803 protein-coding genes, 15 tRNA genes, 9 rRNA genes, 5 pseudogenes and 3 riboswitches (2 of these 835 running past the window's edge) are annotated in these 922,746 nt (G+C 37.9%); of the genes and pseudogenes, 425 read left to right on the top strand and 407 right to left on the bottom strand.

The genetic code is table 11. From position 1 onward, the window contains the following. A protein-coding gene (locus EG346_RS09070) for an ABC transporter ATP-binding protein (protein ID WP_123878137.1) crosses the window boundary here: on the top strand, positions 1-675 show its end. The gene continues 987 nt to the left of window position 1, outside the view; only the last 675 of its 1,662 coding nucleotides appear in the window; its start codon lies beyond the left edge, outside the window; its stop codon occupies positions 673-675. 99 nt (positions 676-774) lie between these two features. Beyond that, the gene (locus EG346_RS09065) at positions 775-1,110 is read left to right on the top strand and encodes a DUF3276 family protein (protein ID WP_034701927.1); all 336 of its coding nucleotides are present in this window, start codon (positions 775-777) and stop codon (positions 1,108-1,110) included. A 163-nt stretch (positions 1,111-1,273) separates the two neighbouring features. Here EG346_RS09065 and EG346_RS09060 read toward each other — a convergent pair whose 3' ends face one another. The 14 genes from EG346_RS09060 to EG346_RS08995 all read right to left on the bottom strand — a co-directional run bounded on the left by EG346_RS09060 (position 1,274) and on the right by EG346_RS08995 (position 20,552). After that, the gene (locus tag EG346_RS09060) at positions 1,274-6,319 is read right to left on the bottom strand and encodes a DUF4132 domain-containing protein (protein WP_123878135.1); all 5,046 of its coding nucleotides are present in this window, start codon (positions 6,317-6,319) and stop codon (positions 1,274-1,276) included. Positions 6,320-6,344: 25 nt separating this feature from the next. Further along, positions 6,345-6,779, bottom strand: coding sequence for a hypothetical protein (locus EG346_RS09055; RefSeq protein ID WP_123878133.1), 435 nt, complete (start codon positions 6,777-6,779; stop codon positions 6,345-6,347). A 337-nt stretch (positions 6,780-7,116) separates the two neighbouring features. Continuing rightward, positions 7,117-9,354 (bottom strand): RCC1 domain-containing protein, encoded by a 2,238-nt coding sequence (locus tag EG346_RS09050; RefSeq protein ID WP_164466073.1) that lies wholly within the window; start codon positions 9,352-9,354, stop codon positions 7,117-7,119. 613 nt (positions 9,355-9,967) lie between these two features. Beyond that, positions 9,968-10,043: transfer RNA gene (locus EG346_RS09045), tRNA-His, on the bottom strand. Positions 10,044-10,078: 35 nt separating this feature from the next. Then, on the bottom strand, positions 10,079-10,798 hold the full coding sequence (gene bshB1 / locus EG346_RS09040) for a bacillithiol biosynthesis deacetylase BshB1 (RefSeq protein ID WP_123878129.1): 720 nt from the start codon (positions 10,796-10,798) through the stop codon (positions 10,079-10,081). 167 nt (positions 10,799-10,965) lie between these two features. Further along, complete coding sequence (locus EG346_RS09035; protein WP_123878127.1) at positions 10,966-12,615, bottom strand: tetratricopeptide repeat protein; 1,650 nt, start codon at positions 12,613-12,615, stop codon at positions 10,966-10,968. A gap of 91 nt (positions 12,616-12,706) precedes the next feature. After that, positions 12,707-13,579 carry a PstS family phosphate ABC transporter substrate-binding protein gene (locus tag EG346_RS09030; RefSeq protein ID WP_073329472.1) on the bottom strand — a complete coding sequence of 291 codons (873 nt, stop codon included), beginning with the start codon at positions 13,577-13,579 and terminating at the stop codon, positions 12,707-12,709. After that, on the bottom strand, positions 13,569-13,763 hold the full coding sequence (locus EG346_RS09025; protein ID WP_073329470.1) for a DUF308 domain-containing protein: 195 nt from the start codon (positions 13,761-13,763) through the stop codon (positions 13,569-13,571). Before EG346_RS09025 ends, EG346_RS09030 begins: the two co-directional genes overlap by 11 nt. A 79-nt stretch (positions 13,764-13,842) precedes the next feature. Continuing rightward, complete coding sequence (locus EG346_RS09020) at positions 13,843-14,682, bottom strand: energy transducer TonB (protein WP_073329467.1); 840 nt, start codon at positions 14,680-14,682, stop codon at positions 13,843-13,845. Positions 14,683-14,705: 23 nt separating this feature from the next. Then, positions 14,706-15,278, bottom strand: coding sequence for an ExbD/TolR family protein (locus EG346_RS09015; protein WP_073329465.1), 573 nt, complete (start codon positions 15,276-15,278; stop codon positions 14,706-14,708). 15 nt (positions 15,279-15,293) lie between these two features. Beyond that, positions 15,294-15,896: an ExbD/TolR family protein gene (locus tag EG346_RS09010; RefSeq protein ID WP_073329462.1), complete on the bottom strand. Its 603-nt coding sequence runs from the start codon at positions 15,894-15,896 to the stop codon at positions 15,294-15,296. Between the two features lie 67 nt (positions 15,897-15,963). Continuing rightward, positions 15,964-16,827 (bottom strand): MotA/TolQ/ExbB proton channel family protein, encoded by an 864-nt coding sequence (locus EG346_RS09005; protein WP_073329460.1) that lies wholly within the window; start codon positions 16,825-16,827, stop codon positions 15,964-15,966. Between the two features lie 241 nt (positions 16,828-17,068). Beyond that, a complete protein-coding gene (gene leuS / locus EG346_RS09000) occupies positions 17,069-19,882 on the bottom strand; it encodes a leucine--tRNA ligase (protein WP_123878125.1) in 2,814 nt (937 codons plus the stop codon). Between the two features lie 193 nt (positions 19,883-20,075). Further along, on the bottom strand, positions 20,076-20,552 hold the full coding sequence (locus tag EG346_RS08995; protein ID WP_123878123.1) for a lipocalin-like domain-containing protein: 477 nt from the start codon (positions 20,550-20,552) through the stop codon (positions 20,076-20,078). A gap of 179 nt (positions 20,553-20,731) precedes the next feature. On the opposite strand from EG346_RS08995, the gene EG346_RS08990 reads away from it, so the two are divergent. From EG346_RS08990 to EG346_RS08980, 3 genes are read left to right on the top strand one after another with little or no spacing between them, the layout of a single operon-like run. Next, positions 20,732-21,727, top strand: a complete 996-nt coding sequence (locus tag EG346_RS08990) for an acyltransferase family protein (protein ID WP_123878121.1) — start codon at positions 20,732-20,734, stop codon at positions 21,725-21,727. A gap of 23 nt (positions 21,728-21,750) precedes the next feature. Continuing rightward, positions 21,751-22,506, top strand: a complete 756-nt coding sequence (locus EG346_RS08985; protein WP_123878119.1) for a glycosyltransferase family 2 protein — start codon at positions 21,751-21,753, stop codon at positions 22,504-22,506. Beyond that, positions 22,506-23,132 carry a deoxyuridine 5'-triphosphate nucleotidohydrolase gene (locus tag EG346_RS08980; RefSeq protein WP_123878117.1) on the top strand — a complete coding sequence of 209 codons (627 nt, stop codon included), beginning with the start codon at positions 22,506-22,508 and terminating at the stop codon, positions 23,130-23,132. The genes EG346_RS08985 and EG346_RS08980 overlap by 1 nt, the downstream gene beginning before the upstream one ends. On the opposite strand, the gene EG346_RS08975 is transcribed toward EG346_RS08980, so the two are convergent. The 7 genes from EG346_RS08975 to EG346_RS08945 form a co-directional block, all read right to left on the bottom strand. Further along, on the bottom strand, positions 23,124-24,356 hold the full coding sequence (locus EG346_RS08975) for a 3-deoxy-D-manno-octulosonic acid transferase (RefSeq protein ID WP_123878114.1): 1,233 nt from the start codon (positions 24,354-24,356) through the stop codon (positions 23,124-23,126). The genes EG346_RS08980 and EG346_RS08975 overlap by 9 nt on opposite strands. A 5-nt stretch (positions 24,357-24,361) precedes the next feature. Then, on the bottom strand, positions 24,362-24,706 hold the full coding sequence (locus tag EG346_RS08970) for a cupin domain-containing protein (protein ID WP_123878112.1): 345 nt from the start codon (positions 24,704-24,706) through the stop codon (positions 24,362-24,364). Next, positions 24,703-25,170: a DUF1648 domain-containing protein gene (locus EG346_RS08965; protein ID WP_073329441.1), complete on the bottom strand. Its 468-nt coding sequence runs from the start codon at positions 25,168-25,170 to the stop codon at positions 24,703-24,705. The genes EG346_RS08970 and EG346_RS08965 overlap by 4 nt, the downstream gene beginning before the upstream one ends. A 17-nt stretch (positions 25,171-25,187) precedes the next feature. Beyond that, positions 25,188-25,904, bottom strand: coding sequence for a C40 family peptidase (locus EG346_RS08960; RefSeq protein WP_073329438.1), 717 nt, complete (start codon positions 25,902-25,904; stop codon positions 25,188-25,190). A 79-nt stretch (positions 25,905-25,983) separates the two neighbouring features. Then, a complete protein-coding gene (locus EG346_RS08955; protein ID WP_123878110.1) occupies positions 25,984-26,631 on the bottom strand; it encodes an O-methyltransferase in 648 nt (215 codons plus the stop codon). A 129-nt stretch (positions 26,632-26,760) separates the two neighbouring features. Then, positions 26,761-26,913 carry a CCPGW family putative bacteriocin gene (locus tag EG346_RS25470; protein ID WP_123878107.1) on the bottom strand — a complete coding sequence of 51 codons (153 nt, stop codon included), beginning with the start codon at positions 26,911-26,913 and terminating at the stop codon, positions 26,761-26,763. Between the two features lie 621 nt (positions 26,914-27,534). Then, entirely contained in the window at positions 27,535-28,368 is an 834-nt protein-coding gene (locus EG346_RS08945; protein WP_073329434.1) for an OmpA family protein, read from the bottom strand. A gap of 87 nt (positions 28,369-28,455) precedes the next feature. Here EG346_RS08945 and tilS point away from each other — a divergent pair, with 87 nt between their 5' ends. The 14 genes from tilS (at position 28,456) to EG346_RS08875 (ending at position 40,653) form a co-directional block, all read left to right on the top strand. Continuing rightward, positions 28,456-29,754, top strand: a complete 1,299-nt coding sequence (tilS, locus tag EG346_RS08940; protein ID WP_123878105.1) for a tRNA lysidine(34) synthetase TilS — start codon at positions 28,456-28,458, stop codon at positions 29,752-29,754. Continuing rightward, positions 29,751-30,305 carry an RNA polymerase sigma factor gene (locus EG346_RS08935; RefSeq protein ID WP_073329430.1) on the top strand — a complete coding sequence of 185 codons (555 nt, stop codon included), beginning with the start codon at positions 29,751-29,753 and terminating at the stop codon, positions 30,303-30,305. The genes tilS and EG346_RS08935 overlap by 4 nt, the downstream gene beginning before the upstream one ends. An 88-nt stretch (positions 30,306-30,393) precedes the next feature. Further along, a complete protein-coding gene (locus tag EG346_RS08930; RefSeq protein WP_083563910.1) occupies positions 30,394-31,356 on the top strand; it encodes a redoxin domain-containing protein in 963 nt (320 codons plus the stop codon). An 87-nt stretch (positions 31,357-31,443) separates the two neighbouring features. Next, a complete protein-coding gene (locus EG346_RS08925) occupies positions 31,444-31,890 on the top strand; it encodes a YHS domain-containing (seleno)protein (protein WP_123878103.1) in 447 nt (148 codons plus the stop codon). A 23-nt stretch (positions 31,891-31,913) separates the two neighbouring features. Next, positions 31,914-32,828, top strand: a complete 915-nt coding sequence (locus EG346_RS08920) for a hypothetical protein (RefSeq protein WP_123878101.1) — start codon at positions 31,914-31,916, stop codon at positions 32,826-32,828. A gap of 44 nt (positions 32,829-32,872) precedes the next feature. Continuing rightward, positions 32,873-33,301: a DM13 domain-containing protein gene (locus tag EG346_RS08915; protein ID WP_073329420.1), complete on the top strand. Its 429-nt coding sequence runs from the start codon at positions 32,873-32,875 to the stop codon at positions 33,299-33,301. A gap of 10 nt (positions 33,302-33,311) precedes the next feature. Next, positions 33,312-33,677, top strand: coding sequence for a DoxX family protein (locus EG346_RS08910; RefSeq protein WP_073329417.1), 366 nt, complete (start codon positions 33,312-33,314; stop codon positions 33,675-33,677). Then, positions 33,674-34,183, top strand: coding sequence for a DinB family protein (locus EG346_RS08905; RefSeq protein WP_123878099.1), 510 nt, complete (start codon positions 33,674-33,676; stop codon positions 34,181-34,183). The genes EG346_RS08910 and EG346_RS08905 overlap by 4 nt, the downstream gene beginning before the upstream one ends. Further along, the gene (locus EG346_RS08900) at positions 34,184-34,894 is read left to right on the top strand and encodes an NRDE family protein (protein WP_123878097.1); all 711 of its coding nucleotides are present in this window, start codon (positions 34,184-34,186) and stop codon (positions 34,892-34,894) included. After that, positions 34,869-35,921, top strand: coding sequence for an ATP-grasp domain-containing protein (locus tag EG346_RS08895; protein WP_123878095.1), 1,053 nt, complete (start codon positions 34,869-34,871; stop codon positions 35,919-35,921). The genes EG346_RS08900 and EG346_RS08895 overlap by 26 nt, the downstream gene beginning before the upstream one ends. Before the next feature lie 51 nt (positions 35,922-35,972). Then, positions 35,973-38,048, top strand: coding sequence for a protein-disulfide reductase DsbD family protein (locus EG346_RS08890; protein ID WP_123878093.1), 2,076 nt, complete (start codon positions 35,973-35,975; stop codon positions 38,046-38,048). Between the two features lie 301 nt (positions 38,049-38,349). Then, positions 38,350-38,874, top strand: coding sequence for a biopolymer transporter ExbD (locus EG346_RS08885; protein ID WP_123878091.1), 525 nt, complete (start codon positions 38,350-38,352; stop codon positions 38,872-38,874). A gap of 113 nt (positions 38,875-38,987) precedes the next feature. After that, on the top strand, positions 38,988-39,770 hold the full coding sequence (locus EG346_RS08880) for an alpha/beta fold hydrolase (RefSeq protein ID WP_073329400.1): 783 nt from the start codon (positions 38,988-38,990) through the stop codon (positions 39,768-39,770). Between the two features lie 70 nt (positions 39,771-39,840). Continuing rightward, the gene (locus EG346_RS08875) at positions 39,841-40,653 is read left to right on the top strand and encodes a patatin-like phospholipase family protein (RefSeq protein WP_073329397.1); all 813 of its coding nucleotides are present in this window, start codon (positions 39,841-39,843) and stop codon (positions 40,651-40,653) included. A gap of 22 nt (positions 40,654-40,675) precedes the next feature. Here the strand turns inward: EG346_RS08875 and EG346_RS08870 are convergent, their stop codons facing one another. Together EG346_RS08870 and EG346_RS08865 are read right to left on the bottom strand one after the other, a co-directional pair. After that, a complete protein-coding gene (locus tag EG346_RS08870) occupies positions 40,676-42,265 on the bottom strand; it encodes a T9SS-dependent choice-of-anchor J family protein (protein ID WP_123878089.1) in 1,590 nt (529 codons plus the stop codon). Positions 42,266-42,350: 85 nt separating this feature from the next. Further along, positions 42,351-43,358: a DHH family phosphoesterase gene (locus tag EG346_RS08865; protein WP_123878087.1), complete on the bottom strand. Its 1,008-nt coding sequence runs from the start codon at positions 43,356-43,358 to the stop codon at positions 42,351-42,353. A gap of 235 nt (positions 43,359-43,593) precedes the next feature. On the opposite strand from EG346_RS08865, the gene rpmH reads away from it, so the two are divergent. Together rpmH and EG346_RS08855 are read left to right on the top strand one after the other, a co-directional pair. After that, positions 43,594-43,752, top strand: a complete 159-nt coding sequence (rpmH, locus tag EG346_RS08860; protein ID WP_034701860.1) for a 50S ribosomal protein L34 — start codon at positions 43,594-43,596, stop codon at positions 43,750-43,752. 154 nt (positions 43,753-43,906) lie between these two features. Further along, the gene (locus EG346_RS08855; RefSeq protein ID WP_123878085.1) at positions 43,907-44,617 is read left to right on the top strand and encodes a cell division ATP-binding protein FtsE; all 711 of its coding nucleotides are present in this window, start codon (positions 43,907-43,909) and stop codon (positions 44,615-44,617) included. Between the two features lie 76 nt (positions 44,618-44,693). Here EG346_RS08855 and EG346_RS08850 read toward each other — a convergent pair whose 3' ends face one another. From EG346_RS08850 to EG346_RS08840, 3 genes are read right to left on the bottom strand one after another with little or no spacing between them, the layout of a single operon-like run. After that, positions 44,694-45,389, bottom strand: a complete 696-nt coding sequence (locus tag EG346_RS08850) for a tRNA1(Val) (adenine(37)-N6)-methyltransferase (RefSeq protein WP_123878083.1) — start codon at positions 45,387-45,389, stop codon at positions 44,694-44,696. After that, positions 45,389-46,843: a HAMP domain-containing sensor histidine kinase gene (locus EG346_RS08845; RefSeq protein ID WP_073329384.1), complete on the bottom strand. Its 1,455-nt coding sequence runs from the start codon at positions 46,841-46,843 to the stop codon at positions 45,389-45,391. The genes EG346_RS08850 and EG346_RS08845 overlap by 1 nt, the downstream gene beginning before the upstream one ends. A 1-nt stretch (position 46,844) precedes the next feature. Next, positions 46,845-47,429 (bottom strand): riboflavin synthase, encoded by a 585-nt coding sequence (locus EG346_RS08840; RefSeq protein ID WP_123878081.1) that lies wholly within the window; start codon positions 47,427-47,429, stop codon positions 46,845-46,847. A gap of 48 nt (positions 47,430-47,477) precedes the next feature. Between EG346_RS08840 and pdxA the strand changes: the two genes are divergently transcribed. The 9 genes and pseudogenes from pdxA to EG346_RS08795 all read left to right on the top strand — a co-directional run bounded on the left by pdxA (position 47,478) and on the right by EG346_RS08795 (position 55,791). Next, positions 47,478-48,569 (top strand): 4-hydroxythreonine-4-phosphate dehydrogenase PdxA, encoded by a 1,092-nt coding sequence (gene pdxA / locus EG346_RS08835; protein WP_123878079.1) that lies wholly within the window; start codon positions 47,478-47,480, stop codon positions 48,567-48,569. A gap of 84 nt (positions 48,570-48,653) precedes the next feature. Further along, positions 48,654-49,186, top strand: a pseudogene (locus tag EG346_RS08830) (YceD family protein). A gap of 66 nt (positions 49,187-49,252) precedes the next feature. Further along, complete coding sequence (gene rpmF, locus EG346_RS08825) at positions 49,253-49,456, top strand: 50S ribosomal protein L32 (protein WP_007843326.1); 204 nt, start codon at positions 49,253-49,255, stop codon at positions 49,454-49,456. 127 nt (positions 49,457-49,583) lie between these two features. Then, a complete protein-coding gene (accB, locus tag EG346_RS08820) occupies positions 49,584-50,063 on the top strand; it encodes an acetyl-CoA carboxylase biotin carboxyl carrier protein (protein ID WP_073329372.1) in 480 nt (159 codons plus the stop codon). A 99-nt stretch (positions 50,064-50,162) separates the two neighbouring features. Then, positions 50,163-51,518 (top strand): acetyl-CoA carboxylase biotin carboxylase subunit, encoded by a 1,356-nt coding sequence (accC, locus tag EG346_RS08815; RefSeq protein ID WP_073329369.1) that lies wholly within the window; start codon positions 50,163-50,165, stop codon positions 51,516-51,518. A 329-nt stretch (positions 51,519-51,847) separates the two neighbouring features. Beyond that, entirely contained in the window at positions 51,848-52,252 is a 405-nt protein-coding gene (tssD, locus tag EG346_RS08810; protein ID WP_073329366.1) for a type VI secretion system tube protein TssD, read from the top strand. A gap of 400 nt (positions 52,253-52,652) precedes the next feature. After that, on the top strand, positions 52,653-53,900 hold the full coding sequence (rocD, locus tag EG346_RS08805; RefSeq protein WP_123878077.1) for an ornithine--oxo-acid transaminase: 1,248 nt from the start codon (positions 52,653-52,655) through the stop codon (positions 53,898-53,900). Next, complete coding sequence (locus tag EG346_RS08800) at positions 53,900-54,655, top strand: glycosyltransferase family 2 protein (protein WP_073329360.1); 756 nt, start codon at positions 53,900-53,902, stop codon at positions 54,653-54,655. The genes rocD and EG346_RS08800 overlap by 1 nt, the downstream gene beginning before the upstream one ends. A gap of 383 nt (positions 54,656-55,038) precedes the next feature. Continuing rightward, entirely contained in the window at positions 55,039-55,791 is a 753-nt protein-coding gene (locus EG346_RS08795; RefSeq protein WP_123878075.1) for a polysaccharide deacetylase family protein, read from the top strand. On the opposite strand, the gene EG346_RS08790 is transcribed toward EG346_RS08795, so the two are convergent. Next, positions 55,788-56,867, bottom strand: a complete 1,080-nt coding sequence (locus EG346_RS08790) for a glycosyltransferase family 4 protein (protein ID WP_123878073.1) — start codon at positions 56,865-56,867, stop codon at positions 55,788-55,790. The two genes, EG346_RS08795 and EG346_RS08790, sit on opposite strands and share 4 nt — an antisense overlap. Before the next feature lie 59 nt (positions 56,868-56,926). Here EG346_RS08790 and EG346_RS08785 point away from each other — a divergent pair, with 59 nt between their 5' ends. The 8 genes from EG346_RS08785 (at position 56,927) to EG346_RS08750 (ending at position 67,018) form a co-directional block, all read left to right on the top strand. Next, entirely contained in the window at positions 56,927-57,904 is a 978-nt protein-coding gene (locus EG346_RS08785; RefSeq protein WP_073329352.1) for a WaaS/CpsH family glycosyltransferase, read from the top strand. Continuing rightward, a complete protein-coding gene (locus EG346_RS08780) occupies positions 57,901-59,088 on the top strand; it encodes a glycosyltransferase family 4 protein (protein WP_123878071.1) in 1,188 nt (395 codons plus the stop codon). Before EG346_RS08785 ends, EG346_RS08780 begins: the two co-directional genes overlap by 4 nt. A gap of 66 nt (positions 59,089-59,154) precedes the next feature. Further along, complete coding sequence (locus tag EG346_RS08775) at positions 59,155-60,390, top strand: glycosyltransferase family 61 protein (RefSeq protein ID WP_123878069.1); 1,236 nt, start codon at positions 59,155-59,157, stop codon at positions 60,388-60,390. A gap of 279 nt (positions 60,391-60,669) precedes the next feature. Further along, entirely contained in the window at positions 60,670-61,440 is a 771-nt protein-coding gene (locus EG346_RS08770; RefSeq protein WP_123878067.1) for a T9SS-dependent choice-of-anchor J family protein, read from the top strand. Positions 61,441-61,442: 2 nt separating this feature from the next. Then, positions 61,443-63,386, top strand: a complete 1,944-nt coding sequence (locus EG346_RS08765; protein ID WP_123878065.1) for a hypothetical protein — start codon at positions 61,443-61,445, stop codon at positions 63,384-63,386. 77 nt (positions 63,387-63,463) lie between these two features. Continuing rightward, entirely contained in the window at positions 63,464-64,372 is a 909-nt protein-coding gene (locus EG346_RS08760) for a glycosyltransferase family 2 protein (RefSeq protein ID WP_123878063.1), read from the top strand. 132 nt (positions 64,373-64,504) lie between these two features. After that, the gene (gene gltX, locus EG346_RS08755) at positions 64,505-66,013 is read left to right on the top strand and encodes a glutamate--tRNA ligase (RefSeq protein ID WP_123878061.1); all 1,509 of its coding nucleotides are present in this window, start codon (positions 64,505-64,507) and stop codon (positions 66,011-66,013) included. Positions 66,014-66,061: 48 nt separating this feature from the next. Then, positions 66,062-67,018, top strand: a complete 957-nt coding sequence (locus EG346_RS08750) for an acetyl-CoA carboxylase carboxyltransferase subunit alpha (protein WP_073329332.1) — start codon at positions 66,062-66,064, stop codon at positions 67,016-67,018. A 62-nt stretch (positions 67,019-67,080) separates the two neighbouring features. Here the strand turns inward: EG346_RS08750 and EG346_RS08745 are convergent, their stop codons facing one another. After that, positions 67,081-67,809 (bottom strand): DUF6759 domain-containing protein, encoded by a 729-nt coding sequence (locus EG346_RS08745; protein WP_073329330.1) that lies wholly within the window; start codon positions 67,807-67,809, stop codon positions 67,081-67,083. A 145-nt stretch (positions 67,810-67,954) separates the two neighbouring features. Between EG346_RS08745 and tsf the strand changes: the two genes are divergently transcribed. From tsf to EG346_RS08695, 10 genes are all read left to right on the top strand, one after another. After that, entirely contained in the window at positions 67,955-68,782 is an 828-nt protein-coding gene (gene tsf / locus EG346_RS08740) for a translation elongation factor Ts (protein ID WP_073329327.1), read from the top strand. Positions 68,783-68,978: 196 nt separating this feature from the next. Further along, complete coding sequence (locus EG346_RS08735; protein WP_123878059.1) at positions 68,979-72,329, top strand: FIDD domain-containing protein; 3,351 nt, start codon at positions 68,979-68,981, stop codon at positions 72,327-72,329. A 77-nt stretch (positions 72,330-72,406) separates the two neighbouring features. Beyond that, positions 72,407-75,268, top strand: a complete 2,862-nt coding sequence (locus EG346_RS08730) for a T9SS type B sorting domain-containing protein (RefSeq protein ID WP_123878057.1) — start codon at positions 72,407-72,409, stop codon at positions 75,266-75,268. Positions 75,269-75,405: 137 nt separating this feature from the next. Then, complete coding sequence (locus tag EG346_RS08725; protein ID WP_123878055.1) at positions 75,406-78,249, top strand: T9SS type B sorting domain-containing protein; 2,844 nt, start codon at positions 75,406-75,408, stop codon at positions 78,247-78,249. 113 nt (positions 78,250-78,362) lie between these two features. Continuing rightward, positions 78,363-81,761 carry an FIDD domain-containing protein gene (locus EG346_RS08720; RefSeq protein ID WP_164466351.1) on the top strand — a complete coding sequence of 1,133 codons (3,399 nt, stop codon included), beginning with the start codon at positions 78,363-78,365 and terminating at the stop codon, positions 81,759-81,761. Between the two features lie 161 nt (positions 81,762-81,922). Next, positions 81,923-82,711 (top strand): hypothetical protein, encoded by a 789-nt coding sequence (locus EG346_RS08715; protein ID WP_083563903.1) that lies wholly within the window; start codon positions 81,923-81,925, stop codon positions 82,709-82,711. Between the two features lie 203 nt (positions 82,712-82,914). Beyond that, a complete protein-coding gene (locus EG346_RS08710) occupies positions 82,915-83,688 on the top strand; it encodes a DUF6759 domain-containing protein (RefSeq protein WP_123878054.1) in 774 nt (257 codons plus the stop codon). 98 nt (positions 83,689-83,786) lie between these two features. Further along, complete coding sequence (trmB, locus tag EG346_RS08705) at positions 83,787-84,464, top strand: tRNA (guanosine(46)-N7)-methyltransferase TrmB (RefSeq protein ID WP_073329306.1); 678 nt, start codon at positions 83,787-83,789, stop codon at positions 84,462-84,464. Between the two features lie 21 nt (positions 84,465-84,485). Continuing rightward, on the top strand, positions 84,486-85,181 hold the full coding sequence (locus tag EG346_RS08700) for a DUF6759 domain-containing protein (protein WP_123878052.1): 696 nt from the start codon (positions 84,486-84,488) through the stop codon (positions 85,179-85,181). Between the two features lie 5 nt (positions 85,182-85,186). Then, positions 85,187-85,621: a DUF6759 domain-containing protein gene (locus EG346_RS08695; protein ID WP_073329228.1), complete on the top strand. Its 435-nt coding sequence runs from the start codon at positions 85,187-85,189 to the stop codon at positions 85,619-85,621. Positions 85,622-85,751: 130 nt separating this feature from the next. Here the strand turns inward: EG346_RS08695 and rpsB are convergent, their stop codons facing one another. The 3 genes from rpsB to rplM all read right to left on the bottom strand — a co-directional run bounded on the left by rpsB (position 85,752) and on the right by rplM (position 87,562). Further along, entirely contained in the window at positions 85,752-86,513 is a 762-nt protein-coding gene (rpsB, locus tag EG346_RS08690; RefSeq protein WP_034746531.1) for a 30S ribosomal protein S2, read from the bottom strand. A 200-nt stretch (positions 86,514-86,713) separates the two neighbouring features. Next, positions 86,714-87,100 (bottom strand): 30S ribosomal protein S9, encoded by a 387-nt coding sequence (gene rpsI / locus EG346_RS08685; protein ID WP_042722891.1) that lies wholly within the window; start codon positions 87,098-87,100, stop codon positions 86,714-86,716. Positions 87,101-87,106: 6 nt separating this feature from the next. After that, complete coding sequence (gene rplM / locus EG346_RS08680; RefSeq protein ID WP_034706094.1) at positions 87,107-87,562, bottom strand: 50S ribosomal protein L13; 456 nt, start codon at positions 87,560-87,562, stop codon at positions 87,107-87,109. 351 nt (positions 87,563-87,913) lie between these two features. On the opposite strand from rplM, the gene EG346_RS08675 reads away from it, so the two are divergent. Further along, the gene (locus tag EG346_RS08675; RefSeq protein WP_123878050.1) at positions 87,914-89,029 is read left to right on the top strand and encodes a DUF3667 domain-containing protein; all 1,116 of its coding nucleotides are present in this window, start codon (positions 87,914-87,916) and stop codon (positions 89,027-89,029) included. Here the strand turns inward: EG346_RS08675 and EG346_RS08670 are convergent. Then, a complete protein-coding gene (locus EG346_RS08670; RefSeq protein WP_073329222.1) occupies positions 89,026-89,358 on the bottom strand; it encodes a hypothetical protein in 333 nt (110 codons plus the stop codon). The genes EG346_RS08675 and EG346_RS08670 overlap by 4 nt on opposite strands. A 185-nt stretch (positions 89,359-89,543) precedes the next feature. On the opposite strand from EG346_RS08670, the gene EG346_RS08665 reads away from it, so the two are divergent. From EG346_RS08665 to EG346_RS08650, 4 genes are all read left to right on the top strand, one after another. After that, positions 89,544-92,891: a methylmalonyl-CoA mutase family protein gene (locus EG346_RS08665; RefSeq protein ID WP_073329219.1), complete on the top strand. Its 3,348-nt coding sequence runs from the start codon at positions 89,544-89,546 to the stop codon at positions 92,889-92,891. A 213-nt stretch (positions 92,892-93,104) separates the two neighbouring features. Then, positions 93,105-94,142: a hypothetical protein gene (locus EG346_RS08660; protein ID WP_123878048.1), complete on the top strand. Its 1,038-nt coding sequence runs from the start codon at positions 93,105-93,107 to the stop codon at positions 94,140-94,142. Positions 94,143-94,211: 69 nt separating this feature from the next. Continuing rightward, complete coding sequence (locus EG346_RS08655) at positions 94,212-94,922, top strand: Dph6-related ATP pyrophosphatase (protein ID WP_123878046.1); 711 nt, start codon at positions 94,212-94,214, stop codon at positions 94,920-94,922. 252 nt (positions 94,923-95,174) lie between these two features. Continuing rightward, entirely contained in the window at positions 95,175-96,347 is a 1,173-nt protein-coding gene (locus tag EG346_RS08650; RefSeq protein ID WP_123878044.1) for a serine hydrolase domain-containing protein, read from the top strand. Here EG346_RS08650 and EG346_RS08645 read toward each other — a convergent pair. The 3 genes from EG346_RS08645 to EG346_RS08635 are packed head-to-tail and all read right to left on the bottom strand — an operon-like array spanning position 96,286 to position 97,999. Then, positions 96,286-96,900 (bottom strand): hypothetical protein, encoded by a 615-nt coding sequence (locus EG346_RS08645; RefSeq protein ID WP_123878042.1) that lies wholly within the window; start codon positions 96,898-96,900, stop codon positions 96,286-96,288. The genes EG346_RS08650 and EG346_RS08645 overlap by 62 nt on opposite strands. Before the next feature lie 53 nt (positions 96,901-96,953). After that, positions 96,954-97,679 (bottom strand): hypothetical protein, encoded by a 726-nt coding sequence (locus tag EG346_RS08640; RefSeq protein WP_123878040.1) that lies wholly within the window; start codon positions 97,677-97,679, stop codon positions 96,954-96,956. Next, on the bottom strand, positions 97,676-97,999 hold the full coding sequence (locus EG346_RS08635) for a PadR family transcriptional regulator (protein ID WP_076508939.1): 324 nt from the start codon (positions 97,997-97,999) through the stop codon (positions 97,676-97,678). The genes EG346_RS08640 and EG346_RS08635 overlap by 4 nt, the downstream gene beginning before the upstream one ends. A gap of 84 nt (positions 98,000-98,083) precedes the next feature. Here EG346_RS08635 and EG346_RS08630 point away from each other — a divergent pair, with 84 nt between their 5' ends. Beyond that, positions 98,084-98,623, top strand: coding sequence for a 2'-5' RNA ligase family protein (locus EG346_RS08630; protein ID WP_123878038.1), 540 nt, complete (start codon positions 98,084-98,086; stop codon positions 98,621-98,623). A 44-nt stretch (positions 98,624-98,667) separates the two neighbouring features. On the opposite strand, the gene EG346_RS08625 is transcribed toward EG346_RS08630, so the two are convergent. Both EG346_RS08625 and EG346_RS08620 read right to left on the bottom strand, forming a co-directional pair. Further along, entirely contained in the window at positions 98,668-100,032 is a 1,365-nt protein-coding gene (locus EG346_RS08625; RefSeq protein ID WP_123878036.1) for a T9SS type A sorting domain-containing protein, read from the bottom strand. A 2-nt stretch (positions 100,033-100,034) separates the two neighbouring features. After that, positions 100,035-100,526, bottom strand: a complete 492-nt coding sequence (locus EG346_RS08620) for a hypothetical protein (protein WP_123878034.1) — start codon at positions 100,524-100,526, stop codon at positions 100,035-100,037. A gap of 100 nt (positions 100,527-100,626) precedes the next feature. On the opposite strand from EG346_RS08620, the gene ruvC reads away from it, so the two are divergent. The 6 genes from ruvC (at position 100,627) to EG346_RS08590 (ending at position 106,538) form a co-directional block, all read left to right on the top strand. Then, complete coding sequence (gene ruvC / locus EG346_RS08615; RefSeq protein ID WP_073329200.1) at positions 100,627-101,181, top strand: crossover junction endodeoxyribonuclease RuvC; 555 nt, start codon at positions 100,627-100,629, stop codon at positions 101,179-101,181. Positions 101,182-101,877: 696 nt separating this feature from the next. Further along, a complete protein-coding gene (locus EG346_RS08610) occupies positions 101,878-102,948 on the top strand; it encodes a DUF4407 domain-containing protein (protein ID WP_073329197.1) in 1,071 nt (356 codons plus the stop codon). 14 nt (positions 102,949-102,962) lie between these two features. After that, entirely contained in the window at positions 102,963-104,825 is a 1,863-nt protein-coding gene (locus tag EG346_RS08605; RefSeq protein WP_123878032.1) for a ClpB D2-like domain containing protein, read from the top strand. Between the two features lie 132 nt (positions 104,826-104,957). Continuing rightward, positions 104,958-105,548 carry a phage tail protein gene (locus EG346_RS08600; protein WP_123878030.1) on the top strand — a complete coding sequence of 197 codons (591 nt, stop codon included), beginning with the start codon at positions 104,958-104,960 and terminating at the stop codon, positions 105,546-105,548. 6 nt (positions 105,549-105,554) lie between these two features. Continuing rightward, entirely contained in the window at positions 105,555-106,238 is a 684-nt protein-coding gene (locus tag EG346_RS08595) for a T9SS type A sorting domain-containing protein (protein WP_123878028.1), read from the top strand. 102 nt (positions 106,239-106,340) lie between these two features. Beyond that, the gene (locus tag EG346_RS08590) at positions 106,341-106,538 is read left to right on the top strand and encodes a KTSC domain-containing protein (RefSeq protein ID WP_123878026.1); all 198 of its coding nucleotides are present in this window, start codon (positions 106,341-106,343) and stop codon (positions 106,536-106,538) included. A gap of 63 nt (positions 106,539-106,601) precedes the next feature. Here the strand turns inward: EG346_RS08590 and EG346_RS08585 are convergent, their stop codons facing one another. The 8 genes from EG346_RS08585 to EG346_RS08550 form a co-directional block, all read right to left on the bottom strand. Beyond that, positions 106,602-108,476 carry a zinc-dependent metalloprotease gene (locus EG346_RS08585; RefSeq protein ID WP_123878024.1) on the bottom strand — a complete coding sequence of 625 codons (1,875 nt, stop codon included), beginning with the start codon at positions 108,474-108,476 and terminating at the stop codon, positions 106,602-106,604. Between the two features lie 354 nt (positions 108,477-108,830). After that, on the bottom strand, positions 108,831-110,291 hold the full coding sequence (gene guaB / locus EG346_RS08580) for an IMP dehydrogenase (protein WP_123878022.1): 1,461 nt from the start codon (positions 110,289-110,291) through the stop codon (positions 108,831-108,833). A gap of 179 nt (positions 110,292-110,470) precedes the next feature. Next, the gene (locus EG346_RS08575) at positions 110,471-110,971 is read right to left on the bottom strand and encodes a DUF4252 domain-containing protein (protein ID WP_123878020.1); all 501 of its coding nucleotides are present in this window, start codon (positions 110,969-110,971) and stop codon (positions 110,471-110,473) included. 13 nt (positions 110,972-110,984) lie between these two features. After that, positions 110,985-112,265 (bottom strand): DUF4252 domain-containing protein, encoded by a 1,281-nt coding sequence (locus EG346_RS08570; RefSeq protein ID WP_123878018.1) that lies wholly within the window; start codon positions 112,263-112,265, stop codon positions 110,985-110,987. A gap of 66 nt (positions 112,266-112,331) precedes the next feature. Beyond that, complete coding sequence (locus EG346_RS08565) at positions 112,332-113,003, bottom strand: hypothetical protein (protein ID WP_181876039.1); 672 nt, start codon at positions 113,001-113,003, stop codon at positions 112,332-112,334. Further along, a complete protein-coding gene (locus EG346_RS08560; protein ID WP_073329954.1) occupies positions 112,978-113,487 on the bottom strand; it encodes a GFO_1088 family ECF-type sigma factor in 510 nt (169 codons plus the stop codon). The genes EG346_RS08565 and EG346_RS08560 overlap by 26 nt, the downstream gene beginning before the upstream one ends. Positions 113,488-114,111: 624 nt before the next feature. After that, positions 114,112-115,272, bottom strand: a complete 1,161-nt coding sequence (locus tag EG346_RS08555; RefSeq protein WP_073329176.1) for a GlmU family protein — start codon at positions 115,270-115,272, stop codon at positions 114,112-114,114. A gap of 312 nt (positions 115,273-115,584) precedes the next feature. Continuing rightward, the gene (locus EG346_RS08550; RefSeq protein ID WP_073329174.1) at positions 115,585-115,836 is read right to left on the bottom strand and encodes a type B 50S ribosomal protein L31; all 252 of its coding nucleotides are present in this window, start codon (positions 115,834-115,836) and stop codon (positions 115,585-115,587) included. Positions 115,837-116,017: 181 nt separating this feature from the next. Between EG346_RS08550 and EG346_RS08545 the strand changes: the two genes are divergently transcribed. From EG346_RS08545 to EG346_RS08520, 6 genes are all read left to right on the top strand, one after another. Further along, entirely contained in the window at positions 116,018-117,427 is a 1,410-nt protein-coding gene (locus tag EG346_RS08545) for a hypothetical protein (protein WP_123878016.1), read from the top strand. Beyond that, positions 117,427-117,753 (top strand): nucleotide pyrophosphohydrolase, encoded by a 327-nt coding sequence (locus tag EG346_RS08540; RefSeq protein WP_040997695.1) that lies wholly within the window; start codon positions 117,427-117,429, stop codon positions 117,751-117,753. The genes EG346_RS08545 and EG346_RS08540 overlap by 1 nt, the downstream gene beginning before the upstream one ends. 87 nt (positions 117,754-117,840) lie before the next feature. Beyond that, positions 117,841-119,064, top strand: a complete 1,224-nt coding sequence (locus tag EG346_RS08535) for a 3-phosphoshikimate 1-carboxyvinyltransferase (RefSeq protein WP_123878014.1) — start codon at positions 117,841-117,843, stop codon at positions 119,062-119,064. 53 nt (positions 119,065-119,117) lie between these two features. Beyond that, positions 119,118-119,603 carry a hypothetical protein gene (locus EG346_RS08530; RefSeq protein ID WP_123878013.1) on the top strand — a complete coding sequence of 162 codons (486 nt, stop codon included), beginning with the start codon at positions 119,118-119,120 and terminating at the stop codon, positions 119,601-119,603. A 15-nt stretch (positions 119,604-119,618) separates the two neighbouring features. Continuing rightward, complete coding sequence (locus EG346_RS08525; protein ID WP_123878010.1) at positions 119,619-120,293, top strand: hypothetical protein; 675 nt, start codon at positions 119,619-119,621, stop codon at positions 120,291-120,293. 142 nt (positions 120,294-120,435) lie between these two features. Further along, the gene (locus EG346_RS08520; RefSeq protein WP_123878008.1) at positions 120,436-121,422 is read left to right on the top strand and encodes a phosphatidylinositol-specific phospholipase C; all 987 of its coding nucleotides are present in this window, start codon (positions 120,436-120,438) and stop codon (positions 121,420-121,422) included. Positions 121,423-121,508: 86 nt separating this feature from the next. Here EG346_RS08520 and EG346_RS08515 read toward each other — a convergent pair whose 3' ends face one another. The 3 genes from EG346_RS08515 to EG346_RS08505 form a co-directional block, all read right to left on the bottom strand. After that, positions 121,509-123,341 carry an alkaline phosphatase gene (locus tag EG346_RS08515; protein WP_228425756.1) on the bottom strand — a complete coding sequence of 611 codons (1,833 nt, stop codon included), beginning with the start codon at positions 123,339-123,341 and terminating at the stop codon, positions 121,509-121,511. Between the two features lie 65 nt (positions 123,342-123,406). Continuing rightward, on the bottom strand, positions 123,407-124,915 hold the full coding sequence (locus EG346_RS08510; RefSeq protein ID WP_123878006.1) for a RagB/SusD family nutrient uptake outer membrane protein: 1,509 nt from the start codon (positions 124,913-124,915) through the stop codon (positions 123,407-123,409). Between the two features lie 23 nt (positions 124,916-124,938). Beyond that, positions 124,939-127,827, bottom strand: coding sequence for a SusC/RagA family TonB-linked outer membrane protein (locus EG346_RS08505; RefSeq protein WP_123878004.1), 2,889 nt, complete (start codon positions 127,825-127,827; stop codon positions 124,939-124,941). A 394-nt stretch (positions 127,828-128,221) separates the two neighbouring features. On the opposite strand from EG346_RS08505, the gene EG346_RS08500 reads away from it, so the two are divergent. The 10 genes from EG346_RS08500 (at position 128,222) to EG346_RS08455 (ending at position 143,569) form a co-directional block, all read left to right on the top strand. Beyond that, positions 128,222-129,010 carry an SDR family oxidoreductase gene (locus EG346_RS08500; RefSeq protein ID WP_123878002.1) on the top strand — a complete coding sequence of 263 codons (789 nt, stop codon included), beginning with the start codon at positions 128,222-128,224 and terminating at the stop codon, positions 129,008-129,010. A gap of 111 nt (positions 129,011-129,121) precedes the next feature. Next, positions 129,122-130,726: a BamA/TamA family outer membrane protein gene (locus tag EG346_RS08495; protein ID WP_123878000.1), complete on the top strand. Its 1,605-nt coding sequence runs from the start codon at positions 129,122-129,124 to the stop codon at positions 130,724-130,726. A gap of 206 nt (positions 130,727-130,932) precedes the next feature. Further along, the gene (locus EG346_RS08490) at positions 130,933-134,079 is read left to right on the top strand and encodes a SusC/RagA family TonB-linked outer membrane protein (protein ID WP_123877998.1); all 3,147 of its coding nucleotides are present in this window, start codon (positions 130,933-130,935) and stop codon (positions 134,077-134,079) included. Positions 134,080-134,098: 19 nt separating this feature from the next. Then, on the top strand, positions 134,099-135,634 hold the full coding sequence (locus EG346_RS08485) for a SusD/RagB family nutrient-binding outer membrane lipoprotein (RefSeq protein WP_123877996.1): 1,536 nt from the start codon (positions 134,099-134,101) through the stop codon (positions 135,632-135,634). A gap of 80 nt (positions 135,635-135,714) precedes the next feature. After that, positions 135,715-138,057, top strand: coding sequence for a phosphocholine-specific phospholipase C (locus tag EG346_RS08480; protein ID WP_123877994.1), 2,343 nt, complete (start codon positions 135,715-135,717; stop codon positions 138,055-138,057). A gap of 222 nt (positions 138,058-138,279) precedes the next feature. After that, a complete protein-coding gene (locus EG346_RS08475; protein ID WP_123877992.1) occupies positions 138,280-138,858 on the top strand; it encodes a hypothetical protein in 579 nt (192 codons plus the stop codon). A 133-nt stretch (positions 138,859-138,991) separates the two neighbouring features. Further along, positions 138,992-139,759 (top strand): WxL protein host-binding domain-containing protein, encoded by a 768-nt coding sequence (locus EG346_RS08470; RefSeq protein ID WP_228425754.1) that lies wholly within the window; start codon positions 138,992-138,994, stop codon positions 139,757-139,759. After that, entirely contained in the window at positions 139,752-142,508 is a 2,757-nt protein-coding gene (locus tag EG346_RS08465) for a COG1470 family protein (protein WP_123877990.1), read from the top strand. The genes EG346_RS08470 and EG346_RS08465 overlap by 8 nt, the downstream gene beginning before the upstream one ends. Before the next feature lie 38 nt (positions 142,509-142,546). Continuing rightward, entirely contained in the window at positions 142,547-143,029 is a 483-nt protein-coding gene (locus EG346_RS08460) for a hypothetical protein (RefSeq protein WP_228423605.1), read from the top strand. Further along, on the top strand, positions 143,030-143,569 hold the full coding sequence (locus tag EG346_RS08455; RefSeq protein WP_083563897.1) for a hypothetical protein: 540 nt from the start codon (positions 143,030-143,032) through the stop codon (positions 143,567-143,569). A 314-nt stretch (positions 143,570-143,883) separates the two neighbouring features. Here EG346_RS08455 and rrf (EG346_RS08445) read toward each other — a convergent pair. From rrf (EG346_RS08445) to EG346_RS08280, 34 genes and pseudogenes are all read right to left on the bottom strand, one after another. Beyond that, positions 143,884-143,991 (bottom strand): 5S ribosomal RNA (gene rrf / locus EG346_RS08445). Between the two features lie 157 nt (positions 143,992-144,148). Next, positions 144,149-146,910, bottom strand: a 23S ribosomal RNA gene (locus EG346_RS08440). Positions 146,911-147,068: 158 nt separating this feature from the next. Beyond that, positions 147,069-147,142 (bottom strand) — tRNA-Ala (locus tag EG346_RS08435). Positions 147,143-147,228: 86 nt separating this feature from the next. Further along, positions 147,229-147,302 (bottom strand) — tRNA-Ile (locus tag EG346_RS08430). Positions 147,303-147,520: 218 nt separating this feature from the next. Beyond that, positions 147,521-149,037, bottom strand: a 16S ribosomal RNA gene (locus EG346_RS08425). The 16S, 23S and 5S rRNA genes sit together here with 2 tRNA genes alongside, the layout of an rRNA operon. Positions 149,038-150,484: 1,447 nt before the next feature. Continuing rightward, complete coding sequence (locus tag EG346_RS08420) at positions 150,485-151,687, bottom strand: IS256 family transposase (RefSeq protein WP_123877986.1); 1,203 nt, start codon at positions 151,685-151,687, stop codon at positions 150,485-150,487. Between the two features lie 364 nt (positions 151,688-152,051). Then, positions 152,052-152,159, bottom strand: a 5S ribosomal RNA gene (gene rrf, locus EG346_RS08415). A gap of 157 nt (positions 152,160-152,316) precedes the next feature. Then, a 23S ribosomal RNA gene (locus EG346_RS08410) occupies positions 152,317-155,078 on the bottom strand. 158 nt (positions 155,079-155,236) lie between these two features. After that, positions 155,237-155,310 (bottom strand) — tRNA-Ala (locus tag EG346_RS08405). An 86-nt stretch (positions 155,311-155,396) separates the two neighbouring features. After that, positions 155,397-155,470: transfer RNA gene (locus EG346_RS08400), tRNA-Ile, on the bottom strand. A gap of 218 nt (positions 155,471-155,688) precedes the next feature. Continuing rightward, a 16S ribosomal RNA gene (locus EG346_RS08395) occupies positions 155,689-157,205 on the bottom strand. Between the two features lie 1,424 nt (positions 157,206-158,629). Next, positions 158,630-158,869 (bottom strand): annotated as a pseudogene (locus EG346_RS08390) (transposase); the annotation flags it as partial. Positions 158,870-159,039: 170 nt separating this feature from the next. Further along, positions 159,040-159,147, bottom strand: a 5S ribosomal RNA gene (gene rrf, locus EG346_RS08385). A gap of 157 nt (positions 159,148-159,304) precedes the next feature. Then, positions 159,305-162,066: ribosomal RNA gene (locus tag EG346_RS08380) — 23S ribosomal RNA — on the bottom strand. Between the two features lie 158 nt (positions 162,067-162,224). Beyond that, positions 162,225-162,298: transfer RNA gene (locus EG346_RS08375), tRNA-Ala, on the bottom strand. A gap of 86 nt (positions 162,299-162,384) precedes the next feature. Continuing rightward, positions 162,385-162,458: transfer RNA gene (locus tag EG346_RS08370), tRNA-Ile, on the bottom strand. Positions 162,459-162,676: 218 nt separating this feature from the next. Then, a 16S ribosomal RNA gene (locus EG346_RS08365) occupies positions 162,677-164,193 on the bottom strand. Positions 164,194-164,760: 567 nt separating this feature from the next. After that, positions 164,761-165,441 (bottom strand): hypothetical protein, encoded by a 681-nt coding sequence (locus tag EG346_RS08360; protein ID WP_123877984.1) that lies wholly within the window; start codon positions 165,439-165,441, stop codon positions 164,761-164,763. Position 165,442: 1 nt separating this feature from the next. After that, complete coding sequence (rfbD, locus tag EG346_RS08355) at positions 165,443-166,318, bottom strand: dTDP-4-dehydrorhamnose reductase (RefSeq protein ID WP_228426838.1); 876 nt, start codon at positions 166,316-166,318, stop codon at positions 165,443-165,445. A gap of 75 nt (positions 166,319-166,393) precedes the next feature. Further along, a complete protein-coding gene (locus tag EG346_RS08350; protein WP_073335675.1) occupies positions 166,394-166,879 on the bottom strand; it encodes an acyl-CoA thioesterase in 486 nt (161 codons plus the stop codon). Positions 166,880-166,942: 63 nt separating this feature from the next. After that, positions 166,943-167,446, bottom strand: a complete 504-nt coding sequence (locus EG346_RS08345; protein ID WP_076509456.1) for an OmpH/Skp family outer membrane protein — start codon at positions 167,444-167,446, stop codon at positions 166,943-166,945. 68 nt (positions 167,447-167,514) lie between these two features. Further along, entirely contained in the window at positions 167,515-168,075 is a 561-nt protein-coding gene (locus EG346_RS08340; RefSeq protein WP_073335677.1) for an OmpH/Skp family outer membrane protein, read from the bottom strand. Positions 168,076-168,084: 9 nt separating this feature from the next. Beyond that, positions 168,085-170,622, bottom strand: coding sequence for an outer membrane protein assembly factor BamA (bamA, locus tag EG346_RS08335; protein WP_073335678.1), 2,538 nt, complete (start codon positions 170,620-170,622; stop codon positions 168,085-168,087). Positions 170,623-170,649: 27 nt separating this feature from the next. Next, positions 170,650-171,399 (bottom strand): undecaprenyl pyrophosphate synthase, encoded by a 750-nt coding sequence (locus EG346_RS08330; RefSeq protein WP_073335679.1) that lies wholly within the window; start codon positions 171,397-171,399, stop codon positions 170,650-170,652. 5 nt (positions 171,400-171,404) lie between these two features. Continuing rightward, positions 171,405-172,295, bottom strand: a complete 891-nt coding sequence (gene porG, locus EG346_RS08325) for a type IX secretion system protein PorG (RefSeq protein ID WP_123877980.1) — start codon at positions 172,293-172,295, stop codon at positions 171,405-171,407. Between the two features lie 213 nt (positions 172,296-172,508). After that, a complete protein-coding gene (locus EG346_RS08320; RefSeq protein WP_123877978.1) occupies positions 172,509-175,007 on the bottom strand; it encodes a polysaccharide biosynthesis tyrosine autokinase in 2,499 nt (832 codons plus the stop codon). A gap of 2 nt (positions 175,008-175,009) precedes the next feature. Continuing rightward, positions 175,010-175,849 (bottom strand): polysaccharide biosynthesis/export family protein, encoded by an 840-nt coding sequence (locus tag EG346_RS08315; RefSeq protein WP_073335682.1) that lies wholly within the window; start codon positions 175,847-175,849, stop codon positions 175,010-175,012. A 26-nt stretch (positions 175,850-175,875) separates the two neighbouring features. Continuing rightward, on the bottom strand, positions 175,876-177,003 hold the full coding sequence (locus tag EG346_RS08310) for a glycosyltransferase family 4 protein (protein WP_123877976.1): 1,128 nt from the start codon (positions 177,001-177,003) through the stop codon (positions 175,876-175,878). A 116-nt stretch (positions 177,004-177,119) separates the two neighbouring features. Further along, positions 177,120-178,106: a glycosyltransferase family 2 protein gene (locus EG346_RS08305; protein ID WP_073335683.1), complete on the bottom strand. Its 987-nt coding sequence runs from the start codon at positions 178,104-178,106 to the stop codon at positions 177,120-177,122. After that, positions 178,103-178,879, bottom strand: a complete 777-nt coding sequence (locus EG346_RS08300; RefSeq protein ID WP_123877974.1) for an SGNH/GDSL hydrolase family protein — start codon at positions 178,877-178,879, stop codon at positions 178,103-178,105. The genes EG346_RS08305 and EG346_RS08300 overlap by 4 nt, the downstream gene beginning before the upstream one ends. 11 nt (positions 178,880-178,890) lie before the next feature. After that, complete coding sequence (locus EG346_RS08295; protein ID WP_123877972.1) at positions 178,891-179,958, bottom strand: formimidoylglutamase; 1,068 nt, start codon at positions 179,956-179,958, stop codon at positions 178,891-178,893. 156 nt (positions 179,959-180,114) lie between these two features. Beyond that, positions 180,115-182,673: a type I DNA topoisomerase gene (gene topA / locus EG346_RS08290; RefSeq protein WP_123877970.1), complete on the bottom strand. Its 2,559-nt coding sequence runs from the start codon at positions 182,671-182,673 to the stop codon at positions 180,115-180,117. Positions 182,674-182,945: 272 nt separating this feature from the next. After that, the gene (locus tag EG346_RS08285) at positions 182,946-186,380 is read right to left on the bottom strand and encodes a T9SS type A sorting domain-containing protein (protein ID WP_123877968.1); all 3,435 of its coding nucleotides are present in this window, start codon (positions 186,378-186,380) and stop codon (positions 182,946-182,948) included. Between the two features lie 281 nt (positions 186,381-186,661). Further along, entirely contained in the window at positions 186,662-187,801 is a 1,140-nt protein-coding gene (locus tag EG346_RS08280) for an EpsG family protein (RefSeq protein WP_073335687.1), read from the bottom strand. A 333-nt stretch (positions 187,802-188,134) separates the two neighbouring features. On the opposite strand from EG346_RS08280, the gene EG346_RS08275 reads away from it, so the two are divergent. From EG346_RS08275 to EG346_RS08250, 6 genes are all read left to right on the top strand, one after another. After that, positions 188,135-191,788 carry an MMPL family transporter gene (locus EG346_RS08275; protein WP_123877966.1) on the top strand — a complete coding sequence of 1,218 codons (3,654 nt, stop codon included), beginning with the start codon at positions 188,135-188,137 and terminating at the stop codon, positions 191,786-191,788. Between the two features lie 43 nt (positions 191,789-191,831). Further along, positions 191,832-192,746, top strand: coding sequence for a hypothetical protein (locus EG346_RS08270; RefSeq protein WP_073335689.1), 915 nt, complete (start codon positions 191,832-191,834; stop codon positions 192,744-192,746). Between the two features lies 1 nt (position 192,747). Next, on the top strand, positions 192,748-193,887 hold the full coding sequence (locus tag EG346_RS08265) for a dialkylresorcinol biosynthesis protein DarB (protein ID WP_073335690.1): 1,140 nt from the start codon (positions 192,748-192,750) through the stop codon (positions 193,885-193,887). Beyond that, positions 193,887-194,318: a hotdog family protein gene (locus tag EG346_RS08260; protein ID WP_123877964.1), complete on the top strand. Its 432-nt coding sequence runs from the start codon at positions 193,887-193,889 to the stop codon at positions 194,316-194,318. The genes EG346_RS08265 and EG346_RS08260 overlap by 1 nt, the downstream gene beginning before the upstream one ends. A 5-nt stretch (positions 194,319-194,323) precedes the next feature. After that, positions 194,324-194,764: a hotdog family protein gene (locus EG346_RS08255; protein ID WP_073335692.1), complete on the top strand. Its 441-nt coding sequence runs from the start codon at positions 194,324-194,326 to the stop codon at positions 194,762-194,764. Positions 194,765-195,002: 238 nt separating this feature from the next. Continuing rightward, entirely contained in the window at positions 195,003-195,272 is a 270-nt protein-coding gene (locus tag EG346_RS08250; RefSeq protein ID WP_073335693.1) for a hypothetical protein, read from the top strand. A 78-nt stretch (positions 195,273-195,350) separates the two neighbouring features. Here the strand turns inward: EG346_RS08250 and EG346_RS08245 are convergent, their stop codons facing one another. After that, the gene (locus EG346_RS08245; RefSeq protein ID WP_123877962.1) at positions 195,351-198,263 is read right to left on the bottom strand and encodes a M16 family metallopeptidase; all 2,913 of its coding nucleotides are present in this window, start codon (positions 198,261-198,263) and stop codon (positions 195,351-195,353) included. A 253-nt stretch (positions 198,264-198,516) separates the two neighbouring features. Between EG346_RS08245 and EG346_RS08240 the strand changes: the two genes are divergently transcribed. The 17 genes from EG346_RS08240 to EG346_RS08160 all read left to right on the top strand — a co-directional run bounded on the left by EG346_RS08240 (position 198,517) and on the right by EG346_RS08160 (position 211,479). Next, positions 198,517-198,921: a flexirubin biosynthesis protein DarG gene (locus EG346_RS08240; RefSeq protein WP_073335712.1), complete on the top strand. Its 405-nt coding sequence runs from the start codon at positions 198,517-198,519 to the stop codon at positions 198,919-198,921. A gap of 67 nt (positions 198,922-198,988) precedes the next feature. Continuing rightward, the gene (locus EG346_RS08235) at positions 198,989-199,984 is read left to right on the top strand and encodes a BtrH-related acyltransferase DarH (protein ID WP_073335714.1); all 996 of its coding nucleotides are present in this window, start codon (positions 198,989-198,991) and stop codon (positions 199,982-199,984) included. Position 199,985: 1 nt separating this feature from the next. After that, complete coding sequence (locus EG346_RS08230; RefSeq protein WP_073335716.1) at positions 199,986-200,744, top strand: ABC transporter ATP-binding protein; 759 nt, start codon at positions 199,986-199,988, stop codon at positions 200,742-200,744. Further along, a complete protein-coding gene (locus EG346_RS08225; RefSeq protein WP_073335718.1) occupies positions 200,731-201,999 on the top strand; it encodes an ABC transporter permease in 1,269 nt (422 codons plus the stop codon). Before EG346_RS08230 ends, EG346_RS08225 begins: the two co-directional genes overlap by 14 nt. Next, positions 201,989-202,414 carry an acyl-CoA thioesterase gene (locus tag EG346_RS08220; protein WP_073335720.1) on the top strand — a complete coding sequence of 142 codons (426 nt, stop codon included), beginning with the start codon at positions 201,989-201,991 and terminating at the stop codon, positions 202,412-202,414. The genes EG346_RS08225 and EG346_RS08220 overlap by 11 nt, the downstream gene beginning before the upstream one ends. Beyond that, the gene (locus tag EG346_RS08215) at positions 202,414-203,547 is read left to right on the top strand and encodes a beta-ketoacyl synthase N-terminal-like domain-containing protein (protein ID WP_123877960.1); all 1,134 of its coding nucleotides are present in this window, start codon (positions 202,414-202,416) and stop codon (positions 203,545-203,547) included. Before EG346_RS08220 ends, EG346_RS08215 begins: the two co-directional genes overlap by 1 nt. Positions 203,548-203,557: 10 nt before the next feature. Next, on the top strand, positions 203,558-204,097 hold the full coding sequence (locus EG346_RS08210; RefSeq protein ID WP_123877958.1) for a 3-oxoacyl-ACP synthase: 540 nt from the start codon (positions 203,558-203,560) through the stop codon (positions 204,095-204,097). An 85-nt stretch (positions 204,098-204,182) separates the two neighbouring features. Next, a complete protein-coding gene (locus tag EG346_RS08205; protein ID WP_073335724.1) occupies positions 204,183-204,440 on the top strand; it encodes an ApeE family acyl carrier protein in 258 nt (85 codons plus the stop codon). Between the two features lie 100 nt (positions 204,441-204,540). Further along, positions 204,541-205,740 (top strand): beta-ketoacyl-[acyl-carrier-protein] synthase family protein, encoded by a 1,200-nt coding sequence (locus tag EG346_RS08200; RefSeq protein ID WP_123877955.1) that lies wholly within the window; start codon positions 204,541-204,543, stop codon positions 205,738-205,740. Next, positions 205,737-206,801, top strand: coding sequence for a beta-ketoacyl synthase N-terminal-like domain-containing protein (locus EG346_RS08195; protein WP_123877953.1), 1,065 nt, complete (start codon positions 205,737-205,739; stop codon positions 206,799-206,801). The genes EG346_RS08200 and EG346_RS08195 overlap by 4 nt, the downstream gene beginning before the upstream one ends. Before the next feature lie 58 nt (positions 206,802-206,859). Then, a complete protein-coding gene (locus EG346_RS08190; protein WP_123877951.1) occupies positions 206,860-207,615 on the top strand; it encodes a polysaccharide deacetylase family protein in 756 nt (251 codons plus the stop codon). Then, positions 207,608-208,234 carry a flexirubin biosynthesis/transport protein LolA2 gene (locus EG346_RS08185; protein ID WP_073335732.1) on the top strand — a complete coding sequence of 209 codons (627 nt, stop codon included), beginning with the start codon at positions 207,608-207,610 and terminating at the stop codon, positions 208,232-208,234. The genes EG346_RS08190 and EG346_RS08185 overlap by 8 nt, the downstream gene beginning before the upstream one ends. Then, positions 208,200-208,841: a flexirubin biosynthesis protein LolB2 gene (locus tag EG346_RS08180; protein WP_123877949.1), complete on the top strand. Its 642-nt coding sequence runs from the start codon at positions 208,200-208,202 to the stop codon at positions 208,839-208,841. The genes EG346_RS08185 and EG346_RS08180 overlap by 35 nt, the downstream gene beginning before the upstream one ends. Position 208,842: 1 nt before the next feature. Further along, positions 208,843-209,445, top strand: coding sequence for an outer membrane beta-barrel protein (locus tag EG346_RS08175; RefSeq protein ID WP_123877946.1), 603 nt, complete (start codon positions 208,843-208,845; stop codon positions 209,443-209,445). Between the two features lie 4 nt (positions 209,446-209,449). Further along, positions 209,450-209,821, top strand: a complete 372-nt coding sequence (locus EG346_RS08170; RefSeq protein ID WP_123877944.1) for an ApeI family dehydratase — start codon at positions 209,450-209,452, stop codon at positions 209,819-209,821. 4 nt (positions 209,822-209,825) lie between these two features. After that, on the top strand, positions 209,826-210,302 hold the full coding sequence (locus EG346_RS08165) for a hypothetical protein (protein ID WP_073335738.1): 477 nt from the start codon (positions 209,826-209,828) through the stop codon (positions 210,300-210,302). A 4-nt stretch (positions 210,303-210,306) separates the two neighbouring features. Further along, entirely contained in the window at positions 210,307-211,479 is a 1,173-nt protein-coding gene (locus tag EG346_RS08160; RefSeq protein WP_123877942.1) for a DUF2062 domain-containing protein, read from the top strand. A gap of 209 nt (positions 211,480-211,688) precedes the next feature. Here EG346_RS08160 and EG346_RS08155 read toward each other — a convergent pair whose 3' ends face one another. The 10 genes from EG346_RS08155 to EG346_RS08110 all read right to left on the bottom strand — a co-directional run bounded on the left by EG346_RS08155 (position 211,689) and on the right by EG346_RS08110 (position 224,478). Beyond that, positions 211,689-214,361 carry a T9SS-dependent M36 family metallopeptidase gene (locus EG346_RS08155; RefSeq protein WP_073335742.1) on the bottom strand — a complete coding sequence of 891 codons (2,673 nt, stop codon included), beginning with the start codon at positions 214,359-214,361 and terminating at the stop codon, positions 211,689-211,691. 161 nt (positions 214,362-214,522) lie between these two features. Beyond that, positions 214,523-215,776 (bottom strand): alpha/beta hydrolase, encoded by a 1,254-nt coding sequence (locus EG346_RS08150; RefSeq protein WP_123877940.1) that lies wholly within the window; start codon positions 215,774-215,776, stop codon positions 214,523-214,525. Positions 215,777-215,782: 6 nt separating this feature from the next. Continuing rightward, positions 215,783-216,148 (bottom strand): DUF1648 domain-containing protein, encoded by a 366-nt coding sequence (locus tag EG346_RS08145; RefSeq protein ID WP_073335746.1) that lies wholly within the window; start codon positions 216,146-216,148, stop codon positions 215,783-215,785. Beyond that, complete coding sequence (locus tag EG346_RS08140) at positions 216,145-217,827, bottom strand: C45 family autoproteolytic acyltransferase/hydrolase (RefSeq protein WP_123877937.1); 1,683 nt, start codon at positions 217,825-217,827, stop codon at positions 216,145-216,147. The genes EG346_RS08145 and EG346_RS08140 overlap by 4 nt, the downstream gene beginning before the upstream one ends. Beyond that, on the bottom strand, positions 217,814-219,349 hold the full coding sequence (locus tag EG346_RS08135; protein ID WP_123877935.1) for a phytoene desaturase family protein: 1,536 nt from the start codon (positions 219,347-219,349) through the stop codon (positions 217,814-217,816). The genes EG346_RS08140 and EG346_RS08135 overlap by 14 nt, the downstream gene beginning before the upstream one ends. A 203-nt stretch (positions 219,350-219,552) precedes the next feature. Continuing rightward, complete coding sequence (locus EG346_RS08130; protein ID WP_123877933.1) at positions 219,553-220,437, bottom strand: lysophospholipid acyltransferase family protein; 885 nt, start codon at positions 220,435-220,437, stop codon at positions 219,553-219,555. Positions 220,438-220,556: 119 nt separating this feature from the next. Beyond that, the gene (locus tag EG346_RS08125; protein WP_123877931.1) at positions 220,557-220,811 is read right to left on the bottom strand and encodes an acyl carrier protein; all 255 of its coding nucleotides are present in this window, start codon (positions 220,809-220,811) and stop codon (positions 220,557-220,559) included. 4 nt (positions 220,812-220,815) lie between these two features. Continuing rightward, complete coding sequence (locus tag EG346_RS08120) at positions 220,816-222,036, bottom strand: beta-ketoacyl-[acyl-carrier-protein] synthase family protein (protein ID WP_123877929.1); 1,221 nt, start codon at positions 222,034-222,036, stop codon at positions 220,816-220,818. A 114-nt stretch (positions 222,037-222,150) separates the two neighbouring features. Beyond that, a complete protein-coding gene (gene fabG / locus EG346_RS08115) occupies positions 222,151-222,882 on the bottom strand; it encodes a flexirubin biosynthesis SDR family reductase FlxB (RefSeq protein ID WP_123877927.1) in 732 nt (243 codons plus the stop codon). A 75-nt stretch (positions 222,883-222,957) separates the two neighbouring features. Continuing rightward, on the bottom strand, positions 222,958-224,478 hold the full coding sequence (locus tag EG346_RS08110) for a flexirubin biosynthesis tyrosine ammonia-lyase FlxA (RefSeq protein ID WP_181876127.1): 1,521 nt from the start codon (positions 224,476-224,478) through the stop codon (positions 222,958-222,960). A gap of 97 nt (positions 224,479-224,575) precedes the next feature. On the opposite strand from EG346_RS08110, the gene EG346_RS08105 reads away from it, so the two are divergent. Then, positions 224,576-225,829 (top strand): NAD(P)/FAD-dependent oxidoreductase, encoded by a 1,254-nt coding sequence (locus tag EG346_RS08105; protein ID WP_073335757.1) that lies wholly within the window; start codon positions 224,576-224,578, stop codon positions 225,827-225,829. A gap of 50 nt (positions 225,830-225,879) precedes the next feature. Here the strand turns inward: EG346_RS08105 and EG346_RS08100 are convergent, their stop codons facing one another. Continuing rightward, the gene (locus tag EG346_RS08100; protein WP_123877923.1) at positions 225,880-227,172 is read right to left on the bottom strand and encodes a flexirubin biosynthesis putative acyl-CoA ligase FlxY; all 1,293 of its coding nucleotides are present in this window, start codon (positions 227,170-227,172) and stop codon (positions 225,880-225,882) included. 87 nt (positions 227,173-227,259) lie between these two features. Continuing rightward, entirely contained in the window at positions 227,260-228,948 is a 1,689-nt protein-coding gene (locus tag EG346_RS25330; protein ID WP_123877921.1) for a M23 family metallopeptidase, read from the bottom strand. 347 nt (positions 228,949-229,295) lie between these two features. Between EG346_RS25330 and ileS the strand changes: the two genes are divergently transcribed. The 7 genes from ileS to trpS all read left to right on the top strand — a co-directional run bounded on the left by ileS (position 229,296) and on the right by trpS (position 236,092). Beyond that, positions 229,296-232,685, top strand: a complete 3,390-nt coding sequence (gene ileS, locus EG346_RS08090; protein WP_123877919.1) for an isoleucine--tRNA ligase — start codon at positions 229,296-229,298, stop codon at positions 232,683-232,685. A 59-nt stretch (positions 232,686-232,744) separates the two neighbouring features. Then, positions 232,745-233,125 carry a TraR/DksA family transcriptional regulator gene (locus EG346_RS08085; RefSeq protein ID WP_034740299.1) on the top strand — a complete coding sequence of 127 codons (381 nt, stop codon included), beginning with the start codon at positions 232,745-232,747 and terminating at the stop codon, positions 233,123-233,125. 81 nt (positions 233,126-233,206) lie between these two features. Further along, complete coding sequence (locus EG346_RS08080; RefSeq protein WP_123877917.1) at positions 233,207-233,452, top strand: DUF6576 domain-containing protein; 246 nt, start codon at positions 233,207-233,209, stop codon at positions 233,450-233,452. Positions 233,453-233,472: 20 nt separating this feature from the next. Continuing rightward, a complete protein-coding gene (locus EG346_RS08075) occupies positions 233,473-233,658 on the top strand; it encodes a DUF2683 family protein (RefSeq protein WP_073335767.1) in 186 nt (61 codons plus the stop codon). Beyond that, the gene (locus EG346_RS08070) at positions 233,658-234,296 is read left to right on the top strand and encodes a lipoprotein signal peptidase (protein WP_073335769.1); all 639 of its coding nucleotides are present in this window, start codon (positions 233,658-233,660) and stop codon (positions 234,294-234,296) included. Before EG346_RS08075 ends, EG346_RS08070 begins: the two co-directional genes overlap by 1 nt. A 14-nt stretch (positions 234,297-234,310) precedes the next feature. Further along, positions 234,311-234,955 carry a SanA/YdcF family protein gene (locus EG346_RS08065; protein ID WP_123877915.1) on the top strand — a complete coding sequence of 215 codons (645 nt, stop codon included), beginning with the start codon at positions 234,311-234,313 and terminating at the stop codon, positions 234,953-234,955. A 168-nt stretch (positions 234,956-235,123) separates the two neighbouring features. Next, positions 235,124-236,092, top strand: coding sequence for a tryptophan--tRNA ligase (gene trpS / locus EG346_RS08060; protein ID WP_123877913.1), 969 nt, complete (start codon positions 235,124-235,126; stop codon positions 236,090-236,092). Between the two features lie 48 nt (positions 236,093-236,140). On the opposite strand, the gene EG346_RS08055 is transcribed toward trpS, so the two are convergent. The 8 genes from EG346_RS08055 to EG346_RS08020 form a co-directional block, all read right to left on the bottom strand. Further along, complete coding sequence (locus tag EG346_RS08055; protein WP_123877911.1) at positions 236,141-237,415, bottom strand: sensor histidine kinase; 1,275 nt, start codon at positions 237,413-237,415, stop codon at positions 236,141-236,143. Beyond that, entirely contained in the window at positions 237,415-238,086 is a 672-nt protein-coding gene (locus EG346_RS08050; protein WP_123877909.1) for a response regulator transcription factor, read from the bottom strand. Before EG346_RS08050 ends, EG346_RS08055 begins: the two co-directional genes overlap by 1 nt. A 265-nt stretch (positions 238,087-238,351) precedes the next feature. Next, positions 238,352-238,801, bottom strand: a complete 450-nt coding sequence (locus EG346_RS08045) for a PepSY-like domain-containing protein (RefSeq protein WP_073335832.1) — start codon at positions 238,799-238,801, stop codon at positions 238,352-238,354. A 289-nt stretch (positions 238,802-239,090) separates the two neighbouring features. After that, positions 239,091-239,786 (bottom strand): YjjG family noncanonical pyrimidine nucleotidase, encoded by a 696-nt coding sequence (locus EG346_RS08040; protein WP_123877907.1) that lies wholly within the window; start codon positions 239,784-239,786, stop codon positions 239,091-239,093. 205 nt (positions 239,787-239,991) lie between these two features. Further along, positions 239,992-240,582, bottom strand: coding sequence for an RNA polymerase sigma factor (locus tag EG346_RS08035; protein WP_073335781.1), 591 nt, complete (start codon positions 240,580-240,582; stop codon positions 239,992-239,994). A gap of 198 nt (positions 240,583-240,780) precedes the next feature. Further along, complete coding sequence (locus tag EG346_RS08030; protein WP_123877905.1) at positions 240,781-241,272, bottom strand: hypothetical protein; 492 nt, start codon at positions 241,270-241,272, stop codon at positions 240,781-240,783. A gap of 83 nt (positions 241,273-241,355) precedes the next feature. After that, entirely contained in the window at positions 241,356-242,636 is a 1,281-nt protein-coding gene (gene metK, locus EG346_RS08025; protein ID WP_073335785.1) for a methionine adenosyltransferase, read from the bottom strand. Positions 242,637-242,867: 231 nt separating this feature from the next. Further along, a complete protein-coding gene (locus EG346_RS08020) occupies positions 242,868-243,818 on the bottom strand; it encodes a LysR substrate-binding domain-containing protein (RefSeq protein ID WP_073335787.1) in 951 nt (316 codons plus the stop codon). A gap of 131 nt (positions 243,819-243,949) precedes the next feature. On the opposite strand from EG346_RS08020, the gene EG346_RS08015 reads away from it, so the two are divergent. The 5 genes from EG346_RS08015 (at position 243,950) to EG346_RS07995 (ending at position 248,257) form a co-directional block, all read left to right on the top strand. Then, complete coding sequence (locus EG346_RS08015; RefSeq protein ID WP_123877903.1) at positions 243,950-245,437, top strand: catalase; 1,488 nt, start codon at positions 243,950-243,952, stop codon at positions 245,435-245,437. Between the two features lie 105 nt (positions 245,438-245,542). Then, positions 245,543-246,310 (top strand): enoyl-CoA hydratase/isomerase family protein, encoded by a 768-nt coding sequence (locus EG346_RS08010; RefSeq protein ID WP_123877901.1) that lies wholly within the window; start codon positions 245,543-245,545, stop codon positions 246,308-246,310. Positions 246,311-246,352: 42 nt separating this feature from the next. Beyond that, a complete protein-coding gene (locus tag EG346_RS08005) occupies positions 246,353-246,775 on the top strand; it encodes a deoxycytidylate deaminase (RefSeq protein ID WP_073335793.1) in 423 nt (140 codons plus the stop codon). Positions 246,776-246,781: 6 nt separating this feature from the next. After that, positions 246,782-247,696, top strand: a complete 915-nt coding sequence (gene xerD / locus EG346_RS08000; protein WP_073335795.1) for a site-specific tyrosine recombinase XerD — start codon at positions 246,782-246,784, stop codon at positions 247,694-247,696. Between the two features lie 45 nt (positions 247,697-247,741). After that, complete coding sequence (locus EG346_RS07995) at positions 247,742-248,257, top strand: NUDIX hydrolase (RefSeq protein ID WP_073335797.1); 516 nt, start codon at positions 247,742-247,744, stop codon at positions 248,255-248,257. A gap of 106 nt (positions 248,258-248,363) precedes the next feature. Here the strand turns inward: EG346_RS07995 and EG346_RS07990 are convergent, their stop codons facing one another. The 3 genes from EG346_RS07990 to EG346_RS07980 are packed head-to-tail and all read right to left on the bottom strand — an operon-like array spanning position 248,364 to position 251,870. After that, on the bottom strand, positions 248,364-248,822 hold the full coding sequence (locus EG346_RS07990; RefSeq protein ID WP_123877899.1) for a heme-binding domain-containing protein: 459 nt from the start codon (positions 248,820-248,822) through the stop codon (positions 248,364-248,366). Between the two features lie 4 nt (positions 248,823-248,826). Further along, entirely contained in the window at positions 248,827-250,584 is a 1,758-nt protein-coding gene (locus EG346_RS07985; RefSeq protein WP_123877897.1) for an Ig-like domain-containing domain, read from the bottom strand. Positions 250,585-250,607: 23 nt separating this feature from the next. After that, on the bottom strand, positions 250,608-251,870 hold the full coding sequence (locus tag EG346_RS07980; protein WP_073335803.1) for a serine hydrolase domain-containing protein: 1,263 nt from the start codon (positions 251,868-251,870) through the stop codon (positions 250,608-250,610). Positions 251,871-252,222: 352 nt separating this feature from the next. On the opposite strand from EG346_RS07980, the gene EG346_RS07975 reads away from it, so the two are divergent. Continuing rightward, positions 252,223-253,644 (top strand): BspA family leucine-rich repeat surface protein, encoded by a 1,422-nt coding sequence (locus tag EG346_RS07975; protein WP_123877895.1) that lies wholly within the window; start codon positions 252,223-252,225, stop codon positions 253,642-253,644. Positions 253,645-253,848: 204 nt separating this feature from the next. On the opposite strand, the gene EG346_RS07970 is transcribed toward EG346_RS07975, so the two are convergent. The 6 genes from EG346_RS07970 to EG346_RS07945 all read right to left on the bottom strand — a co-directional run bounded on the left by EG346_RS07970 (position 253,849) and on the right by EG346_RS07945 (position 259,943). Further along, positions 253,849-254,781: a 2-hydroxyacid dehydrogenase gene (locus EG346_RS07970; RefSeq protein ID WP_123877893.1), complete on the bottom strand. Its 933-nt coding sequence runs from the start codon at positions 254,779-254,781 to the stop codon at positions 253,849-253,851. A gap of 67 nt (positions 254,782-254,848) precedes the next feature. Then, complete coding sequence (locus tag EG346_RS07965) at positions 254,849-255,244, bottom strand: GxxExxY protein (RefSeq protein WP_228426715.1); 396 nt, start codon at positions 255,242-255,244, stop codon at positions 254,849-254,851. An 88-nt stretch (positions 255,245-255,332) separates the two neighbouring features. Continuing rightward, complete coding sequence (locus tag EG346_RS07960) at positions 255,333-255,884, bottom strand: acyl-CoA thioesterase (protein ID WP_073335808.1); 552 nt, start codon at positions 255,882-255,884, stop codon at positions 255,333-255,335. Then, positions 255,872-256,624 carry an HU domain-containing protein gene (locus EG346_RS07955; protein ID WP_123877891.1) on the bottom strand — a complete coding sequence of 251 codons (753 nt, stop codon included), beginning with the start codon at positions 256,622-256,624 and terminating at the stop codon, positions 255,872-255,874. Before EG346_RS07955 ends, EG346_RS07960 begins: the two co-directional genes overlap by 13 nt. Positions 256,625-256,762: 138 nt before the next feature. After that, positions 256,763-258,901 (bottom strand): TonB-dependent receptor, encoded by a 2,139-nt coding sequence (locus EG346_RS07950; protein ID WP_123877889.1) that lies wholly within the window; start codon positions 258,899-258,901, stop codon positions 256,763-256,765. A 337-nt stretch (positions 258,902-259,238) separates the two neighbouring features. Continuing rightward, entirely contained in the window at positions 259,239-259,943 is a 705-nt protein-coding gene (locus tag EG346_RS07945) for a WG repeat-containing protein (protein ID WP_228426713.1), read from the bottom strand. 423 nt (positions 259,944-260,366) lie between these two features. Between EG346_RS07945 and EG346_RS07940 the strand changes: the two genes are divergently transcribed. Continuing rightward, complete coding sequence (locus EG346_RS07940; protein ID WP_123877885.1) at positions 260,367-263,147, top strand: bifunctional aconitate hydratase 2/2-methylisocitrate dehydratase; 2,781 nt, start codon at positions 260,367-260,369, stop codon at positions 263,145-263,147. 340 nt (positions 263,148-263,487) lie between these two features. After that, positions 263,488-265,755: an aconitate hydratase gene (locus EG346_RS07935; protein ID WP_123877883.1), complete on the top strand. Its 2,268-nt coding sequence runs from the start codon at positions 263,488-263,490 to the stop codon at positions 265,753-265,755. A gap of 49 nt (positions 265,756-265,804) precedes the next feature. Here the strand turns inward: EG346_RS07935 and EG346_RS07930 are convergent, their stop codons facing one another. Together EG346_RS07930 and EG346_RS07925 are read right to left on the bottom strand one after the other, a co-directional pair. Beyond that, positions 265,805-266,488 (bottom strand): LytR/AlgR family response regulator transcription factor, encoded by a 684-nt coding sequence (locus EG346_RS07930; protein ID WP_123877881.1) that lies wholly within the window; start codon positions 266,486-266,488, stop codon positions 265,805-265,807. After that, positions 266,475-267,491, bottom strand: coding sequence for a sensor histidine kinase (locus EG346_RS07925; RefSeq protein WP_123877879.1), 1,017 nt, complete (start codon positions 267,489-267,491; stop codon positions 266,475-266,477). The genes EG346_RS07930 and EG346_RS07925 overlap by 14 nt, the downstream gene beginning before the upstream one ends. A 161-nt stretch (positions 267,492-267,652) precedes the next feature. On the opposite strand from EG346_RS07925, the gene EG346_RS07920 reads away from it, so the two are divergent. Further along, a complete protein-coding gene (locus tag EG346_RS07920) occupies positions 267,653-269,773 on the top strand; it encodes an outer membrane beta-barrel family protein (RefSeq protein ID WP_123877877.1) in 2,121 nt (706 codons plus the stop codon). Positions 269,774-270,304: 531 nt separating this feature from the next. On the opposite strand, the gene EG346_RS07915 is transcribed toward EG346_RS07920, so the two are convergent. Next, positions 270,305-273,049, bottom strand: a complete 2,745-nt coding sequence (locus EG346_RS07915) for a TonB-dependent receptor domain-containing protein (protein WP_123877875.1) — start codon at positions 273,047-273,049, stop codon at positions 270,305-270,307. Between the two features lie 287 nt (positions 273,050-273,336). Further along, a riboswitch (SAM-I-IV-variant riboswitch) is annotated at positions 273,337-273,434 on the bottom strand. Between the two features lie 122 nt (positions 273,435-273,556). Here EG346_RS07915 and EG346_RS07910 point away from each other — a divergent pair. Next, positions 273,557-275,779: an outer membrane beta-barrel protein gene (locus EG346_RS07910; RefSeq protein ID WP_073329064.1), complete on the top strand. Its 2,223-nt coding sequence runs from the start codon at positions 273,557-273,559 to the stop codon at positions 275,777-275,779. A 71-nt stretch (positions 275,780-275,850) separates the two neighbouring features. Here the strand turns inward: EG346_RS07910 and EG346_RS07905 are convergent, their stop codons facing one another. The 11 genes from EG346_RS07905 to EG346_RS07855 all read right to left on the bottom strand — a co-directional run bounded on the left by EG346_RS07905 (position 275,851) and on the right by EG346_RS07855 (position 284,790). Beyond that, a complete protein-coding gene (locus EG346_RS07905) occupies positions 275,851-276,561 on the bottom strand; it encodes a HesA/MoeB/ThiF family protein (protein WP_123877873.1) in 711 nt (236 codons plus the stop codon). A 142-nt stretch (positions 276,562-276,703) separates the two neighbouring features. Beyond that, positions 276,704-277,822 (bottom strand): 2-iminoacetate synthase ThiH, encoded by a 1,119-nt coding sequence (gene thiH / locus EG346_RS07900; protein WP_123877871.1) that lies wholly within the window; start codon positions 277,820-277,822, stop codon positions 276,704-276,706. Positions 277,823-277,835: 13 nt separating this feature from the next. Then, the gene (locus EG346_RS07895; protein WP_123877869.1) at positions 277,836-278,612 is read right to left on the bottom strand and encodes a thiazole synthase; all 777 of its coding nucleotides are present in this window, start codon (positions 278,610-278,612) and stop codon (positions 277,836-277,838) included. Further along, the gene (locus EG346_RS07890; RefSeq protein ID WP_164466372.1) at positions 278,609-279,226 is read right to left on the bottom strand and encodes a thiamine phosphate synthase; all 618 of its coding nucleotides are present in this window, start codon (positions 279,224-279,226) and stop codon (positions 278,609-278,611) included. The genes EG346_RS07895 and EG346_RS07890 overlap by 4 nt, the downstream gene beginning before the upstream one ends. A 46-nt stretch (positions 279,227-279,272) precedes the next feature. Further along, the gene (locus tag EG346_RS07885) at positions 279,273-279,863 is read right to left on the bottom strand and encodes a thiamine phosphate synthase (protein ID WP_123877865.1); all 591 of its coding nucleotides are present in this window, start codon (positions 279,861-279,863) and stop codon (positions 279,273-279,275) included. Continuing rightward, positions 279,860-281,671, bottom strand: coding sequence for a phosphomethylpyrimidine synthase ThiC (gene thiC / locus EG346_RS07880; RefSeq protein WP_123877863.1), 1,812 nt, complete (start codon positions 281,669-281,671; stop codon positions 279,860-279,862). The genes EG346_RS07885 and thiC overlap by 4 nt, the downstream gene beginning before the upstream one ends. 26 nt (positions 281,672-281,697) lie before the next feature. Next, positions 281,698-281,904 (bottom strand): sulfur carrier protein ThiS, encoded by a 207-nt coding sequence (gene thiS / locus EG346_RS07875; RefSeq protein ID WP_073329047.1) that lies wholly within the window; start codon positions 281,902-281,904, stop codon positions 281,698-281,700. A 58-nt stretch (positions 281,905-281,962) separates the two neighbouring features. Next, positions 281,963-282,060: riboswitch (TPP riboswitch) on the bottom strand. 129 nt (positions 282,061-282,189) lie between these two features. Then, entirely contained in the window at positions 282,190-282,867 is a 678-nt protein-coding gene (locus EG346_RS07870; protein ID WP_073329044.1) for an RluA family pseudouridine synthase, read from the bottom strand. A gap of 3 nt (positions 282,868-282,870) precedes the next feature. Next, positions 282,871-283,194: a hypothetical protein gene (locus EG346_RS07865; protein WP_073329042.1), complete on the bottom strand. Its 324-nt coding sequence runs from the start codon at positions 283,192-283,194 to the stop codon at positions 282,871-282,873. A 3-nt stretch (positions 283,195-283,197) separates the two neighbouring features. Then, positions 283,198-284,013, bottom strand: a complete 816-nt coding sequence (panB, locus tag EG346_RS07860) for a 3-methyl-2-oxobutanoate hydroxymethyltransferase (RefSeq protein ID WP_073329039.1) — start codon at positions 284,011-284,013, stop codon at positions 283,198-283,200. A gap of 63 nt (positions 284,014-284,076) precedes the next feature. Then, positions 284,077-284,790: a Crp/Fnr family transcriptional regulator gene (locus EG346_RS07855; protein WP_073329037.1), complete on the bottom strand. Its 714-nt coding sequence runs from the start codon at positions 284,788-284,790 to the stop codon at positions 284,077-284,079. An 88-nt stretch (positions 284,791-284,878) separates the two neighbouring features. On the opposite strand from EG346_RS07855, the gene EG346_RS07850 reads away from it, so the two are divergent. From EG346_RS07850 to EG346_RS07815, 8 genes are all read left to right on the top strand, one after another. Next, positions 284,879-287,257, top strand: a complete 2,379-nt coding sequence (locus EG346_RS07850) for a heavy metal translocating P-type ATPase (RefSeq protein WP_073329034.1) — start codon at positions 284,879-284,881, stop codon at positions 287,255-287,257. Between the two features lie 109 nt (positions 287,258-287,366). Further along, positions 287,367-287,594 (top strand): cbb3-type cytochrome oxidase assembly protein CcoS, encoded by a 228-nt coding sequence (gene ccoS / locus EG346_RS07845; RefSeq protein WP_073329032.1) that lies wholly within the window; start codon positions 287,367-287,369, stop codon positions 287,592-287,594. A gap of 5 nt (positions 287,595-287,599) precedes the next feature. Next, a complete protein-coding gene (gene ccoN, locus EG346_RS07840) occupies positions 287,600-289,861 on the top strand; it encodes a cytochrome-c oxidase, cbb3-type subunit I (protein ID WP_073329029.1) in 2,262 nt (753 codons plus the stop codon). Between the two features lie 16 nt (positions 289,862-289,877). Then, the gene (locus EG346_RS07835; protein ID WP_062652071.1) at positions 289,878-290,078 is read left to right on the top strand and encodes a cbb3-type cytochrome oxidase subunit 3; all 201 of its coding nucleotides are present in this window, start codon (positions 289,878-289,880) and stop codon (positions 290,076-290,078) included. 10 nt (positions 290,079-290,088) lie between these two features. Beyond that, positions 290,089-290,967 carry a cbb3-type cytochrome c oxidase N-terminal domain-containing protein gene (locus EG346_RS07830; protein ID WP_073329027.1) on the top strand — a complete coding sequence of 293 codons (879 nt, stop codon included), beginning with the start codon at positions 290,089-290,091 and terminating at the stop codon, positions 290,965-290,967. 94 nt (positions 290,968-291,061) lie between these two features. Then, on the top strand, positions 291,062-292,516 hold the full coding sequence (gene ccoG, locus EG346_RS07825; protein ID WP_073329025.1) for a cytochrome c oxidase accessory protein CcoG: 1,455 nt from the start codon (positions 291,062-291,064) through the stop codon (positions 292,514-292,516). 75 nt (positions 292,517-292,591) lie between these two features. After that, on the top strand, positions 292,592-293,044 hold the full coding sequence (locus EG346_RS07820; RefSeq protein ID WP_073329022.1) for a FixH family protein: 453 nt from the start codon (positions 292,592-292,594) through the stop codon (positions 293,042-293,044). Beyond that, a complete protein-coding gene (locus tag EG346_RS07815) occupies positions 293,035-293,772 on the top strand; it encodes a sulfite exporter TauE/SafE family protein (RefSeq protein WP_073329020.1) in 738 nt (245 codons plus the stop codon). The genes EG346_RS07820 and EG346_RS07815 overlap by 10 nt, the downstream gene beginning before the upstream one ends. A 46-nt stretch (positions 293,773-293,818) precedes the next feature. Here EG346_RS07815 and gwsS read toward each other — a convergent pair whose 3' ends face one another. The 3 genes from gwsS to EG346_RS07800 form a co-directional block, all read right to left on the bottom strand. After that, a complete protein-coding gene (gene gwsS / locus EG346_RS07810) occupies positions 293,819-294,910 on the bottom strand; it encodes a grasp-with-spasm system SPASM domain peptide maturase (RefSeq protein ID WP_123877861.1) in 1,092 nt (363 codons plus the stop codon). Between the two features lie 183 nt (positions 294,911-295,093). Beyond that, positions 295,094-296,023: a grasp-with-spasm system ATP-grasp peptide maturase gene (gene gwsG, locus EG346_RS07805; protein ID WP_073329012.1), complete on the bottom strand. Its 930-nt coding sequence runs from the start codon at positions 296,021-296,023 to the stop codon at positions 295,094-295,096. 51 nt (positions 296,024-296,074) lie between these two features. Beyond that, the gene (locus EG346_RS07800; protein ID WP_073329009.1) at positions 296,075-296,275 is read right to left on the bottom strand and encodes a hypothetical protein; all 201 of its coding nucleotides are present in this window, start codon (positions 296,273-296,275) and stop codon (positions 296,075-296,077) included. Between the two features lie 467 nt (positions 296,276-296,742). Between EG346_RS07800 and EG346_RS07795 the strand changes: the two genes are divergently transcribed. Beyond that, complete coding sequence (locus tag EG346_RS07795; RefSeq protein ID WP_123877859.1) at positions 296,743-297,483, top strand: hypothetical protein; 741 nt, start codon at positions 296,743-296,745, stop codon at positions 297,481-297,483. Between the two features lie 80 nt (positions 297,484-297,563). Then, positions 297,564-298,340: a hypothetical protein gene (locus EG346_RS07790; RefSeq protein ID WP_123877857.1), complete on the top strand. Its 777-nt coding sequence runs from the start codon at positions 297,564-297,566 to the stop codon at positions 298,338-298,340. Between the two features lie 75 nt (positions 298,341-298,415). Here EG346_RS07790 and serS read toward each other — a convergent pair whose 3' ends face one another. Together serS and EG346_RS07780 are read right to left on the bottom strand one after the other, a co-directional pair. Then, positions 298,416-299,684, bottom strand: a complete 1,269-nt coding sequence (serS, locus tag EG346_RS07785) for a serine--tRNA ligase (RefSeq protein WP_073329001.1) — start codon at positions 299,682-299,684, stop codon at positions 298,416-298,418. A 67-nt stretch (positions 299,685-299,751) separates the two neighbouring features. Continuing rightward, positions 299,752-300,276: a hypothetical protein gene (locus tag EG346_RS07780; RefSeq protein WP_123877855.1), complete on the bottom strand. Its 525-nt coding sequence runs from the start codon at positions 300,274-300,276 to the stop codon at positions 299,752-299,754. A 70-nt stretch (positions 300,277-300,346) separates the two neighbouring features. On the opposite strand from EG346_RS07780, the gene EG346_RS07775 reads away from it, so the two are divergent. Both EG346_RS07775 and EG346_RS07770 read left to right on the top strand, forming a co-directional pair. Beyond that, positions 300,347-301,579, top strand: a complete 1,233-nt coding sequence (locus EG346_RS07775) for a lipopolysaccharide biosynthesis protein (RefSeq protein ID WP_123877853.1) — start codon at positions 300,347-300,349, stop codon at positions 301,577-301,579. After that, positions 301,566-302,174, top strand: coding sequence for an acyltransferase (locus tag EG346_RS07770; protein ID WP_123877851.1), 609 nt, complete (start codon positions 301,566-301,568; stop codon positions 302,172-302,174). The genes EG346_RS07775 and EG346_RS07770 overlap by 14 nt, the downstream gene beginning before the upstream one ends. A gap of 21 nt (positions 302,175-302,195) precedes the next feature. Here EG346_RS07770 and EG346_RS07765 read toward each other — a convergent pair whose 3' ends face one another. From EG346_RS07765 to EG346_RS07745, 5 genes are all read right to left on the bottom strand, one after another. Beyond that, the gene (locus EG346_RS07765; RefSeq protein WP_123877849.1) at positions 302,196-302,684 is read right to left on the bottom strand and encodes a hypothetical protein; all 489 of its coding nucleotides are present in this window, start codon (positions 302,682-302,684) and stop codon (positions 302,196-302,198) included. 102 nt (positions 302,685-302,786) lie between these two features. Beyond that, positions 302,787-303,572, bottom strand: a complete 786-nt coding sequence (locus EG346_RS07760; RefSeq protein WP_073328989.1) for a (Fe-S)-binding protein — start codon at positions 303,570-303,572, stop codon at positions 302,787-302,789. 100 nt (positions 303,573-303,672) lie between these two features. Beyond that, a complete protein-coding gene (locus EG346_RS07755; RefSeq protein ID WP_123877847.1) occupies positions 303,673-305,007 on the bottom strand; it encodes a 4Fe-4S dicluster domain-containing protein in 1,335 nt (444 codons plus the stop codon). A gap of 7 nt (positions 305,008-305,014) precedes the next feature. Next, positions 305,015-305,965, bottom strand: a complete 951-nt coding sequence (locus EG346_RS07750; RefSeq protein ID WP_073328985.1) for an MlaD family protein — start codon at positions 305,963-305,965, stop codon at positions 305,015-305,017. Between the two features lie 128 nt (positions 305,966-306,093). Next, positions 306,094-308,247: a peptidylprolyl isomerase gene (locus EG346_RS07745; RefSeq protein ID WP_123877845.1), complete on the bottom strand. Its 2,154-nt coding sequence runs from the start codon at positions 308,245-308,247 to the stop codon at positions 306,094-306,096. A gap of 260 nt (positions 308,248-308,507) precedes the next feature. Here EG346_RS07745 and lon point away from each other — a divergent pair, with 260 nt between their 5' ends. Continuing rightward, the gene (gene lon / locus EG346_RS07740; protein WP_073328980.1) at positions 308,508-310,913 is read left to right on the top strand and encodes an endopeptidase La; all 2,406 of its coding nucleotides are present in this window, start codon (positions 308,508-308,510) and stop codon (positions 310,911-310,913) included. Positions 310,914-311,233: 320 nt separating this feature from the next. Then, positions 311,234-312,346, top strand: a complete 1,113-nt coding sequence (locus EG346_RS07735; protein WP_123877843.1) for an AI-2E family transporter — start codon at positions 311,234-311,236, stop codon at positions 312,344-312,346. Between the two features lie 98 nt (positions 312,347-312,444). Here the strand turns inward: EG346_RS07735 and EG346_RS07730 are convergent, their stop codons facing one another. Beyond that, positions 312,445-312,687 carry a bacteriocin-like protein gene (locus EG346_RS07730; RefSeq protein ID WP_073328975.1) on the bottom strand — a complete coding sequence of 81 codons (243 nt, stop codon included), beginning with the start codon at positions 312,685-312,687 and terminating at the stop codon, positions 312,445-312,447. A 156-nt stretch (positions 312,688-312,843) separates the two neighbouring features. Between EG346_RS07730 and EG346_RS07725 the strand changes: the two genes are divergently transcribed. Next, the gene (locus tag EG346_RS07725; RefSeq protein ID WP_073328972.1) at positions 312,844-313,221 is read left to right on the top strand and encodes a DoxX family protein; all 378 of its coding nucleotides are present in this window, start codon (positions 312,844-312,846) and stop codon (positions 313,219-313,221) included. 86 nt (positions 313,222-313,307) lie between these two features. Here EG346_RS07725 and EG346_RS07720 read toward each other — a convergent pair whose 3' ends face one another. Continuing rightward, on the bottom strand, positions 313,308-314,666 hold the full coding sequence (locus EG346_RS07720; RefSeq protein ID WP_123877841.1) for an acyl-CoA dehydrogenase family protein: 1,359 nt from the start codon (positions 314,664-314,666) through the stop codon (positions 313,308-313,310). Positions 314,667-314,876: 210 nt separating this feature from the next. On the opposite strand from EG346_RS07720, the gene EG346_RS07715 reads away from it, so the two are divergent. From EG346_RS07715 to EG346_RS07660, 12 genes are all read left to right on the top strand, one after another. Beyond that, positions 314,877-315,782: a DUF4349 domain-containing protein gene (locus EG346_RS07715; RefSeq protein WP_123877839.1), complete on the top strand. Its 906-nt coding sequence runs from the start codon at positions 314,877-314,879 to the stop codon at positions 315,780-315,782. Positions 315,783-315,937: 155 nt separating this feature from the next. Then, the gene (locus EG346_RS07710) at positions 315,938-316,807 is read left to right on the top strand and encodes a TraB/GumN family protein (protein ID WP_123877837.1); all 870 of its coding nucleotides are present in this window, start codon (positions 315,938-315,940) and stop codon (positions 316,805-316,807) included. A gap of 24 nt (positions 316,808-316,831) precedes the next feature. Continuing rightward, entirely contained in the window at positions 316,832-317,341 is a 510-nt protein-coding gene (locus tag EG346_RS07705; protein WP_123877835.1) for an RNA polymerase sigma factor, read from the top strand. Then, positions 317,331-317,939, top strand: coding sequence for a hypothetical protein (locus EG346_RS07700; RefSeq protein WP_123877833.1), 609 nt, complete (start codon positions 317,331-317,333; stop codon positions 317,937-317,939). Before EG346_RS07705 ends, EG346_RS07700 begins: the two co-directional genes overlap by 11 nt. Before the next feature lie 203 nt (positions 317,940-318,142). After that, on the top strand, positions 318,143-319,783 hold the full coding sequence (gene pgi, locus EG346_RS07695) for a glucose-6-phosphate isomerase (protein WP_123877831.1): 1,641 nt from the start codon (positions 318,143-318,145) through the stop codon (positions 319,781-319,783). Positions 319,784-319,786: 3 nt separating this feature from the next. Further along, positions 319,787-320,611, top strand: a complete 825-nt coding sequence (locus EG346_RS07690) for a class I SAM-dependent methyltransferase (RefSeq protein ID WP_123877829.1) — start codon at positions 319,787-319,789, stop codon at positions 320,609-320,611. A gap of 21 nt (positions 320,612-320,632) precedes the next feature. Next, positions 320,633-321,517 carry a bifunctional 5,10-methylenetetrahydrofolate dehydrogenase/5,10-methenyltetrahydrofolate cyclohydrolase gene (locus EG346_RS07685; RefSeq protein WP_034701320.1) on the top strand — a complete coding sequence of 295 codons (885 nt, stop codon included), beginning with the start codon at positions 320,633-320,635 and terminating at the stop codon, positions 321,515-321,517. Between the two features lie 7 nt (positions 321,518-321,524). After that, entirely contained in the window at positions 321,525-322,154 is a 630-nt protein-coding gene (locus EG346_RS07680; RefSeq protein ID WP_123877827.1) for a 7-carboxy-7-deazaguanine synthase QueE, read from the top strand. A 156-nt stretch (positions 322,155-322,310) separates the two neighbouring features. Beyond that, entirely contained in the window at positions 322,311-323,681 is a 1,371-nt protein-coding gene (locus tag EG346_RS07675) for an exopolysaccharide biosynthesis polyprenyl glycosylphosphotransferase (protein WP_073328947.1), read from the top strand. Between the two features lie 119 nt (positions 323,682-323,800). Further along, a complete protein-coding gene (locus tag EG346_RS07670) occupies positions 323,801-324,553 on the top strand; it encodes an MlaE family ABC transporter permease (RefSeq protein ID WP_073328944.1) in 753 nt (250 codons plus the stop codon). Next, the gene (locus EG346_RS07665) at positions 324,553-325,368 is read left to right on the top strand and encodes an ABC transporter ATP-binding protein (RefSeq protein ID WP_073328942.1); all 816 of its coding nucleotides are present in this window, start codon (positions 324,553-324,555) and stop codon (positions 325,366-325,368) included. Before EG346_RS07670 ends, EG346_RS07665 begins: the two co-directional genes overlap by 1 nt. Next, positions 325,352-325,966, top strand: coding sequence for an outer membrane beta-barrel protein (locus tag EG346_RS07660; protein WP_123877825.1), 615 nt, complete (start codon positions 325,352-325,354; stop codon positions 325,964-325,966). The genes EG346_RS07665 and EG346_RS07660 overlap by 17 nt, the downstream gene beginning before the upstream one ends. A gap of 35 nt (positions 325,967-326,001) precedes the next feature. Here EG346_RS07660 and EG346_RS07655 read toward each other — a convergent pair whose 3' ends face one another. Next, a complete protein-coding gene (locus tag EG346_RS07655) occupies positions 326,002-326,313 on the bottom strand; it encodes a hypothetical protein (RefSeq protein WP_073328937.1) in 312 nt (103 codons plus the stop codon). A 92-nt stretch (positions 326,314-326,405) separates the two neighbouring features. After that, the gene (locus EG346_RS07650; RefSeq protein WP_073328934.1) at positions 326,406-327,212 is read right to left on the bottom strand and encodes a M48 family metallopeptidase; all 807 of its coding nucleotides are present in this window, start codon (positions 327,210-327,212) and stop codon (positions 326,406-326,408) included. A gap of 106 nt (positions 327,213-327,318) precedes the next feature. Here EG346_RS07650 and EG346_RS07645 point away from each other — a divergent pair, with 106 nt between their 5' ends. Further along, positions 327,319-327,870, top strand: a complete 552-nt coding sequence (locus tag EG346_RS07645) for a DUF4251 domain-containing protein (protein ID WP_123877823.1) — start codon at positions 327,319-327,321, stop codon at positions 327,868-327,870. Here the strand turns inward: EG346_RS07645 and meaB are convergent. Then, positions 327,867-328,850, bottom strand: coding sequence for a methylmalonyl Co-A mutase-associated GTPase MeaB (gene meaB / locus EG346_RS07640; protein WP_123877821.1), 984 nt, complete (start codon positions 328,848-328,850; stop codon positions 327,867-327,869). The genes EG346_RS07645 and meaB overlap by 4 nt on opposite strands. Before the next feature lie 141 nt (positions 328,851-328,991). Between meaB and EG346_RS07635 the strand changes: the two genes are divergently transcribed. Both EG346_RS07635 and EG346_RS07630 read left to right on the top strand, forming a co-directional pair. Further along, positions 328,992-329,282: a c-type cytochrome gene (locus EG346_RS07635; RefSeq protein ID WP_123877819.1), complete on the top strand. Its 291-nt coding sequence runs from the start codon at positions 328,992-328,994 to the stop codon at positions 329,280-329,282. Between the two features lie 17 nt (positions 329,283-329,299). After that, positions 329,300-329,587 carry a c-type cytochrome gene (locus EG346_RS07630; protein WP_123877817.1) on the top strand — a complete coding sequence of 96 codons (288 nt, stop codon included), beginning with the start codon at positions 329,300-329,302 and terminating at the stop codon, positions 329,585-329,587. Positions 329,588-329,662: 75 nt separating this feature from the next. On the opposite strand, the gene EG346_RS07625 is transcribed toward EG346_RS07630, so the two are convergent. The 18 genes from EG346_RS07625 to EG346_RS07540 form a co-directional block, all read right to left on the bottom strand. Next, positions 329,663-330,655: an enolase C-terminal domain-like protein gene (locus tag EG346_RS07625; RefSeq protein WP_123877815.1), complete on the bottom strand. Its 993-nt coding sequence runs from the start codon at positions 330,653-330,655 to the stop codon at positions 329,663-329,665. 90 nt (positions 330,656-330,745) lie between these two features. Beyond that, positions 330,746-331,249, bottom strand: coding sequence for a tetratricopeptide repeat protein (locus EG346_RS07620; RefSeq protein ID WP_123877813.1), 504 nt, complete (start codon positions 331,247-331,249; stop codon positions 330,746-330,748). Between the two features lie 12 nt (positions 331,250-331,261). Beyond that, positions 331,262-331,933: a peptide chain release factor H gene (gene prfH, locus EG346_RS07615; protein WP_123877811.1), complete on the bottom strand. Its 672-nt coding sequence runs from the start codon at positions 331,931-331,933 to the stop codon at positions 331,262-331,264. Further along, positions 331,912-332,496 carry a hypothetical protein gene (locus tag EG346_RS07610; protein WP_123877809.1) on the bottom strand — a complete coding sequence of 195 codons (585 nt, stop codon included), beginning with the start codon at positions 332,494-332,496 and terminating at the stop codon, positions 331,912-331,914. The genes prfH and EG346_RS07610 overlap by 22 nt, the downstream gene beginning before the upstream one ends. 1 nt (position 332,497) lies before the next feature. Beyond that, positions 332,498-333,049 carry a hypothetical protein gene (locus EG346_RS07605; RefSeq protein WP_123877807.1) on the bottom strand — a complete coding sequence of 184 codons (552 nt, stop codon included), beginning with the start codon at positions 333,047-333,049 and terminating at the stop codon, positions 332,498-332,500. An 83-nt stretch (positions 333,050-333,132) separates the two neighbouring features. After that, positions 333,133-334,524, bottom strand: coding sequence for an RtcB family protein (locus EG346_RS07600; RefSeq protein ID WP_123877805.1), 1,392 nt, complete (start codon positions 334,522-334,524; stop codon positions 333,133-333,135). Between the two features lie 26 nt (positions 334,525-334,550). Further along, on the bottom strand, positions 334,551-335,285 hold the full coding sequence (locus EG346_RS07595) for a hypothetical protein (protein WP_123877803.1): 735 nt from the start codon (positions 335,283-335,285) through the stop codon (positions 334,551-334,553). A gap of 406 nt (positions 335,286-335,691) precedes the next feature. Continuing rightward, complete coding sequence (locus EG346_RS07590; protein ID WP_123877801.1) at positions 335,692-336,672, bottom strand: M28 family peptidase; 981 nt, start codon at positions 336,670-336,672, stop codon at positions 335,692-335,694. Between the two features lie 71 nt (positions 336,673-336,743). Continuing rightward, positions 336,744-338,864, bottom strand: a complete 2,121-nt coding sequence (gene scpA / locus EG346_RS07585; RefSeq protein ID WP_123877799.1) for a methylmalonyl-CoA mutase — start codon at positions 338,862-338,864, stop codon at positions 336,744-336,746. Between the two features lie 137 nt (positions 338,865-339,001). Further along, a complete protein-coding gene (locus EG346_RS07580; RefSeq protein ID WP_123877797.1) occupies positions 339,002-342,052 on the bottom strand; it encodes a reprolysin-like metallopeptidase in 3,051 nt (1,016 codons plus the stop codon). Between the two features lie 231 nt (positions 342,053-342,283). Next, on the bottom strand, positions 342,284-345,316 hold the full coding sequence (locus EG346_RS07575; protein ID WP_123877795.1) for a reprolysin-like metallopeptidase: 3,033 nt from the start codon (positions 345,314-345,316) through the stop codon (positions 342,284-342,286). Between the two features lie 136 nt (positions 345,317-345,452). Further along, positions 345,453-347,489 (bottom strand): prolyl oligopeptidase family serine peptidase, encoded by a 2,037-nt coding sequence (locus tag EG346_RS07570; RefSeq protein WP_228426834.1) that lies wholly within the window; start codon positions 347,487-347,489, stop codon positions 345,453-345,455. 161 nt (positions 347,490-347,650) lie between these two features. Beyond that, on the bottom strand, positions 347,651-348,325 hold the full coding sequence (locus EG346_RS07565) for a hypothetical protein (RefSeq protein WP_123877791.1): 675 nt from the start codon (positions 348,323-348,325) through the stop codon (positions 347,651-347,653). A gap of 22 nt (positions 348,326-348,347) precedes the next feature. Further along, positions 348,348-349,019, bottom strand: coding sequence for a hypothetical protein (locus EG346_RS07560; protein WP_123877789.1), 672 nt, complete (start codon positions 349,017-349,019; stop codon positions 348,348-348,350). Positions 349,020-349,100: 81 nt separating this feature from the next. Next, positions 349,101-350,186, bottom strand: coding sequence for a peptide chain release factor 1 (gene prfA / locus EG346_RS07555; protein ID WP_073328887.1), 1,086 nt, complete (start codon positions 350,184-350,186; stop codon positions 349,101-349,103). 208 nt (positions 350,187-350,394) lie between these two features. After that, positions 350,395-351,696: an APC family permease gene (locus EG346_RS07550; RefSeq protein ID WP_123877787.1), complete on the bottom strand. Its 1,302-nt coding sequence runs from the start codon at positions 351,694-351,696 to the stop codon at positions 350,395-350,397. A gap of 7 nt (positions 351,697-351,703) precedes the next feature. Continuing rightward, positions 351,704-354,124: a TonB-dependent receptor plug domain-containing protein gene (locus EG346_RS07545; RefSeq protein WP_123877784.1), complete on the bottom strand. Its 2,421-nt coding sequence runs from the start codon at positions 354,122-354,124 to the stop codon at positions 351,704-351,706. A 96-nt stretch (positions 354,125-354,220) separates the two neighbouring features. Beyond that, a riboswitch (SAM riboswitch) is annotated at positions 354,221-354,329 on the bottom strand. 109 nt (positions 354,330-354,438) lie between these two features. After that, on the bottom strand, positions 354,439-357,276 hold the full coding sequence (locus tag EG346_RS07540; protein ID WP_123877782.1) for an alpha-amylase family glycosyl hydrolase: 2,838 nt from the start codon (positions 357,274-357,276) through the stop codon (positions 354,439-354,441). Positions 357,277-357,520: 244 nt separating this feature from the next. Between EG346_RS07540 and EG346_RS07535 the strand changes: the two genes are divergently transcribed. Then, positions 357,521-357,688, top strand: a complete 168-nt coding sequence (locus EG346_RS07535) for a helix-turn-helix domain-containing protein (RefSeq protein WP_123877780.1) — start codon at positions 357,521-357,523, stop codon at positions 357,686-357,688. A 97-nt stretch (positions 357,689-357,785) separates the two neighbouring features. Here EG346_RS07535 and EG346_RS07530 read toward each other — a convergent pair whose 3' ends face one another. Then, positions 357,786-358,070, bottom strand: a complete 285-nt coding sequence (locus EG346_RS07530) for a hypothetical protein (protein ID WP_181876125.1) — start codon at positions 358,068-358,070, stop codon at positions 357,786-357,788. A 93-nt stretch (positions 358,071-358,163) separates the two neighbouring features. Further along, positions 358,164-359,771, bottom strand: coding sequence for a fumarate hydratase (locus EG346_RS07525; protein WP_073328877.1), 1,608 nt, complete (start codon positions 359,769-359,771; stop codon positions 358,164-358,166). A gap of 136 nt (positions 359,772-359,907) precedes the next feature. Between EG346_RS07525 and fumC the strand changes: the two genes are divergently transcribed. Further along, positions 359,908-361,302 carry a class II fumarate hydratase gene (fumC, locus tag EG346_RS07520; protein WP_123877778.1) on the top strand — a complete coding sequence of 465 codons (1,395 nt, stop codon included), beginning with the start codon at positions 359,908-359,910 and terminating at the stop codon, positions 361,300-361,302. A 146-nt stretch (positions 361,303-361,448) separates the two neighbouring features. Beyond that, positions 361,449-361,658 (top strand): bacteriocin-like protein, encoded by a 210-nt coding sequence (locus tag EG346_RS07515; RefSeq protein WP_123877776.1) that lies wholly within the window; start codon positions 361,449-361,451, stop codon positions 361,656-361,658. Between the two features lie 42 nt (positions 361,659-361,700). Here the strand turns inward: EG346_RS07515 and EG346_RS07510 are convergent, their stop codons facing one another. The 9 genes from EG346_RS07510 to EG346_RS07470 all read right to left on the bottom strand — a co-directional run bounded on the left by EG346_RS07510 (position 361,701) and on the right by EG346_RS07470 (position 370,980). Next, entirely contained in the window at positions 361,701-362,636 is a 936-nt protein-coding gene (locus EG346_RS07510; RefSeq protein ID WP_123877774.1) for a Dyp-type peroxidase, read from the bottom strand. Between the two features lie 14 nt (positions 362,637-362,650). After that, complete coding sequence (locus tag EG346_RS07505) at positions 362,651-363,370, bottom strand: ABC transporter ATP-binding protein (RefSeq protein ID WP_123877772.1); 720 nt, start codon at positions 363,368-363,370, stop codon at positions 362,651-362,653. 3 nt (positions 363,371-363,373) lie between these two features. Then, positions 363,374-364,840 carry a DUF5687 family protein gene (locus EG346_RS07500; protein WP_123877770.1) on the bottom strand — a complete coding sequence of 489 codons (1,467 nt, stop codon included), beginning with the start codon at positions 364,838-364,840 and terminating at the stop codon, positions 363,374-363,376. Between the two features lie 50 nt (positions 364,841-364,890). After that, entirely contained in the window at positions 364,891-366,540 is a 1,650-nt protein-coding gene (locus tag EG346_RS07495) for a DNA repair protein RecN (protein ID WP_123877768.1), read from the bottom strand. Positions 366,541-366,617: 77 nt separating this feature from the next. Next, positions 366,618-367,520: a type IX secretion system protein PorD gene (gene porD / locus EG346_RS07490; RefSeq protein ID WP_073328862.1), complete on the bottom strand. Its 903-nt coding sequence runs from the start codon at positions 367,518-367,520 to the stop codon at positions 366,618-366,620. Between the two features lie 36 nt (positions 367,521-367,556). Further along, complete coding sequence (coaBC, locus tag EG346_RS07485) at positions 367,557-368,762, bottom strand: bifunctional phosphopantothenoylcysteine decarboxylase/phosphopantothenate--cysteine ligase CoaBC (RefSeq protein ID WP_123877766.1); 1,206 nt, start codon at positions 368,760-368,762, stop codon at positions 367,557-367,559. A gap of 123 nt (positions 368,763-368,885) precedes the next feature. Continuing rightward, positions 368,886-369,209, bottom strand: coding sequence for a DNA-directed RNA polymerase subunit omega (locus EG346_RS07480; RefSeq protein ID WP_027372958.1), 324 nt, complete (start codon positions 369,207-369,209; stop codon positions 368,886-368,888). A 42-nt stretch (positions 369,210-369,251) separates the two neighbouring features. Further along, positions 369,252-370,247: an outer membrane protein assembly factor BamD gene (locus EG346_RS07475; RefSeq protein ID WP_073328857.1), complete on the bottom strand. Its 996-nt coding sequence runs from the start codon at positions 370,245-370,247 to the stop codon at positions 369,252-369,254. A 103-nt stretch (positions 370,248-370,350) separates the two neighbouring features. Continuing rightward, positions 370,351-370,980: a TetR/AcrR family transcriptional regulator gene (locus tag EG346_RS07470; RefSeq protein ID WP_073328854.1), complete on the bottom strand. Its 630-nt coding sequence runs from the start codon at positions 370,978-370,980 to the stop codon at positions 370,351-370,353. A gap of 98 nt (positions 370,981-371,078) precedes the next feature. Here EG346_RS07470 and EG346_RS07465 point away from each other — a divergent pair, with 98 nt between their 5' ends. From EG346_RS07465 to EG346_RS07450, 4 genes are all read left to right on the top strand, one after another. After that, a complete protein-coding gene (locus EG346_RS07465) occupies positions 371,079-371,705 on the top strand; it encodes a TatD family hydrolase (protein ID WP_123877764.1) in 627 nt (208 codons plus the stop codon). After that, on the top strand, positions 371,698-372,423 hold the full coding sequence (locus EG346_RS07460; RefSeq protein ID WP_073328849.1) for a tRNA threonylcarbamoyladenosine dehydratase: 726 nt from the start codon (positions 371,698-371,700) through the stop codon (positions 372,421-372,423). Before EG346_RS07465 ends, EG346_RS07460 begins: the two co-directional genes overlap by 8 nt. Beyond that, entirely contained in the window at positions 372,423-372,797 is a 375-nt protein-coding gene (gene rnpA / locus EG346_RS07455) for a ribonuclease P protein component (RefSeq protein WP_073328847.1), read from the top strand. The genes EG346_RS07460 and rnpA overlap by 1 nt, the downstream gene beginning before the upstream one ends. Positions 372,798-373,092: 295 nt before the next feature. Further along, positions 373,093-373,701, top strand: coding sequence for a DUF4126 domain-containing protein (locus EG346_RS07450; RefSeq protein WP_073328845.1), 609 nt, complete (start codon positions 373,093-373,095; stop codon positions 373,699-373,701). 56 nt (positions 373,702-373,757) lie between these two features. On the opposite strand, the gene EG346_RS07445 is transcribed toward EG346_RS07450, so the two are convergent. From EG346_RS07445 to EG346_RS07370, 17 genes are all read right to left on the bottom strand, one after another. Further along, the gene (locus tag EG346_RS07445; protein ID WP_123877761.1) at positions 373,758-375,980 is read right to left on the bottom strand and encodes a DUF8458 domain-containing protein; all 2,223 of its coding nucleotides are present in this window, start codon (positions 375,978-375,980) and stop codon (positions 373,758-373,760) included. Between the two features lies 1 nt (position 375,981). Next, on the bottom strand, positions 375,982-376,503 hold the full coding sequence (lptE, locus tag EG346_RS07440) for an LPS assembly lipoprotein LptE (RefSeq protein ID WP_083563887.1): 522 nt from the start codon (positions 376,501-376,503) through the stop codon (positions 375,982-375,984). Then, complete coding sequence (locus EG346_RS07435; protein ID WP_073328838.1) at positions 376,500-377,201, bottom strand: DUF4013 domain-containing protein; 702 nt, start codon at positions 377,199-377,201, stop codon at positions 376,500-376,502. Before EG346_RS07435 ends, lptE begins: the two co-directional genes overlap by 4 nt. 8 nt (positions 377,202-377,209) lie before the next feature. After that, on the bottom strand, positions 377,210-378,496 hold the full coding sequence (locus tag EG346_RS07430) for a sigma-54 interaction domain-containing protein (RefSeq protein WP_073328836.1): 1,287 nt from the start codon (positions 378,494-378,496) through the stop codon (positions 377,210-377,212). A 33-nt stretch (positions 378,497-378,529) separates the two neighbouring features. After that, a complete protein-coding gene (locus tag EG346_RS07425; RefSeq protein WP_073328834.1) occupies positions 378,530-379,327 on the bottom strand; it encodes a tetratricopeptide repeat protein in 798 nt (265 codons plus the stop codon). Then, positions 379,299-379,475 carry a hypothetical protein gene (locus EG346_RS24775; RefSeq protein WP_164466348.1) on the bottom strand — a complete coding sequence of 59 codons (177 nt, stop codon included), beginning with the start codon at positions 379,473-379,475 and terminating at the stop codon, positions 379,299-379,301. Before EG346_RS24775 ends, EG346_RS07425 begins: the two co-directional genes overlap by 29 nt. Before the next feature lie 50 nt (positions 379,476-379,525). Continuing rightward, positions 379,526-379,813, bottom strand: a complete 288-nt coding sequence (locus EG346_RS07420) for a hypothetical protein (protein ID WP_123877759.1) — start codon at positions 379,811-379,813, stop codon at positions 379,526-379,528. A gap of 6 nt (positions 379,814-379,819) precedes the next feature. After that, the gene (gene miaB, locus EG346_RS07415; protein ID WP_073329123.1) at positions 379,820-381,256 is read right to left on the bottom strand and encodes a tRNA (N6-isopentenyl adenosine(37)-C2)-methylthiotransferase MiaB; all 1,437 of its coding nucleotides are present in this window, start codon (positions 381,254-381,256) and stop codon (positions 379,820-379,822) included. A gap of 111 nt (positions 381,257-381,367) precedes the next feature. Further along, the gene (locus EG346_RS07410) at positions 381,368-382,108 is read right to left on the bottom strand and encodes a hypothetical protein (RefSeq protein WP_123877757.1); all 741 of its coding nucleotides are present in this window, start codon (positions 382,106-382,108) and stop codon (positions 381,368-381,370) included. Then, the gene (locus tag EG346_RS07405) at positions 382,095-382,505 is read right to left on the bottom strand and encodes an energy transducer TonB (RefSeq protein WP_073328826.1); all 411 of its coding nucleotides are present in this window, start codon (positions 382,503-382,505) and stop codon (positions 382,095-382,097) included. The genes EG346_RS07410 and EG346_RS07405 overlap by 14 nt, the downstream gene beginning before the upstream one ends. Before the next feature lie 9 nt (positions 382,506-382,514). After that, positions 382,515-383,000, bottom strand: a complete 486-nt coding sequence (locus EG346_RS07400) for an energy transducer TonB (RefSeq protein ID WP_123877755.1) — start codon at positions 382,998-383,000, stop codon at positions 382,515-382,517. Positions 383,001-383,118: 118 nt separating this feature from the next. Then, positions 383,119-384,363, bottom strand: a complete 1,245-nt coding sequence (locus tag EG346_RS07395) for an MFS transporter (RefSeq protein ID WP_123877753.1) — start codon at positions 384,361-384,363, stop codon at positions 383,119-383,121. Next, positions 384,363-386,096 (bottom strand): thiamine pyrophosphate-dependent enzyme, encoded by a 1,734-nt coding sequence (locus EG346_RS07390; protein ID WP_123877751.1) that lies wholly within the window; start codon positions 386,094-386,096, stop codon positions 384,363-384,365. The genes EG346_RS07395 and EG346_RS07390 overlap by 1 nt, the downstream gene beginning before the upstream one ends. Before the next feature lie 318 nt (positions 386,097-386,414). After that, entirely contained in the window at positions 386,415-387,614 is a 1,200-nt protein-coding gene (gene lysA, locus EG346_RS07385; RefSeq protein ID WP_181876124.1) for a diaminopimelate decarboxylase, read from the bottom strand. Positions 387,615-387,873: 259 nt separating this feature from the next. Beyond that, a complete protein-coding gene (locus tag EG346_RS07380; protein ID WP_123877749.1) occupies positions 387,874-389,097 on the bottom strand; it encodes a 3'-5' exonuclease in 1,224 nt (407 codons plus the stop codon). A gap of 28 nt (positions 389,098-389,125) precedes the next feature. After that, positions 389,126-389,404, bottom strand: a complete 279-nt coding sequence (locus EG346_RS07375) for a hypothetical protein (RefSeq protein WP_123877747.1) — start codon at positions 389,402-389,404, stop codon at positions 389,126-389,128. 90 nt (positions 389,405-389,494) lie between these two features. Further along, on the bottom strand, positions 389,495-391,021 hold the full coding sequence (locus EG346_RS07370; RefSeq protein ID WP_073328808.1) for a helicase HerA-like domain-containing protein: 1,527 nt from the start codon (positions 391,019-391,021) through the stop codon (positions 389,495-389,497). A gap of 364 nt (positions 391,022-391,385) precedes the next feature. On the opposite strand from EG346_RS07370, the gene EG346_RS07365 reads away from it, so the two are divergent. The 3 genes from EG346_RS07365 (at position 391,386) to EG346_RS07355 (ending at position 393,537) form a co-directional block, all read left to right on the top strand. Beyond that, entirely contained in the window at positions 391,386-392,795 is a 1,410-nt protein-coding gene (locus tag EG346_RS07365; RefSeq protein WP_123877745.1) for an MBL fold metallo-hydrolase, read from the top strand. Between the two features lie 4 nt (positions 392,796-392,799). Next, positions 392,800-393,174: a rhodanese-like domain-containing protein gene (locus EG346_RS07360; RefSeq protein ID WP_123877743.1), complete on the top strand. Its 375-nt coding sequence runs from the start codon at positions 392,800-392,802 to the stop codon at positions 393,172-393,174. 63 nt (positions 393,175-393,237) lie between these two features. After that, on the top strand, positions 393,238-393,537 hold the full coding sequence (locus EG346_RS07355) for a thioredoxin family protein (protein ID WP_034701246.1): 300 nt from the start codon (positions 393,238-393,240) through the stop codon (positions 393,535-393,537). A gap of 67 nt (positions 393,538-393,604) precedes the next feature. Here EG346_RS07355 and EG346_RS07350 read toward each other — a convergent pair whose 3' ends face one another. After that, the gene (locus tag EG346_RS07350; RefSeq protein ID WP_123877741.1) at positions 393,605-394,357 is read right to left on the bottom strand and encodes a nitrilase-related carbon-nitrogen hydrolase; all 753 of its coding nucleotides are present in this window, start codon (positions 394,355-394,357) and stop codon (positions 393,605-393,607) included. Positions 394,358-394,458: 101 nt separating this feature from the next. On the opposite strand from EG346_RS07350, the gene EG346_RS07345 reads away from it, so the two are divergent. The 39 genes and pseudogenes from EG346_RS07345 to EG346_RS07155 all read left to right on the top strand — a co-directional run bounded on the left by EG346_RS07345 (position 394,459) and on the right by EG346_RS07155 (position 431,226). After that, complete coding sequence (locus tag EG346_RS07345) at positions 394,459-394,899, top strand: DUF6646 family protein (protein WP_123877739.1); 441 nt, start codon at positions 394,459-394,461, stop codon at positions 394,897-394,899. 102 nt (positions 394,900-395,001) lie between these two features. Further along, entirely contained in the window at positions 395,002-396,483 is a 1,482-nt protein-coding gene (rseP, locus tag EG346_RS07340; protein ID WP_123877737.1) for an RIP metalloprotease RseP, read from the top strand. A gap of 81 nt (positions 396,484-396,564) precedes the next feature. Beyond that, positions 396,565-396,641: transfer RNA gene (locus tag EG346_RS07335), tRNA-Asn, on the top strand. A gap of 86 nt (positions 396,642-396,727) precedes the next feature. Then, positions 396,728-397,447, top strand: coding sequence for an AAA family ATPase (locus tag EG346_RS07330; RefSeq protein WP_123877735.1), 720 nt, complete (start codon positions 396,728-396,730; stop codon positions 397,445-397,447). A gap of 136 nt (positions 397,448-397,583) precedes the next feature. After that, positions 397,584-397,657: transfer RNA gene (locus tag EG346_RS07325), tRNA-Asn, on the top strand. Positions 397,658-397,814: 157 nt separating this feature from the next. After that, positions 397,815-398,717, top strand: a complete 903-nt coding sequence (locus EG346_RS07320) for a hypothetical protein (RefSeq protein WP_123868027.1) — start codon at positions 397,815-397,817, stop codon at positions 398,715-398,717. 233 nt (positions 398,718-398,950) lie between these two features. Next, positions 398,951-399,292, top strand: coding sequence for a helix-turn-helix domain-containing protein (locus tag EG346_RS07315; protein ID WP_059344231.1), 342 nt, complete (start codon positions 398,951-398,953; stop codon positions 399,290-399,292). Further along, entirely contained in the window at positions 399,280-400,467 is a 1,188-nt protein-coding gene (locus tag EG346_RS07310) for a VapE domain-containing protein (protein WP_059344230.1), read from the top strand. The genes EG346_RS07315 and EG346_RS07310 overlap by 13 nt, the downstream gene beginning before the upstream one ends. A gap of 273 nt (positions 400,468-400,740) precedes the next feature. Next, a complete protein-coding gene (locus tag EG346_RS07305) occupies positions 400,741-401,658 on the top strand; it encodes a DUF8464 domain-containing protein (protein ID WP_123877733.1) in 918 nt (305 codons plus the stop codon). A gap of 237 nt (positions 401,659-401,895) precedes the next feature. Further along, the gene (locus tag EG346_RS07300; protein ID WP_123877731.1) at positions 401,896-402,372 is read left to right on the top strand and encodes a plasmid mobilization protein; all 477 of its coding nucleotides are present in this window, start codon (positions 401,896-401,898) and stop codon (positions 402,370-402,372) included. Continuing rightward, the gene (locus tag EG346_RS07295) at positions 402,338-403,246 is read left to right on the top strand and encodes a relaxase/mobilization nuclease domain-containing protein (RefSeq protein WP_123877729.1); all 909 of its coding nucleotides are present in this window, start codon (positions 402,338-402,340) and stop codon (positions 403,244-403,246) included. Before EG346_RS07300 ends, EG346_RS07295 begins: the two co-directional genes overlap by 35 nt. Positions 403,247-403,273: 27 nt before the next feature. Then, positions 403,274-403,858 carry a hypothetical protein gene (locus EG346_RS07290; protein ID WP_123877727.1) on the top strand — a complete coding sequence of 195 codons (585 nt, stop codon included), beginning with the start codon at positions 403,274-403,276 and terminating at the stop codon, positions 403,856-403,858. Between the two features lie 164 nt (positions 403,859-404,022). Further along, positions 404,023-404,283: pseudogene (locus EG346_RS07285) on the top strand (hypothetical protein); the annotation flags it as partial. Between the two features lie 69 nt (positions 404,284-404,352). Further along, complete coding sequence (locus tag EG346_RS07280; protein WP_059344226.1) at positions 404,353-404,769, top strand: hypothetical protein; 417 nt, start codon at positions 404,353-404,355, stop codon at positions 404,767-404,769. Positions 404,770-404,993: 224 nt separating this feature from the next. Beyond that, positions 404,994-405,377 (top strand): hypothetical protein, encoded by a 384-nt coding sequence (locus EG346_RS07275; protein ID WP_059344225.1) that lies wholly within the window; start codon positions 404,994-404,996, stop codon positions 405,375-405,377. A 26-nt stretch (positions 405,378-405,403) separates the two neighbouring features. Continuing rightward, on the top strand, positions 405,404-406,027 hold the full coding sequence (locus EG346_RS07270; RefSeq protein WP_059344224.1) for a DUF3347 domain-containing protein: 624 nt from the start codon (positions 405,404-405,406) through the stop codon (positions 406,025-406,027). A gap of 14 nt (positions 406,028-406,041) precedes the next feature. Further along, the gene (locus tag EG346_RS25325) at positions 406,042-407,325 is read left to right on the top strand and encodes an efflux RND transporter permease subunit (protein WP_123877725.1); all 1,284 of its coding nucleotides are present in this window, start codon (positions 406,042-406,044) and stop codon (positions 407,323-407,325) included. A 2-nt stretch (positions 407,326-407,327) separates the two neighbouring features. Continuing rightward, entirely contained in the window at positions 407,328-409,286 is a 1,959-nt protein-coding gene (locus tag EG346_RS25320; RefSeq protein ID WP_078677236.1) for an efflux RND transporter permease subunit, read from the top strand. Between the two features lie 18 nt (positions 409,287-409,304). Beyond that, on the top strand, positions 409,305-410,552 hold the full coding sequence (locus EG346_RS07255; protein ID WP_059344222.1) for a TolC family protein: 1,248 nt from the start codon (positions 409,305-409,307) through the stop codon (positions 410,550-410,552). Continuing rightward, a complete protein-coding gene (locus tag EG346_RS07250; protein ID WP_228429377.1) occupies positions 410,549-411,799 on the top strand; it encodes a heavy metal-binding domain-containing protein in 1,251 nt (416 codons plus the stop codon). The genes EG346_RS07255 and EG346_RS07250 overlap by 4 nt, the downstream gene beginning before the upstream one ends. An 11-nt stretch (positions 411,800-411,810) precedes the next feature. Next, on the top strand, positions 411,811-413,016 hold the full coding sequence (locus EG346_RS07245; protein ID WP_059344221.1) for an efflux RND transporter periplasmic adaptor subunit: 1,206 nt from the start codon (positions 411,811-411,813) through the stop codon (positions 413,014-413,016). A gap of 1 nt (position 413,017) precedes the next feature. Beyond that, positions 413,018-413,479, top strand: coding sequence for a heme-binding domain-containing protein (locus EG346_RS07240; protein ID WP_031502512.1), 462 nt, complete (start codon positions 413,018-413,020; stop codon positions 413,477-413,479). Positions 413,480-413,599: 120 nt separating this feature from the next. Then, complete coding sequence (locus tag EG346_RS07235; protein WP_123877723.1) at positions 413,600-414,169, top strand: helix-turn-helix domain-containing protein; 570 nt, start codon at positions 413,600-413,602, stop codon at positions 414,167-414,169. Between the two features lie 333 nt (positions 414,170-414,502). Further along, the gene (locus EG346_RS07230; RefSeq protein ID WP_059344219.1) at positions 414,503-414,754 is read left to right on the top strand and encodes a heavy-metal-associated domain-containing protein; all 252 of its coding nucleotides are present in this window, start codon (positions 414,503-414,505) and stop codon (positions 414,752-414,754) included. 230 nt (positions 414,755-414,984) lie between these two features. Next, positions 414,985-415,326 carry a four-helix bundle copper-binding protein gene (locus tag EG346_RS25420; RefSeq protein WP_059344218.1) on the top strand — a complete coding sequence of 114 codons (342 nt, stop codon included), beginning with the start codon at positions 414,985-414,987 and terminating at the stop codon, positions 415,324-415,326. A 76-nt stretch (positions 415,327-415,402) separates the two neighbouring features. Continuing rightward, positions 415,403-416,494, top strand: a complete 1,092-nt coding sequence (locus EG346_RS07220) for a YVTN family beta-propeller repeat protein (protein WP_123877721.1) — start codon at positions 415,403-415,405, stop codon at positions 416,492-416,494. A gap of 79 nt (positions 416,495-416,573) precedes the next feature. Beyond that, the gene (locus EG346_RS07215; protein ID WP_123877719.1) at positions 416,574-417,605 is read left to right on the top strand and encodes a type II glyceraldehyde-3-phosphate dehydrogenase; all 1,032 of its coding nucleotides are present in this window, start codon (positions 416,574-416,576) and stop codon (positions 417,603-417,605) included. Between the two features lie 152 nt (positions 417,606-417,757). Continuing rightward, the gene (locus tag EG346_RS07210; protein ID WP_123877717.1) at positions 417,758-418,819 is read left to right on the top strand and encodes a class I fructose-bisphosphate aldolase; all 1,062 of its coding nucleotides are present in this window, start codon (positions 417,758-417,760) and stop codon (positions 418,817-418,819) included. 26 nt (positions 418,820-418,845) lie between these two features. After that, on the top strand, positions 418,846-419,688 hold the full coding sequence (locus EG346_RS07205) for an ATP cone domain-containing protein (protein WP_059344213.1): 843 nt from the start codon (positions 418,846-418,848) through the stop codon (positions 419,686-419,688). A 12-nt stretch (positions 419,689-419,700) separates the two neighbouring features. Then, entirely contained in the window at positions 419,701-421,074 is a 1,374-nt protein-coding gene (locus EG346_RS07200; protein ID WP_059344212.1) for an MBL fold metallo-hydrolase RNA specificity domain-containing protein, read from the top strand. Positions 421,075-421,083: 9 nt separating this feature from the next. Continuing rightward, positions 421,084-421,644 (top strand): AAA family ATPase, encoded by a 561-nt coding sequence (locus EG346_RS07195; protein WP_059344211.1) that lies wholly within the window; start codon positions 421,084-421,086, stop codon positions 421,642-421,644. Positions 421,645-421,690: 46 nt separating this feature from the next. Then, the gene (locus tag EG346_RS07190; RefSeq protein WP_223200381.1) at positions 421,691-422,263 is read left to right on the top strand and encodes a DUF305 domain-containing protein; all 573 of its coding nucleotides are present in this window, start codon (positions 421,691-421,693) and stop codon (positions 422,261-422,263) included. 37 nt (positions 422,264-422,300) lie between these two features. After that, positions 422,301-424,427 carry a heavy metal translocating P-type ATPase gene (locus EG346_RS07185; protein ID WP_059344210.1) on the top strand — a complete coding sequence of 709 codons (2,127 nt, stop codon included), beginning with the start codon at positions 422,301-422,303 and terminating at the stop codon, positions 424,425-424,427. A gap of 7 nt (positions 424,428-424,434) precedes the next feature. After that, entirely contained in the window at positions 424,435-425,130 is a 696-nt protein-coding gene (locus tag EG346_RS07180) for a heavy metal-binding domain-containing protein (protein WP_123868028.1), read from the top strand. Positions 425,131-425,149: 19 nt separating this feature from the next. Next, positions 425,150-427,351, top strand: a complete 2,202-nt coding sequence (locus EG346_RS07175; protein ID WP_228426691.1) for a multicopper oxidase family protein — start codon at positions 425,150-425,152, stop codon at positions 427,349-427,351. Between the two features lie 585 nt (positions 427,352-427,936). Further along, positions 427,937-428,278 carry a hypothetical protein gene (locus tag EG346_RS07170; RefSeq protein WP_123854600.1) on the top strand — a complete coding sequence of 114 codons (342 nt, stop codon included), beginning with the start codon at positions 427,937-427,939 and terminating at the stop codon, positions 428,276-428,278. Between the two features lie 6 nt (positions 428,279-428,284). Next, positions 428,285-429,463 carry a hypothetical protein gene (locus EG346_RS07165; RefSeq protein WP_123868029.1) on the top strand — a complete coding sequence of 393 codons (1,179 nt, stop codon included), beginning with the start codon at positions 428,285-428,287 and terminating at the stop codon, positions 429,461-429,463. Between the two features lie 149 nt (positions 429,464-429,612). Next, positions 429,613-430,223 (top strand): annotated as a pseudogene (locus EG346_RS07160) (DUF6088 family protein). Between the two features lie 79 nt (positions 430,224-430,302). After that, complete coding sequence (locus EG346_RS07155; RefSeq protein ID WP_228426689.1) at positions 430,303-431,226, top strand: nucleotidyl transferase AbiEii/AbiGii toxin family protein; 924 nt, start codon at positions 430,303-430,305, stop codon at positions 431,224-431,226. A gap of 36 nt (positions 431,227-431,262) precedes the next feature. On the opposite strand, the gene EG346_RS07150 is transcribed toward EG346_RS07155, so the two are convergent. Beyond that, complete coding sequence (locus EG346_RS07150; RefSeq protein ID WP_059344206.1) at positions 431,263-432,474, bottom strand: site-specific integrase; 1,212 nt, start codon at positions 432,472-432,474, stop codon at positions 431,263-431,265. Positions 432,475-433,388: 914 nt separating this feature from the next. On the opposite strand from EG346_RS07150, the gene EG346_RS07145 reads away from it, so the two are divergent. Then, positions 433,389-435,917, top strand: a complete 2,529-nt coding sequence (locus tag EG346_RS07145; protein ID WP_228423599.1) for a DUF5686 family protein — start codon at positions 433,389-433,391, stop codon at positions 435,915-435,917. A 311-nt stretch (positions 435,918-436,228) separates the two neighbouring features. On the opposite strand, the gene EG346_RS25520 is transcribed toward EG346_RS07145, so the two are convergent. The 3 genes from EG346_RS25520 to rplU form a co-directional block, all read right to left on the bottom strand. After that, on the bottom strand, positions 436,229-436,396 hold the full coding sequence (locus EG346_RS25520; RefSeq protein WP_407919917.1) for a bacteriocin-like protein: 168 nt from the start codon (positions 436,394-436,396) through the stop codon (positions 436,229-436,231). A 200-nt stretch (positions 436,397-436,596) separates the two neighbouring features. After that, positions 436,597-436,854 (bottom strand): 50S ribosomal protein L27, encoded by a 258-nt coding sequence (rpmA, locus tag EG346_RS07140; protein WP_034726841.1) that lies wholly within the window; start codon positions 436,852-436,854, stop codon positions 436,597-436,599. A gap of 12 nt (positions 436,855-436,866) precedes the next feature. Beyond that, positions 436,867-437,442: a 50S ribosomal protein L21 gene (rplU, locus tag EG346_RS07135; RefSeq protein WP_073328790.1), complete on the bottom strand. Its 576-nt coding sequence runs from the start codon at positions 437,440-437,442 to the stop codon at positions 436,867-436,869. Positions 437,443-437,847: 405 nt separating this feature from the next. Between rplU and EG346_RS07130 the strand changes: the two genes are divergently transcribed. The 8 genes from EG346_RS07130 to EG346_RS07095 all read left to right on the top strand — a co-directional run bounded on the left by EG346_RS07130 (position 437,848) and on the right by EG346_RS07095 (position 447,787). Then, positions 437,848-438,735 (top strand): neutral zinc metallopeptidase, encoded by an 888-nt coding sequence (locus EG346_RS07130; protein WP_073328787.1) that lies wholly within the window; start codon positions 437,848-437,850, stop codon positions 438,733-438,735. 114 nt (positions 438,736-438,849) lie between these two features. Next, positions 438,850-439,938 carry an acyltransferase family protein gene (locus EG346_RS07125; RefSeq protein WP_123877715.1) on the top strand — a complete coding sequence of 363 codons (1,089 nt, stop codon included), beginning with the start codon at positions 438,850-438,852 and terminating at the stop codon, positions 439,936-439,938. A 74-nt stretch (positions 439,939-440,012) separates the two neighbouring features. Continuing rightward, positions 440,013-440,591 carry a MiaE family protein gene (gene miaE / locus EG346_RS07120; protein ID WP_073328783.1) on the top strand — a complete coding sequence of 193 codons (579 nt, stop codon included), beginning with the start codon at positions 440,013-440,015 and terminating at the stop codon, positions 440,589-440,591. Between the two features lie 24 nt (positions 440,592-440,615). Then, complete coding sequence (locus EG346_RS07115) at positions 440,616-441,233, top strand: DUF502 domain-containing protein (RefSeq protein WP_073328781.1); 618 nt, start codon at positions 440,616-440,618, stop codon at positions 441,231-441,233. A 93-nt stretch (positions 441,234-441,326) separates the two neighbouring features. Then, positions 441,327-442,703 carry a tryptophanase TnaA gene (locus tag EG346_RS07110; protein ID WP_123877713.1) on the top strand — a complete coding sequence of 459 codons (1,377 nt, stop codon included), beginning with the start codon at positions 441,327-441,329 and terminating at the stop codon, positions 442,701-442,703. A 243-nt stretch (positions 442,704-442,946) separates the two neighbouring features. Next, positions 442,947-444,026, top strand: coding sequence for an FAD-dependent monooxygenase (locus EG346_RS07105; protein WP_123877711.1), 1,080 nt, complete (start codon positions 442,947-442,949; stop codon positions 444,024-444,026). 5 nt (positions 444,027-444,031) lie between these two features. Beyond that, complete coding sequence (locus EG346_RS07100; RefSeq protein ID WP_123877709.1) at positions 444,032-445,189, top strand: pyridoxal phosphate-dependent aminotransferase; 1,158 nt, start codon at positions 444,032-444,034, stop codon at positions 445,187-445,189. Positions 445,190-445,351: 162 nt separating this feature from the next. Beyond that, positions 445,352-447,787: a TonB-dependent receptor plug domain-containing protein gene (locus tag EG346_RS07095; protein WP_123877707.1), complete on the top strand. Its 2,436-nt coding sequence runs from the start codon at positions 445,352-445,354 to the stop codon at positions 447,785-447,787. 57 nt (positions 447,788-447,844) lie between these two features. Here the strand turns inward: EG346_RS07095 and EG346_RS07090 are convergent, their stop codons facing one another. Continuing rightward, complete coding sequence (locus tag EG346_RS07090; RefSeq protein ID WP_123877705.1) at positions 447,845-449,062, bottom strand: PQQ-dependent sugar dehydrogenase; 1,218 nt, start codon at positions 449,060-449,062, stop codon at positions 447,845-447,847. 107 nt (positions 449,063-449,169) lie between these two features. On the opposite strand from EG346_RS07090, the gene EG346_RS07085 reads away from it, so the two are divergent. From EG346_RS07085 to uvrB, 3 genes are all read left to right on the top strand, one after another. Continuing rightward, complete coding sequence (locus EG346_RS07085; RefSeq protein WP_073328767.1) at positions 449,170-449,541, top strand: BlaI/MecI/CopY family transcriptional regulator; 372 nt, start codon at positions 449,170-449,172, stop codon at positions 449,539-449,541. A 1-nt stretch (position 449,542) separates the two neighbouring features. Continuing rightward, positions 449,543-450,976 (top strand): M56 family metallopeptidase, encoded by a 1,434-nt coding sequence (locus tag EG346_RS07080; RefSeq protein ID WP_123877702.1) that lies wholly within the window; start codon positions 449,543-449,545, stop codon positions 450,974-450,976. A gap of 151 nt (positions 450,977-451,127) precedes the next feature. Beyond that, positions 451,128-453,119 carry an excinuclease ABC subunit UvrB gene (uvrB, locus tag EG346_RS07075; protein WP_123877700.1) on the top strand — a complete coding sequence of 664 codons (1,992 nt, stop codon included), beginning with the start codon at positions 451,128-451,130 and terminating at the stop codon, positions 453,117-453,119. A gap of 77 nt (positions 453,120-453,196) precedes the next feature. On the opposite strand, the gene EG346_RS07070 is transcribed toward uvrB, so the two are convergent. From EG346_RS07070 to EG346_RS07055, 4 genes are all read right to left on the bottom strand, one after another. Then, complete coding sequence (locus EG346_RS07070; protein ID WP_073328760.1) at positions 453,197-453,424, bottom strand: DUF3820 family protein; 228 nt, start codon at positions 453,422-453,424, stop codon at positions 453,197-453,199. A gap of 2 nt (positions 453,425-453,426) precedes the next feature. Beyond that, positions 453,427-454,518, bottom strand: coding sequence for an AI-2E family transporter (locus tag EG346_RS07065; RefSeq protein WP_073328758.1), 1,092 nt, complete (start codon positions 454,516-454,518; stop codon positions 453,427-453,429). A gap of 9 nt (positions 454,519-454,527) precedes the next feature. Next, entirely contained in the window at positions 454,528-455,265 is a 738-nt protein-coding gene (locus EG346_RS07060; protein WP_123877698.1) for a beta-carotene 15,15'-monooxygenase, read from the bottom strand. 72 nt (positions 455,266-455,337) lie between these two features. Beyond that, on the bottom strand, positions 455,338-456,057 hold the full coding sequence (locus tag EG346_RS07055) for a hypothetical protein (protein WP_073328753.1): 720 nt from the start codon (positions 456,055-456,057) through the stop codon (positions 455,338-455,340). 47 nt (positions 456,058-456,104) lie between these two features. Here EG346_RS07055 and EG346_RS07050 point away from each other — a divergent pair, with 47 nt between their 5' ends. Both EG346_RS07050 and EG346_RS07045 read left to right on the top strand, forming a co-directional pair. Further along, entirely contained in the window at positions 456,105-457,082 is a 978-nt protein-coding gene (locus tag EG346_RS07050) for an aminodeoxychorismate synthase component I (protein ID WP_073328751.1), read from the top strand. Next, positions 457,066-457,692 (top strand): aminotransferase class IV, encoded by a 627-nt coding sequence (locus tag EG346_RS07045; protein WP_123877696.1) that lies wholly within the window; start codon positions 457,066-457,068, stop codon positions 457,690-457,692. Before EG346_RS07050 ends, EG346_RS07045 begins: the two co-directional genes overlap by 17 nt. On the opposite strand, the gene menD is transcribed toward EG346_RS07045, so the two are convergent. Then, positions 457,689-459,365, bottom strand: a complete 1,677-nt coding sequence (gene menD / locus EG346_RS07040; RefSeq protein ID WP_123877694.1) for a 2-succinyl-5-enolpyruvyl-6-hydroxy-3-cyclohexene-1-carboxylic-acid synthase — start codon at positions 459,363-459,365, stop codon at positions 457,689-457,691. The two genes, EG346_RS07045 and menD, sit on opposite strands and share 4 nt — an antisense overlap. A gap of 86 nt (positions 459,366-459,451) precedes the next feature. Between menD and EG346_RS07035 the strand changes: the two genes are divergently transcribed. After that, entirely contained in the window at positions 459,452-460,402 is a 951-nt protein-coding gene (locus tag EG346_RS07035; protein ID WP_123877692.1) for an isopenicillin N synthase family dioxygenase, read from the top strand. A 106-nt stretch (positions 460,403-460,508) separates the two neighbouring features. On the opposite strand, the gene EG346_RS07030 is transcribed toward EG346_RS07035, so the two are convergent. Next, positions 460,509-460,781, bottom strand: a complete 273-nt coding sequence (locus tag EG346_RS07030; RefSeq protein ID WP_123877690.1) for a hypothetical protein — start codon at positions 460,779-460,781, stop codon at positions 460,509-460,511. A 264-nt stretch (positions 460,782-461,045) separates the two neighbouring features. On the opposite strand from EG346_RS07030, the gene EG346_RS24770 reads away from it, so the two are divergent. Then, positions 461,046-461,207 (top strand): bacteriocin-like protein, encoded by a 162-nt coding sequence (locus EG346_RS24770; protein ID WP_164466347.1) that lies wholly within the window; start codon positions 461,046-461,048, stop codon positions 461,205-461,207. 345 nt (positions 461,208-461,552) lie between these two features. On the opposite strand, the gene EG346_RS07025 is transcribed toward EG346_RS24770, so the two are convergent. Together EG346_RS07025 and EG346_RS07020 are read right to left on the bottom strand one after the other, a co-directional pair. Further along, the gene (locus EG346_RS07025; protein WP_123877688.1) at positions 461,553-462,599 is read right to left on the bottom strand and encodes a PA0069 family radical SAM protein; all 1,047 of its coding nucleotides are present in this window, start codon (positions 462,597-462,599) and stop codon (positions 461,553-461,555) included. Between the two features lie 120 nt (positions 462,600-462,719). Further along, positions 462,720-462,914 (bottom strand): hypothetical protein, encoded by a 195-nt coding sequence (locus EG346_RS07020; protein WP_034739952.1) that lies wholly within the window; start codon positions 462,912-462,914, stop codon positions 462,720-462,722. Positions 462,915-463,087: 173 nt separating this feature from the next. Here EG346_RS07020 and EG346_RS07015 point away from each other — a divergent pair, with 173 nt between their 5' ends. Further along, positions 463,088-463,438 (top strand): hypothetical protein, encoded by a 351-nt coding sequence (locus EG346_RS07015; protein WP_073328734.1) that lies wholly within the window; start codon positions 463,088-463,090, stop codon positions 463,436-463,438. Positions 463,439-463,475: 37 nt separating this feature from the next. Here EG346_RS07015 and EG346_RS07010 read toward each other — a convergent pair whose 3' ends face one another. The 3 genes from EG346_RS07010 to EG346_RS07000 are packed head-to-tail and all read right to left on the bottom strand — an operon-like array spanning position 463,476 to position 468,743. Next, a complete protein-coding gene (locus tag EG346_RS07010; RefSeq protein WP_228426674.1) occupies positions 463,476-466,103 on the bottom strand; it encodes a hypothetical protein in 2,628 nt (875 codons plus the stop codon). Between the two features lie 28 nt (positions 466,104-466,131). Then, positions 466,132-467,946, bottom strand: a complete 1,815-nt coding sequence (locus tag EG346_RS07005) for a WG repeat-containing protein (RefSeq protein ID WP_123877684.1) — start codon at positions 467,944-467,946, stop codon at positions 466,132-466,134. 2 nt (positions 467,947-467,948) lie between these two features. Next, on the bottom strand, positions 467,949-468,743 hold the full coding sequence (locus tag EG346_RS07000; protein WP_123877681.1) for a DUF2797 domain-containing protein: 795 nt from the start codon (positions 468,741-468,743) through the stop codon (positions 467,949-467,951). A gap of 86 nt (positions 468,744-468,829) precedes the next feature. On the opposite strand from EG346_RS07000, the gene EG346_RS06995 reads away from it, so the two are divergent. From EG346_RS06995 to msrA, 9 genes are all read left to right on the top strand, one after another. Further along, positions 468,830-469,852, top strand: a complete 1,023-nt coding sequence (locus EG346_RS06995) for a GDP-mannose 4,6-dehydratase (protein ID WP_073328724.1) — start codon at positions 468,830-468,832, stop codon at positions 469,850-469,852. 141 nt (positions 469,853-469,993) lie between these two features. Continuing rightward, positions 469,994-470,215, top strand: a complete 222-nt coding sequence (locus tag EG346_RS06990) for a DUF2795 domain-containing protein (protein WP_002662059.1) — start codon at positions 469,994-469,996, stop codon at positions 470,213-470,215. A gap of 125 nt (positions 470,216-470,340) precedes the next feature. Continuing rightward, complete coding sequence (secA, locus tag EG346_RS06985) at positions 470,341-473,415, top strand: preprotein translocase subunit SecA (RefSeq protein ID WP_123877679.1); 3,075 nt, start codon at positions 470,341-470,343, stop codon at positions 473,413-473,415. A 153-nt stretch (positions 473,416-473,568) separates the two neighbouring features. Next, a complete protein-coding gene (locus tag EG346_RS06980; RefSeq protein ID WP_123877677.1) occupies positions 473,569-475,734 on the top strand; it encodes a TonB-dependent siderophore receptor in 2,166 nt (721 codons plus the stop codon). Positions 475,735-475,774: 40 nt separating this feature from the next. Then, positions 475,775-476,971, top strand: coding sequence for a PepSY-associated TM helix domain-containing protein (locus EG346_RS06975; RefSeq protein ID WP_123877675.1), 1,197 nt, complete (start codon positions 475,775-475,777; stop codon positions 476,969-476,971). Then, a complete protein-coding gene (locus tag EG346_RS06970; protein ID WP_123877673.1) occupies positions 476,971-479,088 on the top strand; it encodes a TonB-dependent receptor in 2,118 nt (705 codons plus the stop codon). The genes EG346_RS06975 and EG346_RS06970 overlap by 1 nt, the downstream gene beginning before the upstream one ends. 51 nt (positions 479,089-479,139) lie before the next feature. Beyond that, entirely contained in the window at positions 479,140-480,351 is a 1,212-nt protein-coding gene (locus EG346_RS06965; RefSeq protein ID WP_073328714.1) for a PepSY-associated TM helix domain-containing protein, read from the top strand. Between the two features lie 84 nt (positions 480,352-480,435). Beyond that, on the top strand, positions 480,436-481,404 hold the full coding sequence (locus EG346_RS06960; RefSeq protein WP_073328711.1) for an ROK family protein: 969 nt from the start codon (positions 480,436-480,438) through the stop codon (positions 481,402-481,404). Positions 481,405-481,781: 377 nt separating this feature from the next. Next, positions 481,782-482,336 (top strand): peptide-methionine (S)-S-oxide reductase MsrA, encoded by a 555-nt coding sequence (msrA, locus tag EG346_RS06955; protein WP_123877671.1) that lies wholly within the window; start codon positions 481,782-481,784, stop codon positions 482,334-482,336. 52 nt (positions 482,337-482,388) lie between these two features. On the opposite strand, the gene EG346_RS06950 is transcribed toward msrA, so the two are convergent. Beyond that, positions 482,389-483,204, bottom strand: coding sequence for a hypothetical protein (locus EG346_RS06950; protein WP_123877669.1), 816 nt, complete (start codon positions 483,202-483,204; stop codon positions 482,389-482,391). A 623-nt stretch (positions 483,205-483,827) separates the two neighbouring features. Here EG346_RS06950 and EG346_RS06945 point away from each other — a divergent pair. From EG346_RS06945 to EG346_RS06930, 5 genes are all read left to right on the top strand, one after another. Then, the gene (locus EG346_RS06945) at positions 483,828-485,471 is read left to right on the top strand and encodes a tetratricopeptide repeat-containing sensor histidine kinase (protein ID WP_123877667.1); all 1,644 of its coding nucleotides are present in this window, start codon (positions 483,828-483,830) and stop codon (positions 485,469-485,471) included. Positions 485,472-485,486: 15 nt separating this feature from the next. Continuing rightward, positions 485,487-486,152: a response regulator gene (locus EG346_RS06940; RefSeq protein WP_073328696.1), complete on the top strand. Its 666-nt coding sequence runs from the start codon at positions 485,487-485,489 to the stop codon at positions 486,150-486,152. A 128-nt stretch (positions 486,153-486,280) separates the two neighbouring features. Beyond that, a complete protein-coding gene (locus EG346_RS24765) occupies positions 486,281-486,451 on the top strand; it encodes a hypothetical protein (protein ID WP_164466346.1) in 171 nt (56 codons plus the stop codon). A gap of 67 nt (positions 486,452-486,518) precedes the next feature. Then, complete coding sequence (locus EG346_RS06935) at positions 486,519-486,815, top strand: hypothetical protein (RefSeq protein ID WP_123877665.1); 297 nt, start codon at positions 486,519-486,521, stop codon at positions 486,813-486,815. Between the two features lie 13 nt (positions 486,816-486,828). Further along, entirely contained in the window at positions 486,829-487,212 is a 384-nt protein-coding gene (locus EG346_RS06930) for a DUF6232 family protein (protein ID WP_073328685.1), read from the top strand. A 65-nt stretch (positions 487,213-487,277) separates the two neighbouring features. On the opposite strand, the gene EG346_RS06925 is transcribed toward EG346_RS06930, so the two are convergent. From EG346_RS06925 to EG346_RS06915, 3 genes are all read right to left on the bottom strand, one after another. After that, on the bottom strand, positions 487,278-487,718 hold the full coding sequence (locus EG346_RS06925) for a GNAT family N-acetyltransferase (RefSeq protein WP_123877663.1): 441 nt from the start codon (positions 487,716-487,718) through the stop codon (positions 487,278-487,280). After that, a complete protein-coding gene (gene yihA, locus EG346_RS06920) occupies positions 487,718-488,341 on the bottom strand; it encodes a ribosome biogenesis GTP-binding protein YihA/YsxC (protein WP_073328680.1) in 624 nt (207 codons plus the stop codon). The genes EG346_RS06925 and yihA overlap by 1 nt, the downstream gene beginning before the upstream one ends. 65 nt (positions 488,342-488,406) lie before the next feature. Then, positions 488,407-489,168, bottom strand: coding sequence for an alpha/beta fold hydrolase (locus EG346_RS06915; RefSeq protein WP_073328678.1), 762 nt, complete (start codon positions 489,166-489,168; stop codon positions 488,407-488,409). A 272-nt stretch (positions 489,169-489,440) separates the two neighbouring features. Here EG346_RS06915 and mraZ point away from each other — a divergent pair, with 272 nt between their 5' ends. From mraZ to EG346_RS06830, 17 genes are all read left to right on the top strand, one after another. Next, on the top strand, positions 489,441-489,899 hold the full coding sequence (mraZ, locus tag EG346_RS06910) for a division/cell wall cluster transcriptional repressor MraZ (RefSeq protein WP_073328675.1): 459 nt from the start codon (positions 489,441-489,443) through the stop codon (positions 489,897-489,899). A gap of 43 nt (positions 489,900-489,942) precedes the next feature. After that, on the top strand, positions 489,943-490,836 hold the full coding sequence (rsmH, locus tag EG346_RS06905; protein ID WP_123877661.1) for a 16S rRNA (cytosine(1402)-N(4))-methyltransferase RsmH: 894 nt from the start codon (positions 489,943-489,945) through the stop codon (positions 490,834-490,836). Positions 490,837-490,929: 93 nt separating this feature from the next. Then, on the top strand, positions 490,930-491,295 hold the full coding sequence (locus tag EG346_RS06900) for an FtsL-like putative cell division protein (protein WP_034701184.1): 366 nt from the start codon (positions 490,930-490,932) through the stop codon (positions 491,293-491,295). After that, positions 491,279-493,270 carry a penicillin-binding transpeptidase domain-containing protein gene (locus tag EG346_RS06895; RefSeq protein ID WP_073328670.1) on the top strand — a complete coding sequence of 664 codons (1,992 nt, stop codon included), beginning with the start codon at positions 491,279-491,281 and terminating at the stop codon, positions 493,268-493,270. The genes EG346_RS06900 and EG346_RS06895 overlap by 17 nt, the downstream gene beginning before the upstream one ends. Positions 493,271-493,335: 65 nt before the next feature. Further along, complete coding sequence (locus tag EG346_RS06890; protein ID WP_123877659.1) at positions 493,336-494,796, top strand: UDP-N-acetylmuramoyl-L-alanyl-D-glutamate--2,6-diaminopimelate ligase; 1,461 nt, start codon at positions 493,336-493,338, stop codon at positions 494,794-494,796. Positions 494,797-494,843: 47 nt separating this feature from the next. Beyond that, positions 494,844-495,224 carry a four helix bundle protein gene (locus tag EG346_RS06885; RefSeq protein ID WP_228423597.1) on the top strand — a complete coding sequence of 127 codons (381 nt, stop codon included), beginning with the start codon at positions 494,844-494,846 and terminating at the stop codon, positions 495,222-495,224. A 40-nt stretch (positions 495,225-495,264) separates the two neighbouring features. Continuing rightward, entirely contained in the window at positions 495,265-496,506 is a 1,242-nt protein-coding gene (gene mraY, locus EG346_RS06880; RefSeq protein ID WP_073328665.1) for a phospho-N-acetylmuramoyl-pentapeptide-transferase, read from the top strand. A gap of 87 nt (positions 496,507-496,593) precedes the next feature. Further along, on the top strand, positions 496,594-497,919 hold the full coding sequence (murD, locus tag EG346_RS06875; protein WP_123877656.1) for a UDP-N-acetylmuramoyl-L-alanine--D-glutamate ligase: 1,326 nt from the start codon (positions 496,594-496,596) through the stop codon (positions 497,917-497,919). A 70-nt stretch (positions 497,920-497,989) separates the two neighbouring features. Then, positions 497,990-499,228, top strand: coding sequence for an FtsW/RodA/SpoVE family cell cycle protein (locus EG346_RS06870; RefSeq protein WP_073328660.1), 1,239 nt, complete (start codon positions 497,990-497,992; stop codon positions 499,226-499,228). A gap of 67 nt (positions 499,229-499,295) precedes the next feature. Further along, the gene (gene murG / locus EG346_RS06865; protein WP_123877654.1) at positions 499,296-500,405 is read left to right on the top strand and encodes an undecaprenyldiphospho-muramoylpentapeptide beta-N-acetylglucosaminyltransferase; all 1,110 of its coding nucleotides are present in this window, start codon (positions 499,296-499,298) and stop codon (positions 500,403-500,405) included. A 61-nt stretch (positions 500,406-500,466) separates the two neighbouring features. Beyond that, positions 500,467-501,843, top strand: a complete 1,377-nt coding sequence (gene murC / locus EG346_RS06860) for a UDP-N-acetylmuramate--L-alanine ligase (RefSeq protein WP_123877652.1) — start codon at positions 500,467-500,469, stop codon at positions 501,841-501,843. A 77-nt stretch (positions 501,844-501,920) separates the two neighbouring features. Continuing rightward, positions 501,921-502,886, top strand: coding sequence for a cell division protein FtsQ/DivIB (locus tag EG346_RS06855; protein ID WP_123877650.1), 966 nt, complete (start codon positions 501,921-501,923; stop codon positions 502,884-502,886). Between the two features lie 114 nt (positions 502,887-503,000). After that, positions 503,001-504,386: a cell division protein FtsA gene (gene ftsA, locus EG346_RS06850; RefSeq protein WP_123877648.1), complete on the top strand. Its 1,386-nt coding sequence runs from the start codon at positions 503,001-503,003 to the stop codon at positions 504,384-504,386. Positions 504,387-504,507: 121 nt separating this feature from the next. After that, a complete protein-coding gene (gene ftsZ / locus EG346_RS06845; protein WP_073328648.1) occupies positions 504,508-506,430 on the top strand; it encodes a cell division protein FtsZ in 1,923 nt (640 codons plus the stop codon). Between the two features lie 90 nt (positions 506,431-506,520). Continuing rightward, positions 506,521-506,967 (top strand): GatB/YqeY domain-containing protein, encoded by a 447-nt coding sequence (locus EG346_RS06840; RefSeq protein ID WP_123877647.1) that lies wholly within the window; start codon positions 506,521-506,523, stop codon positions 506,965-506,967. A gap of 394 nt (positions 506,968-507,361) precedes the next feature. Continuing rightward, positions 507,362-507,772 (top strand): BrxA/BrxB family bacilliredoxin, encoded by a 411-nt coding sequence (locus tag EG346_RS06835; RefSeq protein WP_073328644.1) that lies wholly within the window; start codon positions 507,362-507,364, stop codon positions 507,770-507,772. A 105-nt stretch (positions 507,773-507,877) separates the two neighbouring features. Further along, complete coding sequence (locus EG346_RS06830) at positions 507,878-509,392, top strand: GH3 auxin-responsive promoter family protein (RefSeq protein ID WP_123877645.1); 1,515 nt, start codon at positions 507,878-507,880, stop codon at positions 509,390-509,392. A 117-nt stretch (positions 509,393-509,509) separates the two neighbouring features. Here EG346_RS06830 and EG346_RS06825 read toward each other — a convergent pair whose 3' ends face one another. The 10 genes from EG346_RS06825 to EG346_RS06780 form a co-directional block, all read right to left on the bottom strand. Further along, positions 509,510-509,890 carry a hypothetical protein gene (locus tag EG346_RS06825; protein WP_073328638.1) on the bottom strand — a complete coding sequence of 127 codons (381 nt, stop codon included), beginning with the start codon at positions 509,888-509,890 and terminating at the stop codon, positions 509,510-509,512. 40 nt (positions 509,891-509,930) lie between these two features. Continuing rightward, positions 509,931-510,293 (bottom strand): hypothetical protein, encoded by a 363-nt coding sequence (locus tag EG346_RS06820; protein ID WP_073328636.1) that lies wholly within the window; start codon positions 510,291-510,293, stop codon positions 509,931-509,933. A gap of 4 nt (positions 510,294-510,297) precedes the next feature. Next, positions 510,298-511,272, bottom strand: a complete 975-nt coding sequence (locus EG346_RS06815; RefSeq protein WP_123877643.1) for an endonuclease/exonuclease/phosphatase family protein — start codon at positions 511,270-511,272, stop codon at positions 510,298-510,300. Between the two features lie 78 nt (positions 511,273-511,350). Continuing rightward, entirely contained in the window at positions 511,351-512,340 is a 990-nt protein-coding gene (locus tag EG346_RS06810; RefSeq protein WP_123877641.1) for an endonuclease/exonuclease/phosphatase family protein, read from the bottom strand. Between the two features lie 6 nt (positions 512,341-512,346). After that, on the bottom strand, positions 512,347-513,075 hold the full coding sequence (locus EG346_RS06805; RefSeq protein WP_073328628.1) for a rhomboid family intramembrane serine protease: 729 nt from the start codon (positions 513,073-513,075) through the stop codon (positions 512,347-512,349). Between the two features lie 2 nt (positions 513,076-513,077). Beyond that, on the bottom strand, positions 513,078-514,874 hold the full coding sequence (gene mutL / locus EG346_RS06800) for a DNA mismatch repair endonuclease MutL (protein ID WP_123877639.1): 1,797 nt from the start codon (positions 514,872-514,874) through the stop codon (positions 513,078-513,080). Positions 514,875-515,315: 441 nt separating this feature from the next. Beyond that, positions 515,316-516,143, bottom strand: coding sequence for a YoaK family protein (locus tag EG346_RS06795; RefSeq protein ID WP_073328623.1), 828 nt, complete (start codon positions 516,141-516,143; stop codon positions 515,316-515,318). A gap of 33 nt (positions 516,144-516,176) precedes the next feature. Then, positions 516,177-516,671, bottom strand: a complete 495-nt coding sequence (locus EG346_RS06790) for a hypothetical protein (RefSeq protein WP_123877638.1) — start codon at positions 516,669-516,671, stop codon at positions 516,177-516,179. 393 nt (positions 516,672-517,064) lie between these two features. Further along, positions 517,065-518,465, bottom strand: a complete 1,401-nt coding sequence (locus tag EG346_RS06785; RefSeq protein WP_073328618.1) for a HAMP domain-containing sensor histidine kinase — start codon at positions 518,463-518,465, stop codon at positions 517,065-517,067. A 3-nt stretch (positions 518,466-518,468) separates the two neighbouring features. After that, complete coding sequence (locus tag EG346_RS06780) at positions 518,469-519,176, bottom strand: response regulator transcription factor (protein WP_123877636.1); 708 nt, start codon at positions 519,174-519,176, stop codon at positions 518,469-518,471. 153 nt (positions 519,177-519,329) lie between these two features. Between EG346_RS06780 and EG346_RS06775 the strand changes: the two genes are divergently transcribed. The 6 genes from EG346_RS06775 to EG346_RS06750 all read left to right on the top strand — a co-directional run bounded on the left by EG346_RS06775 (position 519,330) and on the right by EG346_RS06750 (position 528,584). Continuing rightward, positions 519,330-519,899, top strand: a complete 570-nt coding sequence (locus EG346_RS06775) for a helix-turn-helix domain-containing protein (RefSeq protein WP_083563885.1) — start codon at positions 519,330-519,332, stop codon at positions 519,897-519,899. 606 nt (positions 519,900-520,505) lie between these two features. Then, positions 520,506-523,331 (top strand): TonB-dependent receptor, encoded by a 2,826-nt coding sequence (locus EG346_RS06770; protein WP_123877634.1) that lies wholly within the window; start codon positions 520,506-520,508, stop codon positions 523,329-523,331. A 10-nt stretch (positions 523,332-523,341) separates the two neighbouring features. After that, entirely contained in the window at positions 523,342-524,649 is a 1,308-nt protein-coding gene (locus tag EG346_RS06765; RefSeq protein WP_123877632.1) for a DUF5690 family protein, read from the top strand. Positions 524,650-524,651: 2 nt separating this feature from the next. Further along, positions 524,652-525,806 carry a TIGR03364 family FAD-dependent oxidoreductase gene (locus EG346_RS06760; protein WP_123877630.1) on the top strand — a complete coding sequence of 385 codons (1,155 nt, stop codon included), beginning with the start codon at positions 524,652-524,654 and terminating at the stop codon, positions 525,804-525,806. A gap of 6 nt (positions 525,807-525,812) precedes the next feature. Continuing rightward, a complete protein-coding gene (locus EG346_RS06755) occupies positions 525,813-526,481 on the top strand; it encodes an HAD-IA family hydrolase (RefSeq protein WP_073328604.1) in 669 nt (222 codons plus the stop codon). A gap of 249 nt (positions 526,482-526,730) precedes the next feature. Then, complete coding sequence (locus EG346_RS06750; protein WP_123877628.1) at positions 526,731-528,584, top strand: LamG-like jellyroll fold domain-containing protein; 1,854 nt, start codon at positions 526,731-526,733, stop codon at positions 528,582-528,584. Between the two features lie 78 nt (positions 528,585-528,662). Here EG346_RS06750 and EG346_RS06745 read toward each other — a convergent pair whose 3' ends face one another. The 4 genes from EG346_RS06745 to EG346_RS06730 all read right to left on the bottom strand — a co-directional run bounded on the left by EG346_RS06745 (position 528,663) and on the right by EG346_RS06730 (position 531,227). Next, positions 528,663-529,148 carry a GNAT family N-acetyltransferase gene (locus tag EG346_RS06745; protein ID WP_123877625.1) on the bottom strand — a complete coding sequence of 162 codons (486 nt, stop codon included), beginning with the start codon at positions 529,146-529,148 and terminating at the stop codon, positions 528,663-528,665. Between the two features lie 15 nt (positions 529,149-529,163). Further along, positions 529,164-530,579: an aminotransferase-like domain-containing protein gene (locus EG346_RS06740; RefSeq protein ID WP_123877623.1), complete on the bottom strand. Its 1,416-nt coding sequence runs from the start codon at positions 530,577-530,579 to the stop codon at positions 529,164-529,166. A gap of 40 nt (positions 530,580-530,619) precedes the next feature. After that, complete coding sequence (locus tag EG346_RS06735) at positions 530,620-530,985, bottom strand: hypothetical protein (RefSeq protein ID WP_123877621.1); 366 nt, start codon at positions 530,983-530,985, stop codon at positions 530,620-530,622. Positions 530,986-531,145: 160 nt separating this feature from the next. Then, positions 531,146-531,227 (bottom strand) — tRNA-Leu (locus tag EG346_RS06730). A 735-nt stretch (positions 531,228-531,962) separates the two neighbouring features. On the opposite strand from EG346_RS06730, the gene EG346_RS06725 reads away from it, so the two are divergent. Further along, on the top strand, positions 531,963-537,491 hold the full coding sequence (locus EG346_RS06725) for a T9SS type A sorting domain-containing protein (protein ID WP_123877619.1): 5,529 nt from the start codon (positions 531,963-531,965) through the stop codon (positions 537,489-537,491). A 411-nt stretch (positions 537,492-537,902) separates the two neighbouring features. On the opposite strand, the gene EG346_RS06720 is transcribed toward EG346_RS06725, so the two are convergent. The 3 genes from EG346_RS06720 to EG346_RS06710 form a co-directional block, all read right to left on the bottom strand. Next, a tRNA-Leu gene (locus tag EG346_RS06720) sits at positions 537,903-537,986 on the bottom strand. A gap of 5 nt (positions 537,987-537,991) precedes the next feature. Then, positions 537,992-538,067 (bottom strand) — tRNA-Gly (locus EG346_RS06715). Between the two features lie 4 nt (positions 538,068-538,071). Continuing rightward, a tRNA-Leu gene (locus EG346_RS06710) sits at positions 538,072-538,153 on the bottom strand. A gap of 172 nt (positions 538,154-538,325) precedes the next feature. Between EG346_RS06710 and EG346_RS06705 the strand changes: the two genes are divergently transcribed. From EG346_RS06705 to EG346_RS06695, 3 genes are read left to right on the top strand one after another with little or no spacing between them, the layout of a single operon-like run. Beyond that, positions 538,326-538,703 carry a DUF3127 domain-containing protein gene (locus tag EG346_RS06705; protein ID WP_034739828.1) on the top strand — a complete coding sequence of 126 codons (378 nt, stop codon included), beginning with the start codon at positions 538,326-538,328 and terminating at the stop codon, positions 538,701-538,703. 59 nt (positions 538,704-538,762) lie between these two features. Then, on the top strand, positions 538,763-539,416 hold the full coding sequence (gene aat / locus EG346_RS06700; protein WP_123877616.1) for a leucyl/phenylalanyl-tRNA--protein transferase: 654 nt from the start codon (positions 538,763-538,765) through the stop codon (positions 539,414-539,416). Continuing rightward, the gene (locus EG346_RS06695; protein ID WP_123877614.1) at positions 539,403-540,293 is read left to right on the top strand and encodes a DMT family transporter; all 891 of its coding nucleotides are present in this window, start codon (positions 539,403-539,405) and stop codon (positions 540,291-540,293) included. The genes aat and EG346_RS06695 overlap by 14 nt, the downstream gene beginning before the upstream one ends. A gap of 134 nt (positions 540,294-540,427) precedes the next feature. Here EG346_RS06695 and EG346_RS06690 read toward each other — a convergent pair whose 3' ends face one another. The 6 genes from EG346_RS06690 to EG346_RS06665 all read right to left on the bottom strand — a co-directional run bounded on the left by EG346_RS06690 (position 540,428) and on the right by EG346_RS06665 (position 548,194). Further along, entirely contained in the window at positions 540,428-541,810 is a 1,383-nt protein-coding gene (locus EG346_RS06690; RefSeq protein WP_073329105.1) for a tetratricopeptide repeat protein, read from the bottom strand. A 349-nt stretch (positions 541,811-542,159) separates the two neighbouring features. Beyond that, a complete protein-coding gene (gene glmM, locus EG346_RS06685; RefSeq protein WP_123877612.1) occupies positions 542,160-543,542 on the bottom strand; it encodes a phosphoglucosamine mutase in 1,383 nt (460 codons plus the stop codon). Between the two features lie 63 nt (positions 543,543-543,605). After that, positions 543,606-544,634: a DUF4421 family protein gene (locus EG346_RS06680; protein ID WP_123877610.1), complete on the bottom strand. Its 1,029-nt coding sequence runs from the start codon at positions 544,632-544,634 to the stop codon at positions 543,606-543,608. A 220-nt stretch (positions 544,635-544,854) separates the two neighbouring features. Beyond that, positions 544,855-546,888 carry a ferrous iron transport protein B gene (gene feoB / locus EG346_RS06675; protein ID WP_123877609.1) on the bottom strand — a complete coding sequence of 678 codons (2,034 nt, stop codon included), beginning with the start codon at positions 546,886-546,888 and terminating at the stop codon, positions 544,855-544,857. After that, positions 546,888-547,133, bottom strand: a complete 246-nt coding sequence (locus EG346_RS06670) for a FeoA family protein (RefSeq protein ID WP_073328573.1) — start codon at positions 547,131-547,133, stop codon at positions 546,888-546,890. The genes feoB and EG346_RS06670 overlap by 1 nt, the downstream gene beginning before the upstream one ends. Positions 547,134-547,276: 143 nt before the next feature. Then, positions 547,277-548,194, bottom strand: a complete 918-nt coding sequence (locus tag EG346_RS06665) for a GLPGLI family protein (RefSeq protein WP_123877607.1) — start codon at positions 548,192-548,194, stop codon at positions 547,277-547,279. A gap of 245 nt (positions 548,195-548,439) precedes the next feature. Between EG346_RS06665 and EG346_RS06660 the strand changes: the two genes are divergently transcribed. Beyond that, positions 548,440-548,928 (top strand): DinB family protein, encoded by a 489-nt coding sequence (locus EG346_RS06660; protein WP_123877605.1) that lies wholly within the window; start codon positions 548,440-548,442, stop codon positions 548,926-548,928. A gap of 83 nt (positions 548,929-549,011) precedes the next feature. Here EG346_RS06660 and EG346_RS06655 read toward each other — a convergent pair whose 3' ends face one another. After that, positions 549,012-551,687 (bottom strand): carboxypeptidase-like regulatory domain-containing protein, encoded by a 2,676-nt coding sequence (locus EG346_RS06655; protein ID WP_123877603.1) that lies wholly within the window; start codon positions 551,685-551,687, stop codon positions 549,012-549,014. A 496-nt stretch (positions 551,688-552,183) separates the two neighbouring features. Here EG346_RS06655 and EG346_RS06650 point away from each other — a divergent pair, with 496 nt between their 5' ends. After that, entirely contained in the window at positions 552,184-553,065 is an 882-nt protein-coding gene (locus tag EG346_RS06650; protein WP_073328563.1) for a cupin-like domain-containing protein, read from the top strand. A gap of 33 nt (positions 553,066-553,098) precedes the next feature. On the opposite strand, the gene EG346_RS06645 is transcribed toward EG346_RS06650, so the two are convergent. The 21 genes from EG346_RS06645 to EG346_RS06545 form a co-directional block, all read right to left on the bottom strand. Then, positions 553,099-553,509, bottom strand: a complete 411-nt coding sequence (locus tag EG346_RS06645) for a hypothetical protein (RefSeq protein WP_123877601.1) — start codon at positions 553,507-553,509, stop codon at positions 553,099-553,101. Further along, positions 553,499-553,780: a hypothetical protein gene (locus tag EG346_RS06640; protein ID WP_073328557.1), complete on the bottom strand. Its 282-nt coding sequence runs from the start codon at positions 553,778-553,780 to the stop codon at positions 553,499-553,501. The genes EG346_RS06645 and EG346_RS06640 overlap by 11 nt, the downstream gene beginning before the upstream one ends. Before the next feature lie 141 nt (positions 553,781-553,921). Then, positions 553,922-555,646, bottom strand: a complete 1,725-nt coding sequence (locus tag EG346_RS06635; protein WP_123877599.1) for a M14 family metallopeptidase — start codon at positions 555,644-555,646, stop codon at positions 553,922-553,924. A 323-nt stretch (positions 555,647-555,969) separates the two neighbouring features. After that, positions 555,970-556,716, bottom strand: coding sequence for a metallophosphoesterase (locus EG346_RS06630; RefSeq protein ID WP_123877597.1), 747 nt, complete (start codon positions 556,714-556,716; stop codon positions 555,970-555,972). Positions 556,717-556,859: 143 nt separating this feature from the next. Then, complete coding sequence (locus EG346_RS06625) at positions 556,860-558,401, bottom strand: IS1182 family transposase (RefSeq protein WP_228425941.1); 1,542 nt, start codon at positions 558,399-558,401, stop codon at positions 556,860-556,862. A 72-nt stretch (positions 558,402-558,473) separates the two neighbouring features. Beyond that, complete coding sequence (locus EG346_RS06620; protein ID WP_123877595.1) at positions 558,474-558,980, bottom strand: RNA 2'-phosphotransferase; 507 nt, start codon at positions 558,978-558,980, stop codon at positions 558,474-558,476. A gap of 13 nt (positions 558,981-558,993) precedes the next feature. Next, a complete protein-coding gene (locus EG346_RS06615; RefSeq protein ID WP_123877593.1) occupies positions 558,994-559,935 on the bottom strand; it encodes an ADP-ribosylglycohydrolase family protein in 942 nt (313 codons plus the stop codon). Continuing rightward, positions 559,935-560,621: an SIR2 family NAD-dependent protein deacylase gene (locus EG346_RS06610; RefSeq protein WP_123877591.1), complete on the bottom strand. Its 687-nt coding sequence runs from the start codon at positions 560,619-560,621 to the stop codon at positions 559,935-559,937. The genes EG346_RS06615 and EG346_RS06610 overlap by 1 nt, the downstream gene beginning before the upstream one ends. A gap of 4 nt (positions 560,622-560,625) precedes the next feature. Then, on the bottom strand, positions 560,626-561,132 hold the full coding sequence (locus EG346_RS06605) for an O-acetyl-ADP-ribose deacetylase (protein ID WP_073328539.1): 507 nt from the start codon (positions 561,130-561,132) through the stop codon (positions 560,626-560,628). Then, complete coding sequence (locus tag EG346_RS06600) at positions 561,122-562,033, bottom strand: ADP-ribosylglycohydrolase family protein (protein WP_123877590.1); 912 nt, start codon at positions 562,031-562,033, stop codon at positions 561,122-561,124. The genes EG346_RS06605 and EG346_RS06600 overlap by 11 nt, the downstream gene beginning before the upstream one ends. Continuing rightward, on the bottom strand, positions 562,030-562,665 hold the full coding sequence (locus tag EG346_RS06595) for a DUF4291 domain-containing protein (RefSeq protein ID WP_123877588.1): 636 nt from the start codon (positions 562,663-562,665) through the stop codon (positions 562,030-562,032). Before EG346_RS06595 ends, EG346_RS06600 begins: the two co-directional genes overlap by 4 nt. Then, on the bottom strand, positions 562,665-563,477 hold the full coding sequence (locus EG346_RS06590) for a TIGR02452 family protein (protein WP_123877586.1): 813 nt from the start codon (positions 563,475-563,477) through the stop codon (positions 562,665-562,667). The genes EG346_RS06595 and EG346_RS06590 overlap by 1 nt, the downstream gene beginning before the upstream one ends. Before the next feature lie 17 nt (positions 563,478-563,494). Beyond that, positions 563,495-563,968 carry a macro domain-containing protein gene (locus EG346_RS06585; protein WP_123877584.1) on the bottom strand — a complete coding sequence of 158 codons (474 nt, stop codon included), beginning with the start codon at positions 563,966-563,968 and terminating at the stop codon, positions 563,495-563,497. After that, positions 563,965-564,381, bottom strand: coding sequence for an ADP-ribosylation/crystallin J1 (locus tag EG346_RS06580; protein WP_123877582.1), 417 nt, complete (start codon positions 564,379-564,381; stop codon positions 563,965-563,967). Before EG346_RS06580 ends, EG346_RS06585 begins: the two co-directional genes overlap by 4 nt. Before the next feature lie 12 nt (positions 564,382-564,393). Next, positions 564,394-564,990: a DUF4291 domain-containing protein gene (locus tag EG346_RS06575; RefSeq protein WP_073329101.1), complete on the bottom strand. Its 597-nt coding sequence runs from the start codon at positions 564,988-564,990 to the stop codon at positions 564,394-564,396. Positions 564,991-565,042: 52 nt separating this feature from the next. Beyond that, complete coding sequence (locus tag EG346_RS06570) at positions 565,043-566,113, bottom strand: adenylosuccinate synthetase (RefSeq protein ID WP_123877580.1); 1,071 nt, start codon at positions 566,111-566,113, stop codon at positions 565,043-565,045. Between the two features lie 3 nt (positions 566,114-566,116). Further along, positions 566,117-566,971 carry a hypothetical protein gene (locus EG346_RS06565; RefSeq protein ID WP_123877577.1) on the bottom strand — a complete coding sequence of 285 codons (855 nt, stop codon included), beginning with the start codon at positions 566,969-566,971 and terminating at the stop codon, positions 566,117-566,119. Positions 566,972-566,974: 3 nt separating this feature from the next. Continuing rightward, positions 566,975-567,310 carry a hypothetical protein gene (locus tag EG346_RS06560; protein WP_123877575.1) on the bottom strand — a complete coding sequence of 112 codons (336 nt, stop codon included), beginning with the start codon at positions 567,308-567,310 and terminating at the stop codon, positions 566,975-566,977. Between the two features lie 71 nt (positions 567,311-567,381). Then, positions 567,382-567,930 carry a prolyl hydroxylase family protein gene (locus tag EG346_RS06555; RefSeq protein ID WP_123877574.1) on the bottom strand — a complete coding sequence of 183 codons (549 nt, stop codon included), beginning with the start codon at positions 567,928-567,930 and terminating at the stop codon, positions 567,382-567,384. Between the two features lie 31 nt (positions 567,931-567,961). After that, positions 567,962-568,504 (bottom strand): riboflavin biosynthesis intermediates N-glycosidase, encoded by a 543-nt coding sequence (locus tag EG346_RS06550; RefSeq protein ID WP_123877572.1) that lies wholly within the window; start codon positions 568,502-568,504, stop codon positions 567,962-567,964. A gap of 266 nt (positions 568,505-568,770) precedes the next feature. Continuing rightward, on the bottom strand, positions 568,771-569,448 hold the full coding sequence (locus EG346_RS06545) for an NUDIX hydrolase (protein WP_123877570.1): 678 nt from the start codon (positions 569,446-569,448) through the stop codon (positions 568,771-568,773). 121 nt (positions 569,449-569,569) lie between these two features. On the opposite strand from EG346_RS06545, the gene EG346_RS06540 reads away from it, so the two are divergent. Together EG346_RS06540 and EG346_RS06535 are read left to right on the top strand one after the other, a co-directional pair. Further along, entirely contained in the window at positions 569,570-570,202 is a 633-nt protein-coding gene (locus EG346_RS06540) for a DUF1579 domain-containing protein (protein WP_123877568.1), read from the top strand. A gap of 98 nt (positions 570,203-570,300) precedes the next feature. Beyond that, complete coding sequence (locus EG346_RS06535) at positions 570,301-570,510, top strand: hypothetical protein (protein ID WP_123877565.1); 210 nt, start codon at positions 570,301-570,303, stop codon at positions 570,508-570,510. A 39-nt stretch (positions 570,511-570,549) separates the two neighbouring features. Here the strand turns inward: EG346_RS06535 and lepA are convergent, their stop codons facing one another. The 6 genes from lepA to EG346_RS06505 form a co-directional block, all read right to left on the bottom strand. Continuing rightward, positions 570,550-572,346 (bottom strand): translation elongation factor 4, encoded by a 1,797-nt coding sequence (gene lepA, locus EG346_RS06530; RefSeq protein WP_073328509.1) that lies wholly within the window; start codon positions 572,344-572,346, stop codon positions 570,550-570,552. A 125-nt stretch (positions 572,347-572,471) separates the two neighbouring features. Next, positions 572,472-573,506, bottom strand: a complete 1,035-nt coding sequence (locus EG346_RS06525) for a hypothetical protein (protein ID WP_123877562.1) — start codon at positions 573,504-573,506, stop codon at positions 572,472-572,474. Positions 573,507-573,584: 78 nt separating this feature from the next. After that, a complete protein-coding gene (locus EG346_RS06520; RefSeq protein ID WP_123877559.1) occupies positions 573,585-574,601 on the bottom strand; it encodes a hypothetical protein in 1,017 nt (338 codons plus the stop codon). A 97-nt stretch (positions 574,602-574,698) separates the two neighbouring features. Further along, positions 574,699-575,220 carry a hypothetical protein gene (locus EG346_RS06515; RefSeq protein ID WP_073328502.1) on the bottom strand — a complete coding sequence of 174 codons (522 nt, stop codon included), beginning with the start codon at positions 575,218-575,220 and terminating at the stop codon, positions 574,699-574,701. A gap of 5 nt (positions 575,221-575,225) precedes the next feature. Next, positions 575,226-575,759 (bottom strand): hypothetical protein, encoded by a 534-nt coding sequence (locus EG346_RS06510; protein ID WP_123877556.1) that lies wholly within the window; start codon positions 575,757-575,759, stop codon positions 575,226-575,228. A gap of 18 nt (positions 575,760-575,777) precedes the next feature. Further along, the gene (locus EG346_RS06505) at positions 575,778-576,329 is read right to left on the bottom strand and encodes an RNA polymerase sigma factor (protein WP_076507792.1); all 552 of its coding nucleotides are present in this window, start codon (positions 576,327-576,329) and stop codon (positions 575,778-575,780) included. A 189-nt stretch (positions 576,330-576,518) separates the two neighbouring features. Here EG346_RS06505 and EG346_RS06500 point away from each other — a divergent pair, with 189 nt between their 5' ends. The 4 genes from EG346_RS06500 (at position 576,519) to porW (ending at position 580,996) form a co-directional block, all read left to right on the top strand. Continuing rightward, positions 576,519-577,268: a Rossmann-like and DUF2520 domain-containing protein gene (locus EG346_RS06500; RefSeq protein WP_123877554.1), complete on the top strand. Its 750-nt coding sequence runs from the start codon at positions 576,519-576,521 to the stop codon at positions 577,266-577,268. Next, the gene (locus EG346_RS06495; protein WP_123877551.1) at positions 577,258-577,776 is read left to right on the top strand and encodes a KdsC family phosphatase; all 519 of its coding nucleotides are present in this window, start codon (positions 577,258-577,260) and stop codon (positions 577,774-577,776) included. The genes EG346_RS06500 and EG346_RS06495 overlap by 11 nt, the downstream gene beginning before the upstream one ends. 9 nt (positions 577,777-577,785) lie before the next feature. Beyond that, on the top strand, positions 577,786-578,340 hold the full coding sequence (locus EG346_RS06490) for a Maf family protein (RefSeq protein WP_123877548.1): 555 nt from the start codon (positions 577,786-577,788) through the stop codon (positions 578,338-578,340). 85 nt (positions 578,341-578,425) lie between these two features. Further along, a complete protein-coding gene (porW, locus tag EG346_RS06485; RefSeq protein WP_123877545.1) occupies positions 578,426-580,996 on the top strand; it encodes a type IX secretion system periplasmic lipoprotein PorW/SprE in 2,571 nt (856 codons plus the stop codon). 17 nt (positions 580,997-581,013) lie between these two features. On the opposite strand, the gene tsaB is transcribed toward porW, so the two are convergent. From tsaB to rpiB, 9 genes are all read right to left on the bottom strand, one after another. After that, on the bottom strand, positions 581,014-581,694 hold the full coding sequence (gene tsaB / locus EG346_RS06480; RefSeq protein ID WP_123877542.1) for a tRNA (adenosine(37)-N6)-threonylcarbamoyltransferase complex dimerization subunit type 1 TsaB: 681 nt from the start codon (positions 581,692-581,694) through the stop codon (positions 581,014-581,016). A gap of 86 nt (positions 581,695-581,780) precedes the next feature. Beyond that, positions 581,781-582,599, bottom strand: coding sequence for an SDR family NAD(P)-dependent oxidoreductase (locus tag EG346_RS06475; RefSeq protein ID WP_455580234.1), 819 nt, complete (start codon positions 582,597-582,599; stop codon positions 581,781-581,783). 35 nt (positions 582,600-582,634) lie between these two features. Beyond that, positions 582,635-583,006, bottom strand: a complete 372-nt coding sequence (locus EG346_RS06470; protein ID WP_073328478.1) for a YraN family protein — start codon at positions 583,004-583,006, stop codon at positions 582,635-582,637. A gap of 52 nt (positions 583,007-583,058) precedes the next feature. Continuing rightward, a complete protein-coding gene (locus tag EG346_RS06465; protein ID WP_123877536.1) occupies positions 583,059-583,988 on the bottom strand; it encodes a S66 peptidase family protein in 930 nt (309 codons plus the stop codon). Further along, complete coding sequence (locus EG346_RS06460; protein ID WP_073328473.1) at positions 583,985-584,671, bottom strand: LysE family translocator; 687 nt, start codon at positions 584,669-584,671, stop codon at positions 583,985-583,987. The genes EG346_RS06465 and EG346_RS06460 overlap by 4 nt, the downstream gene beginning before the upstream one ends. Positions 584,672-584,695: 24 nt before the next feature. Next, positions 584,696-586,099 carry a pyridoxal phosphate-dependent decarboxylase family protein gene (locus EG346_RS06455; protein ID WP_073328470.1) on the bottom strand — a complete coding sequence of 468 codons (1,404 nt, stop codon included), beginning with the start codon at positions 586,097-586,099 and terminating at the stop codon, positions 584,696-584,698. Between the two features lie 15 nt (positions 586,100-586,114). Beyond that, complete coding sequence (rnr, locus tag EG346_RS06450; protein WP_123877534.1) at positions 586,115-588,268, bottom strand: ribonuclease R; 2,154 nt, start codon at positions 588,266-588,268, stop codon at positions 586,115-586,117. 7 nt (positions 588,269-588,275) lie between these two features. Continuing rightward, positions 588,276-589,085: a hypothetical protein gene (locus EG346_RS06445; RefSeq protein WP_123877531.1), complete on the bottom strand. Its 810-nt coding sequence runs from the start codon at positions 589,083-589,085 to the stop codon at positions 588,276-588,278. Positions 589,086-589,336: 251 nt separating this feature from the next. Then, positions 589,337-589,771: a ribose 5-phosphate isomerase B gene (gene rpiB, locus EG346_RS06440; protein WP_123877528.1), complete on the bottom strand. Its 435-nt coding sequence runs from the start codon at positions 589,769-589,771 to the stop codon at positions 589,337-589,339. A 554-nt stretch (positions 589,772-590,325) separates the two neighbouring features. Here rpiB and EG346_RS06435 point away from each other — a divergent pair. Then, a complete protein-coding gene (locus tag EG346_RS06435; RefSeq protein WP_123877525.1) occupies positions 590,326-591,516 on the top strand; it encodes a phosphoglycerate kinase in 1,191 nt (396 codons plus the stop codon). Positions 591,517-592,023: 507 nt separating this feature from the next. Here EG346_RS06435 and EG346_RS06430 read toward each other — a convergent pair. From EG346_RS06430 to EG346_RS06405, 6 genes are all read right to left on the bottom strand, one after another. Further along, positions 592,024-592,845: a class I SAM-dependent methyltransferase gene (locus EG346_RS06430; protein ID WP_123877522.1), complete on the bottom strand. Its 822-nt coding sequence runs from the start codon at positions 592,843-592,845 to the stop codon at positions 592,024-592,026. Between the two features lie 114 nt (positions 592,846-592,959). After that, a complete protein-coding gene (gene mnmG, locus EG346_RS06425; protein WP_123877519.1) occupies positions 592,960-594,822 on the bottom strand; it encodes a tRNA uridine-5-carboxymethylaminomethyl(34) synthesis enzyme MnmG in 1,863 nt (620 codons plus the stop codon). A gap of 147 nt (positions 594,823-594,969) precedes the next feature. Beyond that, positions 594,970-595,392 (bottom strand): rRNA maturation RNase YbeY, encoded by a 423-nt coding sequence (ybeY, locus tag EG346_RS06420; RefSeq protein ID WP_123877516.1) that lies wholly within the window; start codon positions 595,390-595,392, stop codon positions 594,970-594,972. 4 nt (positions 595,393-595,396) lie between these two features. Further along, positions 595,397-597,553 (bottom strand): patatin-like phospholipase family protein, encoded by a 2,157-nt coding sequence (locus EG346_RS06415; protein ID WP_073328450.1) that lies wholly within the window; start codon positions 597,551-597,553, stop codon positions 595,397-595,399. A 2-nt stretch (positions 597,554-597,555) separates the two neighbouring features. After that, positions 597,556-600,003: a bifunctional UDP-N-acetylmuramoyl-tripeptide:D-alanyl-D-alanine ligase/alanine racemase gene (locus tag EG346_RS06410; RefSeq protein WP_123877513.1), complete on the bottom strand. Its 2,448-nt coding sequence runs from the start codon at positions 600,001-600,003 to the stop codon at positions 597,556-597,558. Between the two features lie 307 nt (positions 600,004-600,310). After that, positions 600,311-600,901: a thymidine kinase gene (locus EG346_RS06405; protein WP_123877510.1), complete on the bottom strand. Its 591-nt coding sequence runs from the start codon at positions 600,899-600,901 to the stop codon at positions 600,311-600,313. 61 nt (positions 600,902-600,962) lie between these two features. On the opposite strand from EG346_RS06405, the gene EG346_RS06400 reads away from it, so the two are divergent. The 4 genes from EG346_RS06400 to fabG (EG346_RS06385) all read left to right on the top strand — a co-directional run bounded on the left by EG346_RS06400 (position 600,963) and on the right by fabG (EG346_RS06385) (position 605,549). Further along, positions 600,963-602,441, top strand: coding sequence for a DUF8457 domain-containing protein (locus EG346_RS06400; RefSeq protein ID WP_123877507.1), 1,479 nt, complete (start codon positions 600,963-600,965; stop codon positions 602,439-602,441). Between the two features lie 2 nt (positions 602,442-602,443). Beyond that, positions 602,444-603,118, top strand: coding sequence for a 16S rRNA (cytidine(1402)-2'-O)-methyltransferase (rsmI, locus tag EG346_RS06395; protein ID WP_073328440.1), 675 nt, complete (start codon positions 602,444-602,446; stop codon positions 603,116-603,118). Between the two features lie 5 nt (positions 603,119-603,123). After that, a complete protein-coding gene (locus EG346_RS06390) occupies positions 603,124-604,632 on the top strand; it encodes a WG repeat-containing protein (RefSeq protein WP_123877504.1) in 1,509 nt (502 codons plus the stop codon). A gap of 173 nt (positions 604,633-604,805) precedes the next feature. Beyond that, a complete protein-coding gene (gene fabG / locus EG346_RS06385) occupies positions 604,806-605,549 on the top strand; it encodes a 3-oxoacyl-[acyl-carrier-protein] reductase (protein WP_034724743.1) in 744 nt (247 codons plus the stop codon). A gap of 93 nt (positions 605,550-605,642) precedes the next feature. Here the strand turns inward: fabG (EG346_RS06385) and EG346_RS06380 are convergent, their stop codons facing one another. The 3 genes from EG346_RS06380 to surE form a co-directional block, all read right to left on the bottom strand. Further along, positions 605,643-606,683 (bottom strand): GMP reductase, encoded by a 1,041-nt coding sequence (locus EG346_RS06380; protein ID WP_073328435.1) that lies wholly within the window; start codon positions 606,681-606,683, stop codon positions 605,643-605,645. A 232-nt stretch (positions 606,684-606,915) separates the two neighbouring features. Continuing rightward, entirely contained in the window at positions 606,916-607,581 is a 666-nt protein-coding gene (locus tag EG346_RS06375) for a GNAT family N-acetyltransferase (protein WP_123877501.1), read from the bottom strand. Next, the gene (surE, locus tag EG346_RS06370; protein ID WP_073328429.1) at positions 607,581-608,351 is read right to left on the bottom strand and encodes a 5'/3'-nucleotidase SurE; all 771 of its coding nucleotides are present in this window, start codon (positions 608,349-608,351) and stop codon (positions 607,581-607,583) included. The genes EG346_RS06375 and surE overlap by 1 nt, the downstream gene beginning before the upstream one ends. Positions 608,352-608,850: 499 nt before the next feature. Between surE and EG346_RS06365 the strand changes: the two genes are divergently transcribed. Beyond that, positions 608,851-610,980 (top strand): carboxy terminal-processing peptidase, encoded by a 2,130-nt coding sequence (locus tag EG346_RS06365; protein WP_123877498.1) that lies wholly within the window; start codon positions 608,851-608,853, stop codon positions 610,978-610,980. 53 nt (positions 610,981-611,033) lie between these two features. Here EG346_RS06365 and EG346_RS06360 read toward each other — a convergent pair whose 3' ends face one another. Beyond that, positions 611,034-611,537, bottom strand: a complete 504-nt coding sequence (locus tag EG346_RS06360) for a superoxide dismutase family protein (RefSeq protein ID WP_123877495.1) — start codon at positions 611,535-611,537, stop codon at positions 611,034-611,036. Positions 611,538-611,686: 149 nt separating this feature from the next. Here EG346_RS06360 and EG346_RS06355 point away from each other — a divergent pair, with 149 nt between their 5' ends. From EG346_RS06355 to EG346_RS06315, 9 genes are all read left to right on the top strand, one after another. Beyond that, positions 611,687-612,589 (top strand): AraC family transcriptional regulator, encoded by a 903-nt coding sequence (locus tag EG346_RS06355; RefSeq protein ID WP_123877492.1) that lies wholly within the window; start codon positions 611,687-611,689, stop codon positions 612,587-612,589. Between the two features lie 92 nt (positions 612,590-612,681). Next, positions 612,682-614,925, top strand: a complete 2,244-nt coding sequence (locus EG346_RS06350; RefSeq protein ID WP_123877489.1) for a TonB-dependent receptor — start codon at positions 612,682-612,684, stop codon at positions 614,923-614,925. An 80-nt stretch (positions 614,926-615,005) separates the two neighbouring features. After that, positions 615,006-615,656 carry a hypothetical protein gene (locus EG346_RS06345; protein ID WP_073328419.1) on the top strand — a complete coding sequence of 217 codons (651 nt, stop codon included), beginning with the start codon at positions 615,006-615,008 and terminating at the stop codon, positions 615,654-615,656. Positions 615,657-615,785: 129 nt separating this feature from the next. Then, positions 615,786-617,117: a 2TM domain-containing protein gene (locus EG346_RS06340; RefSeq protein ID WP_123877486.1), complete on the top strand. Its 1,332-nt coding sequence runs from the start codon at positions 615,786-615,788 to the stop codon at positions 617,115-617,117. Continuing rightward, complete coding sequence (locus tag EG346_RS06335; RefSeq protein WP_073328414.1) at positions 617,104-617,406, top strand: 2TM domain-containing protein; 303 nt, start codon at positions 617,104-617,106, stop codon at positions 617,404-617,406. The genes EG346_RS06340 and EG346_RS06335 overlap by 14 nt, the downstream gene beginning before the upstream one ends. Positions 617,407-617,466: 60 nt before the next feature. Continuing rightward, complete coding sequence (locus EG346_RS06330) at positions 617,467-618,036, top strand: methyltransferase family protein (RefSeq protein ID WP_123877483.1); 570 nt, start codon at positions 617,467-617,469, stop codon at positions 618,034-618,036. 300 nt (positions 618,037-618,336) lie between these two features. Further along, a complete protein-coding gene (locus EG346_RS06325; RefSeq protein WP_073328409.1) occupies positions 618,337-618,633 on the top strand; it encodes a 2TM domain-containing protein in 297 nt (98 codons plus the stop codon). A gap of 24 nt (positions 618,634-618,657) precedes the next feature. Then, positions 618,658-618,933 carry a 2TM domain-containing protein gene (locus EG346_RS06320; RefSeq protein WP_073328408.1) on the top strand — a complete coding sequence of 92 codons (276 nt, stop codon included), beginning with the start codon at positions 618,658-618,660 and terminating at the stop codon, positions 618,931-618,933. A gap of 55 nt (positions 618,934-618,988) precedes the next feature. Further along, positions 618,989-619,732: a LytR/AlgR family response regulator transcription factor gene (locus EG346_RS06315; RefSeq protein WP_083563876.1), complete on the top strand. Its 744-nt coding sequence runs from the start codon at positions 618,989-618,991 to the stop codon at positions 619,730-619,732. A 246-nt stretch (positions 619,733-619,978) separates the two neighbouring features. On the opposite strand, the gene EG346_RS06310 is transcribed toward EG346_RS06315, so the two are convergent. Beyond that, on the bottom strand, positions 619,979-620,875 hold the full coding sequence (locus EG346_RS06310) for a hypothetical protein (RefSeq protein ID WP_123877480.1): 897 nt from the start codon (positions 620,873-620,875) through the stop codon (positions 619,979-619,981). A 114-nt stretch (positions 620,876-620,989) separates the two neighbouring features. Between EG346_RS06310 and EG346_RS06305 the strand changes: the two genes are divergently transcribed. Together EG346_RS06305 and EG346_RS06300 are read left to right on the top strand one after the other, a co-directional pair. Continuing rightward, positions 620,990-621,745, top strand: coding sequence for a glycine-rich domain-containing protein (locus EG346_RS06305; RefSeq protein ID WP_123877476.1), 756 nt, complete (start codon positions 620,990-620,992; stop codon positions 621,743-621,745). A 13-nt stretch (positions 621,746-621,758) separates the two neighbouring features. Next, on the top strand, positions 621,759-622,124 hold the full coding sequence (locus tag EG346_RS06300) for a hypothetical protein (RefSeq protein ID WP_123877473.1): 366 nt from the start codon (positions 621,759-621,761) through the stop codon (positions 622,122-622,124). A gap of 343 nt (positions 622,125-622,467) precedes the next feature. On the opposite strand, the gene mnmA is transcribed toward EG346_RS06300, so the two are convergent. After that, on the bottom strand, positions 622,468-623,655 hold the full coding sequence (mnmA, locus tag EG346_RS06295; protein ID WP_073328400.1) for a tRNA 2-thiouridine(34) synthase MnmA: 1,188 nt from the start codon (positions 623,653-623,655) through the stop codon (positions 622,468-622,470). Between the two features lie 128 nt (positions 623,656-623,783). Here mnmA and EG346_RS06290 point away from each other — a divergent pair, with 128 nt between their 5' ends. Continuing rightward, positions 623,784-624,617 (top strand): hypothetical protein, encoded by an 834-nt coding sequence (locus EG346_RS06290; protein ID WP_123877470.1) that lies wholly within the window; start codon positions 623,784-623,786, stop codon positions 624,615-624,617. A 41-nt stretch (positions 624,618-624,658) separates the two neighbouring features. After that, positions 624,659-625,186: a hypothetical protein gene (locus EG346_RS06285; RefSeq protein WP_073328392.1), complete on the top strand. Its 528-nt coding sequence runs from the start codon at positions 624,659-624,661 to the stop codon at positions 625,184-625,186. Between the two features lie 184 nt (positions 625,187-625,370). On the opposite strand, the gene EG346_RS06280 is transcribed toward EG346_RS06285, so the two are convergent. Beyond that, on the bottom strand, positions 625,371-627,899 hold the full coding sequence (locus tag EG346_RS06280) for an ATP-dependent Clp protease ATP-binding subunit (protein WP_073329091.1): 2,529 nt from the start codon (positions 627,897-627,899) through the stop codon (positions 625,371-625,373). A gap of 152 nt (positions 627,900-628,051) precedes the next feature. On the opposite strand from EG346_RS06280, the gene EG346_RS06275 reads away from it, so the two are divergent. Genes EG346_RS06275 through EG346_RS06260 form a run of 4 tightly spaced genes read left to right on the top strand, consistent with a single transcriptional unit; the run spans position 628,052 to position 630,811 of the window. After that, positions 628,052-628,276, top strand: a complete 225-nt coding sequence (locus EG346_RS06275) for a uroporphyrinogen decarboxylase (RefSeq protein ID WP_073328390.1) — start codon at positions 628,052-628,054, stop codon at positions 628,274-628,276. Further along, a complete protein-coding gene (locus EG346_RS06270; RefSeq protein ID WP_123877467.1) occupies positions 628,276-629,373 on the top strand; it encodes a glycosyltransferase in 1,098 nt (365 codons plus the stop codon). The genes EG346_RS06275 and EG346_RS06270 overlap by 1 nt, the downstream gene beginning before the upstream one ends. A 44-nt stretch (positions 629,374-629,417) precedes the next feature. Further along, positions 629,418-629,837 carry a SufE family protein gene (locus tag EG346_RS06265; RefSeq protein ID WP_073328384.1) on the top strand — a complete coding sequence of 140 codons (420 nt, stop codon included), beginning with the start codon at positions 629,418-629,420 and terminating at the stop codon, positions 629,835-629,837. A 2-nt stretch (positions 629,838-629,839) separates the two neighbouring features. Beyond that, positions 629,840-630,811 carry a glycosyltransferase family 9 protein gene (locus tag EG346_RS06260; RefSeq protein WP_228426651.1) on the top strand — a complete coding sequence of 324 codons (972 nt, stop codon included), beginning with the start codon at positions 629,840-629,842 and terminating at the stop codon, positions 630,809-630,811. Here EG346_RS06260 and EG346_RS06255 read toward each other — a convergent pair. The 4 genes from EG346_RS06255 to EG346_RS06240 all read right to left on the bottom strand — a co-directional run bounded on the left by EG346_RS06255 (position 630,801) and on the right by EG346_RS06240 (position 633,477). Then, positions 630,801-631,922: a hypothetical protein gene (locus tag EG346_RS06255; RefSeq protein WP_123877464.1), complete on the bottom strand. Its 1,122-nt coding sequence runs from the start codon at positions 631,920-631,922 to the stop codon at positions 630,801-630,803. The genes EG346_RS06260 and EG346_RS06255 overlap by 11 nt on opposite strands. A gap of 84 nt (positions 631,923-632,006) precedes the next feature. After that, positions 632,007-632,081 (bottom strand) — tRNA-Val (locus EG346_RS06250). Positions 632,082-632,116: 35 nt separating this feature from the next. Beyond that, positions 632,117-632,191, bottom strand: a tRNA-Val gene (locus EG346_RS06245). Between the two features lie 41 nt (positions 632,192-632,232). Continuing rightward, positions 632,233-633,477, bottom strand: coding sequence for a bifunctional folylpolyglutamate synthase/dihydrofolate synthase (locus tag EG346_RS06240; RefSeq protein WP_123877461.1), 1,245 nt, complete (start codon positions 633,475-633,477; stop codon positions 632,233-632,235). A 97-nt stretch (positions 633,478-633,574) separates the two neighbouring features. Between EG346_RS06240 and EG346_RS06235 the strand changes: the two genes are divergently transcribed. From EG346_RS06235 to EG346_RS06215, 5 genes are read left to right on the top strand one after another with little or no spacing between them, the layout of a single operon-like run. After that, a complete protein-coding gene (locus EG346_RS06235; RefSeq protein WP_073328374.1) occupies positions 633,575-634,921 on the top strand; it encodes a TolC family protein in 1,347 nt (448 codons plus the stop codon). Position 634,922: 1 nt separating this feature from the next. Continuing rightward, entirely contained in the window at positions 634,923-635,522 is a 600-nt protein-coding gene (locus tag EG346_RS06230; RefSeq protein ID WP_073328372.1) for a SprT-like domain-containing protein, read from the top strand. After that, positions 635,516-636,598, top strand: coding sequence for a mannose-1-phosphate guanylyltransferase (locus tag EG346_RS06225; protein ID WP_228423595.1), 1,083 nt, complete (start codon positions 635,516-635,518; stop codon positions 636,596-636,598). The genes EG346_RS06230 and EG346_RS06225 overlap by 7 nt, the downstream gene beginning before the upstream one ends. A 33-nt stretch (positions 636,599-636,631) precedes the next feature. Next, positions 636,632-637,294 carry a hypothetical protein gene (locus EG346_RS06220; protein ID WP_073328369.1) on the top strand — a complete coding sequence of 221 codons (663 nt, stop codon included), beginning with the start codon at positions 636,632-636,634 and terminating at the stop codon, positions 637,292-637,294. Next, the gene (locus EG346_RS06215) at positions 637,263-637,796 is read left to right on the top strand and encodes a GNAT family N-acetyltransferase (protein ID WP_123877458.1); all 534 of its coding nucleotides are present in this window, start codon (positions 637,263-637,265) and stop codon (positions 637,794-637,796) included. Before EG346_RS06220 ends, EG346_RS06215 begins: the two co-directional genes overlap by 32 nt. Before the next feature lie 118 nt (positions 637,797-637,914). On the opposite strand, the gene bcp is transcribed toward EG346_RS06215, so the two are convergent. After that, on the bottom strand, positions 637,915-638,364 hold the full coding sequence (gene bcp, locus EG346_RS06210; RefSeq protein ID WP_073328364.1) for a thioredoxin-dependent thiol peroxidase: 450 nt from the start codon (positions 638,362-638,364) through the stop codon (positions 637,915-637,917). 33 nt (positions 638,365-638,397) lie between these two features. Between bcp and nth the strand changes: the two genes are divergently transcribed. Beyond that, positions 638,398-639,018: an endonuclease III gene (gene nth / locus EG346_RS06205; protein WP_123877455.1), complete on the top strand. Its 621-nt coding sequence runs from the start codon at positions 638,398-638,400 to the stop codon at positions 639,016-639,018. A 79-nt stretch (positions 639,019-639,097) separates the two neighbouring features. Here nth and EG346_RS06200 read toward each other — a convergent pair whose 3' ends face one another. Further along, positions 639,098-639,544 (bottom strand): DinB family protein, encoded by a 447-nt coding sequence (locus EG346_RS06200; RefSeq protein WP_073329086.1) that lies wholly within the window; start codon positions 639,542-639,544, stop codon positions 639,098-639,100. Positions 639,545-639,683: 139 nt separating this feature from the next. Then, positions 639,684-641,480 carry a DUF885 domain-containing protein gene (locus EG346_RS06195; RefSeq protein WP_123877452.1) on the bottom strand — a complete coding sequence of 599 codons (1,797 nt, stop codon included), beginning with the start codon at positions 641,478-641,480 and terminating at the stop codon, positions 639,684-639,686. A 168-nt stretch (positions 641,481-641,648) separates the two neighbouring features. On the opposite strand from EG346_RS06195, the gene EG346_RS06190 reads away from it, so the two are divergent. The 4 genes from EG346_RS06190 to EG346_RS06175 all read left to right on the top strand — a co-directional run bounded on the left by EG346_RS06190 (position 641,649) and on the right by EG346_RS06175 (position 644,396). Next, a complete protein-coding gene (locus tag EG346_RS06190; RefSeq protein ID WP_073328356.1) occupies positions 641,649-642,110 on the top strand; it encodes a hypothetical protein in 462 nt (153 codons plus the stop codon). A 170-nt stretch (positions 642,111-642,280) separates the two neighbouring features. Further along, positions 642,281-642,985: a MotA/TolQ/ExbB proton channel family protein gene (locus EG346_RS06185; protein WP_073328353.1), complete on the top strand. Its 705-nt coding sequence runs from the start codon at positions 642,281-642,283 to the stop codon at positions 642,983-642,985. A 91-nt stretch (positions 642,986-643,076) separates the two neighbouring features. Then, the gene (locus tag EG346_RS06180) at positions 643,077-643,475 is read left to right on the top strand and encodes an ExbD/TolR family protein (RefSeq protein ID WP_073328351.1); all 399 of its coding nucleotides are present in this window, start codon (positions 643,077-643,079) and stop codon (positions 643,473-643,475) included. 33 nt (positions 643,476-643,508) lie between these two features. After that, complete coding sequence (locus tag EG346_RS06175; RefSeq protein ID WP_123877449.1) at positions 643,509-644,396, top strand: energy transducer TonB; 888 nt, start codon at positions 643,509-643,511, stop codon at positions 644,394-644,396. Positions 644,397-644,410: 14 nt separating this feature from the next. Here EG346_RS06175 and EG346_RS06170 read toward each other — a convergent pair whose 3' ends face one another. From EG346_RS06170 to EG346_RS06130, 9 genes are all read right to left on the bottom strand, one after another. Further along, entirely contained in the window at positions 644,411-644,803 is a 393-nt protein-coding gene (locus tag EG346_RS06170; RefSeq protein WP_073328345.1) for a hypothetical protein, read from the bottom strand. 190 nt (positions 644,804-644,993) lie between these two features. Beyond that, positions 644,994-646,397, bottom strand: coding sequence for a spore maturation protein (locus EG346_RS06165; RefSeq protein WP_073328343.1), 1,404 nt, complete (start codon positions 646,395-646,397; stop codon positions 644,994-644,996). Positions 646,398-646,633: 236 nt separating this feature from the next. Continuing rightward, positions 646,634-647,143, bottom strand: coding sequence for a DUF6973 domain-containing protein (locus EG346_RS06160; RefSeq protein ID WP_123877446.1), 510 nt, complete (start codon positions 647,141-647,143; stop codon positions 646,634-646,636). Positions 647,144-647,197: 54 nt separating this feature from the next. Continuing rightward, positions 647,198-648,052, bottom strand: coding sequence for an acetyl-CoA carboxylase, carboxyltransferase subunit beta (gene accD, locus EG346_RS06155; protein WP_034739627.1), 855 nt, complete (start codon positions 648,050-648,052; stop codon positions 647,198-647,200). A 99-nt stretch (positions 648,053-648,151) separates the two neighbouring features. Further along, the gene (gene fbaA, locus EG346_RS06150) at positions 648,152-649,222 is read right to left on the bottom strand and encodes a class II fructose-bisphosphate aldolase (RefSeq protein WP_123877443.1); all 1,071 of its coding nucleotides are present in this window, start codon (positions 649,220-649,222) and stop codon (positions 648,152-648,154) included. Between the two features lie 71 nt (positions 649,223-649,293). Further along, positions 649,294-650,160 carry an NAD kinase gene (locus EG346_RS06145; protein ID WP_073328334.1) on the bottom strand — a complete coding sequence of 289 codons (867 nt, stop codon included), beginning with the start codon at positions 650,158-650,160 and terminating at the stop codon, positions 649,294-649,296. A 1-nt stretch (position 650,161) separates the two neighbouring features. Beyond that, positions 650,162-650,812, bottom strand: coding sequence for a CBS domain-containing protein (locus EG346_RS06140; protein WP_073328331.1), 651 nt, complete (start codon positions 650,810-650,812; stop codon positions 650,162-650,164). Between the two features lie 187 nt (positions 650,813-650,999). Next, positions 651,000-651,530, bottom strand: a complete 531-nt coding sequence (locus EG346_RS06135) for an RNA methyltransferase (RefSeq protein WP_123877441.1) — start codon at positions 651,528-651,530, stop codon at positions 651,000-651,002. A 5-nt stretch (positions 651,531-651,535) separates the two neighbouring features. Beyond that, positions 651,536-652,156 (bottom strand): toxin-antitoxin system YwqK family antitoxin, encoded by a 621-nt coding sequence (locus tag EG346_RS06130; protein ID WP_123877438.1) that lies wholly within the window; start codon positions 652,154-652,156, stop codon positions 651,536-651,538. A 55-nt stretch (positions 652,157-652,211) separates the two neighbouring features. Between EG346_RS06130 and EG346_RS06125 the strand changes: the two genes are divergently transcribed. Beyond that, on the top strand, positions 652,212-652,811 hold the full coding sequence (locus EG346_RS06125) for a hypothetical protein (RefSeq protein WP_073328323.1): 600 nt from the start codon (positions 652,212-652,214) through the stop codon (positions 652,809-652,811). Positions 652,812-652,822: 11 nt separating this feature from the next. On the opposite strand, the gene EG346_RS06120 is transcribed toward EG346_RS06125, so the two are convergent. After that, complete coding sequence (locus tag EG346_RS06120) at positions 652,823-653,704, bottom strand: bestrophin family protein (RefSeq protein WP_073328321.1); 882 nt, start codon at positions 653,702-653,704, stop codon at positions 652,823-652,825. A gap of 357 nt (positions 653,705-654,061) precedes the next feature. Here EG346_RS06120 and EG346_RS06115 point away from each other — a divergent pair, with 357 nt between their 5' ends. Further along, positions 654,062-654,943 carry a cupin-like domain-containing protein gene (locus EG346_RS06115; RefSeq protein ID WP_123877435.1) on the top strand — a complete coding sequence of 294 codons (882 nt, stop codon included), beginning with the start codon at positions 654,062-654,064 and terminating at the stop codon, positions 654,941-654,943. Between the two features lie 145 nt (positions 654,944-655,088). On the opposite strand, the gene EG346_RS06110 is transcribed toward EG346_RS06115, so the two are convergent. Next, the gene (locus tag EG346_RS06110; protein WP_123877432.1) at positions 655,089-655,619 is read right to left on the bottom strand and encodes a GNAT family N-acetyltransferase; all 531 of its coding nucleotides are present in this window, start codon (positions 655,617-655,619) and stop codon (positions 655,089-655,091) included. A 143-nt stretch (positions 655,620-655,762) separates the two neighbouring features. Between EG346_RS06110 and mutS the strand changes: the two genes are divergently transcribed. Then, positions 655,763-658,351, top strand: coding sequence for a DNA mismatch repair protein MutS (mutS, locus tag EG346_RS06105; protein ID WP_123877428.1), 2,589 nt, complete (start codon positions 655,763-655,765; stop codon positions 658,349-658,351). 34 nt (positions 658,352-658,385) lie between these two features. Here the strand turns inward: mutS and EG346_RS06100 are convergent, their stop codons facing one another. Both EG346_RS06100 and EG346_RS25465 read right to left on the bottom strand, forming a co-directional pair. Next, positions 658,386-658,544: a bacteriocin gene (locus EG346_RS06100; RefSeq protein WP_123877425.1), complete on the bottom strand. Its 159-nt coding sequence runs from the start codon at positions 658,542-658,544 to the stop codon at positions 658,386-658,388. Positions 658,545-658,569: 25 nt separating this feature from the next. Next, complete coding sequence (locus tag EG346_RS25465; RefSeq protein WP_123877422.1) at positions 658,570-658,734, bottom strand: bacteriocin; 165 nt, start codon at positions 658,732-658,734, stop codon at positions 658,570-658,572. 242 nt (positions 658,735-658,976) lie between these two features. Between EG346_RS25465 and EG346_RS06090 the strand changes: the two genes are divergently transcribed. The 3 genes from EG346_RS06090 to EG346_RS06080 all read left to right on the top strand — a co-directional run bounded on the left by EG346_RS06090 (position 658,977) and on the right by EG346_RS06080 (position 660,639). Next, positions 658,977-659,465, top strand: a complete 489-nt coding sequence (locus tag EG346_RS06090) for a TlpA family protein disulfide reductase (RefSeq protein WP_123877419.1) — start codon at positions 658,977-658,979, stop codon at positions 659,463-659,465. 7 nt (positions 659,466-659,472) lie between these two features. Beyond that, on the top strand, positions 659,473-660,129 hold the full coding sequence (locus EG346_RS06085) for a thioredoxin family protein (protein ID WP_123877416.1): 657 nt from the start codon (positions 659,473-659,475) through the stop codon (positions 660,127-660,129). A 123-nt stretch (positions 660,130-660,252) separates the two neighbouring features. Beyond that, on the top strand, positions 660,253-660,639 hold the full coding sequence (locus tag EG346_RS06080) for a ribosomal maturation YjgA family protein (protein WP_083563869.1): 387 nt from the start codon (positions 660,253-660,255) through the stop codon (positions 660,637-660,639). Between the two features lie 32 nt (positions 660,640-660,671). Here the strand turns inward: EG346_RS06080 and EG346_RS06075 are convergent, their stop codons facing one another. The 4 genes from EG346_RS06075 to EG346_RS06060 all read right to left on the bottom strand — a co-directional run bounded on the left by EG346_RS06075 (position 660,672) and on the right by EG346_RS06060 (position 663,885). Then, positions 660,672-661,589: a YARHG domain-containing protein gene (locus EG346_RS06075; protein ID WP_123877413.1), complete on the bottom strand. Its 918-nt coding sequence runs from the start codon at positions 661,587-661,589 to the stop codon at positions 660,672-660,674. Beyond that, the gene (locus EG346_RS06070) at positions 661,586-662,146 is read right to left on the bottom strand and encodes a DUF2306 domain-containing protein (RefSeq protein ID WP_123877410.1); all 561 of its coding nucleotides are present in this window, start codon (positions 662,144-662,146) and stop codon (positions 661,586-661,588) included. The genes EG346_RS06075 and EG346_RS06070 overlap by 4 nt, the downstream gene beginning before the upstream one ends. 79 nt (positions 662,147-662,225) lie before the next feature. Continuing rightward, positions 662,226-662,651 (bottom strand): energy transducer TonB, encoded by a 426-nt coding sequence (locus EG346_RS06065; protein ID WP_073328299.1) that lies wholly within the window; start codon positions 662,649-662,651, stop codon positions 662,226-662,228. A 31-nt stretch (positions 662,652-662,682) separates the two neighbouring features. Continuing rightward, on the bottom strand, positions 662,683-663,885 hold the full coding sequence (locus tag EG346_RS06060; RefSeq protein ID WP_123877407.1) for a BaiN/RdsA family NAD(P)/FAD-dependent oxidoreductase: 1,203 nt from the start codon (positions 663,883-663,885) through the stop codon (positions 662,683-662,685). A gap of 113 nt (positions 663,886-663,998) precedes the next feature. Here EG346_RS06060 and EG346_RS06055 point away from each other — a divergent pair, with 113 nt between their 5' ends. From EG346_RS06055 to EG346_RS06000, 12 genes are all read left to right on the top strand, one after another. Further along, positions 663,999-664,493 carry an acyl-CoA thioesterase gene (locus tag EG346_RS06055; protein ID WP_123877404.1) on the top strand — a complete coding sequence of 165 codons (495 nt, stop codon included), beginning with the start codon at positions 663,999-664,001 and terminating at the stop codon, positions 664,491-664,493. Positions 664,494-664,568: 75 nt separating this feature from the next. After that, positions 664,569-665,633: a thiamine-phosphate kinase gene (gene thiL / locus EG346_RS06050; RefSeq protein WP_123877401.1), complete on the top strand. Its 1,065-nt coding sequence runs from the start codon at positions 664,569-664,571 to the stop codon at positions 665,631-665,633. Positions 665,634-666,150: 517 nt separating this feature from the next. Continuing rightward, positions 666,151-667,260: a hypothetical protein gene (locus EG346_RS06045; RefSeq protein WP_123877398.1), complete on the top strand. Its 1,110-nt coding sequence runs from the start codon at positions 666,151-666,153 to the stop codon at positions 667,258-667,260. Between the two features lie 3 nt (positions 667,261-667,263). After that, the gene (locus tag EG346_RS06040; protein WP_123877395.1) at positions 667,264-668,175 is read left to right on the top strand and encodes a hypothetical protein; all 912 of its coding nucleotides are present in this window, start codon (positions 667,264-667,266) and stop codon (positions 668,173-668,175) included. A 92-nt stretch (positions 668,176-668,267) separates the two neighbouring features. Beyond that, positions 668,268-670,511 carry a S8 family serine peptidase gene (locus tag EG346_RS06035; protein ID WP_123877392.1) on the top strand — a complete coding sequence of 748 codons (2,244 nt, stop codon included), beginning with the start codon at positions 668,268-668,270 and terminating at the stop codon, positions 670,509-670,511. Positions 670,512-670,526: 15 nt separating this feature from the next. Then, entirely contained in the window at positions 670,527-672,494 is a 1,968-nt protein-coding gene (locus EG346_RS06030) for a DUF8202 domain-containing protein (protein WP_123877389.1), read from the top strand. A 208-nt stretch (positions 672,495-672,702) separates the two neighbouring features. Further along, on the top strand, positions 672,703-682,413 hold the full coding sequence (locus tag EG346_RS06025) for a SpvB/TcaC N-terminal domain-containing protein (protein ID WP_164466376.1): 9,711 nt from the start codon (positions 672,703-672,705) through the stop codon (positions 682,411-682,413). A 34-nt stretch (positions 682,414-682,447) separates the two neighbouring features. Then, a complete protein-coding gene (locus EG346_RS06020) occupies positions 682,448-683,128 on the top strand; it encodes a hypothetical protein (protein WP_123877384.1) in 681 nt (226 codons plus the stop codon). Positions 683,129-683,279: 151 nt separating this feature from the next. Continuing rightward, complete coding sequence (locus EG346_RS06015) at positions 683,280-683,981, top strand: hypothetical protein (protein ID WP_123877381.1); 702 nt, start codon at positions 683,280-683,282, stop codon at positions 683,979-683,981. Between the two features lie 380 nt (positions 683,982-684,361). After that, on the top strand, positions 684,362-685,180 hold the full coding sequence (locus tag EG346_RS06010) for a helix-turn-helix domain-containing protein (protein WP_123877378.1): 819 nt from the start codon (positions 684,362-684,364) through the stop codon (positions 685,178-685,180). A 180-nt stretch (positions 685,181-685,360) separates the two neighbouring features. Beyond that, complete coding sequence (locus EG346_RS06005) at positions 685,361-686,551, top strand: multidrug effflux MFS transporter (protein ID WP_123877375.1); 1,191 nt, start codon at positions 685,361-685,363, stop codon at positions 686,549-686,551. A gap of 154 nt (positions 686,552-686,705) precedes the next feature. After that, on the top strand, positions 686,706-687,608 hold the full coding sequence (locus tag EG346_RS06000; RefSeq protein ID WP_123877372.1) for a DUF6268 family outer membrane beta-barrel protein: 903 nt from the start codon (positions 686,706-686,708) through the stop codon (positions 687,606-687,608). A gap of 149 nt (positions 687,609-687,757) precedes the next feature. On the opposite strand, the gene EG346_RS05995 is transcribed toward EG346_RS06000, so the two are convergent. The 6 genes from EG346_RS05995 to pepT all read right to left on the bottom strand — a co-directional run bounded on the left by EG346_RS05995 (position 687,758) and on the right by pepT (position 692,576). Then, positions 687,758-688,492, bottom strand: a complete 735-nt coding sequence (locus EG346_RS05995) for a LytR/AlgR family response regulator transcription factor (protein ID WP_123877369.1) — start codon at positions 688,490-688,492, stop codon at positions 687,758-687,760. Beyond that, the gene (locus EG346_RS05990) at positions 688,482-689,543 is read right to left on the bottom strand and encodes a sensor histidine kinase (protein WP_123877366.1); all 1,062 of its coding nucleotides are present in this window, start codon (positions 689,541-689,543) and stop codon (positions 688,482-688,484) included. Before EG346_RS05990 ends, EG346_RS05995 begins: the two co-directional genes overlap by 11 nt. Before the next feature lie 77 nt (positions 689,544-689,620). Further along, positions 689,621-690,217 carry a porin family protein gene (locus tag EG346_RS05985; RefSeq protein WP_123877363.1) on the bottom strand — a complete coding sequence of 199 codons (597 nt, stop codon included), beginning with the start codon at positions 690,215-690,217 and terminating at the stop codon, positions 689,621-689,623. Between the two features lie 150 nt (positions 690,218-690,367). Beyond that, entirely contained in the window at positions 690,368-690,604 is a 237-nt protein-coding gene (locus EG346_RS05980) for a hypothetical protein (RefSeq protein ID WP_123877360.1), read from the bottom strand. Between the two features lie 149 nt (positions 690,605-690,753). After that, positions 690,754-691,323, bottom strand: coding sequence for an energy transducer TonB (locus EG346_RS05975; protein WP_123877357.1), 570 nt, complete (start codon positions 691,321-691,323; stop codon positions 690,754-690,756). A 5-nt stretch (positions 691,324-691,328) separates the two neighbouring features. Next, complete coding sequence (gene pepT, locus EG346_RS05970) at positions 691,329-692,576, bottom strand: peptidase T (RefSeq protein WP_123877355.1); 1,248 nt, start codon at positions 692,574-692,576, stop codon at positions 691,329-691,331. Positions 692,577-692,733: 157 nt separating this feature from the next. On the opposite strand from pepT, the gene EG346_RS05965 reads away from it, so the two are divergent. The 13 genes from EG346_RS05965 (at position 692,734) to EG346_RS05905 (ending at position 709,069) form a co-directional block, all read left to right on the top strand. Beyond that, positions 692,734-693,150, top strand: a complete 417-nt coding sequence (locus tag EG346_RS05965) for an RrF2 family transcriptional regulator (RefSeq protein ID WP_073328259.1) — start codon at positions 692,734-692,736, stop codon at positions 693,148-693,150. Between the two features lie 84 nt (positions 693,151-693,234). Continuing rightward, positions 693,235-693,948 (top strand): phosphoadenylyl-sulfate reductase, encoded by a 714-nt coding sequence (locus EG346_RS05960; RefSeq protein WP_123877352.1) that lies wholly within the window; start codon positions 693,235-693,237, stop codon positions 693,946-693,948. Between the two features lie 10 nt (positions 693,949-693,958). Continuing rightward, a complete protein-coding gene (gene cysD / locus EG346_RS05955; RefSeq protein ID WP_123877349.1) occupies positions 693,959-694,867 on the top strand; it encodes a sulfate adenylyltransferase subunit CysD in 909 nt (302 codons plus the stop codon). A 124-nt stretch (positions 694,868-694,991) separates the two neighbouring features. Continuing rightward, the gene (locus EG346_RS05950) at positions 694,992-696,230 is read left to right on the top strand and encodes a sulfate adenylyltransferase subunit CysN (protein ID WP_123877347.1); all 1,239 of its coding nucleotides are present in this window, start codon (positions 694,992-694,994) and stop codon (positions 696,228-696,230) included. Between the two features lie 3 nt (positions 696,231-696,233). Then, positions 696,234-697,064 carry a serine O-acetyltransferase EpsC gene (epsC, locus tag EG346_RS05945; protein ID WP_123877344.1) on the top strand — a complete coding sequence of 277 codons (831 nt, stop codon included), beginning with the start codon at positions 696,234-696,236 and terminating at the stop codon, positions 697,062-697,064. A gap of 224 nt (positions 697,065-697,288) precedes the next feature. Beyond that, positions 697,289-698,200: a cysteine synthase A gene (gene cysK, locus EG346_RS05940; RefSeq protein ID WP_073328249.1), complete on the top strand. Its 912-nt coding sequence runs from the start codon at positions 697,289-697,291 to the stop codon at positions 698,198-698,200. Positions 698,201-698,225: 25 nt separating this feature from the next. Further along, a complete protein-coding gene (cobA, locus tag EG346_RS05935; protein ID WP_123877339.1) occupies positions 698,226-699,071 on the top strand; it encodes a uroporphyrinogen-III C-methyltransferase in 846 nt (281 codons plus the stop codon). Beyond that, positions 699,061-700,767 (top strand): diflavin oxidoreductase, encoded by a 1,707-nt coding sequence (locus tag EG346_RS05930; RefSeq protein ID WP_123877336.1) that lies wholly within the window; start codon positions 699,061-699,063, stop codon positions 700,765-700,767. Before cobA ends, EG346_RS05930 begins: the two co-directional genes overlap by 11 nt. 18 nt (positions 700,768-700,785) lie before the next feature. Beyond that, positions 700,786-702,459 carry an NADPH-dependent assimilatory sulfite reductase hemoprotein subunit gene (locus EG346_RS05925; RefSeq protein ID WP_123877333.1) on the top strand — a complete coding sequence of 558 codons (1,674 nt, stop codon included), beginning with the start codon at positions 700,786-700,788 and terminating at the stop codon, positions 702,457-702,459. A gap of 134 nt (positions 702,460-702,593) precedes the next feature. Further along, positions 702,594-705,458, top strand: coding sequence for a TonB-dependent receptor (locus EG346_RS05920; RefSeq protein WP_123882585.1), 2,865 nt, complete (start codon positions 702,594-702,596; stop codon positions 705,456-705,458). 5 nt (positions 705,459-705,463) lie between these two features. After that, positions 705,464-706,990 carry a TSUP family transporter gene (locus EG346_RS05915; protein WP_123877330.1) on the top strand — a complete coding sequence of 509 codons (1,527 nt, stop codon included), beginning with the start codon at positions 705,464-705,466 and terminating at the stop codon, positions 706,988-706,990. A gap of 193 nt (positions 706,991-707,183) precedes the next feature. Beyond that, positions 707,184-708,032 carry a hydroxymethylglutaryl-CoA lyase gene (locus EG346_RS05910; protein ID WP_123877327.1) on the top strand — a complete coding sequence of 283 codons (849 nt, stop codon included), beginning with the start codon at positions 707,184-707,186 and terminating at the stop codon, positions 708,030-708,032. A gap of 197 nt (positions 708,033-708,229) precedes the next feature. Continuing rightward, positions 708,230-709,069 (top strand): sulfurtransferase, encoded by an 840-nt coding sequence (locus EG346_RS05905; protein ID WP_123877324.1) that lies wholly within the window; start codon positions 708,230-708,232, stop codon positions 709,067-709,069. Positions 709,070-709,243: 174 nt separating this feature from the next. On the opposite strand, the gene EG346_RS05900 is transcribed toward EG346_RS05905, so the two are convergent. The 8 genes from EG346_RS05900 to EG346_RS24760 form a co-directional block, all read right to left on the bottom strand. After that, positions 709,244-709,570: an SUF system Fe-S cluster assembly protein gene (locus EG346_RS05900; RefSeq protein WP_073328229.1), complete on the bottom strand. Its 327-nt coding sequence runs from the start codon at positions 709,568-709,570 to the stop codon at positions 709,244-709,246. Positions 709,571-709,573: 3 nt separating this feature from the next. Further along, positions 709,574-710,275 (bottom strand): 3'-5' exonuclease, encoded by a 702-nt coding sequence (locus EG346_RS05895; protein WP_073328227.1) that lies wholly within the window; start codon positions 710,273-710,275, stop codon positions 709,574-709,576. 14 nt (positions 710,276-710,289) lie between these two features. Continuing rightward, positions 710,290-710,637, bottom strand: coding sequence for a tRNA-binding protein (locus EG346_RS05890; RefSeq protein ID WP_123877321.1), 348 nt, complete (start codon positions 710,635-710,637; stop codon positions 710,290-710,292). Continuing rightward, the gene (locus EG346_RS05885) at positions 710,634-711,143 is read right to left on the bottom strand and encodes a hypothetical protein (RefSeq protein ID WP_123877320.1); all 510 of its coding nucleotides are present in this window, start codon (positions 711,141-711,143) and stop codon (positions 710,634-710,636) included. The genes EG346_RS05890 and EG346_RS05885 overlap by 4 nt, the downstream gene beginning before the upstream one ends. Before the next feature lie 146 nt (positions 711,144-711,289). Continuing rightward, the gene (locus EG346_RS05880) at positions 711,290-712,285 is read right to left on the bottom strand and encodes a PDDEXK nuclease domain-containing protein (protein ID WP_123877318.1); all 996 of its coding nucleotides are present in this window, start codon (positions 712,283-712,285) and stop codon (positions 711,290-711,292) included. 138 nt (positions 712,286-712,423) lie between these two features. Continuing rightward, entirely contained in the window at positions 712,424-712,675 is a 252-nt protein-coding gene (locus tag EG346_RS05875; protein ID WP_123877316.1) for a hypothetical protein, read from the bottom strand. A gap of 7 nt (positions 712,676-712,682) precedes the next feature. Continuing rightward, the gene (locus EG346_RS05870; RefSeq protein WP_123877314.1) at positions 712,683-713,144 is read right to left on the bottom strand and encodes a hypothetical protein; all 462 of its coding nucleotides are present in this window, start codon (positions 713,142-713,144) and stop codon (positions 712,683-712,685) included. Between the two features lie 4 nt (positions 713,145-713,148). Further along, complete coding sequence (locus EG346_RS24760; RefSeq protein WP_123898137.1) at positions 713,149-713,439, bottom strand: hypothetical protein; 291 nt, start codon at positions 713,437-713,439, stop codon at positions 713,149-713,151. Between EG346_RS24760 and EG346_RS05865 the strand changes: the two genes are divergently transcribed. The 4 genes from EG346_RS05865 to EG346_RS05855 all read left to right on the top strand — a co-directional run bounded on the left by EG346_RS05865 (position 713,391) and on the right by EG346_RS05855 (position 715,633). After that, positions 713,391-713,870 carry a porin family protein gene (locus EG346_RS05865; RefSeq protein WP_123877312.1) on the top strand — a complete coding sequence of 160 codons (480 nt, stop codon included), beginning with the start codon at positions 713,391-713,393 and terminating at the stop codon, positions 713,868-713,870. The two genes, EG346_RS24760 and EG346_RS05865, sit on opposite strands and share 49 nt — an antisense overlap. Positions 713,871-714,178: 308 nt before the next feature. After that, positions 714,179-714,445 (top strand): transposase, encoded by a 267-nt coding sequence (locus tag EG346_RS25060; protein WP_073337027.1) that lies wholly within the window; start codon positions 714,179-714,181, stop codon positions 714,443-714,445. An 83-nt stretch (positions 714,446-714,528) separates the two neighbouring features. Continuing rightward, complete coding sequence (locus EG346_RS05860) at positions 714,529-715,263, top strand: integrase core domain-containing protein (RefSeq protein ID WP_262511541.1); 735 nt, start codon at positions 714,529-714,531, stop codon at positions 715,261-715,263. 25 nt (positions 715,264-715,288) lie between these two features. Further along, a complete protein-coding gene (locus EG346_RS05855; RefSeq protein WP_123877308.1) occupies positions 715,289-715,633 on the top strand; it encodes a hypothetical protein in 345 nt (114 codons plus the stop codon). A gap of 665 nt (positions 715,634-716,298) precedes the next feature. Here the strand turns inward: EG346_RS05855 and EG346_RS05850 are convergent. From EG346_RS05850 to EG346_RS05820, 7 genes are all read right to left on the bottom strand, one after another. Then, positions 716,299-716,847 carry a recombinase family protein gene (locus EG346_RS05850; RefSeq protein ID WP_228426631.1) on the bottom strand — a complete coding sequence of 183 codons (549 nt, stop codon included), beginning with the start codon at positions 716,845-716,847 and terminating at the stop codon, positions 716,299-716,301. Between the two features lie 244 nt (positions 716,848-717,091). Further along, positions 717,092-718,102 (bottom strand): trypsin-like serine peptidase, encoded by a 1,011-nt coding sequence (locus EG346_RS05845; protein WP_123877306.1) that lies wholly within the window; start codon positions 718,100-718,102, stop codon positions 717,092-717,094. Positions 718,103-718,171: 69 nt separating this feature from the next. Beyond that, on the bottom strand, positions 718,172-719,017 hold the full coding sequence (locus tag EG346_RS05840) for a caspase family protein (protein WP_123877305.1): 846 nt from the start codon (positions 719,015-719,017) through the stop codon (positions 718,172-718,174). Positions 719,018-719,560: 543 nt separating this feature from the next. After that, positions 719,561-720,205: a response regulator transcription factor gene (locus tag EG346_RS05835; RefSeq protein ID WP_123877303.1), complete on the bottom strand. Its 645-nt coding sequence runs from the start codon at positions 720,203-720,205 to the stop codon at positions 719,561-719,563. Next, positions 720,202-720,972: a sensor histidine kinase gene (locus EG346_RS05830; RefSeq protein ID WP_123877301.1), complete on the bottom strand. Its 771-nt coding sequence runs from the start codon at positions 720,970-720,972 to the stop codon at positions 720,202-720,204. Before EG346_RS05830 ends, EG346_RS05835 begins: the two co-directional genes overlap by 4 nt. A gap of 15 nt (positions 720,973-720,987) precedes the next feature. Then, on the bottom strand, positions 720,988-721,632 hold the full coding sequence (locus EG346_RS05825; protein ID WP_123877299.1) for a hypothetical protein: 645 nt from the start codon (positions 721,630-721,632) through the stop codon (positions 720,988-720,990). 11 nt (positions 721,633-721,643) lie between these two features. Continuing rightward, positions 721,644-722,210, bottom strand: coding sequence for a hypothetical protein (locus EG346_RS05820; RefSeq protein ID WP_123877297.1), 567 nt, complete (start codon positions 722,208-722,210; stop codon positions 721,644-721,646). Between the two features lie 370 nt (positions 722,211-722,580). Here EG346_RS05820 and EG346_RS24755 point away from each other — a divergent pair, with 370 nt between their 5' ends. The 4 genes from EG346_RS24755 (at position 722,581) to EG346_RS05810 (ending at position 727,338) form a co-directional block, all read left to right on the top strand. Further along, positions 722,581-722,736, top strand: a complete 156-nt coding sequence (locus EG346_RS24755) for a hypothetical protein (RefSeq protein ID WP_164466344.1) — start codon at positions 722,581-722,583, stop codon at positions 722,734-722,736. A 196-nt stretch (positions 722,737-722,932) separates the two neighbouring features. After that, entirely contained in the window at positions 722,933-723,979 is a 1,047-nt protein-coding gene (locus tag EG346_RS25055) for a TonB-dependent receptor plug domain-containing protein (protein ID WP_228426628.1), read from the top strand. Next, the gene (locus EG346_RS25050) at positions 723,922-725,868 is read left to right on the top strand and encodes a SusC/RagA family TonB-linked outer membrane protein (protein ID WP_317126645.1); all 1,947 of its coding nucleotides are present in this window, start codon (positions 723,922-723,924) and stop codon (positions 725,866-725,868) included. Before EG346_RS25055 ends, EG346_RS25050 begins: the two co-directional genes overlap by 58 nt. Positions 725,869-725,877: 9 nt before the next feature. Continuing rightward, positions 725,878-727,338, top strand: a complete 1,461-nt coding sequence (locus EG346_RS05810; protein WP_123877295.1) for a RagB/SusD family nutrient uptake outer membrane protein — start codon at positions 725,878-725,880, stop codon at positions 727,336-727,338. Between the two features lie 803 nt (positions 727,339-728,141). On the opposite strand, the gene EG346_RS05805 is transcribed toward EG346_RS05810, so the two are convergent. Together EG346_RS05805 and EG346_RS05800 are read right to left on the bottom strand one after the other, a co-directional pair. Continuing rightward, the gene (locus EG346_RS05805) at positions 728,142-728,777 is read right to left on the bottom strand and encodes a DUF417 family protein (RefSeq protein ID WP_123877293.1); all 636 of its coding nucleotides are present in this window, start codon (positions 728,775-728,777) and stop codon (positions 728,142-728,144) included. A 63-nt stretch (positions 728,778-728,840) separates the two neighbouring features. Next, on the bottom strand, positions 728,841-729,674 hold the full coding sequence (locus EG346_RS05800) for a helix-turn-helix domain-containing protein (protein WP_123877291.1): 834 nt from the start codon (positions 729,672-729,674) through the stop codon (positions 728,841-728,843). Positions 729,675-729,981: 307 nt separating this feature from the next. Here EG346_RS05800 and EG346_RS05795 point away from each other — a divergent pair, with 307 nt between their 5' ends. The 14 genes from EG346_RS05795 (at position 729,982) to EG346_RS05735 (ending at position 748,927) form a co-directional block, all read left to right on the top strand. Further along, positions 729,982-731,274, top strand: coding sequence for a leucine-rich repeat domain-containing protein (locus EG346_RS05795; RefSeq protein ID WP_123877290.1), 1,293 nt, complete (start codon positions 729,982-729,984; stop codon positions 731,272-731,274). A 54-nt stretch (positions 731,275-731,328) separates the two neighbouring features. Beyond that, positions 731,329-735,501, top strand: a complete 4,173-nt coding sequence (locus EG346_RS05790) for a hypothetical protein (protein ID WP_123877289.1) — start codon at positions 731,329-731,331, stop codon at positions 735,499-735,501. A gap of 20 nt (positions 735,502-735,521) precedes the next feature. After that, positions 735,522-735,890, top strand: a complete 369-nt coding sequence (locus EG346_RS05785) for a nucleotidyltransferase domain-containing protein (protein WP_123877288.1) — start codon at positions 735,522-735,524, stop codon at positions 735,888-735,890. Beyond that, the gene (locus EG346_RS05780; RefSeq protein ID WP_123877287.1) at positions 735,877-738,423 is read left to right on the top strand and encodes a hypothetical protein; all 2,547 of its coding nucleotides are present in this window, start codon (positions 735,877-735,879) and stop codon (positions 738,421-738,423) included. Before EG346_RS05785 ends, EG346_RS05780 begins: the two co-directional genes overlap by 14 nt. Before the next feature lie 2 nt (positions 738,424-738,425). Beyond that, positions 738,426-738,959, top strand: a complete 534-nt coding sequence (locus EG346_RS05775; protein WP_123877286.1) for a hypothetical protein — start codon at positions 738,426-738,428, stop codon at positions 738,957-738,959. Positions 738,960-739,412: 453 nt separating this feature from the next. After that, complete coding sequence (locus EG346_RS05770; RefSeq protein ID WP_123877285.1) at positions 739,413-739,991, top strand: DUF4840 domain-containing protein; 579 nt, start codon at positions 739,413-739,415, stop codon at positions 739,989-739,991. Between the two features lie 93 nt (positions 739,992-740,084). Continuing rightward, positions 740,085-740,651 (top strand): RNA polymerase sigma factor, encoded by a 567-nt coding sequence (locus EG346_RS05765; protein WP_123877284.1) that lies wholly within the window; start codon positions 740,085-740,087, stop codon positions 740,649-740,651. After that, on the top strand, positions 740,644-742,026 hold the full coding sequence (locus EG346_RS05760; RefSeq protein ID WP_123877283.1) for a Dma1 family dual membrane-spanning anti-sigma factor: 1,383 nt from the start codon (positions 740,644-740,646) through the stop codon (positions 742,024-742,026). Before EG346_RS05765 ends, EG346_RS05760 begins: the two co-directional genes overlap by 8 nt. Before the next feature lie 42 nt (positions 742,027-742,068). After that, positions 742,069-743,031 carry a T9SS type A sorting domain-containing protein gene (locus EG346_RS05755; protein ID WP_123877282.1) on the top strand — a complete coding sequence of 321 codons (963 nt, stop codon included), beginning with the start codon at positions 742,069-742,071 and terminating at the stop codon, positions 743,029-743,031. A gap of 180 nt (positions 743,032-743,211) precedes the next feature. Beyond that, the gene (locus EG346_RS05750) at positions 743,212-744,747 is read left to right on the top strand and encodes a YifB family Mg chelatase-like AAA ATPase (protein WP_123877281.1); all 1,536 of its coding nucleotides are present in this window, start codon (positions 743,212-743,214) and stop codon (positions 744,745-744,747) included. 235 nt (positions 744,748-744,982) lie between these two features. Next, positions 744,983-747,004: a hypothetical protein gene (locus EG346_RS05745; RefSeq protein WP_123877280.1), complete on the top strand. Its 2,022-nt coding sequence runs from the start codon at positions 744,983-744,985 to the stop codon at positions 747,002-747,004. 256 nt (positions 747,005-747,260) lie between these two features. Then, positions 747,261-747,386 (top strand): hypothetical protein, encoded by a 126-nt coding sequence (locus EG346_RS25305; RefSeq protein ID WP_262511635.1) that lies wholly within the window; start codon positions 747,261-747,263, stop codon positions 747,384-747,386. A gap of 43 nt (positions 747,387-747,429) precedes the next feature. After that, positions 747,430-748,281 carry a hypothetical protein gene (locus EG346_RS05740; protein WP_123877279.1) on the top strand — a complete coding sequence of 284 codons (852 nt, stop codon included), beginning with the start codon at positions 747,430-747,432 and terminating at the stop codon, positions 748,279-748,281. Positions 748,282-748,525: 244 nt separating this feature from the next. Then, on the top strand, positions 748,526-748,927 hold the full coding sequence (locus EG346_RS05735; protein WP_123877278.1) for a hypothetical protein: 402 nt from the start codon (positions 748,526-748,528) through the stop codon (positions 748,925-748,927). A 108-nt stretch (positions 748,928-749,035) separates the two neighbouring features. Here EG346_RS05735 and EG346_RS05730 read toward each other — a convergent pair whose 3' ends face one another. Beyond that, positions 749,036-751,246 carry a S46 family peptidase gene (locus EG346_RS05730; RefSeq protein ID WP_123877277.1) on the bottom strand — a complete coding sequence of 737 codons (2,211 nt, stop codon included), beginning with the start codon at positions 751,244-751,246 and terminating at the stop codon, positions 749,036-749,038. A gap of 86 nt (positions 751,247-751,332) precedes the next feature. On the opposite strand from EG346_RS05730, the gene EG346_RS05725 reads away from it, so the two are divergent. Next, entirely contained in the window at positions 751,333-751,767 is a 435-nt protein-coding gene (locus EG346_RS05725; protein ID WP_123877276.1) for an META domain-containing protein, read from the top strand. 74 nt (positions 751,768-751,841) lie between these two features. On the opposite strand, the gene EG346_RS05720 is transcribed toward EG346_RS05725, so the two are convergent. Then, positions 751,842-752,228 (bottom strand): response regulator, encoded by a 387-nt coding sequence (locus EG346_RS05720; protein ID WP_228426625.1) that lies wholly within the window; start codon positions 752,226-752,228, stop codon positions 751,842-751,844. A gap of 205 nt (positions 752,229-752,433) precedes the next feature. On the opposite strand from EG346_RS05720, the gene hflX reads away from it, so the two are divergent. The 9 genes from hflX to EG346_RS05675 all read left to right on the top strand — a co-directional run bounded on the left by hflX (position 752,434) and on the right by EG346_RS05675 (position 762,071). Beyond that, positions 752,434-753,663 carry a GTPase HflX gene (gene hflX / locus EG346_RS05715; RefSeq protein ID WP_073328180.1) on the top strand — a complete coding sequence of 410 codons (1,230 nt, stop codon included), beginning with the start codon at positions 752,434-752,436 and terminating at the stop codon, positions 753,661-753,663. Continuing rightward, the gene (locus EG346_RS05710; RefSeq protein WP_123877275.1) at positions 753,663-754,292 is read left to right on the top strand and encodes a DUF4919 domain-containing protein; all 630 of its coding nucleotides are present in this window, start codon (positions 753,663-753,665) and stop codon (positions 754,290-754,292) included. The genes hflX and EG346_RS05710 overlap by 1 nt, the downstream gene beginning before the upstream one ends. Before the next feature lie 24 nt (positions 754,293-754,316). Then, complete coding sequence (locus EG346_RS05705; RefSeq protein WP_073328176.1) at positions 754,317-755,603, top strand: cation:proton antiporter; 1,287 nt, start codon at positions 754,317-754,319, stop codon at positions 755,601-755,603. Between the two features lie 60 nt (positions 755,604-755,663). Next, a complete protein-coding gene (locus EG346_RS05700) occupies positions 755,664-756,383 on the top strand; it encodes a DNA alkylation repair protein (protein WP_123877274.1) in 720 nt (239 codons plus the stop codon). Positions 756,384-756,468: 85 nt separating this feature from the next. Then, positions 756,469-757,137, top strand: a complete 669-nt coding sequence (locus EG346_RS05695; protein ID WP_123877273.1) for a hypothetical protein — start codon at positions 756,469-756,471, stop codon at positions 757,135-757,137. 16 nt (positions 757,138-757,153) lie between these two features. Further along, positions 757,154-759,172 (top strand): hypothetical protein, encoded by a 2,019-nt coding sequence (locus tag EG346_RS05690; protein WP_123877272.1) that lies wholly within the window; start codon positions 757,154-757,156, stop codon positions 759,170-759,172. Further along, on the top strand, positions 759,173-760,411 hold the full coding sequence (locus tag EG346_RS05685; protein ID WP_123877271.1) for a hypothetical protein: 1,239 nt from the start codon (positions 759,173-759,175) through the stop codon (positions 760,409-760,411). A gap of 34 nt (positions 760,412-760,445) precedes the next feature. Further along, a complete protein-coding gene (locus tag EG346_RS05680) occupies positions 760,446-760,784 on the top strand; it encodes a DUF6122 family protein (RefSeq protein ID WP_123877270.1) in 339 nt (112 codons plus the stop codon). A gap of 216 nt (positions 760,785-761,000) precedes the next feature. Further along, positions 761,001-762,071, top strand: coding sequence for a calcium:cation antiporter (locus EG346_RS05675; RefSeq protein WP_123877269.1), 1,071 nt, complete (start codon positions 761,001-761,003; stop codon positions 762,069-762,071). Positions 762,072-762,121: 50 nt separating this feature from the next. Here EG346_RS05675 and EG346_RS05670 read toward each other — a convergent pair whose 3' ends face one another. The 4 genes from EG346_RS05670 to EG346_RS05655 form a co-directional block, all read right to left on the bottom strand. Beyond that, positions 762,122-762,502, bottom strand: a complete 381-nt coding sequence (locus EG346_RS05670; protein ID WP_123877268.1) for a group III truncated hemoglobin — start codon at positions 762,500-762,502, stop codon at positions 762,122-762,124. A 329-nt stretch (positions 762,503-762,831) separates the two neighbouring features. Beyond that, positions 762,832-763,677 carry a thiopeptide-type bacteriocin biosynthesis protein gene (locus tag EG346_RS05665; protein WP_123877267.1) on the bottom strand — a complete coding sequence of 282 codons (846 nt, stop codon included), beginning with the start codon at positions 763,675-763,677 and terminating at the stop codon, positions 762,832-762,834. A gap of 12 nt (positions 763,678-763,689) precedes the next feature. Further along, positions 763,690-765,894, bottom strand: coding sequence for a lantibiotic dehydratase family protein (locus EG346_RS05660; RefSeq protein ID WP_123877266.1), 2,205 nt, complete (start codon positions 765,892-765,894; stop codon positions 763,690-763,692). Beyond that, the gene (locus EG346_RS05655) at positions 765,895-768,072 is read right to left on the bottom strand and encodes a prolyl oligopeptidase family serine peptidase (protein WP_123877265.1); all 2,178 of its coding nucleotides are present in this window, start codon (positions 768,070-768,072) and stop codon (positions 765,895-765,897) included. It abuts the gene before it with no gap. A gap of 394 nt (positions 768,073-768,466) precedes the next feature. Here EG346_RS05655 and EG346_RS05650 point away from each other — a divergent pair, with 394 nt between their 5' ends. The 24 genes from EG346_RS05650 to EG346_RS05550 all read left to right on the top strand — a co-directional run bounded on the left by EG346_RS05650 (position 768,467) and on the right by EG346_RS05550 (position 789,921). After that, positions 768,467-770,194, top strand: coding sequence for a helix-turn-helix domain-containing protein (locus EG346_RS05650; RefSeq protein ID WP_073328149.1), 1,728 nt, complete (start codon positions 768,467-768,469; stop codon positions 770,192-770,194). Positions 770,195-770,552: 358 nt separating this feature from the next. Further along, on the top strand, positions 770,553-770,966 hold the full coding sequence (locus EG346_RS05645; RefSeq protein WP_073328146.1) for a hypothetical protein: 414 nt from the start codon (positions 770,553-770,555) through the stop codon (positions 770,964-770,966). Next, on the top strand, positions 770,966-772,354 hold the full coding sequence (locus EG346_RS05640; RefSeq protein WP_073328144.1) for an AMP-binding protein: 1,389 nt from the start codon (positions 770,966-770,968) through the stop codon (positions 772,352-772,354). The genes EG346_RS05645 and EG346_RS05640 overlap by 1 nt, the downstream gene beginning before the upstream one ends. Next, positions 772,329-772,793 (top strand): 4'-phosphopantetheinyl transferase family protein, encoded by a 465-nt coding sequence (locus tag EG346_RS05635; protein ID WP_073328141.1) that lies wholly within the window; start codon positions 772,329-772,331, stop codon positions 772,791-772,793. Before EG346_RS05640 ends, EG346_RS05635 begins: the two co-directional genes overlap by 26 nt. 19 nt (positions 772,794-772,812) lie before the next feature. Next, positions 772,813-773,241 (top strand): 3-hydroxyacyl-ACP dehydratase FabZ family protein, encoded by a 429-nt coding sequence (locus tag EG346_RS05630; protein ID WP_164466375.1) that lies wholly within the window; start codon positions 772,813-772,815, stop codon positions 773,239-773,241. 7 nt (positions 773,242-773,248) lie between these two features. Then, the gene (locus EG346_RS05625) at positions 773,249-774,433 is read left to right on the top strand and encodes a beta-ketoacyl synthase N-terminal-like domain-containing protein (protein ID WP_164466341.1); all 1,185 of its coding nucleotides are present in this window, start codon (positions 773,249-773,251) and stop codon (positions 774,431-774,433) included. Beyond that, positions 774,430-775,176 (top strand): SDR family oxidoreductase, encoded by a 747-nt coding sequence (locus tag EG346_RS05620; protein WP_123877262.1) that lies wholly within the window; start codon positions 774,430-774,432, stop codon positions 775,174-775,176. Before EG346_RS05625 ends, EG346_RS05620 begins: the two co-directional genes overlap by 4 nt. Before the next feature lie 36 nt (positions 775,177-775,212). Continuing rightward, positions 775,213-776,439: a beta-ketoacyl-[acyl-carrier-protein] synthase family protein gene (locus tag EG346_RS05615; RefSeq protein WP_123877261.1), complete on the top strand. Its 1,227-nt coding sequence runs from the start codon at positions 775,213-775,215 to the stop codon at positions 776,437-776,439. A 4-nt stretch (positions 776,440-776,443) separates the two neighbouring features. Further along, on the top strand, positions 776,444-776,737 hold the full coding sequence (locus tag EG346_RS05610) for an ApeE family acyl carrier protein (RefSeq protein ID WP_123877260.1): 294 nt from the start codon (positions 776,444-776,446) through the stop codon (positions 776,735-776,737). Between the two features lie 246 nt (positions 776,738-776,983). After that, positions 776,984-777,121 carry a hypothetical protein gene (locus EG346_RS24750; protein WP_164466340.1) on the top strand — a complete coding sequence of 46 codons (138 nt, stop codon included), beginning with the start codon at positions 776,984-776,986 and terminating at the stop codon, positions 777,119-777,121. Between the two features lie 55 nt (positions 777,122-777,176). Further along, positions 777,177-777,314, top strand: a complete 138-nt coding sequence (locus tag EG346_RS24745) for a hypothetical protein (RefSeq protein ID WP_164466339.1) — start codon at positions 777,177-777,179, stop codon at positions 777,312-777,314. Between the two features lie 256 nt (positions 777,315-777,570). Further along, the gene (locus EG346_RS24740) at positions 777,571-777,708 is read left to right on the top strand and encodes a hypothetical protein (RefSeq protein WP_164466338.1); all 138 of its coding nucleotides are present in this window, start codon (positions 777,571-777,573) and stop codon (positions 777,706-777,708) included. Positions 777,709-777,922: 214 nt separating this feature from the next. Next, entirely contained in the window at positions 777,923-779,101 is a 1,179-nt protein-coding gene (locus tag EG346_RS05605; RefSeq protein WP_123877259.1) for a M50 family metallopeptidase, read from the top strand. Between the two features lies 1 nt (position 779,102). Beyond that, positions 779,103-780,326, top strand: coding sequence for an arginase family protein (locus tag EG346_RS05600; RefSeq protein ID WP_123877258.1), 1,224 nt, complete (start codon positions 779,103-779,105; stop codon positions 780,324-780,326). Continuing rightward, positions 780,304-781,056 (top strand): alpha/beta fold hydrolase, encoded by a 753-nt coding sequence (locus EG346_RS05595; protein ID WP_123877257.1) that lies wholly within the window; start codon positions 780,304-780,306, stop codon positions 781,054-781,056. Before EG346_RS05600 ends, EG346_RS05595 begins: the two co-directional genes overlap by 23 nt. Beyond that, on the top strand, positions 781,046-782,095 hold the full coding sequence (locus EG346_RS05590; protein ID WP_123877256.1) for an LpxL/LpxP family acyltransferase: 1,050 nt from the start codon (positions 781,046-781,048) through the stop codon (positions 782,093-782,095). Before EG346_RS05595 ends, EG346_RS05590 begins: the two co-directional genes overlap by 11 nt. A 2-nt stretch (positions 782,096-782,097) precedes the next feature. Continuing rightward, complete coding sequence (locus EG346_RS05585) at positions 782,098-784,293, top strand: TonB-dependent receptor (RefSeq protein WP_123877255.1); 2,196 nt, start codon at positions 782,098-782,100, stop codon at positions 784,291-784,293. A 45-nt stretch (positions 784,294-784,338) separates the two neighbouring features. Next, entirely contained in the window at positions 784,339-784,752 is a 414-nt protein-coding gene (locus EG346_RS05580; RefSeq protein WP_123877254.1) for a DUF2141 domain-containing protein, read from the top strand. Then, on the top strand, positions 784,752-785,438 hold the full coding sequence (locus EG346_RS05575; RefSeq protein ID WP_123877253.1) for a hypothetical protein: 687 nt from the start codon (positions 784,752-784,754) through the stop codon (positions 785,436-785,438). Before EG346_RS05580 ends, EG346_RS05575 begins: the two co-directional genes overlap by 1 nt. Further along, entirely contained in the window at positions 785,431-786,822 is a 1,392-nt protein-coding gene (locus tag EG346_RS05570) for a S41 family peptidase (RefSeq protein WP_123877252.1), read from the top strand. The genes EG346_RS05575 and EG346_RS05570 overlap by 8 nt, the downstream gene beginning before the upstream one ends. A 42-nt stretch (positions 786,823-786,864) precedes the next feature. Next, on the top strand, positions 786,865-787,665 hold the full coding sequence (locus EG346_RS05565) for a CPBP family intramembrane glutamic endopeptidase (RefSeq protein WP_123877251.1): 801 nt from the start codon (positions 786,865-786,867) through the stop codon (positions 787,663-787,665). Between the two features lie 366 nt (positions 787,666-788,031). Then, positions 788,032-789,003, top strand: coding sequence for an ion channel (locus EG346_RS05560; protein ID WP_123877250.1), 972 nt, complete (start codon positions 788,032-788,034; stop codon positions 789,001-789,003). Further along, complete coding sequence (locus EG346_RS05555; RefSeq protein WP_123877249.1) at positions 789,004-789,492, top strand: YkgJ family cysteine cluster protein; 489 nt, start codon at positions 789,004-789,006, stop codon at positions 789,490-789,492. Positions 789,493-789,606: 114 nt separating this feature from the next. Continuing rightward, positions 789,607-789,921 (top strand): hypothetical protein, encoded by a 315-nt coding sequence (locus tag EG346_RS05550; protein WP_123877248.1) that lies wholly within the window; start codon positions 789,607-789,609, stop codon positions 789,919-789,921. Positions 789,922-790,151: 230 nt separating this feature from the next. On the opposite strand, the gene gdhA is transcribed toward EG346_RS05550, so the two are convergent. The 3 genes from gdhA to EG346_RS05535 all read right to left on the bottom strand — a co-directional run bounded on the left by gdhA (position 790,152) and on the right by EG346_RS05535 (position 793,777). After that, on the bottom strand, positions 790,152-791,510 hold the full coding sequence (gene gdhA, locus EG346_RS05545) for an NADP-specific glutamate dehydrogenase (protein WP_034739395.1): 1,359 nt from the start codon (positions 791,508-791,510) through the stop codon (positions 790,152-790,154). A gap of 190 nt (positions 791,511-791,700) precedes the next feature. After that, the gene (gene dprA / locus EG346_RS05540) at positions 791,701-792,810 is read right to left on the bottom strand and encodes a DNA-processing protein DprA (RefSeq protein WP_123877247.1); all 1,110 of its coding nucleotides are present in this window, start codon (positions 792,808-792,810) and stop codon (positions 791,701-791,703) included. 199 nt (positions 792,811-793,009) lie between these two features. Then, positions 793,010-793,777, bottom strand: coding sequence for a rhomboid family intramembrane serine protease (locus EG346_RS05535; RefSeq protein WP_123877246.1), 768 nt, complete (start codon positions 793,775-793,777; stop codon positions 793,010-793,012). A 257-nt stretch (positions 793,778-794,034) separates the two neighbouring features. Here EG346_RS05535 and EG346_RS05530 point away from each other — a divergent pair, with 257 nt between their 5' ends. Together EG346_RS05530 and EG346_RS05525 are read left to right on the top strand one after the other, a co-directional pair. After that, entirely contained in the window at positions 794,035-794,961 is a 927-nt protein-coding gene (locus tag EG346_RS05530) for a DUF3078 domain-containing protein (protein WP_073328089.1), read from the top strand. Positions 794,962-795,195: 234 nt separating this feature from the next. Next, positions 795,196-796,119 carry a DUF3078 domain-containing protein gene (locus tag EG346_RS05525; protein ID WP_123877245.1) on the top strand — a complete coding sequence of 308 codons (924 nt, stop codon included), beginning with the start codon at positions 795,196-795,198 and terminating at the stop codon, positions 796,117-796,119. 71 nt (positions 796,120-796,190) lie between these two features. On the opposite strand, the gene sufD is transcribed toward EG346_RS05525, so the two are convergent. The 4 genes from sufD to EG346_RS05505 form a co-directional block, all read right to left on the bottom strand. After that, complete coding sequence (gene sufD, locus EG346_RS05520) at positions 796,191-797,498, bottom strand: Fe-S cluster assembly protein SufD (protein ID WP_181876136.1); 1,308 nt, start codon at positions 797,496-797,498, stop codon at positions 796,191-796,193. 115 nt (positions 797,499-797,613) lie between these two features. After that, complete coding sequence (gene sufC, locus EG346_RS05515; RefSeq protein WP_123877244.1) at positions 797,614-798,357, bottom strand: Fe-S cluster assembly ATPase SufC; 744 nt, start codon at positions 798,355-798,357, stop codon at positions 797,614-797,616. 195 nt (positions 798,358-798,552) lie between these two features. Beyond that, positions 798,553-800,001 (bottom strand): Fe-S cluster assembly protein SufB, encoded by a 1,449-nt coding sequence (sufB, locus tag EG346_RS05510; protein WP_123877243.1) that lies wholly within the window; start codon positions 799,999-800,001, stop codon positions 798,553-798,555. Between the two features lie 81 nt (positions 800,002-800,082). After that, positions 800,083-800,412 (bottom strand): HesB/IscA family protein, encoded by a 330-nt coding sequence (locus EG346_RS05505; RefSeq protein ID WP_073336739.1) that lies wholly within the window; start codon positions 800,410-800,412, stop codon positions 800,083-800,085. A 211-nt stretch (positions 800,413-800,623) separates the two neighbouring features. On the opposite strand from EG346_RS05505, the gene EG346_RS05500 reads away from it, so the two are divergent. Together EG346_RS05500 and EG346_RS05495 are read left to right on the top strand one after the other, a co-directional pair. Next, positions 800,624-801,523, top strand: coding sequence for a GLPGLI family protein (locus EG346_RS05500; protein WP_123877242.1), 900 nt, complete (start codon positions 800,624-800,626; stop codon positions 801,521-801,523). 9 nt (positions 801,524-801,532) lie between these two features. Next, positions 801,533-802,366 (top strand): GLPGLI family protein, encoded by an 834-nt coding sequence (locus EG346_RS05495; RefSeq protein WP_123877241.1) that lies wholly within the window; start codon positions 801,533-801,535, stop codon positions 802,364-802,366. A gap of 55 nt (positions 802,367-802,421) precedes the next feature. Here the strand turns inward: EG346_RS05495 and ypfJ are convergent, their stop codons facing one another. Then, positions 802,422-803,279: a KPN_02809 family neutral zinc metallopeptidase gene (gene ypfJ, locus EG346_RS05490; RefSeq protein WP_073336733.1), complete on the bottom strand. Its 858-nt coding sequence runs from the start codon at positions 803,277-803,279 to the stop codon at positions 802,422-802,424. A 76-nt stretch (positions 803,280-803,355) separates the two neighbouring features. Between ypfJ and EG346_RS05485 the strand changes: the two genes are divergently transcribed. From EG346_RS05485 to EG346_RS05475, 3 genes are read left to right on the top strand one after another with little or no spacing between them, the layout of a single operon-like run. Next, complete coding sequence (locus tag EG346_RS05485; protein WP_123877240.1) at positions 803,356-803,676, top strand: hypothetical protein; 321 nt, start codon at positions 803,356-803,358, stop codon at positions 803,674-803,676. After that, positions 803,676-804,002 carry a hypothetical protein gene (locus tag EG346_RS05480; protein ID WP_073336729.1) on the top strand — a complete coding sequence of 109 codons (327 nt, stop codon included), beginning with the start codon at positions 803,676-803,678 and terminating at the stop codon, positions 804,000-804,002. The genes EG346_RS05485 and EG346_RS05480 overlap by 1 nt, the downstream gene beginning before the upstream one ends. 3 nt (positions 804,003-804,005) lie before the next feature. Beyond that, complete coding sequence (locus EG346_RS05475) at positions 804,006-805,133, top strand: glutathionylspermidine synthase family protein (RefSeq protein ID WP_181876116.1); 1,128 nt, start codon at positions 804,006-804,008, stop codon at positions 805,131-805,133. On the opposite strand, the pseudogene EG346_RS05470 reads toward EG346_RS05475, so the two are convergent. From EG346_RS05470 to EG346_RS05415, 12 genes and pseudogenes are all read right to left on the bottom strand, one after another. Then, positions 805,123-807,200: pseudogene (locus EG346_RS05470) on the bottom strand (LTA synthase family protein). The gene EG346_RS05475 and the pseudogene EG346_RS05470 overlap by 11 nt on opposite strands. 216 nt (positions 807,201-807,416) lie before the next feature. Beyond that, positions 807,417-807,935 (bottom strand): 6,7-dimethyl-8-ribityllumazine synthase, encoded by a 519-nt coding sequence (gene ribH, locus EG346_RS05465; protein ID WP_123877239.1) that lies wholly within the window; start codon positions 807,933-807,935, stop codon positions 807,417-807,419. A gap of 3 nt (positions 807,936-807,938) precedes the next feature. Next, positions 807,939-808,646, bottom strand: coding sequence for a YfgM family protein (locus tag EG346_RS05460; RefSeq protein WP_123877238.1), 708 nt, complete (start codon positions 808,644-808,646; stop codon positions 807,939-807,941). A gap of 190 nt (positions 808,647-808,836) precedes the next feature. Continuing rightward, positions 808,837-809,373: an adenine phosphoribosyltransferase gene (locus tag EG346_RS05455; RefSeq protein WP_073336721.1), complete on the bottom strand. Its 537-nt coding sequence runs from the start codon at positions 809,371-809,373 to the stop codon at positions 808,837-808,839. After that, positions 809,373-810,572, bottom strand: a complete 1,200-nt coding sequence (locus EG346_RS05450) for a hypothetical protein (RefSeq protein ID WP_123877237.1) — start codon at positions 810,570-810,572, stop codon at positions 809,373-809,375. The genes EG346_RS05455 and EG346_RS05450 overlap by 1 nt, the downstream gene beginning before the upstream one ends. Before the next feature lie 321 nt (positions 810,573-810,893). Then, positions 810,894-811,910, bottom strand: coding sequence for a hypothetical protein (locus tag EG346_RS05445; RefSeq protein WP_123877236.1), 1,017 nt, complete (start codon positions 811,908-811,910; stop codon positions 810,894-810,896). A 162-nt stretch (positions 811,911-812,072) separates the two neighbouring features. After that, complete coding sequence (locus EG346_RS05440) at positions 812,073-813,404, bottom strand: quinol:cytochrome C oxidoreductase (RefSeq protein WP_073336715.1); 1,332 nt, start codon at positions 813,402-813,404, stop codon at positions 812,073-812,075. Between the two features lie 8 nt (positions 813,405-813,412). Continuing rightward, positions 813,413-814,114, bottom strand: coding sequence for a c-type cytochrome (locus EG346_RS05435; RefSeq protein WP_123877235.1), 702 nt, complete (start codon positions 814,112-814,114; stop codon positions 813,413-813,415). A 1-nt stretch (position 814,115) separates the two neighbouring features. Further along, entirely contained in the window at positions 814,116-814,637 is a 522-nt protein-coding gene (locus EG346_RS05430; protein ID WP_047398786.1) for a DUF3341 domain-containing protein, read from the bottom strand. Beyond that, positions 814,624-816,021 (bottom strand): NrfD/PsrC family molybdoenzyme membrane anchor subunit, encoded by a 1,398-nt coding sequence (gene nrfD / locus EG346_RS05425; protein WP_073336711.1) that lies wholly within the window; start codon positions 816,019-816,021, stop codon positions 814,624-814,626. The genes EG346_RS05430 and nrfD overlap by 14 nt, the downstream gene beginning before the upstream one ends. A 25-nt stretch (positions 816,022-816,046) precedes the next feature. Then, positions 816,047-819,112, bottom strand: a complete 3,066-nt coding sequence (locus EG346_RS05420) for a TAT-variant-translocated molybdopterin oxidoreductase (RefSeq protein ID WP_123877234.1) — start codon at positions 819,110-819,112, stop codon at positions 816,047-816,049. A 23-nt stretch (positions 819,113-819,135) separates the two neighbouring features. Beyond that, on the bottom strand, positions 819,136-820,497 hold the full coding sequence (locus tag EG346_RS05415; protein ID WP_073336707.1) for a c-type cytochrome: 1,362 nt from the start codon (positions 820,495-820,497) through the stop codon (positions 819,136-819,138). Between the two features lie 182 nt (positions 820,498-820,679). Between EG346_RS05415 and EG346_RS05410 the strand changes: the two genes are divergently transcribed. Then, positions 820,680-821,237, top strand: a complete 558-nt coding sequence (locus EG346_RS05410; RefSeq protein WP_073336705.1) for a sporulation protein — start codon at positions 820,680-820,682, stop codon at positions 821,235-821,237. Between the two features lie 47 nt (positions 821,238-821,284). Here the strand turns inward: EG346_RS05410 and EG346_RS05405 are convergent, their stop codons facing one another. The 6 genes from EG346_RS05405 to ricT all read right to left on the bottom strand — a co-directional run bounded on the left by EG346_RS05405 (position 821,285) and on the right by ricT (position 829,544). Beyond that, on the bottom strand, positions 821,285-822,562 hold the full coding sequence (locus tag EG346_RS05405) for a DUF6080 domain-containing protein (protein WP_228426620.1): 1,278 nt from the start codon (positions 822,560-822,562) through the stop codon (positions 821,285-821,287). A gap of 74 nt (positions 822,563-822,636) precedes the next feature. Next, positions 822,637-823,602 (bottom strand): T9SS-dependent choice-of-anchor J family protein, encoded by a 966-nt coding sequence (locus EG346_RS05400; protein WP_164466332.1) that lies wholly within the window; start codon positions 823,600-823,602, stop codon positions 822,637-822,639. Positions 823,603-823,687: 85 nt separating this feature from the next. Beyond that, on the bottom strand, positions 823,688-825,229 hold the full coding sequence (locus tag EG346_RS05395) for a protein adenylyltransferase SelO (RefSeq protein ID WP_123877232.1): 1,542 nt from the start codon (positions 825,227-825,229) through the stop codon (positions 823,688-823,690). A 75-nt stretch (positions 825,230-825,304) separates the two neighbouring features. Continuing rightward, a complete protein-coding gene (locus EG346_RS05390; protein WP_073336701.1) occupies positions 825,305-827,683 on the bottom strand; it encodes a transglycosylase domain-containing protein in 2,379 nt (792 codons plus the stop codon). Positions 827,684-827,689: 6 nt separating this feature from the next. Beyond that, the gene (locus tag EG346_RS05385; protein ID WP_073336699.1) at positions 827,690-828,154 is read right to left on the bottom strand and encodes a gliding motility lipoprotein GldH; all 465 of its coding nucleotides are present in this window, start codon (positions 828,152-828,154) and stop codon (positions 827,690-827,692) included. Beyond that, positions 828,147-829,544, bottom strand: a complete 1,398-nt coding sequence (ricT, locus tag EG346_RS05380) for a regulatory iron-sulfur-containing complex subunit RicT (RefSeq protein WP_073336698.1) — start codon at positions 829,542-829,544, stop codon at positions 828,147-828,149. Before ricT ends, EG346_RS05385 begins: the two co-directional genes overlap by 8 nt. Positions 829,545-829,824: 280 nt before the next feature. Here ricT and EG346_RS05375 point away from each other — a divergent pair, with 280 nt between their 5' ends. The 6 genes from EG346_RS05375 (at position 829,825) to EG346_RS05350 (ending at position 836,581) form a co-directional block, all read left to right on the top strand. Then, positions 829,825-831,063, top strand: coding sequence for an OmpP1/FadL family transporter (locus EG346_RS05375; protein ID WP_123877231.1), 1,239 nt, complete (start codon positions 829,825-829,827; stop codon positions 831,061-831,063). 10 nt (positions 831,064-831,073) lie between these two features. Then, positions 831,074-832,624: an SGNH/GDSL hydrolase family protein gene (locus EG346_RS05370; protein WP_123877230.1), complete on the top strand. Its 1,551-nt coding sequence runs from the start codon at positions 831,074-831,076 to the stop codon at positions 832,622-832,624. An 85-nt stretch (positions 832,625-832,709) separates the two neighbouring features. After that, positions 832,710-833,648, top strand: a complete 939-nt coding sequence (locus EG346_RS05365; RefSeq protein WP_073336694.1) for a ribose-phosphate pyrophosphokinase — start codon at positions 832,710-832,712, stop codon at positions 833,646-833,648. 55 nt (positions 833,649-833,703) lie between these two features. After that, positions 833,704-834,342, top strand: a complete 639-nt coding sequence (locus EG346_RS05360; RefSeq protein ID WP_073336693.1) for a 50S ribosomal protein L25/general stress protein Ctc — start codon at positions 833,704-833,706, stop codon at positions 834,340-834,342. Between the two features lie 211 nt (positions 834,343-834,553). Beyond that, entirely contained in the window at positions 834,554-835,774 is a 1,221-nt protein-coding gene (locus EG346_RS05355) for an aminotransferase class V-fold PLP-dependent enzyme (RefSeq protein WP_073336692.1), read from the top strand. A gap of 174 nt (positions 835,775-835,948) precedes the next feature. Beyond that, complete coding sequence (locus tag EG346_RS05350) at positions 835,949-836,581, top strand: NAD(P)H-dependent oxidoreductase (protein ID WP_123877229.1); 633 nt, start codon at positions 835,949-835,951, stop codon at positions 836,579-836,581. 72 nt (positions 836,582-836,653) lie between these two features. Here EG346_RS05350 and hemE read toward each other — a convergent pair whose 3' ends face one another. From hemE to hemA, 6 genes are all read right to left on the bottom strand, one after another. After that, entirely contained in the window at positions 836,654-837,685 is a 1,032-nt protein-coding gene (gene hemE, locus EG346_RS05345; RefSeq protein WP_073330757.1) for a uroporphyrinogen decarboxylase, read from the bottom strand. 66 nt (positions 837,686-837,751) lie between these two features. Beyond that, the gene (locus EG346_RS05340; protein WP_123877228.1) at positions 837,752-838,423 is read right to left on the bottom strand and encodes a uroporphyrinogen-III synthase; all 672 of its coding nucleotides are present in this window, start codon (positions 838,421-838,423) and stop codon (positions 837,752-837,754) included. Beyond that, positions 838,423-839,079 carry a peptidoglycan recognition protein family protein gene (locus EG346_RS05335; protein ID WP_123877227.1) on the bottom strand — a complete coding sequence of 219 codons (657 nt, stop codon included), beginning with the start codon at positions 839,077-839,079 and terminating at the stop codon, positions 838,423-838,425. The genes EG346_RS05340 and EG346_RS05335 overlap by 1 nt, the downstream gene beginning before the upstream one ends. A 9-nt stretch (positions 839,080-839,088) precedes the next feature. Beyond that, positions 839,089-839,670: a DUF1287 domain-containing protein gene (locus tag EG346_RS05330; RefSeq protein WP_123877226.1), complete on the bottom strand. Its 582-nt coding sequence runs from the start codon at positions 839,668-839,670 to the stop codon at positions 839,089-839,091. 45 nt (positions 839,671-839,715) lie between these two features. Next, complete coding sequence (gene hemC / locus EG346_RS05325; protein ID WP_123877225.1) at positions 839,716-840,624, bottom strand: hydroxymethylbilane synthase; 909 nt, start codon at positions 840,622-840,624, stop codon at positions 839,716-839,718. Beyond that, positions 840,611-841,885, bottom strand: a complete 1,275-nt coding sequence (hemA, locus tag EG346_RS05320) for a glutamyl-tRNA reductase (RefSeq protein ID WP_073330741.1) — start codon at positions 841,883-841,885, stop codon at positions 840,611-840,613. The genes hemC and hemA overlap by 14 nt, the downstream gene beginning before the upstream one ends. A 400-nt stretch (positions 841,886-842,285) precedes the next feature. Between hemA and EG346_RS05315 the strand changes: the two genes are divergently transcribed. The 6 genes from EG346_RS05315 to EG346_RS05290 all read left to right on the top strand — a co-directional run bounded on the left by EG346_RS05315 (position 842,286) and on the right by EG346_RS05290 (position 848,606). Further along, the gene (locus EG346_RS05315; protein WP_034700899.1) at positions 842,286-843,311 is read left to right on the top strand and encodes a rod shape-determining protein; all 1,026 of its coding nucleotides are present in this window, start codon (positions 842,286-842,288) and stop codon (positions 843,309-843,311) included. Positions 843,312-843,339: 28 nt separating this feature from the next. After that, positions 843,340-844,194, top strand: a complete 855-nt coding sequence (gene mreC, locus EG346_RS05310) for a rod shape-determining protein MreC (protein WP_073330738.1) — start codon at positions 843,340-843,342, stop codon at positions 844,192-844,194. Next, positions 844,187-844,693 (top strand): hypothetical protein, encoded by a 507-nt coding sequence (locus EG346_RS05305; protein ID WP_047450943.1) that lies wholly within the window; start codon positions 844,187-844,189, stop codon positions 844,691-844,693. Before mreC ends, EG346_RS05305 begins: the two co-directional genes overlap by 8 nt. After that, positions 844,690-846,696, top strand: a complete 2,007-nt coding sequence (locus EG346_RS05300; protein ID WP_123877224.1) for a penicillin-binding transpeptidase domain-containing protein — start codon at positions 844,690-844,692, stop codon at positions 846,694-846,696. The genes EG346_RS05305 and EG346_RS05300 overlap by 4 nt, the downstream gene beginning before the upstream one ends. Then, positions 846,693-847,922 (top strand): rod shape-determining protein RodA, encoded by a 1,230-nt coding sequence (gene rodA / locus EG346_RS05295; protein ID WP_073330732.1) that lies wholly within the window; start codon positions 846,693-846,695, stop codon positions 847,920-847,922. Before EG346_RS05300 ends, rodA begins: the two co-directional genes overlap by 4 nt. Positions 847,923-848,027: 105 nt before the next feature. Beyond that, entirely contained in the window at positions 848,028-848,606 is a 579-nt protein-coding gene (locus EG346_RS05290) for a pentapeptide repeat-containing protein (protein ID WP_123877223.1), read from the top strand. 365 nt (positions 848,607-848,971) lie between these two features. Here EG346_RS05290 and EG346_RS05285 read toward each other — a convergent pair whose 3' ends face one another. Next, entirely contained in the window at positions 848,972-849,682 is a 711-nt protein-coding gene (locus EG346_RS05285; RefSeq protein ID WP_073330829.1) for a C40 family peptidase, read from the bottom strand. Between the two features lie 338 nt (positions 849,683-850,020). Next, a complete protein-coding gene (locus tag EG346_RS05280; protein ID WP_073330725.1) occupies positions 850,021-852,216 on the bottom strand; it encodes a glutamine synthetase III family protein in 2,196 nt (731 codons plus the stop codon). 290 nt (positions 852,217-852,506) lie between these two features. On the opposite strand from EG346_RS05280, the gene EG346_RS05275 reads away from it, so the two are divergent. From EG346_RS05275 to EG346_RS05265, 3 genes are all read left to right on the top strand, one after another. Beyond that, positions 852,507-854,198 (top strand): DUF6909 family protein, encoded by a 1,692-nt coding sequence (locus EG346_RS05275; protein WP_123877222.1) that lies wholly within the window; start codon positions 852,507-852,509, stop codon positions 854,196-854,198. Positions 854,199-854,419: 221 nt separating this feature from the next. Beyond that, complete coding sequence (locus EG346_RS05270) at positions 854,420-854,890, top strand: DinB family protein (RefSeq protein WP_123877221.1); 471 nt, start codon at positions 854,420-854,422, stop codon at positions 854,888-854,890. A 286-nt stretch (positions 854,891-855,176) separates the two neighbouring features. Further along, positions 855,177-857,018, top strand: coding sequence for a M1 family metallopeptidase (locus tag EG346_RS05265; protein ID WP_123877220.1), 1,842 nt, complete (start codon positions 855,177-855,179; stop codon positions 857,016-857,018). A 122-nt stretch (positions 857,019-857,140) separates the two neighbouring features. On the opposite strand, the gene EG346_RS05260 is transcribed toward EG346_RS05265, so the two are convergent. Next, positions 857,141-857,743, bottom strand: coding sequence for a hypothetical protein (locus EG346_RS05260; protein ID WP_123877219.1), 603 nt, complete (start codon positions 857,741-857,743; stop codon positions 857,141-857,143). Between the two features lie 125 nt (positions 857,744-857,868). Next, positions 857,869-858,708 (bottom strand): M23 family metallopeptidase, encoded by an 840-nt coding sequence (locus EG346_RS05255; RefSeq protein ID WP_123877218.1) that lies wholly within the window; start codon positions 858,706-858,708, stop codon positions 857,869-857,871. A gap of 270 nt (positions 858,709-858,978) precedes the next feature. Between EG346_RS05255 and EG346_RS05250 the strand changes: the two genes are divergently transcribed. Further along, on the top strand, positions 858,979-859,737 hold the full coding sequence (locus tag EG346_RS05250) for a type III pantothenate kinase (RefSeq protein ID WP_073330707.1): 759 nt from the start codon (positions 858,979-858,981) through the stop codon (positions 859,735-859,737). Positions 859,738-859,792: 55 nt separating this feature from the next. Further along, the gene (locus EG346_RS05245; protein ID WP_123877217.1) at positions 859,793-860,332 is read left to right on the top strand and encodes a GNAT family N-acetyltransferase; all 540 of its coding nucleotides are present in this window, start codon (positions 859,793-859,795) and stop codon (positions 860,330-860,332) included. Positions 860,333-860,620: 288 nt separating this feature from the next. On the opposite strand, the gene EG346_RS05240 is transcribed toward EG346_RS05245, so the two are convergent. The 22 genes from EG346_RS05240 to EG346_RS05140 all read right to left on the bottom strand — a co-directional run bounded on the left by EG346_RS05240 (position 860,621) and on the right by EG346_RS05140 (position 880,866). Then, on the bottom strand, positions 860,621-861,052 hold the full coding sequence (locus EG346_RS05240) for a nucleoside deaminase (RefSeq protein ID WP_073330701.1): 432 nt from the start codon (positions 861,050-861,052) through the stop codon (positions 860,621-860,623). Beyond that, the gene (locus EG346_RS05235; protein WP_228426614.1) at positions 861,053-861,679 is read right to left on the bottom strand and encodes an energy transducer TonB; all 627 of its coding nucleotides are present in this window, start codon (positions 861,677-861,679) and stop codon (positions 861,053-861,055) included. Positions 861,680-861,732: 53 nt separating this feature from the next. Then, positions 861,733-862,653 carry a helix-turn-helix transcriptional regulator gene (locus EG346_RS05230; RefSeq protein ID WP_123877216.1) on the bottom strand — a complete coding sequence of 307 codons (921 nt, stop codon included), beginning with the start codon at positions 862,651-862,653 and terminating at the stop codon, positions 861,733-861,735. 118 nt (positions 862,654-862,771) lie between these two features. Beyond that, the gene (locus EG346_RS05225; protein ID WP_123877215.1) at positions 862,772-863,062 is read right to left on the bottom strand and encodes a toxin-antitoxin system YwqK family antitoxin; all 291 of its coding nucleotides are present in this window, start codon (positions 863,060-863,062) and stop codon (positions 862,772-862,774) included. A gap of 242 nt (positions 863,063-863,304) precedes the next feature. Continuing rightward, positions 863,305-863,622: a hypothetical protein gene (locus tag EG346_RS05220; protein WP_123877214.1), complete on the bottom strand. Its 318-nt coding sequence runs from the start codon at positions 863,620-863,622 to the stop codon at positions 863,305-863,307. 187 nt (positions 863,623-863,809) lie between these two features. Continuing rightward, positions 863,810-864,202, bottom strand: a complete 393-nt coding sequence (locus tag EG346_RS05215; protein ID WP_123877213.1) for a hypothetical protein — start codon at positions 864,200-864,202, stop codon at positions 863,810-863,812. 470 nt (positions 864,203-864,672) lie between these two features. Then, a complete protein-coding gene (locus EG346_RS05210; RefSeq protein ID WP_123877212.1) occupies positions 864,673-864,927 on the bottom strand; it encodes a hypothetical protein in 255 nt (84 codons plus the stop codon). Positions 864,928-865,154: 227 nt separating this feature from the next. Further along, a complete protein-coding gene (locus EG346_RS05205; protein ID WP_123877211.1) occupies positions 865,155-866,012 on the bottom strand; it encodes a hypothetical protein in 858 nt (285 codons plus the stop codon). A 151-nt stretch (positions 866,013-866,163) separates the two neighbouring features. Continuing rightward, positions 866,164-866,319, bottom strand: coding sequence for a hypothetical protein (locus EG346_RS05200; RefSeq protein WP_228426612.1), 156 nt, complete (start codon positions 866,317-866,319; stop codon positions 866,164-866,166). Between the two features lie 284 nt (positions 866,320-866,603). Beyond that, a complete protein-coding gene (locus EG346_RS05195; RefSeq protein ID WP_123877210.1) occupies positions 866,604-866,909 on the bottom strand; it encodes a toxin-antitoxin system YwqK family antitoxin in 306 nt (101 codons plus the stop codon). Next, positions 866,910-867,791, bottom strand: coding sequence for a hypothetical protein (locus EG346_RS05190; RefSeq protein WP_123877209.1), 882 nt, complete (start codon positions 867,789-867,791; stop codon positions 866,910-866,912). It abuts the gene before it with no gap. Positions 867,792-867,979: 188 nt separating this feature from the next. Then, the gene (locus EG346_RS05185) at positions 867,980-868,237 is read right to left on the bottom strand and encodes a hypothetical protein (protein ID WP_123877208.1); all 258 of its coding nucleotides are present in this window, start codon (positions 868,235-868,237) and stop codon (positions 867,980-867,982) included. 21 nt (positions 868,238-868,258) lie between these two features. Continuing rightward, on the bottom strand, positions 868,259-869,296 hold the full coding sequence (locus EG346_RS05180; protein ID WP_123877207.1) for a hypothetical protein: 1,038 nt from the start codon (positions 869,294-869,296) through the stop codon (positions 868,259-868,261). Positions 869,297-869,395: 99 nt separating this feature from the next. Then, a complete protein-coding gene (locus EG346_RS05175) occupies positions 869,396-869,938 on the bottom strand; it encodes a hypothetical protein (RefSeq protein WP_123877206.1) in 543 nt (180 codons plus the stop codon). Next, positions 869,913-871,055 (bottom strand): glycoside hydrolase family 19 protein, encoded by a 1,143-nt coding sequence (locus EG346_RS05170; RefSeq protein ID WP_123877205.1) that lies wholly within the window; start codon positions 871,053-871,055, stop codon positions 869,913-869,915. Before EG346_RS05170 ends, EG346_RS05175 begins: the two co-directional genes overlap by 26 nt. A 68-nt stretch (positions 871,056-871,123) precedes the next feature. Further along, the gene (locus EG346_RS05165) at positions 871,124-874,930 is read right to left on the bottom strand and encodes a hypothetical protein (RefSeq protein WP_123877204.1); all 3,807 of its coding nucleotides are present in this window, start codon (positions 874,928-874,930) and stop codon (positions 871,124-871,126) included. A gap of 10 nt (positions 874,931-874,940) precedes the next feature. Then, positions 874,941-877,124, bottom strand: a complete 2,184-nt coding sequence (locus EG346_RS05160) for a hypothetical protein (RefSeq protein ID WP_123877203.1) — start codon at positions 877,122-877,124, stop codon at positions 874,941-874,943. A 15-nt stretch (positions 877,125-877,139) separates the two neighbouring features. Further along, positions 877,140-877,781: a leucine-rich repeat domain-containing protein gene (locus EG346_RS05155; protein WP_123877202.1), complete on the bottom strand. Its 642-nt coding sequence runs from the start codon at positions 877,779-877,781 to the stop codon at positions 877,140-877,142. 12 nt (positions 877,782-877,793) lie between these two features. Further along, positions 877,794-878,432 carry a leucine-rich repeat domain-containing protein gene (locus EG346_RS05150; protein WP_123877201.1) on the bottom strand — a complete coding sequence of 213 codons (639 nt, stop codon included), beginning with the start codon at positions 878,430-878,432 and terminating at the stop codon, positions 877,794-877,796. A 301-nt stretch (positions 878,433-878,733) separates the two neighbouring features. After that, positions 878,734-878,904: a hypothetical protein gene (locus tag EG346_RS24735; protein WP_164466330.1), complete on the bottom strand. Its 171-nt coding sequence runs from the start codon at positions 878,902-878,904 to the stop codon at positions 878,734-878,736. A gap of 233 nt (positions 878,905-879,137) precedes the next feature. Then, a complete protein-coding gene (locus EG346_RS05145) occupies positions 879,138-880,175 on the bottom strand; it encodes a patatin-like phospholipase family protein (protein ID WP_073330670.1) in 1,038 nt (345 codons plus the stop codon). Between the two features lie 190 nt (positions 880,176-880,365). Next, the gene (locus EG346_RS05140; RefSeq protein ID WP_073330667.1) at positions 880,366-880,866 is read right to left on the bottom strand and encodes a M15 family metallopeptidase; all 501 of its coding nucleotides are present in this window, start codon (positions 880,864-880,866) and stop codon (positions 880,366-880,368) included. Between the two features lie 341 nt (positions 880,867-881,207). Between EG346_RS05140 and EG346_RS05135 the strand changes: the two genes are divergently transcribed. After that, on the top strand, positions 881,208-882,791 hold the full coding sequence (locus EG346_RS05135) for a Na+/H+ antiporter (protein WP_123877200.1): 1,584 nt from the start codon (positions 881,208-881,210) through the stop codon (positions 882,789-882,791). Positions 882,792-883,004: 213 nt separating this feature from the next. On the opposite strand, the gene EG346_RS05130 is transcribed toward EG346_RS05135, so the two are convergent. Beyond that, positions 883,005-884,138 (bottom strand): serine hydrolase domain-containing protein, encoded by a 1,134-nt coding sequence (locus EG346_RS05130; RefSeq protein ID WP_123877199.1) that lies wholly within the window; start codon positions 884,136-884,138, stop codon positions 883,005-883,007. Between the two features lie 101 nt (positions 884,139-884,239). Here EG346_RS05130 and EG346_RS05125 point away from each other — a divergent pair, with 101 nt between their 5' ends. After that, on the top strand, positions 884,240-885,547 hold the full coding sequence (locus EG346_RS05125; RefSeq protein ID WP_228426610.1) for a M48 family metallopeptidase: 1,308 nt from the start codon (positions 884,240-884,242) through the stop codon (positions 885,545-885,547). A gap of 52 nt (positions 885,548-885,599) precedes the next feature. On the opposite strand, the gene EG346_RS05120 is transcribed toward EG346_RS05125, so the two are convergent. The 5 genes from EG346_RS05120 to EG346_RS05100 form a co-directional block, all read right to left on the bottom strand. Beyond that, a complete protein-coding gene (locus EG346_RS05120; RefSeq protein WP_123877197.1) occupies positions 885,600-886,442 on the bottom strand; it encodes an IS3 family transposase in 843 nt (280 codons plus the stop codon). After that, positions 886,430-886,957 carry a helix-turn-helix domain-containing protein gene (locus EG346_RS05115; RefSeq protein WP_103234860.1) on the bottom strand — a complete coding sequence of 176 codons (528 nt, stop codon included), beginning with the start codon at positions 886,955-886,957 and terminating at the stop codon, positions 886,430-886,432. Before EG346_RS05115 ends, EG346_RS05120 begins: the two co-directional genes overlap by 13 nt. Positions 886,958-887,017: 60 nt before the next feature. Beyond that, on the bottom strand, positions 887,018-888,550 hold the full coding sequence (locus EG346_RS05110; RefSeq protein WP_123877196.1) for a hypothetical protein: 1,533 nt from the start codon (positions 888,548-888,550) through the stop codon (positions 887,018-887,020). A 274-nt stretch (positions 888,551-888,824) separates the two neighbouring features. Then, positions 888,825-890,366 (bottom strand): glycine--tRNA ligase, encoded by a 1,542-nt coding sequence (locus tag EG346_RS05105; RefSeq protein WP_123877195.1) that lies wholly within the window; start codon positions 890,364-890,366, stop codon positions 888,825-888,827. A 215-nt stretch (positions 890,367-890,581) separates the two neighbouring features. Next, positions 890,582-891,094, bottom strand: a complete 513-nt coding sequence (locus tag EG346_RS05100) for a hypothetical protein (RefSeq protein ID WP_073330655.1) — start codon at positions 891,092-891,094, stop codon at positions 890,582-890,584. A 206-nt stretch (positions 891,095-891,300) separates the two neighbouring features. Here EG346_RS05100 and EG346_RS05095 point away from each other — a divergent pair, with 206 nt between their 5' ends. Together EG346_RS05095 and EG346_RS05090 are read left to right on the top strand one after the other, a co-directional pair. Next, complete coding sequence (locus EG346_RS05095) at positions 891,301-891,996, top strand: pseudouridine synthase (protein WP_123877194.1); 696 nt, start codon at positions 891,301-891,303, stop codon at positions 891,994-891,996. Positions 891,997-892,296: 300 nt separating this feature from the next. After that, entirely contained in the window at positions 892,297-893,334 is a 1,038-nt protein-coding gene (locus EG346_RS05090; RefSeq protein ID WP_123877193.1) for a quinone-dependent dihydroorotate dehydrogenase, read from the top strand. 114 nt (positions 893,335-893,448) lie between these two features. On the opposite strand, the gene EG346_RS05085 is transcribed toward EG346_RS05090, so the two are convergent. The 3 genes from EG346_RS05085 to EG346_RS05075 form a co-directional block, all read right to left on the bottom strand. After that, positions 893,449-893,718, bottom strand: a complete 270-nt coding sequence (locus EG346_RS05085; protein WP_073330645.1) for a hypothetical protein — start codon at positions 893,716-893,718, stop codon at positions 893,449-893,451. A gap of 94 nt (positions 893,719-893,812) precedes the next feature. Further along, on the bottom strand, positions 893,813-894,700 hold the full coding sequence (locus tag EG346_RS05080) for a hypothetical protein (protein WP_123877192.1): 888 nt from the start codon (positions 894,698-894,700) through the stop codon (positions 893,813-893,815). A 19-nt stretch (positions 894,701-894,719) separates the two neighbouring features. Then, positions 894,720-895,964, bottom strand: a complete 1,245-nt coding sequence (locus EG346_RS05075; RefSeq protein ID WP_123877191.1) for a DUF445 domain-containing protein — start codon at positions 895,962-895,964, stop codon at positions 894,720-894,722. Positions 895,965-896,190: 226 nt separating this feature from the next. On the opposite strand from EG346_RS05075, the gene msrB reads away from it, so the two are divergent. The 3 genes from msrB (at position 896,191) to EG346_RS05060 (ending at position 897,938) form a co-directional block, all read left to right on the top strand. After that, complete coding sequence (gene msrB / locus EG346_RS05070; protein ID WP_123877190.1) at positions 896,191-896,637, top strand: peptide-methionine (R)-S-oxide reductase MsrB; 447 nt, start codon at positions 896,191-896,193, stop codon at positions 896,635-896,637. Positions 896,638-896,765: 128 nt separating this feature from the next. Continuing rightward, positions 896,766-897,521 carry a murein L,D-transpeptidase catalytic domain family protein gene (locus EG346_RS05065; RefSeq protein ID WP_123877189.1) on the top strand — a complete coding sequence of 252 codons (756 nt, stop codon included), beginning with the start codon at positions 896,766-896,768 and terminating at the stop codon, positions 897,519-897,521. Positions 897,522-897,557: 36 nt separating this feature from the next. Then, positions 897,558-897,938: a cupin domain-containing protein gene (locus EG346_RS05060; protein WP_228426606.1), complete on the top strand. Its 381-nt coding sequence runs from the start codon at positions 897,558-897,560 to the stop codon at positions 897,936-897,938. Between the two features lie 241 nt (positions 897,939-898,179). Here EG346_RS05060 and fabF read toward each other — a convergent pair whose 3' ends face one another. From fabF to EG346_RS05030, 6 genes are all read right to left on the bottom strand, one after another. After that, positions 898,180-899,421, bottom strand: a complete 1,242-nt coding sequence (fabF, locus tag EG346_RS05055; protein ID WP_123877187.1) for a beta-ketoacyl-ACP synthase II — start codon at positions 899,419-899,421, stop codon at positions 898,180-898,182. A gap of 2 nt (positions 899,422-899,423) precedes the next feature. Then, a complete protein-coding gene (locus EG346_RS05050; RefSeq protein ID WP_123877186.1) occupies positions 899,424-899,849 on the bottom strand; it encodes a PaaI family thioesterase in 426 nt (141 codons plus the stop codon). A gap of 10 nt (positions 899,850-899,859) precedes the next feature. Next, positions 899,860-901,128, bottom strand: coding sequence for an acetyl-CoA C-acetyltransferase (locus EG346_RS05045; protein WP_123877185.1), 1,269 nt, complete (start codon positions 901,126-901,128; stop codon positions 899,860-899,862). A 10-nt stretch (positions 901,129-901,138) separates the two neighbouring features. Beyond that, positions 901,139-901,744, bottom strand: coding sequence for a TetR/AcrR family transcriptional regulator (locus EG346_RS05040; RefSeq protein WP_123877184.1), 606 nt, complete (start codon positions 901,742-901,744; stop codon positions 901,139-901,141). A gap of 523 nt (positions 901,745-902,267) precedes the next feature. Then, the gene (locus EG346_RS05035; RefSeq protein WP_073330617.1) at positions 902,268-902,687 is read right to left on the bottom strand and encodes an OsmC family protein; all 420 of its coding nucleotides are present in this window, start codon (positions 902,685-902,687) and stop codon (positions 902,268-902,270) included. An 87-nt stretch (positions 902,688-902,774) separates the two neighbouring features. After that, positions 902,775-903,641 carry a helix-turn-helix domain-containing protein gene (locus EG346_RS05030; protein ID WP_073330614.1) on the bottom strand — a complete coding sequence of 289 codons (867 nt, stop codon included), beginning with the start codon at positions 903,639-903,641 and terminating at the stop codon, positions 902,775-902,777. Positions 903,642-903,896: 255 nt separating this feature from the next. On the opposite strand from EG346_RS05030, the gene EG346_RS05025 reads away from it, so the two are divergent. The 11 genes from EG346_RS05025 to EG346_RS04975 all read left to right on the top strand — a co-directional run. Beyond that, entirely contained in the window at positions 903,897-904,775 is an 879-nt protein-coding gene (locus tag EG346_RS05025; RefSeq protein WP_073330611.1) for an AraC family transcriptional regulator, read from the top strand. A 419-nt stretch (positions 904,776-905,194) separates the two neighbouring features. Continuing rightward, positions 905,195-908,155, top strand: coding sequence for a SusC/RagA family TonB-linked outer membrane protein (locus EG346_RS05020; RefSeq protein WP_123877183.1), 2,961 nt, complete (start codon positions 905,195-905,197; stop codon positions 908,153-908,155). A 15-nt stretch (positions 908,156-908,170) separates the two neighbouring features. Continuing rightward, the gene (locus EG346_RS05015; protein WP_123877182.1) at positions 908,171-909,808 is read left to right on the top strand and encodes a SusD/RagB family nutrient-binding outer membrane lipoprotein; all 1,638 of its coding nucleotides are present in this window, start codon (positions 908,171-908,173) and stop codon (positions 909,806-909,808) included. A 188-nt stretch (positions 909,809-909,996) separates the two neighbouring features. Beyond that, positions 909,997-911,283 (top strand): MFS transporter, encoded by a 1,287-nt coding sequence (locus EG346_RS05010; protein ID WP_123877181.1) that lies wholly within the window; start codon positions 909,997-909,999, stop codon positions 911,281-911,283. Between the two features lie 42 nt (positions 911,284-911,325). Next, positions 911,326-912,297 (top strand): glycoside hydrolase family 130 protein, encoded by a 972-nt coding sequence (locus EG346_RS05005; RefSeq protein ID WP_123877180.1) that lies wholly within the window; start codon positions 911,326-911,328, stop codon positions 912,295-912,297. A 128-nt stretch (positions 912,298-912,425) separates the two neighbouring features. Further along, on the top strand, positions 912,426-914,660 hold the full coding sequence (locus EG346_RS05000; protein ID WP_123877179.1) for a GH92 family glycosyl hydrolase: 2,235 nt from the start codon (positions 912,426-912,428) through the stop codon (positions 914,658-914,660). Positions 914,661-914,691: 31 nt separating this feature from the next. Further along, positions 914,692-916,119, top strand: a complete 1,428-nt coding sequence (locus EG346_RS04995) for a glycoside hydrolase family 125 protein (RefSeq protein ID WP_123877178.1) — start codon at positions 914,692-914,694, stop codon at positions 916,117-916,119. 181 nt (positions 916,120-916,300) lie between these two features. Continuing rightward, positions 916,301-918,448, top strand: coding sequence for an endo-beta-N-acetylglucosaminidase H (locus EG346_RS04990; protein WP_123877177.1), 2,148 nt, complete (start codon positions 916,301-916,303; stop codon positions 918,446-918,448). Positions 918,449-918,505: 57 nt separating this feature from the next. Further along, positions 918,506-920,905, top strand: coding sequence for an endo-beta-N-acetylglucosaminidase H (locus EG346_RS04985; RefSeq protein ID WP_123877176.1), 2,400 nt, complete (start codon positions 918,506-918,508; stop codon positions 920,903-920,905). Between the two features lie 372 nt (positions 920,906-921,277). Beyond that, positions 921,278-922,141: an ROK family protein gene (locus tag EG346_RS04980; protein ID WP_123877175.1), complete on the top strand. Its 864-nt coding sequence runs from the start codon at positions 921,278-921,280 to the stop codon at positions 922,139-922,141. Positions 922,142-922,158: 17 nt separating this feature from the next. After that, on the top strand, positions 922,159-922,746 hold the 5' end (the start) of the coding sequence (locus tag EG346_RS04975) for a GH92 family glycosyl hydrolase (RefSeq protein WP_123877174.1). It continues 1,683 nt past the right edge of the window; only the first 588 of its 2,271 coding nucleotides appear in the window; its start codon is at positions 922,159-922,161; its stop codon lies off the right edge, out of view.

The following is a 922,746-nucleotide window of genomic DNA, read 5'->3' as shown; positions in this document are numbered from 1 at the left end:
TATCCTATTCAGGGAGATATTGAATTCCGAAACGTTTCTTACGTATATCCCAATACAGGAATCAAAGCATTAGAAAACCTTAGTTTTAAGATTAAGGCCGGGGAATCCCTGGCTATCATGGGTAAAACGGGAAGTGGAAAATCTACCATTGCTCTTTTGCTCTGCAGACTAATTGATCCAACTGAAGGAGAGATTTTAGTGGATGGTAAAAACCTGAAAGACCATAATCTGGCGAATTACAGAAATTTCATCGGCTATATTCCTCAGGAAAGTTATCTGTTCTCTGATTCTATTGAAAACAATATCGGTTTTGCTGTTGACCATCCTTCCCACGAAAAGGTAGTGGAGTATGCAAAGATAGCAGACGTTGATAAAAATATTGTGGAATTTAAAGAACAGTATAAAACACTTGTAGGTGAACGCGGAGTGATGCTTTCGGGAGGACAGAAGCAAAGAATATGTATTGCAAGGGCACTAATAAAGGATCCAAATATCATTATTTTTGATGATTCCCTGTCGGCTTTAGATACCGAAACCGAGCAGAATATTCTTGAAAATATTGACCGGAAAATCAACAATGCCACGTCCATAATTATCACACACAGAGAGTCTAGCGCTCAGAGAGCTGATAAAATCATCAACCTCACCGAAATTACCAATTCTTTAACCGCTTAGCCGTTTCGTTCTCAATTGTTAAATAAATCATAAAAAAAATTTTGTGATTAAAAGAATTCTTTTATATTTGTTCTTAACAAGATTAAAAAATATCTAACAATGAGTGAATACAAGGAACGCCATGAAAATGAAATTTTCACGAAGGTGTTAAAAGCGGGGAGAAGAACTTATTTCTTTGATGTGCGCGAGACGAAAGCAGGAGATTATTATCTTACGATTACCGAAAGTAAAAAGAACTTCGGGGAGAATGGGGAAGCTACATTCGAGAAGCACAAAATTTATCTTTACAAAGAGGATTTTAAAAGTTTTCAGGAGATGTTCAATGAATCCACAGATTTCATCATTAATGAGAAGGGGGAGGATGTAATATCAGAAAAACACGACAAGGACTTCAAAAGCAAATCATTCACTATTGATTCTGACGACGAAGTATAAAAAAAGAATATCTAAAAACACAAGCATCTGAAAAAGATGCTTTTTTTATGCCATTTTCTCTCAAAGTACAATATATTAATAATGTGACATGTCTAACAAATATTGATCATCACAAAAAAGAGTATACCAAAAGGCATACTCTTTCTGTAATCTTTACTACAGGTTACACAAACTCTCTTTTGATCTGCGAAAGTATGGTGGGATCCTGTATTTCATGGTCTTTAGCTAATAATAGTACTTTAGACATCACTTCAGCAGATTTCGGATCATCATCTGCAAAAGGCAGAAACAATCTTCCTCTGTGCTGGGAATGAACCGGAAGAATCGAAAGATATTTTCCCGGAACCTGATGGACTACCGCACTGCCTAAATGCACACTGTATTCGGCCATTGTACCTTTCACCAATACATGTGAACCTTCAATGCTTACATTATCCAGTTTAAATAAACGGGCCGTTTCTTTCATCAGTACCGCTCTCATTTCTATAGAAGAATGACTGGCCTCCGGTTCTACTCCTCCCACGTGAGCTACTGATACCACCAGATCTATATCACGCATTACTTCTGAAAACAATCTTGGATTGATGTCTTCAAAAGGAATGTTCTTATAATTTTTTAATGAATGAAATTCTATGGTTTCCAACGTTGGATGTTCTACTTCAGCAGGAGAAAACCAATTGGCTGCAGCATACATTTTCACCTGGAAGCCTTCTTTATGATATACTTTTTGTAAACCTTCCTCATAATCTACTTTCCAGCCTCTTGTTTTAAGCAAAGCTAAGGTCTGTTTCGGCTGAACCTGATGTCCCGCATAACGGCGTGATACAGATTTCTCCTTCAGTTCATCAGGGGTCGGCACATACAATTCCCTGAATATCTGTTTGAATGGCTGAATGAGTTTTTCCGTAAAACAATAGTGTTGATAATCACTCCAAACGGAATGCTGATGCAAATCTACACAATGAGCAATGCGTAAAGTATCGGTTTTACTTACTTCATGAATCTCCCCATGAGCATCAACCAGATTGCCTTCATGATAGAATCCTATTTTGTTATCGCTGGAAATAAATACCAGCTTTTCGAGGTGTTTAACTATAACAGGGTGTTCGAAAAGGTTTTTAATTTCTGCAAAAAGAAACTCGTCCCCTCTGATCATAGCTTCTTCCAGTCCTTTTCGGGAACGGGTCCACTGTTCACGCATTATTTTACGATAGTTTCCTAATTCTACAATGGCTTTGTCCTTTTTGATTTTTGGCGGAATAGATTTGAGCTGCTTATCATCTCTGAATACTACGATTTCAGCTTTTCCATCCGTTTCTATAATTAAACCCCCGGTAACACCATCAATTGTCACCTGTGTTTCTTTTGACAGAATGACCTGAATCTGCTTCGTTTCCATAGCCCACGTTAGTCTTATCGGATCCGGATACCCTGCGTTCCGGGCAAGATTTTCCAGGGCAACACGAATCGCCAGAGCTTCACTCGCCTGTTTCATAGAACCAAACTCCTTACTTTCCTTTTTAAATTGTTGAATATATTCATACCGGCTCAACACATCTTTCTCCGGATTGGCTTTACTCAGCGGCACAAGTCCATACACACGAAGATAATCCTGATCTCGCTTGTCTTTTACTTTTGCGGTGACCTCTTTTATTTTTAAATCGCCTGTAAGCGTATCGGAGTAAAGTCGTGCCCGGCGATGTCCGTTTCCATCGGAGATATATTTAGCCGATTCATACAGCATTTCCCAACGGGCTTTACCCAGTTCTTTATACGCTTTTATGAACCAATCCTTATCGACTGCCCCATCCTGAAATTCCTGTACGTCTACGGATGAGTATTTGGCTACTTCACTTTCGAGTTCTGAATTCTGAGCCTGATACGCACTGGTTTTGGTATGGGCATGCATCCACCAGATCGCTGAATCCAGACCTTTCCAGCCTAAATACGTACTGATCAGCTTCTGCCATTGCGGTGCATAGATAGCAGCCTGTATCAGGCGAAGTTCTGCCATCTTCTCTTTCTTCATCATTTCATTGAATGATTCCTGAGTATCACTTTCCAAAGGATAAGAATTTTTGATCAGATAAGAGAACAGCTTCTGCTTGGTCATGCTTTCGTCGCCATAGCTGTAAATATAATTGGCATACAATCCTGATTTCCCGAGTCCTTTCAACAGCTGTACAAGACGATGGGCTCCGAACAGGGTCTGAAACTCCTGCACAAATTGAGAAACGGCAGTATTGGCGTCCCCCCGAATGAGCTCCACATCCAGGAATGTATTTTGAATTTCTTCTATGATTGGTTTCAGAAAAGGAAATGTATCCACATATCTTTCCTGCTGATGGTAGGTAGTATAATTCTTAGCTCTTGTAAGATCCCTTATCACGGATTCTGCGGTAAAAATCCCCTCATAGAGTTCATCTTTTGTAATAACATTAAGTTCATACGCTTTGCAGAATAAGTAGAAATTCGGAACAGAATATTTTTTATTTTCTTCCAGACCATTAAATTGCATCCAGCGGTAAAGATTCCACTGTTTAATATATTGTTCATCGGTAAGATCTTTAAATGGAACTGCCTGTAAAAACACATTGAAAAAGCCGGTCTGCTGCCAACCGGTTCCTCCGCCATAATAATACTCTCTTTCCTTTGTCTTGTAGTTGATCACCTCGTCCGGAAGGTGAGCAAACAGCGTACTGCAGGCATCGATCAGGAAATCTGTTTTCTCCTCAAATACGAACTTATATTGTAAAATTTCCAGAATTCTTTTAACAGGATTATCCCAGTAATAGTCGGTTTTCAGAGGATTAGGGATAATATCTTTATGATAGAATACATAATTGTCAAGGAAATCTCTGAACTTTTTACGGTCGCAGTTTTCAGCGAAAGTCAGCAGGAATAAATCGCGCGGCTGAAGCCCCGACTCTTTATACCATTGTGCCCATATTTCATGCAAAGGATAGTTTTCAGCGATCTGTTCAGAGGTGAAATTTTCCGTATTATTTATGATGTGTCGGAAAGTATTTCCCATCAATACGGTTATTTTAGAGCCATTCGAGTCGTCTGCCTCGTATTCATAGTCTTTGTTTTTCAGGAATAAATCATTGAGCTTTCTTAATTCTTCTTTAATATGATTTATAGATTGTGTGAAACCATAGGGATCCTTTTTGGTCGCCTTTGCATATAAAGAACTTTCTTTGACTTCGGGCAGTTCAAATTTTGATACTACTGAAGGATCGTAGAATCCAAATCCATTTTCTGCTGAAAGTACCTTTTTATCATCAGAAGGATTAAGCTGATCAAGCAAACTCTGTTCTCTCTCTGAAACTTTGGATTTTTCAGCATATTGTGCAGTCCATTTTCCTATTTGAGCAGATATTCGCTTATCTTTCTGAAGCTGTAGCATGATGTCTAATGAAGCCGTTCGCTGCTCAATATCGCCTTTACCCATTAGTTCATCCACTAATGGAACCACTACTCCATCTTCCTGCTGGATCACCAGCTCGATCAGTTTCTTTCGAAGCGCACCTCCTTTTCTTTTAAACATATCAAAGAAAGCCATTACTTCCTCCTGATGTAAAGGATTCTGCTGCAACACATTAATTCCTGAGGCTATCAAAGATTCTCCCCTGTCTTTGATTATTTTAAAGGCAAATTCTTTTTGAAAGGGAGTAACAGCCTTTTTCTTTTTTCCGAAGTTATAGGAGTAAGAATAACAGTAGAAATCCCCTAAGACAGATCGTGAAATCTGCTCGCGCAATGAAAGGTCAAACTGATCGAAATAAGAAAGGACAAGATTCATCTTTTCTGTATCCTCACCCACCAGATAAAACATAGAAGCGTAGAAATTGCTTTTGCTGAAAGTCGCATTGAGCCATGAGAATATTTTACCTTCGAATTTCTTTTCTTTAAGCGCTATCTTTTGGGTAAGTTCATGAAGTTTTTCAAAGAAATCAGGGTAATCTCCATTATTGATAAAGAATTTTGAAGTTACATTAGCACTTAATAATGTTGATAAAGGTTCTCCTGCAAACGCCAGCACCTGTAAATCACCTTCCAGCACTGCTTTATAATACAGAGGCATTTGAATGTAAGGATCCTGGGTTTCACCGGCAAACTTTATCGCAAGACATTTCTTTTCTATGCTCCCTTTATCGTACAGCTGATGCAGATAGGGAACAGCTTTTTCTACATCCCATACCGACTGTACCCAAAGGGCCATATACACTTCATTATTATTACTGCTTTTTATAGCATCAGGAATCTGGTCCGGATTATTAAAATAGGTATGGGCCAGCGATACAATAGTTCTTACGACTGATTCTTTTTCGGTATCCCAGCCTAGGCCTGTCCAGGTATCTATGGAACGGACCACTGATGAAAAACGAGTAAGTTGATGCTCTGCAATCACATTCGTCATATATTCCAAAGCGCCGATACTCGTTTCATCCAAAGCTTCCAGTACTGTCTGTCTCAGGCCTTCCTGTCGCTGAGCTGCCAGCAGGAGTTTTTCCACCAGTTCCCAACAATGCTGCTGTTCACTGTTGAGGAGTGCTTTTATAATGTTCCGGGATACTTTTCCTTCTGGATGTTTATTGAAAATGATATCTTCAATCAGTTGGTAAATACCGGCATTTCCTGTATCAATAGCTGCTGACCAAATATAAAACTGGTTTGAACTGTTTGATATGTTACTGTCATAGATAATCTGCTCTTCCAGTGTAAGGTCATAAAACTGTTCTCCTCCATTGGTGTAAGAGTAGCTACTTGGCAGCTGCAACAGCCCTCCAATTAGATTAATCTGGTTGAGAAGGATGTAGTTTTCATTATGCGGAGCTCGGAAAGAACGTCTGTAGTAGCCTGTCTGATACATTTTATAAGGCATTTTATTCAAGGCATGCTTTACCAGGTCTGCATTAGGGCCAAAAAAATAAACCAGAAGTTGATAATAGTCTTTATCATCCCACATATTGGGTTTGATATATTTTTTGATGTTTTCCATGCGTTCGGAACCCAGGCTTACATCCTCAAAATAGTTGGTCTTACCCACTATTAATATTCCCAGCTCCGCTACCTCTTTCTTAAGTTGGGGTTTTGAAAAGATTTTTGACAACAAGCCTTTTTCTGTTTGCTCTTTTAATTCTTTCCTAAAATTCCGATAATGATTGACGGTCTTTTTCGATTCTAATTTTTCTATAATTTCCATGTATTTTGAGATTCGGTGTTCGTAATTACCAATAACTTCCTGCAAGAAATGTAAGTCTGATGAAAGCAAATGAATGCTTCAGTCTGAGGTCTATTGTTTCAGAAAGGTTTTCCAGCTGCTCATCATTATAAAATACCGCAAACATGCCGTCTTCGAAAGCTTGTATTGCATTCTCCTGTGCTTTCTGAAGATTGGCTTTCTTCTCATTATAAATACTTCCGAACCCTACCTTACCTGTGTCTGTAAGAATATTAAGATAGTTTTCCGAAGGAATTTTAGCATAATCTTCGTCTTCCAGCTCAAATGATTTGGAGTTGAATGTTTCCACTTGTTGCTGCACAATTAATTGTAATAAGTGTTTTAAAGAGATTTTCGGATCATTGCAGGCAATGTCTAGTTTTTGCTCCGAAAGAATAGGATGCTTTCTACCCAGCTGCTTTACCGTAACCTTAATTTCCATTGGTGAAGTTGATATCAATAAATATAGGGAAATTTTTAACGGAGACTGTTTTAAAAACTCAAGAAGTGGTGATGAAATAAGTCATAAAAATTACGCAAAAAACAGCATGTTCTTTTTAAAGCAAAGTTCTATTGTAACACCGCATATTTAAAAAAAAGACAAAGATGAAAATCAATTCTCGATTGATTCGATGAATCATACTTGTATAGAAAGATGTGGGGGAAACCATAAAAAAGGCCGTTTTCACTAATTGTGATACGGCCTCTTTCTTTATGAATTATAGTTAAACCTCAGATTGCATAAGTCTGAAATTCAATGATTTGATTTTTGATATCTTTTATTTTTTAATGACTTTCAATGTCTTACTATCATCATTTGAAATGACTTTAACCATATAAACTCCTGATGCTAAGCCGGAAAAATCTAATGTACCTTCATTAGCATTGATTGTTTTATTCAACACTTCCTGACCTAGTAGATTATAAACCAATACCAGAGATATTTTCTGATCGAAAGAAATAATGAGCTTGTCATTAACCGGGTTCGGATATGCTTTTAGAGAATTCTTTAACATTGTAAAGTCATCAACACCTAAAGTTGGGCAAGCAATACCTGTTGGAACATTTTTATCAACAGTAGAACCGTCCCCTAATTGACCATACAGGTTTAGCCCCCATGTGCTGACAGTTCCATCGTTCTTTAAGGCAAAAGTATGTGATATTCCAGCAGCAATAGCTTTCCAGTTTGTAAGATTTCCTAATTGTACAGGAACGCTACTGTTGGTCGTAAGTCCGTTTCCTAATTGGCCATATTGATTTCTTCCCCAGGTCCACAGTGTTCCGTTAGATTTTATGGCAAGGGTATGATTTCCTCCTGGAGCAACGGTCTGCCAGTTGGTGGCTGTTCCGATTTGTGTTGGAACATTTTTATTAGCCGTTGTTCCATCTCCCAGTTGTCCATTAGCATTATATCCCCAGGCCCAAAGGGTTCCATCTGTTTTCAGTGCTGCGACATGGAGCGTTCCAACACCAAGACTTTTCCAGTTGTTGGCGGTACCAACTTGAGTAGGTACCAACCTATTGGTATTGGTAGCATCACCGATCGTTCCATAAGTATTGCTACCCCAGGCCCAAAGGGTTCCGTCTGTTTTTAATGCAATAGTAAAATCCTGTCCGCATTGAACAGCTAACCAATTAGTGGCAGTTCCTATTTGAATCGGCACTAAACTAGTCGTCGTGTTTCCAGTACCTAACTGTCCGTAAGGATTGAGTCCCCAGGCCCATAGGGTTCCGTTATTTTTTATAGCTACCGTATGATACATTCCGCTGTCAAAAGTTTTCCAGTCAGTAGCAGTTCCCACTTGTACCGGTGTGTGTTGTTGTGTATTTGTTCCATTACCCAATTGACCTGAATTTGCTCCCCAGGCCCAAAGCGTTCCGTCTGTTTTTTGGGCAATTGTATGGCTGCTTCCGCCAGCAATTTCTTTCCAGTTATTACCAGTTCCTATCTGTTTTGGGGTTAATGCATTAGTGGTGGTACCATTTCCTAATTCTCCTGAATAATTATTCCCCCAGGTCCATAATGTTCCGTCTGTTTTTATAGCTATACTATGCAAACTACCTGCATTGATTTTTTGAAAACAGCCTGCCTGAACAGTGCTTGGCGACATTTTCACCAAACCAAGCTGTAACGTTCCCAGCCAGATAGTCCCTGAAGATTGTGTACTGACTGCACTGAAATAGTCATCAGGCAAACCGAAATTTGTATTTGTTGCGGTGTAAGTTGCGCAATCCGTAAAGTTTTGTAAACCTGATCCATTAAATCCAATCCATACTTTACTGTTACTATCAACATCCAAGGCGCTAAGATTGTATCCTGCAAGACAAGACGTGCTTTGATAAGTAAATGTGAGGTTAGTTCCGCTCGTCGTTAATGTAATTAAACTATCAGAACCTTTTACATAGACCGTATTGTTGGCAATTTTCAATATTTTTTGAGTTCCCTGGGCTATAAAATTAAAATCAGTTCCATTAAATTTATACAATACACCACCATTGGTAACCCATACTCCATTATTACTATCTGTTGCCACAGAATTCAGATTCGGTACAGAGGAATAATTAGACCAAGTTGTACCATTGAATTTTGTAAGACCTGAGTCTGTAGCAATCCAAAGGTTATTTTGTCCGTCAATAGCTATATCATTGATTGCATTAGCCGGTAAACCTGAATTGGAAGTTGTATAATTAGTCCATGTCGTTCCGTTATACATAATAATTCCATTAAGTTGCGATGCAATCCATTTTCTGCCCAAGCCATCAATTTGAATTTTAATAATTGAATTGGATGCAATACCGGAATTGGAAGTATTGTAATTGGTAAAAGTAGTTCCGTTAAAAGTTGAAACTCCATTATAGGTTGCAAGCCATAACAATCCATTAGCATCAGCTTTAATATCAGCAATATAATTGCTCCCTATTTCTGAATTCGAAGTATTGTATTTTGTGTAACTATACGTTTGTGCAAATGCGGAAATTGAGCTGAGAATTAAGAATAAAAAGTAGAGTTTTTTCATGATTTTTAATAAAATAAATTTCTTCATGTTTAGTTTTATAATGTTTCCCTACTCGTTTAGCTTTTCGGTTCCGCTCCGTTTGAATGGTTTCTGATCTCCATATGAAATGAAAACTTTTCAAAATCAAATTAATTCATAAAAAAACGACCTATGATTTTAAAAGATATCGGGTTGATTAAATAATACTGAATCATTACCAATAGAAGATTCAAAGTTTCTCCAGTATGAATAAAGAATCATCTCTCGTTACGAAAAATAATCTAATAAAGTGTGTTGATTACCCCCATTGCATTGTTAAAGAAATTTTGAGGATTTACTTTGGTTCTGAGTTTCGGGAAACAATCAGTATCGTTGAATTAACAGAATAAATTCAGGGTAATTTTTCTCATTTTCATGGTTTAATGGTCTTTAAATTGAGTTTATAGTTTTTGCAGCAACATATATCATCATGAAGATTTTTTATGTTGTGAACTGCAAAAATATACTTTTCTTATGGAGTATCAAATAGTCAGTGAGAATTTACACACCAAATAGTGTTTATTAATTTGGCTTTTGGCATTGATCAATGCTATAGAAATAAAAAAAAGTACACTTTAAAAAGTGTACTTTTCTTGGGTGAATGAGGGGTCTCGAACCCCCGACCTTCGGAACCACAATCCGACGCTCTAACCAACTGAGCTACAATCACCGTTTTGTGAGTGCAAATATAGGGAAGATTTTTTAATTACCAAACAATTCCATCAAAATTTTTCATCGCAATAAGCTTCTCAGACGTAAATCCCTCAGCATAAGTCACTCCCGATAATCTTCCTAAATCCTGAGCACGATAGGTTAAGCTTTCTAAAAAGTCTTTCGTTGCAATTGGAGTAACCGGTTCATTGGATGTTGGATCGTAAAACTGTGTTTTGAAGGCCATGCACGCTTCAATCTTCTTGTCTAAATGATCGGAAATGTCAATCACAAATTCAGGTTTGATATCTTTCCACTGGATATAATGAAAAATATGCTTGGGTCTCCATACTTCCTGATTTTCGCCATCTACTACCGTTTCAATTTTTCTTAGTCCAGCCAGGAAGCATGCATCAGACACTAATTTCGCTCCTTTTGCATGATCCGGATGTCTGTCATCAATCGCATTGGCTAAGACGATTTCCGGGCGGTATTTACGGATCATTTTTACAATCTCCATCTGATATTCTTCAGAATTGACCAAAAAACCATCTTTCATTCCCAAATTTTCTCTTGCCGAAACTCCGAGAATTTTTGCAGATTCACCGGCTTCTACTCTTCTTGTTTCATCTGTTCCTCTGGTTCCCAGCTCTCCTTTGGTAAGGTCAACAATAGCACATGTTTTACCTTCCGAAATCATTTTAGCTATTGTTCCGCCACATCCCAGCTCTACATCATCAGGATGTGCTCCGAAAGCAAGTATATCTGTTTTCATCAATTCTTTCTATTTTTTAATTAGTAAGATGAAACGCCCAATAATTTTTCTACGATCTTCGAATTTTTAACCCCGGGCATTTCATATTTTCAAAGATAAGACTTAAAATAAAAACTTCCCAAACATTGAGAATGGGAAGTTTTAATATCTATAATTTAAATTTTAAATTACTTATTGATTTCTGCATTTAATTTTACAGCATCTTGGTAAGTAGGATCAAGCTGTAAAGATTTAGCAACATAATCCTTAGCTTTTGCAGCATCAGAATCTTTATTCATATAAGCTACTGCAAAGTAAGCATAAGCTAAAGTCTGCTTGTTAGCTTCTTTATCTGCAGGTTTTACCGTGCTGATAAATTTCTCGTAGGCTAATTTTGCAGCATCATTATTTCCTGCCTGTTGGTAAGAATACCCCTGACTGTAGTAAGCTGGTGCCCAATCCGGTAGAAGAGCACTCATTTTCTGCCAAGTCAGTACTGCCCCATTCCAGTTTTTAGCATCCTGGTAAGCGGTAGCTAATTTAAACAAAGCATCAGAATCCTCCTTATTAGCTGCTACTTTCTTTTTCAATGCCTCAATTTCCGGAGTAGTTGGCCCTTTTTCCGCTTCAGCCTGAGAAGCACCTCCTCCTGCGATATTAGCAAGTTCTATATCCCACTTCATTGTCTCATCCTTCGCCGCTTTAGCAATTGCAATTTTCTGCTGAGACTCGGTCATTAAAGCTGATTTCTTAGCTGCATCCGTTTCAGTTTTTGCCAATCCGGCTGCAATAAGTCCCTGAAGCCCCTGATCTGCTGGCTGTAATCTTGTTTTCTCAGCCTGAGATATGAAAGTATCCATATTCTGTTTTGCATCAGCATAATTTCCGTCAGCATAAGACTGATAAGCTCTCAGTTTAAATTTGATAGGGTCATCAATTTTATCGAAGATCTTATCTAATACAATTTTAGAATTTGCATAATCTTCGTTCGTGAAGTATAGTTTAGAAATTTCTAACTGTGTATACGGATCCTCATCAGCATATTTGGTATAGTTGATCAGGTCTTGTGTTGCTTTTGCATTCTCCTGGTATCTGATATCGTAAGAGGCCAAAGCTTTATAAGCAGGTGCATAAGTTGCATCTACACCTATCGCTTTATCAAGGCTTTGTTTAGCTTGCTGCCATTGCTGTGCGGCCATCCACAAAGTAGCCATTCTTGTATAAACAGATGCTTTGTTTTTAGCTAAAGGTAATGCTTTGTCATAAGCAGACATTGCTTCCCCCGGTGCTCTTTTGATTCTATAAGCATCTCCAAGAGTATAATAATAATGAGCAGGAACTCCTTTCTTCTCAGCTTTCTCAATAGCTTTAGTCAGGAATTGAATGGCTGCATCAGGAGCATTGTTTTTCTCGAATAATGTTAAAGCCTCAGCTGCTCTGAACAATACTTCAGCATCCTTTTCTCTGGAATCAGCAACAATTTTCTGAATCTCAGCAACTGCGCCTTTATCGCCTTTACCTAGTTTTACAGTAGCCAAACCGATTTTGTTAAGGTAGCTTTTGCTATCAACAGCTAAACCTTTGTTAAAGCTCTCTATAGCTTTAGCATAGTCAGGCTCGCCCTGTTTAAGGTAAGTATTTCCTAAATAGAAGTAATTTTCTGCTGTAGGTGCTTTGGCAACCATTTCCGTAAAATTGATTTTAGCCTGTGCATACTTATCACTATCAATACTGTTAATACCATCCTGCAACGTCTGTGCAGAGGCTAAACCGGCAAAAAATACCACGGCTGCTCCTAAAGCAATTTTCTTTACATTCATAATCATTATATCTTTCATTTTATATTTTTCTTTATTAGAGTTATATGCTCCACAATTTTTAGACCAAAACAATGTTTTTACAAGAGGTAAAACATTATTTTAATACTTTTTAACGCATTTGTACCTCTCTTTTATATATATTATAGGGCTGTAAACCTTCTTTCTCCACGATCATTTGTCCCAGCTGTGTACATGAATATCTGATGAATCCATTAGCAATATTGAAGTTTCCTTCATTGGTTAAAAAATACAGAACGCGGGTAAAAGGATAAGTCATTTCACGAAGGCTGGCATTATCCACCGTATAAAGTTTTCCATTATTTTCTACCGGAAGTACTTTTACCATTCCTCTAAGCTTTTCGGACGTTTTATCGTAAGGACGACTGAACGTGTTCAAGCCGATAACTCCAATTTTATCAGTATGTTTCTCCAATTCTTCAATAATATTCTGGTTTCCCGGAATGATAGAAAATTTAAGGTCTTTGGGTTGCTTCTTTAGCTTTTGGGCAACGAAATTCAGATTACTTGAATTGGTTCCGTCAAAAATAAAATTCTTGGCATCAGATTCAAGTCCGCTCCTGATTTCATCCATAGAGATACTCTGTTTTGGAGAATCTTTTGGAACAACAAATACTACCGCATCTGCAGCGAATTTAGCAGGAAGAAACTTCAGATCAACCTGTTCTTCATACGCTTTCTTCTCTTCAGGAGTAAGGTCTCTGGACATGACGGCTATTCTTGCTTTATCATTCAGCAAATCAAGAAAACCTAAATCTTCTTTCTTTGTTTCGATTTTGATGTGCGTTTCAGGATAATTGATCATATATCCTTCTGCCAATGCTTCGGTAACGCTTTTAAAAGATTCATCGGTAAGTATGGTAAGATCTCCTTTGTGATAGGATGGAGATTGATCTTCTTTTTTGCAGCTTACAGCAGCGATGCTCATCACAGAAAGCAACGCAATTTTCAAACTATTTCTCATTTCCTGAATCTTTAATTCTTGAAACTGCTCTATAGATTCTAAACACTCCATAAAGAATAAGCACTGCACCCATTGCGTACGCTATGGCAGGCTCTAAAATCGTAAAGAAAAATTTGTAGACAATAACTACAATTCCCAAGACGATATAAAATAATCCGGTAACTAAGGATAACCAATTGAACATCATGTAACAAAAATACCAAAAAAAATAAAAAAGAGAAGCATATGCTTCTCTTTTTATTTATAATTTGAATAAATAAGTCTTATTCAAAGTTCATGGTAAACGGTACGCTATAGTAAGATCTAACGCTCTCCCCGTTTCTTTTCGCAGGAGTCCATTTTTTAAGTTTCTTAACTACACGAACAGCTTCACTGTTGAAGTCGCCATTTGGAGATTTCTCTTCAATAGTAACTCCAGAAACGGTTCCGTCTCTTTCTACTACGAACTTAAGTTTCGCCTTAAGGGTACCTTCACCTCCTTCCATTAGAGAAGTATCAAAATTCTCCCCAAGGAACTTTCTTAATGAAGCCATCCCTCCAGGATATTCTGCAGACTGGTCTACATCTTTGTAGATCTCATTAGGGTTATTTGTTTTTACTTCCGCAGTACTGGCTTTGTTACCAGTAGATGGCGGTGGTGGCGGTGGTGTATAAGCCGGAGCTTTAACCCCTTCCTGATTATTTAAACCAGTCGTCGTTTCTAACTGCTTAGAAATTGGTGGCGGTGGTGTTTCAATCTTCGGAGCTTTTACAGGCTCAGGAACTACGTTCTGAATCACCTCGATTTTTTCCTCTTCTTTTGGAGGAGGTGGTGGAGGTGGTTCTTCTTCTTTTGGTTGCTCAATGATCGGGTCTTCTTCAATAATGTTTACCAAATCTGCCTTTACTTCTTGCTTAGGCGGTTCAGTAAGTCTCTTAATGGTAAGATAAATAAAAGGAGACAAAGCCGCAACCAGGAATAATGCCGTTCCAACAATAAAAGATTTTGTCAGAAGTCTAGGATACTGATGTCTCAGATCATAGGCACCATATTCCTTGTTTCTATTTTCAAATACAATCTCATCTAAAGTAAGATTCTGATTGTATACATTTTCATCTGCCATAGATATACAATTTTATGGTTAAATTACTTTGTAGCTGGTGCAGCCGCAGCTCCATTATTCCCAACTTTTCTATCATAGATAGCTTTCTCCCAAGGCTTCACATCGGTTACCCCGTACTGCTCGCTTTTGGTAATGGCCATTTCGTCAAGAATATCTACAAAGTTCTTATATACAGCATCGTCAGTCGGCTTGATAATAACAGTAAATTTTGTTTGATCTGCTGCGCCTGCTTTTGCTTTCTCAATTATTTTTCTAATTCCCTCTCTATCGTAAGTCGTCTCATTAAGATTCTGATCAGTTAAAGATGTAGGATCCTGTTGATGCCAGAAAATCTTATTGTCTTTCCCTAATAATAAAGAAATTGAGTTAGAAAGTTTAATTTCTGTTGGAGGTGGTTTCGGCTGATCCTCTTTTGGTTTTGCCGGAAGACCTAAATCCATTACATTCGGTTTGCTAAATGTGGTTGTGAACATAAAGAAGGTAATCAATAGAAAACCCAAGTCCACCATTGGAGTCATATCTACTCTGGTATTCTGCTTCTTGGAACGTACCTTGCCGCCTTTGCCGCCTTTTTCCTGTACTTGTACTTCTGCCATTTCTAAATGATATTATTATGGTTTACCTTCTTGTGATGTAATCAACCAGAATTTAAGAAAATCAATATCTCTTAAACCTTCAAATAGGCTTTTAACTTTAGGATACTCAGTAGTAACGTCTCCCTTGATTGCTAATTTGTAATCAGGATTTACGCTCAAACTTTGTTGTACCCAGTCAACTAACTGCTTATTTGTACTATCCATAGGAATCCCGGTAGGACTCTTAAAGCTTTTCTGCTCCTCATCTGACAAATCGAGATAGCCTTTCAGTTGGTTCATAGGAACCCCAATTGCTTGTACTTTTTGAAATGCAGCTTTTTGCTTGTTGTCGAAAGTCATATTATACTTTTGACCCATTTTTTCTAAAAGCTGTAATCTCTCTGATGCATTCTCCACCGGCTGGAAATAAAATTTCCCGTCCGGAGTAGCGTTGATGGTCATCAAACTCGCATCAGGAAGTAACTTCTCTGATATTGAAGATGGCGGTTTAATCTGCTCCACGTCAGGTTTTTTAAACTGAGTGGTCAATATAAAGAATGTAAGTAGTAGGAATGCAACGTCACACATTGCCGTCATATCCGTCACTACTCCATGTCTTTTTGGTTTGACTCTCGCCATTGTTTTGAATTATTTTTAATTAAACTTCTTTTATTGGAATGCAAATTCCTTGCTACAAATTCAATTCTTAGTTGAATTCAGCGAAAGACTGCTGGATGCTCATAGCGATCTCGTCGATCTTATAAGTTAATCCGTCAATTTTAGAGGTAAAGAAGTTATAAAGGATAATCGCAATTGCTGAAGTACCAATACCTAAAGCCGTGTTGATCAATGCTTCGGAGATACCTGTAGAAAGTGCAGCAGCATCTGGAGTACCACCACCTGAACCTAATGCAAAGAATGCTTTAATCATCCCGATTACAGTTCCTAAAAGTGCGATCAAAGTTGCAACAGTACCTAAAGTAGAAAGAATCATCATGTTCTTTTCTAACATTGGCATTTCAAGAGTAGTAGCCTCTTCGATAGCTTTGTTAAGAGCTACCATTTTTTGCTCCTTATTTAAAGTAGTGTCATGAGAAAGTGCTTTGTAAGTAGTAAGACCTTCTTTCACTACGTTACCTACAGATCCCTGTTGTCTGTCACACTCTTCTAGAGCCTCATCAACTTTGTTTTGGTTCAATAAGCTTCTTACCTGAACTACAAAGTTGTCTAGGTTTCCTTTACCAGCAGCTTTACCTAGTACGAAATATCTTTCAAAAGAGAAAACGATTACAGTAATCATGAAAGTAATCAAGATTGGTACGATAACCCCTCCTTTGTAGATAATCCCTAAAAACGATTCCGGGTGAATGTCTTTTCCTTCAACACTAGAGAAAGCTACAGATCCACCACCTAGTTTTTCTGCGTCTTTAAAGTTCCCTGGGTTCCCAAGAACAAATAAATAAATACAAACTCCTATAACGAATAAAATAGGAATAATAACAGCCGGGTTTAAACCTCCTGCTTTTCTAGCAACTACTTGCTCATCATTTTTTGAAACATTCATTTCCATATTTAACTAAATTATATTGTTTTTAAAATTTTACAGGGTGTAAATTAAAGGCAAAATTAATTAAAATGCAAGAGTCTTAAATAAACATTTTGCATTTTTCTGATAAAGAAATTTTAATACGATTTCGATATAATAATTATTTTTAATTATTTTATTTATTTTTCTCAATTTTAACATTTAAGTTAAAAATTTAAAAAAATAAGACCCCCATTTTTTTTAATTTGCCAATGTTAAGTTTTTTTTAAATTACGATATTCACAATACGGTGATGCACCACGATGATTTTTTTAGGTGTTTTACCTTCCAAAATAGGTTGCATCTTTTCATCTGAAATCACCAAATCTTCCACTTCCTTCGCCGATAGCTGAGCAGAAAGTGAAATTTTGAACTTCATTTTACCGTTTACGCTAACAGGATACTCTATTTCATCTTCTACAAGGTAATCTTCATTCAATACCGGGAATTTTTCAAACTCAACAGATTCTGTATTCCCCAGCATACTCCAAAGTTCTTCACAGATATGGGGCGCATACGGAGAGATGATAACGGCTAAAGGCTCTAAAATATTGCGCTTGTTGCATTTTATTTTTTGAAGCTCGTTGACAGCAATCATAAATGAAGATACGGAAGTATTGAATGAGAAATTTTCAATATCATAAACCACCTTCTTTATTAAGGTATGTAAAACTTTGTATTCAGCTTTTGTAGGTTCTTCATCAGACACATCAAAAACATCGCCATTAAAATAAAGATTCCAGAATTTTTTAAGGAAACCATAGACTCCACTTAATCCTTGTGTATTCCAAGGTTTGGATTGTTCCAATGGACCCAGGAACATTTCATACAGTCTTAAACCGTCTGCTCCGTATTCTTCACAGATATCATCAGGATTTACAACGTTGTATTTAGACTTGGACATCTTTTCTACTTCACGGTCTGTGATGTATTTTCCGTCTTCCAGGATAAATTCCGCATTGGCATAGTCTGGTCTCCAGGCTTTGAAAGCTTCGGTATCCAGTTCGTCTGATGTTCCTTTTAATAAAGATACGTCAACGTGGATTTTCTGTGTCTGATGATCACCAGCCAGGTTTTTAGAAACATACTGGTTTGTCCCATCAATTCTATATACAAAAGCACTCATTCCCAAAATCATTCCCTGATTGATCAGTTTCTGGAAAGGTTCATTATTCTTAATATATCCTCTGTCTTTTAAGAACATATTCCAGAAACGGGAATACAATAAATGCCCGGTGGCATGCTCGCTTCCTCCGATGTATAAGTCTACCTGCCCCCAATAATCACTTAAGTCTTTATTTGTAAAAACCTCATCATTGGAAGGGTCCATATATCTAAGGAAATACCATGAGCTTCCCGCCCAACCCGGCATCGTAGATAATTCTAACGGGAATACTGTTTTATTATCAATCAGATCTGTAGCCACAACTTTCTGATTGGCTTCATCCCATGCAAATTCTTTTGCATTTCCTAATGGCGGATCACCGTCTTCAGTAGGAAGATATTTTTCAACTTCCGGAAGTTCCAGCGGTAAAGCAGAAACCGGAAGTGTATAAGGCATTTCTTGTTTATAATAGATAGGAACCGGTTCTCCCCAATACCGCTGTCTGGAGAAAATAGCATCACGCTGTCTGTAGTTCGTTGTTCCGTGGCCAATTCCTTTATTTTCTATTTCAGAAATTATTTTTGACTTGGCCTCATTATAATTCAACCCGTTTAAGAAATCAGAGTTCACACACACTGAATCTTTAGAGTCGAAAGATTTCTCCTGAACATCTTCATCGGTATCTACTACCTTTTTTATATCCAGGTTAAATTTCTTTGCAAACCTATGATCACGTTCATCGTGTGCAGGAACAGCCATTACAGCACCTGTTCCGTAACCCATTAATACGTAATCTGAAATATAGATCGGCATTTTCTCTCCGCTGAAAGGATTGATTGCATAACTTCCCGTAAAAGCACCGCTCACGTTTTTCACGTCAGACATCCTGTCTCTTTCCGTTTTTTTGGAAGTTTCTTCTATATAAGTATCTACTTCTGCTTTCTGAGCTTCTGTAGTAATGGTATCCACCAAAGGATTTTCAGGAGCCAACACCATAAATGTAGCGCCAAAAATAGTGTCAGGTCTTGTTGTAAAAACCTCAACAATCTCGTCATGACCTTCTACCTGAAACTGAACCTGCGCTCCCTGGGATTTTCCAATCCAGTATTCCTGAGCATCTTTAAGTGGTTGTGGCCAATCCAGTGTCTGAAGTCCTTGTAATAATCTTTCAGAGTAGGCAGATATTCTCATGCTCCACTGCATCATTTTCTTTTGGAATACAGGAAATCCTCCTCTTTCGGATTTTCCGTCTTTCACCTCATCATTCGCCAATACTGTTCCCAAAGCCGGACACCAGTTTACAGTGGTCTCTGCTCTAAACGCCAGACGGTAGTTTAAAAGGATATCTTCTTTATCAAGGTCTGAAGAATCTTTCCATTCTTCTGCCGTGAAGTTGAGTTCGTCGTTTTGATTGGCATTTAATCCTTCCGTTCCTTTTTCTGCAAAATGCTGAATCAGGGTATCGATGGATTCTGCCTTATTGGTATCTTTATTATACCATGAATGATACAGCTCGATAAAGATCCACTGTGTCCATTTATAATATGATGCATCTGAAGTTCTCAGTTCTCTGCTCCAGTCGAATGAAAAACCGATTTTCTTTAGCTGCTCTTCATATCTGTTGATATTCTCTTCCGTAGTGATCGCCGGATGTTGTCCTGTCTGGATCGCATATTGTTCAGCAGGAAGCCCGAAGCTGTCATAACCTACCGGGTGAAGGACATTAAACCCCTGGTGTCTTTTATATCTCGCATAAATATCTGATGCAATATATCCCAGCGGGTGCCCCACGTGAAGCCCTGCTCCGGATGGATACGGAAACATATCGAGAACATAAAATTTTGGTTTGTCCGTATTATTGGAGGTTTTGTAGGTCTGGTTTTCTTCCCAGTACTTCTGCCACTTTTTTTCTATCTGCTGATGATCGTAAAACACTTTTTATAATAGATGTTAGATGTTAGACTTTAGATATTAGAGTTAATTTTGACCATTAATTCCAAATCAAGATTCACAAAAATAACGATTTTAAAAGAAATGGAAATTTTAATTTTAATTAATTCAGGAATTTGCTTTAACAAAAAAATCTCATCCTAAGATGAGATCTATGATAAGTCTATGAAATGTATGTTTATTGAGGAATTCTTCTCATTGTATACGTTCTTGTTTTGTATACTGTCGGATCCTGAGTTTCCTCTCTTATTGACAGGTTCAAAGTGGTATCATTAAGGGTAACTATTTTCCCATTAGATGGTTCTACGATCCCCTGATATTTTATGACTACTGTTTTTGCACTCCTATCGTACGTGTACGTAAAGTTCTGATCTGAAATAATGGCACACTGAGGTGTTGTTGTGCCGATGTCTCCATTTCTGGTTCTTTTCCCACTTGCTTCAGTATTGAATCTCCATCTTGATTCTTTTTCACAATCTGTGTATGTAATAAGATCCGAAACAGGTTCTTCTCCTACTTCTACGGTGGTCACTACTTCTTTCAGCGGCTGCCAAACTCCAACCAGAGGATATTCCATCGTATTGTCGCCATCATCATTACATCCTGTAGCTACAAATAATGATAAACCTGCAAATAGTAATGCTAATTTCTTCATATATAAAATTTTCAAGGGCTAAAATTATAATTTTTTTGATTTATAACACCATTTTTTGTGAAAAATTATTTTTATAATCCTTATTTCTGAAAATTTTAGAACATTAATCCTCATAATAGCCGTTATTTAACAAATATTGAATGTAAGGTTCTCTCTCTATTTTATTAAAAAAACTATTTTTGCAGAAAGAAAACAAAATGCAGGATATAACGAAAAATAATTTTGACTTCATCCGTGTTCTTCTGGCTTTCATTGTCTTTGTAGGACACCTGGGAGCTTTAAGTGACTCAAGCCAGCTAGAATTTTTAACCAATAGCCCCGTAGAAGTTGCCGTTTTTTCTTTTTTTATTGTCAGCGGATTTCTTATCGCAAGGAGCTATGAAAGGTCTTCAAGCCTGAAAAGTTATATCAAGAAAAGAATCAACAGAATTGTTCCTGCCTATTTACTTGTCGTTTTTCTGTGCACTGTACTCCTCAGCACGGTAAGCACGCTTTCTTTTTCTGATTACTTTGGTAATACACAGGTTTATAAATATTTTTTGTGGAACTCTACCTTCATGAATTTCATGGCCCCTTCCCTACCCGGAGTATTTGGTAATGAAGCGGTCAATGGTGCTCTATGGACACTTAAGATTGAAATGTGCTTTTATTTTGCTGTCCCACTCATTTTTTTATTATTTGGAAAAAACAATAAATACAGAAATATCAGCCTGATCATTCTGTACTTTCTTTCTCTGGTATTTCTTAATTATTTTGAAATGGCCGGAAAAATTTCCATTTCCAAACAACTGCCTGGCTCCTTATGTTATTTTATTGGAGGAATGCTTGGCTATTTTTATTTTGACCAATTTATCAAACATAAAAATGTTCTTTTCATCATAGCGATCATTACGGTTTGGATCGATCTTATACTTCATATCAAATTGTTCTCGCCTATCATGATCAGTATTATTGTTTTATATATTGCCTATTCACTGAAATTCCTGAATAATTTTGGGAAATACGGAGATTTCACCTATGGTATTTATATCTTCCACTTCCCTATTATCAGAGTATTTGCAACGCTGGGATTATTTGCCAACTACAATCCTTTTTTGATGAGTGTTGTATGCATGTTTGTGGTGATAGGAGTAGGAATTGCGTCGTGGCATCTCTATGAGAAAAAATTTTTATAATTTTACACCCAGTAAAAACATAAATGAAAGACCTGGTCTCCATCATCACTCCCTGCTACAATTCTGCTGAATTCATTGAAGAAACGATACAATCTGTTCTCAACCAAACCTATGAAAACTGGGAATGGCTGATCACTGATGATCTTTCCAAAGACAATACAGTGGATATCATAAGGAAATACAACGACCCCAGAATAAAGCTGAACGTTCTTGAAAAAAACGGCGGTGCCGGAAATGCAAGGAACAATAGCCTTGAAAGAGCAACGGGACGATACATTGCATTTCTTGATTCTGATGATTTCTGGTATCCTGAATATCTCGAAACCATGACAGATTATATGGAGGAAAATAATGCAGAGCTGGTCTATTGTAATTATTCAAGATGTAATGAGCAGTTGCAGCCTGTTTTAAAGGATTTTCTGGCAGACAAGGTGGTTACCTTCTCCAATCTTCTGAAGACCTGCAGACTGGCCCCGGTTTCTACGATGTATGACACTAAAAGGGTAGGGAAATTTTTATTCCCCGTAAAAAGCAAGCGTGAAGACCATGTCATGTGGCTGAACCTCTTAAAAGTAGTTCCGGAAGGAATGCCTATCAAAAAGACAATGGCAAAGTACAGGATGCGGGAAAACAGTGTTTCACGAAAGAAAAAAAACATCATTAAAGACCAATACCTGGTGTATAAAGATTTTATGGGATTTTCTACTTTAAAATCTCTTTATTATACTGGCAATTGGGCTCTCAACGGATTTCTAAAATATTCTAAAATATTCAATTAATGGAGTACTCTAAAGAGTTTAAAGCAGCATTGAGTGCCTTTTCCAATGTAGAAAAAGACCGCCTTATTTTCAGGCTCCTGAAAAAGGATAAGCTTTTGTCTAAAAAACTGTATTTTGAACTGATCGATCAGGAGACGACCGATGATAAACGAAATGCAATGGAAGAGAATGTTGCTGAACAGGTTGTTCTGGCTTCAAAATATGTGGGAAATGCAAAATATTTCCTGACTATAATCCGAAAGTTGAGTGCAGAAATTACAGAGCATATCAAAATAACAACAGATAAATTCGGAGAGGTTTCGCTGAATCTTTTGCTGGTGAACAGAATTTTAGATTCCAACAGCGATTTCAGCAAACAGCGATTCGACAATGTTTATAAACTCTATATCTATATCATTAATAAAATATTCAGAGCACTGGTATTAACAAAAAAGCTTGACGAGGATTACTGGATGGAAATTGATGAACTTTTAAGAGAAACTCAAACCAAAATCTCTGAAAATCACTATCTGCAAAAACTGTGCATCAATAATGGTCTGGATATGAACTGGCTTGACTCTGAAAACATTCCTGATGACATAGACCAAATCATGAAAGATATCAAAAGTCAGGGATTTTTAAGATAAAATTTTCTGAAGAATCAGATGGGTAGCATCAGGTTTTTCATTAACAAATTTCCCGGCATTATGAGACATTTCTTTTAACTCTTCCTGATGATCAAGAAGAAACGAAACGAAATCTGCTGCTGCATATTCTTCGGTAAAGGATTTACCTCCATTGGCTGCAATAAGGTCGTCTGCCTCAGGATTTTTTCTGTAATGATTTCCAAAGATCACCGGTACACTGAATGTTGCCGCCTCCAGGATATTGTGTAATCCTGCATCGTGAAAACCTCCGCCTACAACGGCTATATCTGCATAAGAATAAAGCTTTGAAAGTAAACCGATGCTGTCGATGATCAAAAATTGAGCACTCAGATTCTGAGACTTACTATTTTTAATTTCACTGTATAATAAAGCATCAGGAAAAATCTGTTTCAGGTGTACTACTCTTTTCAGATCATGAGGAGCCATAATGATCTTTACTGCTCTGCTCTTCTGTGCAATAGCTGTTGCCATTTTCTCCTCTGCCTGCCAGGAACTGCCGAAAACTATCGTTTGATGATCTTTCTTAAACTCTGAAATATATTCAACTTGATTATCAAGGGATCTCAGCTGTTTTACCCTGTCAAATCTTGTATCTCCTGTGACTGAAGAATGACTCAGTCCCACACTTTTAGCCAAGGCAAAAGAAAATTCTGTCTGGTGAAAAAACCAGTCTACATTTTTTTTAAGCTGCTTTACAAACCATTTTCCATAAGAGGTAAAAAAGGCTTGCCTTTCATAAAACAAGGCAGAAATCACATAGATTTTAGCACCACGAATTTTAAGCTCAGCCAGAAGATGATACCAGTAATCGTACTTAACAGTAAAAAATAATTCGGTATTAAACTGAGAAATAAATTCTTTTACCGTACTTTTTTTATCGAAAGGAAGATAACAGATCACATCAGCAATATGCTTTTTCTTGATAACATTTTCATAGCCTGATGGAGAAAAGAAAGTCACCAGAATCTTATGATCCGGATATTTTTCTTTAAGTTTTTCTAAAACCGGAAGTCCCTGCTCATATTCTCCAAGGCTGGCAGCGTGCATCCAGATCACCTTATCAGATGGCGAAAACGCAGCTTTTACTTGATCTAAAGATTGTTTCCTTCCTTCAACTCCTTTTTTAGTTTTATCATTAAACAAGGAAAAGACTTTCATTCCGAAAATGAGAAGGCGGATAAATAGGTTGTATAGAAAGGACATCTTAATTATTTTTCAATTTCAATTCGATCATTATGGGTAGAAGGGCTGGAAATGACAAGAAATTCCACTTCATCAGGAGATTCGTTGGCTACAAAATGTATTGATTGAGGCTTAACGGAAATACTTTCTCCTGCCTTTACTGAAAACTTTTCATCGTTAATATCAAATCTAGCTTCTCCTTTTAAAATATAGAATACCTGTTCTGCTGTTTCATGGAAGTGTAGTTTCTCAGCCGCTCCTGCAGGCATTTTTTCCTGTTTCACAGAAAGACTGGTGGAATCATTCAAGATCCAACTGTCACAGCCGTCTCCCCAGCTATAATGCTTTGAATTATCTTTGGAATGTATCATTTGAATATCGCTACAAAAATAAGAACAACGATCAGGCTTACAATCACTGATAAAATAGCCGTCGGTAAAGGAATTTTAGGTTTAACACTTTCATCAGAGGAATATCTGAACGCATAATCCTGGCCATTCATAAAAATAAGGATAATCAGTGTAAATAACCATCTCAGAAATGTATTCATGATCAAGAACTGGATATCTCTGTTTTGGTCTGTGATCTCTACAGGAAAATTAGCTGTTTCAGGATGTTTTAATGAGTAGATGAACATACAATACAAAGCGGTTCCAAGAATCGGGGTCAAAAAAGAATATCTCTTGCTCCCAAAATTATCGGCCTTTCCATCAAAATCAAAATGTACAGGAATTCTTTCAGGAAGGGTTTTGTAATGCTTCAGCGTAAACCACCAGAAAAAAACCAATAATCCGAAATTAAAAATATCAAAAATTGTAAAAATAATATTCTCCATTCCGACTGTATTTTAGACTAGAGTAAGTTTTTGATCACTCTCAGTTTATGGGTATGCTTGTTCATTTCTTTGTTAAAAATCCCTGTAGAATCCAGGATATCTATTCTTACTTTTCCTGAAGCATGAATGATTCTTTGGTTATCCAGCATAATTCCTACATGAATAATTTTTCCCTCAGGATTTTCAAAGAATGCTAAATCTCCGGGCTGGCTCTCTTCAACAAACGTCAGGGGAACGCCAATTTCTGCCTGCTGGTAGGTATCTCTGGGTAATTTTATATCATGAATTTTGTAGACCAGCTGTGTGAAACCTGAGCAATCTATAGCAAAAAAGCTTTTACCACCCCACAGATAAGGCACATTAAGAAATTCTTTCGCTGCTAAAGCAATGCTTTCACGGAGATCATGACTTCTTCTCGAAGCCACTACCGGAAATTCCACTTCAGAACCCATTGAAAGAAGGGTTTTTCCGTCTTTCATCAATACTGAAGAAAAATCTTCAGTAACTACGGTAACTTTTCTTCTGGCCAGATCCTCTTCTGTTACAAGTCTTAGCTGTTTGGTATCTATCCAACCCTCATATCCATCATAATGCATTTTTATTTTGGTCCAGTTTTTATTCACTTCCAAAATATCTGCACTTTCGCCAAACAACATTTCCGTAACAATTTCCGCCTTGTCAGAATTCTCTGCGCGGACCGGTGCTACTGTAACGTTACAAATTCCTTTATTCATAATTTTTTAGATGATAGATTTCAGACCACAGATATCAGATTTACCTGCAAACGGTGTCTCTTATCTGTTGTCTCCTGTCTTATTTCCTTCTCAGAAAATTCACTCCATCACGCAAAGGTAAAATAAGATTTTCAAAATCATCGTCTTTTGCGATCAAATCATTCAGTTCCTGAATGACCTGTGTAGATTTCTGTTTTGGATTTTCTTCCAGTATTTTCCCGTACCATAAAACATTATCAAAAAGAACTACTGAACCTGATTGCGTTCTGGGCTTGATCAGTCTGAAATATTCAGCATAATTTTCTTTGTCGGCATCGATAAAAACAAGATCAAAAATCTGATCAGTTTCTTTTAAAAATTCCTTGGCATCCTGAAGCTTAAAATCAATCTGTGTGGCATATTCACTTTCTTCAAAATATTTTTTCGGCAGATAAGCAAGATCTTCATTGACATCCAATGTTGTTATTTTACCGTCTTTAGCAAGTCCCGATGTCAGGCAAAGTGTGGCATAGCCTGTAAAAGTTCCTATCTCCAGCACATTTTTAGGCCGCAACATTTGCGAAACAATGGTGAGAAGCCTGCCTTGCTGATATCCGGATATCATGTGTGGCTGTGTAGTCTTCTGGTAGGTTTCTCTTCTCAGTTTTTTTAGAATTTCAGGTTCTGAGGAAGCATGGGTTTCCAGATACCTGTCCATTTCAGGATTTTTTTCTTCAAAAAAGCTCATAAAATTTTAATTTAAACAAATTTAATAATTTTAAAATTCCTTTTTGAATCCGTTATTTCTATCCGGCATCTCATAAAAAAGGAGAGAAATCAATTTCCCTCCTTTTTTCCAGCTTGTTCTTCTTGTCCATTATAAGGCGATACAGTACTCACCTGGTGTACCACATACCCAACCCGGACAACAGTCTTTAGTCACACGACAAATAATCTGTGGGTTGCAATAGCCCACAGCACCCTGTACATTTTTCATTTGTCCTCTTGAAAGTTTTTTTAAATTTTTCATATTTTTAGTTTAGTATTAATTTCCTACTCTTTAAGATTTTCGGAGATCTCTGTATTTTATATCTCTTTATAGAGATTTAAATATAAACATTCTTTTAAAATAAATAATAGAATTCATAAAAAACTATTAACACTTATTAAATTTAACAGAAGTGTATTGAACTCTCATGCTATACTTTAGCTAGTGTTTTTTGATTTGAAGATGAAGAAATTCCCAGTATTATTTGGGTAAAATCACGCATGAACAGCTATATTTTGCCTTAAAGTTGAAAATATTAAGTATCTATTGACTCATCACTCCGGGAAAACCACGATATAAAATACCGTGAAAATACGGATATGTTTGTGTTGAGCATAGTTATACATTTGCAGAGAACAAGGGGTAAAAACACTAAGAAAAAAAGAAAATGAATGCAGGGGGAAAACTAATTAACACAGAGAATCAGAAGACCGCAGGGCCGAAAGGCAAGGCGGATTCTTCGTCTAAGAAAACTAAGACCGAAATATCCAACTCATTTTTTCAACGAATTATTTCATTATTGAAAAAAGAAGAATTAATTTGATTAAAAAAATAAATCCCGAATGACTTCGGGATTTATTTTTTATCGTTGTTATGCTCTGATTATTTTTTAGGAGCAATATCCATCAGTTTCATGAACTCATCAAGCTTAGGCATAATGATGATCTCCGTTCTTCTGTTTTCCGCTCTTCCTGAAACACTCATATTGGTTGCCTTAGGATTGTATTCTGAGCGTCCTCCAGCTGTAATTCTTGCCGGATCTACCCCAAATTGAGTTTGCAAAACTTTAGCAATGGAAGTTCCTCTCAATGCAGAAAGATCCCAGTTGTCTCTTGGCAGATTTGGAGAACTTAAAGGTGCATTATCCGTATTCCCTTCAATCAGTACAGAATATTTATCGTAATCATTGATGACTTTAGCTACTTTTCCTAATACTTCCTGAGCAGCAGGTAGAACATTGTAATCTCCTGTTTTATATAACATTTTATCTGAAAGTGAAATCATAACCACTCCTTTCAGTACTTTCACCTGTACATCATCATCTGTTACGTTATCCAACGATCTTTTCAGTTTATTAGATAATGCCATGTTCAGACTGTCATTTTTAGCATTGTTTGAAATAAGCTGCTTGATATATGAATTGGAAGCATTGATCTCTCCCACCAATTTGTCGATATTCGCTGAACTTTTACCTGTATTGGAAAGACAGGCATCCAAAGATGATTTCAAAGCATCATGCTGGCTTTTTAAAAGATTATTCTCCCCTGACAAGGCAGAATTCTGAGATTTTAAATCCTGGATCTCTCTTTGTCTTTCTCCAATATTTTCAATACACTGCTTATAGTTTGAGCTTAAAGCGTCATATTGCTTTTTGCTGACACAAGAGGTCAGTCCCAACGCCATTGCAGAAACTCCTAAAATTTTAATAATCTTCATAAGTAATCATTTTTAGACGAATCAAAGTTAGGAAAATTGAATTGAATTTTATGGATTATCTTTGCATAAAAGAAATCCTAAGCAGACATTTTGGAAAAATTTAGTTTTAAAAATCAGCTTGAAAACCTTGTCCGGAACCCGGAAAACCACCACTATCTTCTTGCCGTTAGCGGAGGTTCTGACTCTATGGTTTTAGCCTCTCTATTTCAGGATTTAGGGCTGATGTATCAGGTAGCTCATATCAATTATAAACTCCGGGGAAAAGATTCGGATCTGGATCAAAAAACGGTTCAGGATTTTTGTGAGAAAAATCATATTCAATTTCATCTGTATGAAGTTTCAGAAAAAGATAAAAAACCGGAAAACTCTATTCAGCTGTGGGCAAGGGAACTTCGCTATCATTTTTTCAGAGAAATTCAGGAGCAGCAAAACCTGGAATTCCTTGTTACTGCGCATCACCTGAATGATCAGCTGGAAACGTTTATCATCAATCTTTCCAAAGCTTCAGGCATCAACGGACTGAGTGGAATTCCTGCAGAAACCCATAATATTCTCCGACCACTCTTAAACTTTTCAAAAAAGGAAATATATGAATATGCCGAAGAAAACAGGATTGATTTCCGGGAAGACCTTTCCAATAAAAAGAGTGACTATCTAAGAAATAAGATCAGAAATGAAATCGTTCCAAAACTTTTAGAAACGAATGACCAATTTCTGGAAAACTTCAAAAAAAGCTCTTTGTATCTTAACCAGACCAAAGATTTTGTACAGAAACAGATCAAAGAGATTGAAAATAAACTGATCGTATTTAACCCCGAACATAAAATCTTATCAAAAGAAAAGCTGCATAAGGAAAGTGCTTTCGTACAGTTTGAGATCTTAAAGAAATATGGATTCCATCAGGAGGAAGAAATTCCAAAAATATTTACGGCAGAAAACGGAAGCTCTTTTTACTCAAAAGATTATCAATTGGTTGTTGATCGTGACGAATTAATTTTCATACACAAAAAAGCAGAAAAAGAAACGCCAAACGACATTCTTCTGATTGATAAATTTGATTCTTCCGAAAACCAAATCATCATTAATCTGGAAAATAATATTGAAAAAATCAATAAGGATTTTGAATGGGATTTTGATGTTGAAAAATTACACTTTCCGCTACGACTTAGGAGACAAAAGGATGGTGATGAGTTTTATCCTACAGGTTTTTCAGGCAAAAAGAAGGTTTCTAAGTTTTTTAGGGACGAAAAAATATCTATTTTAGTGAGACAAAAAATCTGGATTTTAACGGACTGTGATAATTCCGTTTTGGGAATCATTCCTTTCAGGCAGGATCGCAGATTTATGGCAACAAAACACACAGAGAAAGTTCTGACTATTACATGAACAAAAGAACGACTAATGCTTTAGCTATCGAAGATTTCCAAAAAGACAATAATGTTGCCTTTGGTGTTCTGTACCAAAAATATTTCGGGTACACCCGGAAATTTGTTCTTGGAAACAAAGGAAATTTAGAAGATGCAGAAGATGTTTTTCAGGATGCTTTGATTATTTTGTACGAGAAATTGTACGATGACGATTTCAAAGCCTACACTTGTCTTGCCAATTATGTCACCGGGATTTCTAAAAACCTGTGGCTTAAAAAACTGAGAAACCGAAACTTTTTTGTGGAAATTCACGAAACCTATTATTTTGACAACAAGGAAGAGATTAACCAAGCCATAGAAAACGAAAGAGATTATTGGGATAAGCTCAACGATTATATCAACGAAATCTCTTCTCACTGCCAGAATCTCATCCATGATATTTTTATTCAACATAAAAACATCGAAGAAATACAGGAAAAATACAAGTATTCCAGCAAACACAATGCTCAGAATCAAAAGCATAAATGTGTAGAACAAATCCGAAAAATAAAAAAAGAAGATAATTTTTAAACATGATTATCAATACATTATAAAAAATCACCTTTTCATCGGGTGATTTTTTTTGTTTTTGGGAACTTCATAGTAAATACTTTATCTTATGCTTACCAAACTTTTTTACGGATTTTGCCTTTTGATGACGATTTCCTTTTATGCACAAAATAAAACAGGGATTCAGTTTCAAGACAAAAATTTAGAGGAAGCCAAAAAACTGGCTGAACAAGAAAACAAACTTATCTTCATAGATCTGTATACTACATGGTGCGGGCCATGCAAACTGATGAAAAAGAATACCTTCCCGAATCCTGAGCTGGGAGAATTCTTCAATAAAAATTTCATCAGTCTTTATATTGACGCCGAAAAAGAAGGAACAGAACTTGCAAAAAAATTCAAAATCGTTAATTATCCGTCCTTTCTTTTCTTAGACCAGAACGGCGAGCTGGTACAGTATGATTTTGGATATTATAACGCTGCACAATTTTTAAATATCGGACAGTCGGTTTTAGAAAAAAGAAATCCGAACAAAAAAATCAAAACGCTGGAAGAGGTAAAAGGCAAAATGGCAGGCGAAACGATTGCCAACTTTACAGCGAAAGATCAATTTAATAAAACTTTCTCTTTGTCAGCGGAAAAAAAGAAAACGGTGTTGGTTTTCATTCGTGGACAATGGTGCCCTTACTGTAATAAATACATCGAAAGCCTTCAAAATCTTGCGCCTGAATTACAATCTAAAAACACAAGATTGGTCATTATTTCTCCCGAAAAACCTGAATTTATAGAGAAAACCATCAGTAAAACTAAAACTCAGTATTCCGTTTTGTATGATGAAAACTACAGAATTGCAGAACTTTTTGATGTTCTTTACACCCCCGAGAAAAAAACGCTTGATTTCTACGAAAACCGATTGGGAGATGATTTCAAGAAAAGCCGTTCCGATAATTCCGGAAGACTACCTGTTTCTGCTACTTATATTTTAGATGAAAATCAAAAAATAATCTGGAGACATTTCAATCCTGACTACAAAGAAAGAGCTTCGTTGGAAGATATTTTAAAACAGCTTTAATGTGAAATCGCCATTATTAGAAAACACAAATACCGATAAAGACTCTGCGATTGCATATGACAAATGAAAAACAATAAATATCTACATATGAAAAATATAATAATCATCCTGACATTTTTGGTTTCGTTTTTTGCATTTTCTCAAAAAAATGAACACCGAAATTTAGAAGACAAACTGGCGATACAAGGCTATGCCCCCGTTTCTTACATCGAACAGAAAAAGGCCGTAAAAGGTAAAAAAGAACTGGCAGTTAATATAAATGGAGCCATTTATTATACTTCTTCGGAAAAAAACAAAGAATTCCTAAAAAAAGATCCCACCAAATACGAGCCGGCTTACGGAGGTTGGTGTGCATTTGCAATGGGAGATGATGGTGAGAAAGTAGAAATCAATCCTACAACTTTTAAAATCATTGATGGAAAAACCCATTTGTTCTACAATAAGTTTTTCAGCAACACCCTTTCTTCCTGGAACAAGAACGAGGCAAAACTGAAAAAAAGCGCAGACCAGAACTGGAAGAAACTGACTAATTAATCCTCATCAAAAAAAATAAAATTATGAAAACATTTAAAATTTTCTTGGGAACAGCATTTTTATTACTTCTGCAAAGCAATTATTTATTTGCCCAAGGATGCAGTGATGCCGGATTCTGTACGGTTAACAGTTTTCAACCCAATAATAATGACAGCATAAAAGCTTACCATAATCAGATTAAAACCGGAATTTTCTTTGGCAAAGCAGATAATTCAATTTCTGCGTTTGGAGGCTATATCGAATACAACAGGCAGCTTGGAGAGAAATTTGGTTTTGATGTAAAACTGACATCGTTGGCACAAAGCGGAAACGATGTTTCCACCTTCGGACTTTCTGATTTGTTTTTGAATGCCAATTACAGAGCTAACGAAAAACTAAAATTCACATTAGGCGCAAAAGTTCCTTTGTCTGACGCGGGAAATTCTAAGGACAATATACCGTTGCCAATGGATTATCAATCCAGCTTAGGAACGCTTGATTTGATTGTAGGAGTTGGATATGAGATTAAAAAACTCCAGTTGGTTGCCGCTCTTCAACAGCCATTAACACAGAATGATAATCAGTTTCTGGCATCACAATATCCCGCGAGTTCAGAGCTGCGAGGGTTTTTATCCACTAATAAATTCAAAAGAAGCGGTGACGTTTTGCTAAGAATTTCTTATCCACTAATGATTCATTCAAAGATAAGACTTACCCCGAGTCTTTTGCCGATTTACCACCTGAAGAACGACCGGTTTACCAATCAAAACAATGAAGAACTGCAGATTAATAATTCAGAAGGACTTACGCTTAATGGAAATGTTTATCTGGATTACGAAATCAACAGAAGAAATGGCATTCAACTTAATATGGGCGTTCCTTTTATTGTAAGAAAATCCAGACCTGATGGATTGACGAGAAGTTTCATCGCCAATGTAGAGTATAGGGTGAAATTTTAATTCCCCGATCAGAAAGTTTATAAAAGATAAAAACATCAGAAATTATGAAAACAATGATCACCTTTATTTTCGCATCACTTTTCTTGGTTTCCTGCATCAGAGAAAGCACAGCAACAGAAGATTTAATGGAAATGGCTCCGGAAAATGCCACGTTAAAATATTCCGGAAACTTTATGCAGGGACCTTATGGAAATAACGTCAATGGAAAAGCCGAAATTTATGAAAAAGACGGAACTTATTCTTTGGCTTTTAATGATGGTTTTATGATTAGCAATGGTCCTGATCTGTACGTTTATGTAAGCAAAGAAAAGCAACCATCGCAATTTGTTTCTTTAGGAAAACTGAAATCTGTGAATGGCGGACAAACCTATACTTTTACAGGTTCAATAAATTTCGATGAGTACAAATACGCAGTCGTTCATTGCCAGCAGTACAATCATTTATTTTCTTACGCCTTACTCGAGAAAAAATAACTGTACAAATATGAAAAACTACATCAATTGGATATTAAGATTGGTTCCCTCCATTATTTTACTGCAAACTTTATTCTTCAAATTTACGGCACATCCGGATTCTGTCGCTATTTTTTCTAAGCTTCACGCAGAACCTTTTGGAAGAATTTTTTCCGGTATTCTGGAACTCATCACAGCAGTTTTGATACTGAACCCGAAAACCTCTTTCTGGGGAGCTGTTTTGGGATTTGTCACGATGATTGGAGCGATAACTTCACACATTTTCATTTTAGGAATTGAAACCAATAACGATGGCGGAAAATTATTCTATCTTGCTCTTACCGTTCTTGTTTTCTGTGTGATTCTTTTGTTTAAATTTAAAAAAAGTAAAGTATGAATAAAGACGAATCGGTTTATGTCATCTTACATGAGATTCTTACCGACCAACAGAATTTACTGAGAAAAGTTTCGGCAAAAATGTACACTCATACTATTCCATCTCTGGACGGTTCTACCATTGGCGGCCATACAAGACATATCATTGAGTTTTTGGAGATTTTACTGAACTCTTATCATACGGATCAAATTAATTATGATGAAAGACAAAGAAATCTGGAACTGGAAAAAAATCCTGAAAAGGCTATAAAAGCTATTTCTGAAATACTTTCCAACATCAACTTGCCCAACAAAAATTTGATGATGCATCAGACAGTAGGAAATGTGTCTTTGGAAATCCCAACCAATTTCTTTCGGGAACTGCTCTACAATATCGAGCATTGCATTCATCATCAGGCTTTGATAAAAGTGGCTTTTAACGAGATTAAAATGAGCCATTTACTCAACAAAAATTTTGGGATTGCACCTTCCACCATACAATACAGAGAAACTCAAAAAATAAATTAAATGTGTACTGTAACGTATTTTCCACTGAAAGACCAAATTATTCTGACTTCTAACCGGGACGAAAAACCCAATCGTTCCGCAAAGGAAATCCATCAGGAAAAAGGTGTTTTTTATCCAAAAGACTCCACAAAAAACGGAACCTGGTTTGCTGTTTCCGAAAGCGGAAATGCTCTAATTTTATTAAACGGAGCTTTTGAAAATCACCGTAAAACAACTGAATATCATAAAAGTAGAGGACTCATTGTTTTAGATTTAATTGTGAAAGACAACATTCTCAATGCCCTACAACTAATTGATTTGAAAAATATTGAACCTTTTACTTTGGTTATTTTGCAGGAAAAAAAATTGGCAGAATTCCGTTGGGACGGCGTTGAAAAACATTTTAAAATGTTGGATATTACTCGTCCGCAAATATGGTCTTCCGCTACTTTGTATGATGCAAAAGCACAGGAAAAAAGAAGACAAATTTTTCAGGCGTTTTTACAGAACAAAACGATTTCTGAAAATAATATCTGGGAATTTCATCATCAGAAAAGCGGCGATATGAAAAACGGAATTACCATAAAAAGGCAAAATACGATACAAACTATCAGCACGACACAAGTTGTAATCTCTCACGAAATTACATTGAAACATAACGACCGACTCAACCCATTTTCAAAACCTGAAAAAATATCCCTTAAAAATGAAACTCAAACATCGCATTCATAAGATTGCACATTGGGAATATTGGTCAACATTTACCATTTACTTACCGCTTTTTCCGGTTTGGCTTTACTGTGCCTGGAAAGCAAGAACACTCTTATTTTTCCACGGCGCAAATCCTTCCATAAAATATGGCGGAATGGCGATGGAAAGTAAAAAAGAAATCTACGATTTGATTCCCGAAAACTGGATTCCGAAGACTCTTTTTGTCTCTTCACAAACTCAATTTCAGGAAATATTATCCGAATTAAAATCACATCCAATAAACTTTCCCATTATTGCAAAACCAAATATTGGCTTAAAAGGTTTAGGCGTTGTTCAGATTGAAGATGTAGATGAATTAGAACATTATCAAAACAATAGTGATTACGATTTTCTAATTCAGGAAAAGATAAATTTCCTACATGAAGTCGGCATTTTTTACCATCGTTTTCCAGACGAAAAATCGGGCAAAATCACAGGAATAGTCAAGAAAGAATTTCTTTCTGTAAAAGGAAACGGCAAAAAAACCTTAAAACAATTGGTAATGGAAAATCCCAGAAGTGCTTTCCAAATCAAAGCTATAGAACAGAAAATGGGAAACGAGATGCAGAAAATAGTTCCTGAAAATGAAGAAATTACTTTAATTCCATTTGGAAGTCATACAAGAGGTGCAAAATTTATAGATATTTCAACCGAAGTTACAGAAAAATTAGAACAAAAAATAGATGAAATCTGCACCAGAGTGAATGGCTTTTATTTCGGAAGGCTGGATGTGATGTTCGAAAATTTGGAGCTTTTACAAAAGGGCGAAAATTTCAAAATAATAGAGATAAACGGTGCTAAAAGTGAACCGACCCATATGTATGACCCAAAACATTCCTTATTTTTTGCCTGGAAAGAAATTACCAGACACTGGAGAATAATGGCAGAAATCAGCAGAAAAAATCACGAAACAGGTTTTCCTTATCTCAAGATGAAAGAGGGGTTTTTAGCTTTAAAAAATAATCTGGCTATAGAAAAAAGGCTGAGGAAGATTTCTTCGGTTGATTAATCTGCAAAAAACAATTACTTTTGTATAATAGTATTTACATAAAATAAAAATATGAGATTCTCTTCGATTTATAAAATTTCGTTTCTCCTTTTCTTTTTTATTACTCTCGGATTTTCGGCACAGATCAAAAATCCTGTAAAATTTAAATTTACCATCAATGAATTAGGCAACAATCAATACGAGGCTGTATTGAATGCAACGATGGAAAGTGGCTGGCATATTTATTCCAAAGATCTGCCTGAGGATACAGGAATTCCTACTGAATATAAAGTTTCAGGGAAAAATATTGAACTGATAGGGAAATTCACTGAAGTCGGTAAAAAACATGAAGAATTTTCGGAAGCCTTTGGCGGAACCATTGTTTTTTATTCCAATGCAGCCGGTTTCAAACAAAAATTCAAATTAAAGGACCCCACAAAACCTGGTGACGTCACTTCTGAGATTACCTATCAGACCTGTGATGACAGAGTCTGTCTGGCCCCCAATACTTTGGAATTCAATCAAAAAGTAACGCCAAAAGGAGTTACGGAGGAGACTGCGGAAGAAAAAGCTGCAGTTGCAAAAGACTCCGTGAAAATGATAGAAACAGTTACTACAAGCCCTGCAAAAGGAGCAGTAACCGTCACTGAAACTTCACAATTGGATCCGAAACAACTAAAAATAGCCACCATTGATTTCCAGAAACCTTTAACGGATTGTGGAACTGCGGTTGAAAAAGTTGGTGAAAACTACTGGACCTATTTATTCCTGGGATTTGCAGGAGGTCTTATCGCCTTACTGACACCCTGTGTTTTCCCAATGATTCCACTTACGGTTTCATTCTTTACCAAAGGAAGCAGTAATAAAGCAAAAGGAAAAAGAGATGCACTGATCTATGGTTTTTTCATTCTTCTGATCTTTGTGCTTCTAAGTGTTCCGTTCCATCTGATCGATGGGATTGCCGGGAATATTTTCAATGAAATTTCGACAAGCGTCTGGCTGAATGTGGCCTTCTTTATCATATTTATCTTCTTCGCTGGAAGTTTCTTCGGATACTATGACATCACACTGCCTAGCTCTATTGCCAATAAATCTTCAAAAGCAGAAGAAGCAGGTGGACTTGTTGGTATTTTCTTCATGGCTCTAACGCTGGTTATTGTCTCTTTCTCATGTACAGGCCCTATTCTGGGAGGTTTGTTAGGAAGTGCAGTGACAGGATCATCCAACGTTCCGATGCTGCTTACGTTTGCATTGGCAGGATTTGGATTGGCATGGGCTATCGTCTTTGGACTACTGGCTTTATTTCCGCAGGCTTTAAAGAGTCTTCCAAAATCTGGAGGATGGATGAATACGGTAAAAGTGGTTTTAGGATTCGTAGAGCTGGCTTTAGCTTTAAAATTCTTATCTAAAGCTGATCTGGTTTCAAAGACATTCTTGTTAAAAAGAGAGCTTTTCATCGCAATATGGATCGTTATCGCGCTAGGGCTAGCTTTATATCTGTTCGGAATTATCAGATTCCCGCATGATGATAAAAAACCAAAAATCTCTATTACAAGAAAGATATTGGGAGCATTGGGAATTGGTTTTGTGATTTACCTTATTCAGGGATTAATTCCTTCTGAGCGTCCAAAACTTCAATTGTTAAGTGGAATTTTACCTCCCCTGAATGTTAGCTATTTCCATGATGAGAAAGACGGAATTCTGGGAATGCATCCTGAACACGATTTCTTTAAAGCGATTGAACTCGCTAAAAAAGAGAACAAGCCTATTTTGATTGACTTTACAGGCTACGGCTGTGAAAACTGCCGAAAAATGGAAGAGTTTGTCTGGAGCGAACCGGATATTCTTCCTATACTTCAAAATGATGTTGTACTGGCTTCTCTTTATGTAGATGACAAAGAAGAACTTCCTGATGATCAAAAAACTAAAATTGATCTTGGAGACGGACAGATCAAAAAAGTAAAAACCATTGGTGACCGTTGGAGTTTATTCCAGCAGGTGAATTTCAACAACAATTCTCAGCCACACTACGTTCTGATCACTCCGGACGGAAAAGTAATCAACACTCCGGTATCAGGATATATGCCGAAAGAAGATTTCAAAAAATTCCTGGAATGCGGCGTTAATTTTTACAAAACAATGAAATAAGATCAACTATCAATATCATCTACAGCCTTATCAATTTATTTTGGTAAGGCTTTTTTTATATAATTATTCAAAAGCAAGCAGGTTTCATCAATCAACTTATCAATAATACACAAATACTTAAACTGTCACAAAATGTTATGAAATTAAAATACAAAAATCTATTTTTATATTAAATAGGAATTTATTTTTAAAAATTTATAACAATTAAGCAATTTAGGTATAAACTTTGCATCGCTTCCATCAAATCATCATAGGTTTTTACCTTTCATCAAATACCGTTTAACATTTAAAAATATGAATTATGGCTGAAGTAATCGCAAAAGAAAAACAAGGAGGGAAGCAAAAGAAAAAATTAATCCGGGTAGACATGACTCCTATGGTAGATCTGGGATTTCTACTGATCACTTTCTTTATGTTCACCACCAATTTTACAAAACCTAATGTAATGGACCTGGGACTTCCTGCGAAGGATCCTCATCCAAACCCTATTACTGATAATGTCATTAGAGATAAAAATCAGGTAACCTTTATTCTGGGAAAAGACAACAGAGTGTTTTACCACCAGAGTAACGAGACTGATCTGAATGCAGGAAACCTGAAGGAGACAGATTTCAGCGGCGTGAAAATCTCTAAGATTATTTCTGAAGCCTATAAAAATGCTCCGGTACCAGAAAACTTTACCGTTATTGTAAAACCTACAGATGAAGCCAATTATAAAAACTTCGTAGACATTCTGGACAACATCGCCATCTCTAAAAAGGAAAGATACGGTATCACCGATATAAAGCCCTGGGAAAAGAAAGTTTACACAGAATTGACAAAATAAGATAAGGAGCATTTTTAGAATGCTCTTTTTTTATTTACATTTGATAAGGCAACTGATTTTGAAATCTGACATTGTCTTCTGATTTATTTTTAACGGTTATAATATTTAAGATCATGCTGAATTTTGAGAGAAAAGGAAACGGAAAAGAAACTTTGATACTGCTTCACGGATTTATGGAAAACCTGTCGATCTGGAGTGATATGGAACCTCATCTTTCTAAAGATTTTTCATTATTGAAAATAGATCTTCCAGGTCATGGTCAGTCTGATATTTTAGGGGAAGTTCACACGATGGAATTGATGGCGGATGAAGTAAAAAAAGTCCTAGATCATGAGAAACTTGATAAAGTCCACCTGTTGGGACATTCTATGGGAGGCTACGCCTCGCTGGCATTTGCAGAGAAATACCCCCACACTCTTAAAAGCATGACTTTATTTTTCTCCACCTATTTTGCTGATGACGAAGAAAAAAAACAGCAGCGAATCAAAAGCTACAGAATTATCAAAGATGCTTTTGCTCACTACGCCAGAGCCGGAGTTCCGAATCTGTTCAATCCCAATGAAAGAGATATTCTGGAGGGAAAAATTGAAACCGCTCTTGAAACCGCTCTTTCGACCAATAACCTGGGAGCCCTTGCCTCGGTAAAAGGTATGGTAGAAAGGACGGACAAAAAACATATCATGGAAAATCTGGAAGCTAAAATTTTAATTTTAGCAGGAAAGCACGATAATGCCGTAAAAACAGATAGGGTTATCAAACATCTACCGGACAGAACCAATATAAAATCATATATCCTTGACTGCGGACACAACGGGCACTGGGAGAAACCGGGCATCTGTGCAGAAATTATCAATACAGAACTTCTTCATAATCTGCCAAAAAAATTAGTCATGTAAAAAAGCATTCATAGATGCCGGACAATGCATATCAAAATTTCTTGTATATTAGTAGAGATTAATTATCTCAATGAGTTTATTCTCTTTCAAAAAAAAGAAACCACCAGTCATCGGGCTTACACTTTCCGGCGGAGGAATGCGGGGAATTGCCCATATCGCAGTACTGAAAGCACTGGAAGAATATAACCTTAAACCTCATATCATTTCAGGAACCAGTGCAGGCTCTATTGTAGGCGCTTTCTATTCTTTCGGTAAATCACCGGATGAAATGATGGACATTGTAAGGCATACTACTTTTTTTTCGAGGTCTTATCTGAAACTGTCAAAAAATGGTCTCTTCAGCCCAAATTTCATTTTAAAACTGTTGACCGATCATTTTCCCGAGAATGATTTTAAGATCTTAAAAATCCCGGTTTACGTAACCGCAACAGAAATGACTCACGGAATTGTAGATTTCTTTTCAGAAGGAGAACTTTTCGCGCCTCTTCTGGCTTCGTCAAGCGTTCCTTTCATTCTGCCCCCTGTAAGAATGGGCGAAAAAATATACGTAGACGGTGGTGTACTGGATAATCTTCCTATCGAACCTATTATTGACAAATGTGATTTTTTAATTGCTTCTCATGTCAATTCTATAAGCTATGATGAACTCAAAAAAATGAGTGTGATGAAGGAATTCGACAGGATTCTTCACTTAGCCATTGCCAAATCGGTTTATTCTAAAGTGAAATCCTGTGATATTTTTTTAGATCCGCCTAAAATGACGAAATTCAGTTTATTCAGCAAAAAAAACCTGGACATTATGTTTCAGGAAGTTTATGAATATACCTGTAAAGAACTGGAGGAGAAAGGGTATAGAAAAGGCTCCCCAATTGAGAGCCTTTAATTTATCTGATTATTAAGTATAATTATTCTTTGATGACCTTAAATGTCTGTTCAGAATCTGCTGTTTTTACTTTAACAACATACACTCCTGATTTCAAATCATTCGTCTGAATTACAGAAACATTTTCTTTAACAGATTTAACCAATCTGCCCTCAGCAGAATAGAAGGTCACTTCTGTTACTTTTCTGTCTGCTGCTGAAATATTTAAAATATCCTGCATTGGATTCGGATATACGGCTAATTTTGTTTTCGCATTCGTTTCATTTACCGCCAGTGATCCGGCAGGAACGATGGTAATACTGTAATCTTCAGCTTGTCCGTAAGCCGTTGTTCCTGAAGTAGCCGTAAGCGTTGTACCTGAAGAATAACAAGGACTTAAGTAAATGGTTGAACCGTATGTCTTTTTCACTCTCATTCTGGTCTTTCCTAATGTTGCTGTAGCCGGAACAACAATATTTCCGGTAGCTGTTTTGGTATCTATACCGGTGGAGTTCACTAATGTTACTGCAGTAGCTGCCGTTCCAAAAAACACTTCTCCAGTATCTAAGAAATCTCCATCCTGATTCCAGTCTATGTAGACAATAAATCTATTTGAATTATTCCCGTCTGTATTGCCTTTGAAAGTTATCGGATAAGTTCCGCCCTGTTCCACTGAAACATTTCTGTTAGCAAAATTTTCGTGGCCAGGACTTGTTAATGCTTCTGAAGAAGTATTGGTCATACTTCTTAACTGAACAGACGTAATAGGCTCTATACCACTTGTAAATAATAGGTTTCCATAGCAATACGGAGCAAATGATTCTCCGGTTGTGAAACTTGAAGTTTGACATCCGACCGCTGCGCCGGCAGCATTTTTAGCGACCACTTTCCAATAGTAGGTGGTATTTCCCAATAATGTTGTAAAATCAGCAAATAAATAATTGCTGGCCACCAGCGTGGTTGGATTGGGGTTGGTGTCCAGATACAGATCGTAGCTGTCTACTTTTGGTCCTGAGGTTGGCGCTGTCCATGTCAAGGTTACCGAATTTGGATTTACTCCTGTTGCTCCATTGCTTGGTGAAGTTAAAGCAGCAACACAATTGGGAACGACCGTAGGCGCAGTATCACTGCTTACATCATCAAACAGCAATCTGAACATATCTGCAGAAGTGGAGTGAAATCCTACATACACTGTTTGTCCTACATAAGAAGAAAGATCTACTGAGAAGAAGGTCCATTTACTTGGAGCAGGAGTCAAAGGGGTAAGTATGGTGGTAAAGGCAGCTGCAGTGGCTGTTGTAGTAGATAATTTAACAGCGTAGCTTTCCACATAATTAGGGTCCTGATTCTTCACAAAATAGGTAAGTCTGTCATTAACACCTGCTACTACCGTAATGGCAGGAGTTACTAAAAAATCATCATGAGCTGCAGTACTGAAATTAATTTGCGCTGCATTAGGTAACGAGTACACACTTCTCGGAGCTCCCGGGCCAAAAGTAAACCCGTTGGTATCTCCTCCGTTAATTACACTCCATCCGGCGGGAGTTGTGGTACCTGCATCAAAGTTTTGAAAAAATTGCGCATTGGCCATAAACGGCAATGCAAACAACATCGTAAGTAATTTTGTTTTCATAAAATAATTTGTTTTTTCATTAATTCACTGCCTAAAGTACAATAAATTTACAAACAAAACAAACTATAAGTCCATTCTTTATGACTTAATGAATTTCTCCTTCTCCAAGAAAACGTTTAAAATCTTCGATGGTGCTACTCAGGGATCCATCAGATTTTCCACCTGCTGCATTGATATGCCCTCCTCCATTAAAGTATTTTCTGGAGAACTGATTTACATCTACATCATCTTTACTTCTGAAAGAAATTTTAATGAAATCATCATATAAATCTTCCATAAAAAATGCTGCCATTTTTACTCCTGCAATACTCAGCCCATAGTTAACGAAACCTTCCGTATCCCCTTTCTGGAATCCGTACTCTTTCAATTCGTTTCTTGTGAGAGAAAGTAGGGCTACCTTACCATCATTCACTACTTCTATTCTTCCTAATACCAAAGCAAGAAGGTGAAGACGGGAAACGGTGTTGGTATCCCATGTATTTGAAGTGATAATGGAAGGATCTGCTCCTTTTTCAATCAGATTGGCGATAATACGGTGCGTGGTTGCACTTGTAGAACGAAAACGGAAACCGCCCGTATCAGTCATAATTCCCGTATAAAGACATTCTGCAATATCCTGATTAACCAGCTTCTCATCATTCATTGCTTCAATAAAATGATAGATCATCTGTGAAGTAGCAGGGATTACGGTGTCAGAATACACGAAATCAAACACCTCCGGCTGTTGATGATGGTCGATAAGAATTTTCTTAGCCTTGGCTTTAGTCAGCCACTCCCCTAATAATCCTATTCTTGAAGGAGAATTAAAATCAAGGCAAAAAATTACATCTGCTCCACTGATAAGCTCAAATGCATATTTTCTCTTATACTCTCCGATGATCACCTTTTTAGACTCCGGCATCCATTTCAGAAATTTTGGAAAATCATTTGGAACAATCACTTCTGCCGGAATTCCTTTTGCTCTCAAATAATGTTTTAACCCCAGACTGGAACCTATTGCATCTCCGTCCGGATTATAATGAGTAAGGATAACGATCTTGTTTTCAGGCGTAAGTAGTGTACTGATATCTAAAAGTTCTGTTGGTGTAAACATCGTGTGTTTATTTTTCTTTAAATTTGAGTTTTCAAAGATAGAGCTTTTAAATAAATCATTTCAATATAATTTCCGCCCCCCGGATTTCATTTCCATTCGCGGGTTATAGAGAATAGGATCAAAAACATTTCAAATAATTTCTAAAAAAAGATGACTAAAATTTGTAACTTTTAAAAATTTCTATATCTTTGCAACCTGAAAATTAATAGATTAATTACGATTTAAATATATAGTAATGAGTAAAAGAACATTCCAGCCATCAGAAAGAAAGAAAAGAAACAAACACGGTTTCAGAGAAAGAATGTCTACGCCAAATGGTAGAAGAGTTTTGGCAGCAAGAAGAGCTAAAGGCAGAAAGAGTTTAACTGTTAGTGCTGCACGCGCTAAGAGATAATATCTCGGATATCATATACAAATCATGCTTGAAAAGAAGTTTTTCAGGCATTTTTTGTTGTTAAAATTTCCTAAAGTTTAGGTTTTTTAAGCTTCTTTTTTCTATTTTTAAGATCTGAAAAAATATTTTAGAAATAGCACGATAAAACTGAATTATGCCGCATACAAATATCTCCGGAGATAATATTATAAGCTTACAGCACGCAAAAATTGCGCAAAAAAACTTCACTGTTCTTACTGACGTTAATCTTAACATCAAAAAAGGCAGATTCTGCTACCTTATCGGAAAGACAGGTTCCGGAAAAAGTTCACTTTTGAAAACGCTTTACGGGCACATTCCTTTAGCATCAGGACATGGAGCTGTGGTAGGCTTTGAACTAGCCAAGCTGAAACCTTCAGACATCCCTAACCTGAGAAGAAAATTAGGAATTGTATTCCAGGATTTCCAGTTACTTTCCGACAGAACCGTTGAGAAAAACTTAAAATTCGTTCTTGAAGCAACAGGATGGAATGATAAAGTAAAAATGGAAGACCGCATCAACGAAGTGCTGGGAAGTGTCAACATGAAAAGCAAGAAGCACAAGATGCCTCATGAGCTTTCAGGAGGAGAACAGCAGCGTGTTGCTATCGCGAGAGCTTTACTTAACCACCCTGACCTTATCTTAGCCGATGAGCCTACAGGAAACCTTGACCCGGAAACATCCAATGAAATCATGACCCTTCTGAAGCAGGTAGCCCTTGAAAACGGAGCCGCTGTAGTCATGGCAACACATGACTACCATATGATACAGAACTTCCCGGGAGAAGCGATCAGATGTGAGGACGGAAAGGTATCTGTACTGGATACAGCAGAATTATTCGAGTAAGATTGAAAAATTCAAAGAATTAGAAATTTGAAAAGATAGGCTAGACTTTTATCATCTAATCTCCTATTTCTAACTTCTATTTTTTAAAGACATGAAACTCTTTTGTGAGTTCAAGATATAGGTCCGAGTATTGTCTCGGACTTTTTTCTATGACAAAATCAGATACCTCAACAGGCAATTCTGCAGATGAAAATTCAAGAACTAATCTTTTCGTTTTTGAGTTTTCAATTCCTTTAATATTGATTTTCCGGGTGAGAAACAGGTTATTATCCAAAGCAATTTGAATAAAACCATCGCCCGCCTCAGCAGGAATAATAACCGACAAAATACCTTTCCCAGACAACAATTTGGCAGAAGCTGCGATAAGTTGCTGAAAATTCAACTCTACGGTTTGACGGGCAATTTTGTCTTTACCGGAACCTGACTCTTCAAAATAGGGAGGATTGGAAACAATCAGATCAAATTTCTTCTCTGTTTCAAAGGTTTTAAAATCCTGATGACTATTTTTTAATCTTAAATGAAAAGGGGAATGTTCAAAATTCGTTTGGGTTAGTAAAGCAGCCTCCTTATTAATATCAAGTCCAAGAAAAAATGCCTGCGTATTTCTTTGGGCAAGCATTAATGAAATCAGGCCTGTTCCTGTTCCTATTTCTAAAACTTCCCAAGCATGGGCCACATTAGCTAAAGCACCCAGCAAAACACCATCTGTTCCTACCCGGAAGACGTCTTTTGACTGCTGAATTTCGAAATATTTAAATGTAAAAGGTTTCACTATAAATTGGTCGGAAGCGTTATCGTAAATGTAGACCCCTTTCCTACTTCTGATTTCACAGCGATTTCACCTTTGTAGTCTTCAATCATTTTTCTTACCATAGAAAGGCCAAGTCCCATTCCACTGTTTTTAGAGGTAAAATTGGGCTCAAATATTCTTTCGTACATATTTTCGGGAATTCCTATCCCGTTATCCTGCACGGAAATCATTACTCTTCTCTGATGCTGTTCCACATCTACATTAATGATCAGTTTACGTTCTTCACTCTGAGCCTGTTTTGCGTTCGTTACAAGATTGGTAATGATTCTGGAAAGATAAATTCTATCCATATTGATCATAATATTAGTCTTATTGGAATGCATAAATATACTGTCGTCATTGAAAACACGCAGAATATCTTCAACTTCTGTATTAAGGTTGATCACCTCATTATTTTTTTCCGGAAGTTTTGCAAATTCTGAGAAAGCAGACGCAACGGTGGCAATCAGGTCAATCTGATCTACCATGGTTTTGCTCATCTGTTTTACTCTTTCTCTGATATTCGGATCTTCAGGATCAAATTTTCTTTCAAAATTCTGAATGGTAAGTTTCATTGGGGTAAGCGGGTTCTTCACCTCATGCGCTACCTGCTTCGCCATTTCTCTCCATGCTTCTTCAGACGCCTTAAAACGCAGTCTTTCTTTCTGGTCCTGAATCTGTAAGATCATCCTGTTATAAGCTCTGGCCAGGGCATTAAGCTCATCATTTTTATAGTACCTGATAGGACGCATTTCATTTTCAAATAATGTAATACGGGTAATCATATCAGAAAATTTAGTAATATTTTTTGCAAGACTGTTAGAAGTCACCCAGCTTATCCAGATACTGAACAGAATAAGGAAAATATCTACCAAAAGAATATATTTGATATACTGGTGAAGAACATCCAGATAGGCGGATTCATTATGATACAAAGGAATGTATACAATGCCTATCGGTTCAAGTTCATTGTTTTTCAAAAGGAGATAGGATGAAGTGCGTCCTGCATCTTTGGTTTTATCGTAGCCTCTGATATCAACCCTGGAATCTGTGGCCAGAATTTTATTGACAATATTGATGGGAATTGTTTTCTGATCGATAAGACTTTCATCTTTATTGGAAAGAAGATAACTTCCCTTCAGATCATAGATCACAATATCATGTTGGTTGATATCTGCTATTTCGAAGATTTTATTACCCAACACCTTTGGCAGATCCTCTGTCTCTACAAGGGTGCGGCTCACTGCATAGTCCAGATACCTCATTACCGCATTGGTCTTCTCCTGCATATCAATATTGCTCTGCTGCAGAGAATTGTTCCTCAAGACAAAATAGGGAACCAGCGATGTCGCAACAACACTTAAAAAACATACAAGCAGGAACCCGAAAAATACCCGGTTCCTTAAACTGTATCCTTTGTATTTACTTATTGACATCCTACTTTTTAATTAACCTAGCAATATACTTACCAATGATGTCAAATTCTAAATTAACTTTGTCTCCGATTTTAAGATGCTTCATATTAGTAAACTCCCAGGTATAAGGAATAATGGCCACTGAAAACTGTGTATCTTCACTTTTTGCCACTGTAAGACTGATTCCGTTTACGGTAATTGAACCTTGTGGAACGGTTACAAACTGGCCTTCATCTTCGTATTTAACCGTAATAAAATAACTTCCGTCTTTATTTTCTATCCCTGCTACTTCACCGGTTTTATCCACATGTCCCTGTACAATATGTCCGTCTAACCTTCCATCCATCTTCATGCATCTTTCAAGGTTAACCACGGTTCCTTCCTTCCATTGTCCAAGATTTGTCTTTTCTAATGTTTCGTTGATTGCCGTTACCACGTACTGATCATCTTTAATTTCAACAACCGTCAGGCAACATCCGTTATGAGCAAGGCTCTGGTCTATTTTTAATTCGCTGGTAAAAGGGCATGTTAATGTAAAATTGATGTTACTTCCTTTTTTTTCAATCTTTTCAATAACACCAACTGCTTCAATAATTCCTGTGAACATATTATTTTTTGCTAAATTTGTAAATTATAATCTTCAAAGATAATCAAAATGAGCCCAAAAAACCACAAAGTACGAGTAGGAATTTCAATAGGTGATTTTAACGGCATCGGTCCGGAGATCATCATGAAGTCTCTGAAAGACAAAACCATTACGGACTTTTTCACTCCGGTGATTTTTGGCTCGGGAAAGTTATTCACCTTCCAGAAAAATATTTTCAAGCTAAATCTTAATTTCAACTACATCAACGAAGCATCACAGGCTCAGGCAGGAAAACTGAATATGGTGAACCTGGTAAAGGATAATGTGAATGTAGAATTGGGAACTCCGACACAGGAATCGACCCAAATGGCTATCGATTCTTTGGAACTGGCCACCGAAGCTTTAATGAAAGGAGATATTGACGTTCTTGTTACTGCTCCTATCAACAAGGATGAAATGGTAAAAATGGGTTTCAAACATGCCGGACATACAGGATATTTTGAGGAAAAATTCAGTAAAAAAGGACTGATGTTCTTAGTTACAGAGGATCTTAAAGTAGCTGTTTCCACCCATCACATACCCATTGCCAGTGTTGCGGAAAATATTTCCAAAGAAAAAATTAAAAAACAGATCAGAGCCCTGAATCAAACGCTGATTGAAGATTTCTGCATTCAGAAGCCAAAAATTGCAGTATTAGGACTGAACCCTCACGCAGGAGACGGAGGCGTAATCGGAAAAGAGGAAATAGAGATCATAGAACCTGCTATTAAAGAACTTTCTGACAATGGAATATTAGCCTTTGGACCTTATCCTGCAGACAGCTTTTTCCAGCCTAATAAATATAAAAAGTTTGATGCTGTATTAGCCATGTACCACGATCAGGGACTGGCTCCATTCAAAACATTAGCGTATGAAGAAGGGGTGAATTATACTGCAGGACTTCCATTTATCAGAACCTCTCCAGACCATGGAGTGGCGTATGATATTGCAGGAAAAAACATAGCAGATGAACAGAGTTTTACAGAAGCCATCTTCACTGCTATTAAGATATTCAAGAACAGAAGCGAATATAATGATCTGATGGCCAACCGTATGCAACCGAGAAAAGTATCTGTTGATACCGGTGTAGATGAGGATCTGCCTGATGAAAATGAGGCATAATTCGTTAAAACAAATTTTAAATTAATTTGTTATGGATTTTATTTGTTATTATAAAAAAATTGCATATTTTTGCACACTCATTTTATGGACAAGTTAAGAAACTATGACGTAAGCTTTTCCGGACTTAAAAACGGAAAGCACGTGTTCAAATTTGAGATAGATCATACGTTCTTTCAATTATTTGACACTGAACAGGAATTTACAAATCCTAAAATAGTAGCTGATGTTTTTCTGGAAAAGCATACTACCTAGAATTTGAGATCAAAGTAGACGGGACAGTAGAGCTCATTTGTGACCTCACCAATGAAGAATTCGATTATCCTGTTGAAAACGAGATTGGAATTTTGGTACATTTTGGTGAAGAATATGACGACAGCAATGAAGATGTCATTACTATTCCCAGCTCAGATCATGCCTTTAATGTGGCTCAACTGATCTATGAAAATGTACAGCTTTCTATACCGATGAAAAAAGTTTCACCGAATGTAAGCGATAAAGATCTTGAAATCTTAAACAGGTTCAGTCCAAAAGATATTGAGGAATCTGAAGAAGAGGAAGAAAAACATGAGAGCGACCCGAGATGGGAAGCACTGAGAAAGTTAAAAGACAATAATTAAATAAAATAATTTAAATATGATGAGATGATGAATCTCATCGCTCATCAATTAAAAAAGTTATTCAAAATGGCACATCCTAAGAGAAGACAGTCGTCCACAAGAAGAGATAAGAGAAGAACTCATTATAAAGCAGTAGTTCCTCAATTAGCGAAAGATGCAACAACTGGTGAACTTCACCTTTACCACAGAGCTCACTGGCATGAAGGAAAACTTTACTACAGAGGTAAAGTAGTATTGGAAAAAGAAGTAGCAACTACAGAAGAAAACTAAGAGTCGCTTTTCACTGAAAAAGCCTCATTTTAATACAAAAACCGCCCAATTTTGATAAAATTGGGCGGTTTTTTGTTGTTTTTTATGTTTTTTTGGTATCTTTGGGACAAAATCAAATATCAAATTTATGGACATTAAAGACATACAAAATCTTATCAAGTTTGTATCTAAGGCTGAAGTTTCAGAAGTGAAATACAAAACTAAAGATTTCGAAATCACTATTAAAACTCCATTAGCAGGCAGCGACGCGGTTTATGCACAGCCAGCAGTTTACCACACAGCTCCTCAGACAGCAGCAGCTCCGGCACAGGTAGCAACTCCTGCAGCACCAGCTGAAAAGGCTGAACCTGTATCTGATGACAGCAAATACGTTACCATCAAGTCTCCAATGATCGGTACTTTCTACAGAAAACCATCTCCGGATAAAGATGTATTCGTTAACGTAGGTGACGAGGTTTCTGTAGGAAAAGTAGTTTGTGTAATCGAAGCAATGAAGTTATTCAACCAGATCGATTCTGAGATCAGCGGAAAAATCGTGAAAATTTTGGTAGATGATGCCACTCCGGTAGAATACGACCAGCCTTTATTCTTAGTAGATCCATCTTAATTTAGAGGTTAGATGTTAGACATTAGATGTTAGACTCAATTCTGCATTCAAAATAACATTATCTAATTTTCAAATTATCTAATTTTCAAATTGAAGAAGATGTTCAAAAAAATATTAATAGCCAATCGTGGCGAAATTGCAATGCGTATTTTACGTACGTGCAAAGAAATGGGGATCAAAACCGTTGCGGTATACTCTACTGCAGACAAAGACAGTCTTCACGTAAGATTTGCTGATGAAGCAGTTTGTATAGGTCCTCCTATGAGCAAAGACTCATACCTAAAAATCCCTAACATTATTGCGGCGGCAGAAATCACCAATGCAGATGCCATCCATCCAGGTTACGGATTCCTGTCTGAAAATGCTAACTTCTCCAGAATCTGTCAGAAAAATAACATCAAGTTTATTGGTGCTTCTCCTGAACAGATCGAAAAAATGGGTGATAAAGCCAATGCCAAAGCTACCATGAAGGCTGCAGGGGTACCTTGTGTACCAGGTTCTGACGGATTGATTGAATCTTACGAGCATGCTGTAAAAGTAGCTGCAGAAACAGGATACCCTGTCATGATCAAAGCTACTGCAGGTGGTGGTGGAAAAGGGATGAGAGCCGTATGGAAAGAGGAAGACCTTAAAGATCACTGGGAATCTGCTATTCAGGAAGCTGTAGCTGCCTTCGGAAACGGAGGAATGTACATGGAAAAACTGATTGAAGAGCCCAGACATATTGAAATTCAGGTTGCCGGTGACCAATACGGAAAAGCATGTCACCTTTCTGAAAGAGACTGTTCTGTACAGAGAAGAAATCAGAAACTGACAGAAGAAACTCCTTCTCCGTTCATGACTGACGAACTTCGTGAGAAAATGGGTGAAGCAGCCGTAAAAGCTGCAGAATTCATTGGATACGAAGGCGTAGGTACTATTGAATTCCTTGTAGACAAACACAGAAATTTCTATTTCATGGAAATGAATACAAGAATCCAGGTAGAACACCCGATCACGGAACAGGTAATTGATTATGATCTGATCAGAGAACAAATCCTTCTTGCTGCAGGAACTCCTATTTCAGGAATCAACTACTATCCGAAACTGCACTCTATTGAATGTAGAATCAACGCTGAAGATCCTTATGCAGACTTCAGACCATCTCCGGGGAAAATCACAGGATTGAATATTCCCGGTGGGCACGGAATCAGAGTAGACACTCACGTTTATTCAGGATATAGTATTCCTTCTAACTATGACTCAATGATTGCCAAGCTTATCACTACGGCTCAAACCCGGGAAGAAGCTATCGCTAAAATGAGACGTGCATTGGAAGAATTCTATATTGAGGGAGTGAAAACTACCATTCCTTTCCACAGACAACTGATGGATAATGAAGATTATCTTGCAGGAAACTATACAACGAAATTCATGGAGGATTTTGTAATGGATAAAAAATATGATAATCACTAAGATTATTGATCTATAAATTGTAAACTGCCTCTTTCGGGGCAGTTTTTTTATTTCCGAGATTTTGATATTGTTTATTTTAATAAGAAATATTGAAACGCTTTTTCTGTCATTCATTAATGGTTCTGTAAATAAGAAGTTAATAAATGCTACCTACAAAAAACTTAAACCACTGACAGCCAACAAGCAACAACCCTAACACTTGTTAGTCGAAGAATTACGACACTTTTTAAAATTTATTCAATTTTTTTTTTTTGATACTATAATTACTTCTATTTTTGGTGACATAAAATAACAAACCACACAATATTAACAATTAAAATTTACTAATCATGGCAGACAGAAATTCAAGAGGAATTTTAAAATTCAATGGCGGTGAAGGACAAAAGTTATTAAAACTTAACTACAGTGTATCCCGCTCTACAGACGTATCAGGAAGAGTTGCATCAGACCCGTCTAATGCACTGATCAAACTTACAGTGGAAGCCACTGAAAAATCAGATATTCTGGAAAGCCTTCTTAACGGAAAATACAAGCCGACAACCGGAGAAGTAACATTCAACAAGTCTCACGAAGAAGGAACATTAACTACTTTAAAATGGGAGAACGGTTATGTGATCCAGCATGAATTAGATTTCGATGCAGTAGATGAAAACAGTATGTATATTACTTTTGTGATCAGTGCAGAACAAATTGATCTTGGAAATTCTTCTTACAGAGGAGAATGGCCATCTTAAGAATATAATTCCTACATCCAAAAAACAGCAGACAGAATAGTATTCCCGGCTTTAGGGATGCTGTTCTGTCTTTTTTTGACGATCCCTATTCATTTCTAATTACAGAAGTTACCAATAATATAAGATGAAAAATATTTAGAGAAGTGGCAAAAACAGTATCCTAAAAAATAACACGAAAGTATTAACTTGAAAACGGATATCTCTTTTCGTCAAAACTTTAAAGAAAAAAAATCATCTTGTCAAAGATATAAAACCTGCATTGCCCGATTTGTGAAATAAATATTTTCTAAAACAGCGTAATGTACCCTTAAAATACACTTTAATTACTGTCGTGTACCACATTACGTTTTTGTTTATGCATCTCATTAATAATGCTTAAATTTGTCGAAAACCAAAACATATGTCAACAGCAGCAACAGCAAAAAACTCACAGTATTTTATTGACCTTGAAGACAAACATGGAGCGCATAACTATCACCCTCTTCCAGTGGTTCTTGACCGCGGAGAAGGCGTTTTTGTATGGGACGTAGAGGGCAAGAAATATTATGATTTTCTTTCAGCATATTCTGCTGTGAACCAAGGACATTCCCACCCAAAAATTGTAGCAGCTTTAGTACATCAGGCTCAGAAACTGGCCCTGACTTCAAGAGCATTTTACAATTCAAACCTAGGAGAGTACGAGCAGAAAATCACGACTCTTTTCGGATTCGACAAGGTTCTTCCAATGAATTCCGGAGCTGAAGCAGTAGAAACAGCCGTAAAATTGGCCAGAAAATGGAGCTATGAAGTAAAAGGAATTTCAGAAAATGCAGCTAAGATCATTGTTTGTGAAAATAATTTCCACGGAAGAACAACAACCATTGTTTCTTTCTCTAATGATCCCGATGCCAATCAGAATTATGGTCCTTTCACTCCCGGATTTATAAAAATCCCTTACAACGATACTGCAGCACTTGAAGAAGTACTGAACAGAGAAGCAGGAAATATTGCCGCATTTTTAGTAGAGCCTATTCAGGGTGAAGCTGGTGTTTATGTTCCGGACGAAGGTTTTCTGAAAAATGCTTCTGAACTGTGTAAGAAGCATAACGTTCTTTTCATCGCTGACGAGGTTCAGACGGGGATTGCAAGAACCGGACAACTGATTGCGTGCCATCACGAAAATGTACAGCCGGATATTCTGATCTTAGGAAAAGCACTTTCAGGAGGAATGTATCCTGTATCAGCAGTATTGGCGAATGACAACATCATGAATGTCATCAAGCCTGGACAGCACGGTTCTACTTTCGGAGGAAATCCAATCGCATGTGCAGTGGCAGTAGCAGCTTTGGATGTAGTTGCTGATGAAAAACTTTCTGAAAGAGCAGAACAGCTAGGGCAGCTTTTCAGATCTGAGATCGAAAAAATTATTGAGAAGAACAGCCTTATTACCAAAGTAAGAGGAAAAGGTCTTTTAAATGCTATTTTAATCAATGATACTCCGGACAGCTCTACAGCATGGAACTTATGTCTTCAGCTGAAAGAAAATGGTCTTCTTGCAAAACCTACACACGGAAATATCATCAGATTGGCACCGCCTTTGGTGATTACAGAAGAGCAGCTTTTAGACTGCGTTAAAATCATTGAAAAAACTATTACAGAATTTCGTTAATGAAGTTATCAGTCTGTTATATTGTTTTAAATGGAGAAAGAATCATAGAGAAAAGTATCAATAGCATTTACGAAATAGCTGATGAGATCATTATCGTTGATTCTTTTTCCACAGACAAAACTGAGGAGATTTGTACCGGATTTCCAAAAGTAAAATTTATCAGAAAAAAATTTCGCGGCTTCGGCTGTCAGAAAAACTATACCCTGTCTGAAGCTTCAGGGGAATGGATTCTGTTCCTGGATTCTGACGAGGTTCCGGATGAAACAGCAGTGAATGCCATCAAAGAAATTTTAAAAAGCTCTAACCCCACTTATAAGGTATATGAGATTCACTTCAACAATATCCTGCTGAGCAAAACCATCAAATATGGAGGCTGGGGTAATGTATGGAGAGAAAGATTTTTCAAGAAAGGTCACGGAAAATATACAGATGATCTTGTCCACGAGTGCTTTATTACGAAGGACAAAAAAGGTAAACTTCCTGGAAATATCAATCATTATACTTATAAAAGCATTGCTCATCATATTGAGAAGATTAATAATTATACTCAGTTGATGGCAGAAAAAAAGGTTTCCAACGGAAAATCAGTCTCTCTTTTCAAGATTATATTTTCCCCATTTTATGATTTTATGAAAACCTATTTTTTTAAGCTTGGTTTTCTGGATGGGGTGGCGGGATTTTATATTTCGATCACTGGAGCATTTTATACGTTTCTGAAATATATCAAGATCAACGAGATTCTAAAATTCAAATAGTCTCTTTCACATAGACAATAAAAAAAGCCGGATTGCCACTTAAATCGCAGCCGGCTTTTTTCATCATCCGACATCTTTAATCTGCTTTATATAGTCAGATCGCTTCAGTTGATCTTCCTGAAAACTCGATTGATCATCTTTTCTTTAGTTTTATGACTAATTGGTCAGAAATTTAAATTTTATTTTAATGTATTTTTAAGCTACTGCATTCAATAAATAATTAATTTTGAATACTGTAACAGATGTCTATTTATGTAGACTCATACCAGCATATCAGGCAATATATTAACCTAAAGATAAAAACAGCAGAATGATATGGACCGTAAATAATTTTTCATAGAAATAAATTCCATGAAATTAACGATCCCAAAACTCAGATAACCATGCTCAGATTTGTTAAAAGGACTCTTGGATTTTCAAGCACAGAAAGTGTCCGTATCCTAATGTATCACAAAGTTCTTCCGGAGAAGCAAATCTTCGGAAAAGATTTTCTTACGGTATCATCCGAAGATCTGGAAAAACAATTTGAATACATTAAAAAGAATTACAACACTTTATTCTTTAACGAACTCACGACCCAAAGTCATCTGAAATATAAACTCATTCTTACTTTTGATGACGGGTATCTCAACAATCTGCAATATCTGGTTCCCCTATTGCAAAAGCATCAGCTTAAGGCTACAATCTTCATACCCACCGGACTTATCCAGAGCGATGAAAGCGATCAAAACCGTGATATGATGACGTTTGAAGAGATCAGGTCTATCAGGTCTCTGAATCCCGAATATGTTGAAATTGCATTGCACAGCCACGCTCACAAAAATTATTCCCAGATCTCTCTTCAGGAAGCAGCGGATGATCTTCGTGAGAACATTCGTAACCTGGAAGAAAAAGAAATTCCTTTTACAAAAGTACTTGCCTACCCTTATGGAAAATTCCCAAAAAAGGGAGAACAAAAAAAAGAATTCTTTGCCATGCTTGAAAAGGCCGGAATTACTTCTGCAGTGCGCATTGGTAATAACATCGCTTCCTATCCGTGGAAAAATAAATTTGAAATCAAAAGGATCGATATCAAGGGAGGCGACAGTTTCAGTGTATTTAAATGGAAACTGAGGCTCGGAAAGATTAAACTTTAATTCAACAGTTCACTGTAAAGGTTTTCGTAAGCATCTGCCATTTCCTGATATCCAAATTTCAGTGCCCTCTCTTTTAACCGGATCGCATATTCATCTGCCCTGGCTCCGTAAGCCTGCATTCCGGACGCGTAAACATGTTGCATGTGTTCTGCCTCGAAATTATCAAAATAAAACGCCAGATCGCCTCCAATTTCAGGGAGACTCGTCAGTTTACTCAAAAATACCGGCTTTCCAAAATACATTGCTTCTACAGGCGGAATTCCAAATCCTTCAGCTAATGACGGATGACAGTAGGATTCGCAATTCTGAAGCAGGAAATACTTTTCGCTGTTATCTACATTTTCCAGGATATGTACTCTGGTTTCCAATCCCAATATCTTGATTTTTTCCAAAAATTTCTCTTTGTAGGCAGACTTTGCGGAAGAGGTTACAAGCACTAAATCCCTGTCATTCTGGGAAATAAGATCAAGAAGCGATTCCTGATTTTTCTTTGGAAACAGAACTCCAATATTTAAAATATATTTTTTTCCTATAAAACTGTAGTTGTTCTCAGATTTGAATTCTAAATTTTCAGGAAAGATCAACCCATTGTAAATCACCTCCACTTTGACATTATTTTTTAGGGCAAAAAGATGTTTGTTTTTAATAAAATCATTTTTCACGAATTCTGAAATACAGACTATTGCATCAGCATTCCCTATGTTTTTCTGAACGACTTTAGTGGTTTTGTTCACTTTTTGTTCTGAGCTCCCATCGTGGAGAAAATTAAGATCATGGAGCGTCACTACCTTTCTCTGTCCTTTTTTTACGGTATGAAAATATTTAGAAAGCTGATGCGCCGTATGGATCAGAGCAAAAGATTGGGTATTGATTGAGATTTTCTTTTGCCAGAATCTCCAGTTGATAATATTAAAGTTTTTTTTCGTCTGTGGAATATTTTTTTTTGGTCCGTAAAAGGTATACTCAAAATCAGACGGTTTTTCGTCCAGACCCTTTATTAATGAAACACATACGTTGGCAATTCCCGACTTCGGGTACTTCAATCTTTCGGCATCAATCAGAATTTTCTGTGTCATTATCGTCAGGCTTTTCATCAAAAATATAAATTTAAATATGAAATTTTTATTTTTGCAGTATGAAAATTTGTTTAATCAGCTTCGATTTCTGGCATTATGATGAACACATAGTGGAAAAACTGAGTGATAGAGGCATTCAGGCATGCCATATCAACATCGGAGCCTTTACCCATAAAAATACCGGAGAGCGTATAAAAAACACTTTCAGTAAAATTTTTCTGGGAAAAAACCCGAAATATCACAAAAGACAAAGTTTCATATTGGAATCTCTGGAAAAAATTGGAAAGCAGGATCAGATTCTTGTGATCAATCCGGAAGCTATCGAAGAAAGCATTCATCAGAAGATAAGAGAATATGCAGACCGGAATATCGCTTATCTTTATGACAGTATGGCCAGAAATCCCGCAACCCATCTTTTACATTATTTTGACACCGTATTTTCTTTTGATGATCAGGATGTGAAAAACTTCGGATTTGAAAAGATTACCAATTACAATTATCTTGATTATCTTCCCGCGTCCAGACAGCATCCGAAGCTGGATCTGTTTTACATTACTTCTTATGATCAGAAAAGACTCACGGCGTTGAATCTGCTGATCAACAGAGTGTCTTCTATGAAACTAAAATTTGAAGTCTATATCGCAGGAAAGAAAGGCTGGAAAAACAAACTGAACCAGATCATTGATCAAAAGAATATCGATATTTTAAAGTTCGGAAGAAAAAAAATACCTCATCACGCTCTGCCGGCTTATTATAAAAACACCAAAGTCATTCTTGATCTGATGCGTGCTGACCAAACCGGACTCAGCTTCAGAATATTTGAAGCAATGGCTCTGGAAAAAAAGATCATTACGGACAATCCTACCATCAAAACTTATGATTTCTACAATCCTAACAACATTTTGGTGCTGGATAAGAATTTCCGTAATGTGAAAAAAGATTTTTTCAATACTCCATACGAAAAACTGCCTGAAGAAGTTTATTATAAGTATACTCTTGATCATTGGGTAAATACGGTATTTAAACTGAATTCATGAAAGAAATAAAAAATGTACTTATTGTAACCCGGGAATACAAATCTTCCCGAACCCCTAAAGTAGGAGGTACAGGCGTTTTTTATAAAAACTTATGTACTGAACTTGTAAAAAGAGGAATTTCAGTACATGTTTTCCTGATCTCAAAATATACATTTGATCTTGAGGAAGACGGAGTGAATATCCATTCTATCAAAGATATTTTCAAAGCTAATCCTCTTCTTGAGCTGGTAAGATCTTTTACCGGAAAAGTAAAAACATTGGAAAAGATTCATTTTAAAACTTATTTGTCTGAGAAAAGGATAATATCCGACACCATCCATACCTGGATAAAAAAAAACAATCTTCATTTTGATGTTGCAGAAACCCATGACTTTGATGGCCTTGCGCTTTCCATCCCTAAGGGAATTCCTTATGTGATCAGATGTCACGGTTCCTGGTCTGTTCTGGAAAAATATTTCGGCTATAAAAAAGTTCATCAGGGAAGGATTTTCTGTGAACAGGAAGCTTTTAAAAATTCAGGAAATATCATTACGATATCCCGGTACAATGAGACGATTAATAAAAATCTTTTTGGCATTAAAAATTCAAAGCTCATCTATAACGGTATTGATGAAAAATTTTATAAGCCAGAGGATAAACCTGAAATGATCCCCCACTCTGTTTTCTATTTGGGAAATGTGTCTTATGAAAAGGGCGCAGAAACGCTGATCAGTTCTTTTATTAAACTTAAAAAAGATCATCCCGAAGCATCCCTCCATTTCATAGGAAATGCTAATCATTACCCCGAATATATTACTGAACATATCGAGGATACGAAAACTCGGAATTCCGTTCATTTCTATGGGAATAAATCAGCTGCAGAAATTGTACAGCTTATCAGCAAAGCAGAGGTGGTATGCTTCCCCTCCAAAGGTGAAAATTTTAGCTTATCTTTGCTCGAGGTAATGGCCATGCAGAAACCTGTTATATGTTCTTCAATAGATTCCTTTAAAGAAATCATTGAAGAACCTGTCAATGGCCTGATTGCTGAGGAAGAAAATTTCCATGAAAAAATAAGTCTTATTTTTAAAGACAAAGATCTGAGAAACAGGCTATCATTAAATGCCCGAAAATTGGTAGAATTACAATTCGGTATTGATAAGATGGTTGATGAAACCATAAGGTATTATCAGGAAATCATGTAGAAATACAATTTTATAGATCACTGAAAATAACGACCTAATTTCTTAGTTCATCCTAAGTTTTAGAATATGAATGCAAAGGAACAAATTGAAAATTTAGAAGAACAGCTTAAAGCACTTAGAAAAAAATATTATATCAAGTCTTTTTTCAGGAAAGCAAAAAGACTCGTTACCGATTTTTTACCGCTGGATTCTATACCATCCGAATATTGCACAGAAAAAATTAAAGTCAGTGAAAGACAGGAGGCGGAGCTTTTTTTGCCTGGAACTTTTCATGCTCCTCAGCGATCTGTAAAAACACCTAAAAATGCCGTCGAAATCTTTGCACTTCAAAATGTTCTCTGCACACCAAATTCCACTTACTTTTTAAATCTTAAGAAAGATAAAATATTCTATGAAAAATGGCATGATGACGACAGGATCATCTATGTCTACAATACCAATAATTTAATGCAGCATTCAATAACGCTTGCCAAGGTAAAGAATTATAAGAATGTATATTATGATGAGGAAGCGATTTTTCTGGGCGGAACTTTTACTTTTAATTATTATCATTTTCTGGTAGACATCCTTTCAAAGATTGAGTTCTTCCAGTATATTCCCGATGCTAAGAATAAACTGATCATTATAGACGAAGAAATACAAAAGGTGGAAAACCTGAAAGATCTTTTATATTTCTTTCTGAAAGATTATAAAATATTATTCCTCAGCCACGACAAAAACTATTTTCATTTCAAAAAACTGTGGCATATCACCAGTACGAACTATGCTATTCCGAATATTATGCCTGGAGAGGTGTATGAGCCCGGATTTGCAAAATTGTCAAAATCGTCTCTTCAGTTTCTTAGAAAAATCGCCTTCGACAATTTGAATCTTAGTAAAGTTCACATAGATCCTGTTAAAAAAATATTTATTTCAAGAAGATCACAGTACCGAAAATACAATGACGAAGAAATCTTTGAAGTGGCAAAAACATTTGGATTCGAAGAAGTATTTTTTGAAGACCTGAACATCCACGAACAAATCTACCTGGTCAATAATGCCGACTACATCATCGGACCGAGTGGAGCAGCATGGACCAATGTTTTGTTTGCCAAACCGGGAGCGAAAGGTCTCAGCTGGTACAGTGCTGTATGGGGGGATTTTGCTATTTTCTCTACTTTAGCCAAGGAAGTCAATTTTGATCTTTATTTTTATATTTACCCTCAGGACGATGAAGGTTTTCATGAAGATTACAGACTTGATCCTGAAATTTTCAACCAACAGCTTCAGCAGCTATTTGATTCAAATTCTTCAATTCATTAACAAGCATAATTTGTTTTAAAAATCATTCTCATCAACCTTATGATCATCTAAAAAAATACACAAAACACGATCTATTCTTGTAAAACCTTAATTATTATAGAGATTACACTATTGTATTTTCATTAAATTCTAATATATCACATTATTATATCTAAAAATAATGTAAATTTCCTCCGCCAAATTGCGATTATAATTGAATGAAAAATTTTGAGGTTGTACATAACTTACTATGTCCTATTTCAGCATAAATCAAACTATTATCTGTAAAAAACATATCGCATGAAATTGATATTTATAGGTCTTCTTTTATTCAGTGTATTCTCGTTTGGACAGTTTTCTGATAATTTTGACATGTATCATCTTTCAAAAGCTCCGGAGGACTGGGCTATTTTTAAAGGGAACAATGATGCAGGAAATGACTCTAATAACTGGCAGTTAGAAACCGTGAATAAAGATGGGTCTGATAAATGCTTTTTTGTAAGATATGAGAATTCCGGTGAATTAAACGAAGACTGGCTTGTTACTCCTAAAATAGACCTGAGTGATTATCAAAATAATTATTTAATCTTCTCACAACGGAATTCTTTTCCCGGTAACAATACAAGATATGAAATCAAGATATCAATAGATTCTCAATCGGATCGTGACCAATTTGAGACCGTTGCCTCTTATAGTGATGCCACATTTGGTAAAAATTTCAGTATAAAAAAAATCAACATTTCAAAATACGATAAAAAGCAAATCTATATTGCTTTTGTAAAAAAAGATGACGACGGAAATAACTGGTTCATAGATAATGTATCGGTTGAAGGGAGTCCTGTTTCAGGAAAAAATAAATCATTGTTTTTCCCTAATCCTACATCCGGAAAACTTTATGCAGAACAAAAAATTACAAGCATTCAGGTGATCAGTATGGACAACAGACTTCTAAAAACCTATTCAAACACCAGTTCTATTGATATTTCTGATTTACCGGCAGGAATATATCTTCTTAAGGGTACTTACGAAAATGAAGAAATTTTTGAACAAAAAATTGTAAAAAAGAATTAACCATGTCTAAAACTAAAGTACTGCTTTTTAAAAGTTTTATACTCGTATTTTTGCTTCAGAATTTCATCTTTGGACAAAACTATTTTGTAGGATTTTCAAAAGAACCGATTAACCCCAACTCTACGATATTGTCCTCTCCTCTCGCTGGATTCGGAGATCCCAAGCAAGGAAGATTCAGCATCAACTTCATGGAAACAGGTACCGCAAAAAATGTTGTTGCCATGTGCTCCTCCGATACAAAATTATATATTGCTACAGGAAATAACAAACTTTGGCAGGCTGAAATCAGCTCCGGTGATCCCAACTGGATTTATATAGGACCGGCATATTATGTAACCGCACTCGCTTATGGAAACGGGAAGCTCTATGGTGCAGATAAAAACAATAAATTGTGGATGAGAGATGCGGTAGAAAACGACAATCCATGGATCAATATTGGATCTGCCTATAACACTACCGGGCTGACCTTTTTAAATAATAAATTATACGGTACTACGAAAAACAATAATTTGTGGGTAAGAGATGCTACTCCGTTGAGTTCCCCCTGGACCAATCTGGGGAAAGCTAATTCTGTAAGATCATTAACCAATGATGGATCCAATTTAATTGCATTGTCTAAATATGATAATGAATTATGGACAAGAACTACCTCACTATCAGCTAATGAAAAATGGCTAAAAATTGGAACTCCCAACCATACAACTTATGGTAACTATTTATCAAATATCACGTATACTAAAAATAAACTGTACGCAACTTCCAATAACAATAAATTGTATTACTCACAACATAGCCAGACACCCATCTATGCCTATGCCTCTTATTTTGAAAAAAACTCAAAAAAAGCACTCATTATTACCTTAGATTTATGCGGGATCAATTATTCTTTTTCACATACAATAAAAGCCGAAATAAAAAGCCTGTATAATATCGATGAAAACGCAATTTTAATTAATTGTTCACATACCCATTATGCTCCGGTATCTCAAAATTACTCTTGTCTCCAGGAATTCTATCAAAATCCCAATCCTAAATATCTTGAGATTGTAAAAAATTCCGTTTTAGTAGCTACACAAAATGCCGTTAACAATAAATCAAACAACAGTTTAAGCTTTGTAAAAGGTAAAACGAATATTGGATATAACAGAGCGGATATTACGAAGGAATTAGATAACAATATCACCATGGTTATTGCAAAACAAACCAATACGAATATTGCAAATGGTGCCATTCTGAGCGCAAGCACTCATCCTGTATCATATAGTCAGGCACGGGACTTTATTACGATTTCATCAAACTATGTTGGAGCCACGAGAGATAAACTAGGAACGTTAAAAAACATTAACAGTGTCCAATTTATGCAGGGATGTGCAGGCGATATCAATCCTTACAAATCAGATACTCCGGATCAGACAGCCACTAAACTAACGCAAGATTTTAGTAATTTATTTTCTTTATCATCATCCAATATCAGCGGAGAAATTACCGTTAAATTCGATTCTATTGCAGTACCTCTTAACAATTTCACGTTCAATAGGGCTGTCAATATTAAAAAGGCCAATACCGGAAAATATGACCAGGCCTCTGAAAGGAATGTAAGATGGGCCAATAAAATTATTAATCAATATACTTCCGGTACCCTTTCCAAATCAGCAACTGTCTATATTCAAATTTTAAAAATAGGGGACTGGAACATTATAGCCCTGAGCCGGGAAGCTGTCTCTCAATACGCAATTGATTTATACAGTCATTTTCAAAATTTAAAATTAACGGTATTGGGGTATTCCAATGATGTATCAAGCTATCTTCCCGTACAATGGCACATTAATAAATCTGTTCCAAACTATGAAGGGTATGAAAGCTTTTTCATTTATGGGCAAAGTGGTATTCCTGTCAATAATGTGGAAGATATGATATTGACAAAAATATATAGCATGATGCAATAAAATCAATCAATCCATTATCTTTGAATTGGAATATCTTATTCATCCTACATACAGAAAAATCATTAACAGTTTAAACAATGAACAATCCGCCGCTTGTAAGCCTCATCATCATCACCATGAACCATGAAAAGTTCATCGAACAGGCCTGCATGTCCGCCATTTCGCAGACCTACCCTCACTATGAAATTATTCTGCTGGATAACGCTTCGAAAGATAAAACCTTTGAAAATGCAGAGAAGGTGCTTTCACAATTCGGGCAGCATTATCAAATGATCAGGAATACCGAAAGTTTCGGGGTGGCTAAAAATATTAACATTGCAGTTTCCCATGCTTCGGGAGAATATATTTCCCTGCTTTCGGGAGATGACTGGTATACGGAAGATAGTTTGAAGGAGAAAGTATCCTATATTCAGGAAAACCCGGTAGATTTTATTCTTTCAGACGGCTATAAATATTATCAGACAGAAGACAGAACGACTGACGCCTACACTCCAAAAGAAAAAAAACAGGTCATCGACAGTCTTTCCAATTTTTTCCATGAAAATGTCTCTGAAAATAAAACGTCCAACGTAGGAACATTCGTAAAAAGAGAACTTTTGGTAAAATATCCTTTTGATGAAAATATTAATACTGAAGACTGGGATATGAATCTCAGACTGACCTCCAAAGGCTATAAGATCGGATTTATCGACAAAAAATTATTCTACTACAGAATTCTTTCCACCAGTTTATCGAGAAACTGGAAGCTGATGAAAGATTCTTATGAGAAAGTGACCCATAAATACATAGACTACATTAAAGCTGACCAGGAACTTTATAAAAAATACAGGCTTAAGCTTATCCATTTCAACTACGAAATCCAATTATCCGAAACAAACTCGGAATCGGAAAAAGCAAGACTGCAGATGGAATGGAAAAAAGAAAAGTATAAGGTCAAGTACAAAAATCCTGTCTTATTCTTTAAACTGCTGATGCTAAAAAAATAAATCAAAAGGATGGAGTAATTTTTAACTTCATCCTTTTTTAATCTCTGAAATCAAAAAAAGCCAATAACCAACCTGTAAATAATCCTAAAAACATATAATTTTAAGTAAATTTGCACCAAAATTTTAATTGAAATGGAGAAAGTAAGAGTTCGTTTTGCTCCAAGTCCTACCGGACCTTTGCATTTGGGAGGCGTAAGAACCGCATTATATGATTATCTTTTTGCCAAAAACCAGGGTGGCGAATTTGTCCTTCGAATTGAAGATACAGATACGGCGAGATATGTAGAAGGAGCTGAAGAATACATTGAGGAAGCTCTAGAATGGTGCGGAATCATTCCTGATGAAAGCCCGAAGAAAGGAGGGAAATTTGCGCCTTACAGACAGTCTGAAAGAAGGGATATCTACGACAGATATACTGAGCAGATCCTGAAAACAAACTATGCCTACCTCGCTTTTGACACGCCTGAAGAACTGGATGCTATCCGTGCTGAGTTTGAAGCAAAGGGAGATGTTTTCTCTTATGACAACAAAACCAGAAACCGACTGAGAAACAGTATTGCACTTACTGAAGAGGAAGTTCAGCAATTGCTTGATGAAAAAACACCTTATGTGGTAAGATTCAAGATGCCGGTGGACAGAATTCTGAACCTTGAAGATATCATCCGCGGAATATCTGCGGTCAATACCAATACATTAGACGACAAAGTTCTTGTCAAGAATGATGGAATGCCTACTTATCATTTTGCCAACATCATTGATGACCACGAAATGGAAATTTCTCACGTGATCCGTGGAGAAGAATGGCTTCCGTCTTTAGGACTTCACAAATTATTATATGAGGCAATGGGCTGGGAGGCTCCTCAGTTTGCTCACCTTTCATTGATCTTAAAACCTGAAGGAAAAGGAAAATTAAGTAAAAGAGATGGTGACAAGTTCGGATTCCCTGTATTTCCATTGGATTTCAAAGATCCTGCGACGGGAATTGTTTCTAAGGGGTACAGAGAAAACGGATATCTTCCTGACGCCTTCATCAATATGGTTGCCCTTTTAGGATGGTCTCCGGCGGATGACAAAGAAATTTTGACTCTGGAAGAAATGTGCAAAGAATTTGATCTTCACAAAGTACATAAAGCGGGTGCCAGATTCAGCAAAGAAAAATCAGAATGGTTCAACCACCAGTATATTCAGTTGAAATCTGATGAAGAACTTCTTCAGATCTTAAAAAATACAGACCTTGACTTGTCTGCGGTTTCTGATGAAAAATTAATCAGGATCATCGGTTTGATGAAAGAAAGAGCTACCTTCCCGAAAGATATTTACGAAAACGGAAAATTTTTCTTCGAAGCTCCCGTTTCTTATGATGAGAAAGCATCGAAAAAAGCTTGGAATGATGAAACGTCTGCTGTTTTAGGTGAATTAGCAGAAAATCTTACGACCACTGAATTTACTTCAGAAATTGTAAAGCAGGCGATCCATGATTTCGCGGAAAACAAAGGCCTGGGAATGGGAAAAGTAATGATGCCACTTCGTTTATCTTTAGTAGGAGAACTGAAAGGTCCTGACGTTCCGGATATCATGGAACTTATTGGAAAAGAGGAGTCTATCTCCAGAATAAACAATGCTATCAATAATTTTAAATAGTTTTTCATAATTTTTCATAAATTTGAAAGATTTAATTTACTTCAAGAAATGGAATATTTAAGTTTCGAACTTCCTATAAAAGATCTAATGGATCAACTTCAGACTTGTTCTTTAGTAGGAGAAGAAAGTGGTGTTGATGTAAAATTAGCATGCAGCCAGATTGAGGATAAGATTTTAGAAAAGAAAAAAGAAATCTACGAAAATCTTACCCCTTGGCAGAGAGTACAACTATCCCGTCATCCGGATCGTCCTTATACAATTGACTATATCAACGGAATGGTAGATAAAGGAAGTTTTCTGGAACTTCACGGAGACAGAAATTTCGCAGACGACCCTGCAATGATCGGCGGTTTAGCTACATTGGATGGTCAGAAAGTAATGATCATCGGAACCCAGAAAGGGAGAACGACCAAAGAAAGACAGTACAGAAGATTCGGAATGCCGAATCCTGAAGGATACAGAAAAGCTTTACGACTTATGAAGCTTGCTGAAAAATTTAAAATCCCTGTAGTGACCTTAGTAGATACGCCGGGAGCTTATCCTGGATTAGAAGCTGAAGAAAGAGGACAGGGTGAAGCGATCGCCAGAAACATTTTTGAAATGGTTCAGCTTAAAACTCCTATTTTCACTTATATCATCGGTGAAGGAGCAAGTGGTGGTGCCTTAGGAATAGGAGTAGGAAACAAAGTGTACATGCTTGAAAACACCTGGTATACCGTAATTGCACCCGAAAGCTGTTCTTCCATTTTATGGAGAAACTGGGATCACAAGGAAGATGCAGCCAATGCACTAAACCTTACCCCAAAAGATGCTTTAAGAGAAAAATTCATTGATGGAATCATAGAAGAACCTCTTGGAGGTGCTCAATATGATCCCGAAGTAGCTTATCTGAATCTTAAACATTCTATTTTACAGAATATCAAAGCTTTTTCAAAATTCTCAGGACAGGAACTTGAAACCCAAAGGCAGGAGAAATTCATTGCGATGGGACAGTTTAAAGGATAAAAAAATAAAAACGGTTAAGAACTATTTCTTAACCGTTTTTGCTTATCGTCTTCTTAATTTTATTATTCAGATACATTGAGTGCGATTTCTATATCCTTATCAATCTTTTTGAGTGATGAATATTTTGCATCGCATACCATTGTAGTCAGTACATACTCTCCTTTATCAATCAGAATAAAATTCTGTCCTTTTGCAGGAACAGTCAGGTTATAATATTTTTTTCCGCTTATTTTCACGATCAGATTACAGCTTGATCTGTTCTTAATGTTAATATAAGCATCGTTTTTATTGGTATCATTATTGAAAAGATGGGTAAGCATCGCTGCCGTTCTTTTGGCCTCTTCGCTGGGCTCCGCCTTATTGCTTGCTCCAGCGCTTTTGGAAGATCCTGCGGAAGCATAGCTTACAGTTCTTTCTGGTTTTGATGCAATAGCTGTCGTCGTACCTGTCTTGGAGGCAAGTACTTTTCCACTGTTCAGTTCATTATTCTTAACAATCTTTTCAATTTTTTCCTTGCTGATAGGTTTAATGGTAGGTTTTGCTTCAGGAGAATTATCTGCCATGATCATATCGATCAGTTTTCTTTTAAAGTAATCTGATTTGGCATGTCCGGGATTTTGTTTCAGGAAACCGGCAATGACTCTCGCCTCTTTTGAGGCCTCTGCATCCTGCTCTGTATAGATGATGATTGTTTCTTTTTCTACGACAGCCTTAGATTTCGATTTCTTCTTTTTTTGTGAAAAACCTAGTGTAAAAATGCATAGAAATATCAGTAGAAAGATTTTTTTCATTAATCAAGTCTTTAAAATAGTATTAAATATATCAATAACGTGAAAAGTCATTTTTTAGTTTATCATTAAAATCATTATCTTTGCCCTGCTCTAAAAGTAAGCTAAAAATTATTACTAATCTTAAATAAAAAAAATAATACATATTATGTCTTATACACCAGTTGCTGCAGACGTAGCGAAATTAAGAAACCAAACAGGTGCAGGTATGATGGACTGCAAGAAAGCTCTAGTTGAAGCAGAAGGAGACTTCGAAAAAGCAGTAGATATCCTTAGAAAAAAAGGACAGAAAGTAGCTGCTAACAGAGCTGACAGAGAATCTTCTGAAGGTGCGGTAATCGCTAGAGTAAACGAGGATAACACTTTAGGTGTTGTTATCTCTCTAAACTGCGAGACTGACTTTGTTGCAAAAAATGAAGCATTCATTGAACTAGCGTACGAATTAGCTGAAATGGCTATTTTTGCTGCTACTAAAGAAGAGCTTTTAGCTACAGATTTCCACGGACTTACGGTTGCTGAAAAATTAATCGAGCAAACAGGAGTTATCGGTGAGAAAATCGAGATCGGAGCTTTCGAAAGAATCGAAGGACCATTCTTGGGAGCTTACATCCACGCTGGAAACAAAATCGCTGCTATCACTGCCCTTTCTGCTAAAGTAGACGGAGCTGACGAAGCTGCTAAATCTGTTTCTATGCAGGTTGCTGCAATGAACCCTATCGCTTTAGACGAAACAAGAGTTTCTCAGGAAACAATCGATAAAGAATTAGAGATCGAAAGAGAACTTCTTATAAAAGAAGGGAAGCCTGAAAACATTATCGAAAACATCCTTAAAGGTAAAATGCAGAAATTCTACAAGGACAACACATTGGTACACCAGTCTTTCATCAAAGACGGAAGTATCTCTGTTGCTGACTATGTAAAATCTGTTAACGCAGACCTTAAAGTAACAGGATTTGTAAGAATAAGCTTAGCTTAATTATCTTTCAAAAAATAATACGGAATCCCGGTGAATATTTCACCGGGATTTTTTTATGGAATCATCTGTTGCTGTTAACCCAATATGACGTGAATCTTAAATCTTCAACAATATAATCATAAGTGCCTATTTGTGAAATATTTTAAGGTGAAAATAGATTATTAATGTTTAAATTTGCTGCCCCTTATAATAAAGCATGAAAAAATTTCTACTAGCTATTTGCACTTTTCTTTGTTTACTCGTTAATGCACAATTAGATAATGAACACTGGTTTGCTCCTATGTCAGCAAGTTCCCTTCAGGGATCTCCGCAATGTTATTTATATTTGTCAACCAACGAGACGGTTCCGTTTTCTGTGCAGGTTTCCAATAACAATATTGTTTTTTCTACCGTACAGGTAAGCAAAGGAAATCCCGTACAACTTACCATTCCAAGCAATTATATGATTGCTTCCACGGCCAACCAGCTTTTTACCCAGAATTCAATGGGCCTGCATGTAAAAGGAATTAAAAAATTCTTTGCCAACTTCAGGTTTTCAGTTCCCAACCAGGCTGAAATCATTACTTCGAAAGGATTGGCCGGGATAGGAAAAACTTTTTTCATAGGGACTGCGCCTACCACTTTCCCTAAAGATTATGTCAATTCTACCCTAGGAGTTACTGCTACGGAAGACAATACCACTATTACCCTATCCGGATATAATTCTGATGTTGTTTTCTCAGACGGCAGCGTCATGCCTACCAGAACATTTACTATCAACAAAGGAAAATCTTACATCATTGATGTCACAAGCGATATGGGGGGAGCAAGTAACAGAAAAGGATTATTAGGCGCAAAGCTTGTTGCCAACAAACCGGTATCAGTCACGAACGGAAACTTCAACGGTCTTTATACTACCCAGAATAATAGCAATGTAGACATCCTGATGGATCAGGCTGTTCCTGTAGACAGATTAGGAAAAGATTTCGTCATGGTAAAAGGAAATGGCCCGGCTACTGTAGGGATGGAAAAAGCCCTGATCATTGCTACAGAAAATAATACGACCCTTACTGTCAACGGAAATCCTTTACCTGGCGTTAACCTTAATGCAGGTGGATATTATATGATCGAAGGAAACAGCTATATCAATCAGGGGAATGGAAATTACAATATGAGCATTTCTTCCAGCAAAAACGTTTACGTATACCAGCTTCTCGCCGGAACTTCCGGAAGTACGGTGTATCAGACAGGAGGAATGAATTTTATCCCGCCTTTAAGCTGCTTCCTGCCAAAAGAAATCAATGAATTAGGCTTTATTAACAGAATCGGAACTACCTACTACGATACCAAACTTAACATCATCACACAGGCAGGTGCTGCGGTAACACTCAACGGTAATCCGGTTGCGGCAGCTACAGGTCCTTATCCTGTAACCGGAAATCCAGGGTGGGTCACTTATTCTGTTATGAATGTTTCCGGAAATATTACTGTCAACTCTACAAAACCTGTCACTGCAGGAATAGCAGCAGGAAATGGGTCCGTAGGATACGGAGGTTATTTCGCCGGATTTTCTTCGGTCCCAGCCATTACAAAAACAGGAGACTGCTACGCAGGAATTCGTCTTGAAGTAGACAACAGTTATGATGCCTACCAATGGTATTTCAATGGTGTTCTCATTCCAGGAGCGACCTCTTATTTTATTAATCCCGAATTATACGGGGCAGGAACGTACACCTGTTATATCACGAAAAATAACTGTGAATCCAGATTAACTTCCGAATACCAATATACATTATGTCCTCCGATCTCTACAACAACATACAATATCGGATCATGTAATACCAAAGTGATCACTCCTGTTTTCACGACCTCTACGCAGGCCATTGTTCCTTCACATACAAGTATTATTTCTCAGCCAACCAATGGTACAGCTACGGTAAATCCTACAACCGGGCAGATCACTTATACTCCTAATGCCGGACTTACAACGGATACTACAGATTCTTTCATTTATTATATTGATGGAAACGGAAACCCAACTGATTTTGAGTATTTCAAAGTGGTAATGAATATTGATGTTCTTCAAACTCAGAATGCTAATCTTTCTTCATGCGCCAATGCCAGTGGAAACGGAACTTTTAACCTCACAACCGCTATTTTAAGTCCGGATACTGGGACGACAGCAACCTATTATACCAATGCTAATTTAACCGGACAGATTACAAGTCCTGCCACCTATTCAGGTCCTGCCGGAACCATTTATGCTAACGTAACCTCAGCCTTTGGATGTACTAAGGCAGCACAGATCACCTTAACCCTGAATCCTTCACCTAATGTGAACACCAGTAATTTTAACGCAAGCTTCTGCGATGATAATTTTGACGGAATCATCAGTGTAAATTTCGCCACTGTAACTCCCCAGATTGTAAGCAATTCAGCCAATTTCACCGTACAATATTACCTCGTTCAGGCAGATGCTACTGCAGGAAATAACAATACCCTTCCCGCTAACTGGACTTATAATGCCAATACAACCGTTTATGTAAGAGTAACCCCAAACATAGGGGACTGTCCTGCAGCACTTGGACAGATCAATTTTACCATTGGAAATAAAATTCCATTAATCACCAATTCTGTGACAGCGGATGTCTGCGATAATGACCTCAGCGGATCTGAATCTGCCAATCTTAATGATTATAAAAATTTATTTACTGCAGATCCTTCGGTGATCTTATCATTCCATACTTCACTGGCTGATGCGCAGGCAGGAACCAACGCAATCTCCCCTACTCAGAATATTACTTCGGTCCATACTTATTATGTAAGATTTCAAAGCAATACGGCATGTCCGGCTACCGGAACTTTAAAACTTAATTTAAAAACACCTAAAAAATCTAACAGACTCAACAACCAGGTGGTTTGTTCAGATGAAAAAGTAGTATTGGATGCAGGACCTGGCTTCTCATCTTATCTATGGAGCAACGGAGCAACAACGCAGAGTATCACCGTAGGTGCGGGAAATTATTATGTAGATCTTGGGTCCAACGGATGTGTATACCGCCAGACGGTAAGTGTAACAACGGCTCAGGCTCCAACCATTACAAGGGTAGATACTTCAGGCTCTACTGCGACAGTCTATGTGACGGGAGGAACTGCTCCTTATCAATATTCTCTGGATGGAATGAATTATCAGTCTTCCCATGTTTTCATGAATCTTTCAAGAGGTATCCATAAGGTCTATGTACTGGGCTCAGACGGATGTATGCCGGTGACCAAGGAATTTTTGGTCCTGAATCTTGTTAATGCCATTACCCCTAACGGTGACGGACTCAATGATGTTCTTAATTATTCTGATCTAAGGATCAAGCAGAATGTGAAAATTGAGGTAGCGGATCGCTACGGAGCGTCTGTTTATAAGTCTTCCGATAAGAATTACGTATGGGATGGTAAGGCCAACGGAAGGAGTCTTCCTACAGGAACCTATTGGTATGTAATTACCTGGACAGAACCTGACACGAAATTGCCAGTTTCATATTCGGGATGGCTTTTAATTAAAAATCGTGATTAATTTTTAACTTTTGTTATATTTATTTAATACTATTTCAAATATTATTTTAAATTTGTAGAAATCCTAATTCCACACACATGAAAAGATTTCTACTCACCTTAGTATTACTTCTTTTATCAATTAATACCGTCTTTGCACAAAGGGATACGGAGCACTGGTTCGCCCCTATGGCGGCAAAACCATCTGCATTGATAAGTCCCAAACAGGCTTTATATTTTTCTACGGATTCTGTAACCCCGTTTCCTGTGGAAATATATAGTAACGGGGCATTGCTTGGGACGGTTACGATCATGAAAGGCGACCCTAAAGTGTTTGACATATCAACTGCTACCATGATTACAATGGAACCCCTTGATATGTTTAAACCTGTTGGTAAAGGAATTTACACTAAAGGTTTAAAACCATATTATGTCAATTTCAGATTTAGTGTTACCAGCCATGGAGAAATATTAACCTCTAAGGGAAAGGCAGGAATCGGAAAGAAATTCTATGCTGCTTCGACTCCAATGACAGGGCAATCTATTATTTATTTAAATTTCACAGCCGGAGTTTTAGCAACTGAAGATAATACAACGGTTACCGTTTCAGGATATAGTTCAGGATTACAGTTTACCAACGGTACTACAGGAACGACAACCCCAACGATGACATTTACCCTTAATAAGGGACAAGCTTATATCATTGAGGGCCGCGATAATACCGGAACGAATGCCACGGGTTTTATTGGTGCAAAGATAGAATCCAATAAACCGATATCAGTTACAAACGGAAACTTTAACGGACAGTTTGCGCTTCCGTCTTCTGCTGGCTCGGCAGGTTCTGACATTGTGATGGACCAGTCTGTTCCTACGGACCGATTGGGAAATGAATTCGTTCTAGTAAAAGGAAACGGAGACGACAATGACGGCGACGAGGATGCATTAATCATTGCGACCGAAGATAATACACAAGTTTACCTTAACGGATCTACTACTCCTGTTCAAACCCTGAATGAAGGACAATGGTATAGAGTAGGCCAGGGAGCAGGTGGCAGCTATGTATTCCCATATATAGACCAGGGGAGTTCGCACTTTAATATGCATATCAAAACTTCTAAAAATGCCTATGTGTATCAGCTTCTGGCTGGTCTTCCCAACAGTACAGCAACAGAAGGATTCAATTATATTCCCCCTTTGAATTGTTTCTTACCAAGAAAAATTGACGAAATAGGATTGATCAATCAACTTCCTGAAAGCAGCTCAAGTGGTACAAAAAATGTTAAATTAAATGTACTTACTGAAGCCGGAGCAATTGTTAATGTTACCGTAAACGGAGCACCTGCACCAACCGTTCAGGGACCTTTCACTGTGACAGGAACTACAGCATGGGTGTCTTACTCTGTTCCCAACGTGACAGGAAACGTTACCGTTACCTCTACTAAAGCCGTTACTGCAGGTATTTCTGCAGGAAGTGGTGCTGTAGGATACGGAGGCTACTTCGCCGGATTCTCTTCCATCCCGGTCATTGCTAAACGTTCCGGAGAATGTGCACCAGGCATTATACTTGAGGTAGATGATAGCTACGAAGGCTACCAGTGGTTCTTAAACGGAACAGCGATCACAGGAGCCACGGCCAATACATTCTCACCTGCAACGGCCGGAAACTATACGGTAAAAGTAACCATGGGGACATGTCCGCCTGTTACAACCCCGATTTATAAGGTATTTAGCTGTTTAAAACTGACAACACAAACATTGAATGCTTGTGCCACTAAGGTGATCACTGCTGCATTTACCTCTTCAACACAGACTGTAGTACCAGGAACACTGGTTATTATTACCCCTCCTGCCCATGGTACTGCCGTGGTGAATTCAAACGGAACCATCACCTATACTCCTACAACCAATTACTATGGGGCGGACCAGATTGTTTATAAATTCTGTGGAAATGGTGTTGAATTTATAGACTGTGAACAAATTACCTTAAACCTTACGGTTGTTCCTTTTGTAGTGAGAGATGCTATCATCAAAGCATGTCAGTATGATGTAGATCCGTATGCTTATTTTGATCTTACCAAGGCTAGCGTTACTGATTATAATCCGGTAGTAAAAAAATACTATCCGTCGATGGCTGATCTTAATGCAGGAACCAACGAGATTACCACTCCAGCCAATTATCCATCTGCCGGCGGATTCGTTTATGTAAAAGTAACGACCAACGAAGGATGTACGGCCAACGCAAAAATTGAATTGATCCCTCTGCCAATCAAAAAATCACCAATCCTTGTGGATCAGTTTATCTGCGCAGACAGCAAAACAAATCTGGATGCAGGTCCGGGATATGATTCTTACCAATGGAATACAGGGGCTACAACACCTGCTATACAGAATGTAGGAATTGGGGAATACACTGTAATTCTGGGCAAAAACGGATGTTTTCTGACGCAGATCGTGAGAGTAAGAAAAGTTGAAGATCCTGTCATTACCAAGATTGAAATTTCAAATACTACAGCTACAGTGGTTGTAAACGGAGGAAAAGCTCCTTACCAATATGCAGTAGATACCCCAACAAACTGGCAGGACTCTAATATATTTACAGGTCTCACAAGAGGTCAGCATACATTCTATGTAAAAGATGTTTATAATTGTGATCCTACAACCGTAGAAGTAACAATTCCGAATTTGATCAACGCAATAACTCCTAACGGTGATAATAAAAATGACTTTATAGACTACAGTGAATTAGCCTACAAAGAAAACCTTACTTTTGTCATCTATGACCGATACGGAAATATGATCTTCACCGGAAACAAATTCAACAATTACAAATGGGACGGAAGACACTATGATAAAAAACTGGTTACCGGAACCTATTGGTATCATATCAACTGGAATGAATCCAATAAAGAAAAAACTCCAATTAAGTATACCGGATGGATTTTAGTTAAAAACATTGAATAATCCATTCTGACTATAAATATTTAACCGCGATTTGAAATCGCGGTTTTTTTTTAATCCAAAATCCATATTTTTTAAACATTTTATAATACCACATTAAATATTCTCCTATTTTTGCGGGAATCCTAATTCCCAAATAAATGAAAATATTTTTACTTACTTTTCTTTTGCTGTTGACAGCTATTAATCCCCTTTTTGCCCAAAGAGATACAGAACACTGGTTTGCCCCGATGGCGGCCCGAAGCTCCAATGTAAGTTCTCCTCAACAGGCCCTTTATTTTTCAACAGACTCTACCACTCCATTCCCTATAGAAATCTACAGCAACAATACCCTTCTTGGAACAGTAAACGTTGCTAAAGGAGCTCCCCAGACCTTTCAGATTCCTTTGGGAAGCATTATCACAAGCAATACTTCTGAACTGTTCGTTCCTGTAAACAAGGGGCTTTACACAAAAGGGACAAAACCCTATTTCGCAACCTTCAGATTTTCTGTTACCAGCCATGGTGAAATTTTAACCTCTAAGGGAAAAGCAGGAATCGGTAAAAAGTTTTATGCAGTAGTTTCCCCTATAGAAAACCCAGTTGTTGCCTTAAATTTCACGACCGGTATTATGGCTACGGAAGACAATACGGTGGTTACCGTTTCAGATTATTCTGACAACGTCATATTTACCAACGGATGGACAGGGGTATCCAATCCCAGTTTAACATTCACTCTTAATAAAGGTCAATCCTATATTATTGAAGGAATTGGTGATAAGTCCGGAAATAAAGAAGGCTTCATCGGAGCCAAAATAGAGGCTGACAAACCTATTTCTGTGACGAACGGAAATTTCAACGGCCAGTTTGCAATCATTCCCCCAGGTTCTATCTTTGACGGATCTGATATTGTAATGGACCAGTCCGTACCAGTAGACAGACTGGGAAATGAATTCGTTCTTGTAAAAGGAAACGGAGATATTAGCGAAAGAATGGAAGATGCTTTGATTGTTGCTACTGAAGGCGGCACCCAGGTATTCATTAATAATGGAGCCACCCCGGCAATTACACTTAGCGAAGGAGAAAGCTACAGGGTTAATAAGCTGAACAATACCAATTATATCAATCAGGGCAATAACCATTATAATATGTACATTAAAACAACGAAAAATGTTTACGTGTACCAGCTATTAGCAGGCGTTGCAACGAGTAATGCTACGATCGGGTTCAATTATATTCCTCCGTTGAACTGCTATCTTCCAAGAAAAATTGATGAAATTGGAAATATTAATATCTTACCTCCTACCACCAATAATGTTAAACTCAATATCCTTACAGAGACAGGTGCTACCGTTACCGTAAACGGAGGAACTCCTCCAGCCGCTCAGGGCCCCTATCCGGTATTGGGAACTTCATCATGGGTATCTTATTCTGTACCGAACGTTACGGGAAATATGACCATCACCTCTTCAAAAGCTGTCACTGCAGGAATCTCCGGTGGAAGTGGTGTTGTTGGTTATGGAGGGTATTTTGCAGGATTTTCTTCGATTCCTGTTATTGCCAAGCAAACCGGAGACTGTATTCCCGGAATTGTCCTGGAATTAGATGACAGTTTTGATTCTTATCAATGGTATAAAGACAATGTTCCCATTACAGGAGCAGTAAGCAATTCTTATACACCTACTCAATCTGGAGAATATACTGTCAAAATAACAGTGGGGTCTTGTCCTCCCATTATAACGCCTGTCTATAAAGTATATACCTGTCTTACAGAAACTACATTAAACCAGACGGTATGTGACGGGGTTAAGTTGATTGTTCCAACGTTTACAAATTCTACCCAGTCCGTGGTTCCAGGTACCGTAACCATCATTACCCCACCAGTTAATGGCAATGCTGTCATTGATCCTGTTACTGGTGTTATCAGCTATGCTCCTGCTTTCAACTATGTTGGACCTGATTCTTTTGTTTATAAATTCTGTGGAAACAACCCTAATTTTACAGACTGCGAGCAAGTGACCTTGAATTTAACTGTTTCAGAAAGTCCTGTTGTCAACAATGCTTCTTTAAGAACATGCTTTCTGGAAGCTAACCAGGCTACCGGATTGTTCAATTTAACGAATGCCTCTGTCACAATGCAGCCGGGAGTTACCAAAAAATATTATCCCTCTCCAACAGATGCAGATAACAGCACCAATGAGATTTTAAATCCCACCAATTATATTGCTCCCACTGGAGTAGCTTATGTAAAAGTGATCAATGCTAACGGCTGCTACAGAATTGCAGAGGTTACACTGACCGTTCTGCCTCCTGTAAAATCGGCTGTTCTGGTGGATAAAATTATCTGTGTCGAGGATAAAACAACACTGGACGCAGGTCCGGGATTCAATGGGTATGAATGGAGCACCGGGGCAACAACACAAACTATTCAAAATGCAGGAGTAGGCAACTACTGGGTAAAGCTGAAAACAGGAGACTGTATCACCCTTCAAACTGTTAAGGTATATGCTTCAGAGCAACCGGTTGTATCTAATATTGAGATTTCAAACACGACAGTGACGGTCTATGCAATAGGCGGAAACCCTCCCTATCAATATTCTCTGGATAATATCCAGTGGCAGGATTCCAATATATTTGCAGACGTCGCCAGAGGCACTCCTGCGGTGTATGTAAAAGACAGTTATAATTGCGAACCTGTAAAAGTGGAAATTACTATTCCTAATCTGATCAATGCGATTACCCCCAACGATGACGGCGTGAATGACGTCCTGGATTACTCTTTATTATCAGGCAAAAAGAATCTGGAGTTTACTATTTTCGACCGATATGGAAGTAAAATATTCCAGGGCGATAAAACCAATGGTTATAAATGGGACGGAACCTTAGGAGGAAGCAAAAGAGTTTCTACCGGAAATTATTGGTTTGAGATCCGGTGGAATGAACCTTCCGGCAAGCAGACCGCTGTAAAATATACCGGATGGATCCTTGTCAAAAGCAGAGAATAAACACGTAACACCATCCATTTCAAAACCGCGATTTTAACATCGCGGTTTTTTTATTACTTTTTCAGGGAATGAATACATTTTATTATTAAATTTGTGTTAAACCCCTCCACTGAATGAAGAAAATTTTATCTTTTCTATTTATATTTTGTATTTTCACCTTTACCTTGGCCCAGCTGGACAGAGAACACTGGTTTGCGCCTATGATGGACAGGAGTGGAAGTCCCAATCCGTATCAGAAATTATACTTATCTACCAACAGGACAACAACTTTCCCGGTAAGTATTTACAATAATAATGTGCTTATTGGCACTGTAAATATCAGTAAAAACAATCCTCAAAAATTTGATGTACTCAGAAATTATATCATTACGACCAATCAGACAGATCTTTTTACACCTACTTCCAAAGGATTATATTTAAAAGCAGAGTTTCCCTTTTATGCTAACTTGAGATTCTCCGTCCTTAATCATGCTGAGATCATTACTTCAAAAGGAATACCTTCCACCGGAAAAAACTTTTACGTTGCCAACGCCCCCATTACGGTTGGAAATCCTATTTTAAATTTTATGGCCAGCGTTCTTGCCACAGAAGACAATACTGTAGTTACCGTAAGCGGATATAAACCAGCAGCCCAGTTTTCAAACGGAACTACGGGCGCCACAAATCCTACGATGACCTTTACCCTCAATAAAGGTCAGTCTTATATTATGGACGGTATAGGCTCTTCTGCAGGAAACTCGGATGCCTTCATCGGTGCCAAGATTACCGCCACTAAACCCGTCAATGTCACCAACGGAAATTTCAATGGACAGTATGCCGGCAACTACCCTACAAGTTCTGATATTCTCATGGATCAGGCGGTTCCGGTAGAAAGACTGGGAACTGAGTTTGCTCTTGTAAAAGGAAACGGAACTATTGGCTCCAATATGGAAGGAGCTATCGTCATTGCCACGGAGGACAATACCCAGATCTTTGTCAACGATGAAATTCCTCCTCTGACCACCTTAAATGCGGGACAATATTATGTGATTTCTGATTCAAAATATAAAGCCCAGGGGCTCAATCATTATAATCTTTATTTAAAGACCTCTAAGAATGCGTATGTGTATCAGATCCTTGCCGGAGATTCCGCCTCGGGAAGTGAAGTAGCAACAGGTGGATTTAATTTTATCCCGGCACTGAACTGCTATCTTCCAAAACAGATCAATGAATTGGGTTTTATTAATGAAAACTTTGTTCATTCCAATGCTAACCCTTCCGGAATTCTTAATATCCCCACAAAACTCAACCTGATCACAGAAAGAGGAGCAAATGTTACAGTAAATGGAGCCACTCCACTGCCAACCACCGGCCCGTTCAACATGACAGGGACCAACAGCTGGGTTACCTACGGTATTCCCAATGTAACCGGAACGATCACCGTGATTTCTGATAAAGCGATTACCGCAGGAATTAATGCAGGAAGTGACGCGGTAGGTTATGGCGGATTTTTCGCAGGTTTTCCTACGCAACCTGTTATTTTAAGATCAGGAGGAACTTGTGCCCCAGGCATAGTGCTTACAGTAGACCCGATTATTTATGATACGTACCAGTGGTATGTGAACGGAACTCTTATTCCGGGAGCTACCACCTCATCCATTAGCCCTACACAGTCCGGATATTACACCTGTTCGGTGACTATGGGAAGGTGTGCCCCTTTAGTGACAGAACAATTTAAAGTACTCAACTGTACAAAGCTTACTACATCAACCTATAATGTCTGTACCACCCAAACGATCACGCCAGCCTTTACGGGCTCCCCACAGACTCCTGTAACTTCTACAGTGGCTATTGTTACGCCTCCGGCATTAGGTACTGTCGCTGTAAATCCAGTAACCGGAATTATTACCTATACTGTTAATACACCAGGAACTACCGGAACAGATAGTTTTTCCTATACCTTCTGTGGAAACGATCCTGTATTTCCAGATTGTGAAACGGTAACCGTTAACATTAATATTCTTGCGCTTACGGTTAACAATATTACATTGCATGCCTGTAACATTAATGGGCAAGGAACATTTAATCTTACGTCTGCCAATGTAACCAATAACTCACCGGTAAACATTACGTATTATCCTACTCTGGTGGATGCCCAGACAGAAAACCCCGGAGCACTTATCACAACAACAAATTCATATACTGCACCCGACGGCACTATTGTGTATGCTGTGGTGAAAAATAATTTAGGCTGTAAAAGTATTGCTCAGATCACACTTTCCCTGTACAATCTGGCGATAGTTCTTAATAATTACAATGGCATTTTTTGTGATGACAACCTGGACGGAACAGTTACGGTCATACTTTCCAATATAACCGGTATTGTACTTAATAACCCTGGCTATTTTACCAACGTACGATATTACGCAACCCTTGCTGATGCTAATGCCGGAAATGCCAATACCCTTCCCAACAACTGGAGCTATACCGCTACAACAACAATTTACATCAGGGTAGAGTCCCCGGACGGATGTGCTGTGGTGGTAAAACCTTTACAGTTCAGTATTGGAGCCAGAATTACTTTGATCACAACAGTTGCTGCTGCCAATGTCTGTGATGATGATCTGGATGGAATAAAAGCAGTCAGCTTAGCTCAGTTTATCCCACAGTTTACCATAGATCCTAATGTTACTTATACGTTTCATGCAACTCAGGCTGATGCCCAAAATAACAATGCTCCTCTATCCGGGACAGTCAATGTTACAGGAACACAAACTTTTTATATCAGATTTCAGAAAAACGGTGTTTGTCCTGAAGTGGGATCCATTAAAATTACAATCAAAATACCTAAGAAGTCTGATCTCTTAAAAGACCAGGTTATTTGCCCTAAAGCCACGACAACGCTAGATGCAGGACCTGGATTTGAAAAATATTTATGGAGTACAGGAGCTACCTCACCCTCTATTTCCAATGTTCCGGCGGGGAGCTACTGGGTAGAGCTTACATTCAATGGTTGTGTTTACAGACAGATTGTGATTGTTACGGAATCACCTACACCAATGATCACCTCAATAGAGATCAACGGAACGACAGTAACGGTTGGAGCAAGTGGCGGAACACCACCTTATGAGTACTCTCTGGATGGAGTAAGCTGGCAGAGTTCCAATATTTTCAACAATGTACCGAGAGGCCCTCATAAAGTTTTTGTAAGAGACTCAAAATTATGTGAGGAAATAACAAGACCTTTCGCTATCATCAATCTGATCAATACCATTACTCCCAACGGTGACGGACATAATGAACAGATCGATTATTCTGCTTTAATGAGCAATACCAATCTTGAATTCAGAATATTCGACCGGTATGGTGCTGAAATTTTCAGAGGAAGCCCGGACAACCGATACATATGGGATGGAAGAATGGGTGGAAGACCAGTACCTACCGCTACTTACTGGTATTTTATCAGTTGGGTTGAATATGGTACTTCTACCTCTGTAAAATATACAAGCTGGCTGCTGGTAAAACATAAATAATGACTGATTGTCCGTTCATATTTACCGGTATTCTTGTCATTGTTGTACGTTTATAACATTCATTAACAGTTTGGTATTAAAGTTTAATATAACTTTAACCTGAGATCATTATCTTAATCGGTATAAATTGCTGTATTTCTACGTAATTTTGCCCTAATTATATGAAGAAGCTAATTACCCTTTTGATGCTGGTTTTTCTAGCAAAAGTCAGTGCACAGATCTACTCAGGAGAGGTGTTTTTAAGAGACAACTCAATCTTGTATCTTAATCAGGTTTATGTAACCAATCTGAATACCCAGAAAACCGTACTTACCGATTATAACGGCACTTATAACATCCCTGCAGCTCCAGGCGATGTGATCCGTTTTACCTCTATTGTCACGGAAAGAAAAGATGTAAAACTGACCCCTCAGATGATACAGCAGAAAAATTTAATTGAATTAAAGATTGCATACTACGAGATCCAGGAAATTGTACTGACCCGTTTCAAACCTACCGGAAATTTAAGGTATGATGTAAATTCTATACGCAAAGTGGATAAAGCACTGGCAATAAAAAAAGTAATCGGCTTACCTGAACCTAAAGGCGACGGAACGTCTCCAGAACTTCCGGTGGCAGGATTGAGGGACGGTGGTCTTACTTTCAGCCTGGAAAGCATCTATGACATCCTTTCGGGAGACCGGAAGAAAAAGCAGCGTTATATGGCTTACGAAAGAATGAATAATTCAGTATCCCAGATCAAAAATTATCTTGGGAAGGATTATTTCGCGAAGTTCAAGATTCCGGAAAACCTGATCGACAATTTTCTTCAGTTTGTTTATACCTCAGAAAATATCGAGGCATATGTACTCGCAGGTAATTTTGAAGCGATAAAAATTCCAATCGAAAAATACCTGCCTATCTACCAGAAAAGGCTTAAAACCTCAAATCTTCAGGAGGTTATTAAATAATCTTCCGATATCAAAGTCTTTAAAGAAAGATACACTATTTAAAATTTATAGTGTACATTTCTTTTTTATTTAAAATATGCTTAATTTCCTATCACAATTAAGTGTTTAAAATAAAAATAGCTGTACGTCGTTATTATAGAGAAAACTAATTGGCTAAACACAAATTAAGAGAGAACACCAAATCCTTATTTAATATTTTGTCAATGAAAAAATTACTTTTATTTTTTGTTTCCATTCTATTTATGAGTCTGTCTGCCCAAAAAAAGGGAAAGGACTACAGCAATATTTTAAAAAGTAAAAACATCTACGAGATCAATGCTTTCCTAAGGGATGCTCATCCTGAGGACCCACGCAGGTCAGTACTAAAACCGCGGGTTATGGAAATGATGACGCAATACATTAAAGAGGCTCATCCTGCTGACCAAAAAGTAAAAGATATGCAGGAAATGCTTGCCCTTCTCAAAAGACGACCTTCTACCAAGATCAGCTTCGACGAGATGAATGCAATTATCAAACAGAAACAAATCGCCAAATACAAAGCAGAGCTTGCTGCTAAACAATCCACTGTAGTCTATACTCCAAGTACAGCTCAAAATGCCTTTGTAGTCAACACCTCTGCGAACACTGCAGTTCCCAATGCAGAAGCCGAAGAATTCAATATGCTGATGGCTGTAAATCCGGTAGAACACAAGAACAAAACGGTAAAAATATTAAACTCCCTATTTGACAACGATCCCAACAGTAAGGAAAGTATCATCCTTATTCAGAATAAATCTGACTGCAATATCATTGTGAGAATGGAAGGTGTTGGAACTACAAAGTACAGGCTTGCTGTTCCTGCCCACGGTGAAAGCTCAATCGTTATAGATAAAGGGCAGTATCTTTTTACCAGTCTGGTCTGCGGGGCACAGTATGCATCGCAAAAAACGATTGAAAAAGCCATCATGGTAGCTTTGGGAAGTTCTGCAACACCATAAACCCAATATAAATACACTCTGTACATGCCTTTTATGTTTAAATGACAAGGTAGTCTATGTAAAATTCGCTATTTTTGCGGGATTTTATAAATGACTCGATGGGCAAAAATAAATTAGCAAGATTCGCTGAAAACAAGATTTTACCAAATGTTATCCAACCTACAAGAGAAGAAGCTTTAATCGGTATTCCACTGAAAGGAAACTGGAGAAAAGATTTCTTTAAGAACGACAATCCAATTGTGCTGGAATTGGGTTGTGGCAAAGGAGAATATTCTGTAGGACTGGCCAAAACATTCCCTGAAAAAAACTTCATAGGAATAGATATTAAGGGGGCCAGATTCTGGTTCGGAGCTAAAGAAGCGGTGGACAGCGGCATGAATAATGTAGCATTCCTGAGAACACAGATCGAACTTGTAGACCATTTTTTTGCTGAAAATGAAGTGGACGAGATCTGGATCACTTTTCCTGATCCTCAGATCAAGTATAAACGTACAAAACACAGACTGACTCATCCTGACTTTTTAGAGCGATACAAAAAATTCCTGAAACCGGGTGGAATTATCCACTTAAAAACGGATTCGGAGTTCCTTCACGGCTATACATTAGGCTATTTACAGGGAGCAGGCTACGAAATAATTTCTGCTCATCACGACATTTACGGTGCTCCTGAATATGATCCCAACACAGAACACCTGAGAGATATAAAAACCTATTACGAAGAGCTTTTTTCGGCGAAAGGAAAAACAATAACTTATATTAAATTCAGGATAAGCTGATGAAATAAAAACAACAAATTGATGAAAAAAATTTTAACGACCCTCCTCTTTTTCCTGATTACGGGTTCTGCTATCGCGCAGAAAAAACACAAAGACATTCTGAAAAGCGTAAACATCGCAGAAATTGAAGAATACCTTAAGAACGCGCATCCTGAAGATCCCAAAAGGAGCGTTCTTAAGCCCAAACTGATTGCCCTTAAAAACTCTGAATGGACCAAAGGCGCACAGACTGCCAAACCTATGGAGGCAAGACCTGTCATCACTGATATCCCCAACAGGTTGTTGAGGAATTCAAACTCAAATGATGCAGAAGAGTTTAAAAGACTGATTGCTGAAACGTCTGACCAGCACAAAGAAAAAACGGCAAAACTTCTCAATGCTATGTTTGATGAAGACATTACCAGGAATGAGGCTATCCTCCTGTTTAGAAACAATTCAGATTGTAACATCGTCCTGAGAATTGAAGGAAAGGATTTCCATAATCTGGCGGTTCCGGCACATGGCGAGAATTTCATTACCCTCAATAAGGGCCATTATACTCTTAACAGTAATGTCTGTGATATCAGATACTCTTCTGAAAAGGACATAAAAAAAAGTATATTTGTAGTGATTGAAAACCCGGGTGCGCCCAAGTCTGAAGAGAATAAAGATCTGGTAAAAGACAGCAAAGAAGTAACACCCGTGAAACCTTCAAAAAAGAAAAGATCAAAAAAATAACCGGTATGAAAAAGCTTCTCTTTTTCTCTGTGATTTCACTCAGTATTATAAGCTGTAATGCAAACTACAGCAGCTATCCCGTAAGAACCAATTACCCTGCAGGTTCCGCAACTTCAGCGGTCAATACCGAAAGGGAATATGCTGAGCTTATCAAAACCTACAAACCTGAAACAGCTGAAGTATTGAATGATCTTCTTAATGCAGACTCTCCGACTGCTCTCAAGACTTCAGTTTCCGTAGAAAACAGATCACCATGCAATATGGTTCTTACCATAAGCGGAAATGGCTTCTTTAAAAAGATTCCGATAGCTTCCGGCAAGGTTGGCTATACAATGGTTCCTAAAAACCAAAACTACAGACTATCCGGAATGCTCTGCAACTCATCTTATCAATCTACGAAATTTATTTCCACTTCATACGCGATAAAAATTTCTAATTAAATACAAACCCCACTTTATAAAGCGGGGTTTCTATATCATTAATGTGATATCAAGCTATTCTAATTGAATACAAATAAAAAAACGCTGGATCAAGATCCAGCGTTTTTCCTATATTAAAGAAAATCTTTAATTATTCAGCATCGAAATCAGCATCTGTTTCAGCAGATACTTTTTCTCCTTCTTCTTTAGATTTTTCTTTATCAGCTTTTCTTTGAGACTGACCTTCTTTGATAGAATCAGAAACAATGTTCAAGATCATATCAATAGACTTAGAAGCATCATCGTTTCCTGGGATAACGAAGTCTACTTTTCTTGGATCAGAGTTTGTATCAACAATACCGAAAACTGGAATACCTAATTTCTTAGCTTCAGTTACAGCGATATGTTCTCTCATGATATCTACAACGAAGATAGCAGAAGGAAGACGAACCATGTCAGAGATAGACCCTAAGTTTTTCTCCAAGTTAGCTCTTTGTCTGTCTACCTGTAATCTTTCTTTTTTAGATAAAGTTTCGAACGTACCGTCTTTTTTCATTTTGTCGATATGGTTCATTTTCTTTACAGCCTTTCTGATTGTAACGAAGTTCGTTAGCATACCTCCCGGCCATCTTTCTGTAATATAAGGCATATTAAGTTCAGAAGCGTGTTTTGCCACTACTTCTTTCGCTTGCTTCTTAGTCGCTACGAAAAGAACTTTTTTACCTGCAGAAGTTAATTTTTCTAAAGCACTACAAGCTTCATCTAATTTAACTGCTGTTTTATGTAAGTCTACAATGTGAATACCGTTTTTCTCCATAAAAATGTATGGAGCCATATTTGGATTCCACTTTCTAGTCATGTGACCGAAGTGTACGCCAGCCTCTAAAAGGTCTTTTACATTTGCTTTTGCCATGTTTTCTGTTTTTGTTAGTTTACTTTCCGTTTCTTAAACAATCAACAACTTCTTTAGATGGGAGAAGTGTTTGGATGCTAAACGTAACGGGCAATTTGCTTTAAGCTTTAGGCATTAAGCTGTAAGCTTCAAGCGAGTTAAAAAGTTTAATAAGTTTTTCAAAAAGCCTATCGCGTAATGCTTTAAGCTTATCGCAATTCTTAACGTTTTGAGAATTGGAATCTTTTTCTTGCTTTTTTCTGACCTGGCTTCTTTCTTTCCACCATTCTTGCATCTCTCGTAAGTAAACCAGCAGGTTTCAAAGCTAATCTGAATTCAGCATTGATTTCGCATAAAGCTCTTGAAATACCTAATCTGATAGCTTCTGCCTGACCTGTATTTCCACCACCGAATACGTTTACGGTAACGTCATACTGACCAACAGTCTCAGAAAGGATAAACGGTTGGTTCAATTTATAAACCATAACGTCTGTAGAGAAATAAGTTGCAGCATCTTTACCGTTTACTGTAATGTTTCCAGAACCTGGTCTTACATAAACTCTCGCTACAGAAGTTTTTCTTCTTCCGATTTTGTGAACTATAGACATAATTAATTATTTAAATTCGTTAACATTAATTGTTTTAGGCTGTTGAGCTTCATGTTTGTGCTCAGTTCCTTCATATAAATAAAGGTTCTTTAATAAAGCAGATCCTAATCTATTTTTTGGTAACATACCTTTTACAGATTTTTCCAATACTTTTAAAGAATCTTTCTTCTGAAGTTCAGCCGCAGTCATAGACTTCTGTCCACCAGGGTAACCTGTATGCCAGATGTAAGTCTTATCAGCCCACTTATTTCCGGAAAGCGTAATTTTCCCAGCATTCAAAACGATAACGTTATCACCACAATCTACGTGAGGTGTAAAGTTCGTTTTGTGCTTACCTCTCAAAATCTTTGCAACCGTAGAAGCTAGTCTTCCTAACGGCTGTCCTTCAGCGTCTACCACAACCCATTCTTTATTAGCAGTAGCTTTGTTCGCTGAAACAGTTTTGTAACTTAATGTATTCACACGTTTTAGTTAAAGATTAAACATAATTTTCCCCTAAAAGGGTGCGCAAAGGTACAAATAATTTTCGTAACCCAAAAACATATTTTATTTAATCTATATTCACGAAGATTTTAATACCATCTTAATAGATTCTAACGACAGTTCTAATTTTGGCACAGAACTTGTAAAATGAATCGCCGATGAAAAAAAACATTTAGAAGATTCTAAAAACACAAGCGATAAAGCAAAGAGTTTTATTCTTAAACTCTTTCTTTATTAATTTTTCTTAAAAGATTCCTGCAAAAGCTTACTGATATACTATTTTATATAGCAAAATATTTATATTTGCTCCCAAATCATATTCTATAATTCATGAGCCACGGAAAAATCAGAGAAGATAAAACCTGCCTGAACTGCGGGCATCAGGTTGAAGAAAGATTCTGCCCACACTGTGGACAGGAAAATATCGAAAGCCGCCATCCCTTTTATTATCTCTTTACTCACTTTTTTGAAGATTTCACCCATTATGACGGACAGTTCTGGGGAACGATGAAGAATCTTCTTTTCAAACCGGGGCGACTTACCAAAATCTATCTGGAAGGAAAAAGAACTCAATTTGTTCCTCCAGTAAAACTTTATATCTTCATCAGCTTCTTAACCTTCCTTTTCATTTCATTCCAGATCGCAGATATGAATTTCGGATTACAGGGAGCAGATAATGAGAAAAGCCTTAAAAAGGAAATTCAAAAAGCAGTTTCAGAAAATGACACTATCCGTAAAGACATCCCGGAGTCTCGCGATATTACCATTGGTATTTCTTCCGAAGACGGGGCACCATCTAAGTTGTCAGATACTAAAACCAGAGATACCATCAAAACTAACAGAAACGGTATAGACCTCAAAGAAGTATTTAAGAGTAAAAGTATTACTCAATCTTTTGGATTGCAGTCTATGGAGGATTTTGACAAGAAAGAAGAAAAAAACGGAAACAAATACGAAACGATCCGTCCATTTGTTGCCAAGGTATTTGAATTGGAAGAAAGAGGACATTCGCCACGTGAAATCGTTGATTTATTTATCAGGAGCTCTATTCAAAATTTACCCAAAGCTCTTTTTATATATCTTCCCCTGTTTGCTTTTCTTTTGTGGATATTTCACAGCAAAAAAAAGTGGTGGTATTTTGATCATGGTGTTTTTACACTCCATTATTTCTCTTTTTTATTGCTGCTCACCTTACTTATTTTTGTAGTGAATAAATTGTTGAGCTACTTTGACGAGAATACTTTTGTGATCGTCATGAAGATCCTTTTCATTTCAGCTGCTGTGATTTATTCAGGATGCTATTTCTTTATAGCTCACTACAGAACCTACAGAACCCATCCTGCGCTTACTATTTTAATCGGTGCTATCCTATTTATTATTAACTATGTCTTATTCCTCTTTCTATTGATAGGCTTAGGAGTAGTAAGCTTTTTACTGATGCACTAACGGCGCAGAGATTTGTTTGCTCTGAAACTTGCAATTAAGTAATACGCTACAAAAACCGTTGAAAATTTAAGGATTGAAGGAATGGCCAGCTCTAAGCTGAATACAAGTGTTCCTATCAGTACTAAAACAGCCATTGCCGCAAAAGAAATACCTAATTTTTGTGGGAGTGTAAAATTGGGGGTATCCAGATAATAAGCGATTCCCCATGCAATCCCAAAAGCCAGTGCATAATAAATATCCAGACCGACATTTTCAGAACTGTAAAAAAAATAATTGATCAGGAAACTAAGAACTGTTCCTAACGCAAAGTACATCAAAGCCTTTTTCATACTCTCTATATAATTCTGCAAAAATAGAGAATTTAATGATCATTATTAAACGAATGATTGTTAAGTTGGGGAAATAACAACCTATCCTTTTCAAACAACCTTCTTAAAATCAAATTATTAGACAAAACCAAAAGGTTCTTATTTTATTATTATATTTGAAAATTCAGAAATTTTCTAGATTTTTTATGGAAACCCAAAAATATACTCCAATCAACAAAGTGAGAATCGTAACCGCGGCGTCATTATTTGACGGACACGATGCTGCGATTAATATCATGCGCCGCGTGATCCAGGGAACAGGATGTGAAGTGATCCACCTTGGGCACGACAAATCAGCAGAGGAAGTTGTCAACACAGCGATCCAGGAAGATGCTAATGCTATTGCTTTAACCTCATATCAGGGAGGTCACAACGAATATTTTAAATATATCTACGACCTTTTGAGAGAAAAAAACTCGCCGCAAATCAAGATTTTCGGTGGCGGTGGCGGTGTAATTCTGCCTGAAGAAATTGAAGATATCATGTCTTATGGAATCGACAGGATTTATTCTCCGGATGACGGCCGTGAACTTGGTTTACAGGGAATGATTGATGATTTGGTTAAAAGATCAGATTTCGCAACAGGAAAAGACGTAACTGCAGAGGATCTGGATTCAATTGATTTTGAAAATTCCACCAGCATTGCGAAAATCATTTCTGCCGTAGAAAACTTTTCAGACGAAAAGCCGGAACTGGTAAAAGCCATTGACGAAAAATCAAAAGACTTAAATATTCCGATTATCGGTATCACTGGTACTGGTGGTGCGGGAAAATCTTCTTTAACAGACGAATTGGTAAGACGTTTCTTACGTTCCAATACAGATAAAAAAATTGCCATCATTTCTATTGACCCTTCGAAAAAGAAAACCGGAGGTGCCCTTTTAGGAGATAGGATTCGTATGAACGCGATCAATGATCCGAGAGTGTATATGCGTTCGATGGCGACCAGAGAGAATAACGTTTCCGTATCCCCTTTCATCCATTCTGCTTTGAATGTACTGAAACTGGCTCATCCGGATGTAATCATTCTGGAAACTTCGGGTATCGGTCAATCCGGCTCAGAAGTTTCAGATTTTGCTGATGTTTCCATGTACGTAATGACTCCTGAATATGGAGCATCTACTCAGTTGGAAAAAATCGACATGTTGGATTATGCAGATTTGGTTGCTTTAAATAAATCTGACAAACGTGGAGCTTTGGATGCACTTCAGGCTGTCAAAAAACAGTTCCAGAGAAACCATTTGTTGTGGGAAAGTCCATTGGATGATATGCCGGTTTATGCAACAAAAGCCTCTCAGTTCAACGATCACGGAACCACTGAACTATTCAACAGATTGATTGAAAAAGTAAACGAAAAGTTTTCAGCATTAAATCTGCAAGGTTTTGTTGAGCAGGAAGTGACGGACGAAGTAACGATCATTCCTCCAAAAAGAGTTCGTTATCTTTCTGAAATTGTTGAAAACAATAGACAATACGACGCCAATGTTGAAAAACAGGCTGAATTAGCCCGAAAAATGTATCATATAGAAGGAGTAAAAAGCTTCCTTTCCAATGAGACTTTAGATGCTGAATATCAAAAGGCTGAAAAAGACCTTCAACAGGAAAATATCGATTTTCTGAAAACATGGGATGACACAAAAGAAGCTTTCAAAGCTGAGTTTTATTCCTATTTTGTTCGTGGAAAAGAAATCAAAGTTGAAACTTCAACCGAGTCTTTATCCCATTTAAGAATTCCTAAAATTTCTTTACCAAAATACACCGATTGGGGAGATCTGATCAAATGGAAAGGCCAGGAAAACCTTCCGGGAGGTTTCCCTTACACAGCAGGAATTTATCCTTTCAAAAGAACTGGTGAAGATCCGACAAGGATGTTTGCAGGAGAAGGAGGGCCGGAAAGAACCAACAGAAGATTCCACTATGTTTCTGCGGAAATGGATGCCAAACGTTTGTCAACAGCGTTTGACTCTGTAACATTATATGGCCAGGATCCTGCTTTACCACCGGATATTTATGGTAAGATCGGAAACGCGGGAGTTTCTATTGCTACATTAGATGATGCTAAAAAGCTGTATTCGGGTTTTGATCTGGTGAATGCAATGACTTCGGTTTCTATGACCATCAACGGTCCTGCTCCGATGTTGCTGGCTTTCTTTATGAATGCTGCCATTGATCAGAATGTTGAAAAATATATTGCTGAAAACAAACTTGAAGCTAAAGTTGAAGCTGTTTTAAAAGCAAAATTTGATGACAGAGGTTTAGAAAGACCAAAATATAACGGAGAATTACCTCCTTCCAATAATGGTTTAGGATTAAAACTATTGGGAATCACAGGAGATGAAGTTATTCCTGCTGAAGCTTACGCAGAAATTAAAGCTAAAACGATTGCTACGGTTCGTGGTACGGTTCAGGCAGACATTTTAAAAGAAGATCAGGCTCAGAATACCTGTATTTTCTCTACTGAATTTGCTTTAAGACTGATGGGTGATGTTCAGGAGTTTTTCATTACTGAAAAAGTAAGAAACTTCTATTCCGTATCGATTTCAGGGTATCATATTGCTGAAGCTGGAGCCAATCCGGTTTCTCAGCTGGCATTTACACTGGCCAACGGTTTCACTTATGTGGAATATTATCTGAGCCGTGGAATGGATATCAATGATTTTGCACCCAACTTATCTTTCTTCTTCTCCAATGGTATCGACCCTGAATATTCAGTGATCGGACGTGTAGCCAGAAGAATCTGGGCAAAAGCAATGAAAATCAAATACGGAGCAGACGAAAGAAGCCAGATGCTGAAATACCACATCCAGACATCGGGACGTTCTCTTCACGCTCAAGAAATTGATTTCAACGATATCAGAACGACGCTTCAGGCACTTTATGCGATCTATGATAACTGTAATTCTCTTCACACGAATGCTTATGACGAGGCGATTACCACTCCTACTGAGCAGTCTGTAAGAAGAGCAATGGCGATCCAGTTAATTATCAATAAGGAATTAGGGTTAGCCAAAAACGAAAATCCATTACAAGGTTCATTCATTATTGAAGAATTAACTGATCTTGTGGAGGAAGCTGTCTATACAGAATTCGACAGAATTACGGAAAGAGGCGGTGTTCTTGGTGCTATGGAAACCATGTACCAACGTTCAAAAATCCAGGAAGAATCGATGCATTACGAATGGCTGAAACATACAGGAGAATATCCGATCATCGGAGTGAATACCTTTCTTGGAAAAGATGGTTCGCCAACGGTTCGTCCGGGAGAAGTGATCCGTTCTACTGAAGAGGAAAAGCAGGTTCAGATTGAAACGCTTCATAATTTCCAGAAATCGAATGAAGATAAATCTGAGGAAGCCCTTAGAAAGCTACAATATGCCGCCATCAACCAGCAGAACTTATTTGCAGTGATGATGGATGCCGTGAAATACTGCTCTCTTGGACAGATCACCAACGCCCTATTTGAAGTGGGTGGTAAATACAGAAGAAATATGTAAAGGCAGTGCCGTAGACAATTATTGACTACTAACTGCATCAACAATTATAAATTAAAACCTCAAGGAATTTTCTTTGAGGTTTTTTTGTATTTTTTTTTCTGACGCTGATAACACGAAATTATTTTTGAACTGTTAAAAAATGATTCCTGTTTTCAGTATTTACCAGATTTCTTTATTTTCGCAAACATAAAATATCTATTTTTATAGTATACCATGAAAAACACAGTACAAAAAATTCAAGTTCTTATTGCCTTATGTCTTGCGGTTTTTTTATTTTCCCAGAAGCGTGTAGAAGATTTTACAATCAGTCTTCCTGATCAGAAACTGGAGAAAAGTTATTATAAAACCATTACATTAATCGATAACCGAATAGATACCACTTCTCTTGGGATTGTCCAAAAAGGGGCATTCAATACAAAAGCGAGGGTAGTTCCCACGACCAGTTTACCGGATCAGTTTCAGAATCTCTTACAACACATCAATGGAGCCAATACAGAAGAAGGCACCATCGTCATGTATCTGAAACAACTCTACTTTGCGGAAGTCACGGGAGCTTTCAGCGAGCATGGCTACTGCTATTTCCAGGCCTATCTATTTGCAAAGAACGATGATGGAATGTATTCTTATCTTGATAAAATAGATTCTGTCATCGACCATTCTTCAATGGATGTTACCAAAGCGACCATGAAGAAAGGAAGTGAGATGGTAAGCGATTTTATCCGTAAAAACATCTCCAAAAAAGCAGCGGAAACCAATCACTACACCTTAGACGATATCAAGAATTTCGACAATATTGAAAAACAAAAACTGGCTCTTTATAATTCGGAAACCTTGAAAGACGGGCTTTATAAAAATTATGAGTCATTCAAAAACCAACAACCTGACAAAGAGATTGTTAATCCTAAATTTTATGGAAAGTCGTCTAAAATCATCAAAATATATGAGATGACGGATGGTAAAGAAAAAGAAGTTAAGAAAAATGACAACTATGCTGTAGTATATCAGGGAATTCCATATCTCTACGTTCCTGTTGAAAATTTATTTACAAAAACTGAAAAAAGAGATGGTGATTTTTACCTCATCGGTAAGATCAAAGGAACTGCTAAAACCGGAAATGTGATGACGGCTACGGTCTTTTTTGGCATAGTTGGTGGTTTAATTGCAGCCAGCCCTGCCTCTTATCCTTTTGAACTAAAAGTTGATTATCTGAACGGCGCATTCATTCCGATCAAAGAAGTAGAAAAACAATAATTCCTACCTATCCCTTATCTATCAACCTTCTATCACCAGGAAGGTTGATATTTTTAATTGACAAGCCATATGAAACCAAAAGCCGTATTCAACTGGAGCAGTGGAAAAGATTCAGCTCTTGCCCTTTATAAAACCCTGCAGGAGAACCAGACTGAAGTAACAACTCTGTTGACCAGCATCAACGAAGAATTTCAGAGAATTTCGATGCATGGTGTTCATGTTTCACTTTTGGAGAAGCAGGCTGAAAGTTTGGGAATTCCCTTAATTAAAATGGAACTTCCAAAAGAACCTTCTATGGATGAATACCGGGATCTGATGAATAAGACCATGTCTGAAATTCAGGCAATGGGAATCACCCAATCCATCTTTGGAGATATCTTCCTTGAAGACCTTCGGAAATACCGTGAAGAACAACTGCAATCAATCGGAATGGAAGCAGTCTTTCCGCTCTGGAAAAAGAATACTACCGACCTTATCCATGAGTTTCTTGATCTTGGTTTTAAAACGGTTGTTACCTGCGTGAATGAAACGTATCTCGATAAAAGTTTTGCAGGCAGAATAATTGATCAAGATTTCATCCGTGATCTTCCAAAAAACGTTGATCCATGCGGAGAAAACGGAGAATTTCATACGTTTACTTTCGACGGCCCTATTTTCAAAGAACCTGTACAGTTTGAAATCGGGGAAACGGTAAAGAAAACCTATCCTAAACCTAAAACCGATGGTGAAGATCAGGAAGGAGAATATATTTTCTGGTTCTGTGATCTGAAGCTTAAATAATGGATAGGAAAACTTCGTTTTAAATTCATTAAAAGCAAAACGCGTTTTTAAGAACTAAAAATATTTTGTGAAATTTTCCACGATTCATAAAAGTACTAATGATCTGTGCACTGCTTTTGTAAAAAATGAGTAATAAATTAAAACATTTCCAATTGATCAGCAATAATATTTCATATTTCCTGCCCTGTTACATTGAGCGGTTTTTCTTATTTTTGATAGACAATGCTGTAAAAATTTATTTCCCATCACAAAATGACACAAAAAATTTCTTCCCTTCTTGTATTTATTCTTCTTGTATCCGGTTTAATTTCATGTAAAAATGAACCTGCTTCCGCTATTGCTCAACCCATTAATAAAAATGCGGTTATCGATTCAACAATTACCGCTTTCCAGACCACTCTTTTGGAGCAGCAGATTGATTCTGTTTTTAAAAAATATGATTTCAACGGAAGTATTGCTGTATTTAAAGATTCACTTCAGCTGTACAGAAAAGAAAATGGTTATTCGGATTTTAAAACGAAAACAAAGATGGACAGCACTACTGTTTTTGCCATCGGGTCTGTAAGCAAGCAGTTCACTGCGGTACTCATCCTTCTTCAGATGGAACAAGGAAACCTGAATATTACTGATAAAGCATCCAAATACCTGAAGGAATTCAAATTGAAGGAGTATGAAAACATTACGATTCACCAGCTTTTAAACCATACTTCAGGGCTCAATATGTTTGGAGGAAAACTGATGTTCAGAAGTGGTTCAGATTTTTTTTATTCCAATGACGGTTTTAATGCATTGGGAAAAATTGTAGAAGCCGTTTCCGGAAAATCGTATGATGAAAATGCTCAGGAACTGTTTAAAAAAGCAGGAATGCCCCATTCTTCTACAGCAAATGTTTTCGAAGGAAAGAATTTTGCGAGCGCTTATCTGGGCAACGGGAAAAGTTTTCAGGTAGTTCCCGATATGCCGAAGCGACTGGCTGGAAAAGACATCGGAACTCCGGCTGGCGGTATTCTTTCTACCATAGATGATCTTCACCAATGGAACAGTGCTCTGTATAGCGGAAAGATCCTGAAACCCGAAACGTTAAAGCAGTTTAGTTCTAAAAGCGCAGAAAGGCATCATGCTATTCTGGGTAAAATGGGTTACGGCTACGGAATTATGATGAACATCGGAAAACCTGAATGCTATTTTCACAGCGGCTATGTAAAAGGCTCTCCGTCTCTGAATATTTATTATCCGCAAACCAAAACATCGGTGATTATTTTATCCAATATTGCAAATGAAGAAAAAGGAAAGAGTTCCACTTTCCGACCTCACATGGAAGTTAAAAAAATCACAGATCATCTGGAAAACACCTTATTACAGCTTAAATCAAAACATTCACTTTCTTTGTATTCCAATAGAGAAGCTGAATCTGAACAGCAGTAGCGAACAAAAAGAAAGGTTTTATCATGACGGAAAGAACCATTTTTAAATCCTGAAAGAAGAAAGGAGTACATCCAATTACCAACAGTCCTACCAACAGGTTTTTTAACAACAAAGGATGGAAGCTGATTTGTGTATAATGGTACAGCTTCATTTTTCTAAAGATAAAATTATATCCCGAAAGTCCAAATATGATGGCAAAAGCTACTATCTGCACCTCATTATAAAGATCTGGTTTTATATAGAGTACAATTAAAAAACACACGCAACTCAGTAAAGCATATCCTGTCATCTTTCTGAATCTGTTCTGAAGAATATCTTTCTCAATTCTGGAGATTTTTCTGGTTGAAAGTAAGTCTGCTTTTATCATTTCAAGCTCATAGCTCCAGTTCATTTTGGTTTGAAGAAAAGCTTCCTGAAAACCTGTATTATGTTCTTCCATCAGGTTGGTGATCTGAAGGATAAAATGGTCTTTGATTTCCAGCAAAAGCTTCTGATCCAGTTTTTTTGAAAGAAGGTACTGTATGATTTCAGTTTCCTGCGCAGTATTTATCATATCTATATCATTCGGGTTATTATATTATTTTTAAAATGAGCTTCCTGTGTGTATTATTTAACTGAAGGTTCAAGAAAATTATGCAATTTTTTCAGTGACTTTTTATGTTCATAGAAATTGAGTAATGTAAAGATAATAGCCGTTTGCAGTAAAAAAGGAATCAGTAATGTAACAATAACTCCAAAGATCTCTGTGGTATTTTGATTTTTGAAAAACTGATAGGCGTAATGTCCGTTTTTTCCAACGACCTGTATCATGGAAACGGCACTTATCACCATCAGCCCCACATTCTTTTGGTACATTGTATAAAAGCATTTTCCTTTGTATTTAAGGTCCGCCTTTGTATATTTCCATATCTTCATATTGAAAATCCAGACCGCAACCAGTGCCAGCAGGAACACCCCATTCATTAATCGGAAAAACAATTTGTATTCTTCTTGATTTTTTGAAGAATAAATGAGAAGCAGGTTAATCCCAAAGAAAATAAGTCCTATTAAAAAAGATTTCTTCAGCAGGCTATTGTATTTTTCCTTCATTACTTTTTTGGCAATCAAAGGAAGTTCTACAGGGGAAAATAAAAGATAGCTGACCATTTTGAATTCGCCGTCCCAGGATTTTTTCACTTTCAGAAATGCATCTTCAAAACTCAGATGTTCATTGATCCGGATATCTGAAATCTGCGAGATCATATGGTCTTTAATTTCCAGTAAAATGTCAAGCGGAAGCTGTTGAAAAATAAGATAATCTGTAACCTGATTTTCCTGTGTTTCAGTCATCATATGTTAAAAATGGCATTTAGATTTAATAAATAACTTTTCATTTCATTCTCCTGAACAGCCTGATCTTTTTTCCCTTTTTCAGTCAAAAGATAATATTTTCTGTCTCTGCCATTGATTTTTTGAACCTCCGAAGTGATCATTCCATCATTCTCCAATTTATGCAGCAGCGGATACAACGCACCCTCCGTCATTTCAAGCTCTCCTTCTGTAAGCTCTTTTGCCCGCTGGGTAATTTGATAGCCGTACATTTTTACTTCTTTTGAAAGCAATTTCAGAATAATGTTCTGGAGTGTTCCTTTATAGAGGCTGTTTTTTTTCAAATGACGATATTTTTAATACCTTACAAAACTATGCATAATTTTCTTATGTATGTAAATTTTATCAGAAAAAATGTATTTTGTTGTATGAAAAAAATGTATTTCATTGCGGTTTACCCTCCTCAGGAAATCGTTGAAGAGGTAAAGGCATTTAAAAAAGATCTCGCATTGAATTACGAAAATTCAAAGGCGTTAAAAAATGATGCGCATATCACTTTATTCCCTCCTTTTTCGAGAGCGCTTGAATTGGAAAGTGACATCCATGCTGCTTTTCAAAAAATAGACACCAATCTCTCTCCTTTTGAAATTACATTAAATGGTTTTGGGAGTTTCCCCAATCCTAAAAATCCGGTGATTTTTGTACACCCCGAACCCAATGAAAACCTACATATTCTTTATGAAAGGGTAAAGCAATATTTCAATTTCATTCCCTATTCTTTCACCCCTCACATCACGGTTGGATACAGGAACCTTAGTTATGATAATTACCTGAAAGCGTGGGAGATTTACCGGGAAAAAGAATTTAAAACTAAATTCATAGTTGACAAAATAACGCTCCTCCGCCATGATCAGGAATGGATTCCCATTGCAGAAAAGAGGCTGACAGAAAACGTCAACAAACAATAAATGCCGCCTTATACAAGCGGCACTCTATTTTGAATCTTATCCATCTATTCTTTAATGATTTTCTGGGAAATGATCATTCCGTCATTTTCATAAACATTAACAAGATAGTTTCCAGCCGGAATATTTTTAATATCTACCCACAATGTTGAACGATCTTTCAGTTCAGATTTCCCTCTGATGAGTTTTCCTGAAGCATCATACAATTCAACTCTTGTATTACCTGAAAAATCCTGTTTTCCTCTGATGAAAAATTCGCCATCGGAAGGGTTAGGATAAATACTGTATCGTCTTTCTTCTGCTTTTACCTCTGTCATTTTGCGAGCTGAAGATTTATTCAGCGTCCAGGTGACATTGGTAAAATGAACGGTACTGTGATTATTGACCTTTAGCAATGGGTTATTATCATTAACAGAAAAGATCAGGGTATTATTTCCGGCATTCAGCTGGGAAGGAGAAATAGTAATTGCGTTGGCCGTTGAGGCCAGCAGTGTCCCGTTCAGCTTCCAGGAATTGACCAGGGTATTAGGAATCGGAAGAATTTCATTCACCGTAAATGTTACATTAGAGTTGGCGTTGACCGCTGAAGTATTCGCAGGGGTGTAAGAGTCCACCGGAGATACCAATGAGTGAATTTTTTCAATAATAGCTTCTTTACAGACCGAGCAGAACTGCTGGTTAAGATACCTCATCTCGCAACTTTGATGAGGACGGAACCAGGAAGGGCTTTCAGCAAAAGAATAGACTCCTACTCCATTGGTTCCTACCCAATTTTTCCACTTTACGGTAGCAGGATTTGAGGTCTGCGTTTTGTTAGGTGATTCCCCGGAACCGGAAAACCAGTATTCATCAGCCAGCTTTCCAAACGAATGTCCTAATTCATGAACAACAATTTCATTGGATGAACCATTGAGCGAAGCAAATGCATACGCACCACCGCATCCTCCATATTCTGTAGAGTTCCCCAGCACATAGGTAATATCGTAATCCGGTACATTGGCGGCAAGCACCTGACCTACTTTGTTTGTCGTATTGCTGTACATACAACGATGGACCCCGAAATCAAAGGAGGATCCAAGATAATTACCGGGATTAGAAACGGGAATTACAGGTTCTGTCACATCGGTGGCTGTTCCCGGATGTTTTACTCCGGAAGCGGCAGAGACTACTTTCACTGCGTAGGCGTTGAAATAGTTTTTATATTCCGTATAGGGGCTTTTTGTAAAAAGATAATTGACAGTGGCCTGTGCAGATGAAACGAAGGAATTTTGCTGAGCAGTGGTAAAACCATCACCTAATACTGCAATAATAATTCGTTTGTCGTTCGTTCCGTTCTGAAGAAGAGGAACCGTCTGGAAAGTCTGTGCAGCACAGCAGCTTCCGATTAATAAGGCTAATAAAGTTTTTTTCATGATTAAAGTTTTTGAGTGAATACAATCTGTGTTCCTGAATCAGTAACTTTCTCGATTTTTACCATTTGAATGTGTTCAGAATAGGCATATCTGACACTGAATTCTGCATTGTCAAGGGATATTTTCTTTCTGCTGACTCCCTCTTTTTCGTATACTTCCATTTCGGGATGCAGCGGATTTTTCACGAGCTGCTTGCTCACTTCTTTCCCTCCAGAATCAGATAGAATGACAATCAGATCTCCGCTTTCAACTTCACTCCTGTCGAAAGAAGGGCTGAATTTCAGTTTTCCTTCTGTAATTTTCTTTTCCTGAAGGACAATTCTTTCTTCTCCGGAAGCTTCTTTATCAGTCTGAAAAAACAGATAAACAATCTTGCCTTCTTTCCGGATCTCAGCACCAGCCGTTTTATCCCACCAATAGCCTAATGCGCTGTTTTTCTGAAAGCTGCACAGTAGCAGTACGGGAACCATTAAAAGATTAAATAAATTTTTCATGACATTTTTTATTTAAAGTTATAAATATTTCCCGAAATGTTGAATATTTTAAATGATATTTTCTCTGATAAAAAAGTTTAGAATATCCTATCTTTGAACCATGATTTCAGAGAAGATAATTTTAGGGATTGACCCGGGGACGGCCATTATGGGTTTTGGCATTATTTCCATAAAAAAAGGAAAGATGGAAATGATTTCAATTCATGAACTGATCCTGAAAAAATACCCGAACCATGAAACGAAGCTGAAATATATTTTCGACAAAACATTAGCTCTGATCGACGAATATCATCCTGATGAAGTAGCTCTTGAAGCTCCGTTTTTTGGGAAAAATGTGCAGAGTATGCTTAAACTGGGCCGAGCCCAGGGAGTTGCCATGGCTGCAAGTCTTCACAGAAATATCCCTATTACAGAATACTCTCCGAAAAAGATCAAGATGGCCATCACCGGAAATGGAAACGCCAGCAAGGAACAGGTGGCAGGAATGCTTCAGAACCTTTTAAATCTGAAAGAATTCCCCACAAAATATCTGGATGCCTCGGATGGTCTGGCTGTTGCGGTATGTCATCACTTTAATTCCGGAACAGTAGCCGGTACAAAATCATTCACCGGCTGGGATAGTTTTCTTAAACAGAATCCGGACAGGTTGAAATAGTTTAAAAGGAAAGAATCCGTCTCACAATAAAAAAGTGAGACGGATTCTATTATTGTAATTAATTATATTTGAATTTCAATGTCGTTCCATAATCATGTATTCCTGTCTCCTGCAGCTCCTTCCCATTGTATTTATAACTATAATAGCTTCCAAGATTAGAATTATTATTACTTTTTCTTTACTTGTTACTTCCTTCGCTTTTGTACAAGAAGTCGCGCCACCGCCGCATCAATGCCTATAGTAGAAAACAAAATGGTGATTGATAATCTGCCACAATACTTCCTGGGCAGAAAGTCCAAGGATAGTGCATAGAATATATGCACCAGAGTAGAATTTCTTCATCTGTTTGTGTATTTTAATTTAATTTTAGTTTTAATATAATAACAAAGCAAATTCAACAATTTAACACTCTTGCAATATCTCTTTAATTAGATTTAATATGAAATTTATCACTCTACTGTTTTACAATTGTTTATGACTATTTTTTTCATTTCCTTAAAACAAAGCTATTCATGTGCGGCGAAAGAACTTGACGTATTTTAAATAAAATATAAAAAAATCAATCTTCTATCATCATCAAAATAATACAATGAAAATCAATCAATTAAATCAAAACAAACAATTACTTGGTAAAACATAATACTATCTTTTACATTGGTATGATTTTTAGTATTACATTTGTATAAATTTTCAGTTATGAAAACAAACCAACAAACTATAAATCAAGCGAATCATAAAATAAACTGGTTCCAGAAGTTTCTGATGGTATGCTCCGGAGGAAACATTCACATTTTAAGAAAGACCCCCAGTGAATGGAATAAATTTTCAGGAATTGGAGGGATTGTACTGTTTACTGCAGTCTTTGCTACTCTATCAGCAGGATATGCGATGTATACGGTATTTGATAATATATGGACTTCCGCAGGATTTGGAATTCTATGGGGATTAATGATTTTTAATCTTGACCGATATATTGTTTCATCGATCAAAAAAACAGGAACATGGTGGAATCAGATTTTGATGGCAATTCCCCGTCTTATTCTAGCCACGTTCTTAGGAATTATTATTTCAAAACCTTTAGAACTTAAAATTTTTGAAAAAGAAGTCAATAAACAATTAAATACGATTATTCAACGAAATAAAAAGCAGCTTGAGGGGGAGATGAGCGGCCGGATTTTAAAGCAAAGCGGACCCTTTGAAACGGAAAAAAAGCAGATCGCCGAAAAGACATTACAATACCAAAAAGCATATGATTCAGCGGCGGTAGAACTTGAAAAAGAAATCCTTGGAAAACAGTCGGGCCTCACCAGTGGAAAAGAAGGATATGGCCCTAATGCAAAACGTAAGCAGGAACTAAAGGAACAGCGCCGTCTTGATCTGGAGAATTTCCAGAAACAAAATGCATCCAGAGTGGCATATTTAGATCAGGAAATCTCTAAAGTTTATACAAATCTTGAAACGGAAAGAAAATCGTCAGAAACCTTTGAAGATAAATTTAATGGATTTGCAGCAAGACTTCAGGCATTGGATGAACTTGGAAAAAATTCAGCGATCATAGGATTGGCAGCCGCTTTTATTATGGGCCTTTTTATCTGTCTGGAGATCTCACCGGTTTTGGTTAAATTAATTTCCCATGTAGGGCCTTATGATCACCTGCTGGAAAAAACAGAAAATGATTTCAGGCTTTATTCTAAAGAAAAAATTGAAAAAGGAAATGCCCTGACCGATTTCAGAATTGACGATTTTAAGGATAATTTAAAAAAATAACGTATTTTTCATACATGATTATTGATAAAGAAGAGATCCAGAAAAAAAAGAAAAAGCTGGACGACTGCAAAGCATTCCTGAAAAAAGAATTCATCGGAATTGATAAGATTATTGATGATTTAATGGAATACCTACAGATCTGGTATCTGATGCCTGAAATCCTGACACGGCCTGTGGTGATTAATCTATGGGGAATGACAGGGGTTGGAAAGACAGATCTTATCCGGAAAACCGTTCGTTTTCTGGAATTTCAAAACCGTTTTGTAGAGATCGAACTGAGCAACAGTGATGAAACCACTTGGAGCAAAAGTGTTTCCGATATTTTCCAGAGCAACCGCCTCAATGACGAAAAACCCAGTATCGTACTTTTTGATGAAATTCAGCGTTTTAACACCATCGATCCAGACGGCACCCCTGTACCACAAACGAAGTTTACCGATTTTTGGGAACTTTTAAGTGATGGAAGACTAAGCAGAAGGGAGCGTGATGATCTTGAACATTATCTGTTCTCCTATCTTCTACGCAAAAAGGAAAATGACCGACGTAAAATGAACGGGGAAACAGAAATGGATGAAAATCCTTATCTGAACCTTTGGGACGCTAAAGAACTGAAGAAATACCTCAGCATGGAAGATGATGTGATGAGCATCATTGACATGAAAGAGGAAGATATGATCAAACTTATCCTTAAGAAGCAGAAGGAGAAAAAAATCTACGAACCCGTAGACTATAGTAAAATGCTGATTATCATCAGCGGAAATCTGGATGAGGCTTTTCAGATGTCCCGTGAAACCAGCGAAGCAGATATAGATGCCAATATTTACCATGCCTTCACAAAGAAAATTACCGTTGTTGATATCAAAAATGCATTATCGAGAAAATTCCGTCCGGAACAGGTCGCGAGATTCGGAAACATCCATCTGATTTATTTTTCATTAAAGACGGAAGATTTTCAACAGCTGGTTCAAAGGGAAATAAATAATCTTAAAACGAAAACGAAGTCAAAATTCGGGATCAGCCTAAAGATCACTAAAAATATTAATGAACTGATTTACAGAAACGGAGTTTTCCCGGTTCAGGGGGTACGACCTGTTTTCAGCAGTGTTGTTGATATTTTGGACACGAACCTCAGCAAATTCCTCTTTGAAGCCATCATCAATGAAGACAAAACAATAGAAATAGATTATCTGGTAAAAGAGAAAACCATTGCCGGAAAAGTGGGAGGACGGATCATTAATATACCGTACACAGGAAGGATCGACCGTATACGCCAGTCTAATCAGCAGGATGCCGTAGCCAACATCAGCGTTCATGAATGCGGACATGCCATTTTGTATATGCTGTACACAGGTTATGCACCCCTGCAACTGAAGAGTAAAGTAGCCAGCAGCTATGCCGCAGGATTTACATTCCCTCACCAGATTCATGACACGAAAGAAAGCCTTCTGGATAGAATTAAAATTTATCTTGCCGGAGGTATTGCGGAAGAAATTGTTTTTGGTGAAAATAATGCAAGCATAGGAAGAAGCCATGACAGAGAACAGGCCACCGCCCTCGCTGCTGATTATATCAGAAAATATGGATTTGATGAAGATTTTCAGGCCGCCTACAGCCTTGAAGATTACCCTCACCGCATGCAACATGACATTACGGATAAAAAGATTGAAAAAATCATCCAGGATCTTGCAAAGAAAACAAGAGAGGATTTGCTTCTTCACCTGGATCTGCTGAAAGATATGAGCATTGAACTGAGTAAAAAGGGAAGCATGCTGCCTAAAGAGATCTCTGAAGCAGCCAGAAAGCACCAACTCGAGGTAAGCATAAAAGAGGAAGGCTATCTTCATATTGCAGAATATCATAAAACACTCAACTCATAGAGAATAAATCCAACATAATACAGATATACATTAATAAAATCTCACCTTTCAGTTAATCCTGAAAGGTTTTTTCTTTATATAATGACTTTATCCGAAATATTTTATAATTTTACACCACTTAAACTAATCATCATGAAAAACTTAATTTTAGCCATCACATTGCTTGTAAGCTGTGCATTCACACCTACTTTAAAAGCACAAATGGATCCTTATCTGGGACAAATTATTTTTGTTCCTTATAACAGAACTCCTAATGGATGGGCAGACTGTAACGGACAACTTTTATCCATTGTTCAAAACCAGGCTCTTTTCTCTTTAATAGGAACAACCTTCGGAGGAAATGGAACGACTAATTTTGCATTACCGGACATGAGAGGAAGAGCTCCTATTTCTTATGGAATGGGTGTCGGTAGCGCTAACAACTATGTCGTAGGCCAGACCGGAGGCAGCGAATCTGTTACTTTAACTCAACAGGAAATGCCAGCGCATTCTCATACGGTAAATGCTGTAACCAGTGAGGGCAATCAAAACGTGCCAACCAACAGTCTTCCTGCAGATACAAAACTTTTAGACAAGGAATATTCTGATGCTGCTGCCAATACGACGATGAAGGCAACAATGATCAATCCGGCAGGAGGAAATCAGCCTCACGAAAACAGATCTCCTTTCCTTACAATGAGATGTATCATCGCAACACAGGGTATTTATCCATCTTTTAATTAATAAGTTATGAAAACTCTATACTTATTAGCCTTAGCTCTTGGAAGTTCAATGGCCGCGCAGACCATTACTTTCAAAGGATGCTATAATTTGTTTGACAACCAGAACTTTGTTTTTACGAAAAGCGGAGTGGATGCGTACAATAAAAACATCTACATCACAACACCGGTTGATGGGCAGCCATGTGGCGGATTAGGAAGCTGCGAGTTTAAAATCCAGTGGAATAACGCTCTTAGCAGATGGGAATTTCTTGCAGATACAGGTAACGGAACTTTCGTCAATCCCAATTTGATTTACTACAACTCAACAGGAAACAGCGCCAGTTCAAGACCACCAAGCAATACATTTGGATTATGGGTAGAGAATACAGCTGTAACAATCGGCCAGTGCGGAGGTAATCTTACCGGTACCAACTCTACCATGACAGGTGATGTAAGCAGTTCTTCACTCGCAACATCCGATGTTACAAAATCTAAAATTCAGGTTTTCCCAAATCCTGTTTCCGATATCATCCGTATTTCAGGAATCGATAACGGACAGACTATCCAAATTTATAATGTAGATGGAAGACTTGTAAAATCTGAAGCATTCGATCAAAAAGTGGATGTTTCTCAACTTTCTGCAGGAGTCTACGTTTTAAAAGTTAGCACTAAAAATTTCGAATCCCATGAATTTAAATTCGTGAAAAAATAAAAATACAATGCCAATATAGCATTAATTGATTATTGATATAGCCTTCAGAATTGCCTGAAGGCTATTTTGCTTAATAGGAATATTTTTTGATGGCTCCATACTATGCCTTCAAGTGTTGTCAATCAATACAGCTACTTTCCAGAGACTGAAATATTACGAATTGCTTATCAGTCAGGAGCTGTTGATGACGATCTCAAAGTACCGCTTGCTTTTTCTGAAAGATTCAGGCAGGCAAGATCAAAAGGAAGGCTTCTTACTGCTGTGATTAAGCGGAGATATCGATTCATTAAAAATAACTGACAATAATTTAATGAAAAATGCCTCCATAACCGGAGGCATTTAAACTTTTACAAGATCAAAAAATTATTTAATGATCAGTTTAGATGTTTTTACGTCTTTTCCATTGGAAATCTGAACCATATAAACTCCTTTTTCAAGCTGTTGGTTTATTTTGTAAAGCCCGTTTCCTTCATCAGATACTGATGGACTGGATACCACTCTTCCTGACATATCAGAAATGGAAACTTTTAAATCTTTTCCGTTTTTAGCTTTGATAAATACATTATCACCTGTCGCAACCGGATTAGGGTAGATAACAAGATCATTATTATCTGCTTTTACTTCACTTGTTCCTAAAGCATTAACAAATTTAACTGTATAATCTTCTGCCTGTCCCCATTTAAGCTGTCCACAAGGTGTAATATTCGTATTTTCATAATCAACGATTACTCTCATTCTCAATGGAGTATCCATCACGGTGGATGATGGCGCAGTAAATGTCGTATTAAAAATACCTATAAGCGTCGTAGGGTCCATTGCCACATTATCACCTGTCCCAATTAATTCAGAAGTCTCAAAACTTCCATTATTGTTGAAATCAATCCAGGCACGAACAGAATTTCCTTCATCTGAGACATTTACCTGAAGATTTTGAGCTTGGCTCACTAAAAGCTGAGTCGTAGTCGCCTTAAGACAGCTTGCTCCTGTATAATCTTCGTAATAGTTTGCCCCATTACCCCAAACTCCTGTAGAAGCATTATTAATACTTCCCAATTTTACCAAAGTAGGTCCTACGAAATAGTTGTTTGAAGCTGCATTTGCCAAACCACTTGGTGAGCACGATGAAATTGGAGTTCCAATATTGGAAGTTGCGGCAGGAACTGTTCCTCCTAATGAAGTACTCAGGGAGCCTCTCATTAAAAAGAAATATTTTGCTGCTCTGTCATGCTGTCCATTGGTAAATTTGAAGGCCTTAGGGTTTGTATAGTTCATCATATTGTACTGAACTCCCTGGTAATTCACTCCAGTACAATAATTCATATCGTTATTAGTAAGTGCAGGAAAGTCACTTAACATACTCCTTGATCTTTCTGTATCACATACTCCATCATCATCTCTGTTACAGTCATTATTAGGTTGTGAAGGACAATAAGTTGTTAAAGCAGTACCTGCAGGAGGTTCCGCATTAGCCGTACCAAAAGTATGAAGTAGTCCCATACTATGTCCGAATTCATGTGCTAAAGTAATATCATTTGGCAGAGTTACTACGAAAGATTTCATAAATGACTCATACGCAGAATTTACATTTTGAGGAAGACCAGCCCACCCCATAATACCATAACCACCGCCACCGTCTACCTTATTCATAATATAAATATTAAAATAGGAAGCTTCAGGCCAGTGAGGTGCAATTGTTTTTACCTGGGCAGTTGTAACACCATCAGTTCCGTTACGTTTTACTCCAAAGCTGTCATATCCAGTAAGACTTCCTCCATTATATCTGACAATACCGGTAGTTGCATTACAGTTCGGATCTCTTTTAGCCAATACTAATTTGATAGGCATTGTAGCAGCCGTTCCAAAATCTCCAGGAAGACCCTGAGGCCACTGATAAGTCCCCGCATACATTTGATTACAATGATCTAGCCATGCTTGAATCTGCTCATCACTTTTGTTGTATGCAGTTCCAATAGCTGAACCTGTAGGTACTATAACGTGAACGACTACGGGAATTTCATAAACTCCATTGACTGTTTTAAAGGCAGTCCCATTATTATTAACACCACTTTTCTTACCTCTAAGAATTTGATTACTGATCTTGTAAATAATGTCATCAATTTCCTGATTCTCTTTTTGGTGTCCTCGCTGCTCGGCATCAAAATCACACCAACCTTTTTTTTGTTGTGCTGATACTGAAAGAGAAAACAATACAACTCCACAAAGGAAAATTTTCTTCATACTTCTACTATTTAAATTATAGATTTTATTATCGCTTTATTATTACTCTAAAAAAAGTAACCATAAATACATTTCACATTAGTAGAAAAAAATGACTTTTGTTACAAATATTTAATAGTTTTTTAAGAAAAAGATAACATTTCGTTTAAAAGGCATACTATTCAAACAACAAAAAATCAATTAACATTAATATAAAATAGAATAAAATTCTACAACAAAATAGAAATCGAAAATTAACCCATCGGATATCATTTACAGATTAAAAATTTACATTTAGTTAAAATAAATTATGATCTTATAATAAAATAGGCTGCACAAATCTGCGCAGCCTATTTTTATATTTATCTTAAAATCCTAAAAAGAATAATTCGGAGCTTCCTGAGTAATAATTACATCGTGCGGGTGAGATTCTTTCAATCCACTTCCGGTAATCATTACCATTTTGGTGTCTTTCTGTAAAGCTTCAATATCTTTAGCGCCACAGTATCCCATTCCCGCTCTTAAACCTCCGGTAAGCTGGAAAATCACATCTTCCAATTTTCCTTTGTGCGGTACTCTACCTTCAATTCCTTCCGGAACGAATTTTTTAGCCTCACTCTGGAAATATCTTTCTTTACCTCCTCTCTTCATCGCAGAAAGACTTCCCATTCCCTGGTAAGATTTGAATTTTCTTCCCTGGAAAATAATTTCCTCTCCCGGAGCTTCATCTGTTCCGGCTAAAAGAGAGCCCAGCATGACAGCTCCTGCTCCACTTGCGATAGCTTTTACAATATCTCCTGAAAGTTTAATTCCTCCGTCAGCGATCACCGTTACGTTCTTAGATGCTGCATATTCGTAAACATTATAAATAGCAGATAGCTGAGGAACACCTACTCCTGCAACAACTCTCGTTGTACAGATAGAACCTGGTCCAACTCCTACTTTAAGGACATTAGCACCAGCTTCAATAAGATCTTTTGCCGCTTCTGCCGTTACAATATTTCCTCCTACGATATCTAAATCCGGATACGTTCTTCTGATTTCTGAAATTTTATCCAAAACACCTTTAGAATGTCCGTGGGCCGAATCAATAGCCACAATATCAACACCAGCATTCACCAGCGCTGCAATTCTGTCCATGGTATCTTCTCCTACGCCAACTCCAGCACCTACGATAAGGCGGCCTTTGTGATCTTTATTTGAATTCGGATACTCCAGTTGATTGTCAATATCTTTAATCGTTATTAAACCTACAAGCTTGTTATTCTGATCTACGATCGGAAGTTTTTCAACTCTGCTTTTCAGAAGAATTTCTTTTGCTTTCTCAAGGTTTGTATTTTTATCAGAGGTGATCAGATTTTCTTTCGTCATGATCTCTTCAACCTTCATCTCAAGGTTTTCCTGATATTTTACATCTCTGTTGGTAATGATCCCGATCAGTACATTGTCAGCATCTACTACAGGAAGACCGGAAATTTTATATTTGGCCATTGTTTCCTTAGCTTCAGCTAAAGTATGATCTTTTGAAAGGGTAACGGGATCAGAGATCATTCCGTTTTCGGAACGCTTTACACGATTGACCTGTGCAGCCTGCTCAGCAATCGTCATGTTTTTGTGGATGAAACCTAAACCACCCACTCTTGCCAAAGCAATAGCCAGATCTCCTTCAGTAACTGTGTCCATCGCAGCAGAAACTATCGGAACATTCAGCGTGATTTTGTCGGTAAGTCTTGATTTTAATGATACCTGATTAGGTAAAACTTCTGAATAAGAAGGGACTAGAAGAACGTCATCGAAAGTGATGGCTGTCTCTACAATTTTGTTATGAATAGACATCTTTACTTTCTTTGCAAAATTAGGTTATTTCAGCGAGATATGAAAATCCTTTTCAATAGTTTAAATAAAAATTAATAATCAATAACTTAAATCGAAAAACCGCTCTTATCAGGAACGGTCTTTCTGTACAAAATAATTAGTGTAGTATGAAACTACTTGTTATATCTCCAGGTAGCTGATTACTTATCAGTTGCTGCATTAATTACTTTTGAAATATCATCAGCCGTAAAACTCCCTCTCACATCAACGAAAACCAATTCTTTATCTGAATTTACAGTGATCATCATATTTTTAATGGTTTCGCCATTCTGTTTTACTCTTACATTGACATTTTCTCCGTCATGTTTGATGGTTGCCCAGTCTTCAAAATCATTATTGTTTAAATATTTAGAATAATCATTCAGCATGGCTTTGCTTCCGTTATCTACCGTCATTACTTTTATCTTTGAGATTTTCTTGATCAGCGCAATGACTTCCTCACTTTCGCCATCTTCCCTCAACGCCTTTTTAATAAAAGGCTTGGCCAGAAATACAGGGACATTGAAACTTGCAAATTTTGCTTCTTTATAATTGTGTCCGGACTGTTTAAAGAAATCGATATTAGGCCTTCCCGAAACAATGCACGACTGAAGAATAAGCAATGCTAAAATTCCTGTAAAAAATTTTATTAAAGTTTTCATGGCTGTTAATTTTTTAATCTATAGGTTTCAGAGTTCCTCCTGATGTCTTGCTGATATTCGCTTCTATTTCCGGTCTTCCTTTATATTTTACCAATCCTCCTGAAGAAGCCCTTACCTTAAGTCTGCCGGAAACATTCACAGAAAGATTTCCTCCGGATGTAGCCTCCGCTTCAAGATTATCCAGTTTTAGTTCGTCTGCTTTACACAAAGCACCGCTGCTGATATCTATTAGTCCGGAATTAGCTTTTCCCTCAATAGCCGCATTGGATCCGCTGGAAGCCTTTACCATAACAGATGTTGCCGTAACTCCTACTCTTATATTTGAGCCTGAAGAAGCTGCAATTTCTACTGCGTTGGTGATTTTAAAATCTCCCTTAACATTCGCTCCGGAAGAAGCATCAATATTCAAGCTGTTTTCTTTTATAGAATTCACCACTCTGAAGTTAGCTCCCGACGAGGCTTTGATATTATCCATTCTTGGTGAAGAAATATTAACGCTTAAGTTTTTAAATCTCAGATTTTTTTGTCCTTTATTATCTATATATACCTTCAAAACTCCGTTTTCCACTTTTGTAATCACGTACTGAAGTTTATCAGCATCTGCAATGACCTTCACATTGGTAGGACTTTCCTGTTTGAAAACTACATTCACGCCGGTGCTTACACTAATTCCCGAAAACTCACCTACATTTCTGGCCTCTCCGTTCAGATAGGAAGAATTACTCTCGGAGGTAAAACTAGTTCTTGTATTGGTTACAGAATTGGTTTTTGTTTCGCTGGAATTGATGATCTTGTTCACATCATCCATCGAAAGTTTTCCATCCAGCATGACGAGGATATTCTCTCCTTTTCCTCCATCAATGCTTAAAAGCAGGTCATCCAGGATCCCGTCTTTTGCTTCCGCAGAAAGAAATTTAATCTTTGCTCCGGAATTATTAACGGACATGATTTCGCTGTAATTCAATGTTTTTAAATAGGATGCCACATCTTTGTTTAGCTGTGCAAGATGAGTCTGAACCTGAATTCCTTCTTTGCTATTCGCTTTCTCCGGATTTTCAGTGATCAGAATTTTTAATCCGTTAATTTTAGACAGTAGCGGTTTGATCTGATCCAGCTGCGAATCGTCAATATTAAGACTGCTGAGCATACTAAACATGGGTTTAGCAATTTTAATAGAGGTTACTCCTTCCACTTCCTGATACTTCTCAAAAAGTCGGTCAAACTTGTCGCTTTGCCCGGACACCATAAAGAAATGGGAAAAGGCAAGGGCGAATATTATGAATATTTTTTTCATGAGTCAATTTTTATTTTTTAAAGCTGATTACTTTTGCCTGATCAGGTGCATAATCTATTTTGTTTGTTAATAATCGTCGTCTACAACGGTAGGCTGTGCTAATTTTTGACTTACGTTATCCGCAAATATCTGGAATGAATACTTAGTCACATTGATGGCTTCTTCAACATTATCGATTCTTTTACCGTTGACGATAACATATGAATTTTTATAGCCTGTTGAATCTTTTAAAGCTTTGTTACTAAAAGATGAATTGTTCACAAATCTGGGCTTTACTTCTTTTTTAAGTCTCCCTCTTTTAGGCAGAATCTCATCCATCACATCTTTTTCCGCTACAGAATTCTCCTGAAATATAGAATCTTTCTTTGCTCCGGAAATAGAGTCGGTATGATTCACCGCTACCTGTTCCTGATGGTCATTATTCTCTTCTATAAATTTTGATTTCTGTTTCAAAACCTCATTTTTCACGAATTGCTCTTTTTCAATAACACCGGTACGGTAATCGTTAAAGAAAAAGCCAACACTCAGGAGAAGGACTAATCCTGCTGCCATCCAGAACCATTTCGGGAAAGAAGGTTTATTCTTCGGTATCGGAATAATAGGTGCCTGCTGAGTTTCAGGGTCAGGAACTCCTCCTTCTGCCTTCTGAAGAAAATCTTCAAAGCTCCAATCCATTTTTTCTTCCTTGATATCCTGGAAGATTTCGTTGTATTTATTCTGAAATTGATCTTTGTTCATAGCTCATCAGTTGTGATATTTGTTCTTTTACTTTTTGTCTCGCCCGCATCAGATTGACTCGTACTGCGTTTTCTTCCATGTCCAGCATTTCTGAGATTTCTGAGACTTCATATTCTTCTACATCTTTCAGATGGATCACCATTTTCTGTTTTTCCGGGAGCTGATTGATAAATCCTATAATATAATCCTTCATATTATTGATATCCATGCTGTATAATTCTGAGCGGTGAAGCTGCAAATCTGCAAATCCCAACTTTACATCGTGGTGCTTCAGCCGGTTCAGGCATTCGTTCCGGACGGACTTTAAAGCATAGGATTTCAAATTTCCAAACTTTTCGAGTTCCTCCTTCTTTTGCCAGAACTTTATCATCAGGTCCTGCACCACATCCTCTGCTTCATCACTGCTCATCACAAATCTTTTCGCAAAACGATACATCTCGTCTTTGAGAATAAACACCGTATTCTTGAAAGTTTCTTGGGTCATGAGTTTTGTTTCTATTAGTAAGACAATTAAAATCTTAATTCTATTACATGATACTTTAAAAAAATTGATATTTCCTGCATTCCGCATCTTCCACATACTCATAAACCCCTTCTACAAAAGCGTTTCAATGATTTTTATAAAAATACCTATTTTTTTTCTTTTTAGAAAGATAATTTCAAAATCTTAAGTTTTCTGCTATTTTTCGGTATAATAAATTTGAAAGTTCATAAAGAGATAGAAAACTTACATCCCATTGTTTCTCCTTACCATACCTTTAGAAATACAATCATCTGTGGGATTTGTGGGATAAAAAAAAATTATTTGTAGTGGGGGTTTCAACGATAAACAATTCCCGCAGATCACACGAATCACCCAGATGATTGGGTTATGTGAATCTATTTATTTTGTGCAATCCGTGGTCAATAAATAATAACCACAAAGGCAATTTTTTTTAAAAAACACTTTAGTTAATTTAAGTTGACCTTACAACTACATAGAAGGACACATAAGTTTTCCAAAAATCTAAGATTTTTATATGGACAAAGCGGTAAGAAATATTCTCAATTATCAGTGTTCTTGTATGACTTGTAGCAAAAAAAACCTCCGAAATGGAGGCTTTCAATATTAATAGGTATCAAAAATATGTTTTAAAATAGCTTTATCATCATCGGTTAATGGCATTTTCCTTCTTGCCATAGCTCTTTCCGCGACTTCATAAGCTTTGTCCAGCTTAAATCTTTCATCATCTTTACCTCCGCCCCACGAAAAGTTTTCTACCAGATTGGGTGGAAAACCGGGTTTGAATATATTGGAAGCAACGCCAATTACAGTTCCGGTATTCAATTGGGTATTGATCGCTGTTTTGGAATGATCGCCCATGATCAGCCCCGCAAACTGAAGTCCTGTATCTTCGAAAGCCTTTGTTCTGTAATTCCATAATTTGACGTGGCTGTAATTATTTTTAAGGTTGGAAGAATTGGTATCTGCTCCGAAATTACACCATTCACCAATCACTGAATTTCCTACAAAACCCTCATGACCTTTGCTTGAATAACCAAATATAATAATGTTATTCACTTCACCACCTACTTTACAATGAGGTCCCACTGTAGTAGCTCCGTAAATTTTTGATCCTAAATTAAACTTAGAATCCTCTCCTAATGAAATCGGTCCGCGAAGATTACAACCTTCCATCACCTCAGCATTTTTTCCTATATAGATCTTCCCCGTTTTTGTATTGATGGTAGAAAATTCTATCTGCGCTCCTTCTTCTATAAACAGATCTTTTTTATCTCCTAAAAACCCATTGGTAGAAGATAGTTCCTGTGATGTTCTCCCTTCTGTAAGCAAGGCAAAATCAAAATCTATGGCCAGATGATTATACGTAAACAGATCGGTTGGTTTTTTAAAGAAAATTAATTCCTCTTTGATATCTGTCATCTTTTCAATCTGATTCAGGGAAAACCCTTTCATATTGATTTTAGCAGCGACCAGTTCATCTTCATAAACGAGCGCCTCTCCTTGTTTAAGGTCTTTGATCTGTTGGATTACAGTTTCTGTAGGAAGAAAATTAGTAACCAGGAAAAGACTTTCCTTGTCTTCGGGAGTTTTAAATTTATCCTGAAGATAATTTTCAGTAAAGTAAGAAACTTCGGTATTTCCCAGGATCTTTTGCCATCGTTCAGAAAAAGTAAGAATTCCGCATCGCATAGCGGCTACAGGACGGGTAAAGGTAAGAGGAAGGAAATCTTCCCAATATTGGGCATCTGAAAATACTAATTGCATTGTATAGAAGTTAGAGATTAGAAGTTAGAAGTTAGAGGCTGAAACCTGGAAGTCTTATCATTGACAACCAATTGACAGGATCTCATTTCTGTTCAGAACAAAAATACGAAAATAGCGGGAATGAAGAAATTAGATGTCAGAAGTTAGAGATTAGTTTATAAAAGTCTCCGTAAGAATATGTGTCTTTCTGTTTGAAAAGAATATAATTTCATTTTATAGAAATAAAGTACAAAACACACCCAACTAAATTCTATTAACAAAAAAAAGTCTCCCAATCAATTGGAAGACTTCAGTATGTTGGGTAACAAAAAATTACTTGCTGAATTTTTTGTATTTGTTCATAAACTTATCAACTCTACCTGCAGTGTCAACCAGTTTCACTTTACCAGTGTAGAAAGGGTGAGAAGTTGAAGAGATTTCCATTTTGATCAATGGGTATTCTTGTCCTTCAAATTCAATGCTATCTTTTGTTTCTGCAGTAGACTTACAAAGAAACACGTCGTCGTTACTCATATCTTTGAAAACAACAAGTCTATAATTTTCTGGGTGGATTCCTTTTTTCATAATACAATTTTTAAAAAATTAAAGTTTGCTTTCGAAATAGTAATGGTATTTCTCTGCTAATTTTAGGCTGCAAAAATACAACATTTTTTTAAATATCCAAATACTGCATCCAATTTTTTTTATTGATAAGAAATTCAAAGTATTTTCGTTAAATTTGGAATCTATTTAAACTTTAATTTCGATGAAATTCAAACTATTACTGGCTTTTTCTTTCTGGATGCTTCTTGTGGCGGTATCATGTAATAAAGACGATATTACTTTTGATGCTCCCTCACAACAGTTGAGTTTTTCAAAAGACACCGTATTCTGTGACACGGTTTATCACCAGGTACGTTCTGAAACCTATGTCGTAAAGGTATATAATAATGAAGACAAGGACGTTCTCATTCCAAGAATCAATCTTGAAAAAGGAAGTGCATCATTATATAGGATCAATGTAGACGGAAAACCTGGATTTGATTTCAAAGATGTGCCTTTGAGAAAGAAAGACAGTATGTATATTTTTGTTGAAATAGCACCTGAAGCTACAGGTCCGCAAGCTATAGCAGAAGATAAGATTTTATTCAACAGTGGCGCAGGACAGCAGCATGTGACTTTATTTTCAGTGGTACAGGATGCAGAATTCTTTATCCAGACTCCTACCAATCCTAATTTGATCACTACGCATACCATATGGAACAAAAACAAAGCGAAGATCATCTATGGTGACCTTACGGTTAATCCTAATATAACACTGGATATTCAGCCAGGAACAAAAGTGTATTTCCACACCAACAGTGGGATGAAAGTATCAACAGGGGCTACATTAAATATCAACGGAGCCCTGAATGATGAAGTTATTCTCCGTGGCGACCGAAATGACCTTGATCACGACACGCTTCCTAAAAACTGGAATTCTATCCGCATGGAAGCAAACTCCAATCTTAATATGAATTTCGCCAGACTTTTCGGAGGAACCAGAGGACTGGATATGAAACAAAATACGGCCAACATCAGTAATTCATTCATCCATACCTTCTTTGAATACGGAATTTATGCCGTAGGATCTACGGTGACCGCTAAAAACCTCGTAATGAATAACTGCGGTGAGTCATGTATCGGGATCTTCAGAGGAGGAAATCACAGCTACACCCACGCGACCATTGCCAACTATTCCAGAACAATGGGATCATTCAACAGAAATGGAATTACTGCAGCCAACGAATGGAAAAATGCAGCAGGAACTACAGAACAGGGAGCTCTTCAGCGTCTTGATATAAAGAATAGTATTGTGTATTCAGACAGGGACAACTCTGTTAATTTTGAGCAAACTCCGGGACAGCAGTTTGAATTCCTGATCCAGAACTCGCTCATCAAATACTCAGGGGTACCTGAAGCCGGTTTCCCTTTTGATAATAATGTAAGAGTAGTACAGAGCATCAAGAATGAAGATCCGCAATTCCTTAACTATTTTGCAGCGAAGATGAATTTAAGAGTAAAGACGGCATCTCCGGCAAGAGGAAAAGGAAATCTGACTGTAGCAGGAACTGTCCCTCTTGATATTGTGAATGTATCCAGAACCACCAATTCTACTTTAGGAGCTTATCAATAATGGAAATCACACAACTGCAACAGCAGGTCGACGAATGGATCAAAACCATCGGCGTCCGATATTTCAATGAACTGACCAATATGGCTATGCTGACTGAAGAAGTGGGTGAAGTAGCCAGGATCATCGCCAGAAGGTATGGCGAACAGAGCGAAAAAGAAAGCGATAAAAGCAAAGACCTTGGGGAAGAACTGGCAGATGTACTGTTTGTAACTTTATGTCTGGCCAATCAAACCGGAGTAAATCTGCAGGAAGCTTTCGATAAAAAGATGAAGATTAAGACTGACCGCGATAAAGACCGGCATCAGAATAATGAAAAATTAAAATAAGATACAAGATATGAGATTTCAGATCACAGACTCATGGCAGTCTGAAATCTGATGTCTGTCATCTGACATCTTTAATCCGAAGAAACAATGAAGTTAGAAAAATCAAAATTACTAAGAGATAAAACAGTTCAGATCAGCGGTTCGAAAAGTATTTCGAATCGTTTGTTGATTTTGGAAAGTTTATTCAAAAATATACACATTGGCAATTTATCCAATTCTCAGGATACGCAGCTTCTGAAAAAGGCGCTGTCTGAAAACACTGAAATTGTGGATGTCCACCACGCAGGAACGGCTATGCGTTTCCTTGCCTCCTATTATTCTATTTTTGAAGGAAAGACCACCATTCTTACCGGATCCAAAAGGATGAAAGAAAGACCGATCAAGAACCTGGTCAGCGCATTAAAAGATCTGGGGGTAGAGATTGAGTATTTGGAAAATGAAGGTTTTCCGCCTTTAAAAATTACCGGAAAGAAGATCACTCAAAAGCAGGTGAATGTTCCGGCTAATATATCCAGCCAGTTCATCACTTCCCTTCTTCTGATTGCAGGGAAACTGGACAGCGGATTGGAAATAAACTTAGTGGGTGAAATAACTTCAAGATCATACATAGAAATGACGCTGGATATTCTGACAAGATTCGGAATTAAAAACAGTTTTGAAGGAAATACTATTAAAGTGGAACCTTTTCATGGGAATGATGAATCATCACCCGTGAATTATGAGGTTGAAAGTGACTGGAGCTCAGCTTCGTACTTCTACTCGATAGCTGCGCTGGGAAGAGAAACCATCCACCTGAAAAGTTTTTACAAAGAGTCTACTCAGGGAGATTCTGCAATTGCCGGGATTTATGAAGACTTTTTCGGTATTAAAACAATATTCACAGAAGACGAACATAAAATCACTTTACAGCCGGAGGCCGATTTTTCTTTCCCGGAAAAAATCATTCTGGATATGAACAACTGCCCGGATATCGCCCAAACACTTTGTGTAACGGCTGCCGCATTAAAAATTCCTTTTGAAATTTCCGGACTGGGAACTTTAAGAGTAAAAGAAACCGACAGACTTCAGGCTTTATATAATGAACTGAAAAAACTGGGTACCGAAACAGAGATCACAGACCTTACGATCAAATCTGTCAGTTTTGGAGAACCGGAAGAAAATATTTCCATCGCAACTTACCAGGATCACAGGATGGCGATGAGTTTTGCTCCGTTCTGTCTTATTAAGGAGCTCAACATTGAGGACGAAGATGTAGTGGAAAAATCTTATCCGATGTTCTGGAAGGATCTTGATAATGTGATGGTTCATTGATGTGCGGATTCGTTGATATGACAATCTACTAATTTGAAAAACACTCCCGTTTTATGAGAAACTTTTTGCTGATTTTTGCTTTAATGATCCCGCTGGTTTTTTCTGCACAATATCTTTTACCTAATGAGGAAACTATTTTTTCGTTTGACACAAAAAACGGAAAGAAAATGTCTTTGGTGAAAGATAAAAAGAATGGTTATATTCAATACCGATTGGGAAGCAAAAATCATGTAGAGATGGAGTTTCCCAATTCAAGGACGAAGGAAAGCTGGAAGCAGTTTACCTACAATTCTTATCACAGAGGCGGCGGAAAGCAGAACGCAGGTATGGACCTCAATTATTTATCCTTTTCAAATAATAATTACAAATATCAATTGTTCAGAACCTATTATGCAGAAGATGGATCCTATGCTGCCGGCATCACAGTTACTGACAGCAAAGGGAAAGAAACTGAAATTTCAGGCGTTTATAAAACGATTAAAGGCTGTATGTGCAATCTGGAAGACACAGAGGTAAAGAAAGAAGATTTTGGGTTATAATTTTAATGCCGTTCTATGAAAAAGCTTTTTTGTTTTATCTCTGCATTATTAATCATAGGTTTGCAAGCTCAAAGTCTGAAAGATTTTTCTGTTCCGAAAGGCTATCAAAAAATAGCTGAAGCCAAAGGAGATCTGGACAAAGACGGAAAAGATGAAACAGTGATCATTTTCAATACCGACAAAAAAAATAAACTGAATGACCGTGATAATTTTCTCAGATCATTCTTTATCTTAAAAAACATAGACGGTAAGCTGAAAATCTGGAAGGAAAATAGCACACTTCTTTTGTCCAGCGGAATGGGGTTTTATCCGGAAGAGAATGCGCCTCCTGAAATATCAATTAACAACAACAGCCTTTCTATTACCCAGATATTCAATACCAATTCTCGGCATACGCAGACTTATCAGCATACCTTCAGGTTTCAGAATGGTGATTTTTACCTCATCGGTTCTCATGACAGATTTGAAGACACCTGCGATTTCAATTATCTGAACGAAATCAATTTCTCTACGGGAAAAGTTATTGCAGATGAAGAATATTCATCCTGTGATGAGGAACAAAAAGTGATCCCTAAAGATACTCACAAAGAATTTAAGCATCCGTTTAAAACCTTGATTAAAATGAACAGCTTCAAGATTGGGGAACATAAGTTTAAAATTCCCGGTTCAGATAAAGATTTCATTTACTAATTTTTTCGATGGATGGGAAGATTCATTACTCTTATACTTTAACACAACTTAATTATCTCTTAAGGTTGAATTAACTTCTCCTGGTATGATATATTGCTATTTTTAATCAATTAAAATACCATAAACTATATCAACTTAAAGTATGAGATCTTCAACCATTTTATTCCTTGGCCTTACCGCTGCAAGTATGTTTTTCTCCTGTTCGGAAAGAACAGCCGAAATAGATTCAGACAGCACAGAACTAAGTCTCCATCAGAAAAAAAATGAGAGGGCTTCTTTAGCCTCAGTCGAAACCAATAGCTGGATGTCCGGACTTCAGGATAATATTTCAATAGCTAAACTTTCGATCCCGGGTACTCATGATTCAGGGGCTATGAGAGAGGTGCCTTCCAACAGTGGTACTGCAAAAACGCAAAACCTTACGATTGCCGAACAACTTAATGCCGGAGTCCGTTTTCTGGATATCCGTTGCAGGCATATTGATAATTCATTTGCGATACACCATGGTGCGATCTACCAAAATTTGAACTTTGATGATGTGCTCACCGCTTGTTACGCATTTTTGGAGAGCCACCCCACAGAAACCATCATTATGTCTGTTAAGGAAGAATACAATGCTTCCAACACCTCAAGAAGTTTTGAAAAAACATTTGACACCTACGTTCAGAAAAATCCTTCTCGATGGAATCTGGGAAATAACATTCCGAGGCTGGGAGATATAAGAGGAAAAATCAGATTATTGAGAAGATTTCCCGCTGAAGTTTCTAAGGGGATTGATGCCACAGGATGGGCAGACAATACCACGTTTGAAATTAATACTACCCCGGGAACATCAGTAAAGGTTCAGGATTATTATAAAGTGACAAATAATGATGAAAAATGGACAAAGATTTCAACCCTTTTTAATGAAGCAAAAAATGATACAAGTGGCAAACTTTTCATCAATTTCACCAGTGGATACAAACCTTTAATCTTTGGAATACCAAGTATACCTGGAGTTTCTGATGCTATTAATCCTAAAGTGACCACATTCTTCCAAAATAACACCAAAGGATCTTATGGAATGATGCCAATAGATTTCATCAACACAGAGTTGTCAACACTGATTATTAAAACAAATTACAATTAGGTGATTACTTGATCATCTGATATCATAAAAAATGTAGTCTTTAATTGCTAAAGACTACATTTTTTTAAACGCAGATTGTTTCCGGATTATCTCTGAATCCCGTAGGCTGAAAGTATTTTGTTAAAGATTTCAGTATTTTCAAACAGTCCTGTGAATTCCTGAGAATGGGGTCCGTAAGCAAATACACTTGACGGAATGGAGGTATGATCGTTTGTACTGAAATTCCCGAAAACCCAGCCCTCTTTAAGGCTCCCATCCAAAAGTGTCAAGCCTCCGGTTTCATGATCTCCTACAACGATAACCAGTGTTTCTTTATTTTCATCAGCAAATTTCATCGCTTTTCCTACGACATGATCAAAATCTAAGAGTTCAGTCACCAGCTGCTCAAGATTATTGCTGTGTCCTCCTCCATCGGTCTGTGAAGCTTCCACCATCATAAAGAAGCCTTTTTTATTTTCCTTTAAATCATTTAACGTAAGATCAAAAGCATCAGCCAGCCAGTTTCCTCTTCCGTTGCTTATTCTCCGGGAGGCCAAAGGATCAATCACCAAAGTACGACCGTTTATTGTGCTGACTGATTTCAGATCCTGATAGAAATCAATCTTTGCCTCTTTGATTTTTTGCCCGTTTTCCTGACTCAATCCTCCTGTAGGCCCTCCAATTAAAATCTTCGTTTTAGAATTGACAAAATCTTTAAGGATAGGCTCCGAACTGTTTCTGTTATCCGAATGCGCGTAGAAATCCGCTGGTGTTGCATCAGTAATATCTCCTGTGGAAATTAATCCTGAATCCATTCCCTTTGCTGCAATAATATCTGGAATCTGAGCCAGAGCTTTTCCTTTATCATCGACTCCTACAAATGTATTTTTTGTTTTAACCCCTGTTGCAAATGCCGTTGATCCGGGTGCAGAATCTGTAATGTAGGCATTGGAAGAATTGGTTTTGGATAATCCGGTGGATTTCATATTAAAAACATTCAGCTTTCCTTTGTTAGCTGTAAAAGCAGCATAATACTGGGGAAGGGAAGTTCCGTCCGGAATCAGGAGAATAACATTTTTAACCTTCTTTTTGGTCTGGTCTGTTTTGTACGTTGGTTGGTATATTTCATATTCATTTGTACTCTTATAAAAATTTTTAGGAATGGTATTGATGAATTTTTTAAGATCAGGAATATGATCGGTATTGATATAATCCACATCAAGATCCATCAGGTTTACCCAGGCATTGGTAAAATCAGGGGCTCCGTAAAAACGTACGGGCTTCTGCTGGACATGCACCTTTTCTACTGCTTTTTTAATTCTTTCCGTTTCCTCATCCCTCGGAATTCCTTTTCCATTCCATTTGACCAGATTCTGGAAGTCTGCACTGAACATTCCCACTCTTTTCAGCTGGTCTCCGGTATAATTTGTATCCAGATCACCATCAAACCAGAGATAATCCGGATAGTTTTTAAAATCACCCGGCTGAGGTCTTGCTCCTGTAATCACCATTTTAATACCCGGACAGCCTGTAATTTCAGGATACTTCTTCAAAATGTTTACCAAAGCATTTAAAGATGTTTTATAATCCTGTTTGATATCGATGAGGAGCTGTAGCTTTTTAGTACTATCGGAATAAATATTTCCTTTGTTAAGTTTGATTTGTTTCGATATCGGATCAAGATAGAGGCTCTCCAGTGTTCGGTCTGGTAGCAGTTCTTTTTCAGTATGGGCAACCCACAGTTTCCCCTTCACGAGGAAAACATCTGCCTCAATAGAACCAAAGCTGGCATAATAGGCCTGCCAGAAAGGAATTTCCTGCTGATAATCATTATGAGAATGGGCATTGCCCACCGTATACTTCAGATAATTCTGCGCCTGGTTTTGAGTAAACAACCCAAAAGCCAGTACAACTGCTATTTTTTTTGATAATTTCATCATACTATTAAAAAACCGTATCACTGTGCAGCTCACACAGTGATACAGTATATATCTATATTACTATTTTACCACCCTTCATTTTGCTTGATCACGCCGTGACTGTTGACAATTTCAACCTGCGGAACTGCCCATACATTGTGTATTGCCGGGTTGAAGTTTCTCGGAGCCCAGACTTCGTTACCATTGATACCATGAAGCGCTTTTGCATAGGTATTTTTAGCATCTCCCCAACGGACAAGGTCTCTGTGTCGGTCTGCCCACTCACCTGCCAGCTCACAACGTCTTTCATGCTTCAGGTCAGCCAGTGTACATCCTGTTTTTGGTGCCAATCCTGCACGGACTCTGATCAGATTAATTTCCACATCAGCATTCTGACCCTGCATGAGCAAAGCTTCTGCTTTAATCAGGATCACTTCTGAGTAACGCATAATCGGAACGGCCAGATCTGTACACGGATAATCGCCATTCGCACTTACATGGCCGCTGTTGAGCGTATATTTGAAAGCATCCATGTATTTATTAAACTGATAACCCGTAAGTGAATTCGTAGAAGCATACGTTCTTGTTTTTCCGTTAAAAGTGAACGAATCTCCCAGTTTCAAAATGGTTGCACTTCTTCTCTGGTCACCTGCTTCATATTCGTCATATAATTCTTTTGTCGGTTGGAAATATCCCCAGCCGTTATATTCTCCCCATCCTTTGTTTTCAAGCATCACGCCGGGAAGAATACTTCCCCAAGAGGTAAATTTAGGTGTACCCGGAATGGACCAGATGTATTCTGAGCTGTAATTATTCTCTGATTTAAAAACATCTGAAAAGTTCCCGAGCAGTTTTCTGTTTCCTTTGGTCATGACTTCATTAGCCCAGAATGCAGCGTTCTTCCAGTCTTCCATAAAAAGGTAAACCTTTGCCAGAAGTGCCCAGGCAGCTGCTTTATGGGGTCTACCGTAATCTTTAGGAGAAAGTTCTTCCTGAGAAGGAAGTAATTCAGCGGCTTTCTTCAGATCGTTCACTATATAATTGTAATTTTCATTCACATTGGCCGCTCTCGGAATAGGATTAGGGTCCGGTTCTTTAGTACGGTCGATAATGGGAATTCCTGCTTTTTCATTACCATAGTTATAAGCTAGCTCGAAATACATTCTGCTGCTCATAAACAGAGCTTCTCCAAGGTATTTGTTTTTAACAGCTACCGAAGCCTGAATATTATCCACATTACGGATCACACGGTTGGCAACACCAATCACATTAAACCTTTTATTCCATTGGGTTTCGAGATCACCTGCCGCAATATAATTGCTGCTGAAATTTTTAGCATTATCGGCTTCACTTTTCGCCCTTCCGGTTACCATATCATCACTGGCATTGATGAACCAGAAAAATCCTCTTCCGTAAAATTCTCCGTCAAAAAGAGGTTTATACATCGCATTAGCACCGGTTACCAGATCATTTTCCGTTTTCCAGAAACTGGCTTCTGTCGGCGTTCCTTCGGGCTGAACATCCAGCTCATTGGTACAAGACCAAAGAAGGGCGGATATTCCTGACACTAAAATTATTGTATTGAAAAATTTCATCTTATTCTTTTTTATGTTTAAAATTATAACCCCACTTCTACTCCGAAAATAAATGAGCGTGACTGTGGATATCTTCCGGTGTCCACTCCGTAGGTATCCATTCCAACTTCAGGATCAAAACCGGTATATTTTGTAATGGTAAACAGGTTGTTGGTGGTCACATAAATCCTCAGCCTGTTCACATTGATCCTGCTGTAAATGTCTTTCGGTAATGAATAGCCAATGGTCAGGTTTTTAAGTCTGAGATAAGATCCGTCCTCAACGTAGAAATCTGATACTTTAGAATAATTCCCACTTGGATCACCATGGACAAGTCTTGGAATATTGGTATTGGTATTCTGCGGAGTCCAGGCGTTCAGGATATCCCGGTCCATATTATAATTCTGCCCGGTTCCGCCAGGGTTCAATGAAACAAACTTCATCCCGTTGAAGATCTTATTCCCGTAAACTCCCTGGAAGAATACATTCAGGTCGAAATTTTTCCAGGTCATATTATAAGAAAGTCCGTAAGAAAATTTAGGATAGGGGTTTCCGAGATTTACAAAATCATTGTTATTGAGCACTCCTACATTTCCATCTTTTTTGAGGAATTTAATATCTCCGGGTTTTGCATTGGGCTGGATCAGATTTCCATTGGTATCTTTATAATTGTTGATCTCTTCCTGTGACTGGAAAATACCATCAGTCTTATACCCATAATAAGAGTACAGGGATTCGCCCACTTTGATACGGGTAGGTTTCAATACTCCTCTTACTCCGTTACTGTTGATGAAAATCTCATCCACATCCGCCAGTTTTTTCACCGTATTTTTTAGTTGACTAAAGGTAACGCCCACAGAATAAGTAAAATCACCAGTCCTTTTGCCATTGTAATTAATTCCCAATTCATACCCTTTATCCTGGAATAATCCTGCATTGATGTATTGATTATTGTAGGTTGCCGTACTTGGTAAGCTCACGTTAAAGATCTGGTCTCTGGAATTTTTCACGAAATAATCGAACTGTAAGGAAAGACTGTTATTCAGGAAAGAGGCATCCGCCCCAAAGTTGGTCTGCTCGGATTTTCCCCATTTCAGATCCGGATTCGGACGTGTGGTCGCATAGTAGGCAATATTCTGGGAAGGATCCTGGCCAAAGATAATATTGTTATCCCTTATCATTAAAGGATTAACAGCCTGCGGAGAAATCCCTCCAAGGTTTCCTAAAATACCATAACTTCCTCTCAGTTTAAAGGTCGAAAGCCATGAAATATTCTGCATAAAGTTTTCTTTAGATACTACCCAGGCTCCGGAAAGTGCATAATAATTAGCAAACCTGTTCTGTTTTGCTACCAACGAAGATCCGTCTCTTCTGCCTAATAAGCTGATCACATATTTACCTGCATAATCATAGTTTACTCTAGCCAGGTATGAGATCAAAGCCTGCTGGTATTTGTAACTGGAAACGTCTTTATTGGTATCTGCTGCATTCTGAAGATGCTGGAAAACCTCAGCTTCACTTCTGAAATCATAGGCTTTGGCCAAAAATCCTTCATCAATCGTTTTCTGGAAAGTGAATCCTCCCAGGAAATCAAAATTATGCTGCCCAAAATTCGTTTTATAAGTAAGAAGCTGTTCTGCCAAAGAAGTTGACGAGTTATTCGACTGGTATTCTAGATTATTGGTGTCAAAAATTTTCCCGACTTCCAGAACTCTGTAAGTGAAATTTTTAATCGTTCCTATTTTGAAGGTCTGGGAAAAATTGGATCTGAATTTTAAATTTTTAGCCAAACTGATTTCCGCGTAAGGGTTGATGAGAATCTCATGAGTAGGATTTCTGATACTGATTCTTTGAAGATAAGCAACAGGATTGATCATATCTCCGTACCCCCCTGCCACATCAATTGGTAATCCGGAAAAAGCTCCGGAAGATGTATAGGCAGGAACATTAGGCGGATAATACATCGCAGCGATCAATGCTCCCGTGTAACCACTTTTCGTATCTGCTGTATTTCCGTCCGAATAATTATAATACATATTTTCCCCGATCGTCAGCCAGTCTTTTACTTTATGTTCAGAATTGACTCTGAAATTATATCGTTTCGCCTGGGTATTGAGTAGAATTCCTTCTAAATTTCTATGGTTCATTCCCACAAAAAATCTGGATTTTTCACTTCCTCCACTTACATTGACGTTATATTCCTGTAGGGTTCCCGTTCGGAAAATTTCTTTCATCCAGTCTGTTCTTGTCACTCTGCCATCGGGATACTTTTCAGGATTGAAAGCAATGGGAAGACTGTTTAACTTCCCTGCATTGTCATAAGCTTTGTACATGACGTCCTGGAATTCTGCTGCGTTCAGAGATTCTTTGATTCTCCAGGCATTATTCACCCCATATTTCACGTCAAAGTCTACAGTCAGATTCCCTTTTTTTCCTCTTTTGGTCGTAATAAGAATTACCCCTCCTGAAGATCTGGCCCCGTAAATGGCAGCGGAAGCATCTTTAAGCACAGAGATATCCTGAATATCATTAGGGTTAATGGATGGCGTGCCATTAAAAACAACTCCATCTACAACATACAGTGGTGTCTCTCCATTAATCCCCCCCAAACCGCGGATATTCACTTTTGGTGCACCATTGGGATCTCCCCCTTCATTAATCACTGTTACTCCGGGCGCTTTTCCCTGAAGAACTTCTCCTACTCCGGATAAAGATCTGGAAGTAAGTTTGTCCAGTGAAGCTTCAGAAACTGCGCCGGATACTTTGCTTTTCTTTTGTGTTCCATATCCTACCACCACAACTTCTTCTATGGATTTTTCCTTTAAGCTGTCCTGTTTTTGAGATAGAACCAAAGGTGAGACCGATAGAGCACCGATCAATAAAACCCTTCCTGTCAAATAACCCACAGAAACCGGGATTTTAGATACATTCATTTCATCCTTTTTTATTAGGGGCAAAATTAGAACAGGTCTGTCCGAAAATTCATTAAGATTTTCTTATGTTTTTATTAAGAAATATTAGTAGTTTCAAATATCAAGAATTGACAACAAAGCTTCAAATACCTACATATCAATAACATACACTAACTAAACTAATCATTCTATTTGTATTATGAATACAATTGCTGTTAACTTTATTTTAAGTTTAAATTATTCAATTTTCAGAAGTCAAAAGACTGATCTATTTTATACTGTAATAAATAAGAGAGTTCATTTTTCTTTTTTTACATTTGCTGAAAATCCGGTTTACACTGAGACACTTGGTAAAGAGGAGCTCAGCAGCGTCCGGAATACAAATTAAAAAGTCTAAAAAATTATAAACAATTCAATGACTATTATCATCACTGGAACCTCATCAGGAATAGGTTTTGTACTGGCTGAATATTTTGGAAAGAAAGGTCATCACGTATACGGTTTAAGCCGAAAACATACAGAAAGTCAATATTTCAGGTCTATTCCTACGGATGTTACCGATAACACTGCGGTTCTGAATGCCATTGCTGAAGTTTTAAAAACAGAATCGAGGATTGATGTTCTGATCAACAATGCCGGAATGGGAATGGTGGGAGCAGTGGAAGATTCTACCAGGGAAGATATTTTAAAACTGTTCAACCTGAATCTTGTTGGATCTGTTCAGATGATGAGCGCCGTTCTTCCGAAAATGCGTGAAAATAAATTCGGAAAGATCATCAATATTTCAAGTATCGGAAGTGAAATGGGACTTCCGTTCCGTGGCTTTTATTCTGCGTCGAAATCTGCATTAGATAAAGTGACTGAAGCGATGAGGTATGAAGTATACCCATGGAATATTGACGTCTGCTCGCTGCATCTGGGCGATATCAAAACAAATATTGCAGAGAACCGTGTGAAAACACAAGTGTCTGAACCGTACAAAAATGTATTCGATAAGGTGTATGCTTTGATGAACTCACATGTAGGCGACGGAACTGAGCCTCTTGAAGTAGCAACTTATGTTGAAAATCTTTTGAATAAAAATAAATGGAAGGCCCATTATTATTTTGGTAAATTCGGACAAAAGATCGGAGTTCCGTTGAAATGGATTCTTCCACAGGGAACGTATGAGAATTTAATGAAAAAGTATAATAAACTGGACTAAATTCAGTTATTTAAAAAAAATTATTTAATCTGGGTTTGAACCATTAAGATTATTTGGTAAGCTTTGCTTTCTATAGCTTTAATATCTGTTATGGTTTAAATAAATTGAGCATTGAAATTATTTCTAAAAATATTTTTTATCCTGTTCTGCGTTTTTGTACAAGCGCAGAAGAAACAGTATTGGCTCATTGACACGGAAACGAATGTCAGAAAAAAAGTAAAAGATTCTGTTTCTGCGGTGAAATTTCTGGATTCTTTATCTCAAAGCAATTATTTCTTTACGAAGCTGAAGGATGTAAAAATGAAGGGTGACAGTACAGAAATTTTCTACGACAAAGGAAAAAACTTTAACGAAACCTACGTGGAACTTTCTGATTCCATCAGACAGAGACTAAAAATTCAGAAAGACTTTTTTACTAAAAATTTAGATTCAACAAAGAAAAGCATCAACAAACGATATATAGATGACGGCTATTCTTTCAGCCGTCTTAAATCGAAATATAAAGGTCAGAAAAATGGATATCCTGTTATAGAACTGGATATCAACAAAAATGATAAAAGGAAGATTGATGGTTTTGTAGTTAAAGGCTATGAGAGAGTCCCGAAAAGATTTATGAAAAATCTGGAAAAGGAATTCAAGGGAAAGAACTACGACGACAAAAACCTTTTAGCCATCAGTAAAAATTTCCAGAGCCACGCCTTTGTTACGCTGGAACGGCCTCCCCAAACATTATTCACCAAAGACTCCACGAGCATTTACCTGTTTATGGAAAAGAAGAAAACGAATACTTTTGATGGGGTAATTGGTTTCGGGAACGATAAAACGGAAAAATTTACGCTAAACGGAACCCTGAATGTGAATTTCAGGAATATGTTTAATGGTTTTGAAACAGTCAATCTGTACTGGCAGAGAAACCCGGATAAAGGACAGACTTTTGACCTTCAGACAGATATTCCGTATCTGCTTAAATCCAATGTCGGAATGAATCTGAAAGTCAATATTTTCAGACAGGATTCTACGTTTGCCAATGTAAAATTCCTTCCGGCTTTCTACTATCACATCAATAACAGAAATAAAATCGGGCTTAGGGGAACGCTTGAATCTTCCAGTATTATTGATACTTTATATGTTCAGGGAAAAGATTATAATAAAAAAGGACTCGGGATCTGGTTTGAAATGACAGAACCTACAGATATTGATCTTTTTCTTTACAAAACAAGGATCAATGCAGGGTATGACTACCTGACAACGACTTATACTAAAGACAATATCAAAGCGACCCAAAACCAGTTTTACTTTTTTGGGGAACACAATTATCATATTTCCGGTAATCACTTTCTGAATATAAAAGCTGAAGGTGCCATGATGGATTCCAAGGTAGAATTCTCTGCGAATGAATTATACCGGTTCGGGGGTTGGAATTCCATGAGGGGTTTCAATGAGAAATCGCTTGCCGCCGATTTTTATTATTATGCTGGATTAGAATACCGGTACCTGATTGGCAATCAGGCATTTTTTGATTTCTTTGGTCAATATGGTCAGCTCAATAATAAATCTTTAAATGTCAAGCCTAAACTCTACAGTGTCGGGCTCGGATTTAACTTTTTTATCCCGATCGGGCTGATGAGTTTCCAGCTTTCCAATGGTAATGAATTTGGAAATCCTTTTAAATTTAATGACATCAAAATTCACTGGGGAATCCTGAGCAGATTCTAAGGAATCTTATTATTCATTCCTGTTTTTCCACTTCTTCTTCAAAACAATAGATCGTATAATAAAGTCAAATATTAGAATATCTCCTCTTTTTTAGCTTTATGATAATGTTAAATATTGATGTTAAAAAATATTAAAATCGTATTTTTCTTTTAATACCACATTAAAATTCTGGTAACAGTACACCGCTAAATTTGTCCTCAAAAAAAATGAAGAAGACTTTAGCTACTTTTGCTGTTTTTTTACTCCCCTTTTACCTTACTGCCCAAGAAATCAACATTTCCGGAAATGTAAAATCCGAGAATGGCTCCATCGTATCCGGAGTCAGTATTACCGACAAAAATACCGGAAAAACTACTTTAACTGATGAAAGCGGTAATTTTACGATTTCAGCCAATCCAAAAGATATCCTTGAGTTTTATGCACCTGATTTTTCCCTGTACACGGTGGAAGTTTCTTATAAAAGACAATACACTATTGTTTTGACTAAAGCCAATGAAAAACAGATTGAAGGTGTTGTGATCACAGCTTTGGGAATCGCCAAAAAGAAAGAAAAAATAGGATATTCTACCCAGGAAGTGGGAACAAAACAATTTGAAACCATCACTACACCAAGTATTGGAAATTTATTTTCCGGACAAGTTGCCGGTCTGAATGTTTCCAATCCTACAGGAATGCAGCAGGCTCCGCAATTTACCTTAAGAGGAAACTCCAATCTGGTTTTTGTCATTGACGGTGTGATTGTAGAGAAAGAAGTGTTTCAAAATCTGGATCCTAACAATATTGCCAACATCAACGTTTTGAAAGGAGCTACAGCTTCTGCTCTTTATGGTTCACGAGGAAGATACGGAGCGGTTCTGATTACCACAAAAAGTGCTAAAAAGAATGGTTTCTCCGTAGAATTTTCACAAAATACCATGGTGACCACAGGATTTACCAATCTTCCGAAAACCCAAACCGAATACGGGAACGGATCACACGGAAAGTACGAATTCTGGGATGGAGCCGATGGTGGTGTGAACGACGGAGATATGATCTGGGGACCAAAATTTATTCCGGGACTGAAAGTAGCCCAATGGAACAGCCCAATCAGGGATAAATTGACAGGACAGGTCATTCCGTGGTATGGTGCAGTATCAGGAACTCAGTATAATGATAAATCAAGATATGAAAGAGTTCCGATCGACTGGAGATATCATGATAATTTAGATATCTTCCTGAAGCCTGCCGTGATCAATAATAACAGTTTTGCCGTAAGTTATAAAAACAACAAAGATATCTACAGACTTTCCGGAAATTTCATGAACTACGATGACAGAGTTCCTGATTCTTATCTGCAGCGTTATGGCATCAATTTCTCCTCCGAAAATCATTTGGGAGAAAAACTGACGTTTGACACCAAATTTAATTTCACTCAAACCTTTACGCCCAATATTCCCAACTACGACTATAATCCAAGCGGGCATATGTACACCATCCTCATCTGGATGGGTGCAGACGTAGACGGGAGAGATCTTAAAAATCATAAGTGGATTCCAGGAAGAGAAGGAATTGCTCAGGCCAACTGGAATTATGCATGGTATAACAATCCTTGGTTCGGATCTGAATATTATAAGAATAAAAACAGAACCAATGTGATCAACGCACAAACCGGTCTGGAATATAAAGCAACTGAAGATTTCTCTGTAAAAGGTAAGATATCCATGGTTGAAAATCACAACAAGCAGGAAATTTTAAGTCCGTATTCCTATTTCAACTACAGTGCTCCAAGGAGTGGCGGATATCTTCTGAATGATTCCAAAACATGGAACCTGAACTCTGATGTATTAGCAACTTACAAGAAAAAATTCTCTGACAATTTTGACTTCACAATCAACGCAGGAGGATCTGCATTTTATTATAAAAACAATATAGACAACGCATCAACTGACGGGCTGAAAATCCCGGAACTCTATTCATTAGAAAATTCTACAGGCGCTGTAAAATATTATGACTACCTGAAAGAAAAACTAATTTACAGTGCGTATTCAACAATCGATATCGGATTGTATGATGCGTTTTTCATCAATATCTCAGGACGTAATGACTGGTCTTCCACACTTCCGAAAGCCAACAGATCTTATTTCTACCCTTCTGCATCAGTAAGTGCGGTGATCTCTAATTTAGTAAAAATGCCTGAAGCGATTAATCTTTTAAAGCTTTCAGCTTCCTGGGCTAAAGTGGCATATGATTTCAAACCTTATTCGATAAGAAATTATTATATGAACAATAAGGGAGCCACATTCAACGGGAATCCTATGTTCAATTACCCTACGATCCTGAATGTTGAAAACTCATTAAAACCGGAACAAACTAATTCTTATGAATTGGGATTAAGCGCAGGATTGTTTAAGAACAGACTGACATTAGATGTTACGTATTTCAGAACATTAGATTATAATAATATTCTTGAATTTCCGGCAGCTCCATCATCTGGTTTTACGTCTCAATATGTGAACGGAAACGAGTACACGACCAAAGGTTTGGAAATCTCCCTGGGATTGGTTCCTGTAAAAACAGCTGATTTTACATGGAGGTCTTTAATTAACTGGAGCACCTATGAACAAAAACTGACCTCAATCTATGATCATATGCCGAACTATAATAATATCAAGCTTGGTGAAAGAATGGACAGTTTCTATGATTATACGTGGAAGAAATCACCGGATGGAAAAGTGATCCTGGACGCTAAAACAGGAATGCCGACAAGAGCAGATGCCCCAAGTAATCTGGGCCATTTTAATCCGGACTGGACTTTCGGTTTCAACAATACATTTAAATTTAAAAAATTCACTCTGAATATCGGAATAGACGGAAGCATCGGTGGTGTGATGAGATCTCAGGTGGTGGAAAAAATGTGGTGGGGTGGAAAACATCCGAACTCTACAGCCTACAGAGATCTTGAATATGCGAATCCGGGAACGTATTATTTCGTACCGGACGGGGTTAATTACAATGCCACCACAGGAATGTACACTCCGCACACAAAACCGATCAGCTTTCAGGACTGGGCACAGAATTATCCTTATCAGGCAAGGGTAACGGAAGACGAGAGTGAGTTATTTGCGAATGTTTTCGACAGAACATTTGTCAAACTGCGATCTGTTGTGCTGGAATACGACTTCTCTTATCTCCTGAATCCTAAAGGAATGATTAAAAATTTCACGGCCAATATTTCTGCTTATAACCTGGCTATGTGGAAAAAATCCAAAAACCTGTATTCTGATCCTGATTACCAGATCGGCACAAAAGACGTGAACGACATCCAGGACCCTTCCAGCAGATGGATCGGAGTCGGATTTAATCTTAAATTTTAATTAATAAGTATCCTGAACAATGAAAAACAATATCAATAGTATAGCGAAATCGCAGAATAGTATAATAGCAAAACGATTCAGAGGATCCAGTATCATATCAGCTGCTTTTGCAGGACTGCTGATGCTGGCTTCCTGTGAAACCGATCTTGACAAGATCAATGAAAACCCTAATGATCAGGCCAGCGTAGATCCTAAAGTTCTTTTAACTTATGTTTCAAAAAACACATTCCAGGTGAATGGTGACAATATGTATGCTTCCAGAATGATGATAGGAACAGATGGTGAAAACGTTTATCAGTATATGAAATGGAATGATGCCTCTTTCGATGCCTACACTACCGGGCTTTTGAATACGGGAAAAATGATGCAGGAAGCCGAGAAGATCAATAATAAAAATTATGTGGCTATCGGTAAGTTCTACAGAGCGTATTATTTCTTTAATTTAAGTTTAAAATTCGGAAGTATTCCTTATACAGAAGCTGTAAAAGGTGAATCAGGAATTACCCAGCCAAAATACGATAGTCAGGAAACTGTAATGGCCGGAATTTTATCTGAACTGAAAGAAGCCAATGATCTTATTAATACCAATGATAAAATTGAAGGCGATATTATCTATAATGGCGATGCTTCAAAATGGAAAAAGCTGATCAATTCTTTCCGTCTGAAAATTTTAATGACCATGTCTAAAAAAACGACATTGGGAAGCTATAATGTCGCAACGGAATTTGCATCTATTGCAAACAGTCAGACTTTAATGACTTCTATTTCGGATAACGGAGAACTTAAATTCGTTGATGCGGCAGACAGCAGATATACGATGTTCAACAGCAGTGGTTACGGGTCAAGTTTATATATGGCAGATTATTTTATCAATTTGTTTAAGCTGAGACAGGATCCGCGTCTGTTTACTTTTGCAGCACAAACTACAGGAGCCAAAGAAGCGGGAAAACCCTTTACAGATTTCACAGGATACAACGGAGGAGATCCTAATTCTTCTTATTCTGACAATGCGACTCTGATCACTGCAAAAAATATTTCTAAAGTAAATGACCGTTTCTACAAAGATGCAACCAATGAACCTTCTTCCGTATTAAGCTATTCAGAGCTTGAATTTATCCTGGCAGAAGCTGCGGCAAGAGGATGGATCTCAGGATCCGCGAAGACCCATTATGATCATGCGATTAAAGCAAGTTTCACTTTTTACCAGACGTATGTAAAAAATCCGGGACAGTATTTTTCAGGATTTGATGTGAATCAATATCTGGCGTCCCCGCTGGTGATTTACAGTGATTCAGATTTACCAGACGTGCGCTTAGAAAAAATTATGACTCAAAAATATATGACGATGTTTCATCAGAGCCAATGGACGTCTTATTATGATTATCTGAGAACAGGATTCCCTAAATATCCTCTTAAAGATGGAGTTCCAGCCCCGTTCAGATTCAGATATCCCCAGGCTGAGTACAACTATAACAGTACTAACCTAAAAGCCGCACTGGCTGCTCAGTACGGAGGAAATGACAATATCAATTCCAAACCATGGTGGCTTCAGTAGGAAACTAATTATTATATAAAAACAGATAAACCGCAGGAAAATCCAATTAACTTGCGGTTTATTTCTTATTTTGATTGAACATGAACAGAAGAGAATTTTTAGAAAAATCAAGCCTTTTGATGGCCGGACTGGGAACTTCAAGTATTCTTCATCCAGCCATTTTAAAAGCACTGGCAATAGAACCTGCAGCACTTTCCACTTTTTATGACGCAGAACATGTGGTGATCCTGATGCAGGAAAACCGTTCTTTTGATCATGCGTTCGGAGCTTTAAAAGGAGTAAGAGGCTTTTTGGACAAAAGAGCTTTCATCAAACAGGACGGGCATTCGGTTTTCTTTCAAAAAGGTGATTCCGGAAAATATGCCTCGCCTGCCAGATTGGATCTCAGAAATACCAAATCTACCTGGATGAGCTCTTTGCCACATTCATGGTCCGACCAGCAAAAAGCTTTAAATAAAGGAAAATATGATCAGTGGCTTCAGTTTAAAGCTTCCGGAAATAAGGATTATAAAAATATCCCGCTTACTTTAGGTTATTATAACCGCGAAGATCTTCCTTTTTATTATCAGCTGGCGGATGCATTTACAATATTTGATCAGTATTTCTGCTCTTCACTTACGGGAACCACTCCCAACAGACTTTTCCATTGGTCAGGAACCCTCAGGGAGCAGCAAAATGGGAAAGTAAAAGCGAATGTTTATAATGAAAATATTGACTACGATAAAGCAAGACAGGCTCATTGGAAAAGTTTTCCTGAAATTTTAGAGGAACAGAATGTTTCGTGGAGAATTTATCAGAATGAAATCAGCCTTCCGAAAGGAATGTCTGGCGAGCAGGAAGCCTGGCTGAGTAATTTTACGGATAATCCAATTGAATGGTTCTCAAAATTCAATGTCAAATTTTCAAAAGGTTACCATGAAAATATTCCAAAGATCATTGCTTACCTGAAAGAAGAGCTGGCAAAAAAACCTGATCAGAAGAAAAGATTTGAAACATTGATTGCTGAACTTGAAGAAGATCAGATACGATATGCTCCCGAAAATTATGCTCAACTTTCGCAGCAGGAAAAAAATCTCCATGAAAAAGCATTTACGACCAATTCCAATGATCCCGACTACTGGAACCTGGAAATTGGAAAAGATGAAAACGGAGAAAGACTGGTCGTGCCGAAAGGAGATGTGCTGTTTCAGTTCCGGAAAGATGTGGAAGAACAAAAACTTCCGCTGGTTTCGTGGTTGGTGGCTCCTGAACATTTTTCTGACCATCCGGGATCGCCATGGTATGGAGCATGGTATATTTCAGAAGTTCTGAATATCCTGACCAAAGATCCGGAGACCTGGAAAAAAACTATTTTTATTATCAATTACGATGAAAATGATGGGTATTTTGACCATGTTCTTCCATTTGCACCACCAGTTAATCCAAGTCAGCCCGTTGATCTGAACGGTAAAGAAGGCGCGGAATATGTAGATCAATCTCAGGAATATATGTCTGCCCTTCCATTGAAAGATTATGAAAGAATAGAAGGTAGCGTTGGGCTTGGCTACAGAGTTCCGATGATCATTGCATCCCCCTGGACGAAAGGAGGTTTTGTGAATTCTGAAGTCTCTGACCATACTTCCGTACTGCAGTTCCTTGAGAAATTTATACAGAAAAAGTACAAAAAAGACGTTACAGTTGACAATATCAGTGACTGGAGAAGGGCGGTGTGTGGAGATCTGACTTCAGCTTTTAATTCTTCCAGTACGAAGGCTCCGCAAATGAATTATCTTGATCAGAAAGAATATACGAAAACCATTAATGCTGCTAAAAGTAAACCCGTGCCTGATTTGAAATGGTATACTGAAAACGAAATCATGGATAACCTTCTTGAAATTCAGGAAAGGGGAACCAAACCGTCCAATGCTCTTCCGTACCATTTCCATGTCAACCTGGAAAATGGAAAAATTAAAATGAAGAATTTAAAAGAATGCGGTGTTCCTTTGTTACTCTATGACAGAACACAATTGGACAGCAGCAATTATCATTTTTCATATGCCTTGTATTCCAGACAGGAGCTTTCCCATCCCATGAATCCCGGAAAATATGATTATGAAGTTTTCGGGCCTAATGGTTTCTTCCGAAAATTTAGCGGAAGCAATACTCCTGAAATAGAGATCGAGTTCAACAATAATAGTTTAAAAAATGAAGCAGAATTAATCTTCAAAAAAGGAAATGGAAATACTTCCGTGACCATAGAAAATCTGTATGAAAAAAGTAAAAAGACATTTTCAATACATCAAACGGAGGAAAAAATAACGATGGATCTCAGCAAAAACAAAGGTTGGTATGACCTAAAAGTGCTATATGGAGATCATATCTGGCATTTTGCAGGAAGGATAGAAACCGGAAAAGTATCTATTTCAGACCCACACTGGGCGTAGACCAATAAACAGCAGCAGACCAAAGCCTTACACGAAAACGTAAGGCTTTTGTTATGATTACAGGCATATCCTTTTATTGTGATTTTATATAATTTGCATATAAAAATTCATATAAATAACGAAATACTATAAAGAAATAAATAACAATAATTAAAAATCGTAATTTTATTTTCATACTTTACTAATTTTTATTAAATTCACCTAACTAATTAACAAAATATCATGAAAAAATTAAACGTAAGCCTTGCCGTATGCTTTTTTACCTTTGCATTTGCAGGTACTTTACAAGCACAAGACACCAATACTGACAATCACACCATTACAATTTCTATCCCTGAAGTTGCATTAGTAGACATTGAACCTGCTGCGACAAAGAATATCACTTTGGGATTTACAGCACCTACAGAAGCCGGAAATCCTGTTACCGCGAGTGCTTCTAACAATACACTATGGCTGAATTATTCATCGATCAAATCTGTAGCAGATCCTACCCGTAATGTATCTGTAAAGGTAAATGCCCTTATTCCCGGAATTGACATTCACGTAACGGCCGCAGCTGCTACCGGAAGTGGTGGCGGAACATTAGGAACACCGGCCGCCCAGATTACTTTGAGTGCTGCGGACCAAACCATCATTTCAGGGATCGGAAGTGCTTTTACAGGAAACGGAGCCAATAACGGACACAATCTTACCTATGCTCTGGCAGCAGGAAGCGGACCTGGAGGAGTAGCTGTGTATGCGGATTTACAGGCAACAGCGACTACGGTAGCTACAGTGACGTATACGATTTCAGACAACTAGTACCGTCTCAGTTTTACAACAAAACAAGAAGAAACCTCCCGTAAGTTTCTTCGAGGTTTCATATTGCCCATGATTTAATTCCAAACTTTACATGATGATGATGATAAAGCGTGTTCTCTTTTTGATGTTTTTGATGCTGCAGTTAAGCTTCCTACATGCAGGTATTGTCGTACTCAACGGTCTTACCCATAACTACAAAGTAGAAAACGGCAAGGTGTACAAAGGAAAAATTGCTATTGAAAATACCGGTAGCAAGCCGCAAAACGTAAAAATATTTTTACAGGACTTTGCTTACCTCGCAGATGGTTCTATAAGTTATACATCCATTCGCACCAATAACAGAACCAATGGTGACTGGATCAAACTTAATACGAACCTGATTACCCTCAAGGGAAAGGAAAAAACTGAAGTATTCTACGAAATTTCAGTTCCCGATCAGTCTGTAAATCCCGGAAGTTATTGGAGTGTAATCATTGTTGAACCTGTTGAAGATATAAAACCCAGTGACGATAAAGCTGGCGTCAACATCACCTCTGTAGTGCGCTATGCAATTCAGGTCATTACTGATTATGAAACAGAAAAAGCTAAACCAGATCTTAAATTTGAAAGTGTAAAAATTGAAAAAGAAGAGGGAAAACAGATCGCTAAGATAGCGATTGCCAATCATGGCAATCTGTACTGTAAACCCACAGCGTCTATAGAAATCTACAACCGGAAAACCGGGGAGAAACTCGGAAGTTACACGAGCACTGCAATGGGATTGTTACCACAGACCTCCAAATCATTTCATATTGATATCAGCAAAGTTCCGCCAGCTCAATACAAAGCTGTCATCATAGCTACCGATGAAGACGAAAATGCCTTTGCGCTCAATGTGGAATTAGAAGTAAAGAATGATTAAAACTTGGATTTTATATATTGTCCTATTATCACTATTCCCGGTACTTATTTTTTCACAGCAGCAGCCAGGTCAATTGGCCAGTAAAAAAGATAGTCTAATGCCGGGAATGTCTACTTCTATTTCTTTTTCACTAGAAAACCCTTCAGCAGAGGACAAGATATATGATGTTACAATTACTGCATCAAGTTCATTTGTCAAACCTATTTTAGCAAAAGCAGAATTTAAGATAGCTGCGCAAGAAAAAACAGTTTATATCGTTCCGATCCGTATTGCTGCAGAAACATCGCAAGGTGTTTATTCTGTCATCCTTCATGGAAGAGATCGGTCTGACGGAAGTCGTTTTATAAAAACTTCGCAGATCACGATTTCCGGAAGCAGGAAACTTAGTCTCACTGCATTAGATTCACCGGAGTTTATAAGAGCTGGGGAAACAATCCGGGCATCGTTTCTTTTAAAAAATAATGGGAATGTTACCGAAAAACTGATTGTAGAGAGTAAGAATGCGGTTGTAGATCAAGAGACTTCTATCACATTGACCCCGAACGAATCAAAGGTAATAGGTATTTATAAAGTTACTAATGCTGAACTTGGACAAAATGAATTTCAAAATCTTAATCTATCTGTTTATTCACCGGACAATCCAAAAGAGAATTACACGGCCTATATAAGTACTAAAGTTATTTCGGTAAAACCTGTGGAAGACGATATCTATCACAGGCTTCCGGTTTCAGCTTCCATCTCGTTTATAGGAATGCAAAATAGGGGAATCTACCAGAATGGATTTCAGGGAGAGATATATGGTAAGGGAACTCTGGACAAGGAGAATAAAAACCAGATCGAATTCCATGCGGTATCAGCTAATCCGGTTGAATTCAACTCATTTACGCAGTATGAAGAGTATTTTATTAATTATAAAAGAGATAATGTCTTCGTGCATCTGGGTGATAAAACGTATTCGGCTTCTTACCTCACTGAATTTGCAAGATATGGCCGGGGTGCAGAAGTTCGTTACGATTTCAAAAGGTTCAGCGTAGGTGGATTCTATAACCATCCGCGTTTTTTCCGGGATATTAAAGATGAGTTTAATGTATATTCAACATTCAAAATCCGTAAAGAGTCAGAGATTACAGCCGGATATCTTTATAAAACACCAAGAACCGGGGAAATGAATTTCGGAAATATAAGATTGGACTCTGAAGCTCACCTTCCCTACACTACGGGAAAATTCAAGATCTCAAAAAATATCGTCGTTTCCGGAGAGGCTGCTTACAGTAAGACCGAACAGATGGAAGGTACAGCTTATATGGCACAGGCTCAAGCTACTTTTGAGAGATTTAACGGAAATCTTATGTATATGAGAGCGAGTCCCAAATTTGCAGGCTATTTTACGAATACAAGCACATTTAACGGAAATATTCAATACAAAATTTCTAAAAAGCTGAATGTATTTGGAAATTACACCCAGGATGCCAGAAATTTTCAGAGGGATACGCTATTCTATGCTGCGCCCTATAGAAGATTTCTGCAATATGGCATACAGTACAAGTATATTTCCACGGGTTTAATTACCTTATACAATGGCTTTCAAAAATACCAGGACCGTCTGGAGCCGAAACAGTTCGATTATTATGAGCAGTATTTTAAAGTGAGTGTCGATCAGCAGATAGGGCAGTTTCTTGTTAATGTACAGGGACAATTTGGAAAAACCAATAATTACCTGAGCGGATTTAATGGCAATTCGAGTTTCTATACCACCAATATATCTTTTGAAAAATTTAAAACTTCTTTCAGCATTTATGCAAGCTACGCTATTACTTCAAGGTACCAAATGCAGAATGAAAAGCAGGTTTATTATGGGGCTAGGATCTTCAGCAGGTTTTCTGACAAGACAAGCCTGAGTTTATTTTATCAGAATAATTATATGCCTGAGGAATATTTCAGGGATCGCAATCTATTTGAAGTGCTATATCATCAACAGTTATTTCGAGGCAGTGAACTGGATGTTTCTGGCAGATACTCATTGCAACGTGGTGAGCTGGGCAATAAAGATTTCATATTTTCATTACGCTATACGCTTCGCCTTAATGTACCTGTCCAGAAAACAGCAGAATACACTTCCCTATCAGGAAACATCAGTAATCTGGGCGTAAAAAAAACAGAAGGGATTAAACTCATGCTCGGAAATCATTTATCTATTACAGACAAAGACGGAAATTATCAATTCAAAAATGTTGTTCCGGGAGAATATTTTCTTGAAATAGACCGATCCACCGCTGATATTAATGATATAACAAATGTTTCTTTACCGGCCACTTTACATCTAGATGCTAAAGAGAATATTTTCAATTTTGGATTAACTACGGCATCAACAATCAAGGGAAATATCCATCTTTCTGAAAATGATGGCAAAGACGAATACAGTTTCGCTCAATATCAGCCTACAAAAGAAAAGAACAAAAGACAAAGTATCATTGTAGAAGCTTCCAATGGTGAGCAGACCTACAGAAAAATTGCATTTATCGGAGAAAACTTTGACTTCACTTATCTGCGTCCCGGAGAATGGAAAGTTAAGCTTTACAGAAATGGTTTAGACAAGAGGTATAAAATAGCTGCAGACTCTTTTCATTACAGCCTTAAACCGTCACAAACCCAGAACATATCCATTCATATTGTAAAACAGCAGAGTGAAATTAAATACCAGCAGGAAATGATCAAAGTAGGGTACAACGATGTAAAAAAGAAAAAATGAAACTGAAAGAAAATATAATTTATCTAATTTTTTGCCTGATGTCATGCACGGTATTCTCCCAAAGTACTATTGCCTTGACCCTACCCGTTGTCACTTTATTAGATATTGAACCCACAGGCACTTTTACTCTAAATTTTACAGCACCTACTGAAGCTGGCCAAGCTTTGACAGCTCCAGCTGCCAATACCACAAAATGGATCAATTATACTTCAGCAATTGCTTCGGGAGGACTTACCAGAAGAATTACAGCTTCGATCAATCAGCTTGTTCCTGGTATCAGCATAAGAGTGCAGGCTGCTGCTGCGTCGGGATCTGGTGGTGGCACATTAGGAACATCCGCCGGGCAGGTTACTCTTTCTACCACAGCTACAAATATTATTACAGGCATTGGCGGTGCATTTACCGGAAATGGAGCTAATAATGGTCACAGACTAACAATCAGCGTTGCAGTGAACACTTATGCCAATCTTTCAGCGCTAACTAACTCACCTATTGTTATCACCTACACTATTACCGAATAAATGAAAAGAGAAACCCAACATACTCACTTTACTACTATTCAATATAAAAGATCTTCTATACAGTATATCGTTCTTATTATTGTATTGATATTCAGCTTTCAGAGCAAAGCTCAAACCGTAACGGTTCCGGTTACCAACTGGAACGCCAGCATTCCGGCTATTACAGAAGCAGGAAATAATTATGACGGGACCTATGCAAGTCCCACTAACCAGGCTAGTATTAACGTGGGCCTACCGGCACTGCTTGGAAGTGTAAAAGTATATGTGCACTATGAAGCAAATCCTACATGGAACAGTGCTCTGGTTTTATCAGCCAAACGAACCAGCAACGGCTCTACCTTATGTGTAGGCTGTAGTATATCTGGAGGAACTGCTTATATCACGGTACCTTTAACAGCTGTCGAATTATTCCGAATATCAACTGTATTATCAGTTACTTCTTATACCGGGATTAATATACAGTACCAGGTAAGCGGAGTATCGGTAACGATTCCGGCAGCGACATATAATAGCAGGATCGTTTTTACGGTAAGTAACTAATTGTTCCGCGATAGATAGATAGATAGATAGATAGATAGATAGATAGATATCCCGGCTATTCGCGCTTATTGCTTATCAAAGATAAATGATAAATGATAAATGATTTGTGGCGGTGGTCTATTCCCTCTCTTATCTCTTATCTCTTATCTCTTATCTCTTATCTCTTATCTCTTATCTCTTATCTCTTATCTCTTATCTCTTATCTCTTATCTCTTATCTCTTGTCTATTATCTCTTGTCTATTATCTTTTCTCTTTGGGGTATATCACAAAAAAAAAGTCTCATACAAATAAATGTATGAGACTTTTAAATAAAAACTGGCGGCGGCCTACTCTCCCGCTTTCGCAGTACCATCGGCGCTGGTGGGCTTAACTTCTGTGTTCGGAATGGGAACAGGTGAGCCCCACCGCTAAAACCACCCTAAAGGCTTTATATAAGACGTGAGATTTGTAGACCTGAGACTCGAGACTTTATGTCTCTTATCTACTATCTTTATATCTCTTGTCTGGTTTATCGATAAAAACACTCACAAAGACAAAACCTTTACTGCGCATATAAAACTTGTTATACAGTAACCATAGGCTATAAATCTACGGGTAATTAGTACTACTCGGCTATGACATTACTGCCTTTACACCTATAGCCTATCAACGTCGTCATCTCCAACGACCCTTAAAAGATGTCTCATCTTGAGGCGAGTTTCGCACTTATATGCTTTCAGTGCTTATCTCTTCCAAACGTAGCTACTCAGCGGTGCTCCTGGCGGAACAACTGATACACCAGAGGTTTGTTCAATTCGGTCCTCTCGTACTAGAATCAAGCCCTCTCAAACATCTAACGCCCGCAATAGATAGAGACCGAACTGTCTCACGACGTTCTGAACCCAGCTCGCGTGCCACTTTAATGGGCGAACAGCCCAACCCTTGGGACCTTCTCCAGCCCCAGGATGTGACGAGCCGACATCGAGGTGCCGAACCTCCCCGTCGATGTGAGCTCTTGGGGGAGACTAGCCTGTTATCCCCGGAGTACCTTTTATCCTATGAGCGATGGCCCTTCCATACGGAACCACCGGATCACTATGTCCTGCTTTCGCACCTGATCGACTTGTTGGTCTCACAGTCAAGCACCCTTATGCCATTACACTCTACGCACGGTTACCAAGCGTGCTGAGGGTACCTTTGAAAGCCTCCGTTACTCTTTTGGAGGCGACCACCCCAGTCAAACTACCCACCACGCAATGTCCTTCTAAAAGAAGTTAGGCTCCAAGTAAGTAAAGGGTGGTATTTCAACGTTGGCTCCACGAACACTAGCGTGCCCGCTTCAAAGCCTCCCACCTATCCTACACATTACTTACTCAAAGTCAATACGAAGTTATAGTAAAGGTTCACAGGGTCTTTTCGTCCCATTGCGGGTACTCGGCATCTTCACCGAGACTACAATTTCACAGAGCTCATGGTTGAGACAGTGCCCAGATCGTTACACCATTCGTGCAGGTCGGAACTTACCCGACAAGGAATTTCGCTACCTTAGGACCGTTATAGTTACGGCCGCCGTTTACTGGGGCTTCAGTCAAACGCTTCGCTTACGCTAACGCCCTTCCTTAACCTTCCAGCACCGGGCAGGTGTCAGACCCTATACTGCATCTTTCGATTTTGCAGAGTCCTGTGTTTTTGATAAACAGTCGCCTGGGCCTTTTTACTGCGGCCACCATTGCTGATGGCGTCTCTTCTCCCGAAGTTACGAGACTATTTTGCCTAGTTCCTTAACCATGATTCACTCTAGCACCTTAGGATTCTCTCCTCGACTACCTGTGTCGGTTTTGGTACGGGTTGCTTCACTTCGGCTTTTCTTGGAAGCACTTTCCCTACAACAACTTCGCCCGAAGGCTAGGTCTTGACTATTCCGTCAGTCTCCAGTAAGTACGGCACTCCGTCCCCTTTTTAGTGTGAGCAAGTATGGGAATATTAACCCATTGTCCATCCACTACCCCTTTCGGGTTCGCGTTAGGTCCCGACTAACCCTCAGCTGATTAGCATGGCTGAGGAAACCTTAGTCTTTCGGTGAGCGGGTTTCTCGCCCGCTTTATCGTTACTTATGCCTACATTTTCTTTTCTGTACGCTCCACAATACCTCACGATACTGCTTCGGTGCAAACAGAATGCTCTCCTACCAGATATACCCAAAAGGTATAAATCCATAGCTTCGGTACTCTATTTATGCCCGATTATTATCCATGCCGGACCGCTCGACTAGTGAGCTGTTACGCACTCTTTAAATGAATGGCTGCTTCCAAGCCAACATCCTAGCTGTCAATGCAGTCCAACCGCGTTGCTTCAACTTAATAGAGATTTGGGGACCTTAGCTGTTGGTCTGGGTTCTTTCCCTCTCGGACATGGACCTTAGCACCCATGCCCTCACTGCCGTAGAACATTTATTAGCATTCGGAGTTTGTCAGGAATTGGTAGGCGATGAAACCCCCGCATCCAATCAGTAGCTCTACCTCTAATAAACTTATATACGACGCTGCACCTAAATGCATTTCGGAGAGTACGAGCTATCTCCCAGTTTGATTGGCCTTTCACCCCTACCCACAGGTCATCCGAAGACTTTTCAACGTCAACCGGTTCGGTCCTCCACTCTGTGTTACCAGAGCTTCAACCTGCCCATGGGTAGATCACAAGGTTTCGCGTCTAATCCTGCTAACTAAGCGCCCTATTCAGACTCGCTTTCGCTCCGGCTCCGGACCTGAAGTCCTTAACCTCGCTAGCAAAATTAACTCGTAGGCTCATTATGCAAAAGGCACGCCGTCACCCAACTTGTGGGCTCCGACCGCTTGTAGGCGTACGGTTTCAGGTTCTATTTCACCCTTCTATTCGAAGTGCTTTTCACCTTTCCTTCACAGTACTTGTTCACTATCGGTCTTTCAGGAGTATTTAGCCTTGGAGGATGGTCCCCCCATATTCAGACAGGATTTCACGTGTCCCGCCCTACTCATTTATCATCAAAATATGCCTTTCATATACGGGGCTATCACCCTCTATGGCTGTTCTTTCCAGAACATTCTATTAAACATATAAAGACTTTTGGGCTAATCCGCTTTCGCTCGCCGCTACTTACGGAATCTCTTCGATTTCTTTTCCTCAGGGTACTTAGATGTTTCAGTTCTCCTGGTTTGCTCTCTAATTAATTAGAGTGACATGTCTTCAACATGCCGGGTTGCCCCATTCGGACATCTGCGGATCAATTCGTGTGTGCCAATCCCCGCAGCTTTTCGCAGCTTACCGCGTCCTTCTTCGCCTCTGAAAGCCTAGGCATCCGCCATACGCCCTTAACGATTTCTTTCCTATTTTTGGTTACTCAAGCGCTTATATGCGCTCGGTTTTTTCTTTGTGATATTTTTACCGTTAATGTCAATGATCTTAATGTCTTTTCTTCTGTCTGATGAACGAATATTGTTTTTTGGCTCTATCCGTAACTTTTAAATCAAACTTCCAAAACTGTGGAGAATAAGGGAGTCGAACCCTTGACCTCCTGCGTGCAAGGCAGGCGCTCTAGCCAGCTGAGCTAATTCCCCCTCTAGTAGACTAAGAGAGTCAAGATGCTAGATTAAAGATTTACATCTTGGCTCTTGCCTCTTTCATCTTCCCGTCTTATAATTAGTAGTCTCGGGCAGGCTCGAACTGCCGACCTCTACATTATCAGTGTAGCGCTCTAACCAGCTGAGCTACGAGACTGTCTTTTAGACTAACAGTCCTAGATCCTAGATACAAGACTTTTGCATTCGTCTTGGTTCTTGGCTCTCGGCTCTTGTATCTCTATCCCTATACTAATTTCTAGTGGGTTGTGTATTTTTATAATATATAGCAACCAAATAAAAAACTAAAGCTTTACTTTAAGCAGAATCAATGTACATTGCTGTACTAATTTTGTTTAACGTCTTTAAGACGCTCTAAAATGAGATGTTCCAGCCGCACCTTCCGGTACGGCTACCTTGTTACGACTTAGCCCTAGTTACCTGTTTTACCCTAGGCAGCTCCTGTTACGGTCACCGACTTCAGGTACCCCAGACTTCCATGGCTTGACGGGCGGTGTGTACAAGGCCCGGGAACGTATTCACCGCGCCATGGCTGATGCGCGATTACTAGCGATTCCAGCTTCATAGAGTCGAGTTGCAGACTCCAATCCGAACTGAGACCAGCTTTCGAGATTTGCATCACATCGCTGTGTAGCTGCCCTCTGTACTGGCCATTGTATTACGTGTGTGGCCCAAGGCGTAAGGGCCGTGATGATTTGACGTCATCCCCACCTTCCTCTCTACTTGCGTAGGCAGTCTCACTAGAGTCCCCAACTGAATGATGGCAACTAGTGACAGGGGTTGCGCTCGTTGCAGGACTTAACCTAACACCTCACGGCACGAGCTGACGACAACCATGCAGCACCTTGAAAATTGTCCGAAGAAAAGTCTATTTCTAAACCTGTCAATTCCCATTTAAGCCTTGGTAAGGTTCCTCGCGTATCATCGAATTAAACCACATAATCCACCGCTTGTGCGGGCCCCCGTCAATTCCTTTGAGTTTCATTCTTGCGAACGTACTCCCCAGGTGGCTAACTTATCACTTTCGCTTAGTCTCTGAATCCGAAAACCCAAAAACGAGTTAGCATCGTTTACGGCGTGGACTACCAGGGTATCTAATCCTGTTCGCTCCCCACGCTTTCGTCCATCAGCGTCAGTTGTTGCTTAGTAACCTGCCTTCGCAATTGGTGTTCTAAGTAATATCTATGCATTTCACCGCTACACTACTTATTCCAGCTACTTCAACAACACTCAAGACTTGCAGTATCAATGGCAGTTTCACAGTTGAGCTGTGAGATTTCACCACTGACTTACAAATCAGCCTACGGACCCTTTAAACCCAATAAATCCGGATAACGCTTGCACCCTCCGTATTACCGCGGCTGCTGGCACGGAGTTAGCCGGTGCTTATTCGTATAGTACCTTCAGCTACTCTCACGAGAGTAGGTTTATCCCTATACAAAAGAAGTTTACAACCCATAGGGCCGTCGTCCTTCACGCGGGATGGCTGGATCAGGCTCTCACCCATTGTCCAATATTCCTCACTGCTGCCTCCCGTAGGAGTCTGGTCCGTGTCTCAGTACCAGTGTGGGGGATCACCCTCTCAGGCCCCCTAAGGATCGTTGACTTGGTAGGCCGTTACCCTACCAACTATCTAATCCTGCGCGTGCCCATCTTTATCCACCGTAGTTTTCAATATCAAATGATGCCATATGATATATTATGGGGTATTAATCTTCCTTTCGAAAGGCTATCCCCCTGATAAAGGCAGGTTGCACACGTGTTCCGCACCCGTGCGCCGCTCTCAGTTTCCCGAAGGAAACCTACCGCTCGGCTTGCATGTGTTAGGCCTCCCGCTAGCGTTCATCCTGAGCCAGGATCAAACTCTCCATTGTATGTTTTTCCTGACCCACTCAAAGTTTTTTTTACGCTTTAGTTTTTTTCTTACTTGGTTGTATATTGTATGTCAATGATCTTTTTTCTTTCCGCAAAACATAGAGAAGCTTTTCTGTCGTTCTGTCCTCTATTTGCGGTTGCAAAAGTAATTATTTATTTCTAAATGACAAAATGTTTTCCAAAGAAAATTTGAAGTTTTTTAAGTAACCTTAACCTCTTGACAAACATCCGTCCTTACTGCTTCTGCGCTCCGTTTAACCGGACTGCAAAGATACTAAAATTTTTAAATCCCACAACTTTTATTTCTAAAAATTAATCAGATCATTTCCTAGCTCCTATAAAGCATTTTCATAAATAGTATCGCTTATCTAAAAGCTCTTCTGTGCTACTAATCAACTCTCGTTTTTCAGTGGGGCAAAGATAACAACTTATCACAACGCAAAACAAACTTATTTAACATAAAATTCATACAGCACTCATAATGGGGATAAGTACATCCATAAGATTTTGATTACTAATTATTTATTTAAATAGTGGACTTATCCACAAGGGACGCAGATCAATAATAAAAGGAAGGCAAGGCTAAGAGAATGGGATAAATGTAGACTGAGCAGTTTTTAAGAAGACGTAGATCCTGGGGTACAAAATATCATATCCCACGGATGACTGGGATCGCACAGATTTTTTTTAAGATGATCAACTAAAGCTTTAACCTACTTAATAGAGCAGCAAACGGTAAAGGTGAATGATCGGGGAATATTTTCTGTAGATTCAATAGATCAGGAAGATCTTTGAAAAAAGTTATATAACAAAAGGTATATGATTAAAGTTTTAACCGATTAGGTGGGTTTTGATTTAATGCTTTAAATCAAAATAAAGCTTAACAGAGCAAAAGTTAGTAAGCTATAAAAGGTAAAGATGAATGGTTATGGAATATTTAATGCAGATTGAATAGATCATGGAGATCTTTTAAAAAAATTAGATAACTAAAGCTTTAGGATCCTGGAAAGGGTTTTAAAAACTAATATATAAATCCTGAACTGGGTACAATTTAAATAGAGAACAGCAAGGCTGATTATTTGAAGAATTTTATAAAGATCAAACGATAAAGGATATTACAATAAAATGGAGCGTATCGCAAAAAGAGCAGTTGTATAACTTGATTACAAAAATAGTCCTTCTGAGTTGTATCCAATAGTAGCTTTGATTAAACGCCTTTCATCGATGTGTGTATATCGAGATTAACAAAAGTCAGCTATTATTCAATAATAGTAAGTATTAAGGATATTTAGTAGATACTTTGATCGTTACAATGAAGCGGATATTTTATAATTGTTCCGCGATAGATAGATAGATAGATAGATAGATAGATAGATAGATAGATAGATAGATAGCCAGGCGACACTATCCCACAAAGTGTGTAAGTTAAAAAGTTAGGCTTGGATTTTATAATCTGAGCCTTTTTTCAAAAATAAGGATAAATTGATTGAGAACAATGCCCCAATTTTGGATAGGCATCGTCCATTTTTTAGTAGCTTCTTTTAATGCCAGATACACTGATTTCATTACGGCATCATCGGTAGGAAAAGACATTTTGTTTTTGGTGTATTTTCGGATTTTTCCGTTTAGATTTTCAATTAAATTAGTTGTATAAATGATTTTTCGGATCTCTAAAGGAAAATCAAAAAATACAGTAAGTTCATCCCAATTGTTTCTCCAGGATTGGATAGCATAAGAATATTTACTTTCCCATTTATCTGCAAAATCATTGAGTGCTTGTTCAGCTGCTTGTTTTGTTGGAGCGGTGTAAATATGCTTCATATCGGCAGAGAATTCTTTTCTGTCCTTCCATACCACATATTTGCAGGCATTTCTGATCTGATGCACAACACAAATCTGGGTTTGAGATTCGGGAAAGACAGAGCGGATCGTCTGGGTAAATCCGTTTAAATTATCGGTGGCGGTGATGAGAATATCCTCCACACCACGGGCTTTTAAATCTGTGAGAACACTCATCCAGAATGCTGAGCTTTCATTTTTTCCAAGCCACATTCCCAATACTTCCTTTCTCCCGTCACGGCTTAATCCAACAGCCAGATAAACTGTTTTATTAATGACTTTGGAGTTTTCCCTTACTTTGAAAACAATCCTATCCATCCAGACAATGAGATACAAATCTTCAAGCGGGCGGTTCTGCCAACTTACTGCTTCACTTGCAACCGCATTGGTTATTCGTGATATGGTAGAAGTAGAAACCTCAAAATCATACATTTCACGGATTTGTTCCTCAATGTCTGATACGCTCATTCCTCTGGCATAGAATGAGATGATGATGTTTTCTAAACCATCGATAATGTTGTGCCTTTTGGGAACTAATGCGGGCTCAAAACTACCTTCTCTATCTCTGGGAACCTTAATCTCGGATTCCCCAAAAGACGATTTTATCTTTTTGGTTCCATGACCGTTTCGATAATTTCCATTAGTTGTTTTACCATGCTTTTCGTTATCCAGATGACTGTCCAGCTCTGCATCCAACATATGCTCCACGGCTTTTTTGTGCAGTTCTTTGAAGAAGGATGTTAAATCTTCCCCATTCTTAAAGGATTTGTAGAAATCCTTGTTGTTTAATAAATCTTCTTTGTCAATCATAACTATGTAATGTTAAAAATAATAAAAAGTTATTTCCGTAAAATTTTTTGAGCTCTAAGGGCTCAAAATTTTCCAGAATAACTTTTCAACTTACACAGTTAGTGAGACACTACCAACTAAAAATTCCCAATACATGACTATATAAGATCATAGATAGATAGATAGATAGATAGATAGATAGATATCCCGGCCATTTGCGCTTATTGTTTATAAAAGATAAATGATGAATGATTTGTGGCGGTGGTCTATTCCCTCTCTTATCTCTTATCTCTTATCTCTTATCTCTTGTCTATTATCTTTTCTCTTTGGGGTATATCACAAAAAAAAGTCTCATACAAATAAATGTATGAGACTTTTAAATAAAAACTGGCGGCGGCCTACTCTCCCGCTTTCGCAGTACCATCGGCGCTGGTGGGCTTAACTTCTGTGTTCGGAATGGGAACAGGTGAGCCCCACCGCTAAAACCACCCTAAAGGCTTTATATAAGACGTGAGATTTGTAGACCTGAGACTCGAGACTTTATGTCTCTTATCTACTATCTTTATATCTCTTGTCTGGTTTATCGATAAAAACACTCACAAAGACAAAACCTTTACTGCGCATATAAAACTTGTTATACAGTAACCATAGGCTATAAATCTACGGGTAATTAGTACTACTCGGCTATGACATTACTGCCTTTACACCTATAGCCTATCAACGTCGTCATCTCCAACGACCCTTAAAAGATGTCTCATCTTGAGGCGAGTTTCGCACTTATATGCTTTCAGTGCTTATCTCTTCCAAACGTAGCTACTCAGCGGTGCTCCTGGCGGAACAACTGATACACCAGAGGTTTGTTCAATTCGGTCCTCTCGTACTAGAATCAAGCCCTCTCAAACATCTAACGCCCGCAATAGATAGAGACCGAACTGTCTCACGACGTTCTGAACCCAGCTCGCGTGCCACTTTAATGGGCGAACAGCCCAACCCTTGGGACCTTCTCCAGCCCCAGGATGTGACGAGCCGACATCGAGGTGCCGAACCTCCCCGTCGATGTGAGCTCTTGGGGGAGACTAGCCTGTTATCCCCGGAGTACCTTTTATCCTATGAGCGATGGCCCTTCCATACGGAACCACCGGATCACTATGTCCTGCTTTCGCACCTGATCGACTTGTTGGTCTCACAGTCAAGCACCCTTATGCCATTACACTCTACGCACGGTTACCAAGCGTGCTGAGGGTACCTTTGAAAGCCTCCGTTACTCTTTTGGAGGCGACCACCCCAGTCAAACTACCCACCACGCAATGTCCTTCTAAAAGAAGTTAGGCTCCAAGTAAGTAAAGGGTGGTATTTCAACGTTGGCTCCACGAACACTAGCGTGCCCGCTTCAAAGCCTCCCACCTATCCTACACATTACTTACTCAAAGTCAATACGAAGTTATAGTAAAGGTTCACAGGGTCTTTTCGTCCCATTGCGGGTACTCGGCATCTTCACCGAGACTACAATTTCACAGAGCTCATGGTTGAGACAGTGCCCAGATCGTTACACCATTCGTGCAGGTCGGAACTTACCCGACAAGGAATTTCGCTACCTTAGGACCGTTATAGTTACGGCCGCCGTTTACTGGGGCTTCAGTCAAACGCTTCGCTTACGCTAACGCCCTTCCTTAACCTTCCAGCACCGGGCAGGTGTCAGACCCTATACTGCATCTTTCGATTTTGCAGAGTCCTGTGTTTTTGATAAACAGTCGCCTGGGCCTTTTTACTGCGGCCACCATTGCTGATGGCGTCTCTTCTCCCGAAGTTACGAGACTATTTTGCCTAGTTCCTTAACCATGATTCACTCTAGCACCTTAGGATTCTCTCCTCGACTACCTGTGTCGGTTTTGGTACGGGTTGCTTCACTTCGGCTTTTCTTGGAAGCACTTTCCCTACAACAACTTCGCCCGAAGGCTAGGTCTTGACTATTCCGTCAGTCTCCAGTAAGTACGGCACTCCGTCCCCTTTTTAGTGTGAGCAAGTATGGGAATATTAACCCATTGTCCATCCACTACCCCTTTCGGGTTCGCGTTAGGTCCCGACTAACCCTCAGCTGATTAGCATGGCTGAGGAAACCTTAGTCTTTCGGTGAGCGGGTTTCTCGCCCGCTTTATCGTTACTTATGCCTACATTTTCTTTTCTGTACGCTCCACAATACCTCACGATACTGCTTCGGTGCAAACAGAATGCTCTCCTACCAGATATACCCAAAAGGTATAAATCCATAGCTTCGGTACTCTATTTATGCCCGATTATTATCCATGCCGGACCGCTCGACTAGTGAGCTGTTACGCACTCTTTAAATGAATGGCTGCTTCCAAGCCAACATCCTAGCTGTCAATGCAGTCCAACCGCGTTGCTTCAACTTAATAGAGATTTGGGGACCTTAGCTGTTGGTCTGGGTTCTTTCCCTCTCGGACATGGACCTTAGCACCCATGCCCTCACTGCCGTAGAACATTTATTAGCATTCGGAGTTTGTCAGGAATTGGTAGGCGATGAAACCCCCGCATCCAATCAGTAGCTCTACCTCTAATAAACTTATATACGACGCTGCACCTAAATGCATTTCGGAGAGTACGAGCTATCTCCCAGTTTGATTGGCCTTTCACCCCTACCCACAGGTCATCCGAAGACTTTTCAACGTCAACCGGTTCGGTCCTCCACTCTGTGTTACCAGAGCTTCAACCTGCCCATGGGTAGATCACAAGGTTTCGCGTCTAATCCTGCTAACTAAGCGCCCTATTCAGACTCGCTTTCGCTCCGGCTCCGGACCTGAAGTCCTTAACCTCGCTAGCAAAATTAACTCGTAGGCTCATTATGCAAAAGGCACGCCGTCACCCAACTTGTGGGCTCCGACCGCTTGTAGGCGTACGGTTTCAGGTTCTATTTCACCCTTCTATTCGAAGTGCTTTTCACCTTTCCTTCACAGTACTTGTTCACTATCGGTCTTTCAGGAGTATTTAGCCTTGGAGGATGGTCCCCCCATATTCAGACAGGATTTCACGTGTCCCGCCCTACTCATTTATCATCAAAATATGCCTTTCATATACGGGGCTATCACCCTCTATGGCTGTTCTTTCCAGAACATTCTATTAAACATATAAAGACTTTTGGGCTAATCCGCTTTCGCTCGCCGCTACTTACGGAATCTCTTCGATTTCTTTTCCTCAGGGTACTTAGATGTTTCAGTTCTCCTGGTTTGCTCTCTAATTAATTAGAGTGACATGTCTTCAACATGCCGGGTTGCCCCATTCGGACATCTGCGGATCAATTCGTGTGTGCCAATCCCCGCAGCTTTTCGCAGCTTACCGCGTCCTTCTTCGCCTCTGAAAGCCTAGGCATCCGCCATACGCCCTTAACGATTTCTTTCCTATTTTTGGTTACTCAAGCGCTTATATGCGCTCGGTTTTTTCTTTGTGATATTTTTACCGTTAATGTCAATGATCTTAATGTCTTTTCTTCTGTCTGATGAACGAATATTGTTTTTTGGCTCTATCCGTAACTTTTAAATCAAACTTCCAAAACTGTGGAGAATAAGGGAGTCGAACCCTTGACCTCCTGCGTGCAAGGCAGGCGCTCTAGCCAGCTGAGCTAATTCCCCCTCTAGTAGACTAAGAGAGTCAAGATGCTAGATTAAAGATTTACATCTTGGCTCTTGCCTCTTTCATCTTCCCGTCTTATAATTAGTAGTCTCGGGCAGGCTCGAACTGCCGACCTCTACATTATCAGTGTAGCGCTCTAACCAGCTGAGCTACGAGACTGTCTTTTAGACTAACAGTCCTAGATCCTAGATACAAGACTTTTGCATTCGTCTTGGTTCTTGGCTCTCGGCTCTTGTATCTCTATCCCTATACTAATTTCTAGTGGGTTGTGTATTTTTATAATATATAGCAACCAAATAAAAAACTAAAGCTTTACTTTAAGCAGAATCAATGTACATTGCTGTACTAATTTTGTTTAACGTCTTTAAGACGCTCTAAAATGAGATGTTCCAGCCGCACCTTCCGGTACGGCTACCTTGTTACGACTTAGCCCTAGTTACCTGTTTTACCCTAGGCAGCTCCTGTTACGGTCACCGACTTCAGGTACCCCAGACTTCCATGGCTTGACGGGCGGTGTGTACAAGGCCCGGGAACGTATTCACCGCGCCATGGCTGATGCGCGATTACTAGCGATTCCAGCTTCATAGAGTCGAGTTGCAGACTCCAATCCGAACTGAGACCAGCTTTCGAGATTTGCATCACATCGCTGTGTAGCTGCCCTCTGTACTGGCCATTGTATTACGTGTGTGGCCCAAGGCGTAAGGGCCGTGATGATTTGACGTCATCCCCACCTTCCTCTCTACTTGCGTAGGCAGTCTCACTAGAGTCCCCAACTGAATGATGGCAACTAGTGACAGGGGTTGCGCTCGTTGCAGGACTTAACCTAACACCTCACGGCACGAGCTGACGACAACCATGCAGCACCTTGAAAATTGTCCGAAGAAAAGTCTATTTCTAAACCTGTCAATTCCCATTTAAGCCTTGGTAAGGTTCCTCGCGTATCATCGAATTAAACCACATAATCCACCGCTTGTGCGGGCCCCCGTCAATTCCTTTGAGTTTCATTCTTGCGAACGTACTCCCCAGGTGGCTAACTTATCACTTTCGCTTAGTCTCTGAATCCGAAAACCCAAAAACGAGTTAGCATCGTTTACGGCGTGGACTACCAGGGTATCTAATCCTGTTCGCTCCCCACGCTTTCGTCCATCAGCGTCAGTTGTTGCTTAGTAACCTGCCTTCGCAATTGGTGTTCTAAGTAATATCTATGCATTTCACCGCTACACTACTTATTCCAGCTACTTCAACAACACTCAAGACTTGCAGTATCAATGGCAGTTTCACAGTTGAGCTGTGAGATTTCACCACTGACTTACAAATCAGCCTACGGACCCTTTAAACCCAATAAATCCGGATAACGCTTGCACCCTCCGTATTACCGCGGCTGCTGGCACGGAGTTAGCCGGTGCTTATTCGTATAGTACCTTCAGCTACTCTCACGAGAGTAGGTTTATCCCTATACAAAAGAAGTTTACAACCCATAGGGCCGTCGTCCTTCACGCGGGATGGCTGGATCAGGCTCTCACCCATTGTCCAATATTCCTCACTGCTGCCTCCCGTAGGAGTCTGGTCCGTGTCTCAGTACCAGTGTGGGGGATCACCCTCTCAGGCCCCCTAAGGATCGTTGACTTGGTAGGCCGTTACCCTACCAACTATCTAATCCTGCGCGTGCCCATCTTTATCCACCGTAGTTTTCAATATCAAATGATGCCATATGATATATTATGGGGTATTAATCTTCCTTTCGAAAGGCTATCCCCCTGATAAAGGCAGGTTGCACACGTGTTCCGCACCCGTGCGCCGCTCTCAGTTTCCCGAAGGAAACCTACCGCTCGGCTTGCATGTGTTAGGCCTCCCGCTAGCGTTCATCCTGAGCCAGGATCAAACTCTCCATTGTATGTTTTTCCTGACCCACTCAAAGTTTTTTTTTACGCTTTAGTTTTTTTCTTACTTGGTTGTATATTGTATGTCAATGATCTTTTTTCTTTCCGCAAAACATAGAGAAGCTTTTCTGTCGTTCTGTCCTCTATTTGCGGTTGCAAAAGTAATTATTTATTTCTAAATGACAAAATGTTTTCCAAAGAAAATTTGAAGTTTTTTAAGTAACCTTAACTCCCTGACAAACATCCGTCCTTACTGCTTCTGCGCTCCGTTTAACCGGACTGCAAAGATACTAAAATTTTTAAATCCCACAACTTTTATTTCTAAAAATTAATCAGATCATTTCCTAGCTCCTATAAAGCATTTTCATAAATAGTATCGCTTACCTAAAAGCTCTTCTGTGCTACTAATCAACTCTCGTTTTTCAGTGGGGCAAAGATAACAACTTATCACAACGCAAAACAAACTTATTTAACATAAAATTCATACAGCACTCATAATGGGGATAAGTACATCCGTAAGATTTTGATTACTAATTATTTATTTAAATAGTGGACTTATCCACAAGGGACATAGATCAATAATAAAAGGTAGGCAAGGCTAAGAGAATGGGATAAATGTAGACTGAGTAGTTTTTAAGAAGACGTAGATCCTGGGGTACAAAATATCATATCCCACGGATGACTGGGATCGCACAGATTTTTTTTAAGGTGATCAACTAAAGCTTTAACCTACTTAATAGAGCAGCAAACGGTAAAGGTGAATGATCGGGGAATATTTTCTGTAGATTCAATAGATCAGGAAGATCTTTGAAAAAAGTTATATAACAAAAGGTATATGATTAAAGTTTTAACCGATTAGGTGGGTTTTGATTTAATGCTTTAAATCAAAATAAAGCTTAACAGAGCAAAAGTTAGTAAGCTATAAAAGGTAAAGATGAATGGTTATGGAATATTTAATGCAGATTGAATAGATCATGGAGATCTTTTAAAAAAATTAGATAACTAAAGCTTTAGGATCCTGGAAAGGGTTTTAAAAACTAATATATAAATCCTGAACTGGGTACAATTTAAATAGAGAACAGCAAGGCTGATTATTTGAAGAATTTTATAAAGATCAAACGATAAAGGATATTACAATAAAATGGAGCGTATCGCAAAAAGAGCAGTTGTATAACTTGATTACAAAAATAGTCCTTCTGAGTTGTATCCAATAGTAGCTTTGATTAAACGCCTTTCATCGATGTGTGTATATCGAGATTAACAAAAGTCAGCTATTATTCAATAATAGTAAGTATTAAGGATATTTAGTAGATACTTTGATCGTTACAATGAAGCGGATATTTTATAATTGTTCCGCGATAGATAGATAGATAGATAGATAGATAGCCAGGCGACACTATCCCACAAAGTGTGTAAGTTAAAAAGTTAGGCTTGGATTTTATAATCTGAGCCTTTTTTCAAAAATAAGGATAAATTGGTTGAGAACAATGCCCCAATTTTGGATAGGCATCGTCCATTTTTTAGTAGCTTCTTTTAATGCCAGATACACTGATTTCATTACGGCATCATCGGTAGGAAAAGACATTTTATTTTTGGTGTATTTTCGGATTTTTCCGTTTAGATTTTCAATTAAATTAGTTGTATAAATGATTTTTCGGATCTCTAAAGGAAAATCAAAAAGGTAGTGTCTCACTACCATGATAAATGATGAATGATTTGTGGCGGTGGTCTATTCCCTCTCTTATCTCTTATCTCTTATCTCTTATCTCTTGTCTATTATCTTTTCTCTTTGGGGTATATCACAAAAAAAAGTCTCATACAAATAAATGTATGAGACTTTTAAATAAAAACTGGCGGCGGCCTACTCTCCCGCTTTCGCAGTACCATCGGCGCTGGTGGGCTTAACTTCTGTGTTCGGAATGGGAACAGGTGAGCCCCACCGCTAAAACCACCCTAAAGGCTTTATATAAGACGTGAGATTTGTAGACCTGAGACTCGAGACTTTATGTCTCTTATCTACTATCTTTATATCTCTTGTCTGGTTTATCGATAAAAACACTCACAAAGACAAAACCTTTACTGCGCATATAAAACTTGTTATACAGTAACCATAGGCTATAAATCTACGGGTAATTAGTACTACTCGGCTATGACATTACTGCCTTTACACCTATAGCCTATCAACGTCGTCATCTCCAACGACCCTTAAAAGATGTCTCATCTTGAGGCGAGTTTCGCACTTATATGCTTTCAGTGCTTATCTCTTCCAAACGTAGCTACTCAGCGGTGCTCCTGGCGGAACAACTGATACACCAGAGGTTTGTTCAATTCGGTCCTCTCGTACTAGAATCAAGCCCTCTCAAACATCTAACGCCCGCAATAGATAGAGACCGAACTGTCTCACGACGTTCTGAACCCAGCTCGCGTGCCACTTTAATGGGCGAACAGCCCAACCCTTGGGACCTTCTCCAGCCCCAGGATGTGACGAGCCGACATCGAGGTGCCGAACCTCCCCGTCGATGTGAGCTCTTGGGGGAGACTAGCCTGTTATCCCCGGAGTACCTTTTATCCTATGAGCGATGGCCCTTCCATACGGAACCACCGGATCACTATGTCCTGCTTTCGCACCTGATCGACTTGTTGGTCTCACAGTCAAGCACCCTTATGCCATTACACTCTACGCACGGTTACCAAGCGTGCTGAGGGTACCTTTGAAAGCCTCCGTTACTCTTTTGGAGGCGACCACCCCAGTCAAACTACCCACCACGCAATGTCCTTCTAAAAGAAGTTAGGCTCCAAGTAAGTAAAGGGTGGTATTTCAACGTTGGCTCCACGAACACTAGCGTGCCCGCTTCAAAGCCTCCCACCTATCCTACACATTACTTACTCAAAGTCAATACGAAGTTATAGTAAAGGTTCACAGGGTCTTTTCGTCCCATTGCGGGTACTCGGCATCTTCACCGAGACTACAATTTCACAGAGCTCATGGTTGAGACAGTGCCCAGATCGTTACACCATTCGTGCAGGTCGGAACTTACCCGACAAGGAATTTCGCTACCTTAGGACCGTTATAGTTACGGCCGCCGTTTACTGGGGCTTCAGTCAAACGCTTCGCTTACGCTAACGCCCTTCCTTAACCTTCCAGCACCGGGCAGGTGTCAGACCCTATACTGCATCTTTCGATTTTGCAGAGTCCTGTGTTTTTGATAAACAGTCGCCTGGGCCTTTTTACTGCGGCCACCATTGCTGATGGCGTCTCTTCTCCCGAAGTTACGAGACTATTTTGCCTAGTTCCTTAACCATGATTCACTCTAGCACCTTAGGATTCTCTCCTCGACTACCTGTGTCGGTTTTGGTACGGGTTGCTTCACTTCGGCTTTTCTTGGAAGCACTTTCCCTACAACAACTTCGCCCGAAGGCTAGGTCTTGACTATTCCGTCAGTCTCCAGTAAGTACGGCACTCCGTCCCCTTTTTAGTGTGAGCAAGTATGGGAATATTAACCCATTGTCCATCCACTACCCCTTTCGGGTTCGCGTTAGGTCCCGACTAACCCTCAGCTGATTAGCATGGCTGAGGAAACCTTAGTCTTTCGGTGAGCGGGTTTCTCGCCCGCTTTATCGTTACTTATGCCTACATTTTCTTTTCTGTACGCTCCACAATACCTCACGATACTGCTTCGGTGCAAACAGAATGCTCTCCTACCAGATATACCCAAAAGGTATAAATCCATAGCTTCGGTACTCTATTTATGCCCGATTATTATCCATGCCGGACCGCTCGACTAGTGAGCTGTTACGCACTCTTTAAATGAATGGCTGCTTCCAAGCCAACATCCTAGCTGTCAATGCAGTCCAACCGCGTTGCTTCAACTTAATAGAGATTTGGGGACCTTAGCTGTTGGTCTGGGTTCTTTCCCTCTCGGACATGGACCTTAGCACCCATGCCCTCACTGCCGTAGAACATTTATTAGCATTCGGAGTTTGTCAGGAATTGGTAGGCGATGAAACCCCCGCATCCAATCAGTAGCTCTACCTCTAATAAACTTATATACGACGCTGCACCTAAATGCATTTCGGAGAGTACGAGCTATCTCCCAGTTTGATTGGCCTTTCACCCCTACCCACAGGTCATCCGAAGACTTTTCAACGTCAACCGGTTCGGTCCTCCACTCTGTGTTACCAGAGCTTCAACCTGCCCATGGGTAGATCACAAGGTTTCGCGTCTAATCCTGCTAACTAAGCGCCCTATTCAGACTCGCTTTCGCTCCGGCTCCGGACCTGAAGTCCTTAACCTCGCTAGCAAAATTAACTCGTAGGCTCATTATGCAAAAGGCACGCCGTCACCCAACTTGTGGGCTCCGACCGCTTGTAGGCGTACGGTTTCAGGTTCTATTTCACCCTTCTATTCGAAGTGCTTTTCACCTTTCCTTCACAGTACTTGTTCACTATCGGTCTTTCAGGAGTATTTAGCCTTGGAGGATGGTCCCCCCATATTCAGACAGGATTTCACGTGTCCCGCCCTACTCATTTATCATCAAAATATGCCTTTCATATACGGGGCTATCACCCTCTATGGCTGTTCTTTCCAGAACATTCTATTAAACATATAAAGACTTTTGGGCTAATCCGCTTTCGCTCGCCGCTACTTACGGAATCTCTTCGATTTCTTTTCCTCAGGGTACTTAGATGTTTCAGTTCTCCTGGTTTGCTCTCTAATTAATTAGAGTGACATGTCTTCAACATGCCGGGTTGCCCCATTCGGACATCTGCGGATCAATTCGTGTGTGCCAATCCCCGCAGCTTTTCGCAGCTTACCGCGTCCTTCTTCGCCTCTGAAAGCCTAGGCATCCGCCATACGCCCTTAACGATTTCTTTCCTATTTTTGGTTACTCAAGCGCTTATATGCGCTCGGTTTTTTCTTTGTGATATTTTTACCGTTAATGTCAATGATCTTAATGTCTTTTCTTCTGTCTGATGAACGAATATTGTTTTTTGGCTCTATCCGTAACTTTTAAATCAAACTTCCAAAACTGTGGAGAATAAGGGAGTCGAACCCTTGACCTCCTGCGTGCAAGGCAGGCGCTCTAGCCAGCTGAGCTAATTCCCCCTCTAGTAGACTAAGAGAGTCAAGATGCTAGATTAAAGATTTACATCTTGGCTCTTGCCTCTTTCATCTTCCCGTCTTATAATTAGTAGTCTCGGGCAGGCTCGAACTGCCGACCTCTACATTATCAGTGTAGCGCTCTAACCAGCTGAGCTACGAGACTGTCTTTTAGACTAACAGTCCTAGATCCTAGATACAAGACTTTTGCATTCGTCTTGGTTCTTGGCTCTCGGCTCTTGTATCTCTATCCCTATACTAATTTCTAGTGGGTTGTGTATTTTTATAATATATAGCAACCAAATAAAAAACTAAAGCTTTACTTTAAGCAGAATCAATGTACATTGCTGTACTAATTTTGTTTAACGTCTTTAAGACGCTCTAAAATGAGATGTTCCAGCCGCACCTTCCGGTACGGCTACCTTGTTACGACTTAGCCCTAGTTACCTGTTTTACCCTAGGCAGCTCCTGTTACGGTCACCGACTTCAGGTACCCCAGACTTCCATGGCTTGACGGGCGGTGTGTACAAGGCCCGGGAACGTATTCACCGCGCCATGGCTGATGCGCGATTACTAGCGATTCCAGCTTCATAGAGTCGAGTTGCAGACTCCAATCCGAACTGAGACCAGCTTTCGAGATTTGCATCACATCGCTGTGTAGCTGCCCTCTGTACTGGCCATTGTATTACGTGTGTGGCCCAAGGCGTAAGGGCCGTGATGATTTGACGTCATCCCCACCTTCCTCTCTACTTGCGTAGGCAGTCTCACTAGAGTCCCCAACTGAATGATGGCAACTAGTGACAGGGGTTGCGCTCGTTGCAGGACTTAACCTAACACCTCACGGCACGAGCTGACGACAACCATGCAGCACCTTGAAAATTGTCCGAAGAAAAGTCTATTTCTAAACCTGTCAATTCCCATTTAAGCCTTGGTAAGGTTCCTCGCGTATCATCGAATTAAACCACATAATCCACCGCTTGTGCGGGCCCCCGTCAATTCCTTTGAGTTTCATTCTTGCGAACGTACTCCCCAGGTGGCTAACTTATCACTTTCGCTTAGTCTCTGAATCCGAAAACCCAAAAACGAGTTAGCATCGTTTACGGCGTGGACTACCAGGGTATCTAATCCTGTTCGCTCCCCACGCTTTCGTCCATCAGCGTCAGTTGTTGCTTAGTAACCTGCCTTCGCAATTGGTGTTCTAAGTAATATCTATGCATTTCACCGCTACACTACTTATTCCAGCTACTTCAACAACACTCAAGACTTGCAGTATCAATGGCAGTTTCACAGTTGAGCTGTGAGATTTCACCACTGACTTACAAATCAGCCTACGGACCCTTTAAACCCAATAAATCCGGATAACGCTTGCACCCTCCGTATTACCGCGGCTGCTGGCACGGAGTTAGCCGGTGCTTATTCGTATAGTACCTTCAGCTACTCTCACGAGAGTAGGTTTATCCCTATACAAAAGAAGTTTACAACCCATAGGGCCGTCGTCCTTCACGCGGGATGGCTGGATCAGGCTCTCACCCATTGTCCAATATTCCTCACTGCTGCCTCCCGTAGGAGTCTGGTCCGTGTCTCAGTACCAGTGTGGGGGATCACCCTCTCAGGCCCCCTAAGGATCGTTGACTTGGTAGGCCGTTACCCTACCAACTATCTAATCCTGCGCGTGCCCATCTTTATCCACCGTAGTTTTCAATATCAAATGATGCCATATGATATATTATGGGGTATTAATCTTCCTTTCGAAAGGCTATCCCCCTGATAAAGGCAGGTTGCACACGTGTTCCGCACCCGTGCGCCGCTCTCAGTTTCCCGAAGGAAACCTACCGCTCGGCTTGCATGTGTTAGGCCTCCCGCTAGCGTTCATCCTGAGCCAGGATCAAACTCTCCATTGTATGTTTTTCCTGACCCACTCAAAGTTTTTTTTTACGCTTTAGTTTTTTTCTTACTTGGTTGTATATTGTATGTCAATGATCTTTTTTCTTTCCGCAAAACATAGAGAAGCTTTTCTGTCGTTCTGTCCTCTATTTGCGGTTGCAAAAGTAATTATTTATTTCTAAATGACAAAATGTTTTCCAAAGAAAATTTGAAGTTTTTTAAGTAACCTTAACTCCCTGACAAACATCCGTCCTTACTGCTTCTGCGCTCCGTTTAACCGGACTGCAAAGATACTAAAATTTTTAAATCCCACAACTTTTATTTCTAAAAATTAATCAGATCATTTCCTAGCTCCTATAAAGCATTTTCATAAATAGTATCGCTTACCTAAAAGCTCTTCTGTGCTACTAATCAACTCTCGTTTTTCAGTGGGGCAAAGATAGCAACTTATCACAACGCAAAACAAACTTATTTAACATAAAATTCATCATCCCGTCATATTAATGCATAAACAACTGGCAGGCAGAGAGAAAAATTTAAACTTATGTTTAGTTTTAAAGTCTACTTGAATACAAAGTGTAGCCCTATTGTTTATTTTGTACATAGATAAGGCTTAAAAAGTCAGCATAGGACCTTTCCAACCCAATAATATCACCAGACTTTAGATTTAAGCCTCCTGTTCCTGAGGTATCTGATTTAACTTTTGCGGAAGAAACCTGAAAATATAGATTCTCGTCATTATTTTTTGCCTGAACTTTAATTATAGAGCCCAAAAGTTTCTTTGTTGATATAGTATATACTTCTCCGGGAATGATCTCCTGTGTAAGATATGATCTTGGGGTTAACACATAATCCTTCTCATTGATGTTAATTTTTTGATTTTTATCAGAAGAAGCAAAAACGTAAAGCATTCCTTTCTGGCCTGCTAAGTTTTCTTTGGGAGTATAGTACAGGGCAATTTTATAATTTGCCGGATTAAGAGGTTGCGGAATGCCCGTTATATTTTCAAAAGGTTTAAATGAAAATGTATTGGCTCCTATTTCTTTTGCCTTCTTATATATTAAAGAGAAAACAGCTGCATCATCATTGGAGAATCCCTGAACATCAATTTCGCCCAAATATTCGGCACCCTTTATAGCGTCCGCTTTTTTATACAGGAATTTATCTGTATTGTCATTTGTTTTCTCAATTTTTGAAAGATACACCTTTTGTGCATAACACAACTGTATACAAAATACGGAAAGGGCAATTGCTAGATTCTTCATATTATTGTTGTGTAATTGTTCTGACAGCTTCTTCGAGGCTATTTTCCCAATGTTTTGGTTCTATTTTATAAATCTCCTCTATTTTATCCAAAGACATGGTACTTCTGGCCGGTCTTTTTGCAGGAGTAGGATATTGGTCGGTTGTTAAAGGATTTAATTTTACTGAAGATTTTGAAAATTCAGCGATCTTTTTAGCAAACTCAAACCATGTCGTTTCCGGATAGTTGGAGAAATGAAAAATACCAAAGGTTTTGTTGGGGGTTTGGATAATGTTCATGATTGTTTCTGCAAGATCATTTGCATTGGTAGGCTGACCAAACTGATCTGCAACAATCCCTAGTTCGTTCTTTTGAGAAAAGAGGTTGAGCATTGTTTTAACAAAATTCTTATTAAATTCTGAATAGAGCCAAGAGGTTCTCAAAATAATGGTTTTAGGATTAAGTTCCAAGGCCAATTCTTCTCCTTTTCTCTTTGATTCACCATATATTCCCGTTGGGTTTGTAAAATCGTCTTCTGAGTAGGAAAGGTTGGTATCGCCATCAAATACATAATCTGTGGAAACATGAATCAAAATGCTTTTATGATCTGCACATGCCTGAGCAAGGTATCCTACTCCATCAGCATTGACAGCAAATGCTTTATCACTTTCTTTTTCGGCTAAATCAACTGCTGTGTAGGCTGAAGCATTGATACAGTAATCAGGTTTATTATCATAGAAGAAGTCATTGATCTGACTTTCGTCTGTAATATTCAAAGTCTGAGAGTCTGTAAATATGAATTCGTAGGAGTTTTCAAAATCAGGTGCTATTTTTCTGATACAGTTACCCAACTGTCCGTTACTCCCTATTACTGCTATTTTTTTCATCTGTAATTTTATTATTTTACTTATCTAAGGTACTGCTAAAGAAAATATATCCTTTCATCGCAAAAGATTATTTTTTCCGTTGTCTGATTAAGAATTTTTTGCGTTCTGAGATCTTAAGTATTTTACTCTTGGCTGGAAATCTTTTTGCTCCAGATTTACAAAGAACTTATGGAAAGTCTCTTTTATATCTTCGGGATGAACTTCAGATTTTCTTGTTGCAATATTAAAATAGATTACAGTAACCCATAATACGGCATGAACTGTTTTTTCATCCAGACTTTTCATCAGTATTTCTACTTTGGCTGTTCTGTCTTGTATTTCTATAGTCTTGCTGCTGATGACTACCTGAGTATTGTATCGTACTTCTTTTAAATAAGCGATCTCATTTTGAATGGCAATCCAGGTGCATCCCGTTTTCTTGGTATACTCTTCGTAGGTGAATCCGTAAAATGTTTCTACGTGATCTTCTCTTGCATTGAACATATAGTCCAGATATTTCACATTATTTAAATGTCCTATCGGATCACAATCGCTGAACCTCACTTTTACGGTTGTTGATACTTCTCTTTCCATAGCGCAAAAATAAAAAAACCGCCCCTAAAAGAGGCGGTTAATTTATAAAACTTTGTTAATTTCTTAGTTGATCCCTAATTCTTTCTTAACAGCAGCTGTAGCATCTGCACCTGATTTGTAAACCAATGCTGCAGAATTTGCATCCATAATGAATTCATATCCGCTAGCTTTAGCTACTTTCTCGATAGCATCGTTCAGTTTTTTCTCGATAGGTCCGAAAGCAACATCTTGTTTAGCCTGAAGATCTTTCTGAGCTTTATCCTGCATTTGAGCTATTTCTTCCTGAATCTTTTGTAATTCTGCTTCTCTAGCTTTGTTTTCATCAGCAGTTTTCTTAGGAGCTTCCTCGCTGTACTGCTTTAATTTAGCTTGTCCTGCGTCAGCTTTTTTCTTGATCTCCGCTTGTTTTGCATCTAAGAAAGCTTTTATATCAGTATCTGCTTTTTTCTTTTCAGGCATTGCATTAAGCACCCCCATTAAATCTACAGTAGCTAATTTCTGAGCTTTTGCCATACTTACCGATACAACCATTATTACCGCGGCAAATAATACACTTAATTTTTTCATAATTGGTAAAATAAATAATTTAATTTGTTTTTAGATTTTAATTTAAGGTAAAAGTTAATTTAAAAAAGTTACTTTTTACTTTTACTACTTGTCTTTTCTTTTTTATCAGATCCTTTTGATCCTTTTAACAAGACATCCAATACTTTTTCTGTATAATCATATCTGGGCTGATGGATAATCACATTAGTGTTGCTTTTATCAATAACTATGCCTAATCCATTCTTTTCAAACACTGTTTTAACAGCGCTCCAGATCTGATCCTGAAAAGGTACTACCAGATTTGTTCTCAACTTTGTAATTTCCCCGTTGGTTCCAAAACGTAAGCTTGTAGTCGTTTTTATATTCTTATCAAGATCTACTACTTCTTTTTCTCTAAGTTTAAGCTGGTCTCCAATAAGCAAAACTTTTTCACTTTCAAATGCCGCTCTTTTTCTTTCGTACTCAGACTGCAGATTTTGAAGTTCTGACTGCCAGGTATCGATCTGTGAATTTAATCTCGCTTCGGCTTCTTTGTACTGAGGTAATTTATTTAAAATATACTCTGTATCCACCACTCCTATTTTCTGGGCATTTGAAAACCCGAAAAGCAGTAAAAGTACAAATGTGAAAATGATTTTAAAGTTTTTCATAGGTATGAATTATAATGATTGGTTCATCAAGAAGTGAGTCTTCCATCCAGATGGCTCTGTTCCGGAAACGGTCTTATCGAATCCATAAGCAAAGTCAAATCCGATCAAACCGAAAGCCCCCATATATACTCTGACCCCAACACCTACCGATCTTTTCAGCTGGAATGGGTTGTATGTGCTCCATGAGTTCCATACGTTACCTCCTTCAGCAAAGGTAAGTGCATAAATTTTAGCGGTTTGATTCATCGAGATCGGATATCTTAATTCTAGTGTAAATCTGTTATAGATTGTACCACCTCCTTTTTGTGTAATATCATCCACTTCTCCTCCATATGTAGATGCATTTTCGTATCCTCTTAAAGGAATCAATTCACGACCGTCATATCTACCTCCAAACAAACCTGTACCACCAACGTAGAATCTTTCGAATGGCGGAGCACCCAGTTTTTTGTTATAGCCGTCCATAAATCCCATTTCAGCAGAAGATCTCAACACCAGTTTTCCGGCAACTTCGTTATATACATCAGCCTTGAACTTGATTTTATAGAATTCCATCCACTTGTACTTGTCAACAGGAGACATTGTAGAATAGTCTTTGTTACTGAACAAAGAGTAAGGTGCGGTCAACTTAGCGGAAACTTCGATATTTGATCCCATTGTTGGGAAGATAGGGTCGATACCTGCTGAGTTTCTGCTTAAACCTAAGTTAAGACTTAAGTTATTGGCATCCCCATAGTATTCTGTGGTATCCCCAAACTGGAATGGATAGTTACTGAATTTATAATTCTGATACTGGATTCCGGTGTATAATGAGAAATAGTCATCCGGCCAGTTCAGTAATCTGTTCAGACCAACTGATGCAGAGAAGATGTTAAGCTTCTGGCTACCACCACTACTGTCACTATATTTTACTCTGGAAGTATTTAAACTTACCGAAAGGGCAGTAGGTCTCGTTCCAAATAACCAAGGTTCAGTAAATGAAACGCCATAGTTTTGGAAATACTGTCCTGCCTGTGCCTGAATGGATAAAGTTTGACCATCTCCCTGAGGCACTGGCTTAAAGTCTTTAAATTTAAGGAAGTTTTTCAAAGAGAAGTTGTTGAAGGTAAGTCCTAAGGTACCAATAAAGCTGTTACCACCGTAACCAGCCTGTAGCTGCACCTGGGAAGACCCTTTTTCAACCAGTTTCCAATTGATATCTACTGTATTATCCTGCTGGTTTGGCTGAATATCCTGACCTACCTGTTGTGGATCAAAGAAAGACATCCCCGCAAGATCAAAATAGGTTCTCTTAATTTCTGTCTTTTTGAAAAGCTGTCCCGGTTTTGTTCTTAAAGCTCTAAGTATAACATGATCATGAGTCGTGGTATTCCCCTGCCAGGTTACCTTATTCCAGGTAGCCTGTTCCCCTTCATTGATTCTAACCTCAAGGTTTACGGCATCTCCTGATACTGATTTTTCAACCGGTGTTATATTAGAGAAAAGGTAACCGTTATTCATATACATAGACTTGATGTCTGAATCGTCTTCTTTACCTCCGTCTTCTCCAACTTTTTTGTTGAAACCTACCGCATCGTAGATATCTCCTTTTTTATATCCTAGCAATCTCTGTAAGTATTCTGTAGGGTAAACGGTATTTCCGGTGAATGTAACATCTCCGATATAGTACTTCTTCCCTTCGTTAAGCTTTACATTGATTTCGTAGTTATTTCTTTTGTTTCTCCATACAGAGTCTGAAACGATGGCAGCATCTCTATATCCCAAAGAGTTATAGTAGCTTACAAGGCTCTGCTTGTCTTCCTGATACTTTTCTTCAATAAATTTAGAAGATTTCAGAATTCCTCCGATACCAAATCTTTTTTGTTTGGTTTCTTTGAAGGCTTTTTTTCTAAGTTGTGCATCAGTAACCGTTTGGTTGCCTTCAAATTCGATATGGTCGATTTTTACTCTTTTCCCTTTCTCTACATTGATGGTCCAGTCTACCATAGACGGATCGTTTGCATTGACCTTATCCTGAATGGTAATTTTGGCATCAGCAAATCCTTTTTTCACGTAATCCTTAGGGACTTTTGTCTTAAGGCCGGAGATCAGGTTTTGGGTGATCTTTGTTCCCGGCTTCAGATTATTGTCTTTAACCAGTTTTTCGTTTTTAGATTTACCGATTCCTTTACCTGTGAATTTTACTTCTCCAAGTTCTTTAAGGTCTTGTAAGTAGAATCTTAAAATTATGGTTTGCCCTTCAATACTCTGAACATATACTTCAACTTCTGAAAAAGACTGGGTATCCCAAAGCTTTTTAACAGCGTTGCTGATTTTTTGTCCTGGAATATCTACAACTTCGCCTTTTGTTAAGCCCGTAAATCGTAAGATCTGTGCTGGCGTATATTTTTTTACCCCATCTACAACAATGTCTTTAAGAGTGTAAGTTCCTGCTTCATTTTCGGCATGTACTGCACTATTTACTTTAGTGCTGTCCTGAGGAGTTACTTGTCCATAAAAATGCGCCGAAGCAGCAAACATTATGATGGGTAATAGTCTAAACTTCATTTTATCGAGTCTTTCTTTTCTTTAAATTTATTGGGCATTTATCTGATCGCCAGTTAATCCGTATCTTCTTTCTTTATTTTGATAATCAACAATACATTGGAAGAAGATATCTTTTGTAAAATCCGGCCACAGGACATTTAGAAATTGTAGTTCTGCGTAAGCAATCTGCCAAAGGAGGAAGTTGCTTATTCTAATTTCACCACTCGTTCTGATCAGAAGATCTACAGGAGGAAAGTCTTTTGTATAAAGATAACTTTCGAATAATTTTTCATCAATATTCTCAATATCCACTTTTCCTTCTTTGACATCGGAGCTGATATTTTTTACAGCCTCTACTATTTCATTCTGTGAACCGTAGCTTATTGCCAGCACTAAATTACCTTTTGTGTTTTCTTTGGTAAGTTCTACTACACGTTCCAGCTGTTCTCTCACCAGGAGAGGCAGTTTTTCCAGATTCCCTATCACATGCATTCTGAGTCCTTTGCTGAAAATTTCTTCAGCTTCGAGCAACAGGGTTTCCACCAGCAGATTCATCAGTGTACTTACTTCATCTGCAGGACGGCTCCAGTTTTCAGAAGAAAATGTATACAGTGTTAGATAGGGTATATCAATCTCATTACAGGCATTAATGGCATTTCTTACTGCATTAATGGCATTTTTGTGACCGAAGGTTCTTTCTTCGCCACGAGTTTTTGCCCATCTTCCATTGCCATCCATAATGATGGCGACGTGTTTCGGTAAATTCTCAGAATTTATTTTATCTTTAATCAACGACATATTAATTAATCACAATAACATGGTGGTCTTCCGAATGAGTAGCTGAGTCCTAAACTAACTGTATTCATCCAATCTTTAGACCTTTCATCACCAATATTTCTTTTGTTAATAAGTTCTTGCTCTCTTTCTTTAGAGACTGCAAAATAGTTTCCGGACTGCAGCAGCGAACCGCCAGTAGCAGGATCTAAAATATCTGCATTAAAGCTGGAGGTTACATCCTTAGGCATAATCCTGCTGTGATCCAACTGATCTGTTAATGTATATCTAAATGTAGCTTCTGCAAATATAGACCAATTATGATTGAACTTATATTTTAAACCTACCCCGAAAGGGATATGCATCGTTACTTTTTTTCCTACTGTATATTGTGGAGTACTTGTAAAATCCAGTTCATTAAGAGGAGCCTGTGCTACTCCGTCTGCATCTCTTCTAAAGTCGTTTACAAGATTCGCTTTAGGTGCATCAAACATTAAAGCACCAATACCTCCGAAGATGTACGGGCTTACCATGCTTACCTGCTCGTTATTGATAGGGAAAAAGTTGTATTCGAACATTAAGCTGGTTTCGTATACGTTATTTTTTCCGTATGAATTTCTATTCACTCTATATTCTTCTTTCGCAGCTTTATCGCTGAACTGGATCTGGTTGTACCCTAAGTCCAATCTAACGGTTTGATGCGGGTTAAAATTAAATCTGTATAATAAACCTCCATAAAATGGGAATCCCCATTCTGACACTCTGTCTAAATCCAACGGCTTTTGTAAAATGTAATTGGTCCTCCCTACGTCCCCAACTAGGTTACTCATTCCTAGACGAACTCCCAATTCGTTTCTTTGTGCTTTAACACTTACCATTCCAAGGAAGGCAAGAAAGCTAAACAATAATTTTTTATTCATAAAAGAATATGGATTTATGGTTATTTTAAAATTTAATTTTTGCAAATATAAAACATTTTTATATTAATGATATTCTTAATGTATAGTTAAAAATAAACAAAAAAACATAATTTGTTATAAAGTAAACGGCAAAGTGCCAAAAATATTCTTTTTTCCTTAGATTCCAAATACTGACAGTATAAGAAAACCCCCATTTGCTGAGGGTTTAAAACGCTATTTTTTATTAAATATTGTCTGTATCTTATTTCGTATTTTTATCAATAGTGGTTCTTCATAATTTTTGTCTTCATCAAAATATCCATAACCATATCCATACCCATATCCATAACCGTAGCCGTACCCCTGTTTTGTATTATAGTCATTATAAATGAGACCTAAATGATTAATCTCCTCATTATGGTACTTTTCAGTGATCATTTTCAGCATATACTTTTCAGTATATTCATGACGCACCACATAAATATTGGCATCAGAATACTTCATCAGTTCATAAGAGTCTGCTACCAAACCTACCGGAGGCGAATCTATAATAATGAAATCATACTTCTCTTTTAGCTCTTCTATAAATTTGATGTTTCTTTTGCTCATTAAAAGTTCCGAAGGATTGGGAGGAATAGGTCCGGAAGTAGCCACATCAAGATTAGGAATATTGGTATTATTAATGATTTGTTCTATTCCTACTTCTCCTGTAAGATAGTTTGAAATACCATATTTATTATCAATTTTAAAATCTCCAAAAATCTTAGGTTTTCTCAAGTCCATTCCAAGCAGGATGGTCTTTTTGTCGCTTAACCCTATTACGGAAGCTAGGTTGATAGAAATATATGTTTTCCCTTCTCCTCCGATGGATGAAGTAACCAAAATCGTTTTCCCTTTACCGTCTTCTCTATTATTCTCCATCAGAAATCTCATGCTTGCCCTTATTCCTCTGAAGGCCTCTGAAACAGATGATTTCGGATGTTCTAAAACAGTAAGCATATTTTCATTACTATTATTTCCAATGACACCAAGAAGTGGAATCTTTGTGGCACTCAACAATTCTTTAATGTTACGGATCTTATTATCCAATACTTCTCCTATCAGGATAAATAAAAATGGGAGCAATAGCAGTCCGGTCATAATTCCCATCTTTATTGCTTTCACATTCGGACCTATCGGAGCCTGTCCCAGATTTTTTGCCGGGTCTATTACCGTGATGTCAGACTGGTTGGTCGCCACCTTCATCTGCGCTTCATTCTGCCTTCCTAAAAGACTGTTGTAAGTCGCTTCGATCATGCTGTATCCTCTTTCTGCATCCAGATATTTTCTTTCTTTTTCAGGATATGAATTCAAATCAATATTGGCTTCTGCTACCTGCTGATCTATTTTATTGATTTCATCATAGTATTTCGTATAATAATTTCTCAGAGAACCGGATGATCCAGCTTTAGCCTCATCAATAAGCCTGTTTATTTCTCTAATAGGTTCAGAATTTGGCTTATAGATCATTGCCATTTCTCTTTTCTTTGCATATAAAGCTTTAAGCTCTGTCACAGAGGCAGAGAAGAACCCATCTTCAAAACCAGCAGCATTCGTGCTGATCATTTTCTCGAAATCCTGAGCCTGCAGTGTATTTTTGATGTTATTCAAAGAACTAATCTTGCTCACGATATCGGCTTTTCTCCCTTCAAGCTCTTTTATTTTATCTAGGGATTTTTCGTCCCTGTCTTTGATATTGTAGAGTTTTTCCGAAGTTTTCAGATAGTTCAGAACCGCTGCACTTGAATCCAGCTTTTTACGGATATTATCTACGTTGTTTTGCAGATAAAGGTCCGTGTTTTTGTTAACGATGTTTTTATCAGCCAGTCTTTTTTTCTGAAGTTCGGCTACCGATTTATTTAAGAAGTTGACGGTACTATTAAGATTAAATCCTCTTTTATTAATAATCATAATTGTCCCTATCTCCTTGTCAAATTCTACCCCTATGGTAGAAACGATATCATTCACACTTTGATTTACAGAACCAAGAGTCACAATAATATTGTCAACTTTTATTTTAGGAGTTTCGGTATTTCTAAGGAGCCTAAATCTAAGATTCGGGGAATTATACCATTCGTTGATCTTTATAATTTTATTCGCAGGTTTGGCATATGCGTTAATAGACTGAAAACCTTCGGATTCATAACTATACAAACTGGTAGACTGACCTTCCTCCGGAAGAACTACCTCATAAGAGTCTCCTCCCTTTGGAATCAGGGTAATAGGATAATTAATCTGCTGAAGATGTTTTTTATCGATCTGCAGAAAAATTGGTGAGTCGGTTTTATCAATATATGTTGATTTGATGATACCCTTGGTCGAATAATTCACGAAAAGATCAAGCTCTTTTACCAAAAACTCGTTATGAGATCTTGATAATAACATTTTCTTAAGATAAACTCCGTCCTGATTTCCGTTTTGTCCCCAGATAAAATTGATAGACTGGTTAGGGGTAAAATAGCTTGATGTATTGTTTGATATGCTTAAAGAAAGGTTTGAAGCATAAATACTTTGTGCATAATATTTACTGTATACCCAGGAAATAACATAACCGATAAACAGCATCAATACAAACCAGTACCAGTTTTTGAGTATTCTTCTTACAAAATGTTCTATATCAAATAATGCAAACGATCCGTACTTATCCTTCTGGGGCTCGCTTTTACCTACTTTGGTGTCTTTCTCTGGAATCATGATTAAAGGTTTTTAAGAAGCAGGTAAATTGATAATGCTGTCGTAATCACGGACACCCCAGTAGTTAAGGTCTGTACAGGATCTTTTCCAAATCCGTTTAAGCTCTTTCCTCTTGTATTCAGATAGATTTCGTCGCCATTCTGTATATAATAGTAAGGCGAATTCATGATATCTTCGCGGGTAAGGTCTATTTTTGCTGTTTTGATTCCTTCCGGTAATTTTCTGTGAATGACGATGTTCTTTCTGTCTATAGTTCTGTTCAGACCCCCGTTAATAGCAAGTGCCTCAGTGATGGTAAGTGTATTTTTGTGTACTACTTTTTCTCCAGAAAGACCTGTGGTTTCTACGTCTCCCAAAATATAGTACGTTATTCCGTTTGTGTTTAACCTTACTTCAGCCTTTCCTTCCTGAAAGTTTTCATTTACTTTTTCCTGAAGCTCCTGGCTAATATCTTCTAATGTTCTTCCTTCAGCTTTGACATATCCTATTCCGAACACATTAATATCTCCTTTGGAATCAACTTTTAATCCGTTGAAATAGAAACTCATATTCCCTCCTGTACCGGCTCCTCCCCCCGTACCCATCAATGAAGAGCTGCCTCCTCCGGATGAATTCAGAGATGAATAAAACTGAGCTGCATCTCCCTTGGGAGTGGTCACAATATTGAGATTAAGTATATCGTTCTTGGTAATCCTGTAGGTAGGAATATTGTAGGGAACAAGTCCTTCTTCGTTGATCACCAGGCTTTCGCTGGGCTGCATATACCTTACATCTTTTTTGGTGATGCAGGAGGTAATAAAAAAGGGTAATAGTAAAAATAAATACTTTAAGTTCTTCATCATGTTTGAATGTTTTGCAAAAGTAAAAATTAAATTGATATTTTCTTATTATTTCGTAAACGATAAATCACATCTGGTAGATAAGCTCCCAAAAAGCCTAAAAAAAGGACAATCAGTAATAGTAGATTTATATTGATATGCCTTAAATAGTAGGCCACCGTTACAATCATAAGATAATAAACAATAATATAAAAAGTGGAACGTCTATGGGTAAGATCTAATTTCAAAAGTTTGTGATGGATATGGTTTTTATCTGCGTCAAAAGGCGACTTTTTGTTGCATATCCTTATTATAATTACATTCAGGGTATCCACGATGGGCAGAATAAGAATAGCTACTGCTACCACTGGTGCCGACTGAAGGTGATACCTTGGAACATTAGGAAGTTCCTTATCAATAAAAATATCAATAAAGCATATGGATGTAAAAGCCAGCAGAAAACCGAGAAGCATGGATCCGGTATCTCCCATAAATATTTTATTGGCTCTGTAATTCGATAAATTGTAATATAAAAATGCGAGAACGGTACCAATAATGATCACTGATAAAACAACCAGAGGATAATTGTATTCGCCGAGTCTATAATAGCTTATTCCGAAGAGACCACTACAAATGACGGAATATCCACCGGCAAGACCGTCTATTCCATCAATCAGATTGAATGCGTTAATCAGAACTATAAAAGTAATAATACTAAACACTATACTGATGATATACCCCAGTTCATATATTCCGAATATTCCAAATAAGCTTCTGATCCTAATATCTGATCCTATGACAATAATAGAAGATACTACGATCTGAGCAACAAGTTTTTTATATGCCCGCATTACGACAATATCATCCATCACTCCAATATATAAGAGAATAATTAATGAAGCAAATAAAAATTTATAGAGGTCAAAGAGTTCATAAGCAAAAATAGATGCCGTAATCCCGATCGAGTAAAAAATGGCAATCCCGCCAAGATTGGGGATTTTCCTAAGGTGAGAGCTTCTTATCCCCGGCTCATCCATAAGATTCTTTCTTCTGGATATTTTAATGATGGTGGGAATAGAGAAAAAGGTAATTAAAAAAGCAAACAGAAAGCCCAACCCTATTTTCACGTAAAAAATAGAAATCCCTGATTCGCTTAAGAACAATTCAAAATTTTTCATTCTTTTTTTTTCAAGCACATCATCCACCCCTCCAATAAAACTTATTTCAGTGCCTTACAAGAGGCTTTCCGTCAAAGTTTTAGTATTGACCGAAATAATTGTACTTATCATTTGTGTTATAACATTCTTCTTATCAATTTTTTTTGTCCTGCAAAAAATAACAGATAAAAAATCTTTTTTTTCAACGGCAAAGATAAAAGATAATTCTTACCAAAACGACTATAGCTCAATATATCTTGAATTTTTATTTTTCTTTCCTTCCTGAAAATAGTGAGCTCATGAACCATTTTATTGAAAATTTCTTCATTCTTTACAAAAGCTACATAAGCCAGAAAAGAATACACGCCTTCAAAAATCTGAAAGTTTTTCAATTCTTTCCTTTTATAGGAATATTCTGATCCTTCAAACACGGATTCTACATCTTGTACAGCTTTCAGGATATCGAGCCCCTTTTCTGTATGTGTTTTTGTAATAGAATCTGTCCGTTCCAGATACTGATAATGAAAACTCTGCGTCTGAGCCAACACTTTACATTCCAAAAGAAGTTGTGGGATCAGCTGGATATCTTCAAAGTGCACTCCCGCTTTGAATCTTTTATGAGCAAAAAGCTCTCTATTAAACAGTTTATTGCATGCAAAATAGCTAAGATCTGAAAAAACGGAAAAATGATTATCCAGCTCTATTCTTTCAGGCATGTTGGGAATCTGGGTCAGCTTTTGAGTGACTTTTCCATTTTGATCCACTTTCTGAATATTACAGATCACCATTTTGGCTTCATGCTTTTCCGCCAGCTGCATCATTTCTGCAAACATCTTTTCAGTCACATAATCGTCACTATCCACAAAACCGATGTACTTTCCTGATGCTTTTTCCAGCCCAAAATTCCGGGCATCGCTTAAACCTCCATTTTCTTTGCTAAAAGCTTTTATTTTATCCGGAAAATTCCGGGCATATTCTTCTATAATCAATCCGGAGCCATCTTTACTCCCATCATCTACAACGATAATTTCAATCGTCTGAAGACTTTGATTAACCAGAGAATCCAGACATTTAGCAAGATAATTCTCTACATTATATACGGGAACTATAATTGAAACCATCATCTCTTATCTGCTAAATTAACAATCCCTTTGGCTAAAAATTCACTGAACTTTTGATATCCCTGTTTATTTAAATGAAGCGGATCTGCGTATAAATTCCGGTCTTTATCAAAATTAACGGTCACTTCATCGAAATTTAAGATGACTACTTTTTTATCCAGTCCATTATGCTTTACATTTTCAAGTAGCGCCTTTCTATACTCTTGTATCTTAAATTCAGCACCTCCATTTAAAAATAATTCCGCACTTTTATTGCTAAGGCTGCTTATTATATTCTTATTCTTAAAGTTTTCTTCAATTCCAAATTCAGGAAGAGAAACCACCACCGGTTTGATATTATAATGCAGTAATGTTTTAATGATCATCATCATGTGATGGGCATAAAAATCGGGGCCGACATGGGTTGCAGCATCGTTGACACCGGCAATCACAATGCAGTAATCCGGTTTTTTTTCGATTACCTTTCTGGAAGAGAATTCTTCTCCATTCTCCTTGAAAAGGTTTTCATAGATCCTTTTGGTTTTAGCGCCAGGATTCCCGGATGAATAAATCTCCGTCTGAATTCCTTTATCCAGAAGCTTTTTTTCCAGAAGAGAATCAAGATTCTGCCGGACAACCCAGCTATCTCCAATAATACCAATCTGTAAACCCGTTTCCGGTTTTGTGTCTGAAGGAAAATATTCTTCCTCCGGGGCATAGGAGTATTTATTCCAGAAATAGATGACACAGAACACTCCGCTCAACAGAACAATACTTAATACTATTTTTTTTTTCATCTTGTGTATACTTAAAAGGTCAGCCTGGGATTAAGCGTTCCTCTTTTTGCGTCTTCAAAATCTTTTCTGGAACACGGAATACAGTTTTCTATATTATCGTCATCTCCAAAATACCATAAATTACTGAAGGTATCTCTCTTGAAAGCATACTGATCTTCATCAATCAAGACATAGAACAGCTCATAATGTCTTTCTCGGGGATGTGAGCGCTGGATATTAATTCCTTCGATCAGATACCAGATCATTTGTGCCATTAACTGATGATTCAGCTGATTTTCTGAATAAATATTATAATTAAAAATTCCTACAGACTTTAAATTTTCGCTCAATCCTATTTCTTTCATGTAGGCACAGATTTCTCTTCTGTTCAGGCCATTGACCTGAGGATTCATAGAGAAAGGTTCGCTGAAACTTTCAATAGCGTCACAATTTAGTGTTACCAAATCTGTTTTTCTGAAAAAAGGTTCTGTCTTTTCCGTAGAATTCATCATTTCGGCAAGGCGTATGATATCAAATTCAACTTCTTTAATAAGCCTTATTGAATCCGCCTCATTCAAATGTTTTTGATATCCTAAATGGTGATAGTTTTTAATGGAAAAATTTTTAGATCCCAATATCTTTCCTAAAAAAGTATATTCATTGATAGCTTCCCCCTGCTGCAGGGAAATAATATTGCTGATCTGGGTATAATTGATATTTTTCTTATGAAAATTCAATGTTGAAAATAGGGAGAAAGCAAAATCATTGGATCCTCCGATAATAACAGGAATGGCTCTTTTATAATGACAAGCCGACAAAACCTCCTGAAGAATATAATGGGAGTCCTGAACAGATTTTCCGGAAACCAGATCTCCGAGATCTACTACAGGAATTTCAAAATCCAATTGTGAAAGTTTATAAAATTCTTTTCTTACGGCTGTGAAATCCTGCACTTCCGCATCGCCTCCCGCTCCTCTGTAATCCGAAACAAAGAGAAGAACAATGCTGTCTTCTTTGATATCCTTCGTGATCCGGCTGCCTATCTGCCAGCTTTCTGCTTTGAAATTTCGTGGTGAAATGATAAAATCTTCAAAATCCATATTTTAATCTGAAAACTTGAGAATAAGTTAATGTATTAATTGCTTTATCGAACAAACATACAAAAAAACCCGAGCAAGTTCATCTACCCTGTCGTTTTTTGTGCATAAAAAAGCCGTTAACACTCCTGTTAACGGCTTTGTATATTGATTCTGATATTACTTCTTTTTGGCAGCTGGTTTTTTGGCAGCCGTTGTTTTTTTAGCAGCAGGTTTCTTGGCGGCCGGCTTCTTTTTCTCTGCAAAGGCATTTTTATCCTGATCCGTGATCCATTTTTTCACCTCATCCAGGGATACTTCCTTCAGCTCTTCAGCCTCGTACTTTGTATCATCTTTTTTCTTCGGAATCTTGAACATTGCTTTTCCAAATTTAACAAAAGGACCCCATCTTCCGTTTTCAATAGAGATTTTCTCTTTTTCCCATTGCTGGATGTATCGGTTGGCTTCTTTTTCCAGCTTGGCATCAATCAGCTCATTGATATCGCTTTGTGAAAGATTGTCGAAATTATATTTCTTCGGAACATTAATGAAGAGGTCTTTATATTTGATGAACGGTCCGAATCTTCCTGTTCCTTTAGTTACCGGATCTCCTTTATAAGTAGCGATGGGTGCATCTGCTCTCTTCTTTTCGTTGATGATCTCTTCTGCCCTCGCCTGGCTTACAGAAAGAGGATCTTCGCCTTTAGGAATGCTGATAAATGTTTCGCCCCATTTGACATAAGGTCCAAATCTTCCTACTCCTACTGAAACGCCCTGCCCTTCAAATTCATTAAGTTCAAATGGTAATTTGAAAAGCTCCAGTGCTTCAGCTAAAGAGATGGTCGCTATATTCTGTCCGGTCATCAATGAAGCAAAAATAGGTTTTTCTTCATCTTCAGTTTCACCAATCTGAATCATCGCTCCGAACCTTCCGATTCTTGCGTGAACATTTTTACCCGTTTTAGGATCTACTCCAAGCAGTCTGTCCCCATTCGCTCTGTCTGCATTTTCTTCTACATCTTCAATTCTTGGATGGAATTTTGAATAGAAATTGGTCATCATTTCTTTCCACTTCTGATCTCCGTTGGCAATTTCGTCAAAACTTTCTTCTACTCTTGCTGTAAATCCGTAGTCCAGAATTTCTTTGAAATTATCGGTCAGGAAATCATTAACGACTTCACCGATATCTGTAGGTACAAATTTATTTTTATCGCCCCCGAATTTTTCTTCAAGAACTTCTTTTTTGATCTTATCTTTTATCAGAGACATTTTGACGACTTCACGGGTGTGAGGATCAATCTCTCTTTTATCTACATATTCTCTGTTCTGAATGGTCTGGATCGTCGGCGCATAGGTAGACGGTCGTCCAATTCCTAATTCTTCCAGCTTCTTCACCAATCCTGCTTCCGTATATCTTGCGCTAGGTCTTGTAAATTTCTCTGAAGCTGTGATCTTTTTATAGCTTAGAATTTCGCCTACACTTACTTTAGGTAAAAGTTTTTCATTATTTTCTTCATCCTCTTCATCTGTCTTTACGATCCCATAAGCCTTCAAGAAACCATCGAAAATGATTACCTCACCCTGTGCTTCAAAATGCTGGGGTAATGATGCATCTCCTATTTCAATCACGGTCTTCTCAATTTTAGCATTAGCCATCTGTGAAGCCAGTGTTCTTTTATATATTAATTGGTATAATCTGTTTAATTGTACATCACTTACACTTTTTACGGCAAAATCAGTGGGACGAATCGCTTCGTGAGCTTCCTGCGCAGAAGCAGATTTTGTGGTATAGTTTCTTGGGGAAGAATATTCAGCTCCGTATTCTGAAGTGATCTGTTTTTTAGCGCCTTCAATAGCTTCCTGCGAAAGGTTCACAGAGTCTGTTCTCATGTAGGTAATGTATCCTTCTTCATACAATCTTTGTGCAAGACGCATGGTATTGGTCACATTATATCCTAATCTTGAAGAGGCTTCCTGCTGTAGTGTGGATGTGGTGAATGGTGCAGATGCTGAACGTGTTCCCGGTCTTGTTTCAACATTCAGAACTTTAAATTCTGTAGTTTTTGCTTTTTCAAGGAATTTCTCTGCTTCTTCTTCTTTTTCGAAGTCTTTTTTAAGTTTAGCCGAAATTTCCTGCTCGGTTTTGTTTAAAAAGATTCCGTCCAGCTTAAAACTTGCTTTCGGGATAAACTCGCGAATTTCCTTTTCTCTTTCTACAATTAATCTTACGGCTACAGACTGTACCCTTCCTGCAGAAAGGCCCGGTTTTACTTTTTTCCAAAGAACCGGAGACATTTCAAAACCTACAATCCTGTCCAAAACTCTTCTTGCCTGTTGGGCATTCACTAAATTTTGGTCAATATCTCTGGGATTTTCAATAGCTTTTAGAATGGCATTTTTAGTAATCTCGTGGAAAACAATTCTTTTTCTGTTTTCAGGCTTTAATTTCAATTCATCGGCAAGGTGCCATGCAATAGCTTCACCTTCGCGGTCCTCATCGGAAGCGAGCCATACCATTTCGGCTTTCTTTACCGCTGCCTTTAATTCTGTTACCAGTTTCTTTTTATCAGCCGAAACTTCGTAATCAGGACTGAATGTGGCAAGGTCTATTCCCATTCCTTTTTTTGGAAGATCACGGATGTGTCCGAAACTTGATTTTACTTCGAAATCCTTCCCTAAATATTTCTGAATAGTTTTTGCTTTTGCCGGGGACTCTACGATTACTAAATTTTTCGACATTCTAAAAAAATTTTTTGCAAAAGTAAAGCTTTTTTATTATATACTTTTTGTTAAAACGTTTTAATTTGATATTTAGATGCGTTTAAGATGCGTTCCCAAGGGCCTTTTTAAGGATATCAAGTCCTTTAGAGCGTACGGTTTAGGGTAAAATTCAGCCTCAATAAAATAGATCATATAGAATTTTTCATCAATTATTATAGATGTAAAACATATAGAAGCGATAAAAAAGCAGAATAGGAAACCCTATTCTGCTCTGCTTTGATTTTTTAATTCTATTGTTTGATTATTTTCACCATCTTTTCAGAATCATTAATTCTTATTAAATAGATTCCTGAGGTAAGAGTGGAAAGATCTGTTTTTCCGTTTTCAAACTTCCCTTTCCTCACCATTTGTCCTGACATATTGTACACCTGATAGTAATAGCCATTTTCTTCCGGCGCATTGATACGAAGAATATCTTTTACAGGGTTTGGAAAGAAAGAAATACTATTTTGAACTACTTTTTCTTTTACCTCCGCACTGCTTAGGATCTCAGCCTGTTTACCTGAAGCCAATACGGCAACCTGCAACTCCGGAATCGGGCCTGCTTCATTTCCTCCGGCATCATATTTCACTCTCACACATCGGCAGCTTGTTCCCAGATACGGATCATTATTATCATTGAAAGCGATAAAACGGTTGGCTGTAGCTGCTGCATCAAATAGGACATTGATTGATCTTCCCAGATAGTTCGCTGCCAACGCTCCTGTCCACACCCCCGGATACTGAAAGTTAACCGTATTAAAAGTTCCCTGTGGAGATTGATTGGCAAGAACACTTCTGAACCCGCGAGATCCTGAGTCCGGAAAATTCCCAACGATATATGACGGACCTACAAACATATAACCTATCGTAGAAGTCGTTGAAGGATTTCTTACCCTAAACCCTGAGTAGTCTGCCGACACACTATAAAAAGTAGCTACATTTTTATCTTTTTTATACCAGGGCGACTGTCCAAAATCCTGATTAGATATTAACGCTGCAGTTGTAATATCCGGAATTCTCCATCCTTCAGGACAAGGATCAAAAGGTGATTTTTTCCCTCCTCGCCCCCATCTGTCAGGAGCAAGATTAGGCTCATCAGCCAGCCAGTCCGTTCCATTGGTATAATTAGGTATTGTACTGTTATATGGAGCAAAAGAACTGGGAATCATATATACCAGAGGATTTTTTACTGAATAGGACAATACTTTGGCAATTTTATCTGCCGGTCTGTCTGCAATCTGCACATTCGAAGCAGCTGCATAGGCATTGTAAGGAACAATATAACTCCCTGACATATTATTGTAGATAGCCGGCGTAAGGGTGCTGTATGCAATCGTTCCACTGTCTGTTGCGGATCCTAAAAACACATTAAAAGAAGCCTTATTATCGGCATATTGAAATGTAGGAATCGGATCTTTTCTTCCCCATTGGTAGTGGAGTCCTGTGGAAGCTCTTATTTTTGCCAGTTCTGCAGTTGTAGGGGTAAGTGCATTGGCCACCATAGGAAATGTTTCTACTGCTCCCAGGTTCCTGTCCATAAATTCTGTCTGGAGTACAACATCAGCTTTACTTACATAGTTCACATAATTTACAGCATCCGCTACCGGAGCTTCAGTTGTATAAGTAAAGGATCCAATCGAAGAATCTGTTATCCAGATATGCCAGCTCCAGTATACCGGGGAAGCAATACTCCCATTATGGAGTGTTACTACAGCATTCCCACTTTGGTTCGGCGTGATCTCAACTGAAATTTTGGTATCACCAATAGCCTGGAGTGATGAAGGAGAAGGATTAACGACTGAAATTCTGTTTATTAAAGCTGTATTGGTGGTCCATAGTACATTTGCTTTTAGATTATTAAAACTTGAAGGATTAAGTATTTCCTGATTATTTAAAAGTTGACTCTGTACCGAAAACGCTTTACTTACAGGAATTTGTATGGTGTAAGGCTGTGTATTTTTAATAGACTGATACGTATTGGGATTGTACATTCCCTCTCTGTATTCCATAGGAGGAGCAAGATATTCAGAAGGAAAATCATAGCGGTCTACAATATAAAGCGGATCTTTAATACACCGGCATCCATTGGCTTCGGATGTATACATTCCTGACATCGGCATATAAAAATATCTACCTTTGATAGCAGGATAATTAGGATCCGGAATATCGGGCTGCCCTTTGTCCGGAATCATATAAAGCCCTCTGACACTTACAGCCGGAGAAGCATCAAAGTGTCGGGCCATCGTCGCGGTCCATAAGGCAGTATGGTGTTGATCGGTGTACTGTCCCAGATGGGCATTTCGGATCAACTGTCCTGTTCCTGGAAAAATACCCATATTATTTCCTCCTACATTCGAAAGATCGAATCCCAGGTTCGGATAGATACGAAATCCCGTCATGAATGCGGGAGTTCCTGTATCATTTGGTTTTATAATATGGTATTTATTTGTTTCGAAAACATTTTTAGCCATGTTGGTTCTGACACCGAAAGGAGAAAAATCGATCCTTATATCATCAATGTAGGACTGTGAGCCTAAATTGGCCACAAGCATGGATGGTATTCTCCATCCGTTTGGGCATGGATCGTAAGGGGATTTGTCTCTGTAAGGCCGGGCCTGACTATCATTATTGTACCCTGTGCTGATGGTCCCCACAGAATTGTCGGACCAAAGATTAAGTTCTGACAGCCTGTTATCCGGAAGATTAGCTGAACGGCCAAACCAGTTGACAGGAAGATTCAGGTTGTTGTTGTAATATGCCTGTCCACTGTTGTCATCTTTATTCACATAGATTAGGCTCAGGGGATTCTTTACTGAAATCCTCATATTATTACCTATCTCGGCGTTTGCAAGGGAAACAAGTCTCGTCAGATTATCAATACTTATGGCGCCGTTAAAATTTTTCGCTCCCCTATGCCTTACTCTCCCTACCGATCCGGACACCTCATAAAAGTCATTTCCTCTTGTTACCAAAGGTGGAATAGGATCTTTTCTACCCCACTGATAAAGAAGTCCAATGCTTCTGTTCCAGTCCGAAGAAGTAATGGAACTGCTTAAAGCTCCCAGATTACGGTCCATCCACTGCCAATCGGAATCAGGAATTGGCTCAACCGTCCCATCTGTTTTCATTCTTGTGATACTGTCAAAACTTTTATAAACAGATCCTTTAGTAGGATCATCCGTCACCCAGATATGCCAGCTCCAATAGATCTCGTTATTGACTCTCATAACAATAACAGCATTTCCCTTTTTGGTTTTATTGATTGGAACTTTTATTTTGGCATTCTGATCAGAATCCATAATCTCCAGCGAGTAGCCGGGCCCTGATTTAATCAATCCATGGGTATCTTCCCACAACACATCTGCTGTTACCGGGCCGGCTGGAATTCCGCCGTCCTTGATGTATTTATCTTCCTTCCACATAGCGTAAGCTTTTCTTACCGGGACCAGAAGACCTTCACCGCTTTGGATGGGGTCAAAAACATAACTATTAGGAGCTTTGGTCCAATCCGGGACTACCTCTACTCTGCTATTTGGACTAACTAAAGTATCACTCCTCAACATTGCTCTCTCTGCAAATCTGGATGAAGTCGGAATTTCATTTAATTCCCTACTATTCATCGAATAGGTACCCATCGACACTAAGCAAAAAATTGCCGCAAAATTTTTAACTAAATTTTTCATATTCTTGAACTTGTGTGCAATTACTTAGAAATACAATTTTCAAACCCTTATTGTCAATAAAAAATTGATAATATAAATATCATTGATTTTATTTTACAAAGATATTAATTATATCATGAATAAATCATTAATAAATCATTATATACATATAAATAAATCTCTAACTAAACACTAATAAGCGGATGGCTTTTTTCAAATAATCTTTAAACAAAGAATTTCCAAAACAAAAAAAAGACAGCCAAAAAGCTGTCTTTTAAATTATATAAAGAATAAATAGTTTCTTAAGGAAGAATATGATTTCTATAAAGTTCAATGGTAAATCTTCCAATTTTTATATTATTAAAAGAAGAGAAAACGACAAAATTAAAAATAACAAGTGCAATGATAAACGCGTAAATCATTTTTTTGACGCCACTTGATACTACGTACATTGTATTAGGAATCAGCACGTACGAAAACCCAATAAATGCACCAACAAGTCTGGAGGAGAAAACCGGATTGTTTCTGAATATAAAATAAAAGCATATCCCGATAACGGCGTAGCATCTGTGATATTCATAATAGGGGTATAACTCTTTCATTTTGTTATCGAAAACAAAAAGGAAGAAGGTAAGGATCATCATCATCGCCTCAGGAATTCCGAAGCCACCATTCAGTCTTTCAACAGACTCTTCCATGTAGCCATTCAAACCTGCCACCAAAACATTATCCGAGGCCATGCCATTTAAAAAATCTCCGAAAACCCTGTATACCTCAAAGGGCGAAAGAAATATCGAGATGATGATCAGAATCAGCATTGCTGCTTTGCTTAAAGGAATACGGGCCAGCCAATACATAGGAAGAAACAAATAACTCACGGTATGGATCCCGGATGCGATGAATATAAAGAAGAGATAGTGCCAAAGTTTCCGCTGTTTGATATACCGTATCGCAAAGTAAACAATAAATGTTCCCAGATTCTGTCTGATCTGCCCACTTTCTCCTACAAAAAAATAGGGAACAAACATGAACAAAGTGAAAGTAAAAGGATAAAAAGTATTGTCTTCAGTATACTCTATCTTAAAAAAGATAGCACAGATAGCCATCACCAAAGTAAGGACATAAAAAGGAGCATTGAAAACTCCTAACAATATTTTATTAATCAAGGTGTACAGCCATTCTACATCGAGCTGCTCCGGGCCTTCCATATGAAGCATCTTCATAAATATACTGGTGTAACTTTTCGTATCAGAATAAATGTACAATCCACGATAACTTCCGTAATCAGGCCCTACATTATCTCTGAAACCAACCAATAGAATAAGGTAGATTCCTAAAAACCAAAACCATTTTTTATCTACTTTTTTTCCAAAAACTTCCTGTACACTGAAAAAAAACATGTAGGCGATCGCAACTATAAAATAGGGGTGTAATATACTCATGCTAGTCTACTATTTTTTTAAACTGTTGCAATCTGCACAGAGAAGATCCAGACCTGTAATAAGGTATCGCATACAGTGGAAAAGGGAATACTATGGTCCATAGAAATCCGTTTATTTTTTCATCATTTTTTTTCAACATATCTAAAACAGATTCTTATTTCTTTAATAATAATATTGATTTAAAATATATTTTTGAGAGGGAACTTTTGCAAAAGTAGATTATTTTTTTATTCTGCCTAGAATATTTTGTTGATTTTCAGACAAAACTTATAAGATAAATGTTTTGAACTACTACCGAAAAAATTAAATTTGCAGACTTGATTTCACAATATAATGCATCGTTTTTTTATATTTTTATATTATCTGATCTCTAAAAACAGGATTATTTCTGCAATTATTGCTTTAGGAATAGCCTTATTATGCGGATTTTTTGCTTCAAAAATTAATTTTGAAGAGGATATCAACCAGATCATCCCTAAGAATGAAAAATCAGATCTTACAGCCAAAGTTCTTCAACAACTCAATTTTTCTGATAAGATCATTGTGATTATTGAAAATAAATCCGATGAAGAGAGCTTTCTTCTTTCTGAAACAGCCGATACTTTTTTGCAAAAGATAGAGCCTCTTAAAAAACACATTGGTTCCGTACAGGGAAAAGTAAACGATAGTGAGATTTCAGAAACGTTTGATTTTGTCAACCAGAATCTCCCTCTTTTTCTTGATGAAAACGATTATAAGGAAATTGAACATAAACTTCAAAAAGACAGCATTTCAAAACAGGTAGAGAATAATTATGTTTCACTGGTTTCACCAACGAGCCTTGTGATGAAAGATTTCATCAAAAAAGATCCGCTTGGAATTACCTACTTAGGAATCAAAAAATTAAATGCTTTAAATATCAGCAAAGACTTTAAGCTTGAAGACAGTTATATTGTCACAAAGGACGGCAAAAATCTTCTCCTTTTTATTGATCCTGAAAAGAAGAGTAATGACACTAAAGGTAATGAAGCCTTTATTAACCAGCTCAATGAGATCAAAGACCATATCAATACACAGTTCAAAGGAAAAACGGAACTCAGTTATTTCGGTTCACCCGTTATTGCAGTAGCCAATGCACAGCAGATCAAAAAGGACATCCAAAACACAGTTATGATCTCCATGACCGTTCTCCTAGTCCTGCTGATTTATTATTTCAGAAACTTTTTCACCCCTATTATTGTATTCCTCCCGACTGTATTTTCAGTTTTACTGGCTCTCCTGATCCTTTATTTTATCAAAGATAAAATCTCTGCTATTTCTCTAAGCGTGGGAGCTATCCTTATCGGAATTACGATTGATTATGCTTTGCATATTCTTACGCATTATAAGCATAACAATAATATAGAAGAGCTTTATAAAGAAATTACACAACCCATCGTGCTGAGCAGCGCCACGACTGCCGTATCTTTTCTGTGTCTGGTATTTGTCCGCTCTGAAGCTTTGAAGGATCTTGGTCTTTTCGCTGCTATTACTGTTATTTTATCGTCCGTTACCGCATTAATCATTGTGCCTCAACTTTACAAGCCAAAGCAGAAGGAAGAGCATCACAACACCAATTTTATTGACAGGATAGGATCTTACCCGTATGAAAAAAACAAACCTCTGATTATTGGCTGTTCGGTCATTATCATTGCCTGTATTTTTGGTTTCAGGCACGTGGGATTCAATGAAGATATAGGTGCTCTTAATTTTATTCCGAAAGAATTAAAAATAAGTGAAGCAAAACTGCAGAAGCTTTCTGACATCACTTCAAAATCTATTTATACCATTTCTTACGGAAATTCGGAAGAAGAGGCACTGACAAGAAATTCCCGTCTGAGTAATTTCCTGGAGAAAGAGAAGGAAGAAGGAAAGATCCTTAGCTACAGTTCACTCGGAAACGTTGTCCTGTCTGAAAAAGATCAGAAACAAAGAATTGAGGTATGGAATCAATTCTGGGATGCCGGTAAAAAAAGCAGAACTGTTTCAGAACTGGTGAACAGCGGTACTCAATTTGGGTTCAACAGCAGTGCTTTTGACAATTTCAATGAAGTTTTAAATAAAAATTATACAGCCTTAAGTCTTAAGGACTATGAGAAAGTAAAAGCATTACAGATCTCCGAGTTTCTGAGCCATGAAAAGGGATTTTATACAGTCTCCAATGTGGTAAAAGTAGATGAAAAGAAAAGAGATGCTTTCATAAGGGATGTTGAAAAGAATCATGATGCACTGGCCATCGACCGCCAACAGATGAATGAAAACTTTTTGGGGCTTCTGAAGAGAGATTTCAGTACCTTGATTAATTATTCCCTTTTGGCTATCGTATTGACCATTATTGTTTTTTTCAGGAATTTTGAACTTACCGTTCTTACCATGTTTCCCATTGTTCTCACGGGTGTGGTAACGGCCGGAATCCTGTATTTTCTCGGACTGGAATTAAATATTTTCAGTACCGTAGTCTGTACCCTGGTTTTCGGAGTGGGAGATGACTTCAGCATATTCCTTACCAAAGCTATGCAAAAGGAACATACGACCGGGAAAAATGAACTTCCCACGTACAGAACCTCAATTATTCTGGCTGTTTTCACAACGATATTGTCTATCGGTTCCTTGATTTTCGCCAAACATCCTGCTTTACATTCATTAGCATTGGTTGCCCTGATCGGGATGTTTTCTGTCATTATCATTACCTCTACCCTATATCCTTTCTGGTTTAGATTACTGATCACAAACAGGGCAAAGAAAGGTTTATCGCCTGTTACCTTCCGACTATTCATTAGATCTGTTATTTGCTTCTTTTATTATGGACTGGGTGGATTTATTTTTTCGCTGATCGGAAGCCTCTTTGTCAAAAGATCGAAAGGGAGAACTTTAGATATCATTAAATTAATTTTAGCTAAATTTTTAACATCAGTACTTTATACTACTCCTTTTGTACGAAAAAGAGTAATAAGAAATCCGTCAGAAGATTTTAGTAAACCTGCCGTGATTATTGCCAATCACACTTCATTTCTGGATACCCTGGCAATCTCTATGGCTACCCATAAGATTATATATTTGGTCAATGACTGGGTGTATGAGTCTCCTGTTTTTGGAAAACTGGTAAGGGCTTTGGGCTTTTATCCTGTGTCGCAGGGAATAGAGAATGGTATGGAAAAGCTGAAAGAAAAAATTGATCAGGGATATTCTCTGGTTGTTTTCCCGGAAGCCGAACGTTCTTATACGAATGATGTAAAAAGATTCCACAAAGGAGCATTTTATTTGGCTGAACAATTTGGATTGGATATTCTACCACTATATATTCACGGAAATTCTGAAGTACTGCCAAAAGGGGATTTTATTATTTACGACGGAAGCATCACGGTGAAAGTAGGAGAAAGAATTCGCAAAGAGGATTTAAGTTTTGGACAAAACTATTCCGAAAGAACGAAAAAAATCAATGCTTATTTCAGACAGAAATTTGCAGGGCTGAGAAGTGAACTGGAAGATGAAAATTACTTTAAGAAAAAATTGTTCTTTAGCTATTTATTTAAGGATCATGAAGTAGTAAAGGAAGTCAGGGATGATTTTAATGCCAACAAATCTGTTTATTTCGAATTAAACAAACATATTCCTAAAGATGCCACTATTCTGCATATGGCCGATGATTTCGGACAAAAAGATATATTGCTGACTCTTTACCAGGCAGAAAGAAGAATTTTTTCATTCATCAGGAATGAAGAAAGAAGGCAAACCGCTATGCAAACGTATCTTGTAAAAAGAAGAAAACTGCATTACATCAATACTATTTCTGATATCCATAAGAGTATCGATATCCTTTTGGTTTCAGATCATAGCTTTGACCTCAATACACTAGAGAAACTTCCGGGTACCATCATCTTCCTGAATACCGCCGGTACAGAGATGACTCATTCAGATTATTCCCTAGAATTTAATTCAAATACAATAAAAATATTCAAAAAACACTAAATAAATATGAAAAGCATATTTTTGTAAACGCTAAAGAATATTAATGAAAAAGAATATACTCGTAATCTACTATTCTCAGACCGGACAGCTGGAAGATATTGTAAAAAATATGGCCCAACCTTTTGAATCTAAAAAGGAGGAATATAACGTTACCTACTACAATATCCAGCTAAAGGAAGATTTTCCTTTCCCATGGCCGGGTGATGTTTTCTTCAATACATTCCCTGAATCCTACCTTCAGATCCCGAAAGAGATCTTTCCCCCTTCTGAAGAAATTCTGGGTAAAAAGTATGACCTCATCTTATTCGGATATCAGGTATGGTATCTTACCCCATCCATCCCTATCATTTCATTTTTAAAGAGTGGTTTTGCGGAAAAAATAATGAAAGGCACAGATGTGGTTACGATTTCGGGAACCAGAAATATGTGGATGCTTTCTCAGGAGAAACTGAAAGTACATTTAAGAGATCTGGGAGCAAAACTGGTAGGAAATATTGCTTTAGTAGACAGGCACGACAACTATACAAGTGTACTCACCATCTTGCGCTGGCTGACGACAGGAAAGAAAGAAAAATCAGGAATGCTTCCTGCTGCCGGGATCTCAGATGAAGAAATTTCAGGATCTTCAAAGTATGGCACTATTATAGAGAAACATCTCAGCAGCGGAAACCTGTCTGGCCTTCAGCCTGATCTGGTACAAAACGGAGCTGTAGAGATCCGTCCTTTTCTGGTAAGAGTAGAAAAAGTAGGAAACAAGATCTTCACTGTATGGTCTAATCTGATTATCAAGAAAAAAGAGAAGCGCCCATTGCTGATAAAATTCTTTAAGGTATATTTGATGGCCGCGATATGGATTATCTCACCTATCGTCTTAGTTTTACACTTACTGACAACCCCCATATTTTGGTTTAAAAGACAAAAACAGAAAACATATTTACAAGGAATTAATTTAAAATAGAATGTACGACGTATTTATAACAAAAGCATCAACATATTTACCTAATAACCCGGTATCAAATGATGAAATGGAGACTTATCTTGGTCTGATAAATGACGCTCCTTCTAAAGCAAAATCATTGATTTTAAGAAACAACAAGATCACAACAAGATACTATGCTTTGGATAAAGAAGGAAATCCTACTCATACCAATGCACAGCTGACTGCCAAAGCTGTAGAAGGACTATTCGATGAAAATTTCAAAAAAGAAGATATGAAACTGTTATCTGTAGGAACCACTTCTCCGGATCAGATGCAGCCTTCACATGCTTCCATGGTTCATGGTGAGCTGAATATCGGCAAATCTATTGAAATCAATACTGCTACAGGTCTCTGCAACTCCGGAATGAATGCCCTGAACTACGGATTTCTTTCTGTAAAAGCCGGGGTGAATGAAAATGCGGTATGTGCAGGATCAGAAAGAATGTCTGCATGGATGACAGCAGATAAATTCAACCATGAAGCTGAAAATTTAAAAGCATTGGAAGAAAGACCTATTGTTGCCTTTAAAAGAGAATTCCTGAGATGGATGCTTTCTGATGGTGCAGGTTCTTTCCTTCTTCAAAATAAGCCAAGAGAAAATGGGATCTCTTTAAGAATAGATTTCATCGATTTTTATTCTTACGCTCACGAGATTGAAGCATGTATGTATGCCGGATGTGACAAACAGGAAGACGGAAGCCTGAAATCATGGGCAGATTATCCTTCTGATGAATGGCTGAAACAATCCATCTTTGCCATCAAACAGGACACCAAAATCCTGGACAAATACATCCTGGTAAAAGGAGCCGAAAGCTTAAGATCTTCTTTTGACAAGCATAATCTAGATCCGGAAAAGATTGACCATGTTCTGGCCCACATTTCTTCAGGCTATTTTAAAGATGGTCTTAAAGAAGAATTTGCTAAGAAAGGAATGGATTTCCCTGCAGAAAAGTGGTTCTATAATCTTTCTGAAGTAGGAAACATTGGTGCCGGCTCTATTTTTATCGCATTGGAAGAACTGATGAATTCAGGAAAGCTGAAAAAAGGAGAGCAAGTATTATTGTGTGTTCCTGAAAGTGGAAGATTTGCTTATTCTTGTGCCCTATTAACGGTTTGCTAATGGAGCATCAACTACCCACATCCGACCAAAACTTTGTAGAAAGTCTTATTCCGCAGCGCTTCCCATTTGTCATGGTCCATGAGATCATGGAATATAATGAAGAAAACCTCATATCCGGATTTGAAATCAAAGAAGACAACATCTTTGTGCAGGAGGCTATTTTCCAGGCTTCAGGGCTTATCGAGCATCAGGCGCAGAGTGTTGCTTTACATACCGGCTACAAGTACTATCTTTTAGGAAAAGATGCTCCTACCGGATATATTGGTGCTATCAAGTCCTTTGAAGCAGAAACTCTTCCGGAAACAGGAGACCGCCTGACATCGGAAGTGACAATCCTGAATGAAGTAATGGGAGTAACGCTGGTAGACGTGGTAACCAAACTGAATGGCACCATCATTGCAAAATCCCAAATGAAAACTGCTGTAAAATAACTGTAATGGAAATCAAGGAAGACCTCATCAATATACATCACTTTCTGCCGCACCGTGAGCCCATGCTGATGGCAGATTATATTCTGGAACTGACCAAAGAAAAAGTTGTGACTTCCTTTGAAATAAAAGAAGATAATATCTTTGTCCACAACGATGAATTTGTAGAAGCCGGACTTATTGAAAATCTGGCTCAGACCTGTTCTTCAATTCTCGGACAGAGTTTTTTCGAAAATCCTGAAGCAGATACCAAAGTGATTGGTTTTATTACCAACATCAAAAAAATTGAATTGTTTGCCCTTCCAAAAACAGGCGATAAGATCATTTCAAAAGCCTCGCTGATCTCTCAGTACGAAAATATCTGTACGATCTTTTGCGAAACCTTTAATCAAGGTGAATTGCTGATCAGAGCGGAAATCAATCTGTTTATTCAGGAAGTGAAATCTTAAGAATCAATTGATTTAAAATATTTAAGCCAACCCGAAAAGGTTGGTTTTTTCTTTGAGAGGTAGTAAAGAGAGAAACTGTATAATGAGAAGATACTGAATTAGCAGAATTTCTCAAAGCCACTTTTACTGTTCTTTTACCCAACCTCATAAGACATTGAAATACCACCAGTAATCTCCAGCTTTTCTCCCCAATATTTAATAACCCTTATTTTTCGATATATTTGATGAAAATAAAGTCATGAGTGTAAAAGTAAGATTCTATTCAGATCAGGTTGAATTTGAGTTTGAAAATTCTGTGGAGTTTCCGGTAGCACCGGTAATAGGTGACGAAGTGAATCTTCTTTCATTTTTCAAATACCAGACTTCCGAGAGGATAGAATACTACAATAATATGGAAGACCTTTATCTGTATAATGACGCAGTGGTTTCACAACGTACCTGGTGCAATGATCTTGAAAAGCAAGAAGTCTATTTGCTGGTCAAGCTGAATTACAGACAAAGGAAGTAAAAACCTTTTTAATATTAAATCCAGAAAACAAAAAGCGGAGCATTGCTGCTCCGCTTACAAAATTGGTGTTATCAAAGTTTAGTACCCGAAGATCTCTTCAAGAGATACCTCCTGGAATGTTCCCATTTTATTGATAGATTCCATATTCAGGTTTTCTTTTTTACCGATGATCGCCGTGTTGTATTTTACCGGTTTTACCTCAGTATCATAGAAACTGGTAAGTTGAGGCAAAGTTAATCCCTGAATTTCAGAATAAACATCTTTTCTGATATCATAGTCAACCCCAAGTTTTTTAAGCGCCATTTGGCTAAAGAAAATATTCGTTCTGTTAATTCTGTTTGAAGCAATCTGCTTCAGCGCAGAACCTCTTGAGTTCTCAAACTGTGCCGGAATCTGCGGAAGAGATGCCATAAGGTCACTCATCGCATTAACTGCCAAAGGAAGCTTATTAGCCTGAGTTCCGATATAGTTCGTGATATAATTGGCATGCCCTTTTTCTGTAGCATTCGCGTAAGAAACATAAGCAGAATAAGCCAGTGACTTACTTTCTCTGATCTCCTGGAATACGATAGAAGACAAACCTCTTCCGAAATACTCATTGAAAACATTCGCTTTTCCGAAGTTGCTTACATTCACTTCATTTCCTTTCGCTACTTTAGACATTTCCATCTGAACCATGTCGTAGTTTGTAAAGTATACTTTTCCTTCTGCTGCAGGCTCCTGATATTCTTTAGCTTTTGCAGGCTGAAGGCTCGCTGTTGCAATATAAGGTTTCACCGCTTTCTCCAGACCTGACTGATCCTGTCCGTAAAGCAAAACTTCATAAGGTGATTGGTTCAACGCTTTGATCTTTTTGGTCAATTCTGCCACATCGATGCTTTCAAGACGCTCTTTAGAAACAACATCTGCCATTCTGGAATTTTTTCCATATTTAGCATAGTTCGTCAAAGCATTCATGATTCTTGTCTTATCTTTTTTAGCAGCATCTCTGGATTCCAGAATCGTCTTCACTGTCTTGCTATAAATGTCTTTATCCGCTTTTACATTGGTCAGCCAATGATTCATCAGCTCTACGCCTTTCTTCATATTACTTTCCAATCCGCTTAATGTAATAAAGATCTGGTCATTGGACGTCCTGAAACTGTAAGTGATTCCTAATTTATAGAACTCCCCTTTCAGCTGCTCAGGAGTATATTTATCGGTCCCAAGATATTCGAAAAGGGTTACTGCTATTGAAAGTTCTTTATCATTATCTGTTCCGAAAGGGAAAATATAACTGATCTGGGCCACATCGTTATACTTGTTCTTTACAAAGCTTATTTTTTTATCTTTGATTTGGGAAGTCTGGATTGCAGTCTTATAATCGATAAATTCCGGCTTGCTTTCAGATACTTTGGAAGCTAAAATATCTTTAAGGAATGGGGATTGAGCATCTCTGTTCAGCTTGATCGGAGTAATTCCGGGATTCTGTACACGAACCAGTTTATCATTCACTCCTTTTTCCTTGTAAACGACCACATAATTATCTTTGAAAAATTCATTTGCAAATTTTACAACATCTGCCTTCGTTATTTTTTCATATTGGTTAATATCATCAAGCTCCTGCTCCCAGCTTATTCCGTTGATGTAGGTGCTGTAAAGATTAGTAGCCAGCCCATCTGCAGTCTCCCAGGTCTTCATACGCTGCACCTTCTTATCATTAACGATTGCTTTCAGCATCCAATCCGGGAACTGACCTTTTTTCACTAAATCCAGCTGATCTAATAACAGCTTTTTAGCATCATCAAAACTCTGCCCGTCTTTCGGAGTTACAGACATTGCAAAAGCACCATATGTTTTGAAAGGGGATTCATAAGCTCCTGCACTTTGTACTTTCTGCTTCTGATTAATATTAAGATCAATAAGACCGGCATCACCTCTGTTGCTTAAAACTTCTGCCACCACATCAGCCAACCTCGCGTTCTGAGTTCCATTAGAGTCCGATCTCCAGGCCATCGTCATTCTCGGTGTACTTGGACTTTTTACCGTTCTTGTCACAATGCTTTCCATCGGCTGCTCAGATACCATCTTTTTCATCGGCAGCTCTTTGTATTTGAAAGTTCCAAAATACTGATCTACCATTTTAATGGTCTTATCAAAATCCAGATCTCCTACCAAAACAACAGCCATATTATTAGGCACATAGTACGTATCAAAATATTTATGAATAGCAACCATTGATGGACTCTTCAGGTGTTCTGAAGTTCCTATTGTTGTCTGCTGTCCGTTCGGATGTTTTGGGAAAAGGGCCTCCATCATCGCATAGTTGACAAGACGTCCGTCATTATCCTGAGCTCTGTTGTATTCTTCATATACCGCCTCCAATTCTGTGTGGAAAAGACGTAATACCAATTCTGAAAAACGTTCTTTTTCTACTTTAAGCCATTTTTCAAGCTCATTGGAAGGAATGTTGTTTTTATAAACCGTTTCATCTAACCATGTGTGGGCATTTGTTCCTGTTGCTCCTAATGAAGAGATCGCTTTGTCATATTCATTGGCAATGGCATATTTGGATGCTTCCTGAGAAACCTCATCTATTTTTTTATAGAGTAATTTTTTCTTTTCAGGATCCTTTTCAGCTTTGTGCTGCTCATAAAGGTCAGAGATCTGCTGCAAAAGTACTTTTTCCTTTGCCCAGTCCTGAGTTCCCAAATGAGAAGTTCCCTTGAAAACCATATGTTCCAGGTAGTGAGCCAAACCGGTATTATCACCCGGATCATTATTCGATCCCGTTCTTACCGGAATATAGGTCTGAATTCTTGGCGCATCATCATTTTTAGCCAGATACACTTTCAATCCGTTTTTCAGGGTATAAACCCTCACCCCGGTTTGATCATTTTTCACGGTTTCATAGGTATACCCCTGGCTGTCCGTCACCTTCTGAGTATCAAACTTCTGTGCCATTGCGTGCAACATGCAGAAAAGCGATACAGAAATAAAAAATTTCTTCATAAGTCTTATTTATTTAATCCAAATTTCTAAGAGTTCTATTAGTCTCCATTTACAGCACACTTGTTACAGCAAATTCATTACAAATCTGAGATTAAGATTTTCGGCTTAAAAATTGAATTTACACTCTGACAATACCGATCCGGGTCATTGGGATTTAATATGATTTACATATAATGTATTTTCACTATTTTAGCCAACTCATTAAAAAGGTGATGCATTTTTCATCTTAAAGTAAAAGAATAATACGGTTTACATGAAAAAACAAGACCTGCCTCAGGATGAAAGCAATCTGAAGTCAGCAAACATGACCGAAGTCTTGTATGTGACGGACGAAAACGACAATTACACGACAGCCAACAGCATAGGCTGGGAAGCTAAAAAAGCAGCATTGGAAGAATCTCTGGAGCTTATTCATGAAAGAATTGAAGAGGCAAGAAAGGAGGTTGCCAATAACACGGTAAGTCCCATTATTTATTTCATGGAACTTAATAAAATGGATTTGGGGGTTCTTTCTTCTTATGTCGGAATGTGGCAGTGGAGAGTGAAAAGACATACCAAACCCAAAGTATTCAAAACACTAAGCGAAACCGTACTGAAAAAATATGCCGATGCATTCGGAATTTCAGTGGATGAACTAAAGAACTTTGACGGAAAATAACACGGAAAATGAAGCATACACTTTATGCACAATTTCATTTCGCCAATGAAAAAGATAAAAGCAGCAAATGAAAATTAACTTTGAACACCATCAGACCGCGCATTGCGAAAACGGTGTCGCCTCCAATCTGTTACTCAATAAAGGCTTAAAACTCAGTGAACCCATGATCTTCGGGATCGGCTCCGGATTGTTTTTTGTCTACCTGCCATTTTTGAAAGTTAATTTTGCTCCAGGCTTCAGCTATCGTCCGATGCCCGGTGCTATCTTCAGTAAAGCAGCGAAAAGATTGGGCATTAAAATCAAAAGAGAAAAATTTTCCAACCCTAAAGAGGCACAGTCCGCTTTAGAGCGGAACTTAAATCAGAATATCCCGACAGGACTTCAGGTGGGCGTTTTCAACCTTACCTATTTTCCTGAAGAATATAAATTCCACTTCAATGCCCACAACCTTGTGGTATATGGAAAGGAAGACGGAAAATTCCTGATCAGCGACCCGGTAATGGATTATACAACGTCACTATCCGAGGCCGAGCTGGAAAAAGTAAGATATGCTAAAGGTGCACTTCCGCCAAAAGGACATATGTACTACCCTACTTACATCCCTGAAGAAGTAAACATTGAAGAAGCCATCAAAAAAGGAATCAAGGATACCTGTAAAAATATGCTGGCTCCCGTTCCGCTTATTGGGGTAAAAGCCATGAGATGGGTCGCCAAAAGCATCCCGAAATGGGCTGCAAAGAAAGGCACCAAAGTCACCAATCACTATCTTGGTCAATTGATCAGAATGCAGGAAGAGATTGGGACGGGAGGAGGTGGTTTCAGATTTATTTATGGAGCATTTCTTCAGGAAGCAGCAGTCATTCTCAAAAATGATGAATTAAAGGAATTATCCAAAGAAATCACCGCCATTGGTGATCTGTGGAGAGATTTTGCCGTAGATATTGCCCGTGTTTATAAAAACAGGAATTCAAAAAGTGATATCTACAACAACCTTTCAAAATCTATGCTTCACATTGCTGATCTGGAAGAAGCTTTCTATAAAAAACTGAGAAAAGCGATCTGATATGGCAGAGAATATGATTGAGATTAAAAATCTTTATAAAAAATATAAAAACTCCGAAGAGTTTTCTGTCAATGACATCTCGCTGAATATTGAGAAAAATGAGATCTATGGAATTCTGGGGCCCAATGGCGCCGGAAAAACCACTTTGATTTCCATGCTTTCAGGATTGATAAAACCTACTTCCGGACAATTTACCATCAATGGATTCTCACCCCAGAAGGACAATTTTAAAATCAAACAGATTATCGGAATCGTTCCACAGGAATACGCGCTTTATCCTACCCTTACTGCCAAAGAAAACCTGATGTTTTATGGAAGTCTGTACGGCTTAAAGCATAAGGATCTTAAAAGAACCATCGATGAATCTTTAGAGACCATGGGACTTTCAAAATTTGCAGATAAAAAAGTAGAACAGTTCTCCGGAGGAATGAAACGCCGCTGCAACCTTATCGCAGGAACACTTCACACTCCTAAAGTATTATTTCTTGATGAACCTACTGTAGGTGTTGATGTTCAGTCTAAAAAAGTAATCATCGATTTCTTACAGGAACTGAATAAAAACGGAACGTGTATTATTTACACCTCCCATCACCTTTCCGAGGCAGAAGAATTCTGTACCAAGATCGCTATTATCGACAGAGGAAGAATTCATGCCGTAGGAACACCTGAAGAACTGGTGTCACAGATTACCCACGCTGAAAACCTGGAAGACGTTTTCATTTCATTAACAGGAAAAGAATTAAGAGATGTTGTTGTATAAACTTTGGAGAAGCTTCGTGAAGGAAATCCTTCTTCTGAAGAGAGATATTGGAGGAATAGTCATTATTTTCGTTATGCCGTTGCTGCTTATTGTAACGATTACCTTAATTCAGGATTCTACCTTCAAAAATCTGGAAGGTTCAAAAATCCCGATTATTTTTATTGATAATGACAAGTCTGAGGTATCAAAAAACATAAAAAAAGAACTGGAAACCAGCAAAACATTCCAGTTACTAACGAATTACACGGAACAATCAGCGCAGAATGCCGTATTTTCCGGAGATTACCAGATGGCCATCGTCATTCCAGAAAATTTAACAAAAGATTTAAATTTAAATATTGATTCCAAAGTTCAGACGATCGTAAGTTCATTTGGCCTGGAAGGTGATTCTGCCGTGGTAAAAAAAACCGCACCAAAGGCGAAAGACATTCATCTGTATTTTGACCCTGCTACTAATGCGGGATTCAAAAATTCAGTCATGAATTCAGTGAATAAAATGGTTTTTGAGATCGAAAACAAAAAGATCTATAAAGCATTTCAGGATCAGCTCGGAACTGAAGAAAATCTGGAGGAAAATAAAAGCCTGATCAGTTTCAAAGAGATCACCCCTAAAAAAGGAATCATAGATGTCATGCCGAATTCCGTTCAGCACAACGTTCCTGCATGGACTCTTTTTGCGATCTTTTTTATTGTAGTTCCTTTATCAATCAACCTGGTTAAGGAAAAAAGTCAGGGCACCAGCGTAAGAGCAAGGATCAGTCCTACTCCTTATTTTGTCCATATATTAGGGAAGACATTCACTTATCTGATCATCTGTATCATTCAGTTTTTACTCATGGTGGCAGTGGGAATCTATCTTTTCCCATATATGGATCTGCCTGCTTTCGATGTTTCAGGAAAAATGTTCCAGCTTATTGTGGTGACTTTGTTTTCCGGATTGGCAGCTATAGGATTTGGTGTTTTACTGGGAACTATTGCAGATACTCAGGAACAGTCAGCCCCTTTTGGAGCTACTTCAGTCGTGGTTTTGGCCGCTATCGGAGGAATATGGGTTCCTGTATTTTTAATGCCGGAATTTATGCAGACCGTGGCCAAGTTTTCCCCGATGAACTGGGGACTGAACGCCTACTACGATATTATTTTAAGAAACAGTGGTATTGGAGGTATTGCGAAAGAACTTGCATTCCTGTTCTTATTCTACATTGCCATGGTATCTATTTCTATTTTTTACGAACAAAAACAAAATGCAGTCTAAAGAAAACATATTAACCTGTACGGAAGAAGTAAGGGTAAGGTTCAATGAAACAGATCCGCTGGGTATCGTCTGGCACGGACATTATATCGTGTATTTCGAAGACGGAAGAGAAGCTTTCGGAAGAGAGCACGGCCTTACTTATCTTGATATTCAGAGAGAAGGCTATGTGACACCTATTGTGAAAAGCACCTGTGAACATTTCCTTCCGTTAAAATATGGAGAAACGTTCAGGATTGTTACGACTTTTGTGAATTCCGTATCGGCAAAACTCATCTATACCTACGAACTGTTCAATCAGGAGGATAAACTTGTATGCAGTGGTGAAACCATCCAGGTTTTCTTAGACAGTAGCGGAAGCTTGTGCCTGTATAATCCTGATTTTTTTCAGGCATGGAAAGATAAAATGGGATTGTGATGAAGAAAGAAATTTATATTACAGACTACCACTGCGTCACTCCTTTAGGGTTTGATGTAAGTTCTAACTGGAATCATCTGGTAGAAGGAACATCAGGCGTGGGTCTGCATCAGGTGATAGAAAATCAGGAGGCTTTTTATGCTTCTGTCATTGATACAGACAAACTGGAAAAAGAATTTAAAAACAATTTTGACAGCCAGGATTTTACAAGATTGGAAAAAATGTTTCTTCTCAGTCTTAAACCTCTTATAGAAAAGCATGAAATTTCGGAAGAAACCGCTTTCATATTATCGACCACCAAAGGAAACATCAGCTTGTTAAAAAACCAGACCAAATTGCCTGAAGGTGTTTATCTGTCAAAATTAGCACAGAAGATTGCTGATCATTTTGGGTTTAAAACCAAACCCATTGTGGTTTCCAATGCCTGTGTTTCAGGTGTAATGGCCATTGCGGTTGCTAAAAATATGATCCAGACCGGAAAATATAAAGACGCTTTTGTAATGGCCGGCGATGAGGTTTCAGAGTTTGTTATCTCAGGATTCAATTCTTTCCAGGCCATTGGAACAGAGCCCTGTAAACCTTACGACAAAAACAGGAATGGAATCAACATAGGTGAAGCAGCAGCAGCAATGTATATTACTTCTGCGTTGGATAAAAACGAAAAGTTTAGGTTTAAAATATTGGGAGACTCCGCCGTTAATGATGCCAATCATATTTCCGGACCATCCAGAACAGGAGACGGATTGTATGCCAGCATCAGAAATGCAATGACTGAAGCTCATGTAACCCCAAAGCAGGTTGATTTTATTTCTGCCCACGGAACCGCGACCCTGTATAATGACGAGATGGAAGCGATTGCTTTCAACAGGATGGAACTTCAACATGTTCCGTTAAACAGTATGAAAGGATATTACGGCCACTGTCTCGGAGCATCAGGACTTCTGGAAAGCATTATTTCCATGGAAAGTGCCCGTCACGGACTGCTGATTCCCTCTAAAAATTTTAAAGAAATGGGAGTTTCCCAGCCTTTAAATATTATTCAAGAGAACCAGCCGGCACCGGTTCAATATATTTTAAAAACAGCTTCAGGATTCGGAGGATGCAATGCAGCGATAGTTTTGGAAAAATGTTAAAATGAAAGTGATGAAAAAAACTGACACCTGCACCATAGAACACTCAAAAATAACCGTTAACGGAAATCCTGTTTTTGAAAGCCCAACAGAGACATTTCATGACTTTGCGAAAGAAGCTTATAAAAGTTTAGAACTCAATTATCCCAAATTTCACAAGATGGATCATCTGAGTAAGCTTGCTTTTCTCGCTGCAGAAATGATTTTAAAAGAGGAAGATCACAGCAGAACAGCAGTGGTTCTGGCCAACAGATCATCAAGTCTGGATACAGATTTTAAATACCAGGAAAGCATCAACTCGGAGGAGAATTACTTCCCGAGCCCTGCCGTATTTGTTTACACGTTACCTAACATTTGTGTAGGTGAGATCAGCATTAAACATAAAATGCAAACGGAAAATGCTTTTTTTGTTCTGGATGAATTGGATGAACAATTTTTAAACGATTATGCAGAACAGATCCTGATATCCGGGAAAGCAGAAAAAGTTCTCTGTGGCTGGACAGAACTTTATCAGGAAAATTATAAAGCTTTTGTATATTTGCTAACCCTGTAAAAATGTAACAATATAACAGTGTAGCAATGTAACAATCCTAAAATTGGTAAACTGGTACATTGATACATTGGTAAATTAAATAATTATGGAAAATTTAAAAACAGAATTGAAGCACAAAATTATTGAAGTTCTTAACCTGGAAGATGTTTCTGTAGAAGAGATCAAAGATACCGATCCTTTATTCGGAGGCGGATTGGGTCTTGATTCTATCGATGCTCTTGAGCTTATTGTTCTTTTGGATAAAGATTATGGAATAAAATTAGCCGATCCTAAAAAAGGAAAGGAAATTTTCCAGTCTATCGAAATAATGGCTCAGTTCATTGAGGACAACAGAACGAAATAAGTAAATGTACCAATATAACAGTTTAACAGTCCAGCAATTATTGGTAAATTGTTACACTGATACATTGGTACATTATTACACTGTTATATTAAAATAATAAATGAACAAGAAAATTGCCATAACAGGAATGGGCATCATTTCTTCCATCGGAAATAACGTGGAGGAAAATTTTATTTCTTTACAGACCGGAAAACATGGAATTTCGGACATTGAAATGTTTGAAACCCGCCATGCCGGAACGATCAAAACCGGCGAAATAAAATCGTCTAATGAAGATCTTGTACAGAAGCTTCAGCTGCCTGAAAATAATAATGTAACGAGAACTTCTTTATTAGGCATGATAGCGGCTAAAGAAGCTGTAGAATCAGCCGGAATTTCTGACATCAATGAATACAGAACCGGACTGATATCCTCTACCAGTGTAGCCGGAATGGATATCACTGAGAAGTATTTCTACACTTACGAAGACTTTCCTGAAAAGCAAAAATACATCGATGCCCACGACGCAGGAAATTCCTCACTGGCCATCGCAGACTATCTTGAACTAAAAGGTATCGTTTCTACCATCAGTACAGCCTGCTCTTCTGCAGCAAATGCCATCATGATGGGCGCTAAACTGATCAAAAACGGAATTTTAGACCGTGTGATTGTAGGCGGTACAGATTCCCTTTCAAAATTTACACTGAATGGATTCAACACGCTGATGATCCTTACAGATTCTTATAATACTCCATTTGATAACGATAGAAAAGGTCTGAATCTGGGAGAAGCAGCAGCCTTTATCGTTCTTGAATCTGATGAGGTGGTAAAAAAAGAAAACAAAAAAGTCCTGGCTTATCTTTCCGGCTACGGGAATGCGAATGATGCTCACCATCAGACTGCATCGTCAGACAATGGACAGGGAGCCTTTTTAGCGATGCAGCAGGCATTGAAAATATCAGGATTATCAAAAGATGATATCGATTATATCAACGTTCACGGAACAGCTACTCCCAATAATGATCTTTCAGAAGGGATTGCTATGATCAGAATCTTCGGTGGTGGACAGGTTCCTGAATTCAGTTCCACCAAGGCTTTTACCGGACATACGCTGGCAGCGGCAGCGGGCATTGAAGCTGTTTTTTCCATCTTGGCTATGCAGCATAATGTTATTTTTCCTAATCTGAATTTTAAAACGAAAATGGCAGAATTTGATTTAACTCCGGTGACGGAGCTGAAAGAGAAAAACATTAATCATGTTCTTTCCAATTCCTTCGGATTCGGCGGGAACTGTTCTACTTTAATTTTCTCAAAATCATGAGTGCAGTATACATCAACAGTACATCCTGCATCTCTGTACAGGACACTTTAAAAGATCATTTTTTTCAGGATCTTAAGGCAGACCCATCGGTTCAGGTCTTAAAAGCTATAGATCCGAACTATAAAGAATTTATTCCTCCTGCCATGATCAGGAGAATGTCTAAAACCGTAAAAATGAGCTCAATAGCTTCAAATTACGCTTTAAAAGAGGCTGGAATTGAAAAACCGGACGCCATTATTGTAGGAACCGGAATGGGATGTTCACAGGATTCTGAAAAGTTTCTGAAAAATGTCATCGACAATAATGAAGAATTTCTGACGCCAACATTTTTTATCCAGTCTACTCACAATACGGTTGCCGGACAGATTGCTTTGGGACTTCAATGTCATGCGTACAATTTCACGTATGTCAATACCTCTTCATCTCTGGAATTTTCGTTTCTGGATGCTCAAATTCAGATCAACGACGGAGAGGCTGAAAATGTTCTTGTAGGCGCTGCAGATGAGCAAACTAACAGAACAATGGAATTATACCGTCTTAACAATACCATCAAAAAAGAAGAGGATCTTCCCGCTGATTATTTACATTCGGAGACGGACGGGGTGATCTGGGGTGAAGGTGCGGCCTTCTTTGTTTTAGGAAAAGACAAGACTGAAAATTCTTACGCTCAACTTAAAGATATTCAAATCATTAACCGATTGAATACAGAAGAAATAAACTCATGTATTGAAAGCTTTTTAGCCAAAAATAAGGTAAAGAAGGAAGATATTGATGCGGTTATTTTAGGTTTCAGTGGCGATGCAAAATCTGATGTGTATTATACAAAAGCAATGGATTTGTTTCAAAATTCAGCATTGCTTTATTACAAACATCTGAGTGGAGAGTTTAATACCGCGAGTGGTTTTTCAACCTTTATGGCTTGTCATATTTTAAAAGAACAACAGATTCCGGACGTCATGATGATCAATGCCACGAAAAAAGAGGAGATACGATCTATTCTTCTTTACAATCATCTGGCTGGAAGCGATCACAGTCTGGTATTGTTGGAACGGGCTTTGTAAAAAGCAAAGATCTTTTTGAGACAGGGAGAAAAATAAGGACAATTTAAAATAACAGAAGATGAAACATTACCCGTTTATTCTATTTTATCTTTTCTGCAACGTATTCATTTATGCGTTTCATGGATCTTTCTGGGTGTATCTGGTCTGTTTTTTTGCATTTTCTGTTCTGGTAGTATGGGGTTCATTTGATATTACGTTGGGGTATTTTGTGAATAGCATGACTCACAAAAGAACGAAAATAAATGAAGTTGCCCTAACCTTTGATGATGGACCCACTGAGTTTACCCCCCGATTTTTAGATTTACTTAAAGAACATCAGATCAAAGCTACCTTTTTCTGTATCGGGAAACAGATTGAGCAATATCCTGAAACCTTTCAAAGAATCATTGCTGAAGGTCATACCATTGGCAATCACACATTTTCACATTCAAACAATACCGGATTTTTATCTGCTGTCAAAATGATTTCCGAGATTGAGAAGTGTGATGAAATCATGTTCCGTGTGGGGCACCTTAAAACAGATTTATACCGTCCTCCTTTTGGGGTTACCAATCCAAACATCGCCAGAGCGATTAAAAGAACCCAAAAAACAAGCATCGGCTGGAATATCCGCTCACTGGATACGGTGACAGAAGATGAAAATAAAATTTACAAAAGAGTTACCAGTAACCTTAAAAAAGGAAGTATTATTCTTCTCCATGATACCTCTGAAAAGACTTATAAAGTTTTGGTCAATTTATTGTTATTTTTGAAGGACAAAAAATATTCGACGTTTACCGTCGATTCAATTACAAAATCAAATAAAAATGATTAAAAATATTGCTTTCGGAGCATTTTTATTAATTTCCGGGTTCATTTCTGCACAGATGACAGCCATGTCCGGAGCAGAAGCTAAAGCATTTGTGACGAAAGTATCTTCTGAAACTCAGGAGATCAAAACCCTTCAGAGCGACTTTACTCAGACCAAAAAAATGGATTTTCTGGATAAGAACATCGTTACGTACGGTAAGATGTCACTAAAATCGCCCAATATGCTGAGCTGGAAGTACACCAAACCTTACCAGTACAGCATTGTTTTTAAAGACAGTAAAATTTTCATTAATGATCAGGGCAAAAAGTCTTCTGTAGACGCGAAGAGTAAAACGTTTGAGAAGATCAATAAGCTGATCGTAGGAAGTTCAAACGGGAAAATGTTCAGTGACCCGGAATTTACCGTTACCTATTTTAAAAACGGAAACTTCAATGTGGCCAAATTCATTCCGAAATCGGCTCAATTACTGAAATACATCAAACAGATCGAGTTACATTTCCCTAAAAACCAATCTACGGTTTCGCAGGTGAATATGACGGAAGCTTCAGGAGATACGACCAATATTGTTTTCAAAAATACCAAAATCAATGCAGCGATTGCAGCTTCAGAATTTAATTTGTAGCCTGTTTATTCTACTGTTTGTTTCCTGTAAAAGTTACCAGCTTACAGATGCAAAACCAGTTCAAAGCACAGAAAAGACGGTTGAAAATCTATATTTTTCATCAGGCGAAGATTATGTCTATAAATGTCAGATGGATATTTATAAAAATCATGTAAGTGGTATTCTGATCATCAAAAAACTGAATGAAACAACCCACCGTGTGGCTATGACTTCAGATTTTGGAAATAAATTGATTGATTTCGAGATTTCTGAAAATGATTTTAAACTGAATTATGTACTTCCGGATCTGGACAAAAAAATCGTTATTAATTTTCTAAGAAATGACTTTCGTGAATTGTTGAAAAGATCATATCCTGTGAGTGAATCTTTTGAAAATGATCAGTCGAAAATCTATCTGTCTAAAGCGGATAATAAGGCTTATTATCTGTTCTTCAGTAAAGAAAACGGATTGTTGAAGAACATCATTTACACCAAAAACACTAAGGAAAAAATTGATTTCAGTTTTGAGGCAAAAAAACATATCTTCGCGGACAGCTTAAACCTCCGGCATAAGGATTTTAAGATCAATATAAAACTATTTCAAATAACCGAAACCGAACAGAATTAACATGAAAAAACTTCTATTTTTAGCAATTGCTTTAATTTCAAGCCTTTCTTTTGCCCAGGTAACTTTTAATCCCGGCATACGAGTGGGCGCCAATATTGCTCATTTTTCGGATGGTCCTGTTCACGACTATTGGTATTACATTGATAATCAAAACTATTATCATAGCGGAAGCAATACGTATGATATCAAATCAAAAATTGATTTTTATATTGGTTTTCAGGCGAATATCCGATTTGCTAAATTCTATGCTCTTCAACCGGAAATTTACTATACCCGTCAGGGAGCCAAATATGAAAGTCAAAACCCGGCGGTAACTTCTAAAACGGTGAGCCTTTCTTATATAGGAGGAGCGGTAGTGAATAAATTTTATTTCGATAAATTCAATATTCATTTTGGTCCGACTTTGGAACTTCTTACCGATCATAAAAATATTGAATCTCCAACAGATGCTGATTTAGGGTTATTATTTGGAGCAGGATATGATATTACCAAAAATTTTGGAGTAGAAGCCAGAATTAAAAAGGGCTTTGTACACATTAATAGCGACCATACGAATGTAACATTTCAAACGGGAGTTTATTATACCTTTAACATGAAAAAATAATTTTATGCAGACTATTCTTACAGACTTTTATACTTTAGAATCATACGAAAAAGCAGAAACCGGAAATTATACCGCTTATATTCAGCTGAATAAAGACCATGCGATTTTTAAAGGTCATTTTCCCGGAAATCCTGTAACACCAGGGGTTTGTATGATGCAGATCGTAAAAGAACTGACAGAAGAATTTACGGGTTCAAAATTATTTTTAAAAACAGCATCAAATGTAAAATTCATGGCGATCATCAATCCATTTGAGACTCCGGACCTGAAACTCCAACTGGATATTACTGAAAATGAAGAAGATGTTAAAGTAAAAAACATCACTTCTTTTGGCGAGACTATTGCATTAAAAATGTCTGTAAGCTATAAAAAATAACATCATGAAACTTCTCTTATCTCTTGTAACGGCTTTTATTTTCTTTTTCCAGACGGACATTGAAGCGTTAAGAAACAGCTATGCTAAAGCTAATCTTTCCAATGCCAATACGGAAGCGTTCATCAATCTTGCAGAAAAGCAATCGGGTTCTGATGCCGTAACCAACGGTTACAAAGCAGCGGCACAGATTATGGAGGCCAAGATTACCAAAAAGAACAGAAAAGCGCTTGTGAAAACAGGAGCAACAAGTCTTGAAAGCATTATTAAAAGTAATCCCAATACTATAGAACTTCGCGTAATCAGGCTGAGTGTTCAGGAAAATATCCCGAAAATAGTGGGTTACAGAGGCAGTATCAAGGACGACAAAGCATTCCTGATGAGTAATTACAGTAAGCAAAACGCAACGCTGAAAAGCTATGTGAAAAAGTTTGTGATGCAGTCTAAATCCTTTACAGACGCAGAAAGAGCCACTATAAAATAAAACGATGACCTTTCCTGAAGTACAAAATGCCATCAACGAAAAAAAGATTTGCATTTTAATCCCTACTTACAATAATGAAAAAACTCTGAAAAGAGTCATAGACGGTGTTCTGAATTACACTGAAAACATTATTGCGGTCAATGACGGTTCAACAGATTCTACATCTCACATTTTAGCTCAGTACCCGCAGATCACCGTGATTTCCCTGCCAGAGAACAAAGGAAAGGGAAACGGGCTTAAAACAGGCTTCAGAAAGGCAAAAAAACTGGGCTATCATTATGCCATTACCATTGATTCAGACGGACAGCATTATCCGGATGACATTCCTGTATTCGTAGAGGCAATGATTAAGGAAGAAGAAGATGTACTTTTGATCGGAAACAGAAATATGTCTCAGGATGGAATTCCGAAAAAGAGCAGCTTTGGAAACAGATTTTCTAATTTCTGGTTCTGGTTTGAGACCGGAATAAAACTGGAAGACACGCAATCCGGCTACAGATTATATCCACTATTAAAAATTCCCAGGAAATATTTTACCCCGAAATTTGAATTTGAAATCGAAATCATTGTCAGGACGGCCTGGAGACATGTTCCCGTAAAAAATGTTCCCATTAAAGTATTATATGATCCTGCAGAGAGGGTTTCTCATTTCAGACCGTTCAAAGATTTTACCAGAATCAGCATTCTGAATACTATTTTGGTAACCATCACGCTGCTTTATATTATTCCGCGAAACTTCGTGAATAATTTCAAAAAAAAAAGCTTTAAAAGATTCATAAAAGAAGATGTCCTGGAAAGTGACGGCAGCAACCGGACGAAGGCATTTTCAATCGCACTCGGTGTGTTTATCGGATTTTCACCTTTCTGGGGATTTCATACCCTGCTTGTGATTTCACTCTCCGTACTTTTTAAGCTGAATAAAGTTTTGGCCTTTGTGGCGTCCAACGTGAGTCTTCCGCCTTTTATTCCTTTTGTGATTGCAGCTTCTCTCTTTTTAGGTTCCCCATTTGTACATGGCGACAGTAATATTTTAAGCAGCGAGCTCAATTTCGAACTGATTAAAAACAATCTGCTTCAATATGTAATCGGAAGTGCTATTTTAGCGACATCGATGTCCGCTATTTGCGGAATTGCCACCTATCTTTTTCTGAATAAACTGAATCCGGAGAATGATTAGGAGATTTTAGACATCAGATATGGGACATGAGACTTTATATATTAAGTTTAGCAACAAGCAACTAAAATACAATAAACCCCAAAAACACTCTGCCCCTCAAACCCGTACCCCATACCACTTAAGTCCATTTTCTTTCATGTAATCCGCAACAAAAAAGCCCTGAAGCAGAGCTTCAGGACTTCCTTCTCTATACTGTTATTATTCTACTTTTATTTTGAAACAATAATTTTCTGGCTGTAATCAATGGCATTCCCCTTGATGGTCACCATATACACTCCGTTCAATAGCGTATTAACGTTTACAGTGGTCTGTTTGTTCAGATTGATTTTTTCCGAAGAAACCAATTTCCCTGTCAGGTCATACACTGAAACGGTAGTAATCCCTGAAAGATCCATTCCTGATGGCGTTTTTATCGTGAATTCAGTTTGCACCGGATTCGGATAGATGGATATTCCTTTTGAAGCAGCAGAAGCTTCGTTCACTGCCAGGGTATTACATTCAGCCGGAACGTCGAAATTTTCAACCTGGTCGCTTAAGTCCGGAGCAGGCTGATTATAATCCTGCCATATTCCAACCAAACCTCCCGGTGCTGCATTAACGCCTAACCCTCTTTTCGCAAATACCTTCCAGATCATACATTTATCTGCTCCGTTGGTTTTTGCCATGTCAGCCGCTAAGATGGCATTCCTTCCCTGTATAAAGTTCGGGTTACACTGCTGCAGTTTAAGGGCATCAACTACCAACTGAAGTACTCTTGCACTTCCGCTATTCGGATCTGCCAATACATTGCTGTTATAGCCATATTTCTCTACGTATTTCCAATTAAGATCCCAAAGCATCGTTGCCCATACAAATCCTATACTGTGAACATCTGCTCTGGTAACCGGAATTACGGTACCATTAGTTAATCTTACATTATCGTTAACTTTCATCCCATTAGTTCTGGCATAGGTGTAATTATTAACGGTAAAATCAGGTGAATATTTCGCGGGTCTTATCCCTGCTCCATTTGTAGTTTGACTGGCTGTAAAAGTAGCCATTCCTCTGGGAACAGAAGCGTTGTCTCCCGGCTTGTTGGTTAGCATCAAGGCAAAGAAATCAGACCATCCTTCTCCCATCTGCTCATTGGAAGTTCCGTAATTTAAACAGTTGTTTCCGGTACCCGTCATACGGTTGGTGATTCCATGTCCGTATTCGTGTGCCATAACCCCATTGTCTAAGCTTCCGTCTTTATAAACGTAATTTAATTTATCGTATTTTAATGTTGCACTAATCGTTGCTCCATTGGTAATTTCAGACTGTAAGAATTGTCCTTCCGTCTTTCCAATCATTATGGTCGGAATAGTAATAGTAGCATCTGTACCACCTAAACCTACCGGAGTATCACTATTGGGGTGATATTGTATCACGCCTATAGCACCAGCATTCTGCAGATTTTTGGTTTTAACTGCAAAACCGCAAGTCGCCGCAGTTACTACCGCTATTTTACCGGTTAAGCTTCCTGCTGCTACAGCCGTACATGCATCTGCAGGCACAGAAAGTGCTAAATTTCCAGTTACAGGAGCATTTCCTTCAAGCGCAGGGCCAAACTGTGCCGTTCTGTTTATTGGAACTCTTGCCGTATAAATTGATGGCGAATTATAAAAGAGATTCTGCATCTGAGTAGGCTCAAATAAATACATCTGCATTCTGGGGGCAGATCCGTCTGCCGGTGACTGGAAGTTCGCATTATTATAAGCTCCTCCGTCTCTGGCTTCTGCCAAAACAGCATCATTGCCTGCACCGGAGCCACTGAAATTAGTGGTCTGAAAATTTCTGGCTGTTTCTGTAAATCCAAATTTATAAAATACATCATGCATTTTATTATTGACATAAAATAAATTGGTCACCGCCGCAGAAGTATAGTTCTGTGGAGGTAATGTTACATCCATAGGGAAATCAAAAGCTCTTGCCGCTCCCCCATCGGCAGAAAACTGAACCGTATTGGTATTGTTTTCATCCGTATATGCGTACGCATTATTTCCTCTGGTGTTCGTATAATGATTGGTACCATCAGAATGCCATCCTTCCGGAGAAGCTGTTAAGTCCCACGGATTATTCAGCAATGCTCTGCTTCCAAAAGAAGGAGCTTCCACAGGGAATGGCAGAACGTTATAAGAGGCATTATCAGGAGCCAGAACAAAATTTTTGTTAAGGTTGCTGTTTTCCTGCTTTACAGAAACAGGAAGTATAGAAGGCTGAATATTGAGTTCTGTTTTCGGTAATTCTGTTGGAAAGTGCTCGTGAGCGCCATCATGGAAATCACATGAAATTGTAAGATTTTCGCGGTATAGTACAGAACCGTCATCTGTGCTGATGATTAAAGTCCACAGGTTGCCTGTCCCTTTCTCTTCCAAGTCGAACTGGTATCCAAGGATCAATTCTCCGCCTTTAGAGAAGTAAACAAGTTTAGTTTTTAAAGATTCTTCTTTTCCCTGACTGTTTTTAACGGTAGTCAAGCCGTTCAGTTTCCTGGCTGCTTCTGCTACCAGAGACTCCTTATGGGCACTCTCCTTTCCTTTTATCAGGGAAGGATACGTTTTCACAAAAGTATCAGCAAAGCTCAGCACTTTATCTTCTCTTACCAAAACATTGGCAGAACTTCCAAAAACCGGAACACCATTGATGGTTTGCTGTATTCCTACCACATCACCTTTCAGACTTTTTGAAGGGTCAACATTCACAATGGTAAATGCTTTCAGCTCAGGATTTATTCTTTGAAATGTCTTTTCAGCATTAACGTAATCTTTGATCACCTGCTCATGTTTCTGAGCAGATAAAGCGCTATAACCGAAAAAAGAACAAAGCAATAAAAACTTAACACTTAGTCGAATTCTTTTCATATCTTTTACTTTGATTTAATTTACTTCCCTAGTTAGTAGCAAAAACAACAAAATGTTACATTATCGATACCAATGGGTTAATAATAATTATTTTATACCACGAAAAAGAGCATTTTACAAAACAAAATGCTCAACTTATTTCATTATTTTAAAATTAAATTTTACTTCACAATAAACTGAACGAGGTCCTTTAAAAACTCCTCATCTACATTTCCTTTGACTTCATAATCTCCCGGAGATGGAATCCCTGAACCCTTAATAAACAAATGATTCAGTGAAGGATACCATTTAAAAGTTGCCATTTTATTGGTTTTCAACTGATTTTTCCAAAGGGCAAAGTCTTTTTCTGTCACCTGATAATCTCTTTCACCCTGTGCAAAAAACAGAGGTGACTTGATGTTTTTAACTTCATCAAGCGGTTTATAGTTTAAAAGATATTTCCAATAGGAAGCAGACTGTCCCAGGGGAAGTTCTGAGGCCGGACTATTCAGATCAAATTTATCTGATTGTAAAAAAGCTACTTGCTTTTTGATGGTATCTACCGTTTCGGTTGAAATTTTTGAAGGGTCAATTTTGTGAAGGTATTCAAGCTGATCCATTATGACTTCCTGAAGCGGTCTGGCATTACCGGCCATAAAAACATATTTTGAAATCTGAGCTTTCTCCGCGATCTTCGGCATCAGATAAGCGCCCAGGCTATGTCCCAACATGATGATCTGATACCCTTTGAAATTCTCATTATTTTTAAAATATGCTGCTGCATTGACTGCATCATTGATTGTTTCCTGTTCTGCTGTTGACTTTTCAGTGAAAGTTTCCGGATTGGAATAGGTTCTTTTGTCATATCGATATGAAGCAATTCCATTTTTAAAAAGCTCATCTGCAATATCTTTGAAAGGCTTATTTTCACCTAAGGTCTCGTCTCTGTCGCTTGCTCCGGATCCATGAACAAAAATGACTAGCTTTTTCTTATTACCATTTGCCGGAACAAGCAAAGTTCCCTTCAGTTCAATATCATCACTGGTCATCTTTAATGTATTTTTATCATCCGGCTGATCAAACATTTTATGAGGAACCAGAAAGAAACCGATCATCTTATCACCGCTGGTAAAAGTAATCTGGATATCCAGTTTAGATTTTTCAAATTCAGAATAATAGTAATAGGAATCTTTTTCATTATTTACCTCCAGAATATTTTTAAATGCACCCAACTGCCCCTGAAGCTGCTCAGTAACCATGGCAAGGTCTGTGGCTTTGATCTCTCCGGCTACGGAAGCATCAAAAAATGAATGGGCTTTTTCTGGATTTTTATCAACCAATAAAGTCCTGATAAATTGGGCTCCGATGTCTTTTCTGCTTTGAGAAAATGACAGGAATGACAATACAATTAGAAATAGGGTTAAAAGTTTTTTCATAATTAATTATTTAAAGACTACATCCGAAAAAGATAACGGACTCATCATCAAGGTTACAAAAATTGCAAGGATGATCAAAACCAGTTGGTACTGATAATAGGTTTTTGCCTGATCTTCTTCCTTCACTTCAAAAGTAAATTTAATCTTGTCCGGTCTTTTGATTGTCATCCAGATAAAGGTCAAGATAGCAAGATTCAAGGCGATAGGTACAAAAAGAAATGCCTTACTTCCATAGCCATCATTCTTTCCTCCATACCCATGAATAGGGATAATGTCAGGAATAGAACTATATTGAGTAAGCAAATAAGCGGTATAACCGATAATAATAATGAAAGGAATACAGAACAGTAATTTTATATGTTTAGGGATCATTTTAGTTTCTTTAAAGTTTTCTTCAGATATTTTTCTACATTTTGCCTGTCCGGAACTGTAGTAATTTCTTTGGTCAGTGCTTTTTCAAATTCATTTTTGGCCTTTGAAAACTCATTCCTGCTGAAATAATATTTGCCCGCCTGATAATAGACCAGCCAGTAATCAGGGTTCATGGATTGATAGTTGGGAATAAGGTCATTTGTCATTGCGATGTCTTTATCCTTTAGAGCCATACTTAAATCTTCACCCATTAATTTAGATACCTGATAGTTTTCAAATTCTTCAGAATCTGCAAAAGGATCTCTGGGAATATTCAGTGCTGTTTTTGCCTGAAAGCTTTCCACTGCCTTTTTACCGGAAAAGATTTCATTGAGATCATAGCATACAAATTCTCCCAGCTGATAAGGATTGGAAGAAACCCAGACGAGCCCTTTTTCAGGGGAAAATATAACGGCGTGGTGTGCCAGAAGCTGATTGATTGCTTTTTCATTTCCGTAGCCTATTTTCCGGTCTTTTAAACCGGATCTATCTCTTAAAACAGCGGCCATTTTTTCAGGATTCAGTTTTTTCTTTTCCTCCAAAAGTTCCTGAAGCTTTTCGTACCGGTATTCGGAATGACTTTCTAAGATCTGTTTTTGGTTTCTTTTATCATCTTTATACGCTTCTGATTGAAAATGATTGGTACAAAAAACCCTGCCTGTATTCTCAACCCTGTAAACTCCGAAATTTTTAGGTGAAACTTCAATGATCACCGCATTTTTATCATGAGCACTTCCTACCAGAATGGATTCGGAAATAAACACTTTTCTTTTTTTTGCGATGGCGATAGCTTCGTCAATATTTTTCGCATACTGTAGAATTTCCCGGGTCACAAGAGAGATCGGTGTCTTGGCAGTCAGAGGAATTTTAGATTTCCCGGCATTGATGGTTACTGTAATCCCTTCTTTATTCATTCCGGACACTACGCCTATCATTCCGGGCCAGCTTACAGACATATAGGGAATTCCAGTTTCCGGCTCCACAAATTCGATGAGCTTATTTTTAGCAAAATCATCTCCTACATAAAAATCAAAATTTCTCCCGATCAGCAAGTCTCCGTCTTCGGTATTTTCATTCCATACTGCCAGGGAAGTACATCCTACCATGGCCAGATCCTGCATGGCATGGCCAATGTCGTGGGCTCCGTGAAGATACAGGCTCCTGAGATATTTGGGAGCAATAAAATTGTACTGATCTGAAGAATACCGGGACAAACCGTATAATTCTGTTTGATAATCTTCCCGGACATTCAGGTACATTTTCCTGTTGTACCATTTTAGAAATTCTCTGAGGACCTTCTGTTTAAACTTTGACGGAACAAAACCTTCGACTTTGGAAAAGAAGATCTTTTCCTGCTGCTGCATCAGGACTTGGGTTAGTGCTCCGTTGTTATATCCAAGTTGCAGCGGGTTTCCTTTGATATAGAGCTCCCAAAGCTGTTGCTTATTCTTTGTCAGATAATTCTGATTAAAGCTGAATGTAGAATCATTGATCTTGTTGACCTTTGGAGTTTCCACCGTATAAGCACTGATATCGGGAATATGTCTGACCGATTTTGAAACTCCGCATGAAATAAGGGAAAGAATCAGGAACAAATAAATTCCCCCAGGTACTGTAGCAAGCCGGTTATTTTTTTTCATTCATCTTGATCATTTGTTTCAGACGCTTATCTATAAGTTCCTTTCCGAGAATTTCTGCACAGGTATTGAAGGCGCCTATGGTTACTCCAAGAATTCCGTGCATATTGACAGACTGTCCCGTAAGAAAGAAATTATCAATCTTTGTACGGGGCGAAACCATTGTTTTAAGAGGGTTATCTGAGTTTTTCATGTAACCGTACATATTTCCTTCAAAACTACCAATATAGTCCCTGTAAGACAGCGGTGATGAAGTGTAGATATTTTGTATGGAATGTCTGAGATTAGGAATTTTCTTTTCCAGTGCTGAGATCATTTTTTCCGCCTTTCCCATTTTAAATTCTTCGTACTTCAATCCTCTCTCGTGCTCTTCGGCCACTGTATTGATGGTTTTCTCCCAGGATTTCACCTCATCAAAATCCATATAAGAGATCACTGTAAGACTTTCAGCATAGTCGGGATGATGCTTTGAGGCTGTAGAAGAGAGCATATAGGTTTCAGGCCAGTTTTCTCTGCTGTAACGGAATGCATTCCAGACCATTTCTTCTGATGAATAGTGGTAGATATTATAATTGAAGTTAGGGAAAGTTTGAGGTTTTAAAACCAGATACACACTGAAACATGAGGAAACCGGTTCCCAGCTCATCACCCTGTTGGAAAAAGACTTTCTCAGTCTTTCTTCCCCGATCAGTTTCATGACGGAACGGATTTCTATGTTTGAAATAAATTTTCTGGCAATATATTCTTTGCCTGACTTTATTTTTACAGAAGATAAAATATTGTTTTCATTAAAAATAAATTCGGAAACCTCAGAATGCTTGTGTACCTCTGCTCCATACTGGCGAAGCTTTTTGATCAGGAGTTTTGTAATCTGACTTCCGCCCTTTATACATTTATAAGCACTCTGAATGTAAGAATTTACTGTAAGAGCATGTACGTAGAACGGTATATTTTCTGAATCTCCGCCATATAAAAAATTGGAACCAAGCAGTACTGCCTGTAATTTTTTGTCCTGGGTAACAGACTCGATGAATCTTTTGGTATTGAGGTGAAGAATTTCTTCATTATAAGTATCCTTCCCAACTACCTGATATCTTGGAAACTGCGCACAAACGTACTGGATTTCTTCACAATAGTTTTCTAAGTTCTCTTTTTCATCAGGAAAATGGGCAGTGAGCTGTTCGACAAAGTTTTCATACCCCTGCGCATGAGGATATTCTATTCTTTCATTTCCAAAAGAAATTCTGTCGTAGCCATCCTCATCCATTTTGTGAAGTTCCAGCTCATCCATAATGTCAAGATAGGAAAAGAACTGGTGAAGATTTTGTCCTTCCGAAAGACCTCCCAGATAATGGACTCCGGTATCGAAAATCAGCTTGTCCCGTGAAAAGGTCTGCAGATTTCCTCCATACTGGTTATTTTTCTCCAGTACACAGACTTTCAGGCCTTCTTTCGCCAAAATCAAAGCCGAAACAAGGCCTCCCAATCCACTACCGATCACCAGTATGTCGTATTCTTTTTTCAATAGGAGAAAAATTGTGTGTTTTTTTGATTAAGCATTATAGAAAGATTAAACACAAAGACGCAAATGGTTGTTATTGAGTAGCTGTTTTTTTAAAACATATGGGCGCAAAATCAACAAATACGGTTGGGTTTAAAACCATCTTAACTCTCTCATCAGGTTTAATTCTGAATTATTATCAGTTTTCGGTGATAAAATTAGAAAAATTAATCAATATCATCCCAAAAATCGAAATAATTGAACCATTGAAGAGGATATTTTGTAATCATTGATTCCAGGTTCTGTACATAAGAATTGAGAAGTCCCTGAGAATCACGGTTTTTAATATTTTTCGCTACCCTTGCATATAAGTGATAGTGAAGATTTTTTTCTTTCATCACATACACATAGACTACAGGAACACCAAGCCGTGAAGCGATCAAAAAGGGGCCGGCGGGAAATTTAGCGCTTTTTCCCAGCAAATCAGCCTCCAGATATTTTGAACCTTCGAAATAACGGTCTCCTGTAAAGCAGATCAGCTCATTATTTGATAATACCTGATTGATCTCGAAAATATGAGACATATCTTCTTTGACGTAGATGAATTTGATATTGCTTTGTTTAACGACAACGCTTTCCAGATATTCTTTAATGATGGTCACCTCCTGATCTGTGGTCACAAGATTGATCTGACAATCAAAATCAATATCAGCAAAGAAATGTTCTGCAATTTCAAAATTCCCAATATGGGCGCTGATGAGAACGCCTCCTTTTTTTTCTGCTAAAAGGTTTCTGAGATTTTCTATTCCGTCAAATTCATAGGTGTATTTCTCCCTTAAACCAGCAGAAATAGCAGTTTTATCAATCAAAACCTTACCAAAAGTAAAATAGCTTTTGAATACGGAAGCTTTTGATTTCCAATAGCCATAGTTCAGTCTTTTCTGAAAATAATAAGAAATGTAGCGATTGCTTTTTTTAAGAAATAAAAAATAATAGGAAGCAACCAAATAGAGCACAACATATGAACTCCGGATTCCGATATTTCTAATACACCAGACGAATATCTTATATCCGGTTATGGTTCCTTTAGATTTACCTTTCCATTTGTTCATATATACAGTTTACCAATTTATCAATATACCAGTGTAACAATCTTTCGGTTGAAGTCATTGTTACACTGGTATATTTTTTTATTGTTACATTATTAAAAAGAATAAAGTTCAATCGATAGTTATGCGTTTTTTGCGGCAATTTTATTTTCAATAGTCGTATAGAAATCATCAAATGTCACCATTTGTTTAAAATCTGCTTCTCCCAATTTCACTCCGAAATTAGATTCGATCACGACTACCATATCGATATAGTCCAGGCTGTCCAGCCCGAGCGTCTTTTTCAGGTTGGCGTCATTACTGATTTCATCGCCATCTACCTCGAATTCGTTTATTAAGAAATCATTAACGATGTCAATAATTTTTTCCCTTTCCATGTTTTTAATCAAATTTTTTAACTATTAATGCGGAGTTGGTTCCCCCAAATCCGAAAGAATTTGACAAAAATACGTCAATTTTTTGAGTTTTCGTTTTTGAGACCAAATTTATCCTTTTTGCCTCATCGTCAGGGTTTTCCAGGTTGATATTCGGTGCTACAAAATCATTCTGCATCATCAGAATCGAGTACACTACTTCGCTTGCTCCTGCCATCCAGCATTCATGTCCGGTCATAGATTTTGTAGAACTTACCGGAATTTCACTTCCGAAAATCTCATAGATTGCTTTGGCTTCATTGGCATCCCCGATGGGGGTAGATGTCGCATGGGCGTTGATATAATCTATGTCTTCCACTTTTAACCCAGACTGTTTCAAAGCTCTCTGCATAGCCAGAGCCGGGCCGTCTACATTCGGTGTTGAAATATGTCCGCCATTTGAAGAAAAACCGTAGCCTACAATCTCTGCCAGAATGGTGGCTCCTCTTCTTTGGGCAGATTCTAAACTTTCCACCACAAGGCTGGCCGCTCCTCCACTTGGGATCAATCCGTCTCTTCCGGAATCAAAAGGTCTTGAGGCTTTGGTGGGTTCATCTTCTCTTACGGAGAAAACACCCAGTCCGTCAAAACTAGCCATTGAATATTTATTGGTTTCCTGCGCTCCCCCACAAATAATCATATCCTGAAAACCATTGCTGATCATCATATAAGCAAGCCCTAAAGAATGTGAGCCACTGGCGCACGCCGCACTGATGGTCAGATTGATTCCTTTCAGTTTGAAAATCGTTGAAAGATTCATGGTTACTGTAGAATTCATTGATTTAAAGATCGCACCCGATCCCATCAATGTAGTATCTTTCTTTTCTCTGGCAATATCGATAGATTCTACTACTGCCTGAGAAACACTGTCGTTTCCGTATAGAATACCTACTTCATGGCTGTCAAGGAAATCCTGATCAACACCAGCCTGTTTCAATGCATCAATGGTCGCAAGGTAAGCGTATTCGCTTTCCTCACCCATGCTTACACGCTGGCGTCTGTTGAGTAGATTTTTAAGATCCGGTTTCGGGACTACCCCTGTAAGGCCAGACCTGAATCCGAATTCTTTTCTTTCCTGTACTAAAGCAATACCGGATTTTCCTTGATATAGGGATTCTCTGACTTCTTCCAAAGAGGTCCCGATGCAAGAATAAATTCCCATTCCGGTAATTACAACCCTATTTTCCATGTTTTTATCTTTAAATGTAACAATGTATCAGTATAACAATTTAACAATCATACTGAGGTCAAAGCCAAATTGTTACACTGGTACATTGCTATATTGTTATATTATTTTTTATTCTTAAGAGTAGATTCCGCCGTTGATATTCACAATTTCCCCGGTAATATAGGACGCTTTTCTGGATGCTAGAAATGCTACCAGATCCGCAACTTCTTCTGCTTCCCCAAATCTGTTGGCCGGAATCATTGCTTTAAGCTCCTCTTCATTGAAGTCCTGAGTCATATCTGTTCTGATAAATCCCGGAGCGACTGCATTTACGGTGATATTTCTTTTGGCCACTTCCTGTGCGAGTGCTTTTGTAGCCCCTACCAAAGCGCCTTTTGCTGCAGAATAATTGGTTTGTCCCGCTGTTCCTTTTACTCCGGAAACAGAAACCATATTGATGATTCTTCCGTATTTATTTCGAAGAAGCTTCTGGATAAAGAAGTTGGTTACATTGAAAAAGCCATTAAGGCTTGTATTGATCACACTATTCCAATCCTCGCTCTGCATCCACATGAATAATCCGTCTCTTGTGATACCGGCATTGTTTACAATAACCTCAACGATCGCATCAGGATTGCTATCCTGCCACTCCGTCAAAACACCAAGGCTTTCTTCAGCACTGGCAACGTCGAATTTCAGGATCTCTCCAGTAGCACCCAGTTCCTGAACTTTAGCCAGAGTTTCCTTCGCTGCCGCTTCATTGGAAGTGTAGTTGATGAGTATATGGTAATTTTTTTCTTCAGCCAGTTTTATACAGATTGCTCTGCCAATTCCCCTGGAGCCACCTGTGACAATTGCACATTTCATGTGTTAGTGTTTAGTTAGTTTTTTTAAGTATAATTTTTAATCCTTAAGTGTATAACAATTCATTACGATCTGTAATTACATTGCCTTTAAATATTTTTTCACTTCCTCCAGATACGGATACATCACCATATCATCAGAAAAAGCAGGAATGATCTTTCTAATCTCGTCATACAATTCTTTGGTAGAAGACGAAATTTTGTCCTGAAAACCAAGATATTCCACAGCCTGAATAATGGTAATGGCTTCAATCGCCAATACCTCGAAAGCATTCTCGATTACTTTTCTGCAGATCACTGCTGCATTGGTCCCCATGCTTACAATATCCTGATTATCATTGTTATTAGGTATACTGTGTACGTACATGGAATTGGAAAGCATCTGACTTTCTGCCGTTGTAGAGGTTGCTGTAAACTGAACGCCCTGCATTCCAAAATTAAAGCCTAATTTACCTAAATTTACAAAAGGAGGCAAAATCTCGTTGATCTTTGCATTTAAAAGGTAGTTCAACTGTCTTTCAGCAAGCATCGTAAGCTTGGTAACAACAATCTTTAGTTTATCCATTTCAAGCGAAATATAATCTCCGTGGAAGTTTCCACCGTGGTATACATGCTTATCCTCAACATTGATGATTGGATTATCATTGGCTGAATTGATCTCATTTTCAAGAACATTTTCAGTGTATTCCAGCGTATCTAAAACAGGACCTAAAATCTGCGGAACACATCGTAAGGAATAGTACTCCTGAACTTTTTCCTTAAATACTTTTTCCTGTTCTTCAAAGTGGGTATAAAGATGGTCTTCTCTTTTCCTGATCAGTTTGCTATCCGCCAGATGAGCACGCATTCTTTCTGCCACTTTCTGCTGGCCGTAGTGTTTTTTCGTGCCGTTCAAAGCTTCTGAAAGATGGTCATCATATGCCTGAACAATCTCATTGATGGCGCATGAAAGTCTAATTGAAATATCCGTTAACTGGTTCGCTTTGTAAGCATTAACGATTCCTATTCCTGACATAACGGAAGTTCCGTTCATCAAAGCAAGTCCTTCACGGATCTCTACTTTGATAGGTTCCAGCCCCTCTGTTTCGAAAACGTCTTTGGTCAGTTTTCTTTCACCTTTATAAAATACTTCTCCTTCTCCGATCAAAACCAAAGCCAGGTGGGCAAGCTGTACCAAATCACCACTGGCTCCTACTCCTCCATGTTCGAAGATCAAAGGTGTAATATCTCTGTTGATCAATTCTTTAAGCAAATGAACCACCGATTGGTGAACGCCTGAATTTCCGAGTGAAAGGGTATTGAGCCTTGCCAGCATACAGGCTTTTACTTCCTGAGCGGGTAATGGATTTCCAATTCCAGAAGAATGACTTCTAATTAGGTTATACTGAAGCTGGTGGGTATCTTCATCACTGATTTTAAACTGAGCCATTGGCCCAAAGCCAGTATTCACACCATATATTACTTTATTTCGTGAAAATTCCTTTAAAAACTGAAAACTTGTTTCTACTCTGTTTAAAAGCGCTCCTTCCAGTTCTATTTTTTCGTTCTCAATGATAATCTTATGAAAATCCTTCAGTTCTAAAAAGTTATTTATTTTCATCAATTAAAAGTAATAGTTGCTAATTTTGTAAAATATTAATTAATTGTCACTAATTTTGCGGCAAAGATAGAAGTTATTATTAAAATAAAAAATCAAGATGAGCAAAGAATTTGTTGATGTTCTCGTAATCGGGGCTGGGCCTTCCGGATGCGTATCTTCTTCCTATTTAAAGAAGAACAATATCAACGTAAAAGTTGTTGAAAAGACAAAATTTCCAAGACTGGTAGTGGGTGAAAGCTTAATTCCCAGAGTAATGGATCATTTTGACGAGGCTGGACTTTTCCCTGCTTTGGATAAAATGGGCTTTGAAAAAAAACTGGGAGCCCGTTTTTTAAGAGGCGACGAGGTTTGCATTTTTGATTTTAGTGATAAATTCGGAGAAGGCTGGGACTGGACCTGGCAGGTTCCAAGAGCTGATTTTGATAATACCCTGGCCCAGGAAGTGATCAATAAAGGCATCGATCTGGAATTTGAAACTGAGGTAATTGATATTCAATTTAACGGTACAGATTCTATTACGACTGTAAGAACCAAGGACGGTGACACTAAAGAAATTCACTCCAAATTTGTCATCGATTCAAGTGGGTACGGTAGAGTACTCCCAAGACTTCTTGATCTTGAAAAACCCTCAAAACTAGCTCCCCATTCCGCTATTTTCTCTCATGTAGAAGATACGAACAGGGGGGAAGGTGAAGAAGGAACACTTATATCCTTTGATATTATTGAAACGGAGGTATGGCTTTGGGTCATTCCTTTCTCTAACGGAAATACAAGCGTTGGAATTGTTGGTCCTACAGAATATATAGATCAGCTTTCTGAAAATGGCGATCCCGCAGAAGCGTTAAGAAAAGCAATTTCTCTTTCAGAATATTATGTAAAACGTTTCGGAGATGTAGATTTCCTTTTTGAGCCAAGACATCTGAAAGATTATTCATGTTCGGTAAAGCAATTATTCGGAGACGGATATGCCCTGACAGGAAATGCTTCTGAATTCCTTGATCCTGTGTTCTCATCGGGAATGGCCTTTGCCACGGAATCGGGAATGCTTGCTGCTAAACTTGCTTTGAGACAGCTTAACGGTGAAAAGATCGACTGGCAGAAAGATTATACGGACTACATCCTTTATGGTGTCGATGTTTTTACCACCTATGTAAAGGAGTGGTACACCGGCAATCTTCAGGAACTTTTCTTCCACAGGCCTGAAAACGAAGATGTAAAAAGAAAAATATGTGCCGTACTCGCAGGATATGTCTGGAATAAAGATAATCCTTTTGTAAAGAAACATGATACGGTTATTAAAAACCTTGCAAATCTTATTAAGCTTGAAAAACAGCAACAGGAACAATCATAAAAAAACGGTCTGAACATTCAGACCGTTTTTGTTTTATTTTAAATGAGAAATTATCTCAAATCTATAAAAGTGATAGGTTTTCTGCTATTCGGGTTAAAAACAGTTTTCGACAAAATATCAAAATCAATGATTTCAATTTTAGGACTTACCCTGAGTTTTGCCCGGAAATGATCACGGACTTCATTCACAAAGGTCTCATGATCTTGCTCTGTACTTAATTTGATGATAATTTCGTCCAATCCGATTTCATCAGACTGAATAACGATCTGATAGCACAAAATCGTATTGAAATCATTTAAAATATCATTCATTGCAGGAGGATAGAGTGTGGTTCCTTTATATTTGATCATCTGCTGCTTTCTCCCGACAACAGGGCCAAGTCTCATGGTGTTTCTCCCACATCCACACGGTTCATCATGAGCTTTCACAAGATCCCCCGTCCTGAACCGAAGTAAGGGAATCGCTTCTACGCCTAAAGTAGTAATGGTAAGCTCACCATTTTCACCTTCCCCGACAGGATTTTCGTCATCATCAAGAATTTCTGTGATAATCAATTCCGGATGATGGTGCCCTCCGATCTGAAATTCGCATTCCGTGAAAGCTGTACTCATTTCTGTAGAGGCATAGGTTGAGAATAACTTAATATCCCATTTCTCTTTGATCTTCTGTGAAAGAATATTGTCTGTGAAATCCTGGTTTTTGATGCTTTCCCCGATGCATACTGCACCATAAACACTGGAATTTTTATAATCCACTCCGTTTTTTTCAGCATAGTCGATCATTTTTAAGAGGAAAGACGGAACAGTGATCAGGTATTTAGGTTTATATCTGAATATAGAATCCCATTGAAGCTCCGGAACACCCGGCCCCATTCTTACCACACTGGCTCCCATTTTTCTTAATCCCAGAAAATAAGCCAGACCAGCCATAAATCTTTTATCAATGGTGGTGACCATCTGAACAACATCTCCTTTCCGGATTCCTGCACAGACAAAAGAAATCGCTTCATTATAAGCAAGCCTTTCAAGATCACCGTCAGACAATCCGAAAGTAACCGGATCACCTAAAGTTCCCGAAGTGGTGCTGTAGTCGACGATTTTATCCTGTGAAATACAGAAAAAATCGTCGTTATGCTGCTGCAGATCATCTTTTGTGGTGGTGGGAATTTTCCGCAGGTCGTCCAGCGTCTGAATATCCGAGATAGTGATGCTGTTCTGTTTAAACAGCTTTTGATAAAAAGGTGAATTGTTTTCAAGATAAATCAGAAGTTCCTGAAGCTTTTGCTCCTGAAACTTTTTGATGTCCTGAAGGTCTGATCTTTCGATGTCCGGATAGAATTCCAATGATTTAATTTTAAGGAACAAATTTATTTAATTAAAATTAAAAGATTGAATGATTAAAAGATTAAAAAATTGGCAACCGGAATAATCTTATCTCTGAAAGGTAAAAGTCTGTGTATTTGTATTTCCTGCTGCATTCACCGTAGTTACTTTTAAAGTATGTGAACCTGATGCTCTGGGACATTTTTCATCAAAAATATAAACAAAATCATCTTTCATACGGGCAAAACGCAGCCATTTTCCGTCAAGTTCTGCACGAAATGCAACAATATCGCCGATTGTAGCGGCTCCTTTCAATCGCAGAGTACTGCCAGTGATCAGTGCTCCCTCTTTCCATCCCGGAGAAACAGATGGCATACTCTGGTCCAGCAGAAGTGTTGCCGTTCCCAACCGGTTAAATTCTGATTCCACCCTGTCTCCGTTCCACTTTCCTTTGGCAACATTTGTATCGCTTCCGTAGTCTAGCAGAACGACCACTTTTCCTTTTTCTTCATTGGTTAATTTCCTGTTGGGTTTTATTTTTAAAGTATAATTATCATGAACGGGAATATATGGTGAATGTAAAACGATGGTATTGGAAACGGCATCTCTGTTAGTGCTTGATTTTTCAGACATTTGAAAATTCACGGCATCATAAACTGCATTTTTGCTAAGATTGATTTCTGCATTTTCAGTCGTGATTGTTTTACGTTCATTAGCTTTTACCGTTGTATTGGTAGAAGAGATCTGATCTGAAGTTTTACTGAGTTTAACTTTTGTTTTTAGCCTGCTGGTATTTCCATTGAAATCTTTTAATATAATTTCGACAGAGTGTACATTTTCGTCCTTAAGATTAATGATTCCGTTTAAATCCGACGGGCTGTAGTTTTTCAGTTTCATACCCGGCAAAGAAGATAAGTGCTGAATGCTCATTTTATCTTGTATCAACTTAGGATAGTCTATACATCCATTGATATAGCGGGTGTCATCATAACTCACTTTATCAATAGAAAAGCTGTACATCACCTCATCATCCATCAGTAATTCTGCATGATAAATTCCAAGATTAAATCCCTGGTTGGCTTTATCAACTGCTTTAATTGCCAAACTAATCGTTGGTGAACTGACTTGAATTACATCTGTGGTATACATATTCCCCATCTTTTTAACAGCAATTCCGTTGGCTCCGGGCTCATAAGTACTGAATCGGCGGTCATACCAGTAGAGCCCGCTGATAACAGGCGCAATACTATCCGGAATATTAAACCCAAAAAGCAACGGATTGATACATTCTTCAGTTTTTGTATCTCTTATCTCGAAATGTAAATGCGGGCCGGCTGAACCTCCCGTATTTCCGCTTAAAGCAATGAGCTGCCCTTGGGTTACCGGAAACTGTCCGGGAGAGAAAATGATGTCCTGTTCACACTTTTCATCTTTATACTGTCTTTCTTTAACATATTCATCCAGTTGGTCATAGTATTTATTGAGATGAGCATATAAAGTGGTATACCCATTCGGATGGGTAATATAAACTGCATTTCCAAAACCATATCGCTCCACTTTTATCCTGCTTACATAACCGTCTGCTGCTGTCACAACCATTAAATTTTCCTGGCTGTTGGTCCGCAGATCCAGGCCCATGTGAAAATGATTGGTACGAACTGCACCAAAGTTGGCGGCCAGCTGCATGGGAATATTTAAAGGGTTCCGGAAATAATTTTGCGGATAGGTATTCTGAGCCTGTATTGTAATGGCGTTAATGAAAAAAAAAATGAATAGAAGTTTGTGGAAAATCTTCATGCATTATTTCGTTTGGGGATTCACTTCAATTTACAACATTTTAAATAATGATATGACAGAATTGTTTATTATTTAGATATTGGCCAAAGCCAGAGGATGAAGCCTGCCTTTTTAAAACGGGTTAAAACCCACTCCCATTGAACAAAATGGTTGTAAAAATTTGATAAAAACAGTGAAAAAAAATTGACACATTCATCATTCACAATTCACTTATGTCTCATTTCCCCATTTATATTTCTGAAATTGAACTTTTTAATAGATATAAGCTAAATAAAACATATATTATAAACCGACAAAATTTAGTAAATTTGCAGACTTAATTAATCAACGATATTGAGATATTTACAATGAGCCAATTTAAAGAATACAAAAACCTCAACCTTATTGACATAGCCGAGAATGTATCGGAGTTTTGGAAACAGAATAAAACGTTCAGTAAAAGTGTTGAGATTCGCGAGGGTAATGCCGAGTTTGTTTTTTATGAAGGACCTCCTTCAGCAAACGGTATGCCCGGAATTCACCACGTTATGGCCAGAGCATTAAAGGATATTTTTTGTCGTTACCAGACTCAGAACGGAAAACAGGTTTTCCGTAAAGCAGGCTGGGATACACATGGACTTCCTGTAGAACTGGGCGTAGAAAAGGAATTAGGAATTACTAAAGAGGATATTGGCAAAAAAATCTCTATTGAAGACTACAACAAAGCCTGCCGTGAAGCAGTCATGCGATATACAGACGTTTGGAATGACCTTACGGAAAAAATCGGATACTGGGTAGATCTTGAAGATCCGTATATCACCTACAAGTCAAAATATATGGAGACCGTTTGGTGGTTGCTGAAGCAGTTGTATAATAAAGAATTATTGTACAAAGGCTACACGATCCAGCCTTATTCTCCAAAAGCAGGAACAGGACTTTCTTCTGCGGAATTAAATATGCCTGGAACGTATCACGATGTTTCTGACACTACAGTAGTAGCACAGTTTAAAGTAAAGAAAGAATCTTCTGACTTATTTAGTGATGTTGAAGGAGACGTAAGCATTCTTGCATGGACGACGACTCCATGGACCTTGCCATCCAACACCGCATTGGCTGTAGGAAGAGACATTGAATATGTTTTAGTTAAAACCTTTAATCAATATACTTTTGAACCGATCACGGTTGTTTTAGCGAGAGTCCTTTTAGAAAAGAACTTTGGTAAAAAATATGTGGAAGGAACTCATGAAGATCTCGCGAATTATACGTCAGAAAGCAAGACGATTCCTTATCAAATTTTAAAAGAATTTACAGGAGTAAAATTAACCGGAACTCAATACGAGCAATTAGTTCCCTGGTTTACTCCAAACGACGCTCCTGAAAAAGCTTTCAGAGTAATTTTAGGAGATTTTGTAACGACTGAGGACGGAACAGGTATCGTTCACATCGCTCCTACTTTTGGTGCAGATGATGCAAGAGTGGCCAAAGAAGCCGGCATTCCTCCTATGTTGATAAAAGACGAAAATGACAATCTGGTTCCCCTGGTAGATTTACAGGGAAGATTTATCAAGGGAGAAAATGTTCCTGAATTATTCTCAGGAAAATACATCAAGAACGAATATTACGATGAGGGTACTGCGCCTGAAAAATCATGGGATGTAGAACTGGCCATTTTATTAAAAACAGAAAATAAAGCCTTCAAAGTAGAGAAATATGTTCACAGTTATCCGCACTGCTGGAGAACTGACAAGCCTGTATTGTACTATCCGCTGGATTCCTGGTTTGTGAAAATGACTGCTGTGAAAGACAGACTGGTAGACTTAAACAAAGAAATCAACTGGAAGCCTAAGTCAACAGGAGAAGGACGTTTTGCGAACTGGATTGAAAATGTAAACGACTGGAACCTTTCGCGTTCAAGATATTGGGGAATTCCTTTACCGATCTGGAGAACGGAAGATCTTAAAGAAGAAAAGATCATCGGATCTGTAGAAGAATTATACAATGAGATCGAAAAGTCTGTTGCTGCAGGATTGATGAAAGAAAATCCTTTCCAGGGCTTTATTATAGGAAATATGTCTGAGCAGAACTATGAACTGGTGGATCTTCACAAGAATGTAGTAGACAAAGTAATTCTTGTTTCAGATTCAGGAGCAGCCATGAAGCGTGAAAGCGACTTGATCGACGTTTGGTTCGATTCAGGCTCGATGCCTTATGCTCAGTTGCATTATCCTTTTGAGAATAAAGAATTAATTGACAATCATAAAGCATTCCCGGCAGATTTTATCGCGGAAGGCGTTGACCAGACCCGTGGATGGTTCTATACCCTTCACGCGATCGGAACCGCAGTTTTTGATTCAGTTGCCTATAAAAATGTAATGAGTAACGGGCTTGTTCTGGATAAAAACGGACTGAAAATGTCAAAATCCAAAGGAAATGGAGTTGATCCGTTTGAAACGTTAGCCGTTTATGGACCAGATGCTACGAGATGGTATATGATCTCAAATGCGAATCCTTGGGAAAACCTGAAGTTTGACATCGAAGGAATCGACGAAGTCAGAAGAAAGTTCTTCGGAACCCTTTATAATACGTATTCATTCTTTGCTTTATACGCTAATGTGGATGGATTCAATTATTCTGAAAAAGAGGTTGAAAACAGACCTGAAATCGACCGATGGATTCTTTCTGAATTAAATTTATTAATTAAAGAAGTAAAAGCATTCTACGAAGATTACGAACCGACAAGAGTAGCCAGATCAATCAGCACATTTGTGAATGATAACCTGAGCAACTGGTACGTAAGATTATGCAGAAGACGTTTCTGGAAAGGAGATTATTCTGATGATAAGATCTCTGCTTACCAGACGTTGTATACGTGTCTTGAGACCGTGGCAAAATTATCAGCACCTATTGCTCCGTTCTTTATGGATCAATTGTATCAGGATCTGAATAAGGTAACCGGAAAAGAAAACTGTGAATCTGTGCATTTAACAGATTTTCCTGTAGCAGATGAAAGTCTGATTGATCAGGATCTTGTGGAAAAAACGCATTTGGCACAGAACATCACCAGTATGGTTTTCTCGTTAAGAAAGAAAGAAAATGTAAAAGTTCGCCAGCCGTTACAAAAAGTATTGGTTCCGGTTCTGGATGCTAAAACGGAACAACAGATTTTAGCTGTTGCAGATCTGATCAAGCAGGAAGTAAACGTTAAAGAACTTCAGCTGATTAATTCAGAAGAAGCTTCTCATTTAATTATAAAACAGATCAAACCGAATTTTAAAGCGCTGGGTCCTAAATTAGGAAAAGACATGAAAACGGTGGGCGGAGAAATCGCCAATCTGAACACAGAACAGATCGCCAGTCTTGAAAAAGAAGGAAAAATAGACGTTCAAGGTTACGAAATCACCCTTGCTGATGTAGAAATTTCTACAAAAGATATCCCGGGATGGACCGTAACTTCTGATGGAAAGACAACTGTGGCATTAGATTTGACGCTAACAGATGAGTTAAAATCTGAAGGGATCGCAAGAGAGTTTATCAACAGAGTTCAGAACCTGCGAAAAGAGAAGGACTTTGAACTGACGGACAGAATAAAAATCTCCATTGAAGAAAATTCACCATTCATTGAAGATGTTAGGAAAAATGAAGAATATATTTCTTCTGAGGTCTTGTCAAATAAAATAGAAATTGTATCTTCACTTTCAAATTTTAACGAAATCGAAATAGATGAGGTTAATTTTAAGATAAATATTGAAAAAAATTAACATATAGTTATTGTTTTTTAAATTCCATTTCATAATTTTATTAAAAAAGAGAAAAGAACATGTCAGACGAAAGAGTAAGATATAATGATTCTGATTTACAAGAGTTTAAAGCGATCATTAAAGAAAAAATAGAGAAGGCTGAAAAGGATTTGCAACTGATCAGAGAAAGCTTCATCAACGACCAGAATAACGGAACAGACGATACTTCTCCAACATTCAAAGCATTCGAAGAAGGAGCTGAAACTTTAAGTAAGGAACAGAACTCTATTCTGGCAGGACGTCAGGAAAAATTCGTTCGTGATCTTAAAAATGCTTTGATCAGAATTGAGAATAAAACCTACGGTGTTTGCAGAGTAACAGGAAAGCTGATTCCTAAAGAAAGATTATTGGCTGTTCCTCATGCTACGTTAAGCATTGAAGCGAAAAACATGCAAAAATAAACCTTAAAGGTTTGTAAAAATAATATTGGGTTTATATGGTATTCATGAATACTTTATAAACCTAATTTTTAATGTATACCCATGAGCGGAGTATTAATTTTAGGCATCATCGTGGCCGCAGTTTTGATGTTTTTCAACAGAGCATGGATCAAAAACAGATTCTATCCTGATGAACACAGAAACTACACTATCGATGATCAGTTTAATTCTGATAAACGCGAGAGAGAAAAAGAAATCGACAGACTTCTGAGTAAGATGGGCAAAAACGGGATCAGCGACTTGTCTCCAAAAGACAGGAAAAGACTCGATGAACTGTCCAAAATGTAAAATTTTAAATAGATAAGAAAATGGAATCGATCATAGTACATCCTAAAAACCCTATGGAACTGAGTGCACTGAAAAGTGTTTTGAAAGATATGAACATCAAATACGAGAGAGCTCACACCAAAAATACTTTCCATACAGAAAAAGTGACCAAGAAAATTTTCGACAAGAAAAATCCTGAGAAACCTTCTAAACCAAAAGGATTGTAATGAAAAAGATCTTAGCTATAACATTTTTAGTATTGTTAATTGATCAGGCTTCGAAAATTTATATCAAAACCCATTTCAATCTGGATGACAGTGTGACTGTTCTTCCAGGTTTTAAACTGACTTTCGTAGAAAATCCGGGAATGGCTTACGGGCTTCATTTCGGAGGAATCATCGGGAAATATTTTCTGGTAATCCTGAGACTTTTCCTGATTGGAGGAATGGTTTATATGTTCAGGAAATGGCTACAGCAAGGAGCTTCCAATTACCTTTTGATTCCCATGGCTATTATTTTTGCCGGTGCGATCGGAAATATTATTGACGGTATGTTTTATGGGCTGATCTTCGACAGCGGAACGGTGTATGACCAAAGTATCGACCGATGGATCGGATATGGCGGAATATCAAAGTTTGTTCCTGTAGGACAGGGCTACTCTTCCTTTATGAAAGGTTGTGTCGTAGATATGCTTCACTTTCCTATTGTAGACTGGTATGTTCCTGAAAACATCCCTTTAATCGGTGGTAAACACCTGGAATTCTTTAAGTATATTTTCAATGTGGCTGATTCTGCGATTACCGTAGGCGCTGCATTTCTATTAATATTCAGAAAAAAAGCTTTTCCGAACGGACTTGAGTTTTAGAAACAGTATTCCGGATGAAAAAAGTAATCAAAAATATTTTTAAATTTTTCCTGCTGCTTCTTGCGGTGGGAATTATTTTTATAGCCTGGGCCAATTACAGCATCAGAAAAGAAAGCCGTGATTTTGTTTCTTACAGGATTGCTGATGTACCGGAAACCAAGGTGGCTTTGCTGCTTGGAACGGGAAAAACATTAAGCAACGGAATGCCCAACGCTTATTTCTACAACAGAATACAGGCCGCTATAGATCTTTACAAAAGCGGAAAAATAAAGTACATCCTTGTAAGCGGAGACAACAGCAGCAAAGACTATAATGAACCTGAAGACATGCAGCTGACTTTAATGAAATACGGTATTCCGAAAGAAAGAATCGTGATGGATCATGCCGGATTCCGAACCCTGGATTCTGTAGTCAGGGCTAAGGATATCTTCGGACAGACTAAGCTGGTGATTATTTCACAAAAATTTCACAATGAAAGAGCTGTTTTTCTGGCGAGAAAGAATGGAATGGAAGCTTTCGGGTACAATGCCAATGATGTGAATAAATACGCCGGATTAAAAACAAATCTGAGAGAATATCTTGCCAAGACTAAAGTTTACTGGGACTTACTTTTCGGAGTACAACCGAAGTTTGGAGGAGAAAAGATTTTGATCCCTTAATTTTCTTCTTGCCAATAAAGCAGATGTAAGATGATGATCTAAAAAGATTTCCTAGTCTTTTTTTTACGAAAACTTTCCCGGATTTTAATTTTAAGCAAACATCTGTGTATTCTGCGGGAGAATTAATTAAATTTGCAATTCATTAATTTTTATAAATAATTTAAACAAATGTCAAGAATTCTTACCGGCATTCAAGCCACCGGAACCCCCCATCTTGGAAATCTCCTTGGGGCGATCATTCCTGCTATTGAACTTTCCAAGCAGGAAGGAAATGAATCATTTTTATTCATCGCGAATCTTCATTCTCTTACCCAGATTAAAGATGCGCAGGTTTTAAAACAAAATACCTACGAGATCGCTGCGGCTTGGCTTGCTTGTGGGCTGGATACAGAAAAAACATATTTTTACAGACAGAGTGATATCCCTGAGACCTGTGAACTTTCTTGGCATTTATCATGTTTTTTTCCCTATCAGAGACTAACGCTTGCCCACTCATTTAAAGATAAGGCAGACCGGCTTCAGGACGTGAATGCAGGCCTGTTTACCTATCCTATTCTGATGGCGGCTGATATTTTACTGTATAATGCAGAAATCGTTCCGGTAGGAAAAGATCAGCTTCAGCATCTGGAAATCGCCCGTGATGTAGCCTCAAGATTCAACAATCAGATGGGAGAAGTGTTTGTACTGCCACAGTCTGAACTTCAGGAAGACACGAAATATGTTCCAGGAACAGATGGCCGTAAAATGTCTAAATCCATGGGAAATATCATCAACATTTTCCTTCCTGAAAAGGAGCTGAAGAAACAGGTGATGAGTATAGAAACCGACTCTAAAGGTCTGGAAGAACCAAAAGATCCTGAAACAGATAAGGTTTTTGCCATTTACGAACTGATCGCCACTCCTGAGCAGGCGGAGGAATTAAGAGCGAAATATCTGGCCGGAAACTTCGGTTACGGACATGCCAAATTAGAGTTGTTAAATCTGATTTTGACGCGTTTTGCAAAAGAAAGAGAAATGTTCGCGTATTATATGAACAATCTGGACGAACTAGAGGCTAAACTTCAGGAAGGTGCAGCAAAAACAAGAGTGGTTGCTACCGAAACCATCAAAAAAGTAAGAGCAAGCCTGGGAATTTAATTTTTCCTTTCCAACCATATGAAAGTCTTTCAGTTTGAAAGGCTTTTTTTATTTTGAAAGAATAAAGCAATGCATCCCCTCTTCGAACTCATACACAATATCCCATCCCGGATACTGTTTTATGATCGTCCTGATGATAGAAAGTCCGAGACCGGTAGAGCTGTGATCTGCTCCCTGTTTGTAAAAACGGTTGAAAATCTGTGCTTTGTCAAGAGGAATACCACTTCCACTATTCTTGAAGATTAATCTATTGTCTTCTATAATAATGTCAACATTTCCCTCCTGATTATTGTATTTCACTGCATTTTTAAGCAGGTTAGAGAGCAGGATACCCGCGAGATCTGGATTAAAATCTGCCCCAAAGAATCCTTTCTCAGCAATAGTAACATGAATCCTCTTAAACTCAATAAAATCGTCATAGCTTTTGACCAGCTCCGTAATCATTTCATTGAAATCAACCTTTGAGGTTTTATTAAACTGGCTGTTCTCTATTTTTGAAAGCATGAGCAGAGATTTATTCAATCCCGCCATTCTCCTCAGGTCTCCTTTTAATTCTGAAATAAAATTCAGATTTTTTTTGTCAAGATCTTCATTCTGGATCACCAGATCGATCTTGTTGATCATAATCGCCAGCGGGGTTTGAAGTTCATGCGAAGCATTTTCAATAAACTGTTTCTGCTGATGAAAAACAAGCTCATTCCGTTCAATCATTTCCACTATTTCAACATTCAGTTCTTCAAATTCTTTGATCGAATAACTTTGATGTTCTTCCTGAGAAGAAACTCCGAACTGGTATTTCTTAAGCTTATCCAGGATCGTATAAAAAGGACGCATGGCCTTATTCAGCATATACCCATTCACCGCCAAAATACTTATCACAAGCAAAATATACAATACAATTAAAGCCGTTGTGAGGTCGTACACCAACTCATCCTGTTCTACGGTAGACGTCCGTATTTCAAGTCTTTGCCTCTTTCCGAACTGATCTATAAAATCGGTTTCAAGTACACGGTAAGGCTGGTCTTTATCGTCATACTCCATATAAAACATCTTATTATAGAGTCTGTTCTTCTCTTTATAGCCGGATTCTGAAATGGGCTTGATTTTAAATTCATTAAATCCAAAATCTGTACTGTTCAATAATTCCGGATCATGGTAAACTGCTTTAATAATCTGTATCTTCCTGTCTTTAAGCCCGTCATCTACATTGTCATATACTTCGTCCAGAATATAGGCGTAAAAGAGCGCTGCCCAGACTGCAATAATGAGCAGCAGGATCACGATCATGTATTTGATGGTGTAGTATTTTAACGAAACTTTCATTAGATGAATTTATAACCTATTCCGTAAACAGCCTGGAAATCGGCTTCTGCATTGAGGCTTTTTAATTTTTTACGAAGATTCTTAATCTGTGAGTAAATAAAATCAAGACTGTCTGCCTGATCGATATAGTCTCCCCAGATCGCTTCAGCCAAAGTAGTTTTCTGTAATGTTTTTTCCGGATGGATCACAAAATAATACAAAAGATCATATTCCTTACGGTTAAGGATCAGATCTTCCTGCCCGACTTTAACGGTCCTGTTTTCCGGATCAATACTTATGTTTTTGTAGGCAATGGTATTTTCGCCATCCTGCTTCTTTCTTCTGATGACCGATCGGATTCTGGCCATCAGTTCGGCAAGGTGAAATGGTTTTGCCAGATAATCATCTGCGCCGATCTCTAATCCGGCCACTTTATCATCCACAGAATCTTTAGCCGATAAAATGATCACAGGATCTTTTTTATGCATTTTCTTGATCTCTCGTAGTAAATCAATGCCGTTTCCGTCCGGCAGCATAATATCCAGAAGAATGCAGTCGTATTCATATGAAATTATTTTTTCCAGCCCGGCTGTGTAGGTAAGGGCAAATTCCACAATAAAATGCTCTGCTTCCAGAAAAGTCTGAACAGTGTCTTTCAGTTCCGGTTCATCTTCTACAATTAATATCTTCATTCCGCAATATTGGCTTATCAAATATATGAAATTAGGAAGGAAGGTTGGGAGACCAGAAGTTATTTCCGGACGATTGACGCCCTTCACCTCCCATTTCCCTTGCTTTTCTGTTTTCAAAGTACCCTACTTGGATAATGTCTTGTTAAAAAGAAACCATCCATTTTCTTATCTTTTGGGAGGAGTGACTTCCTTCACTGCTGGTAATGATATTCCAGTTAACCATCCTATTAAGATTTAAGGTATTTATGTATACTTTTAAAGTGAATTAGTCATCAATTCTTTTGAAATTTCCTTTCTTATCAAATTCAAGATCCAGTCCGTTTGAAAGTTCGGCTTTATAAGACCATCTTTCTTTTTCTATCTTAATGATATACGTATTTGGGAAATTCTTAGCCGCATAGTTTCTGATCGATACGGGAATAAATCCATAAGGCAGCTTCTGGTGTTTCCCATCCACTTCTTTCCAGTTTCCACTGCTGTCGAATTCTACCTTCACGCCATTAGCCAGATAGACTTTATATTCGTCCACGCCATAAATCTCTCTGTCTTCAAGAGCAGACCCCACAGCAATCCCTTTAAAATGGGTGGCAAGGAAATTTTTTGCAGTTTTTGGTAACTGATTTGCGTTGATTGCTTTATCCTGTGCAAAAATAAATCCGCCTGCCAATAAGAAAATAAAAACAAGCGCTCCGGTGATTTTTCTAAAATTTTTCATACTCTTAAATTTTTCTGTCATTGTTATAAAGCAAAGGTCAGAATCAATTTAGGAAAGAATTAGGAAAAGCGGAATGAGTGAGAAAATAAAGTAATTAAAAGTGAAGAGTGAAAAAATATTTAAACCATTAAGATTATTGAAGGTTGTAAGAGTATTAAGAAGGTTTTCCTCTAAACTTTAATACTTAAAAAAAACGTTTGATCTCCCCTTAATTATCCTAAACTTCTTCAATAATCTTAATGGTTCAAGAAAAATTTTCAGCTTTTTATTGCTCCTGAAAACACAAATTTTATAAATAATTTTTAATCTGTAAAAGATGGGTTATTGCTTTCAAGCCTTCTTCCTGTCTATTTTCTTTATAAACATCGAAAAAAATCACATCGAGTCCGTAGTTTTGGGAACCTACCACATCTGCAATCCAGTCGTCACCAATCATTATACTCTCTTCTTTTTTGGCCTCTGCAAGCCCTAAAGAATAGTCAAAGATCTTTGGATTGGGTTTTCTCACCCCAACAGAATCTGCACTGGTAATGGTCTTAAAATATTTATCGATTCCGGACAGGATGCATTTCCTTTCCGTCACTTCCTGAAATCCGTTGGAAATAACGTGCAGGGTGTAGTGTTTGGATTTAAGATACTCCAAAATATATTCTGCTCCCTCTACCAGTTCATTGTAATTAAGGATCTTATCCAGAAAATGTTCTTCAAAATACTGGGAAAGCACTTCATCATCCACTCCGAAATGCTTGAAGCTATCATAGAAACGGTGCTTCCTCAGATATTCTTTACCGATGATACCGTCTCTGATTTTTTCCCAGAGGCTTTCATTGATGTCATGATAGACGGAATGAAACTCTTCAAAGTCGATATTATAGTGTAAAGTGATTTCCTGCTTTTCAAAAAGGTCTTTGATGGTAAGGTAAGCGTTCTTACGGTGATCCCAGAGCGTATTGTCCAGGTCAAAAAAAATGTGCTGAATTTTCATACAGCACAAAATTAATAATTTTAATTTTTGGAAATCGGGAAATTCTTGCTTTTGGTTGTTACCACTTCAAGACTTTTTGAGTAATTCAATAAAAAATCAATTGTTTGTTTCTTAGGTTTCAAAGTTTTCACTTTTAAGGAATCATTTTTTTTCATAGGCGAAAAGTATGTTTTCCTTTAAACGTGAATTTTTTAAAAATATTATCCTATCGTGTCAATACAATATTATTTTCATCCATGATTTTTCTCAGGTTGATGAGTGCATACCTTACTCTTCCCAATGTAGTATTGATACTCATATTGGTATGATCCGCAATTTCTTTGAAGCTCAGACCGTCAAAAAATCTTAATTTAATGACTTCCTGCTGGTTCTGTGGCAGAAACTGAAGCATCTTTAACAGATCTTCCTGAATCTGCATTGTTACAAGCTGATCTTCAATATTTTCTGATGGTTCTCTGATCAGATCAAAAATAGAATACTCGTCTGTTTCAAAAGTAGTTTCCGAAACTTTAACATTTTTCGCTTTTAGTCTGAAATGATCGATGATAAGGTTGTGTGCAATTCTTTTTGCCCAAAGAATAAATTTACCTTCTTCGTTGTATCGTCCTTCTTTCAGCATCAGGATGATTTTCATGAATGTATCCTGAAAAACATCATTGGCAAGGTCTTCATCATTAATTTTGTAAAAAATGAATGTAAACAGTTCTCTCTGATGACGATGAATAAGGGCTGATAGGGCTTCTTCGTCTCCTTTCTGGTAAAGGGAAATTAGTAGGCTGTCCGTTTTTAATTTCATAACTCTTCTCAATAATAAAAAATTTGCAGACCAGCAATTCTCCAGATATTTTATCTGGCCCTAGCTGTAAATACAAAACAGTTCTTTAGAGTAAAGTAAAATCAATAGGCAGTACAATTATTATATGGTGTAAATATAATAATTTTTTAATAACTGTTAACAAATTATTAAATTTTTACGAGAAAAATTTAAAAAAACTTATTTAAACATATCATGAATAAAGACTGTTGGGATATTTAATGTTAAATTAACATTCAGCCCTTTCATCTCTTTTCCATTCAAACGGGCATCTCCAATCGGAAAAGCATACCCTCCGGCAAGGTCTAAAAGTCCGAAAAGCGTAACTCCAATTTTCGGAGCAATATATTTATTGGTGCCTTCTGCGCCTATTAAAAGATAGTAGGAATGATAAAAATCTACATTTTTCTCAAAATTAAGGAGCACATCTGCCTGCAGTTTAGGCATGATGGCAAATTTAGAACCGGCAGAACCCATTAAAGCAGATCCTCCCAGCCTGTAAATGACATCATCATTCTTCAGGAAAAGCAGCTTCCCTCCCACTTCTCCAAAGCTCTGGTTCTGATAGGTATACCCCACGCTGACCATTTTGTGCATGGTGTACTGTGCCTTCGCCACTATGCTCAGGAAAAATATAAAAAGGACAGTAAGTGCTGATCTAAAATTCATCATCTTTAAATTATTTAAGGTGTAAAATTAAAAAAAACTGCCTTATCGAAAGATAAAGCAGTCTATTTATTATTTCTTAAGCGAAATTAAATTCCGAAAGAAGCTTTAATTTCATCTACTTTGTCCAGTTTTTCCCAGGTAAAGAACTCAAGACCTGTAAGGGTGATCTCATTTTTCTGACCTTTATTGAATGTTTTGTCAGCGGTATAATGTTCTTTTCCCATGTGTCCGTAAGAAGCCGTTTCCAGATAGATTGGATTTCTTAGTTTTAGGTTCTGCTCAATCGCATAAGGTCTTAAATCGAAGATGGTAGATACTTTCTTAGCAATTTCACCATCATTAAGATCTACTTTCGCAGTTCCATAGGTATTGATGTATAAACCACAAGGCTCAGCAACACCGATAGCATAAGAAACCTGCACCAGAACTTCATCCGCCACACCAGCAGCCACTAAGTTCTTTGCAATGTGTCTTGTTGCATAAGCTGCACTTCTGTCTACTTTTGAAGGGTCTTTTCCAGAGAAAGCACCACCACCGTGAGCTCCTTTTCCTCCATAAGTATCTACGATGATCTTTCTTCCTGTAAGACCAGTATCCCCGTGAGGACCTCCGATCACAAATTTACCTGTCGGGTTGATGTGATATTTGATCTGGTCGTTGAACAATGCCTTGATTTCTTCAGTTTGCTGAGCTATAACTCTAGGTACCAGAATACTTTTGATATCTTCACGGATCTTGTTCAGCATTTCTTCTTCAGTTCCGAAATCATCATGCTGTGTAGAAACTACGATAGAATCAATTCTTACCGGCTTGTGATCGTCAGAATATTCAATAGTTACCTGGCTTTTTGCATCCGGACGAAGGTAAGCGATTTCGCTTCCGTCTCTTCTCAATACAGAAAGTTCTTTAAGAATAGTATGGGCAAGATCTAAAGCAAGAGGCATATAATTAGCCGTCTCGTTCGTTGCATACCCGAACATCATCCCCTGGTCACCAGCACCCTGTGCGTTTGCTTTAGCTTCGAAAGATTCGTCGTTTACCGCTCTGTCTACCCCCTGATTAATATCCGGAGACTGCTCATGGATGGCAGAGATAACTCCGCATGAATCACCATTGAACATATATTCTCCTTTGGTATAGCCTATTCCGTTGATAACATCTCTTGCAATAGTCTGCACATCAAGATACGCATCAGACTTTACTTCTCCGGCAAGCACAACCTGTCCGGTAGTAACAAGAGTTTCACACGCTACTTTAGAGTTTTTATCGTATGCTAAAAAATGATCGATTAATGCATCGGAGATTTGATCGGCAATTTTATCCGGATGTCCTTCTGAAACTGATTCAGATGTAAATAGATAAGACATATTATTCTTTGTTTTTTAGATTAAAATAAGTGAAGAAAAATAAGAATAATTGCCCAGAAAAAAGAATACTGTTTTAGCATATTTTTAGAGAGGTTGCAATCAGGTCAAATTTTTCCTCGTTGATAAACGTCTGCAAATTTAAGGACTATTTTTTTAATACTAAAGAATTTTGCTGACTAATTATAATTTTCTTAAAATTAATGATTTATATCACTTAGCGGACTTCTTAGTTCATTGCGGCTTGATGCTCACAAATTCCTTCGGGTTGATATGATAATTCAGCTTAAGCTCTAAGGAACTTTTGATAGAATGTGATAATTCGTCAATAATTTTCTGCTTAAAGGTCGGCTTATAATAGATGATTTTGATCTCTCGGTAAGGGAAAGGTTTTTTAAATCTGAAAACATTCTCCTTCTGTTCATCGGAAAGCTGGCTCAGTGCCAGTTCGGGCAAAATACTGATTCCCCCAACTTTATCTACCATATGCACCAATGTCTGAATATTGGACGCCAGGAAATCCAGATTTTTAGGTTTCAACGTATTCTCTTTCAGATGGCAGATATTTTCAAACTGGTTTCTGAGGCAATTTCCTTCCTCCAGAAGCCATACTTTTTCAACATTCAGTTCTTCAGGAATGATGTAAGAATTCTTTTTATTCGCTTCTGTATTGGAACTGTAGATCATCAGCTCTTCATTAAACAGGAAGTCCTGATAAAATTCATCTGCCGTATCGTAAGGAGTAGAAATAATCCCTGCATCCAACTCACCGGCTTTTAAAGCTTTGATAATATTATCTGTGGTCATTTCCTTCACATTCATCTGGATTTTTGGATTCTCTTCCAAAAACTTAAAGATTTCTGTAGGCAAAATGAACGAGGAAACGGTAGGAATAATTCCCAGATTGATCGTTCCGCCCAAAATATTATTTAAAAGATTGGCTTTATTTTTCAGCTCATTGACAGATTCTATAATTACCTTTGCCTGATCAATGATCTGAAGCCCCACATCTGTGGTACGGATAGGGTGTGTAGTTCTGTCGAAAACCTTCACATCCAGTTCATCCTCAAATTTTTGTATCATCGCGCTTAAGGTGGGCTGCGTGATAAAGCATGCCTGAGCCGCTTTACCAAAATGTTTGTACTTATCTACAGCGATAAGATACTCCAGTTGCTGAATGTTCATCTGATTAATATTATCTATTACAAAGATAAAAGGTTTTTGCTATTAGTAATCAAAAATTCAAGTAAATTTGATATTTAATACGTCTGCGTAAGACGTTTACGAGGGAAATCAATCATACAAATCATAACGATATGGATTCTAAAAAATTAACGCTCAGCAATGGCGCTCCTTATTTTGAACACCAGGACTCACAAACCGTAGGTCCGAGAGGTCCTGTGCTTTTACAGGATTTTATTCTTCAGGAAAATCTAGCCCACTTTGTAAGGGAAAGAATTCCTGAAAGAATTGTACACGCTAAAGGAAGTGGTGCTTATGGGACCTTTACGGTCACTCACGACATCAGTCAGTATACCAAAGCGAAATTATTTTCAAAAGTTGGAAACTCATGCAGAATGTTTGCCCGGTTCTCTACCGTGGGTGGAGAAAAAGGAAGTGCAGACACTGCAAGAGATCCCAGAGGTTTTGCTTTAAAATTCTATACGGAAGACGGAAACTGGGATCTGGTAGGAAATAATACGCCTGTATTTTTCATAAAGGATGCCAAAAAATTCCCGGACTTTATCCACACTCAGAAAAGGGTTCCGAAAACCAATTTAAAAAGCGCGACGATGATGTGGGATTTCTGGAGCCACAATCCTGAATCCCTGCACCAGGTTCTTATCTTGATGTCGGACAGGGGAACTCCGCATGGCTACAGACATATGCATGGATTCGGATCACATACTTTCGCAATGATCAATGATAAAAACGAAAGAGTTTGGGTGAAATTCCATTTTAAAACAAAACAGGGAATTAAAAATTTCACTGATGCGGAAGCTGTAAAGATGGCAGGAGAAAACCCGGATTTTGCACAGGAAGATCTTTGCAACGCTATAGAAAACGGAGATTTTCCAAAATGGACGATGTTTATCCAGGTCATGACGGAAGAACAGGCAAAAGATTTCAGATGGAATCCTTTTGACGTCACCAAAGTATGGTTCCATGATGACTTCCCGATGATTGAGGTTGGCGAAATGGAACTGAATGAAGTTCCGGTTAATTATTTTGCCCATGTAGAGCAATCTACATTCTCACCAAGCAGTCTTGTTAACGGAATAAGCTTTTCTCCGGATAAAATGCTTCAGGGAAGATTGTTCTCTTATCCTGATGCACACCGATACAGAGTTGGAGTGAATGCTCACCAACTGGAAGTGAACCGATGTCCTTTTGCCGTCAATAATTATCAGAGAGATGGCTTTATGGCGGACTCCAGTGAATATCAGGACAAACCTAATTATTTCCCCAACAGCTTTGATGATGTAAAACCTGATCCTTCCTATAAGAATTATGAATATGAGCTGGACAGCGCCCATGTTGCCAGTTATAATAGAAATGAAAATGACGACGATCATTACACCCAGCCAGGATTACTGTATACAAAATCCATGACCTCTGAAGACAGAGAGCATCTGATCAGCAATATTATCGGAAGCATGAAAGGAATTACGGGACCCAAAAGAGAGGAGATTATCAACCGTCAGTTATGTCATTTTTTCAGGGCTAATATTGAGCTTGGCATGAAAGTGGCATCACAGCTGAACATCAATATAGATGTGAATATGATGAATCATTCGAAATAGTATTTTGAAAGATAAATCAAAAAAAAAGGAAAAAAAACCAATATTTTTTCCTTTTTTTTGTAAAAAATTTATAATTTGCAGAAAATAATATTTTAAAGTGGAAAAATGAGTTACGAAAATATATTATTAGAAAGAGAAGACAAATTAGCTGTTGTCACAATAAACAGACCTCAAAGCTTAAATGCTTTAAACGCAAAAACTATTCAAGAGATAAGCTCAGCAATGGATGAACTTAATGCTGACCCAACCTGTAGAGTTATTATCATTACAGGAAGCGGCGAAAAGTCATTCGTAGCCGGAGCCGATATAAAAGAATTCAGTGATTTTGGACAGGAAAAAGCCGAAGAACTGGCCAGAAACGGGCACAATACCCTGTTCAACAAAATTGAAAATACATCTAAACCTGTTATTGCAGCCGTTAATGGTTTCGCTTTAGGAGGAGGTTTAGAGCTTGCCATGGCGTGCCATATCAGATATGCATCAGAGAATGCCAGACTCGGACTTCCGGAAGTAACGCTTGGATTAATTCCAGGTTATGGAGGAACACAAAGACTTCCTAAACTGGTAGGAAAAGGCATCGCCAACGAAATGATCTTCTCCGCTAAGATGATTCCTGCCCAAAAAGCAAAAGAGATCGGATTAGTGAATGAAGTATACCCTATTGAAGAACTATTAACCAAAACAAAAGAATTAGCGAGTATTATAGCCCATAACTCACCAATGGCTATATCGAAGGCTATCCAAGCCGTCAACTTGTCTGATACGGATAAAGGTTTTGAATCTGAAATCAAGTATTTCGGAGAGCTTTTTGAAATGCAAGACAAGAAAGAAGGAGTTACTGCTTTTATAGAGAAAAGAAAGCCTAACTTCTAAGATTTTTAATCCAAATTATTTCGAAAAAACTAATGCTGCGGTATGAATAAGTTTGATAAAGCTTATCTAAAAATGGCCCAAGAGTGGGCAAAACTTTCCTACTGTAAGAGAAAACAGGTAGGAGCTCTTATCGTAAAAGATAGGATGATTATTTCAGATGGTTACAACGGAACTCCTTCGGGGTTTGAAAACTGCTGTGAAAATGAAGAGGGTAAAACACACTGGTATGTACTTCATGCGGAAGCCAATGCGATATTAAAGCTGGCCGCTTCCACTCAGTCTGCAAAAGGTGCCACGTTATATTTAACGCTGTCGCCATGCAAAGAATGCAGTAAACTGATTCTGCAGGCAGGAATTACAAGACTTGTGTATATTAATGAGTATTCAGACGACGACGGAATAGCGTTCTTGAGAAATCATAACATTGAAATAGAACAAATATCGGACTGTGAACTAAAAAAATAAGCACAAATGACTTGGGATGAAAAGATCAAAGATTTTGAAATATTTCTTCGCTTCGAAAGAAATTTTTCAGAAAACACACTCGATGCCTATATTCGGGACATCAAAAAATTAAAAGACTACGCAGAAGTAGAACTGGAAAACGTCGGTCCAGACGCTATCGGCTACGAAAACTTACAGGAGTATATCTTCAATCTTTCCAAACAAAAATTCAGCGAAAGATCTCAGGCAAGATGGATTTCTTCTATAAAAGCTTTCTTCAAGTTTCTGCTTGAGGACGAGTTCAGAGAAGATAATCCTGCGTCTTTACTTGAAGGACCAAAATTGGGATTATATCTTCCTGACACCTTAAGCCTGCCTGATATCAACAAGATTATCGCAGCCATTGAGGCCAATTCTGACCTCGGAAAGAGAAACCATTGTATCATTGAAGTTCTTTACGGATGCGGATTGCGTGTCTCTGAACTTATTGATCTTAAAATTTCGAACATCAATTTCAAAGAACAGTACATTAAAGTAAACGGAAAGGGAAACAAAACCCGTTTCGTTCCTTTGGCTGATTATACTGCCGAACTTTTGGAAACGTACATCAACGAAGTACGGTCGAACAACAAGATCAATAAAAAATATGAGGATACGCTGTTTCTTAACAGCCGTGGAACATCCATGTCCAGAGTAATCGTATTTCTGATTATAAAGGAACTTACGGATAAGGCTGGAGTAAGCAAAAAAATATCGCCCCATACTTTCAGACATTCTTTTGCAACGCACCTTTTACAGAATGGAGCAGACCTTCGTTATATTCAGGAAATGCTTGGACATTCCAGCATCACTACAACGGAGATCTATACCCATCTGAAAACGGAAGAACTTCGGGATGTGATCCTGAATTACCATCCGAGAAACATTAATATTGTTCAATAAAAAGAAGTTCCATCTGACCTTTGAAAAAATAATAGTAGTAAACAGATGAAATTATTGAAATATTGCCCAAGCTGTGGCAAAGAGACCCTCGACTGGGACGGTGAGAAGAAATGGAGTTGCCCGAAATGTGATTTCCGTCTCTACAATAATGTTGCCGGTGCAGTAGCTGTTGTTATCCGATATGGTGACGAAATTTACCTTACCAGAAGAAACCGTGATCCTAAAAAAGGAAAACTCGATCTGGCCGGAGGTTTTGTAGACCCAAAGGAAAGCGCAGAAGAAGCCTCTAAAAGGGAGCTTTTTGAAGAACTTCAGCTTGATATAGATATTTCAAAATTAAAGTATGTAACCAGTCTTCCTAATGTGTATCAATACAAAGAAATTGATTACAATACGATTGATCTGTTTTACGAATATCATGTTCCGGAAAAGTTTGAAGTCAACCTTGAACTTTCGGAAATATCAGAGGCTGTCTGGATTCCGTTGAATGCATTGGATCTTGATGATATTGCTTTTGACTCTCAAAAGAAGTTTTTTAAGGAATATCTGAAGAATATCTAAATAATAGTAAAAAAAATATCCCGTAGATTCTACAATTCGTGCATCATGATCAATCATGAGTACGGAACCTGTAAGATCTACGGGATTTTTATATTGTCTGCGGTGTCTAGTAAGATTTTGTTTTGAGCATATCTTCGAAGTAATGAACCAGCAGTGTTCTTTCTGCGTCGGATAAATTAGCTTCCTTATGATAGACTATATAACCGGGCATAGGCATTAGCTTGTTTTGAATATTTTGAGATGCCTTACTCAGCATACTTTCTTTTAACTCCTTATTATACGTTCCCCAGATAGAAAAATTAAGACGTTCTCTCCCTTCATTCACATGGCTTTTAACAGACCAGGAAATGGGAGCAATATTTGCATATTTTGGATACACCGTTTCATTGGAATGACAATCATAGCAAGCTCCTTTTATCAAACCACGGATTTTCTCAGGAGTCTTTTTAGCATCGACAAAATTGACTGCTTTATCAACAGGTTTATTAACTTTATCAATCGGAATAAACTGGATCAGCGCAAAAACAACCAACGTCCAGAACAATACTTTTTTTACCGTTTTCATCTCTTTATTTTACCGGCGTCAATACAGCATTTCCGGATTGCGATTTCAATTCTTTTTCTACTTCCTTCGTCACCGTTTCTTTCGGCGCATCTTCTTTTGGAGGTTCTACTGGTTTAGGCGTATTACCTTTGGGGTTATCCAGTGTTCTGGTGTCTTTTAAATCCCAGTCTTCCTTAGTTTCCCATAGCGGTCTTACAATCGCTTTTTTGTAGAATACGTAGGAATCTTCCGCAAAAGTTTCTTTTTCAAAGTCTGCTTCGTCCCAGAACTTATTCCCGTTGTTATCCACCAGTATTCTTACAATATATTCATTAGGCTTAAGGATATCAAATTTCACGTTATTGCCTTTGGTATACCTGGAGTAAATCACCTTATCTGAAGCATCCAGAAGCTGAATCCAATAGCTGGCATCCGGAGCATTCTGAAGGGTAAAGGCAAGACTTCCGAACTGATCAACTTTCTCTACCTCAAAATCGAAACGTTTGGACTGTACATTCTTTGCATAAAATGATGAAACGGTTTCTTTCGGAATGGTTAACTGGTATTTTTTCCCTGTCACAAAATCGGAGTGGATAACGATTTGGTAAGGATTGGTCTCGGAGATTTTTGCTGTGAATTCCTGAGTCGTTAAACTATCGCTCTTAAGAACCCATTTTTCAGGACTGATTTTATCGATGATATATCCGGATTTTATCCTGAAATCAGAATTTGGCGCCAGGCCGGGTCCTCCGTTATCACTCTCAAGATCCATGGCGTTTTTCTTGTTGTATTTGTAGAACACGGACACCGTATCCTGCTTACTGCCGGTATCGTAACTGAATTTAAGATTATCATTCGCTGTCTGCCCTACATCGCTTTTTACAGCATCAAACCAAATCTTGACAGAATCTGATTTGGGCCGGTGAGTCACCTTAATATCCTGAAGCTTTTCGTTGATAGAAGCTACTTTCACTTTCTCTGGATTTCCTTCGAATGTCATCGTGATTCCTCCCGGACTTTCTTTCATTTCACCATATTTCAAAGGCTTTTTGGAAGGGTAAACTTTTAAATTCAATCCTGAAACAGATTTTTCAATGTCTATCGGCTCTTTCTGAAACCCTATTTTTTCTTTTCCGGGATCATACACAGAGTTTCCATTTTCATCCTCAAAGGCAATGATCTTATATTTTCCTGGAGTAAGGTAATTAAGCTCGTAATAGCCATCTTCATCCACTTTGGTGATATAGTAAGGTTTCTGCTTATAATTGATGGTATCCTTTACCTGATAAAGTCCTACCACAAATTTATTTTCACCTTGTTTCTTTTTAATCGCTAATGCATCTGTGATATCCCCGCTTACGTAGAGATCATCCAGCTTATCACCCGTTGAAAATGCAAAATTGAAATAACGGAGAATATTAGCTTCATTATTATCAGCAATAGAATTTCCAAAGTTGAAGTTATAAGTTGTATTGGCCTGAAGCGTATCTTCCCACTGGATCATCACGTACTTATTCGCGATATTGGAAGGAAGGATCCTCTTTATATTTTTAATAGGCGGCGAGATGATCAGGTTTTTATTGATATCCTTTAACGTAATATATTCATCAAAATCCAGTCTGAGCTCATGGATATCTCTTTTGACATTGATTCTGGTGGAATCAATATTTGAGCTTAAAAACTTTGGAGCCAGGGTATCTTTCGGACCTCCCACAGGAGCTCCGACTCTTGCACATGAATGGGCAAGAAAACAGATAACGAATAATAGAAGAAGTCTTTTCATATATGTTTAAGCAAAATTAAACATTATTCTCCAAAAACTTCATGTCCAGTATTTAAAGTATCTTTATTATCGTTCATTACACTGTGCAGTTTATCTTTCTGAACCGGAAAATCCTCGAATAACCCTGATAACGCCAGGGCGGTATAGACTTTATTTGAATATCTGTTCCCAATAGCGACGATGGTCACTTTAGATTTCAGCAAATGGGCAAACACAGAATTGGTCCCATGCCACCAGCCATTGTGATAAGTAAGTTTTTCACCGTTATCAAAGATTTTCATTCTGAAACCTAATCCATAATTATTCATTCCGGACTTTTCATTGCTGTAGGGCGTGAAAACCATCTGCATCAGATCCGGCTTCAGGAAATCCTTGGAAAACATAGCCTTGGAAAAATTATAAAGATCTCTTGGTGTGGTATACACATTCTTGTCTCCATATATAAGATCAAGCCTGTCCAGAGGATATAGCTTTCTTCCGCCGTAATAAAAAGACTGTGCTGCGGTAGGAATATCTTTTTCCTGGAAAATGTAGGTATGCTCCATTTTCAGAGGCTGAAATACCATTTCTTTCATCGCCTGAGGAAAAGGAGTTTTAGTAATCTTCTCTATCAAAAGAGCCAGCATCGCAAAATTGGTGTTACAGTACATAAAGCCTGTATCGGTATCTCTTGCAAGGTCTGGTTTATATTTAATAATCATATTCAGGACATCCTGATTGGTAATGAATGGCTTTGAAAGTTCAGCGGGAACCGGTTGTATTTTGGCAATAAAATATTCATATTTCGGAAGACCGCTTCTCTGATCGAGTAAAGTCTGTACGGTAACATTCGGATAAGGAAATCCTGGAAAATATTGGGTTAAATGATCAGAAAGCTTAATTTTTCCGGCTTCTACAAGTTTTAGCATCGCCATCGCTGTCAGTGTTTTTGATACTGAAGCTACATGCAGTGGCGTATTTTTATTGATAGGCATCTGATCTCCTTCTCTTCCGAAACCTCTGTAGTTTTCATACAGGATATCATCTCCTTTTGCTACAAGGATTCCCCCACTCAGGTCTCCGCCTTCCCAGATTTTTTTATAATACTGATCAATATATCCTGTTACTATATTTTTATCCCCAAGCTGGCTTTCTTCTTTGGTAAATACATGGTCCAGATCTACATTTCCGTAGTTGGGAAGATTGGTTGTATTTTCAGCGGAAGCCTTTTTGGATTCGGAATTTTTTTTACAGGAAATAAGGGATAAAAAAACAGTTACAATAAGTACAAAGTTACGCGTCGTCATGAGTATCAAAAATGAGCAGCAATTTAATAAAACTCAAAAATAAATTCTTAGTCTGCAGTATACATTATGAATTATTTAACATTATTAAATGCTTTTGTGAAGAATATAAAATCACATGACGCAAATCTTCTCAACGTTGAGAAACTTTCTTATAATTTAGATTAAGTACTTATTTTTTAAATTGCAAAAACTTACTAAGAACAGTTTTTTAGAAATACATATTTTAAATAAATCCACCCGCACAAAAGATAATTTATACGGAATTCAGGCGATTATTTGCATTTTTAATTTTTGTATTAATGTCTTGTATGTGGGAAATATGTATTTTTGCACTCAATAAAAAAATAAAAATATGTTGAAAAAAATTTACTTTTTCTCTTTCTTCTTTTTGGTAATTACTGCTCTAAGGGCACAGACGCCACTTATATTAAAATTTTTGGTGACCGATGCTAACAACCTAAAAATAAAGTTAAGTACGCAGGGCATCTACAACTACTCATATGTAAAGACCAACAATTCTACTATTACAGGTAATGGAATTGGAAATACGGGTTTAACAGAAATAAGCGTTCCCTCAATAGGAACATATACTATTTCAATCACGCCTACCGGCACTTTTAGACTTAGTTCCGGAACTGATGTAGATAAAGTTGTCGAACTAACACAATGGGGGCAAATTACCTGGAATACTAATTTATCAGGAATGTTTTCTGGATATGAGAATATTCAAATTACAGCCACTGATATTCCAGATTTTTCACAAGTTACTAATCTCAGCTCGTTTTTTTCAGGTTGCACCAACTTATCAATTGTAAACAATATTAACAATTGGAATGTGGGCAACGTAACCGATATGAGCAATTTATTCTTTAATGCAAAGGCTTTTAATAAGCCAATTGGGAATTGGAATACCTCAAAAGTAACAGACATGAGCCAGATGTTTTTTTATGCTGACGCATTCAATCAGGATATTGGCAGTTGGAATGTTTCCAATGTGACCAACATGAGTTCAATGTTTAATCGTGCGAAAGCATTCAACCAGAATATTAATAATTGGAACGTTTCAAATGTTCAGAATATGTCACTGATGTTCGAAGCATCTCAGGCTTTTAACCAACCATTAAACAACTGGAATACTTCAAATGTCATCAATATGGCTCAGATGTTTTCTTATCCAAGTTTTAACCAAGATATTTCCTCTTGGGATGTTTCTAATGTTACCAACATGTCTCGTATGTTTTGGTCTAACAATAATTTTAATAAGAATTTAGGCAATTGGACACTTTCTCCAATAGTCAATTTGACAGAAATTTTTGGCTATAGTGGTTTAGATTGTGGAAATTACGGGGCAACATTAAAAGGCTGGGCTGAAAATCCTAATTCTCCACTTGGACGACTTGTCGGAGCAGTTGGAAGGACTTATGGAAACGGCGGCCAAATATTTCGTAATCAATTAATTAACAACAAGGGCTGGACATTTGTTGGAGACAGTTTTTCTCCAAGCTGCTCGGAGCCTTTGTTACTTGTTGAAGAAATAAAATCAGGCAAAACAAAATTACTTCTGTACCCAAATCCTGCCTTGGAAATGATCTTTATAAAATCAGAATACATCACTAAATCGGTACAGGTTTTAGATGCTTCAGGAAAAGTATTATTGAATAAAGTTGGTGAAACCAATCAATTAAACCTGCAAAAAATTCCTACCGGAATCTATTTTATTAAGATTGCAACAGCCGACGGATCTGAGAGTATACACAAGCTCATAAAAAAATAAACAATAAGTAAAAAATAGCCTCTTGCTATATAAATATAACTGCTTGCGGCAATAAATGGCAAAGCACAGATCGTAAGATCTGTGCTTTTGTATAATTTGAAAATAAAAATATCATTTACTGAAAATCATTTGGAAAGATCACGTCAAAAAAAGATTTGTAGCTATATTCTAACACAGATCAGTAACTTCAGCAAGGATTATTAACTAGCCTGCAAACCTTTCTATAATTTTATCAACGATCACCTGTGCCAGTTTTTCCTTACTTTGATGGGTCCACCCAGCTATATGCGGTGTTACAATTGTTTTTTCAGACTCCAGAAGATATTGGAGATCCTCGTTTTCGTGTTCAAGGTTTTCAAAGGAGGCCTTTTCATATTCAAGAACGTCAAGACAAGCGCCTTTTACTTTTCCTGACTTCAACGCCTCAACTAAATACTTAGTTTCAATATTTTTTCCTCTTGCCGTATTCACAAAATAGAAGTCTTTTTTCATCTCTGAAATAAATTTTTCATCGATAATATAATGAGTTTCAGAAGTGAGAGGAATATGAAGACTTAAGATATCTGCAGATTGCTTTAGCTCTTCTACACTTACCTGTGAAGCGTATTCGTCTGAAAGTCCGGGAAGAATATCATGAAATATGACCTTACAGCCGAATCCTGAAAATCTCTTCGCTGTAGCTTTCCCCATATTACCGTATCCGATAAGTCCAACTGTTTTTCCAAGCAGTTCATCGCCTCTGTTTTCTTCACGTTTCCAGATGCCGTTTTTCACTTCCTGAGAAGCAATAAAAAGCCTGTTCATGAGAATCAACAGCATGCCTACAACATGTTCTGCTACAGAGTCTCTGTTACCTTCAGGAGAATTGATCAGTTGTATTCCCAGCTTTCCAGCAACAGGAATATCAATATTTTCCATCCCCGCTCCTACTCTGGCGATAAACTTCAGATTTTTTCCTTTTTCGAGAAAGTTTTTGTCCAAAGGGATCCTGCTTCTGATGATGATTCCGTCATAATGTTCAATTTTACGGCAAACCTCATCGTAGGAAGACGTGAAATCCTCTTCCAGCACAAAGTTTTTAGCTAAAAGCTGTTCTGTAATAAGAGGATGATTTTTATCTAAAAGGAGAATTTTCATTTTTTAAACACGAATAATTTAAACACTAATGACACTAATTATTTCACAAATGACACAAATGTGAATTTCATAGCGTCCCATTGATTACTCTTTTTACCCCATTTTTAAATTGAAGGGTATTAAAATTGATCAGCATTCCAAGCTTACAGTTGCTTAAACGGAGATAAGTCAGAATTTGAGCCAGATATACATCATTCAGGGACTCTACCGATTTAATTTCTAAGACAAATTTACTTTCGATCAGGAAATCCAGCCTGTAGCCTACATCCAACTTTACTTCATCATAAACCAAAGGCATTGGCTTTTGCTTTTCTACCAGAAGTTCATGCTTATTAAGCTCATAGAACATACATTCTTCATAAGCACTTTCCAAAAGTCCGGGACCTAAGGTTTTATGAACACGATATCCTGCTTCATACACCATTCTTGATATATCGTTTTCTGAAATATCTGATGCTATCATTTTTTTCCATTTACTCGGCACAATTCATTTGTGAAAATCTGTGCAGACATTTGTGTTATTTGTGTTTAAGTCTTTACAAAGGCAGAATTTATTTCTTATCTTTCTTTGATTCTTTTGTTTCTTCAGGCTCCTGAAACAGTTTTTTAAGCTCTACAGAGTCAAGAGGTTTCATTCTTCCTGATAGGATAAGAGAAAGTTCTTTTCTTCTGATGGCCGCCGCATGTCTCAGTATTTCTTCTTCTGTTTCCGGGATCATATCCGGGATCGGAATAGGACGGTTGAATTCATCTACCGCAACGAATGTATAAATCCCTTCATTGGTGTGAATTTTCTTCTGATTGATCGGGTCATCCAGCCAAACATCTACATAGACTTCCATTGAGGTAGAGAATGCTCTGGATACTTTAGATTCCAGAACTACCACTCCCCCCTCAGGGATCGGATGATTGAAGGAAACGTGATTTACAGATGCCGTTACCACTCTTCTTTCGCAGTGTCTGGCTGCAGAAATAGAAGCACAACGGTCCATTTTTGCCAGAAGCTCACCTCCGAAAAGGTTTCTTAAAGAGTTGGTTTCGTTCGGAAGAACAATATTCGTCATAATGGTCAGGGATTCTGACGCTTTTTTTACTTTTGCCATTGAGTCTTAGTGTTGTTTTGAGCGGCCGGAGATGGTGGTGTCCCTTTCCCGACCGGTTTTGATAATGAATCTTTTTTCAGTGAATCTGAAACGGCTGTTTGCGGAGTATGAACCATCACTTTTACAGTATCTTTTACAATTCTGTGGGTAGAAGTCTGTACAGAAACTTTATCAAAAGATTTTTTTCCGAAAAGAAGTTCCTGTTGGGTAAAGGCGAGGTAAATAATTCCCAAAACAGGAACAGCGAGCAGAAAAATCCAAAGAATTGACTTCTTGAATTGATAGTCCTTTTCACGGTTTACAATAGTACTGACCTTTTCTCCGTTATTGATATCCGAAAGTCTTATTTCCTCGAGTCCATAGAAATCCGGATGTCCCGATTCTATTCTTTTCCCTTTGAAATGTGCCCTATCATTTTCAATAGTGATGACTCCAAGATTCTGAATTTCCAGAACCTGATCTGCCTGAAGCTTTTTCTTCCAGAAATCGGTCTGAATTTTCAGGTCACTTTTGGAAGCTTCCAGAGACATCTGTTTCTGTGCTGCTATAAAAGCGGCAAGTTCGTCAGACTGTATTTCATAATCCACCGCAAAAACGATCTCGCTTGCGGGCGGAAGGATGCTCCCGTTCTCGGAATTAATAATTGCCTTGGAGTTTTTAAGCGAAAACATACCGAAGCTCGGAACCGTCACAGTTCCAAATTGTTTCAGATATTCTAAAATGTAAGCTGAAATATTCATTTGGCAGCAAATTTATAATTTTTTCATGACTTTTTGAAGAGATTTATCGGATATAAAAAAAGACTGCCGAAACAGTCTTTTGACAAATAGGTATAAAATTGAATGTATTAAAACCTGTTTGGTAAATTATTTTGATAATTATTGAATTTTCCAGCTAATCCCGAACATAAAATTAGTTCCTGCCTGTGAAAAATAGTATGGATCACCATCGTAAACAGCTCCATTATTTACATACTTTTTATTGAAAAGGTTATTCACCAGTAATTTTAATTCAATATCATTACTGGCGATCTTAAACTGGTATTGCGCGTTGAAATCCGTCAGAAAATAGTCTTTCAGCTCCAGGTTCTTGTTTCCTGTATTATCCAGATATTGCTTTCCTACGTACTGGTTCATCAAAGCAAACTGGAAGTTTTTGTCCGGATTAAACTTCAGTCCAAGATTAGCAATCACATTCGGAGAGAATGATATTTCGGTATCTCCAAGACTCTGAAGCGTTCCATTATTTTTAATATTAAAATCAAGATTTCTATTCTGACTCAGACTGACATTTCCAGTCACTTCCCATTGCTTTGAAAGTTTAGCCAATGCTCCGATCTCCACTCCTCTTCGGTAACTCTTCCCTGAGTTGGTTCTGATAAATGCCCCTACATTATTCAATTGCCCGTTCAGTACTAGCTGATTGACATAATACATATAATATAAGTTCGCAGTTACCGATAAAATTCCGAATTGCTTCTCAATACCCGCTTCAAAATCGTGAAGTTTTTCAGCTTTCACATCATTATCGCTCATCAGGTCATCTCTGTTCGGTTCACGTTGGGCATGGGCGTAGGAAAGAAAAACTTTTCCACTTCCGATCTTGTAATTTACTCCCGCTTTTGGGTTAAAGAAAAGCCAGTTCTTATCAAGATTTCCTCCCTCCCCGTCGCCGGCAGTAATAATTTTTGTGTTATAATCAATATTTCTGAGCTGAAGATCTCCGAAGAATTCAAAATGCTCGCCTGTTCTCCATAAAGCCTTCGCAAAACCCGCCACCTCAGTTTTCACTGAACGGTTTCTGTAATATTCGTATTCATTTACCATTGGAAAATAGACTCCCGTCACATTCCCAAAGTGTCTTCCGTAATATTGGTTTGCGACTAGTCCGAAGTTAAGATCCACATTTTCAAATTTTCCGTATAAGGTAGAAACAGCACCGTAAAAATCATTATCCAGCCATTTTTTTCTGATAAAATCAGTCTGTTCTACAGCAGATCCGTTCACGATAGGTACAGGCAAATTGTAACTGGAATAATGCGTTGCATCTACATCCGTTTCATCCACCCTTTTATAATTTTCATAATATCCTCTTCCTTTTGTGTAATGGAAAGTGGTTTCCAAGCTCCAGTTATCATTGAATTTCTGCTCCCATAAAAGCTGGTAATGATTCTGTCTGTAGTTATCCGTCTCATTATCATAGAACTTCTCTTCCCCGGTGAACAGATCTGTATATTGTCCTGAATAATTGAATTTTGGATTGGTTTCCCACGTAGGTCGGTCAATTCCATTCCAGGCCTGGTAAGTCTTCTCTTTCCCTCCGAAAGCCATCAGGCGAAGTCTCGTTTTCCCTTCTTCGAATAATGCGGTGAAATTGTAAGAATCCAGATTTGAAGAAGCTCTGTCTATATATCCGTCAGAATGAATACGCGTATATCTTCCCATCACAGAAAGCCTGTTTTTCCAGAATTTTCCGGAACCTGCCTCAGCCGAATACTTGTAGGTATTGAATGAGCCATAACTGTCATCAGTTTTAAAATACATCTTCTCATCCGGCTCTTTGGAGATCACGTTAATGCTGGCTCCAAACGCAGAAACCCCATTATTGGAAGTTCCCACTCCTCTCTGAATAACGATTTGTGAAGCAGAACTTGTAAGATCCGGAACATTGACAAAGAACGTTCCCTGACTTTCAGAATCGTTGTAAGGAACACCGTTCATCATCACATTGATTCCTTTTCCAGAGACTCCACGGATCCTGAATCCTGTGTATCCAACTCCATTTCCGGCATCAGAAGTAGAGATAATAGAGGTTTGATTTTTTAACAGGATCGGAAGATCCTGACCCAGATTTCGGCTGTCAATATCCTTCTGCACATTGATAATTTCCTTAGCAACGGGAAGTCTTTTGGTAAAATTGACCGCTTCAATTTCCCTGATTTTCAGGGAATCTTTATTTTGAGCCTGGATAAAGGCTGCAGAGCCTACAGTAAGCCCTAAAAAAAATAATCCTTTCATTCTATAAATCTTTAAAATTTAATGAATAAAAGGGGCGGATTAAATAATGTAACAATTTTCTAATTTAACAGTCCTTCAATGAGAGTTGGTATTGTTTTCCTGTTCTATCGGTACATTTTCAAAATTCCCTAAACGGCATTATCCGTTCCAGGTTCATTGGGTATAATCTCAGCCTGTTACAGCACCCCTTTACTTCAGCCGCGAAATTACAAAAAAAATGCGAGATGGGGCATGCGCTGCATCGGGTTACGAAATCCGGGATTTCCGTGCTGAACAATCCGGAATTTTGAATAGAGTATTTTTAAAATAAAGAATCAAAGTCTCTATCGCTTTCTGCCTAATACGTCTTATTTCTTACATCAATATAATAATAATTCGTCCCATCTTTCGTGACTTCAAACATCCTCCCCAGTTTCCAGCTGAAGTTTCTTTTGATGTTGGAATATTCAAAAGGAATGATCACTTTATTATTGACATCAATTACACCAAATCTGTCATTATGGGAAGCAACGATCATCGGGTTTTCAATATCATCACCTTCCATAATGTATAAATACTGGTATTGGGGATAAATTTTGTAATCTCTGTAGTCGGCTGCATTGACGAATTTTGCTTTTTCAATGACTCCGTAAAAACCATTTAAAACATACGCCTGATAAAGCTGTTGTTTATAGTCTCCAAACTTGCACTTTCCAAGATCTGCATCTTTAAACTGATACACTCTTTTCCCTTTTTTGTCCACACGGTAAGAGATCATATCTTTTTCTACCGTTGCATATTCGTCCGTTCCAAATTTTTGTACTTTTTGATTGGGGGAATTCAGTAGATTGCAGTCTTCATAAAAAAAGACCGCTATATGATATTCCGGCTTGATGATGAATTTTCCGTTCTGATTGACATATCCAAATTTCCCGTTTTCCTTTTTGGGGATCAACAAGGGAAGATCCTGATGAACAATAACCAGATCAGGATTTGGCTTAGTGTCTGCAAATTCTTTTTTTACGGTCGTTTTTGTGCCATTTTTAACTGGGAGTTTCTTCAAAGATTTCGTCTGCGAAAAAACGAAAATCGATATAAATACGCAGAAAAAATTCAGGATATTTTTCATATTCACCATTTGTGTGCAAAACTACGGCCAAAAATAGAAATTATCAAATTCATATTTATAAAGAATCTAAATAATTTCATCCTGATGAAATATTAAAAATTCGTAATTTTGGGAACATTTTAAGTGTTTGATAAGTTTAAAAACGTTTGAGATATAACTTTTGATATTAACAGGATCAAAAAGTGTCCGAATGTTACCCATAGCAAGTTTTTCGACTGGACAGATCACAGGTAAGTCACTTACATTTTCTAAAAGTCCTCTATACTCACCTTTGGGACAAAATATGATCCCACATTTAAAAAACGTAGATTATACTGATTTATATTAATCTACTTTTAATATTGAAAAGACTTCTATATGAATATTTATAAGGATTACATCAAAGAGATTGAAGAAAGAAAAAACCAGGGGCTTCATCCGAAGCCAATTGATGGTGCTGAATTATTAAGCGAAATTATCACGCAAATTAAAGATTCAGGTAATGAATATCGATCGGATTCTCTTCAATTTTTCATCTACAATACCTTACCAGGAACAACAACCGCAGCGGGTGTTAAAGCTCAATTTTTAAAGGAAATCATTCTAGGTGAATCCGTTGTAGAAGAAATATCACCGGCTTTTGCTTTTGAATTATTATCTCACATGAAGGGAGGTCCTTCTATTGAAGTATTATTGGATCTGGCTTTAGGTGATAATCCATCTATTGCTAAAGAAGCTGCAAACGTTCTTAAGACACAGGTTTTCCTTTATGACGCTGATACCAATCGTCTAAAGGAAGCATTCAATAGCGGTAACGAAATCGCAAAAGAAATCATTGAAAGCTATGCAAAAGCTGAATTCTTCACTCAGCTTCCTGAGATTGCTGAAGAAATAAAAGTGGTTACGTTCATCGCTGGTGAAGGTGATATCTCAACAGATTTACTTTCTCCTGGTAACCAGGCTCACTCACGATCAGACCGTGAGCTTCATGGTAAATGCATGATCACCCCTCAGGCACAGGAAGAAATCAAAGCTTTACAGGCTCAACACCCTGATGCCAGCGTTATGCTTATTGCTGAAAAAGGAACAATGGGTGTAGGCTCATCAAGAATGTCAGGAGTAAACAACGTGGCTCTATGGACCGGTAAACAAGCGAGCCCATATATTCCATTTGTCAATATTGCTCCGATTGTTGGAGGAACCAACGGTATTTCTCCGATCTTCCTTACTACAGTTGATGTTACCGGAGGGATCGGTCTTGATCTTAAAAACTGGGTAAAAAAACTGGACGAGAATGGAGAGCCCATTCGTAACGAAGCAGGAGAACCTATTCTTGAAGAAGCCTATTCAGTAGCTACAGGAACCGTGCTTACCATCAATACAAAAACAAAAAAATTATACAATGGCGATCAGGAGCTGATTGACATTGCCAAGGCATTCACGCCTCAGAAATTGGAATTCATTAAAGCTGGCGGATCGTATGCTATTGTATTCGGTAAAAAACTACAAACATTTGCGGCGAAACTTTTAGGAATAGAAACACCACTTGTTTTTGCTCCTTCCAAAGAAATTTCTCACGAAGGACAAGGTCTTACCGCAGTAGAAAAAATATTTAACAGAAATGCTGTTGGAACAACCCCAGGAAAGGTATTACACGCCGGTTCTGACGTTCGAGTAGAAGTAAACATCGTCGGATCTCAGGATACTACAGGTCTTATGACTGCTCAGGAGCTTGAATCAATGGCGGCAACGGTCATTTCGCCAATTGTTGACGGTGCTTACCAATCAGGTTGTCACACCGCTTCAGTCTGGGATAAAAAAGCGCAGGCTAATATTCCAAAATTAATGAAATTCATGAACGAATTCGGTTTGATCACAGCCCGTGACCCGAAAGGTGAATATCATGCGATGACGGACGTGATTCACAAAGTTCTGAACGATATTACAATTGACGAGTGGGCCATCATCATTGGTGGTGACTCACACACAAGAATGTCTAAAGGAGTTGCTTTCGGAGCAGACTCAGGAACTGTTGCTCTTGCATTGGCTACAGGTGAGGCCTCTATGCCAATCCCGGAATCTGTAAAAGTAACGTTTAAAGGTGATATGAAAGAACACATGGATTTCCGTGATGTGGTTCATGCTACCCAAGCGCAGATGCTTAAGCAGTTTGGCGGAGAGAACGTATTCCAGGGAAGAATCATTGAGGTTCACATCGGAACACTTCCTGCTGACCAGGCATTTACCTTTACAGACTGGACTGCCGAAATGAAAGCAAAGGCTTCGATCAACATTTCTGAAGACGAAACCCTTATTGAATCATTGGAAATTGCAAAAGGCAGAATCCAGATTATGATCAACAAGGGCATGGATAATCACAACCAGGTCCTTCAGGGATTAATAGATAAAGCGAATAAGAGAATCGCTGAAATCAGATCAGGTGAAAAACCAGCTTTAACTCCGGATGCCAATGCTAAATATTATGCTGAAGTAGTGGTAGATCTTGATATCATCGTAGAACCTATGATTGCTGACCCGGATGTAAATAATGATGATGTTTCCAAGAGATATACTCACGATACCATCAGAACACTTTCTTTCTATGGAGGTGAGAAAAAAGTAGATCTTGGTTTTGTTGGATCTTGTATGGTTCACAAAGGAGATTTAAAAATCGTTTCTCAAATGCTTAGAAATATTGAAAAGCAACACGGGAAAGTAGAATTCAACGCTCCTCTAGTTGTAGCGGCTCCAACATATAACATCATTGATGAATTAAAAGCGGAAGGAGACTGGGAATTTTTAGAAAAATATTCCGGCTTCGAATTTGACGATAATGCTCCTAAAGGAGAAGCACGTGTGGAGTACAAGAACATGATGTATCTTGAGCGTCCTGGCTGTAACCTTTGTATGGGTAACCAGGAGAAAGCAGCTAAGGGAGATACGGTATTGGCCACTTCTACCCGTCTTTTCCAGGGAAGAGTAGTTGAAGATTCTGAACGTAAAAAAGGAGAATCTTTATTAGCTTCAACTCCGGTTGTTGTACTTTCTGCTATCATTGGAAGAATTCCTAATATCGATGAATACAAAGCTGCCGTTGAAGGCATTGACCTGACTAAATTCGCTCCACCTATTAAAGAGCTGGTTCAGGTTGGTCATTAACCGGGTTTGACGATAAGCCTTAGGGCTATTTTAAATATTACATAAATGAAAGATTTTGATCCTGCGGGTTTTAAAATCTTTCATTTTTTGTTTAGAACCTTTCTATTTAAGACTGATTGAGAATTATTTTAAATAGAATAGACAAAAGAAATTCTATTTTTTCTTAACTTGATAGATATAAAATAGATATAGAAAATCCTGATTATTTATTGTAATTATCCCTTTTATAGATTGAAGGAACAGAATTTGATGGATTGCAGTAACGAAGAATATTTTCCGTCGTAGATATGAAATATTGACGGAAAAAGTCTATTAAAAAAAAGAAAAATTAAATTAAGATATGACTTTTGATATTGATATGATCAAAAAAGTGTACGAGCGTTACCCTGAGAGAATTGCTGCGGCAAGACAAATCGTGGGAAAACCTCTTACCCTTTCAGAAAAAATCCTTTACACCCATCTTTGGGAAGGAAATGCTACCTCAGCACATGAAAGAGGCAACTCCTATGTAGATTTCGCACCAGACAGAGTAGCGATGCAGGACGCCACTGCTCAAATGGCGCTTTTACAATTTATGCAGGCCGGGAAAGCTAAAGTAGCTGTTCCATCCACAGCTCATGCCGATCACCTGATTCAGGCAAGAGTAGGTGCAGAATCCGATTTACAGGAAGGGATCAACAAAAACTCTGAGGTATTCAACTTCTTGAGTTCTGTTTGTGATAAATATGGAATTGGTTTCTGGAAGCCAGGCGCGGGTATTATCCACCAGGTTGTTTTAGAGAACTATGCATTTCCTGGAGGGATGATGATCGGTACTGACTCCCACACAGTGAATGCAGGAGGATTAGGAATGGTGGCCATTGGTGTAGGGGGTGCTGATGCGGTAGATGTTATGGCCGGAATGGCCTGGGAGCTTAAAATGCCTAAGCTTATCGGTATAAAATTAACCGGCAAAATGAGCGGATGGACATCCGCAAAAGACGTTATCCTGAAAGTAGCAGGTATCCTTACCGTAAAAGGAGGAACAGGATGCATTGTAGAATATTTCGGAGAAGGAGCAGAATCTCTTTCAGCAACAGGTAAAGGAACCATCTGTAACATGGGTGCTGAGATCGGAGCTACTACTTCTACCTTCGGATATGATGATTCCATGAGAAGATATTTAGCTGCAACCGGAAGACAGGATGTAGTGGATGCTGCTGACAGGATCGCGGAACACTTAACAGGTGATGCTGAAGTCTATGCTAATCCTGAACAGTATTTTGACCAGGTAATTGAGATCAACCTTTCTGAACTTACCCCACACTTAAACGGACCTTTCACTCCGGACCTGGCTACACCCGTAGCTGAATTCAGAGCTAAAGCTGAAGCTAACGGATGGCCGATAGAGGTAGAATGGGCGCTGATCGGTTCTTGTACCAACTCTTCTTATGAAGATTTATCAAGAGCGGCTTCCATCGTAGAAGATGCGGTAGCAAAAGGAGTTAAGCCTAAAGCGATATTAGGGATTAATCCAGGTTCTGAGCAAGTAAAATTTACAGCGGAAAGAGACGGATTCTTAGATTCTTTCAGAAAATTTGAGAATACAAGAATCTTTACAAACGCTTGTGGACCTTGTATCGGACAATGGGATAGAGAAGGTGCTGATAAAGGGGAAAAAAACTCGATTATCCACTCTTTCAACAGAAACTTTGCCAAAAGAGCCGATGGTAACCCGAATACCCACGCCTTTGTAGCTTCTCCGGAAATGGTAGCTACAGTAGCGATCTCGGGAAGATTAGACTTTAACCCGATTACAGATACATTAACCGCAGAAAACGGTGAGCAGGTGAAGCTGAATGAACCTAAAGGTTCTGAACTTCCGGCAAGAGGTTTCGCAGTGGATGACAACGGATATCAGGCTCCTTCTGAAGATGGTTCTTCAGTAGTGGTGAACGTAAGTCCTACTTCAGACAGACTTCAGTTGTTGGAAGAATTCCCGGCTTGGGACGGTAAAAACATCGAAGGAGCTAAGGTATTGATCAAAGCTTTCGGAAAATGTACGACTGACCATATTTCTATGGCTGGACCATGGTTGAAATACAGGGGACACCTTGACAATATTTCAAACAATATGTTGATTGGAGCTGTTAATGCCTATAATATGGAAACCAACCGCGTTAAAAATGAAATAACGGGTGAATACGGTGAAGTTCCTGCTGTACAGAGAGCATACAAAGCCGCAGGAATCCCTTCTATTGTTGTTGGGGATCAAAACTACGGTGAAGGTTCTTCCAGAGAGCACGCGGCAATGGAACCAAGACATCTTGGAGTAAAAGCGGTACTGGTAAAATCGTTCGCGAGAATCCATGAGACGAACCTTAAAAAACAGGGTATGCTTGGGATTACTTTCGCTAATGAAGCTGATTATGATAAAATCCAGGAAGATGACACCGTTAACTTCTTAGATCTTGATCAATTCGCTCCTGAAAAACAACTGACTTTAGAATTTGTTCACGCAGACGGAACGAAAGATATCATTATGGCCAACCATACGTACAACGATCAGCAGATTGATTGGTTTAAGGCGGGCTCTGCTCTTAACCTGATTAAGAGACAGGAAAATTAATTAAATCAACAAGTAATTATAGAAAAGCGGCTTCCCAGGGAGCCGCTTTTTATTTGATCTTACTCAGAAGATGGCTCCGGTAGCTCTCTCCAATTGGAATTTCCTGCTCGGAAAGCAGAACAATTCTCTTGATCCCAATATTTTTAGTTTTATCCAGATTGACGATGAATGATTTATGGACACGGACAAACCTTTCAGAAAGCTGGTTTTCCAGGGATTTCAGAGTATCAAGTACAATGAATTCCTCATTTAATGTTTTTATATTCACATAATCTTTAATGCTTTCTATGTAAAGAATATCGCTGAAATTGATGCGGTGCTGCTGACCCGAAGATTTCACGAAAAAATAAGATTCGCCACTATGATCGGGAAATGTAAAACGCTCCTGCGCTTTTATTGCACTTTTATGAAATCGGTCAAAAGAAACAGGCTTCAGAAGATAATCTATAATATTGTGTTCATAGCCTTCCAGTGCATATTCCGAATAGGCCGTTGTTAAAATATATTTTTTCTTATCCCCTACAATCTTCATAAAATTAATTCCCGAAATTTCCGGCATCTGAATGTCCAGAAAAATAAGATCAGCATCATTATTTTGAATATATTCCAGCGCAAGAATAGGATTTTCTGCAGAAAAAACCAGCTCTAAAAAAGGAATTTTGCGGACATAATTTTCCAGTAGCGAGATCGCCAGCGGTTCGTCATCTACAATGATGCATTTAATTGTTCTCATAGGGGAAAATTATTCTTAAATCTACAATAAATTCAGATTCCAGATCCTTTATAAAGAGTTCATGCTTTTTAGGATATAAAATTTCCAGCCTCTTTTTTACGTTTTCAATTCCGATTCCGGACGCCGTATCTTTCATTTTTTGATTTTTATAATTATGAAGATAAAAATGAAGTACTTTATTGTCATCCGAAACTTTCAATACAAAACCTTTGTCTCTAAAGTCTCCGTGTTTAAAGGCATTTTCAACAAAAGGCACAAGCAACATAGGGGAAATATTGATTTTAGGATGATTGATATTTTTTTCAATAACCAATAGTTCCGGATTTTTGATTCTGAGTTTCTCCAGTCCAATTAAGCTTTCAATGTATCCTATTTCCTTATCCAGACTGATCACTTCTTTTTCAAGATCTTTAGTGCTGTACCTCAGCAATTCGCTTAATTTTTCTATGGTCGGAAGTGCCTTATCTGAATTTTGATACACCAGGGAATAAATATTATTTAAAGAATTAAAAATAAAATGAGGATTGATCTGGGTTTTTAAGGCCTGAAGCTGGGCATGTTTCCTTTCTTCGATAAGGACAGATTTTTCTTCTTCAACCTTCAGATAATACTTAAAGAACCATAAATTCGTACTTACGAAAACCGTCAGGCTCGAATAATAGATATTATCATAAAAATAGTACAGGAAAGTAGTTCCCTCCGCATAATTTCTGAAACCTGCCACCGCAGGAAGCAAAAGCTCTTCCATGGAATATCTGAAGAGCACGAAAACAAATACCCCCACAAAAAAACCGATGATCATCAGGTAAAATCTTTTAGGATCAAAAAATCTTGGTACAATAAAAAAATAATTGACGTAAAATCCCAGAATATTAGCCAGGAATATGGTGACATCCAAAATATCAAGTCCTCCTTCACTGTAGACAGCCCTGGCAAGGAGTCCGTTAAAAATAATCAACAGCCAATAAAAAAAGTGCAGAAAAAAAACTTGTTTTTGCTTCATGCTCAAATGTAAGACACATCACTTTTACATTCCTATCCATTTCCGATGAAACCCGTTTTTTTTCCGATGAATTTTTTTTGAGCGGATTAATTCCACTTCAAATCTAAATGCCATTTCATAAAAAGAAGTTTGAAAATACCTTTGAACCAAGATTTTAAACTATGAAACTGAAATATATTCTTATCAGCACCCTTTTATCAGCAGCGCTATCTGCACAGACGCAAAAAGACAGCATCAGGAATGTGGAACAGATCAATCTTTTGGTCAAGAAAAAACTCATCGAAAGAAAAGCAGACCGTCTGATCTTTAATGTAGAAGCATCAGTAGCTTCTCAGGGGATGGATGCAACAGAGACACTGGCGAATGTTCCGATGCTGAAAGTTGATGAAAACATGGGTTCCATTTCTATTACCGGGAAAAGTACCGTGAGTGTAATGATCAACGGAAGAATGCTGAATCTTTCAGGGAATGCTCTTTTAAATTATCTGAAATCTATCCGTTCTGAAAATATCTCCAAAATAGAAGTGATCACTACCCCTCCTTCAAAATATGAAGCTCAGGGAAACAGCGGACTTATTAATATTATCCTTAAAAAGAATCCAAATTTAGGCTTCAGTGGAAATATCAATTCCAACCTCATCCAAAGAAGTTATTCCGGCTTTAGTTCCAATGGCTCCCTTAATTATCAGACGGAAAAATTCAGCAGCAGCCTGAAATTAACGTATTATGATTCAGCCAAGCGTACAGATGAAAATTATACTATTATCGGAGCTTCTCAAAATTACAGCAACTCGATCCGAAAAGATATGTGGAAGGAATTGACGCCAACGCTTAATCTATCTTATAAAATCAGCAAAAACGCTGAAATCGGAATGGAATACATTTATGCCCATCAAAAATCCGGGATGGATATCGTGAATACCACAAAGAACATCGCCTCCAATCTTGACGAAGAAGATCTTTTAACCCATACTTTTCACCGTGAAAAACTTCCTACTCATACTTTAAGCGCTTACTACGATCTGAAACTTGATTCACTGGGTAAGAAACTAAGCATTGCAGGAAATTTTTACAAAAACGATTCTGATACTGAAGTGAATTTTTCTACTTTAAAATCTTCAGACCATTCTACTCAGGACGTGAAAACAGTATCTTTGATTTCCCCACAGATTTTCTCCGCTCAGGCGGATCTGGAACTTCCATTCTCCTTTGGAACCATTGAAACCGGAGTGAAATTCAATCAGTTTAAAAACAGTTCCAACATTCAGTATTTTAATCTGAACGGCGGACAATATATTCCGGATCTTTCTAGAGCTAATGTATTCACGTATCAGGAAGAAAATTACGCAGCCTATTTCAGCTATGCCAAAACATTCGGGGAACACTGGGAAACGAAAGCGGGTATCCGTTATGAAAATACCCATGCAGAGAGTTTTACGCCTACTTCCAATTCAGGAAACAAATATAATTACGGACAATGGTTTCCCTCCGCGTATGTCTCGTATAAAGAAGACAAAAATGTATTCAGCTTGTCGTATTCAAGAAGGATCAACCGCCCGAGTATGAGCAACCTGAATCCGTTCCGATGGTATGAAAATCCTTATTCATATTCTTCAGGAAATCCTCTTCTTACACCTGCCTATATCAATAATTTAGAGCTAGGATATACGCTTAACAATAAATTCTCAGCCAGTGTTTATTATCTGAGAATGAAAAATGGATTTGGACAGATCTCTTATATAGATGAACTTTCACAAACCAGTACCTATCTGAATTATTACAACAACAATTTTTTGGGACTCAATGCCTCTTATACCGATATTTTCTTCAAGTTCTGGGAAACCAATCTTTCTTTGAATGCTTCCCTTCAGAATTCATCGGTGTTCAATATTCAGGCACAAACCCAAAAAGGCAGTTCGTTCAGCTATTCTATCAACAATACTTTTACGTTAAACAAAAATAAAACACTGGTATTTTTCCTGAACTACAGCCACAGCCTTGCGTACAAAAATGTGAACTCCTATTTCCAGGCTTTCCCGGAACTGACTTCAGGATTAAAGGTTTCTCTTATGGAAAAGAAGCTTCAGATCAATGCCACAATAACCAATATTTTTGCCCAGAGATACCGTGGAGAGTTATATTTCTCTGATAATACCCAATACATGAATAACTATTGGGACGGCAGAAGCTTCCGTTTAAGTGTTAATTATACTTTTGGAAGCGGCAAAAAGAAAATCAGTAAGAAAAACATCAATTTTGAGGAAAAAGAAAGAGCACAATAATTGTTTTTGTTGACTCATTCTCAAACTTTTGATCTTGTTTTTATTAACCACAAAAGCTTATTTATAATGATACGCTTTCGCAGATCTGGCTGACGAAACAGATTCTCATTTCATCCTTTTTTAAACATTAAGATCAGTGAAGAATGTAAGCTCAGTTAAGAAAAAATCAAATGATTTTTTAAGTTGTAGGTCTAAAAACTTAATATTCTTAAGAGCTTAACCTCATCTTAATGGTTTGACTTTTTACTCTCGCAGATGATACGGATCAAGCAGATGAGCAAAAGTAAAAATCGCATCAACTCCATCTTCTGCGGGACATTTTAAAATCAGATGATCTGTATCCACCTCCTTCATCAGAATCAATTTCATTGATTCCTCCTTCGCTTTCCTTGATATAAGAGGATACTCATTTTCTTTGCGTTAAAAACTTTATCTAGTCCCTAGGTTTTGCAATGGATGATTTTTGGGTATTCATCTAAACAAAAAAACAGAGATTGATTCTCTGTTTTTCTGTTGCCTTCTTTATCAATTTTAAAATTTAAATTCTACCCTCGCAAAAACGAAACGCCCACCTATCCCGTATTGCGAAACCTGTCTGGAATACACAAACTGATTATCAGCAGTCAGTGAACTGATGTCTGGACTTCTGGAAGGCAATCTGTTGAATATATTATTACTTCCTATCGTCGCCGAAATATTTTTATTAAAATCATACCCCACAGAAAGATCTGTCACAATACGGTCATTTAAAATAAAATGTTCCCTGCTTTCGGTAACTCCATCAAAATTGGTATCCAATACATCCGCATCTGTCACTTTACCAAAGTAGGAATTCCTAAGCGAAACTGTAAGAGCAGAAAATTTTACTGTATTGGCAAGCGTGGCTTTTATGCGGGGTACCGCTTCTTCAAAATACACTCTGTTGGGTTCAGAGAAATAATTATCGATCTGGCTCACCAGTTTCGGCGAGGCATGTATCTCTCCCACTCTCCTGGTCTGATTCAGATTAAGTCCAAGATTGTTTTCCAAAGATATTCCCTCCGAAATTCTTGTGTTTTGCGAAATAGTGATGTCCAATCCTTTTGTCTGGGAATCTACAGCATTGGCAAAGAAATTAGCCGCACTGGCTCTCGCAAGATCGAAAGCTCCCTGCAGCACAGCCTGGTCTGATCCCGGAGCAAAACTTCCTTCCGGACGGTAAAATAAATCGGTAAGCACTACCCTGTCTTTAATCTTTATCAGATAGGCATCCGCTGTCAATACAAGACTTAAAGCCGGAATCTTCCAGGTAATTCCCGTACTGTAAGACTGCGAAGTTTCCTGTTTCAGTTTTGGAATTCCTAAAGCCTGAGCCGCTTCAGAATTATTTCTGAAAGTCCCAACCTGAGTTGTCTTGCCCTGCTGGATCAATGTAGACGTGGAACTATAATAAATCTGTGCTAAAGAAGGCGCTCTGAATCCTGTTGAAACCGCACCCCTTACATTGAAATTTTTAGCCAGTTTTACGTTTGTTGCCAATTTATAATTAAAGGTGGACCCAAAGTCGGAGTAGTTTTCGTACCGTACAGCTCCTTCTACCAACCACCAATCCGTGGGCTCAATTTCAACGTCAGCATAGGCCGCGACACTGTTTCTGCTTCCGGAAACCGCATTATCAGGACTGAATCCCGGGAAAACCTGTGATCCGGCTGGTCTTATATGTCCAAAAAAATCGGTAACCTTTTCATTTTCAGGAGTAGCAGCAGTCACTACACGCCCGAAAATATCATAGGAAACGTAAGAGTTTTCATTTCCTGCATTCACTTTATAGTTTTCATAACGGTATTCTCCACCAAAGGCTACATTCAGACCTTGAAGGACATCATATTTCTTTGAGAAATCCAAATTCAGAGTATTCTGTAAAAATTCTGATCCTCCTGCTTTAAAAGTTCTTGGTGAGTGATCTCCCAGAGAGGCATTAAATGTATTCACTACCCCAAAATTAAAAGCATTCTTTCCGAAAGTATTGCTCAGATCTACATTCCAGCCATTCCATTTCCCTTTAATCCCTCCTGCTAAGGAATAATCATTCACATTGGCTTCAATTTGAGGAAGGTATCCATTCGGGGTAACCGCATTGATATTTCTTTCCGTGTTGGGCAGACGGAAGAATCCTCCGGCATTTCCCAAACGGTAGCTGTATCCTCCAAAGGAATAGACTTTCCAGTCTTCATTCACCGGAATTTCAGAATTGAAATAAAGTTGCCCCGACTGCAGCTTAGACTGCCCCGCTCTCAGGCTGAAATCTTTTCTTTCCAGGCCTCTGTAACTAAGCTCATCGTTAGTAAAATCTTTCCCTAGCAAACCTTGTAGGGCAGCAATACTATTCGCTCCTGAAATCTGATCTCTGAAATCCTGTGAAAAATAGCCTACCTGCGAGGCATATTGTTTGACGGTATTGATGATCTGCTGGCTGTTGGAAGTATTGGTAATATTTTTATATAATCCATCGATATTGACTCCATCCTGCAATGCTCTGTAATTAATGGCATTATAAGCGTTATAGATGTCTCCATGACGGACGCCCGCTCTTGAATACGGATCACGGTATTGTACCGATCCGGTAACATTAATGAAGCCTTTCTCACCTATTTTAGCTCCGTAATTCAGATCTGCGGAGATCGTCTGCCCGTCTACTCCTCCGGAAAAATTATTGGCGACAGGGGAAGCGTATCCTCCAAGGAAAACCTGTCCTGAAAGCCCTAATCTTTTTTTGAGTCCTAAATTCACGACTCCTGCAATGGCATCAGAGCCATATTGAGCAGACGCTCCATCTCTTAGTACTTCTATTTTCTCCAGAGCAAAAGCAGGGATTGCATTAAGATCTGTTCCTACCGAACCCCTTCCCGGAGTCAATGTCACATTGATCAATGAAGACTGATATCTTCTTTTACCATTAAGCAAGACCAGAACCTGATCCGGACCCAGTCCTCTGAGAAGAGCGGGATCTACAAAATCGGTTCCGTCATTGACCGTATGTGAAGTGGAAGAAAATGAAGGCACTACATAATTGAGGGCCTGACTGATATTGTTAACAGGACTTTGTCTTAAGATCTTTGAAATATTGATGATATCTACGGGAACCGGAGTGTCTGTAAGAGATCTTCCGGCTCCTCTTGATCCGAGGATGACTACATCATCTATTTTTTTGGATGTTGCAGAATCCGACTGTCCAAAGTAAAATGCTGAGATAAGAGCTGCTGAAGCTATGATTGTTTTTTTCTCGAAATTGCGCATGTGTTTTCTATTTTTTTGAGTAATTGTTTGTTTGATTTTTGGCAATAGTATTCCTGCAACCTTCTTGTAAGGTTACTTTTAAAAAGCCAAAATGGAAGTATTATTTTTTAAAGAAGTCTAGAAACAACAACCCATGCGCATGTAGAAATGGCATGAAAAGAGGTCAGAATAACGAAGTGACACTTCATGATCTGAGAAACGAAAATTTAAATTGGTCTTGAGGTTTCCCTTGTCTTTAAACATTGATTTTATTTTTAAAACAAAAATGTCAAGATGGGAAGAAATAGAGAATAAACATTTTTTCCGGGCATACCGGCTTATCTATTGTAGCACCTTGCTTGTTTTGCAGGTTGCTATCCCATCTATGAGATTCTTGATAATTACCTGGCAAAGATATAATTATTTCGGAATAAAAAAAATAATTGCTTAAAAATTTAACTTTTCGCAAATTTTGCCGTAACAAATTGCTCTTTTTTACGTCTAACTGAAGAGTAGTAAAAAAACATTATGAAAAAAACTATACTAGCTTTATCCCTTTTAGGGTCTTTTTTCGCTTATTCACAGGAAAAGAGCACGAGCAGTCCAGAGAAAGAAAAGCAGATCGAAGGCGTTGTCATTACCAAAACTAAAAAAGCCGTTGAACAGAAAGCAGACCGTACTATCTTTGACTTTTCTGAACAGCCTCAGCTGAATAACGGTAACGTTCTTGAGGGCATCAAAAAACTTCCGGGACTGGTCGCTACCGATATTGCGGGAATGATGTATCAGGGGAAAATCCTGGATGTATATCTGAACGGACGACCTCTTAATATTACCTCCAATGAATTAAATTCTTTCCTTGAAGGAATGCCGGCCAATTCAGTAGAAAAAATTGAAGTGATTACGCAGCCGGGAGCAGAATTCCCTGCCACCTCCGGAGGGGCGATCATGAATATCATCACGAATAAAAACGCCAATAAGTATTTAACGGCAACGTATTCGGGAAATTACTCTTTTACCAACTACGATAAGTTCAGAAGCAGAACAACCCATTCTGTGAATCTGAATGCAAGAAATAAACTATTCGGCTGGCAGCTGAATGTGGGCCAGAATTACCGTGAAAGTATGCTGAACGGTGATCAGGATGTTATACTGCACAATAATACAGACAGAATAGGGAGAGGTTATTTTGCTAAATCCGGTCTGACTTTTGATCTTGGACAGGACAGATTATTAGTGAACTACGATATTTATCACAATAATAACGACAATTATACTGCGAGTAGAGGGCTTGCCGACATCCTTGTGAACATTAATCCTATCACCTACCGTGAAGCTGATTATGAAGCATCAGATGTGGCTCATACCAACAACCTGAGACAGGAGGCTGTTGTGACGTATCAGAAGCGCTTCAGTGACAAATCTCAAAAGCTGGACTTCCAGTTCGGATATACAAAGTCTACCTCCAAATTCTCTCAGGATAATTTCTTCCAGAGAGGTTTCTACACTGACGCTACCCCTTTAGAACCTTTCCTTTTTTATCGTGGGGAAAATGTACTTGACAATCAATCAGATATGAGGGTAGCAAACTTCAAAATTGATTATTCACAGCCAATAAAGCTTATGGACGGTGGAAAAGTGAGCTTGGGAGGTTTGTATGAAAGACAGGATTATGATACAGAAAATAAAGGACTTACCAATTTAGAATACCAGAGACAAACCGCTTCTACTTATCTTGAATTCCAGGCAAAGCTTAAGAAGTTTGACTTTATATTAGGTACCCGTGCTGAAAATTATGATATTTCAGGAATTACAAGAACCATAAAGGATGGCGCTATTCTTGAAAGAGATCTTACCACATTCAATAAGTTTAAGCTTTTTCCTAATGCCAGCGTACAGTATAACCTGATGAACCAGGTTTACATTGCAGCGAACTACAATAAAAAGATCAGCCTTCCCAGTATTTCTGCCCTTAACCCGAATAACGTAACATTTGGCAGCCCGAACACCCAGGTAACAGGTAATCCGGATCTTCAGCCTACGATATTTGACAATTATGAAGTAAAAGTTTCAGCTTTTGATTATGCTTTTATCGGGTACAGCGTAAGTTCTGCTAAAAATCAGGTCGCCCAGATTGTCCTGAAAGAAGGGAAATATCTTTTCAACAAGCAAGTGAATATTTCAAATATGAAAATTCACAATTTCAACCTGGGGCTTCCGATTCCGTTTATGATCTTCAGCAAACCGATGAGCGAGATCATGAAGTTCAATTTTAATCCTGATAAAATTAATTTCATGTATCTGTACGCCGGATATCAGAAGCACGAAATTGATAATTTGAACAACAAGGGTTTCTGGATCTTCAATATCATGACTCAGTTGCTTTTACCAAAAGATATCAAACTGACGGCCAACTACAGCTATCTGACTCCAAAAGCAGGCTATTTCTACTTTACAGCAGATAAACCGTTCAATAATAATCTGGATATCACCCTGACGAAAAAGTTTATGAACAACCGTCTTACGGTGTCTGTTTTCGCGAATGATATCTTCAACGGACAGGTGATGCAGGTCTATTCTAATCCACCTGAAGGGCAGGCTGTGATGATCAGAAGCAAGTATGACACAAGAAATTTCGGAATTTCCATTAATTATAAAATTCCGACAAGAAATAAACTGGCGAAGGAAGATCCAAACATCCTGAACCAGACTAAAAAAGAGGATACGGGCGTTATGCAATCTCCCCAGTAAATTGATCCTTATACAATTAAAATGAGGCTGTAAAGAAATTTTACGGCCTCATTTATTTAAAACAATATTATTTAAAAATCTATGGTCTGAAATCTCCAGTTCAGGGTATCAATAAGTGTAAGCTGATCATTAGATCCAGGAAGTCCGGTAATCATCTTTAAGACCTGCATTGCCATCATACTTCCTACAATTCCAGGCAACGCTCCCAAAACTCCGAGACTGTCACAGTCCGGCAAATCTTCATCGAAAGGCGGTTCCGGAAAAAGATCTCTAAGGTTTTTACTGCCTTTATAGTTGAATACCGCAGTTTGCCCCGAAAAACCGAGTATACTTCCGTACACCAGTGGCTTCCCAAGTTTTACACAGGTATCATTGATGAGGTATCTGGTTGTAAAATTATCAGATCCATCTACGATAATATCATATTGCGAAAGAATTTCGTCTGCATTTGAACGTTCAATTTTCCTATCAATTCCTATAAAATCGACGTGATGATTTAGATTTTTTACAAAGGCTTCCGCACTTTTAACCTTCGAAACTCCAACGGTACTTTCCTTATGAATAATCTGCCGGTTCAGGTTGTGAAGCTCCACCTCGTCAAAATCTGCAACACCCAAAGTTCCGATTCCGGCAGCTGCGAGGTATTGAATAACGGGACTTCCCAAACCTCCTGCTCCAATGACAAGGACTTTGGACGACCTGATTTTCTTTTGTCCCTCCAGCCCGATTTCTTCTATGAATATCTGCCGGCTGTATCTTGCAAAAATATCTTCGCTTTTCATTCTAAATAACCTACTTTGAACCATTAAGTTTTTTTTAAGAGGTTAAGAAGTATTAAGGTAAGCTCTGCTTTAAGATTTAAAAATCGATTTGATTTTTCTTAATTAAACTTAATGACTTCATTCTTCTTAATGGTTTAATTTTTTAAAAACCACTGTACGCAGGATCCCAGTCTTTCATCACCGGATCGTAGCCTGCTTTTCTGATGCTTATTTTAACTTCTTCCATGCTTCGTTCGTCACTGGTTTCAAACTGTTCCAATGATTCTATGTCTACAGCATAACCTCCGGGGTTGGTTTTAGACGCTGCACTCATAGAGGTTGCTCCCAGTGATATGATATTGTCCCTGAATTTTTCATTTTCTCTGGTAGATATTGAAATTTCAAGATCCTCATTCCATATTCTGTAGGCACAGATCAGTTGCAGCAGATCTTTATCTTCCATGATAAAATTCGGTTCAATAATTCCTTCCGCTGGTCTTAATCTGGGAAATGAAACTGAAAAACGGCTTTTCCAGTATTGCTTTTGAAGATAATCAATGTGAAGGGCGTTAAAGAAACTGTCTACGCGCCAGTCTTCAAGCCCAAGCAGAACTCCGAGTCCGATTTTATGAATTCCTGCTCTTCCTATCCTGTCAGGAGTATCCAAACGGAAATGGAAATTGGATTTTTTGCCTTTGGGATGGTATTCTTTATAAACCTCCCGATGATATGTTTCCTGATAAACCAGCACGGAATAAACACCTGCCTGATGCAACTGCAGATATTCTTCTTCTGACAGAGGCTGTACCTCGATCGAAATATTGGCAAAATGAGATCTTAGCAGGCCAACAGCATTGAGAAAGTAAGAAATCCCTACCGTTTTATTGGCTTCTCCGCTGACCAAAAGGACGTGATTAACGCCCATGGATTTCAGAACAGAAGCTTCAATCAGCAGCTCCGTATCTGAAAGGGTTTTTCTCCTTACGTCATTATCCAGACTGAAACCGCAGTAGGTACAGATATTCTGACATTCATTGCTGAGGTACATCGGAGCATATAACTGAATGGTCTTTCCAAAACGCTTCTGGGTAAGTTGTCTGGTCATTTTGGCCATCAGTTCCAGCTCCTGCGCGGCGGCTGGAGAAAGCAAATTCAAAAAATCATCTAATGTTTTATGTTTTTTCTGAAGGCTGCCGAGCACATCTGAATGCGTCACCTTTCCGAGCCTGAATTTTATATCATCCCACTGATAACGTTCAAAAATATCTTTAAAACTGTTCATTTTTTCTGCTTTATTATTCAAATAAAAAAGAGGTCAAAGGACTTGAGGCTTCTGCATGCTCTGAGATTGCTCCCAGCCCTGACTCAAAAGCTCTTCTACCCGCAATAACTCCTTCTTTAAAGGCTAAAGCCATATTAACCGGGTTTCTTGCTACAGCAATCGCGGTATTCACAAGAACAGCATCCGCACCCATTTCCATGGCTTTTGCAGCATCAGAAGGTGCTCCGATTCCGGCATCTACTACAACAGGGACATTGCTCTGACTGATAATGATCTCCAGGAAATCTAATGTTCTCAATCCTTTATTCGTCCCGATCGGGGCTCCCAAAGGCATGACCACAGCGGTTCCGGCATCTTCCAGACGTTTACATAAAACAGGATCAGCATGAATGTAAGGCATTACGATAAATCCCAGTTTGGCCAATTCTTCAGTTGCATAGAGGGTTTCTATAGGATCCGGAAGAAGGTATTTCGGGTCGGGATGGATTTCCAGTTTCACCCAGTTCGTTTCCAGGGCTTCTCTAGCAAGCTGAGCGGCCAATACGGCTTCCTTTGCGGTTCTGGCGCCTGAAGTATTGGGAAGAAGATGAACATGAGTTTCTTTTAATGAATCCAGTAACCCGTCTTCTGCCGATCCCGAATCTATTCTTTTCAAAGCCATAGTAACCATGTCTGTTCCTGAAGCGATTACAGAGGTGGCCATTTCATTGAGATTCCCGAATTTTCCGGTTCCCAGAAACAGTCTTGACTCGAATATTCTGTCTGCTATTATTAATTTCTGATTATTCATATCATTGCTTTTTTAAATTCACTGATGGCAGCCGGGCGGTTGGTGATCTGTCCCGATACTGCAACTCCATAGAGTCCGATCTCCCGCAACTGTTGTATATCTTCAAGCACAACGCCTCCGATCGCGAAGATCTTCGGAATGGTGATTGATTTTTCATTTAAACTGTTCATCATATGCTGATAGCCTTCAAATCCAAGTACCGGACTGAGTTTTTCTTTTGTAGAAGTAAATCTTAAGGGTCCAAGGCCAATATAATCACACTTTTCCTGTATTCTTTGGATGACATCCGATACTGTATTAGCGGTCCCTCCAATGATTTTATGATCCCCTAAAACAGTTCTTGCCGTATGAATTGATCCATCGTTTAAACCCAGATGAACCCCATCAGCATCGATTTCTTTTGCGATCTGAACATGATCATTGATGATGCAGACCGCCTGATATTCTGAGCAGAGTAGTTTTGAAACCATACAGAGCTCATTTAATTCTTTCTCTGAAGCATTTTTCCAGCGGACCTGAACCCATTGTATCCCGTTGTCCAAGGCCGCTCGGATATTGAATTCCTGTTCGTGTATTGTATGTCCCTGTGATATATATTGTAACTTTTCCATTATTAATTAAACTGAATGATCTAGGATTTTCTCTTTTCCGGATTTGTTTTTATGATGAAAGGATTTTCTTCCTGGACTTTTTGAATGAGTTTACAGGTTCATTACATTCCCATATTCCACCTAAAAGCGCTGCTCCGTCCGCCCCGTTTTCAAAAACTTCACTGATATTGTTTTCATTAATTCCTCCCAACGCAATCAATTTGACCTCCTGATTATTTCTGCATTTGATATCTTCCAAAACAGTAGACTGTTCACCATAGCCTTTTTTAGAAATACTTGGAAAAAAAGGACTTATTAATGCGTATTCCCATTCTTTTCGCAAGGCATTAAATACTTCAATGTCATGAACTGATGTAGAGATGATATTTTCGCCTGCAAAAACTTTATGCCGCTCTTCCAAACGGTCTGCTTCCCTGAAATGAAAGCGGGAAACAGGATACTCTTTCCTCATATCATAAAATCCGTGTAGTACCAATTGAGAATGAAATTCGTCATCAATACCATCGAGAAAACTTTTCATTTTTTCCCTGTTGAACATAGGTTTTCTGATGTGAAGCAGATCCAATCCTTCATTAAATAACTGGTTAATGATTTCTGTCTCTTTTTGAAAAGGAGTTTCAGGAGTGATCACAATGATCATATGTAAATTTCTTTTCCTTTTTCAATAAATTCCTGGGACTTATCCAGCATCCCCTTTTCTGCGGAATCACGGATCTCCTGGGTAATTTTCATGGAACAGAATTTCGGGCCGCACATGGAACAGAAATGGGCAATCTTAGCGCCTTCCGCAGGTAAAGTTTCGTCATGATAGGCTCTCGCCGTATCCGGATCCAATGAAAGATTGAACTGATCTTCCCATCTGAATTCAAATCTGGCTTTACTTAATGCATTGTCTCTGTATTGGGCTCCGGGATGACCTTTGGCCAAATCGGCAGCGTGAGCAGCGAGTTTGTAAGTAATAACCCCAACCTTTACATCTTCTTTGTTGGGAAGCCCCAAATGTTCTTTCGGGGTTACATAGCACAGCATTGCACATCCGAACCATCCGATCATAGCCGCCCCAATGCCCGAAGTGATATGGTCATAGCCTGGTGCAATATCTGTTGTCAGCGGACCTAAAGTATAAAACGGTGCTTCATGACATTCTTCGAGCTGCTTCTCCATATTTTCTTTGATCATATGCATCGGCACGTGACCAGGCCCCTCAATCATTACCTGTACATTGTGTTTCCATGCGATCTTGGTCAGTTCTCCCAAAGTTTCAAGTTCTGCAAACTGGGCAGCATCATTGGCATCTGCGATAGATCCGGGACGAAGACCGTCTCCCAGAGAGAACGCTACGTCGTATTTCTTCATGATCTCGCAGATCTCTTCGAAATGGGTGTACAAAAAGTTTTCTTTATGATGGTACAGACACCATTTTGCCATGATGGAACCACCTCTTGAAACAATTCCTGTTACTCTTTTTGCAGTCAGATGGATGTATCTTAACAGTACACCTGCATGAATTGTAAAATAGGACACTCCCTGCTCTGCCTGCTCGATGAGGGTATCTTTAAAAACTTCCCAGGTCAGATCTTCCGGTACTCCTTTTACTTTTTCAAGTGCCTGATAAATGGGAACCGTTCCAATCGGAACCGGACTGTTTCTGATGATCCATTCTCTGGTTTCGTGGATGTTTTTTCCTGTAGAAAGATCCATAATAGTATCTGCTCCCCAACGGCAGGCCCAAACTGCCTTTTCCACTTCTTCATCTATACTGGATGAAACGGCACTGTTTCCAATATTGGCATTAATTTTAACCAGGAAGTTACGCCCGATGATCATCGGTTCACTCTCCGGATGGTTGATATTATTCGGGATAATTGCTCTTCCTGCTGCAATTTCGTCTCTAACGAATTCCGGACTGATCTTTCCTTTTGGAGTATTGGCTCCGAAACTATTTCCCGGATGCTGCAATGCGATTTCTTTGGGAACGGTTTCCAGTTGTTCAATACGCTGGTTTTCCCTGATGGCTACATATTCCATTTCAGGGGTAATGATTCCCTGTTTGGCGTAATAGAGCTGGGTAATCTCTAATCCATCTTTCGCTACCTTAGGTTTGTGATCGTATCCGAAACGTAGTTCATCAAGGCGCGAGTCCGCAAGACGTGCTTTTCCGTATTCTGAAGTGATCCCGTTAAGGATATCTACATCCTTTCTGTCCAGAATCCATTGTTCCCTGATTCTGGGAAGCCCTTTCATGATATCAATTGAGGCATTTTCATCCGTATAAGGACCCGAAGTATCATAAATGGTTACAGGAGCGTTTTCCTCCATTGTTCCATTGGTAAGACGTGTCGGGCTGAGATGAATTTCCCGCATTGCTACGCTGATCGGATGTATTTTTCCTTCAACATAAATTTTTCTGGCGTTCGGAAATGGCGAACATGTGATTGGATGAGCCATAAGTTTTTTGTATTATTAAATGAGAATTATCCGCCCTGAGTGGCAGTAATGATTAAAACTGAATCTTTGTTTTTAAGGAGGGTTTCTGCCCAGGCGGACAGTGGAATAATACGGTTGTTGAGGGCTACAGCTATCCCTTTTTTCTTTCCGGGAATTTCCATAGCCATCAGTGCTTCCAGATTTTCGGGAAGTACATCAAATGTTTTCGTTGTGTGGTTAATTGTAATTTCCATTCCTAATTGTTTTATCTATACTTTAGGAATGGCCATTATTGTACAATAGAATGTACAGCAAAAGTCATTTACTTTTCCCTACGCTGGTATCATCCAGATCAGGTTCAAAGGGTAAAGTCTCAGTCTGTAAGTCTACAGACACCCCTAAAGTTGTGACGAAGGTAGGAATTTTTTAAGAACGGGCAAAATCTAAGTTTTGCTCAAAATAAAAAAGACCATTTCAGTGATGAGATGGTCTTCTGTTATTTTTTAAATTTTATGCAGTAAAAATTTATCCAAAAATCTTTACTCTTCACAAGCTCGCCAGATGGCATCATTCTGCGGAACGGGAGCTATAATTTCTATTTCTTCTTTGGTAACAGGATGAATAAACTCCAGCTTTCTTGCATGAAGATTAATTCCTCCGTCAGGATTGGATCGGGGTGATCCGTATTTCAGATCTCCTTTGATAGGAATTCCTGTTTTTGACAGCTGGGCACGGATCTGATGATGTCTTCCGGTTTCCAGATCAATCTCAAGAAGCAGATAATTATCTAATGTTTTGGTAACACGGTAGGTGAGAATGGCTTCTTTTGCGCCTTCGGTTACTTTTGTAAAAACAATGGCTTTATTATTCTTTTCATTCTTCTTTAAATAATGAACAAGTCGCTGGGTCTGAGGAATCATTTCTTTTCCGACTACAGCCCAATATGTTTTTTTGACTTCTCTGTTTTTCACCATCTGGGTAAGGCGGGAAAGTGCTTTGGAAGTTTTGGCATAAATCACCAGACCCGAAGTTGGGCGGTCTATACGATGCACCAGGCCAAGAAAAACATTTCCCGGCTTGTCATCTCTTTTCTTTATAAAATTCTTAATGGACTCCAGTAAAGATTCATCCCCGGTTTTATCGCCCTGAACAAGCTGACCTACTTTTTTGTTAACAACCAAAAGATGGTTGTCTTCATATACAATCTGCTCTTTCATACCTTACGAACGCCTTGGTCTGTTGGTAAAAGAAATGATAATTCCTCCGAGAAGACCGATTGTTTTAAGCATTGAAAGTTTAGAATCTGCCGGTAAAAATGCGCCGATGACACAAAGTGCAGCTGCCGCATACATCCCGTACATAAAATTTTTATTGGAAAGCGATGGTGCCTGAACGAAGAAACTCGCTCCTATCAATACATAAAAAACTTTTCTGGACAGAAGCTCGTTGATCTCCGGAGAGAATAAATTAAACCATCCTACTGCCATACAGATAATGGCTGCAATTGATAAAATACCCTGAAGTGATTGTTGTTGGTTCATCATCAATTAATAGCTTTCATTTTCATTAGGGAATTCAACACTTTTTACATCTTTTACGTACTGAGCAACTGCTCCTGTAATTTCGGTATACAGATCAAGATATCTTCTTAAGAACTTGGGACTGAAACCTTTGTTCATTCCAACCATGTCGTGGTATACAAGAACCTGTCCGTCACAATCAGCTCCGGCTCCGATTCCGATGGTTGGAATCGTAATGCTTTCTGATACTTTTTTGGCTAAGTCAGCAGGTATTTTTTCTAGAACGATAGAGAAACATCCTAATTCTTCCAAAAGCTGTGCATCACTGATTAATTTTTCCGCTTCCGCTTCTTCTTTGGCTCTTACTTTATAGGTTCCGAATTTATAGATAGATTGTGGTGTTAACCCTAAATGCCCCATTACAGGAATTCCTGCATTAACGATTTTCTTAATCGATTTTGATATTTCTTTACCACCTTCAATCTTCACGGCATGTGCGCCACCTTCCTTCATCATTCTTACTGCGGACTCTAAAGCCTTTTCGGGATTACTCTGGTAAGTACCAAATGGCAAATCAGCAATAACCAAAGCTCTGTCTACTCCACGAACGACACTTTGAGCATGATAAATCATCTGATCTAAGGTAATGGGCAAAGTCGTTTCAAAACCAGCCATCACATTGGCTGCAGAATCTCCTATCAAAATAGCATCCACACCTCCGGCATCTACCATTTTTGCAGTGGTAAAATCATAGGCAGTTAGCATTGTTATTTTTTCCTTGTCGAATTTCATTTTACGCAAGGTTTCAGTCGTAACTTTTTTAATTTCAGAGTGAACAGACATAATGTATCTATTTTTTAAAAGTTAAAAAGTCGGCTTCCGCCGACTTAAGTTTTTGTATGATTTTTATAAAACTACGTGACCTAGTTTCATCAGTTTATCGTGGTTCAGAATTTTGATATTTCTGCCGTCTACTTCAATAAGGCTGTCCTGTTTGAATTCGGAGATCAAACGGATGGCACTTTCTGTAGCGGTACCAATGATGTTGGCAATTTCTTCTCTGGTGAGCGAAATTTTAATAAATCCTTCGGGATCTACACCCAATTTCTGTTCCAGAAGAATGAGAATCTCTGCCAGTCTTTCCCTTACTGTTTTCTGTGCAAGAAAGGTAATGGTATTGGATGACTCTCCCAGTTCATAAGAGATTTTCTGAAGCATTGCAAAAGAAAGCTGCGGATCTACTTCCAGAAGATACATGAAAATATCAGCTGGAAGGAAAATGCATTCAATGTCTGTCATAGCCTCCGCCTTTGCCTGGAAGTTTTCCCCGCAAAGCAATGAACGATAGCCGATGATGTCCCCCTCTTTGATAAATCTTAAGATCTGATCTTTTCCAAAAGCTCCGGACTTCGAAAGTTTGGCAGCTCCTTTTTCTAAAAAGAAAACCCCTTTTGGTGTTTCTCCGTCTTCAAAAATAGTGTCGTGCTTTTGAAAACTTAACTTTTTCTTGCTGTTTATATACTTTTCAAAATCAGTGCTAGAAAGTCTTTCCTTAAATGATTTATCATTAAAAACTCTGGCGAACCTCTCTTCAATTGCAATCTGTTGTTCCTGCGACATTTTATATGACATTTATCACAAAAATAGAACTTTTTAACGCGATAAACAAAAAAAATTGTTATAATTTTGTAGTTCAATATATTATGTGGTGAGCGAGAACTGTTTTCATTGTGGTCAAGGTATAGAAAAAGAGAGAATTTTGTTTGATGAAAAGACTTTCTGTTGCAACGGATGCAAGTCTGTCTACGAAATTCTGAATATCAATAATTTAACTAATTTCTACGAGCTTAATAAAAGAGCCGGAATTCGTCCCGGTGATGAGAGCTCTTCACAGTTTGAATATCTTGACACTCCTGAGATCTTTGAAAAGGTGACCGATTTCTCAGAAGGAAAGACCAGTCTCGTTACCTTTAAGATCCCCGTAATACACTGTTCATCATGCATATGGCTTCTGGAAAGCCTTCATACACTGAATGATCATATCAATTATTCACAGGTCAATTTTACGAGAAAGACCTTACAGATCTCGTTCAATCATAACGATCTGAAATTAAGCGAACTAGCTAATTTCTTAACAAATCTTGGATACAAGCCTGTGATCAGTCTTGAAACAGCTGACAAAAATGTTGATCATCTTGATAAATCCCTTCTTATCAAATTTGCCATCGCAGGGTTTGCATTCGGAAACAGTATGTTCCTTGCATTTCCTGAATATGTAGGGGGTGAAGATTTCTGGATGGAACATTATAAGGGGCTTTTCAGAACCCTGATGTTTCTGCTGGCATGTCCTGTTGTCTTTTATTCTGCTTCAGATTATTACAAATCTGCATGGTACGGGTTAAAAAACAAGATCGTGAATATTGATGTTCCGATCGTACTGGGTATTCTTGTTCTTTTCGGGCGAAGTATTTACGAAGTAGTAACCAATTACGGCCCTGGGTATTTTGACACCTTGTGTGGATTATTATTCTTCATGCTGATGGGTAAAATCTTCCAGAAAAGAACTTACAGCGCACTTTCATACGACAGAGATTATAAATCGTTCTATCCTATCGCCGTTACCAAGGTCGATTTCGAGGGAAAACAGAATAACATCCTTCTTTCCGAGATTAAAGTGGGGGACAGAATTTTGGTAAGAAACCAGGAAATTATCCCGGTGGATGCTATCCTGATCAATGGAGAAGGAAATATAGACAACAGCTTTATCACCGGAGAAAGTGAAAGCATCAGTAAACATCCGGGAGACAAAATATTTGCGGGAGGAAAACAAATCGGTTCTTCACTGGAACTTGAAGTGATCAAAGATGTTGACCAGAGTTATCTCACGCAACTTTGGAATAAGGAAGCATTCAAGAAGCACGAAACCGGCCTTGACACACTGACCAATAACGTCAGTAAATATTTTACATTCATCATTTTAGGCATTGCATTAATTTCCGGAATTTACTGGTCCTTCATTGATCTGAAGATCATGTTCCAGGTTATTTCAGCTATTCTGATTATTGCCTGTCCCTGCGCACTTGCATTATCTGCACCGTTTACTTTCGGGCATATTATGAGAATTTTAGGACGTAATAAATTTTACGTAAAAGATACACTGACCATCGAAAAGATTGCTAAGCTGAATACTATTGTTTTTGATAAAACAGGAACGATTACCCACAGAAAAAAATCCAATATCAGATATGAGGGTATTGAAATCAGTGATTTTGATCAATTGAATATCAAAACGTTATTAAAGAACTCTAACCATCCGCTTTCCAAGTCATTATATGAATTTATGGATATCAATGATGACTATTTCCCTGTTGAGAAATTCCAGGAGATTTCCGGAAAAGGATACGAAGCAAGCGTCAGAGGAAACGTTTATAAGATCGGCTCTGCCCGTTACAACAACCAGGAACCGAAAAATCTTGAAACCGCCGTTTATATCAGTAAAAATGGTGAGTTCATAGGTAAATTCATCTTCAAAAATGAATACCGTCCGAAATTAAAAGAACTGTTTACAAAACTCAGTTCTTACAAGATATTTATCCTGAGTGGTGATAATTCTTCCGAAGAAAATCAACTGAAAGAACTCATCCCAAATTATCAAGGAATGGCTTTTAACCAAAGCCCTGAAGATAAACTGAACTACATTAAAAATCTTCAGGACCAGAACATGAAAGTGGCGATGCTTGGCGATGGACTGAATGATGCGGGAGCGCTTAAACAGAGCAACGTTGGAATTGCTATTTCTGATGATACCAATAGCTTTACGCCTTCTTCGGATGTGATCATGAATGGGGATAAAGTAGTGACTCTGAATAACTATCTGAATGTCTGCAAGGGTTCCATCACTATTGTAAAAATGACATTCATAATCAGTTTTCTGTACAATATTGTTGGTTTAAGTTACGCAGTTACAGGCCACATGCATCCGCTCTTCGCAGCAATCATCATGCCAATCAGTTCGATCACCGTTGTCACATTTACTACTATCTCCACATGGATTTTAGGCAGAAAACATTTCAAAAAGCAGGCTTAAAAGGCCTTATTTAGACTGATTTTAAATTAGCTGAAATCGGCATTTCGTGATGAATGTCATTATTTTTCACTAAATTTGAACCCCGAAAATAGGTTAATTTTGTTGTCCAATGGATATTCTATATTTAATGATCCTCTGCAGTGTTTCTTTAGCTGCGATTTTCTTGATCGTATTTATAGTGTATGCCCGAAAAGGACAGTTTGAAGATGATGAATCTCCTGCTGTCAGAATTCTTTTTGATAGTGGAGAAATCAAGGAAAAGGATGAAAAAGGCAACAAAGATAAGGACGAGAAAAAAATAGGAGAGAATAATAAAATTGAAGAAAAAAGTGAATAGTTGATATGGAAACACAAAAGTTTAGTTATGACAACAGTATTGTCCGTGCGTTCCTTTATGCGACCTTAGTTTTCGGTCTTATAGGATTTACGTTCGGGCTTACGGCGGCATTAATGCTTTTTTACCCTGAATTACCGGAATTTATATTCGGTACTGATGATACAACCATCAAGAGTCTTGCATCAGGCAATATTCAAGGGTTAATAAACACTCATGGTGCATTTGGTTTTGGTAGGATCAGAATGCTTCATACCAATACCGTGATCTTTGCATTCGTATGTAATATCGTTTACACCGGTATTTATTACTCATTACAGAGATTATTAAAAACAAGAATGTACAGTGATACATTATCATGGTTACATTTCTGGACTTGGCAGTTTATGATCGTTGCTACGTTCGTTACGTTCTTTATGGGGATCAATACCTCAAAAGAATATGCTGAACACGAGTGGCCGATCGACATATTGATTGCTTTCTCATGGATCATTTTCGGGATCAATATGTTCCTGACGATTTCAAAAAGAAGAGTAAGACACCTTTATGTAGCCATCTGGTTTTATATCGGTACATGGATTGCTGTGGCAATGCTACACATCTTCAACAACCTTGAGGTTCCTTTATCTTTCACAGGCTGGAAATCTTATTCAGCATATGCAGGGGTAAAAGATGCTATTGTACAGTGGTGGTACGGTCACAATGCAGTTGCATTCGTACTGACAACTCCGGTTCTTGGTTTGATGTATTACTTCCTTCCGAAGGCAGCAGACAGACCGGTCTTCTCTTATAAACTGTCTATTATTCACTTCTGGTCATTAATTTTTGTCTATATCTGGGCTGGTCCTCACCACCTTCAGTATACAGCTCTTCCTGCATGGGCGCAGGCTGTGGGAACTGGTTTCTCTATCATGCTTATCGCACCGTCTTGGGGAGGAATGCTAAACGGACTTCTTACGCTGAGAGGAGCTTGGGATAAAGTAAGGGAAAATCCTATCCTTAAGTTTTTCGTAGTGGCAGTTACATGCTACGGTATGGCAACTTTTGAAGGTCCTCTTTTAGCGACTAAAAACATCAACAAAATTGGTCACTTTACAGACTGGGTTATCGGTCACGTACATTTAGGAGCTCTTGGATGGAATGGTTTCATGGCATTCGGGGTTATCTATTATCTGGTACCGATTATGTGGAGAACAAAACTTTGGTCTGTAAAATTAGCTAACTGGCATTTCTGGTTAGGGACATTAGGAATTATTTTCTATGCAGTACCCATGTATATTTCAGGATTTACCCAAGGATTAATGTGGAAACAGTTCAATCCAGATGGTACATTGATGTACAAAAACTGGTTGGATACAGTTACTGCGATCATTCCCTACTTCAAAATGAGATTCTTAGGAGGTCTGTTCTATATTTCAGGATCTATCCTAATGATCGTTAACGTCATTGCTACGGTAAGAAAAGGTTCATTCCAGAAAGAAGTTCCTGCTGAAGCACCAGCGTTGGCTAACATCGGAAACAAACGTAAAGAAGGAGAAGGTACTCACCTATGGCTTGAAAGAATGCCTGTATTATTAGGTATTTTATCTTTCATCACCATTTCAATCGGTAGTTCGGTAGAGATTATCCCTACCCTATCTTTAAAGAAAAGTGTACCTACGATTTCAGCAGTAAAACCATATTCACCTCTTGAATTGGAAGGTAGAGATCTTTATATCCGTGAAGGATGTAATGCCTGTCACTCTCAGATGGTAAGACCATTCAGGGATGAAATTACAAGATTCAACGGTAAAAACGGACAATATTCGAAAGCCGGAGAATTTGTATATGACAGACCATTCCTATGGGGTTCTAAGAGAACAGGACCGGATTTACATAGAGAAGGAGGGAAAAACCCAAGTTCTTGGCATTACAAACACATGTACAACCCAAGATCTACGTCTGCCGGTTCTATCATGCCTCGTTATCCTTGGTTAATTGCAACTAACCTTGACAGAACTAAGATGGTTGACAAAATGAAGCTAATGAAGAACGCATTTGATGTTCCTTACACTAAAGCTCAAATAGACTCAGCCAATGCATGGGCAGACAACCAGGCAACAAAAATTGTAAAAGATATCTTCTCTGAAGCGAATGACCTTAAGACAGCATATGCTAAGAGACCTCAGGGAGAACTGGAGAAAAAAGAGATCGTAGCGCTTATCTCTTATCTTCAGAGACTAGGTACCGATATCAAGACGACGGAAATAAAAACAGCAAGTACTAACTAAACATTAAAAGGTTCACATGATTCCTCAGAACTTTAAAGATATATTATCCAATACAGAAAACGCTGGTTTATACCAGACGCTGGCTCTGATTTTCTTTATGCTATTCTTCGTAGCTCTGGTAATCTATGTTTTTAGCAGGCCTAAAAAATATTACAAAGAGGAAGAAGAGGCGCCGCTTGGGGATGATGAGGATGACGATTTTAATTTAAAAAATTAAACTATTTATTATGAAACAAAGAACACCTGTTGTTGTAAACATCTTAATAATAACTGGACTTCTGATAGTTTTTTATTATTTGTTTGTACAGAGCTACTCGTTTCTAGCTTCACCATACTTCTGGGGAACTGTAGTGATCAGTGCTATTTTAGCCTACATCCACAGTGCCATTGGAGATTTGATTGAAAACAATAAATTCAAAAAATTATCTCCGGAAGAGAAAGCAGCTTATTTAACAGAGAAAAAGATCCCTTTCCTGAGAAGAATGTACGATGCTGCATTCAAAAAGCAATCTGAAACGGAAGAAAAGGATATCCTTATCGACCACGGTTTCGATGGCATTATGGAATTAGATAATCAACTTCCAAAATGGTGGGTAGGATTATTTTATTTTGGGACTGCTTTTTGTATTGTATATATTGCAGCTTATTCTTTCACAGATTTTGCTCATCCGTTGAGCGAATATGAGCAGGAATATAAAGAGCAGATGGCAAGTATTGCAGAATATGAAAAGTCTCAGCCGCCTATCACTATTGAATCAGCAAAGTATTCAGCTGATAACATTGCGGCAGGTGAAGAGGTATTCAAAACAAACTGTGTTTCTTGTCACTCTGATGGTGGTAGAGGGGGTATCGGACCCAACCTTACTGATAACTTCTGGCACAATCAACCTGAAAAAACATTATTCAAAAACGTATTCCACGTTGTAGAAAATGGGGTAACAGGTACAGCAATGCAGGCTTGGGGTAAAAATGGGGTATTAACAGGGACTGACATTCAAAATGTTGCCGCTTATGTTTACCACATCAATCAGGAGCAGCCACCAATTACTCCTGCCCAGGGAGGGGCTACACCGTATGGTGATGAAGCACATTGGGAAAAAGAATAATTTAAAAAATTAGAAACATATGAAAAAAACATAATTTGTTATTAATAAAAATAGTAACGAATTATGTTTTTTCTTTTTTAAACATATTACAAAGATGTCAGATATAGAAGAAATAGAAGTACGCGGCGGACAGGGACAGGTTCTGGACCCTGAAACTTACAGAGATTCTATCGGGACAATGGAGCAATCTGGTAAGAGAAAGTGGGTGTTTCCCAGAAAACCAAAGGGGAAATACACCAACTATAGAAACCTTGTAAGCTATGCTTTATTAATTATTTATTTTACAGTGCCATTCATTAAAGTCAATGGCAACCCTTTCTTTTTATTCAACGTTATTGATAGAGAGTTTTTCATTATTGGACAACCTTTCTATCCGCAGGACTTTTTTATCCTTACTTTAGGTGCGATCGCATCTTTAATTTTTATTATCATTTTTACGATTGCGTTCGGAAGAATTTTCTGCGGGTGGATATGCCCTCAGACAATTTTTATGGAATCGATTTTCCGTAAAATTGAATATCTTATTGAAGGTGACCGAAACAAACAAATGAAGCTGGACAGACAGGAGTGGAACAGCGAGAAAATCTGGAAAAGAGGTTTAAAATGGACAGTTTACGCTATTATTTCCCTGATAATCACGCACTTTATGCTCATGTACATTGTAGGGTACGAGGAAATATTAAGAATCATCTCTGAAGGGCCTTTTGCCCACCCTACCAATTTTATCGTTATGGTTCTGTTTACCTCTGCATTTTATTTTGTATTTGCATGGTTCAGAGAGCAGGTTTGTACCTTGGTCTGCCCATACGGAAGATTACAGGGTGTTTTGATTGATAAAGATACCATCAATGTTTTCTATGATTTCAAAAGAGGAGAAAACAGATCAAAATGGAGAAAAGGGGAAGACCGTAAAGCAGCAGGAAAAGGAGACTGTATCGACTGTCATCAGTGTGTGGTCGTATGTCCTACAGGAATTGACATCAGAGACGGACAGCAGCTGGAATGCGTTAACTGTACCGCATGTATTGATGCCTGCGACGAGGTCATGGAAAAAGTAGGTCTTCCGAAAGGACTGGTAAGATATGCTTCAGAGAACGAAATTGAGAATCAGACCGAGTTCAAATTTACAGGAAGAATGAAAGGTTTTGCGGTGGTTCTTGTTTTACTGGTTGGATTCTTAGGGTTCCTTCTTTACAGCAGAGGAGAGATGGAAGCAAAATTCATTAAACCTGCGGGAAGTACTTTTTTTGTACGAGATGGTAAAATCACCAATACTTACAATTATACCTTCCTAAATAAAACCAACGAAAAGAAAATTGTTACGATAAAAGTAGTTGAGCCGGCTCACGGTGAAATTATATACAGTGCGTCCAGCAAAATCCAGGTAGATAGAGATAAAATTTCGAAAGGAACCATCAACATCAGCTTTCCTCAAGAAGATATGAAACTTTCAAAACAAAATATAACCATTGGAGTGTATGATATGAAAGGCAAGCTTGTCGATTCTTATCAGACCTACTTTGAGGGACCATTCAAATTGCAATTCTAATTTTTAAGGAATGTCTATGATTTTTAAGACATAGACATTCTCAATTACTATAAAAAACAAAAAAATCCGGAAGAAATGAAAAACTTTAGTTGGGGACACGGTGTTGTAGTCGCATTATTTGCATTCATTGTTTTTATATTATCCATGTTGTTTCTTTTCCCGAACGGGCAGAAGAATTCTGAAATGGTCACCGATAATTATTACGAAGAAGAGCTTAAGTATCAGGATGTGATTGATGCTAAAAAAAGAGCTGATGACCTGCAGGAAAAACCGGTGTACAGCCAGGAAAAATCCGGAATTAAGATTGTATTCCCAAAAGAATATAACAATGCCAATACTACGGTAAAATTTGTTTTAAACAGAACCGACGACCAGAATCTGGACATCAAAAAACCAGTTCAGCTTGATGCCGCACAGTCTTTTATAATCCCTGCACAGGTATTAAAAGTAGGAAACTATACCCTGAGACTGATGTGGACAAAAGACAAAACAGACTACAGAATGGATTATGATGTGATATGGAAATAGGACTCATTTTATCGGCCATCGCACTAGGTTTTGCTTCCGGTTTTCACTGTATCGGAATGTGCGGTCCTATTGCCCTGTCGATGGGATTAACCAAAAAGCAGGCCGCCAACTTCTATCTTCAGAACCTTACCTATCAGTTCGGAAGAATATTCACCTATTCTTTATTGGGTGCACTTTTGGGAATTATCGGACAGGGGTTTGAAATGGCTGGCTTTCAGAAATATCTTACGATTACTGCAGGAGTTCTTCTGATTATTATGGCTGTATTTTCATTTGGCGGAAAAGATTTTGCTTCAAAAATTCCTTTCCTGTCCAAATTTTTATATTCTGTAAAGTTAAATCTGGGAAGACTTCTTCAGAAAGCGGATTACCGTTCGAGATTTACAACAGGGGTTCTGAATGGCTTTTTACCGTGTGGAATGGTTTACATGGCTCTTACGGCCAGCCTCGCAGGAGGCGGAATATGGCAGGGAGCTTCATACATGGCTTTATTCGGTCTGGGAACCCTCCCGTTCATGTTTGCTGTAGTTTTAGCCGGAAATCTAATGAATCAGGCCTTCAGGGTAAAGGTTTTAAAAGCCGTTCCTGTCATCATGATCATTTTGGGAGGATTATTCATTCTGAGAGGTCTTGAATTGGGAATCCCTTATGTTTCTCCAAAAGCAGAAGCAATGACCATTTCAAAGGATCATCAGGACGGTTCTCACATTAATAACAATTGTCATTAAGGACAATATTATTTTACAGTAGACTGACTGTCTGAATTTTTTAGATTTAAGATAATTCTTTATAGTATTTAATTGCTTTTTGTTTAAGTTCATGGGTGGACCATTCCTCCCACTCTCCTGTATAGGGATCATAACCACATTTTAAAGGTTTAGATACATCAAGCCTACTTTCATTTAAGTCCGGTTGTTCGGTATAAGCTCTACAATCTGTACATATATAACGAAATTCACAATCCTTACACACCGCAATATCATCTTTTGTAATATTCCAATATTGGTTAAAATTTTTATGCCTGATGGCTTCGTCTAAAGTGATATCCTTTATATTCCCAAAGCTTTGAGGCATTGCCGGGCAGTTCTTTATATTCCCATTGATATCTACTGCTATTTTCTTGTTAAGACAAGAATTATGATTGATTGCTTCTAACACTTTGGGAAGATTTGTCTGGAAATGATCAGGTGATACACCGCCACAAAAACTAAAATTCGTATATTTTTTTTGAGAAAATACTACTTTACCATATTTTTTTCTAGATCCCATGGTCATTTTTGGAGGTGAATTAAACAAAAATAAAGAGCTAAGCCTTTCAAATTTTGTACTTAATTCTGAGATACTATGCTCATCAACACCAACAGAATATTGGGAAATGATTTCAACTGAATGTATAATCGTATTGTCAAACATTAATCTTATCAGGTCAAAATCATCAGGATTTAAACTTTCATAGCAAACCAACGCTACAAACTTACAGCCTAGTTTTTCAACCTGAGTAATCACTTGTTTTAAGAAAGGTAATTCATCTTTTTTAATTTCAATAATTATATTTGAAATCCAATCTGGATTTTGATACCGCAGATCTAAGTCGATAAACATATCAAACTCTTCTTTGCTGCAGTAAAAACCATATTCCTCCTGGAGCAAAAAATTCAAATATTCATCCAATATGGGTTTGTTTTCTTCACCATAGTCTTTATAAATTGAAACTAAACTTTCTTTTCGGTTAAGTCTTTCAATAATATCAGCTAAAGAATTCGGTATAAAATCAGAATTTTCTCTCTGAATATCGCTGATAACAGATTTTGTATACCCTCTTGTCACTATACAATTTGTATAGACTCTAAAATAATTATGCTTCATTTTTCTATTCGTAAAATAGGCTTATAGAAATTTTGAACATCTAGTTTTTGCGTATTATAATAACTTGATGAAATTTTTCTTTCAGTCTTTTTCTGCCGTTTGATTCGTTTAAACTCTAATTCCTGGAAAACAAGGGGTAATTCGTTGTGATTATCTTCTATTTCCTTTATAATATCGTCAAGCTTATTTTTCTGTTTCATAATCGTTACTTAAATGCAATGCAATTTCTTTTTCCAAATGATAATTACATGGAAATGAGACCATATCAAACTGACCAACAGGATTAACTTCTAAAAAATAGAATATATTATCTGTTGAATAGAGTAAATCTATTGAGCCGCTTTCCAAAGAAATCCTTTTCATAAGCGTATCAATCATTTTCTCAATGGATTCAGGAAGCTTGAAAGGTACTGTTCTATTGGGCACATCATTATTATATCTTCTAAAATCTACTTGAGTTTTACTATCTCCTTGCGAGAGAATGGCCATACTCCAGCATTTTCCAAGAAGATAAAATGTTCTGATCTCAATCTTTTTTTCAATATACTCCTGAATGAAGGAAGTGTTGAAACTCTTTATACGATCCTTTTGTAAAATTTTTGTGTAAGAATCAATATTCAAATTATTTATACTCCCTAAAAAACCTGGCGTAACTGGCTTTGTAATCGTTTTTTTATATTTCTTCTGGCTTAACAGCTTATTATCGATGTACGATTCCGGAATCTTCAGGCCGATTTCTTTTGCAATATCATTAACAATTAATTTATTTACATTGGCCTTACCATAAGAATTAATTTGTCTTTTATCTGATAACTTATACTGAAGATATTCATGCAAAACATTCTTGTTGTGTGATAGATACGAATTGAATTGAGGGACTTTAAGTTTCTTAAACTGCCCAACAGAAATAAATCCTCTTCTGTACCAGACTGCCTGTATTTTGTCTACGTCAATGGTAGTCTTTCCCATCTTAATAAAAGTTTTTGAATCAACGACAGACAGTTCACACGCATCAGAATCATTGATTCTAAACCACTCTACCTGAAAGTAAGCCAACCAATCGATCACGATATTAGTTGACCAATCATATTCATCCGAAATTATTAGTATCATATAGAAAAAAGACTACCAAAATGGTAGTCTATTAAGTTTAAAGAAATCATCTTAACACCCTGACCAGCACTCAGTTCCCAGCAAATGTCCATCTTCATCATAAGTATATAAAACAGAGTCTGAACCTCCAGTTGAGCGTGTTGTTGGGCGGATAATTCTTTTTCCTCCGGCAATTGCCATCATAGAAGTTCTAGAAATTTTTTTTCCTTTGATTTCTTTTTTGAAATCTGCTAATGATTTTAAATTTTTCATAGTAATTTTTATTATTTCGAATAAGTCATCAAAAACCAACCAATCAAATAGATTCATCACAATAACGCAGCCGCGACAATTACATTAATCGCAATTTTAAACTAATTTGAATAAATATTATTCAAGACTTATCCCGTTTCTTTTTCAAATGTATTAATTAATACAATACATCAATGCAATTTAACAAAATTTAACATTTGATTAAAATATATTTTATTGAATTTAATTCAATAAAATATATAAAAAATTAAGGTATTATATGAAAATATCATTTTCTACAATAAATAAAACAAAAATTACCCACTATTTCTAAGACATGATTAAAACACTTTTTAGTGTCTTAGTGAAGTTTTTCAACCTTCAAAGTACTGTTTAATTAAAGAAATATAGACAAAGCATGTCATCTGAAAATGTAAAAAAGTAATCATTAGAAAGGCATATCTTTGCATTCTGTTAGATTTGGAATTATGAAGAAAACGATCCTCTTTTTTTTTATCAGTTTTTTTATACTGCAATCCTGTAGTATAAATTCTGAAATTGTCTATCACAATGATGCAGCCTCCACTTCTGTCACAGATATTGATATGAAACAATTCATTGCTGAAATGAAGGCCATGACTCCCGACTCTCTGAAACAACAGAAAGAATTTGGAGAAATGGATAAGCTTCCCACGGTTTGGACCAGTATTTTTGACATACAGAAAGAGGAAGGAAAACTGAAGACCCAAGACCCGGACTCCATCAGAATCATGAAGAAAATATTCATGAAAACCAATAAGGAAAACAATGAACCTTCCGGTTTTTCTTTAAAGATGGAACACTTTACCCAATCAGACCATCAGTTGCTAAAAAGCTACAACAAAAAGGAAAAGCTTCCGTTTGATCAGAATATTTTCAACAACTGGGACGGAAAAACACTGACGATCAATACCGAAAATTTTAATCTTAAGACTATTGAAGAGGCCCTCAAAAGCAAAGCTTCAAAAGAGGAAGCTGAAAAAGTAGAAGGAATGATCACTATGTTCTTCAAAAGCATTGGAACTACCCTGAAATTTGAAAATAAAATAATATCGATCTCAGGAAAACATGACTGGGTGAAACAGATGGATAATTATACCGTCAAAATAGATTACGACCTCAAGGCCATGTATGACAAGGAAGTAAAGCTAAAAAATACGGACAAAAAAATTGTAATCGTTACAGAATAAAAATTGCCGGCTGAAATTTCAGCCGGCAATTTTCTTGGTATTTGTTTTGTAATATAACTAAAAACAGAAAAAACTTAGCAATGATTAAACAGATGAAGTTTTTATGGGCAACCGTTCTTCTGATCATCCTTCAGTCCTGCTCTATCAATACAGAAACCACCTATTATAAGGATGCTGCCACCAGTATGAAGTCTAATATCCTGATGGACAAAAATATAATGGGAATGATGAGCATGATGGGATCAGACCCAAAGAAATTGAGCGAACTTGATAAACTGCCGACTGACTGGACCAGTCTTTATACGGTTCAGAAGCATGGAAAAGTAACCTTGAATGAGGATTCTGCGAAGGTGCTGAAAAAAGTCTATATGAAAGTAGACAAAGATAAAGACGAGATCGTTGGTCTTTCCCTGAAATATGACAAACTCATGCCTTCAGAAATCACTCAACTTCTGGCGAGTGACAAACGCCTTAAAAAGATTCCTTTACAGGATATCGCCGTATGGAATGGTCAATCTCTGATCATTAATACATATCAATTTAATTCTGATGGTATCCTTAAAATGCTTGAAGAAAAAGATTCAGAAGAAAAAACGGTTCCTAAAACCAAAAGTGACTCTATTGAAGCCTACGGAAAGCAAATGGCTTCCGGAATGGCCGGAATGCTCAGAATGTTCAATCTTACCTTTACCAACACGCTGAAGTTTCAGAAACCCATTAAAAATATAGAAGGAAAGCATGATTTCGTAAAGCAGGTCGATAATAAAACCGTTCAGATCACCGTAAGATCCAATGATCTTGTTGATGGCAAAAATCTGATTAATAAAGATAAAAAAGTAATCATTACCACAGAGTAATTTCAATACACGGAAATATATAATAATCCCCTTCCAAAAATGAAAGGGGATTATTTATTTTCACAAAATAGTATTCTAGTTAATCAGATCAAATCTCGCATATTCTGCGATTTTTTTAGGAATTCTGATTCCTTCTTCAGTCTGGTTATTTTCAAGCAAAGCTGCCATAATTCTCGGAAGAGCCATTGCAGAACCATTTAAAGTATGTACCAACTGCGCTTTTCCGTCTGTTTTGAAACGGCATTTCAGACGGTTTGCCTGGAAGGTTTCAAAATTAGATACAGAGCTTACTTCCAGCCACATTTCCTGAGCAGCACTCCATACCTCAAAGTCATACGTCATTGCAGCAGCAAAACCGGTATCTCCTCCGCAAAGTCTTAATACTCTGAACGGAAGTTCCAGATCTGTAAGGATCTCCTTGATATGTTCTACCATTTCCTCTAATGCAGCATAAGAGTTTTCAGGCTTTTCAAGTCTTACGATCTCAACTTTTTCAAACTGGTGAAGACGGTTCAGGCCTCTTACATGAGCTCCGTAGCTTCCCGCTTCTCTTCTGTAACATTGAGAGAAAGCCGTATTTTTGATAGGAAGATCTTTTTCTTCCAATAGTACATCGCGATAAAGATTCGTGACAGGAACTTCAGCTGTAGGAATCAGATACAAATCATCAATACCAATATGGTACATTTGCCCTTCTTTATCCGGAAGCTGTCCTGTTCCGTAGCCTGAAGCTTCATTCACAACGTGAGGAGGATTGACCTCCATATATCCTTTTTCAACGTTTTTATCTAAGAAATATTGAACCAAAGCTCTCTGAAGTCTTGCTCCTTTACCCAAATAAACAGGGAAACCAGCACCGGCAATCTTCACTCCCAGTTCAAAATCAATCAGGTTATATTTTTTGGCAAGTTCCCAGTGAGGAATAGCGCCTTCTCCAAGGCCTTCCACATCATGAGACTGGTAAATATTCTCGTTGTCTTCCGCAGAAGATCCGTTCTTTACCAACTCAAAAGGAACGTTTGGAATCTGGTATAAAATATCCAGCAATGCTTTTTCAGTCACCTCTAGCTGAGCCTGCAATTCTTTACTCGATTCTTTGTACTGAGCTGTTTTAGATTTTGAGGACTCCGCTTCTTCTTTTTTTCCTTCTTTCATCAAAAGACCAATTTCTTTGGAAATTTTGTTGATTTCGGCAAGTTGGGAATCTAATTCAAACTGAATTCTTTTTCTTTCGTCGTCAGTAGCGACAGCATCGTCTACCAACCCAAGATTCTTGAATTGTCTTTTTTGAAGACCTTCTAAAACGCGCTCTTTATTGTCGCGTAAAAAATTGACTTGTAACATTGTATTTAGATGTTAAATATTAGATGTTAAACTTAAATACTAAGCTAACAGTTTTACAAATTTAGAATTATTTTATGATAGTAAAGGTATTAATCGAATTTGGTGCATCAGCAGCTTTCGAAAATACCGGCTGACCATTATAAAGCACCTCTGAAACCTGAAATAGTGACGGCGTCCAGCGGTAATGAATTTCCATCACATCAGTAACCGTGACTATCTGATTGTTTACAGTTCTGCTGAAGGAAAAAGCCAAATCTGAACGGTAGGTTTTATTTTCCGGACTGATCGAATCTTTTATAATTCTTCTTGCTCCGCTCAGATATTCAAAATAATACAATGAATCTGTGGTCATTCTCAGGGGGACAGATACTGGAGCAAGATCTGTTAATCCATTAATATCATTGACAGAATAGGCAGTATATGATCCGACCTTTTTAGGGTTCATCAGATCCTGTCCCACACTGTTTCTCACATCGAAGTTCATAATCTGATCAATCCTCTGTAAAGAATCGTCATCACTTCCACATGAAACTGTTAAAAAAAGGACAGCAATAAGTTTAAATATGAAAATATGATTGAGCTTAAATTTCATCTTCTGTAATTTTCAATAATCTTTTTTATGCAAATGTATAATTATATATTTGTTCTCGTAATATTTTACCATGTTTTTAAACAAACTCAAAAGATTAAACAGCAGCCACATCACGACCATCTTTAAAGGAAATTTTATTTCTAAGTTCGTTTTGGTGATTGGAGGGCTTCTGCTTGCAAAATATTACGGTTCATCAGAGTACGGCGTATTCAGTATCTACCTGAGCATCATGAGCATATTTACGGTAGTCTTAAGCCTTGCACAGGAACATATGATCATGCTTGAAGGAAATGAGGAGGATGTGAATAATAATTTCAGTGCGGCAGGAATTATTTCCGGAGGGATTATGGTTTTGGCTTTTCTACTGGTATTTATTCCTTTTGACATTCCAAAACACATCTTATTTCTTGGGATTTTCACCGGTTTTATTTATCTCTTTACCAACAATGCGAAATTTCTGCTGGCCAAAAAGAAACTTTTCAAACTGGTTTCCGTTCTGACGATCATAGATTCTTTGGTGAGTTTTATCTTTCAAGTGGTATTTGTATTCATCAAGATAGAAAACGGCCTTGTGATAGGAAGTCTGATCGGATATATTGCCGCCTTCCTGGCCGCTATTTATTACTCCAGAACCTATTATATAAAACCTGATTTCAAAAGATATATTGCCAATGCGAAAAAAAGGCCGGAGCTTTTTAAATATTCCTATCCATCAACCCTGATCAATGCTTTAGGGAATAATATAATGCCGATTCTGATATCTCTTTATTTTGCAGATTCATTGCTTGGGGAATATTCTTTGGCTGTAAAAATAATGTCGGTTCCTCTTCTTTTGATCTCATCTTCCATTGCAACAGTTTACTATCCGCGAGCTGCAGAGATTAATAACAGAGGACGAAGCAAAAGTGAATTGTTTGCGTACACCAAAAAGATGAGCCTGATGAACTTCTATATCATTTTTGCTCTCTATATTCTGGTGAACGTCGTTGGAATTCCCATTCTTGAAATGTTTTTCAATAAAAACTGGGAGCATCTCGGATTATTCATTTTTCTGATGTCATTTGGATATCTCACGAGAAGTCTGATCAATCCTATTTCAGATATTCTGACGATCCTGAAGAGAAATAATGTAGCAATGGTCTTTAACATTTATCTTTTCCTTGCTAATATTGCTGCTATACTGATCGGAAAGGAGAAAGGAATCAGTTATCTGGTGGGTATTTTCTCTCTATTCTTGTTTGTAGGTTATGGATTTTTGTATTTTTACATTATGTTTATTCTGAAGAAAAATGAATCCGATTAAAAAATTTATTGAATACCAAATCTTCCATAGAATTAATAATTTTTTCTATCCGGAGTATTACCGCCAAAAATATGATTATCTGCTTCCTCACGTTCTTTTTTTCTATTACTTGATTCCACAAAAGATACTGAGAATCAATGGGAAAGTTCCATGGCCGGTCCATTTTACATCAGAAATCAGGGGGTACCAGAATATTAAAAAGGGGATTATGTGTGATCCGGGAGATAATCCAAATATTTACATTCAGGCGAACAATGGTATCATTATCGGACATAATGTAGGTTTCGGAGCAGGAACATCATTAATATCTGCCAATCATAACCACAACGACCACAGCATTCATGACAAATGCCCGCCTATCACTATAGGAAACAATGTTTTTGTAGGAACAAATTCCGTGATTCTTCCGGGAGTAAAAATAGGTGATAATGTCGTTATCGGAGCCGGCTCTATTGTTGCGAAAGATATTCCTTCCAACTCTATTGCAGTAGGAAATCCTTGTAGAGTTATTAAACAAAAAGAACCCTACATTGAAGACTTCACGAAGACTATTTTCAACAGAAAGCTCCCTGAAGGCACCAATCTAAAGTTCTAGAAGATTGTATTTTATATGGGTCTAGGCAATCCCTGCTGCCCAGCTTTTTTCCAATGGCAGAAGAAAGTGACTTAAAAAGTCCAGGTAGGTATTTTTAGAGAAATCAAAAACCTGGATATCTTTTGGCAATTCTCCGCTTCTCAGTTGAGATTTAAAGTCCTGAAGCTTCAGCGTCTTTACTTCATTATTCTGCACAAAGCTGGCTTTCATTCTGTCGAAAAGTCCCAGTTGATATTCTCCGTCGATCTCGCGAATGATCTTCCCTAAGGCATCAATACTGCATCCTGAAGCCATTTCTTTTTCCTCGTCTACACATACCACGATAAACTGATTTTTCTCAATTTTAAAGGATGAATCAAGCGGTTTTCCGTGGGCCGCCCAGGTGGCAAGGAAATCGAACAGTTTTTCGGTGATCACTTTAGCCTCTTTGGTTTCAAATGGTCTGGATGCCGGGTATATAATGACTCTGTAATCGTTGGTTTCGACTATACTAGATTCTTCAATTTTCATATCCTTTCAATTTTAAAGTATAAAATTAAGAAATATTCCTGAGTTTATAATCAAGAAAAACTCAGGCCGAAACCTGAGTTTTCATCTATTTTCAATAGCATTCTACAAATCTTCTGCTTCAGCAAGAAGTTCGACGATATCCTTTACTGCTACTTCTTCGTTTTTGTTAAAGTGTTTTACTCCATCTGTCATCATGGTATTACAGAACGGACATCCTGTAGCAATGACTTTAGGCTGGAAAGATAAAGCTTCTTCCGTTCTTTCAATATTGATGTCTTTATTTCCTTTTTCAGGTTCTTTAAACATCTGTGCACCTCCTGCTCCACAGCACAAACCGTTGGTTTTACAACGTTTCATTTCTACAAGCTCGGCATCCAGTTTTTCAAGAAGAATTCTGGGAGCCTCATATTCGTTGTTGGCTCTTCCAAGGTAGCAAGGATCATGGAAAGTAATCTTCTTCCCTTTAAAAGCACCTCCTTCAATCTTCAGTCTTCCTTCTTCCATTAATGTTTTAAGGAACTGAGTATGGTGCACCACTTCGTAGTGTCCTCCCAGGCTTGGGTATTCATTTTTAAGGGTATTGAAACAGTGAGGGCAGGCAGTAACGATCTTTTTTACTTCGTAGGCATTCAGGACCTCAATATTGGTAAGGGCCATCATCTGGAAGACAAATTCGTTTCCTGCTCTTTTCGCGGGATCTCCGGTACAGCTTTCTTCTGGTCCCAGAACTGCAAATTCAACTCCTATTTTGTTTAATATCTTGCAAAAAGCTTTTGTGATTTTTTTGGCACGGTCGTCAAAACTTCCGGCACATCCCACCCAAAATAAAACTTCCGGGGATTTTCCTTCGGCAGCATATTCTGCCATTGTTTTTATATTGAAATCCATTTAATTGTAAAATGTATTTTTTATTAATGTAAAATGTACTTTAAAATTTTCAAGCTAAAATACTTTTGTACATGACTTGAACATTTTAATACAATAGATATTAATCTTTTGCCCAATTCAAACGGTCTGCCTGATTGTACTGCCAAGGGGCAGCATTGTTTTCTACATTCGTCATCATCAGATTCAGCTCCTGAGGGGCAGCAGACTGCTCCATCACAAGGAATCTTCTCATTTCGAAAATAATAGAAAGCGGATCCAGCAATACCGGACATGCTTCTGTACAGGCGTTACATGTGGTACATGCCCAAAGTTCTTCTTTGGTGATATAATCATTCAGAAGCTTCTTACCGTCGTCTTCGAATTTTCCGTTTTTGTCGATATTTCTGCCTACTTCTTCCAGTCTGTCTCTGGTTTTCATCAGAATAAGTCTCGGAGAAAGCTTTTTACCTGTAATGTTAGCAGGACATACTGAAGTACATCTTCCGCATTCGGTACAGGAATAGGCATTTAGCAATTGTACCTGATTCAGGTCAAATATATCTTCTGCTCCAAATTTAGAAGGAATATCCGCAGCTTCTCCTTCAGCCGGGGCGGCATAAGGGTCAGCGTTAGGGTCCATCATCAGTTTGATCTCTTTGGTTACAGAGTCAAGATTATTGAATTTTCCTTTTTGATCAAGATTCGCCAACCAGGTGCTTGGAAATGCCAAAATGATATGAAGGTGTTTTGAGTAATAAAGATAGTTCATGAAGAAAAGTATCCCTACAAAGTGGAACCACCAGGCACTTCTTTCAACAAACACTAAAAACCCATTATCAAAACTGAATATTTCTAAGAATGGAACCAATGTCATTTCGCTGATCGGAAAGCTTCCATGTTCCGCAAGAACACCTCTCATCTGCAGAACATAATCCGCAGAATTCATGCTAAAGAAAGCCATCATCAGAGCAAACTCTATGATCAGAATCCAGTTGGCATCATTTTTAGGCCAGCCAAAAAGTTCTTTCATGGTAAGCCTTTTGACGCCATAGAAGTTTCTTCGGATAAAGAAAATAACCACTCCAATGATTACTAAAAGAGCCAGTACTTCCAATGTTGCTGTAAAGAAATTGTAGAAACCGTGTCCAAAAACGGAAGCTAAGAATCTGTGGGTTCCAAAGATTCCATCCACAATAATTTCTATCAATTCGATATTGATAATAACAAAACCAACATATACGAAAAGGTGGAGAACACCTGCTACAGGACGTTTTACCATTTTACTCTGGCCCATCGCCACTCTGGCCATGGTTTCCCAGCGCTCAGCCTTCCTGTCGCTCCTGTTGATCTCTCTTCCAAGCTTGATATTTCTGTAAATCTTTTGCAGGCTTTTTGCAAAGAGCCCAAATCCAGCAATTAATAAGATCAGAAAAATAATGTTATCGATGTACTGCATAAGGTGATTAGTCTTTATTGTTCTTTCCGAAAACTGAGAAATTAATATACCTCTTAGGGTTTGCTTTCATATCTTCAATCAATGAATTCAGATTGGTAGAGGCAGAATTCAGATTATTGTAAAGTTGCTCATCTTTCATTAATTTCCCTAAGCTTCCTTGTCCGTTATCAACTCCTGCAATCACCTGATTAAGCTTTCCTACGGTAGCATCTAAATTTGATATTGTTGCATTCAGTTTTTTAGTATCGATGCTTTCTGCAAGATTTCCGTATTTATCCAAAGTTACTTTTCCACTCTGCATGGTAATACTTGCATCATCAAGTACTTTCTGCAATTTAGGGTCGTTATGTCCTACAAGACTGTTAACGCTTCCTGCAGTAGTCTGCAAAGCAGCTACGGTCTTATTTAGATTGGATAGTAATGCTTTGATCTCTGCTCTGTTCTGACCGTCGACCAATAGATTGGCATTAGCCATCAGAGAGTCTACACGGTGTAAAACCGTTTGCAGCTGATCCTTCACCGGTCCTACCTGAGAAGAAAGGCTTCCCAGTGTTCCGAGTTTGAAAGCCCCCTGCAGCGTATCGCCATCCTTTGCAGTCTGGCCACCGTACATAAGATTTACCCTCATTTCTTTGCCGGACATCAATCCAGGTTCAAAGATTTCAAGGGTTGAATTTTTGGAAAACTCGAACTTGTCATCTACCGTTATTTTCACAACAAAACTGATCTTTCCGTCTTTGGCCGTCCTTGGGATAATCTTATCAACCTGCCCTACTTTCAGACCATTAATGGAAACTGCAGAAGACTGAGCCAGACCTTCCACATTATCGTATTTTGCGTAAAATATATTATCAGTAGTGAAAAGACTTCTGCCTTTCATAAATTGAAACAACACTACAAAGCCTACAATAGCCAGAAGTGCGATCACACCAGCTTTTAATTCTTTACTGAACTTCACTTGCTAAATTTTTTCTAATGAGCAAATATAACACATTTTAAATTAATCTTTTTCTTTATTGTTCTGCGTTAAATACAAAAAAAGCGGCAGAAAAATCTGCCGCTTTTATATCTGTAAAAATTAATTTCTTACTGTTGTTGGTTTCCAACCTTGTTCCAGATCTCGATTCTATAATCTTTGATATCTGCATTATCCTGAAGGCTCTTCATCCAAGCCTGTCCGAACATTCCTGCATTTCTCTGACTGATAGATTCTGTGAACTGCTTAAGATCACCTGGCTGTTTGTTGATTGTTTCTGATTTTTTGATCAGTACATAAACTCCCGTCCCACCTTCGATAGGGTTAGAAAGTTTACCTTTTGCAACACCGAAAGCCGCACCAGCCACTTTAGGTTCCATAGAACCCGCTACTGAAGGATTAAGCATATTTACTTGCGCCGCCTGCTTTGTTGAAGCAAACATTTTAGCAATCTGATCTAGGCTTGAAGCTTTAGCTCCTGCAATTTTCTCAGCAATCTGTTTCGCTGCCAGTTTGTTTTTAACAATCGCTTCTATCTGATCTCTTACGGATTCTGCATCTGCAAGACCTGCGTCCTGTTTTCCGTTAAGGTAGGCTACAATTTTATCTCCTGTACCTTCTACAGTAAAGAATTCAGTATCTCCCTTATTGGTTTTCTTATTGAACGCCCAGGCTAAGATTTCTCCATCTTTATCTGTACCAAGTCCCTGAATCTGTCCGTCAAATCTTTTGGCAGCTTTAGGATTAGAGAACTGATAGTTTCCTTTTTTAGCAATATTCACGAAATCGTTGAAAGATTTCCCCTGAACCTGCTGAATAAATCTTCTTGCTTTTTTATCAGATTCTGCTTCCGTAGCATCTGAAGGCTTCACTTCTTTTACAAGGTTAGCTACTTTATAGCTCATTGACCCTGCTTTTTTATCTTCAATATTGATGATATGGTATCCGAACTGAGTTTCTACAACACCAGTAGCTCCTTTAGGGTTGTTGGCTAAATAAGTAAGGAATTCCGGAACGAAAGGCGTTTCAGGAGTTGTCCATCCTAAGCTTCCTCCTTGTGCTGCAGAACTTGGATCATTAGAAAGTTTAATAAACTCTGTAAATTTACCTGGATTGGCTTTTACAATAGCTCCAATAGAGTCTGCTAATTTCTTTGCCTGCTCCTTAGATCTTGTTACTCCTTCTCCTGCAGGACTTCCTTTGAAAGCAATCAGGATGTGTCTTGACAAGGTAGAGTCCGAAGTCTTTTTATCCAAAAGTTTTGAAACTACATAGAAGTTTTGCTCTTTGTAAGGTCCAAAAGTCTGTCCTATCGCGGCAGATGTGATCTGTCCCTGGATAGCCTGAGGCAATTGGTTAGGCTTTGAATACTGATTGTTAAAAGGCATATCAGAATTGGCCATTACAAACATAGAGTCATTTTTCGTATTCTGGAAGTTCTCAGTTCCTCCACTTGCATCTGTACCTCCAGAGAAAAGTTTATTGATTTCCTTCTGAGCCGCTGCATCATCTGCAGGGCTAGGTTTAGAAGGGAAATATACAACTCCAATATTTCTGCTAGGTTCAGCTTTAAACATTACCGGGTGTTGTTTGATATAGTTATCAAGGTCTGCCGTAGTAACGTTGATTTTCGTTTTCTGAAGGTATGCTGCGTAATCAATCTTTACAAAATCGATGTCTGCTAACTGGTCTCTCTGTTTCATAAGCTCTTCAGCTTCTTTCTTACCAGTCGTAATACCTGCTGAAATATTAGTAAACACCTGTCTCGCCATGAGTCTGTACTCAACGGTTTTTCTGGTTTTCAACCATTGGTTGTAACCTTCCGGATTGGTGCTTTTTAATGTTTCAATCTCTTTTTTAAGTTCTTGAGTTTTAAAATTACCTTTCTCGTCAAAGAACTGTTGTTGTTGGGCAAACATCTGATCATACTGGATCTGATTCCAGAAATAGTCGTCAGTCATCTCAAAGCCCAATTTCTCAAACTGTTGCTTGATAAGTTTAGATTGTACAAGTAACTGCCAAGCCTGCTCTTCAAGTCCCGTTTTTGGACGGCCTTGTTGTTCAGCCTGCTGTTGCAGTACGAAAAGCTGATCATTGAACTCTTCGCGGGTGACTTTCTCACCGTTTACTTTTCCTAAAACGTCAGGATTTTTCCCAAAAACCTTGTCGATGCTATCAGGGTTTACCAGAAACGCTAAAAGCGCCAATGCTATCACTCCCATCAAAAGCCAAGGCTTACTCCTAATCTGTCCTAAAATTGCCATTTTATATATTATAGTTTTTTATCAGTTTGCGAAAATACACATTTTTAAGAAATTAGAGAAGCAGAAGTCCTTTATTTTAATTTTTAAAATGAAAGATTGTTGAAAAAAGGAAATTTTGACCATATTTTTTAGCAAAAAACAAATGGCATAGGTATTGTGCATTATACAGAAGTATAATACGCTGCACGTTTTCAGCGCATATTATAAAATATCATTTTAACGATTTAAAACGAAGATGACAATTTGTCATTTGATTAACTATGACAGAATTTGAAGATATTAGTTTAGAGGAAATGATCAGCGATGGGTTTGACATTGTTGCAGAAGAGATCAATCTTTCAGACTTCTCGGAGACTGATAAAAATTCCGAACAAAAAATATTCCCTATCCTTCCTGTAAGAAATATGGTCATGTTTCCCAACGTGGTAATTCCAATTACTGCGGGAAGAAAAACATCGATACAGCTTTTGGAAGAAGCACAGAAAAACGGTGATTTCATCGGAATCGTAAGCCAGAAAAACTCAGAACTGGAGCAGCCTGGTGAAAAAGACATGTACTCCACCGGCACACTAGCCAAAATCATAAAAATTATAAAACTTCCTGAAGGAAACATCACTGCTATTACCAAAGGGTTCCACAGATTTAAGATCAGAAAGATTGTAGAAAGCAAACCTTATTTTAAAGCGGAAATCACAAAACTAAAAGATACCCGTCCGAAAAACAAGGAAGAATATGATGCGCTGCTTGAAAATATAAAAGATCTGGCCCTAAAGATTATTGAACTGGATCCGAATATTCCAAATGCGGCCAATTTTGCGATCAAGAATATTACGAACAATGATGATCTTCTGAACTTCATCTGCACCAACTCCAATTTCCCATCGATAGAAAAGCAAAAACTTCTCGAAGAAAAAAGTCTGCTAGAAAGGGCGAATAAGTGTTATGAGATGATGCACGAAGATTTCAGAAAACTGGAATTAAGAAATCAGATCCATCAGAAAACTTCAAAAGACCTTGACAAGCAGCAGAGAGAATATTTTCTGAATCAACAAATCAGAACCATTCAGGATGAGCTTGGCGGTGGTCCTGAAAGTGATGTGGAAGAACTTATCGATAAAGCAAGTAGAAAAAAATGGAATCAGGAAGTGGAAGACCATTTCCAGAAGGAGATCAACAGACTACAGCGTCAGAATCCGAACTCTCCTGATTACAACGTACAGAGAAATTATCTTGACTTCTTTACAGATCTTCCATGGGAAACCTATACAAAAGATGTTTTTGATATTGCTAAAGCTGAAAAGATCTTAGATAAAGCTCATTTTGGATTAGAAGATATTAAGAAAAGAATTCTGGAGCACATGGCGGTTTTAAAATTGAAAAACAACATGAAGTCTCCAATTCTATTGCTAGTAGGACCTCCGGGAGTAGGAAAAACCTCTTTGGGGAAATCTGTGGCTGATGCGCTGGGAAGAAAATATGTAAGGTTATCTCTGGGTGGACTTCATGACGAAAGTGAGATCCGCGGACATAGAAAAACATACATTGGAGCGATGGCGGGAAGAATTCTGCAAACAATCAAAAAATCAGGTACTTCCAACCCGGTCATTGTTCTTGATGAAATTGATAAAATTGCACAGGGGCTTCACGGTGATCCGAGCTCAGCACTTCTTGAAGTTCTTGATCCTGAACAGAATAAGTCTTTCTATGATAACTTCTTAGAAATGGGTTATGACTTATCCAAAGTCATGTTTATCGCGACTGCCAATTCTTTATCCACAATCCAGACACCGCTTTTAGACAGAACGGAGATCATCCAGATTGCAGGCTATACGATGGAGGAAAAAACGGAAATTGCGAAAAGACATTTAATAAAAAAACAACAGGAAGAAAACGGATTGGATGCCAAATCATTCAAACTTGGAAATCCTGAGCTTAAACATATTATTGAAGCACACACTTCGGAAAGCGGGGTAAGAACTTTAGAAAAAAGAATTGCTGCCATTGCAAGATGGGTTGCCCTTCAGACTGCTCTTGTAAAAGAGTACGACCCAAAGATTACCATTGAGAAAGTAGACGAGATTCTTGGGGTTCCAAGACCGAAAAGTCTGTCTGAGATCACTGGTGTACCGGGTGTCGTGACCGGTTTAGCGTGGACAAGCGTTGGAGGAGACATTTTATACATCGAAAGTATTTTAAGCAACGGAAAAGGAAGTCTTACCATGACCGGAAACTTGGGTACAGTGATGAAAGAGTCCGCTACTATTGCTTTAGAATATATCAAAGCCAGACATGATGATCTTGGAATAGCTCAGGAAGATCTGGACAAGAAAAACATCCACGTTCACGTTCCGGAAGGGGCAACACCGAAAGACGGACCGTCTGCGGGTATTGCGATGCTGACTTCAATGGTGTCTTCATTCAAGAACAAGAAAGTAAGACCTCACCTTGCAATGACGGGAGAAATAACATTAAGAGGAAAAGTACTTCCTGTAGGCGGAATTAAAGAAAAACTTCTTGCTGCTACACGAGCTGGTATCAAAGAGGTTATCCTGTGTGAGGCCAACAGAAAAGATGTAGAGGAAATCAAGAAGGATTATCTTAAAAATCTGACTGTCCATTATGTGAACAGAATGGAAGAGGTGATCGATGTAGCCATCGAAAAATAATTCAGAACATATCAACTCTCAATAAGAAAACGCGTCTCAGATTCTGGGATGCGTTTTTTATTATATTGGATTCCATCAAAAAAGATGCAAAAATTTTGATGTTTGGCACATTTTTAAGTTCAATACAGTGTCCGCAGTAAAAGGACCTAAATTTTATGAAAAATCCAAGATGACAAATAGCTGAGATCGTTTTAGATAAAGACGTACCACACGGCCTTGTTTAAAGATCTTCTATTAAAAAAAGAATTATGTTAATTAAACGAAAACAGTCCATAAATTAGATGCGTTTTCTTATTTTTATCCTACAGATTTGAAAAATTATGAATTTCCTTAGACTTCCCTTCCTTGTTAAGCTTACCCTTGTTATCATTTCCATTATCGGACTGGGTTATCTGCTCACGCTTGGGCAAAGCATTTTAGCCCCTTTCTTCTTAGCTTTCTTAATGGCTATGCTATTTCTTCCGGCTGCTACTTTCATGGAAAGAAGGTTAAGATTCCCACGATCTATATCAACGATGACTTCGGTTTTCGTTATGCTGGCTATTTTAGCCGGAATCATTTATTTTTTCGGATCGCAGCTTTCTGATTTCAGTAAAGATCTGCCCCATCTCAGGGATCAGATGACGACTGTTTTCAATAATCTGCAGCACTGGATCTCAAAAACATTCAATGTTAAAATTAACGAACAGCTTGATTATATTAATCAGGGATTGAATAAATTATTGTCTTCTTCAGGAGTCATCCTGGGCTTTACTTTTGGAATATTTTCCAGTGGATTTGGCTTCATTGTTTTTTTCACCCTGTTTTTTATCTTTATTTTAAATTACAGAAGAATCCTTAATAATTTTATTGTAACGGTCTTTAACGAGAAGCACAAAGCCAGCGTACAGGAAGTAGTTACTGAGATCAGAGTAATGACCAAGAAATATATTTTCGGACTTTGCCTGCAGGTTCTTATTGTTTCCATTCTGTGCTCTATTCTCCTTACTATTTTAGGCGTGAAGTATGCTATACTTCTTGCGGTGCTGACGGGTTTATTGAATGTGATTCCTTATCTTGGAATCTGTATTTCTCTTTTAATTTCATGTTTTATCGCCTTTGCCACGGGAACACCTTCTACCTGTGTTTACGTAGCTATTGGCTATATTGCGATTCATGTTATCGACGGAAATATTGTCCTTCCATTTGTAGTAGGCTCAAAAGTAAAGATCAATGCCCTGTTTTCCTTTATTGGAATTATTTTGGGTGAACATTTGTGGGGAATTGCAGGAATGTTTCTCTGTATTCCGGCCATTGCGATTATTAAAATTATTTTTGAAAGAGTTGAAGGTCTAAAACCTTGGGGTAAACTGCTTGGAGAAGAAGAAAAGCTTAATAAAAAGAAAAAGAGCTACAAAATATCTAAGAATATTACATTAAAGGAGATGGACTGATCTTGATTGATGAGCATTAAATTATAAGTCATACCAGTCTATCATCGACTATATATAAAAAAAGCTGCCTCACTTGAGACAGCTCTATTGTTAAGTTTTTACAATGCACATAACGGATCCATCCCGTTAGGACAAGTCTGGTTACATGGAATATACGCATGGCTATCAGGACAGTATCCTAAATCCGAACCACCTCCACCGCCTGGACCTCCTAAACAAGGGTCTCCTGGTGGAATTTTACAAGGACATCCTTCTGGTCCAATATCACAGATAGGCGGTTTCCCTCCTCCATTGATTTTTTTTAAATTTTCACGATCTAGTTTTTGAAGATTTTTCAGCATAATACAATTGTTTAGTTTGATTTGTACAACAAATATATTAAACAAAATCAAAATATAACAGCTGACACCCAACAAAACGAAAGATATTCATAAGTTTCATCTAAATTAAATAAACGAATATCATTTTTGTTTTACATTTGATATAAAATCAACAATATGAAAATCGTAAAATTTATTCTATCCTTTATATTCGCATTGATGTTCATCAATGCCGGTTTGAACAAATTCTTCCACTATTCTCCAATGCCTAAAATGACTCCTGAGCAAGTGAAAATATTTGCTGCTTTTGGTGAAATCGGCTGGCTTTTGCCTTTAGTGGGAATCGTAGAAATTATCGGTGGGGTATTATTTATCTTTCCAAAGACCAAAGCATTGGGTGCTATCATGCTTCTTCCCGTTATGGTAGGCATTGTTATTCATAATCTATACAGAGATCCCAGCCAAATGGGAATCATCACCGCAATAGTGATGTTTCTTATCAATATCTGGGCAATTATTGATGACCGGGAAAAATATAAGGCTTTGATAAGTTAAAAAGACAATAGATGATGGGTTGAAGGTAGCAGGTAACATCGTGCAGATTAACCTGCAACCTATCATCTGCTACCTGCTATCTTTTATTATACAAATGCACTGAAACCTGTAATCGATCTTCCTACGATAAGGGAATTGATCTCTTTCGTTCCTTCGTACGAATAGATCGCTTCAGCATCTGCAACAAATCTTGCGACGTCATATTCAAGGAGAATACCGTTTCCTCCCAGGACTTCTCTTGCTCTGGAAACAATATCCCTGGTTCTCAAAGTACAGAAAACTTTAGCCAGTGAAGCATGTTCGTCTTTTAAAATCCCTTCATCCTGCATTTCAGACAGTCTGAAAACCATGGTCTGCATTGCGGTAAGATTGGACAACATTTCTACCAAATGTCCCTGAATCATCTGGAATGAGGCAATAGGCTTCCCGAACTGTTCTCTCGTTCTGGTATATTGTAATGCACTTTCGTATGCACCCCTTGCACAACCTGTAGCCATCCAGGCTACTCCTGCCCTGGTCATACGCAGTACTTTTCCGGTGTCTTTGAATGAATTAGCATTCTGAAGACGGTTGTCTTCGGTGACAAGACAATCGGTTAAAGTAATCAATCCATTCTGAACAATTCTCAATGCCATTTTTCCTTTGATTTTTTCAACGGAGTACCCCGGATTATCTTTTTCGACAATGAAACCTTTTACTTCACCACTGTCAAGATCTCTTGCCCAGATAATGATTAAGTCAGCAAAGGTGGCGTTTCCTATCCATTTTTTCTGACCATTAAGGATCCAGCCTTCCTCTGTTTTTTTACAGGTAACCGTAAGACCACCTGCAGCTCCGGATCCTACTTCAGGCTCCGTAAGTCCGAAAGCTCCTATTTTTTCAAACTTCTGCATTTGTGGCAGCCATTTCTGTTTCTGTTCTTCTGATCCGCAGATATAAATAGATCCCATCGCCAATCCGGACTGAACACCAAAGAATGTAGCAATAGAAGCATCAATTCTCGCCATTTCCATAGCGATAACACCTTCCATCAGAAAAGGCATTCCCGGACAGCCATATCCTTCATAGGTAACGCCACAGATATTCAGTTTCTGGAATTTTGGAATGAGTTCAAAAGGAAATTCGTCTCTTAACCAGTAATGATTTACCAAAGGTTTTACTTCTTTTTCCATGAACGCTCTTACTTTAAGCTGAATCTCACGTTGCTCCGGAGTTAAGGTATGGTAGATATCATAAAAATCCCCATCAATTGGGGGAAGTTCCCGCTTTTTCTTATTAGGATCAAGCATTTTTATCATTCCGTTCAACTGCTGATCATCCAGTTTGGAAAAATTCTGCATCAGCTTGGGAAGATCAACTTTTTGAGAAATAGCACTCAGTTGGTCAAAATCTATCGACCTGAATAATTCTAAAGCGTTTCTGATTTTGGAAAAAGTATTTGACATAGTAATGTTTTGTGGGATTGATTTGTAAAAGTTAAGCAAAAATTGCTCCGAAAATACGCCCTAAAAGGACACTCCATTTTACAAAACACTCATTTCCAATTCGTTAAAATAGAAATATTTCTTTACAATTTTTTTACGCCTGATTTTCAAATATTACAAACGATCCTGAAAGAACTTTGACCTAAGTAAACCCACAAAAAAATCAACGCTATGAAAACGACTTACATTCAATTATCTCTTTCAGCATTTCTTTTATTAGGAATTTATTCATGTAAAAAGGGAGAAGCGACCACCACTGAAAATTACGCTGCTGATTCCACTGCTGCTGTTTCCCTTTCAGACAGTGTCTCTTCTGTGGCCTCTATGAAAGTAAAAGACAAACAATTCATCAAAACAGCAGATGTCAATATGGAAGTGAAGGATGTGTATGACGCAACGATTTCCATTGAAAAGACAGTCCAGGACCTTGGAGGCTTTGTTACCCACAGCAACCTTCAGAGCAATGTGATTTCACAGGATACTTACAATACTTCCGATAATGATGCAATGCTGATCAAAAAGTATCAGACTGAAAACACAATCCAGGCACGTGTTCCTACAGAAAAATTGGGTGAGCTCCTTGTCAAAATCAATGATAAAAAACTGTTTTTAAATTCCAGAACAATTCATGCTGAAGATGTAACATCCAACATTAAGTATGCGGAAATGGAAGGCAAAAGAATAAAAAAGACCGAAGAAAATATCAGTCAGCTAAAAGCAAACAAGGATAAAGTAAAACTGGACAACAACAATATGGCGGAAGGAAATCTGCAGCAGCTTGCCAATATGGACACTACAGACGATATCAAATACAGCACTATAGATATTTATATCAAAGAACCTAAACTTCGCATTGCGGAAATTGCTGTGACCAATACCCGGAATATTGACAATCAATATAAATTCAACTTTATATATGATGCTAAAAATGCCTTTGTAGAAGGATTTTATCTGATCCAAAAGATTGCTGTGGGACTTATCACAGTATGGCCTTTATTATTAATCTTAGCTGCAGTGGTATACTTTTTAAGAAAAAGAAAGCTTACCAAACCGGAAACTACGAAAGTTTCAGAATAAAAAAGCAATCCTAACCAATTGGTTATCATCATAATTTTAGATTTTTCAAACCTCCTCCTCAGGAGGTTTTTTATTTTTTTCAAAAAAAACTGTAACGATCATTATACTGCCCTTACCTACTGTTTAAAAGAATAAATAATCAAAAACTTAACTATATGAAAAATTTAATACAACTTGGGCTCGCTGCAGTATTATCAGCAACCTTTATCACAGCAAAGGCCCAAAGCAAGGAAACCGAAAACAGTACAGTTTGGGAAATTTCAGGGAATGGGCTTACAAAACCTTCTTATATAGCAGGAACCTTTCATATCATGTGCAGTCAGGATTTTGAAATTAAACCGAAAGTCATGAAAGCCCTTGAAAAATCTGATCAATTCGTAATGGAGATCAATTATACGGATCCGGCTGAAATGGCAGCCATGCAGACAATGTATCAAACCGATAAAAAACTATCCGATCAGCTGACTCCTGAAGAATCTGCGGAGTTAGACAACGTACTCGCTGATTACGGAACAGATTTAAAGAAGATGGATCACTCGAGTTCACAGGGCCTGTATGCACTTATTTCATTAAAAGCATTGCCATGTCCGCAAACTGATATCAAATTATATGAAATAGAACTGCTTCAAAATGCTCTTAAAAATAAAAAGAAAGTCTTTGGACTTGAAAAAGTAAACGATCAGATGACTTCCATCAATAAGGCTTACGATCTGAAAGCGGTAATAGGACAGTTAAAAATGGGAAAAGAATATGAAATCCTTCTTAAGAAAATGGTAGCAGCATTTAAAAAAGAAGATGTACAATCGGTTTATTCCCTTTTTAAAGATGACAAAATAATGAATGCGGAACAGGAAAAATTAATGCTTACGGACCGAAATAAAAACTGGGCAGAAAAAATGCCGGAAATGAAGAAAAAAGAAAGTGCTTTCTTTGCCATTGGAAGCGCTCATCTTATGGGTGAGAACGGAATAATCCTTCTTTTAAGATCGAAAGGATACACCGTGAAACCCATTTTAAGCCTTTAATTATAACCAAACCATGAAATCGTCGTGAGCAGCCAAACTGAAACCGCTTTTTTAAAGCTCGTCAACCAACACAAAGGCATCTTATATAAGGCCTCCCGCATCTATGCGGATTCTTTGGAAGACCGGGAAGACCTGCAGCAGGAAATCCTTATTCAACTGTGGAAATCTTACCAGAACTTCAAAGGCAACAGTGAATTCTCAACATGGATGTACCGGGTGGCCATCAATACCGCCATTACTTATTTAAAAAAAGAAAAACAACGGACGAGTAATCAAACAGATGTGCCGGGCCATTTTGAAGTACAAAATGAAGACTATAATCCCGCCAAGGATAAGCAGCTGGAAGTTTTTTACAGTGCTGTCCAGGAACTCAAAGCACTTGAAAAAGCCATTATCTTTTATTTCATGGAAGGGATGTCTCATAAGGAGATTGGTGAAAACCTGGGGCTAAGTGAAGTCAATGCCCGCGTAAAACTTAACAGAACCAAAGAAAAAATACAGCAAATCATAAAAAAATCAGGCTATGAATTTTGATCAATTAAAAGAGCAGTGGAATAACGAAGACAACAGCAGCGTCAGTATTCCTAACACCATAGAACAATTAAAGAAAAGCAAGCATCCTATTGAAAAGATCCAGAAAAGTATGAAAGCAGAATTTCCCATGCAGATCATTGCCATCATTCTTATTGCTTTCTTTCCACAGCTGCTGGATTTTCCGCCTTCTCAGTATATCATTTATTATACATCCTATGCGATGCTTGTCGTTATATCTTCCTATTACTTTTTCGGGTTTTATAAATTTTATAAGCAAACGGAACTGTATTCCGGAAATACCAAAAACAGTCTCTGGAAAATATACCATGAATTGAAACTGAATATGGAACGGTATCAGTCATTTGGATTCCTGTTGCTTCCCCATTTCATGATTGCATTAGGACTGGAATTCTATAATCTGTTTGAGAAAAAAGGAAAGTCTTTAGGAAATTTTGCCGATGTCTATCAACAGACTTTGATTCTCATCGTTCTTGCTGGAACCGTAGCGATTGTAGCCAGCATTGTTTTATGGACTCGATACATCTACGGAAGAAATGCCAAGCGCCTTGAAAATATTCTGAACGAAATGGACGAATAATTTTCTTATTCATCTGTCACTAACAATAACAACGAACCTCAGACTTGATCTGGGGTTTGTTTTTTAAAAAAATGTTATTTATCACGTTCAAATTGATCTGAGGTTTTATTTTTCCTTAAATTTGCACATCAGAAATAAAATGACATGGATTTAAAACATTTTCGATCCAATCTTCATTTTTGAATCTATCTAATTTCTAAAATATGCTATCAAAAATAAATCCTATACAAACTACCAGCTGGAAAGCGCTTGACGAACATTTTGCAGGTAATGACTTCGATTTGAGAAGTCTTTTCCAGTATAACCCTGAGCGTTTTAAAGAATTTTCTTTGCAGAAAGATAATTTTCTTTTTGATTACTCTAAAAATCTGATCGACTCAAGAACCAGAGATCTTTTACTTCAATTAGCAGAAGAATGTCAGTTGAAAGATGCTATTTCTAAAATGTTTTCCGGTGACAAGATCAACGAAACTGAAGGAAGAGCAGTGCTTCATACTGCGTTGAGGGATTTTTCAGATAAAGAAATCATTGTAGACGGTGAAAATATCAAACCTCAGATCAGAAGGGTTCTTGACCACATGAAAGCCTTCTCTGAAAAAATTATTTCAGGAGAGCACAAAGGTTTCAGTGGAAAAGAAATCACTGATATAGTAAATATCGGAATCGGAGGTTCAGATCTTGGACCGGTGATGGTTTGCTCTGCATTAAAGCATTTTAAAACAAGATTAAACGTTCATTTCGTTTCAAACGTTGACGGGAATCACATTGCAGAAACCGTAAAAAAACTGAATCCTGAAACGACATTGTTCATCATTGCTTCAAAGACTTTTACAACTCAGGAAACCATGACCAATGCCAACTCTGCAAAAGACTGGTTCCTGAAAGCAGGAAAAGAAGAAGACGTTGCCAAGCATTTCGTAGCTTTATCTACAAACGTTGAAGCTGTTAAACAGTTTGGTATCGCAGAAGAAAATATATTTGAGTTCTGGGACTGGGTAGGCGGAAGATATTCTCTTTGGAGTGCTATCGGCCTTAGCATCGTTCTGGCAGTTGGATATGACAATTTCGAGGAACTTTTGAAGGGAGCTTCCGACACTGACCAACATTTCCAGACGGCTGATTTCTCAGAAAACGTTCCGGTATTAATGGGTCTTTTAGGCATCTGGTACCGTAATTTCTATGCGGCAACAACGTATGCCATCCTTCCTTATTCTCAATATCTGGACAGGTTTGCAGCCTATCTTCAGCAGGGAGATATGGAAAGTAACGGAAAATGTGTGGACCGAAACGGAGAATTTGTAGAATATGAAACTGGGCCTATTATCTGGGGTGAGCCGGGAACAAACGGACAACATGCTTTCTATCAGCTTATCCATCAGGGAACAGAACTTATTCCTGCGGATTTTATCGCTTATGTAAAAAGCAGCAATGCGGTTTCTGATCATCAGCCTAAACTTTTAGCTAACTTTTTTGCACAGACTGAAGCTCTTGCCTTTGGAAAATCAGAAGAAGAAGTGGAACAGGAATTAAGAAACGAAGGGAAATCCGATGAAGAAATTGACAGATTACTGAACTATAAAGTCTTCCACGGAAACACCCCCACCAACTCAATATTATTCAATGAATTAACTCCATTTTCATTGGGACAGTTGATTGCCATGTACGAGCATAAGATTTTTGTTCAGGGAGTGATCTGGAATATTTTCAGCTTCGACCAGTTCGGGGTGGAATTAGGAAAAGTTTTAGCCAATAAAATCCTTCCTGAGCTTGAAAACAATGAAGCGATCAATTCTCATGACAGCTCTACAAACGGACTGATCAACTATTATAAAGGAAATAAATAGCAGATGTCTGCATTACGATCATATTATTATAAGCTTCCTCCCAGTCTCAGGCTTTTGGGAAGAAAGATCTATTATTTCCCAATAGACCTGTATGAAGGTCTTACCGGAAAGAGATCTAAGAATGAACCTAAAAAAGGTGACATCTATGTGGGCGGCAGCGACTTTATTCCTCACGGGATCCGTCAGGTAAATGCCCTTAAAAAATATATCGGCTTACAAAATACAGATCATGTCCTGGATGTAGGATGCGGAATCGGAAGAACCGCTGTAGCACTTACAGGAATTATTGATCACGGAACGTATGACGGGTTTGATGCTGTAGAAAAAGGAATCAACTGGTGTAATAAAAATATCGGTAAGAAGTATCCGAATTTTAAATTCAAGTTTACCCCGATTTATAATGACCTGTACAACACTTTCAGCCAAAAAGCAGAGAGTTTTACATTTCCTTATGATCAGGCACAATTTGACAAAGTATTCCTGTTCTCGGTTTTCACGCATATGCAGATTCCCGAGATTAAAAGATATCTGAATGAGATCAGCCGGGTTTTGAACAGCAGCGGACAGTGTTTAGCCACTTTCTTTCTGTATGATGACTCTAAAACGGAATTTGGAACCATGCCTTTTCCGCACCAATATGAAGGCTACAGGCTGATGGACGATAAAGTGACCGCAGCGAATATTGCGGTAAGTATTCCTCTACTGCATCAGATGGCTGCAGAAGCAGGTTTAAAAGTGACCACAGTAAAAGAAGGATTCTGGAGAACCAATGTAGATAAGGAAAGTGCTGATGAATTCCAGGATATTGTTGTATTCAATAAAATCTAAATAAAAGTAAAAAAAGTAAAAATGGCAGAAATTCTTGACGGACTTAAAGTATCCAAGGAAATAAAAGCAGAGATCAAGGTGGAAGTAGAAAAGATCCTTGAAAGCAAGAAAAGAGCACCACATTTGGTAGCGATTCTTGTAGGAAACAACGGAGCGAGCAAGGCGTATGTAAACAGTAAGGTAAAAGACTGTGAGGAAGTAGGATTCCGTTCTACACTTGTCAAATTCCCAAGCACAGTTTCTGAATCTGAATTATTGGAAAAAATTGATGAACTGAATAAATCTAAGGCAGTAGACGGTTTCATTGTACAGCTTCCTTTACCGGATCAGATCGATCAGGAAAAGATCATTCTGGCTATTGATCCAAGAAAAGATGTAGATGGATTCCATCCTGAGAATTTCGGAAAAATGGCTCTGGAAATGGATACTTTCCTTCCTGCTACTCCTTTCGGGATTCTGACCTTATTGGAAAGATATAATATTGAAACCAAAGGAAAAGATTGTGTCATCATCGGAAGAAGTAAAATCGTAGGAAGACCGATGAGCATCCTGATGGGAAGAAAAGATTTCCCGGGGAACTCTACCGTAACTTTGACCCACTCTTACACAAAAGACATCGAAGAATATACAAAAAAGGCCGATATCGTTATTACCGCTTTAGGTGATCCTCATTTCTTAAAAGGAGATATGATCAAAGATGGCGCAGTCATCGTGGATGTAGGAATCACAAGAGTAGATGATGACTCTCCAAAAGGATATTATCTGGCAGGTGACGTGGATTTTGACAGTTGTGCAGCGAAAGCAAGCTGGATTACACCAGTACCTGGAGGAGTAGGCCCGATGACGAGAGCCATGCTGATGAAGAACACCATCATCGCATACAAAACTTCGGTCTATAACGACTAATTTTAAAATGAACAAAGAAGAAGATATTTTATTAAAAGAAGGTAAAATGCTCCCCGTAATGGAGCATTTTTACACTTTACAGGGAGAAGGAGCCCACACCGGAAAAGCGTCTTATTTCATCAGATTGGGAGGCTGCGATGTTGGGTGTCACTGGTGTGACGTCAAAGAAAGCTGGGATCCGAACCTCCACCCATTGATGAATGCAGAGGAAATTGCCGAAACGGCAGCAAAACACTGTAAGACGATTGTTCTGACAGGTGGAGAACCCCTGATGTGGAATCTGGACATTTTAACCTCCAAATTAAAGGAACTGGGATGCACTATACATATTGAAACTTCAGGTGCTTATCCATTAAGTGGTCAGATCGACTGGATCACCCTTTCTCCCAAGAAAACAGGGCTTCCGAAAGAAGAGATCTACGAGAAGGCAAGTGAACTTAAAGTAATCATATTCAACCAACACGACTTCACCTTTGCGCAGGAGCAGGCAGCAAAAGTTTCTGAACAATGTAAACTGTACATGCAAAGCGAATGGAGTAAGCGTGATGAGATGTATCCAAAGATTACCGATTTCATTTTGGCTCATCCCGAATGGCAGGCTTCTGTGCAGACGCATAAATATCTGAATATCCCGTAAAGCTTTAAATAAGGTTATTTTTTTATCTATAATGGATGTTTTTATGACATGAAGTATCCAAGTAGTAGGATGAAGGTTTATAATATTCACCGAATATAGAATATACGATAAAAATTATGTACCTTAGCTCTTCGTATCCGTTATAAACACCGATAGATGCAGAGAATTCGATACTCTAGATACCTGAAATCGATCATCATTTTGCTTGACCTTATGGTTATTGCATCTATCTTCATATTCTTTTTTATCAGCAGAAATGAAAGCTTGCGTTACCATGAAGAAACCTGGTATCAAAATGTTTTTTCCCTGATATTACTATTTATGTTCTGGATGCTGTTAAGTGGCAGAACAAAGATTTATAATATTCAGAGAAATCTTACGTATACTTTATTTTTAGAACGTCTTTTGATCCATTTCCTGTTTTTTATATTGGGAGTTCTCCTTATTGGAAAGGTAAGTAAAAATGTGTTTTTCAATTCAGATATTTACTGGCTTTCATTTTACCTATTTTTCTTTATTTTCCTGGCAAAATCAGTCATTTATTTTGCCATAAAATATTTCCGTTCTCTGGGGGTCAACTACAGAAATGTAATGTTTCTGGGAGAAACGGGCTCTACAGAGATTTTGAAGAATATTTTTAAGGAAAGAAAGGATTACGGTTATAAAACTTTTGATTATGAAAAGTCAGACATAAGTCCGAATGAACTCGTTAGTTTTTGGAAGAAAAACGGAATTCACACCCTGTTTTTGTCTACAGAAAATAATTTTAGCGACAGTATAGAGCAAGAAATTTTCAAACTGGCTGAAGATAATAAAGTTCACGTTTCGTTGATTCCCAGCATCACACAAAGTGATTTTTTCCTGTATGATCTTGGATACATTCAGACTCAGCCGATTCTAAGCCAGGCAAAATACCCGCTGGATTATTATTCCAACTTCCTGGTTAAAAGGGTTTTTGATATCGCTTTTTCAGTGATTATCTTAGTCCTACTCTGCTCATGGCTATTTCCAATCATTGCTGCTGTCATAAAAGCAACATCAAAAGGCCCCGTTTTTTTTGTTCAGAAAAGATATGGTTTCCATGAAGAGGTATTTTCATGCCTGAAGTTCAGAACCATGGTCGTCAATGAGGAGTCTTCGACAAAAACTACAGAAGAGAATGATTCAAGGATCACCAAAATCGGAAAGTTCCTCAGGAAAACAAGTCTTGATGAGCTTCCCCAGTTTATCAATGTTTTGAAAGGAGAAATGTCTATCGTAGGACCCCGTCCCCATATGCTGGCGGTTGACAATTATTATAAACCAAAGATAGGAAGATACAGCTTAAGAAGTATGGTCTCTCCCGGTATCACAGGCCTTGCTCAGGTAAGCGGACTGCGTGGAGACTACGGAGACGTGGAAGTAGAAATGAAAAAAAGGATTCTTGCAGACACTTTCTATGTAAGAAACTGGAGTTTTGTATTGGATCTGGTCATCATTTTAAAGACCGTTTTATTAGTGATCGGCGGTGATAAAAACGCAAAATAAATCAAACAAAAGGGTAAGATCAAGATTGAGGAATCATATTTGCTTCTAAGGTTAAATAAACCTCAGGCATTCCCCTGAGCCGTAACTTTAATTAAATAAAAAAAGTCTAATTTAGCAGCATGTTAAAAAAGTTTTTCACAGCAGTAGGAGAATACATTATCCTTCTAGGTAAATCCTTGCAAAAACCCCAGAAAATGAGGGTTTTCTGGAAGCTGTTCATGAGAGAAATCAATGATCTCGGCGTCAATTCTTTTGGGCTTGTGATCTTCACTTCTATATTTGTGGGAGCGGTAGTCGCTATCCAGATGTTCAATAATTTTGCTTCTTCTTCTTTTCCTATCCCACCTTCGTTTGTAGGATATGCTACGAAGGCCGTTTTGGTTCTGGAGTTTTCTCCAACCATTATCAGCCTTATTCTGGCAGGGAAAGTAGGATCATATATTGCATCAAGTATAGGAACCATGAGAGTTTCTGAGCAGATCGACGCATTAGACATTATGGGGGTAAATTCTCCCAATTTCCTGATTTTGCCTAAAATTTTTGCCTGTGTTATTTTCAATCCTCTCCTTATTGCCATCAGTATCGTTTTTGGTATTGGCGGTGGACATCTTGCTGGGATGCTTACAGGAAACTGGACTGAAAACGACTATATAACAGGAATCCAGATGTATATGCCGAATTTATTTGTGTATTATGCATTTGTAAAAACTACCGTATTTGCCTTTATTATTGCTACTGTTCCTTCTTATTTCGGATATAATGTAAAAGGAGGATCGCTGGAAGTAGGTAGAGCCAGTACGCAGGCCGTAGTATGGACGATGGTATTTATTATCATTTCCGAATTAATTTTAACCCAATTAATATTAAGCTGATGATTGAGGTAAAAGATCTTAAGAAGAGTTTTGGTGATGTTGAAGTACTGAAGGGAATTTCGACTTCTTTTGATAAGGGAAAGGTAAACCTGATCATTGGACAGAGTGGCTCGGGAAAGACTGTTTTCCTGAAAAGCCTGCTGAATGTTTATCAGCCTTCATCAGGAGAAATCCTTTTCGACGGCACGGATATCAATACGATGACCAGAGACCAGAAGCAGCATCTTCGTTCGGAGATCGGAACCGTATTCCAGGGCAGTGCACTTTTTGACTCACTGACGGTAGAAGAGAATATCATGTTTCCTCTGGATATGTTTACGAACCTTACCTTCAGAGAAAAAAAGAAAAGGGTTTTTGACGTAATAGGCAGAGTGCATCTTGATAAAGCGGGAAGAAAATTTCCGTCTGAGATTTCGGGAGGAATGCAGAAACGTGTGGCCATTGCCAGAGCTATTGTGAACAATCCAAAGTATCTGTTCTGTGACGAACCGAACTCCGGTCTTGACCCTTACACATCGAATATCATTGATGATCTCCTTCTGGAAATCACCCAGGAATATAATACCACAACCATTATCAACACACACGATATGAACTCTGTGATGACGATAGGCCAGAAAATTGTATACCTGAGACTGGGAATCAAAGAATGGGAAGGAAACAAAGATGTTCTCATCACGGCAGGCAATAAAAATCTTATTGACTTCGTTTATTCTTCAGAACTGTTTAAAGAACTGAGAGAATATTTACTTGAAAATAATAAAACGATTGAAAATACAATCACTAAAATAGATGATAATGAAAAAGGTACTTAGTATAGCATTAATCGGGTTTTCAATGTTCGCTTCTGCGCAGATTTCACTGGCAGGAAAAGCTAACTTAATCTTCCCGACAGGTTCTCCGTCATGGACAAACATCAAAGGAACAGTGAACGAAGCCATTGAAGGAACAGGAAAAAATAATGCAGGTTTCAATGTTGGGCTTTCATTAAAAGTAGGACTTCCGGGTTCATTTTATGTAATGCCTGAATTATACTATACCCATTTCAAAAATGAGTTCACGACAGAGAATACCACTTTTGATGTAAAAAGCAACCGCCTGGACATGCCTGTTCTTCTTGGGCATAATGTTTTGGGAAATATGCTTGGGGTTTTTGTAGGACCTGTTGCCAGTTATAATCTGAGCAAGGACAATACCTACAACGATTTTAAGGAAAATGTTAAAAATAATTTCACTGTTGGATATCAGTTTGGCGCGCAGCTTGAAATTAAAAAATTAATCGTCAATGCACGATATGAAGGTTCATTCAGCAAGGATGAAAGAAACTTCATCAATAAAGTTTCCGGTTCGGAAATCAGATATGACAACAGACCTAACCTATTTTTAGTAGGTGTAGGCTACAGATTTAAATAATTTGAAAATAACAGCTATAAAGAAACCCTCAAATTTTAAATTTGAGGGTTTTGATTTTGTTGACGGAGTTCTGCTTCACGTTGGGCAATTTCTGCCGCCTGCTTTTCCAGTTCTTCTTTGTCTTTCTGTAATTGCTTGAATTCTTTTCTTTTTTCTTCAGCCTTGAGAGCACTTCCTTTGCTTACATACCCTACCATTCCGCCAATAATAAGACCTATTCCTACTCCGGCCATTACTCCCATCATGTGTGAGATGGTAATTCCGCCTACGGTAAAATCAGTGGTCAGATAAAAAAGCAATGCTGAAACGGCAAGCAGTATAAGTCCGGTAATTGATAAACTTTTCATAAATATTGTGTTTAGTGGTTTATTAGAAAAAAGCCTTATCTACTTTAATTACAGCTCAATAAGGCTTTATATCAGATTAAAATTTTACATCATTATATTTTTCCTCCTGCAGCTTTGTAATATTCTAAAGCTTTTGGAAGGTTTCTGTTGATATCTGAAATTCTGGTCTCAGGATTCGGGTGGGTAGAAAGGAATTCCGGCTGCCTTGCTCCTGATGATGCTCCTTCCATTCTATTCCAGAAAGGAATTGCCTCTCTAGGGTCATATCCTGCCATAGACATCAGATACAGTCCCATCTGATCTGCTTCCGACTCTTGGTTTCTTCCGTATTTCAATAATGCAACTTGTGATCCAATAGGATATACTTTTTCAAAAATACCGGCCCATTGTGAGTTGGAAATGGTTCCGCCTAAAATAGAACCGCCATACTGGGCTACCATTGCCTGAGAAATTCTCTCATTTCCATGGCCAGCCAAAGCATGTGAAACCTCATGTCCTAAGACCACCGCAAGACCATTATCATTTTTAGTCACTGGAAGAATTCCTGTATATACTGCAACTTTCCCGCCAGGCATACACCATGCATTCAATTCATTGCTTTGCAAAAGGTTAAATTCCCAACTGTAATTGGCAAGATCTGCTGATCTTCCTATGCTCTGATAATATCTTTCTGCTGCGCTTTTTATTCTGCTTCCTACACTCACTACTCTTTTGGCATCTGCAGTTCCGGAGATAATCTTAGATTTAGACAATGTTGTTTTATATTCCTGGGAAGACATTGTAAGTATTTCCGAGTTATTGGCAATCTGTAATGAAGACCTGCCCGTAATCGGATTTGTAGTACAAGCTACCGTTGACAGTGCAACTGCTCCTATTCCTAATAGATGTGTAAATTTCATATTTCGAGTGTTAATAATTCAACATTTACAATTTTTATTCCAAAATGGTTGAGAAGGGATATATTTGCATACATTTTGCTATTTAAATTTAACAATAATTACGGTTATGAAAAAGTATATTTCACTTATATTTATTTTTGGATTTCTTTTTTTCTTTCAGAGCTGCTCTTCACAGGGTTCATTAGATTCCAAAACAGTAGACGCACTGGTGAATTCTGAGGAATTTACATTTTACGCCCAGCGGGCAAATCCTATGAACTATGAAGTGATTAATGTGATGGGATCTATTCAAAATGCTCCTTCTGCAAGAATTCTACAGCTGGACGGAGAAAATTATACCATAGAGCTTAAGAAAAATAATTTGGAAGTCGTTCTTCCTTATTTTGGAAGATTATACAACGCCTCTTACAATACCGCGAATAACAGTTACCGTTTTACTTCAAAAGATTTCACAGTCACTAAATCGCAAAACAAAAAGGGAAACTGGACTGTAAAGATTAAACCTGCAGATGTTGGAAACGTTGATGAAATTAATGTAGAGGTTTTTAAAAACGGTAAAGCATTTGTTTCTATGAGAAGTAATGACAGACAACCGATCACCTATGATGGATATGTGTCAAAAAATGAAGAGACACAGAAACAAAAGGAGAAGCTTTAATCTTTAGATAAAAATTTTTCAACAAATATTTTTGCTTCAGTGCTGGGATTAGAAACCATTTCTGAAGCATTTTTTTTGTGCTGCAGATAGGCCTCTTCCACAGAATTGCTTCTTTTCATCATCGCCAGAATATATTCCTGAACCCAATATTCAAAGCGTTTTTCAGCTTGTTGGGTACGAACCTGATGAAAACGATCGTTTTTCTTTTTCATCTCTATGAATTCATAGATTTTTGTATAAACCTCATCCAGGCCTTCATTATAAAGAGCAGAACCTAATAGTACAGGTATTTTCCAGCCTTTCTCTTTGGGAGGAATAAAGTCCAGCGCTCGTTTCAATTCCAGTCTTGTATTTTTTGCTTTCTGAAGGTTATCCTGATCTACTTTATTGATGAAAATAAGATCCACCATTTCCATAATTCCACGCTTAATACCCTGCAGTTCGTCTCCACCACCAATGATCTTCAAAAACAGAAATACGTCAGTAATATCAGACACAAGGACTTCTGACTGACCTACCCCGACAGTTTCAATCAGAATATAGTCATATCCGGCTGCTTCGCAGATCATCATGGTTTCAAAAGTGGTATTGGCCACCCCACCAAGAAATCCGGAACTTGGGGAAGGTCGTATAAACGCATTTTCTTCTTTGGCAAGCTCTTCCATTCTTGTTTTATCGCCTAAAATACTTCCTTTGTTGATGGAAGAACTCGGATCAATAGCCAGAACCGCTACTTTCTTTCCATTAGCAATAACCAGTCTTCCGAAATTTTCTATGAATGTAGATTTCCCGGCGCCCGGAACTCCGGTAATTCCTACTCTGACAGAATTTCCTGTAAAAGGCATGATTTGTTTCAGAAGTTCTTCAGCCTGTGTCCTGTGCTCGGCTTTTTTGCTTTCCACTAATGTAATGGCTTTTGCGATCAGACGTTTATTTCCTGACCGTATTCCTTCGATGAGTTCTTCTGTAGAAAATTTCATTAATTCAAAAGTATAAAAATAACCTTCAAACTTCCATATAAACAGCCATTAATTTTATTTCTTCTAAATTAAAACTAGAGCATATTTCATCAACGGGGGATGGAAATTCCTACATTTGTTAGGAATCAAAAATCAAGAAACATGAAAAAAATATCCGCTGCTGCACTATTAATCTGTATTTTATTAGCCTCTTGTACCCCAAAGGCTTCTACTGCCGCACCTATGGGACCGGCTGTTTCTACTGCAGAACAAATAGCACAGGGAAAAACAATCTTTGAAAACGCTTGTGGAAGATGCCATAAACTACCGGATCCCACATCACATACATCGGTACAATGGGTAGGAATTATGAATTCAATGGCTCCCAAAGCGAAATTGACGGACGAGCAGCATCAGTGGGTTTACGATTATATTGTTTCCGTGAAAAAATAACCAATCAAAATACGGGTATGAAAAAAACAATCTTAAGTATGGTGGCAGGTGCTTTATTGATGGTATCATGCGGACCTAAAAGCACTGCTGTAACAGGCCCAAAGTATACTGCGTCTGAACAGCTGGTGCAGGGTAAAACTATTTTTGAAAATTCATGCTCCAGATGCCACAAGCTTCCTGATCCTGCCAGGCATGATGATCAGGGATGGATCAAAACATTAAGCAGAATGGCTCCTAAAGCTCAATTAAGCGACGAGCAACACCAGATGGTTTATGATTATCTGATTTCTGTGAATAAGAAGTAGAGTTGATAAATAAAGGTTTGAAAATTAAGAGGTATTAGCATTTAATACGTTTAATAATTGACAACTGTCTATCATCTATTTTAAAATTATTCCCAATCCGGGGTTTCCGGATTGGATTATTTTTCCATTTTCTACATAATTTCCTAGTGCCGGATCATTAGAAATAAGGTTAGCTCCATCCAGATCTGCAAAATCTACAAGTCCTGCGAGTACACAGCCTGCAGAAATACCAACGGTGGATTCTGTCATACAACCGATCATGATCTTATATCCTAAGTCTTTCGCTTTGCGGATCATTTCTAACGCAGGAGTAAGGCCTCCGCATTTCGTCAGCTTAATGTTGACACTTTTATAATATGGTAACAGCTCTGCAAGAGAACTGAGATTTTGACAGTCTTCGTCTGCCATCCAGTTGGCGGAACTTTCTTTATCCAATATTTTATAATTTCCCACCGGCCTCGGCTGTTCGATATAAGAAAATTGAGTGATCATTTCAGATTCCTGCAGCCAAAGGCAATCCTGATCTGTAAAACTGGCATTGGAATCTAATGCGATATTTCTATTTAATCTTAGTAATTTTTCAATATTGTTTTTATTCAGTCCTTTACATTTTACCTTGAGTTTATTCCAGCTGCTGTTTTCTATTTTTGTGATTTGCTCTTCGATATCTGCTATCGAAATGGTAATGGAACTTTCGACTAAACTTCCAGAAGGAATGTGATTTAATTCTATAAAGCTTTTATTTTCCAGTTTTCCAAAAAGGTCCCAATAGGCACAATCCAAGGCAGACTTTAAAAATGGGTGCAGATTTAATGCTGAAAGAAAAAGAAAAAATTCTGTTGGATGAATAATGGTGTTCTTTTCAACTAACTCTTGTATTTCCTTTAACCTGATCACAAAATCCTTTAAATTGATCTTATAATAATCGATGGCCACACATTCACCATATCCTTTATAATTTAAATAAGATAACTCAACAAGCAATGCTTCCCTTCTGTTGTAATTTCCATAAGCGATAGAGAAGGTTTCCTTCAGCTGAAGGGTTTTAAGTTCAAAATAAAGTTCCATTTATTAAAGCTACAAAAAAAGGACCTTAAAAAGATCCTTTTATATTGTATCATGTTAGGTAAGCCTACCCATTTGCTAACAATAGGGTATTTATTTTTTCACCTTCCTCTTTGTTTTGGCCATTTTGCTTTTGACAAATTTCTCCCGGCTCTTCAAAAAATCAATCATATTTTGGTTATAACTGTATTTTTTTGCTTCTTTCAATGGCTCCACTGCTTTTTTATATTCCAATCTGATCTCCAATAGCAGCGATTTCTGGATCAATATCCTTGCTTTATCTATTCCTTTGATTTTTAAAGCGTAGTTGATGAGTTTTTCTGCTTCATCCAGATCTTCATTATCCAATAGGCATTTGATATAATGTTGTGGTGTATTCAGATTACTTACATTACACTGCATCGCTTCTTCGAAATAGGTTTTCGCTTTTTCGTAATCGGTCAGCATTTCACTGTAAATTCTTCCCATCAGGCAAAGGCTGTCCGCATCTTCAGGGTCATAGGAAAGGGCATAATTCAATGCTTCCAGACAATCCGGAAGGCTATATGGATAATTATCCAGTGCTTCAAAATAATATTTGCTTTTAGTTAAGGTCATTTTTTTCGTTTTTTAATTCTTTTTCAGATCATTCCTTTGTTTTTTGAATGATTTATCCTGATGGTTCTTTTTAAAATCTGTTCCGGAGAATGTACGCACCGGGTTTCCTCTCTCTACCTGCAAATGATTGTTCCAGGTATCCTGCATCCTTTTTTCCAGCTGTTTGATATAAATCCCGGCCACTTTTTCTTTCAGTCGCATAATGGCGAGTTTTTTATTTTCCAATTGAGAACGGGAATCCTGTGCAAATACCCATTCTCCGGTAGGTACATGAACGGCCCGAACCGCAGTATTTACTTTGTTCACATTTTGTCCGCCGCTTCCCTGGCTTCTTGTGGTCTGGAATTGAATATCTTTTTCCTTGAAATCGATTTTCTCCAATCCTTCCAGCTCAAAAACACCAATAAACCAGTTGCTTCTTTTGTGAAGTTTTCTGAAAGTACTTTTCCCGGTCCAGCATATACTTCCTAACCATGTTTTTAAGAATGTATTCAGCTCTTTTGCTTTTAAAAGTAGGGTTACGGATTTAAGGGTCAGGTTTTCATCGCCATTTTCACGATGAATGATTTCGTAGTCTATTTTATTATTTTTGATTTCCTCAAGAAAAACCTTCAGTACTTTAGCGGTCACCCACTGGCATTCTAAAGGTCCTCTTCCTGAGGTTATTTGTATGAGTTTTTCCATTTTTGTAAAATTTTTAAGACTGCTTCTCTATTTTTTGCTTCTTTGATAAAGGCAGGCAGTCTTTCTACCATACGCATCCTGTACGGCAATGTTCTTAATTCTGACGATACATAAGCCTCCATTTCTAAAAGATGCTCTCTGTTTTTTGCCCAAAATAAATTTCCTTTGCAGTCATCCTGAAAATAAAGGGGACAGCCAAAAACATCATCCTGCTTCAGTCCATTTGTTTTCTTAGAATAATTGCTGACATACCTTTCATATCTTGGTTTAATATCCAACTTGGTATCACATTCGCCACACTCCACTGAAATATTCTCAAGCTTTTCTTTTACACATCTTTCAACGCGGATAGAATGTGCACAGATAGGACAATGAAGCTTAGCAACTGCTTTATAAAGCACCATATCATATCCTGTTTTTCTCAAATTACAGTGCCTGCATTCCAAAGCAGCTTCTTTATAATTGTTTTCATTTTTAACAACTGCATCCTTTCCACAGTCCGGGCAAACCACCAGACAATCAGCATAGTAATAAGAATATAGTTGTTGGTATCTCTTTTCCATTTTAATGTGTGTTAGGGATTTCACTTAATTTTGGATGCCCGATGGGGTCTATTCCTTTCTGTAGTAAATCTTTAGCTGCCATCACCGCCCAGCATTTATCACTGGAATGGATATTTCTGTAAAAAGTCAGCAAAATATCCGGCTTAACAACAGTAAAACCTTCTATATCAATCGTATCCAGATCATTTTTTTCAAAGAAATCTATGGTAATTCTATGAGATTTCCCGTCTTCGAGTTCTACCGTTTTCTCATATCTCCTGAAATTTTCTTCGCTCTGAAGATGATCATACCGGGTCCATACTTTCTGAAACTCTTCGTGTTGAAGGATCATGACTGTTTCTGCTGCATTTTCTTTTTTTACGAAAACATCAATATCCTTATGGTCGTGTGCATGTTTGTATTCCGTATGCCCTTTTTCCGACATAAAATGCCATGCCCAGCCACCAGATATGATGACTTTATCCTTTAATTTATTTAAAATTTCAAGTCCGTGGCGGATTCTAAATTCCGGCCAGACTTCTCCATATCTTTTTATGTTATGAGGTGCTCCCATTTTTTTAATTTCTGGTTTTTTGATGCTATTCCCGGTTATCAGTTAAAATTTTCAACTGACAACCAGAAACCGGCATCTAAAATTTATTTGTCCATTCTCACAATTCTGGGCTGAAATGTTCCGAGGATGTCTACCAATTCGCTTTGTGCATTCATTACCTCATGAATGTCTTTATAAGCCATTGGTGCTTCTTCCGTATTACCGCCCATTAAGGTGACTTTCTTTAGCTTAAGCTCTTTTTTGATATCATTCTGAGTAAAAAGGCTTCTGCATTCTCCTCTCGAATGAGCTCTTCCTGCTCCATGTGATGCTGAATTCAAAGCATCAGGATTGCCTTTTCCACGGACGATAAAACCTTTTGCCGTCATGGATCCGGGAATCATTCCCAATTCATTTTCATGGGCCGGTGTTGCGCCTTTTCTGTGGACGATCACTTCTTTTCCGTTGTGAATTTCTTTCCATGCGAAATTGTGGTGATTTTCAATCCTTGCCTTCACTCTTCCACCCACTGCTTTTACAAGTCTTCTGTGGATGTCATCATGGCAGGCAGAAGCATAATCTCCGGCGAGATTCATTGCAGTCCAGTATTCAATGCCGAGATGGGTATTCAGATCCAGCCAGGCAAATTGCTGGGCTTCTTTTGGCAGGGGACACTGATCGGCAGCTACTCTTGAGTAGTATTGTGCAATCTCAGCTCCCAAGCCTCTTGATCCGCTGTGTGACAGAATGCCCAGGTATTTTCCTTTCGGCAGCCCGATCTGATCTTCTTCTTCCGTGATCTCCACTTCTCCGAATTCTACAAAGTGATTTCCTCCCCCGGAAGATCCCATCTGCTTAATGGCTTTTCCTTTTAGTCTCCTCAAAACCGGGATCATATCGAAGGTATCTCTCTCAAAGATTTCATGATCGATATGAGATTTATGGGTTTCGTACATCCCGAATTTGGTATGTTCGGCAAGAGCTTTTTCATATTTATCTCTTGCTCCGTCGAGATATGAAACCGGTATATCCAAAATACTGAGGCTCATTCTGCAGCCGATATCCATTCCTACTCCGTAGGGGATTACTGCATTTTCTACCGCCAGAACACCGCCAATTGGCAGTCCGTAACCGCTGTGTGCATCGGGCATTAAAGCGCCCTGCGTTGAAATGGGCAGTTTTAAAGCGGTATACAGCTGATTTTTTGCTTCTTCAGAGATATTGTTTCCAAAGATCTGGAAGGAAGCACGCTGGGTGTTGAGCATTCTTTTTTCTGTCTTTCTGGATGAAAGCAGTGATTCTGCGATCTGCCCGAAGGTCAGGTCTTTTTCAAAGTTCTCCGGATTGAGGAGGATGTCTTTTAAGATAGATTTTACGTGATGAATATTCTTCGTTGCAAAATTTCTTTTCATGACCTCCAAAGCCACATTGACGCTTTGATTATTTGGATAGCCTATTTTTAATATATCTTTTCCTTTTAGTTTTAAATTTCCCATTGTTTTTGTTTTAAATCATTTTGGACCTATAAGTCCTCAAAATAGTCTGCAATCACTTTTGCGGACAGGATGCAGTTTGCATATTTCCTGCTTTTGATAAGTTCAGTTTCATATTCCTTTTTCCAGGCATTTGATTTACCGTTAATAGTTTTCTGAATAATTCCCGCCACTTTATACTGGCTGATATATGATTCTATCTCAGCATATTCTTTTTCAAGTTCTGCATCTACAGGTTTGTAATGTGTAATCATATTGGGTTTTATCCGTAAGGTAAATCTCCAAGGTTCAATGAATTCGTAGTAGGTTTCATTCCTTTTTCTGAATGGATTGTATTCTTCTTTTCTAAGAAAATACTGCCTTTCTCTTGGGGTAAGCCCAAATTTGGGATCTGTCCATGCATAGAAGGAAATGAGGTTCAGCTTCTGTGCTTTTTCCACATAGATCCTGCGCCCGAACTTTTTTCTCTTTTTGAGAAACAGCCGGCTTTCGGAATACATATAGGTGTTGATCTTCTTCAGAATTCCTTCAAATAAATCTTCATCTTCAGATCTTTTCACCTCATCATTCACAACGAAGAATCTTACAAATCCTCTCTGATAGGGATTTTCCAGTGGAATCCAACGGATATTCCTTCTGAGGTGCCAAAGCTCCTTACTACGATTATACTTTTTTCTTATCTTTTTTTCTACATCTTTTATAGCTGTTCTTTTTCTGCTTCTTATGCTTCTAAGGCGGTGAAACAGAAGGTTATTATTTTCCATAAAAAAGAATTTAGAAGTGAGATATTAGAAGTTAGATTCTGACAAATCACAACAATTCCGTATTCAACTAAAATTTAAGTTGATTGATTTTGGGATAATGAACAGTATGAAGTTGGATCGTAAAAGATCTTTTCATTTTGTTCTTAATGACACTAAAAAATTTCGGGGAAACTGGAGTTTAATATTGCGCAATAAAAAACCCGAAATCTTTACGACTTCGGGTTTTGATATTTCGTTGTACTATTATTCTAAGAGTATACCAAACCACGAAGCCTTACCACCATAAGGGGTACTCCAGCTGAAGAATTTTGATTCGTTTTGAACATTGCTTCGTTGTTTTTTAATGGGTTAAACTTGATTTTCAGTTGCAAATATAGTATTTTTTCTGAATATCAAAATATTTTTTTTATTTCATGTGGATCAGGCTCAGAAAGATACCATCTATCACTTTAGTCATTCTTGTAAGATCAAGTGTTTCTAAAGTGTCTGTGGCTTGGTGGTAATTTTCATTCCTGAAAAATGATGTATCTGTTATCATCAGGGCGGAGTAGCCAAATTTCCAATAATTAAGGTGGTCTGAAAAATCGGTTCCTTTTACAAATTTCGGGGCGGTAAAGGTTTCGGTTTTTATCTGATTGGCTTCTTTAAATTGAGTGCTGAAATTATTTACAAAATTTCCGGCTCCGAATTTTTTGACCAAGGTTATGAAGTCTCCTTTGTTGCCATAAACCCAAGATAAAATCCCTAATGGATAGCTTTGTGAATCTTTTTCATCTTTAAAATACCCTATCATTTCTACACTTGCCATGCCATATACATCGATGTTGTGATCTTTTAAATATTGAGCATGAATGTGGCTCCCCATATTTTCGGTCCTGAAATAGGGAGGTTCTTCCAGGGTGTAGGCTACAAGATCGATCCGGTAGTTTAGCTTTTGGTCTTTGAGCATTCTTGCCAGCTCTAAAAGGGCAGTCACTCCGGTAGCATTATCGTCGGCACCCTGCTGGTCTCCGCAAACGTCATAATGAGCCCCGATAATAATTCTCCTTTTGTTTTCTGTCCCGAAAGAAGTGATTACATTTTTATAGGTTTTACCATCGGCATTGTATTCCTGAAAGATGGTACTATCACCATATTTACTGAAATTCTGCTTGATATAGTCTGCCACAGCATTCAGCTGATCTGTATTTTTATGGTTTCTGAATTCCGGAGTTTGGGTAAGCGCTGTGAGGTGCCTTTTAACCAGATTAATATCAGCAGGCAACGGAGATTTTTGCACCGGCTGGTTTCTAGAATCTATCGCCAAACAAAACACAGCGATAAAAAATAGGCCTGCGAAAATAATGATCTTATTTGCCGCAGGCCTGGTTATATTTTTAAAATTCATCTCACGGTATGGTTTATTGTTGGAAATCCTGAAATTAGTCTTTTTCCGTCAATCCTCACCGTGAGTAAAGTTTAATTTTCTAAGAATCTCTGTAAAATTTCCACTGCACATTTTGGAAGGTTGGTTCCCGGACCGAAAATAAAGTCGGCACCGTTCGCATACAGGAATTCATAATCCTGTTGTGGAATAACGCCTCCCACTACAATGGTTACATCATCTGCTCCTAATTTCTTCAGTTCTTCCACAACCTGTGGAACCAGGGTTTTATGCCCGGCAGCAAGAGAAGATACTCCAAGGATATGAATATCATTTTCTACAGCTTGTTTAGCTACTTCTTCCGGTGTTTGAAACAAGGGTGCCACGTCGACGTCAAATCCCATATCTGCAAAGGCGGTTGCGACTACTTTGGCGCCTCTGTCGTGTCCGTCCTGACCCATTTTAGCGACCATAATTCTTGGGCGACGGCCTTCTTGTTCTTCAAATTTCTGAGTCAGTTGAAGGGCTTTTTCAAAATATTCATTTTTTCCGGCATTCATAGCATATACTCCAGATATTGTTCTGATATTGGCTTTATATCTTCCGAAAGTTTCTTCCATCGCATCGCTCATTTCACCAAGCGTCACTCTTCTTTTCGCAGCTTCTATACAAAGAGCCAGAAGGTTTCCTTTTCCTGTTTTGGCACTTTCACGGATCTCATCCAGAATCTGGATAACGGCTTCGGGATTTCTTTCTGCTTTTATTTTTTCAAGTCTTTCGATCTGTTTTCTGCGGACTTCAGTATTGTCGATATCCAGGATTTCTATTCCATCTTGCTTCAGGGATGTCCTGAATGAGTTCACTCCAATAATGAACTCTTCACCACTGTCTATTTTAGCCTGCTTTTTGGCGGCAGCTTCTTCAATCCTCATTTTGGGAATTCCTGCTTCAATTGCTTTGGTCATTCCACCTTCCTGCTCTACCTCATCGATATATTTCATCGCTTCTTCAATCATCTGCTGGGTGAGACTTTCCACTAGATTACTTCCGCCCATAGGATCTACAACGTCGCATATTCCGCTTTCCTGCTGAAGGATAATCTGAGTATTTCTCGCAATTTTTGCTGAATAATCTGTTGGAAGGGCAATTGCTTCATCCAGAGCATTGGTATGTAAAGACTGAGTTCCGCCTAACGCTGAAGAAAGCGCTTCAATAGCCGTTCTTGTAATATTATTAAACGGTTCCTGCTCTGTAAGCGACCATCCTGAGGTTTGAGAGTGAGTTCTTAAGGCTAAAGATTTTGCGTTCTGAGGATTGAACTGTTTTAAAAGAGTAGCCCAAATGTATCTTGCAGCCCTCATTTTTGCAATTTCCATGAAGTGATTCATCCCGATCGCCCAGAAAAATGAAAGTCTCGGAGCAAAATCATCTACATTCATCCCTGCTTTGATTCCTGTTCTTACATATTCCAGACCGTCTGCCAGCGTATAAGCCATTTCCAGTACCGGAGTGGCACCTGCTTCCTGCATGTGGTATCCTGAAATGGAAATAGAGTTGAATTTCGGAATGTTCTGCGCAGTATATTCAAAGATATCTGCTATAATTTTCATAGAAGGAGCTGGTGGATAGATGTAAGTATTCCTTACCATGAATTCTTTTAAAATATCATTCTGAATCGTTCCTGAAAGAAGTTCCTGACTTACCCCCTGCTCTTCAGCTGCCACAATATAGAAAGACAAAATAGGAAGTACGGCACCATTCATCGTCATCGATACTGAGATCTGATCCAGAGGAATTTCATTGAAGAGGATTTTCATATCTTCAACAGAGTCGATGGCAACGCCGGCTTTTCCTACGTCCCCCACTACTCTTGAGTGATCGGAATCATATCCTCTGTGGGTGGCCAGATCAAAAGCTACGGATAGTCCTTTTTGTCCAGCTGCCAGGTTTCTTCTGTAAAAGGCATTGGATTCTTCTGCGGTGGAGAAGCCTGCGTATTGTCTTACGGTCCATGGTTTTTGTACGTACATGGTGGAATACGGGCCTCTGAGATAGGGAGCAATTCCTGGAGAAGTCTGTGTTAAAGATTCATTTTTAACATCTTTTTGGGTATAAGATGATTTTAACTCTAATCCGTCTTTTTCAAAGTTATAGATTTCTCTTTCCTGAGGCTCTATAGTAAAATCCGGCTTTTTCACAGAAATTGTCTTTCGCATTCCAATAATTTTTGTCTCCGTAAAGTTAATTTTTTTGAATGAAACATGAAACTTATGTTAACATTCAGTTTTGCTGAGTTTTAAACATAAAAAAGACCGGACAAATGCCCGGTCTCAGTTATAGATCTACTTACTTATTATTTTTTGATAAGTTTAGTATTGTACGTGTTTTTATCGTCTTTAAGCGTGATCACATACATTCCTTTGATTAATGATGCCACATTGATTCTGTTGTTACCATCTGTCTCACCTTGCTGAACCAGTCTTCCGTCTGCACTGAAAATGCTGTAATCCGCTTTTCCTTTTAGGTTCTTCACCTCCACGAAAGTATCTGCAGGGTTTGGATAGATAGAAATTTCAGTTGTTTTCGGGCCGTTTACATCATTTACTGCTAATCCGCTAGTGATTTTTACAGAGAAATCTTTAAATGAACCTTGTGAAATTACTCCTCCTCCGGTTACTCCCACCGATGGGCTGCCACATGGCCCTGTAGCTTTGTTAAAGAAAGTGTTTGCCACTCTCATTCTTAACAGTTTATCTCCAGCATAAGCTGTCGCAGGAACGGTAAATGTAAAGTTTCCTGTATACTGACCATTACTAGCAGGTGGTACAGTAGCTACAGATCCTACTTTTTCTGAAGCTTCAAAAACTCCGTTTCTGTTAAAATCTATCCACACTTCCATATTATCATTATAAGTAACAGTTCCATTACCTACATTGAAATAAGACAATGTGTATTGTGTTCCTTTGGTCAAATTGATCACCTTGGTTGCATCTTCAGTATAATCTCTGTATGTGCTGAAAATATTCTTATATGTTAAATCTGAAAAGGCTAAATTAGAGATGTTCATTTGAGCCATCCCACTGTTATAACTAAAGCTGGCAAAACTATTTCCACCAGTTGTCATTAAACAGTAATCAACTCCAGTGGTAAGTCCCTTAGTCTTAAAAGTATAGTTACTTGAGAATGCTCCCGGAACCGTGTTTACTACTGCAGCAACCTGTACTTCATAGTTTGTTTCATCTTCAAGAGCACTCAGCACCACGGAGTTGGTAGGGCTTGTTGCATTTGACCAGTTTGTTGTGCCTACTTTTCTGTAATTAATTGAATACGTTGCCCCTGGAACACTATTCCAGGATACTCTGGCTGTAGTTTTGAAAATTTCCGTTTTAATAGCTGCAAGTCCTGTAGGTGCTGCAGTCGTAGACGTAGGCGATGCACCTACCGTCACTTGTGGAGATACTGCATAGAATACGTTTCCGATAGCAGAAATTCTTAATTTCACAGCACCCGTTAAAGATGCCGGCATTTGTGCTGTATAGCTTCCTGTATTGGGTGTAGAGGCTACCAATTCAGTCCACGTGGCTCCGTTGACAAGATCTGTAGTATATTCAATTTTTACATTAGGCGCATTATATGGTGCTGTATTGGTATTTGCAACATCCCATAAGATTGTATTGGATGCGTTATTATATAGCACTGAAGACGCTGTAAGTCCTGAAAATTTGAAAGGTCCGTCATTTCCAACGGTAACTATAGTTTCAGAAGAAGAAAGCATAGGTCTACCTACATTCTCATCTCTTACCGTCACTGCATAATGTAAAGTTCTAGGAACGTAAGATACGGTTTCCCAATTTGGCGTTGTAGCAGCTCCCGCAACTGTTTTATTCGTTAAAACCCCACTCATCACTAACGGTAAACTTGGGAAATATCTTCTTCCGCTGGCTGTTCCGAAATAAGATCTTGTTAATGCTCCCTGTGCGCTATACCCCCATCCGCTGTCTCCGGAAATGGAATTGTAGGAATCAACACTGTCATACTGTTCCCAAGAATATTTAATAGGATCAGCATCTGTAGCAGAAGCCTCTAAATAATAAGCCGTTCCTTTAGGAATATTGTAAACACCAAGAGGGGCAATTACAGGGGCAGTATTTGTAGTAATCGTTTCTGAAGTACCACAAGTGATCTTACCGTCCAAGCTATTTAGTATCTGATTAATAGAAGAATAATGGAAATAGGCATCAGTAGTAGCCTGTACATTATCTCCTGTAATTCCTGCATAACCCATGATCGTAGTACCACCACCGGGTTCAATATTAACTCCGGACCCTTCCGAAACGTGAGAGAATGTATGGTTAGCTCCCAGCTGGTGTCCCATTTCGTGAGCAGCATAATCAATATCAAAAAGATCTCCTGTAGGATTTGTACTCTGCGTGAATGCAGATCCTTTCGCTAAAGAAGTTGCCGTTGCAGGGTTTACACATGTTGATGCAATAGAACCTGCATTTCCGTTTCCACCTGCAGCATTGAATACGTGTCCCATGTCGTAATTGGCATTACCTACGACAGATGTTAATGTCTGCTGAAGCTGAAGGTTTAGGTTGTTTGTATATGGATCTGTTGCAGCATCTGTGAATAGAATAGCCGGAATATCCTGAATGATCGCTTTAATACCAAATTCTTTTTCAAAAATACCGTTTACACGGGTCATGGTAGCGTTCATTTGAATGACCGTATTCGTTGTTCCTCCTGCCGGGTCAAATTTCTTAGTGTATTCTCCAGAAGTAGAAAGTGCCAGTCTGTATGTTCTGTATTTGGTAATAGGAGCTCTATTGGTAATTCCTACGTTAGAAAGGTTCTTTTTACCGTTAGCTTCCAAAGCTTTGATATCCTTAACAATCTCTTTTTCTTCCGTAGAACACTCAAATCCGTTATCACTTGCAGTTCTTTTCGTTTTATAGAATACACCGTAAGTCTGCTTATCTGTACTGATAGGCTCTATGAACTGGAACACTCCGTCTTTGATAATCATCGACTGCAACTCTGTTGGAGCTGTACTGAATCTTATGTATTTGGAAGGATCGTCTACTCCTACTCCCACATAAGACCCTAACTGGTATCGGTCCGCCATAGATTGTACTACAACCGGACTGCTGTATACCGCAAATTTCTCAATTTTTCCTTCTGCCGTAGGAAGTGAAACAACAACAGCTTTTGCACCTTTCCCTGTTTCTACAGCATCTTTCAAAAGATTTCTAAGTGATGCAAGATCTACTCTGTAAGAGTACTGAACTTCAACTTCTTTTCTGATTTGAGAAGTTTTCTGGGATGTAGGCTCCCATCTTTGTGCGTTAGCAGTAGCCAAACCGGCAGCCAACGTACAAACTAGTAAAATTTTCTTTTTCATAATTTACACTGATTCTGAAAAAACATTAAGTATTTCCACAAAAATAAAAAATTAAATTAAAGAAAGGGTACACAAAACACTTATTTACAATAAAATATTAAAAAATAAGTGTAAAAAATACATTATGTATAGTATTTCTGAAAAAATATACTCAACATATCAAAACCTTTGGTTATAGAAACAAAAAAGACCGGACATAAGTCCGGCCCGATTCATTAATAAATACTTTACTTATTTTTTGATAAGTTTAGTATTGTAAGTGTTCTTATCATCTTTAATGGTAATGATATACATACCCTTAGTTAAACCAGCTACATTAATAATCTGATTATCAACACCACCGCTCTGAACTAATCTTCCGTCTGCACTATAGATCTTATAGTCTGCTTTTCCTTTAAGGTTTCTTACACCTACAAAAGTATCAGCAGGGTTCGGATAAATTTCCACTTCAGATTTTGTGTCTTTAGTTTCGTCTACTGCAAGTGCGGATCCGAAAATTCTTACTGAGAAATCCATCACACTTCCTGCTCCACTTGGCAAATTACCCGCGGCAGTTCCACAAGCGTTGTTTAGTGCTGCAGCATAGTTAGATGCAACTCTCATTCCCACTACTCTGTTTCCAACAAGAGCAGAAGCAGGAACAGTGAAGTTACCCGCAACACTTCCTATACCATTTGTTGCCGGAGCTGTAGCAGCACTTGTATATACTTTTTCACTTGTCTCATACACCCCATTTCTGTTATAATCGATCCATACGTTATAAGTCATAGGAGCAGCCTGATTGTAAATACCAAAAATACTGATTGGATAAGAGTTTCCTCTGATAAGGTTGATTATTTTTGCAGGATCTTCACTTAAATCTTTATAAGACCTAATGTTAGTATCAATATGATTAATGTTAGAAAGCTGTACTCTTGCAATATTTCCTACAGAATTATATCCTGTATTTAAGATACAGTAGTTAACCCCTGTTGCCAATGGCTTTGTTTTGAAAACATAATTTGAAGAGAAACTTCCGGGTACACTGTTCACCACAGCCGCTACCTGTACTTCATAAGCTGTTTCGTCTTCAAGAGTACTCAACAGTAACGAGTTAGTTGTACTTGATACATTTGTCCAAGATGAAACTCCTGATTTTCTATAATTTACAGAATAGGTAGCCGCTCCCGGTACACTGTTCCAAGAAACGATCGCTGAATTCTTAAGAACATCTGCAGATGTAGTAGATAACCCAGTCGGCGCTGCCGTAGTTGAAGTCGGCGCTGCTCCTACAGTTACTTGTGGAGATACTGCATAGAATATATTGTTGATCGCAGATATTCTCAATTTAACTGCACCAGTTAAGCCATCCGGCATTTGTCCTGTATAGCTTCCTGTATTTGGAGTAGAGGCTACCAGTTGGTTCCACGTTGCTCCGTTGACAAGATCTGTAGTATATTCAATTTTTACATTTGCAACATTATAAGGGGCAGCTGTTGTATTGGCTACAGCCCATTTAATCGTATTTGATGCATTATTATATAAAACTGAAGAAGCTGTAAGACCGTTAAATTTAAATGGTCCGTCGTTTCCTACAGTCACTGTGGTCTCTAAAGAGGAAAGCATTGGTCTTTGGGCATTCTCATCTCTTACAGTCACTGCATAATGTAAAGTTCTAGGTACGTAAGATACTGTTTCCCAGTTTGGGGTTGTAGCAGCTCCCGAAACTGTTTTATTCGTTAATTTACCTGCCATTACCAAAGGTAAGCTTGGGAAATATCTTCTTCCGCTCGTTGTTCCAAAGAAAGATCTTCCTACAGCGCCTTGAGTATTGTACCCCCAACCACTGTCTCCGGAGATGGTAGCATCTTCGTCTACACTGTCATATTGCTCCCATGTATATTTAATAGGATCAGTATCGGTTGCTGTAGCATCTAAGTAATAAGCCGTTCCTTTAGGAATACTGTATGCTGTAAGAGGGGAAATAACAGGTGCTGTATTGGTTGTGATATTTTGAGAAACACCACATGTTGTTTTAGCATCAAGATTATTAAGAATCTGATTTACTGAAGCATAGTGGAAATAGGCATCGGAACTCATCTGTACATTGTCGTACGTAATTCCCGCATATCCCATAATAGTTGTACCACCACCCGGCTCTACATTAACACCAGAACCTTCTGTGCTATTTGAGAAGGTATGGTTTCCACCTAACTGGTGTCCTAATTCGTGCGCTACATAATCGATGTCAAATGAATCACCCGATGGAACTCCATTAGCTGGAGACGTAAATCCAGATCCCTTGTAAGCTACAGGCGACCCTTGATCTAATGTCATATCATCGCTACAGATACATCCGATACATCCGGCATTACCACCACCTCCGGTGGCACCAAATAAATGTCCGATGTCAAAATTAGCTTCACCCACGTTATTGTGAAGAACATTCATCAGCTCTCCATTCCATAATGCATCATCTACTCCTGCATCAGAATCTGAATAAGGATCAGTAGCAGCATTCGTATAAATAACATTCTGAAAATCCTGAAGAAGTAATTTAATACCAAAGTCTTTTTCGAAAACTCCGTTTACTCTGGTCATGGTATTGTTGATCTGTGTAACAGCTCCGGGAACACCTCCGAAATAAGCAGTATATTCACCGGTAGTAGACATTACCAATCTATAGGTTCTGTACTTTGTACTTGCAGGTCTGTTAGTAATTCCTACATTAGAAAGCTTTTTTTTACCGTTTTCTCTTAAAAGCTGGATATCTTTGATATTGGTTTCGTTGGTACCACATTCAAATCCCTGCTCGCTGCTTGTTCTTTTTGTTTTATAGAATACTCCATAAGTTTGCTTATCTGTAGTGATTGGCTCAATGAACTGGAATACTCCGTCCTTGATGATCATTGACTGCATTTCTGTAGGAGAAGTACTGAATCTTACGTATTTAGAAGGATCTTCAACTCCAACACCTACGTATGAACCTAACTGATATCTGTCTGCCATAGACTTCTCCATCACTGGATTGCTGTATACCGCAAACTTTTCAATTTTCCCTTCTGCTGTAGGAAGTGAAACGACAACAGCTTTTGCGCCTTTACCTGTTTCTACAGCATCTTTCAAAAGATTTCTAAGTGATGCAAGATCCACTTTGTAAGAATATTGCACTTCAACTTCTTTTCTGATTTGGGAAGTTTTCTGCGAAGCAGGTTCCCATCTCTGTGCGTTGAAGCTGGCAACACCGGCCGTCAATGCACAAACTAGTAAAATTCTTTTTTTCATAACTGAACTACATGAATAGAATTAATAAATTTTAAATATCCAGAACAAAAGTAATAATTTAATACATAGTACAATTAAAAAAAATGGCTAATTTCAATAAAATTAGCCATTTTGGTTTCTTTTTTGTTATTTATGTTTATTTATTAATTCCCATCTCATATAGAGCAAATGAAATAAGGTCCGCATTTTCACTGATCACCTGATCGGTTGCTCTTCCTGCTCCATGTCCAGCATTTTTCTCAATTCTTAGTAAAATAGGATTCTTACATCCTTGTTTTTCCTGAAGCTCTGCTCCAAATTTGAAGGAGTGTGCAGGAACTACCCTGTCATCATGATCACTTGTAATGATCATCGTAGAGGGATAACATGTTCCTTTTTTCACATTATGTACAGGAGAATAAGATTTAAGATAGTCAAACATTTCTTTGCTGTCTTCGGCAGTTCCATAGTCATATGACCATCCCGCTCCAGCTGTGAACTTGTTGTATCTCAGCATATCCAGAACCCCAACTCCAGGAAAAGCTACTTTGGCAAGATCGGGACGCATCGTCATCGTTGCGCCTACGAGAAGCCCACCATTTGATCTTCCGGACAATGCCATATATTCTTTGGAAGTATAGCCTTTTTTCTGAAGATACTCTCCGGCAGCAATGAAGTCTTCAAAAACATTTTTCTTCTGTGTTTTCGTGCCTGCATCATGCCATTTTTTACCATATTCACCGCCACCACGGATATTTGGAACTGCATAGATCCCTCCGTTTTCCATCCATATTGCATTCACTACAGAGAATGAGGGCTGAAGGCTGATGTTGAATCCTCCGTAAGAATAAAGAATGGTAGGGTTCTTTCCATCCAGCTTAGTTCCTTTTTTATAATTGATCATCATTGGAACTTTAGTCCCATCTTTTGAAGTATAGAATACCTGCTCAGAGACGTAATCCTCTGGATTAAACTTCACTTTCGGCTTCTGATAGACTTCTGATTTTCCTGAATCTGCATTAAATTTATAGGTGGTTCCCGGTGTGATATAGTTGCTGAATGAGAAGTAAAGTTCTTTTTCCTCTTCCTTACCTCCAAAACCTGAAATATTTCCTTTTCCGGGAAGTGTAATTTCTCTTACCAGTTTTCCGGACTTATCAAATTGTTTTACCTTGTCAATGGCATCAACCATGTAGGTTGCAAAAAAATATCCGCCTCCTGAAGAGATTCCCAGAACATTTTCGGTCTCCGGAATAAGATCTTTCCATGTTTCCGGCGAAGGATTTGTAATACTTGTTTTTACGAGACGCATATTCGGTGCCTCCTTATCGGTAAAGATAAACAGATCATCACCGTGAGTATCTACAATACTGGCATTAATATCAAATCCTTTGTTAATTTGTACAAAGTCTCCCCCTTTCTTTAAATCTTTGATGTACAATTCATTTCCGTTCGTTGCATTGGCAGCAGAAATGATCAGGAACCTCTGATCTTCAGAAACACCTGCGCTTAGATATCTTCTGGGTGTTTTATCTCCTCCGAAGATGAGTTTGTCTTCAGATTGTTTTGTTCCTAATTTATGGAAGTACACTTTATGCTTATCGGTCATCCCGGAAAGTACGGTTCCTTCTTTCGGCTTATCATAGCTTGAATAGTAGAAACCATCATCCCCTTGCCATGAAATTCCGCTGAATTTTACGTCTACCAGCGTTTCATCGATCTGCTTTTTAGTCAGTGCATCGATGATAATGATCTTATTCCAGTCACTTCCTCCTTCAGAAATAGAATAGGCGGCAAGGTTTCCTTTTTTGTTGAATGAAAGATTGGAAAGTGACGTCGTTCCTTTATCTGAAAACTTGTTTGGATCTAAAAATATTTCCGTTGCTTTGGTCTTATTGTTTGTTCTGTATAAGATAGACTGAGCCTGAAGACCGTCATTTTTATAATAGTAGGTATATTCTCCTTCTTTGAAAGGTGCCGATATCTTCTCATAATTCCAGATATCTTTTAACTGATCTTTGATTTTATTTCTGAAAGGGATTTTAGAAAGATAGTTCTGGCTATAGGCCACTTCATCATCTACCCACTTTTTTGTAGCTTCAGAATCATTTTCCAGATCTCTGAAAGGGTCAGATACTGCGGTTCCGAAATAGGTATCCGTCTGACTTCCTTTTACTGCTTTAGGATAATTCATTTTTTGAGAATAAAAAGTTGCTGAAAACAGGACTCCAGCGGTTAATAAAATAGGCTTAAAATTCATAATCAAGGGTTTTCTCAAAAATACGCAAAGTATGTGAAATAAAAAAAGCCCTGAAAAATCAGAGCCTTTTGTTAAGGTATATTTTGTACAGATCGTTATTTAGACCCGAAGCTTTCAAAGTAAAAATCAGTTAATCCGGAAACAATTTCGTCCGGACTACCATTCCAGTAATATATTTTTCCTGCTTCATTAAGCTGATACAATTTAAACGTTTGGTCAGTTATTACAGTTTTGTCTGCATTTTTAAAATCCTGTACACTCTGAACCAGATATTTCTTCAAGTCTTCAGGCTTTACATTTTTAATATCTCCTGAGGGAATATCTGAAAATTTTGAAGGAACTTTAAAATTTACTGAATAATTGATCTCCGCAATTTTCTGATCTTCAATATATTCATTCTGGACAACTTTTACGTTTTTCACGGTTAGTTTTCCATTTTTAAAATTCTCCATCATGGCACTGAAGTAGTCTTCAGCTTCTTTTCTGCAGGCATCCGCTGTCGTTTTTGAAAAAGCCGATAAAAAGTTATCTGTACTCTCTTTCATCATATCCTGAGAAACGACCTTAAAATCTACCTGATAAGCATTCTCTCCTTCTACCGTTGGTTTCAGATAATCGTTCAGTTTATTCAGGACGGCTGTATCATTATTAACGAAAGTACCAAAGTACATTTCAAAAACTTCTGAAGGTTTTTTCACTTCCGTCTGGGCCGTAAGATTCTGGCTGAACAGGGCCAACATCAACAATATAATAACATTCAACTTCTTCATAAATATATTTTATTTTGTCGTTCTAATGCGTTAAAGTCGTGAAATACAATTCATTCAACTTCCATACCAATTCCTGTGGACCCCCGTTCCAATAGTAGGTATTTCCATCTTTTTTAATCTGATATAGCTTAAAAACCTGTTTTACAGTCTCTTTTCTTTCTGATTTTGTAAAAGCACTTGTTTTCTTTTTTAAATAGGTCTTCAGATCTTCAGTCTTCAATTTTTTTGCTTCTTCAATTTTTAAATCTGAGGTTTTTGCAGGAATAGAAAAAATCAAATCTACATTAAGTTCTGTCACCAGGCCATTATCCACATATTCGTTCTTTACTTCCTGTATGTTTTTTACAACGTATCGGGTATGTTTTAAATTGTCTAAAAGTGCATTGAAATATTCGCCTGCTTCCGCTTGACAATCAACTGCTGTTTCTTTTGGAAGATTGGTAAGAAAGGTATTGGTGAGATTTTGAACTTCCTCGCTGTACGATTTTTTCAAATCTATGGTATACCCATTTTCAGCACCAAGGAATGGCGTAAGGTACGTATTCAGTTTCTGAAGTGTATTCTGATCCTGCTTTACAAAAGCATCAAAATACATTCCGAATACCTGTTCAGGATTTAATGCTTTAGTCTGTGCAAAAAGGTTCTGAACACAGAACAACAGCATCAGAAATACAATTCTCATCGGTCGTTTCATAGGTAGTATAGTTTATTTTAAATCTGCTGAATGGTCCAGCAAAAAAAAGCTCTTGAATTTCAAGAGCCTGATATGTTTATTTTAATAGTTTTCTTCTTCCCCCTTCATCTTCTCTGCATTTTCTGCCATGATCACGGCGTCTATCATTTCAGAAATATCCCCGTTCATATAGGCATCGAGATTATACATCGATTTGTTGATTCTGTGATCTGTCACCCTTCCCTGTGGATAGTTGTAGGTTTTGATCTTTGCAGAACGGTCTCCGGTAGAAACCATCGATTTACGTTGTGCTGCAATATCACCCTGAACTTTCTGCAATTCGATATCGTATAGTTTGGTTCTCAGCATTTCCATTGCCAATTCACGGTTTGCCAGCTGAGAACGGGCCTGCTGACAAACAACGACCATTCCTGAAGGTTTATGAGTCAGCTGAACTTTAGTTTCAACCTTGTTTACGTTCTGACCTCCGGCTCCACCTGAACGGGATGTCTGCATTTCAATATCTGCAGGATTCAGTTCAAAATCCACTTCTTCAGCTTCGGGTAAAACAGCAATGGTAATGGCAGAGGTATGAACTCTACCCTGAGATTCTGTTTCAGGAACACGCTGTACACGGTGCACTCCGGATTCAAATTTCATGATACCGTAAACGCCTTCACCTTCCACCTTCATGATAAGTTCCTTATATCCTTTTGCTGCTTCATTAGAATCTGTCACTTCATGTTTCCAACCTTTTGTTTTGAAATACATGGAGTACATTCTATAGACATCTTCCACGAAGATAGCCGCTTCATCACCACCGGTTCCGGCACGTAATTCCACGATGATGTTTTTGTCGTCGGCAGGATCTTTAGGAATCAATAAAACTTTCAGCTCTTCTTCCAAACCCGGAAGTTTAGCCTGCGCTTCTACTTTTTCCTCCTTAGCCATATCTACCAAATCTCTGTCTGAACCATCTGCAATGATTTCTTCAGATTCTGCAATATTGTCTAGAGCCCCTTTATACTGATCGTAAACTCTTACAATCTTACCCAAATCACTGTATTCTTTATTTAATGAAGAATATTTTTTTTGATCTGAAATGATATCAGGCTGTATAATAAGGTCTGCAACCTCATTATATCTTTGTTTAATCGCTTCTAGCTTTGGAATTAATGATTTAGACATTCTGCAATTTTTGAGAGTGCAAAGATAAGAATTATTAATTCAAATTAAAATTCCTTTCTACAATCAAATCGTCATAATTTTTTGAAACCTTTGGGTTTATGATATTTTTCAGATGATCAAGCTGGCTTACCGTTAGAATTTCATTTAAAATAAGAATAATTGCTTTCATCAAGATGGAAGATTTTATTCTACACAATTTACTGAATAATTATTCTGTTGGCTTTTTAAAAAACCTTTGATCAACTGCATATAAAATAAGTCCGAAGGCTACTATACCAAGTCCTATAATACTCTCTTTCGGGTTATGAATAAGCGTAAAATAGAGAATATAGATACTGAAAAGAAGAAAAACGGCCGGAAAAATATAAAATAGATTGGATTTAAATATCTTTCGCTGGTCTTTTTTCAGAAAGAAAACGGTAGAAATGGAAAGACTGGCAAATAACTGAAGGATAAATGCGGTGTAAACAAATATTTCTTTAAAACTTCCTGTCAGAATGATCACCGAAGCAATCACAGCATGGACAAAGATCGCTCTTACGGGAATTCCTTTTTTGTTGTTGACAGCTAGTGATCTCCATAAATGATTTTCTTTTGCAAAAGCCTGCGTCAGCCTTGAACCTACCCACAGATATCCGCTGATGGTTGCAATCAACTGCAAGGCAATAAAAATATTGACAATTTTTCCAAAGCCGATACCCAGCATATTGCCTGCTGCTTCTCCCATCACATCTTCTTTTCCTGCCATCTGAACTACTGGTGCGTGTTTGAGCATGATATAATTGACCAGAAGGTAACTTAACGTTACAAAAACAGTTCCCACAATTAAAGCTCTGGGAAGATTTTTCTGGACCTCTTTGATTTCTCCTGCGATATAAGATGCAGAATTCCATCCGGTATAGGAATAGGTAACAAATACCAGAGATGTTGCGAATGCCGGAAGCATAATTTCGTCCTGCCAGCTGGTTCCGAATTCAAGACTGTTTCCTGAAGCAGATCCCGGAAGCACACCCCCCAAAATAACCAGCACAATGATGAAAGCAATTTTGATCAAGGTAAAAAAATTGTGAAACCGGCTTGAGGTTTTAAGGCTGAATGATAATGTTGCCGCCACCAGGAAAATGAATCCAATCGCAAAACCGTTTCCAAAGGTATAATTAAAGGCTGAAAGATATTTTGACATGGCCAATGCAGCCAAAGCCACGGGCGCAGAAAACCCAATAATCAGAGAGATCCAGCTGACCAGATAGCCGAAAACCGGATGATAGGTTTCTTTAAGATAAATATAATCTCCTCCGTTTCCCTTAAAATAAGATCCCAGCTCAGCATAGCAAAAAGCCCCAAACAAAGCGAGAATCCCACCGATGATCCACAACAGAAAAATACTGTAGGTATTGGTAATATCAGAAAGCTGAAAGCCTAAGGTGGTAAATATCCCGGTCCCGATCATATTGGAAACAACGATGGCAGCAGCGGTTTTCCAGCCGATCTGGTGTGTAGCAGTACTCATTTAGCAGTTAAAAATTAAAATTAAGTCTTCCGAAGAAATAGTTCCCTAAGGTTCCCATCTGAACCGGAGCATATTTAAATACTCCATAATATGAGTTTTCATAAATCTGAAGATCCGGAAAGACATCCAGTACGTTATTGGCACCCACCGTCAGGTTAATACTTTTTGTGATATCATATCCTACACTCACATCGGTTACTACTTTAGGCGTAAAGCTCTGAACTTTTCCAAAAGGATAACCATCTCTTATGACCTGCCCAAAATAAGTATTTCTTACCATGAAATTGAATTTTCCGATGGCATAATTCAGTCCTAAGGATGCTTTTGTTTTGGGAGACAGGGTTTCAATAATATTGATCTGATCGGGCCCGAAGAATTCATTTTGGGCAGGCACTAACTTTTCAGGAAAATGGAAATCTTTGATCTTTGTCTCAGTATAATTTCCTGCGAGATTGATATTTAAATTTCCACCGCCTACTTTCCAGTCATACGTTACTACCACATCAACGCCTTTTGTCTCGGTATCAATAGCATTGGCGAAAAACCTTCCGCTTTCTACGTTATACTCCGCCAGTCTTGGATCTGTGATATTACTGGTGATCACAATTCTATCCTTTACCCTGATCCAATATCCATCAACTGTGATCAGTAGTCTGTTGGCTGGCTTTACAGCAAATCCAGCACTGGCATTGACTGATGTTTCCTGCTTTAATGTATCGAATCCAAGCGCTTTTGCCGCATCGCTGTCGTTTCTGAAAATCCCTTTGGTCACAATGCCAGATCCTGAAGTAGAAATATCTGCATAGGAGTTGTTAAAATATTGCTGCTGAAGGGAGGGGGCTCTGAAACCAGTTCCCACCGCTGCTCTTATAGCATAGTCTTTTACAAATTCATATCTCAATGCCAGTTTTCCGTTCAGGGTATTTCCAAAATCTGAATAGTTTTCAAATCTCCCGGCAAGATCTATATTTAATTTTTTAGCAAGATCATAAGAAACATCTGCATATACCGCTGCTGAATGTCTGGATTTTTTCAAGGCATTATCCGGTGAAAAACCTATAAATGACTGTGAACCCCCATTGCCTTCAACCGTAGAATCAGGGCCGGAAGGATTCCCATTGATGTCATAACGGGTGTAAGAAGCTTCATCTCCTGCTTTGATTTGATATTGTTCAAAACGGAATTCTCCTCCAAAGGCTACATTAAACTGATTGATATTTTTAGATATATCAAGATTGACAGTATTCTGAAGGAAACTGTGAGCTCCTGCATAAAAACTTGTTGGAGATTTCGCTCCCAACGAAGCATTATTGGTATTATTCACATTATAATTGAACGTATTGCTTCCGAAAGTATTGCTTAAATCAATCAGCCAGTTGTTTACATTATATTTAGCTCCTAAAGCATAGGAGAAATCGTAGACCTGTGATCCCAGAGAGGCCTGAAATCCGTTTGGATAAATAGAAGAAACCACATTAGATGTTTCACTTGGCAGCCTTCTGAAACCAAATCCTTTTCCTTCTTTAATACTGAAACCTCCGAAAGAATAAAGTTTGAAGTTTTCACTCAAAGGATATTCTGAATTAAAAAACAATTGTGCCTGTCTGATCTGAGCATCTCCGATCTGGAAGTTAAAATCATTACGCGTCAATCCCCGTTCTCTTATTTTTTGATCGTCAGCTGCTCTCGCTGCATCAGGATCATCTGCAAATTCATACGCAAAATTATCTCCGAAAATATCAAGATCATGATTTTGAGTTCTTGTAGTCTTACCCCGGTGACTCAACTGCAGTGAGAGATTGATGTAACTGTCTTTTTTTCCAAGAGAGGATCCATAGTTGATTCCTGTCTGATAAGTTTCCCCGTCGTTTCTTCCAGTAATTCCGTAAGATGCCGATGCCGACGCTCCAATATCTTTTTTAAGGATGATATTCACAACCCCTGCAATAGCATCTGAACCATACTGTGCTGCCGCACCGTCTCTCAGAACTTCTATCCTGTCAATAGCAATCACCGGAATAGTACTGAGATCCGTTCCTACAGATCCGTTTCCGACCGTATTCTGATAATTCACCAGTGAGCTGGTATGCCTTCTTTTGCCATTGACGAGTACTAACACCTGATCAGGTCCCATTCCTCTCAGACTTACGGGATCAATATGTTCCGTGCCGTCAGAAGCTGATTGTCTTACCGCGTTGAATGAAGGGATCACATAGTTCAGAAGATCCTGAACTGTAGTTTGCGGTGCAGATCTCTGCAGTTTTTCTATATTGATAATGTCTACGGGAACCGGGGTTTCCAGTTTTGTTCTTTTGGCATTCCGGTTTCCTACAATGACCACATCTTCGATCTGAGTTCCTTTTTCCTGTTCCTGTGCGTTGACCAAAACGGATCCCAAGAGTATAACAGACAGGCTTAATTTTTTCATCTTTCGTTCTTATAAATTAATAATATACTTCTACGGACCTCATCCGCAGATATAAAAAGACTTCAAGAAATGGAATTGCTGCCAGAATATTGACTTTTCTCATCTTCCCCACAACGGGCTGGAATTAGCACCTTTACACTTTTTAGAGACGTGCAGGTTGCTAAGGTTTCATAGGGCCAAATCCCTCCACCTTTCTTGATAATCTACTGCAAAAGTAGACTAATATTTTTAATTACCAAAAAGTAGATTTATATATTCTGTGCTGTGAATAAAAAAGAGGGATCATGTCCTTTCATCATCCCTCTTTTTTCCATTTATTTAATCACCATCTTCTGGATAGCTGTGCCTGTTTCAGACCGTAAATGAACCAGATAGGTTCCGGAAGGATAGGCTAACTTCAATTCATAAGTTCCGTTTTCCTGAGGTAATTGAAATGAATCCATTTTTTTGCCGCTCATGTCAAAAATAACGATGTCTCCGTTTTTCACTTTGTGGTAAATCAATTTTACTAAACCATTTTTTACGGGATTATCTGCAATCTGAAGTGATAATTTATTCATTGCGTTGACATCAACGGTTGCAAGTGCTCCGGAGTAATTTCCAAAAACCCTGAATTCTCCAGGCTGCAACATAATAGGAGTTGTGGTAGAAGCAAAATTCGAGATCGTGTTATCCATCAGGTTCTGCCATTGCCCTGCATACGGAAAATAAGGAATAACATTTTGTGCGGACGTGGTATAATTGGCCAGCACAACAACGTTTTTCATTCCATTCAGGGTATTATCATATACATAAATCCTCGTGATCAGGCCCTCCGGGTCATTGGTAAGGTTGTTGGATTCTATTGTGTATGTTTTAGACTTGAAAACCTGGTGGCTATTTCTGATATTGATGATTTTAGCCCAGGTATCATATACCGCTTTTCTGCTGGCATTCGTATCATAGCCTAGTGTAAAGGCAACAGGTTTTTCATCGGTTCTGCATCCGCTGTTGATCGTACCGTTTGCACAACGGTTGATACTGAATTCGTAACCCAATTCTCCAAACTGCCAGATCATTTTAGGACCGGGAATGGTAAAAAATGTCGCCCCAAAAGTTTTCATTCTTTCTAAAGCAGTAGTAAGGTTGGTCACATTGTAGTTTCCGTTAATGGCACCATACGCAAGGTTCTTAAACATTAATCTTTCTTCATCATGACTTTCTCCATATCCTACGGCACTCTTATTGGTAAAACCATGAAGACTGTGATTCATTCTGTCATAATTGCTGTTATCCTTATAGCCCATTGTATTCTGGTTATAAGGATCGGTTTGTTTATTCCACAGCATTACTCCTTTTCCTTCGTCTATTCTATAATTGGCCCATTGCTGTTCTTCGGCATCTGTTCCCAGATGTTCAAAGATCATGTAAGAGTTGGGATCAATAGCCCATTGTTTGTCTGCATACTGTTTCATAATATCTACTCTATCCTGCTGGTAGGCATTGGTACAGACTTCATCATTTTCCGAGCAGTTTTGGGTAAAACCTTTGGTAAGATCCCAGCGGAATCCATCAATATGATACTCGGTAAGCCATTGCTGAAGGCTTCTTTCAACGTAATATTGAGTTGAAGGGCTAGTATGGTTGAAATCATTAAACACGTTATAAGAATGTTTGGGAACCTGATTAAAATAAGGATTATTAGCCGCTATTTCGCCGTAGCCATCACCATCCGGGTCAATATTCCAGAGTCTTGCAAGAGGAGAACGTCCCGTAGCATGATTAAAGGCAATGTCTAAAATAACAGCAATTCCATTCTGGTGGCATAAGTCAACAAATTCTTTAAATTTTTCGGGCGTTCCATACGCTTTATCCAATGCGTAATGGAATGAAGTATTATATCCCCAGGAAAGGTTGCCTTCAAATTCCATAATAGGAAGCAATTCTATGGCATTGATATTCAAATTTTTTAAATAAGAGATTTTGTTAATGAGTGACTGCCAGTTTTTTTCCTGGGTAAAATCTCTGAGCAATAGTTCATACACTACAAGGTCTTCTTTAGCCGGCCTTTGAAAATTAATCGTTTGCCAGTTATAAGGAGCCTGCCCGGTTTTAAACATAGAAACTTCAAAATCCTGTCCTGCAGGAAACGGTGGTAAGTTCGGATAGGTAGCATTTGAGATCCACTGATCATCATAGGAAGATAAGATCTGTGGTGAATAAGGATCTGCTACTTTTTTGAGATCATTGGTTCTGTATTGGAACGTATATAACTGCTGAGGGGTCAGCCCATTTAATTCAATCCAGTAAAGATCCGGATTGGCAGTATCTCTTTTCATTAAATAAGCGTCATTTACAGCCCAGTTATTAAAGCTTCCGATCACATGTACAAAATTTTTATGAGGTGCATAAAGAGCAAGTCCTACTTTGGTCTGATCGGATGGAAGATAGTTGATTCCCTGTCTGATCCAGCCGGGAATTGCTTCCGAAATGACCGTCCTGGGAGTCTGTAGTATAAATGCTGCATTTTTTGAGTTCGAATTGGTGTCTGTTGCAATCAGCTCCATGTTGGCATCCTGAGTTACCGTATAACTATAATTATAAGACTGGGATGGAACAGAAGTAGAATTGACAACTGTTCCGTTAGCCTTTAGCTGAAATATGGCGCTAACATTTGTGGTTGCCGTGATATTGACAGAGTTTCCCGAAGGAACTGTTGTGAGACTATTGGCGACCGGATTCGTCAAGTTTAAATTTAAAATACCAACATTGACAAAAATATCCGGCGAGGTCTGATGTGAACCTGTTTTATCTTTTAACAGGAATCCGAACCTTCCTATTCCTGTTCTTCCATAAAAGGTGGTTGGAGTAAAAGTTAAGGAATAAGTATCTGTAATTGAATTATAACTGAGTTTATTCAAATCATTAGAGTTGTTCCAGCTTCCGTTGGTAGGACAATCCTGACTGTTTTGATAATTGGTATCAAAAGACCATGACCACATGTAAATAGAATTATTGGAAACACCCCATGCGGATTCATCGATCTGATCTCCCGGAACCGTTAGCGTGATGGCATCAGTTTCGTTGAAGGGATTCGGAGCGATTGTATAATTGATCTGTCCAAAAGAAAACACCGCAACCAACAGGTAAACAAGGGAATAAAACTTTTTCATTTTCTTTATTTTTATCGAATATAGTATTTATTTTCATCTTTATACTTCATTTACCTGTGAAAATTAAGTATATAAAAAAGCTTATGAAAAACTTCATAAGCCTTTATGATAAAAGTAATTGTAACAAACTAATATTTAAAAATAATTCATAGGCTAATCAACAAAGAGCCAACTGCACCCCTGCTGATCAATCAAGTATTTAAAAATCTAGTTTTTAATAATTTTCTTAGAAAAAGCCTGCCCGATGTTTATTTTGAAACTGAGAATGCTAAAAGCGAAGAAAATGATTATTAATATAGGAATTATAATCAAAGAAATTGCGATGGAATGCGGATATGAATATGTACAGAATTTCAATAGGGCATTCAAGAAAAAATTCGGGATCTCGCCTGAACAGCTGAGAAATGGATAATAAAAAAACCGCCTAAAAAAATTAAGCGGTTTATATATATTGTTTTGCTTTGATATTACTTTTTCAGAATTAAGGTGAAAAAGCAATGACAATCAAATTAATGATGATGTCCGTGATCGTGTAGGAAAGGTCCGTTTCCTTTAGGATTGCTGTAGATTACTTCTACACCTTCCTGCTCATTCACCTCTTTTCTTCTGATGTCCTCAGGGTCGAAAGGTTTTACTTTTCCGAAATATTCTTTCAGACCTTCAGTTAACCACATTGGGATTACCAAACCGAAGAACATGAAGATACACCAGAACCCTACTAAGAACATGATTATAAAGAATACAGTCCATAGGAACTGGTAGAACGGCCAAAATGCTGATAAAATCGTTATCATTTTCTTAAAGATTTTAGGCAAAAATAGGACTTTTTTGTGTCGTACACAAAAGATACACGCCCTATTTTCTAATTTATTTTGATTTTAAACTAATTAGTGGGCTAGATCTGCGAAGAAATCGTTGCCTTTATCGTCCGTAATGATGAAGGCCGGGAAGTCTTTCACTTCGATCTTTCTTACGGCTTCCATCCCTAATTCAGGGAAATCTACGATATCTACGGATACAATATTGTCTTTGGCAAGGATGGCTGCAGGTCCACCGATAGATCCCAGATAGAATCCTCCGTATTTACCACATGCATCCGTTACTTCTTTAGTTCTGTTTCCTTTCGCCAGCATAATCATGCTTCCGCCGTGGCTCTGAAATTCATCAACATAAACGTCCATTCTTCCGGCAGTTGTAGGCCCGAAACTTCCTGATGCCATTCCTTCCGGAGTTTTTGCAGGTCCCGCATAATAGATCGGATGATTTTTGAAATACTCAGGCATCGGTTGTCCGCTGTCCAGAATTTCTTTAATCTTTGCGTGGGCAATATCTCTTGCGACGATCAATGTTCCGTTTAATTTCAATCTCGTTTTGATCGGATATTTTGAAAGCTCAGCCAAAATTTCCGGCATTGGCTTATTCAAATTGATTTCGACAGCCTCTTCTAAGTGCGGAGGAGTATCCGGCAAGAATCTCTTCGGATTTTCTTCCAGCTGTTCAAGGAAAATACCGTCTCTGGTGATTTTCCCTTTAATGTTTCTATCTGCTGAACATGAAACCCCCATTCCCACAGGGCAGGAAGCAGCATGACGAGGAAGTCTGATTACTCTTACGTCATGGGTAAGATATTTTCCTCCAAATTGAGCTCCGATGGCACTTTCCTGGCAGATTTTCTGAACTTTGGCTTCCCATTCAAGGTCTCTGAATGCCTGCCCACCTTCATTTCCTTCTGTCGGAAGGTTGTCATAGTATTTTGCAGATGCTTTTTTCACAGCAGCAAGATTCGCTTCAGCAGAAGTTCCTCCAATGACAAGAGCCAGATGATATGGAGGGCACGCGGCCGTTCCAAGATCTGAGATTCTTTCTTTGACAAATGCCTCAAGAGACTTTTCGTTCAGTAATGATTTGGTCTTCTGATACAGGAATGTTTTGTTAGCAGATCCCCCTCCTTTCGTTAAAAATAAAAATTCATAGTAATCTCCTTTTTTAGCATAAATATCAATTTGTGCCGGAAGATTGGATCCTGAATTTTTTTCTTCGAACATGGTTAAAGGAACTACCTGCGAATATCTAAGGTTTCTTTTCTGATAGGTATTGTAAATTCCTTTGCTCAGGTATTCTCCGTCATCCACTCCGGTGTAAACACTTTCTCCTTTTTTACCCATTACAATAGCTGTACCTGTATCCTGGCAAGAAGGAAGCGCTCCCTCAACGGCAACTGCTGCATTCTGTAAGAGATTATATGCTACGAATCTGTCATTATCAGTAGCTTCCGGATCATCGATGATTCTTTTAAGACTTTCCAGGTGCGAAGAACGAAGCATGAAAGAAACATCAGCCATCGCTTCTTCCGCTAAAAGCTCCAGTCCTTTCGGGTCAATGGTTAAAATCTCTCTATCTCCCAATTGCTCAACCTTTACATAGTCTGATGTCAATTTTTTATACACCGTATCATCTTTCTGGATCGGATACGGATCCTGATATCTAAAATCCATTCAATTTTTGTTTGTGCAAAAATACGCCATCCTTAAAAAAACATGAGTAAAATCAGTGATCCATATTGATATTTATAATGGTTATAAATTGCGTGATTCTGCGTTTATCGTTAACTTTATAAAAATTTCAATCACAATGAATTACAGAATCGAAAAGGACACTATGGGAGAGGTTCAGGTACCTTCAGACAAGTTTTGGGGGGCACAGACTGAACGTTCCAGAAATAATTTCAAGATCGGACCGGAGGGTTCTATGCCCCACGAAATCATTGAGGCTTTTGCTTATTTAAAGAAAGCGGCAGCCTACGCCAATACAGATCTTGGAGTTCTTCCTGCTGAAAAAAGAGATATGATTGCCAAGGTGTGTGAGGAAATCCTGGAAGGAAAACTCAACGATCAGTTTCCTTTGGTGATCTGGCAGACGGGGTCGGGGACGCAGTCCAATATGAATATCAATGAAGTGGTTTCAAACAGAGCTCACGTAAACAATGGCGGAGTTTTGGGCGAAAAATCTGAAATTCACCCGAATGATGATGTGAATAAATCACAGTCTTCCAATGATACCTACCCAACGGCAATGCATATTGCTGCTTATAAAAAAGTGGTGGAAGTAACGATTCCTGCTGTTGAAAAACTGAAGAATACGATTGCAGCCAAAGCAGAAGCTTTTAAAGATATTGTAAAAATCGGGAGAACCCACCTTATGGACGCTACTCCTCTTACGCTTGGCCAGGAGTTTTCAGGCTACAAAGCTCAGCTTGAATATGGATTGAAAGCTTTAAAAAATACACTTCCTCACCTTTCTGAACTTGCTTTGGGAGGAACTGCTGTGGGTACAGGACTCAATACACCAAATGGTTATGATGTAAAAGTAGCTGAATATATTGCTAAGTTTACGAATCACCCTTTCATTACTGCTGAAAATAAATTTGAAGCATTAGCTGCTCATGATGCGATTGTAGAATCTCACGGAGCTTTAAAGCAACTGGCTGTTTCACTATTCAAAATAGCTCAGGACATCAGATTGCTGGCTTCCGGACCGCGTTCGGGAATTGGTGAAATTCATATTCCTGAAAATGAACCGGGATCTTCTATTATGCCGGGGAAAGTAAATCCTACGCAGAATGAAGCCATGACCATGGTTTGTGCTCAGGTTCTTGGAAATGACACCACCATATCGTTTGCGGGAACGCAGGGGAATTATGAACTTAATGTTTTCAAGCCTGTTATGGCTTACAACTTCCTGCAGTCTGCACAACTGATTGCTGATGCCTGTATTTCATTCAATGATCATTGTGCGGAAGGTATTGAACCGAATCATGAGAGAATTAAAGAGCTGGTAGACAAATCATTAATGCTTGTCACTGCTTTAAATACCCACATCGGTTACGAAAATGCAGCAAAAATTGCAAAAACAGCCCACAAAAATGGGACTACTCTAAAAGAAGAAGCTGTGAATCTTGGCTTTTTAACAGCTGAACAGTTTGACGAATGGGTAAAGCCGGAAGATATGGTGGGAAGCCTTAAATAAGATTTTAGAACCTATAGATTAAATGATAGAAACCTCAGAAATTCTGGGGTTTTTGTTTTAAGTAAGATATTGAACAACAAATTTTTATAAAATTACATTCTTCAATTTTATTTTTTCATATATTAGTGATATATAAAGCTAATCGTATGAAAAATCTAAAAAAATTCAACAGAGCGAACCTGAAAGAAGTATTCGGGGGAGTGGTTATTCCACACTGCCCTATTAACTATTCGTATCTTATCCCCTACAATGGCTATTATGCATGTTGCCGTTTTCCTACAGACAATCCATGCCAGGGAATGTGCATGGTGCATGTTGATATGTGTGCTGTTCCGATAGAGGAAGATCCTATTTAAAATAATTGATAGAAAGGCCGGAAGCATATTTCCAGCCTTTTTTTATCCTGAAAATTCATCCAGCATATTTCTGGTAGGTACAAAAAACAAGGTTCCGGTGACGGCTGTGCTGAAATCTAAGATTCTGTCGTAATTGCCAACCGGATCTCCGACAAACATATTGGTCAGCATTTTTTTTGTGGTACTGAATGTACTTGAATAAGCAATAAAATAAGTCCCGAATTCATTGGAAGAGGGTCTTCCAAAAGGCATATTATCTCTTACAATTTTAAGCTCCTCCCCGTTTTCTCCTTCTATATTGGCTAATGCGATATGGGAATTGGATGGCTTCACGGCATCTGACATTTCAATATCATTTTCTTTTGATCTTCCGATTACTTTTTCCTGTTCTTCTGTAGAAAGGCCTTTCCAGGCATCCATATTATGCAGATATTTTTGGACAAACAAGTAGCTTCCTCCTTTATATTGTAAATCTTCTTCTCCAATTTTCGCAAAATAATCCCGGTCTTCTCCGTGCGGATTTTCCGTACCATCTACAAAACCCAGAATGGAACGGGCATCCCAGTATTTAAATCCGTTGATCTCAAGAATACTTTCTGCAACAGGACTTAAAAGTCTGGAGATTTCTATCGTCATATCAAAAATAAGACTTTTATTATCGGCTCTCAGGTGGAAATGAAGATCGCCGGGTGTAGAAACGGCTGTATGCTTTACTCCTCTAATTTCCTCAAAATTGACCAATTCTTTAGGTAACGGGGTTGGAAGCTCTAATTTTTTCCAGCCTTCATAACCTATTCCCATAACACAGCTGGCTCTGCTGTCCGGAAATCTGTTGAAAACTGAATTATTAAGATTGAGAACCAATGCACAAAGCTGTTGAAAGGTATCTTTCAGTAGAGGGCTTTCATTCAGGTTCCACACCATAAAAACAGTGTTGCTGTTAGGATAGTCGGTGACGTTTTGTGATTCTATGCTCATTATTTTTTTATGAATTAAATTACCGGAGACGCAGAAACCTGATCTGCAAAATACTGTTCCAGATCCTTCAATGTTTCAGGATTGGTCTTGATATCTTTGACAAGCTGTCCTTTGTTGACTACAATAATTCTATTGCAGACTTCGGTGGTATGTGACAGGTCATGACTGGAAATAAGAAAAGTCACTCCATCTTGTTTTGAAAGTTCTTTGATCAGGTTTTTAAGTTTAATCTGAGTAGAAGGATCCAGATTGGCAAAAGGTTCATCAAGAATAATAATTTCCGGATTTCCGATAATTGCGCCTATAATTCCTACTTTTTTCTGGTTCCCTTTTGACAAATCACGAACGTATTTTCCTGAATTCAGAATCTCACCATTAAAAAAATCATGGAAAGGTTTTAAGAATTCGTCAATGGAAGCTTTATTCTGACCTCTCAGCTCTCCAATAAAATAAAAATATTCTTCGGGCGTCAGATAGCCGATCAGGAAAGTATCATCCACAAAAGCGGAGACTTTATTCTTCCATGCTTCAGATTCATTGACTTTGATGCCGTCGATGCTTACAAATCCTGTTGTCGCCTGAATCAGATCAAGCATCAGACTGAAAAGTGTTGTTTTACCGGCTCCGTTGTTTCCAACAAGCCCGAATGTTTCTCCGTTAGGAATTTCAAGATGCTCAATTTGAAGAACGGTAGCCGTTCCGTAAGTTTTGGATAAGTTATTGATAGTAATCATAATTTAGTCTTTATTTTTAAATGCATCCAGCGTACTGTACTTTTCTCTTTTATATTGTTTGACAATAATATTGAATATTTTTTCTCTGAGAAAAAACCCTAAAAGTCCCAAAATGGCAATGCTTATGACTCCCCCGGTCATTCCAAAGAAATATTTTGACAAGGCAAAAACCCCCATAGGAAGAAGCATTTTAGGGATCAGCAGGAGTAAGGCTTTGAGGTTAAAACTGTTTTTCTGCCCAATCCTTTTTTCTTTTGAATTAAGGTCGATCTGAGTTTTATTGTAGGCTCCGGACCAAAGGGTAAACTGTGAATTCACGCCCATATTGTAAAGTCCTGCGGCGAAAAATGTGATGTACATTTCCCAGCCGAAATACACATAAAATAAAGCAATGATCATTGAAGCTGCGGTCACAATGTTAATCAGCCACCATTTTGCTTTAAGATATTCTTTATAAGGTACATTCAATGTCATCATCAGAGGATAGTAAGAGCTGTCGAAGGCAGGAACCCGCTGCCCGAAAAGAAACTGAAAACCTCCGGTTACAAAAAGCCCCATAAACATGATCATGGCCGGTGTCTTGTAAATGGCAGAAGTGAACATCAGCATGCCGTAGAAAAGAAAGAAAAAACTTCCGATCAGAATTCCTTTGGTGACTTTATTCCGTCGCAGCATTTTTATATCATTGTTGATGAATGTACCGATGACGCCATACTTGTTTAAGAATGCAATATTTTCTGTTTTTCCGAATTGCTTCTTCGCTTCCAGTCCCTGATCGAGATAGAATTCTTTTCGGATATATTTAAAACAGATGATCCACAAACCAAAAAAGAGAACTATTGGAACGATGATAAAGTAAGGACTTTGATAAAAACTGTATATAAAGTTCTCTGAGTAAGAAAGTACCGGTACAATATGATAATACCCAAGCCCCGCAGTGGCAGCAAACAGGCAGCCTATACTAATAACAACGGCTTCTTTATCGTTGAACAGAATGTTGATAAAATTATTGAGATAAAACAAAAAGGAAATTCCGACAAACCAAGCTAAGATCCCGGTAATACTATATCCATTGAACATGGCAATAACGGAAAAAGTAATAAAAAATAAAGAATTCAGCCAGCTTAAGGCCGATAGAAATGTTTTAACAAACATGTAGTTGACCAGTGTATTCTTTGGAATATTCAAAGTCAGGAATGGTTTGATATTCTGAGTTGACATTTCCTGCCAGATATACTTCAAAATCAAGTCTGCCGCCCAGGCTATGATTAAAAATTTTGAAACTACTTTCAAAGGATCCTGATGCATCTCGTCTCTTACGTAAAAGAATGCAGCAAAAGCGCCTCCTGCCAGGCAAGCCATAAAATAAAGGATTCCTATAAAACGAAGGATTTTCATGGCAAGATTCACGCCTAAGGAAGTACCACGGAAAAAGCTTTTGATTTCCAGCCTGAGGAACTTTAGAAACATATTTTAGTTTTTTATATTAGTCAATATAATGTAAAATATGTTACAGTTTTTCAGCCAATTAGTTCTTTCGCCTGTGCCAGTGCGGCCTCGGTAATTTTGCTTCCGGAAAGAAGCTGGGCGATCTCGTTCAGTTTCTCTTCTTCGTTCAGAGGAATGATGGTAGATTGTGTTTTACCGGAAATATCACGTTTTACGACTTTGTAGTTGTCATTTCCTTTGGCAGCAACCTGGGCCAGGTGAGAAATAACGATAAGCTGCATATCCGCAGACATTTCTCTCATCAGATTTCCTATTTCTTCGGCTACTTTTCCGGAAACTCCTGTATCAATTTCATCCAGAATAAGGGTTGGAAGCTCATCACTTTCGGCAATGATCTTTTTCACGGCAAGCATCACTCTGGATCTTTCACCACCGGAAATAGCGGTCTGGATTGGCTTTAAAGGAAAGCCTGAGTTGGCCTGAAAGAGCAACTGTATATTTTCTTTTCCAAATGCATTAAATTCCTGAGTATCCTGAAGTTCAATATCCACTCTGGATTTTTCAAGACCTAACTTTTTCAGAAGGGTTTCTGCTTTTTTAATGAAAACAGGCACCGATTTTTTTCTGTTTTTTGAAAGTTTCTCAGCGAGAATCTGAAGTATTTTCCCTTTTTTAGAAATATTTTCTTCAATCTCAGCAATATGATCTTCGAGTTCTGAAGCTCCTTTCTGCTCACCTGCCAGCTGATCTCTGAGTGCTCTTAATTCATTGATATCAGATACAGTATGCTTTAGAAAAAGGGCATTGATTTTATTATTAAGCTCCACAAGAACCGCCAGATTCGCCGGGTTGATCTCAATTCTTTCGGACTCATTTTCCAGTTCGGAAATAATATCTTTCAGTTCTACAAAAGAGGTTTCCAGCCTTTCGTCAAGTTCTGAGAAGCCGTTTGAAACTTCAGCAATTCGTGACAGCTTATGTTTGGCTTCGTTAAAGAACGATAAAATTCCTACTTCTTCCTGATGGAATCTTGAGAGAATCTGCACGAGGTTTTCTGAGATCATTTCAGCGTTCTCCTGGACAGATAACTGATTCTGAAGGTCTTCATAATCTACATCATCCAATTTCAATTCCTCCAGTTCATTCAACAGAAATTCTTTGTAGTCGCTTTCTTTTCTGTTTTCAGAAAGTTGGGTCTGAAGTTTTTTAAGCTGTAATTTTAAGCTTTGAAAGTCGGAAAATTCATTCTGATACTCTTCAATTAGCTTTTTATTTTCAGAAAGTCCGTCAATAATTTTAAACTGATATTCTGAGGTAAAAAGGTTTGAGGTTTCAAACTGTGAGTGAATATCAATAAGTTGAGACGTTAATTCTTTAAGGACATCAAGGGTCACAGGAACATCATTAATGAATGCTCTGGATTTCCCTGAAGGAAGGATTTCCCTTCGGATGATGGTCTGATGTTCATAATCCAGATCATTTTCAATAAAGAATTTTTTGAACTGGTTATTTAAGTCAAATTCAGTTTCCACAATGCTTTTCTCTTCCGATTTGGAAATAGATTTTACTTCAGCCCTTTCGCCAAGAATAAGCCTTAAAGCCCCTAAAATAATAGACTTACCGGCTCCGGTCTCCCCGGTAATTACCTGCAGACCGTTATTCAATGATACTTCAAGAGTATCAATCAAGGCAAAGTTTTTAATGTAAATTCTCGAAAGCATGGATAATAACTGATTACTTTAAGTAATGCAAATATAGAATTTAGTATCCGGTATTCAATGGGTAAAGCTGGCAGATTTTATTTCCACTTGCTCCATTTGTTCTCTGAATATTTGGGCGTAAGGATCATCATCAGCTGCTTAAGGTCATTCATCACCAATCCTCCATTGTTTCCGGAATTGAAAATATTGAAAATCTCGTCACTTTTATTATCTAAGAACAGATTGAAATAATAGGACTGCTGAAATGAATTTTCATACATTTTCAGCTGCATAAGCGCATCAAAGATCACTTTTTTTGCGGCAGTCTGATCCTGATTAAACAGATTATCCAAACCGGCCCTGTGATAGGTATACATCGTGGAACGCAATTGGCTCCAGTTCGGGTTGATAATCTCATTGATCAGTATTGTGCGGCTTCGCGGCTCGTTGATGACATTCCATCCTTCATAATTCCTGTTCTGTGAATTCTGAGCAATCTGCTGGGCTTTTGAGAACCATTGTGTTCCTCCCATAGACTGGAAACTGTCTGCATCATACCCTAAGATCACATAGACGTAAAAGCTTACCACATCGATCAGGTTTTTACCGGAAAACTGTCTTTCATTAAATACAAGGTTTTCATTTTCTACATATTCAAATGCAAACCTCTGGTCCTGAAGATTGACCAGCGGTGACTCATAATTTGTATTGTAAACCGGGCGAACAGCCTGGATCACAATGCTTCCTTTAAATCTGTTTCCGTCTCTTTCTGCAATGACAACGGCAAAATTACATTTGATCTTTTCGAAATTCTGCAGTTTTTTCCCGGTCCAGCTGGTGTTATTGATAAAGTCTCTGAGACTTTTTTCCAGCGCTTTGTAGGCTTGCTGGTTACTTCCTCCCAATTGCTGGGAGTTGATCTGTACCGTTGCAAGCAGTTCCTGGGAAAAACTCAGGTTATATATAAAAAGCAGCAAGAATAGGCTTATGATTTTTTTCATTATCGATTAAAAATTGAGAACGGAAATTTATTAAAATTATTTTAAAAGTTGAGCCTCAACAAAATCCAGAATATCTATGGCTACTTTATCTTTGGATTTAAGGTCAAATTCTTTTTTCCCTGTTTGGGTCAGGATCTTGATTTTATTGGTGTCATTTTTAAAGCCTGCCCCTTCGTCGCGCAGGGAGTTCAGAACGATCATATCAAGATTTTTCTTTTCCAGTTTCCCTTTTGCATTTTCTTCTTCATTCTGGGTTTCCAGGGCAAAACCTACGAGAAACTGATGGGTTTTCTTTTCACCCATTGTTTTAAGGATATCAGGATTTTTAACCAGTTCAAGGGTTAAATTTTCATCATTTTTTTTAATTTTCTCTTTCGCTACTTCTTTTGGAGCGTAATCTGCTACGGCGGCACTGGCAATACCGATATCGATGTGGTCATAGAATTCAAAAACTTTATTCAGCATTTCTCTTGCGGAGGTTACTTTATGCAGTTCTATATTTTTATCTTCGGTTGTCTGGGCACTCGGGCCGGAGATCAGAATTACTCGGGCTCCTCTTTTTGAGGCTTCTTCAGCCAGGGAAAATCCCATTTTACCTGAAGAATGATTCCCGATAAATCTTACGGGATCAAGGGCTTCATAGGTAGGTCCGGCTGTGATCAGTACCGTTTTTCCTTCCAGACTTTTGATGTGATTTCCGGAGGTAAAGAAATCCTCAATGGTTTTAACAATCGTATCTGGTTCTGCCATTCTACCCTGGCCTACCAATCCGCTGGCAAGTTCACCGGTTTCTGCGGGAACAATAAAATGCCCGTAATCTTCCGCCATCTCAAGGTTTTGTTTGGTGGAAGGATGTGCATACATATCCAAATCCATGGCCGGAGCAATAAATACGGGACATTTGGCAGACATATAGGTCGCAATGACCAGATTATCACACATTCCATGAATCATTTTGGCTAATGTATTGGCGGTGCATGGAGCAACGATCATGACGTCTGCCCACAAGGCCATTTCAACATGACTGTTCCAGGTACCGTTATCACCATAAAAATCTGAATAGACAGGTTTTTTTGAAAGGGTTGAAAGACTTAGTTTTGTTACAAACTGTTCTGCATCTGGAGTCATGATTACCTGAATTTCGGCTCCTTTTTTCACAAAATCCCTGATGAGGAAATGAATTTTATAGGCCGCAATTCCACCGGAAACAGCGATAAGTATCTTTTTACCGGAAACACTCATTTAGTTTTAATTTTTGAAATACTAAATTACTTATTTTTTCGCACAAAGCCGGGTATAAACAGACAAAGGTCATAAAAGAATTGAATTCCCTTATGACCTTCATATGATTAAAAACAAAAATAATTACTTTCTGTCTTCTGTCTTTCTGAAATAGATATCTTCATTCAGCCATTCTTCGATAGCAATAGAAGTAGGCTTAGGAAGTTTTTCGTAATGTTTAGAGATTTCGATCTGTTCTCTGTTTTCGAAAACTTCTTCCAATGTAGAATTGTGCACAGCAAATTCGTCCAATTTATTGTGAAGTTCCGTACGGATCTCCGCATTGATCTGCTCTGCTCTCTTTCCCATGATAACAATAGCTTCATAGATTGAACCTACTTTATCTTCAATCTTGTCTTTATCGTAAGTAATAGTATTTACTTCTGCTTTTGTATCTTTTACACTCATTTTGAGAAAATTATTTTATTAATAAGACGGCAAATTTACGAATTATCTTTGGATTTTGAAAGTGGCTGCTGGAGGAGGGGTCTGAAGTGCTGCACTGTCCCTCTGGATCTGCATTGCCTTCTTCTCATTACTGATCTGATCTTTGATTTGCTGCTCAGTTTTATTTTTTTCAGCCAGTTTTTCAGCCTCTTTTTTCTGTCTTATCGTTAATGCCGCAATTCTTGCTTCAGTTTGTTTCTTAACAACTACAAAGTTTTCTTTTTCTTTTTCCAGTTTTCCTCTCAGATCTGTTGCTGTTTTGGAATACTCTGTATTCGGAAGTTCTTTTTCCACCATCCTTGTATAAGAAAGAGCACTTTCTATACGCTCGTCTTTAAGCTCATACACAGATTTTACAGCCAGTTCATATCTTGACTTCATAATAAAGTCGTAGATTTTTGGACGAAGTTTGGTACTTGGGAAGTCTTCCAATACATTTTCCAAAGCAACGTTGGCTGCTTTGTACTCACCCATTTTGAAATACTGTCTGGCATTTTCGTAGGCCTTAAATTCCAGTTTATAAGAGAGTTCGTCAATAAGCTGACTGATATTTTTAGATCTTTCAGAGTTGGGATAATTGGTCAGGAAGTCCTGAAGTTCATTGATCGCCGTTTCTGTTGTAGACTGGTCCAAATTGTAGTCCATAGACCCTTCATAGTAGCATAATGCAGACATATAGGCTGCTTCTTCTGCTCTAGGATCTTTTGGAAAATTGACCGCAAAGTTTTTAAACTGATGTCCTGCCAGTTTATAACTCTTGTCATAGTAATTCGCATAAGCAGTATTAAAACCTACGTTAGGAAAATCATCTGTTCCTGCCACAAGGTTAGTCAACCTGTCATATAGAGCCAATGCATTTTTCCACTTCTTTTTGGTAAAATTATCATTCGCTGCTTTTAAGATAAAATTCTTGTCAGCACTCTTCATTGCTCTTTCCTGTTGGCTTACGCATGAGGAAACAACTGCCACAGCAAAAAGACCTAAAATATATTTTTTCATATAAAAAATTCAACAGTTTTCGGATTATAGGGCCGATTTACTAATTTGCAAAAATATAACTTTTTTGTCAATAGATTTTTTTTTATGAATATTTAACGTAAATTTAGTCTGCAGCGTATCCCAAAATAGCAAAAACGCTGACTAAAAGATTCATTCTTACTTTTTTCTCTGCTTCTTTGGTGTACGCTTCCTCATTTTTGCTCGGCACATAGAGCTCATAGAAATTTTTATTTCTGATGACAAATAATGTGGAGCCTATAATCATGGTAAGGATATCCTCAGGCTTTGGCGTAAAAGTAAATACTCCAGAAGCCACCCCTTTCTTGATCACATCATCAAGTTTTTTGACAAACAGCTGATAGAAATCGAGAAGTTCATCTTTTAAGTTTTCAGTATGCCTGAGTTCCTGGGTAACAAACCCATGAAAATAGTTGTATTTGAATAGTTGGGAAACAATATATTTAATGATTTCTCTTAACTGCATTTCCGGCTTGCCATCCTTGATGGTATCTGCAAATTCCGAAAAATTCTCTCTTGTTTTCAGCACTCTGTACTGATAAAGGTAAGACATCATTTTCTCTTTGGAACCGAAGTAGTAGGAAATCATTGCCACATTGATGTTGGCCTTGGAACAGATATCTCTTACCGAAGTTCCCTCATACCCTTTTTTGGCAATAAGTTCTTCAGCAATATCCAGTATATGGATCTGTTTTTCCGTAAATTTTTTTCTCATGAAGTGCACTTTGAGTAAAGTTAGGAAATTTTTAACACAATTATAAACGTTCGTTTAATAATTTTAAATTAATTTTCCAGATAATCGTACTTTTGTGAATGGATTTTTTTGATTTTCACCATCATAGGAAAAATATTCTTCATGGAATTTACAATATTGACCCTGGAATGACTCCTCCGGACCGTTCCTACTCTATCGGTATCCATCCCAGGGATATCGCTTTGGACTCTATAGAGGCACAATTCAGTTGGCTGCAATCAAATATCTCAGAAAACTGTCTGGCGATCGGGGAATGTGGTTTGGATTCAATAGTGGCTGTACCGCAAAAGATCCAGGAGCAAGTTTTTTCAAGACAGATTCTTATTTCCAATGAAATCAGGAAACCATTGATTATTCATTGTGTCAGAAAGTTTTATGAGGTTATTTCTTTAACTAAGAAAGCCGAACAAGCGGTTATTATTCATGGTTTTAACAAAAAACAACGGATCGCTGAAGACCTGTTGAAAAATAATTTTTATCTGAGTTTTGGAAAAGCTGTTTTGTATCATTTATCTTTGCAGGATATTGTAAGGAACGCACCTTTAGATAAAATCTTTTTAGAAACTGATAATGAATGTTTTAATATTCAAGAATTATATTCAAAAGTTTCAGCATTAAAAGGTATTTCTGTGGAAAGGCTGAATGAACAGATTTTAGAAAATTTAGACACGATAAAGAATGGATAAGTACTGGCTGGAGAGAACGGAACTCCTGATCAAAGAGGAAGGTTTAGAAAAACTTAATAAAGCGAATGTCCTGGTCATCGGTTTAGGAGGCGTAGGTTCTTTTGCCGCAGAATTTCTGGCCAGATCGGGTGTTGGAAACATGACGATTGTAGATGGCGACACGGTAGATATCACCAACATTAACAGACAGTTACCTGCCTTACGTTCCACCGTAGGAAAGCACAAGGTGGAAGTCGTCGCGGAAAGACTTCTGGATATCAATCCGGAACTTAATCTGAAAAAGATCAATGAATTCCTTAATCCAGAAAGAATGGATGAAGTTCTTGAATCGGACAAGTTTAATTATATTCTGGACTGCATCGATAGCATTACTCCCAAACTGTGTTTAATCAAAGCAGCCAAAAGAAAGAAAATAAAACTGATCAGTTCTATGGGAGCTGGTGGAAAAACAGACCCGAGTAAAGTTATGGTAAGGGACATCAGCAAAACGCAGAACTGCTTCCTGGCCAGACAAATCAGAAAAAGACTTAAAAAAGAAAATATCAATAAAGGCTTCAGATGTGTTTTTTCCAATGAACTTCAGCAGGAGGAAAGTCTGAAACTGACCGACGGAGCCAATTACAAAAGATCTTTCTACGGCACGGTAAGCTATATTCCTGCAATTTTCGGATTGTACGCAGCAGCTGAAGTGATTAATTATTTAGTGAAACAGGATTAATGCAAAACTTCAAATACTCCAGAGAAGAAAAACTCAAAAAAAACACTGAGATTGCTTTACTTTTTGACAAAGGTAAATGGAGGAGTTGCGGAAATCTGAGAATCATTATTCTAAAAGACAAACCCAATTTACCCGTTGAAAACCATAAGTTTGGTGTTTCTGTTTCTAAAAGATATTTCAAGAAGGCGGTGCACAGAAACAGGGTAAAAAGGCTCTTAAGGGAGTGTTACCGCCTGAATAAGGAGGTATATAAAGATGCTTTCGGAGAGAAAACACTGGCCATGATGTTTTGGGTTTCCTCTGAAATCCCGGCTAAATTTCAGGAAGTGGAAGAGCAGTTTCTCAAACTTTGCCAGATGCAGAAGAAGGCTTAATAATGCAACAATGCAGCAGTTTACAGTTGACCAACGAAATGGTGAAACTGTAAATTTTCTCCCACCGATCGCGCAGATTTTCACAGAGAAAAACCTTTAATTCTTTGTGAAATCATTTCTTTTACTTTAATATCTCAATTACAGCTTATCTTTTTTATTTCATGCAGAACAGATATCTGTGCAATCAGATAAATCTGTGGGGAATAAGCTGCCCGTGATTTACAGGTTATAAATTTTTCTAAAGTCTTGCATAGTTTTTGTATTTTTAGGGGAAACAATAAATCTGAAAATTAAAATGTTAGACCATGTTCCCTATTTTTCTTACGTACTGAGCGCCTTCATCGGCATCGGTTTGGCTGCAGCTACAGGCTTCAGAGTTTTTCTGCCTATGTTTGCAGTGAGTCTTGCTTCGTACTTTCACTGGATCCCGATGAATGAGCATTTTGAATGGATATCCGGGCTTCCGGCACTTATTACAACGGGTATTGCCACTATTGCTGAAATTTTAACCTATTATATTCCTTTCGTAGATCATTTGCTGGATACCATCTCTGTGCCTCTGGCTACCGTGGCGGGTTCTGTTTTATTTGCGAGCCAGTTTGCGGATCTGGGTACTTTTCCGCAGTGGGCGCTTGCTTTAATTGCAGGAGGAGGAACTGCAGCAACCATCAGTTCCGGCTTTGCCGGGATCCGGGCAGCTTCTACTGCCACCACAGGAGGTTTGGGTAATTCTGTGGTGGGAACGACTGAAACAGCAGGAGCCGGCATCATGACTATATTGGCCATGGCAGCCCCTGTTATTGCGGCTGTATTTGCCGTAATTCTGATTATTCTTGTTGTTGTTTTTGGCCGGAAAGCGTGGCGAAAAGTACGCGGCAGGAAAAACACCCCTGAAAATATATAAAAATTAAAGGCTGAACACTTCTGTATTCAGCCTTTAATTTATCTTTTATTTGCTCTTTAGTTTTTGCTTCTGAAATCTTTAATTTCTTTAATTTTAGATTGGAAGTGTTCCTTTTTTTCAGGAGTCTTTTTGATCAGAATCTCAAACGCCTTAATAGCTTTAGTATATAACTTCTGTTCAAAGTACAGATTGGCCAGTGTTTCTGTCATCAGGTGTGAAATATCATCATTCTTTTCTCTGACAACGTAGGTGCTTTCGTCTCTTAACTGACTGATTTTAGGATTGTTTTCGATAAAAGCTTCAATTACCTTCTCCTGAACCGGCGGAATGGGTGCTTCTTTTACTTTTTTCTCAGCAATGACTTCTTCCTCTGCAGGTCGGTCTATTTTCAACCAACTTTGCCATGTATTGATAAATCCGGGAACATTACTATCATCCGCAGCTTTTGCTGTGTTTTGAACTTTAGCTTCCTGAACAGGTTCTTTTATAGTTTTTTCTTTTTCCGCTTTTTGTACAGACAAACTTGAAATATCTGTCCCGAAGAAGGAAACATTCATGACTGGTGCTTCTTCTCCTTTCTGCGTTTTCGTTTCTGTAATTTCTTCAGAGCTTCTAACTTCTTCAGCTTCTTCTACCGGCAGTTCGGTCTCCTCCTCTACAGCTGGCAGAATATTATGATCTGAGGTTGTTTCAATCTCTTTTTGCGGCTCTCCGGCAGAATGCCCAGCTATTTCTTTATGCGTTTCTTTTGCATCTGAAATTTCCTGCTGTTTTGGAGCTTCAGTCTTAGGTGAGTTTGCTGCAGTGTCTTTACTGATCATCGAGTCGGGCAGATTAGCATCCAGACTCATCGGTTTCCATGCAGAAACTTCTTGTGAGGTTTCCTTCTCAGGTTCTTCAACTCTTTCCGTTATTTCTACAGGTTTTTCCTTTGGTTCCGGCTGAACTACCTTATTTTCTATGGGTTCAGGTACAGATTCTTCAGCTTTAGGTTCTTCTTTTTCAGTGGACCAGAAATGGAAGTTTTGTGTTTCTGCAAAACTGATCTCGTGGTCGCTTGTTTCAGGATCCTCAATCTCAGCTTTTGGAGCGGATTGAGCCTCTTTCATTTTCTTCTCCACCTCTTCAATCAGACGTCGCATTTCTTCCTCATGTTTATTAACAGTCGGTTTAGAAACTTCAGGAGCTACCGCCTCATCCTCACTGTTTGCCTGAATCTTAACATCGGGAAGAAACTGATCCATTCCATGGAAACTTATTTCAGCATCCAGCTCAGCTGCATCTTCCTTTACAGCAACGATGACAGGGTCCTGATCTCTTTCGGTAACTAAAGGTTCTTCAACTTTTTCCTGTTGTTCCTCATTTTCATTAGCTTCCGGTTCCGGAATGATGGTTTCAACTTCATGAAAGCTTACGTCTTCCCCTTTATCAATTTCCTGTTCTTCTGGCTGGCTGGCTATATTATTTTCTTCAACAATCAATTCCGGAGTGAATTCTGCTCCAGTTTCACTATCGTTCTTATCATTATTTTCTGTTTCTACTTCATGGAAGCTTACATCTTCATCTTTATCGATTTTCTGCTCTTCTGGCTGGCTATCAATATTATTTTCATCAACAATAAGTTCAGGAGTAAAGTCTGCTCCTACTTCTGACTCTTTCTCCTCCTCACTTTTTTGTGTTTCTGCTGTTTGTACAACTTCTTCCTGCAGATCTTTTGCAGCATTTTCCGTTTTTTGAGTTACGATAACCCCTGATTCGAGTGTAGATTCAAGATCTATGATTTCAGAGCTGGTTTCCTCAAGGAAGTTTTCTTCACCTTCAAAGAGAATACGGTTTCTTTCCCCGTTGGTATGGATGTGTTTCACTTCCTGAACAGGTGGCATCATGCTGGCCACCGCTTCATATTTCTCCTGTTTCTGCTGTATTTTTTCGGAAGGCTCCTCTCTTTTTATCGGGAAAGCTTTGTCTTTATAGGAATATTTCACCTCTTTTTCTGCTGTTTTAGAAGTTTTTTTGTCTTCTAAAACCTCACGCTTTGGTTCCCGCTGTATTTTCCCGTTAATCAGCTGATAAAGAAGTTTCTTGTCAGTAGTATACGCTGCCGTTGTCGAAAGTTCTTTCTGATAGTTTTCTTTATCATAAAGGTGTACCCCAAACAAATGAAGTGCCCTGATGTTCTGAACATAAGGAAATGCATGAATTTCTTCTTTCAAAAGACCGAGATCTTCTGACTGAATATTTTTGGGGTTCTTTAATAATTCTAAAACTCTGGGATTCATCTTACCAATTGGCTACAATATCGTTAAATATCTTGTTAATAATTCTGTCTGTCACAAGCTTCACCTGAGAAGCTTCGATCTCACTTTGGGTCAGGTTACTGTTAAAAACAGCTTCATCCGTATAGGTTCTGTCAAAACTGGAATCCGGATGCACTTTGTTTTCATAGTGTACTTTTACAGAAATAGTCAGCTTGCTCTGTGCCTGCTGTACTACTCCACCCGAAGGGTTGGTTGTTGTATTGGAGCTGATCGTAGTTGGTGAATAGCCGTAGTCGGAGATTTCACCTTCTATCAAAATATCAGGATTTGATTTTGTTCCTTTTAATGTGGTTCTCTGCAAAAATCTGTTTTGGATATCTGTAGAAAACTGTTGGGAAAGAGTTGGATTAACAAGCGCTGCATTATTTGGAAATTCATTGATCTGAACGGTCTTTTCATCCGTCAATGAAGATCCGGTAAAAGAGTAACACTGATGAAACAGTGAAAGCATTACAAACCCAACTATTATTTTTAATTTACTCATACCATTTTTTGATTTAGCGACTCCAGCACGTCTTTATACGCAGCATATTTCATACAGATTCCGAGAGGTATCGTCACCAGAATTCCTACTCCGCACACGATCATTCCAAGCTGGGAAATGAAACCTACTACAATCGAGAATAAAAAGATCTTAAAAAAGTTTTTTCTGGCAATTTTCCATGAAAGTCCATAAGCTTCTCTTACACTTGTTATTCTGTAAAGCGAGATCAAAGGCTGTACAAAATACATTGATATAGAAAGAGCCATGAACACAATTATGGTCAACATCAGCCACAGTCCCATTCCGCCAGCAAATAAAGCGGCACCAGTATCTGATACATTTTCCCCATCTACTCCGGCCACAGCCAGAAACGGAAGTAACGTAAGCTGTATAGGAATCATAACCACGATACACACTGCGAAAATAAGCAGAAACAATTTCAGATACACTACGAAATCCGTAAAGTCGAAAATATCTCCTGCTGAAACCTGCTGACCTTCATCTACTTTTTTGCAGATTTTATAGAAGTTTCCCAATCCAAGAATACCACAAAAAGGAATAAAGCTCATTACAAAAAGCAGCAATGTAGCGACAATAAAGCCTCCAATATCTTTTTTGAACAGGTCTGTTCCCTGGGACAGATATTTCCCTATATTGAAATCATATTCTTTTATATTCAGTACTTCTAAGTTTTTCATTTGTGTTATCAGTCTTCTAAGTTATATTGTTTTATTTTTCTGTATAAAGTTCTTTGTGAAATTCCAAGCTCGTCCGCAGCTCTGTTTCTGCGTCCCTTATGCTTCTCTAAAGCTTTAATGATCAAGTCTTTTTCGTTATTCTGAAGCGATAGAGATTCCGGTCGGTTTTCTTCTACTTCTATATCTTCAATATCTTCGTAGCTGTCATCATTGTTTGAAATAATGGTTGGCGCAGACTGCACTACAGGAGATTTATCCTCGAAATACAGCAGTGAATTCTGGGACACAGGCTGAGTCTGTTCTGCAGAATAGATTCTGTTGATGAGATTTTTTTCCTGATTGCTCAGATCGGCTGTTCCTCTGTTTTTGATCAGTTCTGAAGTTAGTGATTTTAAGTCATTAATATCACTTCTCATATCAAAGAGAATTTTGTACATGATTTCTCTCTCACTTCCGAAATCACTCTGTTTCTGAGTACTCTGATTGTTAACCACCATCGGAAGATGGGTTTCCATAGGAATGTATTCAGCGAGTTTCTCCACTGTTATTTCCCGGTTTCTTTCCACTACCGTCATCTGTTCCACCAGGTTTCTTAACTGACGGATATTTCCGGGAAAGGAATAATTTTCAATATAATGAACAGCACCCGGTTCCAACTGCAATTCCGGCATTCTGTATTTCTCTGCAAAGTCTATTGAAAACTTTCTGAATAACAAATGAATATCTCCTTTTCTTTCTCTTAAAGGAGGCATATCAATCTGAACGGTATTTAAACGGTAAAATAAATCTTCACGGAATCTTCCGTCGTGAATAGCCTTCATCATATTGACGTTGGTTGCGGCTACAATTCTTACATTGGTTTTCTGCACCTGCGAGGAACCTACTTTCATAAATTCACCGCTTTCCAGGACTCTCAAAAGACGGACCTGCGTCTGTAAAGGAAGCTCTCCAACCTCATCCAGAAAGATGGTTCCGCCGTCTGCTACTTCAAAGTATCCTTTTCTGGTAGCGGTAGCTCCTGTAAATGCTCCTTTCTCGTGTCCGAATAATTCAGAGTCTATGGTTCCTTCCGGAATAGCTCCACAATTGACCACGATATAGGGCTGATGTTTTCTTTTTGATTCTGAATGAATGATTTTCGGGATAAATTCTTTCCCAACACCACTTTCTCCGATAACCAGAACGGAAATATCTGTGGGCGCTACCTGGATTGCCTTTTCCAAAGCCCTGTTCAGGACAGGAAAGTTTCCAATGATGCCAAAGCGGTTTTTTATGTTTTGTAACTCGTTACTCATAAGTAAATTTTTGATTATTGATTTAATAATAATCTACAGTTCTTCGATCTGTTTCCTGTAGACTTTGTTAAAGTGATGAGTGTAGACATCCTTCATGGTCTTTCCTTCATCATAAGTCATTAATGCTAACTTCTTTAAATCTAAATAATCTTTGTTTCTGATTTTAGAAACTTTACTTTTAAAATATATATTTTCTGCAAAGTTGTTTTCCTTGCTCTGTTTTTCAAAATTTTCTAAAGCTTTGTCGTACCTGCCAAGTTCAAAGTACGTTACTCCCAGCTGGTAGTGGTCATACAATCCTTTGAAATAGCCTTTTGACGCCAGAAGCTTTTCAATAATCGCCGCAGCTTTTTCTTTCTGCCCCAACGCACTGTAAGACATAGCCTTTACTATATCTAAATGATAATCTCCGTTTAAGGATCTCCCTAGATCATCGGGGTAATATTTTTTTAATGCTTCTAAATCCTGAATGGCTCCTCGGTAATCGCGCAAAAACTGAAATTTGCACCATCCTCTGTAGCCTAAATGCATTTTAGGATCTGCTGCAACAGCCTTGTCAATAAGAATCTTCCAGGTTACAAAGTCTCCGTTCTTAAGATATGGAACTGCTTTTTCCATATAGGTGTTGGAGAAATCCGGGCAAAATCCGATGGCTTTATCGAAGGCTTCCTGAGATTCCCGGCTGCCTTGTCTGTCTGAAGCCCAGTTGTATAATTCACAAGCTTTTTTGCAGTTCTCCCCCTCTACTGCATTACAGTTAACCTGTGCAATAGTATTGGTATAAACGATAAGCAGCAAAAAGCTAAGGTAATACCTCTGAAACTTTTCCATTCTCAATTTTATAGGTTAAATACTGATAATAGCCTATTTTAAAACCCTTTATCTCTTTGGGAATCCAGCCGTCCAGCGATTTTGTAAACCGAAGCAACCTTTCTCCCAGCTCTTTATTTAGAATTGTTTCCTTAAGATCTGCATCCATCTGCTGAACTCTGAACCATCCTGTTTTTCCTTCACAATTTACTAAAAATCTTACGGTAATATAACCGTTCGTTTTACTTTCGGAAGATATTTTTTCTTTTCGAGTTTTTCTAGAATAGCTATTTTCTCTCCTTTATAGTCAAACTCTTTTGATCCCTGATAATACTGAAGACTTATGAGTTTCTCAGGAGTACATTTTTTAAAGGCAGGATCATCCAGCTTTTCATCAAATTCTATGTCTCCTACTATTGCAGGATATTGACTGATGTTTTTTTCTGTCTGACATGACATCAGGATAAAGGAAAATAAAGCAAAAAGATAAACCGCTTTGATCACCATCTTATGTTATTCTGCAGTTCTCCCTAAAAGCGTGCCCTGTGTATTGTCATAGACAAATACGTTCACAATGTCACCAATTTTCTGACCTTCCAGAACATCAAATACACAAACTGCATTCTGTGAGTTTCTTCCCTTCCATTGATTTTTATTCTTTCTGGAAGTTCCTTCGATCAGAATCTGGTGCGTTCTTCCGACATAAGTCTCCATCCTTTTTCTCGACAGTTCGCGCTGAAGTTCGATGACCTCATTCAGGCGTTTCTGTTTTACCTCAAAAGGAATATTATCCTCCATTTTCTTATGTGCCGGTGTTCCGGGTCTTTCCGAATAAGCGAACATATAGCCGTAGTCATATTCCACTTCCTTCATCAGGCTTAATGTATCCTGATGATCTTCTTCCGTCTCATTACAGAAACCGATAATCATATCCTGAGAAAAAGCAATATCAGGAACAATCTCCTTTGCTTTTTTAATCAAATCTAGATATTCTTCACGCGTATGCTGTCTGTTCATCGCCAAAAGCATATTGTTGCTTCCGCTTTGTACAGGCAGGTGAACGTAATTACATATATTGTCATGTTTTGCAATCATTCTGAACACATCCAGACTCATATCCTGAGGATTGGAAGTAGAGAATCTGATTCTCATTTCCGGAACGGCTTTAGCCACCAGATCAAGCAGGTGCGCAAAATCAACGGCTGTTGCTTTCTGCATTTCAGAAGCTTTGACAAAGTCTTTTTTAGGACCGCCTCCATACCACAGGTAAGAGTCTACATTCTGACCTAAAAGTGTAATTTCTTTGTATCCGTTATCTAAAAGGTTTTTACATTCCTGAATGATGGAATGCGGATCACGGCTTCTTTCGCGTCCTCTTGTAAAAGGAACCACGCAAAATGTACACATATTATCGCAGCCTCTCGTAATGGTTACAAAGGCTGTAACACCATTTCCGCCTAAACGGACCGGGTTGATATCTGCGTAAGTTTCTTCTTTTGAAAGAATGACATTGATGGCATCTCTTCCGTCTTCGGTTTCCTTCAAAAGGTTGGGAAGATCTCTGTAAGCATCGGGACCTACCACAAGATCTACCAATTGTTCTTCCTCCAGAAATTTGGTTTTTAACCGTTCAGCCATGCATCCCAAAACACCAACCGTCATATTCGGTTTTTGTTTCTTCAGATTTTTGAACTGAGCAAGACGCATTCTTACGGTCTGCTCCGCTTTTTCACGGATCGAACAGGTATTTAAAAGGATAAGGTCTGCTTCTTCTACTTTCAGCGTGGTGTTGTACCCTTGCTCATTAAGAATAGATGCAACAATTTCAGAATCAGAGAAGTTCATCTGACAACCATAGCTTTCTAAAAAAAGTTTTTTAGAATTCTCGGGCCTTTCAGCGATGGCAAAAGCTTCTCCCTGTTTTGTTTCGTCTATATATTTTTCCTGCACTGTAATCAATTTGATGTTCAGGATTCAAGATCCAAAGTTCAATTCATGAATTTTTCACCCCTGAACAGATTAGTCTGCAAAGATACAAAATATTGTGACAGAATGGCAGGGCTATCTTTCTATAAATTTTACAGAAAATTCCATTGGATATACAATTTTCTGTTTGATCGGAATATTTGAATAAAGAGCGGGTTTCCAAACTTTTTTAAGCCTGGAAAAAGTTCTCAAGAAGTTCATATTAAAATTTTGGTTGTCTATTTCAGGATAGATTCTGGGATTGGTCATATAGCCTTTATCATTGACATAGAATTCTAAACTAAGAGCTCCATTGATCTGATAATCTGCAAAAATTGTCATAAAATTATCATGGAAATCTTCATTCAGCTTTTTGTTTCCTCCGGGATACTGTGCGTGGATTACAAAAGTACGGGCATCATAACCTTTTTTATAGTTACTCATCAGATCTTTAGGATAGAAGATGAATTCAGTAATAGCACCAATCTTAACCCCTTTTACATCAGCTACTTTCCAATTCTTCAGGTTTTTCAGGACTTCCATTGAAAGATCAAAGGCACATTTGTTTTTTGCAATATTTACGGTGTCATTATCCTTTATCTTCTTGACAGTTCCCTCTTTTGTAATAATAATTCTGGGTTGATAAATTTCTTTTTCACCACATTCTTTGAATTGATTATGGGTCAGATATTCATGGGCCTGTTTATAAAACTCTACCGCTCCACCTTCATAAAAGTACTGGTTTTGAGGATAAGACTCTAGAACATTCATTTGCGCATAGGTGACCTGAGAAGAAAATATCAGCAGGAAAAAGAGCAGTACTCTAATCTTCATCATATCCATGGGTACTGAAATTAACCTTTACAATCATTTTGGAATCTACCGGAGTATTGTCTTTCATAGCTGGTTTCCATTTTCCTTTGATCTTTTTCATTGCATACTTTACATCATCTACAAACATTTCGCTGTTTCTGATCTTGGGAAGAATATCAAGACGATTCATTTTCCCATCCGGCGATATATTGATCACAAAAGTTACTTTGCCGTTGATCGCATAACTCTGGGTATCTACATAAGCGTAAAGCATCTCCATGAATTGCTTTCTGAAAGCTTCGTCTCCACCAGGAAATTCTGCTTTTTGAGTATATGATGATGTTCCTTCAACCTGAGTTTGTTGAGAGAAGCCTTTAATTCCAATGAACAATAAAGGCAGTAGTAAAAGGTATTTTTTCATCTGATCAATTTATAGATCTGTGGTTATAGAAGAGAAATTCATTTTAAGTTTGATCTGGGAAGAAACAGGCTGGCCGTTGCATGAAGCAGGAATCCAGTTCTTTTTGATGCGTCTCACTACGTATTTCATATCGTCAAAAAAGTAAGCGCTGTTAGAAACTTTCGGACTTCCTTCTATATTGGTTACTTTTCCGGTCTTATCTACGGTAAGGGTAAAGGTAAAATCGCCGTTCAGAACATAAAAATCTGAATTCAGATAATCATACATAAACTTCTGCAGCGTATCCTTATAAACAGCTACGCCTCCTTCAAATGCTGCAGGTTTGAAATCATTGCAATTCTTCACCGCAATCTGCAGAAGAGGTTCTTTGATGTCTATTTTCAGGAGGTTTTTATTATTCTCCGTCATTGGATTGTCGTCTCTGTCTTCAACATCCTGCTGGGCCAATGCAAAATTCGCCATAAGGAGTGCTATAAACAATGTAAAAACTTTCATAGAACCGTATTCATTAGTTAATAAAATTACTTTAACAAAGTTAATTATTTAAATTTTGTATCAAAAAGAAAAACTTCAGGCTTTCACCTGAAGTTGTAAGATACTATTGAGATTTATTTTACGCAGTTAAAGCCTGAGCCTGTGCTTTACTTCCCGTTTCTTTTAATAGTAGTGAAATCAAAACAGCGAGTACAATTCCTGCTATCCAGAATAAGATGGAGTGTTGAAAATGTATTTCTCCGGAAGAAGCATCCAAGCTTTTCCCGAACCATCTGCTGAACAACGGGCTCACCAATGTGGTCACTCCGAAGGTGATAAAATTGATAGCACCGGTTGCACTTCCTTTGACATAGTCAGGATTCGCTTCTTTGATGATAGAATAAGGGATCATAGCAGCTCCGGAACCCAGACCGAAAATAAACATACTGATCTTGGCCGGATAAAGCTCCGGAAGGTATACCAGCTGCAGAAAGCTTAGAATCATTAAGAATGCACCACCAACCAGAACAGGTTTTCGCCGCCCTATTTTATCTGTAATAAAGCCTAAAACAGGACACCCGAATACCCATCCAAAAGCAACCATTGCACTTGTGATGGCCGCATCATGAAACAAAAATCCTTTGTCTTTTTGAAAAAAAGCGACTCCCCATGTCATGGCAAATATGGTGGTAGGAGCAAACAGAAGCCCGGAAATAAGGCCACATAACCATGATTGAGGGTTTTTAAAAACGATTTTATAGGGTTCTAAGTAACCCACTTTTTTAACATTCTCACCGGGCTTTGCTTCAGCCTGTTTTTCTCCAGGCGTTACAAAGAACAGACAAAATGCTGTAATCACCGTGATAATCCCCGACCAAAGCCAGAAAGTATCTATATTGACACCCTGCTCTACCCAAGGTCCCACTACAAACTGTCCTGCCGTTCCTCCCAGCATCCCGATACATTGTGTAAATCCTACGGCCGTAGCCAGAGATTTTGAGGAAAATCCTTTACTTGCCAGATACACACAGCCCGGAAATGCAAAAGCACAACCCGCACCCTGCAATAATCTTCCAACCACACCTCCGGAATACGCAGACGCAAGAAACAACAAACAACCGACTCCCAGAATTAAAGCTCCGGCAAAAAGTGATTTTTTTCCCCCGAATTTATCCAAAGCGATTCCGGCGATCAAACTGCAAGTGGAATAAGTGTAATAATAGGTTCCGATAAGGCTGACAAGCTTCAGTTCTGTTGTACTGAAATTATTGACAAGCTCAGGGATCATGACGGCCGGCGCTGAACGGACTACATAATCCAGAAAATAGAATACCAGCCCGAATAACCAGGCAATGACATACCATCTTTTTAAGGAAACACTCATTACAACAGTCCTTTTATATGTTTATAATTGGTTTTTACCGTGTCCAGAACTTCTTCCATTTTCCCACCAAGCATCAGCTGAGCCATGGATTTAGTCATTCCCAGAACCTGATCGAAATCTACTTTGGGAGGAAGAGCCAGTGCATTTGGATTGGTAAATATATTAAGAAGATAAGGTCCGTCATAGGCCAGACATTCTTTTATCGCGCTTTCTACGTCTTCGGGTTTGTGAACATTTTTTCCCGGATACCCCATAGCCTGAGCTACCATTGCAAAGTCAGGATTGATCATATCGGTTTCATTGTCCGGCATTCCGCCTACCTCCATTTCAAGCTTTACCATTCCCAGGGTTCTGTTATTGAAAACGATCAATTTTACCGGAAGTTTATACTGGAAGATGGTGGCCATATCTCCGAGAAGCATCGAAAGTCCTCCATCTCCGCACATGGCAATCACTTCTTTTCCCGGATGAGCGAGAGCAGCACCAATAGCCATCGGCATTGCATTGGCCATTGATCCGTGATTGAAAGATCCCAGCATTTTTCTTTCGCCAGTCCCTGTAATAAATCGGGCACCCCAAACACAACACATCCCGGTATCTACAGTGAAGATTGCATCTTTTTTAGCCAGCCGATCGAGGGTATGTGCTACATATTCCGGTTGAATCGCATTTTCCTTTCCAAAGTCTTTGACATATTCAAGCTGGTTTTCTTTTACTTTTTCATAAAACGCCAGCTGTTCATTAAGGAAATGAATATCTGTTTTTTCTTCAATCAACGGCAGTAAGGCTTTAATGGTTTCTTTAACATCTCCTGCCAGCCCAAGCTCCAGTTTGGCCCTTCTTCCCAATCTTTCAGGACTTTCATCAATCTGGACAATTTTATTTTTTACCGGCATAAACTTTTGATACGGGAAATCAGTTCCCAGCAGGATCACAAGATCAGCTTCGTGCATTGCATGATAGGCTGATGGGAATCCCAGAAGACCTGTAAGTCCTACTTCATTTGGATTATTGGGCTGAATAGCCATTTTTCCACGGAAAGAATAGCCAACCGGTGCTTTTAAAAACTTTGATAATTCTATGACCTCAGCATTCGCTTCTGCTGCTCCAATTCCGCAATAAAGCGTTACTTTTTTACTTTCATTGATGAGATTTGCAAGACTTTTTAATTCATCATCAGAAGGTCTGATAACGGGGTTGGTCCTGAATATTTGGGTGGAAGTAGAACCTTCTTCGGCATCCAGCTCTGAAACATCTCCCGGAAGCCCGATTACAGCGACCCCTCTTTTTGAAATCGCGTGCTGAATGGCGCTTTGCAGTGTTCTCTGAACCTGTTCAGGCCTTGTGATCATCTGATTGTAGTGGCTGCAATCATCAAATAGTTTGATAGTATTGGTTTCCTGGAAATAATCCATTCCCATTTCGTCACTTGGAATGGTAGAGGCAATAACCAGCATCGGAACGTGAGATTTATGTGCTTCATAAACTCCGTTGATCAAATGAACGTGTCCGGGACCGCAGCTTCCTGCACATACTGCAAAACCATCCAGTTCCGCTTCTGCGGCGGCGGCATAGGCACCAACTTCTTCATGTCTGACATGGATCCATTCGATGCTGCTTTTTTTCACGGCGATATTGAGATGATTAAGGCTGTCGCCTGTTACTGCATAGATTCTTTTTACATGGGCAGCTTCGAGCATTTCAACGATCTGCTCTGCTATGTTTTTAGCCATAATACTATTTTTGGTGTTTATTTTCGTTATAGAATACTGAAAAGGATGAGAATCGATGCGTCGTTTTTAGCATAAAAAATTCTTCACTCTCTCAAATTTAGCTAATAAATTATAATTTTCATGCCAACAGACTATTAAAATTTCAACATATTTTGATAGTAATTATCGAAGAAAAAAGTTTTAAACCCATGAATTTTTTTTAAATGAAACTCAACTTTATATTCTTAAAAACCTAATTCTTAATCACTAAAATTTACTATTTCTTTCAACAAAAAACTCCGCAAATTACTGCGGAGCTTATATGATTTGTATCTGATTTTAAATTACTTCTATCTGGTTTCTTAACAGGTCTTCAAATTCGTCTCTTTTACGGATCAGGTGTGCTTTTCCGTCTAGGAATAATACTTCAGCAGGTTTTAATCTTGAATTGAAGTTGGAACTCATTTCAAAACCGTAAGCTCCGGCATTATGAAAGGCAAGAATATCTCCTTCTCTGACTTCATTCAGTTTTCTGTCCCAAGCAAAAGTATCGGTTTCACAGATGTTTCCTACTACCGTATAGATTCTTTCCGCTCCCTTAGGATTAGAAAGGTTTTCGATCTTATGGTAAGAGTCATAGAACATCGGGCGGATCAGGTGATTAAATCCTGAATTTACGCCTACAAAAACTGTCGCTGTCGTCTGTTTAATCACATTAGCTTTCACCAAAAGATAACCGCTTTTTCCTACTAAGAATTTTCCCGGTTCAAACCATAATTCGAACTTTCTTCCGGTAGATTTTGTGAACTGAGACAATACGTTTTCTACTTTTTTCCCCAATGTTTTCACGTCGGTTTCTTCTTCACTGTCCTGATAAGGAATTTTGAACCCGCTTCCCATATCCAGGTATTTAAGATTCGGGAAATGCTCAGAAAGTTCCAGCATGATATCCAGCGCCTGTAGAAAAACGTCCGGATCTTTAATCTCACTTCCGGTGTGCATGTGAAGACCTTCCACATTAAGGTTGGTACTTTTCATCACTCTTTCGATATGACGAACCTGATGAATGGAAATACCGAATTTACTATCGATATGCCCTGTTGAGATTTTATAGTTTCCTCCTGCAAAAATATGTGGATTAATTCTTACCAGGATCGGATACGTACTTCCGTATTTATTCCCGAACTGCTCAAGAATAGAAATATTATCTATGTTAATATGAACTCCGAAAGTCATTGCTTCTTCTATTTCAGCCAGATCAACACAATTGGGCGTAAACAATATTTTTTCTTTCGGAAATCCTACTTTTAGTCCAAGTTTCACTTCATTAATAGAAACACAATCCAAAGAAGCACCCAAGTTCTTGACATACTTCAGAATGTTGATGTTTGTCAACGCCTTTGCCGCATAGAAAAACTTTGTGTGTTTTAAAAAAGAAGATGTAAGTTTCTCGTATTGAACTTTGATGGATTCAGCATCGTAAACATACACCGGGGTGCCAAACTCAGTGGCAATCTTTAATAATTCTTTTGAATTCATAATTTCATTTTAACATAAAAAAAGGCAGATTCTTAGATAAAGAGTCTGCCACATTAATTATTTTTATGCAAGACAACTCTTTTAAATATTCCAAACCTTAGAAAACTTTACAGTTCCCTTTTTTCCGGTTTTAATTTGTTTAAAATTTTGCATTGCTTCTATTTATTTTTTACAAAAATACTATTTATTTTTTATTTTAAGAAAATTCATTTGAAAGCATCTTCTTTTGCTAAAAACTCCTAAAGTCTGAATTTCTTTATTACTTCGGTAATGGTAAGGTCTCAAAATCACCCCGAAGCAATGCCAGCTGCAGATCATTATGTAAGTCTGTAGAGGGCAAAGGAAGATCAATCTTCAGTTTTGAGATCTTGCTCATGGTCTGAATCTGGGTAAACAGGTCATAAAAACCGTAAGACATTATCTTTCCATTTTCAATGATCATGAACATCTTTTCACCCAACTTTCTCCCCTGACCAAGCCAGAGTTCATTTCTTTTTCTGAAATCTATTTTTTTAATGAATACATTGATATCATTGAACTCTTCCTGAAGTCCAATAAACTGAACGGCTTTTGTTCCCTGGGTAAACGATCTGAATTTAAGGATGGGTTTTTCAGTTTTATTCAGTTTATTTTTTTCAACGATGTATTTATTGTTTCTAAAATAAAGTCCGAACGGAAATACTTCCTTTTTTTTGATGTTTTTAGAATTCAGGATGAGCTTGGCAATAATATCTGTTCCTGTAAGTTCATAATTGATCTGCTCAACCTCCTGCTGAACCTGCTCCCATTTTTTAGACTTGGAATTAAAGACCTTCTTTGAGAATTTATTGATATCCGGAACATAGTCTGATAAAATGATTTTTCCGGCTTCATTCTGAAAATAAACAAACCCTTTTTCATTCGGTAAATCCTGAGTCAGGATCTTGATTTTATTGATATAGGTTTTCGAATTGGTTTCGTCATGTTGCTTCTGGATGATCTCATTTTCAGTATCTTTTGAAATCAAAAGCTTGAACAGTTCCAGCGTGGCTCTTGCATCCCCGTCGGCTCTGTGATGATTTGTCAACGGAATCCCTAAAGATTTCACCAATTTTCCGAGTGAATAACTTACTTCATCCGGAATCATCTTTTTCGCTAAAGGAATGGTATCTAAAGTATTGATCTGAAATTCATATCCCAATCTTTTGAAAGACTGGCGGAGCATTCTGTAATCAAAATCAATATTGTGACCTACAAGCGTGGTATTCCGGGTAATTTCAATGACTCTTTTTGCTATTTCATGAAATTTTGGTGCTGTTTTAACCATTTTGGGCGTTATATTGGTCAGTTTCTGCACAAAAGGGGTAATATCGCTTTCAGGATTGACAAGAGAAATAAACTGGTCAGTAATTTTCTGACCATCATACCTGTAGATGGCTATATCTATAATGCATTCATTTCTATAACCTGCACCATTACTTTCTATATCTATGATCGAATACATTGAATTTTTAATTATACTGCTATTTTTTTTAATTAATATTTATAATTCCCGTCATTATCAGACAGGAGCTTAACGGTATGAGGCTTAGTACATAACCCATGCCATACGTCCATAACGGCTGCAATTGCGCCTGTTGCCAATCTTTAGTGTTGGAAAGAAACACCGCAAAAAAGACATACAGACTACTGAAAGAAATTATTCCGCCCAATAACTGATAAAGCCATTTTTTATTTACCAATAAAGGCAATGCGGCTAAAATAACAAAAAATATATCAAAAAAAGTAAAACGCGTATTGATACTGTCCATGACCAGATTCTAAATAGCCAGTCGAATACAATAAAAAGCTGATACTCTTTTCATAGCAGATGATTTTTTCGAAGAATTAATTTTAAAATTCTATCTCTTTCTTCCCCCCAGTCCAAACATTCCAAGAAGCGCTTTTGCTCCTTCCCGCATCAAGGTGCTGGTAAAAGTTCTTCCCGCTTTGCTTTGAAGGACCTGCTCAAACATTCCGGGTTCTTCTTTTACCGGTTTTGTTTTTTGGGTTGGTGCAGAATTTTGGGCGGCCTGCTCCATTCTGTTTGTTAATATTTCATACGCAGACTCTTTGTCAACAGGTTGTTCGTATTTGGCTACTAACGCAGATTTTCCCGTCAGTTCTGAAATTTCTGCATCACTCAAAACATCCATTCTTGATTCAGGAGAGATCAGATAGGTATGAACAAGTGGTGTAGGAATTCCTTTTTCATCCAAAGCAGTAATAAAGGCTTCTCCAATTCCAAGATTCTGGATCAGGCTGGAGGCATTATAAAATTCTGTTGTGGGGTAATTTTCAACAGCTTTGGTAATCTCTTTTTTATCTTTTGCCGTAAAACCTCTCAATGCATGCTGAATCTTCAGCCCTAACTGTGACAGCACATTCTCAGGAACATCACCCGGAATCTGTGTAATAAAATAGATCCCGACTCCTTTTGAACGGATCAGTTTGACCATTGTTTCAATTTGGGAAAGCAATGCCTTGGAAGCTTCATCAAAAATTAAGTGAGCCTCGTCTATAAACAGAACCAATTTAGGTTTCCCACTATCTCCTTCTTCAGGAAAAGTCATGTAAATTTCTGCAAACAGAGAAAGCATAAATGTTGAAAAGAGTTGTGGTTTGCTTTGTATTTCGGCAACTCTTAAGATATTGACCACTCCTTTTCCATCTCTGGTTTCCAAAAGATCATGAACGTCAAAACTTAATTCTCCAAAAAAGTCAGAGGCACCCTGCTGTTCCAGTGCCACGATAGATCTTAGGATTGCCCCTAATGAAGCGGAAGCAATAGATCCATAATTGGCTGCCAGTTCAGCTTTCCCCTGAGCATTGTCCGTCACATACTGCAGAACTTTCTTTAAGTCACTGAGATCAATTAATGGAAGGCCTTTATCATCACTGTATTTAAAAACAATAGACATAATACTCTGTTGGGTATCATTCAGCTCCAGGATCTTGCTTAACAAAACCGGACCGAATTCTGTCACAGTCGCCCGTAGTTTTACCCCTTTTCCACCGGAAATGCTCATCAGCTCTACCGGAAATGCCTGCGGATTATACGGAAGTTGTGTTTTGGCATATCTTTCTTCGATCACAGGATTCATCTGGCCGGCTTCAGCTATTCCTGAAAAGTCACCTTTAATATCCAAAACTAAAGATGGAATTCCTGCATGAGAAAGCTGCTCTGCAAATACCTGAAGTGTTTTTGTTTTTCCCGTTCCTGTGGCCCCTGCAATAAGACCATGACGGTTGATTGTTTTCAAAGGAATAGTTACATTGACTTCCGGTACTACTTCACCGTCCAGCATTCCCTTTCCCAGTATAATGTGTTCTCCTTTTGGAGTATATCTTGTGTTCAGTTCTTCAATAAATTGTGTTTTGTCTGCCATCTGATCTTTTTTAACCTATAAATATAAAAGTTTTTGTAAAATATCTGACCATTAAAGTGATATTCCAGAATAATCTTAGTGAATACACTTTAAAAATCCATGAAACTCCTTTTCTTCAAATTCTAAACAATGAGAGAAGGAAAGAATGCAAAGAATAGCCCTACACAATTATTTTCATTTTTTGCACATGATAAAAAACATTGCATTAAATCACTTTTTCACGACATACCCTTTCCATTTGAAAACAAAGGATTTTAAGGCTTTCACCCCTCGAATATTGAAAGAAACTATCGCACGGATTTAACATTTCATTTACATTTCATCTAATACTTCGTATCTTTATCTAAAATTTAAAAAAGACCCAATGAAAATTGAACAAATATATACGGGCTGTCTGGCTCAGGGTGCCTATTATATTGTATCAGAAAATGAAGCTGCCATTATTGATCCTTTGAGAGAGGTAAAACCTTATCAGGATCGTCTAGAAAAAGACAATGTTACTTTAAAATATATTTTTGAGACTCATTTCCATGCTGATTTTGTTTCAGGACATTTGGATTTAAGTCAAAAAACGGGGGCTCCCATTGTTTACGGACCTACTGCTCAGCCTGCATTTGATGCAATCATTGCTGAAGATAATCAGATCTTTGAGATCGGAAAAATAAAAATAAAAGCACTTCATACTCCGGGACATACGATGGAGAGTACCACCTATCTGCTCATCGATGAAAACGGTGTTGAAACGGCTATTTTTACAGGCGACACTCTGTTTCTGGGTGACGTCGGAAGGCCTGACCTGGCACAGAAAGCAACCAATCTTACGCAGGAAGATCTTGCCGGAATTCTGTATGACAGTCTTCAGACAAAAATTATCCCTCTGGACGACAGTATTACCGTTTATCCTGCTCACGGTGCAGGTTCAGCATGTGGAAAAAATATGCAGAAAGAAACAGTCGACATTCTGGGAAATCAGAAAAAGACCAATTATGCGCTTAATCAGCCTGATAAAGAATCATTCATCAGAGAAGTTCTGGACGGTCTTACTGCTCCACCGAAATATTTCGGAATGAATGTAGCCATGAACAAAGGCGGATATGAAAGCCTGGATGTGGTAATGAACAAAGGCCTAAGTCCGATTGCTGCTGAAGATTTTGAGGCTTTTGCAGAAGATTCGGGCGCTTTAATTTTAGATACAAGAAGCCCCGCAGAGTTTCATAAAGGATTTATTCCTAATTCAGTTAATATCGGTTTAAAAGGAGATTTTGCGCCATGGGTCGGAAATATGATTGTAGATGTAAAACATCCTATTTTACTTGTAACTGATACAGGAAGTGAAGAAGAAGTCATTACCCGATTAAGCAGAGTTGGTTTTGACAATGTTTTAGGATATCTCGACGGCAGTTTCAGTGCATGGAAAGATGCAGGAAAAGAAACTGACGAAATCAAAAGAATATCTCCCGCTGAATTCGCTGAACAGTTTACAGAAAACGCTAAAGTAATCGATGTCAGAAAACTAAGCGAATATTCTGCGGAACACGTTGACAATGCATTCAATAAGCCTTTGGATACCATCAGTGACTGGGTAAAAACCATAGATGACTCGGAACACTTCTTCCTTCATTGTGCAGGTGGATACAGAAGTATGATTGCAGCAAGCATCCTTAACTCACACGGAATCAGAAACTTTACTGAAATAGAAGGAGGTTTCAACGGGATTAAAAAGACGGAAAAACTACCAACTACCGATTTTGTATGCCAGTCAAAGACTTTGTAATACCATGACAGTAAAGATTTTCGGATTCCTTTTAGCTGCAATTTTAGTGGTAACCTCTTGTAAAACAGCGGGTACGGGAATAGCCCCAATAGCAGATATCAGAGAAGTGGTCAACAGTTCAGATGCCACCTTAGTGGATGTAAGAATTCCGGAACAGTATGAAGCAGGAACCGCAAAGAACGCTATCAACATCCCATTAGCTGAACTACAGAATACTATAGATTCGCTGAAAGGCAAAAAAATTGTTGTGTTCTGTAATAAGGGAATACAGGCCGATCAGGCAATGGAAATCCTGAAGAAAAATGGCATAGAGGCTTATGACGGGACCAGCTGGAAAAATGTAAAAGCAATACAGGATGAGAAATCATCCGGAAAGTAAAAATAATTAAGCCATTAAGATTGATCAAGGAGAATCTTAATGGTTTCAATAAAAACTAGAACTATGTCACAAAAATTTCAGGAAATCATCAATTCGGAAAGACCTGTACTTATTGACTTTTTTGCTACCTGGTGTCAGCCATGTAAAGTACAATCCTCTGTTTTAAATACGGTAAAGGAAAATATCGGCGAAGGAGCCAGAATTATCAAAGTAGATGTAGACCAATATCCCGCGTTGGCGGCACAATATGGAGTTCGGGGAGTTCCAACATTGGCGGTTTTCAAAAACGGTGAACTCTTATGGAAAGAAAGCGGTGTTCATGATGTGAATACACTCACGGAACTGCTTAAACAATATTCTTAAAAATTCAGGCTAAGGCTGAAATTGAGAAAAGAAGATATTCTGCTTTAGTCTCAAATTCAGCCTTTTCCTATAAATCTATTGTAAACTTATCTCTGTCATTAAGAAACTGAAAGTGCTGTCTGAAGTCTTTCAATTCATCTATATTGAGTTCTGCAGAGATGATATTTCCGTTTTTTTGGGAAATTTCAGTTCCGTCTGCGAAAAAGCAGTGTGAACTTTCCTGATAAAAAAGATTATTTCCGTCCGTCCCAATCCTGTTTAAACCAAAAACAAAAGACAGGTTTTCAATGGCTCTGGCTTTTAAAAGGTGTTCCCATGCTCCGACTCTCTTCTCAGGCCAGTTGGCGATGTATAAAACAGCATCATAATCATCATTATTTCTTGCAAATACCGGAAAACGAAGGTCGTAACATACCTGAAGTAAAATCCGGAATCCTTTATAATTCACAATGACCCTTTTATGTCCCGGGCTATACACTTGATCTTCTCCTGAAAAAGAAAAAAGGTGTCTTTTATCGTAGAAAAAACTTTCGGAGTCAGGCTGCACAAAATACATTCTGTTATAAAAATGACCACCCATTTCTACCGGAGCACTTCCACAAAAGGCTGCATTTTTTTCTTTTGCCATCTTTTTCAAAAACTCCAGAGATTCTTCATGTCTGTCTGAAACTTCATCTGCATCCATACAGAAACCTGTAGAAAACATTTCTGGAAGCAGAAAAATATCCGCTTCCTGACTTTTCAACTGATCTTCGATTAATCGAAAGTTTTTGTCCTTATTTTTCCAGACAATATCTAAATTAAGCCCTGTAATTCTCATAAACTTTGTTAAAAAACTTCACTAAAAATACGATTTTTCAATGATTTCGGTTCTATTTTTGATGAGGATATTTTTCATTAGTATCATTTAAAAGTAAAATTATGAAGAAATTGTTTTTTGTGTTGATGATGGCATTTTTAGGAACGACAGCCAATGCGCAGGCTTATACAGGAAAAGGTGATCAGAAAATTCAGCTTGGATTGAGTGCATGGGGTTATGGAACGGGAGTTACAGGAACTTATGACTATGGACTAAACAAGCTTGTATCTGTTGGAGCAGGGCTTAATGCTTACTTTGGTGATTATAAAGATAATGATAAAGACAACCGTGTTTTTGTATTCGGAAGGGTAAATTTCCACCTTCAGGAAGCTCTTGACCTACCCGCTAAATGGGATATTTACCCAGGAGTTGACGTGGGAGTACTAGGGAAAGATTTTGGGATTGGAGCTCACATCGGAGCCCGTTACTTTTTCACGGAGAAAGTGGGTGTTTTTGCAGAAGTAGGCAATAACGGCAGTATAGGTGTTTCTTTCAATCTGTAATATCAGCTTAATATATGACAAAGCTTCTCATTTAGGGAGGCTTTTTTATTTGGCATAGTTTTGATAATTGTTACCTTTGCAAATTAAATCTAAAAATTATTAATGGAATTAGCAATCAAGATTTTCCAGTTCATACTAAGTATTTCTATTTTAGTGGTTCTTCATGAGCTTGGACATTTTTTACCGGCAAAATGGTTTAAGACCAGAGCTGAGAAATTCTTCCTGTTTTTCGATCCTTGGTTTTCTCTATTTTCAATGAAGAAGATCAACGGAAAATGGCAGTATAAATTTATTTCGAAAAACCTTCCGGACACAGAAACCATTGTAGTAGATGGTAAAGAGAAAGAAGTCCCTATCGATATATCAAAACTTTCAGACAACGACTGGAGAAAACATCCTGAGCAGACGAAATACGGAATCGGATGGCTTCCTTTTGGTGGCTATGTGAAAATTGCAGGGATGATTGACGAAAGCATGGACACCGAGCAGATGAAAAAACCTGCTGAGCCATGGGAATTCAGATCGAAACCGGCATGGCAGAGACTAATCATCATGCTTGGAGGGGTTACAGTAAACTTTTTCCTTGCCTGGATTATTTTCGGAAGTCTTTCTTATTTCAACGGAGAAACCTCTTTTGATACCACGAAGGTAGATACGCCGATGCATTATACCAATATTGCCAAAGCAATGGGCTTTGAAGACGGTGATAAAATCTTAAAAGTAGATGGAAAGGTCCAGAACAATCTGGATAAACTGTCTTTGGATATTTTATTAAGTGATCAGGTAACTGTTCTAAGAAATGGTAAGGAAGTTACTTTCAACACGAATGATGACGGAAAAGCACTGGCTTTCAAAGATGATAATCCAAGAGCATTCCTTACGCCAAGATCTTTACCTATTATTGATTCCATTGTGAATCCTAAAGCAGCTGAAGCAGGTTTAAAAATAGGAGATCAGATCGTTTCTGTAAATGGCCAGAAAATCAATTATTATGACGAACTGCAAGGTGTTGTTGTAAAGAATTCAGGAAAAGCAATTAATACGGAAGTATTAAGAGCCGGGACAGTTCATCCTTTAACCCTTCAGGTTTCGAAAGAAGGCACACTAGGCATTATGTCTTATAAGCAAATGCAAAAGTTCGCCAGCACACAACATTTCACATTTATAGAATCTATCGGAAGAGGCTTTACCAGAAGCATTGAAAGTTTGACGTATCAGGTGAAGCAGTTTAAACTGGTATTCAACAAGAAAGTCCAGGGATACAAAAAAGTGGGTGGTCCTTTGGCGATCATCAAGAATATGCCTGTAGAGAAGTCGAAAGACGGAGGTGTATCTATCAACTGGAGTATGTTCTGGAGTTTTACAGCAATGTTCTCGGTATGGTTGGCATTTCTGAATCTTATTCCAATTCCTGGATTAGATGGCGGACACGTTTTGTTTACATTATGGGAAGTAGTTACAGGCAAACCTGTACCTCAGAAAGTATTGGAAAACGCACAGATGATTGGGGTTATCTTCCTGCTAGGATTGATGTTACTGATCTTCGGAAGTGATATCTTTAAAGCACTTACCGGCAGTTTATAATTTTTTTGAAATTTTTTCTAAAAAATATTTGTAAGGTATAAATATTCGTCCTATATTTGCACCACTTAAAACAAAGGACATTCCTACTTAGCTCAGTTGGTTAGAGCATCTGACTGTTAATCAGAGGGTCGCTGGTTCGAGCCCAGCAGGAGGAGCCAAAAAAAGACTTACAGAAATGTAGGTCTTTTTTATTTTGCATACATTTTGCTGATGAGAATTGACACTATTTAATCAAACAAGCACGATGCCCTACCTGTCCCGGATTTATTTAAAAGATGATCATCCTAAAGATTATCCCTTCAATCTTCCGTTTTTACGCAAAGGTTTAGATCTGAAACTTAAAAGCAATGTCTCTTTTTTAGTTGGTGAAAATGGAATTGGCAAATCCACCCTCCTGGAAGCTATTGCAGAAAAGTGTGATTTCAATGTATCGGGAGGCAGCAGGAATCACAATTACAATTTTCACAAGACAGAACCTGAACTCTCCGAATACCTTACCCTATCCTGGAAAACCAAAACAGGCCAGGGATTTTTCATGAGAGCCGAAAGTTTTTTCAACTTCGCCACGTATATTGATGAAGTTGCCAAAGAAGACAGAAGGGTTCTTGACGCGTACGGAGGCAAATCCCTGCATCAACAGTCGCATGGCGAAGCTTTCCTTTCATTATTCCATAATCACTTCCAGAAGGGCCTCTATATCCTTGATGAGCCAGAATCTGCCCTTTCACCACAAAGACTACTTTCATTATTATCCGTCATTCACAAATTAGAAAAAGCAGGAAAGGCTCAATTCATCATTTCCAGCCATTCTCCGATTCTGATGAGCGATCCCGGCGTCGAAATTTATTTATTGGATGATCCAATTCAACGAACTCATTACAAAGATACAGAGCATTATCAGCTGACCAAGAATTTTTTAGAATCTCCGGAACTCTATTTCCGTCATTTATTTGAGGATTATTAGAGTTAAACAAAAAAAGATTGAAATATTTCTTCCTGAAATTCAACATTTTTGCTCAAAATCCGCCGTTTATTAAGGATAAAATTTGCCTGATATTAATATTCCTTTTATATTTGCAGCACCTTAAACAGAGGAAAATTCCTCCTTAGCTCAGTTGGTTAGAGCATCTGACTGTTAATCAGAGGGTCGCTGGTTCGAGTCCAGCAGGAGGAGCTTTGACAATCAAACACTTACAGGAATGTAGGTGTTTTTTTTTATATTTGTCACGAACATTTCACGAACAAAAGTATTTTATTTTAATGCTATTTTTGTGTAAGAATATTTTAGTACGTTATATATGACTGACTTCTATATCGCAACATATATTCTAATGGTAACCTTTACAATCCTTGTCCCCTTCTATCTTGCAGGGCGGCTTTGGTTTGCGTTCAGTCCGTTTGCGATAAACTATTACTCCAAGGAAAGGGCAAACTGGTATAACGACTGGAACACCCAGCGGTTTTTAATCGTTTTGAATTTATTTTTGGTTTCATTGTCGCTTTCCTTTTTCTGGGGCGGGAAAATACTGGAAGATATCCATGCCGAGAAGATCGACTTTACCCAAATCCTATTCTATATCATTCTTCAAATTCTTGCCGTAATCCTGTTCGAGGTAAAAATGGAACACCCATTTAAGCCAATTCAGGCATTCAAAAAATTCAAGAAAAACAGTTATAGCGAAAGGTTTGAGTTCCGAGAAAAGCAAGACGCGGCAGATAAAATAGAACACCATTCCAATGAGTTAAAAAGAGAATTTTTGAAAGTTGGCACTAAGATTTCAAACGAATTAAATAATCAACAAATCATTTTATCTGAAACCAACGAACTCGCAAAACACAACAATAATATCCTACAGGAATCCGATTTTGCTTTTGAAATAAAAAAGAATCCGAATATGGTCATTGATGACATTTTGCGGGATTATTTTATTTCTAAAGATTCCGAGAGGGATTTATCGGACTTTTTACTGCGGAAGAAAAACTCTGGAAAGATTCTGTTTACAAAGCCTGCAAGGAACGGCGTGAGCGTACAGCCTATTTTGGACTTTTTCTCGACCTTTACTAATGTTATGGAAAGTTGTAAATCCGGCACAATAACCCAAGCCGAAACCTGCAAAATTATCAACGCCGTCACCTCGGCAAAAGACAGGCTCGGAAATATCGCAGAAGAACCAATAAACAGCAGGAACCTCTCAAAATATCTTTCCAACAGCGATGTTCAGGATGATATATAGTCTAAAATCCAAAAAAACATTTTCTCTTTAAAAATCATATTTATCTGATAACCAGAATTATAAAGGCGACAGTTAGTCGCTTTTAATGGTTTATTGACTAAACCATTATAAAACAAAACCTCCTATTGAACGCACATTTCTTTAGGTTGTTTTATTTTACAAAAAACTTTTTAAGTCGCTTTTAGGCGGCTATTTCTTTGGGAAATATCTTGGCCTCAACAAAATTCAACGAAATGAAAGACCAAGAAAGACTAGCTGCGCTAGAAAGCCAAATGTCCACTTTGGTAAACTCGCAAAAAGAGTTTACCTCCAAGGCGCTACAGATGCTCGCCCTCGGAACCAAGAAGATCTATTCCAAGGAAGAGGCCGCGCTGTTCCTCAACCTGGATCCGGACTATCTCTACCAACTCAAACACCACGGCAAACTGAAGGCCTACAAAAAGAAGGGGCAAAAGAAAATCTACTTTCGCAAAGAAGACCTAGAAGCTTATCTTCTGGGGGATAATGTGGAGGAAATACAAAATGATGACTACGATGCATTCGAGCAGGAAATTCTGGAGCGATGGAAGAAATAACCAACAAGCCGGCTGAAGAGCAAAAAATCCCAGTACTCTACCAAACCGCTTCCGAGACCACTACCATTTTCGATATGGTGATGAAGTATCTGGAAAGCAAGTATGACCTTCGCTTTAACGCCATCGCCCTGGAGATAGAAATATCGCTCAAGGGAAAGGACGACTGGACAGAGCTAAACATCAACTCCCTGCTGATAGAACTCGTACAGGCCGGGATGCAGATCACCATGCAGAAGTTGGAGATCCTCGTACGGAGCCACTTGATAAAGAGATACAACCCTTTAGCGGAATACTTTAAAAAACTCGCGGGCTGGGACGGCGAAGACCATATCAGGAAGCTGGCGGGATTTGTTCGGACCAACGACAGCGAAGCGTTCCGCTACCATCTCGAGAAGTGGCTGACCCGTGCCGTGCTTTGCGCATTGAAGAAAGACTATGTCAACAAGCAGTGCCTCGTGCTGGCAAGCTCCAAACAGAACACGGGCAAGACCACCTTCCTGCGGTTCCTCATTCCCGACGGGCTTAGGGGTTATTATTCCGAAAATGTCACGGTGGACAAGGACGGCATCATCGCTATCTGCAAAAACTTTATCCTCAATGCCGACGAATTGGCCGTCCTGTCCAAATCGGATGTCAACACGCTGAAATCCTTTATCTCGATGGGCGGCGCAAAGGTGAGGGTGCCTTACGGGAGAAAGCCGGAGAACATGGACAGGATATGTTCCTTTGTTGCCTCCACCAACAGAACAGATTTCCTTACCGACGAGACAGGAAGCGTAAGGTGGCTGGTTTTCGAAGTTTACAGCATTGATTTCGCCTATGCGGAGGAAATAGACATAGACAAGGTATGGGCGCAGGCGTACCACAATGCTTTTGAAAGAAAAAATTACCAACCGGAAATGACGCTCTCGGACATAGAGGCTAATGAGCTGAGGAACGAGCAGTTTTCCCAGCTTTCACTTGAGCAGGAAATCGTTTCCGCACACTTCGAGAAATCGAAGGACATCAAGGATTTTCTTACGGCGACGGACATCGTTGTGGCAATGAACAACGCCCTGAATTTAAGATTGAACAATATCAAGGTCGGAAAGGCGCTCACCAGGCTCAAGTATGAAAGAATCAAGCATCCGAAACTGCAGGTTTACGGCTACCTGATCCGAAGAAAGATTGACTGAAAGAAAGTTTAAATCCTTGACATTCAATTTATCCTACCTACTTACCTAAGTGGACTTACAGAACTCATTTTCAAATTTTTATCAAGGTAATAAAATAGATAAGACTTTACCTAAACTACCATAGTTAAAGAAGGGATCCAATTAACAGGTAACAACAAGGTAAGTCATTAATTGATATAACTAACTGATATTCAATATTTAGGTAGGCAGGTATGGAAAAACGGTAAAAACATAACTGGATATAAAAAAAATAAACTTTAAAAAACACAAAAAATGAACTGCAAACAAGCGAACGAAAATATCAGCATCAAAGAAGTAATGGAAAGTTTTTCTCTATTCCCAAGCAAAGAACATCCGAAAACAGCCTATTATAATGCTATCAATCGACAAGAACGAACGCCAAGTTTATTAGTGAATTATGTGAAAAATATTGCCTTTGATTTTGGCACTGGAAAACAATACGATGTCGTGTCGATAGTTCAGGAGCTCAAACAATGCACTGTCTCCGATGCTCTTGAATATCTTTCTCGTTTCGATTTTCCTTATAATAAGCCGAGTGTGACGGAAGCAATTACTGCTGAAAATACAAATCAAATTCTCGAAGTAAAGGAACTTATTCACCCGGCATTGTTAGACTATTTGAAATCAAGAAAACTCGAGTCACAAAAATCGGAATTGAGCGAAGTCCACTACCGGATTAACGACAAAAGATATTTCGGGCTCGGTTTTAAAAACGATTCGGGAGGCTACGAAATCCGCAGCAGTTTTTCCAAAATCTGTCTTGGAAAAAAGGATATCACCACGATAAAAAATAATTCTGAAAACCTCAAGGTTTTCGAGGGATTTACCGACTACTTCTCTTTTAAAATTTTAGAACCGGAAAAGACACCCTCCGACCATCTAATTCTGAACTCTGTCGCCATGGTTCACAAGACATCAGGGCTTTTTGGAAATTATAAATCTGTCGAAATGTACTTGGATAACGACCGCGCCGGCGAACAGTGCAGGGATTCAATTTTGAAAATATTCCCGGAGGCAGATGACCGGTCGAATGAATATTTCCCTCATCAAGATCTGAATGATTTCCTGATATCACAAGAAGAAAAGACACTTGAAAATAAGCTTGAAAAAAATCAAACAGCCATACACGAGCCCGAGGGAAACAGGAATATTTACAGGAGAAAAAGATGAAGATTCATACAAGCCGGCCTGCGCAAAATAAGCACAGGTGGAATGCTCTAAAAAGGCTGGGTAAAAACTTGCCATGTGTCTAGTGCAAAAAGTACCCAATGTTTACAACAAGCGTGGGGCTTGTCGTAAAAATCGGGCTTTTTGGTTTCCTCCTGTCGTCGGAAACACTTGTTTGGAAATGGAATTCAAGCCAGTAATTTATAATCATAAAAAAATTAAACACAAAATAAACACAAGATGAAAAATGACTTTTTAAAACAGTTTGTCAGGCAGATTTCCGAGCAGCAAATTGCAAAGGTTGCAGAAGAAAAAAGAAAGAACCGGTTCCGAGAAATTGGTCGAAAGGGAGGTTTGAAAAAGAAGACGACGAACCAATTTTCGAAGGTAGTCTCAGTTCGTTTTACCGAAAAGGAGTTTGAGAAAATTCAAAAGGAGGCTGACTTCTACAAACTCAAAATATCAACATATTTAAGACTGGTTTCAACCGAAAAAGAACTTAAAATAAACGAGTTTCAAACCGACGCGGTTCTGTTGAATTACGGCAACAATTTTATAAGGATATCCAATCTGCTCCGGAACAGAGAATGGAATGAGTTTGAAAACAAGAAAGAGATCCTTGAGGAAATTCAAACCACAACGAGGTTGATCCGGGAATACCTCTACCAACAAATCATCAAGCATGAACAATTCGGCAACGACGAGGAGGATCAGTAAGATCGCGATTGAATACAATGGCAATGACAAAGGCACGGCGGAATGTATTTATTCCAACAACCTGCTTTCAACAATGCCGGAGGAAAGATTTGAAGAGATGAAGATTGTCGCCGAGAGAAATCCGAATGTAAAGAAATGGGCTCTCACAGGTTACATTTCTCCGGCAAAGGAAATCGGCGACAGGCTGACAAATGAAGAGTTGAAGGAACTGGCTATAAAATCATTGAAAGACGTGGGACTTACAGAAAATAACCAGGTCGTCCTGGATGTCCACAATTCCACGAAGCAGAAACATATCCACTTCATCGTGAACCGCATAGATGTTTATGGTAAATGCACGGTAAAATCTGCCAATATCGGGAAACGCTTTGGTGAATCGGTTCGAAATGTATGCAAGGAGATGAACCTCAAAACAGATGTGGAAATCGGAAAGGAAAAAAAGCAACAGATGCTGAAAGTCCTGCAAAACTGTCTGAAGGTCTCAAGAAATTTTGATGACTTGGTCGATTATATGCGGCGATGTGGTTATAAAGTGACGCTCTCGCAGAATGTGAAGGACGGCGTGTCGGGGATGCGGATTGTGAAACTGAGCGATATTAACGACGAAACCCAGAGGCAGTACCATCCAGGTTACAAACTTTCCGAGATTACAAACAAACTGAAAATCAAAGATATCAAAGAAATTCTAAACCGGAATGCGGAAAGCCACCAGTCGGCAATTTTCAGTCAGAGTAATCCACAAACGAACGAAATAAAACATCCGGAAAAATCAGCCCTCAGGGAGATTGAGAGTGCCATGAAGGAACTGCTCAAACCGAGCTACGCACCGGCGGCTGACGATGAATTGCTGAGGAAGAGAAAAAGAAGGAGATAAGTTAAAACAACATAATAAAAAAATAAAATGAACAACGAATTTAACAACCAAGACATGAATACAGAAAATTATTCTTCACAAGATGCAGGTATCGAACTTTTGCACCGCGTCATAGAAAGTAATAAGGCGGTAGAAATTTCGGGGAAGGCGATTTTCCACATGTACTGCGACATCAAGGAGGATGTGAAAAAGATCCAAGCACTGGCACATGAAGAAAATCTAAAGCGGCAGGAATTGCTTAAATCCATCCCCAACAATATTATCGCAGAATTATCTCCGGACGTTATAAAGCATCTGGAAAAATTTCATCAGAAATCAGATACAGTTAAATATTGGTTTTTCGGAATCCTGGCTATATTGCTGGTTGCATTTTTTATTTTATCAGCAACTGTTTATCTAGGAAAAATCTGGTACCGCGAAAGCATCCGCACCAAGACCGAGGTTCGAGAGGAAATCCTCAAGGAGATCAAGAATGAAAACAAGGCGATTTATGAAACCGAGCAGGTAAAACAGCTGGAACACAATACCACGCTGATGAACAAATGGATGCAGAAAAATCCAAAGGACGCAGAAAAGTTTTTGAAGTTTAAGGAGGGGTATGAGAGTAGGTAGACTAAAAATTATTTGTCCAGTTTTTAATAAAAAACTGGACATTTATTGACGTATTTATTACAGTTTGCTAAGAGTAACATTGTGAATAATTTAGGAAAAATAAATTTCGTAAATTTGAGCTTTGGGGTATAATGAATAAAAAATTACTTTCTGAACGCGATATGGAAATGGCGGAAATTGATGAACCTATTCGCGAAACCTACTATAAAGGTAATCAGAAATTCGATGAAGTTTCCCCAAAATACGCACTAATGAGTTCTCACGCCGGGAGACGAACTTTTATCTGCAACGCTTTGGCTTTAGGAATTCCACCGCAGGTCGTGATGAAGTGGACAGGTCACAGTGATTATGCTGCGATGAAGCCCTATATTGATATTGCAGATCAAACAAAAATAAATGCTATGGCAAAGTTTAATATGTTGTAAACCCTAACTTTTTTAAGGAAGTAGTTTAGCTTCTAAAATAATTCCCTATCTTTGTGCTGTTTACTTACAATGGTCGGAAATTTTAAAATACTATTCCTTTCCCTTACACTGGCGTTATTTCTGGCGCCAGGGATTTCTCAGGCTTGCAGTAAAAAGGAGAAGCAGGTTATTAAAACCGCGACCAGTTCCCAAACTTTCATAAAACAGTCATTCGCACAGATACAGCCGTCTTGCGACAGCGACGATTGCAAAGAAGAATGCTGTCACCCAAAATCACACAATTGTCAAACCGATGGATGCTCAGGAAATTGCAGCGGAAACCTTTGCAGCTCTGCTCAGTACACCGTTCTAGCGGACAGCAAATTTTTAGAGGATTCTAAAAACGAAGCGTCCGGTTACGAAGACAAAAATGCTAATTTCTTTTATCAGAATCCTCATTACTCCGGTGGATTCCATACCATTTGGGAACCGCCCAAAATAGGTTAAGATCTTCTTTTACAGCCCGAATTGTGTCTGGTCGTGAAGTGTTTATGACACTTTAGCCCGTTCTTTTTTAGCGGCGCTGTAAATACATTTGAACTTCAAACGCTCCTTTAAGCTCTTTCAAAATAGACTTTCCTTTTTTAGTAAAGGATAATTTGAGGAACCGGATGTTCAAAAGCACTTTCTCAAACAAGGAGGCTCACTATTAACCTATAATATAAAATTTAATGAAGAATATTCTTTTGGGAATACTCGCTTTTATAGCGGTGTTCCTCGTTTCCTGCAACAATTCAAAAGCTGAAAGTACACAAATTGCGGTCGCAAAGTTCACCACCGGTGACATTGTTCCCAACGATGAGGTATGTATGGTAAACAATGCCTATATGGGCAAAAAACAGCTCGAAGTAAAACATGACGGCAAAACCTATTATGGTTGCTGTGAAAACTGCAAACTCAGAATCCCGCAGGAAGAAAATGCCCGCATGGCATACGATCCCATATCTCATCAACTCATCGATAAAGCAACCGCAATTATTGCGATCTCTGATAAAAATGATAATGTCGTGTACTTCGAAAATAAAGCAAACTACGAAGCCTTTTTTAAAAAATAATCAATAACCTTTAACCTGATAAAATAATGAAAACAATACTATTCAGCCTTTTGGCAATCGGCACTTTTGCATTCACTTCTTGTAAGGAAAACAAAGAACAGAAAAACACCACTGGTACAACCATGCAGCATGATATGAGTACAATGTCGGACAGTTCAGCGATGGACAATATGGCAATGGATGCTAAGGTAACCGTGACCACCGCCAAAAAAACTACCGCTGACCTTACGGAGCTCTATTCTCATTACACCCACCTTACATTCGCGTTGTCCGGTGATGATGATAAAGAAGCGGTGAGTGCGGCCAAAGGGATCCTCGCTTCTTTTCCCAAAATAGACAAAAACGGTTTTTCTGCTGAACAGAAAAAAGAATTTGCTGATCTCGAATCAAGCATCAGTGAAAACGCCGAGCACATTGCAGATAACGCCGGAAAGATTGATCATCAGCGCGAACATCTGGATTTAATGAGCGCAGATTTTTACGACCTGCTGAAAGATTTCGGAACTCCAAAACCGGTGTACAAAGTATTCTGCCCGATGTATAATGATAACAAAGGGGCCTTCTGGCTTAGCGATTCACGTGAGGTGAAGAATCCTTATTTAGGCAAAGAAATGCTTTCATGTGGCGAGGTTCAGGAAGAAATTAAGTAAAACCGTACAGAATCATGATTCAAAATTTAATCAAACTGTCCCTCCGCAACAGGTATTTCGTTTTGCTGATAGCAATCGGCCTTTTTATCTGGGGTATTTTTGCGGTAAGGGACAATCCCATCGATGCAATTCCGGATCTGAGTGAGAACCAGGTCATCGTTTTTACGGAGTGGATGGGCAGAAGTCCCCAGATTATTGAAGATCAGGTGACTTTCCCGCTGGTCAGCAACCTTCAGGGAATTCCGAAAATTAAGAACATCCGCGCCTCTTCCATGTTTGGGATGAGTTTCGTGTATGTCATTTTCGAAGATAATGTGGACATATATTGGGCCAGAACCAGGGTAATGGAACGGCTTAATTATGCGCAGCGCTTACTCCCGCAGGATGTTACCCCTACTCTCGGACCGGATGGCACCGGTGTAGGTCACGTCTTCTGGTATCATTTCGATGCACCCAAAATGGATTTGGGAGACCAGCGTGCCCTTCAGGACTGGTATGTAAAGTTTGCGCTTCAGACGGTTCCCGGTGTGGCGGAAGTAGCCTCCTTTGGCGGCTTCGAAAAACAGTACCAACTCATTGTAGATCCTGTAAAACTCCAGTACTATAACGTATCCCTCATGGATGTGATGAACAAAGTGAAAGCCAACAATAATGATGTGGGCGGACGTAAATTTGAGATGGCCGATATGGCCTATATCATTCGCGGCCTGGGTTATATCAAGAACGTAACCGATATCGAGGAAATTGCTTTGGGAAATTACAACGGAATTCCTGTGCGGGTGAAAGACATTGGTTCTGTACAGATGGGTGGCGATTTGCGTCTGGGTATTTTTGATGCAGACGGTGAAGGCGAAGTCGTGGGCGGTATCGTAGTGGCACGGTATGGCGAAAATGCGGATAAGGTCATCAACGATGTGAAAGAGAAAATGAAGGACGTTGAAAAAGGACTCCCTGAAGGCGTCACCTTCAAGACATCGTACGACCGCAGTACGCTGATTGAAGGGGCAATAGACAATATTAAAACCAAGCTGATTGAAGAAATTATCGTGGTGGCAATCATTGTTATTCTGTTCCTATTCCACTGGCGAAGTGCATTGAGCATCATCATTCAGATTCCGGTCACCATTGCCATCAGTTTTATTCTGCTCAATGCGTTTGGACTTTCCTCCAATATCATGTCCCTTACAGGAATTGCGCTGGCAATTGGGGTGATTGTAGATAACGGAATTATCATGTCTGAAAATGCCTATAAAAATCTCTCCGATTGGCAGAACCATCAACAAAATAAAAACCCATAACAATGAAGACCAACTGGTTTAAAAATATATTCAGAAAAAAAGACAAAGAGAAAGACAGTTACGTTAAAATTCCCGAAGACATTCGGTTGAAGATTATCGAAAAATCATCCTTACAGGTATCCAGAGGCGTATTTTTTTCTACGGTAATCATCGTGGTTTCTTTTCTCCCGGTATTTATGTTGACCGGTCAGGAAGGTAAACTTTTTCATCCGCTGGCGTACACTAAAACATTCATCCTGATTGTTGATGCAATCCTGGTGCTTACCCTTGCCCCGGTGCTCATCTCCTTTTTCATGAAGGGAAAATTTAAGGACGATAATAAAAACCCAATAAACAGAGGCTTGGAACGGATTTACGAACCGCTGATAAGATGGTGCATGAAATGGAAAAAAACCACGCTGGGAATTAATATTTTGGCACTGCTCATCAGTATTCCAATGATAATGAACCTTGGACGTGAGTTTATGCCGCCTTTGGATGAAGGATCCCTGCTCTTTATGCCGGTTACCCTTCCCGATATTTCAAACTCTGAAGCCAAAAGATTACTGCAGGTACAGGATAAAATCATTAAGGGAATTCCGGAAGTGGATCATGTCCTCGGAAAAGCCGGAAGAGCCAACACGGCGACAGATAATTCACCCATCTCCATGATTGAAACCATTATTTTGTTGAAACCGCAAAGCGAATGGCGCGAGGGCAAAACAAAAGATGATCTCATCAATGAGCTGAATGCCAAACTGCAGATTCCAGGCGTAACCAATGGCTGGACCATGCCGATTTCCAACCGGATCAATATGCTTTCAACAGGGATTAGAACGGATGTGGGCGTAAAAGTGTACGGACAGAACCTGGACAGTATCGCGGTCCTTTCCGAAAAAATAAAAAAGGAACTCACCGGTATTGAAGGAATAAAAGACATGTACGTAGAACCCATTACCGGCGGAAAATATGTGGATATTGAAGTGAAAAGCGAAGAAATAGGAAGATACGGCCTAAGTGTGGATGATGTAAATGCCGTCGTGGAAAGTGCGCTCGGCGGAATGAAACTCACCACCACCGTGGAAGGCCGACAGCGCTTTTCGGTAAATGCCAGATACGGCCAGGATTTCAGAAATAATTTGGAATCTCTGAGACGATTGCCCATGCAGACGATGGAATTTGGTTCCATTCCGCTAAGTGCAGTGGCTGACATTCGTCTTACAGAAGGACCACCAATGATCAATTCTGAAAATGCAATGTTGCGTGGAACTGTTCTATTCAACGTACGCGACCGGGATTTAGGCAGTACCGTAAAAGAAGCCCAGGCAAAACTCAATAACATGGTGAACAAAATGCCAAAAGGTTATTTCGTGGAATGGAGCGGTCAGTACGAAAACCTGATTCGCGGAGAGCAGACTTTAAAAATGATTATGCCCCTCGTATTAATCGTGATCTTTCTTTCCATGTACTTTGCATTCAATTCTTACCGTGAAGCTTTTTTTAATCTCATCAGTATTCCTTTTGCCTTAATCGGCGGCGTATTCATGATTTCGCTTTGGGGGGTGAACCTTTCCGTAGCAGTAGCAGTAGGATTTATTGCACTGTTCGGACTTGCGGTAGAAACCGGAATCGTGATGGTCATTTACCTGAACGACGCCATGGTTCAGCTTATTGCAAAAAATGGCAACTCAAGGGAGACCATCACCAATGAAGAACTTCGTGAATATGTCATTCATGGTGCAGCCAAAAGATTAAGACCAAAGATTATGACGGTTTGCGTGACCCTATTCGGGCTTGTACCCATCCTGTGGAGCCACGGCGTGGGAAGTGATATGATGAAACCAATCGTATTACCGATGGTTGGTGGTGTTTTCACTTCGGCCATTCACATCCTTTTGGTAACACCAATTATCTTTTACATGCAGAAGGAATGGGAACTGAACAAACTAGGGAAAATTGACGTCCTCGACGCTGCCCATTAATCCTTAAATGATTACAAAATGAAAAAATTAATAATAACAGCAGTACTGGCCTTCCTTTACACTACCATTGATGCTCAGCAAATGTCCCTGCCCGCTGTAATGGACAGTATCGCAGCCAACCATCCGGTGGTAAAAATGTACAATGCCGAAATCCGGTCAATGGATGCTGCCGCAAAAGGAGCAAGAAGCTGGATGCCTCCAACCGTAGGAGCAGGTTTCTTCATGACGCCCTATAATGCAAAACTCTGGCAGCGCGACGGCGATATGCTCGGCATGGGCTCAGTAGCAGTTTCGGTGGAACAGATGTTTCCTAACAGAAAGAAACTCAACGCCAACGAAAATCTGATGAAGGCAATGTCCTCTGTGGAAAAGGAAAAACTTTTTGCCGCCCTCAATGAAAACTTTCAGGATGCGAAAAAACTGTATTACAGTTCAATCGTCTTGGATAAAAAGCTGAAGGTCGTAAAGGAAAACGAAAAGATGCTGGACTTTATGATTAGAAACGCCGAAATCCGGTACAAAAACGGGCTTTCCAAAATATCTGCATATTACAAAGCCAAAGCCGCCCTCGGAAGCACCACAAACATGCAGCTCATGTACGAGAATGACCTCCGCGTCAACCGGATCCGGTTGAATGCCCTCATGGGAAGAGACCCGCTCGCGCCACTGGAGATTGAACCGGAATACAACCTGAATGATTATTCTCTCATGACTTTTGGTCAGGATCTATTTTATCAGAACAGAAGTGATCTCCGCGGCATCGACCGGGAAATCAATATTGCCAAACTCAAACAGGATTTGGAAAAGCAGAATCTAAAGCCGGAATTTGGCGTAAAGTTCGAAAACATGTTTGGTTTTGGCGGCCAGCCCATGCAGTTTTCACTCATGCTGATGGCAAAGCTGCCGTTTGTTTCCTGGGCTTCAGGCATGAATAAAGCCAATATTGAAAGTCTCAAACTGAAAGAAGAGGCCTTGCAGGCACAGAAAGAAATGATGGTGAACGAATACAGTGGAATGGCCTACGGAATGCGCAATGAACTGGACCTGAATAAAAATCAGCTCAAACTCTATGAAGACACCATTATTCCGGCCTTAAAAAAGAACTACAAATCCATGCAGTTAGGCTACGAGCAGAATACGGAAGAACTCTTCATGTTGTACGATGCCTGGGAACAGCTGAATATGGCCCAATTGGAATATTTCGAGATCCTGACCAAAGCACTGCAGACGCAAACTGAAATTGACCGCTTAATTGAAAGAAGATGAGAAAAATTATAATATTCACTATGCTTTTATTTGGTTTGACGGCGTGTGACAAAGTTAAGTTCTGGGAAGATAAGCACACGGCAGAGGCGGCAATGCACACCTATACCTGTCCGATGCATCCTGAAGTGATCTCAGACAAACCCGGAAAATGCCCCAAATGTGGGATGGATTTGGTCCTGAAAGATGCCCCTGAAAAAAAGGAAGAGGGGATTAAACTCGACGATCTGCTGAAACCAACCAATGAATTTGTAGTGTCGGAACAGCCCGTAATAAAATTAAAAAAGGAAAATATTCCCACCACCGTTGATGCTTTAGGGACGGTAGAATACGATACTCGACAGATTGGCAGTATTTCCTCACGCGTTGCGGGCCGTATCGAGAAACTCTATGTGCGGTATAAATACCAGAAAGTGTCGAAAGGGCAGCGTATTTTAGATATATACAGCCCGGAACTTTTAACCGCACAGCAAAACCTGCTCTTCGTTATTAAAAATGACCGCTCAAACAAAACAATGATCGATGCTTCACGCCAGAAACTCCTTCTTTTGGGAATGCCGGCTTCACAGATACAGAAAGTCATCCAGCGAGGGAAACCTGATCTCACAGTTCCGGTTTTCAGCAATTACAGCGGACACATTCAGCAGGCAGGATCGGCCGGAAGCATGGGGTCATCACCACAATCTGCACCCGCAATGGCTTCAAATAACGCGGTCACCGCTGAACTACCCCTAAAAGAGGGAATGTATCTCCAGAAAGGACAGAATATTTTCAGTGTCTACAATCCCAACAGAACCTGGGCCCTGATCAATATTTTCTCTGAAGACATTGCACTGGTCAGCAAAGGACAGTCAGTCATGATCATCCCTGAAGCCAATCCTGAAAATCGCTTCAAAGGAATCATCGGTTTTATTGAACCCTTTTTCAGGCAGGGCAGCAAAACCGTAACGGCGCGCGTCTATTTTGATAATTCCACCGCAAAAATTCCTGTCGGAAGTCAGGTTAAAGCGGAGATTATGAGCCACAACAGAATGGCAGATTGGCTGCCGAAATCAGCGGTGGTTTCTTTGGGGATTGATAAAATTGCGTTCAAAAAAGTTGAAGGCGGTTTTATTGCCCACAAGGTTGTTACCGGCGCGGTGGTAGGCGATAAAATTCAGATCGTCAGTGGTTTGCTTCCTGAAGATGGAGTTGCCGAAAATGCACAGTACCTGATGGACAGCGAAAGTTTCATAAAAATTAACAGATAAAAATTGATAAGATGAAATTTAATATTTTAATGCTTGCCTTGCTGGTTTTTCTTTACTCCTGTAAAAAGGAGGAAGATCCGCATGCCGGCCACGATATCTACTACACCTGTTCCATGCACCCGCAGGTAGTCTCCGATAAACCCGGAAAATGCCCCATTTGTCACATGGATTTGGTGCCTGTGGAGAAGAAAAAGAATGCGGATCCTAACGAAATTGTTTTGAATGACGAGCAGGTTAAACTTGGGAATATCAAAACAGTCGCGCTATCTGATGGGTCTATGGCCGACAAACTTACCCTGACCGGAACACTCAATTTTAATCAGTACCAAATGCAGGCAGTAAGTTCCAGAGTAATGGGTAGAGTTGAACGGTTGTATTATAAAAACATTGGCGATTTTGTTCCGAAGGGGGCGCCGTTGGTCGATATTTACAGTGAAGAACTCAATAATGCAAAGCAGGAATATTTGCTGGCATTAGAAAGACGCAAGCTGTTCGTCGGTAATACTTCCATTGATTTTGATCAGTTGCTCCAAAGTTCCCGCAACAAGCTTTATTTATGGGGAATGTCCGAAGGCCAGATCAAACAGCTGGAAAGATCAGGAAAAGCCACACCTACTACTACCGTGTTCAGCAATGCGGCCGGTTACATCACCGATCTGAGCATTGCCGAAGGCGATTATCTTGCCGAAGGTGGCACCATCGTGAATCTGGCAGATCTTTCATCGCTTTGGGCAGAGGCGCAGGTGTATTCTTCCCAAATGGCTCTCCTTCAGAAAGACAGCAAGGTCACCGTATATATTCCCGATCTGGATAATTTGAAGATTAATGGGAAGGTTGATTTTACAAACCCTGAAATAAGCGCCTCCAGCAGGATAAATCTGGTTCGCATTTCCGTGCCCAACAAAGGAAATCTGCTGAAACCCGGCATGCCGGTATATGTTCTGGTGGAAAATAAATCCCGTGATGGTCTTTCAATGCCTGTGGATGCGGTAATCAGGGATGGCAAATCTTCCACGGTGTGGGTGAAAACCGCGAAGAACACCTTCGTCAACAGAATGGTGGAAACGGGTCTCGAATATGAAGACAGAATAGAAATCACATCAGGAATTAAGGCGGGAGACGAAGTAGTGGTGTCCGGAGCATACCTACTGAACAGTGAATACATTTTCAAGAAAGGGGTTGATCCCATGGCGGGTCACGATATGAGCACAATGTAATATGAGAAAATTGAATATGATAGGCTGGCTGGCGGTGCTAGTGGTGGCTATTGTTTTAGTCATTCAGGTCATACCGGTGGAGCGTAATGTCTCCACCGTTCCGCCAGGTCAAAGTTTTGAAAAAACCGAAAAGGTGCCCGCCAACGTGGCTGCAATCCTTAAAGTTTCCTGCTATGACTGTCATTCAAATAATACCCGTTATCCCTGGTATTCGGTATTACAGCCGGGCGCGTGGTTCATGGCCCGGCATATTAAAAAAGGCAAAGAAGAACTCAATTTTGATGAGTTCAATAACTATTCAAAAAGACGTAAAAAAGCAAAAATAAAAAGCATCATCAGCCAGATTGAGAAAGACGAAATGCCTTTAAAATCATACCGCATGATGCACGGAAACGCCAGATTATCAGCGGATGAAAAAAAAGAACTGTTAGATTTTTTTCGTGACAACGAATATAGTAAGTAACGCAGAACATAAGAAATGACGCTCGCCTGTGGTCTTTAGAGTATCAGAAATGGTCGTTTAGAATAAAAAAGGATCGGAAAAGACTGTGCTGTAGAATCAACAAAAATTAAAAACAACGTGATGAAATTAAATATTAAAAATATGGTTTGCAGCCGATGTCTCAAAGTGCTTAGGCAAGAGCTTGAACAACTGGGAATTAAGGTTTCATCAATTGAACTCGGGGTATTGGTAATCGACGAGATGGCTGGTAATCATACTGAAATCATGGCGAAAATTGAAAGTGTTCTCCATACCAATAAATTTGAAATAATCCATAGTCCAGAGGAAGTGCTCGTCGAAAAAATTAAACATTTTTTGCTTTGTAAAATAGAAGAGCCCCCTCTCGATTCCACGGTAAACCTATCTCAAATTTTAAGCACGGAGTTCAACCACGAATATAAGTCACTGAGCAAGTTGTTCTCACACCTTGAAAATACAACGCTCGAAAAATATTTTATTAAATTAAAAATTGAGAAAGTAAAACAACTTATTCAACTCAGGCAGTACACCTTTTCAGAAATAGGGCATCTCCTGGATTACAGCAGCGTCAACCACCTATCTAGACAGTTTAAAGAGATTACCGGAGAGAGCATGACTGAGTATAAAAATGCTGAACTAGCCAATCGAAGACCCTATGATGAAATTAGTTAACCTTAGAACTTAGGCGTATGAAATTATAAATAGGAAATAGTTGCGAAATAGAAACGGCAATCACAGGGACTTTTGCGCAACTCTCGATAAACTTCAGGTATAGTTTTGATGTTACTTGGCCTTTTTTTCAAAGCGAAATTATATAGAAACTAACGAAAATTATGCAGAACATCCGTTTAAGAAACTTGTACTTTTACAGTAGTAATTACAACCAGCTCGCTTTCAAAAAACTATTTTATTGCAACACGAGTTTGACCAAGTAAGGCTCACAGAACGTATTGTAAAACGGATAGTCGGAAAGTAACAATATATAAAAGAATAAAATCAAACAAAATGAAACAACAAATTGAAATAACAGGAATGTCCTGCGAAGGCTGCGTTAAAAATGTCGAAAAAGCGTTGAAAGAAATTGATGGCGTACAGAATGTAAAAGCGAGTCTGCATCCACCACGCGCAGTTATTGAAGCAGAGAAATCGATTAATACCGCGCAGTTAACGCAAGCCTTGGCGAAAGTAGGTTATAGTATTGCCGGCGCTTCCGTAGATGAGAATTTAAAAAAGTCTGGTGGCTCCTGTTGCTGTTGAAAAGTATGAACTGCGCGGGCAAGTATAATGTTAGTACGATGTGAACGATAACGGTAGAAATGCTCCGCTGAAAACTAAGTGAAAGAAGCAAATAAATTTTTTAAAAAAAATCAAAGTAGCCAGCAATAGCTTGCCTGATCAAACGCACTTATGATTGCGACAGGATCAGCGCAGGAACTGCATATTTATTGAAAAAACCAACCTATTTATTAACATAAAAACCAACAATTATGACAGGTTATCACACGTACCAAAGTTGTATTGAAGCATGTTTAAAATGTGCTGCAATATGTAATCACTGTGCTTCATCATGCACTGAGGAAGAAGATGTAAAAATGATGGCGAGATGCATTCAGTTAGACATGGAATGCGCAGCGATCTGCTATGCATCAGCACAGTTAATGAGCCTCGGCAGCGACAAAGCAAAAGACATTTGCCGTATTTGTGCCGACATCTGTGAAGCATGTGCTGCAGAATGTGAAAAACATGCACAACATGGAATGGATCATTGCCGTGAATGTGCAGAAGCTTGCAGAAAATGCGCCGAAGAATGCCGGAAAATGGCAGCGTAATTTAAAACGGGTGGTGATTTAAATGATTGCCACTCTTTTTTTATCTACATCCTAACGACCAAATTAAAATCTATTAATGAAAAAATTTTTTACCCCGACATTGGTTGTCATATTGACCATGCTATTTGTTATGGTCAGCAGTTGCGGCAATAACGATAATAGCAATACCAATAGTAGTAATACTGATAAACCATCTTCATTGCCAAGGGCTAAAGTTTATGTAGCCAATGAAGCCGGAGGCAGTGTTTCAGTTATTGATCTTCAGGATAGCTTAAAAACTACAAGCATTGACTTAAGTGATAGCGCCGGAACTATGTTTATGGCCCATAATGTTCAGGTGGCCCCCAATGGAAAATCTGTTTGGGTGGCGGCAGCAGGTATGGACAGCAGTAAAACAAATTACTTAATAGTTATTGACCCAAACAGCGGTACAATAAAAGAGCGTGTGCTGTTAGGTAAAGATCTACACGTGGCCCATGTAGTTTTAGACGATCAATCAAAGAATGCATTTGTAACCGCAGGTGCAACGAATGAGGTCATACAAGTAGATGCAACGACCTATCAGGTGGTACGGAAGTTTGATTTAGGTGCAAAACATGCACCACATGGTTTGCGCTACGCTAAAGGCAAATTGTATGTAGCCAATATGGACGGAAAAAGCATGTCTGTCATTACTGTAGCTGATGGCAAAGTAACTGATATTCCTCTTGGCGGAATAGCTCCACAGGTGGCAGTTACCCGTGATGATAAATTTATTTTCATCTCTTTATACGACACAAAAGAGGTGATACAGTATGACCTTAAAAATGGTCAACTAAACAGAATACCATTACCTGCTACTGCTCAAGGTCCAATTCAGTTGTATGCTACCCCTGATAGTAAGTTACTGTATGTGGCTGACCAGGGAGAGTTACTCGGAAGACCGGTTTCAAACGAGGTTTATGTAATAGACATACCAAACGCAAAAGTGATAAGTACCATTAAAGTTGGTAAGAAGGCTCACGGTGTAGTAGTAAGCAACGATGGTAAATCAGTTTTTGTAACAAATACTTTAGATAATACCGTTTCTGTGATTGATGTGGCAAGTCAAAAAGTAATCCACACAATCCCGGTTGGCAAAGGCCCTAATGGAATAAGCTATTGGTTTGAAACTGGCGGTATGCCGTAAACAGGATATTAAAGGAAATAGATATCAAAGAACGTTCTAGTAATATCAATTTATATAAATTAAGCTAAATAAATTTATTATGGAAAAGATTAAAGTAGCCGTAAACGGATATGGTGTCATTGGCAAACGGGTTGCCGATGCAGTGCATTTGCAAGAAGATATGGAACTGGCAGGTGTATGCGATGTGGTAACTGACTGGCGCATTCAAATGGCGGTATTAAAAAAATATCCTGTGTTTGCTTCCGATGATACTTTTCAAATTAAGATGAACGAAGCCGGAATAAATTCATCAGGCACATTGAACGACCTGCTTGCATCATCAGATATTATTGTGGATTGCACACCCAAGAAAATCGCTGCTCAAAATATAGAGCTTTATAAAAAACTTGGTAAAAAGTTTATTTTACAGGGAGGTGAAAAGCATGAAACAACCGGTCATTCCTTTAGTGCCGAAAACAACTATGCCACTGCACTTAACCTTGATGCTACGAGAGTAGTTTCCTGCAACACTACATCCATTGTGAGAACATTAACCGCCCTGAAGAATGCAGGCTTGCTCTTAAAAGCAAGAGGTACTCTACTTCGTCGTGCAACCGACCCATGGGAAAGTCATTTGACCGGGATTATGAATACCCTAGTTCCCGAAAAAGAAATACCAAGTCATCAGGGGCCGGATGCGCAATCCGTTGACCCCTCTTTTGACGTTATCACATCAGCAGTTAAAGTACCGGAAACGTTAAGCCATCTACATTACTGGAATGTACAGTTGACCAGAAAGGCCGATAAGGAAGAAGTTTTGGATGCGTTCAATAAATCTACCAGAATTGCAATGATTAAATACAGCGATGAGTTAGCCGCTAATAATACAGTTAAGGAATTAATGCTTGCAATAGGCCGCCCTTATGGAGATATGTATGAAGTAGCCTTGTGGCAAGACATGCTGAAAGTGGTTGGAGATGAAGTGTTCTATGCTTACCTAGTCGATAATCAGGCTATCGTAATCCCCGAAACCATTGACGCTATCCGTGCCCTAACCGGAATTGAACCAGACGCTGAAAAGTCGATACTTAAGACCAACGAAAGCCTTGGAGTTAAACAGAGTTTTTATTAGGAGTAAGCAAAAAGTAAATTATCAAATTAATAAAACGAAATGTTAAGGAAAATGGTTTTGTACCCTGCAAATATTTGTAAGACGCGCACTTCCGCAAATGCCTATTTCTAAAACAAATAGAAATTTAGGGATTAAATTAAAGTTTAAAAAAAATGAAAATGAACGATAACATTGCAGACTTATTAGGCAAGAAGGCCGCCTTCTATTTGGATCACGTTTGCCAAAAAATTACAAAAGATGAACTGCTGACTCCAGGCAAATACAGTCTGGAAAAGGTCTTTGGCGATAGCAACAGAAACCCGCAGGTTCTGCGGAGTCTCGCTCAACTTTACGGTCAGGGTAATCTTGGCGGCACGGGTTATCTGAGCATTCTTCCTGTTGATCAGGGTATTGAGCATAGTGCTGTATACTCATTTTATAAAAACCCCGACTATTTCGACCCTGAAAACATTTTAAAACTTGCACTCGAAGCCGGCTGTAACGGTGTGGCTTCTACCTTCGGCGGGTTAGCCTTGAATGCCCGAAAATATGCGCACAGAATCCCTTTCATTGTAAAGATTAATCACAATGAATTACTGAGTTTTCCAAATAAATATGACCAAACGCTATTTGGAAAAGTTAAAAACGCTTGGGATATGGGGGCCCTTGCCATAGGAGCAACCATCTATTTTGGTTCCGAAGAAAGCGACAGACAGATCAAAGAAATTTCCGAGGCGTTTGAGCACGCCCATCAGCTCGGTATGGCGACTATATTATGGTGCTATCTTCGAAATGAGGCATTTAAAACAGCAGATCAGGATTATCACTCCGCTGCGGATTTGACAGGACAAGCCAATCATATCGGAGTAACAATTCAAGCTGATATTATTAAACAAAAATTGCCGACAAATAATTTTGGATTCAAAAACATTAAGTTCGGTAAATACGATGACACGATGTATGAGGCACTAACAACTCCCCACCCGATTGACCTCTGCAGGCTGCAGGTAGCGAACTGTTACATGGGCAAAATCGGATTAATTAACTCCGGTGGCGATTCAAAAGGTGAGTCAGATCTGCTTGAGGCCATTACAACAGCGGTCATCAACAAAAGAGCGGGCGGCACTGGACTGATTATGGGACGGAAGGCATTTCAGCACCCGTTTAAAGACGGTGTGAACTTGCTACAAAGGGTACAGAATGTATATCTCGATAATAAAATAACAGTTGCCTAAAGTAAGTTTCAACAAACTATCAGAAAATGAAGATTCCCATTAGCATCGTAAAAAAGTCCGGAGATATTGTCGTATTTGATGTCGAAAAACTCACTAATTCACTTAGGCGCGCGTCTGCTGGGGAAAACGTCATTCAGCAAATTGTTGGTGAGGTTCAGTCCACGATTTACGAGGGCATGACCACCTCAAAGATCTATAAAATTGCTTTTGATTTGTTAAAAAAATATTCCCGCGTAAGTGCTTCAAAATACAAACTCAAAACCGCACTCTTTGAATTGGGTCCCTCCGGTTTTCCCTTTGAAAAATTAGTGGGCAAACTGATGGCTCATGAAGGTTTTTCCACCCAGGTTGGGGTCATTGTTCAGGGAAATTGCGTGTCGCATGAAATAGATGTCATCGCTGACAAAGACGACCAGCACTGTTTTATTGAATGTAAATTTCACAGCGACCAAGGGAGATTTTGCAATGTAAAAATTCCTCTGTATGTCAATTCCAGATTTCTGGATGTAGAAAAACAGTGGAAAAAACAAAAAAGTAACGAAGGAAAAATATCTAAAGGAGGTGTGTACACCAATACAAGATTCACTTCTGATGCCACACAATATGGGAAATGTGCAGGTTTACTAATGGCAAGCTGGGACTATCCTTTTGGGAACGGTTTAAAAGAGAGAATAGACAAATCCGGTTTGCACCCATTAACCGCATTAACGACCCTGACAAAAAACGAAAAAACAAAATTGTTAGACCTCGGCTTAGTCCTGTGCAAAGAAATTTATGAAAACCCGGAGGTCTTAAACCAAATCGGTATTTCAAAACCTCGCCATAAAAACATTATAAAAGATGCAAAAGAATTATGCTCTTTACATTAAACAATCTGACCAATGAAAAACACTAAAATTACCATTCATTTTTTGGGAGCTGCAGGAACAGTAACGGGTTCCAAATATTTAATCGATACAGGAGATCATCAACTCTTAATAGACTGCGGCCTTTTTCAAGGGTTAAAGGAATTACGGCTTAAAAACTGGGAATATCCGCCTGTGGACGTTTCAGCCATTGATGCCGTTTTATTGACTCATGGCCATTTCGACCACACAGGATACCTTCCACGATTAATAAAATATGGTTTTAACGGACCAGTTTACGGAACAAATCCCACTTTGGATATTGCCACAATCATTCTGAATGACAGTGCCAAAATCCAGGAACAGGAAGCGGCGCGAGCTAATAAAGAAGGTTACTCCAAACACAGTCCGGCAGAACCGCTGTATGGTGTGAAGGATGTAGCAAAAACCATTTCCCATTTTAAGGAGGTTCCACCATCACAGTGGATTCCGTTGTTTGAGGGCATCAGTGCCCGATTTCAGTACAATGGGCATATCTTGGGTTCTACTTTCATAGAGCTGGAGATACATGAAAAACGTTTTGTTTTTTCCGGGGATATTGGACGCACAAATGATTTATTGTTGTTTCCACCCCTGAAACCAGAAAAGGCGGATGTTCTTTTCATAGAGTCGACCTACGGAGGAAGGTTTCATCCGGATGAAGTGGAAGCGGTTCCGGAGATTGAAAAATTAGTCAACGACACCATTAACCGTGGAGGCAGCCTGTTTATCCCAAGTTTTTCGGTTGAACGTGCTCAACTGATGATGCTTATTTTATGGAGGTTGCTTAACGAAAATAAAATACCCAAAGTACCGATAATCATGGACAGTCCGATGGGAGCCAGCATACTCGATCTGTTTTACCGTACCAGAGATTGGCACCGGTTAACAACCGACGAATGTGATGAAATGTGCGATCATTTCACGGTGGTCAGCAGCTATCAGGAAACCATGGAGTTGCGGTCCGACAACAAACCAAAAATTGTTATCGCCGGCAGCGGGATGCTCACCGGTGGCAGAATGCTCAACTATCTTGAAACCCAGGCACAAAACCCTGATAATACCCTGCTTTTTGTCGGCTATCAGGCCGAAGGAACCCGTGGAAGAAAACTATTGGATGGTGAGAAAGAACTAAAAGTGTATGGAAAATGGGTTCCTTTCAATATGGAAATAGCGGAAATTGAAGGACTGTCTTCACATGCAGACCACAATGAACTCCTTGGCTGGATGAATGGAATAACAAATATTCCGGAAAGAATTTTCATCGTACATGGGGAGAAGGAAGGCGCAGAAGCGCTGCAGCTGGGCATAAAAGAAACCTACGGCTGGGATTCCCAAATACCGCAACTTTATGATATTGAAGAATTATAATTTGGAGATATGAATCATATAAGGGACAGTAAAATCAAGCATTCAGAAGAGACCAACTGGTATGTGATTACCGGCGGACCCAGTACCGGAAAAACAACGACCATTGATTTGCTTCAGAAGCAAGGTTACCATACGACAATAGAACACGCAAGGCATTACATTGATACCATGCATAATGAAGGAAATTCCGTTAAAGAAATTAGAAGCAATAAGAAGAAATTTCAATTGGGCGTGTTAGATATGCAGATTGCCCAAGAAGGATCGCTCAATAAGGAGGATATGGTTTTTTTGGACAGGGCTATCCCGGACGCAATGGCTTATTATCAATTTTTAAACTTGGATTATGATGAAAAGTTACTTAATGCCGTCAACGGGGTTTCCTACAAAAAAATCTTTATTTTAGACCGATTGCCTTTTACCAAAGACTATGCGAGAACCGAAAATGAAGACGATCAAAAACTAATTCATCAGTTGATAATAGAAAGCTATACCAATCTCGGTTTCACTATCGTTTTTGTTCCGGTTTTGCCTCCCGAAGAAAGAGTGAAATTCATTTTAGATAATTTATGAACAAAAAATATTCATCCAAATTGTTAACATATAAGAAATTATTATTATGAAAAATTCAGAACATGATCACAACATGCTTAAGGATACTGATTCAGCAACAGGCAATCATTCCAAACATGAAATGGAATCGGGCAAGGAGTCTGTACAGCACGCGCAAAAAAGCCATGCCTCTGCATACAAAAAGTTATTTTGGATGCTTCTGATTTCCTTTATTTCAATGTTTATACTAATGTATGCGATGGTGGACAAGCTGGCTAACGTAATTCCAAACATAAACCAGTTATACATGGCAGGCCTGATGGCTTCTCCTATGTTAATCATCGAACTGCTGTTAATGGGGAAGATGTATCCCAACAAAAAACTCAATAAAATTCTTATGGGCCTCGGAGTGCTGATGATGGTGCTGTTTTGGTCCGGGATTCGGCAGCAGACAGCCGTGGGAGATGTCCAGTTTCTAAAGTCCATGATTCCACACCATGCAGGGGCTATTCTTATGGTCGAAGAAAGTAATCTGGTCGATCCGGAAGTGAGAAAGTTGGGCGAGGAAATTATCAAAGCACAGGAGGAAGAAATTGCCGTCATGAGGGCGAAAATTAAGGAACTTCAAACCCGGAAGTAATCTCAAATAGCAGAATTTAACGCAAAAAAATTGAATTATGAAAAAATACACCTGTCCCATGCATCCCCAGATATTGAAGGACGAACCGGGGAAATGTCCACTTTGCGGAATGAACTTAATTCCCTTGGGAGGAACCGCCCGACCTGAAAAAGACGAACACAGCCATCATCATCAGAATCATGATCATCACTCAGAATCTGATAGTTCAGCGGCGGGATTTGACAAACATGCAGGTCATCATACTCCGGATTTCCTGAAGAGATTCTGGATCTCTTTGGCACTTACCGTTCCGGTCCTTCTGCTTTCTCATATGATTCAGCAGTGGCTTGGTTTCACAATTGCTTTTAACGGTGATAAATATGTACTTCTGGTTTTGGGAAGTATTATTTATTTCTACGGTGGAATGCCTTTTTTCAAAGGGTTTTTGGGCGAAGTGAAAGCCGGAGCTATTGGGATGATGACGCTCGTTGCTTTGGCGATTACCGTAGCTTATGTCTATTCCGTTGCAGTCGTATTCGGGCTGCCGGGCATGGATTTCTTCTGGGAACTTGCCACCTTAATTGTGATCATGCTTCTTGGGCACTGGCTCGAGATGCGTTCGCAGATGGCTGCTTCAAAAGCGTTGCAATCTCTAGTTGCCTTACTACCAAATGACGTAACCGTCGAGCAGAACGGAAGTCCGGTTAAAATAAAACTGGGACAGCTGAAAAACGGAGATACTGTAATCATAAGACCGGGCGAAAAAGTCGCCGCTGACGGTCTGATTGTCGAGGGCACTTCTTACTTAAATGAAAGCATGCTGACGGGAGAAAGTGTTCCTGTAAGAAAAGAGTCCGGTGGAAAGGTTATCGCAGGGTCTATCAATGGAGACGGGGCTTTAAAGATAAAAGCAACAGGGGTTGGGAAGGATTCGTACCTCAATAAGGTCATTAATTTGGTTCAAGATGCTCAGGCAGCAAAGTCGAACACTCAGAATCTGGCGGATAAAGTAGCCAAATGGCTTACTATAGTAGCAATTGTGGTGGGAGTAGGAACTTTCGCTTACTGGTACATCACCATGGGAGATTTGGCTTTTGCTCTGGAACGGATGGTAACGGTAATGGTAACAGCCTGCCCTCATGCTTTAGGAGTGGCAATCCCTCTGGTGGTGGCCATTTCCACTACACTTTCAGCGACAAATGGTTTACTCATCAGAAACCGAACGGCTTTTGAAACCACGAGAAAATTATCGACCATTATTTTCGATAAAACCGGCACCCTTACGAAAGGTTCCCACACCGTGCAGAAAATCATTCCTCTAACTGAGCACTATTCGGAAAACGATTTACTCCAGTATGCAGCGGCAGTGCAGCAGAACTCCGAACATCATATTGCAAAAGGAATCATGCAGACCCTTTCCGAGAAAAAACTGGAGCTATGGAAGTCAGACAGTTTCCGCTACATGCAGGGAATTGGAGTGACAGGAATCGTAAACGGTAAATCGGTTGTCGCGGCTGGTCCTAATTATTTTGTTCAAAACAATAAACAGGTACCTGCCATTCCGGAAGAAATCAACCAGGATGCAGAAACAGTGAACTTTATTCTGATTGATGACGTGCCCGTGGGTATTGTTTCTTTAGCAGATACCATTCGCGAAGGCGCAAAAGAAGCTATTGACCAACTTCGAAGCATGAACATTAAATCATTCCTGCTTACAGGTGATAACGAAAAGGTAGCGGCGGCGGTGTCAAAGCAGTTAGGAATGGACGGATATTTGGCAAATGTACTTCCGCACCACAAACAGGAAAAAGTAAAAGAATTTCAGGATAAAGGGGAAATCGTTGCGATGACAGGTGACGGCGTAAATGATGCACCGGCTTTGGCAGCAGCAGATGTAGGCATTGCAGTTGGCAGCGGAACTGATGTTGCTGCCGAAACCGCAGATATTATTCTGGTCAACAGTGACCCTCGAGACGTGGTGAAAATGATAGATTTTGGAAAGAAAACCTACAGCAAGATGATCCAGAATCTCGTATGGGCAGTGGGCTACAACGTCGTGGCTATTCCACTTGCTGCGGGTGTTCTGTATCCTACATTTGTCCTGAGTCCCGCCATGGGCGCAGTGCTGATGAGTGTCAGTACCATCGTGGTCGCACTTAATGCAAGTTTGTTAAAAATTAAATAATCACAGGATGAAATATATATTTTCGCTCTTCCTATTTATGGCAATGTCCATAAACAGTTATTCACAGAGCACCAAAACCGTGTACACCTGCCCGATGCATCCACAGGTCGTGAAATCAGCACCCGGTAACTGCCCCATTTGCGGCATGACACTGGTGAAGAAAACCGTTACTGAGAAAAAAACGGCGGCCAAATCCGCAGCTGCTCCTAAAAAAGTTACAGCAGTTAAAAAAACTACGGCTAAGAAACCTGAAATTACCGCTGCAAAAACAAAGACGGTAACGGAAGTTAAAAAAACGATCCTGCCAAAGGCTAAACAAACACCGAAAGATCCAGCCGCCGTTAAGACCCCACAACATCAAACTTCAGATCATAATCAGCATGAAGCTGCGCAAAAAAGTTACACATGTCCGATGCACCCCGAGGTCGTTTCAGACAAACCCGGACAGTGTCCGAAATGCGGAATGAATCTGGTCCCTCAGAAGGAAAGCGGCCGGCATCAGTCTACCGGCAAAACCCCGGAACATCAAACTTCAGATGCGCATCAGCATGAAGAAGCGCAAAAGATGTACACCTGCCCGATGCATCCCGAGGTGATATCGGACAAACCCGGAAAGTGTCCCAAGTGCGGTATGAATCTGGTGCCTCAAAAAAGGAAAGAAGGAAGATCATTCTGCACACGGAAACATGCAGATACATGGTGAACACAAAATGGTCATGCCCATGCCCGAAAAGCACCTAAAAGGCGGACGCAAAGTGACCTACCATCTTTATGTGAAAGACACCCTGGTAAATTTCGCGGGCAAACAGAAACGCGCCATTGCCGTAAACGGGCAGATTCCGATGCCAAAACTGGAGTTTTATGAGGGCGATACGGCGGAAGTGATTGTCCATAATTTAATGGACGAAGAAACTTCGCTGCACTGGCACGGTCTTCATCTTCCAAATAAAGAAGATGGGGTTCCCTGGCTTACCCAGAAACCCATTCCACCACATTCAACCTACACGTATTCGTTTCCGATCATCCAAAACGGAACCCACTGGTATCACTCACATACTGGCCTGCAGGAGCAGATTGGAATGTATGGGATGATGATTCTGAAAAAACGTCCCGAAGATCCTACTTTCCGGCCGGGGATTGATGATTTGCCCACAGAGCACCTTATCCTGAGCGAGTGGACAAACCTGAACCCCAATAATGTTCAGCGGATGCTTCACAACGCCAATGACTGGTTTGCTATTAAAAAAGGCAGTACTCAAAGTTATGCCGAAGCCATTAAAGAAGGCCACTTTAAAACAAAACTCACCAACGAGTGGAAGCGGATGCTGGCCATGGACGTGAGTGACGTGTATTATGACGCCTTTCTGATTAACGGTAAAATAGAAAGCCAGCTCGCAGGATACAAAGCCGGTGACAAAGTGCGGCTTCAAATTGCCAACGGCGGTGCTTCCTCCTATTTTTGGCTCAATTATGCAGGAGGAAAAATTAAAGTAGTGGCCAGTGATGGATTGGACATTGAACCGGTAGAAGTGGACCGTCTTATTCTGGCAGTTTCTGAAACAGTGGATATCGTAGTGGAAATTCCTGAAAGAAACACCTCCTACGAGCTCCTTGTTACGCCCGAAGACCGCACAAAATCGGCTTCCGTTTACATTGGCGAAGGAATTAAAAAAGCCCAGGCACCATTACCCAAACTCAAATATTTTGAAGGAATGAGGATGATGAATGACATGATGAAGATGAACGGTGACATGAAAGATATGGGCATGAAGATGAGTTATCAGACGATGGATATGAATCAGGTGATGTACCCTGAGATTAATGCTGAAAACAATGCAGCAATGCCGATGAATACAATGGACAACAGTGATGCGGAAATGGATCACTCAAAGCACCAGATGCCTGCTTCCGGGATTACCACATTGAATTACGGAATGATGAAGTCGCCTTATGACACTTCGCTTCCGAAAGACAGTCCCGTGCGCGAGCTCAAGTTTACCCTTACGGGAAACATGAGCCGCTATGTGTGGAGTATGGATGATAAAGTCCTTGCGGAGTCCGACAAAATATTGGTAAAAAAAGGAGAGATACTTCGCATAACACTCTTCAACAATTCGATGATGCGTCACCCGATGCACCTGCACGGTTTTGATTTCCGGGTGCTAAATAAAAACGGTGTTCGGGCACCGCTCAAAAATGTGTTGGACATTATGCCGATGGAGACCGATGTCATAGAATTTGCAGCCAACCAGGATGGGGACTGGTTCTTTCACTGTCACATCCTCTATCACATGATGGCGGGGATGAACCGCGTTTTCGCAGTGGGCGATTATCAGAATCCTTTGCTGCGGGATAAAGCTTCAACTTATAAAAAGCTTCAGCGCGAAAGTAACATGTGGCACCTGATGGCCGAAAACGATTTCGCCACCAATGGTAACGACGGGATGGCGAGAATTTCAAATGCCCGCTGGGAATTGGGAACAGAATGGCGTTTAGGTTACAATCCCCATCACGGCTACGAGGTGGAAACCCAACTCGGCAGGTATGTGGACCGTATGCAGTGGCTGAAACCATTTATCGGATTTAACTATCATTATAGAAAGATTGACAGGAATAATATTGAAAAAAACCTTTTTGGACAGGCATCTACTAAAGATGAAAGAAAAACTTTCAGCGCTGGTATCATGTATAAACTCCCGATGTTGGTGGACCTGCAGGCAGAAATATTTACAGACGGAATTGTAAGGTTCCAGCTGAAACGTGAAGACATTCCGTTGACTGCGCGTTTGCGCGGGGCATTCATGGTCAATACCGACAAAGAATATATGGCAGGTCTTAAATATATCGTCACAAAAAATATCGGAATCTCAACCCACTACGACAGCGATATGAGCTGGGGTGCAGGGATTACTTTGAATTATTAAGATACTGTTGATGAGCAATGTTTAATAGGGTGCAACACGTTAAATAAAGACCGATTGCACTTTATTTTGCTCGTACGCAGCCAGATATGTAATAAAGGAAGGGGGAAAATACTTATTACGAAGAAATTTGAAGTATCAATTTCTAGTCCCTACTTCTAAAATCAGGGACTAAATCGGGGATTGTTTAATGGTTTATACGATGCCTTATGCGTTTATAAAATTATCTAACTTGCTTACTGTCAGTAAAATGATGACTTACATTGCTTTATTGGTTTAAATAAAAACTCCCTGTGGAACTACATGAGCATTTTGATGAAATTCACCCAAAAGTTTTAAATTTTTTAAATGACAATGAAGAGAAGATAATTGAGGGCTACGAAGAAAATGACGGGCACCCATTTCAGCATGTCTTTAATTCTTATCTAAATTTATTTAAAGTAAGGTTTCCTCTTGTAACAAATTCAGAAGTTAACATTTTTAGATATTTTTTTGTTGAAAAGTTGCAAAGTCACTTCCGCAAAGAACTTCAGGACTCAATTGAAGTATGCAATCAAACATATTTTGGAAAATTACTACATAACATTCGTGAAGATAAATCTCGATCCGAAAGATGTTTCTTCTGTTTATGCCGTTAAACCTAAACTTGACAACCCAAGGATTGCCAAGCAACATGGGGCATTCTTAATTTTTGGTATTAGTCCATCATTATTTACTGTTTTCGGGTTATATAAGCCAATGGCTAAATTTAACAAAAAATGGATTGAAAGAGGAAGTGATTCAGATCAACGAATTATTATCGATAAAAAGTCTAAAACTCAAATATTACAACAACTGGAAAGCTTTGGTTTCAACCAAGCTACTTTATTTCCAGAAGTCGATATAGTTGCAAGTTTTGTAAAATTCAAATACTTAAAAAAACTGGATTAATAGATTTTGGATTTTAATAATAAATATGAAACATTGGATGATTTTATTTCTTCCCGCCTTAATGATGAAGAAGTGGGAATCTGGTTTTATGACAATGGTTTAGAGAAGTTTATTATTAAGTTGCCTAATCATATTATTAGAGCCATCAACCAAGGATGTAAATTAGAAATGTTAGTAGGGCAGTATTTTGTTTCAGAAAAAACATACCCTGTTATTGGATTATTCATTTATGACCATATTGATAATCCCTTGATTGTAACTCAATCCAGTAATTTCCTGCTTGAAATAGATGCACTTAAATTAATATTGAAAAGAGGGAATTCAATTTTATTGGACTTTTATGATGAATTGGGGGTTCCCGTTTTATCAAGCAATCCTACCCTAAGTGAGAATACCGTTGAAATTCAATGGCAAAACATTGATACTGAATATAACAATGATAATTGGAAGAAAGTTTTAGATCAAATGAAATTGGATTTTGACGCCAAAAACTATCAAGATTTTCAGAGAATAGAAATAAATGTTTCCAATGCAGTTGCGATACAATCTGCTTTTATTACTGATCAAAATATTACCACTCATTATTTAGAGGAAAAAGAGGGAGATCAGCTTGAAAAAAAAGTGTTCGTACCCTTAGAGTCTATATTTAAAATCAATACTATTTTTCTCAATCCTTATTTTAATTCTTCAGGCAGAAAAAAGGAATTCACCGATATTTTTGCCCATTATGAATTGGGAACATTTTATATTGAATCCAAGGTTTTATCTTCTCAAAAGGCTTTTGATAAATCCATTTCCAAACAACAGGATAATATTAAAAAGCAAATATTAAAGGCGGTTAATCAACTTGCCGGAGCTTTGAGAAGTGTATCAAATGAAATATCGGTATTTGACTCTAAATCAAATCTGAAAATTGAGATTAACAAAGGGTTAGTACCACAATGTATTATTTTAGTTTCAGAATTACCCTCATTTGGGGAATGGGAAGATTTTAACATTTCAATTTTTAAATTAATTTCACAATATAACTGTTATCTCAATATAATGGAACTTTCTGACTTTATGAAGATTATTAAAGTAGCCAGCGCAAGCATCGAAAAATTGGATTATTATCTTATGAAAAGGGCAGAAGGTTTCGAAACAACAAAGACTTTCTTTTATAAAACCGAGGTTGTGTTTAATTAAGTGTTTTAATAATTTATTTTTTATTCCAGGTTCTAGAAAGACTATTTTCAATCTTTATTCGTCCGATTTCTCTAATTATTTGAGAAGCGAATCTTCTTTTTCGTCGCAAATATTTTCTAAATTTGCGACAAAATAACCGTAAATTGCATATGCAAAGCATTGATGATAAAATACTTGTAAAAATAAAAAAAGCGAAGAGGGGTACGCTGTTTTTTATGGAAGGCTTTCTTGCTTTCGGCAATGCCAGAGCAGTTGCAAAAGCATTGGAAAGATTGGTCAATAGCGGCGGTATTTCCCGTGTTGCGAGGGGATTTACGCTGTTTTACAAACGGATCCAGTTTTGGGAAATATTCAGCCTTCTGCCGAACAGATTGCAGAGGTAATTCGCAAAAGAGACAAGGCGCGCATTATTCCAACGGGAATTCTGGCGCTCAATGCACTAGGACTCTCCACCCAGATTCCCCTCAATTTGGTGTATCTTACAGACGGTTCTGCACGAACAGTTGATCTCGGCAAAAGAAAAATAAAATTCAAAAAAACAAGCCCGAAAAACCTCGCTGCGATTGGTGAAATAAGCGGACTTGTAATCCAAGCTTTGAAAGAAATCGGGAAGGACAATGTCACTCAACAGGAAAAGGATTTAGTTATAGAAAAACTTAAAAAGGAAAATCCATACCGCTTGGAACACGACATTCGCCTTGCGCCAGAATGGATTAGGATAATAATGCGGAACGCCATAAATAAAAATAATGACAAATAAATTTTTAGCCCTTCCCCAATAAACGAGGGTCCTTGCTTTTACACAAGTTGCCGAAAAAAGAGGAATAACACCGTTTGCCGTGGAAAAAGACTGGTGGGTATCGCAAACTTTGAAAGCGGTTTTTGAATTGGATGTAGCCGAGCATTTGGTTTTCAAAGGTGGCACCTCGCTGAGCAAGGCGTGGAACCTCATAGAAAGGTTTTCCGAAGACATTGATTTGGCCATCGAAAGAGAGTTTCTTGGCTTCGAAGGAAGTTTGACTAAAAACAAGAAAACCAAATTAAGGAAGGCTTCCGGCCAATATATCAGCGAGGTTTTTTATTTAGAATTACAGGAAAAATTTAAAGAGAAAGGCTTGGAAAATGTCACTTTCTCGTTGGCCGAAACCCAGGATTCCGATCAGGATCCTCGTATTATCAATATTTTTTATCCAAATATAATTGAAGTTACGGAATATCTGAAGCCGAGAGTTCAAATAGAAGTCGGGTGCCGTTCATTGATTGAGCCATTTACGATGAAAAAAATTTCCGCGATGGTTGATGATGAATATCCAGAGCAGAGTTTTTCGGAGAAAAGCGAAGAAATACCATCCGTTAATCCGGAAAGGACTTTTTTAGAAAAAATTTTCCTTCTGCATGAAGAGTTTCAGAAAACCGCTGAAAAAATAAGGGTAGATCGGCTCAGCCGCCATTTGTACGATCTATATGCTCTTTCAAAAACAGAATATGCAGAAAGTGCCCTACAGAATAAGGAACTCTATGAAACCATTGTAAAGCACAGAATGGAGTTTGCCAATATCTCCGGTATCGACTATAGCCTGCACAGGCCAGCCACAATAAACCCTATTCCACCAGAAAATATCATTGAATTATGGGAAAAAGATTATGCCAAAATGCGAGAAGAAATGGTTTATGGCGAAAACAGACCAACTTTTTCTGAAATAATTGAAACTCTTAAAAAACTAAAAGATAAAATCAACAGCCTCAATTGGGAAATGATTTAAGGGAAAAGGTTTTGCTAAAATATTAAACAAATACTCTTACTTCAAAACCTCGTCAATAATCTTATCCAATTTATTATCCGGAAGACTGTTTAAATAAGACAGTGTAGATTTTATATCTTTTTGCCCAAGTGCTTCGCGAATAGTCTCAATTGAAATATTATTGAACTTCAAAACTGTGGCAAACGAGTGACGGGCGCAGTAATAAGAGATATTCTTCTTGATTTGCAGTTCTTTCATTATTTCTTTTAACTGCATATTCACATAATAGGTCAGCACTTTTTTGGATCTGTTTTTTAGGTAAATCTGCGTTGGCTTTTCGGTATTCATTATGTTGAAAATGAACTTTGAACTGTCTTCGGATTTGTATTTTTCCATGATATTCCGAGCGTAATCATTGATTTTAAAACTCACCGGAACGCCTGTTTTACTGCGGATATAATTAATACGATCAATATTCAAGAATTTTTTTTCCAACTTAATCAAATCCAAAAAGTTGATTCCTCTTGCATAATAACTGAACAAAAACATATCTTTTGCAAAAGAAAGTTTTTCGTCTTTTGGCTCATATTTCTTGAGTTTTTCTATTTCTTCTTCATTCAGATACTCCTTTTTCCCACTTTCCTTCAGTTTTGAAATTTTATAATGCCTAAAAGGATATTGTTTTTCCGTAATTACTTGGTTTCTAATGGCTTGATTAAAAACCGAACGCAAAGTCCGCATTCTAATCGCGATACTGGACTCCCTATTCCCACGAGAAATGCAATAGGCTTCAAATTTTTTCAAGTTAGAATAATCCAATTCATTAAAGCTAATGTCTTTTTTGCCAAAGAACCGTTGCAGCGCATTCAGAGTATCTTTTTCCACTTTCGCTGTTCCGGTTTTATCCGATGCCAAAAGATTTCTAATCAAATCTTCGTGGAAACTCGTATAGGTTAAGGAAATGCTTTGTCCGCTGCTCGTCTTTAGTTTATTGATAAGATCAGGAAGCGTGAAGTAGATTCCATTTTTATCGAAATCGTCGATAATCTCGTCAATGATCTTAATTCTGCGCTCAATAAATTTGTTGAGGTTAGCGTGATTGGGATGCGAAGTTTTCAGACGACAAGCGTCAAAACTCCAGTCCTTCTCCTTGCAAGTTTTCCCGATTGAAAGACTTGTGTTTTTGCGGTCTTTTATAAATGAAATTATGATACTTCTCTCCCCTGTTTTATTCGCTTTTGGAGCAAGTGTAAAGGTGTAACTTACCATTTTGTGTCAATTTTTATCGTTTTTCACGAACATTTTTTTCAGATGTTCCTGTTTATCGTGTTTTACAAAAATTTTTTCACGAACATTTCACGAACATTTGCCCTCCAAAAGTAAAATATTATAAAATACTGTACAAGAAAAATATTTGTAAACAATTGATAATCAAAGAAAATAAAGCATAATAAAGATTAAGCAAATTATAATAAAACACAATAAAACCGACTGTTAATCAGAGGGTCGCTGGTTCGAGCCCAGCAGGAGGAGCCAAAAAGACTTACAGAAATGTAGGTCTTTTTTTTGTATCCGGACCTCAGATAATAGGAGATATTTGAACCATCAATATCAGCAAGTATTCATTATCTAATTAATCTATTTTACTTAAATTCCGATCAACTTACTTTTCCACATCCCATAATTTTCCACAAAATAGCGAAAGACGTCAACTTCTTCTTCTTTTTACCTATCATTTCAGATATCCACAAATAACTATTATTTAATGTGGAAAAAGCTCATTAAATTGAATAATCAATTGAAATTAAATAAATTACTATTGTTAATAACCTGTGGAAAAACTATTAAGAAGGTATTAAGATATCATGGAAAACACATTATTAATCTGTTAAAATCATGTGAATAACCTGACGAAAACATATTTAAAGGGTGTTGATAATCCAATTTTCCTATGCTGATAAATTGTGGAAAAGATGTGAATAGTGAAAAAACATATTCGTGAATCACATACCGAATTATAATGGCAAAATTTCCCTTCATCAAGCCAGTTATTATCACAATCTTTTCCTGTTATTTTCGTTACATTTGTAGTTTTGTGATTTTTCACAGAAAACGTTAAAAAAAATGATCTTTTTTAAATTAACAGCACGCTTTTTGTTTGTGCTAATTGCCTGAAGAACCAAATGATGTTAAATAACAACTCCAAATATTACAACCTTTTTTTTCTGCTTTTTATATCCTGTCTCACGTATGCCCAAAACACAGCAAACGGTAGAATCACCGATGCAAAAACCAACAAAGAAATTTCCGGTGTAGATATCTTTATCAATGACAGCACAACCCCCTTTCTGAAGACTTCCGTGGGAAACTTCAGCGTCCAGTCTGACAGCATTATTTATAAACTAAAATTTTCGAAAAAGAACTATTCCGCTGAAACCGTTAACATTACTCCTGAAACAGCAGAAAACATTTTCGTAAAACTTTCACAGGAAAAAGAAAATACCATTGCTGAGATTGTCATCCATAACGAAAAACCTAAGTATAAAAACAAGAAGGAAAATCCTGCTTATGCCATTATGCAGGAAGTATGGAAAAGAAAACGAAATAACGGCTTAGAAAAGTTCGACACCTATACCTATAAAGAGTATGAAAAAATCCAGTTTGACGCCAACAATCTGGACAGTGCTTTTATGAGTAAAAAGATCTTTAACAAACTTGACTTTATTTTTGATTATGCTGATTCTACAGCGAGCGGAAAAATAGGACTTCCTATATTCCTGAATGAGTCCATGTATGAAAATTTCGGGGAAAATAAACCGGGGAAAAAGACAAAAAGATTACTTGTTGCCCAAAAAACATCAGGATTTCAGGATAATCAGGTCATCACCATTACGGCAAAAAACCTCTACAGAGATATTAATATTTACGACAACACGTTAAATTATTTTGACATCGGATTTCCTAGCCCCGTGGGCACCAATGGATTCAGCACCTATGATTATAACTTAACCGATACGATCTCTATCCACGGAGAGAATGCTTATAAGATCAGATATCAGCCCAAAAGGAAAGACGTTTTAGCTTTTCAGGGATACCTTTATATAGATACAGATAGCTATGCTGTGCTGGGAGCCACTTTAAAATCAACCCAGAAAATCAACGTTAACTTTATCAATAGTATTTCCACAGAGCTGGAATATGATAATCCTGACGAAAATACATTCCTTCCTAAAAAATTCATTACAGAAATAGAGCTTACCCCTTTTGCGAAAAAAAGAACTTCAAAAAGTATTATTGCAAAACGGTCCGTTGATTATTCACAGTATGAATTCAACAAGCCTCTTGATGACAAAGTATTTACCCGCAGAGAAGAAGAATACGATGATAAATTTGTTGATAAAGACGATGCTTATTGGGCAAAAGCAAGACCGGACTCATTATCAAAATCGGAGCAGGGAGTTTACGAGATGCTTGACAGGCTTCAGCAGACCCCAAAATTCAACCGTATTGTTAAAATCTACGAAACACTCGCATCAGGATATTACAACGCCTTTAAAGGTATTGATATCGGTCCTATTTTTTCAATTTATGGTAAAAATGAGGTTGAAGGAGACAGGATAAGACTGGGAGCCAGAACGTATTTCGGACAAAATGATCCCTGGAGAGTTCAGTTTTATACCGCATACGGATTCAAAGACCAACAGGTTAAATACGGAGCGGAAGCTCGCTATATGTTCAACAGGGTCAACAGATTTATGATTGGCGCCGGAACCAAGCGAGACATCGAACAACTTGGGGTACAGCTTACGACTGATGACGGAATCATGGCAAGAACTTTTGCATCATCCACCCTTTTTGCCAGAGGAGAGAACGCTTCTTTGAGTTCTATCAACAAAACTAATATTTTTGCCTCTATTGAGCCATGGAAAAACTTCCAGGTAAGAGTAGACGGAACCCTGCAGAGCATCAAATCTGCCAATCCCGAGAAGTTCAGCCTGATGTACTACCGAAATGGTGATTTGCGAAAAACCCTTAATGATTCTCACGTTACGCTTAGCTTAATTGCAAGACCGGGAGCCAAATTCTCCCAGACCGGAGTAGACCGTTATGAACATGGAACATTGGCACCTACTATTATATTGAAATACACGAGAGGAATTGAAGGATTATTCAATGGTGATTTCAATTACAACAGACTTCAGTTTATGTTCTACAAGCCCGTATTGCTCGGAAGCTGGGGTAAGACCATGATCAGCTTCGAGGCTGGAAAGACTTTCGACAATGTTCCGTTAGGACTTCAGAATGTAATCCCGGGAAACCAATCTTACAGTCTGGCACAAAATACATTTGCACAGCTTAATTATTATGAATTTGTTGCTGATACGTATTCAACACTTCATCTTGAACATCACTTTAATGGAAAGATACTTTCTTTCATTCCTTTGATTAAAAAACTGAAGCTCAGAGAGATTGCCTTTATCAGAAGTGCTTACGGAACTTTAAGTGACGCGTCTAAAGCGATCAATGTAGACGGATTTAAATATTCCGCACCCAGTGAGCAGATTTATTTTGAATATGGATTCGGAATTGAAAATATAGGAATCGGAAACCTTAGGATCTTTAGAGTAGACTTCAACTGGAGAGGAAATTATCTCGACAGACCTGATATTTCTACATTTGGTATCAAAGCAGGATTCCAGGTAGGATTTTAATAAGAAGACAATATAAGAACGGGCTGCATCTTCGAAGATGCAGCCCGTTTCTATTCTTACTAAGTTCATGAATAATGACTTTATTCAGGTTTGTACACTTAGCATTTCCAACCCTCATTAACATGAAGCAGGAAAACGCATTTTCTTCAAGGCAGTCATTCCACCAGATATCAAATACAGTAGCTACTGTTTATTTATCTGTTAAACAAATAGATAAATGTTTCATTACAGTGGAATATGGTAGAATTATTTATCCTTGAAAATAAAAAAACCTCAGCATACGCTGAGGCCTTTCAATAACTTTATTTACATTAACATGGGCAAGGATCCGGGTCCATAACCATATTAATACATCTAAGCCTCTGCTGTGATGTCCATGAACACCATTCACCGCAGGTAGTTGCAGGAGGTGGACACAATACAGCTCCACCGGCAATAGTTCTAAGTTTGTTCTTAGATAATTTTCTGAGATTTTTCATAATAATTAGCTTTGATTTGTTCGCCTACTCTCTACGCTTTTCGGCATCCGCATATGATTTGTTATTTGATGGTTAACAAATATATAAATATTTCACCAAAATTGGAATATTGGCGAAAACATTTTGCTTTTAACAGATATAGACATAAAAAAAACCTCAGCAAATGCCGAGGTTTCAATTTTTATAAAACGCTTAAAAAATTATGCGTTTGCTTCTACAGATACGAAAGATCTGTTGTTTGCTTTCTTTCTGAAAACTACTTTACCGTCTACTAATGCAAACAAAGTGTGGTCTTTACCCATTCCCACGTTTTCACCCGGGTGATGTTGTGTACCTCTTTGTCTGATAATAATATTTCCGGCAATAGCTTCTTGTCCACCGAAAATCTTCACACCTAATCTCTTAGAGTGAGACTCTCTACCGTTCTTGGAACTACCGACTCCTTTCTTGTGTGCCATTTTATTACTGGATTATTTGTTAAGTGCTTTAAATTGATCAATATTCTTAACGATAGCAGCATCTACTTCTTCGTGAGTAAGAATAGTTTTTTCTAATTCCACTTTAACTGCTTTACCTAAAGTAATTAAAGTTTCTCTGTTCTCTTTAGACTGAGACAAGTTGTTTTTCTTCAGGTGATAGTTCAGTTCATGATCTTCACCAAAGTTAACAGTTGCGTTGTCAGAAAGAATTTCAGTTTTTGCTGTTTCTTTTTTAGTCACTTTCTTTGCTCCAGCTTCAAAACCGGTAATACCAGTGATTCGAATCTGAGTTAAAGATTGTCTGTGACCATTCTTTACTTGGTAACCTTTTCTTCTTTTCTTTTTGAAAACGATTACTTTATCAGCTTTTACATGGTCTAGGATCTCTGCATCTACAGTGATACCGCTTACAGCTGGGGCGCCAACAGTGATTGAACCGTTTACAGTAAGAAGAATTTTATCAAAAGAAACCTTGTCTCCTTTTTCTCCTTTCAAACGGTTTACAAACAACTTCTGGTCTTGCTCAACTTTATATTGAAGCCCTGCTATTTCTACAATTGCAAACATTGTTTATAAATTTTTAGTTATTTCGAGGTGCAAATATATGAATAATTTTCTAAATAGCTTGCAATCAGATCTGTATTTTTTTAGAAAAACAATTTAGGGTCATTTAAAGAATTCCCCGTTGTAAAATATTCAATCGTAAACCTATTTTGAAAAGAAATAATTTCTTATTACCAACAGTTTAAAATCAATACTCAATGGTCTATTCATCCCTTTTTCTTAGTTATATCAAGGCATAAAAGAAAATTACCTGCATAAATTCCTATTAATATTTACAATTAGGTTTATTTTTTTCATCAAAAATAACACAAAAATATAAATTCACTATGTTTTGAATAATTTCTCACATTAAAGCACTCATAATTAAGAGATAATTTTATACCTTCGTTATCACCAAAAATATTTTATATGAAAAGAAACTTCAAATTCTGCTTATTAGCAGGAGCCATGGCTGCTTTCTCATTGTCAGCCTGCCGTGACGACAAAATGGAAGAATCTGTTCTTCCTGAATCTCAATCTGCAAGCGCAAAGATCGAACAGCCGGGAGATCTTCAAAAAAGCTGCTCTTATGTAGACCAGAACTGGAGCTCATCTTCTTTACTGTACACTACTCTTCAGAATTCTACGGACACCAACTTTATGAATTCTCAGATGACTAAAATTGCAAGTTTATGGGGAAGAAGCAATCCTACCCTTCGATTTGTGAATGACCCTTCCAACTTTAATTCTACGTACAATGCCATTTCTTATTCCACAGGAAAGATTTACTATGGCTACGCTATTTATTATGATGCAAAAAGCAAAGGCGGAGATATTGTCAATGCCATGATCCTTGCTCATGAATATGGTCATCAGTTACAATACATTTTTGGACTGCCTACTGTTAATGAATCCACCGCAAGACCCAACGAACTGGAAGCAGATGGTTTTGCAGGATATTATTTAAGAAGACCGAACGGATACAACAAAACCAACTTTACAGAAATTGCCGCTGCCTATGAATTTGCACAAAGCATCGGAGATTATCAAACGAACAGCGCCAACCATCACGGAACTCCTCCACAAAGAAGATCCGCCGTACGTTTAGGATTTCTTCTCGGACAGTACGATCTTAATGCCGCGAATTTCGACTATAATTTCTTCTATTATTATCAGGGTGTATTAAACGGAACTTATAAAATGGGCAAAAACTCCGCAAACCCGGAGATCGATGCTTATATGAGCCAATACATGGATGAACTTAGAAAAATTCAGACGGGAGAAATTTCTGCAGAAGAATTTAAACAACTTCAATAAACATTCATTTTTAGCATATTTAACAAAGGAGGCAGGCAGCAATGTCCTGTCTCTTTTTATTTTTATCGATAAATATCCTAAAGTTTATTTACTTTTGAACCATATCGTACAACAATGAACAGAGACCTCTACATTGATTTTGCCAAGGGAATGGCCACACTTTCCATTATATTCATCCATACCGCTTTCTGGTCGGGACAGTTTTATATTCCTGCAGAAATCAGAGTATTTTCTCTGGTATTTGATGTTGCGCTTTTTTACGCGCTCAGTGGAATTACTTCCGGATCGAACGTAGAAAAAACATTGTACAGGTTATTAAAACTTCAGATCACCTATATGATCTTTGTCACCTTCCTTTTCTTTTTAGATTACTTTTTCAAAGTATTTGGATTAACATTCTTTTCTATGGAATGGCTTCAGAGCTTTTATTCAACGTTTGGATCAAAATATGCCACAACCGGTGTTTCCGATATCCCGCAATGGCAGAATCTTGGAAACTGGTACCTTCACCAATATACGAATGCAGACACTTTCCCAGTGGTTATGGGCAGCTTCTGGTACCTCAAAGTTTATTTTATTTTAGCTGTTTTTGGAGTATTAATTTTAAGATTTTTTCCTAGACATGTCAACTGGTTCATAGGACTTTGTCTTGTTTTAACCTTAGTATTCAATATTTTCCCGGAAATCTATCCTACAGGTCAAGTCGGTTATGTGGCTTTCTACCTGGCCATCTTTTTAATTGCCAACAGAATGCGCGGAAAAAAAATTCCGGCCAAAGCTATTCCTGTCGTTTACGCAGCAATTGCGGCGGCCCTGATCTGGATGTTCTGGTATTATGGAAGTGAGATCTTTTATAAAATCAATAAAAATAAATTCCCGCCAAAGATTCCTTATATTATCTGGTCATTATTCTCCCTCACTACCTTACTGGTGCTTTATAACAGATTAAAAATTACAAAAGAAAATTTTGTTACCCACATCGGAAAGAATGCCATTTTCTTTTACTTCGCTCAGGGAATAAGTTCCTCGCTCGTCTATTTTATAGTTGTTGCTTTAAAAGAAAATATGCCCTGGTGGATGCTGATGATCCTCATTTATATCATTAATATAATCCTTGCCTTCATTATTGCAGCAGGATTAAAAAAGGTAGACGATCTCGGGTGGAAAGTTCTGGAATTTTTAAGGAGAAAAACTGCTTCTTAACACTTTAGCTCTCTATTTGAAATAAAAAAACTTTAGTATCGCAATTTATTTTAATTTTACAAAAAATTCAAAACATGTTTAAGTTGAAACTTCCTACCGATCCAAGGTGGGCAAATATTGCAGAAGGAAACATAGGAGAAATTTTAACGGATCATGCGTGGTGTGAGCAGAAAGCCACAACCAATGCCATCAGTTTAATCAATATGCTCCCAGAATACCCAGAAATTGTAACGGAACTTATTGCCATTGCGCAGGAAGAGCTCGACCATTTCAGCCAGGTTCACGAAATTATCAAGAAAAGAGGATATGTTTTCGGAAAGGCGAGAAAAGATGATTACGTCAATGAACTGGCTAAATTTGTTGTTCAGGGACGAAGAGAAGATTTAATTGTTGATAAATTACTTTTCGCTGCCATGATTGAAGCAAGAAGCTGTGAAAGATTTAAAGTTCTTACAGAAAACATCAAAGATGAAGAGCTTAAAGCTTTTTACAAAGAATTAATGATCTCAGAAGCCAATCATTACACGACTTTCATTGGTTTTGCAAGACAGCTGGGTGATCTCGAAAAGGTAAACCAACGCTGGGAAGAATGGCTGGAATACGAAGCCAGTATCATCAAATCTTACGGAAACAAAGAAACCATTCACGGTTAAAATAAAAAAAGTAAAAAATCCACGTTGAAAAAACCGACTTTCGAAAATATTGCTAATTTTTTTCTGAAAAATTTCTTTCAGGGACTGGTTATTATTGGCCCGATCGGGCTGACCATTTTTGTGATATGGTATATTGTCAGTGCTATTGACAACCTTATTCCATCTGTCGCAAGGGAAGTCCCGGGTCTGGTTTTCATTTCAACCATACTGATGACTGCAATCCTGGGCTATCTTGGAAATAAATTCGTAGTCGGACGGTTCTTTTTTGACACCATGGATAGCCTGCTGGAGAAAACTCCCGGGGTGAAACACATCTATACGCCTACAAAAGACGTCATGTCTTCATTTGTAGGAGACAAAAAGAAATTCAACGATCCGGTCTGGGTAAAGACGAACGAAAATCCCGAAATCTGGAGAATCGGCTTTCTGACCCAAAAAGAAATGTCGGACGTTGACAAGCACAATTACGTTGCGGTATATCTGCCCCACTCTTACGCAATTTCAGGATGGGTAATTGTTACTGAAGAAAAAAACATCAAACCTGTTGTGGGAATGACTGCGGCTTCTGCCATGAAGTTTGCCGTAAGCGGCGGTGTAGCCGGGTTCCATTCTGACGACAATATATTTAAAGCTCCGGAGTAATCTCTTCTGCTCCCTTTTAAATATACATTGATGAATTTGAAATTTTTTTCAAACAAATTTTCTTTACAAACAATCTAAAAAATATTTTAACGCATGAAATTACCGTACGCGGAACCATTCCGTATCAAAATGGTGGAGGAAATCCGCCAGTCTACCAGAGAAGAAAGAGAGCAATGGCTTAAAGATGCCAATTATAATCTTTTTAACCTAAAGTCATCCCAGGTTTTCATCGATCTTCTTACCGATTCCGGGACAGGAGCGATGTCCGACAGACAATGGGGCGCATTGATGACCGGAGATGAAAGCTATGCCGGGTCACGATCTTTTGAACAGCTTCAGAATGCCGTTGAAAAAATCACCGGTTTTAAATATTTACTACCAACTCACCAGGGAAGAGCTGCTGAAAACGTTCTTTTCTCAGTTCTGGTAAAAGAAGGCAATGTTGTTCCTGGAAACTCTCATTTTGACACGACTAAAGGTCACATCGAGTTCAGAAAGGCACATGCAGTAGACTGTACCATCGATGAAGCTTTTGACATTAATGATCTACATCCGTTTAAAGGAAACATCAATCTGGAAAAACTGGAAGAGATTTACAAAAGCCATCCTAAAGAAAACATCCCTTTCTGTTTGATTACGATCACTTGTAACTCTTCGGGAGGACAGCCTGTTTCTCTGGAGAACATGAAAGCTGTAAGAGAGCTTTCCAACCGATATGGGATTCCTGTTTTCTTTGACTCAGCGCGATTCGCAGAAAATGCTTATTTCATTAAAAAAAGAGAAAAAGGCCAGGAAAACAGAAGCATCAAAGAAATCTGTAAGGAAATCTTCTCATACGGAGACGGAATGACAATGAGTTCCAAGAAAGACGGTCTTGTTAATATTGGAGGATTCATTGCGTTAAACAGTGAAGAAATCTTTAGAAAAGCATCCAACTTTACGATCATTTATGAAGGTTTTATTACCTATGGAGGAATGGCCGGAAGAGATATGGCTGCTTTGGCCGTTGGTCTGGATGAAGCAACAGAATTCGCTTACCTTGAAAGCAGAATTTCTCAGGTGGAATATCTTGGAAACAAACTGATTGAATACGGAATTCCTGTTCAAAAGCCTATCGGAGGACATGCTGTTTTTATTGATTCCCTAAATTTTCTTCCCAACGTATCCCGTGCAGAATATCCTGCGCAGACTTTAGGACTTGAGATTTACAAGGAAGCAGGAATCAGAACCGTAGAGATCGGTACACTATTAGCCGACAGAGACCCTGAAACCAGACAAAACCGTTATCCAAAGCTGGAATTGGTACGTCTTGCGATTCCTAGAAGAACGTATACCAACAACCACATGGACTACATCGCTGCAGGAATCAAAAACGTATATGAAAGACGTGAAGAGATTTCCAAAGGATATAAAATCACTTGGGAACCAGATTTACTAAGACACTTTACAGTACAGCTTGAAGAAGCTTAACAATAAAACCGGGATTCAGCTCCCGGTTTTTTATTTACATTTCAGCAAAAAAAAACACGCGAAACTTCTGATCAAAATATATGAACTCATGTATTTTTTATGTTATGTATAAATTATTCTAAATTAAAATCATTTACTTTATTCAAATGATGATCGTTTTTAATTTACATTTGCACTTATCAAAAAAAAACAGTTTACAGGACGTAAACGTAAACACTAACTGAAAAAATCCATCATTCCGAAATGAACAAAATTGCTGTCGTGGGCGCCGGCATCTCCGGCTTAAGCATAGCGAGTTACTTAGAAAAACATCAATTAGATTACCACATTTATGAAAGAAGGAAAAAAGATGATCTTACAGGTCACGGCTTTCTGCTTCCGAAAGAAGGGATAGAATATCTGTCACAGATCGTTGATCAGTCCTTGCTTTATAAACAGGGTAATTTTTTAAAGAAATACATCAGGTATTCACATCAGGGAAAGATACTTGCAGAAAAAGAACTCCATGATGTCTTTGTCATTTCCAGAAGCTCTCTTATTGATATTCTGGCCCGAAATATTCCTGCTGAAAAGATCACATATGAAGAAACGGTGATCCCCTGTACCCTTCAGAAAGGGAAATTAAAAAAGCATGACGGAACGTATTTAGATTCTGATCTTGCCATTGTTTCTGATGGTTCTAAAAGCCGCATCAGAAGAGAAACCTTCCAGGACGAGGTCATGAGAACGGTGCAGGAATATGAAATTGTGAACATCATCAAATGTAAGGAGATCGCTGCGTGCTTAGAGGACAACTTCATGAAATACCATCACGAAGATGGCGGACTTACTTTCGGGATCCTGAAGCTTTCCGAAGACACCGTCTTATGGTACGCTCAGTTTGATCATGAAAAATACAAAATCAGTGAAGCATCTACCGTTGAAAACCTGAAAAGCTATATGTTTGAAATTTTTAACGATTGGGATCCTATGGTATCTTCTATCGTAAAAGGATCAAATTATGAAAATGTCCATTTGTGGCGGGTCTATGAACTGGAGAAACTTAACCCTTTTTTCAACGATAATATTGTTTTCATAGGTGATGCTGCCCATCCGCTCATCCCCTTCACCAGCCAGGGCGTAACCTCAGCACTAAAGGATTCTTTTACTCTGACTCAATGTCTGATAACAGAAGAAAACAGGGTCGATGCCTTCAGGAAATATGAAGCCGAAAGGAAACCGGAAATAGAAATTCACATCAGAAACGGAAGAACCCTGCTGAATGAGTTTCTGAAACCTCTTCACCAACAGACCGAAAATATTTTACCCATATCCTATAAATAAAGCCAATGTTCAGTAATAACGATATCAATTTTGAAGCCTTAAAAAGAAAAGCCTATAACGGCAGATGGGCAACCATAGAAGAGGGAATTATTCCTCTGACCGCTGCAGATCCGGATTTTAGAACCGCCCCGGAAATAGAGCAGGGAATCATAGAATACATCAAAGACGGCTATTTAAGCTATGGGCCTTTTTCAGGGCTTCCTGAGTTTAAAAAAAATGTTGCAGAACATTTTAATACTGATAAACATGGCTGTTTTACACCTGACAACGTTCTTGCTGTGAACAGCGCTGCGCAGGGAATGTTCCTGATTGCATCCTTTGTTTTAAAGCACGGAGACGAAGCCATTATTTTAGATCCCGTAGATTTTCTGTTTAAAAGATCTGTAGAAGCTGCCGGAGGAACTGTCAAATTATGCCCCGTAAATCACACAACCGGAGATATTGATTTTGAAAAAATGACAGAACTGATCAATCCGAAAACCAAACTCATCAGTATATGCAATCCTCATAATCCACTTGGAAAAGTATACTCCAAAGAAGTTCTGAAAAAAGTCTCTGAAATTGCTTCTGCTCATGACCTTTGGGTGATGAGTGATGAAATATGGAGTGACATCATCTATGACCATAAAGACTTCCATACCTATTCATCTGTTTCAGAGGAAGCAAGGAAAAAAAGCTTCACGGTTTATGGTTTTTCAAAATCATTTGGAATCGCAGGACTCCGGATTGGGGCTGTTTTGTGTAATGATCAGGATATATTTGATGACTTTGTAGAAAAATCAAATTTCAATTCTACGATAGAAGGGGTTTCTACGCTTTCACAAATTGCCGGCAGTGTTGCCTTGGAGCGCGCTAAACCATGGTATAGAGAATTTCTAAGCCATTTACAGAATAACAGGAACCTTGCTTATGATATTCTGAGCGGGTCAGAGATTTTAAGCCCGAACTTACCTGAAGCCACTTTTGTGTTATTTCCAAAGATCAAAAACAATATGACCAGTGATGAATTTACCCTGCACGTACTTCAGCATGGGAAAGTAGCTGTTGTTCCGGGTTCTGAACGATGGTTTGGAAAAGGAGCTGAGGGCCATATCAGAATTTGCTTCTCCACTTCAAGGGAAATTCTGGAGGAAGGCCTTAACCGGATCATCAAAAGTTTTTAAGGTTAAAAAAATTCATAAATTATAATTATATACTTAATATTTTACTGAAATTAACGAAAAACACCCTCTATTTAAAAAATTCATACACAATAGCGATATTTCACATTGATTTGAAGATAAAATTCAATATTTTTGAAACAATCACGAAATCCAATATGAAATATGAAAATAATATACACCAGCGTTCTTTTTTTAGGGACTGTAACGATGTTTTATTCACAAAATACCAATGATACCATTTCCAAGGAATCAAAAATAGAGGAAGTATCGATCACCGGAAGCCGGAATAAAAAAAGAACGGTGACCAATACGCCTGTCCCTGTAGATGTTATTGATATCAAACAGGTCAGTCAGTCCACCGGGCAGATAGAGGTCAATCAGCTTTTACAGTTTGCGGCCCCCTCTTTTAATTCTAATAAACAGTCAGGATCAGATGGGGCGGACTCTGTAGATCCGGCAACCCTCCGTGGTCTCGGGCCAGACCAGACGCTTCTTTTGTTGAACGGAAAAAGATACCATCAGTCATCACTGATCAACCTTTTCGGAACCAAAGGAAGAGGAAATACGGGATCAGATATGAATACCATTCCCATCGGAGCGATCAAAAGGATTGAAGTCCTTCGTGATGGAGCTTCTGCACAATATGGCTCTGATGCGATCGCTGGGGTCATTAACGTTATTCTTAATGACCGTAACCATGGTTTTGAAGGCAATGCTTTTTATGGTATGAATCTTTTTAAAAGCCCCGGAGACAAAGATGTAGTATCAGATCACAAAATAGATGGAACCACCTTTAACTTCAACGGAAATCTGGGGACTAAAATAGGCAACAAAGGAGGTTTCGGTAACTTTACGGTTGAATTTATCAATAAAGATCGTACCATTAGAAATGCCAATCCGGAAAAGGGTTATTCGTCTCCAAGGGAAAAGTTTGGAGATGCAAAATCCCAGAATATGTACTTTTTTGGAAATGTAGAAGTGCCTTTATCTGATGGACTGAACTTTTATTCACGTCAAGGATTTTCCTACCGTAAAACGAATGCTTATGCGTGGACAAGATCCGCCGATGCCGACGGAAATATTCCTGAAGTCTATCCCAATGGGTTTAATCCTATAGAAAATACAACGATCACAGATTTCACTTTTGACAATGGACTCAAGTTTAAAGTTGCAAACTGGGATGTTGATTTTTATAATGCATTCGGGAGCAACAGGTTTACTTATCAGATAGACAAAACGATCAATGCTACGTTAGGAATAAAATCACCCACAAGCTTTAATGCCGGCGGACACTCTCTTTTACAGAATACAACAGGCTTTAACGCTTCCCAACAGTTTAAGGTACTGGAAGGATTAAATGTTGCTTTCGGATCTGAATTCAGGTATGAACAGTTTGAAATCATTAAAGGGGAAGAAGCATCGTATGCAATGTATGATATCAATGGAAACATTGTTACTTCCAACACGCCCGGAAACCTACTGGTTACCAATCCTCTTTCCGGAGATGTACGTCCTGGCGGCTCGCAAGGCTTTCCCGGCTATTCACAGGAGGTTAATAAAAACAGAAATAATTTTGCGGCTTATCTAGACACTGAACTGGATATTACCAAAAAATGGATGATCAGTGCAGCGGGAAGGTTTGAAAACTACAATGATTTCGGAAGTACTTTGAATGGTAAATTCGCTACACGATATGCCTTTACGCCTCAATTTGCGTTCAGAGGATCGGTTTCTACAGGATTCCGAGCGCCTTCTCTGGCTCAAAAATATTACAGCCTTCAGTTTACCAATTTCCAGGGAGGAAATCTGGTGACCATTCAGCTTGCCTCCAATGATAGTGATCTTGCAAAAACTGTTGGAATTCCACAATTAAAACAGGAGACCTCATTAAACGGTAGTGCCGGATTCACTTTTAATACCGGAAAATTCACCGCAACAATTGACGGATATTATATCAAAGTAAAAGACAGAATTGTACTAACCGGTAATTTCTCACAGGATGATGATGCTATCGGGCAGATTTTAATTGATAATCGTATTGACCAGGCTCAGTTTTTCACGAATGCGATAGACACCAGAACAAAGGGTGTTGACATTATTTTAAATTACACTGAAAATATTGGTTCTGGAAAACTTTCTGCAACTCTGGCCGGAAATTACAATGAAATGGAGATCACCAAGGTCAATACTTCAGAAAAACTACAAGGAAAAGAAGATACTTATTTAAGCCCGAGAGAAAGAGCATTTATCCTGGCTTCTGCTCCTAAAACAAAGATTAATCTGAATTTAAATTATAAGATCAGTAAGTTTAATGCCAATGTTCAGCTGGTACGATTTGACAAAGTGAAACTGATAGGTTACAACGGTGCAGATGATTATCAGCTTTATGGCGCAAAAGTAACCACTGACATTTCTTTCGGGTATGAGTTCTCGAAAAATTTTAATCTTACGATCGGAAGCAAAAACTTATTCAACCGCTACCCTACTCTTCAGACCGCCGCTGTAGACGGCAATACAGAATCCGGAGGAATCTTCGATCCTGTACAGATGGGTTTTGCAGGAAGACAGGCTTTCGCAAGACTTAATTTTAAGTTTTAGAATACACAAAAGAGGCTGTAACAGAAATGAATTTATTCTAATCACAGCCTCTTTTTATTATTTTTTAGAAATCTTATAAAGTTTTCCGCTGTCGGTGACTGCATACAGATGACCGTCCATCCCATCCAGAACATCCCTGAAGCGTTCTTTCTGATCAGCAAGCAGACGTTCTTCGCCCACTACTTTATTATCTTTTATCACAATTCTGTTAATATGCTCTCCACTCAAACATCCGATGATAAGGTTTCCTTTCCATTCTTCGATATTTCCGGTATAAAAAGTGACTCCGCTTGGAGAGATCACAGGATCCCAATAATAAACCGGTTGCTCCGTACCTTCTTTTTGGGTAATTCCGTTTCCTACTTTTGATCCCATGTACTCAATTCCATAAGTCACATCTCCCCAGCCGTAATTTTTTCCAGGTTGTATAAGATTTATTTCATCTCCACCTCTTGGTCCCATTTCAACATCCCAGAGTGAGCCGTTTGGATCTATTGCCATTCCCTGTGGATTTCTTACCCCATAGGCATATATTTCAGGTTTATATCCCTGTTTTCCAATGAATGGATTTCCCGGAGCGGGCTTGCCGTCTTTAGTGATTTTTAAAATTTTACCCAAATAATTATACGTTTTCTGAGCATACACCCGGGTTTCTTTATCTGATCTTTCTCCGGTACTCACAAACAAATATCCATCTTTATCAAACGCCAGCCTGCTTCCGTAATGCTTGTCACCGTCATAAGAAGGCTCTGCACGGAAAATAACTTTTACTTCTGAAATATTTTTAAGATCTGCAGAAAGTTTACCCTTCGCAACGGAAGTCAGATTTCCTTTTCCAAAAGGTTCTGAAAAACTGAAATAAATGATATTATTGGTTTTAAAATCCGGATCAAGCGCTACATCAAGCATTCCTCCCTGTCCTTTAGAGTCTACTTTTGGAAATCCTTCAATTTTAGAAACCTGTTGGCCATCTTGAGAAACTACGTTCATATGACCTTTTTTATCGGTAATAAGAAATTTGCCGTCCGGAAGATTAATCATCCCCCAGGGTCTTCCAAGGTCTTTATTCAGAACTTCCACCTTATAGGCAGTGGCTGTTTTAACAGCTTTAATTCTTGTCTGACCTTTAAAAGCAGGTTGATAGTCTGTATTGGGCTTTTCGGTTTCTACACTGCCATCTTTTCCTGTCTGCTGAGCATTGGCATTGTTCTTACTGCACGAAGACAAAAGAACAAAAATACTGAGTGCCGGTACGTAAATGGGGTTGAATTTCATAATGATTTGATTTAGTGGTAAAAAGATAGATAGAAAAATAATGCCATAAAAATTTGCTGGTATTAATTTTTATTCTACATTTGTAGAACAAATTACAACATTGTAGAATGAAAGAAATTAAATTAACCGGTTCAGAAAAAAATCTGATGGAAATCCTTTGGGAAAAGAAACGCATTTTCATGAAGGACATTCTGGATTCTTATCCGGAACCGAAACCCGCAGCGACTACCATTGCTACTCTGTTGAAAAGGATGCAGAATAAAGATCTGGTAGGCTATACACAGTATGGAAATTCCCGTGAATACTATCCAAAAGTAGAAAAAAGGGAATATTTCAACGAGGAAATGACCTCTATGATTGACCGTTTTTTCAACAGCTCGGTGACTCAGTTTGCCTCTTTTTTTACTTCGAATGCCCAATTCAGTCAAAAGCAGCTGAAAGAACTCCGTGATATTATCGACCAGCAAATAAAAGAATAAAATGTTGATCATTATTCTGAAAATAATTCTGTGTTCTTCCATTTTCATCGCGGTCTATTATCTGTTTCTGGAAAGGGAGAAAATGTATCGTTTCAACAGGTTCTATTTACTCTGTTCACTCATCCTCTCCTACGTGATTCCTTTTATTTCGATCACCGTAAAGCTTCCAGAACATGAGCAGAAATCTCAGATCCTATTTGAAGAGACAGTACAGCAAATCACATTCGCTCAGCATGAACAGGAAAGTTTCAATTGGGTCAGTATCGTATGGCTTGTCTATGGAGCCATCACCGTATTCTTACTGATCAAAAGTATTCTTTCTTTCAGAGCGATTAAAAAAATGCAGGGTGAAAAGCGGATTTATCAGAATCACAGGATTTTGGTAATAAAAGAAAACATTCCTCCTTTCAGCTTTTGGAACACCATTTATTTAGGCAAAACCTATGTAAAGGATGATGGAATCGACACAAGAATTTTCCTTCATGAGAAAGGACATATTGATCAGAAACACAGTCTTGATCTCATTTTTCTGGATATTTTTAAGATATTCACCTGGTTCAATCCTGTTCTTTTTTTCTATAAGAAGGCTATACTCACCAATCATGAATTTCTTGCTGACGAAGCTGTTTTAAATAACAGATACAATATTAAAGAGTACCAGAATTTAATCCTTAAAGAGATTATTCACCATCAGAACCTGCCACTCACCCATTCATTTAATTTTAACAACACCAAAAAACGATTTATTATGATGACAGCAAAAAAATCCAAGTTCATTGTATTGAAAAAAGCAGCCGGAATCACCGCAATGATTGCCGCTACAGCTTTATTCGCTGAAAGAACATACGCAGTGAGTCCCGGACTTACAGAAGATACGCAAAAAGCCAACAGCACAGAAAAAGAGAAACCATTAATTAAGGATGCCTCTGAGCGCACCATTACAGCCGGAAATGTGCAGGCGAATCAGAGCCATTTAACTTCTCCTTATTATTTCGAAAAATCAGTGGAAGAGAAACCACCAACCACAGCGGAAATCAAAAAAGAAATGGTACAAGCTGTTTCGGATACTGTTTCTCCAGGAAAAACAGCCAGCAATGAAGGTATTAACACAAATGATGCACAAAAAGACCAGAATTTTGTTGAGGCAGAATTTCCGGAAGGAGCAAAATCACTTCGATCAAAAGTTGGATCAATGCTTGATACCAGTATCTTTGACGGAAAAGAGAGGCTCGTAAAATCAACAGCATTTATACACATTGATGAAACGGGAAAGGTAGTTAATGTAACTGCTTCCGGTGATAATGAAGGATTCAATAAAGAGATGATTAAAACCGTCACTGCTGTAAATAGTGGAGTCGCATGGAAACCAGCGACAAAAAACGGAAAAGCTATCGCCAGCATTTACAAGATGCCTGCGACAATGAGTTTCAAGTAAAATGAAGAGAAAAAGCGCTACTCCAGTAGCGTTTTTTTTATTTTGTATTCAGGATTGACTGACGAAAAATTTACTATTAAAACATTCATCTTTAAATACTTTATGAAGGCTAAAAATTTCTTTCGTATTTTTGTTGTATACATCATTTCAAATGAACTTTAATCTTCAATCAGAATATAAACCTACAGGTGATCAACCACAAGCTATTGAAAAACTTACCAAAGGAATAGAAATTGGTGAGAAATATCAAACTTTGCTGGGGGTTACCGGATCCGGGAAAACCTTTACTGTAGCCAATGTTGTACAAAATGTACAAAGGCCAACGATTGTCATGGCTCATAATAAAACATTGGCAGCACAGCTTTTCATGGAATTTAAAGAATTTTTTCCTGACAATGCGGTAGAATATTTTGTAAGTTACTACGACTATTATCAGCCGGAAGCCTACATTGCGACAACCGGAACCTATATTGAGAAGGACCTGAGCATTAATGAAGAAGTTGAAAAGCTACGTCTTTCTGCTATCGCCAGTTTACTTTCCGGAAGACGGGACGTTTTAATCGTTGCCTCCGTATCCTGTATTTATGGTGTGGGAAACCCTGCTGAGTTTCATAAATCGTTAATATCAATTGCTACCGGAGAAAAGGTAACAAGAACCGCGCTCCTCCACTCTCTGGTTAATGCGCTTTATTCCAGAACACTGGCAGACTTCCAGAGAGGAACATTCCGTGTAAAGGGAGATGTTATCGATGTCTTTCCTGCGTATGCCGACAATGCAGTAAGAATACAGTTTTTTGGAGATGAGATCGAAAAAATTCAAAGTTTTGATCCCGTTTCAGGAAATGTTACGGCTAATTTTGACCAGATCCAGATTTATCCTGCTAACCTTTTTGTGACTTCAAAAGAGACCTTAAACGGAGCCATTAAAAACATTCAGGATGATATGGTAAAGCAGGTCGACTTTTTCAGTGAAATAGGAAAACCACTGGAAGCCAAAAGGCTACAGGAAAGAACTGAGCTTGATCTGGAAATGATCAAAGAGCTTGGATACTGTTCCGGGATTGAAAACTATTCAAGATATTTAGATGGCAGACTTCCTGGGTCAAGACCTTTCTGCTTACTGGATTATTTCCCGAAGGATTATCTAATGGTGATTGACGAAAGCCACGTTACAGTACCTCAGGTGCATGCAATGTACGGTGGCGACAGAAGCAGAAAAGAAGCTTTGGTAGAATATGGATTCCGGCTTCCTGCAGCGATGGACAACAGACCATTGAAATTTGAAGAATATGAATCAATTCAAAATCAGGTTATTTATGTTTCCGCAACACCAGCTGATTATGAACTGGAAAAAACGGGTGGTGATTATATCGAACAGATTATCCGTCCGACCGGTCTGTTGGATCCCGTCATTGAGATAAGACCAAGTCTCAACCAGATCGATGATTTGATGGAAGAAATCCAGAAAAGATCTGACGCTGATGAGAGGGTTCTAGTGACTACCCTAACCAAAAAAATGGCTGAAGAGCTTACTAAATATTTTGTAAAGTTCGGAATCAGAACAAGATACATCCACTCGGACGTGGAAACACTGGAACGTATTCAAATTATGCATGATTTACGTGTTGGCCTTTTCGATGTTTTAATTGGGGTGAATTTATTGAGAGAAGGATTGGACTTACCTGAAGTTTCTCTGGTGGCCATTCTGGATGCTGATAAAGAAGGAATGCTGAGAAGCAGAAGATCAATGATTCAGACGGTTGGGCGTGCGGCAAGAAACCTTAACGGTAAAGCTATTTTGTATGCTGATAAAATGACTAAATCTATGCAGGCAACGATAGATGAAACAAACTATCGTCGTGAAAAGCAGATTCAATACAACAAAGAGAACAATAGGGTTCCAACGGCTTTAAATAAAAAGATCTCTGAAAATCTGGTCGGAAGAAGCAAAGATTTCCCCGATCCGAAATATACACAAAAAGAGATCCTTCAGAAAGCAGCAGAAACGAAAGCGAGCTATGGAGGTGAAGACATTGAAAAAATGATCGGGCAGAAACAAAAAGAGATGGAAGCAGCAGCTAAAAATCTTGATTTTATAAAAGCAGCCAAACTCAGAGATGAGATCGCAGCACTGAAAGAATAATTGATTGATATATAATGATTTAGGGGCGGCATCTTCGATGCCGCCCCTAAATTTATACTTTTACGGAAAAATCTATTTTATCTTAAAGAAGCCCTGATTGGAATCAGCAGTTCCATCAAGCCGTTCAGCTTAATCTCGTAAACCGTCGCAAGCTGCATCCCCAGTTTCCCCGGAGGCATTCCTTTTCGGTTAAACCATTCCAGATAGCTTACCGGAAGATCGGCAAGAATGGTTCCCTGGTATTTCCCAAAAGGCATCCTGACGATGCATATTTCCTTTAATATTTCTGAATTTACTCCTTCCACTTTTATACAATTAAATCTACTCTGTCTCCCTGATCATTATCTCTATTCGGCAACTCAAGCTCAGGCGGTGTATCCTCATCAGAAAATTCATTTCTGTATACCTGAACCAGAAGTAAGGTAAAAGAGATCAGAATAGGTCCGAAAATAAGCCCCATAAAACCAAATAAATTCATCCCCATGATAATTCCGAATACGGTATTCAGCGGATGGATGTTTTCCAGCTTTTTTAAGAGTGTAAAACGGAGCAGGTTATCGGTAAGTCCTACAACTACTAAACAATAGGCAGCAAGACCAAGTCCCTGACCTGTATTTCCTTCTGCAATCATAAAGACACAGACCGGAACATAAATAATAGCAGCTCCAACCACGGGAATCATGGAAGCTGCAGCTGTCAAAGCGAAAAGAAGAATCGGACTTGGTGCTCCAAAAATAAAGTACCCTATAAGCCCTACAATTCCTTGCCCTAATGCTACAACCGGAATCCCGATAGCGTTGGCCATAATCAGTTTTCTAAGCTTTTCGCCGATCAAAGAGATGTTTGCTCTCTTCAATGGTGCGGAAGAACTAAGAATCCTCTCAAACAGCCTTGGACTGGCCAGCATAAAATAAAGAATAAAGTACATGGACATCACGACTGTAAGGGTGTTGAAAGTCCCGCTAACTGCAGAAGTGGAAAACCTTCCGGCAGAGCTTTTTACTTTATCCATATTCTCTTTGCTGAGAATATCAAAATTTGTTTTTGAGTAGATATATGAATGTATTTTATCCACAAATACATTGAATTTAGTCATATAAACCTGGGCATTCCCAAGTTTCTCTATCAGCAGATCGGCGATAAAATATACGGGAAGAATAAGAATGACAAGACTTGCCAGCATCAGTACAAATGCCGCTAGCCAGGGTTTCCATTTCTTCTCTTCCTGTAAGTAGAAATTATATCGTCTGCAGACCACGTAAATCGTGATCGCACCGAGAACTGATGGGATAAACAAGGCAAGGTTAAAGCAGATCAATCCGGCCAAAACCAGAATTATGGCCAGCAAAGCGACCTGTTTTATCGCAACGTTACTTATCTGCTTATCCTTATTTATCATTTATCTTATTTATTTTTTAAATTCAATCTGTCTTGGCTTTCCTAAAAATGCACAATACACAGAATACATTACAATCATCATGAATGGTGCTGTTGCAATGATACCGATACCGCATAAAATAACTCCGGCAATAGAAATCAGTCCACCTACAACCGTTGCACCAAGAAACGTTCCATAATTTTCTTTTGCAATATTGAAAGACTTTCCTAATGCTTCAGTAGCGGATGCATTTTCAAATAATAAGATAGGATAACCCAATAAAAGGAAAGGATAAACAAAAATGAACGGGAAGAAACATAAAGTCATCGCCACACTGGAAATAATCCCTGAAATAATACTGTAGATCAGGATATTCACAAAATTCTGTTTGTATCCGATGAACAGATCAGCAAAATCAATCTGCTTTTTCGTATTATACTTATTAACAATGTAGATCAATCCTACATATAACGGAGCTACCAAGACCCCCAAAAGACCTGATAATGAAAGGTATAGCGAAAACCCCGGTACATTCCAGTAGCTAAAGGAAGAATAGTCCCCTCCTGCATCTTTCATCTCCTCCATCATGGAAGCGGAATTGAACCCTGTAATCAACTGGATTGCAAAACCTGCTATCATGTAGATGACCATCGCTACAATACCGTATAGGAAGACTCCCTTATACATTTCAAAAGAATGCGAAATAATAGATCCCGTATCTTTGTTGGGAACAGACCCCTGTTGGTCAAATTCGTTAAATTCTGACATAGTTTAATATTTAATGATTTTCCTCAAAATTAACTTTTTTTAGCAGAAAAACATATTAAACTTATTTAAAATTTAACTTTTTTCCGAGAAAATAGTTTTGTACAGTGAGTAAATCATGGCATTCCAAAAAGGAAATGTAAACAAGCCTCCTACAAAGAACAACATAAAACCAACATATTTAAAGAATACAGCCACTATAACACAGACCAGTATTTCAAGAAAGTACCTTTTGAGGGCCTGAAAGTTTAAGGAGATGGCTTCAAAAATCCTTTTGTTTGTGAAAAACATCAGCGGAGCTACAAAAATGGTGATAAAAACCCACACGACACCCAATATAATGGTCTGAGATGTATAGATATAAACAAATAGCCAGAAAATGTAATATCCTATGTATTTGAAAAAATTAAGCCCATTATAACCTACAAGCAAATCTCCCAATTCCAGTTTTTCTTTCAGGTCAATCTTCCTGTAAATATGATAAAACCCGATATTCAGTGGAAAAAGAAACACTAAAGTCCCAATAAGAGCCCATGAAAAATAGATGATCCCGGGATTGGACTGCATCTTTAAAATCTGCTCAGAAGCATTCATCCCCTGGTTAATATTTTTAGCCGTCTCTAAATACTGGGTCAGCACTCCATATTTTCCGTCTAAGAAGAAAAGCACCGAAAAAAAGATTCCAAAATAAAAGATTGAAAATACCAGTTGAAAGAAAAGGGTCTTATTCCAATAGAAAAAAGCCTGCTTCAATATAAAATCTATTCCCGGTTTCTGAGGATATTTAGTCTGCATTAAAAAAATTTTACACAAAAGTAGTCATCATTAATTATTTTTGCAGGATGTTTTCAATGAATCATCAAAAATTTCTGGAAATGGACGAACTTTCCCTTCAGAAAGTTCCCTACTTCTTCATGATCGATTTCCTTTCGGAAAATGTAAAGGTTTATAGAGAAAGTGAAATTAAAAAATCAGGCTTATTAATTGATTTTCAAAACTTTTCAACCGTTACTCAGAAACATAATCTCAATAAAAAAATTGAATGGAAGGCATTTCCTGAAACTTTGGAAAGCTTTAAAGAAGGCTTTGATAAAGTTCAGAAAAATATCCGTCTCGGAAATTCTTATCTGGTCAATTATACGAGAAAGACGGAAGTTCAGACCAATTTAAGCCTGGAAGAAATTTTTTATCACTCAATTGCAAAGTACAAAGTGTTTTGTGAAGATTTTTTTGTATTTTTTTCTCCTGAAACTTTTGTAAAGATTATTGACGGCAAAATTTTAACCTATCCGATGAAAGGTACTATCGATGCCTCATTGGAAAATGCGGCTGAAGTTTTGAAAAACGACCGAAAAGAAAAGGCAGAACATTACACCGTGGTAGATCTGCTGCGGAACGATCTCAGTATGGTAGCAGACGATGTCATAGTAGACCAATTTCAGCATATAGAACTCATCAAAACACAGCAAAAAGATCTGTACGCAATGAGTTCTGAAATTTCAGGGAGAGTAAAGCCTGAGTTTGAAGGAAAGATAGGCAGCTTAATGAAAAAACTGCTTCCTGCCGGATCAATTTTGGGGGCGCCAAAGCCTAAGACGCTGGAAATAATCTTAGAAGCAGAAGGATATGACAGAGGATATTATACCGGAGTATGCGGCTGGTTTGACGGTGAGAACCTTGACAGCTGCGTCATGATACGTTTTATTGAAAAAGAGGGAGACCGGCTTTATTTCAAAAGTGGCGGCGGTATAACACACATGAGCAAGTTAGAAGACGAATATCAGGAAATGAAAAATAAAATCTATGTCCCAATTCATTGAAAGCATAAAAGTAGAAGATCAGGATATTTTCCTTTTGGAACTACATCAAAAACGTGTTAACCAGACGTTTGCCCACTTCGGAAAAGAGGGTTCTATTGATCTGGGTAAGATTTTCAAAAATCTTGAGCATGACGAAGACGGTCTGTTCAAGCTCAGACTTTCTTATGATCTTGATAAAAGAATCCGAACCCAGATGATTCCTTACGCTATTCCGGAGATCCAAAGCTTCCAGCTGGTTGAAAACAACAGTTTCGACTATTCATTCAAGTTTGAGGACCGTAAGGAACTGGAAAAGATGAAAATGAAATCCAAAGCTGAGGAAATCATTATCATCAAAAACAATCACATCACAGATACGTCTTTCTCCAATATTCTTTTCCTGAAAGGTAAGGACTGGTTTACGCCGACTACCTATCTTCTGAATGGAGTACAGAGACAGAATCTTCTGAAACACAAGAAAATAAAAGAAACTGAAGTCACACTTCAGAACATTAAGCAGTTTTCTCATTTCCAACTGATTAATGCGATGAATGACTTTGATGATATGTTTATTTATCCTATCGACAAGATTAACAATCTTCCGGGAAATGAAGAGTATCTGGATTATTAATTTCCCTTCATAAATTCAAAGTAGGCCTTCTGAACATCTGCGCTGTTTTTCCCGTGTGTATTCACTTCCAGGATCTTCGGCTGCAGATCAGGCTTAAAGAAATTCTCTAATACCCTGTCCAGCGTAGGCTCGTCTTCCACTTTGATATAGGAGAAACCAAAATGTTTAGCCAAATGCTCTGCGTGTTTGCGATGCTTTGTGGCTATAAATTCATCTAACGTATTTGGATTGGCATTTCCGGGTCCCGGAATAATCTTAAAAATATTTCCTTCCCCGTTATTGAAAATGATGATTCGTACAAACGGCGGAATATATTGATTCCACAGCCCGTTGATATCATAGAAAAATCCTAAATCTCCTGTAATAAGCAGTGTAGGGTTGGCATTTTTTATAGCAAAACCCATCGCTGTGGAAGTAGAACCGTCTATACCGCTCGTTCCGCGGTTACAGTACATCTTTCTTTTTCCGAAATCAAAAAGCTGCGCATACCGGATTGCTGAGGAATTGCTGAAATGGATATTATAGTTTTGAGGAATTGTCTGCGAAGCTTTATTAAAGAAATAAAAATCTGAAAATTCCACTTTATTCAGGAAAAGTTCGTGCTTAGCATCCTTTTTATCCCTTAAAACATCCCAAAGGTTAAAGTAAGGCCTCGGCTCAAGGTTGATAAATTTTAAAAGTTTAGAAAAGAAAACTTCAGGCTTCACCTCTACTTTTTCCGTGAGAGAGAAATAAGTATCCGGCTGCCATACTTCATCCAGATGCCAGTGTTGCTTCGGGCGTGCACTTCTCAAAAACTGTTTTACCTTCTTAGACACTACATTCTGACCCACTGTGATAAGAAGATCCGGTGCATAGGTTTTATAATCCTCCTCTGTGAAATTAAAGATATAACGGTCAATATGTCTGAAGAACTTTTCATGATACAGATTGGAGTTCGCCTCGCTTAATACAACAACAGAATGGTTTTTCACAAGCTGTGTCAACTGATTTTCCAACTCAGGACTGTAATCTCTGGTTCCCACCAAAATCATAATCCTTTGTGAAGTATGCCAGTCTGCAATTAAGTTGGAAGGAACCTCATATTCCTTATGTCTGATTGTTTTTTCAACGGTTGGAAAAGAAGGAAGTTCGGAAACCAAATTATATAAAGGCTCTTCTAATGGAATATTGACATGTACAGGACCCTGCTTTTCAAAACACAGTTCGATCGCTTTTTTAATAATGTCAAAATTAATGTCTTCCGCATTTTCTTTGCTGTCTTCCACAAGCTGGAAATCACCGTAAGAATGCTGATGAAAAATATCCTTCTGCCTGATGGTCTGCCCATCGAAAATATCTACAAAATCTGTAGGACGGTCGGCAGTCAGGATCAAAAGCGGAACATTCTGGTAAAAAGCCTCTGTCACCGCAGGATAATAATTGGCCACCGCAGAACCGCTGGTACAAGTGATCGCTACAGGTTTCTTTTCACTCTTAGCCATTCCTATTCCCACAAAAGCTGCACTTCTCTCATCTACAATACTGTAACAGTTGAACGCATCAATTTCTGAAAAATGAATCGCCAGGGGTGCATTTCTGGATCCCGGGGAAATGATGACATCTGAAATTCCGTACTGCTGAAGGAGATGGGCAAGTATCTGAATACTTCTCTTTGAAGAATATTTTTTCATACAGCAAATTTAACTTATAAATACTTAATTGTAAAAACATTTAATTCAAAAAAGATGTAATTTTGCACCACGTTAAATTTCTAAAAATGGATAAAATACCTAGTGTAGACCTGCGTGATTTCCTTTCGGACAACCCGGAACGCAAACAGAAATTTGTAAATGAAATCGGAAAAGCTTACGAAGAAATTGGTTTTGTTGCCTTAAAAGGCCATTTTCTTGACGACCAATTAGTAGAAGGGTTGTATGGAGAGGTGAAAAACTTTTTTGAACTTCCAACGGAAACGAAACAAAAGTATGAGATTCCCGGAATTGGAGGCCAAAGAGGATATGTAGGATTCGGTAAAGAGACTGCAAAAGGTTTCAAAAAAGGAGACTTGAAAGAATTTTGGCATTTCGGACAGTATGTGTCTGATGATTCAAAATACAAACAGGAATATCCCGATAACGTAATTGTAGACGAACTTCCAAAATTCAACGAGGTAGGTAAAGAAACGTACCAGATGCTTGAGAAAACAGGGAAGTATGTGCTAAGAGCTTTGGCTTTGTACCTTGGCCTGGATGAGTTTTATTTTGATGATAAGATCGCAGAAGGAAACTCTATTTTAAGACCAATACACTATCCGCCCATCACTCAGGAGCCTGATGATGCGGTAAGAGCTGCAGCTCATGGAGACATCAATCTGATTACTCTGTTGATGGGATCTCAAGGAAAAGGTTTACAGGTTCAAAACCATAAGGGGGAATGGATAGATGCTATTGCAGAACCGGACGAATTAATGATCAATGTTGGAGATATGTTATCGAGACATACGAACAACAAATTGAAATCTACCATTCACCGAGTGGTCAATCCGCCAAGAGAATTATGGGGAACTTCAAGATATTCAATTCCTTTCTTTATGCATCCTGTGAGCGGAATGTCGCTTAATGCTCTTGAAAACTGTATCGACGAAAACAATCCTAAGTTATATGAAGATACGACTGCAGGAGAGTTTTTACATGAAAGACTTATAGAACTAGGTCTTATCAAAAAGTAATATAAAAAAAGTCAATAATTGATCTTTGTTTCAGTTATCAACGTAATGTTGTGACCCTCAGATTAATTATTGACTTTTGTTTTTTATGCCTGTAAGTAGCTGGGTTTTATCCTGTAATACAGTAAAATTCAGGGCATGGAGTGGTCTGCGTAAAAGTACCCCATGGACAGATACAGGTATAGGTATCACCGCCGCCGGTTCCGCCGCCTCCACCATTTCCCGGATCAACATAAGGGACACACCTGCCACCTGAGCAAATCTGTCCTGCTGAACAGCCTCCTGTTCCCGGTCCTTCTCCTTCAAAACAAAACGAAGGGGTCAGATCTCCGGCAGAAATTTTCTTTTGGTCCTGTCTGGACAATCTTTTTAATTTTTTCATGGTTTTTGTTTTTAGATTTTCTACGCTATCCGCTTTTCGGATCCCGTTTTGGTTGACCTAAATTAATTATTTTCCATTAATAATCAAAGTCTTAACTTATTTTATTCACTATAAAATGAAATTAATGATCCCATATTAAAAATGGATAAACTACCGACTTTTTTAAGGCGGTACTATTTAATGTAAAAAAACTACCACATTTTATTTTAGTTAAAAATATTTTAATTATATTTACTTTACTATCAAATTTTTAATTAAAACAATATGAAAAATCTAAAAAAACTAGACAAAGGCCAATTAAAAAGCATTTCAGGAGCAGGAGGAATTAAACTTCCGGAACCAGAATTCTGTATGTATTATTGTAACGGTACCGTAGTTTGTGCCACTTGCAGTGATGATTTCAAATGTCCGGACAACACTATGTAAGATTGAAAATCAGAAAAAATAAGAAAGCCACTCCTTTTTGGAGTGGCTTTTTATCTTAAAAAAACTATTCATCACCACCATTCATTATCAATAAAATACTCTGAAAAATTTTAAAAAACTGAATAAAAGCAAGATGAAAATGATTTCCGGAGGAATAAGTTATCCTTTTCCCGGAGAATGTGTTGATGTATGCAGTGATGGCATAACGTACCGCCCGTTGTGCCGCCATGAATTTATTTGCCCAGACGGAGAAGACCCTGTTATTCAATAGAAATCAACCTGAAATACCATCTTTTTGGGGTGGTCTTCTTATATTCATCAACAAACAAAACCGGAAATTTTAAATTAATCAAACAGTCTCAATTGCTGATCTTTGGTCCCTGTAAAATTTGAGGTTGATAATTTGGGAAACTCTTTGCCTTCGAAAAATTTCTTTCTTCCTATTTTAAAAGTGTTATGGATCATTTCCGCGATATTACCCTTTCCTATTTGTCTCTCAAAATATCTCTTATCTCCAAGTTTTCCACCCCGCATGGAACGGATAAGATTTAAGACCTTTTGTGCCCTGTCCTGAAAATGCGACTCAATCCATTGTACAAAAACAGGTTCTACTGTATCATTCAATCGTACCAGAGTATAACCGAAACTTAAAGCCCCGGCATCTGAAATTGCTTTTAAAATATTTAAGGGTTCATCACTGTTCAATCCAGGTATAATTGGTGCAACCATAACGTGAACCGGAATTTTATTCTCGGTCAGAACTTCTATTGCTTTCAATTTATTCGGTGCCGAGCTCGTACGCGGTTCCATTTTGCGCCTAAGATCTTCATTGATAGTAGGAATACTAAAAGATACAGAAACCAGATTTTGCTCTGCCATTGGCTTTAAAATATCTAAATCCCTCAGAACAAGTGCATTTTTTGTCAGAATATTAACCGGATGCCTGTAATCCAGGCACACCTGAAGTAACTTTCTGGTAATTTCAAACTTTTTTTCTGCGGGCTGGTAGCAATCTGTATTTCCCGAGAGAAGAATGGGCGCTGGTTTATAACCTCTTTTCTGAAAAAATTTCTCCAATAGTTCCGGGGCATTTTTCTTGACCATAATTTGTCTTTCAAAATCAATTCCTGCACTATATCCCCAATATTCATGGGTAGGTCTTGCAAAACAATAGGAGCATCCGTGTTCACAACCCTGGTATGGATTCATAGAATATTCCATAGGCAGATCTTCACTTTTCACCTGATTGACGATGGTTTTCGGAAAAACTTCTGTGAATGTTGTTTTTATCGCTTCGAAATCCTCATCTTCAGGCTCATAGGTATATTTGTCGAAACGATTGATCACGTTCCGCTGTGCCCCCTGTCCTTTGATGAAATTTTCGTTTTGCATGATGTAAAATTAGAATGGATTTTTTATAAAATAATGAGTTTTAACATTAAATTTATTCACAAAAAAATCCGATCCCTAAAAAGGAGCCGGATTTCAACATAATTAAAATATATTCTTTTACTACTTCAGTGCATAAAATTCCACGCCATGATATTCATCTTCGTGGTTTTTTTCATCAAAATGTCTGTGATAATCCGAATAGGTATCACTATATTTTTTATCTTTTTTAGTCAGTATTTTTTTTAATCCAATAAAACCTAATACTGCCAAAAGACCAACACCTCCTGCCAGTAAAACGCCAACTTCTTTTTTCATATTTTGTCCGATTTATTAATCTCGTTACTGCAAAAAGCATACCTATTTTTCTGTTTCAAATTATAAATTTTGTTAACATTAAACTTTATTTCAATGAAAAACATAATTGCTTTTTTAATTATATTTAGCAGTTTAATGGTTTAATTATTGTACTAACTATAAAAAATAATATTATGGACAATTCTGAATATAACGATAAAATGACAACCTTAAGTCAGGTCATGAACACCCTTGCAGGAAGAGGAATACACCGGGAATTCAGAATGAATGAAAACTGCGAAATGAAATTTGAAAATTCAGAGACCGTTTATCAGCCTTCTGACCTCACCATTTTAAAAACCTACCGTTTTGAAGGTGACAGTAATCCTGATGACAGTGCGGTATTATATGTAGTGAAGGACGACGCCGGAAATCGAGGAATGATTATAGATTCTTATGGAGCGGACAGCAACTATCCCGGTGAAAAATTTGACGAATTTTTAAGAGATATTCCCGTTCAGGAAAGCGACGAATTTAATTTCTGATCCCACTTCCATGAGAAGATCAATATACATCCCGAAACTATTCAGCTTCGGGATTTTCTTTTTTCCTGAATACATTCTTTATAAAGCCTTTCTTTTCTTTTTTCTCTTCCTGCGGCTTGGGCTCTTCTTTCTTCGATTTGATTTCCTGCTTGAGTTCTTTTACAGACTTCTTTACTTCCTTTACCGAAGTGACCGCCTTTTTAACGGTTTCTTCAGTTTTATCCACATTCTTTCCGATAAGGGTTTTCTTCAATCCCTGCTCAATTCCTTTCCAGAAAAGATTAAAGAATGATTTTGTAGGATCACGTTCAACATTTTCCACCTCTACGGCTTCAGGAAATTTACCTGAGTTCGATCTGATAAAAAGATTGGCTACAGCGGTTAATACCCCCTTCTTTTCATGATTATTCTTATTTAAGACCGCAATTTTAAGATCTTTATGTTTCAGATTAAATGTTCCATGCAGCCCGGCAGGATTCCCCCTGAAGTTAAAGAGCATTTCCTGAATGGTTCCTGACGTAGCCGTTACATGCAAGTAGGGTCTAATAAATGGATTAATACCGCTTGCGGGAAGATTGGATGTCTTTCCGGCAATTGAAAAACCGTCATTGCGATCAGCTACATCGAAATTCCAGTTTACAAAAAGTGGCGCCAGATTCATAAACGAGCAGTTGATCCTGATATCCACTTGCGTAGGTTTGCCTTTTGCTTTAGCAGAATTCAGGTTTTTAACGTTCATATTAAAATTGGCGAAAGTAAGCTTTCCAGGTCCTGCACTTTGCGGTGTATCTTCTTCATAGACTAAAACTGAGTTTTTCAGATCCAGACTATTAATGGTCAATGGTATTTTTATCGAACGAAGCAGTTGAGAGTAGAGAGGCTTCACTTTTGGGTCGTCATTCGGAATTTTACTTCTGAAAATATTGGCATCTGCTCCATCAACTGTTACATGGGATGCGTTGATCGATTGATGATCTGAGAATAAGTCCCAATGTCCTTCTGCTGTGATCCCGGAAACCTTAATGTCATAAAGATCACGTTCAACAGGTATCATTTTGATAAACTGGGCTCTCGAAACGAGAGGCTTCATGACAAAATTATTAACCTGAATCTTGTTTTTATTTAATTTTAAAAGTCCCGCGCTCATATTATAAAACTTCGTTCTGTAAGCAAAGTTCCGTGTGGTCAGGAAATAATCTTTCACTTTGAAAGAAAGCCCCTGATTATTGGGTTGGGGTGCTATTTCAATAGTATTGATTGTGGCATTCAAATCGTGAAATGCTAATGGTTGCATTCCTTTATCATAAACAAGATCAGAGTTTTTCAGGGACATTTTCCTTACTATAACCGAATTGATGATTCCGGGACCTGAATTCTTCTTCGGTTTACCGGTACCTGTCTTAATCGTTCCTTTTATATTTTCAACAAGAACATCTTTCAGATCTAGATTAAGTTTCTTTTCTATAAATTCAAACTTGTTGATGTTAAGGGCAATATGTCCGGCTTTAAGATCCATTGCCCCTTTTCCTGCTTCAGGAGATCCGGGAGCCAAAATCAGATTCCTGATTTCGCCACTTTTGGGGTTCAATGCAATACTTTCAACAGAAAAATTCTGATGATTTGAATATTGTATATCCCTTCCTGAAAAATGGAAATCTTTATAACCGACAGGAATAACCTCTTCTGCGGTCACTTTATCAAACTTGAGCTGATTAACCTTTACATTCAGTGTTTTAGCAAAAAGCAGTCTGCTTCCGTCAGGTTTATTGATAAGAACTGACGCATTATTCAGTTTTACATCTTCTAAATTAATTTCAAAATTCTGTTTTTTATCTGTTTTTTTTGCTTTTACGCCCGTATTATAAACAGTAAGAACCGGATTTTGGAAATCAGCATTGGTGAGTGAAATTTTATTTTTAGCGATAACCACGTCCTTAAAATCCATCTTTGGGACGGAAAACTCAAATAATTTGGACTTTTTAGGATAAAATCTTGTAAACTGATGGAAAGACAAAAGTGGATTCAGCCGGAAATTCCCAACTGACATTTGGCCATCTGAAGTCGTAATGGTACTGATGGTGATGGCATATACCTCATTCGGACGGAAGAAAAAATTCTTTCCTTTAATATCATAACGGTCAAAAGCAACCGGAAGGTTATCCTCTACGGATTCTTCAGTCATTTGCAGGTTTTCTACAAACAAGTCCAGCTGCTGAACAGATAAAAATTTTTGTTTGGTATATTTGAAAATATTGATCGTTCCTTTATTAATTCTGATATTTTCAAACAGGAATGGACTTTGTTTCTTATCGGTTTTCCGGTCGACAGGTCTTGCGAGACTAATATTTAAATTCGGCCTGGCCAACAGAAGATCTGATGAGCTGATTCTTTTATTAAAAATGGCATCATAAATCCCAAAACGACTGATTTTCAAGGTATCGATGGTTCCCTGGAGTCCAATAACGTTAGTATTTTGAGGATCTTTACTGTTTACGGCAATTCCTGCAGCAAAAATATTTCCAGAACCCAGATCTACATCCAGAGTTTTATAGGAAACTTTATAATCCGTATTTTTCTTGATATAATCAGGAAGCTGGGTTTTAAGCCATATATTCAAACCGAAATTCGCGGCAAGAAGAATGAGCAGCAGAATTCCCAGGCTCATTAATAACTTTTTGACCCATTTTCGCATATTATTTATTTTGATGTTCGGTATAGTTTTTATATTCTTTTTCTGAAATTTCTTTCAGAATTTTACCTTCTAAATTAATTTGAAAATGCGCATTCCCTTTTTTAGAATAAAACATTGTATGTTGTCCACCATCATAACCAAAATATTTATGAGGCCTTATCTGATCAAAAATAAAAGGGCAAATTTCTTTATTATTGATATCAAGAATTCCTGTCTTTCCATTTTTAGAAGCAAAAATCAAATTTTCTCTTGAAATAAATTGATCATAAATTGGTGGAATAATTATTTTAAAAGTCTCAAATTCTATCAAGCCATGCTTGCCATTTTTTTCTATAAATTGTCTTTTTTCAGGACCATACTCTACCCAATTTGATATTTCATCATATTCCAACGGCAAAAGAACTTTTTTACTGATATCAATAATTCCAAACTTTTTGTTTTTAGATGCTATAAGTTTATTATGATTGTAATAAAGAGGTATTAGTGAATCATATCCTTTAATTATTACATTATTGTTTATATCAACCACCATTCCATTTATAATAAATAAACATTTACTAGCATTTTCAATATTATCAAATTTATCATAAACAGAAGTTATTTCTTTATACTTTATAGGTATTTTAATTTGTCCCTTTTCAGAAATAATTCCGTAAAAATCACCCTTTTTAACCCATAGAAAAGTGGTATTTTCAATTTGTCTTAACTCATCATATTCAAAAGGAACAATGACATTTCCTTGCCAATCAACAATACCATATTTTCTCTTTAAGTTTTTGTAAATAAGTGTAGGATCTGAATTTGAAAAATCATTATATACTGCTTCATAAGATTCTCCTATTTTTTTCAAATCTTTATTAAAAATAGAATATATTTTTCCTTTTCGTGCGTTATAATATTCTGAAAAAGCATGGTTAGATTCAAAATAATTAATAAAATCATATTGTAGAGGAACTTTAAAGGTTCCATCTGTTTTAATAATTCCGAACTTACCATTTCTCTTTACTATAGCATTTTTAAAGGTGTCAAAAACACTTGCAGAATCAAATTCATTATTTAGAAAAGCAGCCTGAGCTTTCCTATTTATAAATATATACTTTCCATTGGCTTCTACTAAAGCCGCTCCGTTTTCAAAAAATGTAGATTGATCTCTCGTAAAAATATCTTTAGAAAAATCTGAAATAGAAGCTCTTTTGAAACTGTCATATAAAAAATCTGAAAGTTGTTTTCCTGAATTGTCAAAAACCGCCCATTTATTATTCTTTTTAACAATTACATTCTGATCTTTCATTTCCTGACTTGCCTCATCGTAAATGACTGGAATAATTTCCGCCCCAGATTTATTTATAAATCCAGATTTCCCATTCTTTGTTACAGCACACAGTCCACTAGGCCTAAAGCAATCGACTTCATCATACTGTATTGGTATTACTAAATTGGCCTGATAATCTATAAATCCCCACTTTCCATTTTTTTTAACAGGTGCAAGCCCTTCAGAAAAAATACCTACTGCTTCAAAATCACCCTTTAATCTTACGTTTTTTTTTGTTATAAAAAATTCTTTATTGTTATTCTTCGCATAAGCTACACCTTCTTTAAAAGGATTAAGAAAATCATATTCAAAAGGAATCATAACTAAGCTATCTTTGTCAATATATCCCCATTTATCAGGGATTTTCAGCCTTGTTCTTATCCAGTCTGTTTCCTCATCTCTTTCTGTATAACTAATATTCTGTTTTGAGAAATCTAACTTATTCTGAGATTTTGAATGACAGGAAACTAAAATGACAAAAATAAGGAAGATAATATGCTTCATATTTAAGAGATATCCAGCTCAATTACATATCCTTCATGTCCCCTTACATTGATAAAATCTCCGCCATGAAAACTCAGGTACTGCCCTTTTATTCCGGTTAATTTGCCGGTAAATTCAGGTCTTTTATCTAATGTGAATGAGGTTACTTTTTCCGGCTTTTCAAAAGGATAATCAAATCTCCAGAGGTCTTCTCCTTCACTGTAGAATTTTTGAAAATCCTCAGGGAAATACTGTCTGATTTTTTGTTGAAAATCGGCGAGGTCCATTTCTCCCTCAAAATCATCCTGAAGCATCTTTCTCCAGTTGGTTTTGTCAGGAAGATGTTCTTTTAGGGCAACTTCTATCATTCCTGCTTCATAACGGTTCTCTGTTCTGGCGATGGGCAATGCAAAAGTAGCGCCCTGATCAATCCATCGTGTTGGGATCTGCGTATTTCTAGTTACTCCTACCTTTACATCGCCTGTATAGGCAAGGTATACGGTGTGGGGCTGCAACTGGATTTGTTTTTCAACTTCCAGATCACGTTCACCCACTCCCAGATGTGCCGTGGAAAGCTCGGGACGAATGATCGTATCACTCGCGTACGGGCTTTCGAAGAAACAGCTTTTGCAGAAGCCCATTCTATAAATAGTTTTATCTTCCCCACAGTTCACACACTGAAACCCCACATGTTTTATACGTAATTCTTTTCCGAAAAGCTCATTCATATGGATAAGATCTCCTGAAAGATTCAGATAATATTGGATCGGCTGTGCGTCGTAGCTCGTCATTTTTAAAATTTGCCCTTGAAACTGCATACTATTTATATTACTTTTTTAAGTAAATTTAATGATTATATTTTCAAAAAGTAAATTTATATTTTTACAGCATTAAAAAATCACAAATGACTTATCTTGTAACTGGAGGAAGCGGGTTTATAGGTTCCCATTTAATAGAAAAATTATTAAGAAATGGACATTCTGTCATAAACGTTGACAATTTTGATGATTTCTACAATTATCAGATAAAAATTAAAAATACTTTAGAGTCTATTGATAAAAATCCGGATTTTGAGTTTTCGGACAAAGAGACCGATATCGGATATTTAACTGACATTTCCCGGTCAGACAATTATCAGATCTATTATCAGGATATTCGTGATAAAAAAGGACTTGAAAATATTTTTAAAAGTCACAACATAGACCTTGTTATCCATCTTGCAGCATTGGCAGGCGTACGGCCTTCCATTGAAAGACCACTGGAATATGAAGAAGTAAATGTTCGTGGCACCATGAATCTTTGGGAGCTTTGTAAGGAATTCAATATCAGTAAATTCATAGGTGCATCTTCATCAAGCGTTTACGGCAATAATGAAAAGATCCCATTTACCGAAACAGATAATGTAGATCATCCGATCTCCCCTTATGCCGCAACAAAACGAAGCGGTGAAATTTTAGGACACGTGTATCACAACCTGTATCATATCGACATGATTCATTTACGCTTTTTCACCGTATATGGCCCCAGACAAAGACCAGACCTTGCCATTCACAAATTCACCAGACTGATCTCAGAAGGTGAGGAAATCCCCTTCTACGGCGACGGAAATACAGCCAGAGACTACACCTATATTGATGATATCATCGACGGAATCACGAAATCTATTGTTTATCTGGAAACACATTCCGATGTTTATGAAATCGTTAACCTTGGAGAAAGCGAAGTAGTGACCTTATCTGAAATGTTGGCGACCATAGAAAGAACCCTTAAAATTTCTGCCACCAGAAAAATTCTGCCACTTCAGCCCGGAGATGTCCAGAAAACCAATGCAGATATCACAAAAGCAAAGACATTAATAGGTTACCAACCAGACACCGACTTCCAAAATGGCATAAAAAAATTTGTGGAATGGTTTTTGAGAAAATGACATCATATAAGTTTCCGGTGCAGCTGTAATGCAGTCTATGACGGACAATGAACAAAAATTAATCAAAAAGAATTGAAAATCAAGTATAAAAAAGCGTATAATATAAGCTAATTTTATACTTTTGCAAAAAAATTAGAAATTATGTACTGGACATTAGAACTAGCCTCCTATTTAAGTGACGCACCTTGGCCGATGACAAAAGCAGAACTTATTGACTATGCAATCAGAACTGGTGCACCAATGGAAGTAGTAGAAAACCTTCAGGCTATTGAAGACGAAGGAGAGATCTATGAGTCTATCGAAGAGGTATGGAGCGACTATCCTACCGACGAGGATTTCCTTTGGAACGAAGACGAATATTAATTAAAGCAATAAGCTTTAAGCAGTAGCTTAGAGCTTATTTGCCCTTTTTTTATATATAATTCACACGATAAGCGTATCAATACAACGCTTAAAGCATATTACTTTAAGCATAAAGCAAAAAATTTATGAGTTTTTTAAACAAAGTTCTTAAAGGGTTTTTGGGAGACAAAAAAGCGCAGGACCTAAAAGAAGTAAAAAAAGTTGTAACAAAAATCAAAGCTGTTGAACCAACTATTCAGCAATTGTCTGATTATGGTTTGAGAGAAAAAACTGCTGAGTTTAAAGAAAATATCAAAACTGCAACCAGCAAAATCACAGCTCAAATAGAACAAGTACAGGAGCAGATAAAGAATTCAACAAACGTTGATGAAAAAGAAGCTCTTTTCACAAAGATTGAGACTCTTAAAAAAGAATCATACGACATTGAGGAGAAAGTTCTTGGCCAGATCCTTCCTGAAGCTTTTGCTCTGGTAAAAGAAACAGCAAGAAGATGGGCTCAGAACGGAGAAATCCGCACCAAAGCCACCGACTGGGACAGACAACTGGCCGCTGCGGGTAAAGATTTCGTAGAAATTCAGGGAGATACTGCAATCTGGAAAAACTCATGGGACGCAGCCGGAACTCCTGTAGTTTGGGACATGGTCCATTATGATGTTCAGTTTATCGGAGGGGTTATTCTTCACAGCGGTAAAATTACCGAGATGGCAACCGGTGAAGGTAAAACTTTGGTAGGAACATTGCCGATTTACTTAAATTCACTTCCTGAAAGAGGAGTTCACGTAGTAACGGTGAACGACTATCTTGCCAAAAGAGACTCGGCATGGATGGGCCCTCTTTATCAGTTCCACGGAATGTCTATCGATTGTATCGATAACCACCAGCCGAACTCAGACGGAAGAAGAAAAGCATATAATTCAGATATTACATACGGGACGAACAACGAATTCGGTTTCGATTATCTGAGAGATAACATGGTAACATCCCCTTCAGAATTGGTACAAAGAGAATTAAACTTTGCGATCGTGGATGAAGTTGACTCTGTATTGGTAGATGATGCCAGAACACCACTAATTATTTCGGGTCCGGTTCCTCAGGGAGACAGACAGGAATTTGATGTTCTTAAGCCTTCTATTGACAGAATCGTGGAAGTTCAGAAGAAAACAGTTTCTGCGATCTTTAATGAAGCAAAAAAATTAATCGCTGCAGGAAACACCAAAGAAGGAGGGTTCAAATTGCTTCAGGCTTACAGAGGTCTTCCTAAAAACAGACAATTAATTAAATTCTTATCGGAAAGCGGAAACAGAGCATTGCTTCAGAAAGTTGAAGCGCAGTATATGCAGGACAACAACCGCGACATGCCGATTGTAGATAAAGACCTTTACTTCGTTATTGAAGAGAAAAATAATCAGGTAGATCTTACCGATAAAGGGGTAGAATATATGTCTCAGGGGAATTCTGACAACAACTTCTTCGTTCTTCCGGATATCGGAACAGAAATCGCTGAAGTTGAGGCAAAAAACCTATCTAAAGAAGAGGAATTCGAAGCTAAAGAAAAACTTTTCTCTGACTTCGCTGAAAAGTCTGAGCGTGTACACACGATGAGCCAGTTATTGAAAGCTTATACTCTATTCGAAAAAGATGATGAGTATGTGGTAATAGACGGTGAAGTAAAAATCGTTGACGAACAGACCGGTCGTATCATGGAAGGAAGACGTTATTCAGACGGTCTTCACCAGGCGATTGAAGCTAAAGAAAACGTAAAAATTGAAGCTGCTACGCAAACTTTTGCAACGGTAACACTTCAGAATTATTTCCGTATGTACAACAAGCTTGCGGGGATGACAGGTACTGCTGAAACAGAGGCGGGAGAACTTTGGGAGATCTACAAATTAGATGTTGTGGTCATTCCTACGAACCGTCCTATTTTAAGACATGACAAACAGGATTTAGTTTTCAAAACTAACCGTGAAAAATATAACGCTGTTATTGAAGAAATTGAAAAATTAACAGCTGCTAAAAGACCTGTACTGGTAGGTACAACATCTGTTGAAATCTCTCAGTTGCTTTCTAAAGCCCTTCAGCTAAGAAAAATTCCTCACCAGGTATTGAACGCGAAGCTTCACAAGAAGGAAGCGGAGATCGTTGCCGGAGCAGGGCAGCCGGGAGTTGTAACGATTGCAACGAACATGGCAGGTCGAGGTACGGATATCAAGCTTTCCAAAGAAGTAAAAGAAGCGGGAGGTTTAGCCATTATCGGTACAGAAAGACACGATTCAAGACGTGTAGACAGACAGTTAAGAGGTAGAGCGGGACGTCAGGGAGATCCGGGAAGTTCTCAGTTCTATGTATCTCTTGAAGATAATCTGATGCGTTTGTTCGGTTCTGAAAGAATCGCGAAAATGATGGACAGAATGGGTCATAAAGAAGGTGAAGTGATTCAGCATTCTATGATCAGCAAGTCTATCGAAAGAGCTCAGAAAAAAGTAGAAGAAAACAACTTCGGAATCAGAAAAAGACTTCTTGAGTATGATGACGTCATGAACAAGCAGCGTGATGTGATCTATAAGAGAAGAAAGAATGCTCTTTTTGGGGATCACCTGAAGTATGACATCACGAATATGATCTTCGATGTTTCCAACTCCATCGTTACAAAAGGAAAGGCTACAGGGAACTATAAAGATTTTGAATTCGATATCATTAAGTTCTTTACCATGGAATCTCCGGTTTCTGAAAATGACTTCAAGAGCAAGCAGATTCCTGAATTGACGGATCTTGTCTTCAAAGCAGCTCAGGAAGATTACAAAATGAAACTGAACTTATTGAAGGAGAAATCATTCCCTATTATTGAGAATGTATATCAGAATCAAGGTTCAATGTTTAAAATGATCCAGGTTCCTTTCACAGACGGACACAAAACCATGACGATTGTGGCTGATCTTAAGGAAGCTTACGATACTCAGTGTGAAAGTCTGATCAATGATTTTGAAAAGAATATTACCTTATCCATCATCGATGAAAACTGGAAACTTCACCTTCGTGAAATGGATGACCTGAGAAGATCTTCTCAAGGTGCCGTTTACGAGCAGAAAGATCCATTGGTAATTTACAAACAGGAATCGTTCCACTTATTCAGTGAAATGGTTGACAAAATGAACAAAGAAATTATTTCTTTCTTATACAAAGGAGAAATTCCGGCTTAAGAAATCTATAATAAAATCTCATAAAAACCCCGCTTCAGTACCGTCTGAAGCGGGGTTTTGTTATTCAGCACCTAATAATTTCATGATAAATATCAATCTTATTATTTATTTAGAACAATTAAAAACAATATATTTGCAAAAAATTTGACTTTCATGAAAAATGTACTGATCTGCGCTTCCGCACTGGGAACAATGCTGGTTTCTGCCCAAAAAAAAGACACTATCAAATCAAACGATATTGAAGAAGTTGTTGTCAATGGAAGATATTATCAAAAATATAAACTCAACGAGGTTTCCGGATCACTGAGATTGCAGACCCCTCTTATTGAACTTCCGCAGAATGTACAGTCTATTAGTGGCCAGGTATTGAATGATCAGATCACCTTAAACATGTCTGAAGGAATTGTCCGCAATGTGAGCGGTGCCAGAAAAGTAGAACACTGGGACAATGTTTATTCCAACGTTTTCATGAGAGGAGCAAGTATTGCTACTTATATGAACGGAATGAACGTATCTTCTACCTGGGGACCCATTAACCCGGACGCATCCATTATCGACAGAATAGAATTTGTAAAAGGGCCAGCAGGATTCATGGGATCTATGGGTGATCCGGCAGGATTTTATAATATAGTGACGAAAAAACCCACTGGAAAATTCGCCAACAGCGTAAGATTCACAACAGGAAGTTACAACCTTTTCAGAGGCGAAGCAGATCTTGACGGGGTTATTGTGAAAGACGGTGTTTTGGATTATCGTTTAAATTTAATGGGAAGCTCCAACAAATCATGGTCAGAAAATGATAAGACAAGTAAAATAATCATTGCTCCGTCTATCACATTCAGACCTACAAAAACAACTACATTTACTGCCCAATACAATTATCAGTATCTAAAATTCAATCAGCCGGGTGCCTACCTGATGTCTAATGACGGCTATGCTTCACTCAATGTTCATACTAACTTTAACGATCCTAACTTCAAAAAAACAGAAGTGAAAGATCAGAGTTTATTTTTAAGCTTAGATCAAAAGTTATTCAAAGACTGGATTTGGAGTACACAATATGCCTACATGGATATGAATTATGATGGTGGCTCATGGTGGGGAACTTTTGATCCTGCAGATAAAAATATATTTAACAGAACTGTAAGCAACTGGCAGGCTGTAGGGAAAAACCATATTTTCCAGACGTATTTAAGAGGTAGTTTGAATACAGGAAATATCGTTCACAAAATTATTGCAGGATTTGATTACGGAGACAGAAAATATAATGCAGACTTTTCAGGATATGGTCCCGGAGTTTATCCAATTAACATTCAGAATGTACAATATGGAGTAGACCCGTCTACCTTACCTCCTGACAGCTTTTACACTTTAAATCCTGCAGCACCATTCTATAACGATCAGGGTGTAAAATACACTTCATATTACGCACAGGATCAAATCGAAATGTTTAATAATAAGCTGCGTCTTACTTTAGCAGGAAGATATACAAGCGGAACTACTTTTGCAGGGTATCCTTATTACTCCGAAGGAAATGTTGTTCCTAAAGACAAGGCGGGAGAATTTACACCAAGAGTGGGAGCAAGCTACTCTTTCAGTGACGATTTCTCTGCTTATGGAGTTTTTGATAAAACTTTTGTACCACAATCAGCAATTCAATACTCTGAAACAAACCCTAAGGGTGTCCCTCTTACGACTCCTTTCAGAGGTCAGAATCTAGAAGTAGGTATTAAAAAAGATTGGTTTGGTGGCAAATGGAATTCAACATTTGCAGTATACGATATAAGAAGACAAAATATATTTACTTCTGATCCTGCTCGACCGGGTAGTGGTCTTTCCGTAGCTACAGGAGAACAAAGAGCAAGAGGATTTGAAGCTGATATCAAAGGTGAAATTGTAAAAGGATTAAATGTCGTGATCAATTATGCTTATACTGATGCAAAAACGATCAAAGATAGTGACGCTTCAAAAATAGGTCAGCAATCTCCCGGAAATGCCAAAAACGTACAGAATACCTGGTTAAACTATAGATTTGAACACGGTCAATTAAAAGGATTCGGTATTTCTGCGGGATACCAATATCAGGGAGGAAGACAGTCGTGGTTTGGAACCACCGCCAAATATGACCAGAGTCTGGAAGATTATTTTGACACCAACTTCGGGATCTCTTATGTAGCCAAAAAATTCGATGTTAACCTATTACTGAACAACGTGCTGAACAAAAAACTTTACAGCGGTTACAGATCAGATGATGGTTCTTACGCATGGATCTATAACGCTCCGCGTAACTGGAGACTATCAATAGGATATAAATTTTAAATAATCAAAAGTTAGCCTCTCCGGAGGTTAACTTTTTGCTATGAAGAAAAAGCACCTCCATAAAAAGAAAGTTTCTTTTACAAAAAAATGGTCTTCCAAGCTGCACTTGTGGTTGGGCTTGTCCGTTGGTATCATTGTTTTTATTGTTTCGCTTACCGGAACTTTATATGTTTTTAAAGACGAAATACAGAACAGTCTCCGAAAAGAAGCGATTTATGTACAGAAATCTTCAACATCACCACTTTCTATTGCCGTTCTTAAGGAAAAAGTAAGTCTTGAACTCAATGAAAAATATCCACTGAGCACGGTAGAAATTTCTTTGGATAAAAATAAATCCTACCGTTTTTCCTATTACGAAAAAAATAAAAAAGGCTGGAATTATTTTGAAGAGTTCAAGATCAATAAGCTCGTCTATGTGGACCAGTACAGCGGAAAAATTCTGGCCGTTTACGATGAGAAATATAGCTTTTTCACCATTCTGAAATACATCCACTGGAGTCTTCTTCTGAACTCCGAATGGGGAAAATATGTGGTGGGAATTCCTACTGTGGTGTTTATCTTCATGCTGATCACCGGAATTATATTATGGTGGCCGAAGAACAAAAAAGCAAGAAAAGGACGCTTTTGGTTCAGCTGGAAAAATGTGAAGACCTGGAAACGAAAAAACTATGATCTTCATAATGTATTAGGCTTTTATGCCTCGTTTTTCGCCTTACTCATCAGCATTACAGGAATCTATTTTGCCTATCCGTATGTGAAAAACACATTCAATCTTGCCCTTTCAGGATCTTTGGAACAGCCTAAAGACAAGGAAATTAAATCTCCTGATTCCCTTATGTTGAAAAATGCTTCGGTTTATGACCTTACCGCTCAGCAAACCAGAAAATTATATCCTACCTCTTCCAGTTTCAGAATTCCATTGAACGGAAAAAACAAAAAAGGGAAGGAATTAAAAAATATTCCGGTTACGGTCTATGGCAAAGAAGGACAATTCAGTGAAAGAAATGCATTGGCCTTTGACAAATATTCCGGAAAACTGCTGGCTGAAAAACCTCATCAGAAACTGAGCAACGCTGAAAAATATGCCAATGCCAATTATGACATCCACACAGGGTCCTACTTCGGACTGTTCGGAAAAATTCTATGGTTCATTACCGGACTCATCTGTACTTCACTTCCTGTGACAGGATTTTTGGTATGGTGGGGAAAACAAAAAAAACAAGGAAAGAAAATATAATGAAAAAAGCGCTTATATCAGCTGCATGCTTAGGTTCGGTTGCCGTTTTTGCACAGGTTAAGGACAGCCTGCAGACCAACAGCGTGGATGAAGTCGTGATGACTGCTTCCAGAAAAAAAGAAAATATCAAAGAAATACCCAGCTCCGTAACGATTGTTGCCGAAAAGCAGATCCAGTCTCAGCTGACCGTCAATTCAGATATTACCAGCATTCTTCAATATACCGTTCCAAGTTTAGGAACCAACTCGGGACAAACATCCAATACAGGGCAGACCTTGAGAGGCCGCCAGGTTCTTGTTCTTATCGACGGAATTCCCCAGTCTACTCCACTCAGAAACGGAGCCAGAGATCTAAGGTCTATCGATCCTTCCGTGATTGAAAGAATTGAAGTGATCAAAGGAGCGTCCTCCATCTACGGAAACGGAGCAGATGGCGGGATCATCAACTACATCACGAGAAGAAGCAAATCCGATAAAAATATTTCCGGACTTACTCAGCTCGGTTTTACAGGTCAAACGTATGGCGGAACTCTTGGAGTGAGGGCCAGCCAGCTCTTATCCGGAAAGGTGAATAAATTTGATTACGTCTTCTCTCTCGCCTACGAAAGAACAGGCTATATGAAAGATGCCGACGGCGTAAACCTTACCCCGACCTACAGTCCTGCAAAAATGGACAACTACAACGGAATGCTTAAAGTAGGTTACAATATCAACAAAGATCAGAGAATTGAAGCTTCCTACATCGGATATGCCTCTAAATCCGACCTTAACTTAGGACTAAAAACAGGAAAATACGGGATTACCCCAACCATAGGAGAAGGTGTAGGAAAAAATCTTGAAACCACCCCTCAGGGAACACCGAGAAACCATAATTTCAGGATCAACTACGACAATCAGAACCTTTTTGGTGGAACAACTTCACTGAATTTCAATGCTTATATGCAGGATTTCAGGACTGTATACGGATACAGCGATACCTTCTCCGGAGGAGGACAGTCCAACGTAATCTCTAAAAAGTACGGAGTCAGATTCAACTTCGACACTCAACTGTGGTCGGCTAAAGATTCTCAGGGTGAAATCATGTACGGAATGGATATCCTTAACGATCAGACCGTCCAGAAGCTGGAAGACGGACGTTACTGGACACCGGATATGAATATGACCAACCTTGCCCCTTTCGTTTTGGTTAAAATTGATTTATTAAAAAAATTAACCATCAAAGGAGGTCTCCGTTATGAAAACATGCGTGTGAAAGTCGGAGATTTCAATACCCTTTCTACTATTAAAAGTGACGGGACATTTACCAAAAGTATCTTTGTGACCGGTGGAGATTTAAAATACAATGCATTGGTCGCCAATTTAGGGGTACGTTACAATATTGAATCTTTCATTAATCTGTTCGGAAGCTTCTCACAGTCCTACTCTATCAATGAATTAGGAAGAATCCTCAGAACCTCAACAGAAGGTACCATTCAAAATCTTGAAACCAAACCGATCATCGTGAACAACTATGAATTCGGTGCGACGGGACAGATCTCCAAATGGATCAACTACGAGATTACTTCTTATGTAAGTACATCAAAACTAGGCGCTTCATTTGTACAGAGTGCGGACAGAGCATTAACGATACAGAGATCTCCGGAAATTGTTTACGGTGTGGAAGGATTCTTACATTTTATGCCGGCTAAATGGATCAACTTCGGAGGAAGCTACAGCTGGATGGAAGGCATTACTTCTATCAAAGACGACGGAGATTATTCAGCAAAAATCAACAACAGCCGCATTTCTGCGCCTAAAGTACTGGCCTACCTTCAGGTAAAACCAATACCTTCTTTATCTCTCGGGGCTGATATGATTCACGCTTTTGAGCAGGACAGGTTCCAGACTAACGCCAAAACAGGAATGTTTGCCTACGGAGAAGGCTATGTTCCTGACTATACTGTTTTTAATTTTAAAGCAAGTTTCGAAGTCAATAGGAACTGGAGAGTCTCTGCAGGCGTTGAAAATGTATTCAACAGAATGTATCAACCCGCGATTGCATGGTGGTCTGCCCGTGACAGTGAATTCGTGAACTCACTGGGAAGAAGAGGGACGCTGATGCTTGAATATAAATTTTAATTAATCTAAATAAAAAGTAAAACTTATCTTTGCGATACTTTGAACTGCGATATGAAGAAAAAACATCATCATAAAAACAAACCGGGTTTCTTTAAAAAATGGTCAGCCAAACTGCACCTTTGGTTTGGTCTGGGGATTGGCTTTCTGATCTTTATTATTTCCATTACAGGAGCGCTCTATGTTTTTAAAGACGAACTGGAAAACTTTACCCGAAAGGACGTGATCTATCATAACGAACAGAATATCGAACAAAAAAACGTTCTTCCTATCAGAATGATGGAGAAATCTGTTGTAGAACAGGTCAAAGAAAAATATCCGGTTCACTGGGTGAATGTTCCGATTGATAAAAAGAGATCTTATATTTTTTATTGGTATGAACACAACACGAAGGCCTGGAATTATTTTGATGAACTGCCGGTTTATAAAGCCGCTTATGTAAATCCTTACACAGGAAAAGTTCTCAGGGTTTATGATGAAAAGAACGGGTTCTTCAATATTGTAAAAATGATCCACTGGAGCTTTTTGCTGAAGCAGGACTGGGGACCGTATGTCGTGGGAATTCCCGTGATCATATTCCTGATCATGCTGATCACCGGAATTGTACTTTGGTGGCCTAAAAATAAAGCGGCAAGAAAGCAGCGTCTTTCTTTCAAATGGAAAAATATCAAAAGCTGGAAAAGAAAGAACTATGATCTTCACAACATCCTTGGTTTTTACTCCTCTATCTTTGCGTTGATCTTTACCATTACAGGATTGTTTTATGCGTTCTTCGTTGTACAGGCGATGATCTATGTGATCTTCTCCGGCGGAGAAACCCAATATCCGGATTTCTCTCACATTAAAACCAAAGCTCCGATAGAATTAAGAACGGAAGGAACACTGGACAAAGTGATCAATACGGTTATACAGAAATATCCTGATTCTTTTGGTTTCGCAATTGATCTTGGCCACGAGCATATGGATGATCATGAACACCCGAATTTTGAGGTGTATGTCAAGCATCTTTCTTATTCTTATCACAAAAGCAGCAGCCTGATCTTTGATGAAAACTCGGGAGAACTGCTCCACACCCATGATCCTAAGGACAAAAACTTTGGTGAAAAAGCAGTAGGGGCCAACTATGATATCCATGTAGGTTCCATTTTGGGACTTCCTACGAAGATCATCGCATTCATTGTCAGCCTCATCTGCGCATCACTGCCGGTAACCGGATTTATGGTTTGGTGGGGAAGAAGAAAAAAGAAACCGGCAAAAACCGCCTAAAAGTTTTTTAAATAAAAGTTTTGTTAATAATCCATTAATACAATCTTTTTTATAATTTTAACCCTTTAGAATTTACAAATAGAAATGTCATTAATAGATTTATCAAAACAAGTTGCTCTAGGAATTGATATCGGCGGGACGAATACCAAGTTCGGAGTGGTTAACCACCGCGGTGAAGTTCTGGAAAAAGGAAATCTGAGAACCGATGAGTACGAAAAAGTAGAAGACTTTATCGATGCTTTATACGAACAGGTAAAACCCCTGATCGAAAAGTACGGTACTGAAACCAACTTTGACGGAATCGGGGTAGGTGCTCCCAATGCCAACTATTATAAAGGAACCATTGAGCAGGCCCCTAACTTACCATGGAAGGGACTCATTCCTTTCAGTGAACTGATGAATGCCAAATTCAATCTGCCGTGTACCATCACCAATGATGCGAATGCAGCTGCTCTTGGAGAAATGCTTTTCGGAGCCGCAAGGGGAATGAAGGACTTTATCATGATCACTCTGGGAACAGGCGTGGGCAGTGGAATCATTTCTAATGGAAGTTTGATTTACGGCCACGACGGTTTTGCAGGAGAATTGGGGCACACCATTGTAAAACCGGGCGGAAGAAAGCACTGGAGTACAGGATCTGAAGGAAGTCTGGAAGCGTATGCTTCAGCCACGGGAATTGCGATTACCGCCAAGAAGATGAGGGCTGAATTTCCTGAATCTATGCTGAGCCAGTATCCTGAAGAGTCCATCAACTCGAAAACAGTCCATGAATGCGCATTGAAAGGTGATCTTATCGCTATTGAAGTGTTCAGATATACGGGACAGAAACTGGGCGAGGCTTTGGCTAATTTTGTGATGTTTTCTTCACCTGAAGCCATTCTTCTATTTGGTGGCGTGATCAAGGCGGGAGATTTTATTTTGAAGCCTGCAAAACTTCATATGGAAAGAAACCTTCTTCCGATCTTTAGAAATAAAGTAAAATTGGTTTTCAGTGAACTGGACGAAGCAGATGCTGCCATTCTTGGAGCAAGTGCTTTGGTTTGGGAAAAATAACTGAACAACAATAGAATAATATATAAAGCATCCTTTTGGGATGCTTTTTTGCTTTTAATTGATCGATCTGGTTTGAGCTTCCACAGATTCTACAGATCTTTAGACAGGTTTACATATGATTTTTCCCTACTTTATTACAAATTCCATTTATTCCAGAAATTCTTTGCCGCAATGATCTGTTTAATCTGTGAAATCTGCGCGAATAAATCACATCACTTTCCCATCTTCAGCGGTTAGAAAAACTGGCATCAATTCTGTTTTAAATCATCTGAATTCTCATGCAAAATGAAAAACTTTTTCTTACTTTTGATTGGTTTTTTACTCATTTTACGCTTAGGCTGAATCGTTGGAACCAACAAATAAATAATTTAAGAACAATGGATAATAATAATTTAGAACAGATCACTTTCGGAGGCGGATGCTTCTGGTGTGTGGAAAGCTGTTTCAATATGCTTAAAGGCGTTCATTCTGCCATCTCAGGATATTCGGGAGGCCACAAAGACAATCCTACCTACGAAGAAGTATGCACCGGAGAAACCGGACATGCAGAAGTGGTACAGATCACGTTTGATCCAAAGATCATTTCTTACGCACAGCTGATGGATGTATTCTTCTTCCTTCACGATCCTACCCAACTGAACAGACAAGGGAACGACATCGGAACACAGTACCGTTCCGTTATTTACTATAAAGACGATGCTGAAAAGGCTAAAGCGGAAGAAGCCCTGAAAACCTCTGAAGCCTCAGGAAAATGGTCTGGAACATACGTTACCGAAGTTACCCGGTTTGAGAAGTTCTGGCCGGCAGAACAGTACCATCAGGGATATTATAACGTGAATCCAAACCAACCTTACTGTAGTGCCGTAGTAGGCCCGAAGATCCAGAAATTTAAAAAACACTTTGGAGAATTAGGAATGCTGAATGAGGCATAAAAAATATAAAAGCGAATATCTAGTGGATGTTCGCTTTTTTTGTGTGTCTAAATTATTCTTCAACCTCTACCGAGTCTTTTGGCTTCCCTGCGTATTTATAAATAATCGTAGAGGTTGATTTTCTCAATTCCCTTCCATTTTCAGGATCTACTCCATCATCTGTAAAAAATTCAACATTTCCATAGAACTTTGAATACCAGGTTCTACCAAGAGCATTAGCATCTGTCAAAGTATCTTTTCTTTTGATCTTTCTAAAATGCAGAAACATATGCTCGTTCATAGCCTTTACTTCAAGTCCAGGTTTAATAAAGCTGCTATCCGTAGCAATATATCTTTCCCCATCCCAATACATATATTTTTTATCTGTAGCCGCTTGTAAACCAGACATAAAGCTTGATGGGAACGAAGAGCCATTAGATATCTTCTTATTATTAGAGAAAACCACATTTCCTGTGACAAGACATAAAAGCAATACTATCTCCATGATCCCTAAGCCATTCTGTTTCATAAACTGAGGCATTTCAAGAATAGGCTTATTGATAATAGTGATTACAATTTTAGAGATTGCTTGTTGAATACTATATTCAACTGTTCTCCATTCAGAACAGTAATGTTGAAAGGTATCAAACCCTAAATATCGACTTAGATTATCTAAAACCGATCTTTTTATATTATAGTCCTCATCTTGTTCAACTATTGCCTTGTAATAATTTTCAAAAGATTTATAACTCAATGGCTCAAAATCATCTTTTAAAATTTGTTCAAGATGCAGGAGAATTCCATTAAATGATGTTTCAGTAGCTTCATTTGAAGCCTTCTCATAGACATCTTCTAATAATTTCTTTTTCTGGGGTAAAAATTTTGACATACTAAATAAATTAGGTCGAAAATACTCTGTCTAACACTAAAAACATTACGGTTTTCCGTACAAAACTTTCCAAAAACTTTCCAAAAACTTTCTAACCCCCGCTCCCTCTTTCGTCGTTAATTTGCCATAGAAATCAGTGAAAAACAAAACATTACAAAAACAAAAATACGAAACTGATTTTAAAAAACACCAGATAAAACGGAGGAAAACTCCGGGTTGGGAAGCAGATGTTTCTCCTCCGTTTTTGAAGGTTCACTTCCCAAAAATTTAGAAGCGCTTCAAATTTTTTATTCGTGTAGCCCTACCCGTGATCGGTTTCACTGGCAACTACAGAAATGCTCAAATTTTAAATTTTAAGAAGATGATCGAGATTATATTGATGCTATTAGGTTTAGCATTCTCAAATAATAACGCCAACACGGCAACATGTAGTAACAATCAAGGACAAGCAACAGCACAGCTAATAGGTAGCCCTGGAGAAGGTTTAGATCCGGGAGATGGAGGTCCAATTGGAGGAAATACGGGCCAACTCCCACCGCCTCCATCCAATAACCCTTAATATTCAGTAAAAGAGCGGATTGTATAAATCTGCTCTTTTTCTTATTTTGCGGGAAAAACTTATCATGAAAATATTCTTCTCTCTATTATTACTAATCACCTTATTTTCCTGTAGAAGGGAAAGCAGCATAGAAAGTAGTCATAAAAATTTTAATTATGAGAAAGCAAAGCAATTCCGTACTGCAAATAAATCTGATTCAGCATTCTATTATTATAATTTGGCAAAAAGTGATTACACTTCTACCAATGATTCATTAGGTGCTGCAAAATCTTTAGTCAATATGGCAATGCTCCAAAATGGTTCCGGTGATTTCTATGGAAGTATTGAATCTTCGCTGGAAGCAAATAGTTTGCTAAAAAATGAAAAAGACAGCACTACGAGAAGTACTTTAGCTATAAATTATAATAATATGGCTATGGCATCTAACTCTCTTAAAGAATATGAAAAAGCTTATGAGCTATTTAAAAAAGCGTTAAAGTACGTTGATAATAAGGAGGGTGAATATTTATGCTATAATAATATTTCAGATGTATTAATAAGCCAAAAAAATATAAAACTGGCCAAAAAATATCTACAAAAAGCAATACTGGTGAAGGACAGTAATAATTATTCGAGAGCTTTAAATAATTTTGCCAAAGCAAAATATCTAGATGATAAAAATTACGATCCACTGCCAGAATTATATAAGGCATTGGCAATTAGAGAAACACAACAAGACAATTGGGGGAAAAATGCCAGTTATGCAACATTATCTGATTACTTTGCAGAAAAAGATAAAATAAAAGCACTTTTTTTTGCAGAAAAGATGTTACAAACGGCTTCCAATATTAAAAGCCCTGATGATAAAAAAGAAGCTTTGTTGAGAATTATTTATTTAGACCCTATTAATTATTTAGATAACTTTCAAAAATTTAATAATGTTAATGATAGCATTCAAACAGCAAGAAACAAAGCAAAAAATCAATTTGCTCTTATTAGGTTTGATGTTGAGAAAATGAAAACTGATATTGCAGAGGGACGAAACCAATTGTTGATTAAGAATGTTCTTGTTGCCGCTCTAATTATAGCAATCATTATAATTATCGTATGGTACTGGAGAAGGCAAAAAAGATTAAAAAAAGAAAACGAATTAAAAATAAAAAGTGATCAGTTAAGGATTTCCAAAAAAGTCCACGACGTCGTAGCCAACGGCATCTATCAAGTGATGACCAAAATAGAAAATCAGGAACATTTTGATAAAGAAGAAGCCTTAGACGAGCTGGAGTTTGTTTACGAGAAATCCAGAGACATTTCCTACGAAAAACATGATGTTGAACATGATACAAAGGACAATAAAGATAGAATATCCAACCTTATTGCCTCTTTTAAAAATGATACAACCGATACTTATATTGTAGGAAATGAAAGCGAAATCTGGAACGGTATTTCTCAATCATCCTTTGAAGATATCTATCAAATCATCCGCGAGTTGATGGTTAATATGAAAAAACACAGCCAGGCGTCGCGTGTTATTTTTAAATTTGAAAGAACTGATAACCTTGTCAAAATACAGTATACAGACGACGGAATCGGAATTCCGGGAGATTTGATCTACAAAAATGGCCTCACCAATACGGGAACCCGTATTGCCGCTATCTGTGGAGAAATTATTTTTGACAATAAATCCGAAAAAGGACTGAAGATTACAATTTCATTTCCTGTTTCTTAAAAAAAGACCTAAAGAATGTTCAAAAAAATTTTAATAGCCGAAGACCACGAAAGCAGCAGTATTTCTGTACAAAAAACATTGGAAGATCTCAATATCTCCCATGCTGATTATGTGTATTACTGTGATGATGCAGTCGCTAAAGTAAAAAAGTCCATTCGCGAGAATGACCACTATGATTTATTGATCACCGATCTCTCTTTCGAAGAGGATCACCGCGAACAAACCATCAAAGAAGGAAAGGACCTGATCCTTGAAGTACGGGAGCTCATCCCCTCTGTCAAAGTGATTGTTTTTTCCGGAGAACATAAATCAGGAGTGATAGACTCTCTTTTTAACGACTATAAGATCAATGGATTTGTGCGCAAAGCCCGAAATGATTCCAAAGATCTCAAAAAAGCAATCGCTTCCGTATACGTCAATGAAAACTACCTCTCACTTGACCTTAAACAGGAAGTGAAAAAGCTTAACAGCTATGAGTTTACGTCGTATGACATTACACTCGTTTCCCTTCTTTCTCAGGGAGTATTACAAAAAAATATCCCCACCTATCTTCAGAATAACAATATCAAGCCTAATAGCCTGAGCAGTGTTGAGAAAAGACTGAACAATCTAAAAGAAAACCTCAATGTAGCAAGTAATGAACAGCTGGTTGCCTTCTGCAAAGACCTGGGAATTATTTAATCTTGTTTTTACATAGGATATACAACCTTTCAAATTCTTGGAAGGTTTTTTCTTTTTACGGATTCCCATAAGGATCAGAATTATAAGCTTTATATTTTTGAAATGTTAAACCAATAAAAAAATTTAGCATGGTAAAAAAACCACTAGGAACAAAAGCAAGGACAGGAGAAAAATGTCCTGAATCAGGAGTATGGAAAGTTGTTGGAAATCCATCCACAACAGCACCAATTTCTGAAGGTAATACAATGCCTCCTTACAGCGGTAATGCTGTTACATGGGAGTTAATTCAGTACGCCTAAACTCTACCCAGCGATCATTAGGCTGATCGCTGGATTTAAATTGACAAGTTAAAAAATTACAATTATCATGAAAAAACTACTATTCACAGTCCTCTTGGCAACAGGTTTACTCCTTCCGGCAAGCTTCACGGCAACAGTAAATAGGACTGCTTCCAAAACAGAAGTATCATCTAAAAAACAAAAGAAAAAATCTAAAAAGAACAAAAGCAGCTCCAGCTCCAAAAGATCAAAATCCTATGCTCAGAACAGAGGATGTACTTATAATGGAAATCAACTCTACGTTGGTTCAAGAGGAGGGTGCTATTATTATACAGGAAGCAGTAAACAATATGTAGACAGATCATACTGTTCCGGCTGTAACTAAATAACTCAAGACTATGGAAAACTTACAATCAACAGGCGAAACAACATTTTATAAAGATATAAATGTTATCGTTACACAATCTCGATATGTAACCCAGTCAAAGACCTATGCAATGAGAAATATATCTTCTGTACATGTTTTTGAAATCATTAAAAGTAGAAGATTTCCTTTAATACTGATCGTTATAGGTATTTTATTACTTTTCTCAGGTGATACCAGAATCGTTGGGACGATCTTCGCAGTAATAGGTGCTGTAATTCTATTTTTAACAAAGAATGAATATGCAGTAAGGATCAGTACAAATTCCGGAGAAGCCAATAGTATTATTTCTAAAGATAAAATTTATATTCAAAAGATTGTAAATGCCTTAAATCAAGCAATTATACATAGAGGCTAAACAAATTCTAAAAAAACTAAAACACTCATCATATATAGAAAAAGCGAAGATTTCTCTTCGCTTTTTTATTTTCTGATCATTTCCGTGTGGGGAATATCATCTTCCAGATATTTTTTCCCGGTATCTATAAATCCGAATTCGGAATAAAATCTTAATAAATAATCCTGTGCTGAAATCTTAATTTCAGAAGTGTGGAAACGGTTTTCTATCGTTTCTACAGCATATCTGATCAGTTGCCTTCCGATATTTTTTCCTCTCGCCTGTTCTGTGGTAAGTACTCTTCCGAAAGAAGTTTCCTCATATTTGACTCCTTTATCAAACACACGGCAGTAAGCAAGAATCTGCCCGTCTTCTTCAGCCCAGATATGAATTCCTTTCTGGTCGTAATTATCAAGGTCAGGATAAGGACAGTTCTGTTCGATCACAAAAACATCAATCCGGGCCTTTAAAATGGCATACAGCTCAGGAACCGTAAACTCATCAAAGGTTTTAATTTTCCAGATCATTATTCCTCAAAACTTACACTATTATTTTTCAAAAATTCATTCGTGGTCTGGATGAAATTCAGGATCTCATCACCCCCGGTTTTCTTTTCCGCAGAAGTCACATACAATTCAGGCAGGTCAGCCCACGTTTTATGCAATTCATTTTTATAATTTTCTACATTTTGAAGGGTAACATTAGGCTTCAGCTTATCTGCCTTAGTGAAAACAATCGAAAATGGAATTCCACTTTCTCCGCACCACTGGATAAATTCCAGATCTATCTTTTGTGGCGTATGTCTTGAATCCACCAAAACAAAAAGATTCACCAGATTTCTTCTGTTCAGAATATAATTGGTGATCAGTTTTTCAAAATCCTTTCTGATCGATTTTGAAACCTTTGCATATCCATAACCCGGTAAATCCGTCAGATACCAGTTTTCATTCACTAAAAAATGATTGATCAGCTGAGTTTTCCCTGGAGTTCCTGAAGTTTTTGCCAAGTCCTTGTGATTCATCATTGCATTGATCAATGAGGATTTTCCAACATTCGACCTTCCGATAAAAGCATACTCAGGCATCGTAGGTTCAGGACATTCCTGCCATTTCCCACTACTTTTTACAAATTCTGCCGTTTTTATAACCATTTTTGACTATTTTTTAGAAAAACAAACCACTAAGAAAAGCTCTTAATGGTTTATTATTATTTGTTTTAAACTTTATCTTTTAACCAGCTGTACAGAATTTCATTGAATTCGTCCGGCTTTTCCATCATCGCAGCATGTCCGCATTTCTCGATCCAGAAAAGATCTGAATTTGGAATAAACTTGTTCATATCTTCAGCTACTTCAGGAGGCGTTACGTTATCCTGTCTTCCCCAGATAAGACACGTTGGTGTGGTAATCTTAGGAAGGTCATGCAACATATTGTGTTTGATAGCGCTTCTTGCCAACATGACGGTTTTTATTCCTTTCATCCTATCATTTACTACAGAAAAAACCTCGTCTACAAGGGCTTCTGTCGCAATAGCAGGATCATAGAAAACCTCTTCTGTCTTCTTCCTTATATAAGAACGGTCATTTTTTCTAGGAAAACTATCTCCGAAAGTTCTTTCATACAACCCCGAGCTCCCCGTTAAAACAAGATTCTTAACCAGGTCAGGTCTTGCTAAAGTCATGATCAATCCTACATGTCCACCCATGGAATTTCCAACGATGGTTACAGGTTCAGTCATATGACTCTCGATAAACTTGATAATATATTTTGCTAGAGTAGTAAGATTAGTATTGAGTACCGGCAGATCGTAGATAGGCAACTGAGGAACATATACCTTGAACCCCCTTTCCGAAAAAAAATCTACCATCTTATCGAAATTACTCAAACCACCCATTAAACCGTGCAACAGCACCAATGGATGTCCTTCTCCCGCCTCTATAAAAGTATATTTCTTTTCTTTTTTTGTACTAAATATCATAAAATGCCTTAATAAAGCTCTGCAAAAATACAAATTAAACCTCAAAAAATTTTTGATTACCCTAATTTAAAGTAAAAATAATATAATATCATCCTTTTTCTTTACTTTTTTCAAAACCTCTTTGCTATGGCCTAAATAACACTTTTTACAATCTACAATATATCAAACACTTACCCCTTTTAAATTCAATCTTTGATAAAACTTATTAACATTAAGTCAAAAAGTGGGAAAAAGTGGGAAATTTTGGAAATTATTATATAAATTTGTCCCAAATGAAAAGTTTCATTGGAACATATGAGTGTAAAATTGACGACAAAGGCCGGTTAAAAGTTCCCTCCTCCCTGATCAATCAGATGGAAAACTTCGACGATAAGGCATTTGTAGTCAAGAGATCTGTGTTCCAACCTTGCCTCGAGGTCTATCCCATGAATGCATGGGACAAACTGATGGGCAAAATAAATAAACTAAACAGATTCATTAAAAAGAATGCTGATTTCATTCGAATGTTTACGGCAGGTGTAAAAACAGTAGAGCTGGACAATGCAGGAAGACTTCAGATCTCAAAAGATCTGGTTCATTTTGCAAACCTTCAGAAAGACACTGTTATTACAAGCGCAGGAGAGCTTTTTGAAATTTGGGACAAAGAAGCCTATGAAAAGGTGATTTCTACCAATGAAGCTGATTTTGCCAGCCTTGCTGAAGATGTGATGGGCTCTTTAGATGAAGAATAAACCGCGCTTGCTGTAAAAAGCAAGGTAAAAAACACAATTAAGTATGTACCACAACCCCGTTTTATTGAAGCAGAGCGTTGATGATTTGGTGACGAATCCTGACGGAATATACGTGGACTGCACTTTTGGAGGAGGAGGCCACTCAAGAGAAATCCTAAGCAGGCTTTCAGAGAAAGGAAAACTTTTCAGTTTTGACCAGGATCTGGATGCCCTTAAAAATACCATTGAGGATCCCAGATTTACGCTGGTTAATCAGAATTTCAGATTTCTGGAAAATGCTATGCTGATGTATGGTATTTCTCAGTTTGACGGTGTACTGGCAGACCTTGGTGTTTCATCTCACCAGTTTGATGAAGCAGAAAGAGGCTTTTCCACAAGAAACAATGCACCTCTGGACATGAGAATGAACGTCATGCAGACTCTTGATGCCAAAAAAGTGATTAATGAATATGAAGAAACGGAACTTGCCGATATATTTTATTACTACGGTGAATTGAGAGAAGCAAGAAAACTTGCTAGAGATATTGTTCATCACAGAAAAACAAAAAGCATCAACACTACTGAGGATCTGAAAAAGCTTTTCAGCTACCTTCCGCCTCATAAAGTGAATAAATTCTATGCCCAGCTTTTTCAGGCCATAAGAATAGAGGTTAATCAGGAACTTGAAGCCTTGAAAGAAATGCTGGTTCAGGCTTACAATGTCTTAAAACCGGAAGGAAGACTTGTTGTGATTTCTTACCATTCATTAGAAGACCGATTGGTCAAAAGATTCCTGAAAAACGGAATGTTCGAAGGAGAGCAGCAAAGAGACATCTACGGAAATTATAAGAAAGTATTTGAACTCCTTAAAAGTAAAGCCATCATCCCCGATGATAAGGAGATTGAAGAAAATTCAAGAGCAAGAAGTGCTAAGATGAGAACAGGAATAAAAGTGTAGAAGTGAATGGTGAATAGCCAATCGTGAATTTGAAACTTATAAACAATTGACGAAAGAAGTGAATTCACTGTAAACAAATTGACATAAATAACTTTGGCAAAAAGAACAACAAACCGCCCTCAGAAGAAGCTCACTTTTATAGACATTATAAAAGGAAACTTTCTAAACCGTGATGAGATCAAAACTCATTACAAATATTTTTTATTGTTGTTCATTCTCATGATGGCGATGATCTATAGCAATCATCTCGTCAACAAGAAAATTAAAATTGTCAATGCTTTAAAAGAAGAAACAGAAGAATACAAATCGAGAAATGCTTACGCCCAGAGTAAGCTGATCAAAGTAAAAATGGAATCGCAACTGGGGAAGGAAGTAGCAAAGGACTCACTGATGACTTTGGAAAACCATCCTCATAAACTGCTAATAAAACTAGACAGTACAGATGCAAAAACAAAATGAATACGATAGCAAACGTAAAAAAACGTTAAGGTGGGGCTACCTCTTCGCAGTAGGAGTCCTGTGCGTATTTGTGCTGTTTCTTACCAGAATAGTAGTCTTGCAAAACACTAATGTTCAGGAGATTAAAGACGATTACATTAATAAAAACTATCGCGAAGCTACTTTAAAGGCTGCCCGTGGAAACCTTTTCGCATCAGACGGATCTATACTGGCTACTACCGTAATGCGCTATGACATCTATCTTGATTTCAAAACAATGAAGGATACGATCTACAGCAACAACATTGGTGCGCTGACCGATTCTCTAAGCAAAATGTTCGGAAAATCCAGAGGAGAATTCAGAAAGAAATTTGACGAACAGAAGAAAAAGAAAAACCAGTACTATACTTTAGTTAAAGGTCTTGATTTTGACGAATACGACAGAATAAGAAACTTTCCCATTTTTAAAAGAGGAAAAAACAAAGGAGGTTTTATCGTAGACCGAAATTATAAGCGGGAACTCGCTACTTCAGAGATCGGAGCAGGAACCATAGGCATGGATAATGGCGAAGTTAGAGCCGGCCTCGAAGGTGCCTTTTCAAAATATCTTACCGGAACCGACGGAAAAAGATTGGAACAAAGAATCAACTCCTCACAATGGAAACCGATCGATTACTGGAAAGTAAAAGAACCGGTAGACGGGGAAGACGTCTACACCACCTTAGACCTTAGAATTCAGGACATTGCACACTCTGCTCTAGAAAAGCAACTCATCACTTATGAAGCAAAACACGGAACCGTGATTGTCATGGAAGTGGAAACAGGAAAGGTTCGGGCATTGGTTAATTTAAGAAAAAATGAAGATGGCGATTACGAAGATTCTTACAATTATGCCATAAAAGATAATATCGAGCCGGGGTCTACCTTTAAAACCATTTCACTCCTGGCAGCAATGGACGACGGTTTTATTGACGAAAATACGACCGTAAATGTTGGGAACGGAGTCTGGACTTATGCCAAACAAAGAATTTCAGACGGTCATGGTGGAGGAACGTATGATATTAGTGATGTTTTGGCGAAATCAAGCAATGTAGGAACGGCTAAGCTCATCACAAAATATTATGCAGAAAAACCACAGATTTTTCTTGACCATCTGAAAAGATGGAAATTGTTTGATAAAATGGATATCGAACTTCCCGGAATTACAAAACCGAAGATCGTAACCCCACAGAACAAGAGATGGAACGCAGCCACCTTAGCTTCTATTTCTTACGGATACTCATCAAACATCAACCTGTTACAGTTAACAACCTTCTATAATGGGGTTGCTAACGGCGGTAAAATGCTTAAACCTCTATTCATCGATAAGATCATGAAAGACGGAAAAGTAATGTACAGCGCAAAACCGGAAGTGATCGTCAATAAAATGGCCTCAGAAAAAGCCATTAAAATGATGACCAGCGCACTGACCAAAGCCGTAGAAAAAGGAACAGGACGAAGCATCTTTACCCCCAACCTGAAAATGGCGGGAAAGACTGGAACGGCAAGATTTGAATACTGGCTTCCTGGTCCCATGAAGTACAGGGCTTCTTTCGCAGGATTCTATCCGGCTGATAACCCAAAATATACCTGTTATGTGATGATCAGTGAGCCCAATACCGCGAAAAGCTTTTATGGAGGAACCGTTTCAGCACCGGTGTTTAAAGAGATTGCAGGAAAAACATTCCTGAAAACACCTCAGAATATTGAAAAAGAAATGCTTGTAGACAGAAAGGTAAACCTCAATAAATTGATTGAACCTAATGTAAAAATAGCCGTCAATAATAAGCAAATGCCAAGCGTAGTCGGAATGATCGGTAAGAACATCATCCCCCAACTGGAAAACTTAGGATATAGAGTCGATTTTAAAGGAGTTGGCAGGATCAAAGAACAATTCCCGCTGGAAGGCACCATCATCAGCAAGAACCAGAGAATTTATTTGTCTCTGCAAAATTAAAATAGAAAACCAAGTCCCGAAGGGACGATTTAATAACGGATAGGATGAAATCCTATTGATAAAAAATGATAATAACAGAATTATTAAAAAGAATCCCAGTTTTAGAAATTCACGGCGATGACGCCCGTGAGGTTTCAGAATTGGTTTTCGACAGCAGAAAGATTACGGAAAACTCACTCTACGTTGCAGTGAGAGGAACCGTTGCAGACGGACATTCATACATTGCATCATCTGTTGAAAAAGGTGCAAAAGCAGTAGTGTGCGAGGAATTCCCTGAAACAATGGATGGAAATGTAACCTACATAAAGGTGAAAGATTCATCTAAGACTTTGGGACATCTGGCATCCAACTTTTACGGAAACCCATCTCAGAAACTTAAATTGATAGGCGTTACCGGAACCAATGGAAAAACATCAGTATCTACCCTTCTTTTTGATGTATTCCAAAATTTAGGTTATGATTCAGCATTGCTTTCCACAGTGGAAATCAGAATTGCAGATGAAATTATTCCAGCTACACATACCACTCCGGATGTGATTACCATCAATAAAATTTTAGCCCAGGCGGTTGAAAAAGGTTGTGAATTCGCTTTTATGGAAGTAAGCTCCCATGGAATTGCGCAGAACAGAATTGAAGGCCTGCATTTTAAAATCGCAGGATTCACCAACCTTACCCACGATCACCTGGATTATCATAAAACATTCGATGAATATCTGAAAACGAAAAAAAGATTTTTCGATGGACTTGAAGACAATGCCGTAGCCATAACAAATGTGGATGACAAAAACGGAATGGTCATGCTTCAGAATACCAAGGCAAAGAAAAAATCTTATGCCCTGAAAACGATGGCAGATTACCACGGAAAATCTTTAGAAATTGACTTCAACGGGATGCTGTTGAATTTCAACGGAAAAGAATTCTGGACGACATTAACGGGAAGGTTCAATGTTTATAATCTACTGCTGGTTTTCGGAATTGCATCAGAACTAGGTTTTGAGCAGGACGAAATTTTACAGGCGATCAGTAAGCTAAAAAGAGTCTCAGGAAGATTTGAAACCTTCAAATCTGATGGCGGAATATTCTTTATCGTAGATTATGCACACACTCCGGATGCTTTAGAAAACATTCTGGACAGCATCAATGATATCAGAACCAAAAACGAAAGACTGATTACAGTTTTCGGATGCGGAGGAGATAGAGATCACTCCAAAAGACCTGAAATGGGAAATATTGCCACCAGAAAATCTACACTGGCAATCATCACTTCAGACAATCCGAGAACGGAAGATCCCGCACAGATCATCAAAGAAATTGAAGCCGGTGTTGAATCTCAGAATTTCAGCAAATACACTTCAATTCCGGACAGAAGAGAAGCCATCAAAATGGCGATCAAGTTTGCAGAGCCAAAAGATATTGTTTTAGTAGCCGGAAAAGGACATGAAACCTATCAGGACATGAATGGTGTGAAACATCACTTTGACGACAAAGAAACGATCATCGAACTTTGGAAGTTAATGAGTAAATAAAAAAGTAAGATTGAAAAATTCAATTCATTTAAAGATTTAAAAATTTGATGATGGCTAAAAATTTTGAAAATTTTCCGGTTTATATCAAGAGTTTAGATCTTATTGAAAAAGTTTATCAGTTTATCAGAAGCGAAAATTTAGAAAAAGAATTTGAATTTAATAACCAAATAAAAAGAGCCGGATTTTCAATATCCAACAATATTGCTGAAGGCTCAGAATATAATAATAACAGACAATTTATTAAATATTTAAAAATTGCAAAAGGCAGTTGTGCCGAAGTTAGAAGTATGATGATTGTAAGTAAAAGATTAAAATTAGGAGATGAAAATAAAGCAGAGGAAATCATTAATCTTTCACGGGAAGTTTCTTCTAATATTTCAAACTTTATTAAGTATTTAAGTGAAAATATGGAGAAACCCCATCTTTAAATCTTTAAATAAATTAAATTTTTAAATTAAAAAAAAGGACATGCTATACTATCTATACGAATATCTAACCAGTCAGGGAATCCACATACCGGGATTGGGAATGCTGAAATACATTTCTTTCCGTGCAGGAATAGCCGTGCTGTTTTCTCTTGTCATTGCCCTGGTTTACGGAAAAAGGATTATCAATTACCTGAGAGCAAAACAAATGGGTGAGCTGGTGCGTGATCTTGGATTAGACGGACAAAAGCAGAAAGAAGGAACTCCTACCATGGGTGGACTGATCATTATCATTGCCACCATCATTCCGGTGCTGCTCTTTACAAGGATCACCAATGTCTACATCGTTCTGCTGCTGGTTTCCATGATATGGATGGGCGCTATAGGTTTCGTAGATGATTATTTAAAGAAAATAAAGAAGAATAAAGACGGGCTGAGCGGAAAATTTAAAATTGTAGGCCAGGTCGGATTAGGGCTAATTGTCGGAGTAACAATGTATTTCCACCCTGACATTACGGTTAAAAGAAAATATGCAGATGCAAAAGTGGTGAACAGAAACAATGTAGAACAGAACTTCATGCCCACAGAGAAGATCACTGTTTCTACCGTTCCGTTTGCCAAAAACAATGAGTTCGATTACAGTGGAATTTTATTTTGGATGAATGATAAAGATGCCCATGAGTGGGCATGGATTGTCTTTATCCCAATCGTTATTTTCATCGTGACAGCCGTTTCAAACGGAGCTAATATCACAGACGGAATCGATGGGCTCGCTGCAGGAACCAGTGCCATTATACTGCTTACCCTGGCGCTGTTCGCCTACCTTTCCGGGAACATTATTTTTGCGGATTACCTCAATATCATGTTCCTTCCGAATATGGGGGAAACCACCATTTTTGCGGTCGCCATGGTAGGTGCCGTGATCGGTTTCTTCTGGTACAATACCTATCCAGCCCAGGTTTTTATGGGCGATACGGGAAGTTTAATGCTTGGAGGAGTGATTGCTGTTTTAGCCATCATTCTAAGAAAAGAACTTTTGATTCCTGTTTTATGCGGAATCTTTCTGATTGAAAACGTATCGGTAATGCTACAGGTCGTTGTTTTCAAATACAGAAAAAGAAAATACGGGCTGGAATACGCTCAGAATAATAGATTTTTTAGAATGTCCCCATTACACCACCACTATCAGAAAGGAGGTTTTCACGAAAGCAAAATCGTGAACAGAATGATCATCATCGGTGTAGTGCTGGCTATTGTATGCCTGATCACATTAAAAATGAGATAAAACTTTGTGTAAAGTATCAAGTATTAAAACAAAAAAACCAAATTACATTAATACATTTTACATTATACATTTTACAAAAGAATAAATATGAAAATAGTTGTTTTAGGAGGTGGAGAGAGCGGATGCGGAGCTGCCTATTTAGCGAAAAAACAAGGTCTGGAGGTTTTTCTTTCAGACAAGGGAGCTATTAAGGATAACTATAAGCAGTTTTTAGCCGAAAATGAAATTGAGTTTGAAGAAGGAAACCACAACGAAGAAAGAATTTTAGAGGCCGAATGGATCGTGAAAAGCCCGGGAATTCCCAAAAAGGCAGACATCATCCATAAAATTCATGAAAAAGGAATCAGAATTTCCTCTGAAATTGAATTTGCTTCAGAATTTACCGATGCCAAAATCATCGCGATCACAGGAAGCAACGGAAAAACAACAACAACTTCCCTGATCTACCACATCCTGAAAAATGACGGACTGAATGTAGGATTGGGAGGAAATATAGGATACAGCTTTGCCAAACAGGTGGCTGACGAGAATCATGAGTATTATGTTTTGGAAGTAAGTTCTTTCCAGCTGGATGATATTCAGAACTTCAGACCTTACATTTCCCTGTTGTTGAACCTTTCTCAGGATCATCTTGATCAGTACAATTACAATTATGAAGAATATGCTTTAGCTAAATTCAGAATTGCTGAAAATCAGGAAAATGATAATTTCTTCATCTACAACAAAGATGATGAAATGAGCAAAAATATCCTTGAAAAGCTTGAAATAAAAGCGAAGATGATTCCCTTCTCTACAAAAGAAAAATTGACTGAAGGTGGTTTCATTGATGGTGATCAGATCGTCGTAAAAATGAAAGATGAGTTTTCCATGAAGATCGATAAGCTTTCCATTCTTGGAAATCACAACATTGCCAATAGCTTAGCGGCTTCAATAGCAGGTAAAATACTGGAAATCAACAATGAAAGCATCAGAAATTCTCTGATGACATTCCAGGCGGTAGAGCACAGACTCGAATTCGTGACAGAAACCGATGGTGTAAAATACATCAACGACAGCAAAGCAACGAATGTAAACGCTACCTACTATGCCTTAGAAAGCATGAAAAATCCAACGGTTTGGATCGTAGGAGGATTAGATAAAGGAAACGACTATTCAGAGATTGAGGATCTCGTGAAAAGAAAAGTAAAAGCCATTGTTTGCTTGGGAATAGACAATTCAAAGATCATAGATTTCTTTAAAGACAAAAAAGAATTCATTTATGATACTTCAAGCATGGAAGAAGCCGTGAAAATATCAAAGTCACTGGCCAAAAACGGAGATACCGTTTTACTATCCCCATGCTGCGCAAGTTTTGACCTGTTCAAAAGCTATGAAGACAGAGGAAAACAGTTTAAAGAGCAAGTATTAAAGTAAATGTAAAAAGTAAAATGTCGGATGTAAAAAGTACATTGTACAACATACATTTTACGTGAATACAAAAAATATGGACGAACAGAACACAGATAACAGAATTGAATTGCTAAAGGGCGATAAAGTACTTTGGATGGTCATCCTTGTGATCTCCATTTTCTCTATTTTCCCTGTATATTCTGCAAGTTCAAATCTGGAATATATTGTTAATAACGGGACCACTACCGGTCACGTTATCAAACACATGTTCTTTGTGGTCTTAGGTTTGGTCATCATGAGAGTTGTAGGAATGGTCAAATACGAGTATATCGGAAAGCTCAGCAGTATTCTGCTCGGTTTAATGATTGTCTTGCTTGTAGTCACCATGTTTACGGGACAGACGATTGATGGAGCCAGTGCTTCAAGATGGCTGAAAATTCCCGGGACCCCTATCTCATTCCAGCCGTCCTCATTTGCCTTTTTAATGCTGATCATTTATCTCTGCAGATATCTGACCAAGAAAATAACACGGGAAAGACTTCCTATTGAAAACATTATGTACATCTTCGGGCCCATCCTGCTGGTGTTTGTTTTGGTAGCGAAGGATAATGGCTCAACAGCCCTGATGATCCTGATGGTTTCTGTCATTGTTCTGATCATAGGACAGCTTCACTGGAAATACATCGCAGGATTTATCTCTTCCTCTTTTGTAGCCATTGTTTTCTTCCTGATTGTCGCATTAAACACCAATCTGATAGGCGGCAACCGTGTTCATACATGGATGAGCCGTATTGAAACATTTACCTCCAGCAAAGCAAAATCAACGGATGTAGATGACGAAAGCGTAAAAGCTAAAAACTACCAGGTCATGCAGGCAAAAGCCGCCATTGTTCACGGTGGAATTACCGGAATGGGACCTGGGAAAAGTGCATTAAAACAAATGCTTCCGCAATCCGCCTCCGACTTTATTTTTGCAGTGATTGTAGAAGAATATGGGCTTATTGGTGCTGCATTTCTGATCTGTCTCTATCTTATTATGATGATCAGAATTGTGATGATTGCCAGTAAAATGCCCGCCTTTTTCGGCTCGCTCCTCGTACTCAGTCTCGGGGTGATGATCTTTATACAGCTTGCGGTGAATATTGCAGTAGCGGTCAATCTGATCCCGGTAACAGGACAGCCACTGCCATTGATAAGTTACGGAGGAACCTCCATGCTGGTCACTTACCTCCAGCTTGGAATTATTTTAAATATAAGCTCAAGGATACAGATATACGATGAAGAAGGAATGGGCAAAAAACAGAGTATAGCAGAAATTAATGATATCGCCTAAAGAGTCCCAACGGGACGATTTAACAAAATAGGACGCAGTCCTATCAAAATATCAACATAAAAATAAAATGAACCAAAAACTAAAAGTAGTATTATCAGGCGGCGGAACAGGAGGACATATCTTCCCGGCTATCGCCATTGCAGACGAAATCAAAAAAAGATTTCCTGATACCGAATTTTTGTTCATTGGTGCCAACGGAAAAATGGAAATGGAAAAAGTTCCGCAGGCAGGTTATAAAATTGAAGGAATCGATATTGCCGGAATCGACAGAGGAAATATGCTTTCGAATTTAGGACTGCCTTTCAAAATTTTGAAAAGTTTATCTAAATCGAAAAAGATTATTAGAAATTTCTCTCCGGATTTTGCAGTAGGGACAGGAGGTTTTGCAAGCGGACCCGCTTTGTATGAAGCAAGCAAAATGGGAATTCCCATCTTTATTCAGGAGCAGAATGCCCATGCAGGAGTGACCAATAAAATTTTGAGTAAAAAGGCAAAAGCCGTTTTCACAGCCTATCCGAAAGTAGAAGGCTTTCCTTCTGAAAAAATAAAATTCCTGGGGAACCCTATTCGTGAGAATATCATCACAGGAATGACAGAAACAGCACAGGCGAAAGAAAAAATGGGATTAAGTAAAGATAAACTTACCATTCTTTCCGTAGGCGGTTCATTAGGTTCCAGAACATTAAACAATGCGTGGAGATCTCATCTAAACGAACTTGTAAAAAAAGATTATCAGCTGATCTGGCAGACAGGAAAGCTTGATTATAAAGATATAGTAAAGGAAACAAAAGACACTGAAAGCAGAAACATTCAGATCCATGAATTCATCAAAGACATGGAAACGGCCTACTCCGCAGCAGACATCATTGTTTCAAGAGCAGGGGCGATTGCCATTTCAGAGCTGGCAGTAGCAAAGAAACCTGTTCTTCTGGTACCCTTTCCGTTTGCGGCAGAAGATCACCAGACTAAAAATGCCATGAATCTGGTTGAAAAAAATGCAGCCAGAATGGTAAAAGACTCTGAAATGCAGGAAAAATTCTGGAATACACTGGAAGAGATCTGCAGCAGTGAAAGTTTAAGAAATGAAATGTCTCATAACCTCGAATATTTTGCCAAACCTAATGCGGCGAAAGAGATTGTAGATGAGATATTTAAAACTGTAAAAAGTCCAGTGTAGAATGTATTAACGACAAAAACATACATCAATACATTGTACATCATACATTAATACAAAAAGAATGAACATTTTAGACACATATCAAAATTATTACTTCGTAGGAATCGGAGGTATTGGAATGAGTGCATTAGCACGTTATTTCCATGCTTCGGGCAAAAAAGTGCTGGGGTATGATAAAACCAATACCAAGCTTACCACCCTCCTGATGCAAGAAGGAATTGATATTGTTTTTGAAGATCATATTGACGAAAAAATAACCACACTTCAAAAAGAAAATACGCTGGTCATCTATACACCTGCCATTAAAACTTTGGGAATTTTAGATTATTTCAATCAAAATCAGTTTGAAGTTTTAAAAAGGGCGAAGGTTTTAGGTCTTATTACAGAAAACACAGACTGTATTGCCGTCGCAGGAACCCATGGGAAAACAACAACTTCTACATTGGTTTCTCACCTTTGCAAAGAGGCCGATCTTCCATTTTCATGCTTTTTGGGAGGGATTTCTGAAAATTTTAAATCAAACTTCCTGTACAATGGAACAGAATATTCCGTAGTAGAAGCAGATGAATACGACAGAAGCTTCCTGAGCCTTTCTCCGGACTGGGCTGTGGTAACTTCCACCGATGCAGACCATCTGGATATTTATGGCGATAAAAGCCATATTGAAGAAGGTTTCAAGCAATTTGCAGCTCTTGTTCCGAATGACCAACAGTTATTCGTAAGAAAAGGATTGGATATCGGCAGAGCACATCAGACCTATGCCGTCAATGAAGAAGCAGATTACTATTCAGACAACCTGCGTATGGATCATGATAAAATCTATTTTGATTTCCATACTCCTTCTGAAACCGTCAAAGATTTTGTGTGGGAAATTCCGGGAATCCATAATGTAGAAAATGCAACGGCAGCTTTGGCTATTCTTCACAATTTAGGCGTAGATTTTGAAACACTGAAAAAGGCTATTGCCAATTTTAAAGGAATTAAAAGAAGATATACCAAACATATTTATCCAAACGGTAAAATTTATATCGATGACTATGCCCATCACCCAACAGAAATCAATGCGGTTGTGAGCTCTATCAGAACATTTTACCCTGATAAAAAACTCTTGGTGGTCTTTCAGCCCCATCTTTTCAGCAGAACAAGAGATTTTGCTGATGGATTTGCAGAAAGCCTGAGCCAATCGGATGAGCTTATCCTTCTCGACATTTATCCTGCAAGAGAACTTCAGGAAAATTTTGAAGGAATAACGTCTGACTGGTTATTGGAAAAGGTGACTTTAGAGAAAAAAGAGAAATCTGAACTATCCGGTGCTTTTGAAAAAATAAAAGAAAAAGATTTTGACATCCTTCTTACCGTAGGCGCAGGAAATATTGACACCCTGTATGATCCTATTTGTGAGTGGATAAATTCTTCTGTACAAAGTAAAATGTATTAATGTATAGAGAGACCATTTAATAAAGTAACTAATTAAAATACAATAGTACACTGTACTTTTTACATTGTACAAAAATTATGAAAAATAAATACAGAATATTAAAAATTGCTGTCACAGTGATCATCCTCGGATTACTGCTGAGTTTCTCATTGAAGAGATTCAGCGGCCAGAAGATTACGGACAATAAGATTTCTGTAAAAATGAATGAAAAAACTCCGGTCTATTTCATTGATGAAAAAGATATCCGGGAAATTGTAAAAAAAGAAAACCCTTCCGGAAAAGTGGGAGACCTGAATATTCCCGTACTTGAAAAGAAAATTAATTCTCTTCCTGCGGTAGACAGTGCCAATGTCTATTTGAACCTGAACGGAAAACTCTATCTGGATATCAAACAGAGAGTCCCTGTATTCAGATTAAATAAAGACGGCAGAGACTTTTATGTGGATGAAAAAGGAACTGAATTTCCTATTTCCAGGACCTATTCTCACCCATGTATGCTGGTAACCGGAGATGTAAAACCGGATGAATATGAAAAACTGGCAGAACTGGTTGAAAAAATTGATAAAGATGATTTCAGCAAAAAGTTTTTTATAGGAATTTCAAAAAGCAAAGGCGATTATAATCTTCTGACCAGTGATGGAAATTATAAGGTGGAAATAGGAGATCTAGACAATATAGAGTTTAAGGTAAAAGGTTTAAAAACTTTTGTAGAAAAATATCTGGTATTCCAGGACCCCCAAAAGTACAGCATGGTCTCTGTAAAATACCAGAACCAGATTGTAACCACTTTAAATCCTTATTTCAAAGAAAACGACAGTATTCTGAAAGCAGGAAATCTGGAACTGGCAAAGGCCCCGTTGCTGACCGCAGCCAAAAAACCGGAAGCCATGCCTAAAGTGGCAGAAACTAAAAAAGCAAAAGCCCCTTCTGTAAAACCGAAGGAAAAAATAAAACCAAAAACGACCGCCAAACCAAAGGAAACTAAAAAAACAGAGAAAAAGCCCGCAGCTGCAAAGCCTAAAGCAAAAGTAAAAATAGAATAACAAAGAGTCCCAAAGGGACAATTTAGCATATAATTGGATAACATCCAGTTTGATTAAAAAAACGGGACACGTTCCCTGACATGAAAAAGTAGAAAAAAATCAAATCGACATAAAATGGAAAATCAAGAGTATTCAGTAGGTCTGGACATCGGGACAACGAAAATTGTCGCGATAGTCGGAAGGAGGAATGCACACGGGAAGATAGAAATTCTCGGGGTCGGGAAGGCCAAAAGTCTTGGAGTTCATAAAGGGATTGTGAATAATATTTCACAAACCATTAATTCAATCAAGGCCGCCGTTTCTGAAGCACAATCCAGCGCAGGAGTTCCCATCCGTAAAGTTACGGTAGGTATTGCAGGAAAACACATCCGTTCTCTGCAGCATTCCGACTATATTATGCGTGAGCATCCGGACAAATTTATTACGGACGACGACATCGAAGCACTGAAAGATCAGGTAAAAAAGCTGGTCATGCTTCCCGGAGAGGAAATCATCCATGTCCTTCCCCAGGAATATAAAGTGGATTCCGAAGGCGAAATACAGGAACCCGTTGGAATGCATGGAAAACGCTTAGAGGCCAATTTTCACGTGGTAGTAGGTCAAATGGGCAGCATCCGAAACATCGCAAGATGTGTAAGAGAAGCAGGCCTTGAAATGGAAGCCCTTACGCTTGAACCTCTGGCATCTTCAGAAGCCGTACTGACCAAAGAAGAAAAAGAAGCCGGCGTTGCTATTGTAGATATAGGAGGCGGGACTACAGATATTGCTATCTTCAAAGACAATATCATTCGCCATACCTGCGTAATCCCTTACGGAGGCGGTATTATTACGGAAGATATCAAAGAAGGATGTTCCATCATTGAGAAACACGCAGAACAACTGAAAGTAAAATTCGGTTCTGCTGTTCCGGAATTGGAAAAAGACAGTACATTTGTTACCATTCCTGGACTTCACGGAAGACCGGACAAGGAAATTTCTCTTAAAACCCTGGCACAGATCATCAATGCCAGAGTAGAAGAAATTCTGGAAATGGTTAACACCGAATTAAAAGCCTACGGAGCATTTGAACAAAAGAAAAAGCTGATCGCAGGGATTGTCCTTACAGGAGGCGGATCCAACTTGAAACACCTTCGTCAGCTGGCCAATTATACCACAGGTTTTGACAGCAGAATTGGTTTTGCCAATGAATATATTGCCAACGATAAAAACCAGTACCTGAAAGGTCCGGAATTTGCTACTTCAATCGGCTTGCTGATGGAGAGTTTAAAGATTCGGGACAAAAAGCAGGGGGCTGAAGCTGAAGAGCTCGTAGAAGAAGAAATTGCTAAAGCAGAAACCGCTGAAGTACAGACAGAAACAGTTCAGCCAATTCAGCCGACAGCTATAGTTCAGGAGCAACAGGCCGTTGTTACCCAGCAGCAGGAAAACAGAAGAGCGAAGCTCACGTTCGGGCAGTCGCTTATGGAAAAAGTAAAAAAATTCTTTGAAGAAGTAGAGTAAAAATATAAATGATAGAAGATTATTGATAATTGATAAATAAAAAGCAGACCGCTTATTGCATCGAGCCCTTTATCACTCATCAATTATCATTCATCAATCGTCAATTATAAAAAGCATAGTTATGGAAAATATAGATACACAAGGATTTTCATTTGATTTGCCAAAAGGAAATTCATCCATTATAAAAGTAATCGGTGTAGGAGGCGGTGGAAACAACGCATTGAAGCACATGTACGAAAAAGGAATTTACGGAGTAGATTTCGTGGTCTGTAATACAGATGCCCAGACTTTAGATAATAACCCCGTTGCCAATAAAGTACAGCTTGGTACCACCATTACTGAAGGATTGGGGGCAGGAGCAGATCCTGAAGTAGGAGAAAAATCGGCTATTGAAAGCATCGAAGACATCAAAGCGTGCATGGGCCAGAATACCAAGATGGTATTCATCACAGCCGGAATGGGCGGTGGTACAGGTACCGGAGCAGCTCCGGTCATTGCCAAGGTAGCTAAAGATATGGGAATTCTGACGGTAGGTATTGTTACCGTTCCTTTCAGCTTTGAAGGTAAAAGAAGACTTGAACAAGCCGAGATTGGTCTTGAAAAACTAAGAAATAATGTTGACTCACTGATTGTGATCAATAACGATAAACTGAGACAGCAATTCGGAAACCTTGGATTTAAACAGGGATTCTCAAAAGCCGATGAAGTTTTAACCAATGCCGCCAAAGGAATGGCAGAAGTTATTACCGGTTATTTTGATGTAAACATTGACTTTAGAGATGCTAAATCTGTACTTCAGAACTCTGGGACAGCCCTGATGTCTACAGGAATTGCCTCTGGAGAAAACAAAGCCGAAGAAGCAGTTAAAAAGGCACTGGATTCTCCGTTGTTGAATGACAACAAGATCACCGGTGCTAAAAACGTTCTTCTATTGATCAGAAGTGGTGCTGAAGAAGTAACCATGGATGAGATCGGGGTTATTATGGACCACATCCAGAAAGAAGCAGGAAATACCGCAGATATTATTTTCGGAGTCGGTGCTGATGAAGAATTAGGAGATTCTGTAAGCGTTCTTGTCATCGCTACAGGTTTTTCAAACGACAGCAAAAGATTTGCGGGTCCTACTGAGAAGATCAGAATCAGTCTGAATGACAGTTTTGATGCTCCAAAAACCTCTCCTTTTAAAACAAGAGAAGAAAGAGAAACAACTTCTGAAACAAACCGTGAATTCGGCGGAAAGCACACATTCAGACTGGATGATGAGGACAGCGATGCTCCGCAATTCGGGATGAAGTCTTCTGAAAAAAAAATGATTATTGAGGAAGAGCAGATTAAAACAGAAATAAAATTCTTTGATAAAGAACAAGATACGCCTAACAACGCTTCTCGTGACTGGAGAAATGAAGAAGAACAGGAAGAAGAGTCTTACAGCTTATTCTCTTATGATGAAGAAGGAGAAGATCCAAATGATCTGGAAATTGAATCTTTCAAATTTGACTTTGATTCCAGAAAAGACGATACTCCATCTTCACCGGCTACGAATGCTTTCTCAAACGAAAAACCTGTTGAGTTCAGTTTCTTTGTCAACAATCAGCCTTCATCCAACGAGCCTAAAACAGATTACGGACAGCCCAAAGCAGAGTTTACCGCTCCTGCCGGTGCAGTAACTGAAATTCCTGTTCAGGCAGCTGAAGCCATCTTCCAGACAAGATATGAAGAACCAAAAGCTGAAACAAAGCCTGCTTTTGAAGAAAAAACAGAAATTCAAACGCCAAAATCTGCAGAATCAGAATTCACTTTTGTGAATAAAGCAGTTGATCAGGAAAGAATTGTGGAGAGAAGAAATAAATTAAAAGAATTCAACTCACGCTACCAAAGTTTCGACAGTACCAGCGAATTCGAATCTGTTCCGGCTTTCAAAAGAAAGAATATCTCTATCGACGGAAACAACGCATCAGACCAGAATATCAACACCTATCTGTCTGACAACAATGGATCTATGCAGGTAAGAGAAAACAGATTTTTAAATAAAGATGTTGACTAAATAATGTAACAATGTATCAATTTAACAGTGTAACAATTGCTTGTTCAAATTGGTACATTGATACACTTTTACATTGATAAATTATATACCATGAGTTTAGAAAATACCATAAGCGAAGCGATTAAAACAGCGATGAGAGAAAAAGACAGAGTTGCTCTGGATTCTCTGAGAGCTGTAAAAGCTCAGATTTTAAATCTAAAAACGGAAGCTAGAGGTGCTGAAGTTTCTGTTGAACAGGAAATTGCCATTCTTCAGAGAATGATCAAGCAGCGTAAAGACTCTTTCGAACAGTTTACAGCCCAGGGAAGAAATGACCTTGCAGAAGTAGAAGTGGCACAATCGAAAGTAATTGAACAGTTTCTGCCTAAGCAACTGAGCCCGGAAGAACTGGAAACAGAAATTAAGAATATTATTTCCCAAACCGGAGCTGAGTCTGCCAAAGACCTAGGAAAGGTAATGGGAGCTGCTTCAAAAGCATTAGCAGGAAAGTCAGACGGAAAAAGTATTTCCGAGATGGCTAAAAAGCTTCTTTCATAAAACAGGATATCCAACCTTTGCATATCGATTTGATTAAAGAATCCCGGAGCGTTCACGTTCCGGGATTCATTTTTGGATATTCATAATTATTAATTCAGTTTATCATCATTCAAAACTAAATAAGTGGTTATTCAACTACGTCATCATGCCGTATTAAATAATTGGAACGCTCGAGGGAAAGCAGTAAATGTTTTTTTCATGGTCGTTTGTTTTTCAGAATCATTTCAAATTTAATAAATAATTCTTGTTATTCATAATTTTACTTCATATTTTTTTTAATATTATTGTAATATTAATATTGTATTAATTTTATCTGACTAAACGATTGATAGTTTTTATATATTGAACAAAAGCGAAGAATTGCTTAACTTTGTAGTGATAAAAAACAAAATATATGTATCCAACAGATTTAGTAATGCCAATGAAGGCAGAACTTACAGATAAAGGTTTCGAAGATCTAACATCTCCAGCACAGGTAGAGGAGGCTCTAAAGCAGTCAGGAACAACTCTATTGGTTATCAATTCAGTATGTGGATGTGCGGCAGGTGCAGCAAGACCAGGTGTGGTATATTCTTTGACAGGAGATAAAAAACCTGATCATTTAACAACTGTTTTTGCAGGATTTGATACAGAAGCTGTAGCAGAAGCAAGAAAACATCTTGCTCCATTCCCTCCAAGCTCTCCTTGTGTAGCGCTTTTCAAAGATGGAGAATTGGTTCACATGCTTGAAAGACACCACATTGAAGGAAACCCTGCAGGTGCTATTGCAGCCAATCTTCAGGCAGCTTTTGATGAGTATTGCTAAGAAACAATAAAGCTAAATACTGAACCGTTACATGATATGTAACGGTTTTTTTATTTAACACGATAAAAATTCTGTAAAAATCCAAATATTATTATATTTGTTGGAATGGCAACAAAGGCACTTTTCAATACTGTCGTCAACTGGTTTATCCGCCAAAGGATCGATCAGATTCAGAATTTCATGGATCATCCCATTGAAACTCAGAAAGGTATACTCTTTTCTCAGCTGTTTCATGCGGAGGATACTGAGTACGGCAAAGCATATGGTTTCAATTCAATTTCCAGCTATCAGGATTTTAAAAACAAGGTTCCTATCGTTACCTATGAAGATTTTGAGCCTTTTATTGAAAGAGCAAGACAGGGACACAAGGATGTTAGCTGGCCAGGATACATTAAACACTTTGCCAAATCATCCGGAACGACCAATGCAAAGAGCAAGTTCATCCCTATTTCCACGGAAAGTCTTGAATACTGCCATATGAAGGCAGGAAAGGATATGGTTTCCATTTATGCCAATAATCATCCGGAAAATCAGCTGTTCACCAATAAAAACTTACGTCTGGGAGGCAGTTCAGAGCTCCACGCAGATTTCAACACCAAATTCGGGGATCTTTCTGCTATTTTAATTGACAACCTGCCTTTTTGGGTAGAGATCACCACCACCCCAAGCAAAAAGGTTTCTCTGATGTCTGAATGGGAAAGCAAGCTTAAAGCCATCACCTCTGAAGTGAAAAATGAAGATGTGGGAAGTATCCTTGGCGTACCCAGCTGGATGCTGGTTCTTCTTCAAAGAGTTTTAAAAGAAACCGGAAGCGAAAGCATTTCTGAACTCTGGCCCAATTTAGAGGTGTTTTTTCACGGTGGAATCAGTTTCAAGCCCTACAAGGACCAATACAGACAGATCATCGGTAAAAAGATCAATTACTACGAAATTTACAATGCTTCTGAAGGCTTCTTCGGGATCCAGGACAGGTCAGACAGTGATGAAATGCTTTTGATGCTTGATTATGGTATTTTTTATGAATTCATTCCAATGGATCAGTTTCATTTTTCCAACCCGAAAGTAGTCAGTCTCGAAGATGTTGAAGTGGGAAAAAATTACGCGATGGTGATTACCACCAACGGCGGACTTTGGAGATACCTGATTGGTGATACAGTTGTATTTACTTCAATCAACCCTTTCAGAATTAAAATTACGGGAAGAACCAAACATTATATCAATGCATTCGGGGAAGAGCTGATGATCACCAATGTAGAATCTGCCCTTTCAAAAGCCTGTGAAGTTACCGGAGCAAGTATTACGGATTTTACAGGTGCACCAGTCTTCATGAAAGAGAATGAAGGCGGTGCCCACGAGTGGATCTTTGAATTCAGCCACCACCCGGATGATCTGGAACGTTTTACAGATGCCTTCGATCATCACTTAAAAACAATCAATTCAGATTATGAAGCAAAAAGATACAATAACCTGACCCTGAAAAGACCTATTGTTCATATTGCCAAACCTGATCTTTTCTATCAATGGCTTGAGGGTAAAGGAAAACTCGGAGGACAGAATAAAGTACCAAGACTCAGCAACGACAGAGAATATATTGATCCGTTACTGGAACTTAACAGATAAAAAAAATGAAGAATAGCTTTCCAATATAACTTCTAACCTCAATCTTATTCTTCAAAAAAATGAACATAAAAAAAACGCAGCCGTAATCCCGACTGCGTTTTCTGTATTGTATAGGGACTATTTCTTTAAATCCTCCTTCAGTTTCTTTGCCCCTTCTTCTACTTTTGCAGCCCCTTTTGCAGCGGCTTCTTTTACATCCTGTCCAACTTCTTTTGCTCCGGCTTTGATGTCTTTTCCAGCTTTATTAAGGTCTTCTTTCGTTTTCTGAGCGGCATTGTCTATTTTATTTCCGGCTTCATCTACTTTGGATTTCACATCCTGTTTAGCTTTGTTTATTTTAGCAGAATCTACCATTTGAGAAGGCGTTTCAGAAACGGTGGTCGTAGTGGTGGTTACTGATCCGTCGGCGCTTTCTACCTGTTCTGTTTTAGTAGTAGATTTTGTACACGATACAGCAAGTAAAGCTATTGCCGCTGCTGCTAAGATTTGTTTTTTCATATTTTATATTTTTATAAATGTTTTTTAATGTGAGTGAGGGTTAATTGGTCTTTGTTCCAGTCGCTGGCGAAGTTTCAGGAGTAGCCTTTTTCTTATCGGTTTCTGTCTTTTTCTTCTCCTCTTCCAGCTTCTTTTTATTTTCTTTTTCCAGCTCTTCCTTCAGTTTCTGTTCTTCTTTCTGAAGTTTTTCAGCCTGTTTGATGGAGTCCTGGTACTTCTGTGAAGACATTCTGATCTGACGTACAATATCTACAGACGTTGCTCCCGCAGAAAACGAATCAACCGCTGCTGTATCATAATGGATTTTCATTTCCTGATCAGCCGCAAAACCAGGCGTCTCTTTCTTTGAACAGGCTACCATTACAAGGGATATCATAAAAACTGCAGACAGTAAATTTTTCATGGAACTAATTTAGCAGAAATTCTGCAATTACAGGATAGTGATCCGATAATTTTACAGAGTGGTCCACTTTATAGCTTAAAGGAATGATAGATTTTGACGTAAAGATATAATCAATTCTCAAAGGTACCTTATAGTCATGGAAACTGGTAGAAGCTCCGTTTCCTACGGTAAGAAATGCGTCCTGAAGATCTCTCCCAAGATTATAATATTCATAGGAATTAGGGACAGAATTAAAATCACCCGCCAGAATCACCGGATAAGGTGAAAAATCAATTACTTTTCTGATTTTCCTGATCTGATCTTCATGAGCCTGAAACGTAGGCGTCATATGAGAAAGCAGATTAGCAATTTTTCCGCCTTCCTTGGCAAAACCGTCAAATTTAAGCATTGACTTGTGCAACCTGAAAGGCTCTAAATATACATTGACTACTCTAATGATTTTTCCGTTGATATCTATATCGGCATAGAAAGAATTACCTCTTGCCTGCTCTTCGATAAGCTTTTCCTGTCTTACAATCTTATGCTTTGTCTTGAGAATAACAGAAGGGTATTTTACCATATCTTTTCTGATCGCTCTGTTCGTGTCTTTTTCCTGAACCAAAATAATATCAGCATCCTGATCCTGAATATATTTTTTCACTTTTTCCCAACCGAAATCTCCGTATTTTACATTAAATGTAAGCACTTTAATATCTCTTATCGATTTTAAGCTTTCTGTTTTTGGGGAAAAATTGACCCATCGTCTTACCGGATTGTAAAAAAGAAGCAGTCCAAAGGCGAAAGCAATGGCTATTTTCTTTCTTTTGATCACCCAAACGAGCGTTAAGAGAAAATATACGATAAACAGATAAGGAAAACCAAGAGAAAGAAGATTAAGTGAGCCCATAAAATTGGGCGGAATCCATGCATTTCCCAATGTGCACAATAGCAACACGGCAACAACAATATGAACAAATAATAACAACTGGCTCGGCTTCATGAAAAAACAATCTAGGGTATGTCCTTCCTCAATCAAAAATCCTACCAAGCGCCAAAGCTTTAACTAATTTTATGATTGTTAATGATTTAGTGAAAAAGTTGCAATTACAGGATAATGATCTGAAAGCTTTACACTTCGGTCTACGGTATAGGTCAAAGGTTGTACTGTTTTTGATGTAAAAATATAATCAATTCTGATCGGAAATTTATAGTCGTGAAAGCTTGTAGCACTGCCTTTCCCTGCTTTTACAAAGGCATCGTCCAGTCCATCTCCTAAGTGATAGTATTCATAAGAATTCGGAACAGAATTAAGATCTCCGGCAATAATGACAGGATAAGGAGAATTTTCAATTTCCTCATTGATCGTATCCACCTGGTCCTGATGCTTTTTGAAGACAGGAATAAGTCTTTTCACAATATTTTTCAGTTTTTGCTCATCCTCTTCTTTAACCCCATCTATTTTAACCATTCCTTTTTCGAATTTAAAAGGCTCCAGATACACATTGATAAAACGATATACCTTTCCTTTAATTTCAATATCCGTTTGAGATGCATAGGCATTATTCGTATAAAAATCACTCTTGATCAACTCCTTTGATTCTACAACTTTATGTTTTGAAAAGAGTTTTAAAACGCCATTGTCTCCTATTCCGGTCATTCCCTTTAACGAAATCTTACTACCTGCTTCCTGCAGCATGACTACATCTGCATCAGCCCTGTTCAGGTATTTTTCAATATCCGTAGGTCCCATCAATCCCGCTTTGACATTGAAGGATACTATTTTAAGATTCGCTGTTTCTTTTTTATCGGATGAAAAATTCACCCACCGTTGTACAGGGTTCATGAAGATCAGCCCCGCCAGCATAAACGCAAAAGTTCTCTTTTTCCAGCTGAAAAGCCAGAAAAGCGTCAATAGTGCATATAAAATAATAAGGACAGGAAACCCTAAAGAAAGCAGATTGAACCACGGAAATATTTTGGGTGGTACATAAGCATTCATTAAAGTACCCAGCAGCAGGAATAAAATACCCACATGCAGGATCAGTATGATAAGACGGAAAACTTTCACAGAATTTTAATTGAATCTATACAGATGTTTTCTCCAGATCCTTGCAAGAATAAAGCCAACCAATGCTCCTCCAACGTGAGCAAGATGTGCAATACCTCCTCCGTTTCCGGAAACACCAAGGTATACGGAAACAACAATCACGATAGGCATCAGGTATTTTACTTTTATAGGAACCGGGATAAACATCATCATGATTTTTGAATCCGGGTAAAGAGTGGCAAAAGCCGCTACAACTCCGAAAATAGCTCCGGAAGCACCTACCATAGGCGTTGTTACAATTGCTTTAAAGCTTTCCAGCAACTCTTTTTGTTTAAGAACAGAAGCCGCATCTCCGGTAAATCCAACGCTGGCTCCGGATAAATAGGCATTGACATTGAATCCAAGCTGCTGCAACTCACCCGTAAGCTGCTGAGCTTCAACAAAATTCCATAAATTAAAAAGAAAGAAAGCTCCCAATCCACTTAGAAAATAAAGAATCAGATATTTCTTCTCTCCCAAAGCTTGTTCAAGAATAGGTCCGAAACTGTACAATGTCAGCATATTAAACAAAATATGCATAATGCTTCCATGCATAAACATATGTGTAATGATCTGCCATGAATGGAAAAACGGAGAAAATGGGTAAAATCCGGCAAGATAACCGATTACCTGATTTCCAAGAAAATAAGTCCCAATGAATACGATGATATTGATAATGATAATATTCCTGGTGATGGGCGGTATATTGTTAAACATTTTTAAAACTTGTTTTTAAAATCATTAAACGGAACTTCATAAAAACATCTTTTACCATCCGGTAAAAATTCCGGGAAGCCTAAAGCTGTAAAATCTTTAATGACCTGTTCCGCATCTTTTTTATAAATAAAATCAAACCTTGATTTCGAGTGCATTTTGTTCCACTGATTCAGATAATACTGCATAAATTCCTCTTCACTCTTATATTCAAGGATCTCAAAAAGATTCTCCAGAAACTTCATCGCCTGGGTTTCTTTCAGTCCTTCAGGCAGTGCATCTATTCTCAGCACGCTTTCATGAGCAATTTTCATGTCAAACCCGAGTTCCGGAAGAAATTTTTTGAAAGAATTGTATTTATTCTTCTCTATTTCGTTCATATGGTACTCCAGAGAAAACAGCAACGAATGGCTGTTTGGGTTGATATTGAGATTACTTTTCCTTGACGTTTTGTTGTTTTCCGCAACGACCAATCGGTGCATTCTTCCCAAATCAAGCATCAGGGTCACATCTCCCTTATTGAACAGCCAGTAGCCGTTCGGCAACCTCATCAGATCTTCATCGAAATCTTCGTCTTCAAATAAATTGATCTTTGAAGGCTCTGCGGTAATGTTCTGATGGTACATTTCCGTAAGATTCTGGATCTCCTCCGGACGTACATTTCTTTCTTCAATAAATGGATTGTAGTCTTTGTCTACAATAATTTCAGGCATTTTGAGCATCCCGCCACCAATGTTTCCCTTGCTTGGAAAAGGTTTATTCATCATCGCATCCATTTCAGGATCTTTATCAAAATCAAGGCTCGGGGAAACGTTATAAATTCCCAGAGATCTTTTAATGGTGGAACGAAGCAGGGCAAAGATCAGATGTTCATCTTCAAACTTCACCTCTGTTTTCTGAGGATGGATATTCACGTCTATTTTTTCCGGATCCATTTCCAGATAAAGGAAAAATGTAGGAACATACCCCGGCTGAAGCAGTCCTTCAAAAGCTTCCTGAACCGCTTTATTGAAATACGGGCTTCTGAAATACCTTCCGTTGACGAAAAGAAACTGCTCTCCTCTCGATTTTTTGGCCCCTTCCGGTTTGGCAACAAACCCATGAAGTTTACACCAGATAATATCTTCTTTGATAGGAATCAGCTGCGGCTGCAGTTTACGTCCGAAAACATCTACAATACGCTGCATCTGGCTTCCTTTTCTTAATCTGAAAACCGCTTCATCATCATGAAAAAGAGAAAACTCCAGATTTTCATGCGCCAACGCAACACGCTGGAATTCGTCAATAACATGTCTGAATTCAACATTATTATTTTTAAGAAATTTCCTTCTGGCCGGAACATTATAGAAAAGATTCTTCACCAGAAAATTAGAACCTTCTACAGTCTGTATGGGATCCTGAAACTGAAATACCCCGCCTTCAATGTAGATATTGGTTCCGATCTTGGCATCATTCTGCTTCGTTCTCAGTTCAACCTGAGAAACCGCAGCGATAGAAGCCAGTGCTTCACCTCTGAATCCTTTGGTAGAGATCTTAAAGATATCTTCCGTCCCTTTGATCTTTGAGGTAGCATGTCTTTCAAACGCCATTCTTGCATCCGTTTCAGACATTCCTTTGCCGTCGTCTACCACCTGGATCAGGTTTTTTCCGGCGTCTCTGATAATCAATTCTATCTTAGACGCTTCGGCATCAATAGCATTTTCCAAAAGTTCTTTCACAATGGACGCAGGTCTCTGCACCACTTCTCCTGCCGCAATTTGGTTCGCTACATGATCCGGTAAAAGCTGAATAATATCTGACATAAAACGTTGTAATCAACTTACAAAAATAGTCAATGGAAACGGGAATTAAAACAATAAAACCGTGAATTAAAATTTAATTATCAACATTTTAATCACAATGTGCTGTCCTGTTCTGTTTTTATCCCCGACAAAGGAAAAAAATATTGAAAAGAAATTTGTCTTTTTTTAATGCAAAGTTTAATGATGAATTGCTTTAGTATTAAGGAGGGCAAAAGAGCTGTGGCTTCGCCACTGACTAAGCGACCGTTTTATCCGTACGCTTCATCGAATCAATTTTCGATTGATTTCTCCTTTCCAGACTTAGAAATAAAACGCTTTAATATCAACCTTTGCGTTAAAATAACTTTCTTTTAACTGAAAAAGAACACTCCTTCTCTACCATCGAAAAGGAGTGTTCACAGCTAGTTTACACAAAAATAATACTGATATTTATCTCTTCGCTTATTCATCAAAAACAAGCGTTCTTTTTTCTTTTCTTTTAGGAATTCCGTGGACCTTATCATACAAATACGCTAATAGAGTAGGCTTTTTATAAATCCTGCTGTAGCGGTATTTGGTGTTAAAGTGTCTCATATGAATTTTATAAGCATCATATCCGATGACAATTAAAAGACATACACTGATGACATAAAATACCCTGAATTCAAGATAATAGTAGGTAAGTCCTGAGAATACCGCTCCTAAAACGTAGGCTACCATGATACTCATCAGCAGTTTTGCTCTTGCGATCAGTTCCCCGCTCTTTCTGTATTTCTTTTTCGTAAACATAGAAAACAGAATTCCAAGGTCGGTAGTGGTACCCGTAAGGTGGGTGGTCTTTACCGAGAAATTGGAGATACTTGCCGTAAGGCCGTTTTGAAGTCCGGTTGCAAAAAGCATCAGCGCCACCAGATATTCTGTTTCTTCCAATGTTTTCTGATAATAAAACTGTCCATAGATTCCAACAAACAATAAACACATGATTTCCAGAACAATAGGCATAGAATGTGCGAAATACTTGCTTCTCTTATTGAAGTTGATCACAATGAAATTAGACACAAAGCTTCCGAAGAAGAAGAGAAAAATCCATGCTCCCACTACCGCTACCTGGGTCCAGTTTCCTTTGCTAATCTCTGCCGCCAATATGGCGTAGTGTCCTGTTACGTTGGAGGTAAAAGAGAGAAATATTAACAGGGAAGCAATATTTATAGTCCCTGCAGTGAATGCAGTCAGCGTCCCCAATCTGATATTGTCTCCCAATGTTCGGCTGTTACTATAATTTCTTAACATTTTTTTATTTTTTAGTATTGTGTTTATTCATTTCTAGACTTCTACAAAGATCTCCGCCAGTCTTCCTCTTTCCGGAAGTCTTTCAGGCATTTCCACTTTAATTTCCTGAACCTGCAGATCCTTACATTTTTTGATATAAGGCGCAATGTCAAATTTTCCTTTGCCCTTACTCTTGATAGCCGGAGAATAGTAAGCTTCCTCTATATTCTCTGCTTTCACATAATTGTTAAAAGTTCTCTGAAAACTTCCTGTGAAAATATCGCAGATGATCTTATTGATTAAGTGAGGATATTTATTCCTGATGATTCCATAGGCATCACAGAACTCCTGTGGCCTGATCTTATTGAAAATGGTATTTTTTGTATTGAAAAGAAGATCTCTGATGGAGTCTCCGGGCTCATATCCTGAAACCAAAAGAATGTTATACTGATTTTGGTCTTCCGAAGCTTCTTTCTCTTTCAGTACTTTTTTTAATATATTCAGTGACTCAAGAGAATAATCCGTGGCGATTAAAATTGTTTTAGTCATATCTTTTAGATTTAGATTTGTGTTATCGTATTTTGATAATACAAAACTAAAGCGGCAAGATTAGAAGCCCTTTGGAATAGAATTAAAATGTGATTAAAGAGATTAGAATGAGATTAGAATATTGTTAATGCCCGTTAACATAAAGGAAAATAAGTAAGATTTAAGATCTCAGATTTCAGACATGAGACTTTAAGCATAAGGCTGAGATTAAGAACTTGAATGGTGAATTTTGCTTCGCAAGTGAATGGTGAATTTAAGTTATAAGAAACAAGAGCAAAGAATAAAGATGCTAGACGTCAGATAGGAACTCAATCAACATCAATCGACCACTAGCAAAAATCCTAAAACACTCCAGCTCTCAAACCCTTCGTTCCCCCTACCTCAGTCTAAGCCTCAACTTTCCGGTCTCGCACTGTAGAAATTGGGAAAACGCATCTGTACGGTTGTTCCCTGATTTTCATTGGAACTTACGATCAGTTCGCCACGGTGCATTCTTACGATATTTCTGGCCAGCGGAAGTCCGATTCCATAGCCTTCGTAGTTTTTGGTATTAGAAGCCCGGAAAAAAGGATCGTAGATTTTGTTCATCTCGACTTCCGGAATCCCGATCCCGAAGTCTTTTATAATGATATAGACATCGGTATCTGTGGCACCGAGGGAAACTTTCACCTGCTGGAAATTGGAATATTTGCACCCATTGCTGATGATATTAGCCACTGCAAGATGCAGAAGCTGCTCATTACCATATACTTTCAGTTTTTTAGGATTCTCAGGAAGCATACTGATATCCAGATAGATATTGTTTCTGGAATCAATTTTTCTGAGGGTTTCTATCACATCCCAAAGCAGCTGATCGATCCTTACTTTGTCCATTTTCTGGATTTTACCGTCGAAACCGGTCTCAGCGATCATGAGTAGTGCTTTGATTTTTTTATCCAGCTTTTCAGCTTCGTCCAGGATGATTTGTAAGGTATCTTTATATTCGTCTGCCGTTCTGTTGATGGAAAGTGCTACGTCAGCCTCACCCATAATCGATGTCAAAGGCGTTCTCAATTCATGGGAAACATTTCCGATCAGATGATTCTGGGTTTCAAATGAAGTTTCTATACGGTTCAGCATTCCGTTGAAAGTATCTACCAGCTCATTCAATTCCTTATTGTCAGGCTGGGCTTCCAGTCTCAGGTGAAGATTTTCTGAACTGATCTCCTTTACTTTGCCTGTAATTTTTAATATGGGTCTGAATAAAGTTTTAGACAGATAAAAAGAAAAGATCATGCTGAAGAACAGAGAAAGGACAATACAAGTGATCAGTGTTCTCTTTAAAAATCCCAGATAATAGATTACATAATGATTCTTGGCAGAAGCGATGGCGATATATTCTTTATCGTCATATTTAAAAGTCTGTCCGATATAGTAAAACTCTTTATCATTATAGTTCGCTTCTCCTTTTCTGACGATACTTTTGAAAAAATAATCCGGAATATGAACTTCCTGTGAAATTTTTTTGAAATTGGAATCTGTGGGCACCGCAAAAACATAATCTCTCTCCATGGGAAGCTCTTCATCATTCAGACTGTTGAGGATGTAGTTTTCAGGAAGATCGAGGTGATCTTTACTTTTCTCAATCTGAACGATGGTGGTTGTGCGGATTTTCAGCAGTTCATAAAACCTCTGATGCGAAAAGTTGACAATAGAAAAATAGACCAATCCACTAAAAAGCAGAATGATGGCAGTAAACACCAGCATAAGAAGGATCATCGTTTTGGTCTGATTGGTGACAACTTTATTAAACATTGCTTAGTTTTTTTTCAACACATATCCCATTCCTATTACTGTATGAATCAGTTTATTATCATCCTGATGATCTAATTTTTTTCTTAGGTAATTCACATATACATCAACGACATTGGTTCCGAGTTCATAATTGACCCCCCAGACAGCATCCAGAATTTCAGCTCTGGAAATTACTTTTTCAGGATTATTCAGGAAATACAATAGAAGTTTGTATTCTGTGGAAGTCAGTGAAATCTCATCACCGCCCCGGGTTACTTTCTTTGTGTAATCATTAACGATCAGATCAGAAAACTGGAAGACATGTTCATTATCCGGTTCCGGCTCAGCAACTTCCTGAGGACTTACCCCGTTGCTTCTTCTCAGCAGAGATTTGACTCTCGCCACCAGTTCGATAAACTTAAAAGGCTTTACAAGATAATCATCCCCTCCACTTTCCAGCCCCAGGACAATATTTTCAGAAGTTCCCAGTGCAGTCAAAAACAAGATCGGAACATGCTGATTGGTTTTCCTGATCTCTTTGCAGACATCCAGTCCATTCATTTCCGGAAGCATAATATCCAGAACTACCAGATCAAAATCGTTGGCCTGAACCAGCTGTACACCGGTAAGGCCATCAAAGGCTACGGAAACTTCGTACCCGCTTTCCTGCAGTCCTTTCTTTATAAAAGAGACAACGCTGGTTTCGTCTTCGATGAGGATAATCTTTTTCATTGAAATAAGGAATTTCACAAAAATAGGGAAAAATTTCAATAACAATTTTCAGTGAATTGATCCGGGAGTTGGCGGAAGCTATATAGAATAATATTAACTTTGCTTTTCATCTCTCAAATGAAGGAATATAATTGAGGTTAAATTGCAAACACTATGAATGATTTTTTAATAGGTATCGGTAAAAGATTGAAGGATATCAGAAAAAAGAATAATTTAACCATCAACGAACTGGCTTCCAAAGCCAATGTAAGCAACGGCCTTGTGTCCAGGATCGAGAACGGAAGAACCATTCCTTCACTTCCTGTGCTACTGGATATGATACAATCTCTGGAGATTGATGCCAGCTATTTCTTTGAAGGTGTTGAGAAAAAATCCAGTGCCAAATTCATTTATCTTCCCAAAGACAATCAGCAGGTCATTGAAAAAGAAGTGGAAGCTGAAGGATTTAAGTATATGCATATTTTCAGCAAAAGCCTTCATTCTTTAGGTTTTGAAGCGGTATTACTCACCATTGAGCCAAATTCCAAAAGGGAAAAAGTAATCACCGATGCCTGGGAATTTAAATACATTCTAAAAGGGGAAGTGAAATACATCATCGACAACGAAGAAATCATCTTAAAAGAAGGCGATTCCCTTTATTTTAACGGAAAATTCCCACACGTTCCGGTAAGTATCAGCGATGAAAGCTGTATTATGCTTGTTCTTTACTTTTATACTGCATAGTACAGTACTGATATTTTACAAATTCCTATATAATACGGCCTATTTTAAACGCAAAGTTTTACATTTAAGGATGCCTTATTTTAAATAATAAAGGTCTGGGAATCTGAACTATCTTAGGTTCTTGCAGCCCTGTTAACCATGTCAAGGTTTTGAACCTTGACATGGTTAAAAATTCCAATACGCCTTTTTAGGTGTTATAATCTATTTTCTTATCCTTATCTAATTTGTGTTAATAAGAAACGTAAAAACTTTCCGCTTTTAATCTCATATTTTCGCAAGCTTTTCTTATTTATTTAGGTAAAAAGTTTACAAATAGTAAACTTTTCGATTTTATGTTTACCGCTAAAATTAACGCTATGTTAACTGGCAGAACTCTATCTATCTAAAAATGCCATTCAGGAAACATTTCACGGATTAGCACAAAACGCTCTGTAATAAAGGGATTTATGAACGATTTATATATTTTCCTTCTATTTTTAAAAAGGTGAATTAAGTAAAATATAAGTAACAAATTCCCCAAATTTGTTAAACAATACTTAATACAAAATATTTATATATATTAAAATTATTAGCTTGATTTGCAGTGAAAATTTAATATATGTAAAAATGAGGACCCAATTAGAGAAATTACTTACCCTTGCTTTTGTCTGCATCACGATTTTTGTTTCAGCGCAGAAGCAGCTCATTATAGGAACTGTTTTTGACGACACCCAACCCCTTCCCGGTGCGTCGGTCAAAATAAAAGGTTTATCAAAAAATACCGTTACAGATATTGATGGAAAATTCACGGTTAATGACATCAAAGAAGGCCAGTATCATTTACAGATAAGCTATATCGGTTACGAAACAGCAGAGATCAGCATCGATATGAAATCCGGAGAAACGGTAGATGTTGGTTCTGTAAAGCTATCTCAGCAGAGAAAAAGTATTGACGAAGTGGTCGTGACCGGAACTTTGAAAAATACGGAAGCAAGAGCTTTAAACCTTCAGAAAAACGCAGTCAATATCACCAATGTCATTGCCTCAGACGGCATCGGAAAGCTTCCGGACAGAAATGCAGCAGAAACCGTTCAGAGGGTTCAGGGCGTTTCCATCGAGAGAGATCAGGGCGAAGGAAGATTTGTTTCCTTAAGAGGGCTTCCGCCGTTTTGGGCATCTACAACCATCAACGGAAACAGATTGCCGACCGCAGAGGAAGAAACCACTTCCAGAGCCACTGCATTTGATTTTTTCCCAACAGAACTGATCTCCTATGTACATGTAAACAAATCTTTTACCCCTGATATGGAAGCAGACGGAATCGGAGGTGGCGTGAATTTTATCACAAAAACACCACCCATGAAAACAGAGTTCAAAGCAACTTTGGGAAGCGGTTACAATGCAAAAGCTGACAAAGGCGTTTATAATCTCGGACTTCTTTACGGAGGCAGAACAAAAGATAAAAAATTCGGGTATTTATTTAATGTGGCTCACTTTATCAGAAACTGGTCTACCGATAATTTTGAAGCGAGAAGAAGTGGTGACGAAGGAGTTTTCAGAATGGAACTCCGCGATTACAACGGAGTCCGAAAAACAACGGGCGTGAATGCCGCCTTCGAATACGTTCTTTCTCCCAAGAACACCTTTTATGTAAAAGGAATGTACGGAACGCTTTCGGATGATGAGACGCATTACAAACACAGAATCAGATTTGATAAATTCAGTTCTGCGAACAATACAGCCAGAGTAGAGCTTCAGAACATCCACAACTTACTGATTACAGAGCTTACTTCTGTATCCTTAGGTGGAGTTCATACTTTAAATAAAGGAAAAATAGACTGGGACCTGTCCTATTATGACAACCGTTTCAAATACGGAAACATTCCAGACAAGCAGAACAATTCTTATTATGTCATCAAATACACCCAATCCGGCGTAGGCATTAATCCTGATTATATTTCCAACCACGGAAGCGGACCGAGAGCTTACTGGAAAGCAGACGGAGGAAAATTAGATTATAAAAACCCGGATGCTTTATTTGGATTCTACAGCGATCCGGGCTTTAAAATGGATGCTTCGCAGATGAGATTTACAGACCTGGAATTCTACAAAGTTTTTGTTGAGGAAAAGGACAAGATCGTCGCTGCATTCAATCATGAGATCAATGCATCAGATAAACTGACTTTAAAATACGGATTCAAATACAGAGACAAGGAAAGAAATGCCAGATTCTCTGATATTTTCTATAACTGGAACGGAGGAACGGCTCCCCTTCTGTCTGATTACGCACCCTACATCACTACACAGGCGAACGGGCCGAAATATTTAAGTGAAATGAATACTCACATTGGAAACACTTTCGGACCTGTGCTTTCTACAACGGGTATGGATCAGTTCTGGATCCAGAATCAGGGAAATCTGAAGATCAACCCTACCGATTCCGAAGCGTTGGAATACAATAAAGCATTGGGAAGAAACTTTGATGTTTTTGAGAAACATGCGGATGCTTACGGAATGGGAACCTACAAATTGAGTGACAAGATCACGGTTTTAGGAGGAATCAGATTATCCAATACCAATACAAGAGTAAAAGGATATAATGTGGTTGAGGAGGTTCTGACACCTGTTGAACATACCAAAAAATATCTGGCTGTTCTTCCAATGCTACACATCAAATATGCTTTGAATGATAAAACCAATCTTCGTTTTGCTGCCACCAGAACTTTTTCAAGACCCAACTTCGGCGATATTACACCCGGTGGAACATACAGCGAAGCTGACAATGAATTCAAAGGCGGAAACCCCAAACTTAATCCAACATATTCACTGAATTTTGACCTGATGGGAGAATATTATTTTTCCAATGTAGGAATCGTAAGCGGAGGTGTTTTCTACAAATCCATTACAGACCCTATTTTCCAGGATTCTTTCATCGGGAACTACAATGGAATGACGGGTGTACAGTTTACCGCACCGAATAACGGAAATGCAGCATGGCTGGGCGGTGTTGAACTAGGAATCAACAGAAGATTCGACTTTTTACCCGGATTTCTTCAGTATTTCGGAACCCAGCTGAATGCAACGTTCATGACTTCGGAAATGGAAAAACCAAGCGGAAGAAAAGTAGCTCTTCCTTATCAGGCTAAACAATTGTATAACGTACAGGTTTTCTTCGAGAAAAAAGGATTCAATGCAAGACTGGCTTATAATTACAAAGGAAAATATGCCGTAGAATACGCGGAAGACGATATCAATGATTCTTATTACGGAAAGTACAGCAGCTTAGATTTCGGAGGATCATATCAATTCACCAAACATCTGATGCTGTATGCGGATGTGAACAATATTCTGAACAAACCGCTCATCTATCATTTCGGAAAGAATGAAGACCGTCCTGAGCAGGTAGAATATTACGGCGTAAGATGTAACCTTGGAATAAAACTAAACTTCTAAACCATCATCAATGGCTCAAAGCATCAATACCAAAACATTAGTAACACTGAAGGCTGCCCTGGCCGCTTTCGGTGTCTACTTCTGCATGTACGGCTTCCGAAAACCGTTTACAGTAGCTTCTTTTGAGGGACTTGCCTATTTCGGAGTGGATTATAAAATCCTGATCATCATCGCTCAGGCGGTAGGTTATTTTATATCGAAATTCATCGGGATTAAATTTATTTCGGAGCTGAAGCCCCAACACAGAATTGCTTACTTACTGGCGTTCATTGGAGTGGCTGAGCTTGCCTTACTGGGTTTTGCTGCCGTTCCCGCTCCTTATAACATCGTTTTCATGTTTATCAACGGGATTCCGTTGGGAATGATCTGGGGAATTGTATTCTCCTATATTGAAGGACGAAAAACCACAGAGATCATCGGGCTTTTCCTGTGTTCAAGTTTTGTAGTTTCTTCAGGATTTACAAAATCTGCCGGGAAATTCTTAATGGATACTTTTGCGGTTTCAGAATTCTGGATGCCATTCTGCACAGGATTGATTTTCATTATTCCTCTGATGATCTTCGCTTTTCTTCTGGAAAGGATTCCGAAACCTACTGAAGAGGATATTCTGCTTAAAAACAAAAGACAGCCATTAGTTCGTGCGGAAAGAAAAGAGCTGATTCGTCAGTTTTTTATTCCTGTTGTGTGTATTATTTTTCTTTATATCTGTTTAACGGTTTTAAGGGATTTCAGGGATAATTTCAACCGCGAGATCTGGGATGGTCTGCATTTTAGTTTTGACAGTTCCATTTTCACCCTCACTGAAATTCCCATCGCAATAATGGTTCTTCTGATTTTAAGCTTTATGGTAAAAGTTAAAAACAATAAAAAAGCTTTTGCCTATTATCACTACATCCTTTTTGGAGGCATTCTTACGGTCGGATTATCAACGTATTTATTTCAGAGCGGCTCTTTATCTCCTTTTCTGTGGATGATGATCTCCGGTTTTGGAATGTACATCTGCTATATTCCCTTCAACGGAATCTATTTTGACCGGATGATTGCCGCTTTTGATATCAAGGGAAATGTTGGGTTTCTGATTTATACTGTAGACTCTTTCGGTTATCTTGGAAGTGTTCTGATTCTGCTTTACAAGAACTTCGGTTCTGCGCAGACTTCTTGGCTGAATTTTTATATTCATCTGAATTATATCATTACAGCCGCTGTTCTTATTCTTTCGGTCACTGCTTTTTTAGCATTCAAAAAAAAGGCAAAACCGAATTCTAATTCTAATCAATTCATCAATTTCGATCCGTCGAAATTTTATAAACTAAAGTAACAATGACAGCAAAATTTGATTTAATCGTTGTGGGAGGTGGAATTCTGGGAACATTCCACGCCTATCATGCTCTAAAAAGAGGTCTTAAGGTCGCTTTACTGGAAAGAAATTCTGTTCCTCAGGGCGCAACGGTGAGAAATTTCGGACAGGTAGTTCCCTCCGGAATGGATCTTACATGGCAAAACTACGGAAGGGAAAGTCTGGCCATCTATAACGAACTTCATTCCCAGGCAGATCTTACCATTAGAAAAAACGGTTCCGTATATATCGCATCGAATGATGAAGAAATTCAGCTGATTGAAGAACTGTATGAAATCAACAGAAATAATGATTATGAATCCGTTCTGTTATCCAAAAACGACTGCATCAAGAAATTTGACGGGCTGCGTTCGGATTACTGTAAAGGAGGACTTTTTTTCCCACAGGAACTTTCGGTAGATTCTGCTGATATGATCGTCAAGCTTCATAAGCTCCTACAGGAAAAACTGGGACTTCAGATCTTTTACAATACCACCATTATTGAAACGGGTGAGAACGGGCAGAACTGTTCCGCCATCAGTGCAGACGGAACGGAATTTACGGCTTCAAAAATCATTATCTGCGGTGGGCATGAGTTCAAGACATTATACCCTAAAGTATTTGATGAAAGCGATTTAGAAGTGAGTAAACTACAGATGCTGCAAACAAAACCTCAGGGCATTTATTCGCTTCCGGGGAACATTTTGACAGGACTTTCCATCAGAAGATATGAGTCATTCAGCGAATGTGCTTCCTATCAGAAAATCAAGGCATCTGAAGATCCGAAATCTTTTGAAAAGAAGTTTGGTATTCATATTTTATTTAAACAAGCCCTTGACGGTTCAATCATTCTTGGAGACTCTCATGAGTATGCAGATGCTAAAAATGCAGATGATCTCGGATATGATCTGAATATGGAAATCGACGAATTCATGATCCATGAAGCCAAAAAAATTATTGATCTTCCTACTTATGAAATTCAAAGAAGATGGTTCGGGATCTATTCGCAGTGCAAAACAAAAGATATTTTCGAGCACAATCCTTCCCCGAATATCTACATCGTAACTGGGATCGGAGGAAAAGGAATGACGGGAAGCGGAGGCTTTTCAAAATTTAATATAGATAAAATTTACGCATAAATTTCAATGAAGAATATAGAATTACTGGTTCTGGATATGGCCGGAACAACGATTGACGAAGATAATGTAGTGTACAAAACATTAACTGAAGCTGTGAATAATCACGGCTATCATGTGACCTTAGAAAATGTGCTTTCAAGCTGCGCAGGAATGGAAAAACTGGAAGCGATCACGAGTCTGCTCAAGGAGATCAACGGAAGCGAAGAAGATGCTCCCGTTATTTTTGAAAACTTTTCTGAACAGTTAAGAGTAGCGTATCAAAAACTGGAAGTAAAGCCTATTAACGGGACCGAAGCTTTTCTTTTAAAAATGAAATCTCAAAATAAAAAAGTAGTTCTGAATACCGGTTATACCTCCGAAATTGCGCAGCAGCTACTTGACAAATTACAGTGGAAGGAAAATGTCCATTTTGATGCTTTGATCACGGCTGATGATGTCTCCGAAAGTCGCCCTAGCCCTGATATGATCAACCTTGCGATGAAAAAATTCAATATCGTTGAAGCCAGCAGAGTTTTAAAGGCGGGGGACTCTGTGATTGATATTGAAGAAGGGAAAAATGCAGGCTGCGGGCTCACCATTGCTGTTCTTTCCGGAGCTCAAAGCAGAGCGGAACTGGAAAAAGCCCATCCCGATTATATTTTTAATACCATTTCTGAGGCTGAAGATTTACTTTAAACTCTTCTTTCAAATTATACTTATTTTTTTCAGCCTCATTTTTTTAAATTAAACATTAATAACACCACTTTATGATTCGTGGAAATTCGTTAAGGTATTTGTGCTGTTGGTGTTTAAAATCCTTAAACATTTAGTTATCAATTTATTAACTTTAAGTTTACACATGTTTACAAATAGTAAATTAATTTTACAATTATTAAAAATAAAATTACTATTTGTAAACTTTTCCTTTTAAAAATCTTTTACCCTATGAAAACAAAACTATTCTCAATGGCTGTTCTTATGAGCTGTTTCCTGGGAGCTCAGACTAAAAAAGTTCTTTTTATCGGTATTGACGGGTGTCGCGCGGACGTGATGATGTCAAGCAATATCCCGAACATCCAAAGCCTTGTTAATCAATCCATTTACTCTATTGATGGTCTTTGCGCTGCCACTACATGGAGCGGAAATGGCTGGAGTACAATGCTTACAGGTGTATGGCACACGAAACACAATGTGCAGGACAACAATTTTACCAGTCCCAACTACATCAATTATCCTGATTTTCTTACCAGAGCCGAAACTTACAATCCTAATTTAAGAACGATCTCTCTGGCGAATTGGGCCCCCATTAATGACAAAATTGTGAAAAGTGCCGATGTAAAAAGCAATTTAGGTTCTGACCTGGCCGTAAAAAATGCAGCTGTGAATGCTATGCAGAATGACAATCCGGATATTCTTTTCGTAGATTTTGATGATGTAGACCATGCAGGACATTCTTATGGATTCGCGGGTACGGTTCCCCAGTATGTATCATCTATTCAGACGACCGATTCATATATTGGTGAAATTGTGAGTGCGATGAAAAGCAGACCGACTTACTCCAGTGAAGACTGGCTGGTGGTTTTGACTACAGATCACGGGGCTGTTCAAAGTGCTCACGGTGGAGGAAATCTTTCTGAACGTAATATCTTTAACATCTATTCCAATCCGGGATTTACACCTCAGCAGATCAGTAAAACCATTCTGGAATCCAACAAAACGTTTAATCAGCTTAGCTTTCCGGCTGGTACGTATGCAAAACCTGCTAATCAGACTCCGTTTAATTTCGGGGCCAATCAGGATTTCACGGTTGAATTTTGGGTAAAACCAAATGCAGCCTATTCCAGTGATCCGGTGATGATCAGTAATAAAAACTGGGCAAGCGGAAGCAATAAAGGTTTTGTTATATCCGGCAGCTCCGGGCAGAACTTCAAAATGAATATCGGGGACGGAACCAACAGAATTGATCTGACCGGCGGAAAAGCAGAAACAGGAAAATGGAAACATATTGCGGTAAGTTTCGACAGAGACGGATTGGTAACGCTTTATGAAGATGGAGTTCCGGTGACTTTTGCCAAAATGAATACCATCGGAAATATCGATTCCGGCTTACCACTGACTATCAACCAGGACGGAACGAATGTATATGGGCTCAATCTTGCCGCTTCTTACAAAGATATCAGAATATGGAAATCTGCCCTTCCCGCTAACATTATTGTTAACTGGGCAAATCAGGATATTACTTCTTCACATCCATATTATGCTCAGCTGCTGGCAGACTGGAAATGTGGTGAAACATCAGGTAATATCTTGACGGATTCAAGTCCTAACGCTAACAATCTGGCGGTAACAGGTTCTCCTTCTTATGCTGCTGGTACGACAAATACTTTCAAGATTTATGACTATACCTCAACGCCTAGAGAGACGGATCATTTTCCTACAGTCCTGAACTGGATGTGTATTCCGGTACAGCCTTCATGGGGAATCGACGGGGTAAACCGTATTCCGGTATGTATCAATGGAGCTTTGGGAGTGAAAGACATTCAAGCAAAAACCGATGATTTCAGACTTTATCCCAATCCTGCTTCAGAAAGCATAAGCATACAGTATCAGTCTGATGATAAGGAAATTAAAATGGAAATTATTGATACCAAAGGATCATTGATTTCAGTAAGAAATTTAAAGTCTTACAATGGTTCGTTTAGCGAAACGATCAATGTTCAAAGCCTTCCTGCAGGCGCGTATTTCCTAAAAATCAACGGAAGCAAAAAGTCGCTGACGAAGACTTTCATTAAGAAATAGAACAGTAAAGCATTAGATTTAATTTTTTGATATTAGAACAAGGATATTCCTATCCGAGTTCTAATATCTTTTTTTTGCTTAATCATTGAATTTCAACAACATTTGGGTGTCGCATCGGGTGTAAGCTGAATCTGAAACCGGCATATGATCAAAGCCCAGTTTTTCGTACAGTTTTATGGCAGGAAGCAGTACAGAATTTGTTTCAAGAAAAATACTTTCTGCGTTTAATGCTCTTGCTTTTTCTACCAGAGCCTGTCCTACAAGATATCCGATTTTCTTTCCCTGTGCCTTAGGACTTACTGCCATCTTTGACAGTTCAAACCTTAGGGGTTCATCCGATATTTTCACCAACGCACAAGTACCAACGGCTTCACCATTTAAAAGGGCAACGATTATATATCCTCCTTTATCTACAATATATTCCTGAGGGTTGTCCAGCAGTTTATAGTCTCCCGCTTCCATCGTAAAAAAGGTTTTGATCCATTTTTCATTCAAAGCCTTGAAAGCTTCTTTATATTGAGGTTCATAGTTGACAATTTGTACTTCATTATTCATTTCATTCATTGCTATAAGGTTTAATTACATTCTTTTTTTTACCATTTTGGCTAATTTCTCCAGATCACTTTCTACTCTGTCTGTCCATTCCAAAGCATAATTCAGTCGCATACAGTTCTGGTACTGATTGTACTGTGAAAACATCCTTCCCGGGGCAAAATTTATTTTCTGGCTCATAGCTTCATCAAATAAATCCTCTGTACATATTTTTTTATCCAGTTCCAGCCACAGCATAAAGCCTCCTTTCGGTTCTGAGATTTTGGTATTATCTGGAAAATATTCCGTCACCGACTTCTGGATCTGAAGATAATTCGCATATAATTTTTTTCTGAATGTTCTCAAATGATGGTCATAACGGCCGTGTTCGAGAAAATCAGCAATCACATCCGGATAGATAGAAGGGCTGCACACTGTCTGTACCAGTTTCTGCCGGATGACCTGCTCTTTAAATTTTCCGGGAGCCACCCATCCTACCCGATAACCGGGAGCCAATGTCTTGGAAACCGATCCGATCCACATTACAAGTCCTGCCTCATCATAGAATTTACATGGTTTTGGTCTTTCTGCTCCAAAATAAAGGTTGCCGTAAATATCGTCTTCAATAAGAGGAACATTATATTCCGTAATCAGCTTTACCAGTTCTTTTTTGTTCTCATCAGGCATCTGAAAACCTAAAGGATTGTTGAAATTGGTCACAAAACAGCATGCAGAAAGTGTAGGAAGCACTTTTTTCAGGGCTTCCAGATCAACTCCATAAATAGGATGGGTGGGAATTTCCACCACTTTCAGCCCCAATTGCTGGATGGCCTGAAGTACCCCGAAATAGACAGGGCTTTCCACCGCAACAGAGTCTCCGGATTTTGTTACTGCCATCAGACAGGTATAGACGGCATTCATCGCTCCTGAGGTGATCACCAGATCGTCTTCTGAAATCTTCCCTTCCAGCACAAGCGCCCATTTGGCTGATTCGCGACGCAGATATTCGTTTCCCTGTACCGGTTCATAATCTGTTCCACTGTCACTCTTTCTGTTAATCACATTGATCATAGATTTCTTCAATTTGGCTAATGGAAGAAAGCTTTTACCAGGAATTCCCAAGGCGAACTGGGTAACATCCGTTCCACCAATGGTTCCGAATACTTTATCGATAAGAACCTCAGCTGTATTTTCTCTTTCTGCTACTTTCATAGGGGCAACAGAGGGCAAGGCAAGCTTTCTCTGGGAACTCTGGCTCACAAAATAGCCGTATTTCGGCCGTGATTCTACCAACGAACGGCTTTCCAGCTCCATGTAGGCCTGCTTCACCGTATTCAGACTTACATTGTAAAGTTTCTGGGCACTTCTAAGCGAGGGCAATCTGTCCCCAAACTGCAGGGTATCGCTTTTGATCTGTTCCGTGACGGATTTTGCTATTTTAAGATACAGAACGTCTTTAGACATAGGAAATCGGGTTTAAGTAAATGTACAACTTCCATTATTTTTATCCAACATTCAGCCAGCTGACCATTCTGGAAATACTGCTTTTCAGTTGCTCCGGATTTCTGAAATTAGCGGTTGTCTTTTTCTTAAAATAATGCTCTGCATGAAAGATAAAATTCTTTTTCTCCCATTCCGTAAGATTGCTTTCATAAATTTTAAAGGCAATTTCAGCTTTCTCAGTAAGGACGAGAGTCGCAAAGGCTAAAACTGTATCCTTCTTTTTAACCAAAAGAAAAGGAACTCCAAAATTCTGATTAAGCTTTTGAAGGGTTTGTGACTGTAGAAAAATATTTTTTAAGGACAGCATATCTGAAATGTAGACTTCAGCATACACGAGCTGATCCCGGGATTGTAGTAAGGTTTCCATAGTGTTCTGCTTTACTTGGACAAAATTATAAAGTATTGGAGATTGGATACAGATACAGAACTTGGTATTATTATGGGTACAGAATATTATATTTAACAGAGAAATGGTATAAAAACAAAAAACTCTCTGTGATATTTCACAGAGAGTTTTTTTTGCTGAGTGCGGATGAAGGGACTCGAACCCCCACGCCTCACAGCACCAGATCCTAAGTCTGGCGTGGCTACCAATTACACCACATCCGCAGGTTGTTTTTTCTTTGTTAAAAGAACTTCCTTCCTTTTGAGGCTACAAATATAAAACATTTTATTCTAAAATAAGAACGAAAAAACAGAATTACTGTAAATAATGTAACGTAATTTCAGGACAAGACATTAATCAGATCTTGTTTTTCATACCAAATAACCACAAAGAGGAATTCTTACAATAAACAAATTATTTAACGTTTGCCTGGACGAAAACATGGAAGTAATTACGATAAAAACAAAAGATCAATTTTACACTAGTATATATCAAATTTAAAATTATAGTACACTCTCATTTTTTTGTTGAAAACAAACAACGAATATTGACATAACTTCCTAAAACAAAGGGATTAACATAATATAATATTTTTTACGCGTAAGAATTATTGACCTACATTTGTTGTCTAATTTAAAACAATAACCATAAGAAAAAACTTAATTACACTATCAATTATTGGTGCATTTACTCTTAGTTCTTTTACAAGTACTGACAAAGTTGATACAAATGGAACCTCATTAAGACCTGTTACACACAAAATTTCCCCCTGCAATTTCTAAAGTGTTCAAGCAACTTACCGGGATAGCTATTCGCAGTTCATAAAGGACTGTCTTTTTAGCGTGATTTTTCCCAGTTTTATGAATTTCCTGGTGAAAGTAACTTAGAGTATCCCGACACACAAAAAGGCGGTTTTCCGAAAAGCCTTCAACGAGTAGGAATTATTAAAAACTTCAAGTATGAAAAAAAAATTATCATTCTTTTTTTTAATCTTATTTTGGCTAACCTCTTTAGCCCAAAATAGCAATGTCTGTTTCAATCGTCTGCACAATAGTTTTGCAGAAGCCTTAATTCCCGTAAATCAATGGAACGGTTCAACAGTTTCCTTTAAGATTTATTTTACAACTGGTGGCCTTTTTAACGGGTATAACTATGATGTGAATAATCTGACAAAAGTTAATAAAAACGGTCAGGAATATTATTACGTTAAAGTAGGAACAACACAGGATTTCAGCAACCAGACTTTAATCTATGAGGTAAGCAGTCCTTCGGATGCAGCAGTCTCCAGTACATTAGCGGCAATTCCACAAAGCGACTGGAATAATTATACGAAGCAAAAACAATGTGTGGATAAAGCTAATGTGTGCTTCAACCGTCTGCACAACGGTTTTGCAGAAGCCCTGATTCCTGTGAATCAATGGAATGGAGACACTAAAGTGAACTTCAAGATTTACCTTGCAACCGGTGGACTTTTTAATGGGTATAATTACAATGTTAATGATTTAGCCAAGGTTACAAAAAACGGTCAGGAATATTATTACTTAAAAGTAGGAACATCACAGGATTTAAGCAGCCAGACCTTGACTTATGAAGTCAGCAGTCCTAAAAATGCGGCAGTATCAAATACCCTGGCGGCAGTTCCGCAAAGCGACTGGAATGATTACACGAAACAGGAGCAATGTGTTGATAAAGCCAATGTGTGCTTCAACCGTCTGCACAACAGTTTTGCAGAAGCTTTGATTCCTGTAAATGAATGGAATGGAGATACTACAGTAAGCTTCAAGATTTATCTTGCAGCAGGTGGTTTGTGGAATGGATACAATTACAATGTTAATGATTTAGCCAAGGTTACAAAAAACGGTCAGGAATATTATTACTTAAAAGTAGGAACATCACAGGATTTCAGCAGCCAGACTTTGACTTATGAAGTGAGCAGCCCTAAAAATGCGGCAGTATCAAATACTTTGGCACCACGTCCGCAAAGCGACTGGAATGATTACACAAAACAAGAACAATGCATTGATAAAGCCAATGTGTGCTTCAACCGTCTGCACAACAGTTTTGCAGAAGCTTTGATTCCTGTAAATGAATGGAATGGAGATACTACGGTAAGCTTCAAGATTTATCTTGCAGCAGGTGGTTTGTGGAATGGATACAATTACAATGTTAATAATTTGACAAAAGTTAACAAAAACGGTCAGGATTATTATTACATAAAAGAAGGAACATCACAGGATTTCAGCAACCAGACCTTGACTTATGAAGTGAGCAGTCCTAAAAATGCGGCAGTATCAAATACCTTGGCACCACTTCCACAAAGTGAATGGAACGACCTCACAAAGCAAGAACAATGTGTAGACAAGGCCAATGGAATTTGTATCAATAGAAATAATGCGGATTACACCATATACATTCCTGTGAACCAATGGAATGGAAATAATGCTACTGTAAAACGTTATCTTTCAAATGGAGCTTTTTTCAATGCTCTGTCATTTTCGAATCTTACCACAGAAATACATAATGGGGTTCTATCTTACAAAATAGTAACAGGTTTTTCACAATTTGAAAACGCAAATGTAATTATAGGAGTCACCAGTTCAAGCAACGCCGAAGTTCATGCTTACATAAGCCCAGTTCAGGAGATCTGTTATGAAAATGCGGCATGTACGAATCCAATCACTCCTACATTTACATCGATCTCACCTATTTGTGCAGGATCTGCATTGACATTACCCAGCACTTCTACCCAGGGAATTTCGGGAACTTGGTCGCCTGCCATTAATAACCAGGCGACGACGACCTACACCTTTACGCCCAATGCAGGGCAATGTGCTTCTACAAACACGATGACAGTAACCGTGAACCCTCCTGCTAATTTGGTGTTGACATCAGGTAATAATACACAGACAGTAGAGGTAAATACTGCTATCACTCCAATAACATATACTTTTAGCGGAGCTACAGGAACTTCTGTAACAGGACTTCCAGCTGGTGTTACGGCTACAGTAAACGGAACAACCGTTACTATCAGCGGAACAGCTACAACAGCCGGAATTTATAATTACACCGTTACAGTTACCGGAGGATGTGCCCCTGTAAATTTACAGGGAACAATTACAGTTGTAGCCGCTAAAGATTGGAAACTAGCGCCAAATTCCTACATCTTTACAGGAAAAGCATACAATCCAGCTACAGGAAAATATAATGGTGCAGATGTAGATGGACTTTATATTCCTGTGAAAAAAGCTTATGAAATATGGAGAAATGGAGGACTATACATGCAAAATTCTTCCAATAATGCTAATTATACACCTATTCCTTCTGGTGTAATAACAGCAGATGTCTATTGGGAAGACACACCAGGTTTAATAAAATCAGGAGAAGGATATAAACTTGAAATAGTTGGTTCAGAAGAAAATGCGAAAATTAAAGTTCCTATTAAGAAATCGGTAGAAGGAAATGCTGTAATTGCATTTAAAGTGAATGGAGAAGTTTATTGGTCTTGGCATGTTTGGGCAACAGACGACCCTACAAATGGTTCTTCTTACAGAAGTTATGGAAATGAAGCGAGACTACTTAAAAATGGCACTCAAGAAAGAATCCCTGATTCTGCCTGGGGATGGATGGATCGAAATTTAGGAGCACTAGGATCTTCTATTACAGGAACAGATCAATATGATAAAAACGGAGGTTTGCTTTATCAGTGGGGGAGAAAAGATCCTTTTCCACCACTCATTACAAGAGGAAATATTTATTACGAAGTTTCAGGTTCAAAAGGTAGAATAAGACATTCCAGTGCAACAGAAGATTTAACTGGTACGAGTTTTACAAAATTTAATAATTTGCGAATTTTTAATAATGGGGATAATAATGACAATATATGGAATAACTTAAAGCAATCAATAAAAAACCCAATGTCTTTAATATATTCAAATGGACTTCATTTAGCTGCTGATGCTTCATCTAATTATAATTGGTTTGGTACTATTTTTACTCCTTCCCCTTCTAATAATGCAAGAGTAAACTTATGGTCAGATAATGCAATAGGAATTATAAATGCGGGGGATACCATAGATAAAGTTTTCCCTTATAAAAATAAAGCATCTTACGACCCCTGTCCTAACGGATGGAGAATCCCATCTATGCTCTCTACTTTTGCAGGTTACAGCGGTATGCCATTAAACCGATCTCCATTTGGACCAAAATCTAACGATACATCAGATATTTATTATACTACTAGTAGTGTGAGTAATACCTTAAAAATTGGAGCAAATCCCTATTATGGATTTATAAAACCCAATTACAATAATTTTCCATCCTATCCTAACTATTTGAAATCAATTAAGGTTTATTCTAACCTAGGGGTAGATATGACTAATTTTGGTGGGGATACTTTAGGAATATTTCCAGGAAATGGGCGTATCACTTTAAATCAACATGAAGGTACTTATAATGATCAGCATCATGCCAGAGTCTGGACCGCAACCATGGCACGGACAAATAAAGGTATTAATGGTAATGATTCTTTCACGTCTAATGAGGCTAGGACATTATTTGTAATTCCAGAAAATGAAAACACTGGTGAAGTACCCGATCCGAGCTTACCTAATGTTACAGGTAGATACTCTTATAATCCACTTTTACCAATTCATACCTCAGAAGCTAATGCATGTCGTTGTATAAAAGACCCTTTATATAAAGTTAATGAATATGATTTCCCGACAGAATTCTTTGCGGAACAAAAGAATTATATTAAAGGGCTGGAGCAGCCAAACTCTTATCAACAAGTGAAAAAAGCCACTGAATTTAGTATAGAAATCCCTTTAGAAAAGGCTATTGCTATGCAAAATCAATATATGAATAACCTTGAAATTCTGAACCCTGCAAGCTATAATAACTTAAAAGCTAACGTACATTGGAGTAATAACACGCAACTGATTAAAAATATTTCAGTTCTTAATCCTTCTCCTGCATCATTAGCGGCTATTTCAGATTCTAAGATTAAGGTTCTCATTAATCCAAACCAAAGCGGTAATGCCGTAGTAACGCTTCATAATGGCAGCATAGATAATCCTGTTTACTGGAGCTGGCATATTTGGATAACTGATACGGAAGTGGGCTCTTACTTATATACAACTGATATGGGTGATCCTGCTGCTCCAAACTTTGTAAATTACGTGAAGGGATTAAAAAGCGATGCTGTTAAGCAAACTGAGTTTATGGATAGAGATCTAGGAGCATTGCAATTGTTCCCTTCATATTTACAAACTCCAGGCGCTCCTACGGTAGCTGAATTATCACAAATTCAAAAGTCAGCAGGATTGCATTATCAATGGGGCAGAAAAGATCCATTCCCTGCTTTCCATGAGAATATAGGAGGTAATGCTTATAATATATATTTAGGAAGAGCAAATTCAGATGGAACGATCGCTTATAATGTACTTACAGCTGACACCTTTGAAGGTGCGGGAAGTAATTATATCATTCCATACGATACTTATACTAATACAAGCAATTCTAATGTTTTACCTAATGATAAAATGGGTGATAAAATTGCTAAAGTTTTAGGATATTCTGTTAAGAATCCTTTGGTCTTTATGGTTCCGAGTACTTTAAATCCTTATAACGGGGTTAAAACAATGGGAACAGACTGGCTAGTTAATCAACCAAGCCAATTTCCAGAAAGATGGGGCAAAGGAACCAGCAAATCACCTTTTGACCCTTGTCCGGAAGGTTGGAGAATTCCCGATACGGATTCGTCAATTGATGGAAATAATTTAGGCGGATCTCCGTGGTATAAAAAGAATGTTCCTGTTAATGATAAAAATGCTTTAACGGATTATTTGGGAACTCCAATTAAAAATGGAAGTACTACTTTGGGATATGCTTTCCAGAATCCAAACTATAAAATTGGTAATTATGGTGCATCAGGTACAAGAGGAAATCGTGGGGTGTGGACTGCTATTAGGACATTTAATACCACAGTAAATTTTGATATAGAAAAAAGATGGACCGCAGCGTTACGAAACTCTTATCAAGGAAGACCCATTACTATGACTCTTCTTACAAATTCCAATATAGCCGTCCTCGCTGATAATGACAATGATCAGTATTTTGGAGCAGCATGTAGATGTGTTAAGATTCTGTCCAGAAATGAAAAAGAAGAGGGGTTTTACCCGGATAACGTCACAATTCCTGTACAGTCAGATGCAATAAGCAGAGCCGGCAATGTATTTACAGAAAAAGAAATTAAGAAAAAAATTGAGCAAAAAAAGCTTAGTGTTTTCCCAAATCCTGTAACCGATATTGTTTATATAGATGCTAAAGACAGCAGAGATTATTATTATCAGATATACAATTTGTCCGGTCAGCTTGTGAAAGAAGGCAAATTTGAAAATAACAAAACCAATCTCAGCAATTTACTTTCAGGCGCTTATATTATCAGAATAAATAATTCTGAGCTCGTTGTAAAAATTATTAAAAAATAAAAATAATATTTATCTTAAGAATCCGCCTCACAAAAAAGTAAGACGGATTCTTTGTATTAATATGTCAATAAATGAAGCAAAGACAGATTATCCATACAAAAATCTATTTATTGTAAAGGATGTACATTGGTATTGGATATTTTATCACGCTTTGGTAAGGAACAAAGAAAAGATAGATAGAATGAAAGAACATAGCAAGTGCTGATGATCCATACGATGTGCTAAATGAAGACATAGAATGTAGCTCCGCCTCTGATCTAATAATTTTGCTACAGGTGGCAATATGAATGGATGTGATGACTGGTTTATTTAAGACGATTAATAAAACAATTATAAAGAAAGAAGGAGAAATAAATAACCACTCTTAAAAACAAAAAACCCTCTGTTAACCGAAGTTACAGAGGGTTTTAGTACCCCGGGCGGGACTTGAACCCGCACGTTCTTACGAACACAGGATTTTAAGTCCTGCGTGTCTACCAGTTCCACCACCAGGGCAGGTGTGGAGCGAAAAACGGGATTCGAACCCGCGACCCCAACCTTGGCAAGGTTGTGCTCTACCAGCTGAGCTATTTTCGCATAGTGCGGATGAAGGGACTCGAACCCCCACGCCTCACGGCACCAGATCCTAAGTCTGGCGTGGCTACCAATTACACCACATCCGCTGGTTTTTGTTTATTTTAAAGAGCTTGCTTCGTTTTTGTGAGTGCAAATATAGGACATTTTCCTTTACCTCCAAACTTTTCATGAAAAAAAATTAAAATTCATAGATTTTTTTTCTGTCGACCCTATTATTACATTTCATTTTCTTACTTTTACAACGTTAATAATTACAATATGGAATTACAAGGAACGGTAAAGAAACTTTTTGATGCTCAGACATTTGCAAGTGGTTTTCAAAAAAGAGAAATGGTTATTTTAACCCAGGAACAGTACCCACAGCCGATAAACATAGAATTTTTGTCTGATAAGATCAGTTTATTAGATAACCTTAAAGAAGGTGAAAATGTAAAAGTGGGAATCAACATCAGAGGAAGAGAATGGGTTTCTCCACAAGGTGAAACCAAATATTTCAATTCTATCACAGGATGGAAAATTGAAAAAGTAATGGATAACGGATCTGAGCCTACTCAGGCGTCTCCTTCTCAATCTGCATCTCCTGTTTCCAACGAAAACCCTTTCGCTGGCGATGATGACGATGATTTGCCTTTTTAATTAAAAAATAAGATCAAATATGAATCCTGCTTTCTCAAGTGGGATTTTTTTTCCAAAAAATGGTCCGACTAGACGAAAACGAGATTTCATTTCCAGATCCTGAACTTTATGACGGTCACGAAGGCCTGATTGCCTTTGGTGGCGACCTGTCTATAGAACGTATCTGGTTCGCTTATCAGCTGGGAATTTTCCCGTGGTATAATCCGGGAGAGGAAATACTGTGGTGGAGCCCTGATCCAAGGTTTGTCATATTTCCTGAAGAGCTGAAAGTTTCAAAATCAATGCGAAAAATACTGAACAGATCTGTTTTTACATTTTCTGAGAATAAAAATTTCAGGGAAGTCATCCAAAACTGTCAGCAGACGAGCAGAAAAGGACAGACAGGAACCTGGCTTTCAGATGAACTGATGGAATCTTTCATCAAACTTCACGAATACGGCCTTGCCAAAAGTATCGAAGTATGGCAGGATAACGAATTGGTTGGCGGATTTTACGGACTTCAAATTGGTAATGTTTTCTGTGGAGAAAGTATGTTTGCCAAGGTGAGCAACGCTTCTAAAGCGGGCTTTATACACTTTGTAGAAAGCAACAAAGAAAACATAGATCTCATTGACTGCCAATCTCATACCGAGCATCTGGAAAGTCTGGGCGCAAAAATGATTCCTAAAAAAGAATTTTTAAAAATCTTACACAAAAATAATGAACGCAGATAAAGAAAAATGGATTCTTCTGATTGTATTAACGCTTATCTGGGGATCATCTTTTATTTTGATCAAAAAATCGCTGGAACATTTCAGCCCCTATCAGGTCGGAGCACTGAGAGTTTTGATCGCAGGAATTGTATTAATGCCGGTCGCGATTTCGAAATATAAACTGTTTCCTAAAAAGCATTTAAAATGGCTTATCCTGGCTGCATTTACGGGAAATTTCATTCCCATGTTTCTTTTTCCGATCGCAGAAACGGAGGTCAGCAGCAGTATTGCGGGAATTATCAATTCTATGATGCCTATTTTCGTAATTATTGTGGGTGCTCTGATCTGGAAATTTGAAACCACCAAAAGACAGATTGTAGGAACGATGATCAGCTTTGCGGGAGTCTGCTTATTAGCATTCGGTGGAGACGGAGAAAGCGGAAAGTTTAAGCTGATCCCGATATTACTTCTTTTATTAGCCACACTATGTTATGCCATAAGTACAACAACGGTGAAGTCTAAACTGATGGAGGTCTCTTCGACTATTTTGTCCGCGTTTGTATTCTCTTTTGTCTTATTTTTCCCTTCCCTTATCTCTTTAGCATTTACCGGATTTTTTTCAACATTCAGTTTTAATGAAGATCATATGATGGGGCTGATGTTTGTTGGCCTGTTATCCATCTTCGGAACAGGGCTGGCTATGACCCTGAATTACCGGTTGCTTAAAGTCTCCACTCCTCTTTTTGCATCAACAGTAACCCTGCTGATGCCTATTGTTGCTATTATCTGGGGCTTTTTGGACGGCGAAAAACTAAGTATCTTACAATTTGCAGGCGCAGGGGTGATCATCGGCGGATTGATCTTTTTAAGGTCTAAAAACGGCGTTGTAAAGAAATAAATTATTTTACTGATACCAACTAAAAATCCTGCATTGCTGCAGGATTTACTTATTTGAATTGTTTTAATTTAAGTTTTTAAGAATCGTAAGCTGTTGGAAATCCAGATTTTCAGAAACTTCTTTCTTTCAACTTCTTAAGAGTTCTTCTTTTTTACTTTTGCCTTGACCTTCTTCACCTCATCTTTGATGAACGGATACTTTTTCTGCATATCCGGAGCCAAGGATGGGTCTATACTTAATGCTTTCTGAAGAGATTCTGCCCCTTTTTCCGCTCTTTTAAGGTTAAAATAGCAATTGCTTAACTGATAATAGAGTTCCGCCCTGTCGTGTTCTTTTAATGCTCTCTCAAGAATGGTCACGGCCTCTTCATATTCTCCCAGAAGCATCAGTACTTCTGAGTAGGCATACCAGTTATAGAACCTCGTAGGCTCTGCATCTACCAGCTTTTTCAGGCAGCTAAGGCTTTCCTCAAATTTACCGGAATCGATGAACAGAAATGCTAACCTTTTCTGATAATCAAGGTTGTCATCATTCAGATGGGTCGCTTCTTGTGCAAAATGCAACGCTTCTTTCATCCCTCCCATTTCTTCATACAGGTAAGACTGCTCCATCATCGCAAGATAAAACTGAGGGTCTTCTCTCAATGATTTCTGGAACGCATTAAGAGCCATAATAGACTGTTTCTGCGCTTTGTAGCACAATCCTATTTTGTAAAAAGTAAATGCTTTGGTGTATTCCAGCTCAAGCATTTCCTCATAGACCGTCACGGCTTTCTGATATTGTCCTAAAGCTTCGTAACAGGCTGCTTTGTTGGCATATACTCCTACAGAATTTGAATTGATCGCCAACAGGTAGTCATATCCTTTGATGGCTTCTTCAAAATTCTTTCTGTTGAAGTAAAACTGTCCATATTCAAACCATGCGGTTTCGGAGTAAGCAAATTCATCTAAATATTCATTAAGAAAGGCAATAGCCTCCTCGCTCTTATTCAGATCGCTGAAGCAGATCATACAGTTTTCAAGTGAATACTCGTCTGTAGGATCTTCTTTCAGAGCTTTTCTGTAGTGTTTAAGAGCGTTAAAGGGATCTCCCAAATTCACATATTCATCCGCAATAAAGTTGTGAAGGAAGTTCTCTTCTTCTTTCAGTTCTAAAGCTTTTTTACAGATATCAATGGATTTTCTAGGGTTTCCCAGGCTCGAATAATACTTCGCATAGCAGACTAAAAAGTCTGTATTCTCCATCGATGCGCCTTTCAGCTCATTGATAAGTTCTTTTGCGGTATTATAGTCTTCCCATTCCAGAAGAATTTCAAGTCTTTTGATCTTGATATCTAATGAATTCGGGTGAAGCTTAAGTCCATAGTTAACTGCATTGTCTGCGTAGTTAAAATCTCCCAGCTCCAAATAATAAACAATAATATCTTCCAATTCTTCGGTATCGAAGTAGAATTCATCATTGTTTTCCATCATTTCCTCGAACTTTTTCACAAGTTCATTTCCAAAATACTCTTCCAATAGTGTCGTCTTTGTCGGTCCGATGTCTGAATATACTTGCAAACCTCGGCAAACTTTATTAATTAATAATAACTTCTGAAACTGACATTCAAATGTTTATGCAAAGTTGCAACTTTTTTTTGAATTAGTTTTTCATAAATTTCTATAATAAAGATAGTAAAAAAAGAAAACAGAGAAAAAGATTGTGGATAAATAACACAAATTGTGGTTAAATAGTTATAACGAGCCTTCTTCCGGCCGGAATTTCCACCATTTATCTTTAGGAAAGAGAAAACTGTTTTGTATATGTTCAAACATGGTACGCGGAAGAAAAAAGAACGGAGCATTTCTGTTCCGTTCTTCTTTTATTTTAAATTAAACTTTTAATTTTAGCGATGATATCGTCTCCGAGTTTATCGGCTTCTTCTTGTGTATAGGCCTCTGTATAGATTCTGATAATCGGTTCTGTATTGGATTTTCTAAGGTGCACCCAGTTATTTTCAAAGTCGATCTTCACCCCATCAATGGTAGAAACCTGCTCGTTCTGGTATTCTTTTTCCATTTTGGATAAAATTTCATCGACATTGATTTCCGGAGTCAGCTCTATTTTCTTTTTTCCCATAAAGTAGCTTGGATAACTTGCTCTTAATTCGGAAACGGTTTTGTTTTCTTTTGCCAGATGGGTTAAAAACAAAGCAGCACCCACTAAAGAGTCTCTTCCGTAGTGCAGATCCGGATAGATAATTCCTCCGTTTCCTTCTCCTCCGATCACTGCATTTTTCTCTTTCATTAAATTCACTACATTCACTTCCCCTACAGCACTTGCAAAGTATTCAGAATCGTGGCTATTGGCAACATCCCTCAAAGCACGGCTTGAAGAAAGGTTTGAGATCGCAGCTCCTTTTTTATGCTTCAATAAATAATCTGCAACAGCAACCAATGTATATTCTTCCCCGAACATTTCCCCTTTTTCATCAATCAAAGCCAGTCTGTCTACGTCCGGATCTACAACGATTCCCAAATCAGCATTTTCCTTTTTTACCAGTTCACAGATATCTCCCAAATGTTCTTTCAAAGGTTCAGGATTGTGCGGGAACTGTCCGTTCGGTTCGCAGTATAATTTTACGGTCTCGCAACCAAGTTGATCCAACAGCATCGGAATAGCGATTCCTCCTGTAGAGTTGACGGCATCAAGAACAATTTTGAATTTTTTCTCTTTAATGGCTTCAACGTCTACCATTGGCAGGTCAAGGATTTGCTGGATGTGAATATCAAAAGCATCATCTCTTGTTTCATATTTTCCAAGATCATCTACTTCAGCGTAGTTGAAATCCTCACTTTCAGCCAGAGCCAGTACTTTTGCCCCGTCTTCTCCGCTGATGAACTCTCCTTTCCCATTCAATAGCTTAAGCGCATTCCATTGTTTTGGATTATGTGAAGCGGTAAGGATAATTCCTCCGTCTGCATTCAGTTCGGGAACCATGATTTCTACGGTAGGTGTTGTGGAAAGTCCTAAGTCTACGACATTAATTCCCAACCCCTGAAGGGTAGCCGTCACCAGGGAAGAAACCATTTCGCCAGAAATTCTGGCATCTCTTCCTATAACAAGGGTTAATTCTTTTTTATTCTGTGTATTCTGAAGCCAGGTTCCGAATGCGGAAGCAAATTTCACCACATCCAGAGGAGTCAGGTTATCATTTACTTTTCCGCCGATTGTCCCTCGGATCCCTGAAATAGATTTTATTAACGACATTCTGTTTTTATTTTTTTTAAGTTGTTTTTTATTCTGAGCAAAGATACTTAAAAGACCTGTAAGTTATAAAATAGGGATCTTTTTCTGGATCTTGTCATAGTTCCTCTGTATTACCTTTGGAGGAGGAAAACGGTAGCCTATGTAAAGCAGTCCGTATAAATTATTATTTTGTACACTTTGATTGTACTTTTCGTTATAGGCATAGGCGTTGACATTAAATTTTCCTCCGAAAATAAACCGGTCTGTATTATATCCTATATGAAGACCTGTGGCAAACTTAAAGATCAGATATTGTGTATTTTCTTTGTTGAATTTCGTGCCGTCATTACGAATATCCCAGCTGCTCGAAAACATTCCGCCAAACCCCAGTGACACATTGGGAGCAATGTTTACCCTTTTTTTAGACCCAAGCACCCAATTGTAAAAATACCCCATATTGCCTCCGAAACTATATTGGGTTTCTTTACTTTTCTGTCCGTTTAAAATATCTCTGAATATCGAAAGATCATAATCTAAAAAAGGAACCCAGCTCCCTCGGCTTTCTTTTTGCCATTCTCCTTGCGTATAGATACTTTTCAGGGAAAAATCTTTCTTCATGACATAGGCCGTAGATCCTCCAAAACTTTGAATCCTCAAATCCGGAAACTGAAGATACGGGTCTTTTCCTTCTCTCCAGTCGGGATCCAGGTCCTTCATGTTTTCAATGTAAAATCCTTTTACATTTTTGTAATAAACGGTCTGAATAAATCTTTTGGGGAAAAAACGAAATCTAAGGTCTGCATAGGCGCTGTTGCCTTTCAGTTCGTCATCATTGTTTCCCGGAAGAAAACTGGGCGTAAACGACACTGTGGCACTTATAATTCTATAGTCAATAGAAAAGGAAGCTCTAGTTTTATTGTTAATCGAAAGGATGGTTTCTAATGGTTTATCTTCAGGGCCTTCTGTGTACACATAATTTTCAATATTGGTATCAAAGTTTACACGGACCATAACCTGATCTGCATAAGACTTGATTTTGGTAGTATCGATCTGGGCTTTAGCCAGAATTGTTACCATAGAAAATATAAAGACAGCTAATGATTTCGGGCTCAAATCGAAATGGTTTTAGTTTCAGAAAATGAAATTACTACAATTTTTTCAATTATGAACTTAAAACAGCATCATGAGCATCCGCAGTCTTTATCACAACCGCTTCTTTTAGAGCTGAATTTTTTCGGCGCAAAATTCTTTCTGAGTACTTTAAATAAAGAGTAACAGGCAAATGCAACGATCAGTGCAATAATAACGTACTGAAATAGTAATGAAGTTTCCATTATTTTAAAATCTGATAAGCTATCAACGACACAAAATATGCCAAACCGGTCATCATCGCTACCTGAAAGCCGGTCCATTTCCAGCTTTTGGTTTCTCTGTAGACTACTGCAAGTGTAGAAACACACTGCATTGCAAATGCATAGAATAAGAGTACGGAAATACCTGTGGCAAAGCTGAACACTTTACTTCCGTCAGGTTTTACATCTCTTCTCATTTTATCAATCACTTTTACTTCGGGAGCATCATCTTCCAAACTATACAGGGTAGACATGGTTCCTACGAAAACTTCTCTCGCCACAAAACTGGTCAAAATTCCTACTCCCATTTTCCAGTCGTAGCCAAGGGGCTCGATAAGAGGTTCGATTCCTTTACCCATTTTTGCCAGATAAGAGTGGTCAAGTTCAACATTCGTTGCCACAAACTGCTCTGGCTTTTGTTTTGGTCCGAAATAACTTAAGAACCAGATGATGATACTTACTATAAAAATGATCTTACCAGCTCCTGTTACGAACTCCCATACTTTACCTAAAACCATTTTAAGGTCGTATCCGAAAAGTGGTTTTTTATAAGCAGGAAGGTCCATTACAAGATAGGTCTTGCCTTCATTTTTGATAAATCTTTTAAGAATCGCGGCTGAAAACAGGGCTACAAGGAACCCCAAAAGGTACATTCCCATCAGCACCAGTGCTTTATATTTAATTCCAAGGAATGATCCTTCAGAAATAATTAAGCCGATAATGATACTGTACACCGGAAGTCTTGCAGAACACGTCATAAAAGGTGTCACTAATATAGTTAACAATCTCTCTCTTACGTTCTCAATATTCCTAGTGGAAATTACAGCAGGAATAGCACAGGCTGTCCCGGATACCAGCGGGACAATACTTTTCCCGTTCAGTCCAAAGGGACGCAGCAATCTGTCCATAAGGAATACGACTCTTGCCATATACCCTGAATCTTCTAATAAATATAAGAAATATAATAAGATCCCAATTTGCGGTGCAAAGACTACAATTCCTCCGATTCCGGGAACAATTCCGTTTGAAATCAATGAATTGATAGGTCCTTCCGGAAGATGTTCTCCGGTAAACGCAGCGAGCCATGAGAAAAAATCATCAATCCAGTTCATCGGATATTCGGCCAGGAAGAAAACACTTTGGAAAATAACCAACAGAATCATCATAAAAACGACGTAGCCCCAGACTTTATGAACCAGTACTTTATCTAATTTTTCTGTCAGAAGTTCTTTAAACTGAGCTTTTTTAGAGATAACATCTGCTAATATTTTGTCAACATTCTGATATCTTCTTACTGTTTCCTGAACCTGAAGTCTTTTCGGAACCAGACTTTTGGAGTCAGGCTCATTCATCATGTCTTTTATTGAAGCTATTTTTACCACATCTGAGCCTAAAGAAAGGCTCATCCAGGCTTTATATTCATTTTCGATGCCTTTGTGGGCAGCCAGTTTATGGATAAAATCTTTATGTTCGTTGGGTATTTCGAAAGAGGTCTTGTCGGTTTTTACAAAACCATTGTTCAGAACAGCCTCTCTGATCTCATCTATTCCCAATTGCTCTTTGGCATTGGTTTGAATAATTTTAATGCCCAAAGCATCAGAAAACTTCCGGATATCGATGGTAATTCCTCTTCTTTCTGCCTGGTCAATCTGGTTGACCACCAAAATCATAGGAATACCAAGATCCTGTATCTGCTGAAACAGAAGAAGTCCTCTTTTCAGACTTAATGCTTCAAGAATATAAACGACTCCAGCATAATTTTTTTGCTCTTCAATAAGAAATTTGGAAAAAATAGCTTCATCTTCCGAACTGGGATATACACTGTATGAACCCGGAAGGTCAATGACCTCCACTTCTTCATTTTTATAGGTGTAATTTCCAGAATGGCTTGCTACGGTAACTCCGGCGTAATTTCCGGTCTTCTGCTTTTTGTTGCACAGTGCATTGAAAACCGTAGACTTTCCTACATTAGGATTCCCGACCAAAAGGATCTGTTTTTTCTTATTTTCCTGCATTAATTCAATTCTTCAACAATGATATAATTTCCCTCTTCTTCCCTTAGAGCGATGCGGCTTTTTTCTTCTCCAAATTCCACATACATCGGACCATTGAACGGTGCCTGATACAATATCCTGAAAATGGTTTCCGGCAGAAGTCCCATTTCTATGATCTTGTTAGGCATTTTAAGGTGATCATTGTCATAACCCAAAATCTTCCCCATTTTGTTCTTAGGGAATCCGCTTAATTTATGTAAGTCCATCTCTTTCAAAACCTGCTTTTTTGTACGGGCAAATATACGCTATTTAAATTTAATCTAAATAACAACAGGTATGAAAGAAATCAACCCAAATACATTGCTGTACCTGGGTTGATTCAAAAATATAATTTAGTTGATATGAATGTTTATTTTTTCTTTTTCTCAGGAGTTTGAGAAGAAATTTCTATTGGATTGTCGTTCGCATTGTAGAAGTCTTTATACTGCTTTTCCTGTTTCTTCACCATATCTCCAACCGTACCATCCATTCCGGGAATTGGCTTAGACATCATTTCCTGTGTCATCATAGGTCTTATCGATGCAAAAGGATCTTTTTTGAAATCACTGAATGTTTTTTCAAACTTTTCTCTTGTTAATTCATTTACTTTTCCACCTTTTGCCTGCATCAGGTTTTCAATGTAAGAGTATTCTGTATAGTCTTTAACTTTCTTGTTTCCCTGTAAAACCCAAGAGTAATTTTTCTGATCGTCTTCAATTTTAACGATCAAGCCTGGAAGTCCGAAGAATTTATAGGGTCCATCCTGAAAAGGTAAATCTGTACTGAACCATGCTGTCCATTTTCTTCCTCCAAATTCAGTAGTCGCTTTTTGAGCGTTGTATTCTCCTATTTTTTGTTTGTCATTCAGAATATTCCAGTTGAATTTCAAATCTTCGCTATAGCCAATATTACTTGGTGTAAATCCGTTTGCTATTTTATCTACATACTGAACTTTCATGCTTGGATATGATTTGTATATCCTTGCTGAAATTTTGGGTGTTTTCAGTGATTTTGATAGATCTTTCATCATCCCAGACTTCTGAATGGCCTCCATTTCAATTTTCATAATAGAGTCCTGAGCAATCACTGTATAGTCCTGGTAAATTGATCTGTTCTTGTCTGTGATATCTAAAATAGTCACTACTTTATCCAGCTTCGTTGAGTCTTTCTTCGGCTTAAAAGTGAGTTCATAAAAGAAACGGTTGGCTGTTTCTTTTGATTCTTTAGAATCCTGTGCCGATGCAAATGCAAAGAGTGCGATAAAGAATACAGAAAATAGCTTTTTCATTGTAATAATGTTTACTCATTAGTTACCAATTGTTGAAATATGTTACAGTTTTTTTTCAAAAATTTATTGTGATCATTGTAAAATACTGAATAGCAATATTTTGCCAAAACTAATTTATTCTAATTGCTTTTTGGTCTTATTAAAAATTATTAACTATTCAATATCCTTCTATAAAATTATGATTCCTTTACAACATTTTCCGATTCAAAAAACTTTATCTTTAAGTACTTAAAAAACAAAATATTATGGACACTTTATCACAATTTAGAGACGAGTTTGAAACCGAGTACCAGACGACGAAAAAGTTCTTTGAAGCTTATCCTGAAAGTAAAAACGACTATGCTCCCCATGAGAAAAGCATGAAACTAATGCCTCTTGCCACTCATATTTCAGAAATCTTTGGATGGCCGGACACCATCCTGAAAACTTCAGAACTGGATTTTGCCACCGGGGGTTTTCAGCCTAAACATCTGTCTACCAAAGAAGATCTCCTGAATACGCTGGATGAAAATTTCAAATCTGCCCAATATGCTCTCGAAAATGCTAAAGAACAAGACCTTAATGATACCTGGGCGCTCAAGAACAACGGTGAAGAAGTGGCAAAATGGACAAAATACGGTTCCATCCGCCATGCTCTGAACCAGATCACTCATCACCGGGCACAGCTGGGCGTGTATTACAGACTGAACGACATTCCTCTTCCCGGAAGTTATGGTCCATCCGCAGACCATTAGAGTTTCTAGAAACAACAGCATATATCTCAAACAAAAACCAACCTCTGCGAGATTGGTTTTTGTTTTTATATTTCTTTTTACTTCTATTTGAAATTGAATTTTACGGTAAACATGACCTGGCTTGGACGGAGCTGATATCTTGTATAGGTAATATTCGTAGTATTGATATCATAGGTTTCAAATACTTTTTTATTGGCGATATTCATCCATTTAACCTCAAAATCAATCTTCTTTTTGGACCATGTAAATTGGTATGAAACGTCGTAGAATCCGTTATGGTATTTTTGACCCACTGCATTGGTATTCACCTGATCCCAGTTGAATCCAATCGTATGGTTTTCCACCGGGTAAAAGAATGCTCCAAGATTATGTGTAAATCCTGTTCTGGTTGCACTAGAATTTACCCTCCCTGTACTTTTCTGCTTGGTTCTTGAAATACTCGCATTATAATCAATGCTCATCCAGCTAAAATAGCTATTATTGAATTTAATACCATAGGACTGGCTATTGTTGTTATTGGTATACGATTCATTATTTAAGAACGCATCAGATTTTGCTGTATTATTGCTGTAAGTAAGTGAAGCATTTGTTTTAAATTTCGGGAAATATTTTCCCACTTCTGCTGAATATCCATTATTCAAAACATGATTATCCTGTTCTATATATTTCATGATGCTATATCCCGGTCCATTGATCGTAGGATTAGCAATCAGGTTTCTTTTAGCATCAGAGAATCTATAGTTCACATTAAAGAATAAATTGTTTAGTGGATTTCTGTACTCCAGTCTTGTGCCTGCAGATTTATTATTATTCTGCGGAATAGGATTATTGATATCCATCGCATTAATTCCACTTGGCGAAGTCATCAGAAATCCTGAATACGCTGTATTTATTTCCCCGAAATTATTATTGATATTAGCATTCACGGAAGCTTTCCAGAAAGAAGCAAAGGTATATTGCGCAAAAATATTGGGTTCAAAAGTAACTTTATTTACTGTTTTTGATACATTCCTCAGCGGGTCATCTGCTTTAATATTATTAGAGTTTACAGGCAAGTTGGCATACAACATCCAGGATTCATTCTTATAGTTAACTCCTAAGCTTCCATAAGGTGTTGCAGTTGTGTAGGTAAGATCATTGCTGTATGCATTCGGAGATACTCCTGTTGTTGTGATATTGAATAAATCTGAAACTAAATCTGTTGTTTTAAAATTAAATCCAACTTCCGGCGTAAGGGTCCAACCTTTTTTGGAAAAACTGATGTTGGCAGAGTGGTTGGCTTCGAAGGTTTTAAGTTTCAGGTTCTGACGAACGAAATTACTTGGTACAGGCGTAAATCCAGGAATTCCTAAATAAGACGATGGAGAAACATCCAGATTCTGTCTGTCAGTCTGATAACTTATAAATGACAGCAAATTGACCATTTTTTCTTTCCATGGAATAATGGTACTCAATGAGTTTTGAAATGAGGTGGTAGGCGATTCTGTTGCTTCGTTTGCGTGTCTCAGGCTGCCATCTTTAACATCGGTTCTGTCTACAATTCCTCTGTCTGCATTCCAGAACTGGGAGAAACTGGTAGTATTTTTAAAGAATCCTTTTTTAGCATTCTTAGTGAATATCAGTTCACCTTTTGCTTTATCTGTATAAAAATTATTGAGAATGTTTGTATAATTGGAACTTCCCTCAAAATAATCAGTCTGGCTGTACGATTGTCTTTCAACGGCATTATTGGTATAGTTGGCATTGGCCTTGAGCTCCCACTCTTTCTTTTTATCAATATTGGTAAGATAGTTGGCGGACAGATAATGGACGTTATTCATCAGGTATCTTTTTACCGGAAGATTGGGTGTACTGGCATTTTCCACATTAAGCCAGTCGTTTTGGGAACTATTAATTCTTCTTCCTTCAAATCGACTTCCAAATGCCAGGATGTTTCCTTCATTTTCTACCTGTTCTCCAACATTGTTGGTTTTATAGTTGACCACCCACTGGCTTTTTTGTCCAAAAAACATAGGGGTCAGTTTAACATTCCACAGCCACGGATCTCCAAAGCCGGTTCCTACTTCTCCTCTTCCGGTCATTGTCACTGAATTTTTCAGCTTGATATTGATGGCTGCCTGGTCAGAAGGTACTTTATCCTGAAGAATTTTTACAGGCTGGTGGTTTTCCAGAACTTCTACTTTCTGTACGGCATCTTTTGGAAGCGAGTTGTTGATGGTCCCATATCCGCCTTCCATAAGGTCTTTCCCGTTAACATAAAATTTATTGATGGCATTACCCTGGTAAAGAATGGTTCCGTCTTTATTGACTTCAATACCCGGAATTTTTCTCATTACATCGGCAAGCGTTCTGTCGCTTGCGTTGGCAAAAGCTTTAAGATCATACGCAATGGTGTCTCCTCTTGCGGTGATCATCTTCGTTTTCAGCTGAACTTCCTTTATTTCTGTCGCTTCAGACTGCATTTTGAAACTGATGGTCTGATCGCTGTTGCTGATCTGTTTTGTTTGAGATTTTTGGTTGAAAGCCTTTACTTTCATGTCTACATTAGCCTCTGAAGAAGTGAATGTAACTTTGTATTCTCCTTTGGAATTGGTGATCCCATATGCCAAAATAGCATCTTTGCCCGGTTCTTCTATAGTAACGCTGGCACTGGGAATAGCGGACCCATCTTCATCGGTAATTTTCCCTGACACTGTTTTCTGTGCAAAAGTGAGCACGGTAAAAAAAAGCATCAGAAATAAAGAAATTTTTCCTTTCATAATTTATTATTTGCCTAATTAGTTTGTCGCTTGTGTTTTTTGTTACACTTTTTATAAAGATGTATTATAATGATAAAGGTTAAACGTATTTAACACTATAAACTTAGTGATAATTTTTACAGGTCCAATATTTTGTCGAGCTATTTTAAAATTTTATTGCTGAAGAAGCTGTTATGCATTTAAAATCAATATTATCCTGTTTTGAATACCAGTCTGTCATTTTTATCTTAAAAATTCGTTTGGTATGTAAATTCTTTAAAATCTATTCATTAAATTTAGCCAATAACTAATCCCATTGTGTTATCAGTTTTTATCATTTTCAATGAAAATATGGGCTTATAACAGGGAAAAACTAAAGACTTTACAGAAAAGGATCTATTTCCATATTCTTACTTAGTCTAAATAGTTAAAAGTGATTTGAATCATAGATTAAAAAAAACTTAAACACTGATTCATATCTATTTATTTAATAATTTTGTAACATAAAATTTATAGAATGGGAATTATTTTAAAGCCTATAGATGTTGTAGATGATATTACTCAGGAGGAGTTCATGGAAAAATATCTAAAGCCAAGAAGGCCCGTTGTCATAAAAAATATGGCAAGAAAATGGCCTGCTTATCAGAAGTGGACCATGGAGTATGTAAAGGAAGTGGTGGGTGATGTAGAAGTTCCTCTTTATGATTCCAAAAAAGCCGATCCTGCAGCTCCCATCAATACGCCCACGACGAAAATGAAGTTCGGAGATTATATAGACCTCATCCAGAGAGAGCCTACCGATCTGAGAATTTTCTTTTTTGACCCGATAAAGCACGCCAATAAATTAATGGACGATTTTATCGCTCCCAAAGAACTGATGGGAGGTTTTCTGGATAAATATCCATCCATGTTTTTTGGAGGGAAGAGTTCGGTCACTTTTCTTCATTTTGACATTGATATGGCGCATATTTTCCATACGCACTTCAACGGAAGAAAGCATGTCAAGTTATTTGAATATAAATGGAAAGAAAGATTGTACAGGCTTCCTTACGCAACCTATGCCCTGGAAGATTATGACATCGACAATCCTGATTTTGAAAAATATCCCGCCCTTAATGGTGTAGAAGGTATTGAATGTTTCCTCGAACACGGAGACACGCTTTTCATGCCTACGGGATGGTGGCACTGGATGAAATATCTGGACGGAAGTTTCTCTATTTCTCTGAGAGCATGGGACAAATCATGGGCTGTGAAAGCACACTCTCTATGGAATCTTACCGTACAGCGTAAGTTTGACGATATTATGAAATCCAATTTTAAAAATACCTATATGGACTGGAAAGAAAAAGCAGCCGTTAAAACCGCAGAAATGGCTTTAAAAAAAGGCTTACCCAAATAAAAAAAAAGACGTTTCAATGTGAAGCGTCTTTTTTTATGATGGAGTCCCTGTTAAAAGTTCTTCCATATTCCTCGTGACCTCATTGCACGAAAAACAGGCCTCTTTTCCATCCTGAGAAAACCATCTGCACTGAGTTCTTATCGGACAAAAGAACAGTTCGGTTTCTTTATGACTATCCAAATGCTGCACCTTTTTGGACAAAGAACATTTGGACTCTTCAGCGTTCCACTGTGCACAGCCTTTTTCTACACATTTTCCCGTAAAACGAAATCTCTGCTCCAGGCTGTTTTTGTCTTTATTAAGATTCAGAAAATCTTCTGTAACGGTGAGAGGTGAGATGAACTGTACCTTCCCGTCTTTGCCGACTACTCCAAAAAGCTGTGCCCCAACTTTCCCAAGATAACTGGGACACTTCTTCTTTGAAGATTGTAAATCAGGCTCCATAGCCTTTTATTTGAGACTGAATTTCTTTCACCTGTTTTTGGATATCAATTCCGGGTTTAAAGATGATCATCCCCCACGGAAACCAGTCTTTAATTTTCAGCGGTTTTAAGAGTCCTTTGAAATCCCTGTGCGCTGCAAAAGCCTGGGTATTGTCAATTTTTGAAAGTTCAGAAAGAACGACATTCTGAATTCCTCTGTCGATGTTTTTCAACTGCTCGTCTGAAAGATCTACTCCTTCCAACGACACGAAAAATTGCTTTTTAGTAGCCATAACTATAATTTTTATTGGTTTTATAAAGCAAATTTCGTCAGAGACCGGGCAATATTTATCAGGAAAAACACCCTTTCTGCGCAGGTGAAAATCCTTAAAATTAACTCCTGATTATCAATTATTTAAATCAACTTTGAAATTTCATAAGATTCTGTATATCGGATACTGTCTGAATGTTTTCTCTTCAAAATAAGGAGAATTCCTGTAGATCCAGTCCAGCTGGGCAGTTCCGTCATCGGCAAACTTTTTATCTGATGATTTTCTGGCTTCAAAAGCTTCTTTTAATTTTTTGTCCGTCTTCAAAAGTTCCGAAGCTGTATCTTCAAAAATGTAGGCAGAATAATATTCTTTCTGTGCTAAAATACCATCGAATAAATTCCAGTTAAAAAAGGAATCTGACGCTTCAGGTTCAAGGGTTTCAATGATGTATTTTACCCCAGGCTGCTGTGTTGGAATGATATAATCTCCGGCAGAAAAAGTAATATTCCTTTTTGCTGTTTCTACAGTGGTATCATAATGAAGATAATGTCCTTCGTAAGGATTTTTAACGGTCTTAAAATCTTTGATTTTATACGATTCTACCAATGCCGTGCTATCTTTCTTAAGGATTGTCATTTGGATTTTATTCCTTTTCATTTCTTCAATTACCCGATATTGGTATTGCGGAACCACATAGTATTCAGGAATCGTAATATATCCGGTTGGGACAGCCGTCATAAAGAGTTTTATCTTTTTTGTAAAAGGTTTATTTCTATCGTAATAGAGTCTTGGCTTCCCGGAAATATCACTGGGCTTGTAGCTTCCTTCATAGCCTTTGAAATCCATTGTAGAAAATTGGGTAGAATCTATTTTCCAACGGATTCCGTACTGCATTCCCGATTTGTACTGCTTTAGATTGTCAAGACGGAGCTGTTTGATCTTTTTATAATCTTTATCCAGATTCTGAAGGCTGACCAGCATATATTGATACGTTGCATCAACTCTTTTGTCATAAGGTTTCAGCATGTGCGTTTCCGGAACGGTTCCCAATGAATTGAAAAGGGAGGTATATCCTGTAGAATATCTCGGAGAGTCTTCAAAAGCAGCAAATCCTTCATCAGGAACATCTCCGTGGATATTGACGTACGGCGTGCTTTCATAGCCCAGCTTCTTCATGCCTTCCAGGTTTTTAGCCTGATAATCATTGTAGAAGTAGTTTCCCAAGACCTTTCCAAGACGTTCTTTAAAGGTTGAGATATAGGTGAAGGTATACTGATAATCAGCGCCGTTGCTTACATGGTTGTCTATAAAAACATCCGGTTGCAGCCATTGATAGATTTCCTGGAAACTTCTGGCATTCTTTGAATCCGCTTTAATGAAATCCCTGTTCAGGTCATAGTTTCTGGCATTTCCTCTGAAACCATACTGCCCGGGACCGTTTTGATTGGCTCGGGAAAAAGAACCTCTGTTCAGCATTCCGCTTACGTTGTACGCTGAAATGGCTGCAATGACGAAGTTCTGAGGAGTTTTTATTTTCCCGGTTGCCAAATCACGCATGAGCATCATAGTCGCGTCTATTCCGTCCGGTTCTCCTGGGTGAATTCCGTTGTTGACAAAGAGAATTGCTTTATCTTTTCTTAGTTTATCGAGATCTTTTTCAGGAAAAGGATTGTAAATAACGACGTAAATGGGTTTTCCGTTATCGTCTTCTCCTTTTTTAAGGTATTGAATCGTATTGAAGTGTTGAGTCAGATCCTGATAATAGGCATTCATTTCATCGTAGGTCACCGTTTGGTTTCCGTTTCCTTTTTCAAAGGGAGTCTGAAATGATTTTTGCGCTAAAAATAAGGATGTGCTTAGGAATATTAAGAGGTATTTCAGTTTCATTGAAGCAGTTTTTGAACTTCAAAATTACTTAATCTGATTTGGGTGGGAAAGGGAAATTGTGGATTTATTGAGGTCCGTTCAATGGGATTGGATTTACGCAAGGACGCAATTTTTTTTGATCTTAAGGCTGTTTTTAAGGCGCAAGAAAATCAAAAATTTTCGTTTGGTAGTTCGAGATTTCAGATAAAGATCTGTATGATCTGATTAATCTGCGAGAAATAAAAAATATTACTCCAAATTCCTTTATTAATAGAAACCTTATCGGTTTTTAAAACCAATAAGGTTTGTGTATGTTAAAGATTCAGGATGCATTTTCATAGGGTTTACTTTCCTGCACTATCGTTATTTCTGCCTTTTTCGTCCGGATACAAAAAAGGAAGCGGATCGCTCTGCCAGAATTCTTTGGTATCGATATCCATCATTGACAAAACGCCTGTAAAAGCTGCTCCGGTATCGATGTTCCAGACGTTGGCTTTATTGACAGGATGCTTAATTCCTATATCCAGTGTCGGTGTATGTCCGATAAAGATTTCATGGTATAAAAGAAGTCTTTTCGGATAAAGTGCTGAATTTTTTTCTAATTTTTTATCCATTGCTACCGCGGTTTCCCAAAGGGTTCTGTCCCAGCGGTAATTGCTGGAATAGACTTCTTTTTCAGGACCATGCATAGAGGAATATCCTGCATGGATAAACAGGCGGTTTTTATCGTCTACATAATAGTTTTTCATCCTTTGAAAGAATTCAAGGTGAAAGTCCAGATCTTCCAACGGGTAGTCGTTGTAACTTTCCACGGTACTCTTTCCTCCGTTAAAAAGCCATACATCCGGTCCGTCTCCAAGGGACAGCCAGTCTTCGCACCAGGCATCATGGTTTCCTTTGATAAAAATACATTCCTGCTTTTGAGAAAGTTCCATCAAAAACTGGATGACCTGAGCAGATTCGCTCCAGCCATCAACGTAATCTCCGAGAAAAATAAGGATATCCTTTTCTCCTACTTCTGCTCTTTGAAAAACCTGTTGTAAGGCTTTAAAACCTCCGTGAATATCACCGATTACTAATGTTCTGCCCATCTTATTTTGAAATATATTTTGCATCCACAAAATCAGTCAGCCAAACACCGTCAGGTTGTGAAAAAACCCCGAATTACCTCTCAGAATGCTGTAAATTGTACTCGTCTGAATAGCCAATAAGCGCTTTTAATGAACCCCATTTTTCATGCTGCTAATTTCTGCCAATAATTTTGCTTGCTCATTATCGCCTTAAAATATGCTAATTTTAACAAAAACAAGACTTTCCTTTTGTAAGGTGACTTCCAGCTCTTTAATTTCGCAATTAACTCCGGAACTCCCAGAATATTCATCGCTCGCTTGATGTTGTAAACCAGCATAATTAAACTGTGTTCACCATTGACCTTATCCAGTCCCGTTAAATTCGTATGATTGTAACCCCACTGACGCTTGATAGTGCCGAAGATATGCTCGTTGATTTCTTGTCGCTTTCGGTACAACTGCCCATTTTCCCGATAACGCTGATTGTTTTCTTCAACAGCCTCGGCAAACTCACTTCTATCGATCTCCCGCCCTCCTGTTCTGCTCGTGCAAAGTGATTTTACGGGACATTCTTTGCAAGCTGAACTGCGGTATTTTTTGAAGAGATAACCACCTCCATCACGCGATTTTTTGTGCCACGAACCCGTGGTTTCTAAAGTCTGACTTTGCGGACATTGGTAAGTGTCTGATTCTTTATCGTAAATAAAATTGGCTACCAAATAGCCTTTCGTAGTCCCATTCTCATTGGTTTGTACCAAGGTCGGATACGCAACAATCGTTCGGATGTTTTCCGCTTTGCATTGTGTGATTTCCCTACCATTATGATATCCTTTGTCGACCAAAGCGGTGAAGGTTTCTATTCCTAAATTTTCTTTCGCTTCTATTGCGATTGCTGCCAAAGCATTTCTGTCATTGCGATTAATGGTGTGGGTGGCCACAACAAGTTTGTGTTTGTCATCTACCGCTGCCTGAATATTGTAACTCACTTCCACCACCTGCCCCTGAACCAAAAGTGCCCTGGAATCTTCATCCGTCATGCTGATTTGAGGCTCACCGCTCACTTTCAGTTTTTCTTCCAGAAGTTCGTACCTGATGCGGTTGGTTTTCAAACGTTCTATTTTCTGCTGAATATTGTTAATTTTTTCGCTGTTTTCTTGTACATCATTTTCGGCCAACTGGTCTAAATATTCTTGTGACTTCTCCTCAATATACGCCAGATGTTTCTCAATTTTCTTTTGATTAAAATTGGCTTTCTTGCTATTGTGAGCCCTACTTTTGGTACCATCAATGGCAATGATTTCTCCGCCAATCAAATCAGCATCTTTTAAAAATGAAACAAATACTTTGAAGAGTTTTTTTAAGCCCGAAGGATTGTCTTTCCGAAAGTCTGAAATGCTGTGATAATTCGGAATCAATCCGTACAAAAGCCACTGCAGTTCCATATTGCGAGTGCACTCTTTTTCCAGTTTCCTCGAGCTGCGAAGGCCATTGAGATAGCCGTACAGATAGATTTTGAGAAATATTTTGGTGCTGTAACTCGGTCGTCCTTCTGTTTTCAAGGTTTGAAGCTCGAAACCCAAAGCTCCCAAATCAATATTCTCTACAAAAGCATCAAGAAAACGAACCGGATTATCATCCGGAATATTCTGTTCTAAACTCGTAAAAACCATCTGATTGCGGGCGACCCCAATAATATGCTGCATCATTAAATATACAAATTCCCAAAATCAATTATTGAATTTATTTCCCTATTTTTGAGTAAATAAACGGAGGTTTTTTCACAGACTGCCGTTGGCTGAAAGATAAAAAGCGATTCCGTCATCATGCATTTCCTTTGTTCTGATGGTCAGAATAACGGGTTTTCCGTGGCGCATTCCTACTTTCGTGGCGGTTTCTTTGTCTGCGCTTAGATGAACATGCTGGCGGCTTCTTTTTTCAATTCCGTTGTCCAGAATAGAAGAAATATTCGATTGTGCTGTTCCGTGATACAGAAAATCTGGTGGCTGCGCGACTTTCAGGGCCAGATCTATCGCAATGGAATGTCCCTGACTGGCTCTGATTTTGGTTTTATCTTCATTGAATGCGAACCGTTTTTTATTGTTGGTTTCTACCACTTCCTCGAGGTCTTCAAAACTGAAGTGCATTCTTCCTTTTGCAGATTTTGTAATGAGTTCATTCACTTCTGCCCAACCGTTTTCATCCAGTCTAAGCTCAATGATTTCGGGTTGATGTCTCAGAATAAGGCTTAGAAATTTGCTTATTCTTTTGTTTTCTATTTCGTTCATGGTTTGTGTATTTTTATGTCATTAATTTTTTCTGAAGCTTTTCACATAAAACTTCAATATCCTCTTTTCTTACCAAATCGGAAACCCAGTCTTCCGGAATATTTTCAAATCCGTAATAAATACCTGCAATTCCTCCGGTAATAGCTCCTGTGGTGTCTGTATCTTCTCCTAAATTCACCGCTTTCAATACGGCTTCTGCATAGGTTTCAGAGTTGAGAAAACACCAAAGGGAGGCTTCGAGGCTGTGGAGGACATAGCCGCCACTTTTAATTTCTTCTTCGGAATAAGTTGAAATATCATTTTTTAAAACTCTGTGAAACAGCTCTATCTCTTTAAGGTTAAAGCCTTGAATTTCTGAGTATTCCAAAGCTATCTTCTGCATATGCGTATAAGCTTCTTTTCTACTTTTTCCCTTAATCAGTTCAATGGTAAAAATAACATATATGAAACAGGCGAAAACAGATCTGAAATGTCCATGCGTAATGGCTGAAACCTCTTTTACGGTTTGATATAATTTTTCAATATCTACTTCATCTTTAAGATAAAAGGCCAAGGGAAGTGTTCTCATTAAAGAGCCATTCCCATTATCTTCTTCAAAAATATTTCCTGAAAATCTGGCGCTTTCACCTTTGATCAATCGTGCAATCGAATGTCTTGTGGTTCCTCCTATATCAAAAAGCCTTCCGTGAGCGGTCCAGTGTCCATATTTATTCCATTTTACAAAGCTTTGTCCGATCTTTTCTAAGTCATACCCTTTTGTAAGTACATCAGCAATACAAAGCGTTAATGAGCTGTCATCGCTCCAAGTTCCTTTGGGCTGGTTCCAGGACATGAATTCCAGATAACCTGTAACGGGCAATCTTTTTAAATCTTCTCTCATCTTAAATTCCACCGGAACTCCCAGCGCATCCCCGATGCATACTCCAAAAATTCCGGCTTTTACTACATTTTCCATCAGGCAAGATTAACCAATTTATCAAACAGCAATTTCATTCCCTGAGTTGCTGATTCTTTCATCACTACCGCTCTTTGTCCATATCCGAATCCTGTTTCATTGGGATTGATAACCACCAGCAAACAGTCGTCTTTGATGTCATGGATCAATCCTGCCGCAGGATATACCTGCAGAGAAGTTCCGATGACGACCATAATATCTGCTTCTTTTACCTTCTCCTGAGCAGTCTTATACAAAGGAACATCTTCCCCAAACCATACGATAAAAGGTCTTAACTGGGCTCCATCTTCCGCTTTGTCTCCAATCTTTATATCTCCTTTCTCTTCATAGATCAGGTTTTTATTGCTGCATGAGCAAGACTTGAATAGCTCCCCATGAATATGAATGATATTTGTAGATCCGGCTCTTTCATGCAGGTCATCTATATTTTGGGTAATGATCTGAACATCAAAATATTTTTCGAGTTCTGCGACTAATCGATGGGCTTCGTTAGGTTCAACTTCATGAAGCTGTCTTCTTCTCTGATTGTAAAATTCCAGCACCAGTTCCCGGTCTTTTCTCCATCCTTCCGGACTTGCTACGTCTGTTATATTATGATTTTCCCAGAGTCCGTCTCCGTCTCTGAATGTTTTTATTCCGCTTTCAGCGCTGATTCCTGCACCGCTTAGTATGGTTAGTTTTTTCATTGTTTTAATCTAATAATTTTTTGTAAATCTTTTCATTGTCATCATCAAAGCACACAAAAATAACTTTCTCAATGGTTTCTGCCTGAAAATTCTTTACTGTTTCTACGGCAATTTTTCCGGCCAGTTCTTTTGGAAATTGATAAATTCCCGTACTGATATTTGGAAAAGCAATGGTTTTAATACCCAAACTTTCCGCCAGTTGCAAGGAATTTCTATAACAGTCTTCCAAAAGCTTTGAGCTTTTATCTTCTTCTCCGTTCCAAACAGGTCCTACCGTGTGAATTACATACTTCGCCGGAAGATTTCCTGCTGAAGTGGCCACAGCTTCCCCGGTATTGCATTTTCCCTGTCTGTTCCTGATCTGGATACATTCTTCGAGAATCTGCTTTCCTCCTGCACGATGAATAGCTCCATCTACTCCGCCGCCGCCGAGCAATGATGAATTGGCGGCATTGACAATAGCGTCTGCGGAGATTTTTGTGATGTCTCCTTTTATCAGTTCAATGTTCATAAAACCCACTTTTTTTCCAATTTTCTACATTTTCTGTCCAGTCAGGAATATTTTTTTCATCGCAGCAAAGAATACTTACTCCTCCTGCCATGGCACAAGTCGTATCCCTATCGCCTAATGCCAAGACCGTATTCCAGAGACATTCTTCGAAATTATTCCTGTATCTGGACAACATCCAGATCACTATCGGAACAGTATCCTGGGCTGTCATTTTTATTCCGTTTCCTAAAGTTCTTACTAGCAAATCAACACTTGGATTCCCATCTAAAAAAAGCGCTTTATTCAATTTGCTTTTCATATCCGAATCATCCAGCTCCTCCTGAATTTTCTGAATAAAATCCTTCTTGTTTAAACTGATAATTCCCTGTTTTTCCTGAGTGGCGAACGCTGAAGCTAAAGCAATGGCTTTTGTTCCTTCAACAGCTTCTTTATTGGCATGAGTCACTTCACAGGAAAGTTCCGCATTCTTTTTAAGTTTTTCAAGATCATTATAAAAATAAGCTCCGATTGTACTGGCTCTCATTGCTCCTCCATTTCCCATAGAGCCTTGTCCTTCAAATTTTGAATAGGACACTCCTTTCCAGGACTCACCCTTTTCTACTGCTCTAAAATACTGATGCATGGAAGGCCCATATCCCCTGTTGATATCAAGATAATAATTCTTTGTAAACTCTTCTGCGAGAAAATCCTGATCAACTTTTCCAAATTTCTCCAACGATCTAAAAACAGCAATTGCCATAATCGTGTCATCGGTAAAATCCAGAGAACTTTCAGGAAGAATTCTCTGATGAATATAGGTTTTCATCACACTTTCCTCTCCGAAAAAACTTTCTCCAAAAGCATCGCCCATAGAGGTTCCGGTCAAGGATTTTGCAGCAAGAAAGAGTCTGTCTGTTGTCATTTTAATCTCAATTTTTTATTTAAACTTTCATCGTTGAACAACAGTGGTCTTTCCTGAGGAATGATCAGGTTATCCAAATCATCCCTTAAAACAAACTCGTATTGTTCTTTCACAAAATCTGAAATATTTTCAATTAAGAGGACATCTTCATGAGCAAAAGAACGGGTGAATTCATTTCGCAACCCAATTTGTATTGCCTTTCTCTCCAGCTTGTTCCCAAAAGGATCATGATCCGGATCCCATTGCAATCTCACAGAAGATGCTTTTACCTCAGCCTGCCATGCTTCCCGGGAAATTCCCAAACTATCATTGTAGGAAGAATAAACTGCATTCTCTACATATTTTTTGAAAGCAGACATTTTCAAATGAATGGCCAGAACATATTCCTGCCCTTCTTTTGTTCCCCATCCATTTCTGTACATCATCCAAAGAAAATTAGGCTTGATCCAGGTCATTCTGTCCAAACTGAATTCACCTCCAAAATATTGATTTTTAACGGCAAATTCACCTATATTTTTTCGATAGGACTGATATACAATAATTCTGTCATTATCGTATTGGGCCATGAGGTGATATCCCTCCTGAGGCCAATCCTGTAGTTGTTCTTTATATTTTTTTAGTTTAAGTTTCATTATATTTCTTCGAATACTTCCAGCAATTCCTTTTTCTTGGTTAAAATTGCAAAAACCACTCGTTTAAATTTATTTTTATATTTTCCGTGCAGGTATTTTTTGAATAAATCTGCAATTTCTTGTGGGTCGTTTTTAAAAACGCCGCACCCCCACGCCCCTAAAATCAAGGTTTCATTTCCCTGTTTTAAAGATAAGGCCAACATTTTATCTGTTCGTACGTCCATAGCTCCAAAAATTTCATCTGCTCTTTCCGGTTCCTGTCGCTTTACCACTCCGGCATTGACTGCAGGAGAAGTGATAAAATTACACAAAACAGGTTTTGGTAATAATTCTCCTTTATCCTTTCTGAAAACGGGAACTTTAGGACTGTAAATCATCATATCGGTATAAAAACAGGATTCCATTGCTCTGTGAATCTTATAATAATCTTGTGCCTGAAGCTGAGTTTCATATAAAGCAGACGTTCTGGCCAGACTTTCTTCCTGTGCTTCGGCGCCATTGATAAATCCGCCACCAGGGTTCTTCGCTGATGCAAAATTGAGACACATCAGTTTTTCCTGATTTTCTTCCGCCGCTAGTTGTAAAATTGCTTTTAAAGAACTGCAATTCCAGACTTCGAATTTTGTTTCAAAATTGACTTCCGGAAGCTCATTTTTTGCCATTTCAGCAAGTTGTTCTGACGAAAATAAAACGGTTTCTTTTTTACAGATTTCAAGTTCTTTTTCTATCGTTATTTTTTCGTTTTCTTCATTTATATAGTATGTTTTGGCTAAGATCTCTAAGGTGTCTTTCGCCATTCCTTTATTGGTCATGATTAATTTTCTTTTTTTTATTCAAAGTCATAAACATATACTGAGACATCATGTCTGAGCAATGTTTTTACAATGATCGGTTCAATCTCTTCCCATTTTCCTCCTGCCAAACCGCAGCCTATTCTTGGCATGTGTACCTCAGCATTGAGTTTTAAAGCATCAAAAGCTAATTTTTCAAGACACTTTTCTACAGCCTCATATCTTATTGGCGAAATTCCTTTTGAACTTGTTATTGTCCTATGCTGACCGATCATATTGCAAACCCAAGTCTCTTCTTCAACCTTTATGATCTGAATCTCTCCGAGACTGAAACTTTCTCCACTTTTAAACCATTCTCTGTATTCTGCCTCAGGCTGCTTCCATCTTTTAGAAATCGCCATCACAAATCCTTTTCCCCAACCTCCAATATCGTTACAGATATGGGTGATGATCTTATTTCCTTCTGTCTGAGGATTGGTGGCATCTCCTTTTAAATAGTTTATTTTTTTCATCCTTTTTGTAGTTTGACAATAAGGTTATTAATTTCAGCATCTGTTGATTCTTTAAAATCGTTTCCAACAAAAACTTTTATCACCTCAATATTCCCCACTATTGCCTTATTAAATACCTCCAGTTCTTCAGAAGGAACCCAAAATTCATTATGATTTTTTGCACCCACATTCTGGGTCTCATATTGATTAACCACTTCTTCCTGTACTTTGAACCGGGTGACAAAACCAAGATAATTTCCGGCTTCATCCCTTGTATTCCATTTCTCAGCAATCTCTGAGGCATAGCTTTCATCCAGTACCGGATAAAATATAGGCTGCCATTCCAGTCTTGGTGGAAATTTTTTATATCTATTCTCTGCAATCAGGATCATTTCTTTTTCTCCAACCGGTCTGTAAAGAGGTATTGTTTTCATAGTTTTTTGTTTTTAAATAATTGCTCCTATTTTATGAGCCAGTTCAGTGGACAATGGATACAATTTTTCAATTGGTAACAGTTTTTTTGCTTTATCATATGCTCCCGATTTGGTAAAATGTAAGATCTTTTTGACCAAAGGTGTATAATCTTCAATTTTAACGATCCATTCATTATTAAATTCTTCAATCAGATACCGGCTAATGCCTACCTGAATGGAACGGTACTCCAGTTTATTCCCTTTAATATTCCTTTCCGGATCCCACTGTACATAAACCTCAGCATTCTCAAAGTCTTTTTCCCAGATTCCGGGATCGGGATACACCCTTTTTTCAGGAGAAGTTAAAATGGCTTTGCCTAGTACTTTTTCCCATGCTTCTCGTTTAATATGGATGGCCAGCGTACATTCCTGTCCGGATTTTTGTCCGTAATTACTTCTTTCCATCATCCAGAGAAAAGAAGGTTTGATCCACGTCATCCTTTTGAATGAAAAAGGAGCAGAAAACTTCTGATTCATCACGGCAGATTTTGCAATCTGCTCATTGTATGACTGGTATATCACGATCGTATCTCTATTGTAATCTGCTCTTATTTCAAATTCTTTCATCATTCTACTGCTATTCGGCTCCGTTCTGCCATTAAATATAAAACCATTATTTGGTTTAAAAAATTGGTTTAAAGTCTTCTGAATACGGAGAATAAGATCCATAGATCTGGTCAAATTCTGTTTTTATATTCTCTTTTTTAAATTGCTCATCGGTCTGATCCAGACACGTAACGACAAGATTCTTTTGGGTTACTGTTCCATAAGCGCCATCCAAAAGGAGGGCATAGTTGAGTAAGTCATAGTCCAGTTCTCCAAATCGAAACTCTTTCTGATACTCATTAAAAATACAGGTTTCCTCTTTATTATTTTTCAGCACTAATTCCTTTTCATTGCTCATCCATCCGCTTCCATGACGTGTAGAATATATTCTGGTCACATAATATATTTCGATATCCTCGATTTTCAAAAGTTGACAGATCTCATAAGCATTTTTTGAAGTGGTATGGGCATAGGTTACATTGGGAAATACCCCGTGATCCATATCCAGCAAAATTCCCTGACTCCCTTCAAATATGAGATTCTCAAATGAATTCAGATAGGTATAATCATCTATTTTCCAATCGATCCCGTCTACCGCATTCAAGAAATCATTCAGTGCTTCATTTACCTGAGCTTCGTCTATAAAGCCATAGTAATAGGCAATTCCTTTTAATTTTTCGATCAGCATCGCTCTTGGGGCTATCAAATCGGCAGCAAATAGTTTGTATGGGCTTTCGTGCCTTTTCATGGTCGCTCCAATTCCTTTTCCACAGGTTCCATGCTCCAGATTCTTTGCATTGGTTCTGTTCTGCCAGACATCAAATGGAGTGGTCACTTTGGCCAATGGATGAATATGCAGTTCAGTGTTTCCATTTTTCTCCATTAATTCCTTTCTTTCATTCAGTAAAAAAACAGGATGAATCGTGCAATGTTCCGAAAAATAGGACGGTAGTCCCCGAAGTGCCCCGCTTGCAAAACTGGAATGAATGTGCTTTTTACCATCAATCATTACGGTATGTGCCGCCTGCTGACCTCCGGAAAATCTGATGACAACAGATTCAGGGTTTTGCTGCGCCAGGAAATCTGTTGTGATTCCTTTTCCTTCATCCCCAAAACCCAAGCCTATTACTATTTGTGCCTTTTTCATGACTTAAAACATTTGAATATTGTCAAATCCGTTTCTCTCTCCTGCTATGAACGTTTTATTTTTAAAGATATCGCAGATAATTCCTTTAATTACATTGGGAATTTCTCTGTGATCAGCTATTGACAGACAGTTCTGGCCTAACAATTCTTTCCAGCCGCTATCTGCTCTCATGGCCTGATCAGAATGGACAACATTGATGTGATACACTTCATACCTTTTTCGGGCTTCTTCCAAGAGTTCAAAGTGCGTATAAGTATGCTGGCCGGCTCCCATTATTTCTCTGATCGCTGATGCCGGAAGTGTTTTCAGACAAGGTTCATCGCCTACGGTAAACAAAAGTCCTTTTTGATTTCTCTTCTCAAAAGCATCCGTTCTGGTATGAAAAGCGGCAAAATACCATGCGAGAAGATAACTTTCTCCGGCATTTCCGCCACCGCCGGATTCAATATAAGTACGGGTCAGCCACATATCCAGTTCTTCATCTCCTGACTCAAACTGCCCGACCTGAAGAGAATAAGCATCACATTCATGATCTCCGATTCCTAAGAATAAAAGTGCGGGATCCGGAACACCGCCCTGAATAATTCCACCCATTAATTTAGGCAATCCTTCTTTAATAAGTTCGTGGGGAATATGTCCCATACTTCCCGTTACATCCAATCCCAAAATGATGGGAACAGAGTTCGGGTGTACGGATGAATCTCTCGACTCTCTGAAAGAAATACCTTTTGGGTTCATAGATTCATGAGCCATTCTTTTGGCATTCTGAGTGAAAATTTCACCTGCGGATTTAGATCCGTACCCTTCTTTTCTTGCTCGGTCGAAACGAGCGTCCATATCGTATCTTGTACTTCCCATAATTTAAAATGCTTTACCGAATAAATATTCAAATCTCTTCACTGCGACTTCTAACTGAATATTTAAATTTCTGAGGGTTAATGAATATTCTATATCTTTCTGAACAAATGCCTCGGGCTGAAAGTCTGCAAATGTGAGGCTGTTCCTGTCTAAAGGGCTGATGTCAATGAGGCCTTCCTGTTCTCTTTCCAGTCTCTTGATCTTAAGGTCAATGTCTTCCACCCTGCGCCTGTAAATCAATTCGGAATCTGCTCCGATGGTTCGTGCACGGTCTTCTCTGATCTGGTCATTGTTTCTCTGTAATGACTGGATGAATCTTGGTTTTAAGTCGTCTTCCATTTTTATCTTTTTTTGTGTTGTTTTTACGCTAAATAAAAAGGGCATAACAATGCTTCTTCTTTTACAGAATTTTATTTGTTGTAATAAATGACATCGGTTCTCAAAACATACTTTTTACCGCTGATCAGGATTTTCCCTTCATGTCTTAGCGGATGATAGAAAACCATTGCAGATCCTTTTTTCGGAGCGACTGTAAACAAGTTTTCAAATTCTGTTTCTCCTCCTTCGAAGTCATCATTCAGATAAACCATGAAAGTGTAGAAACTTTTTTCATGTTCGTTGCGGATATAGCTTCCGTCTCTGTGTATTTTGAACCTCTGTCCGGGCGTATATTTATAAATTCTGAACATTTCATTGAAATTCTGAAGCTTATAATTTTCGTGTTCCTGAGGGAGAAATTGTTCCGCTATTCTGAAAAGATCTTCTGCTAAATCATGATCAAAAATCATTAGTCTGTCGTTATTCCTGATGCCTTTACTCATCATTTGGCGTCCATGTACATTGATCTGAGCTTCTTCAAATACTTTTCCTTCAGCCATTGCAATATATTTATCACAGGCCTCAGCAGTCAAAAAATCTTCAATGAGAAATATCTGTGGGTGCAGTTCTGTTTTTTCCATAATTTTTATTTTGTGTTTAGTGATTGTGTTTTTACGTTCTTATTTGGTCCCTTACTTCCATCAAAGCAAAACCAAGCAGATTTTCTCCATCCCAATTAGCTGGATTCTTCGCTCTGGAATCCGTTTCCAGCATTCCGATTCCCCAGATCCTGTCATAAGGGCTTGCTTCAACCAGGATCTTATTATCTGTAGACAAGAGAAAATCTTTAAATTTTGAGTTTTGGGAGAACTTCAGAAGATTGGCATTTTTTACTATTTCATATTTATGCTCGTCCCAGAGTTTCGGATCAAAATTTTTGACTTTTCTTCCAAGACTTTTAGCCTGATCCGGTGTTTCAGCCTTTACAATCTTTTCTAAAATTTCCTGATCGTTAAACAATTTTGCTTTTCCCGCCATCATATAATGTTCAGCGGTTTTATAGAGGATTCCATTTTCTTCAAATTGAATGGGAAACCATTGGCTGAAACATGATTTGGTGATCTGATCTTTCACGGTATGTCCCCAGAAAAATAGAAAATCCAGTTTTTCTTTTTCCTGAAATCTTTCAATAATATGTTGTAGGGTGTATTTCATTATTGTGTTATTTTTACACAAATGTAAAACAATCTCATTATACCGCCAAAATATATTTGCGTTATTTTAACACTAAATAACTAAACTACTGATTATCAAATAAAAAAAATAAATATTTCAAATCCAATTTGAAACACAAATGATACTAATATTTTCACAAATAGCACAAATATACATTGAACTAAAATTTTAGTTCAATTGATTTAAACAGGAAAACAAGAGATTTTTGATGTAAATTTATACAGAATATGTCATGGAATGGGAAGTTATTTGATCTCGAAATAGAATCCTTCTTTTTCAAGTTCTTCATACTTCTCCTGGTTGAATGTAAAAAGTTTTCCAGGTCTTCCGCTCCCTTCTTTTTTTACATTGTTGGTTTCAGTAAGCAGTTCGTAGCTCATGATCTTTTTACGGAAATTTCTGCGGTCTATCTCGCGCCCGACAATAGTCCTGTAAAGGTTTTCCAGGTCTGAAAAAGGGAATTCTTCATTGAGAAGATTAAAGCCGATCGGCTGGTACTGTATTTTGGTACGAAGTCTTTTTAACGCAATGTCAATGATACTTTTATGATCAAAAGCGAGGGCTGGAAGTTTATTCACGCTGAACCATTGTGCATCTTCCGCATCTGAGTCTGCAAAGAGTTCATGATAAGACGGGTTCACAAGACCCAGATAAGCTACAGAAACTACTCTGTTCCTTGGATCCCGGCCTACGTTACCAAAAGTGTAAAGTTGCTCTAAAAAATCAGGTTTTATGCCTGCTTCTTCATGAAGTTCTCTTTTAACGGCATCATCCAGGTTTTCATCATCCAGAACAAGACCTCCGGGAAGCGCCCAGCCGCCTTTAAATGGTTCGATCTTTCTTTTGATTAAAAGGAGCTGAAGGTCCTGCTTATCAAAATATCCGAAAATGACTGCGTCTACTGCAACTTTTATAGCCTGCATAATTAATTTGCGTTATGAATACACAAAAATACGTTTTATAAATGACATCAAAAAAACAATTAACCGAATAATAAAATTAACTAACTTTATTTCACATCAACCCACTTAAAATTAACTAATTATGAAAAATCTATTGTTATTATTCTCAATTGCTTTTGTTTTCTCGGCTTGTGAGAAAGGAAAGTCTGCCACAGAAAAAAGTTTATCCAAAACTGATTCTGCAGATTGGAAACCTGTAGATTCTGCCGTTGCCACGAAAGCCTGGATGGAATACGCCACCCCCGGAGATCTGCACAAAATGCTGGCAAAGTATGACGGAAACTGGGCGGGTACATCAACGATGTGGATGGAAGCCGGAGGAAAACCGGTTACCAATCCTTCTGAATGTACGAATAAGATGATCTTCGGAGGACGCTATCAACAAAGCAATTATAAAGGAAATTTTATGGGAATGCCTTTTGAAGGCATGAGTCTGATGGGCTACGACAATGCCAGAAAAAAATTTGTTAGCACCTGGATAGACAATATGGGAACAGGCATTATGCATGCAGAGGGTGAATGGAACGCAGCAAAAAAATCCCTTGAGTTCAAAGGTACAATGGCTGATCCTGCAAGACCTGGTAAAGAATGTAATTTCAGAGAAGTGTATGTATTTACCGATGACAATAATCACACGATGGAAATGTACGGTCCTGATTCCAAAACGGGAAAGGAATATAAGTCCATGGAAATAAAATTCACCAGAAAGAAATAAAAACGGGAGAAACCTCCGGTACGAAACAGTGATTTTCCTTAAGAATATCATGAGAGATATGCTCAACTTTGGTATAGAAAATAAAAATTTATACCATCATGAAAACATTATTAAGAGCCTTTATCGTGGTCATTATTATCATAGGAGGAATATTGATCATTGTCGTAGGGAAAAAGCCTTTCCCGGAACCTGAATGTCTCGTATGCGGGATCAATCTGATAAGAACATTAGGCATCGCTGAAGTCATTCTGGGACTCGGTGCTTTGGTAATACAAGCTAATCTGACGGAGAAGCAGCGAACTTTCTAAAAAATAAAAGACCGGTAAAAAATTACCGGTCTTTTTATATTAATCGTTTAGCTTTAATACAGCCATGAATGCAGACTGAGGGACTTCTACCCTTCCGATCTGTTTCATTTTCTTCTTCCCTTCTTTCTGCTTTTCAAGAAGCTTACGTTTTCTGGAGATATCCCCTCCGTAACATTTTGCGGTAACATCTTTTCTTAAAGCTTTAATGGTTTCTCTGGCAATAACTTTCGCTCCCAAAGCGGCCTGAACTGCAATATCAAACTGCTGTCTAGGAATCAGCTCACGAAGTTTCTCACACATCTTTTTACCGATATAGTAGGCATTACTGTCGTGAATCAGTGAAGAAAGGGCATCTACCATATCTCCATTGATCAGAATATCCATTTTAACCAATTTGGAAGAACGCATTCCTATTGGAGAATAATCGAAAGATGCATATCCCTTAGAAATAGATTTCAGACGGTCATAGAAGTCAAAAACAACTTCTGCCAAAGGCATATTGAATGTTAATTCTACTCTGTCTGCCGTTAAATAACTCTGGTTAACGATCTCTCCTCTTTTTTCAATACAAAGGGTCATTACAGCACCAACAAAATCAGATTTAGTAATAATAGACGCTTTAATGTATGGTTCTTCAACTCTATCTAAAAGATTGGGATCAATCATTTCTGATGGGTTGTTGATCAGAATTGCTGTTTCAGGATCCTTTTTAGAATATCCATGGTACGAAACGTTGGGTACCGTAGTAATAACGTCCATATTAAATTCTCTGTCAAGACGCTCCTGAACGATTTCCATGTGAAGCATTCCCAAGAATCCGCAACGGAATCCGAAACCTAAAGCAGCTGAACTTTCCGGTTCGAAAACCAGGGAAGCATCATTTAATCTTAATTTTTCAAGTGAGAATCTTAATTCTTCAAAGTCTTCTGATTCTATAGGATAAATTCCGGCAAAAACCATTGGCTTTACTTCTTCAAAACCATCAATGGCAGCAGAAGCAGGATTCACAAAAGAGGTGATGGTATCTCCTACTTTTACTTCTCTTGCATCTTTGATTCCTGAAATAATGTATCCTACATCTCCACAGTGAATGGATTTCTTAGGAACCTGCTTTAATTTTAATGTTCCTACTTCGTCAGCACCGTATTCTTTTCCGGTTGCGAAAAATTTAATTTTTTCGTTTTTAGAAATACTTCCGTTGACTACTTTAAAATAGGCTTCAATTCCTCTGAACGGGTTGTAAACAGAGTCAAAGATTAAAGCCTGTAATGGGGCATCAGGATCTCCAACCGGAGGTGGAATTCTATTCACGATCTGCTCAAGCAAATCATGCACTCCCTCTCCTGTTTTTCCGGAAACTCTAAGAACATCTTCATACTTGCAACCCAAAAGTCCCATAATTTCGTCGGTCACTTCTTCAGGGTTGGCAGACGGAAGATCTATTTTATTCAGAATTGGAATAATTTCCAAATCGTTTTCTAATGCTAAATAAAGGTTACTGATGGTCTGCGCCTGGATACTCTGTGCAGCGTCTACAATAAGAAGTGCTCCTTCACAGGCTGCGATAGAACGGGAAACTTCGTAAGAAAAGTCTACGTGTCCCGGTGTATCGATAAGATTTAAGATATATTTTTCTCCTTTATATTCATAATCCATCTGGATGGCGTGAGACTTAATGGTGATCCCACGTTCTTTCTCCAAATCCATATCATCCAGGGTCTGAGACTGCAGTTCTCTTTGAGTAACTGTATTGGTATACTCCAAAAGACGGTCTGCCAGAGTACTTTTACCGTGGTCAATATGAGCGATTATGCAAAAATTTCGTATGTTTTTCATTTAAGAACTTTGTAATTTGCAAAGATAAAAAAATGCAGGAGAAATTCATTTTTAATTTTTGGTCACAAATGCTTTCTTTTAATTCTGATTTCAATAAAAAAGAGAAGCAAGATGCTCTCTATGTATTATTTAGATTTACCAAAATTTTCTGGCAATATATAATATCCGGTTAAAGGATCAAGTGAAACTTCTGTTCCCGCCATTGCATTTCTTTTTTTCGCTGCACTGGCATCAATCGCTACAATGGCTACATTGGCTACTATACTTCCTATCAAACCTCCTATCCCGCCTCCTAACACTACCATCGAAGAATTATTAGGTTCAGGAAAAAGCTCTTCTTTTTTAACTTCAATGAAAAGTCTCATTTCATCTCTGAAAATTTCAACATAACCCACCGGAATTACTTTAAATGGAACTCCATTATGAACAAATGCATAAAAATTTCTGATTGGCTTTTTATCATCGCTCTTCACTGCTTTTGTCGCAATACCTTTGCTGTTGGTTTCAATCGTATAACCCGGTTCTGGATTGTGGGTAAAGAAACTGTAAGAATCTTTATAAACCCCCTCTTTTAATGTATCCGACTTTAAAATATCAAGCTTATCCATCAAAATAGAATTATAACTGGCAAGATCATTTTCTGAAATACCAAATTCCCAAGTAGTTTTATTGTAAGAATCTTTCAGCAAATCTGCTAAAGACAGTGTAATTTTCTTTGCTAAACTTTGTGCTAAATAAGGTGTATTCCGTGATGAAATAGTTGCAATGGTATCTATTCTGTTAACAAAGTGATAACCGTCATTTTTCTTTTTAAAAGTACTCGCCCGCAACTCAAGCTTTCCGATAGAATATTTTTCTTTTATATCTTCAGAAATACTTATATTTTCAAGTAAAAGCACCAATTTATCATTTCCTTTAGCCTTATTGTATTTATAAAACCAATCTGAAATGTCTTTACTCGGGTTATTTTCAAAAACAATATTCACTTGATTTTTATGAAATAATATGCTTCCAATTTCTTTATTGGGCCGCTGATCAATTACTCTGAAGCTGTTGTACGTGTTTTTGCTGTCCTTTATAGACTTTGACAGGTCAATTACTTCCGTCTTCTGGGCGAAAAATAAGCCGGAAAGTAATAGAAAGAAAAATATTTTTTTCATTTAGGTTTTTGTATGTTGTAAAGATAAAAAAGAGAGACATTCTACCTCTCTTTATATCATAATTACATTAAATTTTTTTTACTCTTCAGAAAAGTCGTATTCTCCGGTCAATGGATCAATGTAAATTTTCTGCACGTCACCACTCTTCATTTTCTTCTGTCTTGATCCCTGCTCAATAGCACCGGCAACTCCTCCAATGAGACCAAACATCCCATAAGCACTGTTGGATTGTACAGGAAAAAGATGACCACGGTTGCCCAAAACATAAAATCCGCTTTCATCCTGATCAAGATCCATAAATCCCGAGAAGGTGCTTTTACGGGCCTTCCCTTTATCCACGTATGCAAACATCTTATAAGCGGAAATCTTAGTCTTTTTTCCATTTTCCTCCTTTACTGCTTTTGTGATGTCTCCCTTATTGTTGCTCTCCAAAACATAATTTCCCGGTTCCGGAGTCTGATTAAAGAAAGAAATATAATCCAGATAAATTCCGTCTTTTAATGGTCCCCCTTTTAAAGCGGCATAATTGGTTTTTACAAGGGTACTGTAATCTGCAAGATCGCTTACCGCCACTTTATTTCCGGCAGGGTTTAATGAATATGCTTTTTTGATGAAAGCAGAGAAAACCACCGGAATATTTTTCACCATCAGTTCGGAAACTTCCTGATCATAAAAGGTAAACACGGTATCCTTTTTATATAAAAATTGATATTTGTCTCCGGTTTTAGCAAAGGTCTGAGCAGAAAAATCCATCTTTCCTTCTGTCTTCTTACCGTCAGATTCTCCTGTTGAAAGTTTCAGTTTTTTTAAAACCAAAACAAAATCAGTTAATTTACCCGGTTGATTGCTTTTTAAATACCAGGCACTAAAATCAGCATCCAGTGTAGAAGGAAAAACAATTTCCTTCATTTCCTTTTGGTCGCCAAAAGGCAGTGTTCCGATCTGCTTATCCTCTCTCTGATCGATTACTTTGAAAAAAGCATAAGGGTTTTCACTATAATTCAAAATGTTCCCTCTGAATTTTATGACTTCTTTTGTCTGTGCAAAAGCGATAATAGCCACAAAAATAAATGCCAGCTGCATCAGTTTTCTCATTAGATATTTTTTTGCGCAAAAATAGCAATTCATACATACTAAACGGCTCTCACAAAAAAAAATTGTAAGAGCCGTCCAACATTAAAAAAATAAACTATTATGGGTTCTGTTTGGGCCTTGTTGTCGTATCGTGTCCGCTGTGAGGTTTTCTTTCATTCATTTTATCTCTCATCATTCCCTCAGACTGGAATAGTTTCAATACTTTTTGACAAGGAATCACCTGCTGCATTTTATCAGCGTATTTTTTTCGGTTATCCAGCAGCTTCTGCCCTACTTCAAAACTTTGCTGAAGCTTTGCCTTCGCTTCATCATCAGATAAAGTTTCAGGATTGAAATTAGGATTAAACTGGCCTTTTATTTGTTTCTGGTTCTCAAGATACTCATTATACAGCTGTGTAAATTCTGTTTTATCGCTGGCATCTATTTCCAAATTTTCCAGCACCATATTATTTCTGAATTTCTTGAGAAGCTCTTTTCTTTCTTCCGGAGAAAGATTGTTTATTACCTCCTTTCTTTGTTTAGGATCCATCTTTTTCCAGTCATAGTCTGAAGTCTGGGCATTTTGTGCATTCAGACCAAAACCATACATAATAAAAAGCGTAAATAATATCTTTTTCATCTTTCTTAATTATATAGATCTAAATAAACGTCCTGGGTTGAGTTGCTTGCCAGTTCTGATATTTCAGAATTAGAAAAGGAATCCAGGTATTCATTCATTTTAGTTTCTTCTTTTTTAGTGGCCGCTTTTACCGGTTGGGGCGCAGCTGCCTTCTCATTTTCTGTTTTTGAAGCATAGGAAACTGTTTTACTGCTCTGGTTGCTAACTTTTTGATTGTTATTTTCAACAGAAGTTAAATCGGCCTCCAGCGTTTCATAAGCACGCTCGCTTTCTGTTTTCGGCCGTTTTTCATTAACCGCATATGTTCTTGAATTCAACCTATCCTTAGCAGAATCGTTATCAGAATTAAAAACATAAGTAATTCCGAACAGTAAAGCCAGTGATGCCGCAGCAGCATACATCCAGTTGAGTTTAAAAACCGGTGCTTTCTTATTCGCTTTCACTTCGTTCATTACATTGCTCTGGATATTGGCAAATAAATCATCCGGAACCTTATAAATATTTTTTCGTTCTAGTTTTTCTATGTCGAACTCTTTCATCTTTGTTGGGTCAAAAAATTATCTCTCGTAATTTTCTTTTATATACTCTTCTATTTTCTGTTTGGCATAATGGTAATTTGTTTTTAACGTCCCTACAGACATATCCACAATTTTTGATATCTCTTCGTAAGGCAAATCATCATAATACCGCATCATAAATACCAGTTTCTGCTTTTCGGGCAGGCTTTGTATGGCGTTCTGGAGCAGCAGCTGTATTTCTTCTGCATCTCCTTCTGTATTGTCGGCCACCAGATTCTGCATATAATACTCCGGATCTTCATCCGTTTTCTGCATTTTCTTCATCTTATTGACCTGCTGCAGCGCTTCGTTGGTAGCGATCCTGTAAAGCCAGGTGTACAGCTGGCTATCATTTTTGAACTGGTGAAAATTCTGATAGGCTTTGATAAAAGTCTCCTGCAGGGTATCCTGAGCAAGGTCTCCATCCACAATAATCCTTCTGATATGCCAGTACAATCTGCTTTGATAAGCATCCATCAAGGCCCGTACCCCTTTTTCCTGGGTCCGTGGATTTTGCATCAACGAAATAATTTCCGCGTCCTTAATCTTCATAAGATGCTTTCACTGTTTTGGATGACAAAAATAGCTGAAAGTTAAATTACTTATTCAATTTTCAGTCCAAATATTTAAAATAATATCAGATCGTTACGCGCTAAGCAATAAGCAACGGCTGAAGGGAAGATTCATGACAAACTTCTACCCTACTGTTTCCATCTTCCTTTAAAATCTTATATTTGTTAGATGCAAATTGTAATTATAGGTTCAGGAAATGTGGCCTACCATATGGCAAAAGCTTTTAGTCTGAAGAACACTCCATTAATGCAGATTTTTGGGAGGAACGCTGTCGAACTGGAGAAAATTTCTGAAGAGCTGAAAGTTCCTTATTCTACGGAGCACCTTGAAGAGGCAGACCTTTACATCATCTGCGTCAGTGACAATTCGGTGGAAAATGTTTCTAAAATGATTACTAAAAAAGACTGTCTTGTTGCCCACACTTCAGGATCTTTGCCTAAAGAAGTCTTATCAGGACCCTACAGAAAATCAAGTTTTTATCCTTTGCAGACTTTTTCAAAATCAAAAGAACTGGAGTATAAAAAGATTCCATTTTTTATTGAAACAGAAAATGAAAAGGACCAACAACTTCTTTTTGACCTTGCTTCCCAAATTTCTGATAACGTAATGGAGAGCAGCCATGAAAAGAGAAAATACATTCATCTTACAGCCGTTTTTGCCTGTAATTTTGTGAATCACCTTTTCGCAAGAGCCAAAGAAGTTTCTGATTCGCAAGAAATTCCGTTTGATTATTTTTTGCCGCTCATTGATGAAACGGTGAAAAAGATTCATGAAATTGAACCCAAATCAGCACAAACAGGACCTGCTGTAAGAAATGATGTGAGAGTTTTAGAATTACATGAGCAGTTATTAAAAGACGAAAGTCTTAAGATTTACAAGACAATGAATCATTCTATTCAAAAAATGTATGAGTTATAAAGAGAAATTAAAAGATATTAAGGCATTTGTATTTGATGTGGACGGTGTTTTTACCGATGGAAGCGTTTATCTGATGCCTGGCGGAAATATGTGCAGGGTCATGAATGTCCTGGACGGATATGCAGTAGTAAAAGCCTTAAAAAACAAGTATTTAATTGGGGTTATTACCGGCGGAAACGATGATATGGTAAAACACAGAATCAATTATCTTGGAATCAGTGATTATTATGCAAAATCACACAATAAGATGGCTGATTTTGAAGACTTCAAGAAGAAGTACAATCTTAAAAATGAAGAGATTCTGACGATGGGAGATGATCTGCCGGATATCCATATCATGGAAAATTCTGCCATTGCCGCATGCCCCGAAAATGCCGTTCCTGAAGTAAAAGGGATATCCGATTACATTTCGACCAAAAAAGGGGGAAGTGGTGCAGTACGGGACGTGATAGAGCAGGTGATGAAAGTTCAGGGAAACTGGCATGATGATAATACCCAATCTGTATAAATTCAAAGCATGAAATTACTTTTAGCGTCCCAGTCACCCAGAAGAAAAGAGCTGCTTACCGGCTTAGGTTTTGATTTTGAGGTTGTAAAAATAGATTGTGAAGAGATTATTCCTGAAACGATAACAATAGAAGAGGCTGCAGCCTATCTGTCTGAATTAAAAGCAAAAGCATTCAGAACACTCATTGCTGAAGAAGTTTTACTGACGGCTGATACCGTGGTAGCGGCAGAAGGACAAATCCTTGGAAAACCTAAAGATGAAAACGAGGCCAGACAGATGCTCCGCATGCTTTCCGGAAAAACGCATCAGGTCTACACGGGAATCAGTATAAAAACCGTTGATAAAACCTATACAGAAACTGATGTGGCAGATGTAGAGTTGGATGAAATTACAGATGAGGAGATAACGTATTACATTCAAAATTACAAACCTTTCGACAAAGCGGGTAGCTATGGCATCCAGGAGTGGCTGGGAATGGCAAAAATCAGAAAGATGAGCGGAAGTTTTTATACGATCATGGGACTTCCTACCCACCTGGTTTACAAAATTTTGAATGAAATATAAATATTATTCATTATAAAATTTTATTATTTTTACAAAATCATCAACTGCTTATAATAAAAAGCAGATAAGAGAGTTATATTGAATAATGAAAAAAAATATATTATTCCTTTTAATCATGTGTCTCGTTGCTTCCTGTGTCACCAAGACGAAAAAGCCGGAACAGCGATCAAAATTCATGAAAGGATTTAACACCTATTATAATACCCTTTTTAATGCTAAAGATGCATTGAACAGTGAATTTACGAGCAGAGACAAAGGACATAAGGATAATTTCTATGCTCCTTATATTCCTATTCTTACCTATGAGGATCAGCCGCTTGGCAGTGATCTCGGACAATCTGCTGCATTTGCCGAAAACTCTATGAAGATGGCGGAAGTGAACAGACCTTCTTCAGGAAGAGGAGCTCCGGGAATGCCACCAGGAATGCCCGGGTCCAATGGAGAGGATCCCAGTAAGCCTGATGATCTTCAGAATAAAGGGGCAACCACTTTGGAAATTGCTGAAGCAAAGGCTCAGAAAGCCATCACCAAGTATTCTGTGATCAGAAACGGTGAAGAAAAGAATAAAAAGATCTTCGATGCCTATATGATCCTGGTACAGTCCAGAATTTATCAGAATAAGGCGGTGCAGGCTCTGGACGCCCTGAATTATGTTTTCACGCACATGAAGGAGGATAAAAGACTTCCGTTGGCGAGAATATATCAGGGGGTGGCTTATGCACAGATCAAAGATTATCATAAAGCCAATGAAACTTTTGCCAAACTGCAAGGGGAGGATATTAATAAAAGTTATGCTAAACTGCTGAGCATCTATTATTCTGAAGCTCTTTTGGATTCAGGAAAAAAGGAAGAAGCAGCTGCGGAACTTGACAGAGCTTTTGAACTGAATTCTGACCGAAAATTAAAGAGCAGAATATCTTATCTGAAAGGGCAGGTATATGAAAATATGGGCAACAATGATAAAGCCAGAGAAAGCTTTACGCAGGCCTATAAGTACGCTAATGATTTCGAATTTGAAGTAAAGTCCCAGATTGCTATTGCGAAGACATTCAATGGAAAAGGGGATTACAACGGGGCTAAGAATTACCTTGAAGGCATTAGTAAAAAAGGAACGTACGGTTCCAGAAAGAATGAATTTTACTATGCTTTAGGTTTAATGGCCAATAAAGCAGGGAAGAAAGATGAAGCTCAGGATTTCTTTAAAAAATCTTTGTTCGAAAAAGTATCTGATCCACAGGTAAGAGGTCTGACCTACTACGAAATAGGGAAGAGCTATCTTGAAAAAAACGACTATATCGGTGCCGGAACTTACTATGATTCAGCGCTTACGGTGATGACCTACGAGCCTTCCAAGATCCTTTTGAAGGACCAGTCTGAATACATCAAGAAGATCTCCAAAAACTATTATCTGATCAAAAAGAATGACAGTATTCTTTCTTTGGCGAAGATGAGCGACCCACAGAAAACTGACTTTTTTACAAAATATATTGCAAAACTGAAAGCAAAAGAGGAGAAAGAAGAGCTGGAAAGAATACGTGCGGAAAGGAGCAAAGGATTTGACGGCGGAGACTATAATGCGAATTCTATATTTGCGAATAATACCAATTCTTTTGAAGATTTTGGAGTCACCACAAAGGGTTTTTATTTCAGCAATACCGGGACGATAAGCAAAGGAACTTCCTCGTTTAAGCAGATCTGGGGAGAAAGAGCATTAGCGGATAACTGGCGTTATTCCAAGAAGATGGCGTCTATTGAAGATATGAAAAATGAGGCTCTGGGAGTGACATCAGCACCCAATCCAAGACGTTTTGAACCTACTTACTATATCGAACAGATCCCAACAGATCAGGAAAAACTGGGTCAGCTGAAAAAAGACAGGGATACTGCTTCTTTAGGTTTGGGAGTAATGTATCAGAATTATTTTACGAATACTCCGCTAGCCACCAAGACCTTATATGACCTTGTAGACGTAAAACCGGAGGAAAAGGTAATGTTGCAGGCGCTTTATGAGATCTTTGCTATGAATTATCTGAAGAATCCCCAGGCGTCAGAAAGAGCGAAGCAGATTCTTCTAAGTGATTATCCTTACACTTCCTATGCTGAATTTGCAAGAAACCCTAAAAATATTTCATTTGTAAAATCTTCCGAAGAGGTTGAAAATGAATACAAAAAGGCCTATGCCCTTTATGAATCTGAAAAGTTTGCAGAAAGCAGAGATGTGATAGATCAAACGATAAAAAAGTTTCCAAAAGATGCCCTGATTCCGAAATTTCATCTGCTGAATGCTTTTAATACGGGTAAAACCAGTGGAAAAGAGGTGATGATCCTGCAGCTTGAGCAGATTGCTCTCAATTATGCCAAGACTCCTGAAGGTGTTAAAGCCAAAGAAATGCTGAACTATCTGAAGAGTGAGCTTTCTTTCCAGACCACTGATAATAAAGGAAATTCTCTTCCGCAGCAACCGGGAACACCTGTACAACCAGTACAAAACCAGGATAATAATATCCCTCAGGTTCCTGCCGGAATTGATAAAAACAACAGTCAGCTTTTACAGTCGCTTCAAGGTAAGGGAACTGCTGAGCCAAAAAATCCTAAACAAAGACTGAAAAAGGATAAAGAAAAAATTCCTGATGGTGTACCATCAATGCCAAAATAAATAAAAAAAGCGAAGATCTAATCTTCGCTTTTCTTTTTCTTTACTCCGTGAAAATCTTTGAGATAAAAGGGTTCAAAGTAGGCTATATCTTCAAAATCCTTTTGGTCTGTCTTTTCCAGTGTCCGTTTGATAAGGTACTGTGCAGAAGGGTAGACATCATCTTTAAAGTCTGCATCGGGCAGATTGAGAATGTCTTTAGCTTTCCTGGCACCATCGCCTACAAAAATCACTTTTTTATCTTTAAATTCTTCAAAAGAAGTCTCATCTAAAATTTTCGCTTCGGTCTGTGAAAGCTTCTTACCCGTCTCGCCGTCATAAACAGCCGTATAAACCTCCATTCTCCTTGCGTCGATCAATGGCACCACATAATCGTAGTTTTTGCCTAAAAAAGGCTCTATCATCGTTTCCAAAGAATTTACTGCAATAAGCGGAATTTTCAGTCCGTAGCAGAAACCTTTTGCGGAGGCTGCCCCTATTCTTAATCCGGTATAAGAACCCGGACCTTTGCCCAAGGAAACGGCCTCAATATCCTGCATGGTCAGACCTGCGCCTTCCAGTGCCCATTCTACATAGGTGTGAAGACTTTCAGACTGTTTGTAGTTTTCGGAGACTTCTTCGCACAAACATAGGAGCTTTTCGTCGTCTGAAATAGCTACAGAACAGTTTTTGGAAGAGGTTTCCAGGTATAGAATTTTCATCTCTCTAATTTTTAAGCTAATTGGCAAATTGCAAAAAGGCAAAATTGCTTTTGAATATTATGCAAATTTATGCCTTTATTTTGAGACTATTTCCGGTAGATGGTTCTGGGCTCGCTTTGTGCGCTTGGATAAATCGTCATATCTGAAACCATGACATGCTTAGGAGCGTTTACACAATAGGCAATAGCATCCGCAATATCTTCTGCTTTTAAGGCTTCGTATCCGGCATATACCGTAGCTGCCCTTTCACTGTCTCCTTTGAATCTTACCAGAGAGAAATCTGTTTCTACTGCTCCCGGCTGGATATTGGTCACCTTAATTCCAAATTCGGTAAGTTCCAGACGCATTCCTTCAGAAATCACATCAACTGCTTTTTTAGTTGCACAGTAAACCACACCATTGGCATACGTTTGTCTTGCTGCCACTGAACTAATGTTTACGATATGACCTGCGTTTCTCTCTTTCATGGAAGGGATGACCATTTTAGAAACGTATAATAAGCCTTTTACATTACCATCGATCATGGAATCCCAATCATCTGTCTTTCCGGAAGAAAGAGGTTCCAAACCGTGTGCATTCCCTGCGTTATTGATTAAAACATCAATATTTTTCCATTCTTCAGGAAGTGAATTGATGGCATTTTCAACTTCTGCAAGATTTCTTACATCAAATACTAAACTAAATATTTCGGTAAATTGAGAAAATTCAGTTTTTATTGATTCTAAAACTTCGTTTCTCCTTCCACAGATGATGATTCTGTTTCCCTGTCTGGCAAGAAGCTCTGCCGTAGATTTTCCTATTCCGGAAGTGGCTCCGGTAATGAGTATTGTTTTCATAATTTCTTTATTAATGTAGCAATGTATCACTTTATCAATGTAACAATGACAGATCGTGGATTTGACCATTGTTACAATAGTATATGATTGTTATACTATTATAATCAGTTGGCGTCTAAAGCTTCAAAAGCATCGGTTATATGTTCAATAATCAGGTTCTTTCTTTCGTCAGGAAGAACAGAAATAATATCAAACCTTACTTCATTGTTCCTGTTAAACTCTTCAAGATAGTGGTTGGCCGCTGAGACAACAGATCTGATTTTTGCTTTGGTCACCGCCTCCTGAGGCAATATAAAAGCATCTGTAGAACGCGCTTTTACTTCAACGATGATGATCAGATTTTCTTTTTCAGCAATGATATCAATCTCCGCTTTTTGAAACCTAAAATTTCTCTTAACCACCTTATAGCCATTCTTCTGCAGATATTCTGCGGCAAGATCTTCTGCTATTTTACCGAAATCATTATGAGTTGCCATCACGTTAGTTTTAATATTTGAGAGCAGATTAAATAAAGGATATTGGCATCAATTAAAACTCAATTTTTACTTTATCCTCAACTTTGACTGTTACTTTTCCACCAATAATCAAAGGTCTGTTATCTTTAATATGGCCGTTGGGAAATCCGAAAACAGTCGGGAAATTATACTTTGAAATTCTGTCTGAAATTAATTTGTAAGCAAATTCATCGAAACTTTCTTCATAACTTTTATTCTCCTTTTCATCGCCCATATTGGTCATTCCACCAATGATCAGTCCTTTTATTTTAGTAAAAACTCCGGCTAATTCGAGGCTCATAATCATTCGGTCCAGGGCATAGAAATTTTCCCCGATATCCTCAATGAATAAGATCTTGTCCTTAAAATCGAAAGAATATTTAGTTCCTAAAAGGGCATAGATAAGAGCTAAATTACCTCCAACCAATTCACCTTCAATAGTTCCGGTTGTATTCAATTGATGAGATTTTAAAGCATATTTAAGACTTTTACCTTTTAAAACATCAAAGATCAGGTCATAGCTTTCATCTGTTACTCCAAAACTTGATGTTTTGATAGTTTGTCCGTGAATAGAGGCAAAACCTTTCTTCAGCAAATAGCTTTGTATTACCGTATTATCAGAGTATCCGATATACCATTTAGGGTTTTCTGTAAAGTTTTTCAGTTTGAGATGCTGAACAAGGTGCTGACATCCGTAACCTCCTCTGGAAGCCCAGACTGCTGAAATATCTTTATCATTTAAAGCCCAGTTGATGTCTTTTAATCTTTCCTGTTCTGTCCCGGCATAATTATATCCGTTTGAAAATTTAGTGTACAGATGTTCGCCCAATATAGGTTCAAAACCTCTGTTTTTGATCATTTCTATGCCCTTTTCAAGCTGAGACGGATCTACAGCTCCGGCAGGGGAGATAACAGCTATTTTTGCTCCTTTTTTAAGAGCTTTTGGAAAGATTATTTTTTTCATTCTGTTTTTTGGTACTTGATTTCTTTTTTCTCAGCTTCTTCTAAACGTCTGTCGAACTGATTGAATTTTTTAAAGCTCTGCAGAAATATAAAGAAACTGAACACAATAAGAATCCCGCCTACAATCCTTCTGATCTTGTTGGCGAGTTTCTGGGTAAGTTTATCGTGAAATTGTTTTGCTAAGAATATTTTGGCCAGGTCAATGCACAGATAGGTGCCAATGACAATCCCCACATAAAGAATAAAACTGCTGGTATCTGGATACTGGTTTCTTACGGAAATCACCGTCACCAGCCAGAAGAGAATCACTCCCACATTCAAAAGATTGAAGAAAAAACCATTGAAAAACGTTTTAAAATAGTTTTGGCCAATGATCCTTTCTTCACCAGGCATATGCATTTTGGTTTTGGTCACCAGCATCACGATCCCGTATACAAATATAAGAATAGAAGTAATCCTGTAAAATCCGGGATGCTTATCTATTAAAGTAACAATATCTGCACTGGCATAATACGCAGCAACAATGCATAATATATCTGCTGTAATAACTCCGAGATCCAATGCCAGGGCATGTCTTGGTCCTCTGGAAAAACTGGTTTCAATTAACAGGAAAAAAATTGGTCCTATAAAAACCAGGCTCAGCATAAATCCTAAGACAACGGCAGAAAGTACAAGTTCAAACATGCTCTAAATTTAAGAATAATAGTATTAAATATCCATTTTATCAAGCGCAAATTGTATTTCTGTAAAAGCGACGTCTAAATCTTTATCGCTTGTTCTCCAATTTACAAATGCAGCCCTGATTCCCGCTTTATTATTAAGCTTTGTAGGAGTCATAAAAATTTTCTCATTTTCATTAATGATATCCAATAATTTAGAACTTTTCTCGGGATTTTCTTTCAATGAAAAACATACACAATTTAATCTTGTTTCTGACAATAATTGTAATGCAGGGTGATTTTCTACAAATACTGAAAATTTTTGAGCATTCTGTATATTATTTCTCACTATATTTTGATAGCCTTCTTTTCCATACGCTTTTAGGGTAAACCATGTAGGCAAAGCTCTGAATCTCCTGGAATTCTCAGGCGTAAAATTACCATAGGAAAAATTATCTTCCGGGTTTCCTAAATAGGCTGCATTGGAGTTTTGAAAAACCTGCATCTGCAAAACACTATGTTCTTTTCTAATAAAATAAACCGCATTTTCATATGGCACGTTCATCCATTTATGGCAATCTACTGCAATACTGTCTGCATTTTCCCAACCATCTAATAAATGTTTGTATTCATCAAGAATATTAGCAAACCCACCGAAAGCAGCATCGATATGCCACCAGAAATTATATTTTTCTTTTAGTCTGCTGATAGATTTCATATCATCAAAATCAACCGTATTTACGGTTCCTCCACTGGTTGAAATAATGATTTGCTTGGCCTTATATAATTCTAGTTTTTGTTCTAAATCTTCAACATCTACTGCCTCTCTTGTCTCATCTTTTTTCCTAACAGAAACAATATTATTACTCCCTATCCCTAACATGCTCAGGCATTTGACAACTGAAGAATGAGGTTCCGCGGAAAGTATGACAAAATCATCAGTAGAAACACCTTCTAATGCATAGTTTTTATTTATTTGATGCCCTGCCCATTGTCTGGCTGTAGCAAGGCATGTAAAGTTTGACATAGTAGCGCCTGTCACAAAACCTCCTTCAAAAGAATCCGGCAGGCTAAAGAAATCCAGCAACATCTTAACAGTTTCTACTTCCAAAAGGGCAGAAATATCTCCTCCCTGATTAATTCTCTGTGTATTTTGATCATAAATAGTTGCCAAAAAATCTCCAATTAAAGCTGCTGGCGTTGCCCCTCCGGTAACAAAGCCCCAATATTTAGGTCCACTGGAACCAGAAATAATTGGTTTTACTGCTTGTTGGAAATATTCTAATACTTTTTTTGATCCCCATCCTTCGTAAGAAAGTTTTTGATGTTCCAGTTTTACATTTGGCTGGGTAGATATTTCATCCAGAGAATTAAAAAAATGGACAATTTCTGAAAATGTTTTCTCTAAAATTTCTGAAAATTCTTCCTTATCTATTTCAAGTACTCTTTTCATAAGCTCTCTATGAAATTAATCAACAATCTTAAAGTCCAACTGTTTCTGAATAAGGTTGGCCTTTACTACTTTGATCTGGACCTGATCCCCTAACTGATGTCTTTTTCCGGTTTTATGACCATACACTGCATGGGTTTTCGCATCGTAAGAATAGGAATCATCCACAAGATCTCTTAATTTGATCAAGCCTTCAGCACCGTTTTCAGGTATTTCTACCCAGAAACCGAATTCTGCAACACCTGAAATAACTCCGGTAAAGGTTTCTCCAAGGTGTTTTTCCATAAATTTCACCTGCATGAACTTAATAGAGTCTCGTTCCGCATCAGCAGCTAGTCTTTCCATTGCACTGCAGTGTTTTGCTTTGTCTTCAAGCTCCTGTTTGCTTGGAGATTTACCTCCATCAAGATAATGCTGCAAAAGACGGTGGGCCAAAAGGTCGGGATAACGACGGATAGGAGAGGTGAAGTGGCTGTAGTATTCAAAACCTAAACCGTAGTGTCCGATAGGTTCTGTAGAATATACGGCTTTGCTCATACTTCTCATAGCGAGCGTTTCGATCATATTTTCTTCTCCTTTTCCTTTGACGTCAAAAAGAAGCTTGTTCAATGATTCAGCTACTTTCTTGGTATTGTCAAGGTTCATTTTATATCCGAAAGTAGAAACAAAATCTCTTAATGCTTCCAGTTTCGCAGGATTCGGATCGTCGTGAACCCTGTAAATAAAGGTATTGTTGCTTACTGTTCCTTTACTGGTCAATGATACAAATTCAGACACTTTTTTATTGGCTAAAAGCATGAATTCTTCGATCAGGTGATTGGAATCTTTACTGATCTTAAAGTATACTCCAATCGGCGAGTTATTTTCATCGAGATTAAATCTTACTTCACTTCTGTCGAAAGTGATCGCTCCATTTCTTACTCTTTCATCACGCATGATTTTCGCAAGCCTATCCAACGTATTGATTTCTTCAGCAAGATCTCCCTGCCCAGTTTCTATACGTTCCTGAGCTTCTTCATACGTAAATCTTCGGTCTGAATGAATCACGGTTCTTCCAAACCACTGTTTCTGAATTTCTGCTTTGTCGTTCAGTTGAAACACAGCAGAGAAAGTATATTTATCCTCATTAGGACGAAGTGAACATACATCGTTACTTAAAACTTCCGGAAGCATCGGAACCACACGGTCTACAAGGTATACCGACGTTGCTCTTTTATAGGCTTCATCATCCAGCATCGTTCCCGGAACTACGTAATGAGAAACGTCAGCGATATGCACCCCGATCTCCCAGTTTCCGTTTTCCAGTTTTCTTATGGAAAGTGCATCATCAAAATCTTTTGCATCTTTAGGGTCAATGGTGAAGGTACAGATATCACGCATATCCCTACGCTTTGCAGCTTCTTCATCGGTAATTCTTCTGTCAATTTTATCAGCATCAAGTTCAACTTCCTGTGGGAACTCGTAGGGAAGACCATATTCCGCAAGGATAGAGTGGATCTCTGTTTCATGCTCGCCCGGAGCACCCAAAACCTGGATAATTTCTCCCTGAGGATTTTTATCTCCCGGTCTCCATTCTGTCATTTTTACGACTACTTTATCGCCGTTTTCGGCTCCACCGAAGTTAGCTTTTGAAATGAAAATATCGGTATTGATCGATTTTTTATCACACACCACAAATCCAAAGTCTTTGTGAGCCACCAGCTGGAATGTTCCTACAAATTCAGTTCTGTTTCTTTCCAGAACTTCCAGTACCGAACCTTCCAGTTTCTTCCCTTTAAAATGATAGGTAATGATCAAAACTTTGTCTCCCTGAAGAGCATCTTTCACATTTTTGGAGTGGATAAAGACATCATCTTCCACGCCTTCTACTTTTACGTAGGCGTTACCGGACTGGTTAAAATCAATGACTCCGGTTAATGTTCCTGCAATCTTCAGATTAACGATGAATTTTCCTTTCTCTACTTCTTTGATTTTCTCAGAACCCTGAAGTTTATGAAGAGACTGGATCACGAGTTCTCTCTGACGCGGATTTTTATAATCTATTCCGTCTGCGATCTGCTTATAATTATAGATCTTGGACGAATTGGTATTCATGAAACGCAGGATCAATCTTCCGATTTCCATGAGTTTCTGTTCGTTTTTATGGCTTATATATTTACCTTTTCTTGGCATTTTAATATTATTTAATTGTTATTATCTGACTTTTATCTGATGTTAAAAGCCAATCTTTTTTATCAAAATCATACTTAAAAATGTAAGCATGAAATTCTATTTTTGTGTTAATCGTTAATTCAATTTCTGTTTCAAATGATCCATTGACAATTGTTCTATCTTGACGAAAGATAATTTGATTAAAATCTTTAGACAGTCCTTCCAGTTTTTTATTTTTGACTCTAATATATCTGATTCTTCCGTGTTTTACATCAGAAAATAATGGCAATTTATTGATATAATTTATCTGGCTTTTGGATAAAAATATAAACTCTTTACTATTTTCTGTATAGAATCCTCCATTTCCCCACCACCAGGAATTATATGACACTGGAAAAATAGTTTGATCTAATGTCCTGGATAAATCATTCAGCATACTTTCATTCCATATGAAATTACTTGTAGAATATTCCTGATATTCTGAAAAATCTAATGTTGGGCACTTTGAAGGACCTTCACCTTCCGATACATTTGAATTTAAAAATAATAGTATTTCTGAATCAAAATTTATCTTTTTTAAAATCTGTAGAAAATGTTTCTGCAACGCCAGATAATTGATTTCTTTTTGTTGTGAAACAAAATCTTCTACATTCCTTTTTTGAAGCTTACTATTCTCTGTGCAATCATCTTTTGGACATCCATTCAACTCAGGTTTCCCTACAACCATTGGACAGGCATCATCCTTATCCCAAATTCCATAGGCATCTGTATCCTTCATTTCCTGAGCGTGGAAACAACTTATTATAAAAAATAATACGGCAGATACTTTGATCTTCATTCAGTTTTATAGGGTTCTTATTAATTCAACTGCATCAATTTTCCTTCCAAATTTACTTATAATGGAAACTTTAGTTTGTATAAAATTACTATAAATATGGAGAAGAGGAGAGAAAAACCTTTGATTAATATCTTTTAAACAGGTAAGGTTTTGTATGGAAATAATAGACTGGTAATTTCTATCAGCTGATGCAAATGTACAAAATAAAAAATAAATAAGGCCTGCAATTTGATTTACAGGCCTTTATATATTTAGCAAACAGCAATTTTATCAACCCTGTTCTGGTGTCTTCCACCTTCAAAGTCTGTAGAAAGAAATTTCTCTGCAATTTCTATGGCTACTTCTTTAGATATAAATCTCGCAGGCATAGAGATCATATTTGCATCATTATGCTGTCTTGCCAGTACTGCAATCTCCGGCATCCAGCAAAGCGCACATCTGATCTTCTGGTGTTTGTTCGCTGTAATCTGAACCCCGTTTCCGCTTCCGCAGATCAAAATTCCCAGTTCATTTTCGCCGTTTTCAACAGAGGTTGCAGCAGGATGTACAAAGTCCGGATAATCCACACTGTTTGTGGAGAACGTTCCAAAATCCTGAACATCAAACTTTTCAGACAGAAAGTTCTTAACAATCTCCTTATACTCATAGCCTGCATGGTCTGCAGCAATTGCTATTTTTCTTTTCATAATACCTGTATTAAGTCTTTTTAGATTTTATTTCATGACAAAGGTAAGAATAATAACAAAGTCTGTTAGTTGTTCGGGGGTAATTTGTGAAAAGGTATGTGAATAACTGTGGAAAACTTTTTCCAACTTTCTATTTTTAAAGAAGAATTTATTTCGTAATGGGAAATGTATTTGGAAATTTTAGTCACAACTTTCAAATTGTTTTCTTCACTTAATCCGAACTTTTTCCATAATTAAATTACTAAGAATGGTTTTGTGAGGAAGTTATTCACATCTGTTGATAAGTCTGTGAAAAGACAGATTTACAAGAGATTACAATGTGAATTAAATATGAATTGAATAAAAATTATTTGTTACCAATTATTTTGATAAAACTTATCCCCGAAACTAACAATACTCAACAACAACTACATTATTCTTTTCTTTAAAGAGAAAAAAATTGTTGATTAGTGGGTGATTGGGTTGGGGGAAAGTTTCGGAAAAGTTTTAATTCAGGGGATCTGTTGAAAAAGTTTAAAAGCTTACATTTGTGAAACGAAAATTCAACGATATTTATGAAAACAATCAATGATTTCAATTTTAAAGACAAGAAGGCCCTGGTAAGAGTGGACTTCAATGTTCCGCAGGATGACCAGCTAAAAGTGACCGATAATACGAGAATAACGGCTGTAAAGCCTACCGTAGAAAAAATTCTTAATGACGGAGGTTCCGTGATCTTAATGACGCACCTTGGAAGACCAAAAGGTGAAGTGAAAGATGAATTCTCTCTTAAGCATATCGTAGATGAAGTTTCCAGCGTTCTTGGACAGGAAGTAAAGTTTGTGGATGAATGTATCGGAGAAAAGGCTGAAAAGGCCGCTGCTGATCTTCAACCTGGCGAGATCCTGTTGTTGGAAAACCTTCGTTTCCACAATGAGGAAGAAAAAGGGGATGCCGCTTTTGCTGAGCAACTTTCAAAACTGGGTGATGCTTTCGTGAATGATGCATTTGGAACTGCTCACAGAGCTCATGCTTCAACAGCGATGATTGCTCAATATTTTGAATCAACTAAATTTTTCGGTTTACTGATGGCTAAAGAGCTTCATGCGATCGATAAAGTATTAAGAAAAGGAGAGCGACCAGTAACTGCAATTTTAGGTGGATCTAAGGTTTCAACTAAAATTACCATTATAGAAAATATACTTCCGGCGATAGATAATCTGATCATTGGTGGAGGAATGGCCTTTACTTTTATTAAGGCTTTGGGTGGCAAAATCGGAAAGTCTTTGGTAGAAGAGGACAAGCTACCTTTGGCTCTTGAGATTTTAGGAAAAGCAAAAGAAAACCAGGTAAAAGTATATCTTCCTTCGGATGTTATTATAGCGGAAGATTTCAATAATGATGCTGAAAGAAAAGAGGCTGACATCTATGCAATTCCTGAAGGATGGATGGGTCTTGATGCCGGTCCGAAATCCAGAGATCAGTTCAATGATGTATTGTTAAATTCAAGAACAATTCTTTGGAATGGTCCGATCGGAGTTTTTGAGATGTCGAATTTTGCGGCAGGAACTATTGCTCTTGGTGACAGTATTGCTGAAGCTACAAAATTGGGAGCATTCTCTCTTGTAGGTGGAGGTGACAGTGTTGCTTTTGTGAAGCAATTTGGTTACGGAGAAAAAGTAAGTTATGTTTCAACAGGTGGTGGAGCAATGCTTGAAAGTCTGGAAGGTTTGGAACTTCCTGGAGTTGCTGCGATCAACAAGTAGAATTTTATTTTTTATATATAGGAGACCGTCATGCTTGACGGTCTTTTTTATTTTTTGAATATTTTTTTTCAGTTTCTGATTTTAAGCTTTATTTTTAATTTAGAGTGAATCTGGTTTGATTTTAGAAAATCACGGTTAAATTTTCTATTTTGTTAAAAAGATGTGGATATCTGCCATTTTTAGAAAATTATTTTTTTTTTTTCATGTGGTCAAATTTTTTGACATCGGTTCAGGATTTTGAAATTATTTCAATCGCTCCAATTTATTTTCATTTTTTTTTAAAGTGATATTTTTTGGAAATAGACAATTTGTTATAAATTAATACACTTTGTCTTTTTAGATTTTATAATTCGTTAAAAGAGTGGAGTAGGGGAGTTTTTAAATTTATTTTTTTATTTGTTATATATATCAATCCAATAAAGAAACCCGGAAAAATCTCCGGGTTTTCATTTTTTTTGTCGAAATCCATGAAAATCGGCCTTCAGAAATGGCTCAAAAATCGATTTTCTATCTTTTTTCGATAATGTATATCAAACTTGAAAATTCGTTCGAAAAAAGAGCCTTTACGTTAGAAATTGTTCCGTAGAGGACTGCTTTTAGCCAAAAAAGAGGTGATTTTTTGTATTTTTCGCTCAACATGGAGATGTAAAACGAATCCAGGACCAAAGGTTTAATTTTTCTCATTTTCCAGTCCGGCTTCTCGGAAATTAAATTTTCCATACCATTTTTAGAGAAATGATAAATATGTCTTGGTACATCATAGGCTGCCCAATATTCTTTGTAATGTTTTGCATCATAGGAAGTAGGGTTGGGAACTGCAATAATGAGCAGTCCTTTATCTTTTAATTTCCCGTGAAATAAATTTAGCATCTCATCCTGATTTTCTATGTGTTCGAAAACATGCCATAAGGTGATTGCATCTAAGCTCTGATCCGGAATTGTCTGAATGTTGTCCAGTACCGTTGCTTTTGATATTTTATTCAATGCCGCTTTTCTGGCATCGGCATCAGGCTCAAAACCAAAGGTTTCAAAATCTTCTTCTATATATTTGACAAATTCTCCAGCTCCGCATCCATAATCAAGAACTTTTGATCCTTTCTTTATTCTGTCTGCAATGATATTTTTTTTGTATTGCAGATTAAATGATTGCAGGAACTTGTACAGCTTTTCTTTGAAGCTTCCAGAATCCTGGTGGTGGGAAATATAATCTTCGCTTTCGTAATATTTGGAAATGTTGGATGGAATAGGGGAGGTCTTGAATACCCCTTTCGTTTCTGTCTCTTTTATTTCAAATATTTCCTGTGAAAGAAAATGATCCTTTATTCTCATGAATTAATATCTTGATAATTTAAAATTAAGGTAATTATGAAATCATTCTAACGGTCATAAATACCTTAATTTTTGCTTTTAATTTACAAATGTTTCACGTGAAACATTTTTGATTTAACGTCCTAAATACACCAGTAAAACGTTTATATCGGCTGGAGAAACTCCACTGATCCTGCCTGCCTGTGCAATGGTTTTAGGTCTTACATTGGACATTTTCTGTTTTGCTTCCAAAGAAAGGCTAGAAATGCTTTTATAATCAAAATCTTCCGGAATTTTTATGTTTTCCAAACGATTCAGCTTAGCTACATTTTCTTTTTCCTTTTCAATATATCCTTTATACTTTATATTAATTTCAGCTTGCTCTCTTACTTCTTCATCATACTGAGAAGAGAATTCTCTGATAGAATCTATTGCGTCAAGCTTGTCTAAAGTAATATTAGGTCGTGTAAGGAATTGTGAAGCTCTGTAGGCCTGATCTACAGGGTTACTTTCAATAGTTTCCAGAATAGGATTGATGATACCCGGCTTTAAAGAAGTTTCTCGTAAAAAGGTTTCAAGTTCCTGACTCTTAGATACTTTCGTTTCTGCTTTTCTTAAACGGTCTTCTTTTGCCAGACCTAAATGATACGCTTTTTCCGTTAATCGGATATCTGCGTTATCTTGTCTGAGTAATAATCTGTATTCTGCACGCGAAGTAAACATTCTGTAAGGCTCCTCTGTTCCTTTTGTAATCAGGTCGTCAATTAATACACCGATGTACGCTTCATCTCTGTTAAGGATAAAATCTTCTTTACCGTGTACTTTGTTGTGTGCATTGATTCCGGCCATTAAGCCTTGTCCTGCGGCTTCTTCATATCCTGTGGTTCCGTTGATCTGGCCAGCAAAATATAAATTGTCGATCAGTTTAGTTTCTAAGGTATGTTTTAATTGGGTAGGAGGGAAGTAATCATACTCAATAGCATATCCGGGACGGAATACTTTTACATTTTCAAAACCAGGAATATGTTTCATAGCTTTGATCTGTACATCTTCAGGAAGAGAAGAACTGAATCCGTTGACATAGATCTCAACCGTTCTCCATCCTTCCGGTTCTACGAAAAGCTGATGTCTTGTTCTTTCTGCAAAACGGTTGATCTTGTCTTCAATACTCGGACAATACCTTGGTCCTAAACTTTGAATTGTTCCATTAAACATTGGGCTTCTGTCGAAACCTTCTCGTAAAATATCGTGTACCGTTTCATTGGTATAAACAATATGACAGCTTAACTGTTTTGTTAATTTCGGAGTGTCCGTATAGCTGAACTTCTGAGGATTTTCATCTCCTTTCTGTTCTTCCATTTTGGAATAATCCAGACTTCTTCCGTCTACCCGGGGAGGAGTTCCTGTTTTCATTCTTCCGGCCTCGAAACCTAAACTTACCAATTGTTCGGTAATTCCGAATGCTCTGGGTTCACCCATTCTTCCTCCGCCTAATTGTTTATCTCCAACATGAATTAATCCATTAAGAAATGTTCCATTGGTTAAAACAACAGATTTACTTTTTATCTCAATTCCCAAAGAAGTAATAACTCCGGTTACCTTATTATTTTCTACAATCAGCTGTTTCACCATATCCTGAAAGAAATCAAGATTGGGTGTATTTTCTAATGCCAATCTCCACTCTTCAGCAAAAAGCATTCTGTCATTTTGAGTTCTTGGAGACCACATCGCAGGACCCTTGGAAAGGTTCAGCATTTTGAACTGAATCGCTGATTTGTCTGCTATAATTCCGGAGTATCCTCCCATAGCATCAATCTCTCTTACGATCTGTCCTTTTGCGATTCCTCCCATGGCTGGGTTGCAGCTCATCTGTCCGATGGTCTGCATATTCATTGTAACAAGTAGGGTCTTTGAACCCAGGTTGGCGGCCGCTGCTGCAGCTTCGCAACCTGCGTGTCCGGCACCTACTACGATTACGTCATATGTATCTGAAATCATTTTTATATTGCTTATTTAAAGCTTTTAATTTTAATATTTTCTATGAATGTTTCACGTGAAACATTTTTAGAGAATGCACTCTAAGTGAGTTGTAATTATATCTAGCTTTTAGCACTTTACGGATTATCCTTTAAGTGATTCTTTAATTTATCCAGGATTTAAATCTCTGAATTTAGCCAGGTAAAGATCTTCCATTCTCCGCATTTCTTTCTCTTCTTCTTCTGTCTTATCCTTATATCCTGCGAGGTGAAGAATGCCATGAGCCAAGACCCTTTTTAGTTCTTCTTCATAATCTCTGGATAGAGTAGAAGCGTTGTCCGAAATCCGCTGCAAAGATACGAAAATCTCTCCGCTTATTGTTTTGCCTTTTACATAATCGAAAGTGATGATATCGGTATAATAATCATGCTGTAGATAATCCTGATTGATCTTAAGCAGATATTCGTCATCGCAGAAAATATAATTGATTTCGCCTATTTTTTTCCCTTCTGAAAGTATAATATCTTCCAGCCATTTTTGATAATCTGTACTGACAGATTCCTGTAAGTTTTCGTAAAAGAATTGTATCATTGTATTAAAACCAGTGTCCTAAAATAACACTGAATATGCCTTTTTGATTGTTTTTAAGTGAGTGGCTAAAATTGATTTTAATCTGCCCGAAAGGCGATTTATAGCCTGCGGTAAGCCCTACTGAGCTATAGTTTACTTTAACTGCATCTTCAAAATTGATGTCATCCGAAAGATTGGCAAAGCTAAAGTTACCGCTTAAGAAATAGCTTTTATTAAATTTAAACTGAAGGTCGTTGGAGATAAGAACAACATTATTAGATTTTAGCTGTGCAAAATAGAAACCTCCAAAACTCTTGAAATTGATGAGATTCTGTTCAAAAATGCCACCCAGTCTGTATTGGTAGAATTCAGGAAGATTATCGCCAATCGTAATTCCTCCGTAAAGATTAAGACGGTAGGAGAACTGCTTGGAAAGTGGAATATTGATCCTGATATCTGCTTTTACCTGGATAATTCTTTTGTCTACTTCAGACTTCAAAAGATCGATTACTTTACCTTCTGCACCGATGTAAATACCTCTGGAAGGGAAGTCCTTCTCATTTTGAGTATCGCTTTTTAAGAATACGTAAGGGTTAAGAAAACGCATGTACCTCTCATGTTCCCCGTTTATTTCGGCACCAAAGTAATCATGGCTGATCCCGCCTCCAACGGCGAATTTATCCTTCCATACAGACTGGATATAGGCTTCATTTCTGAACCATTCCCATTTATCTGCTATATTATTATCTACATTTTTCAGGTCAAAACTCATTCCGGAAGAGTAGATCCCAAATCCAGGGATATATCCATTGTCAATAAAATAGTTCAGATAATATCTCGGTTTATCACCTACAACGACATCTAAAGATAGATTTGAATTTTTAAATAAAAGACGTTTCCCCGAATAATTCAGAAGAAGTCCTGTTTTAAAAACTTCATCATAATGCAGTCCTACTTTCAAAAAGTGACGGGCTTCATCTTCTGTAACGTAGAGTTTAAGATAATTGGCGTCATTTTCAGGGATGATGTCATAGTTGATAAATCTGTAATTATTGGTTGCTACGAGTTTATCAATTTTCTTATTGATACTGCCATACGTCTGCATAGAAGGAAGACGGAGCCCCATTTTACCCAGAACGTAGTTTTTGCCATATATTTTGCCTCCATCTAAGGAAATACTGTCAATCTTATATACATTGGAATAGATGGGATTTACGCGCTCTCTAAGGCGGTCAAATGATCGTTTCGGAAGCTGGTCGAGGATATCAGTGTATTTCATGCCCTCCACATAGCCACTGTCAAGAATTTTCTTCTTATCATCGTAGCTGGTAGCGGTCATGCCCTTAAGATTCGGTTTGATATTGATGTCTGTATACTTATATTGCTTTCTGGTATCCCTTTTAATTCCGAAATCAATAACCTGATTAAGAATGGATATAATGTTGTTTAAATCGTCTCTTGTGGATAAATCCTGATTTAGGTCCACCCCAATCACGATATCGATTCCTTTGTCCTTTAAAGGCTTTGAAGGATAATTGACGGTCATTGCTCCATCTATATAGATGCTGTCCCCAATCTTTACCGGATCCATCAGAGAAGGGAAGGCCGAGCTGGCCATAATAGACTGTACAAGATCACCTTTTTCAAAGATCTCCATATTGCCGCTTTCCAGATTGGTAGCGACGCACATAAAAGGAATCGGCAGTTTGGAAAAATCATCAATATTGGAAACATTTTTGAAAAGTTCTTTGAGAAGGTAGACATTTCTTTGTCCGGAACTTATAGAGGAGGGAAGAGATATTTTCCCGTTTTTTAATGGAATGGATAAAAGATATTTATCAACGGATTTATTAAAAAAAGAAGATTCCTGTCTGGATTTCGGATCCATGATCAAAGAATAGAAATCCGTATCCAATATGATCTTCTCTATTTCTTTTCCGGAATATCCTGAAGCGTACAAGCCTCCTACAATGGCACCCATACTGGTCCCGGAAATATAATCTACTTTTACTCCCAATGAATCTAATACTTTCAGCACTCCTACATGGGAAAAACCTTTAGCTCCGCCACCGGCGAGGGAAAGGCCTATTCTTGGATTTTTTGGTATGACCAGATCCTTTTTCACTTGTGAATGGATCATCAGGAGTTGAAATACGAAGAGAAGGATCAGGAGTTTTCTCATAACTAGTCTTTTATATAAATCCGTTTCACCCGGGGTGATATGGACGTTAACACTTCATAGGTTATTGTTTTGCAGTAGCCTGCGAATTCTTTTAAACTTGGTTTTGCATTAAAGATAGTGACCGTATCACCTTCTTTTACATTGGGGATTTGATCTACATTGATCATCATCATATCCATACAAATATTTCCTACAATCGGAGTAAGGATTTTACTGACCCCTACATTGCCTACCTGGTTGCCAATCAGTCTTGGGATTCCATCTGCATAACCCACAGGAATAGTAGCAATCCTGGCGGAATGATCTGCTTTATATTTTCGGCTGTAACCTACAGATTCTCCTGTATCAACAGTTGATATCTGTGAAATTACGGTTTTAAAACTTACTACAGACTGAAGTTGTTTCTGTATTTCACTACATGGTGATTCACCAATCATTCCGATTCCTATTCTTACCATGTCATACTGATGGTCTGTATAACTTGTGATTCCCGAAGAATTAAGGATATGCCGAAGAGGAGTGTAGCCAAGCTTATCAATTAGATAACTGGAATTCTTTTCAAAAACTTCAAACTGTCTGAGGGTAAATTCCCTTTCTTCAGGCATATCAGAAGATGATAAATGGCTGAACATGCTTTGAACCTTTACATTTTTATGGCTTAAAGTCTCACTTAACTCATCCAGTTCAAAATCTTTAAAACCAAGACGGTGCATTCCGGTCTCCAGCTTGATATGAATAGGGTATTTTTTATCGTAGCCTGATTTCTGTACAGCATCATAAAACAATTCCAATACTCTGAAACTGTAGATCTCAGGTTCCAGGTTATATTCAATGATCGCTTCGTAGCTGTGCTGTTCGGGATTCATCACTATAATAGGAGTAGTAATCCCTTTTTTACGGAGCTCTATGCCTTCATCAGCATAAGCAACACCCAGATAATCAATATGATGGTGCTGCAGAAATTCGGAAATTTCATAGCTGCCCAATCCGTATGCATTTGCCTTTACCATGGCCATCATTTTCGTTCCCGGTTTCAGCAGGGATTTGTGATAGTTGATATTATGAAGAATAGCATTCAGATTGATCTCCAGAACAGTATCATGTTTTCTGAGTTCAAGGATATCTTTAAGTTTTTCAATCTCAAATTTTCTCGCTCCTTTTAATAGGATGATCTGGTTTTCAATTTCGGTAAGATGTTTACTTTCAATTAATTCCTTGGTGTCTAAGAAAGTAAAAGTTTTAGATTTAAATAAATCGCTGAACTTCGATATTTCATCACCAATAAGAAATACAGAATCAAATTTCTGATCATTCACAAGCTCTGAAACTTCTTCATAAAGTTCTTGAGAATTGGAATTAACGCCTACAATATCTGTTAAAACCAGAGATTTTTTGGATTTGTTATATTCATTCAAAAACTGAAGTGCTGTTTTCAGTGAGTCCAGATCAAGATTAAAAGAATCATTGATGATGATATTATTTTTAATTCCTTCAATAGCTTCCAGTCGCATTTCGACAGCCTTTAAAGAATTGAGTTTTTCGACGATCTTTTGATTATTAATATTGACTTCTTTTAAAACAGTGATCAAAGCCAATGCATTCGTCAACGTAGCTTCATCTCTCTGATGAACAGGGAAGGAGATTTCTTCGTCAAAATAAACCACCGTAATTTTTTCATCCTTAGAAACTGATTCTTTAATGAACACCTGATTATTCTTTTTAAGCCCGTAAGAAATTAATTTTTTGCTTGAATATAATTTGTGTATCTTTTTGTCAACCAATTCGTTGTCGCCATTGTAAATAATGACTTCAGAACCTTTAAAAAGCATGATCTTTTCATCAATAAGTTCCTCTTCAGATGTAAAATTGGCCGCATGGGCATTTCCGATATGGGTAAGCAGCCCGATCTGGGGATGAAAAATATTTTCCAGTTTTTCCATCTCGTGAGGCTTTGAAATTCCTACTTCAAAAATGCCAAGTTCGTGTGAGCTGTTAATTTGTAGCAGAGAAAGCGGAAGACCTATCTGGGAATTAAAGCTCTTCGGACTTTTTACCGTCGGAAACTCATTCCACAGACATTGATAAAGCCATTCTTTTAAAATGGTTTTTCCGTTACTTCCGGTAATTCCTATAGTTTTAATATGAGCATTCTCGAAATGGTATCGGGCCAGTTTCTGAAGAAAGTCTACTGAATTGTCAACAATAATCCATGTAATATTTTCAAACTGCGGATACTGATGCTCAGAAATGATCACGCCGATACCACGGTCTATTGCCGATTCAATAAATTTTTCACCGGAATTTTTATGCGTATTGATCGCTACAAATGCCGTATTTTTTGTTGAATAGATAATTCTGCTGTCGAACGCTATATTTCTGACCACTAAATCTTTGTCTCCAATGATTTGTGCATTGGTGATCTCTGCAATTTGTTTTACTGTATAGTTCATTGATACCCCTTCTGCTTTATTTTGAGCTTATAATGGTAAACTTTTTGAAAAAAATAAATATGACGTTTTTAAATCATATTTATTTTCAAAATTTTGTTATTTGCCTTTACAAGTTAATTTATTTTTTTGGACAATCGTAAAGACGTAAAATAATTAATAACAGATACCTTCCTAAGGTGTAAGTGATCTTATCGAAGATAAAATCCCTGCCTGCGAAAAACGGTTGATTTTCTGGGATCTTAAAATGGTCGTATATTAGAAATAACTCTGCGTCTTTGCTATTATCAACCGCTATTTAACGGCCTTATTATTTATTTTTTCTTAAAAGTACTTCGTCAATAAAAACACGCCGGCTTACTGCTTCGTAACTTTCTGTTTCTCCAAGCTCTACGAGATCATTCCCCTGGGAAGTTCTCATGGAGTAGTTGGCAAGATTACCTGTCCTCTTGCAAATAGCATGCACTTTCGTAACATATTCTGCAGTAGCCATTAAATTAGGCATAGGACCAAATGGACGTCCCAGGAAATCCATATCAAGTCCTGCCACAACGACTCTCGTACCGCTGTTGGCAAGCTGGTTGGCAATATCAACAATGCTTTCATCAAAAAACTGTGCTTCATCTATTCCCACCACATCGCAGTTAGAGGCCAGCAATAGAATTTCATTGGGATTATCTACTGCTGTACTGCGTATTTTATTCTGATTATGAGAAACAACGTCCTCGTCAGAATATCGTGTATCCAGTCTCGGTTTAAAAATTTCCACGTTCTGTCCCGCCATTTCTGCTCTTCGCAATCGTCGGATCAGCTCCTCGGTTTTTCCCGAAAACATAGAGCCACAAATAACTTCCATCCAACCACTTTGTTTGGAATGATTAATTGTATTTTCTAAAAACATTTGTTAAATTAGCCGTATATTTTTAAGATCAAAAGTAAGCAATTTTAATAAGATTCTTATTATGCAGAACATCCAAGATTTAAAGGAAAAAATTTTTTTTGAATCCAAGAATATCATTGATATCCTGGATAAAATAAACAACGTAGACGAATTACTTTCCAAGCAGGATCTTGTAGATGAGCTTGCGAACAGGATATCTTTTTTAAGATTACTTGAAAAAAATATGGAATACTTCATTACGGATCATTCCCAGCAACACTCACAAAGCCAGTATGTTTCATTGAATTTGGATGAAGGTCACGAATCTAACCATGAGGTGACGGAGGAAGAGGCCATCTTCAATAATGAGTTTAATGAAATTAATGAAAACGAAGGTGAAAATTATACTACTTCCTCAGATGAGGAAGATGAAAAATTCAACCATCAGCTTGATGAGATTGTAGAAAATGAGTTCCACGAAAATATCGTAAGTTTTGCTGAAGAAAACTACGGACAAAGCTCAATGATAGAAATTCAGGAAAAAGCAGCTCAAAATGCAGTTGAAGGGGAAGAAGATGTTTTCAATAGTCAGCTGAATGGGATCGAAGAAAATGAACCTTTCAATACCAACGAAAAAGTATTGAGTTTTGTAGATGAGGAAAGAATTCTTGCTGATGCTCAACCTGATAATGACGAAGATCTGAATGAAGATTTATTCACCACTGAAACGACAGAAGAAGAGGTAATTTTCAGTAATCAGCTTAATGAATTGGATGAAGATGAAGACAACGTTTCACATGAAACAAATGATTTAGATGATCATAAAGCCTCAGATCAAGCAAAAGAACCGACAGAAAGGATTCCAAGTATTTTTGATACTGAAATGCTGGAAGACGAAATACTGATCGAGGAAAATGAAGAGCAGTTTGTGGCATCCAATGCCATGATGGAACAGGGAGAAATGCTGACAGAAACGTCCAATGTAGACAATATTCTGAGCGAGATAAAAAACGATTTTCCTTTAGAAGAAAAAGAGGAAACCATTCTTGCGGAAGTATATGACAGAAGAAAAATTGTTGATATAGACAAACCTGTCCACGAAACAGAAAAACATGCTTCTGATGAAAGCTTCGAAGATCTCGATGCTTATCAGCAGGAGAAAAAAATAAAACTGGCCAATATCAAAGGATTGAAGGCCGTTCAGACTCTTTTTGATGACGATCCTCTGGAAAGAGAAACACCAACAAAGCAAAAACCAGTGCCTGAAGTAAAGGAAGAGCAGGGAGGTATTTTGAAAACCAACATTCCTACCAACTTTATGGAGGCAGATAAGGTAAAACCCGAATTCAGACTGGATCTGAATGACAGAATTGCCTTTTCAAAAATGCTCTTCAACGGAAGTCAGTCGGATCTGAATGAAACCGTGTCTCATCTGAACGGATTCAGGAATCTGGAAGAAGCAAAAGAGTATCTCAGCGATCTTTATTACGAGAGAAAGTGGAGTAAAGTAGATGAATATGCCCAGAGACTCTGGATATTGGTAGAAAATAAATTCTTATAATTTTGAGCGGAATCTTATATTTTGTTCCCACACCCGTTGGGAACCTGGAAGATATGACCTTCAGGGCTATAAAAGTCCTTAAAGAAGTTGATTATATTTTATGTGAAGACACAAGGACATCAGGAATACTTTTAAAGCATTATGAGATTTCCAAACCTTTAAAATCGTATCACCTTCACAATGAACATCAGGCTACCGAAAAGGTGATTGGTGATCTTCAAAGCGGACAGAATATTGCCATCATTACCGATGCAGGCACTCCCGGAATATCAGATCCTGGTTATCTGCTGGCGAGAGCAGGATCGGACAATAATATTGAAATGATATGTCTTCCCGGCGCTACAGCATTAATTCCGGCCCTTGTGGTTTCGGGACTTCCAAATAATGAGTTTCTGTTTGCAGGATTTCTGCCGCAGAAAAAAGGAAGACAGACCAAGCTTAAGCAACTTGCGGAAGAGAAAAAAACCATTGTTTTATACGAAAGCCCACACAAGATCAATACCACTTTGGAGCAGATCAAAGAATTCTTCGGAGAAGAAACAAAAGCCAGTCTGAGCCGTGAGATTTCTAAAAAGTTTGAAGAAACCAAGAGAGGAACAATCAATGAATTAATTGAATTTTCCAAAAGCAAAACTTTAAAAGGAGAGATCGTTCTTATTGTCAATAATTCTATCTAAATTCATTGAAAAACTTAGTTTTCGCACTGTGTTCGTCAGTGTGTATGGCCCAGACCAATCAGTATACAAAGATTCTTTTATCAAAAAAGACAGGAATGGAAGTTTATTCCTATTCAGAAGGATATGGTAAGATTTATGATTCAAAAAATAAGAAAGAAAGTATTGTAGATTCATTAGGAAATATCACGTTTGAATCGCCCCACAATATTTCTCAGATCTTTAAAAACCGGTTTATTCTTACAGTCAGACAATCTGATAATAAGACCAAATCTACCATCATCGATGAAAAAGGAAATCAAATCCTTCCTTTAGATGACCAGAGTTTTAATACGCCCTGGCTCAGCAAAAAATGTATTATTTCTTCAAAAGAGGGGAAAGAAGCAGTGTATGACTATAATGGAAAAGAGATCATTTCCTATTCAGATAGGATCCGCTTTGTTGCAGAAGACCGTTTTTTGGTCCTGAAAGATAAATCATGGTTTTTATATGATTTGGATGGAAAGCAGGTCAGCAACCGTGAATTTAAAGAAGATTATCACTTCGAAAATGGCAAAGCCCTGATCATCAATGAAGACCATCAAAGCGAAATCATTGGGAAAGGCGGACAAAAATTACATCAGTTTTCAGCACAGATCTACAATCTGGCTTCCTATCCTTATCTGATTACTAAAAACAGGACAACAGGAAAATATGGCTTGGTTGACGCCGATGAAAACAGACTGGCGGAAGAGATTTTTGATGATGCTGAACCGGAATATTTTGGAACAAAAGAATATGTTTATCTGAGAAAGAAAGGAAAAGCAACGGTTTTTAAAAAGAAGGACAGAAAACTTTATCCGAACAATTTCAAGTATCTTACCCCTTTATTTAATGATCTTTTCACCGTTTACAGTGATAAACTAAAGAAAAGCGGAGTGGTCAATCTTAACGGGGAAACCATTGTTCCTCAGGAATACGATTTTATACAGAGCTTCAGGATTTCAGGAAAAGACTTTATCTATCTCAAAAAGGGAAAGGAAGAAAAATTTCTGGATAAAGATTTAAACAATATTCTGGAAGAAAATACACAGATCATTGCTTTCTATCCTGACCAGCTTATCATTAAAAAGCAGGAAGCATATTATAAATTCTCTGTGACCGATCAATCTGTTTCTCCGATGAAAGACATTGTTTCCATTAAAGAGCAGGAGACGAATTTTTTCAATATCCTCAATCTTTATTCAAAACCTGTCGTATGCAGAAACACCAGCAATCTGTATGGAGTCATAGATGAAAAAGGGAAGGAGATTGTTCCTTTTATTTATGACGATATCATTGCATTTGAAAATTCTGAGAATGAAATTGTCGTAAAGAAGCAGGATAAATATGGTGTGGTGAATTTTCAGAATGAGCCTCTGAAGGATATTATTTACGATAAATACTACTGGCAGAAGGAGGTTCTCAAGCTGGATAAAGACAAAAAATCGGATGTTCTTTATTTTACAAGATTTAAAAACAGTGGCAACCGTCTTTAAAATATGATAAAAAACAGCGAAAAATTTTCACTAATTTGATGATTTGGAATGCATTGAATAACAATTTATAATATCTTTGCGGACCGTTTAATTTGTATAAAATTAAATGTACTAAATTGCCGTTTTTTTAAAGACGGAAGTATTTACTAAGAATATAATTATCAAGAGATATGATGAAACTATTAGAAGGAAAGGTAGCACTAATCACCGGAGCTACAAGAGGAATCGGAAAGAAAATTGCTGAAATGTACGCTGAACAGGGCGCACAGGTAGCATTTACCTATGCCGGCTCTGTAGATAAAGCTCAAGCATTAGAGGCGGCTTTAAGTTCTGTAACCAAGATCAAAGGATATCAGTCTGACGCGTCAGATTATGATGCAGCTCAAAAGCTCATCGATGATGTGATGGAGGAGTTTGGAAAAATCGATATTCTGATCAACAATGCAGGGATTACAAGAGATAACCTGCTGTTGAGAATGTCCAAAGATGACTGGGATCAGGTAATGAGAATCAATTTGGATTCTGTATTTAACCTTACAAAAGCGGTGATCAAGCCGATGATGAAAGCTAAATCAGGTTCTATTATCAATATGACCTCCGTAGTAGGAATCAGCGGAAATCCGGGACAATCCAACTATGCAGCTTCCAAGGCCGGAGTAATAGGATTTACAAAATCTATTGCGTTGGAATTAGGATCAAGAAGTATCCGATGTAATGCTGTAGCTCCTGGATTCACAGAAACTGAAATGACGGCAGATCTGGATGAAAAAACCCTTCAGGCGTGGAGAGACAGAATTCCGATGAAGAGAGCGGGACAGACCAAAGATGTGGCCAATGCGTGTATCTTCCTGGGAAGCGAAATGTCTTCTTACATCACAGGACAAACCCTGAACGTAGACGGCGGAATGCTGACTTAATTATAAAATAAAACAGGCTGTACATCAATTGTACAGCCTGTTTTTTATTACAAAAGATTAAAATTAAGCTCAATTTGTCAGAGCTTCTTTTTTCTAATCGTTAAAAACCTGGTTTTCCTGTTCCTGAACCCTGATAAAAGTGGTTCTCTTAGACAATTCTTTAAGTTGGGAAGCCCCCACATACGTACAGGTAGAACGTACACCACCCAAAATATCTTTCACCGTTTCGGAAACCGGACCTTTATAAACCGCTTTTACCGTTTTTCCTTCTGAAGCACGGTATTCTGCTACGCCTCCGGAATGCTTATCCATGGCTGTTTTGGAACTCATCCCATAAAAAAGGCGGAATTTCTTCCCGTTTTCTTCAATGATCTCGCCGCCGCTTTCATCATGTCCGGCGAACATTCCACCCAGCATCACGAAATCTGCGCCTCCGCCAAAAGCTTTGGCCACATCTCCGGGAACTTTACAGCCTCCGTCGGCAATAATATGTCCTCCAAGACCATGTGCTGCATCAGAACACTCAATAATTGCTGAAAGTTGCGGATATCCGACTCCTGTTTTTACCCTCGTTGTACATACCGATCCGGGCCCGATGCCTACTTTAATAATATCTGCGCCTACCAGTAGAAGCTCTTCCACCATTTCTCCGGTCACAACATTTCCTGCCATGATGATCTTGTCAGGGAAATTAGCCCTTGCTTTCTTCACAAATCCAACGAAATGCTCAGAATAACCATTCGCTACATCGATGCAGAGAAACTCGATTTTTGGGTGCTTTTCAAGGATCACTCTTAGCTTCTCTTCATCAGCTTTTCCGGTACCTGTACTTAATGCAATATATTGATGGATGCTTTCAGGCTGGCTGTTTAAAAACTCGCTCCATTCCTCAGGAGTATAATGCTTGTGAACGGCTGTAATAATTTTGTCTTTGGCCAGTTCTACGGCCATTTCAAAAGTTCCTACCGTATCCATATTCGCTGCGATCAGGGGAACACCTCTCCATTTCTTTTTCGTATGCTTGAAGGTAAACTCCCTTTCGAGATTCACTTCTGACCGGGATTTTAATGTAGAACGTTTGGGACGGAACATTACATCCTTGAATCCAAGCTTTATATCATATTCTATTCTCATAATCTGGAAAAAATTAATAAGAATAAATGTAGGGAAAACTTTCAAGGGAAAATGGAAAAGGGGAGGTTTTATAAATTTTTTAACCTGCTTTTGAAAAAGTGATGATGCTTGAAGCCTGGAAAGGAAAATTTCTGAGGTAAACAGAATTACTTGAGCGTGAAATTAGTGATTGGTACAATAAAATGAAGGGTGAGAATTTATGAAATATATGAAAAAGTAAAGGGCTGAAAAATTAGCTTTTCACGCCCCATAAGTTGATCGTTCCACGATGTATAAAACCAAGTTTCTCATACAGTTTTTTGGCTCCTGTATTACTTTCTGCAACATGCAGAAAAGGCGTTTTATTATCTTCAAAAATCTTTCCGGAAACAAAAGCCACCAATTGCCTGGCTAAACCTTTTCCCAGATGATCTGTACCGGTGATCACTGCGCTTACTTCCGTCATATCATTCATCTGCATTCTTTCGCCGGTAACTGCAGCAAGTTGATGATCTTTAAAAATACCGAAATACCGTCCTAATTCAGGAGTTCTTGATTTAAAGTAGTAAGGATAAAACTTCATAATGAAAGCCAGAAGTTCCTCATGATTTTCTTGTTTCAGTTCAATAATTTCCTCAGTGAAATCCATCTGAATAGGATTTTCCAGGACATATTGATCACAGACAAGCCTGGAAAGATCAGTCTTTAGATTTCCAAGATCCGGTTGAGCTCCGAAAATCAGAAAATCATCACAGATTTTTGCATAGTCTGTGATGTCTTTTTCTCTTGAAAGCTCTGCTGCTCCGCCAAAAGAGGCTACTTCAGGATTATAAAATTTCGTTTCTCCAAAATTGAAGCAGAACTTTTCATGATATTCATTAAGGGAATGATAAACAGGATTGTCTAGCTTCTCGTACATCAGTCAAATTTCATTACTTCCTCAAGCGTTTTCATGTATTCATAAGCAGTAAGATCGAACTTTACGGGAACGATTGAAATATATCCGTTGGCCAATGCTGTTTCGTCAGCATCTTCAGACTCATCCATATTGTTGAAATATCCTGTCAGCCAGTAGTATTTCTTTCCATGAGGATTCACTCTTTCGTCAAAGCTTTCTTCCCATTTTGCATTCGCCTGCTTGCAGACCTTCACGCCTTTAATTTCTCCAGCCGTTAGTTTCGGGATATTTACATTAAGTACAATTCCTTTTGGCATTGGATTTTCAAGCGTTCTTTTTACTATATTCTGGATATAATCTTTGGCTTGTGAAAAATCAGCTTCCCAGCTAAAATCCATGAGTGAAAATCCGATCGCAGGAATTCCTTCTACACCTGCTTCAACAGCGGCAGACATCGTTCCGGAATAGATCACATTAATGGAAGAATTCGCGCCGTGATTAATTCCTGAAACCACGATATCCGGTCTTCTCGTCAGGATCTTGTCAAGAGCCATTTTTACGCAGTCAACAGGCGTTCCGCTGCATGAAAAATCAGTCTGCGGACCATCAAGCGTTACTTCTTCGTAGCTTAAGGTAGAATTGATTGTGATAGCGTGGCCTTTTCCACTTTGGGGAGAGTTAGGAGCAACGACAATAACATCTCCTATTTCGTTCATAAATTGTATAAGGTTTCTGATACCTGGTGCGGTAATTCCATCATCATTAGTAACCAGAATAAGCGGTCTTTCCATAAAATAAGTTTAATTTTAGCATAAATTGCTCAGATAAGGACCTTTCCTCTGTCTTTTTTGACAGAAAAGAAAAATTCCCACCCTTCAAATTTAATTAAAAAGTTTTGAAGATAAATGCAATTTCATAAAATATACGTTTGTCCCGGACAGGAAAAAGAATGAAAAAGCAATGGTGGAAAAGAGTCTTTTTAATAGGTTTAAGATTGTATTTAGCCTAAACTTATCTGATGAATAAATATTTGGAATTCACTAATGATCAACAGATCGGGAAAATATTAAGAATTGATTCAAATGGTTTATAATCTGTTGATTATAAGTTCAGTAATTCAATAAGTTTCAAATAACAGTTATTGCACTGCCCCGCTTTTAATAAAAAACATTCAAAACTATCCGATAATTGTAAATAAGGTATTAAATTTGATAGTTTGTAACAGCGAATTAATTGCTGCTACTAATTGTAGTATATATTTTTAAAAAAATCAATAAATAAAGACAGTTTATGTGGAAAAATTTCAAACTGAATAAATTTTTACTCCTAATTCCATTGACAAGTCTAATGTTTTGTTTCAACTCGCCAAAGAATGACGATGAAAAGATGCAGACGATCATGGTGAGTGTAAAGAATACACTTTCTTATTTACATTACAGCCCGAAACCCATCAATGATGCCTATTCCAAGGACGTTTATAAACATTATTTTGAGCTGGTAGATCCCGCAAAAAGATATTTCCTTCAGTCGGATATGGACGAATTCGGCAAGCATGAAACAAAGCTTGACGACTATATCAGTCAGGGAGATCTGATGTTCTATAAACTGACCATCGACAGATTGTATCAGAGGGTAGATGAAATAGATAAGATAACTCAGGATATTTTCAGCAAGCCCATCAATCTTCAGGAAGAAGAATCACTGACGCTTGAACCGAAGCTTAAAAAAGTACCTGCCAATAAGCAGGAACAGTATAATGAGTGGAGAAAATATATTAAGTATAATATTCTTCAGGAGGTTGAGTCTATGAACAGCAAAGAAGAAGCTCAGAAAGAGAAGAAAGATTCTGTTCAGAAATACAAGTTGAAAGATACGATCAAGTATCAGCCGCTTACCCAGGATCAGAAGATCAAAAAGGCAACTGATGAAGTGAAAGACCTTGTAAAAGACACCTTCACAAGGTTCAAAAAGAGAAAGAAAATGGATTGGTTTACCGTATATATGAATGCATATACAGAAGTTTTCGATCCGCACACAAACTATTATTCTCCAAAAGATAAAGAAGATTTTGATACTCAATTCACTGGAAAAGTGATTGGTATCGGAGCTATTATTCAGGAGAAAAAAGGAAATCTGTATCTCGGGGCTTTAACGATTGGTGCGCCAGCCTGGAAATCTAAACAGCTTTCTGAAGGGGACAAGATCTTAAAAGTAAAATCGAAGCCGAAAGATGACGCCGTCAATGTTGTAGGAATGCTTTCAGATGAGGCAGTAAGACTGATCAGAGGAGAAAAAGGAACACCTGTAACCCTTACTGTTCAGAAAAAAGACGGAACAACAAAAGATGTTACCATGATCCGTGAGGAAGTAGCGATTGAAGATACCTTCGCAAGAAGTATTGTAGTGAACTCTCCAAACGGCAAGAAATACGGATTTATCAATTTACCAAGCTTTAATGCTGATTTTGAAGATGCTAAAGGAAGAAATGCTTCGGACGACATCAAAAATGAAATCATTAAACTGAAAGGACAGAATATTGAAGGAATTGTTCTTGACCTTAGAAATAATGGAGGAGGATCATTAACTGAAGTAGGGGATATCATGGGACTTTTCATGGATGCAGGACCTTATGTTCAGGTAAAAGACGGTAACGGAAAGATCCAGACTTTGAAGAATAAAAATGAAACGCCTATCTGGACCGGACCATTGGTGATTATGCAGAATGAACTTTCCGCTTCAGCTTCTGAGATCCTGGCAGGAGTAATGCAGGATTACGGCAGAGCAATGATCATTGGTTCGCCACAGTCATTCGGAAAAGGAACCGTACAGACTTTTGTAGATCTGAACAGATTCTTAAATACAGAAGATGATTTCGGATCTTTAAAACTGACGATTCAGAAGTTCTACAGAATCACAGGAGAATCTACGCAGAGAAAAGGAATTGTTTCTGATATCCAGATGAAAGATTTCTTTACCTATGCAGAAGTAGGAGAGCGATATGATGATTATGCCTTAGCATGGGATAAAATTCCTGGGACTGCATTCAAAAAACTGAATTACTTTAATATTCAGGCTTTAGAAAAAGCAAGTGCCGACAGAATGGCTAAAAATAACAACTATCAGCTTCTTCTTGAATCTGCCCAGTGGAGAGAAAAGCTTGATAAAGAAGAAAACATCACGCTTAATATCAATAAGTTCAATGAACTGATGAAGCAGAGAAAAGCTCAGATCGAAAAATTCAAAGCTTTAAGCAAGTTTGAGAACGGTCTTAAGTTCACGATGTTCCCTGGCGAAATCGAAAGGGAGAAAAAAGATGAAGCTTTCAAGAAAAAATCTGAAATGTGGATCAAAAATCTCAAAAAAGATCCATACCTGCAGGAAGCAATGAATATCGTTTCCGATATGGGAACAAAATCATAAAAACAAAAAAACCGCTGATGGAAATCAACGGTTTTTTTTATGGCATAGAGGTATTATTTAATTTCTACACATCCCACTCTTCCTCCTGCATTTCCTGTAGGTTGGGTATGGAAGTCATCTGCCGCAGCATGGATGATAAGGCCTTTTCCGATGATGTTTTTAGATTCATCCGTACATCCAAGACACCATTTATTCGTTTTGAAAGTAAGGACTGCTTTTCCACTCTGGTCAGCCGTTAAATTTCCTATATCTCCCATATGAAAATGCTCAGCACCCCACTTTCCGTGGTCGTCTTTAGCTGGATTCCAGTGCCCTCCTGTAGAAGTTCCATCCGCTGCAGAGCAGTCGCCTTTTTCATGGATATGTACGGCATGAATACCTGGGGCAAGACTTGTTACTTCAAGTTTCATGATCACCTCTTCTCCTTTTTGGGTAAACTTGGCGGTTCCGCCAGTCTGTGTTCCACTCTTAGCGTTGACATTGTACGTTTTTGTCGTGCAGCATGAAGCCGCTAAAAACGCACAACCCGCCAATAGTCCTAATGTTTGTACTTTCATTTAAATGATTTTAAAGTGATTATACCGTTAAATTTATAAAACATTTTCCGAAACACTTTATGATTTCAATCCTTTTTTCAAAAACAGCAATATAGGACAAGTGAAATTCTGTGTATCTTGATACCTTTACCCATCAGCACCTTTTTAAAATGGAAGAACACAAAAAAAGAATCATAAAAGCGATCCGTTATATTGATAATCATCTGGAGGATGATCTCTCTTTGGAAAAAATTGCAGAAATCGGGATGTATTCTTCCTTCCATTTTCACAGGATATTTAAGCTTATTACCGGAGAGACGCTCCAGAACTATATCATAAGAAAGAAAACAGAAAAAAGCGCCTTTTACTTATCTGTAAAGAAGGATATGAAAATGAAAGAGATCTATCTTGATCTTGGATTTTCCAATCATTCTGTATTCAGTAAAACTTTTAAAAAATACTATGGAATGGCTCCTTCTGCATTCCGGAACTCAGCTCCCGAAACGTTTCACAAGATTTTACAGATATCTGGCAAAAACGGACACGTTGATACAGTTTTCAGTCAATACATTTGCCATGTCGAAAACCTGTTAAAATGGACAAAAATGAATTTAAAGATTGAAGTAAAAGAACTGCCGGAAATGAATCTGGCTTCAGTAATGAGTTTAGGAGTTGCCCATGTGGAATCTTCTTTTAATGTGCTCATAGAATGGGCGAAAAATAAACATTTATTTCCCCGTGACAATGTCAAAATGATTTCCGTGTACCATGACAGTTTCAAAGTAACTCCCGCTGACAAGGTAAGAATTCATGCGTGTATGCTTTTGGATGAAAAACTGGAGGAGCAGAATGGAGTTGTTTTTTCAGAGACCACTGATGCCGGGAAATATATTGTAGGAAGCGGAGAATGTACACTTGATGACTTCGAACAATGCTGGGTTTCCCTGTTTTTATGGATGAATGAGCATCACTATTCCATGAGAAAATCGTTCCCTTTTGAGATCTATCATTCAAATTTTAAAGAACATCCCGAAGGTAAAATGCAGGTAGATTTCTGCATCCCCATTCACTAATTTACCATTCAGTGGTCAAAGTATGCCTTTCAGTAAAATTTATTATAAAGAAAGGCCTGTTGCGTCCTATTTTTGATCCGAAAATTAACTCCATGAACACACAAGGAAAAAAACTTTTACTTCTGATTGCATTTCTATCCTTTATTGCAGGATATTCGCAGATTAAGATCTCAGGAAAGGTCACTTTTAAAAGTAAAGGGGTCAATGAAATCAATGTAACCTTAAAAGACACCTATGATGGGGCTACCACTGATGCACAGGGAAACTTTTCTTTTGAGACCTCAGAAAAAGGAAATCATGTTCTGACATTTACCCATCCCAAGTACCAGAATGTTGAAAAATCAATAGTAATTGATCATCAGGATATTTCAGTCAATGCGGAACTTAAAGAACAGATCAGCGAGATCGATGCGGTCGTCGTTTCTGCAGGTTCTATAGAAGCCAGTGACAAGAAGAGAGCCACCGCATTGCTTACTCCAATTGATATCTACACGACGGCAGGAGCTGATGGCCAGATTTCTTCGGCTTTAAATTACCTTCCGGGCGTTCAGAAAGTGGGCGAAACAGAAGGGCTTTTCATCAGAGGAGGAACAGGAACAGAGTCCAAGATCTTTATGGATGGAAGCCTGATCAACAATTATTTTTCCAACTCCGTTCCGGGAATTGCAGGAAGAGACCGTTTCAATACCTCTCTTTTCAAAGGGAATGTTTTTTCAAGTGGCGGATATTCTGCATTATACGGTCAGGCGCTTTCAGGCGCGCTGATGCTGGAAAGTGTAGATCTTCCTGACCAGAGTTCTTATGATCTGGGAATTTCTCCTATTTTTCTGAATGCAGGATTTCAGAAACTCAGTGATGATAAAACCCATTCTTTCGGAGCGAGTTTAGGCTATTCACTGCTAAGTGTTATGCAGAAGGTTTTTAATTTTAATACAGACTTTATCAATGCTCCACAAGGCTTAAACGGTGATTTTAATTTCAGAATCAAAACCAAATCCGGGGGATTTTTCAAATACTATGGAATGTATGACTCCAACAAAATGGGAGTGCGAACAGAAGGATTAGAACCGGGATATGATTTTGCTCTTATAAGGCTGAAAGGAAAGAATACGTACCACAACCTCTCTTTTAAACAGAAATTCGGGAAGTATCTTCTGAATGCAGGAACTTCTTATTCTTACAACAGATCGGACCTTAACTTTTCTACAGAAAAGAATGACATCGAGTCAGAAGCAACGAAACTATTAACAGATGGAAATTATATTAATTTTAAAGCTGTTCTTGAAAGGAAAATGAATAAAATCAGTGCGTTAAGAGCAGGATTTGAAATGAATAATACAGATGAAAAACTGAACTTTGGACAAGTACAGAAAGATTATAAAGATCTGATATCCGCTGCTTTTGTAGAGACAGATCTTGGATTCAGCAATGCATTGTCTGCAAAAATAGGACTAAGGGCAGAGCATTCTTCTTTTCTGGAAAAAAGTAATATTGCTCCACGTTTCGCGCTGGCTTACCGCCTTGCAAAAGACTGGACGACTTCCTTCGCCTACGGATTGTTTTATCAGAATCCTGAAAGTAAATACATCAACGGACCGGCAGATCTTGACTTTCAGAAGTCACAACACTATATTTTCCAGGTTCAAAGATCATCAGAAGGAAGAAACCTTCGTTTTGAAGCTTTTTATAAAAAATACGACCAGCTGATCAAGACCTATAATATCACGCCGAATAAGGAACAGAATCAGCAGGTACAAACTGCTTTGAACAATAATGGTTACGGATACGCCAAAGGACTGGAACTTTTCTGGAGAGATAAAAAGACGCTTGAAAACATTGATTACTGGATCAGTTATTCCTTCCTTGATTCAAAAAGAGACTTTACCAATTATCCGGTAAGCTTAAGGCCAAATTTCGCTTCTGCCCATACTCTTTCTGCTGTTGCCAAAAGATTTATTCCGGAATGGAAATTAGGGGTCAATTTATCTTATACCTATTCTAAAGGACGCCCTTACTATGACATTGCAACGAAAACGGAAAACAGCAATGTGGTCAATTACATCAGAAATGAAGGGAAATTAAAAGACTACAATGCCCTTAATATCAGCTTTGATTATCTTCCAAACCTGGGAAAGAAAGATGCGAAAGCGTTTACTGTTCTTGTATTAAGTGTTTCCAATGTTTTAGGATCAAAAAATATTTACGGCTATAATTTTTCTCTCGACGGAACGAGAAGCTCATCCGTAGTTCCACCAGTCAATACCTTTGTATTTGTGGGAGCCTTCATTAGCTTTGGAGTAGACAGAACCCAGGATGCCATCAATAATAATTTATAAATAGAAACAACGAATGTCACAATCATTACAAAATACATAACTTCGGATTTACAATGAACTAACTTTAAAAAATTGATACAATGAAAAAATACCTATTAAGCTTTGCTTTAGCTTTTATGAGTTTAACAGCTTTTGCACAGACAGATTACGAAAAAATAATGGCTGAAAAAATCGCCAAAACAGAAACATGTAAAACGCCTGAAGAGTTTCAGACATTAGCGAACGATTTTCAAAGAATTGGAAGCAAAGAAAGTTCAAAATGGCTTCCTCCCTATTATGCTGCATTTTCACAAATTCAAAAAGGAAGACTGATGATGAGAAGCGGAAATATGCAGGCGCTGGATGAAACCGCTGAACAGGCAGATAAATATTTGGCAAGTGCTCAAAACCTTGCCGGAGCGGATAATGCAGAGATCCATTTGTTGAGAAAAATGGCAGCTTCTCTAAGAATGATGGTAAACCCTCCTCAGCGTTACATGACCGATGGTGCTAAAGCTACGGAAGAACTTGGTATTGCAGAGAAATTGGATCCGGCGAACCCAAGAATCGCTCTTATCAAAGCAGAAGACATTTATTTCACACCTGAACAGTACGGCGGCAGCAAGACAAAAGGAATGGAAATGTTTAAAGAAGCACTGGCAAAATTTAACGCCTATAAGCCAAAAACATCTTTAGATCCTAACTGGGGTAAAGCAGAAGCGGAATATTTCCTGAGTATGCAGGAAAAATAACAATAGAATTCAGGCCTTCCTAACACGGAAGGCTTTTTTATTCCATTCAGAAAGAAAAAGATGCCCTTCAGTAAATAATAATTTTTGATACCTTTATTAAAGACTAATTTTGAACCAAGAAAATGAATAATGAAACGTAAAGGACTTATAATCTTACTTTGGGTATCGTTGGGAACAGCGTTATTTTTCTTCTTATTTTTTACAAAAGAGAAGAATTTCCACAATTTTTTGATTTCGCTTTCGATCTCTACCATGTATTCTTTTGTTCTGGGATGCGGAAATGGTTTTATTAATGATTTTCTTAATAAAAAGTTTCCCTGGTCTGAAACAACAGGAATAAGAACTGCCTTAAGTGTGGTTTCTATCATTGCAGGTAATTTTATTCTGGTTTATGTATGCAACTATATCAATTTTGTTGAGATTCAGCAAGTGGCTACAGCGGAGGCCTTTTTTTCTAAAGAATATGCTACGACCAACTGGTTCATGATCAATATTGCTCTTCTGATTTCGGCGTTTCTTCATGCAAAAGGATTCATGGAAGAGCTCAAGAAGACTTCCAGAAAAGAAGTGGTGGAACAGAAGCTGATCGCAAAGTCGGCCAATGCACAGTTTGAAAGTCTGAAAAATCAGCTGGACCCTCATTTTCTCTTTAATTCTTTGAATGTTTTAAGTTCTCTTATTGATGAAAATCCAAATCAGGCGCAGAAGTTTACGGCCTCTATGTCAAAGATTTACCGGTATGTACTTGAACAGAAAGATAAAGAGCTGGTAACGGTGGAAGACGAAATCGAATTTGCGAAAACCTATTGTGACCTCTTGAAAACCAGATTTGAGGACAGTGTAGATTTTATTTTTGATGTAAAAAAAGAAGAATACAAAAGGTATGTAGTGCCGTTATCACTTCAGCTGTTGCTGGAAAACTGTATCAAACATAATTTTGCTACCTCTTCAAAACCTTTAATCATCAAAATATTTTCAGATAACGATACGCTTTGTATTGAAAATAACCTCCAGGCAAGAGAGCAGATGAAGGAAAGTGCCGGAATTGGACTGGCTAATATTGTTCAGCGTTATGCCCTTCTTACCAAAAAGAATGTTTTCATTGAAAAATCGGCTGATTATTTTAAAGTAAAAGTTCCGATTCTATCCAGTAAACCCAATACAATCAGCGTAAAAACTGAAGATGACGACGAATCCTACGAAAAAGCTAAAAAAAGGGTAAAGGAGTTGAAAAGCTTTTATGGAAATCTGATTTCCTACTGTACGATCATTCCCTTTTTGATCATTTTAAACCTGATTACCTCTCCTAAAAATCTTTGGTTTTATTTTCCGATGCTGGGATGGGGAATTGGGGTGATTTCTCATGCATTTCAGGTTTTTGGGGTTGGAGAATCCTGGAAGGAAAAGAAGATCAGGGAAATAATGAATAAACAAAAAAATAGAGATAATGGAAATTTCTGATGAAAATAATATCCGTTACGAGCAGGCCAGAAGGCAGGTAGAGCGGTTGAGAGGGTTTTACGGACACTTATTTGCCTACATTGCCGTGAATGCAATGATTGTGGTTTATAATATCAGGCATTTGGAACCAGGAGAAAGCTATTTTCAGTTCAAAAATTTCTTTACAGCTACATTCTGGGGAATAGGTCTGGCCGCTCATGCGATAGCGGTTTATTTACCCAATATTGGCTTTGTAAGAAACTGGGAAGAAAAGAAAATCAGGAAACTGATGGAAAAAAATAAAAAGTAAATGGTTGTGGAATGATGAGGTTCAGAAACCGATTGATGTTTTAATCTTAAAATAAAAAGTATGCATTCATTACAAATCCTGTTTTACATTTCAATGGTTGTTTGGTTTTTTACCGAAATCCTGTATAAGAACATGCTAAAATCCGGTAAAGAAGATAAGAAGGACAAAGATAAATCTACCCTGAGTATTTTATGGCTGGCGATTCCTTTTTCTATTGCGGCTTCTGTATCAACATCTTATATGACGAGATTTCCAATAGCTGAAGAGGTCTGGATCTTCTATATTGGCGAAGCATTCATTCTCATCGGAATTGTCCTCAGATGGATTATTATCAGGTCTTTAGGTAAGTATTTTACGGTTGACGTAACGATAAAAAACGATCATCAGATCAAAAAGGAAGGTTTTTACAAATATCTGAGACATCCATCCTATGCCTTTTCACTGCTGACTTCTTTAGGATTGGGTCTGTATCTTAATAACTGGTTTTCCCTGTTTCTTGCATTCCTGCCACCATTTTTTGCTTTCCTATACCGGATCAAAGTGGAAGAAGAGGCTCTGGTTGAAAAGTTTGGAGATGAGTACTTAGAATATAGAAAAAAGACGAAAAAACTCATTCCTTTCATTTACTAATCCCATTTTCAAAATCAATCATTCCAACGCAATGATCTGCGTAATCCGCAAAATCTGTGGGAGATTAAAATTAATGTGGTGTATGTTGGCTAAACGTTAAAGACTCAAGGATTTTATGCTCGATACAATTTATAAAAGAAAAAATACGTCTTTCTTTATGCCAATAACTGCTGAATCCAACTTTTTACCATTCAGAAAGCATATTCTACCACTCGGTCATATAAAGTTGAATGATGCCCCGTTTCTGATCTACCTTTGATTCAACAAAAAGATAAACTAACCTTTTTTAAAATTAAAATTATGGAAACAATAGGATACACAAAAGAAACGCAGGCTTACAAAAAAGCAGTCAGAAGAGTAAAAGAGCTGAAAGGATTCTATGGTAATCTTACTTCATACTGTCTTGTTATTCCTTTCTTAGTTGCATTGAATTTATTAACATCTCCCGGTCATTTATGGTTTTACTGGCCAATGCTGGGGTGGGGAATAGGAATTGTAGCGCACGCGGTGAATGTATTTGGCATCGGGAAAACGTGGGAAGAAAAAAAGATCAAGGAATTGATGGGACAGGATCAGGGAAAGACAAAAACATTATAATTAACGGATAAAAAAATAACGATCATGGATTACAACAGCGCCTACGAAAGAGTCACCCAACTGAAAAAATTTTACAAAAGTCTTCTTTGGTTTGGAATAGTGGCCGGAATTATCTTTTTTGATGACCTTTTTGAAAACGGATCACTTAATTTCTCTTTATTTGATGGATCTTTTATTCTGGTCATTTGGGGAATTTTTCTAACGGTAAAGGCGGTAAAGCTATTTCTGCTGGACGCGGAATGGGAAAGAACGGTTATGGAAAAAGAGATGAGAAAGGGCAAAAAGAACATTGATTTTTAAGCTGTTTATTTTTTATCTACTTTTATTCCCGAATTAAACTAAAAACTGTCACTCAATGATCAAAACTGTCATTATCGAAGACGAAAAACCGGCTTCAAGAAAATTAGAAAGAATGCTGAGTAATTTTCCTGAAATAGAAGTGGTTGGCAAAATTGAATCAGTAGAAGAAGGGGTCGCTTGGTTCTCTGAAAATGAGCACCCGCAACTGATTTTTTCTGACATCGTTCTGGGAGATGGCCTTTCTTTCGATATTTTCGAAAAAGTACCTACAAAAGGGTTTATCATTTATACAACAGCTTTTGATCAGTATACGCTGAAAGCATTTAAATTAAACAGCATCGATTACCTTCTGAAGCCTATTCTGGAAGAAGATCTTTCAGGGGCCGTGGAGAAGTTTAAATCCTTCATTCCATCCAATAATACAGCCGGTTCTGAAGATATTAAACAGCTCATCAGAAAAGAGAAATCTACCCTTTCAAGGGTTCTGGTAAAGATCGGGTATAACCTGAAGATTGTTCAGACGCAGGAAATAAGCTGTTTTTTCAGTGAAAACAAAATTGTGTATCTCCAGACGGACGAGAGAGTTTATCCGTCAGATTTCACACTCGATGAACTGGAAGACATTCTCGAAGAAAAGAAGTTTTTCCGGGTCAACAGACAGTTTATTATCAATTCGGACTACATAAAAAACATCCATACTTCTCCTTATTATAAAGTCGAGATGGAATTTCAGCCACAGGAAGAAATAACCGTGAGCAGAGATAGGGTTAAGGATTTTAAGGAATGGCTGGTGGGGTAGAGTAAGATTATAGATATCATACACAAGACATCAGATTTCAGACATTTAAGTTAAGGCTTAGATTGATGAACGTCAATGGTGAATTTTGCTTTGCAATTAAATGGTGAGTTTTTATGTAAATGTCCGATTTTAGGTTGAGGTTGAGGAGCGTCACTGGGCAATTTTACGACACTGGTGAAATGTGATAGGAAGTCATTCCAAATCCTGCACCAAAGAACTCATCACTTTCCAAAACATCAAAATTACCTATCTGTAATCTATTCTGTTAGACTCAGTGTCCTCAAGTTGTTTTATAATAGAAGGTGGGATTTCATCACTGTCAATCGGGAAGCTGATCGAGTCAGAAATAAAAGTTTTTCGGTCTGCTTTCTGAAATATTTCAAACAGGGCTATCGGCTCCTGATTAAAACTAATACATGTACTTATAAAATGAACTTCATGGAGCTTATATTCTGGATTTTTGAGTTTTTCCTTGATATCTTTTATCCTTGAGATAAAATGTCGCTGGCGAATAAACGTATTGCTGTTCATGATGATGAACACATAATCTGAGTACGCCGTTACTTTTCCGAAATATTTATGGTGATCTCCGCCACTTCTTTCGATGAAATACTCACCGGTAGTTTCAGACTTATAGATTTCCATTGCAGACCTCCATATACGCTCTTCCTTTGCCATTAAAGGGTTCTCCGGAAGGTTTCTGTTGTAGGAATACCAGCAGCCCGTCAGGCGGTCTAAAAGGGCTGTATTCTGATTCACATTATTCATATCGATCCTCAGATCATTGAAATTGAATGCGTCTGTGTTGGAATTAATGAAATCAATGTAATGGGAATACCCTAAAACTTTTACGATCTGGCTTAATTTAGCGAGATTTGGCCTGCTTAAAACTGCATTTTCATGCTGTTTGTATTTCTTTAATTTATTGATGATCAGATGTTCATAGAGATAGTTTGATCCCAGGAGATCCGGTTCTTTTTTGATGTCTTTGTCAGAATGATCATTAATAATCAAATCGTTGAGTTCTGCGCTGATGTAGGACCATTCCGTCTTGGTCACCCCTTCCCAATGATTTTTCTTTAAAAAATGCTGACTTAAAAAGTTCATCAGTTTCTCCAGATGCTGAATATCTTCCTTTTTCATTCTTTTATTTTATAAGACCAATATAAGATTTTTATGCATCCAAATAAGATGAATGAAAGACTTTTATATTTTGAAATCAAATGATATTTGAGTAGAAAAATAAAAGTTAACACAATGGAAACAACGATCTTATTAAAAGACGAAACCCTTTGGAACAGGATTCAAAGCTTTTCACTGGATGCTTCGGATGCTGATTTTCCTTTTTCAAAAAAACTGGCTAAAGAAGAACGCTGGACATTAGATTTTGCCCAGAAAGCCATTCAGGAGTATAAAAAATTTGTGTACCTCTGCTGCATCCTTCCCAATGGAGCGTCTCCAAGCGAAACCGTCGATAAAGTATGGCATATGCACCTGATTTACACCCAGAACTACTGGGAAGAATTCTGTCCCAAAGTCCTTAAAAGATCCCTTCATCACCATCCTTCAAAAGGTGGTTTTAAAGAAAAAAACAAACATCAGAAATGGTTTTCAGATACTTTGAAAAATTATCGTGACGTTTTTCAGCAGGAAGCTCCCAAAGAGATCTGGTATGAAAAAGAAAAAAAAGGAATTCTGACAATTTGGCTGAAAAGACTGAGGATCATCCCGTTATTGATCGCGCCTTTCATGTTGTCGTCTTGCCTGGGAGAAGTTCTGGGATCATTAACATTATTTGCATTACCCTTCATAGGCTTTTTCATTTTCTTTCATGTTGTGGGCGCATTTCAGGTCGACATCGAAAATAATACCAGTAAAAAGAAAGATGACGGCAGTATCAGAGGAAGCAGTGATGGAGGAAGTTCCGGTTGCAGCGGAGATGGAGGAGGAAGTGGATGCAGTAGTGGATGCAGCGGCGGTTGTGGAGGTTGCGGTGGAGGATGTGGAGGTTAAAAAATGAAGCGCTATGAAAAAGATGATCATTCATTCTGTACCCATCGTGGTGAGCTTTACAGGGCTGGAAATATTCTGCCATACGCTCAATCCTATTATGGTAAGAGGCCCGGAATTCCTGAAGTTTTATGTAATAATGCTCTTAGGATTCTACATCTCTGCTTTCTGTTTAAAACTCTTCAGAGAAAATCGTTCAACTGTTTCTCTGTACTTCATGTTGTTTATTTTCATTCTGGGTGTCGTGAAATTAATCAGAGGACTAAGTATAGACCGGCCAGTGGGAGTTTTAATCAGTATTCTTGTTGCGGAAATTATTGTATTTATGATGTTTATGTCAACTGATTTCAAGCATAAGATCAAACCTAAAAATACTCATTAATAAAAAAGAAACCCGAAACATGAATGCTTCGGGATTTATAGAGATCAATGAGATTGATTTATTATTTGTATTCTTCTTTTAAAGGCTTGGATCCCTATTTGCGGACCATCAAAGAAATGATCACTACAAGAATAAGGGCTTCTGCAATATTTGATTTTTACGGATGTATCATCACCGGGTAAAAATTATAGCCAAAAACGGCAGTGACAAGCGGCATTAAAAAGAGATTGATCAATGCAGAGTCGTTTTTTGAAGTCGTTTTCATAGGAGTGTCTTTTATTGTTATGACAGAGTCAATCTAACAACTCAAAATTCGTTACATAAAATTTTCAAAAACCTTTGATTATGCAATAACGCCGCTTCCAATCAATTCATCATCAAGATACCAGGCTGCAAACTGACCTTCTGCTATGGCTGACTGAGGTTCTTCAAATTCAATATAAGATGCATTTTCAAAATGATAAAGAACCGCTTTTTGAAGAGCCTGTCTGTATCTGAATCTTGCCATGACTTCCATAGAACCACCATTGTCCAGCTTCAAATCTTCACGAACCCAATGCAATTCTGAATTGTCAATTTTTAATGCTTTTTTGTGCAGACCTGGAGAACTGTGACCTTCACCTACAAATATAATGTTGTTTTCCATGTCTCTGGAGATGATAAAACAGCTTTCCTTATGTCCGCCTATACCAAGTCCCTTACTTTGTCCGATCGTGAAAAATTGGGCACCCTGATGCTTTCCGATAACTTTACCGTCCGTTTTTTTATAATCGATTTTCCGGGTTAAAAACTCAAGTTCTTCCTCCTTTGAAGAAAACTCAGGTTTTTCCACTGAAAATAAAGGGGAGTCTTTGAATATTTCTACAATTTCTCCTTCTTTGGGAACCAACTGCTGCTGTAAAAACTGAGGCAGACTTACCTTTCCAATAAAACATAATCCCTGAGAATCTTTTTTATCTGCAGTAACAAGTCCTATCTCTTTAGCGATTTCCCGTACCTGAGGTTTTGTAAGCTCTCCGATAGGAAACAAAGCTTTCGACAACTGATCCTGGCTCAGCTGACATAGAAAATACGACTGGTCTTTATTATTATCTTTTCCAGCTAAAAGATGAAAAATTTCCTTTCCGTTTTCATCAAAAGTGGAATTAACCTGTGCATAATGTCCTGTAGCTACTTTATCAGCGCCCAAAGACATGGCAGTTTTCATGAAAACGTCAAATTTTACTTCTCTGTTGCACAAAACATCAGGATTCGGAGTTCTTCCTTTCTGATATTCATCAAACATATAATCTACGATGCGCTCTTTGTAAAGTTCGCTCATATCAATCACCTGAAAAGGAATTCCCAGCTTCTGGGCTACCATCAGGGCATCATTACTGTCTTCAATCCACGGGCATTCATCCTCCAGCGTTACCGAAGCATCATTCCAGTTTCTCATAAACAAAGCGACCACTTCATGGCCTTGTTGTTGTAACAAATACGCTGTAACACTGGAATCTACACCTCCAGATAATCCTACTACTACTTTCATTTTATTTCAATTTTACGAAACTCTTAACGGGAGTTCTTAGTTTGACCCGGCAAAAATACGATTAAAAAAATTCGTAAAAAAACCATAATTTTAACCATCGATAAAAACGATAGTTGATCAAATTTTCCATGAAAAACATACTCATTATCATCTTAAGTCTGATTTCCGGCTGGTTTTCTGCTCAAAATACGCCTATAGAAATCTCAAAGTTGATATTGTCCAATCGGGACCAGAAGGAAAAATACCAGAAGTATCTTTTTGATAACAGGGATATTGAATTGCAGTATGAAAGAGATAAAAATACGGATTACGGATTAGGCTACAGAGAATTTAATGCCGGTGAAAACTACAAGGTTATAGATGTTACAGCAACAGATAAAAACGGGACGCAATATGATTTCTACCTGTATTTCAGGAAAGTTAAAAATGACTGGAAAATCTTTGATGCGCAAAAACTTCCAAACATCACATTTGCTTATGTAGCTTTTGCAAGAGATCTTACCGAAGAACAGGTGGAAGATGTATTGAAAAGTAAAGATGAGCAGAAACTTTTTACCTTCGGAAAACAATTTAGTTATATAAAAAGCATAGATGACCTTGGAAACCGGTCTGACGATGAACTGATAGACCACTTTGTCAAGTTGAAACCGCAATTCAATGCTTTAAAAGAAGAATTTATAAAATTTAGAAATTTAAATAAAGATGATACTGATCTACAAAAGAGTCAGAAGTTTATGAACACGTATTATCAACTGACCATTTCTGATATTAACGAATACCTTCCTTTTACAAGAAATACACTGGCATTTGTGATCTGTAATATGGAAAATAATGCGGTAGGATATCTTTATACTGATAAGAAGAATGAAATCCCGGTCATGGATCCTGGCGGGATGCTTTTTATCCGGGAAATAGGAAATGGATGGTACTTATTTAAAATGAAAAATAAAAAGAAAAACTGATTACCTAAATTTTAGTAATTTGTAAGACCAAATCATACCCTATGAAAAAAACATTTCTTACCTTATCTATTTTGTGTTCCCTATCTTTATTTTCCCAGGTTTCAGTAGGAACACCAACATCAGAAGTTAACCGCTGGACATTTGGTGGAGGAATTGGATTGGGTTTCGGAAGCAACAGCGCATTCTATCTGCAGGCTTCACCAAGAGTGGGATACAGACTTACTGATGATCTAGAGGCAGGTGTTGTAGGCAGCGTTTCCTGGCAGACTTCTAATTATTATAAATCTACGATGTTGGGTGTAGGGCCATTCGCCAATTATTATTTTGCCAGATCATTTTATGTAGGAGCCAATCTTCAGCAGTATTTTATCAATTATAAAGACAAGTTTTACAATTATAAAGTGAACGAGCAGGAAACCGCTTTATATCTTGGTGGCGGATATATGCAAAGAATAGGAGGGAACTCCTTTATGCAGCTGGGTTTGATGTATAATGTACTTTGGAAAGAAAATTCAAGTGTATTCTCGAGTGGGCTGGTTCCGAACATAGGTTTTGTGGTAGGATTATAGCTTCTTAAGCTCCCGATAAAAAAATCTGTGAAAATGAAATAGCAGATTTATATAGAATGAAACGGGATTCAGTCTGTTTTATTTTTGTCCATCTGCTGATAAAAAATTGAATTAACACTTAAAAGCAAAAAAGCACCGGAAAAATTCCGGTGCTTTTCACTATTGTTATATTATTTGTTTTAATCTAAGAAGACTTTTCAGCTGTTTTTTTAGGCTTTGACGTTTTTCCGGTCAAGCCGTCTTTAGCTTCATTCACTTCAAGAACCACGGTTTCTCCTTCATTTAATTGTTTGTTGACCAGCATTTCTGCCAATAAGTCCTCAATATATTTCTGGATTGCCCGTTTTAATGGTCTTGCTCCAAAGTCCTTATCCCATCCTTTTTCAGAAATAAAGTCTTTGGCATCTTCAGTTAATTCAACTTTGTATCCTAACTTTTCCAATCTGCCGTAAAGCTTGTTCAGTTCGATATCGATAATTTTCTTGATATCATCCTGTACCAGAGAGTTGAAGATCACAATATCATCAATTCTGTTTAAGAATTCCGGTGCAAATGCTTTTTTAAGGGCATTTTCAATGGTACTTCTTGCTCTTGTATCAGTCCCTGTCTTTTTAGCCGAAGTTCCGAATCCTACACCGTCTCCGAAATCTTTAAGATCTCTTGTTCCAATGTTGGATGTTAGGATGATAATCGTATTTCTAAAGTCGATTTTTCTACCTAAACTATCCGTAACGTGACCTTCATCCAGGATCTGCAACAGAATATTGAATACATCTGGGTGAGCTTTTTCAATCTCATCCAAAAGAACCACAGCATAAGGCTTTCTTCTTACCGCTTCAGTTAACTGTCCACCTTCCTCGTATCCTACGTATCCCGGAGGCGCGCCCACCAATCTTGAAACGGCAAATTTCTCCATATATTCACTCATGTCAATCCGGATCAGAGATTCATCAGATTCGAAAAGCTCTCTTGCCATTACTTTAGCCAGCTCAGTTTTACCAACTCCGGTTGTACCAAGGAAAATAAAGGTACCAATCGGACGGTTTGGATCTTTAAGTCCCGCTCTGTTTCTCTGAATTGCTTTCACAACCTTTTTCACAGCATCTTCCTGACCGATCACTTTTCCGTTTAGTTTTTCATCCATCTGAGCTAACTTATCAAGCTCATTCTTACCCACTTTCGTTACCGGAACACCACTCATCATAGAAACCACTTCCGCAACATTTTCCTCCGTTACGGTTTCTTTTTTCTCTTTTACATCTTTGTCCCATTTATCCTGAGCAGAATTGAGTTCCATCTGAAGACGTTCCTCTTCATCTTTAAGCTTTCTTGCCTCAAGATAATCCTGAGCTTTGACAGCTTTCTGCTTCATTTCTTTGATCTCCTCAATTTTTTTCTCAAAATCAATGATCTCGGTAGGAACCTTCATGTTTTTGATGTAAACACGGGATCCCGCTTCATCCATGGCATCAATAGCTTTGTCCGGTAAGAAACGGTCTGTAATATATCTTGATGTCAGGTTGACACAAGCCAGAATCGCTTCAGGCGTATACACTACATTATGATGCTCTTCATATTTATCTTTAATCTGATTCAGAATCTGAATGGTTTCCTCAATATTGGTAGGTTCTACCATTACTTTCTGGAATCTTCTTTCCAAAGCACCATCTTTCTCAATATACTGACGGTATTCATCCAGGGTTGTTGCCCCGATGCATTGAATTTCACCTCTTGCCAGGGCAGGTTTGAACATATTCGATGCATCCAGACTTCCTGTAGAACTTCCGGCACCTACAATAGTGTGAAGCTCATCGATGAATAAGATGACGTCTCTGTTCTTTTCCAGCTCAGTCATGATTGCTTTCATTCTTTCTTCAAACTGACCACGGTATTTTGTTCCTGCTACTAAACTCGCAAGATCCAAAGTAATGACACGCTTTCCGTAAAGAACTCTTGAAACCTTCTTCTGCTGAATTCTTAAAGCCAGTCCTTCTGCAATAGCAGATTTACCAACTCCGGGTTCACCGATAAGAAGGGGATTGTTTTTCTTTCTTCGTGATAAGATCTGAGAAACTCGCTCAATTTCTTTTTCACGACCAATAACAGGGTCCAATTTTCCGTCTCTGGCCAAAGAAGTTAAGTCTCTGCCAAAGTTATCCAATGTAGGAGTTTTACTTTTTGCAGAGCCTAAATTTCCTGTAGGCTTTCTCATCTGCTCAAATTCCTCTCTGTCATCATCATCGTCATAAGCACTCATTTGGGGTGCCTGACCGGAATTTTTAAGCATGGTCTGGTATTCTTTTGAAACTCCTTCATAATCAATATCGTAAGCGCCTAAAACATTTGAAGTAGGATCCTCATATTTATAAAGAATGCCTAAAAGCAGGTGAACGGTATTAATTTCATTGCTTTTATATTGTCTGCATTCGAGCTCTGCACGTTTGATCGCATGATCTGCCATCTTGGTGAAAGAAATATTGGTAACCTCTTCAGAAATAGGATTAAGACTTGCTGTATTTAAAGTTTCAATTTTTCTTCTGATTTGTGTTAAATCCGCATTAAGGCTTTGAAGGATTTCTTTTGCAGAGTTTTCCGTTTTTATAATACCTAAAAGTAGGTGTTCTGTATTAAGAAATTCACTTTTCAGCCTTTTAGCTTCGCTCTTGCTTTGTTTGAACACTTGGCTCAAACCTTGTGAAAACTTATAATCCATAATATATCTCATTAGAATAATGGCGGCGGTGCCAATTATTCATTATCTAAATTACAAATATTTTACCAAAAATCAATTAATGACTTTATGGCAGAAAAAATTTTATTATCTTATTGAAAATGATTAAGTTTGTTATCCTTTAAAATTTCCCCATGAATCCCGAAATTACGACTTATATTGGATATTCTGCATCAATTTTTATAGTACTTAGTTTTATACTGAAAGATGTAAGAAAAATTAGAATAGTCAATATGATAGGGTGTATCTGCTTTGTCATTTATGGTATCTTCAATGGAATGCTTTGGCCTGTTATCATTCCGAATGGACTGATCTGCTTTATTCAGGTGTATTATTTGATGGCCGGAAAGAAAAAGTAATGAATAAAAAGATCATTACTTCGGCTTTCAGTAATCTGTATACAGACCAGCGTATAGAGAAGGTATGCCGGACCCTTTACGAAAATGGATATGAGATAGAATTGATCGGGAATGACTGGAAAGGGGCAGAACAAATGGAGCGTCCTTATCCTTTTTCCAGGATACATTTAACTTCTAAAAGTTTGAAAACAGCTTATTTTGAGTTTAACTGGAAACTGTACCATCAATTAAAGAAAAAAGCCGATCATAATACCATTCTTCATGCCAATGACCTTGATGCTTTGCTTCCCAATTATCTTATTTCTAAAAAACTCAATATTCCGCTTGTTTTTGACAGCCATGAGATTTTTTCAGAAATGCCTGCTATTCAGGGCAAAATGTCACAAAAATTGTGGAGGTATTTAGAAAAAGAAATCGTTCCCAGGCTTAAATGGATGATTACTGCTAGTGAAAGTTATGCAAAATGGTTCCACAAAAAATATGGAGTGAGTGCTGTTTTGGTTCAGAATGCACCGAGAAGTTTAGATTTTATCTGTGAAATTCCTGAAAACAACCCTAAAATATTTTTATATCAGGGATCCATTAATCCTTTTCGCGGTATCGATAAGGCTATCATGGCAATGCATCATCTCGATGGAGTGGTTTTAAAGATAGCGGGAGACGGACCAAGAAAAAAAGAATATGAAAATCTTGTATTGAAAGAAAATCTTCAGCATAAAGTTAAGTTTTTGGGCCAACTGAAGCCTGAAGATTTAAGGAAGATTACGGCAGTGGCAGATGTGGGTATGAGCATAGAGGAAAACGGAGGAGAAAGCTACCTGTATTCTCTGCCTAATAAAGTTTTGGATTATATTCAATCACGCGTTCCTGTACTATTGGCAGATCTGCCGGAGATGCAAAATATCAAAAAGCAATTTGATGTAGGAGAAATAATCCAAGACCATCAACCAGAAAATATAGCCATTTCGGTTCATAAAATTCTGAATAAGGGAAGGAAAAACTATCAGGTAGAACTTCAAAAAGCGTCGAAAGCACTTTGCTGGGAAAATGAAGAAGTGAAACTTCTGGAAGTATTTGAAAAAGCATCAGAATATTAATCTTTATAAAAATGGTTATCTTTGCAGAAGATAATTGTTAAAACATGACCATTAAAGAAAAACAGCAGGAAATAATCGAAGAATTTGCATTTCTTGATGACTGGGAACAAAAGTATGAATATATTATTGATCTTGGTAAAGAATTGAAAGGTCTCCCCGAAGACAGAAAGACCGATGACAATCTCATCAAAGGCTGTCAGAGTAAGGTTTGGATTGATGCTGAATTTAAAGATGGAAAGCTTTTTTTTGATGCCGATTCAGACGGAATTCTTCCTAAGGGAATCGTTTCTCTGTTAGTAAGCATTTACAGTGGGCATTCTATGCAGGAAATTTTAGATTCTGATTTTGAGTTTATTTCAGAAATCGGACTTCAGGAATTTCTTTCGCCGTCCAGAGCCAATGGATTAATGGCGATGACCAAACAGATTAAGTTTTACGCAGTTGCCTACCAGCTAAAATCTTAGCCGTGACCAGAATTCTAGCATATCGTTTTTCCGCTTTTGGTGATGTTGCGATGACCGCACCTGTCTTCAGGGAGTTTCTGGAGCAGAATCCTGATGTGGAAATTATCATGGTTTCCAGGAAAAATTTTGAAAGCTTATTTGCTGATATTCCAAATGTTACTTTTAAAGGAGTCAATCTTGATGAATATAAAGGTCTATTTGGCCTGAGGAGGCTCGCCAATGAATTGATCAATGAATTTAACCCTGATTTTGTTGCCAATCTTCATGATGTGATCCGAACAAAGATCCTGGATAAGATCAACAGGAGAAAAGGACTTAAAGTTTTTAAAATAAATAAAGGAAAAGAAGAAAAGGAAGAACTGACTGATGTCTGGAACCTGAATAAAGTACAGTTGAAAAAGACGGTTGAGCGTTATGCGGATGTTTTCCGTGCCATGGGGTTTAAAGTAGAGCTTTCTCATAAGCTGAGGCCTTTGCAGGTACCGAAATCCGGAATAGGATTAGCCCCTTTCGCACAGCATAAAGGAAAAATGCTTCCGCTGGAAAAAACGTATGAACTGGCTAAAATTTTAGCGCAAAAACATCCCATCTATTTCTTTGGAGGTGGAAAAAAAGAAACCGAAACCCTTGAGAAGTGGGAAAGTGAGATTCCCAACACCAAGAGTCTCTCCGGAAAATTAACCCTTTCAGAAGAGCTTACCAAGATCTCAGAACTGGAATTGATGATCTCTATGGATTCTGCCAATATGCATCTTGCCAGTCTTATGGGAACAAGATGTGTTTCTATTTGGGGAGCTACGCATCCTTACGCTGGATTTTTAGGCTTCGGCCAGAGCGAAGATGATGTAGTCCAGGTGAAAGACCTTACCTGCAGGCCATGCTCTGTTTTTGGAGATAAAGAATGCTATCGTGGCGATTGGGCTTGCCTTGAAGAGCTTAATGTACAGAAAATCGTACAGACTGTCAATCTTTGAAAATAATTTTGACCATTTCTACAGCTTTTGAATAGTCAGAATATTTCTTTTCCAGAACTTCACTTCTGGTCTCATTTTCAGTATAGTCTTTTGTTGCTGTAGCAATGATTTGTTCGCGGATCTCTTCGGAGGTACAACCCAGATAGCACAAATTCATTAAAGTCCTGTCATCTGTTATATTTTCGTTGATGATGACAAATCTGCTGTTATAGAGTGCATTAAATAACTTTACTTTCGTGCCGGAATTCTGATAGGAGAGGAGAATATTAGCATGGGCATTTTCAAAAAGACGATGAAGATTGTCTGTGGTTTCAATAGGAACGAGGCTTATATTGGCGATACTGCTGATCTTCTTCTTTAGGTCTTTACCTGCACGATCGGATGCTATGATAAGTTTGTGCTGGGGAAGGTTCTGGAACAAGCTTATGGTTTCCCCCAATGCTTTTTTATTATCAGACACACTGAGGTCACCATGGAAAAGAAAATAATCTCCTTTTTTGTTCAGTCTTTTTATCAATTCGTTACCATGGAAAATATGAATAAGATGTGCATTTTTCGAATATGAATCTACCTCATTAAATTCCTTCTCGGAAAGGCAGAATATACCTTCAAATTCTTTTAAAGTTCTTTTTTGATAGGTAGAATACTTAAAAGATTCGATTTTGTAAATGATCTTTTTGAATATATTTTTTTCTGAAGAAGATAGGCCTTTATAATACTCAGCTTCATTATTGTGATAGCGCAGATAAAGCTTGTAACCTTTATCTTTTAGTCCGTTGATACTATTGGAGGTTTGCAGTCCTTCAAAAAGAATAGGCGCTTTTATGCTCGCCAGTTTTTTGAGAAGATCTTCGGAATTTCTTATGACAGCAGCAAAAGGAACTCGTGAAAAATAGAGAAGTGGATTTTTCTTTTTTTTGTAGAAGAAAACATTTTCCGTAATGTTTTTAATTTCCGGATCAATTTTCTCTGGGATATGGTCTACAAAACAGTGAAGATGGATCTGTACGCCAAGATCTGACAACGCTTTAATCTTATAATAAACATCAATAATACCTCCGTAAGAGGGAGGATAGGGGTAATTGAATGCTATAAGATGGAGTTCTTTCAAAAACAACGTATTTTAGGCTATCAGAGGGCAAAGGTAAAGAATATCTGTAAATAAAAAAATCTCCCAGTTTCCTGAGAGATTTTGTGGGCCCTGAGGGATTCGAACCCCCGACCCTCTGGGTGTAAACCAGATGCTCTGAACCAACTGAGCTAAGAGCCCTGAATTTTTTTTGAAAGGCTTCAGTTACCTTTGTGTGGGCCCTGAGGGATTCGAACCCCCGACCCTCTGGGTGTAAACCAGATGCTCTGAACCAACTGAGCTAAGAGCCCCTATACTTGTTTCCTCGTTTAGAGTGGTGCAAATATACGACTTATTCAGAAATCTCCAAATTTTTTTCTAAAAATTCTCCCACAACAAAATTACTTCCACCAATAAAAATCATTTCTTCATTTGTACATTGTTGTTTTGCAGAAAGATACGCTTCCTGTACCGAATCGAAAATTTTATAAAAAATTTTTGCTTCCTGCAGTAGATTTTCATAATCTTCCGGGTGTCTTCCCCTGTTGATGGAAGGTTTTGCAAAATAAAATTCAGAATTTTCAGGAAGAAGAGCCATGACTTCATCTATTTTTTTGTCATTCACAAATCCCAGAATGACATGCTTATGCCTGTCAATAGAATTTAATTGCGAAAATACATACTCCAGTCCGGCCTGATTGTGGCCCGTATCACAAATGGTAAGCGGGTCTTTGGAAAACTCAAACCATCGGCCGATAAAGCCCGTGCTTTGGTACACATTCAATAATCCGTTCTCTATATTTTTGTCAGAAACAGGAATATTTAATTTTTTTAACTCGTCGATCAAGCCAAGAACTACGCGGATGTTTTTTTTCTGATAGTTTCCTTTAAGATCGGAGATGAGGTCTGTTTGTATGGTTGTAGCATCTATAAAAGGCGCATTTTCGTTCTCAGCTTTTTGTCTGATGATATTCTTAACCAGATCAGTTTCCTCTCCAGAAATGATAGGAATGTGAGGCTTTATAATTCCTGCTTTTTCTGAAGCAATTTCTTCAATCGTATCTCCTAAAATATTCTGGTGGTCCAACTGTACATTCGTTATAGCTGCAACCAAAGGTTTAATAATATTCGTTGAATCTAATCTTCCGCCAAGTCCCACTTCAATAATAGCAAAATCTACCTTCTGCTGATAGAAATATTCAAAAGCCATGATGGTTGTAAATTCAAAAAAAGAAGGGAGGATATCTTCGGGAAGGGTTTGTAGTTTCTGAATAAAATGATACACAAACTCTTTATCACAGTTTTTTCCGTTGATCTTGATCCGCTCTGTGAAGTCAATAAGGTGCGGGGAATTATATAAACCTACTTTATAGCCGGCATCCTGTAGCACAGACGCCAGCATATTGCTGGAGGATCCTTTGCCGTTTGTGCCACCGATATGGATGCATTTTATTTTTTCCTGAGGATTTCCAAAAAAATCACACAACTTTGTAATGTTTTCTAATCCAGGTTTATAGGCCTTCAGGCCGTCGATCTGATAGTTGGGAGCCTGTACGAAAAGCCAGTCTACAGCTTCCTGATATTGTCCGTTTGTCATGGTGCAAAATTCACAAAAGTTTTTTTAAAATAAAATATTAATTATTAAAACTGTAACTTTTTTATATTTGGCTCGTCTAATATTGAAAATTATTAATATGAAAAAAGTTTGGATTATCGTTTTTGGATTGAGTTATCTGGGACTAAGCGCTCAGAAAAAATGGTCCTTAAGAGAATGTGTAGACTATGCCGTGGAGCATAATCTTCAGGTCATCCAAAATCAATATTCTAAACAGATTCAGGATTCCAATCTTAAAATAGCAAAAAATCAGTATCTCCCTTCAGTATCCGGAAGTATGTCGAACAGCGTAAGTTTTGGACAAACTTCATTCGGAACAGGAAGTTTGAGGAACGACCGATTCAGCAACAGTGCTAATCTGGGAGCAGATATTTTACTGTACAACAACGGGAGACTGGAGAAAACAATCAGAAAAACCCAGTTTGATGTTGAGGCCAGTCAATATGATGTAGAAACGATTAAAAATGATATTTCCCTACAGATTGCGCAACAATATCTTACCACCTTGCTGAACAGAGAAATCGTAAAGATTTCGGAGAGTGCCGTGGAGAATGCTCAAAAGCAATACGACAGAGCAAAAATAACAACGCAGGTGGGAACTACAGCGCAAACTATTTTGGCGGAAGCAGAAGCGGCATTGGCGAGAGAAAAACAAAACCTTAAGACTGCTGAAATTAATGTCGGGAGAAGTCTTTTTGCTATGGCACAACTTTTACAGCTTCCTGATTATAAAGATTTTGATGTGGAATATGTAGAAGTTCCGGACCAGCTGCAGCCCCAATTAAAATCAGTGGATGAAGTTCTTACCACAGCTTTTGAAAACCAGCCTCAGGTAAAAGCGGCAGAAAGCAGGATTAATTCTGCCATAGCTCAGACAGAAGTGAGCAAAACGGCTTTCTGGCCGACGCTTACGGGAAGTGTGGGAATAGGAAGTTTTTACAATAATCTTTTAACTACCAATACCACAGGAATTGATTCTGCAGGAAATCTTGTATTGGAAAGAAATTTATTCGGACAGTATAAAGATAATTTTGGACAACAGGCTAGCATTTCACTTAACGTTCCTATTTTTAATAAAGGAATTACGAAGCTGCAGGTAGAACAGTCTAAAATAAACGAAAGTGTGGCAAAGATCACTCTGGAACAACAGAAACAGACGGTGAGACAAAATGTACAGAAGGCACAGTTTGATGTAGACGCCAACTATGAGACCTTCCTTTCTGCAGTTGAAACAGAGAAGAGTACAAAGCTGGCTTTAGAGTTTGCCGATAAAAGTTATACCGCCGGAAGAACGACGATTTACGATGTGAATGTGGCCAGAAATAATTATGCCAACGCTCAGGGATCGGTTGCACAGGCGAAATACAATTATCTTTTTAGTCTTAAATTGCTGAACTTCTATGCAGGAATTCCATTAGCTTTGTAAAATGCCTATCCAATCATTAGAAAAATATTTACCTCAAAATACGCTAAAATACCTAAAGGTTTGGTTTGCAGATCATTTTATTCATATTAAAGTGACGCGCAGCAGGAACTCTAAATTGGGAGATTACAGAAAACTTCCCGATAAATCCCATGAAATAACGGTGAATTCAACATTGACTCCACCGCTTTTTTTCTTCGTTCTCACGCATGAACTGGCTCATTTGATCGCCTTTGAAAAATATGGACGTAGAATATCACCACACGGAATCGAGTGGAAGGAAACATTCAGAAACATGCTTCTTGAAAGTCTTGAAGTGTATGACGACGATCTAAAACCGATTATCGTCAGGTTTTCAAAATCTCCAAAGGCCAATTTTATGGCAAGTCCGGATCTTGTAAGATATTTTCATACTGAGAAACAAGATGATAGGTTGCTCTTTATTGAAGAACTTCAAAAGGGAGAATTTTTTATGTATCGGAACGAAAAGTATTTATTAGAAGGTCTGATTAAAAAAAACTATCTTTGTAAGAACCTGGCTACGGGAAGGAAGTATTCTTTCAAGCCTCTGGCAAGGGTTGAAAAATGTAGGCAAGAATGTTAAAATCAGATAGATACTGTGTCATCATGGCGGGAGGAATCGGCAGCCGGTTCTGGCCAATGAGTACACAGAAATTTCCAAAACAGTTTCAGGATATTTTAGGAACCGGGCGTACCATGATTCAGCAGACTTATGACAGAATCAGTCGGATCATTCCTAAGGAACAGATATTCGTGATCACGAATAAAGAATACGTCGCGCTTTCGCACCAGCAGCTTCCGGAAATTCCTGAAGAAAATATTGTGGGAGAACCTCTGATGAAAAATACAGCGGCCTGTAACCTGTACATGGCCAACAAGATTGCTGAAATTAATCCCAATGCTACGATGATTGTGCTTCCGGCCGATCATTTGATTTTAAAGGAAGATATTTTCCTGGAAAAAGTAGAGTTAGCTTTTGATCTTGCTGCAAAACATGAGTATCTGGTTACCCTTGGAATCACGCCTACAAGGCCTGATACAGGATACGGATATATTCAGTTTGTAGAAAAAAAAGGCTCAGATTATTTTAAAGTAAAAACGTTTACGGAAAAACCTATTCTTGAGATTGCACAAAGCTTTTTAGAAAGCGGAGATTTCCTTTGGAACGCCGGAATATTTATCTGGAATGTGAAGAGTATTCATCACGCATTTGAACTGTATCTCCCTGAAATGATGCAGCATTTTATGGCTTGCGAGTATAATTCTGAAAAGGAAGACAGCTGCATTGAAACCATTTATCCTAAAGTTCAAAAGATTTCTATTGACAACGGAATTCTGGAAAAAGCCAAAAATGTATACGTAATTCCTTCAGACCTGGGGTGGAGTGACCTTGGGACGTGGACTTCCGTCTATGAAAATACTGAAAAAGATAAAGACGGAAATGCGGTAAGACTCAAGCATTTCCTTAACTATAATTCGAAGAGAAATATTATCCGCATGAAGAATAATAATAAAGCCGTGATTATTGACGGGCTTGAAGATTTTATTATTGTAGATACGGATAAAGCATTGCTGATTTGCCCTAGAGACAATGATCAGCTGATCAAAGACTATGTTCTTGACCTGAAAAGTTTCAAAAAAGGAGATAAATTCATGTAAAATAATGGTTATCTTTCTGCTGATTTTTAAAGTATGATAAAAACCGCTATCCGATCAACGATTCTTCTATTTATTCTTCTGGGATTCTTTGGGTATTCTCAGGACAAGAAAAATTTTTCCAATATTCCGACTATTTTACAGCAAATCATTCCCAACGACAGGATAGATTCCTGGGTACTGGTTTATAACAGTTATGGAAAAAACCAGGAGATCAGAACGTCCGGCGGGAAAAAAGATTATACTCCGCAATTTTCAGGATTCAATCTGTTCCCAAGCGAAGACAGCTTTTATTATATCGCTTATTTTACGGGAGGAAAGATGAATTATATTACAGATCTTGAAGGTCTGAAGAAATTCGTTGGAAAAATTGACAATGCCGAAGAAGCAGCTATTGTTCTGACAACGGAAGGCTATATGGTTGATGAGGAATTTAAAGATGTTGCAGGAAACTATTATGAGGATCCTGCCAATTATTACCTAGATCTGGGAAAGCTTACCTCAAAGGAATGTCCTTACCAGAAAACCCATTTTACGCTTACGGTCAATAAGTCTTCAGGAGCTGTCTCCAAGATAAAAGATAACGGAACTTACATTGAATTGTACAATAAAAAGTGCGCCAATAATCCCAGACTCTTAAAAATCCAGAAAAAAGAAGAACCAAAAGATGAGCCTAAAAAATCTACCCAACGAAAATAACGTTTATGAAACGGAAAGGCTGATGATCCAAAAGATATCAGTGGATGATAAAGAATTTGTATTTGAACTTTACAACAGACCAAAGTTCATCAAATACATCGGTGACCGTGGGATCAATACCATTTCTGATGCAGAAAACTATATCAAAAACAGATTTCTTCCGCAATTTGATAGATTAGGTTTCGGGAACTATCTGATTCTGACAAAAGATAAAGGCGAAAAAATTGGAGCAGTCGGGATCTTTGAAAGAGAAGGTCTTGATGTGGTGGATATAGGATTTTCACTTCTGGATGAATTTGAAGGGAAAGGCTATGCATTTGAAGCGGCTCAAAAGGTAAAATCTATCGGGATGGATATCTTCGGCTTACATAAAATTTCTGCCATTACGACCAAAGATAATTTTTCTTCCCAGAATCTTATTGTAAAACTGGGACTTTCATTCAAAAATTATGTTACAATTCCTGATGATGAGGAAGAACTGATGTATTACGAAACGGAATAGATTTCATTCATCTTTCAATGGTGTTGATCACCATGAATGTGATTTGAAAAAAATAAGCCCTGATCATCTTAACAGGTTGAATGAAGATGATCAAGGGTTGAACTTATATAAGGTTATATTATCCCTCCAAAATCTGCTCGGCCGCCGTTTTTGAAGTCACCTTTTCTATTACTCTTGAACAGATTCCGTTTTCATCAAAAATAAACGTTGTTCTTACAATTCCCATATACGTTTTTCCAAATGTCTTTTTTTCCTGCCAAACACCAAATTTTTCAATGACATCGTGCTTTTCATCAGCAATAAGATCATAAGGAAAAGCAAATTTGCTATGAAAATTTTTCTGCTTCTTTATGCCATCTCCACTTATTCCAAGCAATTGAAAGCCTTCTTTTGTAAGCTTTGAGTAATTGTCGCTCAGGTTACAGGCTTCCACGGTACAGGTAGGTGTACTGGCTTGAGGATAAAAGAAAATGATTAATTTCTTTCCCATCAGATTTGATGAGGATATGATTTCCCCGTCCTGATTTGTTCCTTCAAATTCAGGTAATTTATCTCCAACTTTCAACATAATGAATTAATTTTGTTCAAATTTAACGGTTAAATGACAAAAAAGCAAAGAGCTGAACTCGTTCAGAAAGAATTGGAAAAATTATACCCTACCGTACCTATTCCCTTAGATCATACGGATCCATATACCTTAATGGTTGCAGTAGCCCTTTCTGCACAGACGACCGACAAAAAAGTAAATCAGGTGACTCCTTATCTTTTTGAGGTGGCAGGAACCCCGCAAAGGATGGCCAGACTGGAAGAGTTTGAAATCAAAGAACTGATCAAAGAGATAGGTTTGTCTAACACAAAAGCCAAAAACCTTAAACGAATGGCTGAACTTTTACTGGAAAGACATAATGGTATTGTTCCCCAAACTTATGAAGAATTGGAAGCACTTCCCGGAGTAGGGCATAAAACCGCTTCTGTTGTCATGAGCCAGGCCTTCGGATTTCCTGCTTTTCCGGTCGATACACATATTCACAGACTGATGACACAGTGGAAGCTTACCACAGGGAAAAACGTTGTAGAAACAGAAAAAGATGCAAAGGCAATATTTCCCGAAGAAGTTTGGAACAAGCTTCATTTGCAGATCATTTTCTATGGAAGAGAATACTCGCCGGCCAGAGGTAAAGGGGAGAAGGATTTTATTACGAAAATGCTGTTTGAAAAATAATTTTACTGTGCACTAATTCCCCTTTAGTGAAGGGGTGGATTTTTGCGCAGTAAAAAGATGGGGTAGTTAATAAAGATCATCAAATATCCAATAGTCTTCGATGATAATTAATCTGCCCCAAATGATAATCCAGATGCGTGATCAGGTGAATTAAAAAGTAGCCCGTGGTCATTTTATCTTCGAAAACGATAAGAGGATATTCTTTTTCAAGGTCTTCCGGTGTCAGCTGGCTAAGAACATCATCTACCATGGATGTTGTTGCTGCAACCTTTTCAATAAGTTCTGATCTTGGAATATCTTTTAATGAAAATTCGAGTTCCCTGTTTCTGATATAGCTGGTATTTCCAAGTTCCGTGCCTACAAAATTGTTGAGGTTTCCCACCAAATGGAGGCAAAGGTTGCCTGCTGAGTTGGAAATATTTTCATCCGTTTTCCAAAGAGAACTTTCATTCTGATAAGACTCTATTTCGATTTTCAATTTATTTAAATCTCTTCTGTAGAGAGATCTTAAGCTTGCTATGATCATATTAATTGATTTTAATGAGAACTTTTTTCTGTTGATCTTTGTGATTTTTACGTCATCCCACTCAAAAAATAAATAAAAAGATGGTACATTAAAATTAATCATCCCATCTGTACCATTGTTACCTTATATAAAATGTTTTCTATTTTTGTTTATTAGCCCAAAGCTCCATCTTTCTGTTTAAAACATCAAGCGGCAGACATCCCTGGCTTAGGATTTCGTCATGGAAGCTTGCCAGATTAAACTTCTTTCCAAGCTCTTTCTGATATTGTTCTCTAAGCTCACGGATTCTCAGAGATCCAATTTTGTAGCCTAAAGCCTGTCCCGGCATCGCCATATATCTTTCCACTTCAGCAGTAGCGCTGGCTTCATCATACGAAATGTTGCTCAGGAAATATTTGATCGCTTCCTCTCTGGTCATCGTTCCCGTGTGAATTCCGGTATCTACCACCAATCTTACGGCTCTCAGCATCTGATCGCTCAAATAGCCCATCTTCTGATAAGGATCTGTATAAAGCCCGAATTCAGGACCTAGCGTCTCACAATAGTGCGCCCAACCTTCTCCATAAGCTCCAAACCATCCAAATCTCATGAATTTAGGAAGCTTCGTATTCTCCTGCTGAAGAGAAACCTGATAATGATGTCCCGGAATAGCTTCGTGAAGGAAAAGAGATTCCATTCCTGAAGTTACATTGAATTTGGCCGGATCCGGAAGTGGCATGTAAAATATTCCCGGTCTTTTTCCATCGGGAGTTCCCTGAATATATTCTGCACTGGCACTTGCTTCCCTGAATTTTTCGGTCTGTCTGATCTCAAATTTGGTCTTTGGAGTTACGCTGAACATTGTTTTCAGCTTAGGTGTAATCTTAGCCAGAATACTGTTAAATCCATTCAGAACTTCCTTTGAAGTTTTGTAAGGCATCGCTTTAGGATCTGTTTTTACAAAATTGATAAACTCTTCCAGAGATCCTGAAAAACCTACCTGCTGCTTTACTTTTTCCATTTCTGCCCGAAGCATAGCCACCTGCTGTTGTCCGATCTTATTGATTTCTTCAGGTGACTTCTTGGTTGTTGTCCAGCTTTTGGTATAATATCTGTAAATTTCATTTCCATTCGGAAGGCTATTGTAGCCATCTGTATCTCTGGCTTTTGGCAGGTATTCTTTCTCCAGAAATACCCCCATTTTGGTGTAGGCAGGAATAATCTTTTTGCTAATGGCATCCGCGTAAAGCGCCGAATATTTATCTTTTTGATCTTTTGTAAAGCTTTTAGGGAAATTTTTTATCGGTCCGTAGAAAATATTTTTGTCCATATCGGAGGTTGTGATCTCTTCTGATCTCATCTGAGGGATCATTTTTACCACCAGTTTCTTAGGAAGAACTACCTTATTATTAATTCCTTCACGGAAATTTTCTGTGGCAGCATTCATCCATTCAGGGAATTTTTCCATTCTTTTCAACCAGTCGCTGTAGTCTTTTTCTGTTTTAAAAGGCTGGCTTCCTTCGCCGCTTCCATACAGAGGGAAATTCAGAGGAAGTCCTCCAAACTGGGTAAAAGGGATGTATTCAGGATGATAAGCATACGCTTCAATTTTATCTTTTAAAGTATAGTCCAGCACATCATACACTACTTTATCGTCGTCTGAAAGGTCTTTGTAATCAACACTTTCCAGCTGTTTTTGTACAGAGTTGTAAAAGGCCACCTCTCCCGAAATAAAATCTTTGTCTATATTGATGGGAAGCTGGTCATTATATCGCGTATCCCCCTGCGAAGTAGCTTCCAGTGGATATAATTTAAGATACTGCTCGTAATAGCTGGATGCTATAGAATCCATATTCGTAGGGGTTACCTTCGTCAGTGGAGAATCAGATTTTTTACAGGCTGCGAGGCTGATGATCAGTCCCAGTCCTAAAATACCTTTTGATAAAATGTTTTTCATTTTCAGAATCTTTATGCAGCAAAAGTAAGTATTATTGGCTTATACGGAATAATCAATCATAATGATTTAAAAAAATAATTTTCAAAATATTTTCAACTTTGAATCAATTTTTTATCTTTGTCCATAACATTTAACAATCATATTATTACAGCTCTTTTTTAAGAAATAATGAAAGGGATTTTAAAAATTTACCATCCGGAGGAGACCCTAAAATACAATATTAGAAACACTTATTGTAAGGCGGTCTACAGCAATCAACAGCACTTTTTAGAAGTTGAAATTTTAACGGATGACAGTTTGGATCATGTAGATGATGATTCATTACAGTACAACTTTCCGCAGCTTTCACTTGAAATTTTTGATTTCCCTATTGATTCGAAGGATATCGAAGGAAAATTAATCAGGATTGATGATTCTGAGGAAGAAACCTACACCGAAGTTGATTTATTCGATGACGAGGATGCTTTTATCTATGATAATGAGCTCCTGTTTGAGACGAACGAGGAAGGCGAGCTTCAGGTCATATGGAAAGGGACTATCGACGATTTCTATACAGGATCAGATACACCGATTCCATTCCGTTTAAAATGTGAATTTAAGCAGGATGCTATCAATATAGACGAGGACTAGTCGTTTTCTCATCCTTTTTATATCGAATATCTTTTCAAAATTTCTTTTGGAAAGATATTTGCTGTCTTATAATCATAACAAACTTTAAGTTGTTTTTAAGCAATTTTTAAGAGAGCAATTCATAATATTCCACTACATTTGTCGTTAAAATTTTATAAAAATTCACATTAATGCTGTTAACGGAACTTACTCAGATTTTATTTGCACAGATTACTGCTCCTGCAGTGGCAACAGACGATTTAGAATTTTCATTTTGGAAAATCATGTTTCATGGAGGGGCTTTTGCTAAAATAGTGATGTTTGTCGTTTTGGCTTTAGGTGTGTTTTCACTGTACCTGTTTTTTGAACGATTTTTCTTTATTAAAAGACTGACTTCAAAAACAGATGCCAATTTTATGGAGAATATTGAAGATTTTATCAGAGAAGGAAAGATAGAATCTGCCGCAGATTATGCTAAAAAGCAAAACTCTCCGGAAGGAAGAATTCTGGAAAAAGGGATTTCAAGACTGGGACGTCCTGTTTCTGATATTGTAAGTGCCATGGAATCTCAGGCTCAGGTAGAAGTGGCCAATATGGAGAAAAATCTTAACCTTTTGGCAGTGGTACCAAGTATCGCTCCGATGTTGGGACTTCTGGGTACGGTTATCGGGATGATTATCGCCTTCTTTAACCTATCTCATGCAACAGGCTCATTCTCTCCGAAAACATTATCTGAAGGTATTTATACGGCGTTGGGGCAGACGGCGGTAGGTTTGGCGGTAGCAATTCCTGCTAACTTTTTCTACAATATCCTATTAACCAGAATTGACAGGTTTGTATTAAAAGCACAGAATATGTCTGGAGAATTCTTAGACCTTATCAACAAACCTTTATAGATCTTTCTTATGAAATTGCTTACCAGAATATTTTCAAATACTAAGGGATTAAGCAATTCCATCTGACCAATAAAAAAGTAAAAGTAAACAGATGAAAATTCAGAGAAGAAATAAAGCGAATCCCGAATTCAGTTTGGCAGCGATGACCGATGTTATCTTGCTGATGCTGATCTTCTTTATGATCACTTCATCAGCCGCCAATCAAAGCGCGATTGATGTAAAGTTACCAAAAGCGGGAGCGGTAGAAGATAATATTCCCAATCCTTTGACGGTGAGCATCAAACCGGACGGATCTTATTTTGTAGATGATACGCCAGTGACAAGAGAACAACTGGAGCCATTGATTGTGAGTAAATTAACGAATCAAACCAATAGGTCTTTTACCATTCGTGCAGATGAAAATACCATGCATAAAGATGTGGTCTTTGTCATGGAAATTGCAGAAAAGAATAAATTTAATATTGCGATCGCAACAGTTAAAGATAAATAATGACTCCGAAACAGTCGGAAACAAGCATTTAAAATGAAAAGTTACACGGTAAACAAAAACGAGCAAAACAGAGACAGGATAAAAAGTGCGATACTTTCTATCCTTATTTGGTCTGGAATTTTGCTTTTTGTTTTTGTTTATAAATTAAAACCTGAGTTAGACAAACAGCCCGATGAAGTTGTGACGACCATGCTTGTCAATTTTGGGGATAACAGAAACGGGAAGGGTATAGAAGAACCTGCAGATCAACCGGGAAGTTTAGCTGCCGCTACCGAAGAAGTAACTCCCGAACCCGCTGAAACACCGGTTCCTGAAACTAAAACAGTGGTAAAACCTGAACCGGCACCGGAGCCAAAGAAAACAGAGGTTAAAGAAAAGGTGATTACCGGAAACAATTCTAAAGTAAGCGTTCCCAAAAAGGAAGAATCTAAAAAAACAGATAATAAAACCGCTACAAGCTCAAGTGCTTCCAAGAATACTAAAAAATCAGGTGCGGCAACAGCTAACTCTAAAACAGGCAACGGTGACGGAAAAGGAACTGCTGCCATCGGAAATCTGATCAGAGGAAGAGGAACAAAAGCCGGAAGCCAGGGAACAGGTGAAGGAATCGGAAACGCCGGAGATCCATTAGGTGGTGACGGAAACGGAGACAGCAAAGTAGGAATCGACAGAAAGCTGATAGGATATATCCCCGGAACCATGGGAAGAGGTGGTGCACAGCCAAGTAATAGCTGTACGGCAAGCGGAACCATCACCATTGCCTATACGGTGGATAAAGCTGGAAATGTAGTTTCTGCAAGACGGTCAGGAGGAGCATCAGATCCATGTATTTCCTCTACCGGAGTATCCTGGGTTAAAAAGTATGTAAAAGCGGAGAAAGCAAGTACATCCTCCACCGGAACTTATAAAATCACATTCTAACATACAAAAGCACTTTATTCAAGTGCTTTTTTCATTTCGTTGATTCTGTTAATCACAGGAAGCGCAAATATACCGCTGGTCTGGAGATAAAGTTCATAGAATGTTTTGGACTTGTCTAAAAAGTCTTTATTGCCATCCTGCTTGCCTTTAAAATAGAAAAGATTGCCCAGCATTTCGTAATAATCTTTGTGGTCTCTTTCCTGTCTTTCATTGACAATGGCGATAATCTCTTCTTTTGATTTTGAAGAAATTTCGGTGAAATCTATTTTGAAAATATCTTTCATCAAGGAATCGAAGTCTAATTCTTTCTGCATTAAACTTTCCTCAGGTTTATCTAAGATCAGTTTTTCCAATGCCTGACTTAGCTGACGTATTAATCTTAATGTGAATTCTTTATCTGTGATCATAATTGATTTGAAGTTTATATTTTAAAATTAATGCAGAAGATTGATTCCTGAATTTTGATGATGTTTTATTATTAAATATTTTTTAACTGATGGACTCTGATCTGCTGATTTTTAAGGTTCAATCATCTACAAGAGAGTACGTTTTTATGATATCTTCACTTAAATTATATTGATACGAAGGCCCCTTTTTTTAAGCAAAAAACAAATACGCCAGCGCAATCGCCGTAACAACCCCAACTAAATCGGCCAGAAGCATAGCAATTACCGTGTATCTCGTATTCTTTACAGCGACTGCTCCAAAGTAAACTGCAATAACATAAAACGTTGTATCTGAGCTTCCCTGAAGTACCGCTGCAAGCTTGCCCTGGAAACTATCCGCACCAAAAGTTGACATGGTATCAACCATCATTCCACGGGCTCCCGAACCGGAGAGAGGCTTGATCAATGCTGTTGGAAGGCCATCCACAAAACGGGGATCGAAATTCACAACAGAAGCCACCCATTTCATTCCGTCGATAATCACATCAAAAACTCCTGACGTTCTAAGCAGTGAAATGGCAATTAACATTCCTACCAAATAAGGAATAATTTTAACACAGGTTGTAAATCCTTCTTTCGCACCTTCAATAAAAGCATCAAAAACATTGATTTTTTTATAAACAGCTCCAAGAACTATAGCCAGGAAAATAAAAAGAATTAATCCGTTACTTAAAACCTTACTGAAAGTATCAAGTTCATCTTTACTTAATTGAACCAAATAAACTACGAGTAGAGCAATTACAGCTGAAATTCCTCCTACATAAGCAATCACTACCGGGCGGAGAAGATTGATCTTCTGGTAAAGAGATACAATGATCATAGCTGCCATTGTCGCTGCAAAAGTAGCAATCATGCAGGGAAGAAAAATATCAGTCGGAGTTTTAGATCCCATTGAGGCTCTGATGGCAATAATAGATACCGGAATAAGCGTCATTCCACCTGCATGGAGACATAGAAACATGATCTGTGAATTGCTGGCGGTATCTTTATTGGGATTTAACGTTTGAAGGCTTTCCATGGCTTTTAATCCAAACGGGGTAGCAGCATTGTCCAGTCCAAGAAGATTGGCGCTGAAATTCATCAGCATATGCCCGAAAGCGGGATGGTTTTTAGGGATATCAGGAAATAACTTCGAGAAGAAAGGCTGGATAAAACGGCTTAAAAGATTGATTCCGCCAGCTTTTTCAGCAATACTCATGAATCCCATGAATAAGGTCATGATCCCGATCAGGCCAATACAGATCTTCACTGCGGTTTCCGAAGTTCCGATCACCCCGTCTGATTCCTGAACTCTGTAGACTTTTACATTCTGTTTTAAAGAATCTGTTTTATAATGGATCCTGCGGTCTGCAAAATCATTTTTTTTCATGAGACTGTCCCTCACCATCGGAGTAAGCAAATTCATCGGTTGTGAAGCGATCTGAACCGTGTCACCGCCTTTTCCTACCACCATATCGTTAAATATGGTTTTGTAGTGGCCAGACGAAACGTATTTAATACTGGCAATGCCAATGGCAATGATAATAAAAGCCGACCAAATTCTGCTGAGGACCATTTTATTGAATTAAGATTGTTAAACTTATCAAAAAAACTTTAAACCACAAAGAGGCATAAGTTTTTAAACACTTAAGATTCTATAAAGTTACTGTCATACTACTGATAAGAGCATTTAAGTATTTGAAAATCTAAAATTTTCATATAATAGGGACGTCTTATCAAGAATTATATTAAACCCGTTAAAATTTCTAAAGTGTTATTGTTAATAAGACGTTTGTGGTTGAATACAGGAAACTATTCTTCAAGATAAACCAGATATCCCTCAAAGTCATCATCCAGGTTTTTTAAAACCTTGGCATCATCCATTTTTTGGGCAAGGCTGTCAATAAAAAAGCTTTTCTCAAAAAACTGTCGGTGGATTCCAGGAAGAAGCTCCATGAAATAGTCCATGCCGATTTTGTTGTTGTGAAGATCCATTTTGGTTTCCAAAGGCTGATTGGGAAAAAGTTCCTCATGCATATCCGTTATTCTTTTGCAGAAATCCAGTGCTTTTTCCGGAGAAGATACCTTGCAGCAGTACATCATAATAAAACAGCACCAGAGCGCGTGTCTGAAAGCGTTACCAATGCCATTATTAGAGGCTGTTTTGGGGAATTTTTTCTGAGCAATGGCAAAAGCCTGTACCGTTGCATGAAAACTTAATAATGCAAAAAGTGGATGGGGAAGGAGCAACGATAACAAACGCATGATCTTTTTCAGGCTCATGCTTCGGATGGTATTAAAAAATATCTTGAAAGTCCTCATAAATAAAAATCTCTCCCTAATTAGAGAGAGATTGTATAGTGTTTGTTACAGATCTTAAGCGTTTACAGCTAATAAATTCACTGTTTTAGCTACCGTATCTTTAATTTCAGTTCTTTTTACGATGAAATCTACAAATCCTTTTTCCTGTAGGAATTCAGAGGTCTGGAACCCTTCCGGAAGATCTCTTCCGATGGTTTCACGGATCACTCTGGGACCTGCAAAACCGATCAACGCTCCCGGTTCAGCCATGATAATATCGGCTGTCATAGCAAAAGAAGCGGTGATTCCTCCAAAAGTAGGGTCGCAAAGGTAAGCGATGTACAGAAGGCCTGCTTCAGAAAGCTGAGCCAGTTTAGCCTGTACTTTAGCAAGCTGCATCAGAGAGTAAGTGGCTTCCTGCATTCTCGCCCCTCCGGACTGACAGATGATCATATACGGAAGTTTGTTGGCGATACAGTAGTCTACCGCTCTTCTGATTTTTTCACCCATTACAGAACCCAAAGATCCACCGATAAAAGCAAAATCCATACAAGAAACTACCATTTCAGTTCCTTTTACGGTTCCTACAGCATTTCTGATGGAGTCTGTAAGCTTTGTCTTTGCTCTTACTTCTTTTAAACGGTCTTTATAAGGCTTTGTATCTTTGAAGTTTAAGATATCAATACTTTCCACATTGGCATCCAGTTCAGTGAACTTACCTTCGTCAAAAAGGATTTCAAAAAATTCTGCACTTCCTATTCTCACGTGAAATCCGTCTTCAGGAGAAACGTAGCTGTTTCTTCTCAATTCATCATGCTCCACTATTTTTCCTGATGGAGTCTGATGCCAAAGGCCTTTGGGAACATCCTTTTTTTCATCAGTAGAGGTGGTAATGTTTTTTGCTTTTCTTTTAAACCAGTCGAATGCCATTTTTTGTCTGTATTAATGTATAATGTAAAAGGTAAAATGTATAAAGACAAAAGCATTAAATCTACTCTGCACTTTATACATTTTACTTTTTACAAAAAATTATTTTAAAGTATTTACGTTATTTAAGTCTTCAAACGCTTTAACCAGTCTTGTAGAGAAAGTTTCTTCACCTTTTCTTACCCAAGCTCTTGGATCGTAGAATTTCTTATTAGGTTTTTCTTCTCCCTCAGGGTTTCCGATTTGCGCTCTTAAATAATCGATATTGTTCACCATATAATCTCTGATTCCTTCTGTGTAAGCAAACTGAAGGTCAGTATCAATATTCATTTTGATCACTCCGTAGTCGATCGCTTCTCTGATCTCCTCTAAAGTAGAACCAGAACCTCCGTGGAACACGAAATTGATTGGCTTTTCAGTTGTTCCGAATTTCTCCTGAACAAATTTCTGAGAATTGTCAAGAATTTTTGGGGTAAGAACCACATTTCCTGGCTTATAAACTCCGTGTACATTACCGAAAGCCGCAGCAATGGTAAAGTTGTCAGAAATAGCTTTTAATTTTTCGTAAGTATAGGCGATATCTTCCGGCTGAGTATATAATTTAGAGTTGTCTACATCAGAATTGTCTACCCCATCTTCTTCACCTCCTGTAACACCGATCTCCACCTCAAGAGTCATCTGCATTTTAGCCATTCTTTCGAAATACTGAGCTGAAATTTCCAGATTTTCTTCCAAAGACTCTTCAGAAAGATCCAGCATGTGAGAAGAATAAAGAGATTTTCCCGTTTGCTTATAATGCTCTTCGCTGGCATCTAATAATCCGTCGATCCAAGGTAATAACTTCTTGGCACAGTGGTCTGTATGTAAAATAACAGTTGCTCCGTAAGCTTCTGCAAGAGTATGAATATGTTTTGCTCCGGCGATAGATCCTAAAATAGCCGCTTTCTGCCCGTCATTGCTTAAACCTTTTCCTGCGTTGAAAGCTGCTCCACCGTTTGAAAACTGGATAATGACAGGAGAGTTTAATTTTGCTGCAGTTTCCATAACAGCATTGACATTGCTTGAACCAATTACATTGACTGCAGGCAGTGCAAATTTGTTTTCTTTAGCATACTGAAAAATATCGGTAACTAATTGACCTGTGGCAACTCCTGCCGGAAAAATTCTACTCATGTTTTACTTTTTATTTTAAATTATTAGGCGTTTTTAAAATTCCTGTAAAGGTAATCATTTTTGAGGAATTACTAATTTCTTTTATCCCTTCCCCAAAGCAGCTTCTGACGGATCGTTTCGTAGAAACTCAAATGGTTGGGCTGTACCAGAAGGATCTGGAAATTTGCCTTTTTGATGATAATTTCTTTGTCGGTTTCTATATGTACCAATCTGGAGTCCAGTGAAAGAGAATACTGAGGGACTCTGCTTTCTACCTTAAACTTGATTTCCACCCGGTCATTCACGACTAAAGGTCTCACATTCAGATTGTGAGGAGCGATAGGCGTAATGACAAAATTTTCGTTGTTTGGAGAAATGATCGGTCCGCCACAGCTTAGTGAATATGCTGTAGATCCTGTAGGTGTGGAAACAATAACCCCGTCACCCCAGAAAACATTTAAAAATTCATCATTGATATATGAATCTACCGTGATCATGGAGGTTGTTTCTTTTCTGGATACCGTAACATCATTTAGTGCATACGGGAAAAAATCGCCGGATTTTGGAGAAACCACTTCAATCACTGCCCGGCGGCTTGTTTTCACATCACCTTTTAAAATTGAGTCAAGTTCTTTGAATGCTTCTTCTTTCGTAAAGCTGGCCAGAAACCCTAATCTTCCTGTATTTACTCCTACAATAGGGATTTCCAGGTCTTCAATAAAGGTCAGGGAATTCACAATGGTTCCGTCTCCTCCAAAAGTAAAGAACAGGTCTACCTCTTTATCTAGAAGGTCCTGCTTGCTGTTGAATGTTTCAAATATTTTGGAGAACTGAAGTGCTTCAGCCATTTCATCATACAGAACAGATTTTACGCCTCTGGTTTCAAGTTCTGAAATAAACTTGCTTAAATATAAAAAAGTATCGAGGTCTTTTTTCTGAGAATATATGGCTGCCTTCATGTTATATTTCTATGAATTTTTGGAAAAATCCGAACCGGTCATTAAACAGATCTGATTTTTCATCAGAATAGTATTTTTGAACAATTCTGTAATCATACCGGTCAAAAGTAGCATCTATAGAGGATAGATTTTCATTGCTGATCTTGATGGTTATCTGGATCATTTCATCAGACATGGACGTAATAAATCCACCGTAAAATTTCGAATTATTGCTTTCCACGATATTGGCGATCTCTGTCATCGAATATCTTCTTGCCGGTATTTCTACCGTAAGGATAGCTCCGGTCTCTGAAAACAGGGGATAACGCGAAAAATTCTGAAAAATATCCTCGCAGGTAATATACCCGAGATATTTTTCATTTTTGTTGATCACCGGGACTACATTGGAACTGAAAGTATAAAACAGACGGATGCTGTCCATAATATTATTGTCTTCCAGAATAGCAAAACGTTCGATCTGATGTTCAAGATCCTTCAAGATCCCATCGCCTTCATAAAGAAAATCTTCTGCGATAGCACCGTAGAAGTGATGGGATTTTTTAATGAAAATATGGGAATATCCAAAATCTTCCAATGTATTTCTTGCCGATTCTATTGAGTCGGTAAGGCTAAAACACGGAAAGTCTTTTGAGATATAATCCTTGATAAACATTGTGCTAATTTATAAAAAATTAAATGAAACTTTTTCCCAAAACATCACTTTTTTTCGTGAAAATTAAAAAAAATGATGTTAAAATTTGTTTGTAAAGAAAAAAAAAGTACCTTTGTCGCCTTTCATTTTTACTTTTTATTAGATTTATTTCAAACTGCACTGTCTTTTAAGGACATATGCAGTTTTTTTATTTTAGGGCTTTTGCAAATTCCCACATCACGATTCCACCGCATACACTTACATTCAGAGAGTGCTTTGTTCCCAACTGCGGAATTTCTAAAAATGTGTCAATATGGGGAAGAGCCTCATCACTTATTCCTTCCACTTCATTGCCTAAAATTAAAGCATATTTTTTTGAGCGGTCGATGCTGAAATCAGTGATCATCATGCTGTTTGTCGTCTGCTCGATTCCTATAATCTCGTATCCACGGTTTTTATAATCGCTGATGGCCGTATTGATATCACTTTCGTGGCTCCAGTCCACACTTTCTGTAGCTCCAAGCGCCGCCTTATGGATTTCACGGTGCGGGGGGTGAGGAGTAATACCGCAAAGAATAATTTTTTCAATCAGAAAAGCGTCAGCTGTCCTGAAAGATGCCCCTACATTGTGCATGCTCCTGAGATTATCTAAAATGATGACCAATGGAATTTTCTCAACTTTCTTGAATGTTTCTACATCGATTCTGTTAAGTTCTTCCAGTTTTAATTTCTGTACCAATTGTTTTATTTTGTTGAGATTAATTTTCCGTCTTTATATATTTCTGTCTTTTCCACGCTTCCGTCCTCACGGTAATGAATCCTGGTCCCGTTCCATTTATCGTTGGCGAATTCCGTTTCACGCTGTACCTTTCCAGATGGATAAAGTGCTTTCCATTTTCCTACAGCCAGCCCGTTTTCATATTGCCCGATCTGCTTTACCGACTTCCCGTTTTCATAAAAGACTTTGCTTTCACCATGTAATTTAGCGAATTTATAATTAGAAATTTCCGACACCAGTCCTGAAGGGGTATAAAAAGTTGCGGTAAAGCTGTTGTCATAAATATTTTTATCACCATTTCTGAACACTTCTCTAGACGTAAGAACACCGTTTTTGTCATAATAAACCCATTCTTTTACTTTAAAATCTTTTCTATATTCGCCCTTAGCCTGAAGTTTTCCATTCTCATGATAATAAGTAGCGTCTCCATCCACCTTTCCTTTTCTCCATTCCAGAACCTGTTTTACCTGTCCGTTATCATAGAAGGCCTTACATGATCCCTCCTGAAGTCCGTCTTTAAACCCACACGGTTTTTGTGCTATTGCCCACGACGATGCAGCGATGAATAGCAGAAAAATGTATTTCATAGATATTTTTATTTCAAAAATAGCAAAATACTTATATTTGAAATAAAAATAGAATATGAAAAAAATATCCACTTTACTGCTGTTGGTACTCACTTTTATATTGACACAAGCCCAAAACACCTATTACCCTCAAGTTTTTTTCGATAAAAAGATGGCCCGTGAGATGCTGAGTTTCGGAAATTCTACCATTGAAGGAGTGGCATCCACCAAACAGAAAGGGAAATTCGGGATCAAGCCTTTACTTGGTGAAAAACATTATGCTCCTAAAGGGACTGTTGTTATGCTTTTTCCTGTAACTCCTTATTTCGATGAGTTTTACAGCATGAGAAGGAAATATGAGAATAAAAAAACTACGGTATATATGTCTGAAGATGCTTTTAAATACAGACTTGAAGCTCTGACGGATGATTACGGAAGATTTAAATTTGAAAAATTAAAACCCGGGAAATATTATATCGAAACCATTATAAACTTTACAGCAACAGGAAGTTATCAGCAGCAAACCGGAAGATCCGATGCATACAATGCCTATGGTGGATATCTTTATTCCTCACCGATCTACCAGACTTTTTTCTACGGATATTCTGCCGCAAACCGTGAGAGTAAATTTGTTGAAATAAAACAAGAGGGAGAACTCAAAGAAATCAGCCTTTAAGGTTGATTTTTTTATTTTTTTAGTCCCATAATCTGATGAACATTTTTCTCGATATTCTGCGCCAGTACTTCCATTGGAATATCATTTTCATCATTATTAAATGGATCTTCAATTTCTTCTGCGATCATTTCCAGACTCATCAATACATAATAAACAAAAACTGTTAAGGGAATCATGAAGAGTCCGATGTTGATGACATAGGCAATCGGCAAAGCAAAAACGTAAAGAATAATAAATTTCTTGATAAACGAAGAGTAAGAATAGGGAATCGGGGTGTTTTTAATTCTCTCGCAACCCCCACAAACATCGAGAAATCCTGAAAGTTGAGCGTCCAGGTACAACATTTCGATATCTGAAATCTTTCCTTCTTTTTTCAGCTGCGTGAGTTTATGGGTCAAAAGAATAACAATTTCACTTGGCCCATGATGTTTAAGAGACTTTTCAATTTCAGAATAATCTTCATCCAGAGCCAGTCTTGTAGATTCCTTAGATAAATGTTTGGCCAGGAAATGGGGGAAATATTTTAAATATCTTGAGATCTGTTCTGCATTCTGGCGGTCGTCCCCTAAAATAGCATTGATTTTTACCGCAAAATTCCGGGTGTCATTCACCAGTTTACCCCAGAGTTTTCTGCCTTCCCACCAACGGTCGTATGCCGTATTGGTTCTGAAAACCAATAATAAAGAAAGTACAAAACCCAATAAAGAATGAATCATTCCTACATTGCTTACTCCTGATTTTGACGTGAGGTGAAGATATTCTACTTCCAAATATTGAATACCCCAGGAATATAACCCCACAAGAATCATGCTTGGAAAAAGGATTTTCAAAGTATCACTTTTATGTAAGCTGAAAAGGATTTTCAGGAAATGTTTGGTATTGTAGGCTCTCATAAATTCGCTTAGTCTTACAAATATAATTTTTTCATTTGAGCTCTGCTTTATGGGAACCCATAAAATTGATGGTAATCCAGCCCGTTCCTTTGTGATAAAAAATACAATGGGATATTATAGAAAAGGACATTTAAAAAAAAAACGGAAAATGAGTGAGTGGACATTACGTAAATACTTTAGGTAGAAAAAGAAGGTCTAAAACCCCACAGGGATGTATGGTTATTATTGTAGGGGGAGTGCTTTCTTTTTTTTTGTATGTCTTAAGTGTAGGAGGATAATGATGGGTGTATTTATTTTTTAATTTTCACAGATTTGAAAAAAATACTATTTTTATTTTGCATTAAATAACAAAATAAGATGATCCTCGACAACGTAGATGTAGTTCAAGATATCAGTAAAGATGATTTTCAGAAGAATTATTTCAAAAAGCACAAGCCGCTGTTGATCAAAAATTTTGCGGCCAGATGGGATGCCTTTGATCAATGGAATCTTGCCTACATCCGTGAAAAAGCAGGAGACCAGAATGTACCTCTGTACGACAATAAACCGGCTGATGCTTCCAAAAGTTCAGACGCTCCGGTGACAAACATGAAGATGAAGGATTACATTGACAGGATCAAAAGCGGACCTTCGGATCTGCGTATCTTTTTTTATATCATCACGGACAGACTTCCTGAATTGCTGAAAAACTTCACCTATCCTGATCTGGGAATCAGATTCTTTAAGCGGCTTCCTACACTTTTTTTCGGTGGAAGTGAAGCCCACGTACTGATGCATTACGATGTTGATCTCGGAGATTTTCTTCACATTCATTTCGAGGGAAAAAAGAGAATTCTTTTATTTGATCAGAAACAGTCTGCATTCTTATATAAGGTACCGCTTTCTGTTCATACTGTTTACGATATAGATTATGAAAACCCTGATTATGAAAAGTTTCCGGCCTTGCAATATGCAAAAGGGTACGAGATTTTTATGGAGCATGGGGATGCACTCTTCATTCCGGGTGCATTCTGGCATTTCAACCGCTATCTGGAACCTGGCTTTTCAATGTCACTCAGAGCACTTCCCAATAAACCCGGTGTATTTGCCAATATGATGTACCATGTTTTTATCATGAGGTATACAGATAAGCTTCTTCGTAAACTATTTAAGGCTAAGTGGGTGAATTACAAACAGAAGTGGGCGTATGAGAAAGGAACGGAAGCTTTTGAAAAGAAGAGTAAATCTGGAAGGAGATAAAAAGATGGAAGCACGAAGAACGAGGCTGCAAATTGCTGTTGGGATCCATGTCAAGGTTTTAAACCTTGACATGGATAGTTCAATTGAATCACAAAGTTTTCCGTTTCCAATACCGAACTTCCATCTTCCGACCCCATCTTCTATCCTACTCATTAATAAGTCCGAAAATTTTAGCATCTACAAATTTTCCCTTTTCAAAAAAGTAATCACGGAGTATTCCTTCCTCTTTAAAATTTAATGATTGGAGAAGTTTCTCAGACGATAGATTGGAGGGATCTGTAAATGCGTCCACCCGGTGAAGTCTCATGCTTTCGAATCCGAATGTCAGAATAGGGAGAATAGCTTCTTTCATGTAAGATTTTCTCCAGAATTTAGGATTAAGCTCATAGCCAATCTCGGCCCGAAAATGGTCAGGATACCAATTGTGATAACCGCATGTTCCTATCACCTTCTTTTCAGATTTCAGTTCCAGAGCCCAGCGGAAGCCTTTTCCTTTCTCAAATTCAGTATTAAAATAATTAATGATATTTCGGGCATCATCCAGGTTCTTAAAGGTTTCCAGATCATAATATTCCATGACTTCATCCAGAGAAAAGTATTCGAAGAGATCTTCTGCGTCATTGGGTGCCAGTTGTCTTAAAAGAAGTCTTTCAGTTTCTAAAACCGGATAGATCATATCAATTATTTTACTTAAAAATACGATAAATATTTTGTTCTGAAATACATAAGTACGATTTTTGATCCCAAAAGCGAGATTAATTGTATCACAAATCCCAACCCTGAATTTATTTTATTTAAATTTGGGGCTCATTTTTTATTATGGCAAAAACGAAGAAGGAAACTCCGCTAATGACGCAGTACAATACCATTAAGGCAAAATACCCTGATGCACTGCTGCTGTTCAGAGTTGGAGACTTTTATGAAACTTTTGGGCAGGATGCCGTAAGAACATCCCAGATCCTTGGGATTGTTCTTACTAAAAGAGCCAATGGAGACGGGCATATAGAGCTTGCAGGATTTCCACACCACTCGGTAGATTCTTATTTGCCGAAACTGGTAAGAGCCGGAATGAGAGTGGCCATCTGCGACCAGCTGGAAGATCCTAAAATGGTCAAAGGGATTGTAAAAAGAGGGGTTACAGAGCTTGTGACACCTGGAGTAACATTCAATGATCAGGTTTTAAATTCGAAAAAGAATAATTTCCTGCTTTCGCTTCATAAAGAAAAGGAAAAGTATGGAATTGCCATGGTAGATGTTTCCACAGGGGAATTTTTAGTAAGCGAAGGGAATTTAGAAAAGATCCTGCACATCATTAATACTTTTGATCCCAGCGAAATTGTTTATCAGAGAAGTGTTCAATTGCCGGAACAACTTAAAAATAAAAGTGCCTTTAAGCTGGAAGACTGGGCCTTTCAGTATAATTTTGCTTATGAAAAACTGACTTCCCATTTTAAAACGAATTCTTTAAAAGGGTTTGGTACAGAAAATCTTCCGTTGGCTATTACAGCAGCAGGAGCCATTTTCGCTTATCTGGTAGAAGATACCCATCACAATCTCCTTGCTCACATTACAAAGCTTCAGATCATTCCGCAGGAAGACTATCTGATGATGGATAATTTTACCCTGAGAAATCTTGAAATTGTATATCCAAGCAACCCACAGGGAAAGTCGCTACTGGATATTATAGATAAAACATCTACTCCGATGGGAGGGAGGTTGTTGAGACGAAGGATTATTCTTCCGCTAAAATCTGTGGATGAAATTATGAGAAGGCTCTCTCTGATCGATTTCCTGAATGAAAATGATCATCTGAAATATGAGATTTGCCAGCTCCTGAAATCTATTTCAGATCTTGACCGATTGATGGGAAAACTGGCTGCCGAAAAAATATCACCGAAGGAACTGGGCTATCTGCGTCAGAGTCTGATCAATATCCATCAGATAAAGGCCCTGCTTCATCCGCATGCCGATGTCCTGGCCTGGCTGGAACCTTTGTTTGATATGGAGGAACTGATCAAATTTTTACAGAACCAGCTGAACGAAGAACTTCCTGTGAATATTTCAAAAGGAAATGTCATCAAAGGAAATGTATCTGAAGAATTGGACAGGTTGCGAAACCTTCAGAATAAAGGCCGTGGTTTCCTGGATGAAATGTGCCAGAGAGAAATAGAAAGAACAGGAATTTCAAGCCTTAAAATCGATTTTAATAATGTTTTCGGGTATTATATAGAAGTTAGGAATGCCCATAAAGATAAAGTTCCTGCAGAATGGTTAAGAAAACAGACTCTTGTCAATGCAGAGCGCTATATCACCGAAGAACTCAAAGAATATGAAAGCCAGATCCTTGGTGCCGAAGAAAAAATAGGGGTTCTGGAAAATGAACTGTACAGAAATGTATGTGCCGAAACCATGGTCTATATGGATCAGATTCAGGGAAATTCTCATATCATTGCACAGCTTGATGTAGCGGCAGGGCTATCGGAACTGGCTGTTTCTGAAAGCTATACCAAACCTGTTCTTAATCAGGGATATGCTATCGATTTAAAAGAAGCCAGACACCCGATTATTGAAAATGCACTTCCTTTAGGCGAAAAATACATTCCAAACGACATCTTTTTAGATAAAGATTCACAGCAGATCATTATGGTTACGGGACCCAACATGGCCGGTAAATCGGCCATTCTGCGCCAGACAGCGATTGTGTGTCTTTTGGCTCAAATCGGAAGTTTTGTTCCTGCAAAGTATGCTGAGATCGGGGTTTTAGATAAAATTTTCACAAGGGTAGGGGCTACCGATAATATTTCGGCGGGTGAATCTACTTTCATGGTAGAAATGAACGAAGCGGCCAATATTCTGAATAATATTTCGGAACGCAGTCTGATTCTTTTAGATGAAATCGGTCGTGGAACATCTACTTACGATGGGGTTTCCATTGCATGGGCCATCGCAGAATACCTTCACCAGCATCCTACGCAGGCGAAAACGCTGTTTGCCACGCATTACCACGAGCTGAATGAAATGACCGTGAATTTTGAAAGGGTGAAAAATTTCCACGTTTCCATCCAGGAAAACAAAGGGAACATCATCTTCTTAAGAAAGCTGGTTCCGGGAGGGAGCGAACACAGTTTCGGTATTCATGTCGCTAAACTGGCGGGAATGCCTGCAAAGGTGGTCAACAGGGCCAATGAGATTCTGAAAACCCTCGAAGCAAGCCGTTCGCAGACCACCAGCACTTCTGAAAGTATTAAGAGAGTAACGGAAGAAAATATGCAACTTTCTTTCTTCCAGCTGGATGATCCGGTTTTGGAAAATATCCGTGAGGAGCTCACGAAAATAGATATCAATACTTTAACACCTATTGAAGCTTTAATGAAGCTGAATTCAATAAAAAAAATGATTGGATGGTAATCCAATCATTTTTTCTTTTTCGTGTTGTTAATAATTAACAGCAGTACCCATCTTTGCCTCTCGGTCCGATAATCATGAAATGGCTAGGTACTCCTCTGAGTTTACACAGGCCTTCAGCACATGAAGCACCTCCGTTGATCTCCTTTAGCTCTTTTTTCGTGAGCTTTCTACTTTGAATGTCTGAATTTTTCATACAATTGGGTTAATGGTGATCAATATTAACAGCAGGGCCCGTCCTGGATTCCATATACTCCGTAGAACTCTTGCCCGGTTGACGGGTCAAAGCAGCTCACCACCAGTGGACAAATTGGTCTTGCTCCACCGCTAATTTTCTTAAGCTCTTTTTTAGTCAGCTTTTTAGGCTGAGAATTTGATTTTTTCATAATATTTTGTTTTGATTGTATGCTAATTTACATTTAATTTCTTTTAATTCAATGGGTTGTGATTAAAAAATAGTGTTAAAATTATCACCAAAAAATCAATAAATGCTTTCTTTACCGCATTCTTAGCTATGACAGCATTTGATTTCAGAGAGTCTATCAAAAAGATATTTAACTATTTCTCTCTCTTTTGATCCAACCACAAAGCCCATAAGATCATCCCGGATTAATGACTATTTTTGAATATGAAGAATTTATTAGTTTTATTAACTGTATTTCTTTGCGTTACAGCTTTTACTGCCCAGCAGACAGAAGTCCCGACCATGAAATATGAAGACCTTGAAAAGCGCATTCAGAAGGAGAATGAGAAATTACTGGTGGTGAATTTCTGGGCTACAACCTGTGCACCGTGCGTAAAAGAACTGCCCCATTTTATGGAGATTAATCATAAGTTCAGGGATAACCCAAAATTTAAAATGATCCTGGTTTCATTGGATAGGCTGGTGGATAAAGAAAGAGTCATTAAGTTTATCAAAAATAAAAACCTGACCGCTGAAGTGATTCTGCTGGATGATGTCAAAAGAATGAATACATGGATTCCGAGATTTGAAAAAGACTGGGATGGAAATATTCCTGTAACTATTTTTTATAAGAACGGTGAAAAAGTAGATTTCAATGACGGAGAAATGAGTAAAGAAGACCTTGAAAAAACAATTATCCATAATTTACAATAAAATAAATATGAAAAATCTGAAAGTTTTAATGACGGCATTCATTGCCGGGCTTGGATTGCTAAGCTTTACCTCAGTTGGGCATGAGAAGGAAGGTTCTCAAAAAGTAAATCCTGCTTCAGCAAAAGGCTACGAAGTAGGAGACGCCGCTGCTGATTTTAAGCTAAAAAACATTGACGGAAAAATGGTTTCGTTAAGTGATTTTAAGAGCGCAAAAGGCTTTATAGTCGTTTTTACCTGCAACCACTGTCCGTATGCTAAAAAATATGAGGACAGAATAGTAGAACTTGATAAAAAGTTCAAAGATCAGGGCTATCCGGTTATTGCTGTTAATCCCAATGATCCGAATGTTCAACCTGAAGACGGGTATAAGCAAATGATTGAAAGAGCAAAACAGAAAGGTTTTACATTTCCTTATCTGGTAGATGAAGGACAGAAAATTTATCCACTATACGGAGCTACTAAAACCCCTCATGTTTTCGTCCTGCAAAAAGAAAACGGAAAGAATATCGTGAAATATATTGGTGCCATCGACAATAACTACGATAATCCAAATGATGTTTCCGAATACTATGTGCAGGATGCTGTGAATGCACTCATTAAAGGGGAACCGGTAAAAATGAACAAAACGGTAGCTATTGGATGTACAATTAAAGTAAAGAAGTAATATATTGGCTTTAGAATAATAGGATCGGTATTCTTTGGATACCGATTTTTTTATGGCTTAAAAATGTAATTTTGTACGATCAATTCATTAAACACAGGCTTCAGCTAAACAATACATATAGACATGAAATTAACCTTCAACCTTAAATATCTTCTTCTTACCCTCTTTATTTTTCTTATTGAAGTCCTGATTGCCACAAAACTGGCTGACCTCTTTTTTGTAAGAGCTTATCTTGGAGATGTTATCGTCGTTATGCTCCTTTATACTTTTGCGAAAAGTTTTGTCAAGACGAATGATGAAAAGCTTATCCTTGGGATTTTGATTTTTTCCTGCCTGGTAGAATTTGCCCAATATTTTACGGTTGCAGAAAAATTAGGCTTCCGTCCTGGAAGCCTTATGTATATTGTGATTGGAAATTCTTTTTCGTGGATCGATATCCTGTGCTATGCGGCCGGTTGCCTTCTGCTGTTTCTAGCAGTAAAATTAAATCCTGAGAAACAGAAGAAGTGAGCGCGGAAAATGTACTTTTTCAGGCTCAATTATTACCTCCCGAAACTGTCATATTTATCTTCGGCATATTTGATGAAGCGGTTAAGTAACGCTACATTTTCTTTTTCCATCGGAGAAAGTTCCTTGTCTACATTATTGGAAACGGGAATATACCAATCCGTTTGCTCAAAGAAATACCGGTAGGTTTCCTTTTTGAAAGAATAGCCATGTCTGGCAAAAACCGAATTTTTAATGATTTCCAGATCCAGTTTTCTTAAATTTTTAAGTTCTTTTTCTGTCAGTTTTTGCTTGGAGGCATTTATTTTAAAAATTGCATCAGATGCGGCTCTGTTTTTCGAAGTAGTATAGCTTTCTGTTTTACCTGTTTCTTCGTCTTTATATTTTTCAACAAAGCTTTTAGGATTAGACCAGTCCACAAGGTCTGAGTTTTCATCCAGCATAAAATTCGGATTATAAACGAATTCTTTTTTGGATAGTTTAATGGTTTTTAAAGGCGATTTGACGGCAGTTTTATTAAAAGCATTCCATTTTCCGGTGATACTGTCACCACTTAATTTGATTTCAAATCTTCCATCTGTCTTATCATTTCCCGGTTCATCCAGAACAAATGATTTCGTACTTTCGTTAAAAATTCCTCTGAAAGGACGTTGGTTCCCATTGACAATACTTTGTCCGTAGACACTGTCTTTGGTTATCCTATTGATCTTCAGAGAAAGTCTCTTATTGACAAAATCCTCATATTGCTCGCCGTCTTCAGCGGTAATCATTTCCTTACCGGCAAAATCCCCCATATAAATTCCATAATATTCTTTATAAATCTCAGGAACTACCACAGAGTCTTTTTTTGCGATCACAGAATCTTTTCCTGATTCGTTCATTTTTCCGTCTTTCTTACAGCTGAGCAGAGAAACTGCCAGTAAAGAAACGAGGGTGTAATTTAGAATTTTCATATAAGTTTTTTTGTTATTAGGTATTCAATTAAAAGGATATTGGGAATCCAGCCCAGCCATGCAATAATCTGATAGACATCCATAGGATTGGGGTGGAATAAATATACAATAATTACTTTCCAGATTCGTAAGGCAAGGGCAGATAAAGTAAGGGCAAAGCTTCGCCACATCCACTGCTTGTGTTCTTTAAATCTTTTCTGTCTTGCAGATTGATAGGCTTTATAGGTAGAAAACCACCAGAGAGAGCCTAAAATAACGAATGATATTTTGGAAAGATAGCCTCCGTTAGCAAAAAATCCCATGTAGATCCCGGATGGTGCAGCCAGAATCAGAATTAAAAAAATATAGACTTTTCCAATATTTCTGTGAAAGTTTTTAATCCCAAAATCCTTCCTGAGAATCGCCAGAAATCCGGAAAACAGGACAAAAATACTGGTATAGACGTGCGTATAAAAAAAAGACAGATATTCCGGTCTGTCCTGGACTTCTGTCTGTTTAATCATCAGAAAGCTCACATTCGGATTGAAGGGAATATATTCTAGCGTGATTTTAAGCATTAGCCAAAAGAAATATCCAAATCCTATGATGATGATGGTTTTAAAGAAAGAAGAAATGTTTTTTTTGACTGATAGCACTTTAATTATTCATTGTTAAGGTAAAAGGAACCGAATAATATGAACGCACAGGTACTCCATTGCGTTCTGCCGGTTTCAATTTAGTTTTTAGAGATTTGATTGCTCTTTCTACTTCCTTATTAAAGTCGGGATCATCTCCTGTTACTAGAATATTTTCTATTCTGCCATTGGCTTTAACTATAATTTTTGCTTTCGAAAAGAGTGTCCCTTTTCTCAAGTTTATATCCTTTATCCGGGTTATATTTATTTTGTCAGCGAGATCTTTTCGAAATTTCATCATCCCTCCAGGATATGGTTCAAATTTATCGTCTGCAGGATTATACTGATCTGTTAAATGATCTTCTACAGGTTGTGCTTGAGTTTCCTGCGCTTGACAAAAAGCAAATTGCCCTCCTAGGAGTAAAACGAATATTAAGATTTTTTTCATGTTTATAGTTTTCAGTAAAAATAATACTTTTTTACAATCCGTTGAGATCCTGTGCAATAAGCCAGGCTTCACTCCAGCATGCCTGAAAATTAAAACCGCCCGTTACCGCATCAATATTCAGAACTTCCCCGGCAATATAAAAATTAGGAAGAAGTTTTGATGACATGTTTTTGAAGTTAATTTCCTTTAAATCAACCCCTCCGGCAGTCACAAACTCATCTTTGAAGGTCGATTTCCCCGAAACTTTCAGTTTTTTTCTGCACAGGTTTTCGAGAATCATTTGCATTTCTTTTCCTGAAATATTGGAGATCTGTTTATTCAGATCAACTTTCGAAACGGATACTATTTTCTGCCAGAACCTGTTGGTGATGTCAAAGATTTTTGCCTGTCCAATTGTTTTCTTAGGATTAGACTGCTTAAAATTCTGAAAGCTTTCTTCGGCTTCATCGATAGACCTGGAAATAAAGTTGACCTCAATCTCAAAATTATATTTTAATTTGGACAGACTTAATGCCTCCCACGCTGAAATTTTCAGCACAGCAGGTCCGGAAAGACCCCAATGCGTGATCAGTAAAGGTCCGCTTTCTTCTGTTTTTAGAGATGGAATCGAAATCTCTGCGTTTTCAAAGCTGGTTCCTGGAATATCCTGTAACAACTCATCTTTAATATTGAATGTAAAAAGGGAAGGCACCAGATCAATAATTTTATGTCCCAGATTTTCAACTATTTTCAATGATTTTGGAGAACTTCCTGTGGTGTAAATAATATAATCTGCTTCAAAATCTCCCAAACTGGTCATGACAAGATATTTTTCATCCTTTTTTTCAATCTCTTTAACAGAACATTTTGTTTTGACCTCTACGTTCTTATTTTGGATTTCATTCAGGAATGTATTGATAATCGTCTGTGAAGAATTGCTTTCTGGGAAAGTTCTGTTGTCATTTTCAATTTTCAGAGGAACATTGCGGTGGTCAAACCATTCCATAGTGTCTCCGGGCTGAAATTTGGTGAAAACGCTAAGTAATTCTTTATGGCCACGAGGATAAAACTGAACCAATTCTCTTGGGTCAAAGCAGGCATGCGTTACATTGCAACGTCCTCCACCTGAGATTTTTACCTTCTGAAGTACATCTGAGTTCTGTTCTAAGATGGTGATATTGTATTTTTTTTCGTCGAGATTCGATGCACAGAAAAAGCCTGCAGCACCGCCTCCGATAATGATGATCTGTTTCATGTATTTGTAATCCTATGCGGAAGATTATTTTTTCAAAAGTACAATTTTTATAAACCATCTTATTTGAGTAATTTTGAAGAATATAATTTAATCATACTAAAAACGATTTTTAAATGATTTTTTACCATAAATTTGAAGTACGTTGGAGTGACCTTGACGCAAACAAGCACTTAGCCAACTCATCATATGTACAGTACTGTGCCCAGTCCAGAATGGCCTTTATGACCAAAGAAAAAATGGGGGTTACTCAGTTAAGCCGATGGGGAATAGGCCCGGTCATCATGCATGAAAGATATTCGTTCTTCAAAGAAATCTACGCAGACCAAACCGTTATTGTAAGTCTGGAGATAGACGGATGTTCGGAGGATTCCTCAATCTACAGATTTGTTCATAAATTCTACACGCCGGACGGAGTACATTGTGCTACTGCGGAGGCTACCGGAGTGTGGATCGACATGATGCTGAGAAAAATGACAACGCCGCCGGACGATGTGGTAGAAGCCATGAACAAATACAAAAGCCCTGAAACCATCGTGATGACGAGAGAAGATTTCAAAAAACTTCCTTTCAGTCCGGATAATGTTGATCCCGCAGAATTCACTAAATAGTCTAAAGGAGAATACGGTAGACATGATGGTAAGTCATGAATAGATTGTACACGGACCTTAATACAAAAGAAAATTATGTTTGAAGATAAATCACAGGAACTGACCCCGATCTCGAAATTAGGAGAGTTTGGTCTTATAAAACATTTAACAGAGCATTTTCCTCTGTCCAACGAGTCTTCGGAACTTGGAGTAGGTGATGATGCCGCGGTGATCAATCCTGGAAATAAAAAAGTTGTACTGACAACGGATGTCCTTGCAGAAGGAGTCCACTTTAACCTGGGCTATGTTCCGTTGAAACATTTAGGATACAAAGCTGTGGTGGTCAACCTTAGTGATGTTGCAGCAATGAATGCGGTTCCAACACAGATTTTAGTCTCTCTTGCCGTTTCCAACCGTTTTCCGGTGGAAGCTCTTGAAGAAATTTATTCTGGAATCCAGGCTGCTTGTGCAAGGTATAAGGTGGATCTGATAGGGGGTGATACCACAAGTTCTAATGCAGGACTTGTCATGAGTATTACTGCTGTTGGAATTGAAAGCGATGAGAATATTGTAAAAAGAAGCGGCGCAAAGCCTAATGACCTTCTGGTTGTAACCGGAGATCTTGGTGGTGCCTATATGGGACTCCAGATTCTTGAAAGGGAGCACGCCGTTTTCCTTGCTGACCCCAATATGCAGCCGGAAATGGAAGGGTATGACTATATCCTGGAAAGACAGCTTAAACCTGAAGCGAGAACGGACGTTAAAAGAATCTTAGAAGAGCTGGATGTCAAACCGACTTCGATGATCGATATTTCTGATGGATTAGCCTCTGAGATCCTGCATCTTTCAGACCAGTCGAAAACCGGATTCAGACTGTATGAAGAGAAGATCCCAATGGATAATCTTACCATCTCAATAGCGGATGAAATGAATCTTAACCCAGTAATGACTGCATTAAGTGGAGGAGAAGATTATGAATTACTGTTCACCATTTCTCCGAATGATTTTGATAAAATTAAAAACCATCCTGATTTTACCATTATCGGTCATGCGGTAGAAATTGAAGAAGGGAATCATATGGTAGCAAGAGGATCCAATCAATTGGTTCCGCTTACCGCACAGGGTTGGGATGCTTTTTTAAGCAACCAGCAGAATGGATAATTCATATTTCAAAAATTATGAATATTGTAAAAAACTGCCGCATAAAATGCGGCAGTTTTTGTTTTGTTGAGTTTGTTTTATTAACATAATAATATTTCTACATCATTTGCTATGTGTTAAATATTAATTATTGAAATAATTTTTCTGTGAAAGTAGAAGTTTTATATATTTGTATCGACTTCAAACAAAAAACACAAACACACGCAACCATGAAAAAAAATATACTAATTTCTGTCTAGAAATTTTACTTTTCCTTTTTTACAGGAAACAATTTCCATTACAAATTAACCAACTTTTAGTAACTACTGACGGGTAAATTTATTGTTCAAAGAATCTTTGAATGAATAGGCTGTTTTCATAAATAATCAATCTTTTCAGATAGTAGCCTTTTTGATGAGTAAGGAACTTAATGAATATAGAGAGAAGATAAACCCAACAACGTTGTTATTGTTGAATTCTGTTATAAATGGAGTTGTTATCTATAATTCGTATTTCTAAAAATAAACACATCTATACTATGAAAAAAACATTATCAATTTTTGGACTGATTCTCTGTACCTCTCTTTTCTCACAAGATATTCCTTTTAATAAGTTATACGGAAATGGAGATCCTGTGCATTATTATTTAGGTCATTATCCTGTAGCTAATTCAGATGGCTTAGATATTAACTGGTATGGAGGAATAAAGCTTCAAACATCTGCAGGGGTAGGGATTCAATTATTGGATAATGGCAATGTGGGAATAGGTACAGCTGATCCAAAAGCACCATTAGATGTTAAGGGAAGAATATTAATTAATCCTGAATTGCCAGTTTTGGGGGTTGGGATTAAAGGATATGACACCTATTGGAGCAGGGGATATAATTTTATGAGTTCCGATGGAACAGTAAACTTAGGCGGATTTTCAGCAGTTGGTCCTAAAGATAAAATAGACAGGCTGTTTGTAGGTAAAGCTTGGGATGATACTATTGCTGATTTTTACCCTTTAGACAAGAAGACTGTTTTTAATGGCAATGTGGGAATAGGGACTTCGAATATAGAAAATTCAGAAGGCTGGAATAAAGTGTTGCAAATTCGTGGAGATATACATTCTAAAATTCTAGCTTCCAGCAGTAATGTTATAGCGGGGTTGTGGGCCCATAATTATGGTTATTATGGCGCTCCTGCAGGCGGAATTACGGGGACTTATACCAATCATCCTTTTAGTTTTATTACGAATGGAAGCAACAAGATGACCATTTTTTCTAGTGGCAAGATAACAATAGGCACAGCTCAACAGGATAATGATCCTAATTTTCTTTTGTATGTTAAAAAAGGAATAAAATCCGAGCAAGTAAAAATAGAGATTGCCTCTGCCAACGGTTGGGCAGATTATGTTTTCAATAAAAACTATAAACTTTTGTCGTTGTCTGAAGTCGAAAAGCATATCGAAGAGAAAGGTCACCTCCCAAATATTCCGTCAGCAGAAGAAGTTGTCAGGAATGGGGTCAATCTAGGTGAAATGGACGCTAAGCTTCTTGAAAAAATAGAAGAATTGACTCTTTACCTTATACAGCTTAACAAGGACGTGAAGCAGTTAAAGGAAGAGAATAAAGAGCTCAAGAAAACAATGAATTCTAAAAAATAAAAAATGAAAAAATATTTACTACTTTTTATACTATTTTCATATTATTTATCTGCTCAAAGTTTCACTTCATTTACCACTTTTGGTAGTGAAATGCAATATGTGCCAGTGGTTTTCCAGACGAGCAGTAATGGAGGTAATAGACCCATCAATATTTCCCGAAATAATATTCATGAGAATAATACATGGCGTGCCCATGGGATTGCAAGTATAACGGCAATTGGATTTGGTTGGGGGTCAGGCGGAAATAGCATAAGACTTGATAATTTTACTTATGGAAGAGAAACACCTTCAAATACTGGAATTGTTGTGTCTTTTATTGGCAGAGTAGTTTGTGATTGGTCTCAAAATAATGTTATAGTTTTTTTGAGAGGTAATACGACATACTATACAGATGGTACTGTGATAAGAAATGATGGATCCTTTAATGACATAGCTGGAAATCAAAACTTTTCATCAGTATCCATTAGTGATCCACTTTATAATTTACCTAAAGGGACCTATTATTCAGATTTTGATATCAATGCAAAGAATTCAGTTTTTGCGGCATTGGCTTCTGGAAATGTAGGAATTGGATATAGTAATCCCCAAAATAAACTTGATGTAAATGGAAATGTACATGCTAAAGAAGTGAAAGTAGATTTACAAGGTTGGCCTGATTATGTTTTCAAGAAAGATTATAAGCTAAGTGGATTGGACGAAGTCGAAAAACATATTGAAGAGAAAGGGTATCTGCCAAATATTCCATCTGCTGAAAATGTCATGAAAGATGGGGTTAAGTTGGGGGAAATGAATGCAAAACTTCTTGAAAAAATAGAAGAGTTAACTTTATATGTTATCCAGCTTAATAAAGATTTTAAGCAGCTAGGAGAAGAAAACAAAGAACTCAAGAAAACAATAGAATCACTCAAGAAATAGAATGATAAGTGATGGCATTAATCTGGGAATACAGATTAATGTCATCCTAATATATCTCTGTAAAACACAAACACCCATTAAATTTTTTCCGGATGCAGAAAATCTACCATAAATCTATATTAGGTATCGCTGTGATGTTCTTTTTTTCATCTTACGGTCAGACCAAAGATGAATTAAAAACAGACCCGCAGGAACGAGAGATCCAGGCTTTTCGAAATAAAGTACAAGAGCAGGCGCAAAAGCAAAGAAATGAGATTCAAAGGCTTAAAAGCTTAGGCCACAAGGAATTTATTTCTGAAAACGGCAATGAAAAACAGCTTATCGGGGCTGATGAGAATGGTCGCCCCATATATTATACGACTCTTAATGCCGGAGCAGCGAAAATGACAAAAGCTAATAATCTCTATTCCGGAGGAGGACTGGGACTTAATATAACCGGAAATAATATGATCATTGGTCAGTGGGATTATTCAAAACCCAGAACGACCCACGAGTTATTAGCCGGAAAAATAAACAGCTACGATAATTTACAAAATCAGACGATTTCACGACATAGTACCAATATAGCAGGAACGCTGGCAGGAAATAATGGTGAAGCTGAGGCTAGAGGAATTGCTTATGAAGCAAAAATTAATGCTTATGACTGGGTAGATGATGTTCCGGAAATGCTTTCACAGGCATATAATGGGACAACCGGAATATTAGTGGCCAACAACAGCTACGGTTTCGATCCTATGTATCTTCAAAACTATCAGTTTGGAAAATATAATCTAACAGCGCAATCATGGGATAATCTGATGTACTTAAAACCGTATTTACAAATTGTAAAAGCAGCGGGTAATGCCAGAGAGATTGATCCCGCTATCGTTCCGCAGGTATCTGCTAAAAATGGATATGACCTACTGGAAGGAGCAGGCATCGCGAAAAATGTTCTGGTTGTTGCTTCAGCGAAGAAAAATGTAAATATGAATTCTGATGAAGCATTTGATGTTTCAGCATTCAGCAGTTATGGGCCTACAGATGACGGAAGAATAAAGCCGGATATCTGTGCTCCGGGCGAAAATATTTATTCATCCATTGAAACCTACGATGCTGCTTACGGTACTTACAGAGGAACTTCTTCGGCAGCAGCCGTTGTTTCAGGTATTATTACTTTACTTCAGCAGTATTACAAATCTGTAAGTCCTACACAAAGTTATATGCTTTCTTCCACGGTACGTGCATTGTTAGCACATACAGCCAATGATAAAGGGACTGAAGGACCGGATTATATATATGGTTGGGGATTGGCAGATGCAAAAAGAGCTTCTGAAGCCATTTACAATAATATTGAAGGAATTATTAATAATGAAAAAAAATCAACATTAATAAAAGAAGTTACACTAAACCAGGGAAATAAATATACTTTGTATGTAGTTCCTTACGAAACAAGTCAGCCATTGTCTGCCACTATTTCGTGGACAGATCCTCAGGGAAATCTGGTTAATAATGTGGTAGATCTTACTAATCCGAACGTAGTTAATGATTTAGATTTAAAAATTGTAAAGATAAACTCTAACGGAACAGAAAGTACATACTATCCTTGGAAATTAGGTGGAATGAGCAATTTAACGGGAGCCGCAACAAAAACCTCAACCAATGATGTAGATACCATAGAAAGAGTAGATGTTAAAAACCCTGAAATAGCAACTTATAAAATCATTGTTTCCCCTAAAACAAATGCGACACCTTTATTACCTGGTGGAAGTCAGACCTTTTCGATAGTTGTGTCCAATGTAGATTTCTGTTATAAAGAAGATCTGAAAACATTGGTAAGCCCGGCCAATGATATTACGACAAGTCAAACCATTTTGGCTAAACAGATCGTTGCAAGTAATAAAGTTATAGCTCCTGTGCAGGGTGTTGAATATATTGCATCCAGAGATATTCTTTTACTTCCGGGTTTTCATGTTGAGCAGGGTGCGGGATTCCGCGCTTTTATCACCCCATGTTTTGACCTTATTTCTGTTATGAGATATAGAGCTCAGGAAAGAGTAGGTTTGGAAGTTCTGTCAGCGTCTAACACCACCAGTTCGGCATCTGAACATTTTACATTATTCCCAAATCCTGCTAAAGAAGAAGTAAACATTAGATTTTTCTTAAAGAGCGAGTCTTCCATTAAAATTTCTGTTTATGATGCTTCAGGTAAGCTGATATCATCGGAACAAAGTTCGACTAAATTTCCAAAAGGAGATTTCATAAAAACGATAGACACGAGATCCTATTCTCAGGGAATCTATATGGTTTCTATAGAGACCGCTGAATATAAGGAAACCAAAAAACTTATCATCAAATAAAAAACGCTTACATACATGAAAAAAATAGTTACGATCCTCAGCGTTTTACTTGCCTGCATTTCAAATGCACAGTCTCCTGGAGGCGTAGGAGGCACAAGTGTATGGTATAAGACCAATTCACTTCAGACCCCTTCGCTGTTGTACCAGGATTATAGTGGCAACCAGCATCAGATACAAGCTTTAACAGGAGCTAATCAACCAACATATTCATTACTCAATTATAATGAATGTTTAAATTTTGATGGTGTAGATGATTTTTTGAAGTTTCCTTTTGTCATAGAAACGATAGATAAACTGAACTTTTTTACGGCTTATCAGAATAAGAATTCAACACAGGAATCTGCATTATTTACAACTGAGAATACAGATGAGAAAGAGCTGTTTTACAGTACTAAAAATGTTTTCAGATACAATAACGAACAGATTAATTATATCAATACAAGCATAATAGATACTCTGGCTTCTTTCAGTTTGTATTCCAAGTTTGGAAACCCTTCCACTAAAATTACCAAAGTAATAGGTAAGACAGGGCTTTCATCGATGTATATCGGGAAAGATGAAGGAAACCATCAATGGAAAAACTTTACAGGAAAACTTTCTGAATTTTTTGCATACAGAAAAATCCTTACGCTTAACGAGCGCAATAGGGTGAATTCTTATCTGGCTGTAAAATACGCTATTACAATGCCTTATACAGAATATCTAAGCTCCAAAAACAAAAAAATCTGGAAGCAGGATGATTTTAATGATTATCCTGCCAATATCACAGGTATTGCAAGAGACGGATATTCAGATCTTTATCAGAAACAGGCTACCAGTTCGTCAGAACAAAAGAGACTTGTGATTGCAGCGAAAAAATTGACGATAGATAATAAATCAAACGATGCACAATTTCCAGATCAGAGTTTTTTGATTTGGGGTGATAATAAAAAACCGTTAGAGCTTGACGTTGATACTTTTGGGTATAGACTATTAAAAAGAAAATGGAAAGCGAGATTTACAACAGAAAATTCACAGATCATTCCAACGGAGGTCGTTTTCTCTATTAAAGATATTATATCTCAGATTCCGGCAGATAAAAAACTGTGGCTTCTTGTAGACAGAACAGGACAAGGGAATTTTAATTCGGCCAATATTGAGGCTTACGCAATGGATCATCTTGATAATAACCAGGGGGTGCATTTTAAAGATGTTGTTTTTGATCAGGACCTGTCCGGGACCGATGTTTTCTCATTTGCTTTAGGAAATAAAATTTTATCTACTTATCAGATTACTCAGCCTACGTGTACTACGACGAGCGGAACTCTTAATTTAAATATTAAAGGAGGAAAAGCGCCGTTTAATGTTGTCCTTACAGGTAACGGAACGTCACAAAATATAACCGTTCAGAGCTCACAGGTGTCGTTTCCTAATTTAACAATTGGGAACTATCATCTGAATATTACCGATGCTGATAATAATGTTACCGGATATGATTTCACGGTTAATGACTTCAGCACTATTAATTTAGACCTTGGTCCGGATGTCGCCATTTCTTCAGGAAATGCTGCTCATTTTGATGCCTCTGTACAGATTACAGATCCACATGCAACCTATAGCTGGACTTCTGACAACGGATTTACAAGCACTGCTCCGGACATCAATGTTTATGAGCCGGGAGAATACACCGTAACTGTAAAAACATCAGATGGCTGTATTAAAAAAGACACGGTAAAAGTAACCAGAAAAAGAGAAAACGGAATTGTGATCTATCCTAATCCGGTATCTAAAGGACAGCCTTTTACCATTAGAATTATTTCAGATAAAATAGAAAAGGTAGACATAAAAATACATGACGGATCTGGAAGATTGGTAAGAACCATACAGGACAAAGGCAAAGATTACTATGAAATAAAAGATACCCTATCAGCCGAAGGCGTGTATTTAATTATTGTAAAAACTTCGTCTGAAATAAAAGTATTTAAACTAATTGTAAAAAATTAATATTAAATCTCTAAGACGCTCTACAGGTAAAACCAGAGTGTCTTAGAGATAAAAAAACACATATAAACGAATGGAAAAATCTTTATTAAGCGTGTTAAGAAAGAAAACAAAACTTCTTAATTCAATTATATTTTTCACTTGTTGGTCTCAGGTTCATGCTTATGCTAATTCATCTTATTTGAATAGGCATGACAACATGACCCCCATAATGGAAATTAATTACGCTTCAAAAAAAAATATTAAGAAAGAAATTTCTGAACGTATTACGGGTGAAGAGAAAAAAGATATCTCTAAAGAGCCTGATGGTATTTCCGGAAATACTATTGACGGAAGCAAAGAGAAATCAGGCCATAATATTTTGGTTTCACCTGCTAAAACGATCAAGTATAATGCTTCGGCTCCTTTATCACTAAATGAAAAGCGATATTATATTTCTGATATTAAAGAAGGTATCATAGGAACAAGTTCAGAACATCCTATTGATCAGATCTATGATAATATCTTTAATATTTCAGTTGATGAAAAAATTAATTCTGCATATCAATATACATTAGAATATGATTTGTATGGAGTTGACAGCTATAAGGAAGTTAGCAAGGTCATCAATGATGATCTGGCTGTTGGCGGAAAAAATATCCAAAAAAATACGACCTGGATCCACCAGTCGGAACCCATAGCAGATCAATCTATCAGACAAGGAAAGAATACGGTAATTTTTACCTTGCCTTATCTTGCAGACTATAGCTATAAGGTAAAAAACCTTAGGATAGGAATTTCTAATAAAAAACAGAATTTTGAAAATAGTATCGGCGTAAAATACAATGCTTTGTCTGTTTCAAAATTTGTTGGAAGTATCAGTAATTCTGAAAAACTTAATCTGGGTTCCGCTGAATTAAACATTCCAAAAGGAGTCCTTAAAAGTTCAGAAAACTTTTCAATCACAGCGCTTAGAGACATAGATATGCCTGCGATTACTCCTGAAATGGTCAACGTAACATCTGAAAATGCAGGGTATCGTTTCCTTCCTCATGGAGATCATTTTTCGGCTCCGGCAAAAGTATCTTTAGGATATGACAAAAGTAAAATACCAACCGGGTATACGGAACAGGATATCAAAACTTTTTATTTTGACAGAACAGAGAAAAAATGGATTGCTTTAGACAAAGACAGTGTCAATCTGCAGCAGAACGTTTTGGTATCAAAAACGACCCACTTTACAGATATGGTCAATGGAGTTTTAAAAGTTCCTGAATCTCCGGAAACAGGAAGCTATGCTCCCAACTCTATTAAAGACATCAAAGCGGCGAACCCTTCTGAAGGAATTGTAAGCATTGCACCACCTTCTCCTAACAGTATGGGAAGTATTACCACCAATTTCCCAATTAAACTTCCTGCGGGTAGAGCTGGAATGCAGCCATCTTTGGGGGTAAGTTATAGCAGTGAAGGAGGAAACGGCTGGATGGGACTGGGATGGGATATGTCTGTTCCTGCCATAACTATTGATACAAGATGGGGCGTTCCTACCTACAATTCAGGGACTGAAACTGAATTGTATTCAATAGGAGGAGAACAGTTGACCTTTGAGGTAAGTCCCGGAGTTTTTGCCATGCCTAACAGGAATGAGGGCTTTGAAAAGGCAAGACAGTCAGACAGACAATTTTATCCAAGAATTGAAGGTGCTTATAATAAGATTATAAGAAAAGGAACAAACCCTAAAGACTATGTATGGATAGTAACTTCTAAAGATGGCACAAAATCCTATTTTGGAGGAGATGAGACAGGTATAAATGACAAAGCCGTACTTAAAGATGCTAATGGAAACATTGGTTATTGGGGATTATATAAAACCGTTGATACCAATGGAAACTATGTGAAATATGAGTATGATAGATCTATATACAGTTCTTCCGGTGCTCTTGGAAACGGTGGAAAAGAAATGTATCCTTCCAAAATAGAATATACGCTTAATGATTCAGGTCCTTCTTTAAAAAAATATACTGTAAATTTTGGATATGATACAGCCCAAAGAGAGGATGTTCAGGTAAATGCGCGACTAGGGTTTGTTCAGGTAACTTCAAAAAGGTTGGGGAATGTTCAGGTATTATATGACGGAGCCAAAGTTAGAAGCTATGAATTTAAGTATAAAACCGGAGCTTTTTCTAAATCTCTTTTAGAAACCATCACTGAAAAAGACGCTGATGATCAGATTTTCTATACCAATAGGATAGAATATTTTAACAATATAGGAACCTCCCAATATGCTCCTGAAACAGCTATTGATGCTGTTGCTAATGATGCGGGCATTAAGAGCTCATCTTTATTAGGACATGGAGATTCCGAAAATACAACGGTAGGAGGAGCTCTTACATTTGGAATCGCTCTGGCGGGAGACACAAAAGGATATAACCCCTTAATTAAAAGCGCAACCCTTGGTGGAGATTATCAATATACTGAAGGAAAAGGAGGAGGAAGACTCTCTATGGCTGATGTGGATGGTGACGGTTTACCAGATAAAATTCTAAAGAATGACTGGAACTCACCAGATACGGTTTTCAAGTATAGAAAGAAAGGGCCGGATGTAAGTCCTTTTGGGGGTAGCTTAATAACCCCTGAAAACTCGAAATCATTTTCCTATTCAAAAAACTACACGAATGCTTTTGGATTCCAGGCTACAGCAGGTGATTTATTTACAGCATCAGCATCATTTGGAACCTCTAAAACTAAAGACTTTACCTACAATTATTTTACTGATGCGAATAGTGATGGCATACAGGATATTGTCAGTAACGGACAGGTATATTTTGGAAGGGTAGATAATGGAGTTTTAAAATATACGACAGATGTATCACTTACTCCAAACCCTATTAATAAAGGAGCTTCTATAAGTACTCCAAGTGTAGATTGTAATGATATCTTGGAAGATTATAAAAACTCTCCGCTTCATGATGTGGTGAAGGTTTGGAAAGCTCCTTATGACGGATATATTAAAATATCAGGACTTATTAAATTAAAAAATCCTTCGGCAAGTTCTGATGGAGTAAAAATAAGCCTACAATATTATAAGCCTCAGACGAATATTTCTACTTTTTTAGTGCCATTTACAGTGCTTAATGTAGCAAGCAGTACATATACTGTTGACCAGCCTTCAGTTGAAGTAAAACAGGGCGACTATTTCTATTTTAGAGTGAATTCTATTGATAATGGAGTTGAAGATGCCGTAGAACTTCCTGTAAATATTGAATACATCTATGCTCCTTTAGCGAATATATACCATTTATATAATGATTCGTCAGAAACACCGCTGCGCCAATTTAGTAATACAAGCTTGGTAAGCAGTAAAAGTGGGATAGGGGTGCCGGTAGGTGTAAGTGCAGGAGCAATTACAGGAACCTTTATAAAACCAGTAACAGTAAGAGATATTAATATTAATGTTTTAAGAAAACACTCGAACGGTACGATTACACTTGTAGGAAGTCAGTCATATGTATATAATGTCGTTGGAAACCAGTCTCTTATTTTTAATACGGGAGCTTTAGCGGAAGGTGATGTTTTATATTTCCAGGTGAAATCTGATGTCAATGAAAAATGGGAGGATTTAAAATTTAATAATTTAAAACTTACTGTAAATTATAACGGAAGTGATTTGGAGCTTCCTATAATTCCGGATTTTCAATTTTATAATTTAAAAACAAATACTCCTTCAACATTTAAGGCTCATTTTTCCCCGCCATCTAATCTCAGCAATTATGGACTATATGCCAAACTTGCGGGTAAGCCTGTAGGAAAATATACATTTATCGTAAGAACAAGACAGGTAGCAACAGGAAATTTTGCGGTTCCGCAGATTACCAGTATAAACTGGACCGGAAGTGTAAGTTCTATTCAGCAGCTTGCTATTCATCAGTCAGTTATCCCAGGGAATGAATATTACGTAGAATGTTACTCCGATCTTGCATCTGATGAAGGCTTAGATACAGCCACTTCTAATATACAGGTAGAACTTCGTCAGCCTGTATACTTCAATACATCTGCACCTACAGTATTTGCGACTTATGATATCAACTTTTATGGGAAAGATACAGATAAGATATACCAAGCAGGATCTACAACTAATCTTTCTAAAGATGACGGAAGATTTGGGCCAATGTATAGAAACTGGGGACAGTTTATCTATCATGGAGGATATGGAACCTTACCAACGACGTGCAGTCAATTACAAGGTCAGTTAAAAGATTATGGAAGCCAGGCTATAGATCCTAGCAGATTATTGCCTCCGAATGATCCGAATGATTCTACTCCTTTAAATGAAAGAGTATTTATCATGATGAATCCATACAATGGAAAAGATCTTAATGCTCAAACTAATTCGGATTTTATTCAGAGATTTATCGGAATAAGTAAAACAACCTATGTACAAAATACGGATGTTTCTACTTCCAGAATGGGAATGAATGATATGGGGGTTCTTTCACAAAGTACTCCGGCAAACAGCCCCGGAATTTTTAATGCTCCTGTTAAACAGTCAAAAACAACCAATACCAATACCGGATTATCGGCAGGACCTGGAATTTTTTCATTGAATTCTACAACATCTAACGGGAAAACAATCAACACACTGGACTATTTCGATATGAACGGAGATGGATATCCGGATGTATTGAACGGGAATATGGTTCAGTTTACCAATATGATGGGTATGCTTTCAGGCAATACATTGCCCGGAGCTAATGATAATTCACATAGAACGGACCATTCTAATTCCGGATTCGGAATGGGACAAAACTATCCATTGTCGGGTAAATCTAATAAATCAAGCAATGAAAAAGCTGAACAGGCAGCCGAGGCGGGTATCAATTTTTCTGCAGGCACATCGGATGGAGATGACCATTCAAATTATAGTTATATAGATATTAATGGCGATGGTCTACTGGATAGAGTTGCAGAGAACGGACAGGTTCAGCTTAATTTAGGATATTCTTATGCTCCTGCTGAAAACCTTTCTTATGGTAATTTCAGAAATGGAGAAACCACTTCTTCTAACCTTGGAATAGGGGCTTCTATCGGAGGAACGATAACAGATAATTTACCTAAAGGGATTAGCATGTTTAATGCAAGTATCTCTTTTGGCGCTGGAAAATCTGAAACACTTTCTGATCAGAAAACATCACTTGTAGATATAAATAATGACGGATTAGCAGATTTAGTCAGCAGCTCCGGAGGAAATCTGAGCGTACAGCTGAATACCGGGAACAGATTTGTTGCTACACCATGGAATGCTTCTTCAGCAATCCAACAGGATGTTTCCAGAGGGTATAATATGAATATGGGAGTTACGGCATCTATTCTTATCCCTATTGGAACTACAGGAAATTCTTTTAAAATTTCTATCAATCCAAGTGCGAGCTTTGGGGAAGGAGACAGCAACGTTCAGCAGCAGATAGTAGACTTGAACGGAGACGGATATCCGGATTTAGTAAAATCGCAGTTAGACGGTAACGGAAACTTTATTAACAATACCGCATTGGTAAAATATTCGACCATAGGTACTACCAACCTTCTTAAAAAAGTAACCACACCAATGGGAGGATCATGGGAAGTTGATTATGAAAGAGTAGGAAACACCTATGATATGCCTCAAAGCAAATATGTATTAAAAAGTGTTATTACCAATGATGGATTTACAGGAGATAATGCATACGGTCCGGATGTATCCAAAGTAACGGTAGATTATGAAGGTCCATATTACAGTAGAAGAGAAAGAGCATTCTACGGTTTTAGACAAGTTACGACCAATCAAATTGATACAAAACAGGGCGGTGCTTCTTCTAATGTAGTTTATAGAAAAACAATACAAAGGTTTCATAATAACAACTATTATTTAAAAGGATTATTAAACACAGAAAGACTTATAGATGCTAATGATAAAACATGGACTGTAAATGTCAGTAATTATTCTTTAAAACAATTAAAAGACACTAATTCTGATTTTACGATTAAATATGGAGAGGATGAAAAGACCTATCAGAATTTTGCATGTTTTGTAGCCATACTCAATACAAACTCTCACTTTACTGAGGGAGATACAGGATGGAAAACTACAGGTACAAACTTCAAGAAGTTTGACCAGTGGGGGAATGCTGTAGAAGTAGAAGACTCTGGAGATCCTGATATAGGCGCTTCAGAAATATTAACGAGTAAAATTACCTATTCATTAGTTAATCCATCTTTATATATTGTCATGCCGACTTCAGTAAAAAATACGGCACAAGGGGTTACTAGAGAGAAAAAAGCAGAGTATAATGCTAATGGTGATCTTTCAAAAATGACCATCCTTAATCAGGGAACCAATTATTCAGTGTATGATTTTGAATATGACGTGTATGGAAATATAACAAAATCTACAGGACCTGCGAATGTGCAGAACCAAAGGTTCTTCCACCAGTATACGTATGATGACAATGTAAAAACGTATCCGGTAAAAGTTCAGGATGCCTTTGGGTATAGCAGTAAAACTAAATATGACTTCCGTTTTGGGGGACCTACTTATACTGAAGATATGAACCTTCAGCCAATGAAATATGTATATGATGCTAAAGCAAGAACTACAGAAATCACTGGACCATATGAACTGTTTAACAATATCCCATGGACGATTAAATTTGAGTATAGCCCGATTACCAATGCACCGCTTAATGCGACCAATGCACAGTCTTTTGCTACAACCAAGCATTATGATCCGGAATATGCAGACAACACCATCAATACCATTACCGTTGCAGATGGTTTTGGAGGAGCTATTCAGGTAAAGAAAACCGGAGATATTCATAACCAGGGATTAAAATATATTGTAGCAGGTAAAGTAGAAGAAGATGCGTTCGGAAGAGCATTAAAAACCTACTATCCTACTTTGGAAGATATTAGTTCTTCTAATACTCAGTATAATGCTGCAGTAGACAATATCGAGCCAACACTTAACCAATATGATGTATTAGACAGAGTTATTTATACCAAACTGCCGGGAGAAAACCTGTTCTCGACCATTACTTACGGTTTTGGAACAGATGTTCAGGGAAGAAATATGTTTGAAACCATTTTCAAAGATGAACTGGGAAGTATTAAGAAAACCTATACCGATATCAAAGGAAGAACAACCTCGGTTCATGAAGTTTCAAATACTGGTGATATCAAAACCCAGTTTACCCATGATGCGATTGGAGAAATCCTCCAGATAAAAGATGTGAACAATAATATTACCACTTCTGTTTATGATGATTTGGGAAGAAGAATTTCTTATATGCATCCGGACAGTGGAGTTACTACGTACAAGTATGATCCGGCCAATAATATGACTTCCAAAACCAATGCGGCTAATGAAACGGTAGAATACAAGTATGATTATTCAAGATTGAAAGAGGTTAGATACCCTTTATATCCTGAAAACAACGTAAAATATTACTACGGAAATGCATTGGATGCTTCAGCAATGGATAACAATGCAGTAGGAAGATTATGGTATCAGACCGACGCTACAGGAACGCAGTACCTGAAATATGGAAGACTGGGTGAACTTACCTATCAGAGACGTTCAGTGGCAGTTCCGGGAGCACAGGTTTACTGGTTCGGAACAGAATGGCAGTATGACACCTGGAACCGTGTAAAGACAATTACTTATCCTGATGGCGAAAAATTAACATATAAATATGATAAAGCGGGGAATTTAAATAATGTTGCCTCTTTAAAAGATGGAAATTCTTATCCAATGATCAACAGTATTGGATATGACAAATTTGAGCAGAGAGTATACCTGAAAAACGGAAACAATACGGAAACCACTTATGAGTATGAGACCAACCGTAGAAGGCTTTTGAAAATGTATGCTAAAAATGCCAGCAGATCTTTCATGCAGAATGTGTATCAGTATGATGTAGTTTCCAATGTAATGCAGGTTCATAACAATGCCCCTGTTGTCAATGGTCTTTTAGGCGGGGGAACCAATTATGCATACGGATATGATGACCTATACCGCCTTACTTCTGCTTCAGGAAACTGGAGAGGAATCAATACGCAGGCTCAGGAAGAACGTCATCGTTACACTGTTGCAATGTCTTATGATAATATGCACAATATCATGAGCAAAACTCAAAAGCATGAATGGACTACTGGAGCGACCAACAACAACTGGACCGCAATGGAGCCCACTTCTTACAGACTGAACTATAAGTATGATAACCCTGCACATCCGCATGCTCCAACAACAATTATAGATGAGCCTAACTTAGTACCATCATCTACATGTTGTAATCCAGACGATCCGGGAGTGAAGTTCCAGCATTATAAATACGATGCAAAAGGAAATCCTACTACGATCGAACAGGAATCTTGTGTTTATACTGAAGCAAAAGCAGTATACCGGTGGGATGAGGAAAACCGACTTCGATTTGTAGATACTAACCCTTCTACCCCTGAGATTGACGGGGCAGCGATCTATACCTATGATGCAGGAGGAGAAAGAATTATTAAAGATGTATTGTATTCAGGGATTATCTTTTTAAACAAAGGAGATTTGACAAATTCATGGCCGCAGAATCCGGTTACCTCTCATTCTGCTACAATTTATCCAAATGGATTATTAACTTTAAGCCTCTTATTTGATAGTACAGGAGCTGTTTCAATGCCGCACTATACCAAGCATTATTATGCAGGAAGCCAGCGAATTGTCACCAAAAATGGAACAAGTCCTAATATAGGAGCCTTCGATTGTAATTGGCTGATCATTCCGTTTGCAGGAAGCACACCGCCTATCAATCCTGTAAATGTATCGAATACTATTTTACAGGCAGCGACCCAAAGCAGTCTGACGGTAATGCAGCAGAACAATATTACTCCGCCACCAAATTATGGGCAGAATGCAGGGTATAACGGAGCTTGTGTCAATAATTATATAGGAGATAAAGAGAAGGAAATCTACTGGTTCCATCCGGATCATTTAGGTTCCAGCAGCTATATCACAGGCTTGGACGGAGAAGTAACCCAGAATATAGAATACTTCCCAAGTGGTGAAACTTTTGTAGAAAACCACAGAAACAGTAACTACAGTCCCTATAAGTTTAATGGCAAGGAACTTGATGCTGAAACAGGGTATTATTATTATGGAGCTAGATATTATAATCCAAGAATTTCTCTTTGGTTAAATGTGGATCCACTGGCGGAACAAACAATGGAGTCTTATATTTATTGTGGAAACAAGCCTATTAACTACATTGATCCTGATGGAAATTTTAGATTACCAGCAAATGCTACGAGAGAGCAAAGAAGATTATATAAAGAGGCAATAAAAACTATAAAAGCGGTGTTTCGAGATTCAGGATTTCGAGGAGCGTTTAAAGAGAAATTTGGTGTAGATGATAAAATGATAGGGAAAATGCTCAAAGATGAAGATGGACCCACTGTTATAATGAATGAAAGTTTACTTGATTTGGGGAATTTTGATCAAGATGATCCCAATGTTATTAAAATAGATTCTGGCGTAGTAAACACGGTTTCAAAAAATAAAGGAAATAAAAAGTATATTGATAATTTAGCAGAAATTATAATTCATGAAGGTGGTCATTGGGCAGACTATGCAATTGACCATGTTTCCAAGGAAAAGGACCCACTTTTTAAGAAGAGTCTTAAATCAAAAGGTGTTAAGGGTGATATAGGAGATAATTGGGAAATTATTTATTTTGGAACAGATCTTCAATTTTCTGCTTCTGATCGTGATATAATTAGTGAAAAGTTTGATGGATTTAGGAGGAATAATGCTGCAAAAGATTTTAGGCAACAACGTGAAATCAGGGACTTGAAATCAGAAAAAAAGCCATCTATTTTAGATATTTATAAAAAACCAAAAGATAATTTGCGAACAGGAAATCGCTAAAGAGGATGTTATTAATCTAAAATTTCCAAATAGTATGAATTTTAAAACTAAAATAGTTATGATTTTATTATCCTCTTTATTAATTACGAATTGTAAGGAGGAAATGAAAAAATGTGTAAGTCAATCAACCGATACTAATGTAAAACTATATAATGATTTAACAGATCAGTTGATGCCTTATTTTTTTAGAGAAGATTATTTAGGTGAAAAAAGATATTTTGATAGTTTAAGAGTTCATGATGATGATTTATATATCGAAGAGAAGACAAAAGCGCACAACGAACTTTTTAATCATCCTGAAAAATTTTGCAATTTGTATATAGATTCTACTAAAAATAAAAATACATATTTCTGGACACATAATACCGAAGTTTATTTAAGACGCATAAAAAGAACGAAGGATTCTTTTAAAGACTTTTCTAATAATCCAGATATTAAAAATTTAAGCATACGAAGTTCTATAAAAGCAAATCAATTTAATTTGTGTACCGCAAAGGTCCTAGATTTGGTAGAGTATGATAAACATACAAATGAATGTGAGATAGGAGTAGTATATTTTTCAGAGATTGTATTTGATCCTTCTAAAAGAAGAGCATTAGTTTTTGTTGACCATCGTATAAAAAATTATTTCCATAGAAATGCTGTATTTGAACTAAGATTGAATAATGATAATTATTGGGAAATAGAAGATTCTATGTTAGTGTCAACTTCCTAACTTCCGGCACCCGATAGCGCGAGCGTCTCGCTCGTGCTTGTAGATAAAGAAGAAACCCTTGCAAATTGCGAGGTTTTTTTAGATATTTATAAAAAACCGAAAGATAATTTGCGAATAAGAGGATGTTATTAATCTAAAATTTCCAAATAGTATGAATTTTAAAACTAAAATAGTTATGATTTTATTACCCTCTTTATTAATTACGAATTGTAAGGAGGAAATGAAAAAATGTGTAAGCCAATCTACCGATATTAATGTAAAACTATATAATGATTTAACAGATCAGTTGATACCTTATTTTTTTAGAGAAGATTATTTAGGTGAAAAAAGATATTTTGATAGTTTAAGAGTTCATGATGATGATTTATATATCGAAGAGAAGACAAAAGCGCACAACGAAATTTTTAATCATCCTGAAAAATTTTGCAATTTGTATATAGATTCTACTAAAAATAAAAATACAGATTTTGCTACAGGTAGTAAAAATTTTATTACAGGTCATCCCGAAGCTCATATAAATTACATAAAAAGTAGGAAGGAGCTTTTAAAAGAATTTTCCAGTAATACAGATATTATTAAAAAATTAAGTACACGAAGTTCTATAAAAGCAAATCAATTTAATTTGTGTACCGCAAAAGTCCTAGATCTGGCAGAGTATGATAAACATACAAATGAATGTGAGATAGGTGTTGTCTATTTTTCAGAGATTGTATTCGATCCTTCTAAAAAAAGAGCATTAGTATTTGTTGACCATCGTATAAAAAATTATTTCCATAGAAATGCTGTATTTAAACTAAGATTGCATGATAATTATTGGGAAATAGAAGATTATACGATATTGTTAACTTCTTAATTTCCGGCTCTTTTCTTTTTTCTCATGAAATTTAGAAGAAGAACCCCCGCTGGCGCGAGCGTCTCGCTCGTGACAAGGGATAAACAATAAACCCTCGCAAATTGCGAGGGTTTATTGTTTTATAATGCAGCAACATTTTTATTAAAGAAGTCTTTAAATTTTTTCTTTGTAAGGTAAGTTTTGGTAGCTTCTTGAGAATCCTTTATGCGAAGTATGCTCTCGTAGGCAGGGACGGGTAAAATGGTCGAAATTTAAAAGGTGCTGATCTTTTCATAAAGCAAATAAATTTTCTACATTTATAAAAAACAATCAAAAAGCTAATCAACAGACATCCCAGTATTTCTTTGCTAAGGTTTTTGTTTACCCTAAAAAACTGACCGATGAATCCATCAGAAAAAAATATCCCCGTCCACCATCTCACCTCTGAACAGTTTCAGCTGATGACACTTGATACTGGACATCCGGAAAATTTTAATGATGTTCACAGGCATAATTTCTTTGAGATCATTTGGTTTAGTCATGTCAGGGAAAATAGCAGTTTAGAACTGGATTTTGAAAGTCATTTCCTTAAAAACAATCAGATCTGCATCATCGCACCCGGACAGGTATTCAATATGAAACTGAGGGGTGAAAAAGGCTATGTATTGGCTGTGAGCAGGGAAATATTTAAAGAAGTCTGTGACATCGAAACAATTCTTACTGTGGGAAGCTGCCCCTTTTCATTAGATCCTCAAAGCGCAGAAACCTGCAATACCATTATCTCACTTATGGAAGAAGAATATAAAGGCGCATCAAGGATCGAATTATTAAAAGCCTATCTGAAGGCATTCTGCCTCATTATCACAGAACAGATAGGGAAACAGGATCCTTCAATTAATGATAGACAGCGCATCCAGAAGTTGGTAAGCTTAATAGAAGAGCATTATATTGTCCAGAGAGAGACCCGTTTCTATGCAGATCAGATCAAAGTAAGTGCTCATCATCTGAATGATATTGTACGCCTTTCCAGAGGAACGACAGTGAAAAAAATGATTGCTCAGAGACTTATTTTGGAAGCTAAAAGAGAACTTAGCTTTGGGGCGTTAACCATTAAAGAAATTGCTTTTAAATTAGGATTCAGTGACGCTTCTTATTTCTCGCGTTTCTTTAAAAAGCAGACTGGCCGGAATCCGGAGGGATTTAAAGAAGGAAAAACTTAATCTTCAGAAAGTTCTTTTAAATTCATTCTAGAATAATAAGTTTTCATAAAAATCATAAAATGTAATCCTCAGTTTGTGCTGGTGTTCCTTCAGTTCTTATATTGAAACGCTTTGTTTTTTACCGGAATTTTGCATGGAGAAAAAACGATCTGTGTGGTCGTTTAATGATTGAACCCCTTTATGAGAAACTTAAGTATCGTAGTGTTTATTCTGGCACTGCTCAACACCCTGGAATCACTGAGTATAGACCTTTATCTGCCTGCTTTTCCGAGCATGGCCCAGATTTTCCAAACCGATATCGGACATATTCAGATTTCAATTTCTGTGTTTTTTGCAGGATTTGCCTTCGGACAGTTACTTTGGGGACCTTTGTCTGACAGAACAGGGCGTAAACCCATGCTATACTGTGGCCTTTTCCTCTTCATTGTAGGGGCTACAGCCATATTTTTTACAGAAAACATTTACGTGCTTTGGGCGATGCGTTTTCTTCAGGCGTTTGGTGGAAGTGCGGGTATTGTAATCGGAAGGGCCATCGTTATTGACCTGTACGACAGACAAAAATCTGTAGCCATTTTTTCCCAGCAGTCCCAGATCAGTGGAATAGCCCCGATTGTTGCTCCGCTGTTGGGAAGTGTATTTCTCAAATTCTGGGGATGGAACAGCTCATTTGCTTTTTTGAGCATAATGGGCCTTTTAACCCTGTTAATGGTATATAAATACGTTCCCGAAACCAATGCAAGAATGACACTTTCTGATCATTCTGAAGATGAAAAAGGATTAAAGGATCACCTCAAAGCAATACTTTCCAATAAAGAGTTTATCAACAGCACAATGATTGGAAGTATCGCCTTCGCTTCCCTGATCATTTATATTTCTAATGCCCCGTTTTTATTTATGAAACTTCACGGGTTCTCCAGCGGAACTTTCAGTCTGATATTTGGCTTTAATTCATTAGCCTTAATAACTGCGGCATATATTACGCCTAAATTAGTAAAGAGAATAAGCGATACAAAGCTTTTATTAGCAGCTACCCTTATATTGTTGATCGTATGCAGTCTGCATATCCTTATTGCTGCAGAAAATCTTTCAGTAGCGCTGGAAATTATGATGCTGTATCTGTCATTGTTAGCTATCGGAATTTTATTCCCTATTACTTCAGCTCATGCTTTGTCGCCTTTTAAAGAAGGACGTGGTACGGCGGCCGCTGTGATGGGATTTATGCAGTTAATGGTTACTTTCTTACTTTCAGGACTGGCGGGGTTTTTAGAGGCAGACTCCATCATGCCGATGGTTATTTTACGTGCAGGCATTGCATTAATTGCCGTTTGGTTTGCTTACCGTTCATTTAAAAATAAAAATGCTTCTGTATAACATGAACATTTAAAAGTTGTTTAATATAAAATCGGATGTTATTCGGGTGATATAATCCTGTCATTTCCCCGTTTGGTCATACCATCCCGACACTTAATCAAGTAATTTTTGTAAACCCCTTCCAAAGGAATCTCTTTGCATAAAAATTTAAATTATGAAGAGAAATCTTTTGGCAGCCGTTTGCGGATTGTTTGGATGTTATGTCAGTGCACAGTCCGGAATATCCGGAGAGCTTAAAACAGAATATATTCCTTTCTCCAGTTACATCCGTCCTGAAGACAGTACAAAAACAAATTCTAAGAGCAATTTTAAAAGAGCGGATCTTAATCTCAGTATTCCGTTATCAATGAAAAAAGACAGCAATGGAAGAATAAAAGCCTGGTCACTTCTGTTGAGTGGATCTTATGCGAAAATGACGCATAAAGACTACGAAAGACAGCTTTTTCCTGATCAGATGTTTAATGCCCAGGTCGGAATCCAGCACATGAGGCCGTTAGGAAAAAAATGGAGCATGATGATGACTGCGGCAGTAGGCGTTTACACGGATCTTGAGCAAATAAGTTCTGACGATATTCTGGGACAGGGTGGAATCTTGTTTATCAGACATTTTAATCCAAATCTTGCCCTGGGAGGAGGTCCTGTACTGACGACTGCTTTCGGGGTTCCAATGATCTTGCCGTGGATTTATTTCGATTGGAAAACCAACGGAAAAATTAAATTTAATATCAATTTCCCGGAAGGAATGGAAGCAGGTTACCTTTTTTCAGACAAATTTGCTCTGAAGGCAGTCGTCAACCTCAGCGGTATGACCGTAGAAAGAAATAAAGACGGAAAATCCATGTTATTGGGCTACCAGCAGATCACAGCGGGAATAAGACCGGAACTAAAGCTGAATGATAAACTCAGCCTTCGTCTAACAGGCGGAACAGCCCTGCTGAGAAGTTTCAGTGAGAATGACAGAAAAATTAAAAGTATTTTCAAAGACAAAAAAATAGCAGACCCTAAATTTGCCAGTACATTTTATGCCGCGATATCTTTGAGGTGGAACTTGCCTTAAGAGCACAGATGGAATCTGGGAGCAGGAAGATGGAAGTGACTATCCGACAATTAATTGCTTTTAGTCTGTTGATTATTAGCATCCTTGTAGATGGAAATGAAAAGAAAGTCATTTAATTTTCGACAGTTTCCCAGCTTCCCTTTTCCTTTCTATTTGCTAATAAGCTTCTTATACACCACCTGATTGAGCAGTTCCTCCTTTCGGCTACGGGAAATAGGAAGCTCAGTTTTATTAATGAACAGACGTCCGCCGGAGATCATATCGATATGGGTAATATTGATCAGGAAAGATTTATGGATCCTGAAAAAATGCTCAGAGGGCAGGGACTCTTCAATCGCTTTCATTGTTTGATGGATCACCAGAGATTTATCTTTAAAATGAAGCTTCGTATAGTTCTGCATACTTTCAATATATAGAATATCTACCCAGGACACTTTGACAAAACTATCGGATTGCCTTACATACAGATAGGGATCATCAAAAGCAGAATTTTTCTTCATCTTTTCAGACACAATAAACTGCTGCTGCGCCTTATTGACCGCCTGATAAAAGCGATTAAAAGCAATCGGTTTCAGAAGATAATCTACAACCTGAAGCCGGTAACCTTCCAAAGCATATTCGGAATACGCGGTCGTAAGAATGCATAAAGGAGGATTTTCAAGCTGTTCAAGAAATTCAAGGCCGGTTAAGTACGGCATATTGATATCCAGAAAAAGAAGATCAATTTCCTTCTCCTTGACTATTGTACCCGCTTCCAATGCCGTTGCGCAAGTATCTTCAACCGATAAAAAGTCGATCTGGTCGGCTAATTCTTTAAGATGAAATCTGGCCAAAGGCTCATCATCGGTAATTAAGCATTTCATTTTGGGAATATTACTGCTCATTATTGTCGGATAATTGTAAGGTTAAAGTGACTTTGTATACATTATGGTCTGTCTGGATGGTAAGCTCATGAGCATCCGGATACTGTAATTTTAAACGTTTTTGTACATTGTGCAGACCGATTCCACCAGCGCCTTCTTTCTTTTTATGGAGGGCCAATTCTGAATAGCAGTTTTCAACATAAAAGAAAAGAAAACGGTCTTTTTCCATGCAGGAAATCTTTACATAACCCTTGTGTCCGGGTAGTCTGCAGACATACTTGAAGGCATTTTCAATGAAAGGAACCAGCAGGAGAGGAGCAATAGATAATCTTTTATTTCCTATGTTCCAATCTGCACTCACCTCAAGCTCATTGCCCCATCTTAATTTTTCCACTTCCACAAGATTTTGAAGATGATCAATATCCTGACCGAGCGGGACAAGATTTTGACTGCAATGATAAAGCTGATACCGTAAAATATCAGAGAATTTGAGCAGCAGATAATCGGCAAGTTGGGTATCTGTCTTCATCAGAATATGAATATGATTCAGAATGTTGAAAACCACATGGGGGTTGATCTGATCTTGCAGTAATTTAAGCTGGTTTTCCAGATGAGCCTGTTGCAGCAGGATATGATCCCGTTCTATTCTTCCGTGTTCCTGATAAAATTTGATCCCACAGGCTGATCCGTTGATAAGAAAAGACGCGGGAAGGGCCAGGTAGAATCCTTTCCATAAAAAAGGAAGATGATTAACAAAATCGTGAGGAAGCTCGTTCTTGGAGCTGACTTCAATATATGTGAATATCAAAGAATAGATAAAGCTCAGTAAAAGAATAACGCCTGTTGCCTGAATCAGAAATAGTTTCATCTTTTTTGCCCGCAAAGCATGAGGAAGGAGTCTTGTCGTAAGAAAATGAGTGAAAATAAAAGAAGCAATGACAAGAGTAATGGTTTGAAATACAGCTGAAGGTTTGTCAGAATTAGCCTGAAAGTTGATGTACACAGCCGCCGCAAAAACAAGCCAGAAAAGACTAACAAAAATATATTCTCTTAAAATAAATGGTTTTGTCATGAAGAAGGGTAAGGTAATTTATAAAAAATTAGAAACTGCAGGTCGCAGTTTCTAACACGTAAAGATAATTTAAGTTTTTAGAATAAGAAATATCCAATCCCCAACGTAAAGCTGTGTGGTTTAGATTTAAATTCCCTGCTGATGCTTGAAAGTCCCGTTTCATACCTTAGGTCTGCCGTGAAATTTTTATAATCTACACCTATACCTCCCGTGATTCCGATATTCGATTTGTCAAAGCTTTTAAAACCTTCCTGCAGGGCTTTTGATGTGGAAAGATTGTTCTTAAAGGCATAGCTGTATACGCCCCCTGCAAACGCTCTTACATTAAAATCTTTGGTGTTGAAGAATTTATAACCAATAACCACCGGAATGTCCACAGAATTCCAGCTTAGTTTTGCTGAAGTTCCGTCCTTCGTGTCATACGATGTCTTTCTTTTGTTGAATAATGCCTCTCCCTGTACATAAAGACTTCCAATATCCATTCGGGTTATCATTCCCCCTTGATAACCGAAGCCATATTTCCCTTCCAGTGCTGAGGATTCTGTTGAGGTTTTTGTAAAGTTGGCACCCCCTTTTATCCCGATGTGGAAAGTTTGGGTTTGTTGCGCACGGGTTTCTACGGAACACGTGATGCATAATAAAAATGAGCTTAATGCTAAAAACTGCTGTTTCATAAATTGCTTTTAATAATTTCATGCAAAAAAACAACGATCAGAAGCCGGATAAAACTTTATTTGATGAACAGCACAGATGCTTTGACAAGAATCTCTTTTTTAGCTGAAAAACAAAAAAAATCGGAAGAGGGTACTTCCGATGAATGTCTGTTAAAAAGGTTGTTCTTCACAAATAGAAGGAGGATTACATCCGCCACCGCCAGGATTTCCACCGCCGCCGCCTGCGGAAACACATCTTCCCGGATTCCCGTCATCATCCATCTCACAAGCCCTTCCAAATGCACATTCACAATCCGTCCAGCAGTAAGCAGAGTCGCCATTCATATGGCAACCATTGATACCTGCCCCAAGGATTGTAGAGAGGTCCTTTCTTAATAGTTTTTTCATTTTTCCCATAATCAATTGATTTTGTAAGTTAATAGTTTGATGTATAGGTAAATATAATCAAAAAAAATAACCATTTTTCATCAGTGTGAGAAATAAGGGGCCCAACACAAAAGAAACAACCCACTGCATCTGCAATGGGTTGATCTGTTTTATTTACTGAAATTTAATTGTAAAGGAAGGTTGACCACAGAGAGAACAGGTCGCCCGTTCGATTCGGCGGGTTTCCATTTTCCTTTGTCCCTGATCCGGTAAAAAGCGGCCTCTATAAATGCATTCACATCTTCATTGTTACCCTTTACCTTTACCTGAGAAGCATTCCCCTTCGGGTCTAAAGTAAATTTTAAATTGATCTTATAAGGATTAACTGCAAAATTCAGAAAAGTAAGATCCACAGCTTCGGTTAAAAGTTTCTGGAAAGAAGCTTTTCCGGTTTCATACGCTGCTTCCTTGGTGATTTTAGGTACCACAGGAGGTGGAACATCCGTTATCATTTTCTTTTCTTCCTCTGAAATTTTTTCTAATGCATTTTTATAGGCGGATATTTTTTCTTCAGTAAGAAGCCACTCCTGTTTAGTCCTTTCATCATTAGGCTTCGGATATTTCCTGTACAGTGACTTTATTTTTCTTTCATAACGGGAATCAGCTTTCTGGAATTCAGATACCTGAGCACTGCTGAAAGAAAAAATCAAAATAAATGCTAATGCTGAAAGTTTTTTCATCAGAATTAAGCTTTTACAATATTAAGGATCACTTCAACTGCTTTTTCCATGCTTTCAAGCGCTACATATTCGTAAGGTCCGTGGAAATTCATTCCTCCGGCAAAAATATTAGGACAAGGCAGTCCCATATAGGATAACTGAGCTCCGTCTGTTCCTCCTCTGATGGCTTTGATTTTAGGCTCAATATTCGCTTCTTTCATCGCTTTTGCAGCAAGATCGATGATATGCATTTTTCCTTCAAACTGCTGCTTCATATTTCTGTATTGCTCTTTAATCTCCACTTCCGCAGTGCCTTCGCCATGTTTTTGGTTGAATTCAGCGACTTTCTCCTCCATGAATTTTTTTCTGGCTTCATACTTTACCTCATCATGATCACGAATGATATAGTGAAGTTTTGCCTCAGAAATATCAGCCGTAATATCCATTAAATGATAAAATCCATCAAAACCTTTAGTCGTAGCCGGAGTTTCATTCGCCGGAAGCATTTGGATAAATTCAGCGGCTAAAAGACCCGCATTGACCATCTTTCCGTAAGCATAACCCGGGTGAACACTCAATCCGTGGATTTTTACCACCGCTCCTGCTGCATTAAAGTTTTCATATTCCAGTTCTCCAACTTCACTACCATCCATGGTATACGCCCATTCTGCACCGAATTTAACGACATCAAATTTATGGGCACCTCTTCCGATTTCTTCATCCGGAGTAAATCCTACAGCAATTCTTCCATGCTTGATTTCCGGGTGGGCGATAAGATATTCAGCAGCCGTTACAATTTCTGCACATCCTGCTTTATCATCTGCGCCAAGAAGGGTGTTTCCGTCTGTAGTAATCAGTGTTTGCCCCGTATATTGTTTTAAACTTTCAAATTTTGAGGATGATAGGGTAAATCCTGTTGTTTCATTTAAAACAAGATCACCTCCGTCATAGTTTTCCCAAATCTGCGGTTTTACATTTTCTCCGCTAAAATCAGGAGAAGTATCATAATGCGAAATAAAACCTATGGTTGGCCTCTTATCATTTTCTACATTAGAAGGAACATATCCCATAATATAGCCATGTTCATCAATGGAAACATTTTCTAAACCAATTGTTTTGAGTTCCTCAGCAATATGGTTGGCAATATCCCACTGTCTCGGAGTAGAAGGGGTTGCTTCGCTTTCAGCATCACTTGTTGAATATATTTTTACATACGTAAGAAAACGGTTCAGTAATTTCTCTTTCCACAATGGGTTGAATTCTATTATACTCATCGATCATAAATTTCCAACAAATATACAATGTAAATTTTTCAAATCTGGAATTTAGGATATCTTTCTGGTGCATTTTCAGTCGTTAAAGGAGATTCATTTTTTTAATCTCAAACTGCAATTTCGTTAATCAAATAAATTATCATAACTTGCGTGAATTATGATGTCCAAACGTTGCAAATATGCTTTAAAAGCAATGGTTAGATTGGCAAGAAACTACAATCAGGGATTTTTGTCAACGGCTGTTATTGCACAGGATGAGAATATTTCCAAAAAATTTTTAGAACAGATCCTTCTTGAACTAAAAAGAGCCAAGTTGGTCAACAGCAAACAAGGAACCGCTGGCGGATATTATCTCCTGAAGTCACCTGACGATGTTTCGTTGGCAGATATTTACCGTATTTTCGAAGGGCCGATTGCCCTGACTCCATGTATATCTTTAAATTTTTATGAACCTTGCGATGATTGCGTCGATGAGGCAACATGCTATCTCAGAAATGAACTCATGATCGTCAGAGAAAAGACAAGAAAAAGCATGATGGAAGCGACCCTTACTTCTTTTATAAAAAACAGCTGAAATTTTTTTTAATTTTTATATCCTACTAATTTGGTAGGATAAATAGGATTTATATATATTTGCAGGAGTTAATTTCAATTGCAAATGGAAAATACCCTGAAAATAGAATTCTATGAATTGTTTGAAAAGGCCTCTGAAGGTGCTTTCAATGATGGTTTTTTAGAAATTCTTGCCAGCCGGTTCCCTGGTGAAGTCATCTTTTCTACCAGCTTCAGTTATGAAGATCAGGTCGTGACTCATCTCATAAAAAACCTGAATATTGATATTTTCACCCTCGATACAGGAAGACTTTTTGAGCAAACCTATGAAACCTGGACTTCCTCCAGAGCATTCTTCAAAAAGAATATTAAGGCCTATTATCCGGATCCGGAATCACTGCAGCAATTTGTTTCAGAAAACGGACCCGATTCCTTTTATCAATCTGTAGAACAGAGAAAAGCCTGCTGCAATATCCGAAAAGTTATTCCTTTGAAAAAAGCACTTAATGGATATAAGGTTTGGATCACAGGATTAAGGTCTGAACATTCCGCAGGCAGAAAAGAAATGCCGCAGCTGGAATGGGATCCGGATCATCAGATCATCAAATTTCATCCCATCCTTCACTGGACCACAGAACAGGTTGCAGATTATGTTAAAACGAATCACCTTCCTTACAATCACCTTCACAAAAAAGGATTTGTAAGCATCGGATGTGAACCCTGTACAAGAGCGATTAAAGAAGGCGAAGATTTCAGAGCCGGCCGATGGTGGTGGGAAGATGCTGATAAGAAAGAATGCGGCTTACATGTTCATCAATAAAAAATAAAATATGTCATTATATCATTTAAACTATTTAGATCAGTTAGAAGCTGAATCCATCTACATTTTACGGGAAGTGGCTGGACAGTTTGAACGTCCGGCTTTATTGTTCAGCGGAGGAAAAGATAGTATTGTACTGGCGCATCTGGCCGCAAAAGCATTTCCCTATGGAAAAATTCCCTTCAAGTTTGTTCATGTGGATACCGGACACAACTTTCCGGAAGTTTTAAGCTTCAGAGATCAGCTTGCTGCCGAATTGGATGTAGATCTGGTGGTAAGAAAAGTGGAAGATACCATTAACAAAAAAAAACTGACAGAGCCTAAAGGGAAATTTCCAAGCCGGAACTGGCTGCAAACCTTTACTCTTCTTGACACAATTGAAGAATTCGAGTTTGATGCGTGCATCGGTGGAGCACGAAGAGACGAAGAAAAAGCCCGTGCAAAAGAAAGAATATTCTCTGTTCGTGATGAATTCGGACAATGGGATCCCAAGCTTCAACGCCCCGAGTTGTCGAATATCTTTAATGGAAAAATTCACAAAGGAGAAAATGTAAGAGTATTCCCCATCAGCAACTGGACAGAACTTGATGTCTGGAACTATATCCGACGGGAAAATATAGCCTTGCCTTCCATTTACTTTTCGCACGAAAGAGAAGTGGTAGATCTTAACGGACAGTGGATTGCCAATTCTGAACACGCTGCACTGGAAGAGGACGATATCGTCACCATAAAAAGGATACGCTATCGGACCGTAGGAGATATGACCTGTACGGCGGCAGTTGAATCTGAAGCATCAACAGTAGATAGAGTGATTGAAGAAATTGTGGCCACCAGGATATCGGAAAGAGGTGAAACCAGAATTGATGACCGGGTAACCGAGGCCGCCATGGAAGACCGTAAAAAAGGAGGCTACTTTTAATAAGGGATGAACAATGAGGAGTTAGTAATAATGCAATTTGTAGAACATTAATAGTAAATAAATTACCCATTACTTATTGCTCATCATTAATCAATCATCATTAATCATTTATAACAAAAAACTCGTGGATATATTAAGATTAATAACAGCAGGAAGTGTAGATGATGGGAAAAGTACCCTCATCGGAAGACTGCTTTACGATAGCAAAAGCATTTTGCAGGACCAGCTGGAAGTTCTGGAAAAACACTCTAAAAACAAAAATGATGATGGGGTAGATCTGGCTCTTTTAACGGATGGGCTCCGTGCAGAAAGAGAACAGGGAATCACGATTGATGTCGCTTACCGATACTTTTCGACATCAAAAAGAAAATTTATTATTGCAGATGCTCCGGGGCACGTTCAGTACACACGAAACATGATTACCGGAGCTTCTAATTCAGACCTCATGGTCATTCTCATTGATGCCCGTAAAGGAGTTATTGAGCAGACCAGAAGACATTCCATTATTGCTTCATTGCTGAAACTGAAAAAAGTAGCCGTTGCGATCAACAAAATGGACATGGTAGACTATTCGGAAGATGTTTTTGAAACCATAAAAGCAGAGTATGCTAAAATGGCAGAAGGTCTTGGGTTAGATGATGTTACCTATTTCCCTATTTCTGCATTGAAAGGAGATAATATTGTGTCCTTGTCATCTGCTACAGCATGGTATCAGGGAAGTTCCCTTCTGGAATATCTTGAAGAAATACAGCTTGATCAGGAGCAAAACAGCGGCAGCCGCTTCCAGGTACAGTACGTCATCCGGCCTCAGACTGAGGAACTGCATGATTACCGTGGATATGCCGGACAGATCATCAGCGGAAGTTTTCAGAAAGGAGATAAAATAGCAGTACTTCCGGCAGGAATGATTACTGAAATTGCAGCTATAGAAGTGAATGGAGTCGAGGTTCAGCAAGCCTTTGAGGGGCAACCGGTCTTAATTCAGGTCACAGACGATATCGATATTAGCAGAGGAGATGTATTCGCTGCGGCAGAAGAACTTCCTTCAGTTGAAAAAGAAGTGGAAGTATTACTTTGCTGGCTCGATCATAAAGCATTGCAGCCGGGCAATAAATATCTGATACAGCACCACAGCAGACAGCTGAAAGCAGTTGTAAAACATGTAGATTATAAGATCAATGTCAATACATTGGAAAAAGAAGCGTCTGAAGGTGAAATAAAACTTAACGAAATTGCAAAAGTAACCATAAGAACGGCACAGCCTCTTGTATTTGATGATTTTGTAAGTAATAAAAAAACAGGATCAGCTATTCTGGTCGATGAAACCTCTAATGCTACCGTTGCAGCATGCATAATTCAATAGAAGATGAAAGTTTCAGATCAATTTATTAAGAAAATTCTTGAAAAAAAACAGACGAGTTCCAGAGGATTCTTTGATAAGGGTAATATGGAAAACTTTGTCAATAACCTCTATAATGTTCTGTTTCTTTCGCAGGAAATCCATGCTGAAAACCAGATTTATATCGAGTTTGAAGAGCTACATGAAATTCTTTTTGAGCTGATCAAAAACACGTCGGAGGATGAGGTTTTCGCGGAGAAGCAGGCCGATCATTTCTTTCATGTATTGCCAGAGCTTTACAATAGTCTGATTCTGGATGCTGAATCTATTTTAGAATTCGATCCTGCGACGGAATCTCTGGAAGAAATACTCCTCTCATACCCAGGCTTTTTTGCGACGTATGTATATAGAATTTCCCACCAGCTCTGGATTCAAAAGATAAGAATCCTGCCTAGGGTAATCTCAGAATATGCCCACAGCAGAACCGGAATTGATATTCATCCGGGCGCGGTCATTGGAAAACATTTCTTTATTGATCACGGAACCGGAATTGTGATCGGGGAAACGACCGTCATCGGCAATCATGTAAAACTCTATCAGGGTGTAACACTTGGAGCTTTACATGTTTCAAAGGATAAAGCCAATGAAAAAAGGCACCCCAATATTGAAGACCATGTCATTATCTATTCCGGGGCTACTATTCTGGGAGGGAATACTACCATTGGCAGAGACAGCATCATTGGAGGAAATGTCTGGATCACACAGAATGTTCCTTCCAGCTCTCTGGTCTATAATAAAAGTGAAATAAAAATAAAAGATAACGGAACGCTTCCCGAATCTTTAACCTTTGTGATTTAACATTTTAGAATAATAAAAAACGAATTTAAACCATTAAGAAGCATGAAGGTTTTTAGAAAATTAAGTTTCGCATTACTGTATTAATCCAGCTTAATAAATATCCCGGGATATTTGCTTAATGCTCTTAACAACTTAATCCGCCTTAATGGTTCAAAAAATAATAGAACGAATATTTTAAAGCTAACAATATCATCACATCAGTAACAACATAAAATTGAATCGGTATGAAGTTCCAAAACACACTAGAAACCATCGGAAATACCCCGGTAGTAAAAATTAATAAACTCTTCGGTACAGAAAATGAAATCTGGATCAAACTGGAGAAAGCCAATCCCGGCGGAAGCATCAAGGACAGAATTGCTTTAAGCATGATTGAGGATGCTGAATCCAAAGGAGTATTGAACAAAGACAGCGTTATTATAGAACCTACCAGCGGAAATACAGGGATTGGACTTGCCCTGGTAGCTGCCGTAAAAAACTATAAGCTGATTCTTGTGATGCCGGAAAGTATGAGTTTGGAACGCCGAAAAATTATGGAATCTTATGGAGCAGAATTCGTTCTCACTCCAAGAGAAAAAGGAATGAAGGGGGCGATTGAAAAAGCAGAAGAACTGGCTAAAGAAACTCCAAATTCATGGATTCCCAGACAGTTTGACAATCCTGCCAACGTGAAAGTACATGTTGAAACCACCGCTCAGGAAATCCTGAAAGACTTTCCCGAAGGACTGGACTACCTGATTACAGGGGTAGGAACAGGAGGTCATATTACCGGGATTGCGCAAGTGCTGAAACAGAAATTCCCCAATATCAAAGTGATTGCTGTAGAGCCGGAACTCTCTCCCGTACTAAGTGGAGGATCTCCCGCTCCGCATCCTCTGCAGGGCTTGGGAGCCGGATTTGTTCCTTCAATTCTTGATACCGGACTCTTAGACGAAATTATTCAGATCAGTAAAGACGAAGCCTATGAATTCACGAAGGAAGCCGCAAAAAAAGAAGGACTTTTTGTAGGAATCTCTACCGGAGCCGCTTTAGCTGCAGTTGCCAAAAAACTTCCTGAAATTCCGGCCGGATCTACTATTCTGACCATTAATTATGACACCGGCGAAAGATACCTGTCCATCGAAGGACTTTTCTAGAGACCACTAATAAGAAGATTTAAAAATGAAAGAATTCAATAGCACACCAAAGGTTTACCTTGTCGGTGCAGGACCCGGCGACCCTGATCTCATCACGGTAAAAGCTGTAAAAGCCATTGCCGCCGCCGATATCATTTTATGTGACCGTCTTGTAAGTCCTGAGATATTGGAACGCTACGCCAATAAAAACCCCGACATCATCTATGTAGGAAAAGAATGCAGTAAAAATGCTTCTACACCGCAGTCCCGGATCAATGCATTAATAGTAGAGTATGCTTCTCAGGGAAAAACAGTCGTACGACTTAAGGGTGGAGATATCTCCTTTTTCTCCAATGTTTTGGATGAATTGAAAGCTTTAAAAGAGCATCACCTGACATTTGAAATAATCCCCGGAATTACAGCAGCTTCAGGAGCAGCGGCCTATGCCGGAATACCTTTAACTGCAAGAGGATATGCTACCTCCGTCCGCTTTCTGACTTATTATAAAACAGAAATTCTGAGTGATGCCTATTGGAAAGAACTTGGAACATCCGAGGATACGCTTGTTTTTTATATGTCAAAAGGAAATCTGAATGGTCTGGTAGAGAAATTTTTAGCATTAGGTACCTCTGAAGACAAAAAGATCGCTGTTATCGAGCAGGCGACTACGCCTTATCAAAAAATATATACCTCGTCTTTTGAAGATTTTCATGAAAACTTAGGAAAGAAAGACTTTGTATCTCCGTCATTAGTGGTTATTGGAAAAGTAGTGACCCTGCACGATGAGTTTTCATGGCTTGAAACACCTATTCAGGAAGGGATTTACTTTAAATCTGTAACGAACGGAAGCTTAGTGTCCAACCCTCAAAATATATTAGAATATGCTGTCTGAAACTAAATTAAATGCCCTTAAAGAAATATCAGGTGGTTTTTCAAGAGACGAAGCGGTCTGGGCCAGCGGTTTTTTGGCCGGTCTTGCGGGATTCTCGTCTTCAGCCGGATCTTTTTCTCCGGAAGTCAATTCAGAAACGACTTCTCCAAAGAAAATTACGCTAGCCTATGGAACAGAAACCGGAAACAGCAAGAAACTCGCGGTAGAACTTGCGGGAATCATTAAGAAAAAAGGAGTGCAGGTGAAACTGGCAGACCTTTCCCAATACAAACCGAAAGATCTCGCAAAAGAAGATTTTTTCTTTCTCATTATCAGTACTCAGGGAGAAGGCGATCCACCCATTCTTGCGAAGAAATTTTATGATCACATTCATGAAAATGATTTGAACATCAGTAATTTGAAATTTGGCGTTCTAGCTCTTGGAGACAGCAGCTATCCCTTGTTCTGCAAAACAGGTGAAGACATCGATTTCCGTTTTGAAGTGCTCGGGGCGCAGCGAATCCTTCCTCTGAAAAAATGTGATATTGATTATGAAAAGGAAGCTCATACCTGGGCAGAACACATCCTGGATGTCGTTAACAAAACCAAAGAAAGCAGCCAGAACAGTACAGTTGCTACAAAAATATCAACGGGACGAAAAAAATATCAGGGAAAGATTTCAACAATCATCAACCTCAACGATATAGATTCCGACAAAGAAACCTACCATATAGAAATAGAAACGGAAGAGCCTCTTGTCTATAATCCTGGCGATGCATTGGGAGTTATAGCCTTCAACTCAAAAAATGACGTGGAGGAAATAATTAGCTTGACCGGAATTGATCCTGAAAAGCAGATTAAAACAACAAAAATTACAGCCAGCGTGCAAGACTTGCTGTACAAACATCTTAACATCAGTTATCTGCTTAAAACAACAGTCGCTCAATATGCAGAAATTACAGGACATCCTATTCCTGAAGTAAGATTAAGCCTTCTGGAATTGCTTAGAATCTATCCGGTAAAAAATGCAGATGAATTTGAACAGATCATCCCGGTTCTGACGGGTCAGTCCCCACGTTTATATTCTGTTTCTTCGTCATTGGAAGCACACGGGGATACCGAAATTCATATTACGGTAGCCAAATCTGAGTTTTTCATTCATGATAAAAAACAAAATGGACTGTGCAGCGGTTTCCTGGCTGAATTTAAAGAAGGAGAAACCATTGAATTTTATATTCAGGAAGCCAAACATTTCAGACTTCCCCAACCGGATAAAGATATTATTATGATTGGTCCCGGAACTGGGATTGCGCCTTTCAGATCTTTCCTTTACGAAAGAGATGCAGTAGGAGCAGAAGGCAGGAACTGGCTTTTCTTCGGTGACCGGACATTTGTTTCGGATTTCCTTTATCAGGCCGAACTACAGGATTTTCTTAAAACCGGGACTCTGACCCATCTGGATCTTGCTTTTTCCAGAGATACCGCCGAAAAAATATATGTACAGCACAAACTGGAGCAAAAGGCCCAGGAAGTTTATCACTGGCTGGAAAGCGGAGCATCATTGTACGTTTGCGGAGCCAGAGAACCCATGAGTAAAGATGTGGAGAAAACCATTCTGAACATTATTCAGGATAAAGGAAAACAAAGTCTGGAAGAAGCTCAAAACTACTTGGAAGAACTGGAACTCAGTGGCAGATATGTAAAAGATGTGTATTAAATCATAAAAGGATACGATATGACAGATAAGAATAACCTTTCGCCGGTAGAAAGAATAAAAACCGGCAGCAACGGGCTCAGGGGAACTTTAAAAGAAAGCCTTTCAGATGATTTTACGGGAGCCATCAGAGAAGATGACCAAACCCTCATCAAGTTCCATGGAATGTACCAGCAGGATGACAGGGACAGACGTGAGGAAAGAGTCGCCAAAAAGCTGGAATGGCTGTATTCCTATATGATCCGGTTGAGACTTCCGGGAGGCTTTTTAACTTCTGGACAATGGGCTGGGCTTCATGAAATTGCAGAAAACCATTCCACGGGAGTGATCAAAATTACCACGCGCCAGACCATTCAGCTGCACGGGATTTTAAAATCTCATGTGAAACCTACCATCCAGAACTTCAATCTTCAGCATCTGGATTCCATTGCGGCCTGCGGGGACGTGAACAGAAATGTCACCTGTACCTCAAATCCTTCCGAATCACCATTGCATCAGCAGATCTATGAATTAGCCGGAAAGATCAGTGAAATGTGTCTTCCGAAAACGAAATCTTATTATGATCTGTGGATCGATGATGAATTGGTCATTGACAGAAAAACAGAAGAAGACCCTCTGTATCAGGACCGATATCTCCCGAGAAAACTGAAAATTGGAATTGCTATTCCTCCCAATAATGACGTGGATGTTTTTATTAATGATATTGCTCTGATTGCCATCATTGAAAATAATCAAATTGTAGGCTATAATATCGCGGCAGGAGGAGGACTTGGCGCCACTCATGGAAATGATGCAACGTATGCGAGGCTGGCTTCTCTTCTAGGTTTTGTAGACACAGAAGAAAAAGCGTTGAAAGCAGTGTATGAAATTATCACTGTACAGCGTGACTTCGGAAACAGAAGCGACAGAAAATTATCAAGATTAAAATATACCATAGACAAGCTTGGTATCGAAGGGTACAGGACTGAAGTCGAAAAAAGGTGTGGTTTTGCCTTTGAACCTGCGCGGGAGTTTAAGTTTGAACAGCGAAAAGACCGCTATGGTTGGGTACAGAATCATGAAGGGAAGTGGTTTTATACCGTTTTTGTAGAGCATGGAAGAATCCTTGATATCGAAGGTTATCCCTTAAAATCAGGGCTTTTAAAAATTGCGGAGACAGGGAAAGTGAATTTCCGCTTTACCTGCAATCAGAATCTTATTCTTTCTGATATTCATGAACAGGATAAAGGTGAAATTGAGGAGATTCTTAAAGAGCATGGAATTTCCGGATATACGGATGAGGTCAGCGCACTGCGTAAAAATTCTGTGGCCTGTGTTGCATTAAATACCTGTTCACTCGCTTTGGCGGAAGGACAGCGCTACCTGCCGGTTTTAGTCACCAAAATAGAACCTGTGCTGAAAAAGTACGGACTTCAGAACGAAGATATTACCATCAGAATGACCGGCTGCCCGAACGGCTGCGGAAGGTCACCAAATGCCGAAATCGGACTGGTAGGCACAGCTTACGGAAAGTACAACCTGCATATCGGTGGTGACAGACTGGGAATGCGCCTCAATACAAAATTTAAAGAAAACATTGGCGAAGAAGAAATCCTTGAAACGCTTGATGAGCTTTTCGGAATCTATTCTGAAGGCAGATATTCAGAAGAAACCTTTGGTGATTTCTCATATCGATATCTACAAACCATAAAATGAAAAATATGATCAACTCTTTTTACCGGAACAAAAAAGCTGCTCAATTTTTAGGAATACGAATGTGTATGTGCTGTTCATTAATTTATGACGCATAAACCATTTTTCAATCCTAAAATTTTATACAAGTGAAAACAATACAACATCAATATTTTAAGCATAGAATACATTTTATAGCATTTACCCTTTTCTTCACCGGATTTATACAGGCTCAACAGCTTATTGAAGTAAGCGGAATCATCAAACATACAGATACTCATAAAGGGATTGCGGGAGTACAGATTCAGGCAGAAAATACTCAGGATAAAGCCACAACCGATCAGGATGGGAATTTTAATCTGAGAACAAGGGTGAAAATACCTTTCAGAATTGTGATTGCCAAAGAAGGCTTTGCCAGCCAGACGGCCGAAATATTATCGCTGTCCAGTAAAATTGCCATTGAATTAAATCCCCAGAACACCATCATCAATGAAGTCGTTATTTCAGCCTCACGTGTTCCTGAAAAAATCATGAGATCGCCGATTGCTATTGAAAAAATTGATATTAAAACCATTCGGGAGAGTCCCGCTGCCTCATTCTACGAAACATTAGAGAATGTGAAGGGGTTACAGCTTTTAACTTCAAGTCTTACTTTAAAAGTTCCGAACTCAAGAGGATTCAATTCTCCGAATAACTTCCGATTCATGCAGCTGGTAGACGGTGTAGATGTACAATCTGCAACGCTTGGAGTTCCGCTTGGAAATGCCATAGGTCCCACAGAGCTGGATATTCAGTCCATGGAAATTACTCCGGGAGCAGCTTCTGCCCTGTACGGAATGAATGCCGTCAATGGATTGGCAAGTTTACAGACAAAAGATCCGTTTACCTCGGAAGGCGTAAGTTTATATTTCAGAGGTGGAGTGAATCATGTAGACCATATCAACCACAAAACAGCTGCTCTTGGGGAAAGTGCAGTAAGGATTGCAAAAGTCCTCAACAAAAATCTGGCAGTAAAGATTAATGCTTCTTATTTCAGTGGAGTAGACTGGATCTCGGACAACCGTACAGATCAGAATCCCAATTCATTAATCACGGCCAATTCCAACTTTTCTTTAACCAATAATCCGGCCGAAGATCTATGGAATAAGTACGGTGATGAAAGAAACAACCGGACCTCTGTAAAAGTGAATTATAACGGAAAGCCAACCACTTTTAATGTTTCAAGGACCGGATACTATGAGAAAGATCTGATCAGTCCTGAAGTGAAAAATGTAAAATTTGATGCCGGGTTATATTATCGTTTTGGAGATCAGTGGAAAACTTCGTACGTATACCGCTACGGATTACTTGATGGTACTTTTCAGAGAGGAAATAAGATCCGTCTTCAGAATGCAACCGTTCAGAATCATAAAGTAGAATTAGCAGGTAAGGATTTGACATTCAGAGCGTATATGTCCATAGAGAATACAGGAGATTCTTATAATCTCAAACCTTTAGCTGACAATCTGGACCTTACCCATCTTTCCAATACCAACTGGAAAAATATCTTTCAGACTGCCTTGCAGGACAGACTGAATTCAGGAGTGAATCTGAATGATGCTTTTATTCTGGCGCGACAGGAAGCCGATAAAAACAGGGTACTTCCCGGGACACCCGCTTTTGAACAGCTGAAAAATACGATTATCGGGATTAATAACTGGGATTCTGCCAACTCCGGAATTGCAGGAGCACCGGCTACTGGTGGAGCAAAGCTTGAGCAGAAGTCCCGCTTTTATCAGACAGAAATGACGTACGACCTGTCAAGATTTGTGAAGGTTTTTAATCTTCTTGTCGGGGCAGATTACCGTTTGTACAGCATTACCCCCGACGGAAATAATTTTGTCGATTTTGAAAGACCGGTCAGCGAGAGAAATATTCCGTTATCAGACGGGACTTTCGGAAACAATGTTATTTATCAGAAATACGGCGCTTTTGCCCAGCTTACCAAACTTTTTTTCCAGAATAAATTAAAAGTGAATCTGGCCCTTCGCGCAGACAGAAACCCTGAGTTTGACACTAAATTAAATCCAAGAGTAAGCGTTGTCTATTCTCCGGTTAACCAGCATAATTTCAGAGCGTCTTTTCAAAATGGATATCGTTTTCCGTCTTTGTTTGAAGCCTTGTCATTTGTTAATAACGGAAATGTAAGAAGAGTGGGCGGCCTGTCAAAAGCCAATGAGGGCCTTGGATATCTCGAAAATTCATATACGCTGGCTTCAATAGATCAATTCATTTCCGCTGTTAATAAAGATGTAGATGGAGGCCTCAATCAGAATCAGGCTGCATTGAAAAACAGAAACCTTCTGACCGCTGCCAATCTGCCGAAATTGCAGCCTGAAAAGGTGACCTCCTTTGAAATAGGCTATAAATCAGCGCTATTCAACAGCAGGTTGGTCATCGACTGGGATTTTTATTACAATGTGTATGAAGGATTTCTGGGGCAGGTAGAAGTAGCAGTCCCTAAAAATGAAGATATTGGAAGCGAGAATGCTGTTTTAGCGATGCTCGACCGAAGTAAGCAGGACAGATACAGAGTCTATACGAATAGTAACAGCAAATACAAAAGCCTCGGAACATCTTTAGGAATCCGCTATAATCTGGTGAAAAATTATAATATTAATGTCAACGTTTCGTATAATGACCTTGTTTCAACCAATACTTCAGATCTTTTTATTACGGCTTTCAATACGCCAAAATGGGCGGTTAATCTAAGTATAGGAAACCGGGAAATCATTAAAAATATCGGATTTACGGTTGCGGCGAGATGGCAGGACAGTTTCTTATGGGAAAGTCCGTTAGCGTCCGGAAATATCCCTTCCTATTATACCATTGATGCACAGGCAACATGGAGAATTCCGGAGATTAAAGCAAGTGTGAAAATTGGAGCAACCAATCTGCTTAACCGCCGATATTTTCAGTATGCAGCAGGACCTGAAGTCGGAGGACTGTATTATGTGGCATTCACCTATGATCTAAAACTTTAAATACAATGAGTAACTCTCTATATCCCATATTTTTAAAGCTTGAAGAGTTATCGCTGCTCATCATTGGCGGTGGCAATATAGCTTTGGAAAAACTGGAATCCGTTTTGGCGAATTCTCCTGAAGCACGGATTAAACTGGTGGCCAAGGAAATCAGTGATCAGGTTAAAGAACTCAAACAGGATTATCCCAATCTTACCCTGCATGAGCGATCTTATACAGATAATGATTTTAACAGTGCCGATCTTGCGATTGTGGCGGTGAATGATATTTCTTTAGCAGAGCGGATCCGCAGCAGGGCCCACCAGCATAATATACTAGTTAATATTGCTGACAAACCGGGCTTATGTGACTTTTATTTAGGGTCTATTGTCCGGAAGGGAAATCTTAAAATTGCGGTCTCAACTAATGGTAAATCCCCAACGGTGGCCAAAAGATTACGTGAAATTCTAACGGAAACTATTCCTGACGAGGATATGGACGGGCTTCTCGATAATATGCAGAACATCCGGAATCAGTTAAAAGGTGATTTCACCTATAAAGTAAAAGAGTTAAACCGGTTGACGACCAGTTATCTGGATGAAAAAAGCGTTCCATCTGATGAGGTGAAACTGGAGATGGAAAAACTGATCAACATTACTAAAACAGTACGCCGGAGAGCTAATATTTATCTGGGAATCATAGGGGTTATGATCCTTGTCGGATTGTTGGCACTGATCATTTATCAGTTCAATCTATCCGGAGATATTCAGCATTTTCTAAGCAAAGATGGGCATATTTTTTACTGGATGCTGCTGGCTGGCTTTCTGGCAGAGATTGTCGCCGGATCTATGGGAATGGGTTATGGAGTGATCTGTACGACGATTCTGTTGCTTCTGAACGTTCCGCCTCCGGTGGTGAGTGCAAGTATTCATTCTGCAGAATCGTTTACGTCTGCAGCGGGAAGTATCAGTCATTATAAATTAGGGAATGTCAACAAAAAAATGGTGTGGATTTTATTTCCTGTGGCGGCAGTAGGTGCTTTTATCGGAGCTTTTACCCTGTCTCATTTCGGAGAGAAGTATGCTCATATTGTAAAGCCTGTAATCGCTTGCTACACCTTGTACTTGGGAATCAATATTCTTAGAAATGCTTTTAAAAGAAAAGATAAAAAATCAGGACAAATCAGACTAAAAAAAAGAACCAATCTCAGGGTATTGGGATTGGTGGGTGGATTCATTGATTCTTTTGCCGGAGGCGGTTGGGGCCCTTTGGTTACCGGAACATTGATTAAAGAAGGGAGAACGCCCCGCTACGTTGTGGGAAGCTCAACGATGGCTAAGTTTTTACTGACCATTGTGAGTGCTGTAACCTTCATTTTCACCATTGGAATCCATCACTGGAACATTGTCCTGGGACTTCTGCTGGGAGGTGTTTTTACGGCTCCTTTTTCGGCAATGTTTACATCGCGGCTTCCCGCAAAGAAAATGTTTGCTATAGTGGGGGTTGTGGTGATTGTAATGAGCTTGATTACCATTGTAAAATCATTAACCTAACCATTTTTGAAGAATACAAATTTGTTTTGAACAGGGCATTTTATGTTTTGCCGGGTTTATCAGGAGCCGCATATCAGTTATTGAAATTTTAAATCGGATATAAATATTTGAAAATCAAAATAATGTTAGATTTGTAGGTACCGTAGATAAACTTGTTTAGTTTTATTATATTTGAGAAAATCAAAAAGTAAAAATGTTTCTTACTGAATGTCCTAGAGATGCCATGCAGGGTTGGGGTGAATTTATCCCTACCAGCAAAAAAATAGATTACATTAACTCCCTCATGGAGGTTGGCTTTGATGTACTGGACTGTCTGAGTTTTGTTTCCCCGAAAGCAATTCCACAGATGGCGGATTCTGATGAAGTGGCTGAAAACATCGATACCTCTTTATCCAACACCAAAGTTTCTGCGATCATCGGAAATTACCGAGGCGCTGAAAAAGCATTAAAACATAAGAATGTAGATATTTTAGGCTTTCCGTTTTCTATTTCGGAAACATTCCAGCACAGAAATACCAACAAAAATCAGGAAGAGGCTTTTGATGAGATCATTAAAATGCTTGAACTGGCTACCTGTGAAGGAAAACAGCTGAACATCTATTTTTCCATGGCATTTGGAAACCCTTACGGAGAAATGTGGAAGTGGGAAGATGTAGATTTCTGGGCCAAAAGATTTTCAGAGATTGGGATTAAAGATGTTCTGCTTTCTGATACTACAGGGGTTGCCACTCCTGAAACCATTGCTCTTTTATTTGAAAAGATCCCTTCAAAATATCCTGAGATTAATTTTGGAGGACATTTCCACAACCGCTATGAAGATTCCTATACAAAGCTCAAAGCTGCTTATGATCAAGGGTGCAGAAGATTTGACAGCGCGATCAAAGGAATTGGAGGCTGTCCTATGGCCAAAGATGATCTGGTAGGAAACATGCCGACAGAACAGGTGATCAATTTTATGAGCGTAGAAAAAGTAGATCATAAACTGAATTTATTGAATTTCGAAAGTTCTTATAACAGAGCGAAGGATATCTTTCATTTTTAATAATGAACGTGTAGTAAATTCCCGCAGATTTCACAGAATATATAGGAAATAAATAAGTTAAATAATATAATAATCTGTGTCATCCGTGAAATCTGCGGGAACATAATCAAATAGGAGCGGGTTTTAACCCGCTCTCGTATATTAAAAACTCGATCGGCTTTAGCCAAAACTTATCATTTAACACCAAAATAAACGAAATGTCACCAATAATCTCATCATCCGAACTAAAAAGTATTTTTCAGAATCCCAACCTCATCATCCTTGATGCCAGAGTAGGGAAGGACATTTACCAGACCTATCTTACGAAACACATTAAAGGAGCCCGTTTTATCGATCTGGATAAAGATCTGGCCGATATAGGGGAAGATGCTGCTTTTGGCGGAAGACATCCGCTTCCAGCAGTTGAAAAATTTGCTGAAACACTGTCAGAACTTGGAATCTCAGAAGACGCGTATGTGGTAGTATATGATGATAAGAGTGGGGCCAATGCAGCAGCAAGGGCCTGGTGGATGTTGAAATCTTTTGGATTTGAAAACGTTCAGGTTCTGGATGGTGGAATTCAGTCTGCCGAGAAAGAAGGGGTAGAGTTTTCATCCGGTGAAGAAACCTTTGAAAGATCTTCTGTCATTAAGAAAGACGGTTGGCTTCTTCCTGTTAAAAAATTAGAAGATGTTGAAAATGAGTTACTAAGCCATTCTTCAACAGTTGTTGACGTAAGGGATGCATACAGATATAAAGGTGAATCTGAACCTATTGATCTGGTAGCCGGACACATTCCCGGAGCGATTAATATTCCTTTTTCTGAAAACCTGGATGAGAACGGAAATTTCCTGAAACCTGAACTTTTGAAGGCAAAATATACAGAACTTTTAAAAGACCAACCTCAGCACCTCATCATCCATTGCGGATCTGGTGTTACAGCGTGTCATACGATTCTGGCATTGGAGTATGCGGGTTTTCCTATTTCTGATCTTTATGTAGGTTCATGGAGTGAATGGAGCAGGAGAGAAGGAAAAGAAATAGCGAAAGAGAGTTAAAAGCATTTTTTTTAAACCATCAACGGCTGTTTAGATTTTAAGCTACTCAATCGTTGATTGCTAAGATGAAATCATCCATAATATTTTTGACAGCTTATTCAACTGTCAATGGATTTTAAGTAAAAAATAAAAGGCTGTCGATACTGACAGCCTCATTTATTTTTAGTGAGAAGTTTAAAGCATTCCCAGTTCAAACTTCGCTTCTTCGCTCATCATATCCTTGTTCCAGCTCGGTTCGAAAGTAAGTTCCAAGTCTACACTTTTTACACCTTCTACTTCTCCCACCTTATCTTTTACCTCCTGTGGCAGGGTTTCTGCAACCGGGCAGTTCGGGGTAGTAAGGGTCATTATAATTTTTACATCGCCATCTTCGGAGATCTGTACATCATAGATGAGGCCTAGTTCGTAAATATCTACCGGGATTTCCGGGTCATATACGGATTTTAAGACCTTGATGATTTCCTCACCAATGTCAGCAATTTGATCGTCTGTAAATTTCATTTTTTAATCTAGATTGATATTCCTTTTCAACAAATTTTCCTGACGCATCCGCCGGAAAACATTTGCCAAAGTTAAGACATCTTTTTCACAATAGTCCACAATTCGCTGCAAGTCTTTTTCTATGTAGTAGATTGATGAAACCATTGAACCGTCTATATCATCTTTAGGTGTAGGAATTCCGAAGACATGAGCCAGCAATTCCAGGGAAACAAAACTTTTATAATCTCCGAATTTCCAAAGCTCCATTGTATCAATATGCGGAATTTCCCATGGCTTTTTTCCAAACATCTGGAACGGAACAGGAGGCTGCATTCCATTGATCAGGAAACGTCTGGCAATCCAGGGAAAATCAAATTCTTTTCCGTTGTGGGCACAGAGAATAATATTGTTCAGTCTCGGGCTGTTGAAGATTTCTCCGAATTCCTGAAGCATCTTTTTTTCATCGTGGCCGGAAAAGCTTTTAATTTTTAAGGTATCATTCTTTTCTACCATTCCGATCGTGATGCAGATGATCTTTCCAAACTCGGCCATAATGCCTGCACGGTCATAAAACTCTGCTGCACTGACATCTTCTTTTCTCTGGAATCTTGTTTTCTTTTCCCAGAGCTTCTGTTCGGTTTCTGGTAAGTCTTCCCATGATCCGGATCCCGGAACGGTCTCAATATCAAGGAATAAAACTTTTTCTAATGGAATGTGTTGTATCATATGGGTTTGTGTTTTTATCCTACCTGCATTCCGTTTTTCACGGGAAGGGATGGTGTCAAAAGAGTAACCTCTTTTTTGTCTTCACCATAAACGCCCAGAACCAGACATTCGCTGAAGAAATTAGCGATCTGTTTTCTTGGGAAATTGACTACAGCCATGACCTGCTTTCCTACCAGTTCGTCTTTTTGATAAAGGGAAGTGATCTGAGCAGACGAATTTTTAATTCCAAGATCCCCGAAATCAATTTGAAGTTGGTAAGAAGGATTTCTTGCTTTCTCAAAATCATTCACGGAAATGATGGTTCCGCATCGGATGTCTATTTTTTCAAAGTCTGTCCAGGATATTTCCGGCTTTATGGTCATGATAATGAATTGATTAAATGTTCTACTTCTGTTTTTTCTACAGCATATTTCTGTTGCAGTTCTGATCCTTCACCCATTCTTCTGTAATATTCCAGCGCCTGGCCTCCAAAGAATTTTTTATAATGATCCGATAGTTCAGGAATCTGTGGAAATACTTTGTGAAAAAGCATTTCAGAATAAGCCTGAAATTCTCTTTCATTTTTGTCTTCAACGACCTGTCCTGGCGCTTTCTGACGGACGTGAAGCATTTCGTGGGCGACCATATTCAGAACAAGGGTCAGATCAAAATCAAATAAATTCTTCGGAATCATGACCGTCTGCGGACCTCCCAATACGCCTTCTGCCGTTAAAAGCATAGAAGTAGGAGACAACTCTTCCCTGAATCCAAAACCTGCAAAGTTTTCATGCTCCAGATCAAAGGAATGGATTAAAAATTGGGCGGCATCCAGAATTTGGTCGTGTTCTTTGTAAGCCTCAAGGTGTAAGTTGATCTGCTCGAAATTCATTCAGAATATGTTTTAAACAAATGTATTAAAATATTTGGAGTGCTACTTTCTTAAAGATAGAATTTTAGATAGGGTTTGTTCTTTGTATGGATTGTAAAAAGGCATCGTTTTTTGAGATTTTAAGCGGGTATTTATGTTGGGTATTTTTATTCTTTTTGATTGTCCAGCTCAAATTTCACTCTGTCTGCCTCTATCAAATTTTTCAGTTCTTTTTCGTCAGGAAGATATGTTCTGTATTTACTTGCGAATAGCTTCTCATTTTCTGACATTACGGAGTATTTCACTACCGTTTCATCTTTTTCGGTACATAAAATAATTCCTATTGTGGGATTGTCATCAACTCCTTTCTTCAGATCATTATACATTCTTACATACATATCCATTTGCCCAATGGCTTCGTGAGTCAGCTTATGAGTTTTAAGATCTACAAGCACAAAGCATTTAAGGTAATAGTTGTAAAATACCAGATCTATATAGAAATCTGAAGTATCAGTAACGATATGCTGCTGTCTGGCAACAAACGCAAACCCTTTCCCTAACTCCATTAAAAATTGCTGAAGGTGCGTAATTAAAGCTGATTCTATTTGAGTTTCAGTTTGTGATATGTCTGAAGGAAGTCCTAAGAATTCAAATATGTAGGGGTCTTTAATATAATTGGATATTTCTTTGTTTTCTGCTTCCGGAAATTTTAATAATCTACCTAAATACTGGCTGTCAATGTTTCTTTGAAGTGTCCTGGTATTCCAGCTTCCTTCAATAGAATGTTCTATATACTGTATTCTGTGTTCAGTATTTTCAATTCTACTAATAATTCGGTAGTGAGTCCAGCTCAATTCGGTACGCACTGCGTTCCAAATTGGAAATGCGATGAAAAAAGCTCGCATGTTATTAAGATTTCTTTCATTAAATCCCTTTCCAAATTCCAATGATAGATGATTAGCAAGATTCTTCAAGACTGATTTTCCATACTTCGCACGAAGTTCACCATTTTGTTCATCCTCAATAATAAGCTGCCCAATTTCCCAATACATTTTCAGCAATATAGTATTACTGTTTCTATAAACTTGGTCTTTGGCATCAACAATAATTTTTGCAATGGAACTGTAAAGGTCTTGATTAAATTCTGGTTTCTTTTCTATCATTTACCAAAATTACAAAATTTACTCTCTCTAATTTAGCTAACCTCAAAGATCATTTTTCAGGTTTTATTAATTTATAGAACACACCAAACATTCAGCAGTTTAATAAATCCAGAATAGCTATATAATCGTTTTTTGAAATTATTTTTTGTAGTTTAAAACTTCAACATATTTAAAATTTTCAACATCAATACCGGGATTAAATCTCTTAAATTCATTTACTGCCATTTGAGCAACAACTTTATTGGGAAAAACAGTAGCAGTTACACTATGTATAATTTCATATCTAAAAGTTTCATTGTAGTAATCAACAATCTGCACTAGAGCAAATTCTTTTTCTCTCATTTCTGCATATACTCTAATAGGATTAGTTTGTGTTATTTTTTTACTCATGGTATTGTTATTTTTTATCGTTTTCAACTTCATTTTCTAATTTCAAAATTTTTCCCATTTCATTATTCTTTAGATATAAAGAATAGTTAATTAATCCAAGCACTTCATTTATAGTGAAATTAATTCCTCCTTTCTTATTTGATGGTGATCTATCAATAAGTATTTTAATGTAACTCTTATCTTCGTTAAGAATTAATGAAGAATATTCTACAAGTATATCTTTTGCATCCAACGTTTTCTGAGATTCTTTTATTGGTTGGGAATATGTCTCATCAAAATCGATATCAATTTCACCCAGGGATTTATATTGGTCAATATTAAAATTTAAATGTTCTTCTACATGTAGTTCTCCTGCAAATGGAAGATTATTTGCCTCTTCTTTTACTTCAATTAGCTTTTCAAACTGTTCCTCTGAAAGTTCATAAACTGTCTTATTATAGATAATAATTCTCTTTGATTCACCATTCATAATTTCATCTTATTTTCTTTAAAAATTCTTGTGTAATTTTTCTTCGATGTTTTATGCTTTGAAGACCTATTAGTCTTCTATTGTGATTTATAATTACAGAATCTTTTATAAATTCATCATCCGTTCTTTTCAAACCATATACAGTTTTTAATTGGTTAATCTGAAGGTATCTTTCTACCATTTCTGCATAATACCTTGGTGGTAAGTCACCGGATTTTATATATTCTATGAGAATAGTTTTGAAATATTCATAATCTTCTATTTGTTTATGGCGGAGTATTTGTAAATATTCCAATTTCTGAAGCATTTAGCATTCAACCGGAGGCAGTATATAGTCTTCAGGGGGCAAAGTTAAAAGATGATTATGACTTTGTTGGCTATACAATAACAAACATGAAACAAACCCTTGGATATACCAATGTTCCTGTAATGGTGCAATACAATGCCACTCCAGAATTTTATCTGGAAGCTGGCCCTGAATTTGGGCTCTTTATAAATGCACAAGCTAGAGGAGATATTAATGGTAATTCTTATAAGACAAGTAATAAAGATGCATTAAAAACCTTTAATTTTGCTTTAGGTCTTGGCTTAGGATATAAATTTACCCCGAACTTAGGCATTAATGCCCGTTATATTGCAGGTTTAAGCAATATTGTTAAAAACAGTGGAGAAGAGATTTCAAAAAACACAAATTTCCAGTTAGGTCTAAATTACTATTTTAGATGATTTTGTTAGTCATAATTTCAGCAAAATACATTTATAAATTAATAGAACCAGAAGTAGCGAGAATTCCTATAGACGATACAGAAAAATAAGATTTGTAATTGATAATAAATAGAGCGTCTAAATTGAACGCTGTATTTTCATATAAATCTACAAATTTACAGGGAAGTTTATCATCACAAAAAACAAATTCTTGAGCCTGTTATTTTCTTTATTGAATTAGCAGGCTCTTCTGGTAAACTTCCCTGTTTTGGTAAACTTCCCTGTTTTTCAGACCAATTAAAATTATTAAATTTAGTTTGTTAAACATTATGAAAAAGAGCAAATTTTCAGAACATCAGATTATCAATATTCTGAAAGAATATGAATCTGGGAAAGCGACAAAAGACATCTGTCGAGAACATGGGATTTCTGCACCTACTTTCTATCAATGGAAGCAAAAGTATGGAGGAATGGATGCGCAGCATCTTAAGGAGCTTAAAGCTCTACAGGAGGAAAACGTACGTCTTAAACGCATGTTTGCAGATCTGAGCCTGGATCATCGTATCTTAAAGGATATCATTGAAAAAAAGCTTTAAAGCTCTGTGAACGAAAAGAACTGGCAGAGGGGGTTATTAGCGAAACAGGAATCAGTGTTCATAGGGCTTGCAAGATCGTCTGCATGAGCCGCAGTATGTATTATTATGGGCATAAAAAAGACGACCAACCCGTTATCTCAAAATTACTGGATTTGGCAGCGAGGTATCCTACAAGGGGATTTGAAACCTATTATGGTAAGATACGTTTGGAAGGTCTGCTTTGGAACAGAAAAAGAGTCCTCCGTGTTTATCGAAATATTAATTTAAAACTAAGAGTTAAGCGCAAACGTCGTATTCCGTGTCGGATTAAAGAGAAGCTGATTGTCCCAGGTGCAGTCAATGAGACATGGTCAATTGACTTCATGAGCGATGCTTTGTCTAATGGACGAAGGTTTAGGGTTCTGAATGTCATTGATGATTATAATAGGGAGTCATTGGTTAATGAAGCATTTTATTCAATTCCAGGTGTCAGATTGGTACAAAGATTAAAAGAATTAATCACATACAGAACTAAGCCCAAGCGCATAAGATCCGACAACGGTCCTGAGTTTTTATCCAAGGTTTTTGTGGACTTCTGTAAAGATAATGACATTGAATTGCAATATATACAACCGGGGAAGCCCGCACAAAATGCATATATTGAACGCTTAAACCGCACATTCAGAGAAGATGTTTTAGATGCATATCTGTTCGGATCTTTAATAGAAGTAAATGCAATTGCTTATGAGTGGCAGATCGATTACAACAGTAATCATCCGCATAAATCGTTAAATGGACTTAGTCCTTGGCTGTATGCTAAAGAAGTTTTAGTGTATTAGAGTGTATTTTATATTTATTAACTGTTTGAAAAAGGGAAAGTCTTCAAAAAAAGAACTAGATGTAGCTTTATCTGATTTTGAACGAAATATTGGAACGCTAACATTATCAGAAAAGAAAAAACAAATTTTTTCTAACTTCGTTGATACTTTAACTTTAATAAATTATAACACACCTAATTATTTTGAAGTTGCCTCTTCCACAACTGGAAGATTATTTGGTTCATGTTTATCTGCAACAATTGGTTTTGGAATTGCTGCAGGATGTTTAGCAACAATTGAAGTTGGCTCTTGGGGAACTGCAACAGTATTAACATGTGCAGGATATGTTTGGGCTAGTGGAGAATGGGTTGCTGCATGTAGAAAAAAATAAATTTTTATGATAAAAATAAATCTAAAAATACAGTTTATATTACTATTAGTTTCTCTTTTTTTTGTAGGACTTGGGATAGAAACTATTATAGAAGAAAAAGCCTATTCTGGTGTTACTCTTCTTAAACAAATATCTCATCTTGGTCCCTTTATAATTAGTAGTATTATATTAATTAGAAATATTTATTATAAAGGAAAAAAAAATAATATAAAATATAATAGCATAATTAAACTCCCGGATTCAATATCCGGGATATTTTTTCCCTGGTTCTCCGATCATAGACCATGGCATGAGTCCACTCAATTTGTTTTGAATTAACTGAAGCCTTTCCAAAACAGGGAAGTTTACTAAAAGGGAAAGTCTTCATATCAATTATTAGAGAAAATTCATCACTTGATAAAATCTTTTCTAACAAACTAAATTCTTACAAAAAACTATCAAACTATCAAAGATAATTAAGCATTTTCATTATTCATTATGGTTTTCCGTATAAACATTACAAGAAGAAATCTTACTACTTTAAATATAAAAGAAGTATTAATTAATTTTTATTCCAGATTTATTCCAGCTAAGTCAAAATCAATTCTTAGTATACAATTCACTAATGTAATAATAGGAAGTATTCGTATTTATGACAATCCGTATTTATACTATATTTATACATACTAAATTGATTTATTTTTAATTACCATATTCTTTATCTCATCATCATTATGATTTTCGAGGATTTTACAATATCGGTAGAATGTAGCCCTTGTCAATCCAAGAGGCTTATAAATTTCTTCTGGGGATTTAGTGAGATCTTTATAAAGCGACCGCATTATTAAAAGTTTAGAAATTGTTTCTTTTGTATATCCCTTCGGTCTTCCTCCGATTCTTCCTCTAGCTCTTGCAGACTGCAATCCTGCATTAGTTCTTTCTCGAATCAACTCTCGTTCATATTCAGCCAGAGAAGCCATGAGATTTAGAAATAGTCTGCCATTAATAGTGGAAGTGTCTACACCATCAACAAGACCTTTTATAATAATTCCTTTATCACTTAAACTTAATACAAGATCAATGATATTCTTTAAGCTTCTACCTAATCGGTCTAGCCGCCAAACATAAAGTTCATCACCTTCCCTAAACTGCTCGATCATTTTATTGAGCTCCGGACGATTTTTTGTTGTACCAGAAATTTTTTCTTGATAAATTTTTTCAATTAGCTTTTTCAAGAGCTTCAATTTGTAAATCCAAATTTTAGTCTTTGGTCGAAACCCGGGCATATCCAATTTTCAGATTTTGTTATATTAAACTCATCCTTCATAAAATTATGAAACTTTGTTTAATGATATGAGATTTTGAGAAAGCAAATTGAAAAAATAAGATTTCAAAATTTTCATCTTTTAAATCTCGAAATACCACTATTAAAAGAGCCCAACTCTAAGCCAGGCTCTTCATATAAAGAAAAAAAATTGGTTATGGATGCTCGTTTCGGGCTCTTAAAACCAGATTGACAAGGTCAGATCCGCCACTTGCAAAGTTTTCACTAGGGTTATGGGCACTTTGCGTCGCCACAGCATAAGGAGCGCCATCCCAGTATCCCCAGAACGGACCACCGCTTTGTCCGGGCCAGATATCTGCTTTATGGGTCATGCTTTCATTATCATCAGCACTCCAGAAATCTCCGTCTAAAGCAATACCTGTCTGATAGGTTGGTCTTTGAGTTCCTGTTAAATCTCCAGGATATCCTGCGTGAGTCCAGTAAGCACCGCCATCCCACGAATCGGTATATGATTTTGCACCCATCCATCCTGTGCTGTTTCCGATAGGACGGTCTAAGACAATCACCACATAATCATATTGAATTTCTGTAGAATCAATTGTAGGTCCGGCTACTTTGTATTTGTAATAAGTGAGTGTTCCCCATGCACTTCCGTAAGGAGCACTTCCATTATAATACATCGGTGTGAATTTTAGCCAGCCCGTGTTGTTATTAGGCTGCCAGTCTACCATATGAGCACAGGTAAGAAGATGTCTCGGACCGATCATTACTCCGCTTCCTGAGCCCAATGCGCTTTCCACTTTTCCCACGCATCGCCACGGATACGCTGTAGAATTAAATACTTTTCTCTGATCAGGACCGAATATTGTTTTTACTCCTTCTGTGGTTAGGAAAGATTCTCTTTCAATGAATTTCGGTTTACGGTCTTTTTTAGCTTCCAGTTTAGGCTGGTATTCAAAATCTGCATGGGTAGGATAGAAGTGATCGGTTTCAAGGACTTTTCCTTCTGCTGCTTTTTCGTTCGCAGGCATTCCGATCGATTTCATTCCTTTGGGAAAAGACCGTCCGTCAATGGTTTCCATGGCTGGTCCCTGGTTGGTTGATTTGTCGGCATTTACAAGTTTCTCAGTTGATTTTGCTTTAACGGTTTTAAGTCTTGACACTTCTTCCGCCGTCATGGGTTTGTTATTTTCAGTTGTAGACATGATTATTTAGGTTTTTAATCAGTTTTTTCCTACTCTTTGGATGGCTTTTCGGATTCCGCCAGTAATTGTTTAAGAAAATATTTTTTGAGAAAATTCTGTTGTGATACTTTCTGTCTGATTGACTTGCGCGGCTCCCATCGCAGTGAGTGCCATTGCCGTCTGTTTGTCCAGTGTTTTTCTGACGATATTACCATTGGTTGCGCGCAATATTTTACAGAAATGGTAAGTGAAATATCCTCTGATCTGCCCGCTTATATTGCCTTCCATAGATACCTGATTGTCTTTGCAGGCGGCCCATAACGTATGATTCATTCCGGCAACCGGGACCAAAGCTTTCGTCATGGTCATTGCTTTTTTTGAATTTTTAGAGGATTGCATTTCACTGGCATACGTCATATAAAATTCATCTTCCAGCATCGGTGGAATAAAACGCGGGGCTTCATAAGAGAGCTCTAAGTCCAGTCCCAGATCCATTTTTCTGGTTCCTGTTCCCGAATGGCAGCAGTCGAAGATCACTTCCAGATTAACGCCTGCTTTCAATTTGCTGAGTACCGCTTTGAAATCATCATCACGGATCACTCCGGCACTTGCATAATCGTGCGGACAAATCGCTTCGTCCAGACCATCTATTTCCAGGTCAGTTCCAATATTGGCAACTCTTGTTCCGTGCCCGGAATAATAGAAGACCAGTGAATCTCCTTTTACACTGCTGTTGACCAGTGATTTAAGGTAAGTCAATATGTTAGCCCTTGTTGCATTCTGGTTGGTGAGAATTTTAATCTTTGCGGGATCAAAACCGCAAATGACTAAGGTGTTAGCCATATCCCTTGCATCATTGATGCAGCCGTTCAAATCCGGTCCACCTGATCCGATAGGAGCGTAGTCATTGATTCCTACTACGAGTGCTTTTTTCATGTCGATTAGTTTTTAAATTATCCCTACTCTGTTTCGGCTTTTCGGGTTCGGCCTTCATGGGTTAGTTGTACAGGACAAAATTCCATTATTTAACAGGATGAAAAAAGAGGGAAAGGACTGATTATGTGGTAGGTAAAACACCCTTTCTGAGGTTTGAATGAGTTGTTTTAACACCGGATTTATACGCATGATTGATGCTTTTAGGTATTGGGGATTTAAAATTTATTTTAACGCAAAGGCTATTTAGGAAGGAGATAATTTTGAGGAAAACAAAGAATTCAACTAGGTCGTTGATAAAGTTGCCGGATAAACGTGAGATTAGTTGAATCAATGAGATTGATTCCTTCTTTGCTCTCCTTATACTACGGCATTAGAGTAGATCTTTGCGTTAAAAAAATAAGCATTCTCCTTTGTAACTGAACCATTGTATGGGCGACACCAATGAAGGGAAAAACGGAAAAATCCGATAGATTGTAAAATCTACCGGATGAATGATTGAGTTATAATGGTTTTGGACTATATTGATTTAAACAGAAAATCAGATCAGTATAGATCATGTTTTAAGGCAAAAAGAACGAGGCCTACCCTGTTTTTGATTTCCAGTTTGGTAAAAACAGAATCTCTGTAGCCGTCGATAGTTTTAGGGCTGAGGAACATTTTATCGGCTATTTCTTTATAGGTAAGCTCGCTACAGGCCCATTTTATGAATTCTTTTTCCCTGTCCTTTAATTCGGAAAGGAGGGAAGCAGTCTTGATATCTTCTGTTTTTACTTTTAATAATTTCTGAGCGACAAAATCAGTATAAAAACTTCCTTTGTCGTATACTGTATCAATGGCCTGAAACAGAATGGTAGGCTGCATATCTTTCAGCAGATATCCTTTTGCCCCTGCCTTCAGCATTTTAATCAGCACTTTTTCATCATCTTCCATGGTGAGGGCAATGACCTTAATGTTGGGATGATGCTCTTTGAGCCATTCTGTGGTTTCTATACCGTTTTTATAAGGCATATTAATGTCCATCAGTACAACAGCCGGGAGTTCCGAAGCTTTTTCTATGGCTGCTATAAAATCTTCTCCGTTCGGATGATTCATAATCACGCTGTATTGAGGATTTTCCATGATCATATTTTCCAGTGCTTTGGACATTAAAGTATGATCATCTACAATTGCTATGGGAATCGTTTTCATGGTAAGTGTTTGTAATAGGTTATGGAGGTCTGAGTTCCTTTATCAAGTTCTGACTGTATGGAAAATTCTGCATGAATCAGTTTTGCTCTCACTTCCATATTTTTCAATCCTGAACCGTCCTGTATTTGGTTGGTATTAAACCCTTTTCCGTTATCTGAAATATTGATGCGTAACGTATCTTGATCATCATCCACACGGATGGTTACATTTTTGGCTCTGGAATGTTTTAAGATATTATTAATGCTTTCCTGAATGATCCGGAATAGGATCAAACCATGTTTGGGAGAAATATCAATATCCTGTTTCTGGGTGATGAATTCTATTTTTAATAATTTAAGCTTTTGTATTCTTTTTACTTCTCTTTCTATAGATTCTGTCAATCCGAAATGGATGATCTGTTCGGTAATCAATGTTTTAGACAAATTTCTGATATCCTGAATGCATTCACCTAATAATTCACTCAGCTCGTTAAGTTCCTCTTTTTCTGAGTTTTTCAGCTTGGAAATGAGCTGATTTTGCCGCAGACGGACGACTGAAAGTTTTTGTCCTACATCATCATGAAGTTCCTGTCCGATATAGTTCAAAGTCTGCTCTTTTATTTCCACCTGTGAGGTTGCCAGCTCTTTTTCAAAGCGCATATCTTTTTCTTTTTGGGCGATCAGAAGTGTGGTTTTCTTTTTGATAAAGACCACATAGATGAAGATCATCGTCAAAACGACAATAAGTAAGGTAATCGTAAAAGTAATGACCAAATTATTTTCTTCCATATTATAATAAGGTTCTTATCTAAGTCTGGCTTGCTTATTCAGAATCAATCCTAATATTAGGATTCCGTTACTGATAAAGTTCAGCATAAATAAAATAAAAAAGTAAATATGTTCTGAAACAGTAGTCCTGAAATAAAAGATCGGAATACTTCCTATAAATAGGATCAACAAAGCGACCGATATCCAAAATGGGAAATAGTTATTAAGGTCCAGTATTTTATCAGAATTAAACGTCTGATATAAAAATAAAATAATGGAAAACATGAGCAAAAGAATGTCGGTATACAGTATACTAAATGAAAAATGATGTAAGAGATCAGCCTTTATACAAAACATCACGATGATATTGATAGCAAAAATGATTAACAAGACTAACTGTATTTTTCTAAGGACAGGCAGATACAATAATCGGTAATAATAGAGCAAATACAGAAAAAATGCGATCACTAAGAAACCAATTACATAAAATATTTCGGTAGATTGATTGGTAGCCTTGAAATAAAAATAGCAGAAGATGTCTATCATCGAAAGCAGGACATATCCTATGATAAAAAATAAATTCTCTTTCCCGATTTTCCTGGATTTAATGATCATTAATACTATGACCACAACGGAGATGACCATAGAGATCTGTTTCCCGACTTCTATATTCCAGTTCATGACTTTATTGTTTAAGGCATATCAGCTGTAGATACTTTAGGTGGAGGAGCGAGGTTGGTCATATTCAGGACTTGCATCTCTGTTACATTGGTATTTTCATCTGTCGTTAACTTCATGGTTCTGGACATCGCCGTTGTGCTGTCTCTTTTCAGATTTTGAGCGGTAGGTACCAGAAATATCGTCTGATAGCCTGCGTATTCCGGTTTTGCCATTTTATTTTTAGGATGATTCATAGGATATTTTCCCATATAAATTCTGATCCCCGGGTTTTTAAGTTTTTGCTTTTTAGCGGTTTCTTTCACATATTTGATATATCCCTCCAGATCTTCTACCGAAAACCAGTACCAGCGTGAATCGGGTTCTCCGTTTCTGGATCTCGTAAGAACAACATTGTTGGTTCTGGAATATTCATTATAAAGTACCCTACCTTCTTTGTAGCTGATCAGTTTCTTTTTATAACTGTTACTTACAGGTTCTTTGGGCGGTTCAGAGCAGCGTGTGCAGCTTAGCATGCAAAAACTTGAAATCAGAATGGCAAAAAGCCAACTAAGTTTTTTGAATAGAAAAGGAGTTTTCATTTTTTATGGTTTTTAATTTTATAAAACAAAATTAGGGAACTGCTCTCTACAAAAGGGGGAAAACACTGTTTTTGTCTTTTACTAAATTTACAACATTTTGGTTTGACTTTCAGAGAGATAAAGGAAATTTTGATAATGCTTATCCAGTGCGGTTTTTAGAAGGTTGTCTTGAAAATTTTGGATGCTACAGACTTTTTGTTGTTCCTGTTTATTGCATCAGAGGACTCAAATAATTCACATTCTGTTCAAATATTTTTAATAGTCTACTAATTTAGTAGGCTTATATGATTTATCTCATACGCTCGTGTAACTTGATTCGTAAATAATTAAATACTTTTGACCCAGTTAAAAAAAGTTAAAATGTATTCTCATGAATAAGCATTCATTCAATTCTTACTTATGCAACAATATGGCTCCTGTATTTGTTCAACACAGATGTTGCGCAGATGCTTGCCTTTCACAACACAGTCTTATCGTTCCTGATATGTGTTTTGACTTTTCGATGGGCAGAATGATGCAGGCCTAAACTTCTGAAAAAACAAATAAGGGTAGGAATTCAATCAAAATAATTTCAAAGTCTTTCTAAGGCAGATCTGTTTTCTGCCGGTTTCAAAATCATCTTTATAACAATCTCTCTGAAAAGGGAGAGGAGGATTCTTGTACCATAACCGGAGAGAATAATGGTAATCTGCCATTCAATTAAAAAAACAAAAATTAGTATAATGAGGAAAAAACAATGTAAAGTAGGTGCATTGGCCATGATTCTATTGGCAGAATTGGGGTTTGCACAAAGCAGAGACAGTCTTTCCAAAGAGCAGGCGATACAGGAAGTGGTAGTGGTCGCTTTTGGAAAGCAGAAAAAAGAAGAAATAACAGGTTCCGTACAATCCCTGAAAACGAAGGATTTAGCTAATCTTCAAAACGGAAATATACTTCAGGGAATTGGAGGGAAAGTGGCCGGAGTACAGGTAATCTCTTCCGGTCAGCCGGGATCGCAGCCTACCATCAGAATGAGGGGAATAGGTTCTATTAATGCATCCAGTGATCCGCTTATTGTACTGGATGGTATTCCTTACAACGGAAACCTGAACAGTATTCCGGGGACAGATATCGAGAGTATTTCTTTTCTGGAAGATGCTTCGTCTAATGCATTATACGGTTCACGAGGCGCTAATGGGGTGATCATCGTTAATACCAAAAGAGGAAAATCCAAAGGTCTGCGTATAGAGGCGGATGTAAAAACGGGAGTGAATTTCAGATCTATTGAAGACTATTCAGTGTATACTTCTCCGCAGGATTATTACACTGCATTCTATAACAGGGCAAGAATTGGGGAAGTGGCGAGATTGACGCAGCCGGGAGCAGTTCCTTCCGGACCTAGCCCTCATGATGTGGGTATTACAGCTCTGGCCAAGTTGGGATATAATGCTTACAACGTGCCTTTTAGTACATTGATAGGCAAAGATGGCATCTTTAATCCTGATGCTCAACTCTTGTATCAGGATAACTGGAAAAAGCTGATTTTTAAACCGGGACTAAGAAGAGAAGCAAGTTTAGGAATCACGGCCAACAATGATCTGGTGAAATCATATACTTCATTAAATTATTTAGATGATCAGGGCTACCTCATCGGTTCCGGATTTAAAAGATTTGGGATAAGGTCTAATCTGGACTATGCCATTACCCAAAAACTAAAACTGACCAGTAGTCTATCCTATACCTACAGCAAACAGGATTTTCCAATCCTTTTCAGTTCGCCAGAAATATAGCGCCTTTCTATCCTGTTTTTCTGAGGGATGACAATTACCAGATCCTTTATGATAACAGCGGACAGGTTTTATACGATTATGGTGACGGGCAGGGACCGAACGGAGCAACGAGGTCTTATGCGGTTTTTGAAAATCCTGTAGGAAATCTTCAATACGACAAGTCCCAGACAACCAATAATATAACGAACGCCAATTTAGGTCTGAATTACGAAATCATTAAAGGTTTAGACTTCACCTATAATTTCGGAGCGTACCTGGAAAATACAAAAAATCTTCAGTTTGGAAATACATTAGGAGGAACTTCCTCATCTGTGGGAGGAACAATCAATATGGGATCTGTATTCAAGTCTACTTTAAACCATCAGCAATTGCTTACCTACCAGAAGAAACTGGATCAACACAATTTCAACATCCTGATCGGGCATGAATTAAACAAAATAAAAAGCGATGGATTTTCAGGGTCCAAGCAACAGCTTTTATTACCCAATTCACTGTCTTTCGACAACGCTGTAAGAATAACCGATCTCTCTGGAAACGGCTATGAATATGCTGTAGAAGGCTATTTCACAAGATTACTTTATAACTATGCCGGTAAATATTTCTTTAACGCAAACATCAGAAGAGATGGCTCTTCCGTATTCTCTCCCGAGAGCAGATGGGGTAATTTTTATGGTTTAGGCGTGGCATGGAATGTGGCTAAAGAAGATTTCCTTAAAGACAATACGGTTATCAATTCATTAAGGTTAAAAGCATCTTACGGACAGCAGGGAAATGATAATATTTTGCTGGATGGCTCCACAAGAGACTATTACGCGTATCAGGATATCTATGGAATCAACAATTTTGGAGATGACAAACCCGTTCTGTCCCTTAAAAAACAGGGAAATAAAGATCTGAAATGGGAAACTTCCAAAAACCTGAATGCCGGTTTTGAAATCTCTCTTTTCAAAAATAAAATCAATCTGAATGCGGATTATTTTGAAAGAAAAGTCTCGGATATGATCTATGCGCTTCCTTTGCCTCCATCCAATGCAGGGTCGTATGTAAAATACGGCAATATCGGAGACATGATCAACAAAGGGGTTCAGGCGAATCTGAATGTGGAAATTCTTCGTTCAGGGCAATTCCAGTGGAATGTGTACGGAAACGCCACCCATTATAAAAACAAAATTACCAAACTGCCTGCCGAGCAAAGAAACACAGGTCTTGTAAGTGGTCTGTTTATTCTGAACGAAGGCGATGACAGATATACCTATTATCTGAAGAAATTTGCAGGAGTAAATCCTACAAACGGCGATGCACAATGGTACAGAACAGCAGTCAATACAATTACACAGCAGGAAGAGACCACGATCACAGCCAATTACAAAGAAGCTACTGATTACAACACCGGAAAATCAGCCATTCCGAAAGTGTATGGTGGATTTGGAACAGATTTCACCTACAAAGGCTTCAATCTGGCGGTTAATTTCGCTTACCAGTTTGGAGGATACGGCTATGATGATATTTACAGAACTCTATTCCATTCAGATACGTATGCGTCCAATTATTCAACAGATTTAAGTAAGACCTGGACACCGGAGAATCCAAATGCGGCTTTACCAAGGGTAGATCTGACTTCCACCAATCAGAATGAGCATTCTACTCTTTACCTGATCAAATCAGACTATATCAGCCTTCAGGATGTTACCGTGTCTTATCAGTTACCCGATGGTTTTGCACAACAGGCAGGGTTATCGGGTCTGAAAGTATACGTGACAGGAAATAATCTTTATTTGTGGTCCAAGAGAAAAGGATATGATCCCCGAACTTCTTTGACCGGAGTTTCGGATCCATACAGATACTCAACCCTGTCCAGCGTTTCTTTAGGATTTAAATTTAATTTTTAAAAAAAACAGATGAAAACAATAAAATACTTTATAGCGGCTTTTTCTATCAGCTTGATTGCCGGTAGTTGTGCCAATGATTTAAATACCCTTCCGGAAGGGGATATCTCCGGGGAACAGTTGAATAATGACCAGTCAAAACCCGAAAAAATCTTGGGTGGGATCTATCTTGATCTCAGAAGTAATGGTGCCGGAGGTTCCACAGCGCATTCTGATTTTGGGATAATGGCCATCAAGGGAGGATCCGATCTGATGTCCAATGATGTGATACAGGCCACCAATCAGCATTTGGGGATGTTTTATAATTATGAAGCAACCAATGCCAGTAATTCTGCCGCAGAATTTGTCTGGACTACTTTTTATGCAAGAATATTTGTCATTAATAAACTTCTTGATGATTTAAAAAACGATACGAAAAGCAATAACACCGCCATCAAAGGACAGTTGCTGGCATTGAGAGCTTATTCTTATTTTTATCTGGTCCGTTTCTACGCAAAAAGCTACAAAGACAACCCATCATCACCGGGACTTCCCCTTGTTCTTACCAGCAGTAATCAAAGTCAGGGGCTTGCGAGGTCATCGGTATCAGATGTTTATCAGCAAATTACACGGGATATTGAAGAATCTATTGTCCTTCTTGATAGCTATGCACGTCCTTCCAGAGCCCAGATCGATCAAAGAACAGCGAAGGCTATTGCCGCTGAGGTATATCTGGAAACGGGAGATTACAGCAAAGCAGGGAAGTATGCCAATGAAAGTAAACAGGGAATCGCGCTAATGACTGAAAATGATTATACCACAACCGGATTCTCAAATATCAATAATCCGGAAGTTCTGTGGGGTTTTCATAACACGGTATCTACCATGAGTATTGGAAATTACTATGCTTCTTTCTTTTCTATGTTTGATAATACAAACGAAGGTTACGCAGGTGCTGCAAGGATCTACAAGCTGATTGATAAACGTCTTTATCAGGCAATTCCGGATACGGATTACCGTAAAAAAGTATTTAATGGAAGTCAGACTGCAGCCTATACTTTTAATGGAAAGAAGAAAAACTATCCTGCGTATGTGAACTGGAAATTTAAAGATCCTACTCTTTTTGAAGGAGATTATATCTACATCAGAGCATCTTCATTGTACTATATAGAAGCTGAAGCGCTGGCAAGACAGGGAAGAGAAGCTGAAGCCAGACAGGTTTTATATGAAATTACTTCAAAAAGAAACAGTGCCTATACACTGTCTTCAAACTCAGGGAATAACCTGATGAATGAAATTATTCTCCAAAAAAGAATCGAACTGTGGGGAGAAGGCTACGCCTGGTTTGATATGAAAAGACTGGGAACGCCTCTGGAAAGAATCTATTCAGGAACGAACCATACGTTCGGAAGACTGAACCTTTCACCGGATAAATTTATATTCCAGATCCCTAATAAAGAGATCAATAACAATCCACAGATTACACAGAATTAACAGATCATTTCTTAAATTCATTTCAGACTGAATGGAGAGTTGATGAAATCATATAACCGGAGTTTTTTACAGCTCCGGTTTTTTTTATGACTAAAGTCCTTTTAGAAAGATCAAAAAAAAATTAATTTCTTACGAGAAGATAAGATTTAATAAATTGTTAAATATTTATTATTTTGTATTTCAGTTGATTGTGTGTTTTTTGAAAATAAAGGATATAATTTTTTAATTAATGTCAAATAAGAGGGCAATGAATGGCTCTTGGATAATTAGATTTGCCTTATGCATTTACAAAATGCGATTACAATTAATTAAATAAAAAATAATATTATGATTTTATATTTTTTGACAGTATTTATTTCTGCAGCATTTTTATCTGTTATCCGATCAAAAAAAAGATTCAGCTTATCTTTAAAACTGGCCAGGGTAAAACTAAAGGTGATGTACAGGAAATAAGGAAGCTTATTCAAACCAGTTATTCATGAAAAGTTTCATTACTGAAATCTAAAGATCTGTAAGGAATGCCCTGAAATTTTCGTGCCTTTTCAATAGCATTTATAAAATTAAGCTACTAGATGTTGTCGCCGGAAAAAGCTTTGGAATTCTTTCTCCAAAAATTAATATGATGATGGGAGGGAAAAACAGAAATAATAAAAGATTGGGAATAGGTTTCGTCAAAATTTTTTAATCCACCTACAAACTACATGTCAGTCCATTAGTTATTGTAACATAATCATCAAGAAAGAAGCTATATCGGCAACTTCTTTCTTGTTTTTTGATAAGGCAAGGTTTTAAAAACTAAATATTTAGTTATGATTGGAAAATGTATTTAAAGATGATCTTACAACTTTCTTTAAACAGTCAGAAAATATAACCAATCCTGCGGCCATCATCATAATATCTTTCAAAACCATACGCCCCGCTCCTGAAAGATAAGGAAATCCATACTGTGGGGTTGGAAAGTCTCCAGCTAAATTAGGAACGTAAACCTCCGGAGTGGTAACAAGAAAGGAAAGAGTTACAAAAGACATCAAGAAAGTTAGTGCTCCACCCAAAGCTCCTATTCTGGGAAACCATATTCCCAGTACAACAAGAGTAGCAATAATGATAATCACTGTTCCTAAACCGTACGAAAACAGATAGGTTCCGTTTTCTGTATGCCATTCGATATTTTTATTTACCGTTTTTCCTTCCGGATTTTTATAGAGCGTATATTCTGAGACGATTTGATGATCATCATTAATGACCTTTTGATTTGCGTTTTTATAAAAGAAACTCATAAAAGGACTGTTGGCCACAAAGGGAACAATTCCGTCCGCTTCATACTGAAAAGCCTTGAGCCCTCCGATCCAGGCCATAACAATGAATATAGAGATTCTTAAAAAATGAATGGAATAGGAATCTAACCGTGTAAGATGCTTGAATACTGTATTGTTCTGCATAAGATTTAACTTTTTACAAAGGTATCCAGCGTCAGAGCCTTTAAAAATAGAGATATCAGGATATTACATGGACATTTTCGCTTCAATGGAGATACCTACTTTTTCCCGGTACATTTTAGGGGAGCATCCCACCGATTTCTTAAAATACCGGCTGAAGTAGAATTCATCATGAAATCCCAGCTCTGAAGCAATCTCCTTTACAGAACGATAGGTTAAATGAAGAAGTCTTTTGGCTTCCAGTGTCGTTCTTTCATTAATGAGCTGACTCGGTGTTTTATTAAACTCTTTTTTGACAGCTTTGCTTAAAGTATCGTTGGTGATATGAAGTTTTCCGCTGTAGAATGACAATTCTTTTTCCTTTTTAAAATGAAGTTCCAGCAGTTTTTGGAATTCAGAAGCGTGTTTATTGGGATTCCTTCCAACTGACGATTGATGATCATCCAGACGGCTACTTTTCTGTTTACTGCAGAGGGCCAGTATTAGCTGTATGTATGTTTTAATGATAGACTCTGAAAAAAGATGATTTTCCGAAAACTCACGCTGAATATGACCGAAAATTCCAAGAATATAGTCGTAGCTCTCCTGAGTCAGGGGGATTCCTGGATTTAAATAAATGTTATTGAACAAAAGTCCATTACAGGCTACTTCCTCTTTATGATACTCGATGCAGTAATAATCACCATGGAAAAATAGAATGAAAACTTGTGCATCAGTTGCTGAAGTCAGTTTTAATTTTTGGTAAGGCGTAAGGAAAAGAACGGTACAGCCTTCATAAACATAATTAATCTGATCAACCGAAAACACACCAGAACCTTTCATTAAAACCACACCATAATTCTCAGTATTGAAATCTGAAGGAAAACTGGAAATAGGATAGGATTGTATATGTGCAGACATTGAATAAATATAGAAATAAATATTTAAATGCGGGTTGGTTTTGTTTATGTGTTCTGTTTATCAGGGTTTTATGGTTTGTGTGTGGTTTGCTTAAATAAAAACAAAATAAATTTTGAACACGTCAAGTTCTGTCGCTTCCGGCTCTGATATTTGCCTCAGGAAAAACACACAAATGAAAACAGACTTTAAAACAAAGGGTGGAAATATTCTTGCCGTAAACCACCTAAAAAAATAAGGCTCAAATTTCAAGTTACTCTACTAAAAAGAGGCTTCAAAACCTTAAAAAAACAAAACAAATTCACAAAAAATGAAATCAAAGCAAGAATTAAGTAAATTATTTGAAAATGGAGATAAACCCATCCAGGAAGATTTCTGGGAATGGTTGAATTCTTACTGGCATAAAGATGAAAAAATAGATATGTCAAAAATTGTTGGGTTGGAAAATGGTCTTCCTAATCCCAACTATATTTATGCAGAAACGGATGAAGACGGAAAAGCCTCTTTAAAATCCTATTTGACAAAGAAGATATTGATTAAGGGAGGTGCATTAAGTATTCCGCATTATTTTGCACCCGATCTAAAATTAACAGATCTGGAAATACCAGTTTCAGTTACAAGTATTGGAAATTATTCTTTTAATAATAATCTTCTTGAAAGTATTAAGTTGTCAAATAATGTGGCCTCTATCGGAGAAGGAGCGTTTTATAGTAATAAGTTGAATGCAATTCATATTCCGGAAGGTATTAATTATATTGGTGCCTCTGCATTTGCGTCTAACTTACTTAGATCAATAAAAATTCCTCAAAGTATAAAAAGTATCGAAGCTGGATCATTTTCCGGGAACCAACTGGTATCCGTAGAATTTCCAAGTGGTATTAATAATATTGGAGCATATGCATTTTCCGGCAATCAATTACCTGAGGTTTTTCTGCCTGAGAATCTTATGAAGATTGGAGCTAATGCATTTGAAAATAATCAGCTTTCAATCGTTTCTATCCCAGGGACTGTAATAGAAATTGGTCAATTTGCATTCCGTAATAATCTTATGAAAGAAGTAACGTTAGCTTCAGGATTAAACAAAATAGGAGATTATGCATTTGCAGACAATCAACTTTCAAGCATCACCTTCCCAGATACTGTTACTGAAATCGGTCAATATGTATTCCTAAATAATCCTCTCAAGGAATTAGTATTGCCTGCCGGTTTAACAAAAATTGCAGCAAATGCTTTTACAAATGGTGAATTATCACAAATTACTATTCCTCACGAGGTTTCAGAAATTGGAAACAATGCCTTCTATAATAATCAATTATCAGAAATTGTTCTCTATGATAATCTTAGAAGTATTGGGTATAATGCATTTGGAATGAATAAACTTACTCATCTGGAACTTCCGAATGTACCTCTTGTCATTGAAGAGATGGCCTTTGCATATAATCAACTAACAAGTGTTGTAATACCTGAAAATGTTGTCTTAATCAAAGCAAATGCTTTTGTAAATAATAAACTGGAACGTGTAGTTCTGGGAGAGAAGACAAAGTATTCATCAATTGCTTTCGATTTCACTGTGGAAGTAATCGGAGGAGAAATGGTAGCATAGAACAGTCTATTACACTATACTTTCGAAAAGCTCAAATACCAAAATATTAAAATAATGTCAACAAATAATACATCAACAAAAGCATCTGCATTTACTGTAGGAAAATCCTTCATAGGAGAAGGTATTATTAATTACAAACCAACAAATAATATGGATATGGAAAACAACACATCAACACAAACACTATTCAGATTCGCTACGATGCGAAACGCAGAATTATCTGATCACGAAAATAAAGAAAGAAGATTTATTTTCAGAGATTATGCCACTCAAAGAGGAGTTATTGACCCAAGAGTTGAAGCTGGTGAATCTTTACGGAAAGTATGTGAAGAAATTACAGGCTTAACAATAGAAACTGAGGAATCCTTAAAAGCACAGGATGTAGGATTTTATGAACTTGCTGTTTGGGTAGCTAGAAATAAAGCCAGGGCTACTAAAGAAGAATTTGATCTTAAAATCAGTCAATATAGAGAATACCGTCAGCAGGTTATTGCTATCGATTCCAGAATCTGGGACAACCTGGTTTATCAGGTAGTCACTCAAAAAGATTTTTATGCGAAGGAAACATTAATGCACCTTTTACACCTTGATCATATCTTAAGATACTATGACGGTTTTAACCAATCAAGATATGAATATGTCATCAAAGCCAAAGTAGTGCTTCCCAAAGAACTTTTTAAGGTTGGAAGCGGCTCCCGGGCAGCAGGTTTCTCCAGGATGGCTGTAGCGGCAGAAGGAGAGTTGGGTGAACCTTTCTACAATGAAAAAGAGCAGAAATATACAGAAGCAGTGGTTAGCCTGCATATGAATCGGGATTTATCAGCATCGCTGAATAAGCTGGAGAAAGTTTATCAGAAAGAATATCAGGAAGCCTATAAAACGGCCTATGAAAGTTATCTGAGAGAAGTAAAACCCATTCAGGCCGATTATCAGAAACAGTTATCAGAAACAGAGAACAGGAAGAAGGTTATTGAAAACCGGGTTAAATATCTTACCGACCTGAGCATTGCCAATCCTGATGTGTTCGATAGAAACCCTAACTTGAAAGAAGAGTTATCCAAGTTAAATGATGAGCTTTTAAGCCTTCATGTATCTCCACTTGACTTACCGGAGTTTAGTTTTGAATTCAGACCAGAAATTAATCCTGAAGAACTGGGACGTGCTTTAACCGATGATAACAAATACGCATTAAGCAAAATCTTTGGAGTATCTTCTTTCAGCGAGGCTTTGGAAGGTGTTTCTACTTTTGCAGAAGTTTCAGGGGCTGTTTCACAGGACAGTCAATTACAGCAGCAGCAGATCCTAAACAATACAGTGCTTAACCAGCCTACATTTACCAATATTGGGGGCATTTTAGTTCCTGTTACCAATTCATTGAATAACAATGGAATTATCCCTTTCACCACAATGACTTGCAGAATCCCGCCCATGTCAGGTGTTGGGCATTCAGTAATCGTTACTACGGATATAAATCAGCCCAAACATATTATTAGCGGAAATTATCAGGTTAAAATAGGCGGGCAGACCATTGCGACAGGGTCCGGGACTGACCCTTGGAGTGGTGCTGCCAACGTAACTTCACTCTTTCAAAATAATAAAATTCCTCATATCGAACTGGAAAAATTTGAAGTTATAGAACTGGAAGGAGATGTTGTCTTAAATGACGGGCTTTCTTATACGATGCAGGCGACATTAAACAGGACAAACGATAATTCCTATTTGTTTCAGGGACGTGGAATATTCACTCCTAAAGACAGGACAATAGACCCTACAGACCCCGGAACTCCGGAAAACCCTTCCAATCTCAATACTCTTGAAGGCTCATTCATTCCCTCGGGCTTCGGGATGAAAAATATCGGTATTGCCGATTACCGAAAAGTAGAGCAAAGTACCTATTGTTATGTGGAAGGAGATGTTGCACACATCGAAAATATCATGGCAAGGGAATATAAAGAAAGAGCTACCAGAAGATTAAAACGCAGTGAATCTCAGACTACAAAATCTACAGAATCTGAAAAAGAAAAGCTGACAGATACTACCTCTACCGAAAGACATGAAATGCAAAGTGAAGTTTCAAAAATACTTCAGGAATCCAAAGATTTTGCCATGCAGGCCGGATTTAACGCATCATGGGGAGCTGGTGCTTCGCCAAAGTATATGCTAAGTACTGCGGCTAATTATGCAACCCACAATTCTAAGGAAGAAAGTAACCGCCAGGCAGTCACTGATGCCAAAGACGTAACTGCAAGGGCACTGGACAGGATTGTTACCAAGGTGAAAGAAGAGCGTATTGATAAAATCCTGGAAGAATATGAAGAAAATAACAAACATGGGTTTGACAATACCAAAGGAAGCAACCATGTAGTGGGGGTTTACCGATGGGTAGATAAAGTGGTAAAGAACCAGATCTACAACTACGGCAAACGTATGATGTTTGAATTTATGATTCCCGAGCCGGCAAAACTTCATAATTTAGGAATGAAAGCCAGTAAAATTGCCGAGAACCTATTAATAAAGCCTATAGACCCCAGAACATCCACCGTTAACAAGATGGAGAATTTTGCATCATTGGATGGAGCTTCAGGAGATCTGATTTTAAAATACTGGTCAAGTAAATACAATGTAGATATTAATAAAAAACCAGAAGAATTCATTTACGTAGGTAAAGCTTTTTCCAATACAGTCGGGGATTCAGATGGAAGATCAGAATATGATGAAGCTATCGCCGGAGGTGCAGAAATCCAAATCCCTGAAAACTATGTAACCGTTGCGGCTATAGGAGTAGTACAGACAGGAGGGGAAGGCGTATTAGGGCATTATTTAAGAATCGGCGGAGCCTATATGAATGGCTCTGAACTCCCGATTAATAATTTTTACCAAGTAGTTCCTGTTTCTTTCTCCTTGATTGGATCTCATGCCATTGATGTTAATGCAAGCGTAAAATGTAAACTGACTGTGGAAGCTAAAAATGAATGGCTCCAGACAGCTTTCAATAAAATCATTGAAGTGTACGAAATTGAATTGGCTAAATATGAAGCAGCTTTAGCAGATGCAAAAGCATTAGGGGTTCAGATTAAAGGTTCCAATCCAGGCTTCTACAGAAAAATAGAAAATACCATCCTGAGAAGGAACTGTATTTCCTATATGCTGAATCAAAATCCAAATGCAGAATTAACATTCGGGAAAAATAAATATTACCAGACAGATAATTCTACGGAAAGTTTTACCAATACCGAGATAAAAGTAGATGGAACTCTGGACAGATATGCAGCCTTTGTAAAATTTATGGAACAGTCTTTTGAATGGGAAATCATGAGCTATTATCTATACCCTTATTATTGGGGGAACAGGGCTAATTGGGGCGACCTTTATCAGTTTGACGATAATGATCCTGTATTCAGAGCCTTTATGCAGTCGGGGATGGCAAGGGTTATCGTTACGGTAAGACCGGGATTTGAAGAGTCAGTAAGACATTTCTTAGCTACAGGACAGATCTGGAACGGAGGAGAGGTTCCGGTAATTGACGATCCGTTATTCTTATCTATTGTCGACGAATTGCGCTCACCAAAAGCCACAAAAGAAGGAGAACCATGGAGAGAGAAAATTCCTACTTCGCTTACTATTCTTCAGGCAGATTCTATCGGCTTAAAAGTAGAAAAAGCATTACCGTGCAACTGTGAACCGGGTGTGAAATTCGATGATAATCTGGGTGAAATGTGCGAAAGTAATTTTGAACTGAATAACAGTCAAATCGGACAGTCATCTGATAGATGGATTGAAATCAGTTTTAACCATATGGACTATTACCAGACTATTGGAGAAATGGAAGAGCATGCACCATTCCCTAGAAAGTATGAATGTTTAGGAAATAGCATTACTGTGGAAAGAGATGCGAGCTGGTCAAAATTGGACAGTACTATTAAGTTCTATCAATCTTTAGCCGATGAACTTTCTCTAATAGAAGGTTTGGAAGCCTCTCCAACAAGTGAGTATGGAATTACATTTAAAATAAATGTGACTAAAATCAAGAATTTTAAATTTGTAAAGCCAGGCGGATCTAAAGAATTTGATACATTCCAGTTCCTAACGGACGGATTGTCTTATTTAAAAATGATTACCCCTGAATATTTAAATTCTGCGAGTTATAGAATTGCAGATAAGGATGGACAACAAATTCCGAATCAAGAGTATGTTGACAAAATTCCACTTTCTAAATTTTTAGTTTAATCATTTAATATTATAACATTATGAGCCGGGTAAAACCCGAGGCTATTTGGCAGCACGATAAAGTGCTGCCTTATATCCTCACGCGTCTGAAAGACAAGATTAGTGAGATTACTGCCGTAGAAAAGATTTTTCTTTTTGGAAGCAGGGGCCGGATTCCTTTTGAACAATGGGAGGATCTGGAAGGAAAAGACTGGGACGTTTTGGTACAGGCAAAATGCAAGCTAAAAAATGCAATGGTTCTGGTCGATCAAGATTACCATTTAGATCTTTTGGTATTGGATGAAAATCAGGTTAAGAAGTTTACAGAAAATATGATGATTAAACAGCTTTTCCCAATAAATGAACTGAAATGTCTAATAAATAAAAACAAAGAATATGGGAACATTTGATGACGAATTTGGAGATCTATCACAATACAAAATATTATCTTTTGAAGAAGTAAATCAAGGCTTTGAAGGAAATAAGGATCCGTTGCAGGGAATAAAAAGTACGTCTTTTGCAGAAATATCTTTTGAGAAAAAATTTGGGATAGAAAATAAGTGTAATGAAGAGAAATTAGGAGTGTTTTATCATGGACAAATGAGAATAGATGAGCTTATTTCAGATTTACATAAGAATAGTAATAATGAAAGGTTTTTTTTCAATTTTGGAAATTATGCGGTAAACTACGGTTTTGGTTTGAATAAAGAAAACCCCGCGATGATAAAAAAAATGATGGAAGCATCATATAATGACATCTCTAGAAGTACGCCTTATCAATATTATAAAAACCAGCACCGCAGAGACGCAAAGGCAGATATTTATCTTAATATGATGGCTTGCCATGTAGATATTTTGCAACCTGGATATCTTTTTTATTTGGATGTGGCTTCGCAAACTATCGAATTTAGAATAGAATATGTCTATAGCAATTACATAAAACTTCGGAATTTTGATAACAATACATCGAGTAATAAGGATTATGAACTAAACAACAAGTACAATGCTATTGTTGTAATAGCTAAAAATGCTTTGGATTTTGTAATGCTTGCAAGTCCTGCTGATGAAGATTATCTCAAAGAAAAAATTATCCGGTTGTTTGCTCAGGAGGCTTTGAAAGCAAGTAGTCAGGCAGAGGTTAAGTTTCTCTATGAAAATATGCCCGACTTTGTAACAGCAAAATTACTGGAAACGTTAGGAATAGATAATAAAGATACATCTAAGGAAGGACATGAGGATCTTATTTGGAGTCATCTGGAAATTCTTTCGAGAGGTATGGAAAATCAGGATCTGTTTAGCTGGAATCTTGACTTTAGTGGTGCTATGCTTAATATTCTGAAAGTTTTTGGAAATAGCAAATTTTTATTTAAAAAATTTAAAAGCAACCAGACATTTGTAAAAAAAATCTTTGAAAACTTAGAAGGAGAATCTGTAATAAACGGAGAAAAATCCTCAAACAAAATAGCCTTTGCAAGCTTTATCTCTACACTGTGCCTCCACAATGGAATGGAAGATCTGAGAAAAATAGATAAAGCGTTTTCTTTCGGGAAGTATAAAGGAGTTAATTCTGATGATAATCTCCCAAGAGAAGAAAAAGGAAATGAATTTTTTCTGCAAAAAGAAAAAGAAGTTCCTACAATTGACTTTCTCCCTATAGAATCTTTTAATGAAATTATTCCTGATGACGATAGTGGTACCTACTATCATCCTATGGATATGGTATTGTTGGTAGATGCGGATTCTAAAGAAAAATACCCCGATATTGCCGCAGCTATTCTGGTAAAGGCAATTGCGGATGCTCATGAAGAACAGGAAAGAGAAAAAATAAAAAGAATAGGGTTTGATATTTTAGGAATTGTATTAGGAGCAATAGCGTTGGCTACTTCCGGAAACCCCATTATTATAGCAGCTGCTGTTTCAGATGTTGTGGTAAACACTACAGATGCCATAGTACAGGGTTTTGATAAAGACATTATGGCGTTGGATGGAGGAACAGAATTTCTCCAGGAATGGAACACTGTCTATTACTCTGCCAATCTTGCTTCTGCTGTGATTGCACTTCCTGAGCTTTTCGCAAATGGAATGAAGTTGATACAACTTGCAAGAACTACCGGTATGACTAAGGCTATTAACTTTATTAAAGCCTGCCTCGTAAAGATTATTTTAGAGAAAAATATTATTACTTTTACAGGTAATACGCTGAAAGAGGGAAAAGCGTGGGTAAGAGTTCTGGATGCAGAAGAAGCAATAAAAGCTGCGGCATTTTACTTTAACAATACCAATCTTATACGGTTGTATGACAAAGGTGTGGTGATAGTGGAAGTAGCAGAAAACGGGAAGAAAGAATTTGCATTTATTTACAAAAATGAGGTTGTTTTGCGTGGTATCGCTACCGAAAAAAACTACAAAAATATCGTTTATGGTTTTTACAGAGATTTGTATCATCCGTTTAAGCTGATACAAAAGCTGGAGGAGTTACGGGTAGCTGCCTTTTGTAAAAGAATGCCAAAGATTACTAATAAGGATCCTTTAGATTCATTACCTAAAGAGAGTTTTATTTTATCATATACCTTTGATTCTAATGGTATTTTTAAACAGTCTACAGGTCATGTTTTTAAGTCACGGGAATACGATTTTGTCATTACAAAATCAGGAGAATTAAGAATTGGGAATAAACATCATTTTTTAGGTGACCGACAAGAGGTTTTAGCAGCGGGAAGCATGAGCTTTAAAAATGGAAGAATTTCAGAATTACATAACCTATCTGGGCATTACAGACCAACAATTGACGAGGCAGAAAGACTAGTAAAGATATTGGATGGGATCGGAATACCAATAAAAAGAGCCAGATATGATATTTTTTTGATAGAGGTTAACGGAGAGGGGTTTGTTACAAAATTTAAAATAGATAAGAGAATATTCATTGGAAATTTAAATAATTAAATATGGAACAGATTATAATAAAATTAATAGATTTTTTGAAATTTAACGACTGGGAAAGTTATAAAGATTTAAAGAGTGAATTATTGAGCATAGATACCAAGAATCTTATTCTTCGAATTTTAAACGAAAAACGGATTAGAGATTCTGATGTAAAAGCACTTCTTTTAGTTATCCCTGAACTATGGAAAGATTTTAATTTAGAGGATTGGATGTATATTATTCGAAAAGTTGACCGTTCTGCTAACTATAGAATATTAATTGATAATGAACCTTGTTTTGAAGATATACGGTTTTTATATAATTGGATAGGAATTGATAGTGTTAAACTATACAAAAATGAATCAGGTCTTCCTGATAAATACAAAAAAAGCTTGGATCGTGTATTTCCCGTGCTTTTGATAGATCCTATGAGAGATGGTGAATTGTATAAAGAAAACTTCCAGGATGGAACTTTTGGAAATATAAAATATTTCAGGGATATGAAAATTCGTTTGATTAATCAGGGAGCAAATGCGAGTCCATTGCCAAATTTATAGCATTTGATGAGAATTGTCTAAAATAACTCACTGATAATGGTTTGATTTTAAGGGTGTTAATGTTGGAAAATACAGACGTATCTATCTTATTTGGGCATATGATTATATAAAGCAGGATCCGTCTCAGTTGTGAGACGGATTCATTTTGTTTTTGAGTTGTTTTTTATTTCAAAAGGGTGAATAATAATTTCGAAGGTATATTCTTTTTTAAAATAACAGAGGGTGCTGGATTAAGAATTGGAAATTTTTATAAAGTTGGATACCCCAAACCAGCGTGAAACCCACGCTGGTTTTTCATTTTAAAAATAAATCATAGAATTTTATTCGCAGTAAATCAGTTTGTTACAATAAAATTTCATTTTTTTTCAAAATTCCACGCAAGATTTCCCAAAAAACGGATTTTATAGATGAGTACTCAATACAATTAATGTTTAATGTTAAAAAAATAATGAAATGAAGAATTTACTAGTACTTAAGCTGATTACCGCCGTTTTGATCCTATCCATCATCTTCTCCCTGTTCTCATGCATGAATGAGGACAGGATAGAAGTACCGCCTGTAAAACTAGAAGACGTTAACGGTAATTATAAAGGAAGGCTGATCACGATGCAGGGAGAGTTTAGAGCCGAAAAAATCGTCGATTTTAAAATAAAAAAAGACACGCTGACATTTCCCGAATTTCCAATCAAAGAAATTGTAATGGCCGTAGTGAAAGATCCTGTAAAAACACAAAATGCTTTGACGGCAATGGGAAAAGTGAAATATAATCTCAGATATACATCGGTATTAAATGCAGATAAAAATTGGGTAGAACTTAATTTTGCCCCGAAAGAACTGGAACTTCAGATTCCCGTAGACGGAGTGACTAAAAAAGCGATAGTTACCCTCGTGGCAAAACAAAAGGGATATTTCGTAGGATTAGATCATACGTTGAGATTTGCTTTAGCAGCAGAAAAGATTACAGTAGATGGGACGGTATTAAATCCTTTTGAAGCTATTTATTATAATTTCCCCTACTGTATAAAGAATTAACTGATAGATAATAAAACAATAGATTGTGTTTTGCCCGGATGCAGTCTATTTTTGCTTTAAAATTTTAACAGGTTGCTAAACCTGACCTCATTCATGGAAGAAAACAAAGAGCAGATTTTGATAAGACGGCTTCTTAAGAAGGAAGAAGCTGCCTGGAAAGAACTTTTCGGAACCTATTCCGGAAGCCTTGCCGGGGTCTGCACTCGTTATATTTCAGGAAAAGACGACATTCACGATGTTCTTCAGAACAGCTTTGTCAAAATGTTCCGGTCTATAGAAACATTTGAATACCGGGGTAGCGGTTCTTTGAAAGCCTGGATGATCAGGATCACAGTCAATGAAGCTTTAAAACATATCAGGCAGCATTCCGGGATGACAACAGATACTGATCTGGCTGATTTTCCTGATATCCCTGACGATGAGGAATCCGATCTGGAGGAAATTCCGCAGGCCGCTATTATGAAACTGATACAGTCGCTTCCGGACGGATACCGGACTGTTTTTAATCTCTTTGTATTTGAGAAAAAAAGCCACAGGGAAATTGCAGGGATTTTAGGAATAGCAGAAGATTCTTCCGCCTCTCAGTTTCACAGGGCAAAAGGTCTGCTGGTCCGGAAAATTAAAGAATTTAAAATGTCAAAAAAAGCACAATATGAATAATCAGTGGCTCAATGATCTTCACAGGAAAATGGAAGACCACGAAGAGGATGTTCCGGATGGGCTGTGGGAAGATATTAAAGATGAACTTTTTTCTGAAGAAGATGAAAAAGCGCTGGCTGGAACTCTGATGTCTGAAATTGATGATGAAAAAGAAATTAAAAACGGTCCTGCAGAAAATGGAAGATCTCTGCTATACAGAATAGGAGGAATAGCAGCTGCTTTAGCGCTACTGTTTTTTACCGGAAAACTACTCCTGAACATGAACGGAGAAAACAAGGGACTACAGATCACCAAAAAATCTGATGATCAAGAGAAAGGAGGAAATAGTACCGGGTCTGTAAACACCGATATCATTGATATAATCGATAACGATGGAAGTGAAAAATACAGCAGTCAGGGAAATGGGTTAACCGATAAAACAAGTGTAGATAAAATAGTAATAAATCCCGTAAGCAAAGAAATAAAGGGTAATCATTTAAAACCAGAATCAGCAGGTAAAACAGAAGGTTTATCTCCTTTAATAATAGGAAATCTGCCTGATCAAATGTCTTCTCCTGTTAATGAAAATTCTATTGTGAAAGAGAAAATGGAAGTTGACGAAATCTTCAATGCTACGAAAAATGAACTTTCGGACAAATATGCAGACAATAATCAACCTAAACTTCAAACCCGAAAGTCTAAAAAATGGATGCTAAGCATGCTTACAGGCAATGTGTCCTCAAACTCTTCCGAACAGACGTTTCCGGGGTATACCTCCATCAGTGGAAGTCCTATGGCTTTCAGTGATGTATGGGTGTCCGGTACAGAAAGTGATCCGCTGACAGAACTTCTGTTGGCCAATCAGAGTAAAGAAGTGGAAGCCAGAATAAGACATAAAATTCCTGTTACCCTTGGACTCTCGATGTACTACAATGTCGGGAAAAGATGGGGAATAGGGACGGGGATAAACTATACAAAACTTACATCAGAACTTCACTCCGGAAGCAATTCAAACTATATAAAAGGTGACCAAAGCGTCCATTATGTCGGCATTCCTGTGCAGATCAACTATAACGTTATTCAGAAGGGACGCTTTACAGGATACGTGACCGGTGGAATACTCGCTGAGAAAGCAGTAAGTGGAAAGCTTAAAACAAAATATATTGTGAATGATGAGGTGCAGGAAATTCAGGAAGAACGTATTAACATTAAGCCGGTACAGTTTTCCGTTAATTCTGCCGTTGGATTACAGGTAAAAATTATCAATAAGATAGGAATATATGCAGAACCGGGAATCGGGTACCACTTCAGGAATGATAGTCAGCTCAATACCATTTATAAAGAAAAACCTTTAAACTTTAACATGAAGTTCGGAATCAGGGTTCTGCTGGACTAACGGTCCTGAAAAAGACTAAACCAAACCATTAAATATTTAAATATGAAAACCAAACTCATCTTTTTGGCTGTTCTGTTCATGACTATTCTGAATATAAAAGCACAGTGTAACCCAACCATAACAAGCCCCAGGCTAGGGGTGAAATTTCCGGATAAAATCCTGTTCTGCAATACCGAAACAGAGATACTTTCTACACAGGCATTCGGAAGTTACCAGTGGTACAAACAGGAATGGACCTGGCAGACGCCTAATAACAATCCTTGGACCGCTATTCCTGGGGCAATTTCACAAACGTTGACCATCAACGGAAATGATGATCAGCTTTATTATTTTAAAGTTGAGGTTACACAGGGCGACTGTACCGCGGAAAGTCCCGCCGTGATGGCAGACGGATTTGCTTATGGACTTCCTTCTATGCTCAGCACCTTTACCCCCGGAACTTTCCAGCAAGTGGGAGAAGGAGAATATAATATCTGTGCAGGAGCATCTGTACAATTTGATGATGTATTTCCCGATCTTTATGGAAGCCATGTATGGTATAGATGTATTCCCAACAGTCCCCCTCCATCCGTTGGAGATCCTTGTGTGATTAATGGCGCAACCGGAGATACGTATATCGCTACAGCATCAGGCGCATATGGATTTTATGCCTGCACCGAGTATTGTCCGGATCAGTGTGAATTTTTAGGGAGTGGAAATTTTGTGAAACTGAATTTCGGAAACTTTGAGTCCTGTATTCTGGCAACAGATGAAACAAAACGTAAAGAAAATAATCTGAAATTATATCCTAACCCTGCATCGCAATTTCTTTATATCGGAAAAGAATCTGATAAAACGTACAAGGAAATTTCGATCATCGACATGTCCGGAAAAGTCATTCTACAAAAGAGCAGTCACCGCTTTAATGAACCTATTGATGTAAGTACGCTGACTGTTGGAAATTATATTATCCTTTCTAAAGACTCTGAGGGCAATACCTATAAAAATAAATTCATAAAAAAATAAATAGTACACATCCTGAGTTAGTTTTTTTTAATCGCTGATAAGCCGATACAGACTGTCTCTGTACCGGCTTGTCTTTTTATGGATATTTTCTTTAATATCGATCCGGAAATAGAATCCTGTTAATTTGCAAGCCTATTTTTTGAAATAATATATTATTTATTTTTACAAAAAACACAGATCATGTTAGTTAAAATTTATGGAAGTGCCATCCATGGAGTTGCGGCACAGACCATCACCATTGAGGTCAATGTAGACACCGGAGGAGTTGGCTATCACTTGGTTGGGCTTCCTGATAATGCCATCAAAGAAAGCAGTTACAGAATCTCCGCTGCATTGAAAAATGTAGGATACAAAATTCCGGGTAAGAAAATCACGATCAATATGGCTCCTGCAGACCTTCGCAAGGAAGGGGCGGCGTATGACCTCAGTATTGCTATAGGTATTCTTGCTGCCTCAGATCAGATTCTTGCCGAAAATATTCATGATTATGTTATTATGGGGGAGCTTTCGCTTGATGGGAGTTTACAGCCCATAAAAGGAGTGTTGCCTATCGCGATCCAGGCGAGGGAAGAAGGCTTCAAAGGTATCATACTTCCATTACAAAATACCCGTGAAGCTGCAATCGTAGATAATCTTGAAGTCTATGGCGTAGAAAATATCAGAGAAGTCATTGATTTTTTTAACGAAAGCAAACCCATCGAAAGAGTGATTCTGGATACAAGAAAAGAATTTCAGGAAAAGATCAATGATTTTCCATTTGATTTTTCAGAAGTTAAAGGGCAGGAAACAGCCAAAAGAGCGATGGAAATTGCTGCTGCCGGCGGGCACAATATTATTCTCATCGGTCCGCCGGGAAGCGGCAAAACAATGCTTGCCAAAAGGGTTCCGGGTATTTTGCCTCCGTTAACGTTAAAAGAAGCTCTGGAAACCACAAAAATACATTCTGTAGCTGGTAAAATGGGAACCGAAACTTCTCTCATGACCGTTCGTCCTTTTAGATCACCCCATCATACTATTTCGGATGTTGCTTTAGTAGGAGGTGGAAGCTATCCCCAGCCCGGAGAAATTTCCCTTGCTCACAATGGTGTTTTGTTTCTGGATGAGATGCCCGAATTCAAAAGAACAGTTTTAGAAGTGATGAGACAGCCTCTTGAAGACCGGGAAGTAACCATATCCAGAGCTAGATTTACCGTTAACTATCCCGCAAGCTTCATGCTGGTAGCCTCCATGAACCCCAGTCCCAGCGGATTTTTCCCGGACGATCCCGGAAATACCTCATCCGTTTATGAAATGCAGCGGTATATGAATAAGCTTTCGGGACCATTATTAGACAGAATTGATATACACATTGAAGTACAGAAAGTAGAATTTGAGCAGTTAACTGAAAAAAGAAAAGGAGAGAAAAGCTCAGATATCCGTGAACGTGTTTTGAAAGCACGCAGTATTCAGAATGAGAGATATAAAAGTCTTGCGATAAGCTATAATGCTCAAATGGGCCCCAAAGAAATTGAAGCATTTTGTGGTCTGGATGACACATCATTTAATCTCATTAAGCTGGCCATGGAAAAATTGAATCTTTCTGCCAGAGCGTACGACCGTATTCTGAAAGTTGCAAGGACTGCAGCTGATCTGGAGGGATCTCAAAATATACAGTCCCACCATATTTCGGAAGCCATACAATACCGAAGCTTAGACCGTGGGTTTTGGAATGTGTAATTCCTAAATTTTCAACTCTTTATACATTTGTTTAAATTCTTATTTGAAATATTTGGGAATTTCAATTATTGAATATAGGGCCGGAAAAGAAATATTTTTGGCCTTTTTATTCTTTTAATAAAATAACACGTCGAGTTCTGTCGCTGTGCCGGACGATATTTGCATTAGACAAAAAGAGAATATGGCCATATCATCTTTGTTCTATCATTCACTTTAATCAAAAAACATTAACAAAATGAAATTTACGAACGATTTTTTTTCACCTTCTTCTACAGACTCGGCAGATGATTTGGTACAGCTGGTAGACAGTTATTCTTTAGAAAATGTAAACTATCAAAAAGTGACTCACTGGTATCACGAAGCTAATCCTGTAGCCATGACAGATGCTTTGTGTGATGGTATTATTTATAGAAAAAGAAAGGGAGAATACTACGCACTAACAAGCTTCCTTGCGGGAAAACCTATTAATATCGAGCTTTTTGGCGCAAAAGGAGATTCTACAACAGATGATACACAGGCATTTTTAAAAGCTGCAGATTTTGTCAACAGACTTTATGATTTTGTGTCTGTGGATCACAACAATCCTAGTGAGCAATTTTCTCTTGAACTGCAATCCGTTACTTTAGTTGGAAACAGCCCTGTTGGATATAAAATCACAGATACGGTTTTATTTAAAAAGCCTGTAAACTTTATGATAGATAAGATATTTTATAGAGGGACAAGTGATAAAACGGCACTGATTTTTCAGAATAGTTTTAAAAATACGATTACCACCAATGTTTCAGGAACACCGGTAACCAATGTTTCTTCGGATAATTATGTAGGGATTTTACTTCAAGGTTCACAGCACTGTAAAATGTATCTGGGAGCTTCTTTCTTTACCAAAGGAATTGTTTGCGATGCTAATGATTCACCCGGCATATTTTCCGGTTTTGCTTGGAATGAAATTCAATTAAAATCAATGCAGTCTAATCTTGACGCATTTGTAATCACAAATAGCAATAATGGCTGGGCAAATGCGAACCGTGTTATTGGTGGCGAATTTGGATCTTTTACCGGATTGCTTGATGCCAGTACTGTTACCCGCAGAAGAACGTTTGTGAAGTTTGAAAAAGATGCAGCTTCTAAAGGATGTAATTCCTGGCTTTTCCTTAATCAGTCATTTGAATGGGGGCATGATTTAGATCCTTGGGAAACCCTTTGTTTTGACTTTTCGGCAGCTCCATGCTATGGAATTTCTATTTCAGAACCAAGAATTGAAATTAAAACAGGGGAAAGAATAGGTGTTTTCCACAGGGGTTCTGAGTTTAATTTTAATTCAAACCAAATTCATTACCTTACTTATTTTACGGATCAGGATGGTATTAAATATGTAGGTGAAAAGCCTATTGTTTTATTGGACGAAGACTTAAGCGGAGACTCAAAGACCAATGGTTCAAACAGTCATTTTTATGTAAAGAACCTGGAACCGTTCAATGAATTTTCAGGTTTGTTCCCCAATGCTGATTATGATAATCAATTCTGTCAGATTTTTAAAATTAATGATAACAACACCAACTTATGGGTACAGTGGCACCGTTATCCACAGTTTGTTCTTTTTGATGAAAATAGAAATATTATAACAGATAGTGCCCTGTTGCAGGCTCAGATAGATTTACTTGATTTTAGACCACAGGATTATTGGATTGCACCAGGAATAACTTCTGATGTGAAAATTATTAAGATAGGAGCCGAGGATGAGGGAGACTATGTAAATAATATGTATTTCATTCCAGAGGCAAAGTATGTAGGAATTATCCAGAGACCATATGAAAATGCGAGATTGAAGGTTATGATTAACAGATCAGACAGAGGGAAAATTGAGAAGGTGAAATTCCTTGAAATTCCTGAAGAGACTTATTCAACTGTTGATAATCCTTCTGGTTCAAATATGGTTGGATTCAACTTCAATACCGGAGAGAAATTCTATAATTTTAACACCCATAAAACTATGGTTATTAAAGAATCCGGAATAGGAAGTGCGCTGTCAGGATATACGGTAGATTCTGTTGCTGGATCAAGAACATTTATAGTAAAGACAGGTGATATGAGTAAACTGTCTCTTGGAACAATATTCTACATTAATACAGCCGGAGGAACTGTTCGTTTTAAAATTGCAGGAAAAGCCGGAAATGTAATAACGGCTAATATTCCGTCTCATGTTACAGTAAATGATGCGGATATTACTTTCCCAATTTGTACTTTTGATACTTACTAAACGGTTTAATTTACAATAAACCAAAGAGTTCAGGGTTTCCTGAACTCTTTTTATATTTCCTTCTTTTCCTCCAGAATCATTTTTATCTTCCTGTTCTCCTTGGTTCCCGGTTTTTTGACTTGCAATTGAGAAGAATAGAAATTATAATACGTCGAGTTTTGTCGCTGTGCTGATTGATATTTGCAGAAGAGAAAAACAGATAGCATAATTGAAAAATGTTTGTCTATTATCTTAACTAAATCAAAAAATATTAAAAATGAGTACAACAGACGAAATTATTTTATTAACAGACGAATTTACAGGATTGGAATATTCGTGGAAAAAAGTAGGAGCTGCAGATAGCGCAGTAAACAATGTGTTAACTAAAAACATAGGAAACTAAATATGAAAGAATATTTGAAGTAGCAGATGTAAGATGGTGGGGTGTGAAAGGTAACGGGACCGATGAGAGTGCAAAATTAAGCCAGATGCTTTTTGATATTAAAGACAATAAAAAAGTAAATGAAGTTGCATTTTACGGTTTGGAAAAGGTAATTGTAGATTCTACCTTGGAAATCAAAAGAGGAGATTTGATTATTGATGGTAAAAATTGTGAGCTTTCAAGTAGTAGAGATAATGATATTGTCATCTTTAATATTGAAGCTACATTTTTGAGACAGGAGCAAGCTAAAAATGCTGACGGATCTCTTCAGTTTATTAATGGTGTAGCCGTTATGGTAGATATTTATGAGCACTACAATAATGTAAATATTAAAAACTTTATTTCCATTAATGAAGCTACTGCCCAAACATTTGTTAAATCTAAGTCCTGCCATTATTTAAGAATTACAGATTGTCGTTTTGATGGGATGAAACTGGGATTTGATTTAAATGATTGCTATTATACAAAACTTAATTCAGTTTATTTCCAGGGAACTTATCAGGCATTTAAATTTGAAAATGCAACAAATGCTTTTAATGTAACCAATTTAAAAATTCTTGGAGCGGGAATTCCTTCAGAAATTGCAGATACAACGACAGGTGGAAATATCTCCGGATGCAGTTTTGAATATTCTGCCGGACGCTTAATGCTTACCGATAGTTTTGGAATTAATATTTCAGGAAATTATTTTGAAGGATATGATGAACACGTTGTTGATTCTTATATTACATTAGGACTAAGCGGAAATGATGAATCGGTAAGAGGAATCAATATTTCAGGAAACATGTTTCATACAGGAGCGTATCAGGCAATTTTTTTTAAGAAAAGTTGCAGGAATTTCTATTACGGGAAATAACATAAATTCTTTACATGCTTTTAAAATTTTTGCAGATGGAACAGAAACAACAAAATCTACACAACGAAATATTAACTACGCTGGGAATGCCTGGAGATATATACCTTCGAAAGAAAATGCAATTCCTTCGATTGAATCTTCCGAATTTATTACCGACTTCGACTATCTTCTTGAGACTGCAAATATTTCTCCTGAATGGAATGTACCCATTATTTTTACACCACAAGTTCTTCACGCAAGATTTTTGGAAGATGGCAGTCACCAGCTGGGAGCAACTGCAATTGATGCTGCCACAACAGCTAATTATATGGTACATACCTGGCAGACTAATGGACTGAAAACGAAAGCTTATCTAAATGGATCGATTGATTTACTTCCGAAAAAATATTTTAATGCTAATGAAGCCTATGAAATTGGAATCGAACCTTTTGGCTTTGGAAGTACATTGGGAACTTTAATGCTTCAAAATGATTCAGGACAGTTTGCAATGTTCTTATGGCAGAGGGATATAGATACTAATCTTAATAAAGGATATTTTAAGCAGGTTGTAAATGATCTTGGAGTTACAGTTGGTCATGATAATGGAGAAATTACCATTACAAATGGCAACACAGGACAATGGCTTAAAGCAGAATTGAAAGTATAAATAATTGAAAGGGAGTGTATTATAAACTCCCTTTTTTCTTAAACATTAAATACCAAACAAAAAAACCGTGAACATACATTCACGGTTTTAAAAATATCTTAGAGAAGATTATTTTTTGCTTTTTGTTTTCTTAGGAAGTTCGGTTGTTCCTGAATTTTTAGTCTTTGTATCAGGAGGCGTGTTTTCTCCTCTTACAAGCTTTAATTCGTCGATCAGTCTTCTTGCTCCTGCATATTTGTCAATCGTCCAAAGAACGAAACGTACATCTACGTTGATCGTTTTCTGCCAGTCTTGTTCAAATACGATATCACCGCTCAATGCTTCACTGTTTCCGTCGAATGCAATACCGATAAGGTTTCCGTCTCCGTCAATAACAGGAGAACCAGAGTTACCACCCGTAATATCATTGTTAGAAAGGAAGTTCACAGGCATATATCCTGCAGCATCAGCATACTGTCCGAAATCTTTAAGGTTATAAAGATCGATCACTCTTTGTGGAAGGTCGAATTCTTCATCACCTTTCTTGTATTTTTCTACAAGACCGGTCATATCAGTATAGTAGTTATCCGTAACACCGAAGTAATTTCTGTCTTGTCTAACCGGAAGTTTATCTACAGTTCCATAGGTTAATCTCATCGTAGAGTTAGCATCCGGATAGAATTTTTTCTCAGGCATAGCTTTCATTAATCCAGCTAAGAACAGACGGTTGTTTTTGTTGAAGTTGTCATCAACTTTCGCATATCTTTCTGTGCTCATTTTTTGATCAGCAACGATTCCGTTGGCAATTTTCCAAAGTGGATCAGCATCAAGCTTTAATGGATCAGGATTCAGTAAGAAATTCGTAGCAGAAGTCTTATTGGCAAAGATTGAAGAATAAGCTACATTAGAAAGCGTCTTCGCATCCAATCCTAAAATAGTAGCAGATGCCACTTCTTTATTCGTTACTCTTGTCTGATAAAGATTGGCCATTGAAGCAAGCATTTCTCCTTCAAGAGATGGGTTGAAGTTTTCGTAAGCGGCTTTAAGAGCAGCTTCAGTTTTTGCTTTCATAGCAAGTCTTCCCTGCATATCCTGAGCAGAGTATGCCTTAAGTACAGACCCTACCTGTAAAGCAAGTGTAATATATTTTGCATTTCTTGAGAACTGTGAAGCATAGTTTCTTTCAACATTTCTTTCAGAAACCTGCTTGTAATAAGCTTCAATATCTTCTAAAATACCATCATAAGCAGTGTTACCCGGCATTACAGACCATTTTCTGTAGGTATCCTCGATTTTTTGTTTATCAGAGATTGTTCCGTTTTTATCTACCGCATCGATAGTTCCCTGTCTGTTTTTCCAGTAGTTCGCTACAGAAGCATATTGAGAAGCATAGTTAAGCTGAGTTGCTTTATCCTTGTCCATATACTTTTTCATTACGTCCATAGCAAGTTTAGACGCTTCTACCCAGGCCGGATAGTCTTTGTTCACCATCTGCTGAATACCGTAAGAAGTAAGGTAACGGTTAGTTCTTCCGGGATATCCCAAGATCATAGAGAAATCTCCAGGTTTGATCCCTTTAAGAGAAACCGGAAGGAAGTGCTTAGGCTTCAATGGAACGTTGCTCGGAGCAAATTCTGCAGGGTTTCCTGCTGCATCTCCATAAACTCTGAATACAGTGAAGTCAGCCGTATGTCTTGGCCATTCCCAGTTATCTGTATCACCACCGAATTTACCTAATGATGAAGGCGGTGCACCTACCAATCTGATATCTTTGTAATCCTGATACACGAAATAGTAAAATTCATTTCCATTGAAGAAATCTCTTACCACTACTGTATATTTTCCGTTTTCAGAGTTTTCCGTCTGGATCGCCTTTGTTTCGGCATCAATCACAGCTTTTCTCTCTGCTCCGGTCATATTGTTGTTTAGCTTAGAATTGATTCTCTGGGTAGCATCATCCATTCTAACTAAAAATCTTACATAAAGATCTTTCGCATTAAATTCATCTTTCTGCTTCATAGCCCAGAATCCATTCTTCAGATAATCTTTTTCCGGAGTAGAAGCGGCAGCCACAGCACCATAACCACAGTGGTGGTTCGTGAAAATAAGTCCTTTGTCAGAAACAATTTCCCCGGTACAGAAACCTCCAAAGCTTACGATGGCATCCTTTAAACTTGAATTGTTGACCGAATAAATTTCTTCAGGCGTCAAATGCAGTCCTTCTTTTTGCATGTCGACCCCGTTAAGTCTTTTGATGAGCATTAACAGCCACATCCCCTCATCCGCCCTCATCTGAGCAAAGCCCAATAAGAAAGTGAACAGTAGAAATAGTCTTTTCATTTTATAAAATAATTTTTGTGTCGCTAATTTACTAATTTTTACGATATTCTATCCCGGAATGGTACGAAAATGGAAGGATAATGCACATGAAAAAAATACGCCTGTCTTTTTTTGCCATTTTGCTTTTAGGAGCCGTTGTCAGCTGCTCTTCAGTTCCGGAAAAAAATCCAGCCCTTCAAAGGCAGTGGATGCTCATTTCTTTCAAAAATTTCTCCAAGGAAGAGTTGGTTAAAAATAAAGCAGAAATCAACCTCACAGGAACTATGGAAAAAGGAAAGATTCGGGGAGGAGCAAATATGGGATGTAACAGTATATTCTTTACTTCCGAATTTAAAAGCGGGGGAAAAGTAAAAATATCCGGGGTAGGCAGCACATTAAAAGCCTGCCAGAATATGGAACTTGAAACCGCCTTCAGTCAGAAATTTGATGAAATGACCAATTATTCTATCGAAGGCCATTTTCTTACCCTGTCGGATGATAGCGGAAATTCTATGAAATTTGTTGCTGCAGACTGGGATTGATTTTCAGTTATTCAAATCTAAACATATACAAAGTTCGCACTCGGCAGACTTTCATATAAAGAATATCGATAAGCTTAATCTGAAAAACAGGATTGCCTTATTTTTTTAATACAGTTTTCACCAGGAAGTGCATTGAAGCAATCACCTTTCTCTTTCATTTCGAAAAAGTTGAAGACTTTCTGTATTGAGTGGTGTAAACGCTCTGTTTTAAGAGGCTTTGTGATAAAATCCAGTGCATCCGTTTCAAACACTTCTGCGGCCAATTCCGGACGGGAGCTTACGAATATACAGACAGGGATTTTATGTGCCTGTTTTCTGAATTCCAGACCGCCCATGCCATTAAATTTCGTCTCACAGATGAGAAGGTCAATGGGAAATTCAAGGTAAGGAATTGCTTTTTCGGCCGAATCAAAAAACGCAACAATCTCATCAATGATCATGTATTTAATATGAGTGATCATATGTTGAATGGTTAAATTTTTATAAAATTTATACTTTTTAATGTTTATTATTCGTAAATCTTCTTTATGGGATTGTTGTTTTTATACAAAAGAAAAATGTTGTCAACTTAAATTAACATTAAAAAATAAAGAAGATTAAAAAATGATTTTGTTTTTTTTTCTAAAATTGGTATCTTGTGAAAATCACAAACATAGACAGAAATTAATGCTAGATAAGAAAGAACATAATTACGAGAAAGCCATTTTGGTGGGCGTTATTACCCAAAATCAGGATGAAGATAAGCTTACGGAATATATGGATGAATTGGAGTTTTTGGCCTTTACAGCAGGGGCAACGGTTCAAAAACGTTTTACACAAAAATTAACTCAGCCGGATTCCAAAACCTTTATAGGAAGCGGAAAAGCACAGGAAATAAAAGAATATGTAAAGGAGAATGAGATCGGAACCATTATTTTTGATGACGAATTGTCTCCTTCCCAGCTTAAAAATCTTGAAAAAGAAATAGAAGTAAAAATTCTGGACAGAACCAATCTTATTCTTGATATTTTCGCCCAGAGAGCCCAGACTTCTTACGCGAGAACTCAGGTAGAACTGGCACAATACCAATATCTTTTACCCCGTCTGACAAGAATGTGGACTCACCTGGAGCGTCAGAAAGGGGGAATCGGGATGAGAGGTCCCGGAGAAACAGAGATTGAAACTGACCGTCGTATTATTCGTGACAGAATTTCCCTGTTAAAAGACAAGCTGAAAGTCATTGATAAGCAGATGGCTACACAGCGAAATAACCGTGGGAAAGTAGTGCGTGCTGCTTTGGTAGGATATACCAATGTGGGAAAATCTACGTTGATGAATGCCCTTTCCAAATCTGACGTTTTTGCAGAAAATAAACTCTTTGCGACCTTAGATACAACGGTAAGAAAAGTGGTCATTGGAAATTTACCATTTTTGCTTACAGATACGGTAGGATTCATCAGAAAACTTCCTACACAGCTTGTAGAATCCTTTAAATCTACTTTGGATGAGGTCCGTGAAGCAGATCTGCTTATTCACGTAGTCGATATTTCCCATGAAAGCTTTGAAGATCAGGTAGAATCGGTTAATAATACTTTAATGGAAATCAATGCTCATCAAAAACCGATGATCATGGTTTTCAATAAAATTGATGGTTTCAGCTACGACAAAAAAGATGACGATGATCTTACGCCTTCTACAAAAAAGAATGTTTCTTTAGAGGAATGGAAGAAGACCTGGATGGGTAAATCTAAATATCCAACTGTTTTCATCTCTGCTTTAACGAAAGAAAACTTCCCGGAAATGAAGAAAATGATTTATGATGAGGTTATGAAGATCCATATCTCCAGATTCCCATACAATGATTTCCTTTTCGAATATTTCGACAACGACGAGGAAGAAGAAAACAACAACGATTAATGAAATATCACTTTTTCCTGTTATTCGTTTTATTTTCGGTTTTTGGGTTCAGTCAGAAATCAAAGATCGATTTAAAAAACATTGAAAAAAGTCTTAAAAATCCGGATTCTCCCTACAATTATGAGAAACTGATTTTTAAATACAAAGGATATCCAAAATCCCTGGACAGTATTGAAGCCCAGTATTTATATTACGGCAGAAATTTCAGGGATGATAAAGTTTCGACGATTGATGATAATTTCAAGAGTCTTGCAAATGTTTTTAAGGAAAGCAATTTTGAAGAATGCATCAGGCAGGGTAAAATTCTGTATGATAAAGACCCTACCAACCTGGATATCCTTCTTATCCTGCTCAGAGCATATGATTCCCAGAAAGACGGAAACAATTTCATGCATCATCTGAGCCAGTTTCGTTCCCTGACGGATGGAATAAAGAACTCCGGAGACGGCGCCTCTGAAAAAACGGCCTACCTCGTCAATTCGGTAGGTGATGAATATATCCTTCTAAATATTCTGAATATCGGGAAAGATTATACCAGAGGATCAAAAGTGGCCAAAGACGGCATGTTCGATATCTGGGACAAAGACGGACGTAAACTATATATTAAAATACTTTATTTAGACCTATAAAAAATCAATTAAAAAAGACACTTAGTGGAGTTATATTATTCATTTTCAGCCTTAATAGTATTAGCATCGATTTTTGCCTATCTGAATTACAGATTTCTGAAACTACCGAGTACAATCGGGATCATGGTGATTGCCATTGTCGTTTCGATTTTTCTGGTCATGTTTGGAGAAGCAGTACTTCCGCGTACTTTCGGGCATCTTAATAAATTAATGAACAGTATAGACTTCACGGAAGTTCTGATGGGCGCCATGCTTAATTTTCTTCTCTTTGCGGGAGGAATCCATATTAATATCAATGATCTCAAGGAGCAGTTCAGACCAGTGCTTATATTTTCCACTGCAGGAGTGGTGATTTCCACATTTATAGTAGGATTCGGAATGTTTTATCTCTTGCCCTTTTTAGGAATTCAGCTTCCGTTTATCTACTGTCTGGTTTTTGGAGCACTTATTTCTCCTACCGATCCTGTTGCTGTTTTGAGTATTCTTAAACAGGCCAATGTTTCCAAATCACTGGAAACGAAAGTAGCAGGTGAGTCTCTGTTCAACGATGGTATGGCGGTCGTGGTATTTACGGTCGTGTTACAGCTTGCAATAGGAAAAGAAGTGGATCTGGGGGTTGAAAGCATAGGACTTCTTCTCATGAAAGAAGCCGGCGGAGGTATTCTGCTTGGTGTTGTATTGGGGTGGATTACTTCCAGGCTGATGCGTGAAGTGGATGATTATATTATTTCCGTTTTGGTAACCCTTTCTGTGGTAATGGGAGGATATCTTATTGCCAGACAGATGCATATTTCTGGACCATTGACAATGGTAGCTGCAGGTTTATTTATGGGTAATTTTAATGTCAGATTTAAAATGAAGTCTGTCACACAGGATTATCTGATCAAATTCTGGGAACTGATTGACGAAATTCTGAATGCCGTATTGTTCCTGTTTATCGGGTTTGAGCTATTAATGATCAAAGATCTGAAGCACTTTATGGTTCCTGGACTATTAGCTATAGCCGTGGTTTTATTTGCCCGTTTGATTTCGATCTGGGTGCCTGCAAGATTCATGTCATTGAGAACGAGATTCAGTCCGCAGACGATAAAAGTTCTGGTCTGGGGGGGAATCCGGGGTGGAGTTTCCATTGCTTTGGCCATGTCTATTCCTAAAAGTGAATACAGTGAAATCATTTTAAGTATTACGTATTGTGTGGTCGTATTCTCTATTATTGTTCAGGGACTTACGATTGCTAAAGTAGCCAATCCGAAAGCGATTGCGAAAGAAGAGGAGGCGCAGGAAGCAGTTGTTCTGGATGAGAATGCTTAATAAGAGATCATTTATCACTGCTTAAAATTTATTTACATTCGATAAATTAATTGAGATCCCATGAGTGCTATTATCAAAGAAATCCAGGAAGCCCTGGCTGTATTGTCCATTCGTGAAAAAGCTGAATTCTTTCCAAAGTTCTTTAAAACAGGAAAAGGGGAATATGGCGAAGGCGATCTGTTTTTAGGCGTAAAAGTTCCGGATCAGAGATCGGTTGCCAAAGAATATTACTCCAAAATAAGCTTGCAGGATTTAAGCATTCTGCTGTCTTCAAAATATCACGAACATAGGTTGACAGCACTTTTTATGCTGATTTCAAAGTTTGAAAAAACAAAGGATCAGGCAGTGAAAGAGGAGGTTGTGAAGTTTTACCTGGATCATCTTTCCTATGTAAATAACTGGGATTTGGTAGATTCTACCTGCTATAAAATCTTAGGAAGATATGCCTATGAAAATACGAAAGAGGAGCTATTGAGGGACCTTTCAGATTCTGAAGATATGTGGCATAAGAGAATTGCTGTGGTCGGTACAATGCATTATGTAAAGAAAGGATCTTTTGAACTGACAAAAGAATTCGTGACTAAAAACCTGAAACATCCACACGATCTGATGCACAAAGCCAATGGATGGCTGCTTCGGGAAATGGGACAGAAAAAAGAAACAGAGCTTATCAGTTTTTTAAATAAACATTATCATGAGATGCCCAGAACCTGTCTGAGATATGCCATCGAAAAGCTTGATGAAGAAGTAAGACAGGATTATCTGAAGGGAAGAATCTGAAAAAATAGTTGTTTTCAGTGAAATAACAGAGTCCATAAAGTATTTTCAAACGGAATTAAGTAGTTTTGTGTTTTAAAATTCAATTATGAAAAATTTCCTGAAGCTGTTTGCGGTAATTCTTCCTTTATTATTGCTGACCAGCTGTTTTGATATTTTGGATAAAGTGAATGTTAAAGCAGATGGAACTGGTGAGTACACCATTATTCTTAATGCCAGCAAGAGCAAAACCAGATTGGCTTCTATCTCTAAAATGGAGACCATTAATGGTAAAAAAGTTCCCAAAAAATCTGAAATTGAAAATAAGATCAATGAAGCAGCCCGAATTTTTAAAGCAACACCGGGAATCAGTAATGTAAAAACTTCAATGGATTTTGATAATTATATCATCAAACTAAGCTGTAATTTTAAGCAGATTGAAAATATCAACGCCGGACTTGAACAACTGAAGGCAAAACATATCCTTGGCAAAATGATTCCTACACAGATTTACAGTCAGAGCATTCAAAAGAAATCATTGACCAGAAACAAGGTGAATACTTTTAAGGCAGATTACGATAAGATGGGGAAGGCAGACCGAGAAGTCTTCAATGATGCAAAATATACCTCCATCATGCAGTTTGAAAATACGGTGAAATCTCAAACCAACAGCTCTTATGTATTGGCTCCGAATAAAAAAGCAGTAAAGCTGGAAGCGAATATTTTAGACCTTATTTTTCAAAAAAAACAATTACAAAACACAATATTATTTCAATAAATTCTAACACTCAACCATGAAATCTATACTTTTAAAAACACAAACAACTGCTTTCATACTTTTTGGTTTTATGCTTGTTTTTGCACAAAAAAGCATGAAACTTCCTGTGGATGCCGTCTTTTACATGGAAATCAACGGCAAGCAGCTGAATCAGAAAATCAATTGGCAAAAGCTTAATCCGTTGTTGCATGAATTAAGTAAAAAAAGCAAAGAAAAATCCTCGTGGAATGACTATTCAAAAACGGGAATTAAATATGATGCGACACAATATCATTATGCCAGTTTTAATGACTCTATACAAACCTATACCACTCATTTTATTGTAGACAACAAAGAGAAATTTCAGGAATTCATCAATTCTACCAAGAAAAAAGGATTGGAAATTTCTAAGAAAAAGAACTATTCTTTTGTGGATATAGATGATAATATCTTTGTGGCCTGGAACAATGACCGTGCTGTTTTGAGTATGGTGAACTATACCAAGCCTTATAAAGATATCTGGGCTGATGCAGCTGTAGACAGTGTAGCCACTGTTGCTGACAGTGCTGCCGTAGTGGTGGACAGTGCAAACGTTATAGAGCCGGAAAAACCCTTTAATTATAAAGAAGAAATCATAAACCTGAAGGATGAGATCAAATATTTAAAAGATAACATCAAAGAAAATAATAAGGAAATCACCAGAATTCAGAAAGACATCAAATACCTGGAAAAGAATCATAAATATCCGAAGGAAAATGTAGATACCCAGCATTCCGATGGTGAAGCTGAAGTTTATCCGAAAGAAGACGAATATGCAGAAGCTGAAGTAGATACAGCATATCAGAAGGAACTGGACTCTATGAGTATCGAAAACTTCAAAATTGTAAAGAAGATAGCTGAGGACCGTTTCGATCAGTATTTCAGTTCAAACCTTGAACTTGAAGTTCCAAAAGCAATGCTCAATTTCAGAGATCCCAATTCTGATGCTTTCGTTTACACAGATTACGGAAGAATGGTCAATGATGGAATCTATGGAAAAATGATGAAGCAATTTCAATTTGGACAGTTTTTCAGAAATGCCTATGATTCCAATTCGTACTACAATTTATACTTCGACAAAGACAAGGTAAAGCTGGTCAATAATTATCAGCATAAAAATTCTGAGATCCAGAAAACGATTTCATCCGTTTACAAAGGCAGGAAAAATAAAAAGCTGGCAGAGCTGATTAATGAAAAAAGCATTGGGTACTACGTAATGAATGTCAATGGAGCAAAATCCTTTGATATGATGTACAGCCTCCTACAGGACACAGGAGACGGGGAATATAAAAAAGAGATGGAACTGATGATGGAAACAATGAAAATTGTTCTGGATGAAGAAGCCATTACTAAAATAGCACCGGGAAACGGAATCTTTGTTCTGAATGAATTAAAATCTAAAAAGGTAGAGTATACAGACTACGAATATGATGATGACTATAATGAAAAGGAAGTGAAGAAAACCAAAGATGTAGCTGTTCCTAATTTCACATTTGCTTTTGCAACAGAAAATGAAGGCTACTGGAACCGTGTTTTCAATGTCATGGCTACCAATAAACATTGGTCTAAGAAATTCTCAAAAATCGGAAGTTTTTACTCATTTAAGGATGAGAAAGGAGGGGGGTATATGGATCAGCTGTACATGACCGTAAAAGATGGGATTGTTTATCTGACGAGCTCTACAGACAATGTGAACCCGCAAAACCAATCTGATGTTTCTAAACAATGGGCTAAAGATTCGTCGAAATATCCATTGTCCGGAAGGCTGGATATGCAGAAACTTCTGATCGGTTTGGAAAAAGAATTCAAAACCCCTTCTGAAAGGAAAACATTGGATCTGTTCAGAAAAAATGTAGGAGAAGTCTATTTCAAGACTGAAGTAAAAGGAGAAAGCTTAGAAACAGAATTAGACTACAACATCAAGAATTCTTCGGAAAACAGCCTGATGTATTTCTTTGATCTGTTTGATGAAATTTTTAAAATTAAAGACTCTGAAAAGAAGCCTCAAATCCTGTAAATGAACAAAAAGAAACTTATTGTCCCGTTAATTCTTTTACTCGCAGCAGCGTTCTATTTTGTGTTTTTTCATAAAGAAAAAACATTAAATTTAGTCCCCAAAGATGCAGATGTTGTTGTTTTAATTGATGTGAAAAAATTGACGAGACAGTATCTTTCAAACTTGATTGCCCATCCATCAAAATGGTCGGGAAGCAAAACAAAAGATAAAAAGGAAATTTCGTTAAAAGACTCCGGAATCAAGATCCCGGATTTTTTACAGATCTTTCACCTCAAAGACACCCGATTTTCAGAGTGGTACAGTGTGGTTGAACTCAAAGACCCGCAAAAATTCTCAGCGTTTTTAAAGAGCCGTCAGTTTATCTCCAAAGGGAAAAATCTCTTCCGGAAAGACCAGCTTTTCATTAAAATAGAAGGTGAAAACGGAATCATAGGAACTTCCGCTCTGGCTTTTGACCCTATTAATAAAGTTCTCATTCAGTCTTCTGAAAAAAATACATTGAATGCAGATCAGTTGATCTCTCATAGTACGGGTAGTATTTCTTTCATTTCAGGACAGAAAATTCAAAATTTTTCAATTGAGTTGAAAGCAGATGAAATTGAGATTAAGAATACAGCAGACACCGGAATTTTAGCTTCAGTTATTGATGAAGTTCAGAAAAGAAATCACTTTTTAGCAATAGAATTAGATGCGCGTAATGTGAAAAATTATGCTAAGTTTTTAGACAAAAATCTCATCGATTCAGCGCAGATTAATTATTTTAAAGCAACAGCTGATCTGGAGCAGGTGAATGATACCATCATCAGTTATGGCTACGACGATAATTTTAACGAAATTGAGAAAAAGACCGTTCAGAAAATTATCCAGCCTAATTATATTATTGATCTTCAGAGTCAGATTCCCGAAAAAGCATGGGCATATTTTCAGCATAAAAAATGGATCAATGCCCAGAATCAATTCACAGCGATTCCTTTTCAGCCCAACCGTATTGATAAGAGCAACAAAGGACTTGTCATACAATCTACCAGAAAACCGATATCTTTATCCCCTGAACTTACAGAAAATTATATCTTCATCAAAAACAATCCGTTGCTGCTCTCTTCATTAAAGTCTTTGACGCCAGCAGAGAGAACAATACTTTCAGACATTGAATTTATATTTTACTGGAATAAGGCAGAACACTACTGGGTGAAGATCAAAGCTAAAAAGGGAAAGCTACCTTTGATTCTAAGATGGTAAAGTTCTCATAATCTAAAAAATTGATTGAGTATTCATGAGTTTATCTGAAATTGCATTACTAAAAACATTTACCCACTACTTTTTACATCTGGTTTTTCCGGTTTTTATAGCCTTGGTCTTTTTCCGCAGCCACTGGAAAAAAGCTTATCTCCTTATGCTTGCCACGATGCTGGTAGATCTTGACCATTTATTTGCCCATCCTGTTTTTGACCCCTCAAGAAACAGTATAGGGTTTCATATTTTACATTCCTATTACGCCATTGCGGTGTATTTTTTGCTGCTCTTTTTTAAAGGAAATATCAGAATTATAGCCATCGGTCTTTTGTTCCATATGCTAACGGATTTTCTGGATTTTAACCTTTGGATTCATTAAACTAAAAGGGCAGGGAGATGAAAGAGAAAAGCCTGAAATTAATATTCGGTTTCAATTTCGATTGAAGAATAAAAAGTGAGGAGATATTGTCATTTCTTATATCAGTAACTTTACGCTTCCTGCCGCTGGTTTGTTTGCTTTTTAGATTAAAATATTATTAATATTTTCTTTTGATATTTCAAATTTCATAGATTTTTTGTATTTTGTTGACACTTTATGAAATTAAAAGAATTTTTACACTATACGTATATTTTCCCCATTTTGGCGGTGGGGTACTATTTTTCCGGCCTGATGGGTAGTGGCGTTGTTTATGATATTATTGCAGGGCTTCTGCTTACCGGAAGTGTCCTGTCTGCCGTACATCACGCAGAAGTGGTAGCGCATAAAGTAGGGGAGCCGTTTGGAACCATTATTCTGGCACTCTGTATCACCATCATTGAAGTCGCGTTGATCATCTCGCTCATGGTTGCCGGCGGAGATCAGGCAATCACGCTGGCCAGAGATACGGTTTTTGCCGCTGTCATGATCATTCTTAACGGAATTTTAGGGATTTGTATCCTCGTAGGTGGCGTTAAATATCATGAACAGTTCTTTGCAAGAACTTCTGCTACAACCTATTTAGTGAGTATTGTTTCAATTCTGGTGCTTACGCTGGTTCTTCCTAATTTTACTTCAAGTGTCAACGGACCTTTCTATAATGAAGCTCAGCTCATATTTATTTCAATCGCCTGTCTTGTGATCTATGGAGTCTTCCTGATGGTACAGACTGTACGCCACAGAAGTTACTTTATCGTTCCAGACGAACATCCGGAGGAACATTATATCCCTTCATTGAATAAAACGCTGATAAGCTTTGGTTTTCTGGTGGTTTGTCTGGTGATTGTAGTCTTAATGGCCAAAGGTCTTTCCGGAACGATAGAAGGAATGGTACAGAGTATAGGAGCTCCTAAATCTTTGGTTGGGGTTATTATTGCAGGAGTGGTGCTTCTTCCTGAGGGAGTGGCTGCCATACGTGCTGCAAGAAGCAATCAGATACAGTCCAGTTTAAATCTGGCATTAGGATCTGCTTTGGCCAGTATTGGATTGACCATTCCGGCCGTATCTACCGTTTGTATCATGTATGATATTCCGTTGGTCCTGGGACTTGACAAGAAAGATATTATCCTGCTTTCATTATCTGTATTTATTGTAATGCTCTCGTTAAGCCGTGGGAAAACCAATGTCCTGTACGGAACCGTTTTATTAGTGAATCTGGCGGCCTATATCTTTACCGTCATTGTTCCATAATTAATTTTTAAGCAAAATCCTGGAACCGGGATCACATAACCATAACCGCATTACAGCCTCCTCGCAAGCTCCATTTTAAAAGCCATCAGCCTGGCGATGTTTTCAGATTTGTAAATGGCCATTTCAGCATTTTCTCCGGCAAAATTTTCTTCGATCGTTGTTCTCCAAAGCTCAAGCCAGCGGTCAAAATGCTTTTGTTCCATAGCCTGGATCTCGTTGATTGGAAAATGAACGCCCATAGGATTTCCTTTGTAACTCATCTGCCCAAACAAAATGGATTCCCAGAATGAATACATTTTCGGAAGATGCTTGTCCCAGTCTACTTTAGCTACATCGCTAAAGAAAAAACCAATGGTCTCATCTTTAATTACTTTGGTGTAAAACGAATTAACAAGATGTTCAATCTCCTCTCTTGATTCCAATTTTTTCATCTTTCAAAAATACTGTAAAATCAAATTAAAAATTCATATAAAGACTTGATAAATTTCATTATCAAAAATTATTTGTAATAGAAAGCTAAATCGTATACAGAGCGTAAATGATTAATAGTCTGTATTTTCAGCGAAAGCGCTAAATTTCTTTACACCCCTTTTATCTGTACGTTTGTCAAGTAAACTCCACGACTAACCTATTAAAAGAAATATTCACAAGATTTCCATAAATAAAATTAAAAAAGAGGAAAATAAAATCAGATGTAAAAAATAGGACGAGTGGATCGCTTGCGCTTTTTAGGGCTAATTGAAGCCTGTCATTAGGTAATTTATTGACAAAGCCAAAAATTGGTTTTATAATATCTTAATAGGTAGTCGTAGATAATCATTTCAAATGTCCTTTGATTGGAAACAAAAAGCCGGTTGATATTCATATGAAAAATACTTTGAAAAAATATTTTGAGAGGCATTCCCAAAGACTCATTTTTGTCGTGGTACTGAATTTTTTCCAATACAGCCCGGTCTGTTTCAATATTGAGAATAATAAATTCTCTTTCATTTACGTATTCTTCCGAAAAAAGAAAATTCAGAAATTGAGGCTTTAATGCTCTGTATTTTTTATCTAGTTGGATGTTAAGTACTTTATCTGCATGAAATTCAGCTTTAAAATCTTCATTGAAATCTTTGATCCAGTCAAGCTTTTCCTGAATACTGAGACCTAGTGTTGCTAAGAAGGTATCAATCAGAAAAAGACTGATAATGATCTTCTCTTCATCGTCAAAATGCAGACATTGTAAAGTGAGTTCACTATTGCTGTGAAATAATGTTTCAGACTCTTCCATCGTATATTCACCATATCGCTCTACTTCTCTGTTATAGGTATCCAATAGGATGGATATGATTTCACCGCTTTCAAGGTATTGCTGCAGGGCTTCTTTAACCAATTGGATAACAGAATTGTAATCTTCGGTGCTACGTAATCTGAATCTTAGCCGGATATGAGGTTTCGGATCCAGATACCTGATGAAGAACCACTTTGAAATGTAATTGTTTTCCTGAATATCTGTAATCAAAGATAGGAGGGCTTCCTCCAGAATAATATCAGCTGTTTTTACACCCGTATAGATTTTAAGATACAGCCATTCAGTTCCGGGAATAAATTTTCTTTTAGTCATTCTTCCATTTTTTTATGCATCAGCCTTATACAGCGAAAATATGAATTCCCTCTTATGATCATTACTTTCATGATATAAAAATTCCTCAATAGTCAATGATTTTTCGCTTTTGACAATGTGTATGAACATTTGAGCCATATCATAATTTTCCAGATTCAGGGTCAGCATATTGTCGAACTGTGCCCACTGAATCCAGGCAGGAATTTTCATTCTGGTCCTCAATTTTTTTAATTCCGATAAAAAATGATTTTTATCAGAAAGTAATGGAGATAAATGTAAAATATCTTTCTCCGTTATTTTCCATCTTGCTTTTGAAAGAATGATATTTCCATATTCCACTCTTGGCAAAAAACGGTAAATATGTTCCAGTCCGCCCCAATCAAAATAAAGTCCGGTTCTGATATTCTGCGAATACAGATCAGATAAAAAATGATAGACAGGAAGTGTGTCCGAAGAGTAATTATGGGCATTGGTAAGATAAGGTTTTACCTCTTTATTCAACCTTTTTGACCGTAAAACAATTCTGTCATTTTTCAGCGAAATATACAGGTCATCCACCGGAATTTGGTTTTCTAAAGGCAGAACGGATTGTGCCAAGTATGGGATTTCATATTCCCGTAGTGTAGGTCTCCGGATAATATTTCCTATTCTGGCTTCTGGCAGGTGAATGATTTCTGCGGTAATATAGCCGGGATTCAGCTCCTTTTCCTTACAGGCAATGGCTTTTGCTAAATTCCGGATTTCGGATTTTTCCGAATGAAATCTTCCTAAAAGATTGGCACCGCTGTTGGCTGTACTGCTGTTTATAAATAGTTTTTCCTGGTGACCTTCTGAAATTATTTCTGTTAAAAAAGATTGAGTATCAGGTAAATCATCCCAGTTTTCCTCAAAGGTGTCAAAATCTTTATCGGACAATTCAATTTTTTCGAGATGGTATAATAAGGCATCCTGCAGCTTTTCATTCAGAATGCTAACCAGGGAATTCATATGAATGCTTCTGTTTTGCTTTTTTTTGGAAGCGGGTAATTTCAGGTCTTCCAGATAAGGATGAAGACCTTTTGCCGAAGCGCCTTGTTTGTACCCAATTCCTGTTTCAGCATCAAGAACATACATTAATGGTATTTCCTCTGCTTCAAACCGTTCTGAAAATGCCTTTTTAAATTTTTGAAAAGGTGTTTCAGATTGAGGTATTATAATTTTATTTAATAAACAAATACCCTTTTTAAGTTCTTTTTTCCAGTGTGAGGACAGATAGAATTCATTTTTGAAGTAGAGATCTGTCTGAAAGAGATATTTCTGATCGTACTCCGTATTAAAAGATTTGATTAATTCTGCTATTTCAGAATACATTTCAACAGGATTTCCGAAATGGAGGTCCAGTTGGTCCAGCTTATCTTTAATGTTTTTCAGGATATCTGCAGCATTGCCGGCGTTTATTTTTACTAAAACAGAAATCAATACTTCCAGAAAATCAGTTTCTGATACATTCGGTTCGAGCTGACTTACCAATAATTGATTGTCAATAAGTTCTTCGATAAACTCCTCAGCTTCGGCGAATGTTATTTCTTCATTAACGAGAGTTTTAGTCATCTCGCATATGGTTTTTCCGGATTGTGAAAAATCCAGTATTTGCTTCAATTCTTCTGAAAGAGGAGCAGATGATATAATGTAATCCCTTTTTCCGCGGGTGTACTGATATTCTATATAGCGGATTTTATTCCCAATCTTATAGATGCTGTTGTTAGGATAAAACAGCAGTTGCTCTCTTATCTCCTTAGTTTTTACAAAATGCTGAGCCAGGGATACTAAAAAATGCATATCCAGTTTCGTGTCTCTCAGCCGGTCATCTGCCGGTAAATTTTGTGTATTCCGTTGGTCTGATAGTGTTGTAAATTTTCCAGGCCCGACACCAGAGAACAGTCCGAAAGGAGTGCATCGTGTACTCATACGGCTGAAATATTTCAGAAGGGTATCTTTTATTTTCTGGTTTTCTTTTTGGGAAAGGATCTTTTCCGGGCTGAGCCATTTAACCATTTCTCCATATAGAAAAGGAGAAGCCAGATAAATAGCTTCCTGAAAAACAGGATGGGAATATATCTCTTTTAATACGGCCTCCGGAATCTCATCTTTTCCTAGGTATTTCAGGAAATCATTAGATGAAAATAGGGGAGTACGGACTACAAATTCGTCAAAAAAAAGGTAAGGAAAACGGGACATTTACTTTTTTGTATTTTGTTGGGGCTGATAATCGGGATGATCCAGCTGCCACAAGGCGAAAGCAAACATATCTGCTGTATTGGCATAGCGATGTGCTGCGGGAACATTACCTGCATGGCCACCTTCATAATCTATTTTCAACATTACAGGATGCTCCGAAATATTCGCTGCCATCAATCCTGCTGCAAATTTTACTGGTTCCCATACGGTAACCCTCTGGTCATTGATGCCGCCGGTAATAAAAGTGGCAGGATACTGAACGCCTTTTTCAAGATGATGATAAGCATCCATTTCCAACAAGGCTTTAAATTCTTTCGGATCCTTTACCGTCCCAAATTCTTTGGGTTGCGCATTAGGGGTTGTCTCATCTCTTACGGGATTCATTACCCCTACTTCAGCGATTACAACTTTAAAAAGATCAGGTCTTTCTGTCATGGCTCTTCCAACGGTAATTCCGCCTGCACTCGCTCCCCAAAGCGCTACTTTATCTTTTGAAGTATATTTTTCATTAATTAAGAATTCAGTACAGTCAATCAGGTCCCTCCAGGTATTGGGCTTGGTTTCCTTATAGCCCGCCAAACGCCATGTTTCTCCTTTTTCTGAGCCTCCTCTTACATGAGCGATAGCCACTATTCCGCCCTGGTTAACCCATAACAGGTATTTTTTAGCAAAAAAAGGATTGATGGAAAATCCATACGATCCGTAACTTTCTATTAAAACCCGGTTTTTACTGTCTTTTTTGACGTTTTTATGATAAATGAGTGACACTGGAATTTCTTCGCCATCTCTTGATTTTACCGTAACTTCATTAACAATAATATCTTTGAACTCAGGATATTCTGTAACGGGTGTAAGATCTTCCGGTTTAAAGGTGTTGTTTTTTAGGTGATATCGGAATCTTTGGTTATCATTCGCCCAGCCGGAACAGACTACCCATATATCAGAATAGTCCTGCCCTTTAGACTGCAGAACAATATTTCCGGATGAATAAGGAAGTTTAATTTCGATATCTTTTCCTTTATTCAGTAAATATAATTTGGCTTCTACTCCGTTTTTGGTAGTGGTATAGTAGATCCCATCTTTGGTAATTCTATAGCTTTTAATAATCTCGTCCTTTTTTTCAGGGATCAGAACTTCGGGATTTTTGAAATGAGGATGACTGATGTTGGTCTTACAAAGCATGTTAAGAGAAGAATTGTAACTTGATAGAAAAATAATATCATTGTTCAGCTCTTCTAATGTTTTGGCTTTGTCTTCAGATTCTGAAAAAGGTTTCCAGTTCTTTTTTCCACTTAAGAGATCTTTTTTAGGGATGATGTATGTTTTTCTGTAGGTATTATAATCTACAAGCATACCGATGTAGTATCGGTCATCTTTATCAAATTCCAGAATCATAGGAAACTGGTCTTCCGTAATGTTCAGCTCCGGGTTATTTTTTGCAGAGAAAACGTCGGTTATATTTTTAGGATCAGTCCCGATCTTATATAAAACGGTTCTTGTGTTTTTATAAAAATCGAGTGATTTGGAGTATGTAGTAGGGTAGTGAAGATAGAAAAATCCACTGTTGTCATCCAGCCATTTGATTCCCCCTGCGCTTACAGGTTCTATCTGGGTAATAATTTCCGGATGGATATATTTTTTTTCAACGTCAAGAATAATAACTTCTGCCAGCTCCTGTCCTTTTTCAGCCATTGAGATGGCCACTTTAGTGCCGTCCCAGCTTGGATTCAGATAATTAATGACAAATTCATGATTTTTTTCTGACTTTTTATATTGAGAAGGGTCGTAAAGCAATTCTTCTTTTCCTGAGAGTTCTTTACGGTAATAGAGTTTAGCAACTTTTTCGTTGCTGTTCTTTTTTAAATAAAAATATTTATCATTATCTGTTATTTTCAGGTTGGTAGTGGCGTATCCCTGTCTCTGATCAAATTCAAGCATTTTTGCTGAATAATAATTTCTTTTGGGAATGAGGTTCAGAGCGGCATTAGTATAAACCGTCTGGGTTTTCATCCAGTTGAGGGTCTGGGGATCTTCCAAATTTTCCAGATTTCTGTATTCGTCTACAATCCTGGTTCCGAAGTAATCATCAGTAGAAGGTTTAGACGGTGCCGGATTATTTTTTTGTGCCCGTACAGAAACAGAAAAAAAACAAATAATGATAAATATTAAATACTTCATAAAAAGGATATAATTATCTTACAAAGGTATGTCTTAAAGGGGTAGGAAGTGGTTCATCACATCCGTCATTGATACCAGCACCCATATTGCCACCGCTTCCTCCATTAATCATTTTCATGTCATTAATCTTCATGATTTGTGTTTTTTTTAGTGATAGTTTTTTCTCTTGTTCGTTTTGTTTTTTCATAAGAATATAATTTTTTAGTAATCTGTTGCAAATAAAGGAATATTTTTTAAATCAACCATGTTGACATAGGATGGATTTATAAATTCATGACATTTGAGAATGTTTTAATTGGTTTATTTACAAATATTTACAGGTCTTGTTTGCTTTTTTTTTAACCCTCGTTTTTTGATGAAGAAATATGTAAATTTGCAGGATACTACTATAACGATGAAACGAATATTTACCTTTTTATTACTTTCAGCCAATTTTTTTTATGCTCAAAAACAACTGACCGATTCTTTGAAAGGATTCAGTTATGCAGAGCTTAAAAAAAAGTTTAATGATTATGATGAAAAAGACAAAATTCAGGAATCTAAAATCATTGCAAAATATTATTTGCAGAAAGCGAAGAGTGAAAAAAATAATCTTCAAATGGCAGAGGGATACCTCCTGGTGCATTTTAATGAAGATTTTCCACTGGCAATGAAATACATAGACAGTGTTTTTATTGTTACAAAAAACACCAGGGAAAGCTCATATGATGCTATTGCCTATCGGATGAAAGGAAATTTGTACTATAAAAATGATAACCTGAAAGCCGCCCTCGATAACTATATTGTAAGCTTAAAATATGCCCAGAGGCAAAAAGATCAGAAATTAATTGCCTATGCTAACCTTAATATTGCCTATATCAACAGTCATATCGGGAGAAATGTGGAAGCGGCCAAAATGTTCAGACATTATTATGACTCCAATGAACTTTCTGAAAGCGAGCATAATCAGACTCGCGTTAACCTGATCAACTGTTATATAGAAAGTGATCAGCTCGACTCGGTAGGTGTTTTAATTAAAGAAGGGCTGGATTATTCTACCAAAAATCAAAACAAATACAGTGTCAATCAGTATTTATATCTGTCAGGATTTTCTTATTTAAAGCAGAAAAAATATGAACAGGCGATCGGGGAGTTTTCCAAAGCCTATGATTATTTCTCAGATATTGAGGATAATAATGCCAATTATGTCCTTTACAGCCTTGGAAAATCATATGAAGGACTGAATGATAAAAAGAAAACGGTAGAGTATTTCACTAAACTGGATGCCAATGTTGAAAAAACTAATATTACTTTCCCTGATTTAAGGGATGTATATACCTTTCTCATAGATTATTATAAAGATAATGACGACACACAGAAGCAACTTTATTATATAGACCGCTTCCTAAAAGTTGATAAAAAACTTGATGAACAGTTTAAATATTTGTCTACAGAACTTCCTAAGAAATATGATACACCCAATCTTTTGAGGGAAAAAGAGAATATTATTAATGACTTGAATAATAATAAGATAAGCCTTTACGCTTCTATCAGTGTTCTCCTACTGATCCTTATTTTATTCATTTATTTGTATTATAAATCCAAGAAAACTGAGAAACAGTATAGAAAAATCGCTCAGGATCTGATTCATTCCATTGAAAAAAAGCATATGGAACCAGTTGAAATTCAGAAGAATGAATTTAGCCAGGAGGAAACCCAGCCACTGATAATAGAAGAAGTGATGCCTGAAATAAAAGATAAAACCGGTAATGCATTATCTGAAGATGTCACACAGTCTATCCTGAAAGATCTGAATACTTTTGAATCCAAGGGCCTTTTCCTGAAAAAGGGGATTACGCTGGCCAGTCTTGCAAAGACTTTTAAAACGAATACTGCCTATTTATCAGAGGTAATCAATACCCATCAGGGAAAAAATTTCACCACTTATCTGAATGACCTTCGTATTGATTATGTTTCAGAGCGATTATTAGAGGACAAAAAGCTGAGATCTTATAAACTTCCTGCCATTGCAGATGAATTAGGCTATAATAATGTCCAGGCTTTTTCGGCTGCATTCAAGAAAAAAACAGGCACTACTCCCGCAATTTACATCAAAGAGATTGAAAATTCAATTATATCTTAATTTTCACATTTGTTTTATAATGTACTGTTTATTAGTGTTTTAAAATTTTATAATTTATAAATTCATAGAGTGGATTTATAAATCCCGGCATCTATTGTTTTTTTTGAGTTCGAATCTTATCTAAGTTTGTCTCAGAGAAAAACACAAATATTTTTTCTTTCCCATCCCAACAACATGGAAAATTAAAAATATAGAACACGAATCAGCAAAGGTGATCCCAAAACTGTATGAGCCAATACAGTTGTTCTGATAAAAGTTTGAAAATCTTCTTTTAATAACAAAATTTTTTAAGGAAAATATCAAATGTCAAGAGTCACCCGCTGTAAGTAAAAGATGTCCAATTTTAAAATATCTACGCATGATCAGAGATCTATTAATTAATTGTAGAGAAGGCAATAAAAAAGAAATCAAAAAATTTATTGCTTCAGCTGAAAACCTGGATAAGGGTAACTGCTTAAATGTTTCATTTGGTGCTGTAGCCAATGCATACAGAGCAAAAACTGTTATCAGCCCGCTGAAAAAAATACAGTACCTGTCAACTTTCAATAAAGAGATCACCTCTGCAGTAGAAAGTGCAGATGCAGAAAACAGATATGAAGTAGTATTCCTGAGATACCTTATCGAAAGCAATATTCCAAGAGGGCTGGGTTTTTCCCAAAATATCATTCAAGACAAAAAAGAACTGGAAGCGCAGGTAGCGAGTCTTGATGAAAAACCTTTCAGCAGTGATTATAAGAAATTTATTACTAACGTTTTACTAAAAACAGAGTGATGAGCTCGCTGTGGAATGAAATTCATACCAGCCTGCTGACCCATTCAGGTTCTTGGATTCTTGATTTTAATAATAGAAAGATGACCTATCTTGAAATATTATTGGAAGTTGAATCTTTGGAAAAGAATTTTTCAGAGACTGATTTTGAAAATAAGTTGTTTGTTATAGACTATCAGGGTAATACAATAAATTTGATTATTCTTTATTTATTGATCCTGAAGAAAGGCGGCTGTGTGCTCCTGATTGAATGTACAAAAGAAAACCTGGAGGGAGTTCCGTTTTTTTACTCAATTATTACACAGGATAACTCTTGTATTCCCTTTGATTTTGATTACGAACTACACAAAACTCCATATGGGGATATACTTATAAGAAATGATCACCGGGACAGGCCGCTTAAAAATACCTCTGTAGTATTGTCAAGTTCCGGAACCACAAAAGTAAGGAAATACATTATGCATTCTTCGAATAGTATATTGCAGAATATCAGGTCTAATGTAAGTTCTCTGGAGATCAGCAGTAGCCATACCAGTATTGTATGCCTGCCGTTGTATTATTCATATGCTTTGGTAGCACAGTTCTTTTCTCATCTCTTGTCGGGAGGAAACTTAATTCTGTCATCTTATAAATTTATTGCTCTGAATTTAGTTTCATATATAGAAAAATACAATGCAACCAATTTTTTTATTACGCCCACACTTCTAAGGACTTTACTGGCCTACAATGTAAAGCTTGGTGATGCATGCAGAACTTTGGAATTTATAAGTATAGGAGGAGGTTACATAGGGAAAACATGTTTTCTGAAGTTTACAGGTCAGTTTCCTGTTCCTTCCTATTACAAAACCTATGGTACATCAGAAGCAGGGCCTAGAGTAGCTACCTATAAGATCAGATACTCGGATAAGGAAGATTTTGAACCGAATTATCTGGGAGTCCCTTTGGAAAATATTTCCCTGGAAAAAGATGTTTTTTTTGCCACATATCATCAGAAGGACATCTACAGCCTTACGATTAACACGCCTTCGGTTTTTAACGGATACCTGAATGGGAGCGAATATATGGGAGATCCCAACAAAGTGCTGACCTCAGATCTCGTGTATATTGAGAATGAAAAATTTTATATCATCGGAAGGAATTCAGATTACTTCAGTCCATTTAAGATTTGGGATTTTGAAATTCAGGACCTCTTTTTTAATAATATTCCAAGTCTTCTGAAGGTAAATACGGCAATGAAAAATGACCGGCTGTCGATCAATTTATGGGTTAATTCCAAAAGGACATTTTCCAACACCGATTTCAGCTCTATTTTATCCGGTCGTATAGATTCAGGGATGCTTGATCATATTGAAGTCATGCTGCAGAATGAAAGTCATCAGTTTACCAAATAATATTTATCTCTTGTATACCTATAGTGAGGAAACAAAAACAGGAGTTGCAGAGGATTTAGTGAGTTCCTTTTTCGGAAAGAAGATTATGATTGAAAAAGGAAATAACGGAGAACCTTTTATTAAAGACTCTGAATATTATATAAGCATTTCCCATTCACGTCATCTGGTTATCTGTGCTGTTTCTTTGAGACCGATAGGAATCGATATTGAATGGAAAAGAGAAATCAATCAAAAGTGTTACCCGTTTATTAACAGGCTTTACGGACATATAATGCCGGTGCATAATGTGAATGACTGGGTAAAGCTGGAAGCAATGGTGAAATTATTAAAACTAAAACTTATTAACGCCTACCAAAGTGAAATAGATATCAGCTCAGTGTATTTTAAAGAGATTAACATTGATGATGAGTATGCCTGTGCTATTTGTAATAAAAAATAAAAAAAATCAATACCATTATATGAAAAACTTTCCTTCACCCTCACAACTGTTGCCGCATAGACCGCCCATGCTGTTGGTTGAGAAAATAGTTGAATTCGAACCCAATACCCATCTGATTTCAGAAGCATTTTTTAGAGAAGATAATTATTTTTTTAAGGGACATTTTGAAGGAAACCCGATAACTCCGGGAGTTATACTGGTAGAAACAATGTTTCAGACTTGCGGATTATTTATTCGTCTTAATCTTGAATATTCAAAAGTTCCGGGTTCCATTCTTGGTAGAGCTATAAAAATTAAAAACACAACATTTAACCAGGAAGTATACCCGGAACAAAGATTAAGAATTTCATCAAAGTTAAAGTCCATCATTATGGGGTTTTACACCTTTGAATGTGAAGTGACCTCAGAAGATAAAGTAGTCTGCCTTGCAGAATTAGTTTTAAAATAATTGAATTTTGGAAAAGAGAATCGTTTTTACAGGTTGGGGAGCCGTTACTCCAAAAGGATTGGAGAACCAGGATTTTGCAGAAAGCATTTCCAAGAGGGCTTTTTCATTTTCAAGTGATCATTCTTGGACTAAGTATGATATCGGAGATATTTATTTCGGTCAGATTCCGGCAATAGATATCAGCAAATATCTGCCTATGAAGGCTCCGTTTCCCAATCAGCTTTCAAGTATTGCTATGAAAGCCTGCATCAATGCATTGCATGATGCGAATTTGTACGAAAGTGATTTGCTGGATAACACGGGACTGATCATTACCAATACGCTGGGACCCAGCGCCGAAATCCAGAACTTTCTTACCACCCTTTTTACCAAGGGTCCGGACAGGCTTAGCCCGTTTAATTTTTCGAAGGCAACATCAAACAGTGTGCTGGGAGATGTTTCGAGAGCATTTAAAATAAAAGGTCCAAGCTCTTTCGTGTACGGAGAAGAAAGTGTGGTATACGGAATTGACCTCATCAGGAACGGACATTGTGATATTGTGATTTGCGGAGGAGTGGATGAGATCAAGGAGCTTACTCTTTTTAATCTTGAAAAGAAAAAGAAGGCAGTAGAAGCTACCGGTGCTTCCATGCAGGAAGATATGATGAATGCAGACAATAAGAATATTTTCAGCGAATCTGCAGGATTTGTAGTGATAGAAACGCTGGAGTCCGCTCTGAAGAGAAATGCTAAAATATATGGTGAAATAATTGATTATCATTCTTATATGGACTCTACCTCTTCGTATACTATATTCGAAAGAGATGCGGAAGAGCTCAGGTTCAACGTAGAGAAGATATTGCAGAACAATGAAATCAAAAAAGAAGCCTCCATTAATATCCTGGGAACATCATGTCTCCCCTGGCAGATTAAAAAATATGAATTTATGGCATTAAAACCTCTTCCTTACAAATTCAATTACAGCAATATTAAATTGCTCCTGGGAGAAGGGCTGTCAGGTTTCAGCAACCTGAATGTTATCGCTCCGTTTGTTACCGAACCTTACAAGCCTTCAGAATATGTAAGCATAGAAGATATTCCCCATAATATTTCACTTGGCGTAACACCGGACCACGAAAACAGTTTTACGCTGGTTCACAACTATTCATTAGGAGGAAATAATACAGTTTTACTATTAAAAAAATACCAATGACAGCAAAAAAAGTACTGATATCTGGCGGTTCCAGAGGAATAGGGAAGAGTATAGCCCTGAAATTTGCAAAGGAAGGATGTGAAGTTTTATTTACATATAAAAGTAGTGATCAGGAAGCGCTTGAACTTGTTAAATATATTAATGAGAATTACAAATGCCCATCGGCAAAAAGCTACAAATGTGATATGGCTGATGCTGCTGATGTTAAAAGACTTTTTAAAGAGAACAAAGAAGAATTTTCTTCCCTCTCTGCACTGATCAATAATGTAGGGGGTCACGGGAAACTTAAACCTTTTATGTTCTGCAGCAATGAATATTTCCAGGAAATACTGTCAATGAATCTGATGTCTGTAGTGAACGCGGTGAGGGAAGTACTGCCCATATTTATCCGAAACAAAGGAGGGCGTATTGTCAACATTACCTCTATTGCAGGAACAAAGGGTAATCCAGGACATTCACCTTACGCAGCCTCTAAAGGAGCGATCATCGGTTTCTCTAAATCGATCGTAAAAGAAGTAGGAGGGATGGGAATTATTATCAACTCTGTAGCACCAGGCTTTGTAAGCACAGAAAGTACCAATGACGTTCCGGAAAAATACCTGAAAATGAGAATAGACAACAGCATCTATAAAAGAATGGGAATGCCGGAAGAGATTGCAGACGTAGCACACTATCTGGGAAGTTCTTCTCCGGAATACCTTACCGGACAGGAAATCATTGTGGACGGAGGTATTACAGGATAAAAATTAGAAGGGTAAGTAATCTATTGATATGACCATATGAGCGAAATTAATAAAAAAAGAGTTGTAGTTACGGGGATAGGAATGCTAAGTTCTTTAGGAAAGAATAAGGCAGATCACATCAATGCTCTCACGGATAACGAGCTTTGTACAAGAAATATAAAGAGATTTGATGTCAATCATAAGTTTTACAGAAATGATAAAGCCTTCTGTATAGATCATGAGTACCTGAATGAAATATCAAAAGACGACAAGACTATTCAATTCAGCTGTGCTGTACACAGTATTGATGAAGCCGTAAAAGATGCACGGCTTACCAAGGCGGAGCTGAAAGACGCTGCCCTGGTTGTAGGCTCTTCAATAGGCTCAGGACATAGTTTTACAGAGTATTATAAAGAATTTATCTCTACTCTTGAACTTACCGACGAACTGCTTTACCTCTCATCTCATTCCGTGCAGACAATTACCGGAGATATATGCAAGCATTTCGGGATCAGAGGTCAGTCTTCTACCATTTCTACAGCCTGCTCGGCCAGTGCCAATTCCATAGGGAGAGGGCTGGATCTTATAAGAACCGGAAAGTATAAGACAGTGATAGCAGGAGGAGTTGATATTTTTTCAGAACTCGCTTTTTCTGGATTCAACTGCCTTCATGCCTTATCTAAAACATACTGTACCCCTTTCTCCAAAACAAGAGACGGACTGATGCTGGGAGATGGTTCTGTATTTTTGGTTCTTGAAGATTACGATCACGCTATAGAAAATAAAAAAGAGATCTACGCAGAAGTATTGTCTTATTACTTTATGAATGAAGCACATCATCCTACAGCTTTAAAATCTGATGGAAGCACAGTGTATAACTGTATGGATGGCGCCTTGAAGAGAGGGGGCATCACCATCAATGATATAGATTATATTAATGCCCACGGTACCGCAACACCTACCAACGATGGAAGTGAGCTTCTCGGGATCAGCAAACTTCTGGATCAGGGAGATAAAAAGGATGTCCTGTTCATCAGTTCCACCAAAAGCCAGACCGGTCATTGCCTCGGAGCTGCCGGAGCTATGGAAGCAGCCCTTACGATACTGGCCATGAACCATTCATTTGTTCCGCCCAATTTACTGCCGGATGATCACATGATGATCGATATCCCTGAAAATGTAGTGATTCCACGCAAAGCTGTAAAGGAAAAAATCAATACAGCCATCTCGAATTCATTTGCATTCGGTGGATGTATGACAAGTTTAATATTAAAAAAAAATTAAGAATATGGAAACAGATTTAATCAAAAAAGAAATTAAAGAGATTATCATTGATGTGCTGAAACTGGATATGACACCGGATCAGATTGACAACGAAAAAAGCCTTTTCGGGAGTGAAGACGATCCTGAAAGCGGGATCATTCAGGATTCGCTGGTTGTTCTGGAAATAGCGACCGTATTGTCTGAAAAGTATAATATAGATCCTTCGGAATTTAATGAGCAGACATTCATGAATATTAATTCTTTGGCTGATCTGGTTATCGAAAAAGGAAACCTGATAGAAGAGAAGGTTGAAAACTAGACTGCCACTCTTGCAATCTCTTTCCGGAAAATATTTAGCTTGCCCATTAAGTTGAAGACGGAAGTTCAAAATTCAATATTTCCATAAGCGGAAATCACCCTCATTTATATTTTAAGAATTGTATTTCTCTATGCTTTTTAGCATGGGACGGATATAGATATGCTATCAATTTTAAAATTGAAGGACTTTTTACAAGTCATGTTTGACTTCAAGAATATTATTAACCCCATTTAAATTTAATTTCTCATGGAAAACAAAAATTTAACTAATTCTATCTCTATCGTTGAGCTGGAAGAAAGATTCGAAACTTCTGTTGTTTCTCTGGATGCTGAAAGATGCAGCCGTAACACAGCAGACGTAAGATTAGAGGCATCTGCACTTTAAGATGATCATCGTCTTCTGATCAAAAACTAATATTAACCTTAAAATTTAAATTCTCATGAAAAACAAGAATTTGTCTAATTCTATCTCTATCGTTGAGCTGGAAGAAAGATTCGAAACTTCTGTTGTTTCTCTGGATGCTGAAAGATGCAGCCGTAACACAGCAGACGTAAGACTGGAGGCATCTGCACTTTAAGATGATCATAGTCTTCTGATTAAAAAACTAATATTAATCCTTAAAATTTAATTCTGATGAAAAACAAGAATTTAACTAATTCTATCTCTATCGTTGAGCTGGAAGAGAGATTCGAAACTTCGGTTGTTTCTTTAGATATTGACAGATGCAATGATAACAGAGCAGATGTTAGATTGGAAGCTTCAATTAGCTAGTAAGACTTGATGAAAGTCACCTTTAATAAAAATTAAATATTAACCTTTAAAATTCAATTCTCATGGAAAACAAGAATTTAACTAATTCTATCTCTATCATCGAGCTGGAAGAAAGATTCGAAACTTCAGTAGTTTCTCTGGATGTTGACAGATGCAATGGAAACAGAGCAGATGTTAGACTGGAAGCATCAGTTCTTTAAGACCTGGCTATTGTAAAGCGGGGTGAAAGCCCCGCCTTACATTTTTACCATAATGATCTGATCATATAGGTAAGTATATAAATAAGAGTATTGACAGAATAGCTTCGGAATGGAAGCTTTTGAGTGGTCTGTGATTCATAAGATAATCACTTATATAACTTCAGGATCACATTGCTGTAATAAAAATTCAGATTTAATTTTAGTTGTTGATTACATGAATACAAGTGATTTTGATATCATAAAGGATAACGGTAGATATCTGTTGATTATCAATGAGAAATATTACGAAATAAATGAAGTGACCTACACCATCTTTCTGGAAGTGAAGGAAGGCCATACTTTTGATGAAATCAGTAAGCTGCTTTATCAAAAGTATGATATTACCTCAACTCCGGAAGAGCTTCAAAAAAGTATAACGGATATTGTGACCCCACTGCTGAAAAAAGAAAAAGTGCACAACCTGTCTTTTATGTGGTACAAGGTAGATCTTCTTTTTCCGAAACATTATAAGAAAATAGCAGATGCCTTACGATTCCTGATAAAGCCTTATATATTCTGGCCGGTCCTGATCTTATTTCTTCTGTTCAATTTGTATAAGCTGGCATTTCTGCCACAACATGATATGGGCGGAGAGTATTGTACTGATACGCTGGGGGTATATTTTGTCACCTATCTCTGTTTATTTTTTATTCTTATTATCCATGAGCTGGGACATGTGACCGCAACACAGTTTTTTAAACAGAAAACATATTCTATCGGCTTTGGGCTGTATCTTATATTTCCTGTTTTTTATGCAGATGTAACGAATGTGTGGGCATTAAGCAGATACAAAAGGGTCGTGGTTAATCTGGGAGGAATTTTCTTTCAGTCTATATTAGGAGTTCTTCTGTTTTGCTGTTATACCTATATAGATCTTAATGATAATATAAGATACATACTTCACAATGTTTTTATTATCAACGGAATTACCATGCTTGTCAACTTATTTCCGTTTTTCAAGTTTGATGGATACTGGCTTTACAGTGATTTGTTCAATCTGCCCAATCTCAGCAAAAAATACCAGATGTGTATCCGGTTCTGGATGAAAAAGATCATCTGGCCACTTTCCTCTTTTTTTATTGAGGATGAGAGAAAATATATGAATCCTTATAACCCGCCACTGATCATCTATTCAGTGTTGAAAGTGGGAGTTAATATTATGCTTGCACTGGCTATTATTAATTTCCTGGGAACTTATATCAATACTTTCGGAAGTATTCTCAAAGTGGAGAATATGGATGCTTGTTCTATCCTTAAGCTGGTCTATAAATTTGCAATTCTGACCTTGCTGATGATTTATTTTACCAAACTTCTTAAAACATTATACAAAACTGTAAGATCAAAAATATACTGACATGAATACACTACACACCAATCCATACGTTCATAAAGAAGAAAATAAATTAGTCAATTCAATTACCGGCGAAAAGCTCCTGTGTGGAGACCGTATTTTTGAAATTATAGATTTCCTGAAAATACCCAAGCCATACCGGGAACTGGAAGAAAGATTTGAAGATATCAATGAAGACCTGGGGGGAATTCTGAAAACACTGGCTGCCAAAAGTTATATTGTTCTTGATAACAACTATAAAGACACCGTTACCCAGATCACACCGCATACACCGCATTTATTTAATTTGCCGTATAAAAGTATTGCGGCTCCTCTTGACAAGAAATCATTTGGTTTCATAGGAGTGCCGCTGGGAATTGGTAACAAAGAGAATATTCAATCGTCTCAGTTAGCTAATTCATTGAGAGCTTATACCAAAAAATATGGGTTGGATCTTTCTGCTACGTCACAGATAAAACCTGATGTTTTCGGAGGAACGGAGGAAGACTATCATCAGCTGATGACCGCTATTAAACAAGGCGAAATTTTCGACTACGGAAATATATTTTTCAATACCCATGAATCTCCCGGATTTATGTATGAAAAAATTTATGAAATTTCCAGAACATGTTTCAGCACATGTAATCTGGTTCCTTTCTTTATCGGAGGAGATCATTCAATAAGTTATCCCCTTATTAAAGGTGCTATAGATAAATACGGAGATGATCTTTGTGTTTTGCATTTTGATGCACACACCGATACCTACACCTCCAGCTATGATAACATCAAAAATACTGATACAGTGCATCATCATGGAAACTTTATGACCAAATGTTTTGATGATGGACTCAAGCATGCATTTCAATTCGGAATCCGCGGAATTGTAAATAACCGTCAGACTTCAAATGAAAACCGAACCATCATATGGGCACATGAAATAAAAAAGGCCCTGAAAAATAATCTGTCATTGGCTAATCTACCTGCCGGAAAAAAATTCTACGTGACGTTTGATTTTGATGTTCTGGATCCTGCTTATTTTAATAATACCTCTACACCAGTTATTAATGGGTTAACCTTTGAAGAGTGCCAGCAATTGATCCGGAATGTTCTGACAGATAGGGATATAGTAGGTTGTGATATTGTAGAAGTCTATCCTGATAGTAATGACCAATCTCCTCAGATTGTTTGTCAGATGATATTCGATCTGATTAATAGCATCAAGAAAAATGCTGATCAAAGAAGTATATAACAGCCATTATACACAGAGGATCGTTTTTCTGAATCCTATGGGAATGGATAGCTCTTACTGGACAGATATTGTGCATGTTAAAGAAGAATTTGCAGAATATGAGCTAATTTTTGTCGATTACCCGGGATATCTGGATAACAAGGCAGAGCCTGAAGACCATTTTTTAAATCTGGTTGAAAATTTGAAAATCGAACTTGAACAGCTTGAACAGAAAGAAACCTTCCTAATAGGTTGTAGCTATGGCGGGAAGGTAGCCATGCACCTGGCCGAGATATACGAAGTGAGAAACCTGATCCTCATAGGAACACCTCCCAATGTAGAAGAGGAAGATCTAGTGTATTATAAATCCCTTGCTGAGGTCTTATGTAAAGATCTGAATGAGTTTTCGGTGAAATTGATAGAGTATTGTTATACTGAAAAAGAAAGAAAAGAAAACCCGTTCCTGGCTATCATGTTTTTATTTTACGTGAAAAGACACAACCTTAGAGAAGCAATCATCAGGCAGTTGAAGCATCTCACTGACACGACTAAGATCGTAAACAACAGATTACATCCTCTGATCATCGTAGGTAAACAGGACGTGACACTGAAAAAAGAGTACAAAAAAAAAATTTTGCAGATATACCCATCCTGCCATTTTAAAGAGTATGAAGATTTTGGGCATTTTACACTCAATAACAACCCAAAAGCAATAGAGATAATCAAAAAAGCACTGCACCATGAGCAATAATACAAACCGAGTATACGAAGTAAGGAAATCTATAAAAGAAGTCACTGCACAGAAAGAAATAAAAAAAAGAGAAGAAGAGCAGACGAAGGACTTTCACTTTATGTCCGCAAATTTAAGCCGCTTCATGCCCGAAATTCCGAAAGAAGACCATTGGGAGCTTTATCTGGATATTATAACAACCATGAGACTGAGAGAATTTGACCTCACAGAAATCCAGCAGTTTTCTGATCAGGTAGGAAAAAACCTTGATACTGAAATGGATTCCAAACCTAAGATCTACATAACGTGCCATCTTGGATTCTGCAAAGCGGCTATCAGCGTTCTGATCCTGAACGGGATCGATAAAATAGCCCTGATTGTTGATGAAAATACCTACAACAAACAGGCAAAAACAATTCTGGAAATTAACGAGCGTTTTTGCAAGCTGTTCCAGGTCACCAACAGCCTTAAAGTTATCAATGTAGAAAAAGCCAATACTGTAATAGAAATATCCCAGTTAATTAAAAAGGGATATTCATTATATGCCTATTTGGACGGAAATTCAGGATATAAAGGGGTATACAATAAAGAAAAAACCATTAAAGTAGATTTCCTTGCAGATCATCTTTATTCACGGACTGGGCTTGCCAAAATAGCCTACTTTACAAAAACGCCGATCGTGCCGTTTATTACCTATTATTCAGAAGATAAACTTCATCCGCATGTTCATTTCTTTGAAGAGATTCCTGTGGACACCACAGCAAATATCGATGACTTTTCAGACAGAGCGATCAGGCTGATCTATTCACATTTCGAAAAGTATATTAAAAAATATCCGAATCAGTGGGAAGCCTGGTTTTATCTTCATAAATATCTTTCAAATGATGTTCTTTTGAATAAAGACCAGACCATAGATATCCTTAAACTTGAAAAAAAAGATATGGAGAACGGCAAATTTGCGGTTTTTAAAATTGATGATAATGCTTACCTGTTCGACAGACTGTACTACGTTGTATATCCTATAAGCCAAGAACAGTTTACCCTTCTGAAAAACCAGTAAATATGTATAAGAAATTATTGATAATAGCGGTTTTTATACAAAATTATTATTACGCACAAACTCATATTTCAGGAGTTGTTGTGGATGAATATAACAAACCCATTGAAAACGTAAATGTTTTTATAGACGGAACACTCTTCGGAACTTCCTCAGATCAGAAAGGTATTTTTGCTTTTGAAGCGGATTCGGATAAACCGGGTCAGTTTAAAATTATTTTTCAGAAAGACGGCTATGACCATGGAGAGGGAGAATACAAAGTAAAACCAGGTGAAATCGATCTGGGCAAGACCACCTTGTATAAAAGCCGGACTACAGGAATAGAAGGAATCAATATCATAAAAGGAAAAAGAAACGGAGATGGGCAGCTGTCTGCACTAAATCCCATGGACCTTATCCTGACCCCCAATTCTCTGGGAGATGTAATGGCGGCTGTTATCAAATCATATCCCGGAGTGCAGCTTAACCCCAATGACGGGCGATTATTCGTAAGGGGAGGCGACCAGACAGAATCCGCAGTAATGATTAACAATATGCTGATGAGCAGTCCCTTTGGAACCGCAGGACCAAGTATACCTGCAAGAAGCCGTTTTTCACCAATGATTTTCAGTGGTGTTTCTTTTGCAACATCGGGCTTTTCTTCAGAGTACGGGCAGGCGTTGTCTAGCGTTTTATCACTCAATACAAAATCTAATGACGTAGATAAAGAACTTGAGCTTTCTGTAAAAAGCGTTGGGGCAGATGTTTCTATGACGAATAAAATTAGTGATAACCTTACGCTGATGGCGAAGGTGGAATATCTGAATCTCCAGCCTTACAGAGCTGTATTTCCTTCAAGATACCACTGGAACAAAGATTATAATATGGCTGGCAGCGAACTGGCCGCCACTTATAAGATTAAAAACGGATATATAAAATCATATAACAGGTTTGATTATACCACTTTTGATTATCAGCGAGATGACATCGCTATATCAAATAATATGGTCAATACCGTATTGTATGAAGGAAATATCTACTCCAATCAAACCATTAACCTGAACCTGGATAAGGTAAAGTTTTTTTCAGGAATAGCCTATAATTTCAATAAAAGAAATATTGCCGGAATATTCTCTGAAAATGATAAATCCAAGGTGGATAATAACATGCTTCACATCAAATCCCAGCTTTCTTTCACACCTGTAAAGAACCTGAGCAGTACATTCGGGACAGAATTCATTAATGTACATTATTTCATAGATTATGTGGACGCAACGAATACCAAAAACAGACTGGATAGATCCATCGATAACAATATTATTGCCTTCTTTTCTGAAAATTCCTATAAATTCAAAAAAGGATTTACTTTGAATGCCGGTATCAGACAGGATTATTATTCTTATACAAAAGACATTAAGATCTCTCCCAGAATTAGGGGAGAATACAAGAGTCCAAACGGAATTAAATATTCCCTGTACTACGGACAGTACTATCAAAGCCCCCGTAATGGTGACCTTGTATTCGATTTCAAGAGCAATCTTAAAAGCGAAAGAGCAGAGCAGTATGGTGTGAACATTTACTATGAAAAAAACAACAGAACCATCTTCATCGATGCATTCAAGAAAAAATATAGTGACTTGACCAAATTTGTCTATGCACCGAACTCAAGACAGCCGATTAATTTTAACAATGACGGGTACGGATATGCAGAAGGGGTGGATATATTCTTCTATGACAAAAAAACATTCAATAATTTTGATTACAGGATATCTTATACCTTTCTGAACTCCAAAAGAGATTATCAGAATTATCCTTCACTGGCCACACCGCCTTTTTATTCCAAGCATAACTTCACTGTTAATACCCAGTTTTGGCTGGATGCGGTCAACAGTATGGTAGGATTATCCTATTTGTTTTCCAGTGGAGAACCTTATACCAATCCGAATAGTAAAGACGGATTTCAAAACTCTAGAATAAAACCTTATAATTCTGTAAACTTGAATCTTACCTACCTGTTTTCAAACAAATTTTATATCCATGGATCAGTTTCCAATATTTTTAATTTCAAAAATATAGCGGGGTATAACTATGGCGATTTAGACAGCAACGGAATGCGCCAGGAACAGATGATTTTGCCAGTATCCGACAGGTTTTATTTCCTGGGTGTGTTTTACACCATCGGAGGTTCCAGATCAACAAAAGATAAAGTAAAAGATTTATAACAACAGCCTGGTCATCGATCAGTATAATATCAAAAAAACAAGAATATGAAACATCTCATTTTTTTATGTATTTTAATTTTTAACTTTTGTAATTCCCAGCAGAAGAAAAATGTATCTATTTCTTTTACCACTTCTGAGTCTAAAACAGGGACATTGTATATTGCTGTGTATGATAATTCAGAAAAGTTTCTTCAGACTGCGGTTGCCCGATTCAGTACCAGCTACAGCGGAAGCAAAAAACACTTTGTAATAAAAAATATGGGAGTGGGTAAATCGATTTCAGTGTCTGCTTACCTGGACGAAAATACTAATGCCAAACTGGATAAAAATTTTCTTGGAATACCCCTTGAACCTTACGGATTTTCTCAAAATGCAAGAGGGTCATTCGGTCCTCCGAAATTTGAAGAAGCCTCATTTACTGTGAAAACCAACAATTCAATAACAATAAATCTAAAATAATGAAAGTACGAATTTATCTTATACTGGTTTTAATTTTTGCAGGTATCGCTGTACATGCTCAAAATTCATCCATTGAAAAAGAAACCCAGGAAGTCGTTTTGAAATCTCTTGAAAATCTGGAAAAAGAATATTCTGTAGAATCTCTCCGTAAAGAATCGCAGATGATGGAGAGGCTCAGCAGTAAATACAAGAATGACTGGGGTGCTAAGTATTACCTTATTTACTTTAAATTATTGATTCTGAGAGATAGTAAAAGTGAAGAGGAAAAAAACAGTATTTTCAGTTTTTGTTCCCAGAACATCAGTCAACTGATCGATATGAGTAAGGATAATAAAGAGAAAAGCGAGGCCTATGCATTAAAGGGCTTTCTGTTTTTATCGGCTGTAAGCATGGATCCTATGAAAAACGGACCGCAGTATTCCGGAGAAGTGAACAACGCATTTGAAAAGGCTATAAAAATCAACAACAATCCCAGAGCACTATTCCTGAACACTTTATTCAAAGAAGGAATGGCACAGTTTCTTAAATCTAAATATCCGGATCTGTGTAAAGAGCTTTTCCTTGCCAATAAATACTTTGCCGAAGATCTGGGGGAAGTAAAAAGGCTTAGCAATATCTATCCTACATGGGGAGGCTCTGTAGTAGCCAATAAGATCATTCAAAGCTGCACCTGTAAAAATGAGTAATAGAGGTGCAGAAAGACTGAAATTTTCTGTAAGGAATACCGTTTTATTTTGCTTTTTAACCTTTGTTATGCAAATGATTCCAGCACAAAACTATTCAAAGAAAGATGTTCTGAATGATCTGAACTATTTTGAAACTGTTATAAAGGGGCATCCTTTATACAGCGACTATCTGGACAGTTCAGAAATTTCAGAGGTCATTTCTGCAGGCAGGGAAGAAATTCAGACAGATTCAATATCATTTTTTCAGTATAGAATTATTCTTGGAAAAATATTTTATAAGCTGGGCTGTATTCATACAGGAGTTACAAAACCAAGGTTTACCCCTGAACATAAAGTTCCTTTGGAGATAATGATAAATAATGGTTTTTTCATCACCATGGCAAATGACAAAAAGTGGATAGGCAGCAGAATTATTAGCATTAACAATATTCCCATCGAAAAAATTTTTAGTAATCTCAATCAAATGGTGGGAAGTGATGGAGGAGGAAGCGGTTTTGGAGAATATTTTTTTATTAGGAATTTTTCCGTTCTTCTGGCAGAATACTTTGCAAAAAGTGATGCCGTGACCGTTCTGACTGGAACAGGAACTTTTGATCTTTATAAAGTTCCGGTTCCGGAAAGAATTGATACCACCTCACCGGAGAAAAAGAAAACGTATTCTGCGGTATCTATGGGCACTAACAGTTTGCAGATGGCCGGAAATACAGGAATACTTAAGATTTCAGGTTTCGATGGTCCATCAAAGAGATTCTTCAAAAAGGTGTTCAGGTTTTTTAAGGACAACAATACGGAAAATCTGATTATTGATTTAAGAGGGAATTTAGGTGGTAGCATGAGATCTGCGATGTTTCTGTGCCAGAATCTGGTATCAGAGCCTTTTGGATATGATATTGATTACAGAAAAAACGACCTGTTCAGACATTTGAATACAAAAGGAAAGCTATACTTCGGTTTGTCTAAAGTAAAGTACACTTTTGAAAATATTTTTTCATCTAAAAAAATAAATTCAGATACAAGGGCGTACCGTTACCGGTACAGATCTTTAAAGAATAATAATATAAAATCAATAAAAATTCTTACTGATGAAGGTACCGCCTCATCATCCACTATGTGTGTGACCATTTTAAAAAGAAAATTTGAAAACGTAAAAATTATCGGAACCAGACCTTCAGGAGGATACAACGGTAATAACGGTGGGGCATTTCCCACAGTTACTCTGCCGGAAACCAAAATAGAGGTGAAAATCCCTTTATACAGAATTGTTTTGGACAGAAACTCCACTCAAAGACAGGGAATTACCCCGGATTTTGAATTGGAAACAGATGTTGAAAGCTTTTTAAGTAATGATGATAATGTACTGAGAAAGGCTCTTGAGGTGTATTGATCATTGTGATAATTTTTTATCTTTATTATTCAAACGTAAAATATGAAAAACAGCTTTAAATTATTTCTTATCCCTATATTTTCATATGCTTTGTATTTCTTGGTATCGTATCATTTCGAGGTAGTTATGAAGTTTTTTGATGCATATATCCATTTTCCTTTGCTGTCTTATTTTCTGGTTTACGTTCTGTCTGTGATCCCATTATTGGTTTCTATACGGATCATAGCCGGCGGAAATACTTTGCAGGTGATAGGGTTGACTCCTCGTGGACTGACTAAAGGCATAGGACTTTCATTATTATTTATCCTTCCTATGGCATTATACGGGATATTTTTCAGTAAGCTGAATACTCAGATAGATCCAGCTAATCTTTTTGCCAAAAGTTTTTTGGCAGGATTATTTGAGGAGACAATCTACAGGGCATTTATTTTTGGAATCTTATTCAGGTTTGTCAGATTGGGATTTTTACCTTCTGTGGCTGTTGCTTCATTTATTTTTGCACTCGGGCATCTTTATCAAGGAACACAGGTTATTGATCTTGTTGAAATTTTTACACTTACTTTCCTTGCTTCTATATTATATGCCTGGCTTTATACAGAATGGGATTTCAATCTTTGGATTCCGGTTATCCTTCACTCTTTCATGAACCTAATCTGGATGGTCTTTAATTTTGATGATACGGTGATAGGGTCATGGGGTTCTAATATTTGCAGATTGTTAACGGTTGCCTTCTCTGTTATTTATACAATCCGCTTTAAACTGAAAAATGAAATCCCCCTCTCCGTCAATAGAAAAACTCTTTGGAAATTTAATTCTGGAAAATATATAAATCAAATCAGATAAGGAGATTGTATTCCCTTATAGAATCATCTTCCTTAAAATCAATAATTTCACCTGGAATTTGTTATTAAATTTTATATGATAAAAAATATTTTTGATATGAGAAAAGGAGACCTTTTAGGTTTCCTTTTCCAATATATAAGCCTATTGTTGAAGGGTTTCCTATCATCAAAATTTAGACTTGGTCCTAAATCAGAATAATTCGAATTTAGATCTATGATTATTTTTAAGTTGTGGTAGTGCACTTTATCAAAAGCTTTTGATAAATTTCATGAAAACAATATTTTATCTTTGCAGTATAAATAAGATGATTAGCTAAAGACAAATTTGTTTTTTTAGTGATCCGGACAATTATTAAATGATATAAAAATGGCAAGAGGCTTCAGACAGAAGATCCGTCAGAAAAATACCGAAAACAGTGGTTTCGGAAGCAATGCATCCGGAAGGTTTATTAACAAAGATGGACTTCCGAATGTCAAGCGAAGAGGTGTAAATGTATTCAATAGGCTGAGCTGGTATCACACGATGCTTAACCTGTCGACTTTCCGTTTTCTGTCCTATCTGGTGATCGCGTATATTCTGATTAATCTCGTATTCGCATTGATTTATTACCTCATTGGAGTAGAGCACCTTACCGGAATCGATAAAAGTGATCCTCTCAATGAGTTTATTGATGTGTTTTTCTTCAGCTCACAAACTTTTACTACGGTGGGTTATGGAAGAATTGCGCCGGTAGGATTTACAGCAAGCCTGGTGGCGACATTTGAAGCTTTTCTGGGGTTGCTTACCTTTGCCATTGCAACCGGGCTTTTTTACGGAAGATTTTCACGTCCCAGAGCTTACCTAAGATTTTCGGATATTGCAGTAATAGCGCCGTTTAAAGATTCAAGGGCGCTAATGTTCAGGCTTGCGCCTTTCAAAAATAATGCGTTAACGGATGCTGATGTGATTGTTTCTGCAGCGATTGAAGTGATTGAAAGTGGAGCTCCGAAAAGTAATTTTTATTCCTTAAAGACACACTTAAGCAAAATTAATACGCTGGCACTGAACTGGACGGTGGTGCATGAGATCACAGAAGACTCACCATTTTATGGCTTTTCTGAAGAAGATTTTCAAAATACAGATATTGAAATTATTGTTCAGGTCCGTGCTTTTGATGAAGTCTTTTCCAATACGGTGGTACAGCGATCTTCGTATGTCTCAAAAGAAATTGTTTATGGAGCTAAATTTGTTCCCATGTACTATCCTGATAATAATGATCAGACAACCATTTTGGATCTCGATAAAATTAACGAATATCAAAAAACGGATCTTCCGGCTACGGCTGCAGATCATGAATAAATGAATTTAGACCTCTATAAAAAACAGGCTTTACAGAAGCAGAAAGAACATAAAAAATTTCTGGACGGATTGAAAAAGAAGCCGCCCAAAAACCTTGATTATATAGTTCAGGAAACCCATGAAGAAGTTTTTGATGAAGTAGATTGTCTGCAGTGTGCCAATTGCTGTAAAACAACCGGCCCTTTATACACAGAAAAAGACATTGAACGCATTTCCAAGCACCTGCGTATGAAGCAGGCTGATTTTGAGTCAAAGTTTTTGAGGGTAGATGAAGATAATGATAAGGTACTCCAGAATCTTCCCTGCTTTTTTCTGAATAATGACAATACCTGCTCCATCTATGAAGTAAGGCCGAAAGCCTGTCGCGAGTATCCGCATACTGACCGTAAAAAGATCTATCAGATCAATGATCTTATGCTGAAAAACACTGTTATCTGTCCGGCCGCATTTGAATTCGTGGAAAAAATGATGAAGAATATTTCAAAGTAATACCACTTTGTAAAATCTCTTAAATAATAATAAAGTACGTTAAATAAGACAATTACATATAATTTAATAAAAACTGCGTCGTTTAATTTAAACAACCATTTAAATATTAATAGTATGAAAAAGTTAGTTTTAACAGCAGCGTTTGCTTTAGTCGGTGTAATCGCAGTATCGGCACAAACACAGACAACACCTCAAAAACCAGCCGATACCACTCAAACTCAACAGCAGAATACACCAACGGGCAGCTCTGCAGATGCTCAGAAACAAAATACAACGGCAACTGCCACGGTAGACGGTGCAGCAACTCCTGCCACTACAGCTGATGCTACAGTAACGGTGAATGCTGAAACTACGACAGATGCTGCAAAACCTTCAGAAGCCACCAAAGAAGAAAGAAAAGCCAAGAAAAAATCAAAGTCGCCGAAGTAAATATTGAACAAAGTAGAAAGGGAGTCCTGAGGCATAGTGTCTCAGGATTTTTTGTAATCTTTAAATGAATATACTCGTCCATATTTTTGAATATATCTTTCCTTCTTTAAAAATAAAAAAAGCGCTGTACAGGGACAGCGCTTTCTCCTTTCACTTTTTACTTTTTTCCCATTATCCCGGGAACAGGCTTTATCAAAAAAGGCTGGGAACTTTCCCAACCTTTATTATTTTTATACTACACCCTGAGCTAGCATTGCTTCTGCTACTTTCACGAAGCCGGCAATGTTTGCACCTTTCACGTAGTTTACGTATCCGTTTTCATCTTTACCATAATCTCTGCAAGCCTTGTGAATTCCGATCATGATCTCTTTCAATCTTGCGTCAACTTCTTCAGAAGTCCAGTTAAGACGGATAGAGTTCTGCGTCATCTCAAGACCTGAAGTAGCTACACCTCCGGCATTGGAAGCTTTACCAGGCGAGAATAATATTTTATTATCCAGGAAATAATTGATGGCATCTAAAGTAGATGGCATATTGGCTGCTTCAGTAACGCAAACACATCCGTTTTCTACCAAAACTTTAGCATCTTCAAGATCAAGTTCGTTTTGTGTAGCAGAAGGGAATGCAACATCACATTTAACTTCCCAAGGACGTTTTCCGGCATGGAACTCAGCAGAAGGATATTTTTTCGCATAGTCTTCGGCTCTGTTGTTTCCGGAAGATCTCAGTTCTAATAAATAATCGATTTTTTCTCCGCTGATACCATCTTTATCATAGATGTATCCGTCAGGACCAGAAATCGTTACTACTTTAGCGCCAAGCTCAGTCGCTTTCTTGATCACGCCCCAGGCTACATTTCCGAAACCTGAAACACTTACAATTTTATCTTTGAAAGTTTCATTGATCGTCTTAAGCATCTGCTCTGCGAAGTATACCACACCGTATCCTGTAGCTTCAGGACGGATAAGTGAACCTCCGTAGGCAAGACCTTTTCCTGTAAGTACTCCTGTAAATTCGTTTCTTACTTTTTTGTATTGTCCGAAAAGATATCCGATCTCTCTAGCGCCTACACCAATGTCTCCTGCAGGTACGTCTGTTTCAGGACCGATATGCTTGCATAATTCAGTCATGAAAGCCTGGCAGAAACGCATTACTTCCATATCAGATTTTCCTTGTGGATCGAAATCTGAACCTCCTTTACCTCCGCCCATTGGAAGAGTAGTCAATGAGTTTTTAAATACCTGCTCGAAAGCAAGGAACTTAAGAACTGAAAGGTTTACAGTAGGGTGGAAACGAATTCCTCCTTTGTATGGTCCGATCGCAGAGTTCATCTGGATTCTGAATCCTCTGTTTACCTGGATCTCTCCTTTGTCATCAACCCATGGAACTCTGAAAATTATAACTCTTTCAGGTTCAGCCATTCTCTCTAGAAGCTTCATTCCTGTATATTCCTTTTTGGTCATAATAAACGGAATTACAGTCACAGCTACTTCTTTTACGGCTTGTAAAAATTCTGGTTCATTAGGATTTTTTGCTTCAATCTTGGCAATAAACTCCTGGATTTTCTGGTCAATATTATATTGTTCCATATATTAGGGTTGAATATTATTGTCAACAAATTTAATTTTTTTTTCAAGATTCACAATACTGTATTTCAACATTGCTGAAAATTAAATAATAATGTCCCGAAATATTATTAAATTGATAATTAGTAGTCAAATTTTGTTGAAAATTAAAAGTTACGTCTCAAATAATGCAATATTAAGAAATCGTTAATTATCAAATTGCACTAAATTGCCTCCCGGAAAATGATTTTACTTTCCCCAAAAGCTCTAATTCCAAGATTACAGGAAGAATTTTATAAGAAGGCACTGAAACCATCTGCGCCAGATCATCCAGAGACACCTGAGGATTGGCTTTGATCGACTGATAAATGGATTCTTGATTTTCAGTAAGTTGTATACTTATTTCACTGTAAGGGAACAACTCGGCTACTTTCTCTTTTGAATGATTGAATCCCAATGAATCCACAAGATCTTTTACAGTAGAAATAGCTGCTGCTTTATTCTGAAAAATCAATTGATTACACCCCTGACTGTAAGGATCTGTGATCTTACCCGGCAATGCAAAAACTTCGCGGTTATAATCATTGGCAAAAGCTGCCGTGCTTACAGATCCACCTCCAAATCCGGTCTCAACAACGATGGTTGAGGGAGACATTCCAGCTATAATTCTGTTTCTTTGAATGAAATTTTCGCGGTCGGGCTTTCTGGATGAATTGAATTCGGTGAACAGAGCGCCGCCTTCTTCCAGAATCTTTTCGGAGAGCTTTTTATTTTTGGAAGGATACAGCATATGGAAACCATGAGCCAGCACGGCGACGGTCGGTATTTTATAGTGAATAGATTGTTCATGAACCTCCTTATCTACGCCAAGAGCTAATCCGCTCACTGATATGCATTTGGAGGATGAAGCAGCTTCTAAGAAATCCCAGATAAACTGTTGGCCATAGGAAGTCATATTTCGGGTTCCTACAATGCTGATTTTTTGTAATGAATCGTCAAAATTTCCTTTTTGATAGAGAATTGCAGGGGAGTCATCACATTCGTTGAGCAGATGAGGGAGCTCATTAAAGTATCGAAGCAAAATCCTAATATTGTTTTTTTCACAGAACTGTATTTCTTTTTCGGCAAATTTCAAATAGTCTTCATTTCCGATATCAGAAACTGTTTTTCTGCCGATACCATCTGTTTTAGTATATTCTTTTTTTGCCCTTTTCCAGACTTCCTCCGCAGTTCCAAAGGTTCTTATTAGCTTATGAAAATTAATGTCGCCAATCAGGCTGCATTCGCGCAAAGCGATGGCATAAAGATGTTCTTCGGAGATCATGTGTGTTTTTTGTTCAAATGTAATAAAATAACCTGAGTTGAATATTGTCAGGAAACCTTAAGCTTACATAGGAGATAATTGATTCTCCAATTAATAGTCAGAGGTTTGTTTTTTTTTGTATTACTTCTTTATAAAATTCAGAGATTAAAAATGGACTGGCAACTTTGAACCTTCCTTTCTCTCTGAACTTAAATTTTTTTTACTTTCTTCTTAATTCGTCCAAGTGATCCCAAATGTCATCTCTTTTCTTATAGGGAAGCTCCAGGAAGTCATCAGGATGATTTTCCTTGTATTCCTGCCACAGTTTATCGTCCTTTTCACTATAATAATTGGGAAATTCCCAGATGTATTTTTTCTTTTTTTCCCCGACATTTTTAAAAGCAAAAGCAATAATGCTTCCCACAACAGCTCCGGAAAGATGGGCTTGCCAGGAAATTTTACTCGGTTCCTGAAGATTATAGAATAATTCCTCCGGAAACATCCCCCAGATCAAACTCCCATAGTATAAAACGACAAGAAGAGATATCGTAAGCAGCTTCATGTTCCATTTGAAGACGCCACTGAAAAAAAGGAAGAAAGCAAGGACGTACACCACTCCGCTGGCCCCAATGGTGCAGGTATACATATAATCGCCTGTAAGGATATCTATTGGAGGCAACATCCATACAAGAAGTCCAGTAGCCAACCAGCCGATCATAAAGACCTTATTGGCAACGAGCGGATAGAACTGATAGAGAAGAAAAAGTAGAACGGCTACCGGAATAGAGTTTCCTATAATATGATCAATATTTCCATGCAGAAGGGGAGCCGTGATGATGCCCAGCAAGCCTTCCGGTAATAGCGGTATAATGGCCCCAAAACAGCTTTGGAAAAAGCCCTGCATCTGCAGAAAGTAGCCGGACCACATCGCAGAAAGCATCAGCAATGGAGTTAAAACAGCTCTTTTGGAAATTATATTTTTAAACATGTGGAGGGTACGTCAAATCAAAAGCCAATGATCAATTTCGGAAAATTTGTCGATGTATAATGATCAGGACCCTTTATTTTGAGACAAAAGGTTCCAATTTTAAAGTACAGAACTTAATATTTTGACATTGAATGTATTAAACTGGCTTGTTTTTGGTTGTCTGAAATGAATTTTGCTTATTTAAAGGTTTTTATAACCCTGAATTTGCTTTAAAAAAAATTATATTAATATTTTTGTAATGAAAATCATGTAAAATAATGAAGAAGTTTTTATTGATTCTTTCCTTTTCTATGGGGATTTATGCAAGTGCACAAGAAGAATTGAAAAAAGATTCAGTAGTCGTGGATACGGTAAAATACTGGTCGGTATTAGGAAAAAACAGTTTAATGATCAATCAGGCAGCCTTTTCAAACTGGGCTGGCGGGGGAGCCAACAATGTAGGATGGCTTGCCGGAGTGAATTACAATATCACCTATGAAAAAGACAATGACCTCTGGGAAAATATTATTGCAATAGATTACGGGCAGAATGATACGAAAGGTCTTGGGGTAAGGAAAACACAGGATGTTATCAATATTTCTACCAATTATGGGCGAAAATTTTCTCAAAGCTGGTATTTCTCTCTAGGGGCTGGTTTACAGTCACAGTTTGCTGCCGGATATGAAGATGGAAATAATCCTGCGGCAAAAAAAACATCCAATTTTATGGCTCCTGGTTATCTTAACCTCGGGATGGGGATCACGTACAGGCCCAACGATAATCTGACGGTGACTCTGCGTCCTACCAACGCCAGATGGACCTTTGTTCTGGATAAAGAACTTCAGTTTGCAGGAAGCTACGGATTGAAAAGTGATGGTGATACTTCCTTGTTACAGTTCGGTTTTCTGGGAACGGCGCTGTATAAAGTAAAATTGATGGAGAATGTTCATATCACCAATACGGCCTCTGTTTTTTCCAATTATCTGGATCATCCTGAAAGACTCGTTCTTGCGTATGGAGCGGCTGTGAATTTTAAAGTCAATAAATTTATTTCATCCAATATAACATTAGATCTTCTTTATGATCATAATCAGGTCCAGAAAACTCAGCTTAAGCAGACCCTTGGGATAGGATTTGCCTATATACTGAATAATGGTGTAAAGCGTTCTGACCGGAAAGACAGTCAATGGTGGATAAAAAAATAGATTACAGTTTGTAATTCCAATATAAAAGCACTTCAGTATGAGGTGCTTTTTTAGTTGCCTAACGATAAAATATTTTAAGTTTTCATAAGTTCATTTTACTCTTTTTATTGCTTTTTTTGAGAGTAACTTATCTATTTTTAATGCATTAAATAATGATTTTAATATTTCAAAGAGAGGTGATTATTTTTTTAACAAAAATTATATGTATATTTTTGTAACGAAAAATCCTTACTTATGAAAAAACTTTTATTGGCCGCTTCCATATCTTTTGGAATAAGCACAATAGCTCAGGAAGTCAAACCCGATGCTGCTACAACAGATACTGTAAAAGCATGGTCTATCCAGGGACAAAATACATTAATGCTCAACCAGGCTGCCTTTTCAAACTGGGTAGGAGGAGGAGCCAATAATGTAGGCTGGCTTGCCGGGGTTAACTATAACCTTACTTATGAAAAAGGCAAAGACCTTTGGGAAAACATCATTATTCTGGGCTATGGGCAAAACAATACAAAAGGTATAGGAACCAGAAAAACGCAGGATGTAATCAATCTGTCAACCAATTATGGAAGGGAATTTGCCAAAAACTGGTATATTTCGGGAGGCATCGGTCTTCAGACACAGTTTGCAGGAGGGTATGAAGATGGAAATAATCCTGATGCCAAAAAGATCTCTAATTTTATGGCTCCTGGATACCTTAATATGGGTGCCGGTGTTACTTACCGTCCCAATGACAACTTTACATTAACGCTTCGCCCTGCCAATGCGAGATGGACTTTTGTTCTGGATGAAGATCTTCAGACAGCAGGAACGTACGGACTTAAAAACGATGGTGATTCTTCTCTTTTTCAGTTCGGTTTTCTTGGAACAGCCATTTACAAGATCAAAATTATGGAGAATATCAATCTGACCAATACAGCTTCTGTATTTTCAAACTATCTTGACCATCCTGACAGACTGGTCCTTGGATACAGTGGAATCCTTAATATGAAGATCAATAAGTTTATTTCAACCAATATTACACTGGATCTTTTGTATGACCACAACCAGATTCAGAAAACACAGCTTAAACAGACGTTAGGCGTAGGATTCGCCTATAATATAGACAATGGGAAGAAACGTTCTGATAGGAAAGATAATCAGTCCTGGATGAAGAAATAATTCGGAACCAGAGATCAGTAAAAAAGCACTTCAATTAGAAGTGCTTTTTTTGGTATCAATTTATATAAGTCTTAAAACTCTAAATCCACTTTCAGCTTTTCAGCCAGAAGTTTCGAAATTTTTTCTTTAAGCGGCTCAATGTCAATGTTCTGCATGGCATCATTGGCAAAAGCATATAAAAGCAATGCCTGAGCTTCTTTCTTGGAAATTCCTCTTGCTCTCAGATAGAAAAGCGCATCTTCATTCAGCTGACCTACAGTACATCCGTGAGAACATTTTACGTCATCTGCAAAGATCTCCAACTGAGGTTTGGTATCAATGGAAGCCCCCTCGCTTAATAGAACGTTATTGTTCTGCTGGTAGGCATTTGTTTTCTGAGCCAATTTATCTACGAATACTTTTCCATTGAAAACGCCGTGGGCATTTCCGTCGAAAATACCTTTATAGTTCTGGTAGCTTTCACAGTTCGGGAAATTGTGGTGAACTGCTGTATGGTGATCCACCAACTGGTCTTTTCCAATAATAGTGATTCCGTTCATAAACGAATTAATATTGCTTCCGTTATGAATGAAATCCAGATTGTTTCTTACCAGCTTTCCTCCGAAAGTGAATGTGTTCACCGTCGTTAAGCTGTCTTTTTCCTGTCTTGCAAACGTACTGTCAATAAGATATGACGTATTGTTGTCATTCTGAAGTTTATGCCAGTCAGCTTTTGCATTGGGATAGGTAAAGATCTCTGTCACAGAATTAGTCAGCACATAAGTACTGTCAAAATTGTGGTGACTTTCGATAACCTCTACTTTGGCTCCCTCTTCTACAATCAGTAAGTTTCTTGTATTGTAGAATGTATTTTCTTCCTGATTTTGAGAAATATAAAAAATGTGGATCGGTTTTTCGATCACTACATTTTTAGGAACTTTCAAAAAGAAACCATATTTGCAGTACGCAAGGTTTAGGTTGGTGAAAGCCGTATCTTTAGAAGCAATCGTATTAAAATACTGATCAAATACTTCTTTATGTTTCCCGTCATTCAATGCATAATTGAACGAAAGAAATTCTACGTTCTCAATAGAAACTTTTGAAAGTTCTTTATGAAGTTTACCGTTTACAAAAACGATCCAGTCAAAATTTTCTTCACCTAAATGCAGCTGATCCAGCTGTTCTCTGGTAATATTGTGACTTTCCTTAGGGAAAAAATTGTAATTTTTCTCTGTGATCTCTTTTACGTTGGTATATTTATATTCTTCGTCTTTCTTAGTCGGAAAACCTAAGTTTTCGAAATTTTGAAGAGCAGATTTTCTCTCTCCATCCAGAAATCTGTGATGAAGACTCTCCAAAAATTCACCGTGATTGTCAATAATCTGATCGTATAAAGCCATTACTGATATTTCGGCCATCACACCTTATTTTATATATTTAAAAATAATATTATGTATTGCGGGTTTTCCGCATCTTCAGAAAGGATTGATAAAATCCAGGCTGAAAAATTTCTTCTTAGTTAAGAAGCCAGTCGTACCCTTTTTCTTCAAGTTCCAGAGCAAGAGATTTATCACCGGTTTTGATGATTTTTCCATTGGCAAGAACGTGAACAAAATCAGGCTGAATGTAGTTAAGCAATCTTTGATAGTGAGTAATCAAAAGAACTGCATTTCCTTCATTTTTAAAGTGGTTGACACCATCCGCAACAATTCTTAAGGCATCAATATCAAGACCTGAATCTGTTTCATCCAGGATGGCCAGTTTCGGATTAAGCATCATCATCTGGAAGATCTCGTTTCTTTTCTTTTCACCTCCGGAGAATCCTTCGTTAAGTGATCTTGAAAGAAAATCTTTTTTTATACCCAATTGCTCAGACTTTTCGCGGATCATCGCAAGCATTTCTTTTGCCGGCATTTCTGATAGTCCGTTTGCTTTTCTTGTTTCGTTTAAAGCAGCTTTAATAAAGTTGGTTACAGAAACTCCCGGAATTTCCACAGGATACTGGAAAGAAAGGAAAATCCCTTTGTGTGCTCTTTCTTCAGGAGCATCTTCGCTGATGTTTTCTCCCTGAAAAAGTATTTCTCCGTCCGTTACTTCATAATCTTCTTTTCCTGCAATCACAGAAGAAAGAGTAGATTTTCCAGCTCCGTTCGGTCCCATGATAGCATGAACTTCGCCCGGCTTTATTTCAAGATTAATACCTTTTAAAATTTCTGCGCCGTCTTCAATTTGGGCGTGCAAGTTTTTGATTTCTAACATAGTTTTAATATGATAATTTGGCCATCAGATAATTTTAAAATTATTGACTGCCGCCTTTTTCGATGTTATATGATTTATTTTTGCTGGTTTGATTTACAAACCCCTTTTCTTAAATGAATTCCGGATAATTTTCCTGCCAATCAAAAGCTCTCCACAACTCTCATTTTCAGGTTTTCAAATTACCGTCATTATCAATTATCCTACAGATCCCTCCAGAGAGATCTCTAATAATTTTTGAGCTTCAATAGCAAATTCCATTGGAAGTTTATTCAATACTTCTTTACTGAAACCGTTCACGATCAAAGCAATTGCTTTTTCCGTATTAATTCCTCTCTGGTTACAGTAGAAGATCTGATCTTCCCCGATTTTTGAAGTCGTAGCTTCGTGTTCTAGCTGGGCAGTAGGATCTTTGATTTCGATATAAGGGAAAGTATGCGCACCGCACTCATTACCCATCAATAAAGAGTCACACTGTGAAAAGTTTCTTGCTCCCTTTGCAGAAGGCATTACTTTTACCAGACCTCTGTATGAGTTTTGAGATTTTCCTGCGGAGATCCCTTTCGAAATAATCGTTGATCTGGTATTCTTTCCGATGTGGATCATTTTCGTTCCTGTATCGGCATACTGGTGATTGTTGGTCACCGCGATAGAGTAGAACTCACCTATGGATCCGTCACCTTTTAAAATACAAGAAGGATATTTCCACGTTACAGCAGAACCTGTTTCAACCTGGGTCCAAGAAATTTTTGCTTTTGCTTCACACAATCCTCTTTTGGTTACAAAATTGAAAACACCTCCTTTTCCTTCTTCATTTCCGGGATACCAGTTCTGAACGGTTGAGTATTTGATCTCAGCACTATCCATGGCAATCAGCTCTACAACGGCTGCATGAAGTTGGTTTTCATCTCTTGAAGGGGCCGTACATCCTTCAAGGTAAGATACATAACTTCCCTCGTCAGCAATGACAAGTGTTCTTTCAAACTGACCTGTTCCTGCCTGGTTGATACGGAAGTACGTAGAAAGTTCCATCGGACATCTTACGCCTTTTGGAATATAGCAGAAACTTCCGTCAGAGAATACTGCGGAATTTAATGCTGAATAAAAATTATCTCCTCTCGGAACTACTTTTCCAAGGTATTTTCTTACCAAATCAGGATGGTTTTTGATAGCTTCCGAAATAGAACAGAAAATAATTCCTTTTTCCATTAAGGTATCCTGAAAAGTGGTTTTTACAGAGACAGAGTCTATTACAATGTCTACGGCAACTCCTGAAAGTCTTTTTTGTTCCTCAATATTGATTCCTAATTTTGCAAAAGTCTTCAATAGTTCAGGATCTACCTCATCAAGACTGTCCAGTTCAGGTCTTGCTTTTGGTGCAGCGTAATAACGGATCGCTTGAAAATCTGGCTTTTCATATTTAATGTTTGCCCACTCAGGTTCTTTCATTTTAAGCCAGATTCTGAAAGATTCCAGTCGCCATTCCGTCATCCATTCAGGCTCCTCTTTCTTTGCAGAAATAGCACGAACGATGTCCTCGTTTAATCCGATTGGGAAATCTTCATAATCGATCTTCGTTTCCCACCCGAATTCATATTTTTTATTTTCAAGATCAACTCTTAGGTCGTCTTCAGTATATTTACTCATTTTAATAGATTTTAGACGTTAGTTCTTAAGATGTTAGTATAGGCAATGTGCTGACTTCTAACCTCGGGTTCTAACTTCTAATTATAAAGAAAAACTCTCTCCACAACCACACGTTCTGGATGCATTAGGATTGTTGAAAACAAACCCCTTTCCGTTTAATCCTCCTGAATATTCAAGGATTGTTCCTGCTAAATAAAGGATAGACTTTTTCTCAACAATAATTTTCACACCATTGTCTTCAAAAACTTGATCTGTGTCTGTCTTTTGATTGTCAAATCCCAAAACATACTCTAAACCAGAACATCCTCCACTTTTTACCCCTACTCTTATATAATCTTCAGCAGGGTTGAAGCCATCTTCCGACATAAGTTGGATGGCTTTTGCCTTTGCTTGGTCTGATACTTTTATCATTGTATTTATTTAGAATGATTTAATGATGCAAAAATACGAACTAATTTCCGCAATCTCAAATTGATGGTGTCTATTTTAACGATTTTACCCATAAGCAAAGATTCCGGTGTTAAAAATAACATAATTTCTCTTTTGCAAATAGGATGATTCTGTTTTTGATTTAACTTTGAATGTGATCTTTTATCCAAAGAATAATTATTAAAGAGTAATAATGAAAATAAAATTACTGGCCTTTTTCTCCCTGTTTGTAACGATAGTTGCGCAAGGGCAAACCACGAGATATATTTATGAAACTTCGGTGAATCCGGATTCAATTAATCTGGTGACCCTGAAGAGTGAAAAAACTTTTTTGGATATCAAAGGCGATAAATCTTTATTTATCAGCGAAAATAAACTGATTAGGGACTCTTTATTTACTGTTTTTAAGCCAGATGATAAAGAAAATCATAAAAAAGAAGACCGGAAATTGGTAAAACCGGACATGAAAAAGCAACCTGAACCCACTTTTTTTGAATATTATATCACTAAAAATATTTCAGGGCGAAAGGTTTACTATCATGATAAAGTGATGGGGAAGCAAATTTACTATCAGGAAGATAGACCTTTACAATGGGAAATTACAGAGGTGAAAGAAAATCAGAACGGATATCCTGCCCAAAAAGCGGTTGCCGGTTTTGGCGGTAGAGTCTGGACAGCATGGTTTACCAAAGATATTGCTATTTCCGATGGACCGTATAAATTTTATGGACTTCCAGGATTGATCGTAAAACTGGAAGATGATAAAGGAGATTATAAATTTGATCTCGTGAAAAAAATAAAAATTCAAAATTCTTACGAGGAACAGGCGAGTCCTGATGCAAAAGAAAGCACAAGATTGAGTTTCAGAGGAGATCAGGCTGCCATAGAGCTTGAAGCAGGTAGAAAAAAAAGACTGCCAACAGGGGCTGAAAAAGGAGGAATGAATCCGGGAGGTGGAAGACATGGAGGAGGAATGCGAGGCGGTGGAATGGGTGGAAATGGAATGGACGGTGGGAGAGGAATGCCGGATTCCGGTTTTAGTACGGCTACTCCTCAAAACAACATAAGTCAAAATCCAATTGAATTAAAATAAAAATCCAAAATGAAAAAAATAGGCATCATTGCTTTTGCACTGTTTATGCAGCATATTTCTGCACAGAACAACAGGTTTGTGTATCAGGTTACCATGAAACCTAATGCGGAAAATAAATCCGAGATTAAAACTGAAAATGCCTATCTGGATATTTCAGCAGAGAAGTCGCTTTTTTATTCTGAAAACAGATTTAAAAGAGATTCTACATTGCAGAAAGCTTTTCAGGGCGGCGCTGGCAGAGCTTCGATCAACAGGGAACAGATGGAAGCATTCAGGTCCAATATCAATTATTCTGTAGAGAAAGATAAATCAACCCAGAAAATATCTTACAAAGATAGAATAGGAAGAGATGTTTATGTGTACGAAGAAGACCGTCCTCTAAACTGGAAAATGTCTTCTGAAACCATGAAAATAGAGGAATATAAAGTTCAGAAAGCCACCACCGATTTTGCAGGAAGAAAATGGACGGCTTGGTTTACCACAGATCTACCTTATCAGGATGGACCCTATAAATTTGGAGGACTTCCCGGACTGATTGTTAAAGTGGAAGATGATAAAGGAGAATATTCTTTTGATCTGATGAAGAATTATAAAATTGCTGAAATTCCCGCTTTGAACCAGTTTGGAAATGTGCTAAAAGTAAAAAGGACAGATTATCTGAAACAGCAGGAAAAATATAAAACAGATCCAATGTCATTCATGCAGGGCGGCGGTGGAGGTTTTCCCGCACCACCCAGAGCTTCTGGTGGAGGAAACCAGAATCCTGCAGATATGAGAAAGAGAGTAGAAGAAAGAGTAAAAGAGGAAGCCAAAAGAAACAGCAACCCAATTGAATTGCAATAAAAAATTAACCCTGAAGAATTTCTCTTCAGGGTTCTTTAATTGTATAAAAAAGGGATTATTTTAAAAGCTGGTTGAAAGTGTCTCCCTGCTTAATGTCTCCCGTATTGTAACCTTTCATAAACCATTCTTTACGCTGTGCTGAAGAGCCGTGGGTAAAACTTTCCTGGTTGACGTAGCCCTGAGATCTTTTTTGGATATTATCATCACCTACCGCCTGAGCTGCATCTATAGCAGATTGTATATCGCCCGGCTCCAGAATACCTTTTGTGTCATTCGTTCTTTTTGCCCATACCCCGGCATAAAAATCTGCCTGAAGTTCAGTGGCCACAGAAACTCTGTTCATTTCTTCTTCAGAATATTTTCCGCTTCTTCTTAATGCATCTACTTTTTGGGTAGTTCCGAGAAGAGTTTGTACATGATGTCCAACTTCATGGGCTAAAACATAGGCAACGGTAAATTCTGTCACCTTGGCTCCGAACTTTTGCTGCAATTCATTGAAAAAGCTCATATCCATATAGACCTTTTGGTCGGCAGGGCAGTAGAAAGGTCCCATTGCAGACTGAGCTATTCCGCACCCAGACTCTGTTGTATCTTCAAAAAGAACAATTGCAGGCTCGGTGTATCTCATACCGTTTTCTTTAAAAATCTGGTCCCAGGTAATCATATTCCATTTACCCATCATGTCCACCATTTCTCCAATTTTATTCTCTTCTGCTGTAAGTTCACGTTTTTGGCCGTTTCCTGAAGATTGTACGCTGCCGGAGTTCAGAATGCCGGAAGGATCACCTCCTAAAAAGAAAATAATCGCTGCTATAATCAAAGTTCCTAGCCCTCCACCTACAACCATACCTCCGCTGCCACCAGAACCACGGCGGTCCTCAACGTTCCCGCCTCTATCGTCTGTCCATTTCATAATATAAATTTTTGCCTTGTAAATTTAAAATAATATCATTACTAAATTACTACTTTTGTGAAAAATTACTGCCCTCGTGAAAAAAATTAAACTTTGCCTGTTATCAGTTGGGATAATGGCATTTACAGCCTGTAAAAAAGAGAAAGAAGATGAAGTAAACAGTGTAGATAAAACGGGTTCTATTGAAACAGAACTTTCTGTTGAACATCTTGATAATACAGATATTCTCATTACTAAACACAAAATCTGGAAGGACAAGAAACTTTTTAAAGAAATTATTAAAAAAGACACCATCCCGAGTCTCGGGGATACTCTTGTCGGAGGAGAAGACAGCGATGGCAACGACCATATTGCCAAAACGAAGAAAGATTACGAATTCTTTATAACGGTTCAATAATGAAAAAGTCCAGTTCTATAAAATTACTTTTCGTTACAGGGATCCTGGCCGCCTGTTCTCAGGAAAAGCCGAAAGATAAAGCAGAAAAGAAAGTTTACATGAGGTCTGATACAACAGCTTCCTATACAAGGACCCATGGCTTTATGGCTGGAATACTTCTGTATCATGCATTCAGACCCTATGGCGCTTACAGTTATGGATCTTATCAAAAGGCAGGTTATTACAGCGATGCCATCAGCAGTAAATCCAATATCGGAAGAAATAATTACAAAGGAAATGTCGTAAGAGGCCAGTTGGGAAGAAGCGGTTTCAGTGCATCATCATAAACTATGGAAAGAATTCAATCACAATTCAGGAAAAACTGGCAGCATAAGCTTGAAAATCTGGGGTTTGGCTACCATTCTCTGGAGGGCCTATACTGGGACGAAAGTCATTATTATCAGTTTACTTCAGAGGAAATCAATACCATCGAAAGTGCTACTGCCGAACTTTGGCAGATGTGCCTGGAAGCGGTAGACTATATTATTGAAAAAAACCTTTGGCACCAATTCAATATTCCTGAATGGTTCCGGAATTATATTATTACAAGTTGGGAAGAAGATCATCCGTCCATTTACGGAAGATTTGATTTTGGGTTTGATGGTAAAAATTTAAAACTACTGGAATTCAATGCCGATACCCCGACTTCTTTATATGAAGCATCGGTTATCCAGTGGTATTGGCTGCAGGAGCAGTTTCCGTATAAAGATCAGTTTAATTCTATTCATGAGAAACTGGTAGAGTACTGGAAGCATCTCAAAAATTATCTGAATCCCCATCACATTTATTTTGCATCTCTTACGAATATTGAAGATGTAACGAATGTGGAATATATGCGTGACTGTGCTTCACAGGCAGGTTTTGATACGGAGTTTATTCCTGTTCAGGATATTGGCTGGGCTGAGGAAATCTCTGAATTTGTGGCTGGAGACCAGTCGGTCATGGAATATATTTTCAAGCTTTATCCTTATGAATGGATACTGGCAGACGGTTTTGGAGAAAAACTCGTAAAAAACGGCTTCCGATCACAATGGATTGAACCTGCATGGAAAATTCTGCTTTCATCTAAAGCTATTTTGCCGATCCTTTGGGAGCTGTATCCCAATCATCCGTATTTGTTAGAATCTTATTTTGAACCTAAACACCTGAAAGACTTTGCTAAAAAGCCTGTGTATTCCAGAGAAGGAGCCAATGTGATCCTATACAAAAGCAATATCCCGGTTGAGGAAAACGATGGAGTATATGGTAAAGAAGGTTTTATTTATCAGCAGTTATTTGAGCTCCCAGATTTTGAAGGAAATTATCCGGTCATCGGCAGCTGGGTCATCGGGCAGGAGCCTGCCGGCATTGGGATCAGAGAAAGTGTTCATCTGATCACCAATAACCAGAGCCGTTTTGTTCCTCACCTTATCGGTTAAGTTTCTTTTCTTTAAGCCAGAATGAAGTAGATTGATAGGCAGAAACAGCATCGTTGAACAGTTTCTGTTCCGGATCTTTCAGAAGCTTTTCATCATAATACAGTTTGAATTCAGGAGCAAGGCTGCTGGATTCCAGCTGTAAAGAGTACTGTTTTATTTTTTTTACCGGCGAAATGATCGTTAGACGTCCGTCTTTTACCAAACCAAGATCCTGATACGTTGCGATATATGCTTTGGGCTGGAATTCTTTTTTGAAGACATCCTGACCAAGGAATTTAGATTGATAACTGAAATTCAACAATCCGAATACCGTAGGCATGATATCGATTTGAGACATCAGTTTGTCAAACTTCTGAGGCTGAATAAAGCCTTCGGAGAAGATCATTGCCGGAATTCTGTATTTATCCATAGGAAGTTCTGTTTTCCCTGCGCTGGATGCACAGTGATCGGCAATAATGACAAAGACAGTATTTTTATACCAGTCCTGCTTTTTAGCCATTTCAAAGAACAATTTGAGTGAATAGTCGGTATATTTTACCCCTCCGTCACGTGATTTTGCTGTTCCCGGAATATCAATTCTTCCGTCAGGATAGGTAAAAGGTCTGTGATTGGAAACAGTCATCCAATGGTTGAAGAATGGCTTCCCGGATTTAGCTTCAGCGTTCATCGTCTGGATCGCTTTTTTAGCCATATCTTCATCGGCAACACCCCAAACATTGGCAAACGTGATTTCTTCAGGTTTAAAATTATTTCTGTCTACAATACCGTAACCGTTTCCAGCGAAAAAGTCCTGCATATTATCGAAATAGCTGTAACCACCGTATAAAAATTTCACATCATATCCTTTAGACTTGAATACGCTTCCTGTCGTGAATTTATTTTTGTTGTCATCTCTTTTGATCACACTTTCTCCGGCAGTAGGAGGAATACAAAGCGTTAATGCTTCAAGGCCTCTTACGGTTCTGTTTCCGGTAGCATACAGATTGGTGAACATCATTGAACGGTCTGCAAGACTGTCCAGGAAAGGGGTGATCTTTAAAGTCCCTCCGTAATGTTCCATAAAATCGGCGGATAAACTTTCGATAGAGATCAGAACCACATTTTTCTTAAGCTCCGGCTGTTCTGCAACCACATTTCGTGTTAATGACGGTTCAGCATACTGGCTCAGGAAGTTCTTTTCAGCTTCCTGCTGACCGATCTGCGGATAAAACTGGAAATAGTCAAGCTCATTGTGGGTAAATGCCCAATAGAATTTGGGAAGTCCGTTGTCTTCAATCTCGTCAGCAAAAACATTGTCTGATCTGATCTGCATTAATGAAGAGATACCGAAAATACTGATGCCTGCCATCACTACAAAAGTTCCTACCAGAATCATTTTCTGTTTAAAATTCGGAAGCTCTAGAAGCTCGTCTTTCGTTTTCTTATAAATAAACCAGGTAACGGCTAAAGTGATGATAAGGATTGCTGAAAACAACGGAATAACAGGATAGCTTTCCATGATGTTTCCAATGACTTCGTTGGTGTATATTAAATAATCTACCGCAATGAAGTTGTAACGTACTCCAAATTCATTATAAAAGAAATATTCACTTACCGAGTTAAAGATGATCAGAAGAACATACAGCAAAAGCGTAATGAAATACAATACATTTCTGATCCTGATTCGCTTTGAAGGAATAAAAAGCATCAGTCCGAAGAAAAGAGTCTTGATTCCTACAAAAGTTAAGGCTACTTCTGAGATAGATCCCCCATACTGATTGAAAATGTTATTAGGAATCAGCAGAATGTAAAGGAAAAACAATACCAATGCACCAAAAATGATATACCCGTATGGCTTTTTATATTTTGAATTCGATAAAAATAAAAAGTAAATCGCCAGAATGGTACTGGCTAAAGTACAACAAAAATATCATTCAGTAAGCCAATAGACAGGACTTTTATTACTTCAAAAAAACCAAAACTGGCCGTAGTGATCGGGTGAAAAAAGAATACGACCCGCACGATCAATGAAATAATAAGATAGAAAATTCCTAAATATAAGAATGGTTTTATTTTGCTTGGAAACATGTACGTTAAGTATAGGTTAATTCCCGCAAAGATAGTTTTTGTCTACAACTTTTAAATAAAAACATGACGTTTCTTATCGTTTTTTTGCGTTATTGGTATAGAATTAACTTACTATCTGATGAGCCCGTAGGTGTGAAAATAACCTTGTGAAGTTGATTTCAATAAAAAAAGGACTATTATCAAATAGTCCTCTATACTGTTAATGGGTATTAAATATTAAAGGTGTCCGAAACCGATATTTCCTTTTTTTTCTGAAAGATTCTTTTTAAAATCAATCATTCTTAAAGCGGTTACGGCTGCTTCTACTCCTTTATTTCCTAAGTCTCCGCCACTTCTTGCAATGGATTGTTCCTTGGTATCATCTGTCAGTACGCAGAAAATAGTAGGGGTGTCTGTTAAGATGTTACAGTCTTTGATTCCCTGTGCCACTGCTGAGCATACAAAATCAAAATGAGGAGTCTCACCGCGGATCACACATCCGATCGCAATGACTGCATCGTATTTTCTTTCTTTGCAAAGCTGCATACTTGCATAGTTCAGCTCAAATGCACCCGGAACCGGGAATAGTCTGATGTTTTCTGGTTTTACGCCTTCTTTTTCAAGAATTTCCAAGGCTGCATCACGAAGATTGTAAGTTACAAAATCATTCCACTCAGAAAAAACAATGCCGATAGAAAAATCTTCGGCATTTGTTATATGAAGTGGCTTGTAATCGGAAAGATTAACTGTTGCCATTTTTTAAAAGTATTTAGTCATTTCAATATAAGAATCAGACATTCCGTTATCGTAGTCCTGATATTTCTCATCAATAGCAGAGAAGTATTTCTTAGCTTCTACATTTTTCTTTAATCCTAATGCTACGATACCTGCTTTTCTTGTGAAATAGTAAGTCGTATAAGGATCATCAGAAGCCGTTGATGCTTTGTCTAATAAAGATAGAGCCTCGTCATTTTTGTTAAGTCCTGACTTTGCATCTGCCATAGCACCGAATTTCAATGCCATCAATGTTTTGTTGTCTGATGAAAAGTTATCCAGAAGGTCGTAAGCTTCCTGGAATTTTCCTTCTTTGAATTTTAATAAACCTGCATTGTAAGCAGAAAGTTTACCCACATTCGTTCCTGAATATTCGTTATATGTTCCTAGAAAACCTGGATTTGCAGCAGATTTTCCACCTAAAGCTTCTTTATCTTTGCCTTCAGTCTGTTTCTTTTGAGCAGCAAGGAAGCTTTTTACCGCTTCAACGTTTTGAGGAGCCACTACAAACTGTTTGTAAGCGAAGAATCCTAAAACACCTAAAACCAATACACCGAAAACAATACCTAATTGCTTAGAATATTTTTCAATGAATCTTTCCGTGTTTAAAGCCTCTCTGTCAAGGTCTTTAAAGAACTCAACTGTTTCTTTACCTTCTTGCTCATTTGGAGCATTCTTACCCAATTTTGCCATAAATTCTTAAAAATTGAAATGCAAATTTAATTGTTTCTGAATGATTTACAAAATACTTTGAAGTATTATTGTGAAAATGTTATCAATTGTAAAATGTTAATGTTAAAAACGCCGGGAGTGTCGCCAGTGTGACATCTCTACCATCAATATTTTTACTGTTTTAAATATTCTGATCTTTTCGAGTAAAAGTTTAATATTCAAGGAGGTTATAAATTTCTGCCCCGAATTTTTTCAGCTTTTCATCGCCATTAAGGTCTTTTAGACCAATCAGGAAACTAAACTGGGAAACGGTTGCGCCTTGCTTTTCTACAAGTTTTGCGGCTGCTTCCGTTGTTCCGCCGGTGGCCAGAAGGTCATCATGGATGAGAATTCTCTGTCCTTTTTTGATCTGTCCTTCACGGGTCTCAATGATGGCACTTCCATATTCCAGATCATATTTTTCTGAAATAATGGGTGGAGGAAGCTTTCCTGCTTTTCTGATTAAAATAAAGGGGACTTCCAGAGCGACTGCAATGGCAATTCCGAAAAGATAACCGCGGCTTTCTATTCCGCATACGGCATCTACTTTTCCTTTACTGAAAGCAGCCAGGTCTGTGATGACCTCCTCATAGAGCTTTGGATCTAAAAAAATTGGGGAAATATCCTTGAATTGGATTCCCGGAATAGGAAAATCAGGGAAATTTTCAATGGTTTCTTCCAGTCGTTTAATCAGTTCTTTTGAAGCCATTATGGGTTTATTTTATAGCTGGAAATTTTCCAGTCTCCATTTACATTTTTAAGTCCGAATGTTGCCTTCAACGAAGTGGTTTTTCCGTTCTTATCTGTTACATCATAGGTTGCGTTGACGCTGGCAGCGCCTGGATTGGTTGCATTGGTTGTAATGTTCTTTACGCTTACGTTTTTTACGGATCCAAATCCTGAAGTAGGATTGGAGAAAGATTCATAGCTTCCCCAGCTTGGGTTGCTTGACGTATCGTAGGCAGCCTTAAGATTCTGAGAACTTACGTTGTTTAAGAACTTACTTACTGTATTTTTAGGATCCGCTGTCGGCTGTTTAGGAGCCGTTGGCGTCGTTGCCGGTGCAGTGGGATCTGTAGATGTAGTGGGTGCAGGAGTTGGATTACTTGGGTCAATTACCGCATTGGGGTCTTGTGTTACAGCTGTTGAATCAGTTTTTGGTACCGCAGGAACTTTCAGAGCTGATGGATTGACATCAAGTCCGATTTTAGACATTTTGAAAGTCTTTGCAGTTGTTTTTACTGAAACAGTAATATCGATTTTGCTGTCTACTACTTTAGCTGCGGGAATAGAAGAGAATTTTAAATTAAATCCTTTAAAGTTGTTGTCCTGCATCAGGTTTTTAGCGGTAGAAAGTTTCACCCCATTGCTGAATACTTCTAAAGTCGCCTCTAAACCTGCACCGGTAAATGAAACAGGATTTCCTGCTGCGTCTACAAGTCTTGGAACAATTTGGATAGCGGTAGGTGCACCCGTTCCGTCATCGCCAGTAGGTCTGGTGATAATACTCAGTGAACTTGCTTTTACATCATTCGCATCAGTCTCTTTGGCTTTATCGTCTCCGAAGATGTTCATTTCTCCAAGAGAAGGAGGAGAGGTGCTTGCCCATTCGATTCCGTTTTTTTGTGCGACTTCATCAGCCATGGTAAGGATCTCCGGAACTTTTTTTCCGTCGATCAGTTTTCCAAGGGCTTTAAGTTCTTCTACATCACCTTCTGCTTCCACACCAAAAGTCTTCAGGATATAAAGAGCTTCGCTGAATTTGATCTGTTTAATGGTTGAAAGGCTTGAAGTCATGTCGTTGATACTTGACTGAAGCGTTTTAGTATTCGTAGCATCTACATGGTCCTTCCTGCATGCTGTAAAAAGCAACAGACTGAGAACTAGTAGAAAAGAAAACTTTTTCATTTTATTTTGTTTATTGCAAATTTAGTAAAACCTTTAATAATAGCTGGTTTTTATTTTTGTTTTGTGTTTTATGACGTTTTAATGCAGGTATTCTTAAAGATTTACATAGTGAATGGATTTCATGTGGAAACCATTTAAAGTTGGATTTTATAAGAGTTCAATTATAGCATCGATTCTGCGTTTCAGTTGATTATGAATAATTGTCCAGATGATTGCCAGTTATTTCAAATCATTTTTTCATGAAAAAAGACTGCTCAGGAAATTAAGTCAGTCTTTTTTATGCCGTCATTTGTTAAATAGTATTCTATTTGTGTTGGCGGTTTATTTTTTCATTTCCTGTTCTTTCAGATCATCTTTGAAGAATGAGCTGAAGATGGTTTGCATGTTGGGAAATGAGGTATCCTGCCAGTATTGGGTCTTGTAATTGCTCTTTTCTTTGTCAAATTTTACGGATTCGATATCATTGTTATTGCTGAAGTCCAGTTCTGTAGGATAAAAATTATTATAGAGGATGATCTGATTGTAATTCTGTTCACTTTTATGTTTAAGTTTTACAAAAGCGACCTCATTGTATTCCAGGAAATCTCTGAGGTTTTTCTGTGATCCTTTTTCAAAAGACATATTCAAAATGGTTTTGATGTCGAAGAATCTAAATCCGAATAGGGAAAACTCTTTCTCCTGAAGAGCAGCACCTGTGACTTCTATCTGATCTTTTCGGTCTCCTTTCAATTCTTTGATGGTATTTCTTTTTGTTTTGTATTCTTCCGGGTTTCCAACATTTTTAAGTTTTGGGATTTTTAAAGAGTTGCCGTAATCCCAGGATGAAGTTTCCTTTTTTTCGTTTTTAGGCTCTACCAATCTGAATACTCTGTACTGTTCAACATTGGCGCTTTTTAGATTTTTAGTTTTGTTATCAAAAATATAGGTGACAAGTCCGTCCGCATAGCTGTTCAGTTTACCGTTGACCGTTACATAGGCATTGAAGTTTCCTTTGATGACAATATATTTTGCGGGTTTTGAGTTTTTGATGACGATTGTTTCTATTTCTTTAACCTGATCATTAATTTTAATCACGTCCTGATTTAATTCGGAATAGGAGAGGGTAGCAACAGGAAAGTTATTATACACCAATTGAAATTTTTCCTGTGAAGGAGCAATGGACTGCTTATCAATTTTACCATCGATATCAGAGTAAGCGAGAATACTTCCGTCCTTTCCGAACACGGAAACCTTAGGAAGAGGTTTGTTGGTCTGTTCAGAAACAAAAGTAATGGTTTGCGCCTGAATGAAGCTGAATAAGAAAACGAAAAGTGTAAGAAGCAGATAATTTCTTTTCATAATGGTATTTATTTTTGGTTGCTTAAATAAATGATCAATCTCATTATTAAGACGCACTTAATCTGAAATGGTTGCCTGATAAGTTTACATGTTAACTTCTCTGCACAAAAAAAGACTGATCATTATAATCAGTCTTTTTTATTGTATTGATGTTACAAGTCCTTAGAAAGGATACTCATAAATTTCAGATTCGTGAAGGTAAGGGTTACCTGTAGGGATCAGTTTCAGTTTAGACAATGCTGTCAGTACTGTGAACATGAACAATCCAACTACAAAAAGAAGTGCACCTAATATTAAGATGAATACTTCAGGAGTTTTCCAGTATGGACCTACCGTTCCAGGCATTACCATGTTGAAGTAGTCTAGGATGTGTCCTAAAATAACCACTACAGCCATTACAGTTACTACTTTATAGTTTCTCTTGATGCTGCTGCTCACTAATACCAATAATGGTAATAAGAAGTTGACAATCAACATTGGTAAGAAAGTAATACCATAGTGCTGGAATCTTCCAAAGAAGTAGTTCACCTCTTCCGGAACGTTCGCATACCAGTAAAGCATAAACTGAGCAAACCATGTATATGTCCAAAGCATACTTGTAGCAAAAAGGAATACTCCTAAATCGTGCAAGTGATTATCATTGAACTGAGGTAAGAATCCATTTTTCTTTAGGTAAACACTGAAAAGGATAATCATAGCGATTCCACTTGAAAGACAGCTTACCATTGAATACCAGATATACATTGTAGAATACCAGTGAGGGTCAATAGACATCAACCAGTCCCAAGCCCAGGCTGCAGAAGCAAATCCGAAGAATGCGATATATCCTACTGCCCATCTGTAAAGGAATTGATACTCTACTTTTGATTTAGTCTCATCTACTTTTTTAGACTGAGCTTTAAGTTTCCAGGCAAAGAATGAAGCACCTAATACATAGATAAACGTTCTTATTGCATAGAAAGGAATGTTTAAGAATCTTTTCTTTTCGAATAAGATCACGTCAAAATGAGCAGACGTTGGGTCTGTCAAATCCGGATCCATCCAGTGGAAGATGTGACCTTGGTGGAAGATGTTCAATAGCATTAATATAACTAATATAGCACCTCCGTATGGAATATAAGAAGCAATAGCTTCCATTACTCTTGTAATAATGATTGGCCATCCTGCATGGGCTGCATGCTGAATACAGTAGAAAAATAATACTGCACAACTAAGTCCAAAGAAGAATACAGCTACGAAATGTATTGATGCTAAAGGCGAATTATGAATCTGCATTGTCGCATGCTCTAAATGAGAAGCTTCATCTTGAGGTCCTACCATTTCACTGGAGTGTGTAGGGGCATTGTGGCCTGCAGAATGAACTGCCTCCATCATTTCTTTAATTCTCTCTGTACTGATTCCATTATTCATGAAAAAACCAATACCAAACAGAACTAAACCTACAACAAGAAGTATTAGAGAAGTTGATTTTAATTTTGGTGAAAAACTATACATTTCTTTTCTTATTTTTTAGTTTCGGTAGTAGTCTCTGTTGCCGCTGCAGCTGGTGTAGCTGTAGCCGTTGTAGCTGCTGCAGGTGCTGCTGCTCCTTTTTTGAAGGCACTCATCACATACATTGCTACTCTCCATCTGTCACCAGCATTAAGCTGACCAGCATAAGATCCCATTGCATTTCTACCGTTAGTTAATACATAATGAACAGATCCTACAGTAAGCTCTCTGTCAGCATAGTTTGGTACACCAGAGAAAGCTCCGGTTTGTACAATCGGACCTTGTCCATCACCACCAGTTCCGTGGCATGCCGCACAAGTATGATCAAACAGTATTTTTCCTCTTTCAATATCTTTAGCTGCATTAGCTGGATTAAGAGGAGATCCTGTCATCTTTTTAGAAGCTTCATAACCGGCGTTATACTCATCTACATTCTTAGGAAGAAGGCTTTCTTCGAAAACTCCGTCTTTGTTTTGAGCAACTGATCCTTCTACTGGAGCAAGACCTGTGGCAAAACTATTTTTAACGAAAGCTGGGATTTCATTTTCATGATCTGAATAAGCATCCTGAGCTTTCATCAATGGATCGTAAGCTACCGGAAAGTACATATCCGGAAAGTATACAAGTGGTGTATTTTCTTTTGGTCCGCAAGAATTAAGTAAAACCGTTGTTAAACCTAAAATTGCTGTAATTTTTAATACATTCTTTTTCATTTTAAGCGTCTTTAACAGTTATTTCTTCAACTCCAGTTTCAATAAGCAACTGTTTTACAGACTCTACGTCTTCAGTTACAAATTCCATCATGAATTTATCATCGGTAGTTCTTGGATCTGGATTCTGAGCCGGAGCTCCCGGATACATTTTGTTTCTAACTAAGAAAGTTAAAGACATCATGTGAGCGGCACAGAAAACCATTAATTCGAACATTGGAACTACGAATGCAGGCATGTTGTGCGCCCAGTCAAAAGCAGGTTTACCACCAATATTTTGAGGCCAGTCATGATTCATCACATACCAGGTTACAGTAGCACCGATGGTAACTCCATAAAGAGCATAGAAGAATGCAGCATCAGAAATTCTGGTTTTCTTTAATCCTAGAGCTTTGTCAAGTCCGTGAACCGGAAACGGAGTATACACTTCGTTGATCGCAATTCCTTTATCGTTGAATGCTTTAACGCCGTTCATTAAATCGTCGTCATCAGCATAAAGTCCGTATACAATTTTAGTGGTGCTCATCTCCTTCTTTTGCTTTATAAGTTTCACCTGAAATTTTCAGAATCGATTTTAATTCAGCCTGTGCAATTACAGGGAACGTTCTTGCGTATAGTAAGAATAATACAGAGAAGAATCCGATTGTTCCTAAGTATACACCCACATCAATGATCGTTGGCTTAAACATAGTCCAAGATCCTGGTAAGTAATCTCTTGAAAGGTTGATAACGATGATATCAAAACGCTCAAACCACATACCGATGTTGATAATCAATGCAATGATAAATGTTGCAATAATGTTTGTTCTTACTCTCTTGAACCAGAATAATGCCGGAACAATTAAGTTACACGTGATTAGTGCCCAGAATGCCCACCAGTAAGGTCCTACTGCAGCACCCGGAGAAAGGTAAGTAAAGTCTTCGAATCTTGATCCGGAATACCATCCGATAAAATATTCAGTAGCATAAGCTACGGTTACCATACCACCAGTAAGAACGATTACGATGTTCATAATTTCAATATGATACATTGTAATATATTCTTCTAAGTGACACACTTTTCTGGCAATAAGCAATAGCGTCTGTACCATCGCAAATCCTGAGAAGATCGCACCGGCTACGAAATAAGGAGGGTAGATTGTAGAGTGCCATCCTTTAATAACCGACGTTGCGAAGTCAAAAGATACCGTGGTGTGTACCGAGAATACAAGTGGAGTTGCTAAACCTGCAAGAACCAAAGAAAGTTCTTCGAATCTCTGCCAGTGTTTTGCCTTACCACCCCATCCGAATGCCAGGAATGTATAAATTTTCTTAGTCCAAGGCGTTTTAGCTCTATCTCTGATCATTGCAAAGTCAGGGATTAGTCCCATGAACCAGAATACAGTTGATACTGAGAAATACGTGGAGATCGCGAATACGTCCCAAAGTAGAGGAGAGTTAAAGTTCCCCCAAAGAGAACCGAATTGGTTTGGTAATGGGAATACCCAGTAACCTACCCAAACTCTACCCATGTGGATTACAGGGAAGATCGCTGCCTGTACCACCGCAAAGATCGTCATCGCCTCTGCAGATCTGTTTACAGACATTCTCCAACGCTGTCTAAATAATAATAATACTGCGGAGATTAGGGTCCCGGCGTGACCGATACCTACCCACCATACGAAGTTGGTAATATCCCAACCCCAGTTAATAGTTCTGTTAAGCCCCCATGCTCCAATACCTGTCCCGATAGTATAAGCGATACACCCGAATCCGTAGATGAAAAGAACTAAGGCTGCATATAGTGAAATCCACCATAGTTTACCTGCTCTTTCTTCGATAGGTCGTGCGATATCTTCTGTAATATCGTGATAAGTTTTGTGACCAATAATTAGAGGTTCCCTTATCGGAGCTTCGTAATGTCCTGACATTTTTTACCTATTTATTATTTAAACTTTATTTTTCTACTCTGTTTCTTACTTTAGTGTGATAGAACACGTTTGGTTTTGTGCCGATCTCTTCAAGTAAATAATATCTTCTGTTGCTAGAGTACAATTGTCTAACTTCAGAATCTTTGTCATTCATATCTCCGAACGTCATTGCTCCGGTAGAACAAGCGCCAGCACAAGCAACAGAATCCTTAAATTCATTGTCGGTTACTTTTCTGTTTTCCTTCTTAGCATTTAAGATGGTTGCCTGAGTCTTTTGGATACACAATGAACATTTCTCCATTACCCCTCTTGTTCTTACAACAACATCAGGGTTAAGTACCATTCTTCCTAAATCGTTATTTTGATTGAAATCAAATTTATCATTTAAGTTATAAGTAAACCAGTTGAAACGTCTTACTTTGTACGGACAGTTGTTTGCACAATATCTGGTACCGATACATCTGTTGTAAGCCATGTGATTCTGACCTTGCTTACCGTGTGAAGTAGCCGCTACCGGACATACAGTTTCACAAGGAGCGTGGTTACAGTGCTGACACATTACCGGCTGGAAGATCACATCTGGATTGTCTGCAGGGTGGTTTAATGCACCTCCGTCTCCGAATGCTGTACCGTACAATTCCGGTACTGCCATTCCTTCTTTCAATCCTTCGTATACTTCTACTTTCTGTCTTGATGAGTAGTAACGGTCAATTCTTAACCAATACATATCTCTTGACATTCTGATTTCTTCTTTACCTACTACAGGAACGTTGTTTTCTGCCTGACAAGCAATGATACATGCTCCACAACCAGTACAAGAGTTCAAGTCGATTGATAAATTGAAGTGAGGTCCGTCTGTATCATCGAAAGCATCCCAAAGGTCTATCTTTCTTGCAGGAAGAGCTCCACTGATCGTATGATATTCCAAAGGCTTGTTCCATCCTTTATGTTCGTCATCGAAAGCTACGTTCATGAATTCTGCTAAAGGAACTTCCTTAGCAATTTCATAACGTCCCATTAATGTATTCTGAAGCTGGATCCCTGCAAATTCGTGGTCTTCTCCAGTTTTTTCGATTTTCACTCCTGAAACAATCAGGTTAGAACCGTCAAATAATGGATAGGCGTTTACTCCTGTATCAGCAGTAGCTCCGGAATCCTTTTTACCATATCCAAGCGCCAGACCTACAGATCCTTCTGCTTGTCCCGGTTGAATGAATACAGGAACATCTTTTATTGTTACTCCGTTGACCGTAAGGTTTACGATAGAACCGTCCAGCTGCATTCTTGCATTAAGATCGTTGTCAATCGCAAACTTCTCTGCGTCTTTAGGAGAAATTGTCAAGTAGTTATCCCAAGACATTCTGGTGATAGGATCCGGTAATTCCTGAAGCCAAGGGTTGTTGGCCTGAGTACCGTCACCCATTGAAGGCTTGGTGTACAATACTAATTCTAATTCAGAAGCTTTGAAGTTTCCTAATTCAGCAATAGCCTGAGCAGCATTTCCTCCGGAATAAGATAATGCAGTAGCATTATTTGAAGTCGTGATACCGTTATATAAAGCTTTGTTGAAAGAAGTAGCTCCTAAGATTGAAGCAGCGCTTCCTTTCAGATAGTCATAGTAATTGTTGGCAGCATTGTTTTTTCCATTTTTCCAAACCAATAGGGATTCTTCAATCTGTCTTGATTTGTAGATCTTCTGGATCGTAGGCTGCATTAAAGTATATACTCCAGTCTGAGGTTCAATATCTCCCCAAGATTCTAACCAGTTCGCTACCGGAATTACAGCTTTCGCTGCTTTGTACATTTCATTTTTCTTGTCAGCTACTGCTACTACACAAGCAACTTTAGCTAAAGATTTTTTGAAATCTTCTCCTTTTGGATGAGAGTAGATAGGGTCTACGTTGTTAGCGATCAATACACCAACCTGACCCGCATTTACCCATCCAAGGAATTCCTGGTATCTTGCTTTGTCAAATTCTTTCAGGAAGTTTGCTTTACCTGTGAAAGCAACTGAACCTAATTTTTGGTTGATTAAGTGGGCTAAAACCTGTGCTCCTTTAGAACCGTCAGCTAAAACAACAGCTTTGCTGCCTTTCACTTTAAGTTCGTTTGCAATTTCGGTAGCCGTCTTGTCTGAGGTACCACCACCTACGATTGCGTTGTAAACTTCAACCAAAGTTTTGTTTACTGCACTTGGCTTTAATCTGTATCTTGAGTCAGCGTTAGCACCGGTCAATGACATGTTGGATTCCACCTGAATGTGTCTCAACATGTTGGGTCCTGGCTTTCTTGCTGCTGCAAAAGATGTTTCTAAGCTTGCTCCGTTGTAATCTCCTAAGAAATCAGCCTGGAAAGAAACGACCAATTCTGAACCTTTAAGGTCATAAACCGGTAATGCTCTTTGTCCGAATACTTCCTGGGCTGCATCTAAAGTTGCAGAGTGAGGATAGGCATCATAAGTTACCAGTTCAGCGGTAGGATATTTAGCTTTGAATTCTGCAAACAACTTTTTGAAAGTAGGGGAAGGGAAAGAGTGAGACAAAAGCACAATCTTTTTACCTGCTGCAGTTGCATCTGCCAATCCTTTAAGGATAAAACTGTCTACTTTATCGAAAGTTTCGTCTTTACCGTCAAGTTTAGGCTGTTTTACTTTATCATTATCATAAAGAGAAAGTACACTTGCCTGAGCTCTTGCATTGGTTGTTCCCAAATCACCTGCTGCCGGGTTTGGATCTATTTTGATCGGTCTTCCTTCACGGGTCTTTACTAAAACACTGGCGAAGTCGAATCCGTCAAAATAGGTTGAAGCGTAATAATTCGGAACCCCTGGAATAATGTCATGTGGCTTTACCACATAAGGAATCGTTTTGATTACGGGTGCTTCACAGGCAGCCAATGTTACCGCTGCCGTAGAGAATCCCAATAATTTTAAGAAATCTCTTCTTGAAGTACTGGATCCGTTCTGTTCAGCATCTCCAAGGAAATCTTCTACCGGAATTTCTTCCTGAAACTCTTTCTGAGCCAGCTTATTGTTTAAAGCCGGGTCTTTAAGTTCATGAATACTTCTAAATTGTATTTTGTTTGAAGCCATTTATACTTCTAATTTTTTAGTTATTAATAATGACATTTACCACACTCAAGACCTCCAATTGCATCTACAGTGATCTTACCGCCATCCTGAGGATATTGTTTTTTCAACTTGTCATGTAGATTCTTGAAGTATTCTTTATTATAACCGTTGTTCATATCAACCTCAGTCGTTCTGTGACACTCGATACACCATCCCATGGTGAAGTCGTTAGCCATTTGAACAACATTCATTGTATCAATTTTTCCGTGGCAAGCTTTACATACAACATCTATTTTGTTATTTGGATTCTTTTTGTTGAAAGAATTAATGATCGCTTGTTCACCTGCTACTACGTGCTGAGAGTGATTGAAGTACACGAAGTCTGGCATGTTGTGGATTCTGGTCCATTCAACCGGCTGAGTTTTTCCAGTATACACCTGTTTTGCAGGATCCCATCCTGTAGCGGCATAGATTTTCTGGATTTCACCGTCGTAGAATGCTTTATCTTTTCCTGGCTCCATGTAGTGGTCTGCGTTGTACTCAGAAATCGTTCTGTGACAGTTCATACAAACGTTCATCGATGGGATTTCAGATACTTTACCATACTTGGCACTTGAGTGACATAACTGACAATCAATTTTTTGTTCTCCAGCGTGGATTTTGTGCGAGAAGTAGATAGGCTGTTCAGGCTTGTAACCCTTGTAAACACCGATCCACATGATCCAGTTCCAAACTCCGTAAGCGGCCAGAAGGGCAAGGATACCCAATGCTGCTTTACCTACGTAGTGGTACTTCTCATAAATTTCGCTGAAAGATTTAACCCTTGTTTCGTTAAGCCCTGCTAAGTCTTCTGATTGACCTAATTTAACCAATTGTCTCAGTTTAATTAAGATCCAAACCAATAGAGCCGCAATAGCAAGAAGCGAAATAATAACTACACTTGTTGTAGTATTATTTGCTGGAGCTGCAGCAGCGTCTGTTGCTGTAGCCGTACCTGCCGCCGGTTTCTTCTCTTCCGGAGCCGGAGGATTAGTTGTGTATGCTAAAATGTCGTCTATATCCTTATCTGTAAGATTTGGAAAGACCTGCATTTCAGTCTTATTAAATTTTTCGAAAATCTCATTGGCGTATTTATCCCCAGAAGCCCTCAGAGCTTTGTTGTCTTTGATCCACTTGTGAAGCCAATCTTTGTCTACACCACCCTCTGTCTTTACTCGTTCTACAACACCCTTAAGAGGTGGCCCTACAACTTGTTTGTCCAGCGCGTGGCATGCAGTACAATTCGCTTTGAAAAGTTTCTCTCCGTTTTTAGGATCGCCGTCTTGCCCGTAAATTGAAGCACTTGTCGATAGCAATAAGCCTATTGCGATCAACGTTTGTTTATAATGCTTTCTCCAACTAATCATTTAAATTATCTTATGTTAGTAAAATATTGAACCAATCAATTCCGCAAAAATAATATTTTTAACAGGAATTTAACGGTATATGAAAAGGGGAAAATATCATTTACGTTTAATTTGTATTGATTCTAAATAGTGTTGTTTGGTATAATTTTTTAATTTTAATAGATTTGCAGAAACAAGTTTAAATGAGAAATTTAATCAAAATATTTTCAATACTCTCTTTATTTGGGTTTTATAGTGTTGAAGCCCAACAGGTTGTTAAAAAGGATACGCTTTCAGGAACAGAGCTAATTATGACAATGGACTCCAAAGTAAACGCTGCTTTGGGAGGAATTGAAGATAAATGTTCGAGAACTACTGGAGGACCTTCAGCTTCTTCGGTAAGAGAAAATAATACAGATAGCGGAATTGTTACCACTTCCAAGCCTCCCAAAATTTATGTACCGAGCAGAGAATTGAGTAATGCTGAGATCTGCAGGAAGAATCCAAGGATTTTAGGGTTTAAAATTCAGATCACAACGGTAAAAAGCAATGAGGAAGCGAATGAGGTGAAATCCTATTTCAGAAAAAGATTCCCGAACCTTAAGGTGGAAACGGATGCTTCTTTAAGACCCAACTATAAAATTTTGGCGGGAAGCTACTTTACCAAGCAGAGTGCGGCATCAGATCTTTCAAAAATAAGAGAATACTTTAAGTCTGCCGTTGCGGTGCAGTACAGGATTTTCTGTTCTGAAGCTAGATAAGGATCATAACGATATAAACAAAAAGCTGAGAAATTTCTCAGCTTTTTTTATTGGTAGTAGGTTTCTAAAAACCGGAAAAAATCTGCCATTCTGAACATATTATTAGCCAGTAGGAAGACCAACAATACAATCATCGTCATCATTAAAAATGATAAGATTTTCGGGTGTGATTTGTAGGCGGAAAAAAGCCATCCAAGAAGTAGCGGATAAACAAACACGAAGTGTCCTCCATAAATATATGAAGTGTGAAGTCCAAACCTCATAATGCAGTGAATCACAATGTCCACAAGAAATGAAACAGCAAGAATCTGAACAAGTTTATTTTTAAAATTCTTATAATAACTCCACAAAACAAGTGCTAATAATACAGTAATAAAAGCGTAGCAGAATGGTGAGGAATAAGGTTCCATCAGGAGACCTTTGAAGTCAAAGCCTTTCATGTTATGTTTATCTGTTGTCATGAAACTTGGAAACAAAACACTACCTCCGAAAAAGTAAGAAAGCATCATATCCCAATCCGGAATAGATTCTACATTGGAGAACTTTTCATATTGCTGGTTGGTTTTTGAGAGAATGTTTTCATATTTAAAATCAATTCTTAAAAGATAAAGAAATACAAAAGATGCTGTGGTGAGGAGTACGCGAAACACTGCATTTCCAAATTTTTTCCAGTTTCTGAAGAGATCTTTTTCAAATAAAACAGGAATAAAAACCTTCACGAGGTTGGTAATAGTGAGTCCGCCTATCGTAATTCCTGCAAGTGTAAGTGCAGATCCCGGTATTTTTTCTTCTTTTTTAAGCTTTACCGCTGCGTAATAATTGTAAATGCTGAGCAAAAGCAGGGTATAGGTGAAGTTTTCGGGTGTAAAAGAAAGAATAATGCTTGTAGAAAAAAGACCGAAAAACAGGATCATCAATACACTGAATTCGAGAGGAAGCCCAATAATATTCTTCAGATATTTGAAAATCTGAACCATGCACAGGCTTATGGCTGTGTTACTAAGCCAGGCAAGGGTAAGCCTAAAGGTTTCGTTCATTTTTCCACCTGAAATCAGTAAAGAAAATTCTCTGACCCAATTAAAAAAGTAATATGCCAGGGGATGTCTCTCAAAGCTTCCGCCGGTCATCACAATAGCTTTGTTGTCAAAACTGAAATAGGCATCCCATGGGATTCTACTGTCAAAAATGATTCTGTAATGAAGCGCAATATAAGATCCCAGAACACCGTAGCAGGTCAGGAAGAATAGAAATACAGCCAGTTCGTTGTAGGTGGAAGGAAATACCTGCTTCAGAAGGTTGATGAGTTTTGTTTTAATGAAAGACACGGGTCAATTTTTTGCAAAAATAAAATAAAAAAGCTCACCATTTCCGATGAGCTTTGATGATTGTGATATTGTTCTTACTGTTTGATTACTTTTTCTGTGGTAGATGTACCATCATTAAATTCTGCTTTAACAATATAAGTTCCTTTAGGTGAAGAGGAAATGTCTGCTCTTTCAGACTCTGTTTTCGTTACATTTTTCCCTGCCATATCCATGACAGAAATCGTTTTTACTTTTTTATCAGTTTTGATATTGATTTCTCCACTTGTAGGATTAGGATATAAGCTTGTTGTTTTTGCCTTTGAAGATGCTTCATTGGTAGCAAGTACGCCGGTAGCCGTGACTTTTACATCATCAAGCATAAACATGTATTGGTCAGAAGACATATACTGGAATCCTATTCTTATAGTCTGTCCTGCATAAGCATTTAAATTGATGGTGACTTGTTGCCATGCAGCAAAAGGAGCTGTTGATGTTGCTGGTGATGAAACAATCGTGAAATTAGCGGCTGAAGTTGGATTGCCACTTCCTGTATATACTCCTACTTTATAACTTTCGGTGAAAACTGGTGATAAAGCTTTTACCCAGAAAGTCAAAATATTGGCACTTGTACCTAAAGTTAGAGCAGGAGTGATTAGCCAATCATTGTTAGCCGTTGCTCCTCCGGTAGTAGATGGTACTCCGGCCCAGGATACCGCACATTTTTGTCCTGCATGCGGACTGAAATTTCTTATTTCTTCATCTGCAGCGGTAGAAGTTGCATTATTGGTTGCATTGCTCGCGCTAAGATTAAAGATCTGAAAAGCCATAGGTAATCCTCTGTTGGTCCAGTTCGCAGTCCAGGAAGGAGAGGTTGTTCCTCCAATTACAGGACCTCCTCCTGTATAAGTATTGAGGCCGTCTAAATCCAAAGTAAGCCAGTTTCCAAAGCCTGTAATGGCAAAATTGGTATAAGACTCAAAGCCTTCATCCAATAATACTGTCTGTGCATTTGATGCTGTAATTCCCAGCAATAAGCTTAGAGAAAAGAGAGCTTTTTTCATAATAATATTTTTTCTAAAAATAGTGAAAAATATCATTATGATGTAAAAAAAGCATTTAAATTGCTCTAATGTTATTATTTATTTATCAAGAGCTGCATGAAAGTGTAGAACATCCGGTCGTGTCATCATAGGCTGAAGGGCGCTTTGCAGAAAATTCAGGATATAATTCTTCGTAAGGGTTTTCCAGAGCCCGTGTCAGTTTTTTGAGCATTTCTGTTTTTCCGGAATTGATCTCTTCTATACATTCATATAAAAGATAATTTCTTAAAGTAAATTTTGGATTTGAGTGTTGCATCAGCGATAGAGATTTTTCTTCTGAAATCGTATTCGAAGAAATTCTATCCTGATATTTTTTGGCGAAGTCTTCCAGTTTTTTCACTCTTTGATCAGTTAAAATGACATAGGGTACATTTTCAAAAAGAGACTTAATGTCACTTTCAGGATTTAATTTTTCCAGCTGATTAAAAAACAGCGTATAATCCAGCTGAAGTTCCTGCATTAGCCCCTGCCAGTTGGTAAAGAATTCTTCATCGCTTTCCCGTAGTTCGTCGAATCCAAATTTTCTGCAAAGCATTTTATCATGAGCTTCCCAAAAATAAGTTCCATACTGGTTTAAAGTATCTTCGAGAAATTTTTCATCTTTAATCAAAGGATGAAAGGCATTTGCGAGCTGCCAAAGATTCCACTGTGAGATTTGTCCCTGTTTTCCAAAAGCATATCGCCTACCCGGAAGGTCGGTTGTGTTGGGGGTGAAATTCAAATCATATTCGTCCATCATTGAATAAGGACCATAATCTATCGTTAATCCCAAAACAGACATATTATCGGTATTCATGACCCCATGGACAAATCCTACCCTGAACCATTCCGTCATCAGATTGGCGGTTCTGGTGCATATGTTTTCAAAGAACTGTTTATATTTATCAATACCGTCTGCAGTTATCTCCGGATAGTAATTTTTAATAGTGAAGTCAGCCAGATCCTGCAGGGTTTTATATTCTTGCTGTGCAGAGATCAGTTCAAAATGTCCAAAACGCAAAAAGCTTTCTGCAGTTCTGATGACCACAGCACCTTTTTCAAGCTGTGGATTTCCGTTATACATCATATCTCTCACAACATCTTCACCAGTGAAGGCGAGGCTTAAGGCTCTTGTTGTAGGAACTCCAAGATGGTACATCGCTTCACTCATCAGATACTCGCGTACTGAAGATCTCAATACGGCTCTTCCGTCTGCGTGTCTTGAGTAGGGCGTGGCACCGGAGCCTTTCCATTGAATTTCTGTCTTTTTTCCATCTTTATTAATGATTTCTCCTGCAAGTATTGCCCTTCCGTCTCCAAGCTGTCCCGCCCAGTTTCCAAACTGATGACCAGCATAAGCAGTGGCATAGGTCTTTACGTTTTCAGGAAGATGATTACCTACCAAAAAATCGAGATCTTTTTCTTCATACGGTCCAAGTCCTATTTCTTCTGCAAGATCCGGGTTGAAGGCAATCAGTTTCGGTGCGTTGAAACCAGCTGGCTTTACGGTTGCAAATAAAACTTTTGGGGTATTTCTCTGCATTGGATTGTCTGAAAAGTCCCCTGGAAATATATCGGTGAAAGGCTGTTTAATCTGTTCAATATTCATAGATCAAAGGTATTAATTATAAAAGAAAAGACCTTCCAAATTATTGAAAGGTCTTGTGTATTTCTAAAAGAGAATTTATTTATTGAAATCTACCTCATCGGTTGAGTGAAGATTGTCATTGATATTTTCTTCTTTTTTGTCTGTATTGTTTTTAGGAGTCGGGTCTGCGGCTCGTGGATTCTTGATCTCATCCATGGTCTGAAGTCCTCCGTCGTCTCCGTAGCCTTCACCTAAACCTTTTAGATTTGAACATCCGTCTTTCCAGTCAGAGGGTCTGGTGAATTTATCATCAGGGGTAATTCCCAGAGATTTATCTGCCCATACTTTCTTCATGAAGATCGCCCAGATGGGTAATGCCATTTTTGCACCCTGACCTTCACCGGTTCCCAAGAAGTGGGTGGCTCTGTCTTCCCATCCTACCCAGGCTCCTGTTGCCAGTTTTGGAGTGATTCCCATAAACCAACCGTCAGAGTTGTTCTGTGTAGTACCTGTTTTAGCGGCAATTTCCACCCCTTTAGAGATTCCTCTTCTTCCAAGTTCTCCGGAAGCAGTACCGTACTGTGCAACACCTTTCATCAATTCAATCATGGTGTAAGCGTACATTGGGTTCATTACCTCTTTTGGTTCTACATTCACTTCTTTGATCACCCTTCCGTTGGCATCTTCAATTCTCCAGATCATTTCTGGTTTATTGTAGTTTCCGTAGTTGGCGAATGTACTGTAAGCACCTAGCATTTCATAAATTGTAATGTCGGATGAGCCTAAAGCAATGGTATTGTTTCTAGGAATATCTTCTGTTACTCCAAGGTCTCTTGCGGTCTGTATAACGGCATCTACACCGGTCATCTCAATAAGTCTGGCTGCAATCGGGTTTTGAGAGTGTGCTAAACCGTCTTTCAACGTAAGCATTCCTCCTCTTCCCGGAACATGCCATCCTTTGTGATCGTAGGTTGCATTAGAAACGGTAGAACATGGTGTCATTCCCAGTTTCATAATTGCTGTAGCATATACGAAAGGTTTGAATGTAGATCCTACCTGTCTTTTACCTTGTTTGATGTGGTCATACTGGAAGTGCTGCCAGTCTATACCACCAACCCAAGCCTTGATCTCTCCACTTCCCGGAACCATTGACATTAAGCCAGCCTGTGCAACTTTCTTATGCCATCTGATAGAATCCCATGGAGACATTTCCACTTCCTCTTCTCCGTTCCATGTGAATCTTGATGTTTTGGTAGGCTTTTTAAACTCCATAATGATAGAATCTTCCGGCATGCCATCCGCTTTTAACAGCTTATAACGTCCGGTTCTTCTTACCGCCTGCATCATTACATCCTTTATTTGCTTGTCTGTAAGATAATAGAACGGCCAGTTCTTTCTTCCTCTCTGTTCTGCGTCAAATCTTTTCTGAACATCAGTAAGGTGTTCTTTGATAGATTCTTCTGCGTACTTCTGCATTTTAGAATCCAGAGTAACGTATATTTTAAGTCCGTCTTTGTAAAGATTAAGCTTCTTGCCTGTTTCCTTCTCGTAACCTTCAAGATACCTGTCTATTTCTTTTCTTAAATAGAATTTATAATAAGCAGAATATCCGTCTGTAATATTTTTAATAGGGTGGAAGTCTACTGATACAGGTGTACTGATCGCTTTTTCATACGTGGCCTGATCAATATATCCGGTCTTCTGCATCTGATCCAATACCACATTTCTTCTTTCCTTTGCTTTTTCAGGATATCTGTATGGATTATTCTTTCTTGGATTTTCCAGCATGGCTACAAAAGTAGCGGCTTCAGGAAGGGTAAGTTCTGAAGTTTTTTTATTAAAGTAAACTTTGGAAGCCATCTCAACTCCGTTTGCATTGAAAAGAAAATCGAACTTATTGAAATATAGAGTGATAATCTCTTCTTTGGTATATCTTTTTTCAAGACTTACCGCAACGACCCATTCTTTCAGTTTCTGAAATGCTCTTTCAATTTTATTTTGAGAAGCAGATCCTGTGAAAAGAAGCTTCGCTAACTGTTGGGTAATAGTGGAACCTCCACCTCGTCCGCCTCCATATACTACAGCTCTGGCAATGGATTGAAGGTCAATCCCTGAGTGTTCTTTGAAACGCTCATCTTCTTTAGCCTGAAGCGCATAAATAAGATAGGGAGGAAGATCTTTATAAACGATAGGCTGTGTTTTTTCTTTTTCAAACCTGCCTAAAGTAACCCCATCTGATGAAATGATTTCAGAAGCGACATAGATGTCAGGGTTTTCAAGTTCCTTTACATCCGGCATTTCTCCAAGAAATCCCTGAGAAACAGCAAAGAAAAGTCCTGAAATACCTAAAACGACTGCAATGAGTCCAATCCAAATAAATTTAACCCATTTTTTCCAAGAGGTATCTTTCTTTTTTTTGGGAGGAAGAGGGAAGGTTTTTCCCTTATTTCCTGCGTTTTGTCTGTTGTCTTCCATTTATGGTTACGGTTTAGCCGTTTCTAGTTTTACTCCAACGTCTTCAATTCCCGGAAGGTTATCATTTCTCATCGCCTGGATCAGACTGATTTCATATTTTCCTTTTTCCGGAAATTTATAGTTCAATTTATACTGAAATAATGCTTCCTTCGTATCACCAAAACCTGTACCAAGCCATTCTCCGTTTGGTTTTGCCAGAACGTAATTTAAGGTGTCTGTTTCCTTCTTTTTGTTCTGGAGATTGGTGAAGTTTACAATAAATCTTATATTGCTGTAAGGGTAATTGTTGTTATTTCTTACGACAAATATAATATTTTTAGGATTCTGCGGATCTGAAACTTCAAGATTAAATTTTTGCTCGCTTTTCTTACTCCATTTGTTGTTAACAGAGTTCATGATGACGTTTTCTCCTGAAGAAGAATGACAGCTAAAGAAAAGAATGAGAGGTAATAATCCTAAAATTTTACGCATTTTTATCTTTTTTTGGAGGATATTTCTTTTTAAAATTTTTCTTGTTCGGGTTCGGTTGCTTTGTTTCCGGGTTAGAAGATGTATCAGTTTTTTCCGTTTGTGCTTTTGGCTGCGGTTTCGGCTGTGCTTTCTGTTGCGGTCTTGGCTGATTCCCGGAATTGGCGTTAGGGTTTTCTGGTTTTTCGGATCTTTCAGGCCTTTCGGATCTGTTTTTCTTTGGTCCTTGTCCTTGCTGTCCCTGCGCTTGTCCAGCGTTATTCGGTCTGTTTTGGTTTCTGTTCCTGTTGTTGTTTCCTCTGTTTTTCTTTTCAAACCTGTCCATATTGTTTTCCTGGATCAGGTCGATGGTTTGTACAGGGATATCAGGTTGCTTCAGATCTTCCAGAGGAAGAATTTTCTCACCTCTTTTATTCTTGGCGATTAATTTCTTAACAAGGTCAATATCAAAATCATACCATGCCATTGAACTGTCAACATAGGCAAACCACATTTTCTTTTTGAAAACGTCGATCTTAATACAGAATGCTCTTCCTTTTTCCGTGTCCAATGTTGTTGATGAAGAAGGGAAGTGGCTCAGGGCATCCAGGTAGCTGTCCAGTTCATAATTAAGGCAACATTTCAGTTTACCACATTGTCCTGCCAGTTTTTGCGGGTTGATGCTTAGCTGCTGGTATCTGGCTACATTTGTATTGACAGATCTGAAATCCGTAAGCCATGTCGAGCAACAGAGTTCTCTTCCACATGATCCTATACCTCCAACTTTTGCTGCTTCCTGTCTGAAACCGATCTGTTTCATGTCGATCTTCGTCCGGAAAGCACCGGCGTATTCTTTGATCAATTGTCTGAAATCCACACGGTTGTCAGCGGTATAGTAAAAGGTGATCTTTGAAGAGTCTCCCTGATATTCTACGTCAGTGACCTTCATTTCAAGCCCTATTCTGTGAGCTATTTTTCTCGCTTCAAGCTTTACGCCATCTTCTTTTTTTCTCGCTTCCTGCCAGACTTCAAGGTCTTTCTGGTTAGCTTGTCTGTATATTTTAAGTATTGATTCTTCAGGAAATTTTTTCTTTTTTATCTGAATCTTTACTAATTCTCCGGTGAGGCTTACAACGCCTACATCGTGTCCCGGGCTTGATTCTACTGTTACTACGCTACCTATATGTAAAGGAATATTATTTACATTTTTATAAAACGATTTTCTGTCATTTTTAAATCTAACTTCCACAAGATCACACCTATTCGATGAGGGGTTGTTTACGTTAGAAAGCCAGTCAAAAACACTTAATTTATAACTATTACCACAGGTATCTACACTTTCACAGCCATTTGCGGTTTTTTTTGGTCCGCAAGAATGGGCAGAATCGCCGGATGTTTTGCATCCACAACTCATATATAACTATTTTTTATAATCTTGCAAATTTATGTAAATTTATCTTTATGCAATTCTAAAATACTTAAATATTCAATATAGCCATTGTTTAATATTAAACGTGAAAAATATATGATGCGATAAAAGTTGATAAGTTGCTAATGTAGATAGGTTTAGGTTGATATATTTCTAAAGTGTTATTTTAAACATAATTTTCTTTTCGTATATTGTTTAAAATATTAAGAAATATTAACAGGTGTATTCAAATTAATTTTATATTTGGGTTATATAATAACAGTCTATGAAAAAAATATTAGTATCAACTGCTTTATTGGCGGGTGTTCTATCTTATGCGGGAGGCTTCAGGGTATCTCTGCAGGGAGTGAAACAATTGGCAATGGCGCATACTAGTGCTCATGCCGAAGATGCAAGTGTGGCATTCTTTAACCCAGCGGGTATGTCATTCATTCCTTCTAAACTGAGCATAGTAGCAGGAGGGTTTGGTGCAAGTAATAAAGTTACTTTTCAAAACTTAAATACTTTACAGAGTACAGAAACAGATAACCCTATCGGTACTCCGTTGTATGCTGCGGTTGCTTACAGACCAATAGAGAACCTGTCTGTTGGTTTCAGTTTTACAACACCTTTCGGAAGTACAATCCAGTGGCCTAGTGACTGGGAGGGAAAAGAGATGGTGCAGAAACTGGAGCTTAAAAGCTTCTATTTCCAACCTATGGTTTCTGTGAAATTAGCACCTTGGGTATCATTCGGGGCAAGCTATATTTACGCAAAAGGCAAAGTAAACTGGGATAAAGCTGTGACACAGTTTGGTGGTGAACTTAATATTAAAGACGAGAAAGCAAGCGGTAGCGGTTATGGATTTGGTTTCTATTTCAGACCTGATCCGAAATTGGACGTGAGTATTGCTTACCGTTCCCCTGTAGATATGAAGGCTAAAAAAGGAACGGCTACTTTCCAGTTCCCGTCTGCCTCTATTTACCCTCTGTTAGGACTTGATCCAAGTACAGGACAGGATAAATTTACAGCAACACTTCCATTGGTTGAAGAATATACGATTGGTTTAACCTACAAAGTGACCCCGAAATGGTTGATTTCTGCTGACTTCAACTATCACGGATGGGAAAGATATAGCAAACTGACTTTGGATTTTGCTAATGCTCCTGTTGGAAATCAGGCAGATCCTACCATATTGGTTGCTCCTAAAAACTTCAAAAACTCAAAAACTTTCAGATTAGGGACGCAGTATGCATTCACAGATATGATTTTCGGACGTCTGGGAGCGTATTATGATGAGTCCCCTTATTCTGACGATCACTTTATAGCAGAAACGCCTTCATTTAACACATATGTGATTACCGGAGGGGTAGGCTTTAAACTAAAACAGTTTGGAGTTGACGTAGCAGGAGGATATGCCCTTCCTCAGGCCAGAGATGTAAGAAATGCCGCTCTTGGCTTTAACGGACAGGCAAAAGCTGAAGCATTTTACTTTGGTTTAGGTTTATCATACAACCCATTTTAATTGAAAGACTATGAAAAAAATTATAATATCAACACTTGCCGTTTCTGCACTTCTTTTTACAACAAGTTGCGAAAATGACTTCGATACTGATGTAAAAGATATTCAGGTGACAAAGGGAGATGCAGATTTTACCAAATATGTTGCCTTGGGAAATTCCCTAACCTCAGGTTATAGAGACGGTGCTCTTTATGCTGACGGACAGAATGAATCGTATCCTTCCATGATTGCTCAACAGATGAAATTAGTAGGAGGTGGGGATTTTAAACAACCTTTAATGCCTGATAACAATGGAGGCCTTCTTTTGGCAACTCCGCTGGGTACATTGCAGATAGCAAATACTAAACTTTATATCAGTTCTTTTATAGATGGTTCACCAGATTTAAAATATGCAAACGGTAATGTTGCGACGACTTTAACGAATACGGTGTTAACAGGTCCTTTTAATAATATGGGAGTTCCAGGTGCAAAAGTAGCTCATTTATTAGCCGATAACTATGGAAATGTACAGGGTGTAGCTGCAAAAACTGCAAATCCTTATTTCGTAAGATTTGCTTCTGAGCCAACTACGTCCGTTATAAAAGATTTTAAAAAACAAAGTCCGACGTTCTTCTCTCTTTGGATAGGAAATAATGATGCTCTACTGTATGCTTTAGCAGGAGCAGACGCAACAGCTGAAACATTAACACCTGCAGTTCAGTTTACTCAATACTATAATGCGTTGGTTAATGAAATTGCATCTACGAACGCTAAAGGTGTTATTGCTAATATTCCTAGTGTGACTTCTATACCGGCATTAACAACTATACCTGTTAATCCTTTAACAGCAGCTGTACTTGGAAATGGAAATGTAACTGCCGGAAATGCAACTATTGATGCATTGAATGCGCAGATTTATGGTCCTTTAAATCAAATTTTGACTGCTTTAGGTGCGGGTGACAGAATTAAGCCGCTTTCAAAAACAGCAGCAAACCCTTTGCTTATCAAGGATGAAAGCCTAACACCTCTGGGTGTGCAGATTACTGCAGCAGCTACTGCTTCAGGAAACCCTACACTAGTGGCTTTGGCAGGTTATCTTGGTGCTACATATGGACAGGCTAGACAGGCAAAAGCTGGAGATCTGGTACCATTGACTACCAAGGCGGCAATAGGTACACTTCAGACACTTCCACCGGGAGTTCCAGCTTCACTTGGAGCAAGAGGAATTGCTTATCCGTTTGCTGATAATTATATACTGACAGGTACGGAGGTTGCAGATATTAATACCACGATTGATGCCTACAACGTTGCTATTAAAGCGGCAGCAACTGCAAAGGGATATGCTTTTGTAGATGCTAACAAGAAAATGTCAGAACTTGGTTCTCAATCAGGGATTTCTTTTGATGGTGTAAAATATACCGCTAAATTTGTTACAGGTGGTGCATTCTCTTTAGATGGAGTACATCTTACAGGAAGGGGATATGCCGTTATTGCAAATGAATTTATTAAATCGATCAACGCAACGTACAAATCCAACCTGCCAGAGGTAGATCCTAATAAATATTCAGGAATAAAATTCCCGTAATCATACAGGAAAATAAAAACTTAGAAACCACAAGAGTAATTCTTGTGGTTTTTTTTTAAATTTGCAAAATCTTTAAAAAGTAAAAATGGCCGATCAGTTAAGTTATCTATTTTGTACAAGAACCAGTAAGGACTTGGCAGAAAACATTGCCCAGCATTATGGGAAAGAGTTAGGGAAAATCAACTTTCAGGAGTTCAGCGACGGGGAATTCGAGCCTGTTCTGGATGAATCTGTGAGAGGAGGGAGAGTTTTCTTAATCGGATCTACCTTCCCGCCAGCAGACAATCTTTTAGAACTTCTATTGATGATTGATGCAGCGAAAAGAGCTTCCGCAAAAAGTATTACTGTCGTGATTCCTTATTTCGGACTTGCAAGACAGGACAGAAAAGACAAGCCTAGAGCGCCGATAGGGGCAAAACTGGTTGCTAATTTATTAACAGCAGCTGGAGCGACAAGAATAATGACCATGGATCTTCATGCAGATCAGATTCAGGGATTCTTCGAAATTCCGGTAGATCATCTTTATGCTTCAAGTATTTTTGTGGATTATATCAGAGATTTAAATCTGGATAATCTTACCATTGCTTCACCGGATATGGGAGGTGCAAAAAGAGCGAAGAACTATGCGGGCCATCTAGGTGCTGAAGTAGTAATTGCTTATAAAGAGAGAAAAAAGGCAAATGTTGTAGAAGAGATGTTCCTTATCGGGGATGTAGAAGGTAAAAATGTGATCCTTATTGATGACATGATTGATACTGCGGGCACACTTTGTAAGGCTGCGGATATTTTGATGGAAAAAGGAGCAAAATCAGTAAGAGCGATGGCAACTCACGGAGTGCTTTCCGGAAAAGCTTACGACAATATTGAGAACTCAAAATTGCTGGAAGTTATTGTAACTGACTCAATTCCTGTTAAAAATAATTTGTCAACTAAAATAAAAGTGCTATCTTGCGCCCCATTATTTGCGGACGTTATGACCATGGTTCATGAGCACCAATCAATTAGCAGTAAGTTTATTATTTAATTGATTTTTAGTGTTTTGCAAATTTAAATTGAACAATTTTTTAAATTTTTTATAAATGAAATCTATTACAATTCAAGGTACAAAAAGAGAAAGCGTGGGCAAAAAGTCTACAAAAGCTTTACGTGATGCTGAATTAGTTCCTTGTGTTGTTTATGGAGGTGAAGCTCCTTTAAACTTCTCTGCTGAAGAGAAAGCTTTTAAAGGTTTAGTATACACTCCTGAAGCACACACGGTATCTATTGAACTAAACGGAGAAACAATTCCAGCCGTTCTTCAGGATATTCAGTTCCACCCAATTACGGACAAAATTTTACACGTAGACTTCTACCAATTATCTGACGATAAGCCAGTAGTGATGGAAGTTCCTGTAAGACTTACCGGACGTTCTAAAGGTGTTGTGGCTGGTGGTGTTTTACGTCAGTCTTTCAGAAAATTAAAAGTGAAAGCAATTCCTGCGAACTTGCCAGACGAGATCGTTGTAGACGTTACTTCATTGAAAATTGGTAACAAACTTTATGTAGGAGGAATCAAAACTGAAGGATTCTCTTTCGTTCACCCTGACAATGCAGTAGTAGTAGCTGTTAAGATGTCTAGAAATGCAATGAAAGGTGGTGCAGTAGTAGAAGATGATGAGGACGAAGAAGTTGCAACTGAAGAAGGAGCAGCTCCAGCAGAAGAAACTGCAGCAGAATAATATTTGCTTATTCAACAAACAATATAAAACCTGTCAATGTATTGGCAGGTTTTTTATTATCAATACCATCCTGAAACCTTTTCCATCATATCTATCGATTCTTTCTATCAGCTGATAAGTATCACCCGGCAACCTGATATGTCCTTTCGGAAAAAAAGACGTAAATTTGAAGTGTTCTAAATAAGAGCAATCTAATTTAAAATTTTAATAAATGTTTGACATTCAGGAAATAAGAAGTCAGTTTACGATATTAAACCGCGAAGTGAACGGTAAGCCTTTGGTTTACTTAGATAATGCAGCAACATCTCAGAAACCGGATTCTGTTTTAAAGGTCTGGAATGATTATTATACAGAGCTTAATGCCAATGTTCACAGAGGAATTCACACATTAAGTCAGCTGGCAACAGAGGAAATGGAACTTTCCAGAAGAAAGATTCAGAAATTTATTAATGCGAAGCATGATTTTGAAGTTATTTTTACCAAAGGAACAACAGAAGGGCTGAACCTCATCGCTTATATTTTAACACAGAAGCTTAAAAAAGACGACGAGATCATCATCTCTTATCTGGAGCACCACTCCAATATCGTTCCATGGCAATTGCTTTGCGAAAGAACGGGAGCAAAACTGAGAGTGATTCCGATTGATGAAAATGGTATTCTTCAACTGGATTATCTTGATGATTTTTTAAGTGAAAAAACCAAAATAGTATCTGTAAATCAGGTTTCCAACGCTTTGGGAATTGTGAATCCTATAGAAGAAATTATCGCTAAAACAAGAAAAAATTCAAATGCTTATATCGTCATTGATGGGGCGCAGTCTGCTCCTCACTTTGAGATCGATGTACAGCAGATGGACTGTGATTTCTTTGTTTTTTCAGGGCATAAGATGTATGCTCCGATGGGAACCGGTATCCTTTACGGAAAACAGGAGATTCTGGAAGAACTTCCGCCATTCCATGGTGGAGGAGAAATGATTGCCACCTGTTCTTTTGACGGAACTACTTATGCAGGGCTTCCCTTTAAATATGAAGCAGGAACGCCTAATGTAGGAGGGAATATTGCCTTGGGTGCCGCCGTTGATTTTATTGAAAGTACTGGAAGACAGAATATTCAGAATCATGAAAATGCCTTACTGGACTATGCTCAAAGACAGCTTTTGGAACTGGAAAATATAAAGATCTACGGCGAAAAAGCTAAAAGAACTGGCGTAGTGTCCTTTAATTTAGAAGGAGTAGGTATTTCTTCCGATGTAGGGATGATCCTGGATAAAATGGGTATTGCCGTAAGAACAGGACATCACTGTACACAGCCAATCATGGATTTCTTTAATATAGCAGGAACTGTAAGAGCGAGTTTTGCAGTTTACAATACATTTGAAGAAATTGATAGCCTGGTGGAGGGCGTTAAAAAAGCACAACGAATGCTGTCTTAAAGCATCATCATAGAAAATCAAAGGCTTCTGAATTTCAGAGGCTTTTTTGTTATGCATTGAATGGTTATTTAAAATGATTATAAATAATAGATTCTGCCAATAGCGCAGATAGCAATTTTTGTGCACGTACGTCTTAGTTCTTGAAGTAATTTTGTTTTGTCTAAATTTAACTTCATGGAATTAATAGAAAAATTGAACTGGAGATTTGCCACCAAAGCAATGAACGGTCAGAAAGTACCACAGGAAAAAGTGGATAAAATATTGGAAGCGGCAAGATTGGCCCCTACATCAAGCGGACTTCAGCCTTTTGAGATCATTGTGATCACCAATCAGGAGGTAAAAGAGCAAATCAAGCCTCACGCATGGAATCAGCCTCAAATAACGGATTGTTCGCATCTTTTGGTGTTTGCTGCCTGGGATAATTATACCGAAGAAAGAATCAACAGTATGTTTGATCTTACGAATGAAATCAGAGGCTTTAAAAATGAAGGTTGGGAAAACTACAGACAAATGCTTTTAGGAACCTATCCTCAGAGATCTGCTGAAGAAAACTTTACCCATGCTGCAAAACAGGCTTACATTTCATTTGGTGCAGCCATTATTGCTGCTGCTTTTGAAGAAGTAGATTCTACCCCAATGGAAGGCTTTTCACCTGATGCCGTAGATGAAGTTTTAAACTTAAAAGAAAAAGGATTGAAAAGTGTATTGCTTTTGCCTATCGGGTACAGAAATACCGAATCAGACTGGTTGGTGAATCTTACCAAAGTGAGAAAAGCCAAAGAAGATTTTATTACAGAAGTGAATTAATTGCTAATTTTTTCTCATAGAAAGAGCCCTTTCAAAGAATTGAAAGGGCTCTTGTTTTTTATGAAATAAATCTTAAATAGTCGGTTTCCAATCCACAACAGCTCTGATAAACGCTTCTGCATTTTCCACAGGGATATTGGGTAAAATTCCGTGTCCAAGATTCGCAATATACCGATCTTTTCCAAAACGGTTGATCATCTCAGTGACCATCTTCTTAATCGTTTCCGGACTGGAGTGTAATCTTGCAGGATCAAAATTTCCCTGAAGCGTCATCGTATGGTTCGTTAAGGTTCTTGCAAGCTCAGGCTTAATCGTCCAGTCAACCCCTAAAGCAGATACTTTAGACATCGTCATGTCTTCAAGGGCAAACCAGCATCCTTTTCCGAATACCACCACATGGGTAAGAGGGCTTAAGGCTTCAACGATCTGGTTGATATACTGCCACGAGAATTCCTGATAATCAGCAGGAGAAAGCATCCCTCCCCATGAATCAAATACCTGAACGGCAGAAACACCTTTTTCAACTTTTCTTTTTAAATAGGCAATCGTAGTATCTGTGATTTTCTGAAGCAATAAATGAGCGGCTTCCGGCTGCTGGAAACAGAAGGATTTTGCAATGTCAAAAGCTTTGCTTCCTTTTCCTTCCACGCAATAGCATAGAATCGTCCATGGAGAACCTGCAAAACCGATCAGTGGAATTTCGTTATCTAATTTAATTAATGTAAGCTCAATAGCATCAAAAACGTATCCTAAAGTATCATCCACGTCAGGTACCACCACATTCTGAACCTGCTCCATTGTTCTGATTGGATTATCTAACCACGGGCCAACATTTTCTTTCATTTTAAAATCAATTCCCATGGCCTGGGGAACTACCAAAATATCAGAAAACAGGATCGCTGCATCCAAAGGGAATCTACGGATCGGCTGTACGGTGATTTCCGAAGCCAATTCTGGAGTCTGACATCTCGTAAAGAAATCATATTGATCACGAAGAGCAATAAATTCAGGCAGATATCTTCCGGCCTGTCTCATCATCCATACTGGTGGTCTTTCTACAGTTTCTCCACGGAGTGCTTTTAAATATAAGTCGTTTTTAATCATAATTTATTTAAACTAATACGGCCGTTCCCGGCACTCATTATTTTTATCAGCCAAACTTGTAGCTGCTCAAAGTTCCTTTTTTATCAGCCCAAAAATAGAGGCCAGATTATTTTCTTCCGAGGTAAATATTTTTTCTTTTGTATATTTTCTCAGTTCACCGGAGGTCGTTTCTCCGATTGAAAAAATCTTCATGCCTTCTAAAGAATTGAGTTTTGCAAAACTACGAACTCCACTTGGACTAAAAAAAACTGCGGCATGATATTTTTCAGATATTAAAGGCTGAATTTCTTCTGTCTTGTAGATCGTAATCTTTTTGTAGCGGATATTCTGCAAGGGAAGTTCCTGGTCCAAAACATCGATGGCCAGATTACCGCAAAAATGAAGAAATTGCTCGTGCTGGCACTTTCCGGTAATAAATCTCGAAAGCGTTTCAGCATTTTTCAGTACTTTGAATGTTCCAAAGCCGTATTTCCTTAGTTCACGTTTTGTTTTTTCACCAACACAGTAGATCTTGTTGTAATTTTTTGCCGTAAAATCTTCGTTAGGCTTAAATTGATTTTTAAAAAATGATCTCACACCGTTAACACTTGTAAATATCAGGGAGTGATTTTTCAAATCGAATGCAGCTGTTTTTATAGGTTCAGTTCTAATTACCTCAATACAATCCGCCGAAATATCCGATCCTAATTCTTTGGATAATAATGGGGCATCTATGGTCTTGGTAAATAGAATTTTCATTAGGGTTGATCTTTTAAATGTAAATCAGTAATTAACAGTCTCACTTTTTTCATGAAATCTTTGCCTGGATCTTCTTTTGCTGTAAAATAATCAGGGTCTGTTTCCTTCCAGAGATTGGAACCCCTAAATATACCATATTCTGAGTGTCCTATAAGATATTCTATACTGTATTTTTTAGTTAAGTGTCTAATTAATTGTGCGTTTGCTGAAATTTGTTTTTCTGTGAGCGGCTGGCTTTTGCTGCCAATGTTTTCAATGCCGATAGCACAATAATTGAGTCCTATAGTATGTCTTGCAAACCTGTTGGGTTCCATCAGCTGGTAGATCGTTCCATCCCTGTCGACAATAAACTGCGAAGAAACATTAAGTGTGCTTTGCTTCTTTAAAACATTTCTCGCAGACTCCAGATGAGTCTTATTGAAATATTTATAATTGGTTTCAACAGTTCCGCCTGCGGTGTAATGCAGTACAATCATCTTAGGCGAAATGGTTGCTGAACTCTGAACGATATTATAGTGACTTTTAAGATATTCCAGACTTAAGCGAACTCTTTCCGGAGAATAGTCAATAGGTTTATTGATGATTGTAAATTCATTGGTCTGAGCTTTCGTACAACAGACTATCAATGTAAAGAAAGCATACATAAGATTTTTCATAAAAGGAGCCTATTTCTGGTATTGATAATGTCCTGTAATCGTGTATTTAAAAAGGACATCTTCCATCACCTGTCCGCCACCTATATTATGGACAATCAAAAACCTCTTTCCATCAGTAGATTTTTTATTCACAACAATTCCGATATGCGTCAAATTTCCGGGTAAAAGCCAGGTAACAATATCTCCTGGAATATAAAGTGAAGGATTGGTTTCAATGGATTTTGTTTTTCCAAATGTAGAAAAAAATACGGCAAGGTTCGGAACCCTGCGATGATCGATATTTGTGTCCGGTTTTTTCAATCCCCAGATTTTTGGATATTTTGAGAAGTTTTTCGCCATATCCTCGTGTACTTCCTTTTGCAGATCAATTCCTAATTTTCTATACGCTCTTATAACAACGTCGGTGCAGACTCCTTTATCTGCAGGAACGTCGCCATCAGGATATTTGAGTATAAAATAAGTGGGATCGTATCTGATTGTGTGATCGATTAATCCCAAAGCAGAATCAGATAACTGAAGCGCAAATTTATTCTGTGCGTTTGTGATAAACACGCAGAATATAAGTACGATTAAAAACAGGGACTTTTTCATTGTTTGTACATAAGAATATTAAAGTACAAATAGACTCAAAAGTTTTTAATAAGAATTTTTAATTTCAGTCATTAGCTCCTTACCTCCGTTTTCAAGGACAATCTTAGCGAACTTTTCTCCGAAATTCTCAGTTTCATTATATTCAAAACTTTCGTCGGTAGCGATACAGTTTTTACCATCTAAAGAGCAAAGAGCAGCTTTGAAACGGACCTGATTTTCGATGATTTCAGCAAAAGCTCCGATTGGGGCAGTACATCCGCCTTCCAGGGTGCTCAGGAAATTTCTTTCGATCTCTACACAGATCTGGGTTTTCTTATGGTTGATTTGTGCTAAGATCTCATTGATCTCGGTTTTTTCTGAATGTCCTGCAACAGCAATCACTCCCTGAGAAGCAGCTGGGGTCATTAATGGAAGCATTTCATAGTCAATGTCCATTTTCATTCTCTTAATACCTGCCAGAGATAAAATCGTTGCATCAAAATCTCCGTCCTCCAGTTTTTGAAGACGCGTCTGGATGTTTCCTCGTATGTCTGAAAACTCAGCGTGAGGATAATTCTTTAGCCAGAATGCTCTTCTTCTCAAACTGCTGGTGGCCAGTTTCAGCTCATGGAATTCTTTATTTCGTGCAGATTCTTTTCTGATCAGAACATCCTGTGGGAAATCTCTTTCCAGATACGTGATGATCTCAATATTTTGCGGAAGCTGAGTTGGAACATCTTTTAAAGAATGTACAGCAATATCAATCTCATCATTCAACAGGGCGACATCAAGGTCTCTTGTGAAAACCCCGGTGATTCCTAAAGAATAAAGCGGTTGATTTAAGTTCTTATCGCCCGAAGAGACGATAGGAATGATTTCCGTTAAATAATTGCGGTTTTGAAGGTTCCTTGCAACCTCTCTTGCCTGCCAAAGTGCCAGTGCGGAATTTCTTGTTCCGATCCTAATGCTTTTCATTGAATTCGTTGTTTGGTTGTTCAACTAATATTTCGTGCATTAATTTACTAATTTCTTCGGCTTTTAAAGGGTTGTCGATGATAAATTTTGCAAAACGGTTGGTGATTTTCTGGATCATTTTGTCAGAAAGCTCCATGTCCGTGATGTTGATGTATTTATTTTTTCTGTAAAAGTTATGCATTTCATTACGTTCCATATTCTTCAGAACAGCTTTGAAATGGTGAATGTTTGGGGCCAGCTTTCTCTTTTTTTCCCATTCCAGAAACTCTTTCATCAGTTCTTTGATGATTTTTTCAGCTTTCGGAATTTCTTTTTCACGCTGCTGAATCGTCTCCTGGATCTGTTTGGAAAGCTCATCTACATCAATCAGGGTTACATTTTCATTTTCCGTAACGTTTTTTTCAACGTTGTGCGGAATCGATAGATCAATCACAAGGGTTTCCTTTCCGTTCGGGAAGTGAGACTTATTGATGATAGGATGTTTTGCTCCCGTCGCAACAATGAGGATATCGGTTTCTTTTAATTCTTTGTCAAAATCAGAATAGTCAACGTGAGGAATATGATATTTTTCGGAAATTTTTTCAGCTTTCTCCTGAGTTCTGTTGGCAATTTTAATTTTAGGCTGATACACATGTTTTACCAGGTTTTCAACCGTATTCTGTCCAATTTCACCTACGCCCAAAAGAAGAATGTTCTTTTCCGTAATTTTTTTCTGGTTGTTTAAAATATAATGAACAGCTGCATAAGATACCGATGCAGCACCAGTGGAAATTCCGGTTTCATTCTTAATTCTTTTCGAAATCTGAATAGCAGCATTAATGGCTCTTTCCAGATAAGGATTGGAATTCTGCCTCTCTTTTTTAAACCGGCTGTACGCTTTTTTGATCTGTCCGATGATCTCAAAATCCCCGATGATCTGGCTCTCCAGTCCTGCTGCTACTCTGAACAGATGGATAAGCGCCTCTTCCTTGGTCAGAATATTGGCAAACTGAAGAAAATCTGTAAGATGTACTCCAATCGTTTTGCAGTATTCTTCTGCGATCAGAAGATAATTCGGTGAAGTGGTATAGATCTCGGTCCTGTTACAAGTGGAAACCACAAATGCATCCCCTAAATCCACATTGTGAATTCTGGTGACAAAGTTTTTGATATTCTCATCAAAAAATGCAAATTTACCCCTCGTTTCTGCATCTGCTTTTTCATAGCTGATGGAAAGCACAGCAAAATTCGATGTTTGATGGATGTTGGAATACTGTAACATAAGCAGTGCAAATTTACGGTTTTTTTAATTAATCATCCTCTGATAATGTATATGATAATTATCGTGAAAAACTATTGTTAAAAAATAGAGGTAAGTCAGATGTGAAGAAATGATAGATGGTTTCAAATGGAGTATTGTTGTTTGAAAATAGCTTGTAATCAGTTCTTTATTGGTTTTTCGTTGTGTTCCTGTTGCTGTTTTTGATTTAATGGTCTTCCATTCCCCTGTTTCTTGTTTGGTCCCATTAATTTTAGTTTAAATAAGGCTCTGTAAATGATTAAATCAAAACTTAATAAAGAATTGTGAATTTTAATAAAATTTTAACCAAATTATATGCAGGTTAAATTTCTTTAGTGGTGTTAAATTCATATCTTTGTAAACTTAAAATCAGAAGGAAAATATGAGTTTATTCGATATGTTTACGCAAGAAATTGCGATAGACCTTGGTACTGCCAACACCCTAATCATCCATAATAATAAAATTGTTATAGATCAGCCTTCAATTGTTGCAATTGAACGTTCTACGGGTAGACCTATTGCGGTCGGTGAGCAGGCTAAGCATATGCAGGGTAAAACTCATGAGGATATCAAAACGATCCGTCCACTGAAAGATGGGGTCATCGCTGATTTCCATGCTTCTGAACACATGATTAAAGAATTTATCAAAAAGATTCCCGGAATCAAAGGTAGATTCATACAGCCGGCACTGCGAATTGTAATCTGTATTCCTTCTGGTATTACTGAAGTTGAGAAAAGAGCCGTTAGAGATTCTGCTCAGAAAGTGAATGCGAAAGAAGTAAGATTGATCTATGAGCCAATGGCTGCCGCAATAGGAGTTGGAATCGACGTACAGAAGCCTGAAGGAAATATGATCATCGATATAGGTGGTGGTACTACGGAGATTGCTGTGGTTGCCTTAGGAGGTATTGTTTGTGACAAATCGGTGAAAATTGCAGGAGACGTGTTTACCAATGATATCGCTTACTATCTCAGAACTCACCACAACCTTTACATCGGAGAGAGAACGGCTGAGAGAATCAAAATTGAAGTAGGTTCTGCAGTGGAAGATCTTGATGTTGATATTGAAGATATTCCGGTACAGGGTAGAGATCTTATTACAGGGAAGCCAAAAGAAATCATGGTAGGGTATAAGGAAATTGCGCGTGCATTAGACAAATCTATCATCAGAATTGAAGATGCAGTTATGGAAACACTTTCTCTTACACCACCGGAATTGGCTGCTGATATTTATAAAACGGGTATCTATCTTGCGGGAGGAGGTGCTTTATTGAGAGGTCTTGCAGACAGATTGCACAAAAAGACCGGTCTTCCTGTGTTTGTAGCAGAAGATCCGTTGAGAGCTGTTGTTCGCGGAACCGGTATTGCCCTTAAGAATATGGATAAATTCAATTTCTTAATTAAATAATTTTAACCTTTTACGACTATATATCTGAATGGGATTTTTGCTGAGACTATTTTCGAAGAACGCCCTCTTTGTCTTCTTTATATTCCTGCAGATTGTTGCTCTGGTTCTGATATTCTCTAAAAACGCCATGCAGAAATCATGGGTAGCTGGCCAGTCGGCTGCGCTGAATTCATGGATTTCGGGGTATATTGATGAAGGAGTTTCATATCTGAAACTGAAACAGATCAACGAAGATCTTGTGGCTCAGAATAAGTCGCTGATGATTCAGCTCTATGGAAAAGAAGGGGCGAAAAATCCTGTATTCAAAAAAGTTCATGATACTTTAGGTGGCGGGCAGATCTATACTTTTGTAGATGGTGAAATCGTATTTAACAGTATCAACAGACGAAATAATTACTTTACAATCAACCGTGGCCGCAGAGATGGGGTTTTTCCTCAGATGGGCGTAATGGCTCCCAAAGGAATTGCCGGAATTGTAATCAACTCTACAGACAGCTATGCTTTGGTTCAGTCTGTTTTGAGTGTTAATAAAATCAGAATCAACGCTTCGTTGAAAAACTCAGGGTACTTTGGAACTTTAACCTGGAATGGTGATAATTCCAGAGTGATGCACCTTGCAGACATTCCTAAATATGTGGCTTTGAAAGTTGGAGATACCGTTGTTACAGATGGCAAATCCGCTATTTTTCCGAAGGGAGTAATGATAGGCACTATCGCAGGATATTCTGTAGATAACAAGACTGGTTTCTGGGATATCTCAGTGGAACTGAGCGAAAAAATGGGTGCGCTGAGCAAGGTATTTGTAGTGAAAAACCTTAAAAAAGCAGAAGTACAGAGAATTCAGGATACATTGCAGACCGTAATAAAAAAAGAAAATGATTAGCAGGACTCTATTTACCGATATATTGATCATGATCTTCCTGGTTGCATTACAGATTTTTGTACTCAACAAGATCATTCTTTTCGGAAAGTACACACCGGTTCTTTATCCGGTTTTTGTCATGTTTTATCCTTTCTTCAGAAATAAATATCAGTTTTTAGCTTTAAGCTTTTTAATCGGACTTTCTGTAGATGCGTTCCTCTTTTCATGGGGAATCAATGCATTTGCGACTACCCTTATTGCTTATTTCAGAACATTGATTTTCAGAACTTCCACAGATACTTCCACAGACTTTTTCTCTTTTCAGTCCCTTCAATGGGCACAGTTTTTACTGTTTCTTTTTTCAAGTATCTTTCTGCACCAGCTTTTAGTGCAGTACATTGAATTTTTTAAATTTAGCCGTTTTTTCGAAATATTACTTAATGTAGTGATAACAAGTATAATTTCCTTTATATTTATCGTTGTTTACGCATTAATATTTAAAATCAAACAAAAAGTTTGAACACACGTTATTTAAAAATCTTTTCCATATTAGTTGTCATCGCCATTATTTTTGTGGCGAGGCTTGCTTATTTACAGTTATTTACAGACCGTTATGCCTTAAATGCGGCTAATACCTCCATCAAAACGGAATACGTCATCCCGCAGAGAGGGGTGGTCTTCGACAGAAATGGAAAGATCCTGGTGGGAAACCAGCCGGCTTATGAGATTTCCTTTACGCAGGCCTTAATGAAACCTGATTTTGATACTTTGGGTTTCTGTACTCTTATGCAGATCAGCAAAACTGATTTTATCAAAAGAATCGATATCATTAAGAAAGAAAAATACTATTCAAAGCTGACCCCTATGACCTTTTTAAAGGACCTCAGCAGAGAAGATATTGCCAGGGTGCAGGAGATTATTTTCAAATATCCCGCATTCAGTATCGTATCAAGACCTCAGCGTCAGTATGAGGTAGGCACTTCCGGAAACCTTTTGGGGTATACCAGTGAAGTGAATGAAAGAGAAATAAAAAAAGATTCAGCCTACTATCTTCCGGGAGATTTTATCGGTAAAACAGGAGTTGAAAAATCATATGAAAAAGAACTTCGCGGGATTAAAGGCATCAAGTATATCCAAAAGGATATCAGACTTCGCAATATAGGATCATATAAAAACGGAACTTTAGATAAAGATGTGGTTACCGGAAAAGATATTACTTTAACAATTGATTACGATCTTCAAAGGATGGCAGAAGAAATGCTCGTCGGTAAACATGGAGCTATCGTTGCCATTGATCCTAATAATGGTGAAATTCTCACCATGGCCACCGGACCGGATATTGATCCTAATTTATTTACCGGACCTTATAAATCTAAAAATCTTTACGCGCTTTCTAAAGATACCTTATACGAAAACAAACCTACTTTTGACAGGTCTGTTCAGGCGGCTTATCCTCCGGGATCTACTTTCAAGCTGCTGACCGCTCTTGCAGGAATGCAGATGGGGGTTATGGATGAAAATACAGTTTTCCCTTGTGGTGGCGGATTTTTCTACAGAGGTTTAAGAATTAAAGGGCATGGAGGAGCAGACCCTCTTATTCCTTCTATCCAGGTTTCGAGTAATTGCTACTTTTCTCACGCTTATATAGCCATTATGAATAAGTATCCGGGAGACCCTTCAAGAGGAGTTGATGAATGGAAAAAAATCATGAGCAGCTTTGGGGTAGGCGAATATCTGAACAACGATATTGCCGTAGGCTCGCCTGGAAGAATTCCTTCCGGTAAATTTTATGAAAAAAGGAGCGGCAAAAAAGACTGGAGTTCTGCCTATACAATGAACGGTTCTATCTTCAACGGAATGGGACAGGGAGATGTATTGGTCACGCCTCTTCAGTTAGCAAACTACGTTGCGGCTATTGCCAACAAAGGCTGGTTTTATACGCCTCATATCGTTAAATCGATTGACGGAAAGCCAAATCCGGATAAAAGATTTAAAACAAAACATAAAACCCTTGTAGATCCTAAACACTTCGAGCCTGTATTGAAAGGGATGGAAGCGGTGGTGTTAAGGGGGACGGCAAGAAGTTTGAAATCCAATGACTTTACCCAACTTGCCAAAACAGGGACTGCACAGGTTCCACAAGGAAAAGATAACTCAATCTTTGTTTTAATTGCTCCTGCAGATAAACCAAAGATTGTGGTCGCTGCTGTAATGGAACATGCAGGATTTGGAGCAACATGGGCGGGACCTGCCTGTACTGTGATTGCTGAAAAGTACATCACAGGAGATCTGAAGCGAGAAAATCTTTACAAAAAGATGACCAGTGCCAGCTTTATGCCTGAATACAAAAGACAGTGGGTAGCAGATCTGAAACGTAAAGGTTTATACAAGGACCCTAAAGAAGATTCTGTTAAGCTAAAAAGAAAGCAGGATAGTCTGAAATTTATTAAAGAGCAGAAAATAAAACTGCAGAAGAAAATAGACGAAGAAACAAAGAACAACGCTAAAAAAGTAAAGCAATGAAGTGGGCAGAAGGGATAGATAAACTTGGTCTTGGGCTGTATTTCGCGCTTTGTATTTTTGCAATTGCTAATATTTACAGTGTTGACCAGAAATTAGGAGAAAAACAATTGGTTTTTTTCTGTATTTCTTTATTTGTCGGACTTATAATATTCGTTGGAAGAAGTAAGTTTTTTGAAAACATGGCGGGGATTATTTATATCGGTGGTGTTTTACTTTTGATCGGACTTTTTCCTTTTGGAAAAGAAATTCTGGGTCAGAAAAATTGGTATAAATTCGGAAGTTTCACCATGCAGCCGGTTGAGTTTGCCAAGATCGGAACTGCGTTAATGCTGGCCAATTATGTCTCCGGACCGGATTTTAATCTTAAGATTAAAAAATCACTCTGGACTGTTCTGGCCATTATCGGAATTCCGGCTGCTGTTGTTCTGGCGATTCCGGATGTAGGTTCCATGCTGGTATTTATCGCATTTTTTATTGCATTATATAGAGAAGGATTGAGCGGACTATTGTTTGGGGTAGGATTTGTATTTGCCGGTGTCTTTTTGATCGCTCTGGCTATTCCTCCTATTTATGTAGCACTAGCCGTTGTTATCATTGCAGGGGTATTGATCGCCATGAACTATCACAGAATGTCATGGGATGTCATTTCTATTTCAGGAATTGCAGGATCCATTATTTTATTGTGCGGTCTAGCTTTCGGCTCACCTTATATTCTGGAAAAACTTCCAAAACACCAGAGAGAAAGAATTGAGGTTCTTTATAAAGGAGAAAAAGCATTCAGAGATACCTCCGGGTACAACTTATTATATTCCAAAACCGCTATCGGATCGGGTGGCGTTCTGGGCAAAGGATACCGGGAAGGATCGGTAACACAGGGGAAATTTGTTCCTGAGCAGGAAACCGATTATATTTTCTGTACAGTAGGGGAAGAATGGGGCTTTGTAGGAAGCGCAATTCTCGTTTTATGCTATATGGTGTATATCGGACGTATTTATTACCTGGCAGAACAGCAGAAGTCCACCTTTAACCGTGTATTTGGGTATTGCTTTGCTTCTATCCTGATGCTTCACTTTACCATCAATCTGGGAATGGTAATGGGGCTTTTTCCAACTGTAGGTATCCCGCTTCCTTATTTCAGCTATGGAGGAAGTTCACTTCTTGCCTTTTCTATGATGACTTTTATTTTCTTTAAACTCAATTATTCAGATAAGAACAGCTTGGTTTAAGCGTTGGAAGATGAGGTCTTTTTGCCGCTTTTCATACGACCAATATAAAAGCTTCATTGCCATCAGAAGAGTAGAACAAGCAGTATTTAAAGAATAGAGGTAAATATGAAACAGACATACATTTCAGATCAGGATTTTCAAAACATCAATTGTACTGACCAGCCTTTTGAAATAGGAGAGTACGAAAACTGTACCTTCAGAAATTGCAGCTTTGAATATGCAGATCTTTCCGGTTTCAGTTTTACAGACTGCGAGTTCATCACCAGTAATCTAAGTATGACAAAACTGGTTAAAACAGCTTTTCGCTCGGTTTATTTCAAAGAATGCAAAATGTTCGGACTTCAGTTTAATGAATGTAACGGATTTGGTCTTTCATTTACTTTTGACGGATGCGCACTCAATAATGCGGTCTTCTATACTACTTCAATTAAGAAAACGGTCTTTAAAAATTCAAAATTAATTGAAACCGATTTTGCGGAATCTGATCTCTCTCAATCAGTATTTAAAAACTGTGACCTTTCCGGAGCCATTTTCGATCGTACAAACCTTGAAAAAGCAGATCTGAGAACTTCCTTCAATTATTCCATAGATCCTTCCGTCAATCGCCTTAAAAAGGCTAAATTTTCACTTTCTGAAGTGCATGGACTTCTGTATAAGCTTGATATTGAAATTGACTGGAATTAGAAGTTAGATATTAGAGGTTAGAAGTTAGAGGGTGGACACCACGAGAACATCTGTTATTCTGAAAATTGAAACTACAGAATTCAATAGGGACGTATTTTAACAATACTTTATATTCCAACACTCTAAGGAAGGCTTTGGAACTTATTACTGCTACTAGTCAAACAGGTCCTAGCTACTACGTTCGTTGTTAATATTGGCTATAATTGATTTTAGGTACCCATCATTCCCCTTCTCTGAAGGGGTGGATTTTTGCAAAGCAAAAAGGCGGGGTAGTAAAAACACTCTTCATCAAAAGCTCACCACCCAAAAAATAAAAAAACCATCAGAAATCTGATGGCTTCATTATTTAAATCAATTATTTAAAATTAAAAACTTGTCGCTGTGGATGGAGTAGAAGATGCTAAATTGTTATAAGCGTCTCCGTTCTCGTTGATCACTCTTTTGGCAAACCTGAATTTTGGTCCCCAGTAAGAATCATTCAGCGAAGAGATCATTACCCCTTTAGAAGTGGCTGCGTGGATGAATTTGATTTCACCTTCTTCAGTTACACTTTCTACAATACCTACGTGAGAGATTCTTCTTCCGTGTGAAAAGAAGATTAAGTCTCCTTTCTGAAGATCTCCTTTTTCAATACTTTCACCTTCCTGAGCCTGAGAAGCGGCTACTCTTGGTAAGCTAAGTCCTGCTGCTGCTCCGAATACAGAAAGAACGAAAGCTGAACAATCAATACCTCTTCTGGTCATTCCTCCGTATCTGTATGGAGTCCCAAGGTATGTTTCAGCTTCTGTTAGGATATTATCGATCGTTTTATTGTATTTGACTGCTTTTGCAATCTCAGAATTCTTAATAGATTTTTTTGCATTGGCTATAGATGCCGCCTTTTCAGCTAGAAAAGAATCGATAAGTCTTTGCTTATCCTGCTCCATTTTCTTGTTATCAAGAGAAGCTAGTTTGGCATCTGTTTTGTATTCTTTAGCATAAGTTGCTGGTTGTGAAACTACATAATTTGTAGCGCATGATTGAACTGAAACTGTAGACACTAAAGCAACTAAATAAAACAAAACTCTTTTCTTCATATATATTTGATTATCCGTGTTAAAAGGAATATTTATTTTCAAAAGCATTACAAAAGTAGAGATTCCGATTAAAAGACCCCTGATATGATTATTGTCAGGTTCTTTATTTAACACAATTTAACATATTATTTAAGTATGTTAAAGAAAAACAAACCGCAATCGCCTATTTTTGGTGAGTCTGCGGTTTTTTTTATTATGATTCTTTAACATAATAAATCAAATTTCCTTTATTTACCGTGTTTCAATATTCAAAACTCTAATTTCAAGGCTGTTAATAAATCAAAAAAAACTCCCCGGAAAAAACCAGGGAGCTTAACTAATATGGAACTTTACAGATGTTATTTTGTAAATAACATTTCTCTATATTTAGTCATTGGCCAAAGCTCATCATCTACCATCATTTCAAGATCATCAGAAGCTTCTCTGATCACGTCAAATAAAGGGATTACTTTGCTGCAGTAAGTTTCTGCCTGCTTCTGACTATTGGATACAGCTTTTGCTGCTTCTCTTGCTTTAATAAGATCCTCAACGCCAAGTTTGATCTTGGAAACATTCTCAGAGATATTAGTGATTAAGCTCATTTGCTCTTTCGCCAATGTTTTGAATTCTTTGTCAGGGAATATTTCTTTAAGACCTTTTACGTTCTCGATCAATCTGTTCTGATAATTTAAAGCAGAAGGAATAATATGGTTTCTTGCGATGTCACTTAAAACTCTTGCTTCAATATCAATAACCGTAGAATATTTTTCTAATTTGATTTCGTTTCTGGCCTCAACTTCTCTGTGGGTAAACACTCCGATTTCTTCATAAAGAGCAACGAATTTTTTATCCATTTCCTGCTTAAGTGCTTCCGGAGTCGTTTTTAAGTTGTTCAAACCTCTCTTTTTAGCTTCTTTCGCCCAGTCATCAGAATATCCGTCTCCCTCAAACATAATGCTCTTGCACTGCTTGATGTACTCTCTCAATACATTGAAGATGGCCTCGTCTTTCTTCAGTCCTGTTTCGATAAGCGCATCAACTTCTTTTTTGAAATCGATTAATTGTTTTGCAGCGATCGTGTTCATTACAGTCATAGACTCTGCACAGTTGGCAGAAGATCCTACCGCTCTGATCTCGAATTTATTTCCTGTAAATGCAAATGGAGAAGTTCTGTTTCTATCTGTATTATCTAACAGGATTTCAGGAATCTTTCCAACGACGTTAAGTTTTAAATCTGTTTTTTCGTCCGGAGAAAGTTTCCCTTCTGTTACTTTTTCCAGTTCTTCCAATACTCTGAACAACTGGCTTCCGATGAATACGGAGATAATTGCCGGTGGAGCTTCGTTGGCACCCAATCTGTGGTCGTTACTTGCAGATGCGATGCTTGCTCTTAAAAGATCAGCATATTCGTAAACTGCTTTAATGGTATTAACGAAGAACGTTAGGAACTGTAAGTTTTTCTTAGGGTTTTTTCCCGGGCTTAATAAGTTTTCACCTGTGTCAGTCGCTAAAGACCAGTTGTTGTGCTTTCCGCTTCCGTTGACTCCTGCGAATGGTTTTTCGTGGAATAAAATATGGAAATGGTGTTTGTGAGCAATTCTTGCCATGATATCCATCAACAAAGAGTTGTGGTCTACAGCAACGTTTACTTCTTCAAACATCGGGGCAAGCTCAAATTGGTTCGGTGCTACCTCGTTATGTCTTGTTGTGACAGGGATTCCCAGTTTCATACATTCGATCTCCAGTTCTTTCATGAAGTTCATTACCCTTGTAGGGATAGAACCGAAATAGTGGTCATCCAGCTGTTGTCCTTTAGCAGGAGAGTGTCCTAATAAAGTCTTTCCTGTTAAAACAAGGTCCGGACGGGATTGGTATAATGCGGAATCAACTAAGAAATATTCTTGCTCCCAGCCTAAAGTAGGAGTTACTTTTGTTACATTTTTATCAAAATACTGCATTACATTGGTTGCAGCTTCATCTACAGCATTCAAAGCTCTTAAAAGAGGTGCCTTATAATCTAAAGTTTCCCCTGTATAAGAAATGAAGATAGAAGGAATACATAAAGTAGTTCCCATGATGAATGCAGGAGAAGTAGGATCCCATGCCGTATAACCTCTTGCTTCGAAAGTATTTCTGATTCCTCCGTTCGGGAAAGAAGAAGCATCAGGCTCCTGCTGGATCAATAAGTTTCCGCTGAATCTTTCGATGGCTCTTCCTCCTTCAATAGGAGTAAAGAAAGAGTCATGTTTTTCTGCGGTAGTACCTGTTAAAGGTTGAAACCAGTGAGTGTAGTGAGTAGCTCCTTTGCTCATTGCCCAGTCTTTCATAGCTACGGCTACCTGGTCTGCAATGTGTCTCTGGATCTTTGTTCCTTTTTTGATAGCATCCATAATAGACTGGAATGCTTCCTTTGTCAAATATTCTCTCATGGTCTCTTCTGAGAAAACATTCTGGCAGAATAATTCTGACAGTTTTCCAGGAACTTCAACAGAATTATCTTTTCTGAAGTCCTTAAATGGTAAAGTTTCTAACGCTTTGAATCTTAAAGTTGACATAGTAAGGTTGATTTTTACAGGGCAAATTTACAAAAAAAATGAATTGGAAATACTTTACCCCTGTTTTTTTTAGGGGGTGTTGTGAAATTTTATTAAATCAAACAATAGTTTAACTTTTTATATAGGGGTTCTGTAAAAGTGAATTGTAATATTTAGCCCTGTCGTAGCATCATAATACGTTTTATGATGCACATTTTATATTTTTTTAATATACGAATTTAAAATGCTTGTTAAAAGATACTTAAAATAGAATGCGCAAAGATTTTGTATATTTGTGTGAAATTTATTTTATGACAAATTCTAGAGCTAGAGAAACAACGGAAGCAATTGAAAGATTGTATATTTCTATGAGACACCTCTTTTACAGAGGTTTTTTTAAACCTGCCGGTGTTTCTGGAGAAAGTATCAGAAGTTTGTTAAAGACGATCAATCCAGAGATTTATGGTACCATGAATATTCCCAACAAATTGGAATTAGATGGTTTGATGTATGTTTTAGACAGACTTCCGGAAGGAATTGAAGAATGTGCTTTTATTCATCTTACATCAGATGAGGGTTTTGATAAAGGAAGTTTCGAACCTATTGTCCCTAAAAAGAGAAGAAGAAACTGTTACCGGATAGATGAGCACCAGATGAATATTGAAGTTCTTTTGGGCCGTTCTGAAATTTATGATATTCTTACCCACCTTACCTTCTTATTTATAGAAGCAGATAAAGTGAGAAACCTGGCTTTCATTCAGGATGAAAACTGGAAACCTACACGTGCTTTCAAAATTATTGAAGAAGTGGTAAAAGGGGAGAAGAAATTCAGCAGAAAAGAAAAAGAAGTGGCTCTTATTCACTTATCTTCTTTAATAGGAAGAACTTTTGAAGAGACTTTGAATGCTTATAATTCTTTCGGTGATGATCAGAATCCTGACCGTCTGTTTAAAATCATCTACAACTTAGGAAAAGTAAGTCTGGAAGATGCCAAACAGACGAGAGAAAGAGAAATCCATTTCAGTGCTATATTAAAGGAAAGAGTAGGACACCACTACTTCGGTGAAAAATGGGCCAACAAAGTGAAAGAGGTTTTATTTGAAAACAATCTTCACATGCGTCCGCTTCACATCATTTCTGCCAACATGCATTCTGTGAAAAATATGTTGTACGGAAATGATGCCTTAAAGAAAAAAGACAACAAAGAAGTAGACTACAAACTTTACGGAGAGATTTCTGATAAAAAAGAACTTCGGGACAAAGTGTCAAAATATGCATTGGAAGAAGGACTGATCTATATTAATGATAAGAGCGGAAGTAATATCGATGTTCAGATTATTGATTTAAGCAAAACAGACCTGAAAAATACACCTTTCAGCGGAATCAAATATGGCGGAGACGATGTGATCATGGTTTTCGACTATGCTTTCGGAGAACAGGCTTTTGAGGTTATGGACGAATTGCTGAGACCTTTTGAAAATAAAGGAGAGGTGTACATGATGAAAGTAAAATCTGTTTCTATCATGGGGAAAGCCGGAATTCTTGCCGGAGGAAAAGGAGATATTATGATCCCTACTTCTCATATTTTTGAAGGAACGGCAGATAACTATCCTTTTGAAAATGCTTTGAAACTTGATGATTTTAAAGATGATGAACTGAAAGCATTTGAAGGCCCGATGATCACGGTATTAGGGACATCGCTTCAGAACAGAGATATCTTATCCTATTTTATGAACACTTCATGGAAAGCTATCGGTCTTGAAATGGAAGGAGCGCATTATCAGAAAGCCATTCAGGTAGCGTCTAAGATCAGACATCATATTGCACCGGATCTGTTCGTATGTTATGCTTATTATGCTTCAGATAATCCATTGGAAACGGGAAGTACCCTTTCTTCAGGAGGTTTAGGCCTTACCGGTGTAAAGCCTACGTATCTGATCACTTTAAGAATCCTTGAAAAGATCTTACAAAGCGGAAAAAAAGAAATTCCAGCTAAAAAATAATTTGATTTTAAATCATATTGAACCTCAGATGTTATTGCATTTGAGGTTTTTTGTTCTTTGAAACACGAATGACACAAGTGTTTTTCACGAATACCACGAATTGATTTGTGTTTAAATTTGTGCTTTTATTAGCGTAATTTGTGGTTAAAAATCTGATTATCTGTACAGTTCGAGAAAGCTTTAAAAAATAATTATCTTTAATAATTAAAAAAATTCAAACAATGAGCTCAGCTTTACAATTAGCAAAAAGATTCAGAGAAGTTCTGCTGGATGGTTTTTGGATCGCCAATACGAATTTTAAAGATCAGCTTTCAGATGTCACCTGGGAACAGGCTGTGACGAATGTAGATTCTTTAAATACCATTGCCATGCTCACCTTTCATATTCATTATTATATAGCCGGAGTTGCGAATGTACTGGAAGGAGGTGATCTTGAAATAAAAGATCAGTTCAGTTTTGATCTTCCACCTATTGAATCTGCGGAGCAATGGGAAGTGCTTTTAAATAGGCTTTGGACAGACTCAGAAAAGTTTGCATCATTAGTTGAACAATTTGATGACAGTAAACTTGATGAGGTTTTTGTAGATGAAAAATACGGAACCTACAAAAGAAATATCGATGGAATGATTGAACATGCTTACTATCATTTAGGGCAGATCACCTTAATAAAGAAGATGCTGACACCCCTGTAATTTGAAACACAAATGCCAAATGTTTTTAACGAATATCACTAATAAGCCATGTCAAGGTTCTAAACCTTGACATGGCTTCCAGAAAAATATCTTCATGCATTATTAGTGTTTAAAATGGTGTAATAATTTGTGTCATTAGTGTTTAAAAAAACAAAATCTAAGCAAGCAAACTTAACCATCTGAATAAAACCCCATCTAACTTCATAACAGATCAAAAAACCTTAAAATACCTCCATATTTGAGGGTTTTACATAAATTACCTACCTTTAAAAAAAATAAATTTTAAATGAGAAAATCGGCTGCAATCCTTTTTGCGTTTATCATTTCACAATTTCAGGCTCAGCAGGGAGCTTATTATCAGCAGGCTGCGAAGTATAAGATGGATATTGATGTTAATGCTGAAAAATTTACCTATCAGGGAAACCAGAGTTTAGAGTATACCAATAACTCACCTGATGAGCTCAACGTGGTGTATTTTCACCTGTACTGGAATGCTTTTAAGCCTAATTCAATGATGGACCAGAGAGTGGCCGGACAGGGGAAAAACGGAGATTCCAGACTGCAGAAAGACGGAGTTTCAAGGTTGGCCTCCATTCCAAAAGATCAGGAAGGCGCGCAAAATATCCACTGGATCAAGCAAAACGGAAAAGATCTGAAATTTGAAATCCAGGAAACCATTATGAAGGTCTATCTGGCAGAGCCTATTCAGCCCAATTCTACAACTACCTTTACAATGGATTGGGATGCTGTCATCCCTGAGCAGATCAGAAGAAGCGGGAGAAATAACAGAGAAGGCGTTGATATGACAATGACCCAGTGGTATCCGAAAATTGCCGAGTACGATTATGATGGCTGGGCTACTTTTGATTATATCGGAAGAGAATTCCATGCGCCGTTTTCAGATTTTGATGTTACGATAAAGATCAACAAAGATTATGTCATCGGAGCAGGAGGGATTCTTGAAAATCCTTCAGAAGTAAAAGGATATGATGCCGCTGCAAAAATAAAAGCTGATAAAAGCAAAAAAGCAGTCTGGAAGTGGAAAGCTAATAATATCTTAGACTTTGCCTGGAGTGCAGACCGGGATTATATCATTAAAAGTTTTGATGTTCCGGAAGGGCCAAAAGTGTTTCTGGTTTATCAGCAGAATGACAAAACTAAAGTTTGGGAAGAAGCCCAGCCTTATGTCACCAAATATTTCCAGCTAATGAATGCACACTTCGGGAAGTATGTATATCCTACCTACGCATTTATCCAGGGAGGAGATGGTGGTATGGAATACGGAATGTGTACCATGATCCTGGGAGAAGCTCAAGATATGAAAGGCCTGATGGGATTGATGGCTCACGAAGGTGCACACTCCTGGTACCAACAAATGCTGGCAACCAATGAATCGGTACGACCGTGGATGGATGAAGGATTTACAAGCTATGCGGAAGGTTATGTGATGTATCAGCTGTTTCCTGAAGAACTTCCCAACCCATTTGCCAATACGGTCAATGCCTACAGGAATTTCATTAAAAAAGGGATTGAAGAACCCGCGGTATGGTTTGGTGACCACCATGACAATGGAACGGCTTATACTTATGCATCTTACGTAAAAGGAGAATTGTACCTGGTAGAGCTTGGTTATATTATGGGTGAGCAGAAACTTGCCGAAACCTTAAAGCAGTATTACGATCAGTGGCAAATGAAGCATCCTACTGACAGAGATTTCCTTCACATTGCCCAAAAAGTATCAGGAATGGATCTGAAGTGGTTCCATAATTATTGGATCAATACCACCAAAACTATTGATTACGGGATCAAGGATGTGAAGTATGATGCAAAATCCACTACAATTACCCTGGTGAATAAAGGGCAGGTTCCTATGCCTATAGATTTCAGTGTATTGACTACAGATAAAAAAGTGGTTACCTACCAGATTCCTTTAAACATGACCCATACCTGGAAGGAGAAAGATATCTACGGAGATTTTAAGACCATGCCTTACTGGCCATGGACACAAAAAGAATATACGTTGACCATTCCTTATACAAAAGCTCAGCTTTCTGTTTTAGGGATAGATTTCAGCCAGAGATTGGCAGATGTGAATGTGGATGATAATATTGTGGAAGTAAAACAATAGATCCAATAAGATAAAAAGATAATCCCACAAAGCTTTTTTGTGGGATTTCTATTTACTTTTCTGTTAAGATTTTATGTCTGAAATCTGGTGTCTGACATCGGATATCTGGAATCTCCCATTCCTTATTTTATTCCAAACTGCTGTAACATCCAATGGTTAGGGTGATTCTTGACAAGATCATTTTTTAAAACCTCATCTTTTGTGTTGAGGTAGCGGTATACTTTTAAAGGAACTGAATCCGGATATTCTTTTAATCCCTGATCCAATACCACTTTGGCTTCATTTTTCTTTCCAGCTCCGTCCAAGGATTCGGCCTTGTAGATATAGATGATGGCGGGTACTTTTCCATAAACATCTCTGGTTTCATTTTCCAATATGTTCATGGTTTCGATCTGGAACTCGGTATCAGGTGCTTTTCCAGCCATTGAGGTTCTGCTGATGTGCTGTTGATACATCAGAAAAAGCATCAGGATATGCAGGTTTTTTGTATTGGGATCTGACGCCATTTTCTCAATTCGCTGAACCGTTTCGGGAGTCATTTCGTCATTTTCTGCCTGCAGGTTTTTATTGTAAAACTCGTCAAGCACTTCATAGACTGCCCGGTCATTCTTGTCAATCTTGGCCTGTTCTTTTATTTTTTGAAATAGGTCTTTTACTTGGGCACCACTTTGCGCAAAAGCACTCAGACCAATACAAAAGAAAAATGCTAAGATCAATTTTTTCATAGAAAATCAGTTTAAAATATTTTCAGTTTTAAAGGTAATTAATTGTTTCCAATTCTCTAAATCTTCGGTCCTATTTTTCCTTGGTAGGTGTAGAGAAATACTTTAGTCATTGAAAATAAGAAGAGTTAATCCTGGTATTCTTTTGCATAAGTTTTCTTTTCAGTCAGGTATTCAGATTTGCTTCCGTCTCCTGTTTTGAATAGCGTTTTAATGCTCTTCTGTTGTTTGGGGCTTGTAAAATCGGGCAAGTAACATACAAAGTGCAGGTGAGGTCCATTGGTCCAGCCGGTATTGCCACTTATTCCTATCGGATTACCTTTTTGTACAGTATCTCCAATTTTTACTTTGACTCCATTTTGCTTTAAATGATAATATTGAGCAATAGTTCCGTCTGAATGTAAAATAGAAATATAATTGGCCAGATTTGCGCAACTGATTGTAGGACATCCTTTGTTGTTGGTTTGAACTGCATCAATCACTTTTCCTTCCCTTGCCGCTGTAATCTCCGTGCCTTCAGGCATTACGAAATCCAAAGAGTTTTCATTCTGGTGAGAAAACGTTCCGTTGTATCCCTGATAGACATTGAAAGATTTGCCTTTTTGAAAAGGAAGTGCATATTGATAATTGGAATCATAGGTTTTAACGGTGGCATCTCCGATCATTGTATAATAGTTGGGCATTTTTTTTATTTTCCAGCCTTTTGTCTTATCATTAACTACAAAATAAGTAATTCTGTACTTTATGGATTTTGCAGGGATTACCTGAATGAGTTTGAATGGTTCCGGAATTCTCATGTTTTCAACTTCAGGTTGCTGAGGAAATGAGATGGAAATGGGATAAATTTCAGTATTATCTACATAATATCCTACTGTATCTTTCTTTTGCTCAAGATATATTTTTGCCGGTTTCTGTGCGAACATTAATGCAAATTGAGATAGTAATATCAGGGTAATTATTTTTTTCATTCTTTTGTGGCTTTTGATTGACTTTGCAATGATAAAATTATTTTACAAATCCGCAATATGATTAATAGAAAAAAATCTTTAACTTTTTGTAGCGATAACTGGAATTTATATAAGATAGATGCTTATTGTCAGTTCTTTACTGGGTTTTATAGGAACAATGGTAAATACAGATTAAGGAATTGAGCTAAATAATATCGATATTGCTTATTTTTAAGGATAAAGCCTTATTTTTACAACTGTTTTTTAACCCATACAAGCTTAAAAAATTAAATGAATTCAATTGTAATTAACGTAGGGAACAGCAATATCAGATTCGGACTTTTCAATGGAGATAACTGTGATATTTCATGGGTCATCAATACAAAGCCGTACAGAACAGTAGATGAGCTGTATGTGCAGATGCTGATGCTCTACCAAACCTATAAAATAGAACCGACAGAGATCAGTAAAATCATTATCGGATCAGTAGTACCTCAGCTGACCAAAGTGATGAGTTCGGCGATTAAAAAAATCCATGGTATTCTGCCTGTGATTGTAGACCGGTCTACTCCCTCAGGAGTGCAGGCCAAATCTAAACAGATGGGAACAGATATTTATGCTAATCTTGTAGCTGCCCATCATTTGTATCCTGACCGGAAAAAAATCATCATCGACTTTGGAACAGCCCTTACAGCAAGCTGTGTAACGGAGACTGGAGAAACACTCGGCGTAATTATTGCCCCGGGAATCGTTACTTCTTTAAATTCTTTGATTAACCAAACGGCTCAGCTTCCTGATATTGAGCTTAAAAAACCTAAATCTGTATTAGGACTGGATACGGTGACCTGTATGCAGAGTGGTATGGTATACGGATTTCTTGGAATGGTGGAAGGTTTTATAGACCGTATCAACGATGAGGTGAATGATGACTGTTTTGTGATTGCCACAGGTGGTGTTTCACACGTTTATAAACCCCTGACCGAAAAAATCCATGTGATGGACAGATTGCATACATTGAAAGGACTCTACTTTTTAGGTAAAGATTTATAAATAGACAAGATCATAACTCAGAGTTAAGTTGAAAGATTTTTTATAACCATGGATCATGAGAAAATTAAAAGAATTTCCGAAAATCGAAACTGAAAGACTCATCCTTTCGGAACTTAGAGAGGAAGATATTCCATTAGTCACCTTATATCTTCAGAATAAAATTTTCTCCGATCTTACCTCCAATATTCCTTATCCCTATACCAGAGAGCATTCTGAAATTTGGATTAAAATGTCCCGGGAATCCTTTGAAAACAATACAGGCTACACTTTTGCGATCCGCGATAAGGAAGGGCAAATGATAGGAGCTATAGGACTCCATGACAGGGAAGATGATAAAGCCGAACTGGGTTATTGGATGGGAAGGCCTTTCTGGAACAAAGGATATATCACTGAGGCTGCTCTCGCTCTGATTGAATTTGGATTTAGGGAACTGGAAGTCAACAAGATTTATGCTACTTATTTTCTTCACAATCCTGCTTCAGGAAGAATTATGGAAAAAATAGGAATGAAGGAAGAAGCACTGTTAAAACAACACCTTAAAAAAGATGGTGAATACTTTGATGTCATGATGTATTCCGTTTTTAAAAATATCTAATGATTTAAATTTTCAGGGAAGCTTTCTGCTGGGTGCAGGCATTTTCTTTTTGATTTTTATGCTTTTATTTGCATTGGATTTTCATTATATTTCATGGACAAATAATACTCTCATTCTTGGAGATTACAGCAGTAGAAAGATTGATGCTGATGTGGTATATCAGTAAAAAGACAGCATTCTTAATCTTTTAGTTTTGGAAAATATAGGATAGAGACCAAAGCATTAAACTGGAGAAAGATGAATGCCCTAAAGCCTCTTTTCATCCAGTAATAGAGGAAGAGCAGTAGGTCATCTTTTGCTTTTGAAAAACTCTTTAACAATAGATGAACACTCATGTTCCATTACTCCGGTTACTATTTCTGTTTTTGGGTGCAGAGAAAGATGCTTATTGATAAACCCCCTCTGCTCATCTCTGGCGCCAATCACTACTTTAGAGATTTGTGACCACGAAAGTGCTCCTGAACACATCACACATGGTTCTAAGGTTACGTACAATGTACAATTCATCAAATATTTGCCTCCAAGAAAATTGGCAGCGGAGGTGATGGCCTGCATTTCTGCGTGGGCAGTAACGTCATTCAGGGTTTCGGTAAGGTTGTGGGCTCTTGCAATGATGCGGTTGTTGGAAACGATCACACATCCGATAGGAACCTCATCTTTTTCCCTTGCAGCTTCTGCTTCCTGCAGGGCCATTTTCATGTAATATTCGTCGGTAAACATTTAGTCTTCGATAGTTAAGGTTAAAGGAAGTGTAAGCTGGTGTCTTACCGTTTCTCCTTTAATGATGGCCGGTGAAAATTTTTCTGAAATAGAATACAGCGCGATTTCAGCCTGTCTGTTGAAGGTAAAATTATTTCCCTGGGCATGCACATTGCTGATACTGCCATCTTTCTCAACAATAAAAGCTACATCCGTTTTTACCGTTTTTGCTTCAGTGTAGACACCGTCTGTATAAAAAAGATTGGCAACTTCCTGTCTCAGTGTATTGAATCCACCTGGATAATCCGCGGATTTTTCAAAAACGAAAGGCTTTTCAGTAGTAATTTCTGACAGACTTTTTGGGCTTTTCAGCGATTGGAGGTCTTCCGTGTTTCTCACTTTTAGCAAAGCTGCTATCATGGATACGTTTTCAATGCTGTCCATTTTTTTCATAAAAAGAGTAAAATCAACCTTTATGCTGGCCTTTCTGAAAGAGTCTGATTCCAGGTCGAATTTCTTTTTAAATTCTGTACTCAACATGCTCCGATGCTGGTTGTAATAGTTTTTTACAAGCCTGAATTCTTCCTTCTGCTGGGAAAAACAAAAAGAAGAAATGAGACAGAACAGGGATAAAAATAAAGCTTTCAAAAGAGTATATTTATGTAAATATAATCAAAAAAAGTGAGCTTTTACATGTAAGATCAGCTTTCCAGATACCGGTTTAATGACTCCTGTAAATGAGTTCGGATGTCATCAACTAAACATTTAGGTTCCAGGACAGTGACTTCCTTTCCGTAAGAAAGAATCTCCTGCATAAAATCATAAGTAGGGTGGAGGAAGAACTCAAAATAAATCTCTTCTGGAGTTTCTTTCGTTTCTTTCTGAGACTGATGCAAGGGAAAACTTCGGATGTATTCGCCCTGATGTCTGCTGCATTTCATGACAATATTCTGCGGTTTCTGCTCCGCCAGATTCATGACACCAAAAGCATTTTTGAAATGTTCCCTGAAATTGTAATTATACTTTTCACGGAATTTGCTGTCGCTCACGTCCAGGTAATTCACTCTGTCTAAGCCGAATGATTTTAAAATTTTATCTTTTGTATCTATAGCAATGAGGTACCATCGGTCTTTAGATTCCTTTAAAGCCAAGGGATGAACCTTCCGGGAAGTCATTATTTTGTTTTTGTAGTTGTAATGTTCAAAGCTTACGACCCTTTTATTACGGATGGCGAAGAAAAGATCATAGAAATGCTCTATTCCGGTGGGTTTTCTGCTTTCAAAAAAGATAAAATCTGAAAAATCCGGATGAAGGTTCAGGGCATTGCTTACCTGAAAAGATTCCAGTAATTTCTGGTTGTACTCATCCACTTCCATGATGGGACGGCTTTCAATATAATAACGGTTGTCTCCCTTCTTTTTGTTGTGAATGGAAAGATTAAAAAGATCAGAAATCTCACGAATATCCCTCTGCAAAGTACGGATCGAGTAGCTCTTGATCCCTGCATCCTGAAATTCGAAAGAGTTCAAAAGATAGTCCTCCAGCTGGGAATAGGTAGCCGGAGAACTTTCTAATCTTTTTATAATTAAGGCATATCTTGTCAGATAAAAATCTTTTTTCATTCGTCTATAATTTATGCGGCAGCCAGGCTGCGTTTCATGGTAAAATTTTATAAGACAAATATATAGGCTTAATGCGACAAAACGTGTCGTGTTTTAATTTTTATCTATTATATTCTTATTAGAAGGATGCCATTAAATTACCATTTTCATCCCATTTTTTATAAGTTCCGTCATATTCTACGTTGTTATGGGCTTTATATTCTGTATATTTTTTACCGTTTTTATGATAAGATCTGAACCAACCTTCCTGGTATCCTTCTTTATATTCTTCCTCACAAAAAAGTTCGCCGGTGTCATAGTACCGTAAAACAACACCTGTAAAAGGGCTGCCATTGTGATAATAGATAGGAACTCCTCCGCCATCTAAACGGTTACATGTTAACTCACTTTCTTTTATTTTTAATGCCATGATAATTTGATTAATGTATTAAACATTTAATAATGTGTGTAATATAGTGAGACCATGCTAATAGAGTAGTTCTTGATCCTTTGTAAAATTCCTTACTTTATCCGCTTAAATATAGAGCCTTTTTCACAAAAAATCCTCTGCTTAAATATATTAAGTCAGAGGAATATTTATAACGAAAATTTTATTGGTTGTTTTAGAGAAATTTATTGTCCAGATAAGAATAGGAGTGGAGAACTTTTAAATTATTGGTCAAAATATTCTTTTCCTTTTCTATCTATCCAGCCTTTTCTTCCATCAGGAGTTTCAAATCTGGTAAAAGCACCAATGTATGACTCTAAATTTTTATATTTAGGTTCTGTACCTACATTAGGGTAAAAAGTTACCAATCCATTTTTCTCAAGAAGTAAATATTTTTGGTAAGAAATAATTTTATCATATTCAAAAGGTAGGATTGCTTTTTTATCTTTAAAGTCCCAAACTCCATATTTATTTTCTACCTCTGCAATAACGTAAGAATATTTAAGAGGAGCATAAAGTTCGTCATCAGAATAGTCATCCACTAAATTATCCTAAAAAATCATAAAATGCTTATTTTCAAATACTTATATTCATTAAGAAATGTTGCACTTTTAGAATTTTTTATCAATTCATATTGTAAACTGCTTGGATTGTATTTTTTATCGCTATATTTCCTATATTCATTTATATTGTCCTTAGTAATTGTACATGTAATCTCCATATTACTTTTCAAAGACTTAGTCCATTCTGGTGTTTTTCTATTTTTGGATAAGAGGAAATATTTTTTACAACACCATCGTAATCTAAAAATATGACTTCATCATCTTTGGTAAGAATTTGTATTCCATCTACATTTTTCACATAATCGGCAGATTTTACATTTTCATATATTTTTTTCAGCCCTTTAATTCTGTCAAACTGATAAATTTCTATTTCTTTTTTTCGTTGAGCAACCACAAAAGGATATTTATAATTAACATCCTCATAGATAGCAGGCAGAATTACTTTTCTTTCGAAAACTAAACCATAATTGGAATTTTTCTCAAATGCTGTAGGATTTTTTTGCGCACAAAGATTATTGCAAATTATTAATATCCCTACTAATACAAATTTGAACGTCATTATTAATTTTGTTTTATCTGCAAATTTAAGGATTTCTTTCACCTAAAAATAAACCGCCATAAGGCGGTTTCTATTTTTAAGATCTCAATCGTCGATGAATTTTTTTTTTTGATTATGTTATACTTTTTAGTTCTTTTTTTTGAAATATCTGTGAACAAAAATAAAAAGTATAATAGATAAAATTAAAGAAATTATTCCTGATTGTAGTATCACTTTAAATGGCATATACTTATGTCCATCATATGTGACAGGGGGATTTATAGAGATGAGAGCTAAATATATTAGCCAATAGCCTACTGAAAAAAATGCGAGGCTAATCAACAAAGAAATTAGAGTAGTTTTCATATTTATTTTGCTTTTACATAACCATAATAATTTGTCCGAAATGTATCATAACTTAATATGAGGTTGTATCATTTTCTTGAGACAACCTCGTAGATTTTTTTCACTTATTGGCTGAGTACAAACTTCTACCTTAAAGCCTGCTCAGGAAGAATGTCTTTTTTTAACATGTTAAGGATCTTTTTTTCTTTTTCGTCTGACCAGTCAAAATTTTGATATTCTTTATCAGAAAAATTATATCTATTTTCTCCATTATCCGGAAACGCAATAAATTTTTCGAATTTTCCATTTTTTTTAAATAATAGAATGATCTTTGGATATTCTTCTTGACTACAGATACATCCAACTTTATTAGACAATCCTTTTCTGACAAAAATATTCAAATCCTATACATCTAATACTGTGTGTAATATAGTAAGACATTGCAAATAGAGTAGTTCTTGATCCTTTGTCAAATTTCCTACTTTATCCGCTTAAATATAGAGCCTTTTTCACAAAAAATCCTCTGCTTAAATATATTAAGTCAGAGGAATATTTATAACGAAAATTCTATTGGTTGTTTTAGGGGAATTTATTATCCAGATAAGAATAGGAGTGGAGAGCTTTTAAATTATTGTTCAAAATATTCTTTTCCTTTTCTGTCTACCCAACCTTTTTTACCATTTGGAGTTTCAAATCTGGCGAAATATTCTATATATGGCTCAAGTTTTTGATATTTCGGTTCAGTGCCTATGTTAGGATAGAATGTAGATAGTCCGTTTTTTTCTAAGGAAAGATATGAGGTAAAGTTTTGGATTTTGTCGAACTCTAGGGAAAGTATATATTTTTCCTCTAATAAAGACCATACTCCGTATTTTTTATCCTCTTTTAAGATCACAAAATCAGGATCAAGTTTGTCCCATATATCTCCTGTATACCATTCTCTTTCAAAAGAAATCTCTTTTTTATTATTTACAAATTTTTCAAAGATAGCCTTCTGAGGTGGGATTTTGTCGAAGTTCAAACTATAAGTAGTATCTACTTTATCATATTTAGAAATTTCTTTGATATGATGATCATTAATGATGGTATAGGAAACATAAGTACTGTTGCCAAGTTCATCATTAGGGCGCAAAGGAGCCTGTATTCTTTTTTTAGGAATTATTGCTCGGCCACTTTTGTCAATAAAATACATCTTATTAAAAGAATCAATAATCTGAAGAGTATTTGATGAATAAGGGTAATATGATTTTAGACTAGACTTTATCATTTCGCCCGTTAAATTATAGACGTCCCAGCTAGTTCCTATCTTCCCGGTTATAAAATTACCTTCAACTTGTAAAGAGTCATATTTTTCTATGGCAATGGATTTGCCATCAATGCTTAAGTTGTATTTCTTTGAATCTAGACTCTGACGTATGTCTATTTTAGACTCTTGACTATACAGATTAAGACTAAATAATATTGTAAACAAAGATAAAATTCTCATAGATATTATTTTACTTTATTAATACACTCATTTTCTATTCCTGTCTCCAAAATTTCTTTCCATTGCCATTGATAAAATAGCTTATATTGAAAATTTTCATTAAATGGTTTTTCACATGCGCTATTAAAAACATGTACTACTCCTGATGAGTTTAAGGAATAAGCTTGTGTTTTTGTAATAGGATCCCTGCATCCTGAAATTCGAAAGAGTTAAGAAGATAATCCTCCAGCTGGGAATAGGTAGCCGGAGAACTTTCTAATCTTTTTATAATTAAGGCATATCTTGTCAGATAAAAATCTTTTTTCATTCGTCTATAATTTATGCGGCAGCAAAGCTGCGTTTCATGGTAAAATTTTATAAGACAAATATATAGGCTTAATGCGACAAAACGTGTCGTGTTTTAATTTTTGTGATTATTTTGGAAAGGAACTTTTTGTACTGCTTATATTGTATTTGAACTTAACAGAATTTTATATTTCATAAATAATACATAAAAGAGAAACACAAAATTTTTAATTGAGTGAATTAGATATCGTTGAAAAGTACCAATAATATATAGTAAAACCGCTCAATTTACTGAGCGGTTTGTATTTAACTTTTAGATTCCCAGATAAGATTTCCATTTTCATCCCATTCTTTGTGGGTGTTGGGAATAACATTATTATTGTGGGCTTTATATTCCTCTGACTTTTTGCCGTTTTTATGATAGTAACGGACCCATCCTTCCTGATAGCCCTTGTCATATTCTTCTTCTTTAAAAAGTTCACCTGTTTCATAGTGGCTTACAACAATCCCTGTAAGAGGGTGGATGTCATAATCGTACATTGGAACCCCTCCGCCGTCTAGCCGAAGAAGGATTAGCAATGGGTCTGTTTCATTTATTCGTAATGGACTCATTTATTGGTCAAAATATTCTTTTCCTTTTCTATCTACCCATCCCTTTTTACCATCTGGAGTTTCAAATCTGGCGAAATATTCTATATAAGGTTCTAACTTTTTATATTTGGTTTTTTTTCCAATATTAGGAAAAGAAGTATACAGATCATTTCTTTTTAAAAGTAAATTTTGATTAAAAACCTGTATGTCATCGTAAACGGTAGGTAAATCAAACTTTTTTGTTTTTAAATTCCATAGTCCAACTTTTTTATTTTTTTCAACAAGAACCTGATATTGATTAAATACACAGCTCATATTGTCAATGACATAGCATTTATAATCTTTGGGAAGAGAAACACTGTTATTGTCTGTTAATAAAAATTTTATAAAACTGGAATTTTCTGGTGATATGATTTTATATGCTTCAATATATTTGGTTTCAATTTTCTTTGTATTGATGAGATTAAAACTGATTTGCGAGGGAGATTTTATTTCAGATGTTTCCACTGCATTATAATTTAATTCTTCATCCAATAATGGTATTCTTGTAAAATTACTTTTGATTTCATCAGGTTTTATCTTGTTTCCAACTGAATCAATAAAATATGTATTTCCGGATAAATCAATTATTTGAACATTATTAAAAAAGAAATTATCTAGAAATTGAATAGTATGTAGATCGCGATATAATAAATTACCACTTTTATCATATAAATCACAATAGTTCCTTACATATGCAATATATAAGTTATCTTTTTTAGCAATAGAATCATATTTTGCAGGAATAATCAATTTTTTATCTATTGATACGCCATATTTTTTTTCACTGGGTGAAAATTGAATTTTTAATTCTTGTGCTAAAAGAAAATTTGTCATTAATAAAAAAAAAAGTAATGTTCTCATGGCTGCTTAACTTCTTTAAAATGTTTATTTTGTAATCCAAAGTTAATTGTTTTTTGCCATTGATAAAATGATTTATATTCAAAGTTTGTATTGAATGATCCGCTAGATTTCTGTCGATAATCCATAAAATTTTCTAATGTTTTATTTTGAGACAAGACGCCTGCTTTTCTAAAAAGGCTTTTTGTTTCTCAAGAAGTTTCTAATTCCATAATACGTTGTTCAGGTGTTTTTTCCATGGTATATGGTCTCTGATAGTCCCAGTCAAAGTTACCATATGTTCTGAGCCAATTCAAAACAGTCGCATGGGATTTTATCCCATATTTCTGGCGACAATGAGTAATAAGGGACTCACCGAATTCGACTTCTTTTACAATTTGAAGTTTTAAACTTAAACTGTAATCTTTCTGAGTGCGCTTTATGTAAAGCGATTTTAATTGTTCTTCCATAACGATTCTTTTTTTGTATCGCTATTTCAGGACTAGACAAAAATGTCTCACACCGAAAGAGTGACCAATTTCGTGAGCCAAAGTCATGATTTTTCCAATGGCATTATTAGGAATTATTATTTCCTTCCCATCAAGAAAAGCCATTGCTTCATCACGAGATGTAATTGATGCAGTTGCAGTTAATTTTGTGTTGATTTTTGTTTCAATATTGTGGCATATAAAAGCAAAAAGATAATTTATCTTAAATTCACCGTGTAAATAGCTGTATAGCCTATCTACAATGAGGTCATATCTCTTCATCACACTGCCTCCTGAATTGAATGGCTTTGCCGTATCCAAGTCGTCAAGTTCTTTTTTTATTGATGATGATGGCTCAAGAAATTTTCTGGTAGCTTTACCGTCATTTACATCTAGTTTTTTTAATTCGGTCTCTGTACTAATCAGAATTTCATTAACCATGTTTTCATAAAATTTAGACATTATTATTTTTAAAGCTTTATCTAAATCACTTAATTCATATGGCTTACCAGGTCCCATATTTGTTAAAACATTTGAAATTGGGTGACCATCGTATGTACCATCAACCAGCTCCTGATCTGTAGGTTTAATGAAAAATGTTTTATTTGCTCCTCCAGAAATTAGCTCAACAGAAGATTGATTAAACGCTTTTAGATTTAAATCATTTATCATGGTTGCACCATTAAAAGGGGTAGTTGGAGTGGATGTGTTATAAAAAACATCAATAAAGAATATTTTTGCTTTTAATAATTTATTGGGCAGCAAATTTATCTTTCCTATTTCTAAATCTTTTCCCGATCCATCATCTATAAAAGCAGTTAACGTAGTTTTATCATCAATGGTTTCAGCTGATTTTGTTTTAATTTTGAAATCTAAAATATCTTCACTATTTTTAAATGTAAGGGTGTTAGTGAAAGATTCAATGCCTTTTTTATTTGACAGTTTGAACGAAACAATAACTCCAAGCTTTGCCGTACTATCAGTGTCGAAAAATTTTGCTGAAAGTATTACTTCTTTTCCAGGTTTAATGAGAATAAGCAATAGTTCGTTTAAATATCTGAATGATAGAAACTTAAATATACGGATTATTGCTTTTTACTGCAAATTTTTATTCTGTTTCTTATCCCGAACTTAGGTTAATTATCTTTTTCTCTCAATACAGTTTCCAATTTTTTGACTAGAAATATTTATGGTATCGTGATGTTGATCTACCTTTAGTTGACAAATTTCATCAACGCCATTATGTTGATAACCTATTCTATAAGTATTCTCAACAATTGGAAAATCACTTATTTTGTCATTTCTAAGAATGATAGAATCTGAATATACAGTATTAAACTGCTGAACTATTTCTAATATAGCTAGATCTTCTTGAGCTTTACTATACTTAAGTAATATTGGTATACTACTGGAAACTGTACTTGTTTTTATTTTTAATCTTTCATTTTTCAAATTCGCCAATAGGACATCAAAATAAATAATAGAATCTTTTTCATGATTTCTCCATTTTTCTTTATTCATCTTAATTTGATACTCTCCATAATTTTTAAAATCCACTTTAAAAACAAGAGGTTCTTTTACCTCTTGTTTTTCAATTGAATATTTTTTTTGTTCCTTACAACTCGTTAACAATGATAATATTGTTAATACGGTAATACTATTTTTTGTTTTTACATGTCTCATATTTCATTACTCTTTTTAATATCTCGGTAAATAATTTTCTATCATTGAAGCCATTTGGGACACTTACATAGCCGTTAATTTCTCTAGAAACAGTTAAAACATCGTCTTTATCAGCATATTGATTTATATTGCCCGTTTTAGCACCAATGTTTTTCCAAAAATATCCAGATGCTTGACATGCGAAATTAATTTCTTTTGCCACTCTTGGAACAAATTCAGTCAATGTTGAATTGATTTTTAAAGCCTTTCTTAATTTCTCATAATTATAATCATGAGTAAGCTGTATCAGGCCTCTTCCTCTATAAAAAGCTCCTCCGCTAACATTAGAATTTGGACTCTTTTCATAGGTAATAGTAAATCTTTGAGTTTCATGATAACATTGTGCTAAAAAATGAATTTTTCTAATACAAGTGTTTATTTCGTAAACCTTAAAAACTTTATTCAAAGCTTCAGCAAATTTATTAAAATTAGCATCTGAAGAATTTAATTTTTCTGGATAATCTAAATTAAATAAATCTTCATGCAACTCATCATACATTGTAATATCTACAAATTGTTTTTTCCCATTTTTTAAAATGGGGCTACCTTTTGTATCTCTTATTAATTTACCATTTTCAATATAAATTTCTTGCTTTCGCAATTCAATAATAATATTTTTTAACTCTTCTGATGTTAATCCTCTATTACAAAAGCAGGTTTTGCTCTTTGTAATTTGGTTTGAAAACACTAATTTAAATTCTTCTGTTTCTTCAGAAAGTCCATCACAAGTAACGGTTGCTTGGTATGCAAAACTATCTTGCCATAAGTATTTATCAAATTTTTTATTTATTGGAAATGATGCTTTTACATTGGTTCTTCCATTAGATTGGATATTTAAATTGTAAGGAGGTATTGCAAATTCATTGGTTGCATTCATTTCTTTAACAAAAATTGTAGCATTGCCCTTATTTAATGTTTTTGTTTCAATCTCAAAATTTAAATATATAAAATTGACGTCTTTTGAGCAAGAAATATATCTTATACTTAAACTTTTCTTCTGAGACTTATCAATACCTCCAGTGTTATTCAATCCTAGAGCTTTTATTTTAGGAAGTCCTAATGGTTTTATTATACTCATTTTATTTGTTTTCTAATCGTTAAAAATAGAAATGGTGATAGTTAAATCACCATTTCGTTAAGTTGAATTTAATCCAAAGTACTATCTTCAATTGTACCATGAGATAACTGAATATCCCTCTGCTCAAAACTCGTCTTAGTCTCCAGTTCCGAAGGATTCTCACAATTGTTCGGATCGGTTTCCGGGAAGATTGGAAGAGGTTCCTCAACTGGTAATCCTGTAGATTTATCCTGAAGAATAGTAAGCGTAGTAGGTACTTTGGTAATCCAATATTTGCCCTGTGCTACTCCTGTAGGCTGTCTCATTTCATCCACGATACTCATGTACATTGGATCTCCGATAACAGGAACAGCGCCCCCATTCCAGATAATTCCTGTTTCCATGAAGAACTGTACAGCATTCTCAAAGCCTGGTTTTACGGTAACGATAATTCTTGCCATACCTGCCTGTAAGAAGCTTCTGAACAATGGATCCATGCTCTCACTCAGGTAAAACTCCTGCCAGCTCTTACGGTTGGCCCAGTAGTACGGATAGAACGTATAATCCATAATTTCCCATTCGAAGGCCTGTTCCATAAACTTGGCAAGGGCGGTATACCTATCCAGATTGTCACTCAGATATACCTGGAAGTTATCCATCGTTGTTTTTTCCGCAGCTCCGTTTGTTGTTTCCTGTCCTAATGTATTGGTATTAAGATAATCCTGTAGCAGGTATGCAATACAGTTGTGCTTTAAGACATCATGCTCCATAAAACGGTAGAACTTATCCTGTCTTTCTTTAAGCTGAGCCTCTTTTTCTTTCTGCTCTGCATCTAATCTTGCCTGCTCTTCCTGGAATTTTGTATAAGCATCTTCATACGCTTTGATGATCGCATTGAAGCTCTCTGTTTTCCATTTGCTGATGAATTCATCACTCAGTTCGCAGTTTATTGTTGCTTTAACGGTATAATGTCTGATATTGTGTCCTTTCACCTGAAAACTTACATTACCGGTTATATTGAACCCGGAAGAGGCTCTGTCAAAAATAATATTCCCACGATCATTATGACCAACGAAATCCCCATTAAAATTGGAACAGTATACTTCCGCATAACGGGATCCCTGTAATCCACCGCCTCTGTTTCGGCCTGCCTCACAATGGAAGCTTGCATTTTTCCCGGCATAGTTATCAGGAATTGTAAACTGGGTATAATCTACTCCAAAATCGTCATTGGTTTGAGGAACACTTGCCGCAGTATGGATCACCTGTTTAGTAGGTGCCGGGAAAGCATCCAGCTGTACTCCGTAAATCTGTGCCCAATGCTGTATCTGTTCAATATTTGCAGATTTAGGATCCGGCATATACCATGGTTCAGGAGCTTTTCTTGGGTCTACAGGAGCGGTAAGTACCTGGGCTTTGGCAACGGTAAGAGCAAGACGGTGTAATCTTGAAGGTTCAGGAACCATAAATTCAAACATCGTACGTTTACCATAATTATAGATCTGATTCTTCATTTTCTTATCGATCCATCGGTAAACTCCTGTGATGTGCTGTGGTGGTTGATTGGTTGTAAGAGCTTTTCCTCTGTTGTCAAACTCATGCACATTGGTTTCCGTATATTCCTTGATGATTTTCTGTACTCTTTCTTCTGAAATTTTGGTAAGAACTCTTTCCATGGCTCTTTCCGTAATTTCCTGAGACTTCATCACCGCTTGTCTTGTACTGTCATGCTGTGCTGTATTATTGGCATAGTCTGCACCAATTTCAAATTTCATAGCATTGTCATTCCCATAGCTGAATCTTGTGTAGGCAGAAATACTTTGCTGCTTTTCCACTTCTTTGGCTACTTCGGTCTGCATATCCGTTCTGGACGTTTTTGAAGTATCGGAAATTTTCTCGGTTTCCTGAGATTTGGAAGTTGTATCCGTAATTTCAGAATAATCTCTTGAAACAGAAGACTTATGTCTCAGTTCGCTGGCCATAACATTCTCAATATTGGAAACTTCTCCAGGAACATAGGCATGAACACTTTGTACAACTTTCAGATAATCTGCCACTCCAAGTCTTTTGATTCCGAAATTTTTACGTTTCTGGATCGTTACCGGTTCAGGTTCACCCGGATTTTCAATGGCGGCACGTTTTAGGGTAAGCATTCCTGTAAGACTTAGATCCTCCTTGATGTATTGCTCGCTAATATCTCCATAGGCAAAGCTTCCGTTATCAAAAATGATTTCAATTCTGAAGGTAAAAGTGTTTCGGAGCTTGTTCACTAAACATGTCGGTAAAGTGATTTTATTATCTACGACCTGGATATTGCCGTAGTTTTCTTCAAAAGATCCGGCAAGGTCTGTAGTGGCAATGACCTTGGCATTGGCAACACTCCATGAAACATCTTCAACCTCAAAAGAAAAATTAACGAATCCTCCTGTACCCGACATTCTGAAAGAATTGTGCGCATAGAGACTGTAGGCCATTGGGTTTCGGGCTGTACTTTGATTCACCGGAATAGAAGCTCCTCCGACGTTCACATACTGCTGCTGCTGAAGAGGGCTGTTCAGTAATGCGGTCTCCATGGATGAAGAAATATTGTTTTGTACTACGATCAAGGCATCGGAATAGCTTTGTATTTCATCATCAATGATAATGGTCTGATTTCCGATTTTCATGGTATCTGCTGAAAGAATCTGAAGACTTTCGGTATCTGCCATTTTAGATATTTCTCCCGCATTGAATTCTCCAAAAAGATCAACAAAAAGGTCAAAGGATTCAGGAGACAGTTTTGCTTTTAGATCTTCCAGATCGATTTCATTTCTGAAAGAAAATTCAAAAGAGGGAACTTCATATTCCTTTAAGCTTTCATATAGACGTTTTTTCTCTTCTTCTGGAGTTTCCGGAGTGATTTTGCTTTCCACTTCAGCCAGTTTTCTATCATAGATTTCCATACGTTCTCTATTTTCATCCACATACCTTGAATAAGCTTCCTGGTATGATTGATGACGGGACTTATGATATTTTTTCTGAATTTTTTCCAGTTCGGTGTTCAGTTTAGTCAAAGCGTCTCTTCTGTGAATTGCTTTGTTTACAACCAGGGAGGCTCTTGCTTCGGCTTCTAATCTTTGAATGGTTTTTGCGCTCAGAACAGGTCTTGTTTCACCTGCCGTTGCTCTTGCTGAACCAGCTGAAACCGTTTCTGAACTGTCCTCTGAAAATAGAGTTTTTGGTAATATAATCTGACTATTCAATGCTTTCTCTAATGGTTTTTCTCCATTTACCTTGATGATTTCAGGGTCAGTAAGATCCTGATTGTTGGCAAAACCAAGCTGAATGGCCATCAGAATATGGCTGATCGCTTCTTTAATGTAGAAGTCTCCCTGAGTAATGATCTGATAAATAAAGTTATTCCAAAGAAGAGTAAACGTTTTAACTCCCTCAGGATTAAGATTTTTGTTGGTGTCAATAAGACTTTTGTAATAATCTGTAACGTAAGTCCAGTCATTACTGTCCAGTGTTTCTCTTTTAGAAAGTTTTCGCCCAATAGCCAGAAGGTCTTTATATACTCCTTCTTCAATTTTCTTTTCGGTTTCAAATCCTGCATTATTAAATCCGCTGGCTGCTCTCTTCATTTCTCCAAACTTGGATGTTTTGGCGGGCCTTCCGGCAACGGCAGTGTCAAAAATACCGGTTGCACCTTTGGGTCTGTGGATAAATCCCAGGTTTTTATCTTTAGTTTCTGTTAATTGAGGGTTTCTTAAACTAACGAATCTGAAAAGCGTCTGTGACGCATTGTTTGTTGTGTTCATGTTATTTGTTTCTTTGTAATTAATGATGCCTTCTCCTATTAAGGATTTCCCCACGGTAAACGCGGACTTTGCTGGTGGTGTGTTATTTAGTTCCATTTTGTTTTAATTATTTTTTGGTGTATTCAAGAGTTAGGGTAAATGAGTTAATGGCGGAGTAATCATAGTCAGGGTCACCCATAAGTTCAATGATTGCCAGCTTTCTTTCTATAGTGATGTAAGCTTTTGTTCGCCATTGGTTACCTGCGAATGCTGCATCTATTGCATACCATTCTGTAAACATCTCGTTGGAAATAATGGTGTCAAGATCCGGAAACTCCGTTTTGAACTCAACCAGACCTGTTCTTGGAATCTGAGTGAAAACCACGGTTTTTTTATAAACAGGTTTACCATTGATCCAGGTTCCGCCTGTTAATTCTTCTTTGGTAGAATAGGAATGCTGTTTGTCCGTATACTGTTTCTGTATGTAATCATTTTTTTGAGCATTGTCGCCAAAATAAGTTTTAGAACTTAAACCTCTTGGATTTGTTGCTTGATGTTCAACTAAAACAGGCTCATCATCACTATTACTGATAAGAATTCCTTTTCCTTTTGCAGGATCAGAAAAATTCATTAAAGATGCTCCTGTACTGCTTAAAGTCATTTTTGCACCATAAGCTGCTGCCAAAACGCCATCTTCTTTGCTGACATCTACTTTTGACATCTGAGCATAGTTAAAATCGCTTGAAGTAATCAAAACTCCATTTGGGAAAAAGCCTACCTGGTTTTGGACTTCGTCTATAACGTTTGTTTTATACAAAAGAGTTTCATATTCTGGTCCGTCGCCACTCTCAAATTGTATATGTCCTGAAACAGGCTTATTTATCTCTGTTCCTGAAATAGGAAGGTAATTTTGAAAGTCAGAAAGGTTTTTGTACCCCAATACATTACCAGCGTTTAAAACGGCTACTTTTGTATAGGTGTTGTCTGCTAAAGGAGTTCTTTTTGCAGAAACAACAGCATCGAAATCTAATGTTCTTGCGGCAAAGTCACCCCCAATTAAAGGCGTAACAAAATCGTGACGTCTTGCTACTGGATTTGATTCAATAACAAGCTTATTGGATGTTGAGCCTCCCAATGGAGCATTACAGCCAATCACTACATTATTATCTCCCCAAACTCCCATTGCGTGTGTTGTGGATGCAGCATTATAACCTACAAACGTATTATAACCCCACGCTCCGGAGCCTGTTACTTTCCCATGATTTGTTCCTGAAAAAGCACCTAAAAAAGTATTTTGAGTTCCATTTGTTAAAGCATAAGCAGCTCCAATACCAAGAGCGGTATTATTAGTTCCGGTTACGTTTTTATTGCCTGCCTCATCTCCTATATAGGTGTTTCCTGTTCCAGTCGTTGTTTCTGTTCCTGCCTGCGTGCCAAAAAAGGCATTGAAATTTCCGGTTGTCAGTTTAGCTCCACTTGAAATTCCGGTTGCCGTATTCCATCTTCCTGCGGTTACTTCGTTTAACGCGTAAGAACCCAATGCTACATTGTTAGCTCCTGTGGTTAATTTTGACAATGTATTATATCCAATTCCTAAACCATAAGCGCCTGTATGTGCAGCGTTGATGTTTCCCCAATAATGTGAGTAGGTAGTATTGTTAAAACCCAATTCAGCAGCTCTTCCCTGACCGGTATTAAATACAATTGGTTTTGTGGTTGTATTGCCCCGGTCAATTACATTTTGCAATGTATCGTTACCTGTGAAAGACGGCTTATCTGTTAAATCATTATAACTTCCTGAAACAGCAACTTTTTTTAAGATTACTTTATCCTGGCCTTCCTGTGCCAATGTTACGGTTCCGTCTGCATTGGTCGTGGGAATGATACTGAATTCTGAAAGATTAACTTGAAAGGCTGACCCATCATTCTGAGTAATCGTAATCGTATTCTGAGAAGCATCATATTCTGCATTTTCAATGCTGATATCATTAGTTATTAAGCCGCTTAGATCTACAGACTTACTTTGCTGAACACCATTCTCTCCAGTATAAAATACCGTTAAAATATTTCCGTTCAATGCCGGATTCTGAATGGAGGTCTGTGTTTCTATTTTCTCTTTCCAAAGCTGAGCATTTTGTGTGCTTAAGTTGGACGCGTTGACATCTGCTTTTTTATCAAAATCATAATCTATATTTTGTAAAGGAAGCTTTTCATCTTTGTGCCAGTAAGAGTTCTGCCATTCCCAGAATTCTTCCTGTACTGGGATATCTCCGTTTTCGAAGTATTGTTTTAATTCTTGCTTTGTTTTCATTTTGTTGTGTTTTTTTTACATATCGCTGACTAAAGTTCCGCCAACAACCCTTGTTTTGGCATCAAATGAATCAGGATAATATTGAGTATTTCTGTCCAGTCTTATGCTGGATAAATCAGGGTTATAATTAAAGGCATTTGGGCCAATCTTTAAAACACCTGGCGGAATATATAATGCGCTAATTCTGTTAGAAGTAAAGGCAGAATCCTTAATTTCTTTGACGCTGTCAGGAATTACTACTGAGCTAAGCTGATTAAATGCAAAGGCACGTTCACTGATGATGGATACATTTTCCGGAATAGTTAATGTTTTTAAAGCATTGCTGCTGAAAGCATCCACTCCGACAGTGAGTAGACTGCTGGTAAGAGTCAATTCGGATATGCCTAATGCAACTGCAAACCTATCGGGAATGTGCAATGTGCCTGGCTTTATAAATATCCTTCTGACCTGTAGATGAGCCAGAGAGGCATTTCCTCCTTCAATTATCTCTGCATGAAAGTCATTGACCCGCGGAAATCCGTTTTCCAGACCGGCGATTTTCGTCATGTCTATTTTCTCATCTTTATGCCAGTAAGAGTCCAGCCATGTCCAGAAATCTTCCTGTGCAGGCCTGTCTCCGTTTTCGAATAAAAGCCTTAGTTCTTCTTTTGTTTTCATGTTGAATTGTTGTTATAAATCGAAATAGCGCATTATTTTTGCTGTTTCCGGAATTCCTGCACTACTTAAATCTAACCCGCTAAGTGCAGATACTTTTTTAAGGGATGGAATATTAAATGCGTTTTGTCCTACGGATTTAACAGATTTAGGAATGTATAGTTCAGTTAAGTTTTTGCTTCCAGAAAGTTGAAATGCTCCGGTCTCTATAGTTTCTATACCATTGTCTAATATTAGTTCAGATATTCGAGCGTTTAATCCGCTAAATGCTCCTGACTCAATAACTTTACATGATCCAGGAATTCTTAAAATATCAGTTAGATATTGTGATATGAAGGCATTCGTTTTTATCCTTTCCAAGGAGTTTGGAAAAGTAACGCCTGAAATATAATTTCTACTGGTTGGTGAAAATGCGAATCCTGTCCCGCCAATAATTTTTATGCCTTCATGAAAAATGATTTTTTTTCCAATACCAACAATTTCTGTGTTGTCTGTGGAAGAATAAATAAAGTCATCGTAAGCAATTAGATCGAGAGAGCTATTTTTCAGCTTTTCATCTTTGTGCCAGTAAGAATCCAGCAGAGCCCAGAAATCTTCTTGTGTAGGTTTGTCTCCGTTTTCGAATAAGAGTTTTAAATCTTCTTTTGTTTTCATAATAAATTGTGTGATTTTGTTTATATTAATAAGTCTAGATTTGAAAGGTCTTTTTAATAGATTACCTTCATGTTTTTAGTCTCTTTTTTTGGCGGTAGTAGACTCTATTTCCGCTCTACCGTTACATTTTCATATGTTGTTGTTTTTATATCTTTTTAGACATAGTTCTGGCTGTCCGGCATTTTGTGAATGATGGATTCAAAGGTGTTTTTGAATAATTATAGGATGATGTCGGGTGTATTGATTTGGTATTTCAAAGATAATTCCGGACAGCGTCAGAACTCGTCGTGTTATAATGTATTTAGTATCTATTTTCTTCAGGAATACCATCTTCGAAATCTTCCCTGAAAAAGTTTTCAATGTCGTTGAGATAGTTCTCATAGTCCATCTCTGCATGTTCGATATCGCTCCATTCAATAGTATAGAGATCTTCATCGAAAAGAATATCTGGATTGTGATCTGGTGTTTCCATGTTTTGTGTTGTAGAATTTGGGTTATGTTTTAAACATATTTCTGGCTGTCCAGCATTAATAAATGTTGAATTCAAAGGCTTTTTAAAATTTTAATGATTGTTTTTTTGTGTCTTTGTTTATACTTCAAAAGTAGTGACGGAAGGCGACAAAACTTGACGTGTTTTAAAAACTTTTGATTATTTTTTCAATATTATCTTTTAAGCTTATATTGTGTGTTTATAAGGTGAAAAGCTTATATTTTATTTCTGATCAATTTCTGTACAATCTGGTTCAGCGTTTCCCTGTGATCATCAATATAACTCAATCCTGCCTGGATCAGATTTTCAATATTTGATCTTCTGACATTGTCCATACCGGGAGATGCATTTTTTAGCGATGGATTCAGACGGTAATAGTTTTTCTGATTTCGCTGACCCAAAGTTTGAAACATCTGGCCCAACTGATAATCTACGGTTTCTGCATTGGCAGACATCAGAATATCAATAATAGGATTTACCCAGCCTATTTTTCCTGATTTTTGAAGTTTTTTAAAAGAATAAGGTCTGGCCTCAATACCCGTTCCAATAGAAACGATGATCATATCATTCACGCCGGGATGATTGGCTTTCTGGTGATTTTTCAATACTTCTGCAAATGGAATTTTTCTTGCTTCTGCGTAAGCACAAAGCGTTGGGTTATTGGCAAACATACCACCATCGATCAGGCTGAAAATCTGTCCGTACATCGATTTGATCTGTACCGGACTAAAATAGGTAGGTGCTGCGGATGTTGCTCTGCAAATATCTTTGACATAAAAATTGTCGGTGCTCAGATTCGCCTCCCAGGAATTAAAAAGCTTGGCTTTTCTGTTTTCAATATCATAACTGGTAATTAAACATGGTTTTATAAATTCTTTAAGTTCTAAGTGTCCAAAAAAGTCATTCAAATTTTTTTCAAGTGATTCCTGAGGAATTTTTTCATTCAGCAGGCCAAACGGATTGACCAGCTTTTCCCAGAAAGAAACCTGGAAGATGTCGCCGCCCCTCTCAGCATATAATTCTAATCCTTTCTGGATAGAATATTTAGCTTTTCGGTGTTCATCGGGACATAGAATAATGGAAGCGATCAGTCCTCCTGTACTGCTTCCGGCTACCATATCAAAATAATCACCGAGTTTAGCGCCCGGATTATCATGATACTGAAGCTGTTCCTCTATGTAGCGGAGAATAATGCAGGTGATAATACCTCTTATTCCGCCCCCGTCCAAAGAAAGAATGGTTGTCTTTTTCATGTGATGTTTTGTTGGTTTTTAAAAGAAAAGCTGTGGTCCTGAGACAACTAAAACCAACGTTCCGCCTTGAATACGGATGCTGGTTTTAGTATTGAGATCTCAGTTAACTAACATTTTTCTTATAAAACAAAGGTAGGACTGGGAAGCGACAGAACTCGTCGTATTATAATTATTTTCAAATAGAAGGGAATTAAAATAGAATATAATTCTGCTTATCCCTGGGCATTTTGGACAACGTTCGCCAACTCGTTTTCACCAAACCGTTTTTAGTCTGAACATTCTTTTTTTCAAAGTGAGGAAGATCTTTGAAAGTCTTCCAGTTTCCGCCCCAATCCCAGCCGTGTCTTGCGAAAATCTTGACACATTCATACCAATCCGCTACTTTATCATTATCCCAGTCTTTTACCGTATCCCAACTTGCTGTCTTTCCATCGATCATCAGGCAGATGTCAACCGCAAGACCGTAATTATGAATACTTTGCCCAGCCTTAGCATTAGTGACTTTTTTTCCGGAAGTGATTCTTCCGATGGCATACAATTTTTCCTGCTCTTCAAAAGATCTTAATCCCTGAGTAATTCTGATTTTTGCTCTGCCGGTAAGCGCTTCATCACATTCTTTAATAATCTGTTTTACTTCATCTCTCACAGAAGGATGGAGCTTGTCTATTCTTTGTATTGTTACTTTATCCATGATTGATTGTTATAACACAAAAGTATAGGTTAGTGGCGACGAAACTTGACGTATTTAATATAAATTTTAAATATAAATAATGTTTTTAGCGAATGTATTGCAGTTTTCCTATTGAATAGAATTGTTTAGTCATAGGATGAAATAAGATGGATTGTATGATGTACCAGGCGGTAAATAATCCTATTTATGAATGCAAATTATTTTGTGACTATTTCAAGTTAAGTTTATATAGGATCAGAAAAATTAATACAAGAAAAGACAATTGACTGTATATTTGTAAAAAACTTGCTCATTAAGATTGAAAAATTAAATGAGAAACTGATAAAAAACACAACATTTCAATGCATACTATTTTACCTTTTTTTCTGGCAATGATAGCGGCTATCGTATTGCTGAATATGTGGGCTGCCAAGCTGAAAATTGCTTATCCAATTCTATTGGTTGTTTTTGGTTTACTTGTAAGTTTTGTGCCGGGACTTCCCGTTGTAAAAGTTGATCCCGATCTTATTTTCTTTATATTTTTACCACCCCTGCTTTTTGAAGCTTCATGGGCCATTTCTTTCAAGGAGATGAGAAGATGGTGGCGTATTATAGGCAGTTTTGCTTTTTTGGTTGTCTTTTTTACAGCGCTGTCAGTGGCTGTTGCTGCTAATTATTTTATCCCGGGATTTACAATAGCTTTAGGTTTTTTGCTGGGAGGGATTGTCTCTCCGCCGGATGCCGTGAGCACAGGGGCTATCATGAAATTTGTAAAGATCCCGAAAACGACTTCTGCTATTCTGGAAGGAGAAAGTTTATTAAATGATGCCTCCTCCCTTATTATTTTTCGTTTCGCACTCATAGCTGTAGGGACAGGACAATTTATATGGCAGGAAGCTTCCCTGAGCTTTTTGTGGATGGTTATCGGAGGTGCGGGAATAGGTCTGCTGCTGGGGTGGATATTTGTGCAGGCCCACAAGCGTTTGCCTACAGATGCCTCATCGGATATTGCGCTTACCCTGATAGAACCCTACATCATGTATTGGGTTGCAGAACAGTTTCACAGTTCCGGAGTACTTGCTGTAGTCTGCGGAGGTCTGTTCATGTCAACGAGACGTTTGATTTTTCTCAATAGTGCGAGCAGAATAAAAGGGCACAGTGTGTGGGAAAGTTTCGTATTTATTCTGAACGGGATTGTCTTCTTACTGATCGGACTTGAACTTCCTGAAATTGTGGGTGGACTTCGTTCTGAAGGAATTCCATTAGCTACAGCGATTAAGTATGGAATACTCGTCACCATTGTTCTTATATTAGCAAGGATCATAAGTTCATATGCTGCGATGCTGGCTACTTACATCTTTCGGCCAAGTGTCGCTCCCAGAGCGTCTACCAGAAGAAGAAGCCTGCTGATGCCCCTTTTTCTGGGTTGGACAGGAATGCGTGGTGTGGTATCATTGGCTGCAGCGCTGGCTATTCCTATTACGCTTCAAAATGGATTGCCTTTTCCCAACAGAAATCTGATCCTGTTTATAACATTTGTGGTCATTCTGCTTACGTTACTGGTTCAGGGACTTACGCTGCCTTATATCATCAATAAAGGACATGCCTTTCAGGATTTTATGAATGAAGAGAAAGAAGAGGCGACAAGGCTGAAAATAAAAAACGAACTGAAACAGCATGTTTACCAATTCCTTAAAGCAAAGCATGAAAACGAACTTCAGGGTCATGCGGGAATAGAAAGAATGCTGAAACATTGGGAGGAAAAAACAAAAGCCAATGAAGACGGCTGGATGAATGAAAAAAATAAAATCATTTTTGTTGAAATGCTGGAAGTCCAGAGACAATATCTTTCAGAACTGAATAAAGATGTTACCATTAATGAAGATGTGATTCGCCAGCAATTGTATCAGATCGATCTGGAGGAAGAACGATTAAAAATGATCTGATTAATATGAATATAAAAATACTTTTAGACATGTTTTAATGGTTAAAATATGCCCTTTTTATGGAGACCCTCAAAATTTATTAAATGTCGAATTTTTATAGTAGTTAAGGGTGCTTCAACAAAACAATTTTCAGCATGCGTACAGAGTTTGCGAACCATTTGCCGGATATACTGTAAAAAAGTTTTGGCAAAATCCTGTGATTTTTCCATATAATTACTGGAATAATTGAACGGATTCATTAACAAGGAATTTCACCTGATCCGGTCTTCCTCTGTCATTTTTAGGATTATTACTGTAGCTCCCTGTTCTTACAATCACCATATTATGCTCAGGAATCATAATGATATACTGTCCCTGCAATCCCAGGAAATAATAATGTTTAATAGGATTGTCATGATTGATCCAAAGGCCCATTCCATAGATTTCTTCAGATTTTTCAGTAGGCGTTCTCATCTGCTCAATAAATCCGGTATTCAGGATCTGTTGTTCTCCCACTTTTCCATCATCTAAAAACAGCTGTCCCAGTTTCGCGTAATCTCTCGCATTGGAGTGGATACAGCAATAGGTTTTCTCCATCCCGTGGTTGTCTGTGCTCCATGACGCATTCTGTTCCATTCCCATCGGAATCCAGAATTTTTCAGATAGATAGCTTGCTAATGTTTGGTTTAATGCTTTTTTTAGAGCAAATCCGAGCAGCTGTGTAGATCCGCTCTGATATTCATACCGCGTACCGGGCTCTTCTTTAAATCTTCTTGAGAATACAGCTTTTACAAGATTCCTTCCGTAATAGGCTTTTGCATTGGGAAGAAAAGGATTATTGTAATCTTCATCCCAGTCCAGCCCGCCTTCCATCTGGGCTAAATTTTTAAGCGTAACCTCATTCCCGAATTGTTTTTCTTTGAATTCAGGGTAGAAGTCGGAGAGTTTTTCATCAATAGTGTTAATGATCCCTTCTTCCAGAGCTTTCCCCAACAGCATTACGGTTACAGCTTTAGCCATGGAAAAAGAATTGGTTTGCGAAAGCTGATGATAGCCATCCCAATACTGTTCATGCAGAATTTTCCCATTTTTTATGACAACAAACGCTGCTGTTTTGGATTGTTTTAAGTCTTCAATCACATGTTCAGGCAGTTCCTTCTTATTGTAGTCGGGATCTTCCGTCCACAGTTCAGGCTCTTCGGTAGCGATGAGGTTTCCTGGGAAGAGCTTCCCGTCGTCGATATATGCGCTTGATTTTCCCTTGAGATACGTTTTGGAAATTCCGCTGAATAAATAATCGTATCCCAAAAGATAAACCGCAGCTACGCCCACCGCTGCTCCGCCTATTACATATTTTAATGCCTTCATATGATGATGAGTATCAGTCTCAAACAAATTTAAAATAATTTCGGTAAGAAAATAAGAATGGAAGGGTAAATAAACTATTTTTGCGATTATTGATGAAAAATATGACCAGAAAACTCATTGTATTTGTGTTTTTCATTTTTTCAGTGATGGGAAATGCCCAGACCTATAAAATGATTGACACTGCAGATTATTTGCAGAGAAAAGAATTTTTAAAAAATTTTGCCGGAAACAACGAAGGTTTTATTAAAAAAATAAGATCACAGTATTCCGGAAAGACAGGCTCAGAACTGTCCAAAATCTATAAGGAATTCGGAAACGATTTTGAAAAGCAGGTAAAAAATAAAGATTTTATTTTTAAATCCGAATTTGAAACTGAAATAGAAACCCTGATCCAGCGTCTTAGAAAAAACAATCCCAGGATTCCTCAGGACCTGAAAATTTTAGTGGCAAGAGATAATACGCCCAACGCCTACTGCCTTGCTGACGGGACTTTTGTGATCAATATGGGCTTATACAACTGGTTTAACAGTGAAGATCAGATTGCGGCTGTGATCACTCACGAATTGGGACATAAAATTGATGAACATTCCCTTAAAACCTTTTTAAGCATTATCGAACAGAATCAGCTGGATAAAATTGCCGTACAGAATCTGAAGGAAACTACGGCAAACCGCAGCCAGGCTCAAAATAAGAAAGCTTTCGACATCCTTAAAAACCGCGCTTATAAAAAAGGAGTGGAAAGAAGGCAGCAGGAAATGCAGGCCGATTCACTGGGCTATGTCCTCTTCAAGAATAGTGATTTCAACAAAAATGAATACGTGAATGCACTTCAGAGATTGCAGGATTTTGATACGATCTCGCCCCGCCAACTGAAGATAGAAACATATAAAAAGCTTTTTGACCTTCCCAAACAGGCTTTTAATGAAAAGTGGATGAAAAAGGAAGATTTTTCGCTGTATAATTATAATTTTTATAAAGAAAAGCTGGATAAAGATTCCCTTGCCTCACATCCCGAAATGTCCAGGAGAATTGAAAAACTGAAAAAAACATTTCCGGAACTTAAAACTTCGGTGGAGTCTGAAAAACCATCTGAGACGTTTACAAGCTTAAAGAAAATGGCCAGAATGGAGATTCTTCCCAATTATTTTCATTCCGAAGATTATGGACTGGGAATTTATGCATCAATGCAGTTTCTGCAGGATGGGGAAGAGGACAAGTATTATAAAGGCTGGCTTGGTAAATGCTTTACGAAAATATATGAAGCCCGTAAAAACTACAACCTGAACCGTTACCTTGACAGGATAGAACCTAAAAATCAAAGTGAAAGCTACCAGCAGTTCCTGAATTTTATGTGGAATCTGAGCCTGGATGACATCAAAAATATCGCAGACTTTTATCAGAGCAGCTAACAAATAAAAGAATCCTGATACATCTAGACTGCACCCCAAAGTTTAGACAAAATTAAACAATATTATTATATGAAAGAGTTCGGTACTGTACCGGACTCTTTCCTTTTAGATTAAGTCTTATCCTGTCGTTGTTGTAGTAATTAATATATTCCTTTATTTCCTTTTTGAGTTCATCAATTGTTTTAAATTTCTTAGTGTAGAACATTTCAGATTTTAAAGTCCCAAAGAAGTTTTCTATTACCGCATTATCCAGGCAGTTTCCTTTGCGGGACATACTTTGGATAATTCCTTTTTCTTTTAACAGATGCTGATAGGCTTTCATCTGATATTGCCAGCCTTGATCAGAGTGGATAATGAGGTTTTCAGTATTCTTGATTTTTCTAAACCCCTTTTTGAGCATATTTATGACCTGTGCAAAAACAGGTCTTTCCGAGAGATCGTAACTCACGATCTCGCCGTTGTACAGATCAATTATCGGTGAAAGGTATAATTTACTGCCCGAGACGTTAAATTCTGTCACATCAGTGGCCCATTTTCTGTTGGGCAGATCTGCCTTAAAGTTCCTCTCAAGAATATTTGGCGCTATCCTGCCTTGCTCTCCCCGGTAAGATCTGTATTTTTTAACCCTAATGATACTTTTCAATCCCAGGGTCTTCATTAATCTCAATACCGTTTTATGATTGATTATAATTCCTTGTTGTTTCATGACCAAAGTGATACGACGGTATCCCAACCGTCCTTTATGCCTATGATAAATCTGTTTTATCAAAGCTTTTATCTCTCCATATTTATCCTTTTTCTTAAGTACTTTCTGATGGTAATAGAAACTGCTTCTGGCCATACCTGTACAATCCAGAAGGACCGACAGATCATATTTTCGCCTTAATCCTTCGATGGCCTCTGTTTGTTCTTTTTGAGAGTTAAGGCGTCTAACTTTTTTAGAAAATCAATTTCGGCCCGCAGCCTTTCGTTTTCCAATAAAAGTTCTTCTTCTCGGGTTAATGGCTTATCGGACTTTCTTTTCTTACGTTTGTAATCGCTCATAATGCGGGGTCTTCCTTTGGGGGTATTCTTTAACCCTAAAATACCACTTTTTTCATAATCCCTTTGCCAACTCAACACAGTAGACTGCGCTGCGATATCGAATAGGATACATGCTTCCCTTTGTGAGAGATGTTCTGTTTCGATGGCTTTCAAAACTTTAATCTTGAAATTCAACGAGTAGCTCCTGTTTTTTCTTGGTTGTAGTCCCAAGGTTCCGTACTTGTTATAAAAACCGATCCACTTGCGCAGATTGCTTTCATTAAATCCTTTCTCTGTTGCTATAGATTCAATCGAACGATGAGAATTTTTGTGAAGTTTAATACATTCTAATTTGAAAGCAACGCTAAATTTTTCTTTTCTATACATAAAAAATGCCCCTAAAAAGTGTCTAACTTTTTGGGGGCAGTCCAATCATCAGGATTCTTCTTAATAGTTCAGTTTTTCTAAACGGATTTTATTGAATTTTTCTTTTTCGTTGTACTCACGGAGAAGAATATACCCTTCTTTTCCAACGTATGGCGTTACGGCATAATTATCTTTTTCAGAGATAGGAATGATTTCCTGTTTGAATTTACCGTCAATAACTGTATTGATGAAAAGATTCCATTTTTTCTGCCTGGTCACTTCATCTTTCTGATAGTCGCGGTATAAGAAAACAACATCTTTTCCATCGTTGAGGTATTGAGAGAAAAGATAATCACTGTTGACCCATTTTGTTTTTTCTTTCTCGAAAACCTTAATATTTTTGATCTTGAAATCTTTATCTGTATACACATACACAAGGTCAGTGGTTTTTGGAGCATTGTACTGACCGGCTGGTTTATACTTTTCAGAAAGAATTCCCACACTTCCGTCATTCATGAAGTACATATCTTTGGTCTGAAGCATATAACCGCTTTCTACCATACCATTGGCATTGATCTTTGGCAGAAAGGAGGCGAAATCCGGTTTGAAATTAATTTCTTTGGTATCTACTGTAAAGTCAGATTTGTTCACCATCATTCTAGCATAGCCTACAAAATCATACTTGGCAAAATTTCGTCCCAGCAGAACAATTTTATCATCAAATGTTTTATCATTGTCAATGCTGCTGTCATAGCCTGAAGAAAAACTGTCGATGAGGTCAATAGTTGTATCAGAAAGCCCTGTGATTGGCTTATTGGCGACTTCTTTTCCGGTCTTCATATCAATCACGACCAGGCTGAAAGATTTTTTATCGTCATCTGCCTTTTTCATGATGCAGTACATGTATTTCTCATCTTTTTCCAGAACAGAAAGGGTGGAGAAAACTTTTTTGGAACCGTCAGTATTGTATTTATAGCGCCAAAGCTCCTTTTTTTGATCATCAAATTTAATGAGACTGTTGTTGTTCACATATTTTCCGTAGTCTTTATATTCCACAGCAAAATAGCCCCCTTCCTTTACTTCTCCTACAGCCGAAACATAGTTGTACCCCTTTTCCTTTTTTTCTTCGCGGTTTTCTTTACGCTGTGCTTTCCAGTTTTTAGGCTCGTTGATCTCCTTGAAGGTTCCGTCCTCAAGATAATCGTAATATACTTTTCTTTTGATGGTATTGGTTTTCGGATCAATCACCATAGACACCGGCGTAAAGATTTCTCTTGTTTTGACCAGAGAATAATCCATCATCGAAGGTCTTAAGATGATCTGCCCCTTAAAGTCAACATACCCACGGTAAGAAGCTGCTGTAATATCTCCTTCAAACTCTTTGTTGGCAACAGGGTTAAGGTTCTTATCCAGGATAACATATTCGAATTTTTTGGTCTTGTCGCCTGTTTTTCCGTAAGAATAAAGAGAGACATAGCCGTAAAGGTTGTCTTTATCGTCAAACAGGGCATTCATTCCCACATGGTCGCCGGCGGCAAGTGCTGTAAGGTCTTGCGTCTGGGAATAAGATAAAGTTTGGAACAATCCGAAGAGCAGAAAATATATTTTTTTCATCATTATTAATTTTGCCAAAAATAGTAAATTAAGGAATACGTACGAAAAGTTTCGTTTTCTTTATTAATATTCTAAATAAAACGGAGAACTTGAAAATTTTACTGATGAAGCAAGTAGATAATGCTGAGTTTTTCTAAATATGAAAAGCTTTATAGGTCTCGAAGAATGATAAGATTATAATCAATCGTCTTTTCCGCAGAATCATCGAGCGTTTAGTTTTGCTATTTAGGCTAATAAACAGCAATAAAAAAGCCCCATGATCTGGGGCTTTAATCTATAGTTTAGAAAGTAGATTTCTGAAGTTTGTTTTTTCGTCGATGATTCTTCTTAAGTCAGAAACAGGAACTCTTTCCTGCTGCATCGTATCTCTGTCTCTTATCGTTACCGTATGATCCGTTAGAGAATCGTGGTCGATGGTGATACAGTAAGGAGTACCGATGGCATCCTGTCTTCTGTAACGTTTTCCGATCGCATCTTTTTCCTCGTAGAATAAGTTGAAGTCATATTTCAGATCATTGAAGATGTTTTCAGCATACTCAGCAAGACCATCTTTTTTCATTAACGGAAGTATAGCAGCTTTTACTGGAGCCAATGCTGGTGGTAAAGATAAAACGGTTCTTTCGGAACCATCTTCCAGGACTTCATCTTTAAGACAGTGTGAGAAGATCGAAAGGAACAATCTGTCTAAGCCTACAGATGTTTCCACTACATACGGAACATAGTTTTCATTTCTTTCAGGATCGAAAAACTGAAGTTTTCTACCTGAATGCTTTTCATGAGCTTTTAAATCGAAATCCGTTCTCGAGTGAATTCCTTCCAGCTCTTTGAAACCGAATGGGAAGTTAAATTCAATATCAGCCGCTGCATTCGCGTAGTGCGCCAATTTCTCATGATCATGGAATCTGTAGTTGTCATTCCCTAAACCTAAAGCCAGGTGCCAGTTCAGACGTTTTGTTTTCCACTGTTCGTAGAATTCAAGTTCAGTTCCCGGAGCTACAAAAAACTGCATTTCCATTTGCTCAAATTCACGCATTCTGAAAATAAACTGTCTTGCAACAATTTCATTTCGGAATGCCTTACCGATCTGTGCGATACCGAAAGGAAGTCTATGACGTGATGTCTTCTGTACATTCAGGAAATTAACGAAGATACCCTGAGCTGTTTCCGGTCTCAAATAAAGATCCATCGCGCTGTCTGCTGAAGCTCCAAGTTTAGTTCCGAACATCAGGTTGAATTGTCTTACCTCCGTCCAGTTCTTAGAACCCGTATCAGGATCAGCAATTTCTAATTCTTCAATTAATGCTTTTACATCAGCAAGATCTTCATTTTCCAGAGATTTTGCCAATCTTGAAAGAATAGCTTCTCTTTTCGCACGGTATTCCAGAATTTTTGGATTCGTTGCTACAAACTGAGCCTTGTCAAAAGAATCACCGAATCTTTTCGCTGCCTTTTCAATTTCTTTATTTTCTTTCTCTTCAATTTTCAAACAGTAATCTTCCACTAAAACATCTGCTCTGAAACGTTTCTTAGAATCTTTATTGTCAATCAATGGATCGTTGAAAGCGTCTACGTGGCCTGATGCCTTCCATGTGGTAGGGTGCATAAGGATCGCGGAATCAATACCCACAATATTTTCGTTCAGCTGTACCATCGCTTTCCACCAATACTGTTTGATATTGTTTTTTAATTCGGCACCATTCTGTCCATAATCATAAACAGCGGATAAACCGTCATAGATCTCACTGGAAGGGAAAATAAAACCATATTCTTTAGCGTGAGAAATCACTTTCTTGAAAACATCTTCTTGCTTTGCCATAATTTTTTTACGTCTGATGTGCAAAAATATGAATTTGGATTCCAAATTCATGAAATTCAATAAAAAAAGAGTGTATTAACAGAAAAATAGGGGTTCATCCAAAAAATATTACTCAAAGTTCAACTTGTTGATTCCTTTTAGCCACCTTAAAATTTAAGTTTAAATGATAGATGTTACGTTAAATACTTTCGCTGATTGAACAGATTCCCGGGATTTTAGAAACTATAAGTAAGACCAATGCTGTTTCCGCTAAGGTCAAGTTGGTACGAAGTTGTTTTGGTTTCGTCTGTACCGCCAGCTTGGTTTTGTGTATTGATGGCCTTCTTCATATTTTTTCCTGAACTTATAGCAAAAGGAATTCCGATTCCTATAGCTCCCAGACCGATTCCTACCAATCCCCAGCCACCTTTATCTTTTTTCTTGTAAGCAACCCCATTTTGATAGGTTGTTTTCGTTCGGAATATCTCTCTACCCAGTCCGAAACCTACAAAACTTCCGCCTATAGCTCCAAAAATTTGTGCTACCGTACCGTTGGTATTCGCTTTTTTCATATAGCCTAAAGCTTCAGGATTGGTGAATACCTTTTTGTATTCCGAGAACTTGAATTTCTGATCTCCTTTGATGAAAAATTCACGGTTATTCTTCCCAAGTTTAAGAGAATCTGAAACCTGTGCAGCGGTCGAAATAAAGAAAAATGCCATGAATAAAGCCGAAAATAATAATTTCATAAGATAATTTTTCCGCGAAAATAGATAAATAAAACAGATAACCGCAAAACATTGTACTATTTCAGGAGCCGGGAACCTGCTTTCTCTACTCGCTATTTTATTGTATTAGGCGCGGCGGCTCCGCCGCCGCGCCTAATACAATAAAATGAGCTCAAACATGCCGTTCAATCAGGGCTAAATCATCCGAAAATTTCTACTTTTGTCCCATGTTAGAAATTCTTTATCGTGACGAGCACCTTATTGCCATCAACAAGCCCAGCGGATTACTGGTCCATAAATCTTTTTATGCAGGAGAAGCAGATACTTATGCTATTCAGGAATTAAGAAACCAAATTGGGCAAAAAGTGTTTCCTGTACATCGGTTAGACCGGAAAACTTCGGGTGTTTTGTTATTTACTTTAGATAAAGAAACCTTGAGAATCCTGAGTGATCAGTTTGCATCACGAGAAGTCGAAAAGAAATACATAGCTATTCTACGAGGCTGGACGAAAGAAGAAGAAACCATCGATTATGATTTGATTAATGAAAATGAAGTCAGACAAAATGCTGTTACTTATTATCGTCGTTTGCAGACTTCGGAAATAGATTTACCTTTTTTAAAACATCAGACTTCGAGATATTGTTTAGTGGAAGCCATTCCTGAAACAGGAAGATTTCATCAGTTGAGAAAACATTTCAAACATATTCTGCATCCTATTTTAGGGTGCAGAAAACACGGCTGTAATAAGCAAAATAAGTTGTGGCTTCAAACATTTGGCATCAACAAAATGACGCTCCACGCACATCAATTGATTTTTAATCATCCTATTTCTAACGAAAGAATTACGGTTAATGCTACTATAGATGATGAATTTAAAAGAGTAGGAGCTATTTTGAATTTTGACTTGAGTTCCTATTTGTAATAATTTCACGCAAAGATTTCTATGATGTTGCGTTTATTTTAGGAAAGCAAACGAAAGAATCAATTTTTAATTGATTCGATGAAGCTTGTGGATAAAGCTTTCGCTTATTCAGTGGCGTAGCCACGCCTCTTTGATCACCTTGAAGCTAGGAGATATAGTATGAAACTTTGCGTGAAAAACACTCACAGATTAGCAGTTTGTGTTATTCGTGAAAAATATTAGTGCAATTTGTGTTTAAAACTATCTTACATCAAGATTTCATTTATTTTAAAATGAGTATTTTTGTAAAACTTTTTTTCAATGTACAAAAGTATCATCAGACCTATTCTTTTCAAATTTGATCCCGAAGATGTTCATCACTTTACTTTTTCGGTGCTAAAGAATTTTGGATTTCTTACTCAATTATTTTTCCCTAAGCCTATTGAAGATAAACGTCTGGAAAGAGAAGTTTTCGGATTGAAATTTAAAAATCCTGTAGGATTGGCTGCCGGTTTTGATAAAAATGCAGTCTTGTTCAACGAGTTGGGGGATCTTGGTTTCGGATTTGTAGAAATCGGAACCGTAACTCCAAAAGCTCAGGCTGGAAATCCCAGGAAAAGATTGTTCCGTCTCATTGAAGATGGAGGAATCATCAACAGGATGGGTTTCAATAATGATGGTCTTCAGGCTGCCATAGAAAAACTCAAAGGAAATAAAGGAAAAATAATCATCGGTGGCAACATCGGGAAAAATACCGATACAAGCCCGGAAAACTATACCCAGGATTATCTGGATTGTTTTGAAGGTCTTCATCCTCATGTAGATTACTTTGTACTGAATGTAAGCTGCCCGAATGTAGGGAGCCACGCCAAATTGGAAGATGTAGAGTATCTGCGTGAGCTGATTACAGAAGTAAAAAAAATTAACCAGTCAAAATCTGTACAGAAACCCATATTACTGAAAATTGCTCCGGATCTTAACAACGCTCAGTTGGATGAAATTGTTGAACTGATTGCAGAAACGAAAATAGATGGAGTGATTGTTTCCAATACCTCTGTGAACCGGGAAGGTCTTAAAACCTCTCCTGAATTTTTACAACAGATAGGAAATGGCGGGTTGAGTGGAAGACCAATCCGTGAAAGAAGTACAAAAATGATCAAATACCTTTCTGATAAAAGCAACAAAGCTTTCCCGATCATCGGAGTGGGGGGAATCCATAGTGCAAAAGATGCTATTGAGAAACTGGATGCAGGAGCAACTCTGGTACAGCTTTATACCGGATTTATCTATGAAGGCCCGGAACTGATCAATGAGATCAATAAGGAATTATTAACGAGAGCCGGAAGATTGCCTAGATAAAGATTCTCAGTTTATTTATCATCTTACAAAATAATAACGATAAAGGGATATTAAAAAAAACGCTGTAATTTTTTAAAACTACAGCGTTTTTTTAAGTGTCAATTCATTTTGAAATTATACACCAGTTGATCCTGCACATACACCTCCGATACATGCGCCTTCTATTGTAGAAGGTCCTCCCTGATTACCAATAGCTCCGGGTCCAAATCTTCTAGAGCAGTAACTCTTTGAATTACAAGGACAACCGATAGGTACAATTTCTGTTGCATTTTGACATTCATTGCTAGGGTCATAGTTGACAAAATCAATTAATCCTCCTGTAATGTTTTTTAAATCCTTTCTTGATAAAGGGATACCTCCTTTTAATCTTAATGTTTTTTTCATATTCTTAAAATTTTTACCAATATAGTAAAAGACAAATATAAATAATATTTAAATATCAATACTTGGTGAACTTTTATTTTCGAAAAAACTTTAATTATTTGGACTTCAAAATCGTTGCATTTTTAATATCAACTGTAAAGATATAAGCGGGGAAAGAGGCTGTTTTACTAACTCTAAATTGTAGTGTTTTTCGGTCTTTAGATTTCGACTCTACCGTGTTGTAAATGTTTTCAAGACAACTTTCAGTGAGAAATTCTTCGTAATTTTTATAATTCCAGTCTTTGGTAAAATATAAAATTCTATAGCCTTTCTCGCCTTCACTGGCACCGCATCTTCCACAGGCATTAAAGTTGGAAGAATGTTCAAAATATAATAAAATGCGATTCCCGTTTTCTCCTGAAGCGTAAGAAATCAATTGGTTTCCTCCATGTTTGTTGATGAAATCAAAAGTATTGATCTTCTTGTTATTGGGTAAGGTAAGATAATTATTAAAACGGTAAATCATGTCATTGCCGGTAAACAGATGGGCAGATTGCACTTTTTTATTTAAGTAGAAATTTCCTTCAATAGAATTTCCTTTGAGATTCCCCGGTTCAAAAATAATATATTCTTTGGGTGTCAATTTTTCTGCAATTTCAGCAGTTTTTTCCACCTGCTGTGGCGAAGTAATCCGATCTTTCAACAGTTTAGCGTTTTGTTTCTGTTGATTTCCAAAATGATATAAAGTTAATTTTCCGTAATCATAAATACCGGTCAGAGGTATTTTCTTCTGGTATTTATCGTAATAATACCAACCGTCTACAAAGTACTGATACAAGCTACAGTCTGCAATTCCTGAATAACAGAGTTGCATGGTGACAGGCATTCCCGCAATTTCACCTTTAAAAATCTGAGAAGAATCTGTTACTGTTTTTAATTCTACTTTCTGGCAGCAACAGAGCATAAACAGGGGAAGAAATAATGTGATGAATAGTTTTTTCATGGTTGGTGGTGAATAGTTTTTAGAGAAAGAAAGTGGCAATGGTGTAGATAATTAACCCTACCAGTCCTCCTACGAGTGTTCCGTTCACCCGGATAAACTGAAGATCTTTTCCTACTTCCAGTTCCATTTTTTCGCTCAGCTCTTTGCCCTGCCAGTTTCCAACGGTAGAGCTGATGAGGTTTCCAAACTGATGGGTATTTTTGAGAATGTACTTATAAGCGGTCACTCTTACCCAGTGATCGATCTTATTCTGAAGATTTTCGTCTGTTTTTAGATTTTGGGAAAATTCATTCAGATTTTTCGTGAGATAACCTTTTAAAGCAGAATGGTCATCCTGAAGTTCTTTCATCAATGTTTTCTTGATAGAAATCCAGATGTCACTTGAATATTCGTCCAGTTTATCATTTTTAAGAAGGCCGTTTTTGATGGTTTTAAATTCATCATCCCATTTCGGATCTTCTTTCAGATCGGTCGAAAATTCATAAATCTTCTGGGTAATAAGATTTCGGATTTCATGTTGCGGATCTTCCTCGATCTCTTTAAAAAAGTCGGACAGTCCGCTGGCAATTTTAGTGGCAATCTTATTGTCAACGAAAGACGGGATAAAAGAATAACTGCCTTTTTCGACCCGCTCTTTGATCATATCATCATTTTCGATGATATAGTCTTTGATCTGTTTGGAAAGATTGGTAACAATTCTCTGATGATCATTCTTTTCCAAAATATAATTGATGCCGTTTCCTACCACTTTATTAAGCTTGATGTCATCTGTCATTTCAGACACTTTTTTGCTGATAAACTGGCTTACAGAAGTATCATCAAGTTTATTAAGAATGTCCAGAACAATGTCTGACAGGTTTCTGATAAGAATTTCCTGACTCTTTTCCTTGGAGAGCCATTCTCCAACGAAGTTTGAAATTTTAATCTTTTGAATGTAGGGACGTATGTTCTGCGGAGAAAGAAAATTACTGACCACAAAACTGCCAAGATTGTCTCCCAGCCTTTGTTTGCTGTTTTCAATCAGGTTGGTGTGGGGAATTGGAAGTCCAAGCGGATGCCGGAATAAGGCCGTCACCGCAAACCAGTCTGCCAAAGCTCCAACCATGGCTGCCTCGGAAAACGCACGTACGTAGCCTACCCAGTGGGAATGGTTAGATTTCTGAAGTAGGGTTGTGGCTATAAAGATGATAGCCATCAGAACAAATAATCCGGTGGCAAATGCTTTATATTTTCTCAGTTGTTTTCTTTTTGCTTCATCATTCATATTCTCAAATTTAGTAAATTTGGTTGTGAAGTCTGATATTTAATATCCAACCACAAAACTCATAAAAGTCTTAAATTCTTAAACTATTGAAAATTAATATTTTACTATAAAAAAGTTCAAAGTAGTAAGCTTTTTAAACTAAGCGTTTTAAAGTTTCAAAAAGCTTTTATGACTTTTGTGGTTTAATTTTTTAAGCTTAATCTCAAAAATATTTAAAATTCATCCTATGGAAGATAAAGAAGCAAAAAACAATCCATACTACTCCAGAACCGACACGACAAAACTTGATATTTCCAATGAGGAGTGGAAAAAAATTCTGGCGCCCGACTTATATGCTATATCCAGAGAAGCTGCTACGGAAAGAGCGTTTACAGGAAAGTATAACGAATTCGATGAAATCGGAGACTATTATTGTGCGGTTTGTGGCAATCATTTATTCCGTTCCACTTCAAAATTCTCCAGCAGTTGCGGATGGCCAAGTTTTTTTGAAGCCGATAAAGAAGGAGTCTATTACAAAAGAGATACTGCCTACGGAATGGAAAGGGTGGAAGTGCTCTGCAAAAGATGCGATTCTCATCTGGGACATGTTTTTGATGACGGTCCAAAGCCAACAGGATTGCGATATTGTATGAATTCTGTGAGCCTGGAATTTGTTGCAGATTCGGAAAAATAAACCTCTTTAATTCACGTAATCAAGACGTTAAAGTTTCTTAAATAGCGTTAAACTTTGTAGAGTTATAACTGTCTGACAGTTATGTTTTTATAATTTTGCCTCACTAATTTGGAATTTAATATTATTGAATGAGAGGAATTTATAGTGTATTAGGCCTGGTGTATATGGTCACGACTTCATTCTATCTTTCGCCGGGTAAGGCAGTAAAGACTGGGAATGTAAATACAGCAAAAATTGAAAAAGTAGCTGACACGAAATCTGAGAAGACTGCCGCTAAAGCATCTTCATCAGAAGAATTGTACAAATCAATTCCATTTGATCCTGAGCATGAATTAAATTATGAGGTTTTCTCAAAAGCATTAACAGGATTTGAAAATTTAAAAGAAGCAGGATTGCTGAATCAGGACTCGCATTTATTGACTATCTGCGATTTTTCTATGTCTTCGAACACCAAAAGACTTTGGGTGATTGATACGAATGAGAAAAAGGTACTGTTCAATTCACTGGTAGCACACGGAAAAAATACAGGCGAAGAATTTGCTGCGAATTTTTCTAATACGGAAAGTTCGCTGCAGAGCAGTCTGGGATTTTATATCACGGATGCCACTTACCAGGGAGACAACGGATATTCTTTGAAATTGTTAGGAATGGACAAAGGTTTTAATGATGCAGCGTACAGAAGAGCGATCGTGATGCACGGAGCCGATTATGTAAGCGATGAATTTGCATCAGTGCATAAAAGAATCGGAAGAAGCTGGGGATGTCCCGCTGTCCCGAGAGCATTGACACAACCCATCATTAATACCATAAAAGGACGAAACTGCCTTTTCATTTATTATCCCGATCAGAAGTATCTCTCCTCCTCTGAATGGTTAAGATCTTAGTTTTGATTCAGCATTGTATAAAAAGATAGTATCAGTTTGAAAAGTACGAGTGCGTTTATTTCTGCCATAAGATTGTTCAGTCATCCTGATGGGACAAGTGCCTTCGAAACGGGGAAAATCCCAACTTTGAAGCCTATGAACACAACCACTTTTTGGGCTAGTACGGTCACTGAAGAATGGGAGAAAAAGAAGCATGCTGCACCTCGAAGACAATATGTGGTGACATTAAAAGGAAGTATCCTGTTTAAGGTAAGTGATGGCTCTACATTTCAAATTGAACCGGGAATTATTCTTTTAGCGGAGGATGTTGAAGGAGAGGGACATTCCTGGGAAATTGTAAATGGTCAGGAATGGGAAAGATTATATATTCCGATTGCAGACGGTGCAGATGATTTTTTTATACAAGATTCAGAATAGAGAATTACTATTTTAAAGAACTTAAAAAGCTTCTTACTGAGAGGCTACAATATGAAAGCAGTCATTTTTTGGCTGCTTTTTTATTTGCTTTAACCAAAAAAGCTCGAATCATCATTCCGAAAGATTTTACAGAATAAAAAGAGCGTGACCGGCTGCCGGATTAACGCACAACGTGCAAGAGGAAAAACAAAAGATCCCTGCGCCAGAGAGCACAGGGATTGAATTATTGAATCATTAAAGATTATTTAAACTTCTTGAAAACTAAAGTAGCATTATGTCCTCCGAATCCAAAGGCATTACTTAATGCGAAATTGATCTCCTTTTCTTTGGCTTCTCCAAAAATGATATTCACATCTTTAGGGATGTTTTCATCGATATTATGCAGATTGATCGTTGGAGGAATAATTCCTTTTTCTATAGCTTTGATCGAAAGGATGGCTTCTGCAGCTCCGGCAGCCCCCAATAAATGTCCTGTCATAGATTTTGTAGCACTGATATCAAGGTTCTTGCTTCCTCTGAATATTGAACTGATGGCTTTTAATTCTACCAGATCTCCAAGTGGAGTAGAGGTGGCGTGAGGATTTAGATAATCAATATCTTCCATATTGGCTCCTGCTTCTTTCATTGCCAGCTGCATGGCTTTAATGGCACTCACTCCGTCCGGATGAGGTGCTGTCATATGATAGGCATCAGCAGTCATTGCAGCGCCACCAAGTTCAGCATAAATTTTTGCACCTCTTGCTTTGGCATGCTCATACTCTTCAAGGATCAGAGCACCGGCACCTTCACCCATTACAAAACCATCTCTGTCTGCATCATAAGGACGGCTTGCAGTTGCAAAATCATCATTTCTCGTAGACATTGCTTTCATAATGGAGAAACCACCCACAGAAGCCGGAGTGATTGCTGCTTCAGAACCACCGCTGATAATGACTTTTGCTTTTCCAAGGCGGATATAATTGAAGGCATCCATCAATGCTGTATTTCCTGTTGCACACGCTGAAATAGTAGTATAATTGATTCCCTGAAGCCCAAACTTCATGGAAATCATTCCTGAAGCCATATTGGCGATAAATTTAGGGACAAAGAATGGATTGAATTTGGGAGTTCCGTCACCATGTGAAAAATTCATCACCTCAGTTTCGAAGGTGAGCATTCCTCCCTGACCAGTACCCCAGATTACGCCGGTATCAAACGGGTCCATTTTTTCCAGCTCCAGTCCAGAATCCTGAATAGCTTCAGTAGAAGCATACATTGCATATTGTGAAAACAGATCGCTTCTTTTTATTTCGTTGTGGGTCAGATAAACTTTCGGATCAAAGTTTTTCACTTCACAGGCGAAGTGCACTTTAAATTTTTCTGAATCAAAATGGGTAATTAAACCTGCTCCGCTGACACCGTTAATGCTATTTTGCCAAAAATCTTCGACATTGTTCCCCAAAGGCGTCACCGCGCCCAGTCCTGTAATGACAACTCTTTTCATATCTAGTTATTAATTTTGAATAGATTAGAGGTTCCTCTGGCAATCAGTCTTGTTTTGTCTGCGTTCCATATTTCGCATTGCGCATTGACAAACTGCCGCCCTCTTTTTATAATTTTCGTTTCGGCTACAATATTATCATTTTCTTTTGCAGTTGAAAAATAATCGATCACATTATTGATGGTTGTTATGAAAGAATTTTCGTTCAGTGAGAACATGGTGGCTCCTATGATATCGTCAACGATGGCTGCTGTTACCCCGCCATGAAGATTTCCAATAGGATTCAACCATTCCGGTCTTACGGTATATTGAAACTCCAGATGTCCTGCTTCTACAGAAAGAACAATCGGATTGAGCCATTTCATGAAAGGGGATGGTGACTGGTCAAATTCCTTTCCGATGAATTGCTGTAGTTGTGCTAATCTGTCCATATTTTCTGTTTTATTTTTCTAAAATCATCGTTACTCCTTGTCCACGGGCGGCACAAATAGAAATGAACCCTTTTCCGCTTCCTTTTTCATGGAGCAGTTTCGCCAGCGTGCCAATAATTCTACCGCCTGTTGCGGCAAACGGGTGGGCTACTGCGAGACTTCCGCCTTTTACATTCAGCTTATCTCTGTCGATTTTTCCCAGTGCTTTTTCCAAACCGATTTTTTTCGCCAGATCATCATTTTCCCAGATTTTGATGGTGGCAAGAACCTGGGCGGCAAATGCTTCATGAATTTCATAATAATCAAAATCTTCAAGGCTCATTCCTGCTTTTCTGAGCATTCTGTCTGCGGCGAAAACGGGGGCGAGAAGCAGGTTATGTTTATTTTCCACATATTCAATTCCCGCTACTTCTGAAAAGGTGACATACGCCAGAATAGGAAGTCCGTTGGCTTTGGCCCATTCTTCACTTCCCATCAAAACTGCTGAAGCACCATCGGTAAAAGGGGTAGAATTTCCAGCGGTCAAAGTTCCGTTCTCTTTATCAAAAGCCGGTTTTAGCTGCGAAAGCTTTTCAATACTGGTATCGCGGCGAAGATTATTGTCTTTATCCAAACCGAATGCAGGAATGATCATATCATCAAAAAAACCTTCGTCATAAGCTTTGGCCATATTCTGATGACTTTTTAGCGCCAGTTGATCCTGCTCTTCACGCGATATCTGATAGTATTTTGCCGTGATTTCCGTATGTCCGCCCATGACCAGACCCGTTTTCGGTTCCTGTCCTTTATAAGGAATAGGCATCCAGTCTTTCAGTTGTGGAGTCAGCAACTGTTTTAGTTTTCCCAATACTGATTTTTCCTTATTGGCTTTTAACAGGGCTTTTCTTAATCTTGGCGCAGACTCAAAAGGGATATTGCTCATGGCTTCCACGCCACAGGCAATACCACTTTCAATTTGTCCCAAGGCAATTTTATTTCCAATATAGACTGCAGCTTCAATTCCAGTATCACAGGCTTGTTGAAGATCACAGGCAGGCGTAGCAGGATCCAGTGTCGTATTCATCACAGATTCCCTGATGAGGTTGCTTTCAGAGATATGTTTAATTACCGCGCCACCGGCTACTTCACCAAGAAGTTTTCCCTGTAGATGGTATTTGTTGATCAGTCCGTTCAGTGCAGCTTCCAAAAGTTCCTGATTATCCAGGTCTGCATAGGCTGTATTGATTCTTGCGAAAGGAATTCTGCTGTATCCTATAATAGCCACTTTTTTTGTTTCCATAGTGAAAAATTTATGAGGGAAGTATTTTTAATTCTTTATCGATCATGAATACGATTCTGTCCAAAGCCATATGTAAATATTTTTCCTCTTCTGTTGTTTTGGACAGTAATATTCCGCCTTCAATCATCATAATAAACAGAGATCCGTACTCATCAGCATTGATCGTTGGATGTATTTCTCCGTTTTGCTGACCGTCTGCAATTACATCTGCTATTTTTTTTATCCAAATTTCAAACGATCGGGTGACCTGTTTTTTCAGGCTGGGAAAAGTATCATCGGCTTCAGTGGCAGCATTCATCAGAGGACACCCGCCATTTTCAAATACCGCTTTCCAGTTTTTACGGTAAAAATTAACAAAAGCGTTAAGTTTATCAATCGTAGAAGGAAATTCTTCCCCTAGAGAGCGGGCCATATTTTTGGCTAGAAGGTTTGAGTTGTATTTATATACTTCAAGAGCGACTTCATCTTTATTTTCGAAATTTCCGTAGATACTTCCTTTGGTTAGACCGGTTGCTTCTGTGATATCAGACAAAGACGTAGACAAATAGCCCTTCGTGTTAAATATAGAAGCCGTTTTTTCAATAATGAACTGTTTGGTCTTTTCTGCTTTTGACATTTAAGTATTTAATTTCAATACAAATATACAAAAATATACCGATTGGTATATTTTATTTTGAAATCATTGCTTGCCTTCATCATGATGTGTGTCTAATCTATCAACACAAAAGTCACAAAAGCATATTGAAGCACTTTAGTTATTTTAAGGTAAATGCAGTAGGCAGAAGTCCACCTAAGTTCTTATGAAAATCTCTGATTTTCTGCTGATTTGGTCTTCCTTCTTTCAGGATGGTAAAAGTTTTAGAACTAAAGTTTTTAATAATTAAAAATTTTATGGATTGTGGTTAATCTATACATTTAATGTTTTTAGAATCTTTAATTTTCTTTATTTCGCTGGGGAAATCTGCTTGATGTGCGGAATATAAAATTTAAAACCATTAAGAATTTTTAAGCACAGAAGAAGAATTAAGAATCCGCGGGCGGTTATAAGGTGCGCTGCCTCAAAATATCATTTGATATTTTCTTAACTTTCCTTCATTCCTTAAAAAGCCTTAATGGTTTCGAAAAAATGAGTTTGAATATTATTGAGCTAGAGTAGCATTCAAAGTAATCTCAAAATTGAAAGCTGCACTTACCGGGCAACCTTCTTCAGCTATTTTAGCATATTTTTGAAAATCTTCTTCTGAAAGTCCCGGAACTTTTGCCGTTAAAGTCAGTTCAGATTTTGTGATCTTTCCAAGGCTTGGATCAAGAGTAATCACAGAAGTTGTTTTTAGCTCTTCAGGTGTAAAACCTGCCTGAGAAAGTTCTGCACTTAGCTTCATGGTAAAACATCCTGCGTGGGCTGCGGCAAGCAATTCTTCAGGGTTCGTTCCCACCCCGTCAGCAAAACGGCTGTTGAAAGAATACTGAGTTTCGTTTAAAGTTGTACTTTGGGTCGTTAGATGTCCGTTACCTTCTTTGATGTTACCGTTCCAAACGGCTGTTGCGTTACGTTTCATAATGTTTGCTTTTTGTTGTTTTAATATATTGATTTTGATAATACAAAGATAGGGTGGATGTAAGCCTGATTCAATAGATAAAAAGACTTAAATGTTGTACTTTTTTCCCGATGAGTAGTTTTTCTTAAAATTTGATGGTGTGTTTCCTGTTTTGTTGGTGAAAAGCCGGTTGAAATAGGCAGGATCTTCATAGCCAAGATCGTAGGCAATTTCTTTAACGGGTTTATCGGTGTAGAAAAGAAGCCTTTTCGCTTCCAGTAAAATTCTGTTGATAATCAACTGATTCGGGGAGTCTATATTTAGGTTTTTAAATTTATGCGTTAATGTTTTCGGAGCGATATGGAGAAGCTCTGCATAATCTGCCACATTGTGCTTCTCTCTGAAATGAATTTCCAGATACCTGCTGAAGTCCCTGAAAACATCCAGCTCGCTGCCGGGAATTTTGATGGTGTCATTATTAAGATGCTGCTTTTTCCAGTTTCTGGTAGCCCGGATGATGATCTGTTTTACATAGGTTCTGATCATTTCCTCAGCAGAAGAATCTTTCCATTCTAGTTCATTTTTTATATGTTGAAATAAATTTTTAATGTCAGAACTTTCTGTATCATTAAGCTCTACAAAAGGAATTTCAAATACATTGTGAAAAAGAAGTCCGTCGCATGCTACTTCTTTATCATGAATCTGAATACAGTAGAAATCACGGTTATAATAGAGCAGTGTAGCTTTCTCTTTTCCTATTTCTATCTTCAGGTGCTGGCTGGTAAGAAAGAACAGGGAGGGTTTTGAGATTTTATAATGATTAAAATCTACGGTAAGTGCATAGCCTTCCGGAATGAAAAGAATTTTAATGTCATATCTGAATTGATTTCCGTTGATGATCCCCAAATTGTCTTCGGAGAATATTTCAAGGCCAAGTTTTTTATAGTGATCTTCAAAAATAAGCTGCTTCTGCATACAATTACTTTAGTCTAAAGATACAAAAAAGAAGGTTTTACGAGTATTAATAAATGAAACCTGTTTTTATACGCATTATTTTAGAGGATTCATAAGGTTTCTATTATCCATTATAGGGGCGATGTTGAATTTTTGTTTCAATTTTTTAATTAAAAACAGAGAAAAAATAAAAATTATATATTAGTTGATTAGTTTTTTATCAATTTTGTAAAAAGTACTGTATTGAATGATAACTTTAACTTCTTCAAAGATTAAATGAGCAAGCTAGAAAATATTTTGAGAGAAATCACCCCGTTATCTCCTGAGGACAGTTTTCTTGTATTTGACAGGATAAAAGCATCCTTTGATTTCCCTTATCATTATCATCCGGAGATCGAGATCAATTTTATCATCAAAGGAAAGGGATACCGGCGTATGATCGGTGACCATACAGGAGAGATAGGCGACATCGAACTGGTACTGGTAGGTCCCAATTTACCACACTGCTGGGCCAACCACAAGTGCAAAAACCGCAAGACCCATGAGATCACAGTACAGTTCAATCAGGATTTTTTTAATCAGTCTATGATGGATAAAAATATTCTGAAACCGATCAGCAACCTCATGAAAGACTCAATTCGGGGAATTTTATTTTCGCAGGAAACCGCTGAAAAAGTGAAAGAATCCTTTCTCAATTTATCAAAAATGAACAGCTTTGAATCTTTTATCGAGATCATGAAAATTCTCAATGAATTGGCCATTGCAGAAGATAAAACCGTATTGTCATCCTATAGTATAGAACTTGAAACCTTCGCTGATAATGACAGGATGAAGATTGTTCATGACTTTGTCCATAAGAATTTTGAAAATAAAATAACACTCCATGATGCTGCTTCGCTGATCAATATGAGCAGTGTCACCTTCAACAGATTTATAAAAAAAAGAACCGGTAAAACTTTTGTGAATTATCTGAATGAAATCAGAATCAGCTATGCTGCACGGTGGTTAATGGAGAAAAATCTGACCGTTTTTGAGACCGCTTTTGAGGCTGGATTTAATAATATAGCCAATTTCAATAAAGTTTTTAAATCTATTAAAAAAACAACTCCTACTGAATTTAAAGAACTTTTTAAGGGGGTGAAAAAAATTGAGTAACCTATTTTAAATTAACGAAATACATTGTATATACCCAAGATCCGGATACCTCTATCCGGATCTTTTTTTGATGGGGGACAGATGCTTTTTAGTCAAAAAGTGTTAAAAAAACAGCAGGTAGATCATGCAAAAAACAAAAGTTTGAAATGGATGTACTATGCTGCAAATCAGAGGGTAAATCAGGTATCTAAAAAAGACCTGAAAAAATAATATCGTTTTATGATAAAATAGCATTATATCAGGCTGTGAACAAAATTTAGATTTGCTAATATGAATTAAATCTTAACAAAACTTTAATTATTTAATGCATATGGAACATAATGTTGAAGAAAGAAGAAGATTCATCTTATTTTATATGGTAAATAATATTTAAAGTGATGGAATTGATTCTTAAATAAATCTTAATAAAACTAAACCTTATGAGAAAAACTGTTATACCGGTTTTATTAGTTTTTTCTTTGTCTGCTTACGCACAGGAAACTAAAAAGGCAGATACTGCTAATACAACCAAAATCGAAGAGGTGGTTGTAACCTCTTTAGGAATAAAAAGGCAGGCCCGTTCTTTAACGTATTCAAGCCAGCAGATCGGTGGAGACGAACTTACAGCAGTGAAAACTCCCAATTTTTTAAATTCTATCAGTGGAAAAGTTTCCAACGTACAGATCAATAGAACTAACGGGGTGGGAAGTTCGGTGAGGGTTTTAATGAGAGGGAATAAATCAGCCAACAGCAGTCAGCCGCTATATGTAATAGACGGTATACCTATTATAAACGGGGTTGGCAAAGCTCCCGAGGCCAGCCAGTATTCTACAATGCCTGATGCAGGAGACGTTTTAAGCTCCATCAATCCAGATGATATTGAAAGCATGAACTTCTTAAAAGGGGCTTCTGCTTCTGCTCTTTATGGCTCTATGGGAGGTAATGGGGTTATACTGATTACAACTAAAAAAGGAAAATTAGGGAAAAGCTCTATCACTTACAATACCAGTCTGACGGTAGATCAGGCATATAGTCTTCCCAAGCTGCAACATAGCTATCTTTCTTATGATCCTGCAGTGTCTGGCCAAACGCCGGGTATTTCCAATGAAAGCTGGGGGGCAAAAGGCGCTTCTAAGGATCATCTGAAAGATTTCCTGCAAAATGGAACGACATGGGTTAATAGCCTTTCTTTCCAGTCAGGAACAGAAAAATCAACAAATTATTTCTCTATAGGAAATACTACAAATAAAGGGATTGTACCTTCTTCTTATTTTGATCAATACAATGTTTCTTTTAGAAATTCCAGCAAATATCTGAATGATAAGTTAACGTTGGATGCTAATTTTATTGGCTCGTTACAGAACAGTGTCAACAGACAGACTCCTGGCGTTTCTTTTTCGCCTTTAGTCAGTTTATATTGGTTGCCAAGAGGAGTAGATTTTGATCAGTATAATAATAGTAACTATTCTTATATCGACAAAACGAGATTGTTACCTGCTCAAAACTGGTGGGCGATAGGACCAGATGGAAAATTCAACGGAAATCCTGCAACGCAAAACCCTTATTGGATATTAAACAGAAATAAAGTTACGGTTAATAACAAAAATACGTATAGCGCTTTATCTCTTGCCTATCAGATTAATCCTTGGTTATCTGCAAGGGTAAGAGGGAATTATAGCTGGAATGTGACGGATAGCCAAAGAGGAGTCTCAGCCTATTCAGATCCAAATCTTATAACGAGTAGCGGAATTAATGGAAGGCTTCTTCAAAACAAATATGAAAACTCTTCTACTTATGGGGATGTCTTATTGGTAGGAAGTCCGAAACTGAGCGAAGATATTTCACTGGATTTTACAGTTGGTGGAAGTATCAATACCTCAAGAAATACAATTACAGAAATTGATAATGCCTACTTGTCAGCTCCGAATTTATTTACAGTCAGTAACCTTCAATGGAATGTAGACAGGAGCGTAGGAGATGGGTTCCATCATATAAATTACAGTACTAAAAAACAAATACAGTCTGTTTTTGCAAGTGCATCTTTGGGGTATAAAAATATGTTTTATGTAGATATGACCTTTAGAAATGATTGGGATTCTACATTGGCTTTTACAGGAACTAATGGATACGATTATGAATCTGTAGGGGTTAATGCTGTATTATCCTCCATCTTTAAACTGCCTGAAACTATTAATTTTTGGAAAATCAGAGGATCTTATGCTACCGTAGGATTGGGACTACCCGCCAATTTGACAACTGCAACAACTCCATATAATACTGCTTACGGATATATTGTGGATGCTGGTCAAATTTTATATCCTAAATATTCACTCGTGACAGATCCTGCTTTTAGTGAATTGTTTGTAAAACCGGAGCTCAATAAGACTTTTGAAGTGGGGACTGAATTAAGATTGTTTAAAAACCGATTGAATTTTGATATTACCTATTACAATTCAAAAGCTACCAACCAGCTTCTGCCAGTTACGATCTCCTCTAATTTAGGAGGTTTGCCATCCGGTTCCTATTATGTAAACGCTGGAAAAATACAAAATACAGGTTTTGAATCTTCTCTGTCCTATAAAATATTTGATTCAGGAAAATTCGGCTGGACGGCTAATTTGAATGGGTCTACCAACAAAAACAAAATTGTGGAATTATTTCCAGACAGGTTAAAAGTTCCGGAAAATCTACCTCTTGCACTTACTGGTGGAGGTGCTTATACGAAACTTAAAGTGGGCGGATCTTTCGGCGATATCTATGGGATCAAATTCCTGAGAGATGACCAGGGGAGAATTCTGGTTGATGCTGATGGAAAACCTTTGGCAGAGAAAAACATCGGCTATTTAGGGAATCCGAATCCTAAATTTATGTTAGGGTTGGGCAACACGTTTAATATTGGAAAATTGGGGATTTCTTTTCTTGTTGATGGGAAATTTGGGGGTAAAGTGCTGTCTCTTACAGAAAAAGCAAATGATATGCTTGGGGTAAGCCAGACGAGTGCGTCAGCCAGAGATGCAGGCGGAGTAGCTATCCCGAATGCTGTATATGCACCGGGAACTCCGAATGCAGGAGCAGCATATACCGGACTAACCGATGCTAAAGTTTATTATAAAGCTGTAGGAGCGAACCAGGAAGGAGCAGGAATTGATGAAGCTTATATATACAGTGCAACCACTGTAAGACTGCGCCAGGCATCTATAGCCTATACTTTTGATATTAACTCCAGCTACCTGAGAAACACAACTGTAAGTATAGTGGGAACAAATCTGTTTTTCTTTTATAAAAAAGCACCGTTTGATCCTGAGCAGGTTTCAGGAAACACACCTGGTGGTGTAGGAGTGGATTCTTTTGGGATACCAATTACCAGATCTATCGGATTATCATTAAAAGCTAACTTCTAAATATACCATACTGAAATGAAAATAATTAATTTTAAAACTTATAAAATTGGAGTAGCAGTGTTTTTTTCTGCCTCCAGTTGCACCGGAGATTTTGAAGAGTTTAATCAGGAAAAAGTCGGTAGTCCGGAAAATTTTTATGCAGATTTTAAAGCAATTGTAGATCCCATGAAATCCATACAAAGAGGTTTTCAGGCAGATTATCAGTTAGCAACCAATCTTAATGCAGATATGTATAGCGGAATGTTTAGTACAGCATCACAATTTAATGGAGGAACAAATAATCTCACTTACTTAATGATGGATGGCTGGAACAATAGAATCATTGCGAGACAGCAGGATACTTTTAATAATTCTATCATCATTGATAATGCCGCAAAAAACAATTATCCGGGAATAGATTTCACAGCAACTTTTGCAGTTAAAAAAATATTGAAAATTCTTACAGCATCAAGAGTTTCAGATCGCCTCGGACCCGTAGTATACAGCAAATATGATACGCCTAATGCAAACGGGATCACAGATTTCGATTCTCAGCAGGACGCTTACAATAAGTTTGTTAACGATCTTACCGTTGCCATTTCTGATTTACAAAAAGTACAAAATACTTCAGCAACGCAGAATGTGGAAGATAAAAGTGTGGTGAAAAAATCAGATTTGATTTATGGCGGAGATATAGCCAAATGGGCCAAGTTGGCCAACTCTCTTAAGCTGAGGTTTGCTTTGCGTATGAGTTATGCTGATCCCGCAAAATCAAAACAGTATGCTGAAGAAGCTCTGGCCTCATCCGCAGGATTAATATCTGATAATGCGGACAATGCTTTAATCAATGTTGGGCAACACGAATTAAGTTTTATTATCTATTCGTGGGGTGACTGTTCTATAGGGGCACCCATTATGGCTTATATGAATGGATTCAAAGATCCAAGACTTCCTGCGTATGCCAATCCGGCAACTGATCCGGCAACCTATATCAATGGCAAACCTCAGTATATAGGAATACGTCAGGGTATTAATTTAATCAACGGACAACCTACCTATGGTGGCTATTCTCAACCGGCAGCAAGAGCTGCCAGCGGTGATTATTTTTCCGGTGTAAACGGAAAGTTCAAATTGTTTACTGCTGCTGAAACCTGGTTTTTAAAAGCTGAAGCTGCCTTGAGAGGTTATTCGGGTGCAGGTGATATACAAGCCAATTATCAGGCGGGTGTCAGCCAATCTTTTGGGGAATGGGGTAAAAGTGCTGACGTAGCTGCTTATCTTACGGATGGTGTTTCTACAGAAGCTCCTTATATTGATCCTAAGAATTCAGATAATAATGTACTTGCCGGGGATTCACAATTAAGTACAATTACAATTGCCTGGAACAACGGCGATTCTAACGAAAAGAAACTGGAAAGAATTATCACGCAAAAATGGCTGGCTCTTTATCCGGATGGTCCTGAAGCATGGACAGAACAGAGAAGAACAGGATATCCGGTTTTATTCAAAGTCAGAAAAAATGATAGTGGCGGATTAATTAATACAGATCAGATGATCAGAAGAGTTCCGTTTACAAATGACACCAAAAATTCAACTTTTAATTACGCACAGGCCGTTCAGCAGTTAGGCGGTCCTGACAACGGAGCCACCAAACTATGGTGGGATAAAAAGTAATAATTTTAAGCAGATCAATGATCAGGATATAGAGGCCGTCTCAAAGGTTAGATTTAATTTGTTTTTTTCATTCCGGAAGGAGAATTTTCTTAAAACACTTGTTTCAGAATTCTTCAATTTTAGTTTCGTTTCAATCCGGAATACCACTTTTGAGAGGCCCTCTTTTCTTTATCTATTTTAAATTGAATATGGAAAACAACAGCTCTGAAACCCGTTCGGTAAAACCAATCCTCTGGATCTCTACATTGTATTTTGCAATGGGAATCCCCTTTGTGACCATTAATGCGGTCTCCGGGATTATGTACAAGGACATGGGCGTTTCAGACTCTAAGATCACATTCTGGACAGCGCTCATTATGTTTTCCTGGACATTGAAGCCTCTCTGGAGCCCTTTTCTGGAGATCTACAAAACAAAAAAATTCTTTGTAGTGGCCACTCAGTTTGCTATAGGAATTTTATTTGCATTAATCGCACTGACGCTGCCTTTGCCGGATTTTTTCAAATACAGCATTGCCTTATTCGCAGTGGTTGCATTTTGTGGCGCCACGCATGATATTGCAGCAGATGGTACCTATATTAATTTTTTAACAAACAAAGAACAGGCAAAATATATCGGGTGGCAGGGCGCTTTTTATAATCTGGCCAAAATTATCAGCAGTGGAGTTCTTGTTTATTTCGCCGGAGTTCTGGAAAAAACAAAAGGGGTTGTTAATGCCTGGATGATCATCATGGGAATTTATGGCCTTCTGTTTTTAGCTTTAGCGATGTATCATTATGCGATTCTGCCGAAAGAAAATAAACAGGAAAAAGCAACCAAAAAGGCAGGGAATATCCGTAAAGAGCTACTGGAAGTAATTACTTCTTTCTTCAAAAAGAAAAATATTATGTGGGCCGTATTGTTCATTATCCTTTACCGTTTTGCAGAAGGATTTGCAATAAAAATTGCGCCTCTATTTTTCAAAGCTCCGAGAACGTCAGGCGGATTGGGATTGTCTACATCAGAGATTGGACTTATTTACGGAACGTATGGTTCAGCAGCATTTATTTTAGGATCTGTATTGGCGGGTTATTTCATTGCGGGCAGAGGACTGAAAAGATCTTTGATCTGGCTGTGTTCGGCCTTTAATATTCCATTTGTAGTCTATGCATTGCTGGCTTATTTCCAGCCAACCGAGTTGCTTCCTGTAGGCGTTGCCGTTGTGGTAGAATACTTTGGCTACGGATTCGGTTTTGTAGGGTTGATGCTCTACATCATGCAGCAGATCGCACCGGGTGAACATAAAACGGCTCATTATGCTTTTGCCACCGGTATTATGAATCTTGGAGTCATGATTCCCGGAATGTTCAGTGGGATGATCAGCGATTGGATAGGATATAAAATGTTCTTTATCTGGGTACTCGTTGCGACGATTCCTGCTTTTATTGTAACCCTCTTTGTTCCGTTCTCCTATCCTGAAAAATTAAAGGAACACTAAATCATTTATTAAACATATTAAATAAAAAAGTAAAAATACTTTATGACATTTCAACCAGCAAAGATCCCTTGGCAGGATCGTCCGGAAGACAGCCGTGATATCATGTGGCGTTACTCTGCAAATCCGATCATCAACAGATATGCAATCCCTACGTCCAACAGCATTTTTAACAGTGCGGTGGTTCCTTTTGAAGAAGGGTTCGCAGGAGTTTTCCGTTGCGACAACAAAGCCGTGCAGATGAATATTTTTGCAGGCTTCAGTAAGGATGGAATCAATTGGGAGATCAATCACGATCCTATTGACATGAAATCTGGAAATACTGAAATGATAGAATCCGATTATAAATACGACCCTCGGGTTGCCTTTATAGAAGACCGGTACTGGATCACCTGGTGCAATGGATATCATGGCCCAACCATCGGAATTGCCTATACATTTGATTTTAAAGAATTCTTTCAGTGCGAAAATGCATTCCTTCCTTTCAACAGAAACGGAGTTCTTTTCCCTGAAAAGATAGACGGTAAATATGCCATGCTGAGCAGACCGAGTGATAACGGACATACGCCTTTCGGAGATATCTACATCAGCTACAGTCCGGATATGAAATATTGGGGCGAGCACCGGTGCGTAATGAAAGTAGCACCGTTTGAAGACAGTGCGTGGCAGTGCACAAAGATAGGAGCAGGACCTGTTCCGATTAAAACGGATGAAGGATGGCTGCTTTTCTATCACGGGGTGATCAATACCTGCAGAGGATTCCGTTACTCAATGGGAGCATCGCTGCTGGATCTTGAAGATCCGTCAAAAGTACTGTACAGAACGAAACCTTATTTACTGGCTCCGGCAGAATTGTATGAGCTTACGGGAGATATTCCCAATGTGGTGTTCCCGTGTGCTGCTCTTTCAGAAGGAGATAAGGTAACTGTCTATTATGGGGCAGCGGATACTGTTGTGGCCATTGCATTTGGATATATTTCTGAAATCATTGACTTTATGAAAAAGAATTCGCTTTAAATGGATTAAAATCTGACGAATATGCTGGTTAACTTTATTTTCCTGCTTGTTGAAATCATTGTTATGGTTTTTATATTGTTGAATAAACCCTTATCTTGAGAAATTTTTAAGATTTCCCTATTATGATTATGAAAAAAGAACTGCTTATAATTTTATCACTGATCCTGTTTTCTCATGCTGGAAATGCCCAGCAAAGGAAGAATGATGTTCTTTCCTGGGTAGATCCTTTCATAGGAACAGGAGGGCACGGCCATACGTTTCCCGGAGCGACTACCCCTTTTGGGATGATCCAGCTCAGTCCGGATCAGAATACCAAAAGTGGCGATTGGGATTGGTGTTCCGGGTATCATTACAGCAGTAAAACCATCATGGGATTCAGTCATAATCATCTCAGCGGAACGGGCTGGGCAGATTTGGGAGATATTTTAGTGATGCCAACCGTTGGGAAAATAAAGATGCTTCCGGGTTCGGAAGACAAGCCGGAAAGTGGCTACCGTTCGACATTCAGTCATGAAAAGGAAACCGCTTCACCGGGCTATTATTCCGTGATGTTGGACAGCTACGGAATCAAAGCCGAGCTGACTGCTTCTCCGAGAGTAGGTTTCCATAAATATACCTTCCCAAAGAGTGAAGAATCCAATGTCATCATTGATCCTACCAATAAAATCTTCGGGAATATTTACCATACCCTTGTAAGCATAGAAGGAAACAATAAAATTAAAGGATACTGCTACAGCAACGGCTGGGGCGGAAAACGTTTTGCTTATTTCGTGATGGAATTTTCAAAACCTTTTAAATCCTATGGAACTTATTCCGAAGGAAAAATAAAAGAGAACGAAAAAATAGCTCTTGCAAAAGATGCCAAAGCTTACGTGAGATTTTCAACGGAGGAGAATGAAAGCATTGAAGTAAAAGTTTCCTTATCTCCCGTAAGTACAGAAGGTGCTCAGGAAAACTTTGATGCCGAAGCTAAGAATGTGAATTTTGCAAAGGCTAAAGAAACAGCTCAGAACACCTGGAGAGATCTCATCAACAGATTCCAGGTGACCGGCGGTACGGATGACCAGAGAAAAATCTTTTACACAGGAGTATATCATACTTTCATTGCGCCTAATCTTTATATGGATACCAACGGAGATTATGTAGCTGCTCAGGAAAATATGAATACCAAATGGTTTACCAACTACAGTACCTATTCCTATTGGGACGGCTTCAGGGCAACCCATCCATTGCTGACCATTATGGATCAGAAACATACCAAAGAATTTGCCAACTCTCTGATCAGCAGATACACCGACCGTAAAGACCATATGCCGATCTGGGAATTGTGTGGTTATGACAACTTCTGTATGCTCGGCTATCACAGTGTATCGGTTATCTGGGACGCTATTTCAAAAGGGGTGCCGGGAATCGATCAGGAGAAAGCATTTGCGGCGATGAAAGATGCTTCTTTAACGGACAAAATGAGCAGCAGCGATGGTGGCGGAGGCCTGAATGATTATATTAAATTAGGCTACACTCCATCAGAAAACGGAGCCTCAGTTTCCGCAACGCTGGAATATGCGTATGACGACTGGTGCATTCAGCAGCTTGCCGAAAAATTAGGTAAAAAAGACGAAGCAGAAGTGTATAAAAAACGTTCCCTGAGCTTCCTTAATACGTTTAACAAAGAAAATAATCACTTTTGGCCAAAACAGAAAAATGGAGAATTCTTACCGGATTTTACTTTGAACGACTGGAAAAAACTTCAGCCGCACTGGGTTTCAGGAAACATTTGGGCGTATGATTTCTTTGTTCCCCATAAGATCGATGAAATGATGGATCTTTATGGAGGGAAAAAAGGATTTGAAGAAAAACTGGATAAAACCTTTACCCAAGAACTTAAGATGATCGGTGAGCAACACGTGGATATTTCAGGATTCATCGGTTCTCTTGGATTCGGTGACGAACCGGGGCACCATGTCCCTTACCTGTACAATTATGCAGGGGTTCCTTATAAAACGCAAAAAATGGTCAAATTCATCCGCGATAATATGTACGCAGCAAAGCCGGACGGCATTGTCAATAATGAAGACTGCGGTCAGATGTCTGCATGGTATATTTTCTCGTCATTAGGATTCTATCCGGTGACTCCCGGAAAACCTGTATATGCCATTGGTGCACCACAGTTTCCGAAAGTAGCCTTAAAACTGGAGAATGGAAAAACCTTCACGGTAATTGCCGATAAGATTTCTGATAAAAATATCTACGTTCAGAAAATGTTCCTGAATGGAAAAGAATTCAAAAGCTGGGAAATTAACCACAGTGATATTATGAATGGAGGAGAACTGAAATTTGTAATGGGAAGCAAACCGGTACAATAGATTAATAAAAAATAACGAAATATAAAGTATAATGGAAAGGAGAAAGTTTATAAAGACAAGTGCAATAGCAGGAGCAGGATTATTATTTACTCAAAATGTTTTTGCTAAAACATTGAGTATAGAAGATTTTCCGGTGGTCCGTGTTCCGAAAGATAAAAGACATTTCACCAGTGAAGCAGTAGATACTGCCATTGCAGCCTTTAAAAAGAAAGTGAAGAATAAAGAATTATCCTGGCTTTTTGAAAACTGTTTTCCCAACACTTTAGACACCACCGTTTTTTACAAAGAAACGGATGGAAAACCCGATACCTACGTTATTACAGGAGATATTGATGCGATGTGGCTTCGCGACAGTTCTGCACAGGTTTTCCCTTACCTGCAGTTCTCAAAGAAGGATGAAAAACTTCACAAACTGATCTCCGGAGTGATTCACAAACAGACAGAATTTATTCTGAAAGATCCTTACGCCAATGCATTTTATAATGATAACAATAAAATAAGCAAGTGGAAAGAATATGACCATACGGACATGAAACCAGGGATCCATGAGAGAAAATGGGAGATCGATTCATTGTGCTATCCTATCCGCCTCGCTTATCATTTCTGGAAGACTACCGGAGATACAAAACCTTTTGATAACAATTGGTTAAAGGGAATTAAACTGACTTTACAGACTTTTATAGAGCAACAGAGAAAAACAGGTTTAGGCCCCTATCAATTCGAACGAACGACAGCCTGGGCTACAGATGGAATTCCGATGGGAGGTTATGGTTATCCGACAAAACCTGTAGGACTCATCAACTCTATGTTCCGTCCGAGTGATGATGCTACCATTTATGCCTTTCTTATCCCTTCCAATTTATTTGCAGTCGTGAGCTTACGTCAGGCAGCAGAAATGGTTTCGCAGATCAAAAATGAAAAAGCGCTGGCTCAGCAGCTGAACAGTCTGGCTGATGAGGTAGACGCGGCCATCAAGAAATACGGAATCTACAATCACCCTCAATATGGAAAGATTTATGCTTTCGAAACCAATGGATTCGGCAGTTATAATTTAATGGATGATGCCAATTGTCCAAGCCTTTTAGGCCTTCCTTATCTGGGTGCCGTAAAAGCTGATGATCCGGTTTACATAAATACAAGAAATTACGTTTGGTCAGAAGACAATCCTTTCTTTTTTAAAGGAAAACTGGCAGAAGGAATCGGTGGACCACACATCGGTCTTGATATGATCTGGCCCATGAGCATCATTATGAAAGCCCTTACTACGAAAGACAGAAAGGAAATCAAATGGTGTATAGATACTTTACAGAAAACCCATGGAGGAACAGGCTTTATGCATGAGTCCTTCCATAAAGACAATGACAAAAAATTCACCAGAGAATGGTTTGCGTGGGCCAATACATTATTCGGAGAGTTGTTGTGGAAAACCTTTAACGAGAATCAGGATTTACTGACTTAGATTCGATATTTGCAGAAGGTGGCAGCATGCCCTTTATTCCCGTTTTTTAGTTGCAGTGTTTTACCAGAAATTCATTGAGGGAGAGCCTTGTGAAATTCTCAGTCCGTAGCTGATCATTTTCTTCTTTTTGAGAGAGAGTGAATAGATATCAATACATCAAAATAACTTAAAAAAAAACATTATGAAAAAAGCCATTACTACATTGATCTTACTGATCATTCATGCAATACCTGTGTTGAATGCACAGCAGCTTAACCCTACGGGAATATGCTATGTGGAGGTGAATAATAACAATATCCTGAATGCCGGATCATACAAATTGCAGACCTCAGGGAATTATTTATTTAATGTTGTCAATATTTTTGCGGCCAATATCAATTACGATACAGGTCGTGGAAGAGCCTATCTGAGCAATAACAATAACGTAACCAAAGTGCTCACCAATGCTGATACCTATATAAAACCGCTTCAGAATAAAGGGATGAAGGTGGTTTTAACCATTCTGGGAAATCATCAGGGAGCCGGGTTTTGTAATTTTCCAACCCGTGAGGCAGCTAAAGACTTTGCCTTACAACTTGCTCATACGGTAAATACCTACGGGTTGGACGGGATCGATTTTGATGATGAATATTCTGATTACGGACAAAACGGAACAGGCCAGCCCAATGACAGCTCTTTTGTGATGCTTGTTCAGGAACTGAGAGCTTTACTTCCGGATAAAATCATTTCATTTTATTATTACGGTCCGGCAGCGTCAAAGCTTTCCTGGAACGGATTAAGAGTGGGAGACTATATCAATTACAGCTGGAACGCCATGTACGGAACTTTTTCCGCACCCAATGTTCCCCCTCTTACAAAAGCACAGATTTCCCCAGCAGCAGTCTGGATGGGAAATACTTCCAATTCTACAACAACAAGTTTAGCCAGCCAAACCAAAACCGGCGGCTACGGACTTTTTCTTTGGTATGACCTTCACGGATCCAATGAAACCGCGCAGCTTTCTGCCGGAACACAAACTTTATACGGACAGCAGACGGTTTTAAGCACTCCTTTGCAGTCATGGACGGCTGGAGCCAATTGTGATGCCCCAATCGGATTATTTACCAGCAACCTTACCGGAACAAGTGCAAAACTGAACTGGTCAGCGGTAGGAACCAATACTTATGATGTAGATTACAAACTAGCTTCAGCTACCACATGGACAAGCGCGGCAACATCGATTTCTGCTACTTCTGTTACCATATCCGGATTGACAGCCAATTCAGAGTATGACTGGAGAATCAGAACGAACTGCAGCGTGAAAAGTACTTATATTTTCGCTCCGAGATTCAAAAGTGCAGGCGCAACAACTCCTTCAGCATCAACCTCTCTTTTATTGGATGGCACCAGTGAATCCGGTTCGGCAGGAAATATGAATTTAAACGGTTCCGCATTATCTTTTGAAGGATGGATCAAACCTTCATCTTTCAAGTCAGGATCTCCTTACATTTCCTCTCTTATGGGAACGGAAGTGAGTGACAGTAATTCTGCATTCTTACGATTGGGAGATGCCAATCTTGCCAATAACAAACTTCAGTTTGTAGTAAGCATCAATAATATTCAGCAAAAGCTGGCTTCAGTTACAGCACTAAATGCCAACACCTGGTATCACGTTGCTGCAACGTATGATGGTTCTGCTATGAAGATTTATATCAATGGCGTTCTTGATGCTACCAAATCCCAAACCGGAAATATTGCTTCCAATGGATCATTTAATGTAGGCTATTTATACAATACATCCAGAAATTTCAATGGTAAAATAGATGAGGTCAGAGTTTGGAGGAGAGCATTAAGTCAGACAGAAATCAGTCAGAAAATGTGTAATGTAACACTTCCTGCAACTTCTCTTGCTGCCTACTGGAAGTTTAATGAAGGCAGTGGTTCAACGGTTCAGGATAGCTCAGGAAACGGAGTTACATTGACACTAACAGGCGTAGATGTTTCCAATTGGGTAACAGATATTCCATGTTCGACAGGAACTCAGAAGGCTTCGGCAAGTGCTGAAAATCAAAAAATAAAAGGTTCAGTGCTGACATCAGCTAAAAAACAGATCAGATTGTATCCAAATCCTGTCAGTGCATCGTCACCACTTACGTTGTCTGTTCCTGAAGAATACAACAGAGGAAAATTATCGGTTTATAATTTTAATGGAAGTGTTGTTGAAACGAAAACATTACAGGCCGGAAATTATTCGTATGATCTCTCGAAGCTTTCGATAGGAAATTATATCATCCGGTTCGAATCTCAGGACGGCAGTTTGAAACAGACAGAAAAATTAATTATAAAATAAAAAAAAGTCATTGGGCTTCGGCCCGATGATTCTATCAGCCATCAAAATTAAAATTATATGAAAAAAAAATCTATTCTAACTGCCCTGACTGCCCTGGTCATTCAAACGGCATCTGTGCTTCATGCGCAACAGCTTAATCCCGTGGGAATATGCTACGTAGAAGTCAATAACAACAATATGCTGAATGCAGGATCTTATACACTGCAGAATACCAACAGACAGCTTTTTGATGTGGCCATTATTTTTGCAGCCAACATCAACTATGATGTTTCTAAAAACAGAGCATATATTTCCAATAATAACAATGTCACCAAAGTGTTGAATGACGTCAACACTTATGTAAGACCTCTACAGCAAAAAGGAATAAAAGTGCTACTTGATCTTTTGGGAAACCATCAGGGAGCCGGAATTTCTAATTTCCCGAATCGTGAAGCGGCCCGTGATTTTGCACAACAGATTGCTCACACAGTCTATACTTACGGTTTAGACGGAGTAGATCTGGATGATGAATATGCAGGCTATGGAAATAACGGAACAGGGCAGCCGAACAACAGTTCTTTTGTCATGCTCTTGCAGGAGCTCAAGTTAGCGATGCCGGATAAACTGATCACCTTTTACTATATTGGTCCAGCGACAACCAGACAGAGTTACAACGGAGATATGGCCGGAAATTATATCAACTACAGCTGGAATGCCTATTATGGAACTTATGATGCGCCCGTAGTACCACCGCTTAACAATACAAAACTTTCTGCCGCTGCAACATGGATCAGCAATACACCTGCCTCCACACTTACCACATTGGCCAGCAATACAAAAAATGATGGGTATGGCGTATTTATGTGGTATGATCTTAATGGAGCAAATAATGCAAATTACTTAAGTACCGGATCAAATATTCTGTACAACGAAAATACATTGCTTACAGGACCTCTTTATTCATGGACTCAGGGAGATGCCTGCGATCCTCCTTTAGGTCTTGAAGTGACGAATACTACCGGAACGTCAGCGAAACTAAACTGGACAGGGAATGCCTCCCAAACTTATAATGTCGATTATAAACCAGCCAATTCAACGACATGGGTCAATGCAGCGACCAATTTGTCGGGAAATAATATCATCATCAATGGTCTGTCTCTGAATACAGAATATGACTGGAGAATTCAGTCAAACTGTTCAGCAACCATAAAAAGTACTTATCTGTTTGCTCCCCGTTTTAATTCAGGAAGCACATGCGGAACACCGTCAGGGATGAAGTCTGAAAGCTATCTGGGAACTACGACTAAATTATCCTGGGATGCCGTAGGAACTGCTGCTGCTTATAATTTACAGTATAAAACATCCGCAGCAGCAAGCTGGACTGATGTTCCGAATATCACTACCAATTCATATACCCTTCCGGCTTTAACAGAAAATACAAACTATGTATGGAAAGTACAGACTGTATGTGGTGGAACAACGACCAGCGTATATTCCGGTGAATCAACGTTCAACAGTGGGTTTGCTCCTGTACAGAGTCCTGGTGCCAGATCACTTTCGTTCAACGGAAGCACCCATTATCTGAATGCAGGACAGTTTAACCTTAGTGGAAATGCTGTGACATTCGAGGGATGGGTGAAAGTAAATGCATTCAAACCCAATTTTCCTTATATCTCTTCTGTAATGGGTATTGAAGTAGGTGACAGTAATTCTGCAATGCTAAGATTTGGCGACGGAAATCTGGCCAATAATAAACTACAATTCATATTAAGCTTTGGCTCTGCTCAGATAAAGCTGAATACGGTGACAACATTCAGTACCAATACGTGGTATCATATCGCAGCAACCTATGACGGTGCAGCCATGAAAATTTATGTTAATGGTGTGCTGGATGCAAGTGTTCCGGTGACGGGTAATTTTACGGCCAACGGTATTCTTTATCTGGCCAGAAATTATGAAAATGCACGGACCCTTAATGGATTCTTAGACGAATTCAGAGTATGGAAAAGAGCGTTGACAGTGGCGGAAATTCTAGCCAACAACTGTAATGTTTCAGCCAATGCAGCAGGCCTTGAAGCCAACTGGAAAATGAATGAAGGCAGTGGAAACGGTGCACTGGATACTACACCCAATACGCACTTTGCTACCCTCATCGGAATGTCCAATACCAACTGGAGAACTGACGTAGCTTGTGCTGCGGCATTATCTGCACAAGAGGTTACTTCTGAAAAAAACAATATCAGCTATGCCTATCCAAATCCTGTTAAAAAAGGAAATAATATTCATTTTACCATTAAAGACAGTTCTGCCAATGAAATAACCTTATATGATATGACAGGAAAATTAATGGTGAGCCGAAAAATTGATAAAAATGATATGGTAATCAATACTCAGAATTTATCTGCAGGAACCTATATCTATACAATCCATTCAAAAGACAGTAAGATTAAATCTTCCGGAAAGGTGATTGTGGAATAAAAACTTAATCCTCATTAGGCGTATAAAAAGTAAAAATAAATTAGAGGATTTTTAGGCAGACAGAAAGCCTGCCGGCTTTCTTGTCTGTCTGTTTTAATAGTAAAAAGAGTATTGATAAGTAATATTCGGGATAAGAATAAAGAATAAAGAATAAAGAGCAAAGGTGTCAGACATTAGATAGAAGTAAGAAAGTTGAGATGATAAGACTGAAAAAGACGGGCGGGAATTATATTAACCATGTCAAGGTTCAAAACCTTGACATGGTTAATAACTACTCAGATTATTTAATAATATCGTTTTAGATCTTAGCACAACAGTCTGATATCTGACATCTGAAATCTAATATCTGAAGAAAAAAAATATCATAGTATAATGCAAAATATAGTAGGAATAGACATTGGCGGTTCGCATATTACCATGGCGCAGGTAGATCCGGACAAGCGCGAAATCATCAGTGCTACATATGTAAGAGAACATGTGGATTCTTTCGGTCCAAAGGAAACTATTTTTTCTGCCTGGATCTCTGCCATTGAAAAAGTAACCCATGATTTGGTTAAAAGTGATCTTCTCATCGGTATAGCGATGCCCGGTCCTTTTGATTATGAAAACGGGATCTCGCTGATGCAGCAGGGGAAATTTATCGATATCTATCAGGTCAATATTAAAAACGAATTGGCTGAAAGACTTTCAATTTACAAAGATCAGATTCATTTCGTGAATGATGCCGGAGCTTTTCTGGAAGGAGAAGTTTTTGGTGGCTGTGTCCGGGATTACAAAAGGATTTTTGGAGTTACGCTGGGAACTGGTTTGGGAACCGCTTTTTATAATGGAGAAGTAGCATCGGATGAGGATTTGTGGGATTCGCCTTTTAAAGATTCCATCTGTGAAGATTATCTTGCCACTCGTTGGTTCGTAAATCATTATAAAGCTTTAACCGGTAGGGAAATATCCGGAACAAAAGATCTTTTAGACCGGTCTGAAGAAATACAAACTAAAATCTTTGAGGACTATGCAGATTCTTTTGCAGATTTTATCGTAAAATATGTCAGAAACTATGAGCCTGAAGTTTTGGTTATAGGAGGAAATATTGCAAAAGTATATCCTTACTTTAAAAATAGGTTAAATAAGCATCTGGAAGAGTATAAAATCAATCTTCCTATTAAAATTTCCGCTATTTTTGAAGATGCGGCCATTCTCGGTGCTGCAGGTTATGCTTTGAAGAAAAGCAACAGATAAATTAACAAAATGATATCATGAAGTCTTTATTTTCAACTTTTTTTATTGTACTCAATATCTTTGCGCTGGGCCAGGGAATATCGCCTGCGGATTATGTTAATCCTTTAATGGGAACCCAATCCAAGCCATCGCTGTCCAACGGAAATACCTATCCTGCCATAGGACTTCCATGGGGAATGAACCTGTGGACCCCACAAACCGGAAAAATGGGTGACGGATGGGCTTATACCTACGATGCAGACAAGATCAAAGGTTTTAAACAGACCCATCAGCCATCTCCATGGATGAATGACTACGGAGCCTTCGCCATCATGCCGGGCGTCGGGAAACTAAAATTTAAGGAGGAAGAACGGGCAAGCTGGTTCAGCCATAAAGCCGAAAATGCAAAACCTTACAGCTACAGCGTTTATCTGGCTGATATCAATGTGACGACAGAGCTTACTCCAACGGAAAGAGCAGCATTCTTCAAATTCGATTTTCCTAAAACAGATAGTGCTTACGTGGTGATTGATGCTTTAAACAAAGGATCGTATATTAAAATTCTACCCAAAGAACGAAAAATTCTGGGCTACACCACAAAGTATTCCAGAGGGAAGTACAATAAC

The organism is Chryseobacterium carnipullorum, from assembly GCF_003815695.1.
Taxonomy (GTDB): domain Bacteria; phylum Bacteroidota; class Bacteroidia; order Flavobacteriales; family Weeksellaceae; genus Chryseobacterium; species Chryseobacterium carnipullorum.
Note: the sequence above shows the minus strand (reverse complement) of the source record. Positions and strands in the feature narration are given on the sequence as shown.

Coding starts and splice junctions, on each gene's coding strand:
- EG346_RS08970 (WP_123878112.1), bottom strand. CDS start 24,706: ATGATACATTCCAAAGATAATTCAAAGCATTATAGCTGGGGAGACGGC.
- trmB (WP_073329306.1), top strand. CDS start 83,787: ATGGGCAAAAATAAATTAGCAAGATTCGCTGAAAACAAGATTTTACCA.
- EG346_RS08175 (WP_123877946.1), top strand. CDS start 208,843: ATGAAAAAACTTCTATTTTTAGCAATTGCTTTAATTTCAAGCCTTTCT.
- EG346_RS05675 (WP_123877269.1), top strand. CDS start 761,001: ATGAAATTAAAAGAATTTTTACACTATACGTATATTTTCCCCATTTTG.
- EG346_RS25470 (WP_123878107.1), bottom strand. CDS start 26,913: ATGAAAAATTTAAAAAAACTTTCAAGAGGACAAATGAAAAATGTACAG.
- EG346_RS06005 (WP_123877375.1), top strand. CDS start 685,361: ATGAGAAACTTAAGTATCGTAGTGTTTATTCTGGCACTGCTCAACACC.
- rpmF (WP_007843326.1), top strand. CDS start 49,253: ATGGCACATCCTAAGAGAAGACAGTCGTCCACAAGAAGAGATAAGAGA.
- EG346_RS07195 (WP_059344211.1), top strand. CDS start 421,084: ATGAATCATATAAGGGACAGTAAAATCAAGCATTCAGAAGAGACCAAC.
- EG346_RS07150 (WP_059344206.1), bottom strand. CDS start 432,474: ATGGTAAGTTACACCTTTACACTTGCTCCAAAAGCGAATAAAACAGGG.
- serS (WP_073329001.1), bottom strand. CDS start 299,684: ATGTTACAAGTCAATTTTTTACGCGACAATAAAGAGCGCGTTTTAGAA.
- EG346_RS05550 (WP_123877248.1), top strand. CDS start 789,607: ATGAAAAAGTTAGTTTTAACAGCAGCGTTTGCTTTAGTCGGTGTAATC.
- EG346_RS05030 (WP_073330614.1), bottom strand. CDS start 903,641: ATGCAGAAGCAGCTTATTTTTGAAGATCACTATAAAAAACTTGGCCTT.
- EG346_RS06615 (WP_123877593.1), bottom strand. CDS start 559,935: ATGGAAAATGTAGTAAAAGCCGGAATTTTTGGAGTATGCATCGGGGAT.
- EG346_RS07130 (WP_073328787.1), top strand. CDS start 437,848: ATGAAAAGAAACTTCAAATTCTGCTTATTAGCAGGAGCCATGGCTGCT.
- mnmG (WP_123877519.1), bottom strand. CDS start 594,822: ATGATTTCAGATACATATGACGTAATCGTAGTAGGTGCCGGACACGCA.
- EG346_RS05665 (WP_123877267.1), bottom strand. CDS start 763,677: ATGACTAAAAGAAAATTTATTCCCGGAACTGAATGGCTGTATCTTAAA.
- EG346_RS08345 (WP_076509456.1), bottom strand. CDS start 167,446: ATGAAAAAATTAAGTGTATTATTTGCCGCGGTAATAATGGTTGTATCG.
- EG346_RS07090 (WP_123877705.1), bottom strand. CDS start 449,062: ATGAAATTCAACCCCATTTACGTACCGGCACTCAGTATTTTTGTTCTT.
- EG346_RS06180 (WP_073328351.1), top strand. CDS start 643,077: ATGAAAATTCAGAGAAGAAATAAAGCGAATCCCGAATTCAGTTTGGCA.
- EG346_RS06120 (WP_073328321.1), bottom strand. CDS start 653,704: ATGAGAGCCTACAATACCAAACATTTCCTGAAAATCCTTTTCAGCTTA.
- EG346_RS06965 (WP_073328714.1), top strand. CDS start 479,140: ATGAAGAAAAAACATCATCATAAAAACAAACCGGGTTTCTTTAAAAAA.
- EG346_RS05105 (WP_123877195.1), bottom strand. CDS start 890,366: ATGGCAAAGCAAGAAGATGTTTTCAAGAAAGTGATTTCTCACGCTAAA.
- EG346_RS06980 (WP_123877677.1), top strand. CDS start 473,569: ATGAAAAATGTACTGATCTGCGCTTCCGCACTGGGAACAATGCTGGTT.
- accB (WP_073329372.1), top strand. CDS start 49,584: ATGGACATTAAAGACATACAAAATCTTATCAAGTTTGTATCTAAGGCT.
- EG346_RS24755 (WP_164466344.1), top strand. CDS start 722,581: ATGAATAAGCATTCATTCAATTCTTACTTATGCAACAATATGGCTCCT.
- EG346_RS05340 (WP_123877228.1), bottom strand. CDS start 838,423: ATGAAAATTCTATTTACCAAGACCATAGATGCCCCATTATTATCCAAA.
- EG346_RS05280 (WP_073330725.1), bottom strand. CDS start 852,216: ATGTCAACTTTAAGATTCAAAGCGTTAGAAACTTTACCATTTAAGGAC.
- ftsA (WP_123877648.1), top strand. CDS start 503,001: ATGGAAAATCAAGAGTATTCAGTAGGTCTGGACATCGGGACAACGAAA.
- EG346_RS07175 (WP_228426691.1), top strand. CDS start 425,150: ATGCCCGAAAAGCACCTAAAAGGCGGACGCAAAGTGACCTACCATCTT.
- EG346_RS07500 (WP_123877770.1), bottom strand. CDS start 364,840: ATGTTTCTAAAGTTCCTCAGGCTGGAAATCAAAAGCTTTTTCCGTGGT.
- EG346_RS06740 (WP_123877623.1), bottom strand. CDS start 530,579: ATGTCTAAAGACGTTCTGTATCTTAAAATAGCAAAATCCGTCACGGAA.
- EG346_RS06580 (WP_123877582.1), bottom strand. CDS start 564,381: ATGAAAACAATACCTCTTTACAGACCGGTTGGAGAAAAAGAAATGATC.
- mutL (WP_123877639.1), bottom strand. CDS start 514,874: ATGTCAGATATTATTCAGCTTTTACCGGATCATGTAGCGAACCAAATT.
- EG346_RS06460 (WP_073328473.1), bottom strand. CDS start 584,671: ATGTTTGAACTTGTACTTTCTGCCGTTGTCTTAGGATTTATGCTGAGC.
- EG346_RS05755 (WP_123877282.1), top strand. CDS start 742,069: ATGAAAACCAAACTCATCTTTTTGGCTGTTCTGTTCATGACTATTCTG.
- EG346_RS08910 (WP_073329417.1), top strand. CDS start 33,312: ATGAAAAACTACATCAATTGGATATTAAGATTGGTTCCCTCCATTATT.
- EG346_RS06290 (WP_123877470.1), top strand. CDS start 623,784: ATGAAAAACATACTCATTATCATCTTAAGTCTGATTTCCGGCTGGTTT.
- EG346_RS07580 (WP_123877797.1), bottom strand. CDS start 342,052: ATGAAAAAGAAAATTTTACTAGTTTGTACGTTGGCTGCCGGTTTGGCT.
- thiC (WP_123877863.1), bottom strand. CDS start 281,671: ATGGCTCATCCAATCACATGTTCGCCATTTCCGAACGCCAGAAAAATT.
- EG346_RS07895 (WP_123877869.1), bottom strand. CDS start 278,612: ATGAATAATCAGAAATTAATAATAGCAGACAGAATATTCGAGTCAAGA.
- EG346_RS25305 (WP_262511635.1), top strand. CDS start 747,261: ATGAGTACAACAGACGAAATTATTTTATTAACAGACGAATTTACAGGA.
- EG346_RS07605 (WP_123877807.1), bottom strand. CDS start 333,049: ATGGGAGCACCTCATAACATAAAAAGATATGGAGAAGTCTGGCCGGAA.
- murC (WP_123877652.1), top strand. CDS start 500,467: ATGAACATTTTAGACACATATCAAAATTATTACTTCGTAGGAATCGGA.
- EG346_RS08050 (WP_123877909.1), bottom strand. CDS start 238,086: ATGAAGATATTAATTGTAGAAGATGAACCGGAACTGAAAGACACTGTT.
- EG346_RS07955 (WP_123877891.1), bottom strand. CDS start 256,624: ATGAATATTTCAGCTTACATTTTAGAATATCTGAAACAATTTGGAACT.
- EG346_RS08270 (WP_073335689.1), top strand. CDS start 191,832: ATGAAAAAGAATATACTCGTAATCTACTATTCTCAGACCGGACAGCTG.
- EG346_RS07870 (WP_073329044.1), bottom strand. CDS start 282,867: ATGAAAGAGCAGATTGTATATGAAGACAACCATCTTTTGGTTGTTAAC.
- EG346_RS25520 (WP_407919917.1), bottom strand. CDS start 436,396: ATGAAAAATCTCAGAAAATTATCTAAGAACAAACTTAGAACTATTGCC.
- EG346_RS08780 (WP_123878071.1), top strand. CDS start 57,901: ATGAAAGAAATAAAAAATGTACTTATTGTAACCCGGGAATACAAATCT.
- EG346_RS05615 (WP_123877261.1), top strand. CDS start 775,213: ATGAGCGAAATTAATAAAAAAAGAGTTGTAGTTACGGGGATAGGAATG.
- EG346_RS07535 (WP_123877780.1), top strand. CDS start 357,521: ATGTTTATTTTGAAACTGAGAATGCTAAAAGCGAAGAAAATGATTATT.
- EG346_RS07745 (WP_123877845.1), bottom strand. CDS start 308,247: ATGGCAATTTTAGGACAGATTAGGAGTAAGCCTTGGCTTTTGATGGGA.
- EG346_RS06000 (WP_123877372.1), top strand. CDS start 686,706: ATGAAGAGAAATCTTTTGGCAGCCGTTTGCGGATTGTTTGGATGTTAT.
- EG346_RS07100 (WP_123877709.1), top strand. CDS start 444,032: ATGTTCAGTAATAACGATATCAATTTTGAAGCCTTAAAAAGAAAAGCC.
- EG346_RS07600 (WP_123877805.1), bottom strand. CDS start 334,524: ATGGGAAATTTAAAACTAAAAGGAAAAGATATATTAAAAATAGGCTAT.
- EG346_RS06510 (WP_123877556.1), bottom strand. CDS start 575,759: ATGAAAGAGTTCGACATAGAAAAACTAGAACGAAAAAATATTTATAAG.
- EG346_RS08960 (WP_073329438.1), bottom strand. CDS start 25,904: ATGAATAAAGGAATTTGTAACGTTACAGTAGCACCGGTCCGCGCAGAG.
- EG346_RS06430 (WP_123877522.1), bottom strand. CDS start 592,845: ATGAGAATAAAGGATCATTTTCTTTCACAGGAAATATTTGAAATAAAA.
- EG346_RS06950 (WP_123877669.1), bottom strand. CDS start 483,204: ATGTCAAAATTTTTACCCCAGAAAAAGAAATTATTAGAAGATGTCTAT.
- EG346_RS08160 (WP_123877942.1), top strand. CDS start 210,307: ATGACCTTTCCTGAAGTACAAAATGCCATCAACGAAAAAAAGATTTGC.
- EG346_RS06275 (WP_073328390.1), top strand. CDS start 628,052: ATGAATCCCGAAATTACGACTTATATTGGATATTCTGCATCAATTTTT.
- EG346_RS08545 (WP_123878016.1), top strand. CDS start 116,018: ATGAAATTCAAACTATTACTGGCTTTTTCTTTCTGGATGCTTCTTGTG.
- EG346_RS06175 (WP_123877449.1), top strand. CDS start 643,509: ATGAAAAGTTACACGGTAAACAAAAACGAGCAAAACAGAGACAGGATA.
- EG346_RS06170 (WP_073328345.1), bottom strand. CDS start 644,803: ATGATCACAGATAAAGAATTCACATTAAGATTAATACGTCAGCTAAGT.
- EG346_RS06505 (WP_076507792.1), bottom strand. CDS start 576,329: ATGAAGATTAAGGACGCGGAAATTATTTCGTTGATGCAAAATCCACGG.
- EG346_RS25330 (WP_123877921.1), bottom strand. CDS start 228,948: ATGAAGATTTTCCACAAACTTCTATTCATTTTTTTTTTCATTAACGCC.
- EG346_RS07245 (WP_059344221.1), top strand. CDS start 411,811: ATGAAATTTAATATTTTAATGCTTGCCTTGCTGGTTTTTCTTTACTCC.
- nth (WP_123877455.1), top strand. CDS start 638,398: ATGACAAAAAAGCAAAGAGCTGAACTCGTTCAGAAAGAATTGGAAAAA.
- EG346_RS05200 (WP_228426612.1), bottom strand. CDS start 866,319: ATGAAAAAAGATTTTTATCTGACAAGATATGCCTTAATTATAAAAAGA.
- EG346_RS05415 (WP_073336707.1), bottom strand. CDS start 820,497: ATGATTAGTTGGAGAAAGCATTATAAACAAACGTTGATCGCAATAGGC.
- glmM (WP_123877612.1), bottom strand. CDS start 543,542: ATGTCGTTAATAAAATCTATTTCAGGGATCCGAGGGACAATCGGCGGA.
- EG346_RS07885 (WP_123877865.1), bottom strand. CDS start 279,863: ATGATCATTGTGATCACTCCTGAAACTCCTTTTCAAAAAGAGACAGAA.
- EG346_RS05680 (WP_123877270.1), top strand. CDS start 760,446: ATGAGTTTATCTGAAATTGCATTACTAAAAACATTTACCCACTACTTT.
- EG346_RS08315 (WP_073335682.1), bottom strand. CDS start 175,849: ATGATGAAGAACTTAAAGTATTTATTTTTACTATTACCCTTTTTTATT.
- rplU (WP_073328790.1), bottom strand. CDS start 437,442: ATGTTTGCAATTGTAGAAATAGCAGGGCTTCAATATAAAGTTGAGCAA.
- EG346_RS08575 (WP_123878020.1), bottom strand. CDS start 110,971: ATGAAAACTTTAATAAAATTTTTTACAGGAATTTTAGCATTGCTTATT.
- EG346_RS08230 (WP_073335716.1), top strand. CDS start 199,986: ATGGCAGAGAATATGATTGAGATTAAAAATCTTTATAAAAAATATAAA.
- EG346_RS08610 (WP_073329197.1), top strand. CDS start 101,878: ATGAAAACAAACCAACAAACTATAAATCAAGCGAATCATAAAATAAAC.
- EG346_RS06540 (WP_123877568.1), top strand. CDS start 569,570: ATGAAAAATCTATTGTTATTATTCTCAATTGCTTTTGTTTTCTCGGCT.
- EG346_RS24775 (WP_164466348.1), bottom strand. CDS start 379,475: ATGGATGCAGATCTTAAGGAAACAATTCTAAATAAAGAGCTGGGAGAA.
- EG346_RS06475 (WP_455580234.1), bottom strand. CDS start 582,599: ATGGTCAAATCCACGATCTGTCATTGTTACATTGATAAAGTGATACAT.
- metK (WP_073335785.1), bottom strand. CDS start 242,636: ATGTCTTATCTATTTACATCTGAATCAGTTTCAGAAGGACATCCGGAT.
- EG346_RS05640 (WP_073328144.1), top strand. CDS start 770,966: ATGAGCTCGCTGTGGAATGAAATTCATACCAGCCTGCTGACCCATTCA.
- EG346_RS07080 (WP_123877702.1), top strand. CDS start 449,543: ATGTTGATCATTATTCTGAAAATAATTCTGTGTTCTTCCATTTTCATC.
- EG346_RS07775 (WP_123877853.1), top strand. CDS start 300,347: ATGTTTTTAAACAAACTCAAAAGATTAAACAGCAGCCACATCACGACC.
- EG346_RS05020 (WP_123877183.1), top strand. CDS start 905,195: ATGAGAAAAACTGTTATACCGGTTTTATTAGTTTTTTCTTTGTCTGCT.
- EG346_RS08710 (WP_123878054.1), top strand. CDS start 82,915: ATGAAAAAATTACTTTTATTTTTTGTTTCCATTCTATTTATGAGTCTG.
- EG346_RS08075 (WP_073335767.1), top strand. CDS start 233,473: ATGGAATCGATCATAGTACATCCTAAAAACCCTATGGAACTGAGTGCA.
- EG346_RS06520 (WP_123877559.1), bottom strand. CDS start 574,601: ATGAGAAAACTGATGCAGCTGGCATTTATTTTTGTGGCTATTATCGCT.
- EG346_RS05560 (WP_123877250.1), top strand. CDS start 788,032: ATGGCAAGAGGCTTCAGACAGAAGATCCGTCAGAAAAATACCGAAAAC.
- EG346_RS06465 (WP_123877536.1), bottom strand. CDS start 583,988: ATGAAAAAAATAATCTTTCCAAAAGCTCTTAAAAAAGGAGCAAAAATA.
- EG346_RS08695 (WP_073329228.1), top strand. CDS start 85,187: ATGAAAAAGCTTCTCTTTTTCTCTGTGATTTCACTCAGTATTATAAGC.
- EG346_RS05065 (WP_123877189.1), top strand. CDS start 896,766: ATGAGAGGAATTTATAGTGTATTAGGCCTGGTGTATATGGTCACGACT.
- trpS (WP_123877913.1), top strand. CDS start 235,124: ATGTCAAGAATTCTTACCGGCATTCAAGCCACCGGAACCCCCCATCTT.
- EG346_RS05085 (WP_073330645.1), bottom strand. CDS start 893,718: ATGAAAAAAACATTAAGATTAAAAGGAGGTATCCCTTTATCAAGAAAG.
- sufB (WP_123877243.1), bottom strand. CDS start 800,001: ATGAGTAAATATACTGAAGACGACCTAAGAGTTGATCTTGAAAATAAA.
- EG346_RS07400 (WP_123877755.1), bottom strand. CDS start 383,000: ATGAAAGTTTTTACATTGTTTATAGCACTCCTTATGGCGAATTTTGCA.
- EG346_RS08195 (WP_123877953.1), top strand. CDS start 205,737: ATGAGTGCAGTATACATCAACAGTACATCCTGCATCTCTGTACAGGAC.
- EG346_RS06285 (WP_073328392.1), top strand. CDS start 624,659: ATGAAAAAAACATTTCTTACCTTATCTATTTTGTGTTCCCTATCTTTA.
- EG346_RS08035 (WP_073335781.1), bottom strand. CDS start 240,582: ATGAAATTAAAAACGGACAGCCTACTAATTTCCCTTTACCAGAAAGGA.
- EG346_RS06040 (WP_123877395.1), top strand. CDS start 667,264: ATGAAAAAATATTTACTACTTTTTATACTATTTTCATATTATTTATCT.
- EG346_RS05240 (WP_073330701.1), bottom strand. CDS start 861,052: ATGTTTACCGACGAATATTACATGAAAATGGCCCTGCAGGAAGCAGAA.
- EG346_RS07210 (WP_123877717.1), top strand. CDS start 417,758: ATGAAAATGAACGATAACATTGCAGACTTATTAGGCAAGAAGGCCGCC.
- EG346_RS06200 (WP_073329086.1), bottom strand. CDS start 639,544: ATGATCATAGCAAGCTTAAGATCTCTCTACAGAAGAGATTTAAATAAA.
- EG346_RS05750 (WP_123877281.1), top strand. CDS start 743,212: ATGTTAGTTAAAATTTATGGAAGTGCCATCCATGGAGTTGCGGCACAG.
- EG346_RS05960 (WP_123877352.1), top strand. CDS start 693,235: ATGGAAAATACCCTGAAAATAGAATTCTATGAATTGTTTGAAAAGGCC.
- EG346_RS08765 (WP_123878065.1), top strand. CDS start 61,443: ATGTCTAAAACTAAAGTACTGCTTTTTAAAAGTTTTATACTCGTATTT.
- EG346_RS07510 (WP_123877774.1), bottom strand. CDS start 362,636: ATGAGCATAGAATCACAAAACGTCACCGACTATCCTAACAGCAACACT.
- EG346_RS06065 (WP_073328299.1), bottom strand. CDS start 662,651: ATGAAAAAAATCTTAATATTCGTTTTACTCCTAGGAGGGCAATTTGCT.
- rnpA (WP_073328847.1), top strand. CDS start 372,423: ATGCAAAACTTCAAATACTCCAGAGAAGAAAAACTCAAAAAAAACACT.
- accD (WP_034739627.1), bottom strand. CDS start 648,052: ATGGCATTCGACTGGTTTAAAAGAAAAGCAAAAAACATTACCACCTCT.
- EG346_RS05600 (WP_123877258.1), top strand. CDS start 779,103: ATGAATACACTACACACCAATCCATACGTTCATAAAGAAGAAAATAAA.
- EG346_RS05250 (WP_073330707.1), top strand. CDS start 858,979: ATGAATTCAATTGTAATTAACGTAGGGAACAGCAATATCAGATTCGGA.
- EG346_RS06610 (WP_123877591.1), bottom strand. CDS start 560,621: ATGAAAAAACTAACCATACTAAGCGGTGCAGGAATCAGCGCTGAAAGC.
- EG346_RS08570 (WP_123878018.1), bottom strand. CDS start 112,265: ATGAAAAAAATATTCATAATATTCGCCCTTGCCTTTTCCCATTTCTTT.
- EG346_RS05365 (WP_073336694.1), top strand. CDS start 832,710: ATGGCCGATCAGTTAAGTTATCTATTTTGTACAAGAACCAGTAAGGAC.
- EG346_RS06435 (WP_123877525.1), top strand. CDS start 590,326: ATGAAAACAATCAATGATTTCAATTTTAAAGACAAGAAGGCCCTGGTA.
- EG346_RS07675 (WP_073328947.1), top strand. CDS start 322,311: ATGCAGAGAATTCGATACTCTAGATACCTGAAATCGATCATCATTTTG.
- EG346_RS06405 (WP_123877510.1), bottom strand. CDS start 600,901: ATGTTTTTAGAAAATACAATTAATCATTCCAAACAAAGTGGTTGGATG.
- EG346_RS05215 (WP_123877213.1), bottom strand. CDS start 864,202: ATGACGTTCAAATTTGTATTAGTAGGGATATTAATAATTTGCAATAAT.
- EG346_RS06220 (WP_073328369.1), top strand. CDS start 636,632: ATGATAAAAACCGCTATCCGATCAACGATTCTTCTATTTATTCTTCTG.
- rseP (WP_123877737.1), top strand. CDS start 395,002: ATGGAATTAGCAATCAAGATTTTCCAGTTCATACTAAGTATTTCTATT.
- rpmH (WP_034701860.1), top strand. CDS start 43,594: ATGAGTAAAAGAACATTCCAGCCATCAGAAAGAAAGAAAAGAAACAAA.
- topA (WP_123877970.1), bottom strand. CDS start 182,673: ATGTCGAAAAATTTAGTAATCGTAGAGTCCCCGGCAAAAGCAAAAACT.
- EG346_RS06060 (WP_123877407.1), bottom strand. CDS start 663,885: ATGAAACAGATCATCATTATCGGAGGCGGTGCTGCAGGCTTTTTCTGT.
- EG346_RS08300 (WP_123877974.1), bottom strand. CDS start 178,879: ATGAAAAAAAAAATAGTATTAAGTATTGTTCTGTTGAGCGGAGTGTTC.
- mutS (WP_123877428.1), top strand. CDS start 655,763: ATGGCAAAAACGAAGAAGGAAACTCCGCTAATGACGCAGTACAATACC.
- EG346_RS07060 (WP_123877698.1), bottom strand. CDS start 455,265: ATGTCAGAATTTAACGAATTTGACCAACAGGGGTCTGTTCCCAACAAA.
- EG346_RS07935 (WP_123877883.1), top strand. CDS start 263,488: ATGACTTTTGATATTGATATGATCAAAAAAGTGTACGAGCGTTACCCT.
- EG346_RS07275 (WP_059344225.1), top strand. CDS start 404,994: ATGAAGAATATTCTTTTGGGAATACTCGCTTTTATAGCGGTGTTCCTC.
- EG346_RS08320 (WP_123877978.1), bottom strand. CDS start 175,007: ATGATTCCAGAGAAAGACACCAAAGTAGGTAAAAGCGAGCCCCAGAAG.
- EG346_RS07680 (WP_123877827.1), top strand. CDS start 321,525: ATGAACAAAGAAGAAGATATTTTATTAAAAGAAGGTAAAATGCTCCCC.
- EG346_RS06975 (WP_123877675.1), top strand. CDS start 475,775: ATGAAGAAAAAGCACCTCCATAAAAAGAAAGTTTCTTTTACAAAAAAA.
- ribH (WP_123877239.1), bottom strand. CDS start 807,935: ATGGCAACAGTTAATCTTTCCGATTACAAGCCACTTCATATAACAAAT.
- EG346_RS06415 (WP_073328450.1), bottom strand. CDS start 597,553: ATGAGAAAACTCCTGATCCTTCTCTTCGTATTTCAACTCCTGATGATC.
- EG346_RS06240 (WP_123877461.1), bottom strand. CDS start 633,477: ATGACAAACGGACAATATCAGGAAGCTGTAGACTGGCTTTTCGTACAG.
- EG346_RS08080 (WP_123877917.1), top strand. CDS start 233,207: ATGAGCGGAGTATTAATTTTAGGCATCATCGTGGCCGCAGTTTTGATG.
- EG346_RS08200 (WP_123877955.1), top strand. CDS start 204,541: ATGAACAAGAAAATTGCCATAACAGGAATGGGCATCATTTCTTCCATC.
- EG346_RS07560 (WP_123877789.1), bottom strand. CDS start 349,019: ATGAAACGACCGATGAGAATTGTATTTCTGATGCTGTTGTTCTGTGTT.
- EG346_RS08265 (WP_073335690.1), top strand. CDS start 192,748: ATGTACGACGTATTTATAACAAAAGCATCAACATATTTACCTAATAAC.
- EG346_RS07020 (WP_034739952.1), bottom strand. CDS start 462,914: ATGAAAAAAGAAGTTGGCGTTTTACTGGCAGGAGGTGTTGGTCTTTTG.
- EG346_RS06695 (WP_123877614.1), top strand. CDS start 539,403: ATGAACGCAGATAAAGAAAAATGGATTCTTCTGATTGTATTAACGCTT.
- EG346_RS06325 (WP_073328409.1), top strand. CDS start 618,337: ATGGAAACAATAGGATACACAAAAGAAACGCAGGCTTACAAAAAAGCA.
- EG346_RS07430 (WP_073328836.1), bottom strand. CDS start 378,496: ATGAGTAACGAGTTACAAAACATAAAAAACCGCTTTGGCATCATTGGA.
- EG346_RS07055 (WP_073328753.1), bottom strand. CDS start 456,057: ATGCAGACTAAATATCCTCAGAAACCGGGAATAGATTTTATATTGAAG.
- EG346_RS07200 (WP_059344212.1), top strand. CDS start 419,701: ATGAAAAACACTAAAATTACCATTCATTTTTTGGGAGCTGCAGGAACA.
- EG346_RS07125 (WP_123877715.1), top strand. CDS start 438,850: ATGAACAGAGACCTCTACATTGATTTTGCCAAGGGAATGGCCACACTT.
- xerD (WP_073335795.1), top strand. CDS start 246,782: ATGACTTGGGATGAAAAGATCAAAGATTTTGAAATATTTCTTCGCTTC.
- EG346_RS08915 (WP_073329420.1), top strand. CDS start 32,873: ATGAAAACAATGATCACCTTTATTTTCGCATCACTTTTCTTGGTTTCC.
- EG346_RS05080 (WP_123877192.1), bottom strand. CDS start 894,700: ATGAAAAAACTATTCATCACATTATTTCTTCCCCTGTTTATGCTCTGT.
- EG346_RS05810 (WP_123877295.1), top strand. CDS start 725,878: ATGAAAACAATAAAATACTTTATAGCGGCTTTTTCTATCAGCTTGATT.
- EG346_RS08140 (WP_123877937.1), bottom strand. CDS start 217,827: ATGAAAAAAAATAACCGGCTTGCTACAGTACCTGGGGGAATTTATTTG.
- EG346_RS08165 (WP_073335738.1), top strand. CDS start 209,826: ATGAAACTTCTCTTATCTCTTGTAACGGCTTTTATTTTCTTTTTCCAG.
- EG346_RS08065 (WP_123877915.1), top strand. CDS start 234,311: ATGAAAAAAGTAATCAAAAATATTTTTAAATTTTTCCTGCTGCTTCTT.
- EG346_RS25325 (WP_123877725.1), top strand. CDS start 406,042: ATGATTCAAAATTTAATCAAACTGTCCCTCCGCAACAGGTATTTCGTT.
- EG346_RS09010 (WP_073329462.1), bottom strand. CDS start 15,896: ATGGCGAGAGTCAAACCAAAAAGACATGGAGTAGTGACGGATATGACG.
- EG346_RS05330 (WP_123877226.1), bottom strand. CDS start 839,670: ATGAAAAAGTCCCTGTTTTTAATCGTACTTATATTCTGCGTGTTTATC.
- EG346_RS08625 (WP_123878036.1), bottom strand. CDS start 100,032: ATGAAAAAAACTTTATTAGCCTTATTAATCGGAAGCTGCTGTGCTGCA.
- EG346_RS08930 (WP_083563910.1), top strand. CDS start 30,394: ATGCTTACCAAACTTTTTTACGGATTTTGCCTTTTGATGACGATTTCC.
- EG346_RS08030 (WP_123877905.1), bottom strand. CDS start 241,272: ATGATGAATTTTAGATCAGCACTTACTGTCCTTTTTATATTTTTCCTG.
- EG346_RS05010 (WP_123877181.1), top strand. CDS start 909,997: ATGGAAAACAACAGCTCTGAAACCCGTTCGGTAAAACCAATCCTCTGG.
- EG346_RS07450 (WP_073328845.1), top strand. CDS start 373,093: ATGTTAGACCATGTTCCCTATTTTTCTTACGTACTGAGCGCCTTCATC.
- EG346_RS05730 (WP_123877277.1), bottom strand. CDS start 751,246: ATGAAAAGACTATTTCTACTGTTCACTTTCTTATTGGGCTTTGCTCAG.
- EG346_RS07085 (WP_073328767.1), top strand. CDS start 449,170: ATGAAAGAAATTAAATTAACCGGTTCAGAAAAAAATCTGATGGAAATC.
- bcp (WP_073328364.1), bottom strand. CDS start 638,364: ATGTTGAAAGTTGGAGATAAATTACCTGAATTTGAAGGAACAAATCAG.
- EG346_RS06035 (WP_123877392.1), top strand. CDS start 668,268: ATGCAGAAAATCTACCATAAATCTATATTAGGTATCGCTGTGATGTTC.
- EG346_RS06795 (WP_073328623.1), bottom strand. CDS start 516,143: ATGTTAAGAAATTATAGTAACAGCCGAACATTGGGAGACAATATCAGA.
- EG346_RS06330 (WP_123877483.1), top strand. CDS start 617,467: ATGCATTCATTACAAATCCTGTTTTACATTTCAATGGTTGTTTGGTTT.
- EG346_RS09050 (WP_164466073.1), bottom strand. CDS start 9,354: ATGAAAAAACTCTACTTTTTATTCTTAATTCTCAGCTCAATTTCCGCA.
- EG346_RS08010 (WP_123877901.1), top strand. CDS start 245,543: ATGAGTTACGAAAATATATTATTAGAAAGAGAAGACAAATTAGCTGTT.
- EG346_RS07330 (WP_123877735.1), top strand. CDS start 396,728: ATGCCCTACCTGTCCCGGATTTATTTAAAAGATGATCATCCTAAAGAT.
- EG346_RS07540 (WP_123877782.1), bottom strand. CDS start 357,276: ATGAAAAAGTTTTATTCCCTTGTTTACCTGTTGGTTGCGGTGTTTTCT.
- EG346_RS05175 (WP_123877206.1), bottom strand. CDS start 869,938: ATGAGACATGTAAAAACAAAAAATAGTATTACCGTATTAACAATATTA.
- EG346_RS08870 (WP_123878089.1), bottom strand. CDS start 42,265: ATGAAAACAAAATTACTTACGATGTTGTTTGCATTGCCGTTTATGGCC.
- EG346_RS07985 (WP_123877897.1), bottom strand. CDS start 250,584: ATGAAAAGACTTCTTCTATTATTCGTTATCTGTTTTCTTGCCCATTCA.
- EG346_RS07815 (WP_073329020.1), top strand. CDS start 293,035: ATGGAAATAGGACTCATTTTATCGGCCATCGCACTAGGTTTTGCTTCC.
- thiS (WP_073329047.1), bottom strand. CDS start 281,904: ATGGAAATTACAATTAACCACACAACGAAAACATTTGATGTACTTCCC.
- EG346_RS06360 (WP_123877495.1), bottom strand. CDS start 611,537: ATGAAAGTACAAACATTAGGACTATTGGCGGGTTGTGCGTTTTTAGCG.
- EG346_RS07295 (WP_123877729.1), top strand. CDS start 402,338: ATGAACAATTCGGCAACGACGAGGAGGATCAGTAAGATCGCGATTGAA.
- EG346_RS06025 (WP_164466376.1), top strand. CDS start 672,703: ATGGAAATTAATTACGCTTCAAAAAAAAATATTAAGAAAGAAATTTCT.
- EG346_RS06620 (WP_123877595.1), bottom strand. CDS start 558,980: ATGAACGAAATAGAAAACAAAAGAATAAGCAAATTTCTAAGCCTTATT.
- EG346_RS06455 (WP_073328470.1), bottom strand. CDS start 586,099: ATGAAAAGAGTACTTGAAATAGATAAGGAAGAATTTTCAGAAATTTTA.
- EG346_RS08105 (WP_073335757.1), top strand. CDS start 224,576: ATGAGCAAAGAATTTGTTGATGTTCTCGTAATCGGGGCTGGGCCTTCC.
- EG346_RS25320 (WP_078677236.1), top strand. CDS start 407,328: ATGAAGACCAACTGGTTTAAAAATATATTCAGAAAAAAAGACAAAGAG.
- EG346_RS06560 (WP_123877575.1), bottom strand. CDS start 567,310: ATGGAAGACGACTTAAAACCAAGATTCATCCAGTCATTACAGAGAAAC.
- ccoN (WP_073329029.1), top strand. CDS start 287,600: ATGGAAACACAAAAGTTTAGTTATGACAACAGTATTGTCCGTGCGTTC.
- EG346_RS06915 (WP_073328678.1), bottom strand. CDS start 489,168: ATGATATTTAGTACAAAAAAAGAAAAGAAATATACTTTTATAGAGGCG.
- EG346_RS08475 (WP_123877992.1), top strand. CDS start 138,280: ATGAAAAAATTAAACGTAAGCCTTGCCGTATGCTTTTTTACCTTTGCA.
- EG346_RS07250 (WP_228429377.1), top strand. CDS start 410,549: ATGAGAAAAATTATAATATTCACTATGCTTTTATTTGGTTTGACGGCG.
- EG346_RS05975 (WP_123877357.1), bottom strand. CDS start 691,323: ATGAAAAAACTTTCAGCATTAGCATTTATTTTGATTTTTTCTTTCAGC.
- EG346_RS06570 (WP_123877580.1), bottom strand. CDS start 566,113: ATGAAAAAGGCACAAATAGTAATAGGCTTGGGTTTTGGGGATGAAGGA.
- EG346_RS06445 (WP_123877531.1), bottom strand. CDS start 589,085: ATGAAGATCAAAGTATCTGCCGTATTATTTTTTATAATAAGTTGTTTC.
- EG346_RS08665 (WP_073329219.1), top strand. CDS start 89,544: ATGGAAACCCAAAAATATACTCCAATCAACAAAGTGAGAATCGTAACC.
- EG346_RS06575 (WP_073329101.1), bottom strand. CDS start 564,990: ATGATGAAAGAATTTGAAATAAGAGCAGATTACAATAGAGATACGATC.
- EG346_RS06265 (WP_073328384.1), top strand. CDS start 629,418: ATGACCATTAAAGAAAAACAGCAGGAAATAATCGAAGAATTTGCATTT.
- lysA (WP_181876124.1), bottom strand. CDS start 387,614: ATGAATTCAAAAGAATTATTAAAGATTGCCACTGAGTTTGGCACCCCG.
- EG346_RS06645 (WP_123877601.1), bottom strand. CDS start 553,509: ATGGAGCCTGATTTACAATCTTCAAAGAAGAAGTGTCCCAGTTATCTT.
- EG346_RS05770 (WP_123877285.1), top strand. CDS start 739,413: ATGAAGAATTTACTAGTACTTAAGCTGATTACCGCCGTTTTGATCCTA.
- EG346_RS06565 (WP_123877577.1), bottom strand. CDS start 566,971: ATGGGAAGTACAAGATACGATATGGACGCTCGTTTCGACCGAGCAAGA.
- EG346_RS06855 (WP_123877650.1), top strand. CDS start 501,921: ATGAAAAATAAATACAGAATATTAAAAATTGCTGTCACAGTGATCATC.
- EG346_RS07730 (WP_073328975.1), bottom strand. CDS start 312,687: ATGCTGAAAAATCTTCAAAAACTAGATCGTGAAAATTTAAAAAAAATC.
- EG346_RS07315 (WP_059344231.1), top strand. CDS start 398,951: ATGAAAGACCAAGAAAGACTAGCTGCGCTAGAAAGCCAAATGTCCACT.
- rnr (WP_123877534.1), bottom strand. CDS start 588,268: ATGCCAAGAAAAGGTAAATATATAAGCCATAAAAACGAACAGAAACTC.
- EG346_RS08785 (WP_073329352.1), top strand. CDS start 56,927: ATGAAAATTTGTTTAATCAGCTTCGATTTCTGGCATTATGATGAACAC.
- EG346_RS25055 (WP_228426628.1), top strand. CDS start 722,933: ATGAGGAAAAAACAATGTAAAGTAGGTGCATTGGCCATGATTCTATTG.
- gwsG (WP_073329012.1), bottom strand. CDS start 296,023: ATGATACTAATAATTTCGGATGAATATGATTGGTCAACTAATATCGTG.
- EG346_RS08925 (WP_123878103.1), top strand. CDS start 31,444: ATGAAAAATATAATAATCATCCTGACATTTTTGGTTTCGTTTTTTGCA.
- EG346_RS07525 (WP_073328877.1), bottom strand. CDS start 359,771: ATGGATTTTAGATATCAGGATCCGTATCCGATCCAGAAAGATGATACG.
- EG346_RS05125 (WP_228426610.1), top strand. CDS start 884,240: ATGACCAGAAAACTCATTGTATTTGTGTTTTTCATTTTTTCAGTGATG.
- EG346_RS24745 (WP_164466339.1), top strand. CDS start 777,177: ATGAAAAACAAGAATTTGTCTAATTCTATCTCTATCGTTGAGCTGGAA.
- gwsS (WP_123877861.1), bottom strand. CDS start 294,910: ATGAAGCATAATTATTTTAGAGTCTATACAAATTGTATAGTGACAAGA.
- fabG (WP_123877927.1), bottom strand. CDS start 222,882: ATGAAATGTGCAATTGTCACAGGTGGCTCCAGGGGAATTGGCAGAGCA.
- EG346_RS07905 (WP_123877873.1), bottom strand. CDS start 276,561: ATGAAAAGCGAAGATATTTTTGCAAGATACAGCCGGCAGATATTCATA.
- EG346_RS06320 (WP_073328408.1), top strand. CDS start 618,658: ATGGATTACAACAGCGCCTACGAAAGAGTCACCCAACTGAAAAAATTT.
- EG346_RS05155 (WP_123877202.1), bottom strand. CDS start 877,781: ATGAAAACAAAAGAAGAACTAAGGCTTTTATTCGAAAACGGAGACAGG.
- EG346_RS07925 (WP_123877879.1), bottom strand. CDS start 267,491: ATGAAGCAAAAACAAGTTTTTTTTCTGCACTTTTTTTATTGGCTGTTG.
- EG346_RS08620 (WP_123878034.1), bottom strand. CDS start 100,526: ATGAAAAATTTATTTAATCTTTTAATGGTTCCCGTACTGCTACTGTGC.
- EG346_RS07670 (WP_073328944.1), top strand. CDS start 323,801: ATGTTAAAAAAGTTTTTCACAGCAGTAGGAGAATACATTATCCTTCTA.
- EG346_RS08900 (WP_123878097.1), top strand. CDS start 34,184: ATGTGTACTGTAACGTATTTTCCACTGAAAGACCAAATTATTCTGACT.
- EG346_RS05660 (WP_123877266.1), bottom strand. CDS start 765,894: ATGTCCCGTTTTCCTTACCTTTTTTTTGACGAATTTGTAGTCCGTACT.
- EG346_RS06555 (WP_123877574.1), bottom strand. CDS start 567,930: ATGGAAAAAACAGAACTGCACCCACAGATATTTCTCATTGAAGATTTT.
- EG346_RS08595 (WP_123878028.1), top strand. CDS start 105,555: ATGAAAACTCTATACTTATTAGCCTTAGCTCTTGGAAGTTCAATGGCC.
- mraZ (WP_073328675.1), top strand. CDS start 489,441: ATGAAAAGTTTCATTGGAACATATGAGTGTAAAATTGACGACAAAGGC.
- EG346_RS08560 (WP_073329954.1), bottom strand. CDS start 113,487: ATGACCCAAGAAACTTTCAAGAATACGGTGTTTATTCTCAAAGACGAG.
- EG346_RS08360 (WP_123877984.1), bottom strand. CDS start 165,441: ATGAAGAATCTAGCAATTGCCCTTTCCGTATTTTGTATACAGTTGTGT.
- EG346_RS05875 (WP_123877316.1), bottom strand. CDS start 712,675: ATGAGTAAAAAAATAACACAAACTAATCCTATTAGAGTATATGCAGAA.
- EG346_RS05335 (WP_123877227.1), bottom strand. CDS start 839,079: ATGAAAAATCTTATGTATGCTTTCTTTACATTGATAGTCTGTTGTACG.
- EG346_RS07570 (WP_228426834.1), bottom strand. CDS start 347,489: ATGAATTATCCTAAAGCAGTAAAAGGAAGTCAGACGGATACCTATTTC.
- EG346_RS05910 (WP_123877327.1), top strand. CDS start 707,184: ATGTTTCTTACTGAATGTCCTAGAGATGCCATGCAGGGTTGGGGTGAA.
- EG346_RS05590 (WP_123877256.1), top strand. CDS start 781,046: ATGAGCAATAATACAAACCGAGTATACGAAGTAAGGAAATCTATAAAA.
- EG346_RS07820 (WP_073329022.1), top strand. CDS start 292,592: ATGAAAAACTTTAGTTGGGGACACGGTGTTGTAGTCGCATTATTTGCA.
- sufC (WP_123877244.1), bottom strand. CDS start 798,357: ATGTTAGAAATCAAAAACTTGCACGCCCAAATTGAAGACGGCGCAGAA.
- EG346_RS08645 (WP_123878042.1), bottom strand. CDS start 96,900: ATGATAAATACTGCGCAGGAAACTGAAATCATACAGTACCTTCTTTCA.
- EG346_RS06535 (WP_123877565.1), top strand. CDS start 570,301: ATGAAAACATTATTAAGAGCCTTTATCGTGGTCATTATTATCATAGGA.
- EG346_RS07310 (WP_059344230.1), top strand. CDS start 399,280: ATGGAAGAAATAACCAACAAGCCGGCTGAAGAGCAAAAAATCCCAGTA.
- EG346_RS07765 (WP_123877849.1), bottom strand. CDS start 302,684: ATGAAAATTGAAGAATCTAGTATAGTCGAAACCAACGATTACAGAGTC.
- EG346_RS07235 (WP_123877723.1), top strand. CDS start 413,600: ATGAAATTAAATATTAAAAATATGGTTTGCAGCCGATGTCTCAAAGTG.
- EG346_RS05420 (WP_123877234.1), bottom strand. CDS start 819,112: ATGGCTTCAAACAAAATACAATTTAGAAGTATTCATGAACTTAAAGAC.
- EG346_RS06410 (WP_123877513.1), bottom strand. CDS start 600,003: ATGAACTATACAGTAAAACAAATTGCAGAGATCACCAATGCACAAATC.
- mnmA (WP_073328400.1), bottom strand. CDS start 623,655: ATGAAAGTAGTAGTAGGATTATCTGGAGGTGTAGATTCCAGTGTTACA.
- murD (WP_123877656.1), top strand. CDS start 496,594: ATGAAAATAGTTGTTTTAGGAGGTGGAGAGAGCGGATGCGGAGCTGCC.
- EG346_RS07655 (WP_073328937.1), bottom strand. CDS start 326,313: ATGAAAAGTTTATCAATTACCGGACTTATACTGCTTGCCGTTTCAGCA.
- EG346_RS08905 (WP_123878099.1), top strand. CDS start 33,674: ATGAATAAAGACGAATCGGTTTATGTCATCTTACATGAGATTCTTACC.
- EG346_RS06545 (WP_123877570.1), bottom strand. CDS start 569,448: ATGCAGGCTATAAAAGTTGCAGTAGACGCAGTCATTTTCGGATATTTT.
- EG346_RS08525 (WP_123878010.1), top strand. CDS start 119,619: ATGAAAAAGCTTTTTTGTTTTATCTCTGCATTATTAATCATAGGTTTG.
- EG346_RS05230 (WP_123877216.1), bottom strand. CDS start 862,653: ATGAAAAAAGATTTTTATCTGACAAGATATGCCTTAATTATAAAAAGA.
- EG346_RS06310 (WP_123877480.1), bottom strand. CDS start 620,875: ATGAAAAAGGAAGATATTCAGCATCTGGAGAAACTGATGAACTTTTTA.
- porW (WP_123877545.1), top strand. CDS start 578,426: ATGAAAAAAAATATATTATTCCTTTTAATCATGTGTCTCGTTGCTTCC.
- EG346_RS06400 (WP_123877507.1), top strand. CDS start 600,963: ATGCAGAACATCCAAGATTTAAAGGAAAAAATTTTTTTTGAATCCAAG.
- EG346_RS05885 (WP_123877320.1), bottom strand. CDS start 711,143: ATGAATTTCGAGCAGATCAACTTACACCTTGAGGCTTACAAAGAACAC.
- EG346_RS05895 (WP_073328227.1), bottom strand. CDS start 710,275: ATGATACAACACATTCCATTAGAAAAAGTTTTATTCCTTGATATTGAG.
- EG346_RS05915 (WP_123877330.1), top strand. CDS start 705,464: ATGAGTAACTCTCTATATCCCATATTTTTAAAGCTTGAAGAGTTATCG.
- EG346_RS08660 (WP_123878048.1), top strand. CDS start 93,105: ATGAAAAACACAGTACAAAAAATTCAAGTTCTTATTGCCTTATGTCTT.
- EG346_RS05500 (WP_123877242.1), top strand. CDS start 800,624: ATGAAAATAAAATTACTGGCCTTTTTCTCCCTGTTTGTAACGATAGTT.
- EG346_RS06100 (WP_123877425.1), bottom strand. CDS start 658,544: ATGAAAAATTCAGACATTCAAAGTAGAAAGCTCACGAAAAAAGAGCTA.
- EG346_RS05315 (WP_034700899.1), top strand. CDS start 842,286: ATGAGTTTATTCGATATGTTTACGCAAGAAATTGCGATAGACCTTGGT.
- EG346_RS06585 (WP_123877584.1), bottom strand. CDS start 563,968: ATGAAAAAAATAAACTATTTAAAAGGAGATGCCACCAATCCTCAGACA.
- EG346_RS06750 (WP_123877628.1), top strand. CDS start 526,731: ATGAAAACAAAACTATTCTCAATGGCTGTTCTTATGAGCTGTTTCCTG.
- EG346_RS24770 (WP_164466347.1), top strand. CDS start 461,046: ATGAAAAATCTAAAAAAACTAGACAAAGGCCAATTAAAAAGCATTTCA.
- EG346_RS08555 (WP_073329176.1), bottom strand. CDS start 115,272: ATGCAATTAGTATTTTCAGATGCCCAATATTGGGAAGATTTCCTTCCT.
- EG346_RS07930 (WP_123877881.1), bottom strand. CDS start 266,488: ATGAGAACAATTAAATGCATCATTGTAGATGACGAACCGCTGGCGATC.
- EG346_RS05265 (WP_123877220.1), top strand. CDS start 855,177: ATGAGAAAATCGGCTGCAATCCTTTTTGCGTTTATCATTTCACAATTT.
- EG346_RS08585 (WP_123878024.1), bottom strand. CDS start 108,476: ATGAAGAAAATTTTCCTTTGTGGAGTTGTATTGTTTTCTCTTTCAGTA.
- EG346_RS06030 (WP_123877389.1), top strand. CDS start 670,527: ATGAAAAAAATAGTTACGATCCTCAGCGTTTTACTTGCCTGCATTTCA.
- EG346_RS08700 (WP_123878052.1), top strand. CDS start 84,486: ATGAAAAAAATTTTAACGACCCTCCTCTTTTTCCTGATTACGGGTTCT.
- EG346_RS09055 (WP_123878133.1), bottom strand. CDS start 6,779: ATGGAAATTAAGGTTACGGTAAAGCAGCTGGGTAGAAAGCATCCTATT.
- EG346_RS08005 (WP_073335793.1), top strand. CDS start 246,353: ATGAATAAGTTTGATAAAGCTTATCTAAAAATGGCCCAAGAGTGGGCA.
- surE (WP_073328429.1), bottom strand. CDS start 608,351: ATGGAAAGACCGCTTATTCTGGTTACTAATGATGATGGAATTACCGCA.
- EG346_RS07480 (WP_027372958.1), bottom strand. CDS start 369,209: ATGAGTGTAAAAGATACAAAAGCAGAAGTAAATACTATTACTTACGAT.
- EG346_RS06780 (WP_123877636.1), bottom strand. CDS start 519,176: ATGAAAAAGATTATCCTCATCGAAGACGAAACCAGCGTTGTCTCTTTT.
- EG346_RS07230 (WP_059344219.1), top strand. CDS start 414,503: ATGAAACAACAAATTGAAATAACAGGAATGTCCTGCGAAGGCTGCGTT.
- EG346_RS08920 (WP_123878101.1), top strand. CDS start 31,914: ATGAAAACATTTAAAATTTTCTTGGGAACAGCATTTTTATTACTTCTG.
- EG346_RS07470 (WP_073328854.1), bottom strand. CDS start 370,980: ATGAGAAAAAAATTTACGGAAAAACAGATCCATATACTGGATATTGCT.
- EG346_RS05445 (WP_123877236.1), bottom strand. CDS start 811,910: ATGAAAAGAAATTATCTGCTTCTTACACTTTTCGTTTTCTTATTCAGC.
- EG346_RS05145 (WP_073330670.1), bottom strand. CDS start 880,175: ATGAAAAAGACAACCATTCTTTCTTTGGACGGGGGCGGAATAAGAGGT.
- EG346_RS05260 (WP_123877219.1), bottom strand. CDS start 857,743: ATGAAAAAATTGATCTTAGCATTTTTCTTTTGTATTGGTCTGAGTGCT.
- EG346_RS06090 (WP_123877419.1), top strand. CDS start 658,977: ATGAAGAATTTATTAGTTTTATTAACTGTATTTCTTTGCGTTACAGCT.
- EG346_RS05690 (WP_123877272.1), top strand. CDS start 757,154: ATGAAATCTATACTTTTAAAAACACAAACAACTGCTTTCATACTTTTT.
- secA (WP_123877679.1), top strand. CDS start 470,341: ATGAGTTTTTTAAACAAAGTTCTTAAAGGGTTTTTGGGAGACAAAAAA.
- EG346_RS07240 (WP_031502512.1), top strand. CDS start 413,018: ATGAGAAAATTGAATATGATAGGCTGGCTGGCGGTGCTAGTGGTGGCT.
- EG346_RS05575 (WP_123877253.1), top strand. CDS start 784,752: ATGAAAGTACGAATTTATCTTATACTGGTTTTAATTTTTGCAGGTATC.
- EG346_RS07685 (WP_034701320.1), top strand. CDS start 320,633: ATGGCAGAAATTCTTGACGGACTTAAAGTATCCAAGGAAATAAAAGCA.
- EG346_RS05925 (WP_123877333.1), top strand. CDS start 700,786: ATGACAGATAAGAATAACCTTTCGCCGGTAGAAAGAATAAAAACCGGC.
- EG346_RS05185 (WP_123877208.1), bottom strand. CDS start 868,237: ATGGAAGAACAATTAAAATCGCTTTACATAAAGCGCACTCAGAAAGAT.
- thiL (WP_123877401.1), top strand. CDS start 664,569: ATGTTTGAAGATAAATCACAGGAACTGACCCCGATCTCGAAATTAGGA.
- EG346_RS06070 (WP_123877410.1), bottom strand. CDS start 662,146: ATGCTTAAAATCACGCTAGAATATATTCCCTTCAATCCGAATGTGAGC.
- EG346_RS07530 (WP_181876125.1), bottom strand. CDS start 358,070: ATGATAACGATTTTATCAGCATTTTGGCCGTTCTACCAGTTCCTATGG.
- EG346_RS06080 (WP_083563869.1), top strand. CDS start 660,253: ATGAAATTAACCTTCAACCTTAAATATCTTCTTCTTACCCTCTTTATT.
- EG346_RS08760 (WP_123878063.1), top strand. CDS start 63,464: ATGAACAATCCGCCGCTTGTAAGCCTCATCATCATCACCATGAACCAT.
- cysD (WP_123877349.1), top strand. CDS start 693,959: ATGTCATTATATCATTTAAACTATTTAGATCAGTTAGAAGCTGAATCC.
- EG346_RS07995 (WP_073335797.1), top strand. CDS start 247,742: ATGAAATTATTGAAATATTGCCCAAGCTGTGGCAAAGAGACCCTCGAC.
- EG346_RS07975 (WP_123877895.1), top strand. CDS start 252,223: ATGTTGAAAAAAATTTACTTTTTCTCTTTCTTCTTTTTGGTAATTACT.
- EG346_RS05645 (WP_073328146.1), top strand. CDS start 770,553: ATGATCAGAGATCTATTAATTAATTGTAGAGAAGGCAATAAAAAAGAA.
- EG346_RS06085 (WP_123877416.1), top strand. CDS start 659,473: ATGAAAAATCTGAAAGTTTTAATGACGGCATTCATTGCCGGGCTTGGA.
- EG346_RS08110 (WP_181876127.1), bottom strand. CDS start 224,478: ATGAAAATAAATAACTTTTTAGAACTGAAGGATTTTCATAAGATTATC.
- EG346_RS08180 (WP_123877949.1), top strand. CDS start 208,200: ATGCAGCGATTGCAGCTTCAGAATTTAATTTGTAGCCTGTTTATTCTA.
- EG346_RS07960 (WP_073335808.1), bottom strand. CDS start 255,884: ATGGCAAAAGTAAAAAAAGCGTCAGAATCCCTGACCATTATGACGAAT.
- EG346_RS08420 (WP_123877986.1), bottom strand. CDS start 151,687: ATGATTGACAAAGAAGATTTATTAAACAACAAGGATTTCTACAAATCC.
- EG346_RS08510 (WP_123878006.1), bottom strand. CDS start 124,915: ATGAAATTTTTCAATACAATAATTTTAGTGTCAGGAATATCCGCCCTT.
- EG346_RS08980 (WP_123878117.1), top strand. CDS start 22,506: ATGGAGTACTCTAAAGAGTTTAAAGCAGCATTGAGTGCCTTTTCCAAT.
- coaBC (WP_123877766.1), bottom strand. CDS start 368,762: ATGAGTGTTTCCGGTAAAAAGATACTTATCGCTGTTTCCGGTGGAATT.
- EG346_RS05450 (WP_123877237.1), bottom strand. CDS start 810,572: ATGAAAAAGTTTTCTTTTCTACTAGTTCTCAGTCTGTTGCTTTTTACA.
- nrfD (WP_073336711.1), bottom strand. CDS start 816,021: ATGTCAGGACATTACGAAGCTCCGATAAGGGAACCTCTAATTATTGGT.
- EG346_RS08015 (WP_123877903.1), top strand. CDS start 243,950: ATGGATTCTAAAAAATTAACGCTCAGCAATGGCGCTCCTTATTTTGAA.
- EG346_RS07370 (WP_073328808.1), bottom strand. CDS start 391,021: ATGGCAGACAAAACACAATTTATTGAAGAACTGAACACAAGATATACT.
- EG346_RS05605 (WP_123877259.1), top strand. CDS start 777,923: ATGAATACAAGTGATTTTGATATCATAAAGGATAACGGTAGATATCTG.
- EG346_RS05695 (WP_123877273.1), top strand. CDS start 756,469: ATGAAAAATTTCCTGAAGCTGTTTGCGGTAATTCTTCCTTTATTATTG.
- EG346_RS07320 (WP_123868027.1), top strand. CDS start 397,815: ATGGTAACCTTTACAATCCTTGTCCCCTTCTATCTTGCAGGGCGGCTT.
- EG346_RS08630 (WP_123878038.1), top strand. CDS start 98,084: ATGAAAAAAATGTATTTCATTGCGGTTTACCCTCCTCAGGAAATCGTT.
- EG346_RS05000 (WP_123877179.1), top strand. CDS start 912,426: ATGAAAAAAGAACTGCTTATAATTTTATCACTGATCCTGTTTTCTCAT.
- EG346_RS08865 (WP_123878087.1), bottom strand. CDS start 43,358: ATGTTTACACCAACAGAACTTTTAGATATCAGTACACTACTTACGCCT.
- EG346_RS07180 (WP_123868028.1), top strand. CDS start 424,435: ATGAAATATATATTTTCGCTCTTCCTATTTATGGCAATGTCCATAAAC.
- EG346_RS07575 (WP_123877795.1), bottom strand. CDS start 345,316: ATGAAAAAAAGAATTTTACTAGTTTGTGCATTGACGGCCGGTGTTGCC.
- EG346_RS08515 (WP_228425756.1), bottom strand. CDS start 123,341: ATGATGAAATTATCAAAAAAAATAGCAGTTGTACTGGCTTTTGGGTTG.
- EG346_RS07835 (WP_062652071.1), top strand. CDS start 289,878: ATGATTCCTCAGAACTTTAAAGATATATTATCCAATACAGAAAACGCT.
- EG346_RS06970 (WP_123877673.1), top strand. CDS start 476,971: ATGAAAAAAGCGCTTATATCAGCTGCATGCTTAGGTTCGGTTGCCGTT.
- EG346_RS07270 (WP_059344224.1), top strand. CDS start 405,404: ATGAAAACAATACTATTCAGCCTTTTGGCAATCGGCACTTTTGCATTC.
- EG346_RS06815 (WP_123877643.1), bottom strand. CDS start 511,272: ATGAAGCCGAGCCAGTTGTTATTATTTGTTCATATTGTTGTTGCCGTG.
- EG346_RS06770 (WP_123877634.1), top strand. CDS start 520,506: ATGAGGACCCAATTAGAGAAATTACTTACCCTTGCTTTTGTCTGCATC.
- EG346_RS05245 (WP_123877217.1), top strand. CDS start 859,793: ATGAGAAAATTAAAAGAATTTCCGAAAATCGAAACTGAAAGACTCATC.
- EG346_RS08565 (WP_181876039.1), bottom strand. CDS start 113,003: ATGAACAAAGATCAATTTCAGAATAAATACAACGAAATCTTCCAGGAT.
- EG346_RS05635 (WP_073328141.1), top strand. CDS start 772,329: ATGAAAGTCATCAGTTTACCAAATAATATTTATCTCTTGTATACCTAT.
- EG346_RS06190 (WP_073328356.1), top strand. CDS start 641,649: ATGAAAGGGATTTTAAAAATTTACCATCCGGAGGAGACCCTAAAATAC.
- EG346_RS06380 (WP_073328435.1), bottom strand. CDS start 606,683: ATGAGAATAGAATATGATATAAAGCTTGGATTCAAGGATGTAATGTTC.
- EG346_RS05870 (WP_123877314.1), bottom strand. CDS start 713,144: ATGAATGGTGAATCAAAGAGAATTATTATCTATAATAAGACAGTTTAT.
- EG346_RS05035 (WP_073330617.1), bottom strand. CDS start 902,687: ATGAAACGTAACGCAACAGCCGTTTGGAACGGTAACATCAAAGAAGGT.
- EG346_RS08120 (WP_123877929.1), bottom strand. CDS start 222,036: ATGGAAAATAGGGTTGTAATTACCGGAATGGGAATTTATTCTTGCATC.
- EG346_RS06760 (WP_123877630.1), top strand. CDS start 524,652: ATGACAGCAAAATTTGATTTAATCGTTGTGGGAGGTGGAATTCTGGGA.
- EG346_RS05795 (WP_123877290.1), top strand. CDS start 729,982: ATGAAATCAAAGCAAGAATTAAGTAAATTATTTGAAAATGGAGATAAA.
- EG346_RS06045 (WP_123877398.1), top strand. CDS start 666,151: ATGAAAAAAACATTATCAATTTTTGGACTGATTCTCTGTACCTCTCTT.
- EG346_RS07565 (WP_123877791.1), bottom strand. CDS start 348,325: ATGAAGAAGTTGAATGTTATTATATTGTTGATGTTGGCCCTGTTCAGC.
- EG346_RS09065 (WP_034701927.1), top strand. CDS start 775: ATGAGTGAATACAAGGAACGCCATGAAAATGAAATTTTCACGAAGGTG.
- EG346_RS07725 (WP_073328972.1), top strand. CDS start 312,844: ATGAAAATCGTAAAATTTATTCTATCCTTTATATTCGCATTGATGTTC.
- rpmA (WP_034726841.1), bottom strand. CDS start 436,854: ATGGCACACAAGAAAGGAGTCGGTAGTTCCAAGAACGGTAGAGAGTCT.
- ricT (WP_073336698.1), bottom strand. CDS start 829,544: ATGAGTTGTGGATGCAAAACATCCGGCGATTCTGCCCATTCTTGCGGA.
- EG346_RS06305 (WP_123877476.1), top strand. CDS start 620,990: ATGGAAACAACGATCTTATTAAAAGACGAAACCCTTTGGAACAGGATT.
- EG346_RS07760 (WP_073328989.1), bottom strand. CDS start 303,572: ATGGATTTCAATATAAAAACAATGGCAGAATATGCTGCCGAAGGAAAA.
- EG346_RS06630 (WP_123877597.1), bottom strand. CDS start 556,716: ATGGGCAGAACATTAGTAATCGGTGATATTCACGGAGGTTTTAAAGCC.
- EG346_RS08795 (WP_123878075.1), top strand. CDS start 55,039: ATGCTCAGATTTGTTAAAAGGACTCTTGGATTTTCAAGCACAGAAAGT.
- rocD (WP_123878077.1), top strand. CDS start 52,653: ATGTCAACAGCAGCAACAGCAAAAAACTCACAGTATTTTATTGACCTT.
- EG346_RS07465 (WP_123877764.1), top strand. CDS start 371,079: ATGGATTTTTTTGATTTTCACCATCATAGGAAAAATATTCTTCATGGA.
- EG346_RS08185 (WP_073335732.1), top strand. CDS start 207,608: ATGATTAAAAATATTGCTTTCGGAGCATTTTTATTAATTTCCGGGTTC.
- EG346_RS07715 (WP_123877839.1), top strand. CDS start 314,877: ATGAAAACGACTTACATTCAATTATCTCTTTCAGCATTTCTTTTATTA.
- EG346_RS07145 (WP_228423599.1), top strand. CDS start 433,389: ATGATGTTAAATAACAACTCCAAATATTACAACCTTTTTTTTCTGCTT.
- mreC (WP_073330738.1), top strand. CDS start 843,340: ATGGGATTTTTGCTGAGACTATTTTCGAAGAACGCCCTCTTTGTCTTC.
- EG346_RS07950 (WP_123877889.1), bottom strand. CDS start 258,901: ATGAAAGGATTATTTTTTTTAGGGCTTACTGTAGGCTCTGCAGCCTTT.
- EG346_RS07005 (WP_123877684.1), bottom strand. CDS start 467,946: ATGAAGCATATTATCTTCCTTATTTTTGTCATTTTAGTTTCCTGTCAT.
- EG346_RS05965 (WP_073328259.1), top strand. CDS start 692,734: ATGATGTCCAAACGTTGCAAATATGCTTTAAAAGCAATGGTTAGATTG.
- EG346_RS06355 (WP_123877492.1), top strand. CDS start 611,687: ATGGAAGAACACAAAAAAAGAATCATAAAAGCGATCCGTTATATTGAT.
- EG346_RS08275 (WP_123877966.1), top strand. CDS start 188,135: ATGCATCGTTTTTTTATATTTTTATATTATCTGATCTCTAAAAACAGG.
- EG346_RS06940 (WP_073328696.1), top strand. CDS start 485,487: ATGTTCAAAAAAATTTTAATAGCCGAAGACCACGAAAGCAGCAGTATT.
- EG346_RS07410 (WP_123877757.1), bottom strand. CDS start 382,108: ATGATGAAGATTAGAGTACTGCTCTTTTTCCTGCTGATATTTTCTTCT.
- EG346_RS06340 (WP_123877486.1), top strand. CDS start 615,786: ATGAAACGTAAAGGACTTATAATCTTACTTTGGGTATCGTTGGGAACA.
- EG346_RS06345 (WP_073328419.1), top strand. CDS start 615,006: ATGAAAAAATACCTATTAAGCTTTGCTTTAGCTTTTATGAGTTTAACA.
- EG346_RS05790 (WP_123877289.1), top strand. CDS start 731,329: ATGTCAACAAATAATACATCAACAAAAGCATCTGCATTTACTGTAGGA.
- EG346_RS07305 (WP_123877733.1), top strand. CDS start 400,741: ATGAACTGCAAACAAGCGAACGAAAATATCAGCATCAAAGAAGTAATG.
- EG346_RS08145 (WP_073335746.1), bottom strand. CDS start 216,148: ATGATCCCTAAACATATAAAATTACTGTTCTGTATTCCTTTCATTATT.
- EG346_RS09015 (WP_073329465.1), bottom strand. CDS start 15,278: ATGGCAGAAGTACAAGTACAGGAAAAAGGCGGCAAAGGCGGCAAGGTA.
- EG346_RS08650 (WP_123878044.1), top strand. CDS start 95,175: ATGACACAAAAAATTTCTTCCCTTCTTGTATTTATTCTTCTTGTATCC.
- EG346_RS08235 (WP_073335714.1), top strand. CDS start 198,989: ATGAAAATTAACTTTGAACACCATCAGACCGCGCATTGCGAAAACGGT.
- EG346_RS05530 (WP_073328089.1), top strand. CDS start 794,035: ATGAAGAAGTTTTTATTGATTCTTTCCTTTTCTATGGGGATTTATGCA.
- EG346_RS05525 (WP_123877245.1), top strand. CDS start 795,196: ATGAAAAAACTTTTATTGGCCGCTTCCATATCTTTTGGAATAAGCACA.
- EG346_RS06870 (WP_073328660.1), top strand. CDS start 497,990: ATGGACGAACAGAACACAGATAACAGAATTGAATTGCTAAAGGGCGAT.
- EG346_RS06470 (WP_073328478.1), bottom strand. CDS start 583,006: ATGGCAACTCATAATGATTTCGGTAAAATAGCAGAAGATCTTGCCGCA.
- msrA (WP_123877671.1), top strand. CDS start 481,782: ATGGATAATAATAATTTAGAACAGATCACTTTCGGAGGCGGATGCTTC.
- EG346_RS05720 (WP_228426625.1), bottom strand. CDS start 752,228: ATGATCACTCATATTAAATACATGATCATTGATGAGATTGTTGCGTTT.
- EG346_RS06315 (WP_083563876.1), top strand. CDS start 618,989: ATGATCAAAACTGTCATTATCGAAGACGAAAAACCGGCTTCAAGAAAA.
- EG346_RS05075 (WP_123877191.1), bottom strand. CDS start 895,964: ATGAATGATGAAGCAAAAAGAAAACAACTGAGAAAATATAAAGCATTT.
- EG346_RS06990 (WP_002662059.1), top strand. CDS start 469,994: ATGTACTGGACATTAGAACTAGCCTCCTATTTAAGTGACGCACCTTGG.
- EG346_RS05760 (WP_123877283.1), top strand. CDS start 740,644: ATGAATAATCAGTGGCTCAATGATCTTCACAGGAAAATGGAAGACCAC.
- EG346_RS04985 (WP_123877176.1), top strand. CDS start 918,506: ATGAAAAAAAAATCTATTCTAACTGCCCTGACTGCCCTGGTCATTCAA.
- EG346_RS07000 (WP_123877681.1), bottom strand. CDS start 468,743: ATGCAGTTTCAAGGGCAAATTTTAAAAATGACGAGCTACGACGCACAG.
- EG346_RS05005 (WP_123877180.1), top strand. CDS start 911,326: ATGACATTTCAACCAGCAAAGATCCCTTGGCAGGATCGTCCGGAAGAC.
- rpiB (WP_123877528.1), bottom strand. CDS start 589,771: ATGAAAAGAAAAATAGCAATTGCTGCAGACCATGCAGGCTATGAGTAT.
- EG346_RS08530 (WP_123878013.1), top strand. CDS start 119,118: ATGAGAAACTTTTTGCTGATTTTTGCTTTAATGATCCCGCTGGTTTTT.
- EG346_RS09060 (WP_123878135.1), bottom strand. CDS start 6,319: ATGGAAATTATAGAAAAATTAGAATCGAAAAAGACCGTCAATCATTAT.
- bshB1 (WP_123878129.1), bottom strand. CDS start 10,798: ATGAAAACAGATATACTTGCTTTCGGAGCACATCCTGATGATGTAGAG.
- EG346_RS09025 (WP_073329470.1), bottom strand. CDS start 13,763: ATGTTCAATTGGTTATCCTTAGTTACCGGATTATTTTATATCGTCTTG.
- EG346_RS07505 (WP_123877772.1), bottom strand. CDS start 363,370: ATGATTACTATCAATAACTTATCCAAAACTTACGGAACGGCTACCGTT.
- EG346_RS06830 (WP_123877645.1), top strand. CDS start 507,878: ATGGCAACAAAGGCACTTTTCAATACTGTCGTCAACTGGTTTATCCGC.
- EG346_RS06605 (WP_073328539.1), bottom strand. CDS start 561,132: ATGAACATTGAACTGATAAAAGGAGACATCACAAAAATCTCCGCAGAC.
- EG346_RS05115 (WP_103234860.1), bottom strand. CDS start 886,957: ATGTATAGAAAAGAAAAATTTAGCGTTGCTTTCAAATTAGAATGTATT.
- EG346_RS05765 (WP_123877284.1), top strand. CDS start 740,085: ATGGAAGAAAACAAAGAGCAGATTTTGATAAGACGGCTTCTTAAGAAG.
- EG346_RS07495 (WP_123877768.1), bottom strand. CDS start 366,540: ATGCTTTCGAGAATTTACATTAAAAACTTTGCCTTGATTGATACTCTT.
- EG346_RS07010 (WP_228426674.1), bottom strand. CDS start 466,103: ATGAGCCTGGGAATTCTGCTGCTCATTCTTCTTGCCGCGAATTTCGGT.
- EG346_RS08280 (WP_073335687.1), bottom strand. CDS start 187,801: ATGAGTATATTACACCCCTATTTTATAGTTGCGATCGCCTACATGTTT.
- EG346_RS05440 (WP_073336715.1), bottom strand. CDS start 813,404: ATGTATAGTTTTTCACCAAAATTAAAATCAACTTCTCTAATACTTCTT.
- EG346_RS09020 (WP_073329467.1), bottom strand. CDS start 14,682: ATGGCAGATGAAAATGTATACAATCAGAATCTTACTTTAGATGAGATT.
- EG346_RS04995 (WP_123877178.1), top strand. CDS start 914,692: ATGGAAAGGAGAAAGTTTATAAAGACAAGTGCAATAGCAGGAGCAGGA.
- EG346_RS06945 (WP_123877667.1), top strand. CDS start 483,828: ATGAAAATATTCTTCTCTCTATTATTACTAATCACCTTATTTTCCTGT.
- EG346_RS08470 (WP_228425754.1), top strand. CDS start 138,992: ATGCTGCAGTTAAGCTTCCTACATGCAGGTATTGTCGTACTCAACGGT.
- EG346_RS05370 (WP_123877230.1), top strand. CDS start 831,074: ATGAAAAAAATTATAATATCAACACTTGCCGTTTCTGCACTTCTTTTT.
- EG346_RS07255 (WP_059344222.1), top strand. CDS start 409,305: ATGAAAAAATTAATAATAACAGCAGTACTGGCCTTCCTTTACACTACC.
- EG346_RS07865 (WP_073329042.1), bottom strand. CDS start 283,194: ATGATGAACCAACAACAATCACTTCAGGGTATTTTATCAATTGCAGCC.
- EG346_RS06115 (WP_123877435.1), top strand. CDS start 654,062: ATGATCCTCGACAACGTAGATGTAGTTCAAGATATCAGTAAAGATGAT.
- accC (WP_073329369.1), top strand. CDS start 50,163: ATGTTCAAAAAAATATTAATAGCCAATCGTGGCGAAATTGCAATGCGT.
- EG346_RS08550 (WP_073329174.1), bottom strand. CDS start 115,836: ATGAAAAAAGGAATCCACCCAGAAAATTATAGACTTGTTGTTTTCAAA.
- EG346_RS06825 (WP_073328638.1), bottom strand. CDS start 509,890: ATGAAAAAACAAATCTTAGCAGCAGCGGCAATAGCTTTACTTGCTGTA.
- EG346_RS05585 (WP_123877255.1), top strand. CDS start 782,098: ATGTATAAGAAATTATTGATAATAGCGGTTTTTATACAAAATTATTAT.
- rodA (WP_073330732.1), top strand. CDS start 846,693: ATGAAGTGGGCAGAAGGGATAGATAAACTTGGTCTTGGGCTGTATTTC.
- EG346_RS08240 (WP_073335712.1), top strand. CDS start 198,517: ATGAAAAAACAAGACCTGCCTCAGGATGAAAGCAATCTGAAGTCAGCA.
- EG346_RS07610 (WP_123877809.1), bottom strand. CDS start 332,496: ATGGAAAAGAGATACCAACAACTATATTCTTATTACTATGCTGATTGT.
- EG346_RS06640 (WP_073328557.1), bottom strand. CDS start 553,780: ATGGCTACTAAAAAGCAATTTTTCGTGTCGTTGGAAGGAGTAGATCTT.
- EG346_RS08800 (WP_073329360.1), top strand. CDS start 53,900: ATGAAGTTATCAGTCTGTTATATTGTTTTAAATGGAGAAAGAATCATA.
- EG346_RS06515 (WP_073328502.1), bottom strand. CDS start 575,220: ATGAAAAAGATATTATTTACGCTTTTTATTATGTATGGTTTTGGTCTG.
- EG346_RS05190 (WP_123877209.1), bottom strand. CDS start 867,791: ATGAGAACATTACTTTTTTTTTTATTAATGACAAATTTTCTTTTAGCA.
- EG346_RS06625 (WP_228425941.1), bottom strand. CDS start 558,401: ATGATGCAGCATATTATTGGGGTCGCCCGCAATCAGATGGTTTTTACG.
- EG346_RS06600 (WP_123877590.1), bottom strand. CDS start 562,033: ATGACAACAGACAGACTCTTTCTTGCTGCAAAATCCTTGACCGGAACC.
- EG346_RS06165 (WP_073328343.1), bottom strand. CDS start 646,397: ATGGTCCTCAGCAGAATTTGGTCGGCTTTTATTATCATTGCCATTGGC.
- EG346_RS05040 (WP_123877184.1), bottom strand. CDS start 901,744: ATGTCAAAAGCAGAAAAGACCAAACAGTTCATTATTGAAAAAACGGCT.
- EG346_RS04990 (WP_123877177.1), top strand. CDS start 916,301: ATGAAAAAAGCCATTACTACATTGATCTTACTGATCATTCATGCAATA.
- EG346_RS08995 (WP_123878123.1), bottom strand. CDS start 20,552: ATGAAGAAATTAGCATTACTATTTGCAGGTTTATCATTATTTGTAGCT.
- aat (WP_123877616.1), top strand. CDS start 538,763: ATGGTCCGACTAGACGAAAACGAGATTTCATTTCCAGATCCTGAACTT.
- EG346_RS06665 (WP_123877607.1), bottom strand. CDS start 548,194: ATGAAAAAGCTATTTTCTGTATTCTTTATCGCACTCTTTGCATTTGCA.
- EG346_RS06885 (WP_228423597.1), top strand. CDS start 494,844: ATGATGGCTAAAAATTTTGAAAATTTTCCGGTTTATATCAAGAGTTTA.
- tsf (WP_073329327.1), top strand. CDS start 67,955: ATGTCTTATACACCAGTTGCTGCAGACGTAGCGAAATTAAGAAACCAA.
- EG346_RS06495 (WP_123877551.1), top strand. CDS start 577,258: ATGAGTTATAAAGAGAAATTAAAAGATATTAAGGCATTTGTATTTGAT.
- EG346_RS06745 (WP_123877625.1), bottom strand. CDS start 529,148: ATGAATGAAATGAATAATGAAGTACAAATTGTCAACTATGAACCTCAA.
- EG346_RS06055 (WP_123877404.1), top strand. CDS start 663,999: ATGATTTTTTACCATAAATTTGAAGTACGTTGGAGTGACCTTGACGCA.
- EG346_RS24740 (WP_164466338.1), top strand. CDS start 777,571: ATGGAAAACAAGAATTTAACTAATTCTATCTCTATCATCGAGCTGGAA.
- EG346_RS05270 (WP_123877221.1), top strand. CDS start 854,420: ATGAGCTCAGCTTTACAATTAGCAAAAAGATTCAGAGAAGTTCTGCTG.
- EG346_RS06235 (WP_073328374.1), top strand. CDS start 633,575: ATGAAAAAAGTTTGGATTATCGTTTTTGGATTGAGTTATCTGGGACTA.
- EG346_RS07035 (WP_123877692.1), top strand. CDS start 459,452: ATGGATAAAATACCTAGTGTAGACCTGCGTGATTTCCTTTCGGACAAC.
- EG346_RS07545 (WP_123877784.1), bottom strand. CDS start 354,124: ATGAAAAAATTAAGCCTGTCTGTTATACTCTTGGGATCCGTTTTGGTC.
- EG346_RS07390 (WP_123877751.1), bottom strand. CDS start 386,096: ATGGCTAAAAACATAGCAGAGCAGATCGTTGAAATGCTCGAAGCTGCC.
- EG346_RS07105 (WP_123877711.1), top strand. CDS start 442,947: ATGAACAAAATTGCTGTCGTGGGCGCCGGCATCTCCGGCTTAAGCATA.
- EG346_RS05745 (WP_123877280.1), top strand. CDS start 744,983: ATGAAATTTACGAACGATTTTTTTTCACCTTCTTCTACAGACTCGGCA.
- EG346_RS08655 (WP_123878046.1), top strand. CDS start 94,212: ATGAAACCAAAAGCCGTATTCAACTGGAGCAGTGGAAAAGATTCAGCT.
- EG346_RS05985 (WP_123877363.1), bottom strand. CDS start 690,217: ATGAAACAGCAGTTTTTAGCATTAAGCTCATTTTTATTATGCATCACG.
- EG346_RS08715 (WP_083563903.1), top strand. CDS start 81,923: ATGAAGAAGCTAATTACCCTTTTGATGCTGGTTTTTCTAGCAAAAGTC.
- EG346_RS06375 (WP_123877501.1), bottom strand. CDS start 607,581: ATGTACGAGAAGCTAGACAATCCTGTTTATCATTCCCTTAATGAATAT.
- EG346_RS07365 (WP_123877745.1), top strand. CDS start 391,386: ATGAAAATTGAACAAATATATACGGGCTGTCTGGCTCAGGGTGCCTAT.
- EG346_RS25465 (WP_123877422.1), bottom strand. CDS start 658,734: ATGAAAAAATCAAATTCTCAGCCTAAAAAGCTGACTAAAAAAGAGCTT.
- fbaA (WP_123877443.1), bottom strand. CDS start 649,222: ATGAGTAGAATTTTTCCGGCAGGAGTTGCCACAGGTCAATTAGTTACC.
- EG346_RS05385 (WP_073336699.1), bottom strand. CDS start 828,154: ATGCGTAAAATTTTAGGATTATTACCTCTCATTCTTTTCTTTAGCTGT.
- EG346_RS08750 (WP_073329332.1), top strand. CDS start 66,062: ATGGAATATTTAAGTTTCGAACTTCCTATAAAAGATCTAATGGATCAA.
- EG346_RS05430 (WP_047398786.1), bottom strand. CDS start 814,637: ATGAGCACCACTAAAATTGTATACGGACTTTATGCTGATGACGACGAT.
- EG346_RS09030 (WP_073329472.1), bottom strand. CDS start 13,579: ATGAGAAATAGTTTGAAAATTGCGTTGCTTTCTGTGATGAGCATCGCT.
- EG346_RS05400 (WP_164466332.1), bottom strand. CDS start 823,602: ATGAAAAAAGCTCTCTTTTCTCTAAGCTTATTGCTGGGAATTACAGCA.
- EG346_RS08285 (WP_123877968.1), bottom strand. CDS start 186,380: ATGAAAAATTTAGTTAAAAATTTTGCGGCAATTTTTTGCTTAGTGTCG.
- EG346_RS06820 (WP_073328636.1), bottom strand. CDS start 510,293: ATGAAAAATTTACTGTCTGCAGTTTTTATGATATCCCTTGTAATGGTA.
- EG346_RS07405 (WP_073328826.1), bottom strand. CDS start 382,505: ATGAAAAAATACCTTTTACTACTGCCTTTATTGTTCATTGGAATTAAA.
- EG346_RS06635 (WP_123877599.1), bottom strand. CDS start 555,646: ATGAAACTGAAATACCTCTTAATATTCCTAAGCACATCCTTATTTTTA.
- fumC (WP_123877778.1), top strand. CDS start 359,908: ATGAATTACAGAATCGAAAAGGACACTATGGGAGAGGTTCAGGTACCT.
- EG346_RS08730 (WP_123878057.1), top strand. CDS start 72,407: ATGAAAAGATTTCTACTCACCTTAGTATTACTTCTTTTATCAATTAAT.
- porD (WP_073328862.1), bottom strand. CDS start 367,520: ATGAAAAAAATCATAAGCCTATTCTTGCTGCTTTTTATATATAACCTG.
- EG346_RS05395 (WP_123877232.1), bottom strand. CDS start 825,229: ATGAATATTGAACAGATTAAACAGCCTTTCACCGATATATTTCCAGGG.
- EG346_RS07215 (WP_123877719.1), top strand. CDS start 416,574: ATGGAAAAGATTAAAGTAGCCGTAAACGGATATGGTGTCATTGGCAAA.
- murG (WP_123877654.1), top strand. CDS start 499,296: ATGAACCAAAAACTAAAAGTAGTATTATCAGGCGGCGGAACAGGAGGA.
- EG346_RS08875 (WP_073329397.1), top strand. CDS start 39,841: ATGAGTTTATTCTCTTTCAAAAAAAAGAAACCACCAGTCATCGGGCTT.
- EG346_RS05110 (WP_123877196.1), bottom strand. CDS start 888,550: ATGAAAAAAATATATTTTCTGCTCTTCGGATTGTTCCAAACTTTATCT.
- EG346_RS06655 (WP_123877603.1), bottom strand. CDS start 551,687: ATGAAAGGAAAAATTTCTTTATTTCTGATGCTTTTTTTTACCGTGCTC.
- EG346_RS07795 (WP_123877859.1), top strand. CDS start 296,743: ATGAAGAAAACGATCCTCTTTTTTTTTATCAGTTTTTTTATACTGCAA.
- EG346_RS07110 (WP_123877713.1), top strand. CDS start 441,327: ATGAAATTACCGTACGCGGAACCATTCCGTATCAAAATGGTGGAGGAA.
- EG346_RS05700 (WP_123877274.1), top strand. CDS start 755,664: ATGAGTGCTATTATCAAAGAAATCCAGGAAGCCCTGGCTGTATTGTCC.
- EG346_RS08205 (WP_073335724.1), top strand. CDS start 204,183: ATGGAAAATTTAAAAACAGAATTGAAGCACAAAATTATTGAAGTTCTT.
- EG346_RS08250 (WP_073335693.1), top strand. CDS start 195,003: ATGAGTGTAAAAGTAAGATTCTATTCAGATCAGGTTGAATTTGAGTTT.
- EG346_RS07990 (WP_123877899.1), bottom strand. CDS start 248,822: ATGAAAACGGTAAAAAAAGTATTGTTCTGGACGTTGGTTGTTTTTGCG.
- hemA (WP_073330741.1), bottom strand. CDS start 841,885: ATGTTACAGTATTCCAACATCCATCAAACATCGAATTTTGCTGTGCTT.
- EG346_RS07355 (WP_034701246.1), top strand. CDS start 393,238: ATGTCACAAAAATTTCAGGAAATCATCAATTCGGAAAGACCTGTACTT.
- EG346_RS08735 (WP_123878059.1), top strand. CDS start 68,979: ATGAAAAAATTTCTACTAGCTATTTGCACTTTTCTTTGTTTACTCGTT.
- EG346_RS08295 (WP_123877972.1), bottom strand. CDS start 179,958: ATGGATTTTGAAGATTTTATCATTTCACCACGAAATTTCAAAGCAGAA.
- EG346_RS05505 (WP_073336739.1), bottom strand. CDS start 800,412: ATGATAAAAGTATCAGACCAAGCAAAGGCAAAAGCCATCCAACTTATG.
- EG346_RS07065 (WP_073328758.1), bottom strand. CDS start 454,518: ATGATAAATAAGGATAAGCAGATAAGTAACGTTGCGATAAAACAGGTC.
- EG346_RS07690 (WP_123877829.1), top strand. CDS start 319,787: ATGTCTGCATTACGATCATATTATTATAAGCTTCCTCCCAGTCTCAGG.
- EG346_RS05620 (WP_123877262.1), top strand. CDS start 774,430: ATGACAGCAAAAAAAGTACTGATATCTGGCGGTTCCAGAGGAATAGGG.
- EG346_RS06705 (WP_034739828.1), top strand. CDS start 538,326: ATGGAATTACAAGGAACGGTAAAGAAACTTTTTGATGCTCAGACATTT.
- EG346_RS06790 (WP_123877638.1), bottom strand. CDS start 516,671: ATGACTAAAACAATTTTAATCGCCACGGATTATTCTCTTGAGTCACTG.
- EG346_RS06145 (WP_073328334.1), bottom strand. CDS start 650,160: ATGAAGGCAGCCATATATTCTCAGAAAAAAGACCTCGATACTTTTTTA.
- EG346_RS06525 (WP_123877562.1), bottom strand. CDS start 573,506: ATGAAAAAAATATTTTTCTTTCTATTACTTTCCGGCTTATTTTTCGCC.
- EG346_RS25060 (WP_073337027.1), top strand. CDS start 714,179: ATGAAAAAGAGCAAATTTTCAGAACATCAGATTATCAATATTCTGAAA.
- EG346_RS06775 (WP_083563885.1), top strand. CDS start 519,330: ATGAATGATTTTTTAATAGGTATCGGTAAAAGATTGAAGGATATCAGA.
- EG346_RS05535 (WP_123877246.1), bottom strand. CDS start 793,777: ATGTTTAAAAATATAATTTCCAAAAGAGCTGTTTTAACTCCATTGCTG.
- mraY (WP_073328665.1), top strand. CDS start 495,265: ATGCTATACTATCTATACGAATATCTAACCAGTCAGGGAATCCACATA.
- EG346_RS06960 (WP_073328711.1), top strand. CDS start 480,436: ATGTCATTAATAGATTTATCAAAACAAGTTGCTCTAGGAATTGATATC.
- EG346_RS05930 (WP_123877336.1), top strand. CDS start 699,061: ATGCTGTCTGAAACTAAATTAAATGCCCTTAAAGAAATATCAGGTGGT.
- EG346_RS07755 (WP_123877847.1), bottom strand. CDS start 305,007: ATGCAGTACATCGATAACATTATTTTTCTGATCTTATTAATTGCTGGA.
- EG346_RS05275 (WP_123877222.1), top strand. CDS start 852,507: ATGACAAATTCTAGAGCTAGAGAAACAACGGAAGCAATTGAAAGATTG.
- EG346_RS07345 (WP_123877739.1), top strand. CDS start 394,459: ATGAAGAAATTGTTTTTTGTGTTGATGATGGCATTTTTAGGAACGACA.
- fabF (WP_123877187.1), bottom strand. CDS start 899,421: ATGAAAAGAGTTGTCATTACAGGACTGGGCGCGGTGACGCCTTTGGGG.
- msrB (WP_123877190.1), top strand. CDS start 896,191: ATGGAAGATAAAGAAGCAAAAAACAATCCATACTACTCCAGAACCGAC.
- meaB (WP_123877821.1), bottom strand. CDS start 328,850: ATGAAATTTTCTACAGAAGAACTCATCGAAGGAATACGGTCAGGAAAT.
- EG346_RS08350 (WP_073335675.1), bottom strand. CDS start 166,879: ATGGAAAGAGAAGTATCAACAACCGTAAAAGTGAGGTTCAGCGATTGT.
- EG346_RS07920 (WP_123877877.1), top strand. CDS start 267,653: ATGAAACTGAAATATATTCTTATCAGCACCCTTTTATCAGCAGCGCTA.
- EG346_RS05015 (WP_123877182.1), top strand. CDS start 908,171: ATGAAAATAATTAATTTTAAAACTTATAAAATTGGAGTAGCAGTGTTT.
- EG346_RS05630 (WP_164466375.1), top strand. CDS start 772,813: ATGAAAAACTTTCCTTCACCCTCACAACTGTTGCCGCATAGACCGCCC.
- ccoS (WP_073329032.1), top strand. CDS start 287,367: ATGGATATTCTATATTTAATGATCCTCTGCAGTGTTTCTTTAGCTGCG.
- EG346_RS06230 (WP_073328372.1), top strand. CDS start 634,923: ATGCCTATCCAATCATTAGAAAAATATTTACCTCAAAATACGCTAAAA.
- EG346_RS05655 (WP_123877265.1), bottom strand. CDS start 768,072: ATGAAGTATTTAATATTTATCATTATTTGTTTTTTTTCTGTTTCTGTA.
- EG346_RS08725 (WP_123878055.1), top strand. CDS start 75,406: ATGAAAATATTTTTACTTACTTTTCTTTTGCTGTTGACAGCTATTAAT.
- EG346_RS06670 (WP_073328573.1), bottom strand. CDS start 547,133: ATGGACTTACATAAATTAAGCGGATTCCCTAAGAACAAAATGGGGAAG.
- EG346_RS07030 (WP_123877690.1), bottom strand. CDS start 460,781: ATGAAAAAATTAAAAAGATTGTCCAGACAGGACCAAAAGAAAATTTCT.
- EG346_RS05840 (WP_123877305.1), bottom strand. CDS start 719,017: ATGAAAAAAGCACTCGTAGTAGGAATCAATGACTACGCTCCTATCGGA.
- bamA (WP_073335678.1), bottom strand. CDS start 170,622: ATGAAGTTTAGACTATTACCCATCATAATGTTTGCTGCTTCGGCGCAT.
- gltX (WP_123878061.1), top strand. CDS start 64,505: ATGGAGAAAGTAAGAGTTCGTTTTGCTCCAAGTCCTACCGGACCTTTG.
- EG346_RS25420 (WP_059344218.1), top strand. CDS start 414,985: ATGACAGGTTATCACACGTACCAAAGTTGTATTGAAGCATGTTTAAAA.
- rsmH (WP_123877661.1), top strand. CDS start 489,943: ATGTACCACAACCCCGTTTTATTGAAGCAGAGCGTTGATGATTTGGTG.
- EG346_RS05860 (WP_262511541.1), top strand. CDS start 714,529: ATGAGCCGCAGTATGTATTATTATGGGCATAAAAAAGACGACCAACCC.
- EG346_RS06110 (WP_123877432.1), bottom strand. CDS start 655,619: ATGATCTATCCGGTTTTAGAAACTGAAAGACTTCTTTTAAGACAACTG.
- EG346_RS07700 (WP_123877833.1), top strand. CDS start 317,331: ATGAATTTTGATCAATTAAAAGAGCAGTGGAATAACGAAGACAACAGC.
- EG346_RS07735 (WP_123877843.1), top strand. CDS start 311,234: ATGAATTTCCTTAGACTTCCCTTCCTTGTTAAGCTTACCCTTGTTATC.
- scpA (WP_123877799.1), bottom strand. CDS start 338,864: ATGCGAAAGACAATTTCTGTGAAAAAGCCGGATTTTACTATAGAGCCT.
- EG346_RS08130 (WP_123877933.1), bottom strand. CDS start 220,437: ATGAACAAATGGAAAGGTAAATCTAAAGGAACCATAACCGGATATAAG.
- EG346_RS07710 (WP_123877837.1), top strand. CDS start 315,938: ATGAAAAATTTAATACAACTTGGGCTCGCTGCAGTATTATCAGCAACC.
- EG346_RS08490 (WP_123877998.1), top strand. CDS start 130,933: ATGAAGAAGACTTTAGCTACTTTTGCTGTTTTTTTACTCCCCTTTTAC.
- EG346_RS05255 (WP_123877218.1), bottom strand. CDS start 858,708: ATGAAAAAAATAATTACCCTGATATTACTATCTCAATTTGCATTAATG.
- EG346_RS07595 (WP_123877803.1), bottom strand. CDS start 335,285: ATGGAAAATAATAACCTTCTGTTTCACCGCCTTAGAAGCATAAGAAGC.
- EG346_RS07220 (WP_123877721.1), top strand. CDS start 415,403: ATGAAAAAATTTTTTACCCCGACATTGGTTGTCATATTGACCATGCTA.
- EG346_RS05460 (WP_123877238.1), bottom strand. CDS start 808,646: ATGGCAAAATTGGGTAAGAATGCTCCAAATGAGCAAGAAGGTAAAGAA.
- EG346_RS05685 (WP_123877271.1), top strand. CDS start 759,173: ATGAACAAAAAGAAACTTATTGTCCCGTTAATTCTTTTACTCGCAGCA.
- EG346_RS05725 (WP_123877276.1), top strand. CDS start 751,333: ATGAAAAAAATACGCCTGTCTTTTTTTGCCATTTTGCTTTTAGGAGCC.
- EG346_RS08895 (WP_123878095.1), top strand. CDS start 34,869: ATGAAACTCAAACATCGCATTCATAAGATTGCACATTGGGAATATTGG.
- EG346_RS05495 (WP_123877241.1), top strand. CDS start 801,533: ATGAAAAAAATAGGCATCATTGCTTTTGCACTGTTTATGCAGCATATT.
- EG346_RS06350 (WP_123877489.1), top strand. CDS start 612,682: ATGAACACACAAGGAAAAAAACTTTTACTTCTGATTGCATTTCTATCC.
- EG346_RS05195 (WP_123877210.1), bottom strand. CDS start 866,909: ATGAGTCCATTACGAATAAATGAAACAGACCCATTGCTAATCCTTCTT.
- EG346_RS07445 (WP_123877761.1), bottom strand. CDS start 375,980: ATGAATCCCAGAGTTTTAGAATTATTAAAGAACCCCAAAAATATTCAG.
- tssD (WP_073329366.1), top strand. CDS start 51,848: ATGGCAGACAGAAATTCAAGAGGAATTTTAAAATTCAATGGCGGTGAA.
- EG346_RS06835 (WP_073328644.1), top strand. CDS start 507,362: ATGTATCCAACAGATTTAGTAATGCCAATGAAGGCAGAACTTACAGAT.
- EG346_RS08340 (WP_073335677.1), bottom strand. CDS start 168,075: ATGAAAAACTTTAAAATCATTTTCACATTTGTACTTTTACTGCTTTTC.
- EG346_RS06755 (WP_073328604.1), top strand. CDS start 525,813: ATGAAGAATATAGAATTACTGGTTCTGGATATGGCCGGAACAACGATT.
- rpsB (WP_034746531.1), bottom strand. CDS start 86,513: ATGGCAAAAGCAAATGTAAAAGACCTTTTAGAGGCTGGCGTACACTTC.
- EG346_RS07185 (WP_059344210.1), top strand. CDS start 422,301: ATGAAAAAATACACCTGTCCCATGCATCCCCAGATATTGAAGGACGAA.
- EG346_RS07420 (WP_123877759.1), bottom strand. CDS start 379,813: ATGGTGATCAAAGCGGTTTATCTTTTTGCTTTATTTTCCTTTATCCTG.
- sufD (WP_181876136.1), bottom strand. CDS start 797,498: ATGGCTTTATACGATCAGATTATTGACAATCACGGTGAATTTTTGGAG.
- EG346_RS05435 (WP_123877235.1), bottom strand. CDS start 814,114: ATGAAAAAGAATGTATTAAAAATTACAGCAATTTTAGGTTTAACAACG.
- ruvC (WP_073329200.1), top strand. CDS start 100,627: ATGATTTCAGAGAAGATAATTTTAGGGATTGACCCGGGGACGGCCATT.
- EG346_RS07660 (WP_123877825.1), top strand. CDS start 325,352: ATGAAAAAGGTACTTAGTATAGCATTAATCGGGTTTTCAATGTTCGCT.
- EG346_RS06590 (WP_123877586.1), bottom strand. CDS start 563,477: ATGACCAATAAAGGAATGGCGAAAGACACCTTAGAGATCTTAGCCAAA.
- EG346_RS06930 (WP_073328685.1), top strand. CDS start 486,829: ATGGAAAACTTACAATCAACAGGCGAAACAACATTTTATAAAGATATA.
- fabG (WP_034724743.1), top strand. CDS start 604,806: ATGAAACTATTAGAAGGAAAGGTAGCACTAATCACCGGAGCTACAAGA.
- EG346_RS07435 (WP_073328838.1), bottom strand. CDS start 377,201: ATGAAAAACTTAGAAGTACTGAATATAAAAGAATATGATTTCAATATA.
- EG346_RS07645 (WP_123877823.1), top strand. CDS start 327,319: ATGAAAAAGTATATTTCACTTATATTTATTTTTGGATTTCTTTTTTTC.
- EG346_RS05355 (WP_073336692.1), top strand. CDS start 834,554: ATGTTTGACATTCAGGAAATAAGAAGTCAGTTTACGATATTAAACCGC.
- dprA (WP_123877247.1), bottom strand. CDS start 792,810: ATGATCTCCGAAGAACATCTTTATGCCATCGCTTTGCGCGAATGCAGC.
- EG346_RS07425 (WP_073328834.1), bottom strand. CDS start 379,327: ATGGAAAAGTTTCAGAGGTATTACCTTAGCTTTTTGCTGCTTATCGTT.
- prfA (WP_073328887.1), bottom strand. CDS start 350,186: ATGTCTAAATCATTAATTCCAAAGCTAGAAGCGATTAAACAAAGATAT.
- EG346_RS05170 (WP_123877205.1), bottom strand. CDS start 871,055: ATGAGTATAATAAAACCATTAGGACTTCCTAAAATAAAAGCTCTAGGA.
- EG346_RS07635 (WP_123877819.1), top strand. CDS start 328,992: ATGAAAAAAATATCCGCTGCTGCACTATTAATCTGTATTTTATTAGCC.
- pgi (WP_123877831.1), top strand. CDS start 318,143: ATGCTATCAAAAATAAATCCTATACAAACTACCAGCTGGAAAGCGCTT.
- EG346_RS05890 (WP_123877321.1), bottom strand. CDS start 710,637: ATGACCATAAAGCCGGAAATATCCTGGACAGACTTTGAAAAAATAGAC.
- EG346_RS06140 (WP_073328331.1), bottom strand. CDS start 650,812: ATGTTTATCAAGGATTATATCTCAAAAGACTTTCCGTGTTTTAGCCTT.
- EG346_RS05050 (WP_123877186.1), bottom strand. CDS start 899,849: ATGGACAGATTAGCACAACTACAGCAATTCATCGGAAAGGAATTTGAC.
- EG346_RS08985 (WP_123878119.1), top strand. CDS start 21,751: ATGAAAGACCTGGTCTCCATCATCACTCCCTGCTACAATTCTGCTGAA.
- EG346_RS08600 (WP_123878030.1), top strand. CDS start 104,958: ATGAAAAACTTAATTTTAGCCATCACATTGCTTGTAAGCTGTGCATTC.
- EG346_RS06995 (WP_073328724.1), top strand. CDS start 468,830: ATGACTTATCTTGTAACTGGAGGAAGCGGGTTTATAGGTTCCCATTTA.
- EG346_RS05830 (WP_123877301.1), bottom strand. CDS start 720,972: ATGGAAGAAAATAATTTGGTCATTACTTTTACGATTACCTTACTTATT.
- EG346_RS07800 (WP_073329009.1), bottom strand. CDS start 296,275: ATGAAAAATTTAAAATCATTAGCAGATTTCAAAAAAGAAATCAAAGGA.
- EG346_RS07380 (WP_123877749.1), bottom strand. CDS start 389,097: ATGTATTCGATCATAGATATAGAAAGTAATGGTGCAGGTTATAGAAAT.
- lon (WP_073328980.1), top strand. CDS start 308,508: ATGACAGAATTTGAAGATATTAGTTTAGAGGAAATGATCAGCGATGGG.
- EG346_RS08190 (WP_123877951.1), top strand. CDS start 206,860: ATGAAACATTACCCGTTTATTCTATTTTATCTTTTCTGCAACGTATTC.
- EG346_RS08880 (WP_073329400.1), top strand. CDS start 38,988: ATGCTGAATTTTGAGAGAAAAGGAAACGGAAAAGAAACTTTGATACTG.
- ftsZ (WP_073328648.1), top strand. CDS start 504,508: ATGGAAAATATAGATACACAAGGATTTTCATTTGATTTGCCAAAAGGA.
- EG346_RS08500 (WP_123878002.1), top strand. CDS start 128,222: ATGACTATTATCATCACTGGAACCTCATCAGGAATAGGTTTTGTACTG.
- EG346_RS05480 (WP_073336729.1), top strand. CDS start 803,676: ATGAAAAAGTCCAGTTCTATAAAATTACTTTTCGTTACAGGGATCCTG.
- EG346_RS08720 (WP_164466351.1), top strand. CDS start 78,363: ATGAAGAAAATTTTATCTTTTCTATTTATATTTTGTATTTTCACCTTT.
- EG346_RS05780 (WP_123877287.1), top strand. CDS start 735,877: ATGGGAACATTTGATGACGAATTTGGAGATCTATCACAATACAAAATA.
- EG346_RS08965 (WP_073329441.1), bottom strand. CDS start 25,170: ATGGAGAATATTATTTTTACAATTTTTGATATTTTTAATTTCGGATTA.
- EG346_RS05045 (WP_123877185.1), bottom strand. CDS start 901,128: ATGGAAACAAAAAAAGTGGCTATTATAGGATACAGCAGAATTCCTTTC.
- EG346_RS07620 (WP_123877813.1), bottom strand. CDS start 331,249: ATGACCTTAACTAAAAGCAAATATTATTTTGAAGCACTGGATAATTAT.
- EG346_RS05900 (WP_073328229.1), bottom strand. CDS start 709,570: ATGAAATTTACAGACGATCAAATTGCTGACATTGGTGAGGAAATCATC.
- uvrB (WP_123877700.1), top strand. CDS start 451,128: ATGAACTTTAATCTTCAATCAGAATATAAACCTACAGGTGATCAACCA.
- EG346_RS06500 (WP_123877554.1), top strand. CDS start 576,519: ATGCAAATTGTAATTATAGGTTCAGGAAATGTGGCCTACCATATGGCA.
- EG346_RS08855 (WP_123878085.1), top strand. CDS start 43,907: ATGCCGCATACAAATATCTCCGGAGATAATATTATAAGCTTACAGCAC.
- EG346_RS24750 (WP_164466340.1), top strand. CDS start 776,984: ATGGAAAACAAAAATTTAACTAATTCTATCTCTATCGTTGAGCTGGAA.
- EG346_RS08305 (WP_073335683.1), bottom strand. CDS start 178,106: ATGATGGTTTCAATTATAGTTCCCGTATATAATGTAGAGAATTATCTT.
- EG346_RS05595 (WP_123877257.1), top strand. CDS start 780,304: ATGCTGATCAAAGAAGTATATAACAGCCATTATACACAGAGGATCGTT.
- EG346_RS07940 (WP_123877885.1), top strand. CDS start 260,367: ATGAATATTTATAAGGATTACATCAAAGAGATTGAAGAAAGAAAAAAC.
- EG346_RS08540 (WP_040997695.1), top strand. CDS start 117,427: ATGGAAATCACACAACTGCAACAGCAGGTCGACGAATGGATCAAAACC.
- EG346_RS07025 (WP_123877688.1), bottom strand. CDS start 462,599: ATGCAAAACGAAAATTTCATCAAAGGACAGGGGGCACAGCGGAACGTG.
- EG346_RS08770 (WP_123878067.1), top strand. CDS start 60,670: ATGAAATTGATATTTATAGGTCTTCTTTTATTCAGTGTATTCTCGTTT.
- prfH (WP_123877811.1), bottom strand. CDS start 331,933: ATGGAAAAACTCATACAAATAACCTCAGGAAGAGGACCTTTAGAATGC.
- EG346_RS07205 (WP_059344213.1), top strand. CDS start 418,846: ATGAAGATTCCCATTAGCATCGTAAAAAAGTCCGGAGATATTGTCGTA.
- EG346_RS05995 (WP_123877369.1), bottom strand. CDS start 688,492: ATGAGCAGTAATATTCCCAAAATGAAATGCTTAATTACCGATGATGAG.
- ybeY (WP_123877516.1), bottom strand. CDS start 595,392: ATGATACAATTCTTTTACGAAAACTTACAGGAATCTGTCAGTACAGAT.
- EG346_RS09035 (WP_123878127.1), bottom strand. CDS start 12,615: ATGAAAGATATAATGATTATGAATGTAAAGAAAATTGCTTTAGGAGCA.
- EG346_RS07290 (WP_123877727.1), top strand. CDS start 403,274: ATGAACAACGAATTTAACAACCAAGACATGAATACAGAAAATTATTCT.
- EG346_RS05130 (WP_123877199.1), bottom strand. CDS start 884,138: ATGAAGGCATTAAAATATGTAATAGGCGGAGCAGCGGTGGGCGTAGCT.
- EG346_RS07855 (WP_073329037.1), bottom strand. CDS start 284,790: ATGTCGCAGGAACAACAGATTGCAATTGAAGAGAGGTTCGCCAGAGTT.
- EG346_RS05805 (WP_123877293.1), bottom strand. CDS start 728,777: ATGCAGAACAATACAGTATTCAAGCATCTTACACGGTTAGATTCCTAT.
- EG346_RS06735 (WP_123877621.1), bottom strand. CDS start 530,985: ATGGAAACCTTACTACAATCCCGGGATCAGCTCGTGTATGCTGAAGTC.
- EG346_RS08590 (WP_123878026.1), top strand. CDS start 106,341: ATGCCTTCAAGTGTTGTCAATCAATACAGCTACTTTCCAGAGACTGAA.
- porG (WP_123877980.1), bottom strand. CDS start 172,295: ATGAATAAAAAATTATTGTTTAGCTTTCTTGCCTTCCTTGGAATGGTA.
- EG346_RS06650 (WP_073328563.1), top strand. CDS start 552,184: ATGGGAATTATTTTAAAGCCTATAGATGTTGTAGATGATATTACTCAG.
- EG346_RS05825 (WP_123877299.1), bottom strand. CDS start 721,632: ATGAACTGGAATATAGAAGTCGGGAAACAGATCTCTATGGTCATCTCC.
- EG346_RS08150 (WP_123877940.1), bottom strand. CDS start 215,776: ATGAAAAAACTTTTAACCCTATTTCTAATTGTATTGTCATTCCTGTCA.
- EG346_RS09005 (WP_073329460.1), bottom strand. CDS start 16,827: ATGGAAATGAATGTTTCAAAAAATGATGAGCAAGTAGTTGCTAGAAAA.
- EG346_RS08125 (WP_123877931.1), bottom strand. CDS start 220,811: ATGGAAAGGGAAAAAATTATTGACATCGTTAATGATTTCTTAATAAAC.
- EG346_RS07350 (WP_123877741.1), bottom strand. CDS start 394,357: ATGAGAATTACAGGGCTTAATTTAGATATTGTCTGGAAAAATAAGGAC.
- EG346_RS06300 (WP_123877473.1), top strand. CDS start 621,759: ATGAAAAAGATGATCATTCATTCTGTACCCATCGTGGTGAGCTTTACA.
- EG346_RS07650 (WP_073328934.1), bottom strand. CDS start 327,212: ATGAAATTTACACATCTATTAGGAATAGGAGCAGTTGCACTGTCAACG.
- lepA (WP_073328509.1), bottom strand. CDS start 572,346: ATGAAAAACATACGAAATTTTTGCATAATCGCTCATATTGACCACGGT.
- EG346_RS08480 (WP_123877994.1), top strand. CDS start 135,715: ATGAACAGAAGAGAATTTTTAGAAAAATCAAGCCTTTTGATGGCCGGA.
- EG346_RS07590 (WP_123877801.1), bottom strand. CDS start 336,672: ATGAATTTTAAAAATATAACCAGGCCTGCGGCAAATAAGATCATTATT.
- EG346_RS05670 (WP_123877268.1), bottom strand. CDS start 762,502: ATGAAAAAATTGGAATCAAGAGAGGAGATTGAACATCTTGTTAATTCG.
- EG346_RS07095 (WP_123877707.1), top strand. CDS start 445,352: ATGAAAATAATATACACCAGCGTTCTTTTTTTAGGGACTGTAACGATG.
- EG346_RS06270 (WP_123877467.1), top strand. CDS start 628,276: ATGAATAAAAAGATCATTACTTCGGCTTTCAGTAATCTGTATACAGAC.
- EG346_RS08255 (WP_073335692.1), top strand. CDS start 194,324: ATGGAAATCAAGGAAGACCTCATCAATATACATCACTTTCTGCCGCAC.
- EG346_RS05800 (WP_123877291.1), bottom strand. CDS start 729,674: ATGTCTGCACATATACAATCCTATCCTATTTCCAGTTTTCCTTCAGAT.
- EG346_RS05710 (WP_123877275.1), top strand. CDS start 753,663: ATGAAATATCACTTTTTCCTGTTATTCGTTTTATTTTCGGTTTTTGGG.
- EG346_RS08505 (WP_123878004.1), bottom strand. CDS start 127,827: ATGAATGTATCTAAAATCCCGGTTTCTGTGGGTTATTTGACAGGAAGG.
- EG346_RS07460 (WP_073328849.1), top strand. CDS start 371,698: ATGGATAAGTACTGGCTGGAGAGAACGGAACTCCTGATCAAAGAGGAA.
- EG346_RS08485 (WP_123877996.1), top strand. CDS start 134,099: ATGAAAAACAATATCAATAGTATAGCGAAATCGCAGAATAGTATAATA.
- EG346_RS07375 (WP_123877747.1), bottom strand. CDS start 389,404: ATGGACAGTATCAATACGCGTTTTACTTTTTTTGATATATTTTTTGTT.
- EG346_RS07360 (WP_123877743.1), top strand. CDS start 392,800: ATGACAGTAAAGATTTTCGGATTCCTTTTAGCTGCAATTTTAGTGGTA.
- EG346_RS08045 (WP_073335832.1), bottom strand. CDS start 238,801: ATGAAAAATTTTAGAAAAATCACCGGAGCGCTTGTTTTTATTTTCTTA.
- EG346_RS24735 (WP_164466330.1), bottom strand. CDS start 878,904: ATGGAAACACCAGATCACAATCCAGATATTCTTTTCGATGAAGATCTC.
- epsC (WP_123877344.1), top strand. CDS start 696,234: ATGAAAGTTTCAGATCAATTTATTAAGAAAATTCTTGAAAAAAAACAG.
- hemC (WP_123877225.1), bottom strand. CDS start 840,624: ATGAAAAGCATTAGGATCGGAACAAGAAATTCCGCACTGGCACTTTGG.
- panB (WP_073329039.1), bottom strand. CDS start 284,013: ATGTCTGTTCACTCTGAAATTAAAAAAGTTACGACTGAAACCTTGCGT.
- feoB (WP_123877609.1), bottom strand. CDS start 546,888: ATGCAGGAAAATAAGAAAAAACAGATCCTTTTGGTCGGGAATCCTAAT.
- EG346_RS07015 (WP_073328734.1), top strand. CDS start 463,088: ATGGACAATTCTGAATATAACGATAAAATGACAACCTTAAGTCAGGTC.
- cysK (WP_073328249.1), top strand. CDS start 697,289: ATGAAGTTCCAAAACACACTAGAAACCATCGGAAATACCCCGGTAGTA.
- EG346_RS07780 (WP_123877855.1), bottom strand. CDS start 300,276: ATGAAATTTAAGCTCAATCATATTTTCATATTTAAACTTATTGCTGTC.
- EG346_RS05845 (WP_123877306.1), bottom strand. CDS start 718,102: ATGTCTACAACTGAAAATAACAAACCCATGACGGCGGAAGAAGTGTCA.
- EG346_RS05475 (WP_181876116.1), top strand. CDS start 804,006: ATGGAAAGAATTCAATCACAATTCAGGAAAAACTGGCAGCATAAGCTT.
- EG346_RS07475 (WP_073328857.1), bottom strand. CDS start 370,247: ATGAAAAAATATATTTTAGGTCTTTTTGCTGTGGCAGTTGTTTCCTCA.
- EG346_RS08745 (WP_073329330.1), bottom strand. CDS start 67,809: ATGAAAAAAATCTTTCTACTGATATTTCTATGCATTTTTACACTAGGT.
- EG346_RS08465 (WP_123877990.1), top strand. CDS start 139,752: ATGATTAAAACTTGGATTTTATATATTGTCCTATTATCACTATTCCCG.
- EG346_RS06785 (WP_073328618.1), bottom strand. CDS start 518,465: ATGTTTAATAAAGTTGTCACCAATCAGACCAAAACGATGATCCTTCTT.
- ccoG (WP_073329025.1), top strand. CDS start 291,062: ATGTCAGATATAGAAGAAATAGAAGTACGCGGCGGACAGGGACAGGTT.
- lptE (WP_083563887.1), bottom strand. CDS start 376,503: ATGAGTAAATTAAAAATAATAGTTGGGTTTGTAATGCTTTCACTGTTT.
- EG346_RS08155 (WP_073335742.1), bottom strand. CDS start 214,361: ATGAAAAGAATTCGACTAAGTGTTAAGTTTTTATTGCTTTGTTCTTTT.
- EG346_RS08845 (WP_073329384.1), bottom strand. CDS start 46,843: ATGTCAATAAGTAAATACAAAGGATACAGTTTAAGGAACCGGGTATTT.
- EG346_RS07910 (WP_073329064.1), top strand. CDS start 273,557: ATGAAAAAAACTATACTAGCTTTATCCCTTTTAGGGTCTTTTTTCGCT.
- hflX (WP_073328180.1), top strand. CDS start 752,434: ATGCTAGATAAGAAAGAACATAATTACGAGAAAGCCATTTTGGTGGGC.
- EG346_RS05135 (WP_123877200.1), top strand. CDS start 881,208: ATGCATACTATTTTACCTTTTTTTCTGGCAATGATAGCGGCTATCGTA.
- EG346_RS05350 (WP_123877229.1), top strand. CDS start 835,949: ATGGAATTAATAGAAAAATTGAACTGGAGATTTGCCACCAAAGCAATG.
- EG346_RS08245 (WP_123877962.1), bottom strand. CDS start 198,263: ATGAAGAAATTTTTTATTTCTGTATCGCTTTTCTGCATGTTGCACGCA.
- EG346_RS05410 (WP_073336705.1), top strand. CDS start 820,680: ATGAGAAATTTAATCAAAATATTTTCAATACTCTCTTTATTTGGGTTT.
- EG346_RS06010 (WP_123877378.1), top strand. CDS start 684,362: ATGAATCCATCAGAAAAAAATATCCCCGTCCACCATCTCACCTCTGAA.
- EG346_RS05880 (WP_123877318.1), bottom strand. CDS start 712,285: ATGATAGAAAAGAAACCAGAATTTAATCAAGACCTTTACAGTTCCATT.
- EG346_RS04980 (WP_123877175.1), top strand. CDS start 921,278: ATGCAAAATATAGTAGGAATAGACATTGGCGGTTCGCATATTACCATG.
- EG346_RS08945 (WP_073329434.1), bottom strand. CDS start 28,368: ATGAAGATTATTAAAATTTTAGGAGTTTCTGCAATGGCGTTGGGACTG.
- EG346_RS08890 (WP_123878093.1), top strand. CDS start 35,973: ATGAGATTCTCTTCGATTTATAAAATTTCGTTTCTCCTTTTCTTTTTT.
- EG346_RS08840 (WP_123878081.1), bottom strand. CDS start 47,429: ATGTTCACAGGAATTATTGAAGCAGTTGGTGTTATTGAAAAGATTGAA.
- EG346_RS08020 (WP_073335787.1), bottom strand. CDS start 243,818: ATGAACATTCAGCAACTGGAGTATCTTATCGCTGTAGATAAGTACAAA.
- EG346_RS06075 (WP_123877413.1), bottom strand. CDS start 661,589: ATGAAAATTCTAAATTACACCCTCGTTTCTTTACTGGCAGTTTCTCTG.
- EG346_RS06935 (WP_123877665.1), top strand. CDS start 486,519: ATGAAAAAACTACTATTCACAGTCCTCTTGGCAACAGGTTTACTCCTT.
- EG346_RS08935 (WP_073329430.1), top strand. CDS start 29,751: ATGAACAAAAGAACGACTAATGCTTTAGCTATCGAAGATTTCCAAAAA.
- EG346_RS05150 (WP_123877201.1), bottom strand. CDS start 878,432: ATGAAAACAAAAGAAGATTTAAAACTCTTATTCGAAAACGGAGACAAA.
- EG346_RS07050 (WP_073328751.1), top strand. CDS start 456,105: ATGTTTTCAATGAATCATCAAAAATTTCTGGAAATGGACGAACTTTCC.
- EG346_RS05820 (WP_123877297.1), bottom strand. CDS start 722,210: ATGAAAACTCCTTTTCTATTCAAAAAACTTAGTTGGCTTTTTGCCATT.
- EG346_RS08535 (WP_123878014.1), top strand. CDS start 117,841: ATGAAGTTAGAAAAATCAAAATTACTAAGAGATAAAACAGTTCAGATC.
- EG346_RS06365 (WP_123877498.1), top strand. CDS start 608,851: ATGTGGAAAAATTTCAAACTGAATAAATTTTTACTCCTAATTCCATTG.
- EG346_RS05360 (WP_073336693.1), top strand. CDS start 833,704: ATGAAATCTATTACAATTCAAGGTACAAAAAGAGAAAGCGTGGGCAAA.
- EG346_RS05570 (WP_123877252.1), top strand. CDS start 785,431: ATGAGTAATAGAGGTGCAGAAAGACTGAAATTTTCTGTAAGGAATACC.
- ypfJ (WP_073336733.1), bottom strand. CDS start 803,279: ATGAAATGGACAGACGATAGAGGCGGGAACGTTGAGGACCGCCGTGGT.
- EG346_RS07980 (WP_073335803.1), bottom strand. CDS start 251,870: ATGACGACGCGTAACTTTGTACTTATTGTAACTGTTTTTTTATCCCTT.
- EG346_RS08975 (WP_123878114.1), bottom strand. CDS start 24,356: ATGTCCTTTCTATACAACCTATTTATCCGCCTTCTCATTTTCGGAATG.
- EG346_RS08790 (WP_123878073.1), bottom strand. CDS start 56,867: ATGACACAGAAAATTCTGATTGATGCCGAAAGATTGAAGTACCCGAAG.
- EG346_RS06335 (WP_073328414.1), top strand. CDS start 617,104: ATGGAAATTTCTGATGAAAATAATATCCGTTACGAGCAGGCCAGAAGG.
- EG346_RS05580 (WP_123877254.1), top strand. CDS start 784,339: ATGAAACATCTCATTTTTTTATGTATTTTAATTTTTAACTTTTGTAAT.
- EG346_RS24765 (WP_164466346.1), top strand. CDS start 486,281: ATGGTAAAAAAACCACTAGGAACAAAAGCAAGGACAGGAGAAAAATGT.
- EG346_RS07720 (WP_123877841.1), bottom strand. CDS start 314,666: ATGTCAAATACTTTTTCCAAAATCAGAAACGCTTTAGAATTATTCAGG.
- EG346_RS08330 (WP_073335679.1), bottom strand. CDS start 171,399: ATGTCGTTGATTAAAGATAAAATAAATTCTGAGAATTTACCGAAACAC.
- EG346_RS08210 (WP_123877958.1), top strand. CDS start 203,558: ATGAAAAAAACTGACACCTGCACCATAGAACACTCAAAAATAACCGTT.
- EG346_RS05285 (WP_073330829.1), bottom strand. CDS start 849,682: ATGAAGAAAAGAGTTTTGTTTTATTTAGTTGCTTTAGTGTCTACAGTT.
- EG346_RS05160 (WP_123877203.1), bottom strand. CDS start 877,124: ATGAAAACAAAGCAAGAATTAAAACAATACTTCGAAAACGGAGATATC.
- EG346_RS08310 (WP_123877976.1), bottom strand. CDS start 177,003: ATGAAAAATTTTGAATTGTTCTTAAGCGAATCAGGGATTTCTATTTTT.
- EG346_RS06895 (WP_073328670.1), top strand. CDS start 491,279: ATGCAAAAACAAAATGAATACGATAGCAAACGTAAAAAAACGTTAAGG.
- EG346_RS06280 (WP_073329091.1), bottom strand. CDS start 627,899: ATGGATTATAAGTTTTCACAAGGTTTGAGCCAAGTGTTCAAACAAAGC.
- hemE (WP_073330757.1), bottom strand. CDS start 837,685: ATGATTAAAAACGACTTATATTTAAAAGCACTCCGTGGAGAAACTGTA.
- EG346_RS08640 (WP_123878040.1), bottom strand. CDS start 97,679: ATGATGACTGAAACACAGGAAAATCAGGTTACAGATTATCTTATTTTT.
- EG346_RS07790 (WP_123877857.1), top strand. CDS start 297,564: ATGATTAAACAGATGAAGTTTTTATGGGCAACCGTTCTTCTGATCATC.
- EG346_RS06015 (WP_123877381.1), top strand. CDS start 683,280: ATGAATTTTAAAACTAAAATAGTTATGATTTTATTACCCTCTTTATTA.
- EG346_RS08775 (WP_123878069.1), top strand. CDS start 59,155: ATGAATGCAAAGGAACAAATTGAAAATTTAGAAGAACAGCTTAAAGCA.
- EG346_RS08170 (WP_123877944.1), top strand. CDS start 209,450: ATGCAGACTATTCTTACAGACTTTTATACTTTAGAATCATACGAAAAA.
- EG346_RS07550 (WP_123877787.1), bottom strand. CDS start 351,696: ATGAGTACTGCTACACACCAGATCGGCTGGAAAACCGCTGCTGCCATC.
- EG346_RS05555 (WP_123877249.1), top strand. CDS start 789,004: ATGAATTTAGACCTCTATAAAAAACAGGCTTTACAGAAGCAGAAAGAA.
- EG346_RS07630 (WP_123877817.1), top strand. CDS start 329,300: ATGAAAAAAACAATCTTAAGTATGGTGGCAGGTGCTTTATTGATGGTA.
- EG346_RS07190 (WP_223200381.1), top strand. CDS start 421,691: ATGAAAAATTCAGAACATGATCACAACATGCTTAAGGATACTGATTCA.
- EG346_RS05225 (WP_123877215.1), bottom strand. CDS start 863,062: ATGGCATTAAAAATAAAAGAAAGTGAGTTAACATGTAACCGTTTAGAT.
- EG346_RS06595 (WP_123877588.1), bottom strand. CDS start 562,665: ATGAAACTTAAACTAAAAAAATATAAAGAACAACTACAGGATTGGCCT.
- EG346_RS06660 (WP_123877605.1), top strand. CDS start 548,440: ATGGACACTTTATCACAATTTAGAGACGAGTTTGAAACCGAGTACCAG.
- EG346_RS05165 (WP_123877204.1), bottom strand. CDS start 874,930: ATGGAACTAAATAACACACCACCAGCAAAGTCCGCGTTTACCGTGGGG.
- EG346_RS07830 (WP_073329027.1), top strand. CDS start 290,089: ATGAAACAAAGAACACCTGTTGTTGTAAACATCTTAATAATAACTGGA.
- EG346_RS05025 (WP_073330611.1), top strand. CDS start 903,897: ATGAGCAAGCTAGAAAATATTTTGAGAGAAATCACCCCGTTATCTCCT.
- EG346_RS05095 (WP_123877194.1), top strand. CDS start 891,301: ATGTTAGAAATTCTTTATCGTGACGAGCACCTTATTGCCATCAACAAG.
- EG346_RS06890 (WP_123877659.1), top strand. CDS start 493,336: ATGATAATAACAGAATTATTAAAAAGAATCCCAGTTTTAGAAATTCAC.
- EG346_RS05835 (WP_123877303.1), bottom strand. CDS start 720,205: ATGAAAACGATTCCCATAGCAATTGTAGATGATCATACTTTAATGTCC.
- EG346_RS07770 (WP_123877851.1), top strand. CDS start 301,566: ATGAATCCGATTAAAAAATTTATTGAATACCAAATCTTCCATAGAATT.
- gdhA (WP_034739395.1), bottom strand. CDS start 791,510: ATGGAACAATATAATATTGACCAGAAAATCCAGGAGTTTATTGCCAAG.
- EG346_RS06725 (WP_123877619.1), top strand. CDS start 531,963: ATGAAAAAAAAATTATCATTCTTTTTTTTAATCTTATTTTGGCTAACC.
- EG346_RS05090 (WP_123877193.1), top strand. CDS start 892,297: ATGTACAAAAGTATCATCAGACCTATTCTTTTCAAATTTGATCCCGAA.
- miaE (WP_073328783.1), top strand. CDS start 440,013: ATGTTTAAGTTGAAACTTCCTACCGATCCAAGGTGGGCAAATATTGCA.
- EG346_RS06925 (WP_123877663.1), bottom strand. CDS start 487,718: ATGATCTGGAAAATTAAAACCTTTGATGAGTTTACGGTTCCTGAGCTG.
- EG346_RS05905 (WP_123877324.1), top strand. CDS start 708,230: ATGTCACCAATAATCTCATCATCCGAACTAAAAAGTATTTTTCAGAAT.
- EG346_RS06125 (WP_073328323.1), top strand. CDS start 652,212: ATGAAAAAAATATCCACTTTACTGCTGTTGGTACTCACTTTTATATTG.
- EG346_RS08605 (WP_123878032.1), top strand. CDS start 102,963: ATGATTATTGATAAAGAAGAGATCCAGAAAAAAAAGAAAAAGCTGGAC.
- EG346_RS05390 (WP_073336701.1), bottom strand. CDS start 827,683: ATGGAAGACAACAGACAAAACGCAGGAAATAAGGGAAAAACCTTCCCT.
- EG346_RS05305 (WP_047450943.1), top strand. CDS start 844,187: ATGATTAGCAGGACTCTATTTACCGATATATTGATCATGATCTTCCTG.
- EG346_RS05650 (WP_073328149.1), top strand. CDS start 768,467: ATGAAACGAATATTTACCTTTTTATTACTTTCAGCCAATTTTTTTTAT.
- EG346_RS07300 (WP_123877731.1), top strand. CDS start 401,896: ATGAAAAATGACTTTTTAAAACAGTTTGTCAGGCAGATTTCCGAGCAG.
- EG346_RS08260 (WP_123877964.1), top strand. CDS start 193,887: ATGGAGCATCAACTACCCACATCCGACCAAAACTTTGTAGAAAGTCTT.
- EG346_RS06160 (WP_123877446.1), bottom strand. CDS start 647,143: ATGAGGACTTTCAAGATATTTTTTAATACCATCCGAAGCATGAGCCTG.
- EG346_RS08225 (WP_073335718.1), top strand. CDS start 200,731: ATGTTGTTGTATAAACTTTGGAGAAGCTTCGTGAAGGAAATCCTTCTT.
- EG346_RS05980 (WP_123877360.1), bottom strand. CDS start 690,604: ATGAAAAAACTATTAAGAAAGGACCTCTCTACAATCCTTGGGGCAGGT.
- EG346_RS07665 (WP_073328942.1), top strand. CDS start 324,553: ATGATTGAGGTAAAAGATCTTAAGAAGAGTTTTGGTGATGTTGAAGTA.
- EG346_RS08670 (WP_073329222.1), bottom strand. CDS start 89,358: ATGAAAAAGGCTTTGATGTACTTTGCGTTAGGAACAGTTCTTAGTTTC.
- EG346_RS05775 (WP_123877286.1), top strand. CDS start 738,426: ATGGAACAGATTATAATAAAATTAATAGATTTTTTGAAATTTAACGAC.
- EG346_RS06840 (WP_123877647.1), top strand. CDS start 506,521: ATGAGTTTAGAAAATACCATAAGCGAAGCGATTAAAACAGCGATGAGA.
- EG346_RS06020 (WP_123877384.1), top strand. CDS start 682,448: ATGAATTTTAAAACTAAAATAGTTATGATTTTATTATCCTCTTTATTA.
- EG346_RS07625 (WP_123877815.1), bottom strand. CDS start 330,655: ATGGAACTTTATTTTGAACTTAAAACCCTTCAGCTGAAGGAAACCTTC.
- EG346_RS07970 (WP_123877893.1), bottom strand. CDS start 254,781: ATGAAAATTCTCCTTTTAGATAAAAATCATCCTCTTATTACAGAACAG.
- EG346_RS06195 (WP_123877452.1), bottom strand. CDS start 641,480: ATGAAAAACATTTTATCAAAAGGTATTTTAGGACTGGGACTGATCATC.
- tsaB (WP_123877542.1), bottom strand. CDS start 581,694: ATGAAAATTCTATACCTGGAAACCTCTTCCAAAAACTGTTCTGTAGCT.
- pdxA (WP_123878079.1), top strand. CDS start 47,478: ATGAGCCCAAAAAACCACAAAGTACGAGTAGGAATTTCAATAGGTGAT.
- EG346_RS05785 (WP_123877288.1), top strand. CDS start 735,522: ATGAGCCGGGTAAAACCCGAGGCTATTTGGCAGCACGATAAAGTGCTG.
- EG346_RS08215 (WP_123877960.1), top strand. CDS start 202,414: ATGAAGAAAGAAATTTATATTACAGACTACCACTGCGTCACTCCTTTA.
- pepT (WP_123877355.1), bottom strand. CDS start 692,576: ATGAGTATAATAGAATTCAACCCATTGTGGAAAGAGAAATTACTGAAC.
- rpsI (WP_042722891.1), bottom strand. CDS start 87,100: ATGTCTATAGTTCACAAAATCGGAAGAAGAAAAACTTCTGTAGCGAGA.
- cobA (WP_123877339.1), top strand. CDS start 698,226: ATGAAAGAATTCAATAGCACACCAAAGGTTTACCTTGTCGGTGCAGGA.
- thiH (WP_123877871.1), bottom strand. CDS start 277,822: ATGAACAGTTTTAAAGATATTTTTGAACGTTATCAGTGGGATGATATA.
- EG346_RS07515 (WP_123877776.1), top strand. CDS start 361,449: ATGAAAAATCTAAAAAAATTCAACAGAGCGAACCTGAAAGAAGTATTC.
- guaB (WP_123878022.1), bottom strand. CDS start 110,291: ATGTCTATTCATAACAAAATTGTAGAGACAGCCATCACTTTCGATGAC.
- EG346_RS05610 (WP_123877260.1), top strand. CDS start 776,444: ATGGAAACAGATTTAATCAAAAAAGAAATTAAAGAGATTATCATTGAT.
- EG346_RS05290 (WP_123877223.1), top strand. CDS start 848,028: ATGAAACAGACATACATTTCAGATCAGGATTTTCAAAACATCAATTGT.
- EG346_RS06215 (WP_123877458.1), top strand. CDS start 637,263: ATGAGCCTAAAAAATCTACCCAACGAAAATAACGTTTATGAAACGGAA.
- EG346_RS06185 (WP_073328353.1), top strand. CDS start 642,281: ATGCTGTTAACGGAACTTACTCAGATTTTATTTGCACAGATTACTGCT.
- ileS (WP_123877919.1), top strand. CDS start 229,296: ATGAGCCAATTTAAAGAATACAAAAACCTCAACCTTATTGACATAGCC.
- EG346_RS08520 (WP_123878008.1), top strand. CDS start 120,436: ATGAGATCTTCAACCATTTTATTCCTTGGCCTTACCGCTGCAAGTATG.
- EG346_RS07915 (WP_123877875.1), bottom strand. CDS start 273,049: ATGCGCAATTTCGAGAAAAAAACAATCATAGCTTCAGCAGCTCTTATC.
- EG346_RS08070 (WP_073335769.1), top strand. CDS start 233,658: ATGAAAAAGATCTTAGCTATAACATTTTTAGTATTGTTAATTGATCAG.
- EG346_RS08055 (WP_123877911.1), bottom strand. CDS start 237,415: ATGAAAGTTTCGTTAAAATACTACACCATCAAATACATGATCGTGATC.
- EG346_RS07280 (WP_059344226.1), top strand. CDS start 404,353: ATGGTCGGAAATTTTAAAATACTATTCCTTTCCCTTACACTGGCGTTA.
- EG346_RS06765 (WP_123877632.1), top strand. CDS start 523,342: ATGGCTCAAAGCATCAATACCAAAACATTAGTAACACTGAAGGCTGCC.
- EG346_RS05565 (WP_123877251.1), top strand. CDS start 786,865: ATGAAAAACAGCTTTAAATTATTTCTTATCCCTATATTTTCATATGCT.
- EG346_RS05990 (WP_123877366.1), bottom strand. CDS start 689,543: ATGACAAAACCATTTATTTTAAGAGAATATATTTTTGTTAGTCTTTTC.
- EG346_RS05140 (WP_073330667.1), bottom strand. CDS start 880,866: ATGGATAAAGTAACAATACAAAGAATAGACAAGCTCCATCCTTCTGTG.
- EG346_RS06550 (WP_123877572.1), bottom strand. CDS start 568,504: ATGAAATACACCCTACAACATATTATTGAAAGATTTCAGGAAAAAGAA.
- EG346_RS05100 (WP_073330655.1), bottom strand. CDS start 891,094: ATGAAATTATTATTTTCGGCTTTATTCATGGCATTTTTCTTTATTTCG.
- EG346_RS08040 (WP_123877907.1), bottom strand. CDS start 239,786: ATGAAAATTCAGCACATTTTTTTTGACCTGGACAATACGCTCTGGGAT.
- EG346_RS05455 (WP_073336721.1), bottom strand. CDS start 809,373: ATGGCTTCAAAAGAACTGATTAAACGACTGGAAGAAACCATTGAAAAT.
- EG346_RS08955 (WP_123878110.1), bottom strand. CDS start 26,631: ATGAGCTTTTTTGAAGAAAAAAATCCTGAAATGGACAGGTATCTGGAA.
- EG346_RS07965 (WP_228426715.1), bottom strand. CDS start 255,244: ATGATAGCATCAGATATTTCAGAAAACGATATATCAAGAATGGTGTAT.
- EG346_RS06805 (WP_073328628.1), bottom strand. CDS start 513,075: ATGTTTAACAATATACCGCCCATCACCAGGAATATTATCATTATCAAT.
- EG346_RS07045 (WP_123877696.1), top strand. CDS start 457,066: ATGTCCCAATTCATTGAAAGCATAAAAGTAGAAGATCAGGATATTTTC.
- EG346_RS08085 (WP_034740299.1), top strand. CDS start 232,745: ATGTCAGACGAAAGAGTAAGATATAATGATTCTGATTTACAAGAGTTT.
- EG346_RS08675 (WP_123878050.1), top strand. CDS start 87,914: ATGAGCCACGGAAAAATCAGAGAAGATAAAACCTGCCTGAACTGCGGG.
- EG346_RS08220 (WP_073335720.1), top strand. CDS start 201,989: ATGCAGTCTAAAGAAAACATATTAACCTGTACGGAAGAAGTAAGGGTA.
- yihA (WP_073328680.1), bottom strand. CDS start 488,341: ATGGTTATAAAAACGGCAGAATTTGTAAAAAGTAGTGGGAAATGGCAG.
- EG346_RS08455 (WP_083563897.1), top strand. CDS start 143,030: ATGAAAAGAGAAACCCAACATACTCACTTTACTACTATTCAATATAAA.
- menD (WP_123877694.1), bottom strand. CDS start 459,365: ATGAAAAAATATTCTTCAAAGAGAAGTATTCAGATACTTGCCCATCTC.
- EG346_RS07395 (WP_123877753.1), bottom strand. CDS start 384,363: ATGAGTGTTTCCTTAAAAAGATGGTATGTCATTGCCTGGTTATTCGGG.
- EG346_RS05205 (WP_123877211.1), bottom strand. CDS start 866,012: ATGAGAATTTTATCTTTGTTTACAATATTATTTAGTCTTAATCTGTAT.
- EG346_RS06130 (WP_123877438.1), bottom strand. CDS start 652,156: ATGAAATACATTTTTCTGCTATTCATCGCTGCATCGTCGTGGGCAATA.
- EG346_RS05375 (WP_123877231.1), top strand. CDS start 829,825: ATGAAAAAAATATTAGTATCAACTGCTTTATTGGCGGGTGTTCTATCT.
- EG346_RS08460 (WP_228423605.1), top strand. CDS start 142,547: ATGTCATGCACGGTATTCTCCCAAAGTACTATTGCCTTGACCCTACCC.
- EG346_RS08885 (WP_123878091.1), top strand. CDS start 38,350: ATGGCTGAAGTAATCGCAAAAGAAAAACAAGGAGGGAAGCAAAAGAAA.
- EG346_RS06490 (WP_123877548.1), top strand. CDS start 577,786: ATGAAATTACTTTTAGCGTCCCAGTCACCCAGAAGAAAAGAGCTGCTT.
- EG346_RS06225 (WP_228423595.1), top strand. CDS start 635,516: ATGTTAAAATCAGATAGATACTGTGTCATCATGGCGGGAGGAATCGGC.